The sequence below is a fragment of the Streptomyces sp. NBC_00341 genome, from assembly GCF_041435055.1.
Taxonomy (GTDB): domain Bacteria; phylum Actinomycetota; class Actinomycetes; order Streptomycetales; family Streptomycetaceae; genus Streptomyces.
The window spans coordinates 3,424,677-4,340,255 of record NZ_CP108002.1; the positions used below are offsets into that span (position 1 = coordinate 3,424,677).

820 protein-coding genes, 6 tRNA genes, 3 rRNA genes, 12 pseudogenes, 3 CRISPR repeat arrays and 1 riboswitch (1 of these 845 cut by a window edge) are annotated in these 915,579 nt (G+C 70.7%); of the genes and pseudogenes, 363 read left to right on the forward strand and 478 right to left on the reverse strand.

What is annotated here, in order from left to right; all coding sequences use genetic code 11:
* Positions 1-122: 122 nt before the first annotated feature.
* The 14 genes from OG892_RS15300 to OG892_RS15365 all read right to left on the reverse strand — a co-directional run bounded on the left by OG892_RS15300 (position 123) and on the right by OG892_RS15365 (position 16,540).
* Positions 123-869, reverse strand: a complete 747-nt coding sequence (locus OG892_RS15300; RefSeq protein WP_073738481.1) for a transglycosylase family protein — start codon at positions 867-869, stop codon at positions 123-125.
* A 4-nt stretch (positions 870-873) separates the two neighbouring features.
* Positions 874-1,045: riboswitch (cyclic di-AMP (ydaO/yuaA leader) on the reverse strand.
* 336 nt (positions 1,046-1,381) lie between these two features.
* Entirely contained in the window at positions 1,382-2,338 is a 957-nt protein-coding gene (locus tag OG892_RS15305; RefSeq protein WP_371629435.1) for a transglycosylase family protein, read from the reverse strand.
* 106 nt (positions 2,339-2,444) lie between these two features.
* Complete coding sequence (locus tag OG892_RS15310; RefSeq protein WP_073738479.1) at positions 2,445-3,758, reverse strand: cytochrome P450; 1,314 nt, start codon at positions 3,756-3,758, stop codon at positions 2,445-2,447.
* A 29-nt stretch (positions 3,759-3,787) separates the two neighbouring features.
* Positions 3,788-4,750: a nucleoside triphosphate pyrophosphohydrolase gene (locus OG892_RS15315; protein ID WP_073738478.1), complete on the reverse strand. Its 963-nt coding sequence runs from the start codon at positions 4,748-4,750 to the stop codon at positions 3,788-3,790.
* Positions 4,751-4,781: 31 nt separating this feature from the next.
* Positions 4,782-5,438 carry a SurA N-terminal domain-containing protein gene (locus OG892_RS15320; RefSeq protein WP_073738477.1) on the reverse strand — a complete coding sequence of 219 codons (657 nt, stop codon included), beginning with the start codon at positions 5,436-5,438 and terminating at the stop codon, positions 4,782-4,784.
* A gap of 157 nt (positions 5,439-5,595) precedes the next feature.
* Positions 5,596-5,997 carry a GtrA family protein gene (locus OG892_RS15325; RefSeq protein WP_073738476.1) on the reverse strand — a complete coding sequence of 134 codons (402 nt, stop codon included), beginning with the start codon at positions 5,995-5,997 and terminating at the stop codon, positions 5,596-5,598.
* Complete coding sequence (locus tag OG892_RS15330) at positions 5,994-6,962, reverse strand: glycosyltransferase family 2 protein (protein ID WP_073738475.1); 969 nt, start codon at positions 6,960-6,962, stop codon at positions 5,994-5,996. The genes OG892_RS15325 and OG892_RS15330 overlap by 4 nt, the downstream gene beginning before the upstream one ends.
* Before the next feature lie 160 nt (positions 6,963-7,122).
* Positions 7,123-8,655 carry a protein kinase gene (locus OG892_RS15335; protein ID WP_371629436.1) on the reverse strand — a complete coding sequence of 511 codons (1,533 nt, stop codon included), beginning with the start codon at positions 8,653-8,655 and terminating at the stop codon, positions 7,123-7,125.
* Positions 8,652-9,311, reverse strand: a complete 660-nt coding sequence (locus tag OG892_RS15340; RefSeq protein WP_073738473.1) for a hypothetical protein — start codon at positions 9,309-9,311, stop codon at positions 8,652-8,654. Before OG892_RS15340 ends, OG892_RS15335 begins: the two co-directional genes overlap by 4 nt.
* Before the next feature lie 136 nt (positions 9,312-9,447).
* On the reverse strand, positions 9,448-10,527 hold the full coding sequence (locus OG892_RS15345; RefSeq protein ID WP_073738472.1) for an NlpC/P60 family protein: 1,080 nt from the start codon (positions 10,525-10,527) through the stop codon (positions 9,448-9,450).
* 9 nt (positions 10,528-10,536) lie between these two features.
* On the reverse strand, positions 10,537-11,019 hold the full coding sequence (locus tag OG892_RS15350) for a poly-gamma-glutamate biosynthesis protein PgsC/CapC (protein ID WP_073738471.1): 483 nt from the start codon (positions 11,017-11,019) through the stop codon (positions 10,537-10,539).
* The gene (gene pgsB, locus OG892_RS15355) at positions 11,016-12,725 is read right to left on the reverse strand and encodes a poly-gamma-glutamate synthase PgsB (protein WP_371629437.1); all 1,710 of its coding nucleotides are present in this window, start codon (positions 12,723-12,725) and stop codon (positions 11,016-11,018) included. The genes OG892_RS15350 and pgsB overlap by 4 nt, the downstream gene beginning before the upstream one ends.
* 6 nt (positions 12,726-12,731) lie before the next feature.
* Positions 12,732-15,017, reverse strand: coding sequence for a HAMP domain-containing protein (locus tag OG892_RS15360; RefSeq protein WP_371629438.1), 2,286 nt, complete (start codon positions 15,015-15,017; stop codon positions 12,732-12,734).
* A gap of 392 nt (positions 15,018-15,409) precedes the next feature.
* Positions 15,410-16,540 (reverse strand): CapA family protein, encoded by a 1,131-nt coding sequence (locus OG892_RS15365; RefSeq protein ID WP_371631638.1) that lies wholly within the window; start codon positions 16,538-16,540, stop codon positions 15,410-15,412.
* Between the two features lie 179 nt (positions 16,541-16,719).
* Between OG892_RS15365 and OG892_RS15370 the strand changes: the two genes are divergently transcribed.
* Positions 16,720-17,637, forward strand: a complete 918-nt coding sequence (locus tag OG892_RS15370; RefSeq protein WP_073738572.1) for a hypothetical protein — start codon at positions 16,720-16,722, stop codon at positions 17,635-17,637.
* A 34-nt stretch (positions 17,638-17,671) separates the two neighbouring features.
* Here the strand turns inward: OG892_RS15370 and OG892_RS15375 are convergent, their stop codons facing one another.
* Together OG892_RS15375 and OG892_RS15380 are read right to left on the reverse strand one after the other, a co-directional pair.
* On the reverse strand, positions 17,672-18,427 hold the full coding sequence (locus OG892_RS15375) for an HNH endonuclease family protein (protein ID WP_199884524.1): 756 nt from the start codon (positions 18,425-18,427) through the stop codon (positions 17,672-17,674).
* 135 nt (positions 18,428-18,562) lie between these two features.
* On the reverse strand, positions 18,563-19,429 hold the full coding sequence (locus tag OG892_RS15380; RefSeq protein ID WP_371629439.1) for a hypothetical protein: 867 nt from the start codon (positions 19,427-19,429) through the stop codon (positions 18,563-18,565).
* A gap of 106 nt (positions 19,430-19,535) precedes the next feature.
* Here OG892_RS15380 and OG892_RS15385 point away from each other — a divergent pair, with 106 nt between their 5' ends.
* Both OG892_RS15385 and OG892_RS15390 read left to right on the forward strand, forming a co-directional pair.
* Positions 19,536-20,111: a TetR/AcrR family transcriptional regulator gene (locus tag OG892_RS15385; RefSeq protein WP_328866795.1), complete on the forward strand. Its 576-nt coding sequence runs from the start codon at positions 19,536-19,538 to the stop codon at positions 20,109-20,111.
* A 101-nt stretch (positions 20,112-20,212) separates the two neighbouring features.
* Positions 20,213-21,520 (forward strand): SGNH/GDSL hydrolase family protein, encoded by a 1,308-nt coding sequence (locus OG892_RS15390; protein ID WP_371629440.1) that lies wholly within the window; start codon positions 20,213-20,215, stop codon positions 21,518-21,520.
* A 51-nt stretch (positions 21,521-21,571) separates the two neighbouring features.
* Here OG892_RS15390 and OG892_RS15395 read toward each other — a convergent pair.
* From OG892_RS15395 to OG892_RS15430, 8 genes and pseudogenes are all read right to left on the reverse strand, one after another.
* Positions 21,572-21,709, reverse strand: a pseudogene (locus OG892_RS15395) (UTRA domain-containing protein); the annotation flags it as partial.
* Between the two features lie 66 nt (positions 21,710-21,775).
* Positions 21,776-23,116, reverse strand: coding sequence for an MFS transporter (locus OG892_RS15400; RefSeq protein WP_371629441.1), 1,341 nt, complete (start codon positions 23,114-23,116; stop codon positions 21,776-21,778).
* Entirely contained in the window at positions 23,113-23,733 is a 621-nt protein-coding gene (locus OG892_RS15405) for a helix-turn-helix transcriptional regulator (RefSeq protein ID WP_073738464.1), read from the reverse strand. Before OG892_RS15405 ends, OG892_RS15400 begins: the two co-directional genes overlap by 4 nt.
* Positions 23,734-23,806: 73 nt before the next feature.
* Complete coding sequence (gene mfd, locus OG892_RS15410) at positions 23,807-27,340, reverse strand: transcription-repair coupling factor (RefSeq protein ID WP_328866790.1); 3,534 nt, start codon at positions 27,338-27,340, stop codon at positions 23,807-23,809.
* Between the two features lie 252 nt (positions 27,341-27,592).
* Positions 27,593-30,172, reverse strand: a complete 2,580-nt coding sequence (locus tag OG892_RS15415) for an ABC transporter permease (RefSeq protein ID WP_371629442.1) — start codon at positions 30,170-30,172, stop codon at positions 27,593-27,595.
* The gene (locus tag OG892_RS15420) at positions 30,169-30,957 is read right to left on the reverse strand and encodes an ABC transporter ATP-binding protein (protein WP_371629443.1); all 789 of its coding nucleotides are present in this window, start codon (positions 30,955-30,957) and stop codon (positions 30,169-30,171) included. The genes OG892_RS15415 and OG892_RS15420 overlap by 4 nt, the downstream gene beginning before the upstream one ends.
* Positions 30,958-31,296: 339 nt before the next feature.
* Positions 31,297-32,175, reverse strand: a complete 879-nt coding sequence (locus tag OG892_RS15425) for an aldo/keto reductase (protein WP_371629444.1) — start codon at positions 32,173-32,175, stop codon at positions 31,297-31,299.
* Between the two features lie 14 nt (positions 32,176-32,189).
* Positions 32,190-33,131: an NAD-dependent epimerase/dehydratase family protein gene (locus OG892_RS15430; protein WP_371629445.1), complete on the reverse strand. Its 942-nt coding sequence runs from the start codon at positions 33,129-33,131 to the stop codon at positions 32,190-32,192.
* A 70-nt stretch (positions 33,132-33,201) separates the two neighbouring features.
* Here OG892_RS15430 and OG892_RS15435 point away from each other — a divergent pair, with 70 nt between their 5' ends.
* Positions 33,202-34,116 (forward strand): LysR family transcriptional regulator, encoded by a 915-nt coding sequence (locus tag OG892_RS15435; protein WP_371629446.1) that lies wholly within the window; start codon positions 33,202-33,204, stop codon positions 34,114-34,116.
* A gap of 76 nt (positions 34,117-34,192) precedes the next feature.
* Here OG892_RS15435 and OG892_RS15440 read toward each other — a convergent pair whose 3' ends face one another.
* Positions 34,193-35,647, reverse strand: coding sequence for an MFS transporter (locus OG892_RS15440; protein ID WP_328866784.1), 1,455 nt, complete (start codon positions 35,645-35,647; stop codon positions 34,193-34,195).
* Between the two features lie 212 nt (positions 35,648-35,859).
* Between OG892_RS15440 and OG892_RS15445 the strand changes: the two genes are divergently transcribed.
* Entirely contained in the window at positions 35,860-36,315 is a 456-nt protein-coding gene (locus OG892_RS15445; RefSeq protein WP_073738456.1) for a MarR family winged helix-turn-helix transcriptional regulator, read from the forward strand.
* 36 nt (positions 36,316-36,351) lie between these two features.
* On the opposite strand, the gene OG892_RS15450 is transcribed toward OG892_RS15445, so the two are convergent.
* The 3 genes from OG892_RS15450 to OG892_RS15460 form a co-directional block, all read right to left on the reverse strand.
* The gene (locus OG892_RS15450; RefSeq protein ID WP_199884523.1) at positions 36,352-37,245 is read right to left on the reverse strand and encodes a cellulose-binding protein; all 894 of its coding nucleotides are present in this window, start codon (positions 37,243-37,245) and stop codon (positions 36,352-36,354) included.
* A 211-nt stretch (positions 37,246-37,456) separates the two neighbouring features.
* Complete coding sequence (locus tag OG892_RS15455) at positions 37,457-40,009, reverse strand: SUKH-4 family immunity protein (protein WP_371629447.1); 2,553 nt, start codon at positions 40,007-40,009, stop codon at positions 37,457-37,459.
* A 5-nt stretch (positions 40,010-40,014) separates the two neighbouring features.
* Positions 40,015-40,992: an SMI1/KNR4 family protein gene (locus OG892_RS15460; protein WP_327337254.1), complete on the reverse strand. Its 978-nt coding sequence runs from the start codon at positions 40,990-40,992 to the stop codon at positions 40,015-40,017.
* 305 nt (positions 40,993-41,297) lie between these two features.
* Here OG892_RS15460 and OG892_RS15465 point away from each other — a divergent pair, with 305 nt between their 5' ends.
* Together OG892_RS15465 and OG892_RS15470 are read left to right on the forward strand one after the other, a co-directional pair.
* Positions 41,298-41,831: a YwqJ-related putative deaminase gene (locus OG892_RS15465; RefSeq protein ID WP_073738454.1), complete on the forward strand. Its 534-nt coding sequence runs from the start codon at positions 41,298-41,300 to the stop codon at positions 41,829-41,831.
* Between the two features lie 10 nt (positions 41,832-41,841).
* The gene (locus tag OG892_RS15470) at positions 41,842-42,375 is read left to right on the forward strand and encodes an SUKH-3 domain-containing protein (protein ID WP_073738453.1); all 534 of its coding nucleotides are present in this window, start codon (positions 41,842-41,844) and stop codon (positions 42,373-42,375) included.
* A 201-nt stretch (positions 42,376-42,576) separates the two neighbouring features.
* On the opposite strand, the gene OG892_RS15475 is transcribed toward OG892_RS15470, so the two are convergent.
* Positions 42,577-43,884: a sensor histidine kinase gene (locus OG892_RS15475; RefSeq protein WP_073738452.1), complete on the reverse strand. Its 1,308-nt coding sequence runs from the start codon at positions 43,882-43,884 to the stop codon at positions 42,577-42,579.
* Between the two features lie 192 nt (positions 43,885-44,076).
* On the opposite strand from OG892_RS15475, the gene OG892_RS15480 reads away from it, so the two are divergent.
* The 6 genes from OG892_RS15480 to OG892_RS15505 all read left to right on the forward strand — a co-directional run bounded on the left by OG892_RS15480 (position 44,077) and on the right by OG892_RS15505 (position 48,884).
* Positions 44,077-44,148 (forward strand) — tRNA-Gln (locus OG892_RS15480).
* Positions 44,149-44,256: 108 nt separating this feature from the next.
* A complete protein-coding gene (gene glmU / locus OG892_RS15485) occupies positions 44,257-45,705 on the forward strand; it encodes a bifunctional UDP-N-acetylglucosamine diphosphorylase/glucosamine-1-phosphate N-acetyltransferase GlmU (RefSeq protein ID WP_073738451.1) in 1,449 nt (482 codons plus the stop codon).
* Between the two features lie 120 nt (positions 45,706-45,825).
* Complete coding sequence (locus tag OG892_RS15490; RefSeq protein ID WP_024490433.1) at positions 45,826-46,800, forward strand: ribose-phosphate diphosphokinase; 975 nt, start codon at positions 45,826-45,828, stop codon at positions 46,798-46,800.
* A gap of 213 nt (positions 46,801-47,013) precedes the next feature.
* On the forward strand, positions 47,014-47,604 hold the full coding sequence (locus OG892_RS15495) for a 50S ribosomal protein L25/general stress protein Ctc (RefSeq protein ID WP_328866778.1): 591 nt from the start codon (positions 47,014-47,016) through the stop codon (positions 47,602-47,604).
* A 105-nt stretch (positions 47,605-47,709) separates the two neighbouring features.
* Positions 47,710-48,303 (forward strand): aminoacyl-tRNA hydrolase, encoded by a 594-nt coding sequence (pth, locus tag OG892_RS15500; protein WP_073738449.1) that lies wholly within the window; start codon positions 47,710-47,712, stop codon positions 48,301-48,303.
* A gap of 110 nt (positions 48,304-48,413) precedes the next feature.
* Positions 48,414-48,884 (forward strand): hypothetical protein, encoded by a 471-nt coding sequence (locus OG892_RS15505; protein WP_073738448.1) that lies wholly within the window; start codon positions 48,414-48,416, stop codon positions 48,882-48,884.
* Between the two features lie 27 nt (positions 48,885-48,911).
* On the opposite strand, the gene ppc is transcribed toward OG892_RS15505, so the two are convergent.
* On the reverse strand, positions 48,912-51,641 hold the full coding sequence (ppc, locus tag OG892_RS15510; protein ID WP_073738447.1) for a phosphoenolpyruvate carboxylase: 2,730 nt from the start codon (positions 51,639-51,641) through the stop codon (positions 48,912-48,914).
* 342 nt (positions 51,642-51,983) lie between these two features.
* Here ppc and OG892_RS15515 point away from each other — a divergent pair, with 342 nt between their 5' ends.
* From OG892_RS15515 to OG892_RS15525, 3 genes are all read left to right on the forward strand, one after another.
* Positions 51,984-52,958, forward strand: coding sequence for a fatty acid desaturase (locus tag OG892_RS15515; RefSeq protein ID WP_073738446.1), 975 nt, complete (start codon positions 51,984-51,986; stop codon positions 52,956-52,958).
* Positions 52,955-53,641, forward strand: a complete 687-nt coding sequence (locus OG892_RS15520; RefSeq protein ID WP_073738445.1) for a TetR/AcrR family transcriptional regulator — start codon at positions 52,955-52,957, stop codon at positions 53,639-53,641. Before OG892_RS15515 ends, OG892_RS15520 begins: the two co-directional genes overlap by 4 nt.
* Positions 53,642-53,854: 213 nt before the next feature.
* Positions 53,855-55,609 (forward strand): FG-GAP repeat domain-containing protein, encoded by a 1,755-nt coding sequence (locus tag OG892_RS15525; RefSeq protein ID WP_371631639.1) that lies wholly within the window; start codon positions 53,855-53,857, stop codon positions 55,607-55,609.
* Between the two features lie 106 nt (positions 55,610-55,715).
* On the opposite strand, the gene OG892_RS15530 is transcribed toward OG892_RS15525, so the two are convergent.
* On the reverse strand, positions 55,716-56,513 hold the full coding sequence (locus OG892_RS15530; protein ID WP_371629448.1) for a trans-aconitate 2-methyltransferase: 798 nt from the start codon (positions 56,511-56,513) through the stop codon (positions 55,716-55,718).
* 103 nt (positions 56,514-56,616) lie between these two features.
* On the opposite strand from OG892_RS15530, the gene OG892_RS15535 reads away from it, so the two are divergent.
* Positions 56,617-57,111 carry a MarR family winged helix-turn-helix transcriptional regulator gene (locus OG892_RS15535; RefSeq protein WP_073738442.1) on the forward strand — a complete coding sequence of 165 codons (495 nt, stop codon included), beginning with the start codon at positions 56,617-56,619 and terminating at the stop codon, positions 57,109-57,111.
* On the opposite strand, the gene OG892_RS15540 is transcribed toward OG892_RS15535, so the two are convergent.
* Entirely contained in the window at positions 57,073-57,897 is an 825-nt protein-coding gene (locus tag OG892_RS15540) for a response regulator transcription factor (protein WP_107421868.1), read from the reverse strand. The two genes, OG892_RS15535 and OG892_RS15540, sit on opposite strands and share 39 nt — an antisense overlap.
* Positions 57,898-58,168: 271 nt before the next feature.
* Between OG892_RS15540 and OG892_RS15545 the strand changes: the two genes are divergently transcribed.
* Positions 58,169-58,627: an N-acetyltransferase gene (locus OG892_RS15545; protein ID WP_073738440.1), complete on the forward strand. Its 459-nt coding sequence runs from the start codon at positions 58,169-58,171 to the stop codon at positions 58,625-58,627.
* Between the two features lie 26 nt (positions 58,628-58,653).
* Here the strand turns inward: OG892_RS15545 and galK are convergent, their stop codons facing one another.
* The 3 genes from galK to galT are packed head-to-tail and all read right to left on the reverse strand — an operon-like array spanning position 58,654 to position 61,876.
* Positions 58,654-59,859 carry a galactokinase gene (gene galK, locus OG892_RS15550; protein ID WP_371629449.1) on the reverse strand — a complete coding sequence of 402 codons (1,206 nt, stop codon included), beginning with the start codon at positions 59,857-59,859 and terminating at the stop codon, positions 58,654-58,656.
* Positions 59,856-60,836, reverse strand: a complete 981-nt coding sequence (galE, locus tag OG892_RS15555) for a UDP-glucose 4-epimerase GalE (RefSeq protein ID WP_073738438.1) — start codon at positions 60,834-60,836, stop codon at positions 59,856-59,858. Before galE ends, galK begins: the two co-directional genes overlap by 4 nt.
* Positions 60,833-61,876 carry a galactose-1-phosphate uridylyltransferase gene (gene galT / locus OG892_RS15560; RefSeq protein WP_371629450.1) on the reverse strand — a complete coding sequence of 348 codons (1,044 nt, stop codon included), beginning with the start codon at positions 61,874-61,876 and terminating at the stop codon, positions 60,833-60,835. Before galT ends, galE begins: the two co-directional genes overlap by 4 nt.
* 277 nt (positions 61,877-62,153) lie before the next feature.
* On the opposite strand from galT, the gene OG892_RS15565 reads away from it, so the two are divergent.
* A complete protein-coding gene (locus OG892_RS15565) occupies positions 62,154-63,824 on the forward strand; it encodes a sodium:solute symporter family protein (RefSeq protein WP_328866770.1) in 1,671 nt (556 codons plus the stop codon).
* Positions 63,825-63,839: 15 nt separating this feature from the next.
* Positions 63,840-64,136, forward strand: coding sequence for a hypothetical protein (locus tag OG892_RS15570; RefSeq protein ID WP_073738435.1), 297 nt, complete (start codon positions 63,840-63,842; stop codon positions 64,134-64,136).
* A gap of 56 nt (positions 64,137-64,192) precedes the next feature.
* Here the strand turns inward: OG892_RS15570 and OG892_RS15575 are convergent, their stop codons facing one another.
* The 5 genes from OG892_RS15575 to OG892_RS15595 all read right to left on the reverse strand — a co-directional run bounded on the left by OG892_RS15575 (position 64,193) and on the right by OG892_RS15595 (position 73,122).
* Positions 64,193-64,885: a response regulator transcription factor gene (locus tag OG892_RS15575; RefSeq protein WP_371629451.1), complete on the reverse strand. Its 693-nt coding sequence runs from the start codon at positions 64,883-64,885 to the stop codon at positions 64,193-64,195.
* A gap of 288 nt (positions 64,886-65,173) precedes the next feature.
* Positions 65,174-67,060 (reverse strand): PQQ-binding-like beta-propeller repeat protein, encoded by a 1,887-nt coding sequence (locus tag OG892_RS15580; protein WP_371629452.1) that lies wholly within the window; start codon positions 67,058-67,060, stop codon positions 65,174-65,176.
* A gap of 119 nt (positions 67,061-67,179) precedes the next feature.
* Positions 67,180-69,075, reverse strand: coding sequence for a PQQ-binding-like beta-propeller repeat protein (locus tag OG892_RS15585; RefSeq protein WP_371629453.1), 1,896 nt, complete (start codon positions 69,073-69,075; stop codon positions 67,180-67,182).
* 262 nt (positions 69,076-69,337) lie between these two features.
* Complete coding sequence (locus tag OG892_RS15590; RefSeq protein ID WP_371629454.1) at positions 69,338-71,137, reverse strand: PQQ-binding-like beta-propeller repeat protein; 1,800 nt, start codon at positions 71,135-71,137, stop codon at positions 69,338-69,340.
* A gap of 161 nt (positions 71,138-71,298) precedes the next feature.
* Positions 71,299-73,122 (reverse strand): ABC-F family ATP-binding cassette domain-containing protein, encoded by a 1,824-nt coding sequence (locus tag OG892_RS15595; RefSeq protein ID WP_073738431.1) that lies wholly within the window; start codon positions 73,120-73,122, stop codon positions 71,299-71,301.
* A 159-nt stretch (positions 73,123-73,281) separates the two neighbouring features.
* On the opposite strand from OG892_RS15595, the gene OG892_RS15600 reads away from it, so the two are divergent.
* Entirely contained in the window at positions 73,282-73,947 is a 666-nt protein-coding gene (locus tag OG892_RS15600) for a lipoprotein (protein WP_371629455.1), read from the forward strand.
* A 339-nt stretch (positions 73,948-74,286) separates the two neighbouring features.
* Here OG892_RS15600 and OG892_RS15605 read toward each other — a convergent pair whose 3' ends face one another.
* The 7 genes from OG892_RS15605 to rsmI all read right to left on the reverse strand — a co-directional run bounded on the left by OG892_RS15605 (position 74,287) and on the right by rsmI (position 80,630).
* Positions 74,287-74,898, reverse strand: coding sequence for a DUF4276 family protein (locus OG892_RS15605; RefSeq protein ID WP_371629456.1), 612 nt, complete (start codon positions 74,896-74,898; stop codon positions 74,287-74,289).
* A 53-nt stretch (positions 74,899-74,951) separates the two neighbouring features.
* Positions 74,952-76,151 carry an AAA family ATPase gene (locus tag OG892_RS15610; protein ID WP_371629457.1) on the reverse strand — a complete coding sequence of 400 codons (1,200 nt, stop codon included), beginning with the start codon at positions 76,149-76,151 and terminating at the stop codon, positions 74,952-74,954.
* 35 nt (positions 76,152-76,186) lie between these two features.
* The gene (locus OG892_RS15615) at positions 76,187-77,119 is read right to left on the reverse strand and encodes a 4-(cytidine 5'-diphospho)-2-C-methyl-D-erythritol kinase (RefSeq protein ID WP_371629458.1); all 933 of its coding nucleotides are present in this window, start codon (positions 77,117-77,119) and stop codon (positions 76,187-76,189) included.
* The gene (gene rsmA, locus OG892_RS15620; protein ID WP_371629459.1) at positions 77,116-78,099 is read right to left on the reverse strand and encodes a 16S rRNA (adenine(1518)-N(6)/adenine(1519)-N(6))-dimethyltransferase RsmA; all 984 of its coding nucleotides are present in this window, start codon (positions 78,097-78,099) and stop codon (positions 77,116-77,118) included. Before rsmA ends, OG892_RS15615 begins: the two co-directional genes overlap by 4 nt.
* A 139-nt stretch (positions 78,100-78,238) precedes the next feature.
* Entirely contained in the window at positions 78,239-79,105 is an 867-nt protein-coding gene (locus tag OG892_RS15625; RefSeq protein WP_073738428.1) for a TatD family hydrolase, read from the reverse strand.
* A gap of 33 nt (positions 79,106-79,138) precedes the next feature.
* On the reverse strand, positions 79,139-79,573 hold the full coding sequence (locus tag OG892_RS15630; protein WP_371629460.1) for a hypothetical protein: 435 nt from the start codon (positions 79,571-79,573) through the stop codon (positions 79,139-79,141).
* Between the two features lie 160 nt (positions 79,574-79,733).
* The gene (rsmI, locus tag OG892_RS15635; protein ID WP_073738426.1) at positions 79,734-80,630 is read right to left on the reverse strand and encodes a 16S rRNA (cytidine(1402)-2'-O)-methyltransferase; all 897 of its coding nucleotides are present in this window, start codon (positions 80,628-80,630) and stop codon (positions 79,734-79,736) included.
* Between the two features lie 53 nt (positions 80,631-80,683).
* Between rsmI and OG892_RS15640 the strand changes: the two genes are divergently transcribed.
* Complete coding sequence (locus OG892_RS15640) at positions 80,684-82,462, forward strand: phospholipid carrier-dependent glycosyltransferase (RefSeq protein WP_328866761.1); 1,779 nt, start codon at positions 80,684-80,686, stop codon at positions 82,460-82,462.
* Between the two features lie 72 nt (positions 82,463-82,534).
* On the opposite strand, the gene OG892_RS15645 is transcribed toward OG892_RS15640, so the two are convergent.
* A complete protein-coding gene (locus OG892_RS15645) occupies positions 82,535-82,828 on the reverse strand; it encodes a hypothetical protein (protein WP_371629461.1) in 294 nt (97 codons plus the stop codon).
* A gap of 335 nt (positions 82,829-83,163) precedes the next feature.
* Between OG892_RS15645 and OG892_RS15650 the strand changes: the two genes are divergently transcribed.
* The 3 genes from OG892_RS15650 to OG892_RS15660 all read left to right on the forward strand — a co-directional run bounded on the left by OG892_RS15650 (position 83,164) and on the right by OG892_RS15660 (position 86,598).
* Positions 83,164-84,819, forward strand: a complete 1,656-nt coding sequence (locus OG892_RS15650) for a penicillin-binding transpeptidase domain-containing protein (RefSeq protein WP_371629462.1) — start codon at positions 83,164-83,166, stop codon at positions 84,817-84,819.
* 150 nt (positions 84,820-84,969) lie between these two features.
* On the forward strand, positions 84,970-85,728 hold the full coding sequence (locus OG892_RS15655; RefSeq protein ID WP_328866758.1) for a hypothetical protein: 759 nt from the start codon (positions 84,970-84,972) through the stop codon (positions 85,726-85,728).
* Positions 85,729-85,746: 18 nt separating this feature from the next.
* On the forward strand, positions 85,747-86,598 hold the full coding sequence (locus OG892_RS15660; RefSeq protein ID WP_073738421.1) for an EamA family transporter: 852 nt from the start codon (positions 85,747-85,749) through the stop codon (positions 86,596-86,598).
* A gap of 49 nt (positions 86,599-86,647) precedes the next feature.
* Here OG892_RS15660 and OG892_RS15665 read toward each other — a convergent pair whose 3' ends face one another.
* The 3 genes from OG892_RS15665 to OG892_RS15675 form a co-directional block, all read right to left on the reverse strand.
* On the reverse strand, positions 86,648-87,550 hold the full coding sequence (locus tag OG892_RS15665) for a JmjC domain-containing protein (RefSeq protein ID WP_371629463.1): 903 nt from the start codon (positions 87,548-87,550) through the stop codon (positions 86,648-86,650).
* 17 nt (positions 87,551-87,567) lie between these two features.
* A complete protein-coding gene (locus OG892_RS15670; RefSeq protein WP_371629464.1) occupies positions 87,568-87,933 on the reverse strand; it encodes a hypothetical protein in 366 nt (121 codons plus the stop codon).
* A gap of 217 nt (positions 87,934-88,150) precedes the next feature.
* Positions 88,151-88,387 carry a DUF397 domain-containing protein gene (locus OG892_RS15675; protein WP_371629465.1) on the reverse strand — a complete coding sequence of 79 codons (237 nt, stop codon included), beginning with the start codon at positions 88,385-88,387 and terminating at the stop codon, positions 88,151-88,153.
* 559 nt (positions 88,388-88,946) lie between these two features.
* Between OG892_RS15675 and OG892_RS15680 the strand changes: the two genes are divergently transcribed.
* Positions 88,947-89,702 (forward strand): DUF6879 family protein, encoded by a 756-nt coding sequence (locus OG892_RS15680; RefSeq protein ID WP_371629466.1) that lies wholly within the window; start codon positions 88,947-88,949, stop codon positions 89,700-89,702.
* Between the two features lie 13 nt (positions 89,703-89,715).
* Positions 89,716-90,576, forward strand: coding sequence for a helix-turn-helix domain-containing protein (locus OG892_RS15685; protein ID WP_371629467.1), 861 nt, complete (start codon positions 89,716-89,718; stop codon positions 90,574-90,576).
* A 53-nt stretch (positions 90,577-90,629) separates the two neighbouring features.
* Here the strand turns inward: OG892_RS15685 and OG892_RS15690 are convergent, their stop codons facing one another.
* The gene (locus OG892_RS15690; RefSeq protein ID WP_371629468.1) at positions 90,630-91,289 is read right to left on the reverse strand and encodes a GNAT family N-acetyltransferase; all 660 of its coding nucleotides are present in this window, start codon (positions 91,287-91,289) and stop codon (positions 90,630-90,632) included.
* A gap of 552 nt (positions 91,290-91,841) precedes the next feature.
* On the opposite strand from OG892_RS15690, the gene OG892_RS15695 reads away from it, so the two are divergent.
* From OG892_RS15695 to OG892_RS15705, 3 genes are all read left to right on the forward strand, one after another.
* The gene (locus tag OG892_RS15695; protein WP_073738419.1) at positions 91,842-92,951 is read left to right on the forward strand and encodes a DUF1996 domain-containing protein; all 1,110 of its coding nucleotides are present in this window, start codon (positions 91,842-91,844) and stop codon (positions 92,949-92,951) included.
* A gap of 206 nt (positions 92,952-93,157) precedes the next feature.
* Complete coding sequence (locus OG892_RS15700) at positions 93,158-94,915, forward strand: discoidin domain-containing protein (protein ID WP_371629469.1); 1,758 nt, start codon at positions 93,158-93,160, stop codon at positions 94,913-94,915.
* Positions 94,916-94,934: 19 nt separating this feature from the next.
* Positions 94,935-95,381 carry a DoxX family protein gene (locus tag OG892_RS15705; RefSeq protein ID WP_073738567.1) on the forward strand — a complete coding sequence of 149 codons (447 nt, stop codon included), beginning with the start codon at positions 94,935-94,937 and terminating at the stop codon, positions 95,379-95,381.
* Positions 95,382-95,484: 103 nt separating this feature from the next.
* On the opposite strand, the gene OG892_RS15710 is transcribed toward OG892_RS15705, so the two are convergent.
* On the reverse strand, positions 95,485-96,966 hold the full coding sequence (locus tag OG892_RS15710; protein WP_371629470.1) for an MFS transporter: 1,482 nt from the start codon (positions 96,964-96,966) through the stop codon (positions 95,485-95,487).
* 59 nt (positions 96,967-97,025) lie between these two features.
* Between OG892_RS15710 and OG892_RS15715 the strand changes: the two genes are divergently transcribed.
* The gene (locus tag OG892_RS15715) at positions 97,026-97,490 is read left to right on the forward strand and encodes a MarR family winged helix-turn-helix transcriptional regulator (protein ID WP_371629471.1); all 465 of its coding nucleotides are present in this window, start codon (positions 97,026-97,028) and stop codon (positions 97,488-97,490) included.
* Positions 97,491-97,547: 57 nt separating this feature from the next.
* On the opposite strand, the gene OG892_RS15720 is transcribed toward OG892_RS15715, so the two are convergent.
* From OG892_RS15720 to OG892_RS15740, 5 genes are all read right to left on the reverse strand, one after another.
* Positions 97,548-98,342 carry an SDR family NAD(P)-dependent oxidoreductase gene (locus tag OG892_RS15720; protein WP_371629472.1) on the reverse strand — a complete coding sequence of 265 codons (795 nt, stop codon included), beginning with the start codon at positions 98,340-98,342 and terminating at the stop codon, positions 97,548-97,550.
* The gene (locus OG892_RS15725) at positions 98,339-99,499 is read right to left on the reverse strand and encodes a serine hydrolase domain-containing protein (protein ID WP_371631640.1); all 1,161 of its coding nucleotides are present in this window, start codon (positions 99,497-99,499) and stop codon (positions 98,339-98,341) included. The genes OG892_RS15720 and OG892_RS15725 overlap by 4 nt, the downstream gene beginning before the upstream one ends.
* A gap of 74 nt (positions 99,500-99,573) precedes the next feature.
* The gene (locus OG892_RS15730) at positions 99,574-100,347 is read right to left on the reverse strand and encodes an energy-coupling factor ABC transporter ATP-binding protein (protein ID WP_024494190.1); all 774 of its coding nucleotides are present in this window, start codon (positions 100,345-100,347) and stop codon (positions 99,574-99,576) included.
* Positions 100,344-101,105, reverse strand: coding sequence for a cobalt ECF transporter T component CbiQ (gene cbiQ / locus OG892_RS15735; RefSeq protein ID WP_371629473.1), 762 nt, complete (start codon positions 101,103-101,105; stop codon positions 100,344-100,346). Before cbiQ ends, OG892_RS15730 begins: the two co-directional genes overlap by 4 nt.
* Positions 101,105-102,169: an energy-coupling factor ABC transporter permease gene (locus OG892_RS15740; RefSeq protein WP_371629474.1), complete on the reverse strand. Its 1,065-nt coding sequence runs from the start codon at positions 102,167-102,169 to the stop codon at positions 101,105-101,107. The genes cbiQ and OG892_RS15740 overlap by 1 nt, the downstream gene beginning before the upstream one ends.
* Before the next feature lie 201 nt (positions 102,170-102,370).
* On the opposite strand from OG892_RS15740, the gene OG892_RS15745 reads away from it, so the two are divergent.
* Positions 102,371-102,733 (forward strand): SsgA family sporulation/cell division regulator, encoded by a 363-nt coding sequence (locus OG892_RS15745; protein ID WP_371629475.1) that lies wholly within the window; start codon positions 102,371-102,373, stop codon positions 102,731-102,733.
* Between the two features lie 272 nt (positions 102,734-103,005).
* Here the strand turns inward: OG892_RS15745 and OG892_RS15750 are convergent, their stop codons facing one another.
* Together OG892_RS15750 and OG892_RS15755 are read right to left on the reverse strand one after the other, a co-directional pair.
* Complete coding sequence (locus OG892_RS15750) at positions 103,006-105,234, reverse strand: MMPL family transporter (protein ID WP_371629476.1); 2,229 nt, start codon at positions 105,232-105,234, stop codon at positions 103,006-103,008.
* Between the two features lie 127 nt (positions 105,235-105,361).
* The gene (locus OG892_RS15755) at positions 105,362-105,934 is read right to left on the reverse strand and encodes a TetR/AcrR family transcriptional regulator (RefSeq protein WP_371629477.1); all 573 of its coding nucleotides are present in this window, start codon (positions 105,932-105,934) and stop codon (positions 105,362-105,364) included.
* Between the two features lie 221 nt (positions 105,935-106,155).
* Between OG892_RS15755 and OG892_RS15760 the strand changes: the two genes are divergently transcribed.
* The gene (locus OG892_RS15760) at positions 106,156-109,437 is read left to right on the forward strand and encodes a S41 family peptidase (RefSeq protein ID WP_371629478.1); all 3,282 of its coding nucleotides are present in this window, start codon (positions 106,156-106,158) and stop codon (positions 109,435-109,437) included.
* A gap of 53 nt (positions 109,438-109,490) precedes the next feature.
* Here OG892_RS15760 and OG892_RS15765 read toward each other — a convergent pair whose 3' ends face one another.
* On the reverse strand, positions 109,491-110,054 hold the full coding sequence (locus OG892_RS15765; RefSeq protein WP_371629479.1) for a Uma2 family endonuclease: 564 nt from the start codon (positions 110,052-110,054) through the stop codon (positions 109,491-109,493).
* Positions 110,055-110,335: 281 nt separating this feature from the next.
* On the opposite strand from OG892_RS15765, the gene OG892_RS15770 reads away from it, so the two are divergent.
* Complete coding sequence (locus tag OG892_RS15770) at positions 110,336-110,773, forward strand: hypothetical protein (RefSeq protein WP_371629480.1); 438 nt, start codon at positions 110,336-110,338, stop codon at positions 110,771-110,773.
* A gap of 49 nt (positions 110,774-110,822) precedes the next feature.
* On the opposite strand, the gene OG892_RS15775 is transcribed toward OG892_RS15770, so the two are convergent.
* Positions 110,823-111,434 carry a TetR/AcrR family transcriptional regulator gene (locus OG892_RS15775; protein ID WP_371629481.1) on the reverse strand — a complete coding sequence of 204 codons (612 nt, stop codon included), beginning with the start codon at positions 111,432-111,434 and terminating at the stop codon, positions 110,823-110,825.
* A 124-nt stretch (positions 111,435-111,558) separates the two neighbouring features.
* Between OG892_RS15775 and OG892_RS15780 the strand changes: the two genes are divergently transcribed.
* The gene (locus tag OG892_RS15780; protein ID WP_371629482.1) at positions 111,559-112,272 is read left to right on the forward strand and encodes an SDR family NAD(P)-dependent oxidoreductase; all 714 of its coding nucleotides are present in this window, start codon (positions 111,559-111,561) and stop codon (positions 112,270-112,272) included.
* 101 nt (positions 112,273-112,373) lie between these two features.
* Here OG892_RS15780 and OG892_RS15785 read toward each other — a convergent pair whose 3' ends face one another.
* Genes OG892_RS15785 through OG892_RS15795 form a run of 3 tightly spaced genes read right to left on the reverse strand, consistent with a single transcriptional unit; the run spans position 112,374 to position 114,680 of the window.
* Entirely contained in the window at positions 112,374-114,038 is a 1,665-nt protein-coding gene (locus tag OG892_RS15785; RefSeq protein WP_371629483.1) for a tetratricopeptide repeat protein, read from the reverse strand.
* Positions 114,010-114,459: an ATP-binding protein gene (locus tag OG892_RS15790; protein WP_073738398.1), complete on the reverse strand. Its 450-nt coding sequence runs from the start codon at positions 114,457-114,459 to the stop codon at positions 114,010-114,012. The genes OG892_RS15785 and OG892_RS15790 overlap by 29 nt, the downstream gene beginning before the upstream one ends.
* A complete protein-coding gene (locus OG892_RS15795) occupies positions 114,456-114,680 on the reverse strand; it encodes a hypothetical protein (protein ID WP_371629484.1) in 225 nt (74 codons plus the stop codon). The genes OG892_RS15790 and OG892_RS15795 overlap by 4 nt, the downstream gene beginning before the upstream one ends.
* A gap of 117 nt (positions 114,681-114,797) precedes the next feature.
* Here OG892_RS15795 and OG892_RS15800 point away from each other — a divergent pair, with 117 nt between their 5' ends.
* Positions 114,798-115,649: a helix-turn-helix transcriptional regulator gene (locus tag OG892_RS15800; protein WP_327337305.1), complete on the forward strand. Its 852-nt coding sequence runs from the start codon at positions 114,798-114,800 to the stop codon at positions 115,647-115,649.
* Entirely contained in the window at positions 115,630-115,833 is a 204-nt protein-coding gene (locus OG892_RS15805) for a DUF397 domain-containing protein (RefSeq protein WP_371629485.1), read from the forward strand. The genes OG892_RS15800 and OG892_RS15805 overlap by 20 nt, the downstream gene beginning before the upstream one ends.
* 25 nt (positions 115,834-115,858) lie before the next feature.
* Here OG892_RS15805 and OG892_RS15810 read toward each other — a convergent pair whose 3' ends face one another.
* The 6 genes from OG892_RS15810 to OG892_RS15835 form a co-directional block, all read right to left on the reverse strand.
* Positions 115,859-116,614, reverse strand: coding sequence for a hypothetical protein (locus OG892_RS15810; RefSeq protein ID WP_371629486.1), 756 nt, complete (start codon positions 116,612-116,614; stop codon positions 115,859-115,861).
* Between the two features lie 122 nt (positions 116,615-116,736).
* A complete protein-coding gene (locus tag OG892_RS15815) occupies positions 116,737-117,243 on the reverse strand; it encodes a hypothetical protein (RefSeq protein WP_371629487.1) in 507 nt (168 codons plus the stop codon).
* 353 nt (positions 117,244-117,596) lie between these two features.
* A complete protein-coding gene (locus tag OG892_RS15820; RefSeq protein ID WP_371629488.1) occupies positions 117,597-118,352 on the reverse strand; it encodes a hypothetical protein in 756 nt (251 codons plus the stop codon).
* A gap of 266 nt (positions 118,353-118,618) precedes the next feature.
* A complete protein-coding gene (locus OG892_RS15825; RefSeq protein ID WP_371629489.1) occupies positions 118,619-119,371 on the reverse strand; it encodes a hypothetical protein in 753 nt (250 codons plus the stop codon).
* A gap of 12 nt (positions 119,372-119,383) precedes the next feature.
* Entirely contained in the window at positions 119,384-124,198 is a 4,815-nt protein-coding gene (locus tag OG892_RS15830; RefSeq protein ID WP_371629490.1) for a putative T7SS-secreted protein, read from the reverse strand.
* A 6-nt stretch (positions 124,199-124,204) separates the two neighbouring features.
* Entirely contained in the window at positions 124,205-124,858 is a 654-nt protein-coding gene (locus tag OG892_RS15835; RefSeq protein ID WP_073737308.1) for a hypothetical protein, read from the reverse strand.
* A gap of 539 nt (positions 124,859-125,397) precedes the next feature.
* Here OG892_RS15835 and OG892_RS15840 point away from each other — a divergent pair.
* Together OG892_RS15840 and OG892_RS15845 are read left to right on the forward strand one after the other, a co-directional pair.
* Positions 125,398-125,952: a DUF6232 family protein gene (locus OG892_RS15840; RefSeq protein WP_371629491.1), complete on the forward strand. Its 555-nt coding sequence runs from the start codon at positions 125,398-125,400 to the stop codon at positions 125,950-125,952.
* Entirely contained in the window at positions 125,949-126,290 is a 342-nt protein-coding gene (locus OG892_RS15845) for a hypothetical protein (protein WP_328866725.1), read from the forward strand. The genes OG892_RS15840 and OG892_RS15845 overlap by 4 nt, the downstream gene beginning before the upstream one ends.
* Positions 126,291-126,370: 80 nt before the next feature.
* On the opposite strand, the gene OG892_RS15850 is transcribed toward OG892_RS15845, so the two are convergent.
* Entirely contained in the window at positions 126,371-127,075 is a 705-nt protein-coding gene (locus tag OG892_RS15850) for a hypothetical protein (RefSeq protein ID WP_371629492.1), read from the reverse strand.
* 81 nt (positions 127,076-127,156) lie between these two features.
* On the opposite strand from OG892_RS15850, the gene OG892_RS15855 reads away from it, so the two are divergent.
* The 6 genes and pseudogenes from OG892_RS15855 (at position 127,157) to OG892_RS15880 (ending at position 132,729) form a co-directional block, all read left to right on the forward strand.
* Positions 127,157-127,531, forward strand: coding sequence for a hypothetical protein (locus tag OG892_RS15855; RefSeq protein ID WP_371629493.1), 375 nt, complete (start codon positions 127,157-127,159; stop codon positions 127,529-127,531).
* 711 nt (positions 127,532-128,242) lie between these two features.
* On the forward strand, positions 128,243-128,902 hold the full coding sequence (locus OG892_RS15860) for a pentapeptide repeat-containing protein (RefSeq protein WP_371629494.1): 660 nt from the start codon (positions 128,243-128,245) through the stop codon (positions 128,900-128,902).
* Between the two features lie 196 nt (positions 128,903-129,098).
* Positions 129,099-129,422, forward strand: a complete 324-nt coding sequence (locus OG892_RS15865) for a transposase (protein ID WP_371629495.1) — start codon at positions 129,099-129,101, stop codon at positions 129,420-129,422.
* 44 nt (positions 129,423-129,466) lie between these two features.
* A protein-coding gene (locus OG892_RS15870; protein ID WP_371629496.1) for an IS3 family transposase occupies positions 129,467-130,671 on the forward strand; the annotation gives its coding sequence in 2 pieces (ribosomal slippage) (positions 129,467-129,758 and positions 129,758-130,671; 1,206 coding nt in all).
* Between the two features lie 288 nt (positions 130,672-130,959).
* Positions 130,960-131,058 (forward strand): annotated as a pseudogene (locus OG892_RS15875) (IS5/IS1182 family transposase); the annotation flags it as partial.
* 666 nt (positions 131,059-131,724) lie between these two features.
* Positions 131,725-132,729, forward strand: coding sequence for a MarR family transcriptional regulator (locus tag OG892_RS15880; RefSeq protein ID WP_371629497.1), 1,005 nt, complete (start codon positions 131,725-131,727; stop codon positions 132,727-132,729).
* A gap of 16 nt (positions 132,730-132,745) precedes the next feature.
* Here the strand turns inward: OG892_RS15880 and map are convergent, their stop codons facing one another.
* From map to OG892_RS15905, 5 genes are all read right to left on the reverse strand, one after another.
* Entirely contained in the window at positions 132,746-133,522 is a 777-nt protein-coding gene (gene map / locus OG892_RS15885; RefSeq protein ID WP_371629498.1) for a type I methionyl aminopeptidase, read from the reverse strand.
* A gap of 179 nt (positions 133,523-133,701) precedes the next feature.
* Positions 133,702-133,896 carry a hypothetical protein gene (locus tag OG892_RS15890; protein WP_073737302.1) on the reverse strand — a complete coding sequence of 65 codons (195 nt, stop codon included), beginning with the start codon at positions 133,894-133,896 and terminating at the stop codon, positions 133,702-133,704.
* A 97-nt stretch (positions 133,897-133,993) separates the two neighbouring features.
* Positions 133,994-134,878, reverse strand: coding sequence for an SDR family oxidoreductase (locus OG892_RS15895; protein WP_328866721.1), 885 nt, complete (start codon positions 134,876-134,878; stop codon positions 133,994-133,996).
* Entirely contained in the window at positions 134,875-135,819 is a 945-nt protein-coding gene (locus OG892_RS15900) for an alpha/beta fold hydrolase (protein ID WP_371629499.1), read from the reverse strand. Before OG892_RS15900 ends, OG892_RS15895 begins: the two co-directional genes overlap by 4 nt.
* A complete protein-coding gene (locus tag OG892_RS15905) occupies positions 135,816-137,336 on the reverse strand; it encodes an NAD(P)/FAD-dependent oxidoreductase (protein WP_327337324.1) in 1,521 nt (506 codons plus the stop codon). Before OG892_RS15905 ends, OG892_RS15900 begins: the two co-directional genes overlap by 4 nt.
* 195 nt (positions 137,337-137,531) lie before the next feature.
* Between OG892_RS15905 and OG892_RS15910 the strand changes: the two genes are divergently transcribed.
* Positions 137,532-138,164 (forward strand): MerR family transcriptional regulator, encoded by a 633-nt coding sequence (locus OG892_RS15910; RefSeq protein WP_073737298.1) that lies wholly within the window; start codon positions 137,532-137,534, stop codon positions 138,162-138,164.
* Between the two features lie 77 nt (positions 138,165-138,241).
* Complete coding sequence (locus OG892_RS15915) at positions 138,242-138,790, forward strand: GNAT family N-acetyltransferase (RefSeq protein ID WP_073737297.1); 549 nt, start codon at positions 138,242-138,244, stop codon at positions 138,788-138,790.
* A gap of 74 nt (positions 138,791-138,864) precedes the next feature.
* Here OG892_RS15915 and OG892_RS15920 read toward each other — a convergent pair whose 3' ends face one another.
* Both OG892_RS15920 and OG892_RS15925 read right to left on the reverse strand, forming a co-directional pair.
* Positions 138,865-139,404, reverse strand: a complete 540-nt coding sequence (locus OG892_RS15920) for a GNAT family N-acetyltransferase (RefSeq protein WP_363222675.1) — start codon at positions 139,402-139,404, stop codon at positions 138,865-138,867.
* A gap of 122 nt (positions 139,405-139,526) precedes the next feature.
* On the reverse strand, positions 139,527-140,342 hold the full coding sequence (locus OG892_RS15925; protein WP_073737295.1) for an exodeoxyribonuclease III: 816 nt from the start codon (positions 140,340-140,342) through the stop codon (positions 139,527-139,529).
* A 50-nt stretch (positions 140,343-140,392) separates the two neighbouring features.
* Here OG892_RS15925 and OG892_RS15930 point away from each other — a divergent pair, with 50 nt between their 5' ends.
* From OG892_RS15930 to OG892_RS15945, 4 genes are all read left to right on the forward strand, one after another.
* Positions 140,393-140,884, forward strand: coding sequence for a GNAT family N-acetyltransferase (locus OG892_RS15930; RefSeq protein WP_073737294.1), 492 nt, complete (start codon positions 140,393-140,395; stop codon positions 140,882-140,884).
* 125 nt (positions 140,885-141,009) lie between these two features.
* Positions 141,010-141,372 carry a DUF2089 domain-containing protein gene (locus OG892_RS15935; RefSeq protein ID WP_327337328.1) on the forward strand — a complete coding sequence of 121 codons (363 nt, stop codon included), beginning with the start codon at positions 141,010-141,012 and terminating at the stop codon, positions 141,370-141,372.
* The gene (locus OG892_RS15940) at positions 141,369-141,632 is read left to right on the forward strand and encodes a hypothetical protein (RefSeq protein ID WP_371629500.1); all 264 of its coding nucleotides are present in this window, start codon (positions 141,369-141,371) and stop codon (positions 141,630-141,632) included. Before OG892_RS15935 ends, OG892_RS15940 begins: the two co-directional genes overlap by 4 nt.
* A 62-nt stretch (positions 141,633-141,694) precedes the next feature.
* Positions 141,695-142,126, forward strand: coding sequence for a hypothetical protein (locus OG892_RS15945; protein WP_073737292.1), 432 nt, complete (start codon positions 141,695-141,697; stop codon positions 142,124-142,126).
* 13 nt (positions 142,127-142,139) lie between these two features.
* Here OG892_RS15945 and OG892_RS15950 read toward each other — a convergent pair whose 3' ends face one another.
* Both OG892_RS15950 and OG892_RS15955 read right to left on the reverse strand, forming a co-directional pair.
* Positions 142,140-142,532 carry a DUF6578 domain-containing protein gene (locus OG892_RS15950; RefSeq protein ID WP_371629501.1) on the reverse strand — a complete coding sequence of 131 codons (393 nt, stop codon included), beginning with the start codon at positions 142,530-142,532 and terminating at the stop codon, positions 142,140-142,142.
* Between the two features lie 65 nt (positions 142,533-142,597).
* Positions 142,598-143,479, reverse strand: a complete 882-nt coding sequence (locus OG892_RS15955; protein WP_371629502.1) for a barstar family protein — start codon at positions 143,477-143,479, stop codon at positions 142,598-142,600.
* 736 nt (positions 143,480-144,215) lie between these two features.
* Between OG892_RS15955 and OG892_RS15960 the strand changes: the two genes are divergently transcribed.
* Positions 144,216-145,052: a hypothetical protein gene (locus tag OG892_RS15960; RefSeq protein WP_371629503.1), complete on the forward strand. Its 837-nt coding sequence runs from the start codon at positions 144,216-144,218 to the stop codon at positions 145,050-145,052.
* Positions 145,053-145,350: 298 nt separating this feature from the next.
* Positions 145,351-145,944 carry a hypothetical protein gene (locus tag OG892_RS15965; RefSeq protein ID WP_073737288.1) on the forward strand — a complete coding sequence of 198 codons (594 nt, stop codon included), beginning with the start codon at positions 145,351-145,353 and terminating at the stop codon, positions 145,942-145,944.
* A gap of 160 nt (positions 145,945-146,104) precedes the next feature.
* Here the strand turns inward: OG892_RS15965 and OG892_RS15970 are convergent, their stop codons facing one another.
* Complete coding sequence (locus OG892_RS15970; protein WP_073737287.1) at positions 146,105-146,467, reverse strand: helix-turn-helix transcriptional regulator; 363 nt, start codon at positions 146,465-146,467, stop codon at positions 146,105-146,107.
* Positions 146,468-146,542: 75 nt separating this feature from the next.
* Here OG892_RS15970 and OG892_RS15975 point away from each other — a divergent pair, with 75 nt between their 5' ends.
* Together OG892_RS15975 and OG892_RS15980 are read left to right on the forward strand one after the other, a co-directional pair.
* Positions 146,543-147,469 (forward strand): hypothetical protein, encoded by a 927-nt coding sequence (locus tag OG892_RS15975; protein WP_328866713.1) that lies wholly within the window; start codon positions 146,543-146,545, stop codon positions 147,467-147,469.
* Positions 147,469-149,283, forward strand: a complete 1,815-nt coding sequence (locus tag OG892_RS15980; RefSeq protein ID WP_371629504.1) for a hypothetical protein — start codon at positions 147,469-147,471, stop codon at positions 149,281-149,283. The genes OG892_RS15975 and OG892_RS15980 overlap by 1 nt, the downstream gene beginning before the upstream one ends.
* 234 nt (positions 149,284-149,517) lie before the next feature.
* Here the strand turns inward: OG892_RS15980 and OG892_RS15985 are convergent.
* The 7 genes from OG892_RS15985 to galU form a co-directional block, all read right to left on the reverse strand.
* Positions 149,518-149,591, reverse strand: a tRNA-Ala gene (locus tag OG892_RS15985).
* Between the two features lie 96 nt (positions 149,592-149,687).
* The gene (gene glpR / locus OG892_RS15990) at positions 149,688-150,845 is read right to left on the reverse strand and encodes a gephyrin-like molybdotransferase receptor GlpR (RefSeq protein ID WP_073737284.1); all 1,158 of its coding nucleotides are present in this window, start codon (positions 150,843-150,845) and stop codon (positions 149,688-149,690) included.
* A 163-nt stretch (positions 150,846-151,008) separates the two neighbouring features.
* A complete protein-coding gene (locus OG892_RS15995; protein WP_073737283.1) occupies positions 151,009-151,623 on the reverse strand; it encodes a GNAT family N-acetyltransferase in 615 nt (204 codons plus the stop codon).
* Positions 151,624-151,640: 17 nt separating this feature from the next.
* On the reverse strand, positions 151,641-152,159 hold the full coding sequence (locus tag OG892_RS16000; RefSeq protein ID WP_328866710.1) for a MogA/MoaB family molybdenum cofactor biosynthesis protein: 519 nt from the start codon (positions 152,157-152,159) through the stop codon (positions 151,641-151,643).
* Positions 152,156-152,656, reverse strand: coding sequence for a cyclic pyranopterin monophosphate synthase MoaC (gene moaC / locus OG892_RS16005; protein ID WP_073737281.1), 501 nt, complete (start codon positions 152,654-152,656; stop codon positions 152,156-152,158). The genes OG892_RS16000 and moaC overlap by 4 nt, the downstream gene beginning before the upstream one ends.
* A 122-nt stretch (positions 152,657-152,778) precedes the next feature.
* Positions 152,779-154,089 carry a gephyrin-like molybdotransferase Glp gene (glp, locus tag OG892_RS16010; protein ID WP_371629505.1) on the reverse strand — a complete coding sequence of 437 codons (1,311 nt, stop codon included), beginning with the start codon at positions 154,087-154,089 and terminating at the stop codon, positions 152,779-152,781.
* A 4-nt stretch (positions 154,090-154,093) separates the two neighbouring features.
* The gene (gene galU, locus OG892_RS16015; RefSeq protein ID WP_371629506.1) at positions 154,094-154,996 is read right to left on the reverse strand and encodes a UTP--glucose-1-phosphate uridylyltransferase GalU; all 903 of its coding nucleotides are present in this window, start codon (positions 154,994-154,996) and stop codon (positions 154,094-154,096) included.
* A 107-nt stretch (positions 154,997-155,103) separates the two neighbouring features.
* Here galU and OG892_RS16020 point away from each other — a divergent pair, with 107 nt between their 5' ends.
* Entirely contained in the window at positions 155,104-155,688 is a 585-nt protein-coding gene (locus tag OG892_RS16020) for a 5-formyltetrahydrofolate cyclo-ligase (protein ID WP_073737278.1), read from the forward strand.
* A gap of 67 nt (positions 155,689-155,755) precedes the next feature.
* Here OG892_RS16020 and OG892_RS16025 read toward each other — a convergent pair whose 3' ends face one another.
* On the reverse strand, positions 155,756-158,506 hold the full coding sequence (locus OG892_RS16025) for a penicillin acylase family protein (RefSeq protein ID WP_328866706.1): 2,751 nt from the start codon (positions 158,504-158,506) through the stop codon (positions 155,756-155,758).
* A gap of 276 nt (positions 158,507-158,782) precedes the next feature.
* Here OG892_RS16025 and OG892_RS16030 point away from each other — a divergent pair, with 276 nt between their 5' ends.
* From OG892_RS16030 to OG892_RS16055, 6 genes are all read left to right on the forward strand, one after another.
* Positions 158,783-160,495 carry a potassium/proton antiporter gene (locus OG892_RS16030; RefSeq protein WP_371629507.1) on the forward strand — a complete coding sequence of 571 codons (1,713 nt, stop codon included), beginning with the start codon at positions 158,783-158,785 and terminating at the stop codon, positions 160,493-160,495.
* A 370-nt stretch (positions 160,496-160,865) separates the two neighbouring features.
* A complete protein-coding gene (locus tag OG892_RS16035; RefSeq protein WP_371629508.1) occupies positions 160,866-162,149 on the forward strand; it encodes an MFS transporter in 1,284 nt (427 codons plus the stop codon).
* Positions 162,150-162,215: 66 nt separating this feature from the next.
* On the forward strand, positions 162,216-162,584 hold the full coding sequence (locus tag OG892_RS16040; protein WP_327337354.1) for an FmdB family zinc ribbon protein: 369 nt from the start codon (positions 162,216-162,218) through the stop codon (positions 162,582-162,584).
* 87 nt (positions 162,585-162,671) lie between these two features.
* A complete protein-coding gene (locus OG892_RS16045) occupies positions 162,672-163,505 on the forward strand; it encodes an S-methyl-5'-thioadenosine phosphorylase (protein WP_073737274.1) in 834 nt (277 codons plus the stop codon).
* Positions 163,506-163,913: 408 nt separating this feature from the next.
* Positions 163,914-164,339 carry a hypothetical protein gene (locus OG892_RS16050; RefSeq protein ID WP_371629509.1) on the forward strand — a complete coding sequence of 142 codons (426 nt, stop codon included), beginning with the start codon at positions 163,914-163,916 and terminating at the stop codon, positions 164,337-164,339.
* A gap of 123 nt (positions 164,340-164,462) precedes the next feature.
* Positions 164,463-165,023 (forward strand): MscL family protein, encoded by a 561-nt coding sequence (locus OG892_RS16055; RefSeq protein WP_371629510.1) that lies wholly within the window; start codon positions 164,463-164,465, stop codon positions 165,021-165,023.
* 5 nt (positions 165,024-165,028) lie between these two features.
* Here OG892_RS16055 and OG892_RS16060 read toward each other — a convergent pair whose 3' ends face one another.
* The 6 genes from OG892_RS16060 to OG892_RS16085 all read right to left on the reverse strand — a co-directional run bounded on the left by OG892_RS16060 (position 165,029) and on the right by OG892_RS16085 (position 170,513).
* Positions 165,029-165,238, reverse strand: a complete 210-nt coding sequence (locus tag OG892_RS16060) for a hypothetical protein (protein WP_327337356.1) — start codon at positions 165,236-165,238, stop codon at positions 165,029-165,031.
* A 111-nt stretch (positions 165,239-165,349) separates the two neighbouring features.
* Positions 165,350-165,730, reverse strand: coding sequence for a hypothetical protein (locus tag OG892_RS16065; RefSeq protein WP_073737271.1), 381 nt, complete (start codon positions 165,728-165,730; stop codon positions 165,350-165,352).
* The gene (locus OG892_RS16070; RefSeq protein WP_073737270.1) at positions 165,727-166,503 is read right to left on the reverse strand and encodes a Rieske (2Fe-2S) protein; all 777 of its coding nucleotides are present in this window, start codon (positions 166,501-166,503) and stop codon (positions 165,727-165,729) included. Before OG892_RS16070 ends, OG892_RS16065 begins: the two co-directional genes overlap by 4 nt.
* Positions 166,500-167,102, reverse strand: a complete 603-nt coding sequence (locus OG892_RS16075) for a 4Fe-4S dicluster domain-containing protein (protein ID WP_024489583.1) — start codon at positions 167,100-167,102, stop codon at positions 166,500-166,502. The genes OG892_RS16070 and OG892_RS16075 overlap by 4 nt, the downstream gene beginning before the upstream one ends.
* 7 nt (positions 167,103-167,109) lie before the next feature.
* A complete protein-coding gene (locus OG892_RS16080) occupies positions 167,110-169,434 on the reverse strand; it encodes a molybdopterin oxidoreductase family protein (protein ID WP_328866699.1) in 2,325 nt (774 codons plus the stop codon).
* Positions 169,431-170,513, reverse strand: coding sequence for an MFS transporter (locus OG892_RS16085; protein WP_371629511.1), 1,083 nt, complete (start codon positions 170,511-170,513; stop codon positions 169,431-169,433). Before OG892_RS16085 ends, OG892_RS16080 begins: the two co-directional genes overlap by 4 nt.
* Positions 170,514-170,760: 247 nt before the next feature.
* Here OG892_RS16085 and OG892_RS16090 point away from each other — a divergent pair, with 247 nt between their 5' ends.
* Positions 170,761-171,858 carry a P1 family peptidase gene (locus OG892_RS16090; protein ID WP_328866698.1) on the forward strand — a complete coding sequence of 366 codons (1,098 nt, stop codon included), beginning with the start codon at positions 170,761-170,763 and terminating at the stop codon, positions 171,856-171,858.
* 124 nt (positions 171,859-171,982) lie between these two features.
* Positions 171,983-172,753: a DUF6227 family protein gene (locus OG892_RS16095; protein ID WP_073737266.1), complete on the forward strand. Its 771-nt coding sequence runs from the start codon at positions 171,983-171,985 to the stop codon at positions 172,751-172,753.
* Positions 172,754-172,820: 67 nt separating this feature from the next.
* On the opposite strand, the gene OG892_RS16100 is transcribed toward OG892_RS16095, so the two are convergent.
* Positions 172,821-174,365, reverse strand: coding sequence for an MFS transporter (locus OG892_RS16100; protein WP_371629512.1), 1,545 nt, complete (start codon positions 174,363-174,365; stop codon positions 172,821-172,823).
* A gap of 62 nt (positions 174,366-174,427) precedes the next feature.
* On the opposite strand from OG892_RS16100, the gene OG892_RS16105 reads away from it, so the two are divergent.
* The gene (locus tag OG892_RS16105; protein WP_371629513.1) at positions 174,428-175,432 is read left to right on the forward strand and encodes a helix-turn-helix transcriptional regulator; all 1,005 of its coding nucleotides are present in this window, start codon (positions 174,428-174,430) and stop codon (positions 175,430-175,432) included.
* Between the two features lie 152 nt (positions 175,433-175,584).
* Here OG892_RS16105 and OG892_RS16110 read toward each other — a convergent pair whose 3' ends face one another.
* The gene (locus tag OG892_RS16110) at positions 175,585-176,583 is read right to left on the reverse strand and encodes an RNA polymerase sigma factor RpoD/SigA (protein WP_073737264.1); all 999 of its coding nucleotides are present in this window, start codon (positions 176,581-176,583) and stop codon (positions 175,585-175,587) included.
* A 147-nt stretch (positions 176,584-176,730) separates the two neighbouring features.
* Between OG892_RS16110 and OG892_RS16115 the strand changes: the two genes are divergently transcribed.
* Both OG892_RS16115 and OG892_RS16120 read left to right on the forward strand, forming a co-directional pair.
* Positions 176,731-177,306, forward strand: coding sequence for an N-acetyltransferase family protein (locus tag OG892_RS16115; RefSeq protein WP_371629514.1), 576 nt, complete (start codon positions 176,731-176,733; stop codon positions 177,304-177,306).
* Positions 177,307-177,425: 119 nt separating this feature from the next.
* Positions 177,426-178,535, forward strand: a complete 1,110-nt coding sequence (locus OG892_RS16120) for a questin oxidase family protein (RefSeq protein WP_371629515.1) — start codon at positions 177,426-177,428, stop codon at positions 178,533-178,535.
* 33 nt (positions 178,536-178,568) lie between these two features.
* Here OG892_RS16120 and OG892_RS16125 read toward each other — a convergent pair whose 3' ends face one another.
* Positions 178,569-179,351, reverse strand: a complete 783-nt coding sequence (locus OG892_RS16125) for a class III extradiol ring-cleavage dioxygenase (protein ID WP_327337363.1) — start codon at positions 179,349-179,351, stop codon at positions 178,569-178,571.
* 135 nt (positions 179,352-179,486) lie between these two features.
* Here OG892_RS16125 and OG892_RS16130 point away from each other — a divergent pair, with 135 nt between their 5' ends.
* Positions 179,487-180,002: a MarR family winged helix-turn-helix transcriptional regulator gene (locus OG892_RS16130; protein ID WP_199884471.1), complete on the forward strand. Its 516-nt coding sequence runs from the start codon at positions 179,487-179,489 to the stop codon at positions 180,000-180,002.
* 126 nt (positions 180,003-180,128) lie between these two features.
* On the opposite strand, the gene OG892_RS16135 is transcribed toward OG892_RS16130, so the two are convergent.
* Together OG892_RS16135 and OG892_RS16140 are read right to left on the reverse strand one after the other, a co-directional pair.
* Positions 180,129-181,667, reverse strand: a complete 1,539-nt coding sequence (locus tag OG892_RS16135) for an MFS transporter (protein ID WP_073737260.1) — start codon at positions 181,665-181,667, stop codon at positions 180,129-180,131.
* A gap of 185 nt (positions 181,668-181,852) precedes the next feature.
* A complete protein-coding gene (locus OG892_RS16140; protein WP_371629516.1) occupies positions 181,853-182,548 on the reverse strand; it encodes a TetR/AcrR family transcriptional regulator in 696 nt (231 codons plus the stop codon).
* Positions 182,549-182,851: 303 nt separating this feature from the next.
* Here OG892_RS16140 and OG892_RS16145 point away from each other — a divergent pair, with 303 nt between their 5' ends.
* Positions 182,852-184,129, forward strand: coding sequence for a M6 family metalloprotease domain-containing protein (locus OG892_RS16145; RefSeq protein WP_371629517.1), 1,278 nt, complete (start codon positions 182,852-182,854; stop codon positions 184,127-184,129).
* A 4-nt stretch (positions 184,130-184,133) separates the two neighbouring features.
* Here OG892_RS16145 and OG892_RS16150 read toward each other — a convergent pair whose 3' ends face one another.
* Entirely contained in the window at positions 184,134-185,921 is a 1,788-nt protein-coding gene (locus tag OG892_RS16150; protein ID WP_371629518.1) for a class I adenylate-forming enzyme family protein, read from the reverse strand.
* A 97-nt stretch (positions 185,922-186,018) separates the two neighbouring features.
* Entirely contained in the window at positions 186,019-186,495 is a 477-nt protein-coding gene (locus tag OG892_RS16155) for a hypothetical protein (RefSeq protein ID WP_371629519.1), read from the reverse strand.
* A gap of 418 nt (positions 186,496-186,913) precedes the next feature.
* Between OG892_RS16155 and OG892_RS16160 the strand changes: the two genes are divergently transcribed.
* Both OG892_RS16160 and OG892_RS16165 read left to right on the forward strand, forming a co-directional pair.
* Positions 186,914-186,986: transfer RNA gene (locus OG892_RS16160), tRNA-Arg, on the forward strand.
* Between the two features lie 254 nt (positions 186,987-187,240).
* Positions 187,241-187,432 (forward strand): hypothetical protein, encoded by a 192-nt coding sequence (locus OG892_RS16165; protein WP_242436786.1) that lies wholly within the window; start codon positions 187,241-187,243, stop codon positions 187,430-187,432.
* A 203-nt stretch (positions 187,433-187,635) separates the two neighbouring features.
* Here OG892_RS16165 and OG892_RS16170 read toward each other — a convergent pair whose 3' ends face one another.
* From OG892_RS16170 to OG892_RS16195, 6 genes are all read right to left on the reverse strand, one after another.
* On the reverse strand, positions 187,636-187,935 hold the full coding sequence (locus tag OG892_RS16170) for a tyrosine-type recombinase/integrase (protein WP_371629520.1): 300 nt from the start codon (positions 187,933-187,935) through the stop codon (positions 187,636-187,638).
* 373 nt (positions 187,936-188,308) lie between these two features.
* Positions 188,309-188,839: an ATP-binding protein gene (locus tag OG892_RS16175; protein WP_073737255.1), complete on the reverse strand. Its 531-nt coding sequence runs from the start codon at positions 188,837-188,839 to the stop codon at positions 188,309-188,311.
* A 39-nt stretch (positions 188,840-188,878) separates the two neighbouring features.
* Positions 188,879-189,754 carry a glycosyltransferase family 2 protein gene (locus OG892_RS16180; RefSeq protein ID WP_371629521.1) on the reverse strand — a complete coding sequence of 292 codons (876 nt, stop codon included), beginning with the start codon at positions 189,752-189,754 and terminating at the stop codon, positions 188,879-188,881.
* Positions 189,748-190,983, reverse strand: coding sequence for a hypothetical protein (locus OG892_RS16185; protein ID WP_371629522.1), 1,236 nt, complete (start codon positions 190,981-190,983; stop codon positions 189,748-189,750). Before OG892_RS16185 ends, OG892_RS16180 begins: the two co-directional genes overlap by 7 nt.
* Positions 190,980-191,684, reverse strand: coding sequence for a hypothetical protein (locus OG892_RS16190; protein ID WP_371629523.1), 705 nt, complete (start codon positions 191,682-191,684; stop codon positions 190,980-190,982). The genes OG892_RS16185 and OG892_RS16190 overlap by 4 nt, the downstream gene beginning before the upstream one ends.
* Positions 191,681-192,838, reverse strand: coding sequence for a glycosyltransferase (locus OG892_RS16195; RefSeq protein WP_371629524.1), 1,158 nt, complete (start codon positions 192,836-192,838; stop codon positions 191,681-191,683). Before OG892_RS16195 ends, OG892_RS16190 begins: the two co-directional genes overlap by 4 nt.
* Positions 192,839-192,979: 141 nt before the next feature.
* Between OG892_RS16195 and OG892_RS16200 the strand changes: the two genes are divergently transcribed.
* Both OG892_RS16200 and OG892_RS16205 read left to right on the forward strand, forming a co-directional pair.
* On the forward strand, positions 192,980-193,954 hold the full coding sequence (locus tag OG892_RS16200; RefSeq protein ID WP_371629525.1) for a multiprotein-bridging factor 1 family protein: 975 nt from the start codon (positions 192,980-192,982) through the stop codon (positions 193,952-193,954).
* A complete protein-coding gene (locus OG892_RS16205; protein ID WP_371629526.1) occupies positions 193,951-194,514 on the forward strand; it encodes a peptide deformylase in 564 nt (187 codons plus the stop codon). The genes OG892_RS16200 and OG892_RS16205 overlap by 4 nt, the downstream gene beginning before the upstream one ends.
* Before the next feature lie 51 nt (positions 194,515-194,565).
* Here the strand turns inward: OG892_RS16205 and OG892_RS16210 are convergent, their stop codons facing one another.
* Positions 194,566-194,715, reverse strand: a complete 150-nt coding sequence (locus OG892_RS16210; RefSeq protein ID WP_158072258.1) for a hypothetical protein — start codon at positions 194,713-194,715, stop codon at positions 194,566-194,568.
* Positions 194,716-194,928: 213 nt separating this feature from the next.
* Between OG892_RS16210 and OG892_RS16215 the strand changes: the two genes are divergently transcribed.
* Positions 194,929-196,602 carry an ATP-binding protein gene (locus tag OG892_RS16215; protein WP_371629527.1) on the forward strand — a complete coding sequence of 558 codons (1,674 nt, stop codon included), beginning with the start codon at positions 194,929-194,931 and terminating at the stop codon, positions 196,600-196,602.
* Between the two features lie 484 nt (positions 196,603-197,086).
* Here the strand turns inward: OG892_RS16215 and OG892_RS16220 are convergent, their stop codons facing one another.
* On the reverse strand, positions 197,087-197,509 hold the full coding sequence (locus OG892_RS16220; RefSeq protein WP_371629528.1) for an arsenate reductase ArsC: 423 nt from the start codon (positions 197,507-197,509) through the stop codon (positions 197,087-197,089).
* Between the two features lie 96 nt (positions 197,510-197,605).
* Between OG892_RS16220 and OG892_RS16225 the strand changes: the two genes are divergently transcribed.
* From OG892_RS16225 to OG892_RS16235, 3 genes are all read left to right on the forward strand, one after another.
* Positions 197,606-197,914, forward strand: a complete 309-nt coding sequence (locus OG892_RS16225; protein ID WP_327337430.1) for a metalloregulator ArsR/SmtB family transcription factor — start codon at positions 197,606-197,608, stop codon at positions 197,912-197,914.
* A complete protein-coding gene (gene arsB, locus OG892_RS16230) occupies positions 197,911-199,032 on the forward strand; it encodes an ACR3 family arsenite efflux transporter (protein ID WP_328866685.1) in 1,122 nt (373 codons plus the stop codon). The genes OG892_RS16225 and arsB overlap by 4 nt, the downstream gene beginning before the upstream one ends.
* Positions 199,033-199,279: 247 nt before the next feature.
* Complete coding sequence (locus tag OG892_RS16235) at positions 199,280-200,341, forward strand: ArsO family NAD(P)H-dependent flavin-containing monooxygenase (RefSeq protein ID WP_371629529.1); 1,062 nt, start codon at positions 199,280-199,282, stop codon at positions 200,339-200,341.
* Positions 200,342-200,400: 59 nt separating this feature from the next.
* Here the strand turns inward: OG892_RS16235 and OG892_RS16240 are convergent, their stop codons facing one another.
* Positions 200,401-200,766 (reverse strand): helix-turn-helix transcriptional regulator, encoded by a 366-nt coding sequence (locus tag OG892_RS16240; RefSeq protein WP_073737246.1) that lies wholly within the window; start codon positions 200,764-200,766, stop codon positions 200,401-200,403.
* 104 nt (positions 200,767-200,870) lie between these two features.
* Between OG892_RS16240 and OG892_RS16245 the strand changes: the two genes are divergently transcribed.
* The gene (locus OG892_RS16245) at positions 200,871-202,268 is read left to right on the forward strand and encodes an NAD(P)-binding domain-containing protein (protein WP_371629530.1); all 1,398 of its coding nucleotides are present in this window, start codon (positions 200,871-200,873) and stop codon (positions 202,266-202,268) included.
* A gap of 163 nt (positions 202,269-202,431) precedes the next feature.
* Positions 202,432-203,121 (forward strand): response regulator, encoded by a 690-nt coding sequence (locus OG892_RS16250; RefSeq protein WP_371629531.1) that lies wholly within the window; start codon positions 202,432-202,434, stop codon positions 203,119-203,121.
* Positions 203,122-203,130: 9 nt separating this feature from the next.
* Here OG892_RS16250 and OG892_RS16255 read toward each other — a convergent pair whose 3' ends face one another.
* Positions 203,131-204,372, reverse strand: coding sequence for a sensor histidine kinase (locus OG892_RS16255; RefSeq protein ID WP_371629532.1), 1,242 nt, complete (start codon positions 204,370-204,372; stop codon positions 203,131-203,133).
* Between the two features lie 464 nt (positions 204,373-204,836).
* Between OG892_RS16255 and OG892_RS16260 the strand changes: the two genes are divergently transcribed.
* Complete coding sequence (locus OG892_RS16260) at positions 204,837-207,062, forward strand: MMPL family transporter (protein WP_371629533.1); 2,226 nt, start codon at positions 204,837-204,839, stop codon at positions 207,060-207,062.
* 55 nt (positions 207,063-207,117) lie between these two features.
* Here the strand turns inward: OG892_RS16260 and OG892_RS16265 are convergent, their stop codons facing one another.
* The 3 genes from OG892_RS16265 to OG892_RS16275 all read right to left on the reverse strand — a co-directional run bounded on the left by OG892_RS16265 (position 207,118) and on the right by OG892_RS16275 (position 211,159).
* Complete coding sequence (locus OG892_RS16265) at positions 207,118-208,452, reverse strand: NAD-dependent succinate-semialdehyde dehydrogenase (protein ID WP_371629534.1); 1,335 nt, start codon at positions 208,450-208,452, stop codon at positions 207,118-207,120.
* Positions 208,453-208,550: 98 nt separating this feature from the next.
* Positions 208,551-209,669, reverse strand: a complete 1,119-nt coding sequence (locus OG892_RS16270) for a zinc-binding dehydrogenase (RefSeq protein ID WP_327337436.1) — start codon at positions 209,667-209,669, stop codon at positions 208,551-208,553.
* Positions 209,669-211,159 (reverse strand): APC family permease, encoded by a 1,491-nt coding sequence (locus OG892_RS16275; RefSeq protein ID WP_371629535.1) that lies wholly within the window; start codon positions 211,157-211,159, stop codon positions 209,669-209,671. The genes OG892_RS16270 and OG892_RS16275 overlap by 1 nt, the downstream gene beginning before the upstream one ends.
* Positions 211,160-211,338: 179 nt before the next feature.
* On the opposite strand from OG892_RS16275, the gene OG892_RS16280 reads away from it, so the two are divergent.
* On the forward strand, positions 211,339-211,980 hold the full coding sequence (locus OG892_RS16280; protein WP_371629536.1) for a TetR/AcrR family transcriptional regulator: 642 nt from the start codon (positions 211,339-211,341) through the stop codon (positions 211,978-211,980).
* A gap of 94 nt (positions 211,981-212,074) precedes the next feature.
* On the opposite strand, the gene OG892_RS16285 is transcribed toward OG892_RS16280, so the two are convergent.
* The 3 genes from OG892_RS16285 to OG892_RS16295 form a co-directional block, all read right to left on the reverse strand.
* On the reverse strand, positions 212,075-212,230 hold the full coding sequence (locus OG892_RS16285; protein ID WP_158072257.1) for a hypothetical protein: 156 nt from the start codon (positions 212,228-212,230) through the stop codon (positions 212,075-212,077).
* Positions 212,227-212,469: a hypothetical protein gene (locus tag OG892_RS16290; protein WP_073737238.1), complete on the reverse strand. Its 243-nt coding sequence runs from the start codon at positions 212,467-212,469 to the stop codon at positions 212,227-212,229. The genes OG892_RS16285 and OG892_RS16290 overlap by 4 nt, the downstream gene beginning before the upstream one ends.
* Positions 212,470-212,775: 306 nt before the next feature.
* Positions 212,776-213,972: a helix-turn-helix domain-containing protein gene (locus OG892_RS16295; protein WP_371629537.1), complete on the reverse strand. Its 1,197-nt coding sequence runs from the start codon at positions 213,970-213,972 to the stop codon at positions 212,776-212,778.
* 120 nt (positions 213,973-214,092) lie between these two features.
* Here OG892_RS16295 and OG892_RS16300 point away from each other — a divergent pair, with 120 nt between their 5' ends.
* Entirely contained in the window at positions 214,093-214,620 is a 528-nt protein-coding gene (locus tag OG892_RS16300; protein WP_371629538.1) for a flavoprotein, read from the forward strand.
* Between the two features lie 275 nt (positions 214,621-214,895).
* A complete protein-coding gene (locus tag OG892_RS16305) occupies positions 214,896-217,595 on the forward strand; it encodes an FG-GAP-like repeat-containing protein (RefSeq protein ID WP_371629539.1) in 2,700 nt (899 codons plus the stop codon).
* A gap of 179 nt (positions 217,596-217,774) precedes the next feature.
* Here the strand turns inward: OG892_RS16305 and OG892_RS16310 are convergent, their stop codons facing one another.
* From OG892_RS16310 to OG892_RS16325, 4 genes are all read right to left on the reverse strand, one after another.
* Positions 217,775-218,170, reverse strand: a complete 396-nt coding sequence (locus tag OG892_RS16310; protein WP_079193541.1) for a transcriptional regulator — start codon at positions 218,168-218,170, stop codon at positions 217,775-217,777.
* Positions 218,167-218,685, reverse strand: coding sequence for a hypothetical protein (locus OG892_RS16315; RefSeq protein WP_371629540.1), 519 nt, complete (start codon positions 218,683-218,685; stop codon positions 218,167-218,169). The genes OG892_RS16310 and OG892_RS16315 overlap by 4 nt, the downstream gene beginning before the upstream one ends.
* 148 nt (positions 218,686-218,833) lie before the next feature.
* The gene (locus tag OG892_RS16320; protein WP_371629541.1) at positions 218,834-220,642 is read right to left on the reverse strand and encodes an MFS transporter; all 1,809 of its coding nucleotides are present in this window, start codon (positions 220,640-220,642) and stop codon (positions 218,834-218,836) included.
* Positions 220,643-220,878: 236 nt separating this feature from the next.
* Entirely contained in the window at positions 220,879-223,545 is a 2,667-nt protein-coding gene (locus tag OG892_RS16325) for a D-alanyl-D-alanine carboxypeptidase (protein ID WP_371629542.1), read from the reverse strand.
* A 179-nt stretch (positions 223,546-223,724) separates the two neighbouring features.
* On the opposite strand from OG892_RS16325, the gene OG892_RS16330 reads away from it, so the two are divergent.
* From OG892_RS16330 to OG892_RS16340, 3 genes are all read left to right on the forward strand, one after another.
* Complete coding sequence (locus OG892_RS16330; protein WP_024491270.1) at positions 223,725-224,447, forward strand: GPP34 family phosphoprotein; 723 nt, start codon at positions 223,725-223,727, stop codon at positions 224,445-224,447.
* A gap of 260 nt (positions 224,448-224,707) precedes the next feature.
* Positions 224,708-225,577 carry a helix-turn-helix transcriptional regulator gene (locus OG892_RS16335; RefSeq protein WP_073737232.1) on the forward strand — a complete coding sequence of 290 codons (870 nt, stop codon included), beginning with the start codon at positions 224,708-224,710 and terminating at the stop codon, positions 225,575-225,577.
* Positions 225,578-225,794: 217 nt separating this feature from the next.
* Positions 225,795-226,001, forward strand: coding sequence for a DUF397 domain-containing protein (locus tag OG892_RS16340; RefSeq protein WP_024491268.1), 207 nt, complete (start codon positions 225,795-225,797; stop codon positions 225,999-226,001).
* Positions 226,002-226,183: 182 nt separating this feature from the next.
* Here OG892_RS16340 and OG892_RS16345 read toward each other — a convergent pair whose 3' ends face one another.
* On the reverse strand, positions 226,184-227,047 hold the full coding sequence (locus tag OG892_RS16345) for a hypothetical protein (protein ID WP_371629543.1): 864 nt from the start codon (positions 227,045-227,047) through the stop codon (positions 226,184-226,186).
* Between the two features lie 79 nt (positions 227,048-227,126).
* Here OG892_RS16345 and OG892_RS16350 point away from each other — a divergent pair, with 79 nt between their 5' ends.
* Together OG892_RS16350 and OG892_RS16355 are read left to right on the forward strand one after the other, a co-directional pair.
* A complete protein-coding gene (locus tag OG892_RS16350) occupies positions 227,127-227,909 on the forward strand; it encodes an SDR family oxidoreductase (RefSeq protein ID WP_371629544.1) in 783 nt (260 codons plus the stop codon).
* 356 nt (positions 227,910-228,265) lie between these two features.
* Positions 228,266-229,870 carry a sodium:solute symporter family protein gene (locus tag OG892_RS16355; RefSeq protein WP_371629545.1) on the forward strand — a complete coding sequence of 535 codons (1,605 nt, stop codon included), beginning with the start codon at positions 228,266-228,268 and terminating at the stop codon, positions 229,868-229,870.
* A 114-nt stretch (positions 229,871-229,984) separates the two neighbouring features.
* Here OG892_RS16355 and OG892_RS16360 read toward each other — a convergent pair whose 3' ends face one another.
* Positions 229,985-231,100, reverse strand: a complete 1,116-nt coding sequence (locus tag OG892_RS16360) for an ADP-ribosylglycohydrolase family protein (RefSeq protein ID WP_371629546.1) — start codon at positions 231,098-231,100, stop codon at positions 229,985-229,987.
* A 116-nt stretch (positions 231,101-231,216) separates the two neighbouring features.
* Entirely contained in the window at positions 231,217-231,525 is a 309-nt protein-coding gene (locus tag OG892_RS16365; protein ID WP_371629547.1) for a hypothetical protein, read from the reverse strand.
* Between the two features lie 146 nt (positions 231,526-231,671).
* Here OG892_RS16365 and OG892_RS16370 point away from each other — a divergent pair, with 146 nt between their 5' ends.
* The 4 genes from OG892_RS16370 to OG892_RS16385 all read left to right on the forward strand — a co-directional run bounded on the left by OG892_RS16370 (position 231,672) and on the right by OG892_RS16385 (position 234,698).
* A complete protein-coding gene (locus OG892_RS16370; protein WP_371629548.1) occupies positions 231,672-232,496 on the forward strand; it encodes a helix-turn-helix domain-containing protein in 825 nt (274 codons plus the stop codon).
* Positions 232,493-232,714 carry a DUF397 domain-containing protein gene (locus tag OG892_RS16375; protein ID WP_371629549.1) on the forward strand — a complete coding sequence of 74 codons (222 nt, stop codon included), beginning with the start codon at positions 232,493-232,495 and terminating at the stop codon, positions 232,712-232,714. Before OG892_RS16370 ends, OG892_RS16375 begins: the two co-directional genes overlap by 4 nt.
* Positions 232,715-232,776: 62 nt before the next feature.
* Positions 232,777-233,742 (forward strand): hypothetical protein, encoded by a 966-nt coding sequence (locus tag OG892_RS16380; RefSeq protein WP_371629550.1) that lies wholly within the window; start codon positions 232,777-232,779, stop codon positions 233,740-233,742.
* Between the two features lie 47 nt (positions 233,743-233,789).
* Positions 233,790-234,698, forward strand: a complete 909-nt coding sequence (locus tag OG892_RS16385; protein WP_371629551.1) for an aminoglycoside phosphotransferase family protein — start codon at positions 233,790-233,792, stop codon at positions 234,696-234,698.
* A gap of 68 nt (positions 234,699-234,766) precedes the next feature.
* On the opposite strand, the gene OG892_RS16390 is transcribed toward OG892_RS16385, so the two are convergent.
* Positions 234,767-235,750 carry an aldo/keto reductase gene (locus OG892_RS16390; protein ID WP_371631641.1) on the reverse strand — a complete coding sequence of 328 codons (984 nt, stop codon included), beginning with the start codon at positions 235,748-235,750 and terminating at the stop codon, positions 234,767-234,769.
* Between the two features lie 309 nt (positions 235,751-236,059).
* Positions 236,060-237,529, reverse strand: coding sequence for a type VII secretion integral membrane protein EccD (gene eccD / locus OG892_RS16395; protein WP_073737221.1), 1,470 nt, complete (start codon positions 237,527-237,529; stop codon positions 236,060-236,062).
* Between the two features lie 170 nt (positions 237,530-237,699).
* Between eccD and eccCa the strand changes: the two genes are divergently transcribed.
* Positions 237,700-241,665 (forward strand): type VII secretion protein EccCa, encoded by a 3,966-nt coding sequence (eccCa, locus tag OG892_RS16400; RefSeq protein WP_371629552.1) that lies wholly within the window; start codon positions 237,700-237,702, stop codon positions 241,663-241,665.
* Positions 241,666-241,779: 114 nt separating this feature from the next.
* Positions 241,780-242,388 carry a TetR/AcrR family transcriptional regulator gene (locus OG892_RS16405; RefSeq protein ID WP_073737218.1) on the forward strand — a complete coding sequence of 203 codons (609 nt, stop codon included), beginning with the start codon at positions 241,780-241,782 and terminating at the stop codon, positions 242,386-242,388.
* 52 nt (positions 242,389-242,440) lie between these two features.
* On the opposite strand, the gene OG892_RS16410 is transcribed toward OG892_RS16405, so the two are convergent.
* The 14 genes from OG892_RS16410 to eccB all read right to left on the reverse strand — a co-directional run bounded on the left by OG892_RS16410 (position 242,441) and on the right by eccB (position 254,284).
* Positions 242,441-243,202 (reverse strand): glucose 1-dehydrogenase, encoded by a 762-nt coding sequence (locus OG892_RS16410; RefSeq protein WP_328696584.1) that lies wholly within the window; start codon positions 243,200-243,202, stop codon positions 242,441-242,443.
* 169 nt (positions 243,203-243,371) lie between these two features.
* On the reverse strand, positions 243,372-243,977 hold the full coding sequence (locus OG892_RS16415) for a hypothetical protein (RefSeq protein ID WP_371629553.1): 606 nt from the start codon (positions 243,975-243,977) through the stop codon (positions 243,372-243,374).
* Positions 243,978-244,225: 248 nt separating this feature from the next.
* The gene (locus tag OG892_RS16420) at positions 244,226-244,564 is read right to left on the reverse strand and encodes a hypothetical protein (RefSeq protein WP_363222634.1); all 339 of its coding nucleotides are present in this window, start codon (positions 244,562-244,564) and stop codon (positions 244,226-244,228) included.
* 115 nt (positions 244,565-244,679) lie between these two features.
* Complete coding sequence (locus OG892_RS16425; protein WP_371629554.1) at positions 244,680-245,042, reverse strand: hypothetical protein; 363 nt, start codon at positions 245,040-245,042, stop codon at positions 244,680-244,682.
* Between the two features lie 83 nt (positions 245,043-245,125).
* A complete protein-coding gene (locus OG892_RS16430) occupies positions 245,126-245,860 on the reverse strand; it encodes a hypothetical protein (protein ID WP_371629555.1) in 735 nt (244 codons plus the stop codon).
* Between the two features lie 12 nt (positions 245,861-245,872).
* The gene (locus OG892_RS16435) at positions 245,873-246,178 is read right to left on the reverse strand and encodes a hypothetical protein (RefSeq protein WP_371629556.1); all 306 of its coding nucleotides are present in this window, start codon (positions 246,176-246,178) and stop codon (positions 245,873-245,875) included.
* A 21-nt stretch (positions 246,179-246,199) separates the two neighbouring features.
* Positions 246,200-246,964 carry a hypothetical protein gene (locus OG892_RS16440; protein ID WP_371629557.1) on the reverse strand — a complete coding sequence of 255 codons (765 nt, stop codon included), beginning with the start codon at positions 246,962-246,964 and terminating at the stop codon, positions 246,200-246,202.
* Positions 246,965-247,038: 74 nt separating this feature from the next.
* The gene (locus tag OG892_RS16445; protein ID WP_371629558.1) at positions 247,039-248,298 is read right to left on the reverse strand and encodes a S8 family serine peptidase; all 1,260 of its coding nucleotides are present in this window, start codon (positions 248,296-248,298) and stop codon (positions 247,039-247,041) included.
* Between the two features lie 53 nt (positions 248,299-248,351).
* Entirely contained in the window at positions 248,352-249,956 is a 1,605-nt protein-coding gene (locus tag OG892_RS16450; RefSeq protein WP_371629559.1) for a WXG100 family type VII secretion target, read from the reverse strand.
* A gap of 32 nt (positions 249,957-249,988) precedes the next feature.
* Positions 249,989-250,453 (reverse strand): hypothetical protein, encoded by a 465-nt coding sequence (locus OG892_RS16455; RefSeq protein ID WP_328866653.1) that lies wholly within the window; start codon positions 250,451-250,453, stop codon positions 249,989-249,991.
* Positions 250,454-250,564: 111 nt separating this feature from the next.
* Complete coding sequence (locus OG892_RS16460; RefSeq protein ID WP_073737209.1) at positions 250,565-250,846, reverse strand: WXG100 family type VII secretion target; 282 nt, start codon at positions 250,844-250,846, stop codon at positions 250,565-250,567.
* A 52-nt stretch (positions 250,847-250,898) separates the two neighbouring features.
* Positions 250,899-251,249, reverse strand: coding sequence for a WXG100 family type VII secretion target (locus tag OG892_RS16465; protein ID WP_073737208.1), 351 nt, complete (start codon positions 251,247-251,249; stop codon positions 250,899-250,901).
* A gap of 146 nt (positions 251,250-251,395) precedes the next feature.
* Positions 251,396-252,538 carry a type VII secretion-associated serine protease mycosin gene (gene mycP, locus OG892_RS16470; RefSeq protein WP_073737331.1) on the reverse strand — a complete coding sequence of 381 codons (1,143 nt, stop codon included), beginning with the start codon at positions 252,536-252,538 and terminating at the stop codon, positions 251,396-251,398.
* A gap of 195 nt (positions 252,539-252,733) precedes the next feature.
* Positions 252,734-254,284: a type VII secretion protein EccB gene (eccB, locus tag OG892_RS16475; RefSeq protein WP_371629560.1), complete on the reverse strand. Its 1,551-nt coding sequence runs from the start codon at positions 254,282-254,284 to the stop codon at positions 252,734-252,736.
* Positions 254,285-254,540: 256 nt separating this feature from the next.
* Between eccB and eccE the strand changes: the two genes are divergently transcribed.
* The 3 genes from eccE to OG892_RS16490 all read left to right on the forward strand — a co-directional run bounded on the left by eccE (position 254,541) and on the right by OG892_RS16490 (position 257,966).
* A complete protein-coding gene (gene eccE / locus OG892_RS16480) occupies positions 254,541-255,779 on the forward strand; it encodes a type VII secretion protein EccE (protein ID WP_242436780.1) in 1,239 nt (412 codons plus the stop codon).
* A complete protein-coding gene (locus tag OG892_RS16485) occupies positions 255,776-256,546 on the forward strand; it encodes a hypothetical protein (protein ID WP_371629561.1) in 771 nt (256 codons plus the stop codon). Before eccE ends, OG892_RS16485 begins: the two co-directional genes overlap by 4 nt.
* A 136-nt stretch (positions 256,547-256,682) precedes the next feature.
* Entirely contained in the window at positions 256,683-257,966 is a 1,284-nt protein-coding gene (locus OG892_RS16490; protein ID WP_371629562.1) for a choice-of-anchor A family protein, read from the forward strand.
* Positions 257,967-258,076: 110 nt separating this feature from the next.
* Here the strand turns inward: OG892_RS16490 and OG892_RS16495 are convergent, their stop codons facing one another.
* Positions 258,077-260,659 carry a bifunctional FO biosynthesis protein CofGH gene (locus OG892_RS16495; RefSeq protein WP_371629563.1) on the reverse strand — a complete coding sequence of 861 codons (2,583 nt, stop codon included), beginning with the start codon at positions 260,657-260,659 and terminating at the stop codon, positions 258,077-258,079.
* Positions 260,660-260,831: 172 nt separating this feature from the next.
* Between OG892_RS16495 and OG892_RS16500 the strand changes: the two genes are divergently transcribed.
* Entirely contained in the window at positions 260,832-261,509 is a 678-nt protein-coding gene (locus OG892_RS16500) for an HAD family hydrolase (protein WP_073737203.1), read from the forward strand.
* A 291-nt stretch (positions 261,510-261,800) separates the two neighbouring features.
* Positions 261,801-263,324, forward strand: a complete 1,524-nt coding sequence (locus tag OG892_RS16505) for a right-handed parallel beta-helix repeat-containing protein (RefSeq protein ID WP_371629564.1) — start codon at positions 261,801-261,803, stop codon at positions 263,322-263,324.
* A gap of 77 nt (positions 263,325-263,401) precedes the next feature.
* Here the strand turns inward: OG892_RS16505 and OG892_RS16510 are convergent, their stop codons facing one another.
* From OG892_RS16510 to OG892_RS16525, 4 genes are all read right to left on the reverse strand, one after another.
* Positions 263,402-264,019 carry an SRPBCC family protein gene (locus OG892_RS16510; RefSeq protein WP_371629565.1) on the reverse strand — a complete coding sequence of 206 codons (618 nt, stop codon included), beginning with the start codon at positions 264,017-264,019 and terminating at the stop codon, positions 263,402-263,404.
* A 51-nt stretch (positions 264,020-264,070) separates the two neighbouring features.
* On the reverse strand, positions 264,071-264,625 hold the full coding sequence (locus OG892_RS16515) for a TetR/AcrR family transcriptional regulator (protein ID WP_158072256.1): 555 nt from the start codon (positions 264,623-264,625) through the stop codon (positions 264,071-264,073).
* A 189-nt stretch (positions 264,626-264,814) separates the two neighbouring features.
* Positions 264,815-265,471, reverse strand: a complete 657-nt coding sequence (locus tag OG892_RS16520; RefSeq protein ID WP_371629566.1) for a maleylpyruvate isomerase N-terminal domain-containing protein — start codon at positions 265,469-265,471, stop codon at positions 264,815-264,817.
* Positions 265,472-265,610: 139 nt separating this feature from the next.
* Complete coding sequence (locus OG892_RS16525) at positions 265,611-266,666, reverse strand: C40 family peptidase (RefSeq protein WP_073737201.1); 1,056 nt, start codon at positions 266,664-266,666, stop codon at positions 265,611-265,613.
* A 435-nt stretch (positions 266,667-267,101) separates the two neighbouring features.
* On the opposite strand from OG892_RS16525, the pseudogene OG892_RS16530 reads away from it, so the two are divergent.
* Positions 267,102-267,737 (forward strand): annotated as a pseudogene (locus OG892_RS16530) (class I SAM-dependent methyltransferase); the annotation flags it as partial.
* 161 nt (positions 267,738-267,898) lie between these two features.
* Positions 267,899-268,591 (forward strand): DUF4232 domain-containing protein, encoded by a 693-nt coding sequence (locus OG892_RS16535; protein ID WP_371629567.1) that lies wholly within the window; start codon positions 267,899-267,901, stop codon positions 268,589-268,591.
* Between the two features lie 29 nt (positions 268,592-268,620).
* On the opposite strand, the gene OG892_RS16540 is transcribed toward OG892_RS16535, so the two are convergent.
* Positions 268,621-269,466, reverse strand: coding sequence for an LLM class F420-dependent oxidoreductase (locus OG892_RS16540; protein WP_371629568.1), 846 nt, complete (start codon positions 269,464-269,466; stop codon positions 268,621-268,623).
* Positions 269,467-269,561: 95 nt separating this feature from the next.
* Complete coding sequence (locus OG892_RS16545) at positions 269,562-270,203, reverse strand: DinB family protein (protein ID WP_371629569.1); 642 nt, start codon at positions 270,201-270,203, stop codon at positions 269,562-269,564.
* A 250-nt stretch (positions 270,204-270,453) separates the two neighbouring features.
* Between OG892_RS16545 and OG892_RS16550 the strand changes: the two genes are divergently transcribed.
* Positions 270,454-271,965: a CehA/McbA family metallohydrolase gene (locus OG892_RS16550; RefSeq protein WP_371631642.1), complete on the forward strand. Its 1,512-nt coding sequence runs from the start codon at positions 270,454-270,456 to the stop codon at positions 271,963-271,965.
* A 19-nt stretch (positions 271,966-271,984) separates the two neighbouring features.
* On the opposite strand, the gene OG892_RS16555 is transcribed toward OG892_RS16550, so the two are convergent.
* The 10 genes from OG892_RS16555 to OG892_RS16600 form a co-directional block, all read right to left on the reverse strand.
* Positions 271,985-273,328 carry a DUF4157 domain-containing protein gene (locus OG892_RS16555; RefSeq protein ID WP_371629570.1) on the reverse strand — a complete coding sequence of 448 codons (1,344 nt, stop codon included), beginning with the start codon at positions 273,326-273,328 and terminating at the stop codon, positions 271,985-271,987.
* 112 nt (positions 273,329-273,440) lie between these two features.
* Entirely contained in the window at positions 273,441-274,817 is a 1,377-nt protein-coding gene (locus OG892_RS16560; RefSeq protein ID WP_371629571.1) for an MFS transporter, read from the reverse strand.
* A 146-nt stretch (positions 274,818-274,963) separates the two neighbouring features.
* The gene (locus tag OG892_RS16565) at positions 274,964-276,427 is read right to left on the reverse strand and encodes an aldehyde dehydrogenase family protein (RefSeq protein WP_073737194.1); all 1,464 of its coding nucleotides are present in this window, start codon (positions 276,425-276,427) and stop codon (positions 274,964-274,966) included.
* Positions 276,424-278,163: a D-aminoacylase gene (locus OG892_RS16570; protein ID WP_328866641.1), complete on the reverse strand. Its 1,740-nt coding sequence runs from the start codon at positions 278,161-278,163 to the stop codon at positions 276,424-276,426. Before OG892_RS16570 ends, OG892_RS16565 begins: the two co-directional genes overlap by 4 nt.
* A 164-nt stretch (positions 278,164-278,327) precedes the next feature.
* Positions 278,328-279,449, reverse strand: coding sequence for an LLM class flavin-dependent oxidoreductase (locus OG892_RS16575; protein ID WP_073737192.1), 1,122 nt, complete (start codon positions 279,447-279,449; stop codon positions 278,328-278,330).
* A gap of 121 nt (positions 279,450-279,570) precedes the next feature.
* Positions 279,571-280,356: a glucose 1-dehydrogenase gene (locus tag OG892_RS16580; RefSeq protein WP_327337485.1), complete on the reverse strand. Its 786-nt coding sequence runs from the start codon at positions 280,354-280,356 to the stop codon at positions 279,571-279,573.
* Between the two features lie 10 nt (positions 280,357-280,366).
* The gene (locus OG892_RS16585) at positions 280,367-281,311 is read right to left on the reverse strand and encodes an LLM class F420-dependent oxidoreductase (RefSeq protein ID WP_371629572.1); all 945 of its coding nucleotides are present in this window, start codon (positions 281,309-281,311) and stop codon (positions 280,367-280,369) included.
* A gap of 82 nt (positions 281,312-281,393) precedes the next feature.
* Positions 281,394-282,413: a hypothetical protein gene (locus OG892_RS16590; protein WP_371629573.1), complete on the reverse strand. Its 1,020-nt coding sequence runs from the start codon at positions 282,411-282,413 to the stop codon at positions 281,394-281,396.
* Between the two features lie 401 nt (positions 282,414-282,814).
* Positions 282,815-284,719 carry a long-chain fatty acid--CoA ligase gene (locus OG892_RS16595; protein WP_073737188.1) on the reverse strand — a complete coding sequence of 635 codons (1,905 nt, stop codon included), beginning with the start codon at positions 284,717-284,719 and terminating at the stop codon, positions 282,815-282,817.
* A gap of 83 nt (positions 284,720-284,802) precedes the next feature.
* A complete protein-coding gene (locus OG892_RS16600; RefSeq protein ID WP_328866638.1) occupies positions 284,803-286,080 on the reverse strand; it encodes an acetyl-CoA C-acetyltransferase in 1,278 nt (425 codons plus the stop codon).
* 76 nt (positions 286,081-286,156) lie between these two features.
* Here OG892_RS16600 and OG892_RS16605 point away from each other — a divergent pair, with 76 nt between their 5' ends.
* Together OG892_RS16605 and OG892_RS16610 are read left to right on the forward strand one after the other, a co-directional pair.
* On the forward strand, positions 286,157-287,476 hold the full coding sequence (locus OG892_RS16605; protein WP_371629574.1) for a 3-oxoacyl-ACP reductase: 1,320 nt from the start codon (positions 286,157-286,159) through the stop codon (positions 287,474-287,476).
* A 4-nt stretch (positions 287,477-287,480) separates the two neighbouring features.
* Entirely contained in the window at positions 287,481-288,374 is an 894-nt protein-coding gene (locus OG892_RS16610) for a MaoC/PaaZ C-terminal domain-containing protein (RefSeq protein WP_371629575.1), read from the forward strand.
* On the opposite strand, the gene OG892_RS16615 is transcribed toward OG892_RS16610, so the two are convergent.
* From OG892_RS16615 to OG892_RS16640, 6 genes are all read right to left on the reverse strand, one after another.
* Positions 288,337-288,981, reverse strand: coding sequence for a TetR/AcrR family transcriptional regulator (locus OG892_RS16615; protein WP_199884469.1), 645 nt, complete (start codon positions 288,979-288,981; stop codon positions 288,337-288,339). The genes OG892_RS16610 and OG892_RS16615 overlap by 38 nt on opposite strands.
* Positions 288,982-289,102: 121 nt before the next feature.
* Positions 289,103-290,449 (reverse strand): dicarboxylate/amino acid:cation symporter, encoded by a 1,347-nt coding sequence (locus OG892_RS16620; RefSeq protein ID WP_371629576.1) that lies wholly within the window; start codon positions 290,447-290,449, stop codon positions 289,103-289,105.
* 440 nt (positions 290,450-290,889) lie between these two features.
* The gene (locus tag OG892_RS16625; protein ID WP_371629577.1) at positions 290,890-291,144 is read right to left on the reverse strand and encodes a DUF4229 domain-containing protein; all 255 of its coding nucleotides are present in this window, start codon (positions 291,142-291,144) and stop codon (positions 290,890-290,892) included.
* Between the two features lie 155 nt (positions 291,145-291,299).
* Positions 291,300-291,824 carry an N-acetyltransferase family protein gene (locus tag OG892_RS16630; RefSeq protein ID WP_371629578.1) on the reverse strand — a complete coding sequence of 175 codons (525 nt, stop codon included), beginning with the start codon at positions 291,822-291,824 and terminating at the stop codon, positions 291,300-291,302.
* A gap of 144 nt (positions 291,825-291,968) precedes the next feature.
* Complete coding sequence (gene mqnE / locus OG892_RS16635) at positions 291,969-293,132, reverse strand: aminofutalosine synthase MqnE (RefSeq protein WP_073737183.1); 1,164 nt, start codon at positions 293,130-293,132, stop codon at positions 291,969-291,971.
* Positions 293,133-293,210: 78 nt separating this feature from the next.
* On the reverse strand, positions 293,211-293,666 hold the full coding sequence (locus tag OG892_RS16640; protein ID WP_073737182.1) for an Lrp/AsnC family transcriptional regulator: 456 nt from the start codon (positions 293,664-293,666) through the stop codon (positions 293,211-293,213).
* Positions 293,667-293,798: 132 nt separating this feature from the next.
* Between OG892_RS16640 and OG892_RS16645 the strand changes: the two genes are divergently transcribed.
* Complete coding sequence (locus tag OG892_RS16645) at positions 293,799-293,933, forward strand: hypothetical protein (RefSeq protein ID WP_260255715.1); 135 nt, start codon at positions 293,799-293,801, stop codon at positions 293,931-293,933.
* 11 nt (positions 293,934-293,944) lie between these two features.
* Here the strand turns inward: OG892_RS16645 and OG892_RS16650 are convergent, their stop codons facing one another.
* Positions 293,945-294,610 (reverse strand): UbiX family flavin prenyltransferase, encoded by a 666-nt coding sequence (locus tag OG892_RS16650; RefSeq protein WP_073737181.1) that lies wholly within the window; start codon positions 294,608-294,610, stop codon positions 293,945-293,947.
* Positions 294,611-294,727: 117 nt separating this feature from the next.
* On the opposite strand from OG892_RS16650, the gene OG892_RS16655 reads away from it, so the two are divergent.
* Complete coding sequence (locus OG892_RS16655) at positions 294,728-295,369, forward strand: rhomboid family intramembrane serine protease (RefSeq protein ID WP_328866633.1); 642 nt, start codon at positions 294,728-294,730, stop codon at positions 295,367-295,369.
* Here the strand turns inward: OG892_RS16655 and mqnP are convergent.
* Both mqnP and OG892_RS16665 read right to left on the reverse strand, forming a co-directional pair.
* Positions 295,305-296,144, reverse strand: coding sequence for a menaquinone biosynthesis prenyltransferase MqnP (gene mqnP, locus OG892_RS16660; protein WP_242436796.1), 840 nt, complete (start codon positions 296,142-296,144; stop codon positions 295,305-295,307). The two genes, OG892_RS16655 and mqnP, sit on opposite strands and share 65 nt — an antisense overlap.
* A 62-nt stretch (positions 296,145-296,206) precedes the next feature.
* Entirely contained in the window at positions 296,207-297,664 is a 1,458-nt protein-coding gene (locus tag OG892_RS16665) for a menaquinone biosynthesis decarboxylase (protein ID WP_371629579.1), read from the reverse strand.
* A gap of 89 nt (positions 297,665-297,753) precedes the next feature.
* On the opposite strand from OG892_RS16665, the gene OG892_RS16670 reads away from it, so the two are divergent.
* A complete protein-coding gene (locus OG892_RS16670) occupies positions 297,754-298,158 on the forward strand; it encodes a PLD nuclease N-terminal domain-containing protein (protein WP_073737177.1) in 405 nt (134 codons plus the stop codon).
* A gap of 15 nt (positions 298,159-298,173) precedes the next feature.
* Here OG892_RS16670 and OG892_RS16675 read toward each other — a convergent pair whose 3' ends face one another.
* Entirely contained in the window at positions 298,174-298,638 is a 465-nt protein-coding gene (locus tag OG892_RS16675; RefSeq protein ID WP_073737322.1) for a MarR family winged helix-turn-helix transcriptional regulator, read from the reverse strand.
* 137 nt (positions 298,639-298,775) lie between these two features.
* Here OG892_RS16675 and OG892_RS16680 point away from each other — a divergent pair.
* Positions 298,776-299,468, forward strand: a pseudogene (locus OG892_RS16680) (type 1 glutamine amidotransferase domain-containing protein); the annotation flags it as partial.
* Positions 299,454-300,779, forward strand: a complete 1,326-nt coding sequence (locus tag OG892_RS16685) for an aldehyde dehydrogenase family protein (RefSeq protein WP_371631643.1) — start codon at positions 299,454-299,456, stop codon at positions 300,777-300,779. The pseudogene OG892_RS16680 and the gene OG892_RS16685, both read left to right, overlap by 15 nt.
* Before the next feature lie 68 nt (positions 300,780-300,847).
* On the opposite strand, the gene ccsB is transcribed toward OG892_RS16685, so the two are convergent.
* From ccsB to hemL, 7 genes are all read right to left on the reverse strand, one after another.
* The gene (gene ccsB, locus OG892_RS16690; RefSeq protein WP_073737176.1) at positions 300,848-301,930 is read right to left on the reverse strand and encodes a c-type cytochrome biogenesis protein CcsB; all 1,083 of its coding nucleotides are present in this window, start codon (positions 301,928-301,930) and stop codon (positions 300,848-300,850) included.
* The gene (locus OG892_RS16695) at positions 301,927-303,708 is read right to left on the reverse strand and encodes a cytochrome c biogenesis protein ResB (protein ID WP_073737175.1); all 1,782 of its coding nucleotides are present in this window, start codon (positions 303,706-303,708) and stop codon (positions 301,927-301,929) included. Before OG892_RS16695 ends, ccsB begins: the two co-directional genes overlap by 4 nt.
* Positions 303,709-303,715: 7 nt before the next feature.
* On the reverse strand, positions 303,716-304,438 hold the full coding sequence (locus OG892_RS16700; RefSeq protein WP_073737320.1) for a cytochrome c biogenesis CcdA family protein: 723 nt from the start codon (positions 304,436-304,438) through the stop codon (positions 303,716-303,718).
* 43 nt (positions 304,439-304,481) lie between these two features.
* Positions 304,482-305,090: a TlpA disulfide reductase family protein gene (locus OG892_RS16705; protein ID WP_073737174.1), complete on the reverse strand. Its 609-nt coding sequence runs from the start codon at positions 305,088-305,090 to the stop codon at positions 304,482-304,484.
* Positions 305,091-305,157: 67 nt separating this feature from the next.
* The gene (locus OG892_RS16710; RefSeq protein WP_371629580.1) at positions 305,158-306,411 is read right to left on the reverse strand and encodes a hypothetical protein; all 1,254 of its coding nucleotides are present in this window, start codon (positions 306,409-306,411) and stop codon (positions 305,158-305,160) included.
* Positions 306,412-306,776: 365 nt separating this feature from the next.
* Positions 306,777-307,490, reverse strand: a complete 714-nt coding sequence (locus OG892_RS16715) for a histidine phosphatase family protein (protein WP_073737172.1) — start codon at positions 307,488-307,490, stop codon at positions 306,777-306,779.
* Positions 307,487-308,803 (reverse strand): glutamate-1-semialdehyde 2,1-aminomutase, encoded by a 1,317-nt coding sequence (gene hemL / locus OG892_RS16720; protein WP_371629581.1) that lies wholly within the window; start codon positions 308,801-308,803, stop codon positions 307,487-307,489. Before hemL ends, OG892_RS16715 begins: the two co-directional genes overlap by 4 nt.
* Positions 308,804-308,933: 130 nt before the next feature.
* Between hemL and OG892_RS16725 the strand changes: the two genes are divergently transcribed.
* The 4 genes from OG892_RS16725 (at position 308,934) to OG892_RS16740 (ending at position 311,143) form a co-directional block, all read left to right on the forward strand.
* A complete protein-coding gene (locus OG892_RS16725) occupies positions 308,934-309,527 on the forward strand; it encodes a hypothetical protein (RefSeq protein WP_073737170.1) in 594 nt (197 codons plus the stop codon).
* 202 nt (positions 309,528-309,729) lie between these two features.
* On the forward strand, positions 309,730-310,338 hold the full coding sequence (locus OG892_RS16730; RefSeq protein WP_073737169.1) for a hypothetical protein: 609 nt from the start codon (positions 309,730-309,732) through the stop codon (positions 310,336-310,338).
* A gap of 152 nt (positions 310,339-310,490) precedes the next feature.
* Complete coding sequence (locus OG892_RS16735; RefSeq protein ID WP_143195096.1) at positions 310,491-310,679, forward strand: hypothetical protein; 189 nt, start codon at positions 310,491-310,493, stop codon at positions 310,677-310,679.
* 146 nt (positions 310,680-310,825) lie between these two features.
* The gene (locus tag OG892_RS16740) at positions 310,826-311,143 is read left to right on the forward strand and encodes a hypothetical protein (protein ID WP_371629582.1); all 318 of its coding nucleotides are present in this window, start codon (positions 310,826-310,828) and stop codon (positions 311,141-311,143) included.
* Here OG892_RS16740 and OG892_RS16745 read toward each other — a convergent pair.
* Positions 311,076-311,648 (reverse strand): TIGR03086 family metal-binding protein, encoded by a 573-nt coding sequence (locus OG892_RS16745; RefSeq protein ID WP_328866626.1) that lies wholly within the window; start codon positions 311,646-311,648, stop codon positions 311,076-311,078. The two genes, OG892_RS16740 and OG892_RS16745, sit on opposite strands and share 68 nt — an antisense overlap.
* A gap of 102 nt (positions 311,649-311,750) precedes the next feature.
* On the opposite strand from OG892_RS16745, the gene OG892_RS16750 reads away from it, so the two are divergent.
* The 4 genes from OG892_RS16750 (at position 311,751) to OG892_RS16765 (ending at position 314,930) form a co-directional block, all read left to right on the forward strand.
* Positions 311,751-312,572, forward strand: coding sequence for a DUF6597 domain-containing transcriptional factor (locus OG892_RS16750; RefSeq protein WP_371629583.1), 822 nt, complete (start codon positions 311,751-311,753; stop codon positions 312,570-312,572).
* Between the two features lie 29 nt (positions 312,573-312,601).
* The gene (locus OG892_RS16755) at positions 312,602-313,132 is read left to right on the forward strand and encodes a GNAT family N-acetyltransferase (RefSeq protein ID WP_371629584.1); all 531 of its coding nucleotides are present in this window, start codon (positions 312,602-312,604) and stop codon (positions 313,130-313,132) included.
* A gap of 155 nt (positions 313,133-313,287) precedes the next feature.
* Complete coding sequence (locus tag OG892_RS16760) at positions 313,288-314,127, forward strand: SDR family oxidoreductase (RefSeq protein ID WP_371629585.1); 840 nt, start codon at positions 313,288-313,290, stop codon at positions 314,125-314,127.
* Between the two features lie 77 nt (positions 314,128-314,204).
* A complete protein-coding gene (locus tag OG892_RS16765; protein WP_073737163.1) occupies positions 314,205-314,930 on the forward strand; it encodes a Mut7-C RNAse domain-containing protein in 726 nt (241 codons plus the stop codon).
* A 29-nt stretch (positions 314,931-314,959) separates the two neighbouring features.
* Here the strand turns inward: OG892_RS16765 and OG892_RS16770 are convergent, their stop codons facing one another.
* On the reverse strand, positions 314,960-315,454 hold the full coding sequence (locus OG892_RS16770; protein WP_371629586.1) for a MarR family winged helix-turn-helix transcriptional regulator: 495 nt from the start codon (positions 315,452-315,454) through the stop codon (positions 314,960-314,962).
* A gap of 56 nt (positions 315,455-315,510) precedes the next feature.
* Complete coding sequence (locus OG892_RS16775) at positions 315,511-315,972, reverse strand: hypothetical protein (RefSeq protein WP_371629587.1); 462 nt, start codon at positions 315,970-315,972, stop codon at positions 315,511-315,513.
* Positions 315,973-316,133: 161 nt separating this feature from the next.
* Between OG892_RS16775 and OG892_RS16780 the strand changes: the two genes are divergently transcribed.
* Both OG892_RS16780 and OG892_RS16785 read left to right on the forward strand, forming a co-directional pair.
* The gene (locus OG892_RS16780) at positions 316,134-316,469 is read left to right on the forward strand and encodes a YnfA family protein (protein WP_073737160.1); all 336 of its coding nucleotides are present in this window, start codon (positions 316,134-316,136) and stop codon (positions 316,467-316,469) included.
* A 54-nt stretch (positions 316,470-316,523) separates the two neighbouring features.
* Positions 316,524-317,282, forward strand: a complete 759-nt coding sequence (locus tag OG892_RS16785; protein WP_073737159.1) for an SDR family NAD(P)-dependent oxidoreductase — start codon at positions 316,524-316,526, stop codon at positions 317,280-317,282.
* A gap of 43 nt (positions 317,283-317,325) precedes the next feature.
* On the opposite strand, the gene OG892_RS16790 is transcribed toward OG892_RS16785, so the two are convergent.
* Positions 317,326-318,519, reverse strand: a complete 1,194-nt coding sequence (locus OG892_RS16790; protein ID WP_371629588.1) for an RtcB family protein — start codon at positions 318,517-318,519, stop codon at positions 317,326-317,328.
* Positions 318,520-318,689: 170 nt separating this feature from the next.
* Between OG892_RS16790 and OG892_RS16795 the strand changes: the two genes are divergently transcribed.
* From OG892_RS16795 to OG892_RS16855, 13 genes are all read left to right on the forward strand, one after another.
* Complete coding sequence (locus OG892_RS16795) at positions 318,690-319,571, forward strand: DUF3558 domain-containing protein (protein ID WP_371631644.1); 882 nt, start codon at positions 318,690-318,692, stop codon at positions 319,569-319,571.
* A gap of 171 nt (positions 319,572-319,742) precedes the next feature.
* Complete coding sequence (locus OG892_RS16800; protein ID WP_371629589.1) at positions 319,743-320,573, forward strand: DUF3558 family protein; 831 nt, start codon at positions 319,743-319,745, stop codon at positions 320,571-320,573.
* 219 nt (positions 320,574-320,792) lie between these two features.
* Positions 320,793-322,262 carry a DUF2637 domain-containing protein gene (locus OG892_RS16805; RefSeq protein ID WP_371629590.1) on the forward strand — a complete coding sequence of 490 codons (1,470 nt, stop codon included), beginning with the start codon at positions 320,793-320,795 and terminating at the stop codon, positions 322,260-322,262.
* A 578-nt stretch (positions 322,263-322,840) separates the two neighbouring features.
* Complete coding sequence (locus tag OG892_RS16810) at positions 322,841-323,935, forward strand: SMP-30/gluconolactonase/LRE family protein (protein ID WP_371629591.1); 1,095 nt, start codon at positions 322,841-322,843, stop codon at positions 323,933-323,935.
* Positions 323,932-325,386: a DHA2 family efflux MFS transporter permease subunit gene (locus OG892_RS16815; RefSeq protein WP_073737153.1), complete on the forward strand. Its 1,455-nt coding sequence runs from the start codon at positions 323,932-323,934 to the stop codon at positions 325,384-325,386. Before OG892_RS16810 ends, OG892_RS16815 begins: the two co-directional genes overlap by 4 nt.
* Positions 325,387-325,484: 98 nt before the next feature.
* A complete protein-coding gene (locus OG892_RS16820; protein ID WP_371629592.1) occupies positions 325,485-326,534 on the forward strand; it encodes an AfsA-related hotdog domain-containing protein in 1,050 nt (349 codons plus the stop codon).
* A gap of 9 nt (positions 326,535-326,543) precedes the next feature.
* Positions 326,544-327,212: an HAD family phosphatase gene (locus tag OG892_RS16825; protein WP_327337527.1), complete on the forward strand. Its 669-nt coding sequence runs from the start codon at positions 326,544-326,546 to the stop codon at positions 327,210-327,212.
* Entirely contained in the window at positions 327,209-327,913 is a 705-nt protein-coding gene (fabG, locus tag OG892_RS16830) for a 3-oxoacyl-ACP reductase FabG (protein ID WP_073737150.1), read from the forward strand. Before OG892_RS16825 ends, fabG begins: the two co-directional genes overlap by 4 nt.
* Before the next feature lie 107 nt (positions 327,914-328,020).
* Positions 328,021-328,455 (forward strand): ester cyclase, encoded by a 435-nt coding sequence (locus tag OG892_RS16835; RefSeq protein WP_073737149.1) that lies wholly within the window; start codon positions 328,021-328,023, stop codon positions 328,453-328,455.
* 166 nt (positions 328,456-328,621) lie between these two features.
* Positions 328,622-328,888 carry an acyl carrier protein gene (locus OG892_RS16840; protein WP_073737148.1) on the forward strand — a complete coding sequence of 89 codons (267 nt, stop codon included), beginning with the start codon at positions 328,622-328,624 and terminating at the stop codon, positions 328,886-328,888.
* Positions 328,881-330,104, forward strand: a complete 1,224-nt coding sequence (locus OG892_RS16845; protein ID WP_199884466.1) for a beta-ketoacyl synthase — start codon at positions 328,881-328,883, stop codon at positions 330,102-330,104. The genes OG892_RS16840 and OG892_RS16845 overlap by 8 nt, the downstream gene beginning before the upstream one ends.
* Positions 330,101-331,240 carry a beta-ketoacyl synthase N-terminal-like domain-containing protein gene (locus OG892_RS16850; protein WP_371629593.1) on the forward strand — a complete coding sequence of 380 codons (1,140 nt, stop codon included), beginning with the start codon at positions 330,101-330,103 and terminating at the stop codon, positions 331,238-331,240. The genes OG892_RS16845 and OG892_RS16850 overlap by 4 nt, the downstream gene beginning before the upstream one ends.
* Positions 331,241-331,273: 33 nt before the next feature.
* Positions 331,274-332,950: a phytoene desaturase family protein gene (locus OG892_RS16855; RefSeq protein ID WP_371629594.1), complete on the forward strand. Its 1,677-nt coding sequence runs from the start codon at positions 331,274-331,276 to the stop codon at positions 332,948-332,950.
* Between the two features lie 76 nt (positions 332,951-333,026).
* On the opposite strand, the gene OG892_RS16860 is transcribed toward OG892_RS16855, so the two are convergent.
* The gene (locus OG892_RS16860) at positions 333,027-333,797 is read right to left on the reverse strand and encodes a 3-oxoacyl-ACP reductase family protein (RefSeq protein WP_073737144.1); all 771 of its coding nucleotides are present in this window, start codon (positions 333,795-333,797) and stop codon (positions 333,027-333,029) included.
* Between the two features lie 306 nt (positions 333,798-334,103).
* On the opposite strand from OG892_RS16860, the gene OG892_RS16865 reads away from it, so the two are divergent.
* The 8 genes from OG892_RS16865 to OG892_RS16900 all read left to right on the forward strand — a co-directional run bounded on the left by OG892_RS16865 (position 334,104) and on the right by OG892_RS16900 (position 343,145).
* Positions 334,104-335,117, forward strand: a complete 1,014-nt coding sequence (locus tag OG892_RS16865) for a Gfo/Idh/MocA family oxidoreductase (RefSeq protein ID WP_328866612.1) — start codon at positions 334,104-334,106, stop codon at positions 335,115-335,117.
* Positions 335,114-336,310 carry an ATP-grasp domain-containing protein gene (locus OG892_RS16870; protein WP_371629595.1) on the forward strand — a complete coding sequence of 399 codons (1,197 nt, stop codon included), beginning with the start codon at positions 335,114-335,116 and terminating at the stop codon, positions 336,308-336,310. Before OG892_RS16865 ends, OG892_RS16870 begins: the two co-directional genes overlap by 4 nt.
* A gap of 37 nt (positions 336,311-336,347) precedes the next feature.
* Positions 336,348-337,616 (forward strand): acetyl-CoA carboxylase biotin carboxylase subunit family protein, encoded by a 1,269-nt coding sequence (locus tag OG892_RS16875; protein WP_371629596.1) that lies wholly within the window; start codon positions 336,348-336,350, stop codon positions 337,614-337,616.
* Positions 337,603-338,877 carry an MFS transporter gene (locus OG892_RS16880; protein ID WP_371629597.1) on the forward strand — a complete coding sequence of 425 codons (1,275 nt, stop codon included), beginning with the start codon at positions 337,603-337,605 and terminating at the stop codon, positions 338,875-338,877. The genes OG892_RS16875 and OG892_RS16880 overlap by 14 nt, the downstream gene beginning before the upstream one ends.
* On the forward strand, positions 338,874-339,548 hold the full coding sequence (locus OG892_RS16885) for a phosphoribosylanthranilate isomerase (RefSeq protein WP_242436777.1): 675 nt from the start codon (positions 338,874-338,876) through the stop codon (positions 339,546-339,548). The genes OG892_RS16880 and OG892_RS16885 overlap by 4 nt, the downstream gene beginning before the upstream one ends.
* A gap of 191 nt (positions 339,549-339,739) precedes the next feature.
* On the forward strand, positions 339,740-341,152 hold the full coding sequence (locus tag OG892_RS16890) for a phenylacetate--CoA ligase family protein (protein WP_371629598.1): 1,413 nt from the start codon (positions 339,740-339,742) through the stop codon (positions 341,150-341,152).
* A gap of 8 nt (positions 341,153-341,160) precedes the next feature.
* Positions 341,161-341,871 (forward strand): hypothetical protein, encoded by a 711-nt coding sequence (locus tag OG892_RS16895; RefSeq protein WP_073737138.1) that lies wholly within the window; start codon positions 341,161-341,163, stop codon positions 341,869-341,871.
* A gap of 2 nt (positions 341,872-341,873) precedes the next feature.
* The gene (locus tag OG892_RS16900; protein ID WP_371629599.1) at positions 341,874-343,145 is read left to right on the forward strand and encodes an amidohydrolase family protein; all 1,272 of its coding nucleotides are present in this window, start codon (positions 341,874-341,876) and stop codon (positions 343,143-343,145) included.
* Between the two features lie 39 nt (positions 343,146-343,184).
* Here the strand turns inward: OG892_RS16900 and OG892_RS16905 are convergent, their stop codons facing one another.
* From OG892_RS16905 to OG892_RS16975, 15 genes are all read right to left on the reverse strand, one after another.
* Complete coding sequence (locus tag OG892_RS16905; protein ID WP_371629600.1) at positions 343,185-343,850, reverse strand: flavodoxin family protein; 666 nt, start codon at positions 343,848-343,850, stop codon at positions 343,185-343,187.
* Positions 343,820-344,419, reverse strand: a complete 600-nt coding sequence (locus tag OG892_RS16910) for an aminodeoxychorismate/anthranilate synthase component II (RefSeq protein WP_371629601.1) — start codon at positions 344,417-344,419, stop codon at positions 343,820-343,822. Before OG892_RS16910 ends, OG892_RS16905 begins: the two co-directional genes overlap by 31 nt.
* The gene (locus OG892_RS16915) at positions 344,416-345,909 is read right to left on the reverse strand and encodes an anthranilate synthase component I family protein (RefSeq protein WP_371629602.1); all 1,494 of its coding nucleotides are present in this window, start codon (positions 345,907-345,909) and stop codon (positions 344,416-344,418) included. The genes OG892_RS16910 and OG892_RS16915 overlap by 4 nt, the downstream gene beginning before the upstream one ends.
* A gap of 136 nt (positions 345,910-346,045) precedes the next feature.
* The gene (locus tag OG892_RS16920; protein WP_371629603.1) at positions 346,046-346,726 is read right to left on the reverse strand and encodes a phenylalanine--tRNA ligase beta subunit-related protein; all 681 of its coding nucleotides are present in this window, start codon (positions 346,724-346,726) and stop codon (positions 346,046-346,048) included.
* The gene (locus tag OG892_RS16925; protein ID WP_371629604.1) at positions 346,723-348,036 is read right to left on the reverse strand and encodes a Gfo/Idh/MocA family protein; all 1,314 of its coding nucleotides are present in this window, start codon (positions 348,034-348,036) and stop codon (positions 346,723-346,725) included. The genes OG892_RS16920 and OG892_RS16925 overlap by 4 nt, the downstream gene beginning before the upstream one ends.
* Positions 348,037-348,094: 58 nt before the next feature.
* Positions 348,095-349,210: an Ldh family oxidoreductase gene (locus tag OG892_RS16930; RefSeq protein ID WP_371629605.1), complete on the reverse strand. Its 1,116-nt coding sequence runs from the start codon at positions 349,208-349,210 to the stop codon at positions 348,095-348,097.
* Positions 349,211-349,276: 66 nt separating this feature from the next.
* Positions 349,277-350,584 carry a M20/M25/M40 family metallo-hydrolase gene (locus tag OG892_RS16935; RefSeq protein WP_371629606.1) on the reverse strand — a complete coding sequence of 436 codons (1,308 nt, stop codon included), beginning with the start codon at positions 350,582-350,584 and terminating at the stop codon, positions 349,277-349,279.
* Positions 350,577-351,506 carry a sugar phosphate isomerase/epimerase family protein gene (locus tag OG892_RS16940; RefSeq protein WP_328866601.1) on the reverse strand — a complete coding sequence of 310 codons (930 nt, stop codon included), beginning with the start codon at positions 351,504-351,506 and terminating at the stop codon, positions 350,577-350,579. Before OG892_RS16940 ends, OG892_RS16935 begins: the two co-directional genes overlap by 8 nt.
* A 5-nt stretch (positions 351,507-351,511) precedes the next feature.
* Entirely contained in the window at positions 351,512-352,636 is a 1,125-nt protein-coding gene (locus OG892_RS16945) for a DegT/DnrJ/EryC1/StrS aminotransferase family protein (RefSeq protein WP_073737129.1), read from the reverse strand.
* Positions 352,633-353,793, reverse strand: a complete 1,161-nt coding sequence (locus tag OG892_RS16950; RefSeq protein ID WP_327337546.1) for a DegT/DnrJ/EryC1/StrS family aminotransferase — start codon at positions 353,791-353,793, stop codon at positions 352,633-352,635. The genes OG892_RS16945 and OG892_RS16950 overlap by 4 nt, the downstream gene beginning before the upstream one ends.
* The gene (gene trpA, locus OG892_RS16955) at positions 353,790-354,587 is read right to left on the reverse strand and encodes a tryptophan synthase subunit alpha (protein WP_073737127.1); all 798 of its coding nucleotides are present in this window, start codon (positions 354,585-354,587) and stop codon (positions 353,790-353,792) included. The genes OG892_RS16950 and trpA overlap by 4 nt, the downstream gene beginning before the upstream one ends.
* Positions 354,584-355,771, reverse strand: a complete 1,188-nt coding sequence (gene trpB, locus OG892_RS16960; RefSeq protein WP_073737126.1) for a tryptophan synthase subunit beta — start codon at positions 355,769-355,771, stop codon at positions 354,584-354,586. The genes trpA and trpB overlap by 4 nt, the downstream gene beginning before the upstream one ends.
* Entirely contained in the window at positions 355,768-356,565 is a 798-nt protein-coding gene (locus OG892_RS16965) for an indole-3-glycerol phosphate synthase TrpC (protein ID WP_073737125.1), read from the reverse strand. The genes trpB and OG892_RS16965 overlap by 4 nt, the downstream gene beginning before the upstream one ends.
* Positions 356,565-357,653, reverse strand: a complete 1,089-nt coding sequence (gene trpD / locus OG892_RS16970; protein ID WP_073737124.1) for an anthranilate phosphoribosyltransferase — start codon at positions 357,651-357,653, stop codon at positions 356,565-356,567. Before trpD ends, OG892_RS16965 begins: the two co-directional genes overlap by 1 nt.
* Positions 357,653-358,984 (reverse strand): nucleotide sugar dehydrogenase, encoded by a 1,332-nt coding sequence (locus OG892_RS16975; protein WP_371629607.1) that lies wholly within the window; start codon positions 358,982-358,984, stop codon positions 357,653-357,655. The genes trpD and OG892_RS16975 overlap by 1 nt, the downstream gene beginning before the upstream one ends.
* Positions 358,985-359,100: 116 nt before the next feature.
* Here OG892_RS16975 and OG892_RS16980 point away from each other — a divergent pair, with 116 nt between their 5' ends.
* Positions 359,101-360,501 carry a PLP-dependent aminotransferase family protein gene (locus OG892_RS16980; RefSeq protein ID WP_073737122.1) on the forward strand — a complete coding sequence of 467 codons (1,401 nt, stop codon included), beginning with the start codon at positions 359,101-359,103 and terminating at the stop codon, positions 360,499-360,501.
* A gap of 24 nt (positions 360,502-360,525) precedes the next feature.
* Here the strand turns inward: OG892_RS16980 and OG892_RS16985 are convergent, their stop codons facing one another.
* The 3 genes from OG892_RS16985 to OG892_RS16995 form a co-directional block, all read right to left on the reverse strand.
* On the reverse strand, positions 360,526-361,200 hold the full coding sequence (locus tag OG892_RS16985; RefSeq protein WP_073737121.1) for a response regulator transcription factor: 675 nt from the start codon (positions 361,198-361,200) through the stop codon (positions 360,526-360,528).
* Positions 361,184-362,185 (reverse strand): sensor histidine kinase, encoded by a 1,002-nt coding sequence (locus OG892_RS16990; RefSeq protein ID WP_158072255.1) that lies wholly within the window; start codon positions 362,183-362,185, stop codon positions 361,184-361,186. Before OG892_RS16990 ends, OG892_RS16985 begins: the two co-directional genes overlap by 17 nt.
* Before the next feature lie 203 nt (positions 362,186-362,388).
* Positions 362,389-363,081: a 4'-phosphopantetheinyl transferase superfamily protein gene (locus tag OG892_RS16995; protein WP_073737120.1), complete on the reverse strand. Its 693-nt coding sequence runs from the start codon at positions 363,079-363,081 to the stop codon at positions 362,389-362,391.
* Positions 363,082-363,599: 518 nt separating this feature from the next.
* On the opposite strand from OG892_RS16995, the gene OG892_RS17000 reads away from it, so the two are divergent.
* Complete coding sequence (locus OG892_RS17000; RefSeq protein WP_158072254.1) at positions 363,600-364,430, forward strand: UbiA family prenyltransferase; 831 nt, start codon at positions 363,600-363,602, stop codon at positions 364,428-364,430.
* Positions 364,431-364,767: 337 nt separating this feature from the next.
* The gene (locus OG892_RS17005; RefSeq protein WP_073737119.1) at positions 364,768-365,712 is read left to right on the forward strand and encodes an ACP S-malonyltransferase; all 945 of its coding nucleotides are present in this window, start codon (positions 364,768-364,770) and stop codon (positions 365,710-365,712) included.
* 105 nt (positions 365,713-365,817) lie between these two features.
* On the opposite strand, the gene lysS is transcribed toward OG892_RS17005, so the two are convergent.
* Positions 365,818-367,575 (reverse strand): lysine--tRNA ligase, encoded by a 1,758-nt coding sequence (gene lysS, locus OG892_RS17010; RefSeq protein WP_199884472.1) that lies wholly within the window; start codon positions 367,573-367,575, stop codon positions 365,818-365,820.
* 134 nt (positions 367,576-367,709) lie between these two features.
* On the opposite strand from lysS, the gene argS reads away from it, so the two are divergent.
* Positions 367,710-369,491, forward strand: a complete 1,782-nt coding sequence (gene argS, locus OG892_RS17015) for an arginine--tRNA ligase (RefSeq protein WP_371629608.1) — start codon at positions 367,710-367,712, stop codon at positions 369,489-369,491.
* 103 nt (positions 369,492-369,594) lie between these two features.
* Here argS and OG892_RS17020 read toward each other — a convergent pair whose 3' ends face one another.
* Positions 369,595-369,915, reverse strand: a complete 321-nt coding sequence (locus OG892_RS17020; RefSeq protein WP_371629609.1) for a hypothetical protein — start codon at positions 369,913-369,915, stop codon at positions 369,595-369,597.
* Positions 369,916-370,241: 326 nt separating this feature from the next.
* Positions 370,242-370,670: a hypothetical protein gene (locus tag OG892_RS17025; RefSeq protein ID WP_073737116.1), complete on the reverse strand. Its 429-nt coding sequence runs from the start codon at positions 370,668-370,670 to the stop codon at positions 370,242-370,244.
* Between the two features lie 171 nt (positions 370,671-370,841).
* Here OG892_RS17025 and OG892_RS17030 point away from each other — a divergent pair, with 171 nt between their 5' ends.
* Positions 370,842-371,276: an ATP-binding protein gene (locus OG892_RS17030; RefSeq protein ID WP_327337556.1), complete on the forward strand. Its 435-nt coding sequence runs from the start codon at positions 370,842-370,844 to the stop codon at positions 371,274-371,276.
* Positions 371,277-371,303: 27 nt separating this feature from the next.
* On the opposite strand, the gene OG892_RS17035 is transcribed toward OG892_RS17030, so the two are convergent.
* From OG892_RS17035 to OG892_RS17045, 3 genes are all read right to left on the reverse strand, one after another.
* The gene (locus OG892_RS17035; RefSeq protein WP_073737115.1) at positions 371,304-372,557 is read right to left on the reverse strand and encodes a phosphatidylserine/phosphatidylglycerophosphate/cardiolipin synthase family protein; all 1,254 of its coding nucleotides are present in this window, start codon (positions 372,555-372,557) and stop codon (positions 371,304-371,306) included.
* 115 nt (positions 372,558-372,672) lie between these two features.
* Positions 372,673-373,020: a DUF5955 family protein gene (locus tag OG892_RS17040; RefSeq protein WP_073737114.1), complete on the reverse strand. Its 348-nt coding sequence runs from the start codon at positions 373,018-373,020 to the stop codon at positions 372,673-372,675.
* Positions 373,017-373,625 (reverse strand): DUF6232 family protein, encoded by a 609-nt coding sequence (locus OG892_RS17045; protein WP_371629610.1) that lies wholly within the window; start codon positions 373,623-373,625, stop codon positions 373,017-373,019. Before OG892_RS17045 ends, OG892_RS17040 begins: the two co-directional genes overlap by 4 nt.
* A gap of 116 nt (positions 373,626-373,741) precedes the next feature.
* On the opposite strand from OG892_RS17045, the pseudogene OG892_RS17050 reads away from it, so the two are divergent.
* Positions 373,742-374,206: pseudogene (locus tag OG892_RS17050) on the forward strand (DUF234 domain-containing protein); the annotation flags it as partial.
* Between the two features lie 70 nt (positions 374,207-374,276).
* Here the strand turns inward: OG892_RS17050 and OG892_RS17055 are convergent.
* From OG892_RS17055 to OG892_RS17085, 7 genes are all read right to left on the reverse strand, one after another.
* Complete coding sequence (locus tag OG892_RS17055) at positions 374,277-375,563, reverse strand: ABC transporter permease (RefSeq protein WP_371629611.1); 1,287 nt, start codon at positions 375,561-375,563, stop codon at positions 374,277-374,279.
* A complete protein-coding gene (locus OG892_RS17060) occupies positions 375,560-376,303 on the reverse strand; it encodes an ABC transporter ATP-binding protein (protein ID WP_371629612.1) in 744 nt (247 codons plus the stop codon). The genes OG892_RS17055 and OG892_RS17060 overlap by 4 nt, the downstream gene beginning before the upstream one ends.
* A gap of 8 nt (positions 376,304-376,311) precedes the next feature.
* Positions 376,312-377,886, reverse strand: coding sequence for a peptidoglycan-binding protein (locus OG892_RS17065; protein ID WP_371629613.1), 1,575 nt, complete (start codon positions 377,884-377,886; stop codon positions 376,312-376,314).
* Positions 377,883-378,833 (reverse strand): hypothetical protein, encoded by a 951-nt coding sequence (locus tag OG892_RS17070; RefSeq protein WP_371629614.1) that lies wholly within the window; start codon positions 378,831-378,833, stop codon positions 377,883-377,885. Before OG892_RS17070 ends, OG892_RS17065 begins: the two co-directional genes overlap by 4 nt.
* A gap of 91 nt (positions 378,834-378,924) precedes the next feature.
* Positions 378,925-379,701, reverse strand: coding sequence for a hypothetical protein (locus tag OG892_RS17075; RefSeq protein ID WP_371629615.1), 777 nt, complete (start codon positions 379,699-379,701; stop codon positions 378,925-378,927).
* 2 nt (positions 379,702-379,703) lie between these two features.
* On the reverse strand, positions 379,704-380,264 hold the full coding sequence (locus OG892_RS17080) for a SigE family RNA polymerase sigma factor (RefSeq protein ID WP_073737310.1): 561 nt from the start codon (positions 380,262-380,264) through the stop codon (positions 379,704-379,706).
* 177 nt (positions 380,265-380,441) lie between these two features.
* Entirely contained in the window at positions 380,442-380,846 is a 405-nt protein-coding gene (locus OG892_RS17085; RefSeq protein WP_371629616.1) for an ATP-binding protein, read from the reverse strand.
* 151 nt (positions 380,847-380,997) lie between these two features.
* On the opposite strand from OG892_RS17085, the gene OG892_RS17090 reads away from it, so the two are divergent.
* Genes OG892_RS17090 through OG892_RS17100 form a run of 3 tightly spaced genes read left to right on the forward strand, consistent with a single transcriptional unit; the run spans position 380,998 to position 382,848 of the window.
* Entirely contained in the window at positions 380,998-381,783 is a 786-nt protein-coding gene (locus tag OG892_RS17090; RefSeq protein ID WP_371629617.1) for a helix-turn-helix domain-containing protein, read from the forward strand.
* Positions 381,780-382,019, forward strand: a complete 240-nt coding sequence (locus OG892_RS17095; protein ID WP_371629618.1) for a DUF397 domain-containing protein — start codon at positions 381,780-381,782, stop codon at positions 382,017-382,019. Before OG892_RS17090 ends, OG892_RS17095 begins: the two co-directional genes overlap by 4 nt.
* A gap of 37 nt (positions 382,020-382,056) precedes the next feature.
* A complete protein-coding gene (locus tag OG892_RS17100) occupies positions 382,057-382,848 on the forward strand; it encodes a DUF4253 domain-containing protein (protein ID WP_371629619.1) in 792 nt (263 codons plus the stop codon).
* 30 nt (positions 382,849-382,878) lie between these two features.
* Here the strand turns inward: OG892_RS17100 and OG892_RS17105 are convergent, their stop codons facing one another.
* Genes OG892_RS17105 through OG892_RS17115 form a run of 3 tightly spaced genes read right to left on the reverse strand, consistent with a single transcriptional unit; the run spans position 382,879 to position 385,342 of the window.
* On the reverse strand, positions 382,879-383,628 hold the full coding sequence (locus OG892_RS17105; RefSeq protein ID WP_371631645.1) for a WbqC family protein: 750 nt from the start codon (positions 383,626-383,628) through the stop codon (positions 382,879-382,881).
* Positions 383,610-384,266, reverse strand: a complete 657-nt coding sequence (locus OG892_RS17110; protein WP_073737105.1) for a YdcF family protein — start codon at positions 384,264-384,266, stop codon at positions 383,610-383,612. Before OG892_RS17110 ends, OG892_RS17105 begins: the two co-directional genes overlap by 19 nt.
* The gene (locus OG892_RS17115) at positions 384,203-385,342 is read right to left on the reverse strand and encodes a DNA-binding transcriptional regulator (RefSeq protein WP_073737104.1); all 1,140 of its coding nucleotides are present in this window, start codon (positions 385,340-385,342) and stop codon (positions 384,203-384,205) included. Before OG892_RS17115 ends, OG892_RS17110 begins: the two co-directional genes overlap by 64 nt.
* A 421-nt stretch (positions 385,343-385,763) precedes the next feature.
* Between OG892_RS17115 and OG892_RS17120 the strand changes: the two genes are divergently transcribed.
* Together OG892_RS17120 and OG892_RS17125 are read left to right on the forward strand one after the other, a co-directional pair.
* A complete protein-coding gene (locus OG892_RS17120) occupies positions 385,764-386,885 on the forward strand; it encodes an adenosylhomocysteinase (RefSeq protein WP_073737103.1) in 1,122 nt (373 codons plus the stop codon).
* Between the two features lie 5 nt (positions 386,886-386,890).
* On the forward strand, positions 386,891-387,436 hold the full coding sequence (locus OG892_RS17125) for an NUDIX hydrolase (protein WP_073737102.1): 546 nt from the start codon (positions 386,891-386,893) through the stop codon (positions 387,434-387,436).
* A gap of 29 nt (positions 387,437-387,465) precedes the next feature.
* Here the strand turns inward: OG892_RS17125 and OG892_RS17130 are convergent, their stop codons facing one another.
* Both OG892_RS17130 and OG892_RS17135 read right to left on the reverse strand, forming a co-directional pair.
* Positions 387,466-388,260, reverse strand: coding sequence for a lysostaphin resistance A-like protein (locus OG892_RS17130; RefSeq protein WP_371629620.1), 795 nt, complete (start codon positions 388,258-388,260; stop codon positions 387,466-387,468).
* A 246-nt stretch (positions 388,261-388,506) separates the two neighbouring features.
* The gene (locus OG892_RS17135) at positions 388,507-389,919 is read right to left on the reverse strand and encodes a helix-turn-helix domain-containing protein (protein ID WP_371629621.1); all 1,413 of its coding nucleotides are present in this window, start codon (positions 389,917-389,919) and stop codon (positions 388,507-388,509) included.
* Positions 389,920-390,265: 346 nt separating this feature from the next.
* Here OG892_RS17135 and OG892_RS17140 point away from each other — a divergent pair, with 346 nt between their 5' ends.
* The 4 genes from OG892_RS17140 (at position 390,266) to OG892_RS17155 (ending at position 394,612) form a co-directional block, all read left to right on the forward strand.
* On the forward strand, positions 390,266-391,036 hold the full coding sequence (locus tag OG892_RS17140) for a DUF4232 domain-containing protein (protein ID WP_371629622.1): 771 nt from the start codon (positions 390,266-390,268) through the stop codon (positions 391,034-391,036).
* A gap of 61 nt (positions 391,037-391,097) precedes the next feature.
* Entirely contained in the window at positions 391,098-391,868 is a 771-nt protein-coding gene (locus tag OG892_RS17145) for a DUF4232 domain-containing protein (protein ID WP_371629623.1), read from the forward strand.
* Between the two features lie 94 nt (positions 391,869-391,962).
* Complete coding sequence (locus OG892_RS17150) at positions 391,963-392,493, forward strand: HEAT repeat domain-containing protein (RefSeq protein ID WP_371629624.1); 531 nt, start codon at positions 391,963-391,965, stop codon at positions 392,491-392,493.
* A gap of 148 nt (positions 392,494-392,641) precedes the next feature.
* Complete coding sequence (locus OG892_RS17155) at positions 392,642-394,612, forward strand: transglycosylase domain-containing protein (RefSeq protein ID WP_371629625.1); 1,971 nt, start codon at positions 392,642-392,644, stop codon at positions 394,610-394,612.
* 77 nt (positions 394,613-394,689) lie between these two features.
* Here the strand turns inward: OG892_RS17155 and hemB are convergent, their stop codons facing one another.
* From hemB to OG892_RS17185, 6 genes are all read right to left on the reverse strand, one after another.
* A complete protein-coding gene (gene hemB, locus OG892_RS17160) occupies positions 394,690-395,694 on the reverse strand; it encodes a porphobilinogen synthase (RefSeq protein WP_328866580.1) in 1,005 nt (334 codons plus the stop codon).
* Between the two features lie 116 nt (positions 395,695-395,810).
* Entirely contained in the window at positions 395,811-397,478 is a 1,668-nt protein-coding gene (locus tag OG892_RS17165; protein WP_073737094.1) for a uroporphyrinogen-III synthase, read from the reverse strand.
* Positions 397,475-398,461 carry a hydroxymethylbilane synthase gene (gene hemC, locus OG892_RS17170; RefSeq protein WP_371629626.1) on the reverse strand — a complete coding sequence of 329 codons (987 nt, stop codon included), beginning with the start codon at positions 398,459-398,461 and terminating at the stop codon, positions 397,475-397,477. The genes OG892_RS17165 and hemC overlap by 4 nt, the downstream gene beginning before the upstream one ends.
* Positions 398,458-399,948: a glutamyl-tRNA reductase gene (locus tag OG892_RS17175; RefSeq protein WP_073737092.1), complete on the reverse strand. Its 1,491-nt coding sequence runs from the start codon at positions 399,946-399,948 to the stop codon at positions 398,458-398,460. The genes hemC and OG892_RS17175 overlap by 4 nt, the downstream gene beginning before the upstream one ends.
* Entirely contained in the window at positions 399,945-400,715 is a 771-nt protein-coding gene (locus OG892_RS17180; protein ID WP_327337577.1) for a redox-sensing transcriptional repressor Rex, read from the reverse strand. The genes OG892_RS17175 and OG892_RS17180 overlap by 4 nt, the downstream gene beginning before the upstream one ends.
* A gap of 272 nt (positions 400,716-400,987) precedes the next feature.
* Positions 400,988-401,263 (reverse strand): glutaredoxin family protein, encoded by a 276-nt coding sequence (locus OG892_RS17185; protein ID WP_073737090.1) that lies wholly within the window; start codon positions 401,261-401,263, stop codon positions 400,988-400,990.
* 148 nt (positions 401,264-401,411) lie between these two features.
* On the opposite strand from OG892_RS17185, the gene OG892_RS17190 reads away from it, so the two are divergent.
* The 3 genes from OG892_RS17190 (at position 401,412) to OG892_RS17200 (ending at position 404,868) form a co-directional block, all read left to right on the forward strand.
* Entirely contained in the window at positions 401,412-402,371 is a 960-nt protein-coding gene (locus tag OG892_RS17190; RefSeq protein WP_328866576.1) for an HAD-IB family hydrolase, read from the forward strand.
* Positions 402,372-402,652: 281 nt separating this feature from the next.
* Positions 402,653-403,429, forward strand: coding sequence for an ECF subfamily RNA polymerase sigma factor, BldN family (locus OG892_RS17195; RefSeq protein ID WP_024490754.1), 777 nt, complete (start codon positions 402,653-402,655; stop codon positions 403,427-403,429).
* A gap of 224 nt (positions 403,430-403,653) precedes the next feature.
* Positions 403,654-404,868 carry a DUF5667 domain-containing protein gene (locus tag OG892_RS17200; RefSeq protein ID WP_371629627.1) on the forward strand — a complete coding sequence of 405 codons (1,215 nt, stop codon included), beginning with the start codon at positions 403,654-403,656 and terminating at the stop codon, positions 404,866-404,868.
* 306 nt (positions 404,869-405,174) lie between these two features.
* Here the strand turns inward: OG892_RS17200 and OG892_RS17205 are convergent, their stop codons facing one another.
* The 12 genes from OG892_RS17205 to OG892_RS17260 form a co-directional block, all read right to left on the reverse strand.
* The gene (locus tag OG892_RS17205; protein ID WP_073737087.1) at positions 405,175-406,224 is read right to left on the reverse strand and encodes a lysophospholipid acyltransferase family protein; all 1,050 of its coding nucleotides are present in this window, start codon (positions 406,222-406,224) and stop codon (positions 405,175-405,177) included.
* 15 nt (positions 406,225-406,239) lie between these two features.
* Entirely contained in the window at positions 406,240-407,337 is a 1,098-nt protein-coding gene (locus tag OG892_RS17210; RefSeq protein ID WP_073737086.1) for an NAD-dependent epimerase/dehydratase family protein, read from the reverse strand.
* A gap of 238 nt (positions 407,338-407,575) precedes the next feature.
* Entirely contained in the window at positions 407,576-407,674 is a 99-nt protein-coding gene (locus OG892_RS17215) for a 30S ribosomal protein bS22 (protein WP_003948845.1), read from the reverse strand.
* Between the two features lie 110 nt (positions 407,675-407,784).
* Positions 407,785-407,997: a helix-turn-helix domain-containing protein gene (locus OG892_RS17220; protein ID WP_158072253.1), complete on the reverse strand. Its 213-nt coding sequence runs from the start codon at positions 407,995-407,997 to the stop codon at positions 407,785-407,787.
* A 128-nt stretch (positions 407,998-408,125) separates the two neighbouring features.
* A complete protein-coding gene (locus OG892_RS17225) occupies positions 408,126-408,941 on the reverse strand; it encodes a phosphatase (RefSeq protein ID WP_073737085.1) in 816 nt (271 codons plus the stop codon).
* A 140-nt stretch (positions 408,942-409,081) separates the two neighbouring features.
* Complete coding sequence (locus OG892_RS17230) at positions 409,082-410,254, reverse strand: acetoin utilization protein AcuC (RefSeq protein WP_371629628.1); 1,173 nt, start codon at positions 410,252-410,254, stop codon at positions 409,082-409,084.
* Positions 410,223-411,425 (reverse strand): MFS transporter, encoded by a 1,203-nt coding sequence (locus tag OG892_RS17235; protein WP_371629629.1) that lies wholly within the window; start codon positions 411,423-411,425, stop codon positions 410,223-410,225. Before OG892_RS17235 ends, OG892_RS17230 begins: the two co-directional genes overlap by 32 nt.
* 42 nt (positions 411,426-411,467) lie before the next feature.
* Positions 411,468-412,112, reverse strand: coding sequence for an HAD family phosphatase (locus OG892_RS17240; RefSeq protein WP_073737082.1), 645 nt, complete (start codon positions 412,110-412,112; stop codon positions 411,468-411,470).
* 75 nt (positions 412,113-412,187) lie between these two features.
* A 5S ribosomal RNA gene (gene rrf, locus OG892_RS17245) occupies positions 412,188-412,304 on the reverse strand.
* Between the two features lie 79 nt (positions 412,305-412,383).
* A 23S ribosomal RNA gene (locus OG892_RS17250) occupies positions 412,384-415,508 on the reverse strand.
* Positions 415,509-415,808: 300 nt separating this feature from the next.
* Positions 415,809-417,334 (reverse strand): 16S ribosomal RNA (locus OG892_RS17255).
* Together the 16S, 23S and 5S rRNA genes form the textbook arrangement of a ribosomal RNA operon.
* 646 nt (positions 417,335-417,980) lie before the next feature.
* Complete coding sequence (locus OG892_RS17260) at positions 417,981-419,000, reverse strand: GlxA family transcriptional regulator (protein ID WP_371629630.1); 1,020 nt, start codon at positions 418,998-419,000, stop codon at positions 417,981-417,983.
* Positions 419,001-419,074: 74 nt separating this feature from the next.
* On the opposite strand from OG892_RS17260, the gene OG892_RS17265 reads away from it, so the two are divergent.
* Positions 419,075-419,659: a cysteine hydrolase family protein gene (locus OG892_RS17265; RefSeq protein WP_073733709.1), complete on the forward strand. Its 585-nt coding sequence runs from the start codon at positions 419,075-419,077 to the stop codon at positions 419,657-419,659.
* Between the two features lies 1 nt (position 419,660).
* Here OG892_RS17265 and proC read toward each other — a convergent pair whose 3' ends face one another.
* From proC to OG892_RS17315, 10 genes are all read right to left on the reverse strand, one after another.
* Complete coding sequence (gene proC, locus OG892_RS17270; RefSeq protein ID WP_328866568.1) at positions 419,661-420,470, reverse strand: pyrroline-5-carboxylate reductase; 810 nt, start codon at positions 420,468-420,470, stop codon at positions 419,661-419,663.
* 84 nt (positions 420,471-420,554) lie between these two features.
* Positions 420,555-421,316 carry an ABC transporter permease gene (locus tag OG892_RS17275; protein WP_073733707.1) on the reverse strand — a complete coding sequence of 254 codons (762 nt, stop codon included), beginning with the start codon at positions 421,314-421,316 and terminating at the stop codon, positions 420,555-420,557.
* The gene (locus OG892_RS17280) at positions 421,313-422,080 is read right to left on the reverse strand and encodes an ABC transporter ATP-binding protein (protein WP_371629631.1); all 768 of its coding nucleotides are present in this window, start codon (positions 422,078-422,080) and stop codon (positions 421,313-421,315) included. The genes OG892_RS17275 and OG892_RS17280 overlap by 4 nt, the downstream gene beginning before the upstream one ends.
* Positions 422,081-422,143: 63 nt before the next feature.
* Positions 422,144-423,004, reverse strand: coding sequence for a class I SAM-dependent methyltransferase (locus tag OG892_RS17285; RefSeq protein WP_371629632.1), 861 nt, complete (start codon positions 423,002-423,004; stop codon positions 422,144-422,146).
* A gap of 55 nt (positions 423,005-423,059) precedes the next feature.
* On the reverse strand, positions 423,060-423,632 hold the full coding sequence (locus OG892_RS17290) for a hypothetical protein (RefSeq protein WP_371629633.1): 573 nt from the start codon (positions 423,630-423,632) through the stop codon (positions 423,060-423,062).
* Positions 423,633-423,708: 76 nt separating this feature from the next.
* Positions 423,709-424,185 (reverse strand): acetyltransferase, encoded by a 477-nt coding sequence (locus OG892_RS17295; RefSeq protein ID WP_371629634.1) that lies wholly within the window; start codon positions 424,183-424,185, stop codon positions 423,709-423,711.
* A 184-nt stretch (positions 424,186-424,369) separates the two neighbouring features.
* Complete coding sequence (gene ilvD, locus OG892_RS17300; RefSeq protein WP_371629635.1) at positions 424,370-426,220, reverse strand: dihydroxy-acid dehydratase; 1,851 nt, start codon at positions 426,218-426,220, stop codon at positions 424,370-424,372.
* Positions 426,221-426,373: 153 nt separating this feature from the next.
* The gene (locus OG892_RS17305; protein ID WP_073733703.1) at positions 426,374-427,003 is read right to left on the reverse strand and encodes a TetR family transcriptional regulator; all 630 of its coding nucleotides are present in this window, start codon (positions 427,001-427,003) and stop codon (positions 426,374-426,376) included.
* Positions 427,000-427,815, reverse strand: coding sequence for a sugar phosphate isomerase/epimerase family protein (locus OG892_RS17310; RefSeq protein ID WP_371631646.1), 816 nt, complete (start codon positions 427,813-427,815; stop codon positions 427,000-427,002). Before OG892_RS17310 ends, OG892_RS17305 begins: the two co-directional genes overlap by 4 nt.
* A gap of 105 nt (positions 427,816-427,920) precedes the next feature.
* Complete coding sequence (locus OG892_RS17315; protein ID WP_073733701.1) at positions 427,921-428,871, reverse strand: Ppx/GppA phosphatase family protein; 951 nt, start codon at positions 428,869-428,871, stop codon at positions 427,921-427,923.
* A 41-nt stretch (positions 428,872-428,912) separates the two neighbouring features.
* Between OG892_RS17315 and OG892_RS17320 the strand changes: the two genes are divergently transcribed.
* Positions 428,913-429,752, forward strand: a complete 840-nt coding sequence (locus OG892_RS17320) for a hypothetical protein (protein ID WP_327337595.1) — start codon at positions 428,913-428,915, stop codon at positions 429,750-429,752.
* A gap of 69 nt (positions 429,753-429,821) precedes the next feature.
* Here the strand turns inward: OG892_RS17320 and OG892_RS17325 are convergent, their stop codons facing one another.
* On the reverse strand, positions 429,822-431,711 hold the full coding sequence (locus OG892_RS17325; protein ID WP_371629636.1) for a hypothetical protein: 1,890 nt from the start codon (positions 431,709-431,711) through the stop codon (positions 429,822-429,824).
* Positions 431,712-431,955: 244 nt separating this feature from the next.
* Here OG892_RS17325 and radA point away from each other — a divergent pair, with 244 nt between their 5' ends.
* Together radA and disA are read left to right on the forward strand one after the other, a co-directional pair.
* Positions 431,956-433,368: a DNA repair protein RadA gene (gene radA, locus OG892_RS17330; protein ID WP_073733698.1), complete on the forward strand. Its 1,413-nt coding sequence runs from the start codon at positions 431,956-431,958 to the stop codon at positions 433,366-433,368.
* Between the two features lie 124 nt (positions 433,369-433,492).
* Positions 433,493-434,617, forward strand: coding sequence for a DNA integrity scanning diadenylate cyclase DisA (gene disA / locus OG892_RS17335; protein WP_327337597.1), 1,125 nt, complete (start codon positions 433,493-433,495; stop codon positions 434,615-434,617).
* A 63-nt stretch (positions 434,618-434,680) separates the two neighbouring features.
* Here disA and OG892_RS17340 read toward each other — a convergent pair whose 3' ends face one another.
* Positions 434,681-435,529, reverse strand: a complete 849-nt coding sequence (locus OG892_RS17340) for a hypothetical protein (RefSeq protein WP_371629637.1) — start codon at positions 435,527-435,529, stop codon at positions 434,681-434,683.
* 285 nt (positions 435,530-435,814) lie between these two features.
* On the opposite strand from OG892_RS17340, the gene OG892_RS17345 reads away from it, so the two are divergent.
* From OG892_RS17345 to cseC, 5 genes are all read left to right on the forward strand, one after another.
* Complete coding sequence (locus OG892_RS17345; RefSeq protein ID WP_073733696.1) at positions 435,815-436,717, forward strand: A/G-specific adenine glycosylase; 903 nt, start codon at positions 435,815-435,817, stop codon at positions 436,715-436,717.
* A 225-nt stretch (positions 436,718-436,942) separates the two neighbouring features.
* Positions 436,943-437,581 (forward strand): SigE family RNA polymerase sigma factor, encoded by a 639-nt coding sequence (locus OG892_RS17350; protein WP_327340623.1) that lies wholly within the window; start codon positions 436,943-436,945, stop codon positions 437,579-437,581.
* Positions 437,569-438,312 (forward strand): hypothetical protein, encoded by a 744-nt coding sequence (locus OG892_RS17355; RefSeq protein ID WP_073733694.1) that lies wholly within the window; start codon positions 437,569-437,571, stop codon positions 438,310-438,312. The genes OG892_RS17350 and OG892_RS17355 overlap by 13 nt, the downstream gene beginning before the upstream one ends.
* Positions 438,313-438,322: 10 nt before the next feature.
* The gene (cseB, locus tag OG892_RS17360; protein WP_328866560.1) at positions 438,323-439,030 is read left to right on the forward strand and encodes a two-component system response regulator CseB; all 708 of its coding nucleotides are present in this window, start codon (positions 438,323-438,325) and stop codon (positions 439,028-439,030) included.
* Positions 439,027-440,418 carry a two-component system sensor histidine kinase CseC gene (cseC, locus tag OG892_RS17365; RefSeq protein ID WP_073733692.1) on the forward strand — a complete coding sequence of 464 codons (1,392 nt, stop codon included), beginning with the start codon at positions 439,027-439,029 and terminating at the stop codon, positions 440,416-440,418. Before cseB ends, cseC begins: the two co-directional genes overlap by 4 nt.
* Positions 440,419-440,544: 126 nt before the next feature.
* Here the strand turns inward: cseC and OG892_RS17370 are convergent, their stop codons facing one another.
* Complete coding sequence (locus OG892_RS17370) at positions 440,545-442,116, reverse strand: MDR family MFS transporter (protein WP_328866559.1); 1,572 nt, start codon at positions 442,114-442,116, stop codon at positions 440,545-440,547.
* A gap of 122 nt (positions 442,117-442,238) precedes the next feature.
* On the opposite strand from OG892_RS17370, the gene OG892_RS17375 reads away from it, so the two are divergent.
* A complete protein-coding gene (locus tag OG892_RS17375; RefSeq protein WP_073733690.1) occupies positions 442,239-442,823 on the forward strand; it encodes a TetR/AcrR family transcriptional regulator in 585 nt (194 codons plus the stop codon).
* A 19-nt stretch (positions 442,824-442,842) separates the two neighbouring features.
* On the opposite strand, the gene OG892_RS17380 is transcribed toward OG892_RS17375, so the two are convergent.
* Positions 442,843-443,583 carry a M23 family metallopeptidase gene (locus OG892_RS17380; protein ID WP_073733689.1) on the reverse strand — a complete coding sequence of 247 codons (741 nt, stop codon included), beginning with the start codon at positions 443,581-443,583 and terminating at the stop codon, positions 442,843-442,845.
* A 470-nt stretch (positions 443,584-444,053) separates the two neighbouring features.
* Between OG892_RS17380 and OG892_RS17385 the strand changes: the two genes are divergently transcribed.
* Together OG892_RS17385 and OG892_RS17390 are read left to right on the forward strand one after the other, a co-directional pair.
* Positions 444,054-444,530, forward strand: coding sequence for a trypco2 family protein (locus OG892_RS17385; RefSeq protein WP_371629638.1), 477 nt, complete (start codon positions 444,054-444,056; stop codon positions 444,528-444,530).
* Positions 444,527-447,751 carry an NACHT domain-containing protein gene (locus OG892_RS17390; protein WP_371629639.1) on the forward strand — a complete coding sequence of 1,075 codons (3,225 nt, stop codon included), beginning with the start codon at positions 444,527-444,529 and terminating at the stop codon, positions 447,749-447,751. Before OG892_RS17385 ends, OG892_RS17390 begins: the two co-directional genes overlap by 4 nt.
* An 83-nt stretch (positions 447,752-447,834) precedes the next feature.
* On the opposite strand, the gene OG892_RS17395 is transcribed toward OG892_RS17390, so the two are convergent.
* Positions 447,835-450,363, reverse strand: coding sequence for an ATP-dependent Clp protease ATP-binding subunit (locus tag OG892_RS17395; RefSeq protein ID WP_073733687.1), 2,529 nt, complete (start codon positions 450,361-450,363; stop codon positions 447,835-447,837).
* 441 nt (positions 450,364-450,804) lie between these two features.
* Between OG892_RS17395 and OG892_RS17400 the strand changes: the two genes are divergently transcribed.
* Positions 450,805-451,443 (forward strand): SCO3374 family protein, encoded by a 639-nt coding sequence (locus tag OG892_RS17400; RefSeq protein WP_073733686.1) that lies wholly within the window; start codon positions 450,805-450,807, stop codon positions 451,441-451,443.
* Here OG892_RS17400 and OG892_RS17405 read toward each other — a convergent pair.
* The 10 genes from OG892_RS17405 to OG892_RS17450 all read right to left on the reverse strand — a co-directional run bounded on the left by OG892_RS17405 (position 451,422) and on the right by OG892_RS17450 (position 459,551).
* The gene (locus tag OG892_RS17405) at positions 451,422-451,757 is read right to left on the reverse strand and encodes an Lsr2 family protein (RefSeq protein ID WP_024494064.1); all 336 of its coding nucleotides are present in this window, start codon (positions 451,755-451,757) and stop codon (positions 451,422-451,424) included. The genes OG892_RS17400 and OG892_RS17405 overlap by 22 nt on opposite strands.
* Positions 451,758-451,901: 144 nt before the next feature.
* Positions 451,902-452,459, reverse strand: a complete 558-nt coding sequence (locus OG892_RS17410; RefSeq protein ID WP_274535139.1) for an amino-acid N-acetyltransferase — start codon at positions 452,457-452,459, stop codon at positions 451,902-451,904.
* A 9-nt stretch (positions 452,460-452,468) separates the two neighbouring features.
* The gene (locus tag OG892_RS17415; RefSeq protein ID WP_073733685.1) at positions 452,469-452,906 is read right to left on the reverse strand and encodes a BlaI/MecI/CopY family transcriptional regulator; all 438 of its coding nucleotides are present in this window, start codon (positions 452,904-452,906) and stop codon (positions 452,469-452,471) included.
* A 126-nt stretch (positions 452,907-453,032) separates the two neighbouring features.
* On the reverse strand, positions 453,033-453,212 hold the full coding sequence (locus OG892_RS17420) for a hypothetical protein (RefSeq protein ID WP_073733684.1): 180 nt from the start codon (positions 453,210-453,212) through the stop codon (positions 453,033-453,035).
* Between the two features lie 43 nt (positions 453,213-453,255).
* Positions 453,256-453,831 (reverse strand): hypothetical protein, encoded by a 576-nt coding sequence (locus OG892_RS17425; RefSeq protein ID WP_073733683.1) that lies wholly within the window; start codon positions 453,829-453,831, stop codon positions 453,256-453,258.
* Between the two features lie 156 nt (positions 453,832-453,987).
* Positions 453,988-454,785 (reverse strand): type III pantothenate kinase, encoded by a 798-nt coding sequence (locus tag OG892_RS17430; RefSeq protein ID WP_024493731.1) that lies wholly within the window; start codon positions 454,783-454,785, stop codon positions 453,988-453,990.
* On the reverse strand, positions 454,785-455,819 hold the full coding sequence (gene nadC, locus OG892_RS17435; protein WP_328866554.1) for a carboxylating nicotinate-nucleotide diphosphorylase: 1,035 nt from the start codon (positions 455,817-455,819) through the stop codon (positions 454,785-454,787). Before nadC ends, OG892_RS17430 begins: the two co-directional genes overlap by 1 nt.
* Positions 455,820-455,821: 2 nt before the next feature.
* Positions 455,822-457,558: an L-aspartate oxidase gene (locus tag OG892_RS17440; protein ID WP_371629640.1), complete on the reverse strand. Its 1,737-nt coding sequence runs from the start codon at positions 457,556-457,558 to the stop codon at positions 455,822-455,824.
* Positions 457,555-458,580, reverse strand: a complete 1,026-nt coding sequence (gene panC / locus OG892_RS17445; protein ID WP_328866552.1) for a pantoate--beta-alanine ligase — start codon at positions 458,578-458,580, stop codon at positions 457,555-457,557. Before panC ends, OG892_RS17440 begins: the two co-directional genes overlap by 4 nt.
* Entirely contained in the window at positions 458,577-459,551 is a 975-nt protein-coding gene (locus OG892_RS17450; RefSeq protein ID WP_073733679.1) for a Rossmann-like and DUF2520 domain-containing protein, read from the reverse strand. The genes panC and OG892_RS17450 overlap by 4 nt, the downstream gene beginning before the upstream one ends.
* A gap of 244 nt (positions 459,552-459,795) precedes the next feature.
* On the opposite strand from OG892_RS17450, the gene OG892_RS17455 reads away from it, so the two are divergent.
* Positions 459,796-461,028, forward strand: a complete 1,233-nt coding sequence (locus OG892_RS17455; protein ID WP_371629641.1) for a low specificity L-threonine aldolase — start codon at positions 459,796-459,798, stop codon at positions 461,026-461,028.
* Positions 461,029-461,114: 86 nt separating this feature from the next.
* Positions 461,115-462,227: a DUF5937 family protein gene (locus OG892_RS17460; protein ID WP_328866550.1), complete on the forward strand. Its 1,113-nt coding sequence runs from the start codon at positions 461,115-461,117 to the stop codon at positions 462,225-462,227.
* 27 nt (positions 462,228-462,254) lie between these two features.
* Here the strand turns inward: OG892_RS17460 and OG892_RS17465 are convergent, their stop codons facing one another.
* The gene (locus tag OG892_RS17465) at positions 462,255-462,926 is read right to left on the reverse strand and encodes a response regulator transcription factor (protein ID WP_073733676.1); all 672 of its coding nucleotides are present in this window, start codon (positions 462,924-462,926) and stop codon (positions 462,255-462,257) included.
* 86 nt (positions 462,927-463,012) lie between these two features.
* Positions 463,013-464,218 (reverse strand): sensor histidine kinase, encoded by a 1,206-nt coding sequence (locus OG892_RS17470; protein WP_327337615.1) that lies wholly within the window; start codon positions 464,216-464,218, stop codon positions 463,013-463,015.
* Between the two features lie 96 nt (positions 464,219-464,314).
* On the opposite strand from OG892_RS17470, the gene OG892_RS17475 reads away from it, so the two are divergent.
* Positions 464,315-465,310, forward strand: coding sequence for an SAM-dependent methyltransferase (locus OG892_RS17475; RefSeq protein WP_328866549.1), 996 nt, complete (start codon positions 464,315-464,317; stop codon positions 465,308-465,310).
* A 56-nt stretch (positions 465,311-465,366) separates the two neighbouring features.
* Positions 465,367-466,509 carry an NADH-quinone oxidoreductase subunit D gene (locus tag OG892_RS17480; RefSeq protein ID WP_328696490.1) on the forward strand — a complete coding sequence of 381 codons (1,143 nt, stop codon included), beginning with the start codon at positions 465,367-465,369 and terminating at the stop codon, positions 466,507-466,509.
* A 41-nt stretch (positions 466,510-466,550) separates the two neighbouring features.
* Here the strand turns inward: OG892_RS17480 and OG892_RS17485 are convergent, their stop codons facing one another.
* The 4 genes from OG892_RS17485 to OG892_RS17500 form a co-directional block, all read right to left on the reverse strand.
* Complete coding sequence (locus OG892_RS17485) at positions 466,551-467,612, reverse strand: hypothetical protein (protein WP_371629642.1); 1,062 nt, start codon at positions 467,610-467,612, stop codon at positions 466,551-466,553.
* A gap of 100 nt (positions 467,613-467,712) precedes the next feature.
* Positions 467,713-468,690, reverse strand: a complete 978-nt coding sequence (locus OG892_RS17490) for an ABC transporter substrate-binding protein (RefSeq protein ID WP_327337619.1) — start codon at positions 468,688-468,690, stop codon at positions 467,713-467,715.
* Positions 468,691-468,789: 99 nt separating this feature from the next.
* On the reverse strand, positions 468,790-469,464 hold the full coding sequence (locus tag OG892_RS17495) for an ABC transporter permease (protein ID WP_073733671.1): 675 nt from the start codon (positions 469,462-469,464) through the stop codon (positions 468,790-468,792).
* 4 nt (positions 469,465-469,468) lie between these two features.
* Positions 469,469-470,182, reverse strand: coding sequence for an ABC transporter permease (locus OG892_RS17500; RefSeq protein ID WP_073733774.1), 714 nt, complete (start codon positions 470,180-470,182; stop codon positions 469,469-469,471).
* A 131-nt stretch (positions 470,183-470,313) separates the two neighbouring features.
* Here OG892_RS17500 and OG892_RS17505 point away from each other — a divergent pair, with 131 nt between their 5' ends.
* Positions 470,314-471,510: an ABC transporter ATP-binding protein gene (locus OG892_RS17505; RefSeq protein WP_371629643.1), complete on the forward strand. Its 1,197-nt coding sequence runs from the start codon at positions 470,314-470,316 to the stop codon at positions 471,508-471,510.
* Between the two features lie 77 nt (positions 471,511-471,587).
* Here the strand turns inward: OG892_RS17505 and OG892_RS17510 are convergent, their stop codons facing one another.
* On the reverse strand, positions 471,588-472,709 hold the full coding sequence (locus OG892_RS17510; protein ID WP_073733669.1) for an esterase family protein: 1,122 nt from the start codon (positions 472,707-472,709) through the stop codon (positions 471,588-471,590).
* 139 nt (positions 472,710-472,848) lie between these two features.
* On the opposite strand from OG892_RS17510, the gene OG892_RS17515 reads away from it, so the two are divergent.
* From OG892_RS17515 to OG892_RS17540, 6 genes are all read left to right on the forward strand, one after another.
* Entirely contained in the window at positions 472,849-474,690 is a 1,842-nt protein-coding gene (locus tag OG892_RS17515) for a phosphatidylglycerol lysyltransferase domain-containing protein (RefSeq protein ID WP_371629644.1), read from the forward strand.
* A gap of 94 nt (positions 474,691-474,784) precedes the next feature.
* Positions 474,785-475,582: a dihydropteroate synthase gene (gene folP / locus OG892_RS17520; RefSeq protein ID WP_199884326.1), complete on the forward strand. Its 798-nt coding sequence runs from the start codon at positions 474,785-474,787 to the stop codon at positions 475,580-475,582.
* Positions 475,579-476,061 (forward strand): nuclear transport factor 2 family protein, encoded by a 483-nt coding sequence (locus OG892_RS17525; RefSeq protein ID WP_073733666.1) that lies wholly within the window; start codon positions 475,579-475,581, stop codon positions 476,059-476,061. Before folP ends, OG892_RS17525 begins: the two co-directional genes overlap by 4 nt.
* 211 nt (positions 476,062-476,272) lie before the next feature.
* On the forward strand, positions 476,273-476,632 hold the full coding sequence (gene folB / locus OG892_RS17530) for a dihydroneopterin aldolase (RefSeq protein ID WP_073733665.1): 360 nt from the start codon (positions 476,273-476,275) through the stop codon (positions 476,630-476,632).
* Positions 476,629-477,240 (forward strand): 2-amino-4-hydroxy-6-hydroxymethyldihydropteridine diphosphokinase, encoded by a 612-nt coding sequence (gene folK / locus OG892_RS17535; protein WP_024493347.1) that lies wholly within the window; start codon positions 476,629-476,631, stop codon positions 477,238-477,240. The genes folB and folK overlap by 4 nt, the downstream gene beginning before the upstream one ends.
* A 72-nt stretch (positions 477,241-477,312) precedes the next feature.
* Positions 477,313-477,795, forward strand: coding sequence for a DUF3180 domain-containing protein (locus OG892_RS17540; protein WP_073733664.1), 483 nt, complete (start codon positions 477,313-477,315; stop codon positions 477,793-477,795).
* Positions 477,796-477,835: 40 nt separating this feature from the next.
* Here the strand turns inward: OG892_RS17540 and folE are convergent, their stop codons facing one another.
* From folE to dacB, 6 genes are all read right to left on the reverse strand, one after another.
* Positions 477,836-478,441, reverse strand: coding sequence for a GTP cyclohydrolase I FolE (gene folE, locus OG892_RS17545; RefSeq protein WP_073733663.1), 606 nt, complete (start codon positions 478,439-478,441; stop codon positions 477,836-477,838).
* Between the two features lie 146 nt (positions 478,442-478,587).
* On the reverse strand, positions 478,588-480,615 hold the full coding sequence (gene ftsH / locus OG892_RS17550; protein ID WP_073733662.1) for an ATP-dependent zinc metalloprotease FtsH: 2,028 nt from the start codon (positions 480,613-480,615) through the stop codon (positions 478,588-478,590).
* Between the two features lie 195 nt (positions 480,616-480,810).
* The gene (gene hpt / locus OG892_RS17555; RefSeq protein ID WP_037777945.1) at positions 480,811-481,350 is read right to left on the reverse strand and encodes a hypoxanthine phosphoribosyltransferase; all 540 of its coding nucleotides are present in this window, start codon (positions 481,348-481,350) and stop codon (positions 480,811-480,813) included.
* 97 nt (positions 481,351-481,447) lie between these two features.
* The gene (gene tilS / locus OG892_RS17560; protein WP_328866545.1) at positions 481,448-482,554 is read right to left on the reverse strand and encodes a tRNA lysidine(34) synthetase TilS; all 1,107 of its coding nucleotides are present in this window, start codon (positions 482,552-482,554) and stop codon (positions 481,448-481,450) included.
* A gap of 201 nt (positions 482,555-482,755) precedes the next feature.
* Positions 482,756-483,889, reverse strand: a complete 1,134-nt coding sequence (locus OG892_RS17565; RefSeq protein WP_073733660.1) for a zinc-dependent metalloprotease — start codon at positions 483,887-483,889, stop codon at positions 482,756-482,758.
* Positions 483,890-483,943: 54 nt separating this feature from the next.
* On the reverse strand, positions 483,944-485,470 hold the full coding sequence (dacB, locus tag OG892_RS17570; protein WP_371629645.1) for a D-alanyl-D-alanine carboxypeptidase/D-alanyl-D-alanine-endopeptidase: 1,527 nt from the start codon (positions 485,468-485,470) through the stop codon (positions 483,944-483,946).
* A 56-nt stretch (positions 485,471-485,526) separates the two neighbouring features.
* Here dacB and OG892_RS17575 point away from each other — a divergent pair, with 56 nt between their 5' ends.
* On the forward strand, positions 485,527-486,021 hold the full coding sequence (locus OG892_RS17575; protein ID WP_024491916.1) for an inorganic diphosphatase: 495 nt from the start codon (positions 485,527-485,529) through the stop codon (positions 486,019-486,021).
* Between the two features lie 216 nt (positions 486,022-486,237).
* On the forward strand, positions 486,238-487,956 hold the full coding sequence (locus OG892_RS17580; protein ID WP_073733658.1) for a threonine/serine exporter ThrE family protein: 1,719 nt from the start codon (positions 486,238-486,240) through the stop codon (positions 487,954-487,956).
* A 45-nt stretch (positions 487,957-488,001) separates the two neighbouring features.
* Here the strand turns inward: OG892_RS17580 and OG892_RS17585 are convergent, their stop codons facing one another.
* Positions 488,002-488,712, reverse strand: coding sequence for a DedA family protein (locus OG892_RS17585; RefSeq protein WP_073733773.1), 711 nt, complete (start codon positions 488,710-488,712; stop codon positions 488,002-488,004).
* Positions 488,713-488,861: 149 nt separating this feature from the next.
* Here OG892_RS17585 and OG892_RS17590 point away from each other — a divergent pair, with 149 nt between their 5' ends.
* Positions 488,862-489,227, forward strand: a complete 366-nt coding sequence (locus tag OG892_RS17590; RefSeq protein WP_073733657.1) for a YbjQ family protein — start codon at positions 488,862-488,864, stop codon at positions 489,225-489,227.
* Between the two features lie 168 nt (positions 489,228-489,395).
* Here the strand turns inward: OG892_RS17590 and OG892_RS17595 are convergent.
* Positions 489,396-489,630 (reverse strand): annotated as a pseudogene (locus OG892_RS17595) (MerR family transcriptional regulator); the annotation flags it as partial.
* Between the two features lie 183 nt (positions 489,631-489,813).
* On the opposite strand from OG892_RS17595, the gene OG892_RS17600 reads away from it, so the two are divergent.
* Both OG892_RS17600 and OG892_RS17605 read left to right on the forward strand, forming a co-directional pair.
* A complete protein-coding gene (locus OG892_RS17600; RefSeq protein WP_371629646.1) occupies positions 489,814-491,088 on the forward strand; it encodes an ion channel protein in 1,275 nt (424 codons plus the stop codon).
* 98 nt (positions 491,089-491,186) lie between these two features.
* On the forward strand, positions 491,187-492,608 hold the full coding sequence (locus OG892_RS17605) for a glutamate decarboxylase (RefSeq protein WP_073733772.1): 1,422 nt from the start codon (positions 491,187-491,189) through the stop codon (positions 492,606-492,608).
* 10 nt (positions 492,609-492,618) lie between these two features.
* Here OG892_RS17605 and OG892_RS17610 read toward each other — a convergent pair.
* From OG892_RS17610 to OG892_RS17630, 5 genes and pseudogenes are all read right to left on the reverse strand, one after another.
* Positions 492,619-492,738 (reverse strand): annotated as a pseudogene (locus tag OG892_RS17610) (D-galactonate dehydratase); the annotation flags it as partial.
* A 168-nt stretch (positions 492,739-492,906) separates the two neighbouring features.
* On the reverse strand, positions 492,907-495,330 hold the full coding sequence (locus OG892_RS17615) for a DUF5703 domain-containing protein (RefSeq protein WP_371629647.1): 2,424 nt from the start codon (positions 495,328-495,330) through the stop codon (positions 492,907-492,909).
* Positions 495,331-495,385: 55 nt separating this feature from the next.
* On the reverse strand, positions 495,386-496,213 hold the full coding sequence (locus OG892_RS17620; protein ID WP_073733653.1) for a carbohydrate ABC transporter permease: 828 nt from the start codon (positions 496,211-496,213) through the stop codon (positions 495,386-495,388).
* Positions 496,210-496,980, reverse strand: a complete 771-nt coding sequence (locus OG892_RS17625) for a carbohydrate ABC transporter permease (RefSeq protein WP_079193247.1) — start codon at positions 496,978-496,980, stop codon at positions 496,210-496,212. Before OG892_RS17625 ends, OG892_RS17620 begins: the two co-directional genes overlap by 4 nt.
* Positions 496,981-497,198: 218 nt before the next feature.
* Positions 497,199-498,482: an ABC transporter substrate-binding protein gene (locus OG892_RS17630; protein WP_371629648.1), complete on the reverse strand. Its 1,284-nt coding sequence runs from the start codon at positions 498,480-498,482 to the stop codon at positions 497,199-497,201.
* 115 nt (positions 498,483-498,597) lie between these two features.
* Here OG892_RS17630 and OG892_RS17635 point away from each other — a divergent pair, with 115 nt between their 5' ends.
* Complete coding sequence (locus OG892_RS17635; protein WP_073733651.1) at positions 498,598-499,821, forward strand: ROK family transcriptional regulator; 1,224 nt, start codon at positions 498,598-498,600, stop codon at positions 499,819-499,821.
* A gap of 35 nt (positions 499,822-499,856) precedes the next feature.
* A complete protein-coding gene (locus OG892_RS17640; protein ID WP_371629649.1) occupies positions 499,857-502,010 on the forward strand; it encodes an alpha-galactosidase in 2,154 nt (717 codons plus the stop codon).
* Positions 502,011-502,077: 67 nt separating this feature from the next.
* Here the strand turns inward: OG892_RS17640 and OG892_RS17645 are convergent, their stop codons facing one another.
* The 5 genes from OG892_RS17645 to OG892_RS17665 form a co-directional block, all read right to left on the reverse strand.
* Entirely contained in the window at positions 502,078-502,863 is a 786-nt protein-coding gene (locus OG892_RS17645) for an ABC transporter permease (protein WP_073733649.1), read from the reverse strand.
* Positions 502,860-503,807 carry an ATP-binding cassette domain-containing protein gene (locus OG892_RS17650; protein ID WP_073733648.1) on the reverse strand — a complete coding sequence of 316 codons (948 nt, stop codon included), beginning with the start codon at positions 503,805-503,807 and terminating at the stop codon, positions 502,860-502,862. Before OG892_RS17650 ends, OG892_RS17645 begins: the two co-directional genes overlap by 4 nt.
* Before the next feature lie 77 nt (positions 503,808-503,884).
* Entirely contained in the window at positions 503,885-504,526 is a 642-nt protein-coding gene (locus OG892_RS17655; RefSeq protein WP_073733647.1) for a PadR family transcriptional regulator, read from the reverse strand.
* 88 nt (positions 504,527-504,614) lie between these two features.
* Positions 504,615-506,072, reverse strand: coding sequence for an aldehyde dehydrogenase family protein (locus OG892_RS17660; RefSeq protein WP_327337636.1), 1,458 nt, complete (start codon positions 506,070-506,072; stop codon positions 504,615-504,617).
* A gap of 54 nt (positions 506,073-506,126) precedes the next feature.
* Positions 506,127-507,008 carry a helix-turn-helix transcriptional regulator gene (locus OG892_RS17665; protein WP_073733645.1) on the reverse strand — a complete coding sequence of 294 codons (882 nt, stop codon included), beginning with the start codon at positions 507,006-507,008 and terminating at the stop codon, positions 506,127-506,129.
* A 310-nt stretch (positions 507,009-507,318) separates the two neighbouring features.
* On the opposite strand from OG892_RS17665, the gene OG892_RS17670 reads away from it, so the two are divergent.
* The gene (locus OG892_RS17670) at positions 507,319-507,843 is read left to right on the forward strand and encodes an ATP-binding protein (protein WP_328866537.1); all 525 of its coding nucleotides are present in this window, start codon (positions 507,319-507,321) and stop codon (positions 507,841-507,843) included.
* Positions 507,844-507,915: 72 nt separating this feature from the next.
* Here the strand turns inward: OG892_RS17670 and OG892_RS17675 are convergent, their stop codons facing one another.
* A complete protein-coding gene (locus tag OG892_RS17675) occupies positions 507,916-508,158 on the reverse strand; it encodes a DUF397 domain-containing protein (protein WP_073733643.1) in 243 nt (80 codons plus the stop codon).
* A gap of 262 nt (positions 508,159-508,420) precedes the next feature.
* Between OG892_RS17675 and OG892_RS17680 the strand changes: the two genes are divergently transcribed.
* On the forward strand, positions 508,421-508,918 hold the full coding sequence (locus OG892_RS17680) for a hypothetical protein (RefSeq protein WP_371629650.1): 498 nt from the start codon (positions 508,421-508,423) through the stop codon (positions 508,916-508,918).
* Between the two features lie 63 nt (positions 508,919-508,981).
* Here OG892_RS17680 and OG892_RS17685 read toward each other — a convergent pair whose 3' ends face one another.
* The 3 genes from OG892_RS17685 to OG892_RS17695 all read right to left on the reverse strand — a co-directional run bounded on the left by OG892_RS17685 (position 508,982) and on the right by OG892_RS17695 (position 513,451).
* Complete coding sequence (locus OG892_RS17685; protein WP_371629651.1) at positions 508,982-511,144, reverse strand: FUSC family protein; 2,163 nt, start codon at positions 511,142-511,144, stop codon at positions 508,982-508,984.
* 63 nt (positions 511,145-511,207) lie between these two features.
* Entirely contained in the window at positions 511,208-512,410 is a 1,203-nt protein-coding gene (locus OG892_RS17690; RefSeq protein ID WP_371629652.1) for a DUF2786 domain-containing protein, read from the reverse strand.
* Between the two features lie 129 nt (positions 512,411-512,539).
* A complete protein-coding gene (locus tag OG892_RS17695) occupies positions 512,540-513,451 on the reverse strand; it encodes an NADP-dependent oxidoreductase (protein WP_073733640.1) in 912 nt (303 codons plus the stop codon).
* 122 nt (positions 513,452-513,573) lie between these two features.
* Here OG892_RS17695 and OG892_RS17700 point away from each other — a divergent pair, with 122 nt between their 5' ends.
* Entirely contained in the window at positions 513,574-515,286 is a 1,713-nt protein-coding gene (locus OG892_RS17700; RefSeq protein WP_073733639.1) for a bifunctional 3'-5' exonuclease/DNA polymerase, read from the forward strand.
* A 9-nt stretch (positions 515,287-515,295) separates the two neighbouring features.
* Here the strand turns inward: OG892_RS17700 and OG892_RS17705 are convergent, their stop codons facing one another.
* From OG892_RS17705 to OG892_RS17715, 3 genes are all read right to left on the reverse strand, one after another.
* Positions 515,296-515,454 (reverse strand): hypothetical protein, encoded by a 159-nt coding sequence (locus OG892_RS17705; RefSeq protein WP_158072215.1) that lies wholly within the window; start codon positions 515,452-515,454, stop codon positions 515,296-515,298.
* A gap of 134 nt (positions 515,455-515,588) precedes the next feature.
* Positions 515,589-516,425 (reverse strand): carbohydrate-binding protein, encoded by an 837-nt coding sequence (locus OG892_RS17710; protein WP_371629653.1) that lies wholly within the window; start codon positions 516,423-516,425, stop codon positions 515,589-515,591.
* 110 nt (positions 516,426-516,535) lie between these two features.
* Positions 516,536-517,915 (reverse strand): alpha-lytic protease prodomain-containing protein, encoded by a 1,380-nt coding sequence (locus tag OG892_RS17715; protein ID WP_199884325.1) that lies wholly within the window; start codon positions 517,913-517,915, stop codon positions 516,536-516,538.
* 186 nt (positions 517,916-518,101) lie between these two features.
* On the opposite strand from OG892_RS17715, the gene OG892_RS17720 reads away from it, so the two are divergent.
* A complete protein-coding gene (locus tag OG892_RS17720) occupies positions 518,102-518,782 on the forward strand; it encodes a phosphotransferase (protein WP_371629654.1) in 681 nt (226 codons plus the stop codon).
* Positions 518,783-518,808: 26 nt separating this feature from the next.
* Here the strand turns inward: OG892_RS17720 and OG892_RS17725 are convergent, their stop codons facing one another.
* Positions 518,809-521,346 carry an FtsX-like permease family protein gene (locus tag OG892_RS17725; RefSeq protein WP_371629655.1) on the reverse strand — a complete coding sequence of 846 codons (2,538 nt, stop codon included), beginning with the start codon at positions 521,344-521,346 and terminating at the stop codon, positions 518,809-518,811.
* Positions 521,340-522,074, reverse strand: a complete 735-nt coding sequence (locus OG892_RS17730; RefSeq protein WP_073733635.1) for an ABC transporter ATP-binding protein — start codon at positions 522,072-522,074, stop codon at positions 521,340-521,342. The genes OG892_RS17725 and OG892_RS17730 overlap by 7 nt, the downstream gene beginning before the upstream one ends.
* Positions 522,075-522,208: 134 nt before the next feature.
* Between OG892_RS17730 and OG892_RS17735 the strand changes: the two genes are divergently transcribed.
* Both OG892_RS17735 and OG892_RS17740 read left to right on the forward strand, forming a co-directional pair.
* A complete protein-coding gene (locus OG892_RS17735; RefSeq protein ID WP_328866528.1) occupies positions 522,209-523,504 on the forward strand; it encodes a sensor domain-containing protein in 1,296 nt (431 codons plus the stop codon).
* Positions 523,505-523,506: 2 nt separating this feature from the next.
* Positions 523,507-524,148: a response regulator gene (locus tag OG892_RS17740; RefSeq protein ID WP_371629656.1), complete on the forward strand. Its 642-nt coding sequence runs from the start codon at positions 523,507-523,509 to the stop codon at positions 524,146-524,148.
* A 28-nt stretch (positions 524,149-524,176) separates the two neighbouring features.
* On the opposite strand, the gene OG892_RS17745 is transcribed toward OG892_RS17740, so the two are convergent.
* A complete protein-coding gene (locus OG892_RS17745) occupies positions 524,177-524,839 on the reverse strand; it encodes a TetR/AcrR family transcriptional regulator (protein WP_371629657.1) in 663 nt (220 codons plus the stop codon).
* 149 nt (positions 524,840-524,988) lie between these two features.
* Here OG892_RS17745 and OG892_RS17750 point away from each other — a divergent pair, with 149 nt between their 5' ends.
* Entirely contained in the window at positions 524,989-525,264 is a 276-nt protein-coding gene (locus OG892_RS17750) for a hypothetical protein (protein ID WP_371629658.1), read from the forward strand.
* 30 nt (positions 525,265-525,294) lie between these two features.
* Here OG892_RS17750 and eno read toward each other — a convergent pair whose 3' ends face one another.
* Complete coding sequence (eno, locus tag OG892_RS17755) at positions 525,295-526,593, reverse strand: phosphopyruvate hydratase (protein ID WP_371629659.1); 1,299 nt, start codon at positions 526,591-526,593, stop codon at positions 525,295-525,297.
* A 196-nt stretch (positions 526,594-526,789) separates the two neighbouring features.
* Between eno and OG892_RS17760 the strand changes: the two genes are divergently transcribed.
* The 3 genes from OG892_RS17760 (at position 526,790) to OG892_RS17770 (ending at position 528,408) form a co-directional block, all read left to right on the forward strand.
* Entirely contained in the window at positions 526,790-527,233 is a 444-nt protein-coding gene (locus OG892_RS17760) for a MarR family winged helix-turn-helix transcriptional regulator (RefSeq protein ID WP_073733629.1), read from the forward strand.
* Complete coding sequence (locus OG892_RS17765; RefSeq protein ID WP_371629660.1) at positions 527,230-527,763, forward strand: NUDIX hydrolase; 534 nt, start codon at positions 527,230-527,232, stop codon at positions 527,761-527,763. Before OG892_RS17760 ends, OG892_RS17765 begins: the two co-directional genes overlap by 4 nt.
* Positions 527,764-528,042: 279 nt before the next feature.
* Positions 528,043-528,408, forward strand: coding sequence for a hypothetical protein (locus OG892_RS17770; protein WP_073733768.1), 366 nt, complete (start codon positions 528,043-528,045; stop codon positions 528,406-528,408).
* A gap of 9 nt (positions 528,409-528,417) precedes the next feature.
* Here OG892_RS17770 and OG892_RS17775 read toward each other — a convergent pair.
* Positions 528,418-528,585 (reverse strand): annotated as a pseudogene (locus OG892_RS17775) (IS5/IS1182 family transposase); the annotation flags it as partial.
* Between OG892_RS17775 and OG892_RS17780 the strand changes: the two are divergent.
* Complete coding sequence (locus tag OG892_RS17780; RefSeq protein ID WP_371631647.1) at positions 528,511-528,690, forward strand: hypothetical protein; 180 nt, start codon at positions 528,511-528,513, stop codon at positions 528,688-528,690. The pseudogene OG892_RS17775 and the gene OG892_RS17780 overlap by 75 nt on opposite strands.
* Here the strand turns inward: OG892_RS17780 and OG892_RS17785 are convergent.
* The 3 genes from OG892_RS17785 to OG892_RS17795 form a co-directional block, all read right to left on the reverse strand.
* Entirely contained in the window at positions 528,683-529,288 is a 606-nt protein-coding gene (locus tag OG892_RS17785) for a hypothetical protein (RefSeq protein ID WP_371629661.1), read from the reverse strand. The two genes, OG892_RS17780 and OG892_RS17785, sit on opposite strands and share 8 nt — an antisense overlap.
* Entirely contained in the window at positions 529,275-529,676 is a 402-nt protein-coding gene (locus OG892_RS17790; protein WP_073733625.1) for a PadR family transcriptional regulator, read from the reverse strand. Before OG892_RS17790 ends, OG892_RS17785 begins: the two co-directional genes overlap by 14 nt.
* Positions 529,677-529,973: 297 nt before the next feature.
* Positions 529,974-530,723, reverse strand: a complete 750-nt coding sequence (locus tag OG892_RS17795) for an SDR family oxidoreductase (protein ID WP_371629662.1) — start codon at positions 530,721-530,723, stop codon at positions 529,974-529,976.
* Between the two features lie 145 nt (positions 530,724-530,868).
* On the opposite strand from OG892_RS17795, the gene OG892_RS17800 reads away from it, so the two are divergent.
* From OG892_RS17800 to OG892_RS17815, 4 genes and pseudogenes are all read left to right on the forward strand, one after another.
* Entirely contained in the window at positions 530,869-531,495 is a 627-nt protein-coding gene (locus OG892_RS17800) for a TetR-like C-terminal domain-containing protein (protein WP_328866519.1), read from the forward strand.
* 199 nt (positions 531,496-531,694) lie between these two features.
* Positions 531,695-532,096, forward strand: a pseudogene (locus tag OG892_RS17805) (hypothetical protein); the annotation flags it as partial.
* A gap of 20 nt (positions 532,097-532,116) precedes the next feature.
* Positions 532,117-532,539: pseudogene (locus OG892_RS17810) on the forward strand (RHS domain-containing protein); the annotation flags it as partial.
* 438 nt (positions 532,540-532,977) lie between these two features.
* Complete coding sequence (locus tag OG892_RS17815; RefSeq protein WP_328866518.1) at positions 532,978-533,337, forward strand: hypothetical protein; 360 nt, start codon at positions 532,978-532,980, stop codon at positions 533,335-533,337.
* A gap of 599 nt (positions 533,338-533,936) precedes the next feature.
* On the opposite strand, the gene OG892_RS17820 is transcribed toward OG892_RS17815, so the two are convergent.
* The 12 genes from OG892_RS17820 to OG892_RS17875 all read right to left on the reverse strand — a co-directional run bounded on the left by OG892_RS17820 (position 533,937) and on the right by OG892_RS17875 (position 552,068).
* Positions 533,937-534,010: transfer RNA gene (locus OG892_RS17820), tRNA-Thr, on the reverse strand.
* A gap of 119 nt (positions 534,011-534,129) precedes the next feature.
* Positions 534,130-535,674, reverse strand: a complete 1,545-nt coding sequence (locus OG892_RS17825; protein WP_073733621.1) for an alpha/beta hydrolase — start codon at positions 535,672-535,674, stop codon at positions 534,130-534,132.
* A gap of 145 nt (positions 535,675-535,819) precedes the next feature.
* Entirely contained in the window at positions 535,820-537,025 is a 1,206-nt protein-coding gene (locus OG892_RS17830) for a DNA polymerase III subunit delta' (RefSeq protein WP_073733620.1), read from the reverse strand.
* A gap of 236 nt (positions 537,026-537,261) precedes the next feature.
* Positions 537,262-540,579: a dTMP kinase gene (gene tmk / locus OG892_RS17835; protein WP_371629663.1), complete on the reverse strand. Its 3,318-nt coding sequence runs from the start codon at positions 540,577-540,579 to the stop codon at positions 537,262-537,264.
* Positions 540,580-540,921: 342 nt separating this feature from the next.
* Positions 540,922-543,807, reverse strand: coding sequence for a type I DNA topoisomerase (gene topA, locus OG892_RS17840; RefSeq protein ID WP_371629664.1), 2,886 nt, complete (start codon positions 543,805-543,807; stop codon positions 540,922-540,924).
* Between the two features lie 349 nt (positions 543,808-544,156).
* The gene (locus OG892_RS17845; RefSeq protein ID WP_073733617.1) at positions 544,157-544,354 is read right to left on the reverse strand and encodes a hypothetical protein; all 198 of its coding nucleotides are present in this window, start codon (positions 544,352-544,354) and stop codon (positions 544,157-544,159) included.
* Positions 544,355-544,906: 552 nt separating this feature from the next.
* A complete protein-coding gene (locus OG892_RS17850; RefSeq protein WP_371629665.1) occupies positions 544,907-545,080 on the reverse strand; it encodes a hypothetical protein in 174 nt (57 codons plus the stop codon).
* A 179-nt stretch (positions 545,081-545,259) separates the two neighbouring features.
* Positions 545,260-546,795 carry a methyltransferase gene (locus tag OG892_RS17855; protein WP_073733615.1) on the reverse strand — a complete coding sequence of 512 codons (1,536 nt, stop codon included), beginning with the start codon at positions 546,793-546,795 and terminating at the stop codon, positions 545,260-545,262.
* Between the two features lie 135 nt (positions 546,796-546,930).
* The gene (locus OG892_RS17860) at positions 546,931-547,617 is read right to left on the reverse strand and encodes a small secreted protein (protein ID WP_371629666.1); all 687 of its coding nucleotides are present in this window, start codon (positions 547,615-547,617) and stop codon (positions 546,931-546,933) included.
* A gap of 298 nt (positions 547,618-547,915) precedes the next feature.
* Positions 547,916-550,351, reverse strand: a complete 2,436-nt coding sequence (locus OG892_RS17865; protein ID WP_371629667.1) for a sodium-translocating pyrophosphatase — start codon at positions 550,349-550,351, stop codon at positions 547,916-547,918.
* Between the two features lie 318 nt (positions 550,352-550,669).
* Positions 550,670-551,143: an ATP-binding protein gene (locus OG892_RS17870; protein WP_073733612.1), complete on the reverse strand. Its 474-nt coding sequence runs from the start codon at positions 551,141-551,143 to the stop codon at positions 550,670-550,672.
* A 571-nt stretch (positions 551,144-551,714) separates the two neighbouring features.
* On the reverse strand, positions 551,715-552,068 hold the full coding sequence (locus tag OG892_RS17875) for an STAS domain-containing protein (protein ID WP_024493792.1): 354 nt from the start codon (positions 552,066-552,068) through the stop codon (positions 551,715-551,717).
* A gap of 78 nt (positions 552,069-552,146) precedes the next feature.
* Here OG892_RS17875 and OG892_RS17880 point away from each other — a divergent pair, with 78 nt between their 5' ends.
* Positions 552,147-554,723, forward strand: coding sequence for a DEAD/DEAH box helicase (locus tag OG892_RS17880; RefSeq protein ID WP_371629668.1), 2,577 nt, complete (start codon positions 552,147-552,149; stop codon positions 554,721-554,723).
* A 79-nt stretch (positions 554,724-554,802) separates the two neighbouring features.
* On the opposite strand, the pseudogene OG892_RS17885 reads toward OG892_RS17880, so the two are convergent.
* The 7 genes and pseudogenes from OG892_RS17885 to ssd form a co-directional block, all read right to left on the reverse strand.
* Positions 554,803-555,132 (reverse strand): annotated as a pseudogene (locus OG892_RS17885) (Rv3654c family TadE-like protein); the annotation flags it as partial.
* Positions 555,132-555,461, reverse strand: coding sequence for a TadE family type IV pilus minor pilin (locus OG892_RS17890; protein WP_371629669.1), 330 nt, complete (start codon positions 555,459-555,461; stop codon positions 555,132-555,134). The pseudogene OG892_RS17885 and the gene OG892_RS17890, both read right to left, overlap by 1 nt.
* A 73-nt stretch (positions 555,462-555,534) precedes the next feature.
* Positions 555,535-555,735 carry a DUF4244 domain-containing protein gene (locus OG892_RS17895; RefSeq protein ID WP_371629670.1) on the reverse strand — a complete coding sequence of 67 codons (201 nt, stop codon included), beginning with the start codon at positions 555,733-555,735 and terminating at the stop codon, positions 555,535-555,537.
* A gap of 67 nt (positions 555,736-555,802) precedes the next feature.
* Complete coding sequence (locus OG892_RS17900) at positions 555,803-556,642, reverse strand: type II secretion system F family protein (protein WP_371629671.1); 840 nt, start codon at positions 556,640-556,642, stop codon at positions 555,803-555,805.
* Positions 556,639-557,499, reverse strand: coding sequence for a type II secretion system F family protein (locus tag OG892_RS17905; protein WP_371631648.1), 861 nt, complete (start codon positions 557,497-557,499; stop codon positions 556,639-556,641). The genes OG892_RS17900 and OG892_RS17905 overlap by 4 nt, the downstream gene beginning before the upstream one ends.
* A 35-nt stretch (positions 557,500-557,534) precedes the next feature.
* Complete coding sequence (locus OG892_RS17910) at positions 557,535-558,683, reverse strand: TadA family conjugal transfer-associated ATPase (protein ID WP_371629672.1); 1,149 nt, start codon at positions 558,681-558,683, stop codon at positions 557,535-557,537.
* Entirely contained in the window at positions 558,680-559,741 is a 1,062-nt protein-coding gene (gene ssd, locus OG892_RS17915) for a septum site-determining protein Ssd (RefSeq protein ID WP_328866507.1), read from the reverse strand. The genes OG892_RS17910 and ssd overlap by 4 nt, the downstream gene beginning before the upstream one ends.
* A gap of 574 nt (positions 559,742-560,315) precedes the next feature.
* Here ssd and OG892_RS17920 point away from each other — a divergent pair.
* Positions 560,316-561,155 (forward strand): HAD family phosphatase, encoded by an 840-nt coding sequence (locus OG892_RS17920; RefSeq protein ID WP_073733604.1) that lies wholly within the window; start codon positions 560,316-560,318, stop codon positions 561,153-561,155.
* A 428-nt stretch (positions 561,156-561,583) separates the two neighbouring features.
* Here OG892_RS17920 and OG892_RS17925 read toward each other — a convergent pair whose 3' ends face one another.
* A complete protein-coding gene (locus tag OG892_RS17925; protein WP_328866506.1) occupies positions 561,584-562,408 on the reverse strand; it encodes an oxidoreductase in 825 nt (274 codons plus the stop codon).
* Positions 562,409-562,510: 102 nt separating this feature from the next.
* Here OG892_RS17925 and OG892_RS17930 point away from each other — a divergent pair, with 102 nt between their 5' ends.
* Positions 562,511-563,506, forward strand: a complete 996-nt coding sequence (locus tag OG892_RS17930) for an ATP-binding protein (protein WP_073733602.1) — start codon at positions 562,511-562,513, stop codon at positions 563,504-563,506.
* A 104-nt stretch (positions 563,507-563,610) separates the two neighbouring features.
* On the opposite strand, the gene OG892_RS17935 is transcribed toward OG892_RS17930, so the two are convergent.
* Positions 563,611-564,933, reverse strand: a complete 1,323-nt coding sequence (locus tag OG892_RS17935) for a hypothetical protein (RefSeq protein WP_371629673.1) — start codon at positions 564,931-564,933, stop codon at positions 563,611-563,613.
* Positions 564,934-565,226: 293 nt separating this feature from the next.
* Here OG892_RS17935 and OG892_RS17940 point away from each other — a divergent pair, with 293 nt between their 5' ends.
* The 6 genes from OG892_RS17940 to OG892_RS17965 all read left to right on the forward strand — a co-directional run bounded on the left by OG892_RS17940 (position 565,227) and on the right by OG892_RS17965 (position 573,827).
* Positions 565,227-567,968 carry a bifunctional SulP family inorganic anion transporter/carbonic anhydrase gene (locus OG892_RS17940; RefSeq protein WP_371629674.1) on the forward strand — a complete coding sequence of 914 codons (2,742 nt, stop codon included), beginning with the start codon at positions 565,227-565,229 and terminating at the stop codon, positions 567,966-567,968.
* A gap of 194 nt (positions 567,969-568,162) precedes the next feature.
* Positions 568,163-570,160, forward strand: coding sequence for an acetate--CoA ligase (gene acs, locus OG892_RS17945; RefSeq protein ID WP_073733599.1), 1,998 nt, complete (start codon positions 568,163-568,165; stop codon positions 570,158-570,160).
* A gap of 281 nt (positions 570,161-570,441) precedes the next feature.
* Complete coding sequence (gene nhaA / locus OG892_RS17950) at positions 570,442-571,845, forward strand: Na+/H+ antiporter NhaA (RefSeq protein WP_328866503.1); 1,404 nt, start codon at positions 570,442-570,444, stop codon at positions 571,843-571,845.
* A 39-nt stretch (positions 571,846-571,884) separates the two neighbouring features.
* Positions 571,885-572,415, forward strand: a complete 531-nt coding sequence (locus tag OG892_RS17955) for a phage holin family protein (RefSeq protein ID WP_371629675.1) — start codon at positions 571,885-571,887, stop codon at positions 572,413-572,415.
* Entirely contained in the window at positions 572,412-573,518 is a 1,107-nt protein-coding gene (locus OG892_RS17960; RefSeq protein ID WP_199884310.1) for an alpha/beta fold hydrolase, read from the forward strand. Before OG892_RS17955 ends, OG892_RS17960 begins: the two co-directional genes overlap by 4 nt.
* Before the next feature lie 105 nt (positions 573,519-573,623).
* Positions 573,624-573,827 (forward strand): hypothetical protein, encoded by a 204-nt coding sequence (locus OG892_RS17965; RefSeq protein WP_073733596.1) that lies wholly within the window; start codon positions 573,624-573,626, stop codon positions 573,825-573,827.
* Positions 573,828-573,974: 147 nt separating this feature from the next.
* On the opposite strand, the gene OG892_RS17970 is transcribed toward OG892_RS17965, so the two are convergent.
* The 3 genes from OG892_RS17970 to nth all read right to left on the reverse strand — a co-directional run bounded on the left by OG892_RS17970 (position 573,975) and on the right by nth (position 577,056).
* Positions 573,975-575,180 carry a MarP family serine protease gene (locus OG892_RS17970; RefSeq protein WP_073733595.1) on the reverse strand — a complete coding sequence of 402 codons (1,206 nt, stop codon included), beginning with the start codon at positions 575,178-575,180 and terminating at the stop codon, positions 573,975-573,977.
* 93 nt (positions 575,181-575,273) lie between these two features.
* Positions 575,274-576,038: a CoA pyrophosphatase gene (locus OG892_RS17975; protein ID WP_371629676.1), complete on the reverse strand. Its 765-nt coding sequence runs from the start codon at positions 576,036-576,038 to the stop codon at positions 575,274-575,276.
* A 61-nt stretch (positions 576,039-576,099) separates the two neighbouring features.
* Complete coding sequence (nth, locus tag OG892_RS17980) at positions 576,100-577,056, reverse strand: endonuclease III (RefSeq protein WP_371629677.1); 957 nt, start codon at positions 577,054-577,056, stop codon at positions 576,100-576,102.
* 355 nt (positions 577,057-577,411) lie between these two features.
* On the opposite strand from nth, the gene OG892_RS17985 reads away from it, so the two are divergent.
* Positions 577,412-578,086, forward strand: a complete 675-nt coding sequence (locus OG892_RS17985; RefSeq protein ID WP_024490688.1) for a Crp/Fnr family transcriptional regulator — start codon at positions 577,412-577,414, stop codon at positions 578,084-578,086.
* 102 nt (positions 578,087-578,188) lie between these two features.
* Here OG892_RS17985 and OG892_RS17990 read toward each other — a convergent pair whose 3' ends face one another.
* The 4 genes from OG892_RS17990 to OG892_RS18005 form a co-directional block, all read right to left on the reverse strand.
* Positions 578,189-579,019 carry an MBL fold metallo-hydrolase gene (locus tag OG892_RS17990; protein WP_328866500.1) on the reverse strand — a complete coding sequence of 277 codons (831 nt, stop codon included), beginning with the start codon at positions 579,017-579,019 and terminating at the stop codon, positions 578,189-578,191.
* A complete protein-coding gene (locus tag OG892_RS17995) occupies positions 579,016-579,939 on the reverse strand; it encodes an NUDIX hydrolase (RefSeq protein ID WP_073733592.1) in 924 nt (307 codons plus the stop codon). The genes OG892_RS17990 and OG892_RS17995 overlap by 4 nt, the downstream gene beginning before the upstream one ends.
* A 258-nt stretch (positions 579,940-580,197) precedes the next feature.
* Complete coding sequence (locus OG892_RS18000; protein ID WP_073733591.1) at positions 580,198-580,668, reverse strand: RidA family protein; 471 nt, start codon at positions 580,666-580,668, stop codon at positions 580,198-580,200.
* Positions 580,668-580,826 carry a DUF4177 domain-containing protein gene (locus tag OG892_RS18005; protein WP_003991873.1) on the reverse strand — a complete coding sequence of 53 codons (159 nt, stop codon included), beginning with the start codon at positions 580,824-580,826 and terminating at the stop codon, positions 580,668-580,670. The genes OG892_RS18000 and OG892_RS18005 overlap by 1 nt, the downstream gene beginning before the upstream one ends.
* A gap of 82 nt (positions 580,827-580,908) precedes the next feature.
* On the opposite strand from OG892_RS18005, the gene OG892_RS18010 reads away from it, so the two are divergent.
* Both OG892_RS18010 and OG892_RS18015 read left to right on the forward strand, forming a co-directional pair.
* The gene (locus OG892_RS18010) at positions 580,909-581,934 is read left to right on the forward strand and encodes an ArsA-related P-loop ATPase (RefSeq protein ID WP_328866499.1); all 1,026 of its coding nucleotides are present in this window, start codon (positions 580,909-580,911) and stop codon (positions 581,932-581,934) included.
* Complete coding sequence (locus tag OG892_RS18015; protein ID WP_371629678.1) at positions 581,931-583,367, forward strand: ArsA-related P-loop ATPase; 1,437 nt, start codon at positions 581,931-581,933, stop codon at positions 583,365-583,367. The genes OG892_RS18010 and OG892_RS18015 overlap by 4 nt, the downstream gene beginning before the upstream one ends.
* A 175-nt stretch (positions 583,368-583,542) precedes the next feature.
* Here OG892_RS18015 and OG892_RS18020 read toward each other — a convergent pair whose 3' ends face one another.
* Entirely contained in the window at positions 583,543-583,893 is a 351-nt protein-coding gene (locus tag OG892_RS18020) for a WhiB family transcriptional regulator (RefSeq protein WP_199884323.1), read from the reverse strand.
* A 397-nt stretch (positions 583,894-584,290) separates the two neighbouring features.
* Here OG892_RS18020 and OG892_RS18025 point away from each other — a divergent pair, with 397 nt between their 5' ends.
* A complete protein-coding gene (locus OG892_RS18025) occupies positions 584,291-586,534 on the forward strand; it encodes a transglycosylase domain-containing protein (RefSeq protein WP_073733587.1) in 2,244 nt (747 codons plus the stop codon).
* A gap of 164 nt (positions 586,535-586,698) precedes the next feature.
* Here OG892_RS18025 and OG892_RS18030 read toward each other — a convergent pair whose 3' ends face one another.
* Positions 586,699-587,163 carry a GatB/YqeY domain-containing protein gene (locus OG892_RS18030; protein ID WP_073733586.1) on the reverse strand — a complete coding sequence of 155 codons (465 nt, stop codon included), beginning with the start codon at positions 587,161-587,163 and terminating at the stop codon, positions 586,699-586,701.
* A 79-nt stretch (positions 587,164-587,242) separates the two neighbouring features.
* Between OG892_RS18030 and OG892_RS18035 the strand changes: the two genes are divergently transcribed.
* The 3 genes from OG892_RS18035 to OG892_RS18045 all read left to right on the forward strand — a co-directional run bounded on the left by OG892_RS18035 (position 587,243) and on the right by OG892_RS18045 (position 589,496).
* Positions 587,243-588,184: a metallophosphoesterase gene (locus tag OG892_RS18035; protein WP_371629679.1), complete on the forward strand. Its 942-nt coding sequence runs from the start codon at positions 587,243-587,245 to the stop codon at positions 588,182-588,184.
* 196 nt (positions 588,185-588,380) lie between these two features.
* Positions 588,381-588,454 (forward strand) — tRNA-Pro (locus tag OG892_RS18040).
* Between the two features lie 505 nt (positions 588,455-588,959).
* Positions 588,960-589,496 (forward strand): hypothetical protein, encoded by a 537-nt coding sequence (locus OG892_RS18045; RefSeq protein WP_073733559.1) that lies wholly within the window; start codon positions 588,960-588,962, stop codon positions 589,494-589,496.
* Positions 589,497-589,638: 142 nt separating this feature from the next.
* Here OG892_RS18045 and OG892_RS18050 read toward each other — a convergent pair whose 3' ends face one another.
* From OG892_RS18050 to OG892_RS18060, 3 genes are read right to left on the reverse strand one after another with little or no spacing between them, the layout of a single operon-like run.
* Positions 589,639-590,436 (reverse strand): ABC transporter permease, encoded by a 798-nt coding sequence (locus OG892_RS18050; RefSeq protein WP_371629680.1) that lies wholly within the window; start codon positions 590,434-590,436, stop codon positions 589,639-589,641.
* Positions 590,433-591,422: an ATP-binding cassette domain-containing protein gene (locus tag OG892_RS18055; RefSeq protein ID WP_371629681.1), complete on the reverse strand. Its 990-nt coding sequence runs from the start codon at positions 591,420-591,422 to the stop codon at positions 590,433-590,435. The genes OG892_RS18050 and OG892_RS18055 overlap by 4 nt, the downstream gene beginning before the upstream one ends.
* A gap of 12 nt (positions 591,423-591,434) precedes the next feature.
* The gene (locus OG892_RS18060) at positions 591,435-592,106 is read right to left on the reverse strand and encodes a DUF4097 family beta strand repeat-containing protein (protein ID WP_073733556.1); all 672 of its coding nucleotides are present in this window, start codon (positions 592,104-592,106) and stop codon (positions 591,435-591,437) included.
* A gap of 243 nt (positions 592,107-592,349) precedes the next feature.
* Between OG892_RS18060 and OG892_RS18065 the strand changes: the two genes are divergently transcribed.
* Positions 592,350-593,084: a helix-turn-helix domain-containing protein gene (locus OG892_RS18065; RefSeq protein WP_371631649.1), complete on the forward strand. Its 735-nt coding sequence runs from the start codon at positions 592,350-592,352 to the stop codon at positions 593,082-593,084.
* 58 nt (positions 593,085-593,142) lie between these two features.
* On the opposite strand, the gene metG (OG892_RS18070) is transcribed toward OG892_RS18065, so the two are convergent.
* Together metG (OG892_RS18070) and OG892_RS18075 are read right to left on the reverse strand one after the other, a co-directional pair.
* Positions 593,143-594,864: a methionine--tRNA ligase gene (gene metG / locus OG892_RS18070; RefSeq protein ID WP_371629682.1), complete on the reverse strand. Its 1,722-nt coding sequence runs from the start codon at positions 594,862-594,864 to the stop codon at positions 593,143-593,145.
* Positions 594,865-595,172: 308 nt separating this feature from the next.
* The gene (locus tag OG892_RS18075; RefSeq protein ID WP_371629683.1) at positions 595,173-596,018 is read right to left on the reverse strand and encodes a TetR/AcrR family transcriptional regulator; all 846 of its coding nucleotides are present in this window, start codon (positions 596,016-596,018) and stop codon (positions 595,173-595,175) included.
* Between the two features lie 90 nt (positions 596,019-596,108).
* Between OG892_RS18075 and OG892_RS18080 the strand changes: the two genes are divergently transcribed.
* Positions 596,109-596,993 (forward strand): NAD(P)H-binding protein, encoded by an 885-nt coding sequence (locus OG892_RS18080; RefSeq protein WP_371629684.1) that lies wholly within the window; start codon positions 596,109-596,111, stop codon positions 596,991-596,993.
* 55 nt (positions 596,994-597,048) lie between these two features.
* Here OG892_RS18080 and OG892_RS18085 read toward each other — a convergent pair whose 3' ends face one another.
* Both OG892_RS18085 and OG892_RS18090 read right to left on the reverse strand, forming a co-directional pair.
* Positions 597,049-597,669: an isochorismatase family protein gene (locus OG892_RS18085; protein ID WP_371629685.1), complete on the reverse strand. Its 621-nt coding sequence runs from the start codon at positions 597,667-597,669 to the stop codon at positions 597,049-597,051.
* Between the two features lie 275 nt (positions 597,670-597,944).
* Positions 597,945-598,931 carry a GlxA family transcriptional regulator gene (locus OG892_RS18090; protein WP_371629686.1) on the reverse strand — a complete coding sequence of 329 codons (987 nt, stop codon included), beginning with the start codon at positions 598,929-598,931 and terminating at the stop codon, positions 597,945-597,947.
* A 351-nt stretch (positions 598,932-599,282) separates the two neighbouring features.
* On the opposite strand from OG892_RS18090, the gene OG892_RS18095 reads away from it, so the two are divergent.
* Positions 599,283-600,089: an SGNH/GDSL hydrolase family protein gene (locus OG892_RS18095; RefSeq protein ID WP_073733551.1), complete on the forward strand. Its 807-nt coding sequence runs from the start codon at positions 599,283-599,285 to the stop codon at positions 600,087-600,089.
* Between the two features lie 93 nt (positions 600,090-600,182).
* On the opposite strand, the gene OG892_RS18100 is transcribed toward OG892_RS18095, so the two are convergent.
* Together OG892_RS18100 and OG892_RS18105 are read right to left on the reverse strand one after the other, a co-directional pair.
* Positions 600,183-600,572: a nuclear transport factor 2 family protein gene (locus tag OG892_RS18100; RefSeq protein ID WP_371629687.1), complete on the reverse strand. Its 390-nt coding sequence runs from the start codon at positions 600,570-600,572 to the stop codon at positions 600,183-600,185.
* A gap of 77 nt (positions 600,573-600,649) precedes the next feature.
* Positions 600,650-601,489 (reverse strand): bifunctional 2-polyprenyl-6-hydroxyphenol methylase/3-demethylubiquinol 3-O-methyltransferase UbiG, encoded by an 840-nt coding sequence (locus tag OG892_RS18105; protein ID WP_073733549.1) that lies wholly within the window; start codon positions 601,487-601,489, stop codon positions 600,650-600,652.
* Positions 601,490-601,560: 71 nt separating this feature from the next.
* Between OG892_RS18105 and OG892_RS18110 the strand changes: the two genes are divergently transcribed.
* Both OG892_RS18110 and OG892_RS18115 read left to right on the forward strand, forming a co-directional pair.
* Entirely contained in the window at positions 601,561-603,420 is a 1,860-nt protein-coding gene (locus OG892_RS18110; protein ID WP_371629688.1) for a prolyl oligopeptidase family serine peptidase, read from the forward strand.
* A gap of 72 nt (positions 603,421-603,492) precedes the next feature.
* On the forward strand, positions 603,493-604,488 hold the full coding sequence (locus tag OG892_RS18115) for an SURF1 family cytochrome oxidase biogenesis protein (RefSeq protein WP_371629689.1): 996 nt from the start codon (positions 603,493-603,495) through the stop codon (positions 604,486-604,488).
* A 1-nt stretch (position 604,489) separates the two neighbouring features.
* Here OG892_RS18115 and OG892_RS18120 read toward each other — a convergent pair whose 3' ends face one another.
* The 12 genes from OG892_RS18120 to OG892_RS18175 form a co-directional block, all read right to left on the reverse strand.
* Complete coding sequence (locus tag OG892_RS18120) at positions 604,490-605,680, reverse strand: hypothetical protein (protein WP_371629690.1); 1,191 nt, start codon at positions 605,678-605,680, stop codon at positions 604,490-604,492.
* Positions 605,681-605,760: 80 nt separating this feature from the next.
* A complete protein-coding gene (locus tag OG892_RS18125) occupies positions 605,761-606,336 on the reverse strand; it encodes a SigE family RNA polymerase sigma factor (protein ID WP_024492460.1) in 576 nt (191 codons plus the stop codon).
* A 374-nt stretch (positions 606,337-606,710) separates the two neighbouring features.
* Positions 606,711-607,775, reverse strand: a complete 1,065-nt coding sequence (locus tag OG892_RS18130) for an aspartate-semialdehyde dehydrogenase (protein ID WP_073733547.1) — start codon at positions 607,773-607,775, stop codon at positions 606,711-606,713.
* Positions 607,772-609,043 carry an aspartate kinase gene (locus tag OG892_RS18135; protein ID WP_073733546.1) on the reverse strand — a complete coding sequence of 424 codons (1,272 nt, stop codon included), beginning with the start codon at positions 609,041-609,043 and terminating at the stop codon, positions 607,772-607,774. The genes OG892_RS18130 and OG892_RS18135 overlap by 4 nt, the downstream gene beginning before the upstream one ends.
* Positions 609,044-609,235: 192 nt before the next feature.
* The gene (locus tag OG892_RS18140) at positions 609,236-610,678 is read right to left on the reverse strand and encodes a DHA2 family efflux MFS transporter permease subunit (protein ID WP_073733545.1); all 1,443 of its coding nucleotides are present in this window, start codon (positions 610,676-610,678) and stop codon (positions 609,236-609,238) included.
* Between the two features lie 47 nt (positions 610,679-610,725).
* Positions 610,726-611,073 (reverse strand): glyoxalase/bleomycin resistance/extradiol dioxygenase family protein, encoded by a 348-nt coding sequence (locus OG892_RS18145; RefSeq protein ID WP_073733544.1) that lies wholly within the window; start codon positions 611,071-611,073, stop codon positions 610,726-610,728.
* Position 611,074: 1 nt separating this feature from the next.
* Positions 611,075-611,254, reverse strand: coding sequence for a CopG family transcriptional regulator (locus OG892_RS18150; RefSeq protein ID WP_073733543.1), 180 nt, complete (start codon positions 611,252-611,254; stop codon positions 611,075-611,077).
* Between the two features lie 70 nt (positions 611,255-611,324).
* Positions 611,325-612,602: a hypothetical protein gene (locus OG892_RS18155; RefSeq protein WP_371629691.1), complete on the reverse strand. Its 1,278-nt coding sequence runs from the start codon at positions 612,600-612,602 to the stop codon at positions 611,325-611,327.
* A gap of 19 nt (positions 612,603-612,621) precedes the next feature.
* A complete protein-coding gene (locus OG892_RS18160; RefSeq protein WP_242436536.1) occupies positions 612,622-612,924 on the reverse strand; it encodes a chaplin family protein in 303 nt (100 codons plus the stop codon).
* A gap of 195 nt (positions 612,925-613,119) precedes the next feature.
* Positions 613,120-613,779, reverse strand: coding sequence for a DUF5063 domain-containing protein (locus tag OG892_RS18165; RefSeq protein ID WP_024492455.1), 660 nt, complete (start codon positions 613,777-613,779; stop codon positions 613,120-613,122).
* Positions 613,780-613,904: 125 nt separating this feature from the next.
* On the reverse strand, positions 613,905-614,504 hold the full coding sequence (gene recR / locus OG892_RS18170) for a recombination mediator RecR (protein ID WP_024492454.1): 600 nt from the start codon (positions 614,502-614,504) through the stop codon (positions 613,905-613,907).
* 117 nt (positions 614,505-614,621) lie between these two features.
* Positions 614,622-614,957, reverse strand: coding sequence for a YbaB/EbfC family nucleoid-associated protein (locus OG892_RS18175; protein ID WP_073733753.1), 336 nt, complete (start codon positions 614,955-614,957; stop codon positions 614,622-614,624).
* A 370-nt stretch (positions 614,958-615,327) separates the two neighbouring features.
* On the opposite strand from OG892_RS18175, the gene OG892_RS18180 reads away from it, so the two are divergent.
* Positions 615,328-616,113, forward strand: a complete 786-nt coding sequence (locus tag OG892_RS18180) for an SLATT domain-containing protein (RefSeq protein WP_327337710.1) — start codon at positions 615,328-615,330, stop codon at positions 616,111-616,113.
* A 136-nt stretch (positions 616,114-616,249) separates the two neighbouring features.
* Here OG892_RS18180 and OG892_RS18185 read toward each other — a convergent pair whose 3' ends face one another.
* The 3 genes from OG892_RS18185 to OG892_RS18195 form a co-directional block, all read right to left on the reverse strand.
* A complete protein-coding gene (locus OG892_RS18185; protein ID WP_073733540.1) occupies positions 616,250-616,900 on the reverse strand; it encodes a hypothetical protein in 651 nt (216 codons plus the stop codon).
* Between the two features lie 121 nt (positions 616,901-617,021).
* Complete coding sequence (locus tag OG892_RS18190) at positions 617,022-617,783, reverse strand: GntR family transcriptional regulator (protein WP_073733539.1); 762 nt, start codon at positions 617,781-617,783, stop codon at positions 617,022-617,024.
* Positions 617,784-617,887: 104 nt separating this feature from the next.
* Positions 617,888-619,261, reverse strand: coding sequence for an aspartate aminotransferase family protein (locus OG892_RS18195; RefSeq protein ID WP_328866485.1), 1,374 nt, complete (start codon positions 619,259-619,261; stop codon positions 617,888-617,890).
* A 311-nt stretch (positions 619,262-619,572) separates the two neighbouring features.
* On the opposite strand from OG892_RS18195, the gene OG892_RS18200 reads away from it, so the two are divergent.
* A complete protein-coding gene (locus tag OG892_RS18200) occupies positions 619,573-621,678 on the forward strand; it encodes a protein kinase (protein ID WP_371629692.1) in 2,106 nt (701 codons plus the stop codon).
* Between the two features lie 103 nt (positions 621,679-621,781).
* Here OG892_RS18200 and OG892_RS18205 read toward each other — a convergent pair whose 3' ends face one another.
* Positions 621,782-623,128, reverse strand: a complete 1,347-nt coding sequence (locus tag OG892_RS18205) for a tetratricopeptide repeat protein (RefSeq protein WP_371629693.1) — start codon at positions 623,126-623,128, stop codon at positions 621,782-621,784.
* Positions 623,125-624,618, reverse strand: a complete 1,494-nt coding sequence (locus OG892_RS18210) for a DUF4331 domain-containing protein (protein WP_371629694.1) — start codon at positions 624,616-624,618, stop codon at positions 623,125-623,127. Before OG892_RS18210 ends, OG892_RS18205 begins: the two co-directional genes overlap by 4 nt.
* A gap of 291 nt (positions 624,619-624,909) precedes the next feature.
* On the opposite strand from OG892_RS18210, the gene OG892_RS18215 reads away from it, so the two are divergent.
* Positions 624,910-625,602: a hypothetical protein gene (locus tag OG892_RS18215; protein WP_371629695.1), complete on the forward strand. Its 693-nt coding sequence runs from the start codon at positions 624,910-624,912 to the stop codon at positions 625,600-625,602.
* 100 nt (positions 625,603-625,702) lie between these two features.
* Here OG892_RS18215 and dnaN read toward each other — a convergent pair whose 3' ends face one another.
* The gene (gene dnaN, locus OG892_RS18220; RefSeq protein ID WP_328866481.1) at positions 625,703-626,839 is read right to left on the reverse strand and encodes a DNA polymerase III subunit beta; all 1,137 of its coding nucleotides are present in this window, start codon (positions 626,837-626,839) and stop codon (positions 625,703-625,705) included.
* Between the two features lie 420 nt (positions 626,840-627,259).
* Here dnaN and OG892_RS18225 point away from each other — a divergent pair, with 420 nt between their 5' ends.
* A complete protein-coding gene (locus OG892_RS18225; RefSeq protein WP_371631650.1) occupies positions 627,260-628,756 on the forward strand; it encodes a helix-turn-helix domain-containing protein in 1,497 nt (498 codons plus the stop codon).
* 88 nt (positions 628,757-628,844) lie between these two features.
* On the opposite strand, the gene OG892_RS18230 is transcribed toward OG892_RS18225, so the two are convergent.
* Entirely contained in the window at positions 628,845-629,738 is an 894-nt protein-coding gene (locus tag OG892_RS18230; RefSeq protein ID WP_073733531.1) for a glycoside hydrolase family 19 protein, read from the reverse strand.
* 315 nt (positions 629,739-630,053) lie between these two features.
* Positions 630,054-630,926, reverse strand: a complete 873-nt coding sequence (locus OG892_RS18235; protein WP_371631651.1) for a glycoside hydrolase family 19 protein — start codon at positions 630,924-630,926, stop codon at positions 630,054-630,056.
* 261 nt (positions 630,927-631,187) lie between these two features.
* Between OG892_RS18235 and OG892_RS18240 the strand changes: the two genes are divergently transcribed.
* A complete protein-coding gene (locus OG892_RS18240) occupies positions 631,188-632,804 on the forward strand; it encodes a substrate-binding domain-containing protein (protein WP_371629696.1) in 1,617 nt (538 codons plus the stop codon).
* A 22-nt stretch (positions 632,805-632,826) separates the two neighbouring features.
* Here OG892_RS18240 and OG892_RS18245 read toward each other — a convergent pair whose 3' ends face one another.
* From OG892_RS18245 to OG892_RS18265, 5 genes are all read right to left on the reverse strand, one after another.
* Positions 632,827-633,096: a hypothetical protein gene (locus tag OG892_RS18245; protein WP_328866479.1), complete on the reverse strand. Its 270-nt coding sequence runs from the start codon at positions 633,094-633,096 to the stop codon at positions 632,827-632,829.
* Entirely contained in the window at positions 633,096-633,308 is a 213-nt protein-coding gene (locus tag OG892_RS18250) for a hypothetical protein (RefSeq protein ID WP_073733527.1), read from the reverse strand. Before OG892_RS18250 ends, OG892_RS18245 begins: the two co-directional genes overlap by 1 nt.
* A 176-nt stretch (positions 633,309-633,484) precedes the next feature.
* Positions 633,485-633,673: a DUF397 domain-containing protein gene (locus OG892_RS18255; RefSeq protein ID WP_371629697.1), complete on the reverse strand. Its 189-nt coding sequence runs from the start codon at positions 633,671-633,673 to the stop codon at positions 633,485-633,487.
* A gap of 13 nt (positions 633,674-633,686) precedes the next feature.
* Positions 633,687-634,538 carry a helix-turn-helix domain-containing protein gene (locus tag OG892_RS18260; protein ID WP_371629698.1) on the reverse strand — a complete coding sequence of 284 codons (852 nt, stop codon included), beginning with the start codon at positions 634,536-634,538 and terminating at the stop codon, positions 633,687-633,689.
* A gap of 147 nt (positions 634,539-634,685) precedes the next feature.
* On the reverse strand, positions 634,686-635,969 hold the full coding sequence (locus OG892_RS18265) for an adenylosuccinate synthase (protein WP_073733524.1): 1,284 nt from the start codon (positions 635,967-635,969) through the stop codon (positions 634,686-634,688).
* A 186-nt stretch (positions 635,970-636,155) separates the two neighbouring features.
* On the opposite strand from OG892_RS18265, the gene OG892_RS18270 reads away from it, so the two are divergent.
* Positions 636,156-637,022 carry a diacylglycerol kinase gene (locus OG892_RS18270; protein ID WP_371629699.1) on the forward strand — a complete coding sequence of 289 codons (867 nt, stop codon included), beginning with the start codon at positions 636,156-636,158 and terminating at the stop codon, positions 637,020-637,022.
* Positions 637,023-637,051: 29 nt separating this feature from the next.
* Here the strand turns inward: OG892_RS18270 and OG892_RS18275 are convergent, their stop codons facing one another.
* Complete coding sequence (locus tag OG892_RS18275) at positions 637,052-637,621, reverse strand: GbsR/MarR family transcriptional regulator (protein WP_371629700.1); 570 nt, start codon at positions 637,619-637,621, stop codon at positions 637,052-637,054.
* 122 nt (positions 637,622-637,743) lie between these two features.
* Between OG892_RS18275 and OG892_RS18280 the strand changes: the two genes are divergently transcribed.
* Positions 637,744-638,700, forward strand: coding sequence for an ATP-binding cassette domain-containing protein (locus tag OG892_RS18280; protein WP_371629701.1), 957 nt, complete (start codon positions 637,744-637,746; stop codon positions 638,698-638,700).
* On the forward strand, positions 638,697-640,328 hold the full coding sequence (locus OG892_RS18285; RefSeq protein ID WP_371629702.1) for an ABC transporter permease: 1,632 nt from the start codon (positions 638,697-638,699) through the stop codon (positions 640,326-640,328). The genes OG892_RS18280 and OG892_RS18285 overlap by 4 nt, the downstream gene beginning before the upstream one ends.
* A gap of 49 nt (positions 640,329-640,377) precedes the next feature.
* On the opposite strand, the gene OG892_RS18290 is transcribed toward OG892_RS18285, so the two are convergent.
* From OG892_RS18290 to OG892_RS18370, 17 genes are all read right to left on the reverse strand, one after another.
* Positions 640,378-641,613 (reverse strand): cytochrome P450, encoded by a 1,236-nt coding sequence (locus OG892_RS18290; RefSeq protein WP_073733520.1) that lies wholly within the window; start codon positions 641,611-641,613, stop codon positions 640,378-640,380.
* A 126-nt stretch (positions 641,614-641,739) separates the two neighbouring features.
* Positions 641,740-642,417: a response regulator transcription factor gene (locus tag OG892_RS18295; RefSeq protein WP_073733519.1), complete on the reverse strand. Its 678-nt coding sequence runs from the start codon at positions 642,415-642,417 to the stop codon at positions 641,740-641,742.
* Positions 642,414-643,664 carry a histidine kinase gene (locus OG892_RS18300; protein ID WP_079193217.1) on the reverse strand — a complete coding sequence of 417 codons (1,251 nt, stop codon included), beginning with the start codon at positions 643,662-643,664 and terminating at the stop codon, positions 642,414-642,416. The genes OG892_RS18295 and OG892_RS18300 overlap by 4 nt, the downstream gene beginning before the upstream one ends.
* 255 nt (positions 643,665-643,919) lie before the next feature.
* Positions 643,920-644,795: a S9 family peptidase gene (locus OG892_RS18305; RefSeq protein WP_073733517.1), complete on the reverse strand. Its 876-nt coding sequence runs from the start codon at positions 644,793-644,795 to the stop codon at positions 643,920-643,922.
* Between the two features lie 128 nt (positions 644,796-644,923).
* Positions 644,924-645,595, reverse strand: a complete 672-nt coding sequence (locus OG892_RS18310) for an SUKH-4 family immunity protein (RefSeq protein WP_371629703.1) — start codon at positions 645,593-645,595, stop codon at positions 644,924-644,926.
* Between the two features lie 93 nt (positions 645,596-645,688).
* Positions 645,689-646,876 carry a kynureninase gene (gene kynU / locus OG892_RS18315; RefSeq protein ID WP_371629704.1) on the reverse strand — a complete coding sequence of 396 codons (1,188 nt, stop codon included), beginning with the start codon at positions 646,874-646,876 and terminating at the stop codon, positions 645,689-645,691.
* Positions 646,869-647,717, reverse strand: coding sequence for a tryptophan 2,3-dioxygenase family protein (locus OG892_RS18320; RefSeq protein WP_073733514.1), 849 nt, complete (start codon positions 647,715-647,717; stop codon positions 646,869-646,871). The genes kynU and OG892_RS18320 overlap by 8 nt, the downstream gene beginning before the upstream one ends.
* Positions 647,718-647,883: 166 nt before the next feature.
* A complete protein-coding gene (locus OG892_RS18325) occupies positions 647,884-648,297 on the reverse strand; it encodes a DUF3151 domain-containing protein (RefSeq protein ID WP_073733513.1) in 414 nt (137 codons plus the stop codon).
* Positions 648,298-648,373: 76 nt separating this feature from the next.
* The gene (locus OG892_RS18330; protein ID WP_371629705.1) at positions 648,374-649,897 is read right to left on the reverse strand and encodes an MFS transporter; all 1,524 of its coding nucleotides are present in this window, start codon (positions 649,895-649,897) and stop codon (positions 648,374-648,376) included.
* 195 nt (positions 649,898-650,092) lie between these two features.
* Positions 650,093-651,259 carry a MalY/PatB family protein gene (locus OG892_RS18335; protein ID WP_371629706.1) on the reverse strand — a complete coding sequence of 389 codons (1,167 nt, stop codon included), beginning with the start codon at positions 651,257-651,259 and terminating at the stop codon, positions 650,093-650,095.
* 96 nt (positions 651,260-651,355) lie between these two features.
* Entirely contained in the window at positions 651,356-652,387 is a 1,032-nt protein-coding gene (gene fbaA, locus OG892_RS18340) for a class II fructose-bisphosphate aldolase (protein ID WP_024494502.1), read from the reverse strand.
* Between the two features lie 201 nt (positions 652,388-652,588).
* Positions 652,589-653,128, reverse strand: a complete 540-nt coding sequence (gene pyrE, locus OG892_RS18345; protein ID WP_073733510.1) for an orotate phosphoribosyltransferase — start codon at positions 653,126-653,128, stop codon at positions 652,589-652,591.
* A gap of 151 nt (positions 653,129-653,279) precedes the next feature.
* On the reverse strand, positions 653,280-654,077 hold the full coding sequence (locus OG892_RS18350) for an aldose 1-epimerase (RefSeq protein WP_371629707.1): 798 nt from the start codon (positions 654,075-654,077) through the stop codon (positions 653,280-653,282).
* 21 nt (positions 654,078-654,098) lie between these two features.
* Entirely contained in the window at positions 654,099-655,082 is a 984-nt protein-coding gene (locus tag OG892_RS18355) for an SRPBCC domain-containing protein (protein ID WP_371629708.1), read from the reverse strand.
* A gap of 120 nt (positions 655,083-655,202) precedes the next feature.
* Entirely contained in the window at positions 655,203-656,801 is a 1,599-nt protein-coding gene (locus OG892_RS18360; protein WP_371629709.1) for a polyamine aminopropyltransferase, read from the reverse strand.
* An 84-nt stretch (positions 656,802-656,885) separates the two neighbouring features.
* Positions 656,886-657,407, reverse strand: a complete 522-nt coding sequence (locus OG892_RS18365; RefSeq protein ID WP_073733506.1) for a DUF2617 family protein — start codon at positions 657,405-657,407, stop codon at positions 656,886-656,888.
* Positions 657,408-657,787: 380 nt separating this feature from the next.
* Positions 657,788-658,108 (reverse strand): hypothetical protein, encoded by a 321-nt coding sequence (locus OG892_RS18370; protein WP_371629710.1) that lies wholly within the window; start codon positions 658,106-658,108, stop codon positions 657,788-657,790.
* 304 nt (positions 658,109-658,412) lie between these two features.
* On the opposite strand from OG892_RS18370, the gene OG892_RS18375 reads away from it, so the two are divergent.
* Both OG892_RS18375 and OG892_RS18380 read left to right on the forward strand, forming a co-directional pair.
* On the forward strand, positions 658,413-659,573 hold the full coding sequence (locus OG892_RS18375; protein ID WP_073733505.1) for a pyridoxal phosphate-dependent aminotransferase: 1,161 nt from the start codon (positions 658,413-658,415) through the stop codon (positions 659,571-659,573).
* A gap of 193 nt (positions 659,574-659,766) precedes the next feature.
* Positions 659,767-660,966: a serine hydrolase domain-containing protein gene (locus tag OG892_RS18380; protein WP_371629711.1), complete on the forward strand. Its 1,200-nt coding sequence runs from the start codon at positions 659,767-659,769 to the stop codon at positions 660,964-660,966.
* Between the two features lie 241 nt (positions 660,967-661,207).
* On the opposite strand, the gene OG892_RS18385 is transcribed toward OG892_RS18380, so the two are convergent.
* Both OG892_RS18385 and clpB read right to left on the reverse strand, forming a co-directional pair.
* Positions 661,208-661,768 carry a YbjN domain-containing protein gene (locus tag OG892_RS18385; RefSeq protein WP_328866463.1) on the reverse strand — a complete coding sequence of 187 codons (561 nt, stop codon included), beginning with the start codon at positions 661,766-661,768 and terminating at the stop codon, positions 661,208-661,210.
* A gap of 141 nt (positions 661,769-661,909) precedes the next feature.
* Entirely contained in the window at positions 661,910-664,504 is a 2,595-nt protein-coding gene (clpB, locus tag OG892_RS18390; RefSeq protein ID WP_073733502.1) for an ATP-dependent chaperone ClpB, read from the reverse strand.
* A gap of 214 nt (positions 664,505-664,718) precedes the next feature.
* Between clpB and OG892_RS18395 the strand changes: the two genes are divergently transcribed.
* Positions 664,719-665,123, forward strand: coding sequence for a pyridoxamine 5'-phosphate oxidase family protein (locus OG892_RS18395; protein WP_073733501.1), 405 nt, complete (start codon positions 664,719-664,721; stop codon positions 665,121-665,123).
* 156 nt (positions 665,124-665,279) lie between these two features.
* On the opposite strand, the gene OG892_RS18400 is transcribed toward OG892_RS18395, so the two are convergent.
* Complete coding sequence (locus OG892_RS18400; RefSeq protein WP_073733500.1) at positions 665,280-665,600, reverse strand: (2Fe-2S)-binding protein; 321 nt, start codon at positions 665,598-665,600, stop codon at positions 665,280-665,282.
* Positions 665,597-666,049, reverse strand: a complete 453-nt coding sequence (locus tag OG892_RS18405) for a hypothetical protein (RefSeq protein WP_371629712.1) — start codon at positions 666,047-666,049, stop codon at positions 665,597-665,599. Before OG892_RS18405 ends, OG892_RS18400 begins: the two co-directional genes overlap by 4 nt.
* 140 nt (positions 666,050-666,189) lie before the next feature.
* Between OG892_RS18405 and OG892_RS18410 the strand changes: the two genes are divergently transcribed.
* The gene (locus OG892_RS18410) at positions 666,190-667,164 is read left to right on the forward strand and encodes a helix-turn-helix transcriptional regulator (RefSeq protein WP_073733749.1); all 975 of its coding nucleotides are present in this window, start codon (positions 666,190-666,192) and stop codon (positions 667,162-667,164) included.
* Positions 667,165-667,332: 168 nt separating this feature from the next.
* Here OG892_RS18410 and OG892_RS18415 read toward each other — a convergent pair whose 3' ends face one another.
* From OG892_RS18415 to dnaK, 4 genes are all read right to left on the reverse strand, one after another.
* A complete protein-coding gene (locus OG892_RS18415) occupies positions 667,333-667,779 on the reverse strand; it encodes a heat shock protein transcriptional repressor HspR (RefSeq protein ID WP_073733498.1) in 447 nt (148 codons plus the stop codon).
* 1 nt (position 667,780) lies between these two features.
* Positions 667,781-668,977, reverse strand: a complete 1,197-nt coding sequence (gene dnaJ, locus OG892_RS18420; protein WP_371629713.1) for a molecular chaperone DnaJ — start codon at positions 668,975-668,977, stop codon at positions 667,781-667,783.
* 123 nt (positions 668,978-669,100) lie between these two features.
* Positions 669,101-669,760, reverse strand: a complete 660-nt coding sequence (grpE, locus tag OG892_RS18425; protein WP_327337744.1) for a nucleotide exchange factor GrpE — start codon at positions 669,758-669,760, stop codon at positions 669,101-669,103.
* Entirely contained in the window at positions 669,757-671,616 is a 1,860-nt protein-coding gene (dnaK, locus tag OG892_RS18430; protein ID WP_073733495.1) for a molecular chaperone DnaK, read from the reverse strand. The genes grpE and dnaK overlap by 4 nt, the downstream gene beginning before the upstream one ends.
* A 357-nt stretch (positions 671,617-671,973) precedes the next feature.
* Between dnaK and OG892_RS18435 the strand changes: the two genes are divergently transcribed.
* From OG892_RS18435 to OG892_RS18450, 4 genes are all read left to right on the forward strand, one after another.
* Entirely contained in the window at positions 671,974-672,732 is a 759-nt protein-coding gene (locus OG892_RS18435; protein WP_371629714.1) for a sugar transferase, read from the forward strand.
* A 101-nt stretch (positions 672,733-672,833) separates the two neighbouring features.
* Complete coding sequence (locus OG892_RS18440) at positions 672,834-675,101, forward strand: (Fe-S)-binding protein (protein ID WP_073733494.1); 2,268 nt, start codon at positions 672,834-672,836, stop codon at positions 675,099-675,101.
* A 151-nt stretch (positions 675,102-675,252) separates the two neighbouring features.
* The gene (locus OG892_RS18445; RefSeq protein WP_371629715.1) at positions 675,253-676,401 is read left to right on the forward strand and encodes an FG-GAP repeat domain-containing protein; all 1,149 of its coding nucleotides are present in this window, start codon (positions 675,253-675,255) and stop codon (positions 676,399-676,401) included.
* A 140-nt stretch (positions 676,402-676,541) separates the two neighbouring features.
* Positions 676,542-677,525: a Yip1 family protein gene (locus OG892_RS18450; RefSeq protein ID WP_371629716.1), complete on the forward strand. Its 984-nt coding sequence runs from the start codon at positions 676,542-676,544 to the stop codon at positions 677,523-677,525.
* 67 nt (positions 677,526-677,592) lie between these two features.
* Here the strand turns inward: OG892_RS18450 and OG892_RS18455 are convergent, their stop codons facing one another.
* Complete coding sequence (locus OG892_RS18455) at positions 677,593-678,093, reverse strand: phosphoribosyltransferase (protein ID WP_073733491.1); 501 nt, start codon at positions 678,091-678,093, stop codon at positions 677,593-677,595.
* A gap of 6 nt (positions 678,094-678,099) precedes the next feature.
* Positions 678,100-678,675 (reverse strand): dCTP deaminase, encoded by a 576-nt coding sequence (dcd, locus tag OG892_RS18460; RefSeq protein ID WP_073733490.1) that lies wholly within the window; start codon positions 678,673-678,675, stop codon positions 678,100-678,102.
* Positions 678,676-679,163: 488 nt separating this feature from the next.
* On the opposite strand from dcd, the gene OG892_RS18465 reads away from it, so the two are divergent.
* From OG892_RS18465 to OG892_RS18490, 6 genes are all read left to right on the forward strand, one after another.
* Positions 679,164-679,237: transfer RNA gene (locus tag OG892_RS18465), tRNA-Gly, on the forward strand.
* Positions 679,238-679,543: 306 nt separating this feature from the next.
* Positions 679,544-680,773, forward strand: coding sequence for a helix-turn-helix domain-containing protein (locus OG892_RS18470; protein ID WP_371629717.1), 1,230 nt, complete (start codon positions 679,544-679,546; stop codon positions 680,771-680,773).
* Between the two features lie 55 nt (positions 680,774-680,828).
* Positions 680,829-681,188, forward strand: a complete 360-nt coding sequence (locus tag OG892_RS18475; RefSeq protein WP_371629718.1) for a hypothetical protein — start codon at positions 680,829-680,831, stop codon at positions 681,186-681,188.
* 406 nt (positions 681,189-681,594) lie between these two features.
* Positions 681,595-682,482 carry an IS1380 family transposase gene (locus tag OG892_RS18480; protein WP_371631652.1) on the forward strand — a complete coding sequence of 296 codons (888 nt, stop codon included), beginning with the start codon at positions 681,595-681,597 and terminating at the stop codon, positions 682,480-682,482.
* Positions 682,483-682,907: 425 nt separating this feature from the next.
* Entirely contained in the window at positions 682,908-684,887 is a 1,980-nt protein-coding gene (locus tag OG892_RS18485) for a site-specific DNA-methyltransferase (RefSeq protein ID WP_371629719.1), read from the forward strand.
* An 8-nt stretch (positions 684,888-684,895) separates the two neighbouring features.
* The gene (locus OG892_RS18490) at positions 684,896-687,493 is read left to right on the forward strand and encodes a DEAD/DEAH box helicase (protein WP_371629720.1); all 2,598 of its coding nucleotides are present in this window, start codon (positions 684,896-684,898) and stop codon (positions 687,491-687,493) included.
* A gap of 94 nt (positions 687,494-687,587) precedes the next feature.
* Here OG892_RS18490 and OG892_RS18495 read toward each other — a convergent pair.
* A pseudogene (locus OG892_RS18495) lies at positions 687,588-687,728 on the reverse strand (site-specific integrase); the annotation flags it as partial.
* 208 nt (positions 687,729-687,936) lie between these two features.
* Between OG892_RS18495 and OG892_RS18500 the strand changes: the two are divergent.
* The 3 genes from OG892_RS18500 to OG892_RS18510 all read left to right on the forward strand — a co-directional run bounded on the left by OG892_RS18500 (position 687,937) and on the right by OG892_RS18510 (position 690,621).
* Positions 687,937-688,581: a transposase domain-containing protein gene (locus tag OG892_RS18500; RefSeq protein WP_371629721.1), complete on the forward strand. Its 645-nt coding sequence runs from the start codon at positions 687,937-687,939 to the stop codon at positions 688,579-688,581.
* Positions 688,582-688,637: 56 nt separating this feature from the next.
* Positions 688,638-689,339 carry a transposase gene (locus OG892_RS18505; RefSeq protein WP_371629722.1) on the forward strand — a complete coding sequence of 234 codons (702 nt, stop codon included), beginning with the start codon at positions 688,638-688,640 and terminating at the stop codon, positions 689,337-689,339.
* Between the two features lie 64 nt (positions 689,340-689,403).
* Complete coding sequence (locus OG892_RS18510) at positions 689,404-690,621, forward strand: IS110 family transposase (protein ID WP_371629723.1); 1,218 nt, start codon at positions 689,404-689,406, stop codon at positions 690,619-690,621.
* Between the two features lie 300 nt (positions 690,622-690,921).
* On the opposite strand, the gene OG892_RS18515 is transcribed toward OG892_RS18510, so the two are convergent.
* On the reverse strand, positions 690,922-692,748 hold the full coding sequence (locus tag OG892_RS18515; RefSeq protein WP_371629724.1) for a DUF262 domain-containing protein: 1,827 nt from the start codon (positions 692,746-692,748) through the stop codon (positions 690,922-690,924).
* Between the two features lie 299 nt (positions 692,749-693,047).
* Here OG892_RS18515 and OG892_RS18520 point away from each other — a divergent pair, with 299 nt between their 5' ends.
* The gene (locus tag OG892_RS18520; RefSeq protein WP_073787485.1) at positions 693,048-693,296 is read left to right on the forward strand and encodes a type II toxin-antitoxin system CcdA family antitoxin; all 249 of its coding nucleotides are present in this window, start codon (positions 693,048-693,050) and stop codon (positions 693,294-693,296) included.
* Positions 693,293-693,697: a DNA-binding protein gene (locus tag OG892_RS18525; RefSeq protein WP_371629725.1), complete on the forward strand. Its 405-nt coding sequence runs from the start codon at positions 693,293-693,295 to the stop codon at positions 693,695-693,697. The genes OG892_RS18520 and OG892_RS18525 overlap by 4 nt, the downstream gene beginning before the upstream one ends.
* A 369-nt stretch (positions 693,698-694,066) precedes the next feature.
* On the opposite strand, the gene OG892_RS18530 is transcribed toward OG892_RS18525, so the two are convergent.
* The 3 genes from OG892_RS18530 to OG892_RS18540 all read right to left on the reverse strand — a co-directional run bounded on the left by OG892_RS18530 (position 694,067) and on the right by OG892_RS18540 (position 697,066).
* The gene (locus OG892_RS18530; protein ID WP_371629726.1) at positions 694,067-694,327 is read right to left on the reverse strand and encodes an alpha/beta fold hydrolase; all 261 of its coding nucleotides are present in this window, start codon (positions 694,325-694,327) and stop codon (positions 694,067-694,069) included.
* A 557-nt stretch (positions 694,328-694,884) separates the two neighbouring features.
* On the reverse strand, positions 694,885-696,003 hold the full coding sequence (locus OG892_RS18535) for an acyl-CoA desaturase (protein ID WP_073733481.1): 1,119 nt from the start codon (positions 696,001-696,003) through the stop codon (positions 694,885-694,887).
* A gap of 7 nt (positions 696,004-696,010) precedes the next feature.
* Positions 696,011-697,066 carry a ferredoxin reductase gene (locus OG892_RS18540; protein ID WP_371629727.1) on the reverse strand — a complete coding sequence of 352 codons (1,056 nt, stop codon included), beginning with the start codon at positions 697,064-697,066 and terminating at the stop codon, positions 696,011-696,013.
* 85 nt (positions 697,067-697,151) lie between these two features.
* Between OG892_RS18540 and OG892_RS18545 the strand changes: the two genes are divergently transcribed.
* From OG892_RS18545 to OG892_RS18575, 7 genes are all read left to right on the forward strand, one after another.
* A complete protein-coding gene (locus tag OG892_RS18545) occupies positions 697,152-698,291 on the forward strand; it encodes a PucR family transcriptional regulator (RefSeq protein ID WP_371629728.1) in 1,140 nt (379 codons plus the stop codon).
* Between the two features lie 253 nt (positions 698,292-698,544).
* Positions 698,545-698,883 (forward strand): thioredoxin family protein, encoded by a 339-nt coding sequence (locus OG892_RS18550; protein ID WP_371629729.1) that lies wholly within the window; start codon positions 698,545-698,547, stop codon positions 698,881-698,883.
* A gap of 872 nt (positions 698,884-699,755) precedes the next feature.
* Positions 699,756-700,028, forward strand: coding sequence for a hypothetical protein (locus OG892_RS18555; protein WP_371629730.1), 273 nt, complete (start codon positions 699,756-699,758; stop codon positions 700,026-700,028).
* A 155-nt stretch (positions 700,029-700,183) separates the two neighbouring features.
* A complete protein-coding gene (locus OG892_RS18560) occupies positions 700,184-700,555 on the forward strand; it encodes a DUF6193 family natural product biosynthesis protein (protein ID WP_328866441.1) in 372 nt (123 codons plus the stop codon).
* A 403-nt stretch (positions 700,556-700,958) separates the two neighbouring features.
* Positions 700,959-701,207, forward strand: a complete 249-nt coding sequence (locus OG892_RS18565) for a type II toxin-antitoxin system CcdA family antitoxin (protein ID WP_328866440.1) — start codon at positions 700,959-700,961, stop codon at positions 701,205-701,207.
* Positions 701,204-701,605, forward strand: coding sequence for a PIN domain-containing protein (locus OG892_RS18570; RefSeq protein ID WP_328866439.1), 402 nt, complete (start codon positions 701,204-701,206; stop codon positions 701,603-701,605). Before OG892_RS18565 ends, OG892_RS18570 begins: the two co-directional genes overlap by 4 nt.
* Positions 701,606-701,933: 328 nt before the next feature.
* Entirely contained in the window at positions 701,934-702,452 is a 519-nt protein-coding gene (locus OG892_RS18575; protein ID WP_073733476.1) for a hypothetical protein, read from the forward strand.
* Positions 702,453-702,930: 478 nt separating this feature from the next.
* Here OG892_RS18575 and OG892_RS18580 read toward each other — a convergent pair whose 3' ends face one another.
* The 4 genes from OG892_RS18580 to OG892_RS18595 form a co-directional block, all read right to left on the reverse strand.
* Complete coding sequence (locus OG892_RS18580) at positions 702,931-703,254, reverse strand: hypothetical protein (RefSeq protein WP_371629731.1); 324 nt, start codon at positions 703,252-703,254, stop codon at positions 702,931-702,933.
* The gene (locus OG892_RS18585; RefSeq protein WP_371631653.1) at positions 703,251-703,634 is read right to left on the reverse strand and encodes a hypothetical protein; all 384 of its coding nucleotides are present in this window, start codon (positions 703,632-703,634) and stop codon (positions 703,251-703,253) included. The genes OG892_RS18580 and OG892_RS18585 overlap by 4 nt, the downstream gene beginning before the upstream one ends.
* 310 nt (positions 703,635-703,944) lie before the next feature.
* Positions 703,945-705,054, reverse strand: a complete 1,110-nt coding sequence (locus OG892_RS18590) for a hypothetical protein (protein ID WP_371629732.1) — start codon at positions 705,052-705,054, stop codon at positions 703,945-703,947.
* A gap of 612 nt (positions 705,055-705,666) precedes the next feature.
* Entirely contained in the window at positions 705,667-707,829 is a 2,163-nt protein-coding gene (locus OG892_RS18595) for an FG-GAP repeat domain-containing protein (RefSeq protein ID WP_371629733.1), read from the reverse strand.
* A 1,131-nt stretch (positions 707,830-708,960) separates the two neighbouring features.
* On the opposite strand from OG892_RS18595, the gene OG892_RS18600 reads away from it, so the two are divergent.
* Both OG892_RS18600 and OG892_RS18605 read left to right on the forward strand, forming a co-directional pair.
* On the forward strand, positions 708,961-709,866 hold the full coding sequence (locus OG892_RS18600) for a hypothetical protein (RefSeq protein ID WP_371629734.1): 906 nt from the start codon (positions 708,961-708,963) through the stop codon (positions 709,864-709,866).
* Between the two features lie 306 nt (positions 709,867-710,172).
* Positions 710,173-710,619 carry a pentapeptide repeat-containing protein gene (locus OG892_RS18605; protein ID WP_371629735.1) on the forward strand — a complete coding sequence of 149 codons (447 nt, stop codon included), beginning with the start codon at positions 710,173-710,175 and terminating at the stop codon, positions 710,617-710,619.
* Between the two features lie 443 nt (positions 710,620-711,062).
* Here the strand turns inward: OG892_RS18605 and OG892_RS18610 are convergent, their stop codons facing one another.
* Positions 711,063-711,794 carry an alpha/beta fold hydrolase gene (locus OG892_RS18610; protein WP_371629736.1) on the reverse strand — a complete coding sequence of 244 codons (732 nt, stop codon included), beginning with the start codon at positions 711,792-711,794 and terminating at the stop codon, positions 711,063-711,065.
* 159 nt (positions 711,795-711,953) lie between these two features.
* Here OG892_RS18610 and OG892_RS18615 point away from each other — a divergent pair, with 159 nt between their 5' ends.
* From OG892_RS18615 to OG892_RS18630, 4 genes are all read left to right on the forward strand, one after another.
* Positions 711,954-712,349: a winged helix-turn-helix transcriptional regulator gene (locus OG892_RS18615; RefSeq protein WP_371629737.1), complete on the forward strand. Its 396-nt coding sequence runs from the start codon at positions 711,954-711,956 to the stop codon at positions 712,347-712,349.
* A 168-nt stretch (positions 712,350-712,517) separates the two neighbouring features.
* Positions 712,518-712,829: an NIPSNAP family protein gene (locus OG892_RS18620; protein WP_073733470.1), complete on the forward strand. Its 312-nt coding sequence runs from the start codon at positions 712,518-712,520 to the stop codon at positions 712,827-712,829.
* Between the two features lie 702 nt (positions 712,830-713,531).
* Positions 713,532-713,915 carry a hypothetical protein gene (locus OG892_RS18625; protein WP_371629738.1) on the forward strand — a complete coding sequence of 128 codons (384 nt, stop codon included), beginning with the start codon at positions 713,532-713,534 and terminating at the stop codon, positions 713,913-713,915.
* A gap of 329 nt (positions 713,916-714,244) precedes the next feature.
* On the forward strand, positions 714,245-714,484 hold the full coding sequence (locus OG892_RS18630) for a DUF6243 family protein (RefSeq protein WP_371629739.1): 240 nt from the start codon (positions 714,245-714,247) through the stop codon (positions 714,482-714,484).
* Between the two features lie 168 nt (positions 714,485-714,652).
* Here OG892_RS18630 and OG892_RS18635 read toward each other — a convergent pair whose 3' ends face one another.
* Positions 714,653-715,645 (reverse strand): Lrp/AsnC family transcriptional regulator, encoded by a 993-nt coding sequence (locus OG892_RS18635; RefSeq protein ID WP_371629740.1) that lies wholly within the window; start codon positions 715,643-715,645, stop codon positions 714,653-714,655.
* Between the two features lie 211 nt (positions 715,646-715,856).
* Between OG892_RS18635 and OG892_RS18640 the strand changes: the two genes are divergently transcribed.
* On the forward strand, positions 715,857-716,351 hold the full coding sequence (locus OG892_RS18640) for a DoxX family protein (RefSeq protein ID WP_371629741.1): 495 nt from the start codon (positions 715,857-715,859) through the stop codon (positions 716,349-716,351).
* A 62-nt stretch (positions 716,352-716,413) separates the two neighbouring features.
* On the opposite strand, the gene OG892_RS18645 is transcribed toward OG892_RS18640, so the two are convergent.
* The gene (locus tag OG892_RS18645; protein WP_371629742.1) at positions 716,414-717,553 is read right to left on the reverse strand and encodes a hypothetical protein; all 1,140 of its coding nucleotides are present in this window, start codon (positions 717,551-717,553) and stop codon (positions 716,414-716,416) included.
* Positions 717,554-717,734: 181 nt separating this feature from the next.
* Between OG892_RS18645 and OG892_RS18650 the strand changes: the two genes are divergently transcribed.
* The 4 genes from OG892_RS18650 (at position 717,735) to OG892_RS18665 (ending at position 720,416) form a co-directional block, all read left to right on the forward strand.
* On the forward strand, positions 717,735-718,334 hold the full coding sequence (locus OG892_RS18650; RefSeq protein ID WP_371629743.1) for a TetR/AcrR family transcriptional regulator: 600 nt from the start codon (positions 717,735-717,737) through the stop codon (positions 718,332-718,334).
* 121 nt (positions 718,335-718,455) lie between these two features.
* On the forward strand, positions 718,456-719,214 hold the full coding sequence (locus OG892_RS18655) for an SDR family oxidoreductase (RefSeq protein ID WP_328866428.1): 759 nt from the start codon (positions 718,456-718,458) through the stop codon (positions 719,212-719,214).
* Between the two features lie 93 nt (positions 719,215-719,307).
* Positions 719,308-719,943 (forward strand): antibiotic biosynthesis monooxygenase, encoded by a 636-nt coding sequence (locus tag OG892_RS18660; protein ID WP_371629744.1) that lies wholly within the window; start codon positions 719,308-719,310, stop codon positions 719,941-719,943.
* Between the two features lie 95 nt (positions 719,944-720,038).
* Positions 720,039-720,416, forward strand: a complete 378-nt coding sequence (locus OG892_RS18665) for a DUF4259 domain-containing protein (RefSeq protein ID WP_371629745.1) — start codon at positions 720,039-720,041, stop codon at positions 720,414-720,416.
* A 115-nt stretch (positions 720,417-720,531) separates the two neighbouring features.
* On the opposite strand, the gene OG892_RS18670 is transcribed toward OG892_RS18665, so the two are convergent.
* Positions 720,532-721,752 (reverse strand): serine/threonine-protein kinase, encoded by a 1,221-nt coding sequence (locus OG892_RS18670; protein ID WP_371629746.1) that lies wholly within the window; start codon positions 721,750-721,752, stop codon positions 720,532-720,534.
* A 191-nt stretch (positions 721,753-721,943) separates the two neighbouring features.
* On the opposite strand from OG892_RS18670, the gene OG892_RS18675 reads away from it, so the two are divergent.
* Both OG892_RS18675 and OG892_RS18680 read left to right on the forward strand, forming a co-directional pair.
* The gene (locus OG892_RS18675) at positions 721,944-722,594 is read left to right on the forward strand and encodes an RNA polymerase sigma factor (RefSeq protein WP_371629747.1); all 651 of its coding nucleotides are present in this window, start codon (positions 721,944-721,946) and stop codon (positions 722,592-722,594) included.
* Positions 722,591-723,262 (forward strand): hypothetical protein, encoded by a 672-nt coding sequence (locus OG892_RS18680; RefSeq protein ID WP_073733461.1) that lies wholly within the window; start codon positions 722,591-722,593, stop codon positions 723,260-723,262. Before OG892_RS18675 ends, OG892_RS18680 begins: the two co-directional genes overlap by 4 nt.
* Before the next feature lie 1,003 nt (positions 723,263-724,265).
* On the opposite strand, the gene OG892_RS18685 is transcribed toward OG892_RS18680, so the two are convergent.
* Positions 724,266-725,036 carry a polysaccharide deacetylase family protein gene (locus tag OG892_RS18685; RefSeq protein WP_371629748.1) on the reverse strand — a complete coding sequence of 257 codons (771 nt, stop codon included), beginning with the start codon at positions 725,034-725,036 and terminating at the stop codon, positions 724,266-724,268.
* Between the two features lie 239 nt (positions 725,037-725,275).
* Between OG892_RS18685 and OG892_RS18690 the strand changes: the two genes are divergently transcribed.
* A complete protein-coding gene (locus OG892_RS18690; RefSeq protein WP_073733459.1) occupies positions 725,276-725,779 on the forward strand; it encodes a DinB family protein in 504 nt (167 codons plus the stop codon).
* A gap of 74 nt (positions 725,780-725,853) precedes the next feature.
* Here OG892_RS18690 and OG892_RS18695 read toward each other — a convergent pair whose 3' ends face one another.
* The 5 genes from OG892_RS18695 to OG892_RS18715 form a co-directional block, all read right to left on the reverse strand.
* Positions 725,854-726,081, reverse strand: a complete 228-nt coding sequence (locus OG892_RS18695) for a hypothetical protein (RefSeq protein ID WP_371629749.1) — start codon at positions 726,079-726,081, stop codon at positions 725,854-725,856.
* 53 nt (positions 726,082-726,134) lie between these two features.
* Positions 726,135-726,812 carry a DUF998 domain-containing protein gene (locus OG892_RS18700; RefSeq protein ID WP_371629750.1) on the reverse strand — a complete coding sequence of 226 codons (678 nt, stop codon included), beginning with the start codon at positions 726,810-726,812 and terminating at the stop codon, positions 726,135-726,137.
* A 117-nt stretch (positions 726,813-726,929) separates the two neighbouring features.
* Entirely contained in the window at positions 726,930-727,601 is a 672-nt protein-coding gene (locus tag OG892_RS18705) for a hypothetical protein (protein WP_371629751.1), read from the reverse strand.
* A gap of 141 nt (positions 727,602-727,742) precedes the next feature.
* Positions 727,743-729,023 carry a family 16 glycosylhydrolase gene (locus OG892_RS18710; protein WP_371629752.1) on the reverse strand — a complete coding sequence of 427 codons (1,281 nt, stop codon included), beginning with the start codon at positions 729,021-729,023 and terminating at the stop codon, positions 727,743-727,745.
* Positions 729,024-729,182: 159 nt separating this feature from the next.
* Positions 729,183-730,331: an ROK family protein gene (locus tag OG892_RS18715; protein WP_371629753.1), complete on the reverse strand. Its 1,149-nt coding sequence runs from the start codon at positions 730,329-730,331 to the stop codon at positions 729,183-729,185.
* Between the two features lie 159 nt (positions 730,332-730,490).
* Between OG892_RS18715 and OG892_RS18720 the strand changes: the two genes are divergently transcribed.
* From OG892_RS18720 to OG892_RS18735, 4 genes are read left to right on the forward strand one after another with little or no spacing between them, the layout of a single operon-like run.
* Positions 730,491-731,792 (forward strand): ABC transporter substrate-binding protein, encoded by a 1,302-nt coding sequence (locus OG892_RS18720; protein ID WP_371629754.1) that lies wholly within the window; start codon positions 730,491-730,493, stop codon positions 731,790-731,792.
* Entirely contained in the window at positions 731,785-732,729 is a 945-nt protein-coding gene (locus OG892_RS18725) for a carbohydrate ABC transporter permease (protein WP_371629755.1), read from the forward strand. The genes OG892_RS18720 and OG892_RS18725 overlap by 8 nt, the downstream gene beginning before the upstream one ends.
* Position 732,730: 1 nt before the next feature.
* A complete protein-coding gene (locus tag OG892_RS18730) occupies positions 732,731-733,537 on the forward strand; it encodes a carbohydrate ABC transporter permease (protein WP_073733452.1) in 807 nt (268 codons plus the stop codon).
* A 13-nt stretch (positions 733,538-733,550) separates the two neighbouring features.
* Entirely contained in the window at positions 733,551-734,816 is a 1,266-nt protein-coding gene (locus tag OG892_RS18735; protein ID WP_073733451.1) for a Gfo/Idh/MocA family protein, read from the forward strand.
* Between the two features lie 114 nt (positions 734,817-734,930).
* On the opposite strand, the gene OG892_RS18740 is transcribed toward OG892_RS18735, so the two are convergent.
* Positions 734,931-736,142 (reverse strand): S8 family peptidase, encoded by a 1,212-nt coding sequence (locus tag OG892_RS18740; protein WP_371629756.1) that lies wholly within the window; start codon positions 736,140-736,142, stop codon positions 734,931-734,933.
* Between the two features lie 335 nt (positions 736,143-736,477).
* A complete protein-coding gene (locus OG892_RS18745; RefSeq protein ID WP_371629757.1) occupies positions 736,478-739,561 on the reverse strand; it encodes an FG-GAP repeat domain-containing protein in 3,084 nt (1,027 codons plus the stop codon).
* Between the two features lie 293 nt (positions 739,562-739,854).
* On the opposite strand from OG892_RS18745, the gene OG892_RS18750 reads away from it, so the two are divergent.
* The 3 genes from OG892_RS18750 to OG892_RS18760 all read left to right on the forward strand — a co-directional run bounded on the left by OG892_RS18750 (position 739,855) and on the right by OG892_RS18760 (position 744,184).
* Positions 739,855-740,973: an NADH:flavin oxidoreductase gene (locus OG892_RS18750; RefSeq protein ID WP_371629758.1), complete on the forward strand. Its 1,119-nt coding sequence runs from the start codon at positions 739,855-739,857 to the stop codon at positions 740,971-740,973.
* 153 nt (positions 740,974-741,126) lie between these two features.
* Complete coding sequence (locus tag OG892_RS18755; RefSeq protein ID WP_073733741.1) at positions 741,127-742,680, forward strand: hypothetical protein; 1,554 nt, start codon at positions 741,127-741,129, stop codon at positions 742,678-742,680.
* A gap of 175 nt (positions 742,681-742,855) precedes the next feature.
* Positions 742,856-744,184 carry an ammonium transporter gene (locus tag OG892_RS18760; RefSeq protein ID WP_073733447.1) on the forward strand — a complete coding sequence of 443 codons (1,329 nt, stop codon included), beginning with the start codon at positions 742,856-742,858 and terminating at the stop codon, positions 744,182-744,184.
* Here the strand turns inward: OG892_RS18760 and OG892_RS18765 are convergent.
* From OG892_RS18765 to OG892_RS18795, 7 genes are all read right to left on the reverse strand, one after another.
* On the reverse strand, positions 744,156-744,389 hold the full coding sequence (locus OG892_RS18765) for a helix-turn-helix transcriptional regulator (protein ID WP_073733446.1): 234 nt from the start codon (positions 744,387-744,389) through the stop codon (positions 744,156-744,158). The genes OG892_RS18760 and OG892_RS18765 overlap by 29 nt on opposite strands.
* The gene (locus OG892_RS18770; RefSeq protein ID WP_073733445.1) at positions 744,389-744,973 is read right to left on the reverse strand and encodes a DUF2975 domain-containing protein; all 585 of its coding nucleotides are present in this window, start codon (positions 744,971-744,973) and stop codon (positions 744,389-744,391) included. Before OG892_RS18770 ends, OG892_RS18765 begins: the two co-directional genes overlap by 1 nt.
* Positions 744,974-745,079: 106 nt before the next feature.
* A complete protein-coding gene (locus OG892_RS18775) occupies positions 745,080-745,739 on the reverse strand; it encodes a response regulator transcription factor (protein WP_073733444.1) in 660 nt (219 codons plus the stop codon).
* 37 nt (positions 745,740-745,776) lie between these two features.
* Complete coding sequence (locus tag OG892_RS18780; protein ID WP_371629759.1) at positions 745,777-746,961, reverse strand: sensor histidine kinase; 1,185 nt, start codon at positions 746,959-746,961, stop codon at positions 745,777-745,779.
* A 5-nt stretch (positions 746,962-746,966) separates the two neighbouring features.
* A complete protein-coding gene (locus OG892_RS18785; protein WP_371629760.1) occupies positions 746,967-749,174 on the reverse strand; it encodes an MMPL family transporter in 2,208 nt (735 codons plus the stop codon).
* 130 nt (positions 749,175-749,304) lie between these two features.
* Positions 749,305-749,922, reverse strand: a complete 618-nt coding sequence (locus OG892_RS18790) for a GNAT family N-acetyltransferase (RefSeq protein WP_371629761.1) — start codon at positions 749,920-749,922, stop codon at positions 749,305-749,307.
* Positions 749,923-750,007: 85 nt separating this feature from the next.
* Positions 750,008-750,748 carry a peptidoglycan recognition protein gene (locus OG892_RS18795; protein ID WP_327337788.1) on the reverse strand — a complete coding sequence of 247 codons (741 nt, stop codon included), beginning with the start codon at positions 750,746-750,748 and terminating at the stop codon, positions 750,008-750,010.
* Positions 750,749-750,992: 244 nt separating this feature from the next.
* Here OG892_RS18795 and crcB (OG892_RS18800) point away from each other — a divergent pair, with 244 nt between their 5' ends.
* The 3 genes from crcB (OG892_RS18800) to crcB (OG892_RS18810) are packed head-to-tail and all read left to right on the forward strand — an operon-like array spanning position 750,993 to position 752,127.
* The gene (gene crcB / locus OG892_RS18800) at positions 750,993-751,409 is read left to right on the forward strand and encodes a fluoride efflux transporter CrcB (protein WP_073733439.1); all 417 of its coding nucleotides are present in this window, start codon (positions 750,993-750,995) and stop codon (positions 751,407-751,409) included.
* Positions 751,406-751,756: a DUF190 domain-containing protein gene (locus tag OG892_RS18805; RefSeq protein WP_073733438.1), complete on the forward strand. Its 351-nt coding sequence runs from the start codon at positions 751,406-751,408 to the stop codon at positions 751,754-751,756. Before crcB (OG892_RS18800) ends, OG892_RS18805 begins: the two co-directional genes overlap by 4 nt.
* Positions 751,753-752,127, forward strand: a complete 375-nt coding sequence (gene crcB / locus OG892_RS18810) for a fluoride efflux transporter CrcB (RefSeq protein ID WP_371629762.1) — start codon at positions 751,753-751,755, stop codon at positions 752,125-752,127. Before OG892_RS18805 ends, crcB (OG892_RS18810) begins: the two co-directional genes overlap by 4 nt.
* A gap of 68 nt (positions 752,128-752,195) precedes the next feature.
* Here the strand turns inward: crcB (OG892_RS18810) and OG892_RS18815 are convergent, their stop codons facing one another.
* The 8 genes from OG892_RS18815 to OG892_RS18850 form a co-directional block, all read right to left on the reverse strand.
* On the reverse strand, positions 752,196-752,507 hold the full coding sequence (locus tag OG892_RS18815) for an SCO5918 family protein (RefSeq protein WP_024492023.1): 312 nt from the start codon (positions 752,505-752,507) through the stop codon (positions 752,196-752,198).
* 51 nt (positions 752,508-752,558) lie between these two features.
* On the reverse strand, positions 752,559-754,133 hold the full coding sequence (locus OG892_RS18820) for a DEAD/DEAH box helicase (protein ID WP_328866406.1): 1,575 nt from the start codon (positions 754,131-754,133) through the stop codon (positions 752,559-752,561).
* 430 nt (positions 754,134-754,563) lie between these two features.
* The gene (locus OG892_RS18825) at positions 754,564-754,767 is read right to left on the reverse strand and encodes a cold-shock protein (protein WP_015609674.1); all 204 of its coding nucleotides are present in this window, start codon (positions 754,765-754,767) and stop codon (positions 754,564-754,566) included.
* Positions 754,768-755,138: 371 nt separating this feature from the next.
* Positions 755,139-758,168, reverse strand: a complete 3,030-nt coding sequence (locus tag OG892_RS18830) for an alpha-mannosidase (RefSeq protein ID WP_371629763.1) — start codon at positions 758,166-758,168, stop codon at positions 755,139-755,141.
* 63 nt (positions 758,169-758,231) lie between these two features.
* Positions 758,232-759,485 carry a glycosyl hydrolase gene (locus OG892_RS18835; protein ID WP_371629764.1) on the reverse strand — a complete coding sequence of 418 codons (1,254 nt, stop codon included), beginning with the start codon at positions 759,483-759,485 and terminating at the stop codon, positions 758,232-758,234.
* 62 nt (positions 759,486-759,547) lie between these two features.
* Entirely contained in the window at positions 759,548-760,408 is an 861-nt protein-coding gene (locus OG892_RS18840) for a carbohydrate ABC transporter permease (RefSeq protein WP_073733433.1), read from the reverse strand.
* Complete coding sequence (locus tag OG892_RS18845; protein ID WP_371629765.1) at positions 760,405-761,355, reverse strand: carbohydrate ABC transporter permease; 951 nt, start codon at positions 761,353-761,355, stop codon at positions 760,405-760,407. The genes OG892_RS18840 and OG892_RS18845 overlap by 4 nt, the downstream gene beginning before the upstream one ends.
* 8 nt (positions 761,356-761,363) lie before the next feature.
* Positions 761,364-762,650, reverse strand: coding sequence for a sugar ABC transporter substrate-binding protein (locus OG892_RS18850; protein WP_073733431.1), 1,287 nt, complete (start codon positions 762,648-762,650; stop codon positions 761,364-761,366).
* A gap of 412 nt (positions 762,651-763,062) precedes the next feature.
* Here OG892_RS18850 and OG892_RS18855 point away from each other — a divergent pair, with 412 nt between their 5' ends.
* Positions 763,063-764,082, forward strand: a complete 1,020-nt coding sequence (locus OG892_RS18855; RefSeq protein ID WP_073733430.1) for a LacI family DNA-binding transcriptional regulator — start codon at positions 763,063-763,065, stop codon at positions 764,080-764,082.
* 125 nt (positions 764,083-764,207) lie between these two features.
* Here the strand turns inward: OG892_RS18855 and OG892_RS18860 are convergent, their stop codons facing one another.
* Positions 764,208-764,534: a MerR family transcriptional regulator gene (locus tag OG892_RS18860; protein WP_371629766.1), complete on the reverse strand. Its 327-nt coding sequence runs from the start codon at positions 764,532-764,534 to the stop codon at positions 764,208-764,210.
* Positions 764,535-765,201: 667 nt separating this feature from the next.
* On the opposite strand from OG892_RS18860, the gene OG892_RS18865 reads away from it, so the two are divergent.
* The 5 genes from OG892_RS18865 (at position 765,202) to OG892_RS18885 (ending at position 769,412) form a co-directional block, all read left to right on the forward strand.
* The gene (locus tag OG892_RS18865) at positions 765,202-765,648 is read left to right on the forward strand and encodes a hypothetical protein (protein ID WP_073733428.1); all 447 of its coding nucleotides are present in this window, start codon (positions 765,202-765,204) and stop codon (positions 765,646-765,648) included.
* A 4-nt stretch (positions 765,649-765,652) separates the two neighbouring features.
* On the forward strand, positions 765,653-766,213 hold the full coding sequence (locus tag OG892_RS18870; protein ID WP_073733427.1) for a toxin: 561 nt from the start codon (positions 765,653-765,655) through the stop codon (positions 766,211-766,213).
* Between the two features lie 60 nt (positions 766,214-766,273).
* Positions 766,274-767,587, forward strand: a complete 1,314-nt coding sequence (locus OG892_RS18875) for an MAB_1171c family putative transporter (protein WP_073733426.1) — start codon at positions 766,274-766,276, stop codon at positions 767,585-767,587.
* Positions 767,584-768,210: a hypothetical protein gene (locus tag OG892_RS18880; RefSeq protein WP_328866401.1), complete on the forward strand. Its 627-nt coding sequence runs from the start codon at positions 767,584-767,586 to the stop codon at positions 768,208-768,210. Before OG892_RS18875 ends, OG892_RS18880 begins: the two co-directional genes overlap by 4 nt.
* Before the next feature lie 119 nt (positions 768,211-768,329).
* The gene (locus tag OG892_RS18885; RefSeq protein WP_371629767.1) at positions 768,330-769,412 is read left to right on the forward strand and encodes an NAD-dependent epimerase/dehydratase family protein; all 1,083 of its coding nucleotides are present in this window, start codon (positions 768,330-768,332) and stop codon (positions 769,410-769,412) included.
* A 64-nt stretch (positions 769,413-769,476) separates the two neighbouring features.
* Here OG892_RS18885 and OG892_RS18890 read toward each other — a convergent pair whose 3' ends face one another.
* Positions 769,477-770,583, reverse strand: a complete 1,107-nt coding sequence (locus tag OG892_RS18890; protein ID WP_073733424.1) for a sensor histidine kinase KdpD — start codon at positions 770,581-770,583, stop codon at positions 769,477-769,479.
* Positions 770,580-771,521 carry a response regulator transcription factor gene (locus OG892_RS18895; RefSeq protein WP_371629768.1) on the reverse strand — a complete coding sequence of 314 codons (942 nt, stop codon included), beginning with the start codon at positions 771,519-771,521 and terminating at the stop codon, positions 770,580-770,582. Before OG892_RS18895 ends, OG892_RS18890 begins: the two co-directional genes overlap by 4 nt.
* A 114-nt stretch (positions 771,522-771,635) precedes the next feature.
* On the opposite strand from OG892_RS18895, the gene OG892_RS18900 reads away from it, so the two are divergent.
* Genes OG892_RS18900 through OG892_RS18910 form a run of 3 tightly spaced genes read left to right on the forward strand, consistent with a single transcriptional unit; the run spans position 771,636 to position 773,883 of the window.
* A complete protein-coding gene (locus OG892_RS18900) occupies positions 771,636-772,349 on the forward strand; it encodes a glycosyltransferase family 2 protein (RefSeq protein ID WP_371629769.1) in 714 nt (237 codons plus the stop codon).
* The gene (locus OG892_RS18905; protein WP_371629770.1) at positions 772,346-773,041 is read left to right on the forward strand and encodes a DUF2064 domain-containing protein; all 696 of its coding nucleotides are present in this window, start codon (positions 772,346-772,348) and stop codon (positions 773,039-773,041) included. The genes OG892_RS18900 and OG892_RS18905 overlap by 4 nt, the downstream gene beginning before the upstream one ends.
* Positions 773,038-773,883 (forward strand): class I SAM-dependent methyltransferase, encoded by an 846-nt coding sequence (locus tag OG892_RS18910; RefSeq protein WP_371629771.1) that lies wholly within the window; start codon positions 773,038-773,040, stop codon positions 773,881-773,883. The genes OG892_RS18905 and OG892_RS18910 overlap by 4 nt, the downstream gene beginning before the upstream one ends.
* Before the next feature lie 373 nt (positions 773,884-774,256).
* Here OG892_RS18910 and OG892_RS18915 read toward each other — a convergent pair whose 3' ends face one another.
* Positions 774,257-775,594 carry a molybdopterin-dependent oxidoreductase gene (locus OG892_RS18915; protein WP_371629772.1) on the reverse strand — a complete coding sequence of 446 codons (1,338 nt, stop codon included), beginning with the start codon at positions 775,592-775,594 and terminating at the stop codon, positions 774,257-774,259.
* Positions 775,595-775,790: 196 nt separating this feature from the next.
* Here OG892_RS18915 and OG892_RS18920 point away from each other — a divergent pair, with 196 nt between their 5' ends.
* The gene (locus OG892_RS18920) at positions 775,791-777,185 is read left to right on the forward strand and encodes a hypothetical protein (RefSeq protein WP_371629773.1); all 1,395 of its coding nucleotides are present in this window, start codon (positions 775,791-775,793) and stop codon (positions 777,183-777,185) included.
* A 100-nt stretch (positions 777,186-777,285) separates the two neighbouring features.
* Entirely contained in the window at positions 777,286-778,134 is an 849-nt protein-coding gene (locus OG892_RS18925; RefSeq protein WP_328866394.1) for a GNAT family N-acetyltransferase, read from the forward strand.
* A 128-nt stretch (positions 778,135-778,262) separates the two neighbouring features.
* Here the strand turns inward: OG892_RS18925 and OG892_RS18930 are convergent, their stop codons facing one another.
* The 3 genes from OG892_RS18930 to OG892_RS18940 all read right to left on the reverse strand — a co-directional run bounded on the left by OG892_RS18930 (position 778,263) and on the right by OG892_RS18940 (position 781,305).
* Complete coding sequence (locus OG892_RS18930; RefSeq protein WP_073733417.1) at positions 778,263-778,649, reverse strand: hypothetical protein; 387 nt, start codon at positions 778,647-778,649, stop codon at positions 778,263-778,265.
* Between the two features lie 64 nt (positions 778,650-778,713).
* Positions 778,714-780,432 carry a SpoIIE family protein phosphatase gene (locus tag OG892_RS18935; protein ID WP_371629774.1) on the reverse strand — a complete coding sequence of 573 codons (1,719 nt, stop codon included), beginning with the start codon at positions 780,430-780,432 and terminating at the stop codon, positions 778,714-778,716.
* 141 nt (positions 780,433-780,573) lie between these two features.
* Positions 780,574-781,305, reverse strand: coding sequence for an alpha/beta fold hydrolase (locus tag OG892_RS18940; RefSeq protein ID WP_328866392.1), 732 nt, complete (start codon positions 781,303-781,305; stop codon positions 780,574-780,576).
* Between the two features lie 196 nt (positions 781,306-781,501).
* Here OG892_RS18940 and OG892_RS18945 point away from each other — a divergent pair, with 196 nt between their 5' ends.
* The 3 genes from OG892_RS18945 to OG892_RS18955 all read left to right on the forward strand — a co-directional run bounded on the left by OG892_RS18945 (position 781,502) and on the right by OG892_RS18955 (position 784,128).
* Positions 781,502-781,987: a peroxiredoxin gene (locus tag OG892_RS18945; protein WP_073733414.1), complete on the forward strand. Its 486-nt coding sequence runs from the start codon at positions 781,502-781,504 to the stop codon at positions 781,985-781,987.
* 115 nt (positions 781,988-782,102) lie between these two features.
* Positions 782,103-782,612 carry a hypothetical protein gene (locus tag OG892_RS18950; protein ID WP_073733413.1) on the forward strand — a complete coding sequence of 170 codons (510 nt, stop codon included), beginning with the start codon at positions 782,103-782,105 and terminating at the stop codon, positions 782,610-782,612.
* 76 nt (positions 782,613-782,688) lie between these two features.
* On the forward strand, positions 782,689-784,128 hold the full coding sequence (locus OG892_RS18955) for a flotillin family protein (protein WP_073733412.1): 1,440 nt from the start codon (positions 782,689-782,691) through the stop codon (positions 784,126-784,128).
* Between the two features lie 225 nt (positions 784,129-784,353).
* A CRISPR array of direct repeats spans positions 784,354-786,397; the repeat unit is 29 nt; unit sequence GGGTTCATCCCCGCACGCGCGGGGAGCAG.
* A 278-nt stretch (positions 786,398-786,675) separates the two neighbouring features.
* Here the strand turns inward: OG892_RS18955 and OG892_RS18960 are convergent.
* On the reverse strand, positions 786,676-788,046 hold the full coding sequence (locus OG892_RS18960) for a hypothetical protein (protein WP_328868427.1): 1,371 nt from the start codon (positions 788,044-788,046) through the stop codon (positions 786,676-786,678).
* A gap of 569 nt (positions 788,047-788,615) precedes the next feature.
* Between OG892_RS18960 and OG892_RS18965 the strand changes: the two genes are divergently transcribed.
* The 3 genes from OG892_RS18965 to OG892_RS18975 are packed head-to-tail and all read left to right on the forward strand — an operon-like array spanning position 788,616 to position 790,893.
* Positions 788,616-788,837, forward strand: coding sequence for a hypothetical protein (locus OG892_RS18965; protein ID WP_328866390.1), 222 nt, complete (start codon positions 788,616-788,618; stop codon positions 788,835-788,837).
* Positions 788,837-789,811: an ATP-grasp ribosomal peptide maturase gene (gene tgmB, locus OG892_RS18970; protein WP_371629775.1), complete on the forward strand. Its 975-nt coding sequence runs from the start codon at positions 788,837-788,839 to the stop codon at positions 789,809-789,811. Before OG892_RS18965 ends, tgmB begins: the two co-directional genes overlap by 1 nt.
* On the forward strand, positions 789,808-790,893 hold the full coding sequence (locus OG892_RS18975; RefSeq protein ID WP_371629776.1) for a methyltransferase domain-containing protein: 1,086 nt from the start codon (positions 789,808-789,810) through the stop codon (positions 790,891-790,893). Before tgmB ends, OG892_RS18975 begins: the two co-directional genes overlap by 4 nt.
* A 79-nt stretch (positions 790,894-790,972) precedes the next feature.
* A CRISPR array of direct repeats spans positions 790,973-792,100; the repeat unit is 29 nt; unit sequence GGGTTCATCCCCGCACGCGCGGGGAGCAG.
* Between the two features lie 191 nt (positions 792,101-792,291).
* On the opposite strand, the gene cas2e is transcribed toward OG892_RS18975, so the two are convergent.
* From cas2e to casA, 7 genes are all read right to left on the reverse strand, one after another.
* Positions 792,292-792,642 carry a type I-E CRISPR-associated endoribonuclease Cas2e gene (cas2e, locus tag OG892_RS18980; protein ID WP_073733405.1) on the reverse strand — a complete coding sequence of 117 codons (351 nt, stop codon included), beginning with the start codon at positions 792,640-792,642 and terminating at the stop codon, positions 792,292-792,294.
* Positions 792,639-793,622 (reverse strand): type I-E CRISPR-associated endonuclease Cas1e, encoded by a 984-nt coding sequence (cas1e, locus tag OG892_RS18985; RefSeq protein ID WP_371629777.1) that lies wholly within the window; start codon positions 793,620-793,622, stop codon positions 792,639-792,641. The genes cas2e and cas1e overlap by 4 nt, the downstream gene beginning before the upstream one ends.
* Positions 793,623-793,631: 9 nt before the next feature.
* A complete protein-coding gene (gene cas6e / locus OG892_RS18990; protein WP_371629778.1) occupies positions 793,632-794,363 on the reverse strand; it encodes a type I-E CRISPR-associated protein Cas6/Cse3/CasE in 732 nt (243 codons plus the stop codon).
* Between the two features lies 1 nt (position 794,364).
* Positions 794,365-795,117, reverse strand: a complete 753-nt coding sequence (gene cas5e / locus OG892_RS18995) for a type I-E CRISPR-associated protein Cas5/CasD (protein WP_371629779.1) — start codon at positions 795,115-795,117, stop codon at positions 794,365-794,367.
* Positions 795,118-796,338: a type I-E CRISPR-associated protein Cas7/Cse4/CasC gene (gene cas7e / locus OG892_RS19000; protein ID WP_371629780.1), complete on the reverse strand. Its 1,221-nt coding sequence runs from the start codon at positions 796,336-796,338 to the stop codon at positions 795,118-795,120.
* 84 nt (positions 796,339-796,422) lie between these two features.
* A complete protein-coding gene (gene casB / locus OG892_RS19005) occupies positions 796,423-797,085 on the reverse strand; it encodes a type I-E CRISPR-associated protein Cse2/CasB (protein ID WP_371629781.1) in 663 nt (220 codons plus the stop codon).
* Positions 797,082-801,698 (reverse strand): type I-E CRISPR-associated protein Cse1/CasA, encoded by a 4,617-nt coding sequence (casA, locus tag OG892_RS19010; RefSeq protein ID WP_371629782.1) that lies wholly within the window; start codon positions 801,696-801,698, stop codon positions 797,082-797,084. Before casA ends, casB begins: the two co-directional genes overlap by 4 nt.
* Positions 801,699-802,921: 1,223 nt before the next feature.
* On the opposite strand from casA, the gene OG892_RS19015 reads away from it, so the two are divergent.
* From OG892_RS19015 to OG892_RS19040, 6 genes are all read left to right on the forward strand, one after another.
* Entirely contained in the window at positions 802,922-804,172 is a 1,251-nt protein-coding gene (locus OG892_RS19015) for a helix-turn-helix domain-containing protein (RefSeq protein ID WP_073733399.1), read from the forward strand.
* 128 nt (positions 804,173-804,300) lie between these two features.
* On the forward strand, positions 804,301-804,486 hold the full coding sequence (locus tag OG892_RS19020; RefSeq protein WP_242436531.1) for a hypothetical protein: 186 nt from the start codon (positions 804,301-804,303) through the stop codon (positions 804,484-804,486).
* Positions 804,483-804,719 carry a hypothetical protein gene (locus OG892_RS19025; RefSeq protein ID WP_143195041.1) on the forward strand — a complete coding sequence of 79 codons (237 nt, stop codon included), beginning with the start codon at positions 804,483-804,485 and terminating at the stop codon, positions 804,717-804,719. The genes OG892_RS19020 and OG892_RS19025 overlap by 4 nt, the downstream gene beginning before the upstream one ends.
* The gene (locus OG892_RS19030) at positions 804,716-804,877 is read left to right on the forward strand and encodes a hypothetical protein (RefSeq protein WP_199884298.1); all 162 of its coding nucleotides are present in this window, start codon (positions 804,716-804,718) and stop codon (positions 804,875-804,877) included. The genes OG892_RS19025 and OG892_RS19030 overlap by 4 nt, the downstream gene beginning before the upstream one ends.
* 62 nt (positions 804,878-804,939) lie before the next feature.
* Positions 804,940-806,128: a CRISPR direct-repeat array (repeat unit 29 nt; unit sequence GGGTTCATCCCCGCACGCGCGGGGAGCAG).
* A gap of 333 nt (positions 806,129-806,461) precedes the next feature.
* Positions 806,462-806,932 (forward strand): cation:proton antiporter regulatory subunit, encoded by a 471-nt coding sequence (locus OG892_RS19035; RefSeq protein WP_024492051.1) that lies wholly within the window; start codon positions 806,462-806,464, stop codon positions 806,930-806,932.
* 2 nt (positions 806,933-806,934) lie between these two features.
* Positions 806,935-808,221 (forward strand): cation:proton antiporter, encoded by a 1,287-nt coding sequence (locus OG892_RS19040; RefSeq protein ID WP_371629783.1) that lies wholly within the window; start codon positions 806,935-806,937, stop codon positions 808,219-808,221.
* A gap of 8 nt (positions 808,222-808,229) precedes the next feature.
* On the opposite strand, the gene OG892_RS19045 is transcribed toward OG892_RS19040, so the two are convergent.
* A complete protein-coding gene (locus tag OG892_RS19045; RefSeq protein WP_073733395.1) occupies positions 808,230-808,790 on the reverse strand; it encodes a MarR family winged helix-turn-helix transcriptional regulator in 561 nt (186 codons plus the stop codon).
* A gap of 183 nt (positions 808,791-808,973) precedes the next feature.
* Here OG892_RS19045 and OG892_RS19050 point away from each other — a divergent pair, with 183 nt between their 5' ends.
* Positions 808,974-809,411, forward strand: coding sequence for a nitroreductase family deazaflavin-dependent oxidoreductase (locus OG892_RS19050; protein WP_371631654.1), 438 nt, complete (start codon positions 808,974-808,976; stop codon positions 809,409-809,411).
* A gap of 15 nt (positions 809,412-809,426) precedes the next feature.
* Here the strand turns inward: OG892_RS19050 and OG892_RS19055 are convergent, their stop codons facing one another.
* Entirely contained in the window at positions 809,427-810,923 is a 1,497-nt protein-coding gene (locus OG892_RS19055; RefSeq protein ID WP_073733393.1) for an MFS transporter, read from the reverse strand.
* Between the two features lie 148 nt (positions 810,924-811,071).
* Positions 811,072-812,157 carry a PucR family transcriptional regulator gene (locus OG892_RS19060; RefSeq protein ID WP_371629784.1) on the reverse strand — a complete coding sequence of 362 codons (1,086 nt, stop codon included), beginning with the start codon at positions 812,155-812,157 and terminating at the stop codon, positions 811,072-811,074.
* A 303-nt stretch (positions 812,158-812,460) separates the two neighbouring features.
* Here OG892_RS19060 and OG892_RS19065 point away from each other — a divergent pair, with 303 nt between their 5' ends.
* The 6 genes from OG892_RS19065 to OG892_RS19090 all read left to right on the forward strand — a co-directional run bounded on the left by OG892_RS19065 (position 812,461) and on the right by OG892_RS19090 (position 823,865).
* Complete coding sequence (locus OG892_RS19065; protein WP_371629785.1) at positions 812,461-813,120, forward strand: hypothetical protein; 660 nt, start codon at positions 812,461-812,463, stop codon at positions 813,118-813,120.
* A 207-nt stretch (positions 813,121-813,327) separates the two neighbouring features.
* A complete protein-coding gene (locus OG892_RS19070; protein WP_371629786.1) occupies positions 813,328-815,427 on the forward strand; it encodes a flotillin family protein in 2,100 nt (699 codons plus the stop codon).
* Between the two features lie 374 nt (positions 815,428-815,801).
* Positions 815,802-820,745 carry a DNA repair ATPase gene (locus tag OG892_RS19075; protein ID WP_371629787.1) on the forward strand — a complete coding sequence of 1,648 codons (4,944 nt, stop codon included), beginning with the start codon at positions 815,802-815,804 and terminating at the stop codon, positions 820,743-820,745.
* Between the two features lie 49 nt (positions 820,746-820,794).
* Positions 820,795-822,846 carry an NAD-binding protein gene (locus OG892_RS19080; RefSeq protein ID WP_371629788.1) on the forward strand — a complete coding sequence of 684 codons (2,052 nt, stop codon included), beginning with the start codon at positions 820,795-820,797 and terminating at the stop codon, positions 822,844-822,846.
* Positions 822,847-823,008: 162 nt separating this feature from the next.
* Positions 823,009-823,359: an antibiotic biosynthesis monooxygenase gene (locus OG892_RS19085; protein WP_073733387.1), complete on the forward strand. Its 351-nt coding sequence runs from the start codon at positions 823,009-823,011 to the stop codon at positions 823,357-823,359.
* 80 nt (positions 823,360-823,439) lie between these two features.
* Positions 823,440-823,865 carry a DUF4267 domain-containing protein gene (locus OG892_RS19090; protein ID WP_371629789.1) on the forward strand — a complete coding sequence of 142 codons (426 nt, stop codon included), beginning with the start codon at positions 823,440-823,442 and terminating at the stop codon, positions 823,863-823,865.
* 57 nt (positions 823,866-823,922) lie between these two features.
* Here OG892_RS19090 and trpS read toward each other — a convergent pair whose 3' ends face one another.
* The 4 genes from trpS to OG892_RS19110 form a co-directional block, all read right to left on the reverse strand.
* Complete coding sequence (trpS, locus tag OG892_RS19095) at positions 823,923-825,005, reverse strand: tryptophan--tRNA ligase (protein ID WP_371629790.1); 1,083 nt, start codon at positions 825,003-825,005, stop codon at positions 823,923-823,925.
* Positions 825,006-825,263: 258 nt separating this feature from the next.
* Positions 825,264-825,623 (reverse strand): hypothetical protein, encoded by a 360-nt coding sequence (locus tag OG892_RS19100; RefSeq protein ID WP_371629791.1) that lies wholly within the window; start codon positions 825,621-825,623, stop codon positions 825,264-825,266.
* The gene (locus OG892_RS19105; RefSeq protein ID WP_371629792.1) at positions 825,620-826,099 is read right to left on the reverse strand and encodes a hypothetical protein; all 480 of its coding nucleotides are present in this window, start codon (positions 826,097-826,099) and stop codon (positions 825,620-825,622) included. The genes OG892_RS19100 and OG892_RS19105 overlap by 4 nt, the downstream gene beginning before the upstream one ends.
* Positions 826,100-826,168: 69 nt before the next feature.
* A complete protein-coding gene (locus OG892_RS19110) occupies positions 826,169-827,059 on the reverse strand; it encodes an NAD(P)-dependent oxidoreductase (protein ID WP_371629793.1) in 891 nt (296 codons plus the stop codon).
* 76 nt (positions 827,060-827,135) lie between these two features.
* Here OG892_RS19110 and OG892_RS19115 point away from each other — a divergent pair, with 76 nt between their 5' ends.
* Entirely contained in the window at positions 827,136-827,504 is a 369-nt protein-coding gene (locus tag OG892_RS19115) for a helix-turn-helix domain-containing protein (protein WP_073733383.1), read from the forward strand.
* A gap of 13 nt (positions 827,505-827,517) precedes the next feature.
* On the opposite strand, the gene OG892_RS19120 is transcribed toward OG892_RS19115, so the two are convergent.
* Positions 827,518-827,712 (reverse strand): DUF6126 family protein, encoded by a 195-nt coding sequence (locus OG892_RS19120; protein ID WP_073733382.1) that lies wholly within the window; start codon positions 827,710-827,712, stop codon positions 827,518-827,520.
* 157 nt (positions 827,713-827,869) lie between these two features.
* Here OG892_RS19120 and OG892_RS19125 point away from each other — a divergent pair, with 157 nt between their 5' ends.
* From OG892_RS19125 to OG892_RS19135, 3 genes are all read left to right on the forward strand, one after another.
* Positions 827,870-828,979 (forward strand): LLM class flavin-dependent oxidoreductase, encoded by a 1,110-nt coding sequence (locus OG892_RS19125; RefSeq protein ID WP_371629794.1) that lies wholly within the window; start codon positions 827,870-827,872, stop codon positions 828,977-828,979.
* Positions 828,980-828,983: 4 nt separating this feature from the next.
* Complete coding sequence (locus OG892_RS19130) at positions 828,984-829,637, forward strand: FMN reductase (RefSeq protein ID WP_371629795.1); 654 nt, start codon at positions 828,984-828,986, stop codon at positions 829,635-829,637.
* Between the two features lie 117 nt (positions 829,638-829,754).
* Entirely contained in the window at positions 829,755-830,177 is a 423-nt protein-coding gene (locus OG892_RS19135; protein WP_073733380.1) for a universal stress protein, read from the forward strand.
* A 126-nt stretch (positions 830,178-830,303) separates the two neighbouring features.
* On the opposite strand, the gene OG892_RS19140 is transcribed toward OG892_RS19135, so the two are convergent.
* The 5 genes from OG892_RS19140 to OG892_RS19160 form a co-directional block, all read right to left on the reverse strand.
* Positions 830,304-831,434 (reverse strand): MerR family transcriptional regulator, encoded by a 1,131-nt coding sequence (locus OG892_RS19140; protein ID WP_371629796.1) that lies wholly within the window; start codon positions 831,432-831,434, stop codon positions 830,304-830,306.
* A 91-nt stretch (positions 831,435-831,525) separates the two neighbouring features.
* On the reverse strand, positions 831,526-831,924 hold the full coding sequence (locus OG892_RS19145; RefSeq protein ID WP_073733378.1) for a hypothetical protein: 399 nt from the start codon (positions 831,922-831,924) through the stop codon (positions 831,526-831,528).
* A gap of 121 nt (positions 831,925-832,045) precedes the next feature.
* Entirely contained in the window at positions 832,046-833,728 is a 1,683-nt protein-coding gene (locus OG892_RS19150; RefSeq protein WP_371629797.1) for a hypothetical protein, read from the reverse strand.
* Positions 833,703-834,491: a hypothetical protein gene (locus OG892_RS19155; protein WP_371629798.1), complete on the reverse strand. Its 789-nt coding sequence runs from the start codon at positions 834,489-834,491 to the stop codon at positions 833,703-833,705. Before OG892_RS19155 ends, OG892_RS19150 begins: the two co-directional genes overlap by 26 nt.
* A gap of 152 nt (positions 834,492-834,643) precedes the next feature.
* On the reverse strand, positions 834,644-835,375 hold the full coding sequence (locus OG892_RS19160) for a hypothetical protein (RefSeq protein ID WP_073733376.1): 732 nt from the start codon (positions 835,373-835,375) through the stop codon (positions 834,644-834,646).
* A gap of 379 nt (positions 835,376-835,754) precedes the next feature.
* On the opposite strand from OG892_RS19160, the gene OG892_RS19165 reads away from it, so the two are divergent.
* Positions 835,755-836,459, forward strand: a complete 705-nt coding sequence (locus tag OG892_RS19165; RefSeq protein ID WP_073733375.1) for a 4Fe-4S single cluster domain-containing protein — start codon at positions 835,755-835,757, stop codon at positions 836,457-836,459.
* Here the strand turns inward: OG892_RS19165 and OG892_RS19170 are convergent.
* Positions 836,434-837,609: a macro domain-containing protein gene (locus OG892_RS19170; RefSeq protein WP_073733374.1), complete on the reverse strand. Its 1,176-nt coding sequence runs from the start codon at positions 837,607-837,609 to the stop codon at positions 836,434-836,436. The two genes, OG892_RS19165 and OG892_RS19170, sit on opposite strands and share 26 nt — an antisense overlap.
* 341 nt (positions 837,610-837,950) lie before the next feature.
* Here OG892_RS19170 and OG892_RS19175 point away from each other — a divergent pair, with 341 nt between their 5' ends.
* The 4 genes from OG892_RS19175 to OG892_RS19190 are packed head-to-tail and all read left to right on the forward strand — an operon-like array spanning position 837,951 to position 844,680.
* On the forward strand, positions 837,951-840,290 hold the full coding sequence (locus OG892_RS19175) for a protein kinase (RefSeq protein WP_371629799.1): 2,340 nt from the start codon (positions 837,951-837,953) through the stop codon (positions 840,288-840,290).
* On the forward strand, positions 840,287-841,927 hold the full coding sequence (locus OG892_RS19180; protein ID WP_073733372.1) for a hypothetical protein: 1,641 nt from the start codon (positions 840,287-840,289) through the stop codon (positions 841,925-841,927). Before OG892_RS19175 ends, OG892_RS19180 begins: the two co-directional genes overlap by 4 nt.
* A gap of 60 nt (positions 841,928-841,987) precedes the next feature.
* On the forward strand, positions 841,988-844,075 hold the full coding sequence (locus OG892_RS19185; protein ID WP_371629800.1) for an AAA family ATPase: 2,088 nt from the start codon (positions 841,988-841,990) through the stop codon (positions 844,073-844,075).
* The gene (locus OG892_RS19190; protein ID WP_371629801.1) at positions 844,072-844,680 is read left to right on the forward strand and encodes an FHA domain-containing protein; all 609 of its coding nucleotides are present in this window, start codon (positions 844,072-844,074) and stop codon (positions 844,678-844,680) included. Before OG892_RS19185 ends, OG892_RS19190 begins: the two co-directional genes overlap by 4 nt.
* 70 nt (positions 844,681-844,750) lie before the next feature.
* On the opposite strand, the gene OG892_RS19195 is transcribed toward OG892_RS19190, so the two are convergent.
* From OG892_RS19195 to OG892_RS19205, 3 genes are read right to left on the reverse strand one after another with little or no spacing between them, the layout of a single operon-like run.
* Positions 844,751-845,410, reverse strand: a complete 660-nt coding sequence (locus OG892_RS19195; RefSeq protein WP_242436530.1) for an RES family NAD+ phosphorylase — start codon at positions 845,408-845,410, stop codon at positions 844,751-844,753.
* Positions 845,410-846,072, reverse strand: coding sequence for a hypothetical protein (locus OG892_RS19200; protein ID WP_371629802.1), 663 nt, complete (start codon positions 846,070-846,072; stop codon positions 845,410-845,412). Before OG892_RS19200 ends, OG892_RS19195 begins: the two co-directional genes overlap by 1 nt.
* Positions 846,069-849,797 carry a CHAT domain-containing protein gene (locus OG892_RS19205; RefSeq protein WP_371629803.1) on the reverse strand — a complete coding sequence of 1,243 codons (3,729 nt, stop codon included), beginning with the start codon at positions 849,795-849,797 and terminating at the stop codon, positions 846,069-846,071. The genes OG892_RS19200 and OG892_RS19205 overlap by 4 nt, the downstream gene beginning before the upstream one ends.
* A gap of 326 nt (positions 849,798-850,123) precedes the next feature.
* Here OG892_RS19205 and OG892_RS19210 point away from each other — a divergent pair, with 326 nt between their 5' ends.
* From OG892_RS19210 to OG892_RS19235, 6 genes are all read left to right on the forward strand, one after another.
* Positions 850,124-850,504 (forward strand): hypothetical protein, encoded by a 381-nt coding sequence (locus tag OG892_RS19210; protein WP_073733368.1) that lies wholly within the window; start codon positions 850,124-850,126, stop codon positions 850,502-850,504.
* On the forward strand, positions 850,501-851,154 hold the full coding sequence (locus OG892_RS19215) for a hypothetical protein (RefSeq protein WP_328866362.1): 654 nt from the start codon (positions 850,501-850,503) through the stop codon (positions 851,152-851,154). The genes OG892_RS19210 and OG892_RS19215 overlap by 4 nt, the downstream gene beginning before the upstream one ends.
* Before the next feature lie 102 nt (positions 851,155-851,256).
* Positions 851,257-852,165, forward strand: a complete 909-nt coding sequence (locus OG892_RS19220; RefSeq protein ID WP_371629804.1) for a hypothetical protein — start codon at positions 851,257-851,259, stop codon at positions 852,163-852,165.
* 94 nt (positions 852,166-852,259) lie between these two features.
* Positions 852,260-853,264: an NADP-dependent oxidoreductase gene (locus OG892_RS19225; protein ID WP_371629805.1), complete on the forward strand. Its 1,005-nt coding sequence runs from the start codon at positions 852,260-852,262 to the stop codon at positions 853,262-853,264.
* A 53-nt stretch (positions 853,265-853,317) separates the two neighbouring features.
* Positions 853,318-853,569, forward strand: coding sequence for a DUF2630 family protein (locus tag OG892_RS19230; protein ID WP_073733364.1), 252 nt, complete (start codon positions 853,318-853,320; stop codon positions 853,567-853,569).
* Positions 853,570-853,634: 65 nt separating this feature from the next.
* On the forward strand, positions 853,635-855,551 hold the full coding sequence (locus tag OG892_RS19235) for an FUSC family protein (RefSeq protein ID WP_371631655.1): 1,917 nt from the start codon (positions 853,635-853,637) through the stop codon (positions 855,549-855,551).
* 14 nt (positions 855,552-855,565) lie between these two features.
* On the opposite strand, the gene OG892_RS19240 is transcribed toward OG892_RS19235, so the two are convergent.
* Entirely contained in the window at positions 855,566-855,970 is a 405-nt protein-coding gene (locus OG892_RS19240) for an RNA-binding S4 domain-containing protein (protein WP_073733363.1), read from the reverse strand.
* Between the two features lie 280 nt (positions 855,971-856,250).
* Between OG892_RS19240 and OG892_RS19245 the strand changes: the two genes are divergently transcribed.
* A complete protein-coding gene (locus OG892_RS19245) occupies positions 856,251-857,693 on the forward strand; it encodes a VWA domain-containing protein (RefSeq protein WP_371629806.1) in 1,443 nt (480 codons plus the stop codon).
* Here the strand turns inward: OG892_RS19245 and OG892_RS19250 are convergent.
* Both OG892_RS19250 and OG892_RS19255 read right to left on the reverse strand, forming a co-directional pair.
* Positions 857,642-858,838 (reverse strand): sensor histidine kinase, encoded by a 1,197-nt coding sequence (locus OG892_RS19250; RefSeq protein ID WP_371629807.1) that lies wholly within the window; start codon positions 858,836-858,838, stop codon positions 857,642-857,644. The two genes, OG892_RS19245 and OG892_RS19250, sit on opposite strands and share 52 nt — an antisense overlap.
* Positions 858,835-859,488, reverse strand: coding sequence for a response regulator transcription factor (locus OG892_RS19255; RefSeq protein WP_073733731.1), 654 nt, complete (start codon positions 859,486-859,488; stop codon positions 858,835-858,837). The genes OG892_RS19250 and OG892_RS19255 overlap by 4 nt, the downstream gene beginning before the upstream one ends.
* 148 nt (positions 859,489-859,636) lie before the next feature.
* On the opposite strand from OG892_RS19255, the gene metG (OG892_RS19260) reads away from it, so the two are divergent.
* Entirely contained in the window at positions 859,637-861,247 is a 1,611-nt protein-coding gene (metG, locus tag OG892_RS19260) for a methionine--tRNA ligase (RefSeq protein WP_371629808.1), read from the forward strand.
* Positions 861,248-861,800: 553 nt separating this feature from the next.
* On the opposite strand, the gene OG892_RS19265 is transcribed toward metG (OG892_RS19260), so the two are convergent.
* On the reverse strand, positions 861,801-862,643 hold the full coding sequence (locus OG892_RS19265) for a L,D-transpeptidase family protein (protein ID WP_371629809.1): 843 nt from the start codon (positions 862,641-862,643) through the stop codon (positions 861,801-861,803).
* Between the two features lie 281 nt (positions 862,644-862,924).
* The gene (gene aspS / locus OG892_RS19270; RefSeq protein WP_073733359.1) at positions 862,925-864,742 is read right to left on the reverse strand and encodes an aspartate--tRNA ligase; all 1,818 of its coding nucleotides are present in this window, start codon (positions 864,740-864,742) and stop codon (positions 862,925-862,927) included.
* Positions 864,743-864,906: 164 nt separating this feature from the next.
* Between aspS and OG892_RS19275 the strand changes: the two genes are divergently transcribed.
* Entirely contained in the window at positions 864,907-867,024 is a 2,118-nt protein-coding gene (locus tag OG892_RS19275; RefSeq protein ID WP_073733358.1) for a SpoIIE family protein phosphatase, read from the forward strand.
* Here the strand turns inward: OG892_RS19275 and OG892_RS19280 are convergent.
* Positions 867,021-868,100: an AI-2E family transporter gene (locus tag OG892_RS19280; protein WP_073733357.1), complete on the reverse strand. Its 1,080-nt coding sequence runs from the start codon at positions 868,098-868,100 to the stop codon at positions 867,021-867,023. The genes OG892_RS19275 and OG892_RS19280 overlap by 4 nt on opposite strands.
* A gap of 107 nt (positions 868,101-868,207) precedes the next feature.
* Entirely contained in the window at positions 868,208-869,164 is a 957-nt protein-coding gene (locus tag OG892_RS19285; RefSeq protein ID WP_073733356.1) for a pirin family protein, read from the reverse strand.
* Positions 869,165-869,384: 220 nt separating this feature from the next.
* Between OG892_RS19285 and OG892_RS19290 the strand changes: the two genes are divergently transcribed.
* The 19 genes from OG892_RS19290 (at position 869,385) to OG892_RS19380 (ending at position 890,326) form a co-directional block, all read left to right on the forward strand.
* The gene (locus OG892_RS19290) at positions 869,385-870,374 is read left to right on the forward strand and encodes a helix-turn-helix transcriptional regulator (protein WP_073733355.1); all 990 of its coding nucleotides are present in this window, start codon (positions 869,385-869,387) and stop codon (positions 870,372-870,374) included.
* A 219-nt stretch (positions 870,375-870,593) separates the two neighbouring features.
* Positions 870,594-870,758: a hypothetical protein gene (locus OG892_RS19295; RefSeq protein ID WP_328866353.1), complete on the forward strand. Its 165-nt coding sequence runs from the start codon at positions 870,594-870,596 to the stop codon at positions 870,756-870,758.
* 52 nt (positions 870,759-870,810) lie between these two features.
* Positions 870,811-872,142 (forward strand): nucleotide sugar dehydrogenase, encoded by a 1,332-nt coding sequence (locus OG892_RS19300; RefSeq protein ID WP_079193192.1) that lies wholly within the window; start codon positions 870,811-870,813, stop codon positions 872,140-872,142.
* On the forward strand, positions 872,139-875,249 hold the full coding sequence (locus OG892_RS19305) for an amino acid adenylation domain-containing protein (protein ID WP_371629810.1): 3,111 nt from the start codon (positions 872,139-872,141) through the stop codon (positions 875,247-875,249). The genes OG892_RS19300 and OG892_RS19305 overlap by 4 nt, the downstream gene beginning before the upstream one ends.
* Positions 875,246-876,016 (forward strand): polysaccharide deacetylase family protein, encoded by a 771-nt coding sequence (locus OG892_RS19310; RefSeq protein ID WP_371629811.1) that lies wholly within the window; start codon positions 875,246-875,248, stop codon positions 876,014-876,016. Before OG892_RS19305 ends, OG892_RS19310 begins: the two co-directional genes overlap by 4 nt.
* The gene (locus OG892_RS19315; protein WP_371629812.1) at positions 876,016-877,311 is read left to right on the forward strand and encodes an MFS transporter; all 1,296 of its coding nucleotides are present in this window, start codon (positions 876,016-876,018) and stop codon (positions 877,309-877,311) included. The genes OG892_RS19310 and OG892_RS19315 overlap by 1 nt, the downstream gene beginning before the upstream one ends.
* Before the next feature lie 57 nt (positions 877,312-877,368).
* Complete coding sequence (locus OG892_RS19320; protein WP_073733351.1) at positions 877,369-878,661, forward strand: ATP-grasp domain-containing protein; 1,293 nt, start codon at positions 877,369-877,371, stop codon at positions 878,659-878,661.
* 67 nt (positions 878,662-878,728) lie between these two features.
* Complete coding sequence (locus OG892_RS19325; RefSeq protein ID WP_328866349.1) at positions 878,729-879,133, forward strand: glyoxalase; 405 nt, start codon at positions 878,729-878,731, stop codon at positions 879,131-879,133.
* A 123-nt stretch (positions 879,134-879,256) separates the two neighbouring features.
* A complete protein-coding gene (locus OG892_RS19330) occupies positions 879,257-880,801 on the forward strand; it encodes an Ldh family oxidoreductase (RefSeq protein ID WP_371629813.1) in 1,545 nt (514 codons plus the stop codon).
* A complete protein-coding gene (locus tag OG892_RS19335) occupies positions 880,798-881,742 on the forward strand; it encodes a Gfo/Idh/MocA family oxidoreductase (RefSeq protein ID WP_328866347.1) in 945 nt (314 codons plus the stop codon). Before OG892_RS19330 ends, OG892_RS19335 begins: the two co-directional genes overlap by 4 nt.
* A complete protein-coding gene (locus tag OG892_RS19340; RefSeq protein ID WP_371629814.1) occupies positions 881,739-882,491 on the forward strand; it encodes a hypothetical protein in 753 nt (250 codons plus the stop codon). Before OG892_RS19335 ends, OG892_RS19340 begins: the two co-directional genes overlap by 4 nt.
* Positions 882,488-883,387 carry a sugar phosphate isomerase/epimerase family protein gene (locus OG892_RS19345; RefSeq protein ID WP_371629815.1) on the forward strand — a complete coding sequence of 300 codons (900 nt, stop codon included), beginning with the start codon at positions 882,488-882,490 and terminating at the stop codon, positions 883,385-883,387. The genes OG892_RS19340 and OG892_RS19345 overlap by 4 nt, the downstream gene beginning before the upstream one ends.
* Complete coding sequence (locus OG892_RS19350) at positions 883,384-884,184, forward strand: sulfotransferase (protein ID WP_371629816.1); 801 nt, start codon at positions 883,384-883,386, stop codon at positions 884,182-884,184. The genes OG892_RS19345 and OG892_RS19350 overlap by 4 nt, the downstream gene beginning before the upstream one ends.
* A gap of 30 nt (positions 884,185-884,214) precedes the next feature.
* Positions 884,215-885,486, forward strand: a complete 1,272-nt coding sequence (locus OG892_RS19355; protein ID WP_371629817.1) for an ATP-grasp domain-containing protein — start codon at positions 884,215-884,217, stop codon at positions 885,484-885,486.
* Between the two features lie 84 nt (positions 885,487-885,570).
* Positions 885,571-886,392 carry a glycosyltransferase family 2 protein gene (locus OG892_RS19360; RefSeq protein WP_371629818.1) on the forward strand — a complete coding sequence of 274 codons (822 nt, stop codon included), beginning with the start codon at positions 885,571-885,573 and terminating at the stop codon, positions 886,390-886,392.
* A gap of 30 nt (positions 886,393-886,422) precedes the next feature.
* The gene (gene cysD / locus OG892_RS19365) at positions 886,423-887,328 is read left to right on the forward strand and encodes a sulfate adenylyltransferase subunit CysD (protein ID WP_371629819.1); all 906 of its coding nucleotides are present in this window, start codon (positions 886,423-886,425) and stop codon (positions 887,326-887,328) included.
* A 2-nt stretch (positions 887,329-887,330) separates the two neighbouring features.
* Positions 887,331-888,671: a sulfate adenylyltransferase subunit 1 gene (locus OG892_RS19370; RefSeq protein ID WP_371629820.1), complete on the forward strand. Its 1,341-nt coding sequence runs from the start codon at positions 887,331-887,333 to the stop codon at positions 888,669-888,671.
* 1 nt (position 888,672) lies between these two features.
* Positions 888,673-889,434 (forward strand): ABC transporter ATP-binding protein, encoded by a 762-nt coding sequence (locus OG892_RS19375; RefSeq protein ID WP_371629821.1) that lies wholly within the window; start codon positions 888,673-888,675, stop codon positions 889,432-889,434.
* The gene (locus tag OG892_RS19380; protein WP_371629822.1) at positions 889,421-890,326 is read left to right on the forward strand and encodes an ABC transporter permease; all 906 of its coding nucleotides are present in this window, start codon (positions 889,421-889,423) and stop codon (positions 890,324-890,326) included. Before OG892_RS19375 ends, OG892_RS19380 begins: the two co-directional genes overlap by 14 nt.
* A gap of 48 nt (positions 890,327-890,374) precedes the next feature.
* On the opposite strand, the gene OG892_RS19385 is transcribed toward OG892_RS19380, so the two are convergent.
* Positions 890,375-890,815, reverse strand: coding sequence for an SseB family protein (locus OG892_RS19385; RefSeq protein WP_018522179.1), 441 nt, complete (start codon positions 890,813-890,815; stop codon positions 890,375-890,377).
* Positions 890,816-890,979: 164 nt separating this feature from the next.
* Here OG892_RS19385 and OG892_RS19390 point away from each other — a divergent pair, with 164 nt between their 5' ends.
* The 7 genes from OG892_RS19390 to OG892_RS19420 all read left to right on the forward strand — a co-directional run bounded on the left by OG892_RS19390 (position 890,980) and on the right by OG892_RS19420 (position 899,878).
* Positions 890,980-892,806: an acyl-CoA dehydrogenase gene (locus OG892_RS19390; protein ID WP_073733339.1), complete on the forward strand. Its 1,827-nt coding sequence runs from the start codon at positions 890,980-890,982 to the stop codon at positions 892,804-892,806.
* 109 nt (positions 892,807-892,915) lie between these two features.
* A complete protein-coding gene (locus OG892_RS19395; RefSeq protein WP_073733338.1) occupies positions 892,916-893,539 on the forward strand; it encodes a Uma2 family endonuclease in 624 nt (207 codons plus the stop codon).
* A gap of 59 nt (positions 893,540-893,598) precedes the next feature.
* A complete protein-coding gene (locus OG892_RS19400; protein ID WP_371629823.1) occupies positions 893,599-894,273 on the forward strand; it encodes a hypothetical protein in 675 nt (224 codons plus the stop codon).
* Between the two features lie 61 nt (positions 894,274-894,334).
* A complete protein-coding gene (locus tag OG892_RS19405) occupies positions 894,335-895,663 on the forward strand; it encodes a M18 family aminopeptidase (protein WP_073733336.1) in 1,329 nt (442 codons plus the stop codon).
* A 99-nt stretch (positions 895,664-895,762) separates the two neighbouring features.
* Positions 895,763-895,981, forward strand: a complete 219-nt coding sequence (locus OG892_RS19410) for a DUF6458 family protein (protein WP_073733335.1) — start codon at positions 895,763-895,765, stop codon at positions 895,979-895,981.
* 123 nt (positions 895,982-896,104) lie between these two features.
* Entirely contained in the window at positions 896,105-898,987 is a 2,883-nt protein-coding gene (locus OG892_RS19415; RefSeq protein ID WP_371629824.1) for a BTAD domain-containing putative transcriptional regulator, read from the forward strand.
* Between the two features lie 159 nt (positions 898,988-899,146).
* Positions 899,147-899,878 carry a DUF4232 domain-containing protein gene (locus tag OG892_RS19420; RefSeq protein ID WP_371629825.1) on the forward strand — a complete coding sequence of 244 codons (732 nt, stop codon included), beginning with the start codon at positions 899,147-899,149 and terminating at the stop codon, positions 899,876-899,878.
* Positions 899,879-899,918: 40 nt separating this feature from the next.
* Here OG892_RS19420 and OG892_RS19425 read toward each other — a convergent pair whose 3' ends face one another.
* Both OG892_RS19425 and OG892_RS19430 read right to left on the reverse strand, forming a co-directional pair.
* A complete protein-coding gene (locus tag OG892_RS19425; RefSeq protein ID WP_371629826.1) occupies positions 899,919-901,727 on the reverse strand; it encodes an NHL domain-containing thioredoxin family protein in 1,809 nt (602 codons plus the stop codon).
* A 221-nt stretch (positions 901,728-901,948) separates the two neighbouring features.
* Positions 901,949-902,254 carry a hypothetical protein gene (locus OG892_RS19430; protein ID WP_328866332.1) on the reverse strand — a complete coding sequence of 102 codons (306 nt, stop codon included), beginning with the start codon at positions 902,252-902,254 and terminating at the stop codon, positions 901,949-901,951.
* 254 nt (positions 902,255-902,508) lie between these two features.
* Here OG892_RS19430 and OG892_RS19435 point away from each other — a divergent pair, with 254 nt between their 5' ends.
* The gene (locus OG892_RS19435) at positions 902,509-903,000 is read left to right on the forward strand and encodes an LURP-one-related/scramblase family protein (protein ID WP_371629827.1); all 492 of its coding nucleotides are present in this window, start codon (positions 902,509-902,511) and stop codon (positions 902,998-903,000) included.
* A 71-nt stretch (positions 903,001-903,071) separates the two neighbouring features.
* Here OG892_RS19435 and OG892_RS19440 read toward each other — a convergent pair whose 3' ends face one another.
* Positions 903,072-903,872, reverse strand: a complete 801-nt coding sequence (locus OG892_RS19440) for a carbon-nitrogen family hydrolase (RefSeq protein WP_371629828.1) — start codon at positions 903,870-903,872, stop codon at positions 903,072-903,074.
* A 185-nt stretch (positions 903,873-904,057) separates the two neighbouring features.
* Between OG892_RS19440 and OG892_RS19445 the strand changes: the two genes are divergently transcribed.
* Positions 904,058-904,882, forward strand: coding sequence for a maleylpyruvate isomerase family mycothiol-dependent enzyme (locus OG892_RS19445; protein WP_371629829.1), 825 nt, complete (start codon positions 904,058-904,060; stop codon positions 904,880-904,882).
* A gap of 188 nt (positions 904,883-905,070) precedes the next feature.
* Here OG892_RS19445 and OG892_RS19450 read toward each other — a convergent pair whose 3' ends face one another.
* The 3 genes from OG892_RS19450 to OG892_RS19460 form a co-directional block, all read right to left on the reverse strand.
* Positions 905,071-906,381, reverse strand: coding sequence for a nitrate/nitrite transporter (locus OG892_RS19450; protein WP_371629830.1), 1,311 nt, complete (start codon positions 906,379-906,381; stop codon positions 905,071-905,073).
* Positions 906,378-907,052 (reverse strand): GntR family transcriptional regulator, encoded by a 675-nt coding sequence (locus OG892_RS19455; protein ID WP_073733728.1) that lies wholly within the window; start codon positions 907,050-907,052, stop codon positions 906,378-906,380. Before OG892_RS19455 ends, OG892_RS19450 begins: the two co-directional genes overlap by 4 nt.
* A 216-nt stretch (positions 907,053-907,268) precedes the next feature.
* Positions 907,269-907,841, reverse strand: a complete 573-nt coding sequence (locus OG892_RS19460) for a TetR/AcrR family transcriptional regulator (RefSeq protein ID WP_371629831.1) — start codon at positions 907,839-907,841, stop codon at positions 907,269-907,271.
* A gap of 155 nt (positions 907,842-907,996) precedes the next feature.
* Between OG892_RS19460 and OG892_RS19465 the strand changes: the two genes are divergently transcribed.
* Both OG892_RS19465 and OG892_RS19470 read left to right on the forward strand, forming a co-directional pair.
* Positions 907,997-909,604 (forward strand): carboxylesterase/lipase family protein, encoded by a 1,608-nt coding sequence (locus OG892_RS19465; RefSeq protein ID WP_371629832.1) that lies wholly within the window; start codon positions 907,997-907,999, stop codon positions 909,602-909,604.
* Positions 909,605-909,726: 122 nt separating this feature from the next.
* Complete coding sequence (locus OG892_RS19470) at positions 909,727-910,626, forward strand: D-alanyl-D-alanine carboxypeptidase family protein (protein ID WP_073733326.1); 900 nt, start codon at positions 909,727-909,729, stop codon at positions 910,624-910,626.
* Positions 910,627-910,748: 122 nt separating this feature from the next.
* On the opposite strand, the gene OG892_RS19475 is transcribed toward OG892_RS19470, so the two are convergent.
* Entirely contained in the window at positions 910,749-911,024 is a 276-nt protein-coding gene (locus OG892_RS19475) for a hypothetical protein (protein ID WP_073733325.1), read from the reverse strand.
* A gap of 215 nt (positions 911,025-911,239) precedes the next feature.
* Here OG892_RS19475 and OG892_RS19480 point away from each other — a divergent pair, with 215 nt between their 5' ends.
* A complete protein-coding gene (locus OG892_RS19480; protein ID WP_371629833.1) occupies positions 911,240-911,674 on the forward strand; it encodes a VOC family protein in 435 nt (144 codons plus the stop codon).
* Positions 911,675-911,707: 33 nt separating this feature from the next.
* Here OG892_RS19480 and OG892_RS19485 read toward each other — a convergent pair whose 3' ends face one another.
* A complete protein-coding gene (locus tag OG892_RS19485; RefSeq protein WP_371629834.1) occupies positions 911,708-913,045 on the reverse strand; it encodes a S41 family peptidase in 1,338 nt (445 codons plus the stop codon).
* 107 nt (positions 913,046-913,152) lie between these two features.
* A complete protein-coding gene (locus OG892_RS19490; RefSeq protein ID WP_371629835.1) occupies positions 913,153-913,644 on the reverse strand; it encodes a nuclear transport factor 2 family protein in 492 nt (163 codons plus the stop codon).
* Positions 913,645-913,944: 300 nt separating this feature from the next.
* Between OG892_RS19490 and OG892_RS19495 the strand changes: the two genes are divergently transcribed.
* Positions 913,945-914,523: a DUF1062 domain-containing protein gene (locus OG892_RS19495; protein WP_371629836.1), complete on the forward strand. Its 579-nt coding sequence runs from the start codon at positions 913,945-913,947 to the stop codon at positions 914,521-914,523.
* Positions 914,524-914,621: 98 nt separating this feature from the next.
* Here OG892_RS19495 and OG892_RS19500 read toward each other — a convergent pair whose 3' ends face one another.
* Positions 914,622-915,579, reverse strand: the 3' portion of a protein-coding gene (locus OG892_RS19500) for an esterase-like activity of phytase family protein (protein ID WP_079193191.1). The gene runs 227 nt beyond the window's last position; 958 of the gene's 1,185 nt are visible here — the last part of the coding sequence; the start codon falls outside the window, past its right edge; it ends in the stop codon at positions 914,622-914,624.

Consider the following 915,579-nt stretch of genomic DNA (forward strand, 5'->3'; position numbering starts at 1 on the left):
GCGCCACGAGCCGCGCCACGAGCCACCGAGCCGCCGGACCGGGGACCGGCAGACCCCGGCCCGGCACGCGTGGGGGGAAGACGCGAACCGGGCCGGGGAGATCGGCGAGGAGAGTGCCGGGACTACTTCACCAGGTGGAGCTGCTGACCCGGGAAGATCATGTCGGCGTCCTTGACGATGTCCTTGTTGAGCTTGAACAGCTGGTGCCAGCCGCCCTTGACCTTGTGGTCGGCCGCGATCTTGCTCAGCGAGTCGCCGGTGACGACCTTGTACTCGCCGTCGCCCTTCTTGACCTTCTCGCCGGTCGGGGTGGTCACGGTCTTCTTCTGCCCGGCCTCGGGGGCGGTCGAGCGGTCCGAGCGGTTGGTGGCCGGGGCCTCGGTGCGCTCGGCCTTCTTCGGCTCGGCCTGCTGCGCCGGAGCGGACTCCTGCTTCGGAGCGGTCTCCGCCTTGGGGGCGCTGGAGCCGGTGTCGACGCCCGGGTCGACACCGTCGTTGCTCAGGTTGCCGGCACCGGCGCAGGACCAGGCGCCCGGTCCCTGCATGTCGAGGAGCTTCTCGGCGACCGCGATCTGCTGGGCCTTGCTGGCCAGGTCGGCGCGGGCCGCGTACTGCGTACCGCCGGCGGCGGCCCAGCTGGACTGCGAGAACTGCAGACCGCCGTAGTAGCCGTTGCCGGTGTTGATGGACCAGTTGCCGCCGGACTCGCACTGGGCGACCGCGTCCCACGTGGAGACGGAGGCGGCGGAGGCGCCGGTGGCACCCATCAGGGGCACTGCGATGGCGGCACCGGTCACACCGGCGAGCGTGGCGATACGGACGGCCTTGGACGGGCGGCGGTGCTTGTTGCCCTTGCTGTTCAGCAGCATCGAGACTTCTCCTCACCGACGCCTGCGAGGTGAGCTGTCGGGTTCGGGCCAAGTGAGTTGCCCGGTCGCACGTCCTAGCGCACGACTTAACCCCAAGCCGGTCCTGATCCGTCTTGCGACGATCGGGCCCGGCACTTACCTGGGTCCCCCGCTCCTGCCTACGGCGCTTTACGCGTCTGTTCCCTTCGACCGACGGCAGGATTCGGCGTGACGATCGACGGGGCCCGCGGTGCGAGCGGTTCTGACCGTAAACACACCCAACCCCTACATTCAAAGAAGGACATACCGGATAATCAGCCCTTAATTGCATCGGATTAACACCTGTTTGCGCAGGTCGGAACGGATGCGGGGGGACCTCCCGGACAAGACGCGCGAGTTCACGCGAAGAGACCCATGTCTCACTTAGTCAAAAGTGGGACATAGGCCTCTTAAGTACCCCAGGTTCAAGGTGTTTTCAGCTGTTGATCAGACCGTTTCCACGGCCGCTTCCACGATCGCCCCGACGTCCGGTCTCAGCCGGTCTTCACGCCGAGATCGAGGTGCTGGCCGGGGAGGATGAGGTCGGGGTCCGAGCCGACGGCCGCCTTGTTGGCCTCGTACAGCCCGGTCCAGCCGCCGGGCAGCTCCTGCGCGTCGGCGATGGCCCAGAGGTTGTCGCCGGGCCGGACGGTGTACGTGCCGTCGGCGGCCGGCGCGCCCGCGGCGCGCCCGTCCCCCTCGCCGCGCGAGGCGTGCCGCCCCGAGTCCCGGCCGTCACCGGTCCGCTCCGGGGCCGGCGTGCCGCGGTGCTTGCCGCCCGCCTCCGCGGCCGGGGAGGACCCGTCCGGGCCGCCGGAGGGGTCGCCCGCGCCGGTGGAGCCGGAGGCGGGGGGTGTGGCGTCCGGGGAGGCGGAGGAGTCCGGCTTGCGGTCCTTGCCGGCCGGGTCGGCCGTGGCGTCGTCCGACGGGGCCTTCGTCGCGTCCTTGGCCGCGCCGTCCGCCGGATCGGCGCTCTCTGACGGATCGGCACTCGCGGACGGGTCCGCGCTCTCGGACGGATCCGCGGACGGGGTGGCGGCCGGATCGACGCCCGGGTCGACACCAGGCAGGGAGCCGTCCGGGGTGAGGCCGGAGATGACGGCGCAACTGGGCCACGCCTTCGGCCCCTGATCGCCCAGCACCTTCTCCGCCACGGCGATCTGCTGCGAGCGGCTGGCGAGGTCCGCACGCGGGGCGTACGTCTCGCCGCCGTAGGACTTCCAGACCTCCTGCGAGAACTGCAGGCCGCCGTAGAAGCCGTTGCCGAGGTCGGCACTCCACATGCCGCCGCTCTCGCACTCCGCGACCCGGTCCCAGGTCGAGGCGTCGGCGGCGTGCGCACCTGCGGCACCGAGCAGCGGGATGGCGATGGCCGAGCCGGTCACGCCTGCGGCGACGATGATCGCGGGTGCCTGACGAGGGCGACGGTGTCTGCCGTTCGCGGAGCCCATGGGAATGCCTTCCGTGTGACTGACAAGGTGACTGGTGAGTCGAACGGTGAACCTAGCGGGACTCGAACGTGTGTCACAAGTCGATGCAGCGGAGATCACGCCAAAGTCACAGAGTTGACAGAGTGTCACCTCCCTTGGTGGTGACCCCGGGGGTGAACTCCACCGGAAGCGTCCGCAGTCCGCGCATGATGAGCCCGCCACGCCAGCGCAAATCGGCAGCTTCCCCCGCAAGTCGCAGGTCCGGGAGGCGTTTCAGCAACGTCGCGAGCGCGGCCTGTCCCTCCAGCCGAGCGAGCGGTGCTCCCAGGCAGTAATGGATGCCGTGCCCGTAGCCGAGGTGCTGATTGTCACGCCGCGAGAGGTCCAGCGTGTCGGGAGCGCCGAATCGTTCGGGGTCCCGGTCGGCGGCGGCGAGCACCACGAGCACGGGATCCCCCTCCGCGATCCGCTGCCCGCCGATCGTCAGCGCCTCGGTGGCGAAACGCCAGGTCGCCAGCTCCACCGGGCCGTCGAAACGCAGCAGTTCCTCGACGCCGGTGGCCAGCAGCGCCGTCTCGCCCGCCGCCAGGGAACGCTGGAGCCGTTCGCGCTGCTCCGGATGGCCCAGCAGGGTGTGAACGCCGTTGCCGATGAGGTTGACGGTCGTTTCGAAGCCGGCGAACAGGAGGATGAAGGCCATCGCGGCGGCCTCGTTCTCGGTCAGGTGCTCGCCGTCGTCGCTCGCCCGGATCAGCCCCGAGATCAGGTCGTCCCCGGGGTTCTCGCGCTTGCGGTGGATGAGTTCGAGCAGATATCCGCGCATCTTCTTCACGGAACGGGCCACGCCGCCCCTGGGGCCGCCGCCGTGGCGGATCATCATGCCCGCCCAGTCCCGGAAGTCGTCCTGGTCCTCGCGCGGGACGCCCAGCAGGTCGCAGATCGCGTAGATGGGGAGGGGGAAGGCGAACTCGTGGATGAGGTCCGCCTCCCCCCTCTCGACGAAGGAGTCGATGAGGCGGTCCGTCAACTCCTGCACGCGCGGCGCGAACTCCGCGATGCGCCGGGGCGTGAACGCCTTCGACACGAGACGCCGCAGCCGGGTGTGGTCGGGTGGGTCGATGTTCAGCAGATGCGTCATCAGCTCCGCCTTGCGCTCGCCCGGGATGCCCGTGCGGCCCTTGGCGTGCGCCGGCCCGGCGTGGTGCGCGGGGTTCTTGGAGAGCCGTGTGTCAGCGAGGGCCTGCCTGGCGTCCGCGTACCGGGTGACGAGCCAGGCGTCGACCCCGCTGGGCAGGGTGGTGCGATGCACGGGGCTGTGCTCGCGCAGCCAGGCGTACGCGGGGTACGGGTCGGTGGCGAACTCCCAGGTGAAGAGTTCGGGGGCGGGCGGCACGGCGTCGGCCGGGTGGGCGGGGCAGGTGTCGGCGGGGCTGTCGTTCACCCCCCGACGTTATCCGCTGGCCGGTGCCGCTATCCGTTGCCCTCCGCCGCCCTGATGGCGTCCCGGTAGGCGCGGCCCGCCGCGCGCAGGGCGGCCTCCGGGTCGGTGCCGTCCTCCTGGGCGCGGACGGCCAGGGCGAGGAGCCGGTAGCCGATGCCGTCGCCCTCGGGGAGCGGTACGTCGAGTGCGGCGGTGCGGGCGCGGCCGGCCAGCTTCGCGGCGAGCGCGAGGGCGGGCTGGCCGAGGGGTACCCCGTCGGTGACGGACTCGCGCTGCTTCTCGATCGCCTTGGTCCGCAGCCAGTGCGCGTGGACGTCCTCCGGGGTCTCGGCGGTCTCGTCGCCGAAGACGTGCGGGTGGCGGTGGATCAGTTTCTCGACGAGCGTGGCGGCGACGTCGTCCACCGAGAAGGGCTCCTGCTCGTCCTCCTCGGCGATGCGCGCGTGGAAGACGACCTGGAGCAGTACGTCACCGAGCTCCTCGCGCAGTTCCTCGCGGGTGCCGTCCTCGATGGCCTCGACGAGCTCGTACGCCTCCTCGATGGCGTACTTGGCGAGGCCCTTGTGGGTCTTCTGCGAGGTCCAGGGGCACTCGATCCTGATCCGGTCCATGACCTGGACGAGATCGAGGAGGCGGGCGCCCGGCAGATCGTACGAGCCGGGCAGCAGCTCCAGGTCCGGCATCTGCACCCGCCCCGAACCGGCCAGCCTCGCCAGCCCGTCGGTCAGCGGCTGGTTGCCCTCGCCGCCGGTGAGGACGACCGCGGTCCGGCCCCCGGCGCAGGAGGCGACGAGCTCCTCGGCGTCGGGGACGGCCGCTTCTACGGTGATGCCCGCCTCGCGCAGATACGGCAGCTGCGGCTGGCCGGGCTCCCCGCAGAGCACCCGGTCCGCGGCGTGCAGCGTCTGCCAGGCGGGCCAGGACAGCAGTCCGGGCGCGACGCGGTGGCTGGCGGTGAGCAGGACGATACGGCCGGGGTCTTCAGCGTTCACGCTGCGAATCTACCCGGCCGGCCGGCCGCTGCTACGCCCCGGCCTCCGCCGGTGCCCGGTCGGGCTTGGTCACCTGGTTGATCCAGGGGGCCTTGTAGTCCGCGAGCTGGATCTGCTTGTTGTCCCAGCTGCCGTAGCGCGGGTTGACGTCGACCTTGAGGGCCTTGGAGGCCTTCGTCAGCGCGTCGCCGAGGGCCTTCGTGCCGGCCGGGGTCGACGGGTCCGCGCCGAGTGCCTGGGAGAGCTTGGTCAGCTGGACCTGCTCGCGCAGGAAGGAGTCGATCTGGCCCGGGGAGATCCAGCGTTCCTGGAGCACCGCGGCCCGCAGCCCCTTCTCCCCCTTGTACTGGGCGACGGCCGACTGGCGCATCTGCTGGATCTCGGCGCGGCTGACGGTGACTCCGGCGTCCGCGGAGGCCCGGTCCAGGACCCGGTCCAGGATGATCCCGTGCAGCTTGGCGCGGACGAGCTGGCCGGACTGGTCGGTGGTCTGCGCCGCCTGCTTCGAGGTGTCCTGGGCGTCGCGCACGTCCGCCACCTGGGCCTGCACGGTGGACACCGCGATCCGGTCGCCGCCCACGACGGCTGCCGCGCCGGGGTGGGCCTGGCTGCCGCAGGCGGAGAGGAGCGGCGCTGCGACGAGGGTCACGGCGGAAACGGTGAGCGCGGTGCGACGGCGGCGGTGCAAAGGAGCCTCCCGAGGAGATTGTGCGGCGGTGCACAAGGCCTTGCGATGATCGATGTTAGGCATGGGAACCGGTCTGGGCCACTGATTCGGCTGATTCGACCAACGATTCGGGAGGAGTTGGGGATGTGGGCTCCCCGGGGCCCGGTCGGCGCACCGGTCAGCGGGCCGGTACGGAGGGTTTCCGGGGTGCGTCGGGGCGCAGCATGATCGTGCGCGAGACGACGAAGGTGATCGGGATGGCGGCCGCCGCCGCGACCAGCGGGGCGTACCGGCTGCTGAATCCGGCCAGGTCGACGAGCAGGTAGACGCCGCCGGTGGTGATGACGAAGTTGGCGGCGTTGGTGAGCGGGAAGAGCAGGAACTTCCGCCAGGTGGGCCGGGTCCGGTAGGTGAACCAGCAGTTGAGGAAGAACGACCCGGCCATGCTCAGCGCGAAGGCCCCCACGTGCGCGGCTATGTAGGGCAGCCGGGTGAGCAGGGCGAGGTAGCAGCCGTAGTAGGTGCCGGTGTTCACGACGCCCACCAGGGCGAAGCGGACCAGCTGTGCCTTGACCGTCATCGGCGTACGAACTCCAGGGGTTCCGGCTGCGGTGCCGGTCCGCGGGTTCCGGTGTTGGTGGCCTGCACCAGGTAGTGCGGGCGGCGCTTCACCTCGTAGTAGATCCGGCCGACGTACTCCCCGACCACCCCGACCATCACCATCTGGACCCCGGCGAGGGCGGTGACGACGACGAGGAGGGTGACGTATCCGGGGGTGTCGACGCCCTTCACCAGGGCGACGCCGACGATCCAGCCGGAGTAGACGAGGGCGAGGGAGAGCAGCAGCAGGCCGAGGTAGAGCGCGGCGCGCAGCGGCTTGTTGTTGAACGAGAGCAGTCCGTCGAGTCCGTAGTTGAGGAGTTTCCCGAAGGTCCAGGCGGAGCGGCCCTCCTCCCGGACGGCGTTCTCGTAGCTGAACGTCGTGGTGGGGAAGCCGACCCAGGCGAAGAGGCCCTTGGAGAAGCGGTTGTACTCGGTGAGTTCGAGTACGGCGTCGGCGGCCCGCCGGGAGAGCAGCCGGAAGTCTCCGACCCCGTCGACGAGTTCGACGTCGACGAGGCGGTTGATGAGCCAGTAGTAGGCGCGTGCGGTGAGCGTGCGGGTGACGCGGTCGCCCTTGCGGGTGCGCCGGGCGATGACCTGGTCGTGGCCCTGCGCGTGTTCCTCCAGCATGCGGCCGACGAGTTCCGGCGGGTGCTGGAGGTCGGCGTCCATGATGACGACGGCGTCGCCCTCGGCGTGCCGGAGGCCGGCCAGCATGGCGGCTTCCTTGCCGAAGTTGCGGCTGAAGGAGACGTAGCGGGCCCGTGGGTCGGCGGCGGCCAGCTGCCGCAGGATCGGCAGGGTCCGGTCCGCGCTCCCGTCGTCCACGTACACGAGCTGGAACTCATGACCCAGCCGGGTCATCTCATCCGTCACGCGTTCATGGAAGCGTTCGAGTATGTCTTGCTCGTTGAAGCAGGGCACCACCAGCGAGATCAGCACCCATGCAGATCAGCCGGTCAACGTGTCGGGAGCGGATGCCGGGTGTGGCCTGGGGGCGGACATTGGGTGAACTGGCCCGTGGTGCAACGGATTCAGCCGCCCCGGGCCCGCTGCGGGGCGAGGTCTTCAGCCGCCCCGGGCCCGCTGCGGGGCGAGGTCTTCAGCCGCCCCGGACCTTGCGGCGGCGGTCCAGCTGGCGGCGCAGTTCGGCGGGCAGCGGGTGGTTCGGGCCGTATCTGCGCTCGGTGTCGTAGAGCAGCGACTGGAGTCCGCCGATGGCCGCCGCGTGGTCCCCGAGCGCGAGCAGGAGGTGGCCGATGCGGTGGCGGATCTCGTAGGAGCGGGCCGGGTCGTCGCCCGTCGCGTAGCGGTTCTCGTAGTACGGGAGGACGGCGCGGTACTCGGCGAGCGCGGCGGCGGGCTCGCCCAGTTGCTCCAGGCACTGCGCGGTGTCCTGGCGGAACTGGAGGGTCTGCGGGTCGGCGGGTCCGGCCTCCGCGGCGCGGTCGTCGGCGAGGCGGCGCAGTTCGGGCAGGGCGCGGCGGTACTGGCCGTCGTCCATCAGGGTCGCCGCGTACTGCTTGCGCAGGATGCGCACGACCGGGGAGCTCTCGCCGTGCTGTTCCGCGGCGGCCGGGAGGATGCCGCCGAGCAGGTCGACGGCATGGGTGATCCGACCCTGGCCGAGCAGTTTCTTGACCTCGTCGACCGCGGCGGCCACATCGGGCCGTGCGGGCGCCGGTGCGGGGGCGGCGGCGGGCGGAGTGGTGGCGCGGTCGGGCCACGGGGCGTGCGGGCGCAGGAAGGGGCGGGTCGGGTCGAGCGGTCCGCCGGGCGGTCCGCCGCCCCGGACGGGGAGCAGCGGGGCGAGGCTCTCGTAGACCTCCTGGACGCCGGACGGGCGGTGCTGCGGGTCCTTGGCGAGCAGCCGGAGCACGAGCGCTTCGAGCGCCTCGGGGATGTCGGGCCGGAGCCGCCGGACGGGGACGGGCGCTTCGTAGAGGTGGCGGTGGAGCACGCCGAGCGCGGTGGAGCCGGCGAACGGCACGTCGCCGGTGAGGAGTTCGTGGAGCAGGACGCCGAGTGCGTACAGGTCGGTGTAGGGGCCGACGGCGCCGCCCATCGCCTGCTCGGGGGCCATGTAGGCCGGGGAGCCGATGGGGGTGCCGGTGTGGGTGAGGCGGGTGGTGTCGGTGTCCAGGACGGAGGCGACCCCGAGGTCAAGGACGAGGACGGTGCCTTCGGGGCGCACCATCACGTTGCGGGGCTTCAGGTCGCGATGGACGATCGGGACCGCGTGCACGGCGCTGAGGACGGCGCAGAGCTGGGCAGCGACGGCGACGGACCACTGCCAGGGGTACGGAGTGTGCTCGGCGAGATGGTCGGCGAGGTCGGCGCCCTCGACGTAACTCATGACGAGGAAGAGCTCGTCGCCGTCGCTGCCCGCGTCGTGGACGGTGACCAGGCCGGGGTGGTCGACCTGGGCGGTGACCCGGCACTCGCGGACGAAGCGGCTGCGCAGTTCGGCGGCCGCCTCGCTGCCCATGGGGCCGGTGACCCGGTCCGGGCGCAGCAGTTTGACGGCGACCCGGCGGTCCAGTCGCTGGTCGTAGGCCGTCCAGACCTGGCCCATGCCGCCCTGGCCGAGAATGGCCGCCAGCTCGTACCGCCCGCCGATGACGCGACCGCTCACCGGCCCTCCTCCTTGCGGAGGTAGTCGCTCAGCTCGTCGAGTTCGGCGCGGACCTGGTCGATGCGCTGGGGCTGCGGGTGGGGCTGTTGCGGGTACGGGGGGTGCGGCGGCGTCGGGGTGAGGGGCGGGGTCGGGGTCTGCGGCGGGCTCTGCCGCTGCCCGTACTGCTGTTGCGAGAAGGGCTGTTGCGGGAAGGTCTGCTGCTGGTGCGGGGGCTGCGGGGCGGGGCCCGGCTTACCGGTCACCGGGGTGGTGGTCGCGTACGCGTACCCGGGCGTCGGCGGCACGTACCCGCCCACGGCGTGCTGCTTCGCCCCGCGCTGCCCGTAGTGGCGGATGTCCGCGACGAGGTAGTACACGGGAGCGATCAGCATCGCCAGGAGGAGCAGGGGTATGAGGACGAAGTCGATGCCGTGGGCTTCGTGCTGGTCCCGGCCGATGCCCATCACGATCGCGACGACGAACGCGAACGCACCGGCGGCCATCCACCAGTCGAAGGCCTTGCGGCGCACGAACGCCAGCCGGAGCAGCGGGGCCCAGAGCAGTATCCCGATGGAGAACACCGAGAGCGCGCAGAACAGCACCCGCATCGACACGATCCAGGCCCGCCCCGGAACTCTGGGCGGAACGCTCTGCGGATAACCCGGCGCGTACATGGCTGCTCCTGGATCCCTGGTCGGGGAAGGTCCGCGCGCACGGACGTACGCGCAGCTCCGAGGGTAGAGGGCGGCACCGGCCGGCGGACCGGGGTTGTGCGGAACCGTTGTGGTTCCGCACGCACCCTAGTCCGAGCTAGAGCCGCTTCGCGCTGCGCAGGGTCGCCGCGTAGTAGCCGTTGCCGTCGAGGCGTGAGGTGCCGCCCTTGTCGCCGATGGTCGGGCCGTTCACTTCCTCCCGGCTGGAGACGAAGATCAGGTGGCCGTCCGAGTCGTGGCCCATGTACATCCCGATGTGGTCCAGCCGCTGTCCGGTGCGCTGGTCGAGCTTGAAGAAGACCAGGTCGCCCGGTTGCAGCACGTCGATCGAGGTGGGCCGGTCCGCGGCCGAGATGCCCTTGAGCGGGATGACGTCGGCGCCGAGCTTGGAGCGGGCGATGCCGTTGGCGGTGCGGGGCAGTCCGTCGCCCTGGCCGTCGAGGGGGGCGAGCGGGTAGCGGGCGCGGTAGCCGAAGATCGTCCGCATGAAGCCCGAGCAGTCGATGGACCGGTAGCGGGCCTTGTCGGGCTGGCGGGTGACGCCGTTGCGGAAGGTGTACGGGATGCCCAGGTAGTCGAAGAAGTCCGACTGCTCCAGGCGCAGGTCGTTGCCCTCGCTGCCGACCGGGTTGATCGGGCCGAACTGGGCGTCACCGGCGTAGGGGACGCCCTCGTCGTCCTTCTTGAGGGGCGCGCCCTCGACGTACTGGAAGGCGAAGGCGAACAGGTCGTCCTCCTCGCTGCCGTAGTAGGTCTTGAACCAGTCCTTGAACCACTGCTGCTTCTCGGCGCCCTTCTTCCACTTCTCCGGCATCAGCCGCACCCAGCTCTCCGTGACCACCCGGGACTTGGTGGTGGTGGGCTCGGAGAAGGTACGGGAGGGGCCGGTGAGTGTGGCGGTGCGGGCGTGGTCGGTGAAGGTGGCGAGGACCTTGCCGCCGGCGTCACGCAGGACCGAGCGGGCGGGTGCGTTCAGCCGTTCCCAGGTCTCCTTCCCGGACTTCAGCGTGGCTCCCGCCGGCTTGTCCGTGATGGCCTGGACTGCGGGCGCCTTGGCCTGTTCGTCCTTGCGGAGCTCGACGGTGAAGTACGCGCTGGCGGCGAGCAGCGCGACCACCGTGACGCCGTGCAGGACCTGGCGGGGACGCTTGGACTGCTTGGTACGGGGAGCGGTCATGAGATCACCTCAGGCAGACGGGAGGGCGCCGAGCAGGATGCCGGCGGTCAGGACGACGTAGGCGAGCAGCGAGACCGAACCGGTGGCCAGCAGCGTCGCGCCCTTCGGCTGGCGGACCAGCTGGTAGGCGATGAGGCCAGGGACGATGAAGCCGAGGGTCTGGTTGGCGTACATCAGGGGGAACTCCACCTGGAGCACGATCATCACGGTCGCCTGGAGGATGACCCCGGTCAGCACCACCGCGGAGAACAGCCGCTTCCCGTAGAGGATGACGACCTTCTGGAGCAGCAGCACGGACACGTAGGTGAGGACGGTGACGCCGACCACCATGGCCGCGCGCTGGAGGTCCTCGACGAGGGTCAGCGCCAGCCAGCCGGGGGTGATCATGCCGCCGGGCGAGAGGTTGGTCGTCAGGTAGCAGACCAGGGAGAACATCAGGCCGAGTGCGATGCCGATGGCGGCGATCTCGGGCGTCAGGACGGTGGGGATCAACGGGGGTCTCCTGCGCTGTGCTGCCGGCTCTGCTGGTCTGGGTCCTGCGGCGGGTACGGGGCCGGGGGCTGCTGCCCGTCCGGATGCTGCTCCCCGTGCCGGTGGTTCTGCTGGTGCTGGGGGTCGGGGTGCACGGCGGGCTCGAACATGCCGCGCGGCCGGGCCCGGGCCGGTACGGGAGCGGCGACGGCAGCCATTGCCTGTGTCTGCTCCACCGACGGTTCCGGTTCCGGTGCCTGTGTCTGCGTATGCGTCTGTGTATGCGTCTGATCCGCTGCCGGTGCAGGTGCCGGTTCCAGAGTCTGGACCGTGGGGTGCGGCTGGTAGCGGGTCTCGTACGCCTCCGGGTAGGGCGCGAACGGGTCCAGGTGCGGCCGGTACTGCTGGAGCGGCAGCGTCTCGTCGTGGCGGACGTGCTGCGGGGCGGGCGGGTCGGGCCGCTCGTCCGGGGTCTCCCGCGTCCACTCCTGCGGGGCCTCGCCGGGCTGCTCGTGCCCGCTCTCGCCGGACTGCTCGTCCGGGGTCTCGTCGGGCGGCAGTTCGCTGAGGTGCTCCAGCAGCAGTTCGCCCTGGCCGTGGATGTTGCCGATGGCGATCAGCGAGGAGTCGGGCCCGAGGTGGCCGAGCAGCTCGCGCATGAACTCCTCGGGGTCGCGCCGGTCGCCGCCCAGGTCCACCGCGCGGCTGCGCCACTCGGCGGGGATCGCGTCGATGGCGCTCTTGGCCGGGTGACCGATGACGAAGACCTTGTCGGGCTGGAGATCGGGGATGATCTCGCCCATCTGGCCGTTGCGCTCGACCCGGTCGGGGCGGCAGTTGATGACGACGTTCAGCGGGCGGTGCACGGCACCCAGGTCCAGCAGCTGGTTGACGTTCATCAGCGTGGACTCGGGGTCGTTGGCCGCGAAGACGTTGGCGAACCGCAGCTTCTTGCCGTCCGGCGTCACATACCGCTCGACGGAGAGGACGCCCGGGTCCGGCGGGGCGTCGTACATGCCCTGGAGCGCCGTCTCGCGCTCCACGCCGAGGAGTTCCGCGACCTTCAGCGCGATGGCCACGTTCTCCTTGAACGTGAACCAGCTGAAGCCGCGCAGCTCCGCGTCGCTCACGGTCTCGGGGTCGGCGTAGATCAGCTCGCAGCCGCGGGCGTCGGCCTCCTCCTGGAGGATCGCGAACCGGTCGACCTCCGCGGTGACGCAGATGCCGCCCTCCGGCATCGAGCGGCAGAGCGAGCGCGCCACGTCGTCCAGGGTCGGGCCCATCTCGGCCAGATGGTCCTCGCGGACGTTGCAGAGCACGCCGATCGTGGAGCGGATCAGCTTGGACTGGTTGATCTCCTGGAGCGCCGGCATCACCGCCATGCACTCGATGACCAGCGCCTGCGGGTCGTACGAGGCGGCGCGGCGCACGATGCCGATCTGCTCGACGACGTTGGCCAGGCCGAACTTTCGGTAGACGGGCTCCTCCGTGGCGTCCGGGTGGATGAACCGGGCCGCCGTACCGGTGGTCTTGGCGACGGTCACCAGATCGCCGCCGCGCAGTGCGCCGGCGCAGAGCCGGGTGATGGAGGACTTACCGCGGATGCCGTTCACCAGGACCCGGGCGGGTATGCGCTCCAGGTTGATGAAGTGGCGTCGCTGCTCGACGATGCCCGCTATGAGCAGGATCGCGCAGCACACCACCAGCACGGTGTAGAGGAACAGCACGGCCGGTCAGGTCCTTTCGGCGTAGGTCGTGGGCGCCGTCGGCGCGGGCTCGCGCTTCTGCTGCGCCGGGAGCTGCTGGCGTACCAGCTCCAGGGAGCGGGTGACGGCGCCGACCTCGTCGTGGTGGCGCGGATAGAGGACGGTGCGCCGGTCGCCGCCGGCGAGTGCCTCCGCCTGGTCGGCGAGGGCGCGCAGCGGGCGTACGACGACGATGTGCAGCCAGCCCAGGCAGGCGATGGCCGCGGCCATCCCCAGCAGCCCGGCGAGCACCGTGAGGTTCTGCCTGCGGTATTCGGGGATGGCGAGGGAGCTCGCGGGCTGCCGGCTGACCACGGTCCAGCCGAGGCTCTTGGCGGCCCCGCCGCCGACGAAGGGCGCGGCCGCGGCGATCTGCACCTTGCCGCCGTCGCGGTACAGGATGCCGCTGGGGTGCATGCTCACGCCGGTCTTCTGGTTGGTGCCGGCGACGAGCGTGCGCAGCCGTTCGCCGGGCAGCTCCTGGAAGGCGCGGTAGCCGGTGTTGCCGCCGATGATCCGCTGCTTGTCGTCGACGATGCTGACCTGGCCGAGGCCGGGCCGCTTGAGCAGGCCGTTGATGAACTCGATGCGGAACTCGCCGACGACGAAGGCGCCGTCGCGGCCGGGTATCCCGGCGTCACCGACGATGACCGGCTTCTTGCCGGAGTCGTTGAGGACCTGGATCGGGCCGCCCTCTGCGGCCTTGCCGGCCGGCTGGTGCGGGGTGTCCCCGGCGTGCGCGACGACCTTCCCGGTCGCGTCGACGACGTACAGCGACTGGTAGCGGTCGTGCTCCAGGCGGGTGCGTTCCAGGACGGTGCGCATGTCGGCGGGCGAGGTGTCCGCGCCGATCAGGGTGGCCACGGAGAGCAGGTCGGCCTGGCCCTCGTTGAGGGCCCGGCGCACCCGGTCGGTGAGGGTGTCGGTGCGCTCGCGCTGGTCGTTGACGAGCTGCTGGGGGACGACGGCGGTGGCGTCGGCCCGGTTGAGGAGCAGCAGCATCGGGGCGCACCAGGCGAGTACGAGTACGCCGCAGACGACGAGCAGTCCTCGGGTGCCGAACCGGCCGCGCCGGGGCGGCTCCGTGGAGCGGGGCTCGCCGAGCAGCTGGCGGCGCAGCCGTTCCAGGGAGTGCCCGATCCGGGCGGCTTCACCGTACGAGGGGGTGCTGACGGGTCGGGTGAGGTCGCCCCGGGTCAGCCGCCGGCTCTCCAGGTAGAGCCGGATCAGCGGCCGTTGGACGGTGCCCAGGAGCAGGGCGACGGCGAGTGCGCCGACGATGACGAGGGCGCCCGCGGCGACCAGGCCGAAGAGGGGTCCGGCGACCGCGGTGGGGTTCTCGGCCACCGGGACCATGGAGACGACGCTGAGGCCGAGGCCGGTGGCGATGGTGGGCTCACCGGGCTGGGGGCCGGCGAGCGAGGCGTAGCCGGCGACGTTCCGGTCGCCCGCGCGCACGCTGCCGAGCAGGCTGCCGCTGACGCCGGGGAAGCCGCCGGAGCCCGGTTCCTTGGCGGAGAGGGGGTGCTTGCGGACCTTGACGGAGGCGGTCTTCGCGAAGCTCTTCAGCTGCTTGTCCGCGCGTTTGGCGTCGGCGCGCTGGGTGTCGGTGAGCAGCTGCTCGGGCTGCGGGATGCCGTCGCTGGAGAGGATCGCGGCGTCCGCGTCGATGACCGCGATGGAGCGGAACTGGCCGAGGCTGATGCCGGGGAACCGCAGGTTGCTGGAGGCGACCAGGAGCTGCTGCGGGGTGCCGGGCCAGGAGAGCAGCGCGAAGGAGAGCAGCCGGGTCTCGCCGTTGGCCAGCCGCACCATGCGGGGGCCGAGCGCGTCCTTGCCGCTGAGCTCGGAGGTGTCGATCGCGGCGAGGGGGACGTTCTCGCCGCGGGCGGCGAGCAGCTTGCCGGAGGAGATCTCGACGACCGCGGTGCCGGTCCACTTCTGGTAGACGCTGCTGATCTTGTCGAGGACGGCGTCGGGCGAGACCGGGTCCGCGGCGTTGAACAGTCCGGCGGTCCGCCCCAGGTCGGTGAAGCTCTCGTCGATGGAGGCGCGCAGCGCGATGGCGCCGTCCTCCGCGAACTGCTGCTGGGAGGTGAGCACCGCTTCGGGGACCCGGTCCTGCACCGTGCGGCCGAGGCCCAGCGCGGTGATGCCGGCCAGCGCGAGCAACAGGGCCGAGAGGACCGCGATGGGCGGCCGTATACCACCCAGCAGCGACATATCGGCCCGGCGGCGGACCTTGTGTCGCCGCTTCACAGGCGAGGCGGCCATGGTGGATCCCTTCTGGAACTTCTTGCGGTTCTGGTGCTGGTGTTGCGGCGCCGCAGGGGCGGTCGACACTGCGGGGCGAACGGGACTTCCGTTTCGATCTCGGCTCGATACGGAAGTTCCGGGACTTCTGTTTCTCTCAGGAGGATTCAGGGCTTCGGCGCAGGCGGACACACCCGAATAATCGAACGTCCACGCGGAAGATCATGACTCGTTCGTATTCCGAACGGTTGTAGCGAAAGGGGCGGTTGTGACGCAGGCCACTCGAATCAGGCCACGGGGGTGTCCGGGTGAACCAAGCGGACATCCGGAGTTCACCTGACCGCCATCACTGACGGCAGGTCAGCCGGGCCACGGGCCTGTCGGCCCGCGAGCCCCGGCAGCCCGTGGACCCGTCAGCCGGGCAGGCTCTCCAGGGGTTCGAGTCCGTCCTGCGCGGCGCCCCGGTTGAGCATCGTGCCCTGCGTGCGTTCGAACGCCAGCCGGTAGCGGGCCCGTTCCTCCGCCGTGAGGTTCTTGTCGTCGCGCAGCGCCTCTGCCACGTCGATGAGCCGGTGGTCCTGCACCGCGTCGGCGGGCGCCGGGTTCGCCGGGTCCGCCTCGGGCGGAATGGAGACGAGCGTCGGTACGTACCGGGCGCGCACGTCCCACGACTTGCCGCTCTTGTGGAACTCGAACCAGCCGATGATGCCTTCCTCGGTCAGTCCGGACGGCACCTCGTGCCGGGCGACCTGATTGCCGAGTCCGTACGCGATCCAGGTCCCGTTGATCTTCTCCATCGGCTGCACGACGTGGGCGTGGTGGCCGATGACCAGGTTGATGCCGGTCTCCCGGGCGATCCTGCGCGCCAGCTTGATCTGCCCCGAGCTCGGCTCCGGGTGGTGCTCGCGCCCCCAGTGGATGCTCAGGATGACGACCTCCGCGCCGGCCGCGCGGGCCCGCTTCTCGGCGTCCTTGATCCGGGCGAAGTCGTTCTGGTTGACGATCCAGGGCGTGGCCTTGGGGACCTCGCGCCCGTTGAAGCCGAAGGCGTAGGAGAGTTGGGCGACCTTGACGCCCTTCACGTCCATGATCAACGGCTTGTCGGCCTCGGCCTGGGTGCGCGCGGAGCCGGTGTGCTTCAGCCCGGCCTTGTCGAGGGCGTCGAGGGTGCGCTTCACACCCGCCTTGCCGTGGTCGAGGGTGTGGTTCGACGCGGTCGAGCAGGTGTCGTACCCGATCTGCTTCGCCGCGGTGGTGATCTGCGGCGGCACCAGGAAGTCCGGGAAGCTGCGGAACGGCCCGTCGGGCTTGCCCACGACCGGCTCGAAGTGGCAGATCGCCAGGTCGGCGCGGGAGATGACGGGCTTCACCCCGGCCATCAGCCGGTAGAAGTCGAGCCCCTGCTTCCCCTCGGCCTTCGCGTCCTTGCGGGCCTGCTCGATCAGCGGCGGGTGGATCAGGATGTCGCCGGCCGCGGCGACCGTGAACGTCGTCCCGCCGCCCTTGTCCTGACCTCCCCCGTCGGACCCGGCGTCACCGCCCATGAGGGAGCAGCCCGTGGCGGCCAGCGCGAGGAGCACGGCCACGGCAGCGCGAGAGGTGAAGGGAACATAAGGACGTCGGGTCACCCATGTATTTTTACTTGAATATGACGAGTAAATGGGCCAAAAGTTCGACCATCTCTGCAACATTGCTGGTCACAGCTGTTGTAGCCGCTGTTGTGGTGCTCGTCACTTCCTCCGGAGGAGGGGGTTCGGACGGGGACCGGCCGCAGCGTGCCCGGCCCCGGGACGGTGTCGACCTGGCAGCCAGGATCGACACGTTCACCCGGGACACGATCCGCGGCAGCGCGTTCCACCCGCCGACCGCCCTGGACCGCCGCACCATCGCGGACGGCGTCGGGCTCTACCTCGACGGCCGTCACAAGGACGCGGCCGAGCGACTCTCCGAGGTCGACTTCGGGGTGGCCACGTTCACGGACACGGCCACCGGCCGGCGCTTCGCGGAGATAGCCGACCGGGCCCGGGAGTCCGCCCGGGGCTGGGGACGCGTGTACATAGACCTGTCCCGCCCGGCCGCGACCTGGTCCGTCCAGGTCCCGCACCCGGTCGCGGACGCCGACAGCGAGAAGCTGGGCGTCGGCGCCTGGCGGGGCACACCGGGCGGGGTCATGGTCCTGGCGGGCGCCAACCGCAGGGCGGGCGAGGGCGACGCGGCGGACGTGGCCCACCGCAGGGACACCGTCTTCCACGCGGTCTGCGCCGAACTGGTCGCCCACCGGCTGCCCGGCATCCAGCTCCACGGCTACGCCGACTCCACCGAACCGGACTACGACGTGATCGTCTCCACCGGAAAGGGCGACCACGGCCGCTCCTGGGGCGAGGGGCTGTCCTCTGCGCTGCGGCAGGAGGGCTTCGAGGTCTGCCGGGTCTGGGTACGCCGCTGCTCCCTCGAAGGCCGCACCAACGTCCAGGGCCGGACCGCCGCCGCGGCCGAACTGCCCTTCCTGCACGTCGAGTTCAGCCGCTCCATCCGGGAGTCGGAGAAGCGGACCGCGCGTGCGGTGACGGCGATCGGCGAGGCGGCGGGACACCTGGCGCACAGCGCCCGGCCCACCCGCTCGGAACCGGCCGCCCGCTGACGGGCACGGGCCCCCGCCCGGCCGACGGGAACCGTCAGCCGCCGCACAGCTCCAGCATGACCTTTTTGTCGGCCGTCGTGACCGGGAGTTCGTACTTCAGCGAGACCTGGGCGAACCGGAGCGCGTACGAGCACCGGACCGGCTTGTACGGCGGCAGCCAGGACGCCGGGCCCGAGTCGCGCTTGGCGTTGTTGGCCGGACCGTCCACCGGGATGAGGTTGAGCGGGTCGTTGGCGATCTGCTGCCGCTTGGCCTCGTTCCAGTGGGCGGCGCCCATCTGCCAGTCGTACGACAGCGGCATGACGTGGTCGATCTGGACCTTGGTCGCCTGCTGCTTGCGCCACTCGATGGCCTTGCCGGTGTACGGGTCCTTGAGGGTCATCGAGACGACCACGCACTTCGAACCCGACCTGAGCACGACCTTCTTGCCGTCCCTGGCCAGCAGGTCGTTGCGGGTGTCGCAGCCGTTGTGGGAGAGCGGCACGCCGTCGACGGAGTCCTTCCAGGCGTACCCGAACTTGTCCCGTTCGTATCCGGTCTTCGGGCCGCGCCCCTTGGTGGCCACCTTCTCGATGACCTTCCGGGCCGCCGCCCGGTCCCGGTCGGAGGTGAGGGGTGCCAGGCCGGCCTTCGTACCGTCGGCGTTGTCGAGCGGCCTGGCGCCGAAGCCGGTGACCGGGCCGCCGCCGCCGTTCGAGCCGGTGCCGGGCGACTCGGCACCGGAGGTGATCTTCTCGGGGTCGCAGCCCGCCAGGGCCAGCACAGCGGCCACGCCGAGGGCGGGCACCATCACTCGGTATGCGCGGGGAGATATCACTCGAAGCCGTCCTGACGGGGAGAAAGCCGAACCAACTCGGGAATTCTATGGACGTTTTCCCCGCCACGACGTGTTCATGACTGCCGTTCACCCCGGATGCGGCCCGAATCACACCTTTCCGATGCCCAGCGTCGTCTCGGACGGCAGCATCCCGGACCCGATCGCCGCCACCCACAACGGCCCGAGCAGCTCCACGAGCCGCTCCCGCTCCTGGTCCGCGAGCTCCCGCCACGGGGCGGCGGCCGCCTCGTCGGTACGCCGCTCCACCTCGGCGCGCAGCGCCCGGCCCGCCTCGGTCGCCGTACCGGCGTCCGTCAACAGCCCCCGCTTCAGCAGCCGCTGACGGGCCGCCCGCCACTCCTCCTCGCTCCACCCCCGGCTCGCGAACACCTCGGGCGCCGCCGCGCCGACGGCCGCGAAGGAGACCAGTGACTCGACCGGGTCGAGCTCCGCGCGGGCGAGCGCGGCGACGTGCCCGTCGCCGCGGTGCTCGCGCAGGACGGTCGCCGCCCGCCAGAGCGCGAGGTGGGGTTCGTCCGGCCAGGGCAGCGCGGCGTTGGCCTTGGCGAGCGGGCGGTCCGCCGTGTCGGCCGCATCCGTGACGCGGCGCAGGAGCTCGACGGCCTCCGCCGTGTCCGGGGCGGCGCACGCCTCGCCCAGCAGGGTCCGGTACGCGCGGTCGACGGCCCTGGTGCGGGCCGCGAGCACGGCGGCGGACGACGCGACGGACCAGGCGGCGGGCACGTGTTCGTCCACCATGGCCGGGCTGAAGCTGTAGAAGGCCCCGGCGACCCGGACGGCGCTCGCGTCCCCGAGCGGGGCCGCCCGCCAGGCGAAGTAGCTCGGCCAGCGCTCGTCGGTCCGGTAGCCGAGCGCGGCGGCCTCCTCGAAGGCCTCCGGCGCGTAGTAGAGAACAGCGTGCAGGGGCTCCAGAAGGTGCCACATCTGCCGTGCGCGACCCAACTCCTCGTACATCTCTCCGCCTTCCGCGTTCCTCTGAATCTTGCCGGTGACTAGATCCCACAGACTGCCCCTCCCTCCTGCAACTTGTCAATGACTAGATTCCGCGTAACCTGCTGCCATGACCAGCACCCGCACCTACCACCACGGCGATCTGCGGCGGGCCGTCCTCACCGCCGCGCTCGACGTCATCCGCACCGAGGGCCCCGGCGCGCTGAGCCTGCGCGACCTGGCCCGCCGCGCCGGCGTCTCGCACGCCGCGCCCGCCCACCACTTCAAGGACCGCACGGGCCTGCTCACCGCCATCGCCACCGAGGGCTACGAGCTCTTCGCCGACGCCCTGGCCGACGCCCCGGACCTGCGGGAGCGCGGCGTGCGGTACGTACGGTTCGCCACCGGGCACCCGGCGCACTTCCAGGTGATGTTCCGGCCGGAGCTCTTCCGCGCGGAGGACCCGGACCTGGTGGCGGCGAAGGACCGGGCCTCGGCCGAACTGCGGACCGGAGTCAGCGGGCTCCCCACCGCCCGCCGCGGCGAGGACGCCGGGCTCGCGGGCATGGCCGCCTGGTCCCTGGCCCACGGCTTCGCCACGCTGCTGCTGAGCGGCAACCTGGGCGGCGCGGTGGGAGAGCGCGACCCGGAGGAGGTGTTCCGGGCGCTGACCGCCCTGATGTTCGAGGCGGACGGGACCAACTGAGCCTCACCCCACGGGAATAGCCCGATGCCTGTCGACGCTTGACCGTGTCGTGCGCACGTGATCGACGACATGGACTTCGGAAGACGACAGGGTGGGGAACCATGAGAACCACGCACAAATCACGGCGCACGGCTGTCACGATGCTGACCGCGGCCGCACTGACACTCCTGCCGGTCGCCGGCGGGGAGGCCCTCACCGGACCGGCACATGCCGCGACGGCCGGGCCCCACGGCGCCGCGTCACAGCGGGACCACGACCACTGGCAGGGCGGCTGGGCGACCTCGCCGCAGGCCCCGGCCGCGCCCTTCGCACCGAACTGGTCGCAGCAGGGCTTCGCGGACCAGACGGTGCGCCAGGTGGTACGGGTCAGCACCGGCGGGACCCGGGCCCGCGTCGAACTGTCCAACCGCTACGGCAGCACCCCGCTGCGGATCACCGGCGCGACCGTGGGCCGTACGGACAACGGGGCCTCGGTCAGGGCGGGTTCGCTCCGGCAGCTGTCCTTCGGGGGCCACCGCTCGGCGACCGTCCCGGCGGGCGCGGAACTGACCAGTGACGCCCTGCCGTTCAGGACCGAGGCCCTTGAGTCACTGACCGTCACGCTGTACCTGGCCGAGCCGACCGGCCCGGCCACCTTCCACCTGATCTCCTCGTCCACGAGCTACCGGGCGCAGGGCGACCACCGCTCCGACCGCGCGGGCACCGCGTTCACGGAGACCAGCGACTCCTCGTACTACCTGACCGGCGTCGAGGTCAGCGGCGGCCGGACGGCTCGCGGCAACGGGGTGGTGGCCTTCGGCGACTCCATCACCGACGGCGTCGGGTCCACCCTGGACGCGGACAACCGCTACCCCGACGAGCTGGCCGAGCGCTTCGCGGCCACCGGCAAGCCGCGCAGCGTCGTCAACCAGGGGATCGCCGGCAACCAGGTCACCCAGGACACGGACTGGGCCGGGGAGAAGGCGGTGGCCCGCTTCCGCAAGGACGTGCTCGGTGAACCCGGCGTGGGCACGGTCATCGTGCTGGAGGGCATCAACGACATCGGTGCCGGCGGCACGGGCGCCGTGGGCACTCCGAGCCCCGAGGTCTCCGTCGCCCAGCTGATCGCCGGACACCGCTCACTGATCCGCCAGGCCCACGCCAAGGGCATCAAGGCGATCGGCGCGACCCTCACCCCCATCGGGGGCTCGTCCTACGACAGCCCCGCCAACGAGGCCAAGCGCGTAGCCGTCAACAACTGGATCCGCACCTCCGGCGAGTACGACGCGGTGGCCGACCTGGACAACGCCACGGCCGACCCCGCGGACCGGACCAGGATCGCCCCCGCCTACGACTCGGGCGACCACCTGCACCCGAACGACGCGGGCTACCACGCGATGGCCGGGTCCCTGGACCTGAGCGGCCTCTGACGGCCCCGGCGACCGCGCACCGGCCCCGCTGCCACCCGGCGGCCGGGCCGGTCAGTTGATCCTGATCTCGTACCGCAGCTTCTGGCGTCGCGGCGGCATCGCCATGATGTCGACCTGGATGGGCCGGTCCGCTCCGTCCAGCGTGAGCCGGGTCGGCTGAAGCACGGGTTTCCCTTCCTCCAGCCGCAGCCGTTCTCCTCTCAGGCCAGGTTGCCGGCCCCCATGCCGTTCTCCTCCCAGCCGACACCAACGCCTTCACCGGTCTGCCGCTCGGGACGCGGATCGGCTCTCTTCGTCCCCGCCACCGACCGCGCTCCCAGCGTCGTCCAGGGCCAGGGAGCGGATGCCCGGTATCGGTGAGGGCAGCAGCCAGAGCACCGACAGGGCTCCCCCGACGGCGGCGACGAGGAGGGTCGGCCTCAGGCCCACGAGGGTGGCGAGCAGGCCGCCCACGACCGCGCCCACGGGGCGGATGCCGTAGTTGATCGTGCTGTACGCCCCCGCGACGCGGCTGCGCATCCCGTCGGGGATCACCGATGCCTGGAGGGAGTTGAGGTTGATGTCGAACAGCATGACGCCGAAGCCGGACAGGAACTCCGCCCCGGCCAGCGCCCCCGCGCGGAGCCAGACGGGGCCGTCCGCCGCTGCCGCGATGGCGATCGGCGCCGGGAACAGGACGGCGCCCGCGACGATGCTGCGCCCCACTCCCAGCCGGCGCGAGATCGCGGGGGCGCACACCGCGCCGAGCAGGGCGCCGGTCGCCCCCACTCCGAGCGCGAGGCCGATCGTGCCCGCCGAGAGGCCCAGGCTCCGGCTGGCGAACAGCACGAGCAGGCCGCTGCCCGCCACGAACGTGAAGAAGTTGACGGTGGCCGCGCAGCCGAGCGAGGCCCGCAGCACCGGGTGACGCACGACGAACCGGAGGCCTTCCCCGGCGCGCCGCGCCAGGGAGGACGCGTCCTTGTCCCTGGTGGCCGGCGGCGGTTCGTCGTCCGGGATCCTGCCGATCAGCACCGCGGAGGCCAGGAAGGTCAGCGCGTCCACCACGATGGCCACGGGGGCGGTGAGCGCCTGGACCAGAGCGCCGCCGATCGCGGGGCCCACGACGTACGACGCCGAACGGCTGGTGCTGAGCTTGCTGTTCGCATCCACGTAGGAGGCGCGCGGGACGAGGCGTACGAAGAACGGCGGGTAGGAGGTGTTGAACAGCACCCCGGCCGCGCCCGCCAGCACCGCCACGGCGTACAGGTGCGCGAGCGTCACCGCGCCGAGCGCGTAGGCGGCCGGCAGACTCAGGAGGACTCCCGCGCGCAGGAGGTCCGCGAGGATCATCAGGCGGCGTTTGCGGGGCTGTTGGTCGACCCAGGCGCCCAGAAGGATCGCGAGCAGGTTGGGGGTCCAGATGAGCGCGGTCAGCCAGGCCACCTGGTTGGCCGAGGCGTTCAGCGCGCCGACGGCGATCAGGGGCAGGGCCAGTTCGGTGATCCGGTCACCGAACTGCGAGACGGAGTTGCCCGCCCAGAACCGCGTGAACCGCCGGTCCCGCCACAGCGACACCGACCGCGATATGGCGGGGGCCCCGTCCGTGCCGTTCACGGCGTCCGCTCCGCCGGGCCCTCGTCCGGTTCCCCGTCGCCCTCCGGCAGGGCGTAGCGCATCAGCACGACGTCACGGCTGCCGTCCGGGCGGTCGGCCGGGTCGCGGGTGACGTACGGGGCGAGGACGCGCTCGATCCCGTCCTGGATGGCGGCGAGTTCCTCCGCGGAGACCCTGATCCGGGTGTTGGCGAGCCCGGCGGCCCTGCGCCACGCGGGATCGAGTCCGGGCTCGACCTCGGCCGACCAGCGGACCGGGGCGTCCGCGTAGCGCAGGAACATCTGCCGTGAGAGCTCCCGGGCGGCCGACCGGCCCTCGTCGTCCGCCGGGTCCTGCGACTCCTCGAACCGGAATCCGCGCGCCACGGCCTCCCAGCGCCGGCTGCGGCGGTCGGGGCCGGGCGCGCTGTCCCGTACCAGGCCGAACGTCGCGAGGTGACGCAGGTGCCAGCTGGTCACCGAAGGGGTCGCCCCGACGTCCGGCGCCAGCTCGGTGGCGGTCGCCGGACCGTCCCGGCCCAGCCGTTCGAGGATCGCGAGGCGCACCGGGTGCGCCAGGGCGCGCATCGTCTGCGGGTCGGTGATTTCGAGGTCGCCCATGCGGTTACCGGAGTCCATGACGTGAGAGTCTCCTCTCACATATTGTGAGAGTCAACTCTCACAACTTGACTGCCAGTAACCTTCCGGGCTGTTACGACCCGAGGATCGTCGTCAGGAACTCCCCCGTCCACGCCAGGAGTTCGCGGCCCACCACCGGCTTGCCGCCGATCCGGCCCGCCGTCGGGCGCGGGACCAGGATCTGGTGGAGGGCCGGCTTGATGATCGTCTTGGGGTGGAGGCGCTTGAGGCGCAGCTCCTGCGATTCGCGCAGCTCCACCGGGGCGAAGCGGATGTTCTGCCCCTGGAGCACGATGTCGCTGACGCCGCAGGCGCGGGCCAGCATGCGCAGTCCGGCCACCAGGAGGAGGTTCTCGACCGGCTCCGGGAGCTTGCCGTAGCGGTCGGTCAGCTCCTCGCGGACCGCCCTGATGTCGTCCTCCGAGGTGGCGGAGGCGATCGAGCGGTAGGCCTGGAGGCGGAGCCGCTCGCCGGGGGCGTAGTCGTGCGGGATGTGCGCGTCGACCGGGAGCTCGATCTTGACCTCCAGCGGCGCTTCCTCCTCCTCCGCGCCGCCCTCCAGCGCGGTCCGGTAGCCGGCGACCGCTTCGCCGACCATGCGGATGTACAGGTCGAAGCCGACGCCCGCGATGTGGCCGGACTGCTCGCCGCCCAGCAGGTTTCCGGCGCCCCGGATCTCCAGGTCCTTCATGGCCACGTACATGCCCGCGCCCATCTCGGTGTGCTGGGCGATCGTGGCCAGGCGCTCGTGGGCCGTCTCGGTGAGCGGCTTCTCCGGCGGGTAGAGGAAGTAGGCGTAGCCCCGGTCGCGGCCACGGCCGACGCGGCCGCGCAGCTGGTGGAGCTGGGAGAGGCCGAAGTTGTCGCCGCGCTCCACGATCAGGGTGTTGGCGTTGGAGATGTCGATGCCGGACTCGACGATCGTGGTGGAGACCAGTACGTCGAACTTCTTCTCCCAGAAGTCCACCACCACCTGTTCCAGGGCCTGTTCGGACATCTGGCCGTGGGCCGTGGCGATCCGCGCCTCCGGGACGATCTCGCGCAGCCGGGCGGCGGCCCGGTCGATCGACTCGACGCGGTTGTGGATGTAGAACGCCTGGCCCTCGCGGAGCAGTTCGCGGCGGATGGCGGCGCCGATCTGCTTCTCCTCGTACGGGCCGACGAAGGTGAGGACGGGGTGGCGCTCCTCGGGCGGGGTGGTGATCGTCGACATCTCGCGGATGCCGGTGACCGCCATTTCGAGCGTACGGGGGATGGGCGTCGCGGACATGGTGAGGACGTCCACGTTGGCGCGGAGCTTCTTCAGCTGCTCCTTGTGCTCGACGCCGAAGCGCTGTTCCTCGTCGACGATGACCAGGCCCAGGTCCTTGAACTTCGTCTCGGCGGAGAAGAGCCGGTGGGTGCCGATGACCAGGTCGACGGAGCCCTCGCGCAGCCCTTCGAGCGTCGACTTGGACTGGGACTCGGACTGGAAGCGGCTCAGCGCCCGTACGTTGACGGGGAACTGGGAGTACCGCTCGGTGAACGTGCCGAAGTGCTGCTGGACCAGGAGGGTCGTGGGGACGAGGACGGCGACCTGCTTGCCGTCCTGGACCGCCTTGAACGCCGCGCGCACCGCGATCTCCGTCTTGCCGTAGCCGACGTCGCCGCAGATCAGCCGGTCCATGGGCACGGACTTCTCCATGTCCTCCTTGACCTCGGCGATGGTGGAGAGCTGGTCGGGCGTCTCCGCGTGCGGGAAGGCGTCCTCCAGTTCGCGCTGCCAGGGGGTGTCCGGGCCGAAGACGTGGCCGGGGGCCGCCATCCGGGCCGCGTAGAGCTTGATCAGGTCGCCGGCGATCTCCTTGACGGCCTTCTTGGCGCGGGCCTTCGTCTTGGTCCAGTCGGCGCCGCCGAGCCGGTGCAGGGTGGGCGCCTCGCCGCCGACGTACTTGGTGACCTGCTCCAGCTGGTCGGTCGGGATGTAGAGCCGGTCGCCGGGCTGGCCGCGCTTCGCGGGGGCGTACTCGACGAGGAGGTACTCGCGGGTGGCGCCCTGCACCGTGCGCTGCACCATCTCGATGTAGCGGCCCACGCCGTGCTGCTCGTGGACGATGTAGTCGCCCGTCTCCAGCGTCAGCGGGTCGATGCTCTTGCGGCGGCGGGCCGGCATCCGGCCCAGGTCCTTGATGGCGGTGCGCTGGCCGGTCAGGTCCGTCTCGGTCAGGACGGCGAGCTTCAGCTCGGGGTCGACGAAGCCGTAGTCGATGGCGCCGCAGGAGACGTGGACCAGGGACGGCGAGATCTCGCCCAGATCCGGGTCGAGACGGGCCGGGATGCCCTCCCCGCCCAGCACCTCGACGGTACGGGAGGCGAGGCCCTGGCCCTCGGTGACGTACACCGTGCGCCAGCCGTCGGCCAGCCAGCCCTTGGTGTCCGCGAGCGCGCGGGCGGTGTCGCCCCGGTACGCCTCCGGGGCGTGCATCCGGAGCTTGAGGGTGTCCTCGTCCACCTCGTCGTCGGCGGCGAACGGGGAGATCGACCACCACATCATCTCCAGCTCGCGGGCCCGGTCGCGGACGTCCGCGATGCCGCGCAGCGAGGCCGCGCCGACGTCGATCGGGGCCTCGCCGCCGCCCGCGGTGGCCGCCCACGACGCCTGGAGGAACTCCTGGCTGGTGGCGACCAGGTCCGCGGCCCTGGTGCGGACCCGCTCGGGGTCGCAGACCACGGCCATCGAGCCCTCGGGCAGCACGTCGATCAGCAGCTCCATCTCGTCGACGAGGACCGGGGCGAGCGACTCCATGCCCTCCACCGCGATGCCCTCGGCGATCTTGTTGAGGAGTTCGCCCAGCTCGGGGTGTGCCTCCGCGAGGGCGGCGGCCCGCTCGCGGACCTGGTCCGTCAGCAGCAGCTCACGGCAGGGCGGCGCCCACAGCCCGTGGTCCGCGATCTCCAGGGACCGCTGGTCGGCGATCTTGAAGTAACGGATCTCCTCGACGTCGTCGCCCCAGAACTCCACCCGAAGGGGGTGTTCCTCGGTCGGCGGGAAGACGTCCAGGATGCCGCCGCGCACCGCGAACTCGCCGCGCTTCTCGACCAGCTCCACCCGGGAGTACGCGGCGGCCGCGAGCGCCTCGACCGTCTCCCCGAGATCGGCGCTCTGGCCGATCCGCAGCGCCACGGGTTCCAGGTCACCGAGCCCCTTGACCTGCGGCTGGAGCACGGACCGCACCGGTGCGACGACGACGGAGACCGGCCCGGTCTCCGGGTCGTCCTGCCGGGGGTGCGCCAGGCGCCGCAGCACGGCGAGGCGTCGGCCCACGGTGTCGGAGCGGGGCGAGAGCCGCTCGTGCGGCAGCGTCTCCCAGGACGGGAACTCCGCGACCGTGTCCGGCGGCAGCAGCGTGCGCAGCGCCGCCGCGAGGTCCTCGGCCTCGCGGCCGGTGGCGGTGACGGCGAGCACGGTCCGCCCGGCGTCCCTGGCCAGCGCGGCCACCGCGAAGGGCCTGGCGGCAGGCGGTCCCACCAGGTCGATGTGCATCCGGTGGCTGTCCCCGGCGGCCTGCACCGCTTCGGACAGTGCCGGGTCACGTACGACGACATCCAGCAGACCGTGCAGGCTCATGAAGGGCTTCCATCCGGGTAACGAGGGCGAGGGTCCGGCAGCCGGCTGCTGCCAGGGGCAACGCGAAGGGCCCGACACGTAGCACGGGCCGGGGTTCCAGCGTACGACTCCGGTCGGACAGCCGCTCCCGCAACAGGCACCGGGGCCACCCCGCGCGGGCCCCGGTTGCCTCGCTCGCGGGCACACGGATCCGGCCCCGGGCGTTTAAAGGAACGCCCGGGGCCGGATCCGTGGTCTACGTGGACCGCCGTCTCACCCGTCGGTGGCGATGGCGTTCAGGACGTTCATCCGGCCGGCCCGGAACGCGGGGACCAGGGCGGCGAACAGTCCGACGAAGGCCGAGGCGACGAAGACCGTGATGATGGTCGGCCACGGGATCTCCAGGACCCCGAGGCCCTCCAGGGCCAGCAGCTTCTGGGCCGAGGTGCCCCAGCCCATCCCGAGGCCGAGTCCGAGCAGGGCGCCGAACAGGGCGATGACCACGGACTCCAGCCTGATCATGCGGCGCAGCTGGCGGCGGGAGAGGCCGATGGCGCGCATCAGGCCGATCTCGCGGGTCCGCTCGACGACCGAGAGGGCCAGGGTGTTCACGACCCCGAGGACCGCGACGATGATCGCCAGGGCGAGCAGTCCGTACACGATGTTCAGGAGCTGGCCGATCTGGTCCTTCAGGTCCTGCTTGAAGTCGGCCTGGTTCTGCACCTTGTACTGCGGGTACTCGGCGAGCGAGCTCTTGAGGGCGGCGTAGGCCTCCTTCTCCTTGCCGTCCTGCGCCTTGGCGAACATGATCACGTTCGCCGGCATCTTCTCGGCGGGGACGTACTGCTCGGCGGTCGAGGTGTTCAGGTACATCGCGCCCTGGTCCACGCTCGTGTCGTCCGAGGTGATCGCGGCGACCTTCAGCTTCGCCGGGGTGCCCGCCTTGAACCCGACGGTGATCGTGTCACCGACCTTGATGCCGTGCGCGGTGGCGTAGTCGTCGCCGACCGACATCGCGTTCTTGCCGTAGGCCGCGGGCAGGTCGCCGGCGACGGTCTCGCGCCGCAGGTCCTGCGGGTACGTCGGGTCGGCGGCGGTGACGTCCTCGTCCGCCGTCGAACCGTCGGGGTTGGTGAGCTTCGCACCGAGGACTTTGTAGTTGGTGACGTGCTCGATGCCGGGTGCGGTCGCCAGCGCCTTCGCGGCCTGCGGCACGATCAGCCGGCCGTCCGGCGCCTGCACGATGAAGTCCGCGCCCACCGACTTGTCCAGCTCGTCGGTGGCCGAGGCGACCATGGAGGAGCCCACCACCGAGAGGCAGGCCACCAGTGCGAGGCCGATCATCAGGGCCGCCCCGGTGGCTCCGGTGCGCCGCGGGTTGCGCAGCGCGTTGCGCTCCGCCAGCCGGCCGACCGGCCCGAAGAACCGGAGGACGACGACGCTGAGCCCCCGTACGACGACGCCGGCGAGCAGCGGGCCGATCACGATGAAGCCGATGAGGGTGAGGACCACGCCCAGGCCGAGGAAGGCCGAGCCGTCGCTCGACTTGTCCGCCTGGGTGGTCGCCCAGAGGGCCGCCGCACCCGCGCCGGTGAGGACCAGGCCGATACCGGCCCTGATCCAGCCGGACTTGGCGTCCGCCGGGGTGCCGGAGTCGCGCAGGGCGGCCATCGGGGAGACCTTGCCGGCCCGGCGGGCCGGGATGTACGCGGCGAACACGGTCACGATGATGCCGAGCGCGAGCCCGGTCACCGGGGTCGTCCAGGCGATGGTGAGGTCCTGGGTGGACAGCTCCATGCCGACCGCGCCCATGGCCTTCATCAGGCCGACGGCGAGGCCGACCCCGGCGGCGACGCCGAGGAGCGATCCGACGATGCCGAGGAGCACCGCTTCCAGGAGCACGGACCGGTTGACCTGCTTGCGGCTGGAGCCGATGGCCCGCATCAGGCCGATCTCGCGGGTGCGCTGGGCGACCAGCATCGAGAAGGTGTTGACGATCAGGAAGATGCCGACGAGGAAGGCGATCCCGGCGAAGCCGAGCATCGCGTACTTCATGACGTCGAGGAAGGAGCCCATGGAGTCCTTGTTGGCGTCCGCGGCCTCCTTCTGGGTCTGGAGCTTGTACGCGGCGGAGCCGTCCAGGGCGGTGGCGACGTTCTTCTTCAACTGGGTGTCGCTGACGCCGGGTTCGGCGGTGACGGAGATCTGGGTGAAGACGTCGGGGCTGCCGAGGAGCTTCTGCTGGGCGGTGGCGGTGTCGAGGTAGACGATGGCCGCGCCCGGGTTGGTGACCTTGAAGGTGGCGATGCCGCTGATCTTCGCGCGGACGTCGCCGGTGACGGCGATGGTGCGCAGTTCGTCACCGATCTTCAGGTGGTGCTTGTCCGCGGTGTCGGCGTCGACCATGACCTCGGTCGGGCCGCGCGGGGCGTGGCCGGAGGTGATCTCCATGGAACGCAGGTCGTTCCGCGTCCAGTTGCCGGCGAGCGTGGGGGCGCCGGTGTCGGAGCCCATGTTCTTGTTGTGGCTGTCGACGACGGTGACCGCCGAGCTGGAGACGGCGCCCTCGGCCTTCTTCACCCCGTCGGCCTTCTCGACCTGTGCGACGACGGAGGCGGGCAGCGACTCGGGCCTGCCGTTCTCGGGGGTGTCGTCGATCTTGGCCGTCTTCGGGCTGACGGTGACGTCGGCGGAGGTCGCGGCGAAGAGCTTGTCGAACGTGGTGTTCATCGTGTCGGTGAAGACGAGCGTGCCGCACACGAACGCGACCGACAGCAGGACGGCGACGGCGGAGAGCGCCATCCGGCCCTTGTGCGCGAAGAAGTTGCGCATCGAGGTCTTCCAGACGGTCATGAGGTCCGCCCGCGCGCGTCGAAGTCCTTCATCCGGTCCAGCACCTGGTCCGCGGTCGGGTTGAGCATCTCGTCGACGAGGCGCCCGTCCGCGAGGTACAGCACCCGGTCCGCGTAGGAGGCGGCGACCGGGTCGTGGGTGACCATGACGATGGTCTGGCCCAGCTCGTCCACGGACTTGCGCAGGAAGTCGAGCACTTCGGCGCCGGCCCGCGAGTCCAGGTTCCCGGTCGGCTCGTCACCGAAGATGATCTCCGGCTGCGTGGCGAGCGCCCGCGCCACCGCGACCCGCTGCTGCTGGCCTCCGGAGAGCTCGGTCGGCCGGTGCTTCAGCCGCTCAGAGAGGCCCACGGTCTCCACGACCTGCCGCAGCCAGGCGGCGTCCGGCCTGCGGCCGGCGATGTCCATCGGCAGCGTGATGTTCTCCAGCGCGTTCAGCGTCGGCAGGAGGTTGAACGCCTGGAAGATGAACCCGATCCGGTCCCGCCGGAGCTGGGTCAGCTTCTTGTCCTTGAGGCCGGTGATCTCGGTCTCGGCGAGGTGGATCTGCCCGGAGGTCACGGTGTCGAGTCCGGCCAGGCAGTGCATCAGCGTCGACTTGCCGGAACCGGACGGGCCCATGATCGCGGTGAACTGCCCGCGTGCGATGTCCACATCGACGTGGTCGAGGGCGACGACCCGGGTCTCTCCGACCCCGTACGCCTTGACGACCTGCCGCGCTCGCGCAGCAACAGCCGTACGCCCTCCAGTGCCCTCGTGCCTGGGAATGGTCACAGCCGTTGTCACGGTTTCTCTCCTATGTCGGTCAGCGCCGAGCGGGCGCCGTCTGCGCCGAGTGGTCGCTGTCTGCTCTGAAGTCTGTCGGCCCGAGGGGGTCCCGCGCGCTGGTGCCCAGCGCAGTCTTCGGGTGGGGTTTTCCCCACCCCGCCCCCTGCGGTCAGCCGCAATCGCGGTGTGTGAACCACGCTACGGAGAGGGCGGCACCGACCACGTCCTCCGCCGGGAGGAACGGCCCCTGGGCAGAAGTAGGGAGCTACCCCTAGGGGTCTCGGCCCCCGGGTGGAGAGGTTTCTCAGGGACTGGTTCCAAGGGTGCACACCGTTCGGGCCCTTCGGGGCAGCCGCGCTACCTCGCGTCCTCCAGTCGCGTCAGCTCCGCCTCGCTCAGCTTGAGCCCCGCGGCCCGCGCCGAGTCCTGGACCGATGCCGGGCGGCTGGCTCCCGGCACCGGGATCACCGCCGGGGAGCGGGCCAACAGCCAAGCCAGGGCTACCTGTTGGGGGCTGACCCGGTGCTCGGCCGCGATGTCGTGGAAGGCGGTGCCCGCGGAGGTCGGACCCGCCGGGCCGTCGAGCGCGCTTCGGGTGATGCCGCCCAGCGGACTCCAGGGCAGGAAGGCGAGGCCCAGTTCCGTACTCAGCCGGAGCTCGGGCTCGCCGCCGCGCACCGCGGGTGAGTACTGGTTCTGGACGCAGACCAGTGCGCCGCCCAGGATCGCGTGCGCCTCCCGGATCTGATCGGTGGTCACGTTGGAGATCCCCGCGGCCAGGATCGTGCCCGCGTCGAGCAGCTCGCGCAGCGCGCCGACGGAGTCGGCCCAGGGCACGGCCGGATCGGGCTTGTGCAGCTGGTAGAGGCCGATCGCCTCGACGCCCAGGCGCCCGGCGGAGGCCTCGGCGGCGCGCTTGAGGTGGGCAGGGGTGCCGTTGACCGTCCAGCTGCCGTCTCCGGGCCGGCCGCGCCCGCCCTTGGTCGCGACCAGGACGCCGGAGGTGTCGCCGCCGTAGCTGCGCAGGGCGCGGGCGACGAGGAGTTCGTTGTGGCCCCTCTCGTCGGCGTGCCAGTGGTAGCTGTCGGCGGTGTCGATGAGCGTGATGCCCGCGTCGAGGGCGGCGTGGACGGTGGCGACGGCCCGCTGTTCGTCCGGGCGCCCCTCGATGGAGAGCGGCATGGCGCCCAGACCGATGGCGCTGACCGTGCTGTTTCCGATGGACCGGTAGTGCATGGTGCGCAGGCTCCTCAGGCAGCGGGGACGTCGGACGCGGCAAGGGCTTCTGCGACGGCGCCGGGCAGCCAGTCGCCGGTGCGGGAGAAGACGAAACCCAGTTCCTTCGCCCGGCCGTTGCTCATGGCGTAGTGCCGGTCGAAGGAGAACGGGCCGGCCTGCTCGCCGTCGGCGGCGGTCCGGAACACGGGCCGACGGCCGGACCGGGCCGCGATGGCGGCCACCAGTTCGCGTACGTCGAGCAGGTCGTCGGAGCAGGCGTTCAGGGGGCCGGTGAAGCCGGTCGCCGTGGCCGCCCACAGGAGCAGGTCCGCCAGCTCCTCGTAGTGGATGAAGACCGTGGGCAGCTCCCGTGCGTGCACGATGATCTCCCCTCCCCCGGCGAGGCGGTCGACGTAGTACGCCAGCCGGCCGGTGAACTCCCGCGATCCGCCGCCCAGTACGTGGGCGCAGCGCACGGAGGCGAACGCGAACGCGGCGTCCCTGGTGAAGACGGCCTCCGCCTGGCGCTTGCCCTCGGCGTAGTGGTCCTCCAGATAGGTCTCGTCGTGCCAGGGCAGGTCCGTGCGGACCGTCCAGGTGGCCGGGTCCACGAGTTCCTCCGGCACCGGGGTGTGCCGCGCGACGGCCGGCAGGGCGGCGGAAGCCGGATCGTAGACCTCGATGGTGGACGTCATGACGTACCGCCGGGTGCGGCCGGAGAAGGCGCGGACGGCGATCGCGGCCTGCACCGGGGTGTAGCAGACCTGGTCGACGACCACGTCGAAGGTGCGCGTACCGAGGGCGGCGGCGAGGGCGGCCCCGTCGTCGCGGTCGACGACGAGGTGCTCGACACCCGGAGGCGGCAGGGTGGAGCCGCGATTGATGACCGTCACCCGGTGTCCGGCGGCATGCAGCCGCTCGACCAGGAGCTTTCCGAAGTAGCGGCTTCCGCCGATGACGCAGATCCTTTGCATGCCCCCATCCTGGAGACGTAGCGTCATCAGCAGAAGTATCGGCTTACTGGACGGGTATTAAGGAATACTGTTGATCGATGTGCAGCGGCTCCGAGTCCTGCGGGCGGTGGCGGAGCACGGCAGCTTCAACCGGGCGGCCGCCGCCCTGCGGCTCACTCCCTCGGCCGTCTCCCAGCACGTGGCCGCCCTGGAGCGCAGCCTCGGCAGCCAGGTCTTCGCGCGCAGCACGCGCGGTGTCACCCTCACCGCGGCCGGCCGCATCATGGTCGGCGCGGCCGAGTCGGTCGCCGCCGAACTCGAACACGCGGCGCAACAGGTCACCGAGCTGAGTACGGGCCGGGCCCAGCTCACCGTCGCCACGTTCTCCAGCGGTGGCAGGCTCCTGCTCCCCGGCGCCCTCACCGAGCTGACGGCGGCTCATCCCGGCACCGTCCTCCATGTCAGGGAGTTCGAGCCGGAGGACAGCCTGCCCCTGGTCCGTCAGGGCGCCGTGGACCTCGCGCTCGCCTACCGCTTCGACGGCCCGCTGCCCGGCCGGCCGGGCGGCGGCAGCCCCGCGCTGGAGTGGACGGCGCTCATGGACGACCCGCTGCACGTCGTCCTGCCCGAGGGGCACCGCCTGGCCGGCCGGCAGGCGCTCGACCCGGCCGAGCTGGCAGCCGAGCCCTGGGTGCTCGGCTGCCTCAAGACCGAGGCGTACCTGCGGCGTTACGCCGAGCGGGCGGGCTTCGAACCGGAGGTGCGCGGCACGACCAGCGACTACTTCTTCGCCCGCTCGCTCGTCGCCGCGGGCGTGGGTGTCTCGCTGATCCCGTCCATCGCACTGGCACCCGAGGTACCGGGCGTACGCGCCGTCCCGGTCCAACCACCGGCTCCGGCACGGCACATCGGCGTGGCCACGCTCGGCCACCGCCGCAGCCGCCTCCAGGTGACGGCTCTGGTCCGGGCCCTCCAGAGGCAGGCAGCGGCGCTGGACGAGGGGTGAGCGCGGGAGGGCGTGCGGTCGGGCTCCAGACCTGGAGTCCGACCGCACGCCCTCACCCGGTGCCGCGGGACCGAGGTCAGCCCCTGGCCGGGGCCACCTCGGGCGAGGCGGCCGCGTCGGTCTTCTCGCCGGTGGCCGAACCACGGACGGCCGGGATGAACGTCGAGATCACCGCAGCGATGACGGCGACGGCGCAGCCGAACACCAGCCCCGTGCGGAACCCGGCCTCCGAGGTGAGGCTGAAGCCGCCCGTCTCCGTCGTCATCTGCGAGAGGACCGCGCCGATCACGGCGGCGCCGATCGAGGTGCCGAGCGCGCGCATGAGGGTGTTGAACCCGTTGGCGGCGGCGGTCTCGGAGGCCGGGACCGCGCTCATGATCAGGGCGGGCATCGCGCCGTAGGCGAGGCCGACACCGCTGCTGCTGACCATCAGGAACAGCATCAGGCCCCAGGCGGAGCCCATCAGGAGGATGCCGAGACCGTAGGCCACCGCGATGACCAGCACCCCGCTGATCAGGGTGAACTTCGGCCCGCGGGCGTCGGTGAGCTTCCCGCCCAGCGGGGAGACGATCATCATCATGATGCCGCCGGGGGCCATCCACAGGCCTGCCGCGAGCATCGACTGGCCCAGTCCGTAGCCGGTGGCCTCGGGGAACTGCAGCAACTGCGGCGCGATCAGCATGCCCGCGTACATGCCGAAGCCGACGAAGAGCGAGGCGAGGTTGGTGATGAGCACCCGGGGGCGGGCCGTGGTGCGCAGGTCGACCAGCGGGTCCCTGGTGCGCAGTTCCCAGAATCCCCAGGCCAGGAGCACCACGACGGAGGCGACGAACAGGCCGACCGTCGTCGTGGAGGCCCAGCCCCACTCGGCGCCCTTGGAGACGGCGAGGAGCAGGCAGACCAGGCCGACGGCGAGACCGAGCGCGCCGGGCACGTCGAAACGCTGCCCCTTGGCGCCGGCCGGGACGTCCGGGATCAGGAACCAGATCAGTGCGGAGATGGTGAGGGCCAGCGCCGCGGAGCCCCAGAACAGCACCCGCCAGTTCGCGTACTGGGCGACCGCGGAGGCGATCGGCAGGCCGAGGGCGCCGCCGATCCCGAGGGAGGCGCTCACCAGGGCGATGGAGGAGCTGAGCTTCTCCCTCGGCACCACGTCACGCAGCAGGGCGATACCGAGCGGCACCATGCCCATGCCCATGCCCTGCAGACCGCGCCCGATGATCATCGGGACGACGGAGGACGCGAGGGCGCACACCACGGAACCGACGAACAGCGGCACCGAGCACACCAGCAGCATCCGGCGCTTGCCCAGCAGGTCACCCAGCCGCCCGGAGACCGGCACGCACACCGCCGAGACCAGCAGGGTGACGGTGATCACCCAAGTGGCGTTGGAGGAGGACGTGTTGAGGAGCTTCGGCAGCTCCGCGATGAGCGGTGTGACCAGGGTCTGCATGACGGCCGCCACGGTTCCGGCGAACGCGAGCGTCGCGACCACACCGCCCGTTCTGGCTGTCGGCTGGGGGGCATCCATGAGGAGGAACTCCTAAAAGGGTCGTCGTCCGGTCCGCCGGGACGTCCGCCGGACAGTTCGCTGGACGGCCCGCTGGACAGTGCGCCGGGCAGCCCGCCTGAGATAGCGATGTGCATCGTACACGCCTAATGTGTCATACACACCACGTGCCAGATGCACGCCGCGTGAGAGCATGATCCGGAGCCCATCGGAGAGCAGGAGGCCGCTAAGACATGGCCAGGCCCACGGACCAAGTGGAGTACGAGCAGATGCTGCTCGGGCGGCACGACCTCGCCCACCAGAGGGGCGGACGGCACAAATACGCCCTCATGGACCGCAGCGCCTACATCCTGCTGAGCCGCATCCGGATCCAGGGCCCCATGTCCAACGGCGAACTGAGCGAGGCGTTCGGACTCGACGCCTCCACCCTCAACCGCCAGACCGCGGCGGCGACCCGCGCCGGACTGGCCGAACGCATCGCGGACCCGGGCGGCGGCATGGCCCGCAAATTCCGCATCACGGAGAAGGGCGCCGCCCTCCTCGACCAGGAGCGCGAACGCGTCGTACGCGCCCTGGACCAGGTCATGCACGACTGGCCGGAGGACGACATCGCCGCGTTCGCCGGCTACCTCAAACGCTTCAACAGCGGCATCGAGCAGCTCTCCAAGCAGCCCTGGCCGCGCCCCTGACCCCGGCCGGCCCCCTCAGCCCCCTCTAGGTACCTCTCAGTCCCCCGCCGGGGTCACCCGCCCGGTGAGCGCCGCCAGCGAGTTACGCACATGCGCCATGTGCGCCTGCACCTCCTCGCGCCCCTCCTCGTGCTCCCGCAGCACCCGCTCCGTCTCCCGCACCACCCGCTCCTCACGGACCCGGGCGGCCGCGATCAGCTCCGCACCCCGCGCCTCCGCGTCCTCCTGGCCGTGCCGCGCGGCCTCCTCCGCCTCGGCCAGCGCCCGGCGCGCCTCGGCCAGCAGCGCATCCGCCCGGCCGGTCAGCTCCGTGTGCTCCGCCAGCTGCCGCGCCTCGGCGTCCGCGAGCTCCTGCCCGTCCGCCTTCCACCGCTCGGCGTGCTCCTGCTCCTGATGCGCCAGCACACTCGCCGTCCGGCTGCGGGTCGCCTCCATCGCGGCGTCCGCCTCCTCGCGCACCGTCGTCGCCTCCAGCCGGGCCGCCGCCAGCGCCTCACCGGCCGCACCCTCGGCCGCGGTCACCAACTGCTCCGCACGGTCCGTCGCGGCCGCCCGCATCGCCTCCGCGTCCGCACGGGCCGACCCGCGCACGGCCCGCGCCGCCGCGTCCGCCGCGTCCCGCACGGACTGCGACTCCTCCAGCGCAGCCCCCCGCAACGCCTCCGCCTCACCCTCGGCCAGCGCCAGGATCTGCCGCGCCCGCTCCCCCAGCGACGCGTAGTCCTGCGGTGCCAGTACGGCGACGGCCTCATCCAGCCGGGCCGACTCCGCGATCAGCGCCTCCGCCAGCGCCGTCAGCCTCGCCACCTGCTCCTGGGCCTCGTCCCGCTCGGCGGACAGCCCCGCCACCATGCGGTCCACCTGCTCCGGACGGTAGCCACGTCCGCGCACGCCGACGAAGCCGTGCGCGGACACCGGTGCAGAACTCATCCTTGACGCCTCTTTCCGACTCTCCGGGCCCGACCATCGAGCAATACGTCAAGGATGCGGCAATTGGCTGAGAAGTCGGAATCCTTTCGATGCTTTCCGGACGGAAGCGACCGGCATCACAGCCGCCAAAAGGTGTGGTGCCCCGCTCCCAGCAGCGATCCTGCCGGGAACGGGGCACCACACCCACTGACGTGCTACGGATGTTCGACGATCAGATCAAGCCGTCCCACATCTGCTCCAGCAGCACCGACCACCAGCTCTCCGGCGACGCGAGCGCCGCCGGGTCCAGCGCGACCAGCTGCGCCTGGAAGTCGACCGTCCAACGGCCGGCCTGCTCCGGATTGAGCCCGAACCGCAGCCGCCACATCCGGCCCAGCAGGGCCAGAGAGCGGGTGAACTCCGGCAGCCCGGTGTTCACGAACTGCGGCGCCACCGACTGCCCGCCGGGCCCCGCCTCCACCGGCACGGCCACGATGTTCGCCGTCCCGTACTGCACACAGATCGCCCGGCCGAAGTCCGAACCCATCACGAGGTAGGACCCCGCGTCGGGCGCCGGCTGCACCTGACGCTGCGCCGCCAGCTCGGCCAGCGTCGGCACCACGGGCTGACCCGGCTGCGCCCAGAAGAACGGCCCGAAGTCGGCGGGCAGCCCGGCCCAGACCAGCGTCCGCGCCACGATCTCCGGCACTCCCTGCCGGGACACCGCACGCTGGTCGAAGCGCAGCACACCCTGCGGACCGAACGTCTGCAGCAGCTCCTCCGCGACGGCCTCCGGCGGTACCGGCATCGCGGGCGGCAGCTGCGGCAACGGCGCCCGCACCGGCGCCGGACGCGCCGGACCGTCCGCCACCTGGTGCAGCTCGCCCTGATGGGTGAGCAGATGCTGCATGCCCTGCTGCCGGCTCGCGTGATCGGTGCCGTACGGGGCCACGCTGGTGATCCGCACCTGCGGCCAGGTCTCCCGGATCATCCGGGCACAGTAACCACCCGGCAGCTCGCAGGACTCCAGCTCCGTGTGCAGCTCGATGACCTGCTGCGGCGGTACGTTCATGGCCCGCAGCTCGTGCAGCATCTGCCACTCGGGGTGCGGGGTGCCCGGCGCCGAACGCCGGATCAGCTGCTGCTCACTGCCGTCGGGGCCCCGGTAGCGCAGCACGGCCTGGTAGCCGGGGCCGACGATCGGCTGCCCGGGGGGCGCCTGCGGATACCCGTACGCCGCCGGCGGCGGGGTGTGGCCGGGCGGCGGCAGCTGTCCGGGGACACCCCCCATCGATCCACCGGGCGGACCGGGCGGACCGGGAGGCTGCGGCGCACCGGGCGGACCCACCTGGCCGGAGGGCGCGAACATCGTCGCCGCATGATGCACGTCACTGCCGGGCGGCGGCGTCGCACCAGGCGGACCGGGAGGAGCGGGAGGACCGGGCTGACCCGGCTGACCGGGCGGACCCGGCGGACCGGGAGGCTGCGGAGCACCCGGAGCACCGGGCCGGCCGGGCGGACCGGGCGGCTGCGGAGCACCGGGCGGACCCACCTGGGCGGGGGTCGCGAACATCGTGGCCGCCTGATGCACGTCACTGCCGGGCGGCGGCGTCGCACCGGGCGGACCGGGCGGGCCGGGAGGCTGCGGCGCACCGGGCGGAGCCTGCTGCGGGGCGAGCTGCGTCGGCATGTACCCGCCCGCCGGGGCGCCGGGCGCACCCGGTCCCGAGGGCGGCGGCACCGGCGCACCCGGCAGCGCACCCGGAATACCGGGGGCGCCCGGCGGCGGCGGAGTCGTCGAACCACCGCCACGCGCGCCCCGCGGCGAAACGGCCGCCTTGCTGGTGGCCTCCTGCGAGATGTCCGCAGCACCGGGCGCACCGGGAACACCGGGAGCGCTGGGAACACCCGGAGCACCGGGCGCACCGGGCGCGCCAGGTCCCTGGGGTCCGGGGCTCTGCGAGTCGAGGCCGGGCACGATCGCCGTCCGGGGCAACTGGCTGCCCCCGGACATCAGCGCGGTCGGCGCCTCGGCCGACACCCGGGGCGGCTCCTCCTCGTCGTCCGCACCCGAGAGCGGCGGCGCGAACACCGTGGCCGGCAGCCCCACCGCCCCCTCGTCGGAACCCGCGTTGGTGTCGGTCCCCGCCCACGGCGTGGCCCCCACCGGCGGCTGCGGAGAGGACGCCTGAACCCCCTCGTAGGCGGTGGGCTCGTACGCACCCCGCCCGTCCGACGCGGAAGCGGGAGCAGCGGGAGCGGAAGAAGCGGAAGAATAAGGAGACTCGGGAGGAGACGCGGGAGAAGGAACCGGAGCAGGCGCGGCAGGGACTGAGGGCGCGGCAGGGACGGCCGGGGGCGGCGATGCCTGCGGCGGCACCTGGTCCCCCGCGCCCTCCGCCCGCCGGTCCGGGATGCCGAGCTTGTCCGCCGCCTCCTGGAGCCACTCCGGCGGGCTCAACAGGAACGACGTCTGATTCAGATCGATGCGCTGCGGCGGCTCCGGAGCGGCCTGCGCCACCTCCGTCGCGCCGTACTCCTCCTCGTACCGCCGGATCACCTCACCGACCGGCAGGCCGGGCCACAACGTCGCCTCACCGCTGTCCCTGGCGATCACCAGCCGCTGCCGGCCACCGTCGGAGACCGGACCGTTCGCCCGGTCCTCGGCCCACACCACGAAACCCAGCTCGAACTCACGCACCCGCACCTCACGGTGCTGATACGCCGGAACGTCGCCGTTGACCCACTCGTCCGCGCGCTCCTGCGCCTGCGCAAAGGTCACCATCGCGCTCACCCCTCCACCGGGACGGCGCGCGCGAAGCCGCCGTCCACCATCAGGTTCGCCACCGTCTCCAGCTCCGGCGGGTTGCCCGCGAGACGCTGCAGAAAGGCATCGAAGTCCACGCCGCACGGCAACAGCAGCCGGTCCACCCGCTCCTGGACACTCCAGCCGTCCTGATCCCGCGCGTCGTCGTACGCGCAGAACCAGACCGAGCCGATGCCCTGGCCCCGGACCTTCACCGCGAGAATGCCGCCCTGGACGAAACCGACCCCCAGGTAGTCCTTGGTCAGGTGGTCCCGCAAACACTTGTTCACATAGACCAGATCGTTCACGGCCGCCTCGTCGCGCACCGTGAAGAACGGCTGGTCGACCAGCAGTCCCAGCTCCGCGTCGAGCGCCGCACCCACCGGGGCCGAACCGCCCGCCGCCTTCAGGAACGTGCGGTACGCCCCCGGCAACCGGTAACCGAGGTCCTCCTCGACACCCTGGATCTGCTGCTCGCTCACCGCCACGGCCCCCTTCGGGAGCCGGAAGTGCGCGGGCCGGGTCTCCTGGAGCGGACGCGTGCCCCGCTTGTTCTGGTCCACCGCGGTCGTCGCGAGCCCGCCGTGGTGCCGCAGCAGCGCCTTCACCTCGACCGGGACCAGCTCCATCCGCCGCCCGCCCGGCACGTGGTGCCAGGTCCAGCCGTGCGGGGTGGCCACCGCCGGAATCGTGTCCCACAGCTCATGGCCAGTGGCCGCCAGCGCCGCGTTCGCCGACACGTAGTCCGTGAGCCGCAGTTCGTCGACGCCGAAACCCTGCGGGGGCTCCGCGATCTCGGCGGCGGCGCGCGCGTACGGCGCGAACTCCGGACACCCGTTCCCGTCCATGCGCACACCTCTGGGGTGGCGGGACGCCCGGACAGGATCCGGGAAGTGCACGAGCTGCCCGGCGTAGGCCCCGTTCGGTGGCGCGGCTTGCTGCCCGAGCCGACCTGTCGTCATGGCGGTTGCCCCCTGCTGCGTCTGGCTGATGAGGACCGACCTGCCCATGGGGGGCGGTCCAGGCACAGCCTATGCGGTGCCGCAAGAACGGGTCCCGCCCCACCGACCCCCGGCCACTTCCGTCACGAACCGTCACAACGCTGTGCCGGATGAGCGACGGCGGGGACACCATCGGGCGACACGCACACACGTTTTCCCGACCCAGCTTTCACACGACCCGACACATTTGGCAGGCTGTCACCCGCATACACGGGGGCGTGCACATTCGGCAGCGGCCGCTGCGGGCACGGGAGGGACAACGCACCATGCACACCGCACACTCTGCACACACCGTCACATCCGGGGACCCACGACTCAGCTGGAGCAGCACAGACACCAGCCACGCACCCCGCCTCACCCACCGCCGCGACGGCATCCTGCCCGCCGTGGCCGCAGCCCTGTCCGTCCGCGGCGAGACACTCACCTGCACCGCGGGCAAGGGCGACCAGCCACCCGTACTGCACCACCTCGTCCAGGACTTCCTCGACACCCTCACCAGCGGCCAGCGGGAACGCTTCACCGGCCGCTGTCCCGAAGCGATACTGCTCTCCCGGCACCTCACCGCCGCCGAGGCCGGCCGCTCCAAGCGCGCCCAGCGCAAACCCCTCACCAACGGCGAGGCCCGCCGCGCCCTCAAGCACGCGCGGCTCACCGCACGCCGCATCCGCGAGGACGGCGACCCCCTGCACGGCAGCTACGCACCGCCCTGCCGCTCCTGCTCGGTGATGCTCGCCCACTTCGGCGTACGCCCCATCGACCTCACCACCACCGGAGCGGCGACCACCGCAGAGAAGGGCTGACCGCGCCCCCATGGCCGACCGACACGACCTCCCCGAACAGGCGAACCCGGCGAACCACGACCGCCAGGCCTCCACCCGCTTCCCCGTCGCCGTCGACGCCGCCCTGCGCGCCGCCGGCTGGCAGCCCGGCCGCTGGGACATCCGGCAGGCCGAGGAGTGGGCCGACGCGCTGCGCTCGCACGCCTCACCAGCCGGCCACCAGCACGCCGTCTTCCCCGCCGCCGTGGAGGCCTGGGCCGAATTCGGCGGGCTGCAGCTCACGCCCACCGCACCCGGCCGCCAGATCGCACCCGCGACCGTGCGGATCGACCCGCTGCGCGGGCTGCACCTGGCCCGGACCCTGGCGGACCTCGGCCGCGCCCTGGAGACCGAGGTCGCCCCGCTGGGCGAGGAGGGGGACGGGCAGGCGGTGCTCGCGATCGACGCCGAGGGACGGATCTACAGCGTCGACCACACCGGCGACTGGTACCTCGGCCCCGACATCGACCAGGCCCTCGCCACCCTCGTCACGGGCGCCCAGCCGGAACGCCTGATCTCGGCCTGACCGAAGCGGGGCCGCCCCCGTCCAGCCCGTCCGGCGTTCGAGGACGGAACCGTCCGGCTCGGAGCCGGTAGCCAGCGCGGACGAGTTCACGCGAAGTCCCCGGCACACACCCCCAGGGTTCCGTCCTCAATCGCCGGACGGGCTGGGAGTGGCCCCGGGTGCTGGTGGTGGCCCAAGCACCCTGCCGGGCCACCGCGGCCGTCACGAATCCGGGCCCGTCGCGTCCGGCAGCACCGCAGAGACCCTGAAGCCGCCCGCGTCCGTCGGCCCGGAGACGAAGACCCCGCCCAGCCCGAGCACCCGCTCCCGCATGCCCACGAGCCCGTTGCCGCCGCTGGGCAGCCCCGCGTCCGCCATGGCCGAGTCGGAGGGGCCGTTCTCCACCTGCATGGCGACCTCCGCGCCCCGGTGGGCCAGCCGCACCCACGTCTTCGCGCCTGCCGCGTGCTTGTGCACGTTCGTCAGGGCCTCCTGCACGACCCGGTACGCCGTCTGCTCGACCTCGGGCGGGTAGGGCCGCGTCTCGCCCTCCACCGAGAGCTCCACCGTCATGCCCGCCGCCCGCGACTCCCCGACCAGCGTCTCCACCTCGTCCAGCCGGGGCCCGTCCTCCGCCGCGACGGGGGCCGTCCGGCCGACGGAGGCGAGCGGCACCTTCGTCACCCGCGCCACCATCGGCTCCCCCGTGCGCAGCACCCCGAGCATCTCGCGCAGCTCGGTCAGCGCCTGGCGCCCCATGTCACCGACCAGCGCCGCGTTGCGCACGGCCTTCGCCGGGTCCTTGGGCGCGACGGCCTGGAGCGCCGCGGCGTGCACGACCATCAGGCTCACCCGGTGGGCGACCACGTCGTGCATCTCGCGGGCGATCCGGGTCCGCTCCTCCGTACGCGCCCACTCGGCCCGCTCCTCGGCCCGGTCCGCGAGCAGCGACAGCTCCCGCTCCAGCGAGTCGGCCCGCTCCCGCAGGCTCTCCATCAGCCGGCGCCTGGCCCCTATGTAGAGGCCGAACAGCACGGGCGGCGCGGTGAGCCCCACCGCCATGAAGAGGGACAGCATCGGCACGTACCAGTCGCCCGGCCCGAAGTCGGCACTGGCAGACACACCCTGGCGCAGCCGTACGTACGTGACGATGAACGTGCCGACCAGCGACATGCTCATCAGCACCACGGTGATCCGCCGGGGCACGTCGGACGCGGCCAGCGTGTACAGGCCGACCAGGCCCATCAGGAAGCCCATCTCGGCCGGTGTCGTGGCGACGGACACCAGCACCACGGCGATCGGCCACCGCCGGCGAACCAGCAGCACGGCCCCCGCCAAGAACCCGAAAACCACCCCCAGCGGCACCGGCAGCCCGGTGTCCCCCGCGAATTCCACCCCTTCCAGCGCACACTCCAGCGCCGAGAACAGCGCCAGTCCCACATCCAGTGCGACACTCCGTCGCCGTTCCCACCACCAGTAGCCGCGGGTGGTCTGTCCCGCCGCTTCCCGGTCTGCCCCCGTTGCGGTCATGGCATCCAGCGTACGGGCGGGCGCACCTCATTTTCGGGTGACCCGGACAGCACGTCGCACGTTCGAACGGAGACGAAATCCGCGTACCAGAAAGCGCCGGACTTCAGCGTCGCGTCGAAGGGGCTCGGTACGGCATAGTGTTGGGTGCCGATCCGGCCGACCCGGACCATTGTCCGGTTCAGTCGGTGTTAATCCCCCATGGTGTAATTGGCAGCACAGTAGCTTTTGGTGCTATTTGTCCGGGTTCAAGTCCTGGTGGGGGAGCCCACACAGCGGGCCCCGACCCAAGCGGTCGGGGCCCGCACTCATGCCCGGTCGAACACCCCCCGGTATCCTGCGGATGTCCACCACCCGAAGCCGAAGGGCCAATCCGTGAGCTCCGAACGCCCGGCAGCCGTCGTCGTCCTCGCAGCGGGTGAGGGCACCCGCATGAAGTCGAAGACCCCCAAGGTTCTGCACGAGATCTCCGGGCGCTCGCTCGTCGGACATGTCGTCGCGGCCTCCCGCGAGCTGGCGCCCCAGCACCTCGTCGTGGTCGTCGGCCACGCGAGCGAGCAGGTCACCGCCCACCTCACCGCCGCGGACGCCCAGGTGCGCACCGCCTACCAGGCCGAGCAGAAGGGCACCGGGAACGCGGTGCGCGTCGGGCTCGACGAGCTGGGCGGGACCGTCGAGGGCACCGTCATCGTGGTCTGCGGCGACACCCCGCTGCTGTCCGGCGAGACGCTCGCCGCGCTCGCCGCCACCCACACCGCCGACGCCAACGCCGTCACCGTGCTCAGCGCCGAGGTCCCCGACGCCACCGGGTACGGACGGATCGTCCGCGACGCGGCGACCGGTGCGGTCACCGAGATCGTCGAGCACAAGGACGCCACAGAGGAGCAGCGCGCGATCCGGGAGATCAACTCCGGGGTGTTCGCGTTCGACGGGCAGCTGCTCACGGACGCGCTCGGCAAGGTGCGTACGGACAACAGCCAGGGCGAGGAGTACCTCACCGATGTGCTGTCGATCCTGCGTGAGGCGGGGCACCGGGTCGGTGCCTCGGTCGCCGGTGACCACCGGGAGATCCTCGGGATCAACAACCGGGTCCAGCTGGCGGAGGCCCGCCGGCTGCTGAACCAGCGGCTGCTGGAGCGGGCGATGACGGCCGGGGTGACCGTGGTGGACCCGGCGTCGACGCTGATCGACGTGACGGTGACGTACGAGCGGGACGCGATCGTGCACCCGGGTACGCAACTGCTGGGTGCGACGCACCTCGGGGAGGACGCCGAGGTGGGTCCGAACTCGCGGCTGACGGACACCGTCGTGCACGCGGGCGCCCGGGTGGACAACACCGTGGCGGACGGGGCGCAGGTGGGCGCCGGTGCGCTGGTCGGCCCGTACGCGTATCTGCGGCCGGGTACGAGGCTGGGCGCGAAGGCGAAGGCCGGTACCTACGTGGAGATGAAGAACGCCACGATCGGTGAGGGCACGAAGGTTCCGCATCTGTCGTACGTCGGTGACGCGACGATCGGCGATCACACCAACATCGGTGCCGCGAGCGTGTTCGTGAACTACGACGGTGTGGCCAAGCACCACACGACGATCGGCTCTCACTGCCGTACCGGATCGGACAATATGTTTGTGGCGCCCGTCACGGTCGGGGACGGTGTCTACACCGCGGCCGGGTCTGTCATCACGAAGGACGTGCCGTCGGGTTCGCTGGCCGTGGCCCGTGGCCAGCAAAGGAATATCGAGGGTTGGGTGGCCCGGAAGCGTCCGGGCAGCGCGGCCGCGCAGGCGGCTCAGGCCGCGTCGGAGGAGGCCGGCGGCGAAAGCTGACCGGAATCAGGTGCGTCGCGCACGGCGTACCGTGATAGATGCTCACCCCATTTCGGCTGGCTCGTTGCACATCGGGACATCTGCGTGCAGCGCCAGGAACACGTCTGAGGAGACTGTGCTGTGACCGGGATCAAGACGACCGGCGAGAAGAAACTGATGTTCTTCTCCGGCCGCGCCCACCCCGAGCTGGCCGAGGAGGTTGCGCACCAGCTGGGTGTGGGCCTCGTGCCGACGAAGGCCTTCGATTTCGCCAACGGTGAGATCTACGTCCGCTTCCAGGAGTCCGCCCGCGGCGCCGACTGCTTCCTGATCCAGAGCCACACGGCTCCGATCAACAAGTGGATCATGGAGCAGCTGATCATGCTGGACGCGCTGAAGCGCGCGTCGGCCCGCTCCATCACGGTGATCGTGCCGTTCTACGGCTACGCCCGTCAGGACAAGAAGCACCGCGGCCGCGAGCCGATCTCGGCCCGTCTGATCGCGGACCTGATGAAGACGGCGGGTGCGGACCGCATCCTCACCGTCGACCTGCACACCGACCAGATCCAGGGCTTCTTCGACGGTCCGGTCGACCACCTCTTCGCGCTGCCGATCCTGGCCGACTACGTCGGTGCGAAGGTCGACCGCTCGAAGCTGACGATCGTCTCGCCGGACGCGGGCCGGGTCCGGGTCGCGGACCGCTGGTGCGACCGGCTGGACGCGCCGCTGGCGATCGTGCACAAGCGCCGCGACAAGGACGTGCCGAACCAGGTCAGCGTCCACGAGGTCGTGGGCAACGTCGAGGGCCGGGTCTGTGTCCTGGTCGACGACATGATCGACACGGGTGGCACGATCTGCGCCGCCGCGGACGCGCTGTTCGCGCACGGTGCGGAGGACGTCATAGTGACGGCGACGCACGGTGTGCTGTCCGGCCCGGCGGCGGACCGGCTGAAGAACTCGAAGGTGAGCGAGTTCGTGTTCACGGACACCCTGCCCACGCCGGGTGAGCTGGAGCTCGACAAGATCACGGTGCTCTCGATCGCGCCGACGATCGCCCGCGCGGTGCGCGAGGTCTTCGAGGACGGTTCGGTCACGAGCCTCTTCGAGGAGCAGTAGGCAGTTCCCCGTAGGCCTTTCCCCTCCGGGGGAGGAGTCACGGAAGATCCACTTTGGGTGCGGCCTCCCCGCCGGGTAGACTCAGCGAGTTGCTCGGCGAGGGAGGCCGTACTCATAGGTACGGCGGTCCGTTATCGACGCGCTCTTCGTAGCAGGCCTGTCGTGGGCCGGGTGACCTTCCGCAGTTTTTGTCACCTTACGAGGAGTGCAGTCATGGCCGAGATCAAGCTCAACGCCGAGGTCCGTTCCGAGTTCGGCAAGGGCGCTGCCCGCCGCACCCGCCGCGCCAACCTCGTCCCCGCCGTCATCTACGGCCACGGCGCCGAGGCCGTCCACATCACGCTGCCGGCCCACGAGCTGCAGCTCGCGCTCCGTACCGCCAACGTGCTGATCGGTCTGGAGATCGACGGCAAGGACGCGCTGGTCATCCCGAAGGCCGTGCAGCGCAACGCCATCAAGGGCAACATCGAGCACGTCGACCTGCTGACCGTGAAGCGCGGCGAGAAGGTCAACGTCGAGGTCGCGGTGCACGTCGAGGGCGAGCTGGCCCCGGGCGGCAACCTGCTGGAGTACGTGCAGAACACCCTGCTCGTCGAGGCCGAGGCCACCCACATCCCGAACTCCGTCACGGTCTCCATCGCGGGCCTGGACGCCGGTGCGTCGATCCTCGCCAAGGACATCCCGCTGCCCAAGGGTTCGGTGCTGGCCGAGGCCGACCCGGACGCGGTCGTCCTCGCGGTCGTCGCCGCCCAGGCCGAGGAGCCGTCCTCGGACGCCGCCGAGGCCGAGGGCGCCGAGGCCTGAGCCTCGCCCCACCTGCTTGACTGAGGGGTGGCGGATCTCCGTGAGGGGAGCCGCCGCCCCGTCTTTCTGTCCGCCGCCCGCCCGTACCCGAGGAGACCCAGCGCGATGTCCGACGCCACCGACCCCTGGCTGATCGTTGGCCTGGGCAATCCCGGTCCCGAGTACGCGGCGAACCGGCACAACGTGGGCTTCATGGTGGCCGATCTGCTCGCGGAGCGGATCGGCGGGAAGTTCAAGCGGGCGCCGAAGGCCCAGGCGCAGGTGCTGGAGGGCCGGGTGGGTCCGCCGGGGCCGCTGAGCCGCCGGGTGGTGCTGGCGAAGCCGATGTCGTACATGAATCTGTCGGGTGGCCCGGTGACGGCGTTGCGCGACTTCTACAAGGTGCCGCTCGACCATGTGGTGGCGGTCCATGACGAGCTGGACATCGATTACGGGTCGCTGCGGCTGAAGCTGGGCGGTGGCGACAACGGTCACAACGGGCTGAAGTCGATGACGAAGTCGATGGGTCCCGACTACCACCGGATCCGGTTCGGGATCGGGCGTCCGCCCGGCCGGATGCAGGTCGCCGATTTCGTTCTGAAGGACTTCTCGTCCACGGAGCGCAAGGAGCTGGGTTTCCTGGTGGACCGGGCGGCGGATTCGGTGGAGTGCCTGCTGGCGGAGGGTCTGGAGCGCGCGCAGAGCGCGTACAACTCCTGAGCCGCGACAGCGGAGAATCCTGCGGCGAATCCCGACATACCTGCCGGTAATCCTGCTGTTTTCAGCCACGGCTTGACCGGGCGTGGGGCGCTGGCCAAGGATCGGCCCCCATGAAGCGCAGCTCCTCCCAACGTGCCCTGCACCACGGCCGCAATGCCGCGCTCGGCTGTGTCGTTCTGCTGTTGCTGGTGGCGGGTGTGCTGGCCTCGTGGGACTCGGCACAGCACATCGTGCTGGCCAAGGGACGTGAGCACGGCACGATGACGGTCACCGGGTGCGGCAGCGAGGTGTGTACGGGGCCGTATGTGCCCACGGACGACGGTTCCGGGCGTTCCCGGGTGTCGGTGGACAAGTCCGTGGCGGCGAAGAAGGGGGACCGTTTCCCGGTCGTCGTGAAGCCGGGCACGTTCGAGGTGGTGCGGACGGGGACGCCGGGTTTCCTGCACGCGTGGGTGCCGCTGGGCGGTGCGCTGGTGCTCGCGGCGCTGGTGATCGGTGGCGGGATGCGGCTGCCCCGGATCGCGTGGGGTGCCGGGATCGCGGGTGCGGTCCTGCTGGTGGCGACGTTCTTCGCCCTGTGACGGGACCGCACCCGCGGTGGCTCTTGATCAGCCGGTGTTGCGGAGTCCGGCGGCTACGCCGTTGACGGTGAGCAGCAGGGCGCGGGCGAGCAGCGGGTCGGGCTCCTCGCCGCGTTCCGCTGCCTGGCGCTGGCGGGCCAGCAGGGATACCTGGAGGTAGGAGATCGGGTCCAGGTAGGCGTCACGGATGGCGAAGGTCTGCTGGAGCACCGGGCTGGTGCCGAGCAGTTCGGTGTTGCCGGTGATCTTGAGGACTTCGCTGACGGTCAGTGCGTGCTCGGCCTCGATGGCGTCGAAGACGTGCTTGAGCTCGTCGGGGACGAGGGTGTCGACGTAGTGCCGGGCGATGCGCAGGTCGGTCTTGGCGAGGGTCATCTCGACGTTGGAGAGGAAGTTCTGGAAGAAGTGCCAGTGTTCGTGCATCTCTTCGAGGACGGTGTCGAGACCGGCTTCGCGCAGGGCCTTGAGGCCGGAGCCGACGCCGTACCAGCCTGGGACGATCTGCCGGGACTGGGTCCAGCCGAAGACCCACGGGATGGCGCGCAGTCCGTCGAGCGAGACGCCGGAGCCGGGGCGGCGTGAGGGCCGCGAGCCCAGGTGCAGGTCGGCGAGCTGGTCCACCGGGGTGGAGGCGAGGAAGTACGTCGGCAGGTCGGGGTCCTCGACCAGCTTGCGGTAGGCGGCGTGGGCGGCGTCGGAGACGGTGTCCATGGCCGCGTCCCAGCGGGCCAGGGCCTCGTCGGACTGGCGGGGTGCGGTGTGCAGCGCGGAGGCCTGGAGGGTGGCCGCGACGGTCAGTTCCAGGTTCTCGCGGGCGAGCGCGGGGATGAGGTACTTGTCGGAGATGACCTCGCCCTGCTCGGTCACCTTGATCTCGCCCTCCAGGGTGCCCCAGGGCTGCGCGAGGATCGCGTCGTGCGAGGGGCCGCCGCCGCGGCCGACGGTGCCGCCGCGGCCGTGGAAGAGGCGCAGGCGCACGCCGTAGCGGTGGGCGACGTCGCGGAGGCGGCGCTGGGCGCGGTGGATCTCCCACTGGGAGGTGGTGATGCCACCGAACTTGGAGGAGTCGGAGTAGCCGAGCATGACCTCCTGGACGTCGCCACGGAGCGATACGAGGCGGCGGTAGGAGGGGTCGGCGAGCATCTCGTCGAGGATGACGTCGGCGGCCTTGAGCTCGTCGGTGGTCTCCAGGAGCGGGACGATGCCGATCTTGGCCCAGCCGGCGTGCAGGTCGAGGAGGCCGGCTTCGCGGGCGAGGACGGCGGCGGCGAAGACGTCGTCGGCGCCCTGGCACATCGAGATGATGTAGGACTCGATGACTTCGGGGCCGAAGCGTTCGAAGGCCTGGCTGATGGTGTGGAAGACGCCGAGGGTCTTCTCGCCGGCGGCGTCGAGGGGGGCCGGGGTGGGTGCGAGCGGGCGGCGGGAGCGGAGTTCCTTGGCGAGGAGCTTCTGCCGGTAGTCGCGGGGCATGTCGGCGTAGCGCCAGGACTCCTCGCCGAGGCGGTCGAAGAGCTGGCCGAGCGCGTGGTGGTGGGCGTCGGCGTGTTCGCGGACGTCCATGGTGGCGAGCTGGAGGCCGAACGCGGCGAGGGTGCGGATGGTGCGGTCCATCCGGCCGTCGGCGACGATGCCGCCCTTGTGCTCGCGCAGGGAGGTCTGGACGATGGCGAGGTCTGCGATGAGTTCGGCGGTGCCGAGGTAGTCGCAGCCGGGGCGGTGCGGGGTGCCGGAGGCGAGGCGCTCGCGGGTGTTGACGAGCTTCTGCCGGATGCAGGTGGCCTTGAGGCGGTAGGGCTCCTCGGCGTTCAGCCGCTTGTAGCGGGGGCTGATCTCCGGGAGGAGTTCCAGGTCGGTCTGGAGGGAGGCGAGGAGCTCGTCGGTGGCTCCGGTGTAGCGGATGGAGTTGGAGAGGAGTCCGCGCAGCTGGTCGACGAGTTCGAGGGCGTCGGTGATGCCGTGCTCGTGCTGGAGGATCAGTACGTCCCAGGTGACGGCGGGCGTCACGTTGGGGTTGCCGTCGCGGTCGCCGCCGATCCAGGTGCCGAAGGTGAGGGGGCGGGTGCCGGCGGGCAGTTCGACGCCGACGCGCTCCAGTTCCGCGGCCAGGTCCTCCAGGACGTCGCCCACGGCGCTGGCGTGGAGTTCGTCGAGGTAGTAGATGGCGTTGCGGGCCTCGTCGGCGGGCTCCGGGCGGACGACGCGGAGTTCGTCGGTCTGCCAGATGAGGTCGATGTTCTCGGCGAGCCGGATGTCCTGGCGGCGCCGGTCGGCCTCGATGACGGGGGTTTCCAGGAGTGCGGCGATGCGGCGGAGCTTGTTCAGTACGGAGCGCCGCGCGGCCTCTGTGGGGTGCGCGGTGAAGACGGGCCGTACGTTCAGGTTCTTGACGGTCTCGCGCAGGTGCTCGGGGTCCGCGTCCTTGAGCCGGTCGGCGGTGCGGGCGAGGAGTCCGCCCTCTGCGGCGCGCCGGTCGCGCATCTCGTGGGCGCGGTGGACCTGCTCGGTCACGTTGGCGAGGTGGAAGTAGGTGGAGAAGGCGCGCACGAGCTGTGCGGCGGTCTCCAGGTCCGTTTCGCCGAGGAGTTCGGCCGCGGCCTCGCCGTCGGTGCGGGTCAGGGCGCGGACCCGTTCGACGAGGTCGAGGAGCTCCTGGCCCTCCTGGCGTACGAGGGCCTCGCCCAGCAGGTCACCGAGGCGGCGGATGTCGGCGCGCAGCTCGGGGCTGGCGGCAGGGGTCTGGTCGGCACTGCTCACAGTGTGCGGCTCCTTGCAGTGGTTGAGCACGGGATCCGGGGCCCGCGGCTGGCAGCGGGTGCCACGCCACCCCCGGGAAAGCAGAGTGCGGACCGCGCTGTCCGACCTCTCCAGGATAGGTGTCCGTGCTTTGGGTGCTGTTCGCGCCCCGGCAGGTGTCCGCACTTCAAGACGGGTGGCCGCGGGGTACGCGTGGTGTCCCCTACCCCGTATGACGCCACTCCGTGCGGGTCGGCCGCTCCCTCTTGTGGCGGGGCTCCGCACTGCCATACTTACGACGCCGTAGGTTACGGATGCGTAGCCCACGCATTCCGTCGCGTTCTCACCCACAGGGGACTCCCCATGAAGACCAGCCCCGATGTGATCGAGGCCGCTCCGGCGGCCGACAGTTCCTCCTCCGCCACGCTCGGCGGGGACAACAAGCGGTCGATCGAGCAGTTCGCGCTTCTGCTGTTCATCGTCGTGCCGTTCCTGGCCCTGGTCGCGGCGGTGCCGCTGGCCTGGGGCCGTGGTGTCAGCTGGCTCGATCTGGGTCTGCTGGTGGCGATGTACTTCATCGGCTGCCACGGCATCACGATCGGCTTCCACCGTTACTTCACCCATGGCTCGTTCAAGGCGAAGCGTCCGCTCCGTATCGCCCTGGCCGTGGCCGGTTCGCTCGCGGTGGAGGGCCCCCTGGTGCGCTGGGTGGCCGATCACCGCAAGCATCACCGTTTCTCGGACGCCGAGGGCGATCCGCATTCCCCGTGGCGTTTCGGTGAGACGCTGCCGGCCCTGATGAAGGGGCTGTGGTGGGCGCACATCGTATGGATGTTCGATGAAGAGCAGACGCCGCAGCAGAAGTACGCCCCGGACCTGATCAAGGACCCCGCGATTCGCGGGATCTCCCGTCACTTCCTGTCCTTCACGATTCTCTCGCTGGCGATCCCGCCGCTGGTCGGCGGTCTGGTGACGATGTCGTGGTGGGGGGCGGCGACGGCGTTCTTCTGGGGCTCCCTGGTCCGGGTCGCGCTGCTGCACCACGTGACGTGGTCGATCAACTCGATCTGCCACGCGGTCGGCAAGCGCCCGTTCAAGTCCCGTGACAAGTCCGGCAACGTGTGGTGGCTGGCGATCCTCTCGTGCGGTGAGTCCTGGCACAACCTGCACCACGCGGACCCGACGAGTGCGCGGCACGGCGTGATGCGCGGTCAGATCGATTCGAGTGCCCGGCTGATCCGCTGGTTCGAGAAGCTGGGCTGGGCGACGGATGTGCGCTGGCCCGACTCCGCCCGTATCGAGTCCCGGCGCCACTCGGCGGAGGCCGACGCGGCATGATTGACGATGTGGCGACCGACGGAAGCACAGGCAGCGAGAAATCCCGTACACCCTCCACCCGGCGCGCCCGGCGGGTGCGGATGACGGGCAAGGAACGCCGCGAGCAACTGTTGGACATCGGTCGCACCCTCTTCGCCGACAAGGGGTTCGAGGGCACTTCGGTGGAGGAGATCGCGGCCCGCGCCGGGGTCTCCAAGCCGGTGGTCTACGAGCACTTCGGCGGCAAGGAGGGGCTGTACGCGGTGGTGGTGGACCGGGAGATGCGCCAGCTCCTGGAGATGGTGAACACCGCGCTGACCGCCGGTCACCCGCGTGAGCTGCTGGAGCAGGCGGCGTTCGCGCTGCTGGACTACATCGAGACGTACACGGACGGGTTCCGGATTCTGGTGCGGGATTCGCCGGTCGCCCAGTCGACCGGCACGTTCGCCTCGCTCATCAGCGATATCGCCACGCAGGTGGAGGACATCCTGGGGCTGGAGTTCAAGGCCCGGGGCTTCGATCCGAAGCTGGCTCCGCTGTACGCGCAGGCGCTGGTCGGGATGGTGGCGCTGACCGGGCAGTGGTGGGTGAACGCCCGCAAGCCGAAGAAGGCCGAGGTGGCGGCGCATCTGGTGAATCTGGCGTGGCACGGGCTGGAGAACCTGGAGTCGAAGCCCCGGCTGATAGGCCACCGAAAGAGCTGACGCGGGAGGCCTGGTCCGGCTGCGGGACGGCTGCGGGACGGCTGCGGTGTGTCCAAGCCGAAACCTTGATCAATTCTTAAACCACTTCTGCCCGGGGAACCACAGTTGTAGAGTCTGTGAGTATCCCGGGAACACTTCACCCTGCATGTGACGCACCTGTGAAGACGTTTCTCCCGGTTCCACCACGTACCCCTGGGGGGGGCTTTGTCTTCTGTGGAACCCGGCCGCGCCGTGCCCGCGCGCTCGAAGCGCGCGCGGCGGATCGCGACCTGCACCGCCATCGTTCTCTCGGCCGGCATGCTGCTGGCCGCTCCGGCCTCGGCCGATGAATCGGCGCCCGCGTCGCACGGCACCACCGTGCCGCGCGTGCCCGCCGCCGACGCGCAGCCCTCGCTGACGCTCCCGAAGCACCCGGCGAAGAAGAAGTCGCCGGCCTCCGCCGCGCCGGGGGCGAAGGCCGCCGCCGCGCCCGCCGAGCCGCGTTTCGACGTGGACGGCGACGGCTACACCGACACCGTGTACCGCGGGATCGACGGGAAGTACTACGTCGTTCCGACGAACGGGACGAGCTCCTACGAGTTCGCCCTGAACCCCGACGACCCGAACGAGAGGTTCAAGGACGTCATCACGCCGGGCGACCTGAACGGCGACGGCAGGCCCGAGCTGCTCACCCTGTCGGCGACCGGCAAGCTCTCGCTCCACCAGGCCTGGAGCGCCGACGGCGCCGGATACGCCGACTGGTCCGGCACCGGCTGGCAGAAGTACAACAAGATCGTCGCCGTGGGCGACATGACCGGCGACGGCCGGGGCGACCTGCTCGCCCGTACGCCGGCCGGTGACGTCTACCTGTTCGCCGGGACCGGCTCCGTCACCAGCGCCCCCTTCAAGGCGGGCGTCAAGGTGGGCTACGGCTGGGCCTCCTACGACCAGATCGTCGGCGCGAACGACGTCAACGGCGACGGGATCGGCGACCTCTACGCCCGTACGCCGGCCGGTGACCTGTACTACTACGCGGGTACGGGGAAGGCCTCGGCGCCGTACCAGGCACGCGTCAAGGTCAACTACGGCTTCGACACGTACAACCAGATCATCGCCACCGACGACGCCACCGGTGACGGTCTCGGCGACCTGATGGCCCGTACGCCGGGCGGCACGCTGTACTCGTACGACGCCACCGGCAAGGGCACCTTCCTCAAGCGGAAGCAGATCGGCACCGGCTGGAACGTCTCGCTCTTCACGGGCCAGGGCGGCAACCCGGACTTCGGCAAGAACGAGCTGATGGCCCGCACCAAGGGCGGCACGCTCTACTGGTACTACGCGAAGAACAACGGCAAGCTCAGCGCCCGCGTCCAGGCCAGTGACAGCGGCGGCTGGGCCGGCGCGAACATGAGCTTCCCGTCGTCGCTCGACAACAACGGCTACGCGAACCTGCTGGAGAACTACAAGGGCACCCTCTACAACGAGGGCTCGCGCGTCAGCAGCGGCTGGAGCTCGTACAACGCGCTCATCGGCCCCGGCGACCTGAGCGGTGACGGCAAGGGCGACCTGATCGCCCGGAACACCGCCGGCGATCTGCACCTCTACCGGGGCAACGGCTCGGGCACCGGCTTCGCCGCCAAGGTCAAGGTCGGCTACGGCTTCAAGTCGTACACGCTCGTCGGCGCCGGCGACCTCAGCGGCGACGGTCTGACCGACCTGGTGGCCCGCAAGTCGGACGGCACGCTGTACCTGTACAAGGGCACGGGCTCGGCCACCAAGCCCTTCAAGGCGCAGGTCAAGATCGGCACCGGCTTCAACACCTACAAGAAGTTCGTCGCGCCCGGCGACCTCAACGGTGACGGCAAGGCCGACCTGATCGGCGTCGACGGCAAGGGCGACGCGTACCTCTACACGTCGACCGGCACCGGGAAGATCGCCAAGCGCGTGAAGATCGGCTACGGCTGGGACATCTACAGCAACCTGTACTGAGCGTCCCGCCCGGCCCGCACCAAAGCACCACAGCACCACAGCACCACAGCACCGAAGCGCCCCGTTCCCGGTTCTCCGGGGGCGGGGCGCTTCTGCGGCCGGGCCCTCACTTCTCCCGGTGGGTGACGGCGAAGACGCGGCGGAACGGGAAGACCGTGCCGTGCGGGCCCGCGGGGTACGCGGTGCGCAGCAGGTCGCGGTATTCGGTGAGGAAGGCGCTCCGGGCCTCCTCGTCACCGGCCAGGGCGGTGAGGACGGGGCGCAGGCCGGTGCCCTTCACCCAGTCGAGGACGGCGTCCTCGCCGGGCAGCAGGTGCAGGTAGGTGGTCTCCCAGACGTCCGCGGTACGGCCGGGGCCGGTGAGCCGGTCCAGGTAGCCGGCGGGGCTGAGCACCGCGTCGGCGTGGCGCAGCAGGCCGCCCAGCCGGGAGCGCCAGCGCGGGGAGGCGGCCAGTTCGCGCATCAGGACGTGGCTGGGCTGTTCGAAGTTGCCGGGTACCTGGAGGGCGAGGGTGCCGCCGGGGGTGAGGGCGTCCAGCCAGTCGGGGAAGCGCTCCGCGTGGCGGGGCACCCACTGGAGCAGGGCGTTGGAGACGATGAGGTCGTGGGGCTCGTCGGGGGTCCAGGTCGCGGCGTCGGCCTCGGCGAAGTCCAGCAGGGCGGTGGCGTGGGCGCGGGCCCGTTCCAGCATCTGCGGGGAGTTGTCGTAGCCGGTGATCCGGGCGCCGGGCCAGCGTTCGGCCAGCAGGGCGGTGACATTGCCGGCTCCGCAGCCGAGGTCGGCGATCCGGGGGGCGGGTGTGCCCGGGAGCGGGGGGACGCGGGCCAGCAGGTCGTGGAAGGGGCGGGTGCGGTGGTCCGCGTGGCGCAGATACTGCTGCGGATCCCAGATCGGTGCGGTCATGGGGCCAGGATCATCCCGAAAGTATCTTGATGTCAAGACACTCGATTCCAAGAGACTCGAATTCAAGAGACTTCATGTCGACAGACCCTCTACACTGATCCACATGGAGGACGAGGTAGACCGGCTGGTCGCTGCATGGCGCCGAGAGCGCCCCGACCTCGACGTGGAACCGCTTGAGGTCCTCAGTCGCGTCTCCCGGCTGGCCCGCCACCTCGACCGGGCCCGCAGGATCGCCTTCTCCGAGCACAGCCTGGAGCCGTGGGAGTTCGACGTCCTCACGTCGCTGCGGCGGGCCGGCGATCCGTACCAGCTCTCCCCCGGCCAGCTGCTCACCCAGACCCTGGTCACCTCGGGCACGATGACCAACCGCATCGACCGGCTGACCAAGAAGAACCTCGTCGAACGGCTCCCCGACCCGAGCGACCGCCGCGGGGTGCTGGTCCGGCTCACCGCGGAGGGCCGCGACAAGGCCGACCAGTCGCTGGCCGGGCTGCTCGCCCAGGAGCGCGCCATCCTGGGCGAACTCTCCCGCCACCAGCGCGGCGAACTGGCCGGACTGCTACGCCAGTTGACTGCCCCTTTCGACAACATCCCCTAGTCCGGGTCCGGGCTCCTGGTCCGCCTTCGGATCGGCCGGGCCCACGCCCGCCCGTCTGGCCAGCGCGACCGCCGCCAGCGTCGAGTGCACGCCCAGCTTGCCCAGCACGTTCTGCATATGGGTACGCACCGTGTGCGGCGAGAGGAACAGCCGCTCCGCCACCGCCTTGCGGCCGAGCCCGGCCACCATGCAGCGCAGCACCTCGCGCTCGCGCGGGGTCAGCGACTCGACGAGCTGCTCGCTCTCGCTGCGGTGCTTGCGGTCCGCCAGCATTTCCCGAAGCACCCCGGTGAGCAGCGCCGGAGGCAGATGCGTCTCGTCGCGCAGCACCCCCCGGATGACCGCGAGCAGCCGCTGGAGCGAGCAGTCCTTGGCGACCCAGCCGCAGGCACCGGCCTGCAGCGCGAGCGCGGCCCGGCGCGGGTCGTCCTTCTCCGCGAGCACCACCGTGCGCACCGAGGGCCGGTTCGCGCGGACCCCGGCGACCAGCGAGATGCCGTCGGGCTGCCCGCCGCCGCCGGCCTGGTGGTCGGGCACCGCCACCGGACCGGTGGCCCTGCGGCCGCCCGCCGGGGCCAGGATGCCCAGTTCGGCGTCGACCAGCATCACGTCGTAGCCGCGCCCCTCCGCGGCGGCGCGCTCCAGGCAGCGCAGGGCGGCCGGACCGCTGCCCGCCGCCGCGACGTCGACGTCGGGCTCGGCCGCGAGCGCCGCGGCGAGCGATTCGGCGAAAATGCGGTGGTCGTCGACCACGAGAACCCGGATACGGACCACAGGCACCCCCATGCTGTGCGTTCTGGGGCGCCCCGTAGCGTGCGCCCCACGTCAGCGACGGACCGGCACGGGTGCGACACCTGGAGCGGGGGATCGGACCGCGGTGCCACGGCCGCCGCCGTGCACCGACTCGCCACCCCCACCCGGGTGTCGCACCCGGCTGTCCCGTACCCCTGAATCAGCACCGGCCCCCACCGGTGCTGTGCATCAGCGTACGGGCGGCCGCCCGGAGCGGGAGGGGAATCGCGGAACTGGGGGCGCGGGCGGTCCTAGGCTGTGGTGCATGTTCCGTCTTGAGACAGAAGTGGACAGAGAACGTCGTCAGTTGCTGAGCAGACGGCTCCGTGAGGAGAACACCGCGGGTTCGCCGGAGATCCGGGCACTGCGGGGTGGCCCCGCCGCGCGCGAACTCCCTTTGGAGGTATGGGCGCTGGACGTCCACGGGCAGGTCGCCGCCGGGCTGACCGGGCGCACCTGGGCGCACTGGCTCCATGTGGACCTGCTCTGGGTGGACGCCGGGCACCGCGGCTGCGGCCTCGGCTCGCGGCTGCTCGACGAGGCGGAACGGGTGGCCCGCGCGGACCGGGACTGCACCCGCTCCCGGCTGGAGACCTGGGACTTCCAGGCCCCGGACTTCTACCGGAAGCGGGGTTACGAGGTGACGGGCCGGGTCGAGGACTACCCGCCGGGCGTCACGGAGTTCACCCTCACCAAGCGGCTCGGCGGACCGGCCGCCGGGTAGTTCCCGGCGGCCGGTCCGGCCCTCGGTCAGGCGATCCGGTGGGCGCCCGCCGACGGGACGGCGGGGAAGACCCGGGGCGCCGCGTAACCCGCCGAGGTGAACGCCTCCAGAACCGACTTGGTGACCGTGTCCGCCTGCGCCTCCTCCAGGAGCACGATCGCGGAGCCGCCGAAGCCGCCGCCGGTCATCCGGGAACCGAGCGCCCCGGCCGCGTTCGCCGCCTCGACCACCAGGTCCAGCTCCACGCAGGAGACCCGCAGGTCGTCCCGGAGCGAGACATGGCCCGCCGTGAGGACAGGGCCTGCCGCGCGCACGTCGCCCGCGTCGAGCAGCGCGATGACCTGCTCGACGCGCTGGTTGTCGCTGACCACGTGGCGCACGCAGCGCACGACGGACTCGTCCGCACCGGCGGCGGTCAGGGTGTCGAGTCCGGCGCCGAGGCCCTCGTACGGGAGCTCGCGCAGGGTGCGGATACCGAGCAGCCGGGCGCCCTCCTCGCAGGCCGCGCGGCGTTCCGCGTAGGCGCCGTCACCGAGTGCGTGCTTGACGCGGGTGTCGACGACGAGGAGCTGGAGGCCGTGGGCGGCCAGGTCGAAGGGGACCTGGCGCACCGTGAGGTCTCGGGCGTCCAGGTGCAGGGCGTGGCCCTCGGTACAGCAGGCGGAGGCCATCTGGTCCATGACCCCGCAGGGGACGCCGACGAAGGCGTTCTCCGCGCGCTGGGCCAGTACCGCCAGCTCGGCGTGGCCGAGCCCGAGCCCGAACAGGTCGTTCAGGGCGAGAGCGGTGACCACTTCGAGGGCGGCGGACGAGGAGAGCCCGGCGCCGGTGGGGACGGTGGAGGTCAGCTGTATGTCGGCGCCGGTGACCGGGTGGCCGGCCTCGCGCAGCGCCCAGACGACGCCGGCCGGGTAGGCGGCCCAGCCGTGGCCCTCGTTCGGGGCCAGCTCGTCGACGCGGAGCTGGACGACGCCGCCCGGCACATCGGTGGAGTGCAGCCGCAGGACGCCGTCGGTGCGGCGGGCGACGGCGGCCCGCGCGGTGTGCGGCAGTGCGAGCGGCATCACGAAGCCGTCGTTGAAGTCGGTGTACTCGCCGATCAGGTTGACCCGGCCGGGGGCGGCCCAGACTCCCTCGGGCGCGGTCCCGTACAGCTCGGTGAAAGAGTCGGTCAGCTCGGTGGTGGCGGCGGCCGGCTCTGTGGTGGCGGTCGGCTCAGCGGTGTCGGTCATGGTGCGGTGGGCTCCTCTCGGCGGGCGAACGTCCAGGCGTCGGAGACGATTCCGGCCAGGTCCGCGCGGGACGGCTGCCAGCCGAGGCGCTCCCTGGCGGTGGCGGCGGAGGCGACGAGGACGGCCGGGTCGCCGCCGCGGCGCGGGGCCGCTGTCTCGGGGACCGGGTGGCCGGTGACCTCGCGGACCGTCTCGATGACCTCGCGGACCGAGAAGCCGTTGCCGTTGCCGAGGTTGCAGATCAGGTGCTCGCCCGAGGCGGCGGCGTCGAGGGCGAGGAGGTGCGCCTCTGCGAGGTCCGCGACATGGATGTAGTCGCGGACGCAGGTGCCGTCGGGGGTGGGGTAGTCGTCGCCGTACACCGAGATCGACTCGCGCTGCCCGAGGGCGACCTGGAGGACGAGCGGGATCAGGTGCGACTCGGGGCTGTGCCGTTCGCCGCAGTCGCCGTAGGCCCCGGCCACGTTGAAGTAGCGCAGCGAGACGGCGGCGAGCCCGTGGGCGGCCGCCTCGCCGGTGATCATGTGGTCGACGGCGAGCTTGGTGGCGCCGTAGGGGCTGGTCGGGGCCGTGGGGTCGGCCTCGGTGATGGGGCTGGAGACGGGTTCGCCGTAGGTGGCGGCGGTGGAGGAGAAGACCAGGGTGCGCACCCCGGCGTCGCGCATGGCGGCGAGCAGGGCGGTGGAGCCGCCGACGTTGTTGACCCAGTACTTCTCCGGGTCGGTGACGGACTCCCCGACCTGGGAGTACGCGGCGAAGTGCAGCACCCCGTCGTAGGAGGGGTCCAGCCACTTCGCGGCGTCCTGGATCCGGCCCTCGACGAACTCGGCGCCGGCCGGGACGCCCTCGCGGAATCCGGTGGAGAGGTCGTCCAGGACGGTGACGGTGTGACCCGCCTCCAGCAGGTGCTGGGCGACCACGCTGCCCACGTATCCCGCGCCGCCGGTCACCAGGTACTTCTTGGGGGACTTGCTCACTCGCTCGCTACCTCTCGCAGTCGCGCGGCCGCGGCCTCCGGCGGCACATCGTTGATGAACACACTCATGCCGGATTCGGAACCCGCGAGGAACTTCAGCTTGCTGGTGGTCCTTCGCACGGTGAAGAGCTCAAGGTGGAGAGCGAACTCCTCCCGGTCCGGGATGCCGAACGGTGCCTGGTGCCAGGCCGAGATGTACGGCGTCGGCGGCTGTCCGGGGCCGAATATCCGGTCGAACCGCCTCAAGAGTTCCAGATAGACCTGTGCGAACTCCGTGCGCTCGGCGTCGTCGAGCTCCCGCAGGTCGGGGACGCGGCGGAGCGGGTAGAGGTGGATCTCGTACGGCCAGTGGGCCGCGTACGGGACGAACGCCACCCAGTGCTCGCCGGAGAGCACGATCCGGTCGCCGTCGGCGATCTCGCGGGCGACGATGTCGTCGAAGAGGTTGCCGCCGGTGTCGGCGCGGTGCTTCTCCATCGAGCGGAGCATCAGCTCGGTGCGCGGGGTGACGAACGGGTAGCCGTAGATCTGCCCGTGCGGGTGGCCGAGCGTCACGCCGATCTCGGCGCCCCGGTTCTCGAAGCAGAACAGCTGCTTGACCTGCGGGAGCTCCGCGAACTCGGCGGTGCGGTCCGTCCAGGCCTCCAGCACGAGGCCGGCCTGCTCCTCGGTGAGGTCCGCGAACGACGCGTCGTGGTCGGAGGTGAAGCAGACGACCTCGCAGCGGCCGGAGTCACCGGCCAGCGAGGGGAAGCGGTTCTCGAAGACGACGACGTCGTAGTGGTCGTCGGGGATCTCGCTGAGCCGGCCCTCCTGGGACGGGCAGAGCGGGCACTCGTCGGCCGGCGGGTGGTACGGACGCCCCTGGCGGTGCGAGGCGACGGCGACGCTGTCCCCCAGCAGGGGGTCCCGGCGGATCTCGGAGGAAGTCGCCACGGCGTCGAGCGGCCGCCCGTCGACGGCGTCCCGGACCACGTCGTCGCGGCTGTCGAAATAGAGCAGCTCCCGGCCGTCGGCGAGCGTCGTAACCGTCTTCTTCACCAGACTCCTCCCAAACATAACCCAACACAATGAACCACAAATCAACAGGCACGTCAATGAGTCCAGGCCAACCAAGTGCGGCCGGATGTGAGCTGCATCTCGCGCGTCCGCGCGACAGGACCTGTTGGTTTCCCATGGGGTTCCTGTGGGTTAGGGCCGGGTTTTCGGGCCATACGATCACAATCAAACAAAGATGCTCAATGGAACTGTTCATTTTCTGAACACAAGGGCGTAGTTTCCTTCGGGTTCAGTACACGCAACGAAGCGAGTTCCCCCCATGCACCCTCTGGCATCCGGGCTCCGGCTCCCCACGAACGGGCTCGATTACACGATTCTGGCGATCTACTTCGTCGTCGTTCTCGGCATCGGCTTCGCCGCTCGGCGAAGCGTGAAGACAAGCCTCGACTTCTTCCTCTCCGGACGGTCACTGCCCGCGTGGGTGACCGGTCTGGCCTTCGTGGCGGCCAACCTCGGCGCCACCGAGATCCTCGGCATGGCGGCGACCGGCGCCCAGTACGGCGTCGCGGTCGTCCACTGGTACTGGATCGGCGCCATCCCCGCGATGGTCTTCCTGGGCCTCGTGATGATGCCCTTCTACTACCGGTCGAAGGTCCGCTCCGTACCGGAGTTCCTGCTCCACCGCTTCGACAAGTCGGCACACCTGCTGAGCTCCATACTCTTCGCCTTCTCGGCGGTTCTGATCGCGGGCGTCAACCTGTACGCCCTGTCGATCGTCGTGGAGGCCCTCCTCGGCTGGCCGCAGTGGGTCGCGATCGTCGTCGCGGGCCTCTTCGTCCTGATCTACATCACCATCGGCGGGCTCTCCTCCGCCATCTACAACGAGGTACTGCAGTTCTTCGTCATCCTCGCCGCGCTGATCCCGCTGACCGTGCTGGGCCTCAAGCGCGTCGGCGGCTGGGACGGGCTGAGCGACTCACTGACGTCGAGCCACGGCTCGAACTTCATGAGCGCCTGGGGCGGCACCGGCATCGGTGACGCCAACCCGCTCGGCGCCAACTGGCTGACGATCGTCCTCGGCCTGGGCTTCGTGCTCTCGTTCGGCTACTGGACGACGAACTTCGCCGAGGTGCAGCGCGCCCTGTCCGCGAAGAACCTCTCGGCCGCCCAGCGCACCCCGCTGATCGCCGCGTTCCCGAAGATGTTCATCGTCTTCCTGGTGATGATCCCCGGCCTGGTCGCCGCCGTGATCGTGCCGAACATCGGCACCGCCGGATCCGGCACCACGTACAACGACGCGATCCCGCTGCTGATGCGGGAGCTGCTGCCCAACGGTGTCCTCGGCATCGCGGTGACCGGTCTGCTGGCCGCGTTCATGGCGGGCATGGCCGCCAACGTCTCCTCGTTCAACACCGTGTTCACCACGGACATCTGGGCGCGGTACGTGAAGAAGGACCAGTCGGACGCGTACTACCTGCGCTTCGGCCGGGGGATCACGGTGATCGGGGTGCTGGCCTCCATCGGCACGGCGTTCATCGCCGCCAGCTTCTCCAACATCATGAGCTACCTCCAGACGCTGTTCTCGTTCTTCAACGTGCCCCTTTTCGTCGTGTTCATCATCGGCATGTTCTGGAAGCGCGCCTCGATGAAGTCCGGTGTCTGGGGCCTGCTGGCCGGTACCACGGCCGCGATGGTCAACTACTTCGTCATCTACAAGCAGGGCATCATCGACATCCCGAGCGACCAGGGCGCCAACTTCGTCTCCGCGATCGTCGGGTTCGTCGCGGGCGCTGTCGTGATGGTCGCCGTCACGTTCTTCACCGCCCCCAAGCCGGAGGCCGAACTGGCCGGTCTCGTATACGGAACCGAGTCACCGGACCTCGACGAGGCGCCCGCGGAGGGCGACGACGCCTGGTACCGCAGGCCGGCCCTGCTGGGCTGGGGCGCGATCGTGCTCGCCGCCCTGTGCTACATCCCCTACTCGTTCTGATCGGAGCAACTCACCATGTCCGACATGCACAAGGAAGTCTCCGATCTGGAGCAGAAGTCCGCCACGGCGGCCCGCCTCTTCGACATCAGGCGGATCATCGGCGGTCTCTTCGTGGTCTACGGAGTCATCGTCACCATCGCCGGGATCAACCCGTCCGACGCCGACCTGAAGAAGGCGGAGGGCGTCCACATCAACCTGTGGACCGGCCTGGCCATGCTGGCGCTCGGGCTCTTCTTCCTGGTCTGGCTGAAGCTGCGCCCGGCCCAGCCGCCGGCCGCCGCGCCGGACACCACGGACGCGCCCGACAGCTGAGGCGTTGAGGCGCCGAGACGCGGGGGCGCCCGCACACCGGCAGGGGCCGGACACCGTCAGCCGACGGGGTCCGGCCCCTGCCGCGTGCTCGCCGCCCGGTCCAGCAGTCCGGTACGGGCGGCCAGCGCCGCCGCCTCCAGCCGGGAGCCGACGCCCAGCTTCATCAGGACCCGCTGCACATGGGTACGGGCGGTGCTCGGCGCGATCCGCATCCCGGCCGCGATCAGCCGGGTACCCTCCCCCTCCGCGACACGGACCAGCACCTCGACCTCGCGCGGGGTGAGCAGCTGGAGCAGCCGCTGACCCTCGTCGTCCGGCTGGACCGGCGGGTTGAGCAGCTCCGCGAAGGCGCCCTGGAGCAGTTGCGGCGCGATCGCCGCCTCACCGGCCCGCGCCTTGACGATCGCCCGCTCGACGCCCTCGATGCGCTCGTCGTGGCGGACGTAGCCGACGGCTCCCGCGGCGAAGGCGGCCGCGATCCCCAGCGGGCTGGGCACCGGGCCGAGCACCACCACGGCGATCTGCGGGCGCTCGCGCCTGATCCGCGTGATCGGCTCGAAGGCGCCCGGCTCCGCGGGTGCGGCGGTGCCGAACAGGCAGACCTCCGGAGCCCGGCTGACCACCAGGTCCGCCGCTCCGGTGGTGGGAGCGGCGGCGGCGAGCACCCGGTGGCCCCGTAGTTTGAGCGCCGAGGCGAGCGCCTCGGCGAGCAGTCGGTGGTCATCGACCACCATCAGCCGCACGCTCATCGAGCACACCCCCGTAGCACTGGCAGCAGGCCCCCCGGCCTTCTAGGGCCTGTCGTCAAACTGCCGTCGCCGCCCGGAGGGCGGCGACGGCAGTTTGACGACAGGCCCTAGACCCGGCAAGTTACACGCATGTTCGACGCCGCGTGCGCCTTAGTCGGCAGAAGGCCCTTGGAATGACCACGGTTTACCCAATCGTGTGCAGTTCCGGGCCACTTGACGGCAACAAAACACCCGGCCCTGCCGGTCGACGGATCGACCGGCAGGGCCGGGTGCGGTGTTGACGTCGGGTCAGTTCGCGTCGAACGAGACGACGAGGTACTCCTTGTCGTCGAGCGAACTCGTGCTCGGCTTGCTGATCATCGTCTCGGAGATGTACAACCGGCCCCCGCTGTAGCGGTATTCGGCGTACTCCGGGGAGAAGCTGGTCTCCGCGTCCCGGACCGTCTCGTCGCTCGGGTTCTCCAACAGCACGGTCTGCTTGAAGGTGCTGCCGTCGATGGAGACGACCTGGCCGCCCTTGTCGTACGGGGGCTCCTTGTACGCGATGATGTTGCCGCCGTCCATGCGGAGCGGGAACATCGTGTAGTCGTCGCCCGCGTCGGCCCGGTCGCCGGTCTGCTTGCCGGTGGTCAGGTCGAAGGAGACGATCTCGTTGGTGTCGCTGTTGTCCTCGGCGCCGTCGTGCTCCTCCGTCGGGAGGTAGAGGCGGTTGTTGCCGACGGCGAGCTGCTGGCAGCTCTCGACCTCGGTGGAGCCGCATTTGGCCGCGTACTTCTCCGCGTCGGCCGGGATGCGGACGAGCAGCTTGCCGGTGGCGGCGTCGATCGAGAAGAAGTCGGAGATCCCGCTGCCGTCACCCGCGGTGTCGCCGACGTCGGCCGCGACGACCAGGGGCTTGGTGGAGACGATGCTCGCGTACTCGACACCGGGCGGCATCTTGTACGAGGAGAGCGGGGCGCCCGTGGTCGGGTTCAGCGCCTGGATGGTGAGCTGGGGGTCGTCGTACGAGCCGCACTTGCGGACCACGGCGAGGGCGTCGCCGCCGGCGTACCCGGTGTCGTAGCAGCGGTCGGTGCTCACCTTCGGCTTCCAGCGCTCGGCGCCGGTGTTCAGGTCGAACGCGGCACCTCCCTCGGAGCCGGCCGCGGCGACCGTGGTGCCGCTGAGGGTGACCTCCGTGAACCGGACGGGGGCGTCGCCGCCGGTGGCGGCGGTGACCGGCTTGCTCCACATGAGCTTGCCGGTGGCGAGGTCCAGGGCACCCACGTGGTCGCAGGGCTGGTACTTCTTCGCCGCGGTCCGCTTGCCCGCCTCGAAGACGATGGCCGTCTTGAAGTCCTTGCTCATGTGCCGGGAGGCGGCGCAGAGCTGGCCGGGCAGCGGGATCGACCAGAGCTTGGTGCCCTTGGCCGGGTCGTAGCCGATGATCTCGTTGACGCCCGTCTTGACGTACGCCTTGTCCGTCAGCCAGGAGCCGTCGACCGTGGTGACGTCGGTGACCTTGGGCTGCGGCAGCTGGAAGGCGACCGAGGACTTGGTGTTGGCCGGGGCCTTCTCCTTGCCCCCGCCGCCGACGTCCTTGCCGCCGCCGCCCTTGCTCTCGCCGTCGGTGCCGGCGGAGGTGGACGCCTCGTCCTTCTTGTCGCCGCCGTCGTCACCGCTGGAGGCGTACCAGAGGCCGCCGCCGACGATCAGCACCACGGCGACCACCGCGGCGACGATGATCTGTGCCTGGGTGGAGAACTTCTTCGGCCCGTTCCCGTTCTGCGGGGGCTGGGGCGGCTGCTGCATCGGGGCGGTCGGGTACCCGTAGCCCTGCGGCGGCTGGCCCTGCTGCGGGTAGCCGTAGCCGGGCTGCGGCGGCTGGCCCTGCGGGTAGCCGTAACCGGGCTGCTGCGGCTGGCCCGGCGGGAACCCGTATCCGGGCTGCGGGGGCTGCCCCTGCGGGGGCGTCTGCGGGTAGCCGTAGCCGGGCTGCTGCTGGGGCGGGCCCGCGGGCGGCGGGGCGCCGTAGCCGCCCGGGGGCGGGGTGGCCGGCGGGGTGACCGGCGGTTTGCCGAACGGGTCGGCGGGCGGCGGTGTCGGGGCGCCGAAACCGCCGGGCGGCGGGTCCTGCGGTGCGCCGAACCCGCCCTGCGGCGGATCGTTGGGGGGCGGCTGGGGCGGCTGCGTCATGGCGTTGGGTACCTCTGGAGAAGGAGAAGAAGAGTCGGTCGGGGTGGGCCGGAGCCGGCCGCGGGCGGGTCTGCTGCCGTCCGCGGCCGGCGGGTTCCTGCGGGTGCCGTGGTGAGCCGTTACTTGCCGAAGGCCATCATGGTCTTCGTCTCCAGCTCTTCCTTGTCGTTGCTGGCGCTGACCCGCCCGCTCGCGACGAACGAACGGCCGCCCTCGTAGAGGACCTTCTCGTTGTAGAAGGAGCTCTCGATCTCCGACGTCGAGTCCGGGTGCTGGAGCACCATCTGCGGGGTGCCCCCGGTCGGTGCGAGGCTGGCGATCCCACCACCCTTGCCGTAACCGGCGTCCACGTGGACCAGCAGGTTGCCGCCCTCCATCCGCAGCGGCTGCATCGTCTGCTCGGCCGGGGCGTCGGCCTTCCACTTCGTCTTGCCGGTGTTCAGGTTGAACGCGACGACCTTGTTGGTACGGGCGGAGCCGCTGGTGTCGTCCTGCGTCGCCAGGTAGAGCGTGTTGGGGTCGGTCGCGACACCCGCGCAGCCGTCGACGGACTTGCCGAAGATGGCGAACGCGCCACCGCAGTTGGTCGCGAACGAGTCGCCCTTGTCACTGACGATCTGGGAGCGCAGCGAGCCGTTCTCCTTGAGCGCGAGGATGCTCCACTTCTTGCTGTCGCCGCTGCCCTTGGTCAGCGAGACGATGAGCGGACTCACCGAGTAGAAGCGGTCGATCTCCCAGCCGCGCGCGGGCTTGTACGTCCACTTGGGCTTGCCCGTGACCGGGTCGATCTCCTCGACCTCGTGCTGCGGGTTCTCGACGTCCTCCGTACGGCAGTTGGTCGCGGCGATCAGCTTGGCGCCGCCCGCGAAGGAGAACGGCTGGCAGTTGCCGGCGCGCTTGCCGAACAGTGCCTTGCCGTCGCTCACCCGGAAGGCGTTGGAGGCGCCGGTGCGGCCGACCGTCACGGTGTTGCCGCTGATGGCGAGGGAGATGTCGGAGAGCATGTCGAACAGGCCGCTGCTCTTGATCGACTTCTTCCAGCCGGTCTTGCCGGTGTTGAGGTCGATCAGCTGGAGGTCCGCGCAGTCCGCCTTCTCCGTGGTGCCGTCCTTCACCCCGATGACGATCTTGCCGTCGGTGGTGGTCTGCGCCGGTGCGGAGCAGATGTCCGTGCCGAGCTTCAGCGTCCACTTCTGCTTGCCGTCGGCCACCGAGTAGCCGGAGACGGTGCGGTACATGCCCTTGACGATGGTGTCGCCGACTATCCAGGGGCCGTACACGTCGGCGCCGTTGCGCGGCAGGTCGACGTCGTTCTGCTGGAGCCAGAGGACCTTGGCCTCGCCGTCCTTGCGCCCGGCGTTCAGGTCGTCGTTGCCCTCACGGCCCGTGCCGTTGCCGTCGCCCTCGTCCACGGAGGGTGAGACGGACGGCTTCGCGTCGTCGGTGCTCTTCTCCGCGACGGGCTTCTTGTCGTCGTCGCCACCGCTCGTGGCCAGGTAGACACCGCCGCCGATGACCAGCAGCGCGGCGACCGCGGCACCGATGATCATCGCGGGCTTCCCCTTGAAGGGGCTGCGCCCGCCGGGACCCGCCGGGCCACCGGGGACGGGTGCGCCGGGGTACTGCTGCTGCGGATAGCCGTAACCGGGCTGCTGCGGCTGACCGTACGGACCCGGCTGCTGCGGCTGGCCGTAGGGACCGGGCTGCTGGGCGTACGGACCGGGCTGCTGCGGCTGACCGTAAGGACCGGGCTGCTGGCCGTAGGGACCCGGCTGCTGCGGCTGACCGTACGGGCCCGGCTGCGGCTGGCCCGGCTGCGGCTGACCCGGCTGCTGCGGGTAGCCGTAGCCCGGCTGTGCGGCCGGCGGTCCCGGCGGGGTGGCCGGCGCCTGGGGCGGCTGCGCGGGCGGCGGCGTCTGCGGCGGGCCCTGGGGCGGCTGCGGGACCCCCTGCGACGGCTCCTGCGGAGCGCCGAAGCCCCCCTGCGGCGGTTGCTGGCTGGGCGGCTGGGTCATCAGCGCGTCCCCCTTCGTGCGGTCCGGTGCCCGTTCCGGACTCCCCCGCGATTCCACCGGGGCTCCGGGGGTCGGCCTAGACCCCCTGAATCCCCAGTGAAATGGAGCGAATCGGGCATGGAACCCGCAGTGTTACGACAGTCGAGCGGGGCTTCTTTCTACCACCCGTCCCACCTCCGGCCCCGGTTCGGTCCACCCCTGTGCCCAAGGGAGAACCGGCCCGTGATGCTGCCGTTATGCCTGCGCCCGGCCCTACGGTCCGTCAGCTCCCGAAGGCGACCATCGAGCGCTCCTCGACCTCGTCCCCGTCCTCGATGCCGCTGATCCTCGCCTGCGTGAGGTAGGAGCGTCCGCCCACGTAGGTGATGCGCGAGAGGGAGAAGCCGCGCTCGGTGGGTGCGCCAGAGACCGGATGCCGCAGCACCGGGCTCCAAGTGCCGCCGGTACTCGGTACGGAGGCGATGCCGCCCCCCTTGTTCTTGGCGGCCCCGAGATACATCAACAGCTTGCCGCCCTCCGTCCGCAGCGGGGTGAGGGACTGCTGAGCCGGGGAGTCGACCGACCACTTGTGCTTGCCGGTGGTCAGGTCGAAGGCGGCGACCTTGTTGCCGTCACCGGTCTTGAGGTCGACGGCCTTGGTCGCCATGTAGAAGGTGTTCGCGTCGGCGGCCACCCCGAGGCAGTTGTCGAGGTTGGGGCCCTGCACGATCACGTCCGCGTCGCACGAGACCGCGTAGTCGCCCGGCCCGCCGGCGAGCTGGGTGCGGTAGGTGCCGTCGGCGTTGAGGACGAGGATGCCCCACTTGTCGTCCGCCTGCTTGAGCGAGACGACGATGGGGTTCGCCGAGTAGATCTGTGCGACCTGCCAGCCCTTCTTGACCTTGTACGTCCACAGCCGCTTGCCGGTGGCGGGGTCGATCCGCTGCACCTGGTGTTCCTTGTGGTCGTCGGCGGCGGTCTGGCAGCTGGCCGCCGCGATGGCCACCTCGCCACTGGCGAACCCGAACGGCTGGCAGTTTCCCGGCAGTCTGCCGAACACCACCTTCCCGTCGCTGACCCGGAAGGCGTCGGACCTGGAGGTGCGCCCCACGGTCACGGTGTCGCCGTTGGTGGACATCCTGAGGTCGGAGAGCCCGTCCCAGACGCCCTGGCGGACGTACGTCTTGTGCCAGCCGGCCTTGCCCGTCGTGAGGTCGACCATCTGGAGGCCGTTGCACTCCGCGTCGCCCGCGGTGGTGCGCTTGACGCCCAGGACGATCTTGCCGTCGGCGGTGGGCTGCGAGGGCGCCGCGCACATGCTGGTGGCCAGCCGCAGGCTCCACTTGAGCGAGCCGTCCGTGGCGTCGTAGCCGGTGACGGTGCGGTACATCGCCGTGACGACGGTGTCGCCGGAGAACCACGGTCCGTACACGTCGTCGCCGCCCCCGGGCAGATCGACGCCGCCCTTCTGGAGCCAGAGCATCTTCGCCTCGCCCGGCTTGCGCTCGGCGTTGACGGCGGCGGCCTCCGCGGCGGGGCTGATCGTGTCGTGGCCCCCGGTACCGGTCGGCACGGGCGAGGGGGACGAGGAGGTGTCCGGCGGCCCCGAACTGTGCCCGGGTCCGGCCGTGGGCTTCCCGCTCCCGCCGTCCCCGTCGAGCGCGAACCAGATCCCGGCGCCGGCCAGCAGCGCCACCGCGAGCACGGCGCCGACGATCGCCCCGGTCCCGCCCCGGAACCGCCCGCCGCCCCGGGACCCGCCGGACTGCGGCGGCTGCGGCGGCGGCTGCTGCCCCGGGTAGCCGTAACCGGGCTGGGGCTGGTTCGGCTGGGCGTACGGGCCGGGCTGCGGCGGGTAGCCGTATCCGGGTGCGGGCTGCGGTGGGTGTCCGTAACCAGGGGCGGGCTGCACGGGCTGGGCCGGCTGCGTGGGTGGTCCGTACGGGCCCGGCTGTGCGGGCGCCCGGTACGGCCCGGACGGCTGCGCCGTGCCCTGGCCGGGTGGCGGGAACGTCTCGGGCGGCGGGCCGTACGGGGCTCCGAACTCACCCTGCGACGGCTGCTGTCCGGGCGGCTGGCTCATCGGCCCGTCCCCCTGTTCCTTTGTCACCTGCGGTGTGGCACGGTCCGGCTACCGCGCCGGGCAAGATCTCTTTCTACCATCTGCCCCACGAGCCCCACAGGCCCCACCGACCACACCAGCCGCACCGGCCGCATGAGTTGTGCGGCGGTGCGGCTCAGCGGTCAGGCGTCCTCGGCCAGTTCCAGCCAGCGCATCTCCAGCACATCGCGTTCCGCGACGAGTTCACGCAGCTCGGCGTCGAGCTTCGCCACCTTCTCGAAGTCCGTCGCGTTGTCCGCGATCTGGGCGTGCAGCGTCGTCTCACGCGTCGACATCTTGTCGAGCTGCCGCTCGACCTTCTGCAGTTCCTTCTTCGCCGCGCGTGCCTCCTGCGGCGAGACGCCGGGGGCCGGTGCGGCGGCGGGCTGCGAGGATGATGTGGGCGCCACCGCGGCGGGGGTGCCGGCCGCGGCCATCTGCCGCCTGCGCTCCAGGTACTCGTCGATGCCGCGCGGCAGCATCCGCAGCGAGCGGTCGCCCAGCAGCGCCAGCACCCGGTCCGTGGTCCGCTCGATGAAGAACCGGTCGTGCGAGATCACGATCATCGACCCGGGCCAGCCGTCGAGCAGGTCCTCCAGCTGGGTCAGGGTCTCGATGTCGAGGTCGTTGGTGGGCTCGTCGAGGAAGAGGACGTTGGGCTCGTCCATCAGCAGCCGAAGGATCTGCAGCCGGCGCCGCTCACCGCCGGAGAGGTCGCCGACCGGCGTCCACTGCTTCTCCTTGGTGAAGCCGAACTGCTCGCACAGCTGCCCCGCGGTCATCTCCCGGCCCTTGCCGAGGTCGACCCGGTCGCGCACCTGCTGCACCGCTTCGAGCACCCGGAGGTTCGGATTCAGCTCGGAGACCTCCTGGGAGAGGTAGGCCAGCTTGACCGTCTTGCCGACGACGACCTTCCCGGCCGCGGGCTGCGCGTCGCCCTGGGTGCGGGCCGCCTGCTCCAGCGCCCGCAGCAGCGAGGTCTTGCCCGCGCCGTTGACCCCGACCAGTCCGATCCGGTCGCCGGGGCCGAGCTGCCAGGTGAGGTGGGTGAGCAGCGTCTTGGGTCCGGCCTGGACGGTCACGTCCTCCAGGTCGAAGACGGTCTTGCCGAGCCGGGCGTTGGCGAACTTCATCAGCGCGCTGGTGTCGCGGGGCGGCGGCACGTCCGCGATCAGCTCGTTGGCCGCCTCGATGCGGTAGCGCGGCTTGGACGTGCGGGCGGGGGCGCCGCGCCGCAGCCAGGCCAGCTCCTTGCGCATCAGGTTCTGCCGCTTGCCCTCCTCGGTGGCGGCGATCCGCTCCCGTTCGGCACGGGCGAAGACGTAGTCGCTGTAGCCGCCCTCGTACTCGTGGACGCTGCCGCGCTGGACGTCCCACATGCGCGTGCAGACCTGGTCGAGGAACCAGCGGTCGTGGGTGACGCAGACCAGCGCGGAGCGCCGGGCGCGCAGGTGGCCGGCCAGCCAGGAGATGCCCTCGACGTCGAGGTGGTTGGTCGGCTCGTCGAGGACGATCAGGTCCTGTTCCGCGATGAGCAGCTTGGCGAGCGCGATCCGGCGGCGCTCACCGCCGGAGAGCGGGGCGATGACGGTGTCCAGTCCGTGCTCGAAGCCCGGCAGGTCGAGTCCGCCGAACAGCCCGGTCAGCACGTCGCGGATCTTGGCGCTGCCCGCCCACTCGTGGTCGGCCAGATCACCGATGACCTCGTGGCGGACGGTCGCCTTCGGGTCGAGGGAGTCGTGCTGGGTGAGGACACCGAGGCGCAGCCCGCCGTTGTGGGTGACGCGGCCGGTGTCGGCGTCCTCCAGCTTGGCGAGCATCCGGATGAGGGTCGTCTTGCCGTCCCCGTTACGACCGACGACACCGATCCGGTCCCCCTCGGACACACCGAGGGACACACCGTCGAGCAGCGCACGGGTGCCGTACACCTTGCTGACCTGCTCGACATTGACGAGGTTGACGGCCACAAACGCTCCAGCTCGAAGGGAGAACACTGAACCTTCAGCGTAGTCGCCACGGCGCGGAGCTCCTTACGAGCGCCCGCTCACCCCGGTTCCCTGCGGTACCTTGCCCGGATTGATCAAGATCCGGGCGGGTTCCCGGGTCTCACCGGGGTGGGGAACTTCATGGGACGACGTACGGTTCGCGGGCCCGCGCCCGTCCTGCTGGCATCCGTCGCGCTGCTGGCATCCGCCGCGCTGACCGGCTGTTCTTCGGGGTCCGGCGGGGGTACGGAGGCGGATACGAAGCCGGGCGGCGGGGCGGGCGCGCACGGGGCGGGCGACAAGGCCGTGGCCAAAGGCGGCACGGTCGGGGGCTCCGGTTCCGGCTGCGAGCTGCCCGTCGTCTTCGACCTGGCGCGGGACTGGAAGGCGAAGGCCGTCGTGCCCGAGGAGCCGGACTCGGAGTTCGCCGCGCTCGGCCGGCAGGGCCCGGTCGCCATGGTGTGCGAGATCGACGCGAAGCCGGCCGGGCACATCGGATTCCTGCGGGTGTGGCAGGGCGACGGCAAGTCCGGCACGGCGCGCGAGGCGCTGGAGGGCTTCGTGAAGGCCGACGAGAACGCCTCGAAGATCACGTACACGGATGCCACGGCCGGAAAGCTGTCCGTGGCCGAGGTCGGCTACACCGTCCACAGCAAGATCATGGAGGAGTCGCGCCCGGCCCGCGCCTTCGCCGTCGCCACCCCGGACGGGCCGGTGGTGGTGCACCTGGGCGGGCTGGACGCGCAGGAGCACGCGGGGATGCTCCCGGCGTTCGAACTGGCGAAGCGGAGCGTCCGGCTCGGCTGAGCGGGGCCGATCAGCAACGAACACCGGCTCATCCACCGCGTGGTCAAGGCCAAGGCCCGCATCGTCCCGTGCCGCCACCTCTGCGGTTGCCGAGCGGCCCTGCCGCACTCCCCCATGCAGCTACGCGCGCTCGATTAGCCACCCGGCCACCGAGTGCGCCGTCACTGAGCGATGGGTGCTGACGCGCACCAGATGCGCAATGCGGCGCGTCGGCCAGTAGCCCGCACCGTAGAGGGCGGATCCCGCCCTGCAAGGGAAACATAATCACGGCCACCGACATCGACTACCGGAAACCAGACAAGCCCCACTGCCGTAAGCACAGCCGGACCTAATCCCTCGCTACGGTGTTCTACCGATTTCCCGGACTCCAGACACAAATGCATTAAAACTCTGGGACTTATTACCTTCCAGACTAAGGCGAGGTCCGATTCGCCGCCCCCACTCCGGTTTGGAGGATATCCTCACTCCATTCATTCGAAGAATCTTCTCAAAAGCGTCAGAACATTTTCCGGAAACCAGGTCGGGATTTACCTTATACGCCCTAGGAACATCTTGCGTTACCTTAGGGAAAGCCGATCGAACCGCCGCCCAGTCCCCAAAGTACCAACTCTCAAGTTCCCTAATAGCAATCCGGTTCAATACGTGAAACCCCCCCTCCTCTCCACATTTGGCGCGAGTAACCAATCCGCATTTTTCAGCAACCGCATCCAGCTTTCGCTTCAAATCGATACAGTCATCCATGTCAAGGTCTACAAGAACCACAACTCGAATATCTTCACCACGCTTACGTGCCGCCGCATAGCCTTGGAGTCTCTGGGGAAGCTTCTTCAGGAGATCCGGCTTACCCTGAAACTGGCGAATCGCGGTCCGAATGCGTTCTCCCTTAAAAATTTTCGCGAGAAGCGGCTTCAGCGCCTCCGCCGCAGACTCTTCCTCGACCAGGAATTCCAAAGAGACAGCAGTGCGTGATCGTTCTCCACCAGCTCGACTCGCCACTTTTCGCGTCATCCGTCAACTCCGACCTCAACCGTCGGAGTCTTGGGCATGGGGAGGTCGCCAAAATAATTCTCCTGCCAGAGGGTACCCAGCAGAGCCCCTTGCTCGAGCATGTCATTTACTAGCGGGATTACACTCGGTCGAATTACCCTCGTGTAGCCATCATCACCCCGATAGAGAGCAATCACCTCGTCAGGTCTACAAGAATTTACAAATTCATGAGAGTGAGTCGTCACCAACACTTGAGACTTCTCACTGGCCTGCCGACACTGCTGAGCCAATCCAGGGAGAACCGAGTTATAGAGGTGGTTTTCTGGTTCTTCAATACCAATAAACGGGGCAGGGTCAGGATCGTAAAGAAGAGTGAGGTAAGACAGAAGCTTCAGCGTGCCATCTGATGCATTGCTGGCAAGAACCGAATCAGAGAAAGGGGAATCCTTGATGAATAGAACGAGGCGACCATCTGGTGAGGTGGAGTAATCGACCCGCTCAAGCGTCGGAACCGCATCCTGCAGAGACTCTATAACTGACTCAAGCCGCTGAGGATAATTCTCTTTCAGGTATTGAAGAACATTGCTAATATTGTCGCCAGATTGGGAGAGACGCTCTTGTGGTCCAGCAGTGGGAGACTTCCTCTCTTCCGCTACCGAAAGATAGGAAAGATACCAGCCAGAAATGAATCGCCGAAGTGCGGCGACTCGCGGATGAGACTTAAACTGACCCAACGCATTGACGGCAAGCCTGTCTGGCCCGTCAAGGGCCTCTGGATATTTATTCCCTGTAGCCTCGTCCACCACGTAACCCGATCCATGCTGGAAATCAAGAATATGTCGGGGACGCCCTTGAGCTCGACCAGAAGTCCACCGCAGCAATTCTCGACTTACAACCGGACGACCACGCTCTTCATCGATCTCCAGGCGATAGGTTAGAAGATTCTCCTTGGGTTCCTGGCGATAAGAGATTTGAATCGCAATTGGCCCTTCGGCCCCTTTGGATCGAAGCTGCGCCAAACCTCCTCGCCTATCCCATGCGGCTCTGATGCCAACCGTGAATGATGTCTCCATAAAGGCAAAAACATCAAAAAGCGTAGACTTTCCGCTACCATTTGGGCCAATCAGGACACTGAAAGGCTTGAGTCTTTTAATCTCGACATCCTGGAGAACTCGATAGTTCTCCACTTTAATTGCTTCAATTACCGGGGGCCGCATGATAGCTCCTCGTATGAGATCGGCTGGTGCAGAGCTTAAGGGGCGCAGCAGCGCCCGGTGCTCATGTCGGCACAAACCACTGCGCCGGTTGCAGGCGACACCGCCACGCGGGTCTCACGGCAGGTCGCGGAGGCGGTCAGGGCGTCCGCGATCGTCCTGGCCGACGCCTCGTCCTCGGCCAGGAACGCGGTGGTCGGGCCGGAGCCGGAGACCAGCGCGGCCAGGGCGCCCGCGCCGGTGCCCGCCGCCAGGGTGTCGGCCAGCGAGGGCCGCAGCGACAGCGCGGCGGGCTGGAGGCCGTTGCTCAGGGCGGCGGCGAGGGCCTTGGTGTCACCGGTCCGCAGCGCTTCCAGGAGCACCGGGGACGCGACGGGCTCCGGTACGGCCATCCCGGCCGTGAGCCGGTCGAACTCGCGGTAGACGGCCGGGGTGGAGAGGCCCCCGTCCGCGACGGCGAAGACCCAGTGGAAGGTGCCGCCGGTCTCGACCGGGGTCAGCTGCTCGCCCCGGCCGACGCCGAGTGCCGCGCCGCCGACCAGGCTGAACGGGACGTCGCTGCCCAGGTCCGCGCAGATGGCCAGCAGCTCGTCGCGGCCGGCGCCGGTGGACCAGAGCGCGTCGCAGGCCAGCAGGGCACCGGCCCCGTCGGCGCTGCCGCCCGCCATCCCGCCCGCGACCGGGATGTCCTTGTCGATGTGGATGTGCACCCGGGGCTCGATGCCGTACCGCCCGGCCAGCGCGATCGCGGCGCGGGCGGCGAGGTTGGTGGCGTCCAGCGGGACCTGGGCGGCGTCCGGCCCGGCGCAGGTGACGCGCAGTTCGTCGGCGGGGGTGACGGTGATCTCGTCGTAGAGGCCGACGGCGAGGAAGACGTTGGCCAGGTCGTGGAAGCCGTCGGGGCGGGCGGCGCCGACCGCGAGCTGGACGTTGACCTTGGCGGGTACCCGAACGGTGACGCTCTCGCTCATGCGGACGGCTCCGGCTTGTTCTCGACGTCCGGCTTGTTCTCGGCGTCCGGCTTGCTCTCGACGGACGTGGCCTCGACGGACTTGGTCTCAGCGGACTCGGCTTCAGCGGGCCCGGTCGCGGCGGGCTTGTTCTCGGCGATGGCGGCGAACTCCTCGACGGTCAGCGCCTCGCCCCTGGCCTGCGGCGAGATCCCGGCCGCGACCAGGGCGGCCTCCGCGGCGGGCGCGGAGCCCGCCCAGCCGGACAGGGCCGCGCGCAGGGTCTTGCGGCGCTGGGCGAAGGCGGCGTCGACGACCGCGAAGACCTCGGCCTTGCTCGCCGTGGTCGCGACCGGCTCGGCCCGGCGCACCAGGGACACCAGCCCGGAGTCGACGTTCGGGGCGGGCCAGAAGACCTTGCGGCCGATGGACCCGGCGCGCTTGACGTCCGTGTACCAGTTGGCCTTGACCGACGGCACCCCGTAGACCTTGTTGCCCGGCCGCGCGGCCAGCCGGTCGGCCACCTCCGCCTGGACCATGACCAGGGTCCGCTCGATGGTCGGGAAACGGTCGAGCATCGTGAGCAGCACCGGCACGGCGACGTTGTACGGAAGGTTGGCGACCAGTGCGGTCGGCGGCGGGCCCGGCAGTTCCCGTACCTGCATCGCGTCCGAGTGGACGAGGGCGAACCGGTCCGCGCGGTGCGGCATCCGGGCGGTGACCGTGGCGGGCAGGGCGGCGGCGAGCACGTCGTCGATCTCGACGGCGACGACCCGGTCCGCCGCCTCCAGGAGCGCCAGGGTCAGCGAGCCGAGGCCGGGGCCGACCTCGACCACCACGTCGTCCGGACGGACCTCGGCGGTCCGCACGATCCGGCGGACCGTGTTGGCGTCGATGACGAAGTTCTGGCCGCGCTGCTTGGTGGGGCGTACGCCCAGCGTCGCGGCCAGCTCGCGGATGTCTGCGGGGCCCAGGAGGGCGTCGGGCTCTGTGGTGCTCACCCGTCAAGCGTAAGTCGCTCACGGACCTCTTTCGCCAGCCAAGCGCCCGAGCTCCGCGAGTCGACTCACGGACCTCTTCGCCGGCAGGCGGCCGAACCGCCCGACCTCCGCAAGTCGACTTGCGGAGGTCGGGCGCCGCTCAGTAGTCGAACGCGCGAGCCGTGTTGCCGGCGACCGCCGAGGCCATGGTGTCCTCGTCGACGCCCTTCACCGCCGCCATGGCGCGCAGCGTCACCGGGATCAGATACGGCGCGTTGGGCCGTCCGCGGTACGGGGCGGGGGTGAGGAAGGGGGCGTCCGTCTCGACCAGGACCAGTTCGAGGGGCGCCACGACGAGCGCGTCGCGCAGCGGCTGGGCGTTCTTGAACGTCACGTTGCCCGCGAAGGACATGAAGTACCCGGCGTCCGCGCAGATCCGGGCCATGTCCGCGTCGCCGGAGTAGCAGTGGAAGACGGTCCGCTCGGGGGCGCCCGCGTCGGCCAGGACGCGCAGCACATCGGCGTGCGCCTCGCGATCGTGGATGACGAGCGCCTTGCCGTGCCGTTTGGCGATCTCGATGTGGGCCCGGAAGGACTCCTCCTGGGCCGCCACGCCCTCGGGGCCGGTCCGGAAGTAGTCGAGTCCGGTCTCCCCGACGCCGCGTACGTGGTCCAGGGCGGCCAGTGCGTCGATCTCGGCGAGGGCCTCGTGGAGCGCCGCCGTGCCGCCGGCCTCGCGTGCGCCCTGCCGCGACGCCCCCTCCGGGTCGCCGTGCACGATCCGGGGCGCCTCGTTGGGGTGCAGGGCCACCGCCGCGTACACGCTCGGGTGGGCGGCGGCGGTCTCGGCGGCCCAGTGCGAGCCCTTCACGTCGCAGCCCACCTGGATCACGGTGGTCACGTTCACCGCGGCGGCCCTGGCCAGGCCCTCCTCCACGGTGCCGTCCTGCATGTCCAGGTGGGTGTGCGAATCAGCGACCGGCACCCCGAGGGGCTCGGGCAGCGGCGGGGCTTCGGTACGGCTCATGGCCACGATCGTACGAGGCCCGGGGCCGGTGGCTCACTTGCGGTGGAAGGGGTGCAGCAGGTCCGCGAGGTGCCAGTGGTGCTCGCCCCCGGGGACGGCGGTGGCGGCCACGGCCTCCGCCTTCCTTCCGCGGGCGTCGGCGGTGACGTCGGCCGGGCTGCCTGCCGGGGCCCCGGCAGGCGTCCCGACCGGGTTGCTGTCGACGGGCAGGCTGTTGCGCATCAGCTGCTGAACGGTCGAGACCCGGCCGGATCGCATGATGCGCACGACGTGCCCGCCGCAGTTGGCGCAGGTGGGCGTGGAAAGGGGGGAGGGCACGCGCTGGCCGTCCGCCTTGTAGACCACGAAAGCGCTGTTGGAGGCGTCGACGTGGTGCTCTATCTCGTAGGCCTGTTCCCAGCCGTGTCCGCACCTCATGCAGGCGAAGGCGTATGCCTCGTGCACGGTGGTTGCTGCGATCTCACTCATGCCTGCTCCTCTTGTCCGCCGGACAAGCACTCCGGAGAATGCGTCCTGTTATCCAGTGGACGCCTTTACCGGCACAAGCGCACCGGGCCCTGTCGAGTGTTGGAGCGGTCTTGGCCTTCTCGTGGCAAAAGGGGCCGGTACGCGGCTTTCGCTTTGCCTTTCACGATAGTCCTTTGCCCTCCGGCGGGCCGGTCCGAGCCGCGTTCTTTGCCGCGACCACCGCGTCGAACACGTCGCGTTTGGGCAGGCCGGCAGCGGCGGCGACGGCGGCGATCGCCTCCTTCCGCCGCTCCCCCGCCTCCTCTCGCACCTGCACCCTGCGTACCAGCTCTGCGGCGTCCAGTTCCTCGGCTCCGGAGTCGGCCGCGCCCTCGACGACGACGGTGATCTCGCCGCGTACGCCCTCGGCCGCCCAGGCCGCCAGTTCGCCCAGCGGGCCGCGCTTCACTTCCTCGTAGGTCTTGGTCAGCTCACGGCAGACGGCGGCGCGCCGCTCTGTCCCGAACACCTCGGCCATCGCGGCGAGGGTGTCGTCGAGCCGGTGCGGGGCCTCGAAGAAGACCATGGTGCGGCGCTCCGCGGCGACCTCGCGCAGCTTGCCGAGGCGCTCGCCGCCCTTGCGCGGCAGGAAGCCCTCGAAGCAGAACCGGTCCACCGGCAGCCCGGACAGGGCGAGCGCGGTGAGCACGGCCGACGGTCCGGGCACCGCGGTGACCCTGATGCCCTGCTCGACGGCGGCGGCGACGAGCCGGTAGCCGGGGTCGGAGACGGACGGCATCCCGGCGTCCGTGACCAGCAGGACGCGGGACCCGCCGGTCAGCGCCTCGACGAGTTCCGGCGTACGGGCGGACTCGTTGCCCTCGAAGTACGAGACGACACGCCCCGTGGTGTGGATGCCCAGCGCCTGGGTCAGCCGGCGCAGCCGGCGGGTGTCCTCCGCGGCGACGACGTCCGCCGTCTCCAGTTCGGTGGCGAGGCGTGGCGGGGCGTCCGCCACATCGCCGATGGGGGTCCCTGCGAGTACCAGCGTTCCAGTCGTCTCCGTCACAACGTCCATTCTCCCAGCACGGGCGGCACCACTCGCACAGATGCGTTCCCTACGATGGCGCGGTGACGAGTACAGCGCCCGATGCCCGGCAGGGCCAAGACGCCGGGGATCAGTACGGCCCGGAGCCGACTTCCTGGCAGCAGCGGCTGCGCCGCTTCGGCCATTCACCGCGGCCGGGGATCGGGCTGCGGGAGCGGCTGGTTCCGCCGTACACCCGCCCCGGGAGCCGCCTGTGGGCGGTGCTCGGGGTGCCTCCGGTGCTCGCGGACCGGCTGCTGCGCTGGTCGGCCTGGGGCGGTCCGCTGCTGGTGGCGCTGGTCGCCGGGGTGCTGCGGTTCTGGAACCTGGGCAGCCCGCACGCGGTGATATTCGATGAGACGTACTACGCCAAGGACTCCTGGGCGCTGATCAACCAGGGCTACGAGGGGGCCTGGCCCAAGGACGTCGACAAGCTGATCCTGGACGACCCGTCCAAGGTGAACATCCCGGTCGACCCCGGATATGTGGTGCACCCGCCGGTCGGCAAGTGGATCATCGGGATCGGCGAGCAGATCTTCGGCTTCACGCCGTTCGGCTGGCGGTTCATGGTCGCGGTGCTCGGCACGCTGTCGGTGCTGATGCTGTGCCGGATCGGCCGCAGGCTCTTCCGCTCGACGTTCCTGGGCTGTCTGGCGGGCGCGCTGCTCGCGGTGGACGGGCTGCACTTCGTGATGAGCCGCACGGCGCTGCTCGACCTGGTGCTGATGTTCTTCGTGCTGGCCGCGTTCGGCTGTCTGCTGATCGACCGGGACTGGGCGCGGCGCCGGCTCGCGGCGGCGCTGCCGGTCGACGCGGAGGGGGTGCTGCGGCCGGACGTCGTCGTGGCGGAGCGGCTGCGCCTGGGCTGGCGGCCGTGGCGGATCGCGGCCGGGCTCATGCTCGGACTGGCCTTCGCCACCAAGTGGAACGGGCTGTACATCCTGGTCGCGTTCGGCCTGATGACGGTCCTGTGGGACGTGGGCGCGCGGCGTACGGCGGGCGCGATGCGGCCGTACACGGCGGTGCTGAAGCGGGACCTGGTTCCGGCGTTCGTCTCCACGGTGCCGGTGGCGATCCTGACCTACGTCGCCTCGTGGACCGGCTGGATCATCCACAACTCCCCCACCCGGCACGGCTATTACCGGGACTGGGCGGCGACCGACGGCAGGGGCGGCAGCTGGACGTGGCTGCCGGACTGGCTGCGCAGCCTGTGGCACTACGAGTACCAGGTCTACGAGTTCCACGTGAACCTGACGTCCGGGCACACCTACCAGTCCAATCCGTGGAGCTGGATCGTGCTGGGCCGGCCGGTCTCGTACTTCTACGAGGAGCAGAACGGCTGCGCCGCCTCGGAGACCGGCAAGTGCGCCCGCGAGGTGCTGGCGCTCGGTACGCCGCTGCTGTGGTGGGCCTCGTGCTTCGCGCTGGTGTACGTGCTGTGGCGCTGGGTCTTCCGCCGCGACTGGCGGGCGGGCGCGATCGCGTGCGGGGTGGCGGCTGGCTGGGTGCCGTGGTTCCTGTACCAGGAACGCACCATCTTCCTTTTCTACGCGGTGGTGTTCGTGCCGTTCCTCTGTCTCGCGGTGGCGATGATGATCGGGGCGATGCTGGGTCCGGCGGCGGGTACCGGGGCGAAACACGAACTGGGGCTGACGACCGGTGATCCCTCGGGCGAACGGCGCCGGACGCTGGGGGCGGTCGCGGCGGGTGTCCTGGTGCTGCTGATCGTCTGGAACTTCATCTACTTCTGGCCGCTGTACACGGGGACCGCGATCCCGGAGGGCTCCTGGCGCGACCGGATGTGGCTGGACACCTGGATCTGACCGGGCGGACGGACACTTGGGGGGCGTGACCACCGGTCACGCCCCCCAAGTGTCTACAGGCCGCTGAAGGCGTCAGGACAGCTTGATGCTTCCACCGGACTGGACGTCTCCGGAGTCGCCGGCTTCGATGACGTTCACAGGCCCCTGCGCGCAGGCCGCGTCGGCGAAGACTTCGGCATTCGAGTCGGTCAGGTTGTCGACCTGGGCGCCCTCGTCGCCTGCGGCGTAGCAGCCGGCCGCGGGGTCCTGGTACTCCGTTCCGTTGACGACCAGCGTGCCGCTCGCGGCGAATGCCGACTGGGTCCCGGCGAACGCGAGCATGCCGGCAGCGGCGATGCTGCCGAGGGAAATCAGGGTGCGACGCATGTGGGGGGTCCTCCTGTGTCAGGTAGGTCAGGGGCACTTTCCGTACGCCCTCACCAGCAATGATCACCAAGAGTTGTGCTCATAAACGGAGAGTCATCACAACGAGTGGGCGGGTGCGCCTCCTTGACGGAGAAGGCACACCTCCTTGACGGAGAAGAACTCGACGGAGAAGGAAGAGAAAGAGCCGGATGCCCGCATATGGCCGCCCCGTTCACGCCATCACGGATCGCGTTCCGATAACAACCGGCTCCGCTGTCACTACCGTCCCGTAAAGTGCCGGGAAATGCCCCCTTGAACGTGTTCAAGGGGGCCTCCTGGGGAGGGGGACTGCAGGAATGCGCAGTGGAGTGAAGATAGGAATAATCGGCGGGGTGTTCACGGTCGTGGTCGGTGGTGTGGGCTACGGCGCGTACAACATCCTGGACGGGCTCGGGGACAGCGGCGTCGGGGGCGGCACGGACACCGAGACCACCTCGCAGGAGGTGCGGACCGGGCCGGTCACCGAGCAGGAGATAGCCGACACGTCGAAGAAGTTCCTCGCGGCGTGGGCGAAGGGCGACGCGGCGGTCGCGTCCCACCTCACCAACAACGAGGGCGATTCCGGACCGGCGTTGACCGGCTACCGCGATACGGCCCATGTCACCAAGGCCGTGATCACGCCCGGCCCGGCGGTCGGCGCGAAGGTCCCGTACACCGTCGAGGCGACCGTCTCGTACAAGGGGACGACGAAGCCCTGGTCGTACAAGTCCGAACTGACCGTGGTGCGCGGCCAGTCCACCGGCCACGCGCTCGTCGACTGGAAGCCCGCCGTCCTCCACCCGGACCTGGCCAAGGGCGAGTCGCTGGAGACGGGCGAGGCGAAGACCGCGCCGATCGAGGCGGTCGACCACAACGGCCAGGTGCTCACCAAGGAGAAGTACCCCTCGCTCGGCGTCATCCTGGACGAGCTGCGCAAGAAGTACGGCGGGAAGACCGGCGGCACCGCGGGCGTAGAGACCTGGATCAACAGCGCGAGCGAGGACGGCGCGAACAAGACGCTGCTGACCCTGGTCAAGGGGAAGCCGGGCAAGCTGGCGACCACGCTGGACGCGAAGATCCAGGCAGCGGCCGAGCGGGGCGTGAAGAAGTTCGAGCAGTCGTCCGTGGTGGCCGTAGAGCCGTCGACCGGCGCGATCCGCGCCATCGCCAACAACCGGGACGACGGCTACGACGCGGCCCGGTGGGCGAAGGTGGCGCCCGGCTCGACGATGAAGATCGTGACGGCCGCGATGATCATCCAGAACGGCCTGGGCAGCGCGAACGGGCCGGTCAAGTGCCCGTCCAGCGTGAGCTGGAAGGGGGTCACCTTCCACAACCTGGACAACTTCGACATGACGGACGGCCCCACGTTGAAGCGGGCCTTCGCCAAGTCCTGCAACACGGCGTTCATCAAGCCGGTACTGCCGCTGGGTGACGGCAAGCGTGACACCGCGCTCGGCGTCGAGGCCGCGCAGTACTTCGGGATCGGCCGCAACTGGCAGACCGGCATCTCGACGTTCGACGGCAGCGTGCCCGAGTCACAGAACGCGGAGACGGCCGCGTCGTTCATCGGCCAGGGCAAAATCGAGATGAACCCGCTGAACATGGCCTCCGTCACCGCCACCGCCGTCAGCGGCCGGTTCCGGCAGCCCTACATCGTCCCGCAGAACCTGGACAACCGGACCTTCGCCGTCGCGAACCCGCTCCCGGGCGGGGTGTCGGCGCAGCTGAAGGAGATGCTGAACTACACCGCCACCAGCCCGGAGGGCACCGGCACCAAGGCCATGGCGCGGGTGGGCGGCACCAAGGGCGCCAAGACGGGCTCCGCCGAGGTCGACGGCCACGCCTCGTCCGACAGCTGGTTCACCGGCTTCAGCAACGACCTGGCAGCGGCGGCCCTCGTCCAGTCCGGCGGCCACGGCGGGGACGCGGCAGGACCGGTCGTCGCGGAGGTCCTGCTCGCGGGTCCGTGAGCGGTGCGGCGAAGCACCGGTGGCCAAAGAAGTTGACGAACACCATCCGGTTTCCTGATAGTCGTAGCAGTGGATCAGGCTCGCCGAGATCGGTCCGGACCTGGGGAATGTCCAGCGGAAGTCGTCAGCGGGTACAGGGGGTAAAGCGCCATGGCCGTCGGCTGGACACTGCTGCTCGCGCTGGCCGTCACGGGCGCGGTCGCGGTCGGCCGGCGACTCCACCGCTACCCGGGAGGCATGGGGTTCGCCTTCGGCGGCGAGCACTCCGCCGCGCGCCACGACCTCGACACCGCGCGGAACGCCCTGCGCGCTCTGGAGCGGGCGGCGCAGCGGGAGCTGTCCGGCGCGCAGGCCGCCGCCCGGAAGGCCGAGCGCATCCACCGCCGCCGGGTGAGCAGCGCGGAGGCGGACCTCGCCTACCTGCGCGAGCCGGGCCGCGGCTCGTACCTGACGGAGATCCAGCACCTCTCCCTCTACCAGCACATCCTCGTCGCGGACGTCCCCGACGAGTGGCCCGGCGACCTTCCCCTGGACCGGATCGCCATCCGCTGCGACCACACCCCGACGGCCTCGCACATCTACCTGACCGGCCCGGACGGGCGCCAGTACCTGCTGACCTACCCGGTGTACGAGCTCGGCGAGGAGTACGTCCGCAAGTTCGTCCTCGACGTCCGCAACGCGATCCCCGCCGCCAGGACGTTCCAGCAGGACCGGCCCCGCCTCATCCGTGAGTCGGAGGCCGAGCTGAGACGGGTCCTGAACGACACCACCGGACGCTCGGAGGCGGGTCTCCGCCTCGACGCGCTCGCCGCCGGACAGGCCGGCGATCCCCGTATCCCCGGAGCACGCCAGGATCTCGACGCCGCCCGCGCCCGCTGGCACGCGCTCACCGGCCACCGCCCCCGCTGAACAGAACCAGGTACCACCGTGACACCGCTCGTCGCCACAGCCGTCCTGATCGCCGCGTTCACGCACGCCGGCTGGAACGCCATCGCACACGCGATCAAGGACCAGCTGGTCTCGTTCACCCTGATCTCCGGCGGCGGACTGCTGATCGGCGCGGCCGCCGCCGCCTTCGTCCCGTTCCCGGCCGCGGACGCCTGGCCGTACCTGGCCCTGTCCGCCGCCCTGCACGTGACGTACATGCTGCTGCTGATGCGCTCGTTCACCCTGGGCGACTTCGGCCAGATGTATCCGATCGCCCGGGGCACCGCCCCGCTCGTCGTCACCGTCCTGGCCGCCGTCTTCGTGGGCGAACGCCCGGACGGCTGGGCCACGGCGGGCGTCGCGGTGGCCTCCGCGGGGCTGGTCGGGATGGCCCTGTGGGGCATCCGCGGCTCCGGCAAGCGCCCGCACTGGCCCGCGATCGTCGCCGCGCTGGCGACCGGTCTCGCCATCGCCGGCTACACGACGGTCGACGGCGTGGGCGTACGCGCCTCGGGCAGTTCGCTCGGATACATCGCCTGGCTGATGATCCTTGAGGGCGTCGCGATCCCCGTCTACGCCCTGTACCGCCGCCGCTCCGCACTGACCGCCCAACTCCGCCCGTACGCACTGCGCGGACTGCTCGGCGCCGCCCTCTCGGTCACGGCGTACGGGCTCGTCCTGTGGGCCCAGACCCGCGCCGCACTGGCCCCGGTCGCCGCCCTGCGCGAATCATCGATCATCGTCGGCGCGGCCATCGGCACGGTGTTCTTCAAGGAACGGTTCGGCGCCCCGCGCGTCGCGGCGGCGGGGCTGATGGTGGTGGGCATCGGGCTGATGCTGCATACGAGTTGAAGGCCAGGCGGGGACGCGAGGTCGGAGCGGAGGCACTTGAAGGCTCTGATCAGGTGGTGTACTCCAGCTCCGTCATCGCGGCATGTCGGACGGCCCTCGCCACCTCGCTGACGTCGAGCCCGGACAGGTACTTCACCAGGGCGTCGCGAGTCCCCAGGAGCTGCCTGCCCAGCTCGGCCCCATCGAGTTGTCCTGGGCGGACGACCTGTCGGAATTCGCCCTGCGAGACAGCACCGGCCACCATCTGCTCGGCAAGCCAGAGGGGCGTGCGCTCCCGCAGGGCGAACGTCAGGTGGACGCTGGTCTCATCGGAGTCCTCGACGCGAGGGTTGTGGACCCAGCCGCGCGGCAGCAAGAGGGACTGGCCGACCTTGAGGTCGACCTCGTTGTCAGGACCCTCCGCTTCCCACTTCGTAATGTAGTCATCCCGCCAGACCCGCCAACTCTCGTTGAATTCACGCATGGGGGCCTCTACCGGGGGTCGCCAGAGCTGCCACCGCTTAACACCTGCGGTCTGCACAATCACAGCCATCTGCTGATCCCAGTGGTGGCGCAGACCCTGGTTACCGGGAGGGGTCAGGAAGGCGTGCACGTAGTTCGAGTATCCCGTCTCCTCCTGGACGCGCCTGGAGACGCGCGCCATATACGGCAATACCCTCTGGAGGTTGCCCAGGCGGATCGTGTGTCCGCTCTCGTGCAGTCGCCGCAGCTTGGCTGCGTCGGTCCGGCCGTTCGTCATGAACGCGGCCTTGTTCAAGGACGGGTTCGGAGCCCGAACGACCGCGATCTCGTCCGCAGGTGCGCAGCCGGTGAAGAGATAGTCCTTCAGGAAGTCCGCCGTGATCGTCTCGTCCAGGGCCGTACTGCCTCGCTCGTACACGCGGGGCTCGTCCGGCCAGTTCAGGAGAAGATCGGTCACACCTTCCTCGGGCAGTAAGAGACTCAGTGACATGCCGGTCACCTCTCGTGCTACTGGGGCGGCAGGGGGCAGGGAAGCTCGGGGTGGAACCGGTTCGGGCAGCACACGACGGAGAAAGCGATCAGGTTCTTCGACGGCATGTAGTACACCCAGCTCACATCAACGCCGCAGGGCAGGACGTCAGTGGCGTATTCCAACTTGCTGTCGAGACTGTTGTACGCCCGGAGACCGTCGGCGCGCTCGAACGGAAGATTCGCCTCGTACTGCTTGGTCAGCCACGCGATGGCAATACCCATATCGGCCCACGTGCGGTCGGCGGAGACGTGGTTCCTCTTCGTCAGCCACCAGCCGGTCATGGTGGGCGGCACATTGCCCGTCTGGAACTCGGCGGCAGCTTCGCGGTACCGATCGAGCACCTGTTGCTGCTTCTTGTCCTCTGGATTCAGAACCGAAGGCGGCCCATTGGGATGCGGTGGCCGCCGGCCTCCTTCTCGTGCGTACACCGGGGACGGTCCGGTCCACGGTCCGTACCCATGCCAGTGTCCTGACCAGCTCATCTGTACCTTTCCGAGACGTGCCGGGCCGCCCCGCCGGGGCAGGGCGGCCCGCAATGCCGAGTGGGGAGGAGCCAGACTAGAGCGGCAGCCCCTGCTTCTTGACCCAGCCGAGGGCGAAGTCGTTGAGTTCCGCCTCGGTGAACCTGAGTTCGAGACCAGCCCCCTCGGGCTTGTTGTCGCGAACGGCGAAGGCAGTGCCCGATCCGGAGATGGCCCCGACCTCGACGCACGACTCGTGTTCGCCGTTGAGGTTGCCGCCACAGAAGTTCTCGAACGTGGTGCCTTCGGCCGTGAGGCCGTAGAGGTCAATCATGGAAAATCCTCCTGGTGCTGGGCTGAGCGGAGATTCGTTCTCCGCGCCGTCGTGCACTTGCGACCCGTCCCGGACGGTCTTGCCGGATCCACCGGGAGCGGGGCCCTGCCCGCCTCCACCAGCAGTACGGGGGCTGCTGGTGGGGGCGGCGTCTGCGAGTCGGGAAAGGGCCATGCCGCCGACACGGATGGCAGCCGGCGTCTCCACGCCGTCGCGGTAACCGACCGGCCGCATCGGGGCGCACTCGCCCCAGCTCAACAATCCGCAGGTGTGGAGACGCACCGTCGACACTCAGCGAAGGAAGGACGATTCCAACATCGGCCAGCGCCGCCCGAAGGGACTTCACCGCTCCGAATGGGGTGATGACCCACTGTTCTTCGGTTGCCATGAACCAGACGCTAGAAGCCCACAGTTGGCGCGCCCGTGCTGTTTTCTCGAAATTGCTCAGCGGGGAAGGTGGATTGCTGCTTTTTTCGCCTGCCCCTTGCCTGACTCCGTAGTACCGGACTGATCTGCTCGGCCATGCTGTTGCATAACACCACCGGAAGGGAGAACGTCCATGGCTCGTCAGCTGCGCTTCACCGGCACGGACAGCAAGGTCGACGGTTGCCCCGCCCTGCACACCGACGAGAACACCGGCGAGATCATTGTCCAAGGCCCGCCAGTGACCGACCCCGAAGAGCTCGCGCAGCTCCAGCACTTCGGGCCGGACGATGCGGCGGTGGCCGTACCGCGCGAGCTGCTCGTGAACTGGGGACCGAAGGAGATGGAGCGAGTGCCGGAACTCGTAGACCGGGAAACGTTCCGGCGGCTCTTCGTGACCTTCAAGCACACCGCGTGGAGGCTGGAGACGCGACGCGGATACGCGTCGGACCGGCAGGACCCCGACTTCCAGGCATTCCTTGCCACCGGGTCCTCGCCGTGCGACCCGAACGAGCCCTGGTTCATCAACATCAGGGCCCAGACGGACCGCGGCAAGCGCGTCGAGCGCGTCCGGATCGCTGACAACCCGCCCACCACGGGCCAGCTCTTCCTCCTCGACTACGCCCGGCACAACGCCATGGCCGGCGAGGACATCCGCTATCTCTGGCGCGAGGACGCCGACAGAGCCGCTCTGCCCGCAGAGGACTTCTGGATCTTCGACTCACGGATTGTCGCCGTACTGCGCTTCGACGACGAAGACAACATGCTCGACATAGAGCTGATCACCGAACCCGCCGAGGTCATGCGGTACGCGGTCGTCCGCGACGCCGCCATGCACCACGCCGTCCGGTACGACCAGTTCGCGGTCCAGGTGGCCGCGACGACCGAATAGCGACGCGTGACCGGTGAGCACTGACTACCAACAAGCACGAGCCTCGCTGGGAGTGCGGCTGCGGGGACTCCGCTTGTCGTGCCCCAGCGGCCGACTCACCGGTCAGCAGCTCGCTCAGCGGCTCGGCTGGGCCGGCTCCAAGGTCAGCAAGCTGGAGAACGGCAAGCAGACAGCCACCCCCGAGGACCTTCGAGCGTGGGCCAACGCGACCGAGCAACCGGGCGCGTACGCCGAGCTGGCCGCCCGGCTGGCTGGGTTCGAGTCCCACATCAGGTCATGGCGAAGAGCCTTGGCCAACGGCTTCAAGCCCTTGCACGAAGGCCTCAGTGCGGAGATCGACCGCACCTCGGACATATGGGTCTGGGAAGAGTCGGTTGTCGCCGGGCTGCTGCAGACCCCGGAGTACACGCGCCATGTCATCCAGCGGTACTCGAACTTGCTGGGGGGAACCGCCGACATCGAGGACGCCGTGCGCTCACGGGTTCAGCGGCAGGAGTGGTTGTACCGGCCTGGTCACACCATGCACGTGCTGCTGTGGGAGGCCGCGTTGCGATCGCTGATCTGCCCTCCTTCGGTGCTGGCCACGCAGCTCGACCGCCTCACCGGCATGATCGGCATGGACACAGTCGAGCTGGGCGTCATTCCGTTCACGGCGCCCGTGAAGATCGTGCCTGCCAACGGTTTCTGGCTCCTCGATGACCGCGTGGTCGTCACGGAGGACTGGCACGCCGAAGTGTGGTTGGACGACTCCGAAAACGTCACCCTGTACACGAAGGTCTGGAAGACCCTTCGCGAGTCGGCTGTTTACGGGTCAGACGCGCACAACGTCATCAGCACGGCCCGACGGGCGCTGAAATCCCATTGTGGCGCATGAGGCTCACCGAGCCGAGGAACGGGTCGGCCTCACACGGACCGTTGGGCTTCTGTCTACGGGGCCGTGCCGAGCCGCCGCGTCAGGTCCATCACCATCACCGAGCCCCACTCCTGCCGTTCGGCCTCCGTGAAGCCCAGCCGGAGGTAGAACGCGTGCGCCCCGGGATTTCCGGCGCCGACGCCGAGGTGCAGTCCGGGCACCCCGCGCTCGCGCAGGGCTGTCAGCAGGGCGTCCATCAGGCGGCGGCCGAGGCCGGCGCCCTGGCCGCGCGGGAGGATGTCGATGTGGAGGTGGGCCGGGTAGCGCTCGTACAGGGCCTTCGGCTCCGGCGGTCCGGGGCGGTGGATGTGCTCCACGCACTGCCGGTCCTTCGTCCCGTCGCCCGGGTCGGGCGTCGACAAGGGCGTCGACAAGGGCGGGAGCGGGAGCGGGTAGCGCAGTCGGAGTTCGGGCCACCAGTGCTCCTCCAGCCAGCCGTCGAAGGCGTGGCTGTCGGCGGTCGCGACGACGTAGCCGAGCACCCCGCTCGCGTCGGCGGCGACGAAGGTGAGGCCGGGGTCGGCGGCCGGGTAGGGGCCCGCGTAGATGTGCGGGAGCAGATCGGGGTCGCCGTAGAGCCCGGTCGCGTCCCGGCCGGAGTCACCGGTGCGCAGGCACACCCGGTACATCCCGGGCAGGTCGAAGGGCTGGAAGGGGCGTATGTCGATGCTCATCGCGCCGCTGCCCTCGCCGCCATCGCCATCGTGAGCCGCGCCGAGTGCGCGAACCACGCCGTGCGCGGGGGCCATCCCCCGGTCCGGCGTCCGATGTTGCCGCTCTCCCCGTGGGGCTCCGGGCGGAGTCCTCGCCGCAGTCCCGGTTCGCACTCTCGCAGTTCGGCCGTCATCCCGGCAGCGTACGCAACCGGCGGATGTTGATGCTCTTCCGGCCCAGCCGCCCGCGCTGGCTCTCGGCAGTTGACGGAGCGGTCCCCCGGGTCCGTGAAGTGCGTCGCCCGCCCTCGCGCACCGCCTGACGTACACGGTCCCCGAGTCCACCTCTCATATACGCGGCGTCCAGCGAATGGCCACGCGGATCGGGCGATCCACGAACCGGCCCAGGCCACAGCATATTACCGGCGGTAACCCGCCGCGCTCCGCCAACTCCGCCCGACGCGTCGGTCGTTCACGAACTATTGACACGCTCTTGTCAGGAGCGGAACACTCCGGAATGGGAGAGCGCTCTCCCACCTTCATGCACCCCCACCCACGCAGCAGGAGGTCTCCATGCCACGGAGGTCGAGAACACTCACCGGACTGCTCTTGTTCACCTCGCTGACCCTGACCACCGCAGGGATCGCGGGGATCGCCGCGACGGCGAACGCGTCGACCGAGAAGCCGGTCGCGGCGGCGGGCGCGCACACCGAGCACGCCGCGTACTCCATGCCGGGGATGCCCGGCATGCCCGCCTCCACCAAGGCTTCGGGCGACGACCCGGACGGGGACGGCTACATCATGGCCGACCCGCCGGTCACCGGGGTCACCCCCTCGATGGAGGTGCCGCCGTCGGCGTACTTCCACGAGTTCCAGGCCAAGTGCGCCCCGACCCACACGGCTCCGGACGACCCGATCGTCTACCCGGGCCAGCCCGGCAAGTCCCACGACCACACGTTCATGGGCAACACCACGACCAACGCCTACACCACCGCCGCGTCACTGGAGACCGGTGACACGACGTGCCTGGCGCCCGGCGACAAGTCCGGGTACTGGATGCCGAGCCTCTTCAACGGGGACACGAAGATCCTCCCCGAGGGCGTCCAGACGATCTACTACAAGTCCGGAGTCACCGACTACCGGAGCGTGCGCCCCTTCCCGAAGGGACTGCGGTACGTCGTCGGCAGCCCGATGCAGACCCAGGACGAGTTCAAGAACCTCAAGGGCACCGTCGAGGGCTGGGAGTGCGGTGAGTCGTTCAAGAACTTCGACTTCCCGGCCAACTGCCCGACCAGCCGGGACACCTACCTCAACCTGCGCCTCCAGGCGCCGAGTTGCTGGGACGGCATCCACCTGGACACGCCCGACCACAAGAGCCACATGGCGTACCCGGTCGCCGGAGGCGCCAACTACAACTCGTGCCCGGCCGACCACCCCGTCGCCCTGCCGATGATCGAGTTCAAGATGGCCTGGCCGGTCAACGGTGACATGTCGCAGGTGAAGCTCGCCAGCGGCAAGGGCTTCTCGTTCCACTACGACTTCATGAACGGGTGGGACACCGCCACGCTCGACGCGATGGTCACCCACTGCGTCAAGGGCGGGCTCCAGTGCGACCCGCACGGCTACGACGAGAACCACCCCGAGAAGGGCGCCGTTCTCAACGGGGACTACGAACTCCCGTAGCCCGCGAGGCCGGACGGTCGGGCGACCGGACGACCGGACGGCCGCACCCCGGGTGGGGGTCTTTTTTCGGACCATCTTGGAGAGCGCTCTCCAAGATCACCCGGGGTCACTCCTCCCCCACCTGCCTCCCCCACCTGCCTTCCCGCTGTCTCCCTGTCTCCCCCATCACTTACCCCACCTCCTCCCCCACCCTCAAGGAGATCGACATGCACCACCCCCCCACTCGTACGGCCAAACGTCTCGTGGCCCCCTTCGCGGCGGCGGCCCTGCTGGCCGGTGCGATGGTGGCCCTCCAGGCACCCGCCGCCCAGGCGGCCGGCAGCGTCGTCAAGGTCACCGGTTCACAGGGTGCCTGGCAGCTGACCGTCGACGGTTCGCCGTACACCGTCAAGGGTCTGACCTGGGGCCCCTCGGTCGCCGACGCCGAGAAGTACATGCCGGACGTGGCGTCCATGGGCGTCAACACCATCCGCACCTGGGGCACCGACGCCACCAGCAAGCCGCTCTTCGACACGGCGGCGGCCAACGGCGTCAAGGTGATCGCCGGATTCTGGCTCCAGCCGGGCGGCGGTCCGGGCAGCGGCGGCTGCGTCAACTACCTGACGGACACCCAGTACAAGAACGACATGCTCGCCGAGTTTCCCAAGTGGGTGGACACCTACAAGGACAACCCCGGCGTGCTGATGTGGAACGTCGGCAACGAGTCGACGCTCGGCCTGCAGAACTGCTACAGCGGTGACGAGCTGGAGGCCCAGCGCAACGCGTACACCACCTTCGTGAACGACATCGCGAAGAAGATCCACACGGTGGACCCCAATCACCCGGTCACCTCCACCGACGCCTGGACGGGCGCCTGGCCGTACTACAAGAAGAACGCGCCGGACCTCGACCTCTACGCCGTCAACGCCTACAACGCGGTGTGCAACATCAAGTCCGACTGGGAGCAGGGCGGTTACGACAAGCCCTACATCGTCACCGAGACGGGTCCGGCCGGTGAGTGGGAGGTCGACGACGACGCGAACGGCGTCCCGACCGAGCCGACCGATGTCGCGAAGGCCGAGGGCTACACCAAGGCGTGGGGCTGCATCACCGGCCACACCGGGGTGGCGCTCGGCGCCACGATGTTCCACTACGGCGTCGAGGACGACTTCGGCGGCGTCTGGTTCAACCTGCTGCCGGGCGGCGAGAAGAGGCTCTCGTACTACGCCGTGAAGAAGGCGTACGGCGCGGACACCTCGGGCGACAACACCCCGCCGGTCATCACCGACATGAAGGTGGACAACGCCACCGCCGGCGTCCCCACCGGGGGCGATGTGAAGATCAGCGCCAAGGTGTCCGACCCGGACGGCGACGCGGTCACCTCCCAGGTGCTGTTCAGCAGCAACTACATCGACCAGAACAAGGCGCTCGTCCCGGCCGAGACCAAGGACAACGGCGACGGCACCCTGACCGCGAAGGCGCCCAGCAAGACGGGCGTCTACAAGGTCTACGTGAAGTCCACGGACGGCAAGGGCAACGTGGGCATCGAGACCGCGTCCCTCAAGGTGATCCCGCCGAAGGTGGACGGGACGAACGTGTCGCAGGGCAAGACCGCCACGGCGTCCTCGTTCCAGACCGACCCGACCGGCGGCTGCCCGTGCAGTGCGGCCAACGCGGTGGACGGCAAGTTCGACACCCGCTGGGCCAGTGACTGGAGCGACCCGCAGTGGGTCCAGGTCGACCTGGGCGCCTCGACGGCCTTCAAGCACGTGCAGCTCGCCTGGGACCCGGCGTACGGCAAGGCGTACGACATCCAGACGTCCGAGGACGGACAGAGCTGGACGACGGTGAAGTCGGTGACCGACGGCAACGGCGACATCGACGACATCGACGTCAACGGCACCGGTCGCTACGTGCGGATCAACGGCACGGCGCGCGGCTCCGGCTACGGCTACTCGCTCTACGAGTTCGGCGTCTACAGCTGACAGGAGAAGGGCCCTCATGATGATCAACAACCTGGGGCGGGCACAGCCCTACGCGCTCAGCCTGTTCCGCATCGTCATCGGGTTGCTCTTCACCTGCCACGGGGTCGCCTCGCTGTTCGGGCTCCTGGGCGACGCGCGGGTGCCGGCGGGCACCTGGCCGAGCTGGTACGCGGCCGTCATCCAGCTGGCCGGTGGCGCCCTGGTGATCCTCGGCCTCGGTACGAGAACGGCCGCCCTGGTCGGCTCCGGCTCCATGGCGTTCGCGTACTTCGACGTGCACCAGCAGCGGGGACTGCTCCCGATGGAGAACGGCGGCGAGGCCGCGGTCTTCTTCTGCTGGACCCTGCTCCTGATCGTCTTCTCCGGGCCGGGCGCGCTCGCCGCCGACCGGCTGTTCTCCTCCCGCGGAGCCACCCGGGAGGAGACGGAGGTCCAACGCAGGCAGCGCCTGCGGGTACCCGCCTGAGGGGACGGGTACCCCCGCGCACCGGCCCTCCCGGGACTGCCCCCGGGAGGGCCGGTGCCGTGTGCGTCCCGCCAAGATCGCGCGCCCGCCCAGCCGTCCCCCGTCACGCCGTCGCGTTCTCGTCCGCCTCCGCGAACTCGTCGCCCTCGGGCCGGGCCTTCTTCGGCAGCAGCAGGGTGATGCCCAGGAAGGCCACCAGCAGGCAGGCCTGGGCGATCAGCGCGTGGCGGTAACCGGCGGTGAAGTCACCGGCTGTGGCCCGGTCGAAGAACACCGAGCCGAAGACGGCCACCCCGATCGAGCCGCCGATGGACTGCACCGCCGTGAGCACCCCGGAGGCGGAGCCGATCTCGCTGTCGTCCACGGCCGCGAGGATGAAGCTGAACAGCGCGGCGATCACCATGCCCGCGCCGATACCGGAGACGGCCACACCGGGCGCGATGTCCCAGACGGAGAACGAGCCGGTGGAGCCGAGCTCGTACCAGAGCAGTCCGGCGCCCGCGAGCTGCACCAGCGGGCCGATCTGCAGGACCACCCGGCCGATCCGCTCGGCCAGGAACGCGCCGCTGACCGCGCCGCCGATCGCGGTGCCCACGGCGAGCGGCAGATTGCCGAGTCCGGCCTCGCCCGCGGTGAAGTGCTGCCCGATCTGGAGGTAGAGGGTCAGTACGAGCTGGCTGCCGACGAGTCCGCCGAAGAACAGCGCGATCCCGCCGAGCCCCACGGTGTACGCGGGCTTGCGCAGCAGCGCGGGCGTCACCAGCGGCTGCCGCCCCCGGGCGGCCGTGCGGCGCTGCTGGAGCGCGAAGGCGGCGAAGCCGAGGGCGGACGCGGCCATGCACAGCCAGGTCCACAGCGGCCAGCCGGACTCCTGACCCTGGTTCAGCGGCAGGACCAGCAGCGCGCAGGACAGGGCCACCAGCGCCGCCCCCACGCCGTCGACGACCACCGTGCGGTCGCCCGGCTTCTTCGGCACGGCCTTCGCGGCGACGATCAGGGCCACGATGCCGATGGGCAGGTTGACCAGGAAGACCAGCCGCCAGCCCAGGCCCAGGAAGTCGCCCTGGATCAGTCCGCCGCCCAGGACCGGGCCGACGATGCCGCCGAGGCCCAGCACGGGGCCGAAGATGCCGAAGACCTTGGTGAGTTCGGCGCCGGAGAAGTTCTCCCGCAGCAGTCCGAGGCCCTGCGGCAGGAGCATCGCGCCCGCGGTGCCCTGGAGCAGCCGGAAGACGATCAGCGATTCGATGCTCGGCGCGCACGCGCAGAGCAGCGAGGTGAGGGTGAAGGCGGCGAGGCCCAGCAGGAACATCGGGCGGCGCCCGTAGCGGTCGCCCAGCCTGCCGCCGAGGATCAGTCCGGCGCCCAGGGTGAGCGCGTAGCCGCCGATCACCCACTGGAGGCCGACCGGCCCCGCCCCGAGGGACTTCTCCAGTTCGGGTCCCGCCACGTTGACGATGGACGCGTCCAGCAGGTCCATGATCTCCGCGACGAGCATCACCGCCAGGATCAGCCAGCGCCACCGGTAGGGCTCCACTGCGGCCGGGGCGGCACCCGGTGCGGCGATCGGCTCCGTCGCGCTCATTTTACCTCAGATCATTGATTACCAATATTCTTAGCAATATCGAGAGTATCCTGAGCCGCATGGATGTCAAACGGCCTGCCACCGAACCCGCGACGAGCGGTGGCGCCATCCGAGAGCGGCTACGGAACCTGACGCTCCGGCAGCAGCGGTTCGAGCGTTATCTGGGGCGGCGGCTGCGGGTGGACCCGGCGGGACTGGCCGTGATGGACCATCTCGTCAACGTAGGGCCGACGACGCCCACCGATCTCGCCCGCAGGCTGGACGCCTCGACGGCGGCGACGACCCTGGTGATCGACCGGCTCGTCGCGGGCGGCCACGCCACCCGCGAGCCGCACCCCACCGACCGCCGCAAGGTGATCGTGACCCCGGCCGAGCACTGGGGCGCCACGGCGTACGAGCATGTGGCGCCGGTCATCGAGGGCGTCAACGCCGCCGCCTCGGAGCTCTCACCCGGCGAACAGGCCGTCGTGGCGGCCTTCCTGGAACGGATCGTGGGCGTGTACGACGCCGCGACCGACCGCTGAACCGGGGCGGGACCGCGCGGGGCGGGACCGGGGAGCGCAGAGCCTCTGTCCCCGGCCTCAGTCCTTCGCGAGGGCCTGCCGGAAGCCGGTGTTCACCGCGGTCAGCCCGCCGTCCACGCACAGCGTCGTGCCCGTGACCCAGGCCGCGTCGCGGGAGGCGAGGAAGGCGACCGCGGCGGCGATGTCCCCGGGCTCACCGACCCGGCCGAGCGGGTAGAGGCCGCTGACCCGGGAGAGCTCGTCCTCGCGGCCGGACCAGGCGTCGGTGCGGATCGTGCCGGGCGCGACCAGGTTGACCCGCACCCCGCGCGGTCCGGCGTGGCCCGCGAGGGTACGGGTGAGGCCGGCCAGGCCCGCCTTGGCGGCGCTGTAGGCGTGGTTGCCGAAGTCCTGCACGCCGTTGACCGAGCCGATGCTGACGATCGCGCCCCGGCCGGACGCCACGAGGTGCGCCATTGCGGCCCGCGCGCACCGGTAGGCGCCGCTGAGGGTGACGTCGAGATCGCGCTCCCAGACGTCGTCCGGCTCGTCCTCGAACAGCGCCTCGTCGGGGGCGCACGAGTACGCGTTGTTCACCAGCACGTCGAGCGCGCCGAACACCCCGACGGCGTGGGCCACCGCCGCCTCGACCGCCGCCCGGTCCGTCACGTCGCAGGCCAGCGACTCGGCCCGGCCGCCCGCCGCGACGATGTCCGCCGCCACCCGCGCGGCCCGTTCCGGAGCCAGGTCGGTGACCAGGACCCCGGCGCCCTCGGCCGCGAGGCGGTGGGCCGTGGCGGCGCCGATGCCCTGGCCCGCACCGGTGATGAGGACGCCGTATCCGTCGAAGCGCGCGAGCGCGGCAGCAGTCATAGCGCCGACCGTACTGCCCGGACCAGGGCCTGGGCACGGGGGTCGGCGGTAACTCCCTTCTGCAGACCGTTCGTCACATAGCCGAGGGCGATGCCCGATTCGGGGTCCGCGAAGCCGAGCGAACCGCCCCGTCCCGGGTGGCCGAAGGAGCCCGGGGCCAGCAGCGGGGAGGCCGGTCCGTGCAGCATGTAGCCGAGCCCGAACCGGGTGTTGACGACCAGCACCCGGTCGGGCCCCGCGGACTCCTCGGTGCGAGCCAGGGTCAGCGTGGCGGGGGCGAACAGCCGGTGGCCGTCGACCGGCCCGATCATCGCGGCGTAGCAGCGGGCCAGGCCCCTGGCGGTGGCGATGCCGTTGGACGCCGGGAGTTCGGCGGCCTGGTAGCCGGGGTCGTTCTCGTCGGGGAACGGGTCGATCGCGCCGAACGCCCGGCGGGTCAGCGAGTCCGGGTCGCGGTAGGCCTCGACGACCGAGCGCTTGGGCCGCATCCGCAGCGCGCCCGTCTCCTCGCCCGCGGGCGCCTCGACCGGGCCGATCCGGCCCACCCGGTGGGCCTCGTCCACCGGGATGCCGAACCAGAAGTCCAGGCCGAGCGGGCGGGCGATCTCCTCGGCGACCCAGCGGCCGACCGTGCGGCCGGTGACGCGTCGCACCAGTTCGCCGATGAGCCAGCTGTAGGTCTGCGCGTGGTAGCCGTGCTCGGTGCCGGGCTCCCACTGGGGGCGCTGGGCGGCGACGGCGAGGGGCCCGCTCACCCCGTCGGCGGCCTCCTCGGGGGTCAGCGGCCGGTCCAGGGCCGGGATGCCGCCCCGGTGGGCGAGGAGGTGGCGGACGAGTACGCGCTCCTTGCCGTTGGCCTTGAACTCGGGCCAGTAGGTGCCGACGGGGGCGTGCAGATCGATCTGGCCGCGCTGGTGCAGCAGCAGCGGCACGGCGGCGGCGATGCCCTTGCCGGCCGAGCGCACGACCTGCACGGTGTCGACGGCCCACGGCTCCGCGCCGTCCACGTCTCTGGTCCCGGCCCACAGGTCGACGACCTTGTGCCCGTGCCGGTAGACGGTGACCGCTGCCCCCCGGTCGCCGCGCTGTTCGAAGTTACGGATGAAAGCATCCCGGACCGGTTCGAATCCGGGCACTACCGCGCCCCGTACGTCCACGCCTGTTCCCGCGCTCCCGCTCATACCCCCATGGTGCATTGCCGCGCAGGTCGCGGGTGGGGCGGGTGAGGTTGTTACCTCGTGTTCACCGTCACGGAGCGCGGGTCGAAGCCGAAGGGGAGCTCCAGCCGGTGGGCGCGCATCAGTTGCTCGTCGCAGAGGAGGTCCTGGGTGCGGTCGTCGGCGGCGATGACGCCTTCGCTGAGGATGACCGCGCGGCCGCACAGCTCCAGGGCGTACGGCAGATCGTGCGTGACCATCAGCACGGTGACGTCCAAGGAGCGCAGGATGTCGGCCAGTTCGCGGCGGGAGGCCGGGTCCAGGTTCGAGGAGGGCTCGTCCAGGACGAGGATCTCCGGCCGCATCGCGAGGACCGTGGCGACGGCGACGCGGCGGCGCTGCCCGAACGAGAGGTGGTGCGGCGGCCGGTTGACGAACTCCTCCATGCCGACCTGCTTCAGCGCGTCGGTGACCCGCTCCTCCAGTTCGGCGCCGCGCAGCCCGCCGGACGCGGGCCCGAAGGCGACGTCCTCGCGGACGGTGGGCATGAAGAGCTGGTCGTCGGGGTCCTGGAAGACGATGCCGACGCGGCGCCGGATCTCGGCGAGGTTGCGCTTCTCGACGGGGAGTCCGGCGACCCGGACGGTGCCGGCGCCCGCGTCGAGGATGCCGTTCAGGTGCAGGACGAGGGTGGTCTTGCCGGCCCCGTTCGGGCCGAGCAGGGCGACGCGCTCGCCGCGTGCGACGGTCAGGTCGACGCCGAAGAGCGCCTGGTGGCCGTCGGGGTAGGCGTAGGCGAGGCCGCTGACTTCGAGGGACGGCGGTACGGGGTCGGGGTCGGTGCTCATACGGTCCATCCCAGCAGACACACGGCGAGGGCGAGCAGGGGGAGTGCCGAGGCGTACGCCCACTGGCTGCGCGAGGCGGTCACGTCGTCGATGACCGGCATGGTGCCGGTGTAGCCGCGGCTGACCATCGCGAGGTGGACGCGCTCCCCGCGCTCGTAGGACCGGATGAAGAGCGCGCCCGCAGATTTGGCCAGTACGCCCCACTGCCGCACCCCGTGCGCCTCGAAGCCGCGCGAGCGGCGGGCGATGGACATCCGGCGCATCTCGTCGGTGATCACATCGCCGTACCGGATCATGAAGGAGGCGATCTGGACGAGCAGGGGCGGCAGCCTCAGTCGTTGCAGGCCGAGCAGCAGGGAGCGCAGTTCGGTGGTGGAGGCCAGGAGCACGGAGGCGGCGACGCCGAGGGTGCCCTTGGCCAGGACGTTCCAGGCGCCCCAGAGGCCGGGGACGCTGACGGAGAGGCCGAGCACGTGGGTCTGCTCGCCGGGCACGACGAACGGCATGAGCAGCGCGAACGCGACGAACGGCACCTCGATCAGCAGCCGCTTGAGGAGGAAACCGGCCGGGATGCGGGCCACCGCGGTGACGCCCGCGAGGAGCAGCGCGTACAGCCCGAAGGCCCACACCGCCTCGCGCGGGGTGGTGACGACGACCACGACGAAGCAGAAGACGGCGGCGAGCTTGCAGTGCGGCGGCAGGTCGTGGACCGGCGAGTGCCCGTGCCGGTAGAGCTTGTGGGCGTGTCCGGCGCCCATCAGACCTTCGCATCCGTGCTCGTGACGGCCTCGGGCTCGTCGCCCTTGCGACGGCGGCGGGTGACGACGTAGAACGCGCCGCTGCCGACGACGAGGGTGGCGCCGACGCCGATCACTCCGGCCAGTCCGCCGGAGATCCGGGCGTCGGAGATGTCCTTGACGCCGTAGTCCGCGAGCGGGGAGTCCTTGGCCGCGTGCTCCTCGGCCTTCTTGTCGATGCCCTGGTCAGTGGCGACCTTCTCCAGGCCGTCGGGGTTGGCGGAGGCGTAGAAGGAGACGAATCCGGCGAGGACCAGCGCGGTGACCAGGCCGGTGGCCCACAGGCCCCGGTTGGAGCGGGCGGCGGGTGCGGCGGCGACGGGCTCGCGGGCGGGTGCGTCGACGAGTTCGCCGTCGATCCGGAGCTTGAGCGGGGCGGTGAGTCCGCGGGCGCCGTGCACGAGGTCGGGGCGTACGGCGATGACGGCGCCGACGGTCAGCGCGGTGATCGCCGCCTCACCGATGCCGATCAGGACGTGGACGCCGACCATCGCGGTGAAGACCTTGCCGATCGGGATGTCGGTGGTGCCACCGATCCAGTACATCAGCGTGAAGGCGCAGGCCGCGGCCGGTACGGAGACGAGCGCGGCGACGAAGGAGGCGGCGGTCATCGAGCGGCGGGTGCGGGGCAGCAGACCGGTGAGCCCCCGGAAGAGGGCGTACGCGACGACGGTGGTGACGATGCCCATGTCCAGGATGTTCACGCCGAGCGCGGTGAGCCCGCCGTCCGCGAACAGGATGCCCTGCATCAGCAGGACGACGGAGACGCAGAGGATTCCGGTGTACGGCCCGACCAGGATCGCGGCCAGCGCCCCGCCCAGCAGATGGCCGCTGGTACCGGCGGCGACCGGGAAGTTCAGCATCTGCACGGCGAAGATGAAGGCGGCGACCAGCCCGGCCAGCGGCGCGGTCTTCTCGTCCAGTTCCCGGCGGGCCCCCTTCAGGCTGACGGCCACGGCACCGGCGGCGACGACTCCGGCCACGGCGGAGACGGGCGGGTTGATGAATCCGTCGGGTACATGCATGGGGGGAGGCTCCGCTTCCTGCGTTACTGCGTGACTGCGCGGGGTCATGAACCTCTCAATAATAGAACCTTGTTGCGAACCGTTTGCAAGAGCACCCCCGTCACAACTGCCCAGGGTTCCCACAGTGCTCTTTACGTAAAATATGGGACATTAGATGGCGAAGACGTATACAAGAGACGTATACACAGGAGGAGCCGGCCCATGTCCCCCGTGATCAAAGAACATGCCAGAGCCCGGCTCGTCACCGACGCCCGCGACCTGCCCGTGGTCCCCGTGGAGCTGCGTCACGACTCCGCCGACGCCCCGCCCACGATCCGGATCGCCTTCCCCAGCGGTACGGAGTGGGCCGTCGGACGTGAGCTGCTGGAGCGCGGGCTGCGTGCCCCGGTCGAGCGCGACAGCTACCGCGTCTGGCCCTGCGGCCGGGCCCAGCTGGTCGTCGAGCTCCATTCGGCGGCCGGTGTCGAGGTGGTGCAGTTCGACAGCGCCCCCTTGATCCGCTTCCTGCGGCGCACCCACGCGGAGGCCAGGACCGGCCCCAGGCCCGAGGCCGCGCCCGCCTGACCCGCGGCATGCCGAGAGCCCCCGTGCACACCAGGTGCACGGGGGCTCTCGTCGCTCCGGCCCCCCGTCCCCACAGGTAACCGGCGCTTCCGGGGCCGCGCTCCGCTCAGACGCGGCTCCGGAGTTCTGCGGCTCGAAGAGCGGCTCGGTGAACGGCTCGGGAGCAGCTCGGTGAGCGGCTCAGGAGCGGCTCGGTGAGCGGCTCAGGAGCGGCTCGGTGAGCGGCTCAGGAGCGGCTCGGTGAGCGGCTCGGGAGCGGCTCGGTGAACGGCTCAGACGCGGGTCAGCTCGCGCTCACCGCCGTGGTCCGGACCGGCCCCGTCATCGGTGGAGGCGCCGAGCTCCTTGCGCAGCCCCTCACCCTCCACGTCGACGTTGGGCAGGACCCGGTCCAGCCAGCGCGGCAGCCACCAGGCGCGCTTGCCCAGCAGGGCGAGCACGGCGGGCACGATGGCCATCCGCACGATGAACGCGTCGAAGAAGACGGCGATGGCCAGCGAGAAGCCGATCATCTTGATCATCTGCTCGCTGGAGCCGATGAAGCCGGAGAAGACCGCCATCATGATCACGGCCGCGGCCGTGACCACCCGGGCACCGTGCTTGAAGCCGGTGACGATCGCCTGGCCGGGCTTCTCGCCGTGGACGTACGCCTCACGCATCCGGGTCACGAGGAAGACCTCGTAGTCCATCGCGAGACCGAAGACGACACCCACCATGAAGATCGGCATCATCGACATGATCGGACCGGTCTGCTCGACCCCGAAGAGCGAGCCGAGCCAGCCCCACTGGAAGACCGCGACGACCGCGCCCAGGGCCGCGACGACCGAGAGCAGGAAGCCGAGCGCCGCCTTCAGCGGCACCAGGATCGACCGGAAGACCACCATCAGGAGCAGGAAGGCGAGGCCGACGACGAGCGCCAGGTACGGCAGCAGCGCGTCGTTCATCTTCTGCGAGAAGTCGATGTTCATCGCGGTGGAGCCGGTGACCAGGACCTCGGCGCCGGTGTCGGACTTGATGTCCTTGCCCGCGTCGCGGATCGCGTGGACCACGTTCTCGGTCTCGACCGAGCTGGGCCGGTCCTTCGGGACGACGGTGATCATTGCCGCGTCACCGGTCTTGTTGAAGTTGGCAGGGGTGACGGCGACGACACCCTTCATGCCGGAGATCTCGTCACCGACCCGCTTGGCGGCGGCCTTGCCGTCGGAGCTGTTCTCGGTGTCGACGACGACCATCAGCGGGCCGTTGAAGCCGGGGCCGAATCCGTCGGAGAGCAGGTCGTAGGCGCGGCGCTGGGTGGTGCTGGTGGGCTGGGAGCCGTCGTCCGGCAGGCCCATCTCCAGCGAGGCGGCCGGGATCGCGATCGCGCCCAGGCCGAGGACGCCGACGAGCAGCACCCACACCGGCTTGCGCAGCACGAACCGCGCCCAGCGGGTGCCCATGTTCGGCTTGGCCTCGGGCTTGTTCTCTTCCTCCGCCGCCTTGCGCGCCCTGCGTCCCATGACCCGCTTGCCCGCGAAGCCCAGCATGGCCGGGACGAGGGTGAGCGCGATGAGGACGGCGATGGCGACCGTGCCGGCCGCCGCGAAGCCCATCTTCGACAGCATCGGGATGTTGACGACGGCCAGCCCGACCAGGGCGATGACCACGGTGAGCCCGGCGAAGACGACCGCGGAACCGGCCGTGCCGACCGCCCGTCCCGCCGCTTCCTCGCGCTCCCGGCCCTCGGCCAGTTCGGCTCGGTAGCGGGAGACGATGAAGAGCGCGTAGTCGATGCCGACCGCGAGGCCGATCATCATCGCGAGCGTCGAGGTGGTGGAGCCGAGGTCCAGCACGTTGGCCAGGGCCGTGATCGTCGAGACGCCGATGCCGACACCGATCAGCGCGGTGAGCAGTGGCAGCCCCGCCGCGATGAGCGAGCCGAAGGTGATGACGAGCACCACCGCCGCCAGCGCGATGCCGATGACCTCGGTGGCGCCGGTCTCCGGCATCACCTGGAGCGCGTCACCGCCGATCTCCACGGTCATCCCGGTCTTCTGCGCCGCCTCGCCCGCGTCCTCCAGAGCATCCCGGGTGGCGTCGGTCAGCTCCATCGAGTTGACCTTGTAGGTCACCGAGACGTACGCGGTCGAGCCGTTCTTGGAGACGGCGTTTCCGGTGTACGGGTCGACGACCGAGGCCACCTGGTCCGAGCCGGACTTCAGCTGCCCGGTGATCTTCTTGACGTCGGCCTTGTTGGCCGGGTCCGTCATCTTCTCGTTCTCGGGGGCCTTGAAGACGATGCGCGCGGTCGCGCCGTCGGCGCTGGCCGCGGGGAATCGCTGTTCCAGCAGGTCGAAGGCCTTCTGCGCCTCCGTGCCCGGGATCGAGAAGGAGCTGGAGGTGGCGGTGGACGCGGAGGCCGCGCCGAATCCGGCGAGCGCCAGCAGGGCCACCCAGATCAGGGCGACATAGCGGCGGCGCCGAAAGGCGAGCCGCCCGATTTTGTAAAGGAATGTGGCCACGGAGGCGTACTCCCGGTCGGGTCGTTGAGTGGAAAAAAGGCGTGAGGAACCAGCCCGACGACGAGAGCGGCGTGTCAGGTGGAGCTGTTTTCGGGGAGAGGGCTGTGCGGGGCCGTGGGGACGGCTGTCAGACTCCGAGAGCGGGGAGAATCACGGAATCGACGTAGTCGGTGAGGAACGCGTGATCAACCGGGCGGTCCTCGATGAGCTGCCGAGCGGTGAACGCGCCGATCAGCATGTGGGGTACGTAATTCAGCGCCGGGTTGTCCGGACGCAGCTCACCCCGGTCCAGGGCTCGGTTCAGCAGCACTTCGAGACCGGATAGCTCCGGCTCGACCAGCAGTGCGCGCAGGGCCTGGAGGAGGTCGGGGTTGTCGTGGACGGCATGGCTCAGACCCCGCATCAGCGCGGCGTCCTTCTCCATCTGACAGTCATCGGTACGGCTCAGGACGGCGTGGAAGTCACCGCGCAGCGAGCCGGTGTCGACTTCGCCGAGGGATACGGGCTTGTTGTGCCGCAGGGCCGTGACGACCAGCTCGGGCTTGCTCCCCCACTGGCGGTAGAGGGTGGCCTTGCTGGAACGGGTGCGGGCGGCGACGGCGTCCATGGTCAGGGCGTCGTAACCGACCTCACGGAGCAGGTCGAGCACGGCTGCGTACAGCTCGCTCTCGCGTTCGGGCGTGAGCCGTGTGCGTGCCATGTGTCGACCCCCGTTCCCGAGCTCGTGCGATGTGTAGGTGTGTAGGTGTGTAGGTGTTATGTGTAGTGCGTACGTCGCCGACTCGCTCGAACTTATGTCAATCGAACGAAACTGTTTCGTACACATCGACGGTACCCCGGCCACCCAGCGAAACGGAATCGTTTCGCTTGTGTTCCGCACCACAAGTTGCCGCCCCCCGCTCGCACGGAAAGCATTGGGGGGTGAGTGACGACGTCTCGTATCTCCGGTTCCCGCACCTCCACGAGGATCTCCTCTGCTTCGCGGCGGAGGACGACCTCTGGGTCGCCCCTCTCGTCACGGAGGGCGAGCGGCCCGGACGTGCCTGGCGGGTGACGGTCGACCGCACCAGGGTCAGCCATCCGCGCTTCTCGCCCGACGGGACCAGGATCGCGTACACGACCTGGCGCAGCCTCGACCCCGAGATCCACCTCGCCCCGGTCGCCGGCGGCCCGGCCCGCCGGCTCACCTACTGGGGGTCGACGGACGCCCGGGTCTGCGGCTGGACCCCGGACGCCGGGGACGCCGCGCAGATCCTCGCCGTCTCCTCGCACCGGCAGCCGTTCTCGTACTTCTCCTGGGCCTACAGCGTGCCCACGGACGGCAGCCCCGGCGGCCGGCTGCCCTGGGGCCCGGTCTCCGACATCGCCGTCGCGGACATCGACGGCGAGCGCCGCACCCTGCTGCTCTCCGGCACCCCGCCGCACGAGCCCGCCGCCTGGAAGCGCTACCGGGGCGGGGCGACGGGACGGCTGTGGCTGCACGGCGAACGGCTGCTCCCGGACATCGGCGGGCACCTCGGCTCACCGATGTTCGTCGGCGGCCGGATCGCCTTCCTCTCCGACCACGAGGGCGTCGGCAACCTCTACTCCTGCCTGCCCGACGGCACCGGTCTGCGCCGCCACAGCGACCACGACGCGTTCTACGCCCGGCACGCCTCCAGCGACGGGCGGCGGGTCGTCTACCAGTGCGCGGGCGAGCTGTGGCTGGCCGACGACCTGGAGTCGCCCGACGCCGTCCCGCGCAGGCTGGAGGTGCGGCTCGGCGGCCCGCGCGCCGGGCGGCGCCCGTACCAGGTGGCGGCCGCCAGCCACGTCGACGCACTCTCCGTGGACGAGACCGGCCGGGCCAGCGCCGTATCGGTACGCGGCAGCCTCTACTGGCTCACCCACCGCGACGGCCCCGCCCGCACCATCGCCGACACCCCCGGCGTCCGGGTCCGGCTGCCGGAGATGCTCGGAAGCGGCGGCCAGGTGGCGTACGTGACGGACGCGGAGGGCGAGGACGCGATCGAGATCGCCTACCTGCCGCGTGCCAGCGGCGACCGCGCCCCGCGCCGGCTCGCCTCCGGGCGGATCGGCCGGGTCCAGGAGCTGGTCGCGGACCCGGACGGCGAGATCCTCGCGATGGCCTCGCACGACGGGCGCCTCCTCCTGCTGGATGTCGAGGAGGACGCGACCGGCGAGCCGGTCGAGCTGATCCGCTCGGCCAACGGCCCGGTCCGCGATCTGGCGTTCTCCCCGGACGGGGCCTGGCTGACCTGGTCGCACCCCGGCATCGGCCGCACGCTGCGCCAGATCAAACTGGCCCGGATCACCGGCGCCGGATCACCCGTGATCGTCGACGTCACCAACGGCCGCTTCGAGGACGAGAACCCCGTCTTCACCGGCGACGGCCGCTACCTCGCGTTCCTCTCCTGGCGCGGCTTCGACCCGGTGTACGACGTGCACACCGGGGACCTCTCCTTCCCGCTCGGCTGCCGCCCCTACCTGGTCCCGCTCTCCTCCGCGACCCCCTCCCCCTTCGCGCTCTCCCCCGACGGCCGCCCGGCCGCGGGCGGCCTCGACCCGGTGGACACCGCAGAGGCGGGCGCCGCGGAGGGCTCCACGGTCACCGTCGAGTTCGAGGGCCTTCAGAGCCGGGTCACGCCGTTCCCGGTCGCCGCCTCCAAGTACTCCGCGCTGTACCCGGTCAGCGGCGGCGGCCTGGTCTGGCTGCGCTGGCCGATCTCCGGCGCGCTCGGGGAGACGTTCGCCAACCCGGCGGACATGTCCGGCCGCCCGACCCTTGAGCACTTCAACATCGCCAAGGCGAGGAAGACCGAACTCGTCGACCACCTCGACTGGTTCGCCGTCAGCGGCGACGCCTCCCGGCTGGTCGTCATGGACGACGGCGAACTGCGCGCCGTCCCCGCGAACGAGCCCGGCGACAACGACTCCACGGTCTACCTGGACCTGCGCCGCATCCTGCACGACGTCGACCCGGCGGCCGAGTGGCGCGGCGCCTACGACGAGGCGGGCCGCATCATCCGCTCCTACTTCTGGGAGCCGGACATGTGCGGCATCGACTGGGGCGCGATCCTCGACCAGTACCGCCCGCTGGTCGAACGGGTCTCCACCCCCGACGAGTTCGCCGATCTGCTCCGCGAGGTCCTCGGCGAACTGGGCACCTCGCACGCCTACGTCGCCCCCGCCCGCCGCAACGAGGGCCCGCCGCACTACCAGCGCGCCATCGGCCTGCTCGGCGTCAACTTCCTCTGCCGGGACGGCGACTGGACCATCGGGCGCATCCTGCCCGGCGAGTCCTCCGACTCCAAGGCCCGCTCCCCGCTCGCCGGTACGGGCATCAGGGAGGGCGCGGTCCTCACCCACGTGGACGGCCGCCCGGTCGACCCGGTCGCCGGCCCCTACCCGCTGCTCGCCGCCGCCGGGGGCACCACGGTCGAGCTGACCTTCAGGCCCGCAGAGGCCGAGGGCCGCTCCCGCCGGGTCGCGATCGTCCCGCTGGTCGACGAACGCCCGCTGCGCTACCAGGACTGGGTGGCCAAACGGCGCGAGGTCGTACGGGAGTTGAGCGACGGCCGCTGCGGCTACCTGCACATCCCCGACCTGGGCGGCTCCGGCTGGGCCCAGTTCAACCGGGACCTGCGCCTGGAGGTCTCCCGCCAGGCCCTGATCGTGGACGTGCGCGGCAACGCGGGCGGCAACATCAGCGAACTCGTCATCGAGAAGCTCACCCGCACGATCCTCGGCTGGGACCTCACCCGTGACGCCCAGCCGGTCAGTTACGCCTCCAACGCCCCGCGCGGCCCGGTGGTCGCGCTGGCCGACGAGGCGACGTCCTCCGACGGCGACATGATCACCGCCGCGTTCCGGCTGCTGAAGCTGGGCCCGGTGGTGGGCCAGCGCACCTGGGGCGGCGTGGTCGGCATGACCGGCCGCCACCGCCTCGGCGACGGCACGGTGATCACGGTCCCGATGAACGCCGCGTGGTTCGACGCCTACGGCTGGACGGTGGAGAACCACGGCGTCTCCCCCGACGTGGAGGCCCTGCGCACCCCGCTGGACTGGGCGGAGGGCCGCCACGCGGTGCTGGACGACGCGGTCTGGATGGCCCTGGACCTGCTGGCCGCGACCCCGCCGAAGACCCCGCCGACATACGACGCGGTCCCGGACCTGAGGCGGCCGCCGCTGCCACCGCGATAGGCGGGCGGCTCCGAGCTTCGGGACCGTGCCGCCCGCTTGTCGTCAGACGGCATCTACTGGCGGGAGAGACCAGCCGGATCGATCGTCACGGGGAACGGCGCGTCCAGCGAGGTGGTCACACCGGCGAGTGCAGTCGTTTGCTCAACGTATCGGCCGCCTTCCAGCTCGTAGACGACGAGCATGGGCGCGGGGTCGAACTCCAGCCGCCAGAAGTGCGGGATGGCGGCCTCGGCGTAAAGCATGGGCTTGAACTTGCGGTCCACCATGCGGTTGCCGGGAGAGACGAGCTCGACGACGAGCTGGACACCGTCCGCGTCGACACTGACACCGTCCTCAGCGGTCGCACCGGCATCGGCCACCACCAGGTCGGGAATGACAAGACCGGAGGGCAGGACGACATTGACGGCTTCCAGCACCTCGACCGGTGCCTCGGAGGCCGCGGCGGCGGCATGCAGGATCATGGCGAGCCGGAGCGATGCGCGCTGGTGGCGGATACCGGGGGCGCGGGACATCACGAGCGATTCCCCCAGCAGTTCGTAGCGGTTCGTGCGGTCCTCGGGCAGCGCCAGGACGTCGGCGACGGTCCAGGGGCCGGTGTGGTCGACGGCGCCACTCATTCCCTCTCACCTCCACGTTCGCCAGCCCGTCACGCGTGAGTCCGGCAGGCGGTACACGGCCAGCATAGGGGCGCTCCCATCTGCCGACATGGGGTCCGACCGCCACCGGCCGCCGTTGCCGCCGCGTGGGTCCGGCATGGCCGGGGCCCGCCGTCGCGGACTCCTTGAACGGCCACCTATATCGCTTGCAATTCGCGGAAGCAATCTTATAGATTTCCTCAAGCAAAGCCTCGGGGGCTCGGCAACCTCGCGAGGTGACACGCGACTTGGGGGGTTGCCCGGTGTCCGATTCACATGAGTACGTTCGCGCTCCGGAACGACTGCTGTTCGGGCGCGACGATGCCGACGCGTTAGCCGCCCGCCCCTACGACCGGCCGTGGCCCGACGGCACGGTACGGGCGAGCCGTCACCACACGCTCGTCTGCCTGGAGGGGGACTACGCCGACGGCCGGGGGGACGACGCGCTGGCAGCGCTGCACCAGGCGTACCCGTGGCGGCACGTCACCCGGTGCGGGAACACGATCGTGGTGTGGCCGGTCGGCACGGTGTGGGTCTCCCACCAGCCGGGCGCGGTCATCCTGCGCGGCGACATCGACGGACTGGACCGGGCCGCCGTCCAGGCCATGTACCCCGGCCGGACGGTCAGTTGTGACGGGGCGCAGCTGACCGTCTGGCCGCCCACGGACCACCGGACCGCCACCCGGAACCGGACCGACTGATCGACTGACCGGTCGCAGTTCAGCCCCGGACCGACTGACAGGTCGCGGTTCAGCCCCGTACCGCCGCCAGGCACTCGTCGTACAGGTCCATGATCTCGCCCTCGCCGCCGCTCTCGACCCACGCCATCGACGCGGCGTCCAGACACGCGAAGGCCGTCCCGACCACCGCGCGGGCCGTCGGCTCTGCGGCGTCTTCCGTCGCACCCGTACGCGCCCGTACGAGCGGCAGCAGGTCCTCCTGGAACCGCAGCCGCTTCTCCAGCCAGCCGGCGCGCAGCGAGGCGGTGTGGTGCAGGAGGCGGAACCGCTCCAGGGCCTGTTCGCGGCTGTCGTGCAGAGCGAGCACGGCGACGATCCCCGCGCGCAGGACCTCCCAGACATCGGCCTCGGCGGGCTGCCCGTCGACGGCCTCGGCCAGTACCTGCCCGAACCGCTCCTGCCCGCCGCCGAGCAGCTCTTCCTTGGTGCCGAAGTAGCGGAACAGGGTGCGCTGCGAGACCCCGGCCTCCCGGGCGATCTGGGCGATGGTCGTCTCGTCGTATCCCTGCGCGGTGAACAGCCGCAGAGCGGTCTCCAGGATCTCCTGAGAGGCCAGCTGCCGCGTCCGGGCCCACAGCGTGGCGGGCGCGGGCCCCTCCGTCTTCTTGGCTTCCTGCTCCATGCAGCCAGGCTATCCCAGCACTGCCATCCTGACAGTCACACACTACCTGGCAGTGACTGCCATTCTGTCGTACGCTGCCAGAAGTGGCCGTACGGAACGGCGCACCCCTGCGAAAGGACACGCCATGCCCGCACCCTCAGCCCTGATCACCGGCGGAACCAGCGGCATCGGCCGGGCGACCGCCGAACTGCTCCACTCACGCGGCTACCGCGTCATGGTCACCGGCCGCGACAGCGTCGCGGACGCCCGGCTCCCCGAAGGCATCACGGCGGTCCGGGCCGACGCACGGTCCCTGCCGGACATCGACCACGCCATGGACCAGGTACGCGAGCGGTTCGGCTCCCTCGACCTGCTCTTCCTCAACGCGGGCGTCTCCCGCCCCGGCCCCATTGAGTCGACCGACGAGGACGCCTTCGACGCCCTGTTCGACATCAACGTGAAGGGCAACTTCTTCACGTTGCAGAAGGCGCTCCCGCTCCTCAACGACGGCGCCTGCGTCGTCTGCACCGTGGGCGCGGGCGAAGGGCTCGGGGCAGCCATGACAGCCGCCAAGGGCGCCCTGATGCCCCTCATGCGGTCCCTCGCGCTCGAACTCGCCCCGCGCCGCATCCGCGTCAACACCGTCAGCCCCGGCCTCATCGACACCCCCGCCTACGAGAAGCTGGGCGTCTCCCGGGACATGATCGACACCTGGGCACGGGACGTCCCGCTCGGCCGCGCCGGAATCCCCTCCGACGTCGCGGAGGCCGTGGCCTTCCTCGCCTCCGACGCCGCCGGCTACATCACCGGCAACGACCTCACCGTCTCCGGAGGCATGGGCGTGCACGCCCGCGTCTGACGAGCGGATACGCGACCGCTCCCCGGCGACCCCGCCGTCGGACGAGGGACCCGGACCTCAAACGGCCGCCCCTGCCGCCGAGGTGGCGGCGGGCGGCGTACTCACGCCGACAGGGCGGCCTTCACTTCCTCCAGCACCTTCTTCGGGCGGACGGTGCGGGACCGGAGGTCCGGGTCGTACCGGCGGCTCACGTCCTCCTCCCACCGGCCCACGGCCACCTCCAGCGGTTCGAGGGCCTCCTGCGAACGGCCGAGCCGGTGCAGGACGAGGCCGTAGTAGCCGGCGGCCTCCGTCCGGTGCACGGCCCCGGCGTCCTTCTCCCAGGCCCTGCGGAGGAACGGCTCCGCCTCGGCGTACGCACCCCGCTGGGCCTTCAGCTTGCCCGCGAGCATGAGATCCACCGGGGCCCCGCCGTCGGCCGCGCGTACGTACCAGCGCTCTGCCTCCTGGTAGTCGCGGTGGGCCTCGGAGAACCGGCCCATGTGGTTGCACGCGCGGGGGTGGCCGCCCTCGGCGGCCTTGCGGTGCCACACGTCGCTCGCCGGAAAGCCACGCAGCACGGCGTACAGCCTCGCCACCTCGTACGCGGCCTCCGCGTCTCCCGCAGCCGCGGCGGGCTCCATCCAGCGGAGCAGGTAGCGGGCGTTCGCACCCCTCCAGTCGTTGAGGATCGCCGCGTACTCGTACGAGGCGCGCGCATCCCCCGCCACGGCCCGCTCGCGCAGCCCGGACAGGCGGGACAAGTCCTCCTCGTCGGGGCGGACGGGATCACCCGCGCGGATCGCGGCGATCCGGGCGAGCTGCTCGGCCGCGACCTCGTTGTCCTCGCCGATCTCCCGGAACCAGCGCTCGGCCTCGTCGTACCGACCCTGCCGCAGGTACAGGAAGCCGAGGTTCCACCGAGGCGACTCCTTCCCCCACGCGGCGACGAGGAGGTACCAGCGCTCGGCGTCGTCGAGTTCGCCGCGCTGCTCGTGCCCGACCCCGAGCAGGTACCCGGCCTCCTCGCACCGGTCCTCGTACGCCCGACGCAACAGGTCCCGGGCGGGGGGCCAGGACTCCTCGCCCCCGGTCTCGGTGAGGAACACGGCGTAGCGCTTGGCCGCCTGGGCGCTGAGCACGGAGGCCCGGCGGTAGAGGGCGTCGGCCTCGGTGGTCAGCCCCGGGTAGTCGGCGAAGTGCCGGTCCACCTCGGAGAGCGCCTCCAGCGCCTCCACGACGGCGACCCCGTCCTCGTCGTCCCCGGCGGCGTCCAGAGCCGCGGCGGCACGGTCGAACGCCTCCCGGACCGAGTCGAAGAGCTGGGACCAGCCGAAGACCGCGATGTCGCCCAGCTGAATGTCGCTCATCAGGAACGCGGAGGCCTCCGCTACCCGCCCCTCGGCGGCCATCAGCTTCCCGAGCTCGATCTTGCAGTCGAGGTGCCGCCCGTTCTCCCAGCCCCGCCGGAACCACTCGGCGGCCTCCGGATCGCCGTCCTCCTTCAACAGCACGCCGAGCCCGTACGCACAGTCCGGGAGCCGGTCGGCGACGGCACGGTAGAGCGCGTCCGCCGCCGACCGGTCGCCCCGGATCTTGCGGTAGCGGGCCAGGGTGTAGTGCGAGAAGGCGTCCCCGGCCGCCACGGCCTGCTCCCAGAAGGGGATGCCTTCGTCGATGTGCTTTCCGAACACGAAGAAGTCGGTACCCCGTCGCGCGCCTTTGCTGTCACCGGCACGGGCGGCGACGACAAGCGCCTCACCGCGAGCTTGTATGTCCTCCGTCATCCCCGCATCGTGCCAGGTGCCTCCCCGGGGCGAGGCACCAACTACCCGGCGCCCTCAGCTCGCACCACACCGTCTTCACGTACGGCCCCTGCTCCACGCCCCACCGCAGCGCGAACGCGTCCAACAACAGCAGCCCGCGCCCGGACTCCGCATCACCCGCCGCGAAGCGTATCGCCGGCCACACCCCCGGCGCCGGATCGCTCAACTCGACCCGCACCCGCCCGGACCCCGTACCGCTGATACGCAGCGTGACCGGCACCCCCGCCCCCACGTGCACGATCACATTGGTCAGCAACTCACTGACGCAGAGCAGCAGATCGGGCACGTCCACCTCCCCCAGCCGCCACCGCAGCATGCGCCGCATCTCCGGTACGGCCTCCGGCACGGCGAGCAGATCCACCGTGAACGGCAGCACGGTCATCCCCCGGTCCCCACGCGCAGCGCCTCGGCCAGCCGCCGCGCGGTCACCACGTTGCAGTTGCCGAGCGCGACCAGCGGCGGATGCTTCGACCACCCGGCCAGCGTCAGCGGATCGACGCCGAGCGACGGCAGCGTGATCCCGTGCGCGGCGAGCGCGGCGCGCAGTGCGTCGATGTCCTCGACGATGTCGTACGTGGGTGAGTCGTCCCTGATCTCGTCCATGAGGAGGCGTACACCTTTCGTTGCTGACTGTGACGAACACCTCACACGCTGCCGCACGGGCCCCTACGGTGGAAGGGATTACCGCTCCACAGAGCGCAGCGCGAAAGGCAGTCAACGGTGGCCACACGCAAGGAAATCGACGGCTCGGCGGGAGTCCCGCAGTTCTACGGGAACGAGCTCCGCTTCAAACGGGAGGAAGCGGGGCTCACGCTGGAGAAGCTGGTCGACGGCTCCTTCTTCGGCATCACGTACCTGAGCGAGATCGAGCACGGGCATCGGCGCATGCCGGTGGAACTGGCGCGGCATGTGGACCGGGTGCTGCGGACGGACGGGTTCTTCGAACGACGGTGTGACGACGTCCGGAAGGCCAAGCAGGGGGCCCACGCCGCGTTCTTCGCTCCGGTCGCGGAGGCGGAGACGCGGGCCCGCAGTATCGGCCAGTGGTCCGGGACTCTGATCCCTGGACTGCTCCAGACCCGGGCTTACGCCGATGCCGTCATCGGCTTCACGCACTCCCTGGACACTCCAGAGGAGGTCGAAGCCAAGATCGGCGCCCGGCTTCAGCGGGCCAGGCTCTTCGACAACCCCAAGAAGCCTGAGTACTGGGTGATCCTGCACGAGTCCGTGGTGCGCCATTCCATCATCCCGTCAGTGGAGATGGCCGAACAACTGGAGCAAATCGCAGCCCTGGCGCGGCGCGGCCGCATCGTTGTACAGATCCTTCCGTGGAACGCCCCGACTCGCGCCCTCACCGAACTTCCGCTTCTCCTGATGGATTTCGACGACGAGCCGCCGTTGCTCTATACCGAGGGCCCGTATCACGGACAGACCATCGATGATCCGGCACTCGTGATGCTTTACCGCAAGGCATACGATCGGCTGAGGGGTGCTGCCTTGCCGCCAGAGGTGTCCCTCGCACTGATCGAGAAGGCGGCTGAGGAGTACCGGAATGGCCAGCATCCATCTTGATCTCGGCACCGCCACGTGGCGCAAGAGCAGCCACAGCAACGGCAGCGGCGGCGACTGCCTCGAAGTTGCCGACGGAGTCACCGGGCTCGTCCCCGTACGCGACTCCAAGCGCCCCGACGGCCCCGCGCTCATCGTGCACGCGGCTGCCTGGGCGCCCTTCATCGAGTCCGTCAAGGCGTCCTGAACGAACACCACCGCCCGGCTCGCGGTCACACCGCGTAGTCCTCGACCAGTTGCGCGATGAGCCTGTGGAGGGCGTCCGCCCGGCGGCGGTCCTCGGGCTGGTTACGCAGAGCGTCGTCGGCCGCCCGGAGTTTGGCCAGGGCGGCCGGGTCGGAGTCCTCCACGTCGTAGATCACCGGCTGGGTGATCAGGTCCAGGCACTCGGTGAGCAGCCGACGGGTGGCGATGGACGGCGGAGTGGCGTCGGGCACGGTAAACGGGGTGGTCAGGTACCGGGCCGGATCCGTGAGGCTCCACCCGACGACGGCGCCGCGCTGGACCAGAAGCGCCACGTCGGGTGCGATGCCGATGCGGGCATCCAACGGTTCGTCGAGGACGTCGAGGTCACGCAGGCACGTCAGTACGGCATCCTCGGGAGAACGGCAGAGCACCGTGCACATCTCGTGACGGAAGTCCCGGGCCTCGTCCGCGCGCAGCCCGCCCGGAGTTACCGCAGGCGCAGTGGGGACACGGGCGGAGTCCTCGGCGGAAGCGGATTCCTCGGGCAGACGGAACTCGGCACCGACCAGTTGCCGGCCGTCCGGCGCGAACCGGAAGACGTCAGGCGTGTCCCACAGCCAGTGCTCGCTACCGAAGGTGTCCGCGAGGAACCTCTGGCGCCCCAACCTGTCCGCGTAGGGCGCCACCTCCACGGAGCCACCCGTGAAGCGGGGGATGATGTGCAGCGGGCCATCCGTCACCGTCGCGTGCCATTCGCCGTCGAATGACAGTTTCATGGTCATGCTCGCCCCCATTCAATCTCCTCTTGATCTGCGCCCCCGGGCCCATGTGCCGAAAGTGCCAGGGAACCGGCCTTCAACGACCGAGCCCCTCGGCACTGGCCCGGACGCGACCCGGGCAAGCCTTACGGCGTTTCGGGTGGTGTGATGAACTCCAGGGCGCTGCCCCTGAAGTGGCCACCGCAGAGCGGGCACTCGTTGCGGTACGAGTGGGCACGTGAGCGCTCGATGCTGTCGGAGAACAAGGGAACAACCGTGGTCATCTCGATCACCCGGAACCTCGCACCACAGGCTGGGTGCGAGGTGCCGTACGGCTCTCCGACAACGGCCCCGGCAAAGTCCTCCTCGGTCGCTGTCCCTGCAGCCACACGCCTGTCGAGAGACAGCAGGTCGGTTCCGTCGCTCCAGTGCAGGTAATGGCAGAAAAGCGGCCACTCAGGACGTGGACGAAGCACGATACGGCGCATTCGAGGGTGGCCCGCGAGCAAGCGGTCCTCCAACTCGTCGAAGTCGCGAACCGGTTCGTCAGTCCTGACCAGTTCTCCTGCCGGAAAGTACTGCGTGTCCCACTTACGAAATCGCACTGTCAGCCCACCCCCCGATTCCACCTTGCCCTCGGGCATTCTGTTCATGAATCATCACTCGCAGAAGAGGCAAGGACCAGGCCTCTCGCCAGAAGACTCACACCGTCCCCCGACAGCTGGACCAAGGCACTGTAGGGCGGATGGAGAGAGTCTGTGAACTTTCCATAGAGTTTGATCCAGTCAAGGATCAGGAATACCGGCTCTCCTGTTGCGCCATCGTTCAGGCAAAGCCTGAACGGCCGGCCGGTGCGCACCACTCCGCCTATGCAGCGAATCGCGCACGTTGCCGTCCCAGCACCCCTCTCCTCTACCGAATAGATCTGGATTTCACCACCAGCGTTGTCGTGCATGCTTATACGCCTTAATGCGGGACGCCGGAGCGATCGAAAGCTGCCGGCCGATCACGAGCCGTAGTCCTTCAAGTAGGTGGCGATCAGGCCGTGCAGGACGTCGGCCCGGTGACGGTCTTCCTGTTGCGTGCGCAGAGCCTCGTCTGCGGCTCGGAGACGGGCAACGGCGGCAGGGTCGCCGTCCTCCACCTCGTCGAGCAGCGGCGCGGTGACCAGGTCCAGGCATTCGGTAAGCAGGCGGCGGGTGGCCGGGGAGGGCGGGGCGGGGTCCGGGTCGGTGCACGTGGGCGTCAGATACCGGGCGGGATCGGTGAGGCTCCAGCCGACGAAAGCGCCGTCCTGAATGAGGAGCGCCATGTCGGGGGCAATGCCGATGCAGGCGTCCAGGGGCTTGTCGAGGACGTCGAGATCGCGCAGGCAGGCCAGTGAGGTGTCCCCGGGGGCCCGGCACAGCACCGTGCAGAAGTCTGTGCGGAAGTCGCGGGCCTCGCCCGCCCGGAGCCCGCCCGGCTGTACCTCGGGCATAACAGGAAGGCGAGTGAGAGTCGCGGCGTCCGCGGCCACATACGGCATCTGGAGTTCGGCTCCGACCAGCTTCCGTCCCTCCGGGGCGAACCGGAAGACGTCAGGCGTGTCCCACAGCCAGTGCTCGCTACCGAAGGTGTCCGCGAGGAACCTCTCACGCTCCACCCCGTCCGCGTAGGGCGCCACCTCCACCGAGCCACCCGTGAAGCGGGGAGTGATGTGCAGCGGGCCATCCGTCACCGTCGCGTGCCAGTCGCCGCCGAATGACAGTTTCATGGTCATGCTCGCCCCCATTTGATCCGAACACCTCTCGCTCTCCACTCCGGGCGCCATGTTGTCGAACTTCCCCGGACGAGCCTTACGGCGTTTCGGGTGGTGTGACGAACTCCAGCGCGTTGCCGCTGAAATGTCCTCCGCAGACCGCTGCGCCGACGGCGGTGGGCACGCCTCCCACGCACCGCTTCCCATGCACCTCATCCCGACCTGCTGTCAGCCCGATCCGCACCGAGTTGATTCCTCGCTCACGAACACCACCGACCGGCTCGCGATCATGTCGCGTAGTCCTCGACGAGTTCTGCGATGAGCGTGTGGAGGGCGTCGGCCCGGTGGCGGTCCTCGCGCTGGTTGCGCAGAGCGTCGTCGAGTGACCTGAGCCGGGTCAGGGCGACCGGGTTCCGCTCCCTCAGCTCGTCGAACGAGGTGGTGACCAAGTCCAGGCACTGGGTGAACAAGGACCGAGTGGCAGGGGCCGGAGGAGACGGGTCCGAGGCAGTGAACCCACTGGTCAGGTAGCACACGGGATCCGTGAGGCTCCAGCCGACGACCGTGCCGTGCTGGACGAGGAGCGCCACGGCGGGGGCGATACCGATGCGGGCCTCCAGCGGCTCGTCGAGCACGTCGAGGTCACGCAGACACGTCAGTACGGTGTCTCCGGGAGCGCGGCACAGCTCCGTGGTCGTCGCCATGCGGAAGTCCCGGACCTCATCTGCACGAAGCCCACCCGGCCGGACGGCAGGTGTGACGGGTACGCACACGCTGTCGTCGGCGTCCGCAGCATCATTGGGGAGGCGGAACTCCGCGCCAACCAGTTGCCGGCTCTCCCGGTCGAAGCGAAGCTCGTCGGGGGTGTCCCACAGCCATTCCGTACTACCGAAGGTGTCGAGCTGGAACTGCGAGCGCTCCTCCACGTCCGTGTAACTTCCGATGTACACACGGAAGTCCCGGAAGTCGAAGCGCGGTGCAACGGCCAGGGGCTCCCCCGCGACGGTCGCGGTCCAATCGCCATCGATGGTGATTCTCACGGTGGTTGCTCCTCATCGGATCCGCTCGCCGGGCGCCATGTTGCCTTGCTTGCCGGGAATTTTGCCCTCTACGACGTCGGTGTGGGTAATCGGCGAACCGGCATCGGTAGGCAGGCCGCCCGTCGCCCTCGCCCCGGATTCGCCCAGAACGCCCGACGGACCGTACGCCGTAATCGCGTTACCCGCCCCAGGGCCACCACCGGTCGTCACCACGATGTCATCGCCCTGTCTGAAGATCAGGTTGCCGCTGTTCGCAGTCGAGTGGTAAACCGCGTCCGGGTTCTTGAGGATGTCCAGAACCCGTTCGTCGCTGAAGTTATGCCCCGTGTCCGCGTGGTAGTTGCCGGCTCTTTTGAACTTGCCGTTCTGCGCCCGTTCAACAACCTCGTCCGTGGTCTTTTTGGCGTCTTCCTTGGCCTTGGCCGCCTTCTTCTCCGCCCTCAACTCCGCCTTGGTCTTCGGCTTCGCGTCCTCTTCCGGGTACTTGGGCATCAGGCCCAGCGGGTCGTAACCGCCGTGCGGGTTGTCCACGTACGTGACGGGGTTGGGGGCCGGGGCGAGGCCGAGGGGGTCGGGGGAGGTGTAGCGGCCGGTTTCGGGGTCGTAGTGGCGGAAGAGGTTGTAGTGGAGGCCGGTTTCGGGGTCGTAGTACTGGCCGGGGAAGCGGAGGGGTGTGTAGGTGCCGCTGTTGCGGGACCAGGCGGTGGTGCCCCAGAGGGTGGTGCGGGTGCGCCAGGCGATGTCGCCGGACTCGTCGATGAGTTCGGTGGGGGTGCCGATGAGGTCGGTGGCGATGGCGAAGAAGCGGCGGTCGATCTCGGTCTGGTGGTCGTCGGGGGTGAGGATGCGTTCGGTCTGGGCCAGGGGGGTGTGGCCGCGGTGGTCCCAGGTGAGGGCGACCGTGTTCGGGGTGTCCGGGTGGTGGGTGGTCTGTTCGCACAGGGTCAGGCCGTCCCAGGTGAACCGGATCTCCTCGGCCACGCTCTCGCCGTCGGCCGAGAGGCGCTGTTTCGCGGTGCGGCGGCCGAGGGGGTCGTAGCGGTAGCGCCAGCGGGTCCCGTCGGGGGTGGTGGCGGCGGTGAGGCGGTTCTCCGCGTCCCAGGCGTAGCGCCAGATGTCGGGCTTGCGGGAGAGGCGGGTCTTGCGCCGCTGGGTGATCCTGCCGAGGGCGTCGTGTTCGAAGCGGACGTCTCCGGCGCGGGTGATGGTGGTGCCGTTGTAGGCGCGGGAGCCGGTGGCCTCGCTGCTGGGGTGGCGGGAGGGCCAGGATGCCGAGGTCTGGTTGCCGGCGTCGTCGTAGGCGTAGCGCTCCGTCCAGTTCTTGGCGTGGACGGCGGTGACGCGGCCCGCCCCGTCGAGGTCGAAGGTGCGGGTGCCTGACTTCCGGTCGGCGATGGAGGTCAGGTGGCCATCGGCGCGGTAGGAGTAGGTGCGGCTGTTGACGGGGCGTGCTCCGGCGGTGATGTGCTGCGCGGACAGCCGCCCCGCCTCGTCCCAGGCCGACGTCATGGTGACCGTGTCGCCGAAGACGCGGGACAGCTCCCGGCCCACGGCGTCGTGGGTGAAGTCGATCCGGTGAGCACCGCTGGTCAGGCGCCGGGTCGTGCTGTCGGCGGCGTAGGTGTAGGTGGTGACGTGGCCGGTGGGGGTGGTACGGCGGGTGCGGCGGCCCAGGACGTCGTAGGAGTAGTTCATAGCGCGGCCGTCGACCAGTTCGGTCTTGGTGAGTCCGCGCCGGTCGTACTGGTACCGGAGTTCGGTGTCCGGACCGGTCGCCTCCAGCAGGAGTCCGGCCCTGTCGTAGGTGTAGGTCGTCACCTGGCCGTCGACGTCCTTGCGGACCACCTGGCCGAGCTGGTCGCGCTCGAAGGAGATGGTCCCGCCGAGCGCGTCGGTGCGGGCGGTCAGTCCGTCCGCGGCGTCCATTTGGTAGGTGAGGGTGCGGCCGTCGAAGTCGGTCTCGGAGACGATGCGGTCGGCCGCGTCGTACTCGTAGGTCCAGGTCAGGTCCTGCGGGTTGGTGACGCGGGTGAGGCGCAGTGAGTTGTCGTGCTCGAACTCGTAGCGGGTGCCGTCGGGCAGGGTGCGGGCGAGTGGCAGGTCGAAGTGGGTGTATTCGGAGCGGGAGACGCCGCCTGACGCGTCCGTGTGGGTCAGCGGGTTGCCCTCGCCGTCGTACGTCCACGACTCGGTGGCGCCGTCCGGGCCGGTGTGTCGGGCAAGTTGTCCGTCTGCGTGCCATTCCAGGAGGGTGACGCCGCCCGCCGGGTCGGTGACGCGGACCGGTCTGCCGAGGGCGTCCCTTTCCGTGCGGGTGACGGCGCCGGTCGGGCCGGTTACCTCGACGGTCCTGCCCGCCGCGTCGCACACCACATGGGTCGTGGCGCCGAGTGCGTCGATGACCGAGGTGAGCCGGCCCGCGCAGTCGTAGGTGCAGCGGGTCGTGGCGCCGGTCTGGTCGGTGGCCGCCGTGTGGTTGCCGCGTTCGTCGAACTCATGGATTGTCCGGGTATCGTCGGCCGCCACTTCCTCCACCGACAGTCCGAACGGGTCCCGTACGGTGCGTAGTTCGCTTCCGTCGGGGCGGGTGGTGGCGGTGAGATGGTCGTCCTCGTCGTAGGCGAAGGCGGTGGTGCGGCCCAGGGGGTCGGTGCGGGTGAGGAGGTTGCCGCGGGGGTCGTAGGTGAACCGGGTGGTGTGGCCGAGCGGGTCGGTGACGGCCAGGGGGAGGCAGCCGGAGCCGAACACATGGCGGGTGGCGTGGCCGTCGGCGGTCGTGAGTGTGGTGGTGCGGTGGCCCGTCGCGGGGTCGGGCTCGGTGTAGGCCAGGGTGATCTGGACGTGGCCGGCCTCCCCGCCCTCCGCCACGACTCGGTCCCGGTCGTCGTAGACGTAGTCGTAGCGGCTGTCGTTGGAGTCGATCCAGGCGATGACGCGGTGGCGGTCGTCGTGGAGGAACGTGGTCGTGGCGCCGGACGGTTTGCTGACGGTGGTGAGGTTGCCGTCCTGGTAGCCGTAGCTCATCAGGGGCAGGTCCGTACCGCCCTCGCCCGCACCGGCCAGGGACAGGGCGGTGACCAGGCCGCCGGTGGTGGACAGGTTCACCTGGTGGCCCGCCGAGTGCGCCAGGGCCATTGGCACACCGTCCTCGTCGCGGTCGATGGCGATGGTGTGGCCGTTGCGTTCGGTGATGTCCGACAGCCATGCCACGCCATCGCACCCCGGTTCGCCGCCGGCCGGAGCGTTGAAGTCGAGGACCAGGCCGCTGTCGGGGTCGGTGACCGTGTACTCGCCGTTGGCGTCGCGGGCCAGCAGGGTGCGGGAGGCGCCCGACTCCGGCACGGTCGGCGCGCCGGGCACCGGGTGGGGGTAGTGGATCAGGAGGCCGTCGGCGGTGACGTGGAGGACGCCGATGGCGTCGATCTGGAGGCGCTCGTCGACGGTGGACGTCCAGGACGGGCCCAGGAAGCGGCCGATCGCCAGACCGGACTCGGTGCGGCGGGTGAACACCAGCGGCAGGATGCCGGGGATCGTGACATCGGTCTGCGGCAAATACATCCGGCCCGTCGCCAGGTCGACCGGGTCGGTGTCCTTACTGACACGCTTCACGTCCGTCCGACCGTGGGTGCCCTCCGGGGCGTCATCGACCAGCCGGCGCAGCCGGGCAGCCTCGGCCGCCTCGTCGGCGACACGCACACCCTTCACCGCGGCACCCCCACCACCGGTGGCGATCGTCATCGCGATATCGGGAATCAGCCGCCCGAACCCCTCGGCCGGGTCCTTCATGAAGTCCTTGGCCATCTGGATGCCGGTGCCGGTCGGGTCGTTCGCGGCGACCACCAGACCCGCTGCCAGACTGTTCAGATTCGTGACGTACTCGGCCGGATGCGTCAGGTTGTACGGGTCCATCGGGTTGATGCCGCGGACGAAGTTGAGCGTGCCCGCGGTGGCCTTGATGATGCCGCCGTCCACATGCATCCCCATGACCTGGAGTTCCTCGAACCCGTCACCGAACTGCTCCGAGTACGAGGGCTTCTTCGGCGCCATGTCACGGGCCGCACTGATCGTCGTGCGGGCGGTCTGCGCAGCCGAGTTCCGCTGGGTGCGGGCCTCGGCCAGGATGTCCTGCGCATCCTTCATCAGCTTCTTGCCCGGGTCCTCGAACGTGGATGCCGGCCGGGGCGGCAGCTCGGAGGGGTCACGCTTGTCGGAGGGCTTGGCGTTGTAGCGGTCGACGGCCTTGTTGAAGTCGTCGATCTTCTTACGGTGCGCGTCCGCAGCCGTCTCCGAGGCCTTGACGCCCTCCTTCCACTTGTCGATCGCGGTCTGCGCCTGCCCCTGCGCCCAGGTGACGGTGGACGCGAACGAATCCAGAGCCCCGAGGGCTTTCGAGGTGGCGTCGGCCGCGGCGTACCACTTGGGCGGCTGCGTACTCACCGCGTTGCGCAGCGCGTTCGCGGTCTCGCCCTTGAGCTGCCCCGAGTCGAGCCCCTTCAGTCCGTCGCCGGTGCTGTCGAACGCCGTCTGGAAGGCGCGGAGCTTGGAGACGGTGGCATCGAGCTTGCCCGTACTGCCGTAGATCAGCTTGGTCTTGTCCTCGGTCTGCCCGAGGTCCATCTCGTCGACCTCGGCACCCATCCGGTTGGCGACCGAACGGGACTGCTCGCGCACCCAGTCCGCCCCGGACTCCCAGCCGACGTCGTCCAGCCGGTCCGCCGTCCAGTTGCCGACGTCCTCGACCCGGTCACCGGCCCACTCGACACCGTCCTCGATCGCGTCCTCGACCGAATCGGGCGTGATATCACTGATGAAGTCGCCAATACCCACGGTCAGTTACTCCCCCGACTCGCCCTGCTGCTGCGCCTGCTGGGCGCGTTCCTCCGGCGACGGCCCGAACGTGTCGTCCAGGCTCTGGTTGAACTGGTCGTCGGAGATACCGAGCGCGTTGTTGAACAGGTCGGACTGCCGTCCGCCGTGGCCCTCGGTCAGGACGGTGCGGCCGGTGTCCTTCCAGGTCTGGCCCATGTCCTGGCCGGCCTTCTCGAACGACTCCGGGCTGAAGTCCGGGTCCAGGTAGTCCGGCGTGAAGATGTCGCCCCAGTTCTGCTTGGCGATCTCCTCCTCACTCGCGTGCGGGTTCCCGCCGAACACGGCATTCGCGCCGACCTTGAGCGTGCCCGCGATGTACTGGTCGTTCTCCCACTGGGTGCCCGCCGCCAGGCCGAGCCGGTTCGCGAGCCCACTGGCATCCCGCACCAGGGCGCGCACCCCCCACTCCCAGCGCTCGCAGAAGTCCTCGAAGTCGACCGACACCCCGTGATGACCGGCCTCCATCCCCGTGATCGCCAACGACGAGAAACCCTTGCCCATCACCGAACCCGTCGCACCACCCAGATCACCCAGCTCATCGATCGTCGAGTTCAGACCCTTGGTGAACTTGGTGACGGACTCCTTGTCGAGATGCAGATCCGCCCCGTCGCCGCTCATCGGCCCGCCCCCTCTGCTCTCTCACCAGCATCGACGGCGAACGCTTCCGGAACGATCCCGACAATCCGCCCCGCGAGCACTGCTCCTGCCCGGCCCATGACTCTCCCCCGTCGTCGGTGACTAAAGGCACCGTAGAACAGGACGCGCGACAGCACACGACCGGTTCTCCCGAGGGTTCCGGGCGGGGGCCGGTCGGATACCGCAACCCGCGGAACAGCTATGCGCTCGTCGACGACAGGCCCTTGGGCGGGTCTTGGTCCGCGAATGACTACGTGATCGGCGTCAGGACAGCTAGCCGAAAGCTCAACTACCAGCCAAAACCTGGCGATTTGGCTTCTTCTTGCCTGCCTCACAACCATCCCTTGGCGCTTAATGGTGCTCCTGCGGGATGCGGGTGCGACTGACAGCCACACGGGGGAGCCATGGACGACACCGGAACAGTCGGGGCGCCACCGCCCGAGCCGCCACCCACATCGCCCCCAAGGCCGAAGGCTCCCCCGCTGCCGCCGCAGGGACGGCCCGTCCAGCCAGGCTCTGCGGTGCCCGGACGCCTGCAGAACCCCGGAAGCGGCGATCAGCCCCGCCGTAAGGGGGACCCGCTGGTCCTCCGGGTCAGCCGCCGGACGCTGTGGGTGGGCTCGGCGGCCGTACCGCTGCACAACGTCACCTGGGTCGACGCGTTCAGGCTCAACCACGACTGGGGCAGGGCGTTCAGCCGCCTCGTACAGTGGCTGGTCCTCGCCGTCATCGTCTATGCCGCGATCAACTACGCGAACGCGGGCGACGTCGAGCAGAACGGGAACAGCGGCCTCGTGCTCATCGTCGTCGCGATCTGCGTGTTCGTCGTCATCAAGGAACTGATCGCGTCGGCGAAGCCGGTGCTGGTCGTCGAGATGAACAGCGGCTCCAGGGTGGTCGTGACCCTGCCCAGCATGGACGAGCTGCGCGAGATCGCCGGACAGATCGTGTACGCGATCGACCACCCGGAAGCCGAGTTCACGGCGATCGTCCGGCAGTTCAACAACAGCACGAACAACTACGGCCCAGTCGTCAACATGACCAACGGCCGGGGGAACACGGGGTTCAAACTGTGAGCGATTCGTCGAACTACTACGGACCCGTGGTCAACATGAACGGCGGCCGCGAGAACATCGGCATCAACTACGGCACTGTCGGCGGTGCCGCAGAGGACGTTGAGCTCCGGGCCGCTGTCGAGGACCTCACCCGCGTCCTGCGTGAGCTGCGCCCGCACCTCGCCCCGGACCAGGCCCGGACCGTCGAGGGCGCGCTGCCCGAGCTCACCCCCGACCGGAGCGCCCTGCGGGAGCGCGGCATGGTCCTGGCATCCGTCGCGCAGATCGCGGCCACGGTCGGCGAGGTGGGACGGCCCGCAGCGGAGGCGGTGGGACGGCTGCTCGGACTGCTGGGCTAGAGGGTGCGCCGGGCAGGCCCTGGAGGGCCTGTCGTGCCGGGCGACGTGGTTGAGGGCCAGCCGCTCGTCGCTCAGGGCAGTCAGGCCCAGGGGTCGCCGGACGGTTCTGGCTCTTCCGGGTAGAGCATGCGGCGGACGCAGCGCAGGAGTCCCGGCTCGCTGCCACCGGCGGCAGCCATCCAGGGCAGGACGTTCATGGCACGGGCGCGTTCTGCCGAGGCCAGGGCTTCGACGGTCGCGCGCAAAGTGTCGGGGGCGGGTTCATCGGTGAGGCAGAGCCAGCCGATCGCGGCGGCAAGGCGGACTTCGGGGGCCTGTGCCCGGTCCTGCCACAGCTCGCGGATCCATGCGGTGGCCGGCTGGTGCGGGTGGGCACGTGTGGTCTCTGCGGTGGCGAGAACCAAGGCGGCCCGGACCATGGAGTCCTGCTCCTTGGCGAACCGGGTAGCGAAGGCGCTTCGGACCGTGTGTCCAGGGTCGGCCGCGGTGGCGAGAGCGTATGAGGCGTCGATGCGCGTGGTCGGGTCGGAGCCGTCGAGGAGAGGCAGGAGCACGGGGGCCCCGGTGGTGATCGCGGCTCGGGCGGCGGCCACCGACCAGCCTGCCGGGTAGCCGGTCACCTCGACGCCGTAGTCGTCGTAGCCGTCGTGCTGGGGGCCGGAGCGGTGAAGGAGGAGGTCGTCGCGGGAGGCGACACCGAAGTAACGGGCGCGGGCCGGGGCGGCGAGACCGCCGAGAGCGTCCGCGCGGTGTCGATGGTGGGGGTCGGTGGCGATCCGGATCATCAAGCCGAAGTCCGTCGGGTCTCGCGAGGCGAGTACCCCTTGTGGGACGAGGCTCTCGCGGTCCTCAACCAGGACTTGGCCGTGACTCTTCCTGAGCAGGGACCTCTGCAACTGCTGGCCCAGCCTTCCTACGAGGCGGGCGAGCCGGAGTATGTCTACGTTGCCCTGGCCAACGGCGAGTGGCACGGCAGTCATCTGTACCCGAAGACGCCAGAGGACTCTGCTCATGCCTTGGCGATCGTCGCCGACGCCGCGCAGGACACCGTCGCTGAGCGTCTGTGGCAGGCGTGGCCCCTGTGCGTCGAACACGACCTGGGCATGCATATGCGCGACGTGGAGGGGCTGCTCTCCTGGTGGTGCGCCGGAGGCGGTCGGGGGGCCGGGCCACATCTGTGCGGCCGTGGGCGCGCTCGACAGTTTCTAAGTGGTCGAGGTCGTAAATCCTGCGGGGATTGACATTCAGTCAGGCCGCATGCCGGGCCTGGTTCACAGGCCCGGCATGCGAGTGAAGGGTGCAGGCTCACGTCAGGGCTCGCAGGCGGTGGGCTCAGTGAGGGTGAAGCCTTCTCTGTCCCGAGTCCGGCCGATCGATGCCCACACCCGTAGCGAAGGGCCACATCGCTGGGCGGGGGGGCGTGCCAGCAAGGAATCCGTGAAACAGGAGGTGCAGACAATCCACCTCCATGCCCATCGGCCCGGCGAACACGTCGTCGCCTCGTACGGGCAGCAATGTTCACCCAGAACGATTGTGAGACAGGCGGCGGGATCGGGCGATCGGAATGTCGAGCGCAAAATGAGTTTCAGGGAACTCGCCTCCGAGGGATGTGGCACCCCCGACCGTCGACAGTGAGTCGAGCAAGCGCCCCTAGGGCAGAGCTAGTTGGATACATCGAGGCGCTTTCGCAGACGCGCACGGTATCCCTGCCTTGCAGGCCAGGTCGCGTGGGGTCGATGCCTTATGTGGCATTTGTTCAGTTATATTCTCGCGCGCTCCGAGTGATGCCGTCTATTTGGCCGACAGATTTCCGGATCTTGGTGATTGGGCAGAGCGCCGCGAGTCGCGATAGGCATGGGACTGCGCTTCCACCCCGAGGCGCCTCAACGCGGCGATCACGTAAGTCTCGCCTGCCCCGTGATACTGAAGCGCCCATATTATGGAGAGACCTGATGCGAGCCCGTAAACCCCGCGATCTCAATGAGCTCCCGTACCTGCATCGCCTCACATCATTCACCGGAGAGATGGAAAGAGAAGGGTCCTACGAATGGCTGCACTTCGAGGGTTGCGATTTCCAGGATGTGGATGGCGGCAGTTCTGGGTTCACTGAATCAGCATTCTCTGCGGTTACCTTCACCCGGGGCCGATATCGGCGTTGCCAGTTCGACGACGTCTGGCTGCACACCGTGCGCATGGTGGGCACGGACCTCTCAGAGACCACCTGGATGGACAGCGAGTGTGACCAAGTAGTCCTCGCCGGCGCAGAAGTGTCCGGCTCCCATATGAACCGCGTTACTTTCTACAATTGCAAGTTCGACTCGGTCAATGCTCGCCTGGCCAAACTGAAGAATGTCTCGTTCGTGGACTGTCTCCTCCGCGACGTCGACTTCGGCGGAGCCGTGCTCACCAACGTCTCCTTCCCCGGATCGACCCTGGAACGAGCGCACTTCGACAACGCCAAGATGACGAAGGTCGATCTGCGCGGGGCAGACGGACTGAACATCGCTTCCGGTCTCGAAGCCTTGAAGGGTGCAATGATCAACACCTACCAACTCCTAGAGTTGGCACCCGCACTCGCTCAGGTCCTCGGCCTCACAGTGAAAGACGAGTAGGCGGGACGCCCACAAACTCACAGGCGTCCTTGAATTGACGAGAATGTATACGGTCAACGTGCCCGACGCCCCTGGGAACCTGTAACGCCAGCACGAGATTATACTGCTTGGCTAATTCAATTTCTGCCGCGAGTGCATCACCCTCCGGCTTGGCTTCCGTCCACGATCTTTGGAAGTCCTCATCTTCGATCGGGTAATGCGGGTCAACCACACCTACCGGCGCGGCGGCGCACTCGCCTACCTTGCCGCCTACGACGTCCACCGCGCCCGCGTGTTCGGACGCTGTGAGGACCGCACCGGCATCGTCCCGTTCATGAACCTGGTCACCCAGGTCATGACCACCGAGCCCTACGCCAGCGCCAAACGCGTCTTCTGGATCGTCGACAACGGTTCCTCCCATCTCGGCCGGAAGGCCGCCAACCGGTTGACCGAGGCGTTTCCGAAGGCGGCGCTGGTCCACACCCCCGTGCACGCCTCGTGGTTGAACCAGGTGGAGATGGGCCTTGACCCCGGATGTTGAACACACGAGACACTGGATCCTGAGGATCTGAGAACGGACATCTCGTGGTCATGAAGAACTATCCGCCGGAGTTCAAGGCGGACGCGGTCGCGCTGTACGAGTCGCGGCCGGAAGCGACGATCAGGTCGGTCGCAGCCGATCTGGGGATCAACCCGGAGACGCTGCGGAACTGGGTTCGGGCAGCTGGGGTGAGCCGTCCCCGAGGACGGCGGACGCAGGAACCGTCCCTGCCGCCGGCACCGCTGGAGGCGGAGAACGCCGCCTTGCGGAAGAAGGTCCGTGAGCTGGAGGAGGAACGGGAGATCCTGCGGAAGGCGGCGAAGTATTTCGCCGGGGAGACGCGCTGGTGAACCGCTTCCAGTGTGTCGCCGACCTCCAGCGCCGTTACGGCGTGAAGCGGCTCTGCAGCATCCTCGGCGTGAGCCGCTCGAGCTTCTACTACTGGCGCCGGACGGCTGCGGACCGGGCCGCCCGGCAGGTGGCCGACGCCCGCCTGGCGGCCCGGATACGGGCGGTGCACCAGGAATCGGACGGCACCTACGGAGCCCCGAGGATCACCGCCGAGCTCCGCGAGGAGAACGGTGTCGCGGTCAACCACAAGCGCGTCGCCAGGATCATGCGGGCGTCCGGGATCGAAGGAGTCCGGTTGCGCCGCCGGCACCGCACCACTGTCCCCGACCCGGCCGCCGCCAAGGCCCGGGACCTGATCGGCCGCGACTTCACCGCAGGCCAGCCGAACACGAAGTACGTCGGCGACATCACCTACCTGCCCATCGAGGGCGGGAAGTTCTGCTACCTGGCGACCGTCATCGACCTCGCATCACGCCGTCTGGCCGGCTGGGCTATCGCCGACCACATGCGCGCGGACCTCGTCACCGACGCCCTGGCCGCAGCGATCCGAACCCGCGGCAGCCTCGCCGGATCGATCATGCACACCGACCACGGAGCTCAGTACACGAGCAGGATTTTCACCGAAGCCTGCAGGTCAGCAGGGGTGCGGCGAAGCATGAGCGCGGTCGGGTCCAGCGCGGACAACGCACTCGCCGAGTCCTTCAACGCGACCTTCAAACGCGAGACCCTGCAAGGACGAAAGAGCTGGCCGACCGAGCGCGAGGCCCGACTCGACGCCTTCCGATGGCTCCATCGCTACAACACCCGACGCCGACACTCCCGCCTCGGACAACGATCACCCATCGCCTTCGAGAACGCCCTCCACCGCACACCAACTACGCTGGCACAAGCCGCATAACCCGTGTTCAGGATTCGGGGTCAAGGCCCGATCTACTTCTCCGCCGTCCAACGCAAGGTGGTCTCGCCCAACGACTTTTCCGACCTCGACGAGGTCAGGGACGGCTCCGAAGCTTCGAAGGCCACTACAACGCCACGGCACAGCCGTTCCAGTGGAAGTTCACCGCCTCCGCCCTGGAAGACCTGCTGGCCAGGCTCGACCGGCACCACGCCAGCCACCCACCAGGACCCTCCGTCGGTCTGACCACATAAACAACCCCCGAAGGATTTACGAAGCCGACCACTAAGCGTGGGACTGAGGTTGGACGGCACCGAGGTTCGGGTGCGCCGCCCCGGGGCGAACAGACCAGGACGGCGCGCGTTCGTCTCGGGGAAGATGCGGCAGAACGGTGGCCGGCCTGGTCTCCGATCGCACCGCCAAGAGGTGAGCACCCACCCGACAACCTGCCAGGACAACTTGCCCCGACCTCAATCGCGCACAACCTCGTAAGCGTGTCTGTGCCCGCCTACTCGCGAGCCACATATCGCGCACAGGGGCAAACCACCGTGCTCAAGGGCCAGCTATCTCGCTCAGTCACAGGATGTCCTGGTGCAGGGCACTGCCGTCATCGGCTCCGCGAGCTGCGCACCGAGGGTGGCCTTACGGGTCGGCAACCGGTCGGCCACCTGGGCTGGGCACAGTCCGAGTTCGAGCCTCGGGGCTCGAAGCTCGGGTACCGAGCCCCGAGCGTCGAGCTCCGAGCGTCGAAGGCCTGTTCACTCGTTCGTGGGTACGTGACGGAGGGGCGGCCCGAGTCTCGAACCTCGGGACCCGAGGGTCGGGAGCCGGGCTCCGAGATTCGAGCGATGTCTGACAACCGGTAGGTAAAGGAAAGAGGTTGGGAGAACCTGCCTACCTCCCTGACCCGTAACGGCGAGCAAGTGTGACTATTTGTGACCGACTTGCGGCGCAGCGTCGCGGCTGCTTACCGTGCCCCCAACGAAACGACCCCGACGCGGTGTTGAACGCACCGGCCGGGGTCTCACCCAAGATCGATGAAAGCGACCCGATCTCGTGGCTACCCAGAACTTTAGCTCCGCCCTGCCGACGCCCTCAGTCCCGACCCCGGCCCTCTGCCCGAAGGCCAGCCCCGGCTACGGGAAGCGTTCCGTCCCGGACCAGCGCCCTCCCCGCGCCGACGACTTCGCGTTCCTGCCGGAGCGGGAGCGGTACATCGCCGGATACGTCGACCAGCTCCCCGAGGGCTCCGCGATGAACATCAAGTCGCTCGCCAAGTGCCAGCCCCTCTACGGGCAGATGGCCGTCGGCAGCGCACTGCGGGCCCTGGGCGTGGCCGGACACCTGCGCCAGGCCCGGTGCGCGGTCGGCGACGGCGACAACGTCCGCTGGGTCACCCGCACCTTCTGGTCGCGCACGGCCCGCGACAACGAGTGGTGGAACACCTTCCTCACCGCCGAAGCAGGCCACCGCCTGCACCAACCGCAGCCCGCACCGGTCACACCCCCTCCCCCGTGGGTCCCGGCCGAGCCCGCAGCCCCCGCAACACCCGAGGCACCCGCACCCGCCCCCGCACCCGTCGTACCCCAACAGCGCACCACCCCGGCAGACATGTCACCCGCCTACCTGGCCCTGACCCGGCTGGGCCCCACCGACAAGCGCCTGGGGCTCTCCGAGGACGACTGCCGGGAGCTGGAGGAGTCGGCCGCCGAATGGTTCGCACGCGGTGTGGACGCCGACTACCTCATCCACACCGTCACCGCAGGGCTGCCCGCGACCGTCGACTCACCGCTCGGCTTCGTCAGGAAGCGCCTGATCACCAAGCTCCCGCCCCACCGGCCCGCCGCCGCAGCCCCCACACCGCAGGGCGGCACCTCAACCCCCCGCCTGATGGTCGAGTGCACCGACTGCGGCGCACCCGGCAAGGCCGAAGCGTTCCGGGACGGCTTGTGCGGCCCCTGCCGCGAACCCGCCGATCCGGCGCCCACCGAGGAGCCCGGCATCGAACGCGACGTCCAGGCCCACGTGAAGCGCCTTCGCGAACAACTGAAACTGCGCTGACGCGCGGGCGGCGACGTCAGGAGGCCGTCGGCAGGGTGAGGATTTCGGCTCCGCTGTCGGTGATGGCGATGGTGTGCTCGCTGTGTGCGGTCCGGCAGCCCGTCGCGCTGCGCAGGGTCCAGCCGTCGGCGTCGGTGACGAGTGTGGCGGTGTCGGCCATGACCCACGGCTCCAGGGCGAGCAGCAGTCCGGGGCGCAGCTTGTATCCGCGGCCGGGCCGTCCGGTGTTCGCGACGTGTGGGTCCTGGTGCATGGTCGAGCCGATGCCGTGGCCGCCGAACTCGGTGTTGATCGGGTAGCCCGCCTCGCCGAGGACCGTGCCGATGGCGTGGGAGAGGTCACCGATGCGCGCCCCGGGCTTGGCGGCGGCGATGCCGGCGGCGAGTGCGCGTTCGGTCGTCTCGATCATCGCCACGCTCTCCGCCGGCCTGGCCTTGCCCACCAGGAAGCTGATCGCGGCGTCCGCGGCCACCCCGCCCCTGACCACGGCGAGGTCGAGCGTCAGCAGATCCCCGTCCGCCAGCGCGTAGTTGTACGGGAGCCCGTGGAGTACTCCGTCGTTGACGGCCGTGCAGATGTAGTGCCCGAACGGGCCGCGTCCGAAGGAAGGCGCGTAGTCGACGTAGCAGGACTGCGCTCCCGCCTCGATGATCATCTCCTTGGCCCACTGGTCGATGTCCAGCAGGTTCGTCCCGACCACGCTGCGTCGCTTCAGCGTGTGAAGGATGTCTCCGACCAGGGCGCCGGTGCCCCTCGCCCGCTCAAGCCGTGCGGAGTTCAGGATCTCGATCATGGGGACCTCTCAGGTGCGTCCAATAACTATACCGGTCAAACTATACCGGTATAAGAATGGGGTCACGGTCGGTCCGAGAAGCCGCTCTCCGGCCAATGACGCACGAGGGGCGCGCCCGGAACCGAATCGGGCGCGCCCCTCAACACACATCACTCATCGCTCACACGCGAGCGCGGCCGTCAGCGGTCGAAGCGCCCGCGCACGTCGTCCGCCGCGCCCCTGGCCTTGTCGCGAGCTTGCTCGGACGCGCCGGAGGCCCGCTCGGACGCGTCCTGCGACCGGTTCGACCCGTCGCCCTTGCCGTCCTTCGCCTTCTTCTGCGCCTGGTCGGCAAGATCCTTCGCCTTGTCCTTGAACTGGTCCGCGATGCCCATGCTGTTTCACTCCTCGTGGGGTGCGTGGGGGACGGCCCCGTAAGGGCCTCGACCAGACTTGCACGAGCGGACAGGCATCGCATTTCGATCATTGACGCTACGTGTGCGACGCGCGTTCTGCCTGGTCAGCGGCGCCTCCCGCACCGACAAGGCCCTTGCTGACGCCGTCCAGCCGGGAGCCGTACCGCATCATTTCGCGCCTGCCGCCGACGCCGAGCACCGACGGCAGGTAGCCGCGTACCGACTGCATGCCGCGCAGCCACCACTGGGCGTACACATGCGGCGAGCGGCGCTCGATACCGGCCACTATCCGGTCGACGGCCGGGCCGAGCGGGTACGTCCGGTTCGTCGGCCAGGGCAGCCGCTGGCGAAGCTCGCGCATGACGTCGTCCTCGTCGGCGCCGCGCACCATGTCGGTGTCGGTCCAGGAGAGGTAGCCGACGCCGACCTTCACGCCCCGGTAGCCGACCTCCGCGCGCAGGCTGTGCGCGAACGCCTCGACGCCCGACTTGGACGCGCAGTAGGCGGTCATCATCGGCGCGGGTGTCATCGCGGCGAGCGAGGCGATCTGGAGGAAGTAGCCCCGGCTCTCCATCAGGATCGGCAGGAACGCCCGGCAGGTGACCGCGCCGCCGATCAGGTTGACCTCGATGACCCGGCGCCAGGCGACCGGGTCGGAGTCGACGAACGGGCCGCCCGAGGCGACGCCCGCGTTGGCGACGACGACGTCGATCTTGCCGAAGCGCTCCTTGACCTCCTGGGCGACCCGGGACATCGTCTCGTGGTCGGTGACGTCCGCGTGCCAGTGGTCGCTGTCGCCGTGCAGCCGCTCCGAGACCTTCTTCAGCTCGTCCGGCTCCAGGCCGACCAGCGCGAGCGTCGCGCCGCGCGCCGAGAGCTTGCGGGCCAGCAGCTCGCCCACACCGCGCGCCGCGCCCGTGACGACGACGACCTGACCTTCGAGACTGTGCCTGCCGCTCATGCGACCTCCTCCTCCTTGCCCTCTACACCAGCCGTATCGCGCAACGGGAGATACCCGGTCGCGAGTTCCCGGATCTTCGCCGTTACCGCTTCCGGTGCCTCCACCGGAGTCATGTGCCCCAGGCCCGCCAGCTCGGTGAGCCCGAGGGATTCGGGGAGCGCCGCCGCGATGGCGCGGGCGTGGGCGGGCGGCGTCAGCCGGTCCTCCGTACCCGCGATCACCGCGGTGGGCACCCGCAACTCCCGTACGCCCTCTTCGAGATCGAGCTCCGCGAGTACGTGACCCCAGGCGAACCTGGGTCCGCGGGGGCAGGCGTGCACGATCCGGGCACAGGTGTCGACCCGGTCCGGCGCCGAACCCGCCCCCATCGTCGCGTACTTGAGGATGCGGCGGGACAGCGGAGTGACCGGTCCCAGCGGTGCGCGGGCGCCGAGGATCGCTCGGGTCAGCCGGGTCCGCAGCGCACCGGCTCGTATCGGCACAACCCGTGATTCGGCGATCAGCCGCGAACTGCCGGTGCTGCACAGCAGTATGGCAGCGGCGTGCTCGCGGAGTCCGGTCCGGCGGGCGGCGGCCATCATCGTCATGCCGCCCATGGAGTGGCCGGCCAGTATGGCCTTCTCGCCCGGTTCCAGGGTGGCGGCGAGCACCGCTTCGAGGTCGTCGGCCAGCGCGTCGGTCGTGTATCCGGCGGGGCCGACCGCGGGCGAGGTGCCGTGGCCGCGCTGGTCGTAGGCGATGACGCGGTGGTCGACGGCCAGGTCCCGTATCTGGGCGTCCCAGAAGCCGGTGTTGCAGGTCCAGCCGTGGGACAGGACGACTGCCGGGGCGTCGCTCTGTCCGTGGACCTCTATGTGGATGCGGGAGCCGTCGGCGGAGACGGCCATGAGTTCGCGGGCGGGCACCGGGCGGGTGCTCCGGCCGGGCAGCGGGCGGCTCATCCGGCGACCTCCTCGGAGACGGCGTTCTCCGTACTCCGCTGCGCGGGTACCCGGACGACCTGGTACTCCGCGATGTCGACCGCCCGGGTCGCCCTGCGGAACTCGGCGGTGGTGCCGGGCCAGACGGTGGTGTTGCGGCCGTTGGCGTCCAGGTACCAGCTGGTGCAGCCGCCGGTGTTCCAGACGGTGCGCTTCATCCGTTCCTGGACGCGGCGGTTCCAGGTTCCGACGGCGGAGGGGCGCGCGTCGAGGGCGACCTTTCCGCCGAGGACGTCGAGCTGGCGGAGGTAGTCGGCCATGTAGTTCAGCTGCGCCTCGATCATCAGGATCATCGAGGAGTTCCCGAGGCCCGTGTTGGGGCCGATGATCGTCATCCAGTTGGGGAAGCCGGCCGCGCTCGCGCCGCGCAGCGCCTGCATGCCGCCCTTCCACGACTCCGCGAGGGTGTGTCCCTCCGCGCCCACCACGCGGTCGGCTATCGGCATGTCCGTCACGTGGAAGCCGGTGCCGAGGACGATCGCGTCGACCTCGGCCTCCGTACCGTCCGAGGCGACGACCGTGGAGCCGCGCACCTCGCTCAGGCCGGAGGCGACCACGTCCACGTTGGGCTGGGCGAGCGCCGGGTAGTACGCGCTGGAGAGCAGGATGCGCTTGCAGCCGATGCGGTACGAGGGCGTCAGCTTGGCGCGCAGGGCCGGGTCCTTGATGGAGCGGGCCATGTTGGACTTGGCTATCCGCTCGACCAGGCCCAGCTGGTCCGGGTGCTTGGTGAAGGCGCTGACCTGCAACTCCCTTATCCCCCACAGCAGTCCGCGGCGCGCGGTGCCGGTGAAGGGGAGCGTGCGGTGCAGCCAGCGCTCGGCGCCGCTGATCTGCCGGTCCATGCGCGGCATGACCCAGGGCGGGGTGCGCTGGAAGAGGGTGAGCTTCGCGGCCTTCGGCTGGATCGACGGCACGATCTGGATCGCGGAGGCGCCGGTGCCGATCATCGCGACGCGCTTGCCGGTCAGGTCCGCGTCGTGGTCCCAGCGGGCGGAGTGGAAGACCTTGCCGGGGAAGTCCGCGAGCCCGGGGATGTCGGGCAGCTTCGGGTCGGAGAGCGGCCCGGTCGCGGAGACGACGACATCGGCCACGACGGTCGTGCCGTTCGCGCTCTCGATGACCCAGTGCAGCTCGTCGCCGTCCCAACGCATCATCGTCACCTCATGGTTGAGCCTGAGGTGCGGGCGCAGCCCGAAGGTGTCCGCGACGTGCTCCAGGTAGGCGCGGATGTGCTCCTGCCCGGAGAAGGTGCGCGGCCACTCGGGGTTGGGGGCGAACGAGAACGAGTAGAGGTGGGACGGTACGTCGCAGGCGCAGCCCGGATAGCTGTTGTCGCGCCAGGTGCCGCCGACCGAACCGGCGCGTTCCAGGATCACGAAATCGGTGATGCCTTCGCGGCGGAGCCGGACAGCGGCTCCGAGGCCCCCGAATCCGGATCCGATCACCGCCACTCGTACATGTTCGTGCTGGGCCATGCTGCAGCCTCCCCGCGGTACGTCACACGACTCTGCCAGCAATCACTGGCACAGTTGGGAGACTAGAGCAGCTCCGTACCGATGGGTAGGGGTGCGGCAGGGGAAAGTTACCGGCGGTACAACAAGCGGCCCCCGCAGCGGGGCGGCCGGTAGGGTGCGGGGGTGGCTGACGGAGACGAGCACCGCGAATACCGCATGGAGGAGCTGGCCAAGGAGGCCGGCATCCCCGTCCGGACCCTGCGCTTCTACCGCGAGCGCGGCCTGATCTCACCACCGCGCCGCGAGGGCCGCATCGCCTGGTACGACGACCACCACCTCGCCCGGCTGCGCACGATCACGGGCCTGCTGGAGCGCGGCCACACCCTCACCGGCATCGCGGACCTGGCCCGCACCTTCGAGAGCGGCCGCGACGTGGCCGAGGTGCTGGGCCTGGGCGAACCGACGGAGGAGACCCCGGTCCGGCTCACGCCCGAGCAACTCGCGGACTACTTCGAGACCGAGTCGACCCCGGAGAACCTGGCGGCCGCGATGGAGCTGGGCTACCTCGGCACGGACGGCGACGAGATCGTGCACATCAGCCGCCGCCTCCTGGAGGTCTCCGCCGAACTCGTACGGGAGGGCGTCCCGCTCGCCACCGTCCTCGCCTCCGGCCGCCGCGTCCGCGAACACGCGGACGCCCTGGCGGACCTCTTCGTCTCGACCCTGCGCGATCACAGCACACAGGAAGAGCCTCCCCAACTCCGCCCACTGGCACGCGCGGTGGTGGACGCGGAACTCTCCATGGCCCTGGACCGGCGACTGCGCCGCGACGCGGAGGGGGCGGAGTAGCGGAGGACCGCCCCCTGCTGCTCGTACACCACCGTCACATCCCGAGCACCGCACATGGCGGCGTGATCAAATAGGGGATGAAATCGTTCTGGGTCGGCACACGGATACGCCTGCGCGGCATCGAACCCGACGACTGGACCGGGTTCATGCGATTCGCCGAGGACGAGGAGCGGTTGGGCGACCTGCTGCACCCGCCGCGTTCCGCAGCGTGCGTCCGTGACTGGGCAAAGGAGCAGGCCGCCGCCAAATCCGACGGCGACTGCTTCCAGCTGGCGATCGAATCCGTCGACACGGGGGAAATGGTCGGTGCCATCGGCTCGCACCACGCCGATCCACGTGCGGGCTGGTTCGAGTACGGCGTCACGATCGGCGCTGATCACCGCGGTAAAGGCTACGCGGCAGAGGCCGTGGTCATGCTGCTGCGCTTCATGTTCTGCGAGCGGCGCTTCCATAAGTGCGGGGCGCGGATCTTCGCGCACAACGAGGCATCGTTGGCATTGCACCGGCGGCTCGGTTTCGTCGAGGAGGGTCGGCTACGCGATCAGGTGTTCTTCGATGGCCGGCACCACGATGTAGTCATGATGGGCATCCTTGCCGCCGAGTTCGCGTTGTTGAGCGAAGCCTGATCACCGGTCTCCGGGCGACGCCCATGCGCGTGTGCGTGTGCGTGTGCGTGTGCGTGTGCGTGTGCGCCGCAGGATCATCGCGGAGACAGGAACACGACGATGTCCGTCTCATTACCCGGCATGGGCTCGGGCTCCTGCCATCCGATGCGGCGGTAGAAGGCAAGCGTGTCGTGTGCCTGGTTCCAGGTCAGTAGCCACGCCCGACCCCTGGGCCCGCGCCCGGTGGCGGTGAGGGCAGACAGCAGTCGGCGTCCCAGGCCCGTGCCGCGGGCGTGGGACCGTACTCCCAGCTCGTCGATCTCGAAGGCGCCGATCAGCAGCTCGTTCACTCGGTCTGCGCCGATCCGGCTGGTCACCTTCCCGTAGGCACGGTCGGTACGGAACGGGTCCTGAGTGATCCACCCCGTAACAAAGCCCTCCACTTCACCGCTGTCCGACATGGCCAGGACGGCGCGGAATCCGGGGCGTCGCGCGTCCGTCTCCAGCCGTTCCCGGAACGCCGCCCCGGTCGCCTCGGCGTCCCGTTGCTCCCAGGGCGGGGCGGTGAATACCTCGACGTAGGCCTCGGTGAGCTCGTCGGCGAAATCAAGGATGTCCAGCCCGAAGTACCGCATGGAGAGTCAACCTACCCCTCGGTCCTCACCACTTCACGCGGAGACCGGAGGACTTGGCCGAACCCCCAGCACAGGGGCGGCCGTTGACCCGCCGGACGCACGGGGCCATCGACTGCCGCTCCCTACAGTTCGAAAACGGCAGTCACAGGCGCGTGATCACTCCACCGTTCCGCATGGCTCGCGGCCCTCTCCACGTACGCCTTCGCCGCACGCTCCGCCAGGCGAGGCGAGGCGACGATGAGGTCGATCCGCCAGCCCGTGTCGTTGTCGAAGGCGCGGCCCCGGTAGGACCACCACGAGTACGGGCCCTCGACGTCCGGGTGCAGGGCCCGTACGACGTCGACGTACGCGGCCTCCTCGAAGACGCGGGTCAGCCAGGCCCGCTCCTCGGGGAGGAAGCCGGAGTTCTTCTTGTTGCCCTTCCAGTTCTTGAGGTCGGCCTCCTGGTGGGCGATGTTCCAGTCGCCGCACACCACGACCTCGCGGCCCTCGGCGGCGGCCCGCGCCTTCAGCCCGGCCAGGTAAAGGAGGAAGGCCGCCATGAAGCGCTCCTTCTCCTCCTGCCGCTCCGTGCCGACCTCGCCCGAGGGCAGGTACAGGCTCGCGACCGTGACACCCGGCAGGTCGATCTCGACGTACCGGCCGCTCGCGTCGAACTCCTCGGCCCCGGCGTCCCCGAAGCCGCCGAACCCGATCTGGACCCGCTCGGGCGCCCGGCGGGAGTAGAGCGAGACCCCGGCCCGGCCCTTGGCGGCGGCCGGGGCGTGGACGGTGTGCCAGCCCTCCGGCTCCCGTACGTCCTCGGGCAGCTGCTGCGCCTCGGCCCGCACCTCCTGGAGGCAGATCACATCGGCGTCGGTCTGCGCCAGCCACTCGACGAAGCCCTTCTTGGCGGCGGCGCGGAGACCATTTACATTCACGGAGGTCACAGTGAGCATCCCGGCACGATACCGACATCCAGGCATCGCATACATGTACGATTGCCCGCATGAATATCCAGACACGGGCCTTCGACCACCCCGACGCCGTCAAACTCAACGACTGGGTGCAGCTCGAATACGCCGAGCGCTACGGGGACGAGGGCGATGTCACACCGCTGGACGCCACGATGTTCGACCCGCCGCACGGGCTGTACCTGATCGCCTACGACGCGTCGGACAGCCCGGTCGCCACCGGCGGCTGGCGCTCGCAGGAGCGCAACGCCGAGGGGTACTCGGACGGGGACGCCGAGCTGAAGCGGATGTACGTCATACCCGAGGGGCGCGGCCACGGCCTGGCCCGCCGCATCCTGGCCGCGCTGGAGGCCGACGCCCGTGCCGCCGGCCGCGTCCGCATGGTGCTGGAGACCGGCGACAAGCAGCCGGAGGCGATCGCCCTGTACCTCTCCAGCGGCTACGAGCCCTGCGAGAAGTTCGGCCACTACCGCATGTACCCCAACAGCCACTGCTTCGCGAAGCCGCTGCGGGACGGGACGGCTTGATCATTGAAGTCGAGTTCAAGGAAGTTAATTTTTCAGCGTTGACTCCTCAATAAATTCAATATAGAACTGCACATGAGCGCATGCACGGATGAGTGCACGCGCGTACGAGTGCAGAGGAGCCGAGGGTGGACTGGCAGGAACTGACGGACCTGACGCAGGGCCGGCCGTTCGTGGTCGAGCGCGTCCGGCTCACCGACAGCGATGTCGCGGTCGAGGGGCAGTTCGAGCCGCCGCAGCTGGCACAGCTGGCTGTCGACGACCAGGTGTTCGTCGCCGCGTTCGTGCGGTCGCACGGTTCGATCAAGGAGATGGAGCGGATCTTCGGGGTGAGCTACCCGACGATCAAGTCCCGGCTGAAGCGGATCGCGGAACGGCTCGACTTCGTCGACACCGACCCGGCGCCCGCCGGAGCCGATGTCCTCGACCGCCTCCAGCGCGGCGAGATCAGCGCCCAGGAGGCGCTGGACGAGCTGGAGCGGCCGCGGTGATCCCGCAACTGCTGACGGTGGGCTACCGCCGCACCAACGGCAACCGGCGCCGGCTGCACATCCCGCTCCTGCCGGTGGCTGTGGTGCTGTCGCCGCTGCTGCTGATCTCCGTGGTGGCGGGACTGATCGCGTGCCGCCGCGCCTTCCGGCTGAGTCCGGTGAGCGCGCTTGCCGCTGCCTGGCGCCTGTTGTGGGCGCTGCCCGGCACCAGGTTCGAGATCGAGCAGGGACCGACAGCCTTCCAGCTGGGCGTCAGATGACTCCGATGACTTCGACTTCGATGACTCCGATGGCTCCGATGACTTCACAGGGGAGAACAGCCATGAACGAACAGCGTCGCCAGATCCTGCAGATGCTGACAGAGGGCAAGATCAGCGCGGACGAGGCGGAGCGGCTGATCGACGCCCTCCAGCGCCAGCAGCCCGAGTCGGAGCGGGGAACCACGCCCCGCCCGAAGTCCCGGCCCAAGTACCTCCGGGTGATGGTGAATTCGGAGGACGACGGCACCGGCGAGGGCCCGAGCCGGGTCAACATCCAGGTTCCGCTGCAACTGCTGCGCGCCGGGGTCCGGATCGCCAGCCTCCTCCCTCCGCAGGCGCTCACCCGGGCCAACACGGGCCTGCGCAGGTCGGGCGTGCCGATCGACCTCACCGAGCTCAAGCCGGAGCACCTCGAGGAACTCGTCGAGCAGCTCGACGAGGTCACCGTCGACGTGGACGACCCCAGCGGCCAGGTGCGCATCTTCTGCGAGTAGCACCGCCGCGCTCCTACTCGTCCGCCGCCCGCTCGGCGGTCACGAGGTAGCCGGCGAACCTGACGTGGGGACGGGCCGTTGCCCATCCGTCCGCTTCCACGACCGGAACCAACTCGGTCGAGCCCGGCACCGGGTACAGCACTTTGGCCGTGCTGCCGGAAGGTGCGTCGTACCGGCAGTGCACCTCAGTGGCGGCCACCACCCGCAAAGGCGTCAACGGCTGCTCCTCCCCCGAGTCGTGATGCTCCTCGCGGAAGTCGATCTCCGCCGCACGATCGCTGCCGACGATGTCGGCGTAGTCCTCCGGATCGACTTCCAGCAGCTGCCACGCGACGGCGTCGCCCGGCCTGAAGGTGTCCCCGCAGCACTGCATCTGCCAGTCATCGACCCAAATCGTCAGCGTCATACGGTCAACTATCCGCCGGGCGCCCTGATGCTCCAAAGCATTTCTCAGCTGCTGCAAAGCATTTCTCAGCGGCGTTCGGCGTCGGCCCGTTCGTCGCGGTTCCACATCACGGGCATGGCGCCGACCGGTTCGAACCGGATGTCCGGGTCGTTGCTGTGGACCAGGCAGAAGAAGCGGCGCCGGAGCACGGCCGCGCGGCGGGCCTGGTCGGCGACGATGTCCAGAACGCTCTGGGCCGCTTGCGGGCAGGCGGCGGCGAAGCGGTCGTAGTCGGTGATGGACAGAACAAGCCCCGTACCTTCGGGTGAGTCGTCGTAGGGGCCGTGGCAGGCCACGTCACCGAGGCAGTCGTTGAGCGCGTCGAGGTTGTTGCCGTAGTAGTCGGGAAACCGCAGCGCCGCGGCGAAGGCCCTGTGCATGTCCCGCTCACGGGCCCACTCCCCCGCCGCGAGGTGGACGACGCGGAACCCGCGCTCCTCGAGCCGCAGTTCGGCATCCGTGAGGAGCTGTCGTCGCCGGAAGAGGGTGACGAAGGTGTTGTCCATGTACTCGATGCCGGGAAGGCGCTTCGACGGGGCGACCCGTGCCGGCTCCTGGGCCGATTCGCTCCGGTAAGCGTCCAGGAGCCGGAAGAACTCCTCGACCGGGGTCGAGCCCTCCGGGGTGCCGCGTTCGATCTCCACGGCCCAGCTCAGGGAGCCGGCGATACCGCGCCGCTCCTGGAACCAGCGGTTGAAGTCGTCCTCGGGCCAGAAGGCGAAGTCCTCCTCGACGCCGTGCACAGCGAGCGCCGCCCGGTAGCCGGTGAGCAAGGACCGCAGGTGCGGGAGCGAACCGCCGGGAAGCCACATGCCGGGCCGCAGCCGGATCTGGTCCAGGAAGTCGTACACGTCCGAACAGTCCTGCCAGTGCCCGGGAGTGGGGCCCGAGCTGTCTTCAGTCGCCATGCCACGAGCCTACGGCGCGAGCGGAAACGCCAAGATCCCGCCCGATCAATCAGATCGGACGGGATCTTGTGAACCCTTCCTGAGCGAACTCAGGAACAGTTGCTGCGGTGGGGCGTTCACGGGTGTATCTGACCAGCCGCGATGCACGTCTCTGTAGATCGCTCCCCGACAGGCAGGTGATCGTTCCCCGACTGTGTCGCCAACAGCCCCGGCATCCGCAAGGACGTAAATGCGTCCATACGGGGGACACGTTCATCCGTTAAGTGGAACCCTTCCTCCCACTTCTGGTCGAACGGAAGCAGAGGGCCAGAGACTGACCCGAACCGCAGCAGCCACGCGTTGCGGCCGTGCATGTCCTCACGGAACGGGAAAATCACGTTGACCAGAAACTCCGCCGTACCGTCGTCGCCGTACTCACCGTCCTGGTGGTGGGTGGCACATCTGTTTCCGCGGCCGGTGCATCCGGTCACGAAGGCCGTCTGCTGAGTGACCCCACCCCTCGGGTACCCGCTGCGCAGGCGGAGCCGGGCATTGCTCCGCCGGACCCCGACAACACGGCTGTCTACTTGGACAAGGCAGGACGGGTGATCGACATGTCCCCGGACGCGGGCGTGCCCCCGAGAGCCGCCGGGCTCCGGTGTACGCCGGTCAGCGGGAGGGACAATCCCCACGTCTCGGAGTTCGCTGTGACACGAGGGCCCGCCGGCGGAAGCCGCGGCCGAACGGAGGGGATGAGTTGTCCGAGTACCAGGCCATCACCCAGCCAGGAATCGACCCCGCGGGTTACCGTACGGCGGGCCCTCTGTTCGCCGCCTTTCACGGCGAGCTGGTCCCTCATCCGTGGCGCGACCCTGAATCCGAGCACGATGCCTACCAGCTGTTCCACCAGCGGTCGGTCGCCATGGGCTGGCTCGACGAACGATCCAGCGCCGCAGGGGACGAACGCGCGGCCAAAGCGCCGGGGCTGTGGGCCATGAACAACGCCGGCTGCAACGCCCACCAGGCCGCTCCCGAGCCCTTCGCATGGTTCCAGGTCGAGTGCAGTACGCCCGCCATTGACCGGCCTCTGCCCGTGCAACCGTTCCTACGGTGCGCCGAGGACACCGTCACACGCATCGGCGCGGCACAACTATCCGCGGTGCAGGTACTTCTGCCACTTCAAGGTCTCGACCCAACATCACGTCCGCGCAACGCGCTGGTCCCCTCCCTGGAGACCTGCGACTGGTTCGGTGAGCGTGACCCGCAGGCCCAGACGTCGGTAACGGTCAGCATCAACAGCGGACGCAATCCCGCACTTCCCGACGTCGCGAAACAGCTCACCAGCCGCCTCGACCACCTGGAGCAGGAGGTATTCCTCCACAGCGGATCGGAAAGCGCCAGCGAGGACATCACCCTGCCCCCGCCGTTCGCCGACGAATTCTGGAACGGACCGCCCGTGCACAGCCTGACTCTGCGAGGCGATCTCGCTGAGTGGTCCTGCGACGCGGTCGGATGGCTGGCTGCGACCATCGCCGACTGCGCTGCCCACCTCGGTGTACGTACGCCACTGCTGGTTTCCGTCGTACGAGGCTGAGCGAACAGAGGGCAACTGCCCTCCCCTCGGCCCCAGAAGGCGGAAATGCCGCCCGGCCCGGATCGAAGCGAACGCCTGGGCATTTGATTGCCCTCTCCCACTGAACGCGAAGAGTCCGTCTGGCGTCGATACCAGCGGCAACTCTGCTGGATGGGTACCACAGAGACGCATTTGCCCCCACCACAAGGCCCAACATCACCAACTTCCCCATCTTGTTTGCCATTTGGGTGTCTGGCACGTCTGGCGTTCCCTACGATGTCTGCCATCGCGCACAGATGCCAGAGAGGCCGGGGGACGCATGGGATTCGCGGGCGAGGAAGCCGCAGCGCCGGGTCTGCGGGTCGCGGTCGATTTCTACAGCGAGAAGGCCGATCAGCTCTCCCGGCGAGAGAAGGAGCTGGAGGAGGAACTCGATTCCGTGCGCGAGGAGAGGTCACGGACGCTCGTCACCCGCGATCAGCTCTCCGTGGCACTGGCAGAAATCAGCGCCCAGGCGGGTCCCCAGCCGGCCGAACCCGCTGGGGAAGAGAACCCTGCCGAGGCTGAATCAGCCAGCGGGCAGGGCAGTAAGCCCTCACGTGCCGGCGCCGAGGAGACACCGCCGCGACCCGGCCGCCGCAGCGAGAACGCAAGCGGCCCGCAACGCCGGTCAGCTTCAGGCGAGTTGATGCGCGCGATCGAGCAGGTGCTGACCACGGCCGGTGTTCCTTTGCATCTGAAGGAGCTCACTGCGGCGCTCGGCCGGCCGACCGAGGGCAAGCCGGGGACAGCCGCATTGGAGTCGGTGCGGTCCACCTGCAAGCGGTTGGTGGAAACCGGGCGCCTGGTGCAGCCGGAGACCGCTGTGTTCGCGATCACTCCTGGCCGCCGGAAAGGAGCCGCCTCAGGCTAGCGCTCCTCAAAATGGTGTCCTCTCCTCCCCTGGCAGGGAGGAGAGGACGCGGTTCTTTCGAGGTGGAACCCTCTGGAGAACCTTCACGCGGCCCCTTATCAGTTGGCTCACGTTTGCCTCCGAGGCTAGAGCAATCCCGCTCGCCTCGGGGGCGCGTGGCCTATTTCGTCGTCCCTTCCGCAGCCCTTCGCGGGGGACGGGAAGGCCTATTTCCATGCGTATGACGCATTTCCCCGGCAGCCGGATAGAGCGGCACTCCCAAAAAGTGCTCCAACCGGGCAACGGTGGCGATGTCCGGCCAGGACTTTCCGTCGAGCAGGTCGGCCACGGCCTGCCGGTTGACTCCGGAGCCGTCGGCGAGCTGCCGCAGGCTCCGCCGGGGCGCACGGAGTGCTGCGGCGAGGGCGCGGGCGACGGCCTGGACGGTGGCTGCCGCCACGTCGCCGATGACGGCCTCTGGCCAGGCTTCCGGATCGCGGGCAAGCTCGCGCGGCGGCGTTCGCCGGTTCATGCCACCGACCATGCTGATGCACTCCTTTACGTGAAGATCGCGACCGACCCCTTCACTGGCTGCTTGACCAGCCGGTGGGATTGGTCCGTGACATTGAGCCCGCAGGTCTCCGCCCGTATCCGCAACTACCGCCCCCGCCTGCCCAGACAGCAGTGGGCTCCGGTCGCCGACCAGGTGCGGGCCACCGTCGCGGCAGCGGCCCCGGCCACCTGTTACGACGCGGCACATCTGCTCTATGTGGTCGGCCGCATCGCTGTCTGGGCGGACCGCACCGGTCTGCCACGGGATCCGGGGCTGTGGCTGCGGACCGAGACGATCGACGGATTCATCCTGCTCGGCCTCGCCGGCCAGGAGGGCAGCTCCCGCCAGACCTTCCGGACCTGGCTCCGCCGTACCCGGGAAGCCCTGGTGTGGGTACAGCGCGGAGAGGCCCCGCCGGTCCGCATCGCCGCCAGCCGACTCCCCCAGCCACCCTATGAGCCAGGCGAGTTGGCCAGGCTGAAGGGGTGGGCGGAGCTGCTTCCCGGCCGGGCCCGGCTGGATGGACTGGCCCTGATGGCGCTGGGCGCGGGCTGTGGGCTGCAGCCCGGCGAGGTTCCGGCCGTTCGGGGCAGCGACCTGCGGGTCACTGCCCGGGGCATGGTGGTTCTCGACGCCCCCTGGCTGGGCCGTCTGGTGACCTGCCGCGCTCCCTGGGAGCAGACCCTGGCCGAGCTCGCCGTGCTTGCCGGGGACGACTACGTGTTCCGGCCGGGCCGGAAGGTGGAGGCGGCGAAGAACCTGGTCAGCTCCTGGCCCGCCCGGCACAGACCGCACGCGGGTCTGCCCGCGCTCGCGGCCCGGCGGCTGCGGACCACCTGGATCGTGGACCTGCTGGGCCAGCGGATCGATCCGGCACTGGTCGCGGACGCTGCGGGGATGCATTCGGCCGCCGGACTGGGTCCCTACTTCCACTGGGTCCCGCCCCTGGCTCCGGAGCAGGCTGCCGAGCTTCTGCGCGGACCCGCCCAGTGATGCGCCGCCCGCAGGACGCCGAGGACACACTGTCTGCGGTGCGGCGGCTGCGGCCCAAGCCGCCGCTGAGCGGAATGCCGAAGATCCCGGACTCCAAGGTCGGCCAGCTGCTGACGCTCCTGGACCGCACCGGTGTCCCCCAGGAACTGGAGGACCTGCTCCGAGACCTCCCTGGTCCCAAAGGAGTACGCCCGCGGGTGGTTCTGGCCGGGTTGCTGCTGTCGGCGTACTACACAGGCAGGGCCACGGTCGCCGACGCCTGGCGTCTGCTCCACTATGGACTGGAGCCCAGAGCCCGTACCTGGCTGGGCATCCCAGAGCACCCTCCGGCCGGGCCCGCCGCACGGATCGCTTCCAGCAAGCGGCTCTACCGGGGACTGAACGCGATCACCACGGCCCTGGACCCCGCCCGCTACGACCGGCGTTCCCGGCTGCCGCAGCGGCACGCCGACTTCCACGCCGCCCTCTGGGATAGCCCCGAGGGCCGCACCGCCGCCGCCCGCCTCCAGCTCCTCGCCAACCGCCTGGTCCTGGCGTCCGTACGCATGGCTGACCAGCGTGGATACCTGCGCGGCTGGAACGGCGATGTCGGCGTCGACGCCACCGACATCCGCGTCAGCGCCCGCCCCGACAGCAGCCGGCTGACCACCGCCTCGACGGAAGTCACCGCCGGCTGGCACTTCAAGGGCGGCACCGGCGACAAGGTCTTCGGCTACAGCGCGACCCTGGCCATCGCCGCCCACCACCGCGACCCGGGCGATGACGCCCCCGGGGCCTACCCGCAGCTGTGTCTGGGCTTCGAGCTCGACACCCCCACCGTCCGCACCGGCCCCAACGCCCTCACGATCCTCACCCAACTCGGCCTGCCCACCGGCATCCTCGCCGCCGACCGCGCCTACACCGGCTGCAGCCCGTCCAACTTCCAGACACCCGTCCGCAGACTCGGCTACCGCCTTGCCCTGGACTACAAGGTCAAAGAACGTGGCCTGCAAGGCAGTTGGCAAGGGGCGCCACTCGTCGACGGCTCCCTGCTCTGCCCGCTCACCCCGGCCCCACTCATCCACGCCACCGCTGGCGCCGACGACGACACTGTCCGGTTCCGCAGCGACGCGCTCCGCGAGAAGATCGAAGCCCGCGAGCCGCACCACCTCAAACTCAAGCAGGGCCCCAACGCCCGCGGCGCGATCCGCCTCCAGTGCCCGGCCAGCGGCCCGTCCCCCTCGGTCAACTGCACCCGCCGCGACCGGCTGAGGCCCCGCGCACAGGCTCCCGCCGCCATGCCTTCCCGGGTGATCGACCTCAGCCTGCCCCTGCCCCGGACTCTGCCGACCGCGGCCCGCCCCACCGTCCAGGTCCCCGACGCCGAACGCTTCGCACCTCCACCTGCAGTCACGCTGCCCCAGGTGTGCTGCGCAGGATCGATCACCGTGCCCGCCGACACCGAGGCCAACTGGCGTCTGGCCAAGTACCGCCAGGACGTGCACTACCTCCACACCCCATGGCTGAACACCTACCGCCCCATCCGCAGCCACAACGAAGGCGCCAACGGCCGCTTCAAGAGCGGGACCCTCGACATCGGCAACCCCAAACACCGGCCCGCCCCCGGCCAGGTCGCCCAGACCCTCCTCCTGGCGGTCATGCTCACCGTCGCCAACCTGACCGTTCTGGAAACCTGGCTCACCGAACGCGCCGGCCCGGACGAACTCACCGACGCCGACTTCGACGCCACCGGCCCCCTGCCCTCGCTCGATACCCCGCGCATCGCGCTGCCGGAAGCAGATAACGGGCGCCACCCGCCTCCGCGCTCCCGCTGAACCTGGCTCCGTACGACAACTCAAGCCCACCCTCGCACGCCGAACTCCCCGCAGATCGGCGTGCGCCGCCATGCCCGCACCACACCCACAGGCCACAAGGCACATGCCAGCTCGACATAACCTGCGCACCCAGACCTCCCGACGAGCCCCAGAAACGACGAAATCCCGCCCGATCAATGTGATCGGACGGGACTCGTGAACCGTTTACGAGCCAACTCGCGAACGGCCCTGCGGTGGACCTGTGGGGATTTGAACCCCAGACCCCCTCGATGCGAACGAGGTGCGCTACCAGACTGCGCCACAGGCCCTTGCAACGAGTGAAACTTTAGCACCCTCCACGGGGTGCTCGGAAATCCGTCCGTCGCTGGTCAGCCGAGTCGGCGTCGCGGCACGGGCCGGAGGCCTCACTCGTTGGCCGCGCGCGGGCGGTCGTCCTCGTCGTACTGGTCGAAGAGGGGCGTCCGACCCCGGTCGCGGGAGCGGCGGGACTGGCCGGTGCGCTGGCGCGGTGCGGGCTCCACCGGGGGTGCCGTGGAGCGCGGGGCGGTCGGCTGGGCGGGTTCTGCGGCGCTGGAGCGGGCCGCGCTCCAGGTCTCCGGGTCGCCTACCTCGACGCCGCCCGTGGCGCGCGGGGCGACCGGGGCGGTGACGTAGGTCGGCAGTGGGACCGGGACCGGCTCCCAGCTGTCGCCCTGGACCCGGCCGCGTTCGCGCTGCTGGTCCACCCACTCCGCGTGGTCCGTCTGCTCGACCAGGGCGCGGCGGCCGGCCTCCTGCGGGGAGACCGTGGGGGTGGGCTCGGGGGCGGGGTGGCGCGCTTCGGGGTCCTCGTCGGACTCCGTGGTGGCCGTCGTGGCGGGCTGGTGCCTGCGCGGGCGGTTCTCGCGCAGGTGCTGCGCCGCCACCTCGGCCCGTCGCCGGTCCATGGTGAAGGCGAACCTGCGCCGCTCCTGGGCGCGCAGATGCACGATGTACGTGCTCAGCAGCACCGCGGGAACCGCGGGTGCCCAGAGGAAGCCGAGGCCGCCGACCGCCGCGACGACCGCGCCGAGCGTGAAGCCGAGGAAGAGGACGACGGTGGTACGCCGACGGCGTGCGAGGACCTGGGTGCGCTGCGCGCGCCGGGCTCGTTCGGCATCGATGCCACCGGGGCGCGGTCGAGCGCGCCGGGCGGGTACGGATGCGGGTGCGGTCGGGGACACCGGGCGTTCCCGGGCCTGGCGCTCCTTCGGTGCGCGCTCCGGCGTACGGGCCGGGTCATGGACCCGGGCCTCGGTGTGCGCCGGGGGCGCGGAGAAGTTCCGGACGTCGACGGAATCCATTCGATCCGTGTCCGCGTCCGGGTCGGCGTCGGGCGCCGCCTCATCGTCGGTGCGCTCCTGCAACCCCTTGGCATACCGGCGCTCCATCGCCGCCCGTCCGGACAGCAGCCGGATGGCGGTGCTGAAGCGTTCCGTCGGACGGGCTTCGTTGAGCTCGTCCTGCCTGCGGAGCCACATCGGCACCAAGTAGGCGGCCCAGGCCCCGACGATGACTGCATAGATGAGGCCGCTGCTGCTCACATCTCACACCGTAGAGGGGTTTGCATGGAGGCATCCGCCAATTGGCGCGGTGTGTCGCACGATCCTGCTGATATCAAGGACTTTTTTTGTGATTGTTCGGATCAGTAGTCGGTGTTTGCCCGTCCGGTAGCGGTCAAACACCGATCAATTTCGAACACGTATTTCATTTAGTGCGATGTTCAGGCTGCTCCGGCCTGGCCCGCTGCCACCTCCGGAGCAGTCCGTCGGGCACCTCCTCGGCAGTGAGCGCGTAGATCAGGTGGTCCCGCCAGGCGCCGTCGATGTGCAGATAGCGGGGCCGGATCCCTTCCTCGCGGAATCCCAGTTTCGCCACCACCCGCCGGCTGGGCGCGTTCTCCGGGCGGATGCACACCTCGATCCGGTGCAGTCCGACCGCGCGGAAGCAGTGGTCGACGGCGAGGGCGACCGCGGTCGGCATCACCCCGCGCCCCGCCACGTCCTGGTCGACCCAGTAGCCGACGTGGCCCGAGCACATCGAGCCCCAGGTGATCCCGGCGACGGTCAGCTGGCCGACCAGCCGGCCCCGGTACTCGATGGCGAACGGCAGCATCCGCCCGGCGTGGGCCTCGGACCGCAGATGACGGATCATCTGCCGGTACGTGGGGCGCTGGGCCACCGGGCCGCCGGGGGCGGGCGGCGGCACGGTCGCCTCCCAGGGGCGCAGCCAGTCCCTGTTGCGCCGGTTGACCTCGCGCCACATGTTCTGGTCGCGGAGCTTTATCGGCCGGAGGGTGACGTCGCCGTCCACCAGGGTCACCGGCCAGGTCGGGACGTTCAGCTCGGGCTCCCGGGTCGGGGGTGATCGCCGCCGCGGAGCTGGTCGACGGCGTGCACCAGGAGTCGGCTCAGGACGGCGAGACCGTCGCGCACCCCGCCGGTGGAGCCGGGCAGATTGACGACGAGCGTGCGGTCGGCCACGCCCGCCAGACCGCGCGAGAGCGCGGCCGTGGGGACTTTGTCCCGGCCCTCCGCGCGGATCGCCTCGGGGATACCGGGGATCTCGTGGTCCAGGACGGCGCGGGTGGCCTCGGGGGTGCCGTCGGTGGGCGAGATGCCCGTACCGCCGGTGGTGACGATGACGTCGTACGCGGCGGCCACCCCGTCGCGCAGCGCCTGCTCGACCGGGTCTCCGTCCGGGACGACCCGCGGTCCGTCGACGGTGAAGCCGAGCCCGGTCAGCGCCTCGGCGATCAGCGGGCCGCCCTTGTCCTCGTAGACCCCGGCGGCGGCGCGGTTCGATGCGGTCACCACGAGGGCGCGGTAGCCGGTGGAATCCCTCGCCGGGGCGCTCACGCGTCCGCCCCGGCCTGCGCGGTGCGGCGGTAGTCGCCGGACTTGCCGCCCGACTTCGCCTCGACCCGGACGTCCGTGATGACCGCGGCCTTGTCCACCGCCTTGATCATGTCGATGACGGTGAGCGCCGCGACCGACACGGCGGTCAGCGCCTCCATCTCCACGCCCGTGCGGTCCGTGGTCTTCACGGTCGCGAGGATCTCCACCGCGTCGTCGGCCACGCTCAGGTCGACCGTGACGCCGGAGACGGCCAGCGGGTGGCAGAGGGGGATCAGCTCCGGGGTGCGCTTGGCCCCCATGATCCCGGCGATGCGCGCGGTGGCGAGGGCGTCGCCCTTGGGGACTCCTTCGCCCCGGAGCAGTTCGATGACACGCGGCGAGACGAGGACCCGGCCGCTGGCACGGGCCACGCGCGCGGTGACGTCCTTCTCGGAGACGTCGACCATGCGGGCGGCGCCCGCCTCGTCGATATGCGTCAGCCTGTTCTGCGTACTCAACTCACTCCGCCTAGCGGTAGGGCGCCGGTTGCCCCTGAGCCGCACCGGGGTGCGGGCCCGGGGTCCGGGGGATGTCCCCCGGAAGGCACAGCGGCAGATACCGTACCGCCACCCGGCGCCGGTCAGCGGATCAGGATCACCTCGGTGTCGGTGCCGGGCTCTGCGGAGGTGACGTCCTCGGGCAGCACGATCAGCGCGTCCGCCTGGGCGAGAGCGGCGATCAGATGCGATCCGGAACCGCCCACGGGCGTGACGGTGCCCGCCTCCGCGTCGTACGTACCGCGCAGGAACTGCCGCCTGCCGTCGGGCGAGGACAGCGCCTTGTCACAGACCAGGGTGGCCCTGGCGGTGGGGCGGTTGACGTCCGGCAGGCCCATCAGGGTCCGGATCGCGGGCCGTACGAACAGCTCGAACGAGACGTAACTGGACACCGGGTTGCCCGGCAGCGCCAGCAACGGGGTGTGCTCCGGGCCGATGGAGCCGAAGCCCTGCGGCTTGCCGGGCTGCATGGCCAGCTTGCGGAAGTCGATGCCGCTGCCCGGCTCGTCCTCGTCGCCCACCGAGGACAGCGCCTCCTTGACGACGTCGTACGCGCCGACGCTGACGCCCCCCGTGGTGACGACGATGTCGGCGCGGATCAGCTGGTCCTCGATCGTGGCGCGCAGCGTCTGAGCGTCGTCGGTGACGGCGCCGACCCGGTAGGCGATCGCTCCGGCGTCGCGCGCGGCGGCCGTCAGCGCGAAGCTGTTCGAGTCGTAGATCTGGCCGCCGGTCAGCTCCTCGCCGGGCTGGACCAGTTCGCTGCCGGTCGAGATGACGACGACACGCGGCCGGGGCCGCACCTTCACCGTCGAGCGGCCGATCGCCGCGAGCAGGCCGATCTGCGGCGGTCCGACCACCGAACCGGCGCGCAGGGCCAGATCGCCCGGCCCGACGTCGCTGCCGCGGTCCCTGACGTGGGCACGGGCCTCCACCGGGCGGTGCACCCTGACCTCACCGCGCGCGCCCTCCGGGGCGTCGCTGTGGGCGCGCATCGAGGCGGCGGGGCCCTCGCCCGTACCGCCGTCGGTCCACTCGACCGGGATCACGGCCTCCGCGCCGGCCGGCAGCGGGGCGCCGGTCATGATGCGGGCGGCCTCCCCCGGGCCCACCCGCTGGTCGCCGAGGAGCCCGGCGTCGCCCGCCGCGACGTCACCGATGACGGTGAGGACCGCGGGGAACTCCTCCGTGGCGCCCTCCACATCGGAGACGCGGACCGCGTAGCCGTCCATCGAGCTGTTGTCGAAGGGCGGCAGGGCGATCTCCACCACGACGTCCTCGACCAGGACGCAGCCCTGCGCGTCGGGCAGTTGCAGCTCGATGGGTTCGAGCGGCTTCACAGCGGCGAGGATGTCTTCCAGGTGCTCGTCCACCGACCAGATCGTGCTGCTCAAGGTCTTACATCTCCTCGGTGACGTAACTGCGGAGCCAGGTCCGGAACTCCGGGCCCAGGTCTTCACGTTCGCACGCGAGTCTGACAATGGCACGGAGGTAGTCGCTCCGGTCACCGGTGTCATAGCGGCGGCCCTTGAAGACGACGCCGTGCACCGGGCCGCCGGTCTTCTCGTCCTCCGCCAGCAGCTGCAGGGCGTCGGTCAGCTGGATCTCGTCGCCGCGGCCCGGCTCGGTCCGGCGCAGTATCCCGAAGACGGCGGGGTCCAGGACATAGCGGCCGATGATGGCGAGGTTGCTGGGCGCGTCGGCCGGTTCCGGCTTCTCGACCAGGCCGGTGATCCGCATCACATCGCTTTCGGCGGTGGGCTCGACGGCCGCGCAGCCGTACTGGTGGATCAGCTCGGGCGGTACCTCCATGAGCGCGACGACGCTGCCGCCCTCACGCTCCTGGACCTCCACCATGCGGGCCAGCAGCGGATCGCGCGGATCGATCAGGTCGTCGCCGAGGAGCACCGCGAACGGCTGGTCACCGACGTGCGGCGCCGCGCACAGCACCGCGTGGCCGAGGCCGCGCGGGTCGCCCTGGCGGACGTAGTGCATGGTGGCGAGGTCGCTCGACTCCTGGACCCTGCGCAGCCGTTCGGCATCACCCTTGCGGGTGAGTGCGGACTCCAGTTCGTAGTTGCGGTCGAAGTGGTCCTCCAGGGGACGCTTGTTGCGACCGGTGATCATCAGTACGTCGGAGAGGCCGGCGGCCACCGCCTCCTCGACGACGTACTGGATGGCAGGCTTGTCGACGACAGGCAGCATCTCTTTGGGAGTGGCCTTGGTGGCCGGCAGGAAGCGGGTGCCGAGGCCCGCCGCCGGAATGACAGCCTTGCTGATCCTGGGGTTCGACTGAGTCATGCGCTGAACCTTAACCGGCGCACATGGGCGGAAGATGAGCCTCCGGTTAACTTTGTACTCATATACGCCAGTACGAGAGATCTATGGGTGCCCCGTTGAACACCGAGATGTCCGCAAAGGCGCTACTGCGGCGCGAACTGCTCGCCGCACGGCGCCTCCTGACCGGTGAGGCCGTCGAACGCGCCGCCGAGGCGCTGGCCAGCCGCGCCCTCACGCTCCCCGAGCTCTCCGGGGCCCGTACCGTCGCCGCGTACGTCTCGGTGGGGCGCGAACCGGGCACCCGCGCCCTGCTGGACGCGCTGCGCGCGCGGGGCGTCCGGGTACTGCTGCCGGTGCTCCTGCCGGACAACGACCTGGACTGGGCCCCGTACGAGGGTGCGGGGAGCCTCGCGCAGGCCGGTCGCGGGCTGCTGGAGCCGGCCGGGGAGCGGCTCGGCCCCGACGCCGTACTGGACGCCGACGCGGTGCTGCTGCCGGGCCTCGCGGTGGACGGGCGCGGGATGCGGCTCGGCCGGGGCGGCGGCAGCTACGACCGGGTGCTGGCCCGGCTCTCGGCGGCCGGGGCGCACCCGGCGCTGATCGTCCTGCTGTACGACGCCGAGGTGGCCGCGCGGGTCCCGGAGGAACCGCACGACCACCCCGTGGACGCGGTGGTGACACCGGCGGGATCACGGCGCTTCAGCGACGGCTGAAGCGCCGCCGGCCCGCCCGCCGCCAAGAGCCCCAAGGGAACCAAGGAACCCATGAGCCCATGAGCCCCTAAGGCTTCAGGGTCAGCGTGTCCGTCGTCGAGCCGGTCACCGCGTTCGTCCCGTAGGACCAGTCGAGCAGCTCGCCGTTGACCCACTTGTCGGTCTGGTCGGTGTAGTGCGCGCTGAACGCGTGCCCGGAGGCGCCGGTGAGGTTGATCCAGCGGGACTTGTCCCAGTCCCCCACGTTGACGACCATCCGCATCGACGGAACCCAGACGACCTCGTAGCCGCCGGCCGCGTTCCAGCCGGTGGCGTCCACCGCGGCCTCACCGCCGCCGAGGTTCCACGGGCCCCGGTTGAGCACCCGCTGGAGCAGTCCGGGCCCCTCCGTACCGAGGGTCTGGTTCTTCAGGGTCAGCTGGTGCAGCCGGCCCCAGTTCCAGGTGGTGATGTCCTTGCCGAGCTTGGCCGTCAGCTCCCAGCGCGCGTCCTTCATGGCGCGGGCGAAGAGCTCCTCACGGTTGCCGGTCGCCTTGTCCTTGCGGTTCGCCGACGTCTTCCACCAGTCGCTGTCCGGCTTGTCCATGAGGTTCTCGACGACCTGGTACCAGCGGTCACCGCCGTCCGGCTGCGCCGAGTCGGGGGCGCGCTGGCCGCATTCGCGTACCAGCCTGTCCTGCTCGTCGAGCGGGCCCGAGCTCTTGGCCGGCGGCACGTTCAGGCACTCGCCCTTGACCCGCATCTCCTTGGGCAGCTTGTCACCGAAGGCCAGCTTGAGGATGTTGCGCCAGACCGCGTTGAAGTACGCGGCCGCCGCCGAGTCGGACTCCTGGGTGTAGTCCCAGCCCTCCAGCAGCTTCTGCGCCTCCCGGACGTCCTTGTCCGAGATGTTGATCTTCATCAGCTCGGGCACCAGCAGCGTGGCGATCTCGCTGGTGTTGTCCATCTGCATCTTCTGCATGTCGTCGGTCGAGATCTTCCCGCCGCCCTTGATCTTCGACTGGATGAGGTCGTTGATCCGCTGGCTGCGGGTGCCGTAGCCCCAGTCCTTGGTGAGCATGTACGGGTACTTCTTCTCGTCGACGACCGCCTGGTTGGCGGTGACGATGTACCCGCGCTTCGGGTCGTACTCGTACGGCAGCTCGTCGAACGGGATCGGGTCCTTCTTCCAGCCGTAGGCCGAGGACCAGCCGGGGCTGGGCATCGTGCCGTCACCGGACTTGCGCTGCGGGATCTTCCCCGGCGCCTGGTAGCCGATGTGGCCCTTGGTGTCGGCGTAGATGAGGTTCTGCGAGGGAACCTCGAAGTGCTCGGCCGCCGCGCGGAAGGACGTGAAGTCCTTGGCGCGGTTGAGCTCGAAGACGGCGTCCATGGACTTGCCGGGCTCCAGCGCGGTCCACTTCAGCGCCACCCCGTAGCCGTCCGCACGGTCCGGGGCCGCGTTGGTCACGGGCGCCTTCTGGCCGACCTTCTCCAGCTCGCTGCTGCGGTCGGAGACCAGCGGACCGTTGTTGGTCTCACGGACGGTGATGTGCCGGTCCCTGCCGCCCGCGACCTTGATGGTCTCCTCGCGGGTGACGAAGGGCTTCACCTTGCCGTCGTACTGGTAGCCGTCCGCCGAGACCTTCTCCAGGAAGAGGTCGGTGACGTCCGCGCCCAGGTTGGTGAAGCCCCAGGCGACGTCCTGGTTGTGGCCGATGATCACACCCGGCATGCCGGAGAACGTGTAGCCGGCGGTGTCGTACTTGCAGGTGGCGGAGACGCTGCGGCAGTGCAGCCCCATCTGGTACCAGAGCGAGGGCAGCTGCGGCGCCAGGTGCGGGTCGTTGGCGAGCAGCGGCTTATTGGTCGTCGTGTACTTGCCCGAGACCACCCAGGAGTTCGACCCGATGCCGGTGCCGTTCGGGCCCAGCAGCGAGGGGATCTCGTCGAGGGTGTCGGAGAGCGCGCCGAGCTGGGTGGTGAGCCCCTCGGTAGCGCCCTGCGCGGTCGAGGAGCCGACTCCGTCGGACGGGGTCGCCTGCGGGTCGTACTTCCCGCTGAGCGTGGAGATCCCGCCCTCGGAGACGATCGGCTTGTGCTTGTCGTACGGGTAGGGCGGGTACAGGTCCTCGATCTGCTTCGCGTCGAGCCTGGTGGTCATCAGCGAACGGTCGATCTCGTCCTGCATGTTGCCGCGCAGGTCCCAGGCCATGGCCTTCAGCCAGGCGACGGAGTCGACCGGGGTCCACTTCACCGGCTTGTAGTCGTTGGTGAGGCCCAGCGCCGCGTACTCGACGGAGATGTCCTTGCCGTCGCGGCCCTTGAGGTAGGCGTTCACGCCGTCCGCGTACGACTGGAGGTTCTTCTTGGTCTCCGCGGACAGGACGTGGTCGTACTCCTCCTGGGCGACCTTGCGCCAGCCCAGCGTGCGCAGGAAGGAGTCCGTCTCGACCTGGCCGGACCCGAACATCTCGGAGAGCCGGCCGGCCGTCATGTGACGGCGGACGTCCATCTCCCAGAAGCGGTCCTGCGCCTGGACGAAGCCCTGGGCGCGGAACAGGTCGGAGTCGGAGTCCGCGTAGATCTGCGGAATCCCGTAGCTGTCGCGCTTGACCTCGACGTTGCTGTCGAGGCCGGCGAGCTGGGCGGTCCCGTTGGTCTGCGGGTACGAGGCCCGCACGGTCGATACGGACCAGTACGTGCCGTATCCGATACCCGCGACAAGCGCCAGCACCAGGACGATCACGATCAGGCGGGCGCGTCGCCCCTTCTTCTTGCGCGACCCGCCACCGGCGGAACCGGTGGAGCCGGAAGAGGCGGTTGTGTTGGCGGGCATCGCTGTCCTTCGAGGGGCAGGGTGGTCCTGGGAGTGCAGGAGCAACCATAGGCGCAGCGCCGGAGCCCCTCTGACGCGGTATCGGGATGGTTCGAATTGCGTAGCGATCGCACGAGTACTCGAACGCATCAAGAAAACGTTAAAGATTAGGTAAGGTAACGAAGTACCGGCCGCCGGAACACGATCCGGCAGGCGCTCGCAGGGAAGGACCGGCCACTGACTGTCCACGCGCTCAACGAGCTCCTGCTCGTCTGCTCACTTGTCCTGCTCGTCGCGGTGGCGGCGGTCCGGATCTCGTCGCGCAGCGGGCTCCCGAGCCTGCTCCTGTACCTCGGCATCGGGGTCGTCATGGGGCAGGACGGGCTCTTCGACGTCAAGTTCGACAACGCGGAACTGACGCAGGTCATCGGGTACGCGGCCCTGGTCGTGATCCTCGCCGAGGGCGGCCTCGGCACGAAGTGGAAAGAGGTCAGGCCGGCGTTGCCCGCGGCCGCGATGCTCTCCACCGTCGGCGTCGCGGTGAGCGTGGGCGTGACCGCCGCCGGGGCGCACTACCTGGTCGGCCTCGACTGGCGGCAGGCGCTGATCATCGGCGCGGTCGTCTCCTCCACGGACGCCGCCGCGGTCTTCTCCGTCCTGCGCAAGGTGCCGCTGCCGTCCCGGATCACCGGCGTCCTGGAGGCCGAGTCCGGCTTCAACGACGCCCCCGTGGTGATCCTGGTGGTGGCCTTCTCGGCCGTCGGTCCGGTGGACCACTGGTACGTGCTGGTCGGCGAGATAGCGCTGGAGCTGGCGATCGGCGCGGCGGTCGGCATCGCGGTCGGCTGGCTGGGCTCGTTCGGGCTGCGGCACGTGGCACTGCCCGCCTCCGGCCTCTACCCGATCGCCGTGATGGCGATCGCGGTGACCGCGTACGCGGCGGGCGCCATGGTCCACGGCAGTGGCTTCCTCGCCGTCTACCTCGCCGCGATGATCCTCGGCAACGCCAAGCTGCCGCACTGGCCCGCCACCCGCGGTTTCGCGGACGGACTCGGCTGGCTGGCCCAGATCGGCATGTTCGTACTGCTCGGCCTGCTGGTCACCCCGCACGATCTGCTCGACGACTTCTGGCCCGCCGTCGTCGTGGGCCTGGTGCTCACCGTGGTGGCCCGGCCGCTGGAGGTCTTCCTCGCGCTGGCCCCGTTCCGAATGCCGTGGCAGGAGAAGGCCCTGATGTCCTGGGCGGGGCTGCGCGGCGCCGTCCCCATCGTCCTGGCGACCATTCCGATGGTGTCCGGTATCGAGGGTTCCACCCGGGTCTTCAACATCGTCTTCGTACTCGTCATCGTCTACACCCTCATCCAGGGGCCGACCCTGCCCTGGCTCGCGAGGACCCTCAAGATCGCGGAGGATCCGTCGGAGGCCGCCGACCTGGGCATCGAGTCGGCGCCCCTGGAACGGCTGCGCGGACATCTGCTGTCGGTGGCCATCCCCGCCAAGTCGAAGATGCACGGCGTCGAGGTCGGTGAGCTGAGGCTGCCCTCGGGGGCCGGGGTCACCCTCGTCGTGCGGGACGACACGAGCTTCGTGCCCACCCCGCCGACGGTGCTGCGCCGCGGCGACGAACTACTGGTGGTCACGACCGATCCGGTGCGCGACGCGACAGAGGCGCGGCTGCGCGCGGTCGGCGAGGGCGGCAAGCTGGCCGGCTGGCTGGGGACCGAGACGAATCCCGGCACGGAGCCCTTCACCGGGCCGCATGTCTCCAACGCGCTCAAGGCGGTGAAGAAGCTGGGCCGGACGCCGGACGAGACGAGGGCGCACGAGACACCGCCCCGGGAGATGAAGACCCGCGAGGCGAAGGCGCGTGAAGCGAAGGCCCGCGAGGCCAACGCCCATGACACCAAGGGCCAAGAAGCGAAGAACCGCGACACGCAGAACCGCGACGCGAAGAGCCGCGGCACAAAGAACCGTGACGCGAAGAACCGCGACGCGAAGGCTCACCAGTGAGGGTGCACCCGTGTTCGCAGGTTACGGAGGGTGATTGGCGCACAATCGCAGGTGCACATGGAGACCTGCCTGTACGATGAAGGGAATCTGCCCGTCGGCCGTACGCGTACGGCCATGACGCGCGATCGACAAGCGATCGACATCCAACCGATCGACATCCAACGACTTTGATCGACCAACTCTGCCTGACGCAGAGCTGGCGCGACCGTATGGCGGTCGTGGCGTCCTCCGCCTTTGCTGCGAGCGCCCGGCATCTACCGCAGTTCCGCGCGAAGAGGACAGCTCTCGGCAGCCCCTGACCGGGCCCGCACCCAGGTGCCGGCCCGTAACCGCAGGAGCACGGCCACCAGGCGGCAGAAAGGCATGGACCGTGGCGTCCACGGTCTCCGACCGCCCCGGATACGGGCAGTTGCTGCGCACTCCGGGTGCGTGGACCTTCCTCCTGCCGGGCTTCGCCGCACGGCAGCCCTTCGCCATGCTGACCATCGGCATCGTCCTGCTGGTCCAGCACACCACCGGCTCCTACGGCAGCGCGGGCGCCGTCGCCGCCGTGAGCGGCGTCTCCATGGCACTGTTCGCGCCGCAGACCGGCAAGCTCGCGGACCGGTTCGGACAGCGGGCCGTCCTGCTGCCCGGCGTCCTGGTGCACGGGGCTTCCGTGGGCGCGCTGACGGCGCTCGCGCTGGCGGACGCGCCGATCTGGGCGCTGTGCCTGGCGGCTGTGCCGACGGGTGCCTCGATCCCGCAGATCGGCCCCATGGTGCGCGCCCGCTGGGCTGCCGTGCTCGGGGCGGCGCCCGGCCGTGAGGCCTCGCCCCTGATGTCCACCGCCGCCGCCTTCGAGTCGGTGACGGACGAGTTCACCTTCGTCATCGGCCCCGTCATCGCCACCGCGCTGTGCACCGGGGTGCATCCGGCGGCCGGGCTCATCGCGGAAGCCGCGCTGACGCTGGTCGGCGGGCTGTTCTTCGCCGCGCAGCGCGCCACCCAGCCGTCCGTGCGCGACGCCGGGCCCACCGGCTCCCCGCGGCACGCCTCCGCCCTGTCGGTGCCCGGCGTGCGCGTGCTCGCGGTGGCCTTCCTCGGGATCGGCGCGGTCTTCGGCGGTATGCAGGTCTCACTGACCGCCTTCGCGGAGGAGATCGGCAGGCCCGGTTCGAACGGGGTGCTGTACGGAATCTTCGCGGCCGGCAACATGCTGGCCGGGATCGCCTGCGGTGCCATCGCCTGGAAGAGCGGGCCGCGGCGCCGGCTGATCGCCGGGTACGCGGCGCTGACCCTGACCGCGTCGGGCCTGTGGGCGGTGCACTCCGTGCCCCTGCTGGCCGCCCTCGGGCTGCTGGTCGGTCTCTGCATCGCCCCGGCCCTGATCAGCGGCTACACACTGGTCGAGGCGCTGGTGCCCGCATCCGCCCGGACCGAGGCGTTCACCTGGCTGACGGGTGCGGTCGCGCTCGGGCAGGCGGCGGCCGTGACGGTCGCCGGACAGCTCGCGGACGCCCATGGCGCGAGCACCGGATTCCTGGTGCCGCTGGTGGGCACGGTGCTGGCGCTGGTGACGCTGCTGGCGCTGCGTTCCAGGCTCGTACCGAGCCCTTCGGGACGGGCCGTGGCACGTGGTATCGGTCACCGCGGGCCGGTCACAGTGGACTGATTCCGCGGAATAGGTCACTATGGAGCGTCGTTAGCACTCATTGAGTCAGAGTGCCAGGAGGAACAAGTGCCGACCTATCAGTACCAGTGCACCGAGTGTGGCGAGGGCCTCGAAGCGGTGCAGAAGTTCACCGATGACGCCCTGACGGTGTGCCCGAACTGCGAAGGACGCCTCAAGAAGGTGTTCTCGGCGGTCGGCATTGTCTTCAAGGGTTCCGGCTTCTACCGGAACGACAGCCGCGGCTCCTCTTCGAGCAGCACGCCCGCACCGGCCGCCGCGAAGACCTCCGGTTCCGGATCGTCGTCCTCGACGGGGTCGGACGCCAAGTCCTCGGCCTCTTCGTCCTCGTCGACGTCCTCCGCTTCGGGTTCTTCGTCGTCGAGTTCTTCGGGCTCTTCCGCTTCGGGCTCTTCAAGCGGTTCGTCGGCCGCCTGAGCCGTCGCCCCATCTGCTTTCACCCGTGACCCCGCTGATCCACATCGGCGGGGTCATTGGCGTTTACGGCCCCGATAGTGTGACGGCATGGCAAACGCAGAGATCGGTGTAATCGGCGGCTCGGGCCTGTACTCCTTCCTGGAGGACGTCACCGAGGTCCGCGTGGACACCCCTTACGGACAGCCGAGCGACTCCGTCTTCCTCGGCGAGATCGGCGGCCGCCGGGTCGCCTTCCTCCCCCGGCACGGCCGCGGCCATCATGTGCCGCCGCACCGCATCAACTACCGCGCCAATCTGTGGGCGCTGCGCTCGGTCGGCGTGCGCCAGGTGCTCGGCCCGTGCGCCGTCGGCGGGCTCCGGCCGGACTACGGACCGGGGACGCTGCTCGTACCGGACCAGCTGGTGGACCGTACGAAGACCCGCGTCCAGACCTTCTACGACGGGGAGACCCGGGCGGACGGCGTGCTGCCGAACGTGGTGCACATGGGCTTCGCCGACCCCTACTGCCCCAGCGGGCGCAAGGCGGCGCTGGCGGCGGCCCGCGGCAGGGACTGGGAGGCCGTGGACGGCGGGACACTGGTCGTCATCGAGGGACCGCGCTTCTCGACCCGGGCGGAATCACGCTGGCACGCGGCGATGGGCTGGTCGGTGGTCGGCATGACCGGGCACCCGGAGGCCGTGCTCGCCCGTGAGCTGGGACTCTGCTACACGACGATGACGCTGGTGACCGACCTGGACGCGGGCGCGGAGACCGGCGAGGGCGTCTCCCACGCCGAAGTGCTCAAGGTCTTCGCGTCCAACGTCGACCGGCTGCGCACGGTCCTCTTCGACGCGGTGGCCGAGCTGCCCTCGGAGGCGGACCGCGACTGCCTGTGCGCGCATGCGCTGGAGGGCATCGACACGGGGATCGAGCTGCCGTAGGGGGATTCCGGGGTGCGTTGCTCGGGTGCGTTGCTCGGGTGCGTTTCTCGGGTGAACGTCTCGGTCGGGTGGAGGAGTTATCCACATCCGCTGGGCTGTCCACAGGGCTCAGCGGGAATCTGGTGAATGCCGGATCGTGAGGTCTGTTCATCCGGGGCCGCTCGGCTCCGGATCCGGGCTCCCTCACTCCAGGCGGTGTTCGTCATGCGTTCGCCCAGCTCACTCGACTCATCCGTTTCTCCGCACCCCGTCCCCACCCTCACCCCCTCCCCTGCCCCGCCGTCCGGCTCTCCGTTGATGTGCGCGCCCGCTCCCGCGCCCTGCGGGGTGCCCGCGTTCCCGCCGTTGCGGGTGCGCGGTGGCGGCGGGCACCGGATGTGGCGGGCCGCGTGGCGTCGGCGGCGGGCGATGGCCGCAGGACTGGCGCTGACCGCTGCCGCGCTGGCCGCCTCGGGGTTCGGCGGGGGCGGCGACCGGGGCCGCGACGGCGGTACGGGGCCCGAAGCGGCCGGTGCCGCGGCGAGCACGGCCGGGACGGCGCGGGAGCGGGCGTCGCCGCCGGTCCGCCTGGTGTCGGCGCCGGTACGGATCGCGGACGCGGCGACCGTACGGCTGCTGCGGCCCGGAGACCACGTCGACGTGATCGCCGCCGCGGGGTCCGGAACCGACGCCCGGGTACTGGCGAGGAGCGCGCGGGTGGCCCAGGTGCCCCAGACGTCTGCCGGGAGCCCGACGGAGAACGGGGCACTGGTCGTGCTGTCCGTACCGCGAGCCACGGCCGCGACGCTGGCGGGCGCGGGAGCCTCAGCCGGACTTGCGGTGATCCTGTGTTGATTCGAACTGACGGATCATCATGTCACCTGTCAATGAGGCTCAATTGGGCTGTTTCACGTTGTACTGCCGTAAGTTGCGGAGGAGTTCGCTCCGTTTACGGCACACACGAAGGACGGCTCACCCTTGAGCGAGAAGAAGAAGGCCAATCTGCTGGACGGCTTCAAGGCCTTCCTGATGCGTGGCAATGTGATCGATCTGGCGGTCGCCGTCGTCATCGGCGCCGCGTTCACCAACATCGTGAACGCGATCGTGAAGGGCGTCATCAATCCGCTCGTCGGTGCGTTCGGCACCAAGGATCTGGAGAACTACAGCTCCTGCCTCAAGGGCCCCTGCACGACGGACCCGACGACGGGCGAGGCGACCGAGGGGATCCGGATCCTGTGGGGGTCGGTGCTCAGCGCCACCCTCAGCTTCCTGATCACCGCCGCCGTCGTCTACTTCCTGATGGTCCTGCCGATGGCGAAGTACCTGGCCAGGCGCGCGGCCATGCTGGCGGCGAAGGAGGGCGTCCAGGAAACGCTGGAGGTCAGCGAGCTGGAGGTGCTCAAGGAGATCCGCGACGCGCTGGTCTCGCAACGGGTCGGCCCGACGGACGGCAGCCCCGGGGCCGGGGGCTCAGGGGCTGGAGACTCAGGAACCGGAGGTCCCGGGGCCGGGGGCTCAGTGCCTGGCGGCCGGGAGTAGCCGGCTCAGATGTGATGGGGCGGCTTGTCGTCGAGGAAGCGGGCCAGGTCGGCGGCGCTGCCGCCGGAGGGGGACCGCTCACCCCAGCCCCGGTCCGTATCGTCCGAGGACTGCTGGTCCAGCGGATCGTCGAAAACCAGTGCCGGCTTCGGCTTCGGCCGGTCCGGCGGGCCCGGCTTCGAATCGCGCGGTCCGGGGGCAGGGGCGGTACTCATGCCTCCAGGGTACGGCCGCCCTCGTCGATACGGCTGCCCTCGGGGGTACGGCCTCCCAGCTCGATACGGCCGTCCTCCGGAGTACCGACGCTCTCCGGAGCGTTCCCCCGCTCAGCGGTCCTTCGGGTCCAGCGCCCAGAGGCCGAGCACCACGAGGAACGACAGGCACAGGAATCCGGCGCCCCACCAGGCGGTGCCGGAGTTGCCCTCCATCCATTCGTCGATGATCACGGTCAGCCCCCAGAGCTGCCCGATGACCACGGTCATGGCGAGGGTCAGCCGGGCCGTGAGCTTCGAGGAGCGTTCCGGCTCCTGGTCGGTGCCGGCTCCCGGCCCCGGTCCGGTACGGCGGACGCGGGGGTCGCCGTAACCGCTGGTGGGCCGGATCTGGGGATAGCGCTCGTGGACGGGCCGGTTGAGTTCCGGCCGGGCGCTGCCCGGGTGGTACTCCGGGTAGTGCGGGCCGGGCTCGGGCTGCTGCGCGTCGCTCATGCCCGCCTGCCGGAGGTCTCGGCGTCGGCGGACGCGGTGGCGCCGGTGGCCGCAGTCGCCCCGGTGGAGGCCGTCGCCCAAGAGGCCGCAGTGGCACCGGTGACTTCGCCGGCTCCGGTGGCACCGGCCGCGTCGGGAGCCTCCGCTCCCCGCTTGGCTCCGGGGCAGCCGATCCGGGAGGCGAGGTCCGGGCGGTCGTCGCCGAGCTGGCGGCAGAGCCCGTGCTCGGCGCTCTCGCCGGAGTACGCGGTGCCCAGCGCCCAGACGCTGCCGTCGGCCTGCTCGGTGAGCACCACCTTGGGCAGACCGCGAGGCGGCGGGCCTGCGGTGACCTCGCCGGTACGGGCGTCGAAGACACCTTCGTGGCAGGGGCAGTACAGCTCGCCCTCGGCGCCCCGGTCCTTCCTCCAGAGCACGGCGCAGGCGAGATGGGTGCAGATCGCGGAGTAGCCGACGAGCGTCCCGTCATTGAGCCGGACGGCCACCGCGCGGTCCTCCTCGTCCGGGTAGCGGAAGGCGACGGACTCCCCGGGCAGCAGCTGGGCGCTGACCTTCTTCGGCTGGGGAGCCTTGGCGTCGTCGGGGTCCCCGTGGCGCGGGAGGATGCCGGCGGCGACGCCGAGACCGCCGACGGCGAGTCCGCCGGAGACGGTGGCGACGATCCGCAGGTAGTCGCGCCTGGTGGTGAGGGAGTCCGCGGCGATCCGGTCGTGGAGGGCCTCGCGCGGGTCCCCGGCGGGCGGCGGGGAGGGCGGCTGGTCGGTGACGCTCATCGGCGGACGTCCTTCCCGTTGATCTCCACGACGGGCAGGCCGCCGGGCACCGGCCACTGGACCCGGTCGGCGGGGACGACCATGGCCACGCCGGTACGGACCTCGCTCTCGCCGAAGACGAAGGTGTCGGCGACCTGGACGCCGGGGCGCTCGGCCTGGAGCTCCTCGACGGTTCCGTAGAAGAGCGCTCCGGTCGGGCAGACGGTGGCGCACATGGGGGCGAGACCGTAGGCGGTGCGGTCGTAGCAGAGGTTGCACTTCATCTGCAGCTTCGCCTGGAGGTCGATCTTCGGGACACCGAAGGGACAGGCGTTGACGCAGTTGGCGCACCCGATGCAGCGGGTGGTGTCGGCCTGCTGCACCACCCCGTCGGCGGTCACCAGGATCGCGTCGGCGGGACACACCTCGGCGCAGGGCGCGACGGGGTCCTCACAGTGCATGCAGACCGTGGGAAGGGAGGCGACGGACTGGCCCTCGTCGGTGTAGTCGAGGTGGATCATCGACTTGCCGCGGTGCGAGTCGCACTCGCGGCAGGCGGAGACACAGGCCTGGCAGCCGATGCAGCGCCCCGGGTCGATAAAGATCGTTCTGCCCATCATGCGGGCATCAGCTCCTCTCCGAGGTGCCGCGGCCCTGCGGCGAGGTGGGCGGCAGCGGGTCGGTGCGGGAGACCTGGGTCTCCGGGTAGGCGACATGGCCCGGCGCGACCGGGGGCGCGGGGACCTCGTCGATCGCCGCGGCGTGCTCGATGCGGCAGGCGCAGACCTTGTACTCCGGGATCTTGGAGCGGGGGTCCAGGGCGTCGATGGTCAGCGCGTTGGCGGCGGTGGGGACGGGCCAGTGGTACGGGATGAAGACGGTGTCGGGGCGGATCGCCTCGGTGACCAGGGCGGGGAAGACCTCGCTGCCGCGCCGGGTGACGACACGGACCGGTTCACCGTTGCGGAAGCCGTGGGAGGGGTGGATCTCGGCCCAGGGGCGCGGGGTCTGTTCGACAAGGGCGCCCAGCCTGCGGGTCTGGTTGCCGGAGAGGAAGTGCGCGACGGTGCGTCCGGTGGTGAGGGACATGGGGTGCTCGTCGTCGTACGGGTCCATCGGCTGGTGCCACTCGACGGCCTGCATATGGATCTTGCCGTCGGGGTGGTAGGTCCTGCCGTCCTCGAAGAGGCGGGGGGTGCCGGGGTGGTCGGTGGAGGGGCAGGGCCAGGCGATTCCGCCCGTCTCCTCCAGCCGTTCGTAGGTGATGCCGTAGTAGTCGTTGACGGTGCCGGCGGAGGCGATCCGCAGTTCGTCGAAGACCTCGCGGGAGTCGGTGAAGGCGAATTTGTCACCCGCGCCGAGGCGTTTGGCCAGTTCGCACATCACCCAGGTGTCGGTCCGTACGCCGGGGGGCGGGTCCTGGGCCTTGTTGTGCTTGACCACCCGGGCCTCGGCGTTGGCCATCACCCCTTCGTCCTCGGCCCAGGTGGTGACGGGGAAGACGACATGCGCGTTGGCAGCGGTCTCGGAAAGGAAGAAGTCGAATTGAGCGTGGAACTCTGTCGCGTCGTAACCCTCCTTGACCACCTTGTAGTTGGGGAGGGAGACGAACGGGTTGTTGCAGATGCCGATCAGTCCGCGGATCTCGCGGCGTTGCATCTGCCAGACCATTTCCATCATCGAGGTTCCGGCGGGCGGGAGTTCGGACTCCTCGATGCCCCAGATCTCGCAGATCTGCCGGCGGTGCTCCTCGTTCGTGATGGAGCGGCCGCCGGGCAGCAGGTCGGACTTCTGGCCGTGTTCGCGGCCTCCCTGCCCGTTGCCCTGGCCGGTGATCGTTCCGTAGCCGGCGCCGGGTTTGCCGATGTGCCCGGTGGCGGTGCAGAGGTTGATCACGGTGAGGCAGTTCTCGACGCCCTGCGAGTGGTGCTCGATGCCGCGGGCGTGCCAGGCCATGGCCTTGGGCGCGCGGGCGAAGGTGCGGGCGACCTGGACGATCTGTTCGGCGGGGACCCCGCAGATCTCTGCGGACCTGGCCGGCGGGTACTCGGCGGCCTTGGCCTTCACCTCCTCCCAGCCGGTGGCGTGGGCGGCGAGGTAGTTCTCGTCGGTGAGCCCTTCCTCGATGACCACGTTCAGCACGGCGTTGAAGAACGCCGAGTCGGTGCCGGGTTTGAGGGCGACGTGGATGTCGGCGGTCCGGGCGATGGCCGTCTCGCGCGGGTCGATGACGATCAGGCTGGCCCCGCGGTCGCGGGCGCCCCAGACGTACTGGGTCATCACGGGGAAGCACTCACCGACGTTGGAGCCGGCGATCAGCAGGCAGTCGGTGAGCAGGATGTCGGAGAAGGGGTTGCCTGCCCGGTCGATGCCGAAGGCGAGCTTGTTGGCACCGGCGGCGCTGACCATGCAGAGCCGGCCGTTGTAGTCGACGTGCCGGGACTTGAGTGCGACCCGGGCGAACTTGCCGACGAGATAGGTCTTCTCGGAGAACAGGCTGGCCCCGCCGAGCAGCCCGAAGGCGTCGTTGCCGTGCGTCTGCTGGATGCGCTTGATCTCGGCGACGGTGAAGTCGAGGGCCTCGTCCCAGGAGACCTCCCGGAGGTCCTCGTCGCGGGTGCGCCGCATGAGCGGGGCGGTGAGCCGGTCGGGGTGGTTGACCTGCTGGTAGGCGTTGATGCCCTTGGGACACAGGCGCATCCGGTTGATGTCGTGGTTGCGGGGTTCGACGCCGAAGACCTTGCCTGCCCGGTCGACGCGGAGGTACATCCCGCACTGGACGCCGCAGAAGCAGCAGTGGGTGGGGACGAGCGTCTCGCCGTTCTGGTCGGCGTGCCACTGGTCGGCGGGGATGCCGCCCGCGTCCCGGAAGGCGCGGGTGCCCGGCGGCGCGAGGGAGGGGTCGAGGGGCACGATCGCCCGGGGGTCGGCCGCTCGGGGATCCGCGGTCACTTGAAGCCCTTCTTCACCTGGGAGAGATAGGCACTGCCGCGCAGCACCCGCTTGCAGCGCGGGCAGTACTCGGTCCACGCGTCGAAGTCGAGGCTGAGGTCGCGCATGGTGCCGCGGAGGTTCTCGACGTACGGGGCGGTGTCGATGGGCTCCTCGCAGCGGCGGCAGCCGAAGACCTCCTGGTCCTGCCGGCCGGTGTACTTGAACAGCTGCATGCCGACGGCGGCGGGCCGCTGGACGATGTGGAAGAACTTCCCGAAGGGGATGTAGATGAGGGTGAAGACCACCGAAACCATGTGGAGGATCGCCAGGAACTCGTATCCGCCGCCGTGCAGGAAGATCGAGGAGAAGGTGAGCAGCAGGCCGGTGACGGCGATGACGACGAGCGCGATCAGCGGCACCAGGTCGTAGCCGAACCGCTGGCCCGTGATGGCGCCCCGGTCCTTCATCCGGCGCCACAGGAAGTAGGAGGCGCCGGGGATGACGAGGACGGCGGCGATGTCCAGGCCGTGGAACATCAGCCAGCCGAGGATGTTCAGGGAGTCGAACCCGATGATCTTGAATCCCCAGATACGCATCTCGTAGCCGGGTCCCGCTCCGCTGCCCGAGGTGAAGGTGAACCAGCCCCAGGTCAGCGGGAAGGTGATCAGGGAGGCGAGGATGCAGCCCCAGAAGATCAGCTGGTGGGCGGCCCAGCGGGCGTGGGAGCGGGCGCCGAGGAACTTCTGGAAGCCGAGGTAGGTGGCGATCATCTTCGGCAGGGCGGTGGGGGCCTTACGGAAGTTGGCCACCGAGAAGAGGCTCCCCCAGCCCTTCTTGAACAGCCGCCGGGCCCCGGGGGCGGAGACCCACACCGTGTAGCGGTAGGCCACGCCGAAGGCGAGGAAGACGGTGGCCACGGCATAGGGCAGGAGGGCCGAGTCGAAGTTCTCCAGAAGCCTGCTGCCCAGCACGATCGCGATGACGAGCAGGAGGGAGACGATGACGCCGGCCGCGGTCGCGCGGGCGGTGGCGGACCGGCTGCCCGTGGGCGCGAGGCGGGCGGGCCTGTCGGCAGAGGGCTCTGGTGGCTCGGTCACCCCGCCACCGTAGGGACATAAGGGAGTGTTAGTCCTGTTTTGCGGCTCTACGGGGTGAGCGCGTCGCCGTGGGACGACACCCGGGCATGCGGACACCCGGATGCCCGCATGCCCGGACACCTGAATGCCCGGACGTCCAGGCGCCCTCTCCGCTCTCCCGCCCGCCCTCGCGGGTAGGTTCACCCCGTACCGCCCGCCACGATGCACCGCCCGCCACGCTCACGCCCCCGACCCCGAGGAGTACCGGATGGACGCGCTGACCGATGTTGCCGGGATCCGGGTGGGGCACGCCTCGCTCGCGGGCAGGGGTGCGCTCAGCGGCACCACCGTGGTCCTCGCCCCCGAGGGCGGTGCGGTCGCCGCCGTCGATGTGCGCGGCGGCGGCCCCGGCACCCGGGAGACGGACGCGCTCGACCCGCGCAATCTGGTGCAGCGCGTCGACGCCCTGGTGCTGACCGGGGGCAGCGCGTACGGGCTCGACGCGGCGTCCGGCGTGATGGCCTGGCTGGAGGAGCAGGGGCGCGGCGTGCGGGTCGGCGCCGATCCGGCACAGGTCGTCCCGGTGGTCCCGGCGGCGTGCCTCTTCGACCTGGGCCGGGGCGGTGACTGGCGGGCCCGTCCGGACGCGTCGACCGGCCGGGCCGCCGTGGAGGACGCCGCGCGCACGGAGCCGGGGGCGGCGGTCGCCGAGGGCTGCGTCGGCGCGGGCACGGGCGCGGTCGCCGGGCAGCTGAAGGGCGGGGTGGGGACGGCGAGCACCCTGCTGCCGTCCGGCATCACGGTGGCCGCGCTGGCCGTGGTGAACGCGGCGGGCTCTGTCCTCGACCCCCGTACCGGGGTGCTGTACGGGGAGTACGGAGCCGCCGAGCCGGCCGTCGCCCCCGCGCCGGAGGTCCACCGCACGGCGCAACAGCGCCTGGCACAGGCGTACGACGCGAACGCGCGCCCCCCGCTCAACACCACGCTCGCCGTCGTCGCCACGGACGCCGACCTCGGCCGGGCGCAGGCACAGAAGCTCGCGGGCACCGCGCACGACGGGCTGGCGCGCGCCATCCGGCCCGTACATCTGCTGACCGACGGGGACACCGTTTTCGCGCTGGCCACCGGCGCACGGACGCTGGACCCGGCGAACCCGATCGCGCTCAATGACCTGCTCGCGGCGGGTGCGGAGACACTGGCCCGCGCCATCGTGAAGGCCGTGCGGGCGGCCACCGGCATCAACGGCCGCGAGGGCGGCGGCACATATCTCTCGTACAGCGATCTCTACGGCAAGCAGCCGCAGCCACGACGCCCGGCGGACGGCGGCGGTCCCGCAGCCGACTCACCCTCCGCACAAGGAAGTTAGGGCAAAACGCCGGGAACCTTCTGCGTGCGTCATACGTTTTGCTGAACCCCGGTCACGATGTCAGACCCAGGGACTACGTTATGCACGCATCGGGTAACACGCGGCGACGGCCTGGAGAAGCACCTTGAGCGATCCGTACGAGACAACCGAGCAGCACCTCGAACGACTCCTGCGACGGGCTCTCAACTCGTTCGACCTGCCCGACAGTACGGTCGAGCGGCTCGGCTCGGCCCTCGCCCACAGCAGTTCCCTGCACTCCTCGCACCACAGCGCGACGCTGCACCGCGAGACGTACCGGCATACGTATCTGCTGTCCGACGGCAGCCCGTTAACGCTCTGGGAGCTGGTGCACTGCGGCCAGCGGGACCCCGAGGGCCCCCGCTGCGGCTCGCAGCCCGGCGACCGGCAGCACGAGCTGTACGACGACGAGGCCGACGTGCACATCGCCGCGGCCCGGCTCGCCGGCGGCTTCCGCGACGCCCCGGTCTTCGGGGACGAGGGCCCCCAGGGCGACCTGGAGATCCTCACGGCCCTGATGGCGGCGCCCCCGGCCCCGCTCCCCCGGATGTACGCCCCGGACAACTCCGCGGACCACGCCCGCCGCGTGCTGCGCCGCGCGGAGAACGGCGACGTCCCCGGCGAGGAGACCGCCCACCTGCTGCGGGCCGCCTTCGCCCACCACATCACCCAGATCTTCGGCCGCCAGTGCCAGGTGGACGGACGGGACGCGGGCTTCACCCTGTACGAGCACGCCTTCCTGCTCCTGGACGGCAGCGAGACGAGCCTGTGGGAGGTCGAGCACACGGCGACGCCCGACGGCCGCCACATGTGCGAGGTGTACGGCGACGAGGAGACGGCGCGCGGCGCGATGGAGAGCCGTACGCGCATCTGCTGAGCCCGCGCGAACGGAGCGGTGCCCGCACCCTCGGGGGGTACGGGCACCGCGCACGTTCTCCGTCAGCTCAGTGCGTGAGCACGGGCTCGTCGACGGGTTCCGCGGGGGAGGCGGCCTCGGCCATCTCTTCGCCGCCCTCCACGTGCTGCTTCGGCCGGGCCGGGAGCGCGAACATCAGCAGGAAGATGGCCGCGAGCACACCGGCCACCCACCACAGGGAGTGCTCGAAGGCGTCGGCGAACGCCGGGCCCAGCTGCGCGGGCGTGAGCCGGTCACCGATTGCCCCGAAGAAGATCACCGAGACGAGCGCGAGCCCCAGCGCGTTGCCCATCTGCTGCACGGTGTTGAACAGCCCGGAGGCGGAGCCGGAGTGCTCCTTGGGCACCTCGGACAGCACCGCGTCGGCCAGCGGGGCGACGATCAGCCCCATCCCGAGCCCCATCACCACCAGCGGCAACGCCATCTGCCAGGACGTGATCCCCATGCCGTAGCGGTCGGACTCCCAGATGTAGAGCAGCAGACCGGCGACCATCAGCAGCGCCCCCGCCTGGAGGACCTTGCGCCCGAAGCGCGGCACCAGCTTCTGTACGGAGATCCCGGCGGCGACCGAGACGGCGACCGAGAACGGGATACCGGTCGTACCGGCCCGCAGCGCGCTCCAGCCGAGCCCCTCCTGCATGTAGAGCGTCCAGACCAGGAAGAAGATGCCGAGGCCGACACCGAAGGTCAGCTGCACGGCGATACCGGCGGCGAAGCTCTTGACCCGGAACAGCGACAGCTCGACCAGCGGCGAACCGTCCCGGCGCGCCTTCCGCTGCTCGAACAGCACGAGCACCAGGAACACCACGAGGCTGCCCGCCATCGACAGGTAACCCCAGAGCGGCCAGTCCAGCTCCTCGCCGCGGGTCAGCGGGTAGATCAGCATGAGCATCCCCACCGTCACCAGCACCACACCGATCAGGTCGAGGCGCAGCGCCTTGGGCGCCTTGGACTCGGTGATGAACTTGCGGCCCAGGATCAGTCCCGCGATGCCGACCGGCAGGTTGATCAGGAAGATCGGGCGCCATTCGAGACCGGCGATGTTCCACTCGGTGAGCAGCGCGCCCAGCAGCGGCCCGGACACGGCACCGAGGCCGACGATCGCACCGAAGAGGCCGAAGACCTTGCCGCGCTCGTGCGCCGGGAAGGTGGCGTGCACGATCGACAGCACCTGCGGGACCATCAGCGCGGCCGTGCCGCCCTGGAGGATGCGGGAGGCGACCAGCATCTCCGGGTTGGCGGCGAAGCCGCACAGCGCGGAGGCCACGGTGAAGCCGCCGATCCCGATGAGGAACAGCCGCTTGCGGCCGTAGATGTCACCGAGCCGGCCGCCGGTGATCAGCCCGGCGGCGAAGGCCAGGGCGTATCCGGCGGTGATCCACTGGATCGAGCTGAACGAGGCACCGGTGTCACGCTTGATGCTCGGGATGGCGATGTTGACGATCGTGACGTCGACCAGGTCCATGAAGGCCGCGGTCATCACGATGGCCAGCGCGAACCACCGGCGGCGGTCCGAGGCGTCCGGGGGCACCGCGGCGGCTGTCCCGGACGGCTGGGGTGCGGAAGAAGTCATATGAAGAAGTTAAAGGCCCATTAGGTCAGCTCGTGACCCAATGGGTGGGCATCCTGGGTGATATGACCGACACCCCGGCACGACTGCTGAATCTGCTGTCACTGCTCCAGACGCCGCGCGAGTGGCCGGGCAGTGAACTCGCGGACCGCCTCGACGTCAGCCCGCGCACCATCCGGAGGGACATCGACCGCCTCCGCGATCTGGGATACCCGGTGGAGGCCTCGCGCGGCGCGGTCGGCGGCTACCGGCTGGTGGCGGGCACGGCCATGCCGCCGCTGCTGCTGGACGACGAGGAGGCGGTGGCCATCGCGGTGGGGCTGCGGGCCGGCGCCGGTCACGCCATCGAGGGCGTCGACGAGGCCTCCGTCCGGGCGCTGGCCAAGCTGGAGCAGGTGCTGCCCTCGCGGCTGCGCCACCGGGTCTCCGTCCTCCAGAACGCGACGGTGCCGCTGACCCGCGGGGACGGGGCGACGATCGACCCGCAGACGCTGACCGTGATGGCCTCCGCCGTCACCGGGCGGGAGCGCCTGCGGTTCGCCTACCGGGCGGGGGACGGCGCCGAGACGCGGCGGCAGGTCGAGCCGTACCGCCTGGTGAGCACCGGGTGGCGCTGGTATCTGGTCGCGTACGACCTGGAGCGGGAGGCCTGGCGCACCTTCCGGGTCGACCGGGTGAGCGATCCGTATCCGACGGGGTCCCGCTTCACGCCCCGGGAGCTGCCCACGGGCGACGCGGCGGAGTTCCTGAGCAGCTCCATGGCACGGATCAAGCCGGAGCTGGCGATCGACGTGAGTTTCGCGGCCCCGGCGGAGTTCGTCGCCTCGCGGCTGCCCGCCTCGATCGGCCCGCTGGAGCCGACCGGCGAGCACAGCTGCCGGCTGCGCGCGACGCTGTCGGGCTCGCTGGAGTGGGTCGCGGTGCGGCTGGCCATGGTCGACTGCGAATTCACCGCGCACGGGCCGTCGCAGCTGCTGACGTATCTGAACGACCTGGGCGGCAGGCTCACCCGCGCGGCAGGGCAGTCGGCCGCGCCATCGGCAGAGCGGTCAGCAGCACAAGGAGGCTGAGCCCGGAAGCGCAAGGAGGCTGAGCCCGGAAGCGCAAGGAGGCTGAGCCCGGAAAAGGGATGAGCCCCGGCGCCAGGGGGGGGTGGGCGCCGGGACTCAGTTCAGGGGGGCCGCAATGAAGTGGCCCAATTCGGAGGTTACTGGACTTCGGCTCACGCCGCAGCGTCAAAGCCCGTGTCGTGAGCCATTCGCTTCAGTTCGAGCAGCGCGTGCTTCTCGATCTGGCGGATTCGCTCCCGGGTCAGCCCGTGCTGCTTGCCCACTTCGGTCAGCGTCCGCTCACGGCCGTCCTCGATTCCGTAGCGCATCCGGATGATGGAGGCGGTGCGGTTGTCGAGCCTGCCGATCAGCTCCTCCAGCTCCTCGCTGCGCAGCAGTGTCATCACCGACTGCTCGGGGGACACCGCAGAGGTGTCCTCCAGGAGGTCTCCGAACTGCGTGTCGCCGTCGTCGTCCACCGACATGTTCAGACTGACCGGGTCACGGGCCCAGTCCAGCACGTCACCGACGCGCGACGTCGTGGAGTCCAGCTCGGCCGCGATCTCCGCGTGCTCCGGATCGCGCCCGTGCTCGCGGTTGAACTCGCGCTGCACCCGGCGGATCCGGCCGAGCTCCTCCACCAGGTGGACGGGGAGCCGGATCGTGCGCGACTGGTCGGCTATCGAGCGGGTGATGGCCTGCCTGATCCACCACGTGGCGTACGTGGAGAACTTGAAGCCCTTGGCGTAGTCGAACTTCTCGACCGCCCGCACCAGGCCCGCGTTGCCCTCCTGGATCAGATCGAGCAGGGGAAGCCCGGCCCGCGGATACCGGCGGGCGACGGCGACCACGAGTCGGAGGTTGGACCGGATGAATACGTCCTTGGCGCGCTCGCCGTCGGCGACCAGCGCCTCCAGCTCCTCGCGCGAGGCCCCACCGGCATCGCTCTCCACCACGCCGTCCAGGATCCGCTGCGCGAAGACGCCCGCCTCGACGGTCTGCGACAGCTCGACCTCCTTGGCGGCATCGAGTAGCGGCGTGCGCGCGATCTCGTCCAGATACATGCCGACCAGGTCGCGATCGGCGATTTCCCCGCCCACGGCGCGAACACTGCTTGCCCGGTTGGTCCCGCCGGTGGAGGACGAACGTCGGGCGACGGCACGGGTTGCCATGCGTGCTCCTTGCTGAGTAGGTCGCGACACCCTTTCGGGTGCCCAGCTTCCGATGGAAACAACGACTGGAATCCGGACAGAATTCCCATGCCTGGCATTCATTTTCGCGATCATGCAGTACCCTGTCGCGCTACCAAGGGAGGGCACATGACACAGATAGGCACGGAGGCGCAGGTCAGGCCTGGTGTCGAGGGCGATCTGGAGGCCCTCACCGATATCTACAACCACTACGTGCGTGAGACCGCCCTCACATTCGACACGGCTCCCTTCACTCCGGGCCAACGTCTGCCCTGGTTGCGCTCCTACCCTGTAGACGGCCCGCACCGGCTCCTGGTTGCTCAGGATGTCCGTAATGTCGATGCGCCGGGTGCCGGCGGCCCGGATACCGGCGGACCGGCTCCCCGGATCCTGGGGTACGCCACCAGCAGCGCCTTCCGTCCCAAGGCGGCGTACTCCACCTCCGTCGAGGTGAGCGTGTACTGCGCGCCCGGCGCCGCCGGTCGCGGCATCGGCACCCTCCTCTACACGGCGCTCTTCGAGGCACTGGCCGGCGAGGACCTGCACCGGGCGTACGCCGGCATCACCCAGCCGAACGAGGCCTCGGTCCGGCTGCACGACCGCTTCGGCTTCCGGCACCTCGGCACGTACGCGGAGGTCGGCCGGAAGTTCGGCCGGTACTGGGACGTCGCCTGGTACGAGAAACGCCTGGGGCCCTCGGCCTAGTCCCGCCGGGTTACCTCCCTAGGACCTGAGCCGGGGGCCGCCCTAGGACCGGAGCCGTGGGTCTCCCTAGGTCCGCAGCCCGTTACGGAGAGCGGTCGCGGTGCCTAGCGTGATGCGGCATGGACGACACGACGCACAACTCACCCGACACCTCCGGCACGCTCGACGAGGCACTGGAACGGCTGCACTCCTTCGGCCCGGAGCGGGACGGCTGGCTGAGCAACCACGCCCCGATGGCGGTCGAGGCGCTGGTGCGCCACGGCCAGGCGCCCGGCGTGCACCGCTGGCTGGACCACTACCGGGCGAAGCTGGAGGACATGCCGGCCCGGTTCACCGAGGTGACCCCGGACAACTGGCGCGAGGCCCTGGGCGACCCCCGCCGCATCGCCGACTGGACGGCGTACTTCGAGCGGGAGACCGCCGGCCGGCCCTGGCGCGAGGTCCTCTCCGAGTGGTGGCCCCGGCTGCTCCCCGGCATCGCGGCCGGCGCCACGCACCCGGTGATCCGGGTCGGCCACTGCGTACGCACCCTGCTGGCCTCCGGCGAGAACGCGCCACGCGTCGCGGAGCTCGCCCACGGCCTCGGCTACTGGGCGGCCCGCCACCAGCCGCTGCCGCCGCTGGCACCGCTCGCCCCGGCGGCCGGTGCGGCCGGTGCGGCCGCCGCACTGGACGCCGTGGACCGGGTGCCGGACCAGAGCGGCGGCATCCGGGAACGGCTGGGACAGCTCACCGGATTCCCGGTGTGGCCGCCCCGGCCGGAGACCGACGCCGATCCCACCCGGCCGGTGACCGACGCCGACCCCGCCCGCACCCGGCCCGCGACGGACCCGGACCTCGCCCGCGCCCGGCTGGAGGAGCTGGTGCGCGCCGCGACCCACCGGTACGCGGCGTACGCGCACGGCTCGCCGGTCATGCTGGTGCACGCCGCGACCGCGCCCAACGCCGTACTGCGCACGCTGCCCGCGCTCCCCCGGGAGCTGTGGGCGCCGAGCCTGGACGCGGCGTGGGCGGCCAGTGCGGCGGTCACCGCCGCGTACGCCCCGGCGCGGCCCGCCGACTACCCGGCCGCGCCCGAAGGGCTGACCCCCGAAGAGGTCTTCGCGCGGGCCGCCGCACACGGTGACGACCACACCATCAAGTTCACCGACACCGCGCTGGACGTCGGCGGCCCGGCCGCGCTGGCGGCCGCACTCCGCTCGATCGAGCTGAACCCTCCGGTGCTCTGAGCCCGGCTCGGCACCCCACGGAAGAGGCGCCTGCTAGCCGTACTGCAGCGAGCGCTTGGCCAGCCCCATCCAGAACCCGTCGATCACGCTGCGCCCCCGGTCCAGCTCCTGCTCGGCGGCGCCCAGCGTCACGAAGAGCGGGGCGAAGTGCTCGGTGCGCGGGTGGGCGAGCCGGCCCGCCGGGGACTTGTTCTCGAAGTCCAGCAGCGCGTCGACGTCCTGCGCCTGGAGTGCGCGGCGCCCCCAGTCGTCGAACTCCGCCGACCAGCCGGGGGTGCCGCCGCCCTGTTGCCGCAGGGCGGCCAGGTTGTGGGTGAAGAAGCCGCTGCCGACGATCAGGACGCCCTCGTCGCGCAGCGGCGCGAGCTTGCGGCCGATGTCCATCAGCTTCTGCGGGTCCAGCGTCGGCATGGAGATCTGCAGCACCGGGATGTCGGCCGCGGGGAACATCTCCACCAGCGGAACGTACGCCCCGTGGTCGAGGCCCCGGTCCGGGATGTCCTGGACCGGGGTACCGGCGCCGCGCAGCAGCTTGCGCACGCTCTCGGCGAGCTGCGGGGCGCCGGGGGCGGCGTACCGCACCTGGTAGTAGTGCTCGGGGAAGCCCCAGAAGTCGTAGACGAGCGGGATCGTCTCGGTGGCGCCGAGGGCGAGCGGGGCCTCCTCCCAGTGCGCCGAGACCATCAGGACCGCGGTGGGCCGGGGCAGCCCGGCGGACCAGGCGGCCAGCTCTCCTGGCCAGACCGGGTCGTCGGCCAGCGGCGGGGCGCCGTGGGAGAGGTAGAGGGCGGGCATGCGCTCCGCGGTGACTGTCATGGCACTCCCCATCCACTGCTGCTCAAGGTAAGTCTTCTACTGGAACTTTCAGAAGGAATATTTCTTTAACCTTCAAGTTCCTACCTTCGGAGACCTTAGCTCTATCTAGTTCAACTTTCAAGAAAAGGTCGTACAGTGGAGTACATGACCACGGCATCCACCGGTGAGCAGACGCGCTGGCTCACCGACGAAGAACAGAGCGTCTGGCGGGCATACCTCCACGCCGCCACGCTCCTGGAGGATCACCTCGACCGCCAGTTGCAGCGCGATGCCGGTATGCCGCACATCTACTACGGGCTGCTCGTCCAGCTGTCCCAGGCGCCCCGCCGCCAGAAGCGGATGACCGAGCTGGCCAAGGACGCCAAGATCACCCGCTCCCGGCTCTCGCACGCCGTCGCCCGGCTGGAGAAGAGCGGCTGGGTGCGCCGTGAGGACTGCCCGTCCGACAAGCGCGGCCAGAACGCGGTCCTCACCGAGGAGGGCCACGAGATGCTCCGCCGCTCGGCACCGGGCCACGTCAGCGCCGTACGCCAGGCGCTGTTCGACCGCCTCACCCCCGAGCAGGTGCGCTCGCTCGGGGAGATCATGCGGGTCGTCGCGGCCGGGCTCCAGCCGGAGGACGCGGACGCCGACCTTCCCTGGCTCCGCTGACCCACCCCGCCCCACCCCACCCCGCCCCACCGCACGCACCACTCACCGCACGCACCTCTGCCCCGGTTCCGATGTACGGAACCGGGGCAGAGGCCTGTGCGGTGACTCAGCGCCCTGTGCGGTGACTCAGTGAGCGACGACCGGAATCCGGACCTCGTCCTCGACACCGTCGGCCGAACCGGAACCCGTGCCGGTACCACCGGACGTCGTGGTCATCGAGGGGCGGCCGGCGTTGACGAAGGTCGCCGCGATCGCGGAGGCCACCACCAGGATGCCGACGGCCCACCAGATGGCGCCGGTGAAGCCGTGCACCATCGACTGGAGCTTCAGCTGCTCCGGGTCGGTGGCGCCGAGCGCGGCGTGCGAGGTGGCGTACGCCGTGGCGGCGGAGGCGGCGATGGTGTTGAGCAGCGCCGTGCCGATCGCACCGCCGACCTGCTGCGAGGTGTTGATCATCGCGGAGGCGACACCCGCGTCACGCGGCTCGATGCCGTGCGTGGCCAGCGACATGGCGGGCATGAACGCCGTACCCATGCCGAGACCCATCAGGAGCTGCCCCGGCAGGATGACCGCCGCGTAGGACGAGTCGACCTGCAGCTGCGTGAGGATCAGCATGCCGACGGCGGCGGTCAGGAAGCCGGGGCCCATCAGCATCCGGGCCGGGACCCGGGTCATCAGCCGGGCACCGATCTGCGTCGAACCGGTGATCATTCCCGCGATCATCGGGAGGAAGGCGAAGCCGGTCTTGATCGGCGAGAAGCCCTGGACGACCTGCAGGTAGTACGTGAGGAAGAGGAACAGGCCGAACATCGCGATGACGCCGAGGCCCAGCGAGAGGTAGACGCCGCCGCGGTTGCGGTCCATCAGGACGCGCAGCGGGAGGAGCGGCGACTTGACCTTGGACTCGGTCAGGACGAAGGCCAGCAGCAGCACGCCGGAGGCGACGAACGTGCCGATGGTCAGCGCGTCCGACCAGCCGCTGGACTCGGCGCGGGTGAATCCGTACACCAGCGAGACCAGACCCAGCGCGGACAGGACGACACCGGGAATGTCGAGCGAGGACCGGTTACGGCTGCCGGCCGGCTCGCGGATCACGAAGTACGCGCCTGCGGCGGCGACGATCGCGAAGGGGATGTTGACGAAGAACGTCCAGCGCCAGTTCAGCGTCTGGGTGAGGAACCCGCCGAGGATGAGGCCGACGGCGCCACCGCCACCGGCGATCGCACCGTAGATGCCGAACGCCTTGGCGCGCTCCTTGGCGTCGGTGAACATCACCGCGAGCAGCGAGAGGGCCGCGGGGGCGAGCAGGGCGCCGAAGACACCCTGGAGTGCGCGCGAGCCGAAGAGCATGCCCTGGTTCTGGGCCGCTCCGCCGAGCGCGGAGGCCAGCGCGAAGCCGATCAGACCGACGACGAAGGTGCGCTTGCGGCCCCAGAGGTCGGCGATCCGGCCTCCGAAGAGCAGCAGTCCGCCGAAGGCGAGGGCGTAGGCCGTGATGACCCACTGCTTGTTGGCATCCGTGATGCCCAGGTCCGTCTGGGCGTGCGGCAGCGCGATGTTCACGATCGTGGCATCGAGCACGACCATCAACTGAGCGAGCGCGATGAACGCCAGCGCTTTCCAGCGACTCGGATCAGGGAGTCGGATATCAGCTGTTTTTGACATGGGAGTAGCCACCTAAGGGCGCGTTCGGGCGCGCGAAGTCGTGAGCCGGGCCGTGAGCCATGGACGCGGCGAGGGCCCGTGAGGGTGAGGGTCGGGTGGAGACGAGGGTCGGGAAGAAAGGGGTGCGGTGTTCGGGGCGGGCGGACGCGCGGCCGGGCAGCCGTCTCAGGAGCCCGGCACGCCGGTCAGGTCCGGCGCCGCAGGTCCTCCATGGTCGCCGCCGTACCGGGCAGGACGGACCGGGCCGGGGCCTCCAGTCCGTCCAGGAACAGCTGGAGGTGGCGGTGGGTGAACCGGTCGATGTTCATACAGGCGATGCCTGGCAGCGGCCGGGTGAGCTGGGAGAGGGCGACCAGTACGTCACCGACGGCGATGTCGGTACGCAGGCGCCCCGCGGACATGGCACGCCCGACGAGTCCTTCGACGGCCTCTTCGAGGCGCCGACGCTCGGCGAGCAGTTCGGGGTGGTCCTTGTCGAAGCCGCCGGACAGCATCGGGCACAGCGCCCCGATCCGTTCGTCGGCCGCCGCGTGCACGAAGCGGCTGAGCGCGACGAAGGGGTCTCGCTCTTCGTTCGCGGCCTCCTCCGCTCGCTCGGTGGTGCGGGAGGTGACCGCGAGCACGACCTCATGGGTCAGCGCGGCCCGGTCCGGGAAGTTCCGGTAGAGAGTGGCGTTGCCGACGCCCGCGCGGCGGGCGACCTCGTCGAGCGGCACGTCCGGCCCGAACTCGACGAACATCTCGCGCGCGGCCGTCACGATCCGCTCCCGGTTGCGCAGCGCGTCGGCCCGCGGGCGGGGCGTACGCGACTGCGCGGTTCCGGTGACCGCGGGGGTGACGGTGTCCACGACGGCGCTCCTTCTCTTCCGGTGACTGTTCATTCCGGTGGCTGTGTCATACGTGCGTTCTGTGTCGTACGTGGGCTCTGTGTCATACGTGCGTTACTCCGGCGACCTCTCCGCGTAACCGGGGACCGCCTCCCCGTTTCGCGGGGACACGTGTGCAAACGGGGAAACGGTCCCCGGTTATTTCCCGACCCAATGTGACCTGGGTCACACCACACTGAAACGGGAGAATCCCACCCCTTCGGCGCACCCAACGCGCGGCCCCGCAGCACCCGTCAGAGGCTGATCGACAGAGCGCAGCCAGGGTCGGCCGGCTGCCGCGGCCCCGAAGGCGCCTTCATGCAGCAGCCCCGCCACCGGATACGCAAGCACCGCCACCCGGTCATCCTTGGCGCGGCAACAGCCCTGGTCGTCGCGGCACTGGCCTCGGCCAGCAGCACGCTCCCCCTTCCCAGCCGGGCCTCCGCCGGTCCGGTGTCCAGCACCGGAACGGCCGGGATCGGCCCGTGCCGGATATCGGCGTCCATGGGCGTACAGATGTCGGAGGGCATGCCGACCCAGCCCGGCTACGCCCGCTCCACCGGCCAGATCCACGCACTCAACCTGATGGTCGACTTCCCGGACGCACCGGGCACGGAGCCGGCCATGAACCGGCTCGCGGAATTCTTCCCGCAGACCACCGACTGGTTCCGCACCAGCTCTTACGGACGGCTCACCTACGTGCCGGAGGCCCCGGTGAAGTCCTGGCTGCGGATGCCACTGCCGTTCTCCGGCTACGGGATCGAGCGCGGCTCACCGTACGAACCGGGCTACCGCCATCTCGTCCAGGACATCGTCGCCGCCGCCGACCCGAAGGTGGACTTCAGCGCGTACGACCTGGTCAACATTCTGGTCAGCCCGAACGCCGGTCCCTCCGCCCTGGACACGGTGCTGTCTGTGACCTTCTCCGGCAACGAGGACGCCCCGTACGCGGACGGCGTGCCGCTCGCCAACACGTCCTTCGTCTACAGCCGGCAGGACGACGGCTCGGGCTCGTACGCCCAGACCGGCTACCGCGTCCTGCCGCACGAGAACGGCCACGTCTTCGGCCTCCCCGACCTCTACACGATGGAGGGCGGCGGCTCGGTCGGGCACTGGGACATCATGTCCGAGGACTGGGGCGCCAACAACGACCTGCTCGGCTGGCACAAGTGGAAGCTCGGCTGGCTGGACAACAACCAGATCAGCTGCGCCTCGCGGACCGGCACCAGCGACCACGTACTGGAGCCGCTGGCCGGCAAGGGCGGCACGAAGCTGGCGTTCGTGCCGCTGAGCGCGGAGTCCGGCTACGCGGTGGAGGTACGGACCCAGGCGGGCAACGACCAGGCCGTCTGCCGTCCCGGCGTACTGATCTACAAGGTGAGCTCGGACGTCGACACCGGCCAGGGCCCCATCTCCGTCGCGGACAGCACCAAGGACAGCAGCGGCTGCACCCGGCTGCCCAACGTGCACGCGGAGCTCTCCGACGCCCCGTTCGAGCCCGGCCAGACCTTCACCGACCGGGCCACGGGGATACGCATATCGGTGGTCGACAAGGACTCCAAGGGTGACTACCGGGTCCGGATCACCCGCCCCTGACCCCTTACCCCTGACCCACGGACCTGGGCCCCCGGACCTCTTCCTCGACGGGTCCGCGCAGCTCGCGCTTGAGGATCTTCCCGGTGGCGTTGCGGGGCAGCGGCTCCCCGGACATCAGCACATGGGCCGGGACCTTGAACGCGGCCAGGCTCCGGGCCACATGCGCCCGCAGCTCCTCTGCCGTGGCCACGGCACCGGGCCGGAGCCGGACGACCGCGGCGACCTCCTCGCCCAGCACCGGATGAGGAACACCCAGGACCGCCGCGTCCTCGACATCCGGGTGGCCGTGCAGCACGCCCTCGACCTCGACGCAGTAGACGTTCTCGCCGCCCCTGATCACCATGTCCTTGATCCGGTCGACGACATCGACCCGCCCCTCGTGGACCACCGCCAGGTCCCCGGTACGGAACCAGCCACCGCTGAACGCTTGCGCCGTCGCCTCCTCGTCCTGCCAGTAGCCCCGCACCAGCGCCTGTCCGCGCAGCCACAGCTCGCCGACCTCGCCCTCGGGCAGCTCCTCCCCCGCCGGACCGGCGATCCGCACCTCGGTGGTGGGGGTCGGGCGGCCGACGCTGCCGGGATGCGCCCGGTACTCGGCACCGAAGTTCGCCAGGACGCCACCGCTGGTCTCGGTCAGCCCGTACCCGTTGCGCGGCTCGATCCGCTCCCCGTAACGGGCGGTCAGCCGGGCCACCAGATCCGGCGGGGCGGCGGCCCCGCCCGTGTTGAGCATCTGGAGGCTCTCCAGCCCGTCCTCCTCCCGGCCGGCCGCGGCGAGCAGTTGGAGCGCGGTGGCCGGCACCCCTGCGTAGTGCGTCACCCCGTGCTCGCGGATCAGCCGCAGCGCTTCCTCCGCGTCCCACTTGTGCATCAGCACGAGGGCGCCGCCCGCCGACATCGCGGCGTAGAAGCTGGTGAACGCGGCGACGTGGAAGAACGGGAACGTGAGCAGCGTGACCGGCGCAGGCCCCTGACCCGGGATGACGCCCCGGCCGAGCGCGGAGGCCGCCGCGTGGAACCGGGGGTTGCGCGCGGCACCCGCCTGGGCGAGCTGAGTGGCGACGGCGCCCTTGGGCCTGCCGGTGGTGCCGGAGGTGTAGATGATCGTCGCGTCGTCCTCGGGCCGGATCTCGGCCTCGGGCGGTGCTGCGTACGGATCGGGCTCGGGCAGGTCCGCGTACCACTCGACCCCGTCCGCCGGCTCCGCGCCGCGGGCCCCGCGCTCCTCGTCACGGAAGACGATGACGCGCGCCCCGGAGTCACGGGCCCAGTCCGCGACCCGCGGCAACCGCTCCCCGTCGACCAGGAGCACCCGGGGCCCGCAGTCGTCGAGGGCGTACGTGAACTCGTCCCCGGTCCACCAAGCGTTCAGCGGTACGGCGACGAGACCGGCCAACTGCGCGGCCCAGAAGGCGATCTGCCACTCCGGATGATTCCGCATCGCCACCACGGCCCGGTCCCCCGGCCGGAGCCCGTACCCCTCGCTCAGCCGGCACGCCAGCGCGGAGGCCGCGGCGAAGAACTCCCCGTACGTATAGCCGCGTTCCTCCGAGATCAGGAACGGCTGCTCCCCGAACGCCCAGGTGGTCTCCACGAACTCACGGAGCGTCCCGGGCCCGTCCGCGTACACGAGGGCCCCCGCCTGCGGCCCGTCCTCGGCACGCACGACGGCGAACGGCCCCCCGGGCCCGGTCAGCGCGGCCACCACCCGTTCGGCTTGGGCCGCCGCCTGTTCGGCGGCCGGGGCAGGCTCGGGAGCGGGGGTGGCTGGAGTCGGGTCGGAGTGCGGCACGAACGACCTCTCTAAGCGCTTGCTCAGGGCTTTCGTGACGCTATGCCCACGCCCGCACCCCGTCAAGAGACCCCGCGACCCGCGCCACGCCACACCCTCAACTCGCCGTGCGCCGCCCGCGATGAAGTATGGCGGCAACAAGGGCGCAGACCAGCCCGACCGACAACAGCACGGCGAGAACCGGATTGACGAAGCCCGGGATGACGACGGAGTAGTCCCGGCCGCCCGCCGCCTCGCACACGAGCCGCAGCGGAACGAAGTCGCCCCTGCGGCCGACGAGTGCCGTCACCCCCTCGGGACGCCCCCGCTCACACGCCTCGGCCTGCTCCTGGTCCTCAAGGAAGAGGACATGGAGGCACCCCCACAGGTAGAGGGCGATCCCCAAGGCGGCCATCACCAGGGAAACGTCCCGCCACACGGCCTGCGAGGTGCGCCGCCGCCGGGCCTGCCGGGTGAACCGTGAGCACAGGTACAGCGCGAGCCCCAGCACGGTCGTCGCCCCGGCGATCAGGACGACGAACAGCACGGCGAAATCGTGCCCCTGCCAAGGAGACCCTGCCGACTCCGCGATCATCTCCGGAAACACCTTCGCTAACCCTGAACCCTGGCCCCTGGACCCTGGCCCCTGGCCCCTGGACGCCCAACGCAGCCCAGTTGAGCAGTTGAGCACGGCCACCAGCGAGGCACAAGAGCGGCCGGCCCTCATCCACACCACACACCCGGGCCGCCACCACGTCCCTACCGAAGAACCCCCGCCCCACAGAAACCGCAGGTCAGATACCGGACACCCGGCGCCCGATGCCACCGACCCCATGGGGAAGCCCTTCGCGGGGACGGATCCGCTACGCTGTCCCTGGTCGTTCACCGGTATGCCCCGCCACCTGCACCGGCAAGATCGCAGAAGGCGCCACACCTTGTCCGACCAGTGGGCTCGCAGCCCTTGCCAACGCGCCCCGTTCACCGGGCCGCCGACAAGGCCACTCCAAGCCCGCGCCTCCGTAGCTCAGGGGATAGAGCACCGCTCTCCTAAAGCGGGTGTCGCAGGTTCGAATCCTGCCGGGGGCACAGAGAAACACCAGGTCAGAGGCCCTGTCGTCCGAGTGGGCGGCAGGGCCTCCGATCTTGCGGCACATATATGGCACACATACGGCGCGCGCTGAGGGTGGGGAGCGGCAGGCGATGCCTGTGAAGGACGAGCTGGCCCGCGCCGGTACGAGAACCTGATCGACCGCCTGGAGTCGCTGCTGAGGGCAGCCCTCAAGCCCCAGTACAAGGGGCTCTACGGCCAGCTCGTCCTGAGCATCAGCGACCTCGAAGAGATGGGCGAGGTGAAGGACGTCCGGCGCGCTGCCCGCGAGGCCGGCCGCCGTCTCGGCTGGAAGCCCACCACCACGCTCGTCGGCAGTCGGCTCTTCGTCATCGACGAGCGAAAGGTGCCGGAGGAGATCGAGCAGCTTGCTACCGATACGGCTGCCGAGGCAATGGACCGGGCCTTCCGCAAGGGCCGCTGAGCGCGCGGCTGGACCTGTACCAAGAGGAGCCGAAGGGGCCGCCCCGCCATGTCAGCACGGTCGGTGGCTCCTTCGGCAACGGCTCCTCGGCACGGATCAGACACACCTCACGCGGCGGCATCCTCCTGGACGGCCACCGTCTCGGCGGCCTTGCGTGCCTTCTTCTCCGCCTTCTCCAGCTTGGCCTTCGCCTTGGCCAACCGCTAGACCCGGCGACTGTGCATCTTCTTCGAGACCTCGTCGAGGCGGTCGGGGAAGAGATGGCCGTACGTGTCCAGCGTCAGCGTCGCGGACTTGTGGCCGAGCATGGTCTGGACGACGTTGATGTCCGCGCCGCTGCCGATGGCGAGAGAAGCCGCCGTGTGGCGCAGCTTGTGCGCCTTGAGCTTGAGGTGGCCCTCACCTTCAGCGCGGACGCCTCGCCCCAGCGCAGCCCTGTGTAGGCCAGCAGCAGGATGAAGACCCGATACAGCCCGCCGCGTCGGCGAGCGCTTCGAGGCCACCGTGCGTCAAGCACTTCCCGACCACGCCGATCAGATCCTGGCTGATCCTGTCTGGCCCACCCTCACCACCACGCTCTCCCGCGCCGAGACCGCCGGCCGCAATGCCCGCCAACTCCTGAGCAAGGCTGCCGCCGAGCGTGAACTCGACACCGCGGACTCACCGGCACAGGTCCTGGTGTGGCGCATCACCGCCCGGCCGAACCAGCGCGTGCAAGCAGCGCGCAGGCGAAGCACCGTGAGCGCCACGTCCTTCGTGTCCGCACCTCAGTCTGTGCCCACGGCAGTGCGCGAGCAGAGCGCTGAGCGCAGCCAACGCCAAGCCCGTGGCGGACCACACCATGGTCGGTGATATCGAGCAGTGAGTGGGCTTACTTCAGACCTGCCTGTGCCTGACCGAAGACAGCGCCGCCACGAGCGCGTCCAGGTCTCCGGTGTAGACGATGACTTCTTCGTCGTCGGCCGGGGGTGCGAAGCGGGCGAAGAAGTCGTCGAGGGCTTCGGGGGTGACAGTGAGGGCGTTGGCGTCCTCGCGCTCGTTGCGTTCGGCAAGGCGCCGCAGCAGTTCCTCCCGGTCGGCGGGGAGGTAGACGACGAGCGGGTGGCCGCCCGCTTCGCGGGCGGCCTGCTGCCAGGCGTCGCGCTCGGCGCGACGCCACAGCCCGTGGTCCAGGACGACGGCGTTACCAGCCTCCAGCTCCTTGACGAACCGCTGCCGGATCGCCTCGACCACGGGCCGTTCGCGCTCGAAGTAGGTGTCCTCGGGGTAGTCCACTCCGTATCGGCCGTGGAGGCGGTGCACCTCCTCGTCCACGGACAGGCGCGTGTAGCCGTGGTCGGCCAGGGCCTGGGCGACGATGGTCTTCCCGGAGCCGGTGATGCCGGCCAGGAGAACGGCGAGGGGCACGTGGTCATCCCTTCCGCGACGAGCTGTCCGTGGGCGCGTTCATTGTCTCTGATCCTGGCCTGCCTGCGCGTGCGGTCGCCAGGCCGTGACGATGCTGCGGGCCTCGCTGGACCAGCTGAAGGGCATGCGGTCCAGGCTCACCCGGCGGAAGGCGAAACGCGGATCGCTGGTGTTGATCACGCCGCCGTGCTGGCCGACGTGCGACAGGAGGCGGCTGGCCTCGTCGCGCACCGCCGGGGTCTGTTCCTGCCATGTGCCGGTCGAAAAGTGCTGGACCCGGCGGCGGAGGTCGTCCAGGACACCCGAGCGCCACTTGAAGTGGTGAACCGCGCAGATGCGGTCGGCATTCGGATGCTGTCCGGGGGCCCTGTGGTTGCCGCCCGCCACAGTGACATCGTGGCGGGCGAGAACGATCTTGCGGGGGTCTCCGTGCAGGAGCCGGTGGGTGAGGTGCCCGCCGAGGGGATAGGCGAGATCCAATCCGCCTTCGGGCCTCCAGCCGGTCAGGCGCCCGCTCGCGGCGATCCGGTCGAGCATCAGGCCGCCCACCACGCGGTGCCCGGACTTCTCGGCCTGGGCGATCACCTCACTCAGCGGGGCGGGGTACTGCTGGAACTCGTCGGCATCGGCGAGCAGGTGCCAGCCCTGGCCGGCCCGGTGCCGCAGAGCGTCCCTGAGCTGGGTGTTGGTGTGCTCGTGCCACGGGCCAGTGCTGGTGCCGGTGGGGATGATGCCCAGTTCGCGGCTGGCGTCCTGGAGTTCGTGCCGCTGCTGGTCGGGCACGTGCTCGGGGAAGTGGAAGGCGATCAGGAACCGCTCGACACCCAGCCACCGGTGGTGGCGGACCCAGGCGGCCAGCAGCGGGGGTTCGACGGGGCCGACGACGGCGATCAGCGCGGGAGGGGTGCTCAGCATCGGGAGTCCTTCGTACGCAGTGAGGCGAAGGTGCGGGTGAGAAAGTCGGCCTGCCCGGCGGCCGACCGCATCCCCAGCAGGCCGGGAGCGTCGGGGTCGGGCAGCGGAGGCGGCTGGCAGATGACGGTATGTAGGGCGTCGGCGAGGGCGTCCGGGGAGTTGGCGGTGAAGGTCAGGGCCCAGGGCCGACTGTGAAGGCGGGCGGTGAGGGCGGGGTCGTGGTCGGAGACGACCAGGGGGACGCCGAGGCGGGCGGCGTCCATCACGAGCCCGGACTCCTTGCCGACGCCGGGGCGGCGGGTGACCAGGGCAGCGTCGGCGGCGGCGTAGACCAGCCGCAGCACCGATTCACTGACCGGTCCGGGCATCGTGTGGAGTCGGACGTTCGGCAGGTCACGCCATCGGGCGAGCACAGCTTCGTCGAGCGGGATACCGGTGACCATCAGGTGCAGCGGCTCCTTCAGCAGGGGCAGGGCGGCATCGATGACTCCGATGTCCTTGTGTGGCCACCAGCCGCCGACGAGGCACACCGCGGCTTCGCCGGTGGGGATGTCGAAGGCGGTACGGCCGCCGTCGCGTTCGGCGTCGGTGAGGCGGCGGCCGTCGTCGACCGCGAAGGCCCGCACCACTGCGGGCAGGTCCGGGAAGGCTGCCGTGAACTGATCGCCTACGGCCTGGGTTGGACACACCGCCAGAACCTGCCTCTCGCCCCGGCGGGCGAGCCGACCGAGGAACCGCACGGTGGCGTCCTCGGTGGTGACTTGTTCGTGGACGAACCGCAAGTGTGGCAGCCCGCCGAGGAGGGCGGCGGCACCGTGCAGGGCCTCGCTCGCGCTCAGGATCACCACCGCCTCGGAGCCAGGCTCCAGCCGGCGGGCGGTCCGCAGGGCCGACGCCTCCGCAAGGCACCGGGCGATGAGGGTGATCTGGTGCGGAAGCCGCCGCAGGAAGCGCGGCCAGCGGCGCGAGCGGAAGACTCGCAGCCCAGCCCTGGAGAGCCCGGCCGCAAGGCGGGAGGCGGCCAGCAGCACGGCTGCCGGGTGCCCGGCCGGTGCGGTCACCTGCCGAGCCCCGGCCTTGCGCAGGGCCGCCACCGCCTCGCGGACGATCCCATGTTGGGCGATCACCAGGCTCCCGGGCCGCACCTGGGCGAGCGCCACCAGCGTGCGCTGGTGGTGCCCGCCCAGGCGGTCGGCGTACGGCTCGATCAGCACCAATGGGCCGGTCACCCGCCCACGGCCTGGTCCCCATGGGCGGCGGTGAACCTCGTCCGCAGCCACGTGGGGTCGTTGAGGTGGTCGAACCGTCCGGAGGCGCGGGCGAACTCCTTGGCGAAGGCGACCCCTTCGCGAGCCCCGGCGGCAGCGTACGGGGCGAACTCGCCGTTGCGGCTCTTGGTCCATGCCTCCACCCGCTGCCGGGAGTCGTCGTCGGCCATGCCGTACTCGCTGCCGCGGGCAAGCATCGCGCACTCGCGGAAACCGGCCTTCCACGCGTGGAAAGGGCTCTGGTTGAACCTCGTGATCCCCGCAGTCTGCTGGGCGAACTCGATCAGTCCGGGCAGGGCAGCGAGCACGTCCACGGCCTCGCCCATCTCGCGCAGGGCACTGCGGCGGACCAGTTTCAGCCCGCCGTAGCCGTAGGTCAGACCGTTGACCGGGTTGACCGCCCGCCACACCCGCATCGACACGCCCTCGTCCAGCGGCTCCACCGTGGCGGGGGCGAAGCCGGCGTCGATGGCGAAGTCCCCGTCGGCGAGGAAGAACTGCTCGTGGTCGACGACCTCTGCACACAGGCGGTAGGCCCGGCGCATCCCGTGTACGCCGTGCAGGCGCTTAACCTTGCCGCCGAGCGTGCGCTGGAGCCGGGAGTGCAGAGAGGTGGCCATCGGCTCGTCGTACGAGAGGAGAACCGCGTCGAAGCCATTCACGAGACGGCCTCCAGGTAGCGGGCCGCGATCAGGGCGGGGGTGAAGTCGGCGGTGGAGGCGTGGGCCCGCTTGGCGTGCAGGGCATGGAATTCAGCGTCCGTGGCGAGCCGTTCGGCCAAGGCGACGGCCTCGGCCGGGGTGGTGAAGCACAGCTCGGGGTCGATGTGCTCGGCGAGCCAGCCAAGGCGGGGCGAGATGACCGGAAGACCCATGCCCTGGCAGTCGATCACGCTCATCGACCAAGGGCAGCCGGGCCGGAACGGGGCGATACCGAAGCGCGCGCCGGCCAGCAGGTCCTTGTAGCGAACGCGGTCGCCCCGGTCGGAGACGATCTGCACGTGCGGCAGGGCGGCGAGCTGGTCGCGCATCCTCTCCGGGCTGTCGTCCAGACCCTTGCGCTCCGCCCGGCGCTGGCCGAACAGGTCCATGACTCGCAGCCTGATGGTGCCGGACGCGCCCAGGTCGCGGGCCAGGTCCACGAACTGCCCGGTGCCGTAGTGCGCGTACAGCCGGTGGTTGTAGACGCCGATCGCCCCGGCGCCGGAGGCGGGCTGCGTGGTAGCGGGGTCGCGTACCAGACGCTCATCACGCGGGGCGGGCACCACTCGTAGCTGCTCGCCGATGTCTACAGTCATCCGGGCGGCTGCCGCCGACACCCAGGACGCGGCCGTGAAGGAGTGGACCAGCACCCGGTCACAGGCGGCCAGTCCGGCGGCGAACGCCAGCAGCACCGGCCGCCCGAGCTCCGCGTCGTTCAGGGACGGGTCGAGCTGGAGCTGGCCGCCGCCCGTGAAGGAGAACGGCAGGTAGTGGCAGTAGCCGGCCAGTAGGGCTTTGGATCCGGCCTCCAGTAGGGCAGTGCGGATCGCCGGGGCCTCCTCGATCTGGTTGGCCACGACCACGTCGGGCTTCTCCGCCCGGATCAGTGCCACCAGCTCGTCGATGTCTGCAGAGAAGCGGGCCCGGTACTTCGTCCCCGGCACCTTCGTCTGGTGGAATCCGCAGCGGGCGTCCCCGGCCGGAGCCGGGGCCGCGACCGTCACCTCAGCCCCGGCATCTGCCAGAGCCGGGGCAAGCAGGTCCGCGAAAATCCACCCCGAGTCGGCCGAAAGCCGGTCGGGGTTGGAGATGTTCAACAGGTACAGCACGCGCATGGTGCCTCGCCTCCCTCATCCGCCCGGAGGATCGATCCGGGCCAGTAAGGGAAGGAAAGCGGCAACACAGACCGTGACGGGATGGTGAACTTGGATCACTCACGGTTCATTCATGCTCACCAACGATGACGCGGGGCTTCGATGGAAGCGCACGGCGAGGAAATCACCGCCGAGCAGGCGGCCGAGGACTACGCGGCCGAGGTGGCGCGCTGGCGGGAAGTACGCGGCATGTCCAAGAGGGCGTTGGCGCTGGCCATGGGCTTCGACCCGTCCTACGTCAGCCACGTGGAGTCGGGTCGCCACAAGCCCAGCGAGGAGTTCTCGCGTCTCGCCGACGAGTCGCTGAACGCCGGGAAGGCGATCTGGAGACGCTGGTGCGACTACGAGCAGGCAAGGGCCCGTACCCGGCGGCCAGCGCAGGCGCCGCCCGCCCAGCGCAGGCCCGAACAGCCGTATGCGACCGGATCGGCCCTCGTCGTTGAACACGACGCGGCGCGGCTCCAGTACGACGGCAGCTCGTACCGGCTGACCATGTGCCGACGGCTGCGGAACACCGGCGACGAACCGGTGACCCGCTACTTGATTCGCATCTCCGTGGACCGCTACCCCGGCGACCCTGAGGAGTCCAACGCGCACTACCGAGCCCACCCGTTGACCTGGGACGAACTCGACCTCACTGCCACCTGCCGGGGCGAGTCGATGCGGTGGCAGGCCAAGCACGACCGCGACGCCTTCAAGGAAGTCTGGCTGCTGTTCGACAACGAACACGGCCGCTTCCCGCTCTATCCCGGCGAGTCCGTGTGGATCGAGTACGCCTACACCGTCGGCGACGAGAAGTGGGGCAACTGGTTCCAGCGAGCCGTACGCCTGCCCACCGAGCAGCTGGAAGTCCAGCTCGCCTTCCCCGCCGCCCTTGACCCCGTCGTGTGGGGCACCGAGACCTCCATGACCGCCGAAGCCTCCCCGCTACGAACCCCTCCCGTCCGCAGCGACCACGGTGAACTACGGCAATTCACGTGGAACACGACCACACCCGCCCTGCACGCTCGGTACCGTCTGGAGTGGCGGTTTCGGGCACAGCCCGAACGCGATACAGATCAAGGGGAGTTCAGGTGATTGACGTGCGGCCCAGCCAGCAGATGCGAGACCTCGGCGTCGTCCAACACGGCGCTGGCATCCTCGCCGAACCGGCCCGCGCCTTCGACCTGCCCGCCGAGCGCGACGAGGCCGAGCGCATCACCGACGAACTGTTCGCTGCCATGGAGCGAATCGGCCAGGTCCACCCCTTCGCCAAGGGCATGGGTATCGCCGCCCCGCAGATTGGCATCGCGCGAACCGCCGCCGTCGTCCAACCGCCCGACTACGCCCCCGCCATCATCCTGCTCAACCCGCGGATCACCACCCACTCCGACGAGATGGACGAACAGTACGAGGGCTGCCTGAGCTTCTTCGACGTCCGTGGCCTGGTCCCCCGCCCCCTGAAGATGACAGTGGAGACCACGGCCCTGACAGGTGAGACCGTGACCAGCGTGTACGAACGCGGCGTCGCCCGCCTCATCCACCACGAAATCGACCACCTCGACGGCTTCCTCTACACCGCCCGCATGCGCACCGGAGTGGAGCCGATCCCCGTGGGGGAGTACCGGCAGACCGGACGGGCCTGGGCGTACGAGTAGGCCCGAACTCAGCGACCTCGACGCCCACCTGGTGTTGCCGCCTTAGCAGAGTCACTCGCGTCCCATGAGTTGGTCGAGAAGCACCACCACCGCCGTGGCTCCCACCAGGGCCGCCCCGACTTCGGGCGCATGCAGGATCAGAGCGACGACGAGGACTCCGACCAACAGGAGGACTACGAGGCGCACGCTGATCTGTTCCATGAAGATCTACCTTCCGTGTGGCACCGACTGGGTTGTGCACCCAGCGTGGGCGCCTCACGGACGGCCCTGACAGCTCAAGACGATCGCTTACAGCATCGGCCAAGAACAGCCGCTGAATGACAGCGCGTGACAGATCCTGACGCTCGTAAGTGCAGGCACCGACGCGCATGGCCTACAGAAACTGACGCAAAATCACCAGAAGAGGGCAGAGACGTGGTCGCTCAGCCGTGGAAGAGGCCCGAGCTGGCTGACCAGCCTGACCTGAAGAAGCTGAACGATGAGCTCCACGATCTGAGGCTGGAAGCGGGGCTCCCGTCAGCCCGGACTATTCGCGACCGCGTCGGGAAGGATGCGCAGGACTACTGGATCGTGAATCACCAGGCAGTGCTGGACACCTTCCAGAAGCCGGATCGGCCGCCGCGGGGCCGCCTTGAGGTCATCGTCCGTGTCCTGGCCGAAGCCGGTGGGCACGTCGTTGTAGACGGCGAGGTCAACCGTTTCAAGGACCTGTGGAAGCAAGTCGTCAGGGAAACAGTCGCCCAAGCGTCAGTACAGCCTCCAGCGGATAGAACGCCTGCCGACAATGACGACGTGAGCGACACGGCCGACCATTCCGAGGACTTGCCGAAGCAGGACACCAAGGATTCAAGCCGGCGGGCAACGAAAGAGCCACCGGTCGGCGGGGAGGCACCATCCAACCCTGACCGAGCCTCTGCGCAGTTCAACTACGCAGAGGAGTCGTTGAAGGGGCTGATCCTCAACGCAGCGCAGGCCCTTTGGTACGACACGGACGCGTTGAGAGTGTTTCTTGGTGTGGTACGCCGTAGTGAAGGCTTCGCCAAGATGGCTGATGCCGCAGAGGAGCGACGGCCAGCTAACGCAACGTTCTACGGCGTGAAGAGCAGAGAGTTCGAGGTGCCTTACTCTCCGGCGCGACTAGAGCTGGTCACGCTGCATCGCCGCCTTGACGAACACAGGTCGAAGCGCAAGTGGTCCTTCACCGACATGGAGAAGCAGACGGGCGTCTCGTCGGATGCGTGGATCCGCTGGTACACCCACGATGAGTTGCCCGAGCGTGAGGCGCTCGTCGCGTTCTCTCACATGGCAGGACTCCAGATGGAGGATCACGTCCTGTTGCTCGGTCTTTGGGACGCGGCCAGTGCTGCCTTGGAGGCGCAGGAGCGCTCTGACGTATTGCCGTCCAGTATCAGCTTCGACGAGGCGTGGGCAATGCGTGACCCTGCGGCACCGAGGATGTGGGCACTCACAGGAGTCGGGGGCATCGGAGACGGGAATCTGGCCGTGTATGGCCCTGATCTTGCCTCCGGTACGGCTCCCGCCTTCGCCGTGGCCGGGCCCTCAGGATCGGGTCGCTCCACGGCACTGGTGACCATCGCACGCTCTCTGCTCGCATCGGGCAACCAACTCGTGTTGGCCACGCCCAAGCCGTCACCTCTACGGGAGTTGGCTGATCGAGACGGCGTGGTGGCCTGCTTCGATCAAGACGACATCGGGCACGACGAGCTCGAAGAGGCATTGTCGGAGGCATCTGCTGAGCAGCCGATCGTTGTCGTGATGGACGACGCACAGGTCTTGGACGAGTGCGATGCCCGGCGAGTGCTGCGGAACCTGCTGAAGCACGGCTTCGACGAGGGTGTGGCGCTGGTCCTGGCAGGAGATGAGGACAAGCTCCGCCCGCACTATCCCTGGTTGGACAGGGCGAAGAGAGCCCACCGCGGCCTCCTTCTGTCCCCCCAGCAGCGGCACGCCGGTGATTGGATCGGCATCAAGACGGGAGACTCCGTTGTAGGCAGCCCAATCACTCCTGGCCGGGGATGGCTGCACCTTGGGGACGGCAATCTCATGGCAGTGACCGTGCCGTATTGAGGGTTGCCCCTGATCTGACGGCGCCCGCTCCGCGTAGCCCGCAGAGGCGGCAGGAGATCGTGTGGAACGGATTCAGCACACATGAGGCCGGGAAACCTCGCGAAAACGTGAGATCTACGAGGGGAGTTTTCCCAGGCCAGACACCCTGCACCCGACGTTTATGCAGGTCACAGCCTTGATCAGGGAAAACCCCTAAAGCGGGTGTCGCAGGTTCGAATCCTGCCGGGGCACCACGCTTTACCACCCCTCCCTGGGGTTTCTCCCCCAGGGAGGAGTCCCGCTCGGCCTCGGACTTCTCGTCCGGGGCCGTTTGCGTGCGCGGACGCGGGAGTTGCCGCCCCAATCCGGCCCACGGGTCAGATCCGGCCCACGGATCAGCACCACCCGGCACGACCCCCGCGCGGGGCATCCGGCACGACGCGGGCTCATACCCGACTTCGCCGGGGCCCTGATCGGGGCCACCGCCTCGTTCACCGCGTCTCGCTCACGCCGTGGCCTCCGGGGCGATCTCCTTGATCAGGCCCTCGATCAGGGTCTTGATCTCGTCGCGGACGGCGCGGACGGCTTCCACGCCCTGGCCGGCCGGGTCGTCGAGCTTCCAGTCGAGGTAGCGCTTGCCGGGGAAGACGGGGCAGGTGTCGCCGCAGCCCATCGTGATGCACACGTCGGACTCGCGGACCGCGTCGACGGTGAGGGTCTTCGGGGTCTCGGCGGAGATGTCGATGCCGACCTCGGCCATCGCCTCGACGGCGGCGGGGTTGACGGAAGTGCCCGGGTTCGAGCCGGCGGAACGGACCTCGACACGGTCCCCGGCCAGTCGGGTCAGCCAGGCAGCCGCCATCTGGGAGCGGCCGGCGTTGTGGACACAGACGAACAGGACGGACGGCTTGCCGGAGGAGTCGGCCATGGTGATCGTTCTCTCTCGTCGTACGGCGGAACCCCGCCCGCAAATGACTTCAGTCCCCACTGGTATCAGCGGATGGTGATGTGAGAGTATCAGCGCATGCTGACTTCAGTCGATCCTGATCTGATCCGGGTGCTGGGCGATCCGCTCCGCCTCCGGATCGTGACCCTGCTGGCGCGCGAGACGCTCTGCACGACGCACCTGGTCGAGGAGACCGGCGCGAAGCAGACCAACCTCTCCAACCACATGAAGGTCCTGCGCGAGGCGGGTGTGGTGGAGACCGAACCCTGCGGGCGCTTCACCTACTACAGGCTCAAGCCCGAGGTCCTGGCCGGACTCTCCGAGCAGTTCGCCGCACTGGCCGACTCCGCCCGTACCGCTTCCGGGAACAAAAGGGCCTGCCCGTGACCTCCGCCGAACCCACCATCTCTCCCGCTCCGGTCGGCGGTGGGGACGACTCGATCGTCAAGAAGCTCTCCACCCTCGACCGCTACCTCGCGGTGTGGATCCTGCTCGCCATGGCCGTCGGTCTCGGCCTGGGCCGGCTGATCCCGGGGATGAACGACGCGCTCGCGAAGATCGAGACCGGCGGGATCTCCCTGCCGATCGCACTCGGCCTGCTGGTCATGATGTATCCGGTGCTGGCCAAGGTCCGCTACGACAGGCTCGACACCGTCACCGGCGACCGCAGGCTGATGGTGTCCTCGCTGGTCATCAACTGGCTCGTCGGGCCCGCCGTCATGTTTGCCCTGGCCTGGATCTTCCTGCCCGACCTGCCCGAGTACCGCACCGGCCTGATCATCGTGGGCCTCGCCCGCTGCATCGCCATGGTCATCATCTGGAACGACCTCGCCTGCGGCGACCGCGAAGCCGCCGCCGTCCTCGTCGCCCTCAACTCGGTCTTCCAGGTCCTGGTCTTCGGCGTGCTCGGCTGGTTCTACCTCGACCTGCTGCCCCAGTGGCTCGGTCTCGGAGACGGACAGGGGCTCGACGTACCCGTGTGGCACATCGCGCTGAACGTCATCGTCTTCCTCGGCGTCCCGCTACTCGCCGGCTTCCTCACGCGCCGCATCGGTGAGAAGAGGATGGGGCGCGAGTCGTACGAGGCGAAGTTCCTGCCGAGGATCGGTCCGTGGGCGCTGTACGGGCTGCTGTTCACGATCATCATCCTGTTCGCGCTGCAGGGGAAGACGATCACCTCGCAGCCGCTGGACGTCGTACGGATCGCACTGCCGCTGCTGGTGTACTTCGCGATCATGTTCTTCGGGTCCTTCCTGCTCGGCAAGGCACTCGGACTCGCCTACGACCGCACGGCGACGCTGGCCTTCACCGCGGCGGGCAACAACTTCGAGCTGGCCATCGCGGTCGCCATCGCCACCTTCGGCGTCACCTCCGGCCAGGCACTGTCCGGGGTCGTCGGCCCGCTCATCGAGGTGCCTGTCCTGATCGGCCTGGTGTACGTGGCACTGGCCTGGCGCAAGAAGTTCGCACCGGCAGCACTCACCACCCCGGAAGGGAATGCCTGATGGACTGCCTCGACTGCCGCACCGCAGGAACGAGCAGCCCCACGGTCGGCATCTGCCAGGGCTGCGGAGCAGGGATCCGCGCGGCACATGCCCGCATCGCGCAACCAGGCGTACGCCCGGGCAGCCTGCTCGGAACCCCGGGTGAGGCCAGGGCACGCAGGGTGCTGTGCCCGGTGTGCGCCGCAGCCGAGGCTCCGAGCACGACAGCCCTGACGCCGCGACCGGGCAGCATGGCAGCCCTGACGCCGTGACCCGGCAAACGGACGTGGTGGTGATCGGCGGCGGGCAGGCCGGACTCGCCGCCGGATACCACCTGCGTCGCAAGAAGCTGGACTTCGTGGTCCTGGACGCGCAGGGCGCACCCGGCGGAGCCTGGCAGCACACCTGGGACTCGCTGCACCTTTTCTCACCGGCCGCCTTCTCCTCACTGCCCGGCCGTCTCATGCCGGCCCGGCCGGGCCACGAGTACCCGGACGCCGGGCACGTCGTGGAGTACCTGAGCGACTACGAGCAGCGCTACGAACTGCCCGTTCACCGCCCGGTCCGGGTCCTGCGGGTACGCCGGGACGGCGATCGGCTGCGGGTGGAGACGGACGACGGCGTCTGGTCCGCCCGAGCGGTCGTCTCGGCGACAGGCACCTGGTGGCGCCCCTTCCTGCCCGCCACCCCCGGCCGGAACGTCTACGCCGGCCACCAGTTGCACACCACCGGCTACCGGCGGCCGTCCGACTTCGCCGGGCAGCGGGTCGTCGTGGTCGGCGGCGGGAACTCGGGGGCGCAGATCGCCGCAGACCTCTCCGCCCACGAGGGCGTCGATCTGACCTGGGTCACCCGGCGCCCGCCGCGCTTTCTTGCTGACGACATCGACGGCCGGGCCCTGTTCGACGCCGCGACCGCCCGGCGCCGCGCCCTGGACGAAGGACGCGGCGACACCGGCGGCGTCGCCTCTCTGGGCGACATCGTCGCCGTCCCGCCCGTCCGCGAGGCACGGGATGCCGGGCTGCTCAAGGCGTCTGCGATGTTCACCCGGCTCACCGCCGACGGCATCGAGTGGGCGGACGGCACCCGGGCCGCAGCCGACGCCGTGATCTGGTGCACCGGCTTCCGGCCGGCACTGTCCCACCTCGCCCCACTGGGCCTTCGTGGACCACGCGGCCACATCCCCACACACGGCACGCGGGCGGCCGACGAACCGCGCCTGCACCTGCTCGGCTACGGCGACTGGACCGGCCCCGCCTCCGCCACCCTCATCGGCGTCGGTCGCCCGGCCCGCGATGCGGCTCAGCAGATCACCGGGCTACTGACCTGAACGGCCACGGCACACTGGACGCATGCGGGTCGAAGTCGTGGTCGTGAGGGAATGCCCGATCAGGTGCGCAGGTCGAGCATGGCGGACATGGCCGCCACGACGGGCGGCGCGACCTTGTAGTACACCCAGGTCCCGCGCCGTTCCGAGGTCAGCAGGCCGGCCTCGCGCAGCTTCTTGAGGTGATGGGACACGGTCGGCTGGGAGACACCGACGTCGGAGATGTCGCACACACACGCCTCACCGCCCGCATGCGAGGCGACCTTGGAGAACAGGCGCAGCCGCACCGGGTCGGACAGCGCCTTGAACATCACGGCCATCTTCTCGGAGTCGGCCTGCGACAGCTCCCCCGCGGTGATCGGCGGGCAGCACGGCACGACCGTTCCGGCGTCCGGCACCGGCAGCTGCACCATCCCTGAATTCGACATATGTCTATGTTGACACTCATCGATACCGGTGGCAAGCTCCGAATATCGACAGCAATCGAAACAGCGGCCGGGAACGGTCGCCGATCCCGGAGGACATCACCGCCATGACCACCACTGCAGACCTCCCGGTTGTCGTCGTCGGCGCCGGCCCCGCCGGACTGGCGGCCGCCGCTCACCTCGTCGAGCGCGGCATCGAGCCGCTGGTCCTGGAGACCGGACCCGGCGCCGCCACCGCGGTACGCGGCTGGTCGCACGTGCGGCTGTTCTCGACCTGGAGCGAGCTCGTCGACCCGGCCGCGGAGAAGCTGCTGGCAGCCACTGGATGGACTCGGCCGGACGCGGACACCTACCCCACCGGCGGGGACTGGGCCGAGCAGTACCTCCAGCCGCTCGCCGATGCCCTCGGGCACAAGGTCCGCTACGGGGCGACCGTCACCGACGTCTCCCGCCTCGGCCGCGACCGGATCGTCGACGCCGACCGCGAGCAGCAGCCCTTCACCCTTCGCGTCACGCGCGCCGACGGCACCGAGGAACGGATCTTGAGCCGCGCCGTGATCGACGCCTCCGGCACCTGGTCCACCCCGAGCCCGATCAGCGCCGACGGGCTTCCCGCCCTGGGCGAGCGCGCCGCCTCCGCCCGGATCTCCTACCGCATCCCCGACCTGGAGGACCCCGCCGTCCGTGCCCGGTACGCCGGAAAGCGCACCGCCGTCATCGGCTCCGGGGCCTCCGCGTTCACCGCACTGGCCACCCTCGCCGGTGTGGCGAAGGACGAGCCCGGCACCCACTCGGTGTGGATCCTGCGCCGCGGCATCAGCGGCTCCACCTTCGGTGGTGGAAGCGCCGACCAGCTCCCCGCGCGTGGCGCCCTGGGGCTGGCCGCGAAGGCCGCCGTCGACGACGGGTACGCCGACGCCGTCACCGGATTCCGCACCGAGGCCGTCGAGCCCGCCGCCGACGGCCGGCTGGTGCTCGTCGGTGCGGACGGCCGGCGCCTGGACCCGGTGGACGAGGTCATCGTCCTGACGGGCCTGCGCCCCGACCTGTCGTTCCTGTCGGAGCTCCGCCTCGCCCTGGACGAGCGCCTGCAGGCACCGGTGGAGCTCGCACCCCTCATCGACCCGAACCAGCACTCCTGCGGCACGGTCTACCCGCACGGCCACCGCGAACTGTCCCACCCCGAGCAGGGCGTCTACCTGGTCGGCATGAAGTCCTACGGACGGGCCCCGACCTTCCTCGCCATGACCGGCTACGAGCAGGTCCGCTCCGTCGCCGCCGCCCTCGCGGGCGACACGGAGGCCGCCGACCGCGTCGAACTCGCCCTCCCCGAGACCGGGGTCTGCGGCGGCGCCGGACTCTTCGACGAACCCGCCGCCGGTCGAGGCGACGAGGGCGGCTGCTGCGCTCCGGCGGCGCCCGCCCTCGTACAGATCGGCACCGGCCTCTCCCTGCCGGTAGCGGTCGCCGAGGACACGGCGTCCGGCGGGTGCTGCGGGTCCTGAACCACCGCGCCCCGGTCACCGCGCTGACCCGCTGGTGGGCCCTTGGTGATCGGCCTGCCCCGGCCAACACGCCGAAGCCTCAGGGCTGACGGGGCATTCCCCCGGGCTGGGACAGCGAAGGAGCGTGCCCGGGCGTTGCGGCCGCTGTGATACGAACTGGCACATGCCCGGGATGAGTATTGACGTTGTGGTTGCCGATGATCAGGAGCTGGTGCGTGCGGGTTTCCGCATGATCCTTGACGCACAACCCGGCATCGAGGTGGTCGGGGAAGCCGCGGACGGCGTGGAGTGCGTTGAGCTCGCGCACCGGCTGCGCCCGCAGGTCGTACTCGCCGACATCCGGATGCCACGGCTGGACGGGTTGGAGGTGACCCGGCGGCTGGCCGGTCCGGGGGTTGCGGATCCGTTGAACGTCGTGGTGATCACGACATTCGACCAGGACGACTACGTGCGTACCGCACTGCGTAACGGGGCGTGCGGGTTCCTGCTGAAGGACGCCACGCCGGCCTTGCTGGTGGAGGCGGTGCACGCCGCCGCCCGGGGGGATGCGCTGGTCTCCCCGGCGGTGACGGTGCGGCTGCTGAAGAGGCTGGAGCTGGCCGAGTCGGGTACGGCGCCGTCCGGGGTGGAGACGTCCGGGGTGGAGGCGTCCGGGCTGAGCGTGCGGGAGTTGGACATCGTGCGGCTGATCGCGGTGGGTCGCACCAATCAGGAGATCTGCGACGAGCTGTTCCTGTCGTTGTCGACCGTCAAGACGTATCTGGGGCGGATCCAGGCCAAGGTCGAGGCGCGCAACCGGGTGGAGATCGCTGCGTGGGCGTGGGAGCACGGCGCGGTACGGCCGGCCGGATGAGCTGCCCGGTCAGTCCGCGGGCGGAGGGCCGGTGGGCGCGGCGGTGTCCTGAGCGCAGGACGGGGCGCGCAGCCGGAAGGTGGCTTTCACTTCCCACCCGCTGTTGTGCAGAGGGCCGGTGTGGAGGGCCCCGTCGAGTGCTTCGACCCGTTCGCGCAGGCCGATGAGGCCGAAGCCGCCCCGGCCGCCGGCCGGCACAGCGGGGCGCTGGGGCCCTCCGGTGTCGGTGATGCTGAGCTGCAGCCAGGTGCTGTCGGCGTCGAGGCGGACCTCGACCTGGGCCCCGGGGGCGTGCCTGCGCACATTGGTGAGTGCTTCCTGGGCCACGCGGTAGGCGGAGATCTCCACTTCGGGGCTGATGTGGGCGGTGCGCGCGGCAGCGGTGGCTTCGAGGCGCGCGGTGGCGGGCGCGAGGCCGGCGGCCGCAGGCGTCGAGTAGCTCGCGGTCAGCTCGGCGAGCTCGCTGAGCAGGTCGCCCGGGCGGACCGCGGTGTGGTTGTCCTCCCTCAGTACGCGGACCAGGCGGCGCATGGATTCCAGCGTCTCGGTGCCGGCCTGCGCGATGTTCCGCAGGATCGGCTCGACCTTGTCGGGTGCGGTGGGGTAGACGGCTGTTGCCGCGTGGGCCTGGACGATGATTCCGGTCATGTGATGGGCGATCAGGTCGTGCAGGTCGCGGGCGAGCGCGAGGCGTTCCGCCTGGCGTACGTCGGTGATGGCCCTGCGTCGCCGCGCCTCCATGGCGCGGATCGCGCAGCCGAGTGTGATGACGATGGCGACTATCACGGTCAGGACGTAGACGCCCGCCACGATGCTCGACCACGAGCCGGTGCGGAAGGGCACGACCAGGACGGTCAGGCTCAGGGCGACGGCCGATGCGGCGGCCGCCTTCGGGCGCGCGGTCCGTGCGGCAGTGCGAAGAAGCAGACCCAGCAGTCCCGCGGTTTCCAGTGCGCCCACGGACGACCCGGTCTGGGGCACCGCGACGCAGATGCCGCTCAACGTCAGTGACATCGCCACCGCCATCCAGATGCGCGGCAGCAACGGCGGCGAGAAGCGTGTGTCACCCACGGAGAGGATCAGGAGCGGGCCCGTCACCAGGACGGGCAGCCAGTTCGTGGCGGGGCGCCACGGGTCGGGCGACATGGACAGCAGAGCGATGTCCGCGAACCCCGTCAGGGCGAGCGCGAGCAGCGCACAGACGGTGATGAGGCGTTTGACCGCGGGAGTAAACGGAAGATGCAGGTCCACGCCGGCCAGCGTAGGTGTACGGGTCCGGGTCGCCGTGTCGGCCGAATGACCGACAGGTCCGCGCCGGAACAGTACCTATGGCCGACATCGCGGGGCGTCCTCGCAGGAAACCATGGCAATCACCGGCGGCCGGTCCTCCCCCGAGGCCGGCCGCCGGGATCAGCGCCGTCAGTGCCGACGGCGTGCATGGGCCGGCGGCGCCGCGGCCGGCCGGTCAGGTGGCCGCACCGCGCCGCTGGGGTCCGGGGCCGTCACACGCGGTGACGGGTCCGGGCGGCGTGCCGCGCCCTGTGGGGACGGCGGCCGGTACGCGCCGCAGCGCCCGCAGCCGCAACCGGCGGGGCGCTGCGGCACCCCTCAACCCCGGAGCCGGGAACGGAAGTGCTGAGCGAGGAGCGACGCACCGTTCAAGCCGCGTATGTCCGCCGACCGAGCACCTTCCTTCCAAACGGAGTCACACCCTCATGGCAACTTTCCTGCACAGGATCGGCCGGTTCGCCTTCCGGCGGCGCCGGCTGGTCGTCCTCCTGTGGGCCGTCGTCCTGGGCGCCGTCGGCGCCGGCGCGGCCGGCACCTCGGGTTCGGCCGATTCGAGCTTCACCCTGCCCGGCACGGAGTCCCAGCGCGCCTTCGACCTCCTCGGCGAGAAGTTCCCGGCCGCCAACGCCGAAGGCGCGTCCGCTCGCGTCGTGCTGCGGGCCCCCGACGGCCGGAAGATCAGCGGTGCCGAGAACAAGGCAGCAGCCGAAGCGGCGCTGAAGGACCTCAGGAACTCCTCGTCCCGCATCGGCCAGGTCAGCGATCCCTTCGCCACCAAGGCGGTGAGCGCGGACGGCACCACTGCCTACGCCCAGGTCAACTACACGGCTGCCGCAGCGGATCTGACCGACGCCGACCACACCGGGATCGACGACGCACTGGACGTGGGCCGCGCCGGAGGGCTGACGGCCGAGGCATCCGGTGACGCGCTCGCGGCCCCGGAGGGAGGCCACTCCGCGGAGGCCATCGGCTTCGCCCTCGCCGCCGTCATCATGGTCATGACCTTCGGGTCTCTCATCGCCGCCGGTCTCCCGCTGATCACCGCCGTCGTGGGCGTCGGTGTCAGCACCACGGCCATCACGGCGGTGAGCGCGGTCTTCGATCTCAACAGCAACACCTCGGCGCTCGCGTCGATGCTCGGTATCGCCGTCGGAATCGACTACGCACTGTTCATCGTCTCCCGCTACCGCTCGGAACGGGCGGACGGATACGACGCGAAGGAAGCCGCGGCACGGGCGAACGGCACCGCTGGTTCAGCCGTCGTCTTCGCCGGAGTGACCGTCGTCATCGCCCTCGCCGGCCTGGCCGTGGTCAACCTGCCCATGCTCACCGCCATGGGCCTGGCCGCCGCCGGGGCTGTCGTCGTCTCCGTCCTCGTGGCCGTCACCCTGGTGCCGGCGCTGCTGGGGTTCACCGGGGAGCGGGTCCTGGGCAGAGCCCGCCGGAAGTCCGCGCGCACTCCGGCACAGACCGCCGCCCCCAAGGCGGCGATCGGCCACCGCTGGATCGCCTTCGTCCTGCGCAGGCCGGTCAGGGTCCTCGTGCTCGCGGTCGTCGCTCTCGGCGTCGTCGCCCTGCCCGCCACTCAGCTCAAGCTCGGGCTGCCGGACGACGGCTCCAGGCCCGCCTCCTCCACCCAGCGCAAGGCGTACGACCTCCTGGCCGACTCCTTCGGGCCCGGCTTCAACGGCCCGCTGACCCTGACCGTCGACGACCAGGACCCCGGTACCGCCCGCGGCACCGCCGCCGGCATGAGCAAGGCCGTCGCCGGTCTCCCGGACGTGGCGTCCGTGTCACCCGCCGCATTCAACAAGGCCGGCGACACCGCCATCATCACAGTGATCCCCAAGAGCGGACCGAGCAGCGACGCCACCAAGGAACTCGTCGGCGACATCCGTTCGCTGGCCGCCGACGACACCGGGCCGTCCACCGGCGCGCGGTCCATGGTGACCGGCTCCACCGCACTGAACATCGACGTCTCGGAGAAGTTCAGCGCGGCGATCCTTCCCTATCTGGCGCTCGTCGTCGGCCTGGCGATCCTCGTGCTGATCCTGGTCTTCCGCTCCGTCATGGTCCCCGTGAAGGCAGCGCTCGGCTTCCTCCTCTCGGTCCTGGCCGCGCTCGGTGCGCTCGTCGCCGTCTTCCAGTGGGGCTGGCTCAAGGACCTGGTCGGCCTCGAACAGACCGGCCCGATCATGAGCCTCATGCCGATCCTCATGGTGGGCATCGTGTTCGGCCTCGCGATGGACTACCAGGTGTTCCTGGTGACTCGCATGCGTGAGGCGTACGTCCACGGGGCCGACGCCCGCACCGCGATCGAGACCGGCTTCAAGCACAGCTCGAAGGTCGTCACGGCCGCGGCCCTCATCATGATCTCCGTGTTCGCCGGCTTCGTCGGAGGCGACGATGCCATGATCAAGTCGCTCGGCTTCGGCCTCGCGATCGCCGTGGCATTCGACGCCTTCGTCGTCCGCATGACCATCGTGCCCGCCGCCCTGGCGCTCCTGGGACGGCACGCGTGGTCGCTGCCCGCCTGGATCGACCGCATCCTGCCCAACGTCGACATCGAGGGCGAAAAGCTCGCCCGGCGCGCACCGGACGAAGGCCGTCAGGACAAGGACACGACGCCGCAGTACACCGGCCAGTACTGATCCGCGCCCGGATTCGCCCCCGGGCCCGGGATTCGCCCCCCGGGCCCGCCGCTGCCTACGCCACCGTGCGGATGAGCTTCTTGTTGACGAACTCCTCGATCCCCGGGCGGCCGAGCTCGCGGCCGAAGCCGGAGCGCTTGATGCCGCCGAAGGGCAGCTCGGCGCCCTCCGCGCCGACGCCGTTGACGAACACCATGCCTGCCTCGATGCCGTCGGCGACGCGGGCGGCCTGTGCGGGGTCGGTGGTGAAGACGTACGAACCGAGGCCGTACGGGGTGTCGTTGGCGATCCGCAGCGCGTCCTCCTCGTCGGCCGCCCGGAAGACCATGGCGACCGGGCCGAAGAGCTCCTGGCGTGCGGCGGTGTGCTCGGTGGTGAGGCCGGTGAGGACCCCGGCCGGGAAGTGGGCGCCGCTGCGTTCGCCCTCGGTGTGCAGCGTCGCGCCCTCCGCGACGGCGGCGGCCACCTGGCGCTCCAGGGTGTCGGCGGCAGCGACCGAGGACAGGGGAGCTCCGGACTGGCGGGCGAGGAGCGCGGCGGTGAACTTCTCGACGAACGTGTCGTAGAGACCGGAGGTGACGATGAACCGCTTGGCCGCGTTGCAGGCCTGACCGGTGTTGTCGAGGCGGGCGGACACGGCGGCGTCCACGACGGAGTCGAGGTCGTCGGAGGCCAGCACGAGGAACGGGTCGGAGCCGCCGAGTTCGAGGACGACCTTCTTCAGGTGGCGCCCGGCGATCTCGGCGACGGCGGCACCGGCCCGTTCCGAGCCGGTCAGGGACACGCCGTGGACACGCGGGTCCGCGATCACGTCGGCGATCTGCTCATTGGTGGCGTACACGTTGACGTACGCGCCGACGGGGAAGCCCGCCTCGGCCACCAGCCGTTCGAGCAGTGCCGCGGTGGCCGGGCACTGCGGGGCGTGCTTGAGGACGATGGTGTTGCCGAGGGCGAGGTTCGGGGCGGCGAACCTGGCTACCTGGTAGGCGGGGAAGTTCCACGGCATGATGCCGAGCAGGACACCCACCGGGCTGCGCCGGACGACGGCGCGACCGGGGCCGGAGGTGACGGAGAGCTCCTCGTCGGCGAGGAACTCCTCGGCGTGGTCGGCGTAGTAGTGGTAGATGTCGACGCAGAAGTCGATCTCGCCCTCCGCCTCTTCGAGCGGCTTGCCCATCTCGCGCACGATGCCCGCTGCCAGTTCGGCGCGGTGCTCCGCGTGCAGATCCCCGAGCCGGCGCAGAAGCGCGGCACGCTCGGCCGCGGAGGTGCTGCGTCCCCAGGCGGTGGCCGCGTGGGCGGCGTCTACGGCCGCGGTCACCTCGGCGTCGGTGGCGGTCGGGTAGGTCTGCGTGGTCGTGCCGGTGGACGGGTCGGTGACGGCGTACATCAGGTCTCCAGGAAGTGTGGGGGGCGGGGAACGGTAGCAGGGAGGTTGCGGCGCCGGCCTCGCTTGCGGGTGTGCCGCGAGGCCGGCGTCGCGGAGTCCTACGGTTCCAGAATGGTGCGGGCCCCCACGGCGGACTTGAGGTCCTCGAAGGCGGCGGCTGCTTCGTGGAGGGGGCGGACCTTGCCGATCAGCTCGTCCAGCGGCAGCCGGCCGGCCAGGTAGAGGCGGGCCAGCTTCGGGATGTCGATCGCGCCGACGCTGGAGCCGTAGTTGCAGCCGAGGATGCGCTTTCCCTGGTCGGCGAGGTCGAAGAGGTTGAACGCGCCCGTCGCGCCGTCGGCGGCCATGCCGACCAGGACGGCCGCCCCGCCGGAGGTGAGCATGCTCGGGAGGGTCTCGATGACCTTGGGGCTGCCGATGGCCTCGAAGGCGTAGTCGACCCCGCCGAGTTCCTCCTGGCACCAGGCGGCCACGTCGGTCGTGGCGGCGTCGAGCGTGTGGGTCGCCCCGAACCGTTCGGCGGCGGCCAGGCGCTCGGGCGAGAGGTCGACGGCGATGATCGGATCGGCCCCCACCAGGCGCAGGCCCATCACCACGGACAGGCCCACCCCTCCGGCGCCGACGACGACCGCGGACTCGCCGGCCCGCACGCCCGCGGTGTTCAGGACCGCGCCGATGCCGGTGGAGATGGAGCAGCCCAGCAGGGCCCCGATGCCGAACGGCAGCTCGTCGGGGACCTTGACCACGGCCGATTCGGGCACGACGACCCGGCTCGTGAACGCGCCGAGTCCCAGGAAGGGCCAGACCTCTTCCCCCCGGGCGTCGGTGATGGGTGTCGTGCCGTCAGGCAGGGTGTTGGCCACGGCCTGGGTGCCGGTGCACAGCCAGGCCATGCCGGCCAGGCACTTCCGGCAGCGGCGGCAGGGCGCGAACCAGGAGAGGACGACGTGGTCGCCCGCCTGCACCGCGCCGACGCCGTCACCTGTGTCCGTGACCACGCCGGCGGCCTCGTGGCCCATGACGAGGGGGCGGTCGCTGGGCCAGTCCCCCGTCAGGATGTGCAGATCGGAGTGGCACACCCCGGCAGCGCGGATGTCGATCTCGACCTCGCCGGGTCCGGCGGGCCGGTGGGAGATCTCGCGGGTGTGCAGTCCCGCGACGGGGTCGTAGACGAGGGCGGGGGCGGTGGCGGTGGCGGTGGAGAGGTGCGCGGACATCAGAGAGCCTTGACTTCCTCGGTCGACTTGGTCGACTTGTTGGGGGTGAGCCGGGTGTGGGGTTTGGCGACGGCGACGTAGACCAGGCCGACGACGAGCAGCGCGGAGAAGACCAGGACCACGGCCCACACCTGGACCCAGCTGCCGGACGGCGGGGCGAGTTCGGCGCGGGGCCAGGCGATGTTGACCGCCTCGAACAGCAGCCACACCACGGCGGCCACGTTGATCACCAGACCGGCCCGGCCCAGCCGGAACTCGCCCTCCGCCGGATTCCAGCGGCCTCGGAGGCGTGCGACGAGCGCGACGAGGGCGACCGCCAGGAAGATGAAGTAGAAGCCACCGGATCCGAAGGAGATCAGCGTGGCCGCCGCGTTGCCGTTGAGCCCGAGCAGGAGGCCGAGCCCCGCGAGGACGGCCGTCACGGTGAGCGAGACCCAGGGGATCTGGCGCTCTCCGACCTTGGCCAGCTGAGCGGAGCAGGGCAGCTGCCGGTCCCGCGCGAAGGCGTAGACGGCCCGCCCGATGTAGGTCTGGATCGAGATGGCGCAGGCGAAGAACGCGACCAGGACGACGACGATGAACGGCTTCCCGCTCCAGCTGCCCAGGCCCTGCGTCACCGCGTCGAAGACGGGGTCCACGGTCTTCCCTGAGACGGCGTCCTCGGGGCGGCGCAGCGCGAACGTCACCGCGATCGAGGTCAGCAGCACCGTGAACGCCACGAACACGTAGGAGCGCAGCAGAGCCCGGGGCACGCTGCGGCGCGGCCGCTCGGTCTCCTCCGCGACCTGGGTGGTCGCGTCGAACCCGAGGAAGGCCCAGCCGGCCACGGCCAGACACGTCACGAACCCGGCCACGACGGACCCGCCGGAGGCGGACTCCGCGCCCAGGGTGTCGAACAGGATGCTGAATCCGTGGTGGCGTGCGAAGAGCAGCAGGAACACGCTGACGGCGATGGAGACAACGCCTTCGGCGACGATGCCCGCGTTGAGGAAGTGCTTGACCGGGTTGACGCCGAGCAGATTGATGCCCAGGGCCACGGCGATGAAGACCACTCCGAGCAGTACATGGGTCACCGGTGACGGTTCCGAGTCGCTGAAGAGCATGTGCAGCCAGCTGGAACCGAGGTAGGCCACGGTGGTCAGGGACGCGATGGCCGAGGCCAGATAGATCCACCCCACCAGCCAGCCCAGCCGGGGTCCGCCCAGCCGGCGGACCCACTGGTAGACCCCACCGGTGATCGGGAACTGCGAGGAGAGTTCGGCGTAGACCGTGGCGACCAGCAGCTGCCCCAGGAAGGCGACGACGACCGCCCAGATCCAGGTGGGTCCGGCGAAGACGAACCCCAGCTGGGCGACGGCGTAGATGCCGACCACCGGGGAGATCGTCGCGAACCCGAGAGCGAACACGGCCCACGCGGACAGGGTGCGTTTGAGCTCCTGTTCGTAGCCGTATTCAGCCAGCTCACCGGCATCGGCACGGTTGTGGTCCACGTTCGTCTCCTGGCATTGCTGGGCGCGCGTTCGGCGGCGCTCACACGGTGGAGGCCGCCGTCGGCTCGCCGTTCTCGTCCCGGTACGGGCTGTTGCCACGGCAGCCGTTCGAGCGGCGATCCATTTATTGGCTGTAGAGCCAATTGTTATTTGGCTGCACAGCCAATAGCATCCTCGCCATGACGTCAAGGGGTCCTGAGAGGCAAGTCCGCAAAGCGGCGGCCGAACGCCGGCGCGAGATCGTGGCAGCTGCCGCGCAGGTCGGGCTTGAAGACGGCCTGGAGTGCGTCACCCGGCAGCGGATCGCCGACGGCCTCGGAGTCCAGTCCGGACTCATCCACCACTACTTCCCCGTGGTCGAGGAACTCGTGGCCGAGGCGTTCACCAGCGCCACCACGGCAGAGCTGGACGGCCTGCTGCCCGAGGCGGCGGCGGCCGAGACCGGGAGCGATGGCCCCCTGGGCACCCTCCAGCGCTTCTTCACCCTGATCTCGGACACCGAGTTCGACAACGTGAGCAAGCTCTGGATCAACGCGCGGCACCTGTCCCGCTACCGTCCCGTGCTGCACGACCAGGTCGTCAGCCAGGAGCTGCGCTGGTGCCACCGCATCGAACAGATCATCACGCGCGGCGTACGGGAGCAGGCGTTCCGCTGCGAGGATCCGTGGGCGGCCGCCGTACGCATCCTCGCCGTCGTGGACGGAGCCAGCGCGTACATCAACACCAGCGCCGACCGGCGCATGGAACCCCTCACCAACCTTGCCCGCACACTCGCGGAAGCAGAACTGGGCCTGCCGGCCGGCGGCCTGCGCCTGCCCTGACGGGCCCCCTGGGTCCCACTGGTCCCACCAGGGACGCCACGGAGCCACACCGTGCGACTCGCCCGATCCGTTGGGGGCGCGAACGGGCGGGAGCTCAGTGGGACGGGTAGGTGTACGTCCTCGGCCGGGGCGGTGGTGTGCACAGCTCGCGGTGGACGGTGATCGTCACGCCGGGGCCGGTTGCTCCGGGGATGTCGTACGCGGATGACTCGTCGGCGGTCATCGGCAGGTCGCAGCGGTCGCAGATCATCGGGCCTCCTTCGGGGTGGCGACGAGTCGGCAGCGGGCCACCTCTTCGTACGCGGTGTGGCCCGTCCTTCCGGCGTGCTTCAGGGCCCAGTGGTCGGGGCCGATGTGCGAGGGGCTCGGTTCGGACGTCGCGGTGCAGTCGGGTTCGAGGCAGCGGACGACGATGACGGTCTGCGGCAACTCGCCACGGGGGGCGCCGATCGTCCACTCCACGAACCGCATGACCGAGCGGGGGCTCACCCCGTCACCTTCCGGGTCCGGGATGCGCACGCCTGCGTGTCCGCACAGGCGCGGGGGAACCACGAGTACGCGGCATCACCGGCCGGGCGGGCGCGCCGCTCGCCCAGGTCGACGTCAGCGCCGACCGCGAGCGGATGACGGCACCAGACACAGCGCCACCCCCGCCGCTGCTGCTCACTCAATGCGCCGACTGGCGGCAGATCTCTCACGGTCATGGCGGTCCCCGGCTCGTCGCTGATCAGTGAGACGAGCGTTCCAGGACACGAGGGGCACAACGCTCACAGATGTGTGAGCGTGGTGAGCGGTCTACAGGCCGATCCAGGTAGCCATACCGGCGAGGGATTCAGACGTGCGGCGGGACGTGTGGAGCAGCCCTGTCACCGTCTCCCGGGTCCGCGGGTGGTAGCGGGTCTGCTCCGGGGCGGTCCGTCGTGCTGCGACCAGGTTCCGCAGGGAGGCGTCCAGGTGCCCGGTCTCCATCTCCACCAGCGCACGGTCCACCAGATATCGGGAGCGCCGTGAGGTCAGCGTCGTGGGCGGAAGCTTCAACGCGCGGGCTTGGCGCAGCGCGTCGTCGTAGCGGCGCATGGTGATGGCCGCGCCCATCTCGTGGAGGGTCACGTTCATCTGGCCGAAGCTGAGCCAGTGCACCTCGGGGGCCTCGCCGCCGACGCGTTCGGCCAGTTCACGGGCTGCGGCGATGTGGTGGTCAACGGCACTGCTGTCGCCGGCTCGGGCAGCCACGGCCGAGGCCCCGAGGTGCAGTTGACCGGCGACGGCGAGCCCTTCCCGCGACCTCAGGTCAACGACGAGCGCCTGACCGGCCTCGACCAGCCGCCGCCCGAGACCCTGCTCGGCCTCGGCATGCCCGAGCGCCCGGCGGTACTGGCGAATCGCGGCAAGGCACGGGTCCGACGCCCGGTCGGCGGCCCAGCCCATGCGGTCCAGGGCGACGAAGGCGAGGTCAGGGAAACCCAGCTTCACGGCGATGTCGTGAGCCGTGCGGTAGGTGGACGCGAGGGCACGCCACGTCTCGGTCGTCGGCACGGTGGTGGCTGCGAGAGTCAGGTCGCCGATGACCTCGGGCAGGGCCCGCGCCGCTTTGCGGAGGTGCGTCGCCCGGACCTCCTGACAGAGGCGGTCGGCATCCGACACCAGATCGGCCACCGGGCGTGCCGGGATGCGACCGCCCGGTGCCAGGTCGTACAGGGAGAGGGACTCGCGGATCGGGCGCACCAGGGCGGCGAGGCGCCGGTGTTGCGCGCCAGTCGCCTGCGACGGCCCGGTGAGGAGAGTGACGTCGATCCCGAGGGCGACAGCAATGGCGGCGGTGAACGCGGCAGAAGCGACGCGCGCCCCGCACTCCACCTGATTCAGCAGGCTGTACGAGTACGGAATCCGCTGTGCAAGCGCTCGTTGGCTGAGCCGGGCGCGCCGCCGTTGCTCCTTGATGCGTTCGCCTGTGCTGCGTTCGCCTGTGCTGCTGTCGTCGGGGGTGGGCATACTGCTACCTCGTTCCTGACTCGTCATCCGGAACCGTACCCACGCCACCTGGCGTTGGACCCCGTATCGCCCCCGATTCCATCCGTTTCGGGGGTGGTTGCATGTGTTGGGATGGGCGGTATGACGACTCTCTATCTGTTCGGCTCGGCCGCGCCGCCCGTCTTCGAGGTAGCCGACGTCATCTCAGACGCCCAGCAGCGCGGCTGGGATGTGTGCCTCGGCCTGACACCGTCGGCAGCTCGCTGGCTGGAGAAGGACGTGCCCGAGTTGGAGCGTCTGACCGATCACCCGGTGCGCTCGGAGTACAAGCTCCCCGGGCAGCCGGACGTATGGCCCAAGGCGGACGTCATCCTCCTCGCCCCCGCCACCTTCAACACGATCAATCAGTGGGCCCTCGGGATCACATCGACGTTCGTCGTCGGCGTCGTGGCGGAGGGTATCGGCAAACGGATCCCGACGGTCGCGATGCCGTGTGTGAACGCCGCCTATGCGCAACACCCCCAGTTCGACACGTCGGTGGAGACGCTGCGTACGGCTGGCGTGACGGTGCTCTACGGGGCGGGCGGCTTCGAGCCGAACCAGCCCGGTGAGCGGCTGCCCTACCCGTGGCGCCTTGCTCTCGATGCTGTAGCGGGCCGCACGGCATGACCGGCCGATGATCGTCGTGGGGCGGTCCTACGTTCCGGACCGTGGCAACCGGACCGGGTGATGAACTGATCGATTCGGCTCCGTGGCAAAAATCCCCAGCCCGATGTCAGAGCCGTCCGATAGAAAGGCCGTTCCTCGCGGGCCACCGCACCCAATGGCCGCGCCGGGCTTGCCCTTGGTGTGACGCTCCACGCTTCACCGGCGCTGAACTCCAAGACACACAAGGGGACTTGCAGTACTCACGTGACCACGAACGAGACCAATGGGGTGGGGAATTGAGCACGAGCAAGAAGCACACGCACAGACCGCTGGGCCTGAGGAGACGGGCGCTCCTGACCGTCGGCGTCGTCGTCCTGAGCGGAGCGGGGTCAGCGGCCTACGCGGTCGCCGGTCCGGCCGGCAACGGAACGGCGGTTGACCACGAGGTGCGGGCCGCGGCCGTGCGTACGGTCGGGCTCGCCGGCCAGGGGGCCGGTCGCAAGGGGCTGCCGAAGCAAGGCACCAAGGAGTACAGCGCAGCCCTGCTGACCTGGTCGGACCCGGACGCCGAGCTCAAGGGGACGGCCCAGATACGTTCGAAGGGGGTCGGGACCGGTAAGTGGTCGGGCTGGCAGGCGTTGCCGGACGACCCCTTCTCCGCCGACGGCAAGGAGGCCGAGGACGCGGCGCCCCGCGGCGGCACCTCCGCGGTGTGGACCGGGCCCTCGGACGGCGTCGAGGTGCGGGTGGTCGCCGCAGACGGCTCCGCCTCCGCGCTCCCGTCCGGCATGGACGTGAAACTCCTCGACCCCGGCACCGACCCGGCGGGCGCCCCGAAGCCCGTCGCGTCCGCGCGAGACGTCACGCCGGCCCCGTCGGACACGGGCACCGACGCGCCCGCACCCGCGGGCACCACCTCTTCGCCCACCGATCCCGCGACCCCGACGGCACCGCCCACCACCCCCGCGAGCCCGACCGCCCCGGCCACGCCCAGCGGGACGGCGACGGCCTCCCCTTCGCCGACCGCTCCGGCTCCCCTGCCCTCGACCGTCGTCAAGCCGCCGATCATCACCCAGGCCCAGTGGGGTGCCTCGACGGACTACGACGGCACGCCCGAATACGGTCAGGAGATCAAGGCCGCCGTCGTCCATCACACCGGCGTCGACCAGGACAACGGCGTCCCCTGCAGCCAGTCGATGGCCCGGATGCGCACCATCCAGCAGGAGCACTTCGCCCGCGGCTACTACGACATCGGCTACAACTTCGTCGTCGACCGCTGCGGCCAGATCTTCGAGGGCCGCAGCGGCGGCATGGACCTCCCGGTGACCGGCGCCCACGACGTCGGCTTCAACACCGACACGGTCGGCATCTCGTACATCGGCAACACGATGACGCTGAAGCCGACCCGGGCCGGCCTGGAGGCCATTTCCCGGGTCGTCGCCTGGAAGTTCGGCATGTACGGCATCAGCCCGAGCTCCAACGTGACCCTGGTGTCCGGTTCGCCGCTCGGCCAGGACGGCAACAAGGTCGCAGAGGGCGAATCGATCACGCTGCCCCGGGTCTTCGGCCACCGCGACACCAACGCCACGCTGTGCCCCGGCGACGCCCTGTACGGCAAGCTGCCGCTGCTCCGTACCCTCGCCGCCTCGCCCGGCATCTCGCATGCCCTCACCCGCTCGGACTTCGACGGTGACGGCGTGACCGACCTGGTCGCGGGCACCCCGCAGACGGGCAGCGGCGCCGGTTCGCTCACGGTCGTCCCGGGCGGCGACGACGGCCCGGTCGCCTCCGCGGGGAGGATCATCGACCAGAACAGCCCCGGCGTCCCCGGCAGCAGCGAGTCCGGTGACCTCTTCGGCGCGTCCAACGCGTACGGCGATGTCAACGGTGACGGATACGGCGACCTCGTCATCGGCTCGCCCGGCGAGGACGACACCAGCGGCCACGCCGACTCGGGCCTGATCTCCGTGATGTACGGCCCCGCGCTCAACACCGGCACGTCGTACGGGACCGCGACCGCGACCCGCGCCACCGGTGAGAAGCTCGGCACCTCCGTCGCCACCGGAGACTTCGACGCGGACGGCAGGTCCGACGTCTTCTCCGTCGCGCCCGGCGAGCCCGGCCGCTGGTGGTCGTACGACTCCGGCACCGGCGCGGCCACATCCGGGTACCTGAACACCACCGCCTACACGGCGGCCGTCTCCTACGCGGCCGTCGCCACCGGCGACTTCAACCGGGACGGTTACGCGGACGCCGCCGTCAACTTCCGTGACCCGAGCGGCATTTCCCGTGTCCTGTGGCTGAAGGGATCGTCCGGCGGGCTGCAGCGCGTCGGGATCCTCTCCGCGAAGGGCGGCCGCTCCCTGGCCGCCGGCGACGTCACCGGCGACGGCATCGACGACCTGGTCGTCGGCCAGCCGGGCACGACCGAGTCCGGTACGACCGTCAAGGGCGGCACGGTCACCCTGCTCAAGGGCACGACGACCGGCCTCACCGCGACCGGCGCGATCACTCTCGGACAGGATTCAGCCGATGTGCCGGGCGGCGGCGAGACGGGCGACGACCTCGGCGCCTCCGTCGCAGTCGGCGACTACGACCTCGACGGGTACGCGGACGTCATGGCCGGATCCCCGAACGAGGACATCACCCGTGCCGGGGTGAGCCGGGTGGACGCCGGCGCGGTGATCCTCTTCAAGGGCACCTCCACCGGCATCTCGGGTACCGGCTCGGTCACCTACAGCCAGGACACGGCCGACGTCTCCGGTGACACGGAGTCCGGTGACCGGCTGGGATCCTCCGTCCTCCTCCAGGACCTGTCCGGCTACGGCCGTGCGGACCTGGCGATCGGCGCGGACGGCGAGAACGCCGGCGACGGCGTTTTCCTCCAGCTGGACAGCGGCAGCGCGGGCATCTCCGCCAAGAGCGCCCTCTACTACGGCCGCTCCAACCTCGGCACCCCGGTGGCTGCCCACCTCGGCCAGACGCTGGCACCGTGATGCCGGGGCCGACACAGATACCGGGGCCGTCACGCTGAGGCCCTGACAACACGGACGATCGACGGAAGGGCCGGTGCCCGGCGGACAACCGCCGGGCACCGGCCCGCGTTGGGGGGTGACCCGCGCGCGAGGTCAGCCCACGCGCCGGTCTGTCGCGCGCTCCCGGTGTCAGAGGCCGTTCACTCGGGGGACGGCACCGGTCGCGCCGTCGGCTCCGCAGGTTCCGCCGACTCCTCCGCTTCCCGGGCGGTCGTGGCCGCGCTCCGGGCCGTGGTCACGATGTTCTGGAGCGCCGCGATGTGGCCGGCCAGGGCCTGTTCGCCGACGGGGGTGAGGGACAGCCAGGTCCGGGGGCGCTTGCCGACGTGTCCCTTGCGGACGTGCAGGTAACCGGCGGCCTCCAGCGCCGACGCGGTCTTGCTGAGGACCGAGTCGGACACCTGGCAGCCGTCGCGGACGGCGGCGAAGTCCGCCTCGTCGCACGCGGAGAGAAAGGCGACCACGGCCAGCCGGGTCGGGTGGTGGATGGTCTCGTCCAGGGCGGCCCGCTCCAGTCCCGGCGGATCGTCCTTCACGCGAGCTCTCTCAGCGCGCGACCGATCGCCGCGTTACGGACGAGGCACACGCCCCACACGCCGAGCCCCGCTACGGCGAACGCCGTGATCCGGGTCGTGGCCGCCCCGGCCCCCGACGCCCAGCAGCAGCCTCCTGCCACCAGGCCCGCCGCCAGGACGGCCGGAAGCGCGAACCGGCTCCGGCTCAGGCGCGAGGAGAGGGAACGCGTCACCCGTACTCCCCCAGCCCGCCTCGCCGCCCGGACGAGCGCGAACACGGCCGCGAGCCCGAGGAGCGACACGACAAGCGCCACCGCGGTCGCCCAGCCGCCCCTGCCGCGACTCCAGGCCTGCACCACGCTCGGCACCACCAGAGTCACCGCCGCGGCCGGTCCGTACCACGCGGGAGCCAGCCCGGCCCTGAGGCGAGCCCGCTCCCTGGCCCTCTCCACACCCTTCAGCGCGTCCTCGGCACACACCGTCGTCCCGCCACCGTCCTCCGGGAGCGCGGACTTGTTCTCCAGCGACGACGACATGAGCACACCGAATCCTTCCCCAGGACACACGGCACGAACGGCACTGCCGGCACTGCCGGCACTGACGGCTTGATGCTTGCCATCATGGCATCAACTTTCCAAGATGGAAAGTACACACCCGCCCCGTCAGCCCCCGCCTCTGCCCCCGTCAGCGCAGCTCTTCCGGGCACGGCGTCCCCGGCGACAGCTGGTACGGCGCGCCGAGCCGGTACACACCGGCGCGCGGTGCCAGCAGTTCCGTCCACTCGTCGCCGTACTGGTCCTCGTCCAGCTTGATCAGGCAGCCGTTCGCGTTGACGAAGTCCCTGGGGATGTCCTTGTCCTCGCGGCGTTTGGACTCCTCCGTCTCCTGGGGTCGCTCCACGCTGCGGCCCTCCTCGTCGAGCACGGCGAGCCAACGCGAGTACGGGATGCGGATCAGCACCCGGCCCGCCTTCTTCACATGGATGGTCAGCTCTCCCGCACCGGCCTCGTCCACCGTCGCCGGCGGATCGGCCAGCGGCACCGGGCTGTCCACCGAGTAGAGCCGCCAGTTGGAGTTGGACCAGATCGGCTTCAGGTACGGCAGCCCCTTGCTCACCAGTTCCGTCTCCTGCACCGCGCCACTGGAGTCGGGAGAGCCCTGCGGCAGCACCACGTAGTGCACGGCCCAGCGGTCGAGCCACTGCCGGTAGTTCACGGAGTTCAGGGTGTCGTCGTAGAAGAGCGGATTGCGCTCCATGTCGGCCTGCCGGTTCCAGCCGCGGGCCAGGTTCACCACCGGGGCCAGCGCGGACGCCTCCCGGTGACTGCTCGGCGGGACCACCTCGACCCGGCCCCGTTCGGCACCGACCGTCTGGAGCTGGTTGACCAGCGGAGCCAGCGACCGCGCCCAGGACGCGTCGGGTGCGGTACGGACTATGTCGTCCACGCCCTTGAACCCGATCCAGAAGTTCAGCCCGACGATCGCGAGGACCAGCGCGTACCACCGCCGGGAGCGGGGCCGCGCGTACGGCAGCGCGGCCAGCAGCACCACCCCGGCGAACAGCATCGCCATCCGCGACACGTTCGAGCCGATCTGCGAGTCCACGACGTACGTCAGCAGCGTCCCGATGCCGTAGACCGCGGCCGCCGTCCGCACCGTCTTCCAGTCGCCCGGCACCAGGAAGAAGATCAGGACCGCGAAGATGAACGGCCCCGAGAGCGTCGCGACCGACATCGGCTGCGTACCGGAGAACGGGAACAGCCACGCGGAGAGCGCCACCACCACGACCGGCGCCAGCCCCAGCGCGTACGCACCGGGGCGGCGCTTGTTCAGGAACAGGGCCGCCGCGACCACACCGAGGAAGAGCCCGGCCACAGGACTGCCGGCGGTCGCGAGCCCGGCGAGCGGCGCGGCGACAGCCGCCTTCGCCCAACGCCTGTACCGCCAGCGGTACGGCCAGCAGAACACCGCCGCCACCGCACCGACCGCGAACATCATGCCGAGGCCGAATGTCACCCGGCCCGACATCGCGTTGCACAGATACGCGAAGACACCGGCCATCGAGCACGCGATCGGATTGCGGACGGCCCGCACCCTGACCAGGATCAGCGCGGTCAGCCCCGCCGAGACCGTACCGACGATCATCATCGTCGTACGGACACCGAGCAGCGACATCAGATACGGCGACACGACGCTGTACGAGACGGGGTGCATCCCCCCGTACCAGGCCAGGTTGTACGCGGTACCGGGGTGCCGGCCGACGAACTCGGCCCAGGCGTCCTGGGCCGCGATGTCGCCGCCGCTGTTCGCGAAGAAGAAGAACCAGAGGATGTGGACCACCGCGGCCACCGCGGTCGTCAGGAGGACCGGATGGCGTACGCAGCGCCGCTTGAAACCGTCGAACCGACCGGCGCCCTCCGGCACGGATTCCCCGCCCGGACCCCGCACCCGGCCTTCGCCGCTCTTCGCCCGTGTCGGCTCAGCAGTGGTCACTGCGACTCTCCCCGTCCTTCCCCGGACGCGGTGGAACCGCCGACCTGCTGGCAGCGTGGGCGTCAGTGCCGGAAAACGCGTTCCGGGATACACGCGTTGCCCCTGGGACGCTAGCACGCAGCCTCTGACGTCGGCCGGAGGGTTTCCGGCCCCCTGTGCTCACGTGAACCGCGTCACGTGAGCACAGGGGGCCGCGCCTTCAAGGGTTCGGCCAGTCGGCCGCCCCGTCCGCCGGATCAGCTGATGCGGGTCAGCTTCTGGCCGAAGCCCGGTTCCGTCAGGTCCTGCTGGAGGGCGACGGGTGCGCTGACCCGGCCGCTGCCCGTCCCCACCGTCACCATGCCGACCTCCGTGCCCGCCTTCATGGTGCGCGAGATCTCCTTGCCGTTACCGGTCACGGAGAGCTCCACCTCAAGTCCCTGCCAGCCCATCGCCTTCAGGTCCTTGGTCGCGACCAGCGGGGTGTGGCCGCCGAACCCGTCGTCCACATATCCGACGACGTCGCCCTTGTGGACCGCCTTGGCCGAGGTCACGGCCTCCTGCGCACCCTTGATCAGCTTGAGGCTGTTGGACAGCGACATCACCAGGCTGTCGTACGGCTGGCCGGTTCCCGCCTGCTGCCCCATGACGGCGCCGTAGATCCACAGCTTCTTGCCGTCCACGACGGTGTTGGCCGACCAGATCAGATTGCCGCCCGCCGGGGTGGAGGAACCGGTCTTGATACCGCTCACGCCCGGTTCGAGCAGGATGGTGTTGTTGTTGTAGATCGTCGTGTCGATGCCGTCGACCTTGATCTGCGGGGTGTCGACGATCCCCTGGAACACCTCGTTCTTCATGACGGCGGCGGCCAGCTTGAGCTGGTCGTCGGCGGTGGAGACGGTCGTCTTCTTCAGACCGCTCGGGTCCGTGTACGTGCTGTGGCTCATGCCGAGCTTCTTGGCCGCGTCGTTCATCTTGGTGACGAAGGCGGCCTCCGACGAGGCGTCCCAGCGGGCGAGGAGCCGCGCCACGTTGTTGCCCGAGGGGATCATCAGGAGCTGCAGCATCTGCCTCTCCGTGAACTGCTGCCCCTTGGAGATCGGCACCTTGGACTCGTCCTCCGCCTTGGACTCGTCCTCCGCCTGCTGGTCGACAGTGATCTTCTCGCCCTGGTCCTTGCCGGCGAGGGGGTGGCCCTGGAGTATCACGTACGCCGTCATGATCTTGGCGACACTGGCGATCGGCGCCGGCTTCTGCGCACCCGCGGAGCCGAGCGAACCGACACCGTCCACGCTGACCGCCGACTGCCCCTGCGCGGGCCATTCGAGCTTCAGGTCCGCGCCCTTGAACGTGTACGTCGACTCCGCCGACATCACGAGCGCGGGCTCCGGCAGCGGACGCACCATCTGCACGATTGCAAACGCGATCACCAGCAGGAGCACCAGCGGCGTCCAGATCTTGACCCTCCGCACGGCCGTGCGGACCGGGGTCTCCGGCGGCGGCGGGGTGTTCGTCAGCTCGGCCAGCAGGTCGAGCGGCGGCCTGGGCGGCATCGGCTGCTGCCGGGTCCGCTCGGCGCCACCGAGCGACGCGTCACCGGTCAGCTGGGCGCCCCACGCGGGGGTGGCCCCCGGCCGCTCCGGACCGGACTCCGGGGCCGGGGCCGGGGCCGGCGCCTCGGGGCTGCGGGGCGCGGGGGCCGGTCGTACGTCGTCGGCGCGCAGCGGTACGAACTTGCTGGTCCGCTCGGCGGGGGACTCGGGCTCGGACTTCCGTGCGGAGTCCGGCTCGGCCCCGGGCTTCGGCTTCGCGGCCGACGGCGGGTTGACCTTCAGCGTGGTCGTCGGCTGGTCGACGCGGGGCAGCTTGGGCGCCTTGAAGACGGCGGTCGCCTGGTCGATACCGGGCTCCGCGTCGGGCTCCGCGTCGGGCTTCGCTGCGGAGTCTTCGTCGGGCTTCGCGTCGGGCTTTACGTCCGGCTTCGCGACGGGCTCCGCGTCGGACTTCGCCTCGGGCTCCGCGTCGGATTTGGGCTCTGCGGCGGAGTCTTCGTCGGGGTCGGACTTCGCGTCGGCCTTCTTGTCGGGCTTCGCGTCGGGCTTTACGTCCGGCTTCGCGACGGGCTCCGCGTCGGACTTCGCCTCGGGCTCCGCGTCGGATTTGGGCTCTGCGGCGGAGTCTTCGTCGGGGTCGGACTTCGCGTCGGCCTTCTTGTCGGGCTTCGCATCGGGCTTTACGTCGGACTTCGCGTCGGGCTCCCGTTCGGAGTCCTTGTCGTCATCCTCGTCGGGCTCTGAGCTGGGCTCCTCGGCTTCCGCCGCCGGTTCCTCGTCGGACGGGCCGCCGTCAGCCGAACCACCGTCGGCCTCGTCGTCCCGCGCCTCGCCGTCCCCCGCCTCGTCGTCCGTGGACACCCAGGCGGCAACGGCCGCACGCAGCCGCGCATCGCCCTCCTGGGGCTCCGGCTCGGGCTCGGGCTCCGGCTCCGGCTTCGCCTCATCGCTCCCGGGCTCGGCAGCCGCGCCCTCCGGCTCCTCCACCGAATCCGCCGCATCGACCTTCGCCGCGTCGACCGCCTCAGCGGGCTCGTCGCCCTCCGCAGGCCCTGCGGGCTCTGCGGGCTCCTCGGGCTCCTCCGGGGCGCGCGGAGCGGCCTCAGGGGCCTCTGCCGGGCTCCCAGGGCCCTCGTGGGTCTCCGCCGCGTCCGCGGCGGACTCGGCCGCGGGCTCGCCGTCGGCCGGTGACTCGGACCGCTGCGTACCGAACACGGCCGTCGCCGTGTCCGTCCTGCCGCCGGACTCCGCCGGTGCGGCGGGTTCGCGGAACACCGAGAGCCGCGGATCGTGCTCGCTACGAGCCGTTCCCGACGACTTCCGCTGCTCCGACTTGTCGGGGGACTCGCCCGCCACCGATGCCTCCTCCATGCGGCACGGGGACATCCCCGCGCTGTCCGAACCATCTACCAGTGTCCCGTGTGAACCCTCGGCTGAGCTGCTAGACGAGAACGACATACCTACTGGTTCCAGTACAAAGCACCCAGGCACCCTCGACAGACAGATGTGAGAGGGGTCACCCTGTCACTCATCCACGCGGGGAGGCATGGATGGGCAGGAGCCGCAGAACAATTCCGGAGGAGCTTCTGTTGCTCGCTCTGGACCCGACCACGGGTACCACAGCGCAGCCGCAGTCGCTCGACCTCGGCCTCGCCGGAGCCCAGCTAGTAGAGCTGGCCCTGGCAGGACGGATAGCCCCTGACGGGGATCGTATCGCCGTGGTGATGCCACGGCCGACAGGAGATCCGACTCTGGACTCCGCACTGGAACTGCTGCGCAGACGCGGCAGCCCGGTCCGGGCCGTCCACTGGATAGGCGGACCCCGACTGGGGCTTCGCCAGATTTACCTCGCTCATCTGGAGCGGTGCGGCATGGTGCATGCCGTGGCGGGCCAGATGTGCGGAGTGCTGCCGACAACTCGCTACCAGGCGACGGACACGGCAATCAGCCGGGACATCAAGGCCCGGCTGGACAGCGCGATCCGCACCGGCGTACCGCCGGACCCGCGGACCGCGGCGCTCGCCGCACTGGCCCACGCGGTCGGACTCGGCAAGCACCTGTACCCCGGGAACGAGGGGCGCTCTTCGCGCTCCCGGCTCCGGGATCTGATCAGACACGACCCGATGGGCGGTCTCGTGGCGCACGCCGTCATGGACGTCCAGAACGGGGCGGTCGCACAGCCGCGCCGCAACCAGGCGGCCGGCGTTCCGTTGCAACCGCAAGCACAGTCGCAGTCACGTCGCGACAGCATGGCGCACACCGCGGCCCACTAGGGCGGCACGAGCGCCGACGCAGCACCCGCACAGCAGCACCACAACACACTGCTACACACCGCATCACCGCAACAACCGAATACCGCCGCACCGACGTCCCCAAAGACCCGGTCCGGGAGCCGCACCAAGCGCGGGGCAGTCGGTACCACCGACTGCCCCGCGCCGCTGCGTGTGTGCGTTTTCCAGCGCGGCCGGGGCCACGGGTGGCAATCTGCTGAGCAGTAGATACGCACAGCTACATAGCCGGAGGTGCCGTTTCCGTGCCGTCCAACGTCAATCCCACCGTCAGACGACGCCGGTTGGGTCAGGAATTGCGCCGCCTGCGCGAGATCAAGGGCATGACCGCAGAAGAGGTGGCGGAGCGACTGCTGGTCTCGCAGTCGAAGATCAGCCGCCTGGAGAACGGCCGCCGTTCCATCAGCCAGCGCGATGTCCGCGACCTCTGCGGGGTGTACGAGGTCGAGGACGTCCGGGTCGTCGACTCGCTCATGCAGATGGCCAAGGACTCCCGCCAGCAGGGCTGGTGGCATGCCTTCGGCGACATCCCGTACAGCGTCTACATCGGTCTGGAGACCGATGCCGAATCGCTGCGGGTGTACGAACCCCAGGTGATCCCGGGCCTGCTGCAGACCCGGCAGTACGCCGAGGCGCTGATCAAGGGCGCGCTGCCGGAGGCGCCGCAGACCGACATCGACAAGCGCGTGAGCGTCCGCTCGCGCCGCCAGGACCGGATCAACTCCCCCGAGCACCCGCTGCGGCTGTGGGCGGTGATCGACGAGTCCGCGCTGCGCCGGCTGGTCGGCGACAAGCAGGTGATGATCGAGCAGCTGGAACGTCTGGTCGAGCTGTCGCACCTGCCGCACGTGACCGTCCAGGTGCTGCCGTTCGACATGGGCGCCCATCCCGGGATCAACGGGCAGTACGCCATCCTGGAATTCCCGGACGCCGCGGATTCCAGCGTCGTCTACATCGAGGGAGTCACCAGCGACCTCTATCTGGAGAAGGCGAATGACGTCCAGCTGTACAGCGTCATGTACGAGCACCTGCGGGCGCAGGCCCTGAATGTGGAGCAGACCCGGATCTTCATCGACGAGATCGCGAAGAGCTACACCCGCCTGGACCCGTCCTGAACCCGTCCTGAACCCCGGAACGGAAGAAAAGAAGTGATGTGACGAGTGGGGCGGCGGCACGGTACACCGCCGCCGCCTCGTCACGGAAGACCCGCATGGCACATACCATCCGGTCGAGTGAACGGCCCCTTCACACAAGGAGCTTGGCGAGTAGCGTCGATCACGCCAGCTGAACATCGTTGGCGCCACTCACACAACTCTCTGAACCGGAGTGAACATGGCCATTCGTCAGGGTGCTACGGATAAGTGGACGAAGTCGTCGTATTCCGGGGGCAACGGCGCCTGCGTCGAAGTCAGGTCCCCTCTCGTGCGCGCTATCGCCGTACGTGACTCGAAGGTCCCCGAGGGCCCTTCGATCGGTTTCGTCCCCGGCGCCTGGAACGCGTTCGTGCGCGATGTCGCCAAGGGCGCGCTCGACGCCTGACCGATGAGTTCCCACGCATGAGTACCCACGCATGAGTTCCCACGCTTTGTCGCCGCACCGACCCCGGTGCTACGGGTAGCCCTCTCGCCCGGTTCGCCGTCCTGGCCGAGGGGGCTCACCGCGAGGCCGTGGGAAGCACTACCGATGGACATGGATATGACCGTCAGCGCAGCCGACGGCCGTCAGCGCAGCTGATCGACGTAGCGGTCCGTGCCGGGCACGGTCGGGATGAACGGCGCCACCAGCTCCACCCGCCCCAGGCCCGATTCCGCGACCGCCGCGTCGAGCCCGGTGAAGTGTTCGTCCCAGCACCGCCCCGGCTCCTCCTGGAGGAACCAGAGCAGGGTCAGCCGGGTGTCGACGCCCTCGACCTGCTTCACGTACGTCATCCGGTCGCCCGGCAACGGCGTCGGCCGGAACACCGTCACCATCGCCGCGGGTGACCCGCTCAGCCGCTTCGGCAGATGCCGCGAGCGCAGCCACTCCAGCAACTCGGCCCGCTGCTCGGGCCCTTCGGCGTCGATCACCTCCAGGACCAGCCCGCGGTAGGGGTGGTCGAGGGCGTGGAAGTCGCGGGGGCCCGCGGCGCCGTCCCGGTAGACCGTCGCCTCGTGGTCCTGGAACGCCGTGAAGACATGGGTGCGGTCCTGGTAGACCCGGCCGTCCCGGTTCAGCCGCTTGTTGATCCCGACGGTCCACTTCATGTGGTCGTCGTAGCGCCCCTCCGTCACCCAGTACGTGGACAGGTAGCAGCCGGCGCCGACCGGTGTCGCGATCGCGGACTTCTCCGGGTACCGCAGCCCCTGGAGTTCCCGGGTGGCCACCCACCGCCGCCCGGCGGACATCCAGGGCATCGCCATCGCGCCCGCGTAGTAATGATCGTCCTCGTACCAGCGGTTGTACGCGTACTCGTGCCCCGGGTGCGGTTCCACCATGGTGATCAGCGCGTGGCCGGGACGGACCCCGTACGGTCCCAGCGCGGCCAGTTCGGCGTAGGTCCCGCTCCGCGTCCCGCCCGCCGCCTCGTCCCGTGTTTCCTCGCTCATGCCGTTCCCCTTCCGTACTCCGCCGGAGCCACCTACTCTGACGCCCCGTCAGAAGAACTGCCAGGGCCGGGAGGCACCGATGTTGCTCACGGGGAAGACCGTCATCGTTTCCGGGGTGGGCGCCGGGCTCGGCCACCGGATCGCGGCCACGGTCGTACGGGACGGGGGCAACGCCGTGCTCGGGGCGCGCACCGCCGCCAATCTCGCCAAGTCGGCCGCCGAGATCGATCCCGAGGGGCTCCACACCGCGCACCTGCCGACCGACATCACCGACGAGGCGCAGTGCGACGCGCTCGCGGCGCTGGCCGTCGAGCGGTTCGGGCGGATCGACGCGGTCGTCCATGTCGCCGCCTGGGACAGCTACTTCGGCGGTGTCGAGGACGCGGACCTGGACACCTGGAAGTCGGTCATCGACGTCAATCTGCTCGGTACGCTGCGGATGACGCGCGCCTGCCTGCCCGCCCTGAGGGAGCGCGGCGGCTCGGTCGTCGTCATCGGCACGCAGTCCGCGGTGGCCGCGCCGTCCCAAGTGCGGCAGGCGGCGTACGCGGCCTCCAAGGGCGCGCTGACCTCCGCGATGTACTCCATGGCCCGGGAGTTCGGGCCGCACCGGATCCGGGTGAACACGGTGCTGCCGGGCTGGATGTGGGGGCCGCCGGTGCAGGCCTACGTACAGTTCACCGCCCACACCGAGGGGGTGTCCGAGGCCGAGGTGCTGGGGAGGCTCTCCGAGCGCATGGCGCTTCCTGAGCTGGCCACGGACGGCGATGTGGCGGAGGCCGCGGTGTTCCTGGCCTCCGACCGGGCGCGGGCGATCACCGGGCAGTCCCTGCTGGTCAACGCCGGCGAGCTGATGCGCTGAGACTCTCGTACAGAGTTCCCCTCCTTTTCGGCCGCACGGGACCCGCATCCCGTGCGGTCTCTCTGCGTTCTTCGGCGTTCCTGAACGTGTCCTCGTTCTCTGCACAGCCTGACGAAGTGCCTGCTCATGGTGTGGCCGCCGTCACGTTCACGACAACGCCCCCGCGAGTCAAGAACCCGTAAAATCGTTCGACTTGCTGATCCGCGTTCACATCCCTGACCGCAAGAGACCTTGACCGGGGGACCGAACAGGCGGTTCAATCCCCGAAGTCCCCGCTCCCGCACGGGGGCCCCGCTGAACGGCCGTACTGACGAAGTGCGTTACCCGTTCACAAGGCGGACCCCAGGAGGGGGCACATGAACAGTCTCGACTGGGTCGTGCTCATCGGCTACTTCGGCGTGATGATCGCGATCGGACTCTGGTCCCACAAGCGTGTCGACAACGTCAGCGACTTCTTCACGGCCGGCGGCAAGATGCCGTGGTGGCTGTCCGGCATCTCGCACCACATGTCCGGCTACAGCGCCGTGATGTTCACCGGCTACGCCGGAATCGCCTACCAGTACGGCGTCACGTCCTTCGTGACGTGGTCGCTGCCGATCGCCATCGGCATCGGCATCGGCGCCAAGCTCTTCGCGCCCCGGCTCAACCGGCTGCGCTCGCGACTGCACGTCGCCTCGCCGCTCGAATACCTGAAGAACCGCTACAACATCCAGACCCAGCAGGCGCTCGCCTGGTCCGGTCTGCTGCTGAAGATCGTGGACGTCGGTGCCAAGTGGGCGGCCATCGCCACCCTGCTCTCCGTCTTCACGGGCATCACCCTCACCCAGGGCATCTTCATCACCGGCATCATCACGGCCGTCTACTGCACGGTCGGCGGTCTGTGGGCCGACGCGCTCACCGAGCTGGGGCAGTTCATCATCCAACTGTTCGCCGGTGTCGCGATGCTCGTCACCGCGATGAGCAAGCTGGACGGGTTCAGCACGCTGTGGACGGTCTGGGACAAGCTCCCCGAGGGCCACACGGACCCGACGGCCGGTCCGTACACCGTGACCTTCCTGCTGGCGTACCTGTTCATCAAGACCTTCGAGTACAACGGCGGCATGTGGAACCAGGCCCAGCGCTACATGGCCACGGACTCCGCCGCCTCCGCGACCCGTTCGGCCCGGCTGTCCGCCATCCTGTGGCTGGTGTGGCCGACGGTCCTGTTCTTCCCGATGTGGTGCGCCCCGCTGCTGGTCCACGCGCAGAAGCCGGACGCCTCGGACAGCTACGCGCTGATGACCGAGCAGTTGCTGCCGCACGGTCTGCTGGGCCTGGTCGTCGTCGGCTTCTTCTCGCACACGATGGCCATGTGCTCCTCGGACGCCAACGCCATCGCGGCCGTCTTCACGCGGGACATCCTCCCGGTCTTCTCCAAGGCGGCCCGCACCTGGAGCAGCCGGGCCGGACTGCTGGCCGCGCGGCTCTCCACACTCGGCTTCCTGGGCCTGTCGATGGCGCTGGCGACCCAGATCAACTCGCCGACGTTCAAGGACATCATCTCCGTCGTCATCAAGTGGGTCGCCGGTCTGATGGGTCCGATCGCGATCCCGTTCATGCTGGGTCTGCTGCGCCGGTTCCGTAAGTCGGGACCGACGGCGGCGCTCGTCAGCTGGGCGGCCGGTCTGCTCGCGTTCTACTTCACCAACTACAACTTCGACGGTTCGACGAAGACGAACGTGGCGTTGCAGTACCAGGTGGCGCTGCCGCTGGCGATCTCGCTGGTGCTCTTCATCGTCATCGGCTTCATCAAGCCGGAGGACACCCCGGAGCGCGACGCGGTCATCGAGCAGATCAACACGGACGGCGACGGTCCGGGCATCGGCGCGACGGTACCGGCGCAGGCCGGCCCCGGGGACGTGACGGGCTCCGGCAAGGACACGGACAGCGATGTGAGGGGCGTGAACGGCGTCAAGGACTGAGTACGACGACCACGAGGAACGCCGTACGGAACGGGGTGCGGGGTGGGTTACGGGACGCGGCGGCATCCCGTGACCCACCCCGCGCCCGTCCCCGTCCCCGTCCCCCGCAGGTGTTCAGCCGCGCGGGTAGCGCGCCAGCCAGCCCGCCGCGACGGCGGCCGGGCTGTGCAGGGCGGGCCCCTGGGTCATCTCCATGGCGAAGTCGTCCGCGAGTTCGAGCAGCGTCGCCCGGCCCTCCAGTTCGGCGAGCCAGGCCGGCGGCAGCGCGGTCTCGCCGTGCAGCGCGCCGAGCAGCGCCCCGCACAGGGCCCCCGTCGCCGCCGACGGTCCGCCGTGGTTCACGGCCAGCCGCAGGCCGTGCCGGACGTCCTCGCCCACCAGCGCGCAGTACACGGCCACGGCGAGCGTCTCCTCCGCGGAGTCCGTGGCACCCAGGGACTCGATGAGGGCGGGTCCGGGTATGCCTTGTCGCACGCTGCCGAGGGCCTGTTGGAGCGCCTCCGTGACGGGTTCGTGGCCCGGCCGCTCTGCGAGCAGGGCGAGGGCGTGCTGCACGGAGCCGTCCAGCGTCTCGCCGCGTGCCAGCCCGTGCACCATCACGGCGAGGGCGCCGGAGGAGAGCAGGGCGGTGGGGTGGCCGTGGGTCTGGGCCGCGCATTCGACGGCCAGTTGGAGGACGAGCTGCGGCTCCCAGCCGACCAGCAGCCCGAACGGGGCGGAGCGGGTGAGCGCCGCCGCATCGTGTGCGGCGGGGTTCTTGGGCCGGTCGAGGGTGCCCATGACGGTGTCACCGAGGCCGTTGAGGCATTCCCGGGTGGGCGCGCGGCGCGCGTAGAGCCATTCCTGCCCGGCGAGCCAGCCGTTGCCCTCGCGGCGTTCGTCGGGCCCCCAGTCGTGCTGGGTGGCGGCCCACCGCAGGTACGCCTGATGCACGTCGGTGGGCGGGTGCCAGGCGCCGATGTCGCGGCGGACCTGGGCGCGGATCAGCCCGTCCACGGTGAACAGGTTGAGCTGGGTGACGGCGGTGACGAGGCCGCGTCCGCCGTGCGCGGGGACGAAGTCGGTGACCGCGTCGGCGCCGTGCGCCTCGCGGATCTCCTCCAGCGAGAGCCCGCTGACGCCCGCGCCGAGCGCGTCCCCGATGGCGCCGCCGAGCAGCGCGCCACGTACCCGGCTGCGGAAGTCCTGCTGTTCGGCACGGCCCCAGACAGCCGTGGTCCCTGTGCTCACCGTGCCCCTCCCCGTAGGACCGCCCGGGTGTGACCGCGCGGTAACTGCGCAGCACTGTAATCGAACGGCCATGTGGTCAAGGGGGCGGAACAGTATGTACGAAGTGGCGGTTCGGTTCAGTTTTGCGCGGCATTCTCCGGGGATTCCCGCTGCGTCCGAAGCCCCCTGCTGTGCGCGATGCGCAGCACGTCCCCCAGCGACTCCGTGGCCCGGCTGAGCGCGGACCGCACCGCCCACTCCCCCGCCGCCCGGTCCGCCAGCACGGCCCGCGCCCCGGCGCAGACCTGCTCGCCGCACTCCATCTGCTCGTCCTCCATGTCATCGGCGAGCCGCGACATCCGGCTGTCGGGATCGTCGGTGCTCAGCCAGCACGGATTGCCCTCAGGGGAGAGCCAGGGGAGGAGACGGGGAGGGAGGTGGGCCATGACTGCTCCTGACGCGGTGGGGGGGGTACAGGGGGCGTCCCACCATCGGGTGGCGATGACGGATCGTGACTCGATGATCACGCCTGCGTCGTACGCTCGGACAGGGACACGCGATTGCCCGCGCACAGGACAACGGAGGGCCGTTGATGAGCGAACTCACCACCACCGACGAGGAGTCCGGCCGGGCCGCGCTCGGTCGGGCGCTGCGGTACCGCCGCGAGAAATCGGGCCGGTCCCTCGGTCAGCTGGCGGAGGAGACCCGCTACGACAAGAGCTACCTGTACCGCCTGGAGGTCAGCCAGCGCCTGTCCAAGCTCGCGGTGATGGAGGACCTGGACCGGTTCTACGACTCCGGGGGGCTGCTGGTGCAGCTCTGGAAGGTGGCGCGCAAGGAGGTCTTCAAGGACCGGTACAAGGAGTTCATGCGGCTGGAGAACGTGGCTCGCATCATGCACCTGTTCACGCTCGGGATCCCGGGTCTGCTCCAGACGGAGGAGGTGGCACGCGCCCTGCTGTCCGGCGCCCAGGAGGCCTACACCGAATCCGAGTTGGTGGAGGAGCAGGTGATAGCCCGCATGGGCCGTCAGCAGCTGCTGCACCGCAATCCGCCCCCGTCCGTGCGGATCATCATGGACGAGTACGCGCTGCGGCGCCCGGTCGCGGACTCCAAGGCGTGGGACGAACAGCTGGCCCATCTCGTCGACATGAGCGAGGTGGCCTCCGTCGCCATTCAGGTCCTCCCCTTCGCCGTCGGGGCACACCACCTGATGGACGGCTCCCTGACACTGCTGTGGCAGGACGACGCGAGTGCCGTTGCCTACACGGAGGGCAATGGATGCGCCGAGTTGATCGAGGATGCGGCTGCCGTGACGCGCTACCGGCTGTCCTACGATCGGCTCCGGGATCTGGCGCTGCCCCCGTCGGAGTCCACCGCGTTCATCAGGGGTGTCCTGAAGGAGCACAGATCATGAGTCCTGCCCCCGACCTCTCCGCCGCGACCTGGCGCAAGTCCAGCTACAGCGACGGCGGCGCCAACAACTGCGTCGAGGTGTCCGACACCTTCCCCGGCCTCGTCCCCGTACGCGACAGCAAGACCCCCACCGCACCCGCGCTGGTATTCGGACCGGCGGCCTGGTCCGCGTTCGTGGGTTTCGCGGCAGATGGCCGGACTGCGGGACGCGACAGCTGATCTGCTGGATCCCCTCGCGTGATCCGTCGCGAAATCCCTGCTCGGAGCGCTAGTTTACGCCGGTGACCATACCCAGCCGAGTCTCACTCGGATACCTGCCGCCCGTCTCCTTCGACCAGGCGTACGGCGACAGCGAACTCCGTACGGCCGCACGTGCTCTGGTCCGCCGGAGCGACTGGCGGCCTGCCCGCGATCTCCTGCTGGCAGGCGGGACGGACTGGGCACTCAAGGACCACCGAGTGGACTACCTGGCCCACAAGGCCGTGGGCAGTCGGGTGCTGTGGGAGTGGGCGAACGCGGAACCGGCCGGTGCCGATGCTCTGACCGTTCTCTCCCGGTCGGAGGTCAAACGCGCCTGGGCGTTCCGGGGCATGACCCGGGCGAGGTACGTGAGCAAGAGTGCCTGGCCGAAGTTCTTCGCGGTTCTGGCGCATGCCGACGAGCTGGCTGCCCAGGCGGGCGAGCGGGCGCCGCTGGACCCCACACCTCGGGCGACCGCACTGCACACGGCACGTGGTCTGGAAGTACCCCGACGCGTATTCGATGCCCGCTGGGACTCACTCATCGCGTGCGATCCGCTGCACCGAACCGGGCACCGCCACGCCCTGCAGTACCTGTGCGCCAAGTGGTCCGGATCCCACAAGGAGATGTTCAGATTTGCCCGGAATACCGCAGAAGCGGTCCCGGACGGACATCCTCTGGTCATGTTGCCACTCGTCGCCAATCTGGAGATGCGAATGGCCGACGAGAACATGGGGCTGGGGTCCGCACGGTTCGCCGGTGACTTCCAGCAACTTCAGGCGCGCTGGATCGGGGCGAACCCTCGGCAGCACCCCTCCATCGTGCAGGACCACACGCTGGTCGCCTTCTACCTGCACCTGCTCCGACGCAGTGCTGACGCCGCTGTTCACTATCGGGCAATGGGCAGGCACGGCTCCACGGAAGGCTGGATGTACGACGGCCGGACCCCGCGTACAGCGTTTGTCCGGGCCCGCGCTGCCGCGCTCCGGCGCGACGGCGGGCAGTGAACCCATATTCGGTTGCGGCGCACAGCCCACGGCGTGACGATCGGGGGATGCCCTCTCCCCACCCCGACGGCCGCGCCGGAATCGACGCCGCGCTCGTGCAACGTCTGATCGACGCCCAGTTCCCGCATTGGAGCGGTCTTCCGGTGGCCCCGGTGGCGGTGGACGGCTGGGACAACCGGACGTACCGCCTGGGCGACGCGATGACGGTGCGGCTGCCCACGGCGGCCGGTTACGTCCCCGCCGTGGAGAAGGAGCACCACTGGCTGCCGCGCCTCGCCCCTTCGCTGCCGGTCGCCGTTCCCCCGGTGCTGGCCCTGGGCGCTCCGGGCGAGGGCTATCCGTATCCGTGGTCGGTCCGCCGCTGGCTGCGCGGTGAGACGGCCACCCTCGACCGCATCGACGACGTACCCCGGTTCGCGCGCTCCGTGGCGGACTTCCTCCTCGCGCTCCAGCGGTGCGACGCGACCGACGGGCCGGCCTCCGGGGAGCACAGCTGGTACCGGGGTGCTTCGCCCGCCCACTACGACGCGGAGACCCGGCGCTGCCTGACCGCACTGGAGGGCCACGTGGACACCGACAGGGCCCGCACCGTCTGGGAGGCGGCTCTCGCCGCGCCCTGGCCGGGGGAAGCCGTCTGGTTCCACGGCGACATCGCCTCCGGCAACCTGCTCGTGGAGGGCGGTGAGCTGACGGCCGTCATCGACTTCGGTACGTCGGGCGTCGGTGACCCCGCCTGTGATCTGGTGATCGCGTGGGGGCTGTTCTCCGGCGAGAGCCGGGAGGCGTTCCGGCACGCGGTCGGCCAGGATTCCGGCACCTGGGCACGGGCCCGCGGGTGGTCGCTGTGGAAGTCGCTGCTGAACCTGACGGGGTACATCGGTACGGACCCCGTGGGCGCCGCGCATGAGCTCCGGGTGATCGACGCGGTGCTGGAGGACCACGAGCGGTTCGGCTGAGGCTTTTCCCGGCAACCCGCGGCAGCCCTGACTGCCCGCCGGTCAAGTTCGTTTCCGTTCAACGACCGTCAGCGGCCGTTCATACGCATGACGGCTTCTGGGTAGCGGGTTCCCGCCACCGCTTCCGGAGGCAGCGCCTCGTCCAGCCGCTGGTGGTCCTCGGCGTCGAGCACCACGTCCACGGCCGCGAGGTTCTCCTCCAGCGTGACCCTGCGCTTGGTACCGGGAATAGGCACGATGTCCTCGCCCCGGTGGAGCAGCCACGCGAGGGCGATCTGAGCCGGCGTCGCCCCGTGCTTCGTGGCCACCTCGCGCACCACCGACGCCGCAGCCGAGTTGGCGGTGAAGTTGTCCCCCTGGAACCGGGGGTCGTAGCGGCGGTAGTCCGACTCCGGATACTCCTCCGCCGGCAGCGCCGTCCCGGTCAGGAACCCACGCCCCAGGGGTGAGTAGGCCACGAGACCGATTCCCCGCTCCCGGACCACCGGCAGAATCTCCTGCTCGATGTGGCGCTCCCAGAGCGAGTACTCCGTCTGGAGCAGGGCCACGGGACAGACCTCGTGGGCGCGGGCGATCGTTCCCGCACCGGCCTCCGACAGGCCGAAGTGGAGCACCTTTCCCTCTTGGATGAGCTCGCCGACCGTACCGGCCACCTCCTCGATCGGGACTTCCAGGTCCACGCGGTGCTGATAGAGGACGTCGATCCGGTCGGTTTCCAGCCTCCCCAGGCATTCGTCGACCACTGTGCGAATGTGCTCGGGCTTGCTGTTCAGCTCTCCGCGTCGTGTCCCTTCGTACTCCCACCCGAACTTCGTCGCGACGACCGCCTCGTCCCGGCGGCCACGGAGCGCGCGGCCCAGAAGTTCTTCGTTGACGAAGGGGCCGTACGACTCCGCGGTGTCGAAGAAGAAGCAGCCTCGTTCGAGTGCCCGATGGATCGTCGCGATCGACTCCTTGTCGTCCGGAACTCCATAGGTCTGGCTCATTCCCATGCAGCCGAGTCCCAACGCGGAGACTTCAAGGCCGGCGCTTCCCGGCCGACGCCGCGGAATCAGTGACGAGTTCAAATCCAGGGCCCTTCCCTCAGGTTCCCGTGGTTGTCTTCCCGGCCCTCGGATCCGCTCTCCTTCTGCGCATCCGAGAATCCGGACATTCGATCCGGGGCGAACTTACCCGTTCGGCCAGACGGTGCAGGTCGTGGCGGACGGTGACGCTGTACGGATGCCGCCAGTGCGGAAGAAGCAGGCGGTGGGCAGTGTCCGGACAGATGCCCCCGGAGGCGGGCCGGTGTGTCGTCTCCACCGTCCTGACCCTGTGCGCCACCCGGGATGTCGATCAAGACCTGCCTTGATCGACAGCCCTTAGCTCGTCATCCCGCGTGCCGAGGAGTACACGTCCAGTACGGCCAGGCACAGCGGAACGAGCGCGAGGAGGAGGACCACCTCGGCCAGGTCGGAGAGGCGGCCCCAGAAGGGGGAGAGCCCCTTCTTCGGGATGATCAGCGCGATGCCGACCATCAGCGCGGCACCGGCCGTGACGGCGGCGGCGAGCCACAGGGTGCGGATGTCGAGCGGTCCCCGGTCCTGTTCCGTCAGGAGCTTGATGACGGCGTCGGCCGGCGGGTTGAGCGACAGCCCGAGGACCAGCAGGCCCAGGGCGGCGAGGCCCGCGCCCAGTACGGCGACGACCTGCGCGGTGTAGCGGAAGAGGCGGGCCCGCAGCAGCATGGCGAGGCCGGCGACCAGTGCGAGGGTCTGGCCCCAGACGTTGCTGGAGAAGCCCAGGACGGCGGCGGACGCGACGACCACGACGCAGCAGCCTCCGACGAGACCCAGCAGCAGCTCGTGCCCGCGCCGGGCCTGCGCCGCGATGCGTTCGGCGTCCACGGGGTCGGGGTCCGCGACGACGCCGGTCTCGTTGTCGAGGTCGGCGTCCGTCATGGGACGCGGGGCGGCGTAGCCGATCGGCAGGTGGGCCACCCGGGCGGAGAGGCCGGGCAGGAAGGCCACGGCGCCGATCGCGACGACCGCGCAGACACTGGCGGTCTCGCTGGGGCTGGAATCGGTGAGGATCGCGCAGAACGTCGCGAGGGTGCCGACCGCGGAGGCGAAGACGATGGCGACGAAGGGTGCGTCGCCGCTCGGCATCGCGGCGACGAGCCCGGCGGAGACGAGGAGCACCGCGGCGCAGCCCAGCAGGAACTGGAGGCGTCCGATACCGGTGCCCGGGTCGAGCGCGAGCAGCCCGGACCCGGCGATCATCAGGTGCGGCAGAGCGGCGAGGCCGAGCGCGACGGCGGAGGCCCGGTCCCCGTAACTCCGTGCCCTGATACCGGCGAGCGTGACGAGCAGTACGCCGACGGCGGCGGCGACGATGCCCGGCAGTCCGTGCATGTCGTGTGTGACCGGGTCCGCGAACCAGAGCACGAAGCCCATGAGGACGAGGAGGAGCGCGCCGCCGAAGAGGCCGGAGACGCCGAACAGCTGATCGCTCCAGAGCGCGCGGTCGCGGCGGACGGCGGACGCGACGGCGTCGGACACGTCGTCGAAGACGGCCGGGGGGAGCGATTCGGCGAAGGGCCTGAGCCGCAGGACGTCACCGTCCAGGACCCGCTGGACGGACAGCGGGTGGGTGGCGTCCAGGAGGGTGCCGTCGCGGCGGGCCAGGTGGTAGCCGGGGGGCGCCCCCGGCGGTGTGACCTGGCCGGTCAGCCGCAGGATCTCCGGAAGGAGGTCCGCGACGGCGACGTCGTCCGGCAGGGCGACATCGATACGGCTGTCCGGCGCCACGACCGTTACACGGCAAAAACCGGTTGTCAGGGTCGAACTCACCTGATGCTTCCCCCTCGTTCGCTGTACACCACGCTCCAGGCCAAGGGCGCCACCCTATCGGGGTCCCTCCCATGGTCTACACGTAGGATTGTCGGCGCGCGGAGGTAGGTCGCTGCCACGGGGGTGCCGGCCCGCAACTCTCCGGGCCGCACTGAGGGATTGATTCGCCGGTGACCCAGATTGTCGTCAAGCGCCAGCCGCGAGCCATGCCACCTGAGATGTCCACGGCTGAGCTGCGGCTCGAATCGCCTCCTGAGCTGCCGCGCGGGCAGCAGGAGGGCATGGCGATGCAGCTGCTGCCGATGCTCGGCATGGGCTCGTCCGTCGTGTTCTTCTTCATGCCGGGCTCGCAGCCCTTCATGAAGATCATGGGCGTCATGATGCTGCTGTCGACCGTGGCCATGGCGATCGCGCAGGTGATGCGGGCCCGCAAGGGCAGCCAGGGCGAGGCCTCCGAGGGCCGCCGGGACTACCTCAAGTACCTCGCGCAGACCCGGCGCAAGGTGCGCCGCACCGCGCGGGCCCAGCGGGACGCGCAGTTCTACCTGCACCCGGACCCGGACCAGCTGTGGTCGCTGGTCGCCGAGGGCAGCCGGCTGTGGGAGCGGCGGATCGCCGACAAGGACTTCGGCCAGGTCCGCATCGGTCTGGGGCCGCAGCAGCTGTGGACTCCGCTGGTCGCTCCGAGCACCGCGCCGCTCGATGAGCTGGAGCCGCTGTCGGCCGGTGCCATGCACCAGTTCCTGGCCGCGCACGGTTCGCTCGACCGGCTCCCCATGGCGGTGTCGTTGCGCGCCTTCTACCACGTCGTGGTGTCGGGCGAGCCGGGTTCGGTACGCGATTCCGCCCGCGCGATGGTGGCCGGGCTCGTCGCGCTGCACTCGCCCGACGACCTCCTGGTCGCGGTCGCGGCGTCCCGGGATGTCACGGACCACTGGGACTGGACGAAGTGGCTTCCGCACACCCAGGTTCCGGGTTCCTCCGACGGGGCCGGCACGAAGCGGCTGTTCGGCGACAACCTGATGGAGGTCGAGGCGCTGCTCGAAGACCGCCTGTCGGGCCGGTCGAGGTTCAACCGCGAGGGGGCGCCGCTCCTGGACCAGCCGCACGTCGTCGTCGTACTGGACGGCACGTTCGTACCGGCGGAGTCGCTGCTCGCCTCTCCGGAGGGGCTCCAGGGCGTGACCGTCGTGGAGATCGTCCCGGAGGAGCTGGACGAGCCCCGCGGCGGTCTGCACATAGCGGTACGGCCGGGCCGGCTGCGGCTGGAGTCGGCGGCGGCCACCTACCACGGCACGCCCGACCTGCTGCCGGTCGAGACCGCGGAGGCGCTCGGCCGCCAGCTCGCCCCGCTGCGGATGGGGATCGGCGCGGAGGACGACGAGCCGCTGCTCGCCAACCTGGACTTCACGGACCTGCTGGGCATCGGTGACCCGGCCGCGGTCGACACCGCGACCGCCTGGCGGCCACGTTCGACGGCCGACCGGCTGCGGGTACCGATCGGGATCGGTGAGGACGGCTCGCCCGTCATGCTCGACCTCAAGGAGGCCGCGCAGGAGGGCATGGGGCCGCACGGGCTGTGTGTGGGAGCGACCGGTTCCGGCAAGTCCGAACTGCTGCGGACCCTGGTGCTGGGTCTGGCCGTCACCCACTCCTCCGAGACGCTCAACTTCGTCCTGGCCGACTTCAAGGGCGGTGCGACGTTCGCCGGGATGTCCGAACTCCCGCACGTCGCCGCGGTCATCACCAACCTGTCGGACGACCTCACCCTGGTCGACCGCATGCGGGACTCCATCACGGGTGAGCTGCAGCGCCGCCAGGAGCTCCTGCGCTCCTCCGGCAACTACGCGAACCTCACCGACTACGAGAAGGCGCGCGCCGCGGGCGCCCCGCTGGAACCCCTGGCGTCCCTGGTCCTGGTGATCGACGAGTTCAGCGAGCTCCTCACCGCGAAGCCCGACTTCATCGACATGTTCATCCAGATCGGCCGCATCGGCCGGTCCCTGGGCGTACACCTGCTGCTGGCCTCGCAGCGCCTGGAGGAGGGCCGCCTGCGCGGCCTGGACACCTACCTGTCGTACCGGATCGGTCTGCGTACGTTCTCGGCCGCCGAGTCCCGTACCGCCCTGGGGGTGCCCGACGCGTACCACCTGCCCTCGGTCCCCGGTTCCGGGTTCCTGAAGTTCGGCACGGAGGGGATGACCCGCTTCAAGGCCGCCTACGTGTCGGGCACCTACCGGCCGGGTGTCGCCCCGACCACCGGTTCCGGGGAACTCCCCATCGACCGGCGCCCGGTGCTGTTCACCGCGACCCCGGTGGCGGTCCACTACCCGGAGCCCGACCCGGACGTCTCCCTGGCGCCCGGACAGCGGACCGCCGACGCGCTGGCGGACACCGTTCTCGACGTCATCGCCCGCCGTCTGGAGGGCCAGGGGCCCCTCGCCCACCAGGTGTGGCTGCCGCCGCTCACCGACGCGCCGTCCCTCGACCAGATGCTGCCGCCGCTGGCGGTGACGCCCGAGCGCGGACTCCACGCCCCGCAGTACGGGAAGAACGGCTCCCTGGTCGTACCGTTCGGCCTGGTCGACAAGCCCTTCGAGCAGCGGCGCGACCCGCTGGTGCGGGACTTCTCCGGCGCGGCCGGTCACATGCTGATCGTCGGCGGCCCCCGCTCCGGCAAGTCCACCCTGCTGCGCGCCCTCATCGGCTCCTTCGCCCTCACGCACACACCGCACGAGGTGCAGTTCTACGGAATGGACTTCGGCGGCGGCGGCATGATCGCCGTCGAGGGCCTGCCCCACGTCGGCGGGGTGGCCTCCCGGCTCGACCCGGAGAAGATCCGCCGTACGGTCGCCGAGGTCTCCGGAATCCTCAACCGGCGCGAGGAGTTCTTCCGGGACAACAACATCGACTCGATCACCACGTACCGCCAGCTCCGCGCGGCCGGCCGGCTGCCGGGCGAGCCGTGGGGCGACGTCTTCCTGGTCATCGACGGCTGGCAGTCCTTCAAGACGGACTACGAGTTCCTGGAGCCGGTCGTCGCGGACATCGCCGCACGGGGCCTCGGCCTGGGCATCCACCTGGTCGCCACCGTCGCCCGGTACATGGAGATGCGGGCGGCGCTCAAGGACCAGCTGCTCAACCGCCTGGAGCTGCGCCTCGGTGACCCGACCGACTCCGAACTGGACCGCAAGATCGCGGTGAACGTCCCCGTGGGCGCACCCGGCCGGGGTCTGACCGCGGAGAAGCTCCACTTCATGGGCGCCCTGCCGCGCATCGACGACTCCGCGGGCGCCGGCGACGACCTGTCCGAGGGGACGGCCGCCTTCGTCCGCGCCTCGGTCGACAACTGGCCCGGCCCGCACGCCCCGCAGGTCCGCATGCTGCCCCGGAAGCTGTCCGCGCGCGAGCTGCCGAGCGGCCCGGAGCGCTCCAGCGGTGGCATCGCGATCGGCATCGACGAGATGAACCTCGCCCCGGTCCTGGTCGACTTCGACACCGACCCGCTGTTCGCGGTCTTCGGTGAGTCGGAGTCCGGGAAGACCGCGCTGCTGCGGCTGCTGATCAAGCAGATCACCGAGCGGTACACCCCGGAGGAGGCGTTGATCTGCGTCGGTGACTACCGGCGCAGCCTGCTGGAGTGCGTGCCGGAGCCGTACCTGGTCGGCTATGCGACGACGCACAACGCGTTCGAGACGTACCTCAACGACATGAACACCCTCATCACCAGCCGCATCCCCGGCACGGACGTGACCCCGCAGCAGCTGCGCAACCGCAGCTGGTGGCGGGGGCCCCGGGCGTTCATCATCGTCGACGACTACGACCTGGTCGCCACGTCCTCCAACAACCCCATGGCGATGCTGGTCGACAACCTGCCGTACGCCCGCGACGCCGGGGTGAACTTCATCATCGCCCGCAACAGCGCGGGAGCCGGCCGCTCCTCGTACGAGCAGTTCATCCAGCGCTTCAAGGAGCTGGGCGCCCAGGGCGTCGTACTGTCCGGCCACCCCGGCGAGGGCGAACTCCTCGGCGACGTGAAGGCCCGCCCACTGCCCCCGGGCCGCGGCCTGTTCGTCTCCCGCCGCAACGCGCCCTCCCTGATCCAGACGGGCTGGCTGCCGACGGACCTGGACTGAGCGGATCGCTGTTGAGCACGGAGGAGGGGGCCGACCCGATCAGGTGCCGGCCCCCTCCTCCGCGTCCACACCTACAATGGACTGCCTGGTCCATTACGGTCGTGGAGGTGGCTCGTGCCCAGCAAGCTGACGGCGAAGGGTAGGGCGACACGCAGCCGGATCGTCGAGGGGGCCGCGGCGGTACTGCGGGAGCGGGGTGTCGCCTGGGCGACCCTGGACGACATCATGGCGCGGACCGGCACCAGCAAGAGCCAGCTCTTCCACTACTTCCCGGCGGGCAAGGACGAACTGCTCGTCGCCGTAGCCCAGTTCGAGGCGGACCAGGTCCTGGAGGACCAGCAGCCCTATCTGGGCCGCCTCGACTCGTGGGAGTCCTGGGAACAGTGGCGGGACGCGGTCATCAAGCGCTACGAGGCACAGGGCGACCAGTGCCCGCTCGGCTCACTGTTCCACCAGATCGGGCGCTCGACCCCCGGGGCGCGGGCGATCGTGGTCGAGCTGCTGCGCCGCTGGCAGGAGAGCCTCGCGGCGGGCGTCCGGGCGCTGCAGGCCGCCGGCGCGCTGCCCGCCGACGTCGATGCCGAGGCGAGGGCCGCGGCGCTGCTGGCCGGGATCCAGGGAGGCGTGTCGATCCTGCTGTCGACGGGCCGGTCCACGCACCTGCGCGCCGCTCTCGACCAGGGAATCGCGGACCTGCGCCGCGCGGGCGGCCCCGCGGCGTGAACTGAGCGGCTCCACCCGGCACACCGCCGCTCCTGGGCCGGTGCCGTGCGTCTCAGGCGGCGATGACGGCGACAGTGGTGCGGCCGCCGTCGACGTCGAGCACGATGCCGTGCACGAACGAGGACTCGTCGCTGGCGAGGTAGACGGCGGCGTTCGCGATGTCGCCGGGAGCGCCCATTCCCCCGGCCGGGGTGCCCTTCATCATGATCTCGCCGGGGTGGGTCTCGCCGGGTGCGGGCGTCTGCACGACGCCCGGGGAGATCGCGTTGACCCTGACCCCCTGCGGCCCGAACTCGGCCGCCCAGGCCCGGGTCAGGGTCTCCACCGCCCCCTTGGTGGAGCTGTAGAGGGCCCCGGGAATGCCCAGCCGCGCGATCCAGGAACCCAGGTTGACGATGACCCCGCCACCGGCCTCCACCATGGCGGGCGCGACGGCGGCGGTCAGGAAGAACGGGGCCTTCACGTTGACCCCGTAGACCTGGTCGAAGGTCTCCTCGTCGACGGTCGGCGTGGTGTTGCGCGGATAGATACCGGCGTTGTTGACCAGGACGTCGATACGTCCGCCCAGGACCCGCGCGGCGTCCTGCGCGAGCGCCCGCGAGGCGGCGGCGCTGCCGTCCAGATCGGCCCGCACGAACTCCGCACGGCCACCCCGTGCACGTATCCCGTCGACGACCTCCGCACCGCGCTCGGCACTGCGGCCCGAGACGGCGACGTACGCCCCCTCTGCGGCGAAGGCCTCCGCGATCGCACGCCCGAGGTTGCTGGTCGCTCCGGTGACAAGGGCGGTCTTGCCCGCAAGCCGCACAGACATGGTTCTCTCCATTGTTTGGTTCGCCGCTGCGAAACCGCACGGCCGGACCGCCGGCAGCCTTCGACCGGACGGGGCGCCCCCTGGCTGTCGGGGCGCTCTGCCACTGTGCGACGACAAAAATGGACCTGCAAGTCCAAAAGTGGGATGCCCTGGACTACCTCTGTCCCGACTACGCCGAGGCGCTCGCACCGTTGGCGCGGCCCTTGCCCGGGTTCCAGGGCTCGGTGGTGAAAGCTCCAGGGGCGAACCGCTCGACTGCCTCGACGATCAAGTCAGGGCGACCCGGCCTGCGTCGGAGCCAGAGGGCGCTTCCAAGCGGGAAGAGCACGGCCAGCGTCTCCCCGCCGACGACGTTCGGCTGCCCCAGGCGCACGCCTGCCTTCAACACCACCAACAGGAAACTCCGCCTGCTGTTGAACCGGACCTTGTCGATAACGGCCCATGGGACGGTCTGGCTTTGACCACTCCACACTTTGCTCACGCCTGCCGAATCGATGCGCAGCCCCGGATGCCGGCTCACAAGCACGATCAGCCCCACCACGGCCACCACTGCCGCGAACCCCGGTATTGCCACATACCCGAAGACACCCGGCAAGCCCACCGTTTCCATGACGTCATCCCCCCTCAGCAAGGCGATCACAAAGGCCGTCAGCACTTCCAGGAGAATCAGACAGAGCATCCCTGCGAGAACCAAGCCGACGTAGAACCAGCCCCGCCGGGCCCGCTCGGCGGGGAGAAACAGCCCTTCTGCAACATTCCTGAACGGTGTGGACAAGACGCTCTCCTTCGTTGGGTCCCGGACACCCATCGCGCGGCGCGCAACTCACCGACGGCGAAGCGCTATCGCGCGTCACCCAGCAGTGGCTGTACGGGAACAGGGTTTCCTCTGGCGCCTGATCTCGCGCACGGCGCTCAACAGCCCGTCCTCCACGCATACGCCACAGGCCCCTGGTACCTGCAAGCAGGAATTCGCGGCATCGCGACCGCGGAGCTGGGGGCCGTTGTGTGAGTCAGGGTGGCCGGTTACAGCGACTCGACCAGCTTTACGGATTCAGCGATCGGGCAAAGAGGAAACTGGCGCCTGAGCTGCCGGGCAGCCTTCAGCACCCCCTTTTCGTCACGGAATCGGCGAAGCGCCGCCTCGTCCGCCACCATCATCCGCAACTCGTCGATGGATGCGAACCTCTTCGCATACCAGTCTCGCCGACGCCGCTGGTCCGCGTATGCCTCACCACAGCCCGGGAGAACAACGCCCAGAACGAACAGGAGGACCACCAACGGCAGGTTATCGGGCTTAAGGATGAACAGCGCATAGAAACAGGCCAGAGCGACGCACCACAACGTTACTCGAATCCAGTACATGCGAAACCATCACCTGCCATTTCGGGGATTTCTCCGGCACCGACACGAACTCAGGGAGAGCACGCCGCCTCGCAGCACACCCTCCCCGAACCGGACCCGTTCGTGGCACGGAGGCTCACAATTCCTTGACCAGGGCTACTGCCACGTCCAACGGAAGCCGGGGAAGTCGGCGCTTGACCTCCCGTACCGCGTTGGCGGGCCCCTTCTCGTCGCGGATGCGGCGCAGCCCCGGCTCGTCGACAGCCTGGCGCAGTGCGTCGATCGAGCCGAAGGTCTGGGCGTACCAATCCCTCTGCTCCGCCCGACGCGCACCCGGTGTCTGCCATGCCGAACGCCCCTCGGCCACCAGCGGACAGGCCAGAGCCAGGACGATGCAGAGAATCCAGACCGCCGCTGGGAGGCCCGATTTCAACGAGAAGAAGAGACCCACCAACGCGAGCAGACCGACGCCCCAGAGAATTACTCGCAATACACGCATTAAGCCACCTAGCTGTCGATCCAAGGCATCCCGCACCCGGTCACACTGCGCACGAGAGTCAGGCGCCGGAATGACACCGGCCCTTACGGGGCTGCAACGGGCCAGTGACCCTGAGGATAGGTCGACTCGTCACGCGCTTCGCCCTCGATCGCGGACATCTGCTGAGCCTGAGCACCCAGCAGAGCCAGCAGAGCCGTGGCGGCGGTGATGATGGCCGCAGTGCTCGCCGTGGCCTCTGCGACGACGAGCGCCGCACCCGCCCAGGAGAAGACAAGGGAGCCGATCGCCACGATCGCGGCGATCATGCTCGCGATGAGCTGATACAGGACAACGCCCAGTGCGATGTAGAACGCGAGTCCGGCGGTGGCGCACAGCGCCAGGCCCGTGGCCACCTTGTCCGCGCTGGTGCCGATCTTGGCGGCCGCGATGGGCTGCGCCTTCACCGCCGTCGTGTAGGCAGTGGCAGCGTCACCTGTCCAGTGCTTGAGGGACTGAAGCTGGTCGGACGTGGTACTGCCGGCGACGCCACTGGCTTTCCCACGGACATCAGACTGCCAGTCCCAGACATGGATGGCCATGTAGACGGGCGCCGCGACCCCCTGCAGGAGCTCCTTGATCTTGTTGAGGACCCATGAGCCTGCCTCGATGAGCTTGTTCGCAGTCCAGATGATCGCATCCGCGACGAAGTCGGGCACGTACCAGTGATTCGCCGTGGATTCCGCCTTCGGGCCGACCTCATTCAGCTTGGTCGAGAGAGTCTCAATTCCCGAGGTGAGCTTTTTTGAAGTCTCTTCGTATTGCGCCGCGTTGAAAGGCATTCCATTCCCCGTCTAGTAGGCGTGATCTACGTGCTTCTTCGTGTCGACCTCGTGGTCGTCGTATGCTTTAGCATTCTTGTACAACGCCGTAGCGACCGCCGACATCTGCACCTCCCCCTCAGAACTGCGTGCAGAAATCTGATCGATGACAGCTTCGTAAGCCGATACCAGGAGCTGGAAGACTCCAGCCTGAAGGTGGTTCATTCGCGTTCCTTCAACCGCGTTGTGGACCGCCTTCATCGCACTGCTCTGCTCGTCCCACATCGCCGCATCGGAACGCAGTCCGTCGGTGATGACTTTGAGGTCGGGGTCACCCAATGCCCTCAATCCCTTCAGGAGTTATTCAGTAAGACGTCGGGGGTCACTCAGAATGGCCAGCGCTTCGTTCAACAGGCCACCGAGTTGCAGATTGGCCGTGCTGTCCTCGGCTGCAGCCTCAAGAGTGCTGAGTTTGTCGCGGGCATCGGTCAGGGCTTCGTCAAACGCCTGGTTGAGCCCGATGGACGTCTGCCTAGCCGCCCACTGGGGATCCACCTCGCAGGAGAGCAGAGCGCCCTTTGTCACAGTGAGAACGACCCGGTGAGCCGTTGATCTGCCGGTGGCCCGTACCGGCTCGGGGACCTCCCCCGCGAGCTGCTCCACCGCGCTGAATGCCGCGAGTGCGTCCTCGGTCACCTCATCGAGGCTCCGCGGGACGACGTAGCGCAAATCCGGTCCAGGGATTTCCGTTGTTGCCGAGGGTGTCTCCGGCGCGGTGGAAGGGCCGGATGTGGCAAATGAATTATCCAGTTGGTCGGCCTTGGCTCGCCAGCCCGCATCATCAAAGGCCCGCGACAGGCCTTCCATCTGCACGCTCATAGCGGCGCCGTAAGCCTCACTGACAACGGCCCCGATGGCCTCGGGCGGCTGCCGGCGCTGCCAGTCCGAAGCAGCCTTGATGAACTCCGGAAGCCCGTCCGATGCCAATCGGACGGTTACGGCGCCCTGCGCATCCGCGCCTTCGACACCCTGGGGCATCTGGTTCTGCATGTTCGTCATCATGTTCTGCAGCTTCAGCGCGTGCTGCTGGAACTGCTGCAGACCACCTATGAATTCGTCGTCCACAATGCCTCCTCTTTGCCTGTGCGCGTACAGGCCGTTCTGATTGGGATCGTCGGGGTGAGAGTGACGGCACGAGCTCAGCGCCGGAGGCCTTCAGCTCTCCGGCGCAGCAGGAGCACCGCGCCGACAACGACCACCACACCGACTCCGACGATGATCCAGACGATCGCGCCTACGCCCTTGCCGTCATCCGACTTCTCGGAGGCCGCGGACGACGCGGGCTGCTTCGAAGCGTTCGAGGAGCCGGAACCGCCGGCCTTCGACGCAGACGCCGAGGGCGACGGGGACTTCTTCGGGGTCCGGGCGGCCACCAGCGGGTTCACGTCGGCGGGGCCCGGGTCTCCGGGGTCCCCGAGGACGGCCAGCCGGGGGCGGACCGTGCCGTAGCCGATGTAGCGGCTGGGGACCTTGCCCTTGGTCGGCTTGCCCGCGGTGTTCATCAGGACGCGGAGGACCTGGTTGCCGGTCCAGGACGGGTGCTTGGACCAGATGAGGGCGGCGGAGGCGGAGGCGATGGCCGTTGCCTGGCTGGTGCCGCCGCTGCTGCAGTAGCCCGTTTTCCCGTCGACGCAGCGGATCGGGATGTCCTCCCCCGGGGCGGCGAGTGCCACCTGGGGCCCAGATACCGAGTACTTCGTGACCGAGGATGTCTTGTCGACGGCTCCCACGCCCGCGACGCCGATGCTCGCCGCCGGGTACGCGAAGGTGTTCTCTTTGTCACCTCTGTTGCCGGTTCCGGCAAAAAGCAACTTTCCACGCTTAATCGCGTAGTCCACTGCCTTCTGGAGCTGTGTCAACTCGTCCGGTTCGGGCGTGAAGTACTCGTATGCCAACGACATGTTAATAATCTTTGCTTCGCTGTCGGCGGCATACCGAATGGCCGAGACGAGGGCAGGAACGCTGTTGGTAGCCGATTCCTTGGTGGATCCGAAAACGGTCAAGGGGAGAATGTGCGCGTCCGGCGCGAGGCCCTTCACCCCCTGACCATTCACACCGTTCCCAGCAATGAGCATCGCCATGGCGGTGCCATGCCCGTCTACGTCGATGTGCGCACCCAGTTGCGGATCGACGAAGTTCTTCCCCGGGAGGACCTTTACTCCTGTCAGATCAGAAACAGAAGGAATCACACCGGTATCGACAACAGCGACAGTGATCCCCTTACCGGTGCTGACCTTCCACATCTCAGGGGCCTGCATCCGGTCCAGGTACCACTCGCGATCGCGCATGGTGTCCGCGTACGCGGCCGGGGCGATGGCGCCACCGAGGAGGAGCAGGGCACCCAGCGCGGACACCACCGCCGAGGCTCGCCTGCGGTGACGCCTGACCGTTGACTTCATGCCACCCACTCGTTCTCTGTCCGCCGTCCGGCGTCGCTGCTTCGAAACCGGAACTAGTCGATCACGGGGGGAACCACGCCGTCGTCTCCCGTGCCCCAGGTCTCTTCGTCCTCGGCAAGATAGTCCGGGATCTCGCCGTCACGCCGCTGAGGACGTCGCCGTTTGCCCTGGGACCCGCCCATTGCGCCGCCCATCGAGCCCATCGCTCCGCCTGATCGCGGCGATTCACGGACGAGCCCGGTGCCGCCCGGGGTGAATTCCCCGCCGGCCCCCGACTGCGTTCCGCGTGGTGCCCGCACGGTGCCGCCCGGCTCGTTGACCAGGCGCTGCGCGTTGCCACCGGGGCGCGTGGCCCCGGCCCGGCCCCCGGCGATCCCGGGCGCGCCACCGGCGTGGCCCTGCATCATTCCGCGGCCGGTCGAGGTCGACGGCTTCTCGCCACCGATGACCGTCCCGCGCGCGGTGCCCCGGGCCGGGCCGACCCCGCCCCGGCCGCCCTGAGCCGGCGTACCGCCGTGGATGCCGGTGTCGGTCCGGGTGTTCATGGGGGGCCGGACGCCTTCGACGCCACCCCGGCCGGGCGTGCCCATGGGAGGCCGACCGCCTTCGACGCCACCCCTACCGGGGGTGCCCGTCGGAGACACGGTGCTCCTCTCGGGGTTGTTCGTCGGAGGCCGGACGCGCCCGACGTCACCCTTGCCACCCGGCCCCGTGGGCAATGTACGCGCCGGGCCGCCTCCGGGACCGAACGGTCCGGTACGCGGGGGGATCACGGGCGGAAGAGGCGACTGGTGCCCGCCGCCACCCGGGCCCTGCGGCAGTGGCCCGCCGGTGGGCGGGACCGTGGTGGGGTTCGGGGTCTGCGGCATCGTCACCGTGTCGATGTTCGTGCCCGTGTTGTCCGGGGCCCCGGGGACCGCGCCGACATGCTGCGGCGTGTGGACGACAGGGGTGCCGTCCGGGGAGGACGGGCTGACGCCATCAGGACGCACGGTGCTGTACTGGTGATCGACCCTTGACGTATCGCCGCCCGAAGTACCTGCCACCGAGTCCGTGGTTCCGGAGTTACTCCCTCCAGGCCCCAAGCCCTTTTGCCAGGAGTCGACCGGGCTCTCCGGCACAGCAGCATCCGGCAGCGGCTTGAAGTTCGGCTCCTCCTGGGAGGAGATCGACTGCTGGGCCATCAGGTAGTACGAGGCAAGCTTGTTCATCTGCGGAATGGCTTCGTTCCGCGCCGTCTCGACGGCCTTGAGCCGGGCCTTTTCCTTCGCTTCGTCCGCGTAGCACATCGACACGGCGTCAGGGTGGCCCTGGATCACCTTGGCCACCTCGCTGAGGGCCTGGCCGGCCGTCTGCAGCGAGGTGCCCGCGGTACCGGCGTAGTCGGCCAGCTTCAGGGTCTCCTTGGCGAATTCGTCGCCCCACTCGCGGAAGGCATCACCGCCCGCGCCCTTCCAGCCGGTGGTGCGGCCGACGTGCTCCTTGAGCTCTGTACCGATCTTCTCGATCTCGGTCTGCGCGTCGACGAGAGCCGTACCGCGAGCCATGATCGCCGTGGCGTTGACGCCACTGACCATGTTGAGCATGTCCTGGTACGACGCGTGCTCGAAGTTGCTGGTGTTGTAGCAGGCGTTGAGTGGTGGCAGCTTCTCGCCCATGGTTATCCCTGTCCCCCGTTCACTTCTACGTGTTACAAGCCGTCGTTACCGCTGGACGAGCCGTCGCCGGGCTTGTTCTCGTCGCCTCCGTGCGCTCCGTGATCCTTGCCGGTGTCCGGCTTCTTGTAGTAGACCTCGGTGCGCTGCTGGATGGCGTGCAACCGCTCGGAGTGTTCCTGGTCGACGTTCTCGTAGCCTCGGTCGGCCAGGTCGACCGTGATGCCCATCGCCTCCAGCTGATCCCCGAGCGTCTTGGACAGCAGCTCCAGGCGCGCGTGCACCATGTCGTAAGCGCTGGACAGCCCCATGGCCTCCGGGAAACCGGTGCCGTACGAGGCCGGTGTGACCTTCTGTTCGGTGATACGGCTGTGCGCGGCCGGTGAGCCGTCGAGCTTCGTGAGCAGCTTGTCCACGCGGGTCTTGAAGCTCTTCAGAGACTCGCTGGGCGCCGCCAGATCGGGCGCGGGTGATCCGTCGCCCGGAAGTTCAGGTCTCATGCAAGCACCTCCCCTAAAGTGCCGCGGAACCGCAGGCGTGGATGTGGGATGCGTCGGCCGCATCCCACATCCACATCGTGCCGGTTCCGTCGTGATTCATCTGCGCTTGGGTCAGCCCTGGAAGCGCCGGGACTGGGCGAGGTCGTTCGCCCGGTAGCCCTCGGTGGCTTCCATGAGCCTCGTCGAGATCGTCAGCAGCGTCTCGTGCATGTGGTTGACCTTGACGTCCCAGCCCCTGTGGCGGTCGTAGAACGCGCGCTGCGTCTCGCCGTCCCAGGTGGCGACGACGGCCTTGACCTTGCTGTTGAGGTCGTCGAGCTGACCCTTGATGGTGTTGGCGGTCGACTTGACCTGGTTCGAGGCCTCTACGACCCCTGAGTACGTAATCTCCATGGAACGGTCTCCTGATGCGAGGCGAAGTGCGGGCGGGCTGCGAGGCGGGTTGCTAGGAGACCTGGAACCGGTCCAGGACTCCGTTGCTGCCCGTGTTGCTGGCGCCGTCGATGCCCTTGAACTTGTTGAGCTGCTCGACCTCTTCCGCGTCGAAGCCGTCCTTGCTCATCCGGACGGCTTCCTGGGTGAAGTCGAGGAGATCCTTCAGGTCCCGCACGTCGAGGTTGACCTGCGTCTGGAGGCCGTTGTACGCGTTGGCCGCGACACCCTTCCAGTGACCTTCCACGGCGTCGATGACCCCGTTGAGGTGCGTGATCCTGCCCTGGAGTGTGTCGTGCATGTGGCCGAGTTCGCGGATCAGACTGTCAATCTGATCAGCTGAGTGCTTGAGCTTGTCTGTCATAACGCACCTTCCCCCATGAATCGGATGTCGCGGGCTGCTTGCCTGTCGCTACCACGCGTACATCGGACCAAAGTTGTCAATTATCAGTTTAGCTGCGGCCGCCACGCAATCCAACAGCCTTAGTCTTGCCTTGACTTGTTGGATATTCACCTAATTACGCGGCTGCGACGGTCTCGCAACACGATCGCGGCGCCCGCGATCACTGCCACGAGAAGGCCTGTGGTAGCCAGCACGTAGATCGAGATCCGGGCGATGCGTTCCTTCCTTGTTTCACCCATCTGGAGCGCGATTGGTTCCGGTCCGGCGGGACCATTCGATACCGCCCGGTCAGGGGTGGGGGCGTTCACCGGATGTTCGTCGTCGTTGAGGGCGCGCACCGGGTCGACCACTCCCCACCCGACGAATTTGTCCCGGCCGTTGACCGCGCGTTCCGCGGTCTGCTCGATCTGGGCCACCACCTGGTTCTGCTTCCAGCCCGGGTGCTTCGCCCGCAGGAGCGCGGCGACTCCGGCGACGTAGGGGGCGGAGAAGCTGGTGCCGTTGTCGACGCACTGGCCGCCCTTGGGGACGGTGGACACCATGTCGACGCCCGGTGCCGCGACCCCCACGAAGTCGCCCATCTGGGAGAACGGCGCCCGCTCGTCGTTGCGGTCGGAGGCGGCCACCGCCAGGACGCCCTTGTAGGCCGCCGGGTACGTCACCTTGACCGCGCCGGCGAGTCCGTCGTTCCCGGCGGACGCGACCACGACGATGTCCTTGTTCAGCGCCTCGGCCACCGCGAGCGCCAGGTCGGAGTCGGCCCGCAGGGGTTTGGCGGTGTCCTGGGAGATGTTGATGACCCGGGCGTGCTGCGCGATGGCGTGGCGGATGGCCGCGGCCATCGTCGTGGCGGTGCCGGTGCCCTTGTCGTCGTTCTGCCGGATGGGGATGATCGTCGCTTCCGGAGCGAGACCGACGAACCCCGTGCCCGAGCGCGGGCGGGCCGCGATGATGCCGGCGACCTTGGTGCCGTGGCCGACCGTGTCGACGGTGCCGTCACCGCCGCTCGGCTTGCCCTTGCTCTTTCCCTTGCCCTTCGAGGCGTCCGGGTCCTGGGACCCGTCCTTCGGCACCGGCAGCAGATCGGTCCCGGCCGCCCGGTCGACGGCGGACTTCAGCTGCGGGTTCGTGTCGTCGACACCCGTGTCGATCACCGCGACCCGGACGCCCTTGCCCTTGGTGTCCTGCCAGAGCTGGTCGAACACCAGCCGCTGGAGCGCCCAGGGGCGGCCCTGGATCTGCTTCTTCATGGGGAAGGTGCACTCACCGCTGGCCTCGGAACCCGATTGCGGGTCGGATTCGTCGGCGGCGGCGAGCCCCGGCAGGGCGGCGCCCGCCGCGATCGTCAGGAGCAGCACGACGGCCGAGGAGCGGACTCCGTTACGAGTGGTGCGAGTAGTGCGAGTAGTGCGAGTGGTCATTACGCGCCTTCCTCCTCTCCGCCCTCAGGAACTCTGCGGCTGTTTGGCGCTGTTGGTATCGAGCCGGGGGCCCTTGGGCAGCAGGTTGGACCAGTTGTCCGGCACCGGAAGCGGCTTGACGTCCTTGTAACCGAGCCTGGTCTGCGCCTGGTTGACCTCGGCAGCCTGTTCCTCCGGGGTCGTCGGCTTCCCGGTGGCCCCGATCTTCGAGGGGTCCGCGCTGCTGTCGTTGTTCGTCTGTACGGCGTAGCGCAGTCCGGTGTCCGTCACCAGGAAGAGTGATCCGGTGGTGGGGGACGCTCCGTTGAACTGCCGGTACAGCACACCGCTGCCCGGTGTGACGTACGCGCTGGTGGCCCCGTCCAGGAAGCGGACGGGGTATCCGGAACCGGCCCAGGTGGTCAGCTTCGGGACTCCTGTCCCGGTGACGCCGTGCAGCACGTTGCAGACGGTCCCGGTCGGGGACGCGGTGTCGTTGGCCTGCGTCGGTACGTTCCTCGGCCAGCCGAACTTCGCGTAGAACTCGTCCGGGGAAGAGGTGAAGGACTGCGGTCCGACCTCGGTGGCCTGTGCCTTCTGGCCCAGCACCGCGGCCTCCGGGCTCGTCAGGAGCAGCCTGGCCACCAGGTCGGACACGGGTGCGACCGTTTTCGGCAGGACGACGTACTGCTGCATGCCGGTACCGGCCACGGCCTTGAGCACCGTGCCCACCTTGTTCAGGCGGGCGTCCAGGCCGTTGACGCCGGCCGGGGTACCGGCCTTGGCGGGCAGCTTCGGGAAGTCGACGGGCTCGCCGGCGTGCAGGGTGCCGAGCCAGTCCTTGGTGACCTTCTGGGGCCGTGCGCCCTCGCTGAACAGGGAGCGGCGCAGTACCTCGTCGCGGGCGGAGGGCTTGTCGCCGCCGCTGGTCCCGATGACGTGCTGTGTGCCGTCCGCGTCCACCAGGTACCTGGTGCCGTTGCCGCCGTCCGCCTCGACGTAGAGGGCCTGGCCGCCGTGGAGCTGCTTCTTGCCGCCGACCTTGTCCGCGTCCCGGTCCGCGAGCAGGAAGACCGCCTTCTGCACGCCGCCTCCGGCTCCGGCGCCGGGCTGTTCGCAGACCACCCAGAGCTTGTTCCGTCCGGCGTCGTCCTTGCTGGGCAGCCGGTCGGGGGCGTACGGGATACCGAGCATCGGACCGCGCTGCAGCTTTCCGCTGTCCAGCTCGGACTCCTTCACCTGGAGCACGGAGGAGTTGCTCGGGTCCAGGAGCAGCTTCGCGGAGGAGAAGTTCAGCACCGGGTGCAGGCGCTTGACGCCCTTGGTCTCCAGGACGACGTAGCGGGTCGTCGAATCACTGCCGACTATCACGTGGGCACCGGGGTCGTCCCAGCCGTCGGGAACCTTGGGCTTGAAGATCCCCCAGGCCCCGAAGCCCGCCAGCAGCAGGGCGCCCACCACCACTCCCGGCACCAGGGCGCGCAGCGGGCGCGGTGCCGCCTCGTCCGTACCGGCTGCGGACGGCTGCAGAAAGGCGGCGACCAGCCGCTTCTTCGCGAAGGTGTAGGCGTTGAGTTCGTCCCGCCGTGATGCCATCTGCCCGACTTCTCCCCGTGGTTGTAGATGCCTCGCGAACCGCCACCACTATGCCCGCCGACACTCGTCCGCCGCTGTGCGGGTACATGATTCAGGGAGTCTGCCAAACGCTCCCGTCCGGCCGTGGGCCTTGAGCCCCCGTTCGAACGCCCCGGCGCCGGTCGTGGGACAGTTGGCGGTCGCGGGCCGGTGTGCGAAGCGCGTCGGTCCACGCACACACGCCGTAGTGCCGTGACACGGAGGGACATACCGGGGGATGAGCAGCGCGACGACCGCAGTGATGAGTGTGCACCCGAAGCCAGGACGCATCGGCGGGGTTCGGCTGCACCAGGTGGTGTTGATGGAGGTCGCCGGCGCGCTGATGCTGATCGCGTGGGTGACGAACAGGGTCATGCTGGTGCCGATGGGCCTGGTCGCGGCGGTGCTGGTGCTGCTGGCGGTCGCGCGGCGGCGTGGACGGCCGGTGGTGGAGTGGCTCAACGCGGTCATGGCGCTGCGCGGGCGGCTGCGGGCCGCCCGGCAGCCGTGGTCCGCGGACGGGATCGATCCCGGGCTCGCGCCGGTCATCGAGTGCGACGCGGCGCTGCGGACGTACACCTACACCGACCGGCAGCGTGAGCGCTCCATCGGGATGGTGGGTGACGGGACGTTCCTGACGGCTCTGCTGCTCGTGCAGCCGCGCGACGAACCGCTGCGGACGGCCCGGGACGCCCGGCCGCTGGAGCTCGGCCTGCTGCACGAGGCCCTTGAGGTGGACGACATCCGGCTGGAGTCCGTCCAGGTCGTCCAGCACACGCAGCCCGCGCCCGGACCGCACCTGCCGGAGCAGGCCGCGGCGGCCCGCTCCTACGCGCCGCTCCAGGCCCAGGCCGGCACCCCCGCGATCCGGCTGACCTGGATCGCGCTGAAGCTCGCCCCCGAGCTGTGCCCGGAGGCGGTACGGGCCCGCGGTGGCGGGATCGGCGGGGCGCAGCGCGCGCTGCTGCGGGCCACGGACCAGCTGGCGAGCCGGCTGACGGGGGCGGGGTTCGACGCCTCGGTCATGACAGAGGCGCAGGTGACGTCCGCCCTGGCGACCTCGGCCGGTGTCAGCCCGCAGGCCAGCGCCCTGGCGGTACGGGCGGACGCCCCGCTGCGGCGCACCACGGAGTCGACCCGCGCCTGGCGCTGCGACGACCGCTGGCACACGACCTACTGGGTCGGCCGCTGGCCGCACCTGGGCGCGGGGGCCGCGCCCACCGCGCAGCTGGTGGCGCTGCTCACCTCGATGCCGGCGCTGGCCAGTACGTTCAGCCTGGCGGTGTCGCGTGGGACCGGCGGCACTCCGGCCGTCAGCGGACACGTCCGCCTCACCGCGCGCGGCAGCAACGAACTGGTCTCGGTACGGCGTCAGTTGGAGCGTGCGGCGCGCGGGGTGAAGGTCAGCCTCGTCCGGCTGGACCGCGAACAGCTGCCCGGCGTGCTGGCCACCCTGCCCCTCGGAGGTACCCGTTGAGCACCCACCGTACGACGCCCGCCGGGACCAACGGTCCGGCTCCGGCCACCCCTCGGGCGGCCGGGCGGAGCAGGCCCGGGTTCGGGCTGCTCGGCCCGCGCCGCGACCGGCACGTACTGCCCGTGGAGCAGCTTGCCGCGCTGCGGCTGCCGCTCGGTGACGACGGGGTCGTGGCGGGTGTCGACGCGAAGGGGCAGCCCGCGGTGCTCGGCCTGTTCCGCCCCACCCAGCTCGATGTCGTGGTCATCGGCAGCGTGTGGACGGCGCAGGTGCTGGCGCTGCGCACGGCCGGTACCGGTGCGCGCGTCGCCGTCGAGACGGCCAGGCCGCAGGCGTGGACGGGGCTCGCGCAGGCGGCGGGCGGCGGTCAGCAGTGCATGACGGTGCACGACGTCAAGCAGGTGGGCCCGCAGGGCGCTTCGGTCACCAGCCCCGTGCTGGTCGTACGGGACTGCGGTATGCGTCCGCCGCGCAGCCGGCTGGCGACGGGGCCGTGGCAGTCCGTGCTGACGCTGATGCCGTTCCTGGGTCCGTCGGCGCCGAAGCTGATCCAGAACGCCGGACTGGTCGGTATCCAGCGGGTCTCCCCGGAGGAGGCCGCTGTCCTCGGCCGGATTCTGCGGCTGCCGCAGGTGCAGGCGGAGGCGCTGCCCTCGCTCGGTGACGACATGGTGCTGTGGTGCACGACCCAGCACCGGAAGCTGGTCAAGCTCCAGCCGACCGACATCGAGGCCGGGCTCCTCGGCGTCCCGCGCCGGCTGGACTGACCGGTCCGGTTCTCTGCGCGCTCCCTCGCACATTGGTCTTGACCAATGCGCGAGGATGTGCGGAGATCATGTGCGACGCCTTCACCAGGCCTTCGCATTCACTCTTCGCATCCGACCCGCAGGAGAACCACGCACCATGCGCATATCCGCAGCCACCGCGGCCACCGTGCTCGGCGGGAGCCTCGCCCTGGGCCTCATATCCATTCCGGCTGCCCAGGCCACGCCTGCCGGCCCGTCGGAATGCGCCACCGACGCGTTCGGAGTCGCCGGGAAGTACGGCGAGTTCGTCCTCGGTGACGACGTCCACTCCCCCGACGCGGAGGGGGCGGTGGCCGTGGGCGGCAACGCCGACTTCCGCGGCGGGTTCAGCGTCGCCAACGAGCTGACGGCGGCGGAGGTCGCCGCCCTGCCCGGACAGGCGTCGCTCGTCGTGCGCGGCGATCTCCTCAACGGCGGCTCTGTCACCGCCGTGATGAAGGGCAACGCGGCCGTCGGCGGCAAGGTCAGCGACCGTGCCGTCGAACTGCACTCCGGGTCCTTCCGCAAGGACGCCGGGCTGATCGACTTCGACGCCGAGTTCACCAAGCTGCGCGGCTACTCCGCCGCGCTGGCCGGGGAGGCGGCGACCGACGGCACCCAGGTGAAGGCGGACGGCAGCCGGCTCACCCTGACGGGCGACAGCACCACCCGCAACGTCTTCCGGGTGACCGCCGGTCAGCTGGAGCAGGCCAAGGAGGTGTTCCTCAAGGTCCCGGCCGGTGCGACCTCCCTCGTCAACGTCAGTGGCGACAGCTACGACATGGCCACGGCCGGCACCACCGGGTTCTTCCTGTCCGGCGGCCAGGACTTCGTACTGGACGACAAGCTCCAGAGCGCCTCCGACGGCAAGGTCCGGGCCCGCCTGCTGTGGAACTTCCCCGACGCCCGCACCATCACCAAGAACAGCCAGGCGGCCTGGCCCGGCAGCGTGCTGGCGCCGCGGGCCCACCTCGAACTGGGCACCGCCGCGCCGGTCAACGGCTCGGTGTGGGTGGCCTCCCTGCACGGCTCGGGCGGTGCGGAGACGCATCACTTCCCGTTCAGCGGCTGCCTGCCCGGGACCGGGGAGACCCCGTCGCCGGGTGAGACCCCGGGCGCCACGCCGCCGGTCGTCAGCACCCCGTCCGGTGCCACGACGCCCGCCCCGAGCGACACCCCGGCGGGCTCCGCCTCCCCGTCCGCCTCACCCTCCGGCTCCGCCTCGCAGCCCGCGGAAGCGGGCACGCCCACCCCGTCGCAGAGCAGCACGGCCCCCGCCGAGGGCGACCTGGCCTCGACCGGCAGCAGCGGCACCCTCCCGCTGATCGCCGGCACCGCGGTGGTGCTCGCGGCGGGCGCGGGACTGGTGGTGGCGTCCCGCCGCCGCTCGAAGCGCTCCTGATCCGCGAGCTGATTCGCTAGTAGATCCGCGAGCTGATCCGCGAGTGGATCAGCTCTCAGATCCGCCAAGCCGCCGGTCCGGGTTCCGGACCGGCGGCTTCGGTACCGCCCCTACGCGGGCAGCACCGGCAGCAGCTCCGGCAGGTGGCCGTCCGACGCGGTGGCCGCCGCCACCCGCTCCTCGGGCACCTCCCCGTACAGCGTCGTACGCGGCTTCGCCGGCCGGCCGGCGGCCTCGGCCACCGCGACCAGGTCCTGCACGGACTTGTACGAGCCGTAACTCGACCCGGCCATCCGGGAGATCGTCTCCTCCATCAGCGTGCCGCCCAGGTCGTTCGCGCCCGAGCGGAGCATCTCGGCCGCGCCCTCCGTGCCCAGCTTCACCCAGCTGGTCTGGATGTTGGTGATGTGCGGGTGCAGGAGGAGTCGGGCCATCGCCGTCACCGCGCGGTTGTCGCGGTCGGTCGGCCCGGGGCGGGCGATGCCGGCCAGGTAGACGGGCGCGTTGGTGTGGATGAACGGCAGCGTCACGAACTCGGTGAGGCCGCCGGTCTCCTGCTGGAGGCCGGCGAGGGTCCTCAGGTGGCCGAGCCAGTGGCGGGGCTGGTCGACATGGCCGTACATCATGGTCGAGGACGAGCGCAGGCCCACCTCGTGGGCGGTCTTGATGACCTCCAGCCAGGTCGCCGTGGGCAGCTTGCCCTTGGTGAGCACCCAGCGGACCTCGTCGTCCAGGATCTCGGCGGCGGTGCCGGGGATCGAGTCGAGACCGGCCTCCTTCGCGGCGATCAGCCACTCACGGATGGACATGCCGGTACGGGTGGCCCCGTTGACGACCTCCATCGGCGAGAAGGCGTGGACGTGCATGCCGGGCACGCGTTCCTTCACCGCCCGCGCGATGTCGAAGTACGCGGTGCCGGGCAGGTCCGGGTGGATGCCGCCCTGCATGCAGACCTCGACGGCGCCGACGTCCCAGGCCTGCGCGGCGCGGTCCGCGACCTGGTCCAGGGAGAGGGTGTACGCGTCGGCGTCGGTGCGCCGCTGCGCGAAGGCGCAGAAGCGGCAGCCGGTGTAGCAGACGTTGGTGAAGTTGATGTTGCGCGTGACGATGTACGTGACGTCGTCACCGACCACGTCCCGGCGCAGGGTGTCCGCGATCCGGCACAGCTCGTCCAGCGCCGGCCCGTCCGCGTGCAGCAGCGTGAGCGCCTGCTCGTCGGTGAGCTTCGTCGGGTCGTCGGCGGCCTGGCTCAGCGCCCCGCGGACGTCGCCGTCGATGCGGGACGGCACCATGCCGGGGGCGGCGGCCTCGCGGAGCGCCTCCCAGTCCCCGTACACCTCGTCGAAGTCGTCGCGGCGGTCGGAGGTGCGGCCCTCGGTGTCGATGGTGTGGTGCAGATCGGTGCGGCCGGAGGCGTTGAAGCCCTCGTCCGGCTCCTGCCAGGGCAGCCCGGCGGGGATCGCCCCCTCCTTCGCGAGCCCGGTCTCCGGGTCCGCCAGCGCGCGGACGTGCGGGAGCAGGCGCGGGTCCAGCCAGGGCTCGCCGCGCTGGATGAACTCCGGGTAGATGGTGAGCCGTTCCCGCAGTGTGAAGCCGCTCTCGGCGGTCTTCTCCGCAAGCTCGTCGATGTGCGGCCAGGGGCGCTCGGGGTTCACGTGGTCGGGCGTGAGCGGCGAGACGCCGCCCCAGTCGTCGATCCCGGCGCCGATGAGCAGCGCGTACTCGGCGTCCACCAGGTTCGGCGGGGCCTGGATGCGGGCCGACGGGCCGAGGATGTGGCGGGCGACGGCGACGGCGGCGGCCAGTTCCTCCAGCTCCGCGTCCGGCATGCCGCGCATCGCGGTGTCCGGCTTGGCGCGGAAGTTCTGGACGATGACCTCCTGGATGCCGTGGTAGGCGCGGGCGGTCTTGCGCAGCTCGAAGAGGGAGTCGGCGCGCTCCTCGTAGGACTCACCGATGCCGATGAGGATGCCGGTGGTGAACGGGACGTTGGAGCGGCCCGCGTCCTCCAGGACGCGCAGCCGTACGGCCGGCTCCTTGTCCGGTGAGCCGTGGTGCGGACCGCCCGGCTCCGACCACAGGCGGGTCGCGGTGGTCTCCAGCATCATGCCCATGGACGGGGCGACGGGCTTGAGCCGCTGGAGGTCCGTCCAGGTCATCACGCCCGGGTTGAGGTGGGGCAGCAGCCCGGTCTCCTCCAGCACCCGGATCGCCATGGCGCGCACGTACGCGAGGGTGTCGTCGTACCCCTCGGCCTCCAGCCACTCCCGCGCCTCCGGCCAGCGGTCCTCCGGCCGGTCGCCCAGGGTGAACAGCGCTTCCTTGCAGCCCAGCTCCGCGCCCCGGCGGGCGATGTCGAGGACCTCGTCGGGCGAGAGGAACATGCCGTGCCCCTCGCGCCGGAGCTTGCCGGGCACGGTGACGAAGGTGCAGTAGTGGCACTTGTCGCGGCAGAGCCGGGTCAGCGGGATGAAGACCTTGCGGGAGTACGTGATGACACCCGGCCGGCCCGCGGCCTCAAGTCCGGCGTCCCGGACCCGGGCGGCGGAGGCTGCGAGATCCGTCAGATCCTCGCCGCGCGCCTGGAGCAGGACGGCGGCCTCTGTCACGTCGAGGGCGACACCGTCGCGGGCCCGCCTGAGGGCACGGCGCATGGAATTGGTGGTGGGGCGTCCGCTCTGAGCATCGGTCATGAAACGAGGATACGAGCGGGTAGCCGGCCGGTGACCGGCCGGATCTCCCGCAGGCCACACCCGCCCCCGGCGTCCCTCGGCCTGCGATCTCCCCGACCGGAGCCTGTCGTCGGCCGTCGCCCCTGGCGCCTCGGCCGCGCAACGGTCCGCGCCCCGTAGGGTCGGCACGGTGATGGAAACGATCGTCTTCGACATCGGTGAGACACTCATCCGCGACGACCGCTACTGGGCCTCCTGGGCCAACTGGCTCGGCGTCCCGCCGCACACGCTGAGTGCGCTGGTCGGTGCCGCGGTCGTCCAGGGGCGGGACAGCGCCGACGCGCTGAGCCTCCTGCGCCCCGACATAGACATCAACGAGGCCTCCCTCGCCCGGACCGCCGCAGGCCGCGGCGAGCACCTGGCGGAGCCCGACCTGTACCCGGACGTACGGCCGGTGCTCGCGGAACTGCGCGCGCTGGGCGTACGGGTGGTGATCGCGGGCAACGGGACCGTGCTGGCGGGAGAGCTCCTGCGGGCACTGGACCTGCCCGCGGACCTCGTCGTCACCTCGGACGAGTGGGGCGTCGCGAAGCCGGACCCGGAGTTCTTCGCCCGGGTGCTGGAGGTGTCGGGGGCGGAGCCGGGGGCGACGCTGTACGTGGGTGACCACCCGGCCGGCGATCTGTTCCCGGCCAAGTCGTGCGGGCTGCTCACCGCGCACCTCCGGCGGGGGGCGTGCGGGTACTGGTGGGCGGACCACCCCGATGTCGTCGCCGCCGCGGACTTCCGCATCGACGCGCTGACGGACCTTCCGGCGCTCCTGGACAGGGTGCCGGAACCGCCCCGGCCGAGGGCCCTGCGGGCGCTGTAGGCCGGAGGCGGCGGTCCCGGGGCGCGGCGGCCGCTCCGTTCCCGCCAGGAGTCATCCGACCCCTGCGCGCAAGCCGGCCCGCTCCCCCACGGACAACGCGCCGATTTGGCGCACTTCGCCCCGACCTGACCCCGACGACCCGACAGAAACAAACAGAAACCTCCGACGGCACACTTCCGGACCTCCCGCTCCTCCCCGCATAGTGCTGTGCGAAAGCACCTGCGCCGAGTACCGAGAGAACGGAAGCCCATGCATCCCCCGCTACCGCGCACGAGGCCGACCGCAGCTTCCGTGACCGCCGTGATCGTGGCCACGGCCGCCCTGTCACTGCCGGCCCTCTCCGCCCCGGCGTCGGCCGCCGCCCCGCACGCGAGCAGCCGTGCGGTCCAGTACGTCGACTGCTCCGCCACGGGGAGCCGGCAGACGGGTTCCGTCACCGCGCCCTGGCAGAGCCTGGACCAGGTCAACCGGCTGGAGCTCACGACCGGCAGCCAGATCCGGCTCAGGCGCTCCACCCGCTGCACCGGCACCCTGGCGCCCGACGGCTCGGGCGCGCCGGGCAGGCCGATGGTCATCGGTGCCTACGGGACCGGCGCCAAGCCCGTGATCGACGGCGGCGGCAACCCGGAGACGCTGCTGCTGAAGAACACCCAGTGGGTCGAGGCGAGCGACCTCTCGATCACCAACTCGGGCAACTCGGGCGGCAACAAGCGCGGCGTGCGCGTCCAGCTGGAGGACTACGGCACCGGGACGCACTACCGGCTGACCGGTCTGGACATCCACGACATCCGGGGCGACGACACCAAGGGCACCACCGGCTCCGCGGGCATCCTGTTCTCCGTCACGGGCTCGGCCACACCCACCAGGTTCGACGACGTCGAGGTCTCCGGGAACACCGTCACCGGTGTCGACCGCGAGGGCATCTACTTCGGCTCGACCTGGAACAACCGCCCGGTACACGGCGACTACGACCCGGACGGGCCCGCCTACCTGCCGTCCACCCGGGTCGTCGTCCGAGGCAACACGCTGAAGGACCTCGCAGGGGACGGCATCGTCATGACGGCGACCGACGGCGCGCTCGTCGAACACAACCGCCTCGACGGATTCCAGCGCCGCTCGGCCGGCTACAACGCGGGCATGTGGCCCTGGAACGCCGACAACACGCTCTTCCAGTACAACGAGGTGTCCGGCGGCGAGACGACCCGCGACGGAATGGCGTACGACGTCGACGAGGGCACGTTCGGCACCGTCTTCCAGTACAACGTCAGCCATGACAACGCGGGCGGCTTCTTCCTGGTCTGCACGGCGACGGGGACGCTCTCCGACGCGGTCATCCGGTACAACGTCAGCCGCGACGACCACTACCGGGGCATCGAGACCTGTTCCGGCTCCTTCGACGACGTACGGGCGCACAACAACACCGTGTACATCGGCGAGGGCATCAGCCAGACGGTCGTCAACGAGAACACGGACAAACACCACGGCCTGACGCTGACCAACAACATCGTGGTCAAGGAGGGTACGGGCACCGCGACGTTCGCCCTCAGGGACAGCACCGGCGTCTCCCTCTCCCACAACACCCTGGTGGGTGTCACCGGCGCTCCCGCCGACCCCGGCGGCTCCACCGCCGACCCCCTGCTGACCGACCGCACCGGCGCACTCCCCGGCGGACTGCGGCTGCGCCAGGGCTCGCCCGCGATCGGCGCGGGTACCCCGGTGCCCGGCGTGGGGCGCGACCTGTACGGCAACGCCGTCACGGACCCGCCGAACGTCGGCGCCTACGCGGGCCCGGGCGTGGCCGGTCCCGGGGCGTAGCGGGTCCCGGGGCGTAGCGGGTCCCGATACGCCCCGGCCCGGAGGGGTCCCGGTCGACCGGACGTGACCGGCACCGCTCAGCCGGAACGCGTCTGCGCCACGCGCCGGGCCAACGCCTCGTTCATCGCGCGGAACTGCGGGAGTGTGCCGGACCTGAGCTGCGACGCGACGAACGGCACCGCGACACCGGTGAAGCTCTCGCTCTGTGTCAGGCGGACGCGATGGTCGCCGGTCTCCTCGATCACGAACCGGTGCTCGCCGTCCGCGATCCAGCCGGGCCCCATCTTCCCGATCCACCGGAGCTCCCGGCCCGGCTCGACCGCCAGGAGCTCCGGCTCGAAGACGGTGTCGCCGGTCCTGTCGTGCATGACATTGCGCAGGGTCGCGCCCACTTCGAGGCGTCCGCCGTCCGACGTCACCTTCGTCGAGGTGATGAACGGGTTCCACCGCGGATAGGCGGGGAGGTCGGTCAGCACCTGCCAGACCTCGTCGGGGGACGCCTCGATCTCGATGGAGGCCTCCAGTCGGACCGGGTGGGTGTTGGTCCACCCCGTGTAGCCGGCGAGCAGGGCGAGCAGCGCCGCTCCGGCGACGAGCAGCGTCCGCCGCCGTCGGCGGCGCCGGGCGGGAACGGGCCGCTGCGGTGCCTGTTCGGGGGCGGTGTCATCGGCGGTGTGCGGTAAGGCGGTGGCCATCGTCGGTCTTCCTCTCGTTTCGGTACGGGGGACTGGGGACTGGGGACACGGTCAGCCGGAGGCGCCCCGCAGCACGCTGGCGACGAGCCGGTCGACGTAGGCCGCATCGATGGGGGCGCCGGTGATGAGCAGCCGGTAGTACAGAGCCCCGGCCAGCTGGTCGAAGACGACTTCGGGATCGACGCCCTTCTCCAACTCACCCGCATCACGGGCCTGTTCGATCATCCGCAGCACCAGTGCGTTGCGCCGCAGGAACATGGCGCGAACGGCGGCACCGATGTCCGCGTGCCGCGCGGCTGCGGCTGCGACCTCCGCGACGACCCCGGCGGACGTGTCGCCCGACGCCGAAGGGCGTCCGGCCAGGCGCATCCGGTGGAGGCCGTCGACGATCGCGTTGAGGTAGCGCGTGAGGTCAGCGCGTACGTCGTTCCGGTACGCGACGGGGACCTCGTCCTGCATCCGCGCCACGACGGCGACGACGAGGTGGTCCTTGGTGGGCCAGCGCCGGTACAGCGTGGTCTTCGCGACCCCGGCCCGTACGGCGACCTCGTCGACCGAGAACCGGTCGTAGCCGTGACCGAGCAGCAACTCCCCGGCGGATTCCACGATACGGACATCCACCGCCTCATCGCGCGGACGACCGCGCCGTACGCCGGGTTCCACGGCACCCACCCCTTATCGCTACGACCGTTTCGTAAAACGAAAGTAGCGCCGTCCGCCCAATTACGCAACGGGCGTAGCGAAATAGCGGCGGTGGCCGCAGCAGGACAGGGGCTCGGCAGGTCGGCCCGCGAATCAGCCCAGGAACAGGGGCAACCTCGCGGCGAGTTGTGTCAGTTCGGCCGTCTCCGACTCCGTCGGGGAACGTCGTCCGGTGCCGATGAGCAGGGCGTCCCTGTCGGAGAACGAGGACGGGAACGGCATACCGGCGATCGCGTCCAGCAGCTCGCGCGACCGGGCCAGGCCCTCGGCGGGCGGTGCCGGGGCCTTGGGAAGGTGAGCGGTCAGGTCGAGGTGGTGCAGCGTGCTCTCCAGGACGTACACGGAGAGGTAGTCGGCCACCTCGAACACCTCGTCACGGGTGCCGACCCGGAGTCCGGGGGCGGCGAGTCCGGCGGCACGGCCCGCCGCGGAGCCGACGTCGTCGAGGTGGAACTTGAGCAGCCACGGCTCCTCGTACGCGGCGGCCAGCCGGACGGTCAGCGCGTCGAGCGGGTCCTCTCCGGTCGGCGGCGTACCGGTGACGTCCCAGTACGTCACCGCGTCCCGGGTCGGTTCGGTGGCGGCGGGCGTGGCGAGGGTGATCAGGATGTCCTGGGCATCGATGACCAGGTGGCACACCAGATCCCGCACGAGCCACCCGGTGCAGCCGGACGGCCGCGCGAAGTCCGCGTCGTCGAGTCCGGCCACCGCTGCGAGCAGTGCTGTCCAGGAGCGTGAGAAGTCGTCCACGACCGCAAGCTAACAGCGCCCGCTCCTCGGCGCGTTCGCGAACGCGCCCACGAACGCGCCCTGCCCGCCGGTGACCTGTAGTCGCCGACGGGCAGGAGAAGTACTCACCGGGCGCGGAAGTCCGCCCGTCGACGCGTGATCAGATGCGCACCGCGCCGTAGATGGAGCCGATCGTGCCCATCGACTCGTAGCGGACAGAGGCGCCGGGGTACGGGGCGTGGAGCACGCTGCCGCCGCCCGCGTAGAGCCCCACGTGCGAATTGCCGTTGAAGAAGACCAGGTCGCCCGGCTTCAGCTGGCTCGTCGAGATGCGCGTGCCCTGGTTGATCTGGGTGAACGTGGTGCGGGTGATCTCGGCACCGGCCTGGTGGTAGGCCCACTGGGTCAGGCCCGAGCAGTCGAAGGAGCCGGGACCGGTGGCGCGTGCCTGGTACGGCATGCCGATCCGCGTCGCGGCGGCCTGGAGGGCAGCCCCGCCGAGGTTGGACGCGGGGGCCTCGTTGCCGAGTTCGACCCGGTCACCGGCGCCGCGGCTGGCGCGCACCTTGTCACTGGCGGCGTTGCTGGCGCGTGCCTCGTCCTCGCGCAGCTTCTGGCGCTCGGCGGCGGTGAGGGTGTTGAGCACCTTCTGCGCCTGGGCGAGCTTGCCCTGCTGCTGCTTCTTCTTCGAGCCGAGCGTCTTGCGGACGTCGGCCAGGTCACTGAGCTTGTCCTGGGCCTCCTTGCGCTCCTGCGCGAGGGTCCGCTGCTTGCTCTGGATCTTCGTCAGCGCTTCCGTCTGCTTGGCCGTCAACTGGTCCAGCGCGGAGGCCTGGTCGAGGAAGCTGTCCGGGTCGGAGGCGAGGAAGAGCTGCACCGAGGGGTCGATGCCGCCAGACCGGTACTGCGCGGCGGCGAGCGAACCGAGGCCGGCCCGGAGCGTGTTGAGCTCCTGCTGACCGCGGGCCACCTTGTCCTGCAGCGCGCCGACCTGCTTCTCGAGCTTCTCCTGCTTCTCCTTGGCCTCGTTGTAGTGCTCGTTGGCGACCTCGGCCTCGTGGTAGAGCTTGTCGACCTCGGCCTTGACCTCACTCTTGGTCGGCTTGGGGTCGGCGTGAGCGGCCTGGGAGGTGAGAGCCACGGCCGCAGCGGCGGTCGCGGTGAGCACGGTCACACGGGCGCGGCTCGGGTTCTTGGGACGACGGTGGGACGCCACGAAGGCGAGCTCCTTCTTCCTGGAGCCGCCTACCGGGCTATGGGGGGACGGGAAGCCCCGGCTCCGCACACGTCACGGAATCGGCGGTTCCTTCGCTGCCACCCCGGATGGGTGACCAACCGTGCGAAGGTTCGAGGGCCAACCATAGTGACCATCTCGTAATCAGTTCAATCGACGCAGGTGGAATCTCTCCACAAGGGGTACTTATTTTGCTCACACCGCACAACGCGTAGCCGCGATCTTACGGCGCGTTGCCGTAACTTCGAGCAAGTCACCACAAGGGTCATCAGGCATGCGGAATGCCACATTCCATCCGCCCGCCCCTCTCCCGTTTCCTCTTCCGCTTCTTCCTCCGCTTCTTCCTCCGCTTCTTCCTCCGCTTCTTCCTCCGCTTCCGGCGGCGGGACGGTTGAGAACGCCCTAGGGTCGCTCCTCATGAGCGAATCCCCCTCCTCCCACCTCCAGGCGACGGCGGACGCCTACGACGCCATGGCCGTCGTCTACGCCGACTTCGCCCGTGACAGCCTCGGCGCCCTCCCGCTGGACCGTGCGATGCTCGCCGCCTTCGCCGACCTCGTGCGGACGCGGGCCACCGGACCGGTCGCCGAGCTGGGCTGCGGCCCCGGCTACCTCACGGCGCACCTGCGGGGCCTGGGACTGGACGCGTTCGGGATCGATCTGTCGCCGGTGATGGTCGGCCTGGCCCGCGAGGCGTACCCGGACCTGCGGTTCGAGGTCGGCTCGATGGACGCACTGGATCTGGCTGACGGCGAGCTGGGCGGCATCGTGTCCTGGTATTCGGTCATCCACACCCCGCCGAAGGAACTCCCGCCGTACTTCGCCGAGTTCCGCCGCGTTCTGCCCCTGGGCGGCGTCCTCCTGTTCGCCTTCTTCGAGTCCGGGGACGGGCCGGTGGAGGCATTCGACCACAAGGTGACGACGGCCTACCGGTGGCCGATCGACGAACTCGCCGGACTGGCCCGCGACGCCGGATTCGTCGAGATCGGCCGGATGCTGCGCGAGCCCCTCGAAGGCGAGCGGTTCCGCCGGGGACACCTGCTGATGCGCGCGCGGAACACGGGGAGCAGGAGGAGTAAGAAGGAGTGCGGGCGTGGGGAGGAGGGCCCTCGGCGCTGTGACAGAACGGAGACGCCGTCGCAGACCGCCTGTAACTCGGTGCGCGATACAAATATTTACGACCACACGCACCGCGCAATTTCTGGGGGAACACCGTGAAGTACACCCGCATCGCAGCTATCGCCGCCGTCGGGCTCGCCGCCACCCTCTCGCTCACCGCCTGTGGCAATGACGGCTCCGCAAAGACCTCGGCCGCCAAGGGCTCCTCGAACTCGTCCTCGTCTTCCTCGGACTCCTCCTCCGCCTCGGACTCTTCGTCCTCCTCGGGCGACAGCTCGAAGTCGGGAGGCGGCTCGCAGGCCGGCGACGTGAAGCCGGACTCCGGCGGCGGCGTCGAGACCCACTCCGACGCCGCGAGCGGCACGTCGGGGACCAGCGGCAAGGCCACGTTCTGCAAGACGGAGGACCTGGCCATCGACGCCGTGGACGCCTCGACCGACGACGTCTCCGGCAGGATCAACGTCACCATGATCAACCGGGGTCCGACCACCTGCTCGGCGACGGGCTTCCCGGGCGTCGACATCAAGGACATCGACCACACGTCGAGCCCCGTCGAGCGCAGCCACGCCCAGCCGCGCGTCACCACCCTGAAGCCCGGCGACGCCGCTGTCTTCGACATCGCCTACGACCGCGACAACAGCGACGACAGCCTCACCAACCCGACCGACATCCTCGTGACGCCCCCGAACGAGACCCACTCCGTGAACCTGAAGTGGCCCGAGGGCGCCGGGAAGGTCAAGGACTCCTACGTCGACGTCCAGGTCTTCCCCACGCACACGACCAAGTAGCCGTATCGCGAGGCGACTTCGTGCAGGCCCTAGAGGTACTCGGCGTACGCGTCCAGCGTCCGCAGCACTTCCGCCTCACCCGCCGGGGGCAGTTGGAGGACGACCTCCTCGATGCCCAGGTCCGCGTAGTGCGCCAGCTTGCCCGCGTCCGGCAGGACCGCGTACGGGACCACCCGCAGGTCCTTCGGGTCCCGGCCCGCCGACTCCCAGGCGGTACGGAGCCGGGGCATCGACTCCGTGAGGCCCCCGCCGCCGATCGGCATCCAGCCGTCCGCGTACTCCGCGATGCTCGCGAACAGCTTCGGTCCGGCCGCACCGCCGACCAGGGTGCGCGGGCCGACCACCGGGCCCCGGGGCTGCTGGAACGGCTTCGGGTACGCGTAGCTGGCCTGCACGGAGCCGAACTCGCCCTCGTAAGCCGTCGGTTCCGCAGACCAGAGCGCACGCATCAGGGCCATGCGGTCACGGCCGAGGGCGCGGCGGGTGCGCCAGTCCACACCGTGGTCGGCGGCCTCCTCCACATTCCAGCCGAAGCCGAGCCCCAGGGTGAAGCGGCCGCCGGAGAGGTGGTCGAGGGTGGCGATCTGCTTGGCCAGGTCGATCGGGTCGTGCTGGGCGATCAGGGTGATGCCGGTGCCGAGCGTCAGCCGTTCGGTGACGGCGGCGGCCTGCCCGAGCGCCACGAAGGGGTCCAGGGTGCGGCCGTACTCGGGCGGCAGGTCGCCGCCCTGCGGGTACGGGGTCTTCCTGCTCACCGGGATGTGGGTGTGCTCCGGGAGGTAGAGACCGGCGAACCCGCGCTGTTCGAGCTGGCGGGCGAGCCGTACCGGTGTGATCGTCTCGTCGGTGAGGAAGATCGTTGTGCCGATCCGCATGCGAGGACACCTCCGTCGTCGTCGAGTGACGGCCCAAAGGTATGCCGTCCGGTCCGCAAAACCGAGCCTTCGGCACCCACGGAGAACGCCGGCCGTTACCCGATGTGCTGCTGCCGGTACCGGTAGAGATCACGGAGCAGGGCGATCTCGGCCCCGTGGTGCAGAAGTTCCTGGTTCACCCACCAGATGACGTCGACGAACGGTTCCTCCGCGTCGCTGCCGTGCGGGTACGTGCAGTGGCCGACCCGGTCGAGCACGGCGTCGTCGGCGGCGAGCAGCGCCTCGCGCCAGGCCCCGGCGGCGGCCGAGAAGCCCGCGATCGCCCCGGCGGCGTCGGGGCGGGCCCGGTAGTCGCCCTTGGTGAGGGTGCGGGTGCCGTGGGCGTGGTCGGCGCGGACGGCCAGCATCTCCGCGAGGTGTGTCAGCCGCCAGGCGATCGTGGTGAAGGGCGGCGGCACGGGGTGCGGCTGGTCCGCCGAGTCCCGGCCCCAGTCGCCCGCCCCGACCAGCTGGGTGGCACGAGCGCCGGGTCCGTCCGCCCGGCGGCGGACCGACCAGCAGCCGGGCACCGGCTCCCAGAGGTACTCCGCGTCGGTCATCGGAGCGGCCTCGACGTCCACCCCGTTGCCGCTGTCCACCACCGGACCGCCGATGCGGCCGAGCAGGCGCTCGCAGCCGAAGTCGAACTGGTCCAGGAGCGGCGCCAGACGGACGGGGACGGCGAGCTGCCTGCTCATCACTCTTCTCCTTCAGCCCCGCGAGGGAGCGGATCCTGCGGGTACCGGCACGGTCGGCAGCCACCGTACCGAGCGGGTGGCGATGTCGGGCGCGGCGGACCGGGACGGACAGGCCCCGGCCCGGACCCGTCCCGAACTCACCGCGTTCATCGGTCATTCACCGCCCTCCACCACGGTGTACCGGTACGCAGACCTCGTCTCGTCCGCCACCTCCGGGGAGCGCCCCATGCCCGAACCCACTCAGGTACCGATGACCGCGGCACGTTCCGCAGACCGCCCGATCGCCAGGCGTGGCCTTCTCGTCGGGACGGCCGCCACCGCCCTAACGTTGGGGACCGTGAGCTTCGCCGCCGCCGACGAGGGCGGCACCCGGTCCAGCACCGTGCGCGGCGTCCTGCCGCCCGGGTCCCCCGACTACGTGTACCTGCCGGTCGACGTCCCGCGCGGGATCGCGGAGATCGCCGTCTCGTACACGTACGAGAAGACGCCCGTCCCGGCCGGGACGCAGGGCAACGCCCTGGACATCGGCATCTTCGACGAGCGCGGTACGGAGCTGGGCGGGCCGGGGTTCCGGGGGTGGTCCGGCGGGGCGCGCGGCAGCTTCTTCATCCGGGGCGACGCGGCGACCCCCGGCTATCTCGCGGGGCCGGTGCGGGCCGGGACCTGGCACATCGCCCTCGGCCCGTACACCGTCGCCCCCGAGGGTCTGCCGTACGAGGTGACGGTCATCCTGCGCACCGGGCCCACGACGGCCACGCCTCGCCCCGGGTATCCGCCGCAGCGCGCGAAGGGGCGTGGACGCGCCTGGTACCGGGGGGACTGCCACCTGCACTCCGTGCACTCGGACGGCGAGCGGACCCCGGCCGGGATCGCCGCCGGGGCCCGCGCGGCCGGGCTCGACTTCATCAACAGCAGCGACCACAACACCACGTCCGCGCACGGTGCTTGGGGCGGACTGTGGGGTGACGATCTGCTCGTCCTGACGGGCGAGGAGGTCACCACCCGCAACGGCCATGTGCTCGCGCTCGCCACAGAGCCGGGCACGTTCGTCGACTGGCGCTACCGGGCCGGGGACAACCGCTTCGGGCGTTACGCGAAGGCCGTCCGCCGGGCCGGCGGTCTGGTCGTGCCCGCCCATCCGCACGCCACCTGCATCGGCTGCCACTGGAAGTTCGGGCTCGGCGAGGCGGACGCGGTGGAGGTCTGGAACGGCGCCTACACCCCCGAGGACGAGATCGCCCTGGCCGAGTGGGACAACTCCCTGGTGGCGGCGGCCCGTTCGTTCACGTCCTGGGTTCCGGCGATGGGCAACAGCGACGCCCACCGGGAGCCGGACCGGATCGGGCTCCCGCAGACCGTCGTCCTGGCCGAGGAGCTGTCCCGCGAGGCCATCGTGGCGGGCATCCGGGCCGGGCGCTCCTACATCGCGGAGTCGTCCGCCGTCAGCCTCTCCTTCGGCGTCTCGGACGGGCGCGGGCACCACGCCGGGATCGGTGAGCGGCTGCGGGCCCCGGGGGACGACACCCCGGTCACCGTACGGCTGGAGGTCACCGGCGCCCCGGACTGCACCGCGCACTTCGTCACCGACCAGGGCACGCTGTTCACGTCGGCGCTCCCGAAGTCGGGGACGGGGACGGCGCAGTGGCGTACGACGCCCGCGAACGCCACCTATGTGCGGGCCGAGGTCCGGCATCCGGCGACGGTACCGGGGCTGCCCGGAGCGTTGGCGGCGCTGACCAATCCGGTGTTCCTGGAGAGCTGACCCCGGGCCGTCCCCCGGATCAGGTCGTGCTCTCCTGCACCTTGGACCACGCCGCCTTCGGGGTGTACACGGTGTTCCTCGGCTTGGCCGCCGCCGCGGGAGTCCGCAGGTCAGAGCTGTCCCAGGTGGCTTGAGCGGCGTAGCGGAGCGGTCCGGCCGCCGGGGCCAGGCCGAGGGCGGTCAGCTCGGACTGCGGATCGGTGGTGCGGCTGTACAGTCCGCCCGCCGAGACCGCCCCGCCGCGCTGGAACCCCATGGCCGCCGGAGCCTGGTTGGTGGCGTAGAAGTGCGCCTCGCCGCTGATCGTGAAGGATCCCCGGGTGGTGTTGTGGATCTGTCCCGCGCTCGCGATCAGCGAGGTCATGCCGAAGGTGTCGTCGCCCCCGTCGCTGATCGTGCCGTCCGCGTTGACCACCCACAGCTCCCAGTACCGGAGCTCGCTCCCGTTGGCCGTCCCGCCGGCGGCCGACACATAGGCGTCCAGCCCGGGGCCGTCGACCGGGGCCCAGCTCTGGCCGGTGTGCCGCTCCACCGCGAAGCGCCTGTTCACCTGCTGGATGATCACCCCTTGCTGCGGGTTGGCGAGCTGCCATTCCCGTACCCGGGAGAAGTTGCCGCAGACCCCTTCCTCGTTGTAGGCGCCCAGGACCGGGGCAGCGAGGACCGGTGCGGGCCCGCCGGCGGCCGGGGCCCGCTGCACGGCGTGGTCGTGTGCCGCGGTCACGCTGCTGCGCCGCACCCCGGCCTCGGCGGCGTCGTGCGCGTGCGGCGCGGCCATGACGCGGTGCGCGTTGGCCTCCGCCGCCCGCTCGAAGCGGTCGGAGGGGTCGGAGACCTTCAGCCCGGTCCCGTCGTCCGTGCCCGCCACCGGGCCGGAACGCTGCTGGACCACATGGGTCAGTTCGTGGGCGAGGGTGTGTTCGTCGGTCGTCGCGCCGCCCAGGACGATGTGACTGCCGGACGTGTACGCGCGGGCGCCGATCTCCGCGGCGGAGCGCTGGGCGGTGGCGTCCGTGTGCAGCCGGACGTCGGAGAAGTCCGTGCCGAACCTGGCCTCCATGTCCTCGCGCACCGGCTGGTCGAGCGGGCGGCCCGTCGTGCCCAGCACCTGGCGCACCGCAGAGCGCTGCACGGGCTGCACGGGCTGCTCCCGGGCCACGTCCGGGTCGCGGTCCCGTTCCCGGTCCGCGAGCATCCGTGCGACGGCCGCGTTGCCCACCGTCCGCTGGAGCACGGCCAGCTCCGCCGGGGGCCCCGGCGCCGCGACCGGCCCTGACGGGCGGTCCGACTCCTGGTCCCGCGCCCGCGGGCGCCCGGCGCGGGTGGTGCGGCGTTCCTGCTCGTGCACAGTGCCTCCAGCCATCGGTCCCTGCCATGGATACCGCGTCGCGCCCGGCCGGCCAAGGGGCCCCGGGGGTGGTCACGGGGCACCGCCGCTGCACTCCTCGGACACCGCCCGGCCGGCCGGCCGCCCGCTACTCCGGCGCAACCGGTACGGCGGTCCGCGTGCGGTCCGGGACGGGTTGCGCGAGAGCACAAAACCGCTGGGCGCAGGAACGCCGTTGCGCCACCGCGAGGCCCGCGATCACCGTCCCCAGGACCAGCCACCCCGCCGGTCCTGCGGCCATCACCACGCCGGTCAGCAGCGGGGGCCCGGCGGACTTCTGGATGGACTGCGACATGCCCGCCACCCCGAGGTAGCCGGCCCGCGCCTCCGGGGGCGCCAGCAGGACGGCCAGCTCCCACGAGCTCACCGAGCGCATCAGCTCCGCGAGCGTGACCAGCACCGCCGCGCCGAGCAGGACCGCCGCGGCCGTCCAGGTGCCGCACCGGGTGGCCCCGGCCAGGAGCGCGCAGCACACGAACATCAGGCCGCCGTACAGCAGCAGGGTCCGCACCGTCCTGCGCGGGCCCTCGGCCCTTCTGGACACGGTCAGTTGGAGCACGACGACCAGCACGGTGTTGATGACCAGGAAGGCCGGTACGAGGGCGTGCGGCGCCGAGGTGCGGTTGACCAGCCACAGCGGCAGCCCGACGGCGAGGACGGAGTCGTCGAGGTTCATCGGGATGTCGAGCAGGACGAACCTGAGGTAACCGCGGTCCCGCCAGGGGCTCTTCGGCCGGCCGGGGGTGCGTCCGGCGGCGGGCGCCGACGCGGCCCCGGGCGCCGCCGCCGACCGCGCGACCTCGACCGTCGCCTCCCGCAGCTCGCCGGTGCGCCACACCAGCACCGCCGCCACGAGGAACGACAGCGCGTTGCCGAGGATCAGTGCGCGATAGGCGTCCGTGGTGCCCACGGCCAGTCCGACGGCCGCGATCCCGGCGCCGACTCCGTACCCGGCGTTGGCCGCGCTGCGCGACAACGCCTGGTAGGCGGAACGGCGTTCGCCCGCCGCGCGGGTGGCGAACAGCATCTCCAGCGTCTTGGCCGCCCTGTCCCCCAGGTAGGTCGCGGCGACGACGGGCAGCAGCGCCTCGAACCCGGGACACAGCAGCACCAGGGTCAGGGTCACCAGCCGCAGCAGATGGCAGCCGACCAGCAGCGGACGCAGCGGGAAGCGCCCGGCCAGCCGTCCGGCCAGCGGCGAACCGGCGATGCCCGCCACCCCGGCCACGCCCAGCAGCACCCCGATCTGCTGGGCGCTCAGATGCGTCACGAAGGTGAGGTACAGAACCGAGGACGCGGCCCACAGCCCCGATCCGGTGCGGTCGACCGACAGGGCGAGCAGCATGATCCGGGCGTTACGGCCGCCCGGCGGGTTACGCAGCTGCGCCAGCAGCCCCGGCCCGCGCGCCGGAACCCGGTCGCCCTTGCCCTTGCTCCCGCCCTTGCCCTTCGTGGCGCGTCGCACCGCCCCACCCCCGAATCTCTCCACGGCTCAGCAGACCGGGGAAGCCTGTCGCGAATTAATCTCGATGTCAAGATACTTGATGACGAGATACTCTCGCGCCGTGTCCTCTCCGGCCGGGGCGGGGCGGGCCGGCCGGTGCGGGGGGCTCAGCCCGGCCAGACGATCGCCTGGAGTTCGCTGTAGGCGTGCAGGGCGTACGAGCCGACGTCGCGTCCCACCCCGCTGCGCTTGAACCCGCCGAACGGGGCCTCCATGTTCCGGCCGATGGTGTTCACGCCGACCCCGCCCGCCCGCAGCCTGCGGGCGACGCGGAAGGCGCGGGCCACGTCGCCGGACCAGACGTAGTCGATCAGCCCGTAGTCGCTGTCGTTGGCCAGCGCGATGCCCTCCTCCTCGTCGTCGAAGGGCACGACCACCACGACCGGGCCGAAGATCTCCTCCCGCACGACCCGCATGTCGGGTGTGCAGTCGGCCAGCAGCGTGGGCGCCACGTAGAAGCCGCTGCCGGTCGGCTCCGGGCGGTCGCCTCCGGTGACGATCCGGGCTCCCTCCTTGCGGCCCAGTTCGACGTACGACTCGACGCGGTCCCGGTGGGCGGCGGAGATGACCGGGCCGACGACCGTGCCCTTCGCCGTCGGGTCCCCCACCGTCAGGTACCCGGCGTACCCCGCGAGCTTCTCGATCAGGGCGTCGTGCGCCGCCCGCTGGACCAGGACGCGGGTCGGAGCCGTACAGATCTGACCGCTGTAGAACGAGAACGTGGTGCCGATCCCCGCCACCGCCGAGTCGAGGTCGGCGTCGTCGAGGACCACGGCGGCGCCCTTGCCGCCCAGCTCCATCAGCTGCCGTTTCATGGACCGGCCGCAGACCTCCGCGATGCGCTGCCCGACCGAGGTGGAGCCGGTGAAGCTGACCATGTCGACGTCGGGCGAGTCCACGGCGGCCTCGCCCGCCTCCGCCCCGGAACCGCTGATCACGTTGACGACGCCCGGCGGAACACCGGCCTCCGCGAGGGCCTCCGCCATCCGGTAGACGGAGAGCGGGTCCTGCGGCGCGGGCTTCACGACGACCGTGTTGCCCATCGCGAGCGCCGGGGCGATCTTGCCCGCCGGGTTGGCCCAGGGGTTGTTGTACGAGGTGATGCAGGTGACGACGCCCACCGGCTGGCGGACCGCGAGCGCCCCGAAGATCCCGGCCCGGCCCATCGGACCGGCCTCGTTGATCTGCGGCGGGACCGCCTCCTCCGCCGGTTCCAGGGCGCCCTTCGCGTACCGCCGGAACCGGGCGGCGCCGACAGCCACCTGCATCCCGCGCGCGGTGCCGGTGGTGGCGCCGCTCTCCGCCTGGGCGAGCGCGGCGTTGGCGGTGAAGTCGCGCTGCATCAGGTCCGCGGCGCGGTCGAGGATCGCGGCGCGTTCCTCCGGGCGGGTCAGGGACCAGCTCGCGAAGGCCTCGCGGGCCGCTGCTGCCGCCTCGTACACCTGCGCCCGGCTCGCCTCTGGGGCGAGGCCGACGACGTCTTCCGTGGCCGGGTTGATCACCTCGTAGTGGCCGTTCGCGGGTTCGGTCCACTCGCCGCCGATGAAGAGGCGCTGGGGAGTCGTGGTCACTGCGTGCTCACCGTCCGGGTGTCGCGTCCGGAGCGCAGCACCGTGCCGGGGACCGCGCCGGTCACCTTGTCGTCGCGCAGCGTCTCCACCCCGTTGACCCGGACCGACACGATGCCGAGGGCCTTGGAGTCGAGCCGGGGGCTGTCGCCCGGCAGGTCGTGGACGAGGGTGGCCGGCCCCGCGTCGATGCGTTCGGGGTCGAAGAGCACCAGGTCGGCGTGGTAGCCCTCCGCGATCCGGCCCCGGTCGCGCAGGCCGAAGAGTCGCGCGGGGTCGTCGGTGAGCATCTTGACGGCCGCTTCGAGGGGGACGAGCTTGCGGCCGCGCAGGCAGTCACCGATGAACCGGGTGGTGTACGGGGCTCCGCACATCCGGTCCAGGTGGGCGCCCGCGTCGGAGCCGCCGAGCATGACGTCCTCGTGCTCCCAGGTCCGCTGCCGCAGCGCCCAGGAGTCGGGGTCGTTGTCGGTGGGCATCGGCCACAGGACCGTGCGCAGTTCGTCGGCCGCGCAGATCTCGACGAGGCACTGGAAGGGGTCCTGGCCGCGCTCTGCGGCGATGTCGTTGACGACCCGGCCGCCGAGGCCCTCGTTGGCCGCGCTGTAGGTGTCGCCGATGACGTACCGGCCGAAGTTCGCGAGGCGGCGGAAGACGCCGGCCTCCTTGCTGTTGGCGCGGCGCAGCATCTCGGTGCGGGTGTCCGCGTCCCGGAGCCGCTCGATGCGCTCGGGGACGGGCAGGGACAGGATGTCGCCCCAGCCGGGGATCAGGTTGAGGGCGCAGAACGTGCCGAGCGACATGTTCATCGGGGTCAGGATCGGCATCGTGAGCGCGACGATCCGGCCGCCCGCGCGGCGGGCGCGTTCGCTGGGGACCAGCTGGCGCGGTACGCGCTCCGGGACGGCGGCGTCGATGGTCAGGACGTTCCAGTTGAGCGGGCGTCCGGCCGCCGCCGTCATGTCGACGAACAGCTCGATCTCCTCGTCGGAGAACTGGTCGAGGCAGCCCGCCACGATCGCCTCGATCTGGGTGCCCTCGTGCTCACCGACCGCGCGGGAGAGCGCGAGGAGTTCCTCGGGCAGCGCGTGCCGGGAGGCGACCGGCTGTCCGTCGCCGTCGGCGTGGGTGGAGGACTGGGTGGTGGACAGGCCCCACGCCCCGGCGTCCATCGCGTCGTGGAACAGGGCCAGCATCGCGTCCAGTTGGGCGGGCGTGGGCTGTCCGCCGACGGCTTCCGCGCCCATGACGTGCCGGCGCAGCGCGCAGTGCCCGACCATGAATCCGGCGTTGACGGCGATCCGCCCGTCGAGGGCGTCGAGGTACTCGCGGAAGCTGGACCATGTCCAGTCCACGCCCTCCTCCAGGGCCTTGAGCGCCATGCCCTCGACCCGCGACATCATGCGCCGGGTGTAGTCGGCGTCCTCGGGCCGGTCCGGGTGGAGCGGGGCGAGGGTGAACCCGCAGTTGCCCCCGGCGACGGTGGTCACGCCGTGGTTCATCGACGGGGTGGCGTACGGGTCCCAGAAGAGCTGGGCGTCGTAGTGGGTGTGCGGGTCGACGAACCCGGGCGCGAGGACGAGGCCGGTGGCGTCCTCGGTCGTCGCGGCGGGCCCGGGGGCCGTACCGGGCTCCGCGACGACGGCGATACGGCCGTCCCGGATTCCGATGTCCGCGAGGTAGGAGGGCCCGCCGGTGCCGTCCACGACGGTCGCTCCGCGGATGAGGTGGTCGAGCATGAGGGGTCCCTTCCGTGTGTACAGAACTGGATGTGTGCCGGGGTGCGTACGGCCGCGGTACGCACCCCGGCCGGCGGAACGGCGATCCGGGAAGACGCCGCCCGTGTGTGGCCGGGGGCGCTGCCCCCGGACCCCCGCTCCTCAATCGCCGGAGGGGCTCGGTTTCACGCCGCGTCGCGGAACCGCGTCGTGCGGTGGACCGGGTCCGTGTCGATCTTCGGGATCACGTGCTCACCGATCAGCTTGATCGAGTTAAGCGTGTCCTCGGGGCTGATCCCGATCGGCAGCCCGAAGCTCAGCTGGTCCGCCCCCGCCCGCTCCCAGCGCCGGCACTGCGCCAGCACCTCGTCCGGATCGCCGCAGATCATCAGCTCCTCTGCGATGAGGAGTTCGATGATCTCCTCCGAGTACTCCGGCAGCAGCTCCGGCCACTCCGGGATGCCCTCCGGGCGCGGGAACGTGTCGTGGTAGCGGAACAGCAGCGACTGGAGGTAGTTCAGCCCGCCGCCCACCGCGATCTCGACGGCCTTCTTGTGGGTCTCGGCGCAGATCGCCGTCGAGGTGACCATCACGTTGTCGTTGACGAAGTCACCGATCGGCTCGGCGTCCTTGACGGCCGTCTTGTAGGACTCGACGACCCACTCCATGTCGGAGACCTTCTGCACGCTGAAGCCCAGCACGCCGAGCCCCTTCTTGCCCGCCATGGCGTACGAGGACGGCGAGCCGGCCGCGTACCACATCGCCGGGTGCGACTTCCCGTACGGCTTGGGCAGGATCTTGCGCGGCGGCAGCGACCAGCTCTTGCCCTGGAAGCCGACGTACTCGTCCTGGAGCCACATCTTGGGGAACTCCCCGATGGTCTCCTCCCACAGGTCCTTGGTGTGGTTCATGTCGGTGATGCCCGGCATGAACCCGAGGATCTCGTGGCTGCCCGCCCCGCGCCCGGTGCCGAATTCGAAGCGCCCCTCGGAGAGGTGGTCCATCATGGCGACCTTCTCGGCCACCTTCACCGGGTGGTTGACCGGGGCGAGCGGGTTGAAGATGCCGGATCCGAGGTGGATGCGGTCCGTGGCGTGGGCGAGGTAGCCCAGGTACACGTCGTTGGCCGAGATGTGCGAGTACTCCTCCAGGAAGTGGTGCTCGGAGGCCCAGGCGTACTTGAAGCCGGACTTGTCCGCCTGGATGACGTACTCGGTCTCCTCGATCAGCGCCTTGTGCTCTGCCCCGGGGTCCGCCTTGGCCCGCGCGGCGGGCACATACCCCTGTACAAAGAGCCCGAATTCCAAGGGGGTTCACCGTCCTCAATCGTTTCTGACACTCCGTCAGATTCTGATGCGTCCGACTGTTCCACCGACACCCTGACCCGTCAATACCTGACGCCTCGTCAGGTCAGATGAGTGGTGGCGGTCAGAAGAGGCTGACCCCGGCCAGCCACCCGCCGTCGATGACGAACGGCTGCCCGGTGATGTACGAGGAGTCGTCCGAGGTCAGGAACAGCGCCAGGGCGGCCACCTCCTCGGGACGGCCGATCCGGCCGAGCGGGACGAGCTTGCGGTAGAGCGCGTCCACCGCCCCCTTCGACTCCTCCTGGTCGGCGTCCGGGTCCAGCATCGCCGGATTGGACATCGCGGTGTCCACGGCCCCGGGACAGACGGCGTTGACCCTGACCCCCTTCGCCGCCAGCTCCACCGCCGCCACCTTGGTCAGGCCCAGCACGGCGTGCTTGGTCGCGGCGTACGCGCCGACGAACGCCATACCGGTGAGCCCGGTGTACGAGGAGGTGTTGACGATGGTCCCGCCGCCCGCCGCCACGATCTCGGGCGCGACCGTCTTGATCCCCAGGAAGGCGCCCACCTGGTTGACCTGCACTATCGCCTGGAACTCCTCCAGCGGCGTGGTCACCAGCTCGTTGAACCGCAGGATCCCCGCGTTGTTGACCAGCCCGTCGATCCGCCCGAAGGCGGCCTTCGCCGCGGCGACCGCCGCCTGCCAGTCAGCCTCCTGGCTCACGTCGAGGTGGACGAAGAGCGCGTTCTCCTCCCCCAGCTCCTTCGCGAGCGCCTCGCCCTGCTCGTCGAGCACATCGGCGATCACCACCCGGGCGCCCTCCGCCGCGAAGAGCCGCGCCTCCTGCTCGCCCTGCCCGCGCGCCGCGCCGCTGATCAGCACGGTCCGCCCGTCCAGCTTCCCCATGACCTGACTCCTACCTGTCGAGGTGAGGTGCGACATCGGCGGCGAACGCCGCCATCTGATCGGTCAGTTCGGCTCTGCTGCGACTGCGGAACCGCACCTGTATCTGGTGCACGCCCATCGCCGCGTACTCCCGCAGCGACTCCGCGAGGGCCTCCGGCTTCCCGCTGAGGGTGCGCCGCCCCACGGACCAGTCCGGCTCGCCCACGTACAGCGGTTCCGTGATGGCCCCGACGACGATCGGCTCCGCCACCCCGGCGGCCTCGCGCAGCGCGTGCAGCCGGGCGATCTGCTCCGGCAGCTTCCCGCGCGGATCACCCTGCGGCAGCCAGCCGTCCCCCCGCACGGCGGCCCTGCGCACCGCGGCGGGCGAGGACCCGCCCACCCAGATCGGCACCCGCTCCTGGGCGGGCCTGGGCAGCTGGCCCAGCCCGCTGAAGGAGAACCGCTCCCCCGCGAACTCCGGGTACTCCTCAGGCCCGAGCGCGGCCTTCAGCGCGTCGACGGTCTCGTCGAGCACGCCGCCGCGCCCGTCGAAGTCCGCCCCGAGCGCGTCGAACTCCTCGCGCACGTGCCCGGCCCCGACCCCGAGGATCAGCCGGCCGCCGCTGAGGTGGTCGAGGGTCGCGTACTGCTTGGCGGTGGCCAGCGGATGCCGCAGTCCGACGACCGCGACATGGCTCATCAGCAGCACCCGCTCGGTGACCCCGGCGAGGAACCCGAGCGTGGCGACCGGGTCGTACCAGACCGTGCTCATCCCCTCCGCGAGCCGGCGCGGAATGGCGACGTGGTCACAGCTCGCGAGGTAAGCGAACCCGGTACGGTCGGCGGTGCGGGCGATCTCGGCGAGGTCGGCCGGGGTCGCCCCGCCCTCCCACGGCTCTGCGTAGATGGCGCTCTGCGACTGGATCGGGAGCTGCATCCCGTACGACAGCGGCCCGGCGGGCAGTATCGGCACCGTCCGGCCTCCTTCCCCTGGACCAGATCTGACGCCTCGTCACTTGACGACGCGCGGGGCCATCGTCGTACCTGACGCTCCATCAGACAAGGGGCGGGCGTGAACCCGGCCGCAGGCGCCCGCCCGCCCGCGCCGCCGCACCCAGCAGCACCAGGGCGCCCGCCGCGAACACCACGTTGCCGATGAGACCGGTGGCGCGGGACACATCGAGATACCGTGCCTGCTCGAACCCCACCCAGACATAGGTGAGCAGCGCGCCCCCGGCGAGCCCGAGCCGGTGCGCCCCGGTCCACCCCTCGCCGCGCGCCCAGCGCACGCCCGGCACCAGGACCGCGGCCACCAGCAGCACCCAGCCGAGGACGGGCACCGCCGCCGGCACTCCGTCGGGCAGGTACTCCCGCCCCCAGTACGCGCTCGTCGCGGCGAAGGACAGCGCACCGACCACCCAGGGCGCGGGCGGCGTGCGCCCGGCCGTATGCCGGACTCCCAGAGGCCGGCACAGGAAGGCGGCAGCGATCAGCAGGGCGATGAGCACGCCCGCCGCGGCGAACTGCGCGGGCGTGGCCGCGAAGTCCTCGGACTCCACCTGGGCCAGGGCGAGGAAGCCCGAGCCGGCGGTGAACACGAGGACGGTCGCGCAGAGGCCGGGGAGACCGAGCCAGGGGCGGGTGCGGTCACCGCCGCGGGCGAAGGCCTCGACGAGGGCGATGGGCACGCAGACGCTCCACACGGTGTGCAGCGTCAGCACGTCCTGGAGCAGTTGGACGCCGGTGTCCAGCAGCGGCACCCGGGCCCCCGCGTACGCGGCCCCCAGGTCGAAGCCGCCGTAGTGCGGGTTCCACAGCATCTGGTCGACCGGCCCCTCCTCGATCAGCGCGTACGCCGCGCCGAGCAGGATCATGGTCGGCCAGCCGCGCCCGGCGCGGCGGGCCGTCTCCCGGACCAGCAGCGCGCCGCCCCCGTACAGGGGCGCGAGCAGGAACACCGAGGGCAGCGCCGTGATCGGCTGGTTACCGAGCAGGAACTCCCCGATCAGCGGTGCCAGCAGGAAGAGGCCGAGCGCGGAGCGGAGGCGGTGGTGGTGTGCGCGTGCGGGGGCCATGGAACCGATGCTGGTCCGGCCACCCGGCGGCGGGCATCGGCCGATGGGCCAGGACCGCCGGACGAAAGTATCCGGACGGCAGACAAAGGTCGCGACGGACCCCGCATCACTAGCGTCCGCACACCGGCTTCACAACGGCCGCAGACGCGCGACGGCAGGGTTCGGGGGCGTGCAGGGGAGTCCCCGCAGAACGACGAACACAGACCCGGGTACGCAATGCGGACCCCCCGCACGTTCGTCGTTCGAGGAGACGCCCCGGAGGGACCCCGAACCCCCACCCACCGGACAGGGCGCACCCGCACCCGGCGGAGCACCCGCACCACCCAAGCCCGTCCGGCGATTGAGGACGGAACCCCGCACCGAGGAACCCCGCACCAAGGAGCCCCCGCACCAAGGCCGCCTCACTTGCGGTAAAGCTCCTCGATCTCCGCCGCGAAGTCCCGGCTGATCGCGTCCCGCTTCAGCTTCAGCGACGGGGTCAGGTGGCCGCGCTCCTCGGTGAAGTCCACCGGCAGCACGGTGAACTTCCGGATCGACTCGGCGCGGGAGACGAGCCGGTTGGCCTCGTCGACCGCGCGTTGCAGCGTGGTGTGCAGTTCCTCGTCGTGGATCAGTTCGCGCACCGGGACGCCCTCCTTCTTGCGCATCCGGCGCCAGTGGGAGAGCCCGTCCGGCTCCAGGGTGATCAGGGCGGTGATGAACGAGCGGTTGTCACCGACCACCATGCACTGGCTGACCAGCGGGTGGGCGCGCAGCCAGTCCTCCAGCGGGGCCGGGGTGACGTTCTTGCCGCCCGAGGTGATGAGGATGTCCTTCTTGCGGCCGGTGATCGTGAGGTAGCCGTCCTCGTCGAGCGCGCCCAGGTCCCCGGTGGCGAACCAGCCGCCGTCGAGCGCGGGAACGGCCTCGCCGCGCGCCGCGTCCCAGTAGCCCTGGAACACCTGGCCGCCGCTGAGCAGCACCTCGCCGTCCGGCGCGATGCGGACGGCGGTGCCCGGCAGCGGCCAGCCAACCGTGCCCAGCCGCGGCCTCAGCGGCGGGGTCACCGTGGCGGCCGCGGTGGTCTCCGTCAGTCCGTAGCCCTCGAAGATCTCGATGCCGGCGCCCGCGTAGAAGGCGGCGAGCCGGCTGCCGAGCGGGGAGCCGCCGCAGATCGCGTACCGGACCTGGCCGCCGAGCGCGGCCCTGATCCGGCGGTAGACCAGCGGGTCGTAGAGCGCGCGGGCCGCCCGCAGACCGAGTCCGGGGCCCGGTCCGGTGCCGTGTTCCGCGGCCTCGACGGCCTGGCCGTAGCGCTGGGCGATCCGGGCGGCCCGGTCGAAGGACGAGGCGCGGCCCATCTTCTCCGCGGTGGCCCGGCCGGTGTTGTACACCTTCTCCAGGACGTACGGGATGGCCAGCAGGAACGACGGTCTGAAACCGGCCAGGTCCGCGAGCAGGTCCTCGGTCTGGATGGACGGGGCGTGGCCGAGCCTGACCCTCGCGCGCAGGCAGCCGATCGCGACCATCCGGCCGAAGACGTGCGAAAGTGGCAGGAACAGCAGGGTGGACGCGGGGTACTTGCTGACCGATTTGAACACCGGGTGCAGCAGCTCGATGGCGTTGTCGACCTCGGCGTAGAAGTTGCCGTGGGTCAGCACACAGCCCTTGGGGCGGCCGGTGGTGCCGGAGGTGTAGATGAGGGTGGCGGGGGTCTCCGGTTCCAGGGTGGCGCGGCGGGCCGCGACGGCGTCGTCGGGGACGTCCCGGCCGGCCGTCTTCAGCCGTCCCAGCACGCCCGTGTCGAACTGCCAGAGGTGGGTGAGGCCGCCGAGCTGCTTGCGTTCCTGGCTGATGACGCGGGCCTGCTCCGCCGTCTCGACCGCGCAGGCGGCGGCGCCGGAGTCCTGGAGTATCCAGCGGGCCTGGAAGGCGGAGGAGGTCGGGTAGATGGGGACGGTGACCAGGCCGGCGGCCCACGCCGCGAAGTCCAGCAGCGTCCACTCGTACGTCGTACGGGCCATGATCGCGATGCGGTCGCCGCCCCGCAGCCCTTCCGCGATCAGGCCCTTGGCGACGGCGAGCACCTCGCCCGCGAACTCAGCCGCCGTCACGTCCTGCCAGCTGCCGTCCGGCTGCTTGCGGCTGAGGACGGCGTCGGCCGGGGCCTCGCGGGCGTTGTCGAACGGGATCTCAGCGAGCGAGCCGCGCCGGACGGGCGGGGCGAACGCCGGTACGGAGACCTGCTGGACGGTGCCGTCGGCGGCCCTGACCCTGGTCGGCTCGACCAGGACGGGCGCGGTGGTGGTGGCGGGTGGCGTGGACACGTGCGGCTCCTCGGGCATCGGGGTCGGGCGGGGTCTGAACGGGTCGGGACGTGCCTACGTGTACGGGGGTACGGGCTTACGGGTCAGGCGCGTTCGAGGATCGCCGTGACGCCCTGGCCGCCGGCCGCGCAGATCGAGATCAGCCCGCGTCCCGGGGCGTCCCGCTCCGCGAGGAGCCCCGCGAGGGTGGCGACGATCCGGGCGCCCGTCGCGGCGAACGGGTGCCCGGTGGCGAGCGAGGAGCCGGCCACGTTGAGCTTCTCCCGGTCGACGGGGGCCAGTCCCGCCTTCTCCCAGGCGGCCAGCGTGGCGAGCACCTGGGAGGCGAAGGCCTCATGGACCTCGAAGAGGTCGAAGTCCTCGACGCCGAGACCGGCCCGCTCCAGCAGCCTCGGCACGGCGTACGCGGGCGCCATCAGCAGACCGTCCTCACCGCCCACGTAGTCCACCGCGGCGGTCTCGTACAGCGAGAGGTAGGCCAGCGGTTCGTGCCCGTGCCGCTCGGCCCACTCCTCGCTCGCCAGCAGCACCGTCGCGGCGCCGTCCGTGAGCGGGGTGGAGTTGCCCGCGGTCATCGTCGCGTCCGGGTGGTCCGCGCCGAACACCGGTTTCAGGGTGGCGAGTTTCTCCACCGTGGAGCCGGGGCGCAGGTTCTGGTCCCGGTCCAGGCCGAGGTACGGGACGACCAGGTCGTCCAGGAACCCCCGCTCGTAGGCGGCGGCGAGGCGCTGGTGGCTGGTGGCGGCGAGCAGGTCCTGGTCCGCGCGGGCGATGTCCCACTGGCGGGCGGTGACCGCCGCGTGGTCGCCCATCGAGAGACCGGTGCGGGGTTCCGCGTTGCGCGGGATGTCCGGGACGAGATGGCGGGGACGTACGCCCGCGAGGGCCTTCGCCCGGCCGCCCGCCGACTTCGCGCGCCGCGCAGAGAGCAGCAGCCTGCGCAGCTCGTCGTTGACGCCGAGCGGCGCGTCGCTGGTGGTGTCCGCGCCGCCCGCGACCGCCGAGTCGAGCGCCCCGAGCATGATCTTGTTGGCGGCGGCGATGACGGCCTGGAGGCCGGTGCCGCAGGCCTGCTGGATGTCGTACGCGGGCGTGCGCGGGTCGAGCCGGGAGCCGAGCACGGTCTCCCGGGCCAGGTTGAAGTCCCGGCTGTGCTTGAGGACCGCGCCGGCGGCGAACTCCCCGACCCGCTGCCCCTGGAGCCCGAACCGCTCGACCAGTCCGTCCAGCGCGGCGGTCAGCATCTGCTGGTTGGAGGCCTGCGCGTACGGCCCGTCGGAGCGGGCGAAGGGGATACGGCTGCCGCCGATGACCGCGACCCTGCGGGGCTGCGGGAGTGCGAGGGGGATCAACTCGACCAACTCATCTCGACCAACTCCTGACTCTTGAGTAACCTTACTCTGGAGTAAATCTAAGACCGAGCAGGGAGTCTGGACAATGGCCGACCGCTATCTGCACTTCACCGGCACAGCGACCGGCCGGTTCCTGACCCGGCGCACCGGCCTGCCGCAGCCCGCACCGCTGCGCCGCTGGTCCCTGGAGACCCCGTCGCTCACCGGCCCCGTACTCCACCTCACCGCCGGGGACTCCACCGTGACCGACGAGCTCGGCGCCGTCCTCGCCGCGACCGGCCTGGAGGTGCGGGCGAGTACGGAACGGCCCGCCGCGCTCGTCCTGGACGCCACGGCTGTCGACACCGCCGCCGGGCTCGGGGCCGTGCACGGCGCACTGCACCCCGTCGTCCGCTCCCTCGCACCGGGCGGACGCGTCGTCGTCCTCGGCGTGCGGCCGTCCCCGGACGACCACCACCAGGCCGCCGCCCAGCAGGCCCTCGAAGGCTTCGTGCGCTCCCTCGGCAAGGAGATCGGCAAGGGCTCGACCGCGCAGCTGGTCCGCGTCGTGCCCGGCGCGGTCACCGGCGCCGAATCGACCCTGCGCTTCCTGCTGTCGCCCCGGTCCGCGTACATCAGCGGTCAGGTCATCGAGGTGACCTCGGCCGCCCCCGCCCCGGTCGACGACTGGGCCGCCCCGCTCGCCGGACGCACCGCGCTGGTCACCGGGGCGGCGCGCGGCATCGGCGCCTCTGTCGCCTCCGTGCTCGCCAGGGACGGCGCCCACGTCATCTGCCTGGACGTCCCGCAGGCCCGCGAGGACCTGGAGCGCACCGCCGCCCGGCTCGGCGCGACCGCCCTGCCGCTGGACGTCACCGCGGCCGACGCGGCGGCCCGGATCACCGCCGCCGCCCCGGACGGCCTCGACGTCCTCGTCCACAACGCCGGCATCACCCGCGACCGGCGGCTCGCCAACATGCCCGCCGACCGCTGGGCCCCGGTCATCGACGTCAACCTCGACAGCGTCCTGCGCACCACGGACGCGCTGCTGAAGACCGGCACCGTCAACCGGGGCGGCCGGATCGTCGCCACCGCCTCCATCGCGGGCATCGCCGGCAACAACGGCCAGACCAACTACGCGGCCAGCAAGGCAGGCATCATCGGGCTGGTCCGCTCGCTCGCCCCGCGCGCGGAGGCGGAGCACGGCGTCACCGTCAACGCGGTCGCGCCCGGCTTCATCGAGACGAAGATGACCGCCGCCGTGCCGCTCTTCATCCGCGAGGCGGGCCGCCGGATGAACTCGCTCTCGCAGGGCGGGCTCCCGGTCGATGTCGCCGAGACGACCGCCTGGTTCGCCCAGCCCGCGTCGAGCGCCGTCAACGGCCAGGTCGTCCGGGTCTGCGGCCAGAGCCTGCTGGGGGCGTGACCCGGTGCCGAGCCTGATCCTCTCGCTGGCGCGCGGCGCCGCCACGTCCCCGTTCAAACGGCCCGGCCGCCCGGAAGCCGTACTGCCGCCCGACCGCGCGACCGCACCGCCCGCACCCCCCGCGGCCGGCCCGCTGGCCGCGTACCGCAGGATCTGCGGCTTCACGGAGCCGGACGCCCTGCCGGTCACCTACCCCCACGTCCTGGCCTTCCCGCTCGCGATGCGGCTGATGACCCGGCGCCGCTTCCCGCTGCCGGTCACCGGACTCGTCCACACCTGGATCGAGATCACCGCACACCGGACCCTGCACCCCACGGACGCCCTCGAACTGACGGTGTACGCCGACGGGTTGACGCCGCACCGGCGCGGCACCGAGGTCACCGTGGTCACCGAGGCCCGGCTCTCGGGAGAGCTGGTGTGGGAGTCCCGCAGCGGCTACCTGTCCCGGCACCCGACACGTACGGGCACGGGCACAGGTACAGGTCCGGGTCCGGGCACGGGCACAGGTCCGGGCACGGGCACGGCCCCGTCCCCCGCCGCCCCCGGACCGGCGCTCCCCGCCGTCGCCGAGTGGCGGCTCCCCGCAGACCTGGGACGGCGCTACGGAGCAGCCTCCGGCGACCGCAACCCCATCCACCTGTATCCGTTGACGGCGCGGCTGTTCGGCTTCCCGCGCGCCATCGCGCACGGTATGTGGACCGTGGCCCACTGCCTCGCGCAGACCCCGCGGCCGCACCTGATCCACACGGTACGGGCCGACTTCAGGGCGCCCGTCCTGCTGCCCGGCACCGTCACCTACGCCTCCGACGGCACCGGCTTCCAGCTCCGCGACGGCGAGGGCGACGACGCCCGTGTCCACCTCACCGGGACGGCGGCTGCCAGGAGCGCCCGTTCATGAGGTTCTCCAGGCCCGCCCAGGAGAAGTTCATCAGGGTGGACGCCGCTTCCTTCGCGGAGACGCCCGGGGTCTCGTTCGCCCAGCCGGCCAGCGACTCCGCGGCGCCCACCAGCGCCTGCGCGAGCCCCACCACGTCGCGGTCGGGGAGCGCCGGGTCGTGATGGGCCTCGCGGGCCGCCGCCCCGATCAGACCCGTCACGAACGCAACGATCTCGTCGCGCATCACGCTCACCTCGGTGGCGAACGGCTCCCCGTGCGTACGCGCCTGCCGGTACAGCACCGCCCAGCCGTCCGGGTTCTGCGCGGTGTGCGTGAAGAACGCCCGCAGCCCGGACCACAGTTGCCGGTCGGCGGGCAGCCCCGGTTCCGCCCCCGCCTGTACGGCCGCGAGCAGCTCCCGGGCCTCGCGCCGGATGCACGCGGTGAACAGCTCGTCCTTCGAATTCAGATACAGGTACACCAGCGGCTTGGACACCCCGGCCAGCTCGGCGATCTCGTCCATGGAGGCGGCCCGGTAGCCGCGCCGCCCGAACGTCTGCACCGCGGCGTCCATCATCTGCTGCTCGCGCACGGCGCGCGGCATCCGCTTGCCCTTCACAGCACCCATGCCGGACTCCTCCCGCCCCCGCTGCACTACTCCCCGGTAAGAGTACGGCGCGTTCGCAAAACGGCTCTGCCCCGTACCCAGGTGCGAGGGTACGGGGCAGAGCTGTTGGGGACCGCGTGGATCAGGCGGCGACGGGCACCTTCGCCGGCTCGCTGTCCTGGACCTCGGCCTCGTCCACCGGGGAGGCGGAGGCCGAGTTGTACAGGTCGTGGTCGAGGATCTTCTCGCGTGCCGAGACGAGCACCGGGATCAGCGCCTGGCCCGCGACGTTCGTCGCCGTCCGCATCATGTCCAGGATCGGGTCGATGGCCATCAGCAGGCCGACGCCCTCCAGCGGGAGGCCCAGCGTCGACAGCGTCAGGGTCAGCATGACCGTGGCGCCGGTGAGACCGGCGGTGGCGGCGGAACCGATCACCGAGACGAACGCGATGAGGATGTAGTCACCGACGCCCAGCTGGACGTCGAAGATCTGCGCGATGAATATCGCGGCCAGCGCCGGGTAGATCGCGGCGCAGCCGTCCATCTTGGTCGTCGCGCCGAACGGGACCGAGAAGGAGGCGTACTCCTTCGGGACGCCGAGGCGCTCGGTGACCTGCTGGGTGACCGGCATGGTGCCGACCGAGGAGCGCGAGACGAAGCCGAGCTGGATCGCGGGCCAGGCGCCCTTGAAGAACTGGAGCGGGCTGACCTTGGCGACGGTGGCCAGGAGCAGCGGGTAGACGCCGAACATCACCAGGGCGCAGCCGATGTAGACGTCGGCGGTGAACGTCGCGTACTTGCCGATCAGGTCCCAGCCGTAGTCCGCGATCGCGTAGCCGATGAGGCCGATGGTGCCGATCGGGGCGAGCCGGATGACCCACCACAGGGCCTTCTGGAGGAGTTCCAGGACGGCTTCGCTGAGGGTGAGGATCGGCTGGGCCTTCTCGCCGAGCTGCAGGGCGGCGATGCCGGCGACGGCGGCCATGAAGACGATCTGAAGGACGTTCAGGTCGGTGAACGGCGTGATCACGTTCTCCGGGATGATGCCGGTCAGGAAGTCGAGCCAGGAGCCGGCTTGCTCGGGGGCCTTGCCGTCCTTCGGCGTGAGGCCGGTGCCGGAGCCCGGGTTGGTGATCAGGCCGATCGCGAGGCCGATGGCGACCGCGATCAGCGAGGTGATCATGAACCAGAGGACGGTGCGGCCCGCCAGCCTGGCGGCGTTGTTGACCTTGCGCAGGTTGGTGATCGACACCAGGATCGCGAAGAAGACGAGGGGCGCGACGGCCAGCTTCAGCAGCTGGACGAAGATGTGGCCGACCTTGTCGAGCGTGGTGTAGAGCCAGCCGATGTCCTGGCTGCGGGCGAGCCAGCCGAGCAGTACGCCGAGGACGAGACCGGCGACGATCTGGGCCCAGAACGGGACCTTGGGTATGCGGAAACCGGAGCCGGAGGGCTCATCGGTGGTGGCGGACGCGGGGTTCGCGGACACGGACACACTCCAGATGTGACGCATCGGGACGCACGGGGACAGTGTGCGGAGGGGACGGGGGTGCGGCGCCCGCGTCAGAGGCGGCGCCGCTGCATGATGCCGTTCAGACGTTGCGGCAACAGACCGCGGACATACAGCGGCAGAGATCGACATGCAGGCGCGCCACGAGCGGGATGCTCGCGGCAGGTCGGAGGCGCACAGCTGTCTTCATGCCGAACACGTTAACACTTGAACTTTGAGAACCTCAAAGGTCTTCTTTGGTATGAGACTGCGTCCGCACACCCGGCGGAGCCCGCGAGCAGGCGGCGGTATCCCCCAACAGGCCCCGGGGCAACGCGAAAGCCCCAGTACAGGAGCGTTCGCTCCGGCGCTGGGGCTTCGAGAAGAATTGGTGCGGGTGTGAGGGAGCTTACATTTCCCTTACGGTCCCTGGCTGTCCCCTACTGGGTGACGCCGTCCTCGCGGGCCCGGTTCGCCTCAAGGCGGGCCTTGGTCCGGTCGACCTTGGAGACGATCTGCTCGGACATCTCGTCGCGCTGCTTGCGCAGCAGCACGTAGCTGAGCGGCGCGGAGAGCACGAGGGCGAGCAGGATGACCCAGATGATGTTCGAGCCCCCCGCTCCGGAGGGCAGCAGCCCGTAGTTGACGGCCACGGCGGAGAGCGCGAAGCAGCCGACGAAGATACTGAGACGCATCGCGGTGTACCGGATCATTGCGCTCGGCTTTGCAGCGGACACAGCTCGCCTTCTCTCTACGTGACAGTCCTGCCCGTCCAGTGAAGCATGCCCCGTAATCGAGCGGTTCGGAGGGCTCCGCCAAGGGGCCGCGCGGCGGCCCTGGACGATCGCTCTCAGCCGAGCGGCAGCAGCATGATGACGTCGTCGCGGTCGTCCCCGTCGCCCACCCGGATCGCCCCCGGCACCCGCCCGACCTCCTTGTAGCCGCAGGCGGCGTAGAAGCGGTCGGCGCCCGTGCCGCCCCGGCAGGTGAGCCGGATGGCCTCGATGCCCTCGATGGAGCGCGCGGCGTCGGCGGCCGCGGCCATCAGGTCGCGTCCGAAGCCCCGGCCCTGGTGGCGGGGGTGGACCATCACCGTGTAGAGCCAGACCCAGTGCGACATCAGCCGGTGCGTGTTCCGGGCCAGGAAGGCGGTGGCGGCGACGGTGCCCTCCTCGTCGTAGCCGACGAGGAGGCGGGTGCGCTCCTCCGTGATGGCGGTGAGGTGCTTGACCAGTTCGGGCCGGACGTCCTCCGCCGTGACGGGCGGTACAAAGCCCACCGCGCCGCCCGCGTTGGACACATCGGCCCAGAGCGCGGTGATGCCGTCCCGCAGGGGCCTGTCAAAGGGAGGGTCCAGCTCAAAGGTAAGTGTCATAGAGGCAGATTAACCATTACGAGCGCTGCGCTCAATCCCGTCGGAAGACCCCGTCCGAAACGCGAGAAAGCTCCGGCCGGGACGGCGGCCGGAGCTTTCGTGAAGCGGTACAGCACTGCGCGCGCCCGGGGGCGCGCGCCGGGTTCAGACCCGCATCGGCTGCGGCGACTCGCGCCGGTCCGCGTCCGGGCCCGGGTACTCGCGGAGGATCTCGTACCGGGTGTTGCGCTCGACGGGCCGGAAGCCGGCGTCGCGGATCAGGTCCAGCAGGTCCTCACGGCCGAGCTTGTTGGGCGTGCCGTAGTTGTCCGCGTCGTGCGTGATCTTGTACTCGACGACCGAGCCGTCCATGTCGTCCGCGCCGTGCTGGAGCGCGAGCTGGGCGGTCTGCACGCCGTGCATCACCCAGAAGACCTTGACGTGCGGGACGTTGTCGAAGAGCAGCCGGGAGACCGCGAAGGTCTTGAGCGCCTCGGCGCCGGTCGCCATCGTCGTCCGTGCCTGGAGCTTGTTGCGGACCTTGCCGTCCTTCATGTCCACGAAGTCGTGCTGGTAGCGCAGCGGGATGAAGACCTGGAAGCCGCCGGTCTCGTCCTGGAGCTCACGCAGCCGCAGCACGTGGTCGACGCGGTGGCGGGGCTCCTCGATGTGCCCGTACAGCATCGTCGCCGGGGTCTTGAGCCCCTTCTCGTGCGCGAGCCGGTGGATCCGCGACCAGTCCTCCCAGTGGGTGGCGTGGTCCACGATGTGCTGCCGGACCTCCCAGTCGAAGATCTCCGCGCCGCCGCCGGTCAGCGATTCCAGACCGGCATCGATCAGCTCGTCGAGGATCTCGGAGGCGGAGAGCCCGGAGATGGTCTCGAAGTGGTGGATCTCGGTGGCGGTGAAGGCCTTGAGGGAGACCTCAGGCAGCGCTTCCTTCAGCGCGCTCAGCGAACGCGGGTAGTAGCGCCACGGCAGGGTGGGGTGCAGCCCGTTGACGATGTGCAGCTCGGTGAGGTTCTCGCCCTGCATCGCCTTCGCGAGACGGACGGCCTCCTCGATGCGCATCGTGTACGCGTCCTTCTCGCCCGGCTTGCGCTGGAACGAGCAGTACGCGCACGACGCGGTGCACACGTTCGTCATGTTGAGGTGGCGGTTGACGTTGAAGTGGACGACATCGCCGTTCTTGCGCGTGCGCACCTCATGGGCCAGACCGCCGAGCCAGGCGAGGTCGTCGGACTCGTAGAGCGCGATCCCGTCCTCGCGGGTCAGCCGCTCGCCGGCCCGGACCTTCTGCTCCAGCTCGCGCTTGAGTCCCGCGTCCACTAGGGCGCCTCCCATTTCTCTACGTAACAGACTTCGCTCACGGTACTCCCCCGCCGGGCGCGCCCGGCGGACCCCCCGTCAGCCCTCTTCGGGCAGCTCGCCGACCCGGTTCTCCCACTTGGTGGACAGCACGATCGTGGTGCGGGTGCGCGAGACGCCCCGGGTGCCGCTGAGCCGGCGGATGGTCTTCTCCAGGCCGTCCACGTCACCGACGCGCACCTTGAGCATGTAGGAGTCGTCCCCCGCGATGAACCAGGCGTCCTCGATCTCGGCGAGGTCCTTCAGCCGGTGCGCGACGTCCTCGTGGTCCGCGGCGTCGGAGAGCGAGATGCCGATCAGGGCCGTGACGCCGAGCCCGAGCGAGGCCGCGTCGACGGTGGCACGGTAGCCGGTGATCACTCCGGCGGACTCCAGCCGGTTGATGCGGTCGGTGACGCTGGGGCCGGAGAGCCCGACGAGTCGGCCCAGCTCGGCGTACGAGGCCCTGCCGTTCTCCCTGAGGGCCTGGATGAGCTGCCTGTCCACCGCGTCCATGTGACTGGAACCTTCCATTAATCAGCAGTATCGCGAGTCTATGTGTAGAATCTAAGGCATGCAGGCTCCGGAGCCTGCAAATCTTCCCGAACATCCAAAAAATGCTTTCGAATCTTCAGGAGTGAAAACACCGTGTACACGATCGAGATGGCCTACGCCCGGATGCGCGAGCTGCAGGACCTGGCCAACCGCTCGCGTGCCCATCAGCCCGCCGCCGCCCACCGGGTCGACCGGACCCGCACCCCGCGCGCGCCCAAGAAGCGCTGACCCCGCCCGGATCAGCCACGGGAGCCTCCACCGAGCTCTCCCTCCCAGCGGCGGTACAGCTGGTGCGGCACCCCTGCCGCGTCCAGCACCCGCCCCGCGACGAAATCCACCAGATCCTGGATGTGTGTCGCACCCGCGTAGAACGCCGGAGAGGCGGGCAGCACGACCGCGCCCGCCTCGTCCAGGGCCACCAGGGCCTTGAGCGTCTGCCCGCTGAGCGGGGTCTCGCGCACCGCGACGACCAGCTTCCGCCGCTCCTTGAGCGTCACGCTCGCGGCCCGTTGCAGCAGGTCCTTCGAGAGCCCGAGCGCCACCCCGGCCACGCACGCCGTCGAGGCCGGGACGATCAGCATCCCCTTCGCCGGGTAGGACCCCGAGGACGGCCCGGCCGCCAGATCACCGGCCGGCCAGTGCCGTACGCCGGACACGTCCACGTCGAAGGTGTGCGGCTTGCCGTCCGCACCCCGCGCCAGCCAGCCGCGCAGGTCCTCCTGCCAGTGCGCGTCGCGGAACGCGATCCCGGTCTCGTCCAGCAGGGTGAGGCGCGACGCCCGGCTCACCACCAGATCGACGCTCTCCCCCGCGGCCAGCAGACCACGCAGCACCGCGGCGGCGAATGGTGTGCCCGAAGCGCCCGAAACCCCGACAATCCAAGGCTGTCGCTGCTGCTGACTCACTGAAATCCCGGAATCCACAGAACCGAGCCTATCCGGCACACGCCACCCGGAACCGAGCCAGGGGCTCCGTGCGTTGCGAGGTGTGAATACGTCGCGACGTGTGAAGGGGGGCGTTCCATGAACGGCGTGCGCACGACGACCGGAGCCCGTGCCCTCGTGGCGGGCGCGGTCATGCTGGGCTGGGTCGGGCTGCTCTGGGTGCTGGAGGCCATCGACCTCGCGACCGGCCACAGCCTGGACGGTCACGGGATCAGCCCGCGCGAGCCGGGCGAACTGCTCGACATCGTGCCCGCCGCCTTCCTGCACAGCGGCTGGGCGCACGTCGCCTCGAACAGCGTCCCGCTGCTGGTCCTCGGCTTCATCGCCGCGCTGAGCGGTCTGCGCCGCTTCGCCGGCGTGGTGCTCACCGTGATCCTGGTCGGCGGCCTCGGCGTCTGGCTCACCGCCCCGGCGCACACGGTCACGCTCGGCGCGTCGGGCGTGGTCTTCGGCCTCTTCGGCTACCTGCTGGTCCGCGGCTTCGTGGACCGCCGCCCGCTGGACGTGGTCATCGGCGTGATCGTCGCCGCGGTGTACGGCTCGCTGCTCCAGGGCGTCCTGCCGACCGATCCGGGCGTCAGCTGGCAGGGCCACCTCTTCGGCCTGATCGGCGGCGCGCTCGCCGCAGTCGTCCTGCGCCGGGGCGCCCGGCCGCTCAGACCGTCAGGCCCCGCACCAGCAGATCCAGCAGGGCACACGCGAACAGGGCGATTCCGATGAACCCGTTCACCGAGAAGAACGCCCGGTTCAGCCGCGACAGATCGTGCGGCCGCACCACCCGGTGCTCGTACACGAAGGCGACGGCGACGATCACCATGCCGATCCAGTAGAAGAGCCCCGCCTCGGTGGCCAGCCCGAACCAGACCAGCAGCCCGGTCGTCACCACGTGGCAGACCCGCGCGCCCCACAGCGCGGCCGGCACGCCGAACCGGGCCGGGACCGAGAACACCCCGTGGGCCCGGTCCGCCTGCACGTCCTGGCAGGCGAAGATCAGGTCGAAGCCGCCGATCCAGATGCCGACGGCGAGACCCAGGATGACCGCGTCCCACGACCAGCTCCCGGTCACCGCGAGCCAGGCGCCGACCGGCCCCATGGCCTGGGCGATGCCCAGGATCGCGTGCGGGTAGTTCGTGAACCGCTTCCCGTACGGGTAGACGACCATCGGGATCACCGCGAGCGGCGCCAGCGCCAGGCAGAGCGGGTTGAGCAGCGCCGCCGCACCGAGGAAGACGACGACGGCGATGAGCGCCCCCGTCCACGCGGAGCGCACGGAGACCGCCCCGGTCACCAGCTCACGGCCGGCGGTGCGGGGGTTGCGGGCGTCGATCTCGCGGTCGATGATCCGGTTCGCGGCCATCGCGAAGGTGCGCAGCCCGACCATGGCGACGGTGACGAGCAGCAGGGTGACCCAGTGGATCGACTCGTCGTCGTGGAACATCGCGGTGAGGGCGGCGATGTAGGCGAAGGGCAGCGCGAAGACGGAGTGCTCGATCATGACGAGCCGCAGGAACGCGCGGGGCTTGCTGCGGGGCTGCGGCACGGCAGCGGCGGAGGCGCTCACAGTCCGTACTCCTTCCACCGGCGGTCGACCTTCGCCGCCGTCTGCGGGTCGGACTCGACCATGTCGGGCCAGCCCCCGTCCCGGGTGTAGCCCTCCTCGGGCCACTTCTTCGTCGCGTCGATCCCGGCCTTGCCGCCCCAGAACTGCTGGTAGGAGGCGTGGTCGAGATGGTCGACGGGCCCCTCGGCCACGGTCAGGTCCCGCGCGTAGTCGGTGTTGCCGAGCGCCCGCCAGGACACCTCGTGCAGATCGTGGACGTCGCAGTCGGAGTCCACCACGACGATCAGCTTGGTCAGCGACATCATGTGCGCGCCCCAGATGGCGCTCATCACCTTCTGGGCGTGTTTCGGGTACTTCTTGTCGATCGAGACGATCGCACAGTTGTGGAACCCGCCGGACTCGGGCAGGTGGTAGTCCACGATGTCCGGCACGATGATCTTGAGCAGTGGCAGGAAGAACCGCTCGGTGGCCCGGCCCAGCGGACCGTCCTCGGTCGGCGGCCGGCCCACCACGATCGACTGGAGCAGCGGGCGCTTCCGCATGGTCACGCAGTCGATGGTCAGCGCGGGGAACGGTTCCTGCGGCGTGTAGAAGCCGGTGTGGTCACCGAACGGCCCCTCGGGCAGCGTCTCGCCGGGCTCCAGCCAGCCCTCGATGACGACCTCTGCGTTGGCCGGCACCTGGAGCGGGACGGTCTTGCAGTCGACCATCTCGATGCGCTTGCCCTGGATGAACCCGGCGAACAGGTACTCGTCGATGTCCCCGGGCAGCGGGGCGGTGGAGGCGTACGTCACCGCGGGCGGCGCCCCGAACGCGATGGCGACCGGCAGCCGCTCCCCGCGCCTGGCGGCGACCTGGTAGTGGTTGCGGCTGTCCTTGTGGATCTGCCAGTGCATCCCGATGGTGCGGCGGTCATGGCGCTGGAGCCGGTAGAGCCCCAGGTTCCGCACGCCGGTCTCGGGGTGCTTGGTGTGGGTGAGCCCGAGGTTGAAGAACGAGCCGCCGTCCTTGGGCCAGGTGAACAGCGCGGGCAGCCGGTCGAGGTCCACGTCGTCGCCGGTGAGGACGACCTCCTGGACGGGGGCGTTCTCCGCCTTCACCTTCTTCGGCGGTACGTGGACCATCGTCCCGAGCTTGCCGAAGGCCTCCCGGACCCCGACGAAGCCGTGCGGCAGCTCCGGCTTGAGCAGTCCGCCGATCTTGTCGCTGATATCGGAGTAGGACTTCAGCCCGAGGGCCTTCAGGAGCCGCTTGTCGGTGCCGAACACGTTCATGGCCAGGGGCATCGAGGAGCCCTTGACGTTCTCGAAGAGCAGCGCGGGCCCGCCGGCCTTGTTCACCCGGTCGACGATCTCACCGACCTCCAGGTAGGGGTCGACCTCGGCCTTGATGCGCTTGAGCTCGCCCTCGCGCTCCAGAGCCCGGAGGAGGGATCGAAGATCGTCGTAAGCCATGCTGTCCAGTATCGGCCACCCGTTACCCTGGGCCCGTCACCGGGGCGGGGCTTTGCCCCGCCAACTCTCCTCGGGGGGAAACTTCCACCATGCTCCGGGCCCTGATCTATCTCCTGCCGCTGGCGCTGACGATCTTCGCGTTCATCGACTGCCTGAACACCCCGGAGGACGAGGCCAAGCACCTGCCGAAGATCGCCTGGGTCTTCATCATCCTGTTGTTCTGGATCGTCGGCCCGATCGTGTGGCTGGCCGCGGGCAAGGTGCGCGAGGTGCCGGCCGACGGCCGTACGCCCTCCGAGTGGCACCGCAACGGGCGTTCCCGGTGGGTGGCGCCGGACGACAATCCCGACTTCCTGAAGTCCCTGAAGGACGAGAACGAGAAGGACGAGTCGGTCCTCAAGGACTGGGAGGCGGACCTGCGCCGCCGCGAGGACGAGCTCAAGCGGCGGGAGAGCGGGGCGGGCCCGGAGGAGTCGGCGCCGCCCGCTCCGTAACGCGCTCCGGGATCATCAGGCGTACAGCAGCTGCCCCAGCCGGTTGAGCAGGGGCAGCAGCGCTGTGCGCTCCTGCGGTGTGAGCGCTTCGAGCGCGCCGTGCACGGCGCGCATCTCGGCGCGGATGGCGTGGGCGAGCCGGGTGCCCTCCGGGGTGCGGCTCGCGACCTTGGAGCGCCGGTCGCCGGGGGCGGGGGCGCGGACGACCAGGCCCCGGGTCTCCATGCGGCCGATGAGGCCGGTGGCGTTGGACGCGTCACAGACGAGATGAGCCGCCAGGGCGCTCATCGGCATGGGCTCGTTGAGCGCGATCAGCGCGCGGGCCTGCGAGGTGGACAGTCCGTGGCGGGCGGCGACGGCGGTGAGGTCGTCGTGGTGGCCGCGCACGACGAGGGCCAGCGGCTCCAGGAGGTCTTCCGGGGCCGGGGCGGCTCGATCGTCCGGAGCAGTGTCGGCGCGGGGCGTCGGTTCGGTGGTCATGGTCGGCCATTCTTCGATCGGCATCCGCCGGCATTTATTTGACATGCTCAATATTTGGCAGTTACATGAAACGGATTGCTTGAGCATATCAAGTTCTGAGCCAGACCCGCTCGCCAGCTTTGCAGGGAGTACCCCCCATGCCCTCCGTACTGTTCGTTATCACCGGCGCCGACCACTGGACCCTCAACGACGGCACCACCCACCCCACCGGGTTCTGGGCCGAGGAGCTGGCCGCGCCCCACCGGGTCTTCACCGAGGCCGGATACGCCGTCACCCTCGCCACCCCCGGCGGCGTCACCCCCACCGTCGACGCGGGCAGCCTGACCGCCGCCGCCAACGGCGGGCAGCAGCAGGCCGACGCCGTCGCCGCGTACCTCGACGCGATCGGCCCCGAGCTGCGCGCCCCGGCCCGGCTGGAGGACATCCGCCCCGACCGGTACGACGCCGTCTTCTACCCCGGCGGCCACGGGCCCATGGAGGACCTGGCCGTCAGCGAGCTCTCCGGGCGGCTGCTGACCACCGCCCTCGACGCCGGTACCCACCTCGGCGTGCTCTGCCACGCACCGGCGGCACTCCTCGCCGCCCGCCGCGAGGACGGCTCCTGGCCCTTCGCCGGCTACCGCATGACCGGGTTCAGCAACGCCGAGGAATCCATCGGCGGGCTCGCCGACAAGGCACCCTGGCTGCTGGAGGACCGGCTCGTCCAGCTGGGCGCCGACTACACCGCCGCCACCGCCTTCGCGCCCCACACCGTCACCGACCGCACCCTGCACACCGGCCAGAACCCGGCCTCCTCCGAGCAGCTCGCCCGGGAGATCGTCGCCGCGCTCGCCCCCACCGAGACCCCCGCCGAGACCGTCGACCGTCTCCGCACCACCTTCCGCACCGGCCGCACCAAGAGCCTCGACTGGCGCACCGGCCAGCTCCGGCAGCTGCGCGCGCTGCTCACCGAACGCGGTGACGAACTGGCCGACGCGCTCCACGCCGACCTCGGCAAGAGCCGCAAGGAGGCCTACCGCACCGAGATCGACTTCACGGTCCGCGAGATCGACCACACCCTGGAGCACCTGGCCGAGTGGCTGCGGCCGGAGCTCGCCCCCGTACCGGCCCGGCTGGGCGGGGCGACGGCCCGCACCGTGCAGGACCCGCTCGGCGTCGTCCTGGTCATCGCGCCCTGGAACTACCCGGTGCAGCTGCTGCTCGCCCCGCTCGTCGGCGCGCTGGCCGCCGGAAACACCGTGGTGGCCAAGCCGAGCGAACTGGCGCCCGCGACCTCCGCCGCCGTGGCCCGGCTGCTGCCGCGCTATCTGGACGAGGACGCGGTCGCCGTCGTCGAGGGCGCCATCCCCGAGACCACCGCGCTGCTCAGCGAGCGCTTCGACCACGTCTTCTACACCGGCAACGGCACGGTGGGCCGGATCGTGATGGCGGCGGCGGCCAAGCACCTGACGCCCGTGACCCTCGAACTGGGCGGCAAGTCGCCCGTCTTCGTCGACCGGGACACGGACCTGAAGGCGGTCGCGGGACGGCTGGCGGCCGGCAAGTTCCTCAACGCGGGCCAGACCTGCGTCGCCCCCGACTACGTACTGACCGGCCCGGAGACCGCCCCCGCCCTCGCGGACGCGCTCGCCGCCGCCGTCGAGGAGCTCTACGGGGCGGACGCCTCCACGCACCCCGAGTACGGCCGGATCGTGAACCGGCGCCACTTCGACCGGCTGACGGGCCTGCTCGGCTCGGGCCGCACGGTGACCGGCGGCACCTACGACCGGGACGCCAAGTACATCGCCCCGACCGTGCTGGCCGACGTGGCACCGGACGCGCCCGTGATGCGGGAGGAGATCTTCGGCCCGGTGCTGCCGATCGTCACGGTGGACGGCCTCGACGAGGCCATCGCGTTCATCAACGACCGGGACAAGCCGCTGGCCCTGTACGCGTTCACCGAATCGGACACCGTACGCGAACGGCTGGTCGCCGAGACGTCCTCCGGCGCCGTCGGCATCGGGCTGCCGCTCGCCCACCTGACCGTCTCGGACCTGCCGTTCGGCGGCGTCGGCGAGAGCGGCATGGGCAGCTACCACGGCCGCTACTCACTGGAGACGTTCAGCCACCGCAAGGCGGTCCTGGACACTCCGATGCCCTGAGGAGCGAAAAGGCGACGGCCCGCACCCCCAGCGGAAAGGGGTGCGGGCCGTCGCCGTGTGCCCGGCGGTCAGACTCCGGCGTAGGAGTGCTTGCCGGTCACGAAGATGTTCACGCCGTAGTAGTTGAAGATCCAGCAGGCGAAGGCGATCAGCGCCAGGTAGGCGGCCTTGCGGCCCTTCCAGCCGGCGGTGGCGCGGGCGTGCAGGTAGCAGGCGTACGCGACCCAGGTGATGAAGGACCAGACCTCCTTGGGGTCCCAGCCCCAGTAGCGGCCCCAGGCGTCGCCCGCCCAGATCGCGCCCGCGATGATCGTGAACGTCCACAGCGGGAAGACGGCCGCGTTGATCCGGTACGAGAACTTGTCGAGGCTCGACGCGGCGGGCAGCCGGGAGAGCACGGACTCGGCGAACGCGCCCGGCCGGCCACCGTTGGCGATCTTGCTCTCGTAGCTGTCGCGGAAGAGGTACATCAGCGTGCCGGCCCCGCCGATGAAGAACACCGCACCGCAGATGATCGCGGTGGAGACGTGGATCCACAGCCAGTACGAGTGCAGCGCGGGCACCAACTGGTCGCTGGAGGTGTACAGCAGGGTGGTCGCGATGCCGAGGTCCAGCAGCACGGCCGTGACCAGCAGCAGCCCCATCCAGCGGACGTTCTTCTTCAGCGCGAGCAGCACCAGGTACGCGGCCACCACCACCACGGAGAACGTGATGGAGAACTCGTACATGTTGCCCCAGGGGGCGCGCTGCACGGACATCGCGCGGGCGACGACCCCGCCGGCCTGGACGAGGAACGCCAGCACGGTCAGGGAGACCGCGATCCGCCCGTACAGATCGCCCTTGAACGTGCCGCCGGCCGCGCCGGGGCCGTCCGGGACGTCGCGGGACCCGGCTGCGGAACGGGTGACGATCTTCGGCCGTTCCAGTACGGCGGTACCGCCGGACTTCTGCGCGACCTCGACCTTCACCGTCGCGGCGGCGGCCTCCTGCGCGGTCAGCGCGGCGGCGGTGCGGCCCACCTTGCTGCGGCTGCCGAACACCCACTCCGCGATGTGCGCGAAGAAGGCCAGCGTGTAGACAGCCATCGACGAATAGATCAGCACATTGCTGGTGTGTGCCAGATTCTCGTTGGTTGCGGCGGCGAGATTCACTTCTCAGCCCCTTCGGAAGGTTCTGCGGAGGACGCGTCGACGACGTCGGGGTCCGGATCGGTGTCGGGGTCGTTGTCGGGGCCGGGCGCCATGGGCGCCGCGGCGTTGAGCGTGACCGCGAGATCGGCCAGCTCCTCTGGAAGCTTCGCGGACTCGCTGCGGCCGAGCCCCGCCATCTCGACGACGGTGACGCCGTCGGCGCCGCGCACGGCACGGACCCAGATCCGGCGCCGCTGGATGAACAGCGAGCCGGCCAGACCGGCGATCGCGCCGATGGCCCCGACGAGCGCCCAGCCGCTGGCGGGCTGCTCCGAGATCTGGAAGCTGGCCCACTCCTGGATGCCCTCGAACTTGATGGAGCCGGCCCCGTCGGGCAGCTTCATCGTCTCGCCCACCAGGAGGCGCTGCTTGAGCTGCTTGCCCTTGGAGTCCTTGAACTCCTTCATCTTGGACTTGTCGAGCTGGTACACGTTCTGCGCCAGGCCCGAGTCGACGCCGAGGGAGCCGTGGTAGCCGTTGAGCGCGAGCACCGGCATGTCGGCGGCCGGGAACTGCGAGAACATCGTGCCCTTGCCGTTGCCCGCGAAGGTCGGCACGAAGAAGGCCTGGAAGCCCAGCTGGTCCTTCTTGCCGCTCTTGTCGCGGTAGCCGTCCATCACCTTGATCGCACCGGACGAGGTGACGTTGTTGTCGAGGGGCAGCAGCGGCACGGCGGCCTTGTAGACCTGCTTTCCCCGGCCGTCCCTGACGGAGACGACGGGCGCGTAGCCGTGGGCGTTGAGATAGACCTTCGTACCGTCGACGACGAGCGGGTCGTTGACCTTGATCACGGACTTCTTCGGCTTGCCGTAGGCGCCGTCGGCGTACGTCACGTGCGCCTCGTACGTCCGGGGGGTGCCGATCTGCGGGCCGCTGCGCTCGTACGTGCCGATGAAGTTGTCGAGGGTGAAGCTGAAGGGGGCCAGCGAGTCCTCGTCGAAGAGGGAGCCGGACTTGAAGTCGTCGTACTGGGTGATCGTGTTGGAGAACCCGTCGCCCTCGACGACCAGCTTGGCGCCCTCGGACTTGAAGAGCTGCCCCCAGGCGAAGGCCACCAGCATCACGATGAGCGCGATGTGGAACATCAGGTTCCCGGCCTCGCGCAGATAGCCCTTCTCTGCGGCGACCGCGTCCCCGTCGACATGGGCCCGGTAGCGGCGCTTGCGCAGCATCACGCGCGCGGCCTCGCGGACGTCCTCCGGTTCGGCCTCGGTGCGCCAGGTGGTGTACGCGGGCAGCCTGGTCAGCCGCTTGGGCGCGCCGGGTGCGCGGCTGCGCAGCTGGCCGATGAAGGTGCCGGTGCGCGGCACGATGCAGCCGATGAGCGAGATGAACAGCAGGATGTAGATCGCGGAGAACCACACCGAGCTGTAGACGTCGAAGAACTGGAGCTTCTCGTAGATCGGCGTGACGGTGGTGTGGAGGCCCTTGAAGGTCTGCACCTTGAGTTCGTCGACGCTGTTCTGCGGGATCAGCGAGCCGGGGATGGCGCCGAGCGACAGCAGGAAGAGCAGGATCAGGGCGACCCGCATGGAGGTCAGCTGCCGCCAGAACCAGCGGACCCAGCCGATGATCCCCATGGCGGGGAGGTTCGCCAGGGTCTCCTCGCGCGGGGCGGTGGAGAGCTGGGAGCCGGCGGCGCCGAGCTCACGGGCGGTCTCCCGGTCCTGCTCCGCGCGCACCTCCCGCTCGTCGGGGCGCTCGCGCTCCTGGGACGGGTTGGACTTGGTGTTGCTCATTCGGTACTCAGATCCCCACCTGGAAGCCGGCGGACCAGCCCTGCAGTTCCTGCATCATGTTGCCCCACACTCCGGTCAGCAGGAGCAGCCCGGTCACGATCATCATCCCGCCGCCGATGCGCATCACCCAGACGTAGTGCCGCTTGACCCAGCCGAACGCGCCGAGTGCCTTGCGGAAGGCGACGGCGGCGAGCACGAACGGGATGCCGAGGCCGAGGCAGTAGGCGACGGTCAGTATGGCCCCGCGCCCGGCGGTGCCCTCGTTCATCGCGAGGATGCTCACCGAGCTGAGCGTCGGGCCGAGGCAGGGCGTCCAGCCGATCCCGAAGAGCGCGCCGAGCAGCGGTGCGCCCACCAGGCCGGTCACCGGCTTCTTGTGGATGCGGAACTCACGCTGGGTCATCCACGGCATCAGGCCCATGAAGAAGACCCCCATGAGGATCATCAGGACGCCGAGGACCTTGGTGAGCGGGCCGCTGTTCGCCTGGAGCGTGTCGCCGAAGTAGCCGAAGAGCGCGCCGCCGGAGACGAACACGGCGGTGAAGCCGACGACGAAGAGCGAGGCGCCCGCGACCATCCGCCCCCGTCTGGCCTCGGCCAGATCGGCGCCGCTGACCCCGGTGACGTAACTGAGGTAACCGGGGACGAGCGGCAGCACGCACGGGGAGAAGAAGGAGACGAGCCCGCCGAGCAGGGCGATGGGCAGGGAGACCAGAAGGGCTCCGCTCATGACCGTCCCGTTCTGTGTGGCGGCGGCGAGGGCGATCACCTGATCACTTCTCCGCGATCAGCGGGTCGAGCATCTTGCGCAGCTGGGTGTCGTCGAGCGGGCCGACGTAGCGGGCGGCCAGCTTCCCGTCCCGGTCGATGATGACGGTCGACGGGATGGACTGGAGCTTGAAGGTGCCCTTGGGGAACCGCAGCAGGAGCTTGCCGGTCGGGTCGTAGAAGCTCGGGTAGGTGACGCCGAAGTCCTTCTCGAAGCTGATGGCCTGGGCCCGCTCCGGGTCGCGGGTGTTGACCCCGACGAACTGGACGCCCTGCTCCTTGGTCGCCTCGGCCACCTTGGTGAAGTACTTCGATTCGAGCCGGCAGGGGGCGCACCACGAGCCCCAGGCGTTGAGGACGACGATCTTGCCCTTGTAGTCCGCGAGGTCGAGCTGCTTGCCGTCCAGGCTCTTGCCGTCGAGCTTCGGGGCATCGGCGCGCTCACCCTTGGCCGCGGTGGAGATTCCGCTGTTGCCCGTGACGAAGTTCGTGTCGCCACCGCCACTGGACTTGTTGCCGGAATCGCACGCGCTCAGCGTCAGTGCGAGCGCGGCGGCCACCGCGGGGGCGGCGAGCAGGGTGAAGCGGCGTCGGGGTGCGCGGCCATGGCTCATGTGAAAAGTTTCGCATGGCGGTTCCGGGGATCTTGGGCACCCCCCTCGGTGCCCGTAAAGCCCGTTGTCAGGCTTGTTTAAAGAAGGTGTTCCAGCCGCCCTCCGGCGTCTGTCCGACCTCAAGCGTGCGGAGCTTCGCGAGCACCGCCGGGTCCTGGACATCGAGCCAGTCGACGAACTGCCGGAATGAGACGAGGCGCACATCCGGCTTCCCCGCGATGTGCTTGAGGGTCTCCTCCACGGCGTCCATGTAGATGCCGCCGTTCCACTCCTCGAAGTGGTTTCCGATGTAGAACGGGGCGCGGTTCGTCTCGTACGCGCGCTTGAAGCCGCTGAGATACGACTGGGTGGCCTGTTCGCGCCAGCCCGGATACCGGGACGGCATTCCCTTGGTCGAATTCTGCGACTGGTTGGCCAGGATGTTGTAGTCCATCGAGAGGACCTCGAAGGTGTGGCCGGGGAACGGCATGCCCTGGAGCGGCAGGTCCCAGACGTCCATGCGCTTCGTGGGCCAGACCTGGGTGCCGCCCGGCGAACTGGCGTCGTAGCGCCAGCCGAGCTTCTTCGCCGTGGGAAGCAGATTCTCCTGTCCGAGCAGACAGGGGGCGCGGCCTCCGATGAGTTCCTTGCGGTAGTCGAACGGCAGTGGATCCTCGTCGGTCCAGCCGGTGTTGGTGCGCCATTCGGTGACGAAGGAGATCGCCTGGTCGATTTCGCTCTGCCACTGGGAGGCGGACCAGTTCTCGACGGAGCCGGAGCCGCTGCAGAAATGCCCGTTGAAATGGGTGCCGATCTCGTGGCCGTCGTACCAGGCCTGGCGGACGTTCGTCAGCGTCGCCTTGAGGTGTTCGTCGGTGAGATAACCGATGTCGGAGGCGCCGACGGGGTTGTTGGGCGGGCGGTAGAGCGATTTCTTCGATTCGGGCAGCAGATACAGCCCGGAGAGGAAGAAGGTCATCGCCGCGTCGTGTTCCTTGGCGAGTTTCAGAAAGCGCGGGAAGAGCCCGTTGCCGACCTCGCCGGCACCGTCCCAGGAGAAGATCACGAACTGCGGCGGCTTCTGGCCCGGCTCCAGCGGGACCGGCGCGGCCGGCTGGTGCGGCTGCTTTCCGGTGTCGGCGGTGGAACCGTCCCCGATGGACCTCACGTCCTTCTTCGCGGGCCCGGTCCCCTTGGCGGTCCCGTCGGCACCCTTCTCACCCTTGCCCGGACCCGCCCGGCCGGTGTCGGCGGAGTCGGACGAACTGCAGCCCGCCACCCCGATGGCGGCCGCGGCCCCAAGTCCGGCTCCGAGCAAACCCCTTCGGCTGATGTCACGCATGCGGTTCCCATCTGCGGTCGTTTTGCCTTAAGTCCATACAAACTGCCAAAGGCTTAGATGGACGAAGCAACACGGGGGTTCCTCGAAATAGCACACAATTCTTTGCGGATCCAGACCCCGACGGCGACCGAACATGAGATCGATCCTGAAATCATCTCAAAAAGGGCATACCGAAACCCCGGATGGGAGAACTCCACCCGGTCGGCTTACCCATGGTCAGCGAGCCCTGCCGCATCCCGGACCGCGGCAGCCACAACAAGCCCGTCCGGCGTTTGAGGACAGAACGGCCACCGGCCGTCCCGGGCCCGCCCACCGGCCGACCCGGGACGGGCCCGAACCCCGAAGCCCCCCGGCCCGGGGGCCGGCTACGCGCCGAACCCCTTGGAGGCCCCCTTCACCGGCTTCGCGCCCGCGAGGAGGTGCGCCGGTACGAGATCCCGCGCCGGCTCCGAATACCCGACCGACACGATCTTGTCGCCCTGGTAGGTGAAGCTGGTCAGCGAGGCGAGCGTGCACTGCCGCTTGCGCGGGTCGTGCCACAGCCGCCGCCGCTCCACGAAGCTCCGCACGATCCAGATCGGCAGCTGGTGGCTGACGCACACCGCCTCGTGCCCGCGGGCCGCGTCACGCGCCGCGTCCAGGGCGCCCATCATCCGGACGACCTGCTCGATGTACGGCTCACCCCACGACGGCCGGAACGGGTTCGTCAGGTGCTTCCAGTTGTCCGGCTTGCGCAGCGCCCCGTCACCGACGCCGAAGGTCTTGCCCTCGAAGACGTTGGCGGCCTCGATGAGCCGCCCGTCGGTGGCGAGGTCCAGTCCGTGGGTCTTGGCGATCGGCGTCGCCGTCTCCTGGGCGCGCTCCAGCGGGGAGGCGACGACATGCGTGATGTCGCGCTTCTCCAGGTGCTCGGCGACCCGGTCGGCCATCTGCCGGCCCAGCTCGGAGAGGTGGTAGCCGGGGCGGCGCCCGTACAGCACGCCGTCCGGGTTGTGCACCTCTCCGTGGCGCATCAGGTGGACGACGGTGATGTCCTGGCGCCCGCTGTCGCTGCCGGTCTCGCTGCTGGTCTCGCTCATGCGGTGGCCTCCGATGCGGCGCGGGCTGCGGCGGGCAGCGCGGCGGCGATGCGCTCGACGGCCCGGGTGTCGTGGGCGGTGGAGACGAACCACGACTCGAACGCCGACGGCGGCAGGTAGACGCCCTGCGCCAGCATCGAGTGGAAGAACGGGGTGAAGCGGAACGCATCCTGCCGCTTGGCGTCGTCGTAGTCACGGACCGGCCGGTCCGTGAAGAAGACGGAGAACATGTTGCCCGCCACCTGCACGGTGTGCGCGACGCCCTCCTTGGCCAGGGCCTCGCTCACCAGCCCCCGGATCTCCGCGGAGACCGCGTCGACCTTCGCGTAGGCGGCGTCGTCCAGCAGTCGCAGCTGGGCGAGACCGGCGGCGGTCGCGACCGGGTTCCCGGAGAGGGTGCCCGCCTGGTAGACCGGGCCGGCCGGGGCCAGGTGCGCCATCACGTCGGCGCGACCGCCGAAGGCCGCGGCCGGGAAGCCGCCGCCCATCACCTTGCCGAAGGTCATCAGGTCGGGCCGCACCCCGTCGATGCCGAACCAGCCGGCCTTCGACGTACGGAAGCCGGTCATGACCTCGTCGGAGATGTACAGCGCGCCGTCGGCCGCGCAGATCTGCTGGAGCCCGGCGTTGAAACCGTCCAGCGGCGGCACGACACCCATGTTGCCCGGCGACGCCTCGGTGATCACACAGGCGATCTCGCCGGGGTGCGCGGCGAACGCGGCCCGCACGGCCGCCAGGTCGTTGTACGGCACCACGATCGTGTCGCCGGCCTGGGCGCCGGTGACCCCCGGCGTGTCCGGCAGCCCGAAGGTCGCGACCCCGGACCCGGCGGCGGCGAGCAGCGCGTCGACGTGACCGTGGTAGCAGCCGGCGAACTTCACGATCTTGGCCCGGCCGGTGAATCCGCGGGCGAGGCGGATCGCGGACATGGTCGCCTCCGTGCCGGACGACACGAGCCGCACCTGCTCGACCGGCTCGACCCGGGCGACGATCTCCTCCGCGAGCGCGACCTCGCCCTCACCGGGCGTACCGAACGAGGTGCCGCGGGCGACAGCCTCCTGGACTGCGGCGATGACCTCCGGGTGGGAGTGGCCGAGAATCATCGGCCCCCACGAGCACACGAGGTCGACGTACTCACGGCCGTCGGCATCGGTGAGGTACGGACCGGTGCCGGACACCATGAAGCGGGGTGTACCGCCCACGGCCCGGAAGGCACGTACCGGAGAGTTCACGCCGCCGGGCGTCACGAGGGACGCGCGGTCGAAAAGCGTCTGCGAAACTGGGGCGTCATAGGGGAAGCTCACACATGCCATGGTGTCAGAGCCACGGACGGTATTTGCGGACAGGTGTTTCACCGCACGCCCGTGGGGGAGGTCACTGACACGATGATCGGGTTGCGCGGCGGGGGCTGTGTCTCCTAGTTAGTAGTCGGGTGGATGAGATATGCATCGCGGTGGCGGAGTGGGCGAAGGGACCGACGACCTGGGGCCCGAGCCTGCCCGGCGGGGTCGGCACCGGCGGGAGGCCGAGCGCAGACAGGGCGTACAGGCCGGTGGTGCGCAGGTGGGCGACGGAGCCGGAAGCAGGAGTAGTGGCCGGGTGGGGGTGACCTACAAGTACTTCGGGGCCCCCGACGGCGCCACTGCCGCACGCGTGCCCATTTCCATGCGCCCGGAAGAGCTCGGCGGCGATGAGCTGGGCATGGGCGGCATGTTCAGCAAGATCAAGCCGGAGACGGTGGCCGCGATGGTCCTGACCGGCATACAGGGCATACCCCTGCACAAGGTCCCGCCGCTGGAGCTGGTCGTCCTGCACCCCGACTACGCGGTGGTCAGGCTCCCGATGACGGTCGTGGACCCGCTGCGCGGGGTCGGCGAGGAGTCGGTGGGTGCGGCTGCCTTCATCTGGTCCACGGTCCCGGACCGCGGCGGCCCGCGCGACGCGTACAACGTCTACCAACTGCTGCACGAGTGGCAGGACTTCTCGCACCGGCTGCATGACGCGGGGCACCAGGCGTACTGCCTGGTGTGGCCCTGACCCGAGGTTCCCCGCGAGACCGGACCGGCGGCACCCGGTGCGCCCCCGCCCTGGTGGCGGGTGAGGCGGACGGGCAGCGGACCGGACCGGCGGCACCTTCGGGGCCCCCGCTTCACTCTGCGGAGTGGAGTCGGCCGCCCGCGAGGGGGACTTCGGCCTCGCCATGCTCCGCTCCCGTCGCGGGCCGCCCAACGATGGGCGCATGTCACTGATCCCTCTGCGTTCGCTGGCCGGCCGCGTCGTTCCCACGCTGCTGCTCGCCCAGGCCGTCCTCCTCCCGCTCCAGCCCGCCTCCGCCGCCGAACACGTGGCACAGCCGTGCCGGTCCTCCGCCGGCTGCGGTTCGGTCGTCGTCGCCCCGGTCTCCCAGGCCGCACCGGACGACGGTGCCTGCACCAGCCCGGAGCCGGTCGTCTGCCTGATCCGGCGGGAGACCCCGCAGCAGCGCGAGGTCGCCCGCGACCAGCGGATGCGGTACCACCAGCTCCTTGAGGACATGGAGCGCGAGGAGTGCGCCATGCGCGCAGAGGGGCGCTCCGAGGAGGACATCGCCCGCACGCTGGTCCGGATGCGCAATGACGCCAAGGACATCGTCCGTGCCGGGATGTCCCCGGAGCAGGTCGCGGAACTGGAGGCGCGCAACGAGAAGAAGTACGGCAACCCGCTCGGCCCGACGGCGGACCAGCTCTACCTGAAGTACGGCTCCTGGGAGCAGGTCGGGGAAGCCGCCACGCGTTCGAGCGCGGCCGTGGACCACGAGCTCGGTCTGGAATTCCGGCACTGCTCCTGCGAGGTCCTCCAGGCGGCGTGAACCGCCCGCCGCCCGCCCGCGGCCGTCCCCGCCGGACCAATCCGGCGGGCCGTCCGTGCCGAACCATTCACGTGGGCCGACGCACTCCCGCGACGGCACATCACCACGACGGTCACTCCCGGCGGGCACTGCCCGCACAGCAGGTGAGCACCATGACACCGACCCGGCAACTGCTCGGCCGAGACCTTCCCCCGCTCTTCGCGACACCGGATCTGCCCGGCGCGCAGACCCCGGTCATCCAGGGCCACTGGTGCGGAGGAGCCGCGGAGACCACGGACACGAAGCGGGCGGGCGGCGAGGCGGGCGGGCGCCACCGCGAGGCGGGTGGGCGCCGCCCCTGAACACCTGCCCGCCGAACGTGCGCCCACCTGCACGGCGGGCGCCCGTCGGCCAGCCGTATCCAGCCATTCATTGGCCGAAGAATGATCTTCAGCTGACCTGCCGAACCTGCCGATGCAGGAGGCACAGAAACTGAGGGAGGCCTGCCATGGGCGACGTTCTGCCGGCCCTGTCCATCCCCGTGCTGGTCTTCGCCTCCGGCGTCTACGCCGCAGGTGAGAGCTGGTGGCGGCGTCGGCACCCGGCCCCGCCGTCCCCGTACACCCACCAGGCGGCCCGGCTGGCCGAGCGGGCGATACTGGTGGACGCCGAGAGGATCGTGGACAGCGCGTACGGATGCGTCGGGGCGCTCTACGACGGGCCGAGTGCGCCGGGCGCACATATTTCGGCCACGGATGTCACCCCCGGGCCGGCCGCCAGTCCGGGTCACGGCCGGTCAGCGCCAGCACCCGCGCGAAGGGGCTAGCCCCCTCCGGTACGGGGAACGGCTCACCGAACACCTTCGCCTCCCTGGCCTTCGGCGCCATCGCGGCCATCGCCGGGGCCAGCTCGTCCACCACGTCCGCGTCCGGCACGAACTCCTGGCCGGTCGCGCGGGCCAGGTCCCACGCGTGGACGGTCAGGTCACCGAGCACCATGTGGCCGACGGTCCGGGCCGGGAACCCCATGGAACCCGCGGTCCCGTCCTCCGCGCCGGGCCGCGCCCACGCGTCGACCAGCGCGGCCGTCCGCTCCCCGAAGCGGTTGCGCCAGTCGCCGGTGACCGCGTCCGGCGTCTCACCGAACTCCGCCTCCTCCCGGGCCGCCAGGGCCGTGAAGTTGACGACCACCTGGCTGAGGTGGCTGATCAGGGCGTGGACGTCGTACTCCGCGCAGGGGGTGGGATCGCCCAGCCGGCTGTCGTCGATCCCCCGGACCACGGGCAGCGCGCCGGCCGCCGCCGCATCCATCAACTCGCTGATGTTCTTCATACTTCGACCATGCACGCGGCGGCGGCGCAGGTCTTGAAGAAACACGACAGCCGGGCACGACAACCGGGACACGGGACCGCCCCGGCCATAGGATCGGCCGTCATGGCTGGCCCCACAGGTCCCCGGCGCGACACCCGCGGCATCGTCGACGCCTCCGAACTGTTCACGCACGTGACGTTCCGGCGTCGCGAGCCCGCGCCCGCGCTGCGCCCGTACCTGGAGCACTACTGGCTGATCGACTGGGATCTGCCCGCGCCCTACCTCTCCCACCTGGTCCCGCACCCCAGCGTCAACCTGGTCTTCGAGCGGTACCCGGGCTGCGGTGACGACGAGGCAGGCTTCGCGGAGGTCTCCGGAATCGGCCTGGAGCTGTTCACGCAGAAGCTGGAGGGGCGGGGCCGGGTCTGCGGGGTGCAGTTCCGGCCCGGCGGCTTCCACCCGTTCGCACCGGACCGGCCGGTGTCCGAGTGGACGGGACGACGGGTCCCGGCGCCCGAGGTGTTCACGCCGCCCGCCGCACCCGCCTCGGTCCTGGACCCCGCCGGTGAGGACGAGCGGATCGCGGCACTCGACGCGTACCTGATGGCGCTCGGCCCCGCACCGGATCCGCAGGCCGACCGGGCGATGGCCCTGGCCGAGCTGGTGCGCACCGACCGCACGGTCCGCCGGGTCGACGGACTCGCCCGCGCCGAGGGGGTGTCGGTCCGCTCGCTCCAGCGGCTGTTCGCCACGTACGTCGGCGTCGGCCCGAAGTGGGTCATCCTCCGCTACCGCATCCACGAGGCGCTGGAACGCGCCGAATCGGAGCCGGAGGTGGACTGGGCGGCGCTCGCGGCGGACCTCGACTACAGCGACCAGGCGCACCTGGTCAGGGACTTCACGGCGACGGTGGGCGTGCCGCCGACCGCGCTGGGCGCCCACTGACTGTCAGTGCCGCGTCCTACAGTTTCGGCATGGAGCGCACCGAAGCACCCTCCGTACGGATCGAGCCCTGGTCGGACAGCGATCTGGAGCTGCTCCGCCGTGCCAACGCCCCGGAGCTGATGGACCATCTGGGCGGCCCCGAGTCCGAGGAGCAGCTCGTCGGACGCCATGCCCGCTACGTGGCGCTGAGCGCGGACCGCACCGGCCGGGGCCGGATGTTCCGCATCGCCCTGACCGGCGAGGACGAGGCCGTGGGCACCATCGGCTTCTGGGAGCGCACCTGGCGGGGCCAGGAGGTGTACGAGACGGGGTGGGCCGTTCTCGCGGGATTCCAGGGGCGCGGCATCGCCTCTGCCGCGACGGCGGCGGTGGCCGGGCAGGCGCGCGCCGAGCGCAAGCACCGCTACCTGCACGCCTACCCGTCCGTGGCCAACGGCCCGTCGAACGGGGTGTGCCGCAAGGCGGGGTTCAGCCTGCTCGGTGAGTGCGAGATCGAGTACCCGCCCGGCCATCCGCTGCTGACGAACGACTGGCGGCTGGACCTCCACCCGGACCGCTGACGGGGCCGGATGGCCGGACGCCACCGAACGGACTCCGCCGAACTCGTTTGACGATCGAGCCCGCCTCCTGGATATTCATCTGCGTCGCGCAGCTTATGCGTGACGCATTCACTGAACCCCAGGCAGCCCGGATACCCCGAAGGGACTCACCCGCCATGCTCACTCTCGTCACCGGAAGCCGCGGCCGCGTCGGCTCCACGCTCGCCGCGCTCCTGCACGACCGAGGCCATCCCGTCCGCGCCGCCTCCCGCAACCCCGCCGAGCTCACGCCACCGGCCGGTGTCCCGGCCGTGGCCTGCGACCTCGGCGACCCCGGGACCTTCCCGGCCGCGCTGGACGGCGTCGACTCCGTGTTCCTGTACGCGCAGCCGTCCCACATCGACGACTTCCTGGCCGCCGCGCGGGCCGCCGGGGTCGGGCACATCGTGCTGCTCTCGTCCAGTTCGGTGCTGGACCCGGACCCCGCCGCCAACCCCGTCGCCGCCTCCCACCACGCGGTCGAGGAGGCCCTGACCGCCTCGTCCCTCCGCTCGACGCTCCTGCGCCCCGGCGACTTCGCGAGCAACGCCTACCAGTGGGCGGGCGCCTTCCGCAGCGGGCGCCCCGTCGACCTGCCCTACCCCCTCAGCCAGACCAGCCCGATCGACGAGACCTCCCTCGCGGAGGCGGCCCTCGCCGTGCTCACCGACATCCGGCTGCAGGGCGCCTCGTATCACCTGACCGGCCCCGAATCCCTCACCGCGACCGAGCAGGTCGAGCTGCTGGCCGCCGCCTCCGGCAGCGCCACGACCGTCAACGCCGTGAGCCGGGAGGCCTGGAAGGAGTCCGTCGCGCCCTTCCTGCCCGCGGAGCTCGCCGAGGGGCTGCTCAGCCACTGGGCCGCCACCGACGGTTCACCGGCCGAGGTCACCCGCGACACGGAGAGGCTCATCGGGCGCCCGGCACGCACGTTCGCCTCCTGGGCCGCCGAGCACGCCGCCGCCTTCCGTCCCTGAGCCCGCGCCACCGCCATTGCCCCCGCACCGCCCGAATTCCCTGGCAGGCGCACCCGGCCCAATGACATCCTGACCACGTGAACGGACCGGAGATCCACCTCGAAGTCGCCCCCGAACTCAGGCTCTTCGTAGCGCACCACCGCCGCGGGGCACGGACGGCCGTGACCACCGACGGCTCGTCCACCCTCGGCCATGTCGTCGAATCGCTCGGGGTCCCGCTCACCGAGGCCGGACAGCTCCTGGTGGACGGCCGCCCCGTCCCGTTCTCGCACATCCCGGTCGCGGGCGAGGTGGTCGACGTACACCCCGTAGAGCGCCCGCAGCAGGTGCCGGGTGCGCCCCTGCGCTTCCTGCTCGACGTCCACCTCGGCACCCTCGCGCGGCGGCTGCGGCTGCTCGGCGTCGACGCCGCCTACGAGTACGAGGACATCGGCGACCCCGCCCTGGCCACCCGCTCGGCGCGGGAACGGCGCGTCCTGCTCTCCCGGGACCGTGGGCTGCTCCACCGGCGGGAGATCTGGGCGGGGGCGTACGTCTACAGCGACCGGCCGGAGGAGCAGCTGCGGGACGTGCTGGGGCGGTTCGCGCCCGAGCTCGACCCGTGGAGCCGGTGCACCGCGTGCAACGGACGGCTGGCGGCGGCCGACAAGGACTCCGTGGGCACCCGGCTGGAGAGCGGCACGCAGCGCTCGTACGACGTCTTCGCGCAGTGCACGGAGTGCGAGCGGGTGTACTGGCGCGGCGCCCACCACGCCCGGCTGGAGGCGATCGTCACCGAGGCGGTCCGCGACTTCGGCGGCTGAGCCCGGCACAGCGCCCCCCGGCCCCGGGCTCACCGCTCCCCGCCGCCGTCCTCCCGCAACCCCGCGACCTGCGCCGCGCTCAGCTCCACCGTCCGCCGCATATGGGCGATGAGCAGCGCGACCTCGTCGTCGCCGTAACTCTCGAACAGGGCCGCCCAGCCGCCGTTCAGCTGCTCCCAGACCGCCCCGAACTCCGCCATCCGGTCCGGCACCGTCGCGACGAGGACCCGCCGCCGGTCCACCGTGTCCCGTGCGCGGGTGACGTAGCCGGCCCGCTCCAGCCGGTCGACCAGCCGGGTCGCGGAGCCCGTGGTGAGCCCGGTCAGCTCCGCGATCCGCCCCGTGGTGACGGGAGCCGCCTCCAGGCTGAGCAGGTTGAGGCACTGGAGGTCGGTCGGATGGAGCCGCAGCCGGTCCGCGACGGCCTGGTTGAACAGGGCGTACGCGGCCATGTAGCGGCGCGACACGACGGACAGCTCAGCGAGCAGCGCGGCACGGCGGGGCGGGACGGACTTCTGCGGCATGCAGAGAGTGTACGAAGCAGAGATCATCTGCCCGCCCGCTCGGGGCGACCGACCTCTCAGAAGACGTACTCGTCGCCGGTGGCCGGGGCCAGCACCTCGTGCTCGCTGTTCTTCGCGTTCCGGTCCGTCGCCCCGCCGTTCCACACGGTGTCGATCCGGACGACCACCTCCGCCGGCCGCCCCTGGAGCTGGAGTTCGAGGGCGAGCTGCCGCTGCCGCGAGCCGTCCGCGGGCAGCGGCCCCGTGCGGCACAGCACGGTCTGCGCGTCGGCCTGGAGGCACTGCGCGGGCAGCACCTGGCGGCCGGAGAGCGGCACGGACACCCGCAGCCGGACGGTGGTGCCCGTGAGGTCGGAGGGCCCGCTGTTCTGGCTGGTCAGCCAGACGCCGAGCCCGGTGCCCCACAGCGAGACGTGCCCGTGGTGCGACACATCCGCCTCGGGCGCGACGCTCGGCGCAACCGTCGGCGGGACGGCCGCGGCCGCCCCGACCGCACCCAGCGCCAGAGTCGATGCCATGGCCGCCGCAGCGGACACCCTCAGCAGGGCCTTGCACGTCACTACCATGTCCTGAAGATACAGATCTGCACGAAATATCCATATATTCCGACCGGTTCGGCGCGTCTCCGTGCCCCGCCCCCTCCCGCACTCCGCCGCCCCGCTCATGACACGCTGATCACATGTCCGTGGTCCGCTCCATCGCCCTGTTCGTCGTCGCCGCGCTCTTCGAGATCGGCGGCGCCTGGCTGGTCTGGCAGGGCGTCCGGGAGCACCGCGGCTGGGCCTGGATCGGTGCGGGGATCGTCGCGCTGGCCACGTACGGCTTCGTCGCCACGCTCCAGCCGGACGGCGAGTTCGGGCGCGTGCTCGCGGCGTACGGCGGGGTCTTCGTCGCGGGCTCGATCGTCTGGGGCATGGTCGCGGACGGCTACCGGCCCGACCGCTGGGACGTCACCGGCGCACTGGTCTGCCTGGCCGGCATGGCCGTGATCATGTACGCCCCCCGCAACCACTGACGGCGCCCCTGCCTATCCTGGCCCCGTACCGATCAGCTGTCCGAGGAGCCCGCCATGGCCGCATCCCCCATCGCCGTCATCACCGGAGCGAGCAGCGGCATCGGTGCCGCGACCGCCCGGCAGCTGGCGGCCGCCGGTTACCGCGTCGTGGTGACCGCCCGCCGCAAGGAGCGCATCGAGGCGCTCGCCGCCGAGATCACCGAGGCGGGCCACGAGGCCACGGCCTACGCCCTGGACGTCACGGACCGGGCCGCGGTCGACGAGTTCGCCACCGCGTTCCGCTCCCTCGCCGTCCTGGTGAACAACGCGGGCGGTGCGCTCGGGGCCGACCCCGTCGCCACCGGCGACCCGGCCGACTGGCGCCAGATGTACGAGACCAACGTCATCGGCACCCTCAACGTGACCCAGGCCCTGCTCCCCGCGCTCACCGCGAGCGGCGACGGCACGGTGGTCATCCTCTCCTCGACCGCGGGCCTGTCCGCCTACGAGGGCGGCGGCGGCTACGTGGCCGCCAAGCACGGCGAACACGTCCTGGCCGAGACCCTCCGGCTGGAGATCGTCGGCACCCCGGTCCGCGTCATCGAGGTCGCCCCCGGCATGGTCAAGACCGAGGAGTTCGCGACCACCCGCTTCCGCGGCGACACCGAGAAGGCCGCCAAGGTCTACGCGGGCGTCGACGCCCCCCTCAGCGCGGACGACGTGGCCGACACCATCACCTGGGCGGTCACCCGCCCCAGCCACGTCAACATCGACCTCCTGGTCGTCCGCCCCCGCGCCCAGGCCTCCAACTCCAAGGTGCACCGCACGAGCTGACCCCGCGCCCCCCGACGCGGGGTCTCCCGGCAGGGGCCCCGCGTCAGCCCTTCACGCAGATGACCTGCTTCAGCTTCGCGACGACCTCCACCAGGTCCCGCTGCTGCTCGATGACCTTCTCGATCGGCTTGTACGCACCGGGGATCTCGTCCACGACACCGGAGTCCTTGCGGCACTCCACGCCCCGCGTCTGCTCCTCCAGGTCCTTCGTGGAGAACCGCCGCCTGGCCGCGTTCCGGCTCATCTTCCGGCCCGCGCCGTGCGAGGCCGAGTTGAAGGACTTCTCGTTGCCGAGGCCCTTCACGATGTACGAGCCGGTGCCCATGGAGCCCGGAATGATCCCGAAGTCACCGGAGCCGGCCCGAATGGCTCCCTTGCGGGTGACCAGCAGGTCCATGCCGTCGTACCGCTCCTCCGCCACGTAGTTGTGGTGACAGGAGATGACCGGCTCGAAGGTCACCTTGGCCTTCTTGAACTCCTTGCGGACCACGTCCTGGAAGAGCGCCATCATGATCGCGCGGTTGTGCTTCGCGTACTCCTGCGCCCAGAACAGGTCGTTGCGGTAGGCCTCCATCGGCGGAGTGTCCGCGATGAAGACCGCGAGGTCGCGATCGATCAGATCCTGGTTGTGCGGCAGCTTCTGCGCCTCGCCGATGTGGAAGGCGGCCAGTTCGTTGCCGATGTTCCGGGAGCCGGAGTGCAGCATCAGCCAGACCGAATCCGACTCATCAAGACAGAATTCGACGAAGTGATTCCCGGCTCCGAGCGTTCCCATCTGCTTTGTGGCACGTTCCTGACGGAATTTGACCGCCTCGGCCACTCCGTCGAACCGCCCCCAGAAGTCCTCCCAGTCGGTCGACGGGAGCCCGCGCAGCCGGTCCGGGTCCACCGGGTCGTCGTGCATCCCCCGGCCCACCGGAATGGCCTGCTCGATCTTCGACCGGAGCCCGGTCAGGTCCCCGGGCAGGTCGTTGGCGGTCAGCGAGGTCCTGACCGCGGACATCCCGCAGCCGATGTCCACGCCCACCGCCGCCGGGCAGACCGCACCGTGCATCGCGATGACCGAGCCGACCGTGGCGCCCTTGCCGAAGTGGACGTCCGGCATGACGGCCAGGCCCTTGATCCACGGCAGGGTGGCGACGTTGCGCAGCTGCTGCATCGCGACGTCCTCGACCTTGGCGGGGTCGGTCCACATGCGGATGGGCACCTTCGCACCCGGCACCTCTACGTACGACATAGTTCCTCGATTCCCCCGAAAAGCCTGAAAGCGCAAAACCGGTACCAAGGTCGGCAAAAGTATCGGCCGACCGGCAACCACGGCGGCGCGTGCGATACACATTGTGTCCACCGGCCGCCGACGAGCGGCAACCGTTTTTCGCACGAAGGGAGCCCAGGAACGTGCGACGAATGGCGTACGCGCCCGGCGCCGTGCTCATTGCAGCGCTCGCGGTCGGCTGCAGCAGCGGCACCGGAACCGGCGATTCCGCCACCGACAGCAAACCCGGTGCCGTGGCTTCCTCCACCGCGCCCCCGGGCAAGTACCGCACGCTTCCCGAGGCCTGCCGCTCGGTCTCGCCCGCCACCCTGAAGGACCTGCTGCCCGGCTCCGCCGAGCTGCCGGAGGCCCAGCAGGAGAAGGTGTTCGACGGTTCGCCCGCCGTCACGTACGACACCGACCGCCGGGTCGGCTGCCGCTGGAAGGCCGAGGCGCCCGACGGTGCCCGCAGCCTCTTCGTCGACTTCGAGCGGGTCGTCTCGTACGACCCGTCCGTGAGCGACGACGACCGCGCCGGCGAGGTGTACGCGAAGAAGGAGGCCGCCGCCGACCTGCCCTCCGCGCTGCCCGGCAGCAGCACGGACAGCGGCACGCCGGACGCCTCCGACTCCCCGTCCGCGACCGCGAGCGGAAAGCCGGGCAAGGACGGCGGCAAGGGCGGCGGCAAGGCCGCGGGCAAGAGCTCGGACTCCGACACGGGCGGGAAGACCGGCTCGGACACCGGAGACACCGCGGACACGGGCGACTCCGGGGACGGCGGCGCCACCGAGAACCTCCAGCCCCGGGTCCTCGATTCGCTCGGCGACAGCGCATTTCTGGACGATCTGCTCACCCGGGCAGGTTCTACCGCACAGCACCGCACCGTGAGCGTGGTATTCCGCACATCGAATGTCATCGTGACCATCCAGTACACCGCGCAGCCGGCCCTCTCCACGGAGATCCCCGACAGCAAGGAACTGCAGGAGAAGGCCCAGGCACTGGGCCGGAAGCTGGTCGACAGCTTCAGCGAGTGACCCCGCATCCGGCCGGTCCGGCCCGGCCCGCGGCAGGTCCGCGGGCCGTCCGGCCGAGGCGGCATCCGGCCGCCGTCCGTCGTACCGTGGCCCTCCGGAACCACCGTCCGCGCCCCCTTGTCCACCGACCGTCCGGCCGTCCGAACGCCGCGCCACCCGAGTGAAGGAACCATGCACCGATCAGCCCCGCGACTCACCCGCATACTCGCCTGCGCCGCCGTTCCGGTGATGCTCGTCGTCGCCGGCTGCTCGTCGGACTCCGACAGCGGGAAGGACAAGGCCTCCGCCTCGTCCGCCTCGCCGGACGCCACGAAGACGGAACCCGAGGTGGCGGCCGCGAAGTTCGCCGCGCTGCCCGACCCGTGCAAGTCGATCACCGCGAAGACGGTCAAGTCCCTGGTCCCCGCGGCCAAGGACAAGACGGGCACGCAGGGCAAGTCCAGCGACACCGCCGTCCGCGGCAGTTGCTCCTGGAACGGCCTGGACGACAACGGCGTCAAGGGCTCCCAGTACCGCTGGCTCGACACCGGCTTCACCCGCTTCGCCTCCGACCAGGCCCTGGGCAGCGGCGCGGACCGGGCCGGGGACGACCTGACGAAGCAGATCGCCAAGGTCAAGGCGACCGAGGGCGCCAAGAAGCTCGTCACGACTCCCGTCAGCGGGATCGGCGAGCAGGCCACTCTGATCACCTACGACCTCGAAAAGACGAGCGAGGACTTCCGCTACGCGACGGTCCTCGCCCGTACCGGGAACGTCGTCGTGACCCTCACCTACAACGGCGCGGGTTACGCGGGGTCGAAGACCCCCTCGGCCGAGAAGATCACCGCGGGCGCCAAGATGGGCGCGCGCGACGCGGTCGCCTCGGTCGCCGGCGCCAACGAGAGCCCGAAGACGAGCACGTCGCCCGACGCCCCCAAGTCGTCCGGCAAGCCCTCGGGCAAGACATCGGGCAAGACGACGGACAAGGCATCGGACAAGGCGTCGGACAAGGCTGCCGAGTAGCGTCCTTCCCGGCGGCCTCTCAGGCGCCCGGGAGCCCCAACTCCCCAGCCCAGAAGCGGATTTGCGAAGCCCGGCCCTCCTCGGAGAACCGGGCTTCGCCCCTCCCCGCGCAACGCGGCTCACCCGCATGTGCCAGGCTGTGCCCGCCAGAACTCACATCGTCCCTCCGGACCGGGCGTCGGAGACGAAGAAGCGGGAAGGGGATCGCGGGTGGCCGCGATGCAGCTCACACGCACGCACCGCATACTCATCGGCCTCGTGGTGGCCGGCGCGGTGCTCATCGCGGCGATCGGCTTCGCGGGCTCGTACGCCGCGGTACGCGAACTCGCCCTGGAGAAGGGCTTCGGGAACTTCTCGCTGGTCTTCCCGATCGGCATCGACGCGGGCATCTGCGTCCTGCTCTCGCTGGACCTGCTGCTGACCTGGCTGCGCATCCCGTTCCCGCTGCTGCGCCAGACGGCCTGGATGCTGACCGCCGCGACGATCGCGTTCAACGGCGCGGCGGCGTGGCCGGACCCGCTGGGCGTCGGCATGCACGCCGTGATCCCGGTGCTGTTCGTGGTATCCGTCGAGGCCGCCCGGCACGCCGTGGGCCGGATCGCCGACATCACGGCCGACAAGCACATGGAGGGGGTCCGCCTCACCCGGTGGCTGCTCTCCCCCGTGCCGACGTTTCGGCTGTGGCGGCGGATGAAGCTGTGGGAGCTGCGCTCCTACGAGCAGGTCATCAAGCTCGAACAGGACCGGCTGATCTACCAGGCCCGTCTCCAGGCCCGGTTCGGCCGCGGCTGGCGCCGCAAGGCCCCCGTCGAGTCCCTGATGCCGCTGCGCCTCGCGAAGTACGGCGTCCCGCTGGCCGAGACCGGACCGGCCGGGCTCGCCGCCGCGGGCATCGAGCCGGTGCTGCTGCCGCCGGCCCCCGCCGCCGGTGCTTTCGCCGCCGTCGACGCGGCCCGGTCCCAGCAGCAGCCCGAACTCGTCGGCGCCCCGGACCAGGAGCAGTACGCCGGGCCGCAGCACCAGCACCAGGACCAGGACCACCAGCAGCCTCAGCCCCGGAGCGCCTTCCAGTCCGGGCCGCAGGCTCAGGCTCAACCCCAGTCGCAGCCCCCGTCGCAGAGCGCCTTCCAGCCGCACTCCCCGGTCCTGGCCCCCGCTCCCGACTCGCACGAGAGCCCGTGGTTCGCGGCGCAGTCGCCGGACGGCGCGTACGAGGGTTCGTACAACCCGACGTACCTCGACGCCCAGGAGCCCGGCCCGGTCATGATCCCGACGGGCCCCGGCCGCACCCGCCCGCTGGGCAACGTCGGCACGATCGGCGGCGTGCCCGGCCCGCGCGCCGAGCAGCAGCCGGAGCCGCAGCCGGTCCACGAGGCGGCCGAGGCGGCCGTTGCGCCTGCGGCCGACGCGGAGCAGGGCCCGGAGGAGCAGAAGCCCGTCGCGGAGGCGGCCGAGGAATGGGCCGAGGAGTGGGCGCAGGAGGACGCGGAGTTCAGCGAGATCGCCTACGAGGTCTTCGCCGCCTTCGTGACGCAGCACAGCACGTACCCCAGCATCGAGGTCCTCGACATACACCTGTCGGACGGCCACAACGTGCGGCACCCGCGCAGCGCGGCGCTGCTCCGCCAGCTGATCCAGGGCTTCAAGAACCGCTACCACGCGGAGCTGGAGGCCGACCACATCGCGTGAGCCGCTGAGCCGCTGAGGGGCTCCCCCGCAACAACGCGCACAGCGCTGAGGGCCGTCACCCGCATCACCGGGTGGCGGCCCTCAGCGCTGTGCGCGCCCGCGTATGTCACCGGCGCCGCCCCCGCCGCCGCGCTCCCGGATGTCTCGAAGGAGACAGTCCCGGTACGCCCTAGGTCGTCTACATATCGCGCGGCCACCGGCCTAGATTCATTCGTGTACCGCAAGTGAATACGCATCAGTCAATACGCGTCAGTCATTGCACGCCAGTGAATGCACGCCAGTGCACACGCACCGTGGCGCGTTACGGCACCACCCTTCCCGGTTCCCCCACAGCGATGACGCCCGAGGGAGCCGGCCCGTGACAGCCGCCCGTTGAACCATCCGTCGAACCGACCATTCGCACGACCCACCGCGAAGCCGGAATCCGTAGTTCTCCGTGCCCGTATTCCCGTATTCCCGCAGTCCCGCAGTCCCGCATTTCAGCGTTCCCGTACTCCCCCTCACCGCACGCGTACTCCGGATTCCAGCCGACCCACCATGAGAGGAACACCGTGTCCCGCGCATTTCCGCTAAGAGCCGTGCTCGCCTCCGCGGCCGTCCTCACGGCGATCGCGCCGATAGCCCTCCCGGCCCCCGCCATGGCGAATTCGTCCTCCCACACCGCGGCTGCCGCCGGCCGTCACACCGGGCCGGACGTGATCAACACCCGGGCGGCCGACGTCTACCCGGAGGGCGTCGCCTGGGACCCCACCCGCCGCGCCTTCCTGGTCGGCTCCGCCCTGAAGGGCACCCTCTCGGTGGTCCGGCTGGACGGCACCGTCACCGAGCTGGCACCCAGCATCGGCATGGTGTCCACACTCGGGGTCCGGGTGGACACCGCGCGCAACCGCATCCTGGTCGCCTACAGCGACTTCTGGATCCGCCAGCGCCTGGACGTCGGTGACCAGCCGCCCACCTCGGGCGTGGCCATCTACGCCCTGGACACCGGCAAGCTGCAGCGCCGTATCGACGTCGCCAAGGGGCTCTCGCGCACCTTCGCCAACGACCTGACCTTCGACCCCCGGGGCAACATCTACGTCACGGACTCCGTGTCTGCCACGCTCCAGCGGATCGACCTCGCCGGGCACGTCCACCCGGTGGTCACCGACCCCCGCTTCGCCGCGGACATCGTCGGCCTGAACGGGATCACCTGGCACCCGGACGGCTATCTGCTGGCCCTTCGCTACGACAACGGCGCCATGTTCCGGATCACCCCGAACGCCCCGGCCCACCGCAAGGTGGCCGAGGTGAAGCTCTCCCAGCCGCTGGTGGGCACGGACGGACTGGCGCTGCGCCCGGACGGCTCCATGGTCGTGGTGACCAACTCCATCGGTGAGGCCGTCGGCGCGCCGGGCGGCGTGGACGCCGTCACGGTCGTGGACTCGAAGGACGGCTGGCGCAGCGCCACCGTCCGCTCGCGCGAGGAGCCGTGGCCGGTCTCCGGCCCCACGACGGTAGCCGTCACGCCGTACGGCGACTACGTGCTCAGCGGTGAGGTCGGTGTCGTGCTGGCCGGGGAGACCTCGGACCGGATCACGCTGCGCCGCGTTGCCCGCGCCGGCACGAAGCACCACGCCACCGGCCACCACTCCGTGAGCCGTCACTCCACGAGCAACAGGGGGAACCACCGATGACCGCAGCCAAACGCAACGGCGTTCTCTGGGCGCTGATCGCCACGTCGCTGCCCATGTTCATGGTCTCGCTGGACAACCTCGTCGTCACCAACGCGCTGGCGGAGATCGGCAAGGACTTCGAGGTCAAGCAGTCCGAACTGCAGTGGGTGATGAACGGCTACGTGCTGGCCTTCGCCGGACTGCTGCTGGCCGGTGCGGCGCTGGGTGACCGGTTCGGCCGTCGTCGGGTGTTCCTCGGCGGCATCGCCCTGTTCACCGTGTCGTCCGTGGCCTGTGCGATGGCCGGTTCGGTCGTCACGCTGGTCATCGCCCGGGTGTTCCAGGGCGCGGGCGCGGCGGCCATCCTTCCGGTCTCGCTCACGCTGGCCGTCGGCGCCGTCTCCCGGGCGCAGCGGAACCTGGCGGTCGGGGTCTGGGGCGGGGTCAACGGCCTCGGTATCGCGGCCGGTCCGCTCGCGGGCGGTCTGGTCACCGAGAAGATCTCGTGGAGCTGGATCTTCTGGATCAACGTGCCCGTCGGTCTCATCGCCCTGCCGCTGGCCCTCTGGGCGGTCAAGGAGAGCCGGGGCAAGGAGCGCAGCCTCAACGTCCCGAGCATGGTCCTGGTGACCGGCTCCGTCGTGTCGGCCGTCTGGGGCATCGTCTCGGCCGCCGACCACGGCTGGACCAGCACCAGCACGATCATCGGGCTGTCCCTCACGGTGGTCCTCGCGGTGGCGTTCATCGTGTCGGAGCGGTCCAGCAGCCAGCCGCTGATTCCCTCGCACCTGTACCGCGCGCGGGCGTTCGTACTGAGCAACGTGGTGTCGATCACGATGTACTTCGGTGTCTTCGGGTCGATCTTCTACCTCACCCAGTTCCTCCAGGGCCCGATGGGCTACAGCCCCTTCGAGGCGGGTCTGCGCACCATCCCGTGGACCCTGGCGCCGATGTTCGTGGTGCCCGTCGCCAGCCAGTTCGTGGACCGGATCGGCGGCGGTGTGCTGCAGGCCGCGGGCTGCGCCCTCCAGGGCATCGGCCTCGGCTGGATCGCCCTGGTCATCACGCCGGACGTCGGTTACGGCGCCATGGTGCCCGCGCTGGCCCTGGCCGGCATCGGTATGGGGCTGGTCTTCGCGGGCAACCCCGCCACGGTGATCTCGGCGGTGCCGGAGAACGAGCAGAACAAGGCGTCCGGTGCCAACAACACCAGCCGTGAGTTCGGCGGCGCGCTCGGTGTGGCCGCGCTCACCACCGTGTTCAGCCGCCAGTTCGCCGACAACACCACGGGCGACCCGGCCTCGGCGTTCACCGACGGTCTGGAGGCCGCGCTGTGGGTCGGCGTGATCGTGGTGATGCTCGGCGCGGTGAGCGGCCTGCTCATCCGGCGGAGCTCGGAGCTGGCCGGCGACAAGGCGTCGCAGGACGCCGCGGCCGCCGAGGACAGCTCGGTGGCGGTCACGGTCGCCTGACCGGAGCCGCCCCCGGGTGGGGCGGGGCCGGCCGACCGGCCCCGCCCCGCCCCACCACCCCGCAGATCCACCCCGAGAGCAGGTCTGGAGGAAACCCGATGACCACCCAGGTGCTGGAAGACGCCGTGCCGACCGTGCTGCCCGCCCTCGCGTACGGGCGCACCATCGAGCGCTCCCTCGCGCACCGGTCCGCGATATCCGAGGTCTTCGTCACGGACGTCCAGAACGTACGTCCGATGGCGGTGACCGCGGGCATCCACCTGCCGCTGACCCACCTCTACTACAGCGACCACCGGCCGAGGCCGAAGCTGCACGACTCCCTGCTGCTGCTGGAGGCCGGGCGGCAGGCCTCGATCGCGGGTGGCCACACCAACGCCGGGGTGCCGGCCGGAACCGTCGCCATCGTGCACGCCTTCCAGTTCTCGCTGCGGAATCTGTCCGCGCTGCGGATCGGCGGCGAACCGGGGCCGCCCCGGATCGACACCGACTTCTTCGGCAAGACCGCCCGGCACAGCGGCCGGTTCCGCAAGGGCCGGCTGGAGCAGCGGATCTTCATGGGTGACGTGCACGTGGGCGACCACTCCATGGACGTGCTCTTCCTCAAGGGGGACGAGAACGAGATCCTGCGCCACGCCCAGCGCGGCACGCCCGCGCCGCTCAGTACGGAGTTCACCGAGTGGCCCGGCGTCGTCCGGCGGGTGGCCCCGGAGCTGGTGGGCCGCGACAACCCGCTCAACGTGGTGCTGACGGAGCCGGAGTTCACCGAGGGGTCCGTGACGGCCCAGGTCGTACCGCGCTTCGACAACCCGGCGCTGTTCGACCACTCCTACGACCATCTGCCGGCCATGGCCCTGGTCGAGGCGGCCCGCCAGCTGGCGCTGCTGACGGCGGGCGCCGCGTCGGGCTCCACGTCCGGCTCCGGCGCCGCGTCCGGCTCGGGCTCCGGCTCCGGGGACCTCTTCGCCGTCGGTTACGAGGGCGGGTTCCAGCGGTTCGCGGAACTGGACGTGCCCCTGACCGCGACCGCCGAGCGGACCCCCGCGAGCGACGGCCGGCACACGGTGCGGGTCGGCTTCCGCCAGGACGACCAGGAGATCGCGGAACTCACCGTCACCGTCGTCGACGTCTCCCACCTCAACGGATTCTGAGGACCCGGCATGTCTGACACCACATCGCCCCCACTGGCCGTCTGGTCGGACTTCGGCGGGGTCCTCACCCCTCCGCTCGGCCACACCATGAAGACGTTCTGCACCTCGATGGGCCTGGACCAGGTGGTCCTGGGCCGGGCGCTGGCCACGGTCACCGCCCGGTACGGCACCACCGACATCATGCTGCCGATCGACACCCCGCTGGTGACCGAGGAGGAGTGGCTCCAGGAGATCGGTGACGTGCTGGAGGCCGAGCACGGCGTCCACCTCCGGCTCACCACGATGGCGGACGCCTGGTTCGACGGGCGGGAGACCAACCACGCCTGGCTGGCCCAGCTGCGCAAGATGCGGGAGCGGGGCGCGTTCGTCGGGATGCTCTCCAACATGGTGCCGGCCTGGGACCCGTACTGGCGCCGCATGATCGAGCCCGACGGGCTCTGGGACGACGTGCTCCTCTCCTTCGAGGTGGGCCACCGCAAGCCGTCCCCCGGCATGTTCGAACTCGCCGCGCGGCGGGCGGGCGTACCCCCGGAGCGCTGTGTGCTCGTGGACGACCTCCCGCAGAACTGTGCCGGTGCAGAGGCGCTCGGCTGGCAGGCGGTGCTCTTCACCGACGCCGAGAGCGCCGGCGACCAGCTCGCGTCCCTGTGGGACGAGACCAGGAGGAAGTCCGTATGAGCCGCTCCGTACTCGTCACCGGCGGAAACCGGGGCATCGGCCTCGCCACCGCGCGGGCCCTGGCGGCCGAGGGCCACAAGGTCGCCATCACCTACCGCAACGGTGAGCCCCCGCCCGGCTTCTTCGCCGTACGGTGCGACGTGACCGACCCGGCCCAGATCAAGGCCGCGGTCGAGGCGGTGTCGATCCAGCAGGGTGACATCGAGATCCTGGTCTCCAACGCGGGCATCACCCGGGACCAGTTGCTGATCGGCATGCCGGAGGACGACTTCCGCGCCGTGATGGAGACCAACTTCCAGGGGGCCGTCAGCGTCACCCGGGCGGTGGTCCCGGCGATGATCAAGGCCCGCTGGGGCCGGCTGATCTACATGTCGTCCATCAACAGCATGTCCGGCGCCCCGGGCCAGACCAACTACGCCTCGTCCAAAGCGGCGTTGATCGGTTTCGCCAGGTCGCTCGCGATCGAGCTGGGCCGGCGCAACATCACCGTCAACGTGGTGGCTCCCGGAATGATCGAGACCGACATGGTCGAGAACGTCACCGACGCGCGCCGGAAGGCCGCGCTCGCCAGGACGGCGCTGGCCCGTACCGGTACCCCCGAGGAAGTCGCCGCCGCCGCGCGCTTCCTCGCCGGCGAGGACGCCTCGTACGTGACCGCCGGAGTCATCCCGGTCACCGGCGGCCTGGGCGCCGGCCACTGAGGCAGGGCCCGGACGCCGGCCGCTGAGGCACGGGCCCGCGGGCCCCGCCACCCACAGACCTCCGGGGGTGAATCCCCGGACCTTTCCCCACCTTGAGGAGCAAGCAGATGAGCAAGGAAGCACTCGACCTCTCCATCAACATGGGCCTGATCTTCAACGACCTGAACGAGGAGGCCGCCCTCAAGTACGTCGCCGACTCCTTCGTCGACTACGAGGCGCAGCCCGGCGTCCCGGGCGGCCCGTACGGCTACCTCGGTACCGCCCGCTGGGTCCACAGCGCCTTCGCCGGCGCCAAGTGGGAGGAGCTGGACAGCTTCACCGAGGGCGACCGCGCGGTCCTGCGGCTGCGCTTCACCGGCAAGCACACCGGTGACTTCCTCGGCTTCGCGCCGTCCGGCGCCGACGTGGACGTCGAGCAGACCCACATCTACCGGATCGAGGACGGCAAGGTCGTCGAGCACTGGGGCTTCCGCCAGGACCTCCTGCTGCTGACCCAGATAGGCGCGATCACCCTCAAGCCGCCGACCCCGGCCGCCGTCTGACCCGTCCCACCCCGTTCCCCGTCACACCCAGATCCCCCCTCATTCCCCCCTCACCCCCACTCCCCCCCTCAGCCCCACGCCCCCACAACAGCCGCGCCCCCACCCGCACCCCCCACCACCAGTGGACGCGAACCACTCACGTTTTCTCTTCACGAAAGGACCCATCATGACCGTGCAGACCGTGGAACTGGATGCCGAGCTGCGGATCCGTGTCATCGACATCGTCAACGAGGAACTGGAGCTGGACGACGACGAGCTCACCGATGACGGCCACTTCATCGAGGACTACGACAGTGACTCGCTCACGTTGATAACCGTCGTCTCCCGCATAGAGAAGGAGCTCGGCTTCGTCCTTCCCAAGGAGGACCTGGAGTCGCTCACCACGCTCAGGGCGCTGCTGCTCGCCGTCGAGGGATGCGCGCGGAATGCCTGAGTCGACCTTGCGCCGAGTCGTCATCACGGGACTCGGAGCGGTCAGCCCGGTGGGAATCGGCGTCGAGCTCTTCGCCGATTCCCTCCGGGCGGGCCGGGTCGGCATCGGGCCGGCCCGCAGCTTCGACGCCACCCCGTTCCCCAGCCGAAAGGCCGCAGAGGTCGAGGACTTCGACCCGGCCGCCCTCCTGAACCACCTCGACCCCGAGCGATGGGGCCGCAGCGCCCTCCTCGCGGCCGCCGCCTCCCGGCTGGCGGTCGAGGACTCCGGCATCGACCCCGACCAGCTCTCCGCCGCCCGGTCCGGCTCGATCATGGGCACCACCAGCGGCGAGTCCGCGGTCGCCCAGAGCCTGGGCGGCCAGTGGGTCACCCAGGGCCTCAAGGGCCTGGAGCCCCGGCTGGTCGGCCAGTTGCCGGCCGGTCAGATCGCCGGCGCCGTCAACGCCGAACTCGGCCTGAGCGGCGACGCCCAGACCATCCCGACCGCCTGCTCGGCCAGCAACTACGCGCTGGGGTACGCCTTCGACATGGTGCGCCTGGGCGAGGCCGACTTCATGCTGGCCGGCGGCGCCGACTCGGTGAACCGGCTGACCCATGCCGGGTTCTACGCGCTGGGGGCCATGGCGAAGGACCTGCCGCAGCCGTTCGACGCCAACCGCTCGGGCATCATCACCGGCGAGGGCGGGGCGGCGCTGCTGCTCGAACCGCTCGACCACGCGCTGGAGCGCGGCGCCCGCATCTACGCCGAGGTGCTCGGGTACGCCGCCAACTGCGACGCGTCCCACATGGTGCACCCGGACGCCACCAGCATCGCGGACTGCATCCGGGCCGCACACCTCAACGCCGGTGTCGTACCGGAGCAGATCGACTACATCTGCGCCCACGGCACCGGCACTCCGACCAACGACGCGACCGAGGTCCGGGCGGTCCGCCAGGTCTTCGGGGACCGGCTGCCGCCGATCAGCTCGATCAAGTCGATGCTCGGCCACACCATGGGCGCGGCCAGCGGCTTCGGCGCGATCGCCTGCTGCGCCGCCCTGGAGCAGGGGTTCCTGCCGCCCACCGCCAACCTGGTCGAGACCGACCCGGAGCTGGGGCCCGGCGTGGACTGCGTGCCGGATGTGGGCCGGGACGCCCGGGTGGAGATCGTCCAGAACCACGGTTTCGCCTTCGGCGGGAACAACGTCATCACCATTCTCGGGAGGTACCTGTGACCACGGCCGCGCCCGTGCAGCCCCTGCCGGTCGTCGGCGCCGGAGTGGTCTCCAGCGCGGGCTACGGACTGGCGTCCCTGGCCGGAGCGCTGGACCGGGGCTCCGTGCCGCAGGAGGCCGGGGAACCGGACGCGGCCGGGCGGGACGCGGCCTACCCGCCGCGTCCGGTCCGGTCCGTGCCCGGCTTCCGGGCCGCGGACCACCTGGGGCGCAAGGGCACCAAGATCCTCGACCGGCTCGCCGGTCTCAGCCTGGTCGCCTGCAAGCAGGCGCTCGAAGAGGCGGGCCCGACCTCCGCCGGTACCGAGCCGGCCAGGACCGGTGTGGTGCTGGCCACCAACACCGGCAGCATCGCGGGCTACTCCGACCTGCTGTACGACACGCTCACCCTGGAGAAGCCCTACCTGATCAACCCGGGCAAGTTCGCGGGCAGCGTCATGAACTGCAGCGCCGGGCAGATGGCCATCCGGCACGGGCTCAAGGGCCTGAACGCCACCGTGGCCGGCGGCCGCAGCGCCAGCCTCTACGCCTTCCGGCACGCCCGGCTGGCCATGGCGGCGGGGCGCGCCGAGAAACTGCTCGTCGGCGGTGCGGAGGAGCTCAGCGCCCCGGTGGCCTGGGCCTGGCACCACGCCGGAACGCTGCGGGAGGCCGCACCGGTCGGCGAGGGCAGCGCCGTGTTCGTCGTCCGGGCCGAGGAGACCCCCGGCGAACCGGTCCTCGCGGAGCTGCTGGCCTGCGAGGTCGGCTTCCACGGGTGGACCGGGGCCGCCCGCCGGGCCGGCCTCCACCGCGGCCTGACGAACGGGCTGGCCGACGCCATCACCCGGGCCCTGGAGCGCAGCCAGGTGGCGGCGGAGGACGTGGCCGCCGTCTCCCTGGGCGCGGGTGACCACATCGGGCTGGACCGGCTGGAGGAGCGCGCGGTGCGGCTCGCCCTGGGCCGGCTGCCGGAGCCGGTGCGGGTGACCGAGGTGCTGGGCGAGACGTACAGCGCGGGCGGCGCCCTGCAGCTCGCGGCGCTGCTCGCCCGCTGGAAGAGCGCGCCGGGCGGCAAGGGTCCCCGCGTCGGCCTGATCACCTCGGTCGGCCACGACGGCAACGCCGGTGCGCTGGTCGTACGCGAGCGGGTCTGAGTCCCGCCTACAAGAACAGGACGGTTGAGCCCCATGGTGAAGCGGGATGAGTGGGACGCGATAGTCGTCGGCAGCGGCATGGGCGGCCTGGTGTGCGCGTCGTACCTGGCCGTGAGCGGGCGCCGCGTCCTCGTACTGGAGCAGCACGACGTGGCGGGGGGAAACAGTCATGTCTTCCGCCGCCGCCGGGCCTACGAGTTCGACGTGGGCGTCCACTACCTGGGCGACTGCGGGCCGGACGGAGTGCTGCCGGCGATCTTCTCCGGGCTGGGGCTCGACGGCCGGGTCTCCTACCGGGAGATGGACCGGGACTGCTTCGACCGGATCGAGATCCCGGGTCTCACGGTGGACGTGCCGGTCGGCTGGGAGGCCTATACGAAGCGGCTGACGGCGGCGCTGCCGGACCAGGGCGCGGGCATCGTGCGGTTCACCGGGATCTGCCGCTCTGTGGCCGCCGAGACCCGTTCGATGATGTTGTCGGACGGCGGGTCCTCGCTGGCGGACCTGCTGGCGCGCACGCCGGTCACCGCCGAGTGGGGACGCCGTACGCTCACCGAGCTGTTCGACCACTGCGGTCTTTCGCCCCGGGCGCGTACCGTGCTGGCCGCCCAGTCGCCCAACTACGGGATGGGGCCGCGCCAGGCCACCGTCTCCACCCACGCGGCCGTCACCGACCACTACCTGCGCGGCGCCTACTACCCCGAGGGCGGCGGCCAGGTGCTCGCCGCCGCTCTGGTCGAGGGTCTTGAGGCGCACGGCGGGGAGCTGCGGACCAGGAGCCGGGTGGAGCGCATCCTCGTCGAGGACGGCAGGGTCACCGGGGTGGGGATGAAGGACGGCGACGTCCTCCGCGCCCCGCTGGTGGTGTCGAACGCGGACTACTCGCGGACGGTGCTGGACCTGGTGGGCGAGGAGCACTTCGGCCGCCGGGTGGTCTCCCGTACCCGGCAGGCGAAGATGGCGCTGCCGCTGGCGACCCTCTACGTCGCGCTCGACAAGGAGCTGCCGGCCCGTCCGAACGCCAATCTGTGGTGGTACCGGGACGCCGACATCGAGGGCTACTACGAGCAGTTGGAGAAGGAGAGCATCAGTCCGGTGCCGTTCCTGTTCGCGTCGTTCGCCTCGCTGAAGGACCCGGACACGCCGGCCGTCTGCCCGCCGGGTCACAGCAACTTCCAGGTGATGACGCTGTGTCCGCCCGGCTACGAGTACTGGGGGGTGAACGAGGGGCCCGCGGCCGGTGAGCGCTACCGGCGCAACGGGGGTTACCAGGAGCGCAAGGCCGAGCTGACCGCGTCGATGCTGAGTACGGCGGAGGAGGTGCTCGGCCCGTTCCGCGACCACATCGTGCACCTGGAGACGGCGACCCCGATCACCCACGAGCGCTACACGCTGGCCACCGGCGGGACGCCGTACGGGCTGGCCCAGTGGGGCGGTACGGGCAGCCGCCCCGACACCCGCACCACCATCGAGGGGCTGCACGTGGTGGGCACCAACACCCGGCACGGCACCGGGATCACCGGCTCCGCGGTCGGCGGCATGGTGCTGGCCGGGCAGATCCTGGGCCGCGCCCTGATGGCCGAGGTCCACGGGGGCGCGCTCCTGGGCGACCCCGACCTGCTCCCGGAGCGCGGGGACGGCTGGGACCCGCTGGCCGTCTCGCGCGGCTCGGGCCGCCGCAACGCCCGCGGCCTGGCCCGGATCGGCTGAATGCCGGCGGCAGGCACCAGGAAGGCCCCGTAGCCAGTGAGTGGTTACGGGGCCTTCCGCGTGGGCGGGTGGCGCGCTACTTGGCCCGCCCCAGACCGAGCTGGCCCGCCCAGCCGCCGTCCACGCGCAGCAGTTCGCCGGTGATGTACGAGGAGTCCTCACCGGCCAGGAAGGACACGGCGCCGGCCACCTGCTCGGGCGTCGCGAACTCGCGCAGCGGCAGCTGGCGCTTGATGGCCCGGCCGCCGTCCTTCTCCAGCAGTCCGCCGATCAGGTCCGTCTCGGTGAACCCGGCGAGGACCGCGTTGACGCGGACCTCGAAGCGGGCCAGTTCGACGGCGGCGACCCGGGTGAAGGAGTTGACGGCCCCTTTGGAGGCGGAGTAGTTGGACTGGCCGACCCAGCCGCCCTCGCCCATGACGGAGGAGATGTTGATGATGTTGCCGTCGCGCTGGGACATGAAGTGCCCGGCGGCCGCCCGGGTGCAGTGGTAGACGCCGCCGATGTTGACCCGGAGCACCTCCCACCAGTCCTCTGGCGACTGGTCGAAGATGAGCCCGTCGCGGGCCACTCCGGCGTTGTTCACGAGGATGTGCAGCCCGCCGAGGCCGGCCAGCGTCTCGTCCACCAGCCGCTGGGCGGCCTCGGGGTCCGCCACGTCGGCCTGGAGGGCGATGGCCCGCCCGCCGAGTGCGGTGATCTCCTCGACCGTGCGTTCGGCCTCGTCCTTTCGGGAGCGGTAGTTCACGGCGACCGCGGCCCCGTCGGCGGCGAGACGGAGCGCGATGGCCCGCCCGATGCCGCGGGAACCACCGGTGACCAGAGCTGCCCGGCCTTCGAGGGTCATCGACTGTCTCCTTCTCCAGATGAATTGAGCGGACGCGGTAATTCCGTGAGCGGAATATGACGTTCAGTGAATTCCGTGCAGGGAAAGCGAATACCGAATATCCGAACAAGCGTATCCAGCGGACCCGTAGGCACGACCGTCCTTCCGATGCCACCTCGGCGTCCCGCCGTGTTCCTTTCGGCGCACCGGCGTGTCCGGACGAACCAATACCAAGTGGTCCGGCGCGGGTCACGGGAATTGGCCTGGCTGCATCTGCAGAACCGCTGCGAGTCTCTTTTTACTACGACAGCGAAGGGCGGTAATCAGATGAGGAAGAAAGGCAATTCACCTTCCGTCATCGTCGGATACGGGCATGCGGGCCGCGATCTCCACCATCGGGCGCTGCGGGACATCACCGGCGGCCGGTCCCTGGTGATCGCCGTCGACCCGCGTCCCGCCGAGGTGATCGGAGGGGAGTGGGTGCCGGACATCCGCGGCGCGGTGGCGGAGCTGTGGGCGGCGGGGTACCGGGTGGCCGACGCCGTCTTCCACGTGGCCGTGCCGCCGAACGCGCACCGGGACTGCATGGAGCAGCTCCTGCGCGCCGGGGCCCAGCGCTTCATCCTGGAGAAGCCGATCGCCAACACCATCGAGGACGCGGCCTACTTGGTGGACCTGGCGGAGGCGACCGGCTCCGTGGTGCTGCCGATGAGCGTCTGGCCGTCCAGCCGGGTCACCGAGGCCGCGGAGGAGCTGGTGGCCTCCGGGGCGATCGGTGAGCCGGTCTCGTACCACATGGAGCAGAGCAAGCCGCGCTTCCGCCGTTCGCTGCAGACCCAGGGCCACGGCAGCGCCTTCGAGGTGGAGCTGCCGCACCAGTTGCTGCTCGCCCTGCACCTCGCGGGGTCCGTCGCGGAGGTCACCCGGTCGCGCGGCTGGGACCTGCCGCTGCCGTTCGGCCGGCTCGACCGGATGGGCGGCGCCGAGGTCGAACTGCTGCACACCTCCGGCGTCCGGACCACGCTGTACACCGATCTCGCCTCGCCCGTGCGCCGCCGCCGGCTGCACATCCACGGCTCCGAGGGCACCCTCGTGGCCGACTACCCCGTCTCGGGGGACGACGACTTCGGCCAGGTCCGCATCGCCGGACGCCCGGTCCGCACGGTCGTCCAGGACGCCCCGCTGACCCGGTTCATCGAGCAGGCCTACGAGCACTTCCACGGCGAGCGCCCGGCCCCGCGCAGCGGTCTCGCCCTGCACCTGGAGTCCATGGAACTCCTGGACACCGCCCGCACCGCGGCTTTCGCGGCCTCCGCCACCGTCCCGCAGGAAGCAGCATGAGCACCGTCGTGATCATCGAGCCCCGCTCCTCGGGGCGGGAGCTGGTGACCCGGGCGCACGAGCTCGGGCACACCGTCATCGTCCTGAGCTCCGCCACCGGGCCCGGCCAGGACCCGGGGAAGGCCGACCGGGTGATCACCACGGACACCTTCGACCAGGCCGCCGTGCTCGACCTGATCCGCGCCCTGCACGCGGAGACCCCGATCGACGCGGTCCTGCCCGGCTTCGAGCACTTCGTCTCGCTCGCCGCCCACGCCGCCGCCGCGCTCGGCCTGCCCGGCATCCCCCCGGACGGCGTGGCGCCGTTGCGCCACAAGCACCGGATGCGCCGGGCCGTGGACGCGGCGGGCCTCGACCAGCCCCGCTACCGGACCGTCTCCGGCTCGCGGTCCGCCGCCGCCGCGTACGCGGAGCTCGGCCCGGTCTGCGTGGTCAAGCCGGTCGACCAGTCGGGGAGCCTCGACGTGCGCCGGGTGGGCTCCGAGCGGGAGGCCGTCGGCGCGTTCCGCCGGGCGCTGCGCTCCGGCCGGGGCGCCGGGCTGGTGCTGGTCGAGGAGTACGTCCAGGGGCCGGAGTACAGCGTCGAGGGGTACGTCGAGGACGGCCGGGTGCACGTGCTCGCCATCACGGAGAAGATCCTCGGGCAGGAACCGCACTTCGTCGAGGTCGGGCACATCGTGCCGGCCCAGCTGGAGGCGCGGACGGCCGCCCGGATCAGGTCCTACGTCGTGCGGGTCCTGGAGGCCGTCGCCCTGGGCATCGGACCGTTCCACGCCGAGCTGCGGATGTCCGCGCGCGGACCGCTGCTGATGGAGGTCGCGGCCCGGCTGCCCGGCGACCGCATCCCGGAGCTGCTGCGCCTGGCCTGCGGCCACGACCTGTACGAGATCATGCTGCGCTGCTACCTGGGTCTGCCCAACCCCGCACCGGCCACGGCCCGTTCCGGCACCCGGGCCGGCATCCGCTACTTCCTGCGGCCGGGCCTCGACACCTACCGCGAGTTCCGCGTCGACCCGGTGATCGAGTCCGATCCCCGGGTGCGGGAGATAACCGTCCTGCTGCCGCCGGGCAGTGCGCTCTCCGAGCCCGGCAGCTCGTCGGGCCGGCTCGGCTACGTGCTCGCCGCGGGCGCCTCGTACCGGGAGACCGCGGGGGTACTGCGGCGTGCCGAGCGCGCCGTGACCTTCAGCTGAACGACCCGCACGCCTGTACCGACCATCCGGAGAACCGATGAACCGCCACGTCCTGATCCTCAACCGCTGGGCCAACTCCTTCGCGGAGTACCACCGTTACCTCGACCACACCACCGACCGCATCGCCTACCTCACCACCGCCGCAGGCCGGCAGCCGCTCGACGAGGAACTGGCCGAGTCCGTCCGGGTGGTCTCCGATCTCACCGACACCGCGGAGGTCCTGGCGCAGACCGCCCGGCTCATCGGCCTGTACGGACCGTTCACCCACGTCCTGGCGCTCTCCGAGTTCGACCTGGAGGCCGCGGGCGAGATCCGCCGGCACTTCGGTATCCCGGGGCGCGGCCCCTCGGAGGTCGCCGCCGTGCGGGACAAGGTCGTGATGAAGGGCCTGGTCGCGGCGGCCGGGCTGCGGGTGCCCGCGTTCGGGGCGACGCCGAGCGCCGGTTCGGTACGGGAGTTCGCCGCCCGGCACGGCTACCCGTTCGTCCTCAAGCCGCGCGCGGGCGCCGACAGCCAGGGCGTGCACGTGGTGCGCTCGCAGGACCGGCTGGACGCCCTGCTGGACGGCGCGGAGCTGTCCGACGCCCAGTGCGAGGAGTTCATCGACGGGGTGCTCTACCAGATCGACGGGGTGGTGAGGGGCGGCGAACTGCTCACCTCGCGCGCCTGGCGCTGCGGCGCCAGCTGCCTGGACTTCGCCACCGGTACGGCCTTCAGCTCGGTCGCCAACGACGACCCGGAGTTCGAACAGCGGGTGACCGCCTTCGCGGAGCGGGTCTGCGCCGCCCTCGCGCTCACCGACGACGTCTTCCACCTGGAGGTGTTCCGCACCGCGGCTGACGACCTGGTGTTCCTGGAGATCGGGGCGCGGGCCGGCGGCGGTCAGGTCCGCTTCGTCTGGGAGGAGGTGTACGGGGTCGACCTGGTCGCCGCCTCCGCGCTGGTACAGCTCGGCGAGGAGCTTCTCATCGAGCCGATGGACCTGGCCGGACCGGTCGCCGGGTACCTGATGATGCCCGAACCGCCCGTCCGCCCGGCCGTGGTGGAAGCGGTGACCTCGCTGGTGGGCCGGGTGCCCGAGCTGTACGCCGAGACGCTGCCGCCCCCCGGCACCGTGCTCAGCGGCAACGGCGGCGCCGTCCACACCGCCGGCACGTTCCGCTACCGGGCAGGCACCTCAGAGGAGGTCGAAGCGGCGATCCGGCAGACGCTGGCCTCCTACCGGCTCGACTGGCACCCGCTCGACGCGCACTCCATCGACACCAGGGGTCCGGCAGTCCGGGAGGCGGCCCATGTCGTCCTCTGAGCTCCTGGACCGGTCCGGGCAACAGGCCCCGGAGCCGCCGCGCGGACTCTGGCACCACCGGGACTTCCGCAGGCTGTGGGCCGGCCAGACGGTCTCGCTGCTCGGCTCCCGGGTCACCGAACTGGCCCTGCCGGTCACCGCGATCATGCTGCTCGACGCGGGCCCGGCCCAGCTGGGGCTGCTGAACAGCGCCCAGTACCTGCCGGTGCTCTGCGTCACCCTGTTCGCCGGAGTGCTGGCCGACCGGGTGCGCCGCCGCCCGCTGCTGATCGCCGCCAACCTCGGACGGGCCTCGATCCTCACCGCGGTGCCGCTGCTCGCCTGGCTGGGCGGACTCGGCGTCTGGGCCCTGTGCGCCGTGGCGTTCGCCACCGGGGTGCTCACCGCCCTGTTCGACGTGGCGTACCAGGCGTACGTCCCCTCGCTGGTGGCCAAGGAGCAGCTGGTCGAGGGCAACAGCAAGCTCCAGGCCAGCCGTTCGGTCGCGGAGACCGCCGGGCAGGGGCTCGGCGGCACGCTGATCCAGGTGCTCACCGCGCCCGTGGCCATCCTGGTCGACTGCGCGGGCTACCTCTTCTCGGCCGTCATGCTGCTGCGCATCCGTACCCCGGAGACCCCGCCGGTCCGCCCGGACGGCGCCCGTTCCTCCATCCGCAAGGAGATCGCCGCCGGGCTGCGCATGACGCTGCACAGCAGGCTGCTGCGGGTGATCATGCTGCACGCGTCCTGGTACAACCTGCTCTGGGACATCGTCCTGGTCGTCTTCCCGCTCTACGGCATCCGCGAGCTGCACCTCGGCCCGGCCGGTCTCGGCGTGATCATCGCGGTCGGCAGCCTCGGCGCGTTCGGCGGCGCACTGTCCGCGGGCCCGCTCGGGGCGCGGCTCGGGGTGGGCCGCACGATGGTCCTCGGCATGGTGGTGGCCTCCGCCGCGACGCTGCTGCTGCCGCTGGCCCCCGGCTCCGGCAGCGGCACCGGCCATCTGCTGCTCGGGGCCGGCTACGTCCTCAACGGCTTCGGCATCGCGGTCTTCAACATCCACTCGATCACGCTGCGCCAGGCGACCGTGCCCGCCGAACTCATCGGCCGGGTCAGCGCCACCTTCCGGTTCCTGACCTGGGCGGTGATCCCGCTGGGCGGGCTGCTCGGCGGACTGCTCGCGGCGGCGGTCGGCCCGCGTGCCGCGCTGGCCGTGACGGCGGGCGGACTGACCGCGGGCGCCCTGGTGTTCCTGTGCTCGCGCACCGCCGTACGGTCATGAGCCGCCTCCGTACGGTCATGAGCCGCCGTACGGTGATCAACCGTTTCCCGTTCCGCTTCCAGGAGGCAGATGTGTACGTCAAGGTATGCGGCCTGAGCCGCCCGCAGGACGTGGCGGCCGCCGTCGGGGCCGGGGCCGACGCGATCGGCTTCGTCCTCACGCCGAGCCCCCGCCAGGTCACCCCGGCCGCCGTCCGCGCGCTGGTCGCAGAGGTGCCGCAGGGCACCGCCACGGTCGCCGTGTTCCGGGGCGAGCCGCTCGAAGAGGTGCGCAGGGCCGCCGCGGAGTCGGGCGTCGACACCGTGCAGCTGCACGGCTCGGAGCCGCCCGAGGCGTTCGCCGCGCTGCGCGCCGACGGGTTCCGGCTGATCCGGGCCGCGTCGCCGGGGAGCGGGGCGCCGCTGGAGAGCGGTGCGTACGGCGAGGACCTGCTGATCATCGACTCGCCCAGCCCCGGTTCCGGCGAGCGCTGGGACCCGGCCGCGCTCGGCGGCTCCCCCGCCGGTCCGTGGCTGCTGGCCGGCGGGCTGAACCCGGACAACGTCGCCGGGGCGGTGGCGGGGCTGCGGCCCTGGGGGGTGGACGTCTCCAGCGGGGTCGAGAGCTCCCGCGGGGTCAAGGACCCGGCCCTGATCGAGCGGTTCGTGACGGAGGCCGCGGCGCTCGCGTAAGCACCCCGCCACACCCCGCCACCGCACTGCCTCCAAGTGCGAACAGACTGCCTCCTAAGGCGGATTGAGGGCGGGCCGACCCGGCCCGCACTATCGGATGGCCGCTTCCCGGACCCGTATGGGAGCACCCGGGCACCCACCTGGTGCACGGCACTTCGTCCACCTCAACCGCCGATCCACCTGGGGGATCCATGTGGCTGCCCGCTTCCGGGAAGCACCACGACTTCGTCGAGCGCTATCTCGCCCTGCACGACCGGTACACCTCGGGTGAACTCGGTGAGGACGAGTGGCGTGCGTGGGCGCAGCGGCAGTTGCGCGAGGTCGTCGCGCTCGCCCGGAGCGGCTCGCCCTTCTACGCCCGGCACCTGGCCGACGTGCGTCCCGAGGCGCTCACGCTGGACGGGCTGAGCGCGCTGCCCTTCACCACGAAGGACGATCTGCGCACGGCCATGTTCGACATCCTCAGCCGGGATCTCGACGAGGCGTGCTTCTACTACGAGACCACCGGCACCACCGGACCGGCCACCCCCTGCCCGCGTGACCCGCGCGAGGTGATCGCCTCCAACGCCCATGTGACGGAGGGCTGGCGCAACATCTTCGCGGACGTCTTCGGTGACCGGGCCCCGCGCGTCGGCGTGATGGGACCGACCGAGGTGCACTCGCTCGGTGACACCCTGGGGGACGTGGCCCGCAACGTGGGCTCCGCCGTCGCCAAGATCTGGCCGTACTCCCCCGTCATCGGCTTCCCCAAGGCGCTCCAGCTGATCCGGGACCTGGCCCTGGAGGTGGTGTTCTGCACCCCGAACGTGGCGCTCTCGCTGGCCAAGGCCGCCCGCGCCCAAGGGCTGGACCCGCGCCGGGACTTCGGCGTGAAGGTCTTCCTGGTCACCGGGGAGATGTGCACGCCCGACCTGGCCCGGCAGATCGACCAGGCCTGGGGCGCCCGCACCTACAACGCGCTCTACGGCTCCCAGGAGACCCTGGTCGTCGCCTCGGCCTGCGCCCACGGCCGGCTGCACCTGGCCAGGCCCAACTACATCGCGGAGCTGGTCGATCCGGACACCGGAGCCGCGCTCGGTGACCGGGGCACCGGTGAACTCGTCGTCACCATGCTGATCGACGGCATCAAGCCGCTGATCCGCTACCGCACCGGCGACCTCGTCGAACTCGCCGCCAACGACTGCGGCTGCGGCATCCGGGGCCCGGTGATGCGGGTCGTCGGCCGCACCCGCGACCGGATCGTGCTCGGCGGCCGGAGCTTCCAGGCCTGGCAGGTGGAGCGGGCCGTGCTCCAGCGGATCGACCACAGTTACGGCTACCAGGTCGTCATCGACCGGGACGCGGAAGGCGACGACCTGATCACCGTCAGGCTCGACCTGCCGGACGGGCCGGAACCCGGGCTGGCGGCCGCGCACGCGGCGCGGGTCGCGGACTCCCTCGGGGTGCGCTGCCGGGTGGAGCTGCCCGAGGAGCTGGACCCGGTCACCACGACCGGCGCCTTCGTCAGCTGGAAGGCCGCACGCATCCACGACCGGCGGACCGCCGTCGATCACGAGACGGCCGCCGCACGCCGGCTGGCCGGGGCACGGGGGCACCGCGCATGACAGAACCGATGCTGCATCCTCACGGCTACACCCTCGACACCGGGGACCGGTCCGATCCGACGCCGTTCCCCATCCTGTGGGAGCCCGCCCGAATACCCCATTCGCCGCTGCTGCGGTCCGGCACCCTGCGGATCGGCACCCTCGGCCCGGACGGCACCACCTCGATGGTCGCCCTCGGCCGCCTCGGCTACCGGCTCGCCCACCTCGGCGGACCCGAGGTGGAGGCCGTGCCGTACGACTCATTCGAGGAGCTCCTCGCGGCCGTCGGCAGCCGGGGCGGCCCCGCCTACGCCCTGGTGCCGGGGGCCGCCGAGTGCGCGACCCGGTTCTTCTGGTCGCCCCGGCTGCGGCTGGACGCCACGTTCTCCACCCCGACCCCCGAGTACGGCATCGCCTCCTACGGGACCGGGCTGCGCGAGGGTGTCCTGCGACTGGCGACGCTGCACGAGACCCGGCGCCTGGTGGAGCTGCTGGACGGGGCGGAGGGCGGGCGGGGCGGCTACGAGATCGCCTGGGTGCCCGCCGAGTCCACCATCCACGCCGCCCAGCTGGTCGCCGAGGGACGCGCGGACGCCGCCGTCACCAACGAGCCCGGCCGGGCCGCGCACCGGCTGCGGTTCCAGGTCTCGCGGCCGGGCGTCCCGATGGTCTGGATGGTGTTCGGGCCCGCGGTACTCGCCCGGCCCGAGTCCGCCCTCCGACACACCCTGGGGAGTTGATCGTGACCACTGACCGCCGACTGCTGCTGCACGACGTCACCGTCCAGGAGGGCCTGGGCCGCGCCTCGCTGCCCGCCCGCTCGGTGCTGCTGAACGGCGAGCGCATCGAGGCCGTGCTGCCGGCCGCCGAGGCGCCCGCGGAGGGCGACTTCGTCCGCTGGGACCTGGCCGGCGCCACCGTGCTGCCCGGCATGACGCTGGGCCACACCCACATCGCGTACGTCAATGTCACCAACGGCCGCGAGACCCTGTTCAAGTACCGGGTGCCGGAGGTCGCGATGCACGCCGCCCGGCACGCGGCGGACCTGCTGACCTGTGGATACACCGCGTTCGTCGGGGCCGGTTCGGTCGCCGGGATCGACATGGCGCTGAAGAACGCCATCGCGGCCGGCGCCATCCGCGGCCCGCGCATCACCCCGTGCAGCCGCGACCTGATGGTGTCCGGCCCGCCGGGACGGCGCTCGCCCGAGCTCAAGGAGCGGATGCCCCGGGAGCTGATGCCGGTGGTGGACGTCCTCGGGGACCTGGTGAAGTACACCGAGGAGGAGATCGACGAGGGCGCCGAGATCATCAAGGTGTTCTCGTCGGGCGACGACACCTTCCCCAACGCCCGATCCGAGGAACTGCTCTTCACCCGTGAGGAGTTGACCACGGTGGTGGAGACCGCGCACCGGCGCGGCGCCCGAGTGCGGGCGCACTCCCGCGGGCTGGCCGGCATCCGCAACGCGCTGGCCGCCGGGGTCGACGTCATCGACCACGCCACCTACGCGGACGACCGGGCGCTCGACGAGATAGCCGAGCGGGGCGTGTTCGTGGTGCCGAGCCTGTTCCAGCCCGACCGGCTGCTCGCCCTGGGCGAACGGTTCGGCAAGGCGCCGGACTACCTGGAGTCCCTGGACTTCAAGGACGAGATCGAGAACACCCTGCGCTTCCTGCCCAGGGCGGAGGCCCTCGGCCTGAAGATCGTGCCGGGTGACGACTTCGGTTTCGCCTGGACCCCGCACGGCACGTACGCGGACGAGCTGGTGATGTACGTCGAGCGGGCCGGGATCGCGCCCGAGACGGTCATCAAGTGGGCCTGCGGGAACGGCGCCGAGCTGGCCGGGCGCGGCGCGGACGCCGGAGTGGTGGCGCCGGGCCGCCTCGCGGACCTGGTGGTCCGGGACCGCGACCCGGCGGCCGACCTGACGGTGCTCCAGGACAAGGAGTCGCTGCGGTCCGTGCTGATCGGCGGGGACCACGTGGCGGGTCCGGTGGCGCCTCCCGCGTCCTGATTCTCCGTAGGGGCCGGGCTGTTCACCGCAAGGGGTGTCTCACCCCGTGGGGCTGAGCAGCCCGGCCCTCTCGTTGCGGGGCAGGGACAGCAGCCGGGCGGTGTCGCCCCGGCCGGCGTGCGGGAGGAGCAGGATGCGCAGCAGGTCGATCATGCGGTCCATCAGCCCGCGCGCCGCTGCCAGGCCCTCCTCGTCCTCGCCCGGTGCGAACTGGTCCTGGACGAAGGCGGGGAAGCCGCTGCCCGGCAGGATCATCCGGTTGAGCAGGACGTTGTCGATGAGCTGCCCGTAGACCCGGTCGTGGCTGTAGCGGCGGCCGGTGACCACGACCCCGGCCACCTTGTTGGCGAGCGGGCGGTCGAAGCGCAGGTGTCCGACCCCGGCGCGCTCGATGAAGTTCTGCATCACCCCGGCCAGTCCGAACCCGTGGACGGGCGCCGCGTACAGCACTCCGTCGGCCCGGATCATCCGGTCCACCAGGGCCGGGACGTCGTCGTCCTGGGCGCAGGGCAGCGGCCGTATGTTGCAGTCGCCGCAGGGCCCGCAGGGGGTGATGTCGTACTCGGCGAGCGGGATCACATCGAGGTGCACGCCGTGCTCCGCGGCCTGTGCGGCCAGCATGCGCAGCACCCGCCCGGTGAGCCCGTCGGGCCGCTCGGAGCCGTTCAGGGCGGCTATCGACGCCCAGGGACCGTGGTCTGCCATGGCCGTATCCCTTCCAGGAAGTTGGTGAGGAACGCGTGTCCGGTCTGTGTGGTGATGCTCTCGGGGTGGAACTGAACGCCCTGGACCGGCAGTTCGCGGTGGCGCAGTCCCATCACGCAGCCGTCCTCCCGGGCCCGCGCGGTCACGGTGAGCGCGGCGGGCGGCGGGTCCGCGACGGCCAGTGAGTGGTAGCGGGTGACCTCGGTGCCGTCCGCGAGTCCGGCGAAGACCCCGGTGCCGTCGTGGTCGAGGCGGCTGGTCTTGCCGTGCACGGTGCGTGCGGCCCGCTCGATCCGGCCGCCGAAGGCGAGCCCGACGGCCTGGTGGCCCAGGCAGATCCCGAGCAGCGGGACCTTGCCGGCGAAGTGGCGCACCAGCTCCGGGTGGCCGGAGTCGACGGGGTGTCCGGGGCCTGGGCCCAGGACCACCGCGTCCGGGCGGCGGGCGGCGAGCTCGGCCGGGGTGTGCGCGTGGGCGGTGACGAGGTCGGTGCGGACGCCGTGCTGCCGCAGGTAGTGGTCGATGATGTGGACGAAGCTGTCGCGTGCGTCGACGAGCAGGATTCTCATGCGGTGAGCCCCTCGCCGGTCAGGGCGGCGTACACGGCGCTCATCTTGATCAGCGTCTCGCGCCATTCGCCGTCGGCCGTGGAGTCCGCGACCACCCCGGCGGACGCCTGGAGCGCGTAGCTGCCGGTGACGGGGTCGTGGACGGCGGTACGGATGCACAGGGCGAGCGTCGCCGCCTGCCCGCGTACGTCGATCAGGCCCAGCGCGCCCGCGTAGGCGCCGCGCGGCCGGCCCTCGATCTCCTGGATCAGCTCCATGGCCCGGACCTTGGGCGCCCCGGTCATGGTGCCGGCCGGGAAGGTGGCGCGCAGCGCGGAGAACACGTCCGCGCCGTCGGCCAGTTGGCCGCTCACCGTGGAGACGAGGTGGTGCACCCGGGCGAAGTGCTCGACCACCATCATCCGTTCGACGGCGAGGGTGCCCGGTACGGAGACCCTGGCCACGTCGTTGCGGCACAGGTCGACGAGCATGATGTGCTCGGCGCGTTCCTTCTCGTCGGCGTGCAGCGCGGCCACCCGACGGGCGTCCTCCGCCGGGTCCGCGGCCCGCGCGGCGGTGCCGGCGATGGGCCGCATGGCCAGGGTGCGGCCCTCGATCCGCAGCAGCAGTTCGGGGCTGGCCCCGACCAGGGTGCGGCCCGCCCACGGCACCAGGTACATGTACGGCGAGGGGTTGCTCCGGCGCAGTCGCCGGTAGGCGTCGAGGGGCGCCAGGGGCGTCGTCACCTCGACGCGGTGGCCGATCTGGATCTGGTAGACGTCGCCCGCCCTGATGTGTTCCAGGCAGCGCTCCACCCGCTCCGCGAACTCCTCGCGGCGGACGGTGCGGCGGACCGCGTACGGCTCGGGCGCGGCCGGCAGCGGGGTTTCCGCGTCGTCCGGCAGGGCCCGTACCAGCCCCGCGAGACCGTCGCCCAGCACACCGGGGCCACCGAACTCAGGCGCATGCGCCTGGAGTTGATCGCTCTCTCCGGTGTCCAGGCGGTAGGTGACGACGTGCCGGAAAAGGGTGAGGGTGATCTCCGGGTCCTGGCCGGGAGCGCGTGGCGGCAGCTGCTCCAGGTGCCAGGCGGCCTCGTAGCCGAGCACGGCGAGGAACCCGAAAGCGTAGCTGTCGAGCGGTACGTCGGTCTCCACGGCGAAGGCCCCGTGCAGGGTCTCCAGGAGCCGCTGGACGTTCCCGGCGGCGCGGTCCACCAGGGGGTGCAGCCGGTCCACCAGCTCCGGCGCCCCGTCCAGCACGGCCTGTCCGTCCCGCACGGTGATCCGGGCGAGGGTCTCGGCGCCGACGGCTGCGAAGCGGCAGTCCTCGTCGGGGCCGGCCAGGCTCTCGAAGAGGAAGACCTGGTCCTCACCGAGCAGTCTGCGCAGCTCGGTGGCCAGGGCGAGCGGGGCGTGCGGCGGCAGCGGGGTCCGCGCCACGCTCACCCGCACGGGTGCGGGATGCGCCCGGGGCGGTGCCGCGGCGGGCTCGACTGCGGTGATGGTCATCGTGGTCGGTCTCTTTCCGGTACGCGGGCGGCGGTGGCTTGGCACACCAGCCAACCAACTGCGCGTACCGGCGAAGCAGTCCACTGGCCCGGGGTGGCGGCGGACCACTCGCCGCCTGCCCGGGTGACCGGTGGTGCTAGCCGGCCGTCCCGCGCAGCAGTGCGGCGGCCTCCAGCAGCGCGTCCCGGCAGGTGTCCTCGCTGACGCCGGGGACCGCGCAGGCCAGCAGCAGCACCCGGCGGGTGGCGCCGGTCACCGCCTGGTGCACGCCGTCGCGGTGCGCGAACTGCGACAGCACCCGCTCCTCGTCGGCGAGGACCAGCCCGCCCGCCTCCAGGGTCACCGGGCCGTCCGCGCCGAGGGCGGTGAACTCCTCGGTGCCGTCGGTCAGCCGCAGCCCCACCTCGCCCACGAGCGCGTCCCGGTCGAACAGGCCGAGCGCGACCAGGGTGCGGACCGCCACCGCGTTGACCGCGTCGACGGCGGGGTTGATCCGGGGCCAGGCGCCGAGCGGCTTGGCCCGCAGGCCCCGGTCGACCAGGGCCTGCACGGAGGGCGGGCGCTTGTCGGGGTGGGTGCCGAGCAGCCGGCTCAGCTCCCGGTAGGCGGCGACGTTGGGGGCGGCCCGCACCTCGGCGCGGCTCTTGCCGTTCCACCGGTCGTGGGCCTCGGTCCAGACCGCCTCTGCCGCTGCCGGGCCGGTGGCGCCGATGTCCGCCTCCAGGGTCAGTACGTGCACCCCGGGCACCCGCTCGCGGGCCTCCGGCGTCACGTCGACCCTGCGGAAGGTGGGGGTGCCCTGTGCGGTGGCGGTCATCGGGTTCCTCCGGAGAAGGTGAGGGTGTCCAGGGTATGCAGGTTCAAGTCCTCTGCGGTGAGGACGCGTTCGGTGTCGATGAGAATGTTGTAGTGGTTCGGCGCGTGGCACTCGTCAAATCCGGCCACCCGTCCGATCGGCCCGTGCGGGCCCGTCACCACGTCGCCCCGGTCGATCACCGTGCCCGCCCCGAACTCCGCGAAGCCCAGGAACCCCACGTGGTCGACCCGGTCCCCGGTGGTGGTGGGCAGGTCGGTGGTGGTGACCAGTTCGTGCACGTCACCGGCGCGCACGCAGCGCGACTGCCAGGGCGACAGCCGCATGCCCCGGTCGGCGCGCCGGTGGAAGAGTAGCTTCACCAGATGGGCGGAGACGGGCTCCTTGGCGGTCATCCGCAGCCGCTCCTCCCGGGTGCGGCCGATGGCGTACGCCTCCTCGACCAGGTCGACGATGTGCGGGCCCCGGTCCGGTCCGCTGCGGCCGTCGCGCACCGTGCGGTGGAAGTCCGCCATGATCCCGGCGTACTCGTGGTCGAGGGAGGACTTGAACGCCTCGAATCCGTCCAGCATGTCGGCGTACAGCTGCCGGCCATCCTTGAGGTGCACGGTGATGTCCTTGCGCTCACCGGTCTCCAGGGCCCAGTCCAGGTCCACCAGGACGGGGATGCCGTCGGTGGTGGCGAGGTGGAGTTCGGCGCAGAACTCGACGCCGGAGCGGACGTCTCCGATCGTGGCGTCCGTCAGGGTGAGCGGTCCGAGCACCGTCTCCAGAGCGTCCAGCGCGTTGGGGCCGTTGTCGATGACGCAGCCGCCGCCGCAGCGGTCGATGTCCTGGTACCAGCCCTCGGTGCCGCTGTGCTCCTCGATCTTCTCCTGGTAGCGGCTGGTGACGTGCGAGATCTGCGAGCGGTCGGCCAACTGGCCTGCCAGTTCCTGGACATGGGTGTTGTAGCGGCGGTGGAAGGCGGTGAACAGGGTGGTGGCGTGCTCTTCGGCCAGCCGTACCAGGTGGTGGGCGTCCTCGGCGCGGACGGTCAGCGGCTTCTCGCAGCAGACGTGCACACCGGCCCGCAGCGCGTCGGCCACGACCGGCGCGTGCGCGTGGTTGGGCAGGGTGACGACCACGCCGTCCACCAGGCCAGAGGCGAGGAGTTCGCGGTGGTCGGCGAAGACGGCGGTCTCCGGGGCGAATCCGTCCAGTTTCCGGCGGTCCAGATCGCAGACGGCGGTCAGCCGGAGCTCCGGATCGTCCTCGATGGCCTGAAGGAAGAAGGGGGCGATGACGCCCAGGCCGATCACTCCGATACGCATGACGGTTCGGGTCCTTTCCGATTGCTCGGTCGTGTGAGGGGTGGTTCCGGAGTCCGGCTCAGGCGGCGGGCGCGAGGGCCCGGACGGCCAGCGCGTCGGGCGCCCGGACGGACAGCTGCGCCGCGAGCGCGACCAGTCCGTCGGCCACCGGTCCCGGCAGCTCGACGCCCTCGCGCCGCGACTGCTCGTACCGCGCGGCCTCGGGGGCTCCCGGGTAGGTGACGCCGCGCGTCGCGTACTCGGCGGCCGGGGAGTTCACGACCGTGTCGAGGAGGCGGCGGTTCTCGGCGGCGATGGCGTGTGCCGAGCCGAACGCGGAGGGGTCGATCACGATCGCGGTGTGGCCCACGTTGTCGTCGCCGGCCGGCTCGCCCTTCAGCACGCCGGGCCGGGGGCCGTAGGCGGCGCCGGACAGCGGGCCGCAGAGCAGGTCCACCAGCAGGGCGAGGCCGAAGCCCTTGGCGCCACCGGTCGAGGCGGGGCCGCCGAGCCAGGCGACGTCCGCCTCCTCCGCCATGAAGTCGGCCGGGTCGGAGGTCGGGGTGCCGTCGTGCCGGACCAGCCACTCCTGCGGGACCTGCCGGCCCTCCCGGTGGGCGGCCTTGATCTTTCCGGTGGCGACCACCGTGGTGCTCATGTCGAGGACGAACGGCGCGCCCTCGGTCACCGGCACGGCCGCGCTCAGCGGGTTGGTGCCGAGCATCCGCACGGTGCCGCCCAGCGGCGGGGCGACGCCCTGGGCGCCGCAGTTCGTCATCGCCAGGCCGATCAGCCCGGCGGCCGCCGCCTTCTGCGTGTAGTAGCCGGCGCTGCCGAAGTGGGTGCTGTTGCGCACGGCCACCATGCCGATGCCGGTCTGCCGCGCCTTGGCCATGGCGATGTCCATGGCCAGGTCCATGGTGACGAGGCCGAGCCCGCGGTCCCCGTCGAGCAGGGCGGCCCCTGCGGTCTCCTGGACCACGCGCGGTGCGGCGCCCGCGTCTATCCGGCCGTCGAGCAGCCGGGGGGCGTAGATGTTCACGAGCCCGTTGGTGCCGTGGGTGGTGAAGCCGTTCGCGTCGGCGTACGTGATGACGTCGGCGGCGGTGCGTGCCGACTCGGTGTCCAGGCCGCACTCCGTGAGGACGTCGTTGACGAAGGTGGTGAGCTCGGCGAGGGGGACACGGACGGTCATGGCGAATCCTTTTCTGGGTGAGGTTCTCTGGGGAAAGCTGAGGGGGAGAGCTGAGGGGGAGGTCGGTCAGGCGGCGTGGGCGGCGAAAGCGTGCACCAGCTCCTTGATCCGCCGGGCGTAGGTGTCCAGGTCGTCCAGGTGCACGAACTCGTCGTCCGTATGCGCCCCGTTGGCGTCGAGCTGACCCGGTCCGCAGGCCACCACATAGCGGCCGGGGCCCGGCGCCCAGATCGCGTCACAGGTGAACGCGGAACCGTCGGCCAGTCCGTCGTGCCGGTGGAACCCGGCCTCGTTCAGTACGAGTTCGGCCTCGGCGTCCCGGTTGTTCAGGGTGGGCAGGCCCTGCTTCAGCCAGTCCAGGCGGACGATGCGGCGCCAGTCCTTCACCGTGCGGCGGCTGAACGGGTCATGGGCGTGCAGATGCGCGAACTCGGTCCTGGCCTCCTCGATCAGCACCTCCAGGGAGGCGGCGAGCAGTTCGGCCTGCTCGGTCGCCGGATAGGCGATGTTGAGCAGCAACTGCCCACCGCCGTAGACCCGGTTGTGCGCGGTTCCGGTGTGCAGGCCCGAGACGCAGAGCTTGGCTCCCATGCCGTGGGCGAGCGGGCCGAGCCGGCGGGCGAGGAAGTCCGCGAGGAATCCCAGCAGCACGGTGGCGTTGTGGCCGTCCGCGGGGTGGTCGTCGGTGGAGTCCTGGCCGAGCACCGTGATCCGGGGGGTCATCGCGGCCGTGCAGCCGTCCATGAAGGTGTTGCCGGTGGGCTCCGCGAACACCATCAGCCGCCCGGTGAACCCGGCGTCGACCAGGGCGCGGGTGCCGTACGTGCCCATCGCGCCGCCCTCCTCGCCGGGCACCGAGGCGATCTGCACCTCGATCCGGCCGTCCAGCCCGGGGTCCTCCGCGAAGGCGGCGGCGACCCCGGCCGCGGCGGCGACCCCCGGGCCCTTGTCGTCGACGGCGCCCCGGCCGTACAGGATCCGCCCGTCCAGCCGGGGCGGGACGTGCGGGCCCACCGTGTCCACGTGGAAGTTGATGACCAGGCGGCGCTCCTGCGGCTGCGGGGCCCCGTGGGCGACGACCACGGAGGGCTGCCCGGCCAGGAACGCGGGCAGGTCGCGGGCGGCCGCCTCCCGCACCGGGGCGGGCACCTCGGGGCGCTCCAGGAGTTCGGGCGCGGGCGCCCGGTGCAGTGCGGTGCGGAATCCGCGTTCGGCGGCACCGGCCAGGAAGACCCGCTGCGCGCGGGCCGCCCCGTCCATGGGGCCGCCCTCCAGCGGCGAGACCGAGTCGACGGCCATCAGCTCGGTCAGCCACTCCAGGTCGCCGGCGCCGAGGCCGCCGTGGGTGCGGGTGGTGCGGGCCGTCTCAGCCATGGTGGCTGCCCTCCCAGTACATGGGGCTGTCCGTGGATTCGATGAACGCGCGGCTGTCCGTGGTGTCGATGCCGAGCAGCGCGGTGCAGCGCCGGGTGTACTCCCGGTAGCCGTCGGCCAGTGCGGCCGGGTCGCCGGCCAGGCCGAGGTGCGGGATGCGGGCCAGGTGGGGTTCCAGGCTGTAGAAACCCCGGTAGCCGTGGTGCTCCAGCAGGGCCACGCACTCCGCGACGTGGGCGGTGCCCTCGCCGGGCATCGTGAACTCGGCCTCCGGGCCGGTGCGGACGCCGTCCTTGATGTGCACGTGCTCCACCCACGGCAGCACGCCCCGCAGGAAGTCGAGCGAGTCGTAGCCGTAGGCCAGGCCGTTGCCGGTGTCGAACAGCAGCCGCAGCCGGGGGCTCGCGACCTCCTCCAGCATCCGCATGGTGTGCGCGGCGCTCTGACCGGCCCAGCCCTGGCAGTTCTCGTGCAGCAGGGTCACGCCGAGTCGCTCGGCCTCGCGGGCCAGCGTCTTCATCCGGCGCAGCGCCTCGGTGCGCCATTCGCGCTCGGGGCGGCCGTCGCCGGGGTACGACATGACGCGCAGCCGGTCGCAGCCGAGCAGCGCGGCGGCCTTGGCGGAGCGTTCGAGGGCCGCCAGTTCGTCGTCCATGGGGGTGGCGACGGTGGTGGACCAGGAGCCCACCGGGGTGTCGACGACGGGCACCCGCAGACCGGCGACGATGGTGCGCCGGGCCAGGTCGGCGGCGTCACCCGCCTCCAGCTCGTGCAGGCCGAGGCCGTCGACGGTACGCAACTCGATCGCGTCCATGCCCAGTTCGTGGTGGATGGCCAGCTGGCCCGCCAGGTCGGGGGCGGCCTCGTCCCCGATCCCGCACAGCCGGTCCGCCGTGATGACCACGTTCTTCGCTACCGACATCCCGTTCACCTCCCCGCGGTGCAGAAGCGGTTGACGGCGGCCACGACCCGCTCGGCCGCGCCCGGCGCCATGTCCGGGTGCAGGGGCAGCGCGAGGGACTCGCGGGAGAGCCGCTCGGCCACCGGGAAGTCACCGGTTCCGTGGCCGAGGTGGGCGAACGCGGGCTGGAGGTGCAGCGGGCGCGGGTAGTAGACGGCGGTCTCGATGCCCTCCTTCGCCAGCTGCGCGCGCAGCTCGTCGCGCTGCTGGGCGCGTACGACGTAGGTGTAGACGGAGCGCTCCTCGAAGCCGGCGGGCGGCGGCAGCAGTGCCGGGCCCAGCGGGCGCAGCCCCTCCTCGTAGATCGCGGCGATCTCGCGGCGGCGTTCCAGCAGCCGGTCCAGGTGCGGGAGTTTGCGGAGCAGGAATCCGGCGGTGAGCTCGTCCATCCGGCAGTTGAAGCCGAGCAGCTCGTGGTAGAAGCGCTTGCCGGCGGGCTGGCCGTGGTTGCGCAGCATGCGTGCGGTGCGGGCGAGCTCGGGGTCGTCGGTGACGATCATCCCGGCGTCCCCGATGCCGCCCGCGGGCTTGGCCGGGAAGAAGGAGTAGACCCCGGCGTGCCCGTGCCGCCCTGCGGGCTTTCCGTCGACCGTGGCGCCCAGCGCGATCGCGCTGTCCTCGACCAGGTGCAGCCCGCGCCGGGCGGCGAGTTCGGCGAAGGCGCCCATCTTCGGGGAGCCGGAGAACAGGTAGGCCGGGAGCAGCGCCCTGGTGCGTTCCGTGACGGCCGCCTCGGCGGCGGCCGGGTCGAGCAGGCCGGTCTCGTACTCGACGTCCGCGAAGACCGGGCGGGCGCCGCGCAGGGCGACGGTGGAGGCGGTCGAGACGAAGGAGAACGCGGGGGTGACCACCTCGTCGCCGTCACCGAGGCCGAGCGCGGCCAGGATCACGCTCAGCGCTCCGGTGCCGCTGGCCACGGCGATGGCGTGGGCCGCTCCGGTGCGCGCGGCGATCTCCGACTCCAGGCGCTCGACCCGGGACTTCAGGATGAACTCGTCGCTCAGCGCGACCTCTCGGAAGACCTCCACGATGTCGTCGGCCCAGTCGGCCGAGCGGGCGGGCCAGTCGAAGTACGGGATGGCAGTGGTCACGATGCGGCTCCGTAGAAGGCGAGGATCAGGGCGGCGACGCGGTCGGCCTGCTCGTCGGTGAGGTCGGGGTAGAGCGGCAGCCCCAGGGCCCGGGTCGCGGCGGCAGAGGCGACCGGGACCGGGTGGCGGGAGCCCGGCAGCGGGGCCAGCAGCGGCTGGTCGGTGAGCGGGCGCGGGTAGTACGCCTCGGTGCCGACGCCGTTCGCTTCGAGGTGGGCGGCCAGCTCGTCCCGGCGGTCGCACTCGATGAGGTAGACGTAGTAGACCTGGTTGCTCGGGGTCTTCGCGGGCGCCATCCAGGGGGTGTCGACCGTGCCGGCCAGCGGCGCCAGCAGCCGGTCGTAGCGGGCGGCCAGCTCGGCGCGCCGCTCCGTCTCCTCGCTGAGGCGCTCCATGCGGTGCAGCAGGAACGCCGCGTGCAGTTCGTCGCACCGGCTGTTGTAGCCGAGCTCCTGGTAGACGTACGCGCCGTCGGTGGCGTACGCGCCGTCCGTGCCCTGGCCGTGCAGGCGCAGCCGCCGGGCGGCGGCGGCGATCTCGTCGTCGTTCGTGAGCAGCATCCCCGCGTCGCCGAGCGAGCCCAGCGTCTTGGTGGGGAAGAAGGAAAGTACGCCACCGCTGCCCCACAGGCCCGCGTGCACCCCGCCGGCCCACATGTCGATGCCCTCGGCGCTGTCCTCCAGCAGGATCAGTCCGTGCCGGTCCGCCAGGTCCTTGAGCACCTCCATGTCGGCCATCTGCGAGAACAGGTGCACCGGCATGATCGCCCTGGTCCGCCCGGTGATCGCTTCCTCGGCCCGCCTCGGGTCCATGGCGTAGCTGCCGGGCAGCACGTCCACCAGTACCGGCTGGGCGCCCACGTGCAGGACGGCGGAGGCGGTCGCGAAGAAGGTGTACGCGGGGACGATCACCTCGTCGCCGGGGCCGATGCCCGCCGCCCGGAGCAGGATCACCAGGGCGTCGGTCCCGTTGGCGACGGCCACCGCGTGCCGGGCGCCGGTGCGGGCGGCGATCGCCGCCTCCAGTTCGGCGGTGACCGGGCCGGAGGTGAACCGGCCGGAGGCGGCGACCTCGCGGATGCGGGCCTCCAGGCGGGGCCAGTCGCGGCGCACGGAGGCGGCGCCGCTGAAGAAGGGGATGGCGGTGGCGTCGCTCATCGGGTGGCCGCCTTCAGGGAGGAGATCAGCCCCGTGACGGCCTGGCGGCGGCCGGCCGCGTCCCTGGCCGCGCCGATCGCCTGGAGCAGCGCGCTGCCCACGATCACGCCGTCCGTCTTGCCGTGCAGGGCCGCGACGTGGTCCGGGCGGGAGATGCCGAACCCGACGGCCATCGGGGTGTCGCCGGCCGCCCGCACCCGCTCCAGGTAGGCGTCGATGCCGGGGTCGAGCTCGGAGCGGACCCCGGTGACGCCGTTCGCCGCGAGGACGTAGAGGAAGCCCCGGGAGGCGGCGGCGGAGGCGGCCATCCGCTCCGGCGAGCTGCCGGGGGCGGTGAAGAAGGTCTGGCCGAGCTCGCTGGCCTCGGCCTGCGCCAGCCATTCGGCGCCCTCGTCGACCGGCAGGTCCGGGACGACGAATCCGTCGGCGCCGGCCGACCTGGCGTCGTCGTACAGCTGGGTGAGGCCGTAGCGCAGGAACGGGTTGCAGTAGCCCATCAGCACGATCGGCGCCTCGACCCCGGCGGCCCGCGCCTCCGCGACCACGTCGAGGGTGGCGGCGGTGGTGGTGCCGGTGTCCAGGGCGGCCTGGCCGGTGGCCTGGATGACCGGGCCGTCGCCGAGCGGGTCGGAGAACGGGACCCCGAGCTCGATCACGTCGGCGCCCGCGTCCACCGCGGCGGAGATCAGGCCGACGGTCTCGCCGAGCAGCGGGTAGCCGGAGGTGAGGTAGGCGACGAGGGTGGTCTCGTCCTTGGTCCGGTTGTCGGTGAAGGTCTGTTCGAGGCGTTTCATCGGGCGGTCTCCTCACGCTGCTTCAGGGCGGCCATGGCGGAGGTGAGGTCCTTGTCACCGCGGCCGGAGAGGTTGACGAGGATGGTGCTGCCGGGTGCGGACTCGCGGGCCACCTTCAGGGCGCCGGCCACCGCGTGCGCGGACTCCAGGGCCGGGAGGATGCCCTCCTGCGAGCTGAGCGCGGCGAACGCGTCCAGCGCCTCGTTGTCGGAGGCCGCGATGTACTCGACCTTGCCGGTGTCCTTGTAGTGCGAGTGCTCGGGGCCGACGCCCGCGTAGTCGAGGCCCGGCGCGATGGAGTGGGTGAGCTGGATCTGCCCGTCGTCGTCCTGGAGCAGGTAGGTGCGGGTGCCCTGGAGGACGCCCGGGTCGCCGTAGAGCAGCGGGGCCGCGTGCCCGCCCTGGCCGCCCTTGCCCTCGCCCGCCGCCTGTACGCCGACGAGGCGGACCGGGTCGTCGAGGAAGGCGCTGAACATCCCGGCGGCGTTGGAGCCGCCGCCGACGCAGGCGACGACCGCGTCGGGCAGCCGGTCGTTCTCCTCCAGGAACTGGGCGCGGGCCTCGCGGCCGATGACCGACTGGAAGTTGCGCACGATGGTGGGGAAGGGGTGCGGGCCGACGACGGAGCCGAGCAGGTAGTGCGTGGTGTCGGGGCGGGAGATCCACTCGCGGATCGCCGCGTTGATGGCGTCCTTCAGGGTCGCCGTGCCGAGGTCGACCAGCACGACGCGGGCGCCGAGCAGCTCCATCCGCTGCACGTTGGGGGCCTGCCGCTCGGCGTCGACCCGGCCCATGTAGATGGTGGCCTCAAGGCCGAGGTAGGCACAGGCGGCGGCCACGGCCACGCCGTGCTGGCCCGCGCCGGTCTCCGCGATGATCTGCTTCTTGCCGAGCCGGCGGGCGAGCAGGGCCTGCCCGACCGAGTTGTTGATCTTGTGCGCGCCGGTGTGGGTCAGGTCCTCCCGCTTGAGCCACAGCTTGACGCCGTTCTCGGTGGAGCCGAGCCGGTGCAGCTCGGTGATCGGGGTGGGACGCCCGACGAACATCTTGAGCAGCCTGTCGAGCTCCGCGTTGAACTCCGGGTCGACCAGGGCCTTGTGGTACTCCTCCTCCAGTTCCTGCAGCGGGCCCACCAGGGTCTCCGCGACGAACTGTCCGCCGTACTCGCCGAATCGGCCGTTCACGAGGCCACCTCCAGAATCGGGACCCCGGTGAAGGACCGCAGCTGGGCGGCGGGGTCGGGGCTGCTGAGCAGGGATTCACCGATCAGCGCGGCGTCGAAGCCGTGCGCCGCGATGCGTTCGATGTCGGGGCGGCCGCCGAGGCCGCTCTCGCTGACGGTCAGCACGCCGCGCGGGATGTCGCGGCGCAGCCTGGCCGAGTTGTCCAGGTCCACCGAGAAGGTCTGCAGATCCCGGTTGTTGATGCCGATGATGCGGGCCCCGGAGAGCAGCGCCCGGTCCACCTCGTCCTGGGTGAAGGTCTCCACCAGTGCGTCGAGGCCGAGGCCGTGCGCGGTCTGCACCAGGTCGGTGAGCAGGGCGTCACCGACGGCGCGGGCGATGATCAGGACGCCGTCGGCGCCGCTGTCGTGGGCCAGGTGCATCTGCCGGATGTCGACCATGAAGTCCTTGAACAGGACCGGGACGGTGACGTCCGGGTGCTCGGCGACGGTACGGACCAGCTCCGGCGAGCCGCCGAAGAAGGGCGTGTCACCGAGTACGGAGATGGCCGAGGCCCCTCCGTCGATGTACTTCCTGGCGAGCGGGACCGCCAGTTCGGGGTCCAGCAGCTGTCCCTTGGACGGGGACTTCGGCTTGATCTCGGCGATGACCGAGATCTCGGGGCCGCGCAGTGCGGCGGCGAACCGGCCGGGTACGGCGGCCGTCCGGCGGCCCCGGGCCGCCGCGTCGGCTGCCGCCGGGCCGCTCCAGGCGGCGCGTTTGGCGGCGACTATCTCGTCGAGGTGCGTGGCCATCAGAGGCTCTCCCGGGTGATCGAGGTGCGGGCGGGGCGGGCAGCGGGCCCGGCCGGCGTGGGCTGCCGCGCGGCGAGCCGGGCGGCCAGTTCGGCCGGTGCTCCGCGCTGTACGGCGTGCCTGGCGAGGTCGAGGGCGGACGGCAGGTCGGGTGCCTGTCCGGCGAGGTGGAGCACGGCCGCCGCGTTCAGCAGCACCGTGTCGAGCAGCGGGCGGGGCGCCGTGCCGGCCAGGACCTGACGGGCGAGGACCGCGTTGTGTGCCGGGCCACCGCCCGCCAGTTCGGCGCGGCCCGCCGGGCGCAGCGGCAGCCCGGCCGGGTCCACGGTGGACTCGGTGACTTCGCCGCCGTCCACCTGGAGGACCCGTGCGGGGCCCGCGGTGGTCAGTTCGTCCATCCCGTCGAAGCCCTGGATGACCCAGGTCCGCCGGTAGCCGAGGAGCGCCGCGGCCTTGGCCATGACCTCCTGGTCCTGGCGGGTCGCGGTGCCGATGAGCCGGCCGGTCAGCGTGACCGGGTTGGCGAGCGGGCCTGACAGGTTGAACAGGGTGCGGAAGCCGAGCCGGCGGCGGACCGGGGCCAGCCGGCGCAGCGCCGGGTGGAGCGCCGGGGAGAAGAGGAACGCGAACCGGTGTCCGGCCAGCAGCTCCCCGACGCGCTCCCCGGGGTCGAGCTCGATGCCCAGGGCCTCCAGCAGGTCGGCGCTCCCGCACTGCGAGGTCGCCGCCCGGTTGCCGGCCTTGGCGACGGTCGCCCCGGCGGAGGCCGCCACCAGCGCGGCCAGCGTGGAGATGTTGACCGAGCCGCTGCCGTCACCACCGGTGCCGACCACATCGACCGCCGGGCCCGTCCAGTCGACCGGCCTGGCCACCGCGAGCACCGCCCGCACCGCCGCCGCCACCAGGACCGGGGTGGCTCCGCCCACCGCGACGGCGGTCAGGAAGGCGGCGGCCTCCACCTCGTCCGTCGTCTCGTCCAGCAGCTCCGCGACCGCGTCCCGGGCCGCCTGCGCGGAGACCGTCCGGCCCGCCACCGCGTCCCGGGTGACGGCCGGCAGCGCACGGCCGCCGAGCAGGGTGGCCGCCATCAGAGCACCGCCACATTGCTGGCCGCCTCAAGCTTGTTGTGGGTGTCGAGGACGACCGGCGGGATGCCCCACAGCAGGTCCTGCTCCAGCCCGGGTACGGCGGTGACCATGACCGCGGCGTCCAGCTGCGCCAGCTCCGTGACCGCCCACTCGGAGGCGGCGACCGGCTCCCCGTCCACGACGAGGTCCGGGACCAGCGGGTCGTGGTAGGAGACGGTGGCCCCGGCGGCGCGCAGACCGCGGATGACGTCCAGGGCGGGGGCGTTGCGCAGGTCGGCGACGCCGGATTTGTAACTGACCCCGACGACGAGGACCTTGGCGCCGCTCAGCGCGGAGCCGCGGGCCCCGATCAGCTCCGCCAGCCGCTCCACGACCTGGCCGGGCCGCTTCTCGACCCGGTCGAACGCGGCGGCCACCAGCTTCATGTCGGTGCCGGCCCGGTCCGCGGCCTCACGCAGGAACAGCGGGTCGACCGGGATGCACTCGCCGCCGACTCCGGGCCCGGGGTAGTGCGGGAGGAATCCGTAGGGCTTGGTGGAGGCGGCGTCGATCACCTCGCGGACCGGTATGTCCAGCTGCCGGCACAGGTCGGAAAGTTCAAGCGTGAGGCTGATGTTGACCAGTCGGAAGGTGTTCTCGAAGACCTTGGAGAGCTCGGCGACCTCCGTCCGCGAGACCGGCACCACCGTCTCGCAGACCAGCCCGAACAGGGCGGCGGCGCGGCGGGTGCACTCCTCGGTGAGACCGCCCACCACCTTCGGGGTGTTGGTGAGGTTCCAGCCGTTGGTGTTGGCGGGGTCGACCCGCTCCGGGGCCATCGCCATGTGGAAGTCGGTGCCCGGCTCCAGGCCGGTGGCGTCCGCGAGGGCGGCCGCGGCGGCGGCGGTGGTGCCCGGCGGGACGGTGGACTGGAGGATCAGCAGCGTCCCCCGGCGCAGCAGCGGCGCCACCGAGTCCATCGCGGAGTTGACGTAATCCAGGTTGGCCTGCTGGTCACCGGTGACCGGCGTCGGCACGCAGACGATCAGTACGTCCGAGCCGGCCAGCTCGCCCGGTTCGGTGGTGGCGCTCAACTGCCGTCTCACCGAAGCGAGTTCGGCGTCGCTCACATCCGGCAGATAGGAACTGCCGCGCGCCACCCGGTCGACCCGCTCGGCGTCCGTGTCCAGCCCGCGGACCGGGAGGCCCGCCGTGGCGAAACCGAGACCGAGCGGGAGACCGGTGTAGCCGAGTCCGACGATTCCCACGCGCAGGGTACGGCTCTCGATCTTCTCGTCGAAGACCTGTGCGCCGTCCCGCCCGTGAATCGCGGGAGCGATTACGCCAGTCATTGCAACCATGGGATTCTCCCTCTGAGTGCTATAAATAAAGGCCGTTGGCGTGATCAATTAGGCCAGTGGGCCGGGGGGACCACCCAGACCACTGCGGGGGAGACGGAGCAGACCAGATGGCCTGGTACCTGTCGGTCCAAGTGGACCGAGACTCGGCTGTACCGCTCACCGCGCAACTGCAGAACGCCATCAAGAGCCGGGTCGAGGACCGGGTTCTGCACCCCGGATCACGGTTGCCTTCGAGCCGTCAACTCGCCCTGGACCTGGGGCTTTCGCGCAGTGTGGTGGTCGAGGCCTACGAGCAGCTGATCGCCGAGGGATACCTCGACGCGGTCCGCGGCTCCGGCACCCACGTCGCGCGGAAACTGCCCGAGAGCGCCGGCGACACCTCGCTGCTGGATTCCCGTCCGGCGACAAGTGCCCGCTGGGACCTGCGGGTAGGCATCGCGAACCTGTCGAATTTCCCGCGCCAGGAGTGGCTCAACTCCTATACGAAGGTGCTGCAGAATGTCGGCCGGGAAGGCATGGACTACCCGCCGGTCGCCGGGATCGCGGAGTTGCGCAACGAACTCTCCGCCTATCTGGGCCGGGTCCGCTCGGTGCACACGGAGCCGGGACAGGTGATGGTCACCGCGGGCTTCGCCCAGGGCCTCGCGCTGCTGGCCGACTCCTTCCAGCGGCTCGGCATCCATGAACTGGCCATCGAGGAGCCGGGGCACAACGGGCAGCGCCGGTTCATCCTGGACACCGGGATAACCCCGGTCGGGGTGCCGGTGGACGAGGAGGGCCTGATCGTCGAGGCGCTGGAGCGCTCGGGCGCCCGCGCGGTCCTGGTCACCCCCGCGCACCAGTTCCCGACCGGGGTCATGATGTCGCCGGAGCGCCGCCGGCAGCTCCTGGCCTGGGCGCGGGCCCGGGACGGCTGGATCATCGAGGACGACTACGACGGCGAGTTCTGGTTCGACCGGGGGGCCAGGCCCACCGCGCTCCAGGAGGGCGACCCGGAGCGGGTGGTGTACGCGGGCACCACCAGCAAGGTGCTGGTGCCGGGCCTGCGGCTGGGCTGGCTGGCGATACCCCCGAAGCTGTACCCGCTGATGGAACGGGTCCGCTCCCGCCAGGACCAGGGCTCCGACACCCTCACCCAGCTGGCCTTCGCCGAGCTGATGCGCAGCGGGCTGCTGGACCGGCACCTGCGCCGGGTCCGCTCCCGCTACCGCTCCCGCCGCGAGGCGCTGGCGGCGGCCGTCCACGAGTCCCTGCCCGAGGCCCGGCTCATCGGCTGCGCGGCCGGACTGCACAGCTACGCCGTACTGCCCCCCGGCACCGACGAGGCGGCCGTGGTGCACGGCGCCCAGCGCCGCTCGGTCCTGGTCCGCAGCGGCCGGCAGTTCCGGTTCAGCGGGATGCCCGGCGCTCCGGGCCTGCTCCTGGGATACGGCTCGCTGCCCCTGACGGGCATCTCCGACGCCATCGAGGCGATCGGCGCCTCCTACCGCGAGGCCGCCCGGCGCTGAGGGCCGCGAGACCCGCCGCTACCGCTACCGCATCGATCGGCCGCGCGGGGCGGCGATCAGCTTCTGGGCCAGCGCCTTGTTCACCGCGTCGATGCGCGAGACGGCTTCCAACTTGTCGAAGATGTTGCGCAGATGACGCTTGACGGTGCCTTCCGTGATGCCTAGCCGGGCCGCGATCTGCCGGTTGCTCATGGCCTCCGCGACACACGTCAGCACCTCGCGCTCGCGCGGCGACACCGGCCCTGCGTCCTGCTCCTGGGTCTGGTAACCGCCCGACGTGTAACCCGAGCGCGGCACCAGGATGGTGATCTGGTCGTCCTCCCGCGCCGCGTTGCGCACCGCGCTGAGCAGCGCCGCGCGCGACACGCTCTTGTGCAGATAGCCCCGGGCGCCCAGCTGCAGCAGTTCGTGCACGAGCGGCTGGTCGTCGTACATGGTGAGGATGATGATGCGCAGGCTGGGGAAACGCTCCAGGAGCCCGCGTACGGCCGCCCTGGGGTGGTGGTCCGGCATCTCCACGTCGAGCAGCACCACGTGCGGCTGGTGACGCTCCACCAGCTCGACGAGGCCCCGTCCGCTGCTCGCCTCCGCCACGACCTGGAGGTCGTCCTCCGCGTTGAGCAGTTCGGCCAGCGCGGTGCGCAGCAGGGTGTGGTCGTCGGCCGCGAGGATGCGGATCAGTTCAGGTCGCGCGTTCAACGGAATCACCTGGAAGGTCCATCAGGGGGATCGTGATCGTGACCCGGGTGCCGACGGCATCGGGGACGCTGGTGAACAGGATGGTCCCGCCCAGGAGTTCGACCCGTTCGGTGGCGGACGCGATGCCGTTGGCCTTGCCCGCCATGGCGACCGCCGAGACGTCGAATCCCCGGCCGTCGTCCTCGATCAGGGCCTGCAGTTTGTACGGGGCGATGTCGATCGCCGCGAGCACGTGCTCGGCATCCGCGTGGGCCAGTGAGTTGCGCAGGCACTCCCGCACCACGAGGAACACCTCGTCGAGCACGTCCTGCGGGGCCCACTCCTCGCTGCCGTTGACCTGGATGCGCACCTTGGAGGGGGTGATCTCCATCGACTCCAGGAACGCGGTGAACGCCGACTCCAGCGTGCCCTCGCGGTCGGCCCGGCGCAGCTGGGTGACCAGGTCGCGGATGATCCCGAGCGATTCGGTGAGGGTGTCCTTGACGGAGCCGATCCGGGCGGCGACCTCGTCGGGTCTGGACTCCCAGGTCAGTTCGTGCAGCTCGATCCGGCGCAGGGCCAGGCTGACGTGGTTGCCCAGGTGGTCGTGGATCTCGCGGGCGAGCTGCCGCTGGGTGGCGGCGTTGACCTCGCGCACGGTGTTGAGCAGGTAGGTGTCGTGCCCCAGCGCGCCGGCCTCCAGCCGCCTGCCGATGCCCCGTTGCAGGGTGCGCACCCCGGCCTGGAACCCGTCGAACGCGGAGGGCGAGTTCACCATGGCCTTGCCGAGCGCGTCGAAGACGATGTCGAAGAGGAGCAGCCCGGCCCGGATGGAGTGCACGGCGTCGATGCCCTGTGTGGCGCGCTGCACCCCGAGCCCCGCCACCTGCTGGATCAGCGTGTCCCGCACGTCGGCCCGGCCGTGCTGCAGGCTGTCCGCGCAGTCCCGGATGATCCGCTCGGCCTGCAGCGCGCACGTATGCCAGGCGCCCTCATTCGCGACCAAGGGGCTTTTGATCTCTTCGAGCCGGCCCCGGTAGTCGGACAGTAATTCCTGAGTCCGAGCCAGAAGTTGTTCGGCTGTGTCGGATTCAATAAAACCTGAATGCATCATTAAAGAGCCCCCACCCTCACCAGAAACCGACCCTCGGATCATCATCGTACGGTTACGGCATGTCAACACGGCTCCTCCCGTCCCACATCCCGGACTCAGCCTTCCGGCGGCCATGAGAATGCGCTTACTCCGGCCCCGGGCATCGCCGTGGCGACGGATCCGACGTATCCGTCGGGGCAGTCCACGGCGTGTACGTACCACTCGACCGGATCGCCGGAACGGCGCGCACGACGCAGCCCGTCCACTCCCGGCTCACCGACGGAGACCGGGGTCCGAAGTCCGGTTCCGGCCGCTTTGCCCACCGCTTCGATCGCCGTCCACATTCGGAATCCGGTTATCCGGTCTTTTTTTCCCACCTCGGGCACCCGCCGCCAGTCGAACACCGGGCGGACCCGCTCGACGTCCACCCCGACCGGGCCCGGCGGTCCCGTCACACCCACCAGGGCGGCGGCCCCGGAGTGCGACAGGCTGAACCCGAGGTCCGGCCAGGGCCCGTCCACGAGCACCGGCCGGCCGCGGCCGCAGTCGCCGCACACCTCGGGCTCCGGGCAGCGCCGGGTGAATCGCGGCAGGTCCGGAGGGACGCCGAGGTATCCCGCGAGCACGGCGCGCAGGGCGAGATGCGCGCGGCGGTAGCGCCACCGCGCCACAGGGTGCCGGATCCGCGCCGCACGGGCGCGTTCGGCCGGGTCGAGGACCGCGTCCGCACCATCGGGCGGGACCCGGTCCAGGGAGACGGACCAGACATGGATCTCGTCCGGCGCGAGGACCGCGCGAGCCGGACTCAAGGACAGGGGCGTAAGGGTATGCATGACGGCTTCCCGGGGTCGGAAATGGACCAGGGCTGCCAACGGCCCGTTACGGGAAGCGGGGTGCCGGAAAGGACGGCGCCCGCCTGCTCACCAGCGAAGCGCGGGGGCGGGGCGGGCGGGGGGTCCACTTCGGCGGTGGTCCGGCGTACCAAGGGCGCAGCCGCCTCCCGGCCGGGGAGAACGGTCCGGGCGCACGGACACCGGTCACGGGGTGCGGGACCTGGGATTATTCGGAATCCGACCCACCGGTATTGCATGCCTCTTTAGTGGTAGCCATGGCTCATTTGCGGAACAGTCAGGGCGGACCGCTCATGCCTAGGCTCCTGGACATGCCTACGGCGACGATACGGCCACTGCCTGTGACTGCACCCAGTGGCCCGCAGCACGGAATTCCTCGAACTCCCCGGACTCCTCGAATTACTCGAACCAGTCGGATCGCTCGGATTTCCCGGCCTCTTCGGCTCTGCATCGAAGAATCGCGCCCCGCCGTTCTGGTGGCGTTTCAGCTCCGCTATTTCGCCGGAATAGCCCTGGCAATCGCATCGGGCCCGGACCTCGGCACCCGGTCCGTACTCCAGGCGGTATTCGGTTCCGTGGCATGGTTCGGCGCCATCTTCTACACGTACCTCTACAACGGGTGCATGGACTACCGGGAGGACCAGGTCAACGGCTCGGCCCGGCCGATAGCGAGCGGCCGGCTCTCCCGCCGCACCGCGCTGACCGTGGCCCGCTGCTCGGCCGCCGCCGCGCTGCTGTTCGCCGCGGCCGCCGGCCCCGGTCCGCTGGTGCTGTGCACGGCCATGCTGCTCCTCGGGCACGCCTACTCCTCGCCGCGCACCGCCTGGAAGAACCGGACACCGGCCGTGATGGGCGTGGTGTTCGTGTCCGGGCTGCTCACCTACGCCGCCGGTCCGCTCACTCTGGGCGTCCAGCCCCAGTCCCCGGCGCTGCTCCTGACGGCCCTCGCCATGTCCCTGTGGATGGCGCTGGTCGGGGCGGTCGCCAAGGACTTCTCCGACATCGCGGGCGACGCCGCGGCGGGCCGCCGGACGTGGGCGGTCGCGCTGGGCGAACGCCGCACCCGGGTCCTGGTCGCGCTGGGCGCCTGCACCGTCGGCGGCGGATTCGTCGCCGGAGCGCTGCGCTGGGCCCCGGAACAGCTGCCGACGGCGTGCGTGGTCCTGGTGGGCGGGCTCGCACTGTCCGCCGTGACGCTCGCGGGCCGCGCCACCGACAGCCGCCACGAACGGCGGCGCCCGTACCGCTACTTCATGGTCACGCAGCACTGCGCGCATCTGGCGCTGCTCGCCCAGGCCCTCGTCTGACCGGCACGGTCGTCCCCGGTCAGCGGCTCGTGACAGCCGCCCCGGCCATTCGGTTCAACACCCGTCCCCGCCCTGGAAACACAAAGGAACACCGCCCCCGTTCCAAAGGCACATTCAGCCACCACTCAAGTGCAACATACCGGCCGTACGGGGCGGTTGAGGTGATTTCATCACCGGAGAAAGCAACGGATCGCAAAAATGCGGTCCGGACCGCGGACTCCGGGAATGAAAGTGTCGCCGACGCCGGTGGAGAAATACTCGCGTAACGGTGGAGCGGAACGCGCTCCTCACCGTGTGTCAGCACCACGCCCCGGCCGCAGGAAGGAGACGGAAGACGATGACGAGCACCCGACTGGCACTCACATTCCCCGGCCAGGGAGCCCAGCGTCCCGGTATGGGCCTGCCCTGGACCCACACCCCCGGCTGGTCAGTGGTGGCGGAGGTCTCCGAGGCCGCGGGCCGGGACATCGAGACCCTGCTGCTGGACGCCGACACGGCGACGCTGCGGCGTACCGACAACGCCCAGCTGACCACCTTCACCCTGGCGCTGGTCGCCATGACGGAACTGCGCCGACAGCACCCGCTGGCCACCTTCCCCGGCGCGTGCGCCGGACACAGCCTGGGCGAGTACTCCGCGCTCGTCGCCGCCGGAATCCTGGACCCGCAGGACGCGGTGCGCCTGATCATGGCGCGCGGTGACGCGATGCGGGCGGCCTGCGAACGCACCGAGGGCACGATGGCCGCGGTCCTCGGCCTGGACACCGACCGGGTCCAGCAGGTGGTCGACGAGATCCACGCGACGGGCGGGCAGGTGTGGCTGGCCAACCTCAACTCCCCGCAGCAGACGGTCATCGCGGGCCGGACGGCCGACGTGGAGCGCTGCTCACAGGCGGCGCAGCGGGCCGGAGCGGTGAAGGTGGTGGCGCTGACGGTCGACGGCGCCTTCCACACCCCGCTGATGGCCGGGGCGGTCGAGCCCTTCACGGCGGCCCTGGCCACGGCCCGCTTCATGCCCGGCCATTCCGCGGTCGTCGCCAACGTGGACGCCCGCGCCCACCGGGGCGGCCCGCACTGGGCGGAGCTGCTGCGCCGCCAGCTCACGGCACCGGTCCGCTGGTCGGACACGCTCCACACGCTCACCGCGGAACTGGCCTGCGACCGCCTCATGGAGATCGGTCCGGGCCGGACCCTGACGGGCCTGGCCAAGGCCACCGTCCCCCGGGTGCCGCGCGACACGTTCTCGGACCCGAGGACCTCCCTGGTCCCCACCCCCGCCGTCTGAGAACAGCCGGGTGACGCGGAGGGCCGTCGAAAACCGCAGCAGCGGTTTCCGGCGGCCCTCCGCGTCGTCCGGTCAGCGACCGAACAGCGCGCGCACCCGCTCCGGTCAGCCGCCGAGCAGCCCGCGCACCCGGTCCGCCCCGACCGCGAGCAGCAGCGTGGGCAGCCGCGGCCCGGTGTCCCGGCTGACGAGCAGCCGGTACAGCAGCGCGAAGAACGACCGCTGCGCGACCTTCAGCTCGGGCGTCGGCTTGGCGTCGGGCTCAAGGCCGGCCAGCGTCTTCGGCACTCCGTAGACGAGCGTGGTCAGCCCGTCCAGCGACCAGTGCGAGTCGAGCCCGTCCAGCAGCAGCCGCAGCGACTCGCGGCCCTCGTCGTCGAGCGAGCCGAGCAGCTCCTTGTCCGGCTGGTCCCGGACGATGGTGCGGGCCTCGGCCGGGACCTGGGTGGTGATCCAGTTCTCGGCCCGGTCCAGCCGGGGCCTGACCTCGTCCAGCGAGGTCAGCGGGGACGAGGGGTCCAGCTCGCTGAGGATGCGCAGCGTCTGGTCCTCGGCCCCGGCGGTGATGTCCGCGACCGAGGCGAGGGTGCGGTACGGCAGCGGGCGCGGGGTGCGCGGCAGCTCACCGGCGGCCGTCCCGATCGCGCGGGCGTGCGCCGCGGCGTCGGCCGGCAGCACGGAGCCGTCGGCGACCTTGCGCTCCAGCGAGTCCCACTCGTCGTAGAGCCGCTGGATCTCCTGGTCGAAGGCGATCTTGAAGGACTGGTTGGGCCTGCGGCGCGCGTACAGCCAGCGCAGCAGCGGCGCCTCCATGATCTTCAGCGCGTCGGCCGGGGTCGGCACACCGCCCTTGGAGGAGGACATCTTCGCCATGCCGGAGATCCCGACGAACGCGTACATCGGCCCGATCGGCTGCACCCCGTCGAAGATCTCGCGGACGATCTGCCCGCCGACGACGAACGAGGAGCCGGGCGAGGAGTGGTCGACGCCGCTCGGCTCGAAGATCACGCCCTCGAACGCCCAGCGCATCGGCCAGTCGACCTTCCAGACCAGCTTGCCCCGGTTGAACTCCTTCAGCCGGACCGTCTCCGCGAAGCCGCAGGCCGAGCAGGTGTAGTTCAGCTCGGTGCTCTCGTCGTCGTACGACGTGACCGTGGTCAGGTCCTTCTCGCAGTTGCCGCAGTAGGGCTTGTACGGGAAGTAGCCGGCCGAGCCGCCGCTGCCGTCGTCCTCGCTCGCGGCGCCGGAGCCCGCCTCGGCCTCCAGCTCGGCCTCGTCGGCCTTCTTCTGCTGCGGCTTCCTGCCCTTGGCTCCCGCCGCCCCGTCCTTCTTGGTCCGGTAGCGGTCCAGGACGGCGTCGATGTCGGCGCGGTGCCGCATCGCGTGCAGGATCTGCTCGCGGTACGTCCCCGCCAGGTACTGCTCCGTCTGGCTGATTCCGTCGTACTCGACGCCCAGCTCGTCCAGCGACGCCAGCATGGCGGCCTTGAAGTGCTCGGCCCAGTTCGGATGAGCGGAACCGGCCGGGGCGGGCACCGAGGTCAGCGGCTTGCCGATGTGCTCCGCCCACGACTCGTCGATCCCCGGGACACCGTTCGGCACCTTGCGGTACCGGTCGTAGTCGTCCCAGGAGATCAGGTGCCGGACGGTGTACCCGCGGCGGCGGATCTCGTCGGCGACCAGGTGCGGGGTCATGACCTCGCGGAGGTTGCCCAGGTGGATCGGGCCCGACGGGGAGAGGCCGGAGGCGACGACGACCGGTTTGCCAGGCGCACGACGCTCCGATTCGGCGATGACCTCGTCCGCGAAGCGGGAGACCCAGTCGGTCTCGGTGCTGCTCTGACTCTGAGCCACGGTCGGCACGTCCTTCTCTCTTGTAGGACTCATAGGGGCAGGGGCCATTCTCCCAGGTACCGCCCACAGCGCGAAAACGGCTTTGCACCCCGTGGGATACTTGACGTCATCCCCTGTACTCCTACGGAAACGGCAGCCAGCTGATGGCCTCGGTCAATTCCCTCGCTTCCACGCTCCAGCAGCAGCTGGCGGACGCCCTGACGGCAGCCCTGCCGGATGCCGGTACCGCGGACCCGCTGCTGCGCCGAAGCGACCGGGCCGACTTCCAGGCCAACGGCATCCTGGCGCTCGCCAAGAAGCTCAAGGGCAACCCGCGCGAGCTGGCCGCCCAGGTCACGGCCGCCCTCCCGGCGAGCGAGCTGATCAAGGACATCGAGGTCTCGGGCCCCGGCTTCCTGAACATCACGCTCTCGGACAAGGCGATCACCGAGACGCTCGCCGCCCGTGCCGCGGACGGCGAGGACCGGCTCGGCGTCCCGTACAACAGCGCCGCGGGCACCACCGTCATCGACTACGCCCAGCCGAACGTCGCCAAGGAGATGCACGTCGGTCACCTGCGGTCCGCCGTGATCGGTGACGCGATGGTCCAGATCCTGGAGTTCACCGGCGAGTCCGTCGTCCGGCGCCACCACATCGGTGACTGGGGCACCCAGTTCGGCATGCTCATCCAGTACCTGATCGAGCACCCGCACGAGCTGGACCACAAGGACGACGAAGCGGGCAGGGCCGACGGCGAAGCCGCCATGTCGTCGCTGAACCGGCTCTACAAGGCCTCCCGGGCGCTCTTCGACTCCGACGAGGAGTTCAAGGCGCGCTCGCGGGACCGGGTGGTCGCGCTCCAGGCCGGTGAGCCGGAGACGCTCGCCATGTGGCAGCGGTTCGTCGACGAGTCGAAGATCTACTTCTACTCCGTCTTCGACAAGCTCGACATGGAGATCAGCGACCCCGACATCGTCGGTGAGTCCGGCTACAACGACATGCTGGAGGAGACCTGCCGGATCCTGGAGGAGACGGGCGTCGCCGTCCGCTCCGAGGGTGCGCTCTGCGTCTTCTTCGACGACGTGCTGGGCCCGGACGGCAACCAGGTCCCGCTGATCGTCAAGAAGACGAACGGCGGCTACGGCTACGCCGCGACCGACCTCTCCGCGATCCGCGACCGGGTGCGGAACCTCAAGGCGGACAGCCTGCTGTACGTGGTGGACGTGCGGCAGTCCCTGCACTTCAAGATGGTCTTCGAGACGGCCCGCCGGGCGGGCTGGCTGAGCAACGGCGTCAAGGCGCACCAGCTGGCGTTCGGCACCGTCCTCGGCAAGGACGGCAAGCCGTTCAAGACCCGTGAGGGCGTCACCGTCAAGCTGGAGGACCTCCTCGACGAGGCGGTCGAGCGGGCGACGGCCGTGGTCCGGGAGAAGGCCGAGAAGGTCGGCCTGTCCGAGGAGGAGATCGTCGAGAACGGCCGGTACGTCGGCATCGGCGCCGTGAAGTACGCCGACCTGTCGACCTCCGCCGTGCGGGACTACAAGTTCGACCTGGACCAGATGGTGGCGCTGCACGGCGACACGTCGGTCTACATCCAGTACGCGTACGCGCGTGTCCGGTCGATCCTGCGCAACGCCGGCGAGGCGAAGCCGGTAGCACACCCGGAGCTGGAGCTGGCCCCGGCCGAGCGGGCGCTCGGTCTGCACCTGGACCAGTTCGGTGAGGTGCTGTCCGAGGTGGCGGCAAGCTACGAGCCGCACAAGCTGGCCGCGTACCTCTACCAGCTGGCCTCGCTCTACACGACGTTCTACGACCAGTGCCACGTCCTGAGCGAGGACAACCCGGCCGAGGTCGTCGAGAACCGGCTGTTCCTGTGCGACATCACCGCCCGCACCCTGCACCGGGGCATGGCGCTGCTCGGCATCAGGACCCCCGAGCGGCTCTGAGCGCCACACTTTCCGTACGGGGCCGCTGACACCTCCTGACCCGGAGTGCTGTCAGCGGCCCTTCGTGCGTCCGGGCCGGGCACGGTCCCGGCACGGTGATGCCTCAGGAGGGCGAAACGCCTACCCCTGTGACGTCGGCGCCGATGTCGCACCAGGTAGTGGAGGTCCCGCCGGACACCGCTCGGTTGCCGAAGTGCCGGTAGGTGCCGTAACCGGCCTTGTAACAGTCGATGAACTCGGTGAACGCCCCGCCCGTACAGCTGACGGAGGCGCCGTGGTGTCCCCCGCTCCCGGTCAGGAGCTTGGGGGTGCTGCAGGAGAGCCCGGCCGGGGCTGCTCCGGCGGTCGGGGCCAGGCCCAGCAGCCCCCCGCCGGCCAGCGCGAGAGATGCGGCGACAGCTGCGACGCGGTGGTGACTACGCACGTTCGTCTCCTCTGAGGATCGGGCAGAAGCGATCGGTCCGATTCAGCCTGATCGACTTCAGGACCCGTCCACCAGATCGCCCGGACCAACTGGCCGAAAGCCGCATACCGTTCCAGGCGGGACGAAACGATCCCCGGCGGGGGCCGGTGCCACCGGAGACGGCCGGAGGCCTGGGCCGGGACCGCGTCACGGTCCGGCGCCGGAGCCCCGGAACCACGAAAGGAGTGACGGGCGGTCAGCCGAAAACCGATTACGGACAGTCATTCGACGACGGCGTACTCACCGCGCAGAGTCACCACTGCCGTACCACCGGGCGCGCAGTCGTACTACTCGGGCCGCCCGAGCGCCCACCCGGACACGTCGGACAGCCGCCCGCGCCACAGCGGCAGCCGCAGCGGAGCCGTACCGCCGAACACCAGGGTGGCGTCGCGCAGATGGATCCAGCGGGGCAACTGCTGACTGTCCTCGCCGCCTCGGAGCTCCTGGATGCCCTGGTCCACCGTCTCGGGGAACGCCGCGATGAGGTTGGCGCCCTCGCCCTCGACCTGCCGCAGACTCCTGGACCACTCGGCCTTCCAGGCCTCGTGCCCGATCACGTCACCGTGCAGCACCCCGGCCGGGATGGTCAGCGTGAGCGGCAGACCGGAGCGCGTCTCCCGGTCGAGGAGCTGGATCAGCAGCTGGAGCTGGAGATCGGGCACCGCCTCGGTGATCACCGCGGTCGAGTCCGGTGCGAGATCGACGGACTCGTTCATGGGCTTGTTCCCTTCGCAGCACTGTCTGGTCCCGCTCCCCTGCCCCGAGAAGACCGTCGCACGCCTCAGAACGGACGGCCACCCGTACGGACCAATTTCGGATACACCGCAACAGGCCGGGTACACGCAGCGAGGACCGGCCACCGCGCCATTTCCTCAGGGGTGAACCACATGACCGCACAAGGCATCGCGCCCGAACTCCCCGAACTCCCCGAACTCTCCGTCGAGGACGCCCGCTCGGAGCCCGCGCCCCCGCCGCTGCGGGCCTCGGAGGCCCGCGAGTCCGCCGCCGCCTTCGTCGCACGGCTGAGCCCGGCGCCGTCCGCCCGCGCCGTCCAGAACCTGGTCCTGCTCGTCTCGGAGCTGGTGACGAACGCCATCCGGTACGCCGGAGGCGTCACGGCCCTGTCGTTCGGGGCCGACCACCGCGCGCTGCACGTACGGGTCGTCGACCCCAGCCCCGCCCATCCGCAGTGCCGCGTCCCGGACCTGACCGGCCAGTCGGGCGGATTCGGCTGGCCGATGGTCCTCCGGCTGTCCAGCAGCGTCACCGTCCACCGCCACGGCAACCAGGGAAAGACCATCCTGGCGACGCTGGCCCGCTGACCGGCCCACCGGCCACGGGCGAGGAGGTCACAGGAAGCGGCGGAACGGCACGACCGACGCTTCCCGGAGCCGCTGCACGACCGACCGCCGCTTCCACCGGCCGCCCTTGATCAGGGCACTCGACTCCAGGTCCTGATCGAAATGGCCGTCGAGCGTCGCGGTGAACGTGCGGTCCATCACGGCGAGCATCACTTCCTCGTCGTGGTCCAACGAGCGCCGGTTGAAGTTGGTCGAGCCGATCAGCGACGCGACGCGGTCGACGGTGATCGCCTTGGTGTGGATCATCGTCGGCTGGTACTGGAAGATCTTCACCCCGCAGGCGGTGAGGTCCTCGTAGTGGAGCTGTCCGGCCAGCTGGCAGACCCGCTTGTCGGTGTGCGGCCCCGGCAGCAGGATCTCCACCTCCACCCCGCGCCGCGCGGCGGCACAGAGCAGCTCCACGAAGTACGCGTCGGGCGCGAAGTAGGCCGTGGTGAGCCGCACCCGCTCCTCGGCGGATTCCAGTACGACGCGGAGCAGCGTCTGCATGTCCTGCCAGCCGAAGCTGGCCGAACCGCGCACGACCTGGACGACCGCCTCCCCGCACTGCCGCGTCCGCAGGAACCGGTCGCGGTCGTCGAACAGTTCCTCGTGGCACTCGGCCCAGTTCTGCGCGAACGCCGCCGCCAGTCCGTCCACGGCCGGTCCGCGCACCTGTACGTGGGTGTCGCGCCACTCGTTCTCGTCGCGGGCGTCCCCGCACCACTCCTCCGCTATGCCGACGCCCCCGGTGAACGCGGTGTCCTCGTCGACCACGAGGACCTTGCGGTGGCACCGGTGGTTCTGCTTCAGCGGTGAGAGGTAGAGGGGCTTGCGGAACCACGCCACCTGGACGCCCGCCTCCTCCATCGCCGCGAGCTGGTCCTTCTCGATCAGCCGGCTGCCGAACCCGTCCAGCAGCAGCCGGACCCTGACCCCGGACCGGGCCCGGTCCGCCAGCGTCCGGGCGAACTCCCTGGCTATGTCGCCGCGCCAGTAGACGAAGGTCACCATGTCCACGGTGTGTTCGGCGCCCCGGATGCTCTCCAGCATCGCGGCGAAGATCGCGTCGCCGTTGCGGAGCGGGACCACCTCGTTCCCCTCGGTCGCGGCGATCCCGATGAGCCGTTCCAACCGCCGCCGCAGCCTGAGCGCGCGTTCGGCGAGGAGCTCGGTCTCCGGCTCCTCAGGGGCATCGACGGCGGAGGAACCGGACGGCTCGGGGCCGACGCGCTCCGGTCTGCCCTCCATGGTGCTGGTCATACGTCTCCTCGACGGTCGTCACTGGGCGGTTGCCGGCCCGCCGCTCCCCGCGGAAGCGGCCCCCGCGCACCTTCCCACGACTCCGTCGTCCAAGCGTTCGCCCTCCTGTGACGGTTCAGACAGCGCCCAGGAGCCCGAGCACCTTGCGGACCGCCTCGACCACCGGCTCCCCGACCGTCGACACGGTGGCCGCGATCCCGGCGACCGCCAGCAGCGCGCGGTGCCGCTCCTCCGGTGCCTGCGGCGCGCCGTCCGCACCGGTGAGGGCGGGCAGGTTCTCGTCGAGCGCGCGGGCGCTGACGGGCGGGAGCTGCGCCCGCAACTCACCGACCAGCCTCAGCAGTTCCCGTACCGCCTCCTGCAACTCGGGCGAGCCGGAATCGGCGGCGGGCGGGGCGAAGTGGTTGTTCTGGATGCCCGTGTTGCCCGAGCCGCCGTACATGTTGACGTTGTCGCCACTCATGAGTTCGCAATCCCCACGTTCCCGGTTCCGCCGTACATGTTGACGTTGTCCCCGAAGTGGTAGATGTGGGGACTCGCGCTGATGCTCTCCACCCGCACGGTGAACTCCGCCTCCGGATGGTCGATCGCGTGCGCGATCCGGCCGACGAGCTGGATCAGCTGCCCCGGATCGCGGCTGGTCACCATCGCCGTGGACGGCCCCGACGTCTCGACGGCCAGCACGAAGTGCGAGGGCGCGGAAAGTACCGTCATCAGCTCGATCAAGTAGTAGATCAGCCCGCCGACCGTACCGAGCCAGACGATCGTGATGAACGGACCCCCGCTGCTCTCACCCCGCCCGATGGAAGCCACCGTGTCCACCAGCAGGATGAGCACGGTCATACCGACCGCGATCGCGAGCGTCAGCGCCACGCGCTTGCAGAAGAGCGCGATGGCCTCCTTGCGGCGCGGACGCAGCACGAAGGTGAACACCCGGGCGATGTTCTCCAGCGGGTACGCGGCCGGCCCGACCCACAGCAGCCGCTTGCCGACCCTGAGATCCACCGCGTGCACGAGGGGCGGCGGAGGCGCACCCATGGGGCGCGGCGGTACGGCCGGTGGCTCCATGACTCCCCCTCGAATGATCAGCTCGGCGCGAAGGACCAATTAAGCGCCGCGCGCCCGGTCAACGCAAGTCAAAATCATTCAACGACACGTCGGTGTCCGGGAGTTGGCGGAAATCCACCCTCCCAGCCGAGTTTCCCGTCGAGGCGCAGGCTCGCACCGTCCTGGGCGCCATCGGTCACGGCGAACGCATCGACACCATCCGGGCCAGTTGGACGTCCTGGCGGGGCAGGGCCATCGAGCCCGTCATCCGCGAAGCCCTGTGGCGACTCGGCTCCGACGACGGGCAGCTGCCCGCGGGCACCGATGCGATCGGCGGCTACTGGACCCGCACCAACGACCCGGAGATCGACATCGTCGGCGCCGACCGCGCCCCCATCGCCAAGAAGATCACCCTCGTGGGTTCGGTCAAGTGGCTGGAGAGGAAACCCTTCGACGACCGCGACCTCGCCCGCCTCGTCACCCACCGCTCCCGGCTTCCGGGCGCCGACGACACCACCCCCTTGCTCGCCGTCACCCGCAACGGCTGCACCGCCGACGTCCCCAGCCTCACACCCGAGGACCTACACCACGCCTGGACCTGATTCCGTGACCGGCGGTGCGGACCGCCGCCGAGCCCGCCCCCGGCGGCGGTCCGCACCGCACCCCGGCCCCCTACGAAGGTGCCCGCAAGGCGTCGACCGGTTCCATCCGGGCGGCGCGCAGCGACGGGTAGAGGCCGGCGAGCAGGCCCACGAGGGCTCCGGCGAGCGGGGCGCCGAAGGCCAGGCCCAGGTCCAGTACCGGCGTCCACTGCTTGACCACGGCGACGCACACCACGACCGTGATGCCCAGGGCCGCGCCGACGATGCCGCCGAGCAGGCCGATGGTCGTCGACTCCAGCAGGAACTGGCCCGCCACCTGCCGCCTCGAAGCCCCCAGGGCGCGGCGCAGGCCGATCTCCCCGACCCGTTCCATCACCGTCACCAGGGTCACGTTGGCGATGCCGATCGCGCCCACCACGAGCGAGACCAGGCCGAGGACGAGGAAGAGGCCGTTGACGTCGCTCTGAACGCCGTCGCGGGCCTTGGACAGGTCGGGCGGTGCCTCGACGCCCAATGCGTCCTGGTGCCCGGGCGCCAGGGCGATCGGTGCCTGGCGCGCCACCTGCCGGGCCGCGCCCATCGCGGTGTTGACCAGGACGAGGTCGACGTCGCGCAGGGCGAGGCGGTCCGCGGCGACGGTCGGCGGGAGTATCACGGCGGTGGACAGGCGCCGCTCGCGCTTGATGCCGCCGAGGATCCCGATGACGGTGTACGACTGGCCCTGGAAGAAGACCGCGGGCGCGTCCTCCACCCGGCTGATGCCGAGCAGCTTCGCCGCCTGGTCACCGAGCACGGCCACCTGGTCGCGCCGGTCGATGTTGCCGGTGTCGTAGAACCGTCCCGCGGTCATCGTGCCGCGTACGGCGGCGGGCAGTCCGTCCGAGGCGGCGACGACGGCCAGGGTCTGGCCGGAGGCGTCGCCGGGCGCGTTCACGTCGTTGGACCGCACCTGGACGCTGTTGGTCTCGGCGGAGTCCGCGAGCGCGGCGACCGACTCCACACCGGCGAGGCGCCGGACCGCGTCGGTGCCCGACCATCGCACCAACGGCCCGTCGCCGTTCTCGCCCGGTGGTGCCGCCGGCACCTTCACGGCAACCGAGGTCGCAGTGAGCGCGTCGAACCGTCCGACGATCTGGTTGCCCGCGGTGGACGCCACCCCGATGGTGATGACGAGCGTGGTGATGCCGAGCACGGTGCCGAGCGTGGTCAGCGCGGACCGCACCGGGCGGGCGAGGATACCGGCGAGGGCCTCCGTCCACAGGTCCCTGGGGTCCATCCAGGGACGGGCCGTACGCGCTCCGTCCACCGCGGCCGCCCCCGTCGCCGGCACGGCCGGGGCGCTTCCCGTACGCGTCACGTGGTCTCCAGGGTGAGGCCGCCGTCGGTGATCCGGACCCGCTGCCCGGCCCGGCGGCTGACCGCTTCGTCATGGGTGATCAGGACCAGGGTCATGCCCTGGGCGCACAGGTCGTCGAAGAGCTCCAGGACCGACAGGGTGTTCTCGCTGTCCAGGTTTCCGGTGGGCTCGTCACAGAGCAGCAGCGCCGGGTCCCCCATCAACGCCCGTGCGATGGCGACGCGTTGGCGCTCGCCGCCGGACAGCCGGTCGGGCCTGAAGCCCGACCGGTGTCCGACCCCCACCCGTTCCAGCGCCTGGCGCGCCCGTTCCGTACGGCTGGCCCGCCCGCGCCCGGGGCGCGGTCTGCGGTACGCCTCCGCCAGCATGACGTTCTCGTCCACCGTCCGGTACGGGAGGAGGTGGAAGGACTGGAACACGAAGCCGATCCGGCTGCCGCGCAGCGCGGTGCGTTCGAGGTCGCCCAGCGTCGTGGTCTCCACTCCGTCCAGCCGGTACGAGCCCGCGGTGGGCCGGTCGAGCAGGCCCAGCGTGTTGAGCAGCGTCGACTTCCCGGACCCGGAGGGCCCGACGATCGACAGGTGCTCTCCCCGTCGTACCGTCAGATCCACGCCGCGCAGGGCGTGCACGGGTGGTTCGGTGTCGAAGGTCCGCCGCACGCCGGTGAGTTCGATGACCGTGTCCCGGGCGCTGCCGCTCTGCGGTGCGTCCCCTTCGACTGCCGGAGCGGCAGCCGTCACCGGGCGTATCACTTGCCGACCACCACCGCGTCGCCCTGTTTCAGCCCGGCGCCGTCCGGCTTCACCTCGACGAGGCCCGACGCGGAGAGCCCGACGGTGACCCGTACGTCCCTCACGCCTGTGCCCCGCAGGACCTGCACCCGGGCCTTTCCGTCCGCCGAGGTCCGGACCGCGGCGAGCGGCACGGTCAGCACCTTGCCGTCGGAGTCGCCGATCTTGATGGTCACCTTCACCGAGGCCCCGGCCTGTCCGGCCATCGGGCCGGGGTCGGGTACGGAGATCCGCAGCTGGACCGGGGCACCGGGGTTGGATCCGGAGGCGTCGGCGGCTCCGCCGTCGCCCTCACCCGTTTCGGACCCGGCGCCCTCCGTGGCCGTCCCGGCGGAGGCTTCCTGGCCGCCGCCGTCCTGCGGTGCCGGGGCCGCGGCGTCGGCGCCCAGCGCGGCCACGGTGCCGTGCGCCTTCTCGCCCCCGTTCGTCGTCAGGTCGACGGCCATGCCCTTCCTGAGCAGTTCCGCGTCCGAGCCGGGGACGACCGCCTGCACCACCAGGTCGGAGCTGGTCACCGTGCCGATCTGGCCGGACGGTACGTCCCCCGTCTTCACGGTCACCTTGTCCAGCCGTACGGGCAGCTTCGGGAAGAACACGGCCTCTCCGGCCGGGACCTTCGTACCGTAGGAGGCCTGGAACGTGCTGAGGGCGTCGTTCGCCATGTCCAGTGACTTCTGGGCGGACTTGAGCTGGATGCCCCGGACCTTCTTGTCGGTACTGCTGTCGGTACTGCTGTGGGTGCTGCTGTCGGTGCTGCCGGCCGCGCCACTGCCTGTACTGCTGTCGGTGCCGCTGCCCGTGCCGCTGCCCGTACTGCCGTCCGTGCCGCCGTCCGTGCTCCTGGCCGTGCCGGTCTTCGGGGCCGGATGGGTCGAGCCGGCGCCTGCGGCCGTCGTGGTGAGGAGTGCCTCCTGGGCGGAGGACACCGACTGCTGCAACGTGCCCAGCTGCTGCTGCTCGTCCGGACTGGGCTGCTGCGCCTGGTACCCCTTGTGCGTGTACCAGCCGGTGACCGCGGCGGCCGTGCCCTGGCCGAAGGTCCCGGTGACGCCCCCGGGCTCGAACCCGAGCCGCACCAGGGCCTTCTGGAGCTGCTTCACGTCATCGCCCGTCATACCGGGGCCCATGGCGCGGTACATCGGCACGGTGCCCTGCAACGCGAGTACCGGGCGGCCGTTGACCGTCATCAGGACGTCGCCCTCCTTGACCTCGGCACCGGAGACCGGCGCCTTCGTGACCCGCTGTTCCGCGCCCTCACCGCCCGCGGTCGCGGCGGTTCCGGTGCCCACGGCACCGGCCAGCGAGAGGGGCTCGGGCGAGTCGAACTCGACGGATCCGGTCGTCACCACGGTCGCGGTGAGGGACTGCCGCTGGACGGCGACGGTCACCGGGCCGGCCTTGGGCGCGCTGCGCGCGGCGGCGGCGTCGGCGGGCGAGTGCACCTGGCTTCCGGCGACCCAGCCGCCCGCGCCGACCAGGACGACCGCGCCTATCACCGCGCCCAGTTGCTTGCGCGTGCTGAGCCGGTTCACGCGCCGTCCCCCCAGTACGGGTGGGCCTTCTCCTTGGGGTAGTACGCGGCCCGGAAGGCCTTGCCGCACTCCAGGTCCTTCAGGGCGACGTCGATGTCCTTGGTGAGGAGCGGCAGCGCGGCCTCGCTGCTCAGCTGGTGGTGCTCGGGCAGCTTGGCCGTCCGGTCGAGGCGGACCATGGTGGACATGCCGGTCGGCTGGGTGGTGGAGACCGGGATGCCCTGGCCCCGCAGGCAGGTGGCGTACTGCTGGGCGAGCTGCACGAGCTGGGTGTCGCCGTTGAGCGCGAGCCCGTTCGTGCGGTTCGTCTCCTCCCTGTTGGACTGCTCCTTCTTCGCCGCGGCGGCGCTCTGCTCCGGTCCGTACGCCTTGACCCTCGCCACGGCCGTGCAGCCGCGGGGCTTGTCCAGCACCGTCTTGTCGGTGGTCTTGGGGGGTACGCCGTTCAGTGCGGCGTCGTACGCCTTCAGCTGGGCGGGGGTCATTCCCTTCTCGTCGTCGTCGGCCGGGGTGACGGTCTTTCCTCCGACCCGGCCGCCCGCGTTACTGAAGGGGGCCTTGGGGTCATTGGGGTAGGCGTCGGCCGCGTACATGCCGAATCCGTACTTCTGCCGGAACTTCTTCGACACCGCGTAGTCCTCCCCGTCCATTCCGGCGAGGGGGTCATCGGTGGACGGCGCCACCACGTGCGGGGTGTAGGTGAAGCCCTGCTTCTTCATGCAGGCCGCGAGGGCGTTCTCCAAGATGTACGTCTTCTTGACCTCGTCGCTCGTGCCGTCCGGGACCGCGAGCTGCCCGGAGCCGTCGGCCGCGGGCGTGCCGTCCGCCGCCGCGGAACCGGCGTCCGGGGCGGCCTTGTCGTCCGAACCGCCGCAGCCGGTCGCCAGCGGCAGCATGGCGACCGCCATGGCCGCGATCAGGGAGTCGCGCACCGCTCTTTTAGACATGTACATGCCATTCTCCTGTTCAGGGGGTGTCTCCGGCTGTCGGCCGTCGGTGGCCGGTCGCCCGTGGTGTGGGGTCTGCGAGGCCGGCGGCTCAGCCGCCGCCGGTCGGCTCGACGGCGTCGAAGAGCCGGTAGTCGGTGGCCAGTTGGGTCAGCACGCGCTTGTTCGGCACGGTGCCCTCCAGGTCCCGTCTGCCCTCGCTGCGGGGGCTGGAGATCAGCTGCACCGTCCAGCCGCCCGAGGTCAGGTAGGACAGGCCCCAGGCGTACCCGACACCCGGGGCCCGCATCCGGGCGGGCAGCTTGTCCATCTGCATGTAGTACTCCAGCACGGCGTCCCCCGTACGCGTCCGGAGAGCCGAGCACCTGGTCAGTCGGCCGCCCCAGGGACTGGTGAGCAGCCGGCCACGTCCGTCCTGGCACCGCCAGATCTCCGCCGGGGGCGCGAGCGGTGCCGCGGACCGGGCGACCGTCACATAGAGGCTGGTCACGAGCCCCGTCCTGTCGGTCATCCGGAAGTACCCGGGCCGCGGGGGCCGCGCCGGCTCGATGGTGCCGGCCGAGGCGGGGAGGATCGACCGCAGGAGCTCGGGCGAGGGATACCAGGCCGAGGGCTCCGCGGCGGGCAGCGGCTGCCGGTTCTCCTGTGTCACCGGTGCGAGCAGCCCGTATCCGCCGACCGCCACGACCACCGCCATGACCGCGGTACCCAGCGCGGCACCGATCCGGCGCCTGCGACGGATGCGGGCACCGCGCGCGACAGCGCCCGGCACCAGATCAGGCATGGGCGGCTCCGGTCCGGTGTCCAGCTCGCCCAGCGCATCGGCCAGGGCGAACCCGTGCTCGTCGCCGCTCCACTTCTCCGCCATGCTCAGCACCCCGCCTTCGGATAGCCAATTCCCGCGCCTCTGCCCATGCCGTCGCCGCTCCCGAGCTGCGCCGCGAGCGGTGTGTCGCCCAGGACGCGGCGCAGCGTGGCCAGCCCCCGGGAGGTCTGGCTCTTCACGGTGCCGGTGCTGCACCCCAACGCCGCCGCGGTCTCCTCCACGCTCTGGTCGTGCCAGAACCGCAGCACGAGCACCGCCCGGCCGCGCGCCGGCACCTGCCGCAGCGCGGCCAGCAGCATCAGCCGCAGGTCCGGATCCTGCGCCGGGGCCGCCACGTCGTACTCGTGAACACTGGAGCGCTCCCACCAACGCCGCCGGCGGGTCTCGTCCACGAACGTCCGGAACAGCACCTTGCGGGCGTAGCTGTCGGGCGAGTCCATCCGCACCCGGCGCCACACGGCGTACAGCTTCGCCAGCGCCGTCTGCGTCAGGTCCTCGGCGAGATGCCAGTCACCGCACAGCAGATACGCCGAGCGCCGCAGGTAGGCCTGCCGGCTGCGCGCGAACTCGTCGAACTCGACGGGGGCACCGGCGAGGTCGCCGATGTCGGAGGCGCTCGGTCCGTCCGGCGCCCGCGTCACCGGCCACCTCCGCCCGGCACCGGCGCGGTGCGCGGTGAGAAGTACTTCATGCCGTACTGACGTGGTGACCCGCGCGGGAGGTTGTCATCGATTCAGAAATACTTTCGCACCAGTCCTCCTCGGACATCCAGGGCCCGGCCGTCACACCTCCCTGCGGAACAGGCACCAGACCACCTTGCCGGGACTGCGCTCCCCCACACCCCACCCGTCGGAGTACGCCGCGACGATGAGCAGCCCCCGCCCCGACTCCCCGGCGGGCTCCCGCGCCACGGGCGTACCGTCACCGCTGTCGTGCACCTCCATCCGCAGCAGCCTCCCCGCCTCCTGGAGCAGCAGCCGCACCCGGTACCCGCGCCCCGGCGGCACCCCGTGCACCAGGGCGTTGGTCGCCAGCTCGCTCACGCACAGCAGTACGTCGTCGGCCCGCGCCCCGTACCCCCAGTCATCGGCGGCGGCCCGCACGAACTCCCGCGCCGCCCGCACCGATCGGCGCTCCCGCCGGTAGAACCGCTCGCGCAGGAGCACGAGTTGCGTCGTCTCGTTCATGAGACGAGAGTCACAGTCCGTGACTAGGCTGTCGCCCTACGCGAGGCCGTACACATTTCTTGTACGGGCCGATCATGCGTGAAGTACGGACGAGAGTGGGGAGTGGGGCCGCATGCACCCCAGGAATCGGCAGCGCAAGAACGCGTCGGCAATGAAGCTCGTAGGAGCACTGGTCGCCCAGTTCCGCAGAACGGCAGGGCTGACGCAACGCCAACTGGCCGACCGCTCCAACACCCAGCCGGAAACCATCGCCTCCATCGAACAGGGCCGCCGCGCCCTTCTCCCGCCACTGGCCTGCGTCCTGGACGACATCCTGGAGACGAAGGGAGCGCTGGGCACGGCCCTGGAGTACATGCCGGAGGTCGACCTGATCCCGGCGTGGGCCGAGGAGTACATGGACCTGGAACGGATGGCGCTGGCGCTGTCGTTCTTCGCGAATCAGGTGCTGCCCGGCCTGTTGCAGACGGAGTCGTACGCACGGGCCGTCTTCGGCAGCCGCGTTCCCGCGTTCAGCCCGGAGGAGATCGACGCCCACATCAGCAACCGACTGGAGCGTCAGGAGATCATGCGGCGCAAACTCCCGCCCACCACGAGCTTCATCATCTCCGAGGCGATCGTGCGGGCACCCTTGGGCGGCGCCGCCGTGCATGAGGAGACCCTCCGTCACCTGCGCGCATGTGCCGATCTCCCAGGAATCACGCTCCAGATCATGCCGCTGGACCGAGCCACCCACGCGGCTCTGGACGGCCCGTTCGTCCTGCTGGAAACACCGGACTACCAGCACCTCGCCTACACCGAGACACAGCGCGGCAGCCAGCTCATCTCCGACCCCGACGAGGTCAGTATCCTCGGGCAGAAATATGCGATGCTGCGAACGCAGGCCCTCAACACCGAGGAAACGAAGGACCTGCTGGACCGGCTGCTAGGAGAGTTATGAGCACCGCATACACGTGGTTCAAGTCCAGCTACAGCGGCAGCGAGGGCGGCGAATGCCTCGAAGTAGCCTACGACTGGCGGAAATCCAGCTACAGCAGCGAACAGGGCGGAGCCTGCGTCGAGGTAGCCGCACACCCCCTCGCCGTACACGTCCGCGACTCCAAGAACCCCGAGGGCCCCGCGCTCACCGTCGCGCCCACCAGCTGGGCGGCGTTCACCGAGCACGCAGGGAGCTGACGGGCCGACTGTCAGTGGGGGCGCCTAGGGTTTTGGGATGGCGACGCTTCCGAATCCTCTGCGCTCCCCGGCCGCTGCCGGGCTCGAACTCCCGCCCGGCAGACTCGTGGACGACACGGTCGGCGGCACGTGGACCGAACCCCTGCTCTGGTACGGGGACGAGTCCGCGTCTCCTGGATCGTGGGCGGCGATGCGTGCGTCGGGGCGGCCCGTCGGACTGCTGCCGGTACTGATCGACGGCGGGATGCGCACCCAGTGGCCCGAGCGCTGGGACCTCGCCCCGGCCCGGACGACGTACGCCGGGGATCATGACGCCGAGGACGTACTGAGCGAGTCGTGGGAGGCCTACGCAGAGGACGAGCTGAACGACGCACCGGCCGACTGGCCGGGCCTGGCTCCCGTGCCGGCCGAGGCAGGCCCCGACACCCCGGACGGCCTGGCGGCCGAGATCGCGGACCAGCTGACCGGGATGGACTTCTCACCGGCCGGAATGCGGGCGGGGCTGGTGCCCGCGCGGCGCAGCGCGGACATACCGGCGGCGATCGGCTGGTCGGGACCGCTCAACCACGAGAACGACGTGGCCCGGCTCTGCGCGGTCCTGCGCTCCTGGGAGGACCGCTTCGGGGCCCGGGTCGTGGTGCTCGGCTTCGACACGATGATCGTCTCCGTGAGCCGCCCGCCGACCACACCCGCGGAGGCCGAGGCACTGGCGGCCGAACACTTCGCGTTCTGCCCGGACAACATCCAGCAGTCGACGCTCAACAGTCTTCAGGCATACGCGGAGAAGGCCCTGCTCAAGCAGGAGACGTGGGCGTTCTGGTGGGACTGAGCCCTCAGTGAGGGATCCGGCTGCGGGTGGTCAATCCGCTGACCGATCGCGTAGAAGACCCGCAAGGTGCTGAGGACCGTACGTCGCCAGTGCCCACAGGGCGCTGGTCTCCCGCGCCCCTGTCCAGACCCCTTCACCGGTCGGAGCGCGGAAGAGGGCAATGTCTATGCCGTACTCGTCAAAGGGGTCGGAGCACAAGTAGCGAGCGCCACCGGTTCCGCAGAGGTACGTGTCGGCACCGACCGCCCTGGCCAGGTCTGCGAGCCTTTGCGAGCGGCCGGCGCGTGCGGGGTGAGCGCTGCTGTGAACGACGGAGCCGCGCCAGCCGAGCAGTTCGAGCAGCAGCCGGGTGGAGGCTTCCGCGATCACCGCCGTGCGGTCGGAAACCGTCATGAGTTCCAGGACGGGTGTGATCACGGAGGAGAGCGTGGACCAGTACGGGCTCCGGCCGTAGTACTGCCGCAGCAGCAGGTCCACTCTTTTGCGGCTGAGCCCCGGGTCCACGATCAGCACTTCATTGATACGGCTCTGCCGTCCGTGCGGCAGGTGGGTCGCGAGAGTGAGCCACTGCCGCTGTGCCGGTTCCTCCAGTGCCGCGAGACGGGCCCGGTGTTGGGAAGTCCCGCCGGGCGAACTGCACGTCGTCGAGCACGACCCAGCAGTCTGCCGAATACAGCTTCGCCAACGTGGAGAGCCGGGGGAAGAGATTGGGCTGATGGATGGCGCAGCGGGTTCTCTCCAGCGTCGCGGAGCGCTCGGGGTCAGTCGCGGAGGAGCCAGGCGTCGTAGCCGCGCTTTGACAGTCGCTCGAAGGCGTCGTGCACACGCTCCGGCACCTCCTGCTCGATCGCGAAGCCCCGTCGCGGGTACTCCATGACGCGTTGCGTGTCACCCACCATCATGGCGACGAACCCCGCCTCGTCCTCCTGGTACTTGGCGTACTCGTCGAAAGACACCGTCTCGGATACGCAGACGACCTCCACCTCCGGCCACTGCCTGCGACACGTGGCGTACGCCCGGCGCTGCATGTAGGGCATGCAGACCAGCAACACCGAGTCCACGTGCTTCCCGGCCTCCTCCAGCACAGCGCGGGCAAAAGTGATGTTCTGCCCGGTGTTGGTCGCGCGCGGCTCCAGGAGGATCGCCTCATCCGGCACGCCGAGGGCGAGCGCTTCTTCTCGGAAGTGGACGGCTTCGCCCCGGGGGAAGCGTCCCAACGTGGCTTCTGTCACGGCCCCGGTGAAGACCACCGTCGGGAAGAGGCGCGCACGATAGAGCGTGGCCACCGCAGTGACGACCCCGATGTCGCAGCCGCCCAGGGCGACGGCGGCGGAGACAGGACGGGCTCGCTGGTTCAATGTGTTGAAGTCCCATAGCGTGCGGGCGTCGTCCCGGTCGGCGTCGTTGATCGGGGCCATGCGTACTCCTCGGTGTCGCGGATGGTTTCGATGCTGCGCAACTGGTGCTTGAGCCCATGCTTCCCAGCCATATGGGCGGCCCCGGCCAGGATCGCCCGCCCTTCGTCGGCGGTGGCGGGGTCGGAGAGCAGAATGTGCGCCTGCGCAGTGTCAATTTGGACGTGCTCCAAAGGTGAGTGGGGACGGCCGACCGAGCGCGCTGTGTCCATGAAACACAGGGCACGGGTGAGGTCGCCGACGCCCCGGTGGGCCAGAGCCAGCTTCTGCTGCGACACTGCCCACTCCTCGGGTTCCGCGAGGTCGTGAAAGTTTTCTGCGGCCGACCGCATGAGGGCGATCGCAGGCGCGGCATGTCCCTGCTTGGCCAGTGCCGTACCGATCCAGAGCCGGGCCCGCGCACGATCGCGGGCACTCAACCGCTCGTCGCTGGTGAGTGCCTCATACCGGGAGGCAGCGGCCGAAAGCCGTCCTGACATCTCCGCGACCACGGCGAGCGTCAACTGAATCTGAGCCGCCCGGCGCGGAATACCGAGTTCGATGAACATGCTGTGCGCGTCCAGATACAGGGATGTCGCAGTGAGCAGATCCTGCGTGCTGCCTTCCAGGCGCCGCCTGTCCCCGGCCAGCGTCAGGGTCCGCGCGTAGAGATACTGCCCTTTCTCGTCGAGCTCTCGGGGAGTACACCGCAGCCATCGGCCAAGGAGGGCTCCGGCGAAACTGAAGTCCTGGCGGCTCAGGCAGACTGCCGCTCGTTCCAGGTCGTCGGCCCAAGTCTCGTATTCCCAGGCATGGGGGCCGCTGACGGTGACCCGCCGGACGGAACTGGCACCAGGTTTTCCGGCCTCGGAGAGGTTGGTCTCGAAGCGAAGGTGCACGGCGGCCTCCGCACGGGCCAGCGCAGTGTCCAGGATGGCCTGGGTATCTTGCCTCGGCGCGGTGGAGGAGAGGAGCTTCTCCCACTTCGAGATCGTCCGGGTGCCTACGCCGAGATGAGCCGCGAAGGTCCGGACACTCATCCGGAGGGCAAGACGCAGTGCTCTGGCTTCCAGGCCGGTCCAGTGGTGCACGGTCGCCACGGGCCCCTCCTTTCCTGCTGTCATGCAAGCACACCGACCGATGGCAGGCGACGAAAGTGCCACGAAGGTGCGACAAGCGGCCATTGGAGCGGCCCGCTGCTCACGACAGGCTCGACGGACCAGCCGCCGCTCACGAGATGGTCCGCGATGCAATCCATAACCGAACTCCGCCCGGTAGACAGGCCGGTTGTCTACGGCTACCTGCGATTTCGCCGTGCCTCAGCTGCTCGGCACGTGGCACTGGTGACGGCCCTGACCGGGGTGCGACGTGCGGTCAGCCATCGACACGCCGGCCGAAGACCGGGGCGTCGATGAGCGTTCCCCGTACGGAAAAGTCGTCTGGTCCCGCTTCAGGACAGTGCCGGCTCCTCAGCCTGCCTGGTCCCTCTCGATTGTCTGAGAACGAGAAAGGAGAACTGCCATGGAGTCCTTCGAGCGCGCAAGGCTGGACGCCTACTTCACGAAGATCGCCGCTCATTTCCTGCCCCGGGAACGCACTACTGCCTTCCTGATCACCCACCTCTTGGCCGAACGCCCCAGCTTCGTCCGCGCGGTGGCGTCCCTCAGCGATGTACGCGCCGTACTACCCAAGCCCAAGTCGATCGACGCGGCAGCGCGGCGTGACGTCGAGCGGTCCGTCAGCGTCGACGCCCTCTCGCGCGACCTCTTCAACGACCCCGACACCGCGCTCGACTACATCGAGTCCCGTGCTGGGGGTGAGCGCACGGTTCTGCTGGATGTCGGCGGCTACTTCGCACCCGTTCTCGCGCACCTCCACGAGCGGTTCTCCGGAGAGATCACCGGTGTCGTCGAGGACACCGAGAACGGACACCGCCGGTATGCCGCGCTGGAGAAACTCCCCTGCCCGGTCGTCTCGGTAGCCCGCTCACCGCTGAAGGACCCCGAGGACTACCTCGTCGGTCAGTCGGTCGTCTTCTCCACGGAGGCGGTGATGCGCGGCCGGGGCGACATCCTCCACGGCCGACCCTCGCTGGTCATCGGGTTCGGCAAGCTGGGCAGTTCCATCGCGCGGCTGCTCCAGGCGAAGGGCGTGCACGTGACCGTCTTCGACATCGATCCCGTACGACGCACACAGGCGCTCTCCCAGGGCTTCGCCGTCGCGCGGGACCGCGAGGCCGCCCTGACTGGAGCCGGCCTCGTCCTTTGCGCAACCGGTGCGGTCTCATTACGCGGGGAGGACTTCGGGCACCTTCGCAACGGGGCCTACGTAGCCACCGTGACGAGCAGCGAAGACGAACTGGAACTTGATTCCCTGCCGGAGGTCTACACACGGACAGCCGTCGGCGACCACGTCACCCGCTACCGGACCACCGGCCATTACTTCTATCTGGCGAACGGCGGGAACGCGGTCAACTTCCTGCACGGCGCCAGCGTTGGACCGTTCATCTTCCTCGTTCAAGCGGAGATCCTCGCGGCGATCAGACTGCTCACCGACCAGCACCTCGCTCCTGGACTCCACGAGATCCCCGCATACGACCGCGCCGCGATCGCGACGACCTGGCTCTCCTACTTCAACAGGTGACAAACATGCCCATCAGCAAGGACCACATCCGCACGACCCTGAACAGCTACCTCAGAGTCCACCCCGAGGAGAAGCTCGGTCTGAGTCCGGTGCTCGCCCTCCTGGACATGGACGCAGACCTCACCTCCCGCAAGGAATTCCGCGCCCACGCCACCGCGGGCGCGGTCCTCGTCGACCCTGACGCCCGTGTCCTCCACATTCACCACTTGGCGCTCGACAAGTGGCTCCTGCCCGGAGGCCATCTGGAGCCGGAGGACACCGACCTCCATGCGGCCGCCCTCCGTGAGCTGTGCGAGGAGACCGGTATCTCCTCGATGTCGGTGACCCTGGCGGACCCCACCCCGATCGACATCGACGTGCACCCCATCCCGGCAAACGACGCCAAAGGAGAGCCCGACCACCAGCACGTCGACTTCCGCTTCCTCTTCCGCACGGAGAGCGCTGACATCAGCACGCTCCAAACCGAGGAGGTCACGGATGCGGCGTGGCTGGGAGTGGACACCATCACGTCGCGGAAACTGGGCCGCAGACTGATGAACGCACTGCGCTGAATCGCGCACCACACCGTTGGTAACCCTGCTCAAGCAGGAGACGTGGGCGTTCTGGTGGGATTGACGGCGCGACGGCGGACGACGAGTACGACGATCAGGGCCACCTGGAGCACGATGATGAGGATGGCGCCGGGGTACACCACGGGCTCGGCGCCGATCATGCTGGAGAACAGGCTGGTGTCCCACAGTCCGTGGACGAGCATGGGCAGGAGGATCACGCCGCTCACGCGCAGGCACAGGTAGAAGAAGTAGCCCGAGGTGCAGACGACCAGGGCCTGGATGATCGCCTGGGCGCCCTGGCCGATGGCGTTGCTGACGTGAGCCAGGCCGAAGATCACGGATGACCAGAGGGCGACCTTGCCTTCGGTGAATCCGGCGCGCTTGAACACGTGGACACCGACGCCCCGGAACATCAGCTCCTCGCCCACACCGACGAACAGTCCGAGCAGCAGGAGGCATACGACCAGGGAGCCGCTCTGGTCCCCGAGGTGGCCGTAGTTCATGGCGACAAGGGTGGCGAGCAGCATGGAGATCGGCACCCAGCGCACCCACCGCCGCACGGGCACGCGGTAGCGCAGCACCTCGCCCCACCAGCCGAGCCAGGTCACCAGTGCGGCCACGAACACGATCGAGGCGCCGATCGGGATCAGCGCGTTGCGGACGAGCGACTCGGTGGTCGGGAACCGGCTGTCGGAGGACGAGGTGTCCACGCCGATCAGCTGTCCGAGTCCCTGGATGATCCCCAGGTAGACAACCACCGCCACCAGGAACCACGGCCACGTGAATCTGCGTCCGACCTGCTTCTCCGCCTCGGCTGCGTCCACCGGCCCCACCCTCATGTCAGCGGCATTCGCACTGCCGCACCCGCCGCGTCGCGTTGCGTCGCTCACACGGTGGTCGCGCGATCTTCCGATGTCACAACCTAATAGGACTATATGTGAAATCGAGTCCTGTTCAATCTCATGCGCGAACAGGACCCCTGATCGCTGCCTTCCCCGGCATCACCGGGCAACACCTCAACCGGTACGTCGGCGTCCGACGGCTCAGCCCGCCGGGGCACCCGCACCGCGTCAGGGGGCGGCCTCCCACTTGGAGTTCTGCCTGTTGTAGAGGTACTCCGGCCGTCCCGCGATGCTGCTCGTACGGAACGGCTGGCCGCCGTCGTCGATGCGCAGGGTGCCCGTCTGGCCGCCGCTGCTCCACTCCAGTTCCAGGTACCAGGTGACGTCGTGGCCCTCGACGTGCGCGTCCAGGTCGAAGACCTCCACGTCGTTGGAGGAGACGCGGAACGGGAAGTCCTTCGCCGGGACCTTCTTGTCGCCCTGCTGCCCCGCCACGGGGGTGAGCGTGGGACGGCTGTTGTCCAGGCCGACGTCGAAGGACTGCGGCTCGATCCCGCTCCCGCAGCCCTCGCCCATCGAGAACGCGGACCGCTTCAGGGGCGCGCTGCGGTTCAGCACCCGTACGTTCAGGTCCTTCAGGACGACCGCCTGCTCCGAGGTGCCCTGCACGGTGAGTTCGAGCCTCATCTGACCGCCGTCCACCCCGCCCAGAGCGCGGGCCCAGCCACGGGTGTCCTGCGGTACGGGCGGCGGCGGCACGTTGGCTGCGGGCTCGTCCAGCAGGTAGTACTGCCCGCAGGGCTCTTCCCAGTTGTACGAGCTGATGGTGACGGTCGGCGGCCTGCCGGTGGCGGTCTTCGGCTCGCTCCCCGCCGGGGGCGAGGCGGTCTTGGACGCGCCCGCGGACGGTGTGGCGGACCCGGTGGTCGCCGAAGGACTCGGCTTCCGCGACGGGCTGGGTGAGGCGGAGGCGCTCTCCGAAGCGCCGGACACGGTGTCCGCCTTCTTGTCGTCGCCCCCGTGGCCCGTCGCTCCCGGGGCAGCGCCCACGGCGGCGTCCTCGCTCGACCCGGCGAGCTGGTTGGCGACGACGGCGGTGGGCACGGTGAGCGCGACGACGGCCGCCACCGCGAGCAGCACCCGCGTACGGGCGGACGCGCGCCGCCACCGGTTGCCGGAGGCGGCGGGCTCGACCAGATGCTCACGTTCCAGCTCGGAGGCCGGCGGTACGGGCGCGGGTCCAGGCGCCTGATCCACATCGGGCTCGGGCTCGGGCTCGGCCTCAGCCTCGGCCTCAACAGCCGGAGCCGGAACAGGAGCCGGAACAGGGGCCGGAGCCGGAACAGGCGAAGGCGCAGCCACCGCAGCCGCCCCGCCCTCCTGCTTTCCGCGTCGCCGTGCCGCCTCCGCGACGATCCACCGCCGGTGCAGTTCCACGAGTTCGTCCGCCGTCGCCCCGCACAGCCGGGCCAGCCGCTCCACAGACCCGTACTCGTTGGGGATCGCGTCCCCGTTGCAGTACCGATGGAGCGTCGACGTGCTGACGTGCAGTTTCGCGGCGAGCACCCCGTAACTACGTCCCGAACGGTCCTTCAGTTCCTTGAGCAGGGCCGCGAAATCCTCGGCCTCCGGCGTCGCCACTGCAGCGTTCCCCCTCCTGGTTCGTCCCGGAACACCATTCCAGGGACGTGGAATCTGCCCAGGTCACAGTACGCGCAGGCGTTCCAGCATCCCCAATGGATCGGCAGGTGTTGCGGCCGGAATCCGCCGCCCCGCAATCTGAGACCACACCGCAGCGACCACGGGGGACGAGCAATGCGAACCCTCTTCCGCATCGAGCTCATCGATGTTCTGGCGATCGGGGTGGTGATCGTGGCAGGCACGGTCGTCATGATCCTCATCCACCGCCACTGACCCACCAGCACTGATTGCCGGCACTGATCCGATTCCGCTGATCCAGCACCTTTACTTCACGGGGAGCACCACCATGCGCAGCAACCGCATCCGCACCACTGTCATCGCCGCCACCGCCCTCCTGGCCGCCCTCTCGCTCACCGCTTGCGGCGGCGACGACGGCGGCACGAGCGACAACGGCAAGTCGGGAGCATCCGCCCCGGCGGCGAACAGCAGCGCGAAGCAGTCCCAGTCCCCCGACGCCGCGTCGCAGAAGGACGGCACCGACGCCGACGCCGCCGCCGACGGCAAGACGGGCGGCACGTCGAACGGCACGTCCAACGGCACGTCGAACCCCGACGCGGACGCCGCCAAGGCCGGGAAGACCGACAAGGGCTCCACCGGCTCCACGGACCAGGCGGGCAGCAGCTCCAAGGGCAAGTCGGACGCCTGCACCGGCGGCAACACCAAGACCAGCGTCAGCAAGGTGACCCGCCCCATCAACCACCTGCTGCTCACCGTGACCAACACGGGCGGCACCACCTGCAACGCCTACTACGCACCCAAGCTCCGCTTCGACGACGCACAGGCCGTCTTCCAGATCCTGGAGGACAGCAAGCCGCAGGCCGTCGTGACGCTCAACCCGGGCGAGTCCGCCTACGCCTCCATCGGCCTGACCGGCGAGCCCGGCGCCGGCCCCGCCCCGCGCAAGGCCACCCACCTCCAGGTCAACTTCGCCGGCCGCAGCAACGTGGGCTCCGTCGGCAGCCCGGCCCAGCTGAACCTCCCGGCCGACACCGTCTGGGACGACAACGGCTTCGTCACCTACTGGCAGACCGAGATGTCCGACGCCCTCCAGTACTGAACAGCCGGCACCGAACCGCACAGACCACCAGCACCGCCACCACTTCACGGGGAGTACCACCATGCGCAGCAACCGCATCCGCACCACCGTCCTCGGCGCCACCGCCCTCCTGGCCGCCCTCTCGCTCACCGCATGCGGCGCTGACAACAGCAACAGCGAGAGCAGCAAGGCGGGAGCGGCCGCTCCTGTGGCGAACAGCATCGACAAGCAGGCGACGTCCCAGCCCGAGTCCCCGTCCCGGCCCCGGTCCGCAACACCGAAGGCGGGCGCCACCGAAGCCCCCGTCACCAACTCCGGCACCAAGACCAGCGGCAGCGGCAGCGGCACGACGAAGCACACCGCGCCGCCCGCCAGGACCGACGCGAACAAGGCAGGCACCACTGACGGCACCGCCACCAGCAGCACCAAGACGGCCACCTGCACCGGCGGCAACACCAGGACCAGCGTCAGCAAGGTGACCCGCCCCATCAACCACCTGCTGCTCACCGTGACCAACACGGGCAACCGCACCTGCTACGCCTACTACGCACCCAAGCTCCGCTTCGACGACGCACAGGCCGTCTTCCAGATCCTGGAGGACAGCCAGCCCCAGGCCGTCGTGACGCTCAACCCCGGCGAGTCCGCCTACGCCTCCATCGGCCTGACCGGCGAGCCCGGCGACGGCCCCGCCCCGCGCAAGGCCACCCACCTCCAGGTCAACTTCGCCGGCCGCAGCAACGTGGGCTCCACCGGCAGCCCGGCCCAGCTGAACCTCCCGGCCAACACCAAGTGGGACGACAACGGCTTCGTCACCTACTGGCAGACCGAGATGTCCGACGCCCTCCAGTACTGAGCCCCGACGCTGAGACCCCCGCACTCCCGGCCCGCCCGTCCCCGTCGACGGCCGGGCCGGGAGTGCGCCGCCGTCAACGGGGAAGCCACAGACAATGGACCGGACAGAGAGCCTCATCGACCAGTTCCGCGCACAGCCCCCCGAGAGCGACCGGAGACGCGAGATCGTCGCGGGGATAGGCGGCGTACTCGCGGACCGGCCCGACCACCCGGCGGCCCTGGCGTTCCTCGCCTCGGTGACCGAGGACACCGAGGAGTACGAGCTGGCCAGGGTCGAGGCCGCGACCGCCCTGCGGCGGTGGCCGCCCACGGACGGCACCCACCGGCAGCGGGCCGCCCGCGCCCTGCTCGCCGTGATGCGCGGGCCCGACGAGGACCTGGTGCGGCAGTACGCGGCCATGGCGCTCGGCCCCTACGCGGAAGAGCCGGAGGTCCACGACGCGATGGCGGCCGCCGTCCTCACCGACGAGGACCAGCTCGTCCGGGACAACGCCCTGGCCGCGCTCAGCCACGCGGGCCCCAGCGAGGGCCGGGCCGAGGTGCTGCACCGGCTGGCCGGCGACCGCACGCTGGGCCGGGAGGCCGCCCGTATCCTCACCGCCTGGGGCGCCGAACCGGCGCTCTGAGCAACGGTCTTGCCGACGGGGCACCGGTCCTGCCGAACGGCGCACCGGCCCTGCCGAACGGGTCACAGAGACAACCTGATCGCGATCCGGAACATCTCCTCTCACAAGTCCGCGCCCCCGCCGCGGACGGTGAACGAGGAGCTGAAGCATGGCCCGACGAGCCACCCGCACCCCCCGCCAGAAACGCCCCGGCGGGCGCCGGGTCGACTACCCCCGCCGGGACAGGCGCAGTTGGCGCCGCTGGGTCCCCTCGTGGCGGCAGGTGCTGAGCGCGTCCCTGCTCGGAGCCGGGGCGCTGGCCGGGCTGTTCACCGCGGTGTACGCCTCCGTCGACATCCCGGACGCGAACGCGGAGGCCCGCAGACAGGGCACCGTCTACTACTGGGCGGACGGCAGCCAGTTGGTGAGCGTGGGCACCGTCAACCGGCAGAACGTCACGCTCGCCGACATACCCGACTCGATGGAGAACGCGGTCATCGCCGCCGAGAACGAGACCTTCTACTCGGACTCGGGGGTCTCGCTGACGGGCATCGGCCGCGCGGCCCTCAGCATGTTCGAGGGCGGTGAGACCCAGGGCGGCTCCACCATCACCCAGCAGTACGTGAAGAACACCTACCTCAGCCAGGAGCAGTCGGCGAAGCGGAAGCTGAAGGAATTCTTCATCTCGCTCAAGCTGAGCCACAAGCGGAGCAAGCAGGACATCCTCCAGGGATACCTGAACACCAGCTGGTTCGGGCGCGGCGCCTACGGCATCCAGGCGGCGTCGGTCACGTACTACGGAGTCCCCGCGAAGAAGCTCGACCCCAGCCGGACGGCGATGCTCGCGTCGCTGCTCAAGGGGGCGGAGCAGTACGACCCCGCGGGCGGCAAGGCGAACCACGAACGCGCCGTCGAACGCTGGAAGTGGATCCTGGACCGGCAGGTCGAGACCGGCATGATGACGAAGGCAGAACGGGCCCGGTACACGAAGTTCCCCGAGCCGCGGAAGGCCGTGAAGCCGACCAGCCTCGGCGGCCAGACCGGCTACCTCGTCGACATTGCCAACAAGTACATCAAGCAGCGCTCGGGCCTCACCGCCAAGGACCTCGCCCGGGGCGGCTACCGGGTGCACACCACCTTCGAGAAGGACAGGGTGCGGCAGCTGGAACGGGCCGTGCGCAGCGTGCGCAAGCGCGACCTCGACACCGCGAAGCGGCCGGAGGACAAGTACGTCGAGGTCGGCGCCGCATCCGTCCGGCCCGAGGACGGGGCCGTCGTCGCGGTGTACGGCGGAGCCGACGCGACGACCCGCTTCGCGAACAACGCCGACACGGCGGGCGTCCCCGTGGGCTCGGCCTTCAAACCGTTCGTACTGGCCGCCGCCCTTCAGAACGGCGACGGAATCACCCTGGACAGCGGCTACGACAGCACGGGGCGGCTGATCACGGGCAGCCCGCGCGCGGTCGCGCCCAGCCGGTCGGGCGCAGCCCGCGTCACGGTGCAGGTCCTCCCGCCGACGACCCTGCGCGAAGCGACGATCAGGTCCGCCAACCTCACCTTCGTCCAGCTCGGCAAGCACATCGGGCTGCAGAAGGTGAAGAAGCTGGCGGTCGCGGCCGGGCTGCACGAGGAGAGCCTGGCCCGCCTGGACAAGTCCTTCCCGCTCGGCACGTCCACACCGAGCGCGGTCAGGATGGCGGACGCGTACGGCGCGTTCAACAACGGCGGCATGAGGGCCGATCCCTACTCGGTGACCGGGATGACGCGGGACGGCGAGGCGGTCGAGGGCTTCGAGAAGCCGGAGCCGCGGCGCGCGATGGACGCCGCCGTGGCCGACGACGTGAAGAGCACGCTGGGGATCGCGGCCTGGACGTCGCTGATGCGGGACCGGAAGTTCGACGCGTTCGCCGATGCCGGGGCCCGCGACGACATCACGGCGGGCGCCACCGACGAGGACGACCGGATGAAGTCGGCCTGGTTCATCGGCCACACCAACGGGCTCACCACGGCCGTGACGATGTTCCGCAACAAACCGGGAACCCCCCAACTGCTGGGCATGCAGGGCGTGGGCGGGAACGATTCGGAACGCGGTAACGTCTTGCCGCTGCGGATCTGGGCCTCCTACGCAGCCGCGAAGTAGCCCGCCCTCCCCCGAACCGTCCCGCCCGGCCCGATACGTCCCCGGGGCCGGGCGGGACTCCGCCCGTAACCGCTCCCTCAGGCTCCGGCGCGCCCCAGCCGCTGCGCGACCTCCGTCGCCCAGTACGTCAGGATCATCTGCGCGCCCGCGCGCCGGATCCCGGTCAGGCTCTCCATGATCGCCGCGTCCCGGTCGATCCAGCCGCGCTCGGCGGCGGCCTCGATCATCGAGTACTCGCCGCTGATCTGGTACGCGGCGACGGGCACGTCCACCGACTCGGCGACCTTCGCCAGGATGTCGAGGTACGGCCCGGCCGGCTTGACCATGACCATGTCCGCGCCCTCGGCCAGGTCGAGCGCCAGCTCGCGCATCGACTCGCGGGCGTTGGCCGGGTCCTGCTGGTACGTCTTGCGGTCGCCCCGGAGCGAGGAGCCGACGGCCTCGCGGAACGGGCCGTAGAAGGCGGAGGAGTACTTCGCCGTGTACGCGAGGATCGACACGTCCTCGTGGCCGGTCTGGTCCAGCGCGTCGCGGATCACGCCGACCTGGCCGTCCATCATGCCGCTGGGGCCCACCACATGGGCGCCCGCGTCGGCCTGGACCTGGGCCATCTCCGCGTACCGCTCCAGCGTCGCGTCGTTGTCGACCCGGCCGTCCTCGGTCAGCACCCCGCAGTGGCCGTGGTCGGTGGTCTCGTCCAGACAGAGGTCGGACATGACGACGAGATCGTCACCGACCTCCTCGCGCACCGCCCGCAGACCGAGCTGGAGGATGCCCTCCGGATCGGTGCCCGCCGTGCCCCGGGCGTCCTTCTTCTCGTCCAGCGGCACACCGAACAGCATGATCCCCGAGACGCCCGCCGAGACCGCGTCGACCGCGGCCTTCCGCAGGGTGTCCAGGGTGTGCTGCCGCACGCCGGGCATGGCCGAGATGTCGACAGGGGCGTCGATGCCCTCGCGCACGAACGCGGGGAGGATCAGGTTCGCCGGGTCGAGCCGTGTCTCGGCGACCATCCGCCGCATCACGGGGGTCGTCCGCAGCCGCCGGGGGCGGGAGCCGGGGAAGTTTCCGTACACAGTCATCCTTCGAGACTAGACCCGTACACATCACGCTCTTACCGACACCGGTGTTGGGAAAGCGAGGGGCCCGGCCGCCTCCAGGAGAAGCAGCCGGGCCCCGCACACAGCACGCCGGACGGTCAGGTCGTCGTACGACGACGCCGCGCACCCGGACGCCGCTCGCTCGGCCGCGTCACCGGGTCACCGGCCTCCTTCGCCGCGTCCCGGCGCTGCGCGCCGAAGGCCGCGAGGGCCTCGGCCAGCTTGTGCACCGAGGGCTCAGGGGACAGCACGTCCACGCGCAGGCCGTGCTCCTCAGCGGTCTTCGCCGTGGCCGGGCCGATACACGCGATGACGGTCACGTTGTGCGGCTTGCCCGCGATACCGACCAGGTTGCGCACCGTCGAGGACGAGGTGAAGAGCACCGCGTCGAAACCGCCGCCCTTGATGGCCTCACGGGTGTCGGCGGGCGGCGGCGAGGCGCGGACCGTGCGGTACGCGGTGACGTCGTCGACCTCCCAGCCCAGCTCGATGAGACCGGCCACCAGCGTCTCGGTGGCGATGTCGGCACGCGGCAGGAACACCCGGTCGATCGGGTCGAAGACCGGGTCGTACGGCGGCCAGTCCTCCAGCAGCCCGGCGGCGGACTGCTCGCCCGAGGGCACCAGATCCGGCTTCACACCGAAGTCGACGAGCGCGGCGGCGGTCTGCTCACCGACGGCCGCGACCTTGATCCCGGCGAAGGCACGGGCGTCGAGCCCGTACTCCTCGAACTTCTCCCGGACCGCCTTCACCGCGTTGACGCTGGTGAACGCGATCCACTCGTAGCGCCCTGTGACCAGGCCCTTGACCGCGCGCTCCATCTGCTGGGGCGTACGCGGCGGCTCGACGGCGATCGTCGGGACCTCGTGCGGCACCGCGCCGTACGAACGCAACTGGTCGGAGAGCGACGCCGCCTGCTCCTTCGTACGCGGCACGAGCACCTTCCAGCCGAACATCGGCTTGGACTCGAACCACGCGAGCTGGTCGCGCTGGGCGGCGGAGCTGCGTTCCCCGACCACGGCTATGACGGGCCGGTGCCCCTCCGGCGAGGGAAGGATCTTGGCCTGCTTGAACAGCTGGGCGATGGTGCCCAGCGTCGCCGTCCAGGTGCGCTGCCGGGTCGTGGTGCCGCCGACCGTCACCGTCAGCGGGGTGTCGGGCTTGCGGCCCGCGGAGACCAGCTCACCGGCGGCCGCGGCCACCGCGTCGAGCGTCGTCGAGATGACGCACGTGGCGTCGCTCGCGCCGACCTCGCTCCAGCAGCGGTCGGAGGCGGTACGGGCGTCCACGAACCGGACGTCCGCGCCCTGCGCGTCACGCAGCGGCACCCCGGCGTACGCGGGCACCCCCACGACGTTGGCGACACCGGGCACGACCTCGAAGGGAATCCCGGCGGCGGCGCAGGCCAGCATCTCGCCGCCCGCGTTCCCGTCCAGGCCGGGGTCACCGGCGACGGCACGGACGACCCGCCTGCCGCCCTTCGCGGCCTCCATGACAAGATTGGCCGCATCCCTGAGAACGGGTACCCCGACGGCTGTTGACTGCGCGTCAACAACCGTCAGCTCAGGCGTGCTTACGCCTGCGCGCGCATGGCAGCGGACGACGCCGAGAACGTCCGGCTCTGCGACAAGAACGTCCGCGCTCGCAAGCGCCTCGACGGCGCGCAGAGTCAGCAGTCCCGGGTCGCCGGGACCGGCGCCGAGGAAGGTGACGTGCCCTGCGGACAGGACGGGAAAATCGGATGCGGCGGGGCCGGTGGGGCTCAAAGTGCTCGCTCCCCCATAAGACCGGCCGCACCCTTGGCGAGCATCTCGGCCGCGAGTTCGCGACCGAGGGCCGCCGCGTCGTCGTGCGACGTGGGGACGGGACCGGTGGTGGACAGCTGTACCAGCGAGGAACCGTCGGTGGACCCGACGACTCCGCGCAGGCGCAGTTCGTTGACAGCCTGACCGTCGGCCAGGAGGTCGGCCAGCGCACCCACAGGTGCGGAGCAGCCGGCCTCCAGGGCGGCGAGCAGGGCACGCTCTGCGGTCACGGCGGCCCGGGTGTACGGGTCGTCGAGCTCCGCGAGCGCGGCGGCGAGGTCAGTGCTGCTGGCAGCACATTCGATCGCCAGTGCTCCCTGGCCGGGAGCGGGCAGAACGGTGTCGACCGACAGGAAATCGGTCACCTCACCGGTCCGGCCGAGACGGCTGAGTCCGGCCGCGGCGAGTACCACCGCGTCCAGTTCACCGATTCGTACAAAACCAATACGCGTATCGACGTTGCCGCGGATCGGCACGGTCTCGATGCCGAGGCCGTGACTGCGGGCGTACGCGTTGAGCTGCGCCATGCGACGCGGCGAGCCGGTACCGATCCGGGAACCGGGCGGCAGCTGCCCGAAGGTCAGCCCGTCCCGCGCCACCAGTACGTCACGCGGGTCCTCGCGCTCCGGCACCGCGGCCAGCACGAGCCCCTCGGGCTGCGCGGTCGGCAGGTCCTTCAGCGAGTGGACGGCGAAGTCCACCTCGCCGCGGAGCAGCGCCTCGCGCAGCGCGGCGACGAACACGCCGGTCCCGCCGATCTGCGACAGCTGCTCCTTGGAGGTGTCCCCGTACGTGGTGATCTCGACGAGCTCCACGGCCCGCCCGGTCACCTCGCTGACGGCCTCGGCCACCAGGCCGGACTGCGCCATCGCCAGCTTGCTGCGCCGGGTCCCCAGCCGCAGCGGCTCGGTGGCCCCCGCGCCCAGGGGTGAGTTGTCGGTCATGACCGCCCTCGATTCGGGTCGTTCAGGTCTGCCCGGGAGACGGCGGCGACCGTCTGCGGGTCGAGGTCGAAGAGTTCCCGCAGTGCGTCGGCGTACCCGGCGCCGCCGGGCTCGCTGGCGAGCTGCTTGACCCGCACGGTGGGCGCGTGCAGGAGCTTGTCGACGACGCGGCGCACGGTCTGCGAGATCTCGGCGCGCTGCTTCTCGTCCAGGTCGGGGAGGCGTCCGTCCAGCCGTGCGATCTCGCCCGCGACCACTCCGGCGGCCATCGTGCGCAGGGCGACGACGGTGGGAGTGATGTGGGCGGCGCGCTGGGCGGCACCGAAGGCGGCGACCTCGTCGGCGACGATGGTGCGCACCTGGTCCACATCGGCGGCCATCGGGGCGTCCGCGGACGCCTCGGCGAGCGACTCGATGTCGACGAGGCGCACACCGTCGAGGCGGGCGGCGTCCCCGTCGATGTCGCGGGGCATCGCGAGGTCCAGCAGGGCGAGCCGTACCGGTCCGGTGGACTGCGCGGGCAGGGTGACCCGGCGGACGGCCTGCGCCTGCGCGGTCGCGGAACCGTTCTCCACCCACGCGGCGTGCTGGTCCAGTTCGACGGGCGGCGCGGCGACGGGCGCGGCGGGCGCCTCGTGCGGGGCGAAGTCGAGGCCGAGCGCTCCGGCGACGGCCTCCGCGCTCAGCACCAGGCCGGTCGCACCGGTGCAGGAGACGACGACATCGGCACGTGTCAGTTCGTCGGAGACCGAGGCCATCTCCACGGCGTGGGCGGCGACCGAGGCGCCTCCGGCCTGGCTGAGGATCTCCACCAGCCGGTCGGCGCGGGCCCGGGTGCGGTTGGCGACGACGATCTCCGCGACACCGGTACGGGCCAGCGTCGCGGCGGCCAGCGAGGACATCGAGCCCGCGCCGATCACCAGGGCGCGCTTGCCCTTCGCCCAGGCGGCGGGGTCGCGTCCCTCGGCGAGCTGTTCCAGGCCGAACGTGACGAGCGACTGCCCGGCCCGGTCGATCCCGGTCTCGCTGTGGGCGCGCTTGCCGACCCGCAGGGCCTGCTGGAAGAGGTCGTTCAGCAGCCGTCCGGCGGTGTGCAGCTCCTGCCCCAGCGCCAGCGCGTCCTTGATCTGGCCGAGGATCTGGCCCTCGCCCACGACCATCGAGTCCAGTCCGCAGGCCACCGAGAAGAGGTGGTGGACGGCCCGGTCCTCGTAGTGCACATAGAGATACGGAGTGAGCTCGTCCAGACCGACGCCGCTGTGCTGCGCGAGCAGGGTCGACAGCTCGGCGACGCCCGCGTGGAACTTGTCCACGTCGGCGTACAGCTCGATGCGGTTGCAGGTGGCCAGTACGGCGGCCTCGGTCGCGGGCTCCGCGGCGAGCGTGTCCTGGAGCAGCTTGACCTGGGCGTCGGCGGCCAGCGAGGCCCGTTCCAGTACGGAGACGGGGGCGCTGCGGTGGCTCAGCCCTACGACGAGGAGACTCATGCCGGCATCACGGCGGGCATGTCCCCGTCGGGTCCCTTCCGGCTGGTGCTCGTGGCCCGCACCGGCGGCGCGGCCGGGTCGGGGCCGTCGTCCGCGGCGGCGTCCTCGCCGGCCTTGCGCTGCTCGTGGAAGGCGAGGATCTGGAGCTCGATGGAGAGGTCGACCTTGCGCACGTCGACGCCGTCGGGCACCGAGAGCACGGTCGGGGCGAAGTTCAGGATCGAGGTGACCCCGGCGGCCACCAGACGGTCGCAGACCTGCTGCGCCGCGCCGGGCGGGGTGGTGATCACACCGATGGACACGCCGTTCTCGCTGATGATCCGGTCCAGCTCGTCGGCGTGCTGGACGGGGATGCCGGCGACGGGCGTTCCGGCCATCGCCGGGTCGGCGTCGATCAGCGCGGCGACCCGAAAGCCACGGGAGGCGAAACCGCCGTAGTTGGCGAGCGCGGCGCCGAGGTTACCGATGCCGACGATGGCGACCGGCCAGTCCTGGGTGAGGCCGAGTTCGCGGGAGATCTGGTAGACGAGATACTCGACGTCGTAGCCGACGCCGCGCGTCCCGTAGGAACCCAGATAGCTGAAGTCCTTGCGCAGCTTGGCGGAGTTGACCCCCGCCGCCGCGGCGAGCTCCTCGGAGGAGACCGTGGGGACCGAGCGCTCTGAGAGCGCGGTCAGCGCACGGAGATACAGCGGAAGTCGGGCGACGGTGGCCTCGGGAATTCCTCGGCTACGGGTCGCCGGTCGGTGGTTTCGGCCAGTTGCCACGGTGCTCCTGCGGGATGAGCGGGGCTGCAGGCGGCCGTATGTCCCATGGCCGCCCCGTCGAATGCAGGCTATGTCTTTGTGAACGCGTGCACAAAGATGGTGTCCGATTTGTCCGGTCAAAGTGACCGGGGTCACGCGCATTCGTCGCGCGATCCAGGAACCGCCGATCGCATCAGCCCGTTGCAGGCCCGAAGGGGGCAAGGTGGTACACACTCCTCACAACTACGCCCCCGGGACCACTCAAAACGCCCACGATGGTAACCGGGTTTCACTCAGGAAATCAGCGCACTGCGCAGTCTCGCCGGGTCCACCCGCCAGAACGTGTGCTGTTCGTTATCAATGAGGACCACGGGGATCTGCTCCCAGTACTCCCGGTACAGCTCATCGTCCAGGGTGATGTCCTTCTCCTCCCAGGACGCGCCGGTCTCCTCACAGACCTCCCGGACCACCAGCCGGGCATCGTCACAGAGGTGACACCCCGGCTTCCCGACCAGCGTCACCACCCGGTCCGCGGGCTTCTTCTTCGTACGGCGCAACAGGGGACTCATACCTCTCATTCTGCGCCGCGCGCGGAGCCGCCCGGACCCTCGCCCTCCGCGCCCGGAATCACCCGTTCAACAATCCGGTCCCCGAGAGTTCACGCCTTCGCATCCCGGCAGGTCGGGAAGGGCCGAACCGACTGGCTATGCTCACGACATGGCCGCTCTTGGATGGCTCACACCCCGTAGGCGCTCCGCGACAGCACGGAGCGTGCTGGCAGGCGAGGCGGCGGCGGAGGCCGCGCGGAAGTCGTCGCTCGACGCCGAGCGCCCCGCCGAAACCGAAGCCGAGGCCGGCGCCACGCCCGGCGCGCCCGCCGAGGAACCCGAGTTCCCCGTCGTCGGCGACGACCGGGCAGCCGCCTTCTTCGACCTCGACAACACCGTGATGCAGGGCGCCGCGATCTTCCACTTCGGCCGCGGCCTGTACAAGCGGAAGTTCTTCGAGCGCCGCGAGCTGACCCGGTTCGCCTGGCAGCAGGCCTGGTTCAGGCTGGCCGGTGTCGAGGACCCCGAACACATGCAGGACGCCCGCGACAGCGCCCTGTCCATCGTGAAGGGCCACCGCGTCTCCGAGCTGATGTCCATCGGCGAGGAGATCTACGACGAGTACATGGCCGACCGCATCTGGCCCGGCACCCGCGCCCTGGCCCAGGCCCACCTCGACGCCGGCCAGAAGGTCTGGCTGGTCACCGCCGCCCCGGTGGAGACCGCCACGATCATCGCCCGCCGCCTCGGCCTGACCGGCGCGCTCGGCACCGTCGCGGAGTCCGTCGACGGCGTCTACACCGGACGCCTGGTGGGCGAGCCGCTGCACGGCCCCGCGAAGGCCGAGGCGGTACGCGCCCTGGCGGCGGCGGAGGGCCTGGACCTGGCGCGCTGCGCCGCGTACAGCGACTCGCACAACGACATCCCGATGCTGTCCCTGGTCGGACACCCGTACGCGATCAACCCCGACAGCAAGCTCCGCAAGCACGCGCGGGCCCGCGACTGGCGGCTGCGCGACTACCGGACGGGCCGCAAGGCGGCCAAGGTCGGCATCCCGGCCGCGGCGGGAGTGGGCGCCCTCGCGGGCGGCACCGCCGCCGCCGTCGCCCTGCACCGCCGCCGTCGCTGACCCGGGCCGCCCCGACCGGTCCGGCCCTCCCCGCCCGACCACAACCTGTCGCGGCTCCTGGCAGATCTCGAAATGATTCGATCAATAACCGGTCACCATGTGCTACTCGATGTGTCGAATAGTCGCTACAGAAGCGACGTAACCGGTGATTTGAGCAACTGGGTGTAGCACTGCCTGTACGAAGCGTTATTCTCCTCAGACGCATTCCGGAACCCACCACTCACTACGACGAGTGACGGTTTCGCACTGCACGTGATGGAAGCTCTGCCTCTGGGAGTCCCGTGTACCCACACGTCGGGGTTGACGCCTCGGGCCTGGCTACGCTGCGCGCAACGGTCGGCGACCGCTTGCGCGGCTTCGTCCCCACCGCGTACGCCGTACCCGCCTTTGCCACCCCTGCGCCTGCCGGCCCTTGCTACGCCCTGGCCGAACGCGGTGCGGCGGTCGGAAGACGCAGCAACCGCGGCGCAACGACCACGTCCACCGTTCGTCGGCCGACGGCCGACAGCGACAGCGCGCGCATGATGGATCTCGTCGAGCGCGCACAGGCCGGTGAGGCTGACGCCTTCGGCCGCCTCTATGACCAGTACAGCGACACCGTGTACCGCTACATCTACTACCGCGTGGGCGGCAAGGCGACGGCGGAGGACCTCACCAGTGAGACCTTCCTCCGCGCCCTGCGGCGTATCTCCACGTTCACCTGGCAGGGCCGTGACTTCGGCGCCTGGCTTGTCACCATCGCTCGTAACCTGGTCGCCGACCACTTCAAATCCAGTCGGTTCCGGCTGGAAGTGACCACCGGCGAAATGCTCGACGCCAACGAGGTCGAGCGCAGCCCCGAGGACTCCGTCCTGGAGTCCCTCTCCAATGCCGCACTGCTGCAAGCCGTGCGCCGACTCAACCCCCAGCAGCAGGAGTGCGTGACCCTGCGCTTCCTGCAAGGGCTCTCGGTCGCCGAGACCGCCCGAGTGATGGGCAAGAACGAGGGCGCGATCAAGACCCTGCAGTACCGCGCCGTCCGCACCCTTGCCCGCCTCCTACCGGACGATGCCCGCTGATCCCACCCGAGCCGAATCACTCTCGGCGATACGTTCATCACGCACTGGTCCGATCATCCTTCGTGCGTAACCCAAGTGCCGCGCCACTCGTTGTGCCGGTTGCAGGCCCCCTGTCGTCACCCCCTGTCCGCAGACACTCACTCAATCGTGTGGATGCGCTCAAGGGGTGCAACCTTCCGGACCCTCAGGGGAGTCGACCGTCATGACGAGAGGAGGTGCCGCCAGTGATCGCGAACGTCTCGGCACACCGGCGGGCGAACGCCTTCGCCCAGGCCGTGGAGGAGCAGTCGCTCCGCGGTGCGGCGGCCGTACAGCCCGAGGACCCGGCCGAACCGGCCGACCGCGGACCGCTGTTGGCCCTGGCGAACGGCCTCGGTGAGCTACCGAAGCCGGCGTTGGATCCCGAGGTCAAAGTGGTGCAGCGAGCCCAGCTCGTCGCCGCCATGGAGGCCATGTTCGCCGCGGGCGGCACGCCCGCGGTCCCCGCAGTACCCGAACAGCGGAGCAAGGGGGCCCACCGAGCCTCCCCGCTCCGCAAACTGCGCCCCAAATCGCGCTGGACGAAGGGCCTCGCGGCCGGCGGACTCACCGTCGGTGTGGCCGCGGGAGCCTTCGGCGGTGTGGCCGCGGCCAGCTCCGACGCGCTCCCGGGCGATTCGCTCTACGGGCTGAAGCGCGGCATGGAGGACATCCACCTCAACCTGGCGGGCAGCGACACCAGCCGCGGCGAGGTCTACCTGGACCAGGCATCGACCCGGCTCAGCGAGGCCCGCAGGCTGATGGAGCGCGGCCGCTCCGGCGACCTGGACCACGAGCAGCTCGGGGAGGTCAGGCGCACGCTCAACGGCATGACGCACGACGCCACCGAGGGCCACCGCCTGCTGCACGCCGCCTACAAACGGGACGGAGCCATCGGCCCGATCCAGACCCTGGACTCCTTCTCCCGCTCGCACCGCGACAGCTGGACCAGCCTGCGCGACCGGCTGCCCGTCCAGCTCACCGAGCTCGGTGACCAGGTGAGCTCGGTCTTCGCGGCCATAGACGAGGAAGTCGCGCCGCTCCAGTCGCTGTTCCCCCGCGCCCCGGAGAAGAACGGCGGATCCCAGCGGTCCGACTCCACCGACTCGGGCACGGGCAGCGGTACCGGCACGGCCCCCTCGTCGCACAAGCCGTCACCCTCGTCCTCCTCACCCGCGGGCGCGCACGAGGGCAAGAAGGGCAGCAGCACCTCGCCCCGCCCCTCGGACTCGGGCAGCACCCCGGTGGACGGCCTGATCGGAGGCGGCGCGGACGACCTCTTCGACCCGCCGTCGCCGGACACCACCGAACCGCCGAAGGACACCCCGAGCACGGCGCCCACCCCGGACATCACCCTGCCCCCGCTGATCCCCGGCCTGATCGGAGGCCTGGGAATCGACAGCAGGGCCGACAAGGACTGACCCAAAAAAAACCCCGCCGGACGGGCACCCCCAAGCCCGTCCGGCCAACTCAACCGCGTCGCCCGGCCAACTCAAGCCCGTCGCCCGGCCAACTCATGCCTGCGGTCCGGCCAACTCAAGCCCGTCCGGCGATTGAGGACAAAGCCCCAGCCCCCGCGCGCCCAAGGCCGGCAAAATCCCGCCCGCCCAACTCAAGCCCGTCCGGCGATTGAGGACGAAGCCCCCGCCCCGGGGCCCCGAGGCCGACAAAATCCAGCCCGTCCGGCGATTGAGGACAAAGCTCCAGCCCCGGAGCACCGGGCGCCCTCAGAAGAACACCGACCGCCGCTGCACCAGCAACTTGTACAGCGTGTGCTGAATCTGCTCCCGCACCTGATCCGTCAGATTGAACATCAGCATCGGATCCTCCGCCGCCTCCACCGGATACCCATCCGTAGGAATCGGCTCACCGAACTGGATCGTCCACTTCGTCGGCAACGGCACCGCCCCCAGCGGCCCCAGCCACGGGAACGTCGGCGTGATCGGGAAGTACGGCGTACCCAGCAGCCGCGCCAGCGTCCTGGAGTTGCCGATCATCGGGTAGATCTCCTCGGCCCCCACGATCGAGCACGGCACGATCGGCACCCCGGCCCGCAGCGCCGTCGACACGAAGCCGCCCCGCCCGAAGCGCTGGAGCTTGTACCGCTCGCTGAACGGCTTCCCGATGCCCTTGAAGCCCTCCGGCATCACGCCGACGACCTCGCCCTGCCTCAGCAGCCGCTCCGCGTCCTCCGCGCAGGCGAGGGTGTGCCCCGCCTTGCGGGCCAGCTCGTTGACGACGGGCAGCATGAAGACCAGGTCCGCGGCGAGCAGCCGCAGATGCCGCCCCGCCGGATGGTTGTCGTGCACGGCGACCTGGAGCATCAGCCCGTCCAGCGGCAGCGTGCCGGAGTGGTTGGACACGATGAGCGCCCCGCCGTCCGACGGGATGTTCTCGATGCCCTTCACCTCGACCCGGAAGTACTTCTCGTACAGGGGCCGCAGCGCCGACATCAGCACCTGGTCGGTGAGTTCCTCGTCGTAGCCGAACTCGTCGATGTCGTACTCGCCCGTGACCCGCCGCCGCAGGAACGCCAGACCGCCCGCGATCCGCCGTTCCCAGCCGGCCCGTCCCGCCCCCTCAGGCGCCACCTCGGCCCCCTCGGGCTCACCCGGCTCACCCGCCCGCTTCTCCGGCGGCAGCCCGGCGTCCGGCCGGCCCGGCAGGGCGCTCACGGATCCGCTGCCGCGTCCGGGGCCGCGCCGCCGCGCGGCACGCGGCGAGCCCCCCGACCGCGAACGGTCGTCGTCGAACGGAATGACCTTGGCATCCGCCATCGTCGGTGCGCTCCTCTACCTGCCGCTCGGGGTCGGGTGTGTGTCGTCGCCGGCCCCGGTGATCTCCGGAGCCCCGCCGGTCCCCCCGGCGAACGGCATCGCTGCCACTCTGCCGACGGCCCGGCCCACCGCTTCGGGCGGCAGCAGCCCCGGTCCCCGGCTGCGCGCGAACTCCGCGAACGTCTCCACCGTGGTGAACCGCGGCCGGAAGCCCAGGGTCTCGCGCATCTGGACGGTGGAGACCACCCTGCCATGGGTGAGCAGCCGGATCTGTTCCGGCGAGAAGTCCGTCATACCGACCGTACGGAGCGCCTGACCGACCCAGGTGACCGCGGGCAGCAGCACCGGCAGCGTCGGCCGCCCCAGCCGCCGTGCGCACTGCGAGAGCAGCAGCACCCCGTCTCCGGCGATGTTGAAGGTGCCGCTGTTCAGCGTGGACCGCCGCGGCTCGCTCGCGGCGATGCCGAGTACGTCGATGACGTCGTCCTCGTGCACGAACTGGAGCCTCGGGTCGTACCCGAACACGGTCGGCAGCACCGGCAGCGACAGATAGTCGGCCAGCGGCGAGTCCGCGTCGGGGCCCAGGATGTTCGCGAACCTCAGCACGCACACGGCCACGTCCGGCCTGCGGCGCGCGAAGCCCCGTACGTACCCCTCGACCTCCACCGCGTCCTTCGCGAAGCCCCCGCTCGGCAGGGACTTGGGCGGGGTGGTCTCGTGGAAGACCGCCGGATCGCGGGGCGCGGAGCCGTACACACCGGTACTGGACTTGATCACCAGGCGCTGGACGGCCGGGGCCTTCTGGCACGCGCCGAGCAGCTGCATGGTGCCGATGACGTTGGTCTCCTTGACCGCGCTGCGGCCCTGGGAGCCGAGGCCCATCGCGCTGACGTCCAGGTGGACGACCGTGTCGACCGAGTGCTCGGCGAGGACTCTGGCGATGGCGGGCTGGCGGATGTCCGCCGTCACGAAGACGGCGTCGCCCAGCTGGTGGCCGGGCGCGACCGCGTCGACCGCGATCACCCGGTCCACGTCCGGATCACGCTGGATGCGCCGCACGAAGCGGCCGCCCAGCTGCCGGGCCGCTCCCGTGACGAGCACGACCTTCCCCAAGATCAGCGCCTTCCGTCGGTCTCCCGTGAAGTGAGTGGGAGGGGCCCTCGAAGAGAGGTTCTCCCCCGCTCGTCACCGTAGCGGGTGGATGTTGCCCTGTGATGCCCGCGCGGCGGCCTTCTCCCGCGTCTTGGCCCGAATGTGTGCGGGGCGGCCCGGCCGTACCGGACCCCGCACAGCACCGCAGCCCTCCCGCCTGACAGGCGAAAGGGCTGCGGATTTCACGAACTGCGTTCGCTTACTTCTTGTTGCGACGCTGAACGCGCGTGCGCTTGAGCAGCTTGCGGTGCTTCTTCTTGGCCATCCGCTTGCGCCGCTTCTTAATGACAGAGCCCACGACTACCCTCGCTCACTTCTTCTTCACTGGTGCGGGGCGTCTGGGCCCACACGACCTACGTCGGCCTAGCCTACCCGCCACCGGGTGAGGGACGTAATCCGAGGGGAATGTCAGGCCGACCCCACCCCCACGAAGGACTCCCGGAGATACTCGTGAACCGCTTGCTCCGGCACCCGGAAGGACCTGCCCACCCGGATCGCCGGCAGATGACCGCTGTGCACCAGGCGGTACACGGTCATCTTCGACACTCGCATGACAGAGGCGACTTCCGCCACGGTCAGAAACTTGACCTCGTTGAGAGGCCTCTCGCTGTCAGCAGCCATGATCCACCTGTACCTTCCGCACGCGACGCGCACCGGCTTCCCCTCCGGTGACTCTTCGTCGATGTGCGCTCACTGCCCAGATTAGGGGCGTGTGATGCGAGTGGGGAAGAGGAGAGACGATCGGCCGCCTACTGTGACAGAGCCGCCCGATTGAGTACATAGCGCGTGAGCGGCAGGTAGTAGGCGGACCGCACCGCGTCGTCCACCGGGACGACGGCCGACACCCTCCCCTCGGCCTCACCGACGAACAGCGCGGGATCGTCCGTATCGGCCAGCCCGATCGCCTCGATGCCCAGCTGACCTGCCCCGCAGACCCATCCGTGGTCCCCCACGACGAGTTCCGGGAGCGGCCCCCGACCCACCGCCGCGGCCTCCAGAACGACCCTGACCGGCAGCGGGGAGTGGGAGTGTGCGCCGGTACCACCACCGGTCAACCGCACGCCGGGTTCGCGCACCAGCGCGACTCCCCGTACGTAGTCCAGGTTGTACGTGCGTACGCCGAACCGGGTCGTTATGTCGATACATCGCCCCTGCGCGGGGGTGAGCACAGTGCACCCGACCGACGACAAAGCGTCTGCCAGCGCCGCGTAGAAACCGAGCAGCCGGTGCGGATGCCCCGTACCGAACAGCACCGGTGCCCGCCGCCGGGCCGCGTCCGCCAGCCGGCCCGCGAAGGCGTCCAGCCCCGCCAGCGTCCGCTCCGGGTCGATCACATCGGGACCCGAGACATGCGCGGGATCGGCCGAGACCCCGCACTTGTCGGACATCAGCCGGAGCAGGTCCAGCTCCCCCCAGCCCCGTCCGGGGTCGAGGCCGAGCGTCACCCGGGGGTCCCTGGCCGCGAACAGCCGATAGCTCCGCAGGCTCACCTCCCGCGAGGTGGCCACGGGGCCGGCCAGCCGGGCCGCCAGCAGATGCGCGCGCAGCGCTCCGGTGCTCAACACCCTGCCGATGCTCCCGTACCCGCACCGCCCGGGGGTCAAAAGCCGGAATACGCCCCACAGTTGGCGTAACACCGTGCCGGGCGGCCGGGCCTCACGTCAGAACGGACCGGTCGTCCCGGGCCGGAGCGGGCCCGGTCGCCTCAGGTCAGCAGCCCCCGGAGCGGGAAGGCCGCCCGGCGGCTCGCCAGCACCGCCTGGTCCAGCCGGTCGGCCGGGTCGTAACCCTCGTCCCACGACTTCCAGGACGGGGTGCGGCCGTCCGTCATCCGGGCAGGGCCGAGCTGCCGGGTCCGGGCGTAGACCTCGTCCCGCCAGGAGGACGGGATCACCGACTCCGGGTCCACGGGCGCGTGGGCGGCGATCCCCACCAGATGCGTCCAGGACCTCGGCACCACGTCCACCACCGCGTAACCGCCCCCGCCGAGCGCCACCCAGCGCCCCTCGTCCGCGTACTCGTGGGCGAGGTCGTGGCAGGCCGCCATCACCGCGCGCTGGGCGTCCAGCGACACCGCGAGATGGGCCAGCGGGTCCTCGAAGTGCGTATCGGCCCCGTGCTGGGTCACCAGGACCTGCGGCCGGAAGTCCGCCAGCAGCTCCGGCACCACCGCGTGGAACGCCCGCAGCCACCCCGCGTCCCCAGTCCCGGCCGGCAGCGCCACATTCACCGCACCGCCCTCACCAGCCCCGGCGCCGGTCTCCTCCGGCCAGCCGGTCTGCGGGAAGAGGGTGCGGGGGTGCTCGTGCAGCGAGACGGTCAGGACCCGCGGGTCCTCCCAGAACGCCGCCTGCACGCCGTCCCCGTGGTGCACGTCCACATCGACGTACGCGACGCGCTCCGCGCCCAGCTCCAGCAGCCGCGCGATGGCGAGCGCCGGGTCGTTGTAGATGCAGAAGCCCGACGCGCTGCCGGGCATGGCGTGATGGAGCCCGCCGCTGAAGTTCACCGCGTGCCCGGTCCGTCCCCGCCACACCGCCTCGGCGGCGCCCACGGACTGTCCGGCGATCAGCGAGGACACCTCGTGCATCCCGGCGAACGCCGGATCGTCCACCGTCCCGAGTCCGTAGTTCTGGTCGGCGTGGGCGGGGTCCGCGGAGGCCGCCCGCACGGCAGCCACGTAGTCGGAGCGGTGTACGAGCCGCAGCGTGGACTCCCCGGCGGGTTTGGCCGCCACCACGTCCACCGCACGGTCGAGACCGAACGCCCGCACCAGGCCCATCGTCAGCGCGAGTCTGACCGGGTCCATGGGGTGGCTGTCCCCGAAGTCGTATCCCGTTACTGCGTCATCCCACATCAGCTGTGCGCGGCCGCTCATGCCCGCCACCGTATCGGGCGGGCTCCGCGCCGAACGATTTGGCGTACACGAGCATCGCCAGCACCAGCACCATCGGTACGAGCATCGCGCCCCGGTAGCTCCAGGCGTCCCCGATCGCCCCCACCAGGGGCGAGCCGACCAGGAATCCCACGTAGTTGAAGATGTTCAGCCGGGCGATCGCGGTGTCGCTGTCGTCGGGGAACATCCGCCCGGCCGCCGCGAACGTCTGCGGCACGATCACGCACAGCCCGAACCCCAGCATGGTGAACCCGAGCATCCCGATCCAGGCCCCGCCGGCGACGGCCACCACACCGAAACCGGCCGCGGCCAGCACACTCCCGAACCGCACCACGGCCACCGCCCCGAACCGCCGCACCCCGAAGTCCCCGACGGCCCGCCCCAGCAACGTCGTCACCATGTAGACGTTGTACGGAAGCGTCGACAGCTGCTCCGAACTCCCCAGCACGTCCTGCAGGTACTTGGCGCTCCAGTTGGAGACGGTCGAGTCCCCGATGTACGCGAAGCTCATCACCAGGCAGAGCGGCAGCAGCAGCTTGAACGAGACAGCCCCGGCCTTCCCCTTCGGCGCGGACCGCCCCTCGTCCTCCTGCTTCCCCTCGACGTACCACCGGCTCCCGACGAACGCGACGGGCAACAGCACCACCACGACCGGGAGGTACGAGACCAGCAGCGAGAGATCCCAGTGCGCCCCGGCCCACGCCATCGACGCCCCGGCGATCCCGCCCAGGCTGTACGCGGCGTGGAAGCCGAGCATGATGGAGCGTCCGTACGCCCGCTGGAGGCTGACCCCCATCATGTTCGTGGACGCGTCCAGCGCGCCGACGGCCAGCCCGAACACGCCGAGCGCCAGGGCCACCGCCCACAACTCGCTCCCGGCGCCGACGCCGAGAAGCGCCAGGAGTACGACGGGCTGCGTCCACCGCAGGACGACGCGCGGTCGTAGGCGTGCGACCACCTTCTCGGTGACCACGCTGCCCACACCGGCCAGGATCGGCACGGCGGCGAGGAACACGGGCAGCAGGCCGTCGGATATCCCGTACCTGTCCTGAATGGCCGGGATCCGCGTCACGAGAGAAGCGAACGTGACCCCTTGCACGAAGAAGCTCAACGCAAGGGAAGCTCTGCCGTGCCGCAAACGTGCATCTGTCATGGCCGCGAGCGTAGAGCCAGTTTCTACCCATGGGTAGACGCGTCAGGCAAGCAATTCCCGCAGCTGTCCCATGTCGGAGAAGTGCCCGGTCACCCCGGCCAGCCGGTCCGCCGGCATCATCGACGTGAACCCGTACACATCCATCCCCGCGGCCCTGGCCGCCTCCACCCCGAGCGGGCTGTCCTCGATGACGACGCACCGCTCCGGCGGCACCCCCATCCGGTCTGCGGCGTACAGGAACAGGTCGGGGGCGGGCTTCCCGCGCCCCACGTCCTCGGAGCTGAAGATCCACTCCTCCTCGAACCACTGGTCGAGCCCGGTCGTCCGGTGCCCGACCCGGATCCGTTCGTGGCTGCCGGAGGACGCGACGCAGTACGGGACCCCTTCGGCGACGAGGTCCCCCAGCACCTCCTCGACACCGGGTACGGGCCGCAGCTCCTGCCGGAACGCGGCGAACACCCGCGAGTGGAACGTGTCGTCGAAGTCCGCGGGCAGCTTCTCCCCGCCCCGCTCCTCGACGAGGTCGTGCACCCGGTGCATGGCGGCCCCCATGTAGTCGCGGAGGGACTCCTCGTACGTGGTGGGGTGGCCGAGCTCGGTGAGGTAGGCGGCCAGGAGGGTGTTGGAGATCGGCTCGCTGTCCACGAGCACACCGTCGTTGTCGAAGATGACCAGTTCGTAGCGCATGTCACGACCTTAAACTGTCGGGAACGCAGAAAAGCCCCGTGCCACAAGGGCACGGGGCTCAACTATTTAAAAGGAGTTCGGCGGCGTCCTACTCTCCCACAGGGTCCCCCCTGCAGTACCATCGGCGCTGAAAGGCTTAGCTTCCGGGTTCGGAATGTAACCGGGCGTTTCCCTAACGCAATGACCACCGAAACACTATGAAATTAACCAACACCGGAACAAAACACGGCCGTTCGTTATTTCAGAACTAACACAGTGGACGCGAGCAACTGAGGACAAGCCCTCGGCCTATTAGTACCAGTCAGCTCCACCCGTTACCGGGCTTCCACATCTGGCCTATCAACCCAGTCGTCTACTGGGAGCCTTAACCAATCAAGTTGGTGGGAATACTCATCTCGAAGCAGGCTTCCCGCTTAGATGCTTTCAGCGGTTATCCTTTCCGAACGTAGCCAACCAGCCATGCCCTTGGCAGGACAACTGGCACACCAGAGGTTCGTCCGTCCCGGTCCTCTCGTACTAGGGACAGCCCTTCTCAATATTCCTACGCGCACAGCGGATAGGGACCGAACTGTCTCACGACGTTCTAAACCCAGCTCGCGTACCGCTTTAATGGGCGAACAGCCCAACCCTTGGGACCGACTCCAGCCCCAGGATGCGACGAGCCGACATCGAGGTGCCAAACCATCCCGTCGATATGGACTCTTGGGGAAGATCAGCCTGTTATCCCCGGGGTACCTTTTATCCGTTGAGCGACAGCGCTTCCACAAGCCACTGCCGGATCACTAGTCCCGACTTTCGTCCCTGCTCGACCCGTCGGTCTCACAGTCAAGCTCCCTTGTGCACTTACACTCAACACCTGATTGCCAACCAGGCTGAGGGAACCTTTGGGCGCCTCCGTTACTCTTTAGGAGGCAACCGCCCCAGTTAAACTACCCATCAGACACTGTCCCTGATCCGGATCACGGACCCAGGTTAGACATCCAGCACGACCAGAGTGGTATTTCAACGACGACTCCACAACCACTGGCGTGGCCGCTTCAAAGTCTCCCACCTATCCTACACAAGCCGAACCGAACACCAATATCAAACTATAGTAAAGGTCCCGGGGTCTTTCCGTCCTGCTGCGCGAAACGAGCATCTTTACTCGTAGTGCAATTTCACCGGGCCTATGGTTGAGACAGTCGAGAAGTCGTTACGCCATTCGTGCAGGTCGGAACTTACCCGACAAGGAATTTCGCTACCTTAGGATGGTTATAGTTACCACCGCCGTTTACTGGCGCTTAAGTTCTCAGCTTCGCCGACCCGAAAGTCAGCTAACCGGTCCCCTTAACGTTCCAGCACCGGGCAGGCGTCAGTCCGTATACATCGCCTTACGGCTTCGCACGGACCTGTGTTTTTAGTAAACAGTCGCTTCTCGCTGGTCTCTGCGGCCACCCCCAGCTCAGGAAGCAAGTTCCCTCACCAGTGATGGCCCCCCTTCTCCCGAAGTTACGGGGGCATTTTGCCGAGTTCCTTAACCATAGTTCACCCGAACGCCTCGGTATTCTCTACCTGACCACCTGAGTCGGTTTAGGGTACGGGCCGCCATGAAACTCGCTAGAGGCTTTTCTCGACAGCATAGGATCATCCACTTCACCACAATCGGCTCGGCATCAGGTCTCAGCCTTAATGTGTGACGGATTTACCTACCACACGGCCTACACCCTTACCCCGGGACTACCACCGCCCGGGCTGGACTACCTTCCTGCGTCACCCCATCGCTTACCTAATACAAGTCTGGTTCGTCGGCTCCACCACTACCCTCAACTCCGAAGAGATCGGGCCGGCTTCACGGACTTAGCATCGCCTGATTCAGTACTGGGCGTTTCAAAGCGGGTACCGGAATATCAACCGGTTGTCCATCGACTACGCCTGTCGGCCTCGCCTTAGGTCCCGACTTACCCTGGGCAGATCAGCTTGACCCAGGAACCCTTAGTCAATCGGCGCACACGTTTCTCACGTGTGTATCGCTACTCATGCCTGCATTCTCACTCGTGAACCGTCCACAACTCGCTTCCGCGGCTGCTTCACCCGGCACACGACGCTCCCCTACCCATCCCAGCCCCCGTTGGGGGTATGTGCTGGAATGACACGACTTCGGCGGTACGCTTGAGCCCCGCTACATTGTCGGCGCGGAATCACTTGACCAGTGAGCTATTACGCACTCTTTCAAGGGTGGCTGCTTCTAAGCCAACCTCCTGGTTGTCTCTGCGACTCCACATCCTTTCCCACTTAGCGTACGCTTAGGGGCCTTAGTCGATGCTCTGGGCTGTTTCCCTCTCGACCATGGAGCTTATCCCCCACAGTCTCACTGCCGTGCTCTCACTTACCGGCATTCGGAGTTTGGCTAAGGTCAGTAACCCGGTAGGGCCCATCGCCTATCCAGTGCTCTACCTCCGGCAAGAAACACACGACGCTGCACCTAAATGCATTTCGGGGAGAACCAGCTATCACGGAGTTTGATTGGCCTTTCACCCCTAACCACAGGTCATCCCCCAGGTTTTCAACCCTGGTGGGTTCGGTCCTCCACGAAGTCTTACCTCCGCTTCAACCTGCCCATGGCTAGATCACTCCGCTTCGGGTCTTGAGCGCGCTACTAAATCGCCCTATTCGGACTCGCTTTCGCTACGGCTTCCCCACACGGGTTAACCTCGCAACACACCGCAAACTCGCAGGCTCATTCTTCAAAAGGCACGCAGTCACGACGCACCGAGTAAACTCGGCGCGCGACGCTCCCACGGCTTGTAGGCACACGGTTTCAGGTACTATTTCACTCCGCTCCCGCGGTACTTTTCACCATTCCCTCACGGTACTATCCGCTATCGGTCACCAGGGAATATTTAGGCTTAACGGGTGGTCCCGCCAGATTCACACGGGATTTCTCGGGCCCCGTGCTACTTGGGTGTCTCTTAAACGAGCCGTTAATGTTTCAGCTACGGGGGTCTTACCCTCTACGCCGGACCTTTCGCATGTCCTTCGCCTACATCAACGGTTTCTGACTCGTCTCACAGCCGGCAGACTGTGAAAAAGAGATCCCACAACCCCGCATGCGCAACCCCTGCCGGGTATCACACGCATACGGTTTGGCCTGATCCAGTTTCGCTCGCCACTACTCCCGGAATCACGGTTGTTTTCTCTTCCTGAGGGTACTGAGATGTTTCACTTCCCCTCGTTCCCTCCACACTGCCTATGTGTTCAGCAGCGGGTGACAGCCCATGACGACTGCCGGGTTTCCCCATTCGGACACCCCCGGATCAAAGCTTGGTTGACAGCTCCCCGGGGCCTATCGTGGCCTCCCACGTCCTTCATCGGTTCCTGGTGCCAAGGCATCCACCGTGCGCCCTTAAAAACTTGGCCACAGATGCTCGCGTCCACTGTGCAGTTCTCAAACAACGACCAGCCACCCATCACCCCACCCTTAACAGGTGAGTTCACTGGGGCCGGCAACCGAAGGACGACCATGACGGCCGTACCTTCAGATACCCAACAGCGTGCCCGACCCGACCGATCACTTCCCACATTCCACGCCGAAGCAGTACTAGTGAAAAACAACCTGTCGTGCCGAATAGTCAACGTTCCACCCATGAGCTAACCACCGCCGAACATTTGCCAGGCGTAGTGGCTCTGGATTCCTTACGGAATCTAGATGCTCCTTAGAAAGGAGGTGATCCAGCCGCACCTTCCGGTACGGCTACCTTGTTACGACTTCGTCCCAATCGCCAGTCCCACCTTCGACAGCTCCCTCCCACAAGGGGTTGGGCCACCGGCTTCGGGTGTTACCGACTTTCGTGACGTGACGGGCGGTGTGTACAAGGCCCGGGAACGTATTCACCGCAGCAATGCTGATCTGCGATTACTAGCAACTCCGACTTCATGGGGTCGAGTTGCAGACCCCAATCCGAACTGAGACCGGCTTTTTGAGATTCGCTCCGCCTCGCGGCATCGCAGCTCATTGTACCGGCCATTGTAGCACGTGTGCAGCCCAAGACATAAGGGGCATGATGACTTGACGTCGTCCCCACCTTCCTCCGAGTTGACCCCGGCAGTCTCCTGTGAGTCCCCATCACCCCGAAGGGCATGCTGGCAACACAGAACAAGGGTTGCGCTCGTTGCGGGACTTAACCCAACATCTCACGACACGAGCTGACGACAGCCATGCACCACCTGTACACCGACCACAAGGGGGGCACCATCTCTGATGCTTTCCGGTGTATGTCAAGCCTTGGTAAGGTTCTTCGCGTTGCGTCGAATTAAGCCACATGCTCCGCTGCTTGTGCGGGCCCCCGTCAATTCCTTTGAGTTTTAGCCTTGCGGCCGTACTCCCCAGGCGGGGAACTTAATGCGTTAGCTGCGGCACCGACGACGTGGAATGTCGCCAACACCTAGTTCCCAACGTTTACGGCGTGGACTACCAGGGTATCTAATCCTGTTCGCTCCCCACGCTTTCGCTCCTCAGCGTCAGTAATGGCCCAGAGATCCGCCTTCGCCACCGGTGTTCCTCCTGATATCTGCGCATTTCACCGCTACACCAGGAATTCCGATCTCCCCTACCACACTCTAGCCTGCCCGTATCGACTGCAGACCCGGGGTTAAGCCCCGGGCTTTCACAACCGACGCAACAAGCCGCCTACGAGCTCTTTACGCCCAATAATTCCGGACAACGCTTGCGCCCTACGTATTACCGCGGCTGCTGGCACGTAGTTAGCCGGCGCTTCTTCTGCAGGTACCGTCACTTTCGCTTCTTCCCTGCTGAAAGAGGTTTACAACCCGAAGGCCGTCATCCCTCACGCGGCGTCGCTGCATCAGGCTTTCGCCCATTGTGCAATATTCCCCACTGCTGCCTCCCGTAGGAGTCTGGGCCGTGTCTCAGTCCCAGTGTGGCCGGTCGCCCTCTCAGGCCGGCTACCCGTCGTCGCCTTGGTAGGCCATTACCCCACCAACTAGCTGATAGGCCGCGGGCTCATCCTTCACCGCCGGAGCTTTTAACCTTCCCCCATGAGAGGGAAAGTGTTATCCGGTATTAGACCCCGTTTCCAGGGCTTGTCCCAGAGTGAAGGGCAGATTGCCCACGTGTTACTCACCCGTTCGCCACTAATCCACCCCGAAGGGCTTCATCGTTCGACTTGCATGTGTTAAGCACGCCGCCAGCGTTCGTCCTGAGCCAGGATCAAACTCTCCGTGAATGTTTTCCCGTAATCGGGATCACAACACGAGAGTGGAACAGTCGAGTCGGAATAAGACCGACTGTTCACTGTGTCCTCGCTATGTGCATTGCCTGGTAGAACCCATAACTGGGTCTGCCAGGACTTTCAAAGGAACCTCGAACCTGCCGAAGCAGGTCGGGGTATCAACGTATCTGGCGTTGACTTTTGGCACGCTGTTGAGTTCTCAAGGAACGGACGCTTCCTTTGTACTCACCCTCTCGGGCTTTCCTCCGGGCGCTTCCCTTCGGTCTTGCGTTTCCGACTCTATCAGACTCTTTCGTGTCCGATTCCCGGTCGAAGCGGGCCTCGCATTTTCGCTTTCCAGTTCTTCGCTTTCGCGTTTCCCTTTCCGGCGAGTCCGACTCTATCAGATCCTTTCGGGCCCGATTCCCAGTCAGTGGGGCTTGTCTTCCCGGCTGTTGGGCCGTTCCGACGAGTGAGACATTAGCGGAATCCGGGGCCCCGACGCTAATCGGGGTCACGTTCCTTCGAACGTGGATTCCTCATTTCGCGAATGCGCACGCAGAGGCAGGCGACAGCTGTCGCTCGTTCGTTGTGGTTACTGCGGAATGGCTGTCCGGGGACCGACCGGGGTCGGCGCTCACGTCGGACAACTCGGAGCACACTACGGATGCGGTGCGGGCGTGTCAACCCCGGTCCCCGGCGGGGTTCGGTGGAAGGCGAGCCGGTAGTCGCGGGGGCTGGTGGCCAGGTGGGTCGCGAAGTGCTGGCGCATGGTGATCTCGCTGCCGAAGCCCGTGCGACGGGCCACCTCGGGGAGGGGCAGATCGGTGCGCTCCAGCAGCTTCTGAGCTGCCGCGATGCGCTGGGTGATCAGCCAGCGCAGGGGCGTCGTGCCGGTGGTCGCCTGGAAGTGCCGGGCGAAGGAGCGCGGGGACATGCCGGCGCGGTCGGCGAGCTCCGCCACCGTGTGCGGTTCGGCCAGATGGGTCAGAGCGAAGGCACGAACGTCCGCGAGGGTGTCGGCGTCGCGGTCCGTGTGCGGGGTCGGGTGCTCGATGAACTGTGCCTGGGTTCCGGTGCGGAACGGGGCGGTGACCATCGAACGGGCGATCGTCGCCGCGGTCTCGGCGCCATGGACCGTACGGACGAGGTGGAGGCAGAGGTCGATGCCGGCCGCGGTGCCCGCCGAGGTCCAGAGATTGTCGTCGTGGACGAAGAGGGCGTCGGGTACGACGGTGACGCCGGGGTGGCGGGTGCGCAGGAGGTCTGTGAGGTTCCAGTGGGTGACCGCTCGTCGGCCGTCGAGGAGCCCGGCCTGGGCGAGGGTGAAGGCGCCTCCGCAGAGCGCGGCGATCGGTGTACCGCGGTTATGGGCGCGGCGCAGCGCTTCGAGGACGGGTTCCGGCGCGGGCGTCACATGGTCGTCCAGCCCCGGGACGACGATCAGGTCGGCTCGGGTCAGCCAGCTCAGCGTGCGGTCGGGGGTGAGGGAGAGTCCGCCGCGCAGGGGGATGGGGGTGGTGGCGGCCGCGGTGCGGCGCAGCTCGAACGGCGGGACTCCGCGGTCCGTCCGGTCCACGCCCCAGACCTCCGTGATGACCGAGGCGTCGAACGCGCGGATGCCCGGGAAGGAGACGAGTGCGATCCGGGTGGTGGCGGCAACGGCGGGGGCGGCGGTCATGCTGGCAGTAAATCATCGATCGATGGCTTTGCGACCTCTGGGCGACCGGATGGGTGCGCGGAAGCATAGGGGCCATGGAGATCGCGGAGAACGCAGCGCTGGTAGTGGTGGACGTGCAGGAAGGCTTCGAGGAGGAGGCGTACTGGGGGCCGCGGAACAATCCGTCCGCGGACGAGAACATCGCCGGGCTGATCGATGCCTGGCAGGCGAGCGGGCGGCCGGTCGCCTTCGTACGGCATGACTCGCCCAAGCCGGATTCGCCGTTGCGGGTGGGATATCCGGGCAACGCCTTCAAGCCGTACGTGGAGGAGCGGCGGGGCAAGGGGAGCGGGCCCGAGCTGTTCCTGACGAAGAGCGTGAACTCGGCGTTCTACGGGACGCCGGATCTGGCGGACTGGCTGCGCGGGGGCGGGGTGCGGCAGATCGTGGTGGCCGGTATCCAGACCAACATGTGCGCGGAGACGACGGCCCGGATGGCGGGGAACCTCGGGTACGAGGTGTTCTTCGCGTTCGACGCGACGTACACCTTCGACGGGACCGGGCCGTTCGGCTGGACGATGGGCGCGGAGGAACTGGCGCGGGCCACCGCCGTGACGCTGCACGACGGTGGGTTCGCGAAGGTGGTGCGCAGTGCGGAGCTGATCGCCGCCGCGGGGTAGGTCAGCCGTTGCCGGAGGCGAGTTCGCGGCTGCGGTCGCGGGCGGCTTCGAGGGCGGCGATGAGGGCGGCGCGTACGCCGTGGTTCTCCAGTTCGCGGATGGCGCTGATCGTGGTGCCCGCCGGGCTGGTGACGGCTTCGCGGAGCTTGACCGGGTGCTCGCCGCTGTCCCGGAGCATCACGGCGGCGCCGATGGCGGCCTGGACGATCAGGTCGTGGGCCTGGGCGCGGGGCAGGCCGAGCAGGATTCCGGCGTCCGTCATCGCCTCGACGAGGAAGTAGAAGTACGCCGGGCCCGAGCCGGAGAGCGCGGTGGCCGCGTCCTGCTGGGACTCCGGGACGCGCAGCGTCTTGCCGACGCCGCCGAAGATCGCCTCCGCGGTGGCGAGGTGGGCGCCGGTGGCGTGGCTGCCCGCGGAGATGACGGACATGCCCTCGTCGACCACCACGGGGGTGTTCGGCATGACCCGGACCACCGGGGTGCCCTCGGTGAGGCGGTCCTCGATGAAGGCGGTCGTGATGCCGGCCGCGGCGCTGATGACCAGGCGCTCTGCGGTGACATGGGCGGAGAGCTCGTCCAGGAGGCGGCCCATGTCCTGGGGCTTGGCCGCGAGGATGAGGATGTCGGCGCGCCCGGCGGCCTCGGCGTTGCTGACGGAGTCGACCCCGTAGCGGTTGCGGAGTTCCTCAGCGCGCTCGGAGCGGCGGGTGGTGACGAGCAGGTCCGCCGGGCGCCACCCGGCCCGGATCATGCCGCTGAGCAGGGCCTCGCCGATCTTGCCGGTGCCGAGGACTGCGACTGTCTGGGTCATGCGGTTTCACCCTCCGGGCGGTGCCGGCGGCTCGCGGTGCCGGCTGTTCTCGGTACTCGTGTCCGCCATCCTCGCACCGGCCCGTCAGGTGGTGCGGCGGCGGAGGGTGGCCGCGCCGAGCCCGAGGACGAGAAGGGCGCAGCCCGCCACGATCGCGACGTCGCGGACGAAGTCGCCGGTGACGTCCGGGTGGCGGAGGACCTCGTTCATGCCGTCCACGGCGTACGACATGGGCAGCACGTTCGAGATCCATTCGAGGACGGGCGCCATCCGGTCCCTGGCGATGAACAGTCCGCAGAGCAGGAGCTGCGGGAAGATCACGGCCGGCATGAACTGGACGGCCTGGAACTCGGAGGACGCGAAGGCCGAGACGAACAGGCCGAGCGCCGTGCCGAGCAGGGCGTCGAGCACGGCGACCAGGAGCAGCAGCCACGGGGACCCGGTGACGTCCAGCCCGAGCACCCACACCGAGAGGCCGGTGGCCAGGAGCGACTGGACCACGGCGACGGCGCCGAAGGCGAGGGCGTAGCCGGCGATCAGGTCGCCCTTGCCGAGCGGCATCGCGAGGAGGCGCTCCAGGGTGCCGGAGGTGCGCTCGCGCAGGGTGGCGATCGAGGTCACCAGGAACATCGTGATCAGCGGGAAGATGCCGAGCAGCGAGGCGCCGATGGAGTCGAAGGTGCGCGGGCTGCCGTCGAAGACGTACCGCAGCAGCGTGATCATGACGACCGGGATCAGCAGGAGCAGCCCGATGGTGCGGGGGTCGTGTGCCAGCTGGCGCAGGACGCGGGCGGCGGTGGCCAGGGTGCGGGCCGCGCTCAGGGGTGAGGTGGTGGTCGTGCTCATCGGGCGTTCTCCTGACGGGTGGCGGCCGCGTCGACCAGGTGGAGGAAGGCTTCTTCGACGGTCTCGGTGCGGGCGGCGGTACGCAGCGCCTCCGGGGTGTCGTCGGCGAGGATCTCGCCCTCGCGCATCAGGAGGAGGCGGTGGCAGCGCTCGGCCTCGTCCATGACGTGGGAGGAGATCAGGAGGGTGGTGCCCCGGTCGGCGGCGAGGCGGTGGAAGAGGCTCCACAGATCGCGCCGGAGCACCGGGTCCAGGCCGACGGTGGGTTCGTCGAGGACGAGCAGTTCGGGGGTGCCGAGCAGCGCCACGGCGAGGGAGACGCGGGTGCGCTGGCCGCCGGAGAGGGTGCCGGCGAGGGCGGCGGAGTGGCTGGTCAGGTCGACCTCTGTGATGGCCCGGGTGACGGCTTCGCGGCGGGCGTCGCGGTGCCGGCGGCCCGGTTGCAGGATCGCCGCGAAGTAGTCGAGGTTCTGCCGGACGGTGAGGTCGGTGTAGATGGACGGCGCCTGGGTGACGTACCCGATCCGTGGCCGGAGGCCGGGGTGGCCGGCCGGGCTGCCCAGGACGTCGAGGGTGCCGGTCACCTTGGCCTGGGTGCCGACGACGGCTCGCATCAGGGTGGATTTGCCGCAGCCGGAGGGGCCGAGGAGTCCGGTGATCCTGCCGGGTTCGACGGTGAAGCCGAGGCCTTTGAGGACGGTGCGGTTGCCCCGTACGACCGTGAGGCCGCGGGCCTCGATGGCGACACCCGAAGAATTCATCATGTGATGAATTTTGTCGCGGTGGTGTCCTTCCGTCAAGGGCCCGCGGCCTCCGCGACTGCCGGTTCAGCGGATGGCCACGCTCAGCTCGACGACGTACGTCTCCTCCACCGTGCCGTCCGGGAAGCGCCGTGCGAGGTGCTCGCGCTCCTCGGAGAGGAAGCGCCGGGCGGGCTCGTCACCGAGGATCAGGAAGGCGGAGTGGCTGCCGAGGTTGGCGAGGTGCGTGGCGATGGGGACGCGCCGGGTCCAGGGCACCCGGCGGTGTACGAACGACAGCCCGGCCGGCAGGTCGCGGGCGGATACGGGCGAGCCGTGGGCGCCGGTGTTGGCCGCCGCGGGTCCGCCTGCCGCTCCGGGGCCGGCGAGCTCGGGCAGCTCGGCGGCGAAGAAGCTCAGCAGCCGCTCGCCCTGTTCCGCGATCCAGCCGACGTCGGGGTCGGCCACGTTCCACCACAGGGCCAGCGCGCCGCCCGGCCGCAGTACGCGCATGGCCTCGGGGGCGGCGCGGGCGGAGTCGGTCCAGTGCCAGGACTGGGCGTACGTGATCAGGTCGGCCGAGCCCGCGGCGAAGGGGAGGCGGTTGCCGTCACCCCGTACCAGCGGGACGTCCGGCAGGGTCCTGCGCAGTTCCGCCGCCATCCCGGGGCCCGGCTCGACGGCGACGACGGCGGCGCCCCGGTCGCGGAGGCGGCGGGTCGAGATGCCGGTACCCGCCCCGACGTCGAGGGCGCGGGCACCTCGCAGCGGCCGGCCCGCGAGCTCCTCGACGGCATCCAGGAGGGCGTCCGGATAGCCGGGTCGGGCCGCGCCGTACTGGGCGGCGGCACGGTCGAACGACAGGGCGCGCGGGGGCGAGGGGTGCGGGGACGGCGGGTGCGGGGACGGCGGCTGGGAGCTGGGGTCCGGGGTGTTCTTAGTGGCCATGTGCCCCATGGTGGCCCGGCCATGATCCGCCGGACAGACCCGCCGCGGCGGCGCGTTACTTGCGGCGGGCCTTCTTCGCCCTGGCCGTCTTGCGGGCCGCCGGGTTCCCGGTGCGGGACGAACGGCGCTTCGCGTACCGGACCTGCGCCGCCTCGTACTCCGCGCGCCGGAGCTTCTCGCCCGGGGCCTCGGAGAACGTACGGATGAAGTAGGCGAGCAGCCCGCCGATGAAGCCGATGGTCTTGAGGCCGCGCAGATTGTCCTCGCGGGCGGGGTCGGCCGGGCGGCTGCTGAAGCCCTCCCACGTCTTGCGGAAGGCGATCGCACTGCAGATGGCGAACATCAGGACCACCAGGATGCCGACGAAGCTGCCGACGTCGGCGATCTCCAGACCCTGATAGGCGAACCGAAGCACGAAGCACGATGCGGCGGCCGCGGCGAGCGAACCGACGGCGACCCCGACGCGGCGCAGACCGTAGTTGCCGTCGTGGGCGACCCAGGTCGTGCCGAAGAAGCGGAGGGGCTCGGGCTGCGGACCGGGGGCGGTCGCGGTGGCACCGGCGGGCGCCGTCGCGGACTCGGTGGTGCCGGGCGCGATGTCGTCGGGGGTCTCGCTGTTCTCGCTCACAGGATCGATTGTCCCAGGGCCGGGGCGGTGGCGCTGCGCCCGCGCCCGAGGGGGCGGGCGCAGCGGCCGTCGCGCGTCAGCCGCAGTGGCTCCACGGGCTCGTGTACGCGTACGTACCGGCGCCCGTCTCGATCATGCCGCCCCACTTCACGCAGTGGCTGCCGGCGGCGAGCCGGACCGGGCCCGCGTACGAGGAGTACCTTCCCTGGTCCTTGACCTGCTCCTTGCCGTCCCCGTCGACGTCGAGCCAGGCGCCGGTGGTCAGCGCCTTGCCCTCGGTGGCGGCGGCGTGGAAGGTGACGACGCAGTTGGACTTGGTGCTCGCGTTGTAGAGCAGGTAGACGCGGGCCAGTTCGGCCGACGAGTCCTTGAACACGTGCGAGTCGATCTGGGTGTACCCCGATCCGCAGACGCCGGCCGGAGTGGCGGCGGCCGGCGCGGGTGCGATCGGCGTGGGTGCGGCCGACGCCGCACCGGCCGGGACGGCGGCCAGGGCCGCGAGGGCGGTGACGGCTGACGCGATGACTACTGAGCTGCGTACGGAAGTGCGCATACTCCCCCAATCATGGTCATACATGGCAAGGGGGTGAGCTTACTGCGATCGACCGGTCACACGGAGTCGTTCTCGGGCCACGACGGGCACGGGAGGGATGCCGGCGACGCTCCGGGGCCGCACACACGTCCGGCCCCTCATCAGAGGGGCCGGACGGTGGAGCGAGTGGGTGTGCGTGCGGGTGTCAGCCGAGCTTGGAGACGTCACGGACGGCGCCGCGGTCCGCGCTCGTCGCCATGGCGGCGTAGGCGCGCAGCGCCGCCGAGACCTTGCGGTCGCGGTCCTTCGGCGCGTAGACGCCGTTCAGCGCCTCCCGGCGGGTGGCCAGCTCGTCCTCCGCGACCAGCAGCTCGATCGAGCGGTTCGGGATGTCGATCCGGATCCGGTCGCCGTCCTCGACGAGCGCGATGGTGCCGCCGGACGCCGCCTCCGGAGAGGCGTGGCCGATGGACAGGCCCGACGTGCCGCCGGAGAAGCGCCCGTCGGTGACCAGCGCGCAGGTCTTGCCGAGGCCCCGGCCCTTGAGGAAGGAGGTCGGGTAGAGCATCTCCTGCATGCCGGGGCCGCCGCGCGGGCCCTCGTAACGGATGACGACGACGTCGCCGTGCTCGATCTCCTTGCGGAGGATCTTGTCGACGGCGTCCTCCTGCGACTCGCAGACGACCGCCGGGCCCTCGAAGGTCCAGATCGACTCGTCGACGCCGGCCGTCTTCACGACGCAGCCGTCCACGGCGAGGTTCCCCTTGAGGACCGCGAGGCCGCCGTCCTTGGAGTACGCGTGCGCCATGTCGCGGATGCAGCCGCCCGCCGCGTCCAGGTCGAGGGTGTCCCAGCGCTCGGACTGCGAGAAGGCGGTCGCGGAACGGACGCAGCCGGGGGCGGCGTGCCACAGCTCGACGGCCTCCGGCGACGGCGAGCCGCCGCGGATGTCCCAGTTCTTCAGCCACTCGGCGAGGGTGTCGGAGTGCACGGAGTGCACGTCCTCGTTGAGCAGTCCGCCGCGGTGCAGCTCACCGAGGATGGCGGGGATGCCGCCGGCCCGGTGGATGTCCTCCATGTAGTACGTGCCGCCGGGCGCCACGTTGGGCGCGACCTTGGCGAGGCACGGGACCCGGCGCGAGACCTCGTTGATGTCGTCGAGGTCGTACGGCAGCTCCGCCTCCTCCGCGGCGGCGAGCAGGTGCAGGATCGTGTTGGTCGAGCCGCCCATGGCGATGTCGAGCGCCATCGCGTTGTCGAACGCGGCGCGGGTGCCGATGGCGCGCGGCAGGACCGTCTTGTCGTCCTGCTCGTAGTAGCGCTTGGTGATCTCGACGACCGTGCGGCCGGCCTCCTCGTACAGCGCCCTGCGGGCGGTGTGCGTGGCGAGGACGGAGCCGTTGCCGGGGAGGGAGAGGCCGAGGACCTCGGTCAGGCAGTTCATCGAGTTGGCGGTGAACATGCCGGAACAGCTGCCGCAGGTGGGGCAGGCGTTCTCCTCGATGCGGAGCATGTCCTCGTCGGAGATGCTCTCGTCGACCGCGTCGCTGATCGCGTTGACCAGGTCGAGCTTGCGGACCGTGCCGTCGACGAGGGTGGCCTTGCCGGCCTCCATCGGGCCGCCGGAGACGAAGACCGTGGGGATGTTGAGGCGCATCGCGGCCATCAGCATGCCGGGGGTGATCTTGTCGCAGTTCGAGATGCAGATGAGCGCGTCCGCGCAGTGCGCCTCGACCATGTACTCGACGGAGTCGGCGATCAGGTCGCGGGACGGGAGGCTGTAGAGCATCCCGGCGTGGCCCATCGCGATGCCGTCGTCGACCGCGATGGTGTTGAACTCGCGGGGGACGGCACCTGCGGCCAGGATCGCCTCGGAGACGATCCGGCCGACGGGTGCGAGGTGGGTGTGGCCCGGGACGAACTCCGTGAAGGAGTTGGCGACCGCGATGATCGGCTTGCCGATGTCCTCGCTCGCTACGCCCGAGGCGCGCATAAGGGCGCGCGCGCCCGCCATGTTGCGGCCGTGGGTGACAGTGCGGGACCTCAGCTGGGGCATCGTCTCTCGCTCCTTCGACAGAAAAGACTGGTTCCGAGCGTACGCCTGTGGGGCCAGGATCTGGACGGGGTGTCCGGTATCCGGGATCGGGGCGGGATTCAGCCCCTCCGGCGTTTGAGGAGCGGAGGTACGGGGGCAGAGCCCCCGAAACGGTCAGGCGTCCGTCAGGTAGCGCTGCAGCGTGGGGCCCACCATCGCGATGATCTTCTGCGGGTCGGCGGAGGCCAGGGGTTCCGCCTGGATCACGTAGCGCAGTACCGCGATGCCCACCATGTGCGACGCGGCCAGCTCCGCGCGGAAGGTGGCGTCCGGGACGTCCAGCCGGTCGGCGATCCGGTCCAGCAGGCGTCGCAGTACGAAGACGCGCAGGACCTTCGCCGCCGCCTCGTGGGTCATCGCGGAACGCATGATCGCCAGCAGCGGGGCCCGGGACGCCGGGTTCTCCCAGATCCCGATGAAGTAGCCGGCCAGCCGCTCCCCCAGGCCCTCCGTGCTGCTCCCGAGGATGTCCGGGATCACCAGGGCGGGCTCGAAGGAGAGCTCGATCGCGGCGGCGAACACCTCGTCCTTCGTACCGAAGTAGTGGTGGACCAGGGCCGCGTCCACGCCGGCCGCCTTCGCGATGCCCCGGACGGACGTCTTGTCGTAGCCGCGCTCGGAGAACTCGGTGCGGGCCGCCTCCAGGATGCGGGTGCGGGCGTCGGGGCCGCTCTCCGACTCCGTGCGGGAGGGACGGCCGCGGCGTCTGGGGGGCGGGGCCTGGCTCCCGTCGCCCTCGGTCATGGGCGCGGCGACGGGGCGGAGGACGACGCGAGGTGCAGCCGGGTGAAGGCCAGCGCCTCGGCCAGGTCGGCCTCGCGTTCCGCGGTGGACATCGCCCGGCGGGTGTTGACCTCGACGACGACATGGCCGCCGAAGCCGGTACGGGCCAGCCGCTCCAGGAGCTCGGCGCAGGGCTGGTCGCCCCGGCCGGGCACCAGGTGCTCGTCCTTGCCGGAGCCCTTGCCGTCCGCGAGGTGGACGTGGGCCAGCCGGTCGCCCATCCGGTCGACCATGGCCATGCCGTCCGTGCGGGCGGTCGCGGTGTGCGAGAGGTCCACGGTGAAGTGCCGGTAGTCGTCGTTGGTGACGTCCCAGTCGGGGGCGTACGCGAGCATCTCCCGGTCCCGGTAGCGCCACGGGTACATGTTCTCGACGGCGAACCGCACGTCCGTCTCCTCCGCCATCCGCCAGATCCCGGTGACGAAGTCACGCGCGTACTGCCGCTGCCAGCGGAACGGCGGGTGGACGACCACGGTCGAGGCGCCGAGCTTCTCGGCGGCGGCACGGGCCCGCTGGAGCTTGACCCACGGGTCGGTGGACCAGACGCGCTGGGTGATCAGCAGACAGGGGGCGTGCACGGCCAGTATCGGCACCTGGTGGTAGTCCGAGAGCCGGCGCAGCGCCTCGATGTCCTGGCTGACGGGGTCGGTCCAGACCATGACCTCGACGCCGTCGTACCCCAGGCGCGCGGCGATCTCGAAGGCCGTCGCCGTCGACTCCGGATAGACGGAGGCCGTCGACAGGGCGACCTTCGCATCCGGGATGCGCACCACTGGTTCTGCCACGCAGACAGCGTACGGGCCCCGGTGCGCGGCGCCGAGGGAGCCCGGCTGAAAGTGAGAAGGCCCATGGCCGTCCGCACCCGTACGCCGCAGCCCTCAGGCCAGGGCCGCCGCGTCCCGCGTGGGGAGGTGGTCCAGACGGCGCAGGATGACGCCCTCGCGCAGCGCCCAGGGGCAGATCTCCAGCTCCTCGACGCCCAGCAGGTCCATGGCCCCCTCCGCGACCAGGGCGCCCGCCAGCAGCTGGGCGGAGCGTCCGTCGGAGACACCGGGGAGGCTGCCGCGCTCCTCGACCGTCATCGCGGCGAGCTTCGGCACCCACTCCTCCAGCGCCTTGCGGCTGAGGGTGCGCTGCACGTACAGCCCCTCGGTGGAGCGGGCGGCGCCGGCGATCCTGGCGAGCTGCTTGAAGGTCTTGGAGGTGGCCACGACGTGGTCGGGGCGGCCGAAGCGGGTGAACTCCCCGACGCTGCGGGCGATGCTCGCCCGGACGTGCCGGCGCAGCGCCCGCACCTCCACCGGGTCCGGCGGATCGCCCCGCAGCCAGCCGGCCGTGAGCCGTCCGGCGCCGAGCGGCAGTGACACCGCGGCGTCCGGCTCCTCGTCGATGCCGTACGCGATCTCCAGCGAGCCCCCGCCGATGTCCAGGACCAGCAGCTTGCCCGCCGACCAGCCGAACCAGCGGCGGGCGGCGAGGAAGGTGAGCCGGGCCTCCTCCGCACCGCTGAGGACGGTGAGGTCGATGCCGGTCTCGTCCCGTACCCGGGCCAGCACGGTGTCGGCGTTGCTCGCCTCCCGTACCGCGGAGGTGGCGAAGGCCAGCACGTCCTCGCAGCCCTTGTCCTCCGCCGCCTGTGCCGCGTCGGTGACGGTCGCCACCAGCCGGTCCACGCCGAGCGGGCCGATCGCGCCGTCCTCGTCGAGGAGTTCGGCCAGGCGCAGCTCCGCCTTGTGCGAGTGCGCGGGCAGCGGGCGGGCGCCGGGGTGCGCGTCCACCACCAGCAGATGAACCGTGTTCGACCCCACGTCGAGGACTCCGAGTCTCATACGACGAACGCTACTGCCGCCTGCCGCCTTACTCTGGGCGCGTGCCAAAGACGAAAAAGGCGAAGCCGGACAAAGTCACGAAGAAGCAGAAGACGAAGCAGGAGATGCGGCAGACGGAAGCAAAGGGGCCCGACGGGTCCGACGAGACGGGGATCGACTTCGCGCGGGCCTGGGTGGAGTTCCCGGACCCCGCCGACGACGAGCAGGTCTTCCGCTGCGATCTGACCTGGCTGACGTCGAGGTGGACCTGCATCTTCGGCAGCGGCTGCCAGGGCATCCAGGCCGGTCGCGCGGACGACGGGTGCTGCACGCTGGGCGCCCACTTCTCGGACGAGGACGACGAGAAGCGGGTCGCGGAGAACGTGGCCCGGCTGACGCCCGATCTGTGGCAGTTCCACGACGTGGGCACGGGGTCGGGCTGGGTGCAGACCGATGACGACGGGGAGCGCCAGACCCGGCGCTGGGAGGGTTCGTGCATCTTCCAGAACCGGCCCGGCTTCGCGGCCGGAGCCGGCTGCTCGCTGCACATCCTGGCGCTGCGGGAGGGCAAGGAGCCGCTGGAGACCAAGCCGGACGTGTGCTGGCAGCTGCCGGTGCGGCGTACGTACGACTGGATCGACCGGCCCGACGACACCCGGGTGCTCCAGGTGACGATCGGCGAGTACGACCGCAGGGGCTGGGGTCCCGGCGGCCACGACCTGCACTGGTGGTGCACGTCCGCGACCTCCGCGCACGGGGCCGGTGAGCCGGTGTACGTGTCGTACCGCCCCGAGCTGACCGAGCTGATGGGCAAGGAGGCGTACGACCGGCTGGTCGGGCTGTGCGAGGAGCGGCTCTCCTCACTGCTGCCGATGGCGCCGCACCCGGCCGATCCGGCGTAGTACCTGCGGTTTTCGGAGTTACGGCTTCCGGATTTACGGCTTCCGGGGGCCGTTCCGCCGGGTGGCGCGTCAGTTCGCCGGGGGCGGGACGCTCGGGGTCTCTCCCGGGCCGGTCGGGTCCGGCGGGTCCGGGGACGGGCTCGGCCCGCCCGGGTCCGTCGGTGTCGTGGTGGGGTCCGTCGGGTCCGGCGTCGGGTCCGTCGGGTCCGGTGTCGGCTCCGTGGGATCCGGTGAGGACGGTGACGGGTCCGACGGCACCGGCGGGCGCGGGTGGACGGAGCGGCTCGGCTGCGGGAGGTCCGAGGGGTGCGGCCTGACGCCCGACGGGCGCCTCCCGCCGTTGCCGTGGATCGCGACGACAGAGCCCGACGGGGTGAGCGCGACCCGTGCCGTCCAGCGCGAGGCGGGTTCGCGCCCGTGGTCGACGAGGACGCGGATCGTGACGCTGCCGCCCGCCGCGAGCTTCCCGGAGGCGCTGCTGAGGCGCAGCCAGGACGCGCCGGTGCGGGCCGACCAGGCGACCGGGCCGGCCTTGGACGCGGTCAGCGTGATCATCGTGGTGGAGCCGTAGGGGCGCGCCTCGACGGTGAGCCCACCCCCGCGGTGCCGTCCCCCGCCGGGCCCGGACCGCGTGTCGACGCTGATGACCTCGGCCGAGACGTCCGGGCGGCCGTCGTCGTCGGTGAAACGGGAGCCGGACTCGGGGGTGGCGTTGCCGGCGTTCTCGTAGCGCTCGTACGGATCGCCGCTGCCGCTGCCGTCCGTCTCGGTCGCGGTGACCGAGGCACCGTCGTGCCCCTCGCCGGTGAGCGGTGCGCCCCGGTAGGCGGACCACAGGGCGATCACCGGGGCGGCGACGACCGTGGCGACCACCGTCGTCGTCATGACCCTGGACCGCAGCCGGTCCCGGCGCGCGGCGTGGTCCTTGGGGTCCATCGGGAAGCCCGCCCGGTCGAACCGCGGAGTGGCGGACCGATTCTTCTGGTGCTTCTGGGCATGGATCATCGCCACGTAGGCGGACGGGCGCGGTGCCTCGACGACCGCCAGCGCGGCGGCCGGGGTGACGGCCGCGCCCGGCCACGGGCCCTCGGCATCGGCCCGCTCCGCGGTGCGTCGGCAGCGGGGGCAGTCGTCCACATGCCGTACGAGCTCGCGGCGCAGGGTGGCGGAGAGCAGCACGCGCCGGTCGCCGGTGAGCCGGCCCGCCGCGGGGCAGCCGCCCGACCCGACGACCGCGAGGGCGGCCCTGGTCCGCTCGACCTCGCAGGCGGCCGCGGCCAGGAGCTCCCTGGCGGCGGCGGTCTCCAGGCCCAGGACCGCCGCGACCGCGACCGGGGTGAGCCGGTGCCGTACCGCGAGCTCCAGCGCCTCCCGCTGTTCTGGGGTGGTGCCGGCGGCCTCGGGCCAGGCCAGCTGCGCCAGCTCGCGGCGGTGCGCCTCCGCGGCCGCGGGGCTCTCGGAGGCGAGGGCGGGGGCGGGGGCCGGGGCCGGGGCCGGCTGCGGCAGCACGGAGCGGGACGGTGTGGCCGGCGCCTTGGAGGTGTGGGCGGCCACGGGGGGCGTACGCCGTCCCGTACGCGCTCCCTGGACGGCCTGGGCGCGACGGTTCCCCTTCGCCGCCCCGGCCCTGTCGTGCTGACGGTGGGCCTGGCGGCCCTGCTTCTGTTCGGTGAGCCTGCGCAGGCACGTCCACCTGGCCAGCGCGTACAGCCAGGTTTTACGTTCCTCCTCGTCCGAGGGACACCGCCCGCCCTGCCGTTCGGCCAGCGCGAGCACCCCGCCGAGCGCGTCGGTGGCGGCGTCGTGGTCGCAGAGCACGGAGAGGCAGTAGGTGAACAGACCGTCGAGATGCGGTTCGTAACGGGCAGGCGGCTTCTTCGGTGAGGACTGGGGCGCACGGTGCTGCGTCCGGTGTGCGCCGGGGGTGCTCGCGGGTGTCTCCAGCCTGCTGCTCGTCACCTTGCGACCGTAGGCAGAACGGGGCCCGGCCCTGGCGCCCCTTGGGTAGATTTAACCCTTTCGGGTGAACGTATCGCGTGAAAGCGGACAGGATCGGGCGGGATTCCCGGTTCCCGGCGTCCCGACGCGAAGGGGGCGTACGCCCGTGCACGTCCCGTCCCCCGAACGGGCGTACGTCCGTGGGCGCCCCGTCCCCCGTACCGCGCCGGACGGCACTGTCCGAGGTCACCTATACGGTGGCGCCATGGCCACCCGTACGAAATCCGCGAAGGACCGGCCGTCCTACCGCTGCACGGAATGCGGCTGGACGACCGCCAAGTGGCTCGGCCGCTGCCCCGAGTGCCAGGCGTGGGGGACGGTCGAGGAGTTCGGCGGCGCCCCCGCGGTACGGACCACGGCGGCCGGCCGCGTCTCCACCGCGGCGCTCCCGATCGGCCAGGTGGACAGCAGGCAGGCCACCGCCCGCTCGACCGGCGTCGGTGAGCTCGACCGGGTGCTGGGCGGCGGTCTGGTGCCCGGTGCCGTGGTGCTGCTGGCGGGCGAGCCGGGCGTGGGCAAGTCCACCCTGCTGCTGGACGTGGCGGCCAAGGCCGCGAGCGACGAGCACCGCACGCTCTACGTCACCGCGGAGGAGTCCGCCAGCCAGGTCCGGATGCGGGCCGACCGGATCCGGGCGATCAACGACCATCTGTACCTGGCCGCGGAGACCGATCTGTCGGCGGTCCTCGGCCACCTGGACGCGGTCAAGCCGTCCCTGCTGGTCCTGGACTCCGTGCAGACCGTGGCCTCGCCCGAGATCGAGGGCGCGCCCGGCGGGATGGCGCAGGTCCGCGAGGTCGCCGGGGCGCTCATCCGGGCCTCCAAGGAGCGCGGCATGGCCACCCTCCTGGTCGGCCACGTCACCAAGGACGGGGCGATCGCCGGGCCCCGGCTGCTGGAGCACCTGGTCGACGTGGTGCTGTCCTTCGAGGGCGACCGCCATGCCCGGCTCCGGCTCGTACGCGGCGTGAAGAACCGGTACGGGGCGACCGACGAGGTCGGCTGCTTCGAGCTCCACGACGAGGGCATCACCGGCCTCGCGGATCCGTCCGGCCTCTTCCTCACCCGGCGCGACGAACCCGTGCCCGGCACCTGCCTGACCGTCACCCTCGAAGGCAAGCGCCCCCTGGTCGCGGAGGTGCAGGCGCTCACGGTCGACTCGCAGATCCCTTCGCCCCGGCGCACCACCTCGGGTCTTGAGACGTCCAGGGTGTCGATGATGCTGGCGGTACTGGAGCAGCGCGGCCGGATCAGCTCGCTCGGCAAGCGGGACATCTACAGCGCGACGGTCGGCGGCGTGAAGCTCACGGAGCCCGCCGCGGACCTCGCGATCGCACTGGCCCTGGCCAGTGCGGCGAGTGACACACCGCTGCCCAAGAATCTTGTGGCGATCGGTGAGGTGGGGCTCGCGGGCGAGGTCAGACGGGTCACGGGGGTCCAGCGCAGACTGGCGGAGGCGCACCGTCTGGGCTTCACACACGCGCTGGTGCCGACCGATCCGGGGAAGGTCCCGGCCGGTATGAAGGTCACGGAAGTCGCCAACATGGGCGACGCGCTGAGAGTCCTCCCGCGCCGGTCTCGTACCCAGGCCCCGCAGGAGGACGGCGCACGCCGGTAGACTTTGCCCTGGTCTCGCCCGTCCGTACGAACGGTACGAGGGACGTGGGGTGTTTCGTTCGGATCGTGCCCGATCCGGAGGAGGGGCCCCGAGGGCACCGCAAACCTGTGACCGGAGGAGTGCAGTGGCAGCCAGCGACCGGGCAGCATCGCCCGGAAAGTCCGGCCAAGGCACCGGTAACGAGGCGCTGATGCGCGCCTCGTTGACCGCCGTCGCGCCCGGAATGGCCCTGCGGGACGGCCTGGAGCGCATTCTCCGTGGCAACACCGGCGGGCTGATCGTGCTCGGCATGGACAGGACCGTCGAGTCGATGTGCACCGGCGGCTTCGTGCTGGACGTGGAATTCACCGCGACCCGGCTGCGAGAGCTGGCCAAGCTCGACGGGGCGTTGATCCTCGACAAGGACATGACCAAGATCCTGCGCGCCGGCGTGCAGCTGGTCCCGGACGCCTCCATCCCCACCGAGGAGACCGGCACCCGCCACCGCACGGCGGACCGGGTCTCCCGGCAGTGCAGTTTCCCGGTCGTCTCGGTATCGCAGTCGATGCACCTGATCGCGCTGTACGTGCACGGGCAGCGCCGGGTCCTGGAGGAGTCCGCCGCGATCCTCTCGCGTGCCAACCAGGCCCTCGCCACCCTGGAGCGCTACAAGCTCCGGCTCGACGAGGTCGCCGGCACGCTCTCCGCCCTGGAGATCGAGGACCTGGTGACCGTCCGGGACGTGACGGCCGTCGCGCAGCGTCTTGAGATGGTGCGCCGGATCGCGACCGAGATCGCCGAGTACGTGGTGGAGCTGGGCACCGACGGCCGGCTCCTCTCGCTCCAGCTCGACGAGTTGATCGCGGGCGTGGAGCCGGAGCGCGAGCTGGTCGTGCGCGACTACGTGCCGGAGCCGACCGCCAGGCGGTCGCGCACGGTGGCGGAGGCGCTCACCGAGCTGGACGCGCTGTCCCACACCGAGCTGCTCGAACTGCCCGTCGTGGCGCGGGCCCTGGGTTACAGCGGCTCCCCCGAGACGCTGGACTCCGCGGTCTCGCCGCGCGGCTTCCGGCTGCTGGCGAAGGTGCCGAGGCTGCCCGGGGCGATCATCGACCGGCTGGTGGAGCACTTCGGCGGTCTGCAGAAGCTGCTCGCGGCGAGCGTGGACGATCTCCAGACGGTGGACGGGGTCGGGGAGGCGCGGGCGCGCAGTGTGCGCGAGGGCCTGTCGCGGCTGGCCGAGTCGTCGATCCTCGAACGGTACGTGTAGCGGTACGGATGCGGGGCGGGGGGCGTACGCCCCCCGCCCCGCATCCGTGTGTCCTTCGGCGGGTCAGTCCTTCGCGAGGACGAACGAGGCGCGCTGCACGGGCTCGCCCGGTGCCTTGGCCTCGACCAGGTACGTACCGGGTCCGGCGTTCCCCGGCGGCGGCGTCGCGCACTTCGGCGCGCTCTTGGCGCGGTTCCACTCCACGGTGTGCACGACGGTCGCGCCCGCCGGGACCTTCAGCAGCACGGTGGCCGCGTTGCGCGGGCAGTCCTTGGAGGACCACACCTCGTTGTCGTCGCCACCGGCCTCCGTGATGGTGAGCACCGTGCTCTTCGGGCCGAGGTCGGCCTTGCAGTCGGTCGCGGAGGTGTTCTTGGCGATCAGCCGGAACTTCGGCTTCTCGCCGGGCGCGTAACTCACGTCGCTCTTGAGGGTCAACTGCAGTGCGCCGGCGGTGCAGTCGGGGACCGAGGAGCCGGCCGGGAGCCGCTGTCCGGCGGTCGTGCCGCTGCCGCCGGAGCTGCCCGAGCCGGAACCCGAACCGCTGCCGGAGCCGCCGTCGGAACCGGAACCGGCGCTGTCCGAGCCGCCGTTGCCGCTGCCGGAGCCACCGGAACCGCCCGAACCGGAGCCTCCGCTGCCGCCGCCGTCCCCGCCGGAGCCGCCCGACTCGTCGCGCCCGCCCGGCTGTTCGCTGATCGCCGGGCCGGATCCCGAGGGCCCTGGCGTGATCGCGTCGGTGGGACCGGAGCCGGGGCCCCTGGAGTCGTCGTGGTCCCCCTTGCCGCCACGGGAGGTGACGGCCCATACGACCAGCAACGCGAGCAGCGCGATCAGCGTCGCCGCGACTGCCCTCCGTCGCCAGTAAATGGTGGAGGGAAGCGGCCCGATCGGATTACGCAAAGATCCCACGGCGCAAACTCTACGAGAGATCCGCCCCAACTCCCGCCCCACCCGCCGCCCAGATCCCAAGTTTTGCGGATCATCATCCTGGGAGGGCGTATCCGCAACCCCGGGGACCGCGCCGTGCGGCCACTTGCCGCAACCGGGTCCGGGGGGTGCGGCCAGTTGCCGGACCGGAGGTCAGGCGGCGCGGGGACAGACGGGTGGCACTATCACTCCAAGGGCTCTTATGAGGGGCGACACCCCCGTGCACCGGTCCGTCGTCTGCCCTTCCGTGCCAGGATCGGACGTGCGATGACTGCCACCACAGCGACACAGACGCCCCCCGCCTCCCTCCACACCCCCGTCATCGGGTGGTTCGACCAGCACGCCCGCGATCTGCCCTGGCGCCGCCCCGAAGCGGGCGCCTGGGGTGTGATGGTGAGCGAGTTCATGCTGCAGCAGACCCCCGTCAACCGGGTCCTCCCGGTCTACGAACAGTGGCTGGCCCGCTGGCCGCGCCCCGCCGACCTCGCGGCCGACCCTCCCGGCGAGGCGGTCCGCGCCTGGGGCCGGCTCGGCTACCCCCGGCGAGCGCTGCGGCTGCACGGGGCCGCCCAGGCAATAACGGAACGGCACGGCGGCGACGTACCGAGCGAGCACGCCCAGCTGCTCGCGCTGCCCGGGATCGGTGAGTACACGGCGGCGGCCGTGGCCTCGTTCGCCTACCGGCAGCGGCACGCCGTCCTCGACACGAACGTCCGCCGGGTGTTCGCACGGGCCGCGAGCGGCATCCAGTACCCGCCGAACGCGACCACCGCCGCGGAGCGCAAGCTCGCCCGCGCGCTGCTGCCCCAGGAGGACGAGCGGGCGGCCCAGTGGGCCGCCGCCACGATGGAGCTCGGCGCCCTCGTCTGCACCGCGAAGAACGAGGACTGCGCGCGCTGCCCGATCGCGGAGCAGTGCGCCTGGCGGCTGGCCGGGAAGCCCGCGCACCAGGGGCCGCCGCGCCGCGGCCAGACGTACGCCGGTACCGACCGGCAGGTGCGCGGCCGGCTGCTCGCCGTGCTGCGCGAGGCGGTGACCCCGGTGCCGCAGTCGGCGCTGGACGCCGTGTGGGACGAACCGGTGCAGCGGGCCCGCGCCCTGGACGGGCTGGTCGCCGACGGACTGGTGGAACCGCTGGCCGGTGGCCAGTACCGGCTGCCGCTGACCTGACGGCCGGGCGGGGATCTTCCCCGCCCGGACCGCCGGCAGCCCCAGAGGGGGCCCTTTGCCCCACTCCTCCTGCGCTGTTACACAACCGATGGGCAGCCGTGCGTCGGCGTATGGCTGCTCCGCACAGCCTCGTGACAACCGCTCCGTAGCGTCACCGACGTCAGCCCGACGACCAAGCGGCTGGCAGCGGTACTACGGGGATCCACGGGGATGGAGGCGGTTGTTATGGCGCAGGGCGAGGTGCTCGGATTCGAGGAGTACGTGCGTACCCGGCAGGAGGCGCTGCTGCGCAGCGCACGCCGGCTGGTCCCCGACCCCGTGGACGCGCAGGACCTGCTGCAGACCGCCCTGGCGCGTACCTACCGCCGCTGGGACGGCATCGCCGACAAGTCCCTCGCCGACGCCTATCTGCGCCGCGTCATGATCAACACCCGGACCGAGTGGTGGCGGGCCCGCAGGCTGGACGAGGTCCCCACCGAGCAGCTCCCCGACGCCAGCATCGAGGACGGCACCGAGCAGCGCGCCGACCGCGCCCTGCTGATGGACGTCCTGGGCGTGCTGGCTCCCAAGCAGCGCAGCGTCGTCGTCCTGCGACACTGGGAGCAGATGAGCACGGAGGAGACGGCCGCCGCGCTCGGTATGTCGGCCGGTACGGTGAAGAGCACGCTGCACCGTGCCCTGGCGCGGCTGCGCCAGGAGCTGGAGAGCAGGGAAGAGGCGGCCAGGGAGGCCCGGATCCGCGAGGACCGGGAGCACCGCCCGGCCGCCCGTGCCGCGTCGGCCACCGCTCCGGTACGGACCCGGAGCGCGGCGCAGGGGATCGGGCGTCATGACGAGCGGGGGCGGGAGCGGTGCGCGGCCTGAAAGGCAGCGGTGACGGCGGCGGCGCGAGCGACGACGCGGTCACCGACGGGGGAAGCGGCGGGAGAACAGGCGCGGGGCGCGGACGGCGGCTGACCGGATGGGCGGCGAGCAGTACGGCTCTGGCCGGGCTCGCCGTCGTCGGGCTGTTCGCCGTGAGCTGCTCCACCGGTGGTACCGGCACCCGCGACGAGGGCCCGGCGGGCACCCAGCCGGTCGTGCGGATCACGCCGACCGCCACGACGCCGTCCAGGGCGAAGCCGACCCCGCGGGTCGACGCCGTCGCCCTGCTCAAGGCGGACACGAAGGTGAGCGAACGGGTCCGGACGGATCTGAAGCCCTGCACCGGTGACGAGTACCCGGTGGACACCTCGTACGGGAAGCTGACCGGCGGCCCCGGCGCCGACGTGGTCGTGAACGTGATGACCTGCGGCGATTCGGTGGGCGTCGGCACCTATGTGTACCGGCCCCGCGCCGACGGCACGTACGAGAACGTCTTCACCACCGAACAGCCGGCGGTCTACGGGACCATCGACCGAGGTGATCTGGTGGTGACGACCCAGGTCTACGGGAAGAAGGACTCGGTCGCCTATCCCTCGGGCGAGGAAGTGATCACGTACCACTGGGCGAACACCCGGTTCAGCGAGACGGACCGGGTGCGCAACGACTTCAACCGAGCCGTCGGTGCCGGGGAGGGGGACTTCCCGGAGCCCACGGAACCGACGAAGAACTGAGAGCTTTCCGATGGCCGAGACCCATGTCCTGTTCGTCGAGGACGACGACGTCATCCGCGAGGCCACCCAGCTGGCGCTGGAGCGGGACGGCTTCGTGGTCACCGCGATGCCCGACGGGCTGCGGGGCCTTGAAGCGTTCCGGGCCGACCGGCCCGACATCGCGCTGCTCGACGTGATGGTGCCCGGACTGGACGGGGTGAGCCTGTGCCGCCGCATCCGGGACGAGTCGACGGTGCCCGTGATCATGCTGTCTGCCCGTGCCGACTCGATCGACGTGGTGCTCGGTCTGGAGGCCGGCGCCGACGACTACGTCACCAAGCCCTTCGACGGCGCGGTGCTGGTCGCCCGGATCCGCGCCGTGCTGCGCCGCTTCGGCCACGCCTCGGGCAGCGGACAGGGCGGCGCCGCCGGTACGGAGGACGCGCCGGAGGGCGGGGTGCTGGTCTTCGGCGACCTGGAGGTCGACACCGAGGGCATGGAGGTGCGCAGGGCCGGCGAGCAGGTGGGCCTGACGCCGACCGAGATGCGGCTGCTGCTGGAGTTCTCGTCCGCGCCCGGCACCGTGCTCTCCCGCGACAAGCTGCTGGAGCGGGTCTGGGACTACGGCTGGGGCGGTGACACCCGGGTCGTGGACGTCCATGTGCAGCGGCTGCGCACGAAGATCGGCCAGGACCGGATCGAGACGGTCCGCGGCTTCGGCTACAAGCTCAGGGCATGAGGCGGCCGTCCCTGCGGACGAGTGTCCGCTGGAAGATCAGCATCGCGATCGCCGCGGTCGGCGCCCTGATCGCGGTCGCGCTGAGCCTGGTCGTGCACAACGCGGCCCGGGTCTCGATGCTGGAGAACGCCCGCGAGGTCCAGCTGGAGCGGCTGACCTACGCCCAGCTGCTCTACGAGGCGAAGAAGACGAAGAAGGCCGACCCCCGGTTCGGCGCGAAGATCAACGATCCGACGATGCCGCAGAGCCTGCGCCAGGAGACCCGGAAGAACCGGCGTGCCACCCATGTGGAGGACGGCGGCGGGGTGCCGGACGTGTGGGCGGCCGTGCCGCTGGCCAACGGTGACGTGCTCTCGCTGCACACCCGGTTCGCGGACCGCTCCACCACGATCATGGGCGATCTCGACCGGGCCCTGATCATCGGCTCGGTCTCGGTGGTCTTCGGCGGCTGCGCGCTGGGGGTGCTGATCGGCGGTCAGCTGTCGCGCCGGCTGCGCAAGGCGGCGACGGCGGCCGGAAAGGTCGCGCAGGGCAATACGGAGGTCCGGGTCCGGGACGCCGTCGGCGGTGTCGTGCGGGACGAGACCGATGAGCTGGCCGGTGCGGTGGACGCGCTGACGGACGCGCTGAACGAGCGGATCGAGGCGGAGCGCCGGGTCACCGCGGACATCGCGCACGAGCTGCGCACCCCGGTGACGGGGCTGCTGACGGCGGCCGAGCTGCTGCCGCCCGGCCGCCCCACGGAGCTGGTACGGGACCGGGCGCAGGCGATGCGCACCCTGGTCGAGGACGTGCTGGAGGTGGCCCGGCTGGACAGCGCGTCGGAGCGGGCCGAGCTGCAGGAGATCGCGCTGGGGGACTTCGTGAGCCGCCGGATCGCGCTGCTGGACCCGGACGTGCGGGTCCAGGTGGTCCATGAGTCGTGGGTCAGCACCGATCCGCGCCGGCTGGAGCGCATCCTGGGCAATCTGCTGGGCAACGCCGCCAAGCACGGCTCCACCCCGGTGGAGGTCACGGTCGAGGGCCGGGTGGTCCGGATCCGCGATCACGGTGCGGGGTTCCCGGCGGCGCTGCTGCGGGAGGGGCCGAGCCGGTTCCGTACCGGATCGACCGACCGGGCGGGCCACGGGCACGGTCTCGGGCTGACGATCGCGGCCGGTCAGGCGCGGGTGCTCGGCGCCCGGCTGACCTTCCGCAACGCCGCTCCGGAGGGCTCGGTGCCGGGCGTGGGCGGGGCGATCGCCGTGCTGTGGCTGCCCGAGCACGCGCCGACGGACACCGGGAGCTACCCGATGCTCCAGTTCGCCGAGCAGCGCGCTCCCCGGCCGAACGGCAGGACGGCCGCGAGCAGCGGCAAGGACCACGGCCGCGGGCCCTCGGAGAGCTGAGCGGTACGCCCGGGTGCCCGGCCGGCCCCGGCAACGGAAAGGCCCCCGGGGCGCACGCGGTACATCGCGTGCGCCCCGGGGGCCTCTTCGTACGGCTTGGCCGCCATGACGGCTACACCGCTACGGCTACACCATGCTCTCGGCCGGGTCCGGGGCCGCGCCGCGCAGCGGGACCTCCTTGACGAAGAGCGCCGCCACCAGGGCGACCACTCCGACAGAGGCGCCCACCAGGAAGGCGATGTGGGTACCGGACGACACCGCGAACTCGTACGCCTCGCGCACCGGCACCGGCAGCTTCGCCAGGCTCGCCGCGTCCAGCTGGGCGGAGTGCGAGGTGGCTCCCCCGCCGCCGCGGGCGGCCATCTCGTCCTGCACCCGGCCGGTGAACAGGGCGCCCATGATCGCGACGCCGAAGGAGCTGCCGAGCGTACGGAACAGGGTGGTGGCGGACGAGGCGACGCCCATGTCCTTCAGCTCGACGCTGTTCTGCGCGACGAGCATCGTGATCTGCATCAGGAAGCCCATGCCGGCGCCGAGCACCGCCATGTAGATGCCCGAGGTGAGGCGGGTGGTGCCGGTGTCCATCGTGGAGAGCAGGAAGAGTCCGGCCACCATCAGGATCGAGCCGATGATCGGGAAGATCTTGTACCGGCCGCTGTTGGTGGTGACGCGCCCGGCGATCAGCGAGACGACCATCATCGAGAGCAGCATCGGCAGCAGCAGGAGTCCGGAGTTGGTCGCGGACGCGCCCTGGACGGACTGCTGGAACAGCGGCAGGAACAGCACCGCGCCGAACATCACGAAGCCCGCCATGAAGCCGACCACGGACATCAGCGTGAAGTTGAGGTTGCGGAAGATGTGCAGCGGGATGATCGGCTCCGCGGCCTTCGTCTCGACGAAGACGAAGCCGGCCAGCGAGGCGACACCGATCGCGATGAGCTCCATGATCACGGCGGAGTTCCAGTCGTACTCCGAGCCGCCCCAGGTGGTCACCAGCACGATGGCGGTGATGCCGACCGTCAGCAGCCCGGCCCCGAGGTAGTCGACCTTCGCCTTCCTGCGCTCCCGCTTGGGGAGGTGCAGTACGGCGGTGACCATGGCCAGGGCGACGATGCCCAGCGGGATGTTGATGTAGAAGGCCCAGCGCCAGCCGAGGTGGTCGGTGATGGTGCCGCCGACCAGCGGTCCGCCGATCATCGCGATCGCCATGACACCGGCCATCAGGCCCTGGTACTTGCCGCGCTCGCGGGGCGGCACGAGGTCACCGATGATCGCCATGACGCCGACCATCAGACCGCCGGCGCCGAGGCCCTGGATCGCCCGGAAGCCGATCAGCTGGCCCATGTCCTGGGACATGCCGCTGAGGACCGAGCCGATCAGGAAGATCACGATGGACGTGAGGAACATGCCCTTGCGCCCGTACATGTCGCCGAGCTTGCCCCAGATGGGCGTGGAGGCCGCGGTGGCAAGGGTGTACGCGGTCACCACCCAGGACAGATGTTCCAGCCCTCCGAGGTCGCCGACGATCGTCGGCATCGCGGTGCCGACGATCAGGTTGTCGAGCATCGCCAGCAGCATGGCGATCAGCAGGGCGACGATCACCACCCGGACGCTGCGCTGCTGCGGCTCGCTCTTCGGCGCGCGTTTCGGCTTGCCGCCGGCCGCCTTCCCACCCGTCGCCGTCTTCAGGTCCGACATGTTCCCCAACTCCCCTGATCCCCTGCTCACCGGGCCCTTACTTGCCGCCCGGCTAGTTGACTACACTGGGGGAAAGTACCCCCGCAACTAGCCGGGCGTCAAGTAAGTATGGGGAGAGCACCATGAGCAGCACGACGCAGCCGCGCCGGGGCAACACCCGCCAGCGCATCCAGGACGTCGCTCTGGAACTCTTCGCCGAGCAGGGCTACGAGAAGACCTCCCTGCGGGAGATCTCCGAGAAGCTGGACGTCACCAAGGCCGCCCTCTACTACCACTTCAAAACCAAGGAGGACATCCTCGTCGGCATCTTCGAGGACCTCAACCGGCCCGTCGAGGAACTGATCGCCTGGGGCCGGGAGCAGCCTCGCACCCTGGAGACGAGGAAGGAGATCCTCGCCCGCTACAGCGACGCGCTGACCACCGCCGCCCCGCTCTTCCAGTTCATGCAGGAGAACCAGGCGACCGTGCGCGACCTGAGCATCGGCGTGACGATCAAGGGCCGGATCCTGGCGCTCGTCGACCTGATCAAGGATCCGGAGGCGCCGATGATCGACCAGGTGCGGTGCTTCAGCGCGCTCTTCACGATGCACGCCGGCATGTTCGCCCTCAAGGACGTCGACGGCGACCCCGAGGACAAGCGCAAGGCCGTCCTGGAGGTCGCCGTCGAACTGATGACTCAGGCGCACGACCCGGGTGCCGCGAGGTAGCGGACCGGGCCGGTGCGGGTCAGACGTGGACACCCACCTTGTGCAGGTAGTTGACCGGGTTGATCGCGGAACCGTAGTTCGCGGTGTTCCGGATCTCGAAGTGCAGGTGCGGGCCGCTGGAGTTTCCGGTGTTGCCGGAGAGGGCGATCTTCTGCCCCTTCTTCACGTGCTCGCCGATGTGCACCTTGATCTTCGAGAGGTGCGCGTACTGCGAGTACCGGCCGTCGCTGTGCTTGATCACGATGGCGTTGCCGTACGCGGGACCGTCGCCGCCGCCGTTCGGGCCGGCCTTCACGATGGTGCCGGTGTGCGCGGCCTCGACCTTGGTGCCGATCGGCACGGCGAAGTCCTGGCCGGAGTGCTTGTGCGCCCAGCGGCTGCCGTCGTTGCCGAAGCTCGCGCTCAGCTCGTAGTGGTGGACCGGGGTCTCCCAGCGAAGCTTCTTGGCGGCCTTCTTGGCCGCCTTCTTCCTGGCCTCGGCCTTCTTCTTGGCCGCCGCGGCCTTCTTCTTCGCGGCGTCGGCCTTCTTCTCGGCCGTGTGCTTGGCCGCCTTGCCCTGCGCGGCCGCCTGCTCGGCGACCGAGTCGGCCGTGGCGGTGCTCGCCAGGCTCGCGGCGTGGGGGGTACCCGTCGTGCCGGCCGCGAACGCAGCGCCCGCACCGAGAACCATCGACGTCCCCAGACCGGCCGCCACCACGGCGCCGCGCACACGGGAGGCGGACGGGCGGTGGGAGTGCTTGAACGTAACGCGCTTCGACATAAGCGGAAGACCTCCGGGATGACTGGACCCGGCACATCCGCCGGGCTGGCTATCCCTTGGTAACCCGCCACCCCGCCGGTGCTCAAACCCCCCATCTACGAAGAAAAGCCGTAGCCGCCGCCCCGGGAATTCGCTTCCGCGGGTCCCGGACCCGGACCTCTGGCGAGCCGTCGAATCTCTTCGCCTCTCTTCGCGCGAAGACGTTTAAGCCCAGTTCCAATCCACCCCAAACGGACATGACCCCGCTTTCTGGGCACTTCATCCCGTAGCTCCCAAGGTCCCGCCGGGCGCAGGGCCGAAGGTCCCTCCGGCGATCATGGCGCGTGCTCCTAGGCCGGCTAGTAGGCCTCTGAAGGGCTGTGCGCCTTGTCACCGCCGGTGGGACCAAAGGCTGTCCGTTTCGGGACCTTCGGCAGGCAACCTGACTACGCTGGCACGGCGAGAACCGAACAGCTCCGGGGGGACGGCACATGACCGGAAACACCGCAGGTACGGGCGGAAACAGCGGCGGCGGGGTTTCGGGCAGCGGACGCCACGACGGCATCGAGCTCGCCGACGCCGTCGAATCGGTCCGCAACCAGCTCATCGAGGCCGCCACCCGGGGCACCGGCCGCCCGCTGTCCTTCGAGGTCGGCGACATCCAGATGGAGTTCACCCTGGAACTCCGCAAGGAGGTCAAGGGCTCCGCCCGGGTGAAGGCCTGGGTGGTGGAGGCCGGCGCCGACGCGGGCCGCGCCACCGGCCACACCCACAAGGTCGCCTTCACCCTGCGACCGCGTGACGCCACGACCGGCGAGGCCTGGCAGATCGGCCACGAGGCCGACGGCAGTACCGAACGGTTCGGCGCCGGCGGCAGTACCGACCGGCCCGGCGCCGATGGCAGTACCGACCGGCCCGGCAGCGGCGGCGGTACCGACCGGTTCGGCCAGGGGCGGCCCCGGCCGTGACGGCCATACCGCCCACGGACCGCACCGTCGTGGTCCTGGGCGCCGGCTCCGTCCAGGGCAGCGGTGTCCTGCTCACCGACCGGCTGGTGCTGACCTGCGCCCACGTCGTCAAGGGCAGCGCCCTCTGCTCCGTCGCGCACCCGGGCCTCGCCGGACACACCGCCTCGGCCGTCGTCTGGATCGACCACGGCCTCGACGCCGCCCTCGTCCGGACGACGGCCCCGCTGCTCCCGGCAGAACCGGTACGGCTCGGCGTCCTGCACAGCAGCCAGGCGCTCACCGGCTGCGAGCTCACCGGCTTCCCCGACGTGCAGCGCCACGGCCCCGACGAGCACCTGGAGGCCGACCAGTACACCGCCACCGTGCTGCCCGTGGCGGGCCGCCCGCGCAATGTGCTCGTCTGCGAGCTGGACGGTCCGCCCGCCGGGCCGGACCGCGAGCCGCCCGCGCTGCGCGGGCTCTCCGGCGGACCGGTCTTCGCGGGCAGCGTCCTGCTCGGCATCGCCCGGCAGATCCCGCCGCGGCGCGGGGGCCGCCGGGTGGAATGCGTACCGCTCGGTCCGCTCCTGGCCTCCGAGCCCTTCCGGCTGGTGTACCACCGGCAGAGCGGCGCCGAACCCCACCACGAACAGGTCCACGGGCACTTCCCCAAGGACCTGCGCTACGAGGAGGAGTACGCGGCCGCGCTCGGCGCCGCGTACCGGCGCACCAAGATCTTCGGGCTGGACGAGCTCGGCCGGCACGACTCCGAATGGGACCTGGACACCGCCTACCTCAGCCTGGAGGCCCAGCCGCGCGACCGCTCCGCGGCGCCCGAGGAGCCGCGCCCCGCACCCCGGCGCGTCGACGCCCTGCTCGCAGAGCGCCCCCGGGTGCTGCTGCGGGGCGACGCGGGGGCCGGGAAGACCACCCTGGTCTGGTGGCTGGCGGCGCACGCCTCCGCCGGCACCCTCGGGCCGAAGCTGACGGCGCTCAACGGGCTGGTGCCCTTCGTCGTCCCGCTGCGCACCCTGCGGGCGCGGGGCGGCGCCTTCCCGTCCGTCGGACAGCTGGCCGCCGCCGCCTCGACAGCCGTCGACGACCCGCCGGAGGGCTGGACCGGGCGGGTCCTGGAGGCGGGCCGCGGGCTGCTGCTCGTGGACGGCCTGGACGAGGTCCCGCCGGACGAGCGCGAGGCCGCGTACGACTGGCTGTCCCGGCTGCTGCGCCGCTACCCGGCGACCCGCTGCGTGGCGACCGTGCGCCCGCACGCGGTCGCCCCGGACTGGCTGGCCTCGGAGGACTTCGAGGAGCTGCGGCTGCTGCCGATGCGGAACGAGGACATCGCGGCGTTCGTCGCGGCCTGGCACCGGGCGGCCCGGCTGGACGACCCGGACCACGCGGCACTGGGCGAGCTGGAGCGCGATCTGGTCCGGCAGTTCGACACCAACTCCACCCTGAGCAACCTGGCCCGCACCCCGCTCCTGTGCGCCGTGATCTGCGCCCTGCACCGGCGGCGCCAGGGCCTCCTGCCGGAGACCCGCTGGAGCCTGTACGACTCGGCGCTCACCATGCTGCTCGGCAACCGCGACAAGCGGCGTCGGATCGACGCTCCCGAGGGCATCACGATGAACGTGGACGAGCAGGCCGAACTCCTCCAGCGCATCGCGATCTGGCTGGTGCGGGGCGGCCAGACGGAGCTGGACCGCGAGCAGGCGCTGCACCAGCTGGAGCAGGGGCTGCGGGGCATGGAACAGATCCGGCGCCAGGGCGCGGCGCCGGAGGTCCTGACCCATCTGCTGAACCGCAGCGGCGTCCTCCAGGAGCGGGCCGACGGCGTCTACCAGTTCGCCCACCGGACCTTCCAGGACTTCCTCGCGGCGAAGGAGTTCGTCGAGGGCGGCCACCTCCACGAACTGATCGGCCGGGCGGACTCCCAGCAGTGGCAGGACGTCATCCTGCTCGCGGCGGGCCACTGCGGCCGGCGGGAGCACCCCGCCCTGATCAACGGAATCCTGGACGCCCGGGCGAGCCCGGACAGCAGTGTCACGGTCCATGAGCTCTTCGTCCTGGCCGCGCTGTGCGCGCAGCACGCGACGTGGCTCGACGACACGACGCGTGCCAGGGTCTCCGAGGCGGTGGCGTCGCTGTTCCCGCTCCGGTCCAGGCGGGAGGTCCGGCAGATCGCCCGGCTCGGCCCGGCCGGCCTGCACTGCCTTCCGGAGCCGGACGACCCGGGCCTCGGGGCCAACGGCATCGTTCACATCGCGCACGTGATCACAGAGGTCGGCGGCGCGGAAGCCGTCCCGTACGCCCGCCGGTGGCTGCTCGCCCACCCCGAGCTGGGCCCGGCGTTCCGGAACTGGGACAGGTTCCCGGCGGACCTCTACGCCCAGCAGGTCCTCTCCACGATGGATCTGGCGCGCCAGAATCTGATCATCAGCTCGCTGGACCAGCTGACGGCGCTGCGCCACCTCCCGGCCGTCACCGAACTGAGCATCAGCGGCGACTTCACCTCGTCGGAACTGCGGGCCGGGCTGCGCGGCAGGCCATGGAGCTGCCTCGACCTCTGGCAGAACACCGCGCTGACGGACCTGTCCTTCCTGGCCGACGCGGCCGGAACACTGACGGAGCTGTCATTGACGGACTGCCCGAACGTTCAGGACCTCGGCCCGCTCGGCGGACTCCCGAGACTGCACCGGCTCGACCTGGACATGAGCTGCCTGCCGCTCAGCGCCCTGCGGGCCACGGCCGCGAGCGAGGTCCTCACTCTCAGCCTCGACAGCCTCAGAACCCCGCAGCTGAGCGACATACCCGCTCACCCGGGGGTGTCCACACTGGTCCTCAAAGGCGAGCGCCCGGTGATGATCGACACGCTGCACGGCTGGGACGGCCTGCGCGACCTCGATCTGTTGTCCCCGACGGCGGTGCCTCCCCTCTGCGTCGCCCTGGCTGAGTCCCCTCAGGTGACGCACCTGACCGTACGGTCGGACGCCTCCGAGTTCCTGGGCGCGGCCGTCGTCCCGTCCGTCACCGAGCTCAGGCTCGAAAGGGTCGGAGAGCTGCCTGACCTGAGTTCGCTCCCCCGGGTCTTCCCCTCACTGGACACGCTCTGGCTCAGGGCCTTCTCCCGCGACCAGGCCATCGATCTGACGCCGCTGGAAGCCCTGGCGGGGCTCATGGTCGAAGCCGGCGGCTTCCGCGAGGTGTCCGGCGGCTGGGGGCTCGTCGTGCTGCCCTGAGCACACGCGGAAGGGGCGGCCCCCGACCGGTCGAAACCGGTCCGGGGCCGCCCCTTCCGACGCTCGGGCGCGCTAGGCGCCTGTCACGCTTCCTTCGTCATGTTCGGGCCTGCGCCGCCTGCCGCCTGCTCGATCGGGGGGACGTCGGGCAGAGCCGACTTCTCCTCGCCACGGAAGGTGAACGTCTTCTCGTCACCCTCGCCCTCGGTGCCGACGACCACGATGTGACCGGGGCGCAGCTCACCGAAGAGGATCTTCTCGGAGAGGATGTCCTCGATCGAGCGCTGGATCGTCCGGCGCAGCGGCCGGGCGCCCATCACGGGGTCGTAGCCCTTCTTCGCCAGGAGCGACTTCGCGTCCGCGCTGAGCTCGATGCCCATGTCGCGGTCCTTCAGCCGCTCGTCCACCTTGGCGAGCATGAGGTCGACGATCTGGATGATGTCTTCCTCGGTGAGCTGGTGGAAGACGACCGTGTCATCGACACGGTTGAGGAACTCGGGCCGGAAGTGCTGCTTGAGCTCTTCGTTGACCTTGTTCTTCATCCGCTCGTAGTTCGTCTTCACGTCGCCCTGGGCGGCGAAGCCCAGGTTGAAGCCCTTGGAGATGTCCCGGGTCCCGAGGTTGGTCGTCATGATGATGACCGTGTTCTTGAAGTCCACGACCCGGCCCTGGGAGTCGGTCAGGCGACCGTCCTCCAGGATCTGGAGCAGGGAATTGAAGATATCGGGGTGGGCCTTCTCGACCTCGTCGAAGAGGACGACGGAGAACGGCTTGCGGCGCACCTTCTCGGTGAGCTGACCGCCCTCCTCGTATCCCACGTATCCGGGGGGAGAACCGAAGAGCCGGGAAACCGTGTGCTTCTCGCTGAACTCCGACATGTCGAGGGCGATCAGCGCGTCCTCGTCACCGAAGAGGAATTCGGCGAGCGTCTTGGAGAGCTCGGTCTTACCGACACCGGACGGACCGGCGAAGATGAACGAGCCACCGGGACGCTTCGGGTCCTTCAGGCCTGCCCGCGTACGGCGGATCGCCTGCGAGAGGGCCTTGATGGCGTCCTTCTGGCCGATGACGCGCTTGTGGAGCTCGTCCTCCATGCGCAGCAGACGGGAGGACTCCTCCTCCGTCAGCTTGAAGACCGGGATGCCGGTGGCGGTGGCGAGGACCTCGGCGATGAGCTCGCCGTCGACCTCGGCCACGACGTCCATGTCGCCGGCCTTCCACTCCTTCTCGCGCTTGGTCTTCGCGGAGAGCAGCTGCTTCTCCTTGTCGCGGAGAGAGGCTGCCTTCTCGAAGTCCTGGGAGTCGATGGCCGACTCCTTGTCCCGGCGGACGCCCGCGATCTTCTCGTCGAACTCGCGGAGGTCCGGCGGCGCGGTCATCCGGCGGATGCGCATCCGGGAACCGGCCTCGTCGATCAGGTCGATCGCCTTGTCCGGCAGGAAGCGGTCCGAGATGTACCGGTCGGCCAGCGTCGCGGCCTGGACCAGCGCCTCGTCCGTGATGGACACGCGGTGGTGGGCCTCGTAGCGGTCGCGCAGACCCTTGAGGATCTCGATGGTGTGCGGCAGCGAGGGCTCCGCGACCTGGATGGGCTGGAAGCGGCGCTCGAGAGCGGCGTCCTTCTCCAGGTGCTTGCGGTACTCGTCGAGCGTGGTGGCACCGATGGTCTGCAGCTCGCCTCGCGCCAGCATGGGCTTGAGGATGCTCGCGGCGTCGATCGCGCCCTCGGCGGCACCCGCACCCACCAGGGTGTGGAGCTCGTCGATGAACAGGATGATGTCGCCGCGGGTGCGAATCTCCTTGAGCACCTTCTTCAGGCGCTCCTCGAAGTCACCGCGGTAGCGGGAACCGGCGACCAGCGCACCGAGGTCGAGGGTGTAGAGGTGCTTGTCCTTGAGGGTCTCGGGCACCTCGCCCTTGACGATGGCCTGGGCCAGGCCCTCGACGACCGCCGTCTTGCCGACGCCGGGCTCACCGATGAGGACCGGGTTGTTCTTCGTACGGCGGGACAGCACCTGCATGACCCGCTCGATCTCCTTCTCGCGCCCGATGACCGGGTCGAGCTTGGATTCACGAGCGGCCTGGGTGAGGTTCCGGCCGAACTGGTCCAGCACCAGGGAGGTGGAGGGCGTGCCCTCCGCGGGGCCGCCCGCTGTGGCAGCCTCCTTGCCGCCCGAGTAACCGGAGAGAAGCTGGATGACCTGCTGGCGGACCCGGTTCAGGTCGGCGCCCAGCTTCACGAGGACCTGGGCAGCGACGCCCTCGCCCTCGCGGATCAGGCCGAGCAGGATGTGCTCGGTGCCGATGTAGTTGTGGCCGAGCTGAAGGGCCTCGCGGAGCGACAGCTCCAGGACCTTCTTGGCTCGGGGGGTGAAGGGGATGTGGCCGGACGGGGCCTGCTGGCCCTGACCGATGATCTCCTCCACCTGCTGGCGGACCGCCTCGAGCGAAATCCCGAGGCTCTCCAGGGCCTTAGCGGCGACACCCTCACCCTCGTGGATCAGGCCCAGGAGGATGTGCTCGGTGCCGATGTAGTTGTGGTTGAGCATCCGGGCTTCTTCCTGAGCCAGGACGACAACCCGCCGCGCGCGGTCGGTGAACCTCTCGAACATCGTTAATCGCTCCTCAGAGCGGTCAGGCAGTAAGGGGTCGGTCCCCTCCCTGTCCTTCCGCAGCTTAGTCCCGCAAGCGGGGACCGCTCATTTCAACTGCCGACACCCGGCCCTGCTTCCCGGGGGTTCTCCCGCCCCGAACGCCGACAACTGCTCCAACCCGATGGTGCGAGACGATGTTCCCGCAGGCCAGGCGGATACCCCTATCTCCAGTACGCCGATGGCGAACGTGAGACGCCCGGTGGCCGCGTGTCGCCCCTCCCCACTAGGGATGTCTTACCCGCAATTACAGACAGTCCATGCGGCGTACGTGGGTTCCCTCCGCTACGGGCGAACATCTTCGTACTCCTGAATGCGCCCGTACGCCCCCAACCCGGACACACTAAGCGTTCGAGCGAGGACTCTGCGTAACCCGGGACCGGGATCGGGAGTTCTTCCGGCATGGCTCTCACCGTCCCGCCGCCCCGAACTCCGCTGCCCGTCGGCACTCCACCGCCCGTCGGCCGGAACGGCCGTGCCGGGGCTGAACCGCGGGGCGGCTGGTCCCAGTGGTACGAGCAGCGGCTCGGCTGGGCCACCGCCGGCGTCGCTCCGGTGCGGCTGCTGACCGGGCTGCGGTTCGACGCGCTCGTCGTCCCCGCCGCCGCCGGTCACGCGGCGCTGCGTCGGGTGGGCCGTGCGGGCCCCGTGGCGCTCATGGGTGAGCGGATGAGTCTGCTGGTGGCAGCGGGAAGCGCGGATGAGCTGCCCGGACTGCTCGACTGGCTGGAGTGGGGGCCGGTCGCCCTCACCCTGACCGCCCTCGGCACCGGCGGCCGGATCACCGCACCCCCGCCGCCCGGTCGGCCCGGCCCGCCGGGGGCCGCCGTCTGGCTGCGACCCCCCTGGTCACCGCACGGGCAGAACGGGGAACCGGTGCTCCCGGCCCTCTCCGGCTTCGGGAGCAGGGGTGGGGATACTCCCGATCTCGTCCGGCTCGTGGACGCCGTGGCGACGGAATGCCACCGGGCCCGCCTGACGCGCGCCCGGAAGAGGCCGGTCTGTGAAGAGCCGGCTGCTCAGCCGTTGGCCTTCTCGTAAGCCTCACGGATGTCCGCGGGAACACGGCCCCGGTCATTCACATTGTGGCCGTTCTCGCGCGCCCACTTACGGATCTCGGCGGTGTCCTTGTTGCCACCGGGAACCGCGCGGCCCTTGCCACGCCCGGAAGCGGCACGGCCACCGGTACGACGGCCGCCCTTGGCGTAAGGCTCGAGCAGCGTGCGCAGCTTGTCCGCGTTGCTCGTGGTGAGGTCGATCTCGTAGGTCTTGCCATCCAGCGCGAACGTGACGGTCTCGTCCGCCTCGCCGCCGTCGAGGTCGTCAACAAGAAGGACCTGAACCTTCTGTGCCACCGGATTTCCTTTCATCGAAAATGGAGTACGCGGAAAGGAAACCGCTTTTCCCCGGAAAACACAAACCCTCGGGAGGGGTTCAGGAGCGCAAGAAGACGGGAAACGTGCGCGATTCGGACATAGACCTCGGGGTTCTTCCGACCGTCACAGGTGCAGAAGCATCCGACTGTTACCCAAGGTGTTCGGCTTCACTCGTTCGAGACCCAGGAACTCCGCGACTCCCTCGTCATAGGAACGCAGCAGCTCGCTGTAGACATCTCCGTCGACCGGCGTCTCTCCGATCTCCACGAAGCCGTGCTTCGCGAAGAAGTCGACTTCGAAGGTGAGACAGAAAACCCGTCGCACGCCCAGCCAGCGGGCGGTCTGCAACAACTTGTCCAGCACTTGGTGCCCGACTCCGGCTCCCTTGATGCTGTGATCGACCGCGAGAGTACGGACTTCGGCAAGGTCTTCCCACATCACATGCAGTGCACCGCAGCCGATGACCCGGGCGTCCTCGTCGCGTTCCGCGATCCAGAACTCCTGGATGTCCTCGTAAAGGGTGACCGTCGCTTTGTCGAGCAGGATGCCTTCACGCACGTAGCCGTCGAGGAGACTCCGGACGGAGGCCACATCGCTCGTCCTCGCACGCCGGACGGTGATGGGCACGTTTATAACCGACGGTACGGTCCGGAAATCGGTTTGCGGAAGCTCTGAGGACATACCCAGACGCTATCGTTCGGGCTCCGGCTCCGCTCCATCGGCCGCTTCGGCGGCTTCGTCGGCAGGCGCTGCGGCGTCCTCGGGAAGAGTGGGCACAACCATCCGCATGGCGTCCCGGAGAGCCTCACGCTGCTCGGCCGACATCATGCCGAAGAACGCGACGAGCGCGGCGGCCGGGTTGTCACTCGTCGACCAGGCTTCGTTCATCAGTGCGGCCGAGTACGCGGCGCGGGTGGAGACCGCCGTATATCGATATGCGCGGCCGTCCACTTCCCGGCGCACCCAGCCCTTCTGATGGAGATTGTCCATTACCGTCATGACGGTGGTGTAGGCGATGGACCGTTCCTGCTGAAGGTCCTCAAGGACTTCCCGCACGGTAACCGGACGGTTCCATTGCCAGACCCGGGTCATCACGGCGTCTTCCAGCTCTCCCAATTGACGGGGCACAGCGTCACCCTAGTGCCAAATGTCTGGAATGGGCGGTTATTCACCCAGCAAAAAGGGCGTACGGCTCTCTGGGAGCCGTACGCCCTTCGTACGGTGCTGTGCGCGATACGCGCGGCCTCGCGGGAGTCAGACCGTTTCGGTCCGGGGAGCCTGGTGGGCCGCTTCCGCGCGGCTGATCGCCGCGTCCACGGCCGCGTCCTCCTTGCCCTTGTTGGGACCGCCCTGGCTCTTGACGATCGTCACGACCAGGCCGATGAAGAAGGCTGCCATCACCACGGGGGGCACGAGCGCGGATACGTAGTCCATGACGTCCAGAGTAGCGAGGCGGGTACGGGCCTACGCGCGCCCCCTACCCCGCGGCGCGCTGCTGCGGCGGGGGCACCGGGCGGCGGCGCGGCGGGAAGACCTCCGAGGGCTTCGGTGCCGGGCGGTCGGACGGCGCCGCCGGGCGGGCCGGGGCCGCCGGGACCTTCGGCTTGTCCGGCTCCGCGGCACGGCCGCCGGGCAGCGCGAGCAGCCGGCTGCGGGGCGCGGGGGCCGTCGCGGACACGGCACGCCCGGACAGCCGGGCGCGTACCGAGCGTTCCGCGAGCACCTGACAGCGCTCCAGGAGCGCCGCGGCGACCGGTCCGCCGCGCAGGGCGCGCAGCGCGGCCAGATCCTCGGGGCGGGGGTCGTACCCGGCGGCCAGGGCGTCCTGGAGGAGCTCCAGATAGCCGCTGAGGGAGCCGGGGAGGGCGTTTCTGTAGCGGGTGAGGTCGGCGAGGAGGAAGGCGCGCAGCCGTCCCGCCTCGCTCACCGTCTCGTCCACGGAGCCCGCTAGCCGCAGGCAGTCCTGGACATCCTCTTCGGGCAGGGGCGCGGGGTGGAGGGCGATGGCGAGGGCACGTCGGAGCACTCGCAGCTCGTCCGCGCTGAACGCCATACCGCCGCGTGATCCGTAGGGCGTGGGCATGACGCGACAATACGTGCTAAATGGACAAAATCCGTTTAACTGGCCGTGGGGCGGCGCGGCGGCCGGGCGGGCCGCCGCGCCGGAACATCACCGGTCACGGGCCGGACGAGACCTGGCGGACACGGCCTACAGGCGCGACACGTTGCGCTCGTACACCAGGCGCAGGCCGATGAGCGTGAGCCAGGGCTCGTGCTCGTCGATGACCGAGGACTCGCCCAGCACCATCGGCGCGAGGCCGCCCGTCGCGATGACGGTGACGTCGTCGGGGTCGGCCGCCAGTTCCTTCTTCATCCGGCCGACGACCCCGTCGACCTGGCCCGCGAAACCGTAGATGATGCCCGCCTGCATGGCCTCGACGGTGTTCTTGCCGATCACGCTGCGCGGCCGGGCCAGCTCGATCTTGCGCAGCTGCGCGCCCTTGACGCCGAGCGCCTCGACCGAGATCTCGATGCCGGGCGCGATGACGCCGCCGGTGTACTCGCCCCGGGCGGAGACCGCGTCGAAGGTGGTGGCCGTGCCGAAGTCGACGACGATCGCCGGGCCGCCGTACAGGTCGACCGCGGCGACCGCGTTGATGATGCGGTCCGCGCCGACCTCCTTCGGGTTGTCCATCAGGATCGGCACGCCGGTCTTGATGCCCGGCTCGACGAGGACGGCGGGGACGTCGCCGTAGTAGCGGCGGGTCACCTCGCGCAGCTCGTGCAGGACGGCCGGGACGGTGGAACAGATGGCGATGCCCTCGATCCCGTCGCCCAGCTCCATGCCCAGCAGCGGGTGCATGCCCATCAGGCCCTGGAGCAGTACCGCCAGCTCGTCCGCCGTGCGGCGGGCGTCGGTGGAGATCCGCCAGTGCTCGACGATCTCCTCGCCGTCGAACAGGCCGAGCACGGTGTGGGTGTTTCCGACGTCGATGGTGAGCAGCATCAGGCGCCGGCCCCGTCGGTCTCGCGGAAGTCCAGGCCGATGTCGAGGATCGGCGCGGAGTGGGTGAGCGCACCGACGGCCAGGTAGTCCACGCCGGCCTCGGCGTAGGCTCGGGCGGAGTCGAGCGCCAGCCGGCCGGAGGACTCCAGGACCGCGCGACCGCCCACCAGCGCGACGGCCTCCGCCGTCTGCGTGGGGGTGAAGTTGTCCAGCAGGATCAGATCGGCGCCCGCCTCCAGCACCTCGATGACCTGCTGCATCGTGTCGACCTCGACCTCGATCGCGAGGTCCGGGAACTCGGCCCTGACCCGTTTGAAGGCCTCGGCCACCCCGCCCGCCGCGATGACGTGGTTGTCCTTGACGAGCGCGGCGTCGGACAGCGACATCCGGTGGTTGACCCCGCCGCCGCAGCGCACCGCGTACTTCTCCAGGGCACGCAGGCCCGGAGTCGTCTTGCGGGTGTCCCTGACCTTGGTCTTGGTGCCTTCCAGGACGTCGGCCCAGGCGCGGGTGGCGGTGGCGATGCCGGAGAGCCGGCAGAGCAGGTTGAGCGCGCCGCGTTCGCCGGTGAGCAGGTCGCGGGTGCGGGTGGTGACGGTCAGCAGCTTCTGGCCCGGGACGACGCGGTCGCCGTCCAGGACGTGCCGCTCGACCTCGAACGCGGACGTGCAGACGATGGACAGGACGGCCTCGGCCACGTGCAGACCGGACACCACCCCCGCCTCCCGGGCGGTGAAGTCACCGGTCGCCACGGCGTCCTCGGGGACGGTGGCCACGGTCGTGACGTCCACCCCGCCGTCCAGGTCCTCCGCGATCGCGACGTGCGCGACGTCCTCGACCTGGACCGGGTCGAGACCGGCGTCCGCGAGGAGCTGGGCGAGCGCGGGGTCCAGCCCGCACTCGTCCTCGTAGCCGTCGTCCCCGCCGCAGCCGCAGCCGTCGCCGCAGCCGCCCGCGGCAGGTGCGGGCGCGCCGATCTGGATCAGCGGTACGTCCACGGGTGTGGGGCGCGGATTCTCTTCGGGCGTGCTCACGGTTACGGCTCCTCGGGAGTGGGGTGGGTGGTGCTTGCTGCTGCGCAGTCTGCTGCCCCGGCCGGGCGTACGGGGCCGAACGCCTCGGTATCCGTCCTGCGGAGCGTCAGCTGCCGGTCGGGGGTGAGCCGGACGACGAGGTGGCGGCGCCAGTTCTCGTCGTCGCGATCGGGCCGGTCCTCGCGCCAGTGACAGCCGCGGGTCTCCTCGCGCTGCCGGGCGGCGGCGACCAGTACCCGGGAGACCAGGAGCAGGTTGGTGACCTCCCAGGCCTCGACGCCGGGCTCCGCGAGCTTGGGCTCCGCGGCCCCGGCCTTCAGGAACGCGCTGCGGTGCAGGTCCTCCAGCTCCTCCGCGGCCCTGGCGAGGCTGTCGGCGGAACGTACGACGCCGGCGCCGCGGGTCATGATGCGCTGGATCGTGCTCCGGGCCTCCGGGGGCAGCAGCGGAGAGGGCGCGGGACGGTCGACGACGGCCTCGGCGCCCGCGCGGGGCCGGTCCGCGACGATGTCCGCCGCGATGCGCTCGGCGAAGACGAGGCCTTCCAGCAGGGAGTTGGACGCCAGCCGGTTGGCGCCGTGCACCCCGGTGCAGGCGACCTCGCCGCAGGCGTACAGGCCGGGCACGGTCGTGCGTCCCCGCAGGTCGGTGCGGATGCCGCCGGAGGCGTGGTGCGCGGCCGGGGCGACCGGGATCGGCTCGGTGACCGGGTCGATGCCATGGGCGCGGCAGGCCGCCAGGATGGTGGGGAAGTGCTGCTCCCACATCTCGGCGCCGAAGTGGCGGGCGTCGAGGTACATGTGCTCGGTGCCGTGCAGCTGCATCTGGCGGGTGATGGCCTTGGCGACGATGTCGCGCGGGGCGAGCTCCGCCATCTCGTGCTGCCCGAGCATGAAGCGCGTGCCGTGCGCGTCGACGAGATGGGCACCCTCGCCGCGTACCGCCTCGGAGACCAGGGGCTGCTGGCCCTCCGCGCCGGAGCCGAGGAAGAGCACGGTGGGGTGGAACTGGACGAATTCGAGGTCCGAGACCTCCGCGCCGGCCCGCAGTGCGAGTGCCACGCCGTCGCCGGTGGCGACCGGCGGGTTGGTGGTGGCGGAGAAGACCTGGCCCATGCCGCCGGTGGCGAGGATGACCGCGGGGGCGTTGACCGCGCCGACCCCGTCGTGCTGGCCCTCGCCCATCACGTGCAGGGTGACGCCTGCCGTACGGCCCTCCTCGTCGGTGAGGAGGTCGAGCACGAGGGCGTTCTCGACGGTGTGCAGTGCGGCTTCGCGGACCGCTTCGACCAGGGCGCGGGAGATCTCCGCGCCCGTCGCGTCGCCGCCCGCGTGGGCGATGCGGCGGCGGTGGTGGCCGCCCTCGCGGCCCAGCGCGATGGTGCCGTCGTCCGCGGTGTCGAAGTGGGCGCCGGTGCCGATCAGCCGGCGTACGGCGTCGGGGCCCTCGGTGACGAGGGTGCGGACCGCCTCCGCGTCGCACAGGCCGGCGCCCGCGACCAGGGTGTCATCCAGGTGCTGTTCCGGGGTGTCGCCCTCCCCCAGCGCGGCCGCGACGCCGCCCTGGGCCCAGCGGGTGGAGCCGTCGTCGAGGCGGGCCTTGGTGACGACGACGGTGGCGAGGCCCGCGGCGGCGCAGCGCAGTGCGGCGGTGAGTCCGGCGACGCCGGAGCCGACGACCACGACATCGGCGTCGATGGACCAGCCGGGGGCGGGTGCGGTCAGCCGTATTCCGGTCACGGGGTGGCTCCGAAGGTCAGCGGGATGTTGTCGATGAGGCGGGTGGCGCCCACCCGGGCGGCGACGGCGAGTACCGCGTCGCCCGATGTGCGGTCGTCGGGGATCTCGGTGAAGTCCGCCGGGTCCACGAGCGCCACGTAGTCCAGCGCGAGCGGGGGCTGTGCGGCCGCCGCGTCCTCCAGGACGGCGCGGGCGGCGGCGCGCACCGCGGCGGGTCCGCCGTCCGGAACGGCTCGGGCGACCGCCTGCGCGTCGGCGGCCAGCCGGGCCTCGCCGAGCCGGTTGAGCCCGGCGGCCCGGTCCTCGTTCGCCCCGCCGGCCAGCGCGCGGGCGTGCAGCGCCTGCTGGGCGGCGAGCCGGTCGCGGGCGGCGAACAGGGCCCGGGACAGGGCGAGGGCGGTGTGCCGCTCGTGCGCGTCCAGGAAACGGTTGCGGCTGGAGAGCGCGAGGCCGTCGGGCTCCCGGGCCGTCTCGACCCCCACGATCTCCACGGGGAAGTTCAGATCGCGCACCATGCGACGGATCAGCGCCAGCTGCTGGGCGTCCTTCTGCCCGTAGAACGCGAGGTCCGGGCGGGTGAGGTGGAGCAGCTTGGCGACGACGGTGAGCATCCCGTCGAAGTGCCCGGGGCGCGAGGCCCCTTCGAGACGCCCGCCCATCGGGCCGGCCGAGATCCGGACCTGCGGTTCGCCGCCGGGGTAGACCTCGTCGCCTGACGGTGCGAAGACGACATCGCCGCCGGCCGCGCCCGCGAGCGCGAGATCGGCGTCCAGCGTGCGGGGGTAGCGGTCGAGGTCGGCCGCCTCCCCGAACTGGAGCGGGTTGACGAAGACGGTGACGACGACCTGACCGGCCGGGCCGACGACCGCGCGGGCGTGCCGGATCAGCGAGGCGTGGCCCTCGTGCAGGGCGCCCATCGTCATCACGACGGCGCGCTCGGGCCGGGGTGCGCCCGGCGCTCCGGGGGCGTACGCGGCCAGTTCCGCGGCGGTGCGGAGCAGGGTGGCGGCGGGCTCGTTCATCGGGGCTCCTCCGGTCCGGTGCCGCCGGTGCGGCCGCCGTCGCTGCGGCCGTCGGTGCGGCCGTCCTCGGCCAGGACGCCGAGCAGGTCCTCGGCCAGTTCCGGCTTGAGCATGCCGTGGGCGAGGGCGCGGTCGGCGGTGGCGCGGGCCATCGCGACGTATCCGGCCACCGCCTGCGGGGCGTGGGCGCGCAGCTCACCGATGTGCGCGGCGACGGTGCCGGCGTCGCCCCGGGCTACCGGCCCGGTCAGGGCCGCGTCACCGGAGCGCAGGGCGTTGTCGAGCGCGGCGCCGAGCAGCGGGCCGAGCATGCGGTCGGGGGCGGCGACCCCGGCGGTGCGCAGCAGCTCCATCGACTGGGCGACGAGCGTCACCAGGTGGTTCGCGCCGAGGGCGAGGGCGGCGTGGTAGAGCGGGCGGGACTCCTCCGCGATCCACTCGGGTTCGCCGCCCATCTCGATGACCAGCGCCTCGGCCGCGAGCCTCAGCTGTTCGGGGGCGGTGACGCCGAAGGAGCAGCCGGCCAGCCGCTGGACGTCCACGGAGGTGCCGGTGAACGTCATCGCCGGGTGCAGGGCGAGCGGCAGGGCGCCGGCCCGCAGCGCGGGATCCAGCACCTTGGTGCCGTAGCGCCCCGAGGTGTGCACGATCAGCTGCCCCGGCCGGACCGCACCGGTCTCTGCCAGGCCCTCGACGAGGCCGGGCAGGGCGTCGTCGGGGACGGTCAGCAGGACGAGCTCGGCGCGCGCCAGGACTTCGGCGGGCGTCACCAGGGGGACGTCGGGGAGCTGGGCGGCGGCGCGGGCGACCGAGGCGTCGGAGACGCCGGAGACGGCGACCGGGCGGTGTCCCGCGAGCCGCAGGGCCGCGGCCAGGGCGGGGCCGACCCGGCCGGCGCCGACGACACCGACGGTGAGACGGGCGGGGCGGTCCCTCGCGTCGAGGGGCCCCTTGGGGGCTGTTGCGTTCACGCGGCAGAGGCCTTCCGTTCCAGTCCGCGGGGGGTACCGGACGATTTCTCTGCATGCTACGCCAGCGTTTCGTCCGGCTCCCGGCTGTCCACAGGCTGTGGGAAACCTCGTACCCCACTCGTGTCCGCGCGGACCGTGACGCGCACCGGGGCCTGAACCGGGCTCGACCGGGACTCGCCCCGGACTCGAACCCGAGCTCGAATATCCCGTGGAGGGGAGCCCGGTTCTGCGTGATGATCGTCCCATGGCAGATACGAACGAGCAGCCGCGCGACGAGACGGCGGACGAGACGCCGGTCGCGGACGGAGCCCGGGGCGCGGGCGACTTCCCGCGCGGCCGCCGGATCGCCGCGTGGCAGCGGGCCGAGCGGACCCTGTGGCGGGCGCCGATGGACCGCTCGATCGGTGAGCAGCTGGCCGCGCTGAGCGCCGACGCCGGCACGCTCACCGACCTCGGGCAGCCCGTGGACATCTACGGTGGCGGCGTGGTCGCCGAGCTGGAGCAGCGGATCGCCGAGGTGCTCGGCAAGGAGGCGGTCGCGTTCTTCCCGACCGGGACGATGGCGCAGCAGGCCGCGCTGCGTTCCTGGGCGGGCCGCACCGGCAATCCGACGGTGGCGCTGCACCCCCTCGCCCACCCCGAGAGGTACGAGCGCGACGCGCTGTCCGTGGTGAGCGGGCTGCGTACCGTCCACCCGACGTCGGAGCCCCGGCTGCCCACGGCGGACGAGATCCGCGATTTCGAGGAGCCGTTCGGCACCCTGATGCTGGAGCTCCCGCTGCGGGACGCGGGCTACGTCCTGCCCACCTGGGAGGAGCTGGAGGCGGTGGTGGCGGCCGCGCGCGAACGCGATGCGGTGGTCCACTTCGACGGGGCGCGGCTGTGGGAGTGCGCGACGCACTTCGGGCGGGAGCTGCCGGAGATCGCGGCGCTGGCGGACAGCGTGTACGTGTCGTTCTACAAGACCCTCGGCGGGATCTCGGGGGCCGCGCTCGCCGGTTCCGCCTCGCTGATCGAGGAGGCCCGCGCCTGGCGGCACCGGTACGGCGGCCAGCTCTTCCAGCAGTTCCCGGCGGCGCTCTCCGCCCTGAGCGGCCTGGCGCGGGAGCTGCCGCGGCTGCCGTCGTACGTGGCGCAGGCCCGGATGGTGGCCGGGGCGCTGGCCGAGGGGTTCGCGGAGGCCGGTGCCGGATGGTTCCGGGTGCATCCGGAGCCGCCGCACACCCACCAGTTCCAGGTGTGGCTGCCGTACGCGCCCGAGGTCCTGACCCAGGCGTCGGTGCGGCTGGCCGAGGAGACGGGCACGGCGCTCTTCCGCATGTGGGTGCCGGCCGACGCCGGACCGCCCGGGATCTCCTGCACCGAGGTCACGGTGACCGCGGCGGGGCTCGACTGGTCGGCCACGGACGTGAAGACGGCTCTGGGCGGGTTCCTGGAGCGGGTGGCCGAGCAGGATCAGCTCGCCCGGAAGCGGTAGGACGCGCCCCGGCGGGCCCCGATTGACGCCGGCCGTCAATCGGGGCCCGGCCCGCCCCGCTCACCCCGCACCATGGAGGGGTGAGCGTGACCATCGACATCACGGGGCTGGACCCCGGACGCATCGTCTTCGAGACCTCCCCCCTCGCGGAGCTGGGGCTCGCCCTGCACGCGCTCTCCGAGCCGGGGCACCACCCGGGGCTGCACGGCTGGGCGACGGCCACCACGACAGCCCTGGAGCCGGACCTCGCGGACCGGCTGCACGAGGCGGACTTCCTGTGGCGGAACACCTTCTCCGACGTCTTCATGCCGTTCGCCGGGGTCCGCGGCGGCGACGGCAGGACGGGCGCCGCCCTCGCGGACGACCTGGACATCCTGGACCGACTGGACGACGAGCGCTTCGTCGCCGCGGCCCTGGAATTCACCTGCGCCAGCCAGTACGGGGCCGGCGCCCCCTCGCCGCTGGTCGACGCCGGGATGCGCGCCCGCGCCCTGGACATGGCGGCGACGCGCGGCCCGCAGCAGGTGGAGTTCGCCCAGCGGCTGCTGACCGACCCCGCCTCCGTACGACGCTGGGTGCGGCGCCTCTTCGAGGACTGCGACGAGGCGTTCTTCGCGGACACCTGGCAGCGGACCCGGGTCCAGCTGGTGGCCGACGCCCGGCACAAGACGGATCTGCTGCGCCGCAAGGGAATCGGTGAGGCGATGGGCGCGGTGTCCACCGCGGTGTCACTGGACGCGTCCGGGGACCGGATCAGCATCGACAAGCTGACCGAGGGCGCGACCGACGCCACCGACCCGGCCGTCGGCCCCGGGCTCACCCTCATCCCGACCAGCCTCGGCTGGCCGCACCTGACGGTGCTGCACGCGCCGGGCTGGCGCCCGGTGATCCACTACCCGGTGCACCGGCCGGAGCTGCCCTCGCCCGCCTCCGTCGAGCTGCTCCAGCTGAGGATGGAGGCGCTGGCCCACCCGATGCGGATGCGGCTGTGCCGCAACATCGCCCGCTCCCCGTACACGACCGGGGAGCTCGCGGACACGAACGGCATCACGTCCCCCGAGGTCTCCCGCCATCTCACGGTGCTCAAGAAGGCCGGTCTGATCACGACCCGGCGGCGCGGCCGGTACGTCCTGCACCAGCTGGACCTGACGGTGGTGGCGCGGCTCGGCAGCGACTTCCTGGAGGGCATCCTGCGCTGAGCGCCGGGCGGCGCCCCGCTACGGCGGTCAGTGGCGGCCGCCGGCCCGCACCAGTCCGGTCTCGTAGGCGAGGACGACGACCTGCACCCGGTCGCGCAGGCCGAGCTTGGTCAGGATGCGGCCGACGTGCGTCTTCACGGTGGCTTCCGAGAGCACCAGCCGCGCGGCGATCTCGCCGTTCGACAGGCCCTGCGCCACCAGCAGCATCACCTCGCGCTCCCGTTCGGTGAGCTTGGCGATGTCCTTGTGGCGCGGCTCCGCCGTACCGCTCGGCAGCATCGGTGAGAAGCGGTCCAGCAGCCGCCGGGTGGTGGACGGGGCGACGACCGCGTCGCCGCTGTGCACGGAACGGATCGCGGCGAGCAGTTCGCCCGGCGGCACGTCCTTGAGCATGAAGCCGCTGGCCCCGGCCTTCAGCCCGGAGAACGCGTACTCGTCGAGGTCGAACGTCGTCAGGATGAGCACCTTGGGCGCGTCCGGCTCCGCGCAGATCCGGCGGGTGGCCTCGACGCCGTCCAGCCTCGGCATCCGCACGTCCATCAGCACGACGTCGACCGAGGTGGTCCGCAGGTTCTCGATCGCCTCCGCGCCGTCGCCGGCCTCCGCGACGACCTCCATGTCCGGCTGCGCGGCCAGCACCATCCGGAAGCCGGTGCGCAGCAGCATCTGGTCGTCGACGAGCATCACGCGGATCGCCATGGGGGTCACTGTCTCCTGTTTCGTCCTGCGGTCGGTCGTGGATCGTCGGTCGTCGGTGGGTTCGTCCAGTGGGTTCCGTGGGCGGGTCAGTTGGCCGGCTTGAGCGGCAGCAGCGCGCTGATCCGGAATCCGCCGCCGGGGCGCGGTCCGGCGTCCAGCGTGCCGCCGACCATGCCGACCCGCTCGCGCATGCCGATCATCCCGTGGCCCGCGCCGTCGGCGCCGCCGTCCTCGTACAGCTCGTGCGCGGCTCCCCGGCCGTCGTCCTCCACCAGCAGGCCGAGTCCGTCGTCGAAGTAGACCAGCCGCACGCTGGCCCCGGCGTTCGGACCGCCGTGCTTGCGGGTGTTGGTCAGCGCCTCCTGCACGATGCGGTACGCGGTCAGCTCGACGCCGCTGGGCAGCGGGCGCGGGGTGCCCTCGATCTTGAAGTCGACGGCCAGACCGGACTGCACGACCTGGTCGACCAGGTCCTCGATCTGCTGGACGTCGGGCTGCGGGACGTACTCCCCGCTCTCCCGCACGTCACCGGTCCGCAGCACGCCGAGCAGCCGCCGCATCTCCGCGAGTGCCTGCCTGCCGGTGCTGGAGATGGTCTCCAGCGCCTGCCGGGCCTGGTCTGGGGCGGCGTCCATGACATAGGCGGCGCCGTCGGCCTGCACCACCATCACCGAGACGTTGTGCGCGACGACGTCGTGGAGTTCGCGGGCGATACGGGCCCGCTCCGCGGCCACCGCGACCTTCGACTGCGCCTCGCGCTCCCGCTCCAGCCGGGCGTTGCGCTCCTCCAGCTGGTCGAAGTAGGCCCGCCGGGTCCGCATCGAGTCGCCCAGCACCCAGGCCAGCACGAAGGGCACGGTCATCACGATGACGATGAACAGCTTCTGCGCCCAGCCGCCCGGCTCGTCGTTCGGCCAGCGGAGCTGGGAGAGCCCGGCCGCGCACAGACTGCACGTCAGCGCGAGCCGGGAGGCCCAGCGCTCGCCGACCGTGGCCACCGTGAACGTGATCACCAGCATGGCGAAGTTCGCCGTGGTCGGTCTGACCCCGAAGACCAGCTGGACGACGCCCATCGCGATGGCGAGCAGCAGCATCTTCTCCGGCGCGCGGCGGCGCAGCGCCACGACGACGCTGAGACCGACGACGACCGGCACCACGGCGAAGCGTTCACCGCCTCCGCGCCCGGCACCGCCCGCCACAATGGTCACGCCGGAGAGCCCGAGGAGGAAGACAGCCCAGAAGCAGTCGACGCCCGTCGGGTGTCTGCGGATGAAATCGTAGAGGCGCTGCACGTAACCCAGCGTAGGGACAGCCGACGGGTGGGTGGGTCAGCCAAAGGGCCGATCCGGGTCCGGAGACCGTACTCCCCAAGGTGGAGACTTGGATATGTGACGGATGAGTGGCGCGGGTGGCAGGAGGCGGCTGAGACCGCTTTGTACGGGGACGGGGGGTTCTACCGGAGCCCCGAAGGGCCCGCGGGGCATTTCCGCACCTCGGTGCACGCTTCCGGGCTGTTCGCCGCGGCCGTCGCCCGGCTGCTGGTCAGGACCGCGGACGAGCTCGGGACCGGTTCGGTGGACCTGGTGGATCTGGGGGCGGGGCGCGGAGAGCTGTTGACGGGGGTGCTCGCCGCGCTCCCGGCGCAGGGCGGTGAGCACCTCGCGGTACGGGCGTACGCCGTGGAGCTGGCCGCGCGCCCCGACGGTCTGGACCCCCGGGTGGAGTGGTGCGCGGAGCCCCCACGGGGCGTGCGCGGGCTGCTGTTCGCCAACGAGTGGCTGGACAACGTCGTGACGCCGGTGGCCGAGACGGATCAGGACGGCGTCCGCCGCTACGTCCTGGTCCGTCCCTCGGACGGTACGGAGCGGCTGGGCGATCCGGTGAGCGGGGCCGACGCCCGGTGGCTGGCGGACTGGTGGCCGCCGGCCGGACCGGGCAGCCGGGCCGAGATCGGCCGCCCGCGCGACGACGCGTGGGCGCGTGCGGTGGCCACCGTGAGCGCCGGGCTCGCGGTGGCGGTGGACTACAGCCACGTACGGGAGGCCCGGCCGCCCCTCGGCACGCTGACCGGCTTCCGGGCGGGGCGCGAGGTGCGGCCGGTGCCGGACGGCAGCTGCGACCTCACCTCGCACGTGGCGCTGGACGCGTGCGCGGCGGCGGGCGGCCGGGGCGCGGAGCTCCGCACCCAGCGCGAGGCGCTGCGGGAGCTGGGCGTCAGCGGTGAACGCCCGCCGCTGGCGCTCGCGTCGAGCGACCCGGCCGGGTACGTACGGGCGCTGGCCTCCGCGGGCGAGGCGGCGGAGCTGACGGCACGGGGCGGGCTGGGCGACTTCGGCTGGCTGACGCAACGGGTCCGGGCCGCGTCCGGCCCCTCAGGCGATTGAGGAGCGGGGTCCGGGGCAAAGCCCCGGGAAGCCGGGCCGCAGGCAATACTGTCGGCATGACGGAGACGACAGTCGGCATCGGCGGCGCGGCGGAAAGCACCGACATGGTGCTCAACATCGGCCCGCAGCACCCCTCCACGCACGGCGTGCTCCGACTGCGGATCGTGCTGGACGGCGAACGCATCCAGCAGGCCGAACCCGTCATCGGCTACATGCACCGGGGCGCGGAGAAGCTCTTCGAGGCCCGTGACTACCGGCAGATCGTGATGCTCGCCAACCGCCACGACTGGCTGTCGGCGTTCTCCAACGAGCTGGGCGTCGTGATGGCCGTCGAGCGGATGCTCGGCATGGAGGTCCCGGAGCGCGCGGTCTGGACCCGCACCCTGCTGGCCGAGCTGAACCGGGTCCTCAACCACCTGATGTTCCTCGGCTCCTACCCGCTGGAACTCGGCGGGATCACCCCGGTGTTCTACGCGTTCCGGGAGCGCGAGGAGCTCCAGGCCGTGATGGAGGAGGTCTCCGGCGGCCGGATGCACTACATGTTCAACCGGGTCGGCGGCCTCAAGGAGGACCTCCCGGCCGGCTGGCTGGGCCGGGCCAGGGACGCGGTCGCCTCCGTCCGGTCCCGGATGGACGTCTACGACAAGCTGGTGCTCGGCAACGAGATCTTCCGGGGCCGTACCCGCGGGGTCGGCGTGCTGTCGGCGCGGGCCGTGCACGCGTACGGGGTGTCCGGGCCGATCGCCCGCGCCTCCGGCGTCGACTTCGATCTGCGGCGCGACGAGCCGTATCTCGCGTACGGGGAGCTCCAGGACACCCTGAAGGTCGTCACCCGCACCGAGGGCGACTGCCTGGCCCGCTTCGAATGCCTGCTGGACCAGACGCACAACGCCCTGGACCTGGCGGACGCCTGCCTGGACCGGATGGCGGACCTGGCACCCGGCCCGATCAACCAGCGGCTGCCCAAGGTCCTCAAGGCCCCCGAGGGCCACACCTACGCCTGGACCGAGAACCCGCTCGGCGTCAACGGCTACTACCTGGTGTCCAAGGGCGAGAAGACCCCGTACCGGCTCAAGCTCCGCTCGGCGTCGTTCAACAACATCCAGGCACTCACCGAGCTGCTGCCCGGCACGCTGGTCGCGGACATGGTGGCGATCCTGGGGTCGCTGTTCTTCGTCGTCGGGGACATCGACAAGTAGCGGACCCCGCCCGGACGGCGCCGGCTGCCGCCTGTTCCGTCCTACGAGATCGCGCTGCGCAGCTCCGCGACGTCCAGCTGTTCGGTCTCGTCGTGCGCGGTCAGGTCGATGACCTTGCCGACGGCCCGGTTCTCGGCCGCGCCGGTGCGGTGCGCGGCGAGCGCCTCCTCGCCCACCACGTCGGCGAGGTCCTCGTTCTGCACGGACTCGATCGCGGCGTGCGCCTTCTGCGTACCGAAGAAGTCGAAGCTGCCCTGCGGGACCAGGTGGCGGCGGGCCGCGGCGTACGGGACGACCGCGCCGGCTGCCGGGAGGGCGCGCCGGTCCGGCAGCGCCTGGGACGGCGCTTCCTGGGACGGCCGTTCCTGGGCCGGCCGGGGCGGCGCGGGCAGGGCGGCCGCGGGGCGGCGGTGCTGCTCGTCGCCCGTCGGGGCGCCGTGGTACGCGGTCGCCGCGTACTTCCCCCGCCGTTCCTCCGCCTCGCGGGCGCGCTCCGCGAGATCGCGCTTCCTGGCCTGCTCCGCGGTGCGCCGGGCCTCCTGGAGCGCGCGGTTGCGCGGGAGGTCCTCCAGCGCCTGGGCGGCGCGCAGATATCCGGCCGGGGTCGGGGTGCTGCGCGCGGCGGGCAGTTCGCGGGGCGGCGGCGCGGCCGCCTCCAGGGCGAGCTGCCGACGGCTCTCCAGCACGCTGGCGCGCTCGGTCTCGGCGTTGGCGTACCGCCGCAGCAGCGCGGCGTGCTCGCCACGGAGCCCGGCGAGCTCGACGCGCTTGCGGCGCAGCTTCGTCTCCAGCCGGGCGCGCAGCTCGCGCGACTCGTCCAGATCGGCCTCGATCTCCGCGATGCGTTCCTCGGCCCGCCACTCGTCGCCCACGCGGGCGCGCGTCAGCTCCGCGACGCGACGGCCCGCCTCCCGGTCCCAGCTGCGCATCAGATACGCGCCGGTCAGGGCGGCGGCCGCGGAGGCCGCGACCAGGGCGCGCAGGACCAGGGGCTCGGCGAGCAGCCAGGCCCCTGCGGCACAGAGAACCGAGGCTCCGGCCACGACCGAAGGCGGAAGGATTCTGTGCAGAGGTGGCGAATGACGATGGCGTCCACGTGGCATGGCCTGAAATTTACCGTGCGTACGGCCTGCTTGGGGGGCCGCCCGGCAATCTGTTCCCCGCCGGTTACCTGACGGCCCCCGAAAATCCCTTCCGAAGCGCCTACTTCTTGATCAGACCTTTGGACTGGAGGTATTCCTTGGCCGCGTCCTCGGGCTTGGCGCGCTCCGCGTCGACCTTGCGGTTCAGTTCCGCCAGGTCCTGGGTGGTGAGTGTGTCGGTGAGCTTGCCGAGTGCGCCGGCGATGTCCTCGCCGCCCGCGTCCTTGGCATTGACGACCGGCAGCACGTTGTCCGCGTTCTGCAGCTTCTTGTCGTCCTCCAGGAAAACCAGTCCGTAGCTGTCCAGCACCGCGTCCGTGGTGGTGGACAGGACCAGCTGGTCCTTGCCGTCCTTGACCGCCTGCTTGGACTGCGGGGTGCCCACTCCCTTGGGGTCGATGCCGGTCACATCGATGCCGTACGTCTTCTTCAGACCGGGTGCGCAGAACGCCCGCACCTCGCACTCGTCACCGGCCGCGATCTTCACCTTGACCTTGGAGGCGCCGAGATCGGAAAGCGTCTTCAGCTTGTTCTTCGCGGCGAATTCCTTGGTGACCGCGAAGGCGTTCTGGTCGACCGCCTTGCCGGGCGGCAGGACCTTGAGTCCGCGCGGGGTCGCGAGCTTCTCCAGGGCGGCGACGGTGGCGTCGGTGTCGCCGGAGGCGAGCGGCTTCTCCTCGGCCGCCTTCGCCCCGTTCACCTTGGCGTTGAGGAATTCGGTGATCGTCGCCGCGTATTCGGGTACGACGTCGATCTCGCCCTTCTCCAGGGAGGGTTCGTACAGTTCGCGGTTCTTCACCGTGGTGACCGAGGTGCTGTATCCGGCGTCGGCCAGGATCTGCGCGTACAGCTCCGCGAGCACCTTGGACTCGGTGAAGGCGGCGGCGCCGACCACGAGTGAGCCCTTCTTCCCGGAGCCGCCGCCGTCGGCCGGTCCGCTCTTGTCCTTCTCCAGGCTGTCACCGCCGCAGGCGGCGAGCGAGCCCGCCAGCGCGACCATGCCGATGACCGCGCCGGCTATGCGCGAGGTCTTGCTCATGTTGGTTCTCCGTCCACGGCAACAGGGCCATATGCGATATGCGAGGTGTGCGATCTGCGGGGGGTGCGATCTGCGAGGGGGTGACGAAGGCGGGCCGGTTCACGCCGTCCGGCGGCGGCGCAGCGGTGACAGCAGCCGGTCGAGGGCGATCAGCACCGACTCCACCAGGAGGGCGAGCACGGCGACCAGCAGGGCCCCCGCGACCACCTGCGGGGTGTTGTAAGTGTTGAAGCCGGCGGTGATGATCCGGCCGAGGCCGCCCTGGCCGACCATCGCGGCGATCGTCGCCGTGGCCACCACCTGGACGGCGGCCGAACGCAGCCCGGTCATGATCATCGGGTAGGCCAGCGGGAGCTCGACGCGGACGAAGAGCTGGCCGCCCGACATGCCCATCCCGCGCGCGGCCTCCGCCACCGAACGGTCCACCCCGGTCATCCCGACGTAGGCGTTGGTCAGCAGCGGCGGCACGGCGAACAGCACCAGGGCGATGATGGTCGGCACGTATCCGCTGTTGCGCAGCGGCGAGACCATGAAGAGCGCCAGCACCGCGAAGACCGGGACCGCCCGGCCCACGTTGGAGATGTTGACGGCCAGCGCGCCGCCCTTCCCGATGTGTCCGAGGTACAGCGCGACGGGCAGCGCTATGGCGCAGGCCAGGGCGAGCGCCACGCCGCTGACGTACAGGTGCTCACCGAGCCGGTGGCTCACCCCGCTCTCCCCCGACCAGTTGGCGCCGGTGGTGAGCCAGGTCCAGGCCTCGCCGAGAACTCCCATGGGGTCAGACCGCCTTCGCCGTACCGGCCGCGTCCACGGCTCCGCGGGTCCTTGATATGCGTGTCCACGGGGTCAGCAGCCGCTGCACGCAGAGCAGCAGCAGGTCCGCGACGACCGCGAGCAGTACGCAGAGCACCGAGGCGGCCAGCACCTGGGCCTTGAAGAAGCTCGGCAGCGCGTCGTCGATGAGGTTGCCGAGACCGCCGCGGCCGACGATCGAACCGATGGTCGTCAGCGCGATCGTGGAGACCGTGGCAATGCGTATTCCGGCCATCAGCGCGGGCATCGCGAGCGGCAGCTCGACCTCCCACAGCAGCCGGGCGGGCCCGTAGCCCATGCCGCGCGCGGCCTCCTTCGCCTCCTCCGGGACCGCTTCCAGACCCGCGAGGATGTTCCGCACGAGAATGGTCAGCGAATACAGCACCAGTCCGGTGACGACCAGCGCCGCGGAGAGCCCGAAGAGCGGCAGCAGCAGCGAGAACATCGCGAGCGACGGCACGGTGTAGAGCACCGTGGTCAGCCCGAGCACCGGTCCGGCGAACCGTCGGCTGCGGCGGGCGAGCAGGGCCAGCGGGAATGCCACGGCGACCCCGATCGCCACCGAGACCGCGGTGATCCAGATGTGCTGGACCGTGGCATCGGTCAACTCCTGGCTGCGGGAACGGAGATACTCCCCGCAGATCCAGTCGTTCGTCACCAGGCAGTTCTGTGCGGCCATCTTGTCCCCCACCTCCCGATCGCCCACTCGTACTGATGTCCGGCGAGCCTATCCTCGACCACTGACAATCGCGGAAGCCGTTGTATTCCAGCAACATGTCCTTCACAAAACACGCGCCACAATGGGGAACCATGATCCGTTTCGAGCACGTCACCAAGCGGTATGCGGACGGCACCACCGCCGTCGACGACCTTTCCTTCGAGGTCGCCGAGGGTGAACTCGTCACGCTCGTCGGGCCATCGGGGTGCGGCAAGACGACCACCATGAAGATGGTGAACCGGCTGATCGAACCGACCGAGGGCCGGATATTCCTCGACGGGGACGACATATCGGCCATCGATCCCGTCCAGCTGAGGCGCCGTATCGGCTACGTGATCCAGCAGGTCGGGCTGTTCCCGCACAGAACGGTGCTCGAAAACACCGCTACCGTGCCCCATCTCCTGGGCTGGAAACGCGGAAAGGGCCGCGAACGCGCCGCGGAACTCCTCGATCTGGTCGGACTCGATCCTTCCGTTTATGGTGACCGATATCCGGAACAGCTGTCCGGCGGTCAGCGCCAACGCGTGGGCGTGGCAAGGGCGCTGGCGGCCGACCCGCCCGTCCTGCTGATGGACGAGCCTTTCGGCGCGGTCGACCCGGTCGTCCGGGAACGGCTGCAGAACGAATTCCTCAAGCTTCAGGCGCAGGTCCGCAAAACAGTGCTGTTCGTCACGCACGACATCGAGGAGGCGGTCCGCCTCGGGGACCGCATCGCCGTCTACGGACAGGGCTCGATCGAGCAGTTCGACTCACCGGCCACCGTGCTCGGCGCCCCCGCCACCGGATATGTCGCGGACTTCGTCGGCGCCGACCGGGGGCTCAAGCGGCTCTCCGTCACCCCCATCGAGGAGAGCGACCTCGACCAGCCGCCGGTCGTCCACCTCGACGACCCGCTGTCCACGGCGACCGAACGGCTGCGGGCGGAGGGCGCGCGCTGGGCCGTCGTCCTGGACGGCGACGACCATCTGCACGGCTGGCTCCCGGCCGGTGACGCGCTCGCCACCACCAAGGGCACGATCCGCGAGCACGCCCGCCGGATGGAGGCCTGGCTGCCCGTGGGCGCCCCGCTCAAGCAGGCCTTCGCCACCATGCTCCAGCACGACGCCGGCTGGATCGCGGTCATCGACAAGGACAGCGCGGGCCGGTTCCTCGGCGTGCTCACCCCCGCCCGCCTGCACGAGGCGCTGCGCCGCTCGATCGACGCGGACGACCGGGCCGTGCCGCGCGCCGAGGTGGCCGTGGAGAGCGTCGCGAGCGTCTCGGGCGGAACCGGAACCGCGGGACGGTGAGAACCGCGGGACGGTGAGAACCGCAGGACAGTGAGAACCGCAGGACAGTGAGAACCGCAGGAGGATGAGGCGCCGGTTCAGTTCTCGCTGAGCCGGCTGCTCAGCCACTCCAGGGCGGCGGGGATCTCCCGGCGCCAGGTGTTGAAGTTGTGCCCGCCGCTGCCGAGCACGATCGAGGAGGCCTGCGCCGGCGACTTCACCTTGGCCAGGAACTTCTTCGTGTCCGCGTAGTTCGCCTCGCCGTGGCGGGAGGTCGTCACCAGGAACGACGAGTCGGGCATCGGCCGGTGGTCCAGGGTCCACAGCAGGTCGGCGTGGTCCCGGGCCCCCTGGTCGCCGTGGAAGAGGTCGCCGGTCGTCGGGTCCTCCGCCGCCTTGTAGTACGCGGAGAGCCCCGCGCTCGCCGTGAACCGGTCCGGGTGGTGCAGCCCGATCTTCAGGGCGCAGTAACCGCCGGTCGAGTTGCCGATGATGCCCCAGTTACGGGCGCGGCTGCCCACCCGGTAGGCGGCCGAGACCGCGCGCGGCAGATCCTGCGCGAAGAACGTCTCGGTCTGCGGTCCGCCCTTTATGTCCACGCACTCGGTGTCCCGGGGCGGCGCCAGCGTCGGCCGCAGCATCACCAGGATCATCGGCTGCGACCGTCCGGCCTTCACCTGATCGAGTGCCGTACGCGGGTAGCGCAGCCCCTTGAGGAGGTTCTCCGAAGTGCCCGGGTAGCCCGTGAGTACCACCACCGCGGGGAACTTCCGCCGGGCGTACGCCGGCTGGAAGTACTCCGGCGGCAGGTACACGTACGCCGAGCTCTCGATCCCGGAGTGCCGCCCCGCGATCACCACCTTGTCGATCCGGCCGCCCCTGGTGGCCAGCGAACCGCCCGGCACGTCGGGCCGCTGCGTCCCCACCCGGACGATGTTCTTCGCGGCCAGGGTCCCGGCGGCGTGGTCGTTGACCACGCCCAGATCCTGCTTCTGGCCGAACAGGTCCGCCCAGGAGCCGTAGAAGAGGAACGTGTTGTTGGCCATCAGGCCGACCGAGGCGAAGACCGCCACCTGGGTCGCCAGGAGCAGTCCGACCCTGCCGAACACCATGGGGACACTGCGCCGGGCGAACCTCGGCCAGAGCCAGACGGTGACGGCGAACAGCACGACGGCCAGCGTGATCGCCAGGATCAGCACTGCCTTGCCGGTAAGGCCCATGACGGTTGAACTTTCTGTCAGGAAATTTCCCGGATACGGGTGAACCCTCCACCCGGAAGGCTCGTCCTAGAGGTCGCACAGCGTCCGCCGGGCTCCGGCCGACGCACTCCACACACCTCACGCGGAACCACGGGAAGCGATGTCTGTCACGCTAGATGGGGATAAATCGGGATCGGTTCCGAATAGCGCACGCAAGTTCGTGCGCGGACCGCGACCCGAGACCGTACCGGTGCTCGTCGGCACCGCCTGCACCGTAGTCGGCCTGATCGACGTCGCCGCCGGGGTCTTCCCCCGCTTCCGCCACAGCCGGATGCACACCCTCGCCGAGGTCCTGCCCGGCGCCCTCGGCCCCTTCGCCGCCGCGCTCTCGCTGAGCGCCGGCGTCCTGCTGCTGCTCCTGGCCCACGGCCTCAAGCGGCACAAGCGACGGGCCTGGCGGGCGGCCGTCGTGCTGCTCCCGGCCGGTGCGCTGTCCCAGTTCCTCTACCGGCACTCGGTGCTGGGCGCGGCCGTCTCCCTGACGCTCTGCTATCTGCTGGTACGCCACCGGAGTGAGTTCGCGGCGCTCCCCGACCCGCGCAGCCGCTGGCGGGCCCTGGCCAACTTCGTCCTGCTCGGCGCGGGTTCGCTCGGCCTCGGCCTGGTCATCGTCAGCGTCCACCCCGGCCGGCTGGTCGGGAACCCCAGCATCGCCGACCGGCTCCAGCACGTGCTGTACGGCCTGTTCGGCTTCGAGGGCCCGGTCGAGTACGCCGGTGTCACCTCCTGGACCGTGGCCTACTCGCTCGGCGCGCTCGGCCTGCTGACCGCCGTCACCACCATCTACTTCGCGTTCCGCCCCGAACACCCGGCCGCCCGCCTCACCGAGGACGACGAGGCCCGGCTGCGCGCGCTGCTGGAACGGCACGGGCGCCGCGACTCGCTCGGCCACTTCGCGCTCCGCCGCGACAAGGCCGTGGTGTTCTCCCCCAGCGGCAAGGCCGCCGTCTGCTACCGCGTGGTGTCCGGGGTGATGCTGGCCAGCGGCGACCCGATCGGTGACGTGGAGGCCTGGCCGGGCGCCATCGAACGGTTCATGGACGAGGCCAGGGCCCACTCCTGGACCCCGGCCGTGATGGGCTGCGGCGAGACCGGCGGCGAGGTCTGGACCCGCGAGACCGGACTGGCCGCCCTCGAACTCGGGGACGAGGCGGTGGTGGATGTCGCGGATTTCTCCCTCGCCGGACGGGCCATGCGCAACGTACGCCAGATGGTGAAGCGCATCGAGCGCGGCGGCTACGAGACCCGGGTCCGGCGCGTGGCTGACATCGGTGAGGCCGAGCTCGCCCGCATCCGGCGGGCCGCCGCCGACTGGCGCGGCACCGACAACGAGCGCGGCTTCTCCATGGCGCTGGGCCGGATCGGTGACGGCGCCGACGGGGACTGCTTCATCGCCACCGCCCACAAGGCCGACGAACAGAGTGCCGAATCCCCGTACGGCGACCTGAAGGCCGTGCTCCACTTCGTCCCCTGGGGCACCGACGGCATGTCCCTGGACCTCATGCGCCGCGACCGCGCCGCCGACCCGGGGATGAACGAGCTGCTGATCGTCGCCTCCCTGCAGGCCGCGCCCCGGCTCGGCATCACCCGGGTCTCGCTGAACTTCGCGATGTTCCGCTCCGCGCTGGCCCGCGGCGAGAAGCTGGGCGCGGGACCGGTGCTGCGGGTCTGGCGCGGACTGCTGATCTTCCTGTCGCGCTGGTTCCAGATCGAGTCGCTGTACAAGTTCAACGCCAAGTTCCGGCCCCGCTGGGAGCCCCGCTTCGTGGTCTACCGCGCCGCCCGCGACCTGCCCCGGATCTCGCTGGCCGCGATGCAGGCCGAGGGCTTCGTCAGCTTCGCGCTGCCCCGTCCGCTGGCCCGCCGGCTGCCCTCTGGCGAGCGGCGCCCCTGTGCGCACACCCGGCCCCCCGCACCGGAGCAGGGCGTCCACCCGGCGTAACAGTCCCCGTCACGGGCCTAGGCTTGGTCGTATGAGTACGTTGCGTGGACGAGGCACGGTCCAGGGCCTGCCGGAGTGGGACCGCTGTGCGGTCATGGGTGTCGTCAATGTGACCCCCGACTCCTTCTCCGACGGGGGCCGCTGGTTCGACACCACGACGGCCGTCAAGCACGGTCTCGACCTGGTGGGCGAGGGCGCCGACCTGGTCGACGTCGGCGGTGAGTCGACCCGCCCCGGAGCCAGCCGGGTGGACGAGTCCGAGGAGCTGCGCCGGGTCGTCCCGGTGGTCCGCGGACTCGTCTCCGAAGGCGTCACGGTCTCCGTGGACACCATGCGGGCCCGGGTCGCGGAGCAGGCCGTCGAGGCGGGCGCGGTCCTCGTCAACGACGTGAGCGGCGGGCTCGCGGACCCGGACATGGTCCCGGTCGTCGCCACCGCCGGGGTGCCCTTCGTCGTCATGCACTGGCGCGGCTTCAGCGAGACGATGAACAGCCGGGCGGTCTACGGGGACGTCGTCGCGGAGGTCGTCGAGGAGCTGCGGACCCGGATGGACGCCGTGGTCTCGGGCGGTGTCGCCCCCGAACGCATCGTGATAGACCCCGGCCTCGGTTTCGCCAAGGACGCCGGCCACGACCTCTCGCTCATCGCCCGTCTGGACGCCCTGCACGCCCTGGGCCGTCCCCTACTGGTCGCCGCCTCCCGGAAGCGGTTCCTGGGCCACGTACTGGCCGGTCCGGGCGCCGCCCCGCCGCCCGCCCGCGAACGTGACGCGGCCACCGCCGCGATCTCCGCGCTCGCCGCCCGCTCCGGCGCCTGGGCCGTCCGGGTCCACGAGGTACGGGCCACCGCCGACGCCGTACGCGTCGCCCGCGCCGTCGAGGGAGCCGCGTGAACGAGTCGCGGGACGAGCACGCGGACGCGGCCGCCGACATCGAGGCGGTCGAGCTGGCCAACACCGCCTTCTACGAGGCGATGGAGCGCGGGGACCTCGACGAACTCACCGGGCTCTGGCTGCCCGGCGACGACCTCACCGTCTCCTGCGTCCACCCGGGCTGGCCGGTGCTCACCGGCCGCGGCGAGGTGCTGCGCAGCTACGCGCTGATCATGGCGAACACCGAGTACATCCAGTTCTTCCTGACCGACGTCGGGGTGTCCATGACCGGCGACACCGCCCTGGTCACCTGCACGGAGAACATCCTCAGCGGCGGACCCGCGGAGGAGGGCAGCTCGCTGGGGCCGCTGGTGGGCCAGCTGGTGGTCGCCACCAATGTGTTCCGGCGCACTCCCGACGGCTGGAAGCTCTGGTCCCACCACGGTTCGCCCGTACTGGCCGAAACCGGTGAGGAAGAGGACGAAGAGTCCGCCTCCTGAATGGGTACAAGCCCGGTGGAGGACCGAATCGCGACTCCCCGGGATTGGAATCGGGCACATCGGGGTATCTGCGGCTACCCGGCCCCGTGCGGTCCGCCGTGGGCCCCACAGGCGAGTGCTGTCGGTGCCCGCAGGTAGATTCCAGTGAGGGCAGGGCGCCGCCCGCACGCGGCCCGTGCCCCTACGACCAACAACAGCAGGAGTGATTCGCGTGGATCGTGTCGCGCTGCGCGGCCTCAAGGCCCGTGGGCACCATGGTGTCTTTCCCCGGGAACGGGAAGAGGGACAGACGTTCATCGTGGACTTGGTGCTCGGCCTCGACACCCGCCCCGCGGCAGCCTCCGACGACCTGACGAAGACCGTGCACTACGGCGTGGTCGCGGAGGAGGTCGTCGATGTCGTCAAGGGCGAACCCGTCGATCTGATCGAGACGCTCGCGGAGCGCATCGCCCAGCAGTGCCTCAAGCACGAAGGCGTCGAGGAGGTGGAGGTCGTGGTGCACAAGCCGGATGCGCCCATCACCGTGCCCTTCGACGACGTCACCATCACCATCACCCGGAGCCGAGCATGACTGCATTTTCTACCGAGGGGCAGAGCGACCCGACCGTACAGCCGGTTCCCGCCTCCGTGGTCGAACAGGTGGACGCCGCGGACATCACCCTCTCCAACCCCAAACGCGCCGTGATCTCCCTGGGCTCCAACCTCGGCAACCGCCTGGAGACCCTCCAGGGAGCCATCGACGCCCTGGAGGACACCCCCGGCCTCCGGGTCAAGGCGGTCTCCCCGGTGTACGAGACGGAGCCCTGGGGCGTCGACCCCGGCTCCCAGCCGTCGTACTTCAACGCGGTCGTCGTCGTGAAGACCACGCTGCCCCCGTCCTCCCTCCTGGAGCGCGGCCAGGCCATCGAGGAGGCCTTCGACCGGGTCCGCGAGGAGCGCTGGGGCCCGCGCACGATCGACGTCGACATCGTGGCGTACGCCGATGTGGTCTCCGACGATCCGGTGCTCACCCTCCCGCACCCGCGGGCCCGCGAGCGCGCCTTCGTCCTTGCCCCGTGGCACGACGTGGATCCGGCGGCCCAGCTGCCCGGCGTCGGCCCGGTCGCCGATCTGCTGGCCGGTGTCGGCCGCGGCGGCGTACTGCCCCGGGCCGACCTGGAACTCCGGCTGCCCGAGTAGTCGTTAGGCTCTGGGGACAGCAGGAAAGATCACAGCGGCACAGATCACAGGCGGCGAAGGGCGGCTCACCCGGTGAAGCAACTACGGCTCGGAGTACTGGCGGGCCTCTTCGCCGCCGCCGGGGTGCTGTCCTGGGGCGGCGCCCGTCTCTGGGACTCCCTCGGCACCCTGCCGAGCGTGCCGCTGGCCGCCCCCATCGTGCTCGCGGTGATCGCCGTCGTCCTGCTGGCGACGGCGCTCTCCATCCGCTCCCGGCTGCGCGCCCAGCGTGAGCGCCGGCCGGGCGCGAAGGGCGTCGAGCCCCTGATGGCGGCCCGTGCCGTGGTCTTCGGCCAGGCCAGCGCCCTGGTCGTCGCCCTGGTCGCCGGGATGTACGGCGGCGCCGGCGTCTTCCTGCTGGGCTCCCTGGACATGCCGGCCCGCCGCGACCAGGCGATCTACGCCGGCTTCGCGGTCCTGGCCGGCATCGCGGTGATAGCCGCCGCCCTCTTCCTGGAACGCGTCTGCAAGCTCCCGGACGACGAGGACGACAACAAGAACGCGGCGGGGGCCTAGGGCCTTCCCCCGCGGTCCCGAAACCCGCCCGCCCGCCGGGTCAGCGGGCCATGATCAGGCTCATCGCCTCGGCCCTCGTCGCGGGGTCGCGGAGCTGTCCGCGCACCGCGGAGGTCAGTGTCTTCGCACCGGGCTTGCGGATACCGCGCATCGACATGCACATGTGCTCGCACTCGACGACGACGATGACGCCGCGCGGCTCCAGGATCGTCATCAGCGACTCGGCGATCTGCGTGGTCAGCCGCTCCTGGACCTGCGGCCGCCGGGCGTAGACGTCCACCAGCCGGGCCAGCTTCGACAGGCCGGTGATCTTGCCGCTGGTCGCCGGGATGTACCCGACATGCGCGACCCCGTGGAACGGCACCAGATGATGTTCACAGGTGCTGTACACCTCGATGTCCTTGACCAGCACCATCTCGTCGTGACCGAGGTCGAACGTGGTCGTGAGGACGTCCTCGGGCGCCTGGTACAGGCCCGCGAAGATCTCCTGGTACGCCCGTGCCACCCGCCCCGGGGTCTCCCGCAGCCCTTCTCGGTCCGGGTCCTCGCCCACGGCGATGAGGAGCTCGCGTACGGCCGCCGCCGCCCGCTTCTCGTCGAACTCACCGATCGGTTCCTGGCCGTCCAGCGTCACCGGGTCGGTCATCTGTGCCTCGTTCCATTGAGCTGTCAGCTGCGTGGACATTCGCGCAGATATACGAAAGCCGCGCCCCCACAGGCTAAAACCTGGAGGACGCGGCTTCCATTCCGGGCCCGTCCGAACCCCTGTGACGGGGGTCGCACGGATTCGGTCTAGCTGTCGGGACGATCCTCGGGGATCGACTCGGTGGCCGGGACGATGTCCGCGACCGGGGAGCCGTTCGCCGTGGTGGCGCCGTTGGTGAGGGCGAGCTCCTTCGGGGAGAGCACCGGCGGCCGGGTGGACGGCGTGCGCCGGGCGGACCCGGTCCACGCCGGACGGGCCGGACGCTTGACGATCGGAGCGAAGATCTCGGCGATCTCCGCCTTGCCGAGGGTCTCCTTCTCAAGGAGCTGGAGAACCAGTGCGTCCAGAACGTCTCGGTTCTCGACCAGGATCTCCCACGCGTCGTTGTGCGCGCTCTCGATGAGCTTCTTGACCTCTTCGTCGACCAGCGCGGCGACCTCTTCCGAGTAGTCGCGCTGGTGGCCCATCTCGCGGCCCACGAAGGGTTCGGTGTTGTCGCCGCCGAACTTGATCGCGCCGAGCCGCTCCGTCATGCCGTACTGCGTGACCATCGCGCGGGCCGTTGCGGTGGCCTTCTCGATGTCGTTCGCAGCGCCGGTGGTCGGATCGTGGAAGACCAGCTCCTCGGCCGCGCGCCCGCCCAGCATGTAAGCCAGCTGGTCGAGCATCTCGTTGCGCGTCGTGGAGTACTTGTCCTCCTCCGGGAGCACCATCGTGTAACCGAGGGCGCGGCCGCGGGAGAGGATCGTGATCTTGTGGACCGGGTCCGACTGAGGTGAGGCCGCCGCGACCAGGGCGTGTCCGCCCTCGTGGTACGCGGTGATCTTCTTCTCCTTCTCGGACATGATCCGGGTCCGCTTCTGCGGACCCGCCACGACGCGGTCGATGGCCTCGTCGAGCATGTTGTTGTCGATCAGCTTCAGATTGCCGCGCGCCGTGAGGAGCGCCGCTTCGTTCAGCACGTTCGACAGGTCGGCACCGGTGAAGCCGGGCGTACGACGGGCAACGGCGCCGAGATCGACGTCCGGTGCGACGGGCTTGCCCTTCTGGTGGACCTTGAGGATCTCCAGCCGGCCGATCATGTCCGGCCGGTCGACCGCGATCTGCCGGTCGAAGCGTCCCGGGCGCAGCAGCGCCGGGTCGAGGATGTCCGGCCGGTTCGTGGCGGCGATCAGGATGACGCCGCCCTTCACGTCGAAGCCGTCCATCTCGACGAGCAGCTGGTTCAGCGTCTGCTCGCGCTCGTCGTGACCGCCGCCCATACCGGCACCGCGGTGCCGGCCGACGGCGTCGATCTCGTCGACGAAGACGATCGCCGGGGCGTTCGCCTTGGCCTGCTCGAAGAGGTCACGCACTCGGGAGGCACCGACACCGACGAACATCTCGACGAAGTCGGAACCGGAGATCGAGTAGAACGGGACGCCCGCCTCGCCGGCCACGGCGCGTGCGAGCAGCGTCTTACCCGTACCGGGAGGCCCGTACAGCAGGACACCCTTGGGGATCTTGGCGCCGACGGCCTGGAACTTCGCCGGCTCCTGGAGGAACTCCTTGATCTCGTAGAGCTCCTCGACCGCCTCGTCCGAGCCCGCCACATCGGAGAACGTCGTCTTCGGGGTGTCCTTGGTGATCAGCTTGGCCTTGGACTTGCCGAACTGCATGACCTTGGAACCGCCACCCTGCATCTGGTTCATCAGAAACAGGAAGACGACCACGATGAGAACGAAGGGCAGCAGCGAGAAGAGGATCGAGACGAACGGGGACTGCTTCGACGGCGAGACGGTGTAACCCTTCTCGATGTCACCGCCCTCGAACTTCTTCTGCAGCATGTCGGCGAGCTCGACGCCCTGGTTGCCGATGTAGCTGGCCTGGAACTTGCTGCCGGACTCGCCGGAGAGTTTCTGGCCGTCCTTCAGCTCAATCTTGAGGATTTGATCGTCACCGGTGGTCAGCTTGGCCTGCTCCACCTGGTTCTTACTGATCGCCTGGATCACCTTGCCGGTGTCCACCGTCTTGTAGCCGCCGCCCGAGCCGACGACATTCATCAGCACGACCACGGCGAGGACGGCCAGCACGATCCACATGACCGGCCCACGGAAGTATCGCTTCACGTCCATCCATACGGAGCGAAGACGCCCCGTCCCTCCTGCCCGTAGGTAAATGCTGCTGTGAGTAAAGACTGTTCTTCGGACGGTACCCCAGCATTGTCACCGACGACCGCCGGGGACGTCTGTCAAACCCGCCTTCGAAGGCTCAACGGCGGGAAATCCGTGAGGGTTCCCCGGAGTCGGTGCGGGTTGCGCGGGTCCTGGTCAGCCGCCGTAGACGTGCGGGGCGAGCGTGCCGACGAAGGGGAGGTTGCGGTACTTCTCCGCGTAGTCCAGCCCGTAGCCGACGACGAACTCGTTGGGGATGTCGAATCCGACCCACTTGCAGTCGAGCGCGACCTTCGCCGCGTCGGGCTTGCGCAGCAGGGTGCAGATCTCCAGCGAGGCGGGCTCGCGCGAGCCCAGGTTCGACATCAGCCAGGACAGGGTCAGACCCGAGTCGATGATGTCCTCGACGATCAGGACGTGCTTGCCCTTGATGTCGGTGTCCAGGTCCTTGAGGATCCGGACGACACCGGAGGACTGGGTGCCCGCTCCGTACGAGGAGACGGCCATCCAGTCCATGGTGACGGGGGTGGACAGGGCGCGCGCCAGGTCGGCCATGACCATCACCGCGCCCTTGAGGACACCGACGAGGAGCAGGTCCTTGCCCGCGTACTCCGCGTCGATCTTCGCGGCCAGCTCGACGAGCTTCGCGTCGATCTCTTCCTTGGTGAGGAGCACCGACTGAAGGTCGGTACCCATGTCCTTCTCGTTCACCCGCGTCTCTTTCTTTGCCTGCCGGTCCGGGTGGTGTCCCGGACCTGCGCGGCCGCTCGCCTGCATGTCAGCCGCTTGTGCGTCAGCTCTGCCGAATCACCAGTCTGCCACCCTGGCGCAGGGCTTCGACGCGGCCGGGCAGGTTGATGGCCTGCTGGCCGCGCCAGCCGGTGATGAGGCGGTCGACTTCCTCGATGTGCCGGGCGAAGAGCGAACCGGCCGGGGAGCCCGCCTCTATGGCCGCCCGGCGCAGTACCCGGCGGCGCACCGCGGGCGGCAGGACGCAGAGCTTGGCGCACTCCAGGAGGCCCGCTTCGTCGCGTACGTCACGCCCCGCCTCCGCGGCCCAGGTGTCCAGGGCGTCGGCGTCGTCGCGGGAGAGCTGTGCCGTACGGGCGAGGGCCTCGACGACTCCTTTGCCCAGCGCCTTCTCCAGGGCGGGCAGGCCCTCGTGACGCAGCCGGGAGCGGGTGTAGGCGGGGTCGATGTTGTGCGGGTCGTCCCAGACCGTCAGGGACTGGACCAGGCAGGCCTTGCGGGCGGTCTGCCGGTCGAGCTGGAGGAAGGGGCGGCGGTAGCGGCCGGCCGGGCCGGACGCGGCGGCCATGCCGGAGAGGGAGCGGATGCCGGAGCCGCGGGCGAGCCCCAGCAGCACCGTCTCCGCCTGGTCGTCGCGGGTGTGGCCGAGCAGGACGGCGGTCGCGCCGTGGCGTTCGGCCGCCGCGTCCAGTGCGGCGTAGCGCGCGTCGCGGGCGGCGGCCTCCGGTCCGCCGTCGTGGCCGACCCGGACCGCGACGGCCTCGACCGGGTCGAGGTCCATGGCGGTGAGGCGGCCGACGACCTCGGTGGCCCGGGTGTCGGAGCCGTCCTGGAGGCCGTGGTCGACGGTGATGCCGCCGGCCCTGACGGGGAGTTTGCGGGCCTCGAAGGCGAGGGCGGAGGCGAGCGCCATGGAATCGGCGCCACCGGAGCATGCCACCAGCACCAGAGGGGTATCGGGTCGTTCGGGAAGTGCGGCGCGCCGCCGGCCTGCACCGGCTTCGGCGAGCTCGGGGTGCGGGGCGCGTCCGGCGTGCGGAGCTCGTTCGGTCTGTTCGGCGAAGTCGGTTTCGGCGAAGTCGGTGATGACGTCGTGGAGTACGCGGCGGACCGCCAGGCGTATCGCCGCGACCGCAGGATGGGGACCCATGTCCGGTGCCCTTCGTGAAGTTTCGGAGGGGAGCCTCGGAGTGCCGGGACAGGAAAGAGTGCCGTCACTCAGAGTGCGTCGATGGTGACAGAGCAATGCCGTTCAACGAGCATTGCACGCCTTCCCATGCCCCTACGGTCCCTCGGATGGGTGATTACCGGCGCGTTCGACTGTTGCCGCGAGCCCCTGTTCGCGCCGTGATCATGACTCTGCCTTACGGTGCACCCTCGCGATCCAGTCCGCCGGCCTGGCGATCTCCGCCTTGGTCGGGAGGGTGTTGGGCGAGGTCCAGACCCGGTTGAAGCCGTCCATGCCGACCTCGTCGACCACGGCGCGCACGAACCGCTCGCCGTCGCGGTACTGGCGCAGCTTCGCGTCGAGGCCCAGGAGCTTGCGCAGCGCCTGGTCGAGCCGGCTCGCGCCGCGCGCCCTGCGCTGCTGGAACTTCTCCCGGATCTCCCCGACGGACGACACCACTTCGGGGCCGACGCCGTCCATCACGTAGTCCGCGTGCCCCTCCAGCAGGGACATCACCGCGGTGAGCCGGCCGAGGATCTCGCGCTGGGCGGGCGTCTGCACGACCTCGACGAGGCTGCGTCCGCCGTCCTCGCCCTCCTCGCCCTCCGGCCGGCCGCCGGCCAGCGACTGGGCGGCCTCGCGGAGCCGTTCCAGCACGGTCATCGGGTCGACGTCGGTCTCGTCCAGGAATGACTGGATCTCGCCCTGGAGATGGTCGCGGAGCCAGGGCACCGCGGTGAACTGGGTGCGGTGGGTCTCCTCGTGGAGGGCGACCCAGAGGCGGAAGTCGTGCGGGTCCACCTCCAGTTCCCGTTCGACGTGGACGATGTTCGGGGCGACGAGCAGGAGCCTGCCGCCGCCGTCGGCCGAGGCGGGGAGGTCACGGGTGGCGGGGGCGAACGTCTCGTACTGGCCGAGGACCCGGGAGGCCAGGAACGACAGCAGCATCCCCACCTCGACCCCGGTCACCTTGGAGCCGACCGCGCCGAGCACGGCGCCGCCCGCGCCGCCGCCGCGGCGTTCCTCCATCTTGTCCAGGAGGGGGCGCAGCAGTTCGCGGAAGCCCGCGACGTTCGCCTTGATCCAGCCGGCCCGGTCGACGACCAGGACCGGGGTGTCCTCCGGTTCGGTCCCTTCCGGGATCATCCGGGTGAAGGCGCGGACGTGTTCCTCCGCGGCCTTGGCGTGCCTGCGCAGCTCCGCGACGACCTCGCGGGCCTCCTCGCGGCTGATCTCCGGCCCCGGCCGCACAAATCGAGTCGCGGTCGCAACCGCGAGCTTCCAGTCGACCATCCCCGCACCACCGATGCTCGTCATGCGTCAACCGTACGTGCTCGGTCCCTGGACCGAGCGGCAAATGGGTGGCTGCCGTCAGCGCTTGCCGGCGGCCAGGGCGGTGGCGAGCGAGTCGAGGGCGGACTGGGCCGCGGGCGGGTCTGTGGTGCCCGATGCCAGGAAAGCGAACGCGAGCAGCCTGCCGTGCGGGTCCACGACGGTGCCGGCGAGGGTGTTGACGCCGGTGAGGGTGCCCGTCTTGGCGCGGATCAGGCCGGTGCCGCCGGACTTCGTCGTGTAGCGGCCGCTCAGCGTGCCGCTGAAGCCGGCCACCGGGAGGCCGGAGAGGACGGAGCGCAGTTCGGGGTGGTCCGGATCGGCCGTACGGGCGAGCAGGCCGGCGAGCAGCGCGGCGGTGACCTTGTCGTGGCGGTCGAGTCCGCTGCCGTCGCTGAGGACCACGCCCTTCAGCGGCAGTTTCAGCTTCTTCAGCTGGGCGGTGACCGCCCGTCGGCCGCCGGCGAAGTCCACCGGTTCGCCCGCGGCCAGCGCGGTCTGCCGGGCGAGCGCCTCCGCGATGTCGTTGTCGCTGTTGGTCAGCGCCCGCTCGATGAGCCCGGACAGCGGGGCGGAGAGGTGCTTGGCGACGGGACGGGACTTCGCGGCCGCCCGGCCCGCCTCCGGCCCGGACTCGGTGTCGACGCCGGCCTGGTCCAGCAGTTCGCCGAAGGCGTCGGCGGCGTCCCGGGCGGGGTCCGTACCGCGCTGGGCGGGCCCGCTCGTGGTGTCGTCGAGGCGGCCCTCGTTGACCATCAGGGCGCTCAGCGGGGCGATGTTCTCGTTGGGGCCGATCGGGTGGAGTGCGGGCCCGGAGTAGCCGGAGGTGTCGTACCGGAGGCGGACCGCGTGGACGCCGGCGGCCTTGACGGCGCGGGCGGTGTCTGCGGCCAGGGTGCGCAGCGCCGCCCGGTCGAGGGTGGGGTCGCCGCCGCCGACCAGGGTCACGGTGCGGGAGTCGGCGGAGGCCCGCACGGTGGTGGGGATGCGGTGGTCGGGGCCGAGGGCGGTCAGGGCGGCGACGGTGGTGGCGATCTTGACCGTGGAGGCCGGGGTCATGGGGGCGTCGGCCCCCTTCCCGTACAGCCGCCTGCCGGTGGCGGTGTCGATGACGACGGCGCTGCGCCGGGTGCCGAGCGCGGAGTCCTTCAGCAGGGGGTCCAGTACGGAGCCGAGTCCGGCCGCCGCGCCGTCCTGGGTTTCCGGGGCGGACCGGTCCGCGGAGGTGCCGAGCGCGGCGAGCACGGCCGGGGCGCTGGGTGCGGGGGCCGGTCCGGCGGGCGCGTCGGGGTCGTGATGTGCGCCACCCGTGCCGTCCCGGGCGGCGGCCCAGTCCTGCTCGGCCTTACGCTGACCCGAGTCCCAGGGACCGGCGGCAAGGACGACGCCGGCTGCGAGCGCCAGGCCGAGGGCGGCGGAGACGGCCGTGAACTGCCAGTTGTTCAGCCCGTTCCGCAGGCCGAGGTGGTCCTTCAGGGCCACCCCGCTCAGCTTGCCGAACGGCTTGACCGACGGTCTTTTCACCGGATCGTCCACCGTTGACCAGCCCCTTTCGCGAGCACACATCTCCGTGAGGGACACTTAACCATCAGTCGTATGTGTTGATCATGGAGGAGCCACCCGTGGAGTTCGACGTCGTTATCGAGATTCCGAAGGGTTCGCGGAACAAGTACGAGGTGGACCACGAGACCGGTCGGATCCGTCTGGACCGTCGGCTCTTCACCTCGACCAGTTACCCGGCGGACTACGGTTTCGTCGAGAACACCCTCGGCGAGGACGGCGACCCGCTGGACGCGCTGGTCATCCTGGAGGAGCCGACCTTCCCCGGCTGCCTCATCAAGTGCCGCGCCATCGGCATGTTCCGGATGACGGACGAGGCCGGCGGCGACGACAAGCTGCTGTGCGTGCCGGCCTCCGACCCCCGGGTGGAGCACCTGCGCGACATCCACCACGTGTCGGAGTTCGACCGCCTGGAGATCCAGCACTTCTTCGAGGTCTACAAGGACCTGGAGCCCGGCAAGTCCGTCGAGGGCGCCGACTGGGTCGGCCGCACCGAGGCCGAGGCCGAGATCGAGAACTCGTACAAGCGCCTGGAGGCGCAGGGCGGCGCGCACTGACGTTCCGTTCGCGGTTCCGTTCTGCGGTTCCGCTTGTGCGGTTCCGTTTCGCGCTCTGTTCGTGGTTCCGTTCGCGGTTCCGCTTGTGCATCCGCTCCAGCGACGGGCGGCACACCTTCACCGGTGTGCCGCCCGTTTCGCGTGGCCGCCCATCTCCGCGGCCATACTGGGCAGGAGCGCTACCGAAGACGCGCAGCCCGATGATGAGTGAGGTCAGTGGTGGCGGAACCGGGCGGTCCGGAGGACCAGAAGCCCCAGTCCGACGAGGCACGCAGCGCATTTTCCCAGCCCGCCGGGGTGGGGAGGTCGGCGTCGCCGTCGGAGGAGGACCACCCGACGTCGGAGTTCGCCCTTCCGGCCGGTCTGACGCCTGAGCCGCAGGGTCCGGGCGGCTCCTCCGGCACGGGTTCCGCTTCCGGTTCCGGTTCGGCCTCTGGCTCGGGCTCGGAAACGACCGGATCGGCCTTCGCCCCGCCGCGCACCTACAGCGCCCGGGACTCCCCCGCCTTCACGCCCGCGCACGGCATCCCGATGATCCGGCTGACCAAGGAAGCGCCCTGGCAGGACCGGATGCGCACGATGCTGCGGATGCCGGTGGCCGAGCGCCCGGCGCCCGAGCCGGTCCAGAAGCACGACGACGCGGGCCCCGCGGTGCCGCGCGTGCTCGACCTGACGCTGCGTATCGGCGAGCTGCTGCTGGCCGGCGGCGAGGGCGCGGAGGACGTCGAGGCGGCGATGTTCGCCGTGACCCGCAGCTACGGGCTGGACCGCTGCGAGCCGACCGTCACCTTCACGCTGCTGTCGATCTCGCACCAGCCCTCGCTGGTCGACGACCCGGTGACGGCGAGCCGTACCGTGCGCCGCAGAGGCACCGACTACACCCGGCTGGCCGCGGTCTTCCGGCTCATCGACGACATCACCACCGAGGAGGGCGAGGTCTCCCTGGAGGAGGCCTACCGGCGGCTCGCGGAGATCCGCAGGAACCGGCACCCGTACCCCGGCTGGGTGCTCACGCTGGCCGCCGGCGGCCTGGCGGGCGCGGCATCGGTGCTGGTCGGCGGCGGGTTCGTGGTCTTCCTGATCGCGGCGCTCGGCGCGATGCTCGGGGACCGGCTGGCCTGGCTGTGCGCCGGGCGCGGGCTTCCGGAGTTCTATCAGTTCGTGGTGGCGGCGATGCCGCCCGCCGCGCTGGGGGTGGCACTGACCCTGACCCACTGGTCGGACGTACGCCCGTCGGCCGTCATCACCGGTGGGCTGTTCGCGCTGCTGCCGGGGCGGGCCCTGGTGGCGGGGGTGCAGGACGGTCTGACCGGCTACTACATCACCGCGGCCGCGCGGCTCCTGGAAGTCATGTACTTCTTCATCGGGATCGTCGCGGGGGTGCTGCTGGTGCTCTACGGGGGCCTCCAGCTGGGGGCCCAGCTGAACCCGGAGGAGCGGCTGATCTCGCACGACCGGCCGTGGCTCCAGATCATGGCGTCGATGCTGCTGAGCCTGGCCTTCGCGATCCTGCTCCAGCAGGACCGGTCCACGGTGCTGGCGGTGACCCTGAACGGCGGTGTGGCCTGGGTGATCTTCGGCGCGATGGCCCGGACGGGCCAGATCTCGCCGGTGGCGGCGACGGCGGTGGCGGCCGGTCTGGTGGGGTTGTTCGGGCAGTTGTTCTCCCGGTACCGCTACACGTCGTCGCTGCCGTTCATCACGGCCGCGATCGGCCCGCTGCTACCCGGTTCAGCGACGTACTTCGGTCTGCTGGGCATCGCGCAGAACGAGCTGGACCGGGGTCTCGCCTCGCTGTCGACCGCGGTGGCGACGGCCGGGGCCATCGCCATCGGGGTGAACCTGGGAAGCGAGATCTCCCGGCTGTTCATGCGGGTGCCGGGCGCGATCGGCGGCGCGAACCGCCGCGCGGCCAAGCGGACGCGCGGCTTCTGATCCGGCAGTCCCGCGGCCGGGAGCGGGGGTGGGGCGGACGCGGCGTCAGCGCTTGGCGTGCCGGCCGCGGCGCCCGGTGCCGCCGCCCCCGGCGGCCGGGTCCTGGCCCTCGTCGTCCCGGGCGGCCGCTTCCTTCTTCGACTTGCTGCGGGCCCGCAGGAACTCGATGCCGATCGGCACCACCGAGATCAGCACGATCAGGACGAGCATCGCCTCGATGTTCTTGTGCACGAACTCGATCTTGCCGAGGACCGCGCCCAGGAGCGTCACCCCGACGCCCCACAGGACGCCGCCGATGATGTTGAACGTGATGAACGAGCGGTAGTTCATCCGGCTCACCCCGGCGATGATCGGCGTGAACGTCCGCACCACGGGCACGAAGCGGGCCAGGATCAGCGACTTGGGACCGTACTTCTCGAAGAACTCGTGGGCCTTCTCGACGTTCTCCTGCTTGAAGAGGCGGGAGTCCGGACGGTTGAAGAGCGACGGGCCGACCTTGCGGCCGAAGAGATAGCCCACCTGGTCGCCGATGACCGCGGCCAGCGCGACCAGTACGCAGACCAGCCACAACGGGGTGTGCAGCTTGCCCGTCGTCACCAGCAGGCCCGTGGTGAACAGCAGGGAGTCACCGGGCAGGAAGAACCCGATCAGCAGCCCGGATTCGGCGAAGACGATGGCCAGCACACCGATCAGCCCGAACTGTCCGATGAGATAGTCCGGGTCCAGCCAGCTCGGTCCGAGCGCAAGCGTATTCAAGGGTCCGGGCTCCAGGATGTGGTGGATGGCGGCTGCGTGGCCGCCCAAAGCTATCAACGCAACGGAGCTCCTCCGGGTTCCACTGGCCCCCGTGGAGATGCACACCGGGCGAACCGGGGCAAAACTCGGTCCCAGGAGGTGCCACACCCATGGGCATTGAGGATTACGGCGGCGGCCAGGCGGCCCAGGCCGATGTGCTGGTCGTCACCACCAACGACGTGCCGGGCCACCAGGTGACCCAGGTCATCGGTGAGGTGTTCGGCCTGACCGTGCGGTCCAGGCACCTCGGCAGCCAGATCGGTGCCGGGCTGAAGTCCATGATCGGCGGCGAGCTGAAGGGGCTGACCAAGACGCTCGTCGAGACCCGCAACCAGGCCATGGAACGACTGGTGGAACAGGCGCGGGCGCGGGGCGCCAACGCGGTGCTGATGATGCGCTTCGACGTGTCGGAGGCCGCCGACGTGGGCACCGAGGTATGCGCGTACGGCACGGCCGCGGTGATCAGCAGGCTCTGATGCCTTACGGGGGACGGGCAGCCCGCCCTGTCCCCCGTAACCGCGCGTCCGGCTACTCCCGGCGGTCCGCGTTGGCGTTGATCGCGTCGTGCAGGTGCTCGGCCAGCGCATCGACTCGTAGAACGCCTTGAACTGCGGCTCTGCGACGTACATCTCGCCGAGCCCCCGGTGGATCTCCGGCGTGCAGTTGTCGTCGAGCAGGGCCGCGATCCCGTCGAGCGGGAAGCCGAGTTGCCGGTAGAACAGGATCTGCTGGAGCCGGTCGAGGTCGGCGTCGTCGTAGCGCCGGTGACCGGCGTGGCTGCGCCCGCTGGGCGAGAGCAGCCCGATGGCGTCGTAGTGGTGCAGCGTGCGCACCGTGACCCCCCGCGAACCCGGCGACCTGTCCCACGGAGTGCTCCATGGCCCCGTGCCCCTTTCCGTGTGCTGGATACGTGACAGAGCCTGCGCCCTGACGTGACGTGAGGTGCAACTCCGACGTGACGTGAGGTGCGACTCCCGCGTCACGCCGGGTGCGACTCCGAAAGGGAGCCACACTCCGCCCGTTTGGAGGGTTATAGGGCTTTTGCCTCGCTATGGTGAGCCGATGTCCACCGATTCCGCTGTCTCCGCCGACCAGGCCCCCGCGCGCAGGCTGCTGCCGCTCCTCGTCCCCGCGCTCGCCGTCGGAGTGGCCTCGGCCCTCGTGCTGCTCGGGGTGAGTCTGCTCGCGGACCGGTTGCAGGACGTGCTCTGGGAGACGCTGCCCGACGCGCTGTCGATCGGCCGGTACTCCTCGCTGTGGATGATCGTGATGCTCACCGCGATCGGGCTGGTGGCCGGGCTGGTCATCCGGGCGGTGCCCGGCCGGGCCGGTCCCGATCCGGCGACCATGGGCCTGGTCGATCCGCCGCTGCCGCCCGGCGTGGTGCCGGGGCTGCTGCTGGTGACGGTGGTGGCGCTGGCGGGCGGGGTCAGCCTGGGTCCGGAGAACCCGATCACGGCGGCGAACATCGCGCTGGCCTTCTGGGCCGGCCGCCGGTTCGCGCCGGGCGCCCCGGCCGAGCTGTGGGTCTCGCTCGCCGCGGCGGGCACCATCGGCGCGCTGTTCGGCACCCCGATCGCCGCCGCGCTGATCCTCACCGAGACGCTGGCCTCGCGACCCGGACCCGGCGCGCTCTGGGACCGGCTCTTCGGGCCGCTCGCGGCCGGCGCGGCGGGCTCCCTCACCATGACGCTGGCCGCCCACCCCAGCTTCGACCTCTCGCTGCCCGCCTACACCCACACGCACTGGGGCGACCTGCTCTCCGCCGTCGTGATCGCCTGCGCGGGGGCGGTGCTGGGACTGGCGGCGGTGTACGCCTTCCCGTACGCGCACCGCGCCTTCCGGGCCCTGCCCAATCCGGTCCTGGCGCTGACCCTGGGCGGGCTGCTGCTCGGGCTGCTCGGCGCCCTGGGCGGGCATCTCACCCTGTTCAAGGGGCTGGAAGAGGTGAAGGAGCTGGCCGCGGACCCGGACGGCTGGTCGGCGGGGCGGTTCGCCCTGATGGCCGTGGTGAAGACCGCGGCCCTGCTGATCGCGGCGACCTGCGGATTCCGCGGCGGGCGGATCTTCCCGGCCGTGTTCTCCGGGGTCGCGCTGGGCCTGTGCGCCCATGCCCTGGTGGACGGGGTGCCGGTGGCCGTCGCGGTGACGTGCGGGGTGCTCGGGGTGCTGCTGGCCGTCACCCGGCAGGGCTGGCTCAGCCTGTTCACGGCCGCGGTGCTGGCCTCCGACATGAACCTGCTGCCGCTGCTCTGCGTCGCCTCGCTGCCCGCCTGGCTGCTGGTGACGGGCCGTCCGCAGATGCAGCTCAAGGAGGACGGCACACCGCTGCGGTGACCCGGGCGGACCCGCCCGGCGCGCCGGGCGCCCGGAGTGTCCGTATGGTCGGATTCGTACGGCCTCGCGGCCAGGAACCGATGAAGGGCAGGCCGGCGATGCCGCTCCACAAGGGCTCACCCCACAGCGAACCGTCCGCGGAGCAGCGCAGGCTGGCCCTCAACCCGTTCTTCGGGGAGACCGATCCCACAGCCGGGATGGAGTCGGCGCCGCCCCGGCACAAGCTGCCGGACAGCGCGCTGCCGCCCGCCACCGCGTACCGGCTGGTCCACGACGAGCTGATGCTCGACGGCAACTCGCGGCTCAACCTCGCCACCTTCGTCACCACCTGGATGGAACCCCAGGCCGGGGTGCTGATGGGCGAGTGCCGCGACAAGAACATGATCGACAAGGACGAGTACCCGCGCACCGCCGAGCTGGAACGGCGCTGCGTGGCGATGCTCGCGGACCTGTGGAACGCCCCCGACCCCGCGACGGCGGTGGGCTGTTCGACGACCGGGTCCAGCGAGGCCTGCATGCTGGCCGCGCTCGCGCTGAAGCGCCGCTGGGCCATCCGCAACGCCGACCGCTATCCGGCGACCGCCCGGCCCAATCTGGTCATGGGCGTGAACGTGCAGGTCTGCTGGGACAAGTTCTGCACGTTCTGGGAGGTCGAACCGCGGCTGGTCCCGATGGAGGGCGACCGCTTCCACCTCGACCCGCAGGCCGCCGCCGACCTCTGCGACGAGAACACCATCGGCGTGGTCGGCATCCTCGGCTCCACCTTTGACGGCTCCTACGAGCCCATCGAGGAGCTCTGCGCCGCCCTCGACGCCCTCCAGGAGCGCACCGGCCTCGACATCCCCGTCCATGTGGACGGGGCGTCCGGGGCGATGGTGGCGCCGTTCCTGGACGAGGACCTGGTCTGGGACTTCCGGCTCCCCCGGGTCTCCTCGATCAACACCTCCGGGCACAAGTACGGGCTGGTCTACCCGGGTGTCGGCTGGGCGCTGTGGCGCTCGCCCGCCGAACTGCCCGAGGAGCTGGTCTTCCGGGTCAACTACCTGGGCGGCGACATGCCGACGTTCGCGCTGAACTTCTCCCGGCCCGGCGCGCAGGTGGTCGCCCAGTACTACACCTTCCTGCGGCTGGGCCGGGAGGGCTACCGGGCCGTGCAGCAGGCGTCCCGGGACGTGGCCCGCGGTCTCGCCGAACGGATCGAGGCCCTGGGCGACTTCCGCCTCCTCACCCGGGGGGACCAGCTGCCCGTGTTCGCGCTGACGACCGCGCCCGAGGTGACGGCGTACGACGTCTTCGACGTGTCGCGGCGGCTGCGCGAGCGGGGCTGGCTGGTGCCCGCGTACACCTTCCCGGCCAACCGGGAGGATCTGTCGGTGCTGCGGATCGTGTGCCGCAACGGCTTCTCCTCCGACCTCGCGGAGCTGCTGCTGGAGGACCTGCGGCTGCTGCTGCCCGAACTGCGCTCCCAGGACCACCCGTTGAGCCGGGACCACGGGGCGGCGACGTCGTTCCACCACTAGAGAGCGCGGTTCACCATTCCGCGAACGACCCGTCGCTGTGGTGCCAGACCGGGTTGCGCCAGCGGTGCCCGGTCTCGGCGGCGCGCCGTACCGCCTTCTCGTCGATGTCGACGCCGAGGCCCGGCCGGGTACCGATGCCGGTGTTCAGTACGTCTGCGCAGGAAGAGCCGGCGCGGGGCGACAGGAAAAGTCTCCAGGGATGTGATCTGCATCCGGTGTCCCCCTCGCAGCGGCCATATATGCCGTGCTTCAGGCCGCCGGTGACCGGGGGTGGCCGGTCACCGGCGGCGAGCCGCGCTCAGCGGGCGGCGGCGCCGGAGTCCCGCTCGTCGACGACCAGGTCGCCGGCCCCCGCGGGGGTCACCGTGTGCTCGGACTTGCCGGCGAGGAGCTGGCCCTCCACCGTGCGGCCGCCCGTGGTGTGGAGCTTGAACCGCACGTCCCACTCGCTCGGCCAGGCGTTGTAGAGGATCGCGTCGTCGTCGGCCCCGGGGTGCAACAGCATCGACTGGAGGGCCGTCTTCGCGATGGCGTGCGCCTCCTGGCCGGGTTCGCCGTCGGCGGATCCGGGGCCGAAGCCGGAGTAGCGCCAGCTTCCGGCACGGAACGCGCCGACGGTCTGGAACTTCGCCTCCGCCGTCAGCCCGAGGTACGCGGCGTGGATGGCGTCGTGCCGCCAGTCCTGGGTGCCGTTGGCGGGGTACTTCCCGCGCCGCTCCCGGTACGAGGCGACCGCCAGGTCGAGGTGGGGCAGTCCGGCGCCGAACAGCCGCATGGGGAAGACCGGGTAGAGGTTCTGGTTGTTGGTGTCGGTGCCGAGGAAGACGTCGTGGGCGGTCTTGAGCCGGTCGCCCGTCCCCCACGCCGTGTCGTTGTCCTGGGCGTTCGTGCCCACCGCCAGGGCGGGGAGGCGGCCCTCCACCTCGGCCCAGTAGGCGAGGTCTGCGGACGTGACGAGCGAGGTCGGCAGCGTCTGCAGCTCGCCGAGTATCCGGTGCAGGCCCGCGGTGTCGGCGGCCGGGTTGTGCAGGTTCCGGTCGCCCTCACCCGAGTACATCGGGTACATCTCGATCTTGCCGTCCTTGTGGTGCCAGTGGGTGTCGTAGAACTTCACGACCTCCCGGGCGATGGGCAGCAGCTTGTCACGGGCGAACGCCGTGTCGTCGGTGTGGGAGTAGTAGTCGAGCATCATCGTGACGATCTCGACGTTGCCCGCGTAGAGCCAGCGGGTGTAGCTGCCGGAGAACCAGCTGTCACCATGGCCCTTGCGGTTCCAGCCGTACTCGCCCCCGACGGCCTGGCCCCACAGGCCCATCACCTCGGGCCACATCGCCCCCTGCGTGGCGGGCAGTTCGACGGCGGAGGGTTCCGCGACGGTCGGTTGGCCCCAGAACGCCTTGACCCTCGCCCTGGCCAGCGGCAACGAGTTGGCGTACTGGTCGAAGTACGGCTGCATCAGGTCGAAGTCACCGGACCCGAGCATGTTCCAGTAGGCGAACCTCTGGTTGAACCCGTGGTAGCTGTTCCACATCCGGAAGTCGGGGTCGTCCGGGTGCCCGGGGGTGAAGAGCGAGCCGTTGAACCGGATCGGCATCGCGGGGGTCCGTCCCGCGACGGCCTGGACGTACCGCGTGTGCAGCCAGCCCTTGGTGACCTTGGTGGCGTCCGCGTCGCCGGTGACGAAGATGTACGAGCGGTTCCAGTACTGGTCCCACCAGCCGCGGTGGTCGGTGCGGAGCTGCTCGACGGGCTTTGCCGCGCTCGCGGCGGCCAGATCGCCGATCTGCTTGCCCCACGTCTGCCGCCACCCCGCGGACGCGTCGATGCTCGAGTGCAGGGTGATGTCGAGCCGGTGCGAGGTGCCGCCCGTGGAGAGCAGCCGGGTCGCGGAGACGCGGTCGAAGCCGTCCCCGCGGACCTGCCCGCCGAACGTGCGGCCGGTGAGCGGGTCGTCCTGGACGGCCGGATCGAGCTTCTGCAAACGCATGATCTCGTCGTACGCCGACGCCCCGTTGTGGTGCGCCCACCTGACGGCCCCGGGCACGTCCTGGACTCCGTCGGCCCAGATCTTCGGCTGGATGCCGACGTAGCCGTCCTCGGTGTTGACGAGGTCCATGAAGGTGAAGGAGCTGGTCGCCGGGGTCGGGTTGTTCTTCGGCCGGAGGTTGGTGAGGGCCACGTCCACCGTGAACGCGCTGGGCGCGTCGCTCTCCACGTGGATCGTCTGCTCGTTCGCACCGGCCCAGATCCGGGTGGTGATCGCCGGGCTGCTGCCCGCGGTGATCACGATCTCGCCCTCGTGGAGCTTGAGCTCCTGGCGGAAGCCGCCGGACTCGAACGGGTTCGGGGAGAAGGTGATGTCGAGCCGTCCGACCTTGGCCAGCCGGACGTTCTCCTCCCAGGCGTCGCCGGCGGTGAGCAGCAGCCGCAGCTGGTTGCCCTCGACCCAGACGTTGGCGGCCTGTACGCCGTTCCCGATGGGCATCGAGCCCGTGATGTCGGTGCTCTTCGACGTCCAGACCTCGTTGTACGCGGGGAGTGAGTCGCCGACGGCGGAGGCGGCCTGTGCCCCCGTACCGGTGGCGCCCGCCGCCGGCTGTGCGGCGATCGCGGACAGGGCACCGGTCGGCAGCATCGCGGCTGCCAGGGCGCCGGCTGTCCGGCCGAGTACCGCCCTGCGCGGGACGTGCGGGGAGTGAGATGTGCGCTTCGGGGCTTCCATGATGTTCTCCCTTGAACTCTCGACGGACATGGCCCGGCACAGCAGGTTCTGCCGGTCAGCCCTTGGTGGCGCCGCCGGTGAGGCCGCGGACGAAGTGCTTCTGGAACGCGAGGTAGAGCACCAGCACGGGCAGGGTCGCCAGGAGCATGAACGCGAACACGGCGCCGAAGTCCTGCTGGTAGGGCCCGATGGACCGGAAGATGCCGACGGTGACGGTGTTGCCCGCTCCCGGGCCCAGGACGAGCAGCGGGGTGAGGAAGTCGTTCCAGACCCATACGCCGAGGAAGATCAGCACACTGGCGGAGGCGGGCCGCAGGAGCGGGAAGACCACCTGCCAGAAGGTCCGGAACAGGCCTGCCCCGTCGACCGCCGCCGCTTCCTCCAGCTCGCGCGGGATCGAGCGGACGAAGCCCATGAAGACGAGCATGGCGAACGGCAGGTAGTACCCGACGTTGACCAGTACGGCCCCCGGCATCGTGTGCATCAGGCCGACCGCGTCGAGGATCCGGGTCACCGGCAGGATGATCACCGCGGGCGGGATCATCAGGCCGGTCAGCATGACGGCGATGACCGCGCGGCTCCACCAGCGGCCCGAGCGCACCAGGCGGTAGGCGGCCATCGCGGCCAGCACGGTGGTGATGAGGATCGAAGCCGCGGTGAGCATGAGGGAGTTGACGAGGCCGTACCAGTAGAGCCCGTCCGGACGGGTCAGCACCTGCTGGAGGTTCTCCAGCGTGGGCGGGGCCGGGAGCGCCAGCGGGGACGCCACGACATCGGCGCTGGGCTTGAAGACGTTGACGAGTGCCACGTAGAGCGGCAGGCAGAACACGCCCGCCACCCCGGTGGCGAACAGCGGCCGCAGCCAGGGGATTCGGGTCTTCACAGGTTCGCCTCTCGTCGTTGCAGGAGCCTCAGCGTGGTGACGCTCGCGATCGCGACGACGACGAGCATGATCCCGGCCATCGCCGACGCCACTCCGGGCCGCTGCTCGGAGAAGGCGGTGCGGACGACGTCGAAGGCGACCGTGGCGGTGCCGTCCGTGCCGGGGCCGCCGTTGGTGAGCACCGCGATCTGGTCGTAGATCTTGAACGAACTGATCATCAGCATCACGGTGTTGATCGTCAGCGCGGGCGCCAGCATGGGCCAGGTGATCGCGCGGAACTGCTGCCAGGGGCCGGCGCCGTCCAGGCTCGCCGCCTCCTCCAGCTCCACCGGGATTCCGGCGAGTCCGGCGAGGTAGACGACGACGGCGAAGCCGAGCATCTGCCAGACCATGATCCCGGACACCGAGTAGAGCGCGTACGACGGATCGGTGAGCCAGCCGGGCGGGTTGTCGACGCCCATGGAGACGAGGGTGCTGTTCAGCAGGCCCTTGTCCGCCAGGATGGAGCGTCCGATCACCGACACCACCACGGCGGAGAGGATGACCGGCGTGAAGTAGACGCTGCGGAGCAGGCTGTAGAGCCGCCCCTGCTTGCGCAGCAGCAGGGCGATCGCGAGGCCGAGCACGTTCGTCAGCAGCACGACGATCACCGTGATGATGACGGTGTTCCACAGGGAGTGCCGGAACCCCTCGTCCTGGATGAGGAGGCGGTAGTTGTCCAGCCCGACGAACGAGGTCTTCGGACGGGTCGCCCGCTCATCGGTCATTCCGATGTAGAGGGTCCAGAGAATGGGTGCGAGGACGAACGCGGTGAAGACCGCGAGGGTCGGCAGGACGAAGACGGCGAAGCCGCCGGCCGAAGGCCATGACCAGGCGGGGCGCTTGCGCGGCCTGCCGCCGGGCCCGGCCGGGGTGGGACCGGGCGGTGCGGCCGGTGCGGAGGCCCCGGCGCCGCCTGTCCCCGTCCGGGAGGGCGAAAGAGGGGTCACTTCGACAGTTCCTTGAACTTCGTGTTCAGCTTCTTGACGAACGTGGGCACGTCGGAGCGGCCGTTGAGCAGATCGGTCAGTGAGGCGTCGACCTCGGTCATGAATCCCGACGGCAGGGCCAGTGAGCCGCCCTCACTGCCGAAGTCGGCCGTCACCTTCCCGCTGGACCGGCCCTTCTCGTAGAGACCGAGGGTCTCGTTGTACAGCGGCGGCAGGTCGGTGGGCGGCTTGTAGCCCTTGAGGGCCACGAACAGTCCGTCGTACCGGGCACCGCCGTCGGCGTTCTGCTTGGAGAACTCGATGGCCCACTTCTTGGCCTTCGCGACGTTCTCGCTCTTGGCGCTCACCGACAGTCCACCGCCGGTGTACGTGGGCATGACGAGCGAGCCGTCCTGCGTGGGCATCGCGAAGACGCCGATCTGCTTCTGCTGCGCCTTGTTGGGGGCGGCCGGGAACCACGAGCCCATCGGGTACATGGCGCCCTTGCCCGCGAGGAAGGCGTCCTGCGCCTCGGCGTAGGTGGCGGACAGGTCGTCGACGTTCTGCTTGCCCGCCAGTGCCTTCATCTTCGTCGCCGCGGAGACGAACAGCGGGTCGCTGAAGTCCGTCTTCCCGGCGGCCAGCTTGTCGAGCCACTTGGGGTCCTTGGCGTAGACCTCGGTGGCCACCAGCTGGGAGAAGGTCCATCGCGGGCCGAGACCGTCCGGCGCTCCGCCGCCGATGACGAACGGTTTGACCCCCGCCTTCTTCAGCTTTCCGACGGCTGCGAGCAGGTCGTTCCAGGTCGCCGGGGGCTTGGCGATGCCGGCCTTCTTGAAGGCCGCCTTCTGGTAATAGATCTGCCAGGTCTGCGAGTTGGTCGGCAGCTGGTAGATGTCGCCGTCGAAGCTGTTCGCGGTCGGATCGTTCCAGTCCGCCAGCTCGGCGCGGCTGAACTTCGCGAGCTTGCCGGACTCGGCCAGTCCGGCCGGGTCCACCGCCACCATGATGTCGGGCAGCGCGCCGGTGGAGTCGAGCTGACGCGCGTACTCGTTGCGCTGCTCGGAGCTGGGCGCGACGAGCTTCTCGATCTTCACCCCCGGCACCTCGGCGTTGGTCCTGGCGATGATGTCGTCCCAGTACTTCGCGGTGAGGTTGGGGGTCTCGAAGGTGAGCAGGCTCAGCTTCACATCACCTCCCCCGCTGCCTCCGCTGGTGCTTCCGCCCCCGACGGAGCAGCCCGTCAGTGCGACGAGACCCAGTGCCGTGGTCATCGCGACCCGGTTAGTCAGCTTGCCCATGGGGCGCTCCTTCAGCCGTCGAACCCCGTGTTGGGCTTCGCTCGAACCAGCAATAATTAAAGTAAGCTTCTTTGCAATATTGCTGAGGTGGGGTCAATCTAGATAGTGTGCCGATGTGCGTCAAGACACCCGCAGGAAACAATCCGCCCAGACCTCGGCCGGCCGATCGGGCGATGCCGGCCTGCTGCGCAAGCTCAACCTCGCAGCCGCCATGCGAGCTTTCCTCGACGCCGAATCGCTGACGGTCAGCGGGCTGCGTACGAGCATCGGCGTCTCACGGCCCACCGCCGACGACGTGCTGGCGACACTGCTGGACCAGGGATTCGTCCGTGCGGCGGTCGAACAGCCGAACGGCGAGAGGTCCGCGGGACGGCCCGCCCGGCACTACGAGGTGGACGCCGAGGCGTTCAACGTCGTCGGGGTCGACATCGGCGCCCACAAGGTGGCGGTGGTCATCTGCGACCTGCGCGGGAACACCGTGTCGGTGCGCCGGCGCAGCGTCGATCCGAACCTCGGACCCGCCGGACGCATCGGCGCCGCGGCTCGCCTGATGGAGACCAGCGTCCGGCAGAGCGGGACGAGCTGGGACCGCATCCGCTCCGTGGGCTGCGGTATCACCGGCACGGTGACCCACGGCTCCGAGGTCAAGGACGTCCGCAACCTGCCCGCGGGCCGGGGCCTCGACGTCTACTCGCTCCCGGGCTTCGACACCATCGACGTGGTCGCGGAGGTCTCGGCGCGCTTCAAGCGCGAGGTGCTGATCGCCAACGACATCCACCTCGCGGCCGTGGCCGAGCAGTGGCAGGGCGCGGCCACCGAGACGCGCGACCTCGTATACATGCATGCCGGCCGCCGCATCGGCTCGGCACTCGTCATCGACGGGCGCATCCACAACGGACGCCACGGCCTCGCCGCCTCCGTCGGTGCCATGAAGATCCTGGGGTGGCCGGAGGCGATGGCCAACCTCGACCGGCAGTGCCGCCGCCTCGCCGGCTCGACCGCCGCCAAGGCCACCGGCGAAGAGGTCCTGGCGCTCTTCGAGGCCGCCGCCGCGGGCAACGACACCGCTGTGCGCACCGTCGACCGCGTCGCAGAGGCCCTCGCCCTGGGTGCCTCGGCCCTCGTGCACGCCGTCGACCCCGACCTCGTCGTGCTCGGCGGCGGCCTGTCCCGGTCGGGGGACGTGCTCGCCGGCCCGTTCCAGCGGCACTTCGCCGAGACCGCCCTCGACGCGCCGGAGATCCGCCTGTCCCTCCTCGGTGACGAGTCCGTCGCGCTCGGCGCGGCCCGGATGGCCCTCGAAGACCTTGAGGCGCGCATGCTCGCCGTGCCGGCCTGACCCGCGTCCCCTTCCCGCATCAAAGGAGTCACCGAATGATCGAGCCCGGACGCGTCGCCGTGCCCGCACCCACCACGCCCGTCTCCGTCTCCGGTCCCGACGGGGCCGGGGCGACGACGATGGTCCTGCTGCCCCGCGCGGACGGCCTGCCCGACATCGGCTGGATAGGCCGGCCCCTGCCGGCGGCGGACATACGGGCCCTGACCGCCCCCGCCTCGGTAGAGACCACGTCGTGGAACGCATGGCTCGTCGGCGCGCCGGTCAGCCTGCTCCCGGAGCACGCGCGCGGATACCTCGGGCGGCCCGCGCTGCTCGGCCACCGCATCGGTCCCGAGGGCCCCGGCAGCGACTGGTCCACCGCCTTCGGCCCCGGTACGGTGCGGTGCGCCGAGGGCTCGCTCACGGTCGAGGCCACCGACCCGGCCGCCGGACTCGCCCTCCGCTTCGAGGCGGAGGCCGTCGCGGGAGGAGGCCTCAGGGTCCGCCACCTCCTGACCAACACCGGCAGCGGCCCCTACGTCCTCGACGCCCTCGACGTCGTCCTGCCGGTACCGACCGGCGCCGGCGAGATCCTCGACTTCACCGGGCGCTGGGCCCGCGAACGGCAGCCCCAGCGCCGCGCGCTCGCGGACGGCCAGTGGGTGCGGGAACACCGCCGCGGTATGCGGGTTCTGGACGGCACCGGCCTGGTCGTCGTCGGCACGCCCGGCTTCGGCTACGGCCACGGCGAGGTACTCGGCGTCCACCTCGCCTGGAGCGGCAACCACCGGTACGCCGTCGAGCAGCTCAGCTCGGGCAGCGCGGTCGTGCGGGCCGGCGAGCTGCTGCACCCGGGCGAACTGGTCCTCGCGGAGGGCGAGACGTACGAGACGCCCTGGGTGCACGCCACCGCCTCCGCACAGGGGCTCGACGGCCTGGCGGACGCGACCCACCAGTACGTGCGGTCGCTCGCGGCGCATCCGGCCACGCCCGCGCCCGTCATGTTCAACCCGTGGGAGGCGGTCTACCTCGACCACGACGTCGACACGCTGACCACGCTCGTCGACACCTCGGCCGAGCTGGGCGCCGAGCGTTTCGTGCTCGACGACGGGTGGTTCACGAACCGCACCACCCTCGCCAGGGGGCTGGGCGACTGGACCCCGGACCCGGCGGTGTGGCCGCAGGGCCTGGCGCCTCTCGTGAACCGGGTGCACGAGAGGGGCATGGAGTTCGGGCTCTGGTGGGAGCCGGAGGCCGTCAACCCCGACTCGGCGCTCTACCGGGACCACCCCGACTGGATCCTGCGCACCGGCGACCGCTCGCCCGTACTGGAGCGCGACTGCTACCTGCTCGACCTCGGCCGGGACGAGGTCCGGGCCCACCTGCTCGACGCCTTCGACCGCCTGGTCGCGGCGCACCGCATCGACTTCGTCAAGTGGGACCACAACCGGGACCTGGTCGACGGCGGCGACTCGCGCGGCGCGGGCCGGGCGGCGTCGCGGCGGCAGACCCTGGCCTTCCGAGGTCTCCTCGACGAGCTGGCCCGCCGTCACCCGGGCGTCGTGTGGGAGAGCTGCGCCTCGGGGGGCGGCAGGATCGATCTGGACGTGCTGGAGCGGGTTCAGAGCGCCTGGGTCTCCGATGTCACCGACCCCCTGTCCCGCCAGTCGATCCAGCACTGGACCGCGCAGCTGGCCCCGCTGGAGTACCTGGGCGCCCATGTCACGGCTCCGGTCTCCCACCAGACCGGCCGGGCCAGCACCCTGGACCTGCGCGCGGCCACGGCCTTCTTCGGGCAGTTCGGCGTCCAGTGGGACCTCACCAAGGTGCCGGCCCAGGAGCTGGAACGCCTCGCCCGCTGGATCGAGCTCTACAAGGAGCACCGCGCCCTCCTCCACACGGGCAGGCTGACGCGCGTCGAACTGCCCGACGGCCTTCTCGCGCAGGGAGTGGTGGCCCAGGACCGCTCGGAGGCGATCTTCTCCTACGCCCAGCTGGACGAGATCGTGCCCGTGCCTCCCCGGCTGCGCATCCCCGGCCTCGACCCGGAACGGAGCTACCGCGCCGCGCTCGTCGCGCCGGACGCTCCCCAGGTGGCCTGGAACGTGACGGGGATGCGGGCCTCCGGTGCCGCGCTCGGAACGCTCGGCCTGCCCGGCCCCGGGCGCGCGCCCCAGAGCGCTGCGCTGGTCCACCTCCGGGCGGTGTGACCTCCGGGCGGTGTGACCTCCGCCGCCGGTGACGGCGGTACGGGATCAGTGGCTCAGCGGCACGGGATCAGTGGTTGAGCCGCGCGAACCGCCGTACCGCCAGCGGGAAGAACACCGCCAGCAGCGCCAACGGCCAGAGCACCGACAGGAGTCCGGCGTGGGCGGCGGCCCAGGAGTCCCCGCCGCCGCCCGGGTTGCCGAACAGGCCGCGTACCGCCGTGGCCGTCGCCGACATCGGGTTCCACTCGACGACCGTGCCCAGCCAGCCCGGCATCGACTCCGGCGCCGCGAACACGTTGGAGAGGAAGCCGACCGGCCAGACCAGGATCTGCACCGCCTGGACCATCTCCGGCCGCCCGGCCACCAGCGCCAGCAGGATGCCGAGCCACAGCATCGCGAACCGCAGCAGCAGGAGCAGCCCCACCGCACCCAGCGCCGCGGCCGCCCCGTCGTGCCACCGCCAGCCCATCGCGTACCCCACCGCGCCCATCACCGCGAGCGCGGCCACCGACTGGAGCATGTCCGCGACCGACCGGCCGACCAGCACCGCGCCGGAGGCCATCGGCATCGAGCGGAACCGGTCCACGACCCCCTTGTTCAGGTCCTGGGTGACCGCGAGCATCGTCGACTCCAGGCCGAAGGCCATGGTGAGCGCGAGCATGCCGGGCACCAGGTACTCGGCCGTGTCCCCCTCGACGCCCCGGCCGCCGCCGACCAGGTAGTTGAACATCAGCAGGAGCATCACGGGGAAGACCAGACCCACCACGACCTGCACCGGCTGCCGCGCCCAGTGCGCCAGTTCGCGCCGGGTCATGGTCCAGGAGTCGGACACCGCCCAGCCCACCGCGCTCATACCGCCACCTCCACGCCGTCCGGCCCGTGCCCGGTCAGGGAGAGGAACACCTCGTCCAGCGTCGGCCGGCGCACCGCGATGTCCTCCGCCTCGATGCCCGCCTCCGCCAGCGCCCGTACGGTCCTGGTGAGCGTCGCCATCCGGTCCCCGGCCGGTGCGCCGGCCAGCCTGCGGTCCCGGTCCAGCACCGCGCCGCCGGCCAGCAGACCGGCCGCCCGGTCGAGATCCGACGCGTCGCGGACGACGACGTCGATCCGGTCGCCGCCGACCCTCGCCTTCAGCTCGTCCGCCGTGCCCTCCGCGGCCACCCGTCCGCCGTCGATCAGCGAGATCCGGTCCGCGAGCTGATCGGCCTCCTCCAGGTACTGGGTGGTCAGCAGTACGGTCGTGCCGCCGCCGACCAGGGAGCGCACGGCCGTCCACACCTCGGCCCGGCCGCGCGGGTCGAGCCCGGTCGTCGGCTCGTCCAGGAAGAGCACCTCCGGGTCCGTGATCAGTGACGCGGCCAGGTCGAGCCGCCGCCGCATGCCGCCGCTGTACGCCGCGACCGCCTTGCGGCCGGTGTCCGCGAGGCCGAACCGCTCCAGCAGCTCGTCCGCCCGGACGCCCGCCCGGCGTGCGCCCAGGTGGTACAGCCGCCCGAACATCTCCAGGTTCTGCCGGCCGCCGAGCCGCTCGTCGACCGCCGCGTGCTGCCCGAGCAGCCCGATCCGGCGCCGGACCCGGCCCGCCTGATGCCGTACGTCGTACCCCGCCACCCGCGCCCGGCCGCCGTCGGGCCGCAGCAGCGTGGACAGGATGCGGACCGCGGTGGTCTTTCCCGCGCCGTTGGGGCCGAGCACCGCGTGCACGGTGGAGCGGGCGACCGCGAGGTCCAGGCCGTCCAGGGCCCGCTTCGCGCCGTATCGCTTGTGCACTCCTTCGACGACGATCACGTCGGTCAAAATCGTCACACCCTCTCGTAGTCAAACTTGACTAGCGAGGGAAAGGTAACCGCTCGTACCGCATTCGTCAAACTTGATTAGTGAGCGTCCCCGGGATCGGCCACCCCGGTCGCGTAAGGGTTCTCCTCGCCCTCGGCCAGTACGCCGACGAACGGCTCGCCCTCGCCCGCGAAGGTGTAGGCGCCGCCCTCGATCCGGGCGATCAGCCCGCGCGTCCACTCGGCGCCCGCGTCCGCAGAGTGCACCCACATGTTCATGATCTCGCCGATGTGGCCGATCGACTCGGGGCCCGCCTCCGGCGTGTAGAACTCGGTGACCGACGTCCGCCACCTGGCCAGGCCCGCCACCCGCTCCTTGAGCAGCGACACCGCCTCCGACCGCTCCAGGTCGACGATGCCACCCAGCCCCGCCGAGAGCACGTCCAGCTTCTGGTCGTACGAGGTGAGCGCCGCGCGCAGCAGCGTGAAGTACTCCGCGTCACCCTGCTCGGTGATCTCGTACTCGGTGCGCGGCGGGCCGCCCGCCGTGCTCGGGGCGACCTCGTGGGCGATCAGGACGCCCTGCTTCGCCATCTGCTTCAGTGCGTGGTAGATCGAGCCCGGCTTGGCGCTGGACCACTCGTGGGCGCCCCAGTACTCCAGGTCGTTGCGGATCTGATAGCCGTGCGCCCGGCCGTGTTGCCGCACGGCACACAGGACCAGCAGCCGGATCGCGGACATACCCACACACCTCTCTACTCAACTTTGATGAGAGTAGCGGTGCGTGATTCGGAGCGGGAAAACGCTCCGGTCCGGAGAGCTCTTCGGTTCAGAGCGGGAAGACGCTCCGGCCGTGCTGGATCGAGATCCACTTCTGGGTGGTGAAGGCGTCCACCGTCGCGTCGCCGTTCAGCCGGCCGGAACCGGAGTCCTTCTCGCCGCCGAAGGCGACCAGCGGGTCGTCCTGGACAGTGGCGTCGTTGACGTGGAACATCCCGCTGCGGATCCGCCGGGCGAACCGCACGCCGCGCTCCACGTCCGCGGTGTGCACGGCGCCACTGAGTCCGTACGGGCTGTCGTTGGTGATCCGTACGGCCTCCGCCTCGCCGTCGAAGGTGACCAGCAGCGCCACCGGGCCGAAGATCTCCTGGGAGAGCAGCGGGGAGTCCTCCGCGAGTCCGGCGAGCACGGTGGGCTCCACGAGGTTGCCCCGGGTGCGGCCACGGACCAGCGCCGTGGCGCCCTCGGCGACCGCCTGGTCGACCAGCGCGGTCAGGGCGTCGGCCTGGAAGGTGTTGATGACCGGGCCGATCTGGGTGTCCGGATCGCGCGGGTCGCCGGTCCGCAGCGCCGCCACCCGGGCGGTGAACTTCTCGGTGAACTCCGGGGCGACGGCCCGGTCCACCAGAATGCGGTTGGCGGCCATGCAGACCTGGCCCTGGTAGACGAAGCGGCTGAAGACGGCGGCGTCCACCGCGTAGTCGATGTCCGCGTCGTCGAGCACCACCAGGGCGCTGTTGCCGCTGAGTTCGAGGATGGTGCGCTTGAAGAGCGCGCCCGCCGTCGCGCCGACATGGCGGCCGACCCGGTCAGAACCGGCGAAGGAGATCACCTTGGGGACGGGGTGCTCTATGAACGCGTCGCCTATCTCGGCTATGTCGGTGATCAGGACGTTGAGGAGTCCGGCCGGGAGCCCCGCGTCGTGGAAGATCCTGGCGACCAGCCCGCCGCCGACCACCGGGGCGTTCTGGTTGGGCTTGACGACGACCGCGTTGCCGAGCGCCAGGGCCGGCGCGACCGACTTCATCGTCACCAGGAAGGGGAAGTTGAAGGGGCTGATGACACCGACGACCCCGACGGGCCGCCGGATGAGCCGGTTCTCCTTGCCGTCCACCGGAGAGGCCAGAATCCGGCCGCCGGGGACCAGCGCCTGACGGGCGGCCTCGCGCAGGAACTCCTGGGCGGCGCGCAGTTCGTAGTACGCCTTGGCCCGGGTGCCGCCCAGCTCGTCGATGATGGCCTCGACGATCTCGTCGGCCAGTTCCTCGGTGATGCGCAGGGCCCGTTCCATCACCCGGGCGCGCTCGTACGGGCTTTTGGTGACCCAGGTCCGCTGGGCGCGCTCGGCGGCGCGGTAGGCGAGGTCGACCTCCGCCGCGGTGGCGATGGTGATGGCCGCGAGCTTTTCCCCGTTGTAGGGATTGAAATCGATGATGTCCCACGAGCCGGTCCCGGTGCGCCATTCACCGTCGATGTACTGGTCGGCCAGCTCGTGGAAGAAGGACATGCGATCCCTTACTGCAGGTGCAGACTCCTGTGGGGGTGTCATGGTACTGAAATATCAGGTGAGTTGGAGTAGACCACGGAGCAGATCGCGGCTCTCTTCAGGACCCGGGCTGTCCGCGTGGAGCCGCACCATCGCCTTTTCGTACTGGGCGACTTCCTCGGCCTTGTCCAGATAGAGCGCACTTGTCAGCTGCTCCAAATAGACAATGTCCGACAGATCGGATTCCGGGAACCGCAGCATCGTAAAGGAACCGCTCTCGCCCGCGTGCCCGCCGAAACTGAAGGGCATCACCTGGAGAGTCACGTTCGGCTGTTCCGACATTTCGATCAGATGCCGCAATTGCTCGCGCATCACCTCGCGTCCGCCGTACGGACGGCGCAACGCCGCCTCGTCCAGCACCGCGTGGAAGCGCGGGGCCCGCTCCGCGACGAGCGCTTTCTGGCGCTCCAGCCGCAGCGCGACCCGGCGGTCGATCTCGGCGGCCGGGGCGCCGCGCATGCCCCGGGAGACGACCGCGTGGGCGTAGCCCTCGGTCTGCAACAGGCCGTGGACGAACTGGACTTCGTAGATCCGGATGAGCGAGGCCGCTCCTTCCAGACCGATATACGTCTGGAACCAGCCAGGCAGCACATCACCGAAACTGTGCCACCAGCCCGCCACGTTGGCCTCACGGGCCAGGCCGAGCAGGGAGTCGCGCTCCACCTCGTCCGTGACGCCGTAGAGCGTGAGCAGGTCCTCGACGTCCCTGGCCTTGAAGCTCACCCGTCCCAACTCCATGCGGCTGATCTTCGATTCGGAAGCCCGGATGGAGTAGCCGGCCGCCTCACGGGTGATACCGCGCGAGTCACGCAGCCGTCTGAGCTGTGAGCCCAGCAGGATGCGCCGCACCACGGATCCACTCGACTCGCCTGCCGCCACTGGTCCAACCCTCCCCATCGCTTCCCTGGCATCGGGGCTCCCCCTGAACCCCAGGGGCGGATTCTGCCATCAAAACGCTTCAGCCCGTACTCATTCGATTACGGAAATGGGAAGACTTGCCCAAGACTCCAAAACTGCCCCGGGGAAGAAATGAGCCAGAACCGGCACGGGGTCGGACAGGTCAGGCGCGTGCACGTGCATCTGCCCTTGCATCTGCCCTGCGCATTCGGAACCATGGGCGTCGCGCACCTGCGTGCTCGTTCGTGTTGTGCCGCTGTACCCGAGTACCGCAGTACCGAGACAGCCGCGAATCCCGGGAGTGCCTCGCATGGGGACGAATGGATCGACGATGCTCGATTTCGAGCCGTTAAGGCAGGGGCTTCCCCCCATCGATCCCTCCGCCGTCTCCGGATCAGCCACCTGCACCCTGCCCGCCCGTTACGAGGCCGTGGGCGGGGCCAGGCAGTTCACCAGATCGACGCTGACGGGCTGGGATCTCAGCGAGCGGTTCGACGATGTCGCCCTCGTGGTCTCCGAGTTGGTCACCAACGCCCTGCGGCACGCGCTGCCCGCCGACGTCCCGCGCGAATCGCAGGACCCGCCGGTACGGCTGCACCTGATGCGCTGGACCTCGCGGCTGGTGTGCGCGGTACGGGACCCGAGCCAGTCGAGCCCGGTGGCGTCACAGGCCGCCGACTCCGCGGAGTCGGGCCGCGGGCTGTTCCTCGTGGAGTCCTTCAGCGATTCCTGGGGCTGGCACCCCTCGCCCGCGCTGGGTACGGACGGCGCCTGCGGCGCGGCCCTACGCGGAAAGGTCGTCTGGGCGCTCTTCCGGCTGTCCGACCCGGCGTGACATCCCGCCGGCCCCGACCGGACGCCGTCGCGCGCGACGGCGGGGCGCACCAGGGGCGCGACCGGGCGGAGTTCAGCCCTCCGCTATGAGGTGGTCGAACTCCCCGTCCTTGACGCCGAGAAGCAGCGCCTCTATCTCGGCCGGCGTGTAGACCAGCGCCGGCCCGTCGGGGTGGCGCGAATTACGCATCGCCACATCCCCGTCGGGCAGTTTCGCGAACTCCACGCAGGATCCCTGCGAGTTGCTGTGTCTGCTCTTCTGCCAGGCGACTCCGCGAAGCTCTGTCGCCGCCATGCCGTTGTACACGTGGTGCACAGGACGCTCCCCGAGTTGCAAGGTGCAAGTGTCAACTGTCTCGGATCATAGCTGTGTTCAAATTCCTATGCATGAGCGGATGCATGCGCAGATGCACGTGCACGGGCGGTGTTCCCTTGATTACAGCTTCTCGTGCGAGAGAACTCCTAAGAGAGACGGACGACGGGCCCGTTCCGCTCCGATTCCGCGAGTTGGCCGCCCGAAGCCCGTTGCGACCCACTGGTAGCTTGGTTGGCCGTTCGTCATCCAGGGGGAATTCCAGATGCGCAAACTCGTACGTACCGGTGCAGTTGTCGTCACCGGCCTGCTGACCGCGCTCGCGCTCACCGGCTGCGGCAGTGACAACGACAAGCCCGACTCCGACTCCGACAAGGGCTCCGGTTCCGCCTCTGCGCCGACGCCGGACCACAGCGACGGCTCCTCGACGGGCGGCGGGGACGGCGCGTCCGGCGGCGGACCCGAGGCGCTGGAGGGCGCCTGGGCCGGGCAGACCGACGGCAAGGCCGTGGTGCTGTCCGTCGCGCACGGCAAGGCCGTCGTCGTCGCCGACTCCCATGTCTGCTCGGGCAGCGCGAAGGGGACGGACAAGGTGACGCTGGAACTCAGGTGCGCCGACGGCGACACCGGCCGGACCGCCGGAACCATCGAGTCCAACGACGGAAAGACGGTCGTCGTCGCGTGGGACGGCGGCACCAAGGACTCCCTCGGCAAGACCGACGCCGACTCGCTCGAAGGACTGCCCGGCCTGCCGACCCCGTAACACCCGGCTCGGCAGCACCCGGCCCCCGCGACTCCCCGACTGCGCACGTCCTTCGGCCGCGACTCAGTCCCCCGGCCCGGCGGGCGCGCCGGGTGCCTCGGGCCGGGGGCCGTCGTCGTCCAGGCCCCGGGAGAACTCCTCCAGCGCTTCGAGCAGGAGACCGGCCCCGTTGCGCACGACCGGGTCCGCCGCCCCCTCGCGCAGCCGCTCCCGCTCGTCCCACTCCTCCAGCGCGTCCCGCACCTGCCCCCAGTCCGGCACCCGCCGCTCCCGCACCGCTTTCGCGCCCTGGTCCGTGGCCCGGCGCAACGCCTCGGCCAGCGGGCCGGCCTCCGGTACGGGGGTGGCGCCGCCCTCCGGGAGGTGTGCCTCCATCAGCATCGCGACCCGGCCCAGCTGGGACAGGGCGTGCTGGGTGTCGCCGGCCGCGGCGTGCGACAGGCCGCGGTGGCGCACCGGTTCGTGCTGGGCGGTGGCCACCGCCTCCTGCCAGGCGACCCGGGCCGCCCGGGTGCGCAGCAGCGCCTCGCGCACGTCGTCGTGGCCCCGCTCCGCCGGCTCCGCGTACTGGTCCACGACCGAGGCGGCGTACCGGCCGTCCTCCTTGAGCCAGTCACCGAGCCGGTTGCGCAGCCGAGGGGTCTCCCACGCCGGGTAGACGGCGTACGAGATCATCGCGAGGAGGCCGCCGCCGAGGGTGAGGACGAGCCGTTCCAGCACGGTCTGCGACCAGTCGTCGCCCGCCATGCCCAGCAGGAAGACGACGTACGCGGCGACGCAGGCCTGTCCGACCGAGTAGCCGGTGCGCATCAGCAGGTACATCAGCAGGGCGCAGACCACGGCGAGCGCGGCGGACAGCCCCACGCCCGGGTGGGCGGTCTGCACGATCACGGTCGCGACGAAGACCCCGACGACCGTGCCGCCGAAACGGGCCACGGAGCGTTCGTACGTCCGGGAGAACTCCGGCCGCATCACCATCACGGCCGTCATCGGCGCCCAGTAGCCGTGGCCGTAGGGCAGCACGGTGCCCAGCAGGTAGCCGCCGGCGGCGACGGCGGAGACCCGGATGGCGTGCCGCAGGATCGGGGAGCCGGGGTGCAGCTCGCGGCGCATCGAACCGAGCACGACCGGGACCAGCCGCAGCAGGGTGGGGCGCCGCTGGTGCTCGGTCTGCCGCCGGCCCCGGCTCGCCGTGATGGCGTCGGCGGTCTCCTCGGCCTGGGCCCGCTCCTCCTTGGTGCCGTCGCCCTCGGCCGCCTCGATCACGTCGGAGAGCAGGTCGGCGAGGCGGTCGGCGGCGCGCAGCGGCGGCCCGGTGAGCAGCGCCCCGGTGTCGGGGGTCTTCAGCGCGGCGACGGCGGGCGCGGGGAGCCGCACCGGATCGCCGTGCCGGATCGCCCTGGCCGCGGCGTCGAGCAGCGATCCGGCGGCGGCGAGCAGCTCACGGACCCGGTCGCGCTCCGGGCCCTCGGCCGGTACGCCCATGGCCGGGTCCGCGAGGGAGGCGAGCACCGGCCTGATCCGCTCGGCGACCCCGCGTGAGCCGTGCAGTTCGGCCGGGCGGCGGCGGGCCTGGCGCGGGGTGACGGCGGCCGCGCTGCGGGCCTCCATCAGCGGCAGCGGGTCGAAGTGGGCGACCGGGTCGTGGCGCAGCCTGCGGGCGTAGTCCGCCTCCGCGGCCAGCGCGTCGGCCAGCGCGTCGCGCTGGGCACCCCATCTGCGGACCGGGAACAGCACGATCAGCGCCGCCTGGACCACCCCGCCGAACGCGATCACCGCCCCGTGCAGGGCCGCCTGAGCGATGGAGGTGGGCAGGGTGATCGTCACCAGCATGATCGCGACGTTGGACGCGGCGATGATGCCGCCGGTCGGACCCGCCGCCCAGGCGAGCCCTGCGACGAAGGTCCAGAGCACCAGCAGGAGCATGAAGAGCGGCAGGTGGGAGCCGGTGACGTAGCCGAGGAACGTGGAGATGGCGAGACTCGCACCGGAGACCAGGGCGAGCACAGGGCGGGGCCGCCAGCTGCGCTGGAAGGTGGCGATGGCCGCCTGGAACGCGCCGAAGGCGGCGCCGGCCGCGACGACCGGACCGAACAGGGCCAGGGTCACGCCGATCACCAGGGCGAGACCGGCCGCGCCCCGGATCGCGATCAGCGGTTCGAGGCGCCGCCGCTCGATCGTCAGCCCCGAGCGGGCGGTCTCCTTCAGCGCCCGGAGCCAGCTCATGCCGAGAGCCTAACCGGATTTACCGTTATGCCCGAGTTGTCACAGTTGAAAGAGTTGCCGTGGTCACGTGCGCGGGGTCCGGCGGTCCCGGCCGGAGATCTCCGGGGCGTCCGCGCCCATCCTGGCCCGGTCGGCGGCGGCCGTGCCGTGGGTCCAGCCGTCCGGGTCGATGGCGCCCCGCACCCGGGTGGTCGTGGTCTGCGGGAACATCCGCTCCGCGGTGTCCGTGACCGCCATGTCGCGGGCGGCCAGCACGGGCAGCAGACCGGGGTCCGTCGCGGTGGGCGGTCCGGCCGCGGCGCCCTCGGCGTCGGCCTCCGCGGTGGCGCGGGCGGTGCCCTCCGCCAGCCGGCGGCCCAGCCGCTGGGCGTACGCCATCAGGAAGGACTGCCGGAAGGTCTTGGTCCGTTTGCGCCCGCCCGCCCGCTGGCCCGCCTCCGCCCTGGTCATCGCGACGGTGCCCTGCACCAGCAGCGAGGTGTGCAGGAGTTCCACGGCCGCCAGGTCCGGTTCGAAGCCGACGACCGTCGAGAAGCCGAGATCGCTGTTCCACACGGCCCGGCAGCGGTTCGCGGAGGCGACGGCGTCGAGCAGGATCGCCTTCGCCGTCTCGTACGGGGCGTCCACCCCGATCCGGCAGGCGCCCGGCGCGCGGTCGCTGTGGGTACGGGCGGCGAGCAGCGCCTCGTCGATGCTGTGCCGGGCCATCAGCTCCTGCGCCTTGGTGGTGAGCGCCTCCGCCTCCTCGGGGAACCCGGTCGCCTCCGCCTTGGCCAGCAGCGCCCTGATCCGGGTCAGCATGCGGGGTTCGTCGTGGGCGGGCGGCAGGCTCAGCCCGTCGCGCGGCGCCCCGGGCGGGGGCCCGACGGGTTCGATGGCGGGCAGCCGCAGCAGCAGCCGGCAGAGCCCGAGGAACGCGGAGGCGTACGAGAACCGGTCGGGCCGGCCCGGCCGCGGCGCCGGCGGCAGCTCGTCCAGCTGGGACTGCCAGCGGGGCGGCAGCCGCTCGTACCGCCGCACCTCAGAGGTGATCAGCCCGGCGGCCAGCGCGGCCCCGTGCTCGTCGAGTTCGCGGCGGACGACCCGTACGAGATCGGCGGGCAGCCAGCCGCGCTCCCAGGCCCGCCGGACGAACTCCTCGCCGCGCCGCAGCAGCTCGCCGTCGCTCGCCGGGTCCGCGGCGAGGAGCGAGGCCCCGGTGTCGAGACCGGCGTCGCCGTCCGAGTAGAGGGCGGCCGCGAATGCCTGGTCGATCACCGATTCCATGAGGTCAGGGTAGGCGTGGCGGATTCGGTGGAGTCGGCGGAGGTGGCGGGGGCTGTGGAGGCGGCGGAGTTCGTCCACAGCCTGTGGACGAACTCCGCCGCTCGTGAGCCGCGGCCCGCCCGCAGCCGGTCACGGCAGGAGGACGAGCTTCCCCCGTACGTGCCCCGCCTCGCTCAGCCGCTGCGCGTCGGCCGCGTCGACCAGCGGCAGGGCCCGCTCGACCGGCACCCTCAGCTCGCCGTCCGCCGCCAGCCGGGCGTGCTCGGCCAACTGCTCCGCGGACCCGGGTGAACCTGCGGAGAAGGGGATGCCGTGCTCGGCCGCCGCCGGGTCCGCGATGGTGATGATCCGGTCCGTGGTGCCGCCGCGCAGCTCGATGGAGTCCGGCAGCGCACCGCGCCCCGCCACGTCGAAGACCGCGTCCACCCCCTGGGGAGCGGCTTCGCGGACCCGGCCGACCAGCCCGTCCCCGTACTCCACCGGGGTCGCGCCGATCACCCGCAGGTAGTCGTGGTTGGCGGCGGACGCCGTACCGATCACCGTCGCGCCCCGGGCCACCGCCAGTTGCACCGCCGCCGATCCGACGGCTCCGGCCGCCCCGTGCAGCAGGAGCGTGTCGCCCTCGGCCACCGCGAGCTCGTCCAGGACGCGCTGGGCGGTGTCCGCCGCGATGGTCAGCGCGGCCGCGTCCTGCCAGCTCAGCCCGGCCGGCTTGGGCGCGACGCGGGTGGCGTCGGCCAGCACGTACTCCGCGTAGGAACCGGTGACGCTGCGGCCCAGCACCTCGTCGCCCACCTCGACACCGGTGACCCCTTCCCCGGTCCGGTCGACCACTCCGGCGAACTCGACGCCCGGGATCGCCGGGAGCGAGGTCGGGACCATCTCCCGCATCCAGCCGCGCCGGATCTTGTAGTCCATGGGATTCACCCCGGCGGCCATGACCTTCACCCGCACCTGTCCCGGACCGGGATGCGGGTCCTCGACCCGGGCGGGATGCAGGACCTCGGGTCCGCCGAACTCCTCGAAAACGATCGCTTCCATCGCGCCTGTCCCCTCGGTGGGTGCTCGGGGGCCCCGGAGCAGGCCCTTACCGATCTTCCCGTCTGCGACCCGCCCGCGCACGTCGCCTCGCGCTGTCAGTCCCGGGTGCCAGACTCGGTCATATGACCGAACGCTGGGCGGTAGCCGCCACGGAGAGCGGTGGCGCCCGCCTCGTCCCGCTGGACGCCGCGGGCCTGCCCACCGCCCCGGCCGTGACCGAACCCGAGCTGGCGGAGGCCGTCCGCAGCCGCCCCGGAGTGACCCGCTGGGTGTGGCGTTCGACCGCCGAGATATACCCCCGGCTGCTCGCCGCCGGGGTGTCCGTGGCGCGCTGCTACGACATCGAGGCCGCCGAGTCCCTCCTGCTGGGACACGAGGGACGGCTCGGTGAACCCCGCTCGGCGGCCGCCGCCCACGCCCGGCTGCTGCGCGCCCCGGTGCCGCCCGATCCGGCGCCGCGCCAGGCGGTGCCCGGCTCCCAGTCCTCCCTGTTCGAACCCCGCTCCGGCACGGAGCTGCCCTTCGACGCCCTGCTCCAGGTGTACGCGGACCAGCTCGCCCGGCACGACGCCACGGCCCGGCCGGACCGGATGCGGCTGCTGACGGCGTCCGAGTCGGCGGGCATGCTGGTCGCCGCCGAGATGAACCGCGCGGGGCTGCCCTGGCGGGCCGACGTCCACCGGGACGTCCTCCAGGAGCTGCTGGGCGAGCGGTACGCGGGCGGCGAGCCCCGCAGGCTGGCCGAGCTGGCGGACGAGGTGTCCGCCGCCTTCGGCCACCGGGTCCGCCCGGACCTCCCCGCCGACGTGGTGCGGGCGTTCGGCCGGGCCGGTATCAAGGTGAAGTCGACCCGCCGCTGGGAGCTGGAGGAGCTGGACCATCCGGCGGTGCGGCCGCTCATCCAGTACAAGAAGCTGTACCGGATCTGGACGGCCCACGGCTGGAGCTGGCTCCAGGACTGGGTCCGCGACGGCCGCTTCCGCCCCGAGTACCAGCCGGGCGGCACGGTCAGCGGACGCTGGACGACCAACGGCGGCGGGGCGCTGCAGATCCCCAAGGTGATCCGGCGGGCGGTCGTCGCGGACGAGGGCTGGCGGCTGGTCGTCGCGGACGCCGACCAGATGGAGCCGAGGGTGCTCGCCGCGATCTCCCGCGACCGGGGCCTGATGGAGGTGGCCGGGCACGACGGCGACCTCTACACCGCGCTGTCCGACCGCGCTTTCCACGGCGACCGCGACCACGCCAAGATCGCCCTGCTCGGTGCCGTCTACGGCCAGACCTCGGGGGACGGCCTGAAGAATCTGGCCGCCCTGCGCCGGAGGTTCCCGCACGCCGTCGCCTATGTGGACGAGGCCGCGAAAGCCGGCGAGGAGGGCCGTCTCGTACGGACCTGGCTCGGCCGGACCAGCCCGCCGGCGGCCGGCAGCGGGGACGACGGGGAGGCCGGAATACCGCAGGAGGGCGGCGACGACCTTCCCGGGGAGGGCTCCGGGTCCCCGGCGGACGGCGGGTTCACGCCCGGCTACGCCTCGTCCGACGCCCGTGCCCGCGGCCGCTTCACCCGCAACTTCGTGGTGCAGGGCAGCGCCGCCGACTGGGCGCTGCTGCTCCTGGCCGCGCTGCGCCACTCGCTCACCGCCGCCGGGCTCCGCGCCGAACTGGTCTTCTTCCAGCACGACGAGGTGATCGTGCACTGCCCCCGGGAGGAGGCGGAGACGGTGGTGGAGGCGATCCGTGCCGCCGGTGAACTGGCCGGCCGGACGACCTTCGGCGAGACACCGGTGCGCTTCCCGTTCACGACGGCGGTGGTGCGGCGGTACTCGGACGCCAAGTGACGGGGAGAGTCAACGGCGGCGGGTGCGGAACACGGTGAGCCCGTGGTCCCGGGGGACGGTGGCTCCGGCCAGGTGCCGGTGGCGGTGGCGGCCGTTGAGCAGATGGATCGCGAGCGCCACGACGGCGATCATGCCGATGACTACCAACACGGTGATCAGGGTCTCCATGCGTCCTGGCCTCCTCGGGCGCCCCGCCGTCACTCCAGGCTACTGCGGAAAGGCGGATAAAGGCGGGTACGGCGTGTGCCCCGGGGAGGAGCCCGGAGCACACGCCGGGCGGTGGTGCCCGCCGGTCCGCTCGTCTACCCGCGTTCCCACAACGCGGGGACGTTGGGCGGCTCCCAGCCGGTCAGGGCGGTGTGCGCCTGCAGACAGCGGTACGCGCCCCCGCCGTACGTGACACGGTCTCCCGCGCTGTAGAGCGTCCCGGCCGCCCAGCCGCCACCCGGCTCGGTCGGCGGATCGGTGGGATCTGTGGGATCGGTCGGGTCCTGCGCGACGTCGAGGACGAAGTCGAAGGTCCCCTCCTTGGCCGAGCCGACGGACCGGACGTTCATCAGGAGTGCCGGGTCGAAAAGGGTGTCGGTGCTGTTGCGCGGCTCGGCCGGGAAATAGAGCTGTGTGGTGAGGACGGCAGAGCCGGGCGCCCGGGCCTTCACATGGATGTGCCGGGTGCGGCCGGGATACAGCCCCGGCACGACCGTGGAGAGGGTGAAGGCCCCGGCCGCGTCGGTGAACTGGTGGCCGCGGAAGGCGAATCCGCTCATGTCGTACGCGCCGTTGGTGTCGGCCTGCCAGAAGTCGAGCAGCACTCCGGGCAGGGGCTCGCAGCCCCGCCCGAAGACATAGCCGCTGACGGTCAGCCGGACACCGGGCGTGCCCGCGCTCACCAGGCTGGTGCGGAGCGGGGAGTCGGGCTTGAAGTACGGGCCCTCGATCTGGTCGTGGGTCGGGCCGTCGCCGTCGTCGCAGTCCGGTGTCGGGGCGAGCGGCAGGCCGCTGGAACCGGTGTCGCGCGCCAGCGCCACCCCGGTCCCGCCCAACAGCGGGACCGCGGTGGCCACCAGGGCCGCCTTGAGCAGGGTCTTGCGGCTGATCGGCCGGTCCTCGGAGAAGCGGTCGACGGGGTCGGGCGGCATGGCGGACTCCTCGGGTTGGGGTACGAGGTTGCGGGGGCTGCCGGGACGGTCGGTGCTGTCTGGGCGGTCGGGGCGGTCGGGGCCGGGGTCCCGGGGCTGAACGAGAGGCCCTACAGCGCCTGCCACAGCGCGGGGACGTTCGGGGGCGTCCAGCCGGGCTGGGCCTGGTGTCCCTGGAGGCAGCGGTAGTTGCCGGAGCCGTACGTCACCACGTCACCCGCCGCGTACACCGTTCCGGCCGCCCAGCTGCCGCCGGGATCGGTCGGCGGGTCGGTCGGATCCGTGGGCGGATCGGTCGGGGTGCCGCTGGTGACCAGGGTCAGCCCGTACGCCTGGAGCGCCGGGTTGACCGGCTGGAAGTACGTCGTACCGCCCTGGGAGCAGTTGCCGGTGCCGCCGGACGTGACGCCCTGGGCCTGGCTGCCGGAGATGAACGAGCCGCCGGAGTCGCCGGGTTCGGCGCACACGTTGGTGCGGGTCACCCCGGAGACGGTGCCCTCCTGGTAGGTGACGCTGCTGTTGCGCTGCTGGACGGTGCCGCAGTGCCAGCCGGTCGTCGAGCCGGAGCGGCAGACCGACGAGCCCTCCAGCGCCTCGGTGGAACCGGTGACCGTCACATCGCCGTTGCCGTAGCCGTTCACCAGCGGCCGAGGGGTCCAGCCGGTGTTCGCGGCGACCCAGGAGTAGTCGCGGCCGGGGAAGGTGGAGCCCTGGAAGGAGCCCTGGGCCTGCTGGTTGTAGCCGCTGGTGCTGACACCCGGGGTACCGCAGTGCCCGGCGCTGACGAATCCGCCCTGGGTGCCGCGCTTGACGGGGAAGCCGATGGAGCAGCGGCCCGTGCCGTTCATGTAGTACGCGTCACCGCCCCGGAGATCGGTGAACGTGCGCGGCTGTCCGGCTGACTGACTGACCGTCACCAGTTCGCGCGACACCTCGGCCGCAGCGAGGAAGCTCTCGGCGGCGGCGCTCCGGCCGGCCTCGACGACGACGCGGTTGGTGCGCACATCGACGTACCAGGCGGGCACGTCCTTCGGTGGCCGTTGCCGCGCCACCCGGTCGAGGGCGGCCTTGGCCGAGGTGAGTTCGGCCAGGCTGTGGGCGACGACGACGGCCCGCGCACCGGCCTCGGTGATCCTGGCGGTGTCCGCCGCGTCGGTGGTGGCGACGGTCAGCTCCGCCGCGTCACCGCTCACCCGGGCGCCGCCGAAACCGGTGCCGAGGGAGTGCCGCAGTCCGGCGGCCGAGGCTGCCGCCCGGGACTCGGCGCCGATCCTGGCCCGCGCACCGTCGGCGGTGAGCCCGAGATCGCGCCGCATCGCCTCGATCAGACCGGGGGAGAGCCGGTCCGCCCCGGCGGCGGGGGAGGCAGGGGAGGCGGGGGAAGGGTCTGCGGACGCGGTGCCGGTCAGTCCGGCCAGCGCGAGCACGCCGACGGCCACGGTGGCGGTGCACGCGGCCAGTACACGTCTTCGGAGCACGGATCTCTCCACGGAACTCTCCATGGAACTCTCCTTCATTGCGGGGGAATTGCCGACAACGTAGCCGCGTACGCCCGGCTCCAGGAGATCCCGTCCGCCCCATCGCATCGCGTTATGGGGCGGCCGTGACCGGCGGCGATACGGTGAAACCCGCGCTCCGGCCTCCCCGTTCACGCCCGGCCCGAGTAGGTTCCCCTCATGCGAATAGGCCAACTGCTGGGCACCGGACGCTCCGCCGACGTATACGAGCTGGACGAGCAGTGGGTCCTGCGGCGCTATCGCGTCGGGCTGGACGCCAGGCGCGAGATGCCCGTCATGTCCTATCTCTCGGCCTCCGGTTACCCGGTCCCCCGGCTCGGCCCGCTGCCGGTCTCCGCCGGTCCCGGCGACCTGGTGCTGCAGCGCCTGAGCGGTCCGACGATGCTGGAGTCCCTGATGTCCGGCGAACTCGGCGGGGACGAGGGCTCCGCCATGCTGGTCGGCCTGCTCGCGGAGCTGCACACCGTCCCGGCCCGGCTCTCGGCGGATCCCGAGGACCGGATCCTCCACCTCGACCTGCACCCGGGCAACGTGATGCTGACGGCCGACGGCCCCGTGGTGATCGACTGGAGCAACACGGAGGAGGGCCCGCCCGCCCTGGACCGGGCCATGACCGCGCTGATCCTGTCCCAGGTCGCGGTCGATCCCCAGGACCCGGCGGCGTCGGGCGCCCGCGCGCTGGTGGACATCCTGGTGCCGCTGCTGGCCGCCGACGACGGCATCCCGGCCCGCCACCTCGCCGCGGCGGCAGCGCGCAGAGCCGCCAACCCGACGATGAGACCGGCCGAACTGGCCCTCATCGGAAAGGCGTCGGACCTGGTCACCTCGCTGTCAGCGTAGGCCCCCGACCCCGGCCCCGGCCCCGGTCACTCGCGCGTGCCCGCCAGTTCGACCGGCCGGGTGCGCAGCGCGAGCGAGGCGGGCAGTACGGCGAAGACCACGGCCAGCGCCGCGCTCACCCCCACCACGAGGCCGATGGCGCCCCACGGGACGACGACGCCTGACCCGACGCCGAGCCGTCCGAGAGCGGTGCGCACGCCGAGCAGGTTCAGCGCGGCGACGAGCGCGCCGAGCACCGCGCCCACCGCGACCACGGCCAGCGCCTCCACCCCGACCAGCCGCAGCACCTGCGCCTTCGTCGCCCCGGCGAGACGGAGTACCGCCAGCTCCCGCACCCGGTCGGCGGTGGCCATCACCTGCGTGTTGGCCAGCGCGATCCCCGTGTACAGCAGGGCGATCGCGAGAATCATCAGCAGCCCGGTCCGGGTGCTGCCGCCGGTCGCCGGATGCGCGGCCTTCACCCACTGCGCCGTGGTCAGCACATCGGTGCCGGTCGCCCGCCCGTCCGCGTACAACTGCTCAGCGACGGCCGACCGTTCAGCACCGGGCCGGACCCCGATGTCGACCCGGTCGATTCCGGCACCGGCGGCGTTGCGCGGGGTGACGTAGACGCCGTTGCCGCCGGTCCCGGTGGCGAGCACGGCCACCACCCGCAGGGTGACCTTGCGGCCGTCGCCCAGCCAGACGCCGACGCGCTCGCCGACCGTCGTGGTCAGCCACTCCTCGTTGACGACGATGCCGCCGTCGTCGAGGTCCGCGAACCGGCCCGCCACCACCGGCATCGCGGACACGGCCGCCGCGTCCGCCGGGTCCACCGCCCTGGCCTCGGAGCCGACGAGCGCCACGCCCTCCTCCAGTACGGTCACGGAGGTGGAGCGCGAGACGCTGACCACCGCGCCGGGGATGCGCCGGGCCCGTTCGACGAACCGCGCGGGGATCGCCCCGCCGTCCGCCGTGGCGACGAAGTCACCGGTCGCCTGGGTACGCGCCTCTGCGGCCCCGGCCGCGTCGATGGTGGCCGTCGTGCCCATGAGTGACACGGCCAAGGCGACGGTGACGAGCACGGGAGCGGCGACGGCGGCCGTCCTGCGCAGCCCGGCACAGGCGTTCTCCCTGGTCAGCAGCCCTGCGGCGCCGGGCAGCCGGGCCGGAAGCCAGGTGAGCAGCCGGATGGCGGGGCGGACCAGCACGGGTGCGAACAGGGCGAACCCGACGATCAGCAGCATCGGCTGGGTGATGTACGTCTTGCGCTTGAGGAGCCCGCCGGGGTCCTGGACGAGCGCGACGGCCACCAGCACGGCCCCGGTCAGCAGGACGGCCGCGCCCAGCAGGATCCGGCTCAGCGGCATCGAGCCGCTGTCGACGGAGGATTCGCGCAGCGCCTCGACCGGCCCGGTCCGGCCGGCCCGGTGTGCGGCGGTGACCGCGCCGGCCAGGGCCACGGCGAGCCCGGTCCAGAACGCGGTGTGCAGCGGCCAGGCCTGGTCACCGATCGCGAACCAGCGGGGCGCCATCCCCTCGCCGGCCATCCAGGAGGCGAGCCGGGGCGCACCGGACAGGCCCAGCCGGCAGCCGGCGGCCGACGCGAGTACGCCGACGAGGACGGCTTCCGCGTACACCAGCCGGCGCACCTGGCCGGGAGTGGCGCCCGCCGTGCGCAGCAGGCCGAACTCGCGGCGGCGCTGGGCCACTCCGTACGAGAACGTCGAGGCGATCACGAAGACGCTGACGAAGGCGGTGATGCCCGCGGCCGTGCCGAGCAGGGCGTTGACCGAGACCAGGGCCTCGGCGTCCCGGTCCGGATCGGGGTCGGCCCGGCGCCGCTCGTCGCCGGTGAGGACCGCCATGCCGGAGCCCGTACCGGAGCCCTTGCCCGCTTCCTTCCGTACGGCCGCGCGTACCGCCGCCGGATCCGCGTGCACCACCACGGCGTCGATGTCCGGGGAGATCCTGGCGGCCTCCGCCTCGGTGAAGAACACGGCGGTCTCGAAGCCCGCGGGGTTGTGGGCGGGGCGAACCGTCCCGACCACCGTCCTGGTGCCGCTGCCCGCCGGGGTCGTGACGGTGATCCTGTCCCCCACCCCCGTCCTCGTCCCCGGGTTCGAGCCGTCCGCCGCCGTCACGACGACCTCGCCGGACGCGGCCGGGGCCCGTCCGGAGACGAGCCGGTAGGGGGCGGCGGCCGCGACCGGCCAGGGGTGGCCGACGGCCTGTTCGCCGTCACCGGCCGGGCGGGCGGGCCCGACGGCCACGGGGAACGTGCGGTCCAGCTCAGTACGGCCGAGGCGGGCGAGTTCCGCGGCGAGCTCCGCCGGGACCGGGCGGGGATCGGTGAGCGCCCGCGTACGGACGCCGATCGGGGTGTCCACCCGCAGCCGGTCCTCGCCCCTGACCAGTACGGGGGCCGCGGCGAACCGCTCCGGGCCCCGGTGCGGTGCGTCGAACGTCGCCGCGAGCGCCAGACCGGTGGTGGCGACGATCCCGACGCCGAGGGCCAGCGCGACGAAGGACCCGGCGAAGGTGACCCAGCGGTTCCGGATGCCCCGGAGCACGAGACTCAGCACGGGACCGCCGCCATCCCCGTCATGCGCGCGGCGATCTGCTCGGCGTCCGGCGCGTACAGCTCGCCCCGCACCCGGCCGTCGGCGAGGAACAGCACCCGGTCGGCGCGGGCGGCCGCGACCGGGTCGTGCGTCACCATGATCACGGTCTGTCCGTCGTCGACCATGGCGCGCATCATCGAGAGGACCTCCTGTCCGGTGGTGGAGTCGAGCGCTCCGGTGGGTTCGTCACCGAAGAGGACATCGGGCCGGGTGACCAGCGCGCGGGCCAGGGCGACCCGCTGCTGCTGGCCGCCGGACAGTTCCCCCGGCCGGTGCCCCGCCCTCTCGCGCAGCCCCACCCGCTCCAGCACGTCGAGGACTTCGGCCCGCCCGGGGCGGCGGCCGGCCAGCCGCAGCGGGAGCGCCACGTTCTGCTCCGCGGTGAGGGAGGGCAGCAGGTTGAACGCCTGGAAGACGAAGCCGATGCGGCTGCGGCGCAGCAGCGTCAGCCGCCGCTCGCTGAGCCCGGTCAGTTCGGTGTCACCGAGGAACACCTGGCCGCCGGTCGGCCGGTCGAGCCCGGCGGTGCACTGGAGCAAGGTTGATTTACCGGAGCCGGACGGGCCCATGACGGCGGTGAAGGTGCCGCGCGGGATGTCCAGGCTCACTCCGTCCAGCGCGGTCACCGCGCCGGATCTCCTGCCGTAGGACCGGGTGACCGAACGGAGTCGGACAGCTGCTTGATTCATGGGTAAGAGCCAACCGCCGTCGCGCTCCCGGCACATCGCAGCGAGGAGGAGTCCTGGTGGTGGAGGTAGCTCCACCACGAAGGTCGACACCGCTGGGTGGTCCGGGCTCCGGGGCGCGCCCTACCGTTCCCCCCATGTCCTCCTCCCCCGGCCTCCCGCAGGCACTGCGACAGCGCGGCTACGTACTCGGCGGCTGGCCCTGGCGGGCCGCGCTCTACCTGCTGACCAGCGTGCCCCTCGGTATCGCGACGCTCACCGCCCTGCTCCTGCTGGCGGTCGCGGGCGGTGCGCTCTCGGTGGTCCTGATCGGGATACCGCTGCTGCTGACCCTGGTGCTCGCGGGCATTCCGCTGGCCGCGCTGGAGCGGCGCAGGCTGCGGCTGCTCGACCCACGGCCGCTGCCCCCGGCACACCGCGAACCGGACGGCACCGGGCTGTCGTCCTGGCTGCGCACCCGCCTCCAGGAGCGGTCCACCTGGCGCGAGTTGGGGTACGCGCTGCTGTTCGCCCTGGTGCTGTGGCCGCTGGAGGCGCTGGCCGTGGGGACGGCCCTCACGGTCTGCGGCGGGCTGATCGCGGCGCCCGCGGTGCTGGCGGCGAGCGGCGGCGAGGAGGTCCGGGTGCTCAAGATCTGGCTCGCCCACTCCTATCCGCCCGCCTTCGCGGCGTTGCTCGCCGGGGTGGTCCTGCTGCCGGTGTTCGCGTATCCGCTGGGGCTGCTGGCGGCCGGCCGGGCGGTGCTGACCCGGCAGCTGCTCGCCCCGCCGGACGCCGGACTCGATTCCAGGCTGCGGGAGTTGGGGCGGTCCCGGATGCGGTTGGTGGACGCCTTCGAGGCGGAGCGCCGCCGGATCGAACGCGATCTGCACGACGGCGCCCAGCAGCGACTCGTCGCTCTGTCCATGACGCTCGGCCTGGCCCGGCTGGAGAACCCGGCGCAGCCGCTGGCCGGACTGCTCGCCAAGGCCCATGACGAGGCCGGGGACGCCCTGGTGGAGATCAGGGAGCTGATCCAGGGCATCCACCCCCGGGTCCTCACGGACCGGGGGCTGCGGGCCGCCGTGGAGGACGTCGCGGACCGCTCCGTGGTGCCGGTGGACGTGGACCTCGACCTGCCGGACCGGCTGCCCGAAGCGGTCGAGACCGGCGTCTACTTCGCGGTCTGCGAGGCGCTCGCCAATGTCGCCAAGCACAGCGGGGCGGGACGGGCCCTGGTGACCGGCCGCACCGAGCGGGGACGGCTGGTGGTGGAGGTCTCGGACGACGGCGTGGGCGGGGCGGTGACCAGCGGCGGAACGGGACTTGAGGGGGTGGCAGACCGTCTCTCGGTGCTGGGCGGCCACCTGCTAGTGTCCAGTCCCCCCGGCGGGCCCACGGTGTTCCGGCTGGAGGTTCCCGCCCCGTCCACGCCGTCGCCCAGGAGGACCTGACCGTGCGGATCGTACTGGCCGAGGACAGCGTGCTCCTGCGGGAGGGACTGGTCGGCCTGCTGGAGCGGTTCGGGCACCGCGTGGTGGCGGGAGCCGGAACGGCCGACGAGCTGATCGCGGCCGTCACCGAGCACCGCCCGGACATCGTCGTGACCGATGTCCGGATGCCTCCGGGCTTCTCCGACGAGGGGCTGCGCGCCGCGGTCGAACTGCGCACCCTCCAGCCGGACCTGCCCGTTCTCGTACTCAGCCAGTACGTCCAGCGCGCCTACGCGGAGGATCTGCTCGACTCGGCGGACGGCCGGGGCGTCGGCTATCTGCTCAAGGAACGGATCGGCCACGTCGAGGAGTTCATCGACGCCCTGCACCGGGTCGGCGCCGGGGACACGGTGGTGGACCCCGAGGTGGTCCGCCAGCTGATCCGGCACCGCCGGGACCCGCTGTCGCGGCTGACCGCCCGCGAGCAGGAGGTGCTGGCCCTGATGGCGGAGGGCAGGTCGAACGCGTCGATCGCCGAGGCGATGACGGTCAGCGAGGGCACGGTCAGCAAGCACTTCGGCAGCATCCTCGGCAAGCTCGACCTGTCGCTGGACGACACCACGAACCGCCGGGTGCTGGCGGTACTGGCGTACCTGCGCGGTTAGCGGCTGTTCTACGGAGTCGCGGCGCCGGTTACGGAGTCGCGGCGCCGGTTACGGTGCCGGCCCCCGACTGGGTTACGGTCCCGGCCCCCGACCCGGTTACGGTCCCGGCCCCCGGCCCGGTCCCGGACAGCGCCTGCCGGGCGAACGCCACCACATGGCTGCGCAGGTCCAGCCCTGCCGTTTCCGCGCCCGTGCCGATGATCAGCCGGGTGAGCTGCGGCACCGCGTTCGGCCAGGCGGCGAGCCCGATCAGGCTCAGCAGACAGGCCGCGACCTCCGGCGACGCCTCGGTCCCGAAACTCTCGGCCAGGACGGCGATCTTCTCCTCGTAGCGGCTGCGGCGACGCTCCTCGTTGGGCAGCACCCCGTCGCGGTAGTGCAGCCCCTCCCAGAAGAAGAGCCTGACCAGGACCGGGTTGTCCCGGTGGAAGTCGTACACCCGCCCCACGTACTCCGCGGGGTCGTCGCCGCTCCTGAGCGGGACGGCCTCGGCCAGTTCGTCGAGCGCGCGCCCCACCACGGCGTCGAACAGCTTCTGCTTGTTGCCGAAGTAGCCGTAGATCCGCTCCTTGTTCACGCCGGCCAGCTCCGCGATCCGGTCGACGCGGGCTCCGGCGATGCCGTGGGCCGCGAATTCCTCCTTCGCCGCAGCGAGGAGCCGTTCCTTGGTGGGGGGCGCGTCCGAGGTCATGGCACCAGCGTAGAACGAGTTCCCCGAGGGACCAACCAACTGGATGGTTGACATCCAACCAGTTGGTTGGTTCAGTGGAGCCCGCCACCGGGGGCAGCGGCAGAGCCCCGGCCGCACCGCCCGACACCCCGACCACGGAAGGACCACCGATGCCCACCGCCACCTCCACCACTCCCACCGCCACCCCCACCACCTCGGCGCAGCTCGTCCCGCCGCCCTCCGTACACATGCGGGCCCTGCTCACCTGGCTGGCCGTCTTCACCGCTCTCACCGTCGCCCAGCCGGCGATCGGCCCCTACGTCGCGGGCTTCCCGATGCTCCTGCGCACGCTGGTCATCACCGGCATCGTCGTACCGACCGTGGTCTACGCCCTGGTGCCGAACCTCCTGAAGGTCCGTACCGCGGCGCTGCGCCGGCTTCGTTGAGGGCGCTCGGCGCCGATCCGCCGTCGTGCCTCACACGGCGGACGGGGCGGCGTATCCGTACACCGCCGAATCCCCCAGCTCCTCCTCGATCCGGATGAGCTGGTTGTACTTGGCCGTGCGGTCGGAGCGGGACAGGGACCCGGTCTTGATCTGCCCGCACCCCGTGGCGACGGCCAGATCCGCGATGGTCGTGTCCTCCGTCTCGCCGGAGCGGTGGGAGATGACCGCCGCCCACCCGGCCCGCCGCGCGGCGTCCACCGTCCCGAGCGCCTCGCTCAGCGTCCCGATCTGGTTGACCTTGACCAGGACCGCGTTCCCCACCCCGGTACGAATCCCCTCCCGCACCAGCGCCTCGTTGGTGCAGAACACGTCGTCCCCGGTCAGCTGGCACCTGGCCCCGACCCGCGCCGTCAGCTCGCGCCACCCGTCGAGGTCGTCCTCCGCCATCGGGTCCTCCACCGAGACGATCGGGTACGCGTCGATCAACTCGGCGAAATAGTCGACCTGTTCCGCGGACGTACGCCGGACGCCCTCACCCGCGTACACGTAGGCACCGTTCCGGTAGAACTCCGACGAGGCGGGGTCCATGACGAGGCCGATGTCCGCGCCTGGCCGGTATCCGGCCCGCTCGATCGCCGCCATGACGAAGTCGAGCGCCTCCTCGGCCGTGCGCAGCGCGGGCGCGAAGCCGCCCTCGTCACCGACGCCCGTGGAGTGACCTGCCGCCAGCAGGTCACGGCGGAGCGTGTGGAAGACCTCGGAACCCATCCGGACGGCCTCCGCGAACGAGCCCGCACCCACCGGCGCGATCATGAACTCCTGGAAGTCCAGCGGGTTGTCGGCGTGGGCACCGCCGTTGACGATGTTCATCATCGGCACCGGCAGCACACCGGCACCGGCCCCGCCGAGGTAGCGGTACAGCGGCTGCCGGTGCGAGACGGCGGCGGCCTTCGCGGTGGCGAGGGAGACCCCGAGCAGGGCGTTGGCGCCGAGCCGCGCCTTGGCGGGCGTGCCGTCGAGCGCGACGAGCGCGGCGTCGAGGCCGGCCTGGTCATCGGCGTCGCGCCCGGCGACCGCGTCCGCGATCTCGCCCTTCACATGAGCCACGGCCCGGTCGACACCCTTGCCGTGCCAGCGCGCGGGGTCACCGTCGCGCAGTTCCACCGCCTCGCGGGCTCCGGTGGAGGCACCGGAGGGGACGGCGGCGCGGCCCAGGGATCCGTCGGCGAGGACGACATCGACCTCGACGGTGGGGTTGCCTCGGCTGTCGAGGACGGCGCGGGCGGTGACGTCACGGATGGCGGTCGGCTCAACTGTGCGTACGGGCATGGGAGTTCCTTCCCTTGTCGCCTGCCGGGCCCCGGCTGCGACGACGCTGGCGCTCGGCCCGACATCTGAAAACTGTACAGCATTGCTGTTCAGTCATGCTGTTCAGCTGAGCTGCCCAGTCATGCTGTGCAGCACAGCTGCGCAGCTCCGCTGTTCAGTTATGCTGCGCGACGGCGTTTCCGGGTTAAAGTGCCCTATGCCGACCCCGGAAGCCGCCACCGTCGCCACCGAACTGCGCACCGCGATGGGCAAGCTCAGCCGACGTGTGAAGCGCGAGGACCTGATCCCGGTCGGGCAGATCGCCGTGCTCGGCGTCCTGGACCGCGACGGCGCCATGACCACCAGCGACCTCGCGTCCGACCAGCGCGTGCGCCCGCAGTCGATGGCCCGCGCGGTCGGCCTCCTCCTCGATCAGGGCCTGGTCACCCGCAGGTCCCACCCGACGGACGGACGCAAGTCCCTGGTCGAACTGTCGGACGCCGGCCGGGCCGCACTGGAAGCGGAGCGTGGTCGCAGGGCCGGCTGGCTGGCCCTGGCCATCGAGGCCGAACTATCGGACGAGGAACGCAGGTTGCTCGCGCGCAGCGCGGCCCTGATGGAACGACTGGCCGCCCGCCAGGGCCTGCCCGGAACGTCATGAGCGCGCCCGGTCACGACGGCGGTGACGGCTCCGGTGCCGGTACGGGCGTGACCGTGGACGACGGCGTCGAGTTCCCGGTCCCGGCGGACGGCGAGGTCTGGGCGGTCGGCGCGGTCGTCCTCGACCCGGACGGCAAGGCCTTCGCCCAGCGGCGCGGCCCCCACCGACGACTGTTCCCCGACTGCTGGGACATCGTCGGCGGCCACGTGGAGGCCGGCGAATCGCTGCTGGACGCCCTCGGCCGCGAGGTCGAGGAGGAGACCGGCTGGCGCCTGCGCCGGGTCCGCCGCCTCTTCGGGATCACCACCTGGACCGGCGACGACGGGGCCGGTACGCGGCACGAGGCCGACTATCTCGTCGAGGTCGACGGCGATCTGCGCCGCCCCGCCCTGGAGTGGGCCAAGCACACCGCCTACGACTGGTTCGGCCCCGGCGACCTCCCCCGCCTGAAGGAGAACCGCGCCCCCGGCGAATACCTCATCCACGACCTGATCGCGAAGGCCCTGCGGGATCACCCGGCCGAGTCCTGAGCCGCCCCCGACTCCGCGTCTTTGGCCGCGGTCGGGTCCGGGTCCGCCGCCGCGCCCGGGACCCCGTACACGGAGGCCGGTTCCGCCGCCAGTTCCGCGCCGGGCCGGTGGAGGAGCGCATGCACGCGGTGACGACGCGGGCCCAGGCGGACTCCGGGACCGGGGCGGGCCGCCCAACTGGTGGGCCCGGGCGCCGGGGTGGAGGTCCAAGCTCTCCGCCAGACGACCGGAGGGACCTTGAGCCTGCCTCTCGGATCCGCCTGTGAGATCGTCGTGCCCATGATCGAATCCTGGGTCACTGATGACGGCAGTGCTGTGCAAGTGGTACTGGAGACCCTCCGGGCAAGAATTGGCGAAGGGCAGCTTGAAACATGGCTGACCAGTTCGTCCGGCCGCAAGTTGGCCTTCGTGACCAACGCCGAGCGCGCGATGGTGGTGCTGATGAACGGTGACGATGACGCCGGCGAGCATGCAGTCGACCCCGGAGCCGAGGGATCGAGCGACGGTTTCGTTCTGTCCAATGGCCAGGACGACGAATACCCGGACGTGGACACCGTGCCGCTTGAAGAGGCGTTCAGGATCGTCGACCACATCGTCAGCAGTGGGTCTTGGCCCGCCGACGCGCGCTGGACGGTCGAGCGTTGACCGAGCCGGCTATTGCCGGATCCGGATGGGGACGGCGGCAAAGTGGAGTGCGGCCTGATGCGCAATGGCGAGCTTGTCCGTTCGCATCGCCGGGCCGCGCCACTGCTTCAGCCGGTTGACGGATCGCTCGACAGCATTGCGCCGCTTGCATATCTCAGCATCGAAACCAGGCGGGCGGAACGCCCCGGCGAACCGGTTCGCCGGGGCCGACAACAGGCGTTCGACACCTTCGAGGAACGGGCCTTCGAACAACGGGCCTTCGAACAACGGGCCTTCAGCTGATCAGCTCATTCGCGGAACGTCTGGTCCGCCACAGGTACCCGGTTCCGGCCAGCGTCACGATGAAGGTCAGGGCGACGACCGACCAGCGCAGCGCCGAGTCCGCGCTGCTTCCGTCGTCGGCGAGGACGAAGACGTACCAGCCGACCTTGATGACGAGGGGGACGATGAAGGCCAGGGCCACCCCGGTCCACTTCTCCGCCACGGTCCAGTAGCGGGCGCGGAAGATGATCACGACGCCGCTGACCAGGCCCGCGATGGCTATCCAGTTCAGGACCGTGCTCCGCGCCAGGTAGGGCAGAACGGTGCTGACCAGCAGGAGAACCAGGGGCAGCCACACCGGAGAACGGCGGCGGCCCGGCTTCCGCGCCTTCGCGCCCGCACTGTCGCCCAGCTCCTGGAACGCCGTCGCGGCGATCGCGCGGGGGTCACCCATCTCGTCCAGGATCTCGCGGGTGCTGCCGGGCCGTTCGGCGAGCGCGACCTCGATGTGTTCGCCGAGGTCGGCGATGAGTTCCTGGCGGGCGGCCGGCGGCAGCATCGACGTCTCACGCTCGACCGCCGCGAGGTAGTCCCGCACGAGCGTTTCATCGGTCTTCAAGAGTGTGCCCTTCCAGGTGCGCGCCGAGCTCCTTGCCCGGCGTGAGGAGTCGGTCGACGGCGCCACGGAAGCCGGGCCAGATCGCGGTGAACTCCGCGAGCGCGGCCCGGCCGGACCCGGACAGTTCGTAATACCGTCGCGGCGGACCGGACGTCGACTCTCGCCAGGTGGTGACGACCAGCTCGTCCCGCCGCAACCGCGACAGCAGGGGATACACGGTGCCCTGGCCGGTCGCCAGGGCACCGGTCGCCTGAAGCTCTCGGAGCAGCTCGACGCCGTACTTCGGCTCGTCCCGCATCAGCGCGAGAACGCAGTACTCCAGTACTCCCTTGAGCAACTGGCTCTCGGCATTGCCCGAGGCCTGGCGCCTTGCCTCACCTGGTTCCATGCATGGCAATGTACCAGGCGAAGCACCTCACCTGTCCGGTCCTCGGCCCCCTCTCCGCCGACCCTTCACACCTTCCGCACTCCCCGCGGAACCCGGTGGCCGGCCTACCGGTCGAGGCGGGCCGACGGGATCACGGAGGGGGAGGCAACAGGTTCACGCGTGGACCGGAGCCCGGAGCCCGGAGCCCGGCGGCCTGCGGTCTGCGGTCTGCGGTCTGCGGCCTGCGGCCTGCGGTCTGCGGCCTGCGGTCATCGGCCATCGGCCATCGGTCATCGGCCATCGGTCATCGGTCATCGGTCAGGCGATACCACCATTGGCGAACAGGACCTGGCCGTTGACCCACCGCCCGTCGGGGCCGGCCAGGAAGGCGACGGTGCTCGCGATGTCCTCGCTCGTGCCGAGCCGGTCCAGTGGGGAGGCGGCGGCGATCCGCTCGACCAGCTCGGGGCTCTTGCCCTCCAGGAAGAGCGGGGTGGCTGTCGGCCCGGGAGCCACGGCGTTGACGGTGACGTCCCGGCCGCGCAGTTCGCGGGCGAGGATCAGGGTCATCGCCTCGACCGCCCCCTTGCTCGCCGCGTAGGCGGCGTACGTGGACTGCTGGAGCCTGGTGACCGAGGTCGAGAAGTTGATCAGCGCTCCGCCGGGGCGCAGCCGCCGGGCGGCGAGCTGCGATACGACGAACGTGCCGCGCACGTTGACCCGGTGCATCCGGTCGAAGGCGTCGAGGTCCATCTCGACCACCGGCGCGAGCAGCATGATCCCGGCGGTGTTGACCACCACGTCCACCGCGCCGAAGCGCTCCTCCGCGGTGTCGAACAGGGCCGCCATCTCCGTCTCGTCCGCAATGTCGCCCGGGGCGGCAACGGCCAGTCCGCCGGCCTCCTGGATCGAGGCCACCACCTTCCCGGCGCGCTCCGGGCCACCGGAGTAGTGCACGACGACCGCCATGCCCCGCGCGGCCAGCGCAGCAGCGACGGCGCCGCCGATCCCGCCAGATCCCCCGGTCACGATCGCCACACGGGTGGCGGACTCCTCAACGGTGGCCATAGCGACCTCCCTCTCGTCTTTGTGGACAGTGAGTACACTACCCACATATGGACTCATCGTCCATATGTATATGGTCGGTGAGTCCATATAATCCCGCCCAGGGTCGCGCCCACCGGGTCGGCCACGCCGGACTAGGAGCAGTCACATGGAGCGATCAGAGGCCGAGCGGGCCGACCCGCTCAAGCCGGGGCGCGGACGCCGCCGGGCGGAGGACGTCCGCCGCGCGACGCTGACCGCGGCAGCCGAGCTACTGCTCGCCGAGGGCGTCCACGCCCTGACCTTCTCGAAGGTCGCCGCACACGCGGGCGTCAGCAAGATGACCCTCTACAAGTGGTGGCCCTCCCCCGGCGCCCTGGCCTTCGACGCCTACTTCAACACCTTCAAGGAGACCCTCGCCTTCCCCGACACCGGCGACATCGGGCGGGACCTGACCACGCAGTTGCACAGCTTCGTCGATCTCCTGAACCGCAACGGCCCCGTCATCGCCGGGATCATCGGAGCCGCCCAGGGCGACGCCGGCCTGGCGGAGGCGCTCTCTACCCACTACGTCATTCAGCGGCGCGCCCTCGCCGTCGAACGGCTCACCCGCGCACAGCAGGTGGGCCAGATCCGTGCGGAGGCCGACCTGGAGACGATCGTCGACCAGCTGTGGGGCGCCGTCTACCACCGGCTGCTGATGCCCGCGCAACCACTGAGCAGAGAGTTCGCGGACCGGCTGATCGCCAACCTCCTCCAGGGCGTCGCCCCGAACGCGGCGGACCCGGCGACCTGACGCGTGGGCCCGGCGACCTGATGAGCGGAGCCGGGAATCGCCGCCGCGGAGCCTCAACGAGCCATCCCGCCAGCGCGTTTCTCCATCGATATATTTTTGAGGCGGATCGGCATCGAGCAGCACCTCGTGAGAACCGGCGCTGCCGTGCCGTGCGTCGTGAGCTACGGCGCCATCAAGTCGCCTACGAGGGGGAGGGCCCGTGGAGCACAAGAGGGAAGCGCTGGCCGAGCGCATCGCCGAGCGCAGAAGCGGAGTTGGCGACCCGCGGGCGTTGGTGGGTGAGATGCGGCGTTCGCTCCTTCTGGTGCCGGTGGCCGATGAGCGGCTGTGGTCGGTGCGGATGGGTGGGGTGCGGTGGATCTGCGGGTTCACCGATGAGACCGCGCTGGCCCGGTTCGCCCTGCACCACGGTCCGGGGGACCAGCCGATGGATTACGCGGCGCTGTTGGGTGCGCGCATCGTGGATGAGATCGTGCCCGCGCTGGGTGAGCCCGCGGGCCTCGCCGTCGACATCGCGACCGAGGACGGGTCGATGTTCTTCCCGCCGGTCTCCGGCATCGTTCCGGAGGCGGTCGCCGTGGATGCTGGTGAGGGTGAAGAGGCACCCGCACCTTCGACCTCGACCCGTCGGGCCGCCTCACCGCCGCCACCACCCCCGACGGAACCCGCTGGCGCTACCACTACGACCCACTCGGCCGCCGCACCGCGAAACAACGCCTCACGGCCGACGGCGAGAACGTTGCCGAGGAGACCCGGTTCACCTGGGACGGCCTGAACCTCTGCGAACAGACCACCCACCACCCGGACACCCCGAACACGGTCGCCCTCACCTGGGACCACCGCGGCCACACCCCCCTGGCCCAGACCGAACGCATCCTCACCCCCGACGACGACCAGACCGAGATCGACCGCCGCTTCTTCGCCATCGCCACCGACCTCATCGGCACCCCCACCGAACTCATCGACGAGTCCGGCGACATCGCCTGGCGCACCCGCACCACCCTCTGGGGCACCACCGCCTGGTCCCGCAACAGCGGCACATACCCCTCCCAAGTGGACGGACCCGCTCGGCCTGTCCCCGTACTCGGAGGAGAAGGTTCCGGTCTACCGGGGGACGGAGTCCCGGCAGCTGTGCAGCAGGGGTCTGCGGACGCTGCTGACACCGTCCAGATCAATCGGAACATCGACGCCACCGAGTCCACCGAGCTCGACTCCGTGGCCACCACGGGCAAGTTCGGGACAGGCGACGGTGCGATGGAGGGGAAGTGGTTCGCGACCGAGGGCAGCTCACGCGGATCGCTGGGGCGAGCTGTTGAATCGTGGCCAGGGCCTGACCATCACGACTCACGTGCCCAGGTCGTTGGCGGACCAGCTGCATTTCCATCCAGGTAGGTTGGACGGCGTCGGCCCTGGCTACTACGCCGATGGCGGTCAACTCGCCCAAATCAATGGGCAGATGAGTGGAATCGAGTTGTGGCCGTAATGAACCAGATCGAGAATCCGGTTGCCAGTGCCGTGGTCCACTGGCGGACCGCCGAGCAGGGTGGCCGGCTGTCCGGGCCTCCGACCGTGCCGGTCTACATGGCCACGGCCGTGTTCGTCCTGGGTGACGACAGCGAGGTGCAGCCCGGCTGGCCGGCGTCAGCGGAGCAACTGAGCATCCTGCTCCAGAAGACCGGCGAACGCGATGACGGCCGATGGGAATGCATGGTCGGCTTCCTCGTCCCGGAGCTGGCGCGCCCGCATGTGCATGCGGGAGCCGAACTGATTGTGCTGGAAGGCCCACGCGCGGTTGCCACCGCACAGGTCAGTGCCGTGCTCGCCTCGCCGGAGGACCAGTAGGCCGATGCCCGAGTCAGGCTGCTGCGACTGCTGTCGGCATTTGGATGACGACGCTACTGGTGAACTCCAGATCTATTCGATAGAGGAGAAGAGTGCCGGGACCGCGACGTGCGCTGTTCGCTGCATAGGCGGCATAGTGCGCACCGGCCGACCGTTCAGGCTTCGCCTGACCCATGACACAACAGGGGGTCCGGTACTCCTGAGCCTCGACTGGATCAATTGCTATGGAAAGGTCACGGACTCCCTCTATCCGTCCTACAGCGCCTTGGTCCAGCTCTCGGGAGACGGCGTGAGTCTCCTGACGAGAGGCCTGATCCTTTCCTCTTCCGCGAATGATGAGTCATGAACAAGATGTCCGCGGACCGCCCTCCGATGCGCCGGATCGCGCTCCGCCTACTATCCGGCCGGCCGTTGCGGACCCGGTGGCGTCGGCTTCCGGCCGAGACTCGGGTCACCCGTCTCGTCCGGGCGGTCCTCACCCTGCACCTCAACACCTCAACACCCCAAGCCGAGGCCGGAAAAGGCTCAGCGCCCCTTCGCGCGTGGGATGCGCATGAAAAAGCCCCAGGTCACGGCGAGTGAGTCCTGGGGCTGATCCGAGCCGCCTTCGGGATTCGAACCCGAGACCTACGCATTACGAGTGCGTTGCTCTGGCCAACTGAGCTAAGGCGGCACGCGCTGCCACACCATGGTGCGATCAGCAGCGGGCCCAAGTCTACACAGTTTCCGAGGGTGCTCCGTACCGCCCTGGCGCCGGGGCATAGGCGCAGGTCAGCGTTGTGGTGGGTGGGGTCAGGAGCAGGTCTTGCCGTCGCTCGGCGGGGTGCCCTCCAGGAGGTAGGTGTTGATCGCCGTGTCGATGCAGTCGCTGCCGCGGCCGTACGCCGTGTGGCCGTCGCCCTCGTAGGTGAGGAGGGTCCCGGAGCTGAGCTGGCCGGCCAGGGACTTCGCCCACTTGTACGGGGTCGCCGGGTCCCGGGTGGTGCCGACCACCACGATCGGGGCCGCGCCCTCGGCCTTGATGCGGTGCGGGGCGCCGGTGGCGCGGACCGGCCAGTACGCGCAGTTCAGGGAGGCCCAGGCGAAGCCCTTGCCGAAGACCGGGGAGGCCTTCTCGAAGGTGGGGAGCGACTGGGTGACCGCCTCTGAGGTGGTGAAGGCGGGCGGGAGGTCGATGCAGTTCACGGCCGCGTTGGCGTACATCAGGTTCGCGTACCTGCCGTTGGGCTCGCGCTCGTAGTAGCTGTCCGCCAGCGAGAGCAGGCCGGAGCCGTCGCCCTTCTCGGCGGCCGTGAGCGCGTCACGGAGCTGGGGCCAGGCCGCCTCGTCGTACATGGCGGCGATGACCCCCGTGGTGGCCAGGGACTCCCCGAGCTTGCGCGAGTCACCCGTGGCGATCGGCTTGGCGTCGAGGCCGGCGAACAGCTGCTTCAGCCTGTCCGCGGCGTCGGAGGCGGACGTGGTGCCGAGCGGGCAGCCCGACTTCTTCACGCAGTCACCGGCGAAGGACTGAAACGCCGTCTCGAACCCCGCCGTCTGGTCGCGGTTCATCTCGACCGAGGGGAGCGACGGGTCCATCGCACCGTCGAGGACGAGCCTGCCCGCCCGCGCCGGGAAGAGTTCCGCGTACGTCGCGCCCAGAAAGGTGCCGTACGAGGCCCCGACGTAGTTCAGCCGGTCGTCACCGAGCAGCGCCCGCAGGACATCCATGTCACGCGCCGTCTCCACCGTGGAGACGTGCGGCAGGATCTCCGCCGATCGCTGCTCGCACCCCGTGGCGAACTTCTTGAACGCACCGCTCAGGGCGGTGACCTCCCCGGCGTCGTCCGGCGTCTGGTCGACCTGCGTGTAGGCGTCCATCTGCGGACCGGTGAGGCAGGTGACGGGTTCGCTGCGCGCCACCCCGCGGGGGTCGATGGCCACCATGTCGTACCGGGCCCGCACCTGGGCGGGGTAGCCGACCGCGGCGTAGCCCTGGAGGTACTCGATGGCCGATCCGCCGGGCCCGCCCGGATTCACCAGCAGCGATCCGATCCGCTTGCCGGGGCCGGTGGCCTTCTTGCGGGAGACCGCCAGCTTGATCTCACCGGCGTCCGGCTTCGCGTAGTCGAGCGGCGCCTTCATCGTCGTGCACTGGAATCCGGTGACACCGCAGTCCCGCCAGCTCAGGTGCTGTGCGTAGTACGTCTTCAGCGCGGCCGGGACGGGGGAGGCGGTGGCCGCAGGTCCGGATGACGAGGCGCCCGTCGTCGAACTTCCGCTGCTGCAGCCGGAGATGAGGAGGCCGGCAGTGCCGAGCGCGATGGCGAGGGTGCGGAGCGGGCGCCTGGTGTCCATGTCCGGAGCGTAGCCGCCGGGTGACGACTCGCCCGATTCCCGCCTCATACGGGTGATTCGGCGTGCCTCGACCGCCACGACTGCCCTGACTGCCCTGACTGCCTCGACTGCCTCGCCTGCCGGGTCAGCCGCCGGGCCGTAGTGGTCAGCCCGCCCGCAGCGCCATCGTCATGGCCTCCACCGCGAGCAGCGGGGCAACGTTGCGGTCCAGCGCCCGGCGGCAGGCGGTCACCGCCTCGATCCGGCGCAGGGTCCGCTCGGGCGTGGACGAGCGGACGATGCGGTCGAGGGAGTCCTGCGCGTCGGTATTGGCGATGGCGATCCGCGAGCCCAGCTGGAGGGCGAGCACATCACGGTAGAAGCCGGTCAGCTCGGTGAGCGCCAGATCGAGGCTGTCGCGCTGCGTACGGGTCCTGCGGCGCTTCTGCTTGTCCTCCAGGTCCTTCATCACCCCGGCGGTGCCGCGCGGCATCCGGCCTCCGGCGGACGCGCCCAGCGCGGCCTTCATGTCCTCCGTCTCCTTGACGTCCACGTCCTCCGCGACCTGCTTCGCGTCGTCGGTGGCGGTGTCGATCAGCTCCTGCGCGGCCTTGAGGCAGCCGCCGATGTCCTCGACGCGCAGCGGCAGCTTGAGGACCGCCGCGCGGCGGGACCGCGCCCGCTCGTCCGTGGCGAGGCGGCGGGCCCTTCCGATGTGGCCCTGCGTGGCACGGGCGGCGGAGGCGGCCCGCTCCGGGTCGATACCGTCCCGCCGGATCAGGACATCGGCGACCGCGTCGACCGACGGGGTGCGCAGCGTGAGGTGGCGGCAGCGGGAGCGGATCGTGGGCAGCACGTCTTCGAGCGAGGGCGCGCAGAGCAGCCACACGGTGCGCGGTGCGGGCTCCTCGATCGCCTTCAGCAGGACGTTGCCCGCGCCTTCCGTGAGGCGGTCGGCGTCCTCCATGACGATGACCTGCCAGCGCCCGACGGCCGGTGAGAGCTGGGCGCGGCGGACCAGCTCCCGGGTCTCCTTCACGCCGATGGAGAGCAGGTCGGTGCGGATCACGTCGACATCGGCGTGCGTACCGATGAGGCTGGTGTGGCAGTTGTCGCAGAAACCGCAGCCCGGTGCCCCGCCCAGCGCGCGGTCCGGACTGGTGCACTGCAGAGCCGCCGCGAAGGCCCTGGCGGCGGTGGCCCGTCCGGAGCCGGGCGGGCCGGTGAACAGCCACGCGTGGGTCATCCTCGAGCCGGGCGGCACCGGCTCTCCGGCCGAGATGGCGGAGACCAGCACGTCGGCGTCCCTGGCGGCGGCGCCGAGCTGCTCCTGCACCCGGTCCTGGCCGACCAGGTCGTCCCATACGGACATGGGTCCCGCCCTTCCGGTGGTGGTCGTGGCTCTCGCTGATCAGCGGCCGGACGCGGTGCGCGTCAGGCGTCGATCCGGCTTCCCATTGTGAGGGACGGGTCTGACAATCCCGGGACGGAAGAGCCCCGGAAGCACGGAAGCCCCGGATATCCGGGGCTTCCGCACGTACCGGGGCACGTACCGGGGCACGTACCGGGGCACGTACCGGCGGTCACGTACCAGCGGTCACGTTCCGATCAGCGGCGCGGGCGACGGCCGCGGCCCCGGGAGTCGGGGCCCTCGTCGTCGTGGTCGCCGAGCAGTTCGTCCGCCAGCGTCGGCAGATCGTCCAGTGGGGTCTCCTCCGCCCAGTCCGGGCGGGGCCGCCGGGACGCCCGGCCGGAGCGCTCCCGCTCGTCCGGGGCCGGCTGCTGGGGCGCGTTCGGGTCGGTGATCTGCGGGAGCTCGCGGGTGCGCTCGTTCTCGCGCTCCGGTACGGAGCCCCCCGGGTGCTCGTCCCGGAAGATGCCCCTCGGTACCCGGTCGGCCGGGTCGGCGTCCCGGGCGGACCCGCGGCCCGTGTCCCGTACCGGCGGAAGGACCGCCGTGTCGTCCGCCGAGCCTGCCGCGTCCCGGCCGCCGGAGCGCTCGTCCGGGTCGGTGAACTTCGGGATCATCGTCGTCTCGGCCTCGTCGGAGGGCCAGGTGTCTGACGAGGAACGGGAGGAGGAACGGGAGGATCCGGACGACGGATCCACCGGGGAGGGAACCGGCTGGGTGATCTCGTTCGGGTTGACGATCGGAGTCGGCACCGTCAGCTCGTTGTCCGGAACGGACGGCTCGGACGACCGAGACGGCCCGGACGACCGGGACTCCCGACGCTCCTGGGACTCCCGACGCTCCTGGGAAGCCCGCGCGGCCGACTCCGCCTGGGCAGCCGCCTCTGCGGCGTCCGCCTCCGCAGCGGCGGCCTCCGCACGCGCGGTCTCTGCCGCGGCGGCCGACTCGGCCTCGGCCTGACGGCGTGCCGCCTCGGCCCTCAGGAGCGACTCCTCGGCCTTGCGCTGCTTCTCAAGACGGAGCGCCTCGGCCTCCTTGCGCAGCCGCGCCTCTTCCTCGGCCTGCCGGCGCAGTCGGGCCTGCTCGGCCTCGCGGGCCGCTTCCTCGGCCTCCTGCCGCTTGCGCTCCTCCTCCGCGATCCGGCGGGCCTCCTCGGCGCGCTGCCGGGCCTCCTCGGCCTGGCGCTCCGCCTCGCGGCGGCGGGCTTCCTCCAGCTCCTGCCGCTTGCGCTCCTCCTCCTCGGCGCGGAGCCGGGCGAGCTGCTCCTGCCGCTCACGCTCCAGGCGCTCCTCCTCGGCCTTGCGCGCGGCCTCTTCCTCCGCGAGGCGCCTGGCCTCTTCCTCGGCAGCCTTGCGCGCCTCCTCCAGGGCCTTGATCTCGGCCTCGGAGAGCGGAAGGAGCTGGTCGAGCCGGTGCCGTACGACGGTGGTGATCGACTCCGGGTCCTGGCCGGCGTCCACCACCAGGTAGCGCGTCGGGTCGGCCGCGGCCAGCGTCAGGAAGCCGGACCGCACCCGGGAGTGGAACTCGGGCGGCTCGGACTCCAGCCGGTCGGGCGCCTCGGTGAACCGTTCGCGCGCGGTCTCCGGATCGACGTCCAGGAGCACCGTCAGATGCGGTACGAGCCCGCTCGTCGCCCAGCGCGAGATCCGGGCGATCTCGGTCGGCGCGAGATCGCGGCCCGCGCCCTGGTAGGCGACCGACGAGTCGATGTAGCGGTCGGAGATGACGATCGCGCCGCGCTCAAGAGCCGGGCGCACGACGGAGTCGACGTGCTCGGCGCGGTCGGCGGCGTAGAGCAGGGCCTCCGCGCGGTTGGAGAGTCCGGCCGAGGACACGTCGAGCAGGATCGACCGCAGCCGCTTGCCGACGGGGGTGGCGCCGGGCTCCCGGGTGACGACGACCTCGTGGCCCTTGGCCCGGATCCACTCGGCGAGCGCCTCGACCTGGGTGGACTTGCCGGCGCCGTCGCCGCCCTCCAGGGCGAGGAAGAAGCCGGTCGTGGCGGGGGCGACGGCCGGTTCGCCGCCGCGCAGCGCCTCGCGCAGATCGCGGCGCAGCGGCACTCCGGAACGGTCGTCCGTCTTCGCCAGCACAACCGCGGCGACCGGCAGCAGCAGGGCGCCGATCAGCATCAGGGTGAAGGCGGCGCCGCCGTGCGCGAAGACGAAGTCCCCGGCTGTCAGCCGGTGCGTGCCTATGGCGGCGGCGACCAGCGGACCGCCGACCGCGCCGAGCGCGATCAGGACCCGGACGACGGCCTGGAGGTGTTCGGTGGTCCGGACCCGGCGGGGTTCCTCGGTCTCCTGGTCGACGAGGACATGGCCGGTGTTCGCGGCGACGCCCGCCGCGTATCCGGCGAGCACGGCGATCAGGACGACGGTCGCCGTGTCCGGGACCAGGCCCATCGCCAGCAGCGCGACGCCTGTGACGGCGGTGGCCAGGGAGAGCAGCCGTCGCCGCGACAGCGTCGGGAGCACCTTGCCGGCCGTGCGGATACCGGCGCCCGTGCCGCCGGTGAGGGCGAGGATCAGCAGCGCGAGGGTGACGGGTCCGCCGCCCAGGTCGGTGGCGTGCAGTACGGCGACAGCGCCCGCGGCCGCGATGGCTCCGGCGACGGCGGCGCAGGTCCCGACGATCAGCGGCATCGCGCCGGTGCGGCCCTTGTCCGCTCCCTGGCCGGCGGACGGCCGGCGCAGCCCTTCGAGCGGGGAGCGCGGCCGGGGCGTGGGCGTACCGGGCAGTTCCAGGAAGTACACGATGGAGATGGAGGCGGAGAACAGCCCGGCCGCGACGTACGAGCCGAGGGCCGCCTGGTGGAAGGAGAACCAGTCCAGGCCCGAGCCCAGCAGGTTCCCGATCAGCGTGGCCACCAGCAGCACGGCCGCGGCGGCGGGGACGGCGGCGAAGTCGGTGCGCAGGAAGAGCCGGCGCAGCGGTTCGAGGTGGTCCGGCAGCGGGCGCACGGCGGCGCCCTCGATGGGCGGGGCGGGCAGCAGCGCGGGAGCGGCGCTCTCCTTGGCGATGCGCCACAGGCGTTCGCCGACGCCGGTGACGAAGACGGTGATCAGGATCATCATGAGCGCCCGGTCGGGCGTCCAGTCGATCCACAGCGGCGCGACGACCAGCAGCGCGAGCCGCAGCCCGTCCGCCCCGATCATCAGCCACCGCCGGTCGATCGGCCCGCCCGGCGCCGTCAGGGTCGTCAAAGGCCCCAGGAGTACGGCTCCGAAGAGCAAGGTGGAAATAATCCGGGCACCGAACACGGCGGCGACGGCAAAGGCCGCCCCGCGGTATCCGGATCCGAATGAGCCCTCAAGGACCGCCGCTTGCAGCGACAGCAGCACCAGCACGAGAAGGGCGAGTGCATCGCCGATACCACCGACGAGCTGGGCGCTCCACAACCGCTTGAGCGGGGGAATGCGCAACAGGGCTCGTACGGCGCGCTCGCGTGAGTCTGCGGCAAGTGTGTCGGAGGTGGGGCTCACGACCGTTGGCTGCTCGGCTCGCGTCATCCGCCCAGCCTATCGGGAGCGAACCGGTGACCGGGGGCCGCGTCCGAACATACGACCGCTGAACCCCCGCCCCAGCCCGTCCCACCGCCCTTCCCCCACAACTTCCCACCCGATTTCCAGCCCTCCCCCCACAACTTCCCGCCCCCTTCCCAGCCCCAGCTCCACCTCCAGCCCCTCCGGCGTTTGAGGAGCGGGGTCCGGGGCGGAGCCCCGGTTACGGGAAGGGGCGGGTAGGGGACAAGGCCCGCCGCAGGCGCCCCCGCCCACACCCCCAACAGCGCAAACGCCGGGCGGGCCGGAGATGTATCTCCAGCCCGCCCGGCGTTCAGAAACTCCGCGAGGTCACTCCTCCGACGACGACGAAGCAGAGGCAGAGGCAGAGGCAGACTTCTTCGCCGCCGCCGCAGTCGTCTTCTTCGCAGTCGTCTTCTTCGCCGCAGTCGAAGTCGTCTTCTTGGCCGCAGTCTTCTTCGCCGCGGTCGCCTTCTTCGCCGGCGCCTTCTTCGCGGTCGCCTTCTTGGCCGGGGCCTTCTTCGCCGTCTTCTTCTTGGCCGGCCCCTTGGCCCGCTTCTCCGCGAGCAGCTCGTAGCCGCGCTCCGGCGTGATCTCCTCGACGCTGTCGTCGGACCGCAGCGTCGCGTTCGTCTCGCCATCGGTGACGTACGCGCCGAAGCGCCCGTCCTTCACGACGACCGGAGCACCACTCACCGGGTCCGTGCCCAGTTCCTTCAGCGGCGGCTTGGCCGCGGCCCGGCCGCGCTGCTTGGGCTGGGCGTAGATCGCCAGGGCCTCTTCGAGGGTGATGTCGAAGAGCTGGTCCTCGGAGGTCAGCGACCGCGAGTCCGTGCCCTTCTTCAGGTACGGGCCGTAGCGGCCGTTCTGCGCGGTGATCTCGACACCCTCGGCGTCCTCACCGACGACGCGCGGCAGCGACATCAGCTTCAGCGCGTCGGCCAGCGTCACCGTGTCCAGCGACATCGACTTGAACAACGAAGCCGTCCGCGGCTTCACCGCGTTCTTGCCGGTCTTCGGCGTGCCCTCGGGCAGCACCTCGGTGACGTACGGACCGTAGCGCCCGTCCTTGGCGATGATCTGGTTCCCGCTGGCCGGGTCCGCACCGAGCTCGAAGTCGCCGCTCGGCTTGGCCAGCAGCTCCTCCGCGTACTCGACGGACAGCTCGTCGGGCGCCAGGTCCTCGGGGACGTCCGCGCGCTGGTGGCCCTCGGAGTCCTTCTCGCCGCGCTCGATGTACGGGCCGTAGCGGCCGACGCGGAGCTTGATGTCGTTGCCGACGGGGAACGAGGAGATCTCCCGGGCGTCGATCGCGCCGAGGTCCGTGACGAGCTCCTTGAGCCCGCCGAGGTGGTCGCCGTCGCCGTTGCCCGCGTCGGACGCCTTTCCGGCACCGGCCGTGTCGTCACCGGGCTGCGCACCGAAGTAGAAGCGCTTCAGCCACGGCACGGACTGGGCCTCACCGCGGGCGATGCGGTCGAGGTCGTCCTCCATACGAGCCGTGAAGTCGTAGTCGACGAGCCGGCCGAAGTGCTTCTCCAGCAGATTGACCACGGCGAACGAGAGGAACGACGGCACGAGCGCCGTGCCCTTCTTGAACACGTACCCGCGGTCGAGGATCGTCCCGATGATCGAGGCGTACGTCGACGGGCGGCCGATCTCGCGCTCTTCCAGCTCCTTGACCAGCGAGGCCTCGGTGTACCTGGCCGGCGGCTTCGTCGCGTGGCCGTCGACGGTGACCTCGTCGGCGGACAGCGCGTCGCCCTCGGCGACCTGCGGCAGCCGGCGCTCGCGGTCGTCCAGCTCGGCGTTCGGGTCGTCGGCGCCTTCGACGTACGCCTTCATGAAGCCGTGGAAGGTGATCGTCTTGCCGGACGCGGAGAACTCGGCGTCGCGGCCGTCGCTCGCCCGGCCGCCGATCTTGACGGTGACGGAGTTACCGACCGCGTCCTTCATCTGGGAGGCGACGGTCCGCTTCCAGATCAGCTCGTAGAGCCGGAACTGGTCGCCGGTGAGGCCGGTCTCGGCAGGCGTGCGGAAGCGGTCGCCGGAGGGGCGGATCGCCTCGTGCGCCTCCTGCGCGTTCTTGACCTTGCCGGCGTACGTGCGCGGCTTGTCCGGCAGGTAATTGGCGCCGTACAACTGCGTGACCTGGGCACGGGCCGCGGAGATCGCGGTGTCCGAGAGGGTCGTGGAGTCGGTACGCATATAGGTGATGAAGCCGTTCTCGTACAGCTTCTGCGCGACCTGCATGGTGGCCTTGGCCCCGAAGCCCAGCTTCCGGCTCGCCTCCTGCTGGAGGGTCGTCGTACGGAAGGGGGCGTACGGGGAACGGCGGTACGGCTTCGACTCGACGGACCGGACGGCGAACGAGGAGTCGGCGAGCGCGGCGGCCAGGGCGCGGGCGTTCGTCTCGTCCAGGTGCAGCGTCTGACCGGAGGCGGACTTCAGCCGGCCGTCCGGACCGAAGTCACGGCCCTGGGCGATGCGGCGCCCGTCGACCGCGCTGAGGCGGGCGGTGAGCGTCGAGGGGTCGGAGGCGTCACCGCTGCGGCCGGTGGCGAACGTGCCGGTCAGGTCCCAGTACTCGGCGGAGCGGAAGGCGATGCGCTCGCGCTCCCGCTCGACGACGAGCCGGGTGGCGACCGACTGGACACGGCCCGCCGACAGCCGCGGCATGACCTTCTTCCACAGGACCGGCGAGACCTCGTAGCCGTAGAGGCGGTCGAGGATGCGTCGGGTCTCCTGGGCGTCGACCATGCGCTGGTTCAGCTCGCGCGGGTTGGCGACGGCGGCCCGGATCGCGTCCTTGGTGATCTCGTGGAAGACCATCCGGTGGACCGGGACCTTGGGCTTGAGGACTTCCTGCAGGTGCCACGCGATGGCTTCGCCCTCGCGGTCCTCATCGGTGGCGAGGAAGAGTTCGTCCGACTCGGCCAGCAGCTGCTTGAGCTTCCTGACCTGGGCCTTCTTATCGGCATTGACGACGTAGATGGGCTGGAAGTCGTTCTCGACGTCCACGCCGAGCCGGCGCACCTCGCCGGTGTACTCGTCCGGCACCTCCGCCGCGCCGTTCGGGAGGTCGCGGATGTGCCCGACGCTCGCCTCGACGACGTATCCGGGGCCGAGATAGCCCTTGATCGTCTTCGCCTTGGCAGGCGACTCGACGATGACGAGTCGGCGGCCGCCCTGTGCGGTCTCGCTGGTCGGGGACAACTTCGCTCTTCTCTCCGGTCGACGCTCGGTGGGCATCAGGGCAGCGCGATCGCGCTGCCGACAGTGCTGTCGCTGCGGAGTGTGACGGTACAACCCGCCCCCGTGTCAAACGGCAAAAGCCCGCAACGGCCACTCGAACGGTAACCCGACTTCCGCCTTTCCTGCCGCCCGGCCCGCTCGGTCCGCCGTGCGCGGGGCCGCTGCCTGCGGGTTTCGGCGGCGCTGTGACCGCACCGCGGGTACCGGCGGCGGGGTGCGCGCGGTCCGGGCGTGTTCCGGGCCGGCTCCGGGCCCCGAGTGGCTCGCGACGGGTTCGGACACGCATTGAGACACGCATTCAGATACGCGTTCAGACGCGTGTGAAGCACCACACCCCGAGGACGAGGAAAACTACGCCGAACACAGTGGCGAGTACGGTCGAGGCAACGGGGCTCACCCGGTACGCCACCGGCGCGCGATGCAGTACGCACGCCCCCGTCCACAGCAGCAGCGCGGCACCGAACAGTGCGAATGCTGTTCCGGCGAAGATCGCAGGTCCGCTCTCCATACCCGTACGCCTCTCTGTCCCCGGCGCGGACCGGGGCGGACCGGGGGCGGGGGTGCCCGCAGTCGTACCGCGCCTTACGGCTTCGTTGCGCGCCGTTCCGGGGGAGGCTCGCACCACGGAGCGTCGGCAACGCGAACCCCGGGTGAACACCGGGACCGAGCGCAACGGCGACCAGCGCGTACCCCGGCACCCGGCCCGAGGTCGGCAGCGAGAGCCCGGACGTCGAGACCGGCGCCTGCGGACAACTCACCTGCCGCTTCGGCCGCGTGGGTCAGCGGCGGTACGGCTTCGACGCCCCGAGCGCGACGCCGAAGGCGGAGCACCCCGCCGCGGCGGGGTGCAGAACGGCGGCCGGCCCGGGAAGAGCGCCAACCGGAATCCGAAGACCGAGCAGCAGCCAGACGGAGGAGAGCGTGAAGGCGCTGATGAAAGGGCCGTTAAGTACGTAGGGCAGCGCACGGCCGAACCAGAGCGGAGCCCGGTTCCGGGGGCTGAGCAGTATCGCGCCGAACGTCCCGTAACGGCGTTCGTTGGCGATGGCCGACTAACACCTCACCGGTCCCCTGAAACGGGACGGGGCCATTCCGGCAGCACGGTGACGGGCACGAGCATCCCGAACAGCGTCCACACGGGCGCGTCCAGCGGGTTGGCGAGTGCGTTGGCCTTGGCGTTGCCGTTGCCGTTGCCGTTGCCGTTGCCGTTGCCGTTGCCGTTGCACAGCAGCACGAACGTGGCGGCGAGCAGCAGGCCCGTTCATCCCGAGTGACACGACGCACATGGGTACGGCCCCGGCCCTCGGCGGCCATCCCGTCCACGCCCGCCAGATACCGCATGCGGTCGAGGTGTTCGCGGGCTGATCGCGATCCGTGTCGCGCCGAGCGCGGGCTCGTCCAGTTCGGTCCGGATCATCCGGCCGTCCGCCCTGCCGGGGGCACCGGCTCCAGGAAGCCCTCCTCGACCAGCAGCCGGATGGCCTGCGGGGTGCGGTCGCGCAGCAGCACCGGGTCCTCGTTCATCAACTGGGCGATGGCGTCGAGGATCCGGCCGGCCGGCAGCGATCCGTCGCACACACCGGCGAACCCCGCTCCCACCGCGTCGACCTTCGTCGCGCGCCGCATACCGCGGTTCTGACGGAGCACCACGTGCTCGGGGTCCTCCGCGCCAGGCAGCCCGACCTGCTCCTGGACCACCTCGGCCGCCAGCGTGAAATGGCCGGTCAGCAGCGCCGCGTCGTCCTGTTGCCGCAGGTAGTCCTGACGGGCGAAGTGCGCCTCGATGGCCGGACCGAGCGGCTGCTCCACCGCGTGCGGCCACTCCTCGATCACGATCGACGCGTCTCCGGCGTCCGCCGCGGCGGACTTCCGCAGCGTGATCCAGCCGAACCCGACGCCCTTGGTCCCACTGGCCTCGAACTCGTCCAGCCAGGCGTCGTACCGCGCCGCGTACTCCGCCGGCTCCGTGCGGTGGTCGCCGCTGTCGCGCAGCCACAGCTCCGCGTACTGCGTGACGTCCTGGACCTCGCGCTGCACGATCCAGGCGTCACAGCCGTGCGGGACCCAGGAGCGCAGCCGGTCCTGCCACTCCTCGTCCTCTGTGTGCTGCCAGTTGGCCAGGAAATGGGCGTACCCGCCCTCGTTCAGCCGCTCGCCGGTCTGCTGCACCAGGGTCCGGCACAGGTCGTCGCCCGCCATTCCGCCGTCGCGGTAGGTGAGCCGGGCGCCGGGCGAGATGACGAAGGGCGGGTTGGAGACGATCAGGTCGTACGTCTCCCCGGCGACCGGTTCGTAGAGGGAGCCCTCGCGCAGATCGGCCGGGGCCGCGCCGGACAGGGCGAGGGTGAGCCGGGTGAAGCCGAGGGCGCGCGGGTTGAGGTCGGTGGCGGTGACCCGGGTGGCGTGCTGCGAAGCGTGCAGCGCCTGGATGCCGGAGCCCGTACCGATGTCGAGGGCGGTGGCGACGGGCCTGCGGACGGTGATGCCGGCGAGAGTGGTGGAGGCGCCGCCGATACCGAGGACGACGCCCTCCTCGTGCGAGCCGATGCCGCCCGCGCCGCCGACGGCGCAGCCCAGGTCGGAGACGATGAACCAGTCCTGGCCGTCCGGTCCGCCGTAGGGGCGTACGTCGACGGACGCGCGCACCTCGCCGTCCGACTCGGTCAGCCAGCCGTCGGCCACGCATTCCGGCAGCGGCAGCACGGCGGCCGCCCGCCCGGCGGGGACCGGGCGCTGGAGGAGGAAGAGCCGCACGAGCGTGTCGAGCGGCGCCTCACCCCGGGTCGCACGCAGCGCCGGGACGGTCTCACTGCGCGCGAGCGCGGCGTAGGCGGGTGCGCCGAGCAGGTCGAGGAGCCCGTCGGCGGTGAAGGCGGCGGCGAGCAGGGCTTCGCGAAGCCGGGTCGCATGGTCGGGTGCGGGAAGGCTGGTCTTACTCACGTGACCCATTGTGACGGCTCCCACTGACAACGGCAGCGGCCCGTCGGCCCATCGGGCCGACGGGCCGGTCGTACGACCGCCGGCCGGGGGTCGTACAGCTGCTCGTCCGGGTTGTGAGGGCGGCAGTGTCGGGGAGCCGTCCGGTTACGACTTCTCGCTGGGCGAGGCCGAGGAAGACGCCTTCTTCGCGTCCTTCGGGTCCTCGGAGCTCTTCGAGTCCTGCGAGTCCTTCGAGTCCTTCGAGGGCGAAGCCGACTTCGAGGTGCCGGCCGACGGCGATGCGGGGGCCGTCGGCTTCTGGCAGCCCTTCTGCTTGGCCATCGCGCTGCCGACCTCGCCGGACTGGAGCTTCTTCAGCGCCTGGTCACCGTTGGTGCTGATCTTGTTCAGCTCGTCAGCGATGCCCTTGAGGCCGTCGGCGAACTTCGCCTGGTCCTTCGTGTTGAGGTCATCGACCTTCTTCTGCAGATTCGCGTAGGCCGCGGAGGAGGCGTTGAGCTCCTTCACGGCTTCCTTCTGCGTGGTCTCGCCGTCGTCGACCGGCGGCGGGCCCGCAGAGTCGACCGCCGAGCCCAGCGCCTTGTAGGCCTGGGAGATCTGCTGGAAGGCGGCCGAGTCGGTCTTCTGGACGTCGGCGGGCTTGCTGTTGTCGGCGGTCTGCTGCTGGATGGAGGCGTTGGCGTTCGCGATCTTCTGCAGCTGGGGCTGGACCTGGTCACAGACCTTCTTGGCCCAGTCGTTCACCTTGTTGTCGCTGTCGTCGCTGCAGCCCGACAGCGTAAGTACCAGTACCGCACCGCCGGACAGCGCGGCCGCAAGCTTCTTGTTCACCGGATTGGTCCCTTCCAAGGCTCTCGGCCCCGGAACTTACACGTCGAACGCCCTGCATTTGGGCGCCCGGAGTCCGATGGGTGAGCTTTTGCAGCCATTTGCACCAAGCGAAATGAGGGAGATACAACTCACCCACTCGGCCCCGGCATACGGGAACACCTGATCGAACAAACACTCTGTCAGACGACGGACGGGCGGAGCATCAGAATGCCCCGCCCGTGCGCTTCCTGACTTGGCGTCGGCTAGTCGCTCCGGCCTCCCGGAGCGCCGTTGACGTGGCCGACCGCCGCGAGCCGGCTCACTGAACGGCCGCCGGGTCGGTCGGCCGGGCCGAGCTGCCTCCGCCCTCGCCACCGGAGTCGCCGTCGTCCCCCACGGCGATCCCGCGCCGCTTGGAGACGTAGACCGCACCGATGATGACGACGACAGCGAGCACCGCGACCACCGCGCGCACCCCGGCGTTCGCGTCCTCCCCGTAGCTGAACTTCACCACCGCGGGAGCGATGAGCAGCGCCACCAGGTTCATCACCTTGAGCAAGGGGTTGATCGCCGGCCCGGCCGTGTCCTTGAACGGGTCACCGACCGTGTCACCGATGACGGTCGCGGCATGGGCGTCGCTCCCCTTGCCGCCGTGGTGACCGTCCTCGACGAGCTTCTTGGCGTTGTCCCAGGCACCGCCGGAGTTGGCGAGGAAGACCGCCATCAGCGTCCCGGTGCCGATCGCCCCGGCGAGATACGAGCCGAGTGCCCCGACCCCGAAGCTGAAACCGACCGCGATCGGCGCCAGCACCGCCAGCAGACCGGGCGTGGCCAGCTCGCGCAGCGCGTCCTTGGTGCAGATGTCGACGACGCGCCCGTACTCCGGCTTCTCGGTGTAGTCCATGATCCCGGGGTGCTCGCGGAACTGCCGCCGCACCTCGTAGACGACCGCCCCGGCGGACCGGGACACCGCGTTGATGGCCAGGCCGGAGAAGAGGAAGACGACCGCGGCGCCGAGGATCAGGCCAACCAGGTTGTTGGGCTGCGAGATGTCGAGGCTCAGCCCCATCTCCCCGGCCGAGGCTCCGACGTCGTCGACCGCGGTGGCGATCGCGTCGCGGTAGGAGCCGAAGAGCGCCGCCGCCGCCAGAACGGCGGTCGCGATGGCGATGCCCTTGGTGATGGCCTTGGTGGTGTTGCCGACGGCGTCCAGATCGGTGAGGACCTGGGCACCGGCACCGGTCACATCACCGGACATCTCAGCGATGCCCTGGGCGTTGTCGGAAACCGGGCCGAAGGTGTCCATGGCGACGATGACCCCGACGGTCGTGAGCAGGCCGGTCCCGGCCAGTGCCACCGCGAAGAGCGCCAGCATGATCGACGTACCGCCGAGCAGGAACGCCCCGTAGACACCGAGCCCGATCAGCAGCGCGGTGTAGACGGCGGACTCCAGACCGATGGAGATACCGGCGAGTACGACGGTGGCCGGTCCGGTCAGCGAGGACTTGCCGATGTCCCTGACCGGACGTCGGTTGGTCTCGGTGAAATAGCCCGTGAGCTGCTGGATCAGGGCTGCCAGCACGATGCCGATGGCAACGGCGACCAGCGCGAACACCCGCGGGTCCCCGCCGTGCGAGGTGATGGACTCATCGGTGACACCGTCCAGATCCGCGTAGGTGGACGGCAGATAGACGAAGACCGCCACGGCCACCAGAACGAGCGAGATGACCGCCGAGATGAAGAAACCGCGGTTGATGGCGGTCATCCCACTGCGGTCGCTGCGGCGCGGCGCGACCGCGAAGACGCCGATCATCGCGGTGATCACACCGATCGCCGGCACGATGAGCGGGAAGGCCAGTCCCGCGTCACCGAACGCGGCCTTGCCGAGGATGAGCGCGGCGACCAGCGTCACGGCGTACGACTCGAAGAGGTCGGCCGCCATGCCCGCGCAGTCCCCGACGTTGTCGCCCACGTTGTCCGCGATGGTGGCCGCGTTGCGCGGATCGTCCTCCGGAATGCCCTGTTCCACCTTGCCGACCAGGTCCGCGCCGACGTCGGCCGCCTTGGTGAAGATGCCTCCACCGACCCTCATGAACATCGCGATCAGCGCCGCTCCGAGCCCGAAGCCCTCCAGCACCTTGGGCGCGTCCGCGGCGTAGCCGAGCACCACGCAGGAGGCGCCCAGGAGCCCGAGGCCCACGGTGATCATGCCGACCACACCCCCGGTACGGAATGCGATCTTCATTGCTTTGTGCGAAACGGCGGTGAGATCCTTTTCCGGTTCGCCTTCCGCGGGAGTCGCCTCACGCGCGGCGGCGGCCACCCGCACATTGCTCCGTACGGCGAGCCGCATCCCGATGTATCCGGTGGCCGCCGAGAAAAGCGCACCGACCAGGAAGAACACCGAACGCCCTGCGCGCTGCGACCAGTTGTCGGCCGGAAGCAGGAAGAGCAGGAAGAATACGACGACGGCGAAGATGCCTACGGTTCGCAACTGCCGGGCCAGATAGGCGTTCGCGCCTTCCTGGACGGCCGCCGCGATCTCCTTCATGCGATCGGTGCCCTCACCGGCCGCCAGCACCTGGCGAGCCAGCAGCTGGGCTACCAGCAGTGCCGCGACGGCGACGACCGCGACGACGATCACGATGACACGGTTGTCATCGGTGAGCACCGCTGCCGCGAGAGTGGTGGGTGGGTCGGAAAGTGCGGAAAACTGCGTCAGTTCTGCCAGTGGTGTGGTGCCGAACCCCGCCATACGTCCTCCTTGACGCTCAGCGCTCAAGACGTGGACGGATTGTAGGTAGCGGAACACGATCAAAACAGTGCGCGGTAAATGTAATTGACCTTCATCCACCGAACGGCAATTGATCACCTTCGCGGACTGGACCGAATGCAGTAATGGGGCAGACGCATTGTCCGTAGATCACTGATCAAGCAGGAACGGTCACGTGAAAAGAAAAAAGGCCCTGCTCAGCAGGGCCTTGAAAAAGCGATCGGCGGCGAACTCGCGCGCCACCGGGCCGGCCGGACCGCCCCGGGACGCACCCCACTCAGGGCAGTACGGTCGCCGGTCTCAGGGAAGTACGGTCGCCGGCGTCTTCGGCCAGCTCATCCGGATGACTCCGCCGTCCGCGCCCGATCTGACTTCCACGTCGTCGACCAGACCGCTGATGACCGCGAGGCCCATCTCGTCCTCGCCGTCACCCTCAGGATCGGGTTCCGGCTCGTCCGGCCCCACGCCGGACGTGGCGCCACCCCGTCCGGACATGCCGGGTACGGAACCGTCGCTACCCGGGCCCGGCACCTCGTCGCCGACCTCGATGGAGAAGGACTTCTCCTCCTCGGTCAGGACGACCGTGACAGGAGCGGTGATGCCGTGGCTGCGGTGCAGCCCGACCGCGCGGCTGCAGGCCTCTCCCACGGCGAGCCTGACCTCGTCGAGCACGGCCTCGTCGACCCCGGCCCGGCGCGCCACGGCAGCCGCCACGAGGCGGGCCGTTCTGACGTGTTCGGGCTGGGCGCTGAAGCGGAGTTCAACGGTGGCCATGCGATCCCCCTCGAACGTACGTGTGTGCACCCAGGTACCGGGCGGATGGCCCGGCACTCCTGGCTCTTCTCTCCGGCTCGCCGCCGACCGGCGCGGCTGCCCGGCATCCACCGGGCTACCGCCCGACGGATGCTGTACGGCCAGAGTTCAACCACTGACCTGACAACTGACAGCCGATCCGAACAGCTCGCGGCTGACGGCTGATCCGACGGCCGCTGACCGATCCGGCAACCGGCGCTGATCCGCCGACCGACGGCTGGTCCGATCGCGTGAGCGACCGGTCAGCAACCGGACCGGCGAACAGACCGAAAAATAGATCAGCCTACGACCGCCGAACGGGTGACGGACCGACCTCGTACCGATGCCGGTACCAATGCCTGACCGATGCCGGTACCGATCGTTCCTGCATCGGTACCGATGCCGGGCAGCCGAATCATCGGCTGCCGACAGGCCGCACAGACGACCGCCATGGCCCCGGCCGTCTTCCTCCGGAGCCGTCGACGTCACCTGTCACGGCTGCGCCCGCCACCGCCGGACCGGCCCTTGAGCCGGTCCGACCGCGAGCCGGCCGTCAGTCGGTTGCCTCGACGGCCTCGTCGACCGTGTTGTGAATCGGGAACACCTTGGTGAGACCGGTGATCCTGAAAATCTTGAGAATGCGCTCCTGGTTACAGACCAGGCGCAACGAGCCCTCATGGGCCCGCACGCGCTTCAAGCCGCCCACGAGCACGCCGAGGCCGGTGGAGTCGAGAAAGTCGACGCCTTCCATGTCGACAACCAAGTGGTAGCTGCCGTCATTCACCAACTCGACCAACTGCTCGCGCAGCTTGGGCGCGGTATACACATCAATCTCGCCACCGACCTCGACGACCGTACGGTCGCCACCAGGGCCGGACACATTGCGAGTCGACAAGGACAGGTCCACGGATCCTCCAGCACCTTGCTATCGAGCGGTCGCCCCTCGGTCTCCCCGGCGGAGCCAGGGGACGGATCGCCAGCCGCGATGGCATTCAATCACTTACCAGCTGCCATGCACGACGCCTTGGGACCATTGTCCGCCTTGCCAGTGACACACTCGGTGCCGATGGCCAAGAATCACCGCCCCAGTCGACCGCCCGAGAGCGGGGGCTTCCGCCCCTCTCCGGACGTGGTCCTCGACCGGCTCGCCGCAGGGGCGGGCCGGGCCGCGCGCATCACTCATACGGAGCACCTGCCCCCGCGTACGGGAACCCATGCCATCTGGCCCGATCGCATCCGTCCAGAAGTGATCGCCGCCATCCAGCGGGCCGGAATCGATCATCCCTGGGCCCATCAGGCGGCCGCGGCGGAGCACGCGCTGGACGGCGAGTCGGTCGTCATCGCCACCGGAACCGCCTCCGGCAAGTCGCTGGCCTACCTCGCCCCGGTCCTCAGCGCCCTCCTGGACGGCTCAGAGGCTCCCAACGGCCGTGGTGCGACCGCTCTCTACCTCGCCCCCACCAAGGCCCTGGCCGCCGATCAGAGGCGCTCGGTGAAGGAACTCGCGGCTCCGCTGGGCAACGGGATCCGCCCAGCGGTCTACGACGGCGACACCCCCGTCGAGGAACGCGAATGGGTACGCCAGTACGCCAACTACGTCCTCACCAACCCGGACATGCTGCACCGCGGGATACTCCCGTCCCATCCCCGCTGGTCCTCCTTCCTCCGCGCCCTGCGCTATGTCGTCATCGATGAGTGCCACACCTACCGGGGTGTCTTCGGCTCGCACGTCGCCCAGGTGGTGCGCCGGCTACGCCGCCTGTGCGCCCGCTACGGCGCCGATCCCGTGTTCCTGCTGGCCTCAGCCACCGCCGCGGAGCCCTCGGCCTCGGCGGGGCGCCTCACCGGCCTCCGGGTCGTCGAGGTCGCCGATGACGCCTCCCCGCGCGGCGAGCTGGTCTTCGCCCTGTGGGAGCCGCCCCTGACCGAGCTGCACGGCGAGAAGGGCGCCCCCGTACGCCGCACCGCCACGGCGGAGACCGCGGACCTGCTCACCGACCTGACCGTGCAGGGTGTGCGCTCGGTCGCCTTCGTACGCTCCCGGCGCGGCGCCGAGCTCATCTCCGTCATCGCCAAGGAACGCCTCGCGGAGGTCGACCGCTCCCTTCCCGCCCGCGTCGCCGCCTACCGCGGCGGATACCTCCCCGAGGAACGCCGCGCCCTGGAACGCGCTCTGCACTCCGGTCAGCTGCTCGGCCTGGCCGCCACGACCGCCCTCGAACTCGGTATCGACGTCTCCGGCCTGGACGCCGTCGTCATCGCGGGCTACCCGGGTACGAGGGCTTCGCTGTGGCAGCAGGCCGGCCGCGCGGGCCGGGCGGGTCAGGGTGCCCTCGCCATCCTGGTGGCCCGTGACGACCCGCTGGACACCTTCCTCGTCCACCACCCGGAGGCGCTGTTCCAGCAGCCCGTGGAGTCGACCGTCCTCGATCCGGACAACCCGTACGTCCTGGCCCCCCATCTCTGTGCCGCCGCCGCTGAGCTGCCGCTCACCGAGGCCGATCTGGCACTCTTCGGCCCTGCCGCCACCGACCTGCTGCCGCAGCTGGAAGCCGCGAAGCTGCTCCGCAGACGGTCCTCGGGCTGGCACTGGACCCGGCGCGAACGGGCAGCCGACCTCACCGACATCCGGGGCGAGGGCGGCCGCCCCGTCCAGATCGTCGAGGAGGGCACCGGAAGGCTGCTGGGCACCGTCGACGAGTCCGCCGCCCACACCGCAGTCCACGAGGGCGCCGTCCACCTCCACCAGGGCCGCACCTACCTGGTCCGGAAGCTGGACCTCGACGACTCGGCGGCACTGGTCGAGGAGGCGAACCCGCCGTACTCGACGACCGCGCGCGACACGACCGCCATCGCCGTCCTGGAGACCGACACCGAGATCCCGTGGGGCGACGGGCGCCTCTGCTACGGCTCCGTGGAAGTCACCAACCAGGTCGTCTCCTTCCTGCGCCGCAAACTGATCAGCGGAGAGGTGCTGGGCGAGACCAAACTCGACCTTCCGCCCCGCACCCTGCGTACCCGCGCCGTATGGTGGACGGTCACCCAGGACCAGCTCGACGCTGCCCGGATCAACCCGGAGATCCTCGGCGGCGCGCTGCACGCCGCCGAGCACGCGTCCATCGGGATGCTGCCGCTCTTCGCCACCTGCGACCGCTGGGACATCGGCGGCGTGTCCGTACCGCTGCATCCGGATACCCTGCTGCCGACGGTCTTCGTGTACGACGGCCACCCAGGAGGCGCCGGGTTCTCCGAACGGGCCTTCCAGACCGCGCGCAGCTGGCTGACGGCCACGCGGCAGGCCATCGCCTCCTGCGAGTGCGACGCGGGCTGCCCGTCCTGCATCCAGTCCCCGAAGTGCGGCAACGGCAACGAACCTCTGCACAAGCGCGGCGCCGTGCGCCTGCTCACCGAGCTCCTCCGATCCGCACCTCCCGAGCCTCATGCCCCTCGGGACTGCCCGGAACCGCCGGCCTCGCCGGGCTCGCCGGACTCCCGGGATGCCCCGGACCCGCCGGACTCTCCGGGCCCGCCTGAGCCGTCTGAGCCGCCGACGGGCCTGTAGCCACCGGTGGCGCCACCGCCGGCCCTGCCCGGGACCTGACCTCCGGCACGTAGGGCCCGACGCGCACACGGGCCGCCACATCCGCGATCTCCCCCTGCACGGCGCACCGCACCACTTCGGCCCCCTGCGCTCCGGCAACCTGCCGAGCGGCCCGGCAGGCCTCGGCCGCTCCGTCCAAGGCCCGGTCCGCAGCTGCCAGGGCCGCAAGGTCGGCCGCGCCTCCGGCCCGGTGCCGGGCCACCACCACCTGCCCGAGCCCCAGCACCACGGCGAACACCGTGCACAGCGTCACCGTGGCCACCGCCGCCCACACTGTGGCCAGCCCCCGGTCCCGCCGCCCGCAGCGCCTGTAGCGCCCACACAGCTCCCGCAGCCACTCGTCCGGCACGCACCACCGCCCCGCCCGCATCACGGCGTCGCCCCCACCATGTCCTCGGCCGACGCCACAGCCTCCGCTCCGAGCGTGACGGCCAGCGGCCCGGGGCCCGGGGTCGGCGCGGTCACCCTGACCCGCCACAGCTCCCCGTCCCGCCGCACCTCGACCCCCGCCCGGTCCGGCGCCGCCGAGAGGGCGGCCTCCCGCACCGTCGCCTCCGGCTCCGAGCGGGCCGCCGCCCGCGCGCCGGCCCTTGCCGCGTCCACGCACCGGATCTGAGCCGATGCCGCCATCAGGGCCCACACCAGGGCGAGGGTGAACACCACCAGCACCGGAATCGCCATGGCGGCCTCTGCTGTCACCGCTCCCCTGTCACTCCACGGCTCCACCGGCCCGAATCGTTCCCGAGGCCCCTCCAAGACCGCCGCGCCGCTCTCAGAACTTCGCATCAAGGGCGTCCTTCAGCAGTGACTGCAACTGCGCCATGACCGGTGCGCTGGTGACCACCTTGTAGAGCACCGCAGCGAACGCGCAGGCGGCGATCGTCCCCACCGCGTATTCGGACGTCGTCATACCCCTGTCAGTCCGGGTCGCGCGCATCAGACTCCGTACCCAAACCATCATTTTCTGCTTCATTTCAACCCCCGTGAGATAGCTTTCTACCTGAATTGAGCTACTGATCTCATTAGCCTTTTTTGCCGCTTCAGTGGTTCAGCAGCCCCGTCGCCAGACCGATCACCACCGGCGCCACCCCCACCATGAGAAAGGCGGGAAGGAAGCAGAGCCCGACGGGCGCGGTGATCAGAACGCCGGCCCTCTGCGCACGCGCCACCGCCGCGCTCGACCGCTCGGCCCGCATCGCTTCGGCCAGCCTGGAAACCGGCTCCGCCGCCGGAGCGCCGGTCTCGGCCGCCCGGTCCAGACAACGGGCCAGCGCGACGGCACCCGGTATCTCCCCGAACCTCCCCCAGGCGACGGCGGGGTCCCCACCGAGCCGGATCTCCGCCGCCGTCCGCGCCAGTTGCTCACCGACCGGCCCGCCCAGCGACTCCCCCACCGCCTCTGCCGCCTCTCTGGGACCGGCTCCGACGGAGATACAGGCCGCCAACAGGTCAGCGGCCAGGGGAAGCTGGCGTACGACCTCTGCGGCATTCACCGGCTCCTGGGCGCACGGCGCTCTTCCCGCCCGAGCCCGCTGCCACCGCCAGACGCCGTACCCCGCCGCCAGGCCAACGGCCCAGCCCCATAGGCCGCCCACCAGAATCCAGCCCGCCGGCACGGCCCCCAGCACCGCCGCCCACCGCCCGGCCGGGGCACCAGCGACCCATCGGCCGAGCCACCCCGGAACCCGGCCGGCAGCAGCGACCCCGACGCGAGGACGTACCGGCCCCCGCTCATCCACCGCCAGAATCACCGCGCCCCTGCGCCGTACCCGCCGCCCGGTCCGCCGACGGGTCAGGGCAAGCGCCAACTGGACGCACAGCCAGGCCGCCACCCCGACAACCCACACCCGGTGGACGGCGCCACCGGACACGGCGCTCACAGGGCTTCTCCCGCCCTGACGATCCGGCCGGACCAGAGCAGACCGGCCGCTTCCAGCGAACCGCCCAGTACCAAGCACACCAGCCCGGCCGTACTGTGCAGCAGCACCTTCAACGGGTCTGCGCCGAGCGCGGCTCCGAGCCCCATGCCCAGCACGGGCAACACAGCCAGCACCGCGACCGTCGACCAGGCTCCTGCCAGTTGCGCACGCAACTCCTCCCTGCGACGCCGCTCGGCCCGCAACGAGGCCTCCAGCCGGTCCAGACCGGCCGCGAGTCCGGCCCCGCCGTCCACCGCCACCCGCCAGCACGCGGCCATTCCGGCGAGCCCGTCCAGGCCCGGTTCGCACGCCGCCTGCCCCAGCGCGCCCGGGACATCTCCCCCGAACTGCGCCGCGGCCGACACCCCCGCCTCGGCCTCGCCCATCACGCCCGTTCCGCGGACCGCGACAAGGAGTGCCTGCCCCGGTTCACGGCCGGCCCTCAGCTCACCCACCACCGCACCGCACAGCGTCACCACCCCGTCGGCCCGGCGCTCCCGGTCCTTGCGTGACTCCCTCCTGCGCAGCCATCGCCGCACCAGCGGCACCGCGACCGCCCCCGCGGCCACCGGCAGCACGGACTCGCCGAGGATCCCCAGAACCAGAGCCACCGGCAGGCACAGCAACTCGCGCCGTCCGCCCAGCCACGCCTGGAGCCGCCTCCGGCCGCTCTCCCAGCGCTCCGCAAGGGGCGAGTCGGCAGCAGCCCCAACGGCTGGCAACGCCCTTGCCCTCCAACTTCCTTGGCCTCGGCCCGCCACCATCAGCCAGGCCGCCGCTCCCAGGCACAGCGCCGCCGCGTGCACCGCCTCCGGCATCCCCACCGCCGGAATCCCCAACTCCCTGCCGCCTGTCACAGCACACCTCCGATCAATGACCGCAACCTCTCCCAGCCCCGCTCCCGTTCGAACCCGGCAGTACCCCACCTCAGCGCCGGAACGGTCACCACCAGCCCCGCCGCATCGCGTTCCAGCACGTGGATCTCGGCGATCCGCCGCCGCCCGGCCCGGTCCCGCACGAGATGAACCACCACGGACAACGCCGCCGCCAACTGACTGTGAAGCGCTGTCCGGTCCAGCCCCGCCGCCGTCCCCAACGCCTCCAGCCGGGCAGGGACATGCTCGGCCGCGTTCGCGTGAAGCGTCCCTGAGCCGCCTTCATGGCCGGTATTCAACGCAGCCAGCAACTCCGTGACTTCCGCACCCCGCACCTCCCCGACCACCAGCCGGTCGGGCCGCATGCGCAGGGCCTGTCGCACCAGGTCCCGGAGCGTCACCCGCCCGGCGCCCTCCTGGTTGGCAGGACGCGATTCCAGCCGAACGACGTGCGGATGGTCCGGACGCAGCTCGGCGGAGTCCTCTGCAAGCACAATCCGCTCCCGCTCCCCCACCACACCCAGCAGGCTCGCGAGGAGCGTCGTCTTCCCCGCCCCCGTTCCCCCGCTGATGAGGTAGGAGACCCGGGCCTCCACCAGAGCCCGCAGCACCCGGTCGCCGCCGGGGGGAACCGTCCCCGCCGCGACCAGCTCGCTCAGTGAGAAGGCCTTGGGCCGGACCACCCGCAACGACAGACAGGTCGATCCGACCGACACCGGCGGCAGCACGGCGTGCATCCGGGTCCCGTCCGGAAGCCGCGCGTCCACCCAGGGCTTGGCATCGTCCAGCCGCCGCCCGGCCACGGCGGCGAGCCGCTGCGCGAGCCTGCGCACCGCCGCCGCGTCGGTGAAGGTCACCCCGGTCAGTTCGAGCCCGCGACCCCGGTCCACCCACACCCGGTCGGGCGCGGACACCAGTACGTCGGTGACCGCCGGATCGGCGAGGAGCGGCTCCAGAACTCCGGTCCCGACCAGCTCACCCCGCAACTCATCTGCCGCACAGAGCACTTCGGCGTCGCCGAGCAGTCGCCCCTGCGCCCGCAATGCGGCCGCGACCCCGGCCGGGGTCGGCGCCGCTCCGCTCTGCGCAAGCCGCTGGCGGACGGCGTCGAGCAGTGTCTCGGTCATGAGGCACCTCCAGCAGCCGGGCCCACGGCACCCTCACCGGCGAGCGCCCGGTCCCAGAAGGCCGAACAGAACCTGGCAAGCGGTCCGCGAGCGTTCCCGCCGGGCGGCTCCCCCGCGTCCTGTTCAGCCAGCAGCCCTTTCTCCAGGGGAAGTTCACCGGCAAGTGGCAACCCCATGGCGTGCGCCACCCACTGTTCGTCGAGGCCGGACGCGTACGGACCGCGCGCCACCACCCGGAGGTCGTCGAGCACCATCCCCGCCATCGACGCCACGCGTTTCGCCGCCGCGACCGCCCGCAGCTCCCCCGGCACCACCACGAGCCCGAGATCCAGTTGCGCAAGGACCTCGGCCACCGACTCGTCGACACGACGCGGCAGATCGACGACCACCACTCCGCCAAGCCTCCGCGCGGCGGCCAGGACCGCCTGCATCGCCTGCGGCGGGATGACCACCCAGTCGTCACGGCCCCAGCTGAGCACCCTCAGCCCATGCAGCGCGGGCAGCGACTCCTCCAGGGCCCCGCCGCCGACCCGCCCCTTGGAATGGGCGAAATCAGGCCACCTCATACCCTCTGCCCGTTCGCCGCCGAGCAGCACGTCGATACCGCCGCCCAGCGGATCGCCGTCGATCAGCATGGTCCGCCGCCCACTCCTCGCCGCAGTCACCGCCAGGGCGCAGGCAAGCGTGGACGCACCGGCGCCACCCCGGCCGCCGATCACTCCGACGGTGAGCGCCGGCCTGCCGACGCCTTCTGTCGCGTTGGCGATCTGATCGACCAGCCAGTTCTCCGAATCGGGCAGCCGCAGCACGTACTCGGCCCCGATCTCCACGGCCCGGCGCCAGACGTCGGGCGCGTCCCGGTCGCGGCCGACCAGCATCACGCCCCGCCTGCGGGCCGCTCCCAGGCAGCGCTGCGCCGCGTCGTCACCGACGAGAACCATGGGGGCCCGCTCCCAGCCCCCTCGCCGGTCCGGCAACGTGTGGTGGACCTCGGGCTCCGCGCCGGCGGCCGCGCACAGCCTCAGCAGATCGTCGAGCAGATCCACATCCTCGGTCACGATCAGCGGTCCGCCGCACCTCGGACCGACGGCCTTCAAACGATCCCGTGCGCTGGATTCAGCCACGCTCCCAACCCCCTTCTTCACTCACCTTCACCGCGGTTCGCGGCGATCTCGGCATGTTCCGAGAACGGTGATTCCGGAACCCGTGGACTTCGCGGGTGGAATCACGGTGCAGCGCTTCAGGAAATCGTGTGGATCTTGCTCAAAAACTGTGGACAACTCTGCCGTTGTGAATATCCCCGTCGCTCGAACCGGCGACTTCCGGAGAGCATCCCTTCCATCACGCACCGTGACCATGCATGCTGATGTGAGTGCAGCCCGATGGCCGGCCGCAACGGCCGAGAAGGAGGAGAAATGCGTGATTCCGAGCGGCAGAAATGCGTCCGGACATGCGACGACCCCCGCCGGGGGGGAGAGCGGGGGTCGTCCCCACGGCCGACTCGGGGGGGGGGGGGGGGAGGAGCCGGACCGGGTTAGCACGGTCGCGAACGATCCGTGACTTCCATGGTGTACCCGAGCACCTTCTCAGGCAAACCCAAGCGCCGGAGTTTACGCCGAATGGCGGGCCCCTATGCTCTGCCTTGTGGAAAACTGCTTCTTGCCGCGCACAGCAGCCTTCTTTGACCTGGACAAGACGGTCATTGCGAAGTCTTCGACACTGACCTTCAGCAAGTCCTTCTACCAAGGCGGGCTGATCAACCGCCGTGCCGTACTGCGCACTGCGTACGCACAGTTCGTGTTCCTTGCAGGGGGCGCAGATCACGACCAGATGGAGCGGATGCGCGAGTACCTGTCAGCGCTCTGCAAAGGCTGGAACGTCCAGCAGGTGAAGGAAATCGTCGCCGAGACCCTGCACGATCTGATCGACCCGATCATCTATGACGAAGCGGCGACGCTCATCGAGGAACACCACACCGCAGGACGCGACGTCGTGATCGTCTCGACCTCCGGCGCCGAAGTCGTCGAACCGATCGGCGAGCTGCTCGGCGCCGACCGCGTCGTCGCCACGCGCATGGTCGTCGGTGACGACGGGTGCTTCACGGGCGAGGTGGAGTACTACGCGTACGGACCGACAAAGGCGGAGGCCATCAAGGCACTCGCCCTGTCCGAGGGCTACGACCTCGCGCGCTGCTACGCCTACAGCGACTCCGCGACCGATGTGCCGATGCTGGAGTCGGTCGGCCATCCGCACGCGGTGAATCCCGACCGCGCCCTGCGCCGCGAGGCGACCCTCCGCGAGTGGCCGATTCTCGTCTTCGACCGTCCCGTCCGGCTCAAGCAGCGACTTCCCGCCTTCTCACTGCCACCGCGCCCGGCGCTCCTGGCGGCGGCCGCGGTGGGCGCGGCGGCCCTCACCGCCGGAGTCGTCTGGTACACCTCCCGCCGGCGCACCGCTGCGGCGTCCGCGTGACCATGGCCCGCCCCCAAATGAACCCCACGCCCAATTGAACCAACTCGTCCGTAATTGAACCTAAAAGTAAAGAAGTGCCGCCACCACTACCGCTCCACCGGCCCCAGGAGTACAAAGGATTCAACGGCCCGCGAGACCAAGGACATCCGTGAGGATGACCTGTCACGCAGACAAGGCCCCACGGACCGCGCATGAAAGCCGGGCACCCACGCGACGTCGACCCGTCGATTACGGGCCAGCCGCACCAGGGACGGGCAAAGCACCCGACCTGATGGGCATATATCGAGGACGCTTGGTAACTGGGTGGACATGCCAGCGGCGGTACCGAGGACGGTACCGCCGCAACCCATTTCACCAGGCGCCGCCAGACGTCAGGCCGCCGAGGATCTCCCGGCGCCCCACCGTTCAAGCAGCCACCCAAGCGACTGCTACGCGGCGCCGCGCTGGAGCGCTTCGCAGACCGCAGTCGACTCCCTGACGCCGAGTTCCACCGCGCGCCCGCAGTGCGCGATCCAGGCCGCCATACCTTCCGGCGTTCCGGACAGATACCCCTCGAAAGCCGCCACGTAGGCCGCCCGCCCCTGCTCGGCATGGCCGACCTCTGCCGGACAGATCGACTTGGGGTCGAGCCCGCTCCCGATCAGCACGACCCGCTCGGCGGTCCGCGCGACCAGGCCGTTGTACCCACCGAAGGGGCGCAGCGCCAGCAGCTCACCGTGCACGACCGCGGCCGTCACCAGCGCAGGCGCGCCACTCCCCGAAAGAATGAGCCCGCTGAGCCCTTCCAGCCGGCCCGCCACCTCGTCAGCGTCGGGTAGCGGCGCTTCGATCAGCGGCTCGTCCACCGGCTCGCCCGCCAGCCGGGGCCGCCCGACGGCATCCTCAGGTGCCGCACCGCCCGCCGCCACCAGATGCAGCCTCGCCAGCACACGCAACGGCGACTGCCGCCAGATGGAGAGCAGCTGCCCCGCCTCGGCGGTCAACCGCAGAGCAGCTCCGACCACACGCGCTTCGCTGTCCCCGGTGAAGTCGGTACGCCGGCGCACCTCTTCCAGGTTCCAGTCGGCGCCGGAGAGCGCAGCCGACCCGCGGGCGCCCCGCAGGGCCGCCTCCGAGGTGACCTCGATACTGCGGCGCCGCATGACGCGGTGACCGTAGACGCGGTCGACAGCCTTGCGTACGGAGTCCACCGCGTCCGTCACGCCCGGCAGCGTGCCCAGGGTGGCGAGCGGGTCCGAGGAAGTCGTACTCATAAGTAGCGAGGCTACGCGCCCCCTGCACACCTGCCGCCCCTGAGTGGCCTTCTTCACGAAGTGTGAGAACGGATAGCAATCGAGCCACTACCCTAGGTGAACATGAAGATCGCTTTCGTAGGGAAGGGCGGCAGCGGCAAGACCACGCTGTCCTCGCTCTTCATCCGCCACCTTGCCGCCAATGAGGCCCACGTCGTCGCGGTGGACGCCGACATCAACCAGCATCTCGGGGCCGCGCTCGGCCTCGACGAGGAGGAGGCCGCAGCGCTGCCCGCGATGGGAGCGCAGCTGCCGCTGATCAAGGAGTATCTGCGCGGCAGCAATCCCCGCATCGCTTCCGTAGAGACGATGATCAAGACCACCCCGCCCGGCGAGGGCTCACGGCTGCTCCGTGTGAGCGAGGACAACCCGGTATACGACGCGTGCGCCCGCACGGTCGGGCTCGACGACGGGGACATCAGGCTGATGGTCACCGGGCCGTTCACAGAATCGGATCTGGGCGTGGCCTGTTACCACTCCAAGGTCGGCGCGGTCGAGCTATGCCTCAACCATCTCGTCGACGGCCCGGAGGAGTACGTCGTCGTCGACATGACCGCCGGCTCGGACTCCTTCGCCTCGGGGATGTTCACCCGGTTCGACATGACGTTCCTGGTCGCGGAGCCGACACGCAAGGGAGTCTCGGTCTACCGGCAGTACAAGGAGTACGCGCGTGATTTCGGGGTCGCGCTGAAGGTCGTCGGCAACAAGGTGCAGGGCGAGGACGACCTGGAGTTCCTGCGGGCCGAGGTCGGCGACGATCTGCTGGTCGCTGTCGGCCATTCCGACTGGGTGCGGTCCATGGAGAAGGGCCGCCCCGCCCGTTTCGAGCTGCTGGAGGCGGACAACCGGATGGCCCTGCAGGCCCTGCAGAACGCGGCGGAGGACTCGTACGGACAGCGCGACTGGGAGCGCTACACACGGCAGATGGTGCATTTCCATCTGAAGAACGCGGAGAGCTGGGGCAACGAGAAGACAGGGGCAGACCTGGCCGCCCAGGTGGACCCCGCATTCGTGCTCGCCGAGCATCACGTCCGGGCCGGGGCGGCCCAGCCCGCCTGATCGGACGGCGCCCTGACCGATACGGGTACGGGCACCCCCAGAAATGGCCTGCCGGTGCCGGGCGGGCGGATTCCGGTCCGTCCGGTCCTGGCAGGCTTCGTTCGTCAGTGCCCGGCGGCCGTCTTCGCGGCGGGCTTGTCCTTGGCCTGGCTCGCGATCCCGTCGAGGAAGGACGTCCAGCTCTTCGCGGGCGCCTCACCGACCTTCAGCGTTCCGAGCTTCGCGAGCGTCGCCGGATCCTGCCCGTCCAGCCAGTCCGCCAACTGCTTGAAGGACACGCAGCGCACGCCTTCCTTGGTGCAGACAGTCTTGATCGTCTGCTCGATGGCGCGCATGTACGTGCCACCGTTCCAGGATTCGAAGTGGTTGCCGATGATCAGCGGGGCACGGTTTCCGTCGTACGAACGGTCGAAGGCCTGGAGCAGACCGTCCCGCATCTGGTTGCCCCAGTACTCGTGCTGGTCCGGGTCGCCCTGCGTCGTACCGGACTGGTTGAACATGAAGTTGTAGTCCATCGACAGGGTCTCGAACTCACGCCCCGGCACCGGGACGAGCTGCATCGAGAGGTCCCAGATGCCGCTCTTCTTCTTCGGCCAGACCTGGTCGTTGACACCGCTGGAGTCGTAGCGGAAGCCCATCGAGCGGGCGGCCGCCACCATGTTCTTCTGCCCCTCCAGACAGGGAGTGCGACCGCCGATGAGCTCCTTGTCGTAGTCGAAGGGCAGCGGCTTCATGCCCTTGAGCTCAGGATCGTTCGACTTCCAGCCCTTCACGAAGGACTTCGCCTGGTTGATCTCACTCTTCCACTCGGCAACTGACCAGGTGCCGACGCCGCCGTCCTTGCCGCAGAAGTGGCCGTTGAAGTGGGTGCCGATCTCGTTGCCATCCAGCCAGGCACCGCGGACCTGAGTGAGGGTGTCCCGGATTCCCTTGGTGTCGTTGAAGCCGATGTCGGAGCTGCCGGCGTTGTGCTTGGGCGGGTCGTAGAGCTTCCGCTTCGCTTCCGGCAGCAGGTACACACCGCTGAGGAAGTACGACATGGTCGCGTCGTACTTCTTGCCCACATCCCGGAAGTGCGAGAAGAGCTGCTGGCTGTCCTCCCCCGCGCCGTCCCACGAGAACACCACGAACTGCGGCGGCTTTTGACCGGGGGCCAGCCGCTGCACGGCGGGCTGCTTCGGCTGGACGCCGGTGAAGGACGTGGAACCGTCGCCGATGAGCCGGAACACACTCTTGGGAGCCTCACCCGCAGCCTTCTTCTCCACCCCGGCCGCACCGTTCGCACCACCGCCACCACCGGCGGCGCTGCTTGCAGCTCGGGGCCCGGACGCGCCCGAACCGTGGGGCGCCCCGGAGCAGCCGGCCACTCCCGCGACCAGCGCAACGGTCACGGCGCCCAGAGCGATCCTCTTCGTGGCGGCCAACATCCGCCCACCCTCTTCCTTCTCTTCCGTGCAGGTCTGATTGCGCTGAAGTGCCGACATGGCGCGGTCAAACTCGCACGCGTCGCACACAAATCCGCGCGACAGGCCGAATGAAAAGCTGCCTATTCACTGGAATGGGTGGTTAGATGGACCATTTGCCCTCAACCATGGACACAGATCTTTACTCTCCATTACGATCTGTTTACCGAGAGTTGAGATATCCCGCCGCTGCACGCCGTGACCCACGGCCGCGTCCCACGTTCCGCGACCGCGCTGCCCCGGAGGAGACGGGAAACATGTCTGCCTGCGTCCCCACTCGTCATGACCACTCATCCAGCAGCTCGCAACCTCCCCGGTCATCGGGGATCAAGCGACCTCACAGTCCGCCACCGCCGCATCGCGGCGGACGATTCCGTATCGCGGGCGCCGACGTGTCCGCATCGATCACTGTCTTCCTTCTCGCCATCCCTATGTCGCTCGGCCTGGCCGTCGCCATGGATGCCCCGCTGGAAGCCGGCCTCATCTCCGCCGCGGTCGGCGGAATCGTCGCCGGTCTGCTCGGGGGCACCCCGCTCCAGGTCTCCGGGCCGTCCGCCGGACTGACCGTGGTGACAGCCGAGTTGATCCAGGTCTACGGCTGGCGCACCACCTGCGCGATCACCATCGGCGCGGGTCTGCTGCAGATCCTGCTGGGCTCGCTGCGTGCCGCCCGCAGTGCGCTCGCCGTCAGCCCGGCCATCGTGCACGGCACACTCGCCGGCATCGGTGTGGCCATCGCACTCGCTCAGCTGCACATCGTGCTGGGCGGTTCACCGGAGAGCTCTGCCGTCTCCAACGCACTCACGCTGCCCGCCCGATTGGAACAGGTGGTCCCGGCCGCACCGCTGATCGGCGGTCTGACCGTGGTGATTCTGGTGCTGTGGCCCCGGATTCCGGGGCGGCCAGGCCGCATCATGCGACGGGTCCCGGCAGCTCTGGTGTCCGTGGCCGCCGCCACCGCTGTGGCGGCCTTCGCGGCACCGTCGATCGCACGGGTCGATCTGCCTTCCTGGCGTTCGCACGCCCTGCCCGAAATGCCACAGGGGCCTGTACTCGGCCTGGCCACAGCCGTGTTCACCATGATGCTGGTGGCGAGCCTGGAATCTCTTCTCGCCGCCGTAGCCGTGGACAAACTGGCCGCGGACCGAAACAGCGAGCGGACGGCCGATCTTCCCGAGCCCGGCTCGGGCCCGACGGCCTCGCCCCCTCTGAAGCGCTCCGACCTCGACCGGGAACTACGCGCACAAGGCATCGCCAACGCGGTGTCGGGGCTGCTGGGCGGCCTCGCGGTCTCCGGCGGCGCGGTGCGCAGTTCGGCGAACGTACGGGCCGGGGCGACCAGTCGCGCCTCCACCGTGCTGCACGGTGTCTGGGTGCTGCTCGCCACCGGTCTGCTGGTCACCGCGCTGGAATGGATCCCGCTGGCCGCCCTCGGCGCGCTCGTGATGGTGGTCGGCATCCAGATGGTGAACTTCGCGCACATCCGCAACGTCCACAGGCACCGCGAATTCCTGGTGTACGGGGCGACGATCAGCGGGGTACTGCTCTTCGGCGTCCTCAAGGGCGTGGCGATCGGGATCGCGGTGGCGGTGGCGGTCGCCCTGCACCGACTGGCGCGGACCAGGATCACCGTGACCGAACAGGACGGCCGGCATCTGGTCGTGGTACGGGGACAGTTGACGTTCCTCGCGGTGCCGCGGCTCAACCGGACCCTGGGTCAGCTGCCCCAGGACGCGGACGTGCTCGTCGAGCTGGACGGTTTCTTCATCGATCACGCGGCGTACGAGATGATCCAGGACTGGGGCAATGCCCACGCCGCCCACGGCGGCCGGGTCGTCTTCGCCGGCAGGTCCGGCGGCCGGATCGCCGAGCCCGCCTCCGCCGCGCACTCCTGCTGCCGGCCCTGGACACCGTGGCGCAATCACCACTGCCACGACGGGCCCGATCCCGCCGGACTCGCCGCGTACGCCGGATCAACCGAACCGGCAGGAACGATCACCGACCCCGGCCCCGCGCCCGCCACAGGAGCGACGGACAACCCCGCACCGCTCCACCCCGGCCCCATCCCCACCCCGCCCCCGTCGGGCGGCACGGACAGTACTGGCGGTACTGGCGGTACTGGCGGCACCGACAGCACGAACATCACCGGCGCCGCCCCCGACGGGCTTTCCCACTCAGGCACCCAGCACTCAGGCACCCAGGGCGCGGGCACCCAGCCGCCGCCCGCCCCTCCGGCCGACTACACACCCGATCACGACGCTGCCCCAGCACGCCGGACCGGCGGGCAGCGACTGGTCAGCGGCCTCAGCTCGTTCCAGCGCAATACCGCACCCCTGGTTCGTGAGGAGCTGGCAAGGCTGGCCAGGGAGGGCCAGCGCCCCTCGCAGCTGTTCATCACCTGCGCGGACTCCCGCCTGGTGACGAGCATGATCACGGCAAGTGGTCCGGGTGACCTGTTCACCGTACGGAACATCGGAAATCTGGTGCCGCCGCCGCATTCCGAGAGAGGTGACGACTCGGTGGGCGCGGCGATCGAGTACGCGGTGGATGTGCTGGGGGTGGAGTCCATCACCATCTGCGGGCACTCCGGCTGCGGCGCGATGAACGCCCTGCTCGGCGCGGGGCCCGACACCCCGGACACCCCTCTGTGGCGGTGGCTGCGGCACGGCGTGCCCAGCCTGAAGCGGATGGCCTCCAAACGACACGCCTGGGCCCGGATCTCGGGCCGGCTGCCCGCCGATGAGGTGGAACAGCTCTGCCTCACCAATGTCGTCCAGCAACTGGACCATCTGCGGGCCCACGGATCGGTGGCCCGACGCCTCGCGGAAGGCACACTCCAGTTGCACGGCATGTACTTCCACGTGGCCGAGGCCCAGTCGTATCTGCTGACCGAGGGAATCGGCGCGGGCCACGGGCTCGACGAGGTATTCGACCGGGTCGGGCCCTCTGCCCCGTACGATCCGTATGAACCGGCCGAGTTGGCGCGTACCGGCGCCTGAACCGGGTACACCTCGGGTCCGTGAGACCGTGTGGGTCCCGCCTCCGCAGCGCCGTGCACCCTGCACCACCGCACGGCACCCCAGCATTCTGCTCCACCCCGCCGCGGGGGCGGGACCGTGCCTCCATACACGAAACACAGGTCTAAACCAATTCCTGGCAGACACTTGTCACCCGGCCTTTGGCCTGATGAGCTATGCCCCGGGACACAACGGACACCCTGGGACTGGGAGAAGTCGTGAGCAACGAAAGCCTGGCCAACCTGCTCAAAGAGGAGCGGCGGTTTGCACCGCCTGCCGATCTGGCCGCGAACGCCAACGTCACAGCCGAGGCGTACGAGCAGGCCGATGCGGACCGGCTGGGCTTCTGGGCCGAGCAGGCCCGCCGCCTGACCTGGGCCACGGAGCCGACCGAGACGCTCGACTGGAGCAACCCGCCCTTCGCGAAGTGGTTCGCGGACGGCAAGCTCAACGTCGCGTACAACTGCGTGGACCGCCACGTCGAGGCGGGCAATGGCGACCGCGTCGCCATCCACTTCGAGGGCGAGCCCGGCGACAGCCGCGCGATCACCTACGCAGAGCTGAAGGACGAGGTCTCCCGCGCCGCCAACGCGCTCACCGAGCTCGGTGTCGGCAAGGGCGACCGCGTCGCCGTCTACCTGCCGATGATCCCCGAGGCCGCCGTCGCGATGCTGGCCTGCGCCCGCATCGGCGCAGCGCACTCGGTGGTGTTCGGGGGGTTCTCCGCGGACGCGATCGCGACCCGTATCCAGGACGCGGACGCGAAGGTCGTCATCACCTCCGACGGCGGATACCGCCGTGGGAAGCCCTCCGCGCTCAAGCCCGCGGTCGACGAGGCCGTGTCCCGGATCGAGAGCGTCGAGCACGTTCTGGTCGTCCGGCGCACCGGTCAGGACACCGCGTGGACCGAGGGCCGCGATGTGTGGTGGCACGAGATCACCGCGCGGCAGTCCGCCGAGCACACCCCCGAGGCGTTCGAGGCCGAGCAGCCGCTGTTCATCCTCTACACCTCGGGCACGACGGGGAAGCCGAAGGGCATCCTGCACACCTCCGGCGGCTACCTCACGCAGGCGGCCTACACGCACCACGCGGTCTTCGACCTCAAGCCGGAGACGGATGTCTACTGGTGCACCGCCGATATCGGCTGGGTGACCGGGCACTCCTACATCGTGTACGGGCCGCTGGCCAACGGTGCGACGCAGGTCATGTACGAGGGCACCCCCGACACCCCGCACCAGGGGCGCTTCTGGGAGATCGTCCAGAAGTACGGCGTGAGCATCCTCTACACCGCGCCGACCGCGATCCGCACGTTCATGAAGTGGGGTGACGACATCCCCGCCAAGTTCGACCTGTCGTCGCTGCGGGTGCTGGGTTCGGTCGGTGAGCCGATCAACCCCGAGGCGTGGATGTGGTACCGCAAGCACATCGGCGCCGACACGTGCCCCATCGTGGACACCTGGTGGCAGACCGAGACCGGCGCGATGATGATCTCGCCGCTCCCCGGCGTCACCGCGACCAAGCCGGGCAGCGCCCAGCGCGCCCTGCCCGGCATCAGCGCCACCGTCGTCGACGACGAGGCCCGTGAGGTACCGGACGGCGGAGGCGGCTACCTCGTCCTCACCGAGCCGTGGCCCTCGATGCTGCGCACCATCTGGGGCGACGACCAGCGGTTCCTCGACACCTACTGGTCGCGGTTCGAGGGCAGGTACTTCGCGGGCGACGGTGCCAAGAAGGACGAGGACGGCGACATCTGGCTCCTGGGCCGGGTCGACGACGTCATGCTCGTGTCCGGGCACAACATCTCCACCACCGAGGTCGAATCCGCCCTCGTGTCGCACCCGGCCGTCGCCGAGGCCGCCGTGGTCGGCGCCGCCGACGAGACGACCGGCCAGTCCATCGTCGCCTTCGTCATCCTGCGCGGCACCGCAACCGCCTCCGAAGAACTCGTCGCGGAACTGCGCAACCACGTCGGCACCACCCTCGGCCCGATCGCCAAGCCCAAGCGGGTCCTGCCGGTCGCCGAGCTGCCGAAGACCCGCTCCGGCAAGATCATGCGACGCCTCCTCCGCGACGTCGCCGAGAACAGGGAACTCGGAGACGTCACCACCCTGACCGACTCATCGGTCATGGACCTCATCCAGACCCAGCTCCCCTCGTCCTCCTCCGAGGACTGAGCTCCGAGGACTGAGATCTCCTCCGAGGACTCGGGCCCCTCCAGGGCTGAGACCTCCTCCAGGAGCTGAGCTGAGCTCACCGAAGGGCATCCGGCAGCGCGCCGGATGCCCTTCGGGCATCTAGGGTGAAGATCACCGCTCACAGCCCTGCACGCCCCGGGTACAGTGGCAGCTGGTCAACAACATGACAGGAACAATCTCCAAAGGGTGTGCCGGGAAGTCTGGTCGGCAAGTGCATCAACCATGCCGTCGCTGCCGTACCGACCCGGAGGTCCTCTCTCGTGGCCGCGCCCACTCCCACACCCCCCTCCCCCCGCCGCACCTTCCTGGGACGCCAGTCGCTCCCGGAGCGGAACTTCCTCACCGACGCGCTGCGTACCGAGACCGTCGGCGGAGTCATCCTGCTGGTCGCCGCGGTGGCGGCGCTGATCTGGGCGAACACCTTCGGATCGAGCTACACGACCGTCAGCCGCTTCCACTTCGGACCCGAGGTGCTCGGTCTGCATCTGTCCGTGGCGCACTGGGCGGCCGACGGGCTGCTCGCGATCTTCTTCTTCGTCGCGGGGGTCGAACTCAAGCGCGAACTCGTCGCGGGTGAGCTGCGCGACCCGAAGGCCGCCGCCCTCCCGGTCGTCGCCGCGCTCTGCGGCATGGCCGTACCCGCGGTCGTCTACACGCTGGTGACGGTGCTCGGCTCCGGCTCCTCCAGCGGCTGGGCCGTCCCCACGGCCACCGACATCGCCTTCGCGCTCGCCGTCCTCGCGGTCATCGGCACCTCGCTGCCGTCCGCGCTCCGCGCGTTCCTGCTGACGCTCGCCGTCGTCGACGACCTGTTCGCGATCCTGATCATCGCGGTGTTCTTCACCGAGAACATCAACTTCGTCGCGCTCGTCGGCGCCTTCGTCGGTCTGGCCGTCTTCTACCTGCTGCTGCGGCTGAACGTCCGCGGCTGGTACGTCTACGTGCCGCTCGCCCTGGTCATCTGGGGGCTGATGTACAACAGCGGGATCCACGCCACCATCGCCGGTGTCGCGATGGGCCTGATGCTGCGCTGCACCAGGCGCGACGGCGAGGAGCGTTCCCCCGGTGAGCGCGTCGAGCATCTGATCCGCCCGCTGTCGGCCGGTTTCGCCGTACCGCTGTTCGCGCTCTTCTCGGCCGGGGTCTCGCTCTCGGGCGGCGCGGTGGCCGGCGTGTTCACCCGGCCCGAGACGCTGGGGGTCGTGCTGGGGCTCGTCGTCGGCAAGACGGTCGGGATCTTCGGCGGTACGTGGCTCGCCACCCGGTTCACCAAGGCGGAGCTGAACAAGGAGCTGGCCTGGGCCGATGTCTTCGCGGTCGCCTCGCTCGCCGGAATCGGCTTCACCGTCTCGCTGCTGATCGGTGAGCTGGCCTTCACCGACGACGAAATGATCAACGAGATCAAGGCGTCGGTCCTGCTCGGCTCCCTGATTGCCGCCGTACTCTCCGGTGTACTGCTCAAACTCCGGGTACGCAGATACCGGGCGCTCACGGACGCGGAGGAGCTCGACGAGGACGAATCCGGGGTACCGGACGTCTATGAACAGGATGATCCGGAGTACCACCTGCGGATGGCCGCGATCCACGAGAAGAAGGCAGCGGAACACCGCCGCCTTGCCCAACTGGCGGGGGCAGCGAGCAACAAGCCGGACAGTCCGGCATGATCTGACATCGGATGTGTTGAACAGGAGAGGGAGTCAGGCATGAGCGACCCCGGCAATTACGCGGGCAGCGCCGACCGCAGTCTCGGCCAGCTGGTCGCCTCGGCGACGGCCGAACTGTCGGCGCTGGTACACGACGAGATCGCCCTCGCCAAGGCCGAGGTGCGACAGGACGTCAAGCGTGGCGTCATCGGCAGCGTGGCGTTCATCGTCACGGGTGTGCTGATCCTTTTCGCGATCCCGGTGCTGAGCTTCGCGGCCGCGTACGGAATCCACAACCTGGGGCTGGGGCTCGCCTGGTCGTTCCTGATCGTGGGTGGCGCGTTCATCCTGCTCGGGATCCTGCTCGCGCTCTTCGGCTACGCCAAGTTCAAGAAGGTCAAGCCGCCGGAGAAGTCCATCGCGTCGGCCAAGCAGACGGCCGCCATCCTCCAGGGCGTCAAGCCGCACCCCCGTCCGGGCATCTCAGCGGACGCGATCCTTCCGGCAGGCGGCAGCACACTTGCGGACAAGGCCATCGAGAACAGTCCGGTCCAGGACAAGGCACCGGCTGTGGCACGCTCATCTACATGACGGTCCCCGATTCCAGCGCATTCGGCCCAGTAGGCCCGGACGACGCATTCGGCCCAGGAGGCCCAGTAGGCCCGGACGACCGGGCGGGCCACTCAGGGCCGGACGGCCCACCGGCAGACCCTTCCGCCACACCGTCCCCCCGGGCCTCGGTGCCGTTCACCGGCCCGCTGGGTCCCGCGGTCGGCTCCGGTGGCCCCGTCCGCCTGGACGGCCCCTGGACACACCGGGACGTCGCGGCGAACGGCGCCCGCTTCCACATCGCCGAAATGGGTGAAGGGCCGCTGGTCCTGCTCCTGCACGGCTTCCCGCAGTTCTGGTGGACCTGGCGTCACCAGTTGCCCGCACTCGCGGAGGCGGGGTTCCGGGCGGTGGCGATGGACCTGCGTGGAGTGGGCGGAAGCGACCGTACGCCGCGGGGCTACGACCCGGCCAACCTGGCGCTGGACATCACCGGCGTGATCCGCTCGCTCGGCGAGCCCGATGCGGCGCTGGTCGGCCACGACATGGGCGGCTACCTCGCCTGGACGGCGGCGGTGATGCGGCCGAAGCTGGTGCGCCGGCTGGTGGTGTCCTCGATGCCGCATCCGCGGCGGTGGCGCTCCTCGATGCTCTCCGACTTCGCGCAGTCCCGCGCGGGCTCGTACATCTGGGGCTTCCAGCGGCCTTGGGTGCCTGAGCGTCAGCTCGTGGCGGACGACGCCGCGTTGGTGGGGCGGCTGATCCACGACTGGGCGGGACCGCGGACCGCGGAGTTCCCCGACGACGCGACGGTGGACGTGTACCGGCGTGCCATGTCCATCCCGTCAACGGCTCACTGCTCGGTCGAGCCGTACCGCTGGATGGTGCGCTCGCTGGCCCGCCCCGACGGCATCCAGTTCAACCGGCGCATGAAACGGCCGGTGCGGGTGCCCACGTTGCACCTGCACGGTTCACTCGATCCGGCGGTACGCACCCGGAGTTCGGCGGGGTCCGGCGAGTACGTCGAGGCACCGTACCGTTGGCGACTTTTCGACGGTCTGGGGCACTTCCCCCACGAGGAGGATCCGGACGGATTCTCGGCCGAACTCATCAGCTGGCTCAAGGATTCCGAGCCCGACCGCTAGCCCACGGGTACACCCGTCCGACGAACAGCCACTTGCCTGGCGCATACGCCAATTGGCTGACGGATGGGCGATTACCGACCATGAGCCACGGGCAGACGTCCGGGTATGGGCTGGACGCACGACTTCAGTGACGCAGCACGCAATCGCCGCTCGACCGCCACGGCGGGTCCGGGCACTCATGAGGGGGGCGGCCGCCAGGGCCGGGTGCACGCTATGCATGTTCTGCATGATCCCCGGCTCGGCATTCCGCGCATCCTCCGCCGCAGGGCCCGCTGGGTCTCGGCCCGGCTGCGCCACCCGCGCGGATGACCTCCTCGCCTCCCCGGACGGCCTCGCGGCCGCCGCGGACGACCTGCCGGTCCCCCACCGTCGGACGCTGAGCGCATCGCCCGACGGCGGGGTCTGGCGGGGCTTCCCCTACCCTGCTCCCGGCAGCCGTTCCCTCCCGGAGAGGGTCTAGAGGGCGCACGCCTGACTGTCGACCTGCTGGTTGGCGGTTCGGCCCTGCTCGATGTCCTCGCGGATCTCGTCGGCCGTCAGCGCGTAACCGGTGTTCGGGTCATCGAGCGACTTGGCGAAGACGACTCCGTACACCTTGCCTTCCGGGGTCAGCAGCGGTCCGCCGGAGTTCCCCTGGCGGACCGTTGTGAAGAGCGAGTACACGTCACGGCGGACGGTGCCCCGGTGGTAGATGTCCGGGCCGTTGGCGTCGATGCGGGCGCGGACGCGCGCGGCGCGGACGTCGTAAGCGCCGTTCTCCGGGAAGCCCGCGACGATCGCGCTGTTGCCGGTCGAGGCGTCGTGGTTGGTATCGGTGAAGCCGAGCGGCTTGGCGTCCAGGTCCGGGACGTCGAGGACGGCGATGTCGCGCCGCCAGTCGTACAGGACGACCTTCGCGTCGTACAGCCGTCCCTGGCCGCCGATCTGGACGGTCGGCTCGTCGACGCCGCCGACGACGTGGGCGTTGGTCATCACCCGGCGGTCGGAGAAGACGAAACCGGTCCCTTCGAGGACCTTGCCGCAGCTCGGGGCGGTACCGACGACCTTGACGATGGACTTCTTGGCACGGGCGGCGACCGGGCTGCCCGCAAGCGCCGGGTCGGGGGCCCTGACTTCGGTGATGGGCTCATTGGCGAACGGGCTGAAGACCTGTGGGAAGCCGTTCTGCGCCAGGACCGAGGAGAAGTCCGTGAACCAGGTGGAGGCCTGGGGCGGCATCACCCGGGAGATGCCGAGCAGCACCGAGGAACTGCGCACCTCCTTGCCCACGGTCGGCAGCGAGGTGCCGGCCAGCGCGGAGCCGATCAGCCAGGACACCAGGAGCATCGCCACGACGTTGACCAGTGCGCCACCCGTCGCGTCGACGGCACGCGCGGGCGACCACGTGATGTACCGGCGGAGCTTGTTCCCCAGGTGGGTGGTGAAGGCCTGGCCCACCGAGGCGCACACGATCACGATGACGACCGCGACCACGGCGGCCGTCGACGAGACCTCGGAGCCGTCCGTCAGCTGGTCCCACAGGACCGGCAGCAGATAGACGGCGACGAGACCGCCGCCCAGGAACCCGATCACCGACAGGATGCCGACGACGAACCCCTGGCGGTATCCGATGACCGCGAACCACACGGCGCCGGCCAGCAGCAGGATGTCCAGCACGTTCACCGTCTATAGCCTCACAGATTCGTCACCGGGCCCGTACGTCTCTCCGGGTCCGGGCGGTCGGCCCGGAGCAGTGGAGCACGGGGAGTCAGCCTGTCATGCGCGCCAGTCGAGCGGCACCTGCTTGGCTCTGTCCCAGGGGCGCTCCCAGCCCGCGAAGTGCAGAATCCGGTCGATCACGCCGGCCGTGAACCCCCATACGAGTGCGGATTCGACCAGAAACGCCGGGCCTTGGTGACCGCTCGGGTGGACGGCCGTGGCCCGGTTGGCCGGGTCCGTGAGATCTGCCACGGGGACGGTGAAGACCCGCGCGGTCTCCCCCGGGTCGACGACCCCCACCGGGCTGGGCGCACGCCACCAGCCGAGGACCGGCGTCACGACGAAGCTGCTCACCGGAATGTAGAGCCGGGGCAGCACGCCGAACAGCTGCACACCGTGAGGATCGAGGCCCGTCTCCTCCTGGGCCTCCCGCAGGGCGGCCCTGAGCGGCCCCGTCGTCGTCTGGTCGCCGTCCTCCGGATCCAGGGAGCCACCGGGGAAGGAGGGCTGCCCGGGGTGCGAGCGCAGACTTCCCGCGCGCTCCATCAGGAGCAGTTCGGGCCCCCGCGCACCCTCGCCGAACAGGACGAGGACGGCCGACTGCCGTCCCGCCCCGCTCTCGGGCGGCAGGAAACGGCTGAGCTGCCTCGGCTCGACGGTGCGCGCGGCGCTGGCGACGGGGTCCAGCCAGCGGGGCAGGCCCTCGGTGGTGACGGTGATCGAAGCCTCTTCGCCGGACCCCGGCGGGGACCCGGGCGCGGCCGACGCGGCGGCTGCCACCGCGTCGGCCGACGCGTCCGTGCTGTGTTCATGCGTCCTCATGGGCACCCCTCGACTCACAACGCCTGTCCTCACGCATTTCGTTCCGCAGCGGCGCCTCGGATCATTCGGCGCCCAGGGCGGGGGCGGGTGCGCCCGGGTAGTCCGGCGGCGGGCTGAGCCGCTGCCCGGGGCGGCCCCCCATCTCGTACTTCAGAAGCTTCCGGGCCTTCTCGGGATCCGTCTCGCCCTCGCCGTACGAAGGACAGAGAGGGGCGATCGGGCAGGCACCGCAGGCGGGCTTGCGGGCGTGGCAGATCCGGCGCCCGTGGAAGACGACGCGGTGCGAGAGCATCGTCCACTCGCTCTTGGGGAAGATCGCCGCGACATCGGCCTCGACCTTCACCGGGTCCTCCTGGTCGGTCCACTTCCAGCGGCGCACCAGCCGTCCGAAGTGGGTGTCCACAGTGATCCCCGGTACGCCGAAAGCGTTCCCCAGTACGACGTTGGCGGTCTTGCGGCCGACTCCCGGCAACGTCACGAGGTCCTCCAGACGTCCGGGCACCTCGCCGTCGAAGTTGTCCCGGAGGGCGGTGGAGAGGCCCATCAGCGACTTGGTCTTGGCGCGGAAGAAGCCGGTCGGCCGAATGATCTCTTCCATTTCCTCCGGGACCGCCGCGGCCATGTCCTCGGGGGTGGGGTAGGCGGCGAAGAGCGCGGGGGTGGTCTGGTTGACCCTCAGATCGGTCGTCTGGGCGGAGAGGACCGTGGCGACGAGGAGCTCGAATGCGTTCCGGAAGTCCAGCTCCGGGTGGGCATAGGGATAGAGCTCGGCCAGCTCACGGTTTATCCGGCGGGCCCTGCGCACCATGGCCAGGTGCGATTCCGGCTTGGCGTTCGGCTTCGGCTTGGCGTTCGGCTTCGGCTCGGGGGTGGCCTTCGGCTTGGACTTGGGGGTGGCCTTCGGCTTGGACTTGGGGGTCGACTTCGACTTCGGGGTGGCCTTCGACTCCGGCTTCGGCTTCACCTCCGACTCCAGCTCCCGCCCCGTCGCCGAGCCCGTGCCACTCTTTGGTCCCACCCGTTTCGCCGTCCTCACCGGTTCCGCCGTTCCCACCCGTTTCATCCGTCCAGCCGGGCTTTTTGTCGCATTTTTCGCTCCACTTGCGGCCTGTTCGCCCACAGCGGAATCGCGGCCCTCCGACACCCCATCAGCCCCCTTGGCCTGCGCTCTCACCGGCGTTCCGGACACCCGACCAGCGTAGAGCCAGGCACTGACATCCGCCCCGGTCACCGATGATCCACCCCCAATCGGCCCCCTGCCGTACGTCTCGGCACACACGTGCGTCAAACTGGTTTGTGATTGATCGCACTGTTTTACCGTCCGGCATGATGGGGACCACGGTTCCCTGAACAGGCCGACAAGGAGAGAACTCGTGGACGACGTTCTGCGGCGCGCCCCGCTTTTCGCGGCGCTCGATGACGAGCAGGCCGCGGAGCTCCGCGCCTCGATGAGTGAGGTGACCCTCGCGCGCGGCGACGCGCTGTTCCACGAGGGTGACCCGGGCGACCGCCTCTATGTGGTCACCGACGGCAAGGTGAAGCTCCACCGCACCTCGCCCGACGGCCGCGAGAACATGCTGGCTGTCCTCGGCCCCGGCGAGCTGATCGGTGAGCTGTCGCTCTTCGACCCGGGCCCGCGCACCGCCACCGCGACCGCACTGACCGAGGTGAAGCTCCTCGGCCTCGGCCACGGCGACCTCCAGCCCTGGCTGAACGTGCGGCCCGAGGTGGCCACGGCCCTGCTGCGCGCTGTCGCACGGCGCCTGCGCAAGACCAACGACCAGATGTCCGACCTGGTCTTCTCCGACGTGCCGGGTCGTGTCGCCCGTGCGCTCCTCGACCTGTCGCGCCGCTTCGGCGTCCAGTCCGAGGAAGGCATCCACGTCGTGCACGACCTGACGCAGGAGGAGCTGGCCCAGCTGGTCGGCGCCTCCCGCGAGACGGTCAACAAGGCCCTGGCCGACTTCGCCGGCCGCGGCTGGCTGCGGCTGGAGGCCCGCGCGGTCATCCTGCTCGACGTGGAGCGGCTGGCCAAGCGGTCCCGCTGACCCGGCGCCGTACGCAACGCCCGAGGGCCCCGCCGACACCGGCGGGGCCCTCGCGTACGTCACGGGGCAGGGCCCCTCGCGTACGTCACAGGGCAGGGCCCGTCAGATCAGCCCGTGCTCCCGCAGGTACTCCAGCTGCGCCCGCACCGAGAGCTCCGCCGCAGGCCACAGCGACGGGTCCACGTCCGCGTACACGTGCGCCACCACCTCCGACGAGGTCCGGAACCCGGCCTCCACCGCCGTCTCCACCTGGGCCAGCCGGTTCGCGCGGTGCGCCAGGTAGAACTCGACCGCGCCCTGCGCGTCGTCCAGCACCGGCCCGTGGCCCGGCAGCACCGTGTGCACCCCGTCGTCGACCGTCAGCGAACGCAGCCGCCGCAGCGAGTCGAGGTAGTCCCCGAGACGCCCGTCGGGGTGCGCCACCAGCGTCGTCCCGCGGCCGAGGATCGTGTCCCCCGTCAGCACCGCGCGGTCGGCGGGAAGATGGAACGAGAGCGAGTCCGCGGTGTGGCCCGGGGTCGGCACCACGTACATCTCCAGCCCACCGGTCGTGATCACGTCCCCCGTCCCCAGGCCCTCGTCACCCAGCCGCAGCCCGGGGTCGAGCGCGCGCACCTTCGTACGGGTCAGCTCCGCGAACCGCGCCGCGCCCTCCGCGTGGTCGGGGTGGCCGTGGGTGAGGAGCGTGAGCCCGATCCGGCGGCCCGCGCGCTCGGCGGTGTCGATGACGGCCCGTAGGTGGACATCGTCCAGCGGCCCCGGATCGATGACCACCGCGAGGTCCGAGTCGGGCTCGGCGACGATCCAGGTGTTGGTGCCGTCCAGCGTCATCGGCGACGCGTTGGGCGCGAGGACGTTGACCGCGCGAGTGGTGGCGGGGCCGGAGAGCACCCCGCCGCGCGGCTGTCCGGGCAGCGCTGCCGCGTCGCTCATGCCGCCCCACCGCCCGTGCCGTCGTCGGCCTCGCCCGCGCTGCCCCTGCCGCCCGCCGGGATGTGTTTGGTGAACTCCGCGTGCCCCGGCCAGCTCAGCACCAGCTCATCGCCCTCCAGACGCGCCTGTGCGAGTACGGGGGAGAGGTCCTGGGCCGATGACGCCTCCAGCGCCTGGGCGGCGGTGGCGTGGGCCCTGAGCCCGCGCAGCGTCGAGACCGTCGGCGGCATCATCAGCAGCTCGCCGCGGTCGTAGCCGTCGGCCGCCTCCCCCGGGCCGATCCACACCGTGCGGTCGGCCTCCGTGGAGGCGTTGCGGGTGCGCTGGCCGGCCGGGAGCGCGGCCACGAAGAACCAGGTGTCGTAGCGGCGCGGTTCGAACTCCGGAGTGATCCAGCGCGCCCACGCACCGAGCAGATCCGAGCGCAGGACCAGTCCGCGGCGCTCCAGGAACTCCGCGAACGACAGCTCCCGCGCGACCAGCGCCTCGCGATCGGCCTCCCAGTCCGCGCCTGTGGTGTCCGTGACGACGGTGCCCGCCGTCGGGCCCGCGAGCAGGACGCCCGCCTCCTCGTACGTCTCCCGGACCGCCGCGCAGAGGATCGCCTGCGCCTCGGCGGGGGTGCCGACCCCGAGCCGGCGCGCCCAGCTCTCCGGCGCGGGCCCGGCCCAGCCGACGAGCCGGTCGTCGTCGCGCGGGTCGACCCCGCCACCCGGATAGGCGTACGCCCCTCCGGCAAAGGCCATCGACGTGCGCCGGCGCAGCATGTGGACAGTGGGCCCGCCCCCGGTACCCGCGGCCGGGTCCCGGAGCAGCATCACGGTGGCGGCCCGCCGGGGGGTCGCGGCCGTCAGTTCGCCGGTGGCGAGGGCCCGGATCCGGTCGGGCCATTCCGGTGGGTACCACTGACCATTGGACATGGCCGGAGGCTATCCGGAACCGTGAGGATGTTCGAGGGGGGTCGATGTTCGAGGGGGCCGATGTTCGAGGGGCCGAGATCCCTACATGCCCCGAGATCCGCACATACCCCGCACACAAATAATCAGCATCCGTACGCAGACGATCAGCACCGGCACACGAAAGATCCCGCCCGGTCGTCGTGACCGGACGGGATCAGAGGAAGTCGGCGCGGTCGGCGCAGTCAGCGAAGTCTGCGCAGTAAGTGGCGGGAGGCCGGCTCAGACCCCGGTCAGTTCGACCTGGATCTCGACCTCGACCGGTGCGTCCAGCGGCAGCACCGCGACACCCACGGCGCTGCGCGCGTGCACGCCCTTGTCTCCGAGGACGGCACCGAGCAGTTCGCTCGCGCCATTGATCACGGCGGGCTGGCCGGTGAAGTCGGCGGCCGAGGCGACGAAGCCGACGACCTTCACGACGCGCGCGATCCGGTCCAGGTCACCCGCGACCGACTTCACCGCGGCGAGCGCGTTGAGGGCGCAGGTCTTCGCCAGTTCCTTGGCCTCGTCGGGCGTGACCTCAGCGCCGACCTTGCCGGTGACGGCGAGCTTGCCGTCCACCATCGGCAGCTGGCCCGAGGTGTACACGTACACCCCGGACTGCACGGCCGGCTGGTACGAGGCCAGCGGCGGCACGACGGCCGGCAGGGGCAGTCCGAGCTCGGCGAGCTTCGCCTCGACGGCGCCCGCCACTACTGCTTCTCCCGCTTCAGGTAGGCCACGAGCTGCTCGGGGTTGTTCGGGCCGGGAACGACCTGGACCAGCTCCCAGCCGTCCTCGCCCCAGGTGTCCAGAATCTGCTTGGTCGCGTGCACGAGAAGGGGCACGGTCGCGTATTCCCACTTGGTCATGGCCCGACTGTAATGCCTGTGCAATCCACGGGACGCGCAGCCTCGTGCGTAGCCTGCGGTACGACTGGTTAGGCTCGAATACGTGAGCAGGTTCCAGGTCGTCAGCGGCAAGGGCGGTACCGGTAAGACCACGGTCGCCGCCGCCCTCGCGCTTGCCCTCGCGACCGAGGGCAGGCGCACCCTCCTCGTCGAGGTCGAGGGCAGACAGGGCATCGCCCAGCTCTTCGAGGCGGACTCCCTCCCCTACGAGGAGCGCAAGATCGCCGTCGCACCGGGCGGCGGGGAGGTGTACGCCCTCGCGATCGACGCCGAGCGAGCGCTCCTCGACTACCTCCAGATGTTCTACAAACTCGGCAGCGCGGGCCGGGCGCTGAAGAAGCTCGGCGCGATCGACTTCGCCACCACGATCGCGCCCGGCGTCCGGGACGTCCTGCTGACCGGCAAGGCCTGCGAGGCGGTGCGCCGCAAGGACAAGCAGAACCGGTTCGTCTACGACTACGTGATCATGGATGCCCCGCCGACCGGCCGCATCACCCGCTTCCTCAACGTGAACGACGAGGTGGCGGGGCTGGCCCGGATAGGCCCGATACACAATCAGGCCCAGGCCGTGATGAGGGTGCTGAAGTCCCCCGAGACCGCGGTCCATCTGGTGACCCTCCTGGAGGAGATGCCGGTCCAGGAGACCGCCGACGGCATCGCCGAGCTCCGGGCGGCCGAGCTGCCGGTGGGCCGGGTCATCGTGAACATGGTGCGCCCGCATCTGCTGGACGAGGACGCGCTGCGCACCGCTGCGGGCGGCCGCCGCAAGGAGATCGCCAAAACGCTCACCCGGGCAGGCGTGACCGGCTCCGCGGCCCTCGTACGCCCGCTGCTCGCACAGGCCGCCGAGCACGCCCAGCGGGTCGAGCTGGAACGCGAACAGCGCGCCGTACTGACCGGCCTCGGGCTTCCGGGTCACGAGCTCCCACTGATCGGCGAGGGCGTGGACCCGGCCGGACTGTACGAGCTGGCGATGGAACTCCGTAAGCAAGGCGTGGGCGAAGGCGAAGGGGCGGCGGGACAAGGGACGGCTGGACAAGGGGCGGCTGGACAAGGGGTGGGTTCATGACATCGGACAGCAACCACGACGGGTGCAGCGACCGCGGCGGGGCAGTGGCGGCGACCGCCCCAGCCCTGGACACGGACGCCCTCCTCGACGATCCGGGTATCCGGATCATCGTGTGCTGCGGCTCGGGCGGAGTCGGCAAGACCACGACCGCCGCGGCGCTCGGCGTACGCGCGGCCGAGCGCGGCCGCAAGGTCGTCGTCCTCACCATCGACCCGGCCCGCAGACTCGCCCAGTCCATGGGCATCGACTCCCTGGACAACGTCCCCCGCCGGGTGAAGGGCATCGAGACGCAGGGCTCCGGCGAACTGCACGCCATGATGCTCGACATGAAGCGGACCTTCGACGAGATCGTCGAGGCGCACGCGGACGGCGAACGGGCCCGCGCGATTCTGGAGAACCCCTTCTACCAGTCCCTGTCGGCCGGCTTCGCGGGCACGCAGGAGTACATGGCGATGGAGAAACTCGGTCAGCTCCGGGCGCGCGAGGAGTGGGACCTGATCGTCGTCGACACCCCGCCGTCGCGTTCCGCGCTGGATTTCCTGGACGCGCCGAAGCGGCTCGGCTCGTTCCTGGACGGGAAGTTCATCAAGCTGCTGATGGCCCCGGCGAAAATGGGCGGCCGGGCCGGGATGAAGTTCCTCAATGTGGGCATGTCGATGATGACCGGGACGCTCGGGAAGCTGCTCGGCGGCCAGTTCCTGAGGGACGTACAGACCTTCGTCGCCGCGATGGACACCATGTTCGGCGGGTTCCGCACCCGCGCCGATGCCACGTTCAAGCTGCTTCAGGCACCCGGCACGGCGTTCCTCGTCGTCGCGACGCCGGAGCGGGACGCGCTCCGCGAGGCGGCGTACTTCGTGGAGCGGCTGGCCGCGGAGGACATGCCGCTGGCGGGTCTGGTCCTCAACCGGGTGCACGACAGTGAGGCCGCCCGGCTCTCGGCCGGGCAGGCGCTGGCCGCCGCGGAAAATCTTGATGCGGTCGGCATTGTGGATCAGGGGGCCGGGAAGGCTGGACTTCGTGAGCCCGCCGACTCCCCCGCGGCCGGGACCGCACAGGCCACGGACACCACTGGAGCCGCCACCCCCGACCTGTCCGAGCATGCCTCGGAGCACGAACATGAGCAGGACCACGAACGTGAACACGAGCCCGCCGACGCACCGGAGGCTGACGCAGACACAGACGCGGAAACCTCCGCCGTTGCCCCGGCTGTCTCCGTCGAGCAACTGACCGCCGGTCTGCTGCATCTGCACGCCGAAAGGATGCAGGTGGTCGCGCGCGAACACCACACACGCGACCGTTTCACCGCGCAGCATCCCGAGGTGGCCGTGACAGCGGTGGCCGCACTGCCCGGAGATGTCCATGACCTCGCAGGGCTGCGAGCCATCGGGGACCGGCTCGCGACCGGTTCCGCCCCGGCCGGAGCTGCTTAGCCACCCCGTAATCCGTCATGCGCGTCGTTATCGGAAGCACACGTCATCCGCAGGAGACGTCGTCCGCAGTAGTAGCCGTCGTCCGCGGTCCACCTCGTCCGCGGTCCGCCTGAGGGCCCCGCCCGCACCACGTGGCCGGCCCCACAGGGCCGGACCGCTCGCCCACCGTCCGGGGTTACCCCACTGCGGCGAGCGTCTCGTGCAGCTCGTCTTCCTCCAGCCCGATCGCCACGGGCAGGATGCCCGTGGACCGCTCGTACTCGCTGCGTGCGGTCTCCAGCAGCCGGCGCCAGGACGTGACGGTCGGGCGTCTGCGCAGCAGTGCGCGGCGCTCCCGCTCGGTCATTCCGCCCCACACGCCGAATTCGACGCGATTGTCCAGCGCATCGGCCAGGCACTCGGTCCGCACCGGACATCCGGTGCACACCGCCTTGGCCCTGTTCTGCGCTGCCCCTTGTACGAACAGTTCATCCGGATCGGTAGTGCGGCAGGCTGCCTGCGCACTCCAGTCGGTTACCCAGCCCATCCCGGCGCCGTCCTCTCCCGAATCGAGGCTCCCCCACGGCGACAGCGGCATATTCACCGCTGCCAGTTGAGGACGTTACGGAAGGTGGCGACAGCACAACACCCCCTTCGGGCCCAATCTTGAATGGCCCGAACGGACTATGCGTATGCGGCAGATCACCCAGGGGAGTGAGGTGAGGACATCCGCGACTATCCCGAGAGAATCGGGACAGACCATCCGAGACACAACGGACGTTCGATGACACACGAGGCGTTTTCGGGAGCGCCTGAATCGTGGTCGGGTCACGTACAGGGTCATGCAGGGGGGTTGATACGAAACCGGACTGCTGTGACAGTTGAGAGCAGCTTAGGCCAAGGCATATACGTGTGTCCGGCGAATGAGAACGTAGGCTGCCCCCATGCCAAAGAAGCGCTCGGGCGGGGGTCTCACGACGACCCAGCAGGCCGCCAAGTTCCTCGGTGTCGCCGCACTCTCCGGAGTGGTCCTGGCGGGCATCGCGCTGCCGGCCGCCGGAGCACTGGGTCTCGCCGCCAAGGGGACGGTCGACGGATTCGACGAGATCCCGGCCAATCTGAAGACTCCGCCGCTGAGCCAGCGAACCACGATTCTGGACAACAAGGGCGGCCAGATCGCCACGGTCTACTCGCGCGACCGCACCGTAGTACCGCTGAAGGACATGTCGCCGTACATGCAGAAGGCGATCATCGCGATCGAGGACGCCCGCTTCTACGAGCACGGCGCGGTCGACCTCAAGGGCATCCTGCGCGCGATGAACCGCAACGTTCAGTCGGGCGGGACCGCGCAGGGCGCGTCGACCCTCACCCAGCAGTACGTGAAGAACGTCTTCGTCGAGGAGGCCGGCGACGACCCGGCCAAGGTCGCCGAGGCCACCCAGCAGACGCTCGGCCGCAAGGTCCAGGAGCTGAAGTACGCGATCCAGGTCGAGGAAGAGCTCGGCAAGAAGAAGATCCTGGAGAACTACCTCAACATCACCTTCTTCGGGCAGCAGGCGTACGGGGTCGAGGCGGCCTCGCAGCGCTACTTCTCGAAGTCGGCGAAGGACCTGAAGGTGGAGGAGGCGGCGCTGCTGGCCGGCATCGTGCAGTCGCCCAGCCGCTACGACCCCGTGAACGACACGGAGGAGGCGACCAAGCGTCGCAACACCGTGCTCCAGCGGATGGCGGATGTCGGGGACATCTCGAAGGCCGAGGCCGCCAAGGCCCAGGCGACGCCGATCAAGCTGAAGGTCAAGCGGCCGCAGAACGGCTGCATCACCGCGGTCAGCGGCTCCGGCTTCTTCTGCGACTACGTACGGCAGATCGTCACGGGCGACCCCGCCTTCGGGAAGACCGCGAAGGACCGCGCCAAGCTCTGGGCGACCGGCGGTCTCACGATCAAGACGACGCTCGACCCGCGCTCGCAGGCCGCCTCCAACGAGGCCGCCACCTCCCGGGTCAACAAGGACGACAAGATCGCCGACGCGGTCGTGCAGGTGAAGCCGGGCACGGGCCAGATCACCGCGATGGCCCAGTCCCGCCCGTACGGACTGGACCAGTCCAAGCACCAGACCGTGCTGAACCTCAACGTCGACCACAAGATGGGCGGCAGCTACGCCGGCTTCCAGGTGGGTTCGACCTTCAAGCCGATCACCGCGGCGGCGGCCCTGGAGAAGGGGATCAGTCCGGCACAGGACTTCACCACCGACCACCAGATCTCGCTGCCCGGCGAGAGCTTCCGCACCTGCGACAACCGGCCTGCCGACAACCGCCCCTGGGAGGTGTCGAACGAGCTGGAGACGGAGAAGGGCACCTTCGACATGACCAGCGCGCTGGGCAAGTCGATCAACACCTACTTCGCGAAGCTGGAGCAGAAGGCCGGCCTCTGCGAGACCCTCTCGATGGCGGACAAGGTCGGCTACATCCGCGGCAACAACAAGCCGCTGCAGGCGGTCGCCTCCACCACCCTCGGTGGCCAGGAGTCGACGCCGCTGGCGATGGCCTCGGTGTACGCCACCTTCGCCAACCGGGGCAAGTACTGCTCCCCGATCGCGATCCTCTCGGTGACCAAGCCGGACGGAAAGCAGCTCGACGTACCGAAGTCGAAGTGCACGCAGGCCATGAGCGAGCACACCGCGGACACCATCAACCAGATGCTCAAGGGCGTCGTCGCGGACGGCACCGGCCAGCAGGCCGGCCTCAACGACCGTGACAACGCGGGCAAGACCGGTACCACCGACGAGCGCAAGAACGCCTGGTTCGTCGGCTACACGCCGAACCTGTCCACCGCGGTGTGGGTCGGCAGTGACGGTGCCCAGCAGATCCCGATGAGCAACATCACCATCGGCGGTCAGTACTACGACGACGTCTGCGGTGGCTGTCTGCCCGGTCCGATCTGGAAGACCGCGATGACCGGCTCCCTGAACGCCTCCGAGACCCCGGCCTTCAACGCGGTCGACGTACCGCGGTCGAAGCCGAAGGAGGACAAGGGCAAGAAGGACAGGGACAAGAAGAAGCCGGGCAACGGCGACAACAAGCCCGGCGGCGACAGCCCCTTCCCCGGCATCAGCATTCCGCCGGACCTGATCGGCGGAAACAACGGCCACGGCCGCGGCCAGGGCAACAACGGCACGCAAGGTCCCTGACCTGCTGCTGTTCATGCTGGTACTGCCACTGGTACTGGTACTGCTTCCGCCGCCGCAATCGCCGCGGCAGACATGAAGGTGGGGCGCCCCCGGCCGGGGGCGCCCCACCTTCATGTCTCAGCCGGTCCCAGCCGTCCCAGCCGTCCCAGCCGTCTCAGCCGGTCTCAGCCCGCGAGGAGCTTCTTGACCTGGGCGGCCACCCGGCCGCCCTCCGCACGCCCCGCGACCTTCGGGTTCACGATCTTCATGACGGCGCCCATCGCCCGCGGGCCCTCGGCACCGCCGGCCTTCGCCTCATCGACTGCGGACGTCACGATCGCGGCCAGCTCGTCGTCGCTCAGCTGCTGCGGAAGGTAGGCGTCGAGCAGCTCGCCCTCCCTCTTCTCCCGCTCGGCCTGCTCGGTCCGGCCGCCCTGCGAGAAGGCCTCGGCCGCCTCGCGACGCTTCTTCGCCTCCTTGGCGATCACCTTCTGCACCTCGTCGTCGGAGAGTTCGCGGGCCGACTTGCCGCTGACCTCCTCCTTGGTGATCGCGGTGAGGGTCAGCCGGAGCGTGGACGAGGTCAGCTCGTCGCGCGCCTTCATGGCCGTGGTGAGGTCTTCCTTGAGCTTGGACTTGAGCGTGGTCATGTGGTGATTGTGGCAGGTGCGGGGTACCCGCCGCCCGCCGGTTTTCCCGTGGACACGAACCGTCTGCGACGATGGGCGCATGCGCGCACGCTACGGAGTACCCCTGAAAATCACGGCGGTCACCGCCGCGGCCGGCGCCGCCGGTCTCGCCTACGCAGCCGGATTCGAGGCCCGCTCGTTCCGCCTGCGAAGGGTCACGGTCCCCGCACTCCCGCACGGAGCACGTCCGTTGCGCGTCCTGCAGATCTCCGACGTCCACATGGTGAGCGGTCAGCGGAAGAAGCGCGCCTGGCTGCAGTCACTCGCGGGACTGCGGCCGGACTTCGTCGTGAACACCGGCGACAACCTCTCCGACCCCGAGGCGGTACCGGAGCTGCTGGACGCGCTGGGCCCGCTGATGGAGCTTCCGGGCGTGTACGTCTTCGGCTCCAACGACTACTACGGTCCCAAGCTCCGTAACCCCGTCCGCTATCTCTTCGAGAAGACCGCGGGCAAGCACGGACTCAACGGGAACGCCCCGGCGGTCAACGTCGTCCACAACCCGTGGGAACCCATGCGGGACGCCTTCGACGAGGCGGGCTGGCTGAACCTGTCCAACACGCGCGGCCGCCTCAAGCTCGACGGCCTGGAGCTCGCCTTCACCGGCCTCGACGACCCGCACATCAAGCGCGACCGCTACGCGGAGGTCTCGGGCGGCCCGGAGTCGGGCGCCGACCTCTCCATCGGCGTGGTCCACGCCCCCTACCTGCGCTCTCTGGACGCCTTCACCTCGGACGGCTACCCGCTGATCCTGGCCGGCCACACCCACGGGGGCCAGCTCTGCATCCCCTTCTACGGAGCCCTGGTCACCAACTGCGACCTGGACACGGACCGCGTGAAGGGGCTCTCCTCCCACTCGGTGGACGGCAACCGCGCCTATCTCCACGTCTCGGCCGGCTGCGGCACCAACCGCTACACCCCGGTCCGCTTCGCCTGCCCCCCCGAGGCAACGCTGCTGACCTTGACGGCCCGGGACGTGTAACCCCTCGCACACCCTCCGACACACCCTCCTGGCACACCCCCTCGCGCACCCTCATCGTGCGGCCCTCTGGCGCACGCCGTCAGACCTACCCCACCCCGGTACCCCTCACCCCGTCTCGATCAGGATAAAAACCGGATTTCGTCTCCGGCCGCAGGTGGGCTAAAGTAATCGATGTCGCCAGGACACTGGCGGCGATCGGGGTGTAGCGCAGCTTGGCAGCGCGCTTCGTTCGGGACGAAGAGGTCGTGGGTTCAAATCCCGCCACCCCGACAGCCGTAAGACCAGGTCAGGCCCGGTACTGAGAAATCAGTACCGGGCCTGATTTGTTGTACTCCCCCGCCGCGCCCGACCCCACCGGCGCTGTCGGGCCGTACTCGCACCGGCGGGGGCGGCGGTCGGTGGCCGGGTGGCTGGCGGCGCTCGATGTGAGGGCCGTGGAGGGCGAAGCCGCCAAGGTGACGGCTGTGACGCGTGATGCGGTGCGGCCTACTGACGGCCGCGAGCTGCCGGACGGCGATGCCGGTGGGCACGCGGGCCGGGAGACAGGGTGCAGCGCTGGGATCTCCGACCGGTCCGACTCTTCCGCGCACTCCCTGACGCGTGGTGGCGGGCCGCCAGGGCGGGCGCGGGCGGTGGCGAACGAGGCCCTGGCGCCAACGGCGGCGCTGCCGTCACGAACGGCCCCCGCCCTCGCGTTTCCGGGACCCGCGCCTCATCGCCGGTCTACTGTCGAATCCGCCGCACTGCCCACCATGGGCAACTGAGGAGGAACCCCGTGTCATCACCCTGCGACCCCCAGAACGCTCCGGCCGGCGATGTGGGGACGGCGATCATGATGATCGACTCCAGGCTCAGACACGTCCACGCGGGCAAGTCCGCGACCGACCCCGAACAGCAGGAGATGGTCGACCAGTTCGCCGCTTCCCTGGGGCCGGAGGGGGCTCAGGATCTGCTGGACGGCGCGTGCACGCTCATCTTCATGTTCATGAAGTGGCTGCGGGTGACCCACGAGCAACTCGACAAGGACGTCATCGAGTACGTGGTGCCCACTCTGGTCGCCTCGATGCGCATGATGCCCAAGAGCGTCCGCCCCGAGGTCATCCCCACCATGGCCGGCCTCGTCATCGCCGCGGGCACCGGCCTGAGCCCCAATCTGTGGCGCCAGCAGTACGGGGACTGGACCGAGGCGGAGATGACTCCCCTTGAGGCCACCGCATTCCTGCTCGCGGAGCACATCAACCGGATCGCCGACGACCCCGACTTCGCCACCCGCATGATTACCGAAGCGTTGTCCAGCGCGGACGCGGACTGATCTGCTGCGGTCACGGGTTCGGTGAGGCCGGGGATGCTGGCTTGCTGAGGTGCCGTGTGGGGCTGGTAGGGCTGGTGGGGCTGCTAGGGCTGGTTGTCGTTGTGCGTGCGCGTGGCGGTTGGTGTTGGTGTTGGTGCGGCAGTTACTTCGGGTCGCGGTTGAAGGTCGAGGTCGACCAGCGGTAGCCGAGGGCGGCGAGTGCGAGGGACCAGGCGATGGTGAGCCAGCCGTTGTTGCCGATCTCGGTGCCGAGGAGGAGTCCGCGCAGCGTCTCGATGGCGGGGGTGAAGGGCTGGTACTCGGCGATGGGCCGGAACCAGGCGGGCATGGTGTCGACGGGGATGAAGGCGCTGGAGAGCAGGGGCAGCAGGATCATGGGCAAGGCATTGTTGCTGGCGGCCTCGGCGTTGGGGCTGATGAGGCCCATGCCGACGGCGATCCAGGTGAGTGCGGTGGCGAAGAGGACGAGCAGGCCGAAGGCGGCGAGCCATTCCAGGGGGGTGGCGTCGGTGGAGCGGAAGCCGATCGCTACGGCGACGGCGCCGACGAGGACGACGCTCATGACTGCCTGCAGAACACTTCCGACGACGTGTCCGACGAGCACAGAGCCGCGGTGGATGGCCATGGTGCGGAAGCGGGCGATGATGCCTTCGGTCATGTCGGTGGAGACGGACACGGCGGTTCCGACGACGGTGCTGCCGATGGTCATGAGCAGGATGCCGGGGACGATGTAGGCGATGTAGTCGGAGCGGTCCGCGCCACCGCCGCCGCCGCCGAGGCCGGCGCTCATCACGCCGCCGAAGATGTAGACGAAGAGCAGGAGCAGCATTACGGGGGTGAGGAGGAGGTTGAGGGTGAGGGAGGGGTAGCGGCGGGCGTGCAGGAGGTTGCGGCGCAGCATGGTGGTGCAGTCGCGTGCGGCGAGGGGCAGGGTGCTCATCGGGCTGTCTCCTTCAACTGGCCTGGGATGTCGGACGTGTTGGGGCTGTTGGGGGTGCTGGAGGTGCTGGTGAGGGCGAAGAACACGTCGTCGAGGTCGGGGGTGTGGACGGTCAGTTCGTCGGCCTGGATGTCGGCGGCGTCGAGGCGGTCCAGGATGGTGCGCAGTTCGTGCTGGCTGCCGTTGCTGAGGATCTGCAGGGACAGACCTTCGTCGTCGTGGGTGGTGTCGGGCAGGGCGGTGGCGGCGTGGCGGTAGGTGGCGGGGTCGGTGAAGCGGAGGCGGATGTGTCCGCCGGGGATGAGGCGTTTGAGCTCCTTGGCGGTGCCTTCGGCGGCGATCTTCCCGTCGTTGAGTACGGCGATGCGGTCGGCGAGTTCGTCGGCCTCTTCGAGGTACTGGGTGGTGAGGAAGATGGTGACGCCGTCGGAGACGAGTTCGCGGATGATCTGCCACATGTTGTGGCGGCTGCGGGGGTCCAGGCCGGTGGTGGGTTCGTCGAGGAAGATGATCCGAGGGCTGCCGACCAGGGTCATCGCGATGTCGAGGCGGCGTTTCATGCCCCCGGAGTAGGTGGAGGCGGGCTTCTTCGCGGCGTCGGTGAGGTCGAAGCGTTCCAGTAGTTCAGCGGTGGCGCGGCGGCCCTCCGCTCGGGGCAGGTGGTGCAGGTCGGCCATCAGGAGCATGTTCTCCTCGCCGGTGATCAGGCCGTCGACGGCGGAGAACTGGCCGGTGACGCCGATCGCCGCGCGTACCGCCTGCCGGTCGGCGGCCAGGTCGTGGCCGCCGACCCGGATGTCGCCGGAGCCGGGGTCGGGGGACACCAGCGTGGAGAGGATCTTCACGGCGGTGGTCTTCCCCGCGCCGTTCGGGCCGAGCAGCGCGAAGATCGTGCCGACGGGCACCGCCAGATCGATCCCGTCGAGGACCACCTTGTCCCCGTAGGACTTGCGGAATCCGCTCGCCTCAATAGCCAGGTTCGTCATGACAGTTGCTCCTCAGAGGCTGCGGGCGACGATGTCGCCCTGAGTGGTGGTCGCGCGGATGTTCAGGGCGGCGTCGGCGCCCTCGGTGTTCTTCAGCGCGTTCTCGATCCGGCCGTAGCCGGTGCCGGCGTCCAGGGACGCGGAGACGCCACGGGCCGCGCCGACCGACACGTCGCCGGACAGGGTGCGCAGGACGACCGTGCCGCGCACGGCCTCGACGATCCGGAGGTCGCCCTTCTGGGTGCTGATCTCCGCGGGGCCGCCCAGGCGGCCGACCGAGATGTCACCGGCGAGGAGGCTGATGCGTGCGCCGGCGACCTGGTCGAGCTTGACCGAGCCCTGAGCGCCCTCGAAGGCGACGTCACCGAGCCGCCCGACGCCCCGGAACTCGGCGGCGGCCGCGTTCACCTCGACGCCTGAGTCGGCGGGCAGTTGGACGGTCACCTCGACGGATCCGGAGCTGCCGAGGATGCGGTTGTTCGGCGGTGCGGCCGCGATCCGCAGGACGCCGTCGTCGTACTCGACCGTGATCCGCTCCGCCGCCTTCACGTCGCGGCCCTTCGAAGCGTCCGCGGGGAGGATCTCGACCGTGGTGTCCGCCCGGTCGGCGGCGATGAACCGGATACGTCCGGCGGGGATGTCGAGGACGGCCGAGACGGCGGCGGGGGTGTCGAACTTCTGCATGGCGTTCTCCCTCTTCTCCGGCGGCCGCTTCTTGCGTCCGCCGTTTCTGATAGTGGAAACGCTACGTTGTGTTCAGTCGACTGGCAACGTATTCGTTGCATGAAAAAGTCATTTATGCAGTTCAGAGCATTCATATCGTTGCAACGGTCTTGAATGTAACGCAACAACCCACTCAACGTTCGTTGCAATAGATTGGAAGTGAACGCTATGCTGGCGGTGCCGCAGACCACGAAGGAGACCGCGATGCCCGGAGGCAGGCTCACCCAGCAGGAACGTCAGCAGATCGCGCTGGGGCTGGCCGACGGCCTGGCCTACGCGGAGATCGCCAGACGGCTCGACCGTCCGACCTCGACAGTCACGCGCGAGGTGATGCGCAACGGCGGCCCCACCACGTACCGCGCCGACCTCGCCCACCGCGCGACCGAACGCCGCACCCACCGGCGCGGGCAGACCGCGCCCCGGGAGTCCGCGGCCCCCGCCCAGGCCCACGGGCGCGACGCGGAGGCGGTGCGCGAGTACGAGGAGATCTTCACGACCGCCCTCATACAGTCGGGCACGCCCAAGATGATGGCCCGGGTGATGACCTGTCTGTACACCGCCGACTCGGGCAGCCTCACCGCGTCCGAACTGGTCCAGCGCCTCCAGGTCAGCCCGGCGTCCATCTCCAAGGCTGTCGCGTTCCTCGACGGCCAGGGCCTCGTTCGCCGTGAACGCGACGAACGCCGCCGCGAGCGCTACGTCGTCGACGCCGACATCTGGTACCAGACAATGATCTCCAGCGCCCGGTCCCTCGCTCAGATCGTCGAGACCGCGCGGCAGGGCGTCAGCGTCCTCGGCCCCCGCACCCCGGCCGGTGCCCGCCTGGAGAACATCGCCCGCTTCCTCGACTTCGTCGCCGAGAGCACGATCCGCTCCGCGGAGCAGGCCCGCGAGGTCCTCCACACCAAGCCCGAAACGCCCCCGGACAGCGCTGACTGACGGCGCTTCAGGGGCGTCCGGGATATGAGCAGGTGTACGCGGGGACGGGGCCGGTCCGTCAGGCGTCGGCTCCGCCGAAGCGTGCCCGGAAGGACTCCAGGTCCTCCTCGGAGATCTTCGCGAAGAGCACCGGCGGCACGGTGAAGGCCGTACCGGCCGCGACAGCGTCCAGGGACGCCGCCTCTCCGGCGGTCACCCAGGTCGCGGTGTCGCCCTCCAGCGCGAAGGCGCCGCGCATGGCGGTGGCCGCGGCCGGAATCAGCGGTTCGGAGACGATCGCGTAGAGGTGGATGAGGTTCATCGCCGTGCGCAGGGTCAGGGCCGCGCCCTCCGGGTCTGTCCTGATCTCCAGCCAGGGGGCCTTGTCCTCCAGGTAGGAGTTGCCCGCCGACCACAGGGCGCGCAGCGCGGCAGCGGACTTGCGGTACTGGAGGGACTCCATGTGTTCCTCGTACTCGGCGAGGAGACGCGCGATCTCCTGCCCCAGCCGCGCCTCCGCCTCTCCCGCCGAGCCGCCCACCGGGACGTCGTCGCCGAACCGCTTGCGGGAGAAGGACAGCACGCGGTTGACGAAGTTGCCGAGGGTGTCGGCGAGGTCCTTGTTGACCGTGGCGGCGAAGTGCTCCCAGGTGAAGGAGGAGTCGTCGGACTCGGGGGCGTTGGCGATCAGGAAATAGCGCCAGTAGTCGGCCGGCAGCGTCTCCAGCGCGGCGTCGGTGAAGATGCCGCGCTGCTGGGAGGTGGAGAACTTGCCGCCGTAGTACGTCAGCCAGTTGAAGCCCTTGACGACGTCGACCTTCTTCCACGGCTCGCGCACGCCGAGTTCGGTGGCCGGGAACATCACCGTGTGGAACGGGACGTTGTCCTTGGCCATGAACTGCGTGTAGCGGACGGTGTCGTCGGCCTCGTACCACCACGACTTCCAGTCACGGCTCTCGCCGCCCGGAGCAGCGTCCGACCACTCCTTCGTCGCGCCGATGTACTCGATCGGGGCGTCGAACCAGACGTAGAAGACCTTGCCCTCGGCCGCCGACTCAGGCCAGGTGTCGGCCGGGACCGGAACTCCCCAGTCCAGGTCACGGGTGATGGCGCGGTCGTGCAGGCCCTCGGTCAGCCATTTGCGGGCGATGGACGAGGACAGCTGCGGCCACTGCTCCTCATGACGCGTCACCCAGGCCTCGACCTCGCGCTGGAGCTTCGACTGGAGCAGGAACAGGTGTGTGGTCTCGCGCACTTCGAGATCGGTGGAACCGCTGATCGCCGAGCGCGGGTTCAGCAGGTCCGTCGGATCCAGGACGCGGGTGCAGTTCTCGCACTGGTCGCCGCGCGCCTTGTCGTAGCCGCAGTGCGGGCAGGTTCCTTCGACGTACCGGTCGGGCAGGAAGCGGCCGTCGGCGGGCGAGTAGACCTGGCGGATCGCCCGTTCCTCGATGAAGCCGTTCTCGTTCAGCTTCCGCGCGAAGTGCTGGGTGATCTCGGCGTTCTGCGGTGAGGAGCTGCGGCCGAAGTAGTCGAAGGCCAGCTGGAATCCCTCGTAGACCGCCTTCTGAGCGTCGTGGGCCTGCGCACAGAACTCCGCGACCGGCAGTCCGGCCGCCTTCGCCGCCAACTCGGCGGGCGTCCCGTGCTCGTCCGTCGCACAGATGTACAGGACGTCGTGACCACGCTGGCGGAGGTACCGGGAGTACACATCCGCCGGAAGCATCGACCCGACCATGTTGCCCAGGTGCTTGATCCCGTTGATGTAGGGAAGCGCGCTGGTTACCAGGTGTCGAGCCATCCTTGGATGCTCCCTTTCGTACGGTGCCGGCGGCCGGGCCTCGGCGGGCCCCGGTCGGGGGTGCGGCCGGTGCCGGCCGCTCAGGCCATTCAACCGTGTCGCGCACGAGCCGGTCCTCGTAGACATGACCGGCGACATCGGTGAAGCCGGTGACGTCGATGAAGCCGGTGACCGAATCATTCTGGTCCAGGGCGATGCCCGCAGACCGTACCGAGTTCGCCGTCATCGGAAGACGCGATCAACAAGCGGATCGATCACGGCCGATTCGTCAGCCGGGCTCGGCGCACTCGCCCAGCTGAGTCTGCGGCTCAGCCGTCGGAGGCCACGCGGTCCAGCCACTCCCTCAGCAGGTGCTGCTCCGCCCCGCTGAGAACCGTCTGCTCCGGCAGCGCGGCGCGCAGGGCGCGGGCGGCACCGGCCGGGCCCGCGTCCCGCACCGCCGGCTCACGGTTGGTCACCGCGGCGACCATGGACTCCCGGAGCGTCGTCAACAGAGCCGGGTTGCGCCGGTCCTCCGGCAGGGACAGCCAGGTGAGCACCGCACCCCGCGCCGTGGCGTGGATGAGCATCGCCGCGAGCTCCTCGTCGACGCGGAGCCAGCCCCCCGCGGCCAGCCGTCTGATCCGCCCCATGAGGACCTCCAGGCCTGCCCTGAAGGCCGCCGACGCGGGCCTCGTGGGCTCGCTGTACATCAGCGTGAACAACGCCGGATTGGCAAGGCCGAACTCGACCGCCAGATCCCATCCGCCCCTCAGGTCCTCTATGAGGTCCGGCGGGTCGGGATCCACGTGCTTGGTCGCGAGGAACGTGGCGAAGCCGTACTCGGCCACCGCGTCGAGCAGCCCGCCCTTGTCACCGAACATGCGGTAGATCGCGGGTGGCTGAACGCCTGCCGCGACCGCGACGGCGCGGGTGGTGACGGCGTCGCGCCCCTCGCGCGCCAGCAGACCTGCCGCCGCCTCGATGATCCGCTGCCTGGGCTGCGCGTGTGTATCCGCATCGGCGCCGGCAGCGATACCGGCAGCGGCACGGACGTCGGCGGCTGCACCGACACCGCTGCGATCTCTGCCGGTGTCGGTGTCGGCGTCGGGGCCGATACCCGTGCCGCTGTTGATGTCGCTGTTGCTGTCGATGTCGTGTGAACGCGGTGCCATATATCGATGATACAGCTCGACTGGTTCCATCGTTAATTCCAGTGGTACGGTGAATATGATTCCACTGGAAACGCGGCACAGGAGCACATCATGATCATCGTGACCGGAGCCACCGGAAAGCTCGGGCGTCAGATCGTCGAGAGGCTGCTGACGCTTCTACCGGCGGACCGGATCGGCGTCAGCGTCCGCGACCCGCAGAAGGCAAAGACGTTCGCGGACCGTGGCATTCGGGTACGGCAGGGCAGCTTCACCGACCCCGACAGCCTCGCCCACGCCTTCGAAGGCGCCTCCCAGGTGCTCATCGTCTCCGTCGACAAGATGGGCGAGGAGTGTGTGCGGCAGCACCGCGCCGCGATCGACGGGGCCGTGGCGGCGGGCGTCGGGCGCATCCTCTACACCAGCCAGATGGGCGCCGGCCACGACTCGCACTTCCAGGCCTGCCGCGACCACGCCGCCACGGAGGACGCGTTGCGTGCCTCAGGCGTACCGTTCACCTCGCTGCGCAACGGCTTCTACGCCGCCAGCGCGGTGCAGTTCGCCGCCCAGGGGCTGGAGTCCGGCGAGATCGCGCTCCCCGCGGACGGGCCGGTCGCCTGGACCACGCACGCCGACCTCGCGGACGCGGCGGCCGCCATCCTGGCCGACGAGGGCCGCTTCGACGGGCCCACACCGCCGCTCACCGGCGCCCAGGCGCTCACGTTCGACGACATCGCGGGCATCGCCGCCGGGATCACGGGCCGCACCATCACCAGGACCACCGCACCCGACGCCGAATTCCGGGAACAGCTGGTGGGCCACGGCGCCCCCGCAGAGGCCGCGGACCAGTTGCTCGGCATCTTCGCGGCCGCCCGAGCCGGTGAATTCGCCGCGGTCGACCCGACGCTGGCCGACCTGCTCGGGCGCGAACCCATCGCCATGAGCGCCGTGCTGCGCGAGCAGGTGGGCGCTCATGGCGGCGAGGGCGTCAGCCAGTAACGCCGGTTTTCACTCGGCTTTCACTCGGCAGAGAACCGGCGCCTCACGTGCACGTTTACGCGCGCGAGACCTGCGAGCCCGTGAGGTGGCCGACCGTCGGGGCCACGGTGCCGAAGAGGTCCGCGACAGTGGTCAGGGCGGCGGCCTGGAGGGCGGCTGCGGGCAGTGCGGCGCCGTCCGGGGTGGGCAGGGAGCGGGTGGCGGTGGCCTCGGCCACGACTGTGGGCCGGTAGCCGTGGTTGAAGGCGCCTTGGGCGGTGAACGTGACACACATATGGGTCATGAACCCGGCCAGTACCAGCTCCGGACCGGCATCCCGCTCCCGCAGGACCTTCTCCAGGTCCGTGGCGTGGAAGGAGTCGGGGAACTGCTTGACGACGACCGGCTCACCCTCGACCGGGGCCACCTCCGAGCTGATGGCGCCGATCTCCGCGCGAATGTCGTACGGACCGCCCTCACCGCCGTCGTTGACGATGTGGATGACCGTCGTCCCCGCCTCACGGGCGGCGGCCAGCAGGCGCGCCCCCGCGGCCAGGGCGGGTTCGGCGCCCTCCAACGCCATGACGCCGGTGCGGTAGGTGTTCTGGAAGTCGATCATGAGCAGGGTGGCCGAGCCGAGGCTAGGCAGCGTGTTGTCGAGACCGATGACGTCGCGCAAGGTCGTGGAGGTGCTCATTGCTGAAGGTTCCTTTCGGGCAGGGCAGTTCGGACGAGAGCAGTTCGAACGAGAGCAGTTCGGACGAGAGCAGTTCGGACCGGGAGCAGTTCGGACCGGGAGGCCCGGACAGACTGGGTCGCACAGACGGGTTCCGACCGGCGGGTTCCCACAGGCAGGGCCGCACAGACGGGTCCCGACAGGCAGTGCCAAGCAGACGGGTTCCCACAGGCAGCGCCGGGCAGGCGGGTTCCGGCCGGCGCGATCGCGCGTCGGCCGAGCGGAGAAGGAGCAGGTCAGGCCGTGGTGCGGAAGCGGCGGCGGTAGGCGGCCGGGGTGGTGCTGATCTGCTTGCGGAACGCCCGGTGCAGCGTCTCCACCGAGCCCAGACCTGCCGCCGCCGCGACCCGGTCCAGCGGCTCATCGGTGGCTTCGAGCAGCCTGCGCGCCGCCTCCACCCTGGCCGCTTCCACATACGCGGCCGGACTGGTGCCGGTCTCCTGATGGAAGACCCTGGCGAAGTGCCGCTCGCTCAGGCACATGCGTTCCGCCAGCGCGGGTGCCGAGAGGTCGGCGTCCAGGTGCCCGGTGATGAACACCCGCAGCTCGTCGATGTCCCGACGGCTCGCGGCCGGCCGGCTCAGCGGGACGCTGAACTGACTCTGGCCGCCCTGCCGCCTGAGGTACATCACCAACTGCCGGGCCACCACCAGCGCCAGTTCCTCGCTGTGGTCCTCCGCCACCAGGGCCAGCGCCAGGTCCATACAGGTGCTGATGCCCGCACCCGTCCACACCTTGCCGGAGCGTACGAAGATCGGGTCGGGGTCCACCCGCACCTCGGGATGGTCGGCCGCCAGCTGCGCGGCGGTCGACCAGTGAGTGGTCGCCCGCCGCCCGTCCAGGAGACCGGCCGCCGCCAGTACGTGCGCGCCCACGCACACCGACGCGATACGGCGGGCGTGCGGAGCCGTGTCCCGCACCCAGGCCACCACGTCGTCGTCGACCCGGGCCACCGGGCCTTCGGGGCGCATGTCGACGGCGCCGGGCACCAGCAGGGTGTCCACCGCGCCCACCACCTCCGCGAACGCCAGATCCGCCACGAGACGCACCCCCGCCGACGTGACGACGGGGCCCCGCTCGGGACCGGCCAGCCTGACCTCGTACCCCGCGTCGCCCCCGGTCTCCCGGTTGGCCAGGGCGAACACCTCGGCCGGACCGGTGACGTCGAGGAGGTCGACATCGGCGAAGACCGCGATCACGACGCGGTGGGTGCTGGAGGACATGCGTCCATCGTGACCGCCCGAACGCACGGCCGCAATGACAAGCATCTGTCACATTCGGACACCCGCCCCGGACACCCGCCTGCGGGCAGTCCACCGGACGAACCGCCCGACAAGCATCCGTCGGACCGTGGCGCGAGGACCTGCGAAGTGGCGGCCGGATAGACGTAAACCCCTTGTTTCGGGTGGAGTTCGAGGATTATCTACGCGCGGAGCTACGGGTACCGAACGATCATTCGGGCAATTCCGACAGGTTCCCGCCTGCCTATTACCGACTGGTACCGGAAGCTGCTACAACAGTTGACGCCCCATCAACCCCCCACCCACCCCCCACACTTCGGAGGGCTGACAGCTATGTCAGTACGGAGATTCTGGGCGTCCGCAACCACTCTGCTCCTCGCCGCCGCGGCTGCTCTGGGCATGGCCCAGCCGGCCTCGGCAACCTCCTCGGCCGCCGCCGGCGGGTACGTCGCCCTGGGCGACTCGTACTCGTCCGGCGTCGGAGCGGGGAACTACCTCTCCGACAGCGGTGACTGCCGGCGCAGCACCAACGCCTACGCCTATCTCTGGGCGGCGGCGAACTCGCCGTCCTCGTTCGACTTCGTCGCCTGTTCGGGCGCCACCACGAGCTCGGTGGCGAGCAGCCAGCTCGGCCCGCTGAGCTCGTCCACCTCCCTGGTCAGCGTGACCGCGGGCGGTAACGACGTCGGATTCGCGGACGTCATGCAGGACTGCGTGCTGTCCGGCGAGGCCGCCTGCCTCTCCAGCGTGGACTCGGCCGTATCGCAGATGAACGGTTCGCTTCCGGCCGGTCTGAGCTCGCTCTACGGATCCATCCACTCGAAGGCCCCGCAGGCACATGTCGTGGTGCTCGGCTACCCACGCTTCTACGAGATCGGCGGAAGCTGCATCGCCGGGCTCACCGAAGCGGAGCGCACGGCTATCAACAACGCGTCGGACGTGCTGAACGGCGTGATCGCCAAGCAGGCCGCCGACGCCGGATTCACCTTCTCCGGCGTCGCGGACGAGTTCACCGGGCACGAGCTGTGCTCCGGCGACCCGTGGCTCCACAGCGTCTCGATCCCCATCGAGAACTCGTATCACCCCAAGGCCGAGGGACAGTCGGGCGGCTATCTGCCCGCCTTCAGTTCGGCCGCGTAGGACCCACGGGAAGCAGCGGCGCGGCAACCGGCTCAGGGGCCCCGGCTCCGAGACCCTGCCGCGCCGCTGCCGTATCCCCCTCGACCGACATGCTCAGTACCGCTCGACGAGATGCTCCCGGCCCGCCGGGGGCTCGTACGGCTCGGGCCAGAAGTCGGTGATCTCGCTGATCAGGCCCTGCGCGTCGAACGTGAAGAAGTGGACGGCGTGCAGCTCCTGACCGTCGGCCGTGAACAGCGTCCGGACCGCCACCTGCGGTCCGTCCCGGTCGGCCACTATCCGTTCGACGCTCACCCGCCGGTCCCCCGGGTAGTCCCGGTTGAAGCTGAGGTAGCGCTCCTTGCCGCGAATGCGCTCGCGGGTCTGCGGCAGGTCGTAGAGCACATCGTCGGTGAGCGTCGTCGCGAAGGTGTCCCAGTCGCGACGATCGGCCGCGCTCCAGTAGCTCTCGACCGTGGCACGCGGATCAGCAGTCGTGGTCATGATCCGAGTCTGGACCCCGCCACTGACAATCGGCCCGGCCGCACCCGCCACCCCCTGGTCCGCCGGACAGGCTCTGGCTAGGCAAGCCGTTCCGGGCGGGTCGCCTTGATCGAGTACATCAGCGGGATGCGCGGCCGCTCCGCCGGGAAGCGGTAGCCGCCGTCCGGATGCCGCTCCAGCACGGGAAAACGTGCGAAGAGTGAGGTGTCGTGCTCGTGCAGGAACTCGATCCGCAGCCCGGCGGCGGCCAGGGCCGAGACCACGCTGCCCACCGGGTGCTGCCATTCCACGCTGCGGTTGTGAACGGTCGGCGCGTCGAAGTCCGCGTACGTGCCCGGCGTCTCATCCACCCAGGCGTCGCGGCTGAAGTAGTCGTGCACGATCCGTTCACCGGTCGCGTCGTCGAGGCAGTCGGTCAGCGGGTGGAACTCCGCCAGGTAGAGGAAACCTCCGGGCGCCACGAGCGAGGCCGCCGTCTCGGCCCAGCGGTCGATGTCCGGCAGCCAGTTCAGCGCGCCGATCCCGGTGTAGACGATGTCGTACGAGGAGTCCGGGACCGCCTCCGCCGCGTCGTAGACGTCAGCTGCGACGAACGCCGCCCGGTCCGGGGGCAGGCCGATTTCCTGGGCCAGCGAGCGGGCGGTCTCGACGGCCGGTTCGGAGAAGTCGAGGCCGACGACCTGGGCGGCGCCGTGCCGGGCCCAGGAGAGGGTGTCGAGCCCGATGTGGCACTGGAGGTGGAGCAGCGACCGGCCCGTCACGTCCCCGACCTCCGCCAGCTCGAAGGCCCGCAGGGCGTCCTTGCCCGCGCGGAAGGAGTCCAGGTCGTAGAAGTCACTGCCGTAATGGATGGGCACACGTTCATCCCACATGGCGCGGTTGGCATCGCGCCAGTCGGCGGGTATCGGTGTATGCATGCCCGCGAGGTTATCCACAGGCTGAGGACGGGGCGAACGAATTGTCGTCGGTCCGGCGCAGAATGGTGGGCATGACTGAGACCACTGGTTCGACGACCGATTCCGTTCCGGAGTGGGAGCAGCGTTTCCGGGCTCCCCGGGTGTCCCTGCCCGACTGGGCGGAGGACGCGCCGGACCGCGCGCTGTTCGTCTCCAACGCGACGGGGACGTACGAGCTGTACGCCTGGGACCGGGCCACCGGCGAGCAGCGCCAGGTGACCGACCGCCCCAATGGGACGACGGACGGCACGCTGACGCCGGACGGCGAGGCCATCTGGTGGTTCGACGACACCGACGGCGACGAGTTCGGGGTGTGGATGCGCCGGCCGTTCAACGACGGCGAGGGCGCGAAGGACGAACCGGCGGTGCCCGGTCTGGAGGCCTCCTACCCGGCCGGGCTCGCGATCGGCCGGGACGGGACGGCGGTGGTAGGCCGTTCGACGGACGAGGACGGGACGACGGTCCACGTCGTACGGCCCGGGGCGGCCGAACCCGTCGAGATCTACCGGCATCGCGAGTCGGCCGGGGTCGGTGATCTGTCGCACGACGGGACGCTGATCGCGCTGGAGCACACCGAGCACGGTGACGCGATGCACTCCGCGCTGCGCGTGGTGCGGCCGGACGGCAGCACGGTCGCGGAGCTGGACGACACCGAAGGCGGCACGAAGGAGCTGGGCCTGGCGGTTCTCGGTTTCGCCCCGGTGGCCGGGGACACCCGGCTGCTGGTCGGGCACCAGCGGCGCGGCCGCTGGGAGCCGATGATCTGGGACCCGGTGGCGGGCACCGAGACGGACCTCGCCATCGAGTTGCCCGGCGATGTGGGGGCGGAGTGGTATCCGGACGGTTCCGCGCTGCTGATCGAGCACGGCTTCGAGGCCCGCAGCGAGCTGTGGCGGTACGGGCCGGCGGCGGGCGACGGAGCCCTGGTGCGGGTGGAGACGCCCACCGGTTCGGTCTCCGGGGCCACCGCCCGCCCGGACGGCACGGTGGAGTACCTCTGGTCGTCGGCCGCGGAGCCGCCCGTCGTGCGGTCCACGAGCGGTGCGGTGGTGCTCGATCCGCCGGGTGCGAAGGCCCCGCGGTCCGTGCCCGTCGAGGACGTCTGGGTGGACGGGCCCGGGGGCCGGGTCCACGCGCTCGTCCAGCGTCCCGCGGCCCCGGCGGAGGGGCCGTTCCCGACCGTCTTCGAGATCCACGGCGGCCCGACCTGGCACGACAGCGACGCTTTCGCGGGCGGGCCCGCCGCCTGGGTGGACCATGGCTACGCGGTCGTCCGGGTCAACTACCGCGGTTCGACCGGCTACGGGCGGGCCTGGACGGACGCGCTCAAGCACCGGATCGGCCTGATCGAGCTGGAGGACATCGCGGCGGTGCGGGAGTGGGCGGTGAAGTCGGGCCTCGCGGACCCGGCGAGGCTCGTCCTGGCCGGTGGCTCCTGGGGCGGCTACCTGACGCTGCTCGGCCTCGGTACGCAGCCCGGTGACTGGGCCGTGGGCCTGGCCGCCGTCCCGGTCGCGGACTACGTCACGGCGTATCACGACGAGATGGAGGCGCTGAAGGCGATGGACCGCACCCTGCTGGGCGGAACGCCGGAGGAGGTGCCCGAGCGCTTCGAGGCCTCGTCGCCCCTGACGTACGTCGACGCCGTACGGGCCCCGGTCTACATCTCGGCGGGCGTCAACGACCCGCGCTGCCCGATCCGCCAGGTGGAGAACTACGTGGACCGGCTGAAGAGCCGCGACGCGGTGCACGAGGTCTACCGCTACGACGCGGGTCACGGCTCGCTCGTCGTAGAGGAGCGGATCAAGCAGGTGCGCCTGGAGCTCGACTTCGCCGCCCGCCACCTGGGATCGCCCGGCGGCCTCGCCGGACAGGACTCCGACGCCGCGTAGGGCCCGTATAAAGGGCGGCGCCACGGGTGCCCCCGCTCCGGGCGGCCGGAGCGGGGACCGTACCGTGGAGGGGTGTACCGGTTCCTGCTGACCCCGCGATGGTGGGGGATCAACCTCTTCGTCGTGCTGGCCATCCCGTTCTGCGTGTTCATGGGTACCTGGCAGCTCGGCCGCTTCGAGGACCGCGTGCAGACGCACGAGGCCGCCGAGAAGCAGCCCGCTCCGGGCACGAGGGCCGCCAAGCCGATCGATGAGCTGCTGCCCGTCGACACGGTGACCTCCGGCCGTCCCGCCACCGCGACCGGCCGGTACGCCGACCAGTTCCTGGTGCCCGGCCGGAAGCTGGACGACCGGACCGGCTTCTACGTCGTGGGCATGCTGCGCACCGACAGCGGCAAGGCGCTTCCCGTGGTGCGCGGCTGGCTCCCCGGGAAGGCCGGACACACCTCCGTGCCGGCCGCGCCGGCCGGCGACGTCACCGTGACCGGCGACCTCCAGGCCTCGGAGAGCGCGGGCACGGCCGGGGTCGACGCGACGGGCGGGCTCCCGGACGGGCAGGTCGGCATGATCAGCGCCGCGTCACTCGTCAACCTCGTGCCGTACGACGTGTACGACGCGTGGGTGACGCTCCAGCAGCCCGACGTCCGCACCGGCGGCGGCGCGTCCGCCACGGGCACCACGGGTACCTCAGGCACCTCGGGCACCGAAGAAACAGCGGGGAACGAGGAGACTGCGGGGAAGGGCGGAAAGGGCACAGCCACCGCCGCCGCACTGCGTCCCGTACCGGCCACCGCGGCGCAGGGCACCGGGCTCGACCTGAAGGCCTTCCAGAACCTGGGTTACCTGTGCGAGTGGTTCGTCTTCGCGGCGTTCGTGCTCTTCATGTGGTTCCGGCTGGTCCGGCGCGAGGCCGAAGCCGCCCGCGACGTGCGCCTGGGCCTCGTCGCGGACCCGGACGCCGTCCCCGGCCCCGTTGCCGTCCCGAACCCGGACGCGACCCCGGATCCGGACGCGACCCCGGATCGGGACGACGCCTCCCCGGACCGGGACGTGGAGAGAAGCTCCTGAACTACTCCTGCGGCGAAGGCTCCAGCGCGCCCGTCCGGTAGATCGTGCCCGCGCAGGCATTGCTGATCTTCGTCTCCGCGACCGGCGCTCCCGGCTCCGCCGTGTGCTTCACGGCGACGCTGCCCTCGGCCGTCCCCGGATCGTCCTCGCTGCCGAGCTGCGTGTCCGTACCCGTTTCGGTGTCCCCGGTCCCGCTGCCCGTGCTGGACCCGGCCGAGCCCACCGCGTTGCCGCCCGTACCGTCCGTCGGGGTCGGCGAAGGCGAACCGGCGGTCGTCGGACAGGTGTCCTCCGGAACCCAGGCGAACTGCACCTCGTACGCCGCCTCCGGCGCCAGCAGGACCGTCGCCTCCTCCTCCGCGGGATCGGGCAGCCCGGACGCCGCGTCCCCCGAGGTGTGCCGGACGACAGCGATCTTGGCCGGGTCCGCCGCGCCCATCGCCTCGAAGCCCACCGTGCCGCCGCTGCTCACCGAGCAGTCCTTGCCGGAGACGTTGGCGATCCGGAACGTTCCGTACACCGTGCCGTCGGCGCCGGTCGCGCCGGTCTTGGCGGAGGCGACCCCGAGCTGGTCGGGCGAGCAGACCGGCATACCGGCCGCCACGCTGGCCCTCGGATCGGCAGAACTGCCGACCGCCGCGCCCTCCACGCCCTGGCCGCTGCTGGCGGACGGGCTGGCCGAGGTGTCAGGTGCACCGCCGCCGACGTCCTTGTGTCCGTCGCTCCCACCGCCGTCGTCCGCGCCGCCGGAGCCCGGACCGGGCTCCTCGCCGCTGCCGCCCTGAGCCTGCTCGCTGTGACCGGCGACCGCGGGGCCGGCGGCGTTCGATCCCTCGGAGTTGGCGACATGGAGGAACGCGGGGACCGCGGTGCCGATGAGCAGGGCCGCCGCCGCCGCGCCCACGAGCGCCTGCCGCCGCCGGGCCCGACGGGCGGGCACCGCGCGGTACAGGTGGTCGAGGGTGCCGTCGCGGGGTTCGAGGCCCTGCACGGCGCCGCGCATCATCCGGCGCAGGACGTCCTCGTCGGCATCCGCACCCACGCCGACGTCAGTGCCGGTGCCGGCTGCGGCCCCTGCTCCGGCTCCGGCCCCGAAGAGCACGGTCAGCGGGTCGCGGTCCGTACCCGGGGTGCTGTCCGGGTTGGTGCTGCCCGGGGTGTTCCCCGGAGTGCTGTCCGGCCCGTGATTCACAATTCCGTTTCCAGTCCGGTCATTCCGATGTCCGAATGAGGGCCCGTGCCGGTGTCCGTGCTCGTGGCCGTCGCGCCGGCTCATGCCTGCGCCTCCATCACCACGCGCAGCGCCGCGATGCCGCGGGAACCGTACGCCTTCACCGAGCCCAGGGATATCCCCAGGGTCGTGGCGACCTGAGCCTCGGTCATGTCCGCGAAGTAGCGCAGCACCAGCACCTCCCGCTGGCGCCGTTGCAGCCCCCGCATCGCCTTGATCAGCGCGTCCCGCTCCAGCTGGTCGTACGCCCCCTCCTCCGCGCTCGCCATGTCCGGCATGGGCTTCGAGAGCAGCTTCAGCCCGAGGATGCGACGGCGAAGCGCGGAGCGGGAGAGGTTGACGACGGTCTGGCGCAGGTACGCGAGTGTCTTCTCGGGCTCCCTTACCCGGTTGCGCGCCGAATGCACGCGGATGAACGCCTCCTGCACGACGTCCTCACAGGACGCCGTGTCGTCCAGGAGCAGGGCCGCGAGGCCGAGCAGCGAACGGTAGTGGGCGCGATAGGTTTCGGTGAGATGGTCAACTGTAGTTCCGGCCGCCACGCTGTCTTCAGCGCCCTCGCGCTGTGACGGCAGCCCCGTCTGGCGCGCGGCGGGCATGGGCGCGATCACCGGCATGCCACCGGGCGCGCGGGGCCGTCGGAGCGGTCGCACCGAAGCGCCGCGCAGGGGGCCCACCACTGTGATATCGAGTACCTCTGCCACGCCAGTTGGACACGTTTCCCCCCGTCAGGGTTGTACGCATACGGCACCGCGTTTGACACCATGCGATATGCCTTCATACGTAACCGCTCTTCCCCAAATACCCCGAATGTGCGCCTCGCCGCGCAAGAAGTGACGGCTTAGACGCGTGCTGCCCGACCGGCGGTTGCAGCGGGCCGAAAGGTCATCGTCGGACACCGCTACGTCCCAGCTCAAGAGGTTCAGACCAGCAACTTGCTCACAGGTGCTTCACAGACCGTACAAAACAGGTTCGATCAGGACCGGGAAATTCAGGACGCGGGGAATTCGGCCGCCACGGCCTCGGCGATCTGCGCCACGTTGAGCGCGGCACCCTTGCGGAGGTTGTCGCCGCAGACGAAGAGCTCCAGCGCCCTCGGCTCGTCCATCGACCGGCGGACCCGGCCGACCCAGGTCGGATCGGTGCCCACCACGTCGGACGGGGTCGGGAAGTCGCCCGCACCGGGGCTGTCGTACAGCACCACGCCGGGCGCGGTCGCCAGGATCTCGTGCGCCCGGTCGACCGTGACCTCGTTCTCGAAGCGGGCGTGCACGGACATCGAGTGGGTGGTGAGCACGGGGACGTACACACAGGTCGCCGCCACCCGCAGGCTCGGCAGGTCGAGGATCTTGCGGCATTCGTCGCGGATCGCCAGCTCCTCGGACGACCAGCCGTCCCCGGCATCCGTCCCGGCCCACGGCACGACGTTGAGGGCGACGGGTGCGGCGAACGGGCCGCCGTGCGTGTCCCCCACGACCCGGCGTACGTCGCCCGGCTTCGTGCCCAGCTCACTGCCGGCCACCAGCGACAGCTGCTCGCGCAGGGCGGCGACGCCGTCGCGCCCGACCCCGCTCACGGCCTGGTACGAGGACACGACGAGTTCCCGCAGCCCGAATTCGGCGTGCAGCGCGCCGACCGCGACGATCAGTGCCAGCGTCGTGGAGTTCGGGCTCGCGACGATGCCGCGCTGTCTGATCCGGGCGGCGTGGGGGTTGATCTCGGGGACGACGAGCGGAACGTCGCCATCCATCCGGAAGGCCGCGGAGTCGTCGATGACGACCGCGCCCCTGGACGCGGCGAGCGGCGCCCAGCGTTCGGACACCGCGTCGGGTGTCAGGAACAGCGCCACGTCCACGTCGTCGAAGACGTCCTCGGAGAGTTCGAGGACCTCGGTCTCCTCACCGCGCACGACCAGCTTGCCGCCGGCCGAGCGCGGTGAGGCGATGAGCTTCACCTCGCCCCAGACATCCGCGTGTTCGGAAAGGATCTGGAGCATGACGCCGCCGATCGCCCCGGTCGCGCCGACGACCGCGAGCGAGGGGCGGCGTGCGGTCATCGGCCGGTGCCCCCGTACACGACTGCCTCGTCGGAGTCGCTGTCGAGGCCGAAGGCGGTGTGCACGGCGCGGACGGCCTCGTTGACGTCGTCGGCGCGGGTGACCACCGAGATGCGGATCTCGGAGGTCGAGATCAGCTCGATGTTCACACCGACGTTGGACAGCGCCTCGAAGAAGCCGGCGGTGACGCCCGGGTTGGTCTTCATCCCGGCGCCGACCAGGGAGATCTTCGCGATCTGGTCGTCGTAGCGCAGCGACTCGAAGCCGATGCCGCCGCGGTTGCGCTCCAGCGCGTCGATGGCCTTGCGGCCCTCCGTCTTGGGGAGCGTGAACGTGATGTCGGTCAGACCGGTCGACGCGGCGGAGACGTTCTGCACCACCATGTCCATGTTGATCTCGGCGTCCGCGATCGCGCGGAAGATCGCTGCCGCCTCGCCCGGCTTGTCGGGCACACCGACGACGGTGACCTTGGCCTCGGAGACGTCATGGGCGACTCCGGAGATGATCGCGTGCTCCACCTGCTGGTCCCCTAGCGGCTCGTTGCTGACCCAGGTTCCGCGCAGTCCCGAGAAGGACGAGCGGACGTGGATCGGGATGTTGTAACGGCGTGCGTATTCCACGCACCGGTGCAGCAGCACCTTGGAGCCGGACGCGGCCAGCTCCAGCATGTCCTCGAAGGAGATCCAGTCGATCTTCTGGGCCTTCTTGACGACCCGGGGGTCGGCGGTGAAGACACCGTCCACATCGGTATAGATCTCACAGACCTCGGCGTCCAGCGCGGCGGCGAGGGCCACTGCGGTGGTGTCGGACCCGCCGCGACCCAGGGTGGTGATGTTCTTGCCCTCCTGGCTCACCCCCTGGAACCCGGCGACGATGGCGATGTTGCCCTCGTCGATCGAGGTCCGGATACGGCCCGGCGTGACGTCGATGATCCGCGCTTTGTTGTGGACCGAGTCGGTGATGACACCGGCCTGGCTGCCCGTGAACGACTGGGCCTCGTGGCCCAGGTTCTTGATCGCCATGGCAAGCAGCGCCATGGAGATCCGCTCCCCGGCGGTCAGCAGCATGTCGAACTCGCGCCCGGCGGGCATCGGTGACACCTGCTCCGCGAGATCGATCAACTCGTCCGTCGTGTCGCCCATCGCTGACACCACGACAACCACCTGGTTGCCGTTCTTCTTGGCATCGACGACTCGCTTGGCGACGCGCTTGATGCCCTCGGCATCGGCTACGGAGGAACCCCCGTACTTCTGCACGACAAGGCCCACGTGCGCTCCTCGCTCAATCCATTGCTGTCGGCTCAGTTTAACGAGCAGTCCGGAAACGCCTCGCTGATATCAGATGCTGAGATGTCCCGCTCAGCACGTGATCACCGACGCGTCGTTCCGAACTGCTCGTACGAGGCTGTTGCCCGCCGATCGGCCGGGCACTCCCGTATGTGTCCCAGCCCACACGCCCGGTCAGGCCGAGGCGCCGAGCTCCGCCGGTTCCGGAGCCGTGCTCGGGCTGCCCTGCCTGCGTCGCACCAGGAAGCACGCGGCGGCGCCGACCGCGATCACGATGACGGGCAGGGCCAGGGTCGGCCGCATCGCGTGGACGACTCCCTGTTCGTACGTGACCCCTTCGTCCCGCAGCGCGGCGGCCAGCCGGTTCTGCAGTACGGCGCCGACCGCGGCGCTGCCGATCACCGTGCCGACCTGGCGGATCGTGTTCAGCACGCCGGAGGCCGCCCCGGCCATCGCCGGCTCCACGTTGTACATGGCGACCGTGACCATCGGGCCGAACACGCAGCCGATACCCACCCCGGACATGATCAGGGCGGGCTGGAACTCCCACCCCGTACGGCCGGCATCGGTGATCAGGGCCAGCCAGGCAAGGCCGGCCGCGAACAGGGTCAGGCCGGTCATCAGGACGTACTTGCCGCCGATCCGGTCCGCCAGCCGGCCCGAGAACGGTGACAGCACCGCCGACACCACCATCGCCGGCGCCATCACCAGTCCGGCGGTGAGCGCGCTGTAGTGCAGCACCGACTGCAGGTAGATCATCACCGGCAGGAACAGCCCGAGCATCCCGACCTGGACGGTCGCGGCCACGAAGCTCATGACCGCGTAGTCGCGGTCGCGGAAGAGCACGAAGGGGAGCAGCGGTTCGTCCCGTTGCCGGGTGCGCTGGTGGATCAGGAACACCACCAGCAGCAGGGCGGCGGCGCCCATCAGTGCCCGGACGCCGACGTTCCAGTCGTACCGCTGCCCCTCGGTGAGCGCGAAGGTGAGGCAGACCAGGGTCACCGCGGCGAGCACGACGCCCACGACGTCCAGTTTCCGGCGGTGGCCCGGCCTGATGTCGGGCACGAGCCGGACGGCCATCACCAGTACGGCCGCGCCGATCGGCACGTTGACGAAGAAGATCCACCGCCAGCCGGCCGTGCTGACCAGGAGCCCGCCGAGGGTGGGCCCCGCGATGGTCGCCACGCCCGCGACCGCGCCCCAGACGCCGAGTGCGACGCCCCGGCGCTCGGCCGGGAAGGTGCCGATGATGATCGTCATCGTCTGCGGCATCAGCGCCGCCGCGCCCAGCCCCTGCAGGGCGCGGGCGGCGACGAGCTGGGCGGGGTCCTGCGACAGGCCGCACAGCACGGATGCGGCGGTGAACAGCACGACACCGCCGATGAACATGGTGCGCGGCCCTCGGACGTCGCCCAGCCGACCGAACATGATCAGCAGTGCGGCGAGGACGAGGATGTAGATGTTGATCACCCACAGCACCTCGTCCAGCGACGCGTGCAGGTTGTCGATCATGCTGGGGATGGCGACGTTGACGGCCGTCAGGTCCAGCAGTGTCATGAAGAACCCCAGGCTGAGCGTCAACAGCACCGCCCAGGGATTGCCTCGCCAGCTGCTCATGCGTACCCCTCCGTTCCCTCCCGTGCCCTGTGGGGCGGCCGGCGACGTCAGCTCTTGGCGGGAGGAGCCTGAAGGCTCCACAGCCGTCCGTCGGGGTCCCGGACGGTCATCTCCCGGGTCCCGTAGTGCGTGTCCTCGAACGGGGTGACCACGTCCACGGCGGGATCGGCGGGGAAGGCGTCCGCGTCGGGCACCTTCAGGGCGATCTGCATGCCGGGCTCCCGGCTCTCGGGGACCTCGACAACGACGAGGTAGGCGCCTTCGCCGTTGCGGAGTACGCCGGATCCGTCACCTGCGGAGGTCTCCAGCTCGTACCCCAGCGCCTGGAAGAACCTCGCGGTCTTCCCCCAGTTGTGGGTCTCCAAGAACACTGCCTCGATACCTTCGGTTGTCATGTCATGACTCCTTTCCGGATGAGTGCTGCCGCTGCCCGTGGGCGTCGTCGAGGTAGGAGCGCAACGCCGTGGCCACCAGGGCCGACAGCGACATCTCCGTCTCGATCGCGTGGTGTTTGACCTGCCTGATCAGCTCGATCGGCAGATACACGTTGAACTGCTTGACCTCCGAATCACCCATGTGGGGAATGCTAGCATGCTAGCCCTCTAGCCGCACCTGATGGCCGGCGGTCCGGGGACGGCGTGAGGTTCTACCGGGAGGCGGCCGCACGGGCCGGAGCGCGTGCGGCGAGGAGGAGGTCCTCGTAGGTGTGGTGGCGGCGGGTCGTGCTGCGGTGGTGCAGCAGCCCGGCCGCGCGGACGTGCTCGCCCGCGTCCACGAGGGCGCGGGCGAGGGTGTCCTGGATGATCTCGCGCTCGACCCGGACCCCGCCGATCCGTTCCGCCTTCTCGCCCAGGGCGGTCAGCAGCTCCGCGGCGGCACGGGGGTGGCCTGCGGTGACCTCCGCCAGCGCCCGCACCACGGGGGCCAGGACATCGCGGAAGTCGGGGCGTTCGTCGGCGGCGGCCCGGCGGGCCAGGATGTGCAGGTCGTCGGTGGCGGCCTCCACGGCGAGCGCCAGGGCGAGGTTGAACGTATGGAAGATATCCGCCATACCGCCCGGAGCGGCGAGCAGTTCCCGTACCTGGCCCGGATCGCTCCGGCCGGCCGGTGACTGGCCGACCAGGAGCAGGCGCCAGTTCGTGGCGGCCCGCATGCCGACATCCGTGGACGCCAGCGCCGTGTCCGCCCGCCGACGGGCATCGGGGAAGTCGCCGCAGGCGATGGACTGCAGTGCGGCATGCCAGTTGAGGTGCCGCGACTGCACCGCCCGCGGGTCCGCCCGGAGCCACTGGTCCAGGAAGTCCGCCGTCGCGCGTCCGCTTCCCAGCTCGTGCTCGGCGTGCGCGAGGGCGTGCGCGGCCACCCCCGAGCGGGGGTACAGGTCCAGTGCGTGGTGGGCCAGTTCGTGCGCTTCGCGCACCCGGCCCTGCTCCGCCCTGGCCGAGGCCAGCCAGCTCTGCCACGGCCAGCTGTCCGGGCCGGCCACCGCCGCCTGCTGCTCGATCAATGTGTCGCCGTGCGCACGGTAGGCGGCGTCCCCGCAGGCGGAGAACGCGCCCAGCATGAGCCCGGCCTGCTCGTCGGCGGGCCACCTGGTGAAGTGCTCGACCAGGTGATCGGCGGTCAGCCGGTACTGCCGGTGGGTGTGGAGGAAGACCCCGTACGCCAGACTCGCCTCCCGCTCACCGGCCGCCAGCGCGTCCCGGTGCGCGATCGACAACTGCTGCTTCAGCACGGCGTCGTCCCACCGGTCACTGGTCGCCAGCGCCAGCAGCGCCCGCGCCACACCACAGCCCGGATCGTCACCGACCCACTGGCGCAGCAGGGGCAGCACCTGCCCGCTGAGGGAGAGCAACGCCTCCACCGCCCGCGCCTCCAGGCGCGTACCCGCCGCTGCCCCGTTCTCCGGGGTCCGCCCGGTCACCTCGCGCTCGCCGGCCTGTTCACACGCTCGACATGAAGACGGCCGTGCAGATGATGCCGCTGTTGCCGCAGTGGTTGCGCGGCAGATCCAGCGGCAGCCCGGCCAGGTTGCCGCTGCCCACCCCGCTGCCGGTCACCGTGGTGCCCTCCGCACGGGCAGCGCCCTGGCTGACGCAGGTGTTGCCGAACGTGGCGTTCCCGATGCCGATCACGTTCGCGTGAGCGGCCCCGACCGGGAGCAGCGCCGCCCCGGCCACCGCACCCAGTACCGCGGCCCGCGCACCCGCACGTCCCGCGACACCGCCCGCACTTCGCGTCTCCACGCCCATCGCGCTCCTCCTTCACCCGGAACCGCGTCCCGGTGCCCGTACCTGTACGGATGACGTCGGCCGGAGGGATTCCGGCCGCACCCGCACAACGACGGAACCCGGCTCACGACACGTGGGCATCACCCGGGATCCGGCGAAAAAGGAGACTCCGCTACTTGAAGGGTCCTCCGGTGCTCGAAGGAGACTCCGCTACTTGACCGGGCGCAGCCCCAGCGGGCCCGCGATCTCCTCGACCATGACGCGGCCCGCCTCCTCGGCCAGGTCGTCGTCGCCGGCGTCCTGGTCGGTGTCCAGGCCGTCGAGGGCCTGGAGGGGCTGGTTCAGGCGGATGTGGGCGATCAGGGACTGGAGGGCGCGCAGGGCGGCGGAGGCGGTGGAGCCCCAGTTGGAGAAGTAGGAGAACTGCCACCACCAGAGGGCCTCCGTGGTGCGGTCCTCCTCGTAGTGGGCCAGGCCGTGGCGCAGGTCGGTGACCAGGTCGGCCAGGTCGTCGGAGATGCGGGCGGGGACCGGGGCCTTGCGGGGCTCGTACGGGTCGAAGACCTCGGAGTAGACGTCGATCGGCTCCAGCAGGACCGCGAAGCGCTCGCGCAGTCCGTCCGCGTCCGGCTCCGCGCCGAGGTCCGGCTCGTAGCGCTCGTCCGGGAGGATGTCCTCGTACGCGCCCAGCCGGCCGCCCGCGAGGAGGAGCTGGGAGACCTGGAGCAGCAGCACCGGAACGGCTTCTTCCGGCTCCTCGACCTTGGACACCTCGGTGACCGCGACGATGAACGTCTTGATCTGGTCGGCGATCTGGACCGCGAAGTCGTCGGGGTCCTGGGTGACAGTGTTCAGCGTGGCGTCAGACATCGCGGGGACCTCCCGTGGGCACGGTCGCAGACGGTGAGAAGAACATAACTGCGCTGAACGTAAAGCCGCCGTGAGGCCTCGGGCAAGAGGCCGCGGGCGGGGCCGGGAGGGAGACCGGCAGCGGGTCAGACATCGAGCAGACGCCTCCCCTCGAAGGCGCGGCCGAGCGTGACCTCGTCCGCGTACTCCAGGTCGCCGCCCACCGGAAGACCGCTGGCCAGCCGGGTGACCCGCAGGCCCATCGGCTTGATCATCCGCGCCAGGTACGTCGCGGTGGCCTCGCCCTCCAGGTTGGGGTCGGTCGCCAGGATCAGCTCGGTGATGGAGCCGTCGGCCAGCCGGGCCAGCAGCTCGCGGATGCGCAGATCGTCCGGACCCACGCCCTCGATGGGGCTGATCGCCCCGCCGAGTACGTGGTATCGGCCCCGGAACTCCCGGGTCCGCTCGATCGCGACGACGTCCTTCGGCTCCTCCACGACGCAGATGACCGTCAGGTCGCGGCGCGGGTCGCGGCAGATCCCGCACTGCTCCTGCTGCGCGACGTTGCCGCAGATCGCGCAGAAGCGGACCTTGTCCTTGACCTCAAGCAGGGCGTGGGCCAGCCGGCGCACATCCGTGGGCTCCGCCTGGAGGATGTGGAAGGCGATCCGCTGCGCGCTCTTGGGACCGACGCCGGGCAGCCTGCCCAACTCGTCGATGAGGTCCTGAACCACGCCTTCGTACAACGGAGAGCCTTTCCTGCCGCCTGGTCGGCCGCGTCGTGGTACGTACCGTAGGGGGTGCGTACCGTCTTGGGTATGTCCTCGGACATGCCCTCGGTATGTCCTTCGGTGGGTCCTGGGTCAGAAGGGGAGACCGGGCATGCCGCCCAGGCCCTGGGCCAGCGGGCCCAGCTTCTGCTGCTGGAGCGCCTGGGCGTTCTCGTTCGCCGCCTGGACCGCCGCGACGACGAGGTCCGCGAGCGTCTCGGTGTCCTCCGGATCCACCGCCTTCGGGTCGATCACCAGGCCGCGCAGCTCGCCGGAGCCGGTGACGGTCGCCTTGACGAGACCGCCGCCCGCCTGGCCGTCGACCTCGGTCCTGGCCAGTTCCTCCTGGGCCTCCGCGAGGTCCTGCTGCATCTTCTGGGCCTGCTGCAGCAACTGCTGCATATTGGGCTGACCACCACCGGGAATCACGGTCACTCCAGGCATTTCGACGACAAATGTTTCGGTACGCCGAGCCTACGTTGTCCCCGGGCGGCGCGCCCCACCCACTGACGAGCAACTCTTTCGAGTGAGATCGAGTCAGTGATGGCAGGACTCCTATACCTGATCACAGGCCCCGCACACCCGGGAATACCGCGATTCCGACCCCGCGGCCCACCATTCGGCGGTAGGAAGGGCATGCGTCCCGGTACGCGCACGTGCACCAGCCGTCACGCAAGGTTACGCATGGGGCACTGCCGGTCGCAGCGAGCGTCAGTGAGCAGAGGGCAGAGATCCCGCCCATCGTCGAGGACGCGGTCGACATCACGCGTCGCAATGCAGCATGCAGAGGAGTACCCCGGTGAGTCAGCCGGAGATGCAGCCCGAAGGGCCGCCCCGCAACGATTCCGGTGTGCCCGGTCCGGCCGGTTCCGCCACTCCTGCCGGTACGGGCTCCGGCGCACCGGGCCGGGATCTGACCGGAACGCCCTTCCCGCTCGGCGACTGGGGCGAACCCGCCCAGCGGCTCGACGAGCTGTACCGCTGGATCGAGGCCGACGCGCTGCGCACCGCCGACTGGTATCTGGGCGACCGGGTGTGGAAGCGGCGCGCGGCCAGGGTGCTGCGGATGGGGACGGCCGTCGGTGCGGTGGCGGGCGCCGCGCTGCCGCTGCTCGATCTGACGGGGGCGCTGCACGGCGCCGCGGGCTGGGGCTATCTGTCGCTGCTGCTGGGCGCCGCGTGCATGGCGTGCGACCGGTACTTCGGCCTGACCTCCGGCTGGATAAGGAATCTCGCGACGGCACAGGCCGTGCAGCGCAGGCTCCAGGTGCTCCAGTTCGACTGGGCCTCGGAGTGCGTACGGGAGGTGCTCGGCCCGACCGAGGGGACGGCGAGCGAGGCCGCGGAGCGGTGCCTCGGTGTGCTGCGGCGGTTCTCGGAGGACGTCACGGAGCTCGTCCGGTCCGAGACGGCGGACTGGATGGTGGAGTTCCGGGCCGGTCCCGCGCCGATGGGGATGCAGGCGCTGGTGTCCGGCGGCCAGAGCGGCGGGCGGGCGGAACCGGGCGCGCAGCCGAGGTTCCCGCTGCAGTCGATGGGCCGGCCGAACATGCCCCGGCAGCGGCCGCCGGAGTCCCCGCGGTGATCGATGACCGGTGATCGATGACCGGTGACGGGTGACCAGTGACCGGTGACCAGTGACCGGTGCGGGGCTCCGGCGGACGTCTCGGGCTACGGCTCGTCCGTGTGCTCGTCCGTCAGCTCGTCCGTCAGCTCGTCCGTCAGCTGAAGATGATCATCGAACCCTGGGCGAGGCTGCGGGTGACCGCCGCGTGCAGGCCGAGCCAGACGTGGCGTTCCCGGGCGAACGGGTTGTCGTCGTAGGGGATCGGGACCGCCGGTTCCTCCAGCTCGGTGGGGGCGGCGGGCGGCAGCGGGGCGGCCGGTGGATTGGCCGGATCGATACCGATGGACGGGGCGACGAACTCCAGCTCCCTGAGCAGCCCGTGCGCGGAGCCGAGCGGGCCGCCGCCCTCCAGCAGATCGTCGCTGGAGATCGGGTACGCGAAGTCCAGGGGGACGTACGCGCCCGCGTGGTCGTAGTGCCACACCAGGTGCGACTGCTGGGCCGTCGGCTCGAACATCTCCAGCAACTGCTCGTAGTCGCCGCCCAGTTCGTCCACGGGCGTGACGGCGAGGCCGCTGATCTGGAGCAGGTAGGCGCGGCGCAGGAAGTGCAGGGCGTCGTAGTCGAAGCCCGCGACCGGGGCCACGTCTCCGGTCAGACCCGGCATGTAGGCGTAGACGGGTACGGGCGGCAGTCCCGCCGCACCCAGCGCCTGGTCGAAGACGGCTATCTCTTCGGCGAAGGGGTTGTCGGGGCTGTGGCACAGCACATCGACGAGGGGGACCAGCCACAGGTCACAGGCCACGAAGTCTCGCTCTCCAACGGGTGCGTGCAAGGGTCGGGACAGCGTAAGTCCGGACAGCGTAATGCGGTCGCCACGCGGCGGACAGTGTTCCCCCATGAGCGACTTCGGGTAACGGCGCCGCTCAGGCCTCCGGCCCCGCAGGATCAGGGGCCTCTTCCGCCCCGGGCGGCGGTGCGTGGCCGAGGTGGTCCGGATCACCGGCCGCCAGCCGGTCCGCCCAGTTCAGCGCGTGGCCGTTGTAGTGGTCGACCACCGCGCTCAGCGCCTCGCGGTCCCGGAGCGTGACCGCGGCGACGAGGTCCGAGTGCCCCTGCCAGAGCCAGTCCCGTACGTCCGCGTCGCCGCGCAGGTACGGGACGGCGAACACCCAGGCCTGGACCCGCAGCCGGTGCAGGAAGTCACCGATGTACGCGTTGCCGGTGAGCGCGCCCAGCTCCCGCCAGAACCGCAGGTCGTAGCCGATCAGGATGTCGAGGTCGCCGCCGCGGGCCGCGCGGGCGGCCTCATCGGCCCGGCGGCGTACCGAGACGAGCGCCTCCCGGTACCTCGCCTGCCGTTCCGGGGACGGGGGCTGCTCGCGGAAGACGTCCCGGATCACCCCGTCCATGACCAGGGTGCGGGCCTCCACCATCGCCCGGTAGTCCGCGACGGAGAACTGGTGCACCCTGAATCCGCGGTGCTGATCCGATTCGAGCAGGCCCTGCGCGGAGAGGTCGAACAGCGCTTCGCGGACGGGCGTCGCGGAGACGCCGTACTGCTCCGCGATCTGCTTGACGGTGAATTCCCGCCCCGGCTGAAGACGCCCCGAGAGCACCTCGTCACGCAGCGCGTCCGCGATCTGCTGCCGCAGCGTACTGCGGGTGACAGCTCCGCTCGCGCGCATGAGCGCCCCTCCCCTGTTTCGGTTTCGGCCACCTTAGACCGAGCCCGCCGGCCGGGCCGGTGGGGAGGGGACGGGGGAAGGGGCGCCGCGCGCGGGCGGTGGTGCTACGCGGTGTACCCGTCGGCCACCGCCAGTGCGGCGTCGAGTGCCGCCAGGCCCTCCTTGGCCTCGGTCTCCGTGACGTTGCAGGCCGGCACGGCGTGGGTGCGGTTCATGTTGATGAAGGGCCACAGACCGTGCTTCTTGGCCGCCGCCCCGAAGGCCGCCATCGGGGCGTTGGCGGCGCCGGTCGCGTTGTACGGGACGAGCGGCTCGCGGGTCTCCTTGTTGCGGACCAGCTCCAGCGCCCAGAACGCGCCGAGTCCGCGGACCTCACCGACGGAGGGGTGGTTGGCGGCGAGCTCGCGCAGACCGGGGCCGAGGACCGTCTCACCGATGTGGGCGGCGTTCTCGATGACCTTCTCGTCCTCCATCACGTGGATGGTGGCGACGGCCGCCGCACAGGCCAGCGGGTGGCCGGAGTAGGTCAGCCCGCCCGGGTAGGGGCGCGTCTCGAAGGTGGCGGCGATCTCGGCGGAGATGGCGACGCCGCCGAGCGGTACGTAACCGGAGTTGACGCCCTTGGCGAAGGTCATCAGGTCGGGGGCGACGTCGAAGTGGTCGGCGGCGAACCACTTGCCGGTGCGCCCGAAGCCCGCCATCACCTCGTCGAGGACGAAGACGATCCCGTACCGGTCGCAGATCTCACGGACACCGGCGAGGTAGCCCGGCGGCGGGGTCATGATGCCGGCCGTGCCCGGGATGGTCTCCAGGATGATCGCGGCGATGGTCGAGGGGCCCTCGTAGGCGAGGGTGTCCTCCAGGTGCTGGAGTGCGCGGGCGCACTCCTCCGCCTCGGTCTGCGCGTAGAACGGCGAGCGGTAGAGGAACGGGGCCCAGAACCGGACGACGCCCGCCGAGCCGTTGTCCGACGCCCAGCGGCGCGGGTCGCCGGTCAGGTTGATCGCGGTGGAGGTGGCGCCGTGGTACGAGCGGTAGGCGGACAGCACCTTTGTGCGGCCGGTGTGCAGCCGGGCCATCCGGACGGCGTTCTCGACGGCCTCCGCGCCGCCGTTGGTGAAGAAGATCTTGTCCAGGTCGCCCGGCGTGCGCTCCGCGATGAGGCGGGCGGCCTCGGAGCGCGACTCGATCGCGAAGGCGGGCGCGAAGGTCGTCATCCGCCCCGCCTGCTCCTGGATCGCGGCGACGACGGTGGGGTGCTGGTAGCCGATGTTGGTGTAGACGAGACCGCTGGTGAAGTCCAGGTAGCGGTTGCCGTCGTAGTCCCAGAAGTACGCCCCCTCGGCGCCGGCGACGGCGAGCGGGTCGATCAGGCCCTGGGCGGACCAGGAGTGGAACACGTGCGCGCGGTCGGCGGCCTTCACGGCCGCGCCGGCGGCGGGGTCAGCGGCGGCGGCATGACGGGGATGAGGGGTCATACGGCGAGCGTAGGCACCGTCGGGCACGGCCCGGTATGGCCACCTTGTATATGGAGGGGGGCGGGTGGTTCGGCAGGGTGTCGGGTCGCCGCGCGGTGGCAGGTGCCCGGGACGGTGCCGGCCGGAGCGCCGCCGGTCTCCGGGACGGGCCGCCCGTCCCGGGACCATGGACGCGGTGCACAGCCCGTCCTGATCCGGGCGAAAGGCCCTGACTCCGGGCACGGACCGGCCACCACCCCCCGCCGGGGCACGACCGCGCCGCTATTCTCGACCCGTTCGGCGTGTGGCCGTACGGGGGAGGACTGCACACCATGGAAAAGCTCGGCTCCGTAGATCCGCAACGCATCGGCGCCTACCGACTGCTGGGCAGACTCGGTGCGGGCGGCATGGGTCAGGTCTATCTGGCCCGCTCGGACCGTGGGCGCACCGTCGCGATCAAGCTCGTACGCGAGGAGCTCGCCGAGCAGCAGGAGTTCCGCGACCGGTTCCGGCGGGAGGTGATGGCCGCTCGCCGGCTCGGCTCCAGCTGGACCGCCCCCGTGCTGGACGCCGACACCGACGCCAACGTGCCCTGGGTCGCCACCGGTTACATCGCGGGCCCGTCCCTCCAGACCACCGTCTCCGGCCGCACGATCATCTCGGCGGGCCCCGCCCCCGGCGCGTACGGGCCACTGCCGGAACGCTCGGTCCACATCCTGGGCAACGGTCTCGCGCACGCCCTGCGGGCCATCCACACCGCCGGGCTCATCCACCGCGACCTCAAACCGTCCAACATCCTGCTGACGATCGACGGCCCCCGGGTCATCGACTTCGGCATCGCGCGGGCCCTCGACACCGTCACCGACGGCGGTCTCACCCGCACCGGGGCGCTGGTCGGCTCCCCCGGTTTCATGTCGCCCGAGCAGGTGCGGGGCGAGCCGGTGACCACGGCGTGCGACGTGTTCTGTCTGGGCTCGGTGCTGGCCTACGCGTCGACCGGGCGGCTCCCGTTCGGCGACTCGGCCAGCGGGGTGCACGCGCTGCTGTTCCGGATCGCGCAGGAGGACCCGGACCTGACCGGGGTGCCGGTGGACCTGGTGGAGCTGATACGGGATTGCCTGCGCAAGGACCCGGCGGCCAGACCGACGCCCGACGAGATACTGGACCGGCTGGCCGAGGACGACACCCCGGAGCCCTGGCTCCCGGGCGCGCTCATCGCCCAACTCGGCCGGCACGCCGTGGAACTGCTCGACTCGGAAGACCCTGAGGACGCGACCGACGCGGCGGACGCAACGGATGCGGCGGAGCCCGGGGGTCCGGAAGCGCCCGGACAAGCGGCGGAAGCGGACGAAGCGAAGACCCGTGCGGACACGGTGCCGGGCGCGAACCCGCAGGACCCGCAGGGCGCGGTCCCGCAGGGCTCGAACCCGCAGGGCGCCGTCCCGCAGGACACGCCGCCCCCGGCGCCGCCCACCGTGGTCGGCCCGCCGCAGCCCGCCCAGCCGGACCCGGCCTCGTATCCGACGGCGACCCCGGCCCCGGGGTACGGAGCGACGCCCACGCCGGGGTACGGAGCGACGCCCGTTCCGGGGTACGGAGCGACTCCCGCCCCGGGGTACGGCTATCCGCAGCAGCACGCCCCCAACCAGGGCCCGGTCCAGGGCCAGGGCCAGGCATACGGATACCCCCAATCGCCCCCCGTCCAGAACCAGGCGTACGGCTACCCGCAGCAGCAGCCCCTGGGCCAGGGCCAGGCGTACGGCTACCCGCAGCAGCCCGATCCCGGCGCCACGCCCCCGTACGACCCCCGGTATCCCCCCGGCACCCAGCCGCCCGCCGCCGATCCGGCGCGGCGGCGGAACGGCTGGACCGTCGCTCTCGTGGTGATCGCGATGCTCGTCGCGATAGGGGCCGGCGGCTCCGTCTACGCGCTGATGAGCAGCAGCGGCGACACCACGGCCGCCCCGAAGCACTCCAGCACGCCTTCTCCCGCGAAGGGCTCCTCCGGGGCCAACTCCGGTTCTCCCGACGGCAGCCAGGACCCCTCCCCCACCGACGACGGGGGGAACGGCGACGAGGACGGCATCCCCGAGGGGTATCTCGGCACCTGGTCCACCGGCATCGACAACGCCGTCGGCCACTCCACCCGCCAACTCGTCATCCAGCAGGGCGGGGTCGGTGACACCGTCCTCAGCCTCACCGCGGAGGGCCCGACCGACACCGGCGGCCCCTACCGCTGCGTCTTCCAGGCGGATCTGACGGACGTCGTCACCGGCGACGCCCCGCTCCGGATCGGCCCCTCCAAAGTGACGCTCGGCGAGCCCATGTCATCCTGCACACCGGGCGGCCCGACCACGCTCACCCTGCTCCCGGACGGCACCCTGAGCCGCGAGAACACGGACAGCGGCGAGACGCTCACGTACACGAAGTCCGGCTGAGTCAGGCCGGGCCGCGCAGCATCAGGCCGACGCCCACCGCTCTCAGTGTCCGTGATCCCGTCCCGGGCGAGCCGCAGCCCGTCGTAGTGGTTGAGGCCGGAGTTCAGGTCGTCTTCGTGTCGGTTGCGTGCCGCTCTCGCGTCGGCTTCAACAGCCTTCGCGCCAGCGGTGCGTGGTACGGGGAGAAGTCCGGGTTCAGGGCGAGCGCCTCGCGCAGGTGCCGGTCGCCCTCGGGCAGCCCGAGGGCGTGTTCGATCGCGCCCCGGTGGTACCGGAAGAGCGCGTTGCCCCAGCCCGTCCTGGCGGCCTTGCGGGCGTATCCGACGGCTTCCGCGTCGTGCCCCGCGCGGTGCAGCGCCCAGCCCAGGGCGTCCGCGACGATGACGCTCCGGGCGCGCTTCCACTCGCCCCGCATGAGCTCCACCGCGACGTCCGGGTCGCCGTGGTCCGCGACGTACAGCGCGAGATGCGGATCGACCGCACCGCCCGACGCCCGCAACAGCCGCACCTCCGCGTCCAGCGCCGCCTTCTCCGACCGCACCGATCCGCCACTACTGCTACTACTACTGCCGCCCAACTCCACCGCCTCCGCGAGGAACTGCGGCAGCGGTGCCCGCCCGGTCAGCTCCCGGTACATGCCCAGGGCCTTCGAGCGTTCACCGCGCACGGCGAGCACCCTGGCCAGTCCGGCCTCCGCGTACGCGTAGCCGGGTACGGCGTCGGCCGCGAGCCGGAAGTGCCGCTCCGCCCGGTCCACCGCGCCCTGCGCCCAGGCCAGTTCGCCCAGCCTGGCCTGGGCGAAGGCTCGTTCGTCGGCGGTGGACGCGCTGTCCACCGCCCGTTGGAGGGCGATCGCGGCGTCCTTCGGTCTGCCGTTGGTCTCCAGGTCGTAGGCCGCTCTGCTGTACGCCGCGCCGGCCGGGGCGATGTCCAGCAGGCGCTGCACCGCGGCCCTGGCCGCCGGGTAGTCACCGAGCTGGATCTGCGCGTCGGCCAGTACGGCGTAGCCGTCCGCCCGGTCGGGTGCCATCCGGGTGGCGCGGAGCCCGAAGTCGCGGCCCTCGGCGAACGCGTGCCGGGCGTTGGCCACCACCCCCTGACCCGTCACCGCCGCGTAGTTGTCCGTCTTCTGAAGGGCCAGGGAGCGGCGCAGTGCCTCGTCCGCCGCGTCGAGGCGGCTCGCGTCCAGGGTTACCCGGGCCTCCTCCGCCTCCGCGCGTGCCAGGCCCGACCAGGCTGTGGGGTCGTCCGGAGCGCGCTGTGTGCGCCTGCGGGCGGTGGCGACCGCGAGCCCGGCGGTGGCCGCCGGCGCCGAGCCGGCCTGCGGGGCGGCGGCCTGCGGGGCGGCGGGCACCGGGTGCGGGTCCTCGGCGGGACCGAGGTACAGCAGTCCCACCACGCACCCGGCCGCGGCCACCGCCCCGCCGACCGTCAGGAGCGAGCGCCTCACGGGCCCGCGTGCGGCAGGTTGAGATACGGGAAGGTGCGCTGCGCGTCCGCGACCTCCAGGGCGGCGACCGGCTTCGGAAGCAGTCCGGGCGGTGAGGGCTGCGCGGGCTCGCCCTCCAGCATCCGCAGCAGCGGGCCGTCGATGTTGTCGTTGAGCCGGCGGCCGTTGGGGAATCCCTGCCGGTCGCCGTCGAGCACGCCCATGGGCTGCGGGGCGGCGGTGACCGGCGTCGTCAGGTTGAGCCGGAGCTCCTCGGCCATCACGATGCGGCCGGGGTCGGCGTCCGCGTTCATGGTGTGGGTATTCAGGTCGAAGCCGAACGCGGAGCCGTTGTCCTTGCCGATGCCCTTGAGGAAAAGAGCCTGGATGTCGGTACGCGGTGTGGCCGGCGCCTTGAACCCCTGAGCGGTCTGGATGCGGTGGGGCGGTACGGGGTCGAGCGTGTCGGCCAGGAACTCGTTCTCCAAGTGGTCGTCCTTCGGGGCCCGCGCCTGGAACCGGTCCTCCGGCCCGCCCGGCTTGAAGAAGCCGACGGTCGAGCCGTACACCGTGAACGCGAGGTGCGGCGTCCCGGCCCGCGCGACCTGCCGGAACACCGGTGCCTGCTTCGCCAGGCTCCGCCCGAGGTCGGCCCCCTGCCGCGACACGCTCGCCCACACGCCGATCACCGGATTGCGCTCCGGGTCGCCCTTCAGAGCCACTTCCCGCTTGGGCACCTGGATGATCAGGCTGTTCACGTTGAGCGCCGACAGCGGCTGGGCATCCGGCAGCCAGCCGGGCACGGGACCCCGGGTGCCGAAGGTGTACAGCCCGAACACCTGGCTGTCGGCCTTGAACGAGTCCGCCACCTGGCTCGCGAGGGTCTGGCCGCCGCCCGGCAGGCTGCGGATCGCCTGACCGCGGAGCTTTCCGTAGTCCGGCATGAGGAACCGGCCGGTGTCGGTGGGCGCGGCGATCGCGTCGTTCAGCAGGGTCGTGGCGCCGCCGTCCGCGGTGATGCGCTCCAGGGTGTACTTCTGGCGCACGCCGAGCGACCTGTCGTCCAGCGAAGTCACCGGCGTCGGGCCGACCTTGGGGCCGAGCCCGAAGGGCCTGCGGTCGTCGTCGCGGAACGTCCAGCGGTACGTGGTGTCCGGCGCCCCGTCCCCGTCCGCGTCGGTGTGGATCTCGTACCGTGCGCCCGTCGCGAAGGGGTAGTCCACCAGGGCGTTCGCCGCGGTGCCCGGCAGCTCGAAGGGCCGGACGTTCGCGACCAGGGTGACCATGTCCGCGTTGTCGGGGCTGCTGAACGCGTAGACGTCGGTGAGGTCGGCCGCGGTGTCCGTCAGGGACGACGGCGCGTCGATGTGCCCGCCCGCCTCACTGCTTCCGGTGAGTGGCCCCCAGAGGGACGCGGCGGTCAGCGCGGCGCCGGTCGCGGCCAGTGCGGCGGCGCGGACGCGGGGGACTCGTCGTGGAAGACGCGTTGGCCTGAGGCCAGTTGCGGGCATGCTGCGCTCCAGTGGTCGGCGTTCGGGGTACGCCCAGAGTGGTGCGTTGTTGATCATGGCGGGGGATCACCGCGCCGGTCAGACCCGATCGCGTGGTCGTTTCCGTCGAATAGGTGAGGCGCAGTTTGATCATGCGCACATGTATGCATTGATGGACATACCCGACAGGCGAGCGAGTCGATGACCCGGGCAACCGTTGCGTCGTCAACTGGATTTTGCTCGAAACCTGTTGGAACTTCCCGGACCGCCGCGTCCGACACCCCCCACCGCTTCACCAGAGCTGGAAGGTTCATGAGTATGCACGCAATCCGCCGCCTCGCCGTCCTCGCCGCAGTCGCCGCCCTGACCGTGCCGTTGGGCATGGCATCGGCCGGGGCGACCGCCGCCCAGGTCCCGGCCGCCCGCACGGCGGCCGCCGATCCGCTTCCGGGCGTGTACCTCTCGCCGTGGGGTGACGCCGATGTGGAGCTCAGCGACGAACTGCTGGGCTGGATGCGGGACCACGGCATCACGCTGGACGCCATCAGCCCCTTCGCGATGGCTCCGGACGGCCGCAGCTTCTCCATGCCGATCGGCTCGACGGCGGGCGACGGCCTCGACTCCCAGGGGCGCATCTTCTACCCCGGCGGTCTCAACTTCCACCACGCGGCCTCCGGCAAGACCATCACGCTGAAGCCGACCTACATCCGTGTGATGCCGACACCCGGCTACTCCGCGGGCGTCGCGGTGAACGGCGTGCCGCTCACCGACGAGCTGATGATCGCGGACACGACCCCCGCAGAGACGCTGGCCGGTGCCCGCCCCAGCCTCACGGGGTGGCGGCTGGAGAAGGTGCCGTTCCGCATCACGGCCGAGGCATCGAGGATGTTCGCCCAGGTGACCGGTGACGAGGGGCCGCGCGTCGGCAGTCTTCTCGGCACGCTCACGCCGAACTTCGACTACATCCCGGGCCGCACCTCGTCCACCGGCTTCCCCAGCTTCTGAGCCTCCCCGGCCGCCGCCTTCCGGACCTCCGCCCCTCCCGGGCCCGGTCCCGGTCCGGTGCCGAGGGCTGCCCCGCGCCCCCCACTCGCGGGGCAGCCCCTCAGACCAACGGCCTGACCGACATCAGCAGATGCTGGTGCGCGGGCGGCAACGTCCCTTCCGCCGTGTCCAGCGCGTCCTCCTGGGTGTCGTGCCCGGTGAGCATGGTGCGCTGCCCCGGGCCCATCAGCCGGAACCGGACGACCGGTGCGTCGAACGAGGCCAGCGCGTCCATCAGGTACGCGGGGTTGAAGGCGACCACCATCTCCTCCGTTCCCGCGAGCACGGCGGGCAGCCGCTGGGACGCCACGTCGTCCTCGTAACCCGCCTGGAGCAGCACCGAGTCTCCGTGGAAGGCGAATTGGAGCGGGCTGTCGTTGTCCGCCACCACCGAGACCCGCTTCACCGCCTCGACCAGGGGCTCGCGCTCCGTGACCGCCGTGACCGGGTCCCGCATCGCGAACAGCTTGTCGTGGCGCGGCAGCCGGCCGTCCAGGAGCCGGACCGTGGTGCGCGTCCCCGCCAGTTCGAATCCGGCCGAGCCGCTGTCCAGCGCCAGGCTGACCATGCCCGCGCGGCCGAAGGAGCGGGCGATCTCGGTGAGCCGGCGGGCCGAGACCACGACATCGGCGCGGACGTCCGCCGCAGCGGGCTTCCAGCCCAGGGTGCGGACGGCGAAGCGGTAGCGGTCCGTCGCCGCCAGGGTCATCCGGTCACCGTCCAGCCCCAGCCGGATCCCGGTGAGCGTCGGCAGGGTGTCGTCCCGGCCCGCCGCCACCGTGACATCCGCGACGGCCGCCGCGAACTCCGCGCTGTCCACCGCGCCGAGGACCTCCGGCAGCGGCGGCAGCGAGGGGTAGTCGTCGAACGGCAGCACCGACAGGCCGAATCCGGCTCCGCTGCCCGTGACCGTGAAGCGGGAACCCTCCACCGCGCACTCCACCGCGCCCTGGGGCAGCACCCGGCACACGTCCAGCAGTCGGCGGCCCATCACGAGCACCTTGCCGGGCCGCAGGATCTCGGCGTCCACCTCGATCCGGGCGGACGCCTCGTAGTCGAGGCCGGAGATGCACAGCCTGCCGTCCGCCGCTTCCAGCAGCAGACCGCCCAGCACGGGAACGGGTGACCTCGTGGGCAGCACCCGGGCCGCCCAGCCGACGGCGTCGGCCAGTGCGCCGCGCTCGATCCGGAACTCCATGGTGGTGACCTCTCCTCGTGCGCCGACGACCATCTCTGGTTCCGACGCTAAGGGTCACCACTGACAACGCGGCTCTCGGCGGAGAAGGGCGGCTGCGCCGACGGCAGCGGCCACCCCCGTGAGCCGCTGCCGTCGTCCCCCGTGCCTCTCCCCCGAAAGGCCCGCAACCGCGTTCGGACTCTAGGCCGCGGGGTAGGGGGCGGTAAAGATTCAGTTCGCACTGTGTGGCCGGTGACGGGTATCAGTTCGCACAGCCAAACCGGTACTCTGCGTTCCGATTTCTGGCGGGGCAGGACCCGGCGGAACAGGACAGGACCCGGCGGAAACAGGATCCGCGGAAGCAGGGCGGAAGCCGGACAGGAGCAAGGCAGAAGCGGGGGCGGTGTGCACGCGCGGAGTCGCGCCGACGACGTCATACGGATGCACGGACTCGCCCGTGCCGGTGGCTCACGGGAGCTGCTGCGCTGGCTGTCCGGCCGGGCCGACGGCTGGGCGGGGCTGCTCGGCGGCGACGGAACCGTCCTGTACGGCGTTGCCCGGGACCCCGACGCCGCGAGTGCAGGATCGGCCGCCACCGCCGCCGAGGGGGTACGGGAACTGACGGCGCTCGGTGCCCGTTCCCTCGCCCTCGACCGGGGAGGGCACACCGCGTTGATGTTCGCCCTGGACGGACCGCCGGGCAGCGCCGCACCGGTTCTCGCCGTGATCGCCCGCCGCCCGCTGCCGGAGCGGCTGGCCGTGCTCCTGTCCGACGCGGCCCTGCCGCTCTCCATGTGCTGGGCGGCCGAGACCGTCGAGCGCAAGCGGCGCCGGGTCGATCTGGCCGAGTCCAGAGGCCGCGAGGCCGTACTGCACCTGCTCATGACCGGCCAGCTGTCGATCGCGCACCAGGTGGCCGGCGCGCTCAAACCCGCCCTGCCCGACCCCGTCCGGGTCTGCGTCGTCGAGTGCCCCGGCGACAGCAGGGACGAGGTGGCCCGGATCTGTACGGACCTCTCCGGCGGCCGGTCCTGGATCGTGCGGTGCCCGGTGTACGCGCGCCATCTGATCCTCATCGCACCGGCCGGACCGGAACCGGCGGGCGGGCGCCTCGGCCCGCGGGTGGCCGCGGTGGTGGACGACTGCGTGGTGGGCATCAGCGAGGACGTACCGCTGTCCGACACGGCGACCGCCTACCGCCAGGCGTTCCACGCGCTGGCCGTCGCCCGCGGGCTGCCCGGCCGGCACGCCGGTTTCGGCTCGGCCCCCGAACCCGCGCTGGTGGTCGGCGCCGAGGGCGCGCGGTGGGCCGACGGGCTGCTGGCGCCGCTCCTCGGCCACCTGCCGAGGCGTGGCCAGGACCCGAACAGCCAGGAGCTCGCGGCGACCCTCGCCTCCTGGCTCGCGTTCTCCTCGCACGCGACCGCGCACCTGAAGATCCACCGCAACACCCTGGCCGCCCGGCTGCGGCTGATCGGCGAGCTGCTGGACCTGGACCTGGACCGGGTCGCCGACCAGGCCGCACTCGATCTGGCGCTGGCCGTCCGCGCCACGCCCACCCTGCCCAGGCCGGGCCGTCCGGCCGGGGACACGCGGGCGCCCGCCCCCTCGCTGGACGAGATCCTGCGCACCCCGGCGGTCCGCGCCTGGGCGGCCCAGCAACTGCGCCCGCTCGGCGCCCCCGGAGCGGCCGGCCGCACCGCCGACCCGTACACCACCCTGCGCACCTGGCTGGAGTGCGAGGCCCAACTCGGCGCGACGGCAGATGTGTTGGCCATCTCCGTACCCGCGGTGCGCAAGCGCCTCACCCGACTGGAGACCGTGCTGCGACGCTCGCTCCTGCGGACGCCGAGCGCCCGCTACGACCTGTGGCTGGCGCTGCGGGCGCTGGACCTCACCGGGGGCGGACAGCCGGACGGGGGGCACCCGCGGCCGTGAGGCCGCCGGTACCCCCCGTCCACGGGAGCCCGCGCGTCAGCAGCTCAGGTTCGAACCGGGCGTCAGCAACTCAGGTTCGAACCGGGCGTCAGCAGCTCAGGTTCGAACCGGGCGTCGTACCGAGGATCGACACGAAGGCCTGGTACTTGTCGATCCGGCTCTGCACCTGGGCGGGGTTGCCGCCGTTGCACTCGATGGAGCCGTTGATGGAGCGGATCGTCTCACCGAATCCGGCGCCGTTCACCATGGCGTTGTGGGCCGTCATGGTGCCGGGGCCGTTCTGGGTGTTCCAGTACCAGAGGCCGGTCTTCCAGGCCACGGCCGCGTCCTGCTCGACCAGGTAGGGGTTGCCCAGCAGGTCGATGCCGAGGGCGTCACCGGCGGCCTTGTAGTTGAAGTTCCAGCTGAGCTGGATCGGACCGCGCCCGTAGTACGCGGCCTGGCCCGCGGGGCAGCCGTAGGGCTGGGTGCTGTCGCAGTAGTGGGGGTAGTTGGCCGTGTTCTGCTCGACCACGTACACCAGACCGCCGGTCTCGTGGCTGACGTTGGCCAGGAACGCGGCCGCCTCCTGCTTCTTCACCGTGTCGCTGCCGGTGTTGGCGAAGCCGGGGTAGGCATCCAGTGCGGCGGTCAGCCCGCTGTACGTGTAGAAGGAGTTGCGGCCCGGGAACATCTGGTTGAACTGGGCCTCGCTGACGATGAAGTCCGCGGACGAACCCGGGTCGCCCGGATCCGTACCGCCGCTTCCGCAACTGCCCTGGTCGGCCCAGACGTCGGAGCTGCCCGGCGTCTCGTTCTGCGTCCACCACTTGGCGGACCAGTTGTGCCCGTTGTACGAGGCGGAGCCGCCGCCCGTGTAGACGGACGAGGAGTTCCAGGCGGCCGCGCAGTCGGCTGCCGACGCGGTGGTGGCGGGGAGGATGACAAGCGTCGCGACGACCGCGCCCAGCGCGGTGAGCAGGCCCATGATGCGTCTGATCATGTGAACACTCCTTCGGCGCGGCGCACCGAGCTCATCGGTGCGCCGCCATGGGGGGTGCCGACACTCAAGCGCTCTGGTCTGGACCTGTCAAGGTCTAGACCATCGTAAGGAAACCTTCCCACTCCGCCGCCCCCACGCGCACCGGACTCCGGACATCCGCGCGATACGCGTCCCCAACAGGGCTGATTCCGGAGGGATTCACTCCGTACCCGGCCCCCGGGCGGCGACGGGCCCGAAGGTAAAACCTTCGGGCCCGTCCAGCATGCGGGACGCCCTACTGTCCGACCGGTCAGCCGAATCAGAGCTGAGGGGTGGTCAGCAGGTCAGCCCGGAGCCGGGGTCGGTCCCGATGATCCCGGTGATCCGCTCGTACTTTTCGACCCGCGCCCGCACCGAGTCGGGGTTGCCGCCGTCGCACTCCAGCGCGCCGTTGAGCGAGCGGATCGTCTCGCCGAATCCGGCGCCGCCGACCATGGCCTCGTGCGAGGTCATGGTGCCGGGGCCGTTCTGGGTGTTCCAGTACCAGAGCGCTGTCTGCCAGGCGACCGACGGGTCCTGCTCGACCAGCCACGGATCGTTCAGCAGATCGAGGCCGAGCGCGTCACCGGCGGCCTTGTAGTTGAAGTTCCAGCTGAACATGATCGGGCCGCGCCCGTAGTACGCGGACTGACCGGCCGGGCAGCCGAAGGGCTGGCTGTAGTCGCACTTGATCCAGTAGTTGGCCTCGTTGATCTCCTTCACGTACTGGAGCCCGACCGACTCGAAGTCGGCGTGGGTCAGGAACGCCGCCGCCTCCCGGCTCCGCATGGCCTCGGTCCCGGTGTTGGCGAAGCGCGGGTAGGCGTGCAGGGCGTCGATCAGCCCCTGGTACGTGTAGAAGGGGTCGCGGTCCGGGAAGATCCGGTCGAACTCCGCCTCGCTGATGGCGAAGTCGGAGACCCCTCCCGTACAGGCCCCGGCGTCGGCCCAGACGGTGGTGGCGCCCGGATTCTCGTTCTGCGTCCACCACTTGGCCGTCCAGTTGCGACCGTGGTGCGAGGCGGTGCCGCCGGCCGTGTAGGCGGTCGAGGAGCTCCAGAGCGGCGCGCACCGCTCCGTGGCGGCGGGCGCCGCAGTGGCGGCGGGGAGGAAGGCCGCCGTCGCGATGACGGCACTCAGGACGGTCAGGACGCTCTTGATGCGGTTCAGCGCTGCTCACTCCTTCGACAGGACTTCGACGGGACTTCGACGGGACGGGGCATGGCACGCACGCCGCAGACCTCGGCGGACGGGCCGTCCAGGCATCCCGACACCCAACCTCGATTGGTCTGGACCTGTCAAGGTTCGGACCAATCGCTGTCCTGTGGACGCCTGTTGGCCACGCCTCGGCCACCCGTCAGCCCGCCGGCGCCCCTACGGTGACGCGCACCCGAACCCGTACAGGCGTCCGACAGGCAGGAGGCCCGGAGCGTGGAGTGGCTCAGCACCGAGAACGTCGTGGCCGTGGCGACCGCCGTACTGGGCGTCCTCGCCTCCGTCGGCGTGCTCTGGTACGAGCGCCGGGTACCCCGCCGCAAACGCATCGGCTACCGGGTGCAGATGGACACCCCGATCGGCAGCGACGCCGGCCAGGGCCGGGCCAACGTCCGGCTCGGGCTCTTCGACGAGACCCCGGACATGTCCGACGCCACGCTCGTCCTGCTGCGCGTCGAGAACGACGGATCGCAGTCCATCGCGCGCGGCGACTACACCGGGCCGGACGAACAACTTCACGGCCTCGTCGTCGAGTTCACCGAACGCCGGGTCCGCGGCATCGCCGTCACCCACTCCCCCGGCGCCGACCACCTCATGGACCACTTCACCCCGTCCGCCGGGCTGCGCGAGAGCGGCTCCCTGATCCGGCTGCCGCGCGTGCCGCTCAACCGGGGCGAGCACTTCAAGCTGCTGGTCCTGCTGACCGGCTCCCGGGTGGGCTCCCCGATCCGGGTCACCGGCGGCATCCGGGACGGCGAGGTGACGCCGAACAAGGCGGCCCGCCCCGACGAGAAGCCCCCGATGTTCGGCCGGGCCGCCCGGTTCATCACCGTCGCGCTGACCGTCTGCGTCGTCACGCTGGCCGCCATCATCCTGGTGCGGGACGACACTCCGCCGCCCATCGGCTGCGCGCGCGGCGAGCTGACCCTGACCGGCTCCACCGCCTTCGCCCCGGTCCTGCGGGAGCTGGCGGCGAAGTACGGCGAGGCGTGCGAGGGGGCCACCGTCACCGTGGACGCGCACGGCAGCACGGCGGGGATACGCGAACTGGCCGAACGGGGCGCCGGGCCGGGGAAGCCGGGGTCCGGCTCCGGACCCGGGTCCGGCTCCGGGTCCGGGTCCGGGGCGGCGGGCTCGGCGGAATCCGGCTCCGGGAAATCCGGTTCGCCCGCCCTGGTGGCCTTCTCCGACGGGCCCAAGCCGAGCGGCTTCCCGCAACTGCGCGAAAACCGCGTCGCCGTCTCGCTCTTCCGCCTCGTCGTCAACGACCGGGTCCCGCTGAAGAACCTGACCGGCGACGACGTCCGCCGGATCTACCGGGGCGACATCCGCGACTGGCGGCAGCTGGGCGGCCCGGACCTGCCCGTACTGCTGGTCAGCCGGGACGCCAACTCCGGTACCCGCGAGGTCTTCCAGCGCCGCGTCCTGGGCCGCAACGAGCCCGCCCAGTCCTCCCGCGACTGCACGACGAAGGACGACCCGCGGGCCCCCGTCCTCCGCTGCGAACTCGACTCCACCGAACAGGTCCTGGCCGAGGTGGGCCGGCTCCCCGGCGCGATCGGCTACAGCGAACTGCGCTCCGGCACCAAGCCCGCCGGGGCACACCAGATCGCCATCGACGGCGACACCCCGTCCGTCGACACGATCGGCACCAGCAGCTACCCGTACCGGGAGATCGAGTACGCGTACACCTACGGCAGCCCGCCCGCCGACTCACTGGCCTCCAGCTTCCTGGCGTACCTCAGCAGGGGCAGCGGTCAGGACGTCGTCCGCACCCACGGCCACCTGCCGTGCGCGACGCCCCAGGGGCTGCGGATCTGCGGGGAGGAGTGAGGGCGGACGGGCTTCCCGGCCGTCAGAGCGTACGCCGCGTGCTGAGCACGTCCCTGCGGCAGTCGGGACGCTCCGCGACCGGACCGCCGAGCTCGGCCGTTTCGTCGTCGAGCGCGTAGCAGAGCTGCGCGTGCAGCATCTCGGCCTCGGCGGGCGTCAGCCGCAACGCGGCGTCCTCCTCGAAGGCCCCGCCCCGGCGCAGCCAGAGGTCGATGAACAGCGACCCGTCCGCCTCCCGCCGCACGGGCTTGCTGGGCACCCGGCTGACCCGTACCTCTCCCCGGGCGCCCATCAGACCGTCCCCCGCGCCGTCGCCGCCACGAGACCGTCCAGCGCAAGCCGCATGACGGTGCGCCGCAGGCGGCGTTCGGGATCGATGACCGCAGGACGCGTACGGGGCGCGAGGCGCAGGACGCTCCGCACGTACGGAGGTTGAGGCTGCGGAAGGACGACGGGCCGGACGCGCAGGACGCGCGAGAGGCGCGTGCGGATATGATGGAACATGCTGACGCTCCTTTGAGGCGTTGGTCATGCCCCGGGGTGGTAGGACACCGCCGGGGCACTTTGCGTTCACGCGGTAGTCATGCGACTACCACCCGCACTCAAAGGGTAGCGAAATCATGCTGCCGCATCAACATTGATGCGCGATGAGTTGGATTGGCATATGCCGCGACTCGCCCCTACACAAGGTCATCGAACTCGCCGGCCTTGGCTCCGTCCAGGAAGGCCGCCAGCTTCCCCTTGGTGGTCCGGACAACCACGCCTGGGTCGTCGCTCTCGCGCAGGAGGATCTCGCCATCCTGCTCAGCCAGCTCGACGCAGGCCCCCGTGTCTGCCGAGAAGGACGCCTTGCGCCAGTGAAGTTCCACCGCTTTCCAACCTCTAGATTCCTTTGGCCACTTCCCGGATGAAGCCGACGGAGGCCTCCGGGCCGATGGCGCGTTCACGCATACGATCAAGAACCGCACGATAGTTCACGAGGTAGTTCTCGGCGTCCAGGAAGGTCGCGCCTGTGGGGACATCGATCTGAACGGTGTCCAGTGCGGATACCGGGCCACACGCGTACAGGATCGAACTCCCCGCGTTCGCGAACCCGCCCGCTTCGAAAGGCACGATGCGCAGCGTGATGCCGGGCCGGTCAGACTGCTCCAGCATGTACTCAAGCTGCCTGCGCAGTACGTTGCGATCACCGAACCGCATCCTCAGCGCGGACTCGTGGATGACGAATTCGCACGGCGGCGGATCAGCACGGTCGAGTAGCGCGGCCCGTCTGATGCGGAACTCCGTGTGCCGGTCCAGGGTTTCCGGGCGCATCGCCGGCACCGCTTCCGCGAAGATCCCCCGCATGTAGTCGGGCTGTTGCAGAATTCCGGGGATGTGCATGATCTGGGCCGACCGCAGCATCGACGCGTGATGCTCCATCTCGGCCAGGTCCAGGAGCTCTGCGGGCAGTGAATCGCGATACTCGTCCCACCAACTGGAGCCGCGTTCCCGCGCCATGTCGGCCAGAGCGTCGACGTAAGCCTGGTCGGGACAGGAGTAGTTGGACGCCCACACTCGTACCCGGTCGGGACTCACCCCGAACCGCGCCGCCTCCGTGTTGCTGATCGCGGTCTTGTCCACCCGGTGCCGAACGGCGGCATCGGTCAGGGACAGCCCGGCATGCTCCCGCATCCGCCGAAGCTCTGCACCGAGCCGCCGCTGTCGAGCGGTGGGCGGCTTCCTGACCGGCATGAGCCGTCTCTCCTCACCATCCGGTTGATCAAGCGCGGACCTGGGGGCCTCGGCGCACAACCACCCTAGTCAACCCGCCCGCCCCGCCGTGCGGATACGCGAAGGCGGCCGACGCGTCCTCCCCGTCGGCCGCCCTCACGTTTTTCCCTACAGGAACGAGTTGATCTCGATCGTCTCGGTCCGGCCGGGGCCGACGCCGATCGCGGAGATCGGGGCGCCGGACATCTCCTCCAGCGCCTTCACGTAACCCTGCGCGTTCTTCGGCAGGTCGGCGAAGGTCTTCGCCTTGGTGATGTCCTCGGACCAGCCCGGCAGCATCTCGTAGACCGGCTTCGCGTGGTGGAAGTCGGTCTGGTTGTACGGGAGCTCCTCGACGCGCTTGCCGTCGATCTCGTACGCCACGCAGACCGGGATCTGCTCCCAGCCGGTGAGGACGTCGAGCTTGGTGAGGAAGAAGTCGGTGAGGCCGTTGACCCGGGTCGCGTACCGCGCGATCGGGGCGTCGAACCAGCCGCAGCGGCGGTCACGGCCGGTGGTGACACCGCGCTCGCCACCGATCCTGCGCAGCGCCTCGCCGTCCTCGTCGAGCAGCTCCGTCGGGAACGGACCGGCGCCGACGCGCGTCGTATAGGCCTTGAGGATGCCGATGACGCGGCTGATCTTCGTCGGTCCCACACCGGAGCCGGTGCAGGCGCCGCCCGCGGTCGGGTTCGACGAGGTGACGAAGGGATACGTGCCGTGGTCGACGTCGAGCAGCGTGCCCTGACCGCCCTCGAAGAGGACGACCTTGCCCGCGTCGATGGCGTTGTTCAGGATCAGCGTCGTGTCGGCGACGAAGGGCTTGATCTGCTCCGCGTACTGGAGCATGTCCTCGACGACCTTGCCGGCCTCGATCGCGCGCCGGTTGAAGACCTTGGCCAGCAGCTGGTTCTTCTGCTCCAGGGCCGCCTCGACCTTCTGCTCCAGGATCGACTCGTCGTAGAGGTCCTGGACGCGGATGCCGACCCGGTTGATCTTGTCGGCGTACGTCGGGCCGATACCGCGCCCGGTCGTACCGATCTTGCGCTTTCCGAGGAACCGTTCCGTCACCTTGTCGACGGTGACGTTGTACGGGGTGATCAAATGAGCGTTGCCGCTGATCAGCAGCTTGGACGTGTCCACGCCGCGGTCGTTCAGCCCACTCAGCTCGGAGAGCAGGACGGCCGGGTCGACCACGACACCGTTTCCGATGACCGGGGTACACCCCGGTGACAGGATTCCGGAGGGGAGGAGATGCAGTGCGTACTTCTGGTCGCCGACGACCACCGTGTGGCCGGCATTGTTGCCGCCCTGGTATCGCACCACATAGTCCACGGATCCACCGAGGAGGTCGGTGGCCTTCCCCTTGCCCTCGTCACCCCACTGAGCACCGAGCAGCACAAGTGCGGGCACAGGCGTACACCCCTTCCGGGCGGGGCATGTCCAAGGTCAGGGGGCGTACGTAAACGTCGTACATGCCGTACGACGTTGTACGACAAGGCCTGAACCGTCGAACCGGGTGCCCCGGAATAGACCAAGCCCCTGGCGCAATAGCGCAAGGGGCTCTTGCACCAAGATGCTACCCGAGGAAGGACCGAGGTGTCGGCTGCCCAGCCCCCCGGTAACGGTGCGCCCCATCTGCTGGTGGTGATCGATCCGGTCGCCCGCCGGACGGACGGCGAGTCCGTCCGTATCGCGAAGGACGTGCTGAGCGCGGGCTCGCACGCCAAGATCTGCCTACCGGACGGGCCGGAGGAGTTCGCCCGCGCCCTTTCCCGCAGGGGCGGCCGACGGCCGGTGGTGATCGGTGACGACCGGGCGCTGAGGCGGGCGGTGGCCCAGCTGCACCGGGAGCGGGAACCAGCCGGAAGCGCCCTTTCGCTGATCCCGGTCGGTGCGGCGGCGGCCCTGGAACTGGCCTGTTCCCTCGGCGTGCCGTCGAGCGCGGTGGAGGCGGCCCGCACCGCGCTGGACGGCGCCGTGCGGCGGCTGGACCTGATGGTCGACGACAGCGACGGCGTGGTCCTGGGCGCGCTGCGCATCCCGGCCCCGAGCAGCGCGCCGGGCACGGAGGGCGCCCACTCGGGCGTCACCGCGGTCTGGGACACCTGCCGTTCCCTGGTCCGGACCCTGGTGCACCCGGCGCCCTCCGCCCTGCCCATGCCGCTGCGCACGCACCGGCTGCGGATCGAGGCGGACGGGGTCCTGCTGAACGATCTGGACCAGCCGGTCGAAGCGGTGACGGTGACCTCGGGGTGCGGTGTCGGCGGCGTCGGCGGCCTCGCACAGGTGACGATCCACCCGCCGGACGGTGACCCGGTCAGCACGGGGGCCAAGGCCGTCACGGTGTCGGGGCCCGACTTCCGCTACCGCGCGGACATACAGGTCGGCGGGCCGGTGCGGACGCGCACCTGGACGGTGCGGGCGGGGGCGTGGGGGCTGATGCTGCCGGTGCCGGCGGCGTAGGCCACCGGGGCGGCCCGCCCCGGCGGCGCTCAGGGGCCCGCGTATCCGTCCGCCGCCGGGAGGTCGAGCGTCTTGCGGTGGTCGTGCCAGCGGGCCATCAGCCCCTCCAGCTCCGACTGGAGGAACTCGAAGAACGCCGCCGTCTCCGCGATCCGGGCGCCGGCGGGCGTGTGCTCGCCGAGCGTGCGGGCGCCCTCCCTGAGGGTGCGCTCCCAGCGGGTCAGCACCTGGTCGCGGCTGGCGAAGGTGGTGTACCAGATCTCGTTGTGCAGGCGGTAGCGGTCGCGGCGCGAGCCCGGTTCGCGTTCCCGGCCGACCATGCTGACCTGAGTGAGGTAATTCACCGCGCCGGACACGGCGGCCGGGCTGATCTGGAGCGCCAGGGCGAGCTCGGCGGAGGTCATCGAGGCGTCGTCGTCCGCGAGCAGGGCGGCGAAGACCCGGGACGCCATCCGCTGCATCCCCGCCTCGGTCATCTCGGACGCGAACCGCTCGACGAAGCGCGAGACCGCCTCCGCGTCCCGCTGCGCGGGCGCCCCGTCCGACGCCCCGCCCGCGTCCTGCCCGTCCTCTGCCTTCTCCGCGGATTCGCTGCTCATCAGCCCCATCGTCTCCCTGCGTACCCGTCCTCGTCCCGGCCTCATTCCGGCCCAGTCACTCGTCCGAGTTTATACGTTTCCTTAACTTCACAAATTTGTGAAAGTAGCGTACGTTCAAAATCATGACGAAGGCAATCACCGTGGCCGGACTGCACAAGTCGTTCGGCCGGACGCATGCGCTGGACGGGCTCGACCTGACCGTCGAGTCCGGTGAGGTCCACGGCTTCCTCGGGCCCAACGGGTCGGGGAAGTCCACCACCATCCGGGTCCTGCTGGGCCTGCTGCGGGCCGACTCCGGCGCCGCTCAGCTGCTCGGCCGCGACCCCTGGCACGACGCGGTGGAGCTGCACCGGCGGGTGGCGTACGTCCCCGGTGACGTCACGCTGTGGCGCAACCTCTCCGGCGGCGAGGTGATCGATCTGTACGGGCGGCTGCGCGGCGGGCTGGACGACGCCCGCCGTGCGGAGCTCGTGGAGCGGTTCGAGCTCGACCCGACCAAGAAGGGGCGTACGTACTCCAAGGGCAACCGGCAGAAGGTCGCCCTGGTCGCCGCGTTCGCCTCCGATGTCGACCTGCTGATCCTGGACGAGCCGACCAGCGGGCTCGACCCGCTGATGGAGGAGGTCTTCCAGAGCTGCGTGGCGGAGGAGCGAGAGCGCGGGCGCACGGTGCTGCTCTCCAGCCACATCCTCAGCGAGGTCGAGTCGCTCTGCGACCGGGTCAGCATCATCCGCCAGGGGCGGACGGTGGAGACGGGCTCGCTGGCCGGGATGCGTCATCTGACGCGGACGAACATCAAGGCCGAGCTGGCCGGTGAGCCCGCCGGGCTGTCCGCCCTGCCCGGGGTGCACGATCTGGACGTGCGGGGGCACGAGGTCTCGCTCCAGGTCGACACGGACAAGCTCGACGCCGTCCTGAGATCGCTCACCGCGTCCGGGGTCCGGTCGCTGACCAGCACCCCGCCCACGCTGGAGGAGCTGTTCCTGCGGCACTACACGGCCGACGCGGCCGACACAACCGACACAGCCGACGCGGACGCCGCGGGCGCGGGCGCCGACACGGGGGTGGCGGCGCGATGACTGCCGTGACCATGACCGCACCGGCCGGCACCGGGCGCCGGACCGGGACCGGCACCCGACAGCTCGTGGGGACCTGGGCCCTGCTGAGGCTCGCGCTGCGGCGCGACCGGATCATCATGCCGCTCTGGGTGATCGTGCTGGGCGGCTCGTTCTCCTCCGTCGGGAAGTCCATCTCCTCGCTCTACGACACGGAGTCCCAGCGCGCCGAGCTCGCCGCCTCGATGAACGGCAACAGCTCTCTGCGGGCGATGTACGGGCCGGTGTTCAGCGACTCCGTCGGCGGGCTCGTCAGCTGGCGCATGATCGCCTTCGGCGCCGCGCTGGCCGCGGTGATGAGCCTCGTGGTCGTCGTGCGGCACACCCGCGAGGAGGAGGAGACCGGCCGTCAGGAGATGCTTTCCTCCGCCGTAGTGGGCCGCCGCGCCCCGCTGACCGCCGCGCTGCTCGCGGCCGTCGTCGCCAACGCCGCGCTGGCCCTGGTGATCATGGCCGGGATGGCCGGATCCGGGGCGGGCGGCGCCGGGGCGGTGGCGATCGCGCTGGCCGTCGCCGGGGTCGGTGTGCTGTTCGCCTGCACCGCCGCTATCGCCGCGCAGTTCACCGAGAGCGCCCGGCTCGCGAAGGGGCTGACGGCCGCGGTGATCGGCGCCGCGTTCGTCCTGAAGGCGGCGGGCGACTCCGCGACGGACGACGGTTCGTCCGTGTTCACCTGGCTCTCCCCGATCGGCTGGGCGGAGAACGTCCGGCCGTACGCGGACGAGCGGTGGTGGGTGCTCATGGTGATCGCCGGGGCCGTGGCGGTGCAGTGCGCCGCGGCGTACGCGCTGACCGGGCGGCGCGATGTCGGCATGAGCTTCCTGGCGACCCGGCCGGGACCCGCCCGGGGCCGGATCTCCACCGCCTTCGGACTCGCCGTACGGCTCCAGCGCGGTGCGCTGCTGGGCTGGACGGTGTCGTTCGCCGCGGTCGGCGCCGTCTTCGGCGGGCTGACCGGCGGAGCGGCCGATCTCGTGGGGGACAACGAGAAGACCAGGGAGATCTTCGAGCGGATGGGCGGCCAGGCCGGTCTGACCGACGCGTTTCTCGCCTCGATGGTCTCCGTGCTCGGCACGGTGGCGGCGCTGTACATCGTCTCCTCCGTGCTGCGCCCGCATGGCGAGGAGACCGCCGGGCTGGCCGAACCGGTGCTGGCGGGCGGGGTCGGCCGGATCGGCTGGGCGGCCGGTCACCTGCTCATCGCGTTCGGCGGCGCCGGGCTGATCATGGTGGCCGGCGGCCTCGGCCTCGCCGCCGGATACGGGCACGAACTGCCCGCCGTGCTCGGCGCCGCACTGATACAACTGCCCGCCGTCTGGCTGCTGGGCGGCGTGACGGCCCTGCTGTACGGGACGCTGCCGAAGGCCGCCCCGGCCGCCTGGGGACTGGTGGGGATCTGTCTGGCACTGGGCTGGATCGGCCCGGCCCTGGATCTGCCGCAGCCGGTGATGGACCTGTCGCCGTTCACGCACCTGCCGAAGCTGCCCGGGGCGGAGCTGGTGTGGGGTCCGGCGGTGCTGCTCACCGTGCTCGCGGCGGCCCTGACCGCGGGAGGGCTGGCGGCGCTGCGGCGGCGCGACATGCTGAACTGAGCGGGGGGGGAGGTGACCCGCAAACGCAGCGGCCCCGCACCCCCGCCGGTCACAGCTCGACGCGCAGCTCCTTCACGCCCCGGATCACGTACCCCGGATTCCACTCCGGCTCCTCGACCAGCCGCATGTCCGGCGCCTTGCGCAGCAACTCCCCGAAGGAGGCGGCCAGTTCCACCCGGGCCAGCGGAGCGCCCAGGCAGAAGTGGATGCCCGCGCCGAACGTGATGTGCGGGTTCTCCTGCCGGGAGAGGTCCAGGGTGTCCGGCTCGGGGAAGCGGGCCGGGTCGCGGTTGGCCGAGCCGAAGAGCAGGGCCACCTCGGAACCGCGCGGAATGACCGTGCCGCCGATCTCGATGTCGTCCAGGACCCAGCGCTCGAACATCTGGAGCGGGGTGTCGTACCGCATCAGCTCCTCGATCGCGGACGGCAGCAGCCCGTGGTCGGCCCGCAGCGCGGCCAGCTGCCGGGGGTGGCGCAGCAGCGTCCACCAGCCGTTCACCGTGGTGTTGACGGTCGCCTCGTGCCCCGCGTTCAGCAGCAGCACGCAGGTGGAGACCATCTCCTGCTCGGTCAGCCGCTCGCCCTCGTCGTGGGCGGCGATGAGCGCGGAGATCAGGTCCGTACCCGGGTCGCCGCGCCGCTGGGCGATCAGTTCGCGCAGGTACGCGGAGAAGTCGACCGAGGCGCGCACGGCGGCGCGGGCGGTCTCCTCCGACGGGTTCAGCTCGTACATCCCGCAGATCGCCGCGGACCAGGGCCGCAGCGGCGCGCGGTCGGACTCCGGGATGCCGAGCATCTCGGCGATCACGGCGACGGGCAGCGGCTCCGCCACCGCCGTGAGCAGATCGCCCCCGCCCTGCGCGACGAAGTCGTCGACGAGCCCGGCGGCCAGCCGCCGCACGGTCGGCGCGAGCTGCTCGACGGTACGCGGGGTGAACGCCTTGGAGACCAGCCGCCGGATCCGGGTGTGGTCCGGGGGCTCCAGGTCCAGCAGCCCCTGCCCGTTGAGCGTCTCGAACGGCTCGTGCTCGGCGGGCGGGGCGGTCCGGCCGAACTCCTCGTGGCTGAACCGGTGCAGGTACGTCCGCCCCAGTCGGCGGTCGCGCAGCAGCGCGGACACATCGGCGTGATGCGGGACGAGCCACTGGTCGGTGGGCTCGAAGTAGTGCGCCCGGCCGGTGGCGCGCAGCTCGGCATAGGCGGGATACGGGTCGGCGACGAACGCCGCCGACCACGGATCGAAGGGGGCGGCGGAGCCGGCGGCGGCACGCGGGGGCTGGTTCATGAACCGACGCTAACCGGCCGTCCGCCACCGGACCAGCCCCATTGCCTCCAAGCCACCTCTCCACGGGCCCCGGGGGCGCGTGCCTCCCGACCGCATCCCCACGGGCGCCGGGGACGCGTCCGCTCCTCAGGACGGCGTGACCAGCCGGGCCTCATAGGCGAAGACGGCCGCCTGGGTGCGGTCGCGCAGGCCCAGCTTGACCAGGATGCGGCTCACATGGGTCTTGATGGTGGACTCCGCGACCACCAGGTGCGAGGCGATCTCCCCGTTCGACAGGCCCTGGGCGATGAGGACCAGCACCTCCGTCTCGCGCTCGGTGAGGTCACCGATCCGGGCGAGCGCGGGCGGGCGCGGGGCGGCCGCGAGCTTGGAGAACTCGTTGATCAGCCGCTTGGTGACGGTGGGGGCGAGCAGCGCCTCGCCGGAGGCCACCACCCGGACGCCCTCCGCGAGCTGCCGGGCCGAGGCGTCCTTGAGGAGGAAGCCGGACGCGCCGGCGCGCAGCGCCTGGTAGACGTACTCGTCGAGGTCGAAGGTGGTCAGCACCAGCACTTTGGCGTCCCGGTCGGCGGCGACGATCTCGCGGGTCGCCTCGATCCCGTTCAGCTCCGGCATCCGGATGTCCATCAGCACCACGTCGGGGCGGAGCGCGGCGACCTGCGAGACCGCCTCGCGGCCGTTGACCGCCTCGCCCACGACCTCGATGCCCGGCATCGCGTTGAGCAGCACGGAGAACCCCTCGCGGACCATCATCTGGTCGTCGACGATCAGAACCCGGATCGCCGGTTCCGGGGTGCTCGTCATGACTGCTCCACGGGGGCGTCGGAGGGGGTGTGCTGGACGGGGATGAAGGCGGTGACCTCGTAACCGCCGTCCGCGGTCGCCTCCGCGGTCATCTCACCGTTCAGCATCCCGACCCGTTCCCGCATCCCGGTGATCCCGTGCCCGGCCCCCGGCGAGGGTTTCACCGGGCCGGTCGGCGGGCCGTTGACCACGCGCAGCCCGAGCCCGCCCAGCACATAGCCGATCTCGACCCCGGCGGTGGCACCCGGTGCGTGCCGCAGGGTGTTGCTGAGGGCCTCCTGGATGATCCGGTACGCCGACAGCTCGACGCCCTGCGGCAGTTCGCGCACCGCACCGGTCACCGTCTTGCTCGTCGTCAGTCCCGCCTCCCCGACATTGGCGAGGAGCCCGTCCAGCTCGGCCAGGGTGGGCTGGGGCGCGTCCGGCGCCTCGTAGCCCTCGGCCCGTACGACGCCGAGCACCCGGCGCAGTTCGGTGAGCGCCGCGACGGCGTTCTCCCGGATCGTGATGAAGGCCTGCTCCAGCTCGGGCGGCGGATTCTCCACCCGGTACGGGGCTGCCTCGGCCTGGATCGCGACGACGGACATGTGGTGGGCGACCACGTCGTGCAGTTCGCGGGCGATGGTGGTGCGCTCCTCCAGCTGGGTGCGGCGGTCGCGCTCGACGGCGGTGACGGTGCGCTGCACGGTGATGTCGCGCTCGGCCTCCCGGCGGACGTGCACCAGGCTCACGACGAGCAGGGCGAACGCGGAGGCCACGGCCATGGCTGCGGTGTCCGGCGAGGAGTCCCGCCCCGCGACGTTCTCCACGAGCGTGCCGAACAGCAGCGTCAGCCCCCACATCCAGGCGGCGGTGCGCGGCCGGGTCCGGGCCGCGACGACGTTCAGCACGACCAGGTGGGCGAAGAAGGAGCTCGGCCCCCACGGCCCGCCCCCGCCACCGAGGAGCGAGGTCGCCGGGAGCAGCGCCATCGACAGCCAGAACGCCCCGACCGGCCTGATCAGCGTCATCGCGACACAGACGGCGGGCAGCAGCCCGGACAGCAGCACACCGGCGTTGCCCGTGCTGGCGAAACCCTGCATGAACGCGATCAGCGCGGCGCCCAGCACCATCGCGTGCGGGGTCCACCCGGCACGGGCCCGGAGCCGCGCCGGCAGCCGCCGGGTCAGCGGCCCGTCGGTCCGCATGGGCGGCAGCGGGTGGTAGCCGAACGCGTCGTGTATCAGGTCCTGCCGCAGGCCGGCCATCGCTCCTGCGGCAGCCCGGAGCTCAGGGTTCGTGGTCTTGGTCTCGGTCACGTTTCCAAGGTAGGCGGCGCGCCGGGCGGGGTCGTCAGCACAGATACGGATCCTGGGCCGTCCGTCGCAAGTACTACCCGGGTCCGCCCCGGCCACGTATCGCGCGTCCCGTTCCCGGTCCCACCGCGGATTTCACCGCGGATTTCACCGCGGGTCCCACCGCGGATTTCACCGCGGGTCCCACCGCGGGTCTCACCGCAGGTTTCACCAGGCGAGCTGGGCGATCTCCTCGGCCACCACCGCGCACGCGTCGGCCGCCGGATCGATCAGCGGGAAGTGCCCGACGCCGGGCAGCAGGGTCAGCATCACGGTCTCGCCCTCCTTGGCCGCGGTGTCGACGAACGCCTCCACGACGGCCTGCGGAACCGTGAGGTCCGCGGTGCCCTGCACCACGGCGGTCGCGATGCCGGTGGGCAGCAGCTGCGCCGGGTCGGCCTGCGCGCTCCGTACGGCGAAGTCCTCGTCGGTGCCCAGGAACTGGCCGATCGCGCCGGAGCACACATCGAGTCCGACGGCGGAGGCGAAGTCCGCGATCGGTGCGAGCGCCACCACACCCCGCAGCGCGGGCGGTCGCGGCAGCCGCCACGGAGAGCCCTCCGGCAGTACGTGCCGGGCGGCGGCCCACAGGGCGAGCTGCCCGCCCGCCGAGTGGCCGGTGACCACGATCCGCCGGGCGTCCGCCGCGGGCAGCTCCCGCGCCAGCAGCTCGGGCAGCGCGTCCATCGCCGCCGCGACGTCGTCGAAGGTCTCCGGCCAGCGACCGGCGACCGGGCCCGAGCCGCGCTGCTGCGGGAGCTCGCTGCCGCGCCGGTACTCGACGCTGGCGACGGCGAATCCGCGCCGGGCCAGGAAGCCCGCGAACGGGGACATGTGGAGCCGGTCGTACGGGGCCCGCCACGCCCCGCCGTGCAGGACGACCACGACGGGCGCTCCGGTGCGGCCGTCGTGCGGGGCGTAGAAGTCGATCGTCTGGTCCGGGTGGCTGCCGTAGGCGGCTGAGGCGTCGGGGGCGACCACTGGGTGCGAGAACGCGGACTCGGTCTCGGCTGCGTCCTGATCACGCGCGGCAGAATCCGACATGCTGCTCCAACCGTCCCTGACAATGCCCAACTGGGCTGACCTGCGGGGACGGTATCAGTATGAAGGCGTTCCCTGCCCCGGCGGCGGTCGGCCCGGTCTCCCGCCCAGACGACGTGTACGGCCGGCCGCTAGTACACCGGGTCGTACATCCCGCTCACAAGGTCGGCGAAGAAGAAGATCCAGGGGCTTTCCTGATCGCTCTCCAGGGAGAAGACCAGTGGGTCGACGCCGTCGAACTCGTCCCTCACCCCGTCGGCGAAGCGCGTGAGTTCGGCGTACGGCCGGCCCACGATGACGGGGCCGGTCGGCTCACGCCTCATCAGCAGCTTGCGCCGGTGCAGGAGTTCCAGCATGTGCCGCAACGAGGAGAGGTCCGTGTGCACCGGACGGAAGTCCCCGTCGAAGAGCGCCATCTCGTCCGGGAAGGCGTGCACCGTGCCGTCACCGAGGTGCAGGAAGAGGTACCAGCCCTGGACCGAGCCGAAGAGCAGCAGGTCACCGGAGTCCAGCCGGGCGACCTGCGCCTCGCAACCGAGGTCCACCACGGAGGTCGTCTCGACCTCGCAGTCGTCCGCGGCGATGGCCGGGACCATCCGGAAGGGGCTCTGCGGAAAGCCGGCATCGCACAGCGCGCGGAGGTCCTCCGGGCGCCGCACCAGATCGGCGAGGGCCTCGCGCGAGGCCCGTACGTAGCCGGAACGGTCGCTCCCGGCCGCCCCGTCGATGCCGATGCCGATGTTGAAATCGATGTCGAAGATCATGCGGTGCGACTCCTCGCCGTCGACTGTCGCCGCACCCATTCTGCCCGCCGTCGCCGGCGCCCGGAGCCCGTCCGGCGACCGGGGCGAGCCGGTCGCCGGACTGACCCGGGAGCCTACGCCACCGGACAGCCGCTAACCGGCCAACACGTCCGCGAGCGCCCGCGCCGCGCGTTCCGCGTCCGCGAATCCCACGTACAGCGGGGTGAATCCGAACCGCAGCACATCCGGGCGGCGCAGATCCCCGACGACTCCGCGTGCGATCAGCGCGGCCATCACCGGTTCGGCGTCCTCGCACCGCAGCGCGACCTGGCTGCCGCGCTCTGCGTGGGCGGCCGGGGTCACCGAGGTGACGCGTCCTTCGGGGACGTACGCCGCGACGCACTCCAGGAAGAAGTCCGTCAGCGCCAGGGACTTGGCCCGTACCGCCTCGACCCCGACCCCGTCCCACACGTCGAGGGACGACTCAAGGGCCAGCATCGACAGGATGTCGGGGGTCCCGACCCGGCCCCGTACGGCGCCGTCCGCCGCCTCGTAGCCGGGGGTCATCGCGAACGGGTCGGCGTGCGACGTCCACCCCGGCAGGGGCGAGTCGAAGGCCGGCTGGTGGCGGGCGGCGACGTACAGGTAGGCGGGCGAACCGGGCCCGCCGTTGAGGTACTTGTACGTGCAGCCGACGGCCAGGTCCACCCCGTGCCGGTCCAGGTCCACGGGCAGGGCGCCCGCGCTGTGGCACAGGTCCCAGACCGCGACGGCGCCCGCCGCGTGCACCGCGGCGGTGAGCGCGGGCAGGTCGTGGAGCCTGCCGGAGCGGTAGTCGACGTGGTTGAGCAGGACGGCCGCGGTACGCGGGCCGAGGGCGTCCGGCACCTCCGCGGGGGCCACCGGGACGATCCGGTGGCCGGTCATCCGGGCGGCGGACCCGGCGATGTACCCGTCGGTGGGGAAGGTGTTCGCGTCGACCAGGATCTCGTCGCGGCCCTCCGGCGCCAGCCGGGTCGCGGCGACGACGGCCTTGAAGACGTTGACGCTGGTGGAGTCCCCGACGACGATCTGCCCGGCGGCGGCCCCGACGATCGGCGCGATCCGGTCACCGATCCGCTCCGGCGCGGTCCACCAGCCGCTCTCGCCCCAGGACCGGATGCGCAGCTCGCCCCACTCGCGGGTGAGGACCTCCTGCAGCCGGGCGGGTACGTGGCGGGGCAGCGCGCCCAGCGAGTTGCCGTCCAGGTAGACGGTGTCGTCGAGCGTGAACAGCTCGCGCAGTGGCGCGAGTTCGTCGGCGGTGTCGAGCGCCCGTGCGCGCTCCTGGAGGTCAGACATGGCTGCGGGCCGTCCAGAGCTCGGGGAAGACGTTCTTGGTGGCGCGCTTCTCCAGCCAGGCCACGCCCGCCGAGCCGCCGGTCCCGGTCTTGGAGCCCATGGCCCGCCGGGTGGCGAGCAGATGGTCGTTGCGCCATCGCCACACCAGCTCGCCCACATCGGTGAGCACCTCGCCGAGGCGGACCAGTGCGTCGTTCTGGTCGGGGTTGGCGTAGATCTCCGTCCAGACGGCCTCGACCTCGGGCGACGGCTCGTACTTCTTGGTCAGGTCCCGGCCGAGCACGGTCTCCGGGATCGCGTACCCGCGCCGGGCGAGCAGGGCGAGGGCCTCGTCGTACAGGCCCGGCTCCGCGAGCGCCTTCTCCAGCTCCGCGTGGACGCGGGGCGCGCCCCGGTGCGGTACCAGCATGGACGCGGACTTGTCGCCGAGCAGGAACTCCATCCGCCGGTACATCGCGGACTGGAAACCGGAACCCTCGCCGAGCGAGGACCGGTAGGAGTTGAACTGGGCGGGGGTGAGCTGGGCGAGCGGCGTCCAGGAGGCGTTGAGGGCCTCCAGTTGGCGCAGGGACCGCTTCAGCGCGTCCTGCGCGACGTCCAGGCGGTCCTCGCGCAGGGCGTGCGCGGCGGTCTCCCACTCATGGACGATGACGGTGAACCACAGCTCCATGACCTGGGTGGTGACCAGGAAGACCATCTCGCCGGGATCGTCCGAGCGGAGGTGCTGGAGGTGGGTCAGGACATCCGCCTGGACATAGTCCTCGTACGGAGTCGTGCCCGCGAAGTCGAGGTGCGGGGTCGCCGCACCGGTGGCTTCGGGGTCGGGGGGAATCGTCGACATCGCTGTCTCCTCGACACGAGCTTCCGGGTAGCGGTCCGCCCCTTCCATGAGGAAGTGGAGCTCCGGTCCCCTGTTCGCATCCTAAACGGCGGCCCCGGGGAGCGCGCAGGCCCCGCAGACGGGGATACGTCTGCGGGGCCTGCGCGGCGCGTGGGGCAGGTGCTGTCTAGCCGAGGGTCTCGGCGGCGGTCGGGGAGGAGTCCCGGAGGAACGACGAGCAGCGCTCGTACTCCTCCTTCTCACCGATCGCCTGCGCGGCGCGCGCCAGGGCGTGCAGGGCGCGCAGGAATCCGCGGTTCGGCTCGTGCTCGAACGGTACGGGGCCGTGGCCCTTCCAGCCGGCCCGGCGCAGTGCGTCCAGGCCGCGGTGGTAGCCGGTACGGGCGTACGCGTACGACTCGATGACCCGGCCGCCCTCGAACGCCTCGTCGGCGAGCTGGGCCCAGGCCAAGGAGGAGGTCGGGTACTTCGCGGCGACCTCGGCGGGAGCGACGTCCGCGGCGAGCAGTTCGCGCGGTCCCGGTTCGTCGGGCAGGTGGGTCGGGGCGGGGCCCCCGAGCAGGTTCTCGTGGATCGACATGGTCCAAGTGTGCCTGGCACCGGCGCCGCCGGTGCACAAACAGCGGGCACCGGGGCGCACGGCGGCCGGCAGCCGCTCAGATGTCGTCCGCCCTGCGGGCCGTTTCGGGGGCCGGTTCCAGCGGCGGGGCGGTGACGCCGCAGTTCACCGTGCACTCGGGGCGTGCGGTCTCCTGTACGGCCGCGTGGGGCGTGCGGACGGTCGCCCAGGCGATCGCGGCGCCCACCACCAGCAGCCCGGCGCACATCGGCATCGCTCGCCGGAAGGTCGCGGCGAACTCCCCGGCGTCCCGGTAGGCCTCCGGCCCCATCCCGGCGAGCAGCGGCAGCGCGGCCACCGCGATCAGCCCGGCGGCACGGGCCGCGGCGTTGTTGATCCCGCTGGCGAGACCGGCCCGGCCGGTGTCCACGGAGGCCAGGACGGTCGCGGTGAGCGGGGCCACCACGGTGACCAGTCCGACGCCGAGCACGGCGACGGCCGGCAGGACGTCGGTGAAGTACCCGGAGACGGTGTTGGAGCCCGGCCCCACGCGCAGCATCAGCAGCATGCCGGCGGCGGCGATCAGCGGGCCCGCGGTGAGCGGGATGCGGGGGCCGATGCGCTGGCCCAGCTCGCCCGACCTGGCGGAGAACAGCAGCATCAGGACGGTCGTCGGCAGCAGCGCGGTGCCCGCGCCGAGCGCCGAGTACCCGGCGACGACCTGGAGCTGGATCGCGGAGAGGAAGAAGTAGCCGCCGAGCGCCGCGTACACGCAGAGGGTGACGATGTTGACGGTGGTGAACTGCCGGGACGCGAACACCGACGGCGGCAGCATGGGGTGCGCCCGCCGCCGCTCGACCTGGACGAACACGACGCCGAGCAGCACCCCGCCCACCGCGGACCCGATCACGGCCGGCGAGGCGCCCGCCCCCGGCGCCTCGATCAGCGCGTACGTCACCAGCGCGAGGGAGAGCGCGCCGAGCGCCGCCCCGAGGACGTCGAAGCGCCCACGGGCGTACGGATCGCGGGACTCCGGTACGTGGCGCAGCGCGATGGGCACGCAGACGGTGGCGAGCGGCAGGTTGAGCAGGAACACCCACCGCCAGCCGGGCCCGTCGACGAGCCAGCCGCCCACGAACGGCCCGACAGCGGCCCCGACCCCGCCGAACCCGGACCACAGCCCGACCGCGCGGGCCCGGTCGTCCGGGTGGAAGCTCGCCTGGATCAGGGCCAGCGAGCCGGGGGTGAGGAGCGCCCCGCCGACGCCCTGGAGGGCACGGGCGGCGATGAGCACGACGGCGTTGGGCGCGATTCCGCAGAGCAGCGAGGCCAGCGCGAACCACACGACCCCGATGACGAAGACCCGCCGCCGCCCGTACCGGTCCCCGAGCGCCCCGCCGAGCAGGATCAGCCCGGCGAGCGTCAGCATGTACGCGTTGACGGTCCACTGGAGTGCGGCCAGGTCGGTGCCGAGGTCCTCACCGATCCGGGGCAGGGCGACGTTGATGACGGTGGAGTCCAGCATGGCCATGCTGGACCCGAGCACGGTCGTGAGAACAACCCACCGCCCGACAGACGAAGTGACACGGATGCCACCGGGATCAGCAGCTCTCTCGACCATGGCCCCAGCATCGACGCCACAGGGCCGAAGAGCCACCCGGAAGATCCTGCCAATGCCCGGCACATGCAAGCGGCGGCCGGGCAAAACCAAGCCCCTCCGGCGATTGAGGAGCGGGGGTCCGGGGGCAGCGCCCCCGAAACGCCCCGCGCCCCGCACCACCCGCACCGCCACCCGCACCCCCGCCGCTGCGCGGCGCTACGCGGCGCCCCGCACCGCCTCCACCCCCCGGATCAACGCGGCCACCCCCGCCTCCACCTTGCTCCGCGCGCACCCCACGTTCAGCCGCACGAAGCCCTCCGCCCCGTACACACTCCCCGGCATCACCGCGACCCGCTCCCGCTCGATCAGCACCCGCTGGAGCTCCGCCTCGTCCTCGACGCCCGCCTTCCGCAGGTCGATCCAGGCCAGGTAACCGGCCTGCGGCTGCTCCCACTCCAGCTCGGGGAAGGCGGCGTTCAGGCGTTCCGCGACGAACTCCAGGTTCCCGGTGACGTACGCGCGGACCGCGTCCAGCCAGGCCGCGCCCTCCCGGTACGCGGCGATGTGCGCGGTCAGCGAGAGCACCGCGGGCGAGGCGAGCCCCTCCGCGGTCTCCATCCGGCGCAGGAACTCCGTCCGGTCGTCCGGCCGGCCGACCATCCCGTACGAGCCCGTCAGCGCCGGGAAGTTGAACGACTTCGAGGCGGACGTGATGAGGGCCCAGCGCCCGTCGCCCGCCACCCGTGTCCACGGCACGTGCCGGCGCCCGCCGTGCACGAAGTCCGCGTGGATCTCGTCGCTGATCACCGCGACGCCGTGCCGCGCGGCGAGCGAGGCCATCTCCGCGAGCTCGGACTCCGTCCACACCCGCCCGGTGGGGTTGTGCGGCGAGCAGAGCAGCAGGACCTTGCTGTCGGCGCGGGCCAGCTCCCGCTCCAGCGCGTCCGGGTCCCCCAGCGGCACCCCGCGCAGCTCCCGCCCGAGCCCGGTGATCGCCTTGCGGAAGCCGTCGTACGTGGGGGTGTGGACGACGACGCCCTCTCCCTCCGCCGTCCACATCTGGAGCAGCTGCGACAGCTGGCTGAGCACGGACGGCGCGTACACCAGCCGGCCGGTGTCGATCGTCGTGTCGTAGCGGGTCTCGTACCAGTGCGCGATCGCGGACCTGAAGTCGTCCTGCTGCCAGTCGGTGTACCCGAACACCCCGTGGTCGAGGCGGGCCCGCAGGGCGGCCAGCACCTCCGGGGCCGTCGCGAAGTCCATGTCCGAGATGGTGAACGGCAGCAGCCCGTCCACCCCGAACCGGTCCGCCACCCCGTCCCACTGGACACACCAGGTGCCGCGGCGGTCGATGACGGTGTCGAAGTCGTAGGACGTGCTCACAGCTGTTACCTCGGATCGTCGTTCCTGCCGGGTGCGGACATGCCGTGGGCCCGGCACCCCAAGGGATGCCGGGCCCACGCACACAGCCGTCCGGGACTACTTCAGCTTGGTGCCGGTGGACCGCAGGTTGGCGCAGGCCTCCGTGACGCGCTTGGCCATGCCCGCCTCGGCAGCCTTGCCCCAGGTGCGCGGGTCGTAGGTCTTCTTGTTGCCGACCTCGCCGTCGACCTTCAGCACACCGTCGTAGTTGCGGAACATGTGGTCCGCGACCGGGCGGGTGAAGGCGTACTGGGTGTCGGTGTCGAGGTTCATCTTCACGACGCCGTTCTCCAGCGCGGTGGCGATCTCCTCGGCGGTGGAGCCCGAGCCGCCGTGGAAGACGAAGTCGAACGGCTGGCTGCCGGCCGGCTTGCCGTACTTGGCGGAGACGCCGACCTGGAGGTCCTTCAGGAGCTCGGGGCGGAGCACGACGTTGCCCGGCTTGTAGACGCCGTGCACGTTGCCGAAGGACGCGGCCAGCAGGTAGCGGCCCTTCTCGCCCAGGCCGAGGGCCTCCGCGGTGCGCAGCGCGTCGTCGACGGTCGTGTACAGCTCGTCGTTGATCTCGTGCGTGACGCCGTCCTCCTCACCGCCGGTCGGGGTGATCTCGACCTCAAGGATGATCTTGGCGGCGGCGGCCTTGGCCAGCAGCTCCTGGCCGATGGCGAGGTTGTCGGCCAGCGTCTCGGCCGAACCGTCCCACATGTGCGACTGGAACAGCGGGTTCAGACCCTTGGCGACGCGCTCCGCGGAGACCTCGATCAGCGGACGGACGTAGGTGTCCAGCTTGTCCTTGGGGCAGTGGTCGGTGTGCAGCGCGACCGTGATGTCGTACTTGGCGGCGACGATGTGCGCGAACTCGGCCAGGGCGACGGCGCCCGTGACCATGTCCTTGTTGTACTGGCCGCCCAGGAACTCCGCCCCACCGGTGGACATCTGGATGATGCCGTCGCTCTCGGCCTCCGCGAAACCGCGCAGCGCAGCGTGCAGGGTCTGGGTCGAGGTCACGTTGATGGCCGGGTAGGCGAACTTGCCTGCCTTCGCCCGGTCGAGCATCTCGGCGTAGACCTCGGGGGTTGCGATGGGCATCTGTCCGCTCCTTGGGATGTGCGGGTGTGCGTTGCTGGTTCCCTGACCTGGGGGCGACGTCATCGTCGCCCCCATCTTCCCAGACTCTCGGTCCGGCTCCACCCGGCGCACTCCCCCAGTCTTCGGGGCCGCCCGCTGCGGACATACGACAAGGGCGGGCCGTTTCACGTGAAACAGCCCGCCCTTGCAAGAAACCGCAGGTCAGGACAGGTCGAGGTCCGCGACCGAGTACACGTGGACATACGGGAGACCCGCCTCGGCAACAGCCGGAGCAGCGCCCCGCTCCACGATCACGGCGACGGCGACGACCTCGCCGCCCGCCTCACGCACCGCCTCGACAGCGGTCAGCGGCGAGCCGCCCGTCGTCGAGGTGTCCTCGACGACCAGGCAGCGCCGGCCCTTGACCTCTGCGCCCTCGATCCGGCGCTGCATCCCGTGGGCCTTCTGCGCCTTGCGGACGACGAACGCGTCCAGCTCCTGGCCGCGGGCGGCGGAAGCGTGCAGCATCGAGGTGGCGACCGGGTCGGCGCCCAGCGTCAGCCCGCCCACGCAGTCGTAGTCCAGCTCCGCGGTCGCGTCGAGCATGACCTGGCCGACCATCGGAGCAGCCTTGCCGTCCAGCGTGATGCGGCGCAGGTCGATGTACCAGTCGGCCTCCAGGCCGGAGGAGAGCGTCACCTTGCCGTGAACGACGGCCTTGTCCTTGATCTGCTGCAGCAGCTCAGCGCGTACGTCTGTCATGGCTACGAGGATAAGGCGCCCGGCAGCGGCCCGTACCCGGCGCCCGGACCGGCCGCCGCACCCGGACCGGCCGCCGCACCCGGACCGGCCGCCGTGCCCGCACCGCCCGCCGTGCCCGCACCGGCCGCCGTCCCCGCACCGGGGCCCGGACTCAGAGCCTGCGCCAGCTCCACGTCGTCGCGATCTCCAGCGGATCGATCGGGGTGACGTAGCGGGGCGCGGTGTTCAGCCCGTTCGGCGGGCCGGACTGCGGCTCCACGCAGACCGCCTCGGCCTGCTCGTCGTAGACCACCACCCACTCGGCCCGGCTCTTCACCGTCAGCTCCAGCTGCTGCGGCCAGGTGAGGGTCACATCGACTCCGTCGGGCATCCCGAAGGCGTCGTCCCACGGGCCGTCCAGCGGCGGGATGCGGCGGCCGGTCGGCAGATGGTCCTCGCCCCGCTCCTCCTGCCAGGCCGCGTCGAAGGCGATCCGGACGTCCTCTCCGCCGCCGAGGCTGCGCCGGAACCAGGGGTGCCAACCGGCCTGCGCCGGGAAGGAGTCCCCGTACGTCTCGATGCCGAACGCCAACGTGACGGAGTCCTCCGACAGTTCGAAGGCCTGCGTCACCCGGCCCGGGTACGGCCACGGCTCCGCCAGGTCGTAGTGGAACGAGGCCTCCGTCCCGGTCTCCCGGTCGGTCTGCCAGACCGTGTCACGGCCCGTGCCGTGGATGGCGTGCGGCGGGGCGGTCAGCGGCATCCGTTGCAGCACACCGCCGTTGCGGAACTGCCCGTTCTCCATGCGCCCGCACCACGGCACCATCGGGAAGCAGCCGTACCGCTCCCCCTGCCGCAACAGTTCGGTGCCACCGATCCGCAGGCTGCTGATACGGCAGCCGTTGGCGGGGCTCACGGTCAACTCTGCGTCGCCGGCGGACAGCCGGACGTCCTTCTCGCTGCTGCTCACACGACGACACTACTGGCGCGACTACCTCCGGCGCCGCAGCGCCCGGCCCACCACCACGGCCGAGGCGAGGGCGAGCGCGGCGGCCGGGGCCACCCAGCGCAGCGTGGCGCCCGCACCGGTCGAGCCGGGCGCCGGCACGGGTGCGTACCGGCCGCGCGGCGGGGCGTGGTCGACCTCTTCCGCGCTGCGCCCGATCATGGTGCGCCGGGCATGGGCGGCCTCGGCCGGGGGTCCGTCCGGAACGGTGAACTCGATACCGGCCACCGGGTCCAGCGAGGACGGCGGCACCGCCGCGTCGAAGACCGAGGCCCCGTCCGACGACGGATCACCGGCGGGGGCCTCGTCGGCGGCGGCGTCATGCCGGGGCGGGGCCTCCCCGATACCGGTGTCGTCCGCCTCCTCCGCGGCCTCCTCGATGGCCTTCTCCACCGCGTCCCCGACGGACCGCTCATCGGCTCCGGTCACGGAGCCGTCGCCGGAGCCGCCCACGGACTCACCCCCGGCCCCGTCCTCCGAGCCGCCCTCCGAGCCGTCCGCGCCGCCCCCGTGCGCGGCGAGCGCCTCGGTCACGAGCTGCTGCGCGAACCGGTCGAGCAGGCGGTGGGCGGCGGCGAGCGCCGCCTCCGCGTCCAGCTCCACCAGGCGGCCGTCGCCGCTCACCGTGCCCTCGAACGTGATCGCCGTACCGCCGTCCCGTTCGGTCAGCCGGACGGCCAGGGCCAGCTTCACCGAGCCGGTGCCGCGCGCCTCCACGCCCTCGCCCGTCACGGAGACGCCGTACGCGGTGTCCCCCGCCGGGCCGTCCGCCGGCGCGGCGATCCGCAGCGCGCCCCGGTAGGTGATGGTGTGGCCGCCGACCCGCACCTTGAGCCGGCCGGCCAGCGGGCCCGCGGACGCGTCGGCGTCCTGCTGAAGCCCCGGCACACAGCGCGCGACCCGGGCAGGATCGCCCAGGGTCCGCCGCAGAACGGGGACCGGAACCGGAACGAACACCTCATGCTCCATGGAAACCGAGCCTACTCAGCCCCGGCCGTCCCGTCAGCGCTTCGCCCCCTCCGGAAACCCCCGCTCACCGCTCGTCCCGGTACACGGACCCCCGCCCACAGACCCCCGGCAGACCCCCGCTCACGGTTCGTCCCAGTACCTCGGGTGCACCAGGGTCGAGGGCGCCATCCCCGGCAGCCGGCCGGCCTCCGCCTGCCGCCCCGCCTCCTGGAGCACCGGTTCCGTCAGGGACCTCAGCCGGGGCGCGTCCGGGTCCAGGCCGAGCGCCGGGGTCCGGCCCAGCCCGGCCAGGACGAACCCCCAGCCGTGCACCTGCGTACCGTCGCCCGTCGCCCGGTCGGGGCCCGACCCGAAACCGGCGTACCGGCCGCCGATCCGGTAGGGGCGGGTACGCAGCCCCGCCGCCCTCATCGACGCCTCCACCGTCCAGTACGTGTGCGGCCGGCCGACCGGCGGACCGCCGTGCACCACCAGCCGGCCGCCCGGCACGAGGGCCTCGGAGACCAGTCCGTAGAACTCCGCCGAGTAGAGCTTCGTACTGGCCGAGATCCCCGGGTCCGGCAGGTCGGAGATCACCGCGTCGTAGCGGCCGTGCCCCGCCCGCAGCCAGGTGAAAGCGTCCCCGGCGACCGCCGTCAGCCGGGGGTCCCGGTACGCGTGCGCGTTCAGCGCGGAGAGCGCCCGGTCCGTACGGGCCAACCGGGTGACGGCCGGGTCCAGCTCGACCACCGTGACGCTCCGCACCCCGGCGTAGCGCAGCACCTCGCGGGCCGCCAGACCGTCGCCGCCGCCCAGGATCAGCACCCGGGCGTGCGGCCCGTTCATCACCGGGTGCACCAGCGCCTCGTGGTACCGGTACTCGTCGCGCGAGCTGACCCGCAGCCGCCCGTCCAGGTAGAGGTCCAGGGAGCTGCGGCCCGCACCGGTCAGCACCACCTCCTGGACGTCGGTCTGCATCGCGACCCGCACCCGGTCCCCGTACACCGCCCGCCTCGCCGCCCGCTCGAAGTCGTCGGCCAGCACCGCGACCGTGGCCAGCAGGGCGATCACCGTCACGTTGGCGACGATGAGCAGCCACCGGGACCGGCAGCTGAGGTCCCGCCGGAACACCCACATCACCAGCGCCCCGCCCGCCGCCGCGTTGACCGCGCCGGTGAGCAGCGCCCCGGTGAGCTGTCCGAGCATCGGCAGCAGCAGGAACGGGAACGCCAGCCCGCCGACCAGGGCCCCCACGTAGTCCGCGGCGAACAGATCGGCGACGGCCCCGCCCGCGTCCTGCCGGTCGACGCGCTGGATCAGCGTCATCAGCAGCGGGATCTCCGCGCCGATCAGTACCCCGATCGCCAGCGAGAAGCCGACCAGGGCGTACCGCGACTCCCCGATCCAGGCGAACGTCGCGTAGAGCACCAGCGCGGAGGATCCGCCGACCAGGGCGAGCGCCGCCTCGATCAGTCCGAAGCCGACCGCGGCCCGGCTGCATAAACGTTTCGCGAGCAACGAACCGATGCCCATGGCGAACACCATCACGGAGAGCACGACGGACGCCTGGGTGACGGAGTCACCGATCAGATAGGAGGCGAGCGCGACCAGTTCGAGCTCGTACACCAGACCGCAGGCGGCGCAGACGAAGACCGCGGCCAGCACGAGGTACCGGCCGGTCCTCGGCCGTACGGGAAGCCGCGCCGCGCCCCCTCGCAGCGACACCTGCTGGTCGATCATGCCGCGAACGCTACGTCACTGACACGTCGCCGCTTGTCACCCACAAGGGTGTAAGTGGCTCAGCCGCACCGGAGTTGGCCCCCGTCACAGCACAGCCGCAGGCATCCGCACACCCACCCGGGTGCGCGTCACCACCAACTGCCCCTCCTGCGGGTACGCGTGCCAGGTACGCCACCGCACCTGCCCCTCGGTCCGCTGGGCGAGCATGGCGGTGAAGGCGTGCGGACTGCCCGGGAACGTCCCGGCCAGTCCGTGGGGATGGTCGGAGACGAGCGCCAGGAGCTCCTGCGCGCGCCCCGCGAACGAGCCCGCGCCAAGCGTCTCCACCCGGGCCGCGAACTCGTACTCCCAGTCCCCGAGCCGCTTGGAGACGCCGAGGGGCAGCGGGGTGCTGCTGCCCGGCATACAGGCGACGGTTTCTGAACAGCTGCCGTTGTCCTCCTCAAGGAGGACCTGATGAGAGGCGCCGAGCAGGCGCAACTGGAGTTGGGCACCGGCGAGATGGAGATCGAGCACGGCGAGCGCCGGGAGCGGTTCACGCCCCAGCGCCCAGGCCAGATCGGCGGCACGGGTGTCGGAATAGGCCGTATGGAGGGTCGTGAGCATGGGTCGGCTCCGCAAAACACACATGGACACATGGACAGGGGGGCGTCCCCGAGCGTGATGCACGTGGGAGGCGGGAAGCGCCCGATCAGGTCCAACTGGGGTCCGAGGGCTGAATGTTCTCTCCACTGAGGGAATCACGAACTAAGCCGCACTCGCAGTGTTTTTACCCAACTTGACGTGGTTTCCATCCCCTCGGGGGCCTTCCGGTTCAGGTGTTCACCGGCGACTCGCCGCACGGCCCAACAAAAAGGTGCCCGGCGGGACTTAGGGCCTGCCGCGGGTCTCCTGCGAACCCCACCCCGCCCCTCGTTCCCGCCGGGCACCTCCACCAGCACCGGGCTCGCGTACGCCCCGCCCGGTCGCGGACCAGCCGCCCCGTGTCAGCTGCCTCCGCCGCATCCGCCCCCGCCGCCACCGCACGAGGACCCGCCCCCGCAGGAATGGCCGCCGCCGCAGGAGTGGCCACCGGAGTGACCGCCGCCCGAGTGGCCCCCCGAGTGACCGCTGCCGCTGCCGCACGACGAGCCACCGCCGCCGCCCGCCCACCAGCTGCCGCCCGCCGAACCTCCACCGACCGCACCACCGCGGCGCTTGTACCCGGCCAGTGGCTTGTTGCGCTTCGCCGCGTCCGCCATCGACGCGACGAGAATCGCCACCGCCAAGACCACGAGCACGAGCACCGCACCGATTGCCAGCTTCACCGACCTCACGTCCTTCCGTCCCCCGAAGCGAGTCCCCCGCTTCTCACCGGTTCCTGCGTGCAGGAGAGATGCCCCCGCCCCCGTTCGACCAAAGCAGACTTGAGCAACTCCAGAGCTTCCGCGCAGGACGGCGGTCGCGACACGGGGACGTCCGCTGCTCAACACCCCGCACAACCTCGTGTTCGCGATCGCTCCGCGCGACCTCTTCGACCTCCCCTCCCCGCACCACGCGGGGGCAGGAGCGGCCATGAGTCAGGATGGCCCCCAGAGACTCGACGGGTACCCGAGTGAGAACGGTGGAGACATGAACACCAGGCCACTGCTGAACCGAAGGCTGGACGGACTCGGGACAACGATCTTCGCGGAGATGTCGGCACTGGCCACCGCGACGGGCGCGATCAACCTGGGCCAGGGCTTCCCCGACACCGACGGCCCCGAGGAGATCCGCGAGGCCGCCGTCCGCGCCCTGCGTGAGGGCAAGGGGAACCAGTACCCGCCCGGCACCGGAATCCCAGAGCTGCGCACGGCTGTGACCGAGCACCAGCAGCGCTTCTACGGCCTCGCCTTCGATCCCGACACCGAGGTCCTGGTCACCGCGGGCGCGACCGAAGCCATCGCCGCCACGATGCTCTCCCTGCTGGAGCCGGGCGACGAGGTCATCGCCTTCGAGCCGTACTACGACTCGTACGCGGCCTGCATCCAGATGGCCGGCGCGACGCGTGTTCCCCTGACCCTCCACGCGCCCGCTTTCCGCCCGGACCTCGACGCCCTCCGTGACGCAGTCACCGACCGCACCCGCCTGCTGCTCCTCAACTCCCCGCACAACCCCACGGGCATGGTGCTGACCCGGGAGGAGCTGACGGCCATCGCCGAGCTGGCGGTCGAGCGGGACCTGATCGTGGTGACGGACGAGGTATACGAACACCTGGTCTTCGAAGGCGAGCACATCCCGCTCATCTCCCTCCCCGGGATGCGCGACCGCACGGTCTCCATCTCATCCGCCGGAAAGACCTTCTCGTTCACGGGGTGGAAGGTCGGCTGGGTCACCGCATCCGCTCCGCTGGTAGCGGCGATCCGCACGACGAAGCAGTTCTTGACGTACGTGTCGTCCGGGCCGTTCCAGTACGCGGTCGCGGAAGCGCTTCGCCTGCCGGACGGCTACTTCACCGGCTTCCGCGAGGACCTGCGTGCCAAGCGCGACATCCTCGCCGAGGGGCTCACGGCAGCAGGCTTCGAGGTCTTCCGCCCCCAGGGCACGTACTTCATCACCACCGACATCGCCGTCCTCGGCGAGAAGGACGCCCTGGCCTTCTGCCGCAGCCTCCCGGAACGGTGCGGCGTGGTCGCGGTCCCCAACTCGGTCTTCTACGACGACCCGGAGGTCGGCCGCAGCCAGGTCCGCTTCGCCTTCTGCAAGAAGAAGGACGTCCTGCGCGAGGCCGCCTCCTGCCTGAAGCAACGGTAGGCGGCCCGAACGGCGTTGGGGCTTGGGCCGTGACACGGGGGGTGTCCCTACCCCGTTCCGGATGACCACCCCATCGTGCGGGCCGGCACCGTTCGGGCATCGTGAGCCGGGCGCGGGAGGGCGGGGTTTCGCGGCCCCGCATCCGACCGCCTCAACAGCGTTGACCGGGCTCGCTACGACGGAGGAAGAACACGTGACCACGTACAAGCGCACGCTGGGTGGAGCAATCGCATTGGCCGTGGCGGCCGGCGTGCTGGGAGGCGTGCTGCCGGAGAGCGTCGCCGCCGCGTCACCCGGGGCCGTATCCGCAGCCGCACCGTCCCACCATGCCCCCGACGACGCCCGGCTGCGCGCCCTCCTGCACCGGCTGACCACCGTGGACGGTGCGCCCGGGGCGCTCATCGAGACGCGTGGTCGGCTTGGCAGCTCTTCGCTGACCAACGGTGTCGCGGACGTGCAGAGACAGACGCCGGTGCGCGGCGACAGCAGGTTCCGGATCGGCAGCATGACCAAGACGTTCGTGGCGACGGTCGTACTGCAACTGGTGGGTGAGCACCGCGTGGCCCTGGACGCGCCGGTCGAGCGCTACCTGCCGGGCGTCGTCCGCGGCCCCGGCGGCGACGGGCGGGTGATCACCGTCCGGCAGTTGCTGCAGCACACCAGCGGCCTGCCCGACTACCTCGCCTACCTCAGCCCGCAGGACATCCTCAAGGACCCTCTCGCCCACCACGACGCTCGCGACCTGGTGAACATGGCCCTCGCCAACCCCCCGGCCTTCCTCACGCCCGGCGACGGTTGGAAGTACTCCAACACCAACTACCTGCTGGCCGGCATGCTCATCGAGAAGGTGACCGGCCACACCTACGGTGAGGAGATCCGCCGGCGTGTCATCAGGCCGCTCGGGCTGCGCGCGACGTCCGTACCGGGTGACAGCCCGGCGATCTTCGGCCCGCACCCCCGCGGATACGCTCGGCCGGGCCCGGACGCGCCGCTGATGGACGTCACCGCGATCAATCCGTCGGTCGCGGGCGCGTCCGGCGAGATGGTATCCAGCGCACGTGATCTCAACCGCTTCCTGGGCGCGCTCGTAGGCGGCAGGCTGCTACGTCCGGCGCAGCTCAAGCAGATGATGACGCCCCCGCCGCACCCCGGTGCGGACGGCCGGGACTACGGCCTGGGCCTGGAGCGGTGGACCCTGCCCTGCGGCGGCGTCTACTGGGGCCACGGCGGCGACATCTTCGGGTACGAGACCCTGGGCGGCGCCACGGCCGACGGCAGACGGGCGACGGCCATGGTGAACGTCGACCCGGGCGGCACGGACGCCCAGGACGACGACATGCGGGCGGCCGTCGAGACGGCGCTCTGCCAGGGCCGGCCCACGGCGGCTCGCTGACGCACGCCGACACGTGGCACCTCGTGTGCGGCCGCGGTGGCGCCGCGGCTGCCCGACAGCTACTTCGACACGCTGCGCGCGGATCCGCGCGCCAAACGGGACCTGTTGAGCGGCGGGCCGCTCAACGAGGCCGGCTTCCAGATCGCTGTGAGCGCTGTGAGCGGGCGCGCATGACGGAGCCCGGCGCGGGGGCGGTCCGGTCGGACCGTGCCCGCGCCGGGCTCCGTGGGACGGGGGAGGCTCAGGCCTCGGGAGCGTCCTGCTCCGCGCCTTCCGCCTTCTCCTCGGCCGGGGCCAGGCCGAGGCGCTCCAGGAGCCACTTGTCGAACTCGATCGAGGCCCGCACCCAGCTGACCGTCGAGGAGACGAAGTGCTCCAGGCTGACGCCGGTGCCGATGAGCATCTGCGCCTCACCGATCAGGCGGACCGAGGTGGTGGTGTCCTCGGCGCCCTCCTCGGGCTCGTGCGTGTGCGTGTAGACCTTGGGCCACAGGGTGCGGCGGTTCCAGTCGTCGATCGCGTCGAGCAGGACCGGACGCTGGTCCGTGTCGTGCGGGCGGTCGTAGAACGTACGGACCGAGAAGACCTGCTGCTCGCCCTCACCACGGAACATGAAGTACGTGCGGAAGTCTTCCCACGGCGCCGCGAGGTCGCCCTCGTCGTCGAGGACGTACTTCAGCTCCATCTGCTCCAGGAGCTGCTTGACGAGGTCCTGGTCAGGGACGACGGGGCCCTCCGGTCCTGCCGCCTGCGGTTCGGGCTGGCCCCCGAAGTTAGGAATCGAGGACGGATCGATGCTCACCGTAATTTCCCTTCGTGCGGTTGGCTGCCATCCTCTCGCATGCCGGGCGGGGCATGGCAAGCGGGAACGGCCCCGATCCGCCACAAGCTGATATCCAGCCGGTGCGGACCGGGGCCGCCGGTCGCCTCGCGGGTGCTCGGGTCAGTTCGCCGCGCCGACGGCCAGACCGTCGCCGTCCCGGTCCACCCGGACCGTGTCGCCGTCCGTGACCTCACCCGAGAGGATCTTCTTCGCGAGCCGGTCACCGATCGCCGTCTGGATGAGCCGGCGCAGCGGCCGGGCACCGTAGGCCGGGTCGTTGCCCTCCTCCGCCAGCCAGGCCAGGGCGGCCGGGGTGACGTCGAGGGTCAGCCGGCGGTCGGCCAGCCGCTTGGCGAGGCGGTCGATCTGGAGCCCCGCGATATGGGCCAGCTCGTCGCCGGACAGCGCGGAGAAGACCACCAGATCGTCCAGCCGGTTCAGGAACTCCGGCTTGAAGGAGGCCCGTACGACGTCCAGGACCTGCTTCTTCTTCTCCTCCGGCTTGGTCAGCGGGTCGACCAGGTACTGGCTGCCGAGGTTGGACGTCAGGATCAGGATGGTGTTGCGGAAATCCACCGTCCGGCCCTGTCCGTCGGTGAGCCGCCCGTCGTCCAGGACCTGGAGCAGGATGTCGAAGACCTCGGGGTGGGCCTTCTCCACCTCGTCCAGCAGGACGACGCTGTACGGGCGGCGGCGGACCGCCTCGGTGAGCTGGCCGCCCTCCTCGTAGCCGACGTAGCCGGGCGGGGCGCCGACCAGCCGGGCCACGCTGTGCTTCTCGCTGTACTCGCTCATGTCGATGCGGACCATGGCCCGCTCGTCGTCGAAGAGGAAGTCCGCGAGGGCCTTGGCCAGCTCCGTCTTGCCGACGCCGGTCGGGCCGAGGAAGAGGAAGGAGCCGGTGGGCCGGTCGGGGTCCGCGATTCCGGCCCGGGTGCGGCGCACCGCGTCCGAGACGGCCTGCACGGCCTGCGTCTGCCCGATGAGGCGCCTGCCCAGCTCCTCCTCCATGCGCAGCAGCTTCTGGGTCTCGCCCTCCAGCAGCCGGCCGGCCGGGATGCCGGTCCAGGCGCCGACGACATCGGCGATGTCGTCCGGGCCGACCTCCTCCTTGACCAGGGTCTCCTTGGGCTCCTTCGCGGCCTCCTGCTCGGCCTCCGCGGCCTCGGCCAGCTCCCGCTCAAGACCCGGGATCTCCCCGTACAGCAGCTTGGACGCGCTGTCGAAGTCGCCGTCGCGCTGCGCGCGTTCGGCCTGTCCGCGCAGCTCGTCGAGGCGCTCCTTCAGCTCACCGACCCGGTTGAGGCCCTGCTTCTCCTTCTCCCAGCGGGCGTTGAGGCCGCGCAGCTCCTCCTCCTTGTCGGCGAGGTCGCGGCGGAGCTTCTCCAGGCGCTGCTTGGACGCGGCGTCCGCCTCGTTCTTGAGGGCCAGCTCCTCCATGTGCAACCGGTCGACGGCACGCTGGAGTTCGTCGATCTCGACGGGCGAGGAGTCGATCTCCATGCGCAGCCGGGAGGCCGCCTCGTCGACGAGGTCGATCGCCTTGTCGGGAAGGAAGCGCGAGGTGATGTAGCGGTCGGACAGGGTCGCCGCCGCGACCAGCGAGGAGTCCGCGATCTGCACCTTGTGGTGGGCCTCGTAGCGGCCCTTGAGCCCGCGCAGGATCGCGATGGTGTCCTCGACGGACGGCTCCGCCACCAGCACCTGCTGGAAGCGGCGCTCCAGGGCCGGGTCCTTCTCGATCCGCTCGCGGTACTCGTCGAGCGTGGTGGCGCCGACCATCCGCAGCTCGCCGCGGGCCAGCATGGGCTTGAGCATGTTGCCCGCGTCCATGGCGGAGTCGCCGCCCGCACCGGCGCCGACGACGGTGTGCAGCTCGTCGATGAACGTGATGATCTGGCCGCCGCTCTCCTTGATCTCGGAGAGGACGGTCTTCAGCCGCTCCTCGAACTCGCCGCGGTACTTCGCGCCCGCGACCATCGCGCCGAGGTCCAGCGAGACGAGCCGCTTGTTCTTGAGGGACTCGGGGACGTCGCCCTTGACGATGCGCTGGGCGAGCCCCTCGACGACGGCGGTCTTGCCGACGCCGGGCTCACCGATGAGCACCGGGTTGTTCTTGGTGCGGCGCGAGAGCACCTGGACGACGCGGCGGATCTCCTGGTCCCGGCCGATGACCGGGTCGAGCTTGCCCTCGCGGGCGGCCGCGGTGAAGTCCGTACCGAATTTCTCCAGGGCCTTGTACTGGCCCTCCGGGTCGGGTGTGGTCACCCGGCGCCCTCCCCTGCTCTTCTCGAACGCGTCCAGCAGCTTCTTCGCACTGGCACCCTGTCCGTCGAGGATCTCACCGGCACGGCCGCCCTTGGACGCGATCCCGATCAGCAGGTGCTCGGTGGAGATGTAGTCGTCGCCCAGCTCCTTGGCCCGCTGCGCCGCGTCGGAGATCACCGCGAGCAGCTCGCGGTTGGGCTGCGGGGGTGCGACGGTCGACCCGGTCACGCTGGGCAGTGCGGCCAGCAGCCGCTCCGTCTCGGTGCGAACGGCGATCTGGTCCGCATCGACGGCGGCCAGCAGATCGACGAGATTCTCGTTGTCCTCACCCGCGAGCAGCGCCAGCAGCAGATGCCCCGGGGTCAGATCGGGGTGCCCGTCCTTCACGGCCCTGCTGGTGGCCGCGTTGATGGCGTCCCGGCTCCTGTTGGTCAGCTCGGCGTCCACGTGCGCTCTCTCCTCCTTGCGAAGACTGGCCCGTACTCAATTCTGACACGATCAACGTGCACAAAGTTGAGTCTATTCCACTCAAGGCAAAAACCGGGCCACTCCCGCACCGCCACACACCCTTGCGCGCTGCCGCGCACCTCATGTCCGAGTGAACCGGCCGGGCGGCCCGCCCGCCACCGCGGGGCGTCGCCGGGCTGCCTACGCTGACCCCATGGCAGTCGACGTACGCGATCCCGGCCCCGAGTACCTGGCCTTCTGGCGCGAACCCCATGTATGCACCCTCACGACCCTGCGCCCCGACGGCACCCCGCACGTGGTCCCGGTGTGCGTGACGTACGACCCCGAGGCCGGCCTCGCCCGCGTCATCACCGGCAGGCACAGCCGCAAGGTCGCCAACATCCTGGCCGCGGGACCGGACGGCGCACGCGTCGCGGTCTGCCAGGCGGAAGGGCGCCGCTGGGCGACCCTGGAGGGCGTCGCCAGGGTGCGCACGGAGCCGGACAGGGTCGAGGACGCGGTACGCCGCAAGACGGCCCGCTACGGGCGCGCGCCGAAGCCCAACCCGGACCGCGTCGCCATCGAGATCACCCTGGACCGGGCACTCGGCCGCGGCTGACCGGGGCACTTCCGTCCACCGGACGTCCCACCGGACATCCCATCGGACATCCCACCGGACGCGCACAGCACAGCACAACGGCGTCACCGTGTTCAGGTCACGGTGACGCCGTTGTGTGGGGGAGTGTCTGAGCGACGTGGAACGACGGGGGATCGCTCAGGCACTGCGGGGGGTGGCGGAGATGGCTTCGGGCTCGAACAGCTGGTGGTCACGCTGTGCGAGGTTCACAAAAATCATGTCGTAACGAATGGCGCAGCGCACCGGCTGCGGCGCCCCGCGCGGCTTGCGGAGACAGCGGTAGGCGCGAACCTCCCCGTCATCCTCACGAGCGACGATGACCGGGTCACCGAACAGAGTGACCATCAACGAATCACCACGGTGGGGGAGTGCCGTGACGAGGTCGATGAAATGCCACCCTGACCGGTAGGCGGTAGCCATTTCGCGCCTGAAGGTCCGGTCGTCCGGCGGGGTGGTCACAAGTCTGCCCTGTTCTCCACGGAATTCCCCCAGCCCACGTCGGACTGGTGAAGGTCACCGGCAGCGGCGGGCTGGACATAGCCCCAACCGACATCGCCCAGGTTGGCAGGGCCGGCGGCAGCGGGCTGGACATAGCCCCAGCCGACGTCACCCTGGTAGACGGCGCCGACGGCGGCGGGCTGCACGTTGCCCCAGCCGACATCGACCTGGTGAACACCACCGACGGCAGCGGGCTGCACGTTGCCCCAGCCGACATCGACCTGGTGAACACCGCCGACAGCGGCGGGCTGCACATACCCCCAGCCGACGTCACCCTGGTAGGAGTCGCCGGCAGCGCTTGCCTGCGCATTGCCCCATCCAACGTCCGGAGTAGAGCCATGCGTCACGAGCAGCAGTGCAGCAGCCGCGAACGCAGTGCCAAGCACTGAGCGAAGCATTCTCTTGTTCATAGTCGGCTTCGTCCTCACTTGATGGATCCTCTCCCCCGCTCTTCAAGAGACGATGGCTTATTCGGACGCGTCAATGCCACAGGAGCGATGCATCATGTTCCTGAATGTTCAGGACCCTGGGGGGTGGAGTTTTGCCTATAATGGACACGAAACCGGCACATACTCATGCGGTCACTGACCTGTGCACCGAGGGCGCCAGGCTGTATGCGGCGGCGCTCAGCGTGGGTCGCCTGGCCCGCTCCGAGGTCAGGACCGCACCCTGCCTCGTCAAATTCGGGCTCCTGCTGCCCGACCCGGACGACGCGTCGTGGCTTCGCCCGGTTCCGCCTTCCGCCGCCCTGGCTCAGCGTCTTCACCCGCTGGAACGCGAGATCCAGGATCGCAGGCGGACGTCCGTCGAACTGACCGATGCCTTCGAACCGTTCCTGGCCATCAGTGCCCAGAGCCCCGCGCCGACGCACGCGATCACGGTGCTGGAAGGCATTGACCGGATCAACGGAGCCCTTGACCTTGCCATCGCCGAGAGCCGGAGGGAAGTGCTGACGGTCCAGCCAGGGGGCAAACGCAGCGAGGAAGTCCTCAGCGAGGCCCTGATCCGCAGCAAACCTCTCATAGATTCCGGCATCAGGGTCCGTACTCTCTACCAGCACACCGTCAGGCACAGCCAGCGCACGTTCGCCTACGTCGACCTCATGGCGGGCGCCCGGATGGAGATCCGCACGCTTGAGGAGCTCATCGAGCGCCTCATCATCTGCGACGACACCGTGGCCTTCATCCCGGTCCAGGACGAACTGCCCGTCGCCCTGGAACTACGGCACCCCGGGCTGGTCACCTACCTGACGAAGGTCTTCGAGCAACTCTGGCGCCGAGCCGTCCCGCTGGACGAGGCGGCTCCGTACGACCCGGCCCGCGACGGCATCACAGGCGTCCAGCGCGCCATCGCCACGCTGCTGATCGAGGGGCACGTCGACGAGGCGATAGCCCGTCGGCTCGGCATGAACGTCCGCACCTGCCGCGCCCATGTCGCCAAGCTGTCCGCTGTGCTGGGAAGCACGAGCCGCGCCCAGCTCGGCTACCTGATCGCCCAGTCAGGAATCCTCGATCAGGACTCCTGACCGGCCGGCACCGGTTTCCGGCTCCCCCACGACATCCACGGTGGACCGCGAACCACGCTGCCGCCACCGTCATCCTGCCCGGACCGCCATCGAACCGGAACGACGGCGGAGCCCGTCCCCCCGGATCGACCGGGGGGACGGGCTCCGCCGTCGGCGAATCGGACCCGCTCAGTCCTTGGGCCGCTTGGGCCGCCAGACCACCAGTGCGCTGGTGTGCTGCACGTCCTGGTACGGCACCAGATCGCGCCGGTAGGAGGCGTGCACCTGGGCCTCGCGCTGCTGGAGCGCCGCGTCCGCGCCGTCCACGGCCGCCGAGAGCTCGGCGATCCGCTGCTGGAGCGCGGCGACCTGGTTCTCCAGCTCGATGATGCGCTTGATGCCGGCCAGGTTGATGCCCTCGTCCTGCGACAGCTGCTGCACGGTGCGCAGCAGCTCGATGTCGCGGGCCGAGTAGCGCCTGCCGCGCCCGGCCGTGCGGTCGGGAGAGACCAGGCCGAGGCGGTCGTACTGGCGCAGCGTCTGGGGATGGAGTCCCGAGAGCTGGGCCGCGATCGAGATCACGTACACCGGGGACTCGTCGGTCAGCTGGTACGGATTACGTCGGCGGCCGTCCATCTCAAGCTCCCTTCGCTGCCTGGAACAGCTCCGCCCGCGGGTCCTGGTCCGCGGTGGCCTTGCGATAGGCCTCCAGGGCGTCCCGGGCGTCCGTGCCCAGGTCCTTGGGGACCACCACCTCCACGGTGACCAGCAGGTCGCCGCGGCTGCCGTCCTTGCGCACCGCGCCCTTGCCCCGGGCGCGCATGGTGCGCCCGTTGGGCGTGCCGGCCGGGAGCTTCAGGGTGACCGGGGGGCCGCCGAGGGTGGGCACCTTCACCTCGCCGCCGAGCGCCGCCTCCGTGAAGGTGACGGGCACCGTGACCGTGAGGTTGTCGCCCTTGCGGCCGAAGACCGGGTGGGCGTCGACGTGGACGATGACGTAGAGGTCACCGGCCGGTCCGCCGCGCTCGCCCGGACTGCCCTTGCCGCGCAGCCGGATCCGCTGGCCGTCGGAGACGCCCGCCGGGATCCGCACCTGCATGGTGCGGGACGACTTCGCCCGGCCGCTGCCCTTGCAGACGTCGCAGGGGTCCTGGGCGATGAGGCCCCGGCCCTTGCAGTCCACGCAGGGATCGGTGAGCGAGAACCCGCCGCCGGTGCCGCGCGAGACCTGTCCGGTGCCGACGCAGGTCGGGCAGACCCTGGGGGTGCCGTTCTTGTCGCCGGTGCCGGAGCACGCCTTGCAGGGCGCCTGGCTGGACATCCGCAGCGGGACCGTGGCCCCGTCGACCGCCTCGGTGAAACTGAGCGTCACCTCGGACTCGATGTCCTGGCCGCGGCGCGGCTGCACCCGGGTGCCAGCGCCGCCGCCCCGGTTGAAGAGGCCGCCGAACACGTCGCCCAGCCCGCCGCCACCGCCGCCGAAGCCGCCGGCTCCGCCGCCCTGGCCGCCGCCGCCCGGGGTGCCTCCGAAGAGGTCGCCCAGGTCGAAGTTGAAGTTGCCGCCGCCGCTGCCGGGTCCGGGGCGGAAGCCGCCGTTGCCGAAGAGGGCGCGGGCCTCGTCGTACTCCTTGCGCTTCTTGGTGTCACCGAGGATGTCGTTGGCCTCGGAGATCTCCTTGAAGCGCTCCTCCGCCTTGTTGTCACCCTTGTTGGCGTCCGGGTGGAACTCGCGGGCGAGCTTCCGGTACGCCTTCTTGATCTCGGCGTCCGTGGCGTCCTTCGGGACGCCGAGAACCTTGTAGTAGTCCTTCTCGACGAAGTCCTTCGTACTCATCGACGTCCCTCCTTCCGGACGACCGGCCCGGGGCCCCGCGTACGGATCGGGCCGGTGTGCGGCGTGATCCGTGCGCGAGGCCCGGTGGCCGGGCGGTGTGCTGCCAGGTGGTCGGACGGAATGTCAGACCTCCTCGCCGCCACCGCTCTCCTCGTCGGCTGCCTGCTCTTCTTTCGTGTCCTTCGCGGCCGCGGGCGTCGCCCCCGGCTGGGGTTCGGCCACCGCCACCCGTGCGGGACGGATGGTGCGCTCGCCGATCCGGTACCCGGGCTGCAGGATCGCCACGCAGGTCGTCTCGGTGACGTCCGGCGCGTACGAGTGCATCAGGGCCTCGTGGATCGTCGGGTCGAAGGGCTCGCCCTCCTTGCCGAACTGCTGCAGGCCGAGCTTGGCGACGACCGTCTCCAGCGATTCGGCCACCGACTTGAACCCGCCCAGCAGCTCGCCGTGCTCCCGGGCCCGGCCGACGTCGTCGAGCACGGGCAGCAGCTCGGACAGGAGACCCGCGACCGCGATCTCCTTGACCGTGACCCGGTCCCGCTCCACGCGGCGGCGGTAGTTCTGGTACTCGGCCTGGAGCCGCTGGAGGTCTGCGGTGCGCTCGGAGAGCGCGGTGCGGACCTGGTCCAGCTGTGCCGTCAGACCGGCTGTCTCGTTCGCGTCCCCGGCGGGGGCCGCCGCCTCCTCGGAAGAGGGGGTGGCGGCCTCCGTCCCGGCGTCTTCAGAGGTGGCGCCGGAGGGGACGTCGGGCTTCTCCTCGAAGCCCGGAGTCTCCTCGGTCACGCCGCACCGCCCTTGGTGTCCTTCTCGTCGTCGACGATCTCGGCGTCGACGACATCGTCCTGGCCGTCGGCCTGGGCCTGCTCGGCACCCGGCTGGCCGTCGGCCTGCGGGCCGCCCTCGGCCTGGGCGTTGGCGTACATCGCCTGGCCCAGCTTCTGGGAGACGGCCGCGACCTTCTCGGTGGCGGTACGGATCTCGGCGGTGTCCTCACCCTTGAGCTTCTCCTTCAGCTCGGTGAGGGCCTCCTCCACCTCCGTCTTCACGTCGCCGGGGACCTTGTCCTCGTTGTCCTTGAGGAACTTCTCCGTCTGGTAGACGAGCTGCTCGCCCTGGTTGCGCGATTCGGCGGCCTCGCGGCGGCGGTGGTCCTCGTCCGCGTACTGCTCGGCCTCTTCACGCATCCGGTTGACCTCGTCCTTCGGCAGCGAGGAGCCACCGGTGACGGTCATCTTCTGCTCCTTGCCGGTGCCGAGGTCCTTGGCAGCGACGTGCATGATGCCGTTGGCGTCGATGTCGAACGCGACCTCGATCTGCGGCACGCCACGCGGGGCCGGCGGCAGACCGGTCAGCTCGAACATTCCGAGCTTCTTGTTGTACGCCGCGATCTCGCGCTCGCCCTGGTAGACCTGGATCTGCACGGACGGCTGGTTGTCCTCGGCCGTCGTGAAGATCTCGGAGCGCTTGGTCGGGATCGTGGTGTTGCGCTCGATGAGCTTCGTCATGATCCCTCCCTTGGTCTCGATACCGAGGGACAGCGGGGTCACGTCGAGGAGCAGGACGTCCTTGACCTCACCCTTGAGGACACCGGCCTGGAGCGAGGCGCCGATGGCGACGACCTCGTCCGGGTTCACACCCTTGTTGGCGTCCTGGCCGCCCGTGAGCTCCTTGACGAGCTCGGCGACGGCCGGCATACGGGTCGAGCCACCGACGAGAACGACGTGGTCGATCTCGGAGAGCTGGATGCCCGCGTCCTTGATGACGTTGTGGAACGGGTTCTTGCAGCGGTCCAGGAGGTCCGCGGTGAGCTGCTGGAACTGCGAGCGCGTGAGCTTCTCGTCCAGGTGCAGCGGGCCCTCGGCCGACGCCGTGATGTACGGCAGGTTGATCGTGGTCTCCGTCGAGGACGACAGCTCGATCTTCGCCTTCTCCGCGGCCTCGCGGAGACGCTGGAGAGCCATCTTGTCCTTGGACAGGTCCACGCCGTGCCCGTTGGCGAACTGCTTCACCAGGTAGTCGACGACGCGCTGGTCCCAGTCGTCACCACCGAGGTTGTTGTCACCGTTGGTGGCCTTCACCTCGACGACGCCGTCACCGATCTCCAGGAGCGACACGTCGAAGGTGCCGCCGCCGAGGTCGAAGACGAGGATCGTCTGGTCGTCCTTGTCGAGCCCGTACGCCAGCGCGGCGGCCGTCGGCTCGTTGACGATGCGCAGGACGTTCAGGCCCGCGATCTCGCCGGCCTCCTTCGTCGCCTGACGCTCGGAGTCGTTGAAGTACGCCGGAACGGTGATCACCGCGTCGGCGACCTTCTCGCCCAGGTACGACTCGGCGTCACGCTTCAGCTTCTGCAGGATGAAGGCGCTCATCTGCTGCGGGTTGAAGCTCTTGCCGTCCAGGTCGATCTTCCAGTCAGTGCCCATGTGGCGCTTGACGGAGCGGATGGTCCTGTCGACGTTCGTCACTGCCTGGCGCTTGGCGACCTCGCCGACCAGAACCTCGCCGTTCTTCGCGAAGGCGACGACGGACGGCGTGGTCCTGGCGCCTTCGGCGTTGGTGATGACGGTGGGCTCGCCGCCTTCGAGAACGCTGACGACGGAGTTAGTCGTGCCCAGGTCGATGCCGACCGCACGTGCCATTTCAATTCCTCCAACTGACTACTTGAGTGGATCTGGCTCAAGGATGCATGACATCGCCCTCGGAGTCAACAGACCTGAGTCGAGGCGACTCAACTATCGTGCACGCACCTCGCGCCACCAGCGAATTGTCCGCCTTCGTGACGGCGGACACACATCAGGCACACGTCGCATACGTGCCGCATGGGACGAATCCGAACCGCTCCCCGGCGACACCTGCCCGCCTCGTGGGCCACACACCCCCCACCATCATCGCGCCATGGGATCGTTCTGTCACAAAATGCCGTGAGCCGCACAAAACCGGCACCCGATCACCCCAGGCATCCGATACCGGACAGCGACACCAGGCAGGTGTGAACGATGCAGACGCAGAGGCCGAGACGACGGCAGGTGCCGGGGCGCAGCCGACGGCGGGTGCGGGGACCGCGGCAGACGCGGGGACAGCGGCAGGGGTGGAGTCAGCGGCCGGGCCCGGCGCGGCGCCCCTGGCAGCCACCGCGACCGCCCCGCGCGGCGCGCACCCGCACAGCTCTCGCCCGCCTGAGAGCCCTCACCCCGCCGCGCCCCACCACCAAACGCACCCTGGACCTGCTTCTCGGCTCGGCCCTCCTGCTGCTGGCCGCCCCCGCCCTCGCGGCGGCCGCCCTCGCCCTCGCCGTGCGGCGGCGCCCCGGCGGCGTACTGGACCGCTCCCCGCGCACCGGACCGGCGGGCAGGCCCTTCGTACTGCGGTCACTGCGCACCCGGCGGCTGCGGCTCGACGTGCTCTCCCGGCTGCCGCACGTCGTACGGGGCGAGCTCTCCCTGGTCGGCCCCGAACCGCTGGCACCGGGCGACGAACGGGGCACGGCCGCCGGTGCGAGAGACTGGCGGCGCGAACTGAAGCCCGGACTGACCGGCCTGGCGCAGGTACGCCGCCGCTCGACGATGCCGTGGGACGAGGCGGACCTCCTCGACCAGCACTACGCCGAGCACCGGAGGACCGCCCTGGACCTGGCGATCCTGGCCGAGGCCGTACACAGTCCGCTGCGCCGGGCGCTCGGCGGACTCGTCCGGCGCGGCCAGGCATGCCTGAGCGACACAGATCACCGCCTGCCCAACTACAGCGTGGCGGAATAAGTGGATAGTGTCAGCACAGACTGATTAAGTTACTGCTTAGTAATCCCCAGTACGTGCCAGTAGGTGCTGGAACCCACCCTCGCAGGCCCGAGGAGCCCCCAATGCAACTCGCCGCGATCATCGTGTCGCTGGTGCTGACCGTGGTCGGCGTTGCGCTCATCGCCCGAGCCGTCGCGCAGATCTACCGGTTCGTCACGCTCGGACAGCCGGTCCCGGCCGGCAGTCGCACGGACAACCCGAAACAGCGCACGATCACCCTGGCCAAGGAGTTCCTCGGCCACACCCGGATGAACCGGTGGGGGATCGTCGGCTTCGCGCACTGGTTCGTCGCCATCGGCTTCCTGACGCTGCCACCGACGCTGCTCCAGGCGTACGGACAGCTCTTCAAGGCGGACTGGGTCCTGCCGATCATCGGTGAATGGCTGCCGTTCGAGCTGTACATCGAGTTCATCGGCCTGATGACGACGGTCGGCATTCTCGTGCTGATCGCCATCCGGCTGCTGAACCTGCCCTCCCGGGCCGGCCGCAAGTCGCGGTTCGCGGGCTCGAAGGCCTGGCAGGCGTACTTCGTCGAGTACGTCATCCTCGTCATCGGCCTGGCGATCCTGACCCTGCGCGGCCTTGAGGGTGCGATCCACCACGTCGGCGGCTACGAGGCCGCGTACTTCGTCTCGTACCCGCTGGTCCTCGCCTTCAAGGGACTCGCGCTCGGCACGCTGCAGAACCTCATCTACCTCACCGCGATGATCAAGATCGGCGTCTCGCTGATCTGGATGATCACGGTCGCGCTCAACACCAACATGGGTGTCGCCTGGCACCGCTTCCTCGCCTTCCCGAACATCTGGTTCAAGCGCGACGCCGACGGCGGGGTCGCGCTCGGCGCGCTGCAGCCGATGACGTCGGGCGGCAAGCCGATCGACTGGGAGGACCCCGGCGAGGACGACACCTTCGGTGTCTCCCAGGTCGAGCAGTTCTCCTGGAAGGGCATCCTCGACTTCTCCACGTGCACGGAGTGCGGCCGCTGCCAGTCGCAGTGCCCCGCCTGGAACACCGGCAAGCCGCTCTCCCCCAAGCTCCTGATCATGTCCCTGCGCGACCACGCGCACGCCAAGGCCCCGTACCTGCTGGCCGGTGGCGGCAAGGACATGGAGGGCAACGAGAAGGCCACCGAGGAGCAGCTCAAGGACGTCCCCGCGGCCGCCCTCGCCGAGGCCGAGCGCCCGCTGATCGGCACGGTCGAGGAGAACGGCGTCATCGACCCGGACGTCCTCTGGTCCTGCACCACCTGCGGTGCGTGCGTGGAGCAGTGCCCGGTCGACATCGAGCACATCGACCACATCGTCGACATGCGCCGCTACCAGGTGATGATCGAGTCCGCGTTCCCGTCCGAGGCGGGCACGATGCTCAAGAACCTGGAGAAGAAGGGCAACCCCTGGGGGCTCGCCAAGAAGCAGCGCGTCGAGTGGACCAAGGAGGTCGACTTCGAGGTCCCGATCGTCGGCAAGGACGTCGAGGACCTCACCGAGGTCGACTACCTCTACTGGGTCGGCTGCGCCGGAGCCCTGGAGGACCGCGCCAAGAAGACCACGAAGGCCTTCGCGGAGCTGCTGCACATCGCGGGCGTCAAGTTCGCGATCATGGGCGGCGACGAGAAGTGCACGGGCGACTCGGCCCGCCGCCTGGGCAACGAACCGCTGTTCCAGCAGCTCGGCCAGGAGAACGTGGCGATGCTGAACATGGCCTTCGGCGAGGATGACGAGGACGACTCGACGAAGAAGGCCAAGGCGACGAAGAAGATCGTCGCGACCTGCCCGCACTGCTTCAACACCATCGCGAACGAGTACCCGCAGCTCGGCGGCGAGTACGAGGTCATCCACCACACGCAGCTGCTCCAGCACCTGGTGGACGAGGGCAAGCTGATCCCGGTGACGCCGGTCGAGGGTCTGATCACGTACCACGACCCCTGCTACCTGGGCCGTCACAACAAGATCTACACGCCCCCGCGCGAGATCATCGCGAAGGTCCCGGGTCTGCGGAACGAGGAGATGCACCGCCACAAGGAGCGCGGCTTCTGCTGCGGCGCCGGTGGTGCCCGGATGTGGATGGAGGAGCGGATCGGCAAGCGCGTCAACAACGAGCGCGTCGACGAGGCCCTCTCCCTCAACCCGGACATCGTCTCCACGGCCTGCCCGTTCTGCCTGGTCATGCTGACCGACTCGGTCAACGGCAAGAAGAACGACGGCACGGCGAAGGAGTCGATCCAGGTGGTCGACGTCTCGCAGCTGCTGCTCGACTCCGTCAAGACCCCGGCCGACCCGGCGGGCGAGCCGGAAACGGCGGACGCGCCGGAGCCGGAACCGGTGAAGTAACCGGTACCGCCACCGCGGTGCGGAAGCGGCCGGACCTGCCTCGGGGGCAGGACCGGCCGCTTCTGCTTTTCCGCCCCGGTGACGCATCATGTGGGGCGGCCGGCGTGGCATCGAGGTACACGGAACGAACGAGGGCGGGCGGGCTACTCCAGTGCGGATACGAATCGCGAGGGCGACGGCCACCGCCGCGGCCGGCTGCGCCTGCGCCCTCCTGCTGGCGGCCTGCGGCTCCCCGGACCCCTCCGGCTCCTCCGGCTCCTCCGGACCGGGCAAGAACGGCGACGCCCCGCCCACCGCGCTGTCCGGGCTCGCCGGTGCGCAGCGCCACCCGGTCCCGCGCGGCACCGGCAGCCACACCCCCGACGACTTCAACGGCGACGGCCACCGCGACCTCGTCCTCAACCACCTGGTGAAGCCCGCGGCCGACGCCCACGGCGACGACGCGGGCATCGGCATCGTGTACGGCGCCGCCTCCCGCGGCCTGGACCCGTCGGTACGCCAGTTGCTGAGCGCGCACGCGAACGCCGCCAAGATCGGCGACACCCTCCCCTCGGCGTTCGACGCGGAGGCCTCCTGCGACCTGGACCGGGACGGCTTCACCGACCTGGTCGTGGCCACCGACCCCCCGTACAACGGCATCGGGCGCCCGCCCGTACCGCTGCAGATCCTCTTCGGCTCCCCCGCGGGCCTCACCGGCAAGGCGGTCGCGCTCCGCATCCCGGACCGGGCCCGCTTCGGCAACGAGTGGCCAGATCACCCGGTCTGCGGCGACTTCGACGGGGACGGGAAGCCCGATCTGGCCGTGACGGCGAGCGCGGGCCGGCTCAGCTTCCTGCGCGGCCCCTTCACCCGCGACGGCCGCCCGCACAAGGCCGGGGGCACCATCCCGGGGGCCGGCCCCGCGCTGTCCGCGCCCGAGCCCCGGGCGGACGTGAACGGGGACGGCTACGACGACCTGGTGTACGCCGCCCGCCCCCACGAGCCGGGTACGGCCGCCAAGGGCGCGCTGCTGCTCGGCAGCCCCGGCGGACCGGGCCGGCCGGGCGGCGCGTACCGCTTCGGGGCCCCGGCCGGAAAGCTCCCGGCGGCGCCCCTGCGCGGGAGCCCGGGGGCCGGCGCCCCGTCCCGCGCGGAAACGACCCTGCTCATGCGCTACGCGGACTTCGACGGCGACCGGAAGCCGGACACGGTGGTGCGCACCCACCGCGGCGAGACGGCCGACCTGATCGCCCTGTACCCGGCGGCCACCCCGGACCGCCCACTGATCACGTTCACCAGCGCGCTGTTCAACGCGGGCTGACCATGCCGCGCGCGACCTGCCGGGTCCCTGTGGACAACCCCCCGGGGTTCCCTTAGGGGATGTCACAGCTGAGCCTCAAAGGCGGTCCAGTTCCCCCGCCCCTCCCACCGACCCCGGGCGGACCAGGTACGTTCGATTACGTGGCTGGATTCAGGATCGGACGCGGCCGGGACAACCGCACCCCGCAGCAAGCGCAGCAGCAACCGCGGCAGCAGCCGTACGGCAATCAGGCACCGCCGCCGTACGGACAGCAGCAATGGCCGCCGACGGGAGGAAACGGCACCCCGCACAACGGCGGTGGCTACCAGGGCGGCTACAACGGAGGCGGCCAGAACAACGGCGGCCACCAGGCCGGTGGCGGCTACCAGGGCAGTGGCGGGTACCAGGGCAGTGGCGGGTACCAGGGCAGTGGACCGGACGAGCCGGAGTACTTCGCCGATCCGTACCCCCAGCCGCACCCGCAGCAGGGTGGCGACCCGTACGCGAACAACCCGGGTCACACGCAGGCCTTCAGCATCAACGAGGACCCCTACGGCGACGGGAACACCTACCGCGCCGGTCAGGCCCCCGTCCAGCCGTCGGGCCCGCGCCTGCACTGGAAGCAGCTGCTGACCGGCATCGTGACGCGCCCCGCCCCGACGTTCTGGCAGATGCGCGACTACCCCGTCTGGGGCCCGGCGCTCATCGTCACGTTCCTCTACGGCCTGCTGGCGCTCTTCGGCTTCGACCAGGCCCGCGACGACGCGATCAACGCCCCGGTCGGCAACGCCATCCCCTACGTCATCATCACCGGCGCCGGCTTCGTGATCGGCGGCCTGGTGCTCGGCGCGGTGACCCACTCGCTCGCCCGCCAGCTGGGCGGCGACGGCGCCTGGCAGCCGACGGTGGGCCTCTCCATGCTGATCATGTCGATCACGGACGCCCCGCGCCTGATCTTCGCGCTGTTCCTGGGCGGCGAGAACTCCCTGGTCCAGATCCTCGGCTGGCTGACCTGGCTGGCGGCGGCGGCCCTGCTCACCTCGATGGTGAGCAAGTCCCACGACCTGCCGTGGCCGAAGGCGCTGGGCGCGAGCGCGATCCAGCTGATCGCGCTGGTGTCGATCCTCAAGCTGGGCACGATCTGACGGAGCGGAAAAGACCCCCGGGGCCGCCTGGCCCCGGGGGTCTTTCCATGTCCATCGCCATCGCAGCTCAGGCGTCCAGAACCTGCCCACTGCGCCGCACGACGGGCTTCTCCACGCTCCAGGGGAAGTTGATCCAGCGATCGGTCTTCTTCCACACGTACTCGCACTGCACGAGCGAGTGCGACTTCTCGTAGATGACGGCGGACCGCACCTCCGCGACATGATCGATGCAGAAGTCGCGCACCAGCTTCAGCGTCTTCCCGGTATCGGCGACGTCGTCGGCGATCAGGACCTTCTTGTCCGAGAAGTCGATGGCGTTCGGCACGGGCGCGAGCATGACGGGCATTTCGAGTGTGGTGCCCACCCCGGTATAGAACTCCACATTCACCAGGTGGATGTTCTTGCAGTCCAGCGCGTACGCCAGCCCGCCCGCGACGAACACCCCGCCGCGCGCGATGCTCAGCACCACATCCGGCTCGTACCCGTCATCGGCCACGGCCTGCGCCAGCTCCCGCACGGCGTGCCCGAAACCGTCGTACGTCAGATTCTCCCGCACGTCATCACTCACCCGGCATCACACCTGCGTCCGGTGGAAGTTCATAAAGGAACGCGACGCGGTGGGACCGCGCTGCCCCTGATACCGCGACCCGTACCGCTCGGAGCCGTACGGGAACTCCGACGGAGAGGTCAGCCGGAACATGCACAGCTGGCCGATCTTCATCCCCGGCCAGAGCTTGATCGGCAGCGTCGCCAGATTCGACAGCTCCAGCGTCACGTGCCCGGAGAACCCCGGATCGATGAACCCGGCCGTCGAATGCGTCACCAGCCCGAGCCGGCCGAGCGAACTCTTGCCCTCCAGCCGCGACGCGAGATCGTCGGGCAGCGAGATGACCTCGTACGTCGAGGCGAGCACGAACTCACCGGGGTGCAGGATGAACGCCTCGTCCCCGTCCGGCTCGACGGTACGGGTCAGATCGACCTGCTCGACGGCGGGATCGATATGCGGGTAGCGGTGATTCTCGAACACCCGGAAGTAGCGGTCGAGCCGCACATCGATACTCGACGGCTGCACCATCGACGTATCGAACGGATCAATACGTACGCGTCCGGCGTCGATCTCGGCCCGGATGTCCTTGTCTGAGAGAAGCACCCACCGAGGATACGCAGAACGCGCGGACCCACCCACATCGGGCCGCCCCGCGCGCCTGTCACCACGCTCCCAGAAGCCCTACCGCTCCTCGAACCCCACCGGCACGGCATGCCGCAACCGGGCGCAACGAGGACAGCGGATAAGCCGCCCGGGACCGATCCGCCCGGACCCGAGCTGCTGCATCGGGAACGAGGCGGTAGCGAAAACGTGCCCTTCGGCACAGCGGACGACGGTGCGTTCCATGGACTCCATCAAGTCCCTTCCCCATCAAGCCGTGGACGAGAAAGCCACATTAGGGGATGAACAGGACGCCACTCCACACGGCACTCCGACAACCCACGCTACGCCCCCAACTCCCGCCCCACCCACCCGCATCCACCCCGCACCACAACACCCTCCCGCCCCACCCACCACCTGGGCACACACATCGAGGGGCCCGCCATGGGGTACAGTGTGGGACGATGCATCGCTGGTCAGCCAGCGCGTACGCGGGTGTAGTTTAATGGTAGAACATGAGCTTCCCAAGCTCAGAGCGCGAGTTCGATTCTCGTCACCCGCTCCATGACGAAGGCCCTGGTCGGAGACCAGGGCCTGTTTGTTGCCTAGACCATTTTCAGAGCCCGTGCGATTCACGTGCCACCAGCGGCTGAACCGTCGCACCTGCCGGCCGGAGTGCGTGAACAGCGACTCGACCAGGTCGACACCGGCACAGGCCCCCGCGAGATAGAACCGGGCCGTGCGCCCGTCACCTCTCACCCGGCAGCTCGACACACGCGCAAGCCGCGTCATGGGTACCGTGCTGGAGACGAACTCTGTACGGACAGGCCGGCGATCGCGCCGGATCGTCCGGCGGCCGGGAGGTGTCCTGATGCTGGAGGAAGCCGAGGAGATCGGCAAGCGCGTACGCAGGGCGAGGCTGCGGTTGGGCATACCGCAGGCCGACCTGGCGACAGCCCTGGGGAAGTCGCAGGGCTGGGTGTCGAAGATGGAACGTGGCCTGATCGAGCTGGACCGGGTCGGGCTGCTCAACCAGGTGGCCGCGGAGTTGCACGTCCATCCGAACGACCTGATCGGGCGCCCGTACAGCAGCTCCCCCGACGACAACCAGTGGCAGGTTGCCGCCTCGTCGATCCTGCGCGAGCTGCGTCGCTACGACCTCGTCCCCGTCTTCGACGGGGCCCCGCGGCCCGCATCACAGCTGTGGAGTGAGGTGACCCGGCTTCACCGCCTGCGGGACACCGCTTCCAACGTGGCGATTCTCCGGGTTCTCCCAGACCTGTTCCGCGAGGCGCGCGCCCTGGCGGAGGAGTCGGAGGGGCACGAGCGGGAGGAGGCGTACGCCATCTACGCCGTGTGCTGCAAGTTCGCACACACCGCCGCCCACTCCCTCGGGCACCCCGAACTGGTCGCCATGGCCTGCGAGCGGGCCGCATGGTCAGCCAGGTTGTCGGGAGATCCGGTGCTGCCCGCCGTCGCCGACTGGATGAGGGTCTGGGACATGTGGGCGACGGCTGACTGGGCCGACGCTCTGACGCTCTCGGACAAGGCGATCACCTCAGTGGCGCAGGAGTACGACCGTGGCGAGCCGCTGGCCGTGCGGGCCTGGGGCACGCTGCAGCTGCGGGCTGCGGTATCCGCCGCCCGAGCCGGCCGCGCCTCGGAGGCCGAGGACCGGATCGGACACGCGAAGGCTGCTGCCGAACGCATGGACGCGTATGTCGGAGCACCGGTGTACGACCGGCATTCGCTGACGTTCTCCGCCGGGAACGTGCAGATCCACGCGATCAGCGTGGCTCTGGAAATGGGCGAGCAGGGCAAGGCACTGGAGATAGACCGCCGAACCAGCCCAGTACTGGTCGGGTCACTGCCCAACTCCCGTCAGGGACACCACCACATGGACGTCGCGCGCGCCTGGCTGTGGGACGGGAACCGGGGAAAGGCCCTGGCCGAGCTGGAGACGGCTGAGCGGATCGCGCCCCAGCTCGTACGGAACCACCCCATCGCCCGTTCGACGCTCCGCAGCATCGTCTACGCGGAACGAGCAGCCACGCGGGAGAAGCTGCGGCGCATGTCCGACCGCTTTCACCTGGACGGATAGGGGTCGTATTCCTCCGGCTCATATTCGAGGCTTGTCCTGTCCCTAACTTCAGGGCATGACGCGACGACGTTCTCCCCACCTCCCTTCCCAGGGAGCCGGGTTAGGTACGGCAGCTCCCTTCGCTCCCCGGCTCGGCGACCTCGCCACCGACAGCGCCCGCGAGGACCGCCTCGGGGTCGTGGTCGCCCTCCCTGGTGAGGGCTCCGCCACGACCTACCACCTGCGCCCGCCCGGGGGCGGGACCCAGTGGTCCGCGCCCGCCGACGGGACAACGCTCAGGCCCGTGCCGGTGAAGGCCACCCACGCCACGATGCTGGCCGGCCGGGACGCGGTCTACGACCCGAGAGCCCGGCAAGGTTCGGTTCCCGTCGAGTTCCACTTCGATGACGGCTCGACCCTCGGCGGCACCTCATGACCGGGGCTCGGCGCCGCCATGCCCGAAGCGCCGCGTCCAGAACCGCACGGTCCGACCACGGAGGCCGAATCGCGCTCACGTTCCTGGCCGTCGCCGGCCTGGTCGGCCCGGCCTGGGCACTGCGTGAGCACGCTGGCCCTCTCCTCGAAGGCGCTGGCCACCGGCCCTCCGCCGTCGCACCGGACGCGAGCCTGCCCTCCGACCGCTGAGGCCGTTCCCGGCGTCCGGACCGCCTGCCCGTGCTCGGCCGCCGGAGCCTCCCACGCTGCTCTCTCGTCGAGCGGCGCTGAAGAACCGTCCCGCTCAGCGCGGCTTCGGCTGCCCGGAGCGGGACGGCCTGCACCTCGTCAGCCATCTGGAACATCCACGCGTGATTCTCCAGGGAGGGATCGTGGACATCCCGTACATCGTCATCGACCAGCTCGTCCCCGACCAGCAGCAGGTCTGGAAGACGTACTTCGGATCCGGGGAACCGGTGGCCGCGCTGCTGCGGCCCGGCAACGCGGGCTCCAACACCGCCGACGATCACATCACCACCACCCGGCTCGCCCTGGCCCAACTCCCCACACGCCTGCGGCGGGGCCGGCAGACACTGATCCGCACCGACTCCGCCGGCGGCACCCACGCCTTCCTCGACTGGCTCACCCGACCGGGCCGGTGGCTGTCGTATTCCGTCGGAATGACCATCACCGACACCATCCACCAGGCCGTCCTGAAGATCCCGAAGAAGGGCTGGACACCGGCCTACGACGCCGACGGCACCGAGCGGGTGGGCGCCTGGGTCGCGGAGATCACCGACATGCCCGACCTCAGCACCTGGCCGAAGGGGATGCGGCTGATCGTGCGCAAGGAACGCCCGCACCCCGGAGCCCAGTTGCACTTCACCGACCTCGACGGACTGCGGCTGACCTGCTTCGCGACCAACGCCAAGGGCGGCCAGCTCGCCGACCTCGAACTGCGTCACCGCCGCCGGGCCCGCTGCGAGGACCGCATCCGAAACGCCCGCGACACCGGCCTGCGCAACCTGCCCCTGCACGACACCGCCCAGAACCGGATCTGGCTGGAGATCGTCTCCCTCGCTCTCGACCTCCTCGCCTGGATGCCCATGCTCGCCCTGACCGGCCAAACCCGCCGCTGGGAACCCCAGAAGCTCCGCCTGCGACTGCTCTCCGCCGCCGCACAGCTCGTCACCACCGGCCGCCGCCAATGGCTCCGCTTCACGGCCCGATGGCCCTGGACCCACGAGATCACCCGGGCAATCGACCAGCTCAACGCCTTGCCGAACCCCGGCTGACCAGCCACACCGACCGCCCCGACAAACCGCACCACCAGACCGGGAGAGTGGAACCCGGCGCCCACCCGACGCGACGGCCGGGCCCTCGACCTGCCCCAGCCCCAAAAAGACCGCACCCCGCAAACACAGAGTCCCCGTCAGCACACCTACAAGGACTCATGAACGATCGAGGCTAGCCAGCCACTTTGGCGCGAGCCTCGAAGATCATGGCCCCAACATCGTGCTTTACCGGGCAGGTCCACAGACTGCCCGACGCGCGAGTACGGGGCCATGATCACTCGCGCCAATGTCGTTCACCGACCGCAGATGCAACGGCCTGCACACCATCACGCTGGGATCGCGCGTGCCGGTCAGGTGCGCCGACTCGACTTGCTTCTTGCCGCCCTCGGCGTTTCCTGTTGGCAACAGCGTCTAGGCTCTGGGTCGTGGCCCGACTCGACACGCTCATAGAGCAGATCAGCGATCCGAACTTGCGTGCCCAGATTCAGCGTGAGGTCGCTGAACTGGAGAGCCGACGCACCTTCGGCCTTGTCTTCGAAAAGCACCTACCAGAAGCCATCCGGTTGCGTGACGTTCCCATCCGACTGGGTTCCACGGTCATGTTCCAGGACCGCGAGGACGACTCCGTATGGCAGCTCACTGCTCTTTCCAAAGGAATTGCAACCCTACGGAACGATGAAGGTAATGAGACCAAGGCCCCCCTCGCCGACCTGACAACGGCGAGAGTCTTCGGTGAGCCGGTGTATCCGGGGTTGCTCCCCTCTGAAACTGTGGAGCGTGGCGGCCGTAAGCCTCACCACCTCGTAATAAATGGAGAGAACCATCACGTACTACAGGCCTTGCGCTATACGCACGTAGGCAAGATTGACTGCATCTACGTCGATCCCCCCTATAACACCGGTGGCGACTTTACCTATAACGACAAGTACGTCGGAAGGGATGACCGTTACCGGCACTCCAAGTGGCTTTCCTTTATGGAGAAGCGACTCCGTCTCGCCCGAGATCTGTTGAGGCAGACCGGTGTGATCATCATTGCAATCGACGACAACGAGCAAGCCCATCTCCGGCTTCTCATGGACCAGGTTTTTAGTGAGGCAAACTTCCTTGCATCGGCAACGTGGATCGGGTCGAGCAAGAACGATGCACGGTTCACCTCCGGCGGACTCGACTACATGCTCATCTACGGCAGGTCTCGTGACGCTTTGATCGACTCTGACGCTCGCTGGAGTCAGACAAAAAAGGGGTATGACCTCGCAATTGAGACAGCGAAGCAGGCTTGGGAGGAAGCTGCCGACGACCCGGTCGAAGCGACACGCCTTTATCGCTCAAAAGTGCGCGGCAAAAAGGCTGAGATGGAGAAGGGAGTTGCCCGGTACAACGAGATTGACGAAACCGGTCGACTGTACTTTCGAGCCGACCTTAGCAGCCCGAACCCCAGGCCGAACCTAATGTACGACCTCCCACACCCGGTGACAGGTTTGCCCGTTCGCATGCCGAAAAATGGTTGGGTCTACTCTCCTACCACCATGACGGAAAAGTTGACTGCGGGACGCATCCTTTTTGGCGAAGATCACACCACAGGCGCGTACTACAAGCGTTATCTCGACGAGGTCGAAGGACAATCGCTGAGACCGCTCATTGACGTCGACCGTCGCGCGTCTTCGCTGGAGCTCGCCCGCCTGCTCGGAGAAAAGCGCTTCCAGTTCCCGAAAGACACTAACGTCCTGTCCGAATGGATCGGGGCAGTCACAATGCGCGACCCAAATGCCGTAGTCCTCGACTTCTTCGGCGGATCGGGATCCACATGCGAGGCCGTCTTGGGCATGAATGCGCAGGACGATGGGAACCGGCAGTGTCTGCTGGTAACAAATAACGAGGTTGATTCGAAGACCGCCAAGCAGCTGGCTTCCGAGGGTCTCAAACCCGGGGATCCTGAGTGGGAGGCACGCGGAATTTTCGAGTATGTAACCAAGCCGCGCATCAAAACGGTTGTAAAGGGCGTCCGTGATGACGGATCTGCGTACTCCGAAGGCGTAGAGGCGAACGTCAGCTTTCTAGACCTGACGTACCTGGACCGAACCAGCGTCGAGAGGGGACGAGCCTTCGAACGGATTGCACATCTCCTGTGGGTCCAGGCGGGCGCACGAGGCGCCGTAATCGCCTCGGAATGTGACACCTTCTCCGTACCTGGGGACGCCAATTACGGAGTCCTGTTCGATACCGATCACTGGGACGGATTCGTTGCAGCGGTGAGGGGACGTACGGATATCACTCACGCATATATTGTCACCGACTCCGACGCCGCGTTCAACCATGTCGAGCGAAGCCTACCCGACACGGTAAGGGTGACCAGACTCTACGAGGATTACCTATCCTCCTTCGAGATCAACATTGGGGGCAACTAATTATGTCAATGACCCTGCTGGGCTATCAGGAAGCTGCCCTAGCCGATGTCACTAAGCGCATTCGCCGTGCCGTCACAGACTTCCGCGAGGACGGTGACCGCACGGCTATCTCCCTGTCCGCGCCAACTGGATCAGGCAAAACAATCATGGCCGCCGCAGTGATCGAGCAGTTGATGTTCGGTGGGGGAGGCCACGCAGGAAATCCACGTTTGTCTGTGCTCTGGGTGTCGGACAACCCGAGCCTGAATGAGCAAACGCGGGATAAGTTCATGCGGTTCTCTTCTCGTTTCACTATCGACCGACTACCAGTCATTGGCGACGAGGATCCACTGAACGCTCCCTCGATGGAGAGCGGAAAAATCTACTTCCTCAATACCCAGAAGCTGGGCGCTGGTGCCACGACCTTTCAGAAGGGTGATGGGCGCGATTTCAGTCTGTGGGACGCCATCAACGGCACGGGAAAGGATCTCGGTACTAATTTCCTCCTTGTAATCGATGAGGCCCACCGCGGTACCGGAAAGCCGGCGCGCGGCGGCAATACTCTTCTGGGCCGCCTAGTCAAGGGCGACAAAGACCTGCCCCACCCTGCCCCAGTCGTCCTGGGCATTTCTGCAACACCGGACCGATTTGTCAATCTAGTCGGCTCCTCCATGTCGATGCGCTACATTGGTGTGGATATCGACCTGGTGCGCGAGTCCGGCCTGGTCAAAGACAAGGTGGTAATCGCCCACCCTACCGACGCCCAAATCGCTGACGCAACACTGTTGGAATGGGCCGCTCAAAAACGGCAAGATATGACCCAGTCTTGGGGGCAGTACACAGAGGCTGAGGGACTAGCAGCGGTTGAACCGGTTCTGCTCGTGCAGATTCCCGCCGCCGAGTCCGAGGTTCGCATTGAACGCCTGATTGACACTCTCGTAGCCTCGGACAGGTCGCTGCGAAGTGACCATTTTGTACATGCCCTGGAAACGCACCGAGCGCAGGAATTTGGCAAGCACACAATTCGATGGATCGAACCCTCAAAAATTCAGGAGACTGCCGGGATCAAGGTCGTTCTTTTTAAGGAAGCCCTGACTACCGGATGGGACTGCCCCCGCGCCGAGGTGCTGATCTCGCTGCGCGGCGCCGAGGACGACACCTACATCACCCAACTACTCGGCCGAATGGTCCGCACACCTTTGGCACAACGCGTCGAGACCATGGATGCTCTAAACCAGGTGTGGGTATACCTGCCTCACTTCAATAAAGAAACGGTTCAACGGGTTGTGGACCGCCTGAAGAGCGGCGACGACGTAATCCCCTCCGACGTCGAAATCAACCCCGTAGCGCTGCAACGTAATCCACTGGTTTCAAAGGACGTCCGTGACGCTGTTTGGACCGTCTTCGCTGACTTCCCGACAAATACTCGCCCAACTAAGACTGCGCGCAGCAACGTCGACCGGGCCACCACTCTCGGCCTGATTCTCGCAGGTCACGGCGTTTCAGGAGTTGGGTCCAAGACGGTACGCAAAGCCATCACGGATGCGCTCATCTCTTACATGGAACGGGACGACATTGTCGAGTCGATTGATGCGGCAGTCAAAGACTACGAGTCAATTTCTTTTACAACCCTGTCGGTCGACTGGATGACTGGCGAGGTGGTCAGTACCGCCGAGGGCACCCGAGCCGTATCTGCCGCAAACGTCGTCGACTTGTTCAACGCAGCCAAGCGGAAGCTGCCCGGCGGAGCCGCGATCTGGCTATGGGACCGCCTCTGCGACACGCGATTCCCTGACGATCCAGATCGGGCACGTCTTTACACGGCTGCCGTCGCCTTCCATTCCGATTCCGTTAAAACAGTCGAACAGACCGCGCAAAACTTGTTCACCAACTGGTATAAGCATGGCAAGAGCAAGCTGTTGGGTGACCGTGAGGCCCTCGCGCAGGCCAATCTGCTACTGGCGCAGTCTCGAGCCTCTGAACCCACTACGATCACACGACCCGACCAAGCCACGGTCAGGAATGCCGATTGCTGGTGGCCCAAACACCTGCTGTCGGCCAAAGCAGGACAGATCTCCGATTCGGAGACCGACGAGACCTATCCGACGGACATGTACCCGTGGGAACCGTCGAATTCCTGGGAGCAACGCGTCCTCGAGACAGAACTAGACCGCAATACGATAGTCGCTTGGTACCGCAACCCGGCTGGCGGCACACAGGCCATCGGCGTCCCGTGGGGCGAGGTTGGCAAGCAGCGGGTGATGTACCCCGACTTCGTCTTCTTCCGGCAGGAGGAAAACATAATCGTCGTGGATATCGTCGACCCTCATCGACCGGACTTGGGGGACACCGTCCCGAAATGGGCCGCGCTGTCCGCTTGGGCGAAAGAGCTCAACGACGGCAAGTTCGACCTCACTGGGACGTTGGAAACGATGGAGCGACGTCACGGCCTGGCAAGGGTGTGGGCCGTGATAGATGACGGTCAGGGCGGTCTCCAGTACGTTGACCTCTTGGAAAACCCTGTGCGACAAGCGTTCGCTGACCTGGCATCGCAAGGAAAGAATAGTGAGGACGACATCCGCTCGGTGTTCGACAAATACGGAGCCGATTATCTGAGTGCAGCTTGATCAGAGCTCCGAACGTCGGACAGGCGGCACGGCTCCCAACGCCGCCTGCCTAGCCGGACGCCGCGCTGCGAGATTCGGAGCCACGGGCTTAGGCCGTCATCACGGACCAAGTCGTCAGGGTGTGCCCGGCGTGACGAAGATCGTAGAAGCGAAAGCCGTCAGGAAGGCCCACCTTCGAGCGAGCCGCGCGCCACTTTCGCTCGAAGGTGGAACGGCGGAACGGCTTGCCCTTCTCTCTCCCCCCGTTACCTTTTTCATGGCCCCGCAATGGGGCGCCTGGCCCCCGGGTCCGGTATGGCTGTGTGCCCCCTGTCGTACGGATGACAATGCCGTTGCTTTTACGGGGGCCGGGCGGTTGACGTGGTGTGCTGATATCGCGTCTGGAGCGGCTGGGGTTGGGAGTCCTGACCCGGTCGTGTCCGCCTGAGTTGGTGGACCGGGTGGTGGATGAATCGGGGTGCTCGGAGAAGCCTCGGCGTCTGTTGTCGGCCCGGATCACGGTGTACTTCGTGCTGGCAATGTGCGTGTTTCCGCAGGCCGACTACCTGGAGGTCCTGCGGCTGGTGAAGACCGGCGACAAGGGGCTGCGGTCCTGGTCCGGGGTGAACAAGTCGTCGCTGACCAGGGCCCGGCAGCGGCTCGGCTGGCCGGTGCTGCGGGAACTGTTCCGTCCCGTGGCCCGGCCGCTCGGCACTGACCATGAGCTGTTCCGGGGGCTTCGGGTGCTGGCCCTGGACGGGATGCTGCTGGCGGTGCCTGACTCCGCGGGCAACAACGACGCCTTCGGCAAGTCCGGCTCTCAGCGCAGTCCCATGGGATATCCGCAGGCCAGAGTGGTCGCGGTGGCCGAGGGTTCCTCCCATGCCGTACTGGATGCCGCGATCGGCGGGTTCAAGGACTCCGAGCGCATCGTCTCCGATGCTCTGGACGCCCATGTCGGAGACGGCACGTTGTTGCTGGCCGACCGGGGTCTGTGGGGTCTGGCCCGCTGGCACCGGCTGAGGAACCAGGGCACGCACCTGCTCTGGCGGATCGAGCGGCGCAAGGCCCGCCGGGTCCAGGACGTCCTGCCCGACGCAGCTACCTAGCCCGGATCGAAGCGAACAAGCACAGCAAGGCAGCCGGGACGGTCAAGGCCCCGCCGGTGCTGGTCCGGGTGATTGAGTACCGCGTCGACGGGCAGCCCGACGTCGTCCGGCTCATCACCAGCCTCACCGATCACGAGAAGTTCCCCGCCGGAGAACTTGCCGCCCTCTATGCCCGGCGCTGGGAGATCGAGCTTGTCTTCGACGAGATCAAGACCCACCAACGCGGCCGGCCAGTCCTCAGATCGCAGACGCCGGGCGGCGTGCGGCAGGAAATTTACGCGCACTTGATCGTGCACCATGCCACCCGGGATCTGTTGAACGAGGCCGCCCACCTGCATCGCAGCACCGCCGAACGGACCTCGTTCACCCGGGCCCTGCACGTTGTCCGCCGCTCAGTGATCTCACCGAGCGGCTTTTCCCCCTCGGCGATCAAGCGGGACCGGCGCCTCGGACTCGCCGAGATCGGCCGCAGCCTGCTGCCCCGCCGAAGATCCCGTGACTGTCCGCGAAAGATCCGGTCGTGCGTCACTGGCTACGGCAGCAAACCCCAGGCGAGCCCGCCAGCAGCCGCCGCCCTCCGGTCGTCGTCACACTCAACAACCGGTGGCGCGACTACTAAAGCAACGGCATTGGAAGGAATGACCTGGGGGGTGGTGTCATCGGGCCCGGGGGTGTTCGTCGGAGACGCTGATCAGAGGTCCGGCCACCGTCCGGTCCGGCGCAATGCCGGACAGTGCGCGGGCGGCAGGTCTGTATAACGTGGATGCGCGAGCACGACACCCGAGCCGAGGCCGGCACCGTCGACACCCGTGAAGGGGAACGATGTTCGAGATCGAAGACGTGGGCGTGTTCCTCGCTTTGGACGTCGGCAAGTCCGCTCACCACGGCCATGGGCTGACGCCGACGGGCAAGAAGGTCTTCGATAAGCCGCTGCCCAACAGCGAACCGAGACTGCGGGCCGTCTTCGACAAACTGACCGTGAAGTTCGGCACCGTCCTGGTCATCGTGGACCAGCCCGCCTCTATCGGCGCCCTGCCGCTGACCGTCGCACGCGACGCCGGCTGCCGCGTCGCCTACCTGCCCGGCCTGGCCATGCGCCGGATCGCCGACCTCTACCCCGGAGAGGCCAAGACCGACGCCAAGGACGCGGCCGTCATCGCCGATGCCGCGCGGACCATGCCGCACACCCTGCGCTCGCTGGAACTGACCGACGAAATCACCGCCGAGCTGACCGTCCTTGTCGGCTTCGACCAGGACCTCGCCGCCGAAGCCACCCGAACCAGCAACCGGATACGCGGCCTGCTCACCCAGTTCCACCCCTCCCTGGAACGCGTCCTGGGACCGCGCCTGGACCACCAGGCCGTCACCTGGCTCCTGGAGCGTTACGGCTCCCCGGCCGCCCTGCGCAAGGCCGGCCGCCGCAGACTCGTGGAACTGATCCGCCCCAAGGCCCCACGCATGGCCACCCGACTGATCGACGAGGTCTTCGACGCGCTCGACGAGCAGACCGTAGTCGTCCCTGGCACCGGCACCCTGGACATCGTCGTCCCCTCCCTGGCCGCTTCCCTGACCGCCGTGCACACCCAGCGCCGGGCGATGGAAGCGCAGATCAACGCCCTGCTGGAGGCCCACCCTCTTTCCCAGGTCCTGAACTCGATGCCCGGCGTTGGCGTCAGGACCGCCGCTGTCCTGCTGACCACCGTCGGCGACGGCACCAGCTTCCCCACCGCCGCCCACCTGGCCTCCTACGCCGGCCTCGCCCCGACCACCCGACAATCCGGAACCTCGATCCACGGCGAACACGCACCCCGCGGCGGAAACCGACAGCTCAAACGGGCCATGTTCCTGTCCGCCTTCGCCTGCATGAACGCCGATCCCGCCTCCCGCGCCTACTACGACAAGCAACGCGCCCGCGGCAAAACCCACACCCAAGCCCTCCTCCGACTCGCCCGCCAACGCATCAGCGTCCTCTTCGCCATGCTCCGAGACGGCACCTTCTACGAATCCCGGACACCGAAGGACGTCGAGCTCGCCGCATAACCCCAGCAACCCTGAACCACCCCAAACCTGAAAGGGATGCCTTGACGAAGGACATAGAGGCACCCCCCACGAACAGCAGTCCGTCCGGGCCCTTCTCGGCGTACCGGCTCAGGTGCCGCTGAAGGTCATTCCACAGGAACTTCGGCAGCACGGCCACGCGCTTACCGGACTCCGGTCTCGTGCCCTCTTGTCCGTGGCCGGCCCCGTCCGTGCGTCGGCTGCGACTGACGCCAAGGAGCCCGATCAGCGAGTAATCGATACGACTCGGGCAGAGGGGCCGCCACGGCACCCGGCGAATCTTCAGTCTTCGTCGCCCTCGTCCACCACACAGGTTGCCGGATATCCGTCTTCAGTGACGACCGCCTTGCCAGTGGCCGTCTCGATGGCCTCGACCAGAGCATGCTGCCGTGCTTCGAAAAAGCCCGCAAAGTCATCCTTGGTGAGCAGCGCGGGATCAACCAGATGGGTACGAATGTGGTTGGCCACGGTGTCCGCGTCCACCTCGGCGTTCTTCGCGAGCCTGAGGAGGTAGGTAGAGGGCGCTGTCCCGCCGATGATGCGGTTGGTGCGTCCGGTCAGCGGGGTCTTGTTGACGATTGAGTTGTAAGTGCCCCGGGCGATGTTCTCCCGCTCGCACCACGCCTGCGGGAAGATGTGGTGGATGTCCACGGCCTCCGCGAAGTACTCGGTGATCTCGGTCTTCTCACCAGTTCGCCAGTCGACGACGCCTTCCTTCATCAGAAGTGCGTAGATCCCCTTGTAGGCGGCGCTGTTGCGGGTGCGCAATGTCAGCAGGCGGCTCTCACTGAACCGGGCGTCGCGGATGGTGCGCGGTTCGGCCCCAGTGCCGCGCACCCAGCCCACGGTTTCGGGGAGGTCGTGGCTGAACCTGGTCTCTGTCGAGCCGCCGTACAGCTCGCCGAACACACCGCACCAGTACCAACGGGCCAGCTTCTGCTGTGCACCGGCCGGTTCGGCCTGTTCGCCGAGCGTGCTGAGGATCGCGGCGAGAGGGATCAGCTGGGTGCCGTAGGGGAGGAACTTGGTGTCGAAGAGGTACTGCTGGCGGAGGAACTTGGCCGCGTCCTTGAAGCCTTTGACGACCAGTGGTGCGTAGCGGCGGTACTCGTCCAGACCCAGTTCCAGCATGTCCTTGCGCTTGCAGCCGATGCGCGGCAGACGCTCTTCGTCAATCCCGACGATAGCGGCATCGGCGCGCCGGGCAGCCGTTGCCATCAGGGTGACGGCCTGCAGGAAGTCGGTGTTGGCAACCTCTTTGAGGACACGGTACTCCGGCGCCTTCCACGCGGCCCGGACCACATTGTTCCAGTGGTCGCGCAGGTCGAACTCTTCGGCGGCATATGTGGCGGTGAGTAGCTCGAAAACTGTGAGGGTGACCCCGCCGGTGTTGACCTTTTCGAAGACCTGGCAGACAGCCTGCCTCTCAGTCTGCTTCCCTAGTTCGATTACCGGCACCTGGTAGAGCTCGAAGGGGCGGACGAATGCCTCCTCGAAGTCCCGCCACCATTTGCGGCCGTCCTGCCCCTGATCCTTCCAGTAGTCCTCGTAACCGTAGCTCCAATCACGATTGGAGAAGAGCTGGGAGAGTGGGAAGAGCCGGGCCGCGTATTCCTTCTCCGGGGTCGAGTAGTCCTCGACGAGATCGCCACGGAAGCTGCGGACCACCCGGTCCGCCGGCAGAAGGCGGATGGCGTCTTCACGGTCCGCCTGAGGGTCGAGAGCCTTGACCATGTCGACATAGAACCAGCCGGTGATCCGCTGCTTACGCTGGTTCTGTGTTTCGACCGGCTTGCCGAGCATGAGCGACTGGAAGAGCGAGGTCATCCGCTGCTGGCCGTCGAGAATCAGGGTGTCCGGTTCGGTGCCCGGGGGCGGAGTGGCGCCCTCAACGGGGCGACACTTGAAACGGACGTCACCACCGGTCTGCAACAACATGAGGGTGCCGACCGGGTATCCACGAGAAATCGAGGCGAGCAAGCCGATGATGTTGTGATCCGGCCACACCCAGCCGCGCTGGAACTCCGGTAGCTGCGCTTCGCCCTCGGCCACTCGCCGCAGCAGTTTGACCAGCTGAATCTTGTCGATCCCGAATGCTTGCTCAGTCACGACCCACCCCCTCCTCGACACTGAACGCTGCCGAGAGGTTACCGGTGGTGGGGTGAGCACGAGGTCAGTGCTGAAATTCGAGCTGCCAGGGGGTTGGCGCCTGCCCCCTCGCCAAGGGCCGTCGCGCTGCGTCGGCTCAGGACCGATGCATGTCTCCTCTTGCCCCAGGTGGCCGGAGTCGTGACTTCGAGGGAGCAATTAAAGCCCGTTCGCTTACCCCGGAAGAAACCGACGCTTACCCCCGCGAGCAGCCGAAGCACCGCACAGCGACATCCCGCATACTCCGGTATGCTCGACTTATGTCCTCAACGACTCGCATCACCGTCACGCTCCCCAGCGACCAGGTGGCGGAGCTCCGCAAGCTCACGGACAACGTCTCCGGCTATGTGGCGGAAGCCGTAGCCCGCCAGATCAGGCACCAGCTTCTGGGCGACGACCTCCGCCGCCACGAGGAAGAGCATGGAGGCTTCAGCGACGAGGAGCTCGCCGAGGCCCGCGCGAGGATCTTCGGCTCCGCCGGCTCCTCCAAAGACGCGGACGCCGCGTGAGCGAGCGCATCGATACCGTCGTCCTGGACTCGGAAGGACTGTCCGCCTGGGTCGCCCAAGACCGTAAGCTCCTCGCTATGCTGCAGGTCTTCCACGACATGGGAGCCGACCTGGTGATCGGGGCCAACACCATCGTGGAAGTCACCCACTCCCGCACCAATATGCCTCGCCTCAACTGGGCCCTGTCCCGTGTCAAGGTGGAGCCCGTCACCGAGCAGGCGGCGAAAGCGGCGGCTGAGCTCCTCAAAGGCGCCGGGCTGCACGGGCACAAGTACGCCATTGACGCCACGGTCGCCGAGGTCGCGCTCCGCCAGCCGAAACCCGTCGCCCTGCTGACCTCCGACAGCGATGACATGACCAAGCTCTGCGGCAACCAAGTCCGCGTCGTCGTCTCCCTCTGACCAGTCGGCCGCCCGGAGCACGCGTCGCACTGCCAGCTCTCGTGCCCCGTCCGTGCCCAGCAGAGCGGACAACAGCGGTCAGACACGGCTCCCAGAGACCGGGAGCCATCCACCTGCCCGTTCCGAAATCGCAGCTCAGAGCCCCTCCAACATCGTAAGCACCGTTGATTCCCAAGCTCAGAGCGCGAGTTCGATTCTCGTCACCCGCTCCACGAAAGAGCCCCGGGCCAGCCGCCCAGGGCTTTCTTGTTGGCCCGGAGCGGAGTCCGGATGTCGCCGACTGGCTTCGGTCAGCCAGGCCGGGGTGTACATCAGCTCAAAATGGGCCCTGCCGCGCCGCCCCGCCCTCGTGCTGTACCAGCGACCTACTCACGACACTGTCGCGTCCGATGCCGTGCGGTCCACCGGGTGACGTGCAGCCCTTAGGGCGCGCACCCGGTGCGGGTGGCGGGCTTCGAGTTGCTGGGCCAGGCGTCCGCCCATGGACGTGCCGTAGACGTCGGCCCCGTCGATACCGAGGTAGTCAAGCACCGCGACCACGTCCAGGGCGAAGAGCTCGGTGCCGTAGGGCTTGTTGGGTGCTCGATCCCCCGCGTCGCGGAGATCGAGGGTGAGGGTGCTGCGAGCCACGGGCCGCGTGGAAGTCGTCGCGTACCCCGTCCCGTCAATGGTGGTTGTTCGCCTGGCCCGCCGGCAGCACCAGTGCTGTCCCCTCGCCCCGGACCTGGTAGGCGATCCGGGCCGCGACAGTCGTCGTCATGTGCGGCATTCGACTTCTTCCTTCTCACAGGCCGGATTCAGCACGCGTCACGGCGCCGAGAGCGTCCGGCCGGCCCTTTGCCGATCGGGGCCACCCATCATTCGAATCGGCAGGCACTGTGTCATCAGAGCGTTCACCGCGGTGCTTCACTTCTCCGCGCCGTTTGCGGAGCAATCGAGGAGCGACCCGGCGGTGCAGCCGTACAGAGTGCTGCTCCACCCGGTCTTCCTGAAGTCATAGTCCACCTCGTCGCCCTTCTCATCTGGCGTGGCTTGTCGTGGAAGCCGGAGAGAAGCTCCCACTCAGCTGCTGTCCGGCGTGCGCTCACCAAGCTGTGGGAACCGGGCAGCGGGGAAACTCCACTGGCCGAGTAGGCCGTCGTGTCGCAGCAGTGACGTCATCAAGGGCTTGAGGTGCGGCCGGGGAGTCAGGCTGCGACGAGGTCCTGCGCACGGTCCGGCGTTCCGACCTTGGGCTGCTTGTTCGGCAGCGCGAGCCGGAAGACCTTGTGCCACGCGGAGAACACCTGCTTGGGCAGCGGGCCGGTGATGTACTCCAGCTCGTACTTCTCGAACAGCGCGCGCACCTTCACCGCGACCTCGGCGTACCGGTTGCTCGGCAGGTCCGGGAACAGGTGGTGCTCGATCTGGTGCGACAGGTTGCCGGTCATGAAGTGCATGGCCTTGCTGCCGCTGATGTTCGCCGAGCCCATCATCTGGCGCAGGTACCACTGGCCGCGTGTCTCGCCCGTGATCGACTGGCGTTCGAAGACCTGTACGCCCTCGGGGAAGTGCCCGCACATGATCACTGAGTGGGTCCAGATGTTGCGGACCAGGTTCGCTGTGAACGTGGCGCCGAGTGTGGTGAGGAATGAGGGGCCCGACAGCAACGGGTGGATCACGTAGTCCTTCAGCACCTGCTTGCGGATCTTACGGCCCACGGCCTTGGCCCGCGCGCGGAACTCCGGGTTCTTGCGGCGGCGCTCGGTGAGGTTCTTGCCGAGCTCCAGGTCGTACGCTGCGATGCCGTACTCGAAGAAACAGGCGTTGAGGAAGTTCCACAGCGGCTGGCCGAGGTGGAAGGGGTGCCACTTCTGGTCCTCGTCGACGCGCATGATGCCGTAGCCGAGGTCGTTGTCCTTGCCGATCACGTTGGTGTACGTGTGGTGCAGCTCGTTGTGCGAGTGCTTCCACTGATCGGACGGCGAGACGTGATCCCACTCCCAGGTGGTGGAGTGGATCTTCGGGTCTCGCATCCAGTCCCACTGGCCGTGCAGGACGTTGTGGCCGATCTCCATGTTGTCCATGATCTTCGCCACGGACAGCCCGGCGGTGCCGAGCACCCACGCGGGCGGGAAGATCGAGAACAGCAGCACACCCCTGCTGACCAGTTCGAGCTTGCGCTGCACCGAGATGACCTTACGGATGTAGGCGGCGTCCTTCTCACCGCGGCCGGCGATCACCTCGTCGCGGATCGCGTCCAGCTCGCGGCCCAGCTCCTCGATCTGCTCCGCGGTCAGGTGGGCGGTGGGGTCGATGGCGGTCAAGGTGTTCCTACCGTTCGATGTCGCAGGGGCCCGCCGCGGCGGACACGCAGGTCTGGATGAGGACGCCCGGCTCGGCCTCGGTGATCTCGCCGGTGCGCAGGTCGCGGACAGCGCCGGCCTTGAGCGGCGTGACGCAGCCGAAGCAGATGCCCATACGGCACCCGGAGGGCATGAGCACGCCGACCTCCTCGCCGATGTCGAGCAACGGCGTGGCGCCGTCCGCGTCGATGGTCTTGCCGGTGGCGCTGAACGTGACCACGCCGCCGTCGCCGGCGACGACGATGCCGGGGCGGAACCGTTCGGTGTGCAGGCGTTCTTGGACGCCCTCTTCGGTCCAGTGCTCTTCGGCGGCGTCGAGCAGACCTGCGGGCCCGCAGGCCCAGGTCTCGCGCTGGGCCCAGTCGGGCACGAGTTCTTGGAGACGGGCGATGTCGAGCTTGCCGTCCGTGTCGGTGTGCACCTCGGTGAGCCGAAGCTTCTTGTCCGCGACCAGACTGTGCAGTTCCTTGCGGAAGATCACGTCCTGAGGCTGTGGCGCGCAGTGGACCATGACGACGTCGTCGAGTTCGATGTCGCGCAGCATGCCCATCACGGGCGTGATGCCGCTGCCGGCCGTCAGGTAGAGCACCTTGGCGGGCTTGGCCTGCGGCAGGACGAAGTCACCGGTCGGCTGGTCGAGCTGGATCAGCGTGCCCGGTTTCGCCCTGCGGACCAGGTGGTTGCTGACCTTTCCGTCCGGGATCGCCTTCACGGTGATCGTTACACGGCCGTCCCGGCGGTTTGTCGGCGAGGTGATGGAGTAGGCACGCCACAGGCGCACTCCGTCGACGTCGACTCCGATCCTCACGTACTGGCCGGCTGTGTGGCCGCGCCAGCCCCGCCCCGGCCTGATCACGACAGTCGCGGCGTTATCGGTCTCGGAGTGCACGGCCTCGATGCGCCCACACAGGTCAGCGCCCGCACGCAGCGGGCTGACCAGGTCGAGGTAGTCCGACGGCAGCAGCGGCGTCGTGACCATCTCCAGCAGTTTCCACGCCCTACTGCGGAGGGCTCCACTCGTCATGACTCCAGCTTGCTGCGCCTCCAGGCGTAAAGTCCTGACCACAGGACGTAAATCTGGTCGACTGAATTGTTCGCAGGGAACAAAAATGAGCTATGCGATCCGGAGGGCCAGCGAACTGAGCCTGGATGAGGCGACGGTCACCGCCCTTCGGGCCGCACTGAAGACCACCGCCGACGAAGTCGTCCAGGCGATCATCGACGAGGTTCCTCCCTACGCCCATGCCTTGTCGGGCCGCATGGGCGCCACCATCCGCAGAGCCGTCCGAACCGCCCTGGCGCACTACCTGGACCTTGCGAGCGGGAACGCCACGGGCGGCGACGCCGGGGACGCCGCCTACGAGCTGGGCCGCGGCGAGGTGCGCGACGGCCGTTCGATGGACGCCCTGCTCAGCGCCTACCGCGTCGGCGCCCGGGTCGCCTGGCGATGTCTGGCAGCGGGTGCCGTACCCGCAGGTCTGCCCGCCGCCGAGGTCGCAAAGTTCGCCGAGCTGACCTTCGCCTACATCGACGAGCTCTCCGCCGCGAGCGCCGCGGGCCACGCCGACGAACTGGCCGCCCGGGGCAGAGCCCACGAGCGCCACCTGGAACACCTGGCCCGCGACCTCCTCGCCGGCGCGAGCCCGGACGTGCTGCTGGCCTCCGGCCAACGGGCCAGGTGGCAGCCCCCGGTTTCGCTGACCGCCGTCCTGCTGCCCGCCGCCCAGGCCCGGCCTGCCTACCGGACACTCGACCCGAGCACCCTCGTCCTCGACGATTTGCCGGATGCCACCGGTGTGCTCCTCGTCCCCGATGCCGACCGATCACGTCTCCTTCGGCAGCTGACCGACCGCGCCGCCGTGGTCGGCCCGGCCCGGCCATGGATCGACGCGTCCGCCTCGTACGCACGAGCCCTACGCGCACGCTCCCTTTCCTCTGACATTCGCGACACCGAGGACCACCTGCCCGACCTGGTGCTCAGCGCCGACGAGGACGCGTTCGCGGACCTGCGCGCCCGAGCCCTCGGACCGTTGCAGACCTTGCCTGCCGCAACCGCACGACGGCTGGAGGAGACGTTGCGAGCGTGGCTGCTGCACCAGGGCAGGCGGGACGAGGTCGCGGCGGCATTGTTCGTCCATCCCCAGACGGTTCGCTACCGGATGTCGCAACTGCGGGAGCTGTTTCCCGATCTCGCATCACCACACCGGGTCCTTGAACTGACGCTGGCGGTCGGTATCCGGGTCCGCTGACGCGTCACCCGTCCACCGCCGCGTCCGCGAGCGTCCAGAAATCGTGCTCGTTCCCGGTGCCAAGCCGCTATGACCCTGGAAAACGGCTTTCCGGTCGTCGCGACAAGGGCCGGGCCGCTCGTCCCAGGGACCACCGCCGTCCTGCGGCGGCCCGTATCTCCCTCCCGGCAGCCGGACGACCGGCCGGGGCCGACCTGGCACACAGCGCGAGGGATGATGGGATGGAGTACGAAACGTGAGGTCAGGAGCTCCCATGACAAAGCTGGTTCACCGACCTCGTGAGGACGCGGAGTTCAATTTCATCCTCGGGAGAAGCAAGGTTCCGGTCCTCGCATACTTCACCGGGGCATGGCCCAAGGCAATCGAGCCCTGTCGGGTGATGGATTGCGTCGTGGGCGACATCGCCACCGCCTACACGGGCCGCCTGACGGTCGTCCGCACCGACATCACGCGTTGCCCGGCGGCAACCGAGCGATACGGGATCACCGGAGCCCCGTCCTGCCTCCTGCTGAAGGAGGGAGCGGCGGTGGCGCACGGCACGGGGCCCATGACCATCGACGAGGTACGGAAGTTCCTGGACGGTCACCTCTGAGCGGCCGCTGCGGCGCCCGGACCGCCGCTTCTCGTCGCGTTCAAGACGGACGTGGGCGGGTTGGCAGCCCATCGCCCGCCTTACCACCGCAGGGCGGTTCGAGGTCGTGCGCGAGACCGTGCTCAGGTACCGGCGGGACAATGCGGCCCCCGGGCAGAGCTTCGCTTCGTGGGTGCGGCCTCCGACGTAACCCCCGAGACCGCCAGGCACGGTCTCCTTGTCCAGCGCCGCATACAGACCGGGGGTCGGCCCGCGCGCGGGTTCCGCCGGTCATCGGGTTGGGCGGGTGGTGGCGAGTTCAGAGGCGCATTCAGGGCCAGTATCCGCTGTACGGTCGATCTTCGACCCCGTTGCCCGAGTCTCTGGGTCAGGACTCGACATCGAATTCGAATTCGTCGTGGCGGCGCTCCGCGATCTGCTCCCGAGAACCCTCTTCACGGCGTCCACCCCTACATCTACATCCCGTCCGGAGACTGTCACGGACGCGGCCGTCGCGGAGGTCTCGCCGGAGGACTGCCCAAATCGGCCGTTGAAGCCCTTGGCCGCCGCCTCCGCTAGTGCCCCATCCCGTGCCCAGCAGAACGGGCACCAGCGGTCAGGTACGGTGCATCGAGGCCGCCCCGACCCTGTGCGTCTCGGCCCACCGTGCAGGTCAACGTAGGAACGACCGCTCAAGAACCGCTGATTCCCAAGCTCAGAGCGCGAGTTCGATTCTCGTCACCCGCTCTACGACGAAGGCCCTGGTCGGAGACCAGGGCCTTGTTTGCGGTCGACATCGCGCGACGCGAGACCCGCCACCGCAGTCTTCGGCTTCCACACATTCGTCGCTGCGCCCATCGCGAAGTCAGCGTCATCGAGATAGGCCCATGCGGATGACGAACGTGATGGGCGCCACCGGAGATCGCGACACCACCCTTTCAATCACCCTCGACGGAATTCCGAACAGCCGGGGCGAGATAGGCAACTGGAACACCCCGCAAGACATCGCGGACGCGTTCCAGAGAGCGGCCCAGCACGGGTCGCAGTTCAATACCTCGAATGAAGCCAACTACCCTCGCCGCGGTGACGGAACCGCGTGGGAGATGAGTGAAGTGGCCTACGCAGTCCACAACTACGATGGAGCTGCTGCGTGGAGGGATCCCTAGGACAAGCTCCCCGGTCGGCCCTGGGAGGAGATTCAGTGGTATACGCGCGACGAAGAAAATGGCGGCTACAAGGAGATTAAACTACCGGGCCCGATACTCCCAAAATATAGCCGACCCTGTCGAGATTACCGGAAAGCTTGAGGTAATAATAATTCATGAGGAACATTGAAGCGCCACAGAATGCAGAAGACATCGTAGCTGCAGAATGGGTGACAGTTCTGGCCTACGGCCAGGATCGTATCAACCCGATTGTGCCCCGAACCGCTTATGGTCATCGGCCGCTTCGCAAGCTTTTCCCCATGGTCAGCCATGGCGTTCTGCACTTGAGCCGGTGCATCAAATACCCCTGGACACACGACATCGGAACCGCCTTTCCGCAGGCCGTCGGCGGATACCGCGTGCGCCGGGAGTCCGACCACACTCTCATCGGGGTGGTTGAAACCGTGGAGGAAGCGTATGAACTGATCACAGCCAATCTCCCTGAAGGCTGTGGACCAGCCATCGGCGGCACGTCGGAAGACCTATGACCGCTGCCATCGTCACGCGATGGCGAGAGATCTCCCGGTTACCCACCTGATGCAATGCCCAACGATCCCGAAAAGGGAATGAACTGCAGTGCGTTCCGCAGCACGCACGGATTACGACAGTCCCGCATGTGCACTTTGAAATTTCCCCCGAGCCCGGCGCTAAAAAGGCGGCGGTCAACAATCACGTCCTCCCGATAGGGGGACGCACAGGATGCCGAGGGCCAGATTGTCGGCGATGCCAGCCGCGAGGCCCTTCGCTTGCCTCCAGCGACACCGGCCGGAGGCTCACCGCGCTCGGACAGCCGGAGACCGGCCGCCTCCACCCGGGGCACGCGACAGCGACAGTCAAGGCTTGCGGTCGACGACCCGAGCCCACGCATGCATACTCCAGTATGCTTGGTGCATGTCCTCGACGACTCGCATCACTGTCACACTCCCCAGCGACCAGGTGGCGGAGCTCCGCAAGCTCACGGACAACGTCTCCGGCTATGTAGCGGAAGCCGTGGCCCGCCAGATCCGGCACCAGCTTCTGGGCGACGACCTCCGCCGCCACGAGGAAGAGCACGGAGGCTTCAGCGACGAGGAGCTCGCCGAGGCCCGCGCGAGGATCTTCGGCTCCGCCGGCTCCTCCAAGGACTCGGACGCCGCGTGAGCGAGCGCATCGATACCGTCGTCCTGGACTCGGAAGGGCTCTCCGCCTGGATCGCGCAGGACCGCAAGCTCCTCGCGATGCTGCAGGTCTTCCACGACATGGGAGCCGACCTGGTGATCGGGGCGAACACCATCGTGGAAGTCACCCACTCCCGCACCAACATGCCTCGCCTGAACTGGGCCCTGTCCCGCATCAAAGTGGAACCGGTCACCGAACAAGCGGCGAAAGCGGCAGCGGAACTCCTCAAAGCCGCCGGACTGCACGGGCACAAGTACGCCATCGACGCCACGGTTGCCGAAGTCGCCCTGCGCCAGACTAAGCCGGTCGCCCTCCTGACGTCCGACAGCGACGACATGACCAAGCTCTGCGGCAAGCAGGTTCGCATCATCCCTCTCTGATCAGCCGGCCCATCTGGAGCACGCGCCGCGGCAGGGACCCAGAGCCCATAGCCATACGCACCGCTGATTCCCAAGCTCAGAGCGCGAGTTCGATTCTCGTCACCCGCTCCACAGCAAGACACTCGAAGCCCCGGGCCAAGGCCCGGCGGCGTGGCCGTGGGTGTCGTCGAGGTTCTTGATGTCGTCGAGTCGGAAGCGCGTGGGTTCCGGCCAGGCGACTGCCATGACTGGCCGCTCTGTACGATCGCCGAATACTGGGCGCTGACCGTCTGTCCTGTGCGGAGACAGGCAAGTGGTGTCCTGTCCGGATAGTTGAGGGAGCCGGCGAGTGCCCGCTTTGGACTTCTACGCTCACGTCGCCGTTTGCTCTGAGGTCCTGGGAGTTGGCCTCGGTGCCGACCCGGAAGCCTGGGAGGCCGCCCTGGGGGCGACATGCCTCGATGTTCCCGGTGGTGGCCTGCTGCGGCGGGACTACGGGCTCGTGGAAATCAACTTCTCGCCGGACCAGCCAGGGCTGCAAGGGCAGATGTCGTGCTTCGGCTTCGGCGTGAAGATCCAACGACTGCTGTACGCCCAGTACCTGAACGCCGTGCCGTCCCCGCTCTCGCGGCAGTACGGGGAATTCGCACCCAGAGTCCCCTTCAAGGAACTGCAGGCCGCCATCCTTGCCCTGGGCCACACGATCGCACTCGACAGGCACAACACGTCGAGTGACATGGACTGCTACCGCGTATCCGCGTCCGCCGCCCGCATTCACGTCGTCGCTGACCCTGACCCGTACGGGTCGGGCGACCCAGATCCAGACGGACATCACAGGGGCGACGTCTGGTCCATCGACGTGTGGTGACCGGCCGGCGACCTCTCGGCAGCATCCGCGATATCTCTTCGCTACGAGGAACACCGGGCAACAATCACCTGCGCAGTCGGCAACGATCTGAAGAGCGCGCCACCCAGCTCATCAACTGCGCTCAAGCCCCCATGCCTCATCCAACCGGCCGGCCCGCAGGCCAATGCGGGTTCGGCGTGCCGTCATTGCTCATGTGCGCCCGCCGCCAGATCCCATTCCAGTTGAACGGGGTTTCCGGGACGAACCGGTGGCGCTGCCCGCACGGACATGGCGCCAGCACCCACGCGCACCCAGGGCACAGCTCCACCCAGCCGTGCCCGGTCGAGTTCGACACCCGCGGCCTCCCGTCCCCGCAGGCGGAGCAGCCGGGGAGATCGGCGCCGTCCAGGATCGCGTTCTGTCGCCGGACGTACTCGGGCAGCCGCAGCGACGGATGGCGAAGCGGGTCTTCGTACCAGGCGCGGTTCGGGTCCTCCCACTAGCTCCGCAGCCACCACGGTCGCGGGTTCACCACAGCCCGCCGCCCGGCCCGCTTCTCCGCCCGGCGTAGCGCGGCGTACTCCTCGGCCCGCGCGAGCCACAGCACCCGCGCCTCATGCAGCTCCTCCACCGCCCGCACCAGCGCGTCCGGGTCCGCCTCCAGCCGCCGGGGGATCGCGGCGCTGAGCGTGAGGTGGTGGTACGTCGCGCGGAAGCCGTACGGGGCGAAGAGGGTGAGGCAGGTCCGCAGCGCGCTGTGCCGGCGGTGGAGGGGGAGGCGGGCGTCGTGCACGTGCACCCGGTGGGTCAGGAAACTGGTCATCGTGCGGGCGCCAGGTCCAGTGCCCGTGCCAGGGCGGCGGTGACGGCGGCGGCCTGTGCCGGCAAGTGTTGTTCGGCCCAGGTTCCGGCAAGGCTGAGGAAGTCCTGCACATCCTGCTGGGCGCGCGCGACGAGCTTGCGTACCTGGTCTATCGACAGCAGCCCGTGCAGGAAGGTGCCGAGCGGGTCGGTCGGGCACGGCCCGTGCTCCGCTTCCGGCTCGAAGTCGTTGCAGTCGGCGATCTGCCTAATCGCCCTGCCTACCTCCGCCGGAGTGAGCTCCCCGTTCAGCGCGAGGTAGCCATACGATTCCTGCTCGCCAACCGGCCAGAGCGTGAAGTCGTCGCCGGCGGAGATCTCCAGAACGGGTTGCATCACCATCACATGGGGATGATGCCGGGCCTACTGCTACACCGCCACGGGCTTTCGGCTGCCGCACCGGCCTCGGAGCGGGGCGGTCGGAGCCGCCTCGTCCACTCAAGCACCGTGATTCCCAAGCTCGGGGCGCGAGTTCGATTCTCGTCACTCGTTCCATCACGGAGGCCCAGGTCAGCGACCTGGGCCTCTGGCATTGGCTAGACCTGTTCAGGAACCGCGCACCACCTCTGCACCACGCGGCCCCCTTCTGCTGCCGGTCTCACTGCTTTTCGCGGCAGCCCGGGGCGTGTTCCGGTGGTAGTTGTGCCTCGGGTCAGAACGCCGAGGTGTAGGCGGCGAAGAAGGGCGTCTTCACCGGCGCTCCGCCGGGGTCGAAGCACGCCACGTAGAGCCGGACGGCACCGCTGGTCCTGTCCCAGGGCCTGTACAGGCCGCAGTAGTCGGCGCTGTGTCCGTAAGCGGTGGCGTGCGCGGTGTCCGACGGGACGGCCACCGACGGCATGGTGACGGTGAAGGGCGCTCCCGAGCCACCGAGGCTGTTGGTGGCTCCGCTGGAGTTGTAGTTGGTCAGGGTGGGCAGCGACCCGTTGTACCAGAGGTACCCGAAGGACTTCGGCGGAAAGGCCGGTCCGTGTACCGCTCGCAGATAGGAGTAGCTCAGAGTCCACTCGGTGTCGTACGGGGAGTTGGACGCGTCGTAGCAGGCGACGATCACGGTCTGGCCTGCCGTCCCCGGTGACCAGTCGGACACCTTGCACCGCGCTCCCTGCCGCGGGTTGACCGCGGTGACCTGGAGATCGCCCGCGTAGTCGGCCAGTCCGAGAGAGGGGAGCCACGCCTTCCAGATGCCGGTGGAGCCATGGCTCGCCGCGTTGACGGAGCCCGTGGAGTTGTACTGGGTGAGTACGGTGCCGTTGCTGTCCGAGTTCAGGTACCCGTACGAGCCGGAGGGGGTGGCGGGGAGGCCGCTGCTGCTCGTGTAGAGGACCGTGAAGGTGGAGTTGTCCGGTGCGCCGCCGGGGCGGTAGCAGTTCACGTACACGTCCTGACCGGATCCCACGGTCTTCCAGTCGGCGATCTGGCACCAGTGGGCAACGCTGTTCACCGCGGTGGCGTGGGCGATGCCACCCGGTCCGCCGATCAGCGGGAAGTGCACCACGTACGAACCGAGACCGATCTGGTCGACCTTCACGGGGTTGGCGGAAGGCGAGGCCCAACTGCCCCACTGCCGAGAGGGGTCGGGTGCGTAGCCGGGGGGCGGAGTCGCGTTGTCCAGGTACGCGAAGCCCCAGCGGTCGGGTACAGCGGCGTGTGCCGGGCCGGCTGCGGGAAAGGCTGCGGCCAGAAGAGCGGCCACCATGCCCAGAACGAGCAACACGGCCCGGACGGGTCTGCTGGACAGATGCGAGGTGCGGACGTGCATGGGCGTGCCTCCTGTTGATGAGGTCGGTACTGCCTGCGCGATCCGGTACTTGAGTGCGATTGCCCTCCACGTGCCGCAGGGGCTCGGGCTCAGTCCTCCTGCGGCCTTGCAGAACGGCAGGGCTTGCGCCCCGACGGCGTGCCGTGGGTTCGAAATCCGATTCTCACTGTCCCAGAAGTGCGGCCCGGCGGAACGCTGTCGGTCAGCCGTTTCGGTGCCCGCCTCAGCTGTCCCCGGGGTACAGGGCTCGCTCGGTGCGCAGCGTGAGACCAGCAGCTACCTTCACTGCCACGCCGACTGCTCTTCCTTCTCGCCCCTCTCACCTCACCTGCCTCTGGGCACAGCGCAGCCGGGCCTGTCCAGAACTCGCCTGCACCTGGTCGACGACTCCTTGGTCGCGCGTCGCCTTCGACGAACTGGCCGACACCGTCCGGCCCCTGCGTGAACCTCACGGTCCCGCACCGCCGCTTGCTTGCTTGCTTCGTCGTCGAAGCCTTCCTGGCCGCCCTCCGGGGCGAGCTGGTCCGGCTCCGGGCCTGCCGGGACCGGAGCCGGACGCGAAGACGGCCGCTCGGGACCCCGTGGTCCCGAGCCGCCGTCGGATCCGTGCCGTCAGGAGATGCGGATGTTCGACCAGTTCACGGCCTTGCCGACCTGCGAGCGGTTGCCGAGACCGCCGTGGCCGTTGCCCCGGTTCAGCCAGGCGCGGCCGTTCTTGTCGAGCGAGACGAGATCGGCCCGGCCGTCCCCGGACAGGTCGAGCCCGCCGACCACGTCCTTGTAGGAGGTGCCCCAGTCCTTGAAGACCAGCGACCTGGGCCTGAACGTGCCGGCGCCGGTTCCCCTGAACCGCCACAGCTCGTTCGACGCGTCGAGGGCCAGCAGGTCGTTCTTGCCGTCGCCGTCGAGGTCTCCGGCGGCGATCAGTCTCTTGTAGCCGCCGAAGCCGGACCCGGTGAGCGAGCGGGCCTTGAAGCCGCCCGCGCCGTTGTTCGCGTACACGTACAGCTTCCCGGTCGAGGCGGACCGGGTCAGCAGGTCGGCCCGGCCGTCGCCCGTCACGTCGCCGGGCGAGACGACCGCGTCGTACCCGCCCCAGTCAGAGCCCACCTTTACGTGGAACGACTGCTGGTCGGGCAGCCCGCCGCAGATCGTCGGGTAGACGCGGGCCTCGCCCTTCGGGTAGCGGACGAACACGTCGTTGCAGCGGTCGCCGTCGAGGTCGCCGAACGGCAGCACGAGCGTGCCCGTCGGCCAGCTGCTCGCGCGCTGCCCCGCGGCCAGCTTCGTCGAGTCGCCCGCGTACGCCTTCAGCCCGGTGCCGTTGCGGCCGAACAGGTCGGCCTTGCCGTCGTCCGTGTAGTCACGCCACTTGGGCAGCGCGCGGCGGGTGGTGGTGGCCTGGTGGACGCCTTCCAGGGCGATGCTGTTCGTCCCGGTCAGCTTGTACTCGTCCCACAGCACGACGGGCCGGCCGAGCGCGTCGGCGGCCACCTGGGGCGCCCCGGTGGACCGGGCACTCGTCGCGCTCAGCCGCCGGGGGACGGACCAGGTGCCGCCCTTGAAGACGGCGGCCATCGTGTACTCCTCGCCCGAGTAGCCCTCCCGCCACGTCACCGTGACCGTGCCGCCCGAGGTGGCGGCCGCGCCGACCGCGCGCACCTTCTTGTGCGTGGAGAAGGGCTGCGTGTACGGCTGCCAGGCGCCGGTGGCCGCCGAGCGCACCGCGTACCAGGGGCCGGTCGAGTAGCCCGGCCCGCCGGCCACGAAGAGGTCGCCGTTGGGCAGGTAGGCGGGTGCCGCCATCCCGGACGTGCTGCCGTGGTCGGCGGCGGACCGCGGAGTGCTCCACTGCGTGGCGCCGGCGGACCGGCGCGTGTGCATGAGGTGGGCGAGATGGTCGTAGAACACGTCGAAGCCGCCCTGCGGACTGGCGAACACCTTCGGGCGCGCCAGGTCCACGCCCGGGACCGGGAAGCGCTGGACCGCGGTCCAGGCGGACGCGCCGGGGGCCTTCTCCAGGGCGACGACGGCCTTGCTCTTCTGCCACTGCCACACCAGCAGGGTGGTGCCGTCCCTGGCGACCGCCAGGTCCATGCCGGCAATGTCCCGACTGCCGGACGGCGGCTGCTCGTTCAGGACGGCCGGAGCGGTCCACGCCGCCTGCGGGCCGGTCTTCTCGGCGGCCTTCACGACGCCGGAGTCCGACCACACGGCGACCAGCCGGCCGTCGGGGGCCGCCGCCAGGTGGTGGTAGCCCTTCTGGGGGACCGCGGCGACGTACTCGGGCTCGGAGAAGGCCGTCGCGCCGGGCTTGAGGGTGGCCATTTTCAGCCAGTAGTTGTCGTGGTCGTCGGCGCGCTCGGCCCGCCAGACCAGACGGACCGAGCCGTCGCCGAGCGCGACGAGCTCGGTGTTGTAACCGCCGCCGTCCGGCCAGGTCTGCGGAGCGAGCCAACGGGTGCTGCCGGCCGTCCGAATCCGGGTGGAACGGGAGAGCCCGTCACCGGTGAGGGAGACGAGGGCGCCGTTCCCGGCCGCCACCAAGGCGTTCAGCCCGCCCGAGGCGGAGGCGGGGTTGGGGCTCGGGGCGTGCAGGGTACGGGCGCCCCACGGACCCGGCGCACGCGTCTCGACGGCGGCCGTGGTGGTGGCGGTGGCGGTGGCCGCGCCCACGGCCGTGGCGGTGGTGTGGGCGGCGGCCGGGGCCGCGGCTGCCAGGGCAAGAACGGGAGTGAGCACGATGCCGAGCACCGCGCGGGACTGCGAAGTCATGGAAATGCCCCCCCGGGCGTGGCGTATCGGGTGACCCAGATTCGCCATACTGTTCGAACAAGTTTGGCGCAGCGTATATCAGCCAAGATCGGCCCGCGCAGAGGATTTTCCCCCCGCTGAGCGGAATTCGGCCGGTGCGTCCAGCACGCAGCGCCGCTCGGATCCGGGGTGGCTACGCAACGTCTCCCCCGGCCGTGCCACAACGTGCCGGAAGAAGCCGTGGACAGCGGCAACCAAAGGGACTGACGAAGCAGTCGGAGCGAGGCCATCAGCGCCCGTTCCCCGGGTCAGAGGCCGCGCACCGGGCGGAGTACCGGGTGATTCCCCTATTCGGAGCACGAGTTCGACTCTCGTCGCCCGCTCCACAGCTCGAAACTCGAAGCCCCAGTGTAGGGAGCGCGACTTCATGAGCTGTGGCTCCTGCCGAAACACCGGATCCCGCCCCTGGTGAGCAGTGCGTGTGCTCGGTGATCATGAGCAGCATGGCCCGCCAGGCTCTGAGCGGTAGTCACTTCGGCTAGCGGGCTCAGCTTCTTGGGCAGCAAGCAGGTGTTTTCCACGCTCTCCTCTGGAAGCTGGAAGGAAGGGGGTGAGCTTCAATGGTCTTGACGATCGCCGGGTCGCTTGCGTTTCCTGCCCCGCCGTACAAGAGAAGAGCGGAGGATAGATAACAGGCCATCTGTATCAGTGGCACTCAACCGGCAAGCAGACCAATACTCGCCAACTCCATTCCTTGGGCAGTTCGCTGAGTCGGGCGCACCCGAAATGGGCGCCCGGCCACCGGCAGCGGGAGGCCCCATTGCGCATGCCGCGCCGGGCTGGTTACAGTCATCATCGTGCTCAACTTGAGCGATTGAGGGAGGTTATGCCCGAGATGAATAGTTCCGAGGAGCAGGACACGGACCTCGTCTACATCGATGAGGCCGACCTGGCAGCGGTGCACGGCGGTGGTGTCGGTCACCACCAGACCCACGGGCACGCTACTACGGACTGAAGGCCGTGGCGCGCGGGTAATCCCTCGCGCGCCACTCCTTTCTGTTCGACCCCCGCCCTTTGGTGTCACGCTGCTTGAGGGTTGTATTCGGATGTTTCCAAGAGTTTGAGAATGCGCCTACACAAGAAGACGAGGTTATGGCAGCTTCGCGCCCCGAAGGCAAGGCGAGCGAGTTTCACCTCGACGATGCGCGGTGGGGCGACGCGCCCGGCATGGAGAAGTTGATCGACAGCTTTGGGCGAAATGACCTGAAGCAGTACGGCTTCGAGTGGGAACGTGACGCTGTTCGTGTCCGCGTGCAAAGCGATCTGATGCCGCTGGATGAGCGTCTGCGTGTATCGAATGGAGTGCGGCCGACGAATGACCCGCGCTACCGGTCTCATGCCTCTGTGCCGATGCGGCCCTGGCGCACACTCGACGCTGCCGAATTGGAGACGCTGTGTGCGCCGCCCGGACAATGGGATATGCGCCGAATGGTTGGCGTCTGCCGTTTCCCTCCTTCGGTGCACCGCGAACTCGTCCGTGTGGCACTCGCTTACGCGAATTCCTTCAACGCGCACGACGGACAGGGTGTTGACGTAGCCAATCGGGATGCAGCCGTCCTTCTCGGAGAATATCTTCTGACGCGGGAAGGTTTCGGCCTAATTGGCTTGGCGGCTCGTGACCCAGGACTTGTGACAGTTACTCCAAGAATAGAAACGGGTCTCCTCACGGGACTGCACGTTGACGGCTGGGACACTTTCAGGCCGGTTGGGCTGGCTACCAACCGTGTAGGGGTGAATCTAGGGAAAGGGTCGCGATCGCTTCTCTACGTGCCGTTCGCCGCCGATACGTTGGGGCTGACAGACCACAAAACGTGGGATCAGCGTATTCCCGGCTTCTTCACCGCACACCCGCAGTGCCCTGTCCTGCGGGTCCGCATTGACCCGGGAGAGGCGTACATTGCCCCCACTGAACTGGCTCTCCATGATGGAAATACCGAGGGAAACCAGGCGATCGATGTCTGCCTACACGCGCGAGGGCAGTTCGGAATCACTGACTAGCTTTGGGTTTAGACATGGTGATGGACGAGGGCGGAGCGAAGAGCGGATGCCCCCCGTTGGAAACATTATAAACGGCAGATAGATGGAGACTAGTGACTGTAGCGCCTGTTCATGATCCCAGAATAACGCCCAAACATAGTCGGGTAGATCGCGCGGAAGTGCTCACGAAACCGCGGAACCTACACCCAGGGCAACAGGGCAACAGGGCAACAGGGCAACAGGGCACCCTTGAGCACCTGATCCGGGTAAAGGGCTTCCTGTGTCAGATCAAACAACCGTGACGACAGGGACGGAGACGTCAGGCGCATGACCACTCCACCCGGCATCCCGGACGAGAACAGCCACGCCACCGAGTTGCGAAGGCGATGGACCCTGCCCGAGAACGCTCCCTTCCTGGTCGCACTCCGGTCCGCCCTGACCAGCGGCACCGGCGACTGGCGCGCGATGGTGCGGACGTGGACGCAGCCGTGGGCCACCGAGAACGACCTGGGCGGCATCCCCCTGGCCGGGGCGAATCTCTCGGGCCTAGACCTGACCGGCGTCCACCTCAGCTACGCGGACCTGCGTGGTGCCACTCTCACCGGCTGCGACCTCACCGACGCCTCGCTGACCGGCGCCGACCTGCGCGAGGCACGCCTGGTTGGCGCCGTGCTCACCCGGGCGAACGCCGTCCTGGTCTCAGCGAGAACCGACGGGACGTTGCTCACCGGCGCCCGCATGCAGGGGGTTCGCCGCGGATTCCTGCATCCCTGACGCGTGCGCAGCGGCCGGTGAACGAGAAGGATCCGCACGGACTTGCTCCACCTTCGAATGCCTGGCGGAAGAGATCACGGTCAACGGCCGCGGAGTGACGGACTACGACCTCCCCGCCGCGCACGCCGGCACGGACGAACACGCGAGTGCTGCTGCGCCGATGCTTCGGGAAACCGTGCCACAACGTGCCGGTAGCGACCGGTAGGGCGCGGTCGGCACAGGCGTCGGTACAGCGCTGGAGCCGTGGAGCGTCAGCCTGTTCCCACAGGCAGGGCGACTTGCCGGCGCCTGAATGCCGGGTGATTCCCAAGCTCAGGGCGCGAGTTCGATTCTCGTCACCGGCTCCATGAGAGAGCCCCGGGCCGACGGCCCGGGCTTGTCTGTTGCCTGGACCCGTTCGGTGGGAGGCGCCCCGGCCCGCTGCCGCAGTCACGGTCCGGACGCTACCGAAGAGCGGATTCAAGCAGCAGCTCGCCCAGGTCCGACGGCATGGTGATCATGCAGTCGTGTCCGGTCGGCAGCTCCCGTATCCGTGCCGGGGAGCCGTTGGGCTGTGTCGCGGGGACGGGCCGCCGCACGATGCCCGCCGGCTCTGCGCCGACACAGTGGATGTGCGTGCGCGGGACCGAGTCCAGGGCGGGGTTGTCCAGCCGGACCGGTTGCCGCAGGCAGCGCACCGGCTGGTCGGAGAGCGTCGCACGCAGCCACGCGATGTCCGCCGGGTCGGTGACCCCGAACAGGCCGAGGGGCGGAGGCATCTCGGGCAGCGGCGGGATGCGCCAGCCGTTCCCGGACCCGGCGGCCAGGTCGATCAGGTTCTGGGTCATGGGCTGCACGTCGACGGCGGTCTCGCCGTGCTCCGGGACCATCGCGTCCAGGTACACCAGATGCGCGATCCGTTCCGGTACCTCGTTGGCCACGGAGGAGACGACCAGCCCCGCGTAGCTGTGGCCCACGAGCACCACCTCGGTCAGGTCCTCCTCGTGGATCAGCTTCACCACGTCCTCGACGTGCGTGTCGAGCCCCACCTCGGGGCCGAGCAGGTGTGCCTTGTCGCCGTAGCCGGTCAGGGAGGGCGCGAACACGCGGTGTCCGGCCGACTCCAGCAGGGGGACCACCCGCTCCCAGCACCGGCCGCTGTGCCAGGCACCGTGTACCAGCAGAAAAGTTGCCATGAGGGGATTTTTCTTCCTCTTCGGGGTGTGACGGCACGGGAAACATCACGGTTCCTGTTTGTGCCTCGGTACTCTTTGGGAACCGTAATCATCGTGCTGCACCTGCCGCACCCCGATCAATAAGGCACTTTTAGGTGCCTCGGTTCTCTGGAGGTAACCATGAGCGGCACAGCGGGCGGCGAGTCGCAGGAGGCACGGACGGAGGACCCGTGCCAGGCCCGTGAAGTGCTCGGCATCGTCGGCGACAAGTGGTCGCTGCTGATCGTGCGCAACCTCAGTCAGGGTCCACGCCGGTTCACCGAACTCAAGCGGGCCGTCGACGGGATCAGCCAGCGCATGCTCACCGTCACCCTGCGCGGCCTGGAACGCGATGGGATCCTCACCCGGACCGTCCGCAACGTCATGCCACCGCACGTCAGTTACGAACTCACTCCGATGGGCATGACCCTCCGCGAAGCCACCGCGCCCCTGCTGGAGTGGAGCATCACGCACCTGACGCGCATCGACGCCGCCCGCGCCGCGTACGACACCCGCCCCGACACCCCGCCCGCCTGACCCCGGCCCCGGACCCGACCCCGGACCCGGCTGCACACCACCCGGCGATCAGCATCGGCCACGCTGCCCGGAACGGGTCAAGCCTTCGCCGGTCCATATCCATGTGGAATGCGTCGGCCGCTGGCCCCGCCGTAGGGATGCCCGTCCGGATCACGGCATCATGCAGTCATGATCACCATTCATCTGAAGTACGAGATCGACGCCGAGAAGCTTGAGGATTTCGAGGAGTACGGTCGCCGCTGGGTCCGGCTCGTCAACCGGTTCGGCGGGACGCACCACGGCTACTTCCTGCCGAGTGAGGGCGACAGCGACATCGCCTACGCCCTGTTCTCGTTCCCCAGCCTGGCCGCGTACGAGCAGTACCGCTCGGACAGCATGTCCGACCCGGAGTGCCGGCGAGCGTTCGAACTGGCCCGTGAGACGCGCTGCATCAAGCGCTACGAGCGCCGTTTCCTCAGGCCGCTCGACGGCCTGTCCTAGGTTCTGTCCTACGGCCTGCCCCAGGGCCTGCCCTGTGGATGGACGGAGGCGGCGCTATCGCTGTGTCGGGCCCGACGAACCGCGGGCGCCCGACGGGATCCTGCCGCAGGAGTGGAACGTGGACGAACCCGGGCGCCAACCCCGCGCCCACACTCCGCTCAGGCATGAAGACTGATGGCCGCATGGAGGCCGGACGCTCGACAGGGATGCGCATCGGGCTGTTCAGACCTCAGCGGCCCATTCCCCATCCGTGCCCGGCGGAGCGGACAACAGCGGTCTTGACGGATCCCTGGCACCACACGAACTATGGGATCCCGATTATCTCGACATCCTGCATTGGAGGCCACTCCATTGATGTTTCACGAAGTTCTACCTCACTTACGCAAAAGACCACTGATGTTCGGAGTGGACGGAACATTCGCCACTCACGTTTCGTTTCTCTACGGATACTCTGCCGGCGATTCGCAGGGAGAGCTTCAGGAGTTCCACGCATGGCTCACTAAGGACTCCGAGACCAGCTCCAATATGAGCTGGGCCTGGCTCGTGCTAAAAAAAAGCCTTTCCGGGACAAAGCGCACTGTGGGACCCAGGAGCCCCCCGCACTGCCGAAGAAGAGGATACCGCCGTCGTCGCCCTACTTGAATCCCTTGAGGAATTCATCGACTCAGGCGGGGAAGGGAAGCGCAGCGCACTGCGAACGCTATGAATCGATATGACTTCTGCCGGATCCTGGTGGCTGGACTTACGGTCGACGAGACTCAAAGCCTCCTCGGCGGCCTCTTCGAGGGAACCTTCGAGCGGCGCACGCTGACTGTGGGCGGCGTGGAAATCGAGGTGCGCCGAAACCCTGATGCCCAGAACGACGAAGGCCAGTCGAGCGGCTTTGTTCAGTGGCCCGTCCAGATCGAGACGGAGCCGATGACACCGCACGGGGAGACGGCTGCGGTGGAGACCGTATCCCGCATGCTCGAAGCCCTGTGGGGTGCACAGGCACAGGCCGTTGCGGCGTGTGACTTCGAGGATGAGCTGCCGTGGCAGGGCGGTATCCAGCTTCTACGGCCGTCCAATCCCGCCAGACCCGGGTGAAGGGCCGTGCCGCGTGGAGGGCCACCCTCGCAGACGGCCGACCGGGGGGCGCTGGCCATCAATGGCCCCGGTGCTCGGTGACGGCCCGGCCACGCCCGCCGCACCCCGTAACGTCCATCTGGGCTTGCCCCGGGCGGCGACAGGTCTGGTGTGCGGTGCCGACGGAACCGGGTAACGTCTTTGGCATGTTCTTCCAGACGGCCATCTTCTTCCAGACGCCGATTTACGAGTGAGCGCGTGATGGGTTCCGGCTGACGTCCCCCGACGTCGCCGCACCCGTCCCCCACCGATGAATCCGTAGATCACTTCACACCCCTCCGGGAGATCCCATGACCGTCAGCAAGAACATCAACAACCCCGTCGGCATGGGCGGCGGCCAGCGCAAGAGGCTGTCCCGCGCCGAACGGCAGAACAACGGCCCGCACCGCAACCTCGACCGCAAGGGCGCCGCCGACCAGAAGGCGGAGCTGGTACGCAAGATGCGCGACAAGACCGGCGGAGCCGAGAGCGCGGTCGAGGACGGAGCCGAGAGCTCCGGGCAGACGGGCGACGACACCGCACAGAGCTGACACAGAGCTGACGCGCCACCGCAGAGGGCGCACCGCGCAGGGCAGGGCAGGGCTCGGACCGCGACGTACGGGTCCGGGCCCTGTTGCCGTACCCGGCTCGGCCGGTCGCCGTCGCCGTAGCTGTCGCCGTAGCCGTAGCCGTCGCCGAAGTGAAGCCCGGCAGCAGCATCACGACGCCCGGGGCCGTGCCAGGAGGGGGCCGGCGCGTTTGGTTCTGTGGGCGGTGAGCGCGGTCTCCGCGTGGCGGATTCCCGGCAGTGCGGACAGCCGGTTCGTCAGGTAGTCGTGCAAGGCGGTGGCGCCGGTGAGTTCGAGGATGGCCAGGAGGTTGGTCGGCCCGGTCGTCGTGGCCGCGAAGGCGACTTCGCCGTGGGTTGCGAGCTGCTTTCCGACGGCGGCCAGCCGGGCCGGTTCAACATCCAGCCAGCAGATCGCCTCGGCCGTGCGGCCGTAGAGCCGGGGGTCGATCTCGACCTCGAACAGCAGCAGCCCGCCCTCGATGAACTCGCTTACGCGGCGCCGCACCGTGGACTCGGGCGTGTCCGTCTGGTGCGCCAGGGCCGCGATGCTCGTACGGGCGTCCTCGGCGAGCAGGCGCAGGAGCCGGCGGTCCTGCGGAGTCGGTGCGAAGCGGGCGTCGGGTTCGTTGAACGCGGCGGATTTCGGGGCCAGTTCGGCCTGCTCCTGCGGGGTCAGCGCATCGAGGCGTCCGGCCCAGCCGCCGACTCCGGCCACCGGGGCGAGCAGGCACTGCGCGGTGAGGGAGGCGATGTTCTTCCGGCGGCCGAGCTGGTCGAGGACGGTGCCGGGTCCGTCGGTGCCCGCCAGTCCGGCCTGGACGATGCAGGTCAGTTCCGTACCCGGGGCCAGCGAGGCGATCCAGGAGGTGTCGTGCCGTCCGGCGAGTGCGGCGCCGACCGACTCGACCACTTCGGGCGTCGCGCGCATCCGGACGAACCAGTCGAGGTGGCCGAGGTGCCGGGCGTCGGAGATGCCGACGACGCGGAGCGCGAGCTGGGAGCGCAGTCGCTGGTAGCGCCGGGCCACCGTGCGCTCGCCGAGCCCCAGTACTGCGGCGATGCGGCTGAACGAGCCCCGGCCGTCCAGCTGGAGCGCGTGAATGATCCGCCGGTCGGTCGCATCGATCGTGACGTGTTCCACCACACCTGTCCCCCGTATAGAACCATTCCGCCGATGCGAGCGGATTTTACGTCCGGAAGCTGACCGGCGCGCGAGGCTGAGGGCTCAGTTCAGCGTCACCGACCCGGACGGCGTCGTCGTCCTTCGGATACAGGAGATCGACGCCGACACCATGCGGCGTTCGCAGTCGCTGCTGTGACACGTCGTCGCCGCTCACGTCTGGAGAAGCATCGTGGAACCCCTGATCACACTGGTCGTCGTGTCCGGCCTCGCCCTGGCGGCGAACGCCCTGTGGCTGCACCGTGAGCGGGGGATCGAACTGGCCCTGCGCGCGGGGCTCTGCGCGATGTTCCTGCTGACCGGAACGGTCCACTTCGTCGGCATGCGCGCGGAGCTCGTCGACATGGTGCCGGGCGGGCTGCCACTGCCCTCGCCGGAGCTGCTCGTGACGGTGAGCGGAGTCCTCGAACTCGCCGGAGCACTGGGCATGTTGGTCCCCCCGCTCGTCCCGTGGGCGGGGCTCGGGCTGAGCGGTCTCCTCGTCGCCGTGTTCCCCGCCAATCTGGCGTGGGCGCTCTCGGAGCCGGACCTCCCGTGGTGGGACCAGCTGCTCCCCCGTACCGTCACCCAGCTGCTGTTCCTCGCGGCGACGCTCACCCTCGTCCGGCTGACGCGGCACCGGCTTCCGGCTCGGCACGTCGACCGGGTGGGCAGCCCCATGCCGTGACCGGGTGCGGCTGCGGCTGCGGCTGCGGCTGCGGCTGCGGCTGCGGCTGCGGCTGCGGCTGCCTAGAAGAGGTCGTACGGGTGCTGCCTCACGCGGTCGTAGATCCGGCGCAGCCACGGCTGACGGACGGCGGGCAGACGCGCCAGCGTGTGGAGGAACACCTTCCGGTCGGGCTGGAACAGCACGTGGGGGTACGGCGGCAGGGGGTCGTCGCGGAGGACTCCGTCGGGCATTCCGCCTGTCGCGGGGACCGGCAGCGGTTCGCGGGGGAAGGCCATCCCCTGCCACACATCGGCGTCCACCGGCACGGCCTCCGCGCCGCCCGGCGGCTGCCACGGTTCGCCCGTACGCGGATGCCGTGGGACCAGGGCGATGTCAGGAACGGGACCCGGGGCCGGCAGATCCGGCCCGGCAAGGGCCGCCCTCTTCGCCACCGAACGCGACGGACCCAATGGAACCGATGGAACCGATGGAACCGATGGAACCAACGGTGCCAATGGGCCCGGCGGAACCAATGGAACCGGCGGGAGCAGCGCTTCGAGTGCGCGGCCGAACGTCTGGGCGACGAGGCCGTCAGGGACCGATACGGGAGCGCCCGCCGAGGCCGCCAGCAGGTGTGCCAGAGCCGCACCGGCCGCCGCCGTCCACCGAGGGCTCCAGTGACCGGACGGCTCGACCGGCGGCGTGGATTCCCACTCCCGCGCCGGCGCCTCCCGCTCGGGGCTCCCGCCTGTGGGGTCCACGGCGGGAATGCGGCGTACGGCGCCCGGTGCGAGCCACACCGCCTGCCACAGCGAGCAGTCGTCGATACGGGTCGCCACCGGCCGACCGCATCGGGCACACGCCAGGTTGGGGCCGTCCCGCCCGTCCAACCCCAGGCAGTAGCCGTCGCACCGTTCCGGAATCAGGACCGTGCCCCGTGTGTCGCCGGGTGCGACGACCACCGCCCCGGGTGCGCCGAAGGACAGCGCGTCGACCGGTGCGAAAACGCCTCGGGCTTCCGCTTCCTGCGGCCCGACCTCGCTCCACGGCCGCCACGGCGGACCGGAGGGCTCGGGATCGGCGGCGTACGTGCCCGGATCCATCAGCGCGGGAAGCATCTCGTGTCCGTACCGGTGGTGGGCGCGGGACGGAAGCGCGACCCGCGTCACCGGGCCCGTCAGCACGTCACCGCACCCCGCACACGCGAACACGTCAGCCATCGCCCGCCCCTCTCCCCGTCCCTCTCCCCGTCCCCGTCCCCGTCCCCGTCCCCGTCCCCGTCCCCGTCCCCGCACATAAGGATCATTCCGGCTCGGCACCCGTTGGCCAACCGGCTTTTCCTGGCGCCGCCCCCGAAGCGATTGTTGACCGATCGTTCTGCATTCATCTACGGTCTCCGACATGGCCAGGACCAAGGAATTCGATCCGGACGCCGCGCTGCAGTCGGCCCTTGAGCTGTTCTGGCGGCGCGGCTACGAAGCGACGTCGATCGCCGACCTCGTCGAGCATCTCGGCATCGGCCGCGCCAGCATCTACGCCACCTTCGGCAACAAGCACGAGCTGTACCTGAAGGCCCTGGACCGGTACGCGGAGGAGCGCGACCCGCTCCTCCTCTCCGAGCTGTCGGAGCCGGGGCCCGCGCTGCCCGCCGTGCGCGCGGTGGTACGCCGTTTCGCCGCGGAGGCCACCTCCGCCCCGGACCGGTCGAGCGGCTGCCTCATCACCAACACGGCTGCCGAACTGGCCCCGCACGACCCCGCGGCGGCCCGCCGGGTCGAGATCAGCTGGGCGCACTTCGAGACCTTGTTGCAGTCCTCGCTCGCACGGGCGCGGGCCCAGGGCGAGCTGCCGGAGGACCGCGATCCGCGTGCGCTGGCCCGCATGCTGCTCGTCCTCATGCAGGGCGTAAGAGTCGTCGGCAAGACATCCGGCGATCCCGCCCGGGTACGGGACGCGGCGGAGCAGGCCCTGACCCTGCTGGACCGGGGCACCAACGCCTGAGCCGCGCGGCCGAGTCACACACCGGAACCCGCGAGCACCTTCCCGCACGCCCAGATAATGGAACGATCGGTCAACAATCCACCATCTCCACCACCCTTCCCATCCCAGGAGTTGCCGAACAATGAACCGCTTCACTGGCAGGACCGCGCTCGTCACCGGTGCGGGCTCGGGTCTCGGGCGCGCGATCGCGCTCGCCTTCGCCGCCGAGGGCGCGTCCGTGATCGCCGCGGGACGCACCGCGGCCACCCTGGACGAGACGGTCGGCCTCATCGGGGCGGCCGGCGGCACGGCTGCCGCCGTCACGGCCGACGTCACCGACTCGGACCGGCTCCGGGGCCTCGTACGCGAGAGCGTCACACGGTTCGGCGGGCTCGACATCGCGGTCAACAACGCCGGGATACTCCGGGGCGCCGGTCCCGTCGGAGAGGTGAGCGAGGAGGACTGGGACGCGGTGCTGCGGACCAACGTCACCGGCGTCTGGCTGGCCATGAAGCACGAGATCGCCCACATGAAGGAGAACGGTGGCGGGGTCATCGTCAACATCTCCTCCAACCTCGGCGCGCACCTGCGCATCCCGAACCTCGCCACGTACATCACGTCGAAGGCAGCGGTCTCCGCGCTGACCCGCGCCGCCGCTCTCGACCACATCCACCAGGGCATCCGCATCAACGCGGTCAGCCCTGGTGCTTCCGCCGCCCCCATGTCGCTGCTGCCGGGCGAGACCGACTCCGACCGGGCCGAGCGGGTGAAGTCGCAGAACCCGCTCGGCCGGGTCGCGGAGGCCGGGGAAGTGGCGGCTGCCGTGCTCTACCTCGCCTCGCCCATGGCCGGCGCGGTGGTCGGCACGGACCTGGTCGTCGACAGCGGGGCATCGGCCTGACGGGTCTCCTCCCGGCCGGCGTCCCCGACCGCACGGCTCGTCCCGGCACGTGCCTTGACCTCAAGTGGGGTTGATGCTTGAGAGTCGACGTCCATGACACGCTTCCTGGACCTCGTCCGCCCTGCCGCCGGAACAGCCCTGATGAGCGAGTGGCTCACCGGGACCGCCGAACGCTCCCGCCTGGCCGCCGACACGATGGTGGGCGAGTGGGCGGCAGCCGAGACGCCTTCCGGGCGGCTGGCGCAGCACGTCTTCCTCTCCACCGACGGCACCGGTCTCCTCTTCTACGCACAGTGGACCAGCGATGAGGACCACCTCGCCTGGGCCCGCGCCCACCGTGCCGGGGCCGTCAGCCGCATCGACACGCTCGTGCCCGGCATCGAACGCCCCGGACTGACCCGCACCCGGCTCACCCGCAGCGTCGTTCACGACGCGGATCGGCCGGTCGGCGTCTACGTCGTCAGCACGATGGCTGCGGACGACGACGGCCTGGCAGCCGCCGTCGCCCCGGCGCCCGGCCTGCTCGCCGCGCACGTCCACCTGACGCCGGAGGGTGAACAGGCCGTGGTCGTCGCGGAATGGACCGACGCCGCCGCCCATGAAGCCGCCTCCCACGAAACCGCCGCCCCGGGTGGCGTCGGTTATCGGAGGTACACGCTCCACCACGCGTTCGAGGACGACCGCCGTGAGCCCGCAGACCCGAAGGGAGTCCCTGGCTCGACGGGTTGAGCCGGGTCCGCCGGTTCCACGGGCGGCGCCCGCTGTCAGTGCCCTCTGCTGTGATGGTGGAAGGGATCGATGACGTACGACGCGAAGGCGGAACAGTGGGTACGTGGGGCGCGGGCAACTTCGACAGCGACACGGCGGCGGACCATCTCACGGAGCTGGCCGAACGGCTGGTCGCCGAGGTGACGCAGGCGATGGGCGGCGATCCGGTGGAGCTGGAGCCGGACGAGTACTGGGGCGTGGCCGTCCCCTGCAACCTTGAACTGCTGCTCGTCCTGCACCGCCAGGACTGGGTGGGCGTGACCCTCCCGCCGCCCGAGGTGATCCGGACCTGGCGGGAGACGTTCCTCGGGGTGTGGGAGCGGACGATCGACGGGCTGGAGCCGAAGCCCGCGTACAAGGACGCGCGCAGGGCGATACTCAACGACACGTTCGAGCAGCTGGCCGAGGCGTCGGCGGCGACAGCGGCGGGGTAGCGGCCGAGGACCTGGCCTTCGTCGTCGACGGTGGCGGCCCTGTACCGGCCGTCCAGAGCCTTGGTCCTCGGGGTCAGGAGCCCTTCGGGCGACGACGGCAGGTTGACGAAAGACCCTAGGTGAAGCACGCCAGGATCATCGGCAGGTCTATGAGCCACGCCTTGAGTCGGCTCCGCCTGCGGGCGGCCAGCAGGCACGGATGGGCCGTGCCGTCGTGGAGGTGGACGACGACCCTGAGGTGTTTGGGGCCCTCGGGCGCGTACTGGACCGTTCTGATCTCTTCCCAGCCGAACTGCAGGGACCTGTAACGGAAGTCGATCGTCACGCCCATGCCGTCGACCATGAGCGCGCTGTCCGGCGCGACCGCCAGGAAAACGGGGTCGTCGACCGGCGGCGCCCCGCCCCCGTATCCGTTTCCGTATCCGTTTCCGTTTCCGTTTCCGTATCCCGCCTGGGCCTGGTACACCGGGACCGGGATGCTCGGCGCATGGGACGGCGGCGGGGGAATGGCCACCGTGGGGGAGTACCGCGCGGTGGCCGGTGCGATCAGGTCCAGCAGGTGCCCCAGCGTCGGCCGTTGGTCCGGGCTCTTCGCCAGGCACGACGCCACGACCGGGCGCAGGCCGTCCGGCACGGCCCTCAGGTCCGGCTGCTCGTGCACCGAGCGGTACATCATGCCCATCGGCGTACCCGCCCCGAACGCGCTGCCGCCCGCCGCCGCCACGAGCACGGCGCCCAGGGCGAACACATCGGCGGCGGGCCCCACTTCCTGGCCCTGCGCCTGCTCCGGCGCCAGGAACCCCGGGGTGCCGAAGGCCATTCCGGTGGCCGTCAGGCGGGGTGCCTCCAGCGCCCTCGCGATGCCGAAGTCCAGGACCCTCGGGCCGTCCGAAGCCATGATGATGTTTCCGGGCTTCAGGTCGCGGTGCACCAGGCCGCAGCGGTGGATCGCCTCCAGTGCCTCGGCGAGAGCCGCGCCCAGCAGCCGCAGCCGCGCCTCGTCCATCGGCCCCTCGGCGTCGAGCAGTCCGGCGAGCGTCGGGCCCGGTACGTAGGCGGTGGCCAGCCAGGGCGCTTCCGCCGCCGGGTCCGCGTCCACCACGGGGGCCGTGTGGAATCCGCCCACGCTGCGGGCCGCCGCGACCTCGGCACGGAACCGCTCCCGGAAGTGCGGGTCGGACGCGAGCTCCGGGCGCGCGACCTTCACCGCCACGGCACGGCCGCCCCGCGAGCGGGCCAGGTAGACGGTGCCCATCCCGCCGGCGCCCAACTCCCGCTCCACGGCGTACCCGCCGATATGTTCCGGCAGGCCCGCACCGTCCGCCCCGTACCTCATACGCTGTACGCCCCTCCCGAATCCGGCGCCCAGTATGACGCAGGGCGACCCGTCCCTCACGGCGGTCCCACCGCGGTGGCGTGAACTGCCGGGGAGGGCGGACCCGGAAGGCGGATGTAACGTTTTCCGGCGCAGCTCCCAAGAAGAGGTGTAAGCGATCGCATCATCCGATCCGTCCTGAGGAGCCCTCCGTGCCACCGGACCGTACGGCAGCACCGCCCGCAAGCGACCCAGCGGGTTTCGCCGCGTTCTACGAGCAGCAGTTCGACGCCGTGCTCGGCTTCGTCACCCGACGCGTCGACAACCCCCACCTCGCCGCCGACCTGACGGCGGACATCTTCGTGGCCGCCCTGGAGAGCGCGCACACCTACGACGCGCGGCGCGGAGTACCGGTCGCCTGGCTCTACGGCATATCCCGCAACGTCCTGAACACCCACTTCCAGGGCAGCGTCCGGGAGCAGCGGGCGGTGGCCCGGATCCGCGGACACCGGCTGCTGGACGAGCAGGACCTCGGCGCCATCGAGGCACGGATCGACGCCGATCGCGCCGCCCGGGACATGGCGTCCGCCCACGCCGCGCTGTCGGAACCGCTGCGCAAGGTGCTGGACCTGGTCGCCCTGGACGGGCTGACCGTCCGCGAGGCGGCCCAGGCGCTCGGCATCACCGTGACCGCCGCCCGGGTACGGCTGCACCGCGCCCGCAAGGCGCTGCGCGGCGCCGTTCCGAGCCGTCCCGCCCACCGCGAAGCCCAAAGCGAAGCCCAAAGCGAAGCCCTCAGCGAAGCCCTCAGCGAAGCCCTCAGCGAAGCCCGTAGCGAAGCCCTCATGGAGGCCGCACAGTGAACGCCCCCCTGCACTTCAAGGAAGAGCTCGCCCGCGAGCTGGCCGACCACGCCGCCACGCTGCCCTCCCCCACCGCCCGGCGCGCCCCGGTCCGGCTCCACTCGCCGCTGCGCCGGGTGGCGTTCACCGCGGGCCTCGCCGCCGCCTGCGCCGCGGTGGTGGCCGCCCTGCCGTTGCTGTCCGGTCCGCAGGACGCCACACAGGCCGCTCCGGCATCGCAGGCCCCCGCCACCCAGGGGTCAGGCTCCGGCACCGCTTCTCCGACGCCGCGCACCGGCGAGGGTGCCCGCCTGGACATCGCCAACGCCGACTACGCCGTGAAGTCGGGACCGGGCGGCACCGTCTCCGTCCAGCTGTTCCGCCGCAAGGGCGCCCCCGGCCTCCAGGCCACCCTGCGCAAGGCCGGTGTACCCGCCGCCGTCATGACGCCCTCGGCTTCGTGCCATGCCACGTTCCACAGCGACCACGCCAACCTCAAGGCGCTCGAAAAGGTCCTCCCGAACGACGAGGTGAAGCGGAACTCCCGCGGGATCTACCACGTGATCCACCCCGCCGCGATCCCCGAGGGGGATCATCTGGTCTTCATCGTCACGTCCAGTGGCCCCGACCTGCAGATGGTGGAGGCCACCCTGTCCCGGCAGGTGCCCACGTGCCTGCCTGCCGCATAGAGGAATAGGAAAGGAGTCCGCGCGGTGACCGACCTCAGCGCCCTGAGCGCCCTGAGCGGGGACGAGTCCGGAGAGCCGGGTGTTCTCACCGACAGCTGGGACTTCGACGAGGACTGGCTGGCCGACGGTCCCAAGCTGATCGTTCCGGTCCCTGCCGGCTCCCACGTGGACGCCTCGCTCGTCCGGCGCGTCATCGAAGGCTGCCGGACGGCAGGCGCGGACGGTGTGCTGGTACTGACGGACGGGCCCGGCGGACCGGGCGCGTCCGACCGTACCCGGCGTACGGTCGCGCCGGGCCGCGCGGTAGCGGCGGTGGCCGGAATCGGCTCCCCCGCGCTGCTCGCCTCCTGCGACCGGCAGGGTGCGGTCCTGTTCTCCGGACCCGGCTCCGCGTTGGTGGCGGGAACGCCGCGGTTCCTCAGGGGGGCCGTCCCGGAGGGGGTGGACGGAGGCCGGGCCCGCTTCGCCCGCTACGCACGTACCGTGGCCCACCGGTGGCCCGGACTGCGGTCGCTCGCGCGGTCCCTGCCCCCTCGGCACCTCGCCTGGTCCAGGTCGCGGGACGTACCCGCAGGTACGGGCGCCGCCCGTCAGCTGGAGCTGATGCGGGGCCTCACCGGGGGGGTCCGTCGACGCACCGGACTTCGCGCGCGGCTGGCAGGCGGCCCGCCGTACGTCCCAGGACAACGGCGAGCGGCTCCGCGAACCGCTCCTGACGGCCTTCGGCCAGGTCTTCTCGCTCCTGGAGGACTACTCCGTCGACCTGGACCTGAAAGACGCCGACGACCTGACGGATCAGGAACTCGCGGACGCCGTACGGGAGATCATGGAGTACACCGAGGGGTTCTGACGCGCCACCCCGGGGCGGCGAAGGCCACGGGGGAGGCCCCGGATGTCCGGCCGCGTTCTTCGACGTCCAGCCGGACGTCCTGGGGAGACGGGGCTCGGTACGGGAAGGCCGAGGGCGGAGGGCTGGGGGGGGAGGCCTGAGGGCTTCCGCCCGCTACCGGACGGGGAAGCCGAAGGTGTACCCCTGCTCCTTGAGCCAGGGCAGCACCTCGCGCAGCGCGGCGAGGGTCTCGGCGCGGTCACCGCCGGCGTCGTGGAAGAGGATGGTCGGCCCGTTGGAGATCTCGCTCTTCACGGTGGCGACGATCGCGGCCACGCCGGGGTGCTCGAAGTCCTTGGTGTCGACGTTCCAGCCCAGCGGCCGCATCCCCCGCGACGCGGCGAGGTGCCGGCTGTACGGGGTGAAGGCGCCGCCCGGGGCCCGGTAGTACTGCGGCCGGACACCGCCGGACGCCTTGGTGATCATGCGCTCGGCGTCCAGGATCTGCTGGGACTGGTAGGCCTCTGACTTGTGGTCCATGGCGGTGTCGTGCGAGACGGTGTGGTCGCACAGCCGGTGCCCGCCCGCCACGACCGCCTTGACCAGGTCCGGGTGGGCCTGGGCCTGGGTGCCGACCATGCAGAACGTGGCCTTGACGCCGCTCTCCTTCAGGAGCTGCAGCACCTGCGGGGTCCAGGTCGGGTCGGGGCCGTCGTCGATGGTGATGTTGACGCCCCGGGCGCCGCGGTCGGAGGCGTGCGCGATGTCCTCCGCGACCTTCCCGGCGGGCCCGTTGGCCGGGGCACTGGCCCGCGCCTGCGGCTGCCGCCCTGCGGTCGTGTCGGCCTGGGCGGTCCACACCGAGGTGGCCGCGGCCACCGCCGTCACTCCGAGCGCCGCGGCGAGAAGCCTGCCGTGCCATCCCCTTCCCTTGTGCTTCGCCATGTCCGCCCACCCCTTTGTCGTCTTCGCCGATGCCCTGCCCCTATGAAGACACACGAACGCCCCAGCAAGATCCCTCCGTTACGGACCGCGGACAAAGCTGCAGGGGGGCGGCGACAAACGCAGGCGATCCGCGACAGGTTCGCGGGTCCCGCGAACCCCGCAAGGCGCCTGCGAGCGCCCGGACATGGCGGCGCCGCGCCGCCCCGGACTGTCCGACCGGTCCAGTAGCGTCGTCGGACATGGCAACCGAACAGTTCTCCGTATCCAACGAACGGGACGCCCTGTGCGGCTTCCTCGACAAGCAGCGCGCCGGTCTGCTCCGGAAGACCGAGGGGGTGTCCGACGCGGACGCCCGCCTGACGCCGACGGTCAGTGCGCTGTCCCTGATGAGTCTGCTCAAGCACTCGGCGCTCTGGGAGCGCCGTTGGTTCCAGGTCGTCGTCGCCGGGCGGGTGCTCCCCGGTGAGTGGCCGGAGACGGCCGAAGAGGGCTGGTTCGACGAGGACTTCCGGGTCGACGAGCGGGACACGGTCAAGCACTGGACGGCGTACTTCGAGGAGCAGGCGGCCATTTCGCGGGAGATCGCCGCGGGCCTGCCGCTGGACGCTCCGTGCGCGTATCCCGATCACGCGGACCGGAATCTGCGCTGGGTCATGCACCACATGATCGAGGAGACGGCCCGGCACGCGGGCCATGCCGACATCATCCGCGAGGCGCTCGACGGACGTACCGGCATCTACTGACGTACCGACGTCTGCTGACGTACGGACGTCTGCTGACGTACCGACGTCCACTGCCGGGGCGGCCTCGGACCGGCTCAGCGGAAGGTTCCACCGAACCAGGACAGCAGGCGCGGCTTCTCGTCGCAGTCCGGGAGCGTGTCGGCCGACAGGTGGTCGCTGTACCGCATGACCCTCGGCGGCCCCTCGCACCGCGCCGGCAGGACGGGTTGCCCCAGGTACCAGCCCGACGCGAACACGGCGGCGATGACGACGGCGGCTCTCGCGCCGCGCGGGGTGATCCGAGCGGGTATCGGCAGGGGCATGGCGGACGAGCCTACCGGCCGGGGCGTTCCCCCAGCGAATGCCCCGGCAGTTCTCAACGCCCGCTCGGGGAAGCCCCGGTGAGCAGCCGGACCGTGACGGCCGCCAGCCAGCAGAGCCCGAACCCGGCGCCGAGCGTGAACACCAGGACCGAGGCCGCAGAGGCCATGAAGCCGGTGAGGACGAGGACCGGGGCGATTCGGGAGGCGAGCGCCCAGCCGCGGTGGCCACGGGCCGCGAGCGGACGGGCCAGGACGACGAACGCGGCCGACAGCGCGAGGTATCCGATCCCCCCGGCGGCCATGTGACCGGCGCCGTGCGCGCTCAACGTGCCGACATCGGGCGCGCCGACGGGGAAGCCGCCTCCCGGGTCGGCCCGGAAGACCGCGGCGGCCAGGAACGAAGCGCCGAACACCGCGATCAGGACCGGCCCCCAGGTGCCGCCCGGCCCGGGTCTCAGCACCCGGCGCAGGCCGACCGCCCCGGTGAGCAGCAGGGCGCCGGTGAGCAGGAAGTTCACGGTCTGGATCCAGCCCGGGCCACCGAGGGCCAGCTGGCTGATCGCGTTGCGGGTGAAGCCGAAGCCCTCCCGTACGAGGCCCTGGGCGACGCCCGCGCCGAGGAAGAGCGGGCCCGCGACCACCGCGCCGGCCAGCGGCCACCGCGATGCCGAGGGGGAGGTGGTGGAGCGCGAACCAGCTTCGTTCTTGGGGGCGTTGAGCGTCTGAATCATGACGGGCCTTCCTCGTTCGAGTGCGGTCACCAGTAAGACCGGCGGCACTCGGCGAAGTCATCGACCCCGGGTAAGTGACCTGGGTCACATGGTGCGTGGAGGTCGGAGCCCCCGCACTCAGGACGACTCCGGGCGCGGGGCCGCCTTCGTCATGGGGCTCTTCCGGATCGCCGTGATCTTCCACGCGCCGTCCCGCTTGGTGAGGCTCACGGTGCGGTGCTGGGTGTACGGGGTGTTCAGGGCGAAGCCCCCCTTCTTCAGGTAGGCGGGGGCGGCGGCCGTGAACTCGATGACCGTGTCCATCTCGGCCGTGGCCGTCGCCCGGTCCTCGTAGAGCGTGGAGCGGTACCAGGCGGTCTTCACCTGGTGGGTGGTCAGCCGGTTGGTGCGGTAGAGGGCCGTCAGCTTCCGGTCGTAGCCCTGGGCCTTGAGCTGCTTGCCGAACCCCGGTGCGTAGAAGGCGAATTCGCTCTCCGCGCCGTCCGCGACGGTGCGGTGGTCGCGGTTGTCGGTGGCCGCCGAGTGCAGCGCGACGGTCCTGCGTACGGCGGTGACGTCCGGGTCGTCGTCCGGCAGGGACCTGATGGTGTCGCCCCTGTCGTCGATGAGCGCCCAGAGGGAGCGGCCCGCCGCGCCCGTGGGCGGGCCTCCCTGCGGGGTGGCGGCGGCCGGGGCGGGCGCGGCGGCGGGCGCCGGGGCCGGTTCGCAGCCGCTCAGCGCGAGGACCAGGGCGGCGGCGAGGACGGTCGGCAGGGCGGCGGCGAAGGAGGTGGGTGCGGGCTGGCGCATCGGGTCGCTCCAGAGGGGGAGGAGGGCGCGCCCCTCCGCGGGGCGCGCCCGGGGGCGGGGTGGTGAGCCCCGGAGTCGGACGGTGCTCAGACCATGGTCGGACGGTGCTCAGACCCTGGTCGGACGGTGCTCAGACCGTGTTCAGAGGGCGGGTTCGCGCGTCCACTGGCCGGACCAGTACGTCGCGGGCACGGGGCCGTACTGGACGGAGCCGGTCGCGCCTTCCGTGTGCATGTACTCGCCGGTCTGGCGGTTCCTGAAGCGGATGCGGCCGTCGACGGTCTCCTCGGTCCACTGGCCGCTCCACCAGGTGGCCGGGAACGTCCCGTACCGGACGGTGCCGCCGCCGTCCTCCGTGTTCAGGTACTCCCCGGTGGCCCGGTTCCGGTAGCGGTAGCGGCCGTCGGTGGTCTCCCGGGTCCACTGCGAGGTCAGGTCCGTGGCCGGCACATCGCCGTACTGGAGCCGGCCGGTGCTGTCCTTGATGTGCATGTACTGACCCGTCTCACGGTTCTTGTACCGGTCGTACGTCTGCGGGTAGCCGCCGTCCTTCTTCCAGACGCGCAGGTAGTCGACGTTCCACGACTTGGGCCAGACGTCGTTGTGCTGGCCGGAGCCGGCGTCGGTGTACAGGCCGAGGATCATGCCCATGGGCATGTTGGGTGCGTCGTTGATGGTCTTGAAGAGCTGGTTGTCGTAGTAGAACTTCAGCTCGGTCGGCGTCCACTCCATGCCGTAGACGTGGTATTCCCGCGTCGGCTCTCCGCTCGGCACCGGGTCCTCCGAGGCATTCCAGGAGCCGAGGAAGTCGGGGTCGCCCCAGCCGTAGGCGGCGATGCGCCAGGTGTCGGGCTTGCTGAAGAACGTCTCGATGAAGTCGATCTCGGAGTTGGCCGAGGCGCTGGAGGTGTCGTCCGTGCCGACCAGCCAGAGCGCCTGATGGCCTCCGCCGCCGACGTCGGAGAACTTCGCCCGGGTCTCGAAGTAGCCGTACCGGGTGGAGTATCCGTCGAACTTCGGCTCGTGGTGGTCGTTCGGCATGTCGTAGTTGAAGCGGTGCCACCAGTCCTGGTTGAAGGTCTGGATGCTGGAGATCTTCACCGTGCCGTCGTACTGGGGGTTCCAGGCCGGGGTGTCCGGGTCCAGGCGTTCGGTGAGCACGCCGTCGGCGACGGTGTAGCGCGCCTTGGCGTTCTCGCGCTGGGGCGTCCAGTGGGGCAGGTAGTACGGCAGCCACTTGTCCTCGTCGAGCGAGGTGCCGTCGAACTCCTCCTGGAAGTCCATGGTGTAGCCCGGCTTCGAGACCGGGCCGGGCGGGAAGTCGGCTGCGTGGGCGCTCTGTCCGCTCAGCGCGGTGCCCATGAGACAGAGGGCGGAAGTCAGCACGCCGGTGAGCAGGGTCCGCAGGGGACGACGTCTCACAGTAGCTCCTTAGGGAGGGCTGTTACCTAGCTCTTTCGAAGGTAACTTTCCTTCGAAAGCGTGCCCGCAATGTGCCGGGGAGCGACGGGGGCTGTCAATGCCTCGCGCCGAAACAGCCCGCCGCACCGGAACGGCCCGCCGCGCCGGAACCGGCCCGCGTCAGGAGTGCAGGACCCGGTCGACGGTCACCCGCATGCCGGCCCGCACCAGATCGCGCGCCGCCTCCACCGCTCCGACGCTCACCACGTCGTCCACCAGCGCCGTCAGGGCGAGCGGGGGCGCCTCGTAACAGATCTCCGCCAGCCGGCTCCGGATCGGATCGAGCACCACGGCACCGGACTTGGCCAGTCCCCCGCCCAGCACGATCAGCCGGGGGTCGACGGCCAGCACCATCGCGCCGATACCGTCCGCGAGGGTGCGGGCGTACGCGTCGACCGCGACCCGCGCCGCCGGGTCCCCGTGCGCCGCGCGGGCGAAGGCGAGCGCTCCCGCCTCCTCCTCGCTGTCGCGCGCGGAGCCGGAGGCCGCGAACAGCTTCGCCGGGGCGTCCTGCCAGCCCAGTTCGGGGTGGCGTCCGATCTCACCGGCCGCCCCGGTGCGGCCGGTGAACGGGAGCCCGTCGACCAGCACGCCCACCCCGAGCCGGCTGCCCATCTGCACGTACAGGATGTCGGGGGTGCCCTGGGCCGCACCGATCCGGTGCTCCGCGAGCGCGGCCAGGTTGGTGTCCTTGGCCGTCACCGCGGGGCAGCCGAGCCGGTCGCCCAGCTCGCGGGTGAGCTCGACGCCCGTCCAGCCGGGGATGGCGACGCTCAGCCGCACCGTCCCCGCACTGTCGACGATGCCGGGCGTACCGGCGCCCACCGCCCACAACGGGGTCTCGGGCGTCGGGAGTTGACCGCGCACCAGCGCCACCGCCGCGTCGATGCGCCGCTCCGGGGCGTCCTCTGCGAGCAGCGGCGCGTGCGCGGTCACGGCCGATTCGCCGGCCAGGTCCGTCACCCGCGCCCAGACGCCGTCCACGTCGAAGCGGAGTCCCGCCAGGCGGCCGGCGCTCCGGTCGAAGGCGTAGCGCTGGGCGGGCCGGCCGCCGGTACGGACCGTGTCCTGGCCGTCCGGCCTGAGCAGCCCGGCCTCCAGCAGGGCCGTGACGATGCCGCGCACGGTCGGCCGGGAGAGGCCGGTCACCCGGGAGAGCGCGTTGATCGTCAACGGGACGCCGTCGTAAAGGAGATGCAGTACCCGGCTGGTGTTCAGATGCCGGAGAGAGCTCTGGTCGCCGCCGGGCGGGACCTCCGCGTCGCTCATCGAATCCCCTCGACGGTCCCCGCACACCGGGACGGAACCAGTGTGACATGGGCCACTTTGATAGAAAACTTTCTTACTAAACCTCGGATACACAGCTAGTGTCCCGACTCGTCATCCTGCCACATGGCGCCTGCGCCTTTCCCGAAAGCGATCAACCCGATGAAGCTCAGAACAACGCTGGCCGGGACCGTGTTCGTGGTGCTCTCCGCGGCTTCCTGCGCACCGGGCGCCGGCAGCGAGGCTCCGGCCGCGTCCACCGGCCCGGTCAAGACCGGTGTGCCCAAGGACAACGTGACCCTGAGGCTGGTCTCCACCCCGGAATCGGGTGCGGCCGTCAAGACCATCATCGAGGCGTTCGAGGCGATCCATCCCAATGTGCGGATCGATTACCAGGACACCAACTACGACGACTACAACAAGAGCCTCAACCTCTCGCTCTCCTCGCCCCAGTCGCCGGACATCGCGCTGCTGAACTCCGTGGGCACCACCGTCAAGGACAAACTCGTCCGCGACCTCTCGCCCTACGCGAAGGCGTATGGCTGGGACAAGACGTACGCGAGCACCCAGCTCAACCAGTGGCGGGTGGCCGCCGACGGCTCCACGCTCGGCGAGGGCAAGCTCTACGCGGCGCCCGCCGGTTTCTCGCTCGTCGGCGTCTACTACAACAAGGCGAAGGCCGCGCGGCTCGGCATCTCGGAGCCGCCGGCCACGATGCCGCAGTTCGAGGCCGCGCTCGCCAAGGCCGAGAAGGCCGGCGAGACCCCGCTCCAGCTCGGCAACGCAGAGGGCCACGCCTCCTTCCCGATCCAGCTCGCCGGCCAGTCCGCCGACGGCGCGGAGGCCGCCGCGAAGTGGACCTTCGGGCAGAAGGGCGCCACCTTCGACACCGCGGGCAACCGCGCAGCCGTCACCAAGGTCGGCGAGTGGGCGAAGAAGGGCTACCTCCCAAAGAGCGCCAACGGCACCGACCTGCAGACCGCGACCGACAAGTTCACCAAGGGCGAGGGCCTGTTCTTCGTCGACGGGAACTGGGACGCCGCGAAGATCGGCTCGAAGCTGGGCAAGGACGCCGGGTTCTTCACCTTCCCCGGTGAGCACGCCACCGCCATCGGCACGTCCGTCGCCTACGCCGTCTCCACCCGCTCCGAGCACCCCGACGCCGCCGCGGCCTTCCTGGACTTCCTGCACTCGCCCGAGGCGTCCGCCGCGCAGTTCAAGGCCGGTTTCATGCCCGCGGACATCAAGGCGGCCAAGCCCGGGAAGGGCACCGTGATGACGGACATCGTCGCCGCCTGGGCGAAGGTCAACGCCGAGAACGGCCTCGTGGGCTTCAACAACAACGCCACCGCCACCATGAACGACAAGCTCACCGCCGGTACCCAGGAGCTCCTCGCCGGCAAGACCGACACCCCCGGCTTCATCAAGGCCGTCCAGGACGAGTGGGCCGCCACCCATGGCTGATGTACTCGTCGGCGGCGGGCGGGTGGCCGAGGACGCCACCCGCCCGGTGCGCGCGGCGAAGTCGTCGTCCAGCCGCACCGGGCGCGACCGGCTCGGTCCGCTCCTGTACGTCCTGCCGGCCTTCCTCTTCTACGGCGCGTTCGTCATCGCACCCTGGGTGCACAGCGTGTGGCTCTCGTTCTGGAACTGGAACGGCGTCGGCGTCGCCACCTGGGCGGGGTTCGACAACTACACGGCGGTCTTCAGCGAGCCCGCCCTGCGCAGCGCCCTGCTCCACGCCTTCGTCTTCATCCTCTTCTACACCGTGATCCCGGTGGGCCTCGGGCTCGTGCTGGCCGCGCTGGTGGCCTCGGTGCCCTGGCGGGCGATGCCGCTGATCCGTACCGTCATCTTCCTCCCCCAGGTCCTCCCGCTCGTCGCCGTCGGCGTCGTCTGGAAGTGGATCTACAGCGAGGACGGCCCGCTCAACCAGCTCCTGCGCGCCGTCGGGCTCGGGGACTTCACCCGGGCCTGGCTCGGGGACTTCTCCTGGGCACTGCCGACCGTGGGCCTCATCGGCACCTGGGTCTCCACCGGCCTGTGCTTCCTGCTGCTGCTCTCCGGCATCGGCAAGATCGACCCGTCGCTCTACGAGGCGGCGTCCCTCGACGGCGCCGGCCGACTGCGCCAGTTCCGGCACATCACGGTGCCGGGCCTGCGCAAGGAGATCGGCGTCGCCTGCACCGTCACCGTCATCGCCGCCCTCGCGGGCTTCGACGTGGTGTACGTCATGACGGGCGGCGGGCCCGGCTACTCGACCATGGTCCCCGGTGTCCAGGTCTACCAACTCGTCTTCACCGCGGGCCGCGTGGGCACCGCCTGCGCGCTCGCCACCGTGCTGTCCGTACTCACCTGCGCGGTCATGTACGTCCTGAACAGGCTCACCCGGGAGCGATGAAATGTCCAAGCACCTGCCCCGGCTCGTCCTGATCCTGGCCGCCGCGTCGGTTCTCTTCCCCTTCCTCGCGCTCCTCAGCGCCGCCCTCCAGCCCCAGACCGAGCTGTCACCGGGGCTGAAATGGCCGTCCGATCCCCAGTGGGGGAACTTCGCCACCGCCTGGACCACCGCGGGCTTCGGCTCGCTGCTGAGGTCGAGCGCGGTGATCGCGCTCGGTGTCGTACCGCTCGCCCTGGTCCTCGCGACGCTCGCCGGGTACGGCCTGTCGGCCATGCGGCTGCGCGTCAAGGGGCCCCTGTTCGCGGTCCTGATGCTGGGCATGGCGCTGCCGTACGAGGCGATCGTCATCCCGCTCTACTACGACCTGCGCTCGGTCGGCCTGCTGAACAGTTACTGGGCGGTGATCCTCCCGCTCATCGGTCTGTTCATGCCCTTCGGCGTCTACTGGATGCGCACCCACTTCGAGTCGCTGCCCAAGGAGCTCACCGAGGCGGCCTCCGTCGACGGCGCGGGCAGCTGGCGGACGCTGACCAGGGTGCTGCTGCCGACCGCAGGACCGGCGCTCACCACGCTGGGGCTGCTGTACTTCATGTGGTCCTGGAACCAGTTCCTGCTCGCGCTGGTCCTGATCCAGGATCCGGCGATGCGCACCGCGCCGTCCGGACTCGGCAAGTTCGTCCAGCAGTTCGGCCAGAACATCCCGCTGCTCTCCGCCGGGACGATCATCGTGATCACGCCGATCGTGCTGCTCTACCTCTTCTTCCAGCGCCACTTCATCAAGGGCATCCTCCAGGGTGCCGTCAAGTAATGAGGACTTTTCCGTGACCGTCACTCTGGCGATCGTCGGCGCCGGGGCCCGGGGGGCCTCGTACGCGCGCATCGCAGTCTCCGAGGGCCTGGCGACCGTCACCGCCGTGGCAGACCCCGACCCCGCCCGACGCCTCGCCCTGGCAGAGGAGTTCGGCCTGCCCGAGGCCAACGTCTTCCAGGACTGGGCCGCGCTCGCCGCCCGCCCCAGGCTCGCGGACGCCGCCGTCGTCGCCACCCCCGACCGGCTGCACGCCGATCCGGCCGTGGCCCTGGCCGATCTCGGCTACGCCCTGCTGCTCGAAAAGCCGATGGCACCGACGGAGGAGGACGCGCGCCGCATCGTCGAGGCGTCCGTCCGCAACGACATCCTGCTCGGCGTCTGCCATGTGCTGCGCTACACCGCGTACTCGGTGAAGCTGAAGCAGCTGATCACCGACGGCCGGATCGGGGACATCGTCAGCGTCGAGCACCTGGAGCCGGTCGGCTGGTGGCACCAGGCGCACTCCTACGTACGCGGCCAGTGGGCGGTCGAGGCGCGGTCCTCCCCCATGCTGCTGGCCAAGTCGAGCCACGACATCGACTGGCTCGGCCACCTGGTGGGCCGCCCCGTCGAGCGGGTCTCCTCCTTCGGCGGGCTCCACCACTTCCGGCCCGAGAACAAGCCCGAGGGCGCGGGCGACCGCTGTGTCAGCTGCCCCGTGGAGCGGACCTGCGTGTACTCCGCGGTCCGCATCTACGAGCGGTTCCTCGGTGACCCGGTGTACGAGCAGTGGCCGCTCGGCGTGCTCACCGACGACGTCTCCCCGGCCGGCCTGCGCACCGCCCTCGCGGAAGGGCCCTACGGCGCCTGCGTCTACGCGGGCCACAACGACGTGGTCGACCACCAGGTGGTGAACCTGGAGTACGAGGGCGGCGCCACCGCCTCTTTCACCATGACCGCGTTCACCGCCCTCGACTTCCGCAAGACCCGGGTCTTCGGCACCCGCGGCTCGCTGGAGGGCGACGGGCGCCGGATCACGCTGCACGACTTCCTCACGGACACCCAGGAGACCTTCGACCTGGACCCGGACGGCGGGGCGTCGGCGGCCGACGGACACGGCGGCGCCGACACCGAACTGCTGAGGGCCTTCCTCGCGGCGGTCGCGGGCGGGGACCGTTCGCTGGTGGGCTCAGGACCGTACGAGACGCTGGAGTCCCACCTGGTCGTCTGGGCCGCGGAGCGGGCCCGCCGGGACCGCACGGTCGTCACGATGGAACCGGCCGCGTCCGGGTCCTGACCGGCGGCCGAGCCACTGGACCGGGCTTTCCGGCCGGGGCGGCCCGGACCGGACGACGTGCGCCGAGGGCGCGTGCGGGATGTTTCCCCGCACGCGCCCCCGGCCGTCAGGTCGTTACGGGACGAGCTTGAGCAGCTTGTTCGGGGAGCCGGATCCGACGCCTGTCAGGACGCCCGAGGTCGCGCCGTTCACGAGTGCAGAGGCCACGGCCGCCGGGGAGGCGCCGGGGTGGTTCGTCAGGTAGACCGCTGCCGCACCGGAGACGTGCGGCGCGGCGAAGGACGTGCCGTCACCGGTGTAGGTGGCGGTGTCCGAGCTGTTCCAGCCGGCCGTGATGCCGGAGCCCGGCGCGAAGATGTCGACCGTCGAGCCGTAGTTCGAGTAGCTCGCGCGGGCGTCGGTCCGGGTCGTCGCACCGACGGTGATCGCGGTGGCGACCCGGGCGGGGGAGTAATTGGCGGCCGGTGCACCGGAATTGCCCGCCGCGATGGAGTACGTGACCCCGGACGCGATGGACTTGTGCACCGCGTCGTCCAGCGTGGTGCTGGCACCGCCGCCCAGCGACACGTTCGCGACGGACGAGGCGACGTGGTTGGCGGTGATCCAGTCGACCCCGGCGATGACCCCGGCGGTGGTACCGGAGCCGTCGTTGCCGAGGACGCGCACGGCGACGATCTTCGCCTTCTTCGCCACCCCGTAGGTGCTCCCCGCGACGGTCGTGGCCACATGGGTGCCGTGCCCGTAACCGTCCTGCGCGGTGGTGTCGTTGTCGACGAAGTCGTAGCCGTACGAGGCCCGGCCGCTGATCTCCTGGTGGGTGATGCGCACCCCGGTGTCCAGGACGTAGACGGTCGTGCCGCCGCCCGCCGAGTCCGGGTAGGTGTACGTGCCGCTCAGCGGCAGGTTCGGCTGGTCGATGCGGTCCAGGCCCCAGGGGGCGTTGCTCTGGGTGGCGGTGGCGTGGACCTTCTGGTCCTGCTCGACCGAGGCGACGGCCGGGTCGGCGGCCAGCCGCCTGGCCTCGGTGCCGCTGAGAGCCGCGGCGTAGCCGTTCAGCGCCGATGAGTAGGTGCGCTCGATCCGGCCGCCGTAGCCGGCTATGAGCTGTTTTCCGGCGGTCGCGGACGCCTTGAGCCCGGCCGACTGCTTCAGCGTGACGATGTAGCTTCCGGGGACCGCCTCCGCCGACCCGGCGTGCAGGACTCTGCCCTCCGGCGCGGCCGCCTGGGCGGGTAAGGCCGCACCGACCGCGGCTGCCAGTGCCACGGTCGTCGTCGTGGCGATCAACGCGGCGATCCGCCGCCGGGTGTTGCGCAGTGCTGCCATCGTGAGGTCCTCCTCGAACGGTGGCGCGAGGGGGTCCACGCGCCACGGGATGCGGTGTACGGGGTTCGTACGCCGCAACCGACGATGGCGGGGAGGATTCGGGCCGGGCAAGCGATCCCGGCATGCTGGCATGGCCTCGTCACATCGTTGACGTTGCGTCAACTCGCCGCAACACAAAGCAATGCGGCCGTCTCGCGAAGTGCACGTTCGGCCGCCCTCCCGAGCCCACCGGGTCCCGGCCGCGCACACGCCCGCGGCCCCGGGTGCCGTCAGCTGCCGTGCAGCGGCTTCTGCAGGGCCCGGGTGACAGCCGCTCCCGTCTCACGGGTGGGGGGTCAGTAAAGACCCTGGTAGGCGCTCCAGCCGCTGGTGCCGATGGTCACATGGGCGGCGAGGGTGCCGGCGGCGGTGGTGCTGTGGCGGTACAGCAGGCCCTTGCCGTCCCTGGCCAGGATGTCGGGGCGGCCGTCACCGTTGATGTCGCCCACGCCGACCAGCGTGGTGTAGGAGCCGCCCCAGCCGGAGGCGATCCGCACCCGCGCGGTGACGGCACCGGCGGCCTTGCCGTAATAGCGCCACAGGCCACCGGACTTGTCGAGGGCGATCAGATCGCCCCTGCCGTCGCCGTTGAGGTCACCGGCTCCGACGATCTTCGTGTACAGCTTCCAGTCCGTTCCGACCCGGACCTTGGCCGCCAGCCGGTGGGTGGCCGTACCCGCGTAGAAGTAGATGTCCCCGGTGCTCTTCTGGCGCGCGTACATGTCGGTGAACCCGTCGCCGTTCACGTCCCCCGGCGAGACGAGGACGTCGTACTGCGCCCAGCCCGAGCCGATGACCGTGTACTGGGACGACGCGGTCAGGATCTTGCCGCAGCCCGGCTGGTAGACGCGCAACTCGTTGCCCAGGCGCACCAGCACGTCGTCGCAGCCGTCGCCGTTGATGTCCCCGAACGGCACGAGCAGCGCGGTGACCGGGAACTTGGCGCCCGTGGCCGACTCCCTGGCCCGCAGGCCACCGGTGCCGGTGCCCCGGTACGAGTAGACGAGCCCGGCGGAGTTCAGGGCCAGCAGGTCACCGACGCCGTCGTCCCCGGACAGGTCCCGCCACACGTCCGCGCCGCCGACGAGCCGCACCGTGCCGGTGACGGTCAGCGCGGCGCCCGCGCCGTCCTGCGGGGTGAGGGCGAGCGACCAGTCGTAGCGCCCGTTCGGGAGGAAGGCGCCGCCGGTCCGGGACGGGTCGAGGCCGTGCCAGCCGACATGGAGCGCGCCGCGCGCCGCGCCGCCCTTGACCGTGTCCACGACCTTGCCCGTGATCTTGCTGCGCACGGTGAGCGTCCACGCGGCGGTGGGCTTCGACAGGGTCACGTCCGTGAGCGTGCCCGCAGTGGCGGCCGCGGCGGTCGCCGTCACGGACGGGGCGCTGCGGGCCCGGCTCAGCAGCCGCAGCGGCTGCGCGGACGCTCCCGAGGGCACCAGGTGCACCCGCTCCTGGGCGTCCACGAACGCGGCGTTGCCACCGGCCTTGTCCACGGTCCAGCGGACATCGCGCTGCGAGACCCCGGTGTCGGGCATCGCCCCGATGTCACGGCCCGCCGGAGCACCGCCGGTGAGCGTGGTCATCGTCAGCCGGCCCGCCGGCTTGTCGTGGGTGACCACGAAGCCGTCGCCGAGGGCCGCCTCGCCGGACGGCACCGGCAGCGACTTCTTCGCCGTACGGTCGTACACCCCGGCCTTGCCGCCGGGCCCGCAGTTCCAGTACAGCCAGCGGCCGACCGCCTGCAGTTCGGCGGGGACGCAGCCCGCGTCCGTGGCGAGGGCGGCCGTGGCCTTGCCCGTCCCCAGGTCGTATCCGGCCACGCTGCCCGGAGTCGTTCCCGCGGTCAGCAGCACGTCGTCCCAGAGGGCGGCCGCGCCCTTCGGGCGGGTCACGGGGTTGCCGTAGTCGTCCAGCCGGTACACGTAGTTCTGGGCGGCGGTCGCGTAGATCACGTACCTGCCGGAGACATCGGTGATCCGGCCGCCGGCGGGCACGGAGCGCTCGTAGAATTGGCCCGCCCCCCGGACCCGGAGCCGGTCGTAGCCGGACGCGCCCTCCCGCTCCAGCCAGGCGATCCGGCCGTCGGCGGTGCCCTGGATCGCGGAGCAACCGGCGTCCTGGACCGGGCAGCCGGCGATCAGTACGTCATCGTTCGTGAACGCGGAACGGTCGCCGAACGCCGGGGTGCCGGTGGCGGAGACCGTCCGCAGGTAGTCGTCGCGCCGGCCGCTGCCGGCGTCGGTCACCACGAGCCTGCCCTGTTCCAGGGAGAGCCCCTGAACCGGGACGATCGGCTTGGGCAGCGGCTTGACCATGGTGGCGACGGGCCTGCCGTCCGCGCCGGGAGCCAGCCGCTGGATGCCCCAGTCGTCGGCGCCCGTACGGCCCACCACCACCGGACCGCCACCGGCCGCAGAGGAGACGCCGTGGTCCGACGAGGGGAACACGGTGACGGTCGGGCCGCCGGTCAGCGGCTGGGCCAGGACGGCGAAGCCGCCGCTGGGGCGGTGGACCAGCCAGTCACCGACGACGGACAGGTCGTCGGCGGGGTTCACACCGCCGCCGTCCAGGGTCAGTTCGGTGGGGGTGGCCGACAGGTCGGAGCGGGACAGCACCAGCACCTTCGGGCTGCTGGGGAAGAACAGGACGATGTGGTCCCTGTCCATTCTCGCCAGGTTCTTCGCCACCGGAACCGGACCGGTCCAGCTCCGCACCCGCCCGGTCTCCCGGTCGACGGCCACCATCCGGTCCGTGCCGTCCCACTCGGCGAGGAAGAGCAGACCGTCGGCGTCCCCCGCGCGGGGCGTCGCCAGTCGCAGACCGTCGGGCAGGCCGGAGACCGTCACATCGCGCGTGGTGCCGTCCGGATTCGGGGTGAGCAGGTGGATGATCCGCGTGGACCGGCCGTCGTCCAGCGTGCCGGCCCGGAAACTGACGACCGTGGTGCCGAAGACGCCGAGCAGCTGTTGCCCTTCGGGCAGTTGGACCGTGTGCGTGGAGCCGTCGGTCGCGTCCCACAGGTCGATCCGGCTGCCCTTGACCTGGGCCAGGACATCGCTGCCCGTCCCCCGGTTGCTCGCGCCGTCAGGGGCGGCGGGCACCGGGGTGGAGCTGCCGTCCGCGTACCGGGTCCAGACCAGGCCGGTATGTCCCTCCAGACTGTGGAAGACCCCCTGGGCCCCCGCCCCGTCCGTCCCCGACTGCGTGTCGGCGTAGAACAGCGACGCGGACTCGTAAGCGGTACGCAGCGTGGCCGGCACCACGGTCTCCTGCGGGGTGTCCGCCGCCGAGGCAGACGGCAGCGCCGAGAGCGTCACCGCCGACAGGGCCATCGACACGGCGACCGCGACCCGCAGCCCGGCTCCCCTGCGAGAACGCACGGAAGAAGCACGCACGGAAGTCGGACGTATGAAAGAAGCGCGCGCGGAAGAAGCGCGCGCGAAGACACGAAGACTCATCGGAAAGACCCTCCCCAGGACCCACGGGGAGACGCCCATCGCCGTATGTGCCGGACCGGCCCCCCAGCCGATACGTCCCCCCAGAGACCGCTGATCGTACTCCCACCGGCCCTCGCGGGAGATCTTGGCCACATCGGGCCGAGGGCGGGGATGCGGGGGCCGCGCGCGGCTGTTGGCGAAGGGGAGACACCCTCCGCTTACGAACAGGACACAACGTGACAGACGTGACCGCCGACCGTGCAGCAGACACCCTCTCCCGCCCGTTCTCCGTGCGCGGGCTCAGCTCCCGCAACCGGATCGCCATGGCGCCGATGACCAGGCAGTTCTCCCCCGGCGGCGTCCCGGGTGAGGATGTGGCGGACTACTACGCGCGGCGGGCCGCCGGCGGTGTCGGGCTGATCGTCACCGAGGGCACCTACATCGACCACAGCTCGGCGGGCACCAGTGACCAGGTCCCCCGGTTCCACGGCGAGGACGCCCTCGCGGGCTGGGCCCGGGTCGCGGACGCCGTGCACCGGGAGGGCGGCGCGGTCATCCCGCAGCTGTGGCACGTGGGCGTCACCCGCACCGAGGGCGCCCCGCCGGTCGCGGACGCCGAGCCGGTCGGGCCCTCGGGGATCTCGCTGACCGGTGAGCCCAAGGGCCGCGCCATGACGCAGCAGGACCTCGACGACGTCATCGCCGCGTTCGCGCGGGCGGCCGCCGACGCCGAGCGGCTCGGCTTCGACGGCATCGAACTGCACGGCGCGCACGGCTACTTGATTGACCAGTTCCTGTGGTCCGGCAGCAACCGCCGCACCGACGTCTACGGCGGCGGCCTCGTCGCACGGACCCGCTTCGCGGCGGAGATCGTGGCGGCCTGCCGCGCCGCCGTGTCCGACGCCTTCCCGATCGTCTTCCGCATGTCCCAGTGGAAGGCGGACGCCTACGAGGCGAAGCTCGCGCAGACGCCCGCGGAACTGGATGCCCTGCTCGCGCCGTTGACCGAGGCCGGGGTCGACGTCTTCCACGCCTCCACCCGCCGCTACTGGCTGCCGGAGTTCGAGGGCTCCGACCTGAACCTCGCCGGATGGGTGAAGAAGATCAGCGGCAGGCCGACGCTCACGGTCGGCTCGGTCGGCCTGGACGGCGACTTCTTCGGCGCCTTCCAGGGCAGCAGCCCCACGGTCACCGGCATCGGGCAGCTGCTGGAGCGGATGGAGCGCGACGAGTTCGACATGGTCGCCGTCGGCCGGGGGCTGATCGGGGACCCCGAGTGGGCCGCGAAGACCCTCTCCGGCCGCACCGGTGAGATCACGCCGTTCGACGCGGCGATGCTGCGCACCCTGCACTGACCGACGGCCGACACCCCGCCCGGGACAGCCCTTAGGGTGGTCCGGGTGGGTGTCAGCGGGGAAGTGCGAGCGGGTACGGGTGACGTCGGTGAGCGGCTGCGGGCGGACCCGGGCGGTGAACCGGCCGTCCCGCCCTGGTGGCGGCGCCATCTCGTGCCGCTCGTCGCGGTCGCCGTCGTGGTGCCGCTGTACGTGTGGTGGGCGGCCGTCCTGGCCACCGGAGGCGGCGATCTGGCCGCGCAGCTCGCCTGGTCGGGGTTCACCGCCCGGCACCCGGGCTCCGCTTACAACCTCTCCTGGTACGGCGGGATCCACACCGCCGGGTACAGCGTCTTCTCCTCGTACCTGATGGCCTTCCTCGGGGTCCGCACGGTCTCGGTGGCCGCGGGGATCGCCGGATCGTGGATCGTCGCCCTGCTGTTCGTCCGCACCGGGGTGCGCCGGCCGCTCGCACCGGCGGTACTCGCCTCGCTGGCCCTGTGGTGCAACGTCGCCTCCGGGCGTACGACGTTCGCGCTGGGCGTCGCGCTCGGGCTCGTCGCCTGCCTGTACGCGCACCGCACCGTGATCCCGCTCGCGGCCGGGGCGCTGGCGACGATGGCCAGTCCGGTGGCGGGGCTGTTCCTCGTGGTCGCGGGGGCGGCGTACCTCCTGGACCGGCAGTGGCGCAAGGGCGTCGTCCTGATCGTGCCGTTCTTCGTCGTCGTGGGCGCGGTCGCGCTGCTCTTCCCGGGCGAGGGCGAACAGCCCATGAACCGCGGCCGGCTGTGGATGCCGCTCATCATCTGCGCCGCGCTGGCCCTCGCGGCGCCGCCGGGCCGCCGGTGGCGTGTCCCGCGCTACGGCGCCGTGGTGTACGCGGTCGGCGTCGTCCTGGTCTTCCTCGTCGCCTCCCCGATCGGGACGAACGTGGAACGGCTCCTCGGTCTCGTCGCCGTCCCGGTCCTCCTGGCGGCGCTCCTGGAGCTCGTCCGGGAGCGGAACTGGACGCGTACGGTCGTGATCGCCGTGGCCCTCGCCCTCTCCGCCAACTGGCTGGCCGACAAGACCGTGGACGACCTCCGGGTCTCCAACGAGGTGCCCGCCTGGGCGGCCCGCACGGACGGCGTCGTCGACGAACTGCGCCGGCTCGGCGCCGACCGGACCCGGGTCGAGGTCGTCCCCGCCCGCAACCACCGCGAGGCGACCGTGCTGGCCCGCCACGTGAACATGGCACGCGGCTGGAACCGGCAGCTCGACGTGGAGCGCGGGCGCCTCTTCTACGACGGGACGCTGTCCCCGGCCACCTACCGTGCCTGGCTGGACCGCTGGGCCGTGGGGTACGTCGTGCTGCACCACGGGAAGCCCGACGGCCCCGCGGAGGCGGAGGCGGCCCTGGTACGCGGCGGACTGCCCTGGCTGCGACGGGTGTGGCGGGACGACGGCTGGACCGTCTACCGGGTGCGCGACGCCGTCCCCCTGGTGCCGGCACCGGCCTCCGTGGTGAGCGGCGGCGAGGCCGATCTGGTGGTCCGGGTACCGGAGTCGGGCTCGCTGACCGTACGGCTCGCGTACTCGCCGTGGCTGCGGGCCCGCGAGGTCGGCGGGCACGGCGCGGGCGGCTGCCTGCGGCGGAACGGTGACTGGACGGAGCTCACCGTACCCAGGGGCGGCACCTACCGGCTGGACTCCGTCTACGGCCTTTCACGGGCCCGCGGCGGCTGCTGAGCCCGTTCCCCCGCCGTACCCGGGGTGGTGAGATTTCGGCAACCACCCCGCAATGAAATATCGCGGAAACCTCCGGGTCCTCGTTACGAAACGCGCGCCGGTCACGCTCTCCGACAGCCTCTCTGTCGCCCGACCGTCGACCGAACCGCACGCCGTACCGAGGAAGGACCTCCGAGTGACCCCCGTGACTCTGGCCGCGGCAGGCCTCGACACAGGCGACACCGCCTGGCTGCTGGCCGCCACCGCGCTCGTTCTCCTGATGACTCCGGGCCTGGCGCTGTTCTACGGCGGCATGGTCCGCACGAAGAGCGTCCTGAACATGCTGATGATGAGCTTCGTGTCGATCGCGCTGGTCACGGTCGTCTGGCTGCTCGCGGGCTACTCGCTGGCATTCGACGGCGACGCGTTCGGCGGCCTGGTCGGCGGCCTCGGCCACCTGGGCATGGCGGGCATCGGCCCCGGCACGCTCACCGGCAGCGTCCCCACCCTGCTGTTCACCACCTTCCAGCTGACGTTCGCGATCGTCACGGCCGCCCTGATCAGCGGCGCGATCGCGGACCGTACGCGGTTCGCCGCCTGGCTGGTCTTCGTACCGGTGTGGACGCTGCTCGTATACGCTCCCGTCGCCCACTGGGTGTGGGGCCCCGGCGGCTGGATCAAGGACTCGCTGGGCGCGCTGGACTTCGCGGGCGGGCTGGTGGTGGAGATCGCGTCGGGGGCGTCCGGGCTGGCGCTGGCCCTGGTGGTCGGCCCGCGCATCGGGTTCAAGAAGGACGCGATGCGCCCGCACAACCTGCCCATGGTGATGCTCGGCGCCGGACTGCTCTGGTTCGGCTGGCTCGGCTTCAACGGCGGCTCCGCCCTGGGCGCCAACGGACTGGCGGCGGCCTCGATGCTCAACACGCTCGTCGCCGGCTGCACCGGACTGCTCGGCTGGCTCTTCGTCGAGCAGAAGCGCGACGGCCACCCCACCACCTTCGGTGCGGCCTCCGGCGCGGTCGCCGGGCTGGTGGCGATCACCCCCGCCTGCGGCACGGTCGGCATCGTCGGCGGCGCGGCGGTCGGGCTCACGGCCGGGGTCGTCTGCTCGTACGCCGTCGGGTGGAAGTTCCGTCTGGACTACGACGATTCGCTGGACGTGGTCGGCGTGCACTTCGTCGGCGGCATCATCGGCACCCTGCTCATCGGCCTGTTCGCGACCACCACCATGACCGGCGGACCGGAGGGGCTGTTCTACGGGGGCGGCGCGGCCCAGCTCGGCCGACAGTCCCTCGCCGTCCTCGCCGTGGCGGCGTACACCTTCCTCATGACGTACGGGATCGGCAAGGCGGTCGACCGGCTGATGGGCCTGCGGGCCTCGGCGGAGGAGGAGCTCACCGGCCTCGACCAGACGCTGCACGCCGAGAGCGCCTACGACCACGGCGCCCTCGGCCACGGCGCGGCGCTCGCCACCGACGCCCGGCCGGCGACAGGCCCTAAGCCCGCTCGGCGGGCTCGTGAGTGATCAGGTCCCCCGGCTGGCAGCCGAGGATCTCGCAGATCCTCGACAGGGTGGAGAAGCGGATGGCCTTGGCCCGCCCGTTCTTGAGCACGGACAGGTTGACGACGGTGATCCCCACCTGTGCGGACAGTTCGGTCAGCGTCATACCGCGCTCGACCAGCAGCCGGTCCAGATGGATGCGGATCGAGTGGATTTCGTCCTCGGGCATCAGACGGTCCCTTCGAGGTCCTCCCGCATGCGCACACCTTCGCGCATGATCTTCCCAAGGATCACACCCGCGAGACCGGCGAGCACGAGAACCATCGGTCCGGAGACCTCGGGACCGGAGCCCACCACCGGCGCCATGGACCCCACGAGCCACGACTGCGACCACCCGACGACGAGCCCGGCGACCGGAGTACCCACGGCGACGACCCAGCCGAGAACGGTGAGCTGCCGGGCCACCGGCTCGGTGAACGGTCCCTTCTTCAGCACGGCCGTCAGCAGCCGGGAGAAGAGCAGCAGCGCGATCGCACCGAAGAGCAGCCAGGGCAGCTCGCCCCCGAGATCCGCCGCGCGCTGGCCCACGGAGGGGCTGTCCTGGCAGAGACGGGTGAGGCTGCTCGTCGCCTCCACGCCCTTCGCGACCGGCAGCCCCGGCGCCAGCCGGGCGTTGGCCCAGAAGCCCGTCTCCACGCAGACCGCTCCGTCGTCGAGCATGTGCGAGGCGCCGATGCCGAGGAAGGCAAGGCCGCTGAGCACGGAGAGCCCGAAGGTCACCGAGGCCAGCATGCTCGTGAGTCGACTGTTCATCGCATCCCCCATCCATCGAATATCGATATGCTCACCTTAGGGGAGCATATCGATAAACGACAAGCGCACGGCCGGACGGGAGCCCGGCCGGACGCGGCGGGGAACGTTAACGGCGTTGCAGCAGACCGCCGTTCATCGCGACGACGACGGCACGCGTACGGTCGTTGACGTCGAGCTTGGCGAAGATCCGCAGCAGGTGGGTCTTGACCGTGGCCTCACCGATGAACAGCCGCCGGCCGATCTCCCCGTTGGACAGTCCGTCCGCGACCGCGTCCAGCACCTCGGCCTCGCGGGCGGTCAGCGTGACGGGCACCGGCCGGCGCATCCTGGCCACCAGCCGCTGGGCGACCCGGGGGGCCAGCACCGTCTCGCCCCGGGAGGCCGCGTGGATGGCGTCGACGAGCTGTTCGCGGGTGGCGTCCTTGAGCAGGTAGCCGGTGGCGCCCGCCTCCACACCGCGCTCGATGTCCGCGTCGGTCTCGTACGTGGTCAGGATCAGTACGCGGGTGGACGTGGGGCCCGCGAGGATCTCCGTGGTGGCGCCCACCCCGTCCAGGACCGGCATCCGCAGGTCGAGCAGGGCCACGTCCGGCCGGAGCCGCTCGACGAGCCGGACGGCCTCCCGGCCGTCGCCCGCCTCACCGACGATCTCGACGGTCGGCTCGGAGCCCAGCAGGGCGACCAGACCGGCGCGCATCACGGTGTGGTCGTCGGCCAGGATGATGCGCAGCGGGGCGGCGGCGGCTGTCGAGGGGTCTGATGTCATGTCACACCTGGGGCCTGTCGTTCAGAGGGATCGTGGCTCAGCGGGATCGTGGCTCAAGCGGGATCGTGGCGAGGATGCGGGTGCCGTCACCGACCGAGCTGGTGACGGTGAGGCCGCCGCCGAACTCCGCGAGGCGCCGTCGCATGCCGTCCAGTCCGAAGCCGTGGGAGTCCTCGACGACGAACCCACGTCCGTCGTCGGTGATCTCCAGTTCCGCGCATTCGGGCTGCCGGGCCAGGACGACGCCCACGGTGGAGGCGGCGGCGTGCTTGCGTATGTTGGCCAGCGACTCCTGGGTGCACCGCAGCAGCGCGATCCGGGTCGGCTGGTCGCACTCGATGTCGGCCAGCTCCGCCGTGACCGCGAGGCCGGTGTCCTCGGTGAAGCGGTCCAGGGTGCGGCGGAGCGTCGTGGCGACGGAACCGGCCGCCACCCCGCTGCTGGGGGCGGCGCCGACCAGGACCCGGGCCTCCGCCAGGTTCTCCCGGGCCGTCTGCTCGATGGACTGGAGCTGCTGGGCGCTGCGGTCCACGTCCACCGCCAGCTGGGACCTGGCCGCCTCCGCCAGCACGATGATGGAGGCGAAGCCCTGGGCGAGGGTGTCGTGGATCTCCCGGGCGAGGCGTTCGCGTTCCTCCGCGGCGCCCTGGCGCTGGTACACCTCGGCCAGTTCGACCTGGGTTCTCTTCAACTCCGCCCGCAGCGCGGCCCGTTCGTCACGCTGGGCCAGCGCCCGCGGAGTCAGGACCGCCATCACGACGGCGACGGCCCAGACACCGAGGGAGGAGACCGTGTTGGTGAGGAACACCTCGCCCTGCCCGCCCTCCCGCAGGCTGCCGCCGACCGTGATCGCCACGGCGCCGAGCCCCGTGAGGAGGATCGCGCCCCTCGGGCTGTCCGCGAAGACGATGAACTGCGTGAGCATCACGGTGTAGAACACCCCGAAGCCGTCCCCGAGGTACGAGACGCCACCCAGCACCACGGTCAGCACGCCCAGATATCCGTACGGACCGAGCACCGGGTTGCCGGGGCGCAGCCGCACCAGCGTGTAGCAGAGGGCGAGCACGGTCATCAGCGCGAGCAGCCCGAGCTTCCGTCCCGGGGGCGTGCCCCCCAGCAGGGTGATCAGGGTGACCAGGGCGGCCAGCGCCCAGGACAGCGCCTCCCACCCGTGGAGCACCCAGATCCAGACCGGATCGCCGCGCTGCGGCCGTTGAAGCATGGCGGTCAGCGTACGGGGAGCACGGGCGGTGCGGCCGGGGCCGTGTTCTTCGTACGTGAAGGGCGCAGCGGGCGCCAGGCGCGGTCGCCCAGGAGCAGCAGCACGGAGGGCAGGATCATCATCCGGATGATGACGGCGTCCAGCAGGACCGCCACCGCGAGGCAGAAGCCCATCTGCTTCATCTCGGTGAGGTGCAGGAAGACGAAGGCCGCGAACACCGTGACCATGACCAGCGCCGCGCTCGTGACCACCTTCGCGGACCGTTCGATGCCGTCGAGCACCGCCTCGCGGGCCGTCATCCCGTGGTCCATGGCCTCCTTGATCCGGCTGACGACGAAGACCTGGTAGTCCATCGACAGGCCGAAGAGGATCACGGAGAGGAAGAGCGGAACCCGGGAGGCGATCGCGCCGAGGGAGTCGAAGTCCAGCAGGCGCTCGGCCCAGGTGCCCTGGAAGACCAGGACGAGCGCGCCGAGGGCGGCCGCCGCGGAGAGCAGGTTCAGTACGACGCCGATCAGGCCGATGACCGCGGAGCGGAAGGCCACCGCCGTCATCACGAAGGTCAGCAGCAGCAGGAAGCCGATGACGAGCGGCAGCTTGTTCCGCTCGTGGTGCACGTAGTCCTGTCCGCGGGCCACGTCACCGCTCACGGCCGTTTCCACGCCCGGCAGTTGACCCACGGTGGACGGGATGTACTGGTCCCGCAGGTGTTCCAGCGACGCGATCGCCCCGTCGGCGGGCGCCGGGTGCGGCACCTGGAGTTCGAGCACGCTGATCCGGCCGTCGTCCGAGGTGCGCAGCACCGGTTCGGCGTTGTGCGCGAAGAGCGGGTCCGCCTGGGCCCGCCGCCCGAGCTCCAGCAGCGCCTTCCTGACCTCGGGTGCCTTGTCCGGGGCGGAGCGGGTCACCACCTCGTGCTTGACCAGGAGTTCGGGGAACTCGGCGGTGATCCGGTCGTAGACCCGCATGGCGGGGATGTCGCGGGAGAATGTGTCCTTGCCCGGGTCGATGAGCTTGAGCCCGAGCGCGGGCGCCGCGACGGCGAGCATGACCAGCACGGACACGCACAGGGTGATCGCCGGGTGGCGCCGGGCGGGGCGCATGAGGGCGCCGAACACCCGGCCGTTCTCGGGCTTCGCGCGCTTCGTCACGGCGGCTGCGCCGCGCTCGGCGCGCCGGGCGGCCTTCTTGGCGGCACGCCGTTCCGCGCGGTGGCCGAGCTTCACGAGCAGGGCGGGCAGCACGGTGAGCGAGCTGATCACGGCGACGGCGACGACCAGGATGGTGCCGGTCGCCAGCGAGGAGAAGATGACGTCGGTGGCGAGGTACAGGGTGGCGGTGGAGACGATCACGGCCAGGCCGGAGACCACGATGGCGCGGCCCGCCGTCGCCGCCGCGAGCTCCACCAGCGCCTCGGGGCTCAGCCGGCCCTGCGCGCGGGCCCGTTCCTCGCGTTCGCGCTTGAGGTAGAAGAGCGTGTAGTCGACGCCGACCGCGAGTCCGATGAGCAGGATCATGTTGGTGCCGACGCCGGGGTCGGGCATCAGGTGCGAGGCCAGCATGGCCAGGCCCATCGTGGCCGCGATCGAGGAGAGCGCCAGCAGCAGCGGCACGCCCGCCATGACGACGGAGCCGAACACGATCAGCAGGATGACGAGCGTGACCGGCAGGGTGAGGCGTTCGGAGAGCGAGAGGTCCTTGCCGCGCTGGTCGTTGACGCCCTGCGAGATGGCGGGTGACCCGGACTCCTCCACGACCAGCCCCGGATGGGCGGCGGCCGCCTTCTCGGTGGCGTCGAGGAGCGGGGCGACGTTCTTCTTGGCGTCGAGCTCTGCGCCCTTCATCACCACGGTCACCCGGAGCGCCGCGCCGTCCTTCGAGCGGACCGGCGGCGCGACCTCTGCCACCTCGGGGAGCGCGGTCATCCGGGCGGTGACGTCGCGGGCGGCTGCGGTGGCCTCCGCGCTGTCCAGGGGGCCGGAGCCGGACCGGATCAGGATGTGCTCGGTGGGTCGGCGCTGGAGTCCGGCGTCGGTGGCCATCGACTCGGCGTGGCCGGCCTCACCGACCCAGAAGTCCTTGGTGGTGGCCGGGTTGTTGCCTGCGGTGATGCCCGCGCCGAGGCACAGCACTACGAAGACGAACCAGCCGACGATCGCTTTCCACGGGTGCCGCGCACTCCAGCGGGCCATGCGTACGGGTCGTATTCTCATGCGGTAAATGCTCGTCCGCGAGGCCCCTCGCCCGGCAGCCCCGGCCGGTGGAACCCGTTGTCCACCGGTCGGTGGACAACGCCCCGGGGGCCTGCCCCCGTACGTCGTCAGAGCCTGCCCCCGTACGCGGTCAGAGCCGGGAGCCGGACCGCTCTTCGAGCCGGGCGCGGAGCCGGGACTTCGCCTCCGGCCATTCGTCGGCGAGCAGCGAGAAGTAGACGGTGTCGCGCCAACTGCCGTCGTGGCGGCGGCGGTGCCTCCGCAGCACCCCTTCGCGCCGGGCGCCGAGGCGCGCAATCGCCGCCTGGGAGCGCTCGTTGAGGTGGTCGGTCTTCAACTGCACGCGCCCCATGCCCAGTTCCTCGAAGGCATGGGTGAACAGGAGCAGCTTGGTCTCGGTGTTGACCGCGGTGCGCCAGTACGCGCGCCCGTACCAGGTGGAGCCGATCTCCAGCCGCTCGTTGGCCACGTCGATGTCCATGTACGTGGTCCAGCCGACGGCCCGGCCGCTCTCGCGGTGGACGACGGCGAACGGGACGTACACGCCCCGCCGTGCGGACGCGAGCAGCGCTGTCAGCTTCTCGCCGAGCTCCTCCCTGGTGCGGGGGGCCGGCCCGCCCTGCCAGCGCCAGACCTCCTCGTCGCCGCCGCCCGCGGCGAAGAGGTCGTCGAGATGGTCCGGGGACAGCGGCTCCACGCGGACGTGGCGGCCGGTCAGGGTGACGGGAAGCGGAGGTGTGGCAGACATGCCGAAACGATAACCCAGTTCGAACTAGCAATAAAATGCATATGCACTAGTGCAATATGTATGCGGGAGGTCGGGCCGACCCCGCTCACCGCCCCTTGCGCAGGGCCGCCGTCGCCGCCCGGATCGCGGGCAGCTCGCCGTACAGCGCCTCGCCCGGACAGCTGGTCTGGTACGCGTCGCGGTGGCCGGATATGACGTTCAGGACGGCGGCCGTGCCCTTCGGGAACCTGCTCGCGTCGTTCGTCGAGACCAGCCGCACCCTGCCGCGCGGATCGACGCCCGGCGCCAGCTTCCACGCGGCCACCTTCGCCAGCGCCCGCACCAGGACCGGGGGCACCGTGGCCCCGCGGCCGTAGTTGCCCAGCACCGCTATGCCCACGCTGTCGGCGTTGAAGCCCGTGGTGTGCGCGCCGCGCACCGAGCGCCGGATGCCGCCCGCCCGGCCCTCGTAGATCGTCCCGCACCGGTCGACGAGGAAGTTGTAGCCGATGTCGTCCCAGCCGTTGCCCTTGATGTGGGACTCCTCCACCGCCCGCAGCATCCGGGGCACATCCGCGCAGTCGTAGTCGTTGGACTCCCCGGTGTGGTGGATGAAGACCGCCCGCACCGGGCCCGTGTAGACCGCGGGCTCCCTGACGATGTGCTCGTCGGCGTGCCAGGCCGTCCGGCTGACGATCGCGGGCTGCGGCACCCGGTAGGGCACCGGGCGCGGCCGCTCGTGGGCGACGGCCGACGTGGGCAGCGCGATCCGCACCGGGGCGTCCCGCAGCACCAGCAGGGTGAGCGGGAGGACCGCGGCGCCCAGCGCGACTCGATTGGGCCACATGGGACCACCCTGCGGTCTCCCGCCGCCTCCCGCAGATGCGGTGGCCGATCGGGTGAACCGCCCGGCACGCCCCCGCGGGTGCCGCGCGATATTCTGGGGGGAGCGGCGCCGGGAACGGCCGCCGCGCGGCGGTGGGGCCCGCCGTACCCGAACCGCGGCCGCGCTCGTGAGCGCGCCGCCAACGGTCCCTACTTGCGAACGAGCGCGCCCGCGTCCGGCGGGCGCCCCGGCAGGTAGGAGAGGTGTGCCCACCAGAACCCTGAACCCGCAGATCCCGGTCGTCGCCGTGGTCGCGCTCGGCGGCGCGACCGGCGCGTGCGCCCGCTACGGGGCGTCGCTCCTGTGGCCCACGGAGGCCGACGGGTTCCCGTGGACGACCCTCGTGGTCAACGTCATCGGCTGCGCGGTGATCGGCGTGTTCATGGTGGTGATCAGCGAGGTCTGGGCGGCCCACCGGCTGGTGCGGCCGTTCTTCGGTACGGGGGTGCTGGGCGGGTTCACCACCTTCTCCACCTACGCCGTGGACATCCAGCGCCTCGTCGACGGCGGCCGGGCCCGCAGCGGACTGGCGTATCTGGGACTGACACTGCTCGCGGCCCTCGCGGCGGTGTGGAGCGCGGTGTGGCTGACCCGCCGCGTGCTGGCGTGGAGGCAGACATGACGACATCGAGGACCGAGCGCGCCCTGCGGCTGACCGTCCTGGTCGGGGAGTCCGACGGCTGGCACCACCGGCCGGTCTACACCGAGATCGTGCACCGGGCGCACGCGGCGGGACTGGCGGGCGCCAGCGTGTTCCGGGGGATCGAGGGGTTCGGCGCCTCCTCGATGATCCACACCCAGCGGCTGCTCTCGCTGAGCGAGGACCTGCCGGTGGCGGTGGTGATCGTGGACGCGGAGGAGAAGGTGCGCGCGTTCCTGCCGCTGATCGAGGAGCTGACCGGCGACAGCCCGGTCGTCCTGGACGCCTGCGAGCTGGTGCGGCGCGGCGAACCGGAGGAGCCCCGGTGAACTGGCTGCTGGTGATCGCCGGCGCGGCGGTCGGCGCCCCGCTGCGGTACCTGACCGACCGGGCGGTGCAGTCCCGGCACGACACCGTCTTCCCCTGGGGGACGTTCACGGTGAACGTCACGGGCTGCCTGGTGCTGGGGCTGCTGACCGGCGCGGTGACGGCGGGCGCCGCGTCCTCGCACGTCCAGCTGCTGCTCGGCACCGGGCTCTGCGGGGCGCTGACCACGTACTCGACCTTCAGCTACGAGACGCTCCGGCTGGCGGAGGACGGCGCGCGGTTCTACGCGGCGGCCAACGTGGTCGCGAGCGTGGTGGCGGGTCTCGGCGCGGTGTTCGTCGGCGTCACGCTCGCGCAGGCGCTCTGGAGCTGACCCCCGGACAGGCCCTGGGCCCGGCTCCCTCTCGGGGGCCGGGCCCAGGCAGTGGTACGGGGGTGGGTTCAGGCGTCCTGTCCCGGGGTCCCCAGCGCGGCCGAGGCGGCCTCCATGGGGCTGAGCTCCACCGGAGCGGAAGGCGCCGGCACCGACCGGCAGGTGAAGCCGAGACGCCCCAGCGCCCTGGTCACCTCTCCGGCCGAGAAGTCGCGGCGGTCCTGCCGGGTGATCACTTCACCCACCTGCTTGACCGGATAGACACGACGGCTGATGATCACCGAATCCCCGGTGACGGGTTCGGGCTTGATGCCCTTCATCGATGCCTCGACCTCATGCTTGAAGAGGTCGAAGGGGAAGCGGGCGATGACGCAGCGCATAGTGCCTCAACGGGGTCGGGGAGCGGAACCGGACGGGAACGCGGGAATCGGTCAGGCGGCACGGTTGCCGGAGGGCCGGCGCTGCGCACCGCCACCCCGCGGCTGGGACGACGACGGGGAACCCGACGCCGAGGACGACGAGGTGCGCCGGGCCTGGGCCGGGCGGCTGCGGCGGCCCCGGGAGGAGGACCCGCCCTTGGGGCGCTCGGAGACCGGCGAGGTGATGACGACGGGCACGCCGGAGGGCGTCTGCGCACCGGTGATCCGGCTGAGCTCGGCCTCGCCGGAGCGGACCTGGGCGATCTGCGGGGTGATCCCGGCGTCGGCCATCAGGCGCGTCATCTCGCGGCGCTGGTTGGGCAGCACCAGCGTGACGACACTGCCGGACTCCCCGGCGCGGGCGGTGCGGCCGCCGCGGTGCAGGTAGTCCTTGTGGTCGCTCGGCGGGTCGACGTTGACGACCAGGTCGAGGTTGTCGACGTGGATGCCCCGGGCCGCGACGTTGGTGGCGACCAGCACCGTGACGTGCCCGGTCTTGAACCGGGTCAGGGTGCGGGTGCGCTGCGGCTGCGACTTGCCGCCGTGCAGCGCCGCCGCCCGGACCCCGCTGTTGAGCAGGTGGTCGGTGAGCTTGTCCACCGCGTGCTTGGTGTCCAGGAACATGATCACGCGGCCGTCGCGGGCGGCGATCTCCGTCGTGGTGGCGTACTTGTCGGCGCCGTGCACGTAGAGCACGTGGTGCTCCATCGTGGTGACCGCGCCGGCGGCCGGGTCGACCGAGTGGACGACCGGGTCGTGCAGGTAGCGGCGCACCAGCAGGTCGACGTTGCGGTCCAGGGTGGCCGAGAACAGCATCCGCTGGCCCCCCGCCTGCACCTGGTCGAGGAGCTCGGTGACCTGCGGCATGAAGCCCATGTCGGCCATCTGGTCGGCCTCGTCCAGAACGGTGATGGAGACCCGGTCCAGCGAGCAGTCGCCGCGCTCGATCAGGTCCTTCAGCCGGCCCGGAGTGGCGACGACGACCTCGGAGCCGCCGCGCAGCGCCGAGGACTGCCGGCCGATCGACATGCCGCCGACGACGGTGGCCATCCGCAGCTTGAGCGAGCGGGCGTACGGGGTCAGCGCGTCGGTGACCTGCTGGGCCAGTTCCCGGGTGGGGACGAGCACCAGGGCGAGCGGGCGCTTGGCTTCGGCGCGACGCCCTTCGATACGGGCCAGCAGGGCCAGGCCGAAGGCGAGCGTCTTGCCGGAGCCGGTGCGGCCCCGGCCCAGCACGTCACGGCCGGCCAGCGAGTTCGGCAGCGTGGCCGCCTGGATCGGGAACGGCACCGTGACGCCCTCGGTGGAGAGCGCCGTCAGCAGCTGCGCGGGCATCTCCAGATCGGCGAAGGCCTCCACGGCGGGCAGCGCCGGGGTGATGGTCGTCGGCAGGGCGAACTCGCCCTGCTTGGCGGCGGGCCTGCGGCCGTAGCCACCGCCGCCACCGGAGCGCTGGGCCGGGGCGCCGAAGCGGCCCTGGCCGCCCTGGCGGCTCGGGGCCTGGGAGCGGAAGCCGCCTCCCGAGCGTGAGCCGCCGGAAGTGCGGGAAAAACGGTCATTGGAGCGAGATGTGCGGTCGCGGTTCATAGGAACCCTCCCTCGATATGGCGCGTATCGAGGAATTCATTGCGCGACGAGCGGCACAAGAATCGCAAGAACGGGCCGTTGGCATACGTGAACGAAGCCCGGCAGCCGGTCTTGAGCCGATACGGGCCCGGCCGAACCGGGTCCGGTGCTTCGCAATGACGGGGAACGAGCGGACCGCTGTGCGGTCCGGCAGGTCGTGTCACGGGGCTCCTGCGGGCCGGTGTTCCGGTCCGGGAGCCATGGCGGATCGTCCGCCGCACGGTGAAGATCGTGGTCCGGGCGCCTGCCCGGCAGCTCGTGGCGGTGGTACACCGGCACGGCATCGCTCGGGGGTGGACCCGGGAAAGCAACGAGCTGGGGCCCGCACCCCAAGGTGCGGGCCCCAGCTGCGCGAAAGCATCTCAGCGCGTGAGCGCCGGAGCAATCAGGTTCACGCGGGGGTGATGTTCTCCGCCTGCGGGCCCTTCTGGCCCTGCGTGACGTCGAAGTTCACCTTCTGGCCCTCCTGCAGCTCACGGAAGCCGGAGGCGGCGATGTTCGAGTAGTGGGCGAAGACGTCAGCGCCGCCACCATCCTGCTCGATGAAGCCGAAGCCCTTTTCCGCGTTGAACCACTTGACGGTGCCAGTAGCCATGTTTATCTCCTTCTGGGGCAGAGCCCGGGGACTCGCACTGTGCCAGTCCCGCGTCGCCGCGATGATTACCCCATCCGGATAATGAACCGGAAATACAAAAGTGCACCCACTCAGCCCATTTAGCTGAGGAGAGCACTTGGAGTCTTTGGGAACCACAACTGCAACTGAGATCTACAGTAGCACAATGAATGCGAGCGGGCGCGGCAAGTAATTACACTCCATCCGGCGTGTCATAAACCCTCATCGCACATTGCGTAAAATTCTGTGCTTGCCGCTGCAGATATTCGCCGCCGCGCGGGGCAGTGCTTCACGAGTCAACGCTTCACCGCCCGGTGCGGCGGCGGATCTCCGCCGCCGCACCGGGCCGGGACTCAGCCGCGCGCGAACCTCAGCGTGATCAGCTCGAACGGGCGCAGCGACAGTTCGACAGCGCCGTCACGGAGCTCCGGCACCACCGCGTCGGGCAGCGGCCGCTCCAGCAGATCGGTCACCGCGAGGCCCGCGGCGTCGAAGCCGGTGGTGAGGCGGGCCCTGGCCCGGCCGCCCGTCGACTCGTAGAGCCGTACGACCAGGTCACCGCTCTCGTCGTCGGCCAGCTTGACCGCGCTGACCACCACCGCGTCGTTGTCGACGGCCACCAGCGGGGCCACCTCGCGGTCGCCGGCGATCCGGCGCTCCGGCAGGTTGATCCGGAAGCCCTCCCGGACCGCGTCACCGATCGCCGCGCCCGGCGCGAGCGCGTGCCGGAAGCGGTGCACGCCCTGGTCGGTCTCCGGGTCGGGGAAGCGCGGGGCACGCAGCAGCGAGACCCGCACGGTGGTGGTCGTGCCCGCGTCGGCGTCACGGACGGTGCGGGTCACGTCGTGCCCGTACGTCGAGTCGTTGACCAGGGCCACGCCCCAGCCAGGCTCCTCCAGGTGCACGAAGCGGTGGTTGCACGCCTCGAACTTGGCGGCCTCCCAGCTGGTGTTGGTGTGGGTGGCCCGGTAGAAGTGCCCGAACTGCGTCTCGGAGGCGTACCGCTCGGCGTGGATGTCCAGCGGGAACGCCGCCTTGAGGAACTTCTCCGTCTCGTGCCAGTCGACCTCGGTGTCGATGTCGAGCCGCTTGACGCCCGGCGCGAGGGTCAGCAGCTGGGTGACCTTCGAGTCGCCGAAGGTGCGGACGATCCGTACGGAGACGGCGCCGGCCCCCTCGACGGGGGTGAGCTCGTCGAGGTCCGTCAGGTCGGTGACGGTGTTGCGGTAGAACGCGTCGACGTCCCACGCGTCCCACATGTTCGGGAAGTCGGGGTGGATCTGGAGCAGGTTCGCGGACTGCCCCGGGGCCACCGTCTCGCGCCCGGCGGCGATGTCGTACGCCGAGACGACCAGCCCGCGGGCGTCGGTCTCCACCCGGAGCAGGCCGTTGTCCAGGACGAACCCGCCGCCCTCGCGCGGGGCGAGCGTCGCGCCGTCGGCGGACGTGACGGGGGCCGCCGCACCGGCCGGGACGCCGCCCCTGGCGTGCGGGGCGGAGTTGAAGAGGAGGGTCTCCCCCGTGGTGGAGTCACCGGCCAGGGCGCGCTGCGCGGCGTCGACGATGCCGTTCAGCTCCTGGGCGACGGCGGCGTACGTCTTCTCCGCCTCACGGTGCACCCAGGCGATCGACGAGCCGGGCAGGATGTCGTGGAACTGGTGCAGCAGCACCGTCTTCCAGATCCGGTCCAGCTGCTCGTACGGGTAGGCGGCCCCGGTCCGCACCGCGGCGGTGGCGGCCCACAGCTCGGCCTCGCGCAGCAGGTGCTCGCTGCGGCGGTTGCCCTGCTTCGTCTTCGCCTGGCTGGTCAGGGTGGCGCGGTGCAGCTCCAGGTAGAGCTCACCGACCCAGACGGGTGCGTTGGGGTACTCCGCCTCGGCCTTGGTGAAGAAGTCGGTGGGGGTCTCCCACGTCACCGTCGCCGAGCCCTCCAGGCTGCTCAGCCGGGCCGCCTTGGCGATCATCTCGCGGGTGGTGCCGCCGCCCCCGTCGCCCCAGCCGGTCGGCGCGAGGGAGTGCTGGGCGACGCCCTTGTCCTTGAAGTTCTTCGCCGCGTGGGCGATCTCGCTGCCCTTCATCGAGCAGTTGTAGGTGTCGACGGGCGGGAAGTGCGTGAAGATCCGGGTGCCGTCGATGCCCTCCCACTGGAAGGTGTGGTGCGGGAACTTGTTGGTCTGGCTCCAGGAGATCTTCTGGGTGAGGAGCCACTTGGAGCCCGCGGCCTTGATGATCTGCGGCAGCCCGGCGGCGAAGCCGAAGGTGTCGGGCAGCCACGCCTCGTCGTTCTCGATGCCGAACTCGTCGAGGAAGAACCGCTTGCCGTGCACGAACTGGCGGGCCATCGCCTCGGAGCCCGGCATGTTCGTGTCCGACTCGACCCACATGCCGCCGGACGGCACGAACCGCCCGTCCGCCACGGCCTGCTTGACCTTGGCGTAGACCTCGGGGCGGTGCTCCTTGATCCAGGCGAACTGCTGCGCCTGAGACATCGCGAAGACGAAGTCGGGCTCGTCCTCCAGGAGGGCCGTCATGTTGGACGTCGTACGGGCGACCTTGCGCACCGTCTCGCGCAGCGGCCACAGCCAGGCGGAGTCGATGTGCGCGTGGCCGACGGCGCTGATGCGGTGTGCGGAGGGCTGCGCGGGCGTCGCGAGGACCTCCGCGAGCTGCTCGCGGGCGGCGGCCGCGGTGCCGTTGACGTCCTGGAGGTCGACCGTGTCGAGGCAGCGGCCGACGGCGCGCAGGATGTCCCAGCGGCGGGCGCCGTCCACCGGCAGCTCCTGCATCAGCTCGCCCAGCACCTCCAGGTCCTGGACGAGGTTCCACACGTGCTCGTCGAAGACCGCGAGGTCCATCCGGGCCAGCACGTACTGCGGTTCGCTGCCCGCGGTCTCCTTGTCGCCCAGCCGGGTCGGCAGGAAGGGGTGGTAGTCGAGGATGACCGGGTTGGACGCCGCCTCGATGTGCAGCAGCACCTCCTCGCCGCCCTCTGCGGGTGCCCCGACGCGCACCCACTGGTTGCGCGGGTTGAGGCCCTTCACCGGGGTGCCGTCGGGGCGGTAGACGAGGCCCTCGCACTGGAAGCCCGGCATGTTCTCGTCGAAGCCCAGGTCGAGCAGCGCCTCCACGGTCCGGCCCGCCCACGCCTCGGGGACCGTGCCGGAGACCCGGAACCAGCAGGTGCCCCACGGAGCGCCCCACCGGTCACCGACCGCGATCGGCTCCGTGGCACCGGCCAGGCCCTCGGCGACCGGGACCGGCTCGCCCGGCGCGTTCCAGACGGCGACGTCCAGCGGTACGGATTCCGGGTATACGGCCGGCCGGATGCGCTCGTCGAGGACGCGCTTCAGACGGGCTTCGACCAGGGTGCGGTCGTCGTGCATGAGGGTGGCTCCGTTGTGAGTGGGTGCGGGGGGCTACCGGCAGGGTCTACCAGTGGTGCGTGGTCAGCGGACCTCGTCCGGTGTGAGTACCTCGGTGATACCGCGCGCGGCGAGGTGGTCCGCGTCCCCGGCCCTGCTCGCGAGGACGGTGGTGGGGCGGACCCCGTCCGCGGTGAGCCGGGCGAAGGCCTCGAAGACCTCGCCGCCGGGGGCGCAGGTGGAGCGGCGCGGCGCGGTCGTGTCGTCGCCGGCGTCGACGACGAGCGCCGTGGTGCGGGGTGCGGGCCGCCGGGTACGGGCGCGCTGCTCCCGGATGGTCTCCGCGATGGCCCGGCCGGCCGGTTTGACCTGCCGGTCGTTGGTCAGCAGGCCGAGCCCGTATTCGAGTTCGGGGAAGTCGGCCAGCGAGCGGGACACGTCGTGGGAGCACCACCAGGTGACGCCCCAGACGTCCTCGCAGTCCAGCGCGTTCTCGACGGTCGCGGCGGTGAAGGCGGCGGCGTGCTCGGCCGGGATCAGCGGGGCGGGGGCGCCGACCTCCTGGAGCCAGACCGGGCGGTGCGGGTCGAGGGCCCAGGCCTTGGAGAGCTCGATCAGGTAGGCGGCGTGGTGCTCGGTGGCGGTGCCGGTACGGCCGTGGCGCTGGGCGGTGCCGTTGAAGACCCAGGCGTGGACGGCGGTGACGGCCCCGGTCCGGGCGGCGTGCGCGGGGGTGAAGGCGTGGTCGTCCTGGTACCAGGCCGCGTCGTACTCGGCGTGCAGGTGGAGCTTGCCGGGCGCCCCCTCCTCGCAGGCCGCCAGCATCCGGGTCAGCCAGCTGCCGGCCTGCTCGGGGGTGATGCGGTCCGGGTCGGGGTGCGGGTCGCCGGAGAACTGGTTGATCTCGTTGCCGAGGGTCATCCCGATGAAGTGCGGCCGGTCCGCGAGGGCGGCGGCCAGCGTCCGCAGGTACTCGGCCTGGCCGGAGACGACGTCGGGGTCCGTGAAGAGGTTGCGCCGGTGCCAGGTCCGGGTCCAGGCGGGCAGGAAGTCGAAGCTCGACAGGTGGCCCTGGAGCCCGTCCACGCTGACGTCGAGCCCGCGTTCCGCGGCGGCGTCGGCCAGTTGCACGAGCTGCTCGACGGCGCGCGGGCGGATCAGGGTGCGGTTGGGCTGGAAGAGCGGCCAGAGCGGGAAGACCCGGATGTGGTCGAGGCCGAGACCGGCGATCGAGTCCAGGTCGGCCCGTACGGCGTCGAGGTCGAAGTCCAGCCAGTGGTGGAACCAGCCCTGGCTGGGCGTGTAGTTGGCGCCGAAGCGAAGCGGGGAGGAGCTCATACGGAACAGGGTCCTGGTTCTGTGGTGCGGGTGGCGGCGTTCGGTCGGTCGGCGGGCAGCGGTCAGCCCTTGACCGCGCCTTCGCCGACACCCCGGAAGAAGAATCGCTGCAGACCGGCGAAGAGCACGATGAGCGGGAGCACGGCGATGATCGTGCCCGCGGCGACGAGCCGTTCGTCGTTCGCGAAGGTGCCGTGCAGGTAGTTCAGCCCGATGGTCAGGGTGAAGTGGTCCGGGTCGCTGAGGACGATCAGCGGCCACAGGAAGTCGTCCCACGAGCCCATGAAGGCGAAGATCGCGACGACGGCGAGGGTGCCCTTGACCGAGGGGAGCGCGATCCGCAGGAAGCGCTGCCAGACGTTGGCGCCGTCCACGAACGCCGCCTCCTCGATCTCCTGCGGGAGGTTGAGGAAGGCGTTGCGCATCAGCAGGACGTTCATCGCCCCGATGGACCCCGGCAGCAGCACCCCGAGCAGGGTGTTGTTCAGCCCGAGATCACGCATCGTGGTGAACTGGGCGATGATGATGCCCTCCACGGGCACCAGCATGGCGAGGATGAACGCCAGCGTCGCGGCCCGCCGCCCCCGGTAGCGCAGCCGGGCCAGCGCGTAGCCCGCCAGGGCCGCGCCCACGCAGTTGGTGACCACGTTGGCGGCGGCGACCTTGAGCGAGTTGAAGGCGTAGTCCCACACCGGGATGGTGTCGGCGACCCTGCTGTAGTTGTCCAGGGTCGGATGGCTGGGGAGGAACTTCGGCGGCGAGCTGAAGATGTCCTCGCCCGGCCCCTTCAGGGACGTCGAGAGCTGCCACAGGAACGGCCCCACGGTCAGTACCAGTACGGCGAGCAGCAGCACGTAGCGCAGGACGAGCTGCCAGGGCGCGATGCGGCGCCCTTCGGCGTCGGTGGTCTTCAGGATGCTCACGCGTCCTCCTTGCGGTCGGCGCGCAGCACCAGGAGCATCAGGCCGACGGTGACGACGAAGATGACGACGGAGATCGCGGAGGCGTATCCGACCCGCCCGGTCAGCCCGGTGCCGACCCGCTGGACGAGCATCACCAGGGTGGTGTCCTCGCCCGCCGGTCCGCCCGAGGGGCCGGCCATCAGGTAGACCTCGGAGAACACCTTGAAGGCGGAGACCGAGGACAGCGCCGCGACCAGCACCATGGTGGAGCGGATGGCGGGGACGGTGACGGTGAAGAAGCGGCGCACCACCCCGGCGCCGTCCACGGAGGCCGCCTCGTGCAGCTCGCGCGGGACGTTCGCCAGCGCGGCCAGGTAAATGATCATGTAGTAGCCCAGGCCCTTCCAGACCGTGACCGCCATCGCGCTGCCCAGCAGCAGCCACTGGTCGCTGAGGAAGCCGACCTTGCCGATGCCCACGGCCTCCAGGAGCGAGTTGATCAGCCCCCGGTCGTCGAGCATCCACACCCAGATCAGGCCGACGACGACGATGGACGCGACGACCGGGGTGTAGAAGGCGGAGCGGAAGAAGGTGATGCCGGGGATGTGCCGCTGGACGAGCATCGCCAGCAGCAGCGGCAGGATGACGAGTGCCGGGACGACGACCAGTACGTACAGCGCGCTGTTGCGCAGCCCGGTCCAGAACATCTCGTCGTGCAGCAGTTCGCGGAAGTTCGCCAGGCCGACGAACTTCCCCGGGACCAGGGTCCGCCGGTCGGTGAAGGCGTTGACCAGCGTGCTGAAGAACGGATAGAGGCTGAACGCGCCGACCACGATCAGCCCGGGGGCCGCGAACAGCCAGGGGCTGAGGGGCAGATGGCGGCTGATCCGGCGGGCCGGTCCGGGGGCGGGCGCGGACGCCGGTGCGGGGGCGGAGGTGAGGGCGGGGGCAGGGGCGGGGGTAGTCACGAGGGGGCTCAGCTCTGCTGCAGCAGCCGGTCACAGGCCTTGACAGCGTTATCAAGGGCTTCCTTGGGGCTCTGCTTTCCCTGCAGCGCCTTGGCGATCTGGTTGCGCAGCTCGGTCTTCATCTGCTCGCTGAACAGCACCGGGGTGTAATTGACCGCCGTCTTGAGGGACTTGGCGGCGGCGACCCGGACGCGGGTCTCGTCGGTGCCGTCCTCCTTGGTGAAGTACGGGTCGTCCAGCGATCCGGCGGTGCTGGGGAAGATGGCGACCTGCTTGGCGAACTCCATCTGCCGGGTCGCGTCGGTCATGTAGTGCGCGAAGGCCACGGCGGCGGGCTGCCGCTTGGTCTGGGCGTTCACCATGATGCCCATGACGTACATGTTGGCCTTGCCGGTGTTGCTGACCTGGTCGGTGATGCCGATGTTCTTGTAGAGGCTGGGCGCCTGCTTCTTGAAGTTGTCCAGGTCCAGCGCGCTGCCGGGGTTCATTGCCACGGACTCGGTGAGGAACTTGTGGCCGGACGACTCGGGCGTCGCGGTCAGCGCCTGCGCGTCGAGCCCCTTGACGTCGTACAACTCCTTGTAGCGGGTGAGGAGTTCGATGCCCTTGGCGTCGTTGAAGGCGAAGCCGGTGCCTTCCTTGTTCATCAGCTGTCCGCCGTAGCGGCCGAAGTCCTCGATGGTGGGCACGTTCGCGAGTGCGGCGACCTTGCCCTTGCTCTTCTCGGCCAGCTTCCGCCCGTCGGAGAACACCTCGTCGTAGGTGGCCGGCGGCTTCTGCGGGTCGAGTCCGGCGTCCTTGAGGAGGCGCTTGTTGTAGAACATCGGCCCGGTGTTGAGGTACCAGGGGAAGGCGAACGTCCCTTCCGTGCCCGGTATCTGATGGCTCTGCCAGGCGCCCGGCAGGTACTCCTCGCGGTACTTGGCGGCCGCCTTGTCGAGGTCGAGCGCGATGCCCGCCTTGGCCAGCGGGGCCACCAGATCGGGCGACACGTTGACGACGTCCGGCAGGGTGCCGCCGGCCGCGTCCGCGCTGATCTTGTCCGCGTAGCCCTCGCCCGGCCGGTCGACCCACTTCACGTCCGTGCCCGGGTACTTCTTCTCGAAGTCCGCGATCACGCCGTTGAAGTAGTCCTTGAAGTTCGCCTGGAGGTTCCAGGTCTGGAAGGTGATCTTCCCTTCGACCTTGCCGGAGGCGTCGGACGAGCCCGAACCCGATCCGCCGCCACAGGCGCTCAGCGGCAGGACAGTGGCGAGGACGGCGGCAGTGGCGACTGCTCTGCGAGAGATGCGCACGGTGAACGGCTCCTTTGCTCGGACCAGGCGTGCGGACGGCGGACCGGAGGTCACCGACCGGCCGGATGCGTTCGCCCAGCAGACCCTGCAATGCGCGTGACGGAAAGTCAATACATTCTCTGCAATTAGCTCGCGTCTTTCGGCATACCAGCAGGTCAGCGCGGTGTGGCAGCGCATTGAAGATCAATGACTAATGCGCTTTAGGTGGTCACAGCTCAAGCGCATTAGTTGTCTGAGCTCTTCCCTCTCGCCCCATCGCCGCGAAGGCTCTACGATGCCCTCCGGGGGAGAGCGAACCCGACGACCCATGGCAGCCACGGGGAACGCAGGAGAGAGGCACTCGGTGACACCGAAGCGGCCGCCGGCCGGGGACACCTCGCCGGCCAGACGGACGCCCGCGCGACGGCCGACCATGAAGGACATCGCCCAGCGGGCCGGGGTGTCGGAGAGCGCGGTGTCCTTCGCGCTCAACGACCGCCCGGGGGTCTCGGCCGTCACCCGGGACCGGATCCGGCGCGTGGCCGAGCAGTTGGGCTGGCACCCGAGCACCGCCGCCCGCGCGCTGTCCGGCGAGGGCTCGGCCACCGTGGGTCTCGTGGTGGCCCGTCCGGCGGCGAACCTGGGCGTGGACTCCTTCTTCCTCCAGCTGATCTCCGGCATCCAGGAGGTCCTGGCGGAGCGCCGGCTCGGGCTGCTCTTCCAGGTGGTGGAGGACGTGGCGGCCGAGTGCGCGGTCTACCGGCGCTGGTGGGCGGAGCGGCGGGTGGACGGAGTGCTCGTCGTGGACCCGCGCACCGACGACCCCCGCGTCGGCCTGCTGGACGAACTGGGCCTGCCCGGCGTCGTCATCGGCGCCCTCCCCGGCAGCGACACCGGCCCCCACCCGGGCCTCTCGCAGATCCGCGCCGACGACGCGGGAGCGATGGCCGCAGTGGTCGGGCGGCTGCACGAGCTGGGCCACCGGCGCATCGTGCACATCGCCGGACTGCCCTCACTCGCGCACACCGACCGGCGCATCCGGTCCCTGCGCATCGAGGCCGACCGGCGCGGACTGACCGAGGCCCACTCGGTGACCACGGACTACTCGGACACCGAGGGCGCGGCGGTGACCCGCCGGGTGCTGGAGCACGGCACCCCGCCGACCGCGATCGTCTACGACAACGACGTGATGGCCGCGGCCGGGGTGGCGGTCACGGCGGGCCTGGGCTTCCGGGTTCCGGCCGATGTGTCCGTGGTGTCGTGGGAGGACTCCGCGCTGTGCCGGCTGACGGCACCGTGGCTGACCGCGCTGTCCAGGGACACGGTCGCGTTCGGCCGGCTCGCGGCGCGGGAGCTGACCGCGCTGCTCGACGGCGGCACGGCGCACACCATCCAGGTGCCGCTGCCCCGGCTCATCGAACGGGGCAGCACGGCAGCGGTGAACGGCGGCTGAGGGGAGAGGCGCTCGGCCGGGGCCACTCGCGGCCGAGGGGAGAGGCGCTCGGCCGGGGTCCGCTCGCGGCCGAGGGGAGAGGCGCTCGGCCGGGGTCCGCTCGCGGCCGAGGGGAGAGGTGGCGCTCAGGAGGGAGTCGGCCTGCGCAGTTCCTCGTTGCGCCGGAGCGCCTCTTCGAGCTGGTCCTCCAGGATCACGATGCGGCAGGCGGCCTCGACCGGCGCGCCCCCGTCGACGAGCTCCCGGGCGCGGGCGGCGATGCGGAGCTGGTAGCGGGAGTAGCGGCGGTGGCCGCCCTCGGAGCGCAGGGGGGTGATCAGTCTGGCCTCACCGATCGCGCGGAGGAATCCGGGGGTGGCGCCGATCATCTCCGCGGCACGGCCCATGGTGTAGGCGGGGTAGTCGTCGTCATCGAGACGGTCGGAGGGATGCGCAGGGGTTTCGGGGGGCATGGGCACCTGCCGCGTGTCGCCGACTTCGTTGACCGGAAGGGAAACTCTCGTTGTACGAGCCATCGTCTCTATCATAGCCACGACAGATTTCCCTGGCCGGACGGGGGAAGTTATCTGAGCGGGCCGCCCCGGGGCGGCCTCCGCGGGGCCCGGCCGCCGGGTCCGTCAAGAACACTGACCGGCGGGTCAGTTGATGACTGCCTGCCGTCGGGCCATAATGCACGTGTAGCCCTTCACGCATCCCCCGTCGTGAAGGGCTACACCCCTGTGCGCGACCGGGTGCGCGAGGCCGCGGGGCCCGGGTCCGCGAGACCCTGCGTGTCCCACCCGTCACGGAGGGCACCGGTCGTCACGGAAGGCACCGGCCGCCACCGAGAGCACCGGCCCCACCGCACGCGCCATCACCGAATTTCACGGGCAAGGGGCTCCCCTCGTGGTCCCCTGCCCGTGTTTTTTCGAGTTAACAGTGACGTAGAGTATTTGCGCAACCCTGCTCCTGTACCTCGGCACGGGATGTGCCACTACGTCCCCGTTCGGAATGCGCTCACGGCTCCCCGCACTGGGGACGGCGGACCGGAGTTGGTTACAGTACGAGCCCGTTGACCGAATCGGACACCGCGCGGCGCCGGACAGGAACCGGGCGGGGCCCGGACACGTGGGGGGCCGGATGGACAGCGGAGAAGAACGCGCGCCGGAGCTGCGGACGTTGCGGCAGAAGGTCGAGTACATGGTCGAGAAGACCTTCCCCGGCCGGAAGATCTCGGGACGGGTCTTCGCGGACCTGGTCAGGGAACGCGGCGGATCGCTCTCGCACAGCTACTTCTCCAACATCCTGGCCGGCAAGGTCACCCAGCCCTCGGAGGACATCCTCAAGGCCCTCGGCCTGGGCTTCGGCGTGGACTGGCGCTTCTTCAAGGAGGAGTCCGAGGTCGTCGACGACGTCGTGGACGGCCTCCAGTTCCTGGCCAAGCGGCGCACCGGGGACATCAGCGGGGTGGCCGGCCGGGGCCTGGACGAGGACGGGCTGCCCCCGGAGCTGCTGCAGTTCGCGCTGTCCCTGCTGGAGGACGCGAAGAACCGGCAGCGCCCGGCCGACGGCGGACCCCGGAGCTAGGGCCATGTCCCTGCGCGAACTGCGGAAAGAGTGCGAGGCCGGGCTCGCCGGGCTTCCGCTGCCCGCCCCCTTCACGATCGAGGGGCTGGTCGCGAACATGGAGGCGGCCGGCGGCCGCAGCATCGTGCTGCACGAGATGCCCGACCGGCTGGCGCGCGTCAACGGCGTCTGCGGGCTGCGGCTCAAGGCCGGCGGGACCAGCTTCGTGCTCTACCGGCGGCGCCCCACCGCCTACCAGACCCAGCACGTCATCCTGCACGAGCTGTGCCACGAGTGGTTCGACCACGGCACCTCGCTGGACGCCGAGCAGCTCCAGCGGCTGCTGCCCGTCTTCGACACCTCGCTGATCTCCCGGGTCGTCGGCGCCGACGCGCTCCGGTCCCCGGACGCCGTACAGGCCCGCGCGGCGTACGACACCCACGACGAACGCATGGCCGAATTCGGTGCCTCGCTCATCCCCCGACTGGCCAGGGACGTGACGAGCGATGACATGGTGGGTCGGCTCGCCGACTCGCTCTCCCTCCCGGTCGCCCACCGCCGCCGCGGCCTGTTCCGCCGCTCGTAGCACCGGACCGGCCTCCGTACCGCCGCCGAACCCATTCCCCCCACCCCGAGGACTTCCGCCGTGACCCCGCTCGACCTCGCCGGCTACCTGATAGCCGGCCTGATGACAGCCGTCGCCCTGTGGCGCATGCCGGCCGCCCTGCGGGGCGACGAGGCGGACAGACGCCGCCGGGCCCTGTGGGGCTGCTACGCCGGATTCGCCGCCGCCCTGTGGACCAAGACCCGGGTCGTGCGCATCGGGCTCAACGACAGCTCCGTCACCGACCTCTCCGTGCTGATCAAGCACTACACGGCGACCATCGCGATCCTGGCCATCCTCAGCTACATCGTCGCCATCTACGGGCAGTACGCCGACGACGGGGACATCCCCCGGCACGTACGGTTCGCCCGGCTGATCCAGCAGGTCGCCGCCAAGGCGTCCGTCGCCACGCTGGTGCTGCTGACGGTGCTCTTCTTCACCGTCGTCGACCGTTCCGTCCCCTCGGACCGGTTCGTCGCCGACCACGCCGGGCAGTGGGGCGCGACGCTCTACATGAGCGTGTTCTACCTCTACCTCGGCGCCGCCTCCGCCGTCTGCGCCTACCAGTGGGCGCTCGCCACCGCGAGCGCCCAACTGCGGCTGCTGCGGATCGGCCTCGGCATGATGACGTTCGCGATGTTCATCGGCGTCGGCTACACCGTCAGCCGGACGCTGTTCCTCTGGGTGAGCGTGATCGACGAGCCGAGCGAGTCCTTCGCGCTGCGCTTCGACGAGATCACCGAGGCCTCGCAGCTGGTGCTGTTCGCGTTCTTCGCGGTGGGCGCCTCCGTCCCCGCCCTGGGCAACGTCCGCCGCCGCGCGAAGCTCTGGCGCGCCCAGGTGCGGCTGCACGCGCTCTGGTACGAGCTGATGACGGCCTTCCCCGACCAGCCCTTCGACCCCCCGGCGTCCCTGGTCCGCGAGCTGACCCGGTTCGGCACCCCGGCGGACCTGCGGATCGACCGCTGGGCGGCGGACATCGCCGACGCGGTGGAGAAGCTGCGCCACTACGCCCCCGGCACCCTGCTCGATGCCGCCCGGGAGGCCGCGGGCGAGGCCGCCGCGGCCACCACCGCCGGACCGGAGCGGACGGGCCCGCTCACCGAGGCGTACTGGATCAAAGCGGCCCTCGCGGCCCACGGCGCCGGCGCGGCCCCCGGGGACGCGGCGGCCGTCGGCAACCGGCACGCGACCGACCAGGACGGCGAGGTCGACTGGCTGGTCCGGGTCGCCGCCGCGTACCGCACGGTCACGACGGAACAGGCCCGGCAGGTACTGGAGTCCACCGGATCGGCGGAGTCCACCGGGTCAGCGGAGCCGTCCGGAACAGCAGCAGCCAAGGAGCAGACAGCATGAGCACCGCCGACACCGACAGCCCGTCGGGCGCCGCCGACAGCCCGGAGACCGCCCGTACGGCCTCCACCGCCCGTACGGTCACCGATGTCTTCCAGCCACGTAATCTCCTGCTCGCCGGGATGCTCGCGACCGGGTTCGCGGCGGCGGGCGAGTGGACGGGACTGCTGTGGGGGCTGCTCGGCGCGCTGTGCGCCGGGATCATCCCGGCCGGCTACATCGAGTGGGAGCGCGGACGCGGCACCTGGGGCGACCGCCATGTCGTCGACCGCACCAAGCGGGCCCCGATCTTCTTCGTCATCCTCGGCTCCATCGGCGTCGGTTCGGCGGTCATGGTGCTCGGCGACGCCCCCTCCGGCATCCTGACGGCGATGCTCGGGCTCTGGGCGATGACGGTCGTCCTGCTGGCCGTCAACACGGTCTGGAAGATCTCGGTGGACGCCTCGGTCGCCTCTGCCGTCGTCGCCCTGCTCGCCGTGGTCCACTCGCCGTGGTGGCTGTTCGGGTACCTGATGACGGCCGCCGTGTGCTGGTCGCGGGTCGCGCTCGGGTACCACACGGTCGGCCAGGTGACCGCCGGAACGGCGCTCGGCGCGGCCACGGCGTGCGCGTTCCTCTTCGGCTGAGCCGAGCACCCGCCGGGTGACCGGAAGCCGTCCCGCCGAACGGGTCCGGTTCTTACGGCCCTGTGACGTGCCGACCGCGAAACCGCGCCCGGGGGCCGCGGCGCCCTAGCGTGGCCGTCATGCGCGTACTGGTCACCGGCGGAGCCGGGTTCATCGGGTCGGAGATCGTCCGGACCCTCACTTCGGCCGGGCACGAGGCGGTGGTGCTCGACGCCCTGCTCCCCTCGGCACACGGCTCGGCACACGGCTCGGCGGCGGATCTGCCGGACGGCGGCGGGATCATCGTGGCGGACGTGCGCGACCGCGAGGCCGTGGACCGCGCGCTGCGCGGCATCGACGCGGTGTGCCACCAGGCGGCGATGGTCGGCCTGGGCAAGGACTTCGCGGACGCCCCGCTGTACGTCGGCTGCAACGACCTCGGCACCGCGGTACTGCTCGCCGCCGCGGCCGCCGCCGGGGTGCGCGACCTGGTGCTCGCCGGATCGATGGTCGTCTACGGCGAGGGCCGCTACGAGTGCCCGCGCCACGGACCGGTGCGGCCGGGACCGAGGGCGGAGGCCGATCTCGCCGCGGGCCGGTTCGAGCCGCTCTGCCCCTCCTGCGGTACGGAACTGACCCCGGGTCTCGTCGGCGAGGACGCGCCCGTGGACCCGCGCAACGTGTACGCGACGACCAAGCTCGCCCAGGAACACCTCGCCTCCTCCTGGGCGCGCGCCACGGGCGGCCGGGCGGTGTCGCTGCGCTACCACAACGTGTACGGGCCGGGGATGCCGCGCGACACCCCGTACGCCGGGGTCGCCTCGTTCTTCCGCTCGTCGCTGGCCCGGGGCGAGTCGCCGCAGGTCTTCGAGGACGGCGCCCAGCGGCGGGACTTCGTCCACGTACGGGACGTGGCGGCCGCCAACGCGGTGGCCCTGGAGGCCGTCGCCGGGCTGCGGGCGGGCAGCTTCGCCGCGTACAACACCGGCAGCGGGGAGCCGCACACCATCGGCGAGATGGCCTCGGCCCTGGCCGCCGCCCACGGCGGTCCGGCCCCGCAGATCACCGGTGAGTACCGGCTCGGGGACGTACGCCATGTCACCGCCGACTCCCGGCGGCTGCGCGAGGAGCTGGGCTGGAGGCCCACGATGGGCTTCGCGGAGGGGATGGCGGAGTTCGCGGCGGCCCCGCAGCGGGACATGGCCGCGAGCCCGGCCCGCTGACCGGGCCCACCGCACCGGCACGCTCACACCACCGGTGCGCCGGCTCGCCCCCGCACGCTCACGCTCACGCCACCGGCAGGGTGACCTCGAAGCAGCAGCCGCCGGTGACGTTGCGGACCTCGGCCCGGCCGGCGTGCGCCTCGACGATGCCGCGCACGATGGCGAGCCCGAGGCCCGCGCCTGCCGGAGGCGTACGGGCGTGGCTGCCGCGCCATCCGGTGTCGAAGACCCTGGCCAGGTCCTCCTCCGGGATGCCGCCGCAGCCGTCGGTCACCGACAGGACCACGCCGCCGCCCGTGCGTTGGGCGGCGATCGCGACGGTGCCGTCGGCGGGGGTGCGGCGGATCGCGTTGATCAGGAGGTTGCCCAGGACCCGGCTCATCTCCTTGCCGTCGACCTCCACCGGCACCGCCTCGATCCGGTCCCCGACCAGCCGTACGCCGTGCTCGCGGGCCAGCGGGTGCGCACCGGCGAGCGCGTCGCCCACCAGGTCGTACACCGAGATCCGGGTGGGGCTGAGGGTGAGCGAACCGGCGTGGATGCGGGAGAGTTCGAAGAGGTCACCGACCATGTCGTTCATGCGTTCCACCTCGGTCCGTATCTGCCGCAGATAGCGCCGCGAATCGACGGCCATGCCGTCCTCCAGCGCCTCCGACATGGCCCGCAGCCCGGCCAGCGGGGTGCGCAGATCGTGCGAGATCCAGGCGACGAGCTCACGCCGCGAGGTCTCCAGGGCGCGTTCGCGCTCCCGTGAGCTGTCGAGCTTGGCGCTGGTGGCGGCCAGTTCCCGGGTGAGGGCGGCGAGTTCGGCGGTGGCCGGCGCCTCGGGGGCCGCGAAGGTGCCGCCGTCCCCGAAGGACCGGGCGGCGAGGGTCAGATCGCGGCTCCGCGCGGCCACCCAGCGGCCGAGCAGGATCGCGGTGGCGAGCGAGACGACGGCGGCCATCGCGACGACGGTCGTGACCACGGACAGGTCGTGCGGCGACAGGAACATCGCCCAGGCGACGGCCAGCGTCCCGGCGAGCATCGCGGTCACGGCGACCGCGGCGACCACGGTCAGCGAGACGACGAGAGAGCGGTGCCGGAAGAGCCGCAGGACGAGTGCGCCGAGCAGTCCGGCCGCGGCGGCGCCCAGGAACGCGAACAGCGCGATGAGGAGTATGTCGGTCATGCCGGCTCCCCCGGACCGGCGAGGGCGTCCCCCGGACCGGCGAGGGCATCCCCCGGACCCGCAAGTACGTCCCCCGGACCGGCGAGGGCGTCCCCAGGCGGCAGGTCCAGCCGGTAGCCCACCCCCCAGACGGTACGGATCAGCTCCGGGCGGGCCGGGTCCGTCTCGACCTTGCCGCGCAGCCGGCGCACATGGACCGTCACCGTCGACAGGTCACCGAAGTCCCAGCCCCACACCTCGCTCATCAGCTCCTCCCGGGTGAAGACCCGGCCCGGGTGGCGCAGCAGGAAGGCGAGCAGGTCGAACTCGCGCAGGGTGAGGGCCAGCACCGTGCCCTCCCGGGTGGCGCTCCTGGCCGCCGGGTCGAGGACCAGGCCCGCGCCTTCGAGCAGGGCCGAACGCCCGGCGGGTATCGGGGCCGCATGGGCGCGGCGCAGCACGGAGTCGACGCGCAGGACGAGTTCGCGGGGGCTGAACGGCTTGGTGACGTAGTCGTCCGCCCCGGTCTCCAGGCCGAGGATCCGGTCGTCCTCGTCGCCGCGCGCGGTCAGCATGATGACGGGCACCCGCCCGTGCGCCCGCATCCGGCGGCAGACCTCGAAGCCGTCCATGCCGGGCAGCATCAGGTCCAGCACCACCAGGTCGGGGCGGCGGCGGGCGAAGCACTCCAGCGCCGCCGGACCGTCCGCCGCACGGGCCACCTCGTAACCGGCACCGGCCAGGTATCCGGCGACGACCTCGGAGACGGTCGGATCGTCGTCCACGACGAGGACATGGCCGGGGGCGGGGGCGGGGTCGGGGACGGGGACGGGACCGTCATGGGGGCCGGGGACGGGGGCGGGACCAGGCGCGGAGGCGGACGCGGACGCGGGGCCCGGGGCCTCGCTCGCGGCTCCCCGGCCCTCGGACGCCGGACGGGCCGACGGGGCGGGCTGCATGACTCCACCCTGGCACCCGCCCGCCGCGTGCCGGACGCGCGGACACCGCCACACGGTCGATGTCCACGTTTCGTAAGAATCCGTGGCCCGAATTGTCGGTTTCCTCTCCGTAGGGTGAGCCGGGTGACCGACTCCTCCGATAACTCCGCCCCCCGCGCCGACATCGTGCTGCCCTGTCTGGACGAGGCCGCCGCCCTGCCCGCGGTACTCGGTGCGATCCCGCGCGGCTGGCGCGCGATCGTCGTCGACAACGGCTCCACCGACGGCTCGGCCGAACTGGCCCGGTCGCTCGGCGCGACGGTGGTGCACGAACCGCGCCGCGGCTTCGGCTCCGCCTGCCACGCCGGGCTGCTCGCCGCCGAGGCGGAGTACGTCTGCTTCTGCGACTGCGACGGCTCGCTGGACCCGGGGCTGCTCCCCGGCTTCGTCCGCCGGATCGCGGACGGCGAGAGCGATCTGCTGCTCGGCCGCCGCCGCCCGGACCGGCTCGGCGCCTGGCCGCTGCACGCCCGCGCGGGAAACCTGGCGCTGTCCCGGCTGCTGCGCAGACGTACCGGGCTCCGGCTGCACGACCTGGGTCCGATGCGGGCGGCACGCCGGACGGACCTGCTGGCGCTCGGCCTCACCGACCGGCGCAGCGGGTACCCGTTGCAGATGGTGGTGCGGGCGGCGGACGCGGGGCTCCGGGTCGCGGAGACGGATGTCCCGTACCTCTCGCGCACCGGGAAATCGAAGGTCACCGGCACCTGGCGGGGCACCTGGCACGCGGTGCGCGACATGCGCGCCGTACTGGGCGAGGCCCCGGTCCCGGTGGGGGTGTCCCGATGACCCCGGCCGCGTGTACCGGCGCGGGGACGGAAGCCGGGAGCGGCACCGTAACCGCCGGTGCGGTGACCCTGCTGGTCATCGCCAAGGAGCCGCTGCCCGGTCGGGTCAAGACCCGGCTCACACCGCCCTTCACCCCGCAGGAGGCCGCCCGGCTGGCCGAGGCCTCGCTCGCGGACACCCTGCACACCGTCCTCGCGCTGCCCGCGGCGCGGCGGGTGCTCGTGCTGGACGGGGAGCCCGGACCCTGGCTGCCTCCGGGCATCGAGGTGGTGAGCCAGTGCGCGGGCGGTCTCGACGCCCGGCTCGCCGCCGCGTTCGCGGGCCGCACCGGGCCCACCCTCCTCATCGGCATGGACACCCCGCAGATCACCGCCGCCGATCTGGCGCCCGCGCTCTCCCCCGGTTCCTGGGACGGCTGCGACGCCTGGTTCGGCCCGGCGGAGGACGGCGGCTTCTGGGCGCTGGGGCTGGCGGAGCCGGACCCGGAGCTGCTGCGCGGGGTGCCGATGTCCGTGCCGGAGACCGGCGCGGTGCAGCGCCGCCGGCTGGTCGACGCCGGATTGACGGTGCGCGATCTGCCCCGGCTGCGGGACGTGGACACGGCGGCCGACGCGGTGGACGTCGCCAAAAGGGCTCCGCACGGCCGGTTCGCCGCCGCACTCGCCGCACTGAGCGGGGCGGGTGCCCGATGAGCCAGACGGTTCCCCAGCACGAGACAGCCCCCCGCCACGAGACGGTCCCCCAGCACGAGAAGGTCCGTCCGCCGCGCCCTGACGCCACCTCCTGGAGCACCGACCCGTACGCCAACGCCCTGCGCAACGGCCACGGTCCGCTCTTCCTGCGCCGTACGGACGGCTGGCTGCTGCCGCTGGACGTGGAGCGCTGGTGCGCGGGCGCGGACGCCGCGGACCTGTCGGCCCTGCACCGCTGCGAGGGGCCCGTCCTGGACATCGGGTGCGGGCCCGGCCGGCTGGTCGCGGCGCTCGCGGCGCGCGGCCACCGCGCCCTCGGCATCGACGTGAGCGAGGCGGCGGTGGCCCGTACCCTGCGGCTCGGCGGCTCCGCGCTCCACCGCTCGGTCTTCGAGCCGCTGCCGGGCGAGGGCCGCTGGGGCACCGTCCTGCTCGTCGACGGCAACATCGGCATCGGCGGCGATCCGCGCAGGCTCCTGCACCGGACGGCGGCCGTGCTGGCACCGGGCGGGCTGCTCATCGCGGAGACCGCGCCGCAGGACATCGACGAGCGGGTCAGGGTCCAGCTGGACGACGGACGCGCCGCCCGGGACCGCTCCGCGCCCGCCGCGCCCTTCCCGTGGGCCCGGCTCGGCACACCGGCACTGCTGCGGTACGCCGGGCTCCTCGGCTGGCACACGGCCGATCAGTGGGAGGCGGACGACCGCACCTTCGTCGCGCTGCGCCGCAGCCGGAACGTCCTGACGACCAGCCACAGCGCCGACAGCACGCAGAGCGCGGCCGTGATCAGCAGCCAGTTCCCCAGGAACACATCGGGGGAGAGCCCGGTCGCCGGCTCGTAGCGCCTCGTGTGCCGGGTGATCAGCGGCCACCACATCAGCAGGAGCAGGCCGGACAGGAGGACCGGCACCCGGACGAAGTTGACCAGGCCGGGGCGCGGACCGAGCGCGCGCAGCAGCAGCCGGTCCGCCGCCGCGTACAGCGGGACCAGCACCAGATCGTGCACGAGGGCCGCGCCGGCGAACCAGACGACGACGCCGAACGCGTCCCCGGCCAGCAGCCGCACCCCCGCGTACCCCGCCAGCGCGAAGGAGGCGGCCGTCAGAAGCAGGTGCAGCGGGCCCTCCCCGTACCAACGCCGCACATGGCCACGGGGGTTCAGCACGTTCGCAGCTCCTCTCGCAGCTCCTCTCGCAGCTCTGCTCACAGCTCTCCTCACAGCTCTCCGAAGGTCAGCCGGGACACCCATTTGGTGTTGAGTACGCCGGGCGCGGCCGGGACGATGATCCGGGCCGGATATCCGTGGTCGGGCGACAGGTCCTCGCCGTTGACCTGGAGGGCCAGCAGCGAGCGGGGGTCGCGCACCTGGTTGCCGCGGAGCGCCGCCCGGCGGAACGCCCCGCTGCGCTGCACGGATTCCACCAGCACCCCCGGCGGGTCGCGCGGGTATCCGGCGAGCTCCGCGAGGTCCCTCAGCCGCACGCCCCGCCACCGCTGGTCCGAGGTGGACCAGCCCTCCACGCAGGCGATCGGGAGCGCCGCGCCGTACTGGTCCATGGCCAGCAGCTGTTCCCGGGTGAACCGGAGGTCACCGGCCGGACCGCTGACGGTCAGCCACCAGCCCTCCCCCGTCTCGGCCGAGGTGATCCCGACAGCGGCGGCGGTCTTGTTGATCTGGAAGCCGCCGGGGCCCGGACCGGGTTCGGCGGCGCCGTGCGGGGTGAGCAGCGCGAGGCGCCGCAGCGGCCCGTCGAAGCTCCGCCCCGCCGAGGTGATCAGCAGGACCAGCGAACCGGCGCCCACCATCGCCAGCGCCCCGCGCCGGGACAGCGTCGGCGCGGCCGGAGCCGGGGAGGCGAGCGCGTCCCCCGGTACGTTCCCGCTGAGCGCGCCCGATCTCAGCACCCGTACGACCTGCGGCGCCCGCAGTCCGGCATGGGCCAGGAACGCGGCGAAGAACACCCACGCCCCGTAGAAGTGCAGCGGGTAGAACGAGCCGGGGAACAGGTACTCCAGCTGGATGTTGAGCAGTCCGGTGACGAACTCGAACAGCGCCCCGCCCACCAGGAGCAGCAGCGAGAGCCGCTCCAGCGCGTGCCCCAGCGAGCGGGCAGGCGGCAGCGCGAAGAGCTTCGGGACGACCGACCACAGCTTGGCCAGCAGCACCGGGACGAGCACGATGCCGACCGTGACGTGGAGCCCCTGCGTCAGCCGGTACAGCCAGTGCGGATCGGTCGGCCAGTCGAACAGGTAGAAGCCGAGCAGCCCCTTGTCCGGGGTCTTGTCGTTGACCGGGTTCAGGTCCGGGTTGTACGCGGCGTACGACAGCAGCCCGGTCACGAACAGCAGCGTGATCCCCACGAGCAGCACCAGCCCGAGCACCGCGGTGAACCGGACCCCGCGCACCGGACTGCGCCAGAACCCGGGAGCGGAGGGAGTCCGTTCGAGGAGTCGGGAGGCGCGGCCGGAAGCGCGGCCGGACAGCGGTGCGGAAAGGGATTCGGGAAGGGATTCGGGAAGTCTGAAGCGTCGGAACCGACGTCGGTCGCCCATGGCCTCGACGCTATGCCCGGGGTGCCGGGGCCGGGCCCGTCCGACTCCTGACGAAACGCTGACATCGTCCGGCCGCCGCCCACGGCGGGGTCCGGCCAGGTCCGGCGGGGTCCGGCCGGGTGCGGGAATCTGACGGTTCGGTGACGCGCCCCGTCAGCAGCCGTCCTCGCCGCCCCGGCGTGCATACCGTGCCTGGGTGAAGACCGAGGAACGCGCGGAACAGCGCACCGAACCGGAGAGCGGCCGCCGCAGCGGTGGCCGCGCCGACCTGGCCGCCGCGGGCGCGGCCGTGCTGCTGGTCGCCGCCGCCGTGCTCGTCGGCCGGAACATCGAGGACTACGCCCGCGTCCTGTACGTCCACTGGCCACCGCTGCTCGCGTCCTGGTACCCGCACATCGGCCCCGGCACCGCGGCCGCGCCCGCCGTCGCCGTGGCCGTCGTGGCGTACGGTCCCGGCCTCGCCGCACGGCTGCGCTGGCGGACCCTGCTGTTGAGCTGCTGGGGCGCCTCGCTCGCCTGGGTGTTCTCGCTGGCGCTGATCGACGGCTGGGGACGCGGCATCGCGGAACGCCTCACCACCAAGCACGAGTACCTCAGGGGCATCAGCCGTTTCGATGACATCGGCGCCGCCCTGCGCGGCTTCAACGACCACATCCTGATCGGCCCGCCCGGCAACTGGCCCACCCATATCGCCGGGCACCCGCCGGGCGCCACCCTCACCTTCGTCCTGCTGGACCGGGTGGGGCTCGGCGGCGGCGCCTGGGCCGGCGTCTGGTGCATCGTCACCAGTACCACCGCCGCGGTGGCCGCGCTGATCGCCGTCCGGGTCCTGGCCGACGAGCGCACCGCCCGCCGCGCCGCGCCCTTCCTCGTCCTGGCACCGGTCGCGGTCTGGGCGGGCACCTCCGCCGACGGCTACTTCGCCGCCGTCGCCGCCTGGTCCGTCGCCCTGCTGGCCCTGGCCGCGACCGGGAAGGTCCGCAGCCCCGCGGCCGCCGCGCTCGGTTCGGGGCTGCTGTACGGACTGACCTGCTACCTCAGTTACGGTCTGGCGCTCATCGCGCTGCTGCTGGTGACCGTGCTCCTGCTCGCCCGGACCGCCCGGCCGGTTCCGCTCTTCGTCCTGGGGGCGCTGGTCGTGCCGGTCGCCTTCACCCTGGCGGGCTTCAACTGGTGGGAGGCGTACCACCTGCTGGTCGAGCGCTACTACCAGGCGGCGGGCGGGTTCCGCCCGTACTGGTACTGGGTCTGGGCCAACCTCGCCTGCACCGTGATCGCCGTCGGGCCCGCGACGGTCGCGGGCCTGCGCCGGACCGCGACGGCCGCGCCCGGGGCCCTGAACGCGCTGCGGACGGGGACCACGGCCGTGCCTCAGCGGCTGGTCCTCGTCGTGCTCGCGGCGTTCCTCATGCTGCTGGCCGCCGACCTGTCCGGGATGAGCAAGGCGGAGACCGAGCGGATCTGGCAGCCCTTCATGCTCTGGCTGCTGCCCGCCGCCGCGCTGCTGCCCGACCGCGGCCGCCGCGGCTGGCTGATCGCCCAGGCGGCCGTCGCCCTGCTCGTCAACCACCTGCTCTGGACGGGATGGTGAACGGGAAACAGGGGAACCGCGGTGGTGAACAGGGGGAACGGCGGGTGGTGAACGGGGCGCTCTGTCGTCGAACCGCCGGCACCCGGGTATGGCTTGTCCCGTGCCGACATTCGAGATCACCACAGCAAGCGCGGACGACATCAGGATGATGGCGGACTGGGCCCATGCCGAGGGGTGGAACCCGGGCCTGACCGACGGTCAGGCCTTCTTCGCCGCCGACCCCTGCGGCTTCCTGATCGGCAGGCTCGACGGTGCGCCCGTCTCCTGCGTCTCCGTGATCCGCTACGGCGGCGACCACGGCTTCCTGGGCTTCTACCTCACCCGCCCCGAGCTGCGCGGCCAGGGCTACGGCAGCCGGCTCTGGGCCACCGGTACGGCCCGGCTGGACGGGCGGAACACCGGCCTCGACGGAGTGGTGGAGCAGCAGGCCAACTACCGCAAGTCCGGCTTCCGCCCCGTCTGGACGAACATGCGGTACGAGGGGCTGGCGCCGGTCGGCATCGCGCCGCCGCCCGGCGTCACCCTGGCCGACGCCCGCACCCTGCCCTTCGGCCAGCTCACCGCGTACGACCGCCGGTTCTTCCCGGCGGAGCGCGACGGCTTCCTGGCGGCCTGGACCACCGCTCCCGGCCGCACCGCGCTGGTCGCGCTGCGCGAGGGAGAGGTGCGGGGGCTCGCGGTGATGCGTGCCTGCCGTACGTCCTCCCGCATCGGCCCGCTGTACGCGGAGACGCCGGAGACGGCCGCCGCCCTGGTGAGCGCGCTGGCGGCGACCGATCCGTCCGCCCCGGTCGCCGTGGACGTGCCCGACGTCAACCCGGCGGCGGTACGGCTCGCGGAACAGCTCGGGCTCACCCCGTCGTTCGAGACGGCCCGCATGTACACCGGCCCGGCGCCCGACGTCGACCACTCCGGCCTCTTCGGCATCACCAGCCTCGAACTGGGCTGACCCGCCGCGGCAGCCCAGCCACCCGCGCCCGTCCGTCCGTGCATGCGGGCGTGCGGGCGGGCGTGCGGGCGGGCGGGCGGGCGGGCGGGCTTCAGATCGGCCGCCCCGCCCGTCTGTACGTCAGCTCGCTATCCGCGCCCGTGCAGCAGCTCCAGGACCCGGCCCCGGAGCAGCTCGTACTCCTCGCGCAGCCGGCCGATCTCCGGCGGCCGGGGGATCAGCGTGCCTCCGGTGACGACCTCCTCGGGCGCGAACTGCTCACGGGTCAGGTCGATCTCCGTGCCCGGGGCCAGACGGTTCCACCAGTGGTAGTCCGTGCGCACCCCGCCGACCCGGACCTCACCGCGTATCAGGTCACCGCCCAGCAGGTCGTGCAGGACCAGGGCGGTCACCCCGCACTGGTCCCGGGCGGGGTTGCCGGGGGTCCAGTGCGGCCGGTGCGCGGGGGTGGTGGTGTCGGCGCCCCAGCTGCTGCGGACGGCGGCCTCGATATCGGCGAGGAGGAGCGGCTTCATGTCACCGATCCTCGCAGCCGCCACTGACAGTGCCGCCCGGATCACCCCGCTTCGCCCCCGCGGCTCACCCTCCCCCGCCCTCGCCGCCGGGGGCGAAGCGGGCCCGCGACGCCATCACCGCGATGTCGTCCTCCGCGCCCGGACCGAAGCGGTCGAGCACCTCGTCCAGCAGCTCCTCCAGATTGCCGCTCGCCGGCAGCCTCAGTTCCTTGAGCCGGTTGACGGACACGTCGATGTCCTCACCGCGCCGCTCCACCAGGCCGTCGGTGTACATGAACAGCACCGTTCCCGGCGCGCACCGCACCTCCGTCGTCCGGTAGCCGCCGAACCCGGTGCCGAGCGGCGGTCCCGCCGGTACGTCGCCCAGCCGGGTGCCCGCGGACCCGGGGTCGATGAAGACCGGCGGCAGATGGCCGGCGCTCGACACCAGGCACTTCCCGCCGGACCGGTCGACGACCGCGAGCAGACAGGTCGCCGCCCGGTCGAGACCCGACCGCTCCACCATCCGGTCGAGCTGCCGCAGGATGCGGTCCGGCGGCAGCTCCTCGTCCGCGAGCAGCCGCAGCAGCGAGCGGTAGTGGCTCATCGCGACGGCCGCCTCCACGCCGTGGCCCATCACATCGCCCATCGCCTTGAGGTGGCGGCCGTCGCGCATCGGGATGATGTCGAACCAGTCGCCGCCGACCAGCACGCTCCGGTCGGCCGGCAGATAGCGGGTGGCGACCTCGATGTGCGGATGCGGCTGGCGCGGTTCGGAGAGCAGGGAGCGCTGGAGCTCCAGGGCGATGGTGTGCTCGTGGGTGAACCGGCGCGCGTGGTCCAGGTCGACCGCGGCCCGTCCGGCGAGCTCCCGGGCCACCACCACGTCCTGCTCCGTGAAGGGCGGTGAGTCCCCCGCCCTGACCAGGCCGAGGACGCCGATGGGCCCACTGCGCACGGAGACCGGCACGATGACCGCCGAGTGCATCCCGAGGGCTCGGTAGAAGGCGACCCGTTCGGGGGCGGGCGCCAGGTGGCCCAGTTGCTCGTCGCCGGTGAGGTTCTCGACGACCGGCTGGTTGGTGGCCAGGCAGCGCGTCACCGCCGCGTCCTCCTGGTAGTCGACGTAGTCCCCGGCCACCCCGAACCGCGCGACCCGCCCCCGCAGCTCCGGCACCGCCGTGATCGCCGCCCGCCGCAGCCGGGTCACCCCGGGCGGCGCGGGGCGCACCGGCGGGGCGACGTCCCTCGGGAACACCTCGACCGTGGCGAGGTCCGCGAGCCCCGGCACGACCAGGTCGACCAGCTCGGCGCAGGTGGTGTCCATGTCGAGCGTGGTGCCGATACGGGTGTTCGCGGTGTCCAGGAGACGCAGATGGCGCCGGGCCTGGGCCAGCTGGCGCCGGTCCTCGTCGGAGGCCATGACCTCCATCAGGATGCCCGCGACGCCCACCACCCGGCCGTCCACCTCCAGCCGGTGGTACGCGCCGTGCCAGTAGCGCCGGGCGCCGGCCGGCCCGGCGGGGGTCCGGCCGCTGGAGGTGATCTCGCGGGACCTCCCGTCGGAGAGCACCGCCAGCATCAGGTCCTCCCGGGCGTCGACCTCGGGCAGCACCTCGGCGACCGTACGGCCCAGGTGCTCGGCGGCCGGGATGCCGTTGAGCCGTTCGAGGGCCGGGTTCACGTAGAGGTAGCGCAGCTTGGTGTCGAGGACCCCCACCCCGGCCGTGGTTCCACCGATCAGGGCCGCGAGCGCCAGGGTGTCGAGCGGCGGCGGACTGCCGGCGTACTCATCGGCCTGCAAGGCAACCTCCTGGGACAGGGCGCGGGCCGCCCGACTGCCGGCCCCTCATCGTCGGCCGCCCGCCCCGGCCCCGCATCCGCAGACGGCTGATCAGCGGGCGGCACCCGAGCACGCGGCGGCCCCTGCCCGCCGCACCGGGGATCAGCGAGCGGTGCCCGAGTGCGCCGCCCCGCCCGCCGTGCCGGGGAGCAGCCGGTCCAGCTCCACCGTCCCGTCCTCTGCCGATGACCCCGGCGGCAGCAGCAGGGCCCGCGCGACCGGCTCCGGAAGCGGGGCCCGGTCCAGCAGCCCGATGACCAGGGCGGTGGTCAGCCGGTGCCAGGCGGGGGCCCGGCGGAGCATCGGGTGATCGCTGCCGGGCACGGTGACCAGACAGCTCCGGGCCCCGGCCCGGCGGGCCCGTCCGGTGAGCGTGCGGGAGGCCGCCGCACTGGTGACCCGGTCCCGGGGGCTGTGCACGAGGACGACGTCCCGCCCGTCGAGCTGCTCGACCGGATCACCGTCCGGGCACCACGGGGCGAGCCCGACCACGCCCCGTACCAGCGGATGCCCGGCGGCGTGCAGCGCGGCGCGGCCCCCCATCGAGTGCCCCACCAGCACCACGGGGATGTCCCCCGCCGCACGCCGCAGCTCGTCCAGGGCGCGTACGGCATCGTGCAGCGGATCGGCCCGCGCCCCGTTCCAGCCCCGGTGCCCGTACCGGACGGCGCGCACCAGGACGTCCCCCGGCAGCGCCCGCCGCAGCGCGTGCGCGAAGGGGCGCATCCGCAGCGCGGGCAGGTTGAACGGTCCGGGCGGCGGCGCCCCGAGACCGTCCTCCCGTCCGCCGTGCAGCAGGAGTACCGCCGCCGCCGGCGGTTGTCGTCGTGTCATGCGTACCTCCGGTGCGGATGGATGGAGCCGTAACGAGCATGCTGTACGAGCACGGACGGCACGGTCGCAACGGGAACAAGCGACGCGGAACAGCGACACGAAGCAGCGACGCGAAACAGCCGCGCGAAAAAGTGACACGGAACAGCGACGCAGAGCAGCGACACAGAGCAGCGACACGGAACAAGGGACACACACCATGGGCTCGTCACCACAACTCGGTAGTACCGCACCGGACTTCACCCTCCCGGGAGGGGCACTCGACGGCGATACGTTCGAACGTCGCGACTACACGCTCTCCGCCGCCCGTGGCCGGGCCGTGGTCCTCGCCTTCTACCCCGGCGACAACACGGCCGTGTGCACGAAGCAGCTGTGCTCGTACTCCTCCGGCATGGAGACCTTCGAGGGGCTCGACGCGCAGGTCTGGGGAATCAGTCCACAGGATGTGGACAGCCACGAGTCCTTCGCCCGCACCCACAACCTGCGGATGCCGCTGCTCGCGGACACCGGCCGCGAGCTCGCCCGGACCTTCGGGGTGGCGGCACCCGGCATCGGCGTACGCCGGGCGGTGTTCCTGATCGACGCGGAAGGGGTGCTGCGCTGGAAGCACGTAGCGCTCCTCGGTGCCACGTTCCAGTCGCTGGACACTCTGGCGGGCCACCTCTCCGGCATCCAGACCCCGTAGAAGACTGCCGGAACCCGGCAGTGTCGCCGGTCCGGGATGTATGGGACCATCCAGCCAGTTCGACGGAAATGTTCGGGGGATTCCGCGGATTCCGCAGACCGGGAGGGGTGATCACGTGACCTTGTTTCTCGGTCTCGGCATTGCGGGAGTCGTGCTGCTCGCACTGTCCCTGATCTTCGACGGAATCCTCGAAGGCCTCTTCGGGGGTGTGCTCGACGGCCTCTTCGACGGGCTGCTCTCCCTTCCGGTGATCGCCGGCTTCGTCTCGATGCTCGGTTTCGGCGGCGCCATCGTGCTCGGCACGACCGGCGTCGGCACGTTCGCCGCCGTGGGCGCCGGGGCGGTGGCCGGTCTGGTCGCCGCCTGGCTCACCTGGAAGTTCAGCCAGGCCCTGATGCGGGACCAGACCAACGCCACACCGCGCGACGAGGATCTCGTCGGCTCGGCCGGGTCCGTGGTCACGGCGATTCCGGCCAACGGCTACGGCGAGGTACTGCTGCGGCTGGGAGGGCACGTCGTGAAGCTGTCGGCGAAGAGCCCGGTGCCGGTCGAACGCGGCACCGAGATCTGGGTCGAGGCCACGCTCTCGACCACCTCGGTCTCGGTCCGCCCCGTCGAACGCTGAGCCGGCAAGCCGGCCGGCCCATCACCGCTCGCAACAGAACTGCCGTCCCCGTCGGGAGGCAGAGGGGGACACCCTTATGAGTCCAGTACTGATCGCCATCGTCGGAGTCGTCGTACTCCTCGTCCTGCTGGCCCTCGTGGTCATCACCCGTTACAAGGTCGCCGGGCCCAGTGAGGCCTTCATCATCACCGGCCGGCGCGGCAAGAAGTCCGTCGACCCGGTGACCGGGCGGGCCAGCATCGACAACAGCGGCCAGAAGGTCGTCGTCGGCGGCGGCGTCTTCGTCGTCCCGTTCGTCCAGCAGAAGTTCACCCTGGACCTCTCCAGCCGGCACATCCCCGTAGCCGTGCGCGGGGCCGTCACGCTGCGCGGTGTGAAGTCCCATCTGGAAGGCGTCGCGATCGTCAAGGTCGGCGGCAGCGAGGACGCCATCCGGGCCGCCGCCCAGCGCTTCCTGCAACAGCAGAACGGCATCGTCGGCTTCACCCAGGAAGTGCTCTCCGGCGCGCTGCGCGCCATCGTCGGCCGGATGTCGGTCGAGGACATCATCCGCGACCGGGCCGCGTTCGCCGGCCAGGTGGCGGAGGAGGCCGAGGCCAGCCTCTCCGGCCAGGGCCTGATCCTGGACGCCTTCCAGATCCAGGACATCACCACGGAGGGCTCCTACCTGGAGGACCTCGGCCGCCCCGAGGCCGCCCGCGCCAAGCAGGAGGCGGACATCGCGGAGGCGATCGCCCGCCGCGCCTCCGAGCAGGCCCGGCTGAAGGCCGCCGAGGAAATCGCCATCGCCGAGCGGACGTACTACCTCAAGCAGGCCGAGATCAAGGTCGAGACGGAAGCCGCCGCCGCGAAGGCCAACGCCGCCGGTCCCCTCGCAGAGGCCGCCCGCCGCCAGGAGATCCTCCAGGAGCAGGAGAAGGTCGCCGAGCGCCAGGCCGCCCTGACCGACCGCGAGCTCGACACCAAGGTCCGCAAGCCCGCCGACGCCGCCCGCTACCAGGCCGAGCAGGAGGCGGAGGCCCGCCGCATCGCCCAGGTCAAGGAGGCCGAAGCGGACGCCGAGCGCTCCCGCCTGACCGGTGAGGGCGAGAAGCTGCACCGCTCGGCCCTCGCCGACGCCGTACGCATCGAGGGCGAGGCCCAGGGTGCCGCCATCGCCGCGAGGGGTTCGGCCGAGGCCGAGGCCATGCAGAAGAAGGCGGACGCCTTCGCCCAGTACGGCGACGCGGCCGTGCTCCAGATGCTCGTCGAGGTCCTCCCGCAGGTCGTCGCCAAGGCGTCCGAGCCGCTGAGCGCCATCGACAAGTTGACCGTGATCTCGACGGACGGCGCGAGCCAGCTCTCGCGCACCGTCACGGACAACGTCGCCCAGGGCATGGAACTCCTCAGCTCCACCACGGGCGTCGACCTCGCCGCCCTCCTGCAGAACCTCAGGGGCACCACCCCGAAGCCCGACGTCCCGGCCCAGCCGGAATCGTCCACCCCGCAGAACGGCAAGATCGAGGTCACGGACTGACCCGCCGCCCCCGACAGCAACACCCGCACGTGCCCGGCCGGTTCCCCCCAACCGTCCGGGCACGTGCGCGTTTGCCTGGGGCGCGTGGGCGGCTGTGGCGTCTGCCCCGGGGCCCGCGAGGCCGGCTGGGGCTGTCGTGGGCGCTGCCCGTACCGATGCGACGGCGCCGAAGCGGCACTGCGTGCGGGCGCGGGCAACCTACTCACGTGAGTAGGTTGGCGCTCGCGGTTCATCCCCGCGTTCGCGGGTAGCAGCTTGAAGATCTCCCCCGTGCCGCCGAGGACGTGGGTTCATCCCCGCACGCGCGGGGAGCAGAGACCCTGCCGGAAGCTGTAGCTGGCTCCGCTGGGTTCATCCCCGCACACGCAGGGAGCAGCTCACTGTGGAGATTACCCGTGAAAGAGCGCAGGCTTCATCCCCCGCACACGCGGGGAACAGGACTCGAAGGCGCTGATTCCGTACGGGTCTGGGGGTTCATCCCCGCACGGGCGGGGAGCAGATGGCGATCTGCCACAACACCCACCGGACCACGGGTTCATCCCCGCAGTCGCGGGGAGCAGCCGTCATCGGTGTCGGTCGAGAAGAACTGAATGGGTTCATCCCCGCACGCGCGGGGAGCAGATCCCGATCACGATGAGCGTGACCGGGTTCGCGGGTTCATCCCCGCACTCGCGGGGAGCAGGAGTACCACCCGGACATCAATCTGGGCCCGAGGGGTTCATCCCCGCACGCGCGGGGAGCAGCGGCCCAGGGAGTTCGCCGCGCGGTGGGTTCCGGGTTCATCCCCGCACGCGCGGGGAGCAGCTTGCACCCGTGGTCGGTGCCACGTCCACGAAGGGTTCATCCCCGCACGCGCGGGGAGCAGCTTGCACCCGTGGTCGGTGCCACGTCCACGAAGGGTTCATCCCCGCACGCGCGGGGAGCAGTGTGATTTGTAGATGCGGTATCCCTCGGCGCAGGGTTCATCCCCGCACGCGCGGGGAGCAGGCTCACCCAACCCTCTTGACCTGCCTAAGCAGGGGTTCATCCCCGCACGGCCGGGGAGCAGCTTCCTTATGTCCCCAGGTCACATTCTGTGAGTGGGTTCATCCCCGCACGCGCGAGGAGCAGCCGTACAGGTAATCCAGCAGGCCCCAGGTGTCGGGTTCATCCCCGCACGCGCGGGGAGCAGATCAGCATGTCGTCCCACGTGCGCGGGTCGTCGGGTTCATCCCCGCACGCGCGGGGAGCAGTTGTCGGCGACCGCGAGCAGCACCATGCGAACGGGTTCATCCCCGCACGCGCGGGGAGCAGACGCTTCTCTTGTCCAACCAAAACAACACCTCGGGTTCATCCCCGCACGCGCGGGGAGCAGCCGGGCCGGTGGACGCTCTGCATCCGCTGCCCGGGTTCATCCCCGCACGCGCGGGGAGCAGACGGCGAAGCTGGGCATGGCCTCGATCGCCATGGGTTCATCCCCGCACGCGCGGGGAGCAGGTCGGTGCGGGCCTTGCGCTGCTGGTCGCCTGGGGTTCATCCCCGCACGCGCGGGGAGCAGCCCCTCGACTTCGGTTCGAGGGGGGCCCGCTTGGGTTCATCCCCGCACGCGCGGGGAGCAGGGCGAACTCCACCACCCTGCGACCATCGACATGGGTTCATCCCCGCACGCGCGGGGAGCAGCGGCAGCATCAGCTGGTTGAGCGCGGGTACGGCGGTTCATCCCCGCACGCGCGGGGAGCAGTTCGTCGGACCCGCCGGAGCGGCGGACCACGTAGGTTCATCCCCGCACGCGCGGGGAGCAGGGTCGGCGCGGCGGTAGCGGGGCGGGGTCGCGGGGTTCATCCCCGCACGCGCGGGGAGCAGCGACTCCGAGGCCAAGCTCCGCCGCGTCACTGCGGTTCATCCCCGCACGCGCGGGGAGCAGCCGATGGTGCCGCTCCGCCAGGTCCTCGACGAGGGTTCATCCCCGCACGCGCGGGGAGCAGTGGATGCACCACAGCTCCCCCGAGGCGTCCACGGGTTCATCCCCGCACGCGCGGGGAGCAGGCCGCCCGCCCGGTGACCCGCCCCATTCAGCAGGGTTCATCCCCGCACGCGCGGGGAGCAGACGAGCCGTACGCGCGCGCCGGCCGTTAGCTTGGGTTCATCCCCGCACGCGCGGGGAGCAGATGGCTGGCACCCTCGACGGCTCCGACTCCTGGGGTTCATCCCCGCACGCGCGGGGAGCAGGTCCGGGACATCAAGGCCATGCACGAGGGCTTGGGTTCATCCCCGCACGCGCGGGGAGCAGACTGCGTGACCTGCGTGTCTATCCGACGGACTGCCTAAATTCGAGCAGCTTCAGCAACTCGGACATTTCTGCTCTTTCGCCACCCTCCGCGACGTCACCGACTCGGTCTCTGAAGGCTGGAGCGCTCATCACCGCCCCCGCGCTCGAGCCCTCCTCACCGACCCAGCCCATCCCCCTCCATCAGCCCGACTAGCGAAGGAGCGATCCCTCTCCCGTGCAAGGGCCCACGCAAGGGCCTCCACCTGAGGCAAGGGAGGACCAATCCTTCGAACCGCAACTCAGGCCTTCATCGCGGTTACCAGGCGAATCCGATCACTCATCCCCCGAACCGCCCGGGAATCCCGGTGCCTGGCGAGGCTCTTTCGCATCTTATCGAAATGCTCATCGCCACGGGCCGTGGAAAGCACCATGTAGTCATTGAGGAATGTCTCCCACGAGGCGCACGATTCCTCGATATGGCCGAACTCAAACTGCCGCTGAGCCAACACGGCATTCGCGTGCAGACGCCCCTGCCTCTCCTGAAGCGGCATGGCCTTGATCGACTGCTTCATCGCCTTGATGGAATCGCCCAATTCCCTGTTCTCATAGTGAACGTGAGACACATGAAACAGGTAGGCGGCCTGGTCATACCCGCCGATCGACTCGCGACGAGAGTCCGCCTTCGACAGCGCCGACTCGGTTTCTCGGAGACGTATGGCGGCAGCGCGCTTGTCCCCCACCATTGCCGAAGCATGAGCTTGCTGCCCCCGAAGAAACGCAACCAGCCTGGGGCCGGCCTGCGGAGCCGCCTCAGCCGCAGAATCAGCCAACTGGAGGGCTTTACGCCCGTGGCGCAGATTTGTCGCTTGCAAGCTCATACCCCGAAGCGTCCGGCAGTACGTGACCTGGTCACGGGACTCCCCCGCAAGCTTGAGCGCCTCAAGGTAGTACTTCTGACCGAGCCCATGAGCGCGCTCATACATAGCCATCCATCCGGTCAAATACGTGAGATCAGACGCTGCGGACAGCATTTCATCATGCACCTTCGTGGTACCACCGGCCTTGAGATACGGGGCCACCGTATTGACGAGGAATGCCGCCGCCATGGGCCTCGCGTGGCCACCACCCAGTTCATCAAGGATGTCCGCGATTCTCTCCGTCATCCTGCGAACGGTCTCGACCTCGCCTTGGCCGATCCGCCCGGTGGGCTTCGTGATCCGCTCTGTGTCGTCAGCATGGGCAACCTCGGCGAACAACGGCACGGAGAGCGCCGCCGAATAGAGACCGGCAGCAAGAACTCGGCGTCGTGACGGGTCCATGTCCGCCTTCCCGAGCTGCAGCAGGGAATCCACCCGATCACCCGGCACATTGCCATCTTCCGGCTTCAGCCGATTCAGCCCGGCTTCGTCGTACGGAACGGGCCGCCCGAGCTTCCGCTCGAATGCCTCGATGATCAGCGGCCTGACGCGCTCGGCCGGCTGTGCGCCCCTGATCCAGTGCGCCACCGCGGACTGGCTGTACGTGAGCCGCATCCCGGCCTCGGTGCCAAGTCGGTTCACGGCCTGAGCAAGTTGCGTCTCGGACCATTGCGCCTGGCCAAGGAGGTCCTTCAGCCCGGCATTGCGCTGCTTCTTGGACGCTGTCGCCACATCAACTCCCGCTGCATTCATGGGATTCATGCTTTGCCCTCCCCTCCAAGGTACCCGCACCGCCACTCTGCGCGGTTAGCTCTTCACGCACCGCCGCCAAGCGGCCCGGAGGGAGATACGTGGTGACCACCGTGAAGAACGAACACGGCCATCCAACTGCCGAGATCGACGGTGCAGGGCTCCTCCTCGTCCACGTGAAGCCCGTTCACGATGCCTTGCCCCACACGCTCACACTGCGGCTGTCACTACGGCCGGCCACCACACCCCAGGAGGACACCAACGCGAATGTCCAACAGGCCAGGACACACTTCGCCCTCCTGATGGGAGAGCAGCCGGAATGCGGCTCCCACGCAGACATGCGCGGTCTCTTCGGACATTCCGACACCCTGCTCGACCTCGGTCGGCCGACAACGAAGAGACAGCCGTCTCCGCGGTGTTCGCCCACCTCCGCAACACAGTTCTGGTGACCAAGCGCCTCCGAAACGCCTTCGCGGTGTCCCCGAGCACTCCGGCCCACCGGCCCCCTCGTAGTTCCACTCAAATCGCGCGCCGGGCTCTGCCCATCCCCCAAACGTCACTAAGGAGAAATCATGGCAACTGTCACCATCCCGTTCGCTGCTCGTGCGGCCGAGCCGCCCTGCCTGGCCACCACGTCCATCGTCGGAGTCACCTGGGACGAGGACCGCCAGCTCAACATCCAGGCGGACGGCTCGGCCTGGCACACCGCCGACCACGCGGCATCGACCACCGACACCAACCAGGACGGCAAGGGCGATGACGTAACCGATCCCTACTTCGCACCCGCCTCCTGATGGGTGCCGCCCGGCGGGTGCTCGTCGTCGCGGAACAGTTGGACGCCTCGGCCGACATGGTGGTGGACCAGTTGAATCACCGCGACGTCGCCGTCATCCGATTCGACTCAGCCGACTTTCCCCAACGTCTCACCCTGACCGCCCGCCACCGGCCGGCGGCCGCGGGATGGGAAGGCGTACTGGCTGACGAGCACCGGTCGGTGCGGCTTGAGGAAGTCAGCGCCGTCTACTACCGGCGGCCCGGACGTCCCGTCATCTCCGACGCGGTCACCGAGCCGTACGCGAGCTGGTCCCAGAACCAAGCGGATGCGGCCATGCTCAACCTGCTGTCCGCACTGCCCGTCCGCTGGATCAACAATCCCCACCTCGACCGCATCGCCGCACACAAGCCGCAACAACTCGTCGCCGCCACCCGCGCCGGCCTTCGGATCCCACGCAGCATCATCACGAACGATCCGGACGAAGCCCGCTCATTCGCAAAGACCGTGAACGGGCCTCTCATCTGCAAGCCAGTCCTCGGCGGACGCCTGAACACAGGCGCGGCCCGGCAGCTCATGGTGGCCACCCACCGGATCGACCCGACCACCTTCGACGACAGCATCCGGCTGACCGCGCACTACTTCCAGGAAGACATCCCCAAGAAGTACGAAGTACGCCTGGTCGCCGTGGACGGCAACCTGTTCGCCGGAACCATCGTCGCCACCTCGGAGAAGGCGCGCACCGACTGGCGCACCGATTACGAGAACCTTGAGTACGGAACGACCACGGTGCCCGACAAGGTCGCAACTGCTGTCCGACGCTTCATGGACTCGTACGGGATCGTGTTCGGCTCCTTCGACTTCGCCGTCACGCCCGACGACGAGTGGGTGTTCTTCGAGAACAACCCGGCCGGCACCTGGTCATGGGTCGAGAACCGCACCGGTCTCCCCATCGCCGCCGCGCACGCCGACTACCTCCAGGGACCGACGACATGACCGAACCGACCACCACCGCATCGGCGAGGCTTCGCGCCGAGTTCACCGCCAGGCTCGGGGCGGAAAGCCAGAGCGAGTGGCTGACAGCCTTCGCCGAGGTCCGGCGGGAACACTACGTGCCGAGCTTCTACCGACAGGACGTGCAGAACGAGTGGGAAATGGTCTCCGCCGGCGATCCGGGCTACTTGGAGGCCGTTTACTCGGACGCCGCACTGACGACTCAGCTGGATGAACACGGCATTCCCACCTCGTCATCCAGCGAACCCCGCCTCATGCTGACCATGCTCGACGCCCTCGACGCGAAGCCCGGTCACCGGCTCTACGAACTGGGCCTCGGCACCGGATACAACGCGGCCCTGGCCTCGTCCCGCCTCGGAAGCGAGAACGTCGTCAGCGTGGACATCGACCCCGATCTCGTCCGCCTCGCCCGTAGCCGCCTGGCAGGGGGCAAGTACCACCCCCTCGTATTCGCCGGGGACGGCGAACAGGGATACCCCGACCGGGCGCCGTACGACCGCATCGTCTCCACGGCCGGCCTGCACCACATCCCTCCCGCTCTACTGAGCCAGGCTCGCAAGGGGACAGTCATCGTGGCCCCGATCGGGTTCGGGATCGCGAGAGCCGTCGTCTCGGGCGACGGCGAGGCAACGGGACGGTTCCTGCCCGTACCCGCGTTCTTCATGCCACGCCGCACCCTCACGAAGGCCCCCGATTTCGCCTCGCTGGAAACCCGGACCGGCCAGCCCACCACAGTCCCAGCAACGGACGTACTCGACCGGCTCAAGTTCCCGCTCTCCTTGGCACTGCCTGGATACAACTCGTGCACTTGGCGGAACGAGACGGGTGAAGTCACCGGCATCGGTCTGTGGACCGGGGACGGCTCCATTGCCACGGTCCACGCATCGGGCAAGGCACGCCAGCTCGGCCCCCAGCGGCTGTGGGACACAGTGGAAGAACTGGCCGCGACCTTCCCCAAGGAAACCCCGGCCCGAGAGGACTTCGGCCTCACGATCACACCGGAGGGCCAGCACGCCTGGTACCGGAACCCAGAAGGCCCTTCCTGGCCCCTGCCTCCCAGGTGAATGATCCGGCGCCCACGTCTGGGCGACGGAGGCCTCCGCCCAACGTGAAGACGCTTTCAAGCTGAGGCGGCCTCGACTCGGGTTCGCCCCCGCATTCGCGGGGAGCAGGTACTGCTCGGACTGCTCTGGTTCCAGGGCTGGGGTTCATCCCCGCACGCACGGGGAGCAGTTGCGTTTGGCCCAACGCTCTGGGTCATCGTCGGGTTCATCCCCGCACGCGCGGGGAGCAGCCCTCCATGCTCGCCGCGCCCGGATCCGTCCTGGGTTCATCCCCGCACGCGCGGGGAGCAGTCCTTCAGTGCTTCCGGCATCCACGAAGGGGAGGGTTCATCCCCGCACGCGCGGGGAGCAGGTCACCTGTGAAGCGGGGGTCATGCCGAGTCGGGGTTCATCCCCGCACGCGCGGGGAGCAGTTCAGGATCGGGGTGTGGAGTTCCCGGTCAAGGGGTTCATCCCCGCACGCGCGGGGAGCAGCCGGCCGGGTCGATGTAGTGCCGCCATCCGGTGGGTTCATCCCCGCACGCGCGGGGAGCAGTTCGCCATGCCTTCCATCCCTTCGTCTCCGCCGGGTTCATCCCCGCACGCGCGGGGAGCAGGGGCATCGCGGCGGTATCGGCTTCGACCGGCTGGGTTCATCCCCGCACGCGCGGGGAGCAGTCACCCGCGGGTGAGCCGTCATCCAGGGGCTCGGGTTCATCCCCGCACGCGCGGGGAGCAGAGCCAGAGAACCTGTGCGGCGACGTCCTGGCCGGGTTCATCCCCGCACGCGCGGGGAGCAGCACCGACGCACTCACGGAGCTGGGGAAGATCCGGGTTCATCCCCGCACGCGCGGGGAGCAGCTTCGTGTGTCTGGGGTACGCAGAATGTGAGCGGGTTCATCCCCGCACGCGCGGGGAGCAGGAGCCTGCGTACCAGTGGTGGGATTCTCCTTGGGGTTCATCCCCGCACGCGCGGGGAGCAGTGCCTACCTTCGTCATCGACCAGCGGTGGGACGGGTTCATCCCCGCACGCGCGGGGAGCAGGGGCTGCTCCACCCACCGGCCGGTGCGCAGCTGGGTTCATCCCCGCACGCGCGGGGAGCAGGACAAACGCCTGGTCAGACACATTGTGTCGCAGGGTTCATCCCCGCACGCGCGGGGAGCAGTGCCGCCGCCCGAGGGCGCGAGGATCGTCACGTGGGTTCATCCCCGCACGCGCGGGGAGCAGACTCCGTGACCTGCGGGTTTATCCGACCGACTGGCCAAATTCGAGCAGCTTCAGCAACTCGGACATTTCACCTCTCTCGTCGCCCTCCGGCGGCCGCCACCGCTTCGGTCATCGACAGGCGCAGGCAGCGAAGGATGACCGCGCTGGAACCGGGTTCGAGCAGCCTCCGCGAAGGAGACGTCTCGCCGCCTTCAACGCCCCCCGAACCGCCGCCGCTTCGCGGCCTTGCTCCAGCCCTTGGTGGGTGGTGACTGAGCGGGCGGCGGTCTGTCCTTCGGGCGGAGAATCAACGTGAGGCCCTCGTGGTCCACCGGGTGCCACTTGTGGTCGTGGGTCTCGAAGGCGTACCCCTGCTCGCTGTTGTCGCTGTACGCAAGGAGGGCTCGCCCTTGGCCCGAATACTGCCTGACCTCCGCCCACAGCGCCTGCCGCACGCGTGTGGAGGGGCCGCCGATGAAGACGCCCGGGGAGATTTCCAGGAGCCAGCGCGTGAGGAAACCGCGCAGGGCCATCGGGCAGTTGGTGAGGACAATGACCGTCACCAGATGACGCCCTCATCGTAATTACGCCCGGCGCTGAGCTCCGTTCCACCGTCCGACTGCAGCATCACCTGATCTCGTGATTCTTCGTCGCCTACATCAGCATCAGCACCAGCACCGGTTCCAGAACCGCTCCCGGCCCCGAGGAGTTGCTTGATGTCGGTGACCACGCGGTCCATCAGGCCCGTACGGTTCGCGGCGTCCCGCAAGGCGCGTCGGGTTCGGGGGCCGATGTCTTCAGGGCCCTCGGCCGCGGCGTCGAACGCGACCGGGATGCCGATTTCTGTCTTGTAGAGGTCGGCTATGTCCAGCACGAAGGACAGCTCGTGGCCGGAGTGGACGAACCCGAGGCCCGGAGCGCATCCGAGAGCGGCCACGACGGCGTGGGCGATTCCGTACATGCACTGGGCCGACGCGGTGATCGCCTGGTTGGGCGCGTCGCCGGATGCGAAGTCGCCCGGAGTGTAGTGACGGCCGTGCCAGGGGACGCCGGTGCGGGCAGACTCCTTGCGGTAGCAGGCTTTGACGCGCGTGCCCTCGTGTCCGAGCAGTTCGTGACGGGTCAGGCGGGACGGGTCCTCGTCCGGGAAGCGCAGCCGGTACATGTCGCGGGCGACCGCCAGGCGCCGGCGCTGGTTCGCCCACGCCGTGGCTTGAGCCTGCACCAGGGCGGAGGAGCGGGTGAGGGCACGCCCGCCCGCGTAGAAGCGGACTCCGTGTTCACCGACCCACACCACGCCCGCTCCGCATTCGCCGAGGACGCTCATGGCCTGATGGGTGATCCGGGTTCCGGGGCCGAGGAGGAGCGTTCCGATGGTCGCGGACGGAATGTGCCTCGTGCCCTCCGCGTCCTCGGCGGTGATGGCGTGCGCGTCACGGTGCACGACGCACCGTTCCAGATAGACGAAGGACAGCCGGTCCCCCACCCTGCTCAGTTCACGCGGTGAGGAGAGCTTGCGAGCGCCCAGCGATGGAGAGGTCATGGTCGGCCCTCACACCACCGGAGCAAGGGTCATCAGTCCGCAGCCGTAAGCCTTCGCCTTGCCCAGTCCGGACGCCAGCCTCAGGCGGAAGACCTCGGGGTCGGTCACCCGTAGTCGGCCCTGGTACGTCACGGCGGCGATCCGTACGGCGTTCCTGCCCGCCGCCGCGGAACTGTCCTTGCCCGTCGACGAACTCTTCTTGCTGAATGACAGCCCCCGGGCCCCGCCCACCGCCAGCTCGTACTCGTCCCCCCGCTCCAGGCGACGGGCTTCCGGCGCCTTCTCCACGATGGCGAAGCCACCCCGGTCCTGCTGCTTGAGCAGCCACTCGATCTGGTAGCGAGGTGTCCGATGCGCAGTGCGTTTCGTCGGCTCGCCCTCCTTGCGACGGATGCTGTGCACCGGGTTGGCCGTGAGCCGGAACGCCCAGACGCTGTCGGCGGACAGCCCGGTCAGGAAGGTGGCGTAGTCGTACGTCGACCAGCCCCGGGGCTCCGCCGTCGGCCAGCCCGCCTGCTCCACCAGATGTGTCAGATCCGGCCTGGCCGGGCTGGTGATGTACAGCAGCACCTCGGCCGCCGAGTTGTAGTCGATCCGCCAGAGCACCCGTGGCCCTCCATCGGGTGTGGGGGGTGCCTCGGGGAAGGAAGACATCACCGCCGCGTGCAGCATCTGTGGTGACGTCAGCAGTCGCCGGGCACCGGTCCTCGCCGCGTTGAAGCGAAAGCGCGTGAGGTACATGTCAGGCACCGTCCCTGTCCAGCGGAGTGAGGTGGCCCACCGGATCGTGCGAGGCGAGGGCCGCCCGCTCGTTCCTCCGGTCGGCACGGGGGTTGGAAACCGTCACCGTTCGCGCGACCACTCCTCGCAGCCCGTACCGCCGGTGACGCGGGTCGAAGCTGATCGGCTGGTCCCGTACCGCATCGCCCGGCCCCTCCGCACCGTCGTCATCGGGCCCGGCTTCCAGGAGCACTGTGAGGTCGACGGACTCGTCCTTGCGCCGCCGTCGGCAGTACCAGTCGGACGCCTGCCACTCGTGGGCGGCCAGCGTCGCGGCAAGCTCGGCTCCGGGATGCAGCCCGAGATCGATGTTGCGGCTCGGCGGGCATGACCTCCGGCCGAGGAAGGGCAGGAAGACGGGGTTACGCACGGCTGCGAGCAGGTGGACGAGCAGGTCCTCGTCGCCCTCCAGGCCCGCGACGAACACCGCGTCCGCGAGGTAGAAGCGTTCGGACACCGGCATGGACTTGCCCGTGTCGTCGTGGTGCGCGGTCTGGAAGTCCCGGATACGGGTGCCCGGCTGGTCGATGCGTACGCCGAAGCGCAACGCGGCCAGGTCGGAGACGTCGCTGTCTCTGGGGCGCCCGAGCGCCGCCGCCAGCAGTCCGACCACTCCGCTCTTCGTGGGCGCCGAATCCGTGGTGCGGCGCGAGAAACGGGCCGAAGAGCCCCAGGCCTGGAGCGGACCGGCGAGCCGGAGGGTCAGGACGCCCATTCAGACGCCGCCCAGCCGGTCGCCGACAGCCGCACCAACCGACTCGACGAGCTGGGCCAGGGTGACCTCTGTACCCAGGCCCGCCAGCGCGTCCGTGACTGATCCGACCCGCACGACCCACGTGCTCGTGTCCTTCTCGGCTCCGTACGCCGACTCGACACCGGGCACGTACGAGGCGAGCGCCGCGCATGCCTCCTCGACATGGCCTCCCGTGCCCTTCGCGACCACGGGCGCCTCGAAGGCCCCGGCGAAGCTGATCGGGCGGGACGTCCGCAGCTTCACCACGACGGCGTCGGGGAGAGTGTGGTTGCCGAACGTGTTGATCTTGCCGGTGGGGAGGGAGGTGATGAAGCCCTCCAGGAACGCCTCGACGGCCCTCCGTACCGGCTCGGTCGCGGGGCTCCCGTCCTTCGAGCCCGCTCCGAGGTTGTCGTACAGCCGGTCCACATCGACCGCGGCGTAGCGGTAGAGGGTGCTGGAGTTGAAGTCGACGGTGCCGATCATTCCGGCCCCTGACTCGTCGGAGGCGTTTCTGTCATCCACAGCCGTGAAGTAGTCGGACTCGGTCTCCACCGCATGCACCCCGATCGCGTGAGCGACCTGGGCGGCCGCGTCCACATTGATGTCGGTGGTGTCCGCGACCATGCGGCCGAAGAGCCCGATGTCAACGGAGTGGCTGCTGTTGGCAAGAGCCTTGGCCCTGGCCTTCCTCTCCTTGTTCTTGAAGAACTCCTTGGCCTGCTCGCCCGACCGCAGCCCTTCGACCGCCAGGCCCGCCAGGGCGTCGAGCTGACGGGCGCTCAAGAACAGAAGATAGGAAGACTCCGGTGCCGGCTCCGAAGCCTCCTCCCCGTCCCCGGCCGCTCCCTTGGCCGCACTCGCCTTGCGCTTGGGAGCCTCGACCTTGGTGCCGGTCGCCGCGACGACCGTTTCCGCGGCGAAGGCGAGCACCTTCTCCCTCTGGTCGCTCAGCGTCTCGTCCTGGGCGATCATCCGCTCGGCCAGCGCCTCGGCCACCTTCCGGGTGCGCACACCCAGCTCGCCGGGGTCGAGGAGGTTCCGGAACGCCGTCCGGGTGGCCCGCTTCCACGCCTGGCTGGAGACGCGGGAGCGCCGGACGCCCCCGTACACCGCGGATTTCGGCGATCCGGTGTCATCCCGGTTCAGGTTGCTGGGCGGAACGGTCTGGAGGATGTGCACGTCGAGAATGGTGCGGCTCACGAAGGGTCCTTGTCGGTCGTGCGGGTGATCCGGCGGTGGAGCGCCCGGCGGGCAGAGGCGATGTTGCGGGGTTCCTGGAGCGCGTTACGGGGCGTCTTCCTCGGGCTTGACCGGCCCGTGCGAGTGGAAGCTCCGACCCCATGCGCGATGCACCTCGGCCCGGCCTCCCGGCCACTGCCAGGCGTACAGCTGCGAGGCCAACTTCCCGTAGTCCATGGCGATGTCGTCGCGCCGCAGCAGCAGTACGAGTTCGCGCAGGCGCGTGGCCAGGGCGTCGATGGACGTCGCTGTGCCGGCGCGTACGAACCGCTTGCGGATGGGCTCGTCCATCGCGGCGTCGGGCATCAGCTTGCGGACGGCCTTGCCGAGGCCAGGGCCGTCCTTGATGTGCATGTCCGCCGTGTGGTGCCCCTGTTGATGCAGTGCCCACAGGGTGACGGCCATGTGGACCGCGCTCTCGGCACGCTCCGCGTCCTCCTCGCGCCATCCTCGTACGTACAGTGCTTCGGCCCCGATGAGACCCCAGAGATCAGGGATCTCACCGGCCGGCTTCCCGGCACCCCGCCTGATGCGTGCCACGGTGGCGACAGCCTCCGAGCGGTCCTCCCGGTATCCCCACTGCAGGCGTGAGACATGGGAGTGCACCGTCTCGTTGATCAGGGCTGCGGCGGACGGGGGTTCTTTCTGTACGGGGGCGGGGGCGGGGGCGTCGGTCGACGCGCCGCTCCCTCGTTGGTCCGCGCTCACGCCGTCTCCTCCACCAAATCCTCTTCGCTGACCGGACCTTGTGATGTGCTGCCACGCGGCGCGGGGATCGGAAGGGCCCTGGGCAGTGCCTTGGCCAACCGGATCCGAAACCACTTGTCGGCGCTCGTGTCGTCGAACCACTGAGGGCCCTTGCCCAGGTCCAGCACTCGGCCCTCCCACGCGGCGGTGGTCACGGAATCCAGCAGATCGTCGCCCAGATCCCTGATGATCCGGCCCACCCGCCTCTGCCACGCCTCACGCTCGCGCGCCGGGTCGTCGCTCTCCCCGAGCCGCCGCAGCCAGAGCCTGTAGGGGCCGTCCAGCTCGCCGTATCCCCGTTCGCGGGCCGCATCCCGGTGCGCCTCGTGGTCGGATCCGGCCGCTCGGGCGAGGTCGGCCGCGAGGTCACCCAGCGCTCTCACCGCGAGGTCCGCGTCTCCCACCGCGTCGACGGCCGCAACGGCGTACCGCTTGTCCTGCGCGTGCAGAAGGACGACGGGCATGGTGACGCCGTCGTCGATCAACTCGTCGATCACCGACTGCTGCGTTCCGTATCGCGCCCCGACGATGCGCGTCCTGAAGAGGAAGCGGCTCGGCAGGGCCTGCTCGTAGACCAGTCGTGCCATCCAGGTCAGCAGGCCCGGCCGGAGAAAGGCTGCCGGCTCCCCGCTCTGCGCTCCGCCCTTCCCCGGCACGTTCTGGAGAAGGCCGGCCAGTCCACGCCAGGCACCGCGTGCGGGGTCGTGCTCGCGGGGCATGTAGACGCGCGCCAGTCCGTGCTTCTTCTCCTGCGCCTCGCTGCGCCGCCACCCCGTCATGGGCTCCAGCAGCTGCTTGTTCCTCGACACGATGGGGTCCCCGTAGCCGAGCACGACGCCGTACACACCGGTGTCGTCGTGGTGCAGACGCACCCTCCGCGTCTGCCAGGTGTAGAGATCCCGGGGGCCGGAGGGCCGGGAGGCGAGGTTCAGCGGCGACTCCGCGCCCGGTCCGCAGGGTTCGCGGCACCATGCCGGAGTGTCGTCGTCCCTGAAACGCAAGGTGGAGTGGTCGGGGGCTACGAGGTTGAGGAGCAGCGATTCACGCAGGTTCGCCCCCTCCGCCATCACCCCGCCCAGGTTGCCCGCCCAGCCGACTCCCTGCGGATAGACCTTTCCGCCCTTGACCCGGTCGTCGCCCGCCATGCCGGACTTGATGCCCGACGTGTCGAAGGCATGGGTGTGGACCAGCCATCTGGCGGCCTCGGCGAAACCGAGGCGCTCCGCCTCGGGCATGCGCATGCTGAAGAAGGGGTCGCCGTTGGGGACGTCGGCCACGATGCGGTTCAGGGAGAAGACTTCGTCCTTCTCCGTGTGCAACCCGGCGACCTGGAAGAAGGGCTGGTGCGGATGCAGCAGGTCGAAGCGTGCACGATGCCGCTCCAGATAGGCCGGTATGGCCTCGAAGGCGTCCTCGCTCTCCCAGAGATCCGCCCAGTCCTCGACGTCGTCCGGCCCGTCCACGGCGTCGTGCAGAATCGCCAACAACAGTCTGAGCAGGGCGAATTCCTGCGTCGGTACGTCACCCACCAGCCGCCGCAGACTGCTTGCCTGGGCGAACACGTCCAGCAGCGACAGCTCAGCAGTCGTGCCGTCGACCCGCTGAACCGGCAGCCACGGGCGTGACACCAGATCAAACGACGGCACGTGCTCCACCAGCCTTACGTCGAGGGCGCCGGGGCGCCCCACCCTGAGTCCGTGAGTACTGCTGTACTCGATCTCATAGCCTGCCAGTTGGGTCTGACAGTGCTCGTCGAGCTCCAGAATCAGCTCCCCGGCCAGCCACGGACACTCCTTCGCCTGCCAGGCCGGAATCAGCAGCTCCTCCAGCTCGTCGATGGCCCGGTCCAGGACCCACGGCTTCGAGAAGTGGAACGGCAGCCGCATCGAGCTCAAGGCGAGGGCCCTTGCCGCCCTCGGCGGCGGAACCGCATCGGCGGGCAGCTCCAGCCCCCCGCGCCCCCGGTCGAGCCAGGGAACCGTGGTCAGTGAACCGTCCGACTGCCGCTGGACGACCAGTACTTCAAGGCTCTCCTCACTGTCCCTGACCTGGGCGCGGCCGGCCCGGGAGTCGTCGGCGTCGCCCACCCCCGCGTCGATCCAGCCGATCACCGGCCGCCCCGGCTTGCGGACCCGGTCCAGCCGGTAGACCTCCGCCTCGGTCTGTTGCTCCGCACGGCGGGTCCGGTGCTCCAGATCTGCGGCGGCCATCGCCTCCGCCCAGCTCGCCGGGCCGATCGGCTGATCTCCGTACGCCGTCTGGACGAGCTGGAGGATGTCCTGCGGAAGGCTCAGCGTGCTGCCCTGCGTGTGCAGGTACGGGCGGAGCACGGCGAGGGACCGCAGCAGGGTGTGCCGTCCGTATACCCGCTCCGAACCCCGGACCGGTTCGGGCGGTTTGCCGTTCCAGTCAACCCCCGTGACCAGGCACCGGGCCCGGCGCAGGGCCGGCGGCCGTTGGTTCTGGCCGGGACCCCGCTGGTGCCGGTGCAGGCGCCCCATCCGCTGGAGCATGAGGTCCACGGGACAGAGATCGGTGACCAGGAGGTCGAAATCGACGTCAAGGGACTGCTCCGCGACCTGGCTCGCCACGACGATGTGCGGTCTCGGCCCACTCGGACGATCGCCGTCCGGACCGAAGAGTCTCAGGAGCCTCGCGTCCAGCGCGGCCCGGTCCAGGTCCATGAAGCGGGAGTGTGCGACGGTGACGTCCGCCGTGCCGCCGAAGCGGGCGCGCAGCCGTTCCGCCGTCTCCAGCACCCGGTCGACGGTGTTCCGTACGACGAGTGCGCAGCCGCCGCCGGACAGCGCGTCGGCCAAGGTGTCGCCGAGCACGGACACATCGTCGCCGAGCGGTTCGAGCAGGACGTCCGTACTCCGGTCAGCTGCCGCCGGCGGGCACTCGGTCAGTGGCGCGCTGCCCGGCGCGACGGCCGTCAGCAGCGGATATCCCTGCGCGGCGGTGGCGTTGTCGGAGGTTCCCTCCGGAGAGGTGTCCCCCGTGTACGCCCGGATCAGATCCCGACGCGTGGCGGCGGGCAGGGTCGCGGACAGTACGACGACGGGCACCCTGTAACTGCCCAGCCAGGACAGCACCCGCTCCAGGTAGACGTTCATGTAGGCGTCTGAAGCGTGGGCTTCGTCAATCACGACGACCTTGCCCGCCAGCGCGAGATGGCGCAGCGCCAGGTGGCGGCTCTTGAGCCCGGCGAACAGGAGTTGGTCGATCGTCCCGACCGCGAACGACGAGAGCATTCCCTTCTTGCGGCCTCGCAGCCACTGGTGGGCTATCAGCTCGGCCGAACCGGGCCCGGCGTCCTTCGATGCCCTCCGGACACCGTCCGGCCCGTCCACGTCCACGGCCCGGACGCCACCCGCTCCGCCTGCACGCACCAGGCCCATGTACTCATCGTTCAGCGCGGCATTGGCGTGTGCGAGGAAGACCGAGTGGCGCTCGGCGCACGGAAGATGGTCCAGCCACTTCAGGAGGCGCGGGAACATGGCGTTGCCCGTCGCCCGGGTCGGCAGGGCGACGAAGCACCCGCCGGCCCCGCTGCGGGCCGCGAATATCTCCACCGCGGCGAGGGCCGCCTCGGTCTTGCCCTCCCCCATCGGTGCCTCGATCACCATCAGCCCCGGCTCGGGAAGGGCACGCGCGAGCCGTACGGCGGCTTCCTGCACCGGCCGGATCTCGGCCCCGCCCGGCAGGTCGAACCGCGTTGCGTACAACTCGGCCGGCGTCCCTTCCGGCTCTGCGGGCTCCCACGGGCCGGGCAGGTCAAGTCCGCGCCAGGCGGCGGCAATCCGTTCGTCCGGGGTACGGGGCGCGTCTTCGGGAAAGTACGGAAAGAGGTCGGGATTGCTCGCGATCCAGTCGGAGACGATGACGAGGGCCGTCAGCAGCACCTGCACGGTCTGCGGCAGCTTCACCGAGCGCCAGGCGTCAAGTCGTTCACGTACGCCGTAAGCCTCCGCACAGGCATCAAGCAACTCGTCCTGCACACCGCGCCAAAGCGCCTCGCTCGGCCCCGGAGTGCGCAGCAGCTCGGGGTGCCTGTCGAGATCGTGGATCTGCGCGTACCCGGGTGGCACTCCGTGGTGCCCACCGGCCACCACCGCGAACTGCCCGGCCGCGCGCACCGTCCACCCGTGCCGCTCCACGAGCCATTCCTGCATCAGAAACTGCCCGGCCAGCCCGTGCGGCGCCAAACGCCGGTCGTCCCCCCACTGCTTCTGGTGCGGCATGTCCAGCCCGGCCCTGCGCATGCCGTTGGCGAGCCCATCGACCTGGCAGGCGAAGGCGGGCGTCGCCTTCCCGATGTCGTGCGTGGCAGCGAGCCAGACGACGAGGCGGCGGGCGTCGTCCGGGTGCGGGACCGCGTCAACAATCTGCTGCCGGATCAGGCGGGGAACCCACTCGTCCCAGAGGAGGCCGGCGACAGCCGCGCTGTCGGACATGTGCTGCCACAGGGGCAACCAGCCTTCGGTGGAGTGGTCGTGCTTGGCCCACACCGTACGAGCGGGCGCGGTCAACGCCGAGCTGGGGAGGGGGCGTATCCGGCTTGCGTGGGACATGGGGCCATTGAATACAGCTCGGCGTTCGAATGTGTCCGGTCTTATGATTCCACACCTTGGAGGGTGGGCTTGCGGTAATGAGCGGGGCCGCTCCCAGGGACTTGAGAAGTCGGCCGCATCGGTGTCAGGGTTGGGCGAATGCGCCGATTGGACTGGATGCCCGATTCGGCAACTTGGGACTGCTCCCGTCGCAACATAGGCTGGACTCTCCGTTGGGCTCGCCACCCCTGGCGAGTTGCGCTGCGGGTGCAGGTCGACTTCGACCCTCAGTTCCCCACGCGTGTGGGGATGTCCCCTGTATGGACTCCCGATGCGCGTCATCCAACGCTTGCTCCCCGCGCACGCGGGGGTAAACCGTCGCAGCTGGACTACACCGACGATCCGTACACGGTTCCCCCGTGCGCGCACGGGGGAACCGTGTACGGATGCCCAGCCCCTGCACTCAGTCTGCATCAGCTTCAACTGTATGGACTAGCGATGGTTGACCAGGACTTCCCAACAGGAGTGCACCAAAGACGCCTCGCGTCGGGTCCTGCGCGTGTAGGGTCGCGAAGTACCCCAGGAGGACGGGTAGTTGGGCTGGCTCCTGCGCCAGTCCTGACGAGGACCCTTGTCCATCCGCCTCCACGGCAAGCCACTCTGCAGAACGGAATGAGTCATGCCCGCAACACATGGAACCGCGGCCGCACAGTCGGAGTTCGACCAGCCGTTCACCCGACAGCTCTTACTGACAGTCATTGGAGCTGGTGCCGGTTCGATGTCCCCAATTGACCCAGGGATTCGCGTGGTCGTAGTCATCGTCGTACTGATCATTTTCGGTCGCTCACTACGAGGCAGCCGCAACGGAGTTCGCGGATGACACCTGCGAGGCTCCAGAGGTTGCCTCGACTCAAAGAGGGCACACCTGATCGGGGGACGCGGCTGAGCATTTACACCGCACGGGCCGAGGCGTCGCCCCCGGCCCGTCGGTGCTACGCGGCGAGAAGGGCATCTGAGGCGCGACCGGTGCGGCGGGAAAAGCAGAGCAGACAGGCGTGACTGGGCTAACGGGACCAGCGGGCAAACCTGCCCGGCGGGATGGCCATGTGGACGTGGTGCAGGCCCCTGTCCAGCCTTCTGTCGTGGGGGCGTCTGACTGCGTTCCGGATCACGTGACGGGCCACACAGAAAGGGCCTTGCCCCATACCCTGACAGTGACGAGCTGTTCAGAGAGGGGCAAGGCCATGCCAGATGATGCTACCCCGGACCCTTACGCCGATCCGATCGCATTCGGCCAACGCATGCAGATCCTCCGTACGAAGCGGGGCATGTCGCGGCCGGTCGTGGCAGGGCTGCTGGGGATGTCGCAGTCGTGGGTGAAGCAAGTCGAGACGGGACAGATCGGTATGCCGAAGCTTCCCGTGATCCTGCGCATCGCCGAGTTGCTGCGCGTCCGCGACCTTTCGGACCTGACCGGCGACCAGTCCACCCCCGTCGATCTGTTCATCGGGCCGGGCCACTCACGGCTGCCGGAGGTGCGGGCGGCGGTGAATGCCTTGTCGCTGAGCGCGGACCGGCAGGCGCCGCCGGCCGAACACGTAGCGGCTCGACTGGCGAAGGCGTGGCAGGCACGGCACCGCGCGCCGAACCACCGCGAGGTGCTGGGCGAGCTACTACCGGGGCTGATCGGGGACGCGCAGTTGACGGTGCGGCAGGCGGAGACAGCGGCTGAGCGGCGGGTGGGGCAGGCCATCCTGTCCGAGGTGTACAGCCTCAGCCAGTTCTTCGTGGCCTACCAGCCGGACAGTGCCCTGCTGTGGCGGGTGGCCGAGCGTGGCATGGTCGCGGCGCAGGAGTCCGAGGATCCGCACGCGATCGGTGTTGCGGCGTGGCTGGCCGCACAGGCACACCGCGACAGTGGGCCCGCGCACTTCGACGCGGCCGACGCCATGACGATGGAGGCCCTAAATTTCATACAGCGGTTCCTCCCAGCCGCCGACGACCGCACGATCGCCATTGCAGGCGCCCTCCAATTCGAGGCGGGGTATACGGCGGCCCGGCGAGGGGCGAAGGGCGAGGCGTGGCGGTGGTGGGACAAGGCGAACGCCACCGCGGCCCGGCTGTCACCCGGCTACTACCACCCAGTTACGTCGTTCTCCACCGCCATCATGGGCGCCCACGCCGTGACCGTGGCCGTGGAGCTGCGGGCTGGCGGGGAGTCAGTGCGGCAGGCAATCGACGCAGACAGCACAGCGATCCCGTCACGGCCGCGCCTGGCCCGACACCGCATCGAGGAGGCCCGCGCGTATCAGCTGGACGGGCAGCCTGAGACGGCCCTAGCCACGCTGGAGCGCGCCCACCGAGCAGCCCCGGAGACGATCCGCTACAACGGGTACGCCCGCCGGATCGTGCTGGAGGAGACGGAGTCCCGAGTGCCAGCTCGCCGCCAGCGTGCCGCGGCCCTGGCCGAGCAAATCGGACTACTCGCGGCGTAGTTCGAACCCGTGAGCGAGGGACAGGAATCCTGCCCCTCGCCTGCGCTGCCCGCTCGTACCGTCGGGATACCGACCGCCGACGAGCCGAGGATGCCGTGATCGTGAGAGCACTACCACCAGTCAGCACCTTGACCGAGCAGCAGTCCCGTGGTTGGCGCTGCATCTGGTGCGACCACCCCCTCGTGTCCGGGCTGGACGTCGACCTGGGCGAGCAGCGCACGCACCCGGCCGACGGAGCCGCGTACAGCTGGTTCCCCCGGGCATGCGCGGACACCGCGACCTGCGCGGCCCAGGCCACGCGGGCGAGCACATGAGCCTGGTGATGCGGTTCGTGGAGTGGACGATCGGCGCTCCCCGCGGCGAGGCACCGCAGACCGTCATCCTGATCCGCTGCCTCACCCCGGGCTGCGGCGAGGAGTCCGAGCCGAGCCGCTCACACATCACCCCTGACACCTGGGCGCTGAAGCACGCCGGGCGGATGAGGCACACCGAGTACGAAGAGGTCGCCCGCTGCCGCCTCGCCGCCACCCCCAAGGAGGCCGGGTGATCTGCGACCGCTGCGACCAGCTGATGCGGCCGGACGAAGCCGAGCAGATCTATATCGACGCGGCCTCGGGCGCCGGGGCCACGGTCAACGTCCACAGGGTGCTGTGCACCAGGTCGCGGACGCACCCACAGTCGTACCCGCAGCGCCCGGTTCGCTGATCTCCCGCCCGTACCCGAGGCCGGCAGCGGCCCTGGCGGGCCTGATCCCGAACGAGGCGCAAGGGTTCATCCCTGCGTGCGCGGGGAGCAGCCCATCCGCACCTCGTACTTGGTGCCCTGGAGGGGTTCATCCCCGCACGCGCGGGGAGCAGAGGGGTCCGGTGCCAGCCCGGCCCCTCTATGCGGGTTCATCCCCGCACGCGCGGGGAGCAGGCCGTCGAGCCCGTGAGGCGGGGCGCGAGGACGGGTTCATCCCCGCACGCGCGGGGAGCAGGGCTGCGACTTTTTCAGCCCCTCCACGAGACCGGGTTCATCCCCGCACGCGCGGGGAGCAGCTCGGCCAGCTCGGAGCAGCTCTCACCACCGCGGGTTCATCCCCGCACGCGCGGGGAGCAGGCCGCGCGGATCGACACGAACATGCGGAAGTCGGGTTCATCCCCGCACGCGCGGGGAGCAGGAGCACGACCATGAGTCGCGTGTTCGATTCTTGGGTTCATCCCCGCACGCGCGGGGAGCAGTTCGGCGCCACCTTCAACACGACCGGGATGCAGGGTTCATCCCCGCACGCGCGGGGAGCAGCGGAATGGACTGACATGGCGACCGATTCTGACGGGTTCATCCCCGCACGCGCGGGGAGCAGCGAAGACCACGCCGTGCGACGTCTTCCCGCTCGGGTTCATCCCCGCACGCGCGGGGAGCAGTACACGCCATCGCCCTCGGCCGAACCGGAGACGGGTTCATCCCCGCACGCGCGGGGAGCAGCGTACGGACACCGGGGCGCGCACGACCTTGATGGGTTCATCCCCGCACGCGCGGGGAGCAGCTCGCCAGCTTCGTGCCGCCGGACCTGCGCAAGGGTTCATCCCCGCACGCGCGGGGAGCAGACCCGCTACCGCGTCGAGGACGCCGACGGGACGGGTTCATCCCCGCACGCGCGGGGAGCAGTTCGGGTCGGCGGGACTGGGAGCGGTGAGCTTGGGTTCATCCCCGCACGCGCGGGGAGCAGAACTCGGCGCGTCGCGACGGGCGACGCGCCGAGGGTTCATCCCCGCACGCGCGGGGAGCAGGTGGTAGGTGCATATATCTGAGGTGGGACCCTAGGGTTCATCCCCGCACGCGCGGGGAGCAGGGCGGCGCCGAGTTCACCGATCGCGCCACCCTGGGTTCATCCCCGCACGCGCGGGGAGCAGTACGACTCGGTGTTCACGCGGGTGCGGGTGCTGGGTTCATCCCCGCACGCGCGGGGAGCAGACTGCCTGACCTCGGGTTCTCTGGCCGCATCCTGCCATTTCGAAGCAGCTTCGTGAAGTCCGGCATACACAGGCAAATCACCCAGCACTAACCCGGACCCGCGCTGCCCCCCCCAGCCGCGCTCCGCCGCCGCACCGCCCGCCCGTGGCGCCAAAGAGCAAAAGGTGCCCCGAAGGGAACCGCCTGCCGGAGAGTGAGGCGCACCGAGCGAGCCGTCCGCCCCCGGGCGAAACGCGAACCCGAAGACCCCATCAAGGGTCCGGTTAGGGTAATGCGGGACTAAAGAGATCACCAAGTGCGTTTCGTAAGCGTCGCGCTCCTCGGGAGGAAGTCATGGGAACCCACCGCACCACGCTGCCCGGAGTCGGAGTGCAGTACGACTACACCACCGAGACGGGCCAGCACATCTCCGTCGTCGTGCATCACGACGGGCGGCGGTTCATCGGGTTCTACGACCAGGACGATCCTGATTCGTGCCGGCTCTCCGTACCCCTGACTCCACAGGAGGCCACCGGGCTCGCGCACCTCATCGATGCCGCGCCGATCGACGCCGTGCGGACCGAGGGGATCGATCTGGTCACCGAGCACATACCGCTCGGGACGCGGTCGCCGTACGGCGGGCGGTTGCTCGGGGACACCCGGGCTCGGACCCGGACCGGGGCCTCGATCGTGGCGGTGTTGCGTACGCACAGTGCGCATCCGTCGCCGGGGCCGGACTTCCGGCTGGCCATCGGGGACACGCTTGTCGTCGTCGGTACGCGCGAGGGCGTGGACACGCTCTCCGAGATTATTGCGGAGGGCTGACCGTGCACGACACGACCGCACTGCTGGTGGAGTTCGGCTCCGTCATTCTGGGGCTCGGCATCATCGGCCGGTTCGCCGGCCGAATAGGCCTCTCCTCGATCCCCCTCTATCTGCTGGCCGGACTCGCCTTCGGTGACGGTGGGCTGCTGCCGCTCGGCGCGAGTGAGGAGTTCACCGCTGTCGGCGCCGAGATCGGCGTCATTCTGCTGCTGCTCCTGCTGGGGCTCGAGTACAGCGCCAGTGAACTCGTCACCAGTCTGAAGACGCAGTATCCGTCCGGGGCCGTGGACTTCGTGCTCAACGCCACCCCCGGTGCCGTCGCCGCGCTGCTGCTCGGCTGGGGGCCCGTGGGGGCGGTGGCTCTGGCCGGGGTCACCTGGATCTCGTCGTCCGGGGTGATCGCCAAGGTCCTCGCGGATCTGGGGCGGCTCGGCAACCGGGAGACGCCCGTCATCCTCGGGGTGCTCGTCATCGAGGACCTGTCGATGGCCGTCTACCTGCCGCTGCTCACCGCGATGCTCGCGGGCGTGGGCTTCGCCGGCGGCAGCATCGCGCTGCTCGTCGCGCTCGGCACCGTCGGCTTCGTGCTCTACCTCGCGCTGCGGCACGGGCGGCTGATCAGCCGGGCCGTGTCCTCCGACAATCCCGAGCTGCTGCTGCTCGTCGTGCTCGGGCTGACCGTGCTGGTCGCCGGGGTCGCCCAGCAGTTGCAGGTGTCCGCGGCCGTCGGGGCGTTCCTCGTCGGCATCGCGCTGTCCGGCGAGGTCGCGGAGGGGGCGCGCAAGCTGCTGACCCCGTTGCGGGATCTCTTCGCCGCCGTCTTCTTCGTGTTCTTCGGGCTCTCCACCAACCCCGCGGAGATCCCGCCGGTGCTCCTCCCGGCCGCGCTGCTGGCCATCGTCACCGTCTTCACCAAGATCGCCACCGGCTGGTACGCGGCACGGCGGGCCGGCATCGGTTCGCGCGGGCGCTGGCGGGCGGGCGGCACGCTCGTCGCCCGGGGCGAGTTCTCCATCGTCATTGCCGGTCTGGCCGTGGCCACCGAGCCGCGCATCGGCCCCATCGCCACCGCGTACGTCCTGATCCTCGTCATCGTCGGCCCGCTCACCGCCCGCTGGACGCAGCCGATCGTCGAGAAGATCCAGGAGTGGCGGGGCGGCAGCGGGGACAAGCCCGCCGCATCGTCCAGCGGTAGCGGCGGCGGTAGCGGTAGCGGAAGCAGCAGCAGCGACACCGTTCCTGCCGCGCGGGTGCCCCTGCCGCAGGAGGAGCTCGCTCAGACCGACTGAGCGCGGCGTCAGCCGTCCTGGGCGGCGGGCAGGTCGGGCAGCCAGCCCAGCGGGTACGCGTCCGCGCCGCCCCCGGGAACGGCCGGCTCGCCGCCCGCCGCGGTGAACGCCGTCAGCGCCTCGATCAGCGCGGACCGCTGCTCCGGGGCGAGGCGCTCGACGATCGAGGCGATCTCCCGGCGGCGGCCGGCCGTGACGTCCTCGACCAGCTGGAGCCCCTCCGGGGTCACCCGCAGTGCCGTCTCCCGGCGGTTGGCCGGGTTGACCTGCCGTTCGGCCAGACCGGCGACAATCAGCCGGTCCAGCATGCGCATCGCGGTCGACGGATTGACGCCGAGGCGCTCGGCCAGCGAGACCAGCTTGGCGTCCCCGTGGGTGGCCAGGACCACGAGCAGGCGGAACTGCGGCAGCGTCACCCGGTCCTCGACCGCCGCCAGCGACCGGGCCGAAACGGCCACCAGCAGTCTCGACGCGGTCAGCACCGCCCGCGTCACCGCGTCGACGTCGTCCCTGCCGGGGGTGGACGGGGCGGACGGTCGTTTCTCAGATGCCTGTTCGTGCGCGGCCATGCCCCTTTGTACCGCGCCGGACCGCGTACCCCCACTGCGGGAGTCCCGCCCGCGACGGTGGCGTAGATCTTGTCACTGCGCAACGTTTGCACAGTGACACATCAATCCGCAGATTCGTCCGTGCCCCGGCGCCCGGCACCGCCGGCCGGCTGGCGGCGTACCGTCGCCCGGCTTCCGGTCCATATGTTCCGGGCCGGGCTCGGGCCGTTGTTCCGGGGGCGGCTGCTGCTCCTCGTCCACACCGGGCGCACCTCGGGACAGCCGCGCCGGACCGCCGTCGAGGTGGTCGAGTCCGCGACGGTGGACGGCCGGCGGAGCTGGACCGTGGCGTCCGGATACGGGCCCGCCGCCGACTGGTACCGCAACCTGCGCCGTACGCCGCAGGCCACCGTGCAGATCGGCCGCCGGTTCCACGCGGTGACGGCGGCAGAGCTGCCGGCCGGGGAGGGCGGCGAGCTGATGGTGCGGTACGCGCCCCGGCATCCCCGGGTCGCCCGGCGGCTCTGCGCGTACCTGGGGTTCACGGTCGACGGCAGCGCGGAGGGCTACCGGGCCGTGGGCGAGTCCATTCCGTTCGTACGCCTCACCGAGGGCGCCCCGGCCGGCCGCGGCGACCGCTGAGGGCCGGAGCCGGGGTCAGGTCCGTGCCGGTTCGGGTTCCTCCACCGGGTGGGGCCGCGGAACGCCCCGGCGGTAGAGGATCACCGTGACCAGGAAGCCGACGGCGAAGAAGCCCGCGGACCACCAGTACGCGGTGGTGTAGCTGTCCAGCTGGGACTGGGCGATCGCGGCCGGGGTCGGACGGCGGCCGACCAGGTAGTTGGTGGCCGCGGTGGTGGCCAGGGTGTTCAGCAGCGCCGTGCCGATGGAGCCGCCCACCTGCTGGCTGGTGTTGACCATCGCGGAGGCCACCCCGGCGTCCCGGGCGGAAACCCCGGCGGTCGCCAGGTTCATCGCGGTCGCGAAGATCATGCCCAGCCCGAGCCCCAGGCAGATCAGCGGGGGCAGCACGTGGGCCGCGTAGGTGCTGTTCAGGTCCAGCGCGGTCAGCCACACCATGCCGGCCGCCGCGAGACCCATGCCGAGCGGCACGATCGGTTTGGCGCCGACCCGTGGCACCAGGACGTTCGTCGTCGTCACGGACGTCACGATCATGACGGCGATCATCGGCAGGAACGCGAGGCCTGTGCTGACCGGCGAGTAGAACAGGCTCTTCTGCAGGAAGTACGTGAGGAACAGGAACACCCCGAACAGGCCGCCACCGGAGATGAACATCGCGAGGAACGACGCGGCCCGGTCCCGGTCCAGCACCACCCGCATCGGCAGCAGCGGATGCGCGGCCCTGGTCTGCCACCACGCGAACGCGGCGACGAGCGCCGCACCGGCCACCAGGAACCCCCAGACGTCCGGCGAACTCCACGGATGGGTCTCCGCCCTGGAGAATCCGAACACGATGCAGAAGAGGCCCGCCGAGACCAGCACGGTCCCCGGGATGTCGAGCTTCGGGCGGTCGACGGGCGCCCCGGCGGTGAGCAGCCGCCAGCCGCCGAGGAACGCGACGGCCGCGAACAGCAGGTTCACGTACAGGCACCAGCGCCAGTCCAGGTACTCGGTGAGCACCCCGCCGAGCAGCAGCCCCACCGCGCCGCCCGCCCCCGCGATGGCCCCGTAGATACCGAAGGCCTTGGCCCGCTCCTTCGGGACGGTGAACGTCGTGGTGAGCAGGGAGAGCGCGGCCGGCGCCAGCAGCGCGCCGAACATGCCCTGGAGGGCGCGGGCCAGCACCAGGACCTCGAAGCTCGGGGCGGCGCCGCCGATCGCGGAGGCCACCGCGAAGCCGACCAGTCCGACCAGGAACACCACCCGGCGGCCGACCAGGTCCGCGATCCGGCCGCCGAGCAGCAGCAGCGAGCCGAAGGCGAGGGCGTACGCCGTCACGATCCACTGGCGGTTGCCGTCGCTGAAGCCGAGGTCCTGCTGCGCGGAGGGCAGCGCGATGTTCACGATCGTCGCGTCGAGCACCACCATCAGCTGGGCGAGCCCGATCACTCCCAGCACCCACCACCGGTGGGACGAACCGCGCCCCTCCCCCTTCTCGGCAGGTTCCTGCGGCTGACGTGCGTGTCGGGCCATGGTGCGGATCTCCCTCGTTGCGCACACCGCCGGAATCCCCCGAATGATCACGCTAGGCGGAGGCCGGCCCGACCGCATGCGGAGAGGGCCGCCGGGGGTCGTCCTGCCCCGGGCCCGGCACGGCCGGGAGGGAGGCGGCCGCAGGGGCTCACACCTCCTTCGCGGGCCAGTCCAGCAGCCGGGCCCCGATCACCGCCGTCTGCAGGGTGTAGCGGTGCATCGGGTCGGAGGGGTCGGAGCCGGTCAGCTGGTGGATGCGCTCCAGCCGGTAGGTGAGGGCGCGCACGCTCAGCGCGAGCCGCCGTGCCGTCTCGGCGGCGACGCAGCCCGACTCGAAGTACACGGACAACGTCTTCAGCAGCGGTTCCGCCCCGCCCCGGGCCTCCTGGAGCGGCCCCAGCTCGCTGCGCACCAGGTCGGACATCGCCTGTCTGTCCCGGGTCAGCACCGGGTAGACCAGCAGATCGGCGGAGTACAGCACCGGGTCGTCCAGGTCCATCCGGTCGGCCAGGTCAAGGGCGTCGAGCGCCTCGTCGTACGACTGGACCACGCCACCGGGGCCCCGGTGGGCGCGGCCGACGGCGACCCGGCCGCCGTCCGTCGCCGCGTGCGCCTGCTTGGCGAAGTACCTCAGGACGTCGGGCTGGCTGCCCGGCGCGATGCATATCAGCCGTCCGTCCTTCGTCGTGATGAGGATCTTCCGGCCGCTGAACCGGGCCAGCAGCGCCGACTCCACCTGCCGGGGCACGGCATCCGTCTCGGTGTACGCCTCCGGGCCCGCCGCCACCGCCACCGCGTGGGCGCGCGAGAGCCGCAGCCCGAAGCGCGTGGCCCGCTCCGCGAGCCGGCCGAGGTCGCTGCGCCCGTACAGCAGGTCGTCGATGAACTCGCGGCGGGCCGCCTCCTCCCGCCGCACGGTGAGCCGCTGGGCCCGCTCGAAGCCCTCCGCGAACGCGTCGACCGCCTGTTCCGCCGCGGCCAGCACGCACTCCGTGACCGCCGCCACGGTCGCCGCCGTGGCGCCGGGAGCGGCGCCCGGCCAGGCGGTGCGGGTCTCGGCCAGGTGCATGCGGACCAGGGCGCGCAGCTGGTGTCCCGCCTCCGCGGCCTGCCTGCCCAGGGACCGGCGGATCTCCAGCTCCTCCCGGGTGAGCCGCCGCCCGGTGACGGCCACATCGCCCAGGATCCGGGCGTAGCCCTCCAGAAAGCTGTCGGGAATCTCCGGCTCAGGCACGGCCCGCCTCCAGTTCTGCTCGTTGCTGACATTTACCCAACGCGTACGGCCCGGTGCCGGTGCCCGGCATCGAGGACGGAGAAAGATTGCCGTACTCCGGCAATGCGACGGCCCGTCACCGGATGGCACGATCCGGTCAGCACCAACCGGGGGACCACGGGGGAAACACGGGGGTGCTACGGGGGACGGGGGACGACCCGGCTGCTGCGGTACCGCTCCGGCGGTACCGCGGCACCGCGGTCATCGCCGGACCGCGCGCAGACGCCGGCAAGTCCTGTCGGCGGGACGGCAGGGGGTGGAACCATGAGTGAGTTCCTGACAGCGACGTTGTCCTTCCCGGCCGTTCTCTTCGCCGCCGCGCTCGTCGTCGTCATCGCCTTCTGGCTGCTCGTGCTGGCCGGGGCCGCCGACCACCACTCGTTCGACGCGGACCTCGACGCCGATCTGGCCGGGGTCGGCGGTGTGCCGGTCACCGTCTCGGTGTCCGTCATGGTGACCGTCGCCTGGTTCGCCTCGCTGACCGGTTCGGTGCTGCTGCACCGCAGCACGGTCACCGGTACTCCCCGGGCCGCGCTCGCGCTCGGCATCCTGGCCGGCGCGCTGCTGATCGCCTGGGCCGTGGTGCGGGTGCTGGTGCACCACTTCCGCCGCTTCTTCCCTGACCAGCCTCCGCCATCGCGCCAGGACTTCCTGGGCCGGGTGTGCACGGTCCGTACCGGTTCCGTCGGTCCGGACTTCGGCCAGGCCGAGGTCGCCTCGGCCGACGGGTCCACCGCGATCGTGCAGGTCAGGCAGTTGCGCCCGGCCGACGCGGAGCTGACCTCCGGGAGTTCCGGGCTGCTGTACGCGTACGACGAGGCGGGCGAGTTCTTCTGGGTCTCGCCGTACGACAAGGCCCTCGACCCGGGGCCGCCGCAGCCACTGCCCGCGCACCGGCGCACCGCACCCGGCCGCACCGGCTGAGCCCTGCCGCGTCTGCCGCATGCGCGTACCGCGCGCCGCACGGTCGGTCTCCGCTGCCGTGTCCAGTGCCCGTGTCCGCCGCACGTCTTCGCCGCACGTCTTCGCCGTACGTCTGTGCTGCCGCTACCCGCTCGCCGGGGTGCTGAGCCGCGCACCCCACCGCCCCATACCTCTCATTTCCCGTACCACCAGCCGCCAAGGACTGTCATGGAAGCCATCTCCTTGGGCCTCGGCCTGCTCATCGCCGTGGTCCTGCTCATCGCGATCGCCCTGCTGCTGATCGTCACCCGGCTCTTCCGCAAGGTCGAGCAGGGCAAGGCCCTGATCATCTCCAAGACCAAGAAGGTCGACGTGACCTTCACCGGTGCCGTCGTCCTGCCGGTGCTGCACAAGGCCGAATCGATGGACATCTCGGTGAAGACCATCGAGATCCGGCGCACCGGGCGCGAGGGCCTGATCTGCCAGGACAACATCCGCGCCGACATCCACATCACGTTCTTCGTGCGGGTCAACAAGACCGTCGAGGACGTCATCAAGGTCGCCCAGGCCATCGGGACGGAACGGGCCAGCGACAAGGTCGCGATCCAGGAGTTCTTCGCCGCGAAGTTCTCCGAGGCGCTCAAGACCGTCGGCAAGCAGCTGGACTTCGTCGACCTCTACACCAAGCGCGAGGAGTTCCGGGACCGGATCATCCGGGTCATCGGCACCGATCTGAACGGCTACCACCTGGACGACGCCGCGATCGACTTCCTTGAGCAGACGCCGATGACGCAGCTGGACGGCGCCAACATCCTTGACGCGCAGGGCATTCGGAAGATCACCGAGCTGACCGCGATCGAGCACGTACGCACCAACGAGTACCAGCGCACCGAGCAGAAGGAGATCACCCGGCAGGACGTGGACGCCCGGGAGACCATCCTGGAGCTGGAGCGCCGCCAGGCCGAGGCCGAGATCAAGCAGCGCCGCGAGGTCGAGACGCTGCGGGCCCGCGAGGAGGCGGTGACCGCCCGGGTCCAGGAGGAGGAACGCCTCGGCGCGCAGGGCGCGTTCATCAAGACCGAGGAGCAGCTCGGCATCCAGCGGGAGAACCAGGCGCGGGAGATCGCGGTCGCGCAGAAGAACCGCGAGCGCGTCATCGCGGTGGAGAACGAGCGCATCGAGAAGGACCGGATGATCGAGGTCATCGGGCGCGAGCGGCAGACCGAGCTGAACCGGATCGCCGCGACGAAGGAGGTCGAGGCCGAGCGCCGCGAGGTCGCGGACGTGATCCGGGAGCGGATCGCGGTGGACCGTACGGTCGCCGAGCAGGAGGAGTCCATCAAGACGCTGCGGTCCGTCGAGGAGTCCGAGCGCACCCGCAAGTCGGTGATCATCGCCGCGGAGGCGGAGGCGCAGGAGCTGCTGGTCAAGGACATCAAGGCGGCGGAGGCCGCCGAGGCTTCGGCCACTCACCGGGCGGCCGAGCAGCTCACGCTCGCGGAGGCCCGGCTGAAGACGGCCGATCTGGACGCCCGCGCGAAGCTGCGGCTGGCCGAGGGTGTCCAGGCGGAGTCGGCGGCACCCGGTCTCGCGGACGTGCAGGTGCGGGACGCGGCGGCCGAGGTCATCGAGAAGACCGGGCGTGCCGAGGCCGAGGCGACGTCCGCCCGGCTCAGGGCAGAGGCGGAGGGCGCGCGGCTCAAGGCGCTGGCCGAAGCGGAGGGTACGCAGGCCCAGGCGACGGCGGACGCGGCGATGATCGGCGAGAAGCTGAAGGCCGAGGCGGCGGGGCTCACCGACAAGGCGGCCGCGATGGCCGCCCTGGACGACGCGTCGCGCGGGCACGAGGAGTACCGGCTGCGTCTTGAGGCGGAGAAGGAGATCCGGCTCGCCGGGCTCGATGTGCAGCGGCAGGTCGCCGAGGCGCAGGCGACGATCGTGTCGGCCGGGCTGGAGAACGCGGACATCGACATCGTCGGCGGGGAGTCGGTCTTCTTCGACCGGCTGGTCTCGTCCATCTCCATGGGCAAGAGCCTCGACGGCTTCGTCGGGAACTCGGACACGGCGAAGGCGCTTGCCGGGCCGTGGCTGAACGGCACGTCGTCGTTCACGGACGACCTGACGAAGGTGCTGGGCTCCGTGTCGTCGGGTGATGTGCAGAACCTGACGGTGTCGGCGCTGCTGATGCGGATGATGGCGGCGCCGGGGGCGGGAGGCGTGGGTGCGGACCAGGTCCGCGAGCTGCTGGAGCACGCCCGCGCGCTGGGCCTCGCGGACCTGCCGCTGAACGGGGTCGCGCCCACGCGCAACGGTACGCCGGTCTCGTAGCCGGACCCGGTGTCCTCAATCGCCGGACGGGCTTGATCTCGGGCTCGCCCGCTCCGGCATCCCACCCCCGAGCAACGCCGTGTCCTCAATCGCCGGACGGGCTGGGGGTTGCCGGACCCCAAGCCCGGCAACAGCGTGCGAAACCGAGCCCGTCCGGCGATTGAGGACGGACCGCAGCCACGGCCCACCCGCACAGGCACAGTGAGACGCCCACCAGATCAAGCCCGTCCGGCGATTGAGGACGGACCGCAGCCACGGTCCACCCGCACGGGCACAGCGAAACGCCCACCAGATCAAGCCCGTCCGGCGATTGAGGACAAAGCCCGCCGCCCCCGGCGCCGTACATTCGCCCACCCCGTAAGGAGCCGCACCGCATGGACACCGGAACCCCGCCGCCCCCGGGCGGCCCCGTGGAGGCCGGGGCCTACGACGTGCTGCGGAGGCGGCTCGCCGCACAGGCCACCGAGCTGACCCGCAGGGCCGAGGCGCTCAACTCCCGCCGTACCGAGGAGTTCGGCTCCACCGCCCTGCGACTGCTCGGCGGCGACGAGCAGATCCGTACCGAGCAGCCCGCCACCCCCCGCGACCTCGTCGCACTCGGCGGCCACCTGCTCTTCGGCTTCCAACGCGGTCCGGGCCGGCGCGACGAGCCCGCCGTCGACGACGTACTCGCGCTGTACGACGCCGAGCTGGCCCCCGGCACGGACCCGCTCCTCACCGACGAGGCGTTCGTCCGCGAGTTCGACGGGCTGCACCGCTACTACCGCGACGCCCGGCTGCTGCGGCTGCGCCGTACCGACGGGCGGCTCCTCGCGGTGTTCCGGACCGGCGAGAGCGCGAAGGACATCCGGGTCCTGCGCTGGGCGCTCGACGCGGACGGCTCGCCCGGCGCGTTCCTGGACGCCAGGGGCGAGCGCGACCACGTGTTCCCGCCGTCGCACGACTTCACCTGGACCGTGGCCGGGCGCGAGGCCCACATCCCGGGCCCGCACCCGCACATCGCGATCGGGGGGACGGGCGACGGCGGCGACGCGCGGCTGTTCGTCTCCACCCTCGGCGGCCACCTCACCGTCAAGACAGACAACGACACGGACACCCCGGACGGGATCTATCAGGAGCCGGTCACCGAGCCGCTGCAGTCGCTCGCGGACGCCGAGGTCGAGTACGCCGAGCTGGGCCCGCTGGTCCTGCTCCGCGTCCGCCCGTACAAGGAGGAGGCCGCCCGCCACCTCGTGTTCAACGCGCTCCTCGGCACGGTGCGGCGGCTGGACGGCATCGGCCCGGCCTGCCACCGGCTCCCGGAGGACCAGGGGATCATCTTCCCCGGCGGCTTCTACCTGACCACGGGCGCCGCCAAGACCTTCGACATCGCGCGACCGCTCAGCGAGCCGGTCTTTGAGGGGGCCGTCCGCTCCCCCAACGGAGAGGACGTGCTCTACGCGTTCCGCTCCGGGGACGGGGACGACTGCCGCAGCCTGCTGCTCCCGTACAACGTGATCCGCCAGGAGGTCGCCACCCCGCTCCAGGGCCGGGGCCACGCCCTGCTCGACGACGGGACGCTCGTCCTCCTGCGGGACCCGGTGGAGGGCCCGGACGCCGGACCGGCGCGGGTCCACCCCCTGCAGCGCTGGCAGACGCCGTACGTCTCCGACACCTACGCCGCCTCCCGCCCCGCCGGCACCGGCCCGCTGGCCCGGATCGGCAACGCCGACCTGGTGCGTGGCATCTCCGACTGCCTCGCGCTCGCGCACAGCGCGGACGGGACCACCCCGACCAGCGCGGTCTACGCGCGGCTGGTGGCCGACTGCACCCGCGCGACCGACCGCTACCACTGGCTGGGCGACACCGAACTCGGCGATCTGGCCGAGCCGTTGACCGCGCTTCGCGACACCGCGCAGCAGGTCCTCTCGGAGTTCGAGGGCGTCCAGGAACTCACCCGGCAGGCCGCAGAGGCGCTCGACGCGGGCGCGGAGCGGATCAGCGCGCTGGTGCGCCGGGTACGCGGCGAAGCCCCGCAGTCCGCCGCCGACTGGGTGGCCCGGCTCACCGAACTCCGGGGCGCGCACGGCCATCTGGCCACCCTGGGCGAGATGCGGTACGCGGACACCGAGCGGATCGCGGAGCTCACCGCCGCCACCGCGGACGACCTCGCCTCCGCAGGGCGGCGCGCGGTCGCGTTCCTGGCCAGGGACGACGCGTTCGCCGGCTACCACGCGGACATCGCCCGCCTCACCGAGGAGGCGTCGGCGCTCGCCACCGTGAGCGACGCCGCCGCGCTCGGTGACCGGCTGACGGGGATGACGGACGGGCTGAGCACCGTCACGGACGTCGTCGCCGGGCTGGACATCGGTGACGGCGTGGTCCGCACCTCGATCCTGGAGCGGATCGCGGAGGTGCTCGGCGGGGTGAACCGGGTCCGTGCCGTCCTGGACGCCCGCCGCCGCGAGCTCCTGGACCACGAGGGCCGGGCCGAGTTCGCCGCCGAGTTCGCCCTGCTGGGACAGGCGGTGACGGGCGCGCTGGCCGCCGCCGCCACGCCGGAGGCCTGCGACGAGCAGCTCGCGCGGCTGCTGCTCCAGCTGGAGAACCTGGAGGCGCGGTTCACCGAGTTCGACGACTTCCTGACCGCGCTGGGCGAGCGGCGGACGGAGGTGTACGAGGCGTTCTCCGCCCGCAGGCAGACCCTTCAGGACGCCCTCGCCCGCCGTACCGAACGCCTCGCCCAGTCCGCCGCCCGGGTGCTGGACACCGTCTCCCGGCGCAGCGCCGCACTGCCGGACGTGGACGCCGTCCACACCTACTTCGCCTCCGACCCGATGGTCGCCAAGGTCCGCCGCACCGCCGCCGAACTGCGCGAACTCGGTGACGCGGTACGGGCGGAGGAGCTGGACGGGCAGCTGCTCGCGGCCCGCCAGGAGGCAGGACGGGCGCTGCGCGACCGCAGCGAGCTGTACGCGGACGGCGGGGCCACCATCCGGCTGGGCCGGCACCGGTTCGCGGTGAACACCCAGCCGTTCGATCTGACGCTGGTCCCCCAGGGCGACGGGCTCGCGTTCGCCGTCACCGGTACGGACTACCGGATGCCGGTGACGGACCCGGACTTCGGTGCGACGCGCCCGTACTGGGACCAGCAGCTGCCCTCCGAGTCCCCGTCCGTCTACCGGGGCGAGCACCTGGCCGCCCGGCTGCTCGCCGAGCACGGAGCGGACCGGCTGACCTCGTTGGATGCGGCCGAACTAGGCTCCCTCGTAAGGGAGTCAGCAGCCGACGCGTACGACGAGGGGTATCAGCGCGGTGTCCACGACGAGGACGCCACCGCGATCCTGACCGTGCTGCTGCGGCTGCGCGCCGGGGCCGGGCTGCTGCGCTGCCCGCCCGCCGTCCGGGCCGCCGCCCAGCTGTTCTGGGCGCACGGTACGGACGAGGCCCGGCGGACCTCCTGGACGCTGCGGGCCCGTTCGCTGGCCCGCGCCCGCGACACCTTCGGGCTCGCCCCGGCCGTCGCCGCGCTCCAGGAGGAATGGGCCGACGCCATCGGGGGCGAGGGCGCGCGAGCCGTCGCCGGGTACCTCTTCGAGGAGCTGACGAGCGGCCCGGAGGGGTTCGTGACCAGCGCCTCGGTCCGCACCTTCCTGGACAAGTTCCGCCGCACGACCGGCACTTCGGCGTACGACGAGGACCTCGCGGCGCTCGGGGACGATCTGCCCGCCCGCCGCCAGCTCGTCGAGGGCTGGCTCGCCTCCTACTCCCGCGCGAGCGGCGCGGAGCTGGACGCGGGCGACCTCGCGGAGGCCGTCGCCGTGGAGCTGTGCCCGGAACCGGCCGTCCGCCGGTACGAGGGCGAGGCCCCGCTCACCGCGACCGTGGAGGGGCTCCTCGGCGTCCACCCGCGCATCGACCGGGGCAGGCTTCCGGTCCGGATCGACGAACTCCTCTGCCGGACCGACGAGTTCCGCGAGGTCACCGTCCCCGGCTTCCGCGCCTACCAGCGCCGGCGCACCGCGCTGGCCTCGGCCGAGCGGGCCCGGCTGCGGCTGGACGACCACCGGCCGCGCGTGATGTCCGCGTTCGTCCGCAACCGGCTGCTCGACGAGGTGTACCTGCCGCTGATCGGGGACAGCCTCGCCAAGCAGCTCGGCACGGCGGACGCCGACCGGCGCACGGATTCGCAGGGACTGCTGCTGCTCGTGTCGCCGCCCGGCTACGGCAAGACGACGCTGATGGAGTACGTGGCAGACCGGCTCGGCATGGTCCTGGTGAAGATCAGCGGACCGAACCTGGGCCACGACGTGACGTCGCTGGACCCCGCGCAGGCGCGGAGCGCGACCGCGCGCCAGGAGATCGAGAAGATCAACTTCGCGCTGGAGGCGGGCAACAACACCCTGCTCTACCTCGACGACATCCAGCACACCTCACCGGAACTGCTCCAGAAGTTCATCCCGCTCTGCGACGCCACCCGCCGGATCGAGGGGGTGCGGGACGGCGAGCCGCGCAGCTACGACCTGCGGGGCAAGCGGTTCGCGGTGTGCATGGCGGGCAACCCGTACACCGAGTCCGGGGAGCAGTTCCGGATTCCCGACATGCTCGCCAACCGGGCCGACGTGTGGAACCTCGGCGAGGTGCTGAGCGGCCGGGAGGACGTTTTCGCGCTGAGCTTCGTGGAGAACGCGCTGACCGCGAACCCGGTACTGGCCCCGCTCGCCGGACGCTCCCGCGAGGACCTGGCGCTGCTGCTGCGGCTCGCCGCCGGTACGGAACCCGCCGCCGCCGCGAACCGGTTGCAGCACCCGTACGCGCCCGCCGAGGTGGAGCGCGTCGTGGCCGTGCTGCGCCATCTGCTCACCGCCCGGGACACCGTTCTCGCGGTCAACGCCGCCTACATCGCCTCGGCGGCACAGACGGACGCGACGCGCACGGAGCCGCCGTTCCGGCTTCAGGGCTCGTACCGCAACATGAACCGGATCGCGGAGCGGATCGTGCCCGTGATGAACGACGCCGAACTGTCCGACGTCATCGACGACCACTACGCGGGCGAGGCCCAGACGCTCACCACGGGCGCGGAGGCCGCTCTGCTGAAGCTCGCGGCGCTGCGCGGCACGCTCGGTCCGGAGCGGGCCGCCCGCTGGTCCGCGATCACCGCCGGTTACGTCCGCACCCAGGCGCTCGGCGGCCCGGACGGCGACCCCGTGACCCGTGCGGTGGCGGCGCTCGGGCTGCTCGCGGACCGGATCGCGGCGGTGGAGACGGCGATCAGCCGGGCGGCCGATCCCCGCCAACTCCTCGCCCGGCCACCGTCCGGGACACTCGGGGACGGGTAACAGCGGCGATCACGCGGACAGGCCCTGGGGCCTCCGGAAGGGAACAGGCATGCTGGGTCATGTGACCCCACTACCGCAGCAGCCCCAACGCTCCCCGTTCTCCGGCCACATGGTCGTCTGCGGGGACGACGCGCTCGCCCAGCGGCTCGCCGTGGAACTGCGCTACGTCTACGGGGAGCGGGTCACCCTCGTCCTGCCGCCGGGGCCCGATCCGAGGCGGCCGGAGGTGGCGCTGACCGGGCGCGGGCGGGCGGCGGCCCTGTTCGGCCGGATGTCGTCGGCGATGAGCCGCAACGGCGGGAACGGCGCCGACAGCGGCTCCGGGAACGGCTCCGGAAACGGCTCCGGGAACGGCGACAGTGACACCAACGCCGGGGTGGAGGCGGTGCGCATCCTCCAGGCGCACGAGCCGTCCGACGAGGCGCTGGAGGAGGCCGGTGTCGACACGGCCGCCGCGCTCGCCCTGGTCTACGACGACGACGAGCGCAACATCCGCGCCGCGCTGACCGCCCGCCGGCTCAACCCCCGCGTCCGGCTGGTGATCCGGCTCTACAACCGCAAGCTCGGCCAGCACCTGGAGGCCCTGCTCGACCAGGCGGCCGCCGTCGCCTCTCCTGGGCTCGACCCCACCGCGCTGGACGCCTCCACCACCGTCCTGTCCGACGCGGACACCGCCGCCCCCGCCCTCGCGGCGACCGCGCTCTCCGGATCCAGCAAGGTGATCCGGGCGGAGGGCCTGCTGCTCCGGGCCGCCGAACGCACCCCGCCCCGGGACGGCCAGGTCGCGGACCCGGGACTGTGCACCCTGGCCCTGCTCTCCTCCACCACCCACGACCCGGCGGGCACGGAGGGCTCCGACAGCAGCGGCGACGAGGGCCCCCGGCTGCTGCCCGACCAGACCGAGGTGGCCGCGGCGACCGGGCGCGGCACCATCGTCCTGGAGGCGGTCAGCCGCAACGGCGCGGACGCGCGGACGCCGCGGATGGGGGGCAGGAGCGCACCGCTGAGCCAGTTCTTCTCGCGCCGGCTGCGCTGGTCCGCGCTGGGGGTCGGCACGGCCGTCCTCGGGCTCGCGGTGGCGTCCACGTTCACCACCGGGGACAAGCCGCTGCACGCGGTGTACCTGACCCTGCTCGACCTGTTCGCGATGGGTGACCCGGCCATCGGTGACCCCACGGCCCGCCAGATCATTCAAATCCTGTCCGGTGTCGCCGGGTTGATGCTGCTGCCGCTGTTGGTGGCCGGGGTGCTGGAGGCCTTCGGTTCGCTCCGCACCGCCTCCTCGCTGCGCCGCCCGCCGCGCGGCCTGTCCGGGCACGTGGTGCTGCTGGGCCTCGGCAAGATCGGCACCCGCGTCCTGGTCCAGCTCCGCGAACTGGGCATCCCGGTGGTCTGCGTGGAGGACGACCCGGACGCGCGGGGCATCCCGGTGGCCCGGCGGCTGCACGTGCCGGTGGTCATCGGGGACGTCACGCAGGAGGGCGTACTGGAGGCGGCGAAGATCCGGCGTTCCCGCGCGCTGCTCGCCCTGACCAGCATCGACACCACCAACCTGGAGGCCGCGCTGTACGCCCGCTCGGTCAAGCCGGACCTGCGGGTGACGCTGCGCCTGTTCGACGACGAGTTCGCCACCGCCGTCTACCGCACCCTGCGCACGGCCCACCCGCAGGCGCTGACCCGCTCCCGCTCGGTCTCCCATCTGGCCGCGCCGTCTTTCGCGGTCGCCATGATGGGCCGGCAGATCCTGGGCGCGGTGCCGGTCGAGCGGAAGGTGATGCTGTTCGCCGCGGTCGAGGTGGCCGGGCACCCGCAGCTGGAGGGCCGGACGGTGGAGCAGGCGTTCCGGTCCGGCGCGTGGCGGGTCCTCGCCCTGGACGTCGCCCCGCCCGCCGACCGCCGCCCGGACCTGGCGGCGCCCGTCCCGCCCCCGCAGGCACCGGGCGCCGGCACCGGTACCGGCGCGGAGCAGCAGCCCGGCGGCCTGGTGTGGAACCTGCACCCCGGTTACGTACTCCAGCCCACCGACCGGGTGGTCATCGCCGCCACCCGCCGCGGCCTTGCCGAACTGCTGCGCAGGCGGAGCTCGTTGACGAACCGCTGACGTCGAGGCCCTTCCCCGAGGGGCCCGCCGGGAACCCTCACCGCCGCCCGCGACCCGTGCAGTCTTCCCTCACCCTTGACAGGTGGGTGAGTGCTCACTCACTCTATGAGGAGCAGGGGTGAGTGAGTACTCACCCACCAATGGTGAAGGGAAGCGCAGAAGATGTTCAACCTGCAGAGTCTCGACCCGCAGACGCCGATGTTCGCGCAGTTCAAGGAGAAGACCGGGCCCATCGTCCTGGCCAACACCTTTCTGGTCCCGAAGGAGAGCGCGGAGGCGTTCCTGCCCCTCTTCAGGAGGCAGGCGGAGTTCATGATGACTCAGCCGGGCTTCGTCTCCCTGCGGATGCACCGGGGGACAGGGGACAGCCGACTGCTGATGAACGTCGCGGTCTGGGAGTCGACGGAGGCGCTCGCCACGGCGTTCGGCAGCCCGGAATTCCAGCGCATGGCGGCCGAGTTCCCCGACGACGTCGTGGCGTACCCGCACATCTTCGAGCAGATCGACGTCTGACACGGCAGCCGTGGCCGGGAACAGGGGCGGCCCGCGCCGGGGCCGTCACCAAGCCCATGTGACTCGCAAGGAGAAGGAAAGTGCCGCTGAAGAAGATCAACACCGTCCTGGTCGCCGCCTTCGTCCTCTTCATTCTCTGGTTCGGGCTGGAGTTCGTCCTGAGCCCGGAGACGACGGCGCCGACGTTCGGCCTGCCGAGCTGGCCGTCCGGTGACGGCGGCGGCTTCCTGATCGTCAAGGGAAGCCGCGACATCGTCCTGGCCCTGGTCCTGGGCATCCTGCTGCTGACGGGCCACCGCCGGGCGCTGGGCTGGGTGCTGCTGGTGGAGGCGCTCGCCGCGTACGGCGACATGACCACCGTGCTGGCCCACCACGGCTCCGTGGCCACCGCGTTCGGCGTCCACTGCCTGACCGCGACGCTGATGGTGGTCACCGGACTGCTGGTGCTGCACGAGACCCGCGAGGTCGCGCCCGCCCCGGCGACGCCCGCCCCGCAGCCCGCCTGACGCCGTCGGTCGGGGTGGTCCGGGTCCCGGGCCACCCCGGCCGACGGCACTCATGGCTCACACCGCGATCCGCGTCCCGGCCGAGGCCCCCATCGCCTCCCGCACCTGTGTCAGGGTCGCGTCGGCGATGGTGTTGGCGCGCTCGTTGCCGGTCCGCAGCACGGACCGTACGTACCCCATGTCCCGTGCGTACTCGGCCCGTCGGGCGCGCATCGGTGCCAGCCGGGTGTTGACCGCGTCGGTCACCGTCCGCTTCAGGGCGGCCGCGCCCCCGCCGCCGATCTCCTCGGCCACGGTGTGCGGATCGCGGTCGAGGCAGAGGGCGGCCAGCAGCACCAGGCCGGACACGCCGGGCCGCCGCTCGGGGTCGTAGGTGATGTGCCGGTCCGCGTCCGTGGTGGCGCCCTTGATCAGCCGGGCCGTCTCGTCCGTGCCGGCGCCGAGCGCGATGGAGTTGGCGCGGCTCTTGCTCATCTTGGTGCCGTCGGTGCCGAGCAGTTGCGGAACGGCGGAGAGCAGCGCCTCGGGTTCCGGGAAGACGGGCCCGTACCGCTCGTCGAACCGCCTGGCGACGGTCCGGGCAACTTCGAGGTGGGGCAGCTGGTCCTTGCCGACCGGCACCAGATTGCCCTTGCAGAACAGGATGTCGGCCGCCTGATGGACCGGGTAGGTGAACATCAGGCCGCTGACGGAGTCCTGCCGGGAGTGCGCGATCTCGTCCTTGACCGTGGGGTTGCGGCCCAGCTCCGCGACCGAGACCAGGCTCAGGAACGGCAGCATCAGCTGGTTGAGCGCGGGTACGGCGCTGTGGTTGAAGATCACCGAGCGTTCCGGGTCGATGCCGACGGCCAGGTAGTCCAGCAGCAGCCCCTCCATCGTGGCGGTGAGCCGCTCGGCCACGTCCCGGTCGGTCAGCACCTGGTAGTCCGGAATGACGATGAACGTCTCCACCCCGAGGTCCTGGAGCCGCACCCGGTTGTGGAGCGTGCCGAAGTAGTGCCCGAGGTGGAGCGCCCCTGTGGGCCGGTCACCGGTCAGGACCCGGAATCTCTCCGGGTACCGCCGGATCCGCTCCTCCAGCGCGATGTCCGGTGCGGCGTCGGCGTCGGTCGCGGGCGTGGTCGTGATGGTCGTGGTCATGAGTGGTCTCTCCTCGCGTCGGTGTGTGCGTGGAGGACGGCCCCCCGGGCGGGAAGCCCGTACCGGAAGAGGGCACAGAAAAAGGGCCGTCCGTATCGAACGGCCCTGGTCCCGCGCAGAAGAGGTGGCCGCTCCTAGAAGGAGCGCCACCAGTTCCGGCACGGTACGGAGGTCATGGCGCGATGGTAACGCGCCATGACGCCCGCGTCACGGCACTTCGCGCCACCCCGGGCGCGGTCCGGCACCCTCCTGTCGGACTCACGACCGGTCCGTGGCCCGTGGGTGCCCTGTGCTCGCGAAGGTGATCCAGCAGGTGTCGGCGGCGGTGTCCAAGAGGTACCAGACGCGTCCACCCCCGGTCACCTCGATCTGCCACTGTTCGCAGGTCTGCCCCCGGTGGGTTCCGTGTGCCAGGCTGCCCTTCAGCCTGTGATGCCGGGGCACCTCGGCTGTCGGCCTCGGGTCCGTACGTATGGTGATCCAGGCGCGGTATGTGTTGCTGCGGGCCTGCCGGCCCAGGCTCTCCCAGCCCTTGGCCGCCGCCGCATCGGCGAACCGGACTTCCCACTGCCCTTCCGGCGCGGGAGGCGCTGCCCGGTCCCCGCGACCCACGCTCATGCGAGCTCTCGCGGGTCGGGCACCGGCCCGAAGTCCGCCTCCTGGTCCCTGGTCAGCGCGGCCAGCAGTTCGGGGTCGGAGTGGACCTCGGCGCTGTGCTGCCATGCGGTGAGCATCTGGGCGACTGAAGCGCTGTTGCCGATCGAATCGGCGGCGCGCATGGTGTCGACCAGTTCGACGGCGAACGCGTGGACGTCGGGTTCGGGCAGGAACCGGACCCAGGGGAACGCGTCCGGCAGTATGTCCAGAAGCAGCTCCATGCTGCCGGGCTCCCGTCGGGCCATGGCGGCGAGCATGCGCGTGGCGGCCGACACCACCCTCCGGTCCTGTTCGGCCCGCACCGCCGTGGTGAGGACCAGATCCTCGCCGTCCCTGCGGTGCAGCAGCAGCTGCGGTGACTCGTCCAGTCGGGCAAGGGTCTGCTTGTTCTTGTTCACCAACTCGGAGAAGTTCACAGCAGCACTCTGATTGCTCATGACTTTGAAACTACTTCGAAAGTCTCCATCCGGCTATCGCCCGCACGAGTGACACGGAATCAGTCCCCTTCACGCGCTCCGGAGCAGCCCGACCGTCCCCGCCAGGCCCTCGTCGCCGTGGCCCTGGGCCACCCGCCGCCGCATCAGGTCCATGTAAGGGGTGAGGAGCAGGGGGTCGACCGACTGGTCCGCCGCCGTGCCCAGGAGGGTGTCGTTGCCGGCCGCCATCATGGCGAGGTTGGAGACGACTCCTTCCGTGTAGTCGCCGCTCTCCAACTGGGCGGCCATCGTCGGCGCGGAGCCGGCCATGGCGCGCAGCCAGTCCGTGAGCAGGGCGGCGAACGCGGTCCGGTCGAGGTCCTTCTCGCCGGCCACCAGGGCGAAGGCGTGCGCGATGCCGGCGAACATGCCGGTCATCGCGCTGAGCAGGGCGACATCGTGCAGGGCGGCGTGGCCCGGGTCGCTGCCGGTGAACTTCGCCCCGGCGGGGGCCTCCAGCGTTGCGCGGTGGCGCTCGAACAGCGCGTGGTCGCCGCTGTAGAAGACGTAGCCGCCGGCCTCCGGGCGGCCGATCATCGGGGGTACGGCCATGATCCCGCCGTCCAGGAAGCGGGCCCCGCGCCCCTCGGTCCGGCGGGCCAGTTCCCGGGCCTGTTCCGGGGTGCTCGTGGTCAGGTTGACGATGTCCTTGCCGCCGAGGTCGACGCCGTCCAGGACCTCGGCCACGGAGGTGTCGTCCAGCAGGCAGAGCACCACGGGGCCGGTGGCCGGGGCGATCGCCGCGGCCGGGGTGGCCGCCGTGCGGGCGCCCTCGCGGGTCAGTGCGGCGGCCTTGGCCGGGGTGCGGTTCCAGACGGTCAGCGGGTGCCCGGCGGCCAGCCAGGCGTGGGCGAGGGCGGTGCCCATGTCACCGAGGCCGAGGAGGGTGACAGGAGCTCGGGAAGATGTGTCGTGGTCCATGCCCCCCAGGCTCGTATCCGCCCGGAACGCGATCAAGTACGCACTATTTTGTGGGTGGTTACCTTAAACTCAGCGGGTGACCCGGCGAGACGGCTACGTGTGCGGCATCGACGCGGCGATCGACGTGGTCGGCGGCAAGTGGAAGGTGCTCATCCTGTGGGCGCTGGATGTCGAACCCTGCCGGTTCGGTGAGCTGCGGCGCGCGCTTCCCGGCGTCACGGAGAAGGTCCTCGCCTCGCATCTTCGGGAGCTGGAGACGGCGGGCATCGTCTTCCGCGAGGAGGCCTTCGAGGGAGCGGTGCGCCGCGTCACGTACGGCCTCACCCCGCTCGGCACGTCCCTGAACGCGGCGCTGGCCCCGCTCGGGGCCTGGGGCCGGGAGCACCTGCTCGGCGGGCGGAGCCCGCACGCCGAAGGCACCGCAAGCACCGGAAGCCGGTCCTGATCCTCCCGGACGCTCACTTCTCGGCGTGCTCGCCCACGTAGAAGAGGATCCAGACGAAGCCCGCGAACAGATGCGTGGCGAAGATGTAGATGAAGACGCGCAGCGCGACGCCGCGTTCCTTCCAGGCCTCGCTGCCGCCGCCGTAGTCGCGCTCTTCCGTCCGCTCGGGACGCGGCGCGTCGTCGTCCGCGCGGCCGGTTCCGCTCATGTCCGCTCCCGTCGGTCCGGGGCTCCGGGCGGCCTCCGTACCCGTTCAGCGTACTCAGACCCCGCACCGGAGGGTCCCGTGGAATAGGGAGGTGGGGCACTCCGTTGTAGGGTGTGTTCACATAGTTCAATGTTCAACAATCTTGGAGGCGGGCGCCATGCAGTTCGGGATCTTCACCGTCGGGGACGTCACCACCGACCCGACGACCGGCCGGACACCGAGCGAGCACGAGCGGATCAAGGCCACCGTCGCCATCGCGCGGAAGGTGGAGGAGGTCGGCCTCGACGTCTTCGCGACCGGCGAGCACCACAACCCGCCGTTCGTCCCGTCCTCCCCCACGACCACCCTCGGCTACATCGCCGCCCGCACCGAGAACCTGATCCTGTCCACGTCCACGACGCTGATCACCACCAACGACCCGGTGAAGATCGCCGAGGACTACGCCACGCTCCAGCACCTCGCCGACGGCCGCGTCGACCTGATGATGGGCCGTGGGAACACCGGGCCGGTCTACCCCTGGTTCGGCAAGGACATCCGCCAGGGCATGCCGCTCGCCGTCGAGAACTACGCCCTGCTGCACAAGCTGTGGCGCGAGGACGTCGTCGACTGGGAGGGGAAGTTCCGTACGCCCCTGCAGTCCTTCACCGCGACCCCGCGCCCGCTGGACGGCGTGCCGCCGTTCGTCTGGCACGGCTCGATCCGCTCCCCGGAGATCGCGGAGCAGGCCGCGTACTACGGCGACGGCTTCTTCCACAACAACATCTTCTGGCCCATCGAGCACACCGCGAAGATGGTGAACCTCTACCGGCAGCGCTACGCCCACTACGGGCACGGCACCGCGGAGCAGGCCATCGTCGGACTCGGCGGCCAGGTGTTCATGCGGAAGAACTCGCAGGACGCGGTACGGGAGTTCCGCCCGTACTTCGACAACGCGCCGGTCTACGGGCACGGCCCCTCGATGGAGGACTTCACCCAGCAGACGCCGCTGACCGTCGGCTCCCCGCAGGAGGTCATCGAGCGGACGCTGTCCTTCCGGGACACCGTCGGTGACTACCAGCGCCAGTTGTTCCTGATGGACCACGCGGGGCTGCCGCTGAAGACCGTCCTGGAGCAGCTCGACATCCTCGGCGAGGAGGTCGTACCGGTGCTGCGCAAGGAGTTCGCCGCCCTGCGGCCTGCCGGGGTCCCCGAGTCCGCGCCCCTGCACCCGGCCGTCGTCGCCGCCACCGCCTCTGCCACCGCCCCTGCCACCGCGAAGGAGAGCTGACACCGTGTTCGCCACCGAACCACTGAGGATCGTCGCCGTCTCGGCCGGGCTGAGCAGCCCGTCCTCGACCCGGCTGCTGGCCGAGCGGCTGGCCGGGGCCGCCCGGGAGCGGCTGGAGGCCGAGCAGGACCGCCCGGTCGAGGTCCGGGTGATCGAGCTGCGTGACCTGGCCGTCGAGATCGCCAACCACCTGGTGACCGGGTTCCCCTCGGCCGCGCTGGAGGAAGCGATCGGCGCGGTGACGGGCTCGGACGGGCTGATCGCCGTCAGCCCGGTCTTCACCGCCTCCTACAGCGGGCTCTTCAAGTCGTTCTTCGACCTGGTCGAGAACACCGCGCTGACCGGGAAGCCCGTCGTCGTCGCCGCGACCGGCGGCACCGCCCGGCACTCGCTGGTGCTGGAGCACGCCATGCGCCCGCTCTTCGCCTACCTGCGGGCCGTCACGCTGCCGACGTCGGTGTACGCGGCGTCGGAGGACTGGGGCTCTTCTGGCGACGAGTACGCCGACGGCCTGCCGGCCCGGATCCGGCGCGCGGGCGGCGAGCTGGCGAGCGCGATCACCGGCGGCCGGGCCGTCTCCGGGGCGTCCAGGACCCTCGGCGTGGACGACGAGGTGGTCCCGTTCGAGCAGCAGCTCGCCGGTCTCGGGCGGGCCTGACCGACCCGGGCGCTGTGGTTTCGTCCGGTTTGACTACAGTTGGGCGGGAGGACGCGCCATGCGGAATCCGCACGGCGCACCCCCATGCAACCGAGCCGAACCGAGCTGGAGGCAGAGATGGGCAGGATCGTGGTGGGCGTTGACGGCTCCGAGTCGTCGATCAAGGCACTGCACTGGGCCGTACGCCAGGCGGAGCTGACCGGGGACACGGTCGAGGCCGTCAACAGCTGGGAGTACCCCGCCACCAGCTGGGCGTCCATGATGCCGGGCCTGCCGGAGGACTTCGATCCGCAGGCCATGGCCACCGTCTCGCTCACCGAGGCGCTGGAGGAGGCACTCGGCGCCGTGGGGGCCGCCGCGATCAGCAAGGTCGTGGTGATCGGCAACCCGGCGCAGTCCCTGCTGGACCGGGCCGAGGGCGCGAACCTGCTGGTGGTCGGCGCACGCGGATACAGCGGCTTCAAGGCCACCCTGCTCGGCTCGGTCAGCCTCCACGTCACCCAGCACGCGGCGTGCCCGGTGACGGTGGTCCGTAGCTGACGCCGGACATCGGCGCGGTTACGGAGTACGGGGCGGGCCCGCACGGTCATCACGACCGCGCGGGCCCGCCCCGTACCGTCACAGCGCAGTCATCGCATCACGCCTCTGCCGCCCCGCCCGCTGCCGTCACAGCGCCACCACGTCCGCCACCGCGCACGCCACGTTGTCGGGGGCGCCCGCAGCGGCGGCCAGCGCGAGCAGTTCGCGCACCGCCGTGCCGGGGCCGTCCGCCCCGGCGAGCACCCGGGCCAGTTCCGTACCGGTCACGACCGCCGAGAGCCCGTCGGAGCAGAGCAGATAGCGGTCATCGGGGCGGGCGTCCCGCACGTCCAGATCGGGTCCGGAGCCGGCCGGTCCGCCGCCGCCCAGCACCTTGAGCAGCAGCGCCCGCTGCGGGTGCGAGGCGGCCTCCTCCTCGGTGAGCGAGCCGTCGTCGATCATCGACTGGACCAGGCTGTGGTCGTGCGTGATCCGGAACAGCTCGCCGTCGCGCAGCAGATACGCCCGCGAGTCCCCGATGTGGACGAGCCCCAGCTGCGCGCCCGTCCACATCAGCGCGGTCAGCGTGGTCCCCGACTCGTCGGGCGTTCCGCTTCCGTCGCTGCCCGCCACCGCGTCCCGCACCGCCCGCGCGGCCTGCTCCGCCGCGTCGTGCAGGAGGTTCAGCAGCTCCGCGGCCGGTACCGCGCCCCGCGCCACCGGTTTCAGGGCCTCGATCGCCGCCGTGCTCGCCCGCGCACCGCCCGCGCCGAACCCGTCGGCGACGGCGAGCAGCCGGGCACCGGCGTACGCCGCGTCCTGGTTGGTCTCCCGCACCGCACCGGTCTCCGTGCGTGCCGCGTACCGGATTCCGAGCGTTCCCACCTGAGTCATGGCTTCCTCCGTCGACAGCTGGTCGATGAGGAAGGCCGCGAGATCGCGCCGGGCCGCCGTCTCGGCCTCGACCCGCGCCCAGTACGTCCGGATCGCCGCGGCGGCCGCGCCGTCGTCCAGCGCGATCACCTCTGTGATCCGGGCGAGCGGCATGCCGATCCGGCGGAGCCAGGCCACCAGCCGGGCCGTCCGCGCCTGCGCCGGGTCGTAGTACCGGTAGCCGTTGACCGGGTCGACCAGGACGGGCTCCAGCAGGCCCAGCTCGTCGTAGCGGCGCAGCGCCTTGGCGGACAGCCGGGAGAGCCGGGCGAACGCCCCGATCGTCATCAGCGCCGCTTCGGGCCGCCGCCCGTGCCACTGATCCGTCACCTCGTGCCTCCTCATACCGGGCGGTGCTCGCCCGGCACGCCGATCCTTGGCCTTCCCCCGCGGAGAAGGTCAAGGATGGCTGAAGGAGGGAGGTGGCGTCGGGCCCTCAGTTCCGGCGGGTGTAGAAGGCGTAGAACGAGGCCGCCAGCATGGCCGCACCGGTCAGCAGCCCCAGCACGGAGGCCGCGAGGACGCTCTTGCCGGACAGGCTGTAGAGGAAGCCGACCGAGCCGCCGAAGAGGATTCCGTAGGCCGCCGCCGCCAGCTCGACCGGCAGCCGCTTCTGTACCCGGCCCAGTCCGAAGCAGAGGACGGCGAGAACGGCGCCGGAGATCAGGCCGAGGGCGAGCTGCCCGCCGGTGAGCACACCACCGCCCCGGACGATGGACGTCGCGTACCAGCCGAGGACCACCCCGAGCGTGACGGGCAGCGCCCAGCTGGTGGTGGAGGGGTGCCGGTCACGCGCTCGCACTCCGCGTGCCTGCACAGAAGCATGTGCGGCCATGACGGGAAGCTCCTTCCGTCGCCCCCTCTGTCCCCCTCCAGAGCACACCTGCTCGCGCCGCGCGGCAACTCGAATGGCGCACGGCCCGGAGCGTTCCCGCCCGGTGGCGCGGCCCGCTGGGTCACGCGCCCCGGCGGGCCGGGGGCTCGGGCCGGGGCGGGAGGAGCGGCCATCTGGCTGAGTGCCTCATCGCCGCTTCGGTCACCGCAGGATCGCGCGACCGGGCCATCAGCCCATCCAGAAAGGCGTTGGCCGCCGCCTCGTACAGGCTGTCCAACGCCCGGCTGCGGGCTTCCACCGCCTGCCAGCGCTGTTCGGCACGGTCCTGTGCCGTCTCGGCGAGCGAGCGCGCATGGTCGACGGCCGCCCGTGCCTCCTCCCGCTGCCTGACCCTGTCGGACCGGCGCTCCAGCGCCGCACGGTACGCGTCCAGGAAGGGGTGTTCCCTGAGCAGTCCCAGCAGAAAACCGATGCCTCCGGACAGGAAGAGCAGGGATACGAACATCCAGGTGATGGTCTGGGGCAACAGGTGGAGACGGTCCGCCAGCGTCTGCGCCGTGAGGTCCTCCGCGCCACTGAAGTCACCGAGGTCCGAGGGGACGTCGACGGGGTCGGGATGCTGGAGCACCAGCCTGGCCCGCAGGTCGCCCAGGGCCCACCCGGCGAATCCCCAGACCCCCAGCAGGGCCAGGGCCGGAAGGGCGGCGGCCTTGACGGAGCCCGTTGCCTGGCGGCCCCGCAGGGTGCGTCCGGCCAGGTGCGGCAGGAGCACCATCAGTACGGCGGTGGAGATCGCCAGCGTGCCGGAGAGGAAGTCGCTGCCCGTGCTGCCCGTGCCGTGGAAGGGCTGGTAGGCGATCCAGTAGATCGGTATCTCGACCGCCGCGATGGCGAGGAGCACGCCCCACGTCATCCACGAGGGCATCCCCGGGCGAGCGGGCATGCCCTCCCAGCCCGGGTCGGGCGGCGGCACCACTCCGCCCACGAGCTGCCGCTCCGGCCCCGTCCCCCGTACGTGGGGCGGGGCCGTGGACGGCTGGGTGCCGGCCGTATGGCCCTCGGGATCGAGCGACTGCCAGCCCTCCTCGGCGAAACCCTCGTCGGGCGCCGGTTCGCGCTCGTCCTCAGGCACGGGGTTCGCGCCGGGACCGGCCCCGGGTGGTGCCCCGTCCGGATGTCGCGCCTCGTCTTCGTCGTCCGCGGGGGCGGAGTCGCGGAACCGCGCCTGGAGCCAGCTGACCTCGACCTGTTCCCGGACCCTGTCGCGGAACAGTTCCCACCGCACCGCCCGGGCCGCGAGCCGGTTCAGCTGGCTCCAGGAAGCCCGGACCTGCTCATCGGCCTCCCGCACCAGGTCATCCCGCAGCCGGAGCTCCGTCTCCGCGGCGTCGACCTCCGACTTGGCCCGCGAGTCCTCCACCGAAGCCGCCTTCTCCACCTCGGCCGCCTGCTCCGTCAACCGGCCCTGGAGCATGTCGCGTACGGCGGCGAGTTCGGCGAAGTAGGGCGCCCGGCCCTTGCTGTTGAGCACCCAGGGATCGAACACACCCGGCCGGGCGGTCCGGCCGGGCACGACGGGCACCCCCCTGCCCGCGGCCTCCTTCGCGCCGTGCCGCCGGGCCGTCCTGAGCAGGCGCCGCTGCTGCCCGTCCGTCATGACCATCGGAAGGCGTACGGAACCCGTCGGTTCCGGGGCCCGCCGTTCCGCACCCCGACGGGTCGCACGAGCACGCAGCGGGCCCGCGATCCGGGACCGCAGCCGGCGCGGCTCCTCGGAGTCACTTCCGGTAGTCGTCGTGGACATGCGCCTTCGCCCTTCCGCTCAGGATCTCGGACCAGAACGCGTCGAACGACTGGTACTCACTCGGTCTGGCGTCGTGCCGCATGCCGTAGCCGACGGGGTAGACGTTCATCCCCGCGATTCCCGGTACGCCCCGCTCGTCGAGCAACTTCTCGACCACTTGTCCACGGCTCTTCTCGGTGGTGATCTCACCTGTCCTGAGCGTGAATTCGGGGTCGGCCTGCTCGAAGTCGCTCACCACCAGCAGACTTGGCGTCCCTCGGTGGGACGGCATGGCGTCGCCGATCCGGGCCAGGGCTCCGAGCACATCGGAACCCCCCTGGGTACGGGCGCACTTCAGCATGGCGACCGCGCCCTTGAGCGCCAGGACCCGCGCGGTCCTGCGCATGCTCTCGTGGTCGGAGGTCGCGTCCCCCGGCGGGTCGAGATCGATGTCGCCGACCCGGCAGGAGGAGGTCTGCGACGAGCGGGTGACCGGCACGAACGCGATCGTGCCGCAGTGCCGTCCGGTCAGGAAGGGGACCAGCGTGGACTCGAGTTTCGCCTTGGCGTCGAAACCCTTGCCGTCGGCGTCTCCGGAGCCCGATCCGTCGATGACGAGTCCGCACGGCGTACGGAGACCGTCGGCCTCGGCGGACGAGGAGCAGCCGGCGGTGGCCGCGAGCACCGCGGTGAGTAGCAGGGCAGGAACGCCGCGCCGGAGTCGGCCGGACCTCCGGGGCAGCCGGGTGGCGGGCGGACGGCCGGGCAGGTGAGGCAGGTTCATGGCACTCTCCATGTGCGTGCGGTGGTTCACCGTTCTCCGGCAGTCCTCGCTCCGGAGGTGGTCTCTCCGAAAGTCGTGTCCCGGGAATTCGCGTCCCGGAGAATCGCCGGTGTTCGCGGGCGGCGCCGGGGAGGGGGCCTGCTTCGGGCGGATCATCCGTGCCCCCGTTCCGGATCCGCCGCGGCGTCCCCCTGAGGGATACCGGCCCCGGCGTCCCTCCCGGGCTGTGCGGCGAGGATGGCCAGCGCACGGACCACCGGGTGGCCGGACGGGCCGGGGGCCGGTGCGGGCCACGGTCCGCCGTCCGCCCACAGCCAGTCGTCGGTGCGCCGCCAGGACTCGTCGAGGTCGACGCGGCCGGGCAGTCGCCGCAGGTGTCCCGCCGTGAGCGGCCCCTCGGACGGCGGCTGGAAGCTGACCAGGACGGCGTCCCAGTAATGGGCGAGCCGCTGGTTCGCCTCATGGGTCAGGACAGTGGCCCTGACCCGGCACACACCGGCCGAGGTCCGCCACACGCCGATGAGTTCGCCGTACCGGGCGAGGGCGGCCGGCGTGGGGTTCTGCCGCACGTCGTACTGGGTGACCACCCGTACCGACTCGGCGTGGATCCGTGCGCACAGCGCGCGTTCACCGTGCAGCAGCCGTGAGCGCAGCCGGTCGGCCCCTCGCGACGCGCTCGCCCGTATCCCCAGCACATGGGGGGTCAGCAGCTGCGGGTACGGATCGGTGTCCCGCTCCCAGGTGTCCGGGTGCGGCAACGAATCGAGCCGGGCCCGCAGGCCCGGTGCGTCCTTCCGCCCCTGACGCCGGTCGTGGAACGCCGTGGTCCGGCCCGGCCAGGCGTACCGGGCCGAACTGCTGAACCGGCCCGTATCGATTCTCATGACGCAGTCCCTTCCCCCGTCACAGTTCCCTTTCGGTAATTCCCTTTTCATTCCGAAGCCAAATTCGAAGCCGAATCAGGAGGACGGAGCGTAGCCGACGGAATAAGGTAGATTTCCGGCCTTTCGCCCAGCCATTCGCCCCGGCGGGGGCCTTCCCGGAAGACATCCGGAATCGGCCCGGAAAGCAACCGGGACGCTCCCGGAAACGCCCGGAGATACACCGGAAGAAATGTGCGGCGCCCCGGCCATTCCCTCGATACTCGATTCCGGACGGTGCATGCCGGGGCACGATGCCCGGCCCGGCCCGCCCGGCAGTGTCCCTACCGCCGCGCCGGCCTCACCGGTACGGACGCGGGTCGCGAAAGAAAGGGGGAGGCGGATGAGGATCGAACTCAGCGGGACGCACTTTCCGCTGGAGACACTGGGTCCCGGCCGACGGCTGGGCATCTGGCTGCAGGGCTGCCCGCTGGCCTGCGCCGGCTGCATGTCGCGGCACACCTGGGCGCCGCACGGGGGTGAACCCGTTGATGTGGAAACGCTGTTGGACCTGTGGCGCGCCGCGCTCGCCGACGGCGCCGAGGGCCTGACGGTGAGCGGCGGCGAGCCGCTCGACCAGCCCGTGGCCCTGGCGGAGCTGCTCCGGGGCGCCGCGCGGCTTCGTTCCGCGCATCCCCGTCACGGCTCGGCCGCCGACGGTCTCCCCGCCGACCTGCTCGTCTACACCGGGTACGAGGAGTCCGAACTGGACGTTGTCCGGCATGCCGCCCTGGCCCACGCGGACGCCGTGGTGACCGGACGTTTCCGGATCGCCGAACCCACCCGGCTGGTCTGGCGCGGCTCGGCGAACCAGCGGCTCGCGCCGCGCACCGCGCTGGGCCGGATCCGGTACGCACCGCATCTGGGCCGGGAGGCGGACGGGCCGTCGGTGCAGATCGTCGTGACGCCCGCAGGGGCGTCGACGGGGCCGGCAGGCCCTCCCGCGGTACGGCTCCTCGGAGTCCCCCGGCGAGGGGAACTCTCGCACTGGGAAAGGTGGCTGGGTGAACGTGGGTTACGGCTCAGGGAGCGGAGCTGGCGACCGTGAGCAGCTTCGCCAGTTCGGGGCGCTGGGCCACCAGGTGCACCGTCCAGGACGGATCCCGGCGCAGTTCCTCGTGGACGGCCCAGCACAGCCAGCGCGCCGCCTTCTCCGGCGGCAGCCCATGACCCGCGCCGAGCAGGGGGAAACAGAGGGAGGAGAGTGGCGGGTCGTAGCTGTCGCGCTCCGCGCGGGCCAGCCGGAAGCTCGCCGATACCGCCTCGGCCAGGACGTGCGGATCGACCCGGTAGCCGTGACCGTCGCTCGTGGGGGAAGCGACGGCCGCGTGGTGGATGCGGCGCACCCCGCGCTCGGCGAGGGCGCCCGGCGAGGTCGGCACGACGGTGCCCGGCCGTACCGGCAGCCCTGCCCGGCCGTGGGCCCGCATCCACTCCTCCAGTTCACGGGCGAGGACGTCGTCGACCGTCTCGCCGGACTCGTTGCGGATCGCGGCGGCCCGGCGCAGCGACCCGGACACCGTCGAACGGAACGTCTTGGACATCTCCAGATAGATGTTCTCCGAGGACACCAATATGTCGATGTCCCGCAGCAGTTCGATGGACGCGACGTGCACGCTGACGCGCTGCCCCGCGACGGCCGGCAGGGGCGGACCGGTCAGCCGGGCCGGTGGATCGGGCACCGGCTCCGGTGTCCTCGCGGGCGGTACGCCCGCCTCCTGCGCGACCGGACCGGCCGGGGACCGTCCGGAGGCGGCCGTACGGGCCACCGCCAGTACCGCGAGCGCCAGTTCGTCGGTCACTTCCCGCTCCTGGCTCTTGCGGAAGCGTTCGGACGTGACACCGTAGACGGCCGCCGCGGCCTTCCGCCGCTCCTGGCCGGACACACCCCGCCGGTCCGGCAGCAGCCCGAAGGTGTGTGCCGCCGCCCTGGCCAGCGGGTCACCGCGGGCTCCGTCGGCGGAGAGGGTGTGCCCGCCGAGGTGCCGTACCCCGGCCCGCAGCAGCGCCTCCACCCCGGCGGCCGCGTCGTCGGACCCCACGCACAGACCCGCGGCGACGGCCACCCGGATCAGGCCCTCGGGCCGCAGTGTGCGCAGTCCGGACAGACCGGGCCTGCGCAGCGCCCGCAGTTCCGCCGCCAGCCGCTCGGCACCGGGCAGCGGCACCAGGGCGCGGCCACCGGGGGTCCCGGGCACGCCGGAGCTCCCCGACCCGGGTGTTCGGGGTGTTTCCGGGGCTTTGGACCCGAGGGGGCCCGGGGTGGACGAGGAGTGCGGGATCTCCTGGCTCATGGCCGCCACGATATGCCCGCCCGCGGGCGGGCGGGAGGGCGTCTCGGCCACCTCGGCCGGCCCTCCGCCGACCCGTGGGGGCGGAGGCGCCGTGCCCGTCCGCCGCACGGGCTTCGCCCGGCGAACCGGAAGCGTCTGCTCCGTCCGCCACCGGGCGCCGCGGCCACCGCTTCCGTCCTGCCCGTCGCCGTCCGCTTCCCCTTACTCCTCGCCGACACCGTCACCGACACCGGAAGGCCCGTCACATGAGCATTCCGCCGCCCACCGAAATGGATGTCCACGAGTCCGGCACCGGCTACGACAACCGACGGGACGCGGAGAGCCGCAGGGGGCTGGACCGGGTGCCGGCCGCGCTGAGCGGACGCTTCGACCTCACCCAGGTGCTGAGCAGCGTCCACCGGCCTTCTCAGGCCGTGGTGCTGCGGGTCAAGGACAGGGAAGCCCGGCACATGCCCACCGATGTCCCCCTCGTACTGAAGTGGTACCACCACCGGTTCGGCCCCGACCCCGGCGTCCGCCGCTTCCTGGCCGAGAGCACCGCCGGGCCGGTCGCCGGGCTGCTGGAGAGCGGTACGGCCGACGGCCACCCCTACGAACTCGCCCTGTCCTACGGCGAGACCGACCTCGCCCGCTACCACGCCGGCCACCCGGGACCGCTGTCGCCCGCCCTCGTCCGGGCCGTCGTGGAGCAGCTCCACCAAGCGCTGGTCGCGGTGCACGCGCGTGACATCGTGCACCGCGATGTCACGCCCGACAACGTCATGGTGCGCATCCAGAACGAGGACCGCCCCGAACTGGTGCTGATCGACTTCGGCGCGGCGGTGCACCAGCCCCAGCAGGACCGGCCGGGCCGGCGCGGCTGGGTGGGCAAACCGTTGTACCTGGCGCCGGAGGCGGGACCGCACCGGCAGGCCGTGACCCCGGCCGTCGACTGGTGGTCCCTGGGCATGGTCGTCGCCGAACTGGCGGGTGGCAGCCACCCGATCGACTTCCGCGGCGATGAGGAGGTACTGACCGAGGTCGCGACCCACGACCCCGAACTGCCCCTGGTGACCGACCCCCGCATGCTGCTGCTCTGCCAAGGACTGCTCACCCGAGCCCCGGAGCACCGTTGGGGTGGCGAGCAGGTGGCGGCCTGGCTGCGGGGCGAACACCCGCCGGTCGCGCCCCGGACGACCGGTGCCGCGCCGCACGACCTCCCGCCCCGGCGCACGCTGCGGCCCTTCCCCTTCATGGGCCGGGACGTCACCGGACCCGAGGAGCTGGCCCGTCTGCTGGACGTCAACCGCGTCGCCGCCGGGCGGCTGCTGGCACGCCGGAACCGGCGGGCCGGACTGGTCGAATGGCTGGGCCAGCTCATCGACGCGCCCGGCCGCGGCTCCGAGGAGAGCGAACAACTCGTCGCGCTGTGCTCGGAACTCGGCGAGCCGCCGGATGCCCCGACCACGACACGGCTGATCAACTGGCTCGGCCCGCGGCTGGACGTCTCCCACCACGGCCTGCCCCTGGACACCCTGGGCATCCGGCGTCTCGCGTCGGCCGTCGCGGACGGTGACACCGAGGCCCAGGCGGTACTGACCGACCTGCTCCACCACGAACTGCTGCCCCTGCTCGCCGAACGACCGGGCGGCGCGGGGCTGGACGAGGTGCAACGGCAGTGGTCCGCGCACCGTGCGGCCTGGCGGCCGCTGACGAACGAGATCCTGGCGCGTGGCGGACCCCGCGACCGCGGCGCCGCGCGGGCCCGGCTGCGCCACACGGCCGCCGTCGACGCGGCTCTGCTGCGCCTGGCCCGTGAGCCGGGGCGGGTCACCGCGGAGCTGGTGCGCGGGGCCGGCGCGGTGCGCGACGCTCTGCCGGTGCCCGTCGAGTGGTACGACCGGCTCGTCGCCGATCCGGACGACACTCTGCGCCTGACCGCCGCGCGGCTGCTGGCCGATACCGCCGCCACCGAGGCCGGGGCACGCCACGGAGAGCTGGCCGAGGCGGAGGCCGACCGGCTGCTCGCCGCCGATCTGGACGCCACCGCCGCCTGGCTGCGCCGGCTGGAGCGCCCGCCGACGCTGGGCTGGGCGCTACTGGGCGCCACCGTGGCCACCGTGCCGTGGGGTTTCGTGATCGGGCTCGCCGATGTCGCCGGATGGGCCTCTCAGCAGGCGGTCGTGCTCGCCTGGGGACAAGCCCTGCCCGCCGCCGCCGCGGTGTTCGCCATGGAGCTCTCCGTCGCGGCGTTCATCGGCCCGCCCGCCTACCATCCCCGGTGGTCGCTCGCCGGGCGGCTGATCGCCACCTCGGGGCGGCCCGCCCGGTTCGCCCGGTCCGGCGGCCTGCGCACCCTGCTGCCGTCGGCCGCGCTGCTGGCCGCGGCGGTCGCCCTGGCGGTCTACGCCGTCACCGTCGCACCCTGGGCCTGGCCGGCCGGCACCGTCGTGGCGCTCACCGCCTGGACGGTGCGCCGTCTGACCTCCCGGCACCGGGAACTGCACCGGCTGCGTAACCGGGCCGCCATGCGCACCGCGGCGGCCGGGCCGACGGCCCTGCACCCGGCGCGGCGGCCGTCCCCGCCTCGTGGAGGAGACCGATGAGTTCCGGAATCGCCCTGCCCTCGATCGGCGACGTGATGCCCACGCTGGACTACGCGCCGACCGGCCAGTCCGTCGGCGGTCTCGTCCCGCACGGCCAGGCCTTCGGCCACGCCGGCGTCGGTCATGCGCCAGGAGTGGGGGACGCCGTCCACCAGGCCGGCGGACACCTGGCAGACGCGGCTGCCCACGGGCTGCACGAGCTGCTGGCCCCGGCTGCCGTCGCCCTGGGAGCCCTCAGCGGAGCGCTGCTGGCCGGACGGGCCGCCCTCGTCACCACCCAGGTCCTCGCGGCGGCGGCCGTACGGGCCGCCGATGAGCAGGCGTGCCTCGAACGGAGGCAGGAGTCGGCCGCCTGCGCCGCCCAGCAGTGGGAGGCCGCTGCCTTCGCCGCCACACGGGCGAACGCGCGGCGGGCGGCGCTGATCGCACGGGTGCGGCGGGCCGCACGGATGGCCTCGCCCGGGACTCCCCGGCCTCCCCGGCCCGGCCTCCCCGGCCCCCTCAGCCCGGTGGGCATGCCCCTGTGCCGCTTGCGCGAGGAACTGGCGGTCCTGGAGGACCGGATGTGCCGTGCCGAAGCCGCGCACGCCGACTGGGCCCTGCGGGAGATCGGGAACGCCTTCGCCGGCCCGGACGACGACACCTGGCAGCGTGAGCTGCGGGCCCGGCGCGCGTCGGTACCGGCGGAAGCCGGCACCTCCGCGCACCACGGGAACGAGGCACTGCCGCAGCCGCCGGCCGCAGAGGAGCTGCGGTACGAGGACGCCGTACGGATCGGGGCCCAGCTGCTCGCCGGCCTCGACCCGGCCGCCACGCCCGCGGACGCCGCGCCCGCCACCGCCGCGGTACGGCACGCGCTGGCCTCCGCCGTGGACCGGCCGGCCAAGGCCCGTACCCACCTGCGCGAGGCACGCCGCTTCGTCGCCGACACCAACCGTGCCGTCCGGGCCCGCCGCGACACCGAGGAACGGGCCGCGGCACAGCTCCACTTCCTGGAGATCACCGCCCGGACCGACACGGACCCGCTGCACCCCGCTCCGGCCGAGATCGCGCTGCTGCACAGGGTGCTCGACGAGGGCCGCCCACTGGAACCCCACGAGCAGCGGCAGGTGGACGACCGGGTGACGGAGCGGCTCGCGGAGCTGGAACGCCGGTACATCGAGCGGATGCTGCGGCTCGCCGTCTCCGGGACGGACCGTTTCGACGACCGGTGGACCACCACACCGCACCAGCGGGACCGGCCCACCCGCATCGACTGGACACCTCCCGGCTGGGACGACGGGCACTGGCTGCGGTTCGCCGTGGACGGCAAGCACGCACGGGTGGTCACCATGCGCCGCGAACAGCCCGGCGAACGCGATGCGGACGCGCTCGCCCTGGACGACGAACGGTGTCATCAGGCGGCCGGCCACCTGAGCGGGCTGCGGGACACCACGCTGCGGCTCGGCGTCGTCCTGGACTTCTCCTTCGAGGAGAGCGGCACCCTGCCGGGCGTACACGGGGAGGAGGACGTCCTCGTCCTCGACGAGGGCACCGCCGGCGCCCGTGCGCCGGTATCCGGGGACAGGACCGAGAAGCGGGAGCGCCGGGCCACGGACGGGCCCAGGTACCGCACGGCTCCGGCCGACGACCACTGACCCGCCGGCCGGCAACCGCCCGGCGGGCAACACACACGACCGAGGAAGCGGAGGAAGGGTGTGAGTACCCATGGCATCGAGGACACCCGGTCCCAGGAGGACGGTACGAACCGTCCGGGCGGCGGCTCAGGACTGGTCAAAGCCCCGGACGGTGCGGAGGGAGGGGGCCCCGAACACGCGGCGCCCCGGTTCGTCACCGAACTGACCGGCACTCTGAGCGTGCATTCCCAGTACGTCCTGCACGGCAACATCCAGGACCTGCACCTGGTGCGCCATCGGTCCCGGGAAGCCCACCACTCACTGGTCGAGGTCGTGTGGAACTCCCTGCGGCCGCTGGGGTACCAGGCGCTGATCCGCTACGACCAGATCCGCGGCTTCCGCGTCGTCGCGGGCCCCGAACAGCTGATGGCCGAGGAACTGCTGCGCACCTCCCGGCAGTCCACCACCCGGCACCGCCCGTCGGACCTCACGGAGATCGAACCGTCGCTGCGCGGCATCGTCACGGGGTGGGCCGAGCAGCGGCGCGACGCCCAGGGCAACGGTCATGCGCGGGAGCCTCTCCGGGTCGCCCTGCTCATCGATCACGCGGCCCGGCTCACCACCGATGTCACCCGGCTCACCGAGTCCGAGCGCGACTTCTTCATGAGCTGCCTCCAGCTCGCCGATCAGGCCGCCCCGGTCCCGCTGCCACCGGGCGTGCTGTCCGCCTCCCGCAGCCGCGGCTCCACCCCCCTGTTCAACCCGGTCATCTGGCTCACCGAGGGCGAACGCGAGCTGCCGAGCTGGCTGGTCTCCGGCAGTGAACGCATCCGGACCATCGCGGTGCCCGAACCGGACGCCGACGAACGCCGGCGGATGGCCGTGCTCCTGCGGCACGACCACTCCGTAGCGGCCCGGCTCCGGCCGGGCACGGCGGGCGACGACGGACACCGCGCCGATGGCGGGGCGACGGGGAAGGACCCTGTGGACGCCTTCGCGCGGGCCGCCACGGGTCTTTCGCTGCGGGCCATGCGGCAGTCCCTCGATCTGGCGGTCGCCCGGGGGATGCCGTTCGGCGCCATGCCCGACGCGGTACGGATGTACCGGCTGGGAGTGGAGAAGAATCCGTGGCGGCGCGACGAGATCCGGCAGCGCATCATCGCGGGCGAACGCAGCGTGCCGCACAGGGTCCTCGGTCAGGAGGCCGCCGTCTCCATGACCCTGGACATCCTCAAACGCGCCGCGATGGGCCTGTCCGGCTCCCAGGCCAGCAACCCGGGCCACCGTCCGCGCGGTGTGCTGTTCTTCGTGGGGCCCACCGGTACGGGCAAGACCGAGCTCGCCAAGGCCGTCGCGTCGGTGCTGTTCGACAGCGACCAGGCCTACCTGCGCTTCGACATGAGCGAGTTCTCCTCGTCGCACTCGGCGGACCGCCTGGTGGGTGCCCCGCCCGGCTACGTGGGGTACGAGGCGGGCGGGGAGCTGACGACGGCGGTGCGCGGCAATCCGTTCCGGGTGATCCTCTTCGACGAGATCGAGAAGGCCGACAAGGGAGTTCTCGACAAGTTCCTCCAGGTGCTGGAGGACGGCAGGCTCACCGACGGACAGGGTGTCACCACGTACTTCAGCGAGTGCGTGCTGATCTTCACCTCCAACCTGGGGGTGCAGCGCACCGACCCGCACACCGAGGAGAGGGAGTGGATCGTGCACCCGCAGACCCCCTACCGGGAGCTGGCCCGGACCGTGCGGCTGAACGTGAAGCGCCACTTCGAGCACGTCATCGGCCGTCCCGAGCTGATGAACCGGCTCGGCGGCAATGTGGTGGTCTTCAACTTCATCGCCCTCGACGTCGCCAAACGGATCATGACCCTCCAGATCGACAACATCCGGCGCCAGTTGCTGGCCGAGCACCGCGTCACCCTGGAGCTCTCTCCGCATGCCCGGGCCCAGCTGACCGAACACTGCACGAAAGACCTGTGGAACGGCGGCCGGGGCATCGGCATGACGCTGGAAACCCACCTGATCAACCCGCTGGCCCGCGCCCTGTTCGCCGATCCGACGATCGGGGCGGGCTGGACCGTACTGGTGCAGGACGTCCATGAGCGCGACGACGGCCGGGTGGAGATCAGTACCGAGGCGTCCCCGGGCTTCGTTCCGGCGCAGCGTTGACCGGGGCCGTCCGGGGCGCCGGGGTGGACGACGGGGGCCGCGACGACGCGTACGACGATCTGGACGAGTGGGAGCCCGTCCTGCCCGAGGGCGTACCCGCGACGCCGCCACCGCCCCCGGAGAGCCCGGCGGCCGACTCCGGCGTGCGCTGCCCCGGTTGCGCGGCTCTCGTGCCCTCCGTGACCGTGCGCTGTCCGCGCTGTCTGGCCCGGGTCGGGAGCGGGGAGCCCGGAAGGCAGCGCGCCCGCGGCGGGCCGATGCCGGCCGGCGCCCGCGCGGTGCTGTACTTCGACACGCTGGCCCTGTCGCTTCCCGTCCTCCCCGGGGAGCCCCTGCGGCTCGGCAGGGATCCGGGCTGGGCCCCCGACTCGGCCGGTTCCTTCAGGGAGCAGACCACCGTGTCCCGTCGGCACGCCGGCGTATCCCTGGACCCCGACGGGACGGTCTGGGTCACCGAGGAGACCGGCGGGACCATGAACGGCACCTGGGTGAACGACACTCCGCTGCTGCCCGGCGAAAGGCACCGGCTGCGGCACGGTGACCGCCTCCGGCTGGGCCGTACGGTCGGCTGCACCGTCCGCCTCGCGGGGGAAGGGCCTTGCTGAGACGCCGTCGCCCGGCGCCCCGGACGACGGCGTACGAGGCGGCACCGCGGCGGCCCGTCCGGGGAGGGCGTCAGTCGGGCCATGGAGACGAGATGACCGCACGGAGCGGGTTGAGCAGCCGGTTCGCCTCGGCCAGGCCCTCGGGCGAGTCGAGCGGAAGGCTGCTCGCTGTGTCGGTGACCAGCGGCCCGTCCCCGCAGCGGTCACCGAAGAGCTGCAGGGCGCTCCTGGGCCGGCACCGCTTCGACTCCCACACCAGACCGTGTGCTTCGGCGGTGTGCTCCCGCATCAACCGCACCCAGTAGCGGGTCTTCGGATAGTCCCCGGACTCGGAGTCGACCAGCCAGGAGTCCTGCCAGACGGCGGCCAGCCCCTCGGCCGTCGACAGCTCGATGAGCGACAGCTCGCGGGTGGTGCGCAGCACCGAGAGCCGGTACCGGGAGGCCTGGGCCCAGGGGATCAGCCGCACCGCTGTGCGGTCCTCGTAGTCGACCGAGCGCAGCAGGACTTCGCACAGTGCGGTGACGGGATCGAGCGCGGCGTAGAGGAAGGGGTAGGGGTCCTGCTCGGTGGCGTCGAAGCGGCTGCCGCCGAAGTACGGGTGGGCGCGGTTGGGGTTGAAGGATTCGGGTCCGTACGTGTGCTGGTGGCAGCGCCACAGCTCCGTGCCCTCGGGCAGCGTGCGCAGCAGGGGACGCATGGTCACGCCGGTGGGCGGCATCCGGTCCATCAGGGGCCCCCCACCAGTTCGAGTGCGGCCTGTGCGAGGTCCTCGTCGGGGACGGCACCGAGGAGTTCGGCCGGAATCCCCGCCAGCCATCGGTTGCGCCCGAGCCACCAGTCGGCGGCGCCCCAGGGGTCCTTGCCGGCCATCAGAGTGTGGTTGACGCGGCACACCACCGACAGCGGTCGTGCCGTGCCCGGTGCGAACTGGAACCGGGGGTACCGGTCCGCGAGGCCCGGGTGGCTCAGCCGGATGAGCCCGGCGGCCGCGGGGTCGCGGACGGCGTCCCGGCCGAGGTCCGCCGGGCCCAGGGCCGGCGTCTCCCAGAGGCGTTCGTGGGCGGCCCGGCGCAGTTCCCCCGGGCCGGGCGGAGGGTCGGCGAACACGTCGAGGAGTGCACCGAGGATCACCCGGTCGACGACCACGGCACGGGGAGCGCCCGCGTAGCGGACGGTGCCGCTCAGCTCCCGGGCGACCGGATGGGTGGGGGGCAGGGTGCGCAGTTGCATCCGCAGGGTGCGCAGGGCCCGCTCGACGGCCTTGCCGTTGCCGGCCGCCGCGAGTTCGTTCAGGGCATCGCCGAACCGCGCGCGCCGACCGTCGTCGAGGGCGGCGAGGGTGATCGGCCAGTGGCGGTGCAGCAGCGAGAGGAATGCGTCGGGGGTCATCTCCGTAGCTCTCCGTTCCCTCGGGCGGGCACCTGTCCCCCGGTCGTACCGGTCCGGCCGGCCGGACCCGGATTGCCCTGGTGGATGAAGGCGGCCCAGGCGAACGGCACCGACAGGTCCAGTTCGTCGGCAGCGCGGCTCAGTTCGGGCGTGAGACCGCGTACGGCGTCGCGCCGGCCGGACGGCGCCAGCATCCAGCGCTGGGCGGCCCGCAGGGCGTCCGGCGGAGCCAGCCCCGAGGCGAGGCGGTCGTGGAAGACGGTCATCAGTACGGCACTGGCCACGTCCGGGGCCGTCCAGCGCGAGCCCACCACATCGGCGGCCAGCCTGTGCGCCAGGGCCGTGGTGAGGGTCAGCGCCTCGTCGTGGTCGCGGGTGCTGAGATCGGTCTCGCAGGCGCTGAGCACGACCAGCGGGCCCCCCGCCTCCCCGGTGCGGCCGGGCGGCGTGTCCAGCAGGGCGGTGACCGTGAGTCTGCCCGCCTCCGGCTCCGTGTCCTGCGGCCAGCCCAGCTCCAGCGCGGAGGTGGCGGGGTCCGGCCCGGCCACCCCGTGGCAGGCCAGGTGCACCAGAGCGACGCACCCGTTGTCCCCCGCCCCCAGCAGGTCCAGCACTTCGCCGGGGGTGCCCTCGGGCGGCACGGGGCTCAGTTCGCGGGTCATCAGGGTGCCGTACAGGGCCGCGTCCGGGTAGTAGGTGTCGGCCAGGGCCAGTACCTCGTCCTCTGCGCCGTCGAGGTCCCAGCCCGGTACGCACACCAGCGCCTGCCCCCGGTCGGCCGGCAGCCGGTCGCGGCCGGCCGACCGCATGAACTCCCGCCCGGACGCGGCGTACGAGAGGACCACCAGCTCGCACGCCCGTACGCCGGCAGCCCGCCCGTCCGGCTCACCCGCCTGTGGCTGGCCGCGTCCGTGCACCGGGCCAGGGGGAACCAGCAGCGCCGCCTGCCAGGGCACCACACCGAGGTTCCCGCAGGCGATCAGCGTCAGCCTGACCGGTTCCGGTGCGGGCTCCGTTGCCGCGGTGCCGGTCAGGGCCGCCTCCGCGATTCCCTTCTCCCACAGCGCGAGTTCGTCGAGCACCGGGGTCAGCACCGCCTCGCCCGCCCAGTCGCACAGCGTGTCCAGCGCGGCCTCCCAGCGCTGCTGTCCCCGCCGGGCCGTGGCGTGCTGAGCGGCGGCGTCCAAGTAGGCGTCGAGCGGTGCCCGCCCGCTCGACGACAGACCGGGCAGGGGCAGCGTCCACGGAGGGCGCCCCGGGGCCAGCAGCACCGCGGAGCCGTCCGCGCCTCCCTGCCCCGGCAGGAGGTACACGAGCGCGTCCGCCCCCGCCCGCCCGACCGCGGCCGCCAGCTCGGAGGCGTCCGGTATCCGCCGGGCCGCTTCGTCCTCCTCTGCGGGTCGCAGCAGCTCCAGCGCCCGGCGGCGCAGCGCGCTCGGGAGTTCCGGAGTGCCCAACGCCCCTCCCAGCACGGCGTCCAGCAGTTGCGGCCGGCCGGCGCCCGCATCGTGGCCGGCGGCTCCGGCGGGAGCGCCGGCCCGCCACTTCTCGGCCAGGTCGTGCTCACCGCGCTCCGCCAGCCGCTCGGCGACCGTCGCCGAGACCGCCGCCGCCCCGAGGACCAGCGCCCTGCCCTCCTCCAGACAGGCCACCGCCGCCGCGGGCAGCCCGGCGCGGACCGCCCAGCCCGCGGCGGCCAACGCACGGCTGGCGCCGGTCCTGGCGACCTGGAGACCGTGCCGGACTCCCTGTTGGAGGAGGACCTCATCGGCGGTGGTGCGCAGCGAGTGCCGGGCGTACCCGACCGCCTTGGCCAGGTCGTCCGCCTCCCGGTCCCGCCGCCCGTACGCCTCGGCCAGCTGCCAGTGAACGGCCGCGACGGAAGCCCGGCTGGACGGACCCAACTCGTCCTTGGCGCACTCCAGTTCACGGATGCTCTCGTCCAGGACGGCCGGGTCTCCGGTCAGCCCGTGCACCGCGTCGAGAGCCAGTCCGATCGTGCCCCGCGCCCGCGCTCTCTGGTCCGCCATGACGGGCACGCCCTCCAGGGCCAGCCGGGTGCGCCGGATACCTTCCTGGATACGTTCGACGGAGGGTTCGAGATAGGAACTGAGCGTCAGCAACGGGGCCCAGCCCATGTCGAGCGTCGACCGTGCCGCCGACGGAGTGTTCGGGGCCGTCAGCGCCTGCTCCTGGTAGTGCACCGCGTTGCGCAGCGAGTCGACACTGCCGGTGAGCGAGGCGAGAGCGAGGTGGGCCGATCCCAGCACGTAGCACGGGAGGAACGCCCACTCGTCGTCTATGCCGCAGGTGTCCAGAAGATCGAGGAGGTCTCCCACGAGCTCTTCGAGCGTGTCCTCGTCGCCGGCCTCGGCCGCTTCGGTCACCCGCATGAGGATCCGCGTGCTCTGGCTCGCGATCAGCAGCCCGGCCGATCCTGGAAAGCCGGACAGCGCCCAGTCCCGCGGCTCAACACCGGGAAGCGGGATCTCCTCCAGAAGGACGCGTGCAGCCTCCCGGTCCTGGAGGCTGCCGCCGACCAGCATGGCGCCGGTCAGGAGGCCGGGCAGTACGCCCCGTACGATCTGGGCCAGTTCATCGTCCGGACCTGCGGCCGTCACGGCCGCGCGGATCAGCCGCAGCGCCTCCTGGAAGTCCTCCGGACGTCCGGCGCGAAACCCCAGCCCCATCGTGCCCAGTGCGGCCAGGAGCTGATCACCGGGGTCCGCTCCCTGTTCGGGATCTCCCAGCCGGGCCGCCACCTGGGCGAACTCCGCGCGACCGAGCGTGCCCGGTTGCTCCATCTCGGTGATCAGGGCCAGGCTGTCGCGCCAGTTGTCGATCCGGCCGCCCGGATCCGGTGCCGAGAGGACAGCGCCTGCCGCGGCCAGACTCGACCGCAGCGTCGGACCGGCGTGTTCTTCGTCCGAGGGGGCCGACGCGGCAGGCGGCCCACCGTCCGACGTGGGCAGTGCCGCGCCGTCGGCCTCCAGAAGCCCGGCGTAGTGTTTCGCCAAGGGAGCCAACGCCCGGATGACAGCGCCCATCGGGCCGAGTTCTTCCTCCAGGCCGAGGTCCCCGGCAAACAGCTTCTGGGCCATGGCCGCCAGGCCCTGGGTGTCTCCCCCGGTCAGCGTCGCGGAGACCTCCGTCATCAGGTCGAACTTTTCGAGCACGTCCGGCGGGACTCCGCCCCGTCGGTAACCGACCTCCTCCATGAGTTGCCTGATCTCGGGGATGGCTTCGATGACACCGGCGCCACCGAGGTGCTCGGGTCTGCCGACGGACAACAGTTGCGAGAACCCGCCCAGGCCGATCGCGCCGGTGTCCTCACCCGGACCACCGAAAGAGGTATGCGCCACCGGCCCCAGCAGCAGGACGCCCAGGTCGCGTGCCGCGCCCAGGTGGGCGTCCGGTGCGAGGAGGCGGGACGCACGCGCCCCGCGCAGCAGTCGTATGGCCTCGCGCCGGTCGGGTTCCGCCGCGCCGTCCGCCCATCGCGAGCCCGTCAGCGCCCCGAGCCTCGCCGCCACCGCCTGCCTCAGCGGATCATCCGGCAGACCCCGGTCGCACTCCGCGAGCAGAGACCGGAGTTCGGCCATCAGCGCGTCGCGTTCCACTCCGTGTGGGCCCGCGGACGCCCCGGGCAGCGCCCGTGCTCCCGCCGTCCGGCGGATCGCGTCGGCCACCCGCTCCCGCAGCCCTGCGTCATCGATGTCGTTCAACACCCCTCCTCGCAAAGCCTTTTCGAACAGCATCGGTCCCTCACTGCCCGGTGGAGGCGCTGTCGTGGCCATGATGCCCGTGCGCACCGGTCGCCAGGTGTGTTTCGTGACAACCTCCGGAATGCGCCCCACAATCGACCGGAAGCCGGACAACAGACCTCTGGCCAGCGGAACTTCACTCCAGGCACCGGGCTCCGGCACGGCGCCCGCCCCGATCGCGCCGCGGTCGGGGGCCGTCACGCCGGAGCGCGGCCCGGTCTTCTGTCAGCATCAAATACCGAAGGCGAACCGCCCTCGTCAGCCGCGCAGTCCAGGGGAGATGCCTCGTGCCCGAGCCCGCCCCGCCGTCAGGGAACCCGCCGGCGGACCCGACCCCGGCTGCCCCGCCCAGCAGGCCCGCGCTGGCGTACGAGGAGGTCACGGAGCCCGGCTACCCCGTGGCGTACACCGCCTGCCTGCGCATAGAGCCCACCGGCGACGGTGCCGTCCTGACCGGCACCTGTCCGCGCTGTCGCTGCACGATGGTCTACACGTGGACGCGCTCCGTCGTCCGCGCCGCGTCGCGCACCAGGCGCAGGCGCACCGGCACGGGGCTCGTCGCGGTACCCGTCCTCTGTGTCTGCGTGACCGGGCATCCGGGCCGGCCGGACGACGAGGAGGGCTGCGGAGCGTACTGGAACATCCAGCTGGAACGGGAGCGGAGATGACCTGGCGGGCCCGGCCGGGACCGGCCGGCTCCCCCGCCGACCGGCTGGCCGCCCGGCACCACCGCGCTCTGCTGCACCAGGAACTGCCCCGGGTCCGGGAGTCGGCGCTGGCCTGGCGCAACGGCCTCGCCGCGCTCCTGACGGGGCTCGTCGGGTTCAGCCTCCTCCGAGGCCGCAGCGACATCGGCTCGCTCGCCGCACCGTACGCCGCCGGCGTCGGAGTCATGCTGCTCCTGGCGCTGCTCTGCGGCGGCGCGGGGGGCCTGTCGCTGCTGCGCGCCGCCCACGGCCGGCCCGCCGCGCCCCGGCCGTCCCCGGGCGGCGGCGATTCCGCCCCCGATGCCACCGCGACGGATCACACCGAGGCGCTGCGCGCCGCTCAGGCCCTCGGACGGGGCGTGCCACTCACCCTCTGCTGTGCCGCGCTGCTCACCGGGGCCGTGGCAGTGGCCTGGTACGGACCGCCCAGGGACGGCCCACGCGTGTCGGTCACCACTCCCGACGGTACGGTCGTCTGCGGGGAGCCGCTGCACACCCGTGGAGGCAGGATGACCCTCAGAACCGATGCGGGCCTGATCACCACCGACCTCACCCGCGCCTCCACCGTCCACGCGGTGATGTCATGCGGTCCATTGCCTGCGGGCGGCTGACCGCGGGGTGTGGGAAGACGACCGGGCGGACGGGCACGCCTCCGGCAACTCGAATGGCTCACGGCCCGAGCGTTCCCGGCGCATCCGGGATTCCCTGGTGAGGTGCGGACCTACATCTCGACGGCGCTCTCGGCGGTACTGCTGGTGCTGCTCGCCGTCCTGGTGCCGCTGAGCGCGCTCTCCGCCTGGGTCGATCTGGAGATCGACGACACCGACCGCTACGTCGCCGCCGTGGCGCCGCTCGCCTCCGACCCCGATGTGCAGAACACCGTGGCCGACCTGATCACCGACGAGGCGATGAAACAGATCGACGTCGGTCCGCTCGGGGACACCGTGCGCGGCTTCCTGCACCAGGCCGTGCGGTCCTTCACCACCACCGACGCCTTCCAGGCCGCCTGGAACGCCGCCAACCGCACCGCCCACGAGGCCGTCACCGCCGCGCTGGACGGCGGCAGCGGCGAGAGCGTCACCATCGACCTGGCGCCCGTGACGGCACAGGTCAAGCAGAACCTGCTGGACAACGGGGTGCCGTTCGCCGACCGCATCCCCATCGAGCACACGGACATCCAGATCGTCTCCGCCGACCGGGCCGACCAGCTGCGGCAGAGCTTCCGGTGGCTGCGCGCCGCGAGCATCTGGCCCGCTGTCGGCACGGTGGTGTTCGCGTTGCTGGCCGTGGTCCTGGCCTGGGTGCGCGGCGGACCCGGCCGCCGGGGCTCCGCGCTCGCCGCGCTGGCCGCCACCGCCGTCGCCGGAACCGGCTTCGCGGCCGGCGCGCTGCTGCTGCGCGGGGCGCTCGCCTACGCCCGCAACCGGGTGCTGGCCGAGGTGCCGGGCAACGAGACGGACGGGGCGGCCGCGGTCTACGACGCGCTGACGGCGTCCCTGCGCACCACGGTGTGGATCGTCTTCGGTACGGGTCTCGCCCTCGCGGTGTGCGCGGTCGCGGCCCGGATCTGGGCCCGGCGGGTGCTGCCGCCTGTGCCGCCGGTGCCGCCGCCCGACGTGTGACGGAGGCGACCGGCGGGCGCCGACGTGCGGGTGGGGGCGGGCCGGGGAAGAGTGGATTGCGTGCACTGCCGGGGGCGACTGGAAGGTGTTCCGTATGCGAGCCATCGCCGTCGGCGCGTTCCGGTCCTACCCCGCGCTGATGGAGCTCCCGAAGCCGGAACCGGCGCCCGGCGAGGTACGGGTGCGGGTCGAGTACGCCTCCCTCAACCCCTCCGACTGGCAGACGGCCGACGGCTCCCCGGACGGACAGGCCCCGCACGACTCGCAACCGACCGACGGCTCCCCGGGCCGGCAGGCCCCGCCCGTGTTCCCGCTCATCCTCGGTGTGGACTTCGCGGGCCGGGTCGAAATGATCGGCGCCGGCGACAACCGCTTCCGGGTCGGTGACCGGGTCTTCGGCCGGGCCGGGCCGCCGGTCGGCGCCGGTACGTACTGCGACTACGTGTGCGTCCCGCAGGACGCCGCGATCACGCTCGTCCCGCTCGGTCTTGACGCCAGGACCGCCGCCGCGCTGCCGTCGGCCGGGATGGCGGCCGCGCAGATCCTGGAGACGGTGGTGCTGCGCGGCCACGAGAGCCTGCTGGTCATCGGCGCGGCGGGCGGCGTCGGAAGCTGCCTGACCCAGCTCGCCAGGGCCCGCGACATACGCGTCGTCGCGGCGGTGCGCGGTGACGAGCGCTCCCGGATGGGCTCGTTGGGCGCCGCCGCGACGATCGACACGACCCGGGGCCCGGCGGCCGAGTCGGTGCGCTCTGTCTGCCCGGACGGCATCGACGCGCTGGCCGACCTGGTCTCCGACACCCCCGAGGCGTTCGCCGCCCACGCCGCGGCGGTCCGGCCCGGCGGTATCGCGCTCAGCACCCGGGGCGTCGCGGGCGCGGCCGCGCTCCCCGAGGGCGTGTGCGGCGTCGACTTCCGGCTCGACCCGAACCCCGTACTGCTGGACGTCCTGGCCGCGGGCGCGGCGGAAGGAGTGCTTCGCGTGCCCATCGACATCGAACTCCCGCTGGAGAAGGCCCCGCAGGCCCTGGACCGCAACCGGACGGGCGGGGCCCGCGGCAAGACCGTCATCGTGCTGCGCCACCACGGCCACCGCTGAATCCCCGGATGAATCCCCGGACCGCTGAAGACCCCAGGAAGAGGGACGACACCATGAACGAGCAGGAGCACGACATCATCGGCGGCATCGACGGACTCGTCGCGGAGGAGCGGAGCCTGCGCGACCGGGGCGCCCGCGATCCGGGCCTCACCGCCGACGAGCGGCAGCGACTGCGTACGGTGGAGGTCCGGCTCGACCAGTGCTGGGACCTGCTGCGGCAGCGTCGCGCGCTGAGCGAGTTCGGGGAGGACCCGTCACAGGCCAGGGTCCGCCCGGCCGACGAGGTCGAGGGATACCGCGGCTGACCGCTGAGCACCGACGAGGGGGCGCATTGACCGGCACCGGTTCCGCCGAGGCACCACGGCGGGGGATGCCGCCCGTCTGGCTCCGGTACGGACTGCGCCCGCAGCCCACCCCCGTCCCGTGGGCCGCCGTCGCCCGCGCGTCCGTCGCCCTGGCCGCGCCGCTCGCCGTCGGATTCGCGGTCGACCGGCCGGTGTACGGGGCGCTCGTCTCGATGGGCGCGCTCTCCGGCGTGATCGGTGACACCGCCGACGCGTACCGGATGCGCATCCTCAACATCGCCGTACCGCAGGTGTTCGGCGCGCTCGGCATCATGATCGGCACCCTGGTGTACGGGACCGGCTGGGCCGCCGTCGCCGTGCTGACGGTCGTCGGGCTCGTCTCCGGGATGATGTCGACGATCGGCGCCGTGGCCTCCGTATCCGGTCTGCTGCTCCTGCTCAACTCGGTGGTGGGCGCCGGACTTCCGATGCCCGACCCGTGGTGGGTGGCGCCGCTGCTGCTGACGCTCGGCGGACTCTTCGTCCTCGTACTCACCCTGCTGGCCTGGCCGCTGCGGCGGAAACTGCCGGAACGGGTCTCGGTCGCCGGGACGTACTGCGCGGTCGCGGATCTGCTCGCCGCCGCCGGAACCGACGCGTACGAGGAGAAGCGGCAGGCCGTCACCCACTCCCTCAACACCTCCTACGACCTGGTCCTCGCCCGGCGCGCCCGCTACCACGGCCGCAGCGGCGCGATGGTGCGGCTGCTGTCCCAGCTCAACGTCGTCATCCCGCTCGTCGAGGCCGCCCCCGCGGTGCACCTGCGGCGCCGGCCGCTGCCGCCCGAGATCCCGGCGGCGGTACGGTCGCTGGCCGACGACATCGAGGAGAGCCGCACCGGCCGCGGCGAACCCGCCCTGCCCGCGCCCGAGTCACCCGCCACCCTGGCCGTGGACAGCGCCCTGCGGCACGCCGCCGTCGTCGTGCACAAGGCCGAGCCCGACCCGTACAACGTCGACGACCGGCTCGGCCGTCCGGCCGCGCTGGGCGTACGGGTCCGGCGCGCCACCCGCAACGTCCTGCTCTCCGGGCCCTCCTGGCGGTACGGGCTGCGCCTCGCGCTCTGCATCGGGCTGGCCCAGTCGCTGACCTCACTGATCGACGTGCCGCGCTCCTACTGGGTCGCGCTCACCGTCACCTTCGTCCTCAAGCCCGACTTCGGCTCGGTGTTCTCCCGCGCGGTACTGCGTTCCGTGGGCACGGCGGCCGGCCTCGTCATCGCGGCTCCGGTGCTGGCGGAGGTGCCACTCGGCTGGTGGGACGTGCCGGTGATGGTGCTGCTCGCCGCGCTGATCCCGGCGTTCACGGCGAAGGGGTACGCCTTCCAGACGGCGGCCATCACGCCGGTCATCCTGCTCCTGTCGGACCTGCTGAACCACCAGGGCGTGCACCTGGTCTGGCCACGCTTCCTGGACAGCCTGATCGGCTGCGGCATCGTGCTGGTGGCCGGATACCTGCTCTGGCCGGAGAGCTGGCACGCCCGGATCGGCCACCGGCTGGCCGACGCGGTGACGGACATCGCGGACTACGTGGCGTACGCCTTCGAGCCGGAGGCCCCCGGCGACCGGGCGGAGCGGGTCCGGGCGCGGCGCCGCATCTACCGGGACCTGTCGTCCGTACGCTCCGAGTTCCAGCGCGCCCTGACCGAGCCGCCCCCGACCGGCCGCCGGGCCGCCGCGTGGTGGCCCCTGGTCGTCGCGGTCGAACGCATCGTGGACGCCACGACCGCCGCCCGGGTACGCGTCAACCACGGTGCCCCGGAACCGGATCCCGCCGAGGTGGCCGAGGTGCGGCGGCAGCTCCGCGAACTGGCGGCGGGCATCAGGGCGAGCAAGGTCCTGGTGGAGGTACGCGCCGAACTCCCGGGCGACGAGGAGGGCGTACTGGCCCCGCTGCGCCAGGAGGTGGCGGCGGCAAGGGCGATCGCCTCTCCAGAGCCGTAGGGCCCCCCGTCCGGCTACTCCGCGGGTGGCCCGTCCCCCCGCAGCCGCTCCATCTCGCGCCGGTCCCGCTTCGTCGGCCGACCCGCTCCCCGGTCCCGTACCGGAACCTGGATCGCGGCCTCGCGCGGCGGCGGGGGCGGGCTGTTGTCGACGAAGCACTCCGCGGCCACCGGAGGCCCGACCCGCTTCTTCACGATCTTCGACACGACCACCACCCGGTCCCGTCCCGCGTGCCGCAGCCGTACCTCGTCGCCGACGTGCAGCGCCTGGGCCGGCTTGGCCCGCTCGCCCGCCACCTTCACATGCCCCGCGCGACAGGCGGCGGCAGCCTGCGCCCGCGTCTTCGTCAGCCGGACCGACCAGATCCAGACGTCGACCCGAACGCTGCCCGCCGCCTGCGGTGCCTCACCGGAAACCATGCTGGCGACTCTAGTGCGCCCGATGCGCGCAGGCCCCGGACGTATCCGTCAACCAGGCAACTCGGCACTACAGAAATACATGTGAATGACGTACATCAGACCACCACCGCGCAGTTGCAGGACTCGGTCCGGGATCGGTTTCGGCTCGGTTGTCCCTCAGGCGGGCCGCGCCACCGAACGGCCGGATCCGGCCGCTAACCTTACGTATCCGCCCTGGCCAGGGATCAATTCCCGCAGTACGGACATTCATCGCACCCAACTCACGTGAAAGGCCTCGCCCATGGGCATTCGGAGCTTGCTGCGCAAGGTGTTCGGCCGTGACGCCACGGAGCAGGACGGCCCGACGACGGCCACGGTCCCGCCCCAGGGCGAGCGCACCCGGCCCACGGAGTCGGCGTCGGTGGCGGTGGACGAACCGGTCGTGCAGGCCGAGTCGGAGCCCGAACCCGCCACGGCCGCCAAGGCATCGGTCCCGGCCCCGGCCTCCCCCGCCTCCTCCCGGACCACCACGTCCGGGTCCACCACGTCCGGGTCCACCACATCCCGGTCCACGTCGTCCCGGTCCACCGAGGACGACGACGACCTGGCGACGGACCTGGTGGCAGCCGCCTTCGACAAGGCCGCCGCCCCCGCGCCCAAGGCCACTCCCACGGTTCCGCCGCAGGGCTCCGGACCGAGGACGAAGACCACGGAGACAAAGCCGGAACCGGAACTTGAGTCGAAGCCGGAACCGGAGCTGGAGCTGAAGCCGGAACCGGTCGTGGAGCCGGCAGCCGTCGTGACCCCGGAGCCCGTTGAGGCTCCAGTGGAAACCCCCGCTGTCGAGCCGGTCGAAGCCGAGGCCGCTCCCGAGCCGATCACCATCGACATGGACCCGGACCCCGAACCGGAACCGGAACCCATCACGGAACCGGAACCCGTCGCGGCAACAGCGGAGCCCGTCGCCGAGCCCGTCACCGCGGCCCCGCCCACCACCGAGGCTGCCGCCGCGCCCGCCCCGCCCGCCGCCGAGGCCACCACGGATGCCACCCCCGCCCCCGCCGACGGCAAGCCCGCGCTCTCCCTCGCCCGGGTCAGGTCCCGCGCGCCGGAGCTCGTCGTCCCGTACAAGGCCGCCCAGGCCTCGCTCAAGGCGAACGGGCTGACCGGCCTGCGGGCCACCGTCTATCTGGTGCTGGACCGTTCCGGCTCCATGCGGCCGTTCTACAAGGACGGCAGCGCCCAGCACCTGGGCGACCGCGCCGTCGCCCTCGCCGCGCACCTGGACGAGAGCGCCACCGTGCAGGTCGTCTTCTTCTCCACCGACATCGACGGCACCGGCACGGTCGAGCTGTCGGGCCACGAGGGCCGGATCGACGAGCTGAACGCGGGCCTCGGCCGGCTGGGCCGGACGAACTACCACCGCGCCGTCGAAGAGGTCGTCGCACACTACGAGAGGTCCGAGGCCACCGGCCCGGCAGTGGTGATCTTCCAGACGGACGGCCCGCCGGACGCCAAGCAGGCCGCCCGACAGGCACTGGCGGACGCGGCACGGCTGCCGCTGTTCTTCCAGTTCGTCGCCTTCGGTGACGAGGAGTCGAAGGGCTTCGACTTCCTGCGGAAGCTGGACGCCCCGAACGCCGGCTTCTTCCACTCGGGCCGCGCCCCGCGCGCGGTCGCGGACGCCGTGTTCTACCGCGAGGTGATCGCCGCGCTGGCCGCCTGGGACGGCACCGGCGCCTGATCCACCGGCAGGCGTACGGTCACGGCGAGCCCGCCCTCCGGGCCCGGCACCGCCGTGACCGTACCGCCGTGCGCCTCCGCTATGGAGCGCACGATCGAGAGCCCCAGCCCCGAGCCGGGCCCCATCCGGTCCTTGCCCTCGCCCCGCCGGAACGGCTCGAACAGGCCTGGGATGTCCGCGCCGTCCACCACCGGACCGGTGTTGCACACCCGCAGCACCCCGTCCCCGCCCGCGACGGCCAGCGACACCCGCACCGTCCCGCCGGGCACGTTGTACGTCACCGCGTTGGCCAGCAGGTTGGCCACCAGCTGGGCCAGCAGCATCCGGTTCCCCCGCACCGCGCACCCAGCCGTCGTCACGGTCACCCCCGGGTGCCGGCCCGCCTCCTCCGCCACCACCCGGGCCAGGTCCACGTCCTCCCGCTCGCCCTTCGCGAGCCCGCGCTCGCTGCGCGCCAGCACCAGCAGGCCTTCTATGAGCCGCTCGCTGCGCCGGTTGTTGTCCAGGAGCGTCTGCCGGGTCCGTACGAGGTCGTCCGGCGTCGGGTCGTCCAGGCCGACCTGGATCGCCGCCCGCTGGGTGGCCAGCGGGGTCCGCAGCTCGTGCGAGGCGTTGGCGATGAACCGCCGCTGGCTGTCGAAGGCCTTCTCCAGCCGGGCGAGCAGCGCGTCCAGGGTGTCGCCCAGCTCCTTCAGCTCGTCGTCGGGGCCGCTGGAGGCAATCCGTTCGTGCAGGGTGTGCTCGGAGAGCCGGCGCGCCTTGGCGGTCATGGCGTGGACCGGCCGCAGGACCCGCCCCGCGGTCCACCATCCGACGCCCACCGCGCAGGCCGTCATCACGAGCAGCGCGGCGGCGGACCAGATGAGCAACTGGTGCCCGGCCGCATCGCTGACGTGGTCGGTGAGGTCGTACACGGTCGGCGGGCCGAGGCTCCGGCGGGTGACGAGGGGGCCGTTCACCGCGTAGCCGGGCTGGACGACCGCGGCCGTGCGGGCGATGGAGCGGGCCTGCGAGTCCGTACCGGCGCGGGAGGCCAGGTTGACGGTGGCGAGCAGGGCCGTGCCGAGCACCAGGAACACCCCGCCGTACACGAGCGCGATCCGGGTCCTGATCGTGGCGTGCGGCGCTCGGACCGGCTGCTTCACAGGGCGTACCCGACACCCTGCACGGTGCGGATCACCGCCGGTTCACCGAGTTTGCCGCGCAGCTTGCTCATGCAGACGCGGACGGCCCCCGTGAACGGGTCGGCGTTGGCGTCCCAGGCGCGCTCCAGCAGCTCCTCCGCGCTGACCGTCGCGCCGTCGGCCTCCAGCAGCAGCTGCAGCACGGTGAACTCCTTGGGTGAGAGGTCGAGCTCCTGCCCGTCCCGGGACGCGGTACGCCGCACGGTGTCGAGCCGGATGCCGTACCGCACCAGCTGCGGCGGCACCGGGCGGGCGCTGCGCCGCCGCAGCGCGCGGACCCGCGAGACCAGCTCGGGGAACTCGAACGGCTTGCCCAGATAGTCGTCGGCGCCCAGGTCGAGGCCGGAGACCCGGTCCTCCATGGAGCCGGCGGCGGTGAGCATCAGGATCCTGGTGCGGGAGCCGGAGGCCACGAGTCCGCGGGCCACGTCGTCGCCGTGGACCCGGGGCAGGTCCCGGTCCAGGACGACGACGTCATAGTCATGCAGCCCCAGGTAGGCCTGGGCGGCATCACCGCTGTACACCGTGTCGACGGCGAACCCCGCCCGCCGCAGCCCGGTGGCGACCAGCTCCGCCAGGATCTCCTCGTCCTCGGCGACCAGTACCCGCATCGTGATGTCCTCTGCCTCGTCCATGCGTGTCCACTCCATCCCAGGATGCGTCTTTGCTACCGGAAGGAATGTTTCGCAAAGCTCTCCGCGTCCGCTCCCGGGTTTATCGGTGTGAGTGGACCTCCCACGGACCGTTAGGATTTCGACCATGGCGGCCACTGGATCAGAGAAGCAGGGGGGCGAGGACGTGAAGAGCTTCTACGTCTCGACCCCCATCTACTACGTGAACGACGCTCCTCACCTGGGCCACGCCTACACGACCGTCGCAGGCGACGTGCTCACCCGCTGGCACCGCCAGCGCGGCGAGAAGGTGTGGTACCTCACCGGCACGGACGAGCACGGTCAGAAGATCATGCGCACGGCCGAGGCGAACAACGTCTCGCCCCAGGCGTGGTGCGACAAGCTCGTCGAGGAGTCCTGGAAGCCCCTCTGGGAGCACCTCGGCATCGGGAACGACGACTTCATCCGTACGACGGAGAAGCGTCACACCGACCGTGTGCAGGAGTTCGTTCAGGACCTGTACGACAAGGACGAGATCTACAAGGGCGGTTACGAAGGCCCTTACTGCGTGGGCTGTGAGGAGTACAAGCTCCCCGGCGACCTCATCGAGGCGGAGGACGGCACGAAGCTGTGCCCGATCCACAAGAAGCCGGTGGAGATCCTCAAGGAGGAGAACTACTTCTTCAAGCTGAGCCAGTACGGCCCGAAGCTGCTTGAGTTCTACGCGGCCAACCCCGGGTTCATCCAGCCCGAGTCGGCCCGCAACGAGGTCGTGAACTTCGTGAAGCAGGGCCTCCAGGACCTGTCGATCTCGCGCTCGACCTTCGACTGGGGCGTCCCGGTCCCGTGGGACGACAAGCACGTCATCTACGTGTGGGTCGACGCGCTGCTCAACTACGCGACGGCGGTCGGCTACGGCGCCAACCAGGAGAAGTTCGACGCCACGTTCCCGGCGAACGTGCACCTGGTCGGCAAGGACATCCTGCGCTTCCACGCGGTGATCTGGCCCGCGATGCTGATGGCGCAGGGCCTGCCGCTGCCCGGCAAGGTCGTCGCCAACGGCTGGCTGATGGTCGGCGGCGAGAAGATGTCGAAGTCGAACCTGACGGGCATCAAGCCGCAGGACCTCACCTCGCACTTCGGCGTGGACGCGTACCGCTGGTACTTCCTGCGGGCCATCGCCTTCGGCAGCGACGGCTCGTTCTCCTGGGAGGACTTCACCGCCCGCTACACCTCCGAGCTCGCCAACGACTACGGCAACCTGGCCTCGCGCCTCGCGGCCATGGTCGGCAAGTACTACGGCGGTGCGCTCCCCGAGGCCACGGCCGCGGGTGAGCCCGAGCAGGCGGTGCGGGACGGGCTGACGAAGGCCGTCGCGGCGGCCGACCGGAAGATCGGCGAGGAGCTGGACTTCCAGGGCGGCATCCTGTCCATCTTCGACTTCGTGAAGCAGGTCAACGGCTACATCACGGAGCAGGAGCCGTGGAAGGTCGCCAAGGACGAGTCGCCGGAGGGCCGGGCCCGCCTCGCGACGATCCTGTACACGGCCGCGGAGGCGCTGCGCGGTGTCGCGGTCCTGCTGAACCCCGTCATGCCGGACACCTCCCAGAAGCTGTGGGAGTCCCTGGGCGCGGAGGAGTCCCTGGGCGCGCTCTCCGACCAGCGCATGCTGGAGGCCGCCGACTGGGGCCGGCTGGCGCCGGGCGCGACGGTGACGAAGGGCGCGGTGCTGTTCCCGCGCCTGGAGGAGAAGCCGTAGGCCTCTTTGGGGCCGGGTCTTCGGGTGGGCGTCGGGCCCCGTGTCGGTTGCCCCTTTCCGGGGCGCGGGGTTCCGTCCTCAATCGCCGGACGGGCTTGGGTACGGGGCCCCCGCTGGGCGCTTTCCCGGTGGGTGGGGGTTCGGGGTCCCTCCGGGGCGTCTCCTCAAACGACGAACGTGCGGCGGGTACGCATTGCGTACCCGGGTCTGTGTTCGTCGTTCTGCGGGGACTCCCCTGCACGCCCCCGAACCCGGCCGTCGCGCGTCTGCGACAGTCGTATCGCCGGTGTTGTAGGCGCGAGTGGCGCTGGGGTGGGGACGTGCAGGGGAGTCCCCGCAGGAAATGGCGTACGACCCGGGTCCCTCACGTACCCGGGTGAACACGCCATTTTCGAGGAGACGCCCCGGAGGGGCACCGCCCCCCACCCACCGGGCAGGCGCACCCCGCACAGGCGGAGTACCCGCACACCAAGCCCGTCCGGCGATTGAGGACGGAACCCCGCGCCCCGGAAAGGGGCGACCAACACCGGAAACCACAGGGCCCCAGGCCCTGTCAGCGCAGGAGCGACGCCGCGTCGCCCATCACGATGACGGGGTCCTGGGCCGGGTCCAGGAGGCCCAGGAGCTCCTTCATCCGGTCCTCCGTGAGCGAGACGCAGCCCTGGGTGGGGCCGCCGTGGTCGACGTGGATCCAGATGCCGCCGCCGCGCTCGTCGCCGAGGGGCCGGGTGTGGTCCAGCGGGGAGGTGCCGGGGAGGCGGTTGTAGTCGATGGCGATGACGTAGTCGAACGAGCCCTCCAGCGGCTCCCCGTGGAACCCTTCGCCCTCCACCTTGAAGTCCGGGCTCAGGTCGTACGGGAACGCCGTGGCCGGGGGGTCGAGCCGGCCGCCGGCCGCGGTCAGGGTGAAGACGCCGGAGGGTGAGCGGAGGTCGCCCTCCCAGTGCTCGTCCGTCCAGCCGTTGAGGGCGTTGTGGGCGGGCCAGGGTGCCAGGGCCGCCCGCCAGTCCGCGGTGGGGCCGTCGCGGGTGTAGAGCACGGCGGTGGAGCGGTTGGAGTCGACGGACTCGCCGGTCACGACGAACGCCTGGCGGGTACCGGGTGGGATCGCCGCCCTAGTCCGCGGGCCGAGCCCGGGGATCTCACGGGGCGGGGCCGGCGGCGGTCCGGGCCGCGCGGCGGGTCCGGCCGACGACGGCACGGGGGACGCCGCGGGCGGCGACGCGACGGTCCCGGTCGGGCCGGGGACACCGGAGGCACCCGAGGTCCCCTTGAGGGCGGCGCTGCCCCCCGTACCGAAGAGGCCGCCCGATCCGCACCCGGTCAGCAGCAGGACGAGGACGGCACAGAGGACGTACGGCAGCCGCAGGGGCACGCACGGACGGGGCACGGACACGGAGGAGCTCCTCAGCAGTCGGTGGCGAAGCCGCAGGGGCTTGGCGGACACGGCCCGGGGTCCGCTGCGCCGATGTCCGCCCAGGCAGTCTTTGCCGCAGCCGGGACCGGCCAATCCGGCGCCGGGGCCATCCGGCTGTACCCGTTCAGGTGATTCGTGTACTTGTATGCCCGGGGTCCGCGTGTGGGCAGGTCCCGCCAGGACGTGAAACAGCCCCCGGCCGGTCGGCCGGGGGCTGTTTCACGTGGAACCGAAGCGGAACCGAAGCGGAACCGCCGACGCTACTTCGCGCCGGTGTCCCTGACGACCGAGTCCTTGGCCTCGGCCTTCTCCTTCGCGGGCGCGACCGGCTTGCGGAGCTGGATGTTCAGCTCGCGCAGCCGCGTCTCGTCCAGCACCGTGGGCGCGCCCATCATCAGGTCCTGGGCGTTGCCGTTCAGCGGGAAGGCGATCGTCTCGCGGATGTTGGGCTCGTCGGCCAGCAGCATCACGATGCGGTCGACGCCGGGGGCGATGCCACCGTGCGGCGGGGCGCCGAGGCGGAAGGCGCGGAGCATGCCCGCGAACTCCTGCTCGACGGTCTCGCGGTCGTAACCGGCGATCTCGAAGGCCTTGAGCATCAGCTCGGGCTCGTGGTTACGGATGGCGCCGGAGGACAGCTCGATGCCGTTGCAGACGATGTCGTACTGCCAGGCGAGGATGTCCAGCGGGTCCTTCTCCTCCAGGTCCTTCAGTCCGCCCTGGGGCATCGAGAAGGGGTTGTGCGAGAAGTCGATCTTCCCGGTGTCCTCGTCCTTCTCGTACATCGGGAAGTCGACGATCCAGCAGAACCGGAAGACGCCGTCCTCGAAGTGACCGGCGCGCTTGGCGGCCTCGACGCGGACGACCGACATGATCTTGGAGACCTCGTCGAACTCACCGGCGCCGAAGAACACGGCGTGGCCGGGGACGAGGGAGAGCCGCTCGGTGAGCGTCTTGACGTCCGCCTCGGTGAGGAACTTGGCGATCGGGCCCGCCAGCTTGCCGTCCTCGCCGACCCGGACCCAGGCCAGGCCCTTGGCGCCGTGCTCGACGGCGTAGTCACCGAGGCCGTCGAAGAACTTCCGGGACTGGCCCGCGGTGTCCGGCACCGGGAGCGCGCGGACGTGCTTTCCGGCGAAGGCCTTGAACTCCGAGTCCGCGAAGACGTCGGAGATGTCGACGAGCTCCAGCTTGGCGCGCAGGTCCGGCTTGTCGTTGCCGTACTTCAGCATCGACTCGCGGAACGGGATGCGCGGGAAGGGCGAGGTGACGTGGCGGCCGTTGCCGAACTCCTCGAAGAGCTCGGTCATGAGCTTCTCGATCGGGCGGAAGACGTCCTCCTGCTCGACGAAGGACATCTCGACGTCGAGCTGGTAGAACTCGCCGGGCGACCGGTCGGCGCGTGCGTCCTCGTCGCGGAAGCACGGCGCGATCTGGAAGTAGCGGTCGAAGCCGGAGATCATCAGCAGCTGCTTGAACTGCTGCGGGGCCTGCGGCAGCGCGTAGAACTTGCCGGGGTTCAGCCGGGACGGGACCACGAAGTCACGGGCGCCCTCGGGGGAGGTCGCGGTGAGGATCGGCGTCGCCATCTCGTTGAAGCCGAGGGCCACCATCTTGGAGCGGATCGAGGCGATCACGGAGGAGCGCAGCATGATGTTGCGGTGCATGCGCTCGCGGCGCAGGTCGAGGAAGCGGTACTCCAGGCGCCGCTCCTCGTTGACCCCGTCCTCCGCGTTGATCGTGAAGGGCAGCGGGGCGGCCTCGCCCAGCACCTCGACCTCGGTGACCTCGATCTCGATCTCGCCGGTCGGGAGCTCCGGGTTCACGTTGTCGGCGCCACGGGCGGACACCTTGCCGTCGATCCGTACGACGGTCTCCTTGGTCAGCTTCGCCAGGGCGTCGTTGCCGGGGGTGCCGGGGCGGGCGACGAGCTGCACCAGACCGTAGTGGTCGCGCAGATCGATGAAGAGGATGCCACCCAGGTCTCGGCGATTGTGCAGCCAGCCGCTCAGCCGGACGTCGGTGCCGACGTCAGAGGCGCGGAGCTCGCCGCAGGTGTGGGACCTGTACCGATGCATCGTCGTTCATCCAGTCTTCGCGGTTGGGGGCACATACAGCCACCCCAGGCTACCGCCCGCGACCCGGCCGTTTCATTGCCGTTGTCCCCGGCAAGGGCGCCGGGGGGCGTGGCCGCCGGGACCGCCGGTGGCGTTCGGCGGCCACATCTTCTTAAAGTGGGGCAATGCGCACCGAGGAAGTCCTGGCCGCGACCGCGACCGGTCTCTGGCGCTGGGACAACGCCGCCGGGGTCGTCACGCTCGACGCGGAGGCGGCCCGGCTGCTGGAGCTGCCCTCCGAATCGGGCGTCTTCCGTGAGTCGGAGGTGCGCTCCCGTTTCCATCCCGTCGACTGGAACGAGATCTACGGGGTGGTCAACCTGGCCGTCGCCGAGGGCACGCTGGCCGAGGCCCGGCTGCGGATCGTGGACGCCCACGGGCGGGTGATGCGTACCGTACGGAGCCGGTCCCGGCCGCTGCCGCCCGCGCAGGACAGCGACGCGGACTACGTGCTGGTCGGCACCCTCCAGGAGGTGGCGGAGCCGGAGCCGGGCGCCGACGGGGCGCAGAACCGGATCACCGGCGACTGGCGCCGGTCCCGGGAGGCGTTCCTGCTGGACGCGGGACGCGCGCTGGCCGAGGCCCGGTCGACGGCGGAGGTGCTGCGGGTCGCCTACTCGCTCTCCATGCCCGGGTTCTCGCCGGACGGGCTGGCGGTCTTCGGGGTCGAGGGCGAGCGGCTGACGATCGTCGGGCACCACGGGCACCACTCCGGTGACGAGGGACCGTTCAACGACATGCCGCTGGAGACCGACTATCCGGCCGCCGAGGTCGTACGGACGGGGCGGGCGATCTATCTGCCCAGCCCCGAGGAGTACGTCCACCGCTACCCGGCCACCTGGCCGCTGGCCCGCCGGTTCGGGCGCCGTTCCTGGGCCTTTCTGCCGCTGATCGTGGCGGGCCGCACGATGGGCGCCTGGATGGCCGGCTTCCGGCACCCGGTGTCGTTCTCGCCGGACGAGCGGTCGGTGCTGACGACGGTGGCCAGGATGCTCGCGCAGGCGCTGGCCCGCGCCGGGATCGCCGAGACCGAGCGGGAGCTGTCCGAGGGGCTCCAGCGCACGATGATGCCGTCCCTGGGGACCGGCATCCCGGGGATGACGGTGGCCGCACGGTACGTGCCGACCGGGGGCGGGCTCCAGGTCGGCGGCGACTGGTACGACATGATCCCGCTGCCCAACGGCCGGGTCGCCCTCGTCATCGGTGACGTCCAGGGCCATGACGTGCGGGCCGCAGGGCTGATGGGCCAGTTGCGGATCGCCCTGCGCGCGTACGCCTCAGAGGGGCACCGCCCGGACGCGGTGCTCTCGCGGGCCTCGCGCTTCCTCTCCGGGCTCACCGACGCGAACGAGGACGCGGAGCACACCGGGCCGCGCTTCGCGACCTGCCTGTACGCAGAGGCGGACCCGGCCACCGGCACCCTCGACATCGCGCGGGCCGGGCACCCCGACCCCGTGGTGATGACGCCCGACGGGACCGCGTTCATCCGGCAGACCGCGGGCGGGCTCCCGCTGGGCATCGAGGCGGACACGGACTACCCGACGACCCGGGTCACCCTGGAACCGGGAGAAACGATCATGCTCTGCACGGACGGGCTGATCGAGACCGGCGGGCACGACCTGGCCACCGGCTGGGTCCGGCTGCGGCCGATCCTGGAACGGCACACCAGCGATCTGGAGAAGCTCGCGGACGCCCTGGTGCAGGCGGTGCACGGGCCCACCTCGCACTACACGACGGGCCCGCTCGCGGACCGCCGCGAGGACGACGTCGCGGTGCTGCTGCTGCGCCGCGAGAGCCCGGCGACCCGGGTGACCCCGCCGCGGCGGACCGCGCTGACCATCGCCCAGGCCGAACCGGAACGGATCGCGGCGGCCCGGCAGCAGGTGCGCGAGATGCTGCACGACTGGGCGGACCCGGAGCAGGTCGACTCCGCCGTGCTGATGATCTCCGAGATGGCCACGAACGTGCTGGTCCACACGGACGGCGACGCGCTGATGGTCGCGCAGGCCAGCGGGGAGCACGGGGAGCGGCGGCTGCGGGTGGAGGTGGCCGACGGCAGCGACGAGCTGCCGCACAAGCGGCGGCCCGGCGAGATGGCGTCCAGCGGGCGGGGGCTGGTGCTGATGGAGATGCTCGCCGACGCGTGGGGGGTGGACCCGCGCGGTGAGGGCAAGTCGATCTGGTTCGAGCTGTACGAGTCGACGGAGCCGGTGGAACTGGCGGGGGTGGAGGCGGAGCTCTAGGCCCTGTCGGGTGGGGCGTCCGGGGTGCCTGTCGGCGGCAGCCGGCCCTCGCGCAGTTCGCCGAGGACGCCGAACGCCGCCGCGCACACCGGGACCGCGAGCAGCATCCCCAGCAGGCCCGCCACGCTCGCGCCCGCCGTCAGCGCGATCATGATGGTGGCGGGGTGCATCTGGACCGTACGGCTCTGGATCATCGGCTGGAGGATGTGGCCCTCCAGCACCTGCACGGCGAGCACGATCCCGAGCGCCCAGAGCGCGATCACGAAGCCCCGGTCCGCGAGCGCCACCAGGACCGCGACGGCCCCCGAGATGAACGCCCCCAGGTACGGGATGTAGGCGCCGACCAGCACGAGCGCGCCCAGCCCCACCGCACCGGGCACCCGCAGGATCAGCAGGCCGACCGTGATGCAGACGGCGTCGATGAGCGCGATGAGCGTCGTACCGCGCATGAAGCCCTCGACGGCCTCGAACGCGCGCCGCCCCATCGCCTCGACCAGGTCACCGGCGCCGCGCGGGGCGATGGAGTGCGCGAGGTGCGCGGCCCGGTCGGCGTCACGCAGGAAGAAGAAGGTCAGCAGCAGCGCGAGGACGCTCGTGGCGATGAGCGAACCGACCAGGCTGATGCCGGTCAGCAGCCCGCCCGCGGCGCTCGCGCCGAACTTCTCGACGAGCTTCTTCGCGTTGGTGGCGAGGTCGTCCACATTCGTGTTGCCCTCGACCCCGAAGTGGTCGGCGACCCACTGACCGGCGTCCTTGAGCGACTGGACGATCTGGTCACCGGTGTCGATGAGCGCGGTGACGACGATGTATCCGGCGCCGCCGACCACCGCGACGAGCAGCACGCAGGTGAGGCCGGCCGCCACAGAACGGTTCACCCCGTGCTTGGTCAGCCGGCGGTGCACGGGGCCGAGCAGCGCCGTACCGAGCAGCGCGAGCAGGACGGGGGTGACGGCGGTCTTGAGCGCGACGCAGAGCCAGATGGCCACCGCGGCGACGCCGGTGACCAGCAGGACGACACCGCACCAGGCGGCCAGTCGCCGGGCACCGACGGGCAGGAGGGGCTTGGGTGTCTGCACCCTCCCACCCGATCACGCCCCGGGGACGGTGTCCCGCCCGCGCCGCCGTACGAGTGACGAACCGTCATACGGCGGCGGCGCGGCTCACATCCCGCGGACGCCGTGGCTCACATCCCGTGGACGGCGGGCACGGTGCCGAGGCGGCCGGCCTGGAAGTCCTCGAAGGCCTGCTTCAGTTCGGCCTGGCTGTTCATCACGAACGGCCCGTAGTGCGCCATCGGCTCCCGGATGGGACGCCCGCCGAGCAGGACGACCTCCAGCTCCGGGGTGTTGCCGTCCTGCTGCTCGTCCGCGCGGACGGTCAGCGAGGAGCCGGCGCCGAAGACGGCGGTCTGGCCCATGTGGACGGGCCTGCGGTCCTCGCCCACGGTGCCGCGGCCGGCCAGCACGTACGCGAGGCCGTTGAAGTCCTCGCGCCACGGCAGGGTCACCTCGGCGCCGGGGCGCACGGTCGCGTGGATCATCGTGATGGGGGTGTGGGTGGCACCGGGGCCCTGGTGGCCGTCCAGCTCGCCCGCGATCACCCGGAGCAGCGCGCCGCCGTCCGGGGAGGCGAGCAGCTGCACCTGGCCGCCGCGGATGTCCTGGTAGCGCGGGGCCATCATCTTGTCGGCCTTGGGCAGGTTCACCCAGAGCTGGAGGCCGTGGAAGAGGCCGCCCGAGGTGACGAGGGACTCCGGCGGGGCCTCGATGTGGAGCAGCCCGGACCCGGCGGTCATCCACTGGGTGTCGCCGTTCTGGATGGTGCCGCCGCCACCGTTGGAGTCCTGGTGCACGAAGGTGCCGTCGATCAGGTAGGTGACGGTCTCGAAGCCGCGGTGCGGGTGCCAGGGGGTGCCCTTCGGCTCACCGGCCGCGTACTCCACCTCGCCCATCTGGTCCATCATGATGAACGGGTCGAGGTACTTGTAGTTGATTCCCGCGAAGGCGCGGCGCACGGGGAATCCCTCGCCCTCGAACCCGCTGGGTGCCGTGGTCACGGCGAGCACGGGACGGGCGACGGCGTCGCCAGAGGCGGCGACCTTGGGCAGGGTCAGCGGGTTTTCGACGGTTACTGCGGGCATGGGAGCCACCTCCGGGGACTGTTCTGCGACCAATTTAGTTGAATGGTGAACATCTAGCAAGGCGACTTCCATTCCCGCGGCCCCGCAGGGCGCGAGCATCGACTCTCCCGTGGGGCGGGTGGTACCTATGGGTCACCCTGGGCCCTCCGGGCACACTGCGGGGAAGGGCACGACGTCCCACCGCGACGGAGGGGGAGCCGAGCCGACAAGAGGGGGACGAGTGAACAAGCTGACCGAACAGGTGCGCCAGCGCTTCTACGGGCTGATCCACCGGAATCCCGGCTGGTCGCTCGAACAGATGGCGGCCGAGGTCCACTGCTCCCTCGCCGAGGCGGATCAGGCCTGCGACGCCCTCTGCGCCGTCGGCCTGCTGCTCCCCGCGTCGTCGGCCCCCTGCGGCTACGTGACCGTCACCCCGGAGGCCGCGCTCACCCGGCTGTTCTCCGCCGAGGAACGCCAGACCGCGGCGCACCTGCAGCATCTGGCCAGGATCCGGGGTGCGGTCGCCTCCCTGATCGGCGACTACCCGCGCCTGCACGACGAGCGCCGGGAGTCCGTCGAGATCGAGACCCTGCCGACACCGGCACTGGTGAACGCCTTCCTGGAGGACGCGGGCAGCACCTGCAACGTACGCATGCGGTCGATGCACCCCGGCGGACCGCCGCCGGAGGAACTCATGGACGACATGCTGCTGCGCGACAAGGAGATGGAGAGCCGCGGCATCCGGGTGGAGACGCTCTACTCGCGACGGACCGCCGAGGTCCCCTACATGGCCGCGTATCTGACCGACGCGGAGCGGATCGGGCGCGAGGCGCGCACCGCGGACTACCTGCCGCTGCGCATGATCCTCTTCGACGACGACCTCGCGGTCCTGCCGATCGACCCGCAGGACTCCAGCGAGGGGGCCTTCGCCATCCACGGGCAGGCGCTGGTGAGATCCCTGCACGCGCTGTACGACTACTGCTGGCACACCTCGGTCCCCGTCCGCCCCGCGCCCCCGCAGGCCGCCCTCGGGGCGGAACTCGACTCCCAGGACCTCGTCGTGGTGCGCATGCTCGCCGACGGCGTCAAGGACGAGGCGATCGCCCGCCACCTCGGCATCTCCTCCAGGACGCTGAGCCGGTACATGACCTGCCTGATGGAGCGGCTGGGCGTGCACACCCGCTTCCAGGCGGCCCTGCGCGTCGCGGAGCGCGGGCTGCTGGACTGAGAGCGATCCGGAAGAGGGCCCTCCCCTTCCGGAAAGATCTCGCATGTTGAGACGGATGCATGGCGTGGCGCCCTGTCGCCATGGCTGATGGCCGCCGCACGCAACATCTTGCTCCGTGGACGGGCGCGGCAGCAGCATGGGTTCCGCCGGCGGTGGGCGACCCCAACCGCCCTTATCTCCGCCGGACTTCGCACTCGCCAGACATACCGGGGGACAGCTATGCCTGCACGATTCCGCGCCTTCCTCTGTACCGCCCTCTTCTGTGCCTCCCTCCTCACCGCCGCGGGTACGGCCCATGCCGCGACGGCAGGGCCGACCACCGGCGCACCGGACCCCGGAACGGCCGTCGTGGACCGGCCCGACGGCGACAACGGCTGGTGGTAGGGGCGCCCCGCGCCACCCATCCACCTGCCCGGTCCGCGCACAGGAGAGCCCGATGGACGTCATCGCCGCCGCACCACCCGGTCCACCCGAGCCGGTCCTCACGAACGGCCCCGCCCCGGCCGCACACCCCGACCGCACCGTCGACGTCGCCGTCGTGGGCATCGGCTACGCGGGCCTGCCGCTCGCCGTGGCCGCCGCCGGGGGCGGCCACCGCACCCGCGGACTGGACCTGAGCGACTTCCTGGTGGCTCAGGTCAACATCGGCCGGCCGCCCGTCGACACGGTGACCCGTGCCGAACTGGACGCCGTGGCGCCGTTGCTCGACGCCACCACGGACCCCGCGTTCCTGAGCGAATGCTCCGTCGTCGCCCTGTGCGTTCCCACACCGGTGGACACCCACGGTGTGCCGGACCTGGAGCCCCTGCTCTCCGCCGTGCGCACGGTCCGCCAGCACCTGGTGTCCGGACAGCTGGTGATCATCGAGTCCACCACCTACCCCGGGACCACCGACGGCGTCATCCGCGAGATCCTGGAGGAGTCCGGGCTGACCGCGGGCACGGACTTCCACCTGGCCTTCTCGCCGGAGCGGGTGGACCCGGGCAACACCCGGTACGGCTTCCACAACACGCCCAAGGTGGTCGGCGGGCTGACCGCGGCGTGCGGTGCCCGCGCCGCCGCGTTCTACGCGGGACTGACCGAGCGGGTGCACGTCACCCGCTCCAGCCGTGAGGCCGAGGCCGCCAAGATCCTGGAGAACACCTACCGCCAGGTGAACCTGGCCCTGGTCAACGAGTTCGCGCAGATCTGCCACCGGCTGGGTGTCGACGTCTGGGAGACCATCGAGGCCGCCGCGACCAAGCCCTTCGGCTTCACCCCGTTCCGTCCCGGCGCGGGTGTCGGGGGCCACTGCATTCCGGTCGACCCGCTCTACCTCGTGCACCGCGCGACGCAGGCCGGGGTGCCGTTCCGGATGGCCGAGCAGGCGCAGCGGATCAACGACTCGATTCCCGTCTGGGTCGCCTCCCGGGCGCGGGAACTGCTGACGGCGAACAGGATCAACGTCCGTGGGGCCAAGGTGCTCCTGCTGGGCGTCACCTACAAGCCGGACGTCGCCGACATCCGCCACTCGCCGGCCGAGCCGCTCGCCCTCGAACTGCTCGGCGCGGGCGCCGATGTGATGTTCCACGACCCGTACGTCACCACGTTCTCCGCACGCGGCCGGGCCGTACCCGCCGGGCACGACCTGGTGGCCGACCTCGCCGCCGCCGACCTGACGATCGTCGTGCAGCGGCACCGGATGTACGACAACGGGCTCCTGGCCCACGCACGGCTCGTCCTGGACCCCTGCGGCCCCGGCACGACGCAGGAGGTCGGGACCGCATGACCCACACCCCCTGCGTCGTGGACCTGATCCGCGGCCACGCGGCCGGCCGCCCCGCGGACATCGCCCTGCGGACCCCGGCGGGCACCATGACCTACGCCCGGCTGTGGAACCGCGCCGAGCAGGCCGGGCGGGCCCTCGCGGGACGCGGTGTACGGCGCGGCGACACCGTCCTCGTGCGCCTGCCCTCCGGCCCGGAGGCGGTCGTCGCCATGCTCGGTACCTGGCTCGCCGGCGCCGCGTTCGTACCCGTCGACACGGCGACCCCCGCGGAACGCCTGGCGTACGTGCTCCGCGACAGCGGCGCCACCGCGGTCCTCGACGACAGCACGGCGCTCCTGCCGCCCGCCGGGGACCCGGTGGAGCCCGCCGGGGACCTGGTGGAATCCGCCGGCCCGCGCACCGCGGACGACGAGCACGGCGCCTACGTCATCTACACCTCCGGGTCCACCGGAGCGCCCAAGGGAGTCCTGGTCGGGCACGGGGCGCTGGCGCGCCATGCCGACGCGGCCGTGGACCTGTTCGCGCTCGGGCCGCACAGCACCGTGCTGCAGTTCGCGAGCCTCGGGTTCGATGTCGCCCAGGAGGAGATCTGGCCGACCCTCGCCGCGGGCGGAACCCTCGCCTTCCACGGCGCGGACGGCGTCCCCGGCGCCGCTCAACTCGCCTCGGTCGCGCAGGAGCTGGGGGTGACGGTCCTGCAACTCCCCACCGCCTACTGGCGCATGCTCTGTGCGGAGCTCGACGGCGAGCGGGAGCCGTCCTTCGCCGGGGTCCGCACGGTGGTCATCGGCGGCGAGAACGCCACGACCGCCGACGCCCGCGCCCACCGCCGTACCCCCCTCGCGCACACCGTGCTGGTGAACGGGTACGGCCCCACCGAGACCGTGGTCACCGCGACCGCCCTGGTGCTCGCCCCCGGCGACGAGGTGCCCGGCACGGACGGGCTGCCCATCGGGGAACCGGTCGGCGACCGGGTGGCACGGGTGCTGGACGAGGACGGCCGGCCCGTCGCCGACGGCGCACCGGGCGAACTGTGGATCGGCGGCGAGCCGCTGGCCCTGGGCTACCTCAACGACCCGGCGCGGACCCGGGAGCGCTTCCTGCCGGATCCGTACGCGGCGACGCCCGGCACGCGGATGTACCGCACCGGCGACATGGTGGTGCGGCGGGAGAACGGCGGCCTCGAATTCCTGGGGCGCGTCGACAACCAGGTGAAGGTCCGCGGCCACCGCGTCGAACTCGACGAGGTCGACCGCCACCTGCTCGGAGCCCCCGGGATCACCTCTGCCGTCTCCTTCACCCTGGACGACGGGGCAGGCGGGAACGTGCTGGCGGCCGCCGTCGCCCGCGACGGGGACGGCCCGGACCCCCGGGCGGTCCGGGAGCACCTGCGGGAGCGGGTCCCCGCCTATCTGGTGCCGGGCCGCATCGCCGTACTCGACCGGATGCCCCTCACCACCTCCGGCAAGACCGACCGCCGCGCGGCGGCAGAGGCCGCGGCGGCCGTCCTGGCCGCCGGGGTGACGCACGAGCGCGACGACGAGGCGCGGTCACCGCTGGACACGGTGGTCGCCCTGCTCCGCGAACTGCTGCTCGCGCCGGAACTCGGCCCCGACGACGACTTCCTCGCCCGGGGCGGCGACTCCCTCATGGCCCTGCGCGTCTGCGGCCGGATGCGGGCGCGGGGCATCTCCATGACCCCCGGCGACCTGCTCACCGGGCGCACCGCCCGCGCCGCCCTCTCCCGGGCGGAGGGCCGCCGCGCGCCCGACGCCGTCGAGGAGGAGCCCGCAGGGCCGCTCGGCCTGCTGCCCGCCCAGCACCGCTGGCTGAGCGACGGCGAACTGCCGGCCCGCGACCACTTCTGCCTGAACGCGCTGTTCACCACGGACTCCGGCATGTCCGCGGACCGCCTCGTCCGGGTGGCCGGGGCCCTGCGACGACGCCACCCCGCGCTGCGCACGGCGCTCCGCGCGGACGGCACGGCGGAGCTGCGGGAGGCCGACCCCGCGGACGCCGTCCGCGTCATCGACCTGTCCCCCGTCCCGCCGCCCGAGCGGGCCGCCCGGCTGGAAGAGGCGCTGGCCGAGGCGCAGACCTCGATGTCGCTCGCCGAGGGCCGGGTCCTTCAACTGCTGTACGTGGACGGCGCGGAGAACGGGGCCCGGCTGCTGCTGACGGTCCACCACTTCGTCCTCGACGGGGTGTCGATGGGCCTGCTCACCGACGACCTCGAACTGCTGCTGGGCGACGGCCGGACGGGAGCCGCCGCGACGGGGCCCCGGGCCGTCGGCACCGCGCTGCGGGACTGGGTGCGCACCGCGCAGGCCCGGCAGGACGCCGCCGAATGGGCCCTCAGGACAGGGGAGTTCACCGTGCTGCGGCCCGACGCGGAAGGCTCCGCGCCGCTGCCCACGCTGCGCACCCACCGCTTCCGGCTGCCCCGGGACCTCACCGGCCAGGTGCTCCACCGTCTCCCCGCCGCGGGCATCGCCCCGCACGACTTCGCCCTCGGCTGCCTGGTCGGCGGCCTGGCGGCCTGGACCGGGGAGCCCGTGCACGGGGTGGACGTCTACGCGCACAGCCGCGGCGTGTCCCCCGGGGACCTCGACCTGTCCCGCACGGTCGGCTACGTACAGAGCACCTACCCGGCCGTCCTGCGGTGGGAGGGCGAGGGCGTCCCCGCACTGGCCGCCGCGCTCGGCGGGCCGGCCGCCCTGCCCGAACGCCGTTACGGGTTCGACGCGTTGCGCTTCCTCTCGCCCGATCCCGCGGAGCGCGCCGCCCTGGCGGCCTGCCCGCGTCCCCGGGTCCGGCTCAACTTCCGAGGGCATCTGCTGCGGCTGGAACAGCGCGCGCCGGGTGCGGTGCTGCGGCCCGCGGACGAGAGCTTCGGCGCCCACCGCTCGCCGCTCCAGCGGGAGCGCTATCTGCTGATGGCCGAGGGGGACATCGTCGACGGGGAGCTGGAGATGAGCCTGAAGTACTCCACGGTCCACTGGAGCGCGGAACGGATCGAGGAGCTGGCCCGGCACGTCGACCGCGTGATGCGGCAGACCCTGGACTCCCCCGACGCCGGCCGTCCGGTGAACGGCGGTGCGCGATGACACCGCTCCCGCCCGTGGTCCCCGGCGTCCCGGCCGAGCACCAGCCCGCCCTGGGCAGCGCCCCGCGGTGGCCCCTGGTGCTGTACTTCCACCACGTGCACCCGGACGTGCGGCACTACACCGCGCTGTCCCCGGACGCGTTCGAGCGGGGCCTTGAGCAGGTGCTCGAACAGTTCGCCCCGTACGACCCGGCGGACCTGCTGGCCGACGGGGGCCCTCGCCGGCCCGACCGCCCCACGGTGCTCGTCACCTTCGACGACGGCTACCGCGACAACACCACCCACGCACGGGACATCCTGGACCGTCTCGGCGTCCGTGCGGTGTTCTTCGTCTGCACCGGACTGCTCGGCCGGCGCAGCCCCCGTCCGCGCGAGGACCACCTGACGTACGAGGAGTGCGACCAACTGGCCCGGGAGGGGCACCTGATCGGCGCCCACACCCGTACCCACCCGCACCTCGACCGGATCCCGCCGGCCGAGGCGCGCGCCGAGACCCTGGGCTCCCTCGACGACATCCGCGAGCGGTACGGAGCGGGCCCCGCCCGGCTGTTCGCCTACCCCTACGGCGGGGTGCCCGCCGAACCGCTGCTGCCCGAAGGCGTGCTGGCCTTCGGAACGGTCCGCTCGCCCGCCACGCCGTGGACCGCGGAGCACCAGCGGATCCGCAGAACCTATCTGCCCTCGGGGGCGGCCGACACCTGGGCCGGGCTGGTCCGCCACTGGCGCACCGAGTGGGACGGACCGACCGCTTCCGGGAGGGAAGAGTGATGACCGAACACAAGACGTGGCGCACCCGGCTGACCGGGGCCCTGCCCGCCACCAGGGAGTCCCGGATCATCGCGGTCAACGCGTTGATCGGCTCCATGGGAACCGGCATGTTCCTGGCGAGCTCCGCCCTCTACTTCACGCGCTTCGCCGGAATCAACGAGACCCAGCTCGGCGTGGGCCTGGGGATCGCGGGAGTGGTCGGGCTCGCCACCACCGTGCCGATGGGCATGCTCGCCGACCGCTTCGGCCCCAGGAACATCATCCTGGTGGTCTGCCTGTGGCGCGCCATCGGCTACCTCGCCTACCTGAGGGTCGACGGATTCAGCCAGTTCGTGGTGACGGCCAGCCTGCTGTACATCATGGACCGGGCCGGACAGCCCCTGAACCAGGCCCTGGTGGGCCGCCTGATCACCGGAACCGAACGCAACCGCACGATGGGATTCATCCGGTCCCTGCGCAACCTCGGCTTCACCGTCGGGTTCTCGCTCGCCGGGATCGCCCTGACCACCAATTCGAAGACCGCGTTCCACTGGCTCTTCATCGGCAACGCGATCAGCTTCCTGGTGGTGTTCTCCCTCGTCTGGATGCTGCCCCGGGTCGGCCCGGCGGTGGCCAAGGACAAGGGGGACGGGAAGGGCGCGAAGGCGGTGGTCCCGCCGATCCGCGACTGGCGGTTCGTCGCCGCCACGGCGGCCAACGGGGTGATGTTCCTGCACGACGCGATCCTGATCACCGTGCTGCCGCTCTGGGTGGCGGAGCACACCGCGTCGCCCATCTGGATGATCACCGTCCTCGTCACCACCAACACGGTCCTCACGGTGCTGGCCCAGGTCAGGGTGACGCGCCACATCGGCGACCTGGCCACCGCGACCCGGGCCACCACCATGTCGTCGGTCCTGTTGCTGTTCGCCTGCGTCGCCTTCGCGGCGAGCGGCTGGTCGGACACGTCCGGCTGGGCGATCGTGACCCTCGTGGCCGCACTGCTCCTGCTGACCTTCGGGGAACTGCTGCACTCGGCGTCGTCCTGGGAGATCTCCTTCGCGATGTCGCCGGAGGCGGCCCAGGGCCGGTACTTCGCCTTCTTCAACGTGGGTTTCTCGGCGGCGGAGATCGCCGGGCCGGCCGTGGTGCTGTGGCTCCTCGCCCGGACGGGACCGAGCGGCTGGCTGATCATCGCGGTCTGCTTCCCGCTGTCCGCGGCCCTGAGCTGGCTCGGCACCCGGCAGAAGCCGGAACCGGCCACCACCGGGCCCGCGCCGCACTCGGAGCCCGTACCCGCCACAGAGGGTTCCTGACCGACCGCACCGACCCATTCCCACCCCTCGGTGGAATGCGCACTGACGGAGGAAAGCATGTCAGACACACTCCCGCCCCAGCATCTCCTGATCGTCAGCGGCGGGCGCGATCTGCCCGATCGCGCCCGCGGCGCCTGGCCGGGACTGCGCACGACCGTCATCTGCCGGCCGGAGGTGGTGCCGCGGCTGCGCAGCCGGGAGAAGATCCAGCGCCTGATCGTGCTCCGCGAGGACGCCCCGGTCGAGGAGTGGGTGGCCGCGGCGCGGTTCGTGCACGCGGTCGACCCGGTCGACCGGCTGACCAACTTCACCGAGAAGGACACCGAGAAGACCGCGGCCATCGGGCTCGACCTCGGCCTCGACTGGCACAGCGCGGAGACGGTACGGGCGGTGGCCGACAAGTACGCGATGCGCCGGGTGCTGGCCGAGGCCGGGGTCGGCCAGGTCGTCGCCGAGACCGTCCACGACGTCGAGGGCGTCCTCAAGGTCGCGGAGCGGACCGGCTACCCGCTGATCTGCAAGCCCGTGCGCGGGGTCGCCAGCAAGGGCGTCACCCGTATCGACGGACCGGCCGACATCCCCCGCGCCCTTGAGTGGGGCGCCGAGGGAGCCGGCGACCTGGACGCGCCGGACCTGCTCGTCGAACAGTTCCTGAGCGGCGACGAGTACAGCGTGGAGTGCGTCAGCGAGGACGGCGAGCACCTGGCCGTGGGCGTCACCCGCAAGATTTCCGAGCACGATCACTTCGTCGAGGTCGGCCACGTCGTCCCGGCCCCCCTTCCGGACGCGGACGACCAGCGGATCCGTACCACCGTGACCGACATGCTGACGGCCCTCGGAGTCCGGCGGGGCGTCACCCACACCGAGGTCATCGTGGCCGCGGACGCGGTCCACATCGTGGAGACGCACCTGCGTCCGGCGGGCGACGAGATCCCCGAGCTGTGGGCGCGGGTCAGCGGGGTCGACCTGATCGACGTCGTCGCCCGCCAGGCCGTGGGCCTCAAGGTCCTCGACGGCCTCCGCGCCACCCTCGCCGCCCCGCACGACGGTCCGGGCGCGGCGGCCATCTGGTACGCCTGCCCGGACGCGGTGGGCGAGATCGTGGAGGTGGCGGGCGAGGAGGAGGCCCGCGCGCTGGAGGGCGTCGTCGACGTCGAGGTGCTGCGCGAACCGGGCAAGCGGCTCAAGGGAGTCACCGGTTCCTTCGCCCGGGGTGCACATGTCTGCGCGGTGGGCACGTCACAGGACGAGGCGTTGCGGCGTGCCCAGGAGGGCGTACGGAAACTGTCGTTCACCGTACGCAGTGACGGCATGGCCGCACGCCACGAGGCGCTCGCCTCGACCGGCTGACACCGCGTCGGCCGATCCGGACGGCACCGGTCCGGTGCCCGCACAACAGAGAGAAGAGAGACGAGACATGACCGATCAGAGCAACGAACAGACCGGCTCCGACTACGCGTTCGGTGGCCTGCACCACGTCCAGCTGGCCATCCCGCCGGGCGGCGAGGACCAGTGCCGGGCGTTCTGGGGCGAGGTGCTCGGAATGACGGAGCTGGAGAAGCCCCCGGTCCTCGCCGCCCGCGGCGGGTGCTGGTTCCGCGGCGGCGGCCTGGAGGTCCACCTCGGCGTCGAGCAGGACTTCGCTCCCGCGCGCAAGGCGCACCCCGGAATCCTCGTCGAGTCGCTGCGCGGCCTGGCCAAGCGGCTGGAAGAGGGCGGCCACGAGGTGACGTGGGACGACAACTTCCCGGGCCACGACCGCTTCTACGCGTTCGACAAGTTCGGCAACCGGCTGGAGTTCCTGGAGCCGACGGCCGCGTAGGCCGTGTCCGCAAGGGCCTGCACGGGGTCGTCCCGTGATGTCGCGGGACGACCCCGTGCAGGCCCCGCCCCGGGCGACCCGGTGGAGTTCCGACCCCTACCACGGCATATCGAGGAGCCAGCAATGACCGAATCAGCGGGCAGGCCGCCCGCATTCCGCATCGCGGACCTGATCGTGGCCGAGGGCCCCGAGGGGGCGGAGCGCATCCTGATCGCGGGGCTGACCGTCACCGTGTCCGCCGGCGAGATCGTCGCGGTGCTCGCGGACGACACCGCGTCCGCGGCGGCCCTGATCCAGGTGCTCGCCGGACGGCGGCGGGCCCAGTACGGGGCCATCGACGCCGGCGGGGCCGGCCGGTCCCGGCGGATCAGGCCGTCCCTCCCGGCGGGCGTGAGCGTGGTGGCCGCGCACGAGCGCTGCCCGGACGGACCGGCCCACGTCGTGGTCGTCGACGCCACCGGGACGCGGCCCGCGGAGTCCGGCGCGAAACCGGCACACACCGCGGCCCGGCGGGGCGGCGCGGTGCTCCTGGTCACCACCGACGCAGAGGTGGCGGCGTCCGCCGACCGGACCGTCCACCTCAATCGCGCGCCCCGTCCCGAGCACCGGCCGAAGGCGGCGGTCCGCTTCACCACGCAGGCGCTGCGGGAGGCGGCGGCCGGATCACTGACCGCCGCAGGCGTCGACGCCGAGCGCGCCGCCCTGGTCGCCCGGGTCCTCGTGGACGCCGATGTGCGGGGTCACTTCTCGCACGGTGTCGGCCTGCTGCCGATGTACCTCGACCGGCTGCGCGAGGGAGGCATCGACCCCACCGCGGAGCCGGAGTGGAGCCAGGAGGAGGGGTCCGTCGTACGCCTCGACGCCCGCGGCGGGTTCGGGCAGGTGGCCGCGGAGCTCGCGGCAGAGCGATGCGCCGAGCGGGCCGCCCGCACCGGGCTGGCCGCCGTCGCCGTCCGGGGCAACAACCACGTCGGCATGCTCGCCGCCTACCGCGAGCACTTCGTCCGCCACGGCGTCGTCGGCCTCGTCCTCAACGTCTCCGGCCCGAGCGTCGCAGCCCCCGGCGCGGGACGCCCGACGCTCGGGAACGACGCCGTGTGCATGGTCGTCCCCCGTGCGGGCGGGTCCCCGCTCGTCGTGGACTTCGCCACCGGGACGGTCGCCAGCGGAAAGATCCGGCATGCCGCGCACCGCGGCGAACGGGTGCCCCCGAACTGGCTGGTGGACCGCGAGGGCCGCCCCACCACCGATCCGGAGGAGCTCGACCGCGGCGGCGCCGTCCCGGTCTTCGGCGGATACAAGGGCCTCGGGGTCGCGGTGATCACCGAGGTGCTGGCCGGCATCCTGGCCGGCGGCACGGTGAGCCCCCTCGTCCACAAGCAGCGCGCCGAGCCCGAGCGGGCGATGGACTGCTCCCAGCTGTTCCTCGCCCTGTCGCCGGACGCGTTCGGCAACCCCCCTGTGGAGGAACTCCTCGACGTCCTGTCGGGCGCGGTGGCCGCCGGCTACCCGCAGGGACCGCCCGAGGTCCATCTGCCGGAACAGCAGGAGCGGCTGGCCGAGACCATGGCCGCCGAACACGGCGTCCCGGTACCGGCGTCGGTCGTCGAGCAGCTCGGCTGGGGCGCCGTCCGGACCGCCCCGGCCACAGCGGGAGGTACCGCATGAGCACGCCACTCGGTGTGGGCGTCGTCGGATTCGGCATCGCGGCCCAGCAGCACGCCACCGCGCTGGAGCAACTGCCGGAGGCCGGGATCGTGTCCGTCCTGGAGCAGGACCCCACGGTCGACACCGGCAGCCACCACCGGGCCGGTTCCTGGGAGGAGCTCCTGGACGACCCCTGCGTCGACCTGGTCGCCCTGTGCGTCCCGCCCGGCGGGCGCGCGCGGATGGCGGTCCAGGCGCTGGAGGCGGGCAAGGCCGTCCTGCTGGAGAAGCCGCCCGCGGTGTCGGTGGCCGAGATCGACGGTGTCGCGGCCGCCGCCCGGCGTACCGGCCTGCCGGTCGGCGTGATGCTCCAGCACCGGATGCGGCTGCCGGAGGCGGCCCTCGCCGCCGCCTGGTCGGCGTCCTCCGTCACAGCGGTCCTGGAGGTGTCGCGGTTCCGGCCGCCGGCCCACTACCGGCGTGCCGGGTGGCGCAGCGACCCCACCGTGGCGCTGGGCGGGATCTCCGCCCACCTGGGAGTCCACTACCTCGACCTGGCGTGTCAGCTGCTCGGGCGGCCGGAGTCGGTGCGCCTGACGCCGACCAGGGAGGTCGCCGCGGGCATCGACACCCGCGTCACGGGAATGGTCGCCTTCCGGTCCGGGGCCACCCTCGCGTTCACCGTGACCGCCGAGTCGATGGTCCGTACCGAACGGCTCCAGATCCTCGGGCCCGACGGGGGGTTCAACATCACCGACGGCACGGTGATGACCCAGCTCGACGGCACGGAACAGACCTGGCCCACGGTGCCGACCTCGCACCTGCGCACCGAGGTCTACCGGGAGATGGCAGAGGCGGTGGCGACGGGCCGTCCCCCGGCGCGCTGCCACCTCGACGGCGCCCGTGCGGTGACCGAGATCCTCTCGTCGATCGCCACCGCCGCGCCGGCGGTGGCCGCGTGAAGCCGCTGATCGGTATCTCCTCCGGCTCCGCGCCGCGCCTGGACGCCGGGGCCCTGGCCGGCCTCGTCCTCTCGTGCGGCGGCACGGCCGTCGACGTCAGGGAGGGCAAGGGCCACGCGTGGGAGGCCGGCGGGCTGGACGCCCTGCGCACCGCCGGGGCCGAGGTCTGCTTCGTCGGCGTCTCCACCGTGCTGGGCGCGGCCGAGCACCCGCCCGCCTCCGTCGACGGCCTGCACATGCCCGAGCGGGGCCTGCCGGTGAAGGTCTTCGCGGCCGCCGGGTGCACCGCCCCCGACCGTTTCGCCCTGACGCTCGCGCAGATCGCGGCGCTGGCCGCCAGGGTCGGCGACGCCTCCCTCGTCCTGGTGGAGACCCACCACGGATACGCGCCCGTGGCCGAACTCGACGAGCTGTGCCGTCGCGCGGGCACCTCGGTCCTGCTCGACACGATGGGCCTCGCCCGGATCGACGGCGATCCCGTCGCGGCGGCGGCCCGGCTCGCCCGCTGGATCCCCTACGCCCAGGTCAAGGGGTTCGACTGGGACGAGCCCGCCACCTCGCGGCACCGGCCGCTCGCCGCCGCCCGGCCCGAGCTGACCCGGAAGGTCCTCGACGCGGCGGGTGAACTGCGCGCGGTCACCGTCGAGTCGAAGGCACCGTCCCTCACCGAGGACATCGCCCTCCTGCGCGAGTGGTACCCGCCGGACCCACGCCTCCCCCAGGCCGTCAGCGAGGAGATCCTTCCGTGAGACTCGCCGTCATCAACGACGAACTGTCCCAGGACATCGAGCAGGCGGCGGCCACGACGTCCCGCCTCGGCTTCGACGGACTGGAGATCCGATCCAGCGGCGGCGTGGCGCCGCATCGCATGGACGACGCCGCCCTGGCCCGAATACGGGCGACGGTGGCCCGGCACGGACTGCGGGTGGCCGGCTTCGACCCGCCGGCGCTGAAGTGCGAACTGCCCCGCACCGCCGCCGAGACGGACTCCGCCCGCGCACTGGTGACGGACTCCGTGCGCCGGGCCGAGCTGCTCGGAGCACCGTTCGTCCGCATCTTCACCTTCTACCGGCAGGGCGATCCGGACCCCCGCCGGGCCGCCGCCGCCGCCCGGGAGGTACTGGACGGCGTCCCCCTCGGACGCGTCCCCCTGCTCGTCGAGACGGGCATGCGGACCAACAGCCCGACCATGCGCCACACCCTGGAGTTCCTGGACGCGCTGGGCGACGACCGGCTCGGCATCCTGTGGGATCCGGGCAACAGCGTCTTCAGCGGCTGGGACCCGGCCCCGTTCCCGCAGGACTACGCGCTCGGCCGCGAACGCATCCGGCACGTCCACGTGAAGGACCCGGACGGCCGGCGGGCCTACGTCCGCCTCGGCGACGGGGACCTGCCCTGGCCCGCGATCATCGCCCGGCTGGCCGAGGACGGCTACCGGGACTGGATCTCCCTGGAGACGCACTGGCGCGTCGGCCGGGTGCTGAACCAGGCGCAGCGGGACGAGCCGTGGGGCGAGGAGTTCACCGCCGGCGGATTCGAGGCCAGCAGCACCTGCATGCGGCTGCTCCGCGAGATGACGCGGAGCACGGGCGAGGACGCCGTCCCCGCCGGCCCCGACGCGCACACGGTGGAGGCCGGCGCATGAACGACTCACCCGTGATCCTGCTCGGGGGCCAGCGCTGCGGCACCACCGCCCTCGCCTACGCGCTGAATCTGGCCTTCCACGACGCGGGCGGCCACTTCACCGTCAACGGCAAACTCCCCTATCTGCTGCACCGCTGGCTGAACCGGCAGGACCTGGCCGACCACCATCTGCGCACGGACGAGATCCTGCACGCCCTGGACCGCCGCCCGCCGGACGGCTCGGGCGTCGAACGCTGGCGCGCCCGGGTGGAACAGAGCCTGCGGGCCGCCGCCAGGGACGTCGCAGAGGGCTCGTGCGGAGACGACCCGGTGGACCTGGCACGGCGGATCCTGGCCGACACCCAGGGCGAACTGCCGCACTGCGGGGACAAGTACAACGAGTACCTGCTGCATCTGCCCTGGTTCGGCGAGGTACTGCCGAACGCCCGCTACGTGATGCTGGTGCGCCACCCGGAGGAGGCCGCCCGCTCGATGCTGCGCTGGAAGGGCGACCGGCCCTATGTGCCCCTCACGCGGGAGGCCGCCCTCGCCAAGTGGACGGCCTGGAACCGGCACTGGCTCGATTTCGCACCGGCGGTACCGGACCGGAACGCCCTGGTCGTCGAGTACCACGCACTGTGCCGGGGCGAGGAGACCGAGCGCCTGTCGCGGTTCACCGGACTCGACCTCGCCCCGTACCTCGCCGGGCTGAAGCCCCGTTCCCCGGCGGCGGACACCGACGACGCACTCCCGGCGGACACCGCCTCCGTGTGGGAGGCGCTGCGTCTCTCCGCGCTTCCCGCCCCCGCCCCCGCCTGATCCGCCGAACCCCTACCGAAGGTGATTCCCTTGCCCTCAACCCGTGTTCTCGTCGTCGGCGGAAAGGCCGGCATCGTCCGCAAGGCCGCAGCGCTCGGCCTCGACGTGGTGCACATCCAGAAGCCGTCCGCGTTCGACCCGGATGTGGTGGAGCACTGTTCGCAGCTGCTGCTCGTCGACTACCAGGACGTTCCCACCGTCACCGCCCTGGTGCGCGCCCTGCACGAACAGCGGCCGTTCGCCCGGGTCTTCACCCAGACCGAGGCGGCCCAGGTGGTGGCGGGCCATCTCACCGACGCGCTCGGACTGCCCGGCAACGGCGAGCGGACCACCCGGCTGCTGCACGACAAGCCGGCCCTGCGTGCGCTGCTGAACGAACAGGGCATCGGACCGGTGCGGACGGTGACCCGGCCGACCGCCGCCGAGCTGCGCGACTTCGTGAAGGCGGCGGGCTCCGCCGTGCTCAAGCCGACCATGGGCTCCGGCAGCCTGGGCGTCCGCCGGATCGCCTCCGTCGACGAGGTCGACGAGGCGTGGGCGTGGCGCGAGGCCTTCGGCCTCGACGACTTCATGGCCGAGGAGTGGCTGACCGGCGAGGAACTCAGCGTCGAGACGTTCTCCCGGGCCGGGGCGCACACCGTCGTCGCGGTGACCGGCAAGGAGACCGGGCAGGGCGTGGTCGAGCTCGGTCACGTGGTGCCCGCGCCGCTGGACGGAGCCGGACGAGAGGCCGTCGTGTCGACGGTCGAGGCCCTGCTGGACGCCGTGGGCCTCGTGGACGGGCCGGCGCACACCGAACTGATCCTCACCGCCGCCGGTCCCCGCGTCATCGAGTCGCACAGCCGTCGCGGCGGGGACCGCATCAACGAACTGGTCCGCCTGGTCCACGGTGTCGACCTGGAGGAGGCCGCCTACCGGCTCGCCCTGGACGGCGACCCGCTGCCGCGCCGGGCGGAGCCGACGGGTGCGGCCGCCATCCGCTTCCTCGTCGCGGAGCCGGGAACCGTCACCTCGGTGACGGGCGCTTCGGAGGCCGAGGCGATGGACGGCGTCGTCCAGGTCGACGTCCAGGTCGAGCCCGGGGACACGGTGCACGAACTGCGCTGGTCGGAGGACCGCTGCGGCCATGTCGTGGTCCGCGCGGCCGACGCGCAGGCCGCCGTGCGGCTCGCCGCGGACGTCGCGGCCCGCATCGTGATCACCACGGAACCGGCCGCCGACGACGGGCGGTCCGCCACCCTCGGCACGCTCCTCGACGAGGTGGACGAGGTCCTCGACCCGTTCGCCGCGGCGTCCCGGTGACCTGCCGCGTCCCGCCGCACCCCACGAGCCCCGCCCGGCCCCCGCAGGTGGCCGCCACGAACGTCCGCAAGGAGTAGAACTGCGATGAGCACGACACCCTCAGACGGCGGCAAGCAGGTCTCCGTCGTGGTCGCCACCCGGAACCGCCCCACCGACATCGACGCACTGCTGACCGCGATCGCGGCGTGCGACACGGGCATCGTCCACGAGGTGATCCTGGTCGACGACGCCTCGGAGATCCCCCTGCGCGTCGACGAGTCGGCCCACCGCTTCCCCATCCGCCTGCTGCGCCACGAACGGCGTCGCGGCGCGGCGGCCGGCCGCAACCTCGCGGGCCAGGAGGCGACCGGCGACGTCCTGGCCTTCCTCGACGACGACGCCCGGCCCCTGCCCGACTGGTTCGACGTCCTCGATACGGCGCTCACCCCCGAGCGGGCTGCGATCACCGGCCGGGTGCTGCCGTTCGACAGCAGCGTGGTCTCACGCGCCCGCCAGTACCGCTACGAGGTCCGCTACGCACAGCACGTCCCCGGCAGCGAGGTCACGTTCTTCGCGGGCGGCAACTCGGCGGTGTGGACGGAGGCGTTCCGCGCTGCCGGGGGGTTCCCCGACCAGGTCACCGCGAGTGACAACGGTCTCGTGGAACGGCTCGCCGAGTCCGGCGGCCGGGTGCACTTCGTGCCGGGGCTCCGCGTGGCCCACCGCAACAGCAAGGGCGCCGGAATCGCGCTGCGCGAGGCCTGGCGCGCGGGCCGGCTGGCCCCGCGCAGCGCGCCCGCGTCCGCGCTGCGCCGGTTCGCGGCCAGCGCCCGGTCCCAGCCCTGGTCGGACGACCCGGCAGCCGCAGGCCTCAACCTGGGTCTCCAGGCGGCGAATTCACTGGCCACCGCCCTTCCGGCGGCCTGAGCGATGGCGAGTACGGGGGCAGTGCGCCGAGTGGACGCGGGAGCCACGCTCTCCCATCTGGACGTCCTGGAGTCGGAGGCGGTGCACATCTTCCGTGAGGTGGCGGGGGAGTTCGAGCGTGCGGTGATCCTGTTCTCCGGCGGCAAGGACTCGATCCTGATGCTGCACCTGGCGCTCAAGGCCTTCGCGCCCGCGCCGGTGCCGTTCACACTGCTGCACGTGGACACCGGGCACAACTTCCCCGAGGTCCTGGAGTACCGCGACCGCACGGTCGCCGAGCACGGGCTGCGGCTGCACGTCGCCTCCGTCCAGGAGTACATCGACGCCGGGAAGCTCCGCGAACGCCCCGACGGCACCCGCAACCCGCTGCAGACCGTGCCGTTGACGGAGGCGATCCAGCAGCACCGCTTCGACGCGGTGTTCGGCGGCGGGCGGCGTGACGAGGAGAAGGCGCGGGCGAAGGAGCGGGTGTTCTCGCTGCGCGACGAGTTCTCCCAGTGGGACCCGCGCCGCCAGCGCCCCGAGCTGTGGCAGCTCTACAACGGCCGGCACGCCCCGGGTGAGCACGTCCGGGTCTTCCCGATCTCCAACTGGACCGAGCTGGACGTGTGGCAGTACATCGAGCGCGAGGGCATCGAGCTCCCGCAGATCTACTTCGCCCATGAGCGCGAGGTCTTCAGCCGCTCCGGCATGTGGCTGACCGCGGGCGACTGGGGCGGCCCCAAGGAGCACGAGCGGACCGAGACCCGCCAGGTCCGCTACCGCACGGTCGGTGACATGTCCTGCACCGGCGCCGTCGACTCCGACGCCACCACCCTGGACGCAGTGATCACCGAGATCGCCGCCTCCCGGCTCACCGAGCGGGGCGCGACCCGCGCCGACGACAAGATGTCAGAGGCCGCGATGGAAGACCGCAAGCGCGAGGGGTACTTCTAGAGATGACCGAGACGATTCAGCGGCCCGGCGTCAGACCGCCGGCGACCCTGTTGCGCTTCGCCACCGCCGGGTCCGTGGACGACGGCAAGTCCACCCTCGTGGGACGGCTGCTGCACGACTCCAAGTCGGTCCTCACCGACCAGCTGGAGGCGGTCGAGGACGCGTCCCGCAAGCGCGGCCAGGAGGCACCCGACCTCGCACTGCTGACCGACGGACTGCGCGCGGAGCGCGAACAGGGCATCACCATCGATGTCGCCTACCGCTACTTCGCCACACCCCGGCGCCGGTTCATCCTCGCCGACACCCCGGGCCATGTGCAGTACACCCGCAACATGGTCACGGGCGCCTCCACCGCCGAACTGACGGTGATCCTGGTCGACGCCCGCCACGGCGTGGTCGAGCAGACCCGCCGGCACGCGGCGCTGACCGCGCTGCTGCGGGTCCCGCACGTGGTCCTCGCGGTCAACAAGATGGACCTGGTCGACTACGCGGAACCGGTGTTCGCCGCAATCACCAGGGAGTTCACGGCGTACGCGGCCGAGCTCGGCATCCCCGCGGCCACCGCGATCCCGATCTCCGCGCTGGCCGGCGACAACGTGGTGGAACCGTCCTCCCACATGGACTGGTACGGCGGCCCGACCGTCCTGGAACACCTGGAGACGGTCCCGGTCAGCCACGACCTCACCGACTGCCACGCCCGCTTCCCGGTCCAGTACGTGATCCGGCCCCAAACGGCCGAGCACCGCGACTACCGGGGCTATGCAGGCCGGATCGAGGCAGGGGCCTTCCGGGTGGGCGACGCGGTCACCGTGCTGCCGTCCGGCCGCACCTCGGCAGTCACCGGGATCGACCTGCTGGGCCGGTCCGTGCACACGGCGCGGGCGCCGCAGTCGGTCACCCTCCTACTGGCGGACGACATCGACATCTCGCGCGGCGACCTCATCGTGCCGAGCACCGACGCGCCCCCCACCACCCAGGACGTCGAGGCGACCGTCTGCCACGTCGCGGACCGGCCCCTCACCGTGGGCCAGCGAGTGCTGATCAAACACACCACCCGCACCGTCAAAGCCATAGTCAAGGACATCCCCTCCCGCCTCACCCTCGACGACCTCTCCCAGCACCCGGCCCCCGGGCAGCTCGTCGCCAACGACATCGGCCGCGTCCTCGTACGCACCGCCGAACCGCTCGCGCTCGACGCGTACGCCGACTCGCGCCGCACCGGCTCGTTCCTGCTGATCGACCCCGCCGACGGAACCACGCTCGCCGCCGGGATGGCGGGCGGTTCCTTCGCCGCCGCGGCCACCGGCATCCCCGAACCGGACGCCGCGGGCTGGGACTTCTGAGATGACGGGGCACAACACCACGGCCGTCGAGGTCTGCGGCGTCACGAAGGGGTACGGCACGGGTGCGGCCCGTCGCGTCGTGCTGGAGGACGTCGATCTGCGGCTCGCGAAGGGCGAGTTCGTGTGCGTCGTCGGTGCCTCCGGTTCGGGCAAGTCGACCCTGCTCCACCTGGTCGCCGGGCTGGAGACGGCGAGCGCGGGGAGGATCTCCGTCACGGGCGGACGTCCCGCCGTGATGTTCCAGGACCACGCCCTGTTCCCGTGGCTCACGGCGGGCCGGAACGTCGAACTGGCGCTCCGCCTCGCGGGCGTCCCACCCGGCCCCCGCCGCGACCGGGCCCGGAGCCTCCTCGCCCTGGTGGGGCTCCCCGAGAACTACGGGCACCGGGTGCACGAGCTGTCCGGCGGCATGCGCCAGCGGGTCGCCCTGGCCCGTGCCCTGGCGCAGGGCGCGGACGTGCTGCTGATGGACGAGCCGTTCGCGGCGCTCGACACCGTGACCCGGGGGACGCTGCACGGCGAGCTCGTCCGCGTCTGCGCGGAACGGGGGGCGACGGTGCTCTTCGTGACCCACGACGTCAGGGAGGCCGTGGCGCTGGGGGACCGCGTGGTGCTGATGGCGCCGGGGCCCGGCCGGGTGGTGGCCGAGTGGTCCGTCGGCCCCCGCTCCGCGCGAGGCGCCAAGGCCCCGGACGCGGCCCGTCTCGTCGACGAGATCACGGCCCGGCTCGGCGAGGAGGCCGACCGCCGTGCCCGCTGTTGACAGCGCGGCCCGCCCGGCGAACGCGCTGCCCGACGGAGCCGGGCGGCCCGCCTCCGGCCGTACCCGGGAGTCGCCCGGCGGGGGCTTTCGCCGAGGCCTGACCGGAGCAGCGGTGAGGCGCCTCGCGGCCCGCGTCGGGCCGGGCTGCTCTGCGGTCCTGTTGGTGGCGGGCGTCTGGCAGCTGGTTCACCTGCTCGGACTGTCGCCGGTGCTGCCCGCACCGGCGGCGGTCCTGCGCGACCTGTCCGACGCCTGGTCCGCGGGGACGCTCGGCCCAGGACTGCTGCACAGCCTGGGCCGCTGCCTCGCGGGGTTCGCGGCGTCCGCGGCGGTGGGGGTGCCCCTCGGTCTGCTGCTGCACCGGTTCGGGTTCCTGCGGGTGCCCCTCGCTCCGGCGCTGAGTGCCTTCCAGTCACTGCCGGCGGCGGTCCTGGTGCCCATCGCCGTGATCTGCCTCGGCACCTCGCAGGCCGCGGTGTACCTGGTGGTGCTCCTCGGCGCCGTTCCCTCGGTGGCGACCGGGGTCCTCACCGCGCTGGACCAGGTGCCGCCGCTCCTGGTGCGGGCGGGCCGGACCATGGGGGCGACGGGAGCGGCCGGGGTGCGCCACGTCCTGCTTCCGGCCGCCCTGCCCGGTGTGGTGGCCGCGCTCCGGCAGGGCTGGGCGTTCGGCTGGCGGGCCCTGATGACGGCGGAGCTCATGGCGTCCACCCCCTTGCCCGGCCTCGGCCAGGTGCTCGACGCCGGGCGGCGCAGCGGTCGCCTGGGCCCGGTGCTGGCCGCCGCCCTGGTGATCCTGGCCGTCGGGGTGGTGGTCGAGACGGGGGTCTTCGGACCGGTGCAGCGCCGGGTCCTGCGCGCCCGCGGCCTGCCCGCAGCACAGGAGCGGTGAGCCCTGCGAGAGGCGGTCAGGGCCTTTCGTCCGGATCGGGCTGGGCTCTCAGCCGTACATCCGGCGCATCGCGAAGTCGACCATCTGCTCCACCGCCTTGGCGTCGAAGACCATGCGGTGCTCGCCCTCCATGTCGAGGACGAAGCCGTAGCCGGTGGGCAGCAGGTCGATCACCTCGGCACCCGTGATCACGAAGTACTTGGACTCCTTGCCCGCGTAGAGCCGCAGCTCCTTGAGCGTGGTGAACATCGGGATGACGGGCTGCTGGGTGTTGTGCAGCGCGAGGAAGCCCGGGTTGTCACCGCGCGGGCAGTAGACCTTCGACGTCGCGAAGATCTGCTGGAAGTCCTCCGCGGCCAGCGAGCCGGTCGTGAAGGCCCGTACCGCGTCGCCCAGCGAGGGCGGCGAGGGTTCGGGATACAGCGGCTGCTCGCCGTAGCCGCCACCCATCGGCTGCTGTGCGCCCTGATTCTGGTCGTAGCCGTACATGGGACAAAGAGTAATCGGACACATCTCCACCTTGAGGGGTTGCGTCTTATTACTGGCGGGTAGCATCATCGTACGGGGTCACCTGACAACGACCCCGTCCGCGAGTCCGGGCCACCCCTCCACGGGGCGCTGCGCGCCACTGCTATTGATTACGGAGCCTTCCCATGGGGCACTACAAGTCGAATCTCCGCGACATCGAGTTCAACCTCTTCGAGGTCCTCGGGCGCGACAAGGTGTACGGCACCGGACCGTTCGCGGAGATGGACGTCGAGACCGCGAAGAGCATCCTCGACGAGGTCACCCGCCTCGCGGAGAACGAGCTCGCCGACTCCTACGCCGACGCCGACCGCAACCCGCCGGTCTTCGACCCGGAGACCAACACCGCACCGGTCCCGGACACCTTCAAGAAGTCGTACCAGGCGTTCATGGACTCCGAGTACTGGCGCCTGGGCCTCCCCGAGGAGATCGGCGGCACCACCTCCCCGCGCTCCCTGATCTGGGGTTACGCGGAGCTGCTGCTCGGCGCCAACCCGGCCGTGTGGATGTACTCCTCCGGTCCGGCCTTCGCCGGCATCCTCTTCGACGAGGGCAACGACGCGCAGAAGAAGATCGCCGAGATCGCCGTCGAGAAGCAGTGGGGCTCGACGATGGTGCTGACCGAGCCGGACGCCGGTTCCGACGTCGGCGCGGGCCGCACGAAGGCCGTCGAGCAGGAGGACGGCTCCTGGCACATCGAGGGTGTGAAGCGCTTCATCACCTCGGGCGAGCACGACATGTCCGAGAACATCATCCACTACGTGCTGGCCCGCCCCGAGGGCGCCGGACCGGGCACCAAGGGCCTCTCGCTCTTCATGGTCCCGAAGTTCCACTTCGACTGGACCACCGGCGAGCTGGCCGAGCGCAACGGCGTGTACGCGACGAACGTCGAGCACAAGATGGGCCTCAAGGCGTCCAACACCTGCGAGATGACGTTCGGCGACCAGCACCCCGCCAAGGGCTGGCTGATCGGTGACAAGCACGACGGCATCCGCCAGATGTTCCGCATCATCGAGTTCGCCCGCATGATGGTCGGCACGAAGGCCATCGCGGCGCTCTCGACCGGTTACCTCAACGCGCTGGAGTACGCCAAGGAGCGCGTCCAGGGCACCGACCTGTCGCAGTTCATGGACAAGACGGCTCCCAAGGTCACCATCACGCACCACCCCGACGTGCGCCGCTCCCTCATGACGCAGAAGGCGTACGCCGAGGGCATGCGCTCGCTCGTGCTCTACACCGCCTCCGTCCAGGACGCGATCCAGGAGAAGGAGACCGCGGGCGAGGACGCGAAGGCGCTGCACGGCCTCAACGACCTGCTCCTCCCGATCGTGAAGGGCTACGGCTCGGAGAAGTCGTACGAGCAGCTCGCGCAGTCGCTCCAGACCTTCGGCGGCTCCGGGTACCTCCAGGAGTACCCGATCGAGCAGTACATCCGTGACGCCAAGATCGACACGCTGTACGAGGGCACGACGGCCATCCAGGGCCAGGACTTCTTCTTCCGGAAGATCGTCCGCGACCAGGGCGCCTCGCTCAACGCGCTCTCCGAGGAGATCAAGAAGTTCCTCGCGGGCGCCCAGGGCAACGAGGAGCTGTCCGGCGCGCTGGACTCGCTCGCCAAGGCCGCCGTGGACCTGGAGGCGATCGTCGGCACGATGATCACCGACCTCACCGCGACCGGCGAGGACGTGAAGAACATCTACAAGGTGGGCCTGAACACCACCCGCCTGCTGCTGGCCTCCGGCGATGTCGTCGTCGGCTACCTGCTGCTCAAGGGCGCGGCCGTGGCCGCCGAGAAACTGCCGAGCGCCTCCGCCAAGGACGTCGCCTTCTACCAGGGCAAGATCGCCGCCGCGAAGTTCTTCGCCGCGAACGTCCTGCCCGGCGTCGGCGCGGAGCGCGCACTCGCCGAGTCCGTCGACAACTCCCTGATGGAGCTGGACGAGGCCGCGTTCTAGGCTTCACCGCTCAAGATCGTCAACACGCACCGTCACCCGGACACGCTTTCGGGTGGCGGTGCTGTCGTATGGGGTGGGTACGCTGAGTAAAGGTCCGAGAATCCCGTCCATGGGAGGAACCATGACTGCCGAGGCACTGCCCGAAGCGTCGCAGCTGCGCCGCGACGATTCCACGTGGCCGGTCCCGCCGGAGGACGGCTACACCGTGGACGAATTCTTCACGCTTGACCTCCCGCCGCACACAGAGCTGATCGACGGGAGCCTGGTTTTCGTGAGTCCGCAGCGAAAATTCCACACGCTGGCGATGTACCTGCTGGAGCAGGGGCTGCGCCTGCACGTTCCCGAGGCTCTGCGGGTACGCCGGGAGATGGCGGTCGTACTGGGCAGGCGGAATGTGCCGGAGCCGGATCTCGTCGTGGTGAAGGCGGACGGTGAGGGAGGCCTTCGGCAGACCCGGTACCAAGCCGCCGACGTCCTGCTCGCCGTAGAAGTCGTCTCGCCCGACTCCGAGGACCGCGACCGTGACACCAAGCCGCACAAGTACGCGGCGGCGGGCATCCCGCACTTCTGGCGGGTCGAGATGAGCGGCGAGCACGACCGGCCCGCGGTGTGGACGTACGAATACGACGCGACGCACAAGACCTACGTCTCCACCGGCGTCCACCGCGACCGGCTCAAGCTCTCCGTTCCCTACGACATCGATATCGATCTGACAGCGATCGACACGCTCTGACAGCCGCCGTCCGTGCCTTCCCTATGATCGGAGCCCGATTCCGAGGGGGAGGCCGGCACATGAGTCGTCCGGGCAAGCGGTGGTACGTACGGGGCGCGGCGGTCGGGACGGTGGCGCTGCTGCTCGCGGGCTGCGGTGGCGGGGACGGCGGTGGCGGGGACGCCTCGAAGGCGCTCGGCAAGGCGGAGCTCCTGTCGGTGCTGCCGGACGCGAAGGCGCTGCCGGGCTGGCGGACCGTGGCGGAGCCGGAGGCGCAGAAGCCGGTGGCCGAGTACCCGCCGCCGGTCTGCCAGGTGCCCGACAAGAAGAAGCGGCAGGCCACCTGCGGGGAGATCACGTTCTGGGGCGTTTCCTCGTTCGTCCGCAAGCCCGACGTGACCTCGCTGAACTTCTGGACCCTCGCCTACAAGGACGAGAAGACGGCCGACGCCGCCTATGACGCGCTGAACGCGTACTACGGCGGGGACAGGGTCGGGGTGGGCGCGAAACCGGTCGGGATAGGTGAGCCGGGGGCGGAGCGCGAGGCCAACCGGGCCGGAACGGGCACCATGGGCGGCCCCGCCACCATCACCCAACTCCGGGTCGGCACCCTCGTCCTGGGCATCAGCACCGGGACCCAGGGCAAGTCGGCCGTACCCGACGCGGAGGTCAAGGCCCTCGCCGCGATGGTCGCGGACCGGGCCCAGCAGGCGCAGGACGGCGAGAAGCCGTCCGCCGCGGTGACCGGACGATAGCGGTGCGTCACCGGGGGGCGACGGTGAAAACTCCCGCTCATGCCTGGTTAAAGTGAAGAACATGAGTTCTTCCCTCCGCTTCGACCGCGGGCACACCGACGATCTGATGGCCTTCCTGATGGACTGCCCCTCCCCGTACCACGCCGTGGCGACCGCCGCGTCGAGGCTGGAGAGGGCCGGTTTCCGGCAGGTCGAGGAGACGGCGGCCTGGGACGGGTCCAGCGGCGGGAAGTACGTGCTGCGCGGCGGCGCGATCGTGGCCTGGTACGTGCCGGAGGGCGCCGAGGCCCACACCCCGTTCCGGATCGCGGGCGCGCACACCGACTCACCGAACCTGCGCGTGAAGCCGCTGCCCGACACGGGCGCCCACGGCTGGCGGCAGGTCGCCGTGGAGGTCTACGGCGGCACGCTCCTCAACACCTGGCTGGACCGGGACCTCGGCCTCGCCGGGCGCATCTCGCTCCGAGGGGGCACCTCCCAGGCCGGAGGCTCTGGGGGAGGCACGCAGCGGCTGGTCAACATCGACCGGCCGCTGCTGCGTGTCCCGCAGCTGGCCGTGCACCTGGACCGGTCGGCCAACCCCGACGGGCTCAAGCTCGACCGGCAGAAGCACATGCAGCCGATCTGGGGCCTGGGCGACGTGGAGGAGGGCGACCTCATCCGGTTCGTCGCCGAGGAGGCGGGGGTCGACGCCGAGGACATCACCGGCTGGGACCTGATGCCGCACCCCGTCGAGGCGCCGTCCTACCTGGGCCGTGACCGCGAGCTGGTGGCCGGGCCCCGGATGGACAACCTGCTCTCGGTGCACGCGGCGGTCGCCGCGCTCGCCGCCGTCGCCGGACAGCCCGACGCGGAGATCCCGTACATCCCGGTACTGGCCGCCTTCGACCACGAGGAGAACGGCTCGCAGTCCGACACGGGTGCGGACGGACCGCTGCTCGGCACGGTCCTGGAGCGCTCGGTGTTCGCCCGCGGCGGTACGTACGAGGACCGGGCCCGCGCCTTCGCCGGGACCGTCTGCCTCTCCTCCGACACCGGCCACGCGATCCACCCCAACTACGCCGAGCGGCACGACCCGACGCACCACCCGGTCGTCAACGGCGGACCGATCCTCAAGACCAACGTCAACATGCGGTACGCGACCGACGGCAGCGGCCGGGCCGTCTTCGCGGCCTCGTGCGAGAAGGCGGGCGTGCCGTGGCAGACGTTCGTCTCCAACAACTCGATGCCCTGCGGCACCACGATCGGGCCGATCACCGCCGCCCGGCACGGCATCCAGACCGTCGACATCGGCGTCGCCATCCTGTCGATGCACAGCGCCCGTGAGCTGTGCGGGGCCGACGACCCGCACCTGCTGGCGACCGCCCTGGCGTCGTTCCTGGCGGGCTGACCGAAACACCAACCGTGTTCTCGGACATGGGTGTTGCCGGGCCGGGTATCCGCTCGATACACGGCCCGGAGCTTCCGGGGCGTCGAGGAGGCGGAACTCATGGGACTCGGAGGATGCATCCTTCTCATCGGTGCAGGGGCGATACTCGCCTTCGCGACCGACTGGGAGATGGACAGCGTCAACGTCGACATGGTCGGCTGGATCATGATGATCGTCGGCATCATCGGCGTGTTCGTCTACGCGAGTGTCATGCGGCGCCGCCGCATGGTCGTACCCCCCACCACCACAGTGGTTTCCGAGGACGAACGCCACCTGTGACCCGGGCGGGTGCGCCCCGTGGACCGGGCGCACCCCCTCCCAGCCCCCGGGCGGCGCCGGATATTCTGGCGCCCTGTCCGTGACCCGGCACCGGGCGCGTCACACCCGGAAGGGGAGCCGCTCGTGGAGTTCCGGCTGCTGGGCACCGTCTGCGTCGACACGCTGACGGGTCCGCTGCCACTCGGCCCCGCCAAACGCCGCAGCCTGCTCGCCGCGCTCCTGCTGCGCGCCAACACCCCCGTTTCCGTGGCCCGGTTGACGGGCTCCCTGTGGGACGACGCCCCGCCGCTGCACGCCCGTACGGTCATCCAGGGGCATGTGTCCCGGCTGCGCGCCCTGCTGACCGGCGCGGACGCGGAGGCGTACGGGGTCGAGCTGACCACGCTCGGGGACGCGTACGTGCTGCGGGTGCCGGAGACCCTGCTGGACTCCCAGCGGTTCGAGGAACTCCTGATGCTGGCCCGGGAGCAGCGCAGTCCGGCCGACAGCGTGCTGATGCTGAGGGAGGCCCTGTCGCTGTGGGAGGGGCCCGCGCTGACCGGCACCTACCCCAGCGCACCGCTCCAGGCCGCCGCGCAGGCGCTGGAGGAGTCCCGGCTCACGACGGTCGAGCAGCTGGCGCACGCCTACGCAGAGCTGGGCGAGCACCACCGGGCGGCGGCGGTGCTCCGGGACGAGGCCGTGGCCCATCCGATGCGGGAGTCCCTCGCCGCGGCCCTGATGTCGGCGCTGCACGGCTCGGGGCGCCAGTCGGAGGCGCTGGACTGGTTCCACCGCACCCGGCGGCTCCTCGCGGACGAGCTGGGCATCGACCCCGGCCGCGAGCTGGCGGACGCGTACGCCCGGATCCTGCGCGGCGACCAGCAGCCGCAGCCGAACGGGCTCGGTGGTGCGACGGATACGAGCACAAGCACGGGTACGGGTACGGCTGCGGGGGGCGGTCCCGCGACAGGGGCTCCTGCCGCCGGGGTGCCCGCTGTCGGGCTGTCTGCTGTCGGGGTGTCTGCTGTCGGGGTGTCTGCTTCAGGTCCGTCGGCCGCAGGCGCGTCGGCCGCAGGTGCACCGGGCGGCGTCCGGGGCGTCGAACCCCACCCCGTCGATCTGCTCCCGCGCGCCCCCCGGGGCTTCCAGGGGCGGGCCGCCGAGCTGGCCGCGCTCTCCCGGGCGGCGGCGGGCGAGGCGCCCATCTGCCTGGTCACCGGACCGGCAGGGGTGGGCAAGACCGCGCTGGCCCTGCACTGGGCGCGCCGCGCCCCCGCCGCGTTCCCGGACGGGCGGCTCTTCGCCGATCTGCGCGGGTTCGGCGACACGGGGCAGCCGACGCCGCTGGAGGTGCTGCGCGAGTTCCTGCTGGCGCTCGGTGTCGCGCCCCGCCGGGTCCCGGAGTCCGTCCAGGGCGCCGCCGCGCTCTTCCGCTCGCTGACCGACCGGCGCAGCCTGCTCGTCGTGCTGGACAACGCCCGCGACTCGGCCCAGGTCAGGCCGTTGCTGCCGGGCGGCACCGACTGCGTCACGCTGGTCACCAGCAGGCACCGGCTGGACGGCCTCATCGCCTCCGACGCCGCCCGCCCGGTACCGCTGGACGTGCTCGAACCGCCGGACGGCACCGCGCTGCTGGCCGGGGTGCTGGGCGAGGAGCGGGTGCTCGCGGAACCGGTGGCGGCCCGTCGGCTGGCCGAGCTGTGCGGCGGACTGCCGCTCGCCCTGCGGGTCACGGCGGCCCGGCTGGCGGGCCGCCCGCACCGGACGCTCGCCGGGACGGCCGACGAACTGGCCGACGAGCGCAGCCGGCTGAGCTATCTCGACGTGGAGGACACCGGGGTCTCCGCCGCGCTGCGGCTCACCGTGCAACAGTTGCCGCCGGACGCCGTCCACCACTTCGCCCGGCTCGGCCACCACCCCGGCAGCCACTTCGACCGGTACACCGCCGCCGCGCTGGCCGGCAGCGATCCGGTCGTCGCGGCGGCGGCGCTGGAGCGGCTCGCCGCCGCCCACCTGGTCAGCGAGACGAGCCCCGGACGCTGGGAGCTGCACGATCTGGTGCGCCTCTACGCCCGGGGGATCGATCCCGAGTCCGGCCCGGACGCCCTGCTCGGTGTACTCGACCACTGCATCGCGACCGCGCTCGCCGCCGCCGACACGGCGGAACCGGGCGGCGAGCCCTGCTTCGTCCTGCCGGAGGGCTACCGCAGGCCGGCCGCCGTACGGGACTTCACCGACCGGGCAGAGGCGATGAGCTGGCTGGCCACCGAGCGCGAGGACCTGTCCCTGGCCGCCGCCGCCGCGCGCGGCGCCGGTCTCGACGACCGGGCCTGGCGGATCATCCTGCTCCAGTGGCCGCACGTGGTGTGGCGGGTCCGGGACGGCTGGGCACCGGCCCTGGGCCTGGCGCTGGACGCGGCGGTCGCGCGGGACGACCCGTACGCCGAGTCGCGGGTGCGCAACCTGCTGGGCTGGGTGCTGTCGGAGGAGGGCAGGACCACGGAGGCCGCCGCACTGCTGGAGCCCTCGCCCGGTCTCGCGCGGCAGGCCGGGGACCGGCTGGGCGAGGCGACGGCGCTGATCAACCTGGCCGTCGTCCAGGCAGAGCAGGGCGGTCTGGACGAGGCGCTGGAGGGCTGCGAGCGGGCCGTCGCGCTGGCCCGGCGGGAGCGCGACGCGCACACCGAGATGCTCGCCCTCCAGCACCTGGCCAGGCTGCGGCTCGTGGCCGGGCGGCCGCAGGAGGCGCTGGACTGCGCCCGGACCGCGTTCGACCTGGGCCCCGAGCACGAGGAGGCCGCCCGGCGCGTGCTCCTGCTGGCCGTCAGCGGCGAGGCGCACCTCGCCCTCGGCGCGGAGGACGAGGGCGTCCGGCTGCTGGACCAGGCGGCGGCGGAGGCGGAGCGCGCCGGGTACGACGAGGGCGCGGTACGGGCGCTGGAGGCGCTGCTGCGGGTGGCCTCGGGGGCGGAGTACGTACGGCGGTACGAACGGGCGGTGCGGCGGCTCGCCGACGACAGCTGAGCCGGGCGGCGGCCGGGGTGCGGACCACGTCAGCGGAACGTTAGCCGCACGTCAGCGAGGCGTCAGCGGTGCCCGGAAGACTCATGGCTGTCAGCACGCCGGGGGCGACTCACCACCGCACCGGGCTCTCGTCTCACCGTCACACTCGGGGGAAATTCCATGTCTGCCTTCCGGACCCGCAGCCGCGCCACGGCCCTGGCCGCCACGACCACCGCCGTACTCGCCCTGGCGCTCACCGCCTGCGGCGGCAGTGACAGCGGCACCGGCACCAGGTCGGAGGGCCCGGCGAACAACGCCGCACCGGCCTCCGCCGCGAAGTCCGCCACCGGCTCCGGCTCCGCCGCCAAGACCTCCGTGGCCGCGAAGGGCACCACCGCTGGAGGCACCACCACCGGCGGCAGCGGAAACGGCGGCACCGGGACCGGAAGCAGCACCGGCGGCGCGGCGAAGGGCGCCACCGGGTCCGCGAGCGCCCCGCTCTGCACCACCGAGGACGTCAGGATCACTGCCGCCACCCAGGACGGCCCGCTCTACACGCACATCGTCCTGACGGCCAAGAACACCTCGGGCCACAGGTGCGAGATGAAGGGCTTCCCGGAGATCCAGTTCCTGGAGAGCCACAAGCAGAACATCCCTTCGGTCGCGAAGAGCAAGCCGGCCACCCGCATCGTGCTCGACGCGGGCGCACCCGCGTACGCGCTGGTGAAGCTGTCCAACGGCGGCGCGGACGAGGACGTGCAGCCCGTGACGGCGTTCGCCGTGTGGCTCCAGGGCGGCAGCGGCCAGGCCACCGTGCGGGCACCCGGCGCCGAGGGCATCGCCGTCGACCCGGCGGCGTACAGGACCGGCTACTGGACGTACGAGCTGCGCAACGGCGCCGACGACTTCTGAGCCGCCCGCGTCCGAACCCTCCCCGTCCCCGGTACGGCTGTCAGCCCTGCTCGTCCATCCCCGCGAGCACGAGCGGCAGCCGGGGCGTCCCCTCCGCGACCACGCGGACGGGGACGCCCCAGTCCTGCTGGTGGACATGGCAGGCCGGGTACTCGTTCGCGGGGTCGTCGTCGCAGGACGCGGCCATCGCGGAGACGTGCAGGACGCCCTCGGTCACCCCGTCCGCGAGGACCAGGTCGCGGAACAGGTCGGTGCCCGCGCCCTCGCCCCCGGCCAGCAGCTCCGGCGGGGTCGAGGAGACCAGCAGCCGGGTCGAGGGCCCGTACCGGGTGTCCAGCTTCTGACCGGCGGGCGCCTGGAAGACGACGTCGAGCCGGAGCGTGCCCGGGGCGATCTCGGTGGCGGCGCGCTGGGTGCGGTGCGCCGAGTCGGCGACGCGTACCGCCTCCTCGGGCAGCCGCAGCCGGGTCAGCCGGTGCCGGGCGGACTCGACGACCACGAGATCGCCGTCCACCAGCACGGCGTCGCTGGGCTCGCGCAGATCCGTGGCGAGCGTGCTGACCTCACCGCTCGCCGGGTCGTAGCGGCGCAGGGCGTGGTTGTACGTGTCGCAGACGGCGACCGATCCGTCGGGCAGCGCGGTGACGCCCAGCGGGTGCTGGAACAGCGCCTGCTCAGCGGCCCCGTCGCGGTGGCCGAAGTCGAAGAGCCCGGTGCCGACGGCGGTGTGGACGGCGCCCTCCAGGTCGACATAGCGCAGTGAGGACGTCTCCGAGTCCGCGACCCAGAGCCGCTCGGCGGTGGCGGCGAGCCCGGACGGCTGGGCGAACCAGGCCTCCGCTCCCGGACCGTCGACCAGCCCCTCGTTGGTCGTCCCGGCCGCGACCCGCACGGTGCCGTCCTCCGCGTCGTACGTCCACAGCTGGTGGACGCCCGCCATGGCGATCCAGAGCCTGCCGTCGAACCAGGCGACGTCCCACGGCGAGGAGAGGTCCACCTCACGCCCTGCACCACTGGTGGGCGCCCCCTGCCACCACTGGCGGCCGGTACCCGCGAGGGTGGTCGTCACGCCGGTCGTGAGGTCGAGCGCGCGGATCGCGTGGTTCACCGTGTCCGCGACGGCGATCCGCCCGTCGGGCAGCACGGTCAGGCCCTGCGGCTCGCTGAACCGGACCTCCTCGGGCCCGCCGTCGGTGAACCCGCGGTCGCCGGTGCCGAAGCTGCGCCGGACGGTCTCGCCGTCCGCCTCCAGCTCGACCAGCCGGTGGCGGGTGGTGTCGGAGACCAGGAAGCCGCCGTCGTCCAGCAGCAGCGCCTTGCCGGGGAACCGCAGATGCGTCGCCACCGGCTCGGGCGCCACGTACGGCCCGTCGCCACGCCGCAGGGTGCCCTTGGCGGCGTGCTCGGCCTCCAGCTCCTCGACCAGCTTCTCGATGGCGTGGGCGTGGCCCTCGCCCGCGTGCTGGGCGACGACATAGCCCTCGGGATCGACGACGACGAGCGTCGGCCAGGCGCGTACGGCGTACTGCTTCCAGGTCGCCAGCTCGGGATCGTCGAGCACCGGGTGGTGCACCTCGTACCGCTCGACGGCGTCGACCACGGCCTGGTGCTCCGCCTCGTGGACGAACTTCGGCGAGTGGACGCCGATGATCACCAGGGTGTCGCGGTGCTTCTCCTCCAGCTCGCGCAGCTCATCGAGGACATGCAGGCAGTTCACACAGCAGAACGTCCAGAAATCCAGCACCAGTGTGCGACCTCGGAAGTCCGCGAGGGACAGCTCCTTGCCGCCGGTGTTGATCCAGGACCGTCCTTGCAGCTCAGGGGCGCGGACGCGGGCTCGCTTGCTCATGCGTCCAAGGGTGCCACTACCGGCGCTCTTCCCTGCGCGCGCCCTGCCCCGCCCCTGCTGCGGCGCGGGGAACCCCACCCGTAAGGACTCGGAGATGGGAATACGCCGACGGTCTCGAAGGCCCGCTTTCGGACCCCCGCCTCATCCCATGACCGCTGCTTCCTCACCCGACTCGGAGAGCAGCAGTGCTGGTCAAGAGCCCCCTCGAACTCGCCATCTGATCAGGACGGAAGAGGCTCTTCCCTATCCGGTGTCGAATCATTCCAGAACGGTTCACCCACCCGAACTCTGATTTGCCTCTTTCGTTCGTCGTGGAACGCCACTTCGACAGAGACTCTTGCTCCAACCCCAGGCAGGTCGAGCACCGGTGGATTGGGGTTGTACGAGGCAATGTCCAGGAATCCGATCACTTCGGGAGCGCCGTCGAGCTCGATGAACACCCCGAACGGGCGTCGGATACGGACCACTCCGTGAGTCTTACTGCCGACCGGATGCCGGAACTTTGCATTTTCCCATTCGTCTTCCATAACTGCTGGCATCGTAGAACACGAGGCCCGACAGAGTTGGCACAGTTCTCATTACGGCGCAGTTCGTCGCCGATTCGTGCGATACCACTACACGTTGAGGAACCAGGCGGCTGTCGGGCTGGTCGCCTGGATTGAGCCAGCCGCCCTTGCCGATCAGTTCGGGGGCCCTGACGCGCGCACGTGTTGCCATGTCGACCGTGAACATCACCGTGGCGTCCACGCATTCCACAGGTACCTCGGGGAACCTGTGAGCCATGAGACTTCTCGTACGTGAACGACTCTTCAGTATCGGTGACGACTACTGGATCGAGGACGCCGACGGCCACAAGGTCTTCCTCGTCGACGGCAAGGCCATGCGGGTGCGCGACACCTTCGAGCTGAAGGACGCGCAGGGCCGGATCGTCGTCGAGATCAAGCAGAAGCTGCTGAGCCTGCGGGACACGATGCTCATCGAGCGGGACGGCGAGCAGCTCGCCAAGGTCAAGCGGAAGCATCTGTCGCTGCTGCGCAATCACTACCGGGTGACCCTGGCGGACGGCACCGAGCTGGATGTCAGCGGCAAGATCCTGGACCGCGAGTTCGCGGTGGACTACGACGGGGAGCTGCTGGCCCAGATCTCGCGCCGCTGGCTGTCCGTCCGGGACACGTACGGGATCGACATCGTGCGGGAGGACGCCGACACGCCGCTGCTGATCGCGGTGGCGGTGTGCGTGATCGTGCTGGCGGAGAAGGAGCACGAGGACTGAGCACACCCGGTGCCTGTTTCACGTGAAACAGGCACCGGCCCGAAAAGGGGGTCCCGGTTGAAGGGCCCCGGCTATCCGAGGACTGTCGGCGGTGCTAGTCCCAGTCGGCGGTCCTTGAGCGCGGGGAACTGCTCCCGGGTGGTGGCCACCCGGGACGGGTCGAACTCCACGCTCAGCACCTCTTCGTCCGCGCCCGCCTCCGCGAGCACCTCGCCCCAGGGGTCGACGACGATGCTGTGCCCGGCCTGCGGGACCCCGGCATGGGTACCGGCGCAGCCGACGGCCAGCACGTACGCCTGGTTCTCGACGGCCCGCGCCTGGGCGAGCAGTGTCCAGTGGGCGCGGCGGCGCTCGGGCCAGCCCGCCGCGACGACCAGGGTCTCGGCGCCCGCGTCGACCAGCCCGCGGAACATCTCCGGGAAGCGCAGGTCGTAGCAGGTGGCGAGACCGATCGTGGTCTGCGGAAGAGCGAGCGTGACCAGCTCTTCTCCGGCGCCCATCATGACCGCCTCGCCCTTGTCGAAGCCGAAGCGGTGGATCTTGCGGTAGGCGGCGGCCCGCTCGCCCTCGGGGGTGAAGACGAGCGTGGTGTTGTAGAGGGTGCCGTCGTCGGCCCGCTCGACGAAGGAGCCGGCGTGCAGCCAGACCCCGGCGTCGGCGGCGGCCTTGGACATCGCCTCGTGCGTGGGGCCGAGCAGCGGTTCGGCCTCGGTCTCGAACACCGGGTAGGCGAAGGCTCCGACCGGCCAGAGTTCGGGCAGGACCACCAGATCCGCGCCCCGCTGGGCCGCGACCAGCGAAGCCGCCCGCTCTCTGCGCGCGTCGATGGATTCGTCCGGGTCTACTGCGATCTGGATGAGAGAGGCGCGCACACTACCACCGTCCTGGCATATGAGCCGTCAACACGGGCCTACGATCGTCACACGAAAGCACTGCCGGGGTGCCTGCTCGCAGCGTAACTTGGAGCGACCGAACCTCATCGCAGCCCGCAGCCCGCAGCCCGCCGTCCGCGCCCAGTTCTCCAGCCCATGCACCGCAGAACCGCCCGAGGGGTCCCGTGACCGTCCATCCCAGCCTCCAGACCTACGCCGATGCCTGGACCCACTCCATCGAGTCGATAGCCGAGCTGGTGAGCCCACTCGCCGAGGGGGAGTGGAACGGCCGTACTCCATGCCCCAACTGGTCGGTGCGCGACATCGTGTCGCACATCATCGGCATGGAGTGTGAGCAGCTCGGTGACCCGCGCCCCATCCACACCCTGCCGCGCGATCTCTACCATGTGCAGAGCGACTTCGCCCGCTACATGGAGATGCAGGTCGATGTGCGGCGTCACCACACCGCGCCGGAGATGACCTCCGAGCTGGAGTACACGATCATCCGGCGGTCCCGTCAGCTGCGCAACGAGACGCGTGACCCGGAAACCATGACGCGCGCGCCGCTCGGTGCCGAGCAGACCCTCGAACTGGCGCTGCGGATGCGCGCCTTCGACGTCTGGGTGCACGAGCAGGATCTGCGGACGACGCTGGGGAAGCCCGGCAACCTGGACTCCCCCGGTGCCGTGATCGTCCGGGACACGCTGCTGGCCGCGCTGCCGGCGGTGGTCGCCAAGGACGCGGGCGCACCGGCCAACTCGGCCGTCGTGCTGGATGTGCACGGTCCGGTGGAGTTCCTGCGGACGGTCCGGGTCGACGCGGAGGGCCGCGGCTCCGTGGACGGTGCGCCGTCGCTGGGTCCCGCGGTGACGCTGGCGATGGACTGGGAGACGTACGTACGGCTGGCCTGCGGCCGGGTGCGGGCGAGCACGGTCGCGGACGGCATCAAGACCGAGGGCGATCAGGAGCTGGCCGCCGCCATCCTGCGGAACTTCGCCGTCACTCCGTAGCGCGTCACTCCGTAGCCCGTCCCCGTCACTTCGCAGTCACGGCAACCGGCGCGCCCGCCCCGCAGGGGGGACGGGCGCGCCGCCGCCGTTTTCGCGGTCACACGGGGCGGTCACGCCGGGCGGTCACGCCGGGCGGTCACGCCGGGCGGTCACGCCGGGCGGTCACGCCGGGCGGTCACGCCGGGCGGTCACGCGGGTACGTGCACGGCCTCCACGCGGCTGATCACATGGTGCTCGCGCTCCCGGTGCGCGGCCCTGAGCCGCAGCCGCAGGATCTGCGTGATGCCGAGGGCCTCCAGGACGAAGACCGAGGCGAACGCGATGCGGAAGTTGTCGCCGGTCGCGTCCAGCAGCACGCCGACCGCGAACAGTGTGGTCATCGACGCGATGAAGCCGCCCATGTTGACGATCCCCGACGCGGTGCCCTGGCGCTCCGGCGGGTTGGCCGGGCGGGCGAAGTCGAAGCCGATCATCGACGCGGGCCCACAGGCGCCGAGCACCACGCACAGCGTGATCAGCAGCCACATCGGCGCATGGTCGCCCGGGTACAGGATGGCCGACGCCCACAGCAGTGCCGTCGCCGCGACCGTGCCCAGCGCGAGCGGCAGCCGGGCCGCGTGGTGCCGGGCGATGATCTGGCCGTAGACCAGGCCGACGGCCATGTTGGAGAGCACCACCAGGGTGAGCAGCTCGCCCGCCGTCCCCCGGCTCAGCCCCTGCGCCTCGACCAGGAACGGCATGCCCCACAGCAGCAGGAACACCATGGCCGGGAACTGCGTGGTGAAGTGCACCCACATTCCGAGCCGGGTGCCGGGTTCCCGCCAGGCGGCGGCGATCTGCTTGCGCACGTACGCGGCTCCGGCGTGCTCCGCGGGCGGCGGTTCGTGGCCCTCCGGGTGGTCCTTCAGGAAGAGCAGCAGCAGGACCAGCACCACGACCCCGGCCAGCGAGCTGCCGACGAAGGTGGTGGTCCAGCCGAGGCCGTGCAGCGAGCGGGCGATCACCAGCGTCGAGACGAGGTTGCCCGCCATCCCGAAGAGGGCGGCGACCTGACCGATCATCGGGCCGCGCCGGGCCGGGAACCAGCGCGTCCCCAGCCGCAGCACGCTGATGAACGTCATCGCGTCGCCGCAGCCCAGCAGGGCGCGGGAGGCCAGCGCGGCACCGTACGAGGGGGAGAGCGCGAAGCCGAGCTGTCCGAGGGTGAACAGGACGGCGCCGATGGCGAGGACCTTCTTGGTGCCCAGCCGGTCCACCATCAGGCCGACGGGTATCTGCATGCCCGCGTAGACGAGCAGCTGGAGGATGGAGAAGGTGGAGAGCGCGGAGGCGTTGACGTCGAACCGGTCGGCGGCGTCGAGTCCGGCGACGCCCAGGCTGGTGCGGAAGATGATGGCGACGAAGTAGACGGCGACCCCGACGCCCCAGACCCGGGCGGCACGCCGGCCGCCGGGCGGATCGCCGGGCAGGGAGAGGGTGGGGGAGGCGGCGGAGCTCACCGGTCCTCCCCCCTGACCAGCACCTTGACCCGGCTCACATGGCGGCGCACGACCTGCGCGGCACCGTCCGCGTCACCGGACCTGATCGCCTCCAGCAGCTCACCGTGCTCGGTGATGTTCGCGGCGATCCTGCCGGGGTGGGCCTCCATGACGGCGACGCCCATCCGCAGCTGCCGGTCGCGCAGCTGGTCGTAGAGGCGGGACAGGATCTCGTTGCCGGCGTGCCGGACGATCTCGGCGTGGAAACAGCGGTCCTTCACGGAGACGGCCGCCAGATCACCCGCCTCCGACATCTGCCGCTGCTCATCGAGGAGCTCCTCCAGCCGGGCGATCAGCTTCGCGGAGGCGGGCACGGCCCGGCGCACGGCGAACTCCTCGACCAGCAGCCGGGTCTCCACGACGTCCGCGATCTCCTGCGCGGAGACGGCGAGCACCAGGGCGCCCTTCTTCGGGTAGAGCTTGATCAGCCCCTCCACCTCCAGCCGCAGCAGCGCCTCGCGCACGGGCGTGCGGGAGACCCCGACGGCGTCCGCGAGATCGCCCTCGGTGAGGAGCGTCCCGCCCTCGTAACGGCGGTCCAGGACCGCTTCCTTGATGTGGGTGTAGACGCGCTCGGCGGCGGGGGGCCGCTTCACGGGCGGGCGGACGGGCGAGGAGGCTGGGGCAGGCATGCGCACAGCATAGATACAACATGGATGCAGACAACGGCGCGTCCGGATAATGGACTGCGCCGTGCGCGCCGCCAAGGGCCGCGCGGACGGCGCGTACGGCGGAACTGCTGGGCGCGCACGGCGGACGCGCTTCTTCGCCAGGTCACGGCGGACGCGCTTCTTCGCCAGGTCACGGCGGACGTACACGTACTTCTCCGGCCCGGGGAGGGCCGGGCCTCACGCCTCCTTGGGTGCCGCCTCGGGAAGGTGGGCGGCCAGTGCCCGCAACCCCTCCAGCACCTCATCGGCGGTGGGCGCGCTTCCGGGGTCGGTGAGGTGCTGCATCATCAGACCGCTGACGAGGGCCAGTTGCACCGAGCCGAGGGTGCGGATCGTCGCTTCGGAGAGCTCGGTCTCCGCGGTTCCGGTGACCTCCCGCGCCATGCCGCTGCGCCCTTGGCGCAGCCCGGCGGTCACCTGCTCACGCAGTTCCGGATCGCGCTGGGCACGCAGGACGGTCTCCAGGTTGGCGATCCAGAAGGTCTCGTTGGCCGAGAACGCCTCGATCAGCCGGCGCCACAGCGCGCCGAGGCCGGCGTCGCCCTCCGAGGGCCCGAAGGCCTGGCCCCCCGAGTCGAGCGCCTCGAAGAGCGCCTGGTTGAGCAGCGCTTCCTTCGAGCCGAAGTGATAGCCGATCGCCGCCATGCTCACACCCGCCGCGGAGGCGAGGTCGCGGACCGTCGTGCGCTCGTAGCCCTTCGCGAAGAGGCACTGACCGGCCGCCTCCAGCAGCTTCTCCCGGTTTCCCATGCGGCGGAGCCTAACAACGCCCTGAACGCTTGCGCCAGGCGATCGTCTGAAACAAACGCCTTATACATTCGTATTGGGCGAACGCATTGCGCAACTGCCCAATTTCTGGCTACGGTTCCGGGCATCGAAGCCCACGCCGACCCTCAGGAGTCCGGATGAGCACCAGGAAGTCCCGCGCCTCAGCCCTTGCCGCGGTCGCCGTCGCCCTCGCCGCGATGTTCGCCGCCACGGTGGACGCGAGCGGAGTCGCCCAGGCGAACTCCGGCACCCCGTCCGCCCTCCCCACCCTGGTGACGACGGCCGAGGGCCCGGTCCGGGGCACGGCCACGGGTGCGGTGCGCACGTTCCAGGGCATCCCCTACGCGGCCCCGCCGACCGGTTCGCACAGGTGGAAGGAGCCGCAGCCGGTGAGCCGCTGGACGTCGCCGCTGGACGCCCGCACCCCGGGGAGCGCCTGCGGACAGCCGACCGACCAGCCCATCGCGATCGCGGGCGGCGGCAGCGAGGACTGCCTCAGCCTGAATGTCACGACTCCGGCCGCGCGGACGAAGGGGCGGCTGCCGGTCATCGTCTGGATCCACGGCGGCAGCTTCACCTACGGCGACGGCGCCACCTACCACGCGGCCAAGCTGGCCGCCGCGCAGCAGGGCGCGATGGTCGTGACGGTCAACTACCGGCTCGGAGCGTTCGGCTTCCTCACCGCACCCGGCCTGCACGCACCGGCCAACCTGGGCCTCCTCGACCAGCAGTCCGCGCTGAAATGGGTCAGGCGCAACGCCGGTGCCTTCGGCGGCGACCCCCGCAACGTCACGATCATGGGGCAGTCCGGCGGCGGCTACAGCGTCTGCGCCCAGCTCGTGTCGCCCGGCGCGCGCGGGCTCTTCAGCAAGGCGATCGTGCAGAGTGCGGGCTGCGTCGGCCCGGACGGCTCGTTCACCCGCGCGGAGGCGGAGGCCAACGGCCGGACCGTCGCAGAGGCCGCGGGCTGCGACGACCCGCGCACCGTCGACTCCTGCCTGCGGGGCAGATCCACCGAAGAGCTCATCGAGGCGTCCCTCTCCGGACACGACGGCTACCGGCCCGTGGTCGACGGCAAGGTTCTGCCCGAGGCCCCGTCACAGGCGATCACCGCCGGACGGTTCACGCGGGTACCGGTGCTCCACGGCTCCAACCACGACGAGATGAGCGGGCTGGCCGCGCTCGACGAGGTCTCGACCGGACAGCCGCTGACCGCCGAGGGATACGCCGGGAAGGTCACCGAGCAGTTCGGGCAGAACGCTCCCGCGGTCCTGGCCGAGTACCCGGCCGCGCGCTACCCGGCGCCCGGAGCGGCGCTGTCGGCCGTGCTGACCGACTCGGAGTGGTCGACCGCGGCGCTCGACACCCAGCGGGCGCTGGCCCGCTACACCCCCGTGCACGCCTACGACTTCGCCGAGGCCTCGTCCCCGTACTTCCGGGGCGCGCCCCGGCCGGCCGGCTTCTCGCTCGGCACCGGCCACATGATCGACCTGGCCTACCTGTTCGAGAACGACCTCTTCGAGCCGCTCGACGCCGCCCAGGCCGGGCTGTCGGACACGGTGACCGCCTACTGGAGTCGGTTCGCCGCCACGGGACAGATGAACGGACATGACAGTCCCGCATGGAAGCCGTTCACGACGCGCGCCCCCTACGTGCAGCGGCTCGCCTCCGACCGCATCGGGCCCACCGACTTCGCGGCCGACCACCACTACGCCTTCTGGAAGGCGCTCGCCCCCTCGCAGTGAGGCGACGACGCACAGCGGAGAATTCACCCCCCTCTTCCTACAACCCTTCATCCGACTCATACGTCTCACAACGCGCGGCACCCTCATGAGGCCGCATTCCAGGGGCATTTGGAGCGTTCAACGTGAATATCGGCATTAAGGGCATAAGCCGCGTATCGGCCACCGCAACGGTCGCCCTCACCGCAGGTGCCGTCATCGCGGGAGGCGCGTTCGCCTCCCAGGCCCAGGCCGCAGCGCCGAAGCCGCCGACGATCGTCGCCAAGGGCGGCTACGTGATGAACAACGGCACCGGAAAATCCCTGTTCAGCAAGGCCGCGGACACCCGTCGTTCCACCGGCTCCACCACCAAGATCATGACCGCCCGGGTGGTGCTGGCCACGAAGGGCCTCAACCTGGACTCCAAGGTCACGATCCAGAAGGCGTACAGCGACTACATCGTCTCCAAGGGCGCGTCCTCGGCCCGCCTCATCGTGGGCGACAAGGTCACGGTCCGCCAGCTGATGTACGGGCTGATGCTGCCGTCCGGCTGCGACGCCGCGTACGCCCTGGCCGACAAGTTCGGCTCCGGCTCCACGCGCGCGGCCCGGGTGAAGTCGTTCATCGGCAAGATGAACAGCACGGCCAAGACCCTCGGCCTGAAGAACACGCACTTCGACTCCTTCGACGGCATAGGGAACGGGTCCAACTACTCGACCCCGAAGGACCTCACGAAGATCGCGAGCAGCGCGATGAAGTACTCCACCTTCCGCAGCGTCGTCAAGACCAAGTCGACCAAGCAGAAGGTCACGACGAAGAGCGGTGGCTACCGCTACATGTCGTGGACCAACACCAACAAGCTGCTGGGTTCGTACAGCGGCGCGATCGGTGTGAAGACGGGCTCCGGCCCCTCGGCCAAGTACTGCCTGGTCTTCGCCGCGACCCGCAAGGGCAAGACGGTCATCGGCACGGTCCTGACGGCCACGTCCGAGTCCACCCGGACCTCGGACGCGAAGAAGCTCATGGACTACGGCTTCAAGAAGTAGCCCTGCCGGGCACTGCCCGACGTCACGGGTCCTGCCCGACGTCACACAAGACACAAGAGGGGCCCTGCGGGAAAGTCCGCAGGGCCCCTCTTGTGTGCCCGGCCTGATCCAAACGAAAGGCCCTAGCTGTCCTGCCGTTCCTCAGACTCCGTCGCACGCGTACGACGGCTGCGGAAGCGTTCCAGGACGGCTGTGCCGAGGAGCACCAGCCCGATGGCGACGACTTTGCTCGTCTGGTAGCCGGCCGTCGTGTCGTCCATGGCGTCGGACCACACGAACACCCACAGCGTCCCGGCGATCCCGATGACGATGAGGAGGACGGCCCCCACCGGGCCGATGCCCCACCACCACGGTGCCTCGGGGCGGGCGTCGGACCGGTCGTGTTCGTCGTTCGACAAGACAACTCTCCTGCTGATGAAGCGGTAGCGGCCCCTGGCGCCGTCACGGGCCAGGTACATGGAAGGACGCGTGGGGCGGGCTGTCGGGTTGCCCGCGGCACGACTCCGGCCCGTCGCCTGCCCAGAACTCCGAGGCGTAGTCCCCCGTTTCGGGGACATCGGTGTCCGGGCCGCCGACCGGGTCGACTGTCAGAGGCGCGCAGTACGGTCGTCCCATGGCAGCCACCATCGATCTGACCCTGGACGCCGCGGACGCGCAGGCCCTCGCAGCTTTCTGGAGGACCGCCCTCGGCTACATCGACGAACCACCGCCCGCGCCCTTCCGCACCCGCGAGGAATGGCACGCGTCCTTCGACCTGCCGGAGGACGACTCCGTGGACGACGGCGCGTGGCTCTGCGATCCCGACGGCAACGGCCCCCGCCTGGCCATCCTCAAGGTCCCCGAGCCCAAGACCGCGAAGAACCGGCTCCACATGGACGTCCGGGTGCCGGGGCACGGCACGCCCGACGAGCGCTGGGCCCGGATCAGAGCGGAGTCCGAACGCCTGGTGGGGGCGGGCGGCACCGTCCTGGAGGCGTTCGACGGCCACCACATCATGATGGCGGACCCGGAGGGCAACGAGTTCTGCGTGGCGGCCGGTCCCGCCTGAGAGCCCGCCGGCCGGACCGGTAGCGGAAGGGCTTCAGTGGCGCAACGCCGCCACCGCCGCGTCGAACGCCGAGTCGCGGTTCTTCGTGAACTCCTCCTCGGTGAAGACCGGCGTACGGATGTGCGGCGGGATGCCCGCCCCGTCGAAGGTCCGGCCGGAACGGGTCAGGAACTCCTCGTTCGGCAGCCACAGCGCCATGCCGTTCGGCAGCACCCGGTCCATCGTGTCCGAGAAGACGCCCTGGGTCGGCTCCCCGATCCGGATCGTCCGGCCGGGCCGGTCGATGAGCGCCTGCGTGAAGGTCTCGCCCGCGCTGTACGTCGTCCCGGAGGTCAGTACGGCGACGGGGCCGGTGTAACGCGGCCTGCCCTTCGCGGGCTGTACGGGGACGGGCCGGGGCCGGGTGTACTGGGTGCGCTTGCGGTAGGCGACGTACGGGGTGTCCGTGAGCCGCTCCGCGATGTGCACGCCGAGCGCGTCGGAGCCGCCGCCGTTGATCCGTACGTCGATGACCAGCCCCTGGAGCGACGCCGTGCGCCCGGCGGTCAGGACGGTGTCCAGCGCCTCGTCGAGCCGGGCCAACTGGGCGGCGTAGGCGGGGTCCTCCGTGTCGTACCCGGCGAATCCGGAGATCCGCAGATAGCCCAGCCCTTCCGGCAGGTCCGCGTAGCTGATCCGCCCGCTCGCGAACTCCCTGGGCTTCTTGCCCTTGAGGTCGCGGGCCACGATGTGGTTCTTGATCCTAGTGTCCAGCTCCGGACCGGGCACCGCCGTTCCCGGCCGGCTCACCGCGAAGTAGCGGTCTCCGTCGAAGACGGCCACATGCGCGTCGTACAGCGGCTTCACCATCTCGCTGAACAGCGCGAACAGTTCGTCGCGCTCCGTGGTCGCGTGCACCTTCGGCCGGTACGTCTCGCGCACGGCGTGCCAGTCGATGCCCTTGGCGTCGAAGAACGGGTAGTTCTCCCCGAAGGACTGCCAGAAGACGTCGAACGTCGTCACCGGGTCCGTGGCGGTGGGGCGTTCGCACGCCTGCGGCAGCCGCCCGATCCGCCGCAGTTCCCTGCGCCCCACAGAACCGGACAGCTCCAGCGAACCGGCGTCCGGCCGCACGGTGAGGATCGTCCCGTCACCGGCCCGGAACACGCCCTGCCCCGTCTGCTGCGCGGACTCGCCCTCCAGGCAGCTCACCGAGGTCGTCTGGTACTCCTGCAACCGACCGTCCGCGATGCGCAGGACGGTGCCGTACCCGTTCACCCGCCAGGTGCCGTCGGCCGACCCCGGTCGCGCCGCCGCGGCGGGCGCGATCGCCCCGCCGGTGAGGGCCAGCGCCACGAGTACCGTCGCGGCCTTGGAACTCCGAAGTCGCACAGTCTCCCCTTTCCCCGTACGCGCTCTGCGTCACGGAACCGACGATCGCGCACGGCCCGCCGGGGCGACACCGGGCAGGCAGGCGGATCGGCAGGGGGGATACCCCCTCACTCCTGGCGGCCGGGGTTCGCGCTCGGGTCCTCCGCCTCGAAGGCCCGTGCCACCGCGAGGCTGTCCTCGTAGACGTGGTGCCGGGTGACCAACCCGTCCTCGAACGTGAGGTGCAGGGCGAACCGTGCGCGGTAGGCGCGTCCGGTGGACCGGGCCGTCTGCCGGATCTCCCCGACCACGACCGCGTCGTCGCCCTCCACCAGGACGCGCTCGATCTCGGTGGCAGCGGACCCGGGCACGTGGTGCTCGCCCAGCTCGCGGTAGTGCGCGGCGGCGTCGGCCCGGGTGGAGCGGTGCCGGATCCACGGGGTGGCGGTCCGGCCGTGCTCGGCCTCCGGCCAGTCCAGCTTCCAGTCACCCCGCTCGGCGTACAGCTCGGCGATGCGCTCCGGGTCCCCCGCACCGATCCGGCGCAGCAGCTCCTCCACGGCGGCACGGGTGGTCGTGGACGCGGATGCGAGCACGGGCACAGGCGCGTTAACTGCCATGGCTGATCCTCCAGTTCGGGTCCCGCCCCGGTCGGAGCGGTGATCGCCATCCTGGCCCGCACCGGCCGCCACCGCGATTACCTCCCGGGTAAGCGGGGCCCCACGGCGAGGCGCGGAAAACCAGTGGATCGCCGCCCCCGCGCACGATTACCGTGCTGCCGATCCCCGTCGTCCAGGCAAGGGCGTTCCGTTGTACACCGTTTGAGACCTCCCACGAGCTGATCTGTCGCGCGTCGCACGCACCTGTGCGCCGTGCTGATTCCCGCTGCGGATTTCTCACACTGAAAACGGTGTACCCCTGTGCTCAACAACTGGGTCGTCATGCCCACTTGCCTTCCGCTCGTCCTGCGCCGCTGCCATACGTGCGCGTCCGGGAGCTTCCGGGCGAACGGCAAGTTCCGCGTCAACGCCAACCACAAGCTCCTCGATGCGTGGCTCCTCGCGCTCTGCACCACGTGCGGGGAGACCACCAAGCTCACGGTCCTGGAACGGGCGCACGTGCGCTCCATCCGGCCCGAACTGCTGGACCGGATGCACGACAACGATCCCGGCCTGGCGGCCGAGCTGCTCCAGGACCCGGTCCTACGGCGCCGCAACCACATCGCCCTCGACTGGACCGACGCCTGGCGCCTCGACACCGGCGAACCGGCTGGACCGGCTGAACCGGATGGACCGGATGGTGACATGGACCGCGAGGTGATCGACGTATCGGTCCGCTTCGCGGCGCGGATTCCGGTCCGGCCGGTGCGGCTGATCGCCGACGGGTGCGGTCTCTCGCGGGCGGAGGCCGGCAGGCTGATCACGGACGGAAAGCTCGTCTTTGCGATCCGCCTGACCGGCAGAACGGCCGCCGACTTCACCTTCATGCTGAAGCGCTGAAGTGCTGAAGTGCTGAAGTGCTGAAGGCTCTACCGGCGGCGCGCTGAGTGAGCCGGGCCCGGTTCCGTATGTCGGACCGGGCCCGGCGACAGGGCTCGTCAGCGGGAGCGGATTCCCAGCGCGACGAACTGAGTGACCGCGTCGTCCGCGAAGTTGTCGTCACTGACCAGGACCAGCGACCGTTCGCCGCCCCGAAGGGCCGGGCCCCACGTCATGCCCTCGGTGTTGTCGACGGTGGACAGGCCCAGGTCGTCGAAGTCCGCGACCAGCTTCTTCCGCATCGGCTGGACCCGGTGGCCGGCGAGCGAGTCGACGTTCCGCACGTCGGTCGCACCCCGGGTGGTGGCGTCGTAGAGCCGGATCTTGTAGCCGGAGCCCGCGACCCAGCTGCGTTCGAGTACGAGGAAGCGGCTGGGGTCGTCGGGGAACGCGAGGATCGAGGACACCCCGGTGTCCGGCCCCCACGGGCTGGTCGGGTCCGACGCGGCGAAGATCTTCTCCAGCGGATAGGCGAACTGCCCGAGCACGTCGCCCTTGCGGCTCTGCTGCGTGACGCGGACCAGGGCGCCGTGTTCCAGGGTCGGTTCCGGCCCGTCCTGGAGCAGCGGGCCCTCGACCGCGCTGGTCAGCACCCGGTCCCTGTCCCCGAACGTGATCGCCTCGACGGCCTTGTTCCGCCGCAGGCCCCGATCGGTCATCGTGTTCTCGTAGTTGGCCGGCAGCGGCAGCTGTCCCCGGTAGGCACCGTGGCGTCCGGCGAACTGGATGGACGGCTGGATCAGCGGTTCACTCGCCGACTTGGGCCGGTCGCCCTCCTGGGCCCACCAGTACCGGCAGCTGCGCGGGTCCACCCGCACCTCCTCCGGGTCCACCGCCTTGCCGTCCCCGGCGCTCGCGGGCGGGTAGACGGAACCGTCGGGCTGGAGGAACGGGTGCGTGCCGGTGAAGTCGACGGAATGCACCCCGGCGCCGTCCACCGCGATCTTCGCGGTGTAGAAGCGGGCGGGCTGAAGAACAGAGCGGTCGTCGCTGATCGCGACGTACTCACCCGTGCAC

What these genes read in the sequence shown, in the direction of transcription:
- OG892_RS18020 (WP_199884323.1), bottom strand. Translation starts at nt 583,893, where the DNA reads ATGGGCTGGGTAACCGACTGGAGTGCGCAGGCAGCCTGCCGCACTACC.
- OG892_RS16300 (WP_371629538.1), top strand. Translation starts at nt 214,093, where the DNA reads ATGACGACTCTCTATCTGTTCGGCTCGGCCGCGCCGCCCGTCTTCGAG.
- OG892_RS18960 (WP_328868427.1), bottom strand. Translation starts at nt 788,046, where the DNA reads ATGAATGCAGCGGGAGTTGATGTGGCGACAGCGTCCAAGAAGCAGCGC.
- OG892_RS17940 (WP_371629674.1), top strand. Translation starts at nt 565,227, where the DNA reads ATGTCTGCCTGCGTCCCCACTCGTCATGACCACTCATCCAGCAGCTCG.
- OG892_RS17205 (WP_073737087.1), bottom strand. Translation starts at nt 406,224, where the DNA reads ATGGCGGATGCCAAGGTCATTCCGTTCGACGACGACCGTTCGCGGTCG.
- OG892_RS19140 (WP_371629796.1), bottom strand. Translation starts at nt 831,434, where the DNA reads ATGAGGAGGCACGAGGTGACGGATCAGTGGCACGGGCGGCGGCCCGAA.
- OG892_RS17045 (WP_371629610.1), bottom strand. Translation starts at nt 373,625, where the DNA reads ATGGAGCCACCGGCCGTACCGCCGCGCCCCATGGGTGCGCCTCCGCCG.
- OG892_RS16545 (WP_371629569.1), bottom strand. Translation starts at nt 270,203, where the DNA reads ATGAGCAGGCAGCTCGCCGTCCCCGTCCGTCTGGCGCCGCTCCTGGAC.
- tgmB (WP_371629775.1), top strand. Translation starts at nt 788,837, where the DNA reads ATGGGTGCCGCCCGGCGGGTGCTCGTCGTCGCGGAACAGTTGGACGCC.
- OG892_RS16195 (WP_371629524.1), bottom strand. Translation starts at nt 192,838, where the DNA reads ATGCGCGTGCTGTACCTGTTGAACATCTCCAACCCCGACCGGCTTTCG.
- OG892_RS16795 (WP_371631644.1), top strand. Translation starts at nt 318,690, where the DNA reads ATGGCGTACGCGCCCGGCGCCGTGCTCATTGCAGCGCTCGCGGTCGGC.
- OG892_RS15700 (WP_371629469.1), top strand. Translation starts at nt 93,158, where the DNA reads ATGCACCACCCCCCCACTCGTACGGCCAAACGTCTCGTGGCCCCCTTC.
- OG892_RS18930 (WP_073733417.1), bottom strand. Translation starts at nt 778,649, where the DNA reads ATGAAGCCGCTCCTCCTCGCCGATATCGAGGCCGCCGTCCGCAGCAGC.
- OG892_RS15790 (WP_073738398.1), bottom strand. Translation starts at nt 114,459, where the DNA reads ATGACCGTGCTGCCGTTCACGGTGGATCTGCTCGCCGTGCCGGAGGCC.
- OG892_RS18630 (WP_371629739.1), top strand. Translation starts at nt 714,245, where the DNA reads ATGACCGTCAGCAAGAACATCAACAACCCCGTCGGCATGGGCGGCGGC.
- OG892_RS17490 (WP_327337619.1), bottom strand. Translation starts at nt 468,690, where the DNA reads ATGAGCAAGACCTCGCGCATAGCCGGCGCGGTCATCGGCATGGTCGCG.
- OG892_RS16835 (WP_073737149.1), top strand. Translation starts at nt 328,021, where the DNA reads ATGAGCAAGGAAGCACTCGACCTCTCCATCAACATGGGCCTGATCTTC.
- OG892_RS17260 (WP_371629630.1), bottom strand. Translation starts at nt 419,000, where the DNA reads ATGACCGCCGCCCCCGCCGTTGCCGCCACCACCCGGATCGCACTCGTC.
- OG892_RS18830 (WP_371629763.1), bottom strand. Translation starts at nt 758,168, where the DNA reads ATGCACGACGACCGCACCCTGGTCGAAGCCCGTCTGAAGCGCGTCCTC.
- OG892_RS18085 (WP_371629685.1), bottom strand. Translation starts at nt 597,669, where the DNA reads ATGAGCACCTCCACGACCTTGCGCGACGTCATCGGTCTCGACAACACG.
- OG892_RS16350 (WP_371629544.1), top strand. Translation starts at nt 227,127, where the DNA reads ATGTTGCTCACGGGGAAGACCGTCATCGTTTCCGGGGTGGGCGCCGGG.
- OG892_RS15665 (WP_371629463.1), bottom strand. Translation starts at nt 87,550, where the DNA reads ATGTCACTGAGTCTCTTACTGCCCGAGGAAGGTGTGACCGATCTTCTC.
- OG892_RS17645 (WP_073733649.1), bottom strand. Translation starts at nt 502,863, where the DNA reads ATGAGCGCGGTGGGCTGGGCGGTGTCCGACTCCTGGACCATGACCCGG.
- cas6e (WP_371629778.1), bottom strand. Translation starts at nt 794,363, where the DNA reads ATGTACCTCACGCGCTTTCGCTTCAACGCGGCGAGGACCGGTGCCCGG.
- OG892_RS17845 (WP_073733617.1), bottom strand. Translation starts at nt 544,354, where the DNA reads ATGGAGAGCGGACCTGCGATCTTCGCCGGAACAGCATTCGCACTGTTC.
- OG892_RS15890 (WP_073737302.1), bottom strand. Translation starts at nt 133,896, where the DNA reads ATGGGCATCGCGGACCAGTTCAAGGACAAGGCGAAGGATCTTGCCGAC.
- OG892_RS17110 (WP_073737105.1), bottom strand. Translation starts at nt 384,266, where the DNA reads ATGGCCCCGATCAACGACGCCGACCGGGACGACGCCCGCACGCTATGG.
- OG892_RS17695 (WP_073733640.1), bottom strand. Translation starts at nt 513,451, where the DNA reads ATGGAAGCGATCGTTTTCGAGGAGTTCGGCGGACCCGAGGTCCTGCAT.
- ftsH (WP_073733662.1), bottom strand. Translation starts at nt 480,615, where the DNA reads ATGGACGTGAAGCGATACTTCCGTGGGCCGGTCATGTGGATCGTGCTG.
- OG892_RS19110 (WP_371629793.1), bottom strand. Translation starts at nt 827,059, where the DNA reads ATGGACCACGACACATCTTCCCGAGCTCCTGTCACCCTCCTCGGCCTC.
- OG892_RS18720 (WP_371629754.1), top strand. Translation starts at nt 730,491, where the DNA reads ATGAAGCTCAGAACAACGCTGGCCGGGACCGTGTTCGTGGTGCTCTCC.
- eno (WP_371629659.1), bottom strand. Translation starts at nt 526,593, where the DNA reads ATGCCCGTACGCACAGTTGAGCCGACCGCCATCCGTGACGTCACCGCC.
- OG892_RS15755 (WP_371629477.1), bottom strand. Translation starts at nt 105,934, where the DNA reads ATGGCACGCACACGGCTCACGCCCGAACGCGAGAGCGAGCTGTACGCA.
- OG892_RS19175 (WP_371629799.1), top strand. Translation starts at nt 837,951, where the DNA reads ATGAGCATTCCGCCGCCCACCGAAATGGATGTCCACGAGTCCGGCACC.
- OG892_RS19105 (WP_371629792.1), bottom strand. Translation starts at nt 826,099, where the DNA reads ATGAGCAATCAGAGTGCTGCTGTGAACTTCTCCGAGTTGGTGAACAAG.
- OG892_RS19135 (WP_073733380.1), top strand. Translation starts at nt 829,755, where the DNA reads ATGGGCAGGATCGTGGTGGGCGTTGACGGCTCCGAGTCGTCGATCAAG.
- OG892_RS19455 (WP_073733728.1), bottom strand. Translation starts at nt 907,052, where the DNA reads ATGCCTGCCCCAGCCTCCTCGCCCGTCCGCCCGCCCGTGAAGCGGCCC.
- OG892_RS15850 (WP_371629492.1), bottom strand. Translation starts at nt 127,075, where the DNA reads ATGATCCGGATCGCCACCGACCCCCACCATCGACACCGCGCGGACGCT.
- OG892_RS15425 (WP_371629444.1), bottom strand. Translation starts at nt 32,175, where the DNA reads ATGCACTACCGGTCCATCGGAAACAGCACGGTCAGCGCCATCGGTCTG.
- OG892_RS19350 (WP_371629816.1), top strand. Translation starts at nt 883,384, where the DNA reads ATGAACGACTCACCCGTGATCCTGCTCGGGGGCCAGCGCTGCGGCACC.
- OG892_RS17605 (WP_073733772.1), top strand. Translation starts at nt 491,187, where the DNA reads ATGCCGCTCCACAAGGGCTCACCCCACAGCGAACCGTCCGCGGAGCAG.
- OG892_RS16790 (WP_371629588.1), bottom strand. Translation starts at nt 318,519, where the DNA reads ATGTCGTACGTAGAGGTGCCGGGTGCGAAGGTGCCCATCCGCATGTGG.
- OG892_RS15575 (WP_371629451.1), bottom strand. Translation starts at nt 64,885, where the DNA reads ATGAGCGTGCGGCTGATGGTGGTCGATGACCACCGACTGCTCGCCGAG.
- folK (WP_024493347.1), top strand. Translation starts at nt 476,629, where the DNA reads ATGACTGCATTTTCTACCGAGGGGCAGAGCGACCCGACCGTACAGCCG.
- OG892_RS15545 (WP_073738440.1), top strand. Translation starts at nt 58,169, where the DNA reads ATGTTCCGTCTTGAGACAGAAGTGGACAGAGAACGTCGTCAGTTGCTG.
- OG892_RS16145 (WP_371629517.1), top strand. Translation starts at nt 182,852, where the DNA reads ATGCAGCAGCCCCGCCACCGGATACGCAAGCACCGCCACCCGGTCATC.
- OG892_RS16155 (WP_371629519.1), bottom strand. Translation starts at nt 186,495, where the DNA reads ATGATCGCGGAGTCGGCAGGGTCTCCTTGGCAGGGGCACGATTTCGCC.
- OG892_RS15810 (WP_371629486.1), bottom strand. Translation starts at nt 116,614, where the DNA reads ATGACCATGAAACTGTCATTCGACGGCGAATGGCACGCGACGGTGACG.
- OG892_RS18945 (WP_073733414.1), top strand. Translation starts at nt 781,502, where the DNA reads ATGGGCTCGTCACCACAACTCGGTAGTACCGCACCGGACTTCACCCTC.
- OG892_RS18940 (WP_328866392.1), bottom strand. Translation starts at nt 781,305, where the DNA reads ATGACACGACGACAACCGCCGGCGGCGGCGGTACTCCTGCTGCACGGC.
- cseC (WP_073733692.1), top strand. Translation starts at nt 439,027, where the DNA reads ATGAGGCGGCCGTCCCTGCGGACGAGTGTCCGCTGGAAGATCAGCATC.
- OG892_RS17630 (WP_371629648.1), bottom strand. Translation starts at nt 498,482, where the DNA reads ATGGGCAAGCTGACTAACCGGGTCGCGATGACCACGGCACTGGGTCTC.
- OG892_RS19460 (WP_371629831.1), bottom strand. Translation starts at nt 907,841, where the DNA reads ATGGGAAACCGGGAGAAGCTGCTGGAGGCGGCCGGTCAGTGCCTCTTC.
- OG892_RS16755 (WP_371629584.1), top strand. Translation starts at nt 312,602, where the DNA reads ATGGAGCGCACCGAAGCACCCTCCGTACGGATCGAGCCCTGGTCGGAC.
- OG892_RS18955 (WP_073733412.1), top strand. Translation starts at nt 782,689, where the DNA reads ATGAGTCCAGTACTGATCGCCATCGTCGGAGTCGTCGTACTCCTCGTC.
- mfd (WP_328866790.1), bottom strand. Translation starts at nt 27,340, where the DNA reads ATGAGCCTGCACGGTCTGCTGGATGTCGTCGTACGTGACCCGGCACTG.
- OG892_RS19400 (WP_371629823.1), top strand. Translation starts at nt 893,599, where the DNA reads ATGAGTCGTCCGGGCAAGCGGTGGTACGTACGGGGCGCGGCGGTCGGG.
- acs (WP_073733599.1), top strand. Translation starts at nt 568,163, where the DNA reads ATGCCCCGGGACACAACGGACACCCTGGGACTGGGAGAAGTCGTGAGC.
- OG892_RS18145 (WP_073733544.1), bottom strand. Translation starts at nt 611,073, where the DNA reads ATGACAACCGAAGGTATCGAGGCAGTGTTCTTGGAGACCCACAACTGG.
- OG892_RS19385 (WP_018522179.1), bottom strand. Translation starts at nt 890,815, where the DNA reads ATGTACGGCTACGACCAGAATCAGGGCGCACAGCAGCCGATGGGTGGC.
- OG892_RS16785 (WP_073737159.1), top strand. Translation starts at nt 316,524, where the DNA reads ATGGCCGCATCCCCCATCGCCGTCATCACCGGAGCGAGCAGCGGCATC.
- tmk (WP_371629663.1), bottom strand. Translation starts at nt 540,579, where the DNA reads ATGACGCGAGCCGAGCAGCCAACGGTCGTGAGCCCCACCTCCGACACA.
- OG892_RS19085 (WP_073733387.1), top strand. Translation starts at nt 823,009, where the DNA reads ATGTTCAACCTGCAGAGTCTCGACCCGCAGACGCCGATGTTCGCGCAG.
- OG892_RS18550 (WP_371629729.1), top strand. Translation starts at nt 698,545, where the DNA reads ATGACAAAGCTGGTTCACCGACCTCGTGAGGACGCGGAGTTCAATTTC.
- hpt (WP_037777945.1), bottom strand. Translation starts at nt 481,350, where the DNA reads ATGGGTACCGACCTTCAGTCGGTGCTCCTCACCAAGGAAGAGATCGAC.
- OG892_RS18590 (WP_371629732.1), bottom strand. Translation starts at nt 705,054, where the DNA reads ATGCACGTCCGCACCTCGCATCTGTCCAGCAGACCCGTCCGGGCCGTG.
- OG892_RS15300 (WP_073738481.1), bottom strand. Translation starts at nt 869, where the DNA reads ATGCTGCTGAACAGCAAGGGCAACAAGCACCGCCGCCCGTCCAAGGCC.
- OG892_RS16340 (WP_024491268.1), top strand. Translation starts at nt 225,795, where the DNA reads ATGGCCATTCGTCAGGGTGCTACGGATAAGTGGACGAAGTCGTCGTAT.
- OG892_RS17315 (WP_073733701.1), bottom strand. Translation starts at nt 428,871, where the DNA reads ATGAGACTCGGAGTCCTCGACGTGGGGTCGAACACGGTTCATCTGCTG.
- metG (WP_371629808.1), top strand. Translation starts at nt 859,637, where the DNA reads ATGGCGGCCACTGGATCAGAGAAGCAGGGGGGCGAGGACGTGAAGAGC.
- OG892_RS19100 (WP_371629791.1), bottom strand. Translation starts at nt 825,623, where the DNA reads ATGAGCGTGGGTCGCGGGGACCGGGCAGCGCCTCCCGCGCCGGAAGGG.
- OG892_RS19230 (WP_073733364.1), top strand. Translation starts at nt 853,318, where the DNA reads ATGAACGAGCAGGAGCACGACATCATCGGCGGCATCGACGGACTCGTC.
- OG892_RS17035 (WP_073737115.1), bottom strand. Translation starts at nt 372,557, where the DNA reads ATGACCAGCACCATGGAGGGCAGACCGGAGCGCGTCGGCCCCGAGCCG.
- OG892_RS15680 (WP_371629466.1), top strand. Translation starts at nt 88,947, where the DNA reads ATGGCTCGTCAGCTGCGCTTCACCGGCACGGACAGCAAGGTCGACGGT.
- OG892_RS16045 (WP_073737274.1), top strand. Translation starts at nt 162,672, where the DNA reads ATGGCAAACGCAGAGATCGGTGTAATCGGCGGCTCGGGCCTGTACTCC.
- hemB (WP_328866580.1), bottom strand. Translation starts at nt 395,694, where the DNA reads ATGACTGTGTACGGAAACTTCCCCGGCTCCCGCCCCCGGCGGCTGCGG.
- OG892_RS17480 (WP_328696490.1), top strand. Translation starts at nt 465,367, where the DNA reads ATGACGGAGACGACAGTCGGCATCGGCGGCGCGGCGGAAAGCACCGAC.
- OG892_RS19035 (WP_024492051.1), top strand. Translation starts at nt 806,462, where the DNA reads ATGGGAACCCACCGCACCACGCTGCCCGGAGTCGGAGTGCAGTACGAC.
- OG892_RS17505 (WP_371629643.1), top strand. Translation starts at nt 470,314, where the DNA reads ATGATCCGTTTCGAGCACGTCACCAAGCGGTATGCGGACGGCACCACC.
- OG892_RS16140 (WP_371629516.1), bottom strand. Translation starts at nt 182,548, where the DNA reads ATGAACAGTCACCGGAAGAGAAGGAGCGCCGTCGTGGACACCGTCACC.
- OG892_RS18555 (WP_371629730.1), top strand. Translation starts at nt 699,756, where the DNA reads ATGACGAACGTGATGGGCGCCACCGGAGATCGCGACACCACCCTTTCA.
- OG892_RS15695 (WP_073738419.1), top strand. Translation starts at nt 91,842, where the DNA reads ATGCCACGGAGGTCGAGAACACTCACCGGACTGCTCTTGTTCACCTCG.
- OG892_RS19310 (WP_371629811.1), top strand. Translation starts at nt 875,246, where the DNA reads ATGACACCGCTCCCGCCCGTGGTCCCCGGCGTCCCGGCCGAGCACCAG.
- OG892_RS18050 (WP_371629680.1), bottom strand. Translation starts at nt 590,436, where the DNA reads ATGAGCACCCTGCCCCTCGCCGCACGCGACTGCACCACCATGCTGCGC.
- OG892_RS15655 (WP_328866758.1), top strand. Translation starts at nt 84,970, where the DNA reads ATGGCCGTCGGCTGGACACTGCTGCTCGCGCTGGCCGTCACGGGCGCG.
- OG892_RS17665 (WP_073733645.1), bottom strand. Translation starts at nt 507,008, where the DNA reads ATGGGGAGGGTTGGACCAGTGGCGGCAGGCGAGTCGAGTGGATCCGTG.
- OG892_RS16695 (WP_073737175.1), bottom strand. Translation starts at nt 303,708, where the DNA reads ATGAGCAACACCAAGTCCAACCCGTCCCAGGAGCGCGAGCGCCCCGAC.
- OG892_RS17710 (WP_371629653.1), bottom strand. Translation starts at nt 516,425, where the DNA reads ATGCCGCCCGACCCCGTCGACCGCTTCTCCGAGGACCGGCCGATCAGC.
- OG892_RS16445 (WP_371629558.1), bottom strand. Translation starts at nt 248,298, where the DNA reads ATGAAGTCAACGGTCAGGCGTCACCGCAGGCGAGCCTCGGCGGTGGTG.
- OG892_RS17485 (WP_371629642.1), bottom strand. Translation starts at nt 467,612, where the DNA reads ATGCCACGTGGACGCCATCGTCATTCGCCACCTCTGCACAGAATCCTT.
- OG892_RS16880 (WP_371629597.1), top strand. Translation starts at nt 337,603, where the DNA reads ATGTCGTCCTCTGAGCTCCTGGACCGGTCCGGGCAACAGGCCCCGGAG.
- OG892_RS17935 (WP_371629673.1), bottom strand. Translation starts at nt 564,933, where the DNA reads ATGTTGGCCGCCACGAAGAGGATCGCTCTGGGCGCCGTGACCGTTGCG.
- OG892_RS18095 (WP_073733551.1), top strand. Translation starts at nt 599,283, where the DNA reads ATGTCAGTACGGAGATTCTGGGCGTCCGCAACCACTCTGCTCCTCGCC.
- OG892_RS16965 (WP_073737125.1), bottom strand. Translation starts at nt 356,565, where the DNA reads ATGGCCACGCACCTCGACGAGATAGTCGCCGCCAAACGCGCCGCCTGG.
- OG892_RS18005 (WP_003991873.1), bottom strand. Translation starts at nt 580,826, where the DNA reads ATGACCAAGTGGGAATACGCGACCGTGCCCCTTCTCGTGCACGCGACC.
- OG892_RS16615 (WP_199884469.1), bottom strand. Translation starts at nt 288,981, where the DNA reads ATGGGTGCTGTGAAGGGCAAGCGGATGCCGCGCGCCGTGCGCGAGCAG.
- OG892_RS16580 (WP_327337485.1), bottom strand. Translation starts at nt 280,356, where the DNA reads ATGGGGAAGCTGGACGGGCGGACCGTGCTGATCAGCGGCGCGGCGCGC.
- OG892_RS18805 (WP_073733438.1), top strand. Translation starts at nt 751,406, where the DNA reads ATGACGACATCGAGGACCGAGCGCGCCCTGCGGCTGACCGTCCTGGTC.
- OG892_RS15900 (WP_371629499.1), bottom strand. Translation starts at nt 135,819, where the DNA reads ATGAGCCGCCCGCTGCCCGGCCGGAGCACCCGCCCGGTGCCCGCCCGC.
- OG892_RS19320 (WP_073733351.1), top strand. Translation starts at nt 877,369, where the DNA reads ATGTCAGACACACTCCCGCCCCAGCATCTCCTGATCGTCAGCGGCGGG.
- OG892_RS18310 (WP_371629703.1), bottom strand. Translation starts at nt 645,595, where the DNA reads ATGGGTGCGGCGACAGTCGACGGCGAGGAGTCGCACCGCATGATCTTC.
- OG892_RS17095 (WP_371629618.1), top strand. Translation starts at nt 381,780, where the DNA reads ATGAGCACCGCATACACGTGGTTCAAGTCCAGCTACAGCGGCAGCGAG.
- OG892_RS16885 (WP_242436777.1), top strand. Translation starts at nt 338,874, where the DNA reads ATGAGCCGCCTCCGTACGGTCATGAGCCGCCGTACGGTGATCAACCGT.
- OG892_RS19370 (WP_371629820.1), top strand. Translation starts at nt 887,331, where the DNA reads ATGACCGAGACGATTCAGCGGCCCGGCGTCAGACCGCCGGCGACCCTG.
- OG892_RS17085 (WP_371629616.1), bottom strand. Translation starts at nt 380,846, where the DNA reads ATGAACGAGACGACGCAACTCGTGCTCCTGCGCGAGCGGTTCTACCGG.
- OG892_RS18510 (WP_371629723.1), top strand. Translation starts at nt 689,404, where the DNA reads ATGTTCGAGATCGAAGACGTGGGCGTGTTCCTCGCTTTGGACGTCGGC.
- OG892_RS18795 (WP_327337788.1), bottom strand. Translation starts at nt 750,748, where the DNA reads ATGTGGCCCAATCGAGTCGCGCTGGGCGCCGCGGTCCTCCCGCTCACC.
- OG892_RS18150 (WP_073733543.1), bottom strand. Translation starts at nt 611,254, where the DNA reads ATGGGTGATTCGGAGGTCAAGCAGTTCAACGTGTATCTGCCGATCGAG.
- OG892_RS19165 (WP_073733375.1), top strand. Translation starts at nt 835,755, where the DNA reads ATGAGGATCGAACTCAGCGGGACGCACTTTCCGCTGGAGACACTGGGT.
- OG892_RS19075 (WP_371629787.1), top strand. Translation starts at nt 815,802, where the DNA reads ATGGACACCGGAACCCCGCCGCCCCCGGGCGGCCCCGTGGAGGCCGGG.
- OG892_RS18030 (WP_073733586.1), bottom strand. Translation starts at nt 587,163, where the DNA reads ATGACCACGCTCAAGTCCAAGCTCAAGGAAGACCTCACCACGGCCATG.
- OG892_RS17730 (WP_073733635.1), bottom strand. Translation starts at nt 522,074, where the DNA reads ATGAATCAAGCAGCTGTCCGACTCCGTTCGGTCACCCGGTCCTACGGC.
- OG892_RS16735 (WP_143195096.1), top strand. Translation starts at nt 310,491, where the DNA reads ATGACACCGACCCGGCAACTGCTCGGCCGAGACCTTCCCCCGCTCTTC.
- OG892_RS15385 (WP_328866795.1), top strand. Translation starts at nt 19,536, where the DNA reads ATGACCAGCACCCGCACCTACCACCACGGCGATCTGCGGCGGGCCGTC.
- OG892_RS17380 (WP_073733689.1), bottom strand. Translation starts at nt 443,583, where the DNA reads ATGTCGAAGCGCGTTACGTTCAAGCACTCCCACCGCCCGTCCGCCTCC.
- OG892_RS18055 (WP_371629681.1), bottom strand. Translation starts at nt 591,422, where the DNA reads ATGACGAACCTGGCTATTGAGGCGAGCGGATTCCGCAAGTCCTACGGG.
- OG892_RS16225 (WP_327337430.1), top strand. Translation starts at nt 197,606, where the DNA reads ATGCTGACTTCAGTCGATCCTGATCTGATCCGGGTGCTGGGCGATCCG.
- OG892_RS17090 (WP_371629617.1), top strand. Translation starts at nt 380,998, where the DNA reads ATGAAGCTCGTAGGAGCACTGGTCGCCCAGTTCCGCAGAACGGCAGGG.
- OG892_RS17005 (WP_073737119.1), top strand. Translation starts at nt 364,768, where the DNA reads ATGACGAGCACCCGACTGGCACTCACATTCCCCGGCCAGGGAGCCCAG.
- OG892_RS16840 (WP_073737148.1), top strand. Translation starts at nt 328,622, where the DNA reads ATGACCGTGCAGACCGTGGAACTGGATGCCGAGCTGCGGATCCGTGTC.
- OG892_RS18725 (WP_371629755.1), top strand. Translation starts at nt 731,785, where the DNA reads ATGGCTGATGTACTCGTCGGCGGCGGGCGGGTGGCCGAGGACGCCACC.
- OG892_RS16745 (WP_328866626.1), bottom strand. Translation starts at nt 311,648, where the DNA reads ATGAAGAACATCAGCGAGTTGATGGATGCGGCGGCGGCCGGCGCGCTG.
- OG892_RS15835 (WP_073737308.1), bottom strand. Translation starts at nt 124,858, where the DNA reads ATGAGCGGCGACGGGGCGGATCTGCATCTCGACAAGGAGTCCGTCACC.
- OG892_RS15910 (WP_073737298.1), top strand. Translation starts at nt 137,532, where the DNA reads ATGGAGGAGCTGGCCAAGGAGGCCGGCATCCCCGTCCGGACCCTGCGC.
- galK (WP_371629449.1), bottom strand. Translation starts at nt 59,859, where the DNA reads ATGACCGACACCGCTGAGCCGACCGCCACCACAGAGCCGGCCGCCGCC.
- OG892_RS16705 (WP_073737174.1), bottom strand. Translation starts at nt 305,090, where the DNA reads ATGAGCCATGGCCGCGCACCCCGACGCCGCTTCACCCTGCTCGCCGCC.
- OG892_RS16180 (WP_371629521.1), bottom strand. Translation starts at nt 189,754, where the DNA reads ATGCTGAGCACCCCTCCCGCGCTGATCGCCGTCGTCGGCCCCGTCGAA.
- OG892_RS19405 (WP_073733336.1), top strand. Translation starts at nt 894,335, where the DNA reads ATGAGTTCTTCCCTCCGCTTCGACCGCGGGCACACCGACGATCTGATG.
- OG892_RS15585 (WP_371629453.1), bottom strand. Translation starts at nt 69,075, where the DNA reads ATGACCCAGCCGCCCAGCCAGCAACCGCCGCAGGGGGGCTTCGGCGCT.
- OG892_RS15450 (WP_199884523.1), bottom strand. Translation starts at nt 37,245, where the DNA reads ATGAGTTCTGCACCGGTGTCCGCGCACGGCTTCGTCGGCGTGCGCGGA.
- metG (WP_371629682.1), bottom strand. Translation starts at nt 594,864, where the DNA reads ATGGCTCGACACCTGGTAACCAGCGCGCTTCCCTACATCAACGGGATC.
- OG892_RS18330 (WP_371629705.1), bottom strand. Translation starts at nt 649,897, where the DNA reads ATGGTCGAGAGAGCTGCTGATCCCGGTGGCATCCGTGTCACTTCGTCT.
- OG892_RS18320 (WP_073733514.1), bottom strand. Translation starts at nt 647,717, where the DNA reads ATGTCGACGATTCCCCCCGACCCCGAAGCCACCGGTGCGGCGACCCCG.
- OG892_RS16820 (WP_371629592.1), top strand. Translation starts at nt 325,485, where the DNA reads ATGACCACCCAGGTGCTGGAAGACGCCGTGCCGACCGTGCTGCCCGCC.
- OG892_RS15520 (WP_073738445.1), top strand. Translation starts at nt 52,955, where the DNA reads ATGATTGACGATGTGGCGACCGACGGAAGCACAGGCAGCGAGAAATCC.
- OG892_RS17030 (WP_327337556.1), top strand. Translation starts at nt 370,842, where the DNA reads ATGACCGCACAAGGCATCGCGCCCGAACTCCCCGAACTCCCCGAACTC.
- OG892_RS17600 (WP_371629646.1), top strand. Translation starts at nt 489,814, where the DNA reads ATGTCCACCGATTCCGCTGTCTCCGCCGACCAGGCCCCCGCGCGCAGG.
- OG892_RS17895 (WP_371629670.1), bottom strand. Translation starts at nt 555,735, where the DNA reads ATGAAGCAGAAAATGATGGTTTGGGTACGGAGTCTGATGCGCGCGACC.
- OG892_RS18790 (WP_371629761.1), bottom strand. Translation starts at nt 749,922, where the DNA reads ATGTCTGCCACACCTCCGCTTCCCGTCACCCTGACCGGCCGCCACGTC.
- OG892_RS19325 (WP_328866349.1), top strand. Translation starts at nt 878,729, where the DNA reads ATGACCGATCAGAGCAACGAACAGACCGGCTCCGACTACGCGTTCGGT.
- OG892_RS19245 (WP_371629806.1), top strand. Translation starts at nt 856,251, where the DNA reads ATGGGCATTCGGAGCTTGCTGCGCAAGGTGTTCGGCCGTGACGCCACG.
- OG892_RS16975 (WP_371629607.1), bottom strand. Translation starts at nt 358,984, where the DNA reads ATGACTGGCGTAATCGCTCCCGCGATTCACGGGCGGGACGGCGCACAG.
- OG892_RS17190 (WP_328866576.1), top strand. Translation starts at nt 401,412, where the DNA reads ATGGCCGCTCTTGGATGGCTCACACCCCGTAGGCGCTCCGCGACAGCA.
- galU (WP_371629506.1), bottom strand. Translation starts at nt 154,996, where the DNA reads ATGACTCAGTCGAACCCCAGGATCAGCAAGGCTGTCATTCCGGCGGCG.
- OG892_RS15360 (WP_371629438.1), bottom strand. Translation starts at nt 15,017, where the DNA reads ATGGCCGCCTCGCCTGTGAAGCGGCGACACAAGGTCCGCCGCCGGGCC.
- OG892_RS17175 (WP_073737092.1), bottom strand. Translation starts at nt 399,948, where the DNA reads ATGAGTCTCCTCGTCGTAGGGCTGAGCCACCGCAGCGCCCCCGTCTCC.
- OG892_RS15375 (WP_199884524.1), bottom strand. Translation starts at nt 18,427, where the DNA reads ATGGTGCCCGCCCTCGGCGTGGCCGCTGTGCTGGCCCTGGCGGGCTGC.
- OG892_RS19420 (WP_371629825.1), top strand. Translation starts at nt 899,147, where the DNA reads ATGTCTGCCTTCCGGACCCGCAGCCGCGCCACGGCCCTGGCCGCCACG.
- OG892_RS17830 (WP_073733620.1), bottom strand. Translation starts at nt 537,025, where the DNA reads ATGTCCGTATGGGACGACCTGGTCGGCCAGGACCGGGTGCAGGAGCAG.
- OG892_RS18775 (WP_073733444.1), bottom strand. Translation starts at nt 745,739, where the DNA reads ATGACATCAGACCCCTCGACAGCCGCCGCCGCCCCGCTGCGCATCATC.
- OG892_RS16825 (WP_327337527.1), top strand. Translation starts at nt 326,544, where the DNA reads ATGTCTGACACCACATCGCCCCCACTGGCCGTCTGGTCGGACTTCGGC.
- OG892_RS19120 (WP_073733382.1), bottom strand. Translation starts at nt 827,712, where the DNA reads ATGAGCGGAACCGGCCGCGCGGACGACGACGCGCCGCGTCCCGAGCGG.
- OG892_RS17455 (WP_371629641.1), top strand. Translation starts at nt 459,796, where the DNA reads ATGGCAGATACGAACGAGCAGCCGCGCGACGAGACGGCGGACGAGACG.
- OG892_RS16135 (WP_073737260.1), bottom strand. Translation starts at nt 181,667, where the DNA reads ATGTCAAAAACAGCTGATATCCGACTCCCTGATCCGAGTCGCTGGAAA.
- OG892_RS15380 (WP_371629439.1), bottom strand. Translation starts at nt 19,429, where the DNA reads ATGTACGAGGAGTTGGGTCGCGCACGGCAGATGTGGCACCTTCTGGAG.
- OG892_RS17615 (WP_371629647.1), bottom strand. Translation starts at nt 495,330, where the DNA reads ATGGAAGCCCCGAAGCGCACATCTCACTCCCCGCACGTCCCGCGCAGG.
- OG892_RS16760 (WP_371629585.1), top strand. Translation starts at nt 313,288, where the DNA reads ATGCTCACTCTCGTCACCGGAAGCCGCGGCCGCGTCGGCTCCACGCTC.
- OG892_RS15690 (WP_371629468.1), bottom strand. Translation starts at nt 91,289, where the DNA reads ATGAGCATCGACATACGCCCCTTCCAGCCCTTCGACCTGCCCGGGATG.
- cas1e (WP_371629777.1), bottom strand. Translation starts at nt 793,622, where the DNA reads ATGACCTCTCCATCGCTGGGCGCTCGCAAGCTCTCCTCACCGCGTGAA.
- OG892_RS16740 (WP_371629582.1), top strand. Translation starts at nt 310,826, where the DNA reads ATGGGCGACGTTCTGCCGGCCCTGTCCATCCCCGTGCTGGTCTTCGCC.
- OG892_RS17745 (WP_371629657.1), bottom strand. Translation starts at nt 524,839, where the DNA reads ATGACCTCGGACGCGCCCCCCACCAAGGAACGGCTCCTCGCTGCGGCG.
- OG892_RS17510 (WP_073733669.1), bottom strand. Translation starts at nt 472,709, where the DNA reads ATGGGCCTTACCGGCAAGGCAGTGCTGATCCTGGCGATCACGCTGGCC.
- OG892_RS18595 (WP_371629733.1), bottom strand. Translation starts at nt 707,829, where the DNA reads ATGACTTCGCAGTCCCGCGCGGTGCTCGGCATCGTGCTCACTCCCGTT.
- OG892_RS16860 (WP_073737144.1), bottom strand. Translation starts at nt 333,797, where the DNA reads ATGACCCTCGAAGGCCGGGCAGCTCTGGTCACCGGTGGTTCCCGCGGC.
- OG892_RS17425 (WP_073733683.1), bottom strand. Translation starts at nt 453,831, where the DNA reads ATGGCGTTCAGCGCGGACGAGCTGCGAGTGCTCCGACGTGCCCTCGCC.
- OG892_RS16845 (WP_199884466.1), top strand. Translation starts at nt 328,881, where the DNA reads ATGCCTGAGTCGACCTTGCGCCGAGTCGTCATCACGGGACTCGGAGCG.
- OG892_RS16060 (WP_327337356.1), bottom strand. Translation starts at nt 165,238, where the DNA reads ATGAGTACCGCCCCTGCCCCCGGACCGCGCGATTCGAAGCCGGGCCCG.
- OG892_RS17760 (WP_073733629.1), top strand. Translation starts at nt 526,790, where the DNA reads ATGCCGACCCCGGAAGCCGCCACCGTCGCCACCGAACTGCGCACCGCG.
- fbaA (WP_024494502.1), bottom strand. Translation starts at nt 652,387, where the DNA reads ATGCCCATCGCAACCCCCGAGGTCTACGCCGAGATGCTCGACCGGGCG.
- OG892_RS16355 (WP_371629545.1), top strand. Translation starts at nt 228,266, where the DNA reads ATGAACAGTCTCGACTGGGTCGTGCTCATCGGCTACTTCGGCGTGATG.
- OG892_RS18545 (WP_371629728.1), top strand. Translation starts at nt 697,152, where the DNA reads ATGAGCTATGCGATCCGGAGGGCCAGCGAACTGAGCCTGGATGAGGCG.
- OG892_RS19435 (WP_371629827.1), top strand. Translation starts at nt 902,509, where the DNA reads ATGAGACTTCTCGTACGTGAACGACTCTTCAGTATCGGTGACGACTAC.
- OG892_RS18285 (WP_371629702.1), top strand. Translation starts at nt 638,697, where the DNA reads ATGACTGCCGTGACCATGACCGCACCGGCCGGCACCGGGCGCCGGACC.
- OG892_RS15390 (WP_371629440.1), top strand. Translation starts at nt 20,213, where the DNA reads ATGAGAACCACGCACAAATCACGGCGCACGGCTGTCACGATGCTGACC.
- OG892_RS17685 (WP_371629651.1), bottom strand. Translation starts at nt 511,144, where the DNA reads ATGAGCTGGCTCCGGGCGCTGAAGGAGACCGCCCGCTCGGGGCTGACG.
- OG892_RS16430 (WP_371629555.1), bottom strand. Translation starts at nt 245,860, where the DNA reads ATGCCTTTCAACGCGGCGCAATACGAAGAGACTTCAAAAAAGCTCACC.
- OG892_RS17625 (WP_079193247.1), bottom strand. Translation starts at nt 496,980, where the DNA reads ATGACCGATGAGCGGGCGACCCGTCCGAAGACCTCGTTCGTCGGGCTG.
- OG892_RS15765 (WP_371629479.1), bottom strand. Translation starts at nt 110,054, where the DNA reads ATGAGTGGCGCCGTCGACCACACCGGCCCCTGGACCGTCGCCGACGTC.
- OG892_RS16665 (WP_371629579.1), bottom strand. Translation starts at nt 297,664, where the DNA reads ATGGCTTACGACGATCTTCGATCCCTCCTCCGGGCTCTGGAGCGCGAG.
- OG892_RS16345 (WP_371629543.1), bottom strand. Translation starts at nt 227,047, where the DNA reads ATGAGCGAGGAAACACGGGACGAGGCGGCGGGCGGGACGCGGAGCGGG.
- OG892_RS18490 (WP_371629720.1), top strand. Translation starts at nt 684,896, where the DNA reads ATGACCCTGCTGGGCTATCAGGAAGCTGCCCTAGCCGATGTCACTAAG.
- OG892_RS15415 (WP_371629442.1), bottom strand. Translation starts at nt 30,172, where the DNA reads ATGACCGTCTGGAAGACCTCGATGCGCAACTTCTTCGCGCACAAGGGC.
- OG892_RS17795 (WP_371629662.1), bottom strand. Translation starts at nt 530,723, where the DNA reads ATGGCCACCGTTGAGGAGTCCGCCACCCGTGTGGCGATCGTGACCGGG.
- OG892_RS16930 (WP_371629605.1), bottom strand. Translation starts at nt 349,210, where the DNA reads ATGACCGTCCGTGTCCCCCTCGCCGAGCTCACCACCTTCGTCAACGAC.
- kynU (WP_371629704.1), bottom strand. Translation starts at nt 646,876, where the DNA reads ATGTCTGACCTCCAGGAGCGCGCACGGGCGCTCGACACCGCCGACGAA.
- OG892_RS17145 (WP_371629623.1), top strand. Translation starts at nt 391,098, where the DNA reads ATGCGCAGCAACCGCATCCGCACCACCGTCCTCGGCGCCACCGCCCTC.
- OG892_RS18685 (WP_371629748.1), bottom strand. Translation starts at nt 725,036, where the DNA reads ATGGCGAAGCACAAGGGAAGGGGATGGCACGGCAGGCTTCTCGCCGCG.
- OG892_RS19225 (WP_371629805.1), top strand. Translation starts at nt 852,260, where the DNA reads ATGCGAGCCATCGCCGTCGGCGCGTTCCGGTCCTACCCCGCGCTGATG.
- OG892_RS18885 (WP_371629767.1), top strand. Translation starts at nt 768,330, where the DNA reads ATGCGCGTACTGGTCACCGGCGGAGCCGGGTTCATCGGGTCGGAGATC.
- OG892_RS17855 (WP_073733615.1), bottom strand. Translation starts at nt 546,795, where the DNA reads ATGGGTCACGTGAGTAAGACCAGCCTTCCCGCACCCGACCATGCGACC.
- OG892_RS19160 (WP_073733376.1), bottom strand. Translation starts at nt 835,375, where the DNA reads ATGAGAATCGATACGGGCCGGTTCAGCAGTTCGGCCCGGTACGCCTGG.
- OG892_RS16330 (WP_024491270.1), top strand. Translation starts at nt 223,725, where the DNA reads ATGGGCAGGAGCCGCAGAACAATTCCGGAGGAGCTTCTGTTGCTCGCT.
- OG892_RS16710 (WP_371629580.1), bottom strand. Translation starts at nt 306,411, where the DNA reads ATGCGTGACATCAGCCGAAGGGGTTTGCTCGGAGCCGGACTTGGGGCC.
- OG892_RS18130 (WP_073733547.1), bottom strand. Translation starts at nt 607,775, where the DNA reads ATGACCGCACGCCGCCCCTCGCTCGCGGTCGTCGGCGCGACCGGGGCG.
- OG892_RS16240 (WP_073737246.1), bottom strand. Translation starts at nt 200,766, where the DNA reads ATGTCGAATTCAGGGATGGTGCAGCTGCCGGTGCCGGACGCCGGAACG.
- OG892_RS18395 (WP_073733501.1), top strand. Translation starts at nt 664,719, where the DNA reads ATGGCAGTCGACGTACGCGATCCCGGCCCCGAGTACCTGGCCTTCTGG.
- OG892_RS15405 (WP_073738464.1), bottom strand. Translation starts at nt 23,733, where the DNA reads ATGGACTCCGGTAACCGCATGGGCGACCTCGAAATCACCGACCCGCAG.
- OG892_RS16730 (WP_073737169.1), top strand. Translation starts at nt 309,730, where the DNA reads ATGTCACTGATCCCTCTGCGTTCGCTGGCCGGCCGCGTCGTTCCCACG.
- OG892_RS15495 (WP_328866778.1), top strand. Translation starts at nt 47,014, where the DNA reads ATGGCCGAGATCAAGCTCAACGCCGAGGTCCGTTCCGAGTTCGGCAAG.
- OG892_RS18650 (WP_371629743.1), top strand. Translation starts at nt 717,735, where the DNA reads ATGGCCAGGACCAAGGAATTCGATCCGGACGCCGCGCTGCAGTCGGCC.
- OG892_RS15305 (WP_371629435.1), bottom strand. Translation starts at nt 2,338, where the DNA reads ATGGGCTCCGCGAACGGCAGACACCGTCGCCCTCGTCAGGCACCCGCG.
- OG892_RS16605 (WP_371629574.1), top strand. Translation starts at nt 286,157, where the DNA reads ATGGCCGACCGCTATCTGCACTTCACCGGCACAGCGACCGGCCGGTTC.
- OG892_RS15980 (WP_371629504.1), top strand. Translation starts at nt 147,469, where the DNA reads ATGCGCCGCCCGCAGGACGCCGAGGACACACTGTCTGCGGTGCGGCGG.
- OG892_RS17140 (WP_371629622.1), top strand. Translation starts at nt 390,266, where the DNA reads ATGCGCAGCAACCGCATCCGCACCACTGTCATCGCCGCCACCGCCCTC.
- OG892_RS16075 (WP_024489583.1), bottom strand. Translation starts at nt 167,102, where the DNA reads ATGATGGGCAGAACGATCTTTATCGACCCGGGGCGCTGCATCGGCTGC.
- OG892_RS16495 (WP_371629563.1), bottom strand. Translation starts at nt 260,659, where the DNA reads ATGACCGATGCTCAGAGCGGACGCCCCACCACCAATTCCATGCGCCGT.
- OG892_RS18375 (WP_073733505.1), top strand. Translation starts at nt 658,413, where the DNA reads ATGAACACCAGGCCACTGCTGAACCGAAGGCTGGACGGACTCGGGACA.
- OG892_RS18785 (WP_371629760.1), bottom strand. Translation starts at nt 749,174, where the DNA reads ATGAGAATACGACCCGTACGCATGGCCCGCTGGAGTGCGCGGCACCCG.
- OG892_RS17280 (WP_371629631.1), bottom strand. Translation starts at nt 422,080, where the DNA reads ATGATGAATTCTTCGGGTGTCGCCATCGAGGCCCGCGGCCTCACGGTC.
- OG892_RS15915 (WP_073737297.1), top strand. Translation starts at nt 138,242, where the DNA reads ATGAAATCGTTCTGGGTCGGCACACGGATACGCCTGCGCGGCATCGAA.
- OG892_RS16920 (WP_371629603.1), bottom strand. Translation starts at nt 346,726, where the DNA reads ATGACCGCCACCGCACAGGGCACCCCCACCTTCCGCAGGGTCGACGTG.
- OG892_RS18075 (WP_371629683.1), bottom strand. Translation starts at nt 596,018, where the DNA reads ATGGCACCGCGTTCACACGACATCGACAGCAACAGCGACATCAACAGC.
- OG892_RS19215 (WP_328866362.1), top strand. Translation starts at nt 850,501, where the DNA reads ATGACCTGGCGGGCCCGGCCGGGACCGGCCGGCTCCCCCGCCGACCGG.
- OG892_RS16280 (WP_371629536.1), top strand. Translation starts at nt 211,339, where the DNA reads ATGACGTCAAGGGGTCCTGAGAGGCAAGTCCGCAAAGCGGCGGCCGAA.
- OG892_RS18125 (WP_024492460.1), bottom strand. Translation starts at nt 606,336, where the DNA reads ATGCCGGTGATCGCGCCCATGCCCGCCGCGCGCCAGACGGGGCTGCCG.
- OG892_RS18200 (WP_371629692.1), top strand. Translation starts at nt 619,573, where the DNA reads ATGGAAAAGCTCGGCTCCGTAGATCCGCAACGCATCGGCGCCTACCGA.
- OG892_RS15930 (WP_073737294.1), top strand. Translation starts at nt 140,393, where the DNA reads ATGAATATCCAGACACGGGCCTTCGACCACCCCGACGCCGTCAAACTC.
- OG892_RS16490 (WP_371629562.1), top strand. Translation starts at nt 256,683, where the DNA reads ATGCGCATATCCGCAGCCACCGCGGCCACCGTGCTCGGCGGGAGCCTC.
- OG892_RS16385 (WP_371629551.1), top strand. Translation starts at nt 233,790, where the DNA reads ATGCCCTCTCCCCACCCCGACGGCCGCGCCGGAATCGACGCCGCGCTC.
- mycP (WP_073737331.1), bottom strand. Translation starts at nt 252,538, where the DNA reads ATGAAGAAGCAGATCCAGGGCCGCCCCTGGGCGCTCCAGCGGCTGGTG.
- OG892_RS19200 (WP_371629802.1), bottom strand. Translation starts at nt 846,072, where the DNA reads ATGACCCCCGACGCATTCCTCTCGCTGCTGCACCGCCACTGGCCGATC.
- OG892_RS15440 (WP_328866784.1), bottom strand. Translation starts at nt 35,647, where the DNA reads ATGGATGCCCCCCAGCCGACAGCCAGAACGGGCGGTGTGGTCGCGACG.
- rsmI (WP_073738426.1), bottom strand. Translation starts at nt 80,630, where the DNA reads ATGGACGTTGTGACGGAGACGACTGGAACGCTGGTACTCGCAGGGACC.
- OG892_RS15565 (WP_328866770.1), top strand. Translation starts at nt 62,154, where the DNA reads ATGCACCCTCTGGCATCCGGGCTCCGGCTCCCCACGAACGGGCTCGAT.
- OG892_RS16540 (WP_371629568.1), bottom strand. Translation starts at nt 269,466, where the DNA reads ATGCGGATCGGCACAACGATCTTCCTCACCGACGAGACGATCACACCG.
- OG892_RS18355 (WP_371629708.1), bottom strand. Translation starts at nt 655,082, where the DNA reads ATGGAGCATGAGGTGTTCGTTCCGGTTCCGGTCCCCGTTCTGCGGCGG.
- proC (WP_328866568.1), bottom strand. Translation starts at nt 420,470, where the DNA reads ATGACCCAGACAGTCGCAGTCCTCGGCACCGGCAAGATCGGCGAGGCC.
- pyrE (WP_073733510.1), bottom strand. Translation starts at nt 653,128, where the DNA reads ATGACAGACGTACGCGCTGAGCTGCTGCAGCAGATCAAGGACAAGGCC.
- OG892_RS17465 (WP_073733676.1), bottom strand. Translation starts at nt 462,926, where the DNA reads ATGGCGATCCGCGTGATGCTCGTCGACGACCAGATGCTGCTGCGCACC.
- folP (WP_199884326.1), top strand. Translation starts at nt 474,785, where the DNA reads ATGGGTGTCGTCAATGTGACCCCCGACTCCTTCTCCGACGGGGGCCGC.
- OG892_RS17515 (WP_371629644.1), top strand. Translation starts at nt 472,849, where the DNA reads ATGTCTGTCACGCTAGATGGGGATAAATCGGGATCGGTTCCGAATAGC.
- OG892_RS15715 (WP_371629471.1), top strand. Translation starts at nt 97,026, where the DNA reads ATGGATGTCAAACGGCCTGCCACCGAACCCGCGACGAGCGGTGGCGCC.
- OG892_RS16365 (WP_371629547.1), bottom strand. Translation starts at nt 231,525, where the DNA reads ATGGCCCACCTCCCTCCCCGTCTCCTCCCCTGGCTCTCCCCTGAGGGC.
- OG892_RS17930 (WP_073733602.1), top strand. Translation starts at nt 562,511, where the DNA reads ATGAAGATCGCTTTCGTAGGGAAGGGCGGCAGCGGCAAGACCACGCTG.
- OG892_RS16295 (WP_371629537.1), bottom strand. Translation starts at nt 213,972, where the DNA reads ATGCCCACCCCCGACGACAGCAGCACAGGCGAACGCAGCACAGGCGAA.
- OG892_RS18475 (WP_371629718.1), top strand. Translation starts at nt 680,829, where the DNA reads ATGACGCGACGACGTTCTCCCCACCTCCCTTCCCAGGGAGCCGGGTTA.
- OG892_RS16910 (WP_371629601.1), bottom strand. Translation starts at nt 344,419, where the DNA reads ATGAGAATCCTGCTCGTCGACGCACGCGACAGCTTCGTCCACATCATC.
- OG892_RS18440 (WP_073733494.1), top strand. Translation starts at nt 672,834, where the DNA reads ATGCAACTCGCCGCGATCATCGTGTCGCTGGTGCTGACCGTGGTCGGC.
- OG892_RS18715 (WP_371629753.1), bottom strand. Translation starts at nt 730,331, where the DNA reads ATGAGCGACGCGGAGGTCCCGCCCGGCGGCGACCAGAGCTCTCTCCGG.
- OG892_RS18110 (WP_371629688.1), top strand. Translation starts at nt 601,561, where the DNA reads ATGACTGAGACCACTGGTTCGACGACCGATTCCGTTCCGGAGTGGGAG.
- OG892_RS16855 (WP_371629594.1), top strand. Translation starts at nt 331,274, where the DNA reads ATGGTGAAGCGGGATGAGTGGGACGCGATAGTCGTCGGCAGCGGCATG.
- OG892_RS16265 (WP_371629534.1), bottom strand. Translation starts at nt 208,452, where the DNA reads ATGTACGCCGTCACCGACCCGTCCACCGGCACGACCACGCAGACCTAC.
- OG892_RS19155 (WP_371629798.1), bottom strand. Translation starts at nt 834,491, where the DNA reads ATGAACCTGCCTCACCTGCCCGGCCGTCCGCCCGCCACCCGGCTGCCC.
- OG892_RS18260 (WP_371629698.1), bottom strand. Translation starts at nt 634,538, where the DNA reads ATGCCGGTCAGGAAGCCGCCCACCGCTCGACAGCGGCGGCTCGGTGCA.
- OG892_RS17120 (WP_073737103.1), top strand. Translation starts at nt 385,764, where the DNA reads ATGGAGTCCTTCGAGCGCGCAAGGCTGGACGCCTACTTCACGAAGATC.
- OG892_RS18325 (WP_073733513.1), bottom strand. Translation starts at nt 648,297, where the DNA reads ATGTCGATCCACGAGAACCTGCTCGGGGGCCCCGCCCCGACCCACCTG.
- OG892_RS16750 (WP_371629583.1), top strand. Translation starts at nt 311,751, where the DNA reads ATGGCTGGCCCCACAGGTCCCCGGCGCGACACCCGCGGCATCGTCGAC.
- OG892_RS15530 (WP_371629448.1), bottom strand. Translation starts at nt 56,513, where the DNA reads ATGACCGCACCGATCTGGGATCCGCAGCAGTATCTGCGCCACGCGGAC.
- OG892_RS17295 (WP_371629634.1), bottom strand. Translation starts at nt 424,185, where the DNA reads ATGCGCACTTCCGTACGCAGCTCAGTAGTCATCGCGTCAGCCGTCACC.
- OG892_RS18520 (WP_073787485.1), top strand. Translation starts at nt 693,048, where the DNA reads ATGTCCTCAACGACTCGCATCACCGTCACGCTCCCCAGCGACCAGGTG.
- OG892_RS15325 (WP_073738476.1), bottom strand. Translation starts at nt 5,997, where the DNA reads ATGACGGTCAAGGCACAGCTGGTCCGCTTCGCCCTGGTGGGCGTCGTG.
- OG892_RS19425 (WP_371629826.1), bottom strand. Translation starts at nt 901,727, where the DNA reads ATGAGCAAGCGAGCCCGCGTCCGCGCCCCTGAGCTGCAAGGACGGTCC.
- OG892_RS15625 (WP_073738428.1), bottom strand. Translation starts at nt 79,105, where the DNA reads ATGAGCCGTACCGAAGCCCCGCCGCTGCCCGAGCCCCTCGGGGTGCCG.
- OG892_RS16460 (WP_073737209.1), bottom strand. Translation starts at nt 250,846, where the DNA reads ATGGAGATTACGTACTCAGGGGTCGTAGAGGCCTCGAACCAGGTCAAG.
- OG892_RS15590 (WP_371629454.1), bottom strand. Translation starts at nt 71,137, where the DNA reads ATGAGCCAGCCGCCCGGACAGCAGCCGTCGCAGGGTGAGTTCGGAGCC.
- OG892_RS16570 (WP_328866641.1), bottom strand. Translation starts at nt 278,163, where the DNA reads ATGCTCGACCACCTCATCCGCGGAGCGACCGTCGTGGACGGCACCGGC.
- argS (WP_371629608.1), top strand. Translation starts at nt 367,710, where the DNA reads ATGGCCTCGGTCAATTCCCTCGCTTCCACGCTCCAGCAGCAGCTGGCG.
- OG892_RS19025 (WP_143195041.1), top strand. Translation starts at nt 804,483, where the DNA reads ATGAGCCTGGTGATGCGGTTCGTGGAGTGGACGATCGGCGCTCCCCGC.
- OG892_RS16630 (WP_371629578.1), bottom strand. Translation starts at nt 291,824, where the DNA reads ATGACACTTACCTTTGAGCTGGACCCTCCCTTTGACAGGCCCCTGCGG.
- OG892_RS18300 (WP_079193217.1), bottom strand. Translation starts at nt 643,664, where the DNA reads ATGGCCGGCCTGCGGCAGGACCTGATACACGACGCGTTCGGCTACCAC.
- OG892_RS15345 (WP_073738472.1), bottom strand. Translation starts at nt 10,527, where the DNA reads ATGACCGCTCCCCGTACCAAGCAGTCCAAGCGTCCCCGCCAGGTCCTG.
- OG892_RS17995 (WP_073733592.1), bottom strand. Translation starts at nt 579,939, where the DNA reads ATGTCCAATGGTCAGTGGTACCCACCGGAATGGCCCGACCGGATCCGG.
- OG892_RS18975 (WP_371629776.1), top strand. Translation starts at nt 789,808, where the DNA reads ATGACCGAACCGACCACCACCGCATCGGCGAGGCTTCGCGCCGAGTTC.
- OG892_RS17770 (WP_073733768.1), top strand. Translation starts at nt 528,043, where the DNA reads ATGATCGAATCCTGGGTCACTGATGACGGCAGTGCTGTGCAAGTGGTA.
- OG892_RS19295 (WP_328866353.1), top strand. Translation starts at nt 870,594, where the DNA reads ATGCCTGCACGATTCCGCGCCTTCCTCTGTACCGCCCTCTTCTGTGCC.
- fabG (WP_073737150.1), top strand. Translation starts at nt 327,209, where the DNA reads ATGAGCCGCTCCGTACTCGTCACCGGCGGAAACCGGGGCATCGGCCTC.
- OG892_RS15455 (WP_371629447.1), bottom strand. Translation starts at nt 40,009, where the DNA reads ATGGTGACCTTTGCGCAGGCGCAGGAGCGCGCGGACGAGTGGGTCAAC.
- OG892_RS19150 (WP_371629797.1), bottom strand. Translation starts at nt 833,728, where the DNA reads ATGTCCACGACGACTACCGGAAGTGACTCCGAGGAGCCGCGCCGGCTG.
- OG892_RS17920 (WP_073733604.1), top strand. Translation starts at nt 560,316, where the DNA reads ATGCTCTGCCTTGTGGAAAACTGCTTCTTGCCGCGCACAGCAGCCTTC.
- OG892_RS15340 (WP_073738473.1), bottom strand. Translation starts at nt 9,311, where the DNA reads ATGTACGCGCCGGGTTATCCGCAGAGCGTTCCGCCCAGAGTTCCGGGG.
- OG892_RS16555 (WP_371629570.1), bottom strand. Translation starts at nt 273,328, where the DNA reads ATGGCTGGAGGCACTGTGCACGAGCAGGAACGCCGCACCACCCGCGCC.
- OG892_RS15475 (WP_073738452.1), bottom strand. Translation starts at nt 43,884, where the DNA reads ATGACCGCAACGGGGGCAGACCGGGAAGCGGCGGGACAGACCACCCGC.
- OG892_RS15970 (WP_073737287.1), bottom strand. Translation starts at nt 146,467, where the DNA reads ATGGTCGGTGGCATGAACCGGCGAACGCCGCCGCGCGAGCTTGCCCGC.
- OG892_RS16270 (WP_327337436.1), bottom strand. Translation starts at nt 209,669, where the DNA reads ATGTCCGCGCACCTCTCCACCGCCACCGCCACCGCCCCCGCCCTCGTC.
- OG892_RS17660 (WP_327337636.1), bottom strand. Translation starts at nt 506,072, where the DNA reads ATGTCCTTCTTCCACGAGCTGGCCGACCAGTACATCGACGGTGAATGG.
- OG892_RS18250 (WP_073733527.1), bottom strand. Translation starts at nt 633,308, where the DNA reads ATGTTCCATCATATCCGCACGCGCCTCTCGCGCGTCCTGCGCGTCCGG.
- OG892_RS18295 (WP_073733519.1), bottom strand. Translation starts at nt 642,417, where the DNA reads ATGACGAGCACCCCGGAACCGGCGATCCGGGTTCTGATCGTCGACGAC.
- OG892_RS16420 (WP_363222634.1), bottom strand. Translation starts at nt 244,564, where the DNA reads ATGTACTGGATTCGAGTAACGTTGTGGTGCGTCGCTCTGGCCTGTTTC.
- OG892_RS18890 (WP_073733424.1), bottom strand. Translation starts at nt 770,583, where the DNA reads ATGACCGACATACTCCTCATCGCGCTGTTCGCGTTCCTGGGCGCCGCC.
- OG892_RS16675 (WP_073737322.1), bottom strand. Translation starts at nt 298,638, where the DNA reads ATGACCACCGAACCGACGCCCCGCGCCGACACTGCTCCGGACGATCGA.
- OG892_RS17350 (WP_327340623.1), top strand. Translation starts at nt 436,943, where the DNA reads ATGGCGCAGGGCGAGGTGCTCGGATTCGAGGAGTACGTGCGTACCCGG.
- OG892_RS15950 (WP_371629501.1), bottom strand. Translation starts at nt 142,532, where the DNA reads ATGACGCTGACGATTTGGGTCGATGACTGGCAGATGCAGTGCTGCGGG.
- OG892_RS19145 (WP_073733378.1), bottom strand. Translation starts at nt 831,924, where the DNA reads ATGGCCGCACATGCTTCTGTGCAGGCACGCGGAGTGCGAGCGCGTGAC.
- OG892_RS16260 (WP_371629533.1), top strand. Translation starts at nt 204,837, where the DNA reads ATGGCAACTTTCCTGCACAGGATCGGCCGGTTCGCCTTCCGGCGGCGC.
- aspS (WP_073733359.1), bottom strand. Translation starts at nt 864,742, where the DNA reads ATGCATCGGTACAGGTCCCACACCTGCGGCGAGCTCCGCGCCTCTGAC.
- OG892_RS15505 (WP_073738448.1), top strand. Translation starts at nt 48,414, where the DNA reads ATGAAGCGCAGCTCCTCCCAACGTGCCCTGCACCACGGCCGCAATGCC.
- OG892_RS15445 (WP_073738456.1), top strand. Translation starts at nt 35,860, where the DNA reads ATGGCCAGGCCCACGGACCAAGTGGAGTACGAGCAGATGCTGCTCGGG.
- OG892_RS17990 (WP_328866500.1), bottom strand. Translation starts at nt 579,019, where the DNA reads ATGAGCGACGCGGCAGCGCTGCCCGGACAGCCGCGCGGCGGGGTGCTC.
- OG892_RS16220 (WP_371629528.1), bottom strand. Translation starts at nt 197,509, where the DNA reads ATGGCCGACTCCTCCGGCAAGCCGTCCGTCCTGTTCGTCTGTGTCCAC.
- dnaN (WP_328866481.1), bottom strand. Translation starts at nt 626,839, where the DNA reads ATGGAGTTCCGGATCGAGCGCGGCGCACTGGCCGACGCCGTCGGCTGG.
- OG892_RS16020 (WP_073737278.1), top strand. Translation starts at nt 155,104, where the DNA reads ATGTCCGCAAAGGCGCTACTGCGGCGCGAACTGCTCGCCGCACGGCGC.
- OG892_RS17965 (WP_073733596.1), top strand. Translation starts at nt 573,624, where the DNA reads ATGGGCTGGACGCACGACTTCAGTGACGCAGCACGCAATCGCCGCTCG.
- OG892_RS17125 (WP_073737102.1), top strand. Translation starts at nt 386,891, where the DNA reads ATGCCCATCAGCAAGGACCACATCCGCACGACCCTGAACAGCTACCTC.
- OG892_RS16370 (WP_371629548.1), top strand. Translation starts at nt 231,672, where the DNA reads ATGAGCGAACTCACCACCACCGACGAGGAGTCCGGCCGGGCCGCGCTC.
- OG892_RS17800 (WP_328866519.1), top strand. Translation starts at nt 530,869, where the DNA reads ATGGAGCGATCAGAGGCCGAGCGGGCCGACCCGCTCAAGCCGGGGCGC.
- OG892_RS17235 (WP_371629629.1), bottom strand. Translation starts at nt 411,425, where the DNA reads ATGACAGATGCACGTTTGCGGCACGGCAGAGCTTCCCTTGCGTTGAGC.
- OG892_RS15955 (WP_371629502.1), bottom strand. Translation starts at nt 143,479, where the DNA reads ATGGCGACTGAAGACAGCTCGGGCCCCACTCCCGGGCACTGGCAGGAC.
- OG892_RS18230 (WP_073733531.1), bottom strand. Translation starts at nt 629,738, where the DNA reads ATGATCAGACGCATCATGGGCCTGCTCACCGCGCTGGGCGCGGTCGTC.
- ilvD (WP_371629635.1), bottom strand. Translation starts at nt 426,220, where the DNA reads ATGCCCCAGCTGAGGTCCCGCACTGTCACCCACGGCCGCAACATGGCG.
- OG892_RS15470 (WP_073738453.1), top strand. Translation starts at nt 41,842, where the DNA reads ATGGCCGACCGACACGACCTCCCCGAACAGGCGAACCCGGCGAACCAC.
- OG892_RS16640 (WP_073737182.1), bottom strand. Translation starts at nt 293,666, where the DNA reads ATGGACGCGGTGGACAGGCAGCTCATCCAGGCCCTCAGGGAGAACGGC.
- OG892_RS17700 (WP_073733639.1), top strand. Translation starts at nt 513,574, where the DNA reads ATGACCGAACGCTGGGCGGTAGCCGCCACGGAGAGCGGTGGCGCCCGC.
- OG892_RS17680 (WP_371629650.1), top strand. Translation starts at nt 508,421, where the DNA reads ATGCGCAAACTCGTACGTACCGGTGCAGTTGTCGTCACCGGCCTGCTG.
- OG892_RS18140 (WP_073733545.1), bottom strand. Translation starts at nt 610,678, where the DNA reads ATGAGCAGCTGGCGAGGCAATCCCTGGGCGGTGCTGTTGACGCTCAGC.
- OG892_RS19195 (WP_242436530.1), bottom strand. Translation starts at nt 845,410, where the DNA reads ATGGACCGGATGCCGCCCACCGGCGTGACCATGCGTCCCCTGCTGCGC.
- OG892_RS16065 (WP_073737271.1), bottom strand. Translation starts at nt 165,730, where the DNA reads ATGAGCGACGCGCAGCAGCCCGAGCCCGGCCCGCACTACCCGGAGTAC.
- OG892_RS16715 (WP_073737172.1), bottom strand. Translation starts at nt 307,490, where the DNA reads ATGAGCGAGACCAGCAGCGAGACCGGCAGCGACAGCGGGCGCCAGGAC.
- OG892_RS18080 (WP_371629684.1), top strand. Translation starts at nt 596,109, where the DNA reads ATGATCATCGTGACCGGAGCCACCGGAAAGCTCGGGCGTCAGATCGTC.
- OG892_RS16465 (WP_073737208.1), bottom strand. Translation starts at nt 251,249, where the DNA reads ATGACAGACAAGCTCAAGCACTCAGCTGATCAGATTGACAGTCTGATC.
- OG892_RS19465 (WP_371629832.1), top strand. Translation starts at nt 907,997, where the DNA reads ATGAGCACCAGGAAGTCCCGCGCCTCAGCCCTTGCCGCGGTCGCCGTC.
- OG892_RS18560 (WP_328866441.1), top strand. Translation starts at nt 700,184, where the DNA reads ATGAGGAACATTGAAGCGCCACAGAATGCAGAAGACATCGTAGCTGCA.
- cseB (WP_328866560.1), top strand. Translation starts at nt 438,323, where the DNA reads ATGGCCGAGACCCATGTCCTGTTCGTCGAGGACGACGACGTCATCCGC.
- OG892_RS17345 (WP_073733696.1), top strand. Translation starts at nt 435,815, where the DNA reads ATGACTGCCACCACAGCGACACAGACGCCCCCCGCCTCCCTCCACACC.
- OG892_RS16670 (WP_073737177.1), top strand. Translation starts at nt 297,754, where the DNA reads ATGCTCCGGGCCCTGATCTATCTCCTGCCGCTGGCGCTGACGATCTTC.
- OG892_RS17790 (WP_073733625.1), bottom strand. Translation starts at nt 529,676, where the DNA reads ATGGAACCAGGTGAGGCAAGGCGCCAGGCCTCGGGCAATGCCGAGAGC.
- OG892_RS16940 (WP_328866601.1), bottom strand. Translation starts at nt 351,506, where the DNA reads ATGTCGGTAGCGAAGAACGTGGTCATCACGGCGGACCGGCTGTGCGGG.
- OG892_RS19015 (WP_073733399.1), top strand. Translation starts at nt 802,922, where the DNA reads ATGCCAGATGATGCTACCCCGGACCCTTACGCCGATCCGATCGCATTC.
- OG892_RS19180 (WP_073733372.1), top strand. Translation starts at nt 840,287, where the DNA reads ATGAGTTCCGGAATCGCCCTGCCCTCGATCGGCGACGTGATGCCCACG.
- OG892_RS18855 (WP_073733430.1), top strand. Translation starts at nt 763,063, where the DNA reads ATGAAGGACATCGCCCAGCGGGCCGGGGTGTCGGAGAGCGCGGTGTCC.
- OG892_RS18880 (WP_328866401.1), top strand. Translation starts at nt 767,584, where the DNA reads ATGAGCACCGCCGACACCGACAGCCCGTCGGGCGCCGCCGACAGCCCG.
- OG892_RS16110 (WP_073737264.1), bottom strand. Translation starts at nt 176,583, where the DNA reads ATGGCAACCCGTGCCGTCGCCCGACGTTCGTCCTCCACCGGCGGGACC.
- OG892_RS15460 (WP_327337254.1), bottom strand. Translation starts at nt 40,992, where the DNA reads ATGACGACAGGTCGGCTCGGGCAGCAAGCCGCGCCACCGAACGGGGCC.
- OG892_RS18620 (WP_073733470.1), top strand. Translation starts at nt 712,518, where the DNA reads ATGATCACCATTCATCTGAAGTACGAGATCGACGCCGAGAAGCTTGAG.
- OG892_RS17240 (WP_073737082.1), bottom strand. Translation starts at nt 412,112, where the DNA reads ATGCGCTACGAACTGGTCATCTTCGACAACGACGGTGTGCTCGTGGAC.
- OG892_RS16375 (WP_371629549.1), top strand. Translation starts at nt 232,493, where the DNA reads ATGAGTCCTGCCCCCGACCTCTCCGCCGCGACCTGGCGCAAGTCCAGC.
- OG892_RS18905 (WP_371629770.1), top strand. Translation starts at nt 772,346, where the DNA reads ATGACCCCGGCCGCGTGTACCGGCGCGGGGACGGAAGCCGGGAGCGGC.
- OG892_RS18740 (WP_371629756.1), bottom strand. Translation starts at nt 736,142, where the DNA reads ATGGCAGCACTGCGCAACACCCGGCGGCGGATCGCCGCGTTGATCGCC.
- OG892_RS17230 (WP_371629628.1), bottom strand. Translation starts at nt 410,254, where the DNA reads ATGAGCGGCCGCGCACAGCTGATGTGGGATGACGCAGTAACGGGATAC.
- OG892_RS16815 (WP_073737153.1), top strand. Translation starts at nt 323,932, where the DNA reads ATGACCGCAGCCAAACGCAACGGCGTTCTCTGGGCGCTGATCGCCACG.
- OG892_RS16050 (WP_371629509.1), top strand. Translation starts at nt 163,914, where the DNA reads ATGGCCGCAGGACTGGCGCTGACCGCTGCCGCGCTGGCCGCCTCGGGG.
- OG892_RS18365 (WP_073733506.1), bottom strand. Translation starts at nt 657,407, where the DNA reads ATGCTCACGACCCTCCATACGGCCTATTCCGACACCCGTGCCGCCGAT.
- OG892_RS17155 (WP_371629625.1), top strand. Translation starts at nt 392,642, where the DNA reads ATGGCCCGACGAGCCACCCGCACCCCCCGCCAGAAACGCCCCGGCGGG.
- OG892_RS18765 (WP_073733446.1), bottom strand. Translation starts at nt 744,389, where the DNA reads ATGCCCGAGGACGAAATCCACTCGATCCGCATCCATCTGGACCGGCTG.
- OG892_RS17275 (WP_073733707.1), bottom strand. Translation starts at nt 421,316, where the DNA reads ATGAGCACGACCACCACCTCACCCCTGAGCGCGGCCCGCACCCTGGCC.
- OG892_RS18025 (WP_073733587.1), top strand. Translation starts at nt 584,291, where the DNA reads ATGCCAAAGAAGCGCTCGGGCGGGGGTCTCACGACGACCCAGCAGGCC.
- OG892_RS15720 (WP_371629472.1), bottom strand. Translation starts at nt 98,342, where the DNA reads ATGACTGCTGCCGCGCTCGCGCGCTTCGACGGATACGGCGTCCTCATC.
- OG892_RS19080 (WP_371629788.1), top strand. Translation starts at nt 820,795, where the DNA reads ATGCTGGGTCATGTGACCCCACTACCGCAGCAGCCCCAACGCTCCCCG.
- OG892_RS18035 (WP_371629679.1), top strand. Translation starts at nt 587,243, where the DNA reads ATGCGCGCACGCTACGGAGTACCCCTGAAAATCACGGCGGTCACCGCC.
- OG892_RS15600 (WP_371629455.1), top strand. Translation starts at nt 73,282, where the DNA reads ATGGGACGACGTACGGTTCGCGGGCCCGCGCCCGTCCTGCTGGCATCC.
- OG892_RS15430 (WP_371629445.1), bottom strand. Translation starts at nt 33,131, where the DNA reads ATGCAAAGGATCTGCGTCATCGGCGGAAGCCGCTACTTCGGAAAGCTC.
- OG892_RS18090 (WP_371629686.1), bottom strand. Translation starts at nt 598,931, where the DNA reads ATGTCCTCCAGCACCCACCGCGTCGTGATCGCGGTCTTCGCCGATGTC.
- OG892_RS16980 (WP_073737122.1), top strand. Translation starts at nt 359,101, where the DNA reads ATGGCCTGGTACCTGTCGGTCCAAGTGGACCGAGACTCGGCTGTACCG.
- OG892_RS18965 (WP_328866390.1), top strand. Translation starts at nt 788,616, where the DNA reads ATGGCAACTGTCACCATCCCGTTCGCTGCTCGTGCGGCCGAGCCGCCC.
- OG892_RS15610 (WP_371629457.1), bottom strand. Translation starts at nt 76,151, where the DNA reads ATGCGGCCCCCGGTAATTGAAGCAATTAAAGTGGAGAACTATCGAGTT.
- OG892_RS19235 (WP_371631655.1), top strand. Translation starts at nt 853,635, where the DNA reads ATGCCGCCCGTCTGGCTCCGGTACGGACTGCGCCCGCAGCCCACCCCC.
- OG892_RS18210 (WP_371629694.1), bottom strand. Translation starts at nt 624,618, where the DNA reads ATGCCCGCAACTGGCCTCAGGCCAACGCGTCTTCCACGACGAGTCCCC.
- tilS (WP_328866545.1), bottom strand. Translation starts at nt 482,554, where the DNA reads ATGGGTCCCCATCCTGCGGTCGCGGCGATACGCCTGGCGGTCCGCCGC.
- OG892_RS15815 (WP_371629487.1), bottom strand. Translation starts at nt 117,243, where the DNA reads ATGAACAGAATGCCCGAGGGCAAGGTGGAATCGGGGGGTGGGCTGACA.
- OG892_RS16935 (WP_371629606.1), bottom strand. Translation starts at nt 350,584, where the DNA reads ATGGCTGAGACGGCCCGCACCACCCGCACCCACGGCGGCCTCGGCGCC.
- OG892_RS15745 (WP_371629475.1), top strand. Translation starts at nt 102,371, where the DNA reads ATGTCCCCCGTGATCAAAGAACATGCCAGAGCCCGGCTCGTCACCGAC.
- OG892_RS17870 (WP_073733612.1), bottom strand. Translation starts at nt 551,143, where the DNA reads ATGGCCACCGTTGAACTCCGCTTCAGCGCCCAGCCCGAACACGTCAGA.
- OG892_RS19065 (WP_371629785.1), top strand. Translation starts at nt 812,461, where the DNA reads ATGAGTGAGTTCCTGACAGCGACGTTGTCCTTCCCGGCCGTTCTCTTC.
- OG892_RS15805 (WP_371629485.1), top strand. Translation starts at nt 115,630, where the DNA reads ATGGCCAGCATCCATCTTGATCTCGGCACCGCCACGTGGCGCAAGAGC.
- OG892_RS18215 (WP_371629695.1), top strand. Translation starts at nt 624,910, where the DNA reads ATGAGTATGCACGCAATCCGCCGCCTCGCCGTCCTCGCCGCAGTCGCC.
- OG892_RS17430 (WP_024493731.1), bottom strand. Translation starts at nt 454,785, where the DNA reads ATGCTGCTCACCATCGACGTCGGAAACACCCACACCGTGCTCGGCCTG.
- OG892_RS17720 (WP_371629654.1), top strand. Translation starts at nt 518,102, where the DNA reads ATGCGAATAGGCCAACTGCTGGGCACCGGACGCTCCGCCGACGTATAC.
- OG892_RS16700 (WP_073737320.1), bottom strand. Translation starts at nt 304,438, where the DNA reads ATGAGCGGAGCCCTTCTGGTCTCCCTGCCCATCGCCCTGCTCGGCGGG.
- OG892_RS16105 (WP_371629513.1), top strand. Translation starts at nt 174,428, where the DNA reads ATGACCGACACCCCGGCACGACTGCTGAATCTGCTGTCACTGCTCCAG.
- OG892_RS17705 (WP_158072215.1), bottom strand. Translation starts at nt 515,454, where the DNA reads ATGGAGACCCTGATCACCGTGTTGGTAGTCATCGGCATGATCGCCGTC.
- OG892_RS18565 (WP_328866440.1), top strand. Translation starts at nt 700,959, where the DNA reads ATGTCCTCGACGACTCGCATCACTGTCACACTCCCCAGCGACCAGGTG.
- OG892_RS15365 (WP_371631638.1), bottom strand. Translation starts at nt 16,540, where the DNA reads ATGGGCGGTGACGCCGGGTCCGACGGGGGAGGTCAGGACAAGGGCGGC.
- OG892_RS16120 (WP_371629515.1), top strand. Translation starts at nt 177,426, where the DNA reads ATGGACGACACGACGCACAACTCACCCGACACCTCCGGCACGCTCGAC.
- OG892_RS16625 (WP_371629577.1), bottom strand. Translation starts at nt 291,144, where the DNA reads ATGCGTCTCAGTATCTTCGTCGGCTGCTTCGCGCTCTCCGCCGTGGCC.
- OG892_RS16780 (WP_073737160.1), top strand. Translation starts at nt 316,134, where the DNA reads ATGTCCGTGGTCCGCTCCATCGCCCTGTTCGTCGTCGCCGCGCTCTTC.
- OG892_RS16770 (WP_371629586.1), bottom strand. Translation starts at nt 315,454, where the DNA reads ATGCCGCAGAAGTCCGTCCCGCCCCGCCGTGCCGCGCTGCTCGCTGAG.
- pth (WP_073738449.1), top strand. Translation starts at nt 47,710, where the DNA reads ATGTCCGACGCCACCGACCCCTGGCTGATCGTTGGCCTGGGCAATCCC.
- OG892_RS16500 (WP_073737203.1), top strand. Translation starts at nt 260,832, where the DNA reads ATGGAAACGATCGTCTTCGACATCGGTGAGACACTCATCCGCGACGAC.
- OG892_RS16425 (WP_371629554.1), bottom strand. Translation starts at nt 245,042, where the DNA reads ATGCGTGTATTGCGAGTAATTCTCTGGGGCGTCGGTCTGCTCGCGTTG.
- OG892_RS19395 (WP_073733338.1), top strand. Translation starts at nt 892,916, where the DNA reads ATGGGAGGAACCATGACTGCCGAGGCACTGCCCGAAGCGTCGCAGCTG.
- OG892_RS17815 (WP_328866518.1), top strand. Translation starts at nt 532,978, where the DNA reads ATGAACCAGATCGAGAATCCGGTTGCCAGTGCCGTGGTCCACTGGCGG.
- OG892_RS18580 (WP_371629731.1), bottom strand. Translation starts at nt 703,254, where the DNA reads ATGACCAGTTTCCTGACCCACCGGGTGCACGTGCACGACGCCCGCCTC.
- OG892_RS18245 (WP_328866479.1), bottom strand. Translation starts at nt 633,096, where the DNA reads ATGGGCGCCCGGGGAGAGGTACGGGTCAGCCGGGTGCCCAGCAAGCCC.
- OG892_RS18015 (WP_371629678.1), top strand. Translation starts at nt 581,931, where the DNA reads ATGACATCGGACAGCAACCACGACGGGTGCAGCGACCGCGGCGGGGCA.
- OG892_RS18910 (WP_371629771.1), top strand. Translation starts at nt 773,038, where the DNA reads ATGAGCCAGACGGTTCCCCAGCACGAGACAGCCCCCCGCCACGAGACG.
- OG892_RS18410 (WP_073733749.1), top strand. Translation starts at nt 666,190, where the DNA reads ATGGACACGAAACCGGCACATACTCATGCGGTCACTGACCTGTGCACC.
- OG892_RS19050 (WP_371631654.1), top strand. Translation starts at nt 808,974, where the DNA reads ATGTTCCGGGCCGGGCTCGGGCCGTTGTTCCGGGGGCGGCTGCTGCTC.
- OG892_RS19315 (WP_371629812.1), top strand. Translation starts at nt 876,016, where the DNA reads ATGACCGAACACAAGACGTGGCGCACCCGGCTGACCGGGGCCCTGCCC.
- eccB (WP_371629560.1), bottom strand. Translation starts at nt 254,284, where the DNA reads ATGGCATCACGGCGGGACGAACTCAACGCCTACACCTTCGCGAAGAAG.
- OG892_RS17910 (WP_371629672.1), bottom strand. Translation starts at nt 558,683, where the DNA reads ATGACCGAGACACTGCTCGACGCCGTCCGCCAGCGGCTTGCGCAGAGC.
- OG892_RS17220 (WP_158072253.1), bottom strand. Translation starts at nt 407,997, where the DNA reads ATGGCTGCTGACAGCGAGAGGCCTCTCAACGAGGTCAAGTTTCTGACC.
- OG892_RS16915 (WP_371629602.1), bottom strand. Translation starts at nt 345,909, where the DNA reads ATGACCATCACCGCAGTCGAGCCCGCCGCGGCACCGCCCCGGGCGCAT.
- OG892_RS17640 (WP_371629649.1), top strand. Translation starts at nt 499,857, where the DNA reads ATGATCGAGCCCGGACGCGTCGCCGTGCCCGCACCCACCACGCCCGTC.
- OG892_RS16100 (WP_371629512.1), bottom strand. Translation starts at nt 174,365, where the DNA reads ATGACTTCTTCCGCACCCCAGCCGTCCGGGACAGCCGCCGCGGTGCCC.
- OG892_RS15780 (WP_371629482.1), top strand. Translation starts at nt 111,559, where the DNA reads ATGCCCGCACCCTCAGCCCTGATCACCGGCGGAACCAGCGGCATCGGC.
- OG892_RS15860 (WP_371629494.1), top strand. Translation starts at nt 128,243, where the DNA reads ATGCGAGCCCGTAAACCCCGCGATCTCAATGAGCTCCCGTACCTGCAT.
- OG892_RS15645 (WP_371629461.1), bottom strand. Translation starts at nt 82,828, where the DNA reads ATGCGTCGCACCCTGATTTCCCTCGGCAGCATCGCCGCTGCCGGCATG.
- map (WP_371629498.1), bottom strand. Translation starts at nt 133,522, where the DNA reads ATGATCGAGATCCTGAACTCCGCACGGCTTGAGCGGGCGAGGGGCACC.
- OG892_RS18865 (WP_073733428.1), top strand. Translation starts at nt 765,202, where the DNA reads ATGGACAGCGGAGAAGAACGCGCGCCGGAGCTGCGGACGTTGCGGCAG.
- OG892_RS15570 (WP_073738435.1), top strand. Translation starts at nt 63,840, where the DNA reads ATGTCCGACATGCACAAGGAAGTCTCCGATCTGGAGCAGAAGTCCGCC.
- OG892_RS19360 (WP_371629818.1), top strand. Translation starts at nt 885,571, where the DNA reads ATGAGCACGACACCCTCAGACGGCGGCAAGCAGGTCTCCGTCGTGGTC.
- OG892_RS17925 (WP_328866506.1), bottom strand. Translation starts at nt 562,408, where the DNA reads ATGAGTACGACTTCCTCGGACCCGCTCGCCACCCTGGGCACGCTGCCG.
- OG892_RS18280 (WP_371629701.1), top strand. Translation starts at nt 637,744, where the DNA reads ATGACGAAGGCAATCACCGTGGCCGGACTGCACAAGTCGTTCGGCCGG.
- OG892_RS18700 (WP_371629750.1), bottom strand. Translation starts at nt 726,812, where the DNA reads ATGATTCAGACGCTCAACGCCCCCAAGAACGAAGCTGGTTCGCGCTCC.
- OG892_RS16775 (WP_371629587.1), bottom strand. Translation starts at nt 315,972, where the DNA reads ATGGCATCGACTCTGGCGCTGGGTGCGGTCGGGGCGGCCGCGGCCGTC.
- OG892_RS19240 (WP_073733363.1), bottom strand. Translation starts at nt 855,970, where the DNA reads ATGGTTTCCGGTGAGGCACCGCAGGCGGCGGGCAGCGTTCGGGTCGAC.
- OG892_RS17075 (WP_371629615.1), bottom strand. Translation starts at nt 379,701, where the DNA reads ATGGCGGAGAAGTGGAGCGGCGACGAGCACGGGTTCGCCCTGGCCGAT.
- OG892_RS16200 (WP_371629525.1), top strand. Translation starts at nt 192,980, where the DNA reads ATGGAAGCGCACGGCGAGGAAATCACCGCCGAGCAGGCGGCCGAGGAC.
- OG892_RS18415 (WP_073733498.1), bottom strand. Translation starts at nt 667,779, where the DNA reads ATGGACGGCCGCCGACGTAATCCGTACCAGCTGACCGACGAGTCCCCG.
- OG892_RS18730 (WP_073733452.1), top strand. Translation starts at nt 732,731, where the DNA reads ATGTCCAAGCACCTGCCCCGGCTCGTCCTGATCCTGGCCGCCGCGTCG.
- OG892_RS17500 (WP_073733774.1), bottom strand. Translation starts at nt 470,182, where the DNA reads ATGGCCGCACAGAACTGCCTGGTGACGAACGACTGGATCTGCGGGGAG.
- OG892_RS18435 (WP_371629714.1), top strand. Translation starts at nt 671,974, where the DNA reads ATGCAGACGCAGAGGCCGAGACGACGGCAGGTGCCGGGGCGCAGCCGA.
- OG892_RS16895 (WP_073737138.1), top strand. Translation starts at nt 341,161, where the DNA reads ATGCTGCATCCTCACGGCTACACCCTCGACACCGGGGACCGGTCCGAT.
- OG892_RS18405 (WP_371629712.1), bottom strand. Translation starts at nt 666,049, where the DNA reads ATGAACAAGAGAATGCTTCGCTCAGTGCTTGGCACTGCGTTCGCGGCT.
- OG892_RS18645 (WP_371629742.1), bottom strand. Translation starts at nt 717,553, where the DNA reads ATGGCTGACGTGTTCGCGTGTGCGGGGTGCGGTGACGTGCTGACGGGC.
- OG892_RS16285 (WP_158072257.1), bottom strand. Translation starts at nt 212,230, where the DNA reads ATGATCTGCGACCGCTGCGACCTGCCGATGACCGCCGACGAGTCATCC.
- OG892_RS17975 (WP_371629676.1), bottom strand. Translation starts at nt 576,038, where the DNA reads ATGAGGACGCATGAACACAGCACGGACGCGTCGGCCGACGCGGTGGCA.
- OG892_RS18835 (WP_371629764.1), bottom strand. Translation starts at nt 759,485, where the DNA reads ATGAGCTCCTCCCCGCTTCGCTTCGGCGCCAACTACACGCCCAGCCAG.
- OG892_RS16250 (WP_371629531.1), top strand. Translation starts at nt 202,432, where the DNA reads ATGCCCGGGATGAGTATTGACGTTGTGGTTGCCGATGATCAGGAGCTG.
- OG892_RS17185 (WP_073737090.1), bottom strand. Translation starts at nt 401,263, where the DNA reads ATGAGTCCCCTGTTGCGCCGTACGAAGAAGAAGCCCGCGGACCGGGTG.
- OG892_RS18105 (WP_073733549.1), bottom strand. Translation starts at nt 601,489, where the DNA reads ATGCATACACCGATACCCGCCGACTGGCGCGATGCCAACCGCGCCATG.
- OG892_RS18860 (WP_371629766.1), bottom strand. Translation starts at nt 764,534, where the DNA reads ATGCCCCCCGAAACCCCTGCGCATCCCTCCGACCGTCTCGATGACGAC.
- OG892_RS19045 (WP_073733395.1), bottom strand. Translation starts at nt 808,790, where the DNA reads ATGGCCGCGCACGAACAGGCATCTGAGAAACGACCGTCCGCCCCGTCC.
- OG892_RS19390 (WP_073733339.1), top strand. Translation starts at nt 890,980, where the DNA reads ATGGGGCACTACAAGTCGAATCTCCGCGACATCGAGTTCAACCTCTTC.
- OG892_RS18820 (WP_328866406.1), bottom strand. Translation starts at nt 754,133, where the DNA reads ATGAACCGCGACCGCACATCTCGCTCCAATGACCGTTTTTCCCGCACT.
- OG892_RS15535 (WP_073738442.1), top strand. Translation starts at nt 56,617, where the DNA reads ATGGAGGACGAGGTAGACCGGCTGGTCGCTGCATGGCGCCGAGAGCGC.
- OG892_RS17150 (WP_371629624.1), top strand. Translation starts at nt 391,963, where the DNA reads ATGGACCGGACAGAGAGCCTCATCGACCAGTTCCGCGCACAGCCCCCC.
- OG892_RS17765 (WP_371629660.1), top strand. Translation starts at nt 527,230, where the DNA reads ATGAGCGCGCCCGGTCACGACGGCGGTGACGGCTCCGGTGCCGGTACG.
- OG892_RS15650 (WP_371629462.1), top strand. Translation starts at nt 83,164, where the DNA reads ATGCGCAGTGGAGTGAAGATAGGAATAATCGGCGGGGTGTTCACGGTC.
- OG892_RS16655 (WP_328866633.1), top strand. Translation starts at nt 294,728, where the DNA reads ATGAACGGCGTGCGCACGACGACCGGAGCCCGTGCCCTCGTGGCGGGC.
- OG892_RS19305 (WP_371629810.1), top strand. Translation starts at nt 872,139, where the DNA reads ATGACCCACACCCCCTGCGTCGTGGACCTGATCCGCGGCCACGCGGCC.
- OG892_RS18610 (WP_371629736.1), bottom strand. Translation starts at nt 711,794, where the DNA reads ATGGCAACTTTTCTGCTGGTACACGGTGCCTGGCACAGCGGCCGGTGC.
- OG892_RS18690 (WP_073733459.1), top strand. Translation starts at nt 725,276, where the DNA reads ATGGCAACCGAACAGTTCTCCGTATCCAACGAACGGGACGCCCTGTGC.
- OG892_RS17040 (WP_073737114.1), bottom strand. Translation starts at nt 373,020, where the DNA reads ATGAGTGGCGACAACGTCAACATGTACGGCGGCTCGGGCAACACGGGC.
- OG892_RS19070 (WP_371629786.1), top strand. Translation starts at nt 813,328, where the DNA reads ATGGAAGCCATCTCCTTGGGCCTCGGCCTGCTCATCGCCGTGGTCCTG.
- OG892_RS18825 (WP_015609674.1), bottom strand. Translation starts at nt 754,767, where the DNA reads ATGGCTACTGGCACCGTCAAGTGGTTCAACGCGGAAAAGGGCTTCGGC.
- OG892_RS18815 (WP_024492023.1), bottom strand. Translation starts at nt 752,507, where the DNA reads ATGCGCTGCGTCATCGCCCGCTTCCCCTTCGACCTCTTCAAGCATGAG.
- OG892_RS17960 (WP_199884310.1), top strand. Translation starts at nt 572,412, where the DNA reads ATGACGGTCCCCGATTCCAGCGCATTCGGCCCAGTAGGCCCGGACGAC.
- OG892_RS18870 (WP_073733427.1), top strand. Translation starts at nt 765,653, where the DNA reads ATGTCCCTGCGCGAACTGCGGAAAGAGTGCGAGGCCGGGCTCGCCGGG.
- OG892_RS16410 (WP_328696584.1), bottom strand. Translation starts at nt 243,202, where the DNA reads ATGTCTGTGCGGCTTGCGGGCAAGACCGCCCTTGTCACCGGAGCGACC.
- OG892_RS15705 (WP_073738567.1), top strand. Translation starts at nt 94,935, where the DNA reads ATGATCAACAACCTGGGGCGGGCACAGCCCTACGCGCTCAGCCTGTTC.
- OG892_RS17420 (WP_073733684.1), bottom strand. Translation starts at nt 453,212, where the DNA reads ATGGACTACGTATCCGCGCTCGTGCCCCCCGTGGTGATGGCAGCCTTC.
- OG892_RS17395 (WP_073733687.1), bottom strand. Translation starts at nt 450,363, where the DNA reads ATGTTCGAGAGGTTCACCGACCGCGCGCGGCGGGTTGTCGTCCTGGCT.
- trpD (WP_073737124.1), bottom strand. Translation starts at nt 357,653, where the DNA reads ATGGCGGCCACCCTGCTCGGCGGCCGTGCGCTGCCGGCCGTCACCCGG.
- OG892_RS17955 (WP_371629675.1), top strand. Translation starts at nt 571,885, where the DNA reads ATGAGCGACCCCGGCAATTACGCGGGCAGCGCCGACCGCAGTCTCGGC.
- OG892_RS17410 (WP_274535139.1), bottom strand. Translation starts at nt 452,459, where the DNA reads ATGTCCTCAGAGCTTCCGCAAACCGATTTCCGGACCGTACCGTCGGTT.
- OG892_RS16025 (WP_328866706.1), bottom strand. Translation starts at nt 158,506, where the DNA reads ATGCCCGCCAACACAACCGCCTCTTCCGGCTCCACCGGTTCCGCCGGT.
- OG892_RS16805 (WP_371629590.1), top strand. Translation starts at nt 320,793, where the DNA reads ATGCAGCTCACACGCACGCACCGCATACTCATCGGCCTCGTGGTGGCC.
- OG892_RS15795 (WP_371629484.1), bottom strand. Translation starts at nt 114,680, where the DNA reads ATGGACGAGATCAGGGACGACTCACCCACGTACGACATCGTCGAGGAC.
- dacB (WP_371629645.1), bottom strand. Translation starts at nt 485,470, where the DNA reads ATGTGTGCTCGCGAAAGGGGCTGGTCAACGGTGGACGATCCGGTGAAA.
- OG892_RS17070 (WP_371629614.1), bottom strand. Translation starts at nt 378,833, where the DNA reads ATGTCTAAAAGAGCGGTGCGCGACTCCCTGATCGCGGCCATGGCGGTC.
- OG892_RS15865 (WP_371629495.1), top strand. Translation starts at nt 129,099, where the DNA reads ATGCGGGTCAACCACACCTACCGGCGCGGCGGCGCACTCGCCTACCTT.
- OG892_RS19285 (WP_073733356.1), bottom strand. Translation starts at nt 869,164, where the DNA reads ATGCCCGCAGTAACCGTCGAAAACCCGCTGACCCTGCCCAAGGTCGCC.
- OG892_RS17100 (WP_371629619.1), top strand. Translation starts at nt 382,057, where the DNA reads ATGGCGACGCTTCCGAATCCTCTGCGCTCCCCGGCCGCTGCCGGGCTC.
- OG892_RS18770 (WP_073733445.1), bottom strand. Translation starts at nt 744,973, where the DNA reads ATGAACAGTCGACTCACGAGCATGCTGGCCTCGGTGACCTTCGGGCTC.
- OG892_RS16510 (WP_371629565.1), bottom strand. Translation starts at nt 264,019, where the DNA reads ATGGCCACCGCCTTACCGCACACCGCCGATGACACCGCCCCCGAACAG.
- dnaK (WP_073733495.1), bottom strand. Translation starts at nt 671,616, where the DNA reads ATGGCACGTGCGGTCGGCATCGACCTGGGCACGACTAACTCCGTCGTC.
- OG892_RS15580 (WP_371629452.1), bottom strand. Translation starts at nt 67,060, where the DNA reads ATGACGCAGCCGCCCCAGCCGCCCCCCAACGATCCGCCGCAGGGCGGG.
- OG892_RS17905 (WP_371631648.1), bottom strand. Translation starts at nt 557,499, where the DNA reads ATGCCGGAGGCGGTGCACGCGGCGGCGCTGTGCCTGGGAGCGGCGGCC.
- OG892_RS16455 (WP_328866653.1), bottom strand. Translation starts at nt 250,453, where the DNA reads ATGAGACCTGAACTTCCGGGCGACGGATCACCCGCGCCCGATCTGGCG.
- cbiQ (WP_371629473.1), bottom strand. Translation starts at nt 101,105, where the DNA reads ATGGGCGCCGGACACGCCCACAAGCTCTACCGGCACGGGCACTCGCCG.
- OG892_RS18060 (WP_073733556.1), bottom strand. Translation starts at nt 592,106, where the DNA reads ATGCAGAAGTTCGACACCCCCGCCGCCGTCTCGGCCGTCCTCGACATC.
- OG892_RS16125 (WP_327337363.1), bottom strand. Translation starts at nt 179,351, where the DNA reads ATGACAGTCACCGCGGAGCGCATGCCCGCCCTCTACCTCTCCCACGGC.
- OG892_RS15920 (WP_363222675.1), bottom strand. Translation starts at nt 139,404, where the DNA reads ATGCGGTACTTCGGGCTGGACATCCTTGATTTCGCCGACGAGCTCACC.
- OG892_RS19410 (WP_073733335.1), top strand. Translation starts at nt 895,763, where the DNA reads ATGGGACTCGGAGGATGCATCCTTCTCATCGGTGCAGGGGCGATACTC.
- OG892_RS17670 (WP_328866537.1), top strand. Translation starts at nt 507,319, where the DNA reads ATGGGGACGAATGGATCGACGATGCTCGATTTCGAGCCGTTAAGGCAG.
- OG892_RS16725 (WP_073737170.1), top strand. Translation starts at nt 308,934, where the DNA reads ATGCATCGCGGTGGCGGAGTGGGCGAAGGGACCGACGACCTGGGGCCC.
- OG892_RS18705 (WP_371629751.1), bottom strand. Translation starts at nt 727,601, where the DNA reads ATGCGCCAGCCCGCACCCACCTCCTTCGCCGCCGCCCTGCCGACCGTC.
- OG892_RS18225 (WP_371631650.1), top strand. Translation starts at nt 627,260, where the DNA reads ATGCACGGACTCGCCCGTGCCGGTGGCTCACGGGAGCTGCTGCGCTGG.
- OG892_RS19275 (WP_073733358.1), top strand. Translation starts at nt 864,907, where the DNA reads ATGCGCACCGAGGAAGTCCTGGCCGCGACCGCGACCGGTCTCTGGCGC.
- trpA (WP_073737127.1), bottom strand. Translation starts at nt 354,587, where the DNA reads ATGAAACGCCTCGAACAGACCTTCACCGACAACCGGACCAAGGACGAG.
- OG892_RS18915 (WP_371629772.1), bottom strand. Translation starts at nt 775,594, where the DNA reads ATGGGCGACCGACGTCGGTTCCGACGCTTCAGACTTCCCGAATCCCTT.
- trpS (WP_371629790.1), bottom strand. Translation starts at nt 825,005, where the DNA reads ATGACCACGACCATCACGACCACGCCCGCGACCGACGCCGACGCCGCA.
- OG892_RS16090 (WP_328866698.1), top strand. Translation starts at nt 170,761, where the DNA reads ATGGACGCGCTGACCGATGTTGCCGGGATCCGGGTGGGGCACGCCTCG.
- OG892_RS16875 (WP_371629596.1), top strand. Translation starts at nt 336,348, where the DNA reads ATGAACCGCCACGTCCTGATCCTCAACCGCTGGGCCAACTCCTTCGCG.
- OG892_RS17375 (WP_073733690.1), top strand. Translation starts at nt 442,239, where the DNA reads ATGAGCAGCACGACGCAGCCGCGCCGGGGCAACACCCGCCAGCGCATC.
- OG892_RS15775 (WP_371629481.1), bottom strand. Translation starts at nt 111,434, where the DNA reads ATGGAGCAGGAAGCCAAGAAGACGGAGGGGCCCGCGCCCGCCACGCTG.
- OG892_RS19300 (WP_079193192.1), top strand. Translation starts at nt 870,811, where the DNA reads ATGGACGTCATCGCCGCCGCACCACCCGGTCCACCCGAGCCGGTCCTC.
- OG892_RS18100 (WP_371629687.1), bottom strand. Translation starts at nt 600,572, where the DNA reads ATGACCACGACTGCTGATCCGCGTGCCACGGTCGAGAGCTACTGGAGC.
- OG892_RS19335 (WP_328866347.1), top strand. Translation starts at nt 880,798, where the DNA reads ATGAGCACGCCACTCGGTGTGGGCGTCGTCGGATTCGGCATCGCGGCC.
- OG892_RS19430 (WP_328866332.1), bottom strand. Translation starts at nt 902,254, where the DNA reads ATGGAAGACGAATGGGAAAATGCAAAGTTCCGGCATCCGGTCGGCAGT.
- casA (WP_371629782.1), bottom strand. Translation starts at nt 801,698, where the DNA reads ATGTCCCACGCAAGCCGGATACGCCCCCTCCCCAGCTCGGCGTTGACC.
- OG892_RS15730 (WP_024494190.1), bottom strand. Translation starts at nt 100,347, where the DNA reads ATGAGCACCGACCCCGACCCCGTACCGCCGTCCCTCGAAGTCAGCGGC.
- OG892_RS15630 (WP_371629460.1), bottom strand. Translation starts at nt 79,573, where the DNA reads ATGAGTGAGATCGCAGCAACCACCGTGCACGAGGCATACGCCTTCGCC.
- OG892_RS15465 (WP_073738454.1), top strand. Translation starts at nt 41,298, where the DNA reads ATGCACACCGCACACTCTGCACACACCGTCACATCCGGGGACCCACGA.
- OG892_RS18660 (WP_371629744.1), top strand. Translation starts at nt 719,308, where the DNA reads ATGACACGCTTCCTGGACCTCGTCCGCCCTGCCGCCGGAACAGCCCTG.
- eccE (WP_242436780.1), top strand. Translation starts at nt 254,541, where the DNA reads ATGAGCAGCGCGACGACCGCAGTGATGAGTGTGCACCCGAAGCCAGGA.
- OG892_RS18195 (WP_328866485.1), bottom strand. Translation starts at nt 619,261, where the DNA reads ATGACCCCTCATCCCCGTCATGCCGCCGCCGCTGACCCCGCCGCCGGC.
- OG892_RS17735 (WP_328866528.1), top strand. Translation starts at nt 522,209, where the DNA reads ATGTCCTCCTCCCCCGGCCTCCCGCAGGCACTGCGACAGCGCGGCTAC.
- OG892_RS15925 (WP_073737295.1), bottom strand. Translation starts at nt 140,342, where the DNA reads ATGCTCACTGTGACCTCCGTGAATGTAAATGGTCTCCGCGCCGCCGCC.
- cas5e (WP_371629779.1), bottom strand. Translation starts at nt 795,117, where the DNA reads ATGGGCGTCCTGACCCTCCGGCTCGCCGGTCCGCTCCAGGCCTGGGGC.
- OG892_RS19375 (WP_371629821.1), top strand. Translation starts at nt 888,673, where the DNA reads ATGACGGGGCACAACACCACGGCCGTCGAGGTCTGCGGCGTCACGAAG.
- OG892_RS15945 (WP_073737292.1), top strand. Translation starts at nt 141,695, where the DNA reads ATGAACGAACAGCGTCGCCAGATCCTGCAGATGCTGACAGAGGGCAAG.
- OG892_RS15515 (WP_073738446.1), top strand. Translation starts at nt 51,984, where the DNA reads ATGAAGACCAGCCCCGATGTGATCGAGGCCGCTCCGGCGGCCGACAGT.
- OG892_RS18275 (WP_371629700.1), bottom strand. Translation starts at nt 637,621, where the DNA reads ATGAGCAGCGAATCCGCGGAGAAGGCAGAGGACGGGCAGGACGCGGGC.
- OG892_RS18655 (WP_328866428.1), top strand. Translation starts at nt 718,456, where the DNA reads ATGAACCGCTTCACTGGCAGGACCGCGCTCGTCACCGGTGCGGGCTCG.
- OG892_RS19480 (WP_371629833.1), top strand. Translation starts at nt 911,240, where the DNA reads ATGGCAGCCACCATCGATCTGACCCTGGACGCCGCGGACGCGCAGGCC.
- OG892_RS18540 (WP_371629727.1), bottom strand. Translation starts at nt 697,066, where the DNA reads ATGACGAGTGGAGCCCTCCGCAGTAGGGCGTGGAAACTGCTGGAGATG.
- OG892_RS17305 (WP_073733703.1), bottom strand. Translation starts at nt 427,003, where the DNA reads ATGACCGAGGGCGACGGGAGCCAGGCCCCGCCCCCCAGACGCCGCGGC.
- OG892_RS15540 (WP_107421868.1), bottom strand. Translation starts at nt 57,897, where the DNA reads ATGGGGGTGCCTGTGGTCCGTATCCGGGTTCTCGTGGTCGACGACCAC.
- OG892_RS18670 (WP_371629746.1), bottom strand. Translation starts at nt 721,752, where the DNA reads ATGAGGTACGGGGCGGACGGTGCGGGCCTGCCGGAACATATCGGCGGG.
- OG892_RS17865 (WP_371629667.1), bottom strand. Translation starts at nt 550,351, where the DNA reads ATGGCGGGGTTCGGCACCACACCACTGGCAGAACTGACGCAGTTTTCC.
- OG892_RS18780 (WP_371629759.1), bottom strand. Translation starts at nt 746,961, where the DNA reads ATGCTTCAACGGCCGCAGCGCGGCGATCCGGTCTGGATCTGGGTGCTC.
- OG892_RS16865 (WP_328866612.1), top strand. Translation starts at nt 334,104, where the DNA reads ATGAGGAAGAAAGGCAATTCACCTTCCGTCATCGTCGGATACGGGCAT.
- OG892_RS15905 (WP_327337324.1), bottom strand. Translation starts at nt 137,336, where the DNA reads ATGGCCCAGCACGAACATGTACGAGTGGCGGTGATCGGATCCGGATTC.
- OG892_RS16925 (WP_371629604.1), bottom strand. Translation starts at nt 348,036, where the DNA reads ATGCGTATCGGAGTGATCGGCCTGGGCGTCATCGCCCCCTTCTTCCTT.
- OG892_RS15740 (WP_371629474.1), bottom strand. Translation starts at nt 102,169, where the DNA reads ATGCATGTACCCGACGGATTCATCAACCCGCCCGTCTCCGCCGTGGCC.
- OG892_RS18360 (WP_371629709.1), bottom strand. Translation starts at nt 656,801, where the DNA reads ATGATCGACCAGCAGGTGTCGCTGCGAGGGGGCGCGGCGCGGCTTCCC.
- OG892_RS15710 (WP_371629470.1), bottom strand. Translation starts at nt 96,966, where the DNA reads ATGAGCGCGACGGAGCCGATCGCCGCACCGGGTGCCGCCCCGGCCGCA.
- OG892_RS18600 (WP_371629734.1), top strand. Translation starts at nt 708,961, where the DNA reads ATGGCAGCTTCGCGCCCCGAAGGCAAGGCGAGCGAGTTTCACCTCGAC.
- OG892_RS17400 (WP_073733686.1), top strand. Translation starts at nt 450,805, where the DNA reads ATGGCTCTCACCGTCCCGCCGCCCCGAACTCCGCTGCCCGTCGGCACT.
- OG892_RS16870 (WP_371629595.1), top strand. Translation starts at nt 335,114, where the DNA reads ATGAGCACCGTCGTGATCATCGAGCCCCGCTCCTCGGGGCGGGAGCTG.
- OG892_RS19490 (WP_371629835.1), bottom strand. Translation starts at nt 913,644, where the DNA reads ATGGCAGTTAACGCGCCTGTGCCCGTGCTCGCATCCGCGTCCACGACC.
- dnaJ (WP_371629713.1), bottom strand. Translation starts at nt 668,977, where the DNA reads ATGAGTACGAAGGACTTCGTCGAGAAGGACTACTACAAGGTTCTCGGC.
- mqnP (WP_242436796.1), bottom strand. Translation starts at nt 296,144, where the DNA reads ATGATCGAGCACTCCGTCTTCGCGCTGCCCTTCGCCTACATCGCCGCC.
- OG892_RS18305 (WP_073733517.1), bottom strand. Translation starts at nt 644,795, where the DNA reads ATGTCGGATTCTGCCGCGCGTGATCAGGACGCAGCCGAGACCGAGTCC.
- OG892_RS16590 (WP_371629573.1), bottom strand. Translation starts at nt 282,413, where the DNA reads ATGGCCCCCGCACGCGCACACCACCACCGCCTCCGCTCCGCGCTCGGC.
- OG892_RS17750 (WP_371629658.1), top strand. Translation starts at nt 524,989, where the DNA reads ATGCCCACCGCCACCTCCACCACTCCCACCGCCACCCCCACCACCTCG.
- OG892_RS16070 (WP_073737270.1), bottom strand. Translation starts at nt 166,503, where the DNA reads ATGAGCGTCACCGACCAGCCGCCCTCCCCGCCGCCCGCCGGGGACCCG.
- folE (WP_073733663.1), bottom strand. Translation starts at nt 478,441, where the DNA reads ATGACCGACCCGGTGACGCTGGACGGCCAGGAACCGATCGGTGAGTTC.
- OG892_RS16325 (WP_371629542.1), bottom strand. Translation starts at nt 223,545, where the DNA reads ATGGAGGAGGCATCGGTGGCGGGCGAGTCCCCCGACAAGTCGGAGCAG.
- OG892_RS17825 (WP_073733621.1), bottom strand. Translation starts at nt 535,674, where the DNA reads ATGGACACCAGGCGCCCGCTCCGCACCCTCGCCATCGCGCTCGGCACT.
- OG892_RS18625 (WP_371629738.1), top strand. Translation starts at nt 713,532, where the DNA reads ATGAATCGATATGACTTCTGCCGGATCCTGGTGGCTGGACTTACGGTC.
- OG892_RS17590 (WP_073733657.1), top strand. Translation starts at nt 488,862, where the DNA reads ATGGGCATTGAGGATTACGGCGGCGGCCAGGCGGCCCAGGCCGATGTG.
- OG892_RS16210 (WP_158072258.1), bottom strand. Translation starts at nt 194,715, where the DNA reads ATGGAACAGATCAGCGTGCGCCTCGTAGTCCTCCTGTTGGTCGGAGTC.
- OG892_RS17285 (WP_371629632.1), bottom strand. Translation starts at nt 423,004, where the DNA reads ATGGCCACTAAGAACACCCCGGACCCCAGCTCCCAGCCGCCGTCCCCG.
- OG892_RS16905 (WP_371629600.1), bottom strand. Translation starts at nt 343,850, where the DNA reads ATGGCAGACCACGGTCCCTGGGCGTCGATAGCCGCCCTGAACGGCTCC.
- OG892_RS18695 (WP_371629749.1), bottom strand. Translation starts at nt 726,081, where the DNA reads ATGCCCCTGCCGATACCCGCTCGGATCACCCCGCGCGGCGCGAGAGCC.
- OG892_RS16245 (WP_371629530.1), top strand. Translation starts at nt 200,871, where the DNA reads ATGACCACCACTGCAGACCTCCCGGTTGTCGTCGTCGGCGCCGGCCCC.
- OG892_RS16115 (WP_371629514.1), top strand. Translation starts at nt 176,731, where the DNA reads ATGACACAGATAGGCACGGAGGCGCAGGTCAGGCCTGGTGTCGAGGGC.
- OG892_RS16800 (WP_371629589.1), top strand. Translation starts at nt 319,743, where the DNA reads ATGCACCGATCAGCCCCGCGACTCACCCGCATACTCGCCTGCGCCGCC.
- OG892_RS19125 (WP_371629794.1), top strand. Translation starts at nt 827,870, where the DNA reads ATGCAGTTCGGGATCTTCACCGTCGGGGACGTCACCACCGACCCGACG.
- OG892_RS19055 (WP_073733393.1), bottom strand. Translation starts at nt 810,923, where the DNA reads ATGGCCCGACACGCACGTCAGCCGCAGGAACCTGCCGAGAAGGGGGAG.
- panC (WP_328866552.1), bottom strand. Translation starts at nt 458,580, where the DNA reads ATGAACGAGCCCGCCGCCACCCTGCTCCGCACCGCCGCGGAACTGGCC.
- OG892_RS16315 (WP_371629540.1), bottom strand. Translation starts at nt 218,685, where the DNA reads ATGTCGTCGTCGCTGGAGAACAAGTCCGCGCTCCCGGAGGACGGTGGC.
- OG892_RS17655 (WP_073733647.1), bottom strand. Translation starts at nt 504,526, where the DNA reads ATGTCCGCGATCCGGCTGCTGGTCCTGTGTGCCGTGCGGCAACACGGC.
- OG892_RS15965 (WP_073737288.1), top strand. Translation starts at nt 145,351, where the DNA reads ATGGGATTCGCGGGCGAGGAAGCCGCAGCGCCGGGTCTGCGGGTCGCG.
- OG892_RS17690 (WP_371629652.1), bottom strand. Translation starts at nt 512,410, where the DNA reads ATGGAATCGGTGATCGACCAGGCATTCGCGGCCGCCCTCTACTCGGAC.
- OG892_RS15820 (WP_371629488.1), bottom strand. Translation starts at nt 118,352, where the DNA reads ATGACCATGAAACTGTCATTCGGCGGCGACTGGCACGCGACGGTGACG.
- OG892_RS18165 (WP_024492455.1), bottom strand. Translation starts at nt 613,779, where the DNA reads ATGTCTGACGCCACGCTGAACACTGTCACCCAGGACCCCGACGACTTC.
- OG892_RS17265 (WP_073733709.1), top strand. Translation starts at nt 419,075, where the DNA reads ATGGAGATCGCGGAGAACGCAGCGCTGGTAGTGGTGGACGTGCAGGAA.
- OG892_RS16950 (WP_327337546.1), bottom strand. Translation starts at nt 353,793, where the DNA reads ATGAGCGACGCCACCGCCATCCCCTTCTTCAGCGGCGCCGCCTCCGTG.
- hemL (WP_371629581.1), bottom strand. Translation starts at nt 308,803, where the DNA reads ATGGCATGTGTGAGCTTCCCCTATGACGCCCCAGTTTCGCAGACGCTT.
- OG892_RS18615 (WP_371629737.1), top strand. Translation starts at nt 711,954, where the DNA reads ATGAGCGGCACAGCGGGCGGCGAGTCGCAGGAGGCACGGACGGAGGAC.
- OG892_RS17385 (WP_371629638.1), top strand. Translation starts at nt 444,054, where the DNA reads ATGACCGGAAACACCGCAGGTACGGGCGGAAACAGCGGCGGCGGGGTT.
- OG892_RS15615 (WP_371629458.1), bottom strand. Translation starts at nt 77,119, where the DNA reads ATGAGCGAGAGCGTCACCGTTCGGGTACCCGCCAAGGTCAACGTCCAG.
- OG892_RS18065 (WP_371631649.1), top strand. Translation starts at nt 592,350, where the DNA reads ATGCCCGGAGGCAGGCTCACCCAGCAGGAACGTCAGCAGATCGCGCTG.
- radA (WP_073733698.1), top strand. Translation starts at nt 431,956, where the DNA reads ATGGCCACCCGTACGAAATCCGCGAAGGACCGGCCGTCCTACCGCTGC.
- OG892_RS16890 (WP_371629598.1), top strand. Translation starts at nt 339,740, where the DNA reads ATGTGGCTGCCCGCTTCCGGGAAGCACCACGACTTCGTCGAGCGCTAT.
- OG892_RS19255 (WP_073733731.1), bottom strand. Translation starts at nt 859,488, where the DNA reads ATGCGGGTACTGGTCGCCGAGGACGAGGAGATCCTGGCGGAGCTGGTC.
- OG892_RS18470 (WP_371629717.1), top strand. Translation starts at nt 679,544, where the DNA reads ATGCTGGAGGAAGCCGAGGAGATCGGCAAGCGCGTACGCAGGGCGAGG.
- OG892_RS16165 (WP_242436786.1), top strand. Translation starts at nt 187,241, where the DNA reads ATGGGCGAGGTGAAGGACGTCCGGCGCGCTGCCCGCGAGGCCGGCCGC.
- OG892_RS17025 (WP_073737116.1), bottom strand. Translation starts at nt 370,670, where the DNA reads ATGAACGAGTCCGTCGATCTCGCACCGGACTCGACCGCGGTGATCACC.
- OG892_RS17495 (WP_073733671.1), bottom strand. Translation starts at nt 469,464, where the DNA reads ATGGGAGTTCTCGGCGAGGCCTGGACCTGGCTCACCACCGGCGCCAAC.
- OG892_RS17370 (WP_328866559.1), bottom strand. Translation starts at nt 442,116, where the DNA reads ATGTCGGACCTGAAGACGGCGACGGGTGGGAAGGCGGCCGGCGGCAAG.
- OG892_RS16450 (WP_371629559.1), bottom strand. Translation starts at nt 249,956, where the DNA reads ATGGGCGAGAAGCTGCCACCACTCAACGCCTGCTACAACACCAGCAAC.
- OG892_RS16550 (WP_371631642.1), top strand. Translation starts at nt 270,454, where the DNA reads ATGACCGCGGCACGTTCCGCAGACCGCCCGATCGCCAGGCGTGGCCTT.
- OG892_RS15895 (WP_328866721.1), bottom strand. Translation starts at nt 134,878, where the DNA reads ATGAGCGGCAGGCACAGTCTCGAAGGTCAGGTCGTCGTCGTCACGGGC.
- OG892_RS18190 (WP_073733539.1), bottom strand. Translation starts at nt 617,783, where the DNA reads ATGCGCGCGAGCGGAGCTGTCACCCGCAGTACGCTGCGGCAGCAGATC.
- OG892_RS15785 (WP_371629483.1), bottom strand. Translation starts at nt 114,038, where the DNA reads ATGACGGAGGACATACAAGCTCGCGGTGAGGCGCTTGTCGTCGCCGCC.
- OG892_RS17880 (WP_371629668.1), top strand. Translation starts at nt 552,147, where the DNA reads ATGGCATTCAATCACTTACCAGCTGCCATGCACGACGCCTTGGGACCA.
- hemC (WP_371629626.1), bottom strand. Translation starts at nt 398,461, where the DNA reads ATGACCGACAACTCACCCCTGGGCGCGGGGGCCACCGAGCCGCTGCGG.
- OG892_RS18605 (WP_371629735.1), top strand. Translation starts at nt 710,173, where the DNA reads ATGACCACTCCACCCGGCATCCCGGACGAGAACAGCCACGCCACCGAG.
- OG892_RS19330 (WP_371629813.1), top strand. Translation starts at nt 879,257, where the DNA reads ATGACCGAATCAGCGGGCAGGCCGCCCGCATTCCGCATCGCGGACCTG.
- OG892_RS15675 (WP_371629465.1), bottom strand. Translation starts at nt 88,387, where the DNA reads ATGATTGACCTCTACGGCCTCACGGCCGAAGGCACCACGTTCGAGAAC.
- OG892_RS18585 (WP_371631653.1), bottom strand. Translation starts at nt 703,634, where the DNA reads ATGGTGATGCAACCCGTTCTGGAGATCTCCGCCGGCGACGACTTCACG.
- OG892_RS18895 (WP_371629768.1), bottom strand. Translation starts at nt 771,521, where the DNA reads ATGCAGCCCGCCCCGTCGGCCCGTCCGGCGTCCGAGGGCCGGGGAGCC.
- OG892_RS17565 (WP_073733660.1), bottom strand. Translation starts at nt 483,889, where the DNA reads ATGACGAGCATCGGTGGTGCGGGGATGGTCGACTGGAAGCTCGCGGTT.
- OG892_RS18290 (WP_073733520.1), bottom strand. Translation starts at nt 641,613, where the DNA reads ATGAACCAGCCCCCGCGTGCCGCCGCCGGCTCCGCCGCCCCCTTCGAT.